An 891274-nucleotide genomic window follows, 5' to 3' on the forward strand; every position below is an offset into this window, starting at 1 on the left:
GTGGACGTCGACGACCTCGTCGCGAGCGCCTCCGGTGGCGACCGCGACACCGCAGCGTCGGGGCTGGACGACGACGCTACCGACGGGCAGTGACGGTCGTGTGGAGCGCGTCCACGTCCCGTTCGAGCAGGCGCGCTGCCTCCAGTCGGACCCGACGCGCCCGCTCCTCGGGGATGGTGTCGCCGGCGTAGAACTGGCCCGACAGCGGGTGGTAGCGCGTCGTGTCGATGCCGTACCGTTCGAGGTACTTCCAGACGAACGGCGAGGTCAGCCCTCGCTCGATGGCCGCCGAACTCAACTGCTGGAGTTCCGCGTACGCCGGGACGCCGATGGCGTCGTTGGTGACGCCGGGGTCGCCGACCTCGACCGGCAGGTCGTCGGTCTGGGCCATGAGCGGCGCGAGGTCCTCCAGGAGCGTGACGACCTGGCTCGGGAGGGAGGTGTCGGGCGAGCGCCACTCGACGGTCGGCGTCTCGCTGCGCAGGCGGATGGGCGTCATCACGACGTTCTCCGGGTCGAAGTAGTCGGTGTACTCCTCGGTCGAGACGCCGCGGTTGAGCGCCATCGACCGCAGTTCCTCGTAGAGCCACTGGAGTCGTCGCTCCCACTCGTCGGGGTCGTCGGTGTACTCCCAGAGGTCGCGGAACTTCCCGAAGTTGTGCCCGGCCTTGTACCGGTACGCGTACGCGCGCGAAGAGGTGGCCAGTCGCTCGCCCTCGTAGAACGGCGAGGAACTCACCAGCGCGAGCGCCGGGTCGAGCGCCGTCAGGAGGTTCAACTGGCGAGCGACGTTCCCCTGCTCGAAGTGGACGTGCGTCCCGGCGCAGTTCTTGGCGACCTCGAACCCCTCGCCGTAGATGCGTTCGAGCATGTCGCCACGCGAGGAGGTGACGGGCGACCCGTTGGCGGTCAGCGGCGTCCCGAGCGGGACGAGCCGACGGTTCGTCTCGCGAGCACCCCGGAGGAGCGTGTCGAGCACGTCCGTGAGGCTCTCGGCGATACCGGCGGTAGAGCCCCGTGGCGGCGTCGTTATCTCGACGAGCGACTCGACGAACTCGGGCACCGCGTTCTCGTGAGCCTCCGTGAGGTCGTGGCCGGCACAGAGGTCACCCATCTCGTCGACCACCCAGAACTCCATCTCGACACCGAGTTGCATACGTCGTGGAGTCTATCTGCGCGGTTAGCGCTTGCCCGGCGTGTGCCGTATCGGAGAGGGACGGCGAGGGGTTCGACGAGACGGCGGACGGTTCGAGACCGCCTGTCGGAGCGCCGCTCGCCCCCCTGGCTCAGTTCTCGACGACGAACTGGCCCGCTATCTCGGTCACCTCGGCCATCGTCTTCGGCTCGTCGACGGCCATCGGGAACGGCGACTCGACGTTCAGTTCGTTCAGGAACGAGGCGTGTCGCGCCTCGACGCTGTGGATGCCGATGGCTGCCTCGAACACCGCGTCCGCGGCGACGGTGCCCGCCGCACCCTTGTACGCGGCGACGCCCGTGTTCTCCAGCGCTCGCGCCACGCCGAGGAACTCGCTGGGCGTCTCGTAGCCGAAGTCGTACGTCGCCTCCTCGACGGGCGTCCCGCCGAGTTGCTCGACGGTGTCGGTGATGGCCCTGACGTGTGCGGCCTCGTGTTCGCCCACCATCTCCAGGTGGTAGCGGACGTCCTCGCGGACCGTCTCGCCGAACCCCGAGAGCGCCTCCGCGTCCATCAGGTCCTCCTGACTGAACGCCTCCAGCCCCTCGCGGTAGAACGCGTTCTCCAGGTGTTCGAGCGTCAGCGCGTAGTTGAGCACGGCCACGTCGTCCGTGTCGTCCTCGGCCTTGCGCTGCTGGTCGGGGCGGTCATCGCCCGTCTCGAAGACGCTCGGGTCGACCTCGGAGGTGACGAACTGGCCAGCGACGTCGAGCACCTCCTCGACGGAGTTCGCCTCGTCGACCGCCTTCGGGAACGGCGACTCGGCGTTGACGAGGTTGAGGAAGCTCGCGTGACGCGCCTCGACGCTGTGGATACCGGCCGCCGCCGCGAGCACGTCGGCGTTCACCACCTTCGGCGCGGCACCGGCGTACGCGGCGACGCCGGTGTTCTCCAGCGCCTTCGCCACGTCGAAGAACTCGCTGGGCGTCTCGTAGCCGAACTCGTACTCGCCTTCCTCGACGGGCGTCCCGCCCAACTGCTCGACGGTGTCGGTGAGCGCGCTCACGTGGGCGGCCTCGTGTTCGCCCACCGTCTGGAGGTACCTCGGTACGTCCATCCGAAGCCGTTCGCCGAACGACGAGAGCGCCTCGGCCTCCATCAGTTCGTCCTCGCCGAACGTCTCCAGTCCCTCGCGGTAGAACGCGTTCTCCAGGTGTTCGAGCGTCAGCGCGTAGTTGAGCACGGGGACGTCGGGCGCTGGCGTCGACTGGGTCGTGGTGGGGTCGTCCGTCGTCTCGTTCGTCCCCATCGTCGTCGTGGCCGGGGCGTCGGAGGTCTGCGGTGGTTCACTCGTCGTCGTGTCACCACCGTCGTCACCGCCGCCCATACAGCCAGCGAGGGTGGCGATACCGAGCGTCGCGGTGGTGCCGAGGAGTGCGCGGCGCGTCGTGTCGGGGGTGTCGTCGGGTGCAGTCATCGCTTCGTCTTCACCGAGTCAGTTCCCCCTAAAGAGAATTCTCCGATTTCCGACGGGAATCCCACCAGACGGTGGCGGAACTCTCACCCAACTCCGGTCGGAACTCGCAGACCCCGGTGGCGATAGACGGCCAGTGGTGGCGACGACCGGTGACGGACGACTTCGTCAGACCAGGCGTTCTCGAAGCGAGCACTGTCCGCTCGCTCAGTCCTCGCGCGAGTCGAGCCAGTTCGCTACCTTCTCGCGCGTGTAGCGGCTGTACCGGTCCGCGTGGTGGACCGGGTCGTCGAACTGGTGCTCGCGGTTCTGCAGGCCGTTGGCGAACCGTTCGGGCGGCTCGTCGCTCCCCTCCCACGTCGTGCTGGCCTCCTGCGTCCAGAACCAGCCATCGTTCGGTTCGAGGAGGTACGACCAGCACATCGGCGTCAACTCGGTGTAACAGCCGTTCGCGTCGACGCGGAAGTCGCCGTCGGCGTGGCTCGCCCCGTAGGCGTGACCAGCCTCGTGCCACGTCATCCCACGGACCTCCCAGGAACCGACCGAGAACGGGTCGGCGTACACCAGCGCTCCGCGCGTCCACTCCCCGTCGTCCGTCACGTAGGTGTCGCTCTGACCGTACCCCCACTGCGCCACGTCGTGGGCGATGAGGACGTTCTCCTCGGCGGTCAGCGAGCGATGCTCGTCGAGCCACGACATCGCTCGCTCGATGAAGGAGTGCTCGGTGTCGACGAACTCCGCGGGTGCGACGCCCAGTCGGCCGAAGTCCCAGAACTGCCAGTCGGCGTCGGTGGTGTCGTCGAGGTAGTCGACGACGTTCCGGGCCTCCTCCCGGACGAGCGTAGCCCACCGGGGCCAGCCGGCAGCGGCCGCGAAACTGACGTACGGCATCGGTCACGCTCCGAACGGTCGCACCGCGCGCACGCCGAGGTGCTCGACGGTCACCGTCGGCGTCGCCGGTCGTTCGACCGCCTCGAAGGCGGGCACCGTCACCGTCTCGCCGGGGCGTTTCCCGGGAGCGGTCCGGGTCCGACCGGTCGGCCGGCGGACGGTGACCGAGCTGCTCGGGAGCAGTACGTGTTCTCGCTCCGCCGGGCCGAGGACCGTCGACGCTCCCGCGACGGTGGCACGAACGCGCAGCTCTCCGACCCGTTCGAGGTCCACGGACGGCGGCCTCACGCCGTCGAGCACTCGCACGGCCCGTCCACCGTCGAGCGGCAGTCGGTCCGTCGGCGTGGCCCCGAAGACGTCCGCCCCGAACAGGCCGTCGACGGCCGCCAGCAGCGAGCGCGACTGGACGACGGCGAGGCCGTCGGCCCCCGCCAGCGCTCGTCGGGCCGTCTCGTACGCGGGACGGGAGAGCCAGAAGACGCCCGACGACGGGTCGCTCCGGACGTGCGAACGGCCGCAGTCGTGTTCCACGTCCACCCCGGCGTCCACGTCGTAGCGTAGGCTGGCCGTGACGACGGGCATCTCCCCAGCGCCGCCACCGCCGTCTCCCGTCCCGGTCGTGCCGAGGCGGTCGAGCGAACTGCCGAAAGCCGCGAGCGCCCCCGCCGCGCCGACGAACTGGCGACGGCTCAGCGACCCGTTTCCGTGCCGGTCGAGTGCCGTCCGCCCGCGGCCGACGGCGCCGTTCCGTACCGGTCGTACCGTCCTCACGTCCATCGACTCGACCCTCCGTCTCCCGTCGGCCGCACGAGTCGCTCGACGTCCACACATCGCCGATTCCCGGACTCCCCCTCGCTCACCCTCACTCGTCGTACGAGAGATGGCAGACGCATAACCGTTTTCTAGTCATTCTCTAGACATGTTTGTGGACAGGTCGCGGAGTCGTATCGAAAAACGGGAGGGACGAGCGCCGTTCGCTCAGCCCAGGAAGGACGCGAGGATGGCCTCGTAGGCGTTGACCACGTCCGCGACGAGTCCGTTCTCGTCGTCGGAGTCGTCGATACCGTCGTCGTCCTCGTTCTCGTCGTCGCTGGAGTCGACGCACTCGGAGTCGTACGACTCGCCGTAGTTGGTGTCGTCGGACTCGGACTGCGAGCTCTCGGTCTCGAAGTCGGCGTCGGCGTCGGTCCGGGTGTCGTCCCGGGTGTCGACGTCTTCGCTGGAGTCGCTCTCCTCGAAGTCGGACTGGCTCTGGCTGCTGGAGTCGCTCTCGCTGGAGTCGCTCTCGCTCAGGTCGGACTCGCTGTCCTCGTCGCTGTTCGTCTCCCACTCGACGTCGTTGTTCTCGGCGGTGTCGATGCCGTTGTCGCTCACGCTCTCCGTGTCCACCGACTGCTCGTCCTGCACGGACCGGTCGCTGTCGTCGACGGAGTTCTCGACGGAGTGCATGCTCTGGTCGCTCTGACTGACGCTCCGGTCCATCGAGGACTCGCTCTCCTCGTTCTGCGTGCTGGACTGTTCGTTGTCGTTGTCGGTCGTCTCGAGCGTGCTGTCGCTCTCGTCGCTCGCGCTGTCGCTGCTGTCGCTCTCGCTCTCGTCGCTCGCGCTGTCGCTGCTCGCCGACGCGCTGTCCGAGTCGGAGCTGGAGCTGTCGCTGTCGCTCGACGCGCTGTCGGAGCCCTCGCGGTCGCTCTCGCTCGACTCGCTGTCGCTCTCGTCGTCGGAGCTGGACGCACTGGCGCTGTCGCTCGATTCGCTGTCGCTGTCGCTCGATTCGCTGTCGCTCGACTCGCTGTCGGTGGAGTCGCTCTCGCTGTCGGAGCTGGAGCTGGCGCTGTCGCTCGAATCGCTCGCGCTCGAATCGCTCTCGTCGGAGGCGCTGTCGGTGTCGCTCTCCTCGAAGTCGTAGCTGTCGCGGTCGTCGTCGCCGCGGTCGCTCGATTCGCCCTCGTCGGTCGAGGACTCGACGTCGGTGTCGCTCGACTCGCTGTCGGTGGAGTCGCTCTCGTCGGAGGAGCTGTCGTCCGAAGCGCGGTCGCTCTCGCTCTCGTCGGAGGCGCTCGCGTCCGACGCGCGGTCGCTCGACTCGCTCTCGCGCTCGTCGGAGGCGCTGTCGCTCTCGTCCGAGGATTGCGAGTCGCTCGCGCTCTCCTCGCGGTCCGAGTTGGCGAAGTCGCTGTCGTTGGACTCGCTGTCGCTCGCGCTCTCGTCGCTCGCGCTGTCGCGGTCTTCGGAGTCGCTCTGACTGTCGCTCGAATCGCGCTGGCTGTCCTGTGAGGCGCTGTCGCTCGAATCGCTCGCGCTCTCGCTGCGCGTGCTGTCCTGGTCGCTCGCGCTGTCGGTCGCGTCGTTGACGGTGCGGTCGAGGGTGCTCTCGTCCTCGTCCATCTGGATGTCCATGTCGTCGACGTCGCTCTGGCGCTCGCTGTGGTCGCTCTCGTCGACGTTGTCGACGGAGTCCTCGCTGCTCATCTCGCGGTCGTAGTCGCGGTCGTTCACCTCCAGCGAACTCCCGTCGCGGTACGACTCGCTGTCGCTCGCGCTGTCCCGGTCGCTCCGGTCCATCGACGAGGCGTCGGCGTCGTTCGCACTGTCGCTCTCGCTGTCGCTCTCGCTACTCGAAGAGTCGCTCGAACTCTCCGAGTCCTCGCTACTCGAGCTATCTCGGTCGTTACTGCTCCGGCTCTCGCTCGCGTCCTCTTCGTCGAGGGTCGACGCGTCGTCGTCGAGGCTTTCGTACTCATCGCACTGGTCGTCCGTCTGGGAACTGCTGCTGGTCTGGGCTGTCGCCACACTCCCAGCACCGGCTAACACCAAGAGGAGAACCATCACGATGGCTAGTGCTTTGTTGGTCATTCGAATCTCTGTGACCTCTGTTGTAGGTCAGTTACCGGTTCGCTCAGGAGCGTTAAGAACAGGCGACGAAGCCCTGGGAACGTCCGGAGGGGATGGGGTCAATTCTCCCCCGAACGAACCCCCGGTGCTCGGCCGAGGGGAAGAGACTCTTCGACACGCCGTGGAATCCCCAAAACGCTCCGCGGAAACCCCCCGAAAAAGCAGTGGGTTCGACCGGTCCTCGTCGGGCGACCCCGTCAGTCGAGTTTGCTGACGTCGATGTCGAACGAACCGTCGGCGTTCTCGACGATGACGCCCTTCCGTTCGAGTTCCGACGGACTCTCACCGGTGACGATCATCCGTTCGGTCGTCGTGTCGCAGGTGGAGTCCCGGGTCTGGTCGCGCTGGGTCCGGTCCTGCGTGCTCTCGCTGCGGTCGCGCTGACTCTCGCTCTCGGAGTCGCTGCGGTCGCTGTCGCGCGATTCGAGGTCGTGAGCGCGGTCGCTCCGGTCCTCCTGGCTCGCACGGTCGCTCTGTTCGGCGCGCTCGCTACGGTCGCGCTCGCTCAGGTCGGACTCGCTGTCCGTCTGGCTGTTCGACGCGCTCTCGACGTCGTTGTCCAGTCTGGTGTCGACGCCCTCGTCGCTCACGCTCTCCGTGTCGCGTGCGGACTCGTTGGACGCGTTGCGCGTGCTGTCGCTCGCGTCGCGTTCGTCGGTGTACGTACTCCCGTCACGCGCGCTCGAGAGTCGGTCGCTCTCGCTCCCGCTGTCCGTGCGGGCGCTCTCGCTCTGCTGACTGTCGTTGTCGGTGCGGTCCAGTCGGCTGGCCCGCTCGTCGCTCGCCGACTCGCTCGCGTCGCTCGCGCGCTCGTCGCTGGCGGACTCGTTGCCCGACGACTTGCGCTCGGAGTCTGCGCTGTCACGCTGACTGTCGCTCGCGGCGCTCTCGGAGCCCTCCCGGTCGCTCTCGTCGACGCTAGAGTCGCTCTGGTTCTCGGCGCTCGACTCGCTGGCGCTGTCGGAAGCGGCGCTGTCGCGCTCTTCGCTGGCGGCGTCGCTGCGGTCGTTCTCGCTCGAATCACGCTGGCTGTCCTGCGAGGCGCCGTCGCTGGACTGGTCGGCGCTCGACTCGCTCTCGTCGGCGGCGCTCTCACTGTCACTGGAGTCGCCGTCGTCGTCGCGCTCGCTGCTGTCGCCGTCGCTCGACGCTTGCTCCTCCGCGGAACTGTCGTCGGAGACACTGTCACTCGAATCACTCGCACGCTCCTCGGCGGCTCGCTGGTCGGAGGCGTTCTCCGCGGCCTCGCTCTGGCTCTCGTTGCTCGTGCTGTCGCTCTCGTCGACGGACTGGGAGTCGCTGGCGGCCGCCTTGCGGTCCGCCTCGGCGTACTCGCCGTCGTTCCGCGCCGAGTCGCTCGCGTTCTCCGCGGACGCGCTCTCGCGCTCCTCGTCGGCGCTCGCCGACTCGCTGGCGTCGCTCGCGCGCTCGTCGCTAGCGGACTCGTTCGCACTCGACTCGCTCTCGCTGCGCGTACTGTCCTGGTCGGACTCGTTCGCGGCCTGCTCGCTGACGTCGTGGTCGCGCTCGCTCACCTGCTCGTCGGTCTCGACGTCCCTGTCGTCGACGTCGCTCTCCTCGACGCTGCGGTCGCTCTCCTCGACGTCGCTGGCGTCGCGTTCGCTGCTCGCCTCGCGGTCGTAGTCGCGGTCGTTCACCGCCTCGGAACTCCCGTCGCGGTACGACTCGCTGTCGCTCGCGCTGTCCCGGTCGCTGGCGTCGCTCGCGCTCTCGTTGCTCGCGCTGGCACTCGCGCTCGCACTGTCGCTCGCGCTCGCGTCGCTGCTCCGGTCGTGCTCGGCCAGCGCGCTGTCCGCCCGATTTCGCTCGTCCTCGCTCTGCTGTTCGCTCTCGTCGACGTCGCTCGTGACGTCGACGTCCTCGTCGAGGTGTTCGCTCACGTCGCACCGCTCGTCGTCGAGCGTGTAGATGACGGTCTGGTCGTCGCTCTGCGTGACCGGGGTAGCCGCAGCGACGATGCCCGCCAGTACCAGCAGCGCGGCCACCGTGAGCACACCCACTTTGTCGATCATGTGTTCTCTCCTGAGTATCTAGTGTATCCGTCAGTCACGCGGTGAACACGGCTTGGGACACGCCCCTAGATCGTGCGCATCTTCGCCTGTCTCGGGCAAAAAGAGGCGACGAAGGGTAGGGAAGAATCGCGCTGACGGGGGGACGCGGGACCGACGCCAGGTCACCGCCGACACCGGTCACCGCCGATTCCCGTTCGCCACCACGCCTCAGTCGGCCGACCGGACGACCACTCGCACGTCGTCGCCCGCCCCGTGGTTCGCGTCCTCGACGGACTCGACGCCCTGGAGTTCGTACTCCCGCGGGTCGACGGGGTCGCCGTCCACGGTCACGGTGACCTCGTCGCCGTCCGCCTCGGCGTACTCGCGCCCGTCGATGGTCGCGCTGTCGCTCGTCACCGTCATCCCGAGCGTCTCCAGGGCGTACTCCAGCGTCACGTTCTCGCAGTGGGCGTGCCACACCGCCGACGCCGGTGTGTCGCCGTGGTGGTCGCTCCCCGCACCGCGTTCGTGGTCACTCTCTTCGTACGTACTCGCCTCGTCGTCACTCCCCCCGTCGCTCTCGTCCTCGTGGAAGTGGAAGCACTCGTCCGCTTCGAGGTACCGCGGGTCGGAGAGGTCCACGGTCTGGTCGTCGTACTGGACGGTGATGCGGCCGTGTTCGTGCGTCCCGTTCGTCGGATCGGGCGTGACCGCGGCCGAACTCGGGCCGGGGCCGGAGGAGACGGCCACGAGGCCGTACCCGAGCACGAAGAGGAGCAGGACGCCACCGAGGCCGGCGTAGAGGACCAGTCGGCCGCGGTTCGGTCGGTTCCTCGCTGCCCGCACCCGGCGGCGGTCGATGGCTGTCAGGTCGTCCTCGTCGTGTCCCCGGCGGAGGTGGCTCACGTACGCGTCGTCGGGGACCGAGTCCCCGCAGTACGGGCAGTCGGTAGTCATGGGCGAATACGACGAGCAGACGGCGACGAGATATGAAGACTGGTCGAAGAATCGGGGCGACGGCCGCGGCCGGGGACGGCGTACCGACGCGGCCGGGTCCCCCACCACTCGGGGCCGGGGACATCCGCGCAGGCCGTCTCCCATCCGGTGCCGATTCCCACCCAGGGTACATGCCACGTGGAAGACCGGAGTCGGGTATGGACCGCATGGACCGTCGAACGTACCTCGCGCTGGTCGCCGGGGGAGCGCTCGCACTCGCTGGCTGTGCTCGTGCCAGCGCCGAGCGCCAGTCCACGCGCGGGCGCGGCGACGAGTCGCGGGGGCCCCAGACGACGGCGAGCCAGTCGCCCGAGTCGCCGGAGTCGTACGGTCTCGGCGACCGGTTCGGCGTCGGCGACCTCGACCTCGTCGTCTACGGAGCAGACGTCGTCGACCGAGTGGACGCCCCCTCCGACGACGACCCCTTCGAACTGGACACGGAGTCCGACGAGAACGTCCTCGCGGCGACGGACGGGTCGGCGTTCGCCGTCGTCGACGTCGCCGTCCAGCACGCCCGCGGGAAGGGAGTGGTGGACGTCGACCGGGAGCTGACGGTCGCGCTCGGTGACGGGACCGACCGGCGGTACGCGGCGGTCCGAGCGCTCCGCCCCGAGGCGCGCGCGGTCACGGCAGGCCGCCTCGCCCCCGGTGAGGTCGTCCGCGGCGACCTCGCCTACGAGGTGGGCGACGACGTCCGGGACCTCGTGGTCGAGGTCGGACCCCCCGGTGCCGGCCCGTCGGCCGTCGTCGGCACCGGCGAGAAGCGGAGCCAGGGAGTGGGGGAGAGACTCCAACAGGACCTCCAGGGCGTCCACGAGTTCTCCCAGGGCGTCGAGCGAGGTGGCGTCGAGGTCCGCATCGCGAGTCTCGAACGGGGGAACGACCTCGGTGGGTTCCTGGACGCCGACGACGGCGAGGAGGTCGTCGTCCTCGGCGTCACGGTCGACAACACCACGAATCGGGAGCTGCGCCTCTCGCCCGCACAGCTCCAGCTCAAAGACGAGTCGGGGCGGGTCTACGACGCGAGTTCGACGATGGTCGGCGCACTCGGCGACCTCTCGGAACTGTCGGTCGCCGCCGAGGAGAAGGAGGAGGGAGAGGTCGGCTACCGGGTCGACGAGGGGAGCGGAGAACTGTACTGGCTGTTCGACTTCGGCGAGTGGGGCACCGACCAGCGAGTCGCCTGGCTCCTCCGGTGAGCCTGCTATCGACGGCGCCACCGGACGTGCCACGAGATGGGCAGACCCTGCGGTAGCCGCGACCGGTCGGTGGCGCGTCGCTCGCGAACGTCTCGCGTGACGTAACACGGGTCGGGAACGGTCGGTGACGGTCGTGAAGAACTGCGCTCGGAGGGGCCAGCTCTCGGGGGAGACCAGCTCTCGGTCGAGAGTCGACGGTCGCCGGAACTACCGGAGGGCGTTGTCGACGCGGATGGCACTCGTCTCGTCGGTCTCGTAGGCGGCCATGATGAGGCCGACGACTTCGGGGTTCGACGGTTCGTACCCGAGTTGCTGTTCCATCGTCCGCTTTATCTGTTCGAATCGGTCGCTCTTCGAGCCGTAGAGTTTGATGTGTGACGTCATGAGTTGTCGTTGGGGTCGAACGGGCACGGCCGTCCGTGCGTGTCGTTCGTGGTCGCTCCCGACGGTGGAGACGCGTCGTGACGGCCACCGGAGCCAGTCCGTCGTCGTTCGTCACCGGGAGGGCACCGACCGACCGCCACCAGGACGCATCCCGTTCGACGGTCGTTCGCTGCCACAGTTGCACGAACGACGCCATCCGGTACGAATCGTCGACCTACGTAGTTGGATACGGGAGACCCTACGTCTCTCGGGTGGGTGGGTGTGGTCGGTCGCCGAACGCCGACCGGTTCAGGGGAACGTTCGGTCCGTCAGGGCGGTGTCCCAGTCCCGACCGGCCATCAGGAGGCCGAGCACCTCCGGATTGCTCAGTTCGTAGCCCATCCGCTCGCTCATCTCGGCTTTCAGCTCCTCGAAGCGCCGGGCCTTCGGCCCGTGGAGTTTGATGTGCGTGGTCACGGTCGCTCCGGGTACTGTTCGGTCGCCGCACGGTCGGTCATCCGAGTACCCCACGCTCCAGTGGGTGGGAGGGCACACTCCGGACGCCGAGTATCCGAACGGTGCCGTCGTCGCCACGGGCCACTGTCGCCGGGTGAATCTGTCGTCTTCGTACCATAGCTGGTGTCCGGACACGACTCCGAGCGAGTCGCCGCCGTCCGGCGAATGCGTTGCGGTCCGACGAGTGCGTCGCCGCCGACCGTGTCCGTGTTCGCGGGACGACGCGACGACCGGGCGTAAAACCCGGTCGAAGCTTCGCCGGGTATCGCGGGGGAAGGGGACCATCTGACCCCCGTATCCCCGGAACGCCGAAGAGCACCCCGCAGGCTCCAGCCACGCGGGGCGACGGCGGGCACTCCGACGTAATAAGCGAGTCGAGAAGTCACCGTGCGACCGTCTGGCCCCGGTGACCCGCCCCACGCGTCGGTAGGCCCGTCGAATCCGTACCGTAACTGCCAGCCTACACTGTATTCTAGGGGAATAGGCTACATCGGTTTTACCGCTGCGGACCCTCCTCAGAGCTGTCGAAGAGATTGGACGACGAATCGCCACCAACACGGACACGTCGAGTCGGCAGACCGACCGACGGTCCACGAGACGACCCGACCGCCGGACGCTGCCGGGGCGTGAGCGTCGGAGCGTCCGACGCGCCGCTGGTGGCGTCGGTCGGCACCGAATCGACGACACTCGAGGACCCAGGCATGGCACACGAAGGCCCAACGATCGGTGGGGACGCCAGATGGAGTGGTATCGACGCGGCTGGTAAGGGCGTCGTCGGCGTCGACGAGTCGGGTAGCGTCGCGTTCGTCACGCCCGCCGGGGCGCGACTCCTCGGTCGTCGCGTCGACGACCTCGTCGACAGTCCCCTCCAGGAACTCGTCCGCGACGACGACCCCGACGCCGCACTCTCCCGTCTCCGGGACGCGGCGGCCGAGACCGGCGGAGCGGACGCGCCGGACGAGACGCTGACCGTCCGTCACTGGGACGGTCACGACGTCTCGCTCCGGACGGCCGTCGAGACGGTCAGCGAGAACGGACAGGAGCTTCTCGTCCTCGTCGTCCACGACGTCGAGAACTACCGGTACGACGGTGAACGGACGGGCGACGGTGAGCGACCGAGCGCCCGCGTGCAGGAAGGAGACGGACCCGACGGCGGCCGTGGAGCCGACGACGACGACCACGAGGCCGACGGCGATTCGGCGTACACCGTCGAGATGGTCCGCGGCGTGTTCGACCACCTCAACGACGCGTTGCTCATCACCGACCCGGAACACGACGTGTTCCGGGCGTGCAATCCCCGCGCGTGCGACCTCCTGCAGTACGACGCCGACGACCTGCTGTCGCTCCCGCCAGCGGCCCTCTTCGGCCGCGACGGCGAGTCCTACGCGACGTTCGTCGAGGAGACGTTCGAGCGAGGCGCTGGCTGGACCGACGACCTCACCGTCGAGACGGGCGAAGGGACGGCGCTCCCCGTCGAGGTGTCGGTCGCCGTCGTCGAGTTCGACGGCGACCCCCGGATGCTGTGGAGCCTGCGCGACATCAGCGACCGCCTGGAACGGGAGCAGGAGCTTCGCCAGCGGGTGGTGGCGATGGAGTCGTCCATCGACGGGATGGCCGTCGTCGACGCCGACTGGACGTACCTGTTCGTCAACCCGGCCCACGCCGACCTGTACGGCTACGAGTCGCCCGACCGCCTCGTCGGCCGGTCGTGGTTCGACCTGTGCGACGAGGCTACCAGACGGCAGTACGAACGGGAGATACTCCCATCACTCGACGCGCAGGGCTACTGGCGCGGGGAGAGCGTCGGCCAGCGACGCGACGGTGCGACCTTCGAACAGGAACTCTCGCTGGCCACCGTCGGCGACGGCGACGTCGTCGGGGTGGTGCGCGACATCAGCGACCGCAAGGCGGCCGAGCGACTCCTGCGCGCGCTCAACCAGCAGAGCCGCGACCTCCTGCGAGCGACGACCGAACGGGACATCGCCCAGCGCGGCGTCGAGGCCGTCGAGGACATCATCGGGTTCGACATCAGCTGTATCCGGCTGTTCGACCCGGAGTCGAACGCGTTCGACATCGTCGCCCAGACCGACCGCGCCGAGGAGTTGATCCGGTCGCGACCGGTGTTCAACCTGCGCTCGACGTACGCGGGACGGGCGTTCAGACGCGGCGAGACCGTCCAGAAGGTGGAACCGGACGGTCCGGACACGCCGTACGGCGACGACGCCATCGAGACGGGGGTGCACGTCCCACTCGGCGAGTACGGCGTGCTGACCGTGCTCACGACGGTCGGGCAGACCATCGACGAGCGGGACGTCTCGCTGATCGAACTGCTCGCGTCGGACGTCACGATGGTGCTCGAACACACCCGGCGCGAGCGACTGGTCAGCGACCACGAACGCGACCTGCTCATTCAGCGCGACCGCCTCCGTACCCTCGACCAGATCAACGCCGTCATCCGCGAAATCGTCCAGCGACTGCCGCGAGCGACGGCCCACCGGGAGGTCGGTGAGGTCGTCTGCCGGTGCCTGCTGGCCTCCGAACTCTACCAGGACGCCTGGATCGTCGAGTCGGACCCCGGTACCGGCGTCGTCGCGACCGAGAGCGTCGACGGGGACGACACCTGGTCGGCCGGCGAGTCGACGCGACCCGACGCCGTAACGACGGCCATCGAGACCGGCGTGATACAGGTGACGCGTCAGTACACCGTCACGGGGACCGACGCGGAGTGCGAGGACGACCCGACCACCTTCGAGGCCAGCATCGCCGTCCCGATTCGCCACGGCGGGCGCGTCGAGGAGGTGCTCGTCGTCAGCACCGACCGCCGAGACGCCTTCACCGAGTCCGAACAGGCCGAGTTCGAACTGCTCGGCGACACCATCGAGTTCGTCGTGCGCTCGCTCACGACCAAGAACCTCCTGATAGCGGACAGCGTCGTCGAACTCGGCATCGAGGTCGCGGCGGGAGACGACGTCTTCCTCGACCTCTCGTCCCGGTTCGACTGTCGCTGCGTCGTCGAGGACGCCGTCCCGCTCCGAGAGGGTCGCCTCCTGCAGTACGCCACCGTCGAGGGCGCGCCGCCCGAGGAGGTGTTCGACCGGGCGGGGGAGACCGACAGCGTCGAGACCCGGCGTATCCTCGACCAGACCGACGACACGACCGTACTCGAACTCGTCGTCACCGAGTCGCCGATTCACGACCTCGTCGACCTCGGCGCACACGTCCGGTCGTTCTCTGCGGAGGGGGGCACGGCTCGTCTGGTCATGGAAGCGCCCGCCGACGTCAACGTCAGGGGCCTCCTGGACGTGTTCCGGCGTCGGTACGACCACGCCGAACTGGTGGCCAGGCGAGAGACCGGTCACCGGGTGGCACCGGGCGTCCAGTCGGTCAACGCCGCGGACCGGTTCCTGACCGAGCGCCAGCGGACGGCCATCAGAGCCGCCTACGCGGCCGGCTACTACGACTGGCCGCGCAAGAGCACGGCCGAGCAGGTCGCCGAGTCGCTCGACATCACCTCGGCGACGCTCCACCAGCACCTCAGGAAGGCCGAGGAGAAACTCCTCCACGCGTACCTCGGCGACACCATCTACGTCCCGACTCGACCGGCCGAGGGAAACGACTCGTGACTGGCCGAGATGGACGCGTCTCTGACTGGCACGGAGAGCGTTCCAGCCGAGTCGTCGTTCGCGATTCACCGTCGCTCCCGACGAGGAAGGCCGCGACCGGCACGCACCCCGAGCGCGCCCTAGCTGTCGTGAGCGTGCGGGCACTAGCTACCATGGCACGCCGACCTTGGCACCACCGCGCCTCGGTACGGTCGTGAGGTAGACAGATGTACGTTGAGGCACGGGGGACGAGCGGTTCGACGGACCGAGCATCGGCGGCGCGTCGAGGTGGTCGCTCGCAGTCCCCGGGCAACCGAGGCGGGCTGGTGAACGAGCGAGGGTCGCCGTGAACAGAGTCGACGGCGGAGCGAACCGCGACGCGTCGACCTACGACCCGGTCGAACTGCAGTACACCGCGACCGTCCGTGACGGGAGTGGGCTGGTCATCGTCGACCTGAACGACCTCCGCGCCTGGATTCGCTCGACGACGTCCGCCGACCTCTCGGAGATGCTCTGATGGGACGGAGCGGGGACGTGTCGCGACGGGCGACAGCCTCGGAGGCTCCGCCGTGACGGTCTACAAACGCTGTCCGTTCTGCGACGAACTGTTCGCGATCGGCGCGGAGGACGACGCCCCGATGCGCAGACACATGGAGGACGCCCACGGAGAACTCGGCCGACCACCGTCCCCGCCGGAGACGGCCAGTGCCATCTCGTTCCAGGACGTTCGGCGCGCGCTCGAAGACGAGGCGTCGCCGCGGGGCGTCCTGCTCGCGTGCGTCTTCAAACGCGACGTGCTCACGGAGGTGTTCGGCCAGTGGTACGGCGTGCCCGAATCGGCGGTCGAGGCGCAGTTCGACCTGCTGGAGGCCGACCTCTTCGAAGAGGCAGCGAGGTCGGACGACGAGTCGTTCTGACGCCCGCTCCCCTCGTCGCTGTCGACGCTCCTCGTCGCTGTCGGCCGCCCGTACTCAGGTCGCGATGCCGAGCGCGGCGGCGACGTCGACGACGCCCTGTCCCTGTTCGTCCTCGTCGAGCCCGACGTCGGTCGCCGTCTCCCCGAGTCGTGCCCGCACCTCGTCGCTCGAACACCCCTCGGCCATCAACAGGGCGGCCGCACCGGCGACGTGCGGTGCCGCCATCGACGTCCCCGAGTGCTCCTCGTACTCGTCGCCGGGGACCGTCGAGAGGACGTCGTCGCCCGGTGCGACGAGTTCGACCTCGGGTCCGGTCAGCGAGAAGTCGGCCAGTTCGCCCTCGTCCGCGAGCGCACCGACCGCGAGGACCGACTCGTGTGCCGCCGGGTAGCGGACGACGGTGTTGTCCTCGCCCACGTCGACGTTCCCCGCCGCACCGACCACCAGCACGCCCGCCTCGGTGGCGTAGCGACAGGCGTCCGCGATGAGGTCGGACGGGTCCTCGTCGCCGAGGCTGAGGTTGGCGACGTGCACCCCGCTGTCGGCGGCGTACTCCAGCCCCGCGGCGATGTCCGCCGACTTCCCCCCGGAGTCGGACCCGACCTTGATGGCGTGGATGGACGCCCCGGGGGCGACCCCTCGAACGCCCTGCTCGTTGTCCGATGCCCCGACGATGCCAGCACAGTGCGTTCCGTGGCCGTCGGTGTCCTGCCACGCCGGGAGGTCGGCCGCGACGTCGGCCGCTCCGCTCTCGTCGTCCTCGCCGTCACCCACCTCGTGGTCGCTCTCGACGAACGCCTTCCCCTCCCCCAGGTTCTCGCGCAGGTCCGGGTGCCTGCTCGCGACGCCCGTGTCGAGGACGGCGACCTTCGCACCCGCGCCGGTCAGGCCGTTCTCGTGGGCCACTCCGGCACCGATTCGCTCGACACCGCTCGGGAGGGTCTGTTCGGCGTCCAGGTCGGCCACGGACGCGGTGTCGAAGAGTCGCTTCTCGGCGTTCGCTTCGACGTACCGGATGTCGGTACGCGCGGCGAGCGGTTCGACGAGACGCTTCGGGAGGCGGAGCGTCACCGCGTCGAAGCCGAACTCGCGGCCGACGGTGGCCGCGTCGCCGAGTGCGGCGTCGAGACCCGCGGGTTCGTCGTAGCCGACGTTCACCTCGACGAGTTCGACGTCACTGGTCGTCACCCAGCCACCGACGCCGAGTGCGAGACCGCTGCCTGCCGCCCCGACTCCCGTCAGGAACCGCCGTCGGTCCATAGCCGTCGCTGCTGGTGTCTGATTCGTGGTCATGGTAGGTCGCGTTCCGTCGCCCGGTGGGGCGTACCGGAACGATACCGAACGTCGTCTATAAACCTTCCCATACACCAACTGATAACCAGACATCCGTTATCCTAATCAGCTATTCCACAGAACAATTTACGGAATCGACCGTCATCGGCGGCCGAACGTCTCGCCGGTAACATCCGGAATCGGGACGGAGCGAGCAGCGCCGATCCTCGTGAGAACACCGTTTTACGTGCCCCTGTTCCGATACGTCCGGCGACCAGTGAAGTCGGCTGAAGCGTCCTGTCAGTAGACGGCCCCGTTAACCGGCGCTTGACCACCGCGTCGCACGACCACGGGCGGCGGAGCGTCGCGCTGGACGGACCGACTCGGCTCGCAGTCACTGTCCACGTGGTAGTCGTCGCGCGCTCGCGAACGTCGGCGCGAGCGTCATCGACCTCAGGCGCGAGCGACATCGACCGCGGGAGGGAACCTACGTGCGTAGCGCGTCGCCACGCTAGGGAGGTAGGTCGTCGGTTCTTCGAACCGCTCCCCCTCTCTCGGCCCGATGACACAGAATCGTCGTGTGGGCGTCGCAGTCCTCGTGTGCGTCCTGCTCACACTGGCAGTCGTCGGACTCGTCAGCGGCGGGGCACCCCCGCTGCTGGGCGGGTCGACCGAGGCCGACGTGGCGGCCGACCGGACCGCGGAAACCGCAGAGCCGACGGACTCCGAGGAGTCAGCGAGGGCGACGTCGCTCGAGAACGTGGTCCGGGAGGACGCCTCGCCCGAGGAGGTGGTCGACGCGTACAACGAACTGGTCGACCGCGCTCCGGCGGTCATCGACGAGCGGTTCGCCGACGACCCGGACCTGCGCGAGGTAGCGCACCTCGCGTACGAGCTGGCGACGGACCGGCTCGCAGACCAGGTCGTCGAACTCCGCGTGACGACCGACGACGGCGAGGTCCAGACTTACACCGTCGTCACGGACGAGGCGGCACACGTCGTCGACTACGACGTCGGACCGACCGACGACGAGACGATACGCGTAGCGTCGGACGAGGCGACGCTCGGGACCATCGCGACGGCCGAGGACCCGGTCTCGGCGGTCGTCGACGCCCACGAACGGGGCGACCTCTCGGTCGAACACGTCGGTCCCGACGGGGAGTTCGCGGGCGACGGTATCGGTATCGTCGGCGAGACGGCCGGAATCGCCGCACCCTGAGTGACGGCCCGACTCGCCTTCAGGCACCCCACGTGAACCGCGAGTCGAGTGCGTAGCGGTAGAGCCCGCTGACGACGATGGCGACGCCGTTGGCGAGGAGGTAGAGCACGCCGGTCCACTCGACGAGGACGAACAGCACGCTCAACTGGATGGGTATCGCACTGCCGCGGACGACGTTCGTCGTGAGCAGTCCCCGGAGGAACGCCCGGCGGCCGTCGTTCCGGCGTTCCCGAAACGTCCACGCGTTGTTCAGGACGTACTGGAAGACGATGGTTATCTCGATGGCCACCGTCGCGCCGACGAGGTAGTTGAGACCGGCCCACTCGACGAACAGCGAGAGGAGCACCGTCTGAACGGCCGCGGCCACGGCTCCGACGACGACGAACCGGCGGAGTCGAACGGCGAGCGGCCGACCGAGCACCTGCTGGACGTACTCCGTTCCCATCTACCGCGACGTGAGCGAGCGGTCGGGGGTCGGGACACCGGTCGGGCGACGCCGTTCGTGGGAGACCACGGCGCTCTGGCCGCGACGACGGGAGCTTCGAGACACAGTCACCCGTCGAGATAGGCGACCGGCTCGTCTCAACCTTGCGGTCGGCGAACGTGGCGGTCGCTCGGTCGTGACGGCGTCGTCACTCGAAGCGGGCGGGTGCCGGAGAAGCGTCGTCGGTAGGCGAGCGTGAGTGATCTACAGCGCCTGCTCGAAGAGGTCCTGGTTGGGACAGACGAAGACGCCGTCGTCCGTGTCGTCGAGGTCGACGAAGCCGGCGTCGGCGAGCATCGGGAGGTGGTTGTGGTAGAGCGTGACGAGGACGCGGTCGAACTTCTCCTCATCGAACGCAGACCAGTCACCGTCGAGTTCCTCGGCGACGACCCACTCGGCGACACGGTCGAGTTCGAAGACGCCCTCGCGGGACTCCAGCACGTTGAGGAGAGCGCGACGACGGGAGTTCGAGAGGATACGACCGACGAAGTCCTGAGACGGCTGCGTCGATTCGGCGGCGGTGAGCGACCGGGCGGCAATCTGCGATGACATTCTGATTTCCCTATCCGTCCATTCACGCGTTCGAACATATGGTCACTCCCTAAAGAGATTGGCCCGAGCGTCAGACGACTCCGCAAACCGCCCGGATAGAGCCACAGACCCGCCATTTCGAGCGTTTCGAGAACGGAGCCGAACCGGACGTAGCCGGTTCGAGTGCCCGACCGAGCGAGAATCCTGACGTTAGACAGGAACGAACTGTCGTTGAAACAAGGGCGGAACATCTATACGAGAGTCGGAAATCGGTGGGGGTATGCAGGAGGCGCTCGAGCGGGTCTCGACTGGTGTCGCCGGTCTCGACGAAGTGCTGAACGGAGGACTGGTGAAGAATCGAACGTACATGGTCCGCGGCCAACCGGGCGCGGGGAAGAGCATCCTCGGCCTGGAGTTCCTCGTCGCCGGGGCGGACGAGGGCGAGGACGTGATGTACGTGAACATGGAAGAGCCAGAGGCCGAGATTCGGAAGAACGCCGCCTCGCTCGGTATCGACGTCGGCGACGTCGAGTTCCTCGATTTGAGCCCGGACTCGGAGTTCTTCTCGGAGGACCTGAGCTACGACATCTTCGCGCCCGAGGAGGTCGAGGACGGGGCGATAACCGACCGAATCTCCGAACGCGTCGAGGAGACGTCGCCCGAGCGCATCTTCGTCGACCCCATCAGCCAACTGCGGCACCTCTCGCCCGACGAGTACCAGTTCCGCAAGGAGGTGCTGTCGTTCATGCAGTTCCTCAAGGAGCAGGGGGCGACGGTGCTGTTCACCTCGCAGGCGACGCCGACCACTCCGGACGACGACCTCCAGTTCATGTGCGACGGCGTCGTCGAACTGGAGCGGACGGAGCAGGGTCGCAGTATCACCGTGCCGAAGTTCCGTGGCTCGCGAACGCTCGACGGCGACCACGTCCTCCGTATCGACCACGGTGGCATCACCGTCTACCCCCGTCTCGCGCCCCAGCAACACGAGAAGTCGTTCGAACTGGAGACGCTCCCCTCGGGGGTCCCGGAACTCGACAGACTGCTCAACGGTGGCATCGAGCGTGGCACCGTCACCATCGTCACCGGGTCGCCCGGCGTCGGCAAGACGACGACCGGCGTCCAGTTCATGAAGGAGGCGGCCGGCCGGGGCGAGCGCTCGGTCGTCTACTCCTTCGAGGAGGCGAAGAACACGCTCGTCCACCGCTGTGAGTCCATCAACATCCCAGTCGAGACGATGATGGACAAGGGGACGCTCGCCATCGAGGAGGTGGAGGCGCTCCAGCTCTCGGCGACCGAGTTCGCCCACATGGTCCGACAGGAGGTCGAGGAGAACGACACGAGCATCGTCATGATAGACGGCGTCGAGGGGTACAAACAGGCGCTCCGCGACGGGGACGACGAACTCGCGCGGGAGCTCCACTCGGTCTGTCGCTACCTGAAGAACATGGGCGTGACGGTCATCCTGATGAACGAGATTCCGACCGTCGTCGGCGAGTTCCAGTTGACGCAGGCCGGCCTGTCGTACCTCTCGGACAGCATCGTGTTCATCCAGCACATCGAGATGAACTCCCGGATGCGGAAGGTCATCGGCGTGCTCAAGAAGCGCACCAGCGACTTCGAGCGCAACGTCCGCGAGTTCCGCATCACCGAGTACGGCGTCGACATCGGCGAACCGCTCGACGGCCTGACCGGAATCCTGACCGGTAACCCGACGTTCGAGCACACGTCCGGATTCCCCGACGAGCCCAACTCCCGGCGACGCGCCCGTGAGAACACCCGCGACATGTTCGGTACCGACGACCGGGACAGTGCCCGTCGAGACGTCGACAGACACGCCGACTACCCGACCGACGAGAGCGGCAGGGACCACCCGTGACTCGTCCACGGTCCGGTAGCCGTTCGGGGCGTCCGCCCCGTCCGCGACCGGACGATGGGGGCAGGCCACTGTGAGCCGTATCCTGTTGTTCACCGAGGCCGACGAGAACCGGCGGCTGCTCGCCGACTGGCTGTCCACCGAGTACGACGTCGCCACCGGCGACGACGCCAGCGCGCTCGACCACGAGTTCGACCTCGCGCTCGTCGACCGGACGATGTTCGGGCGGTACGAGGACGAACTGATGGAGCGCAAGCAGGACGAACGACCGGTGTTGCTCCCCTTCCTGTTCGTCATCTCCCAGCGCGAACTCGACCGACTTGGACCGGACCTCTGGCAACGCATCGACGCCGTCGTCCGCAACCGCGTCGACGAACTCATCACCGCACCCATCAAGAAGGCCGAACTGAAGGCGCGCATCGACAACCTGCTCAACTCGCGGGGGCTCTCCGTCCAGTTGCGCGACCAGCGCGAGCAGTACCGTCGGCTCCTGAGCGTCGCCCCCGAGACCATCACCACCGTCGACTCGGAGGGGACCATCAGCTACCTCAACGCGCGTGGTGCGGAGTTGTTCGGCGTGGACGACCCGGCGGACCTCTACGGCGAGTCGCTGTTCGAGTTCCTCCCCGAGGACGACTGTGCGGAACTGGCGGCGCTCATCGACGCCGCGATGGACGGGGAGCCGGAAGACGAGGACAGCGAGTTCACCGACGCCCGCTTCCAGCGCGACGGGGAGACGCGCTACGTCGAGGTGGGAGCGACGCCCATCACCTACGACGGCGAGCAGGCGGTCCAGCTCGTGATTCGAGACGTCACCGAGCGTCGTCAGCGCGAGCGCCAGATCGAGCGCCAGCGTGACGCGCTCCGGACGCTCGACCGACTGAACGAGGTCATCCGGAGCATCGACCAGTCGCTCGTCCGGGCCTCGACCCGCGGGGACATCGAGCAGGCGGTCTGCGACCGACTCGTCGAGGTCGACCGCTACGTCGCGGCGTGGATCGGCACCGACAGCGCGACGAGTCGTGACGTGACTCCGCGGGCGACCGCGGGCGCCCTCGACGACTACCTCGACGCCGTCACCATCAGCGCGAGCGAGACGAGCGACCCCGCCGGTCGGACCGTCGCGAGCGGCGAGGCGACGCTCGACGACGACGTGACCGCGGCCGGGAACGAGGGCGTCGACCCGGGAGACGAACCGTGGCGTGACGCGGCCGTCGACGCCGGGTTCGCCTCGGCCATCGCCGTCCCTATCGTCTACGAGGACACCCGCTACGGCGCGCTCGCCATCTACTCCGACCAGCAGGACGCGTTCGCGGCGGCAGACGAGGTGGCCGTGCTCCGGGAGCTGGGCGAGACCATCGGCCACGCCATCACCGCGGCCGAGAGCAAGCGGGCGCTGCTGACCGACCGCATCGCGGAACTGGAGTTCGACGTCCAGATGCCCGAGTCGTTCCTCGCGCGGGTGTCTGAGGCCGTCGACGGCTCGTTCGAGTTCGCCGGGATGGTGTCGACGACCGACGGGTCGTATCTGGAGTACTACTCCGCTCCCGTCTCCGACCCCGGGGCGGTCCTCGACGAACGCGCCGACGGCGACGCCGTCGAGCACCTGCGACACGTCGGCGACCACGGCGGCGAGGCGCTGTTCGAGGTGGTCTTCTCGGACGACCACGTCGTGCAGGCGGTCGGGTCGCTCGGCGGACGCACCACGGGTCTCTCGGTCGAGGACGGCGTCTACCGCGTCACCGCCGAGTTCCCCTACGACGTGGACCGCCACGCCATCGCCGACGCGCTGGCCGCGAAGTTCGACGCGGCGACGCTCCGCGCCCAGCGCGAGACCGAACGCGAACTGAGTTCGCGCCAGGAGGTCTGGGAGACGTTCCGCGACCACCTCACCGACAAGCAGTGGAGCGTCATCCAGACCGCCTTCTACGCGGGGTTCTTCGAGTGGCCGCGCGCCAGCACGGGCGAGGAGGTCGCGGAGTCGCTCGGCATCTCCCCGCCGACGTTCCACGAGCACCTCCGGGCCGCCCAGCAGAAACTGCTCGAAGCGCTGCTGGACGGCTGAGTCCTGGGACCGTTCGTCCTCGCACGGCGAAAATTTGGTGTCGGTCCGACCGCCAGTGAGTCCGTGAACGAGCCCTCCGCCCGGCCGACCGACCGCGACTCGTCCACGAGCGACGACTCGTTCGCTCGGCTGCTCCTCCTGTTCGTCCTCGTCGGGGGCCCACTGGTCGGGGTCGGGGTCGGTCTCGCCGACGCCGCGCCGACGACGTTCGGCCTCTCGGTCGTGGGGACCGGCTGCCTGGTCGGGACGCTCGCGTTCTGTGCGCTCTGGGTCGGCGGGTTCCGACCGTCGCGGGCCAGCGCACTCTCCTTCTTCCTCGCCGTCCCGCTCGTCGACCTCCTCTTCCTCCCCGCCGTCGTGGTCGCGTCGCCCGGACTGGGTTCGTGGTCGCCGGTCCTGTTCCGGGTGCTCTCGGTCGGCGTCGCCGCCGCGCTCGTGTTCGGCGGGCTGGGACGACGCGGGGTGAGGTGGGCGTACCGCCGCTTCCGGGCGCTACTGAAGCTCCCGTCGGATGGCGAGAGGGAGGGGCGTCGCTGACTGCGTCGCGCGTCGCCTACGCCATCACCGCTCGCATCGTCGCGCGCTCCTGTTCGGGGGACATCCCCTCGACGAGACCGACGCGGACGGCGTCGACGCCGTCGATGGACCCGAACGCGTCGAGTTTCGCGCGGACCTGCTCGGGCGTCCCACACGCCGCCAGCGAGTCGAGCAGGTCGTCGGGGAGGGCGGCGGCCATCGCGTCGGTGTCCCGGTCCTCCCACGCCGCTCGAATCTCCTCGACCACGTCCTCGTAGCCCTGCTCGGCGACCGACTGGCCGTAGAACGGGCCGTACGCGCCCAGCAGGAACGCGACCATCGACCGGGTCGCCTCGCGGGCAGTAGCCGGGTCGTCCTCGCTGGCGAAACACCGTATCAGGGGTGCGACGCGCACGTCGTCCGTCGAGCGGTTCCCCAGGTCGGCGCCGCGTTCGAGGTCCTCCAGCCGGTCCGCGAGGCCGTCTGGCGTGAACAGCTGCGGGACCCACCCGTCGGCGAACCGCCCCGCGAGTTCGACGGCCTTCGGGCCGAGCGCCGCCACGTCGATGGGCGGCGGGTCGTCGGGGACGGGGCGGTCGTACGAGAGGCCCCCGAGGTCGAACACGTCGCCGTCGTAGCTCACGCGGCCCCCGTCGTACACCTCGTGGACGATGTCGACGGTCTCGCGGAGGCGACGGAGCGGCCGGTCGAACGCCGCGCCGTGCCAGCGTTCGGCGATGGCGGGCGAACTCGTGCCGAGACCGAGGCGGAACCGCCCGCCGGTCGCCTCGTGCATCGTGAGCGCGGTCTGGGCGAGTACCGTCGGTGCGCGGCCGTACGGCGAGAGCACGTCCGTCGAGACGCCGATACTGTCGGTCCGTTCGCCGACGACGGTGAACGTCGTCACCATGTCGCGGCCCGTCGTCTCGCCGGCTGAGACGCGGGCGAATCCGAGGTCTTCGGCGAGGCGAGCCTGGTCGGCGACGGCGTCGAGCGAGTCGTGTGCCGACACTCGAACGACGAGGTCGTGTGGGACGGCCATGCGCCGGGCCACGAAGCGCTCGACGGTAACTGTTGGCACGGAGTCGGGAGGGCGCTGCTCGCGCCGACACCTCGACGGAAGGCGCTTTCCCGCTGGCCGCACAGTCCCGACCATGGGACAGCGAGCGTTCTCGCCGGGGAGCGTCACGACCGTCTTCGCGCCGAGCGACGACCACGATGGCTCGCTCGGCGTCAGTTTCGCCGTCGCCGACGGCGTCACCGCCACCGTCGAGTCGACGGACGAGCACGGGAGCAGCGGGACGCAGGTCCGACTTGACGGTGTACGGACGGCCTTCGACCCGGTCGAACGGGCGCTCGACGACCTCGGCGTGGCGGCGGCGGTCGACCTGGAGGCGACGATACCGGTCGGCTGTGGGTTCGGGGCGAGCGGTGCGGCGACGCTGGCGACGACGCTCGCCGCGAACGAGCGGTTCGACCGCGGACTCGCCCGCGAGGACTGCGTCGCCGTCGCTCACCGCGCGGAGGTGGCGGCGGGCACGGGACTCGGCGACGTGTTCGTCCAGCACCGGGGTGGCATCCTCTGGAACGCCGGGGACGGCGTCGAGCGACGGGCGGCCTCGACGCCACTCGAGTACGAGACGTTCGGCGGCATCGCTACCGCGGACGTGCTCGGCGACGAGGCGACGCTCGCACGCATCGACGAGCGTGGCCGCGACGCGCTCGCCGACCTCGACCCGCCGGGGTCGGTCGCGGCGCTGTTCGACCGCTCGTGGACGTTCGCCCGCGAGACCGGTCTCCCGACGGCCGACGTCCGCGACGCCGTCGACCGCTGCGAGGCGGCCGGGGGTCGGGCGACGATGGCGATGGTCGGGGAGACGGTGGTCGCGACCGGTACGGACGGGACGCTGGCCGGCGAGACGAGCGTCACCGCGGACGGCGCGACGCTTCGCCCGCCGACCGACCGATAGCCGGGCCGGAGAGCGGTCGAAACAGTACCGTCGAGCGGACGGTCGGTCAGCGGTGACGGACGGGCGGACACCACCCAGAGAACCGTTTCGGGTACGGGACCGTCCGTCGCTCACCAGCGTCCGGTCGTGCGGACGGTACCGGGCGTCGACCGGACAGGCGGAGCCATCCGGGAGCCATCTCCGGGGTCGATTCGGGCGGCCTGGCGGTTATCCGAAGCGGAATCGTCACCACCGGCTGACAGTTCTGGTCGGTGGACAGCGTTTTCGTCTCCAACCGTCGTTCTGGACGCTGTGAGAGGTCGAGAGGTGGTAAACGGCGGCCTGTTCGGCGGCGAGGACAGTTGTTCCTCGCAATCGTCCTACAACTGTGTCGTGGGAGAGTAGAACGACCTTCGGGGATTATCCCCTGAAACGGCGTCCCGTCAGAGTGTATGACAGCTGAAATATTTGCTCGATTGTCATCAGGTCGACGGCCACGCAGGATCGCCTTCGTCCTCCTCGTCGCACTGATGGTTACCGTCGCCGGGTGTGGCGGCGGTGGTGGAGCGAACAACACGACCGCGGGCGACGGCGGTGTCGGAACGGGCACCGAGGACGGCGTCGCGACCGGTACCGAGGAGACGACGATGGACGGCAACGAGACGACGACCGGGAACGAGACGGCGACCGACGGCAACGCCACCGACAACGAGACCGGGACCGCGAACCTCCGGGTCGCGCACGTGGCCGCCGGTGCGCCCGCCGTGGACGTCTACGTCAACGGTGAGGAGTTCCTGACTGACGTCGACTACGGCAGCATCAGCGAGTACGCTCAGGTGCCCGCCGGTGAGTACAACGTCACCATCACGGCCGCCGGCGAGGACGAGGTCGTCCTCCAGGAGAACGTGACGGTGGAGGCGGCGAACTACACCGTCGCCGCGATTCCGCTCGCCGAGAGCGAGGAGAACGCTACCACGACCGACACCTCGACCGACGAGACCACCGACGCGAACGCCACCGACTCGATGAACGAGACCACCGAAGCGGACGCGAGCCAGTCGCTCATCGAACTCCTGGTCCTCGAAGACGGCGTGCCCACCGCGGGCGACGGGAACGCCACCGAGACGACCACGGACGCGTCGATGAACGAGACGACCACGGACGCGAACGCCACCGACTCGATGAACGAGACCACCGAGAACGAGACGAACGCGTCCGAGAACGCCTCGGTCCGCATCGTCCACGCCTCGCCCGACGCCGGGCCGGTGAACGTCGTCGTCAGCGGGACGGACACCGTGCTGGCGGAGAACGTGACGTTCGGCACCGCGACGGAGTACGTCGAAGTGCCCGCGGGCGACTACACCGTCGACATCGTCCCAGCCAACGACACGGAGACCATCGCCACCAGCGTCGCCCTGTCGGTCGAAGCTGACGTCCCGTACACCGCCTACGCGGCAGGCTACGCGACCGGCGACCAGGCCGACGAGACACCGCTCGAAGTGTTCCTCGCCGTCGACGATCCGGAAGTCCTGGGCGAGACCGGTGATACCGGTGACGCCGGTGAGGACACGACCACGACCGAGTCCGACGCGACCGAGACGACCGAGGAGACCACCACGTCCGAGGCCGACGCCGAGGGCGAGGGTGCCGGTGGAGAGACGGACGCGTCGGACCCCGACGCGCCCGACACGCCAGAGACGCCCGACACGCCGGACGACCCGGCCGGGGACAACGCGACTACCACCGAGGGGTCCGCCTAGAACGTCCTCAGCCCCGCTCGTCGACCGGAGCGAGCGGACGGGACCGAATCGAGTCACAGATACGCACGTTTTCGCCGTTCTCTCCGAGTCGAACCCCCGTGGAGAGCGCCGCTGCTCGACGTCGGCCTGGCTGTCGCCCTGCCGGGGAGCCACAGGAGTCGGGGGAGGGGTGGCCACAGGTCGGTCGGGACTCGACCGGGAGTCGGCCAGGGTTCCGTTCCGGTCGAGGGGCATTCGAACCGCACCCGTGTGACTCAATACTTAGAGACATTCCCAGATGTGATGATGTGTCAACAGTTGCCACAATCAAAGCGGACATAATTAACCCCGGTATACAAACGAATGGATCCGTCGCTACCGTCTGTCATTCCCTTGTGATAGGATCCGGGACGCCGGCCGCCGCCAACGGCCGGTGCCCAAACCTGCCACCGCAGCGACTCGCCTCCGACGAGCGGACGCTCCACGCCGGGGGCTCAGTCGTCGCGGTCGTCCCAGTACCGTAACCACTCGGCGAGCGTCGCCCGGACGCCCTCGGTCCGGACGGTCACGCCGCCGTCGAACTCCCAGCGGTAGTGCTCGGCGTCCTCGCCGAGTTCCGCCGGGACCTCCAACGTGAACTCCGAGAGGTGGGCCTCTATCTCGTCCTCGCCCGCGATGTTCTCGTCGAGCACGTCCTCCATCACGTCCAGCCAGGACGGCGCGCCAGCCCTCCTCGCCGTCTCGTCGGTCATACTCGACCGTCGGGGGGCCATCCCCATAGCTCTCACCCCGACCGCGGGACGGCCCGACCGTGCAGGCGTTCTGTCCATCGAACTGTCCACTGTTCGACATTGATGCGTGACGACCGACTACCGGGTGGTATGTGGGAACTCGGCCCCGATTCCGACGAACCTGAGTGGCGCGTCGTCGACGACGTCCCCTTCGAGAAGACGCTGTTCGCCGTCGTCAGCACGGCCGACGGCCCGTTCGCCATCGGCGACGGCGGGACCCTCCTCGCCGACCGCGGCGAGGGCTGGGAGGTCATCTTCGACAGCGGGCCACACACCCGGGACAACCAGTTGCGCGCGCTCGACGTCACCGACGACGGGAAGCGCGTCTGGTTCACCGGGTCGTCCGGTGCGCTCGGCTGTTACGACGTCGAGAGCCGCCGGAAGTTCGACTACTCGATGCCCAAGGAGATGACCTCGACGTGGGAGGCCGTCGCCGTCGCCGGCCCGCGCGGCAACGAGAAGGCCCTCGCCTCGAACGGGTCGGGCGAGGTGCTCCCGTTCACCCTCGACGGGTTCGACGTCGACTGGGGCATCGCGCGCAAACCCTCGGGTGCTGGCTCGACGATGGCCGCCCTCGGTGCATCGCCGGAGGGCGTCGGCTACGCCGTCGACACCAGCGGGAACGTGTTCAGGACGACGAAGAACGACGGCTGGGAGCGCATCGGCATCCGCAACGCGCAGGTGAAGTTCTACGACATCTACGCGGGCGAGCAGGGGCGCGTCTACGTCGCGGCGGGCGACGGCCGCGTCTACCGCTACGACGACTCCTACAAGAACTGGACGCCCATCGGCGTCACCGACACCGCCTCGCTCCGGGCGTTCAGCGCCTACGAGGACGAACTCGTCGTCCTCGGCAACGGCGGCGAGATATACGAACGCGTCGAGGGCGACCGCTGGGAGGCGGTCCACGCCCCCACCGAGGAGGACCTGTTCGACGTCGCGCTCGGCGACCCGGACGTGGCCGTCGGCGCGGACGCGACGGTGCTCGAACGACCGCGCGGCGAGGCGAGACAGGCCGGCAAAAGCGAGGACGGCGACCAGTTCGAGGGTCGTGGCGAGTACCACGACGGAGATGGCAACGAGCCCTCGAAGTCGCAATCCGGGTCGGATTCGTCGTCCGGGTCGGACGCGAACTGAACCCCCGACCGGCAGCCGCTACTTCACCTGCTGCCGGAGCTCACGGACGCCGCCGAGGACGCCGTCGGCGAGCGACTTCGCGTCGGTCGCGAGCTTGTGGAGGCGGTCGTGTCGCTTCAGGTTGTAGTAGACGACCGGGTCGGGCGAGAACTTCGCCTTGTAGCCACAGAGGCGGCGCATGTTCGCGCCGACGAGGTCGTAGCGCTCGGCGCCGCGCTCGCGGGCCGCCTGCATGATGTGCCAGTCGAGCAGGTCCGTCGCGGGGACGTTCCCGCCGTACTTCACGCCGCCCTGCCAGCGGTAGACGGTGTCGCCGAACTCTAGCGTCACCATCCCCGTCACCTGCTCGCCGTCCTGTTCGACGACGTAGGGACGGACCTGCCCCTCGGGGAGTCGCTCGAAGCAGTCCGCGACGAACGGCACCGACATCGCGTACGGTTCGTCCTGCTCGTGGTGACGGCGCTCGACCTGCCGGATTATCTTGCGCACCTCGTCGACGCCGCCCTCGCGCACCTCCGCGCCCTCCTCCTCGGCGTCGCGGACGTTCGTGCGCGCGTCGCGGCTGAACGACGCCAGCAGGTCGTCGGGGTCGGGCGTCAGGTCGACGACGTAGGTGTAGCTGGGCGTCGACTCGTAGCCGTTCCAGTGGAACGGCCGCACGTCGGAGACGGCCGGGCTCGCGCGGACGTGGACGTACGAGGGCTGGAGGTGGTCGTCCAGCCACTCCTCGACGGCGTCGACGAACTGCGTGCGGTAGCGTTCTGCCTTGCGTTGTTTCGTCTGCCCCAGGTTGAGAAATGCTGGGCCCAGCGGGAAGCTCTCCAGCATCCCCGGCGGACTGCGGACGAGCGTCTGGCGGCCCGTCGAGCGTTCGTACAGCGGGAACACCGCTATCGGCTGGTCGCCGTTGTAGCCGACCAGCGGGTGGAGCGTCCACCCCGAGAAGTCGGCGACGGTCTCCAGCCCCTCCCACTGGTGGAAGGGGTTCGTCCCGGTGGCCTGCGAGACGTGGTCGTTCCAGTCGGTCGATTCCGTGTCGTCGAGTCGGCGGACGGTGATGCTCATGGTGTCGTCGGTAGGAGTCGGGCGGACGCCTCGACCGTCGGTCGCGTGACCGACGAGGACGCGACGGTCACAGGTAGCCGAGGTCCGCGAGGCGGTTCTGGACGTCCGCGGTGGAGCGTCCGTGCGATGCGTGGTCGGCGCGAGGGTACTCGCGCATGCCGGGGTCGTCGAAGGCGGGCAGGACGCGCCCGTCCATCCGGTCGGAGAGCGGGACGCCGAGCGACGCCAGCACCGTCGGCGCGACGTCGAGCAGGTGCGCGTCGGTGACGTCCACGTCGGGCGCGTCGGGGCCGCCGACGGCGAGGTAGCCGTGGAGTTTGTGGTTCCACGGTTCGTCCGGCGGGGCGAACAGGTCGCCGCCGACGCGGGCGCTCGACAGGTGGTCGAACGCCGCGGGGACGGTGACGACGTCGACGCCCGACTCGACCTCCGGGCCGTGGAACACGTCCTCGCGGGGGAGGACGGCGTCGTAGACGGGGTCGCCCTCGGGCGTCTCCGCCGACCGGAGGTACTCCATCAGGGCCGAGCGGACCGACTCGTACTCGTCGGCCGGGACGACGCCCTCGGGGTCGCGGCCCTCGACGTTGAGGCGGACGCCGAGTTCGACCGGGAGTCGACAGTACGCCGTCGAGTTCGGGAAGTCGACGGCCTCGTTCGCGCCCGACGCGGTCCGGAGGCTGGCCGGGGCGACCCGCTTGGCGACCCCGAGCAGTCCCACCCGGTCGAGCGTGTCCGCGACGCGGGCGGGCGAGAGACCGACCGACTCGGCCGTCGCGAGCGCCCGGTCCGCGAGGGAGGGGTCCGTCTCGTCGTCCGCGCCGTCCGCCCCCTCGCGGAGTTCGTCCTGCCAGATGGGGACCCACGACGGCGAGGAGCCCTCGCGGGTCGTCTCGACGTAGCCCGCCCGTCGGAGGTACTCGTTGACGCGGAACTCGTAGCCGTCGTACGGGCCGATGCCGTGGTCGGAGGCGACGACGACGACGTCCGGGTCGCAGGCCTCGATGGTCTCGCCGAGCTCCGCGTCCACGGCGCGGTAGACGTCGCCCAGCAGGTCCCGGTCGCCCGGGAAGTCGTGGACCACGGTGTCGGTCCCCTGGAACTGGACGAACCCGAACTCGGGGTCGAACCGGTCGGCGAGGTAGCGGAACGCCGCCCCGCGCATCCGGACGAGGTCGAGGTACTCCCCGCGGCGCTCGCTGCGGTCGGCGTCGGCGAACTCGCTCGCGCCGTAGACGCGGTAGTCGCCGACGGCCTCGCGCACCTCGTCGAGGATTCCCTCGGGGTGACACGGCGGATTCTCGGGGGCGGTGAACCCCGGAATCACGGCCCCGTCGATGGGCGCGGGCGGACAGGTGACGGGGACGTTGACGACGACGCTCGACCGGTCGTGCGCGTCGAGCACCTCCCAGAGCGCGGGTTCGCGGACCGACCGCGAGTCGAGGACGTCCCAGTCGTACCCCTCGTACGAGAGGAAGCTGAACGCGCCGTGCTTGCCGGGGTTGGTGCCGGTGTACAGCGACGGCCACGCGCTGGGCGTCCAGGGCGGAAGCTGGGACTCCAGCGGTCCAGACGACCCGCCGTCCGCGAGCGACGCGAGGTTCGGGAGGTCGTCGGCCGCGAACAGCGGGTCGAGCACCTCCTCGCAGGCCGCGTCGACGCCGACGAGCAGCGTCCGCATCAGCGCTCACCCGGACGCGAGTCGGCCCACTGGCGGAGCGCTCGTTCGCTGGCCGGGGAGGCGTCGCCCGGAGACCGGTCGTCGTCGGTCGAGGGGCGGTCGTACCGGTCGACGAGGTGCTCCGTGACCGGCATCCGGAGCAGGCCCAGCAGCATGTACAGGTCGTCGTCGTTCCCGCCGTCGGCCAGGTGGTCGCGGTAGCAGCGCAGCGCCCCGTCCCACGAGACGAACGGGAGGCGCTCGAGCGCCTCGCGGGCGTTCCCGATGGTCTCCATGCCGAATCGGTCGCGCTGCAGGAGCTTGTCGATAGGCGTCCACGGCCCGTGGCCGAAGTAGTTCTTCGGCGGATTCTTTCCGGGGAGGAACCGACGCCTGATGGACGCCAGCCGAGCGGCGACGAACTGGACGGCGAACGACCGCGACGCCGCCGTCCCGGTCCGGGCGTTCGGAATCGCGGCGAGGTCCGGAGCCACCCGGTCGAGCGCGTCGTTCACGACGTTCCGTCTGAGCTGGTACTTTCGCGGCATCGTCAGCGAGAGGTCGACGAGCCGGTTGTCGAGGAACGGCGTCCAGTGTGGCATCGTCTGGGTCAGCCCGTAGTAGAACAGGTCCGGGTCGTTCGACATCGGGTAGAACTCCCAGCAGCCGACCAGTTCGGCGAGCGACGGGTAGACGACGCCACGGTGCTCGATGCCGCGGTCGGTCCGGCGGATGTCGGGGCGGAGCAGGTCGGCGAGCGACCCCGAGACGGTGAGGTACTCCGGGAGCGGGCGGTCGACGGTGCTCAGGAACGACTCGACCGAGTCGACCGAGCGCGACAGGGGCAGGTCGAGGTTACCCAGCGGCCCGAAGTCGGCCGTGCGCTTCGGGAGCGGTCCGCCCTTGAACAGCGAGTCCGCGTACAGTCCCGAGACGAGGACGTCCGCGTCGCCGAGCGTCTCCTCGAACCCGGTCGTGTGGGCCTGATCGAACCGGCCGTAGAAGTTCATCATCCGCGAGTTCGACGCCAGCGCCCGGCGATGGTGGTCGCGGTCACGACGGAGCCACTCCAGGTCGACGTCGGCGGCGTGGGCCGCGCGCTCGGCGGCGGTGGCTTCAGGACTCATCCAGTCGGACATGTGGTACGCCGTCAGGTTCGAGGGCTGGGTGGCGAGGAGCAGTCGCGAGTCGCTCCCGCCGCTCAACAGCAGCCCGTGGCGCTCGTCCGGTCGGTCGTACTCCGCGACGACCTGTCGGAACCGGTCGACGAACTCGTCGACGAAGTAGGAGTACGGTCGGTCGAGCGGCCGATACCGGGGGAGCCAGTAGCGGACGCGTCGCGACGACCCGCCGAGGACGTGCGTGTCGACGGTGCCCGGCGGCACCTCCTCGATTCCCTCGAACGGGGTCGCACAGCCGCTGACACGCCCGGTCGCGAGGTACTCGGCCATCAGTCGGTCGTCGGCCGTCGCGTCGACCGACTCCGCGAGGCCCTGCAGGTTCGTCGAGAAGACGAACCCGTCGTCCGTCGACGCGAGGTAGAGCGGGTGCGTTCCGAGGCGGTCGGTGACGATGTGGAGGACGTCCTCGGCCTCGTCGGCGACGAGCGCGACGAACGTCCCGTTGAGTCGTTCGGCGAACTCCGTCCCGTAGCGCGTGTAGAGGTCTGCACACACCGCGGCAGAGCGGTCGGGGTCCGTCGGGGTGTACTCCTGCCCCTCGTAACCCCACACCGTCCCCCACGTCCAGACGGAGACGGAGCCGTTTCGCGTCCGTACTGGCTGGTCTGCGGTCCCCGCCGTGTGCGTCGCCAGCGTGACAGAGAGGTCACCGCCCGCGTAGGAGGCCGTCTCCTCGCGGCCGGTCCACTCCAGACCGGCCGCGAGCGGTTCGATGTCGTGGTCTACCGCACCGAACGACCCGCACAATCCTGTCATGTCGATTCGGTTCACGAGTCACTCGCCCTTTGTTAATCGCCACAGGGCCTGGTTGCGGACGGTCCCTCGTACGCAACAGAATCAGTATCGGCGAAGTTAACGACCACTGTCAACTTATACGGACACTCCTTCGCGGCTGAAGGAGTCCGACGCCCGTCACACTGTCAGAACGCGGCGTTCGGGAGGAACGAGCGGACGTAGCCGAAGAGCGTGCCACGCAAGGAGCCGTGTGCCAGGACGAGGAGGCCGTATATGACCGCTCCTAACACCACGAAACCGACCAGAACAGTGAGGGATTGGACGACGACGAACCCGTGGAGCACGGCGAGGACGCCACCCATCACGGCGGCGGCGACGCCGCACCAGACGAGTTCGTCGAGGGGGATGCTCAGCGGGACGAACGTCCCGAGGTAGTGGACGCGCAGCGCCGTCCCGACGGTGAACGAGAGCGTCGTCGCCAGGGCCGCGCCGACGAGCCCCAGCCAGAGGACGAGCGTCACGTTCAGGAGGAGGTTGCAGACGAGCGAGACCACCGTCGCGCGGGCGACGAGGTCCGGCCGGTCGAGGCCGAGCAACGTCCTCCCGACGACCATCTGGACCGCTTCCGGAGTCTTCCCGGCGACGAGGACGACGAGGACGAGGCTCGCGGACGTGAACTCCGGCCCGAACAGCAGGCCGAGGATGTCCTCGCCCAGGACCGCCACGCCCGCGACGGCCGGGAGGACGAACACCAGCGCCGGGGTGAACGCCGCGCTCACCAGTTCGCCGACGCGGTCGGTCGACCCCTCGGCGTCCCACGCGCTCGCCTGCGGCATGATGGCGACGCCGATGGACCCGGCGAGGAGCGTCGTCACGCCCGCGACGCGCCACGCGATCTCGTAGGCACCCACGTCGCTCTGCGTCAGGAACACGCCGATTATCAGCACGTCCATCCAGTTGTGGACCTCCAGACCGACGCTCGGGATGGCGTTGTACTTCGCGTAGCCGAGCAGCGACCGGGCGTCGCTCCGGGTCGGGCGGGCGAACGCCGGTCGGAGCTTCACCACCGCCCAGGAGTTCGCCGCGGCCAGCCCCGCGAGCAGTCCGAACACGAGCGCGTAGACGTCCATCCCGTTCCAGACGAGGGCGGCCGCCAGCCCGTACTGCACGCCGAGTCTGAGCACCGAGAGCCCCGCCAGTTCACCCGCTCGCAACGACCCGCGGAGCGCGGCGTCGAGGAGGCGACGGGCGGCCATGAGAGTGAGTGCGACGGCGAGCAGGAGCGCGAGGTCGGCACCGAGGTAGCCCGAGACGACCCCCCGGAGGAGGACGACGCCGAGCGCGAGCGTCCCGGCGAGTCCGGCGACGAGGGCGGCACCCGACCAGAAGACGCTCATCCCCTCCCCCGCGCTGATGCGCTTCTCGACGGCCGTGCCGATGCCGAGGTCCGCGCCCATCACCAGCATCGACAGCGCGGCCTGGAACAGGAAGAACACGCCCAGTTGCGCGCTGCCGAGTTCCCGCGCGAAGTACGCCAGCGCGAGGAACGTCATGAGCGTCGTCCCGACGCTCCCGGCGAACAGCTTCAGCGAGGACCGCGAGACGCTCATCCGACCACGCTCGCCAGCGCGGGGACCTGGTCGGGCCGGTCGACCGGGAGCGCGAGCAGCGTCCGCGCGAGGTCGTTGGCGACGGGGTAGGCGTCACCCTGACCAGCCACGTCGCGGGGGAGTCGCGGCCACGCGAACGCTCCCGACACCGCCCGGGCGAGCGTCGGTGCGTCGTCGACCACGACGGGGAACATCCACGGGCAGACCCCCGGGTCGAGGTCGTACAGGGGCGACGCGTCGAGCGCCGTCGTCCAGCGCTCGTAGCTCTCGCGGCGCGGCGCGACGACGGACGCCGGCGAGAGGAGGGGCAGCTGGTGTGCCGTCAGCCACGACATCGGGTGTTTCGCTGCCTCGTAGGTCCGCATCGACTCGTACGGGATTGGCGTCCGGTCCGCGTCTGCCGATAGCAGCGAGCCGTCTCCGAGGCGCGAGAGCGCCGAGAGACGAGAGAGACGCGACGTATCTGAAAGCCGAGCGGCGACCTTTCCCGCGACGAACCGCGCGTCGTCTACCGACGGCCGGTCGGCGACGCCGAGTAGCGGGTGGTCGACGTCACTAACGGCCGACCGCGACCCGCCGGTGAACAGCACCGCACCGTCCGGGACGGGCAGGGTCTTGTGGAGGCTCGTGAAGCCGAACCCGCTCCCGGTGCCGAGCAGTCGGTCCTCGGGCGCGCTGAGCGCAGCGTGTGAGTTGTCCTCGACGACGGGGACGTCCGCCTCGGCGGCCACCTCCCGTATCGCGTCGGCGTCGGGGCTGGCGAACCCGAAGTAGTGGACGAGCACCACGGCGACCGTGTCGTCGTCGAGTCGCGCCGCGAGGTGGTCGAGGTCCGCGCCGAGGGCCGGCGTGACGCGGTGGTAGCGCGGTTCGACGCCGCGTTCCCGCAGCGGTTCCACGAACCCGTGGGGTACCGCCGCGGGGAGGACGACGTTCTCCCCCGCGTCGGCGTCGAGTGCGTCGAGCACCACCCGCATCGCGGCCTTCCCGGACCCGGTGTAGTGGTGGTCGCCGGGAGCGTCCGCGAGGACGTCGGCGACGCTCGGGACGGGAGCGACGCGGTCGAGGAGGGGAAGGGACGGCTCGCGGGACGCCTGTGTGGCGGCGAGCGACCAGTTCATTGCCGGGGGAGACGCCCGCCCGGGCTTTCGTTATTGCGAACTTTCGTCGCCCGTTGCAGTCCGTTCCAGGAGGAACCCGCCCGAACCGACGGCGACGGCGGGGTCGGTGAGCGCGACCCCCCGGATGGCGGCGTCACCGTCGACGTCGACGGTCGTCCAGTCGCCGTCGCGGCCGACCGACAGGAGCGCGCCGTCGCCGCCGGCGAGCAGTTCTCCCTCGGCGTCGTCACCGCCAGCGCCCCCGTCGGCGCGGTGGTCGACCGACCGGACCGTGCCCCCGCCGACGTCGAACGGGACCCAGTGGTCGTCGCAGGCGTACACCCGGCCGTTCGACCCGCCGACGAGCAGGCGGCCCTCGCGGGCGGCGACGCTCGTGAGCGTGCCGTCCGCGTCGTCGATGCCGATGCGCTCCCAGCCGTCGGCGGTCGTCCGCCAGACGTCGCCGTCGCCGTCGACGCCGTAGCCGAGCGGTCCGTCCGCGGCGAGAGCCGCGAGCGCCGTCCCGCCCGTCGGCGTGGTGGCCCGGTCCCAGTCGACATCGTCCTCGCCGACCGACCCGGGGACGACGTTCCCCGACTGGTCGCCGACGAGCAGTTTCTCCTCGCCGCGCGGGCCCGCGACGCAGAGCGCGACGAGCGCACCCTCCAGCCCGTTCGGCCGGGAGCGGTCGCTCCGCTCGCCGGTCGTCAGGTCGAGCGACCCGAGCGCACCGCCTGCGCCCGCGAACCAGACGCGCTTCCCGTCGGCCGTCGCGGCCACGGTATAGAGCGTCCGGCCGCGGGCGGCGGGGCCGTCCTCGACGACGACGCCCCAGCCCTCGCTGTTCCGACCCAGGACGACGCCGCCCGCGCCGACGACGACGGGGCCGTTCGCGCTGTCGGAGACGTCGTACAGGGTGCCGGAGACGGGCACCGACGCCCGCTCCCACGTTCCGGGGTCCGGACCGTCGAACTCCCACATGCCCGAAGCGAGGCGAGCGAGGCGGATGAACCCCGGCGACCGTCCGGTTCGACGCTCAGTTCCGGCGGACGGTCGTCGGTCGCCTCGACGGGTCGCGGTCGGGGGTGCGGTCGGTGCATCGCCGGGCGCTGTGGGGGAAACGCTAAGCGATAGCGCTCGAACGCCCGGCAATGCACGTCATCAGCGAGGTCCACATCGTCCCCCTGGGCTACGAGTACGACCGCATCATCGGCCCGATTCGGGAGTACGGCGTGGACGTGGTCTACCTGCTCGAACACGACGGTCCCCCGAATGAGCGCGTCGACTACCACGACGACCTGAAGGCCGAACTCCGCGAGGAGGCGGAGGTGCGGTCGCAGACGGTCGACCTGATGGACATCTACGACGTGCTGGGGGCGGTGACGACCGTCGCGGCCGACCACCCCGAGGACATCGTCCGGGTGAACGTCTCCAGCGGGTCGAAGCTGTCGGCGGTCGGCGCGGCCATCGCCTGCATGTGCACGGACGCGACGCCGTACTACGTCCACCCCGAGGGGTACGCCCACGCCGACCGGGAGGAGCGCCAGAGCTACGGCTACGCGGGCGACGAGGTGCTCCCCTCCTACCCCATCGAGGCACCGACGCGCGACCAGGTGGCGACGATGGAGTTCCTCGCGGAGACCAACACCGACCAGCGGACGGCCAAGAAGAAGGACCTCATCGAGTACGCCGAGGCGGCCGAACTGTCGTTCATCGCGGAGAACGAACCGGCCAACGACAAGGCGAAGTTCGCGCTGCTGAACGCCAACGTCGTCGAACCGCTCGTCGAGGACGGCTACATCGACGTCGAACAGGTCGGGCGGCGCAAGCAGGTGACGCTGACCGACACCGGCCACGACGCGCTCCGAGCGTTCAGACACAAGCTCTGAGCGCTCGTTTCTCGGGAACGCTGCCCTCGGCGTGGGTGACAGTACTATCGATAGTATCGATAGTTTCGGGAGTATCGAGAGTACTCGTACTATCCTTCGTTGCGTTACTAATGAGATAGTATTGAATACAGGTTGGACGGATGATTCACTCGGTGCCCGACACCGGGCACCCCGCCACGAGGCGGCCGTCGGCGGCGCGGACCACGGTCCGCACCGTCGACGGAACCGAGTCGGCACGCTACGAGGGCGTCGCCGACAGTGCGAGTTCGCTCGCACGCCGCGCGGCGAAGTCAGTCACTCCCAGCGAGTGAGTGTGGACGCCGCGGCCCCCCTGACCGCGTGCGCTTCGGCCCTCCATCCGCGCGGCGCACTTCGTGCGCCGCACCGCACGCTCGTCGGTGTGTTCTCCGCGATGAAGCGTCTCCCCCAGAAGGCGTTACTCCGAGACGGCCGTCGGCGACGACTGTCGGGTCGTCGCGGCGTCGAACGGCTGCTCCTCGACCTCGATACTCCCGTCGGCGTCGACGGTCACCGTGTACCCGCAGTACGAGAACACGACGAACCCGTTCATCGACTCACCACGGCAGAGCGCGTCGAGCGCGTCCGGGTCGATGACGTCGTTGAGCGGTGGTTCCAGGTCCATCGGTTCGATCTCTTCCCTCGTGGCCACCGCTTCGATAACGGCCACACTCGGTGGAAATGCTCCGGTCCCCTGAGGCATACCCGACCTGCAGGACAACAGGAACATAAAGTCAACGGATACAGTCATCGACTACCACGGTGAACAATATCACATCACACGATTTCGGTCGGGCCGCGCATCGTAAGGTGTTCGTCTGTCCGGTCGATAGAGGCAGTCAATGGACGCGAACGGGGGTCGCGGGGCGGACGCGAGCCACGACCGACTCGCCTCGATGCTCGCTGGCGACGACCTCGCGTTCGCCGAGTCGGCGACGACCGTCGACCACCCCTTCGTCGCCGACGACGCCGATGCGGACGACGTGTTCCCCCAGTCCGTCGCCAGCGGCGGCCCGACGCCGACGGGCGTCATCCTCTGGACCCGCCTCGCACCCGACGCGTTCGACCCGGAGGTCGGGGTGGGCGTCGAAGTGGCCCACGACCCCGACTTCGACGACGTCGTCTACCGGGGCGTCGTCGACGACGCCGACCGCGTCGCGACCCACGACCACACGCTGAAGATCGACCTCGACGGTCACCTCGACCCCGACTCCCGCTACCACTACCGCTTCGTCCACGACGGCGTCGCCTCCCGGACCGGGCGCTGTCGGACGCTCCCCGCCCCCGACGCCTCGCTCGACTCGCTCCGTCTCGCCGTGCTGGCCTGTCAGAACTACGTCCTCGGCTACTACGGCGCGCTCTCGCACGTCGCCGAGGAGGACGTCGACTTCGTCCTCCACGTCGGCGACTTCGTCTACGAGTCCTGCACGGACTGCTTCACGGGCCTCGGGAGTCGCGAGTACCCCGACCGGGACCTCTCGCTCCCGAACGGGACCGACCGGGTCCGGGACCTGACGGACTACCGCGCGATCTACCGGGCCTACCGCGAGGACGAACACCTCCAGCGGTTGCAGGAGCGCCACACGTTCGTCCCGGCGTGGGACGACCACGAACTCGTCAACGACGTCCACTGGGACCCCGAGACGGGCGCTCCGGCCGGCGACCACCCGAGGGGCGACGACCCCGAGTTCATGACGAACCTCGTCGCCGACGCCCTCCACGCCTGGTGGGAGTACATGCCCGCCCGCCTCCAGTACGACCCCGACGCCGACCACCTCCACGAGCGGTTCCAGCTCTGGCGGTCGCTGCAGTTCGGAGACCTCGTCGACCTGACGCTCACCGACGAGCGCCTCTACCGCTCGCCGCCCCGCGAGACGCTGCCGACACGCGGCGCTATCGACCCCGAGCAGGAACCGGCCGACCGGACGATGCTCGGCGGCCCACAGCGCGAGTGGCTGGTCGACCGACTCACCGACGACACCGCCCGGTGGTCGGTGTGGGCCGACGAGGTGCTCACCATCCCGTACCGGTTGGGCTTCGGCCGGGCGTCGCTGTTCCCGGTCCAGGGTGGCTGGGACGGCTACACCCGCGAGCGACGGGCCGTCAGCCGGGCCATCGCGGCCGACCCGCCGCGGAACCTCGTGACGCTCACCGGCGACATGCACGCCTTCCTCGCGGGGTACAAACAGACCGAGTACGCCGTCCTCGGCGACGACCCCGGCGAACGCCTCGGCGTCGAGTTCATGGCCCCGCCGACGACCAGCCTCAACGTCGCCGAGGCGCTCGGGCTCTCGCGTGGCCTCCGCGCCCGCCTCACCGAACCGATACTGACCGGACTCTCCGACCTGATGAACCCACATCTGGAGTACCTCAACGCCCACCGCTGGGGCTACTCCGTCGTCGAATTCACCCGCGACGACTGCACCTACCTCGGCTACGCCGTCGACAAGGAGGACCCCGAGGACCCCGACCGGGAACTGCTGATAGCGATGCGCGTCCCCGACGGCCGGGTCCAGTTGCAGGACGTGACCGAGGACCGCCGCCGACGCGTCGGCGAGAACTGAACCGGACCATCGCGTCGACCGCCGCGAGAGGGCGACGTCCGCACGACTTAACCGCTATCCCGCGGAACCGCACGACATGACCACCGTCTTCGAGGAGCGCACCCGACGCGCCCAGGAGCGCCTCCGCGACGCCGACGCGGACCTCGTGCTGTTCCCCAGCCACAACCTGTTCTACCTGAGCGGGTTCGCCGAACACCCCGGCGAGCGCCACCTGCTGCTGTTCGTCCCTCGGGACGGCGACCCGACGTTCCTCGTCCCGTCCCTCTACGGCGAGCAGGTCCGCGAGACGTCGTGGGTCGCGGACGTGCGGACGTGGGACGACGACGAGGACCCGCGCGAGCAGCTCGCGAGCGTCGTCGCGGACCTCGACCTAGGCGACCGACTGCTCGTCGACGACACGATGCACGCCCGGTTCACGCAGGACCTCGCGGCGGTCCACGACGCCGAGACGGGCCTCGCCAGCGAGGTGCTCGCACCGCTCCGAGTCCGGAAGGACGAGGCCGAACTCGACGCGCTCCGGCGGGCGGGCGCGGTGGCCGACGCGGCCGTCGAGGAGGTGCGAGCGCTCGGTGCAGACGCCGTCGGCACGACCGAACGCGAACTGGCTCGGACCGTCGAACGCGCCCTGGTGGACGCGGGCGGCGAGGAGGTCTCCTTCGAGGTCCACACGGCCTCGGGACCGAACGGCGCGATGCCCCACCACACCCACGGCGACCGGCGAATCGAGCGCGGCGACCCCGTCGTCCTCGACTTCGGAGCCTACCTCGACCACTACCCGAGCGACCAGACACGGACGGTCGTCTTCGCCGGTGACCCGCCCGAGGGGTTCGAGGCGGTCCACGAGGTGGTTCGGGAGGCGCAGCAGGCGGCCGTCGACGCCGTCGCGCCGGGGGTCACCTGCGAGGCCGTCAACGCGACGGCCCGTGAGGTCATCGAGGACGCGGGCTACGGCGAGCAGTTCGTCCACCGGACGGGTCACGGCGTCGGCCTCGACGTCCACGAGGAACCGTACGTCGTGGCCGGCAACGACCGCGAACTCGAACCGGGGATGGTGTTCTCCGTCGAACCCGGCGTCTACCTCCCCGGCGAGTTCGGCGTCCGCATCGAGGACCTCGTCGTCGTCACGGGCGACGGCTGTGAGCGTCTGAACCACACCGACCGGGGGTGGCGGTGTTAGGCGACGCCGCTCCCGACGATGACGTCGGGTGGATCGTCCCGTCGAACCGTTCCGAATAGGAGACAATTACCGAGAGAGCGTCAGGAACTAACGAAGGTTCGACAGGTCGAGGAGTAGTGCGTACTATGCCCACACGCGCCGCTCTTCTCGCCTGCCTGCTCGTCGTCGTCGTCGCCACGGGTGGCGTCGCCGGAACCGTCCAGCCGTCGGCCGCCTCGACCAGCGCCCAGGCGACGACGATAACGGAGTGTACCGTCATCACGAATCCGGGCGAGTACGTCCTCGGGGACGACATCGGCCCGACGACCGACGGGAGTCCCTGTCTGATAATCGGGACCGACAACGTCTCCATCGACGGTGCTGGTCACACGGTCGACGGGACCGTCGACGTCGGGGGTGACTCACTGGGTGAGTCGAGCGTCGCCGACGTCGACCTTCGTGACCTGCACGCCGAGCACGTGATTACGGTCCGGGGCGTCCGCGACCTGTCGCTCTCGTCGGTCGACCTCGACGACGGGATACGGGGGCTGTTCTTCCGAAACGTCACAGTCGTCGACAGTCGTCTCGGCGGTGGCGGATTCTACGTCGACGAGGACTCGCGCGACATCCACATCGCGAACAACACGTTCGACGGTACGCAGGGCGTCCGTATCCTCGAGTCCATCGTCGGTGCTCGCATCGTCGACAACGTGTTCGAGATGGAGCAGTCGCGCAGTTACGGCGTCGTGGACATCCAGTCGACGCCGGGCGATAGCGACGACATCCTCGTCGCCGGGAACGTCATCGACGCTGGCGGGAAGGATGGCATCAGCACGTCCGAGGGTGTCAGCGGCATCACCGTCCGGAACAACGTCGTGACGAACGCCTCGGCAGGGATCGAGTTCCTCTCGTCGGGCCACATCGTCGGGAACGACGTCCACGACAACGGCGTCGGCATCAGCATCGCCGCACCGTCGACGATGCTCGGTGACCTCCTCGTAGAGAACAACACAATCACCGACAACGGCGTCGGGGTCGCGGCAGGGTACGTCAACGACGACATGCAACTGCGCGGGAACCTCATCGACGGGAACGCCGAGTACGGCGTCACGGTCTACGAATCGGGCGACGCGGTCCTCGACGCCCGGAACAACGACTGGGGCGACGCCTCCGGCCCGTCGAGTGCGCCCGCCAACGACAGCGACGCGCCGTTCGCCGACCCGGTGACGGGGGCGCTGGCGAACGGGTCCGGTGACGCCGTCTCCGAGGGCGAGACGCCCGGCGTCTCGAACGTCCGCTTCGACCCGGTGAGCGGCGACGACGCACCGGTCGAACCGGAACCCGAATCCGCGTACTATCAGGTCGACTTCGTCGAGGGGCCGGCCATCGAGCAGTTCGGTGCTCCCGCCGGTGACGGGTTCTACAGCGACCAGTCGCGCCTGATTCACTTCCTGCACGGGAGCGACGAGACGGCCGTCGAGCGGTCCGGGAGTCCCTCGACGATAGCCGACGACACCGCCGCCTGCGTCGCCGTGGACTCGGTCGACGTCACCGAAGACAGCGTGACCGTCCAGTTCACCGTCGAGGAGGGCTGTGCCCTCGACCTGACGCTCGCCAGCTACGAGAAGCCCGGCTCCGAGTGGAGTCGCGCGACCGCCAGCGAGCAGGTGCTCGTCGACGCCGCGAGCGGGACGTTCGGACCCGGTCAGCACGAACTGACCGTCTCGCTCCCGACGAACGACAGCGAGTCGGCGTCGACGTAGTCCGGTAGGTCACTCGAACCGACGACCGTCCTCTTCTCGCGACCAGTGACGAGCGGCAGGCCACACACTAACCCGTCAGGAGAGCGTCCCGTCTACCATGTCTGGACTCACCGACACGCTCGGCTGGTCGCTGCTCACCTCCGGAATCGTCACGATCGCGCTCATCGCAATGCCTTACGACTCGCTGTACTGGGGCATCGGACTGCTCGTGGTGGGCATCCTGCTGCTCTCGCGGCGAGTGCTCTGAACGACGGAGAACTGCCGTTTCGACGACTGGACGACCCTCCCAGGCCCTCAGTTGACCTCGTTGTGCATCTCCTCGATCATCGCCTCGACGTCCGCGAAGCCGTTGCCGGGCTGGCGGCCGTAGTCGAAGCGCCCCTTCCCGTCCGGTGACTCGCCCTGGGTCCAGGGCGTCTCCGGGTCGGGTCGCTCCTCGTCGAACGTGGACATGAACGTGTAGCTGTAGTCCTGGTTCTCCTTCTCCTGCGGGAAGCTCGCCGGGACGGGCAGGTGCTCGCCCAGCGAGTCGACCGCCGCGTGCCACTGGTTCTGGTGCATCGTGTCGCGAGCGATCATGTACGACAGCATGTCCTCCATGCCGGGGTCGTCGGTCATCTCGTACAGTCGCGTCGCGAGCAGTCGGCCCGTCGACTCGGCCATGATGTTGGCGTACATGTCCGCCGCGAGGTTGCCGCTGGCGACGATGTAGTTGCCCGTGAACGGGACGCCGTTGCTGTCGACGGGCATCGCGTGGAGTCCCGACGACAGCGCCTGTCGGGGCTGGCCGTGGCTCATCATCGCGTCGATGACGGCGTCCTCGCGGGCGGCCTCGCGGGCCTCCTCGGGCGCGCCCTCGAGGTTCTTCGTGATGGCCGTCGCCAGCATCTCGATGTGGCCCAGTTCCTCGACGGCCGTCTCCATCAGGAGCGTTCGGTACTCCTCGTGCTCACGGGGGACGGCGAACGCCTGGAACATGTACTGGAGTGCGACGCGCATCTCTCCCTCGGCCCCGCCGACCGCCTGCTGGAGCATCTTCGCGAACTGCGGGTCCGGTTCCTCGACCTCGACCTCGTACTGGAGCGTGTCTTCGTGGTAGAACATGGTTCGTCTCGTCGGAACGGAGGTCCGTGACCGACAAGAAGCCGCGCGAACCCGCGGAACTTACCGGATATTTGATACTATTTCGAGATGGTGCTTGCACCCGCCAACCCACCATGAACGGCAGTCAGAGGCAGCGTCACCACTCAACCGTCGTCGAACGGTCCGGAAAACGGAATGTCTCCTCAGCGCTCGTCGACGCTCAGGACCTTGCCTGCGGCGATGGTCTGGCCCATGTCGCGGATGGCGAAGCTCCCGAGTTCGGCGATCTCCCCGGACGGCTCGATGCTGAGCGGCTTCTGCGGTCGCAGCGTCACGATGGCCGCGTCGCCGGACTTGATGAAGTCGGGGTTCTCCTCGTCGACCTCGCCCGACGCCGGGTCGATCTTCTGGTCGAGCGACTCGAACGTGCAGGCGACCTGCGCCGTGTGGGCGTGGATGACCGGCGTGTAGCCAGCGGTGATGACGCTCGGGTGCTGCATGACGACGATCTGCGCCTGGAACGTCTCCGCCACGCTGGGCGGGTCGTCCGCGGGACCGCAGACGTCGCCGCGGCGGATGTCGTCCTTGCCGATGCCGCGCACGTTGAACCCGACGTTGTCACCGGGACCGGCCTCCGGCACCTCCTCGTGGTGCATCTCGATGGTCTTGACCTCCCCCGAGACGTCGCTGGGCTGGAACGAGACGTTGTCACCGACGTTCAACATCCCCGTCTCGACGCGGCCGACCGGGACCGTCCCGATGCCCGAGATGGTGTAGACGTCCTGAATCGGCAGCCGGAGCGGCGCGTCCGTCGGCGGTTGCGGTTCGGGGAGGTCGTTGAGCGCCTCCAGCACGATGGGGCCGTCGTACCACTCCATGTTGCCCGTGCGCTCGGCGATGTTGTCGCCCTCGAACGCCGAACACGGGATGAAGCTCGCGTCCTCCGAGCGGAATCGGACCTGTTTGAGCAGGTTCTGGACGTCGGCCTTCACCTCGTCGTAGGTGTCCTGGCTGTAGTCGACGAGGTCCATCTTGTTGATGGCGACGATAAGTTCGCCGATGCCGAGCGTCCGCGCCAGGAAGACGTGCTCGCGGGTCTGGGGCGCGACGCCGTCGTCCGCGGCGACCACCAGTACCGCGTGGTCGGCCTGGGACGCGCCCGTAATCATGTTCTTCACGAAGTCGCGGTGACCCGGCGTGTCGACGATGGTGAAGTAGTACTCGTCCGTGTCGAAGCGCTGGTGGGCGATGTCGATGGTGACCCCGCGCTCGCGCTCCTCGGCGAGGTTGTCCATGACGTAGGCGAACTCGAACCCGCCCTTCCCCTTCTCCTCGGCCTCCTCGCGGTACTGCTCGATGACGTGCTCGGGGACGTTCCCCGTCTCGAACAGCAGGCGACCGACGAGCGTGCTCTTCCCGTGGTCCACGTGGCCGATGACGGCCAGATTCTGGTGCGGTTTGTCTGCCATGATGATGCCTCGCGCGCCCGCGGCGCGCTGGGTTGGCTATAGTTACCGAGGAACGGCAAAAACGGTTGTGCAGGAGAGCGACACGTTCCCACACCCGGACCAGTTCGGTACCGAAGAACCGCCCGCAGTCTGGCGGTCGGTCGACGGTCGGCTACTCGCGCCCTACGTCCGGTTGTCGCCCGGCGAGGTTCCAGTACGCCTTCGCGGACGGGGCCGACGGTGCTGCGAGGACGACCGGTTTGCCGAGCGTCTGACTGCGCGGGACGGCCGAGTCGCGGGGAATCGCCGCCGCGATGGGGACGTCGAGCCCCTGTCTGACGGCCTGTAACTCGTCGCGGTCGCTGACCTTCGTGACGACACAGCCCTGGACGGAGGCGTCGACGCGGTCAGCGACCTCCGCGGTCGTGGCCGCTGCGTCGACCGACGCCTCGTCGGGCGTCGTCGCCAGCAGTACGCGGTCGGCTAGCTCCATCGGCAGGAGCGTGTCGTGGCTCAACCCCGGCCCGCCGTCGACGACGACGACGTCGTACTCCTCGCGGAGCGTCCCGACGGCCGGTCGAAGACGAGCGATGTCGACGCCCGCGAACGCCGCTGCGCCGGGCGTTCCGGGGAGGACGTCGAAGCCAGCGTGCTCGACGACGGCGTCGAGCACGTCGGCCTCGTCGGCGAGGACGTCGTGTATCGATGGAGTAGCGGAACTGCCGAGATGTGAGGTGAGCGACGGCGTCGCGAGGTCCGCGTCGACGACGACCGCTGTGCGGTCGCTGGCGCCGAACATGGCGGCGAGGTTGGCCGCCGTCGTCGACTTCCCGACGCCCCCCTTCGCGCTGGTGACGGTGTAGACGCGTCCGTCGCCCCCCATCTCGCGCTACAGCTCCTCCGTCTCGCCGTCCGCGGTGGAGACGGTGACGCGGCCGGTCGTCAGGTCTAGTTCGACCGTCCGACCGACGTCACCGCCGACCGCCTCGGCGACGACCGGTACGTCGAGCGAGTCGAGCTGGTCGCGGGCCGCCTCGACGTTCCGTTCGCCCGCCCCGGTGGCGAGGTCGCGGAGTTCGAAGATGGTCGCCCCGCCGACGACGTACGCCTCGATATCGCCGAGACCGGAGCCCGCGGCGATCATGTCGCGCAGGAGCGCCTCGACTGCCGCGTCGACGTACTTTCCGGGGTTCCCGCTGTCCGCCGGCTGGTTCGGCAGCATCGCGTGGGTCAACCCGCCGACGCCCTCCGACTCGTCGTAGAGGACGACCGAGACACACGCCCCCAGACCGTAGGCGACGAGCGTCTGTTCGCTCTCCCCGACGACGTAGTTCGAGACGCCGACGAGGATGCGGTCGGGGCCGGGAGCCTCCTCGGCACTCGACGAGTACGTCTTCACAGGTCCACCTCCTCGATCTCGCCGATCTCCTGCAGGTCGTCCGAGTTCGGGCCGCCCTGGGCGGCGGCGAACTCCGCCTGCACCTCGACCGTCTCGACGTCGGTCACGTCGAGCCGTTCGAGCGCCCGTTCGAGGTCCGTCTCGTCCGGAATCGCGTAGATGTCGAGGTCGAACTCGGTGTCGACGGCCTTCAGTCGCGTGTCGAAGACGAACGCGAACTCCTGGCCCTCGGAGAGGCCGACGATGAGGGGGTCGACGACGGCCGCGCCCATGTCGTGGGCGAACGTCGGCGTCGAGTGGTCGATAGTCGTCTCGAGCAGGTTCGCCCACCCGTCGAGCATCCCCGACGCCATGATGTTCGACAGCTCCTGGACCGCGTCCTGCCCCATCGGACTGAGTCCCGCACCGTCGGACGACTCGCCGACCGTCGCCTCGACGAGCTGATTGGCCGAGCGCTCGCTGAACAGGAACAGCAGGTAGCCCGACGGCAGGCCGTCGAAGCTGAACGCGACGCTGACCTGCGGTTCCGCCGGGATGTCCTCCGGGATGGCGTCGAGCGAGACGAAGTTGATGCGCCGGATGTCGACGTCCATGTCGATACCGGTCATCTTCGTCAGGTTCTCCGCGACGGTCTCCGCACCGCGGTGGGCCATCCGGTCGAAGCCGACGAGCTTCTCGTACTCCAGCGAGTAGCCGGACTTCCGGCGCTCGAACAGCTCCTCGACGGAGTCGCGTTCGGGCATGAAGTAGTGTTTGAACGCGAACTCGGTCCCGACGGCCTCGATCTGGCTGCGGAACACCAGCGCCAGTTCGTTCTCCGGCGCGATGTCGTCGGCGTCGAGGAACGCGTCGGGCGTCCGCCCGTCGACGTACTCGGGGGCCGAGACGTCGATCTCCGTCTGGAGGACGTCCGCCCAGCCGTCGACGAACCCGCTGTTCATGATCTGGCTCACTTCGGCGACCGCGCTCTGGGTCAGGTTCTGCTCCATCCCCTCGGTGAGCGTCGCCGCGACCTCGCGGGCGCTCTCCTCGTCGAACAGCAGGAGCGACGTCCCTTCGACGCCGCCCGACAGTTCGACGTGGATGCCGACCTTCCGCACGCCGTCGTCCAGTTCGGCGCGGATGGCCGGACCGGTCGTGAAGTCGAGGCGCGTCACACCGACGCGGGTCTGGATCTCCGTCATCGGCGTCAGTCGGCCGGCGGCGAGCTCCGCGCCTTCACGAGCCATCTCGTAGAAGGTCCCCAGCGCCTCCACGTCCAGCATCATGGTCGGACTCGCTGGACGTCGATGCGTTCGAGGATCTGGATCAACACCGCGTTCTTCGGGAACAGGAGGACGTCGAGGCTGATGTCGTACGCCGGGAGTCGTACCGCCGACGAGACGTACAGCCCGAGGTCGTCGCCCTCTTCGAGCACCTTGCTGACCAGCGCCTGCTCGGTCGCCTGGACCGGCGAGGGCGCGCCGAGGTCGATCTCCTGTTCGAAGGTGTCCGCCCACGCGTCGACGAACCCGGCGGCGATCATACCGCCGAGTTCGGTGATAGCGCTCCGGGCCATCTTGTGCGAGGGCGCCTCGCCCTCCTCGATGACGTCCTCCAGCATGAGGCGAGCGGCGTTGTTCGCGCTCGTCATCGGGAACAGCACGAGGGCGTCCCCGAACGGTGCACCGGGGAGGCGCATCCGGACGCCGACGCGTTCTTTCCCCGAGAACGTCACGTCGAGCAGATCCTGGCGGGCGAACCCGTGTGCGACCTGCTCGGAGGTGACGTTCGCGTCGTTCTTCAAGCGCTGGAGGCGCTGTTCGATACCACCGATGCCGATGTCGCCGAGGCGGTTGAGGACCGCCAGCGACTCGACGTCGATCTGGTGGCCTGGTGCGCTTCGGCTGGGATTACTCGTTTTACTCATATCGTTGCTACGTCGATGATGTTGACCAGTTCACCGTCACCCAGCAGCGTCGCGCCGCTGAGACCCGGCACCTCGCCGAGCGCGCCCTCGAACGGGCGGATGACGACCTCACGGGTCTCCACGACCCGATCACAGTACAGTGCTGCCTGCCGCGTCTCCGGACGGAGACGGACCGCCACGCCGGTCTCGTCGTGCGTGCCGGGCGTGTCGAACGCCTCCGCGAGGCGAACGAGCGGGAGTCGTGCGTCCGCGTCGGCGGACTCGCCGTCCGAATCTGCGGACGCACTGTCCGTGCCGGCAGGCACGCTATCCGTGCCAGCGGGCACGCGCTCGCCCACGGTACCGGCGACGACGTGCCGTTCGCCCTCGTCGGTGGCGACTACGGACGGGTCCTCGACTTCCGCGACTGCGGTCATCGGGATGCCGTAGCGCTCGTCGCCCGACTGGACGAACATGACCTCCGCGACCGCCACCGTGATGGGCAGCCGGAGGCGGACCGTGGTCCCCTCGCCGGGGGTGCTCTCGACGGTGACGCTGCCGCCGAGGTCGGAGGTGACGCGGTCGACCACGTCCATCCCGACCCCACGGCCGCTCACGTCGGTGACCTCCTCCGCGGTCGAGAAGCCGGGCTCGAACACGTAGGGATACAGCTCCTCCGGAGAGAGGTCGGCGGCCTCCTCGGCCGACAGCATGTCGTTGTCGACGACGCGCTGGCGCACGGCGTTGACGTCGATGCCGCGGCCGTCGTCCTCGATCTCGATGACGACACCGTCGCGGGCGCGCTCCGCACGCACCTCGACCGACCCCTGGGGGTCCTTGCCGACCGCTTCGCGAGCCTCCGGCGGCTCGATACCGTGGTCGACCGCGTTCCGGACGATGTGGACCAGCGGTGCGCCGATGCTGTCGATGACCGACCGGTCGAGACCGACCTCGCGACCGCTCACGTCGAGCGAGACGCGCTTGTCCTGGGCGCGGGCGGTGTCACGCACCAGGCGCTGGAGGTCTCGAGTGGCCGTCTCGAACGGCATCAGGCGCAGGTTCATCACCGTCCCGCGCAGGTTCGCGGTGACCGACTGGAGCCCCGAGAGGGCGTCGACCGTCTCCTCGGAGCGAGCGCCTTCGAGCGCCGACTCCAGGCGGAACCGCGTCGCCGTCAGTTCCTCGACCATCGACAGCAGCGCCTCGGCGTTCTCGACGTCCACGGTGATGGACTGGACGCGGTCGTCCGCCACGGACTCGCGCTCGTCGGCCGGGTCCGCGAACAGGTCCGCGCGGGAACTCTCGGCGAGCGACGTGACCATCTGGGTGACGACCGCGTCCTCCGCGCCGAACATGTCCCCGAACCGGCTCTCGAACGCCTCCGTCGCGGTGTCGCGGGCGAACTCGACGTCCGTCTCTCGCTCCTCGAAGGAGGACTCGAGCAGTGCGTCGATCTCCTCGTCGGGTTCCGGTTCGTCCTCCTCGATCTTCGCCTCGGAGAGGTCGTCGACCTCGGTGTCGGCGAGCAGGTCCTCGACGTCCGTGTCGAGACCCGAATCGTCCGGCACCTCGACCTCGGCGAGGTCGTCCGCTGGCTCCTCGGCCACTTCGTCTACTGGCTCTTCAGCGAGGTCGCCCTCGCCGGGAACGTCGGGAACGTCGACGTCGCCGCTCGCTGCAGCCACCGCGGGCCGAAGGTCGTCCGGAACTTGCGGGGCGGCGGGGGCGTCGGTCGGAACGTCGGGGACGTCGACCGGGCCGTCGGCGGCCGTGACCGCCGACGTGAGGTCGGTCGGTACCTCCGGCACCTCGGGGGTGCTCGGAGCGTCCTCGACCGACGCCTGGTCGTCCGTGGCCCGGTCCGCGTCGTCGGTAGTCGACTCGTCTACCGGGACGGAGTTCTCGGAGTCCTCGGCGGCGTCTGCCGCCTCGGCGTCGACGTGGGCTGCCACCGAGATGGCGGCCTCCACGTCGGACCCGTCGTCGAGCGCCGCGAGCGCGGCTTCCACCGCTGCCCGAGTCATACCGGGTCTGTAGACCGACCGCTCGGCGGCGTGGCTCTGGAGTTCGCCCCAGGCCAGCGCCTCGTAGTCGACCGGTGCCGCGTCGGCGTCGACCACGTCCTCGGTCGCCGCCTGGTCGGTCGTGTCGCCGGTCGACTCGGCCGACTCGGTCGGCACGTCGGGCACCTCGACCGACTCCGTCGCCGCCGTGATGGCGGGCGTGAGGTCGTCCGGGTGCGCGGGAACGTCCGGTGCGACCGAGGGCACGGTCGGTTCCGGTCCCTCCACGGCGACGATGGCCGCGGACAGGTCGTCCGGTACGACCGGCACCGACGGTTCGGCGGCCGTCTCGGCGACGGGTTCCTCGTCGGTGACGGCCTCCTCGACGGTCGCCTCCGTGGCGACGTCTTCCGTGGCGGTATCGGGCCGAGTCGACGTCTCCGCATCGGACTCCGGTTCGGTCTCGATGAGTTCGCTGATGGAGAGGTCGTCGTCCTCGTCGAACTCGCCGAACGTCACCGCGTCGATGTCGTTCTGGAGCTCCTCGAGGTCTGCTGCCTCCTCGGTGGCCACTTCGGCCTGCACCGACGCGAACAGGTCGTCGTCCTCGTCGGTCGCAGCACCGGTGGACGCCGTCGCGGGTTCGGGTTCGTCGTCGGTCTCCGCGTCAGCGAACGGACCGGAGCCGTCGAAGCCGCTCGTCGGTTCCGGCGACGCCTCGGCGTCGTCCGACGTTCCGAACGGCGTTCCGAAGCCGTCGTCGACGTCGTCCGTCGCCGCGGACGCCTCGACCGCAGGCTCCTCGGCGTCGACGAGGTCCATCTCGTCGGTCGCCTCGCCGCGGTCCTCGCCGAACCGGAAGCCACCGTCGTCGACCTCGGGAGCCGCCGTGGCGTCCTCGGTGTCGACGGTCGACTCCGACTCGGTGGTGTCCGTGGAGTCGGCAGTCTCGACGTCGTCTCCGTGCGTCTCGGCTCCTTCGATGAGTTCGTCGATGGAGAGGTCGTCGTCCTCGTCGAACTCGCCGAACGTCACCGCGTCGATGTCGTCCTGGAGCTCCTCGAGGTCGCCCGCCTCCTCGGCGGCTATCTCGGCCTGCACCGACGCGAACGGGTCGTCGTCCTCGTCGGACGCAGTACCAGCGCGCGCGGATTCGTCCTCGTCCTCCTCGTCGTCCTCCGGTTCCGCGAACGGACCGGAGCCGTCGAAGCCGCTCTCGACGGAGGAGTGAGTCTCGGCCGGGGGCGGGTCCGCGAACGGACCCGAACCGTCGAACGATTCCTCGTCAGGTGACTCCTCGTCACTCGACGACAGGTCGCTCTCGACGGCGGAGTTCGCCTCGGGGGCGACGTCCGGCTCGTCGGCCGGTGCCGCGTCGGCTCCCTTTCCGAGCGACTTCGCCTCGGGGAGGTCGGGAATCTCGTCGAGACCCGTGTCCTCGTCCATCGCTGCGAGGAGTTCGTCGAGGTCGTCGTACTCGGCTGCGGTGTCGAGCGCGTCGAGCACGTCCGAATCCAGGTCGGCCGGCGGGTCGGCGTCGTCATCGTCGGTCGACTCCTCGACCGGTTCTCGAGCGACCGGCGCCGCGTCCGCGTCCGCCTCCTTGCGGGCCGCGAGCGTCTCGCGGACCGTCTCGACGGTCGCCTCGTAGTCGACGTCGTCCGTCTCGCCCTGCTTGGCGGCGGCGATCAGGTCGTCGATGGTGTCGGTCCCGTCCAGCGCCGCGTCGATGAGGTCCGGTTCGGGGAGCGCCTCGCCGGTTCGAACCGCACTGAGAACGTCCTCGACCGCGTGCGCGACCGCGCTCGCTTCGTCGAGGCCCGCCATCGCACAGTTACCCTTCAGGCTGTGAGCGGTACGGAACGCTTCGTCGAGCGCCGCCGCGTCCTCGGGCGCCTGTTCGATGGCGATGAGCCCGTCGCTCAGCGCCCGGAGCTGGGACGTGCTCTCACGGACGAACTCATCGCTGACCGTCATACGCGGCGCTCCTCCCGTCCGCGGTGGTCGACAGCGATGCTCGTGGTGTAACTCATGCTAGGACGCCGTCGATTGCCTCGATGATGTCGTCGTCGTCGAACGGTTTCGTGACGTAGCCGTCCGCACCCGCGCGGGCCGCGAGCTTCATCTTCTTGCGCTGGCCGACCGACGTGCACATCAGGACGCGCGCGTCCGGGTCGATGTGCTTGATGGCGGCCGTCGCCTTGACGCCGTTCGCCTTCCGCATGACGATGTCCATGAGGATGACGTCGATCTCGTCGGCGTGTTCCTTGTACTTCTGAACCGCCCACGCGCCGTTGGGTGCTTCGTCGACGATGTAGTACCGCGTGTCGTCGAGGACGTTCTTCAGGCGACTCCGCATGTAGTCGGAGTCGTCGACGATGAGGATGCCGATGGTGTTGCTGCTCATTGTGTCGTAGTCTCTTGTTCGATGTCGATGCTCGCTGCCAATCGCTCGACGCCGAGGACTGCAACGTCATCGTCCGCAGTTGTCTCCGCACCGACCACGGCCGTGACCCACGGCCCGGCGACGGCGCTCGGTCGTTCCTCCGGTCGCTCTATCGCGTCGACCGGGAACCGTTCGATGTCGCTGATGGCGTCGATGACGACGCCGATACGCTGTGCCTCCTCGTGCTCGCGTTTGAGCACCAGGAGCTTTCCGTCCTCGTCGCTCGGCGGCAGGTCGAAGGCCGTGCGCATGTCGAGCACGCAGACCATCTCGCCGCCGACGCTGGCGAGCCCTTTCACGAGGTCGACCGTCCGCGGCAGTCGCGTGACGTTCGGGACGTCCGTCACCTGTGCGACCCGACCGACCTCGAACGCGTATCGAGACGGGCCGACGTCGACGGTGACGAGTTCGACGACCTCGCGGGTCTCCGCCGGGCTGGCCTGTTCGGCCTCGCTCACGCTGACCACCCGCGGTGGACGACCGAACGACGATTCTGGACGTGCATCTCAGTCACTCCGTTCTGCAGGAACCGCGTCGTCCGCGTCCTGATCGGACGGGTCGTCCTCGGAGGCAGCGTCTGCCTCGTCGGCGGCTTCGGTCTCGTCCACTTCCGACGCGTCTGCGTCGGCCGCGTCCTCCGCGTCCGCGGCGTCGCCGACCGACACCTCGTCGCTCTCGGAGTCGGCGGTCTCGAAGCGGTCCAGCGCGTCGCTCAGGCGCGTCGCCTGCTCCGCGAGGTCACCGGCACCGTCGGACATGTTCCGGAGCGCCTGCGTCTGCGTCTCCGCGGCCGTCGCCACGAACTCGGACTCGACGGTCGTCTCCTCGGAGATCGAGGCCGCCTCGTCCACCGTCCGCACGATGGATTCGGTCGAGTCGGCCTGCTCTTCGGTGGACTCGGAGATGCCCTGGATACCGTCGTTGGTCTCCTGGGCGTACCCGGCAATCTCGTCGAGTGCGTCGACCGCGTTCTCGACGGACCCGGTGTTCTCGGAGATACGTTCGCTGTTCTCGCGGACCTCCGCCACCGTCTGTTCGGTCTGGGCGCGGATGCGCTCGAGGCGGTCCTCGATGTCACCCGCAGTCTGACGGGTCTCCTCCGCCAGGTTCTTGATCTCGTTCGCGACCACGGCGAACCCTTCGCCGGACTCGCCCGCACGCGACGCCTCGATGTTCGCGTTCAGCGCGAGCATGTTGGTCTGCTCTGCGACGTCGGAGATGAACTCGATGAGCTCGTCGACCTGGGCCACTTCCTGTTCGAGCCGTTCCATCTCGTCGACCGTCTCGGTCGACTGGGACTCGATCTGTTCCATGGACGTGATCGCGTCCTGAGCCGCTTCACGACCGGCACGGCCGGTCTCCGCGGTCTCGCGTGCGATGGACGCCACGTCGTTGGACGACTCCGCGATCTCCTCGATGGTCGTCAGGTGGGAGATCATGTCCTCGGACGCTTCCTGCAGCGTCTCGCTCTGTTTCCGTGCGTCCTCGCTGATGTCGTTGAGCGACTCGCTGGTGTCGGCGGACTCCTCGGAGATCATCTCCGCGTTCGCCGCCACCTGCTGGGTCGAGGTCGCCACGTCGCCGCTGAACTCCTTCAGGCGGTCGACGGTCGCCTCGATCTCGTCGATCATGTCGTTGAACTCCGTCGCGACGTCGGCCATCGCACGGCTCTCGTCGGCGGGTTCCATCCGGCGGGTGAGGTCACCCTCTGCACACGCCTGCATGACCTGGCTGTACTCGTCCGCGCGCCGTTCGAGCTGGGTGTTCAGCTCCTCCGTCTCGGCGCGAGCGGCCTCGGTCTGTTCGATCTGTTCCCGAACACGGTCGCGCATCGAGGCGAACCCCTGGTAGAGACGACCGTACTCGTCGACGCGCGAGGTGGACAGGTCGACGTCGAAGTTACCCTCCTCCATCTGCTCTGCCTTGCCGCGCAGGCGGTTGACGGAGCGTGCGGACGTCGTCCCGAGGACGACACCGAACACACCGATGAACAGCACTGCGAGACCCGAACCGAGCAGACTGAACTGCGTGATGTCCGTCGAGTACGCGGCGGACATCGGCGTGGTCGAGACGACGGTCCAGCCCGTGTCGCCGACCGTGGCGTAGCTCTGAATCTCCCCACCACTGGAGAGCAGCCCGCCGAACGCACCGGGAGCCTCACCGATACGGATGGTCTCGGAGCGCGGGTTCAGCTTGAGGCTCTCGAGCTGGCCCGACTCACCCTCGAACGAGGAGAAGGCGAGGCTGTCGGACTGGTACGGCTCCGGGACGTCGGAGCTGCCGACGGTCGCGTTGATGCCGCTCTGGCTTCGTTCTTCGACTTCGGCGCTGTTGAGGTTGCCCGGCACCCAGCTGCCGCCGAGCTCACTCGAAGAGCGCATGATGGTCTTGCCGTCCGCGCTGACCACCGCGAGGTCGGACTGGGACTGGTTGCCGCCGGCCGAAATCGACTGGTAGCTGTCGAATCGAATCGTGACGATCATGAACGAGTTGGACTGCCCCTCGATGGGTGCCGCGTACGCGACGAGCGGGACCGCGTGGTCACCGTTCATCACGAGGTACGGGTCGGAGACGTACTGCTCGTCACCGAACCCGGTGTAGGAGGCGGTCTCCGCGAACACCTGACCGTCGTCGGTCCAGGGCGCGTCGATGTCCCCCATCGACTCGTCCACGTAGTCGTCGTTCGTCGACGCGCGGACGTCGTTGCTGATGTAGTTGACGTAGTGGATGCCGTGGGTCCCCTCCGGAAGCTGGGACATCCACCCGTTCAGTGAGTGCTGGATGACGACTTCGTCACCGTCCTGCACAGCGTCGGACTGTGCGATGGAGGGTGCGAACCCGGAGTTCCTGCTGTTCCACGCTTCGAGACTGTGTGCCTCGCTGGCGGCGTAGCTTGTGTACTGTTCGTCAGCACCAGTGTTCAACTGCTGCTGCATCTGTGCGGTCGTGACTACACCGACAAGTCCGACGGAGATGCCTAGTATCAGTAGGACGATCCCGAACTTGCGGGCGTAGCTCTTTCGGATGAAATCCGGAACGACCGAGCGGAGCGATCCCGACATGTCCGGAGTTCAAACTTACTTCTTCTTAAACTTTGTCCAAATCATGTAAGTCCTGAGCTTCGGAATTATGGAGCAGCTATCAGCACGGTAAGAGTCCACTAAACCGCAACACTGCAGAGTAATGGTGGCCGTCGAGTGGCATCCTGGGAGGAGACGATTAATCCACCATTAGACACCGTCGAACATCGAGTCGAAACGGAGGGGCGTCGCTATTCTCGCGCGGCCGACACCTTCGGTCTCGCTCGACGGAGTCCCCCGGTTCACCGCCTACGGGAACTCCCCTGACCGCCGACAGTGGAACGATGTCGCGGTGACCGGAGCCACCGCCGCGACGTGGTGCGCGGCCGACACACCGCGAAAAGACTTTTTCCCCCGGCCGATGATACGGCTACGACCCAAGGGCGATGCTCGACGTCACCCTCGACATGGAGCAGTACGACTGCCCGTTCATCGCGGCGAGCGATGCCCACGACGTCGCGTTCTCGGCGGCGCACTGGGAGTACGACCCCGTCGACAGTCGTCTCGACACGCGGATGGTCGTCGAGGGCGACTCGCCCGCCGCACTCGACGCCGGGTTGCGCGTGTTGCGCGACCACCGGGGCCTGCGCGACTACGACCTCCTCTCGCGGACGGGCGACGTCGCCCACGTCCGGACGACCATCGACGAGACGGCGGCGATGGCGACCATCCGCGACCACGACGGCTACATCACCGGACCGTTCCACATCGCCGGCGGCCGCGAACTGTGGCACGTCGGGTTCGACCGCGACACCGACGCCGACACGGCCCTGTCGCTGCTCGACCGGGAGAACGAGTACGACGTCGTCTCGCGGGAGTCGGTCGACCTGACCGACCTGAGCGGGTTCGTCCAGAACGTCGGCGCGGCGATGACGCTCATCGAGGGGTGTCGCGACCTCTCCTCGCGCGAACGCGAGACGCTGGAGGCGGCCGTCGACGGTGGCTACTTCGACAGTCCGCGCGGCGAGACGCTCGGCACGCTCGCCGACCGCTTCGACGTGTCGAAACCAGCCGTCTCGAAGACCCTCCGACGCAGTCAGGCGAAGACCATGACTCGCATCACCGACGTCCTCGGGGAGCTCGACGGCGAGGGAATCAGTCCAGTGAAGCGGGCCAGTGGCGCACCCACCGACGTCCCCACCGAGAGCGAGGACGACTGACCCCGACGGAGACAGGGTAGAGCCGACGTCTCCCACGGATGCTGTCGACGCCGACCGGACGGGTCGTCCGGCGGACGTCGGCGTCGTGGGAGACGGACAGTGGTCGACGGCGCTCGTCGGCGCGCAGTGCGTGGCCACTGTCGACTCGCTCTGGGACTCGTCGACCCGCTCCGAGGTGGGGACCCGTCCCGGAACGGTATCGGAAGCGGCCCGAATCGAGCGGTGACGAACGGGAGCGGGGCCGAGACCGTCGTCGATGCGGTATCGGAACTATCGGAACGGACCCGGTCGCGGTTTTCTCCACGCGTATCGACTATCGGGCCATGTCATCGGAGACCGAACTGAACTGGACGACGCTGAGCGGGTTCGAGCGAGACGTGCTCCAGGCCGCGGCGGCGCTGGAAGCGGAGGAGGGTGCGACGACGGGCGTCGCGTTGCGGCAGGCGCTCGAACGGGCGGGCTACGACGCGGTGAGCCACGGCCGGGTGTACCAGAACGTGAACCGGCTGCGTCAGCGGGGCGCGATGGAGCGGGTCCCGGTCGACGGGCGGTCGTACCACTACCGGCCGACGGAGCGGGGTCGGCGCGTCGCGAGAGACCACCTCGACGCGGTGGCGACCGTCTTCGGCGAGGCCTGAGTTCGCTGCCCGGTCGGCGCGCGACCGGACTGGCGGCCGCTCAGGCGAACGACCGCTTGTGTTCGACGTAGAGCACGCCGGTGAACAGAGCGAACGGGACGAGACCGAACACGGCGAGTCCCATCGCGAGCACCAGCGTCGTCGGGATGGTGGCCTGCCCCATCAGGAACAGCACGGCGGCCGCACCGGTGCCGATGAACGAGAGGACGCTGGCGATGGCCAGGCCGAAGCTGAGTTTGCGGAGCTTCCACGGCAGGTCGTCCGCGCTGCGGAGCATCTTGATGAGCACCGCGATCGGCGGGATGGACAGTGCGACGAGCTGGAGCAGTCCGAGTGCGACGTCAGTCTGGAGTGTCATTGGTGGGTTCGTGGAGTGGGTTCGAGGGTGGTCAGCGGCGATACGATACTCGAGTGATGTCGGGGAGTGCGAGCGACGGCACGACTCAGACGACGAAGAACGCCGTCGAGGCGAGCGTCCACGCGAGGAAGCCGACGAACAGCGCCATCGGCCAGCGAGCGCGGGTCAACGCCCGGACGGTGCCCGACCAGACCAGCGGCGACAGCACGACGCCGACGACCGGTAGCCAGCCGAGGAGCGCCGTCGTCAGACCGCCGAGCAGGAGCGCGAGCAGCGCCACGCCGACGGCGTACGCGTACGTGACGGCCGTCCCGGTCCGGACCGCGAGTCCGACGTAGACGACCGGGCCGGTGACAAACGCGCTCAGGAGCCCCCCGACGAGCAGGTCGACGAGGAACATCTACTCGGGACCGCGACACGGTGGCTCACCTGGTGGGGTCGACGCGCCGTCGTCGGTGGCGTCCCGGTGACGACAGTCCGTCCGCGAGCAGTCACCGCACGTGCAGTCGCGACAGAGGCAGGTGGAGCAGCAGGCGGACATCGTCAGTACCGCTTCCGCCGGTCGGTGGTGTCGTCCCCGCCGTCTGCCGACGTCTCGCTCTCGTCGTCCGCGCCGTCCGCAGCGCTGCACTCGCGGCCGAGGCAGACGGCCTCCCACTCGCAGTGGGCGCGGAGCGCGTCCCGAGCCTCGTCGGTGACGCTGTAGGTGTTCGTCCGGCCGTCGACCGGGCGCTTCTCGACGAGGTCGGCGTCCACGAGGTCCCGGAGGTTGCCGTAGAGGCGGCCGTGGTTGACCCGGTCGCCACGCTGGTCGGAGAGCTCCTCCTGGATGGTGACGCCCGTCGGGACGGTGCCGTCGAGGCTGGCGACGACGAACAGCAGGTCGCGCTGGAACCCGGTGAGCCGGGCGAGCACGGACGGTGTGGTGTCTGATTGCGATTCGGCTGTCGGTGTGGTGTGGTTCACTGACATCACGGTGGGTGGCGGTTGCCCGCCGAGGTCACGTTCGGGAGTCGAACCCGGTCCTGGCCTGACCAGACGTGAGGAGCAGCGTGGTTCGGAGTGAACGAGCGCAAGCGAGTGAGCGAGAACCACGAGAGTGCGAGCGGGGAGTGAAACGACCCGCGAGCGGCGCGATTGTCGCCGACTGGCGACGATCGCGGAGTTGTGAATGGCGATCGGAGGGAGCCGCGCGGCCCGTCACTCGGCCCCCCACTCGCGGGCCTCGATGCCACGTTCGTGGAGGCCCCAGGGGTCGTCGCCCGCGGGGTCGCCGACGAGCAGAGCGCGCACGACGGCCCAGACGAACAGCAACTGGCCGACGCCGAGGACGAACGCCCCGAGGGTGGCGACCGCCTGCAGGGGGGCGAACTGTGGCGGATAGGTCGCCATCCGGCGCGGGAGGCCGCCGAGGCCGAGTGCGAGCAACGCGCCGAACGTCACCGTCACGCCGACCATCGAACACCAGAAGTGCGCGCTGGCGAACCGACGGTCGATGCGGCGACCGGTCAGCAGCGGGAACCAGTAGTAGCCGCCCGCGACGAGGCCGAACAGGATGGTGCCGACCAGCAGGAAGTGGAAGTGCGCGACGACGTAGTACGTCCCGTGGAACACGCGGTCGACGGGGATGGCGGCCAGCAGGACGCCCGTGACGCCGCCGACGACGAACCAGGCGACCGCGCCGAGACAGAACAGCATCGGCGGTTCGAGCCTGAGCGACCCGTTCCAGAGCGTCGTGATCCACGCGAACGTCTTGATGGCCGACGGGAGCGCGACGGCCAGCGTGAGCGCCATGAACGACGCCTGGACGCGCGGGTCGATGCCCGTCGCGAACATGTGGTGGCCCCACACCCCGAAACTCAGGACTCCGATGGCAAGCGTCGAGTAGACGACGGCCCGCTCCCCGAACAGCCTCCGGCCCGCGAAGCGCGGGAGGACGTAGCTCAGGACGCCCATCGCTGGGAGCACGAGGATGTACACCTCCGGGTGGCCGAAGAACCAGAACATGCTCTGGAACGCCAGCGGGCCGCCGGGTGGAGCGAGGAAGCTCGTCCCCAGCACGCGGTCGGCCAGCAGGACGGCGATGGCGCTCTCCAGCACGGGGAAGGAGAACACGACGAGACCGACGGCGACGAGCATCGTCCAGGTGAACACGTCGAGGCGCGCCCAGGGGACGGTTCGGTCCTCCAGAATCGTCACGAGGACGACCAGCGCGGTGACGATGGTCGAGAGCGTCCCCAGCGAGAGCCCCAGCAACAGGAGGGTGACGCCGGTCCCCTCCTGTACCGACATCGGGGGGTAGAGCGTCCAGCCGACGACCGGCGGGCGGACTCGCGTCGCGACGAGGCCCGCGTCCGCCAGCACGTCGATGAGTGCCGAGGAGCGCGCGAGGAGGAGTCCCGGCGGAAGGAGCCAGAACCCGAGCGCGTGGAGCCGCGGGAACGCCAGGTCGTCGGTGCCGACGAGTCGGGGGAGGACGGCCGTCGTCAGGCCGAACGCGACGGGCGTGGCGAAGAAGAACAGCATCGTCACGCCGTGGGTCGTGAAGAACGCGGCGTACGTCTCGGCGGGCCAGATGCCCTGCCCCGGCGTCAGCGCCTCCGCCCGGAGCGCCATCGCGTCTGTCGCCCCCCAGAGGCCGGCGACGACGCCGACGACGATGTAGAGGCGCGCGACCGTGAGATGGTCGATGGCGAACGGGTCGAGCGCGCGGGCGACGGCCGCGAATGCGCGGGCGACGGCCGCGAATGCGCGGGCGACGGCCGCGAATGCGCGGGCGACGGCGGAGAGCGCGTCGGTCAGCCGCCGGAGCGCTCGTCCGGCGAGCGACGGGGAGTCGCTCACCGCGCCACCCGCCGGAGGTAGGTGACCGTGCCGACGGTGCCCGCCGCGCTCGACAGGACGAACGCCGTCGCGGGGGCGACGGCGAACAGCAGGCCGCCGACCAGTGCGGCGGGGACCAGGACGACGGCGCGGGCGGCCCGATAGGTCGGGTGCCGGTCGCCCAGCAGTTCGTCTACCTCGTTGTCGACGACGGTCCAGCCGACCTGACCGACGCCGACGGCGAGGAACGTCACGGCGAACGCCAGCGGCGTGGCGGGCACGAGGAGGACCGCCAGCGGGGCCGCCGTCGCGACGCAGAGACCGAACGTCGCGAGCAGCGGCCTCGTCCACTCGCCGACCGCCCGAACGCGGGGGAGGGCGCGGTGGGCCGCCCCGGCGGCACCGACGGCGAACGCGAGCGAGAGGGCGACGACGCCCGCGCCCTCTCCCAGCCCGTCGCCGAGGCGCTGGATGCTGAACGCGACGAACAGCGGCCCGATGAGCGCGAGGCCGCTCCGCGTCCAGGTGTCGGCGAGCAGGAGTCGTCGGTCGCTTGGCGAGAGCCGCTTGCCGGACTCGACGAACTCGGGCATCGAGAGCGACGGGTACTCCACGGGCGAGTCGTCGACGCCGAGCGTCAGGACGACGACGCCGAGCGCGGTCACGACGGCGAAGGCGGCCTGCAGGCCAGCGACGAGGCCACCCGCGGCCAGCAGCGGCGCGATGACGACCAGCGCGACGGCGGGCGGGAGCGCCGACCCGAAGACGACGGTGACGGCGTCGGGACGGGAGCCGACGCCGCCGTACGGTGCCACGCCGAGGAGGCCGACGTAGAACCACGCCCACACCGGGATCCCGGTCAGCGGGCCGACCAGTGGCGCGAGCGTCCAGAGCGCGAGTCCCGCGACGGCCAGGCCGTGCCGGACGACCGGTCGGCCGAGGCCGAGCGCCACCAGCAGTCGGTCGGCGTGCTCCGGGCGAGCGAGCGCCAGCCAGAGACCGCCGAACAGCCCGATGACGGGCAGCGGCGTCCCGATGACGAGCAACTGCGCGGGGACGAACCACGTCGCCGCCCCGAAGGCGGTGTCGAACGCGCGGTTCGCGGCGACCCGCTCCCCCGGAAGGTGTGGCTGGAGCCGAGCGGCCAGCGACCGCGCGCCCGCCAGTACTCGGCTCACGCTGAATCACACCCCGAGTCGCACGATACCTCGGCGGTCGAGTCCGAGGAGGCGCCGTCGTCGGACTCACGCGACGGCTCGTCCCCAGCGTCGGACCCGTCACGGCCGACGCGTCCCGGGAGTCGGGAGCCGACGCGGCGCCGGGCGACCGCACCGACGGGAGCGAGCGAGCGGGTCGAGCGGACCGTCGCGACGGTGGCGTGAGTGCCGAGGACGGCGTCTCGGGTCCGTTCGTACGTCCCCCACAGACGGTCGCGCAGGCCGTCGACGCCGTAGACGAGCACCAGTTGTCCGAGGAAGACGGGCGTGAACACGCCGTTGAGGACGAGCGTGTAGCCGTGGTCGACGGTGCCGCCTACCGCTCCCGTGGGCACGATGCCGACGCCGATGGCGACGTAGTGGACGACGACCCCCGCGACGACGGCGGCCAGCGCGAGTGTCACCACGATGACGCCCCCCATCAGCGTCCCGTATGACCGCCGGTAGATGCGGAGCAGCGGCGGGATGAGCAGGTCGGCGTAGACGAACGACAGCACGCCGCCGAACGGGAGGCCGTTCTGCCACAGGACGAGCGCGAACGGGATGTTGCCGACCGAGCACATGAACGAGAGCGCGCCGAGCGCGACGGCGAGGGCGACGGTGTAGACGACGCCCTCGACGCCCGAGCCAGCGCCGAACAGCGCGGTCCACCACTCGGTGGGGACGAACCCGCCGACAACACCGGCGAGGACGAACCCGAGGGCGATGTCCGACCACAGCATCTCCCAGTCGCCGACGGTCGAACTGGCGGCGCGCTTCCAGCCGGCGAGCGTCAGCAGGCCGCCGGACGGGTTCTCGACCGACGCGCGGTACGATTCGAGACAGCCAGCGCCACAGAAGTACTCCGTGCCGCCGGGCGTCTCCAGCAGTTCGTCGGGTCCCGCCCCGGTCGGGTCGACGCTCATCCCGCAGGAGGGACAGGTCGCCTCGCGGTTCTCGGCGAGGTGGTCGCGGGCGTCCTCGACCCAGCGCGAGGGGACGTGGCGGGCGACGAGGGTGACGACGGCGACGGCGACGAGGCCGCCGAGGAACTCGCCGACGACGAACTCCCAGCCGAGCAGCACCCACATGACGAGGCCGAGTTCGACGACGAGGTCCGTCGAGGCGAACATGAACGCGAGGCTCGCCGCGAGCGACGCGCCCTTCGAGAACACCGTCTTCGTCGTCGCGACCGCGGAGTACGAACACGAGGAGGAGGCCGCGCCGAACAGCGTCGCGAGGCTCACCTCGCGCCAACCGTCGTCGCCGAGCGTCTCCGACATGCGCTCCTCGGAGACGAACGCGTGGACCGCACCGGAGACGGTGAACCCGAGGACGAGCGCCCACCACGTCTGCCACGTCATCTCGACGACCAGGGAGACGGCGCGGGCGAGGGATGCGAGGACGTCCATCAGAACCGCTCCGCGATGGTGCCCTCGGTCCCGACGGCGACGTCGGCGAACCGGGCGGTGCCGAGCGCGACGCCGTGGAGCGAGGCGTCGGGGCCGTCGTCGTCCCGCCAGCGACCGTTCGTGAGGATGCGCACGACGCCGTCGCCGACGGCGAGGCCGCGACCGCCGACGCGGTCGACGGCCGCGAGCGACTTCTCGGCGTCCGCCGCCCGGAGCCAGTTGTGGCCGTTGTACGAGGAGATGCCGCCGCTGTCGGTGACCGCGTCGAACACCGACCCGGACACCGCGGCGACGTCGGTGATGGACGCGCCGGGCGCGTCCACTCGGTTCCACTGGCCGTTCGCCCGGCGGGCGACGGCGTTCTGGCTCGCGAGGAAGACGACGCCGTCTGCGTCGTCCAGCGCGATGGCGTTGTTCCCGCCCGTCGGTTTCCGTGGCCCCTCCCACGTCGCCTCGCGTCCGTTGAGGGCGGCGACGAGTAGTTCGCCCGACCCGTTAGCGACGAACACGCGCTCCTCGCGGGCGGGGCCGATGACCGTCACCGCCTCCCAGGTCGACGTCTTGCCGCCGGGCGCGGAGTAGTCTCGGACATCGCCGTCCGCGAGGTTCAGGCGGCCGACGGCACCCGACGACCCGACGAACCACACGTGCTGGCCGTCGTCGGTCGCCGCGACGGCGGACAGGCCGTTCGCGGCGTCCGCGGGGCCGTCGTCGTCGACGGTCGACCACTCCTCGCCGTCGGCGCGGTGGACGACGGTGCCACCCCCGCCGACCGCGACCGGCCCCTCCTCGGTCATCACGACGTCGTGGAGGGCCGCGCCGGTCGGCGAGTCGACGGTGACCCAGCCGCGGCGCGGCTCGGACCCGGTCGAACAGCCGGCCAGCGCCGCGACGGTTCCGGCGGCACCGGCGAGGAACGCGCGTCGCGTCCGACTCATGGGCCGTCGAGCCCCCGCGCGGGCGACGCTGGCCACGGTCTGGCGACGGCACGGGACTGAGTGGTACGCCGTGAGGCTGTACCTCGTGACGCCGTGGCTAGTGGGGGAGCGATGCGACTCGAGGCGGCAGCTCGGTGTGTCGTGTTCATCAGTCGTAGGTGCGGTCTATCTCGCGGTATTCGGGCGTCTCGCGGCGCGGCGTGAACGCGCCGGGAGCGGTGGTGCGCTTGACGATGGTGGCGATGCGGACCATGTAGGAGACGAGGATGGCGAACGGCGAGAACGCGAGCGCCAGCGACGCGCTGACGACCACTTCGAGGAGGACGGCACCGCCCAGCGGCGTCCCGCGAGCGAACAGCAGGATGAGGAACACCGACGTCAGGAACGACGCGATGCCGCTGTAGGCGATGAGCCGCGAGAGGTTGGCGAGTTCCTGCTGGACGTACAGCGCCTTGAAGTACTGGCGCAGGACGTCCATCGAGACGAACAGTTCGCGCAGGTCCTCGACGAGTTCCGTCGCGCGTCCGGACAGCACGTCGTCGTACTCGACGGCGATGCGGCGAGCGTCGGTGACGTTCCGGGAGTAGCTGTCGCCCATCATCGGCACCAGTACCTCGATGAGTCGCTGGTGGGTGCCGTCGAGCTCCTCCTCGATCTCCTCGCACTGGACCTCGATGGTCTCGACGTACGTCTCGACGGTCGAGCGGACGGCCTGTCCGCGGTCGCCCGTCCCCGCCCCGCGACCGACGACCGCACGCAGTTCGTAGGCGCGGTCCATGACGAGGCCGAGGACGTCCGAGAGGAAGCCGGCGGGTTCGGTCGGGGCGGCGGCCCCCTGTGGGAGGCGGCGTTCGATGCCCTGCCGGAACGACCGGACGCTCTGTATCTCCTGTCTGAGCTGTTCGGGCGACCCGAACAGCTGGGAGACGGTGAGCTGGTTCACCGCGACGACGATGGGGACGAACGAGAACAACCCGGAGATGACGGCCCCGAACATCGAGGTGACGAAGCCGTGGTCCTCGATACCGACGACGCCGAACGCGCCGAGGAAGAACGCCGAGAGGAAGACGAGCGCGACCATCCAGCCCGCGATGCGCATCCGGTCGCCTTCGAGGAGGAACCAGCGCTGGAACCGGGTCCGGCGCTGGGGGTCGACGGCGAACGAGACGAGGAACAGCAGGGCCATCACGCCGACGCGGCTGACGACCCAGAGGATGCGCGTGCTGAGGATGAAGCCGCGACGGAGCCACGCGAGGAACTGCCGCTCGTTCACGGCCACCACCCTGGCAGGGTGCCGTCCGCGAGGCCGCCGAGGACGACGGCCAGCGTCAGCGCCACGACGGCGAGGACGAGGACACGGACGAGCAACGTCGAGCGCGCTCGCCTGAGCGCGGCCCACTCCGCCGGGTGGTAGCCGAGCCACCACAGCGTCAGGATGGCGGCGATGTTGACGGCGACGACGTTGACGAGGACGACGGCGGCCGCGCCGACGGCGGCGACTGGGTAGCCCCACGCCGCGGCGACGCCGATGACGCCCAGCGGCGGGACGACGGCGGCCGCTATCATCACGCCGACGAGGTCGAGCGTGTCGTCGGTCGAGAGGCCGACCGCGCCCGCGATGCCCGCGCCGAGGGCCACGAGGACGAGCAGGAGGCTCGGTTCGACGTAGTTCGAGATGTTCTCCAGCGCGCTCAACGGTGGCCCCGGGATGCCGGTGAACCGGAGTGCGAACGCCGTCACGGTCGACCCGACGGCACCGGTCGCGACGCCGCCGATCTGTCTGATGAGGCTCCGACGGAACAGCGAGGTGTCGTCGACGGCGGTGGCGACGCCCGCGACCATCGGCGGACCGATGAGCGGGGCGATGACCATCGCGCCGACGAGCACCGCCAGCGAGTCCAGCAGGACGCCGGAGACGGCGACGATGCTGGAGACGACGGTCAGCAGGACGTGGATGCCGAACGACGGGAGCAGGCTCTCGGCCGTCGAGCGGAGTTCGCCCCGGGAGACGCCGTGGTAGTTCCGGCCTATGACCTCGTCGTACGGGTCCTCCTCGAACCGGGAGGAGAGGACGGCCTCGGGAGCCAGGACGACGGTGTAGAGGTCGTCGCCGACCCCGGAGAGGCGCTCCTGGAGGTGTTCGACCGACCGGGTCGGGACCGGGACCGAGACGATGGCCGGCCCCTCGGGACCGTTCGGGTCGCCCGAGACGGCGTAGTCGAGGTCGTCCTCGTCGAGCAGTTCACGGACGCGGTCGCAGGACTCCGGCGAGAGCGCGAACACCTGGACGATGCGGATGTCGTCGCGTGCGAGCGCGCCGGTCATGGAGTCAGCAGGGACTGGTGGTGGTGGGCGTATCGGTGAGTCATGGAGGTCAGAGTCGGAGGACCGCGTCGGCAGCGAGGGGGTCGGCGTCGGGGAAGGCGTCGTCGTACAGCGAGACGACGTCGGTTCGGATCGTTTCGAGAGCGTGGTCGCCCTCGGGCGAGCAGCGGACGCCACAGCGGGCGGTCAGGTCGTCGCCGATGCGCTCGTAGCGCAGGCGACCGTGACACGCCGGACAGCGCAACGCGGCGTGAGCGTGCATCCACTCGGCGTCGTGGCCCAGCGCGTCGAGTCGCCGTTCGAGCGCGTACCAGACGACGACGTCCGGTGGCTGGGTCTCGCGGGCGCGGAACAGTCGATAGACGAGCAGCGACGCCGTCCCGTAGAGGTCGGGGTCGACGGCGGCGTGGTCGGCGTGACACCGGCGGAAGTAGGCGACGAGGGCGGACCGGGACGACCGGACCGACCCGCCGGTGAGTTCCCCCGTCGTCCCGGCAGCACGCGCCGCGTCGTCGTCGCAGACCGCTCGCAACCCTCGTCCGTGGGCGTCGTAGTGACGCTCGTCGGAGAGCGATGCACCGCTTTTCGGACAGAACGCGTCGGTTCCAATCATAGCTACTGCTGGGTGGTGAGCCACGGGTCATCCGCGCCGACGCGCGTCACCGTGGCCGACACTCGGTTTCTGAATACAACACCATTAGTTAAAAATACACTAGATAGAAGAGAAAAAAAGTCACTCGGGCCGTCAAATGTTGGAATACTGTTTCACAGCCCGGACGGTGCGCCAGCCGCGCGCGACGCCACGTTCATCGTGCGAATACAGTCTCTTCACGCCCCAGTTTCACTTTCACTCCGCGGACGGCTGACCTCTAAGGTCCGAGCGTCGAACCTTCCAGTCATGAGCATCGACGTGGTGCGGACGACTCCCGAACGAACGTCGGTCCGCGAACGCCGAGACGACAGCGAAGCGCGCTCCGAGGACGCTGGCGGCCGCGGAGCGAGGCTACCGAGACTGATCGACGTCTCGGACGTCAGCGCCGCTACCGTCGCGGAGTACGCCCGCGACGCCGTCGGCACCGACGACCTCTACCTCGAACGTCGGCCCGGCCGGACGTTCCTCGTCGTGCGCTGACTGCGCGGCCTCAGACGATGGACCGGTCCTCGTGCGTCAGGGTCTCCTCGTCGAGTAACGCGACGAGCGACCCGTACGGGACGAACGCGACGAACTCTCCGTCCCCCCGGAAACAGTCGATTCCGTTCTCCGTTCGCTCGTAGTCGTCACACTGGATGTCGCCGTCCGCGATGATGGCACGGTACCGCATACCGAGCCATGGACGGTCGAGACACAAGAACCTGTCACCGACTGGTCAGCATCGCGGAACGAATCGTAGAGCGCCATCGCCGGGTGACCCCCCGGCGTCACTCCGAGAGGTGGTCGTCGAGTCCCCACTCCTCCGCCCGGCGGGCGGCCTCCGCCTGCGCCTCCTCCTGGATGGCCGCGATGCGCTCCTCGTCGGCGAGGAACGCCGCCAGCGGGTCGGTCCCCGCGTCGTCCTCCCGGTCGGGTGCGCGTTCGCGACAGCGGTCGGCGAGCGCCTCGTCCCCCGCGAGGTGCTCGGCGGGTGCGCCGGGCGGAACGCGCAGGTCGGGCGTCTCGTGCGCGGTGGCGAGCGCCTCGGCGGGGAGCGTGAACAGTTCGACCCGGCAGGGACCACCCGCCGGGAACGCGGTCAGAGCGTCGGTGCCGCCCGCGTCGCTGGCGAGGTGGTACGCGAGGACCGGAACGCCCGACTCGAACGTGAGGACGCACTCGGCGTCGTCGAGCAACAGCGCCGCCTGCGGCGTGACGACGGCGTACCCCGTCAGCGAGCGCTCGAACGCGGCGTCGAGGGCGACGCCCACTCCGTCGACGACGCGCGAGAGGACGAGCGTCCCGTGCGGGATGTCGACGCTCGGCACCTCCCCCGACCTCATGGCGGGTCGGGGATGACCGCGCTGCGGAACCGGGCGGCGACGTCCTCGGCAGCGCCCGAGCGGACGTCGAGCGCCTCCGCCGCCGACCGGTAGGCCGCGGCCGCGGGACTCGCGGGGGCGTGGGCGAGGAGGGGTTCCCCGGCCTGTCGCGCCGCCTGCACCGCGTCGGACTCGGGGACGGCCGCGAGCGTCGGGCCGTCGAAGTAGCGTTCGGCCTGTTCCGTGACCCGGTCGATGCTGTCGGCGGCGTCGCGGACGCGGTTGAACAGGATACCCGCGGTGTCGGTGCCGTACGACCGGGCGTACTCCTGGACCTTCAGCGCGTCCGACAGCGACGGGACGGTCGGGTTGAGGACGACGACCACGCGGTCGGCGAGGACGACGGGGAGGACGGCGCTCTTCGACCCGAGCGCGGCCGGAGAGTCGAGGAGGAGGACGTCCGTGTCCCGCGCGAGGTCCGCGACGACCGACCGCAGTCGGTCGGGGTCGGCGTCGCGAAAGCCCGCGAGACTCGTCCCGCAGGGGACCACGCGCATCCCGAATCGGTCGTAGGTGGCGTCTGTGGTGGGTGCGTCGCCCGCGAGCACGTCGTGGAGCGTCACGTCCACGTCGGCGAGTCCGGCGTGGAACAGGAGGTTCGCCATGCCGGTGTCGGCGTCGACGACCGTCACGTCGTACTCCTCGGCGAGCGCCATCCCGAGCGCGAGCGTGCTCGTCGTCTTGCCGGTGCCGCCCTTCCCGGAGGCGACGGCGAACGCTTCTACCATTCGGTCGGACTGGTTCCTTATCGAAAATAAATCCTCGGACTCGACGGCCCTCGCTCAGGGCACGAACGGGAGCGTCAGGTCACCGCCGACGGCCCGAGCGGCGTCCTCGACGGTGCCCGACGAGAGGTCGGGGAGCAGACCACAGATGGGGAGTCCGATCTCCGCTTCGAACCGTTCGACGCCGGGCGCGAGCGCCTCCGCTTCTCCCTCGGGCACACGGGTCAGGGCGCACGCACGAACCTGCTCGCGCAGGTCGTCGGGGAGCAGTTCGAGCGTGCCGACCAGCGAGGCGAACGCGCCGCCGTCGCTGGCGTCCGCGACGAGTACCACGTCCGCGTCGGCGAACCGGACGAGTTCGGCGGAGCCGAGCGGTGGACCGTCGACGACGCCCTCCGAGAGCGGGTCGGTGCTGGCCGCGACCAGCAGGTCGAACCGCTCGGCGAGCGCGGCGTGGGCGCGTTCGGCCGCCTCGCGTGCTTTCCCCCACCGCTCGTCGTAGTAGCCGTCCGGGACGCCGAGGTCCTCGCCGTCGACGGTCAGCGCTCCGTCCGGACCGCGGAGGACGGGCGAGAGGGCCCGTTCGGGGGTGACGCGAGCCGCGAGCGCCTGCGTCCGGACCGACGGTGCGACGGACGCACTGATGGGGGCGTCGGCGAGGGCGGCGAACGGTGCGACCGTCCGTCCACGACCGACGAACCCACGACAGAACGCGGTGACCAGCGAGGAGACGCCAGCGTCGCGCGTCGTTCCCGCGAACAGGACGGTTCGGGTCATACCGGTGGGTCCACGTACGGCGTGATAACCGTTGTCCCGGCGCTCGATTCTCGCCCCCTGGGAATCGCCTTCTGTTTATATACTGTATCCTGACGAAGCTGAAATCGTAAGTGATAGAAATGAACTCGACTGCAAACAACTTCGAAAGCACCGTCGGCGGAATCACTGTCCGTGGCCGCGCCCACAGCCTCAGCGCCTGGTTCGTCCTGGCGCTCCGGCTCGTCATCGGGTTCGCGTTCCTCTACTCGGGCGTGGACAAGATCATCAACGGCTTCAGCGCGAACGGCTACCTCAGCGGCGTCGCCGCGACGAACGGCAACCCGCTCGAAGGCATGTTCCACTGGATGGCGACGACCCCCTGGTTCGTCGACTTCGTGAACGTGGCCGTCCCGTACGGTGAGGCCGCCATCGGCCTCGGCATCATGGTCGGCCTGCTGACCCGCCTCGCGGCGTTCTTCGGCGCGTTCATGATGCTCATGTTCTACTTCGGCAACTGGGACATGGCCCACGGCTTCATCAACAGCGACTTCATGTACATGTTGGTGTTCCTGTCGGTCGCGGCCTTCGGCGCCGGCCGCATCCTCGGCCTCGACACCCTCGTCGAACAGTACGAAATCGACGGGATGGCACTCATCGAGCGCTACCCGCGACTCGACTACATCCTCGGGTGACCGGGAGTATCCCGGCACACCGCCATCTCAGAACCGTATCCTGTCACCCGCGTCGTCCGCGTTCTCCGTCCGTTCTTCCTCCCGAGCCGTCGGCTCACTCCGTGTACAGCGAGTAGGTGATGACGCCGAACCCGGCGGCGGTGAGGACGCTCTCGATGAGCAACACGGATTCTGTGTCGAGGCCGACCGCCTGGTGGGCCGCACCAGCCAGCAGCGCACCGAGCGTCACCATGGCGAACCCGAGGGCGAGTGCCCCGAGCGACCGTGACCCGGTCCGCCGGTAGGCCTTCAGCGTGAGGTAGGTGATGACCCCGCCGAGCGCGAGCGTGACGGTCTTGAACGCGACGACGAGCGTTGGAACGAGCGTCACGCCTCTCGCCTCACCTCGGTCCACATCGTTTCGAGGCGTTCGCTGGGGGCCTGCGGCGGTCGAATCACGTCGACGGTGAACGTCCGGCCGTCGTCGAGCGTGATGGTGACCTCCTCGAAGGCGAGGCGGTACCGGGTCGTGTGGTGACCGTCCGTTCGGACCTCCGTCTCCGTCTCCAGGAGCGACGCCTCCGTCAACCGGTCGAGTTTCCGGTAGGCCGTCGAGAGCGGGACGTCGGCGTCCGCGGCGAGTTCACTGGCAGTCCGGGAACCGTCCGCCGCCCGGACGAGGGCTCTGCAGGCGGGGTCGTCGAGGGCGTCGAGGACCGTCTCCAGTCCCGGCGGGTCGTCGCGACGAGGCATCGTTCGATGGTACGACTGGTGAGGACAGTAGGTGTTTCGGCACACTCGGCACCTGGTCGGAAGGGGAGAACGGCCGAAACGGCCGCACGACGGGCGACGCGTGACACTCGCCCGTCAGTGTGAGATTCCGGACTCGTAATGAGTCTTCTGTCGTACTGTCTGACGGTGGTCACGCGCCCGTCATCGGGCGGCCATCGGAGGAGTGCAATCGGCGCTCGAACGGCAGTAGGAACGTGTTAACTCGACACAGTGTGTAGTCAGGATGCCGTTGCCGTCACCGGCCGGAACTGTCTCGATACCGTAGGAGTCCCGTAACTAAGCCCCGTTCCGACGTAGCGAGTCGGTATGTCAGTGAGCGTCCGCGTGGAGTGTCCCTCGTGTTCGACTGCCGTCACGGCGGAACCGAACCAGTCCGGCGACGGCGACACGCTGTCCGGTCGGAGCGTCGCCTGTGACTGCGGTCACCGCATCGACCTCTACTACTACTGAGACCGTCCCCGCAGCACAACCCTGCTTGCCCCCGACGACAACTACGGTGGGAAACCCTCTTGCGAGTCGGCGTGCAACGCCGGGTATGAACGGTGAGGACGGCCGCGACGTCGCGGTGTTGCGGAACAAACGCGACGCTTCGCGCTACCAGATTCTCGTCGCCATCGCGGCGCGCCAGCCCGCCGTGAGCCAGCAGGAGATCGCGAACGCGGTCGGCGTCACCGCGCAGGCGGTCAGCGAGTACGTCCGCGAACTCGTCGAGTCCGGTGCCGTCGAGAAACACGGCCGGGGGCGCTACGAGGTGACCAAGGAGGGCGTCGACTGGCTCATCTCACGGACCGAGGACCTCCGGGCGTTCACCGAGTTCGTCACCGAGGAGGTCATCGGTCAGGTCGACGCCGACACCGCCATCGCCGACGGGGCGCTCGACCCCGGTGACCAGGTCACGCTGGCGATGAACGACGGCGTCCTCCACGCCACGCCGGGCGAGGAGGGCGGTGCGACCGCACGGGCGCTCACCGCCGCCGAGACGGGGGAGGACGTGGGGGTCGCGGAGTTCGAGGGGCTGCTCGACTACGAGACGGGACAGGTCACCGTCGTCGTCCTCCCCGACGTCCGCGAGGGCGGCAGTCGCGCGGTGTCCCCCGACGAGGTGGCGTCGCTCGCCGACGACCACGACCTGCTGGCGACGGCCGGAGTGGAGGCGCTGGCGGCGGCACGGCGTGCCGACCGCGACCCGGACGTCCGGTTCGGCACCGCACAGGCGGTCCAGGAGGCGGCGACGCGTGGCCTGTCGGTGCTGTTGCTCGTCGGGCCGCGGGCGCTCGCCGCGCACACGGACCGACTCCGCGAGGGGTCGGTCGGGTACGAACTCGTTGATGCGAGATAGCGAGGCTCGAGCGCAGCGAAAGCCTCGGAGATACCGAGCGGGGAGCGAAGCGACCCGCGAGGTGAGCGCGATTCGGAGCGAACACAGTGAGCGAGAATCGCGGAAGCTCGAACGGCGACCGGAGGGTGCCGTGAGATAGCGAGACGCGAGTGTAACGAGCGTCTGGGAGGTACCGAGCGGGGAGTACATCGAACCGCGAGAGAGAGCCGTGAGTCAGCAGCGCGTATCGAAAACCCGAGCGAGCGGCGGTCAGGGGAGACGCCACCGCCCGGGAGTGAGACACGGGAGCGACGGTCGACCGCCGCGGGGTTGGGGGAAGAGTGCGGCGGTCGGCCGTCCAGCGGTCGGGGGACCGCAGTTCGGTGTCGCCGCTCCGGGTACCAATATGCACCGTTCGGACACTGTCGCAGGGGTTGAGACACTGCGAGGCGGGCGAACTACTATCACTCAAACTATGTTTATCTCCTCGGCCGCCCTACAGGGGGCCTGATTATGGCATACGTTGGAAGTCAGCCGATCTACATCCTGAGCGAGGGGAGCCGACGCACGTCCGGACGCGACGCCCAGTCGATGAACATCGCGGCCGGGAAGGCCGTCTCGCGGGCGGTACGGACGACGCTCGGCCCGAAGGGGATGGACAAGATGCTCGTCGACACGTCGGGCACCGTCGTCGTCACGAACGACGGCGTCACCATCCTCGAGGAGATGGACGTCGACCACCCCGCCGCCCAGATGATCGTCGAGGTCGCCCAGACCCAGGACGAGGAGACCGGCGACGGGACGACGACGGCCGTCATCATCGCTGGCGAACTGCTCGCCCGCGCGGAGGACCTGCTGGAGAACGACGTCCACCCGACCGTCGTCGCCAACGGCTACCGCTTCGCCGCGGCCGAGGCCCGCGAGATTCTGGAATCCATCGCGACCGACGTGGAGGGCGACGACTCGCTCCGCGAGATCGCCATCACCGCCATGACGGGCAAGGGCGCGGAAGCTTCGCGTGACCTGCTCGCCGACCTCGTCGTCGAGGCGATTCGAGCGGTGGAGTCGGAGGACGGCATCGACCTCGACGACGTCGTCGTCGAGACCATCGTCGGCGGCGGCGTCGCCGACTCCCACCTCGTCAGCGGCGTTGTCATGGACAAGGAGCGCGCCCACGAGAACATGCCCAAGCGCGTCGAGGACGCGAAGGTGCTCCTCCTCGACGCCCCCGTCGAGGTCCGCGAGACCGAGATCGACTCGCAGCTCGACATCACCTCGCCCGCCCAGCTCGAACAGTTCCTCGCCCGCGAGGAGGGCGAGATGCGCGAGATGGTCGAGGCCATCGTCGACTCCGGCGCGTCCGTGGTCGTCTGCCAGAAGGCCATCGACGACCTCGCGGTCCACTACCTCTCGAAGGCGGGCGTCATGGCCGTCAAGCGCGCGAAGAAGTCCGACCTGCGTGCGCTCGCCCGGGCGACCGGCGCGACCATCACCAGCGACTACGAGGACCTCGACGCCGCCCTCGGCGACGCCGGTCTCGTCGAACAGCGCGAGCTGGGCGACGAGACGCGCATCTTCGTCGAGGAGTGCCCCGACGCGAAGGCCGTCACGCTCGTCCTCCGCGGCGGCACCGAACACGTCGTCAGCGAAGTCGAGCGCGCGGTCCACGACGCCCTCGGCGTCGTTCGCGTCACCGCACTCGACGGTCGCGTGCTCGCGGGCGGCGGTGCACCCGAAGTCGAACTCGCGCGGCAGCTCCGCGACTTCGCGGACTCCGTCTCCGGCCGCGAACAGCTCGCCGTCGAGGCGTTCGCCGGCGCACTCGAAATCGTCCCCCGGACGCTCGCCGAGAACGCGGGGCTCGACCCCATCGACTCGCTGGTCGACCTGCGCGCTCGCCACGACGCGGGTGACCTGCACGTCGGCCTCGACGTCTACACGGGCGCGACGGCCGACATGATGGCCCAGCACGTCGTCGAACCGCTCCGCGTCAAGCTCCAGGCCGTCGAGAGCGCGACGGAGGCCGTCGAACTCCTCCTGCGCATCGACGACGTCGTCGCCGCGGGCGACCTCAAGGGGAAGGACGAGGCGTTCGACGAGATGGACTTCTGAGCGGCCGACACCGCCGTATTTCTGCGCTCGCCGTACGATTCCGATGAAGCGACGACCACGACCGGCCGACGGACACGTCCATACCCGGCCCGGGTGGCGATACTGCACCGTCATTAACTTTTATTATAGTCCGGGTCGTCGGTGGGAGTGAGGACGGCGTGACCGTCCACCTACCATGACAGACCAGCGACGACCGACCGACGACATCGATCCGCTCGTCCCGCGACTTCCGACAGACGCGACCCAGGAGACCCAGGCCCGGGTGCCGAAGGCAGACGGCGGTCTCCCCGCCCCGGCGACGGACGTGCCGTTGGTCCCGGACATCTCCTGAGCGACACCGGGTCACGGTAGCGCTCTCGGAGTGCTCGCGTGAACTGTTCCACTTCTCCCACGAGTCGTCCCGCGAGTGGTGACGCTCGCGGGTCGCTGCACCTGCGACGACGGGGAGCGGCCGCTACGTGACGTGGCTCTTGCGGTCGCTCCCTGGTTCGACACCCCCTCGACTCTGCGTCACGGTCGCTAGTGCTCCCGGACGCAGAGACTTCCCGGTCGGAGTCGAACCGACACCGGACGGAGCCGGTCCCAGCGGTCTGCGGGAAGCGGTCGCCGTCTGCGAGCCCCCGCTCACGCCTTCCCCTCGGCTTCGAGGACGCCGAAGCCCTCCGCGATGGCCTCGGCGTCGGCGTCGGGTGCGAGGTAGACGCGGGCGTCGAGGTCGACGCGGATGTCCGTCGCCGTCGGGCGGAAGCCCGTCACGTCGAGCGTCTCGATGCGGTCGACTGCCTGTACGTCTTCGAGTACCGTGCGGGCACCACCGGCGAGGTCGCCAGCGGCACCGCGGGGCACCCACAGCTTGACGGCCACTCTCGTGACCGCGAGTTCCATCGACATGGAGACGTCCGCCGGGAGTCGAACCCGGAAGGTGGCCACGTCCACACGGACGCGGTCCACCGGTTCGCGAGCCGGAGTGTCGGAGACACGTGACACTCCGTCCGGCGTGTACTGTCGGCAGAGAGAGACCCTCGGTCACACCCCTTCCGACGCACGGCCGGACGGGAAGTGCCGTCCGGAACTACGCGAACGGGGTGGACCGAGTGCAGTCAGCGTTCCCGACCGTCCCACGCTCGCTGTACGCGTCGCTGGCCGCCCCAGCAGACGCGTAAACGAGGTGGAACTTCATCTGGGAATCACCGAGTTGCGATGTGTATCTCTCGCTTTCGAGGCGACCATCTTAATGATTGTGCAGGTCTGACACGTGTTGCCACAGAGTCGCTCGTCGCCCACGTTCACGCACCGAGAAATGTTTATCACTCTGGTAGTGCTGCGTCATCACATGCCAATGGGCGACGACGGTGACGCCGACGGTGGGCCGACCGGCACCGGAGGGACGACCGCACTGGAATCGCTCGACGCCGCTACCCTCGAATCGCTGGTGTTCGACCTCCACGAAGCGGAAGGGGACGAGGTTGAGTGGGCCGCGCCGAACGCGGAGGGCGGAATCGTGCTGGTCGCACGGACGTCGCGACTGCTCCGCGGCCCCCGGACCACCGTCGTCGCGGTGACGACGGCCGGAGCGTCGGTGACGCCGGGAAGCCTCGACAGACTCAACTACGCCCGCGAGATGAACGGCGCCGAACGGGCCGCACTCGTCCACCCGGGCGACGTCCCCGAGAAGACCCACGAGGCCGCCAGCGGGACGAAGGTCACCGTCGTCGACGGCGACGCGCTCAGCGCGCGACTGGCCTCCGCCGACCTCTCTCTTCCGTAGCACCAGCGAACAGGGAACGCCGACCACTTCTCGGAGACGGCGACACGGGACTCTCTCCGCAACACGTGAACCCGTCGCATGCCATGATATTCGCTAGCATACTGCATAACACATTTACTCCACTGCCGAGTGACCCGAACTATGGGACGCACGGAGCTCAAAGCGGCGGGCCGCGAACTGGTCGTCGCTTCCCGACTGGCGGATGGAACCGTCGAACGACGACTGCACGGCGAGGTCATCGAACTCACGAAACTCTCTCTCGCGGAGGACGTCCGACCGACCGGCCTCGACGACCGCATCGAGACGCTCCGCGACCTCGCGCCGGACGCCGGTGCCGGGGGCGAACACGTCGAACGGGCGCTCGACCACGTCGAGACCGCCCGAGAGACGGTGCAGTGACGAACGCAGGGTTTTCGTCGTCGGTGTCGTAACGCGAACCATGAGCCGAGCAGAACTCACCACCGCAGCAGAGCACCTCGAGACAGCCGCGGCCCACGCCGAAGGGGAGCGACGCGACCGCATCGAGAGCCAGGCGGAGTCGCTCACGGACCTCGCCGACCGCGACCGCGGCCCCGACCAGGGCCGACTGGACCGCCACATGAACGTCCTGCGGGAACTCTCGGCCGAGGACGACGAGGCGTCCGAACACGTCCGGGACGCGCTCGACCACGTCGAGCAGTACCGCAGCACGGTCGGCGGAATCTGAGGGCGGGGCGAACGGCAGGGACGGTACCCGAGGACGCGACCTGAACACCCAGTGTGACGACCGACCTCCTCGATTTTCCGACTCCGCCAGCGAGTCGCCGTCGGCCGAGCTGCCGCCCGTGGTCAGTCGACGATGTCCTGCACGTCAGGGTGGTCGAGTAGCACGGTGAGTTCCGACGACCGTTCCCGGCGCGGTGTCTCCTGAAGCTCGTCCCGGCGGCGCTGCCAGTGGACGTGTCGCCGCAGGACGTAGACAGGCACCTCCTCGATACCCGCGAACTCCGCCAGTGCGTGGCGGTGGAACCCCTCGCTCCAGACAAGTTCGCCGTCACGGCCGACGAGGACCAGCGGTTCCATCTCGTGGATGTACTCGATGTCGGCCGGTGAGTCGTACGTCGTCTCGTAGTTCGGTCGATACCCGTCCGTCCGCATCCGTTCGTAGAGGTCGTCGAGCGCCGAGCAGCGACGCTCTCTGAACGCTCCGATGCTCTCGAATCCACGGACGGTCTCTCCCTCGTCGAACCGCGCCTCGGCCCGTTCGTAGAGCCGCGTCTCCTCCCAGTCACGTCCCTCGACGAACCGTTGTTCCAGCCCCCGGTACGTTCCGGTCTCCCGGAGCCGCTCGCAGTGTTCCTGGCGGTCCCAGTCGCCGTCCATCACCGCCCCGAGCCCCCACTTCAGGGAGACGACGTTGTAGAACTCCACGTCGGCAGGGTCAACCCATCTCACTTCCCACGGGTCCGCAGGCGCGTCGTATCGCCGTTCGTTACACCACCGGTGCCACTCCGTCCCGAGGCGGAATCGGTCGAGGACCACTGTGTTCACGGCGAAAGCGATGTGCCGGCAAATCCGTTGTGTCGTCGCCTCGGCGAGAACGCTCGTCGTGTTGCGTCTTCAGAAGTGGGCTCGGGCGGATTCGAACCACGCCCGAGAACCTGCTCGCTACCGCTCGCAGAACCTCGGTCTGGTACGAACCTCCCTCGGTTCACGGTTCGCGCTCGCTGTCGCTCGCGCAGAAGGAGTGGGCTCGGGCGGATTCGAACTACGTCGAGACGGTCGCTCGCTATCACTCGCGCTGCGTCTCGCCTCGTTCGGAATCCTACTCACGTTCAGAAACCCCCGTCGCTGTCGCTCACGGGGTTTCTTGGGCTCGGGCGGATTCGAACCTCAGTCGCTCACTCCGTTCGCTCCCTGCTTCGAATCGCCCTCTCGTCACAGATTTGTGACTCACCGTTCGGTTCGTCACAAAATCTGATGGGCTCGGGCGGATTCGAACCACCGACCTCAGCCTTGTAAAGGCCGCGTCATAACCGACTAGACCACGAGCCCTCGTTCGTTCATTCCGATGCCCGCCGATAACCCTTGCGACAGCGACCGGGCGAAGACGGAGTCCAGACTCAGGCCTCGGTCGCCACCAGCGCGACGATAGCGACCAGCGCCAGCGCCAGCGCGACGGTGCCAGCACCCGACGGCACCGACGCGGCGGGACCGACGACGAACACGGTGAGCATCGCCACCGTGACGCCGACGACACCGACGAGGACGCTGGCGGTGGTGTGCGCGAGTACGCCCTGTCGGCCGTCGACCGACGGGAGTTCCGCGCCGAGCGTGGCGGCGTACTCGCCACCGTCCCAGACGAGCAGGATACCCGCGAACCCGGCGAACACGAGAATCGCGGGGGCGCTCTGTTCGGCGACCACGAGCACCGCGAGCCCGAACAGCCCCGCCGCGAGGCCGTGCCCCGACAGCGGGACGAGTCCGGGGCCGTCCCGGAGGGTGACGAAGTCCCAGGCGACGAACACGCCGAGGAGGACGACGATCATCACGAGCGCGACGAGGCCTATCGCTCCGAACCCGCCGAGCAGCGGCGCGACGGGCGTCACGGACGCCGAGGGGAGCGTGAGCAACCACGCTGCACCGACGAGCGGGACGACCAGACCGCCGGCGGCGTCGGCCGCCGTTCCGGTCGGGTCCTCGTCGCCCACGCCGACGGCGAATCGCTGTATCTGCCGCCCGACGAGGACGACGCCACAGACGCCGAGCGGGAACAGGAGGACCGCGAGGACGACGCCGGATTCGAGCACGGCGGTGATGACGCCCCCGAGCACCGAAAGCTGGGCGAGCACCCAGTCGAGCAGTCCCGGCGCGAGCATGGCGACGTACACCTCCGCGACGAACCCGACGACGAGCAGCCGCGGGGCAGACCTGACGTCGGCGACGGTCATGCCCATCTCGGAGAGCCGGTGTGAGTGGACCGACTCCCGTTCCGGGAGCCACCGTTCGAGTGTCCGCGTCGTCGGGGGAAGTGCGAGCAACAGCGCCACCGCCGCCACCTGGAGCGACACCAGCGCGACGAACGGCGTCGAGGTAGCGACGTTCCACAGCGCCACGGCACCGTCGGCGACGACGGCGAGCGCGGCCGGGTTGGTGAGCAACGAGAGCGCGACGACGAGGACCAGCGCCAGCACCGACGACTGGAGCACGTCGGGGAACCGCGACTCGGTGAGAGAGCGCGCGCCGAGGGACACGCCGAGCGCGAGCACGGCCAGCGCGCCGGTCCCGACGACGGCGGTCTGGACCGGCGGGTAGGTGTAGCCGATGCCGAGCGCGAGCATCCCGAGACCGCAGACCGTGGCGATGCTCGTGGCGGCCCGCCGTCCCGCCGAGGCCCCGTCGGGACAGGCCACGGCCCACGAGACGCCGAGCACACCGACGACGGCGACCAGCGCCTGGACGCCGACGCCGACCGCGTAGCTCAGTCCGACGGCCAGCACGGCAGCGATGCCGAGCGTCAGTCGTCTCCCGAAGCGGTTGGGGCGACGGTCGGCGCTCACGCGGACCACCGCCGTTCGGCGCGAGCCATCGCGACCGCCAGCGCGTCGTCGGGCGACCACTCGACGACACGGACGCCGGCACGCCGGAGCGTGTCGACGCGCTTCGACCGCTCGATGCGTGCGAGGTTACCGCCAGTCGTGTCGGGAGTCATGTCGGGAGAGACGACCGTCACCGCGTGACCGCGTGCCGCGAGCGTCTTCGTCGTCCCGACCGCGTCGTCGTCGGTCAGCGGCGAGCAGACGACGACCCGCGAGCGCCGGTCGAGGTGGCGACAGAGCCGGTCGACCCCGTAGCGACAGACGTTGGCGAGGACGCCGGGTCGCCCCTGCATCGACTCGGGGTCCGCGAGGAATCGCGTGATACGAGCGCGCTGTTCGCGCCCCGTCGCCGGCTTCACGTACCCGCCGTCGGCCAGGGAGACGACGCCCACGCGGTCGTTCGTATCGAGCAACGATCCGGCGAGGCGGCCCGCCGCGTGTCGGGCGAGCGAAGCGCCCGTCTCGCCGTCCGGTTCACGGGCGATGCGTGCCGACTCGCGGTCGTCGACGATGACCGACACCGTCGTCGCCTCGTCCTCGCGGAACGACACCGTCGACAGTTCGTTGGTCCGCGCGTAGCGTTTCCAGTCGATGCGGTTCATCGGGTCGCCGCGAGCGTACTGGCGCGTGCTGTAGAACTCGATGCCCTCGCCACCGTCGTCGGTGGCGGTCTGTCCGGGGTACGGGAGCGTCCGCCCGTGGAGCGTCGGCGTGTCGAGCGTCGTGTCCACGCTGATGGACGAGTCGACGTCGGCGGTCACCTCGCGGCGGACCGTCCCGCTCGCGTTCCGGGCGACGAGTCGCGGCCCGGTGAACGTGTGGTCGCCGCGCTGGGCCGGGAGTTCGTAGGTCAGAACGGTCGACTCGTCCGACCCGAGGCTCACGCACGCCCGGGACTCCCCGTCCTCGACCGAGAGCGCTCCCGGCACACCGTCCGTGATTCGGAGGTCCGCGATGGGGCGGTCGCTCACGTTCGTCACCGCCAGCGTGACGCCGACGGTGTCGCCGGGGAGCGGCGCGGTCGCAGACACCGTCCGTTCGATGTCGACGTCCAGCGGCGGCGGTCGCGTGACGTAGCCGTAACAGGCGTACGCGAAGCCGACGACCGCCCCGAGGAACACGACCGGGTTCTCCAGTGCGACGCCCGACGCCCCGGCGAACAGGGCCAGGACGACGCCCGTCGACCACCGGTCGACACCCTCCGTCTCGACGGCCACCTCCCTCGTGGAGACGACCCGCTCGTCGTCGTCGGTAGCGTCTGCTGTCGCATCGTCGGTCGACTCGGCGGACGATACCTCGTCCACCTCGTCGGTTACGTCGACGGAGACGTCTCTCAGCGACTCGTCTTCGGACCGCTCGACGGTGCTGCTCATCGCTCCCCTCCGTCGGCGCGGATGCGGACCGCGTGGGTCCGCTCGCCGCCGCGACTCGACCGCCGAGCGAGCGAGTCGTCGGGCAGCCGAATCTGCGACGAGCGCTCGGAGAGCGCCGTGATGACGGTCCTGGCGTGGCGGGCGAACCGGTCGCCCTTCAGCCACTCCTCCAGTCGGGTACGGAGCGGCAGGACGACCTCGCCCTCGTCGGCGAGGAACGACGCCGCGATGGGGTCGTCGGTCCACGTCCCGCGAGCGAGTCGCCGTCTCGCCTCGGCCTCCGAACAGCCCTCGGTCCCGACGAGGACGTAGACGACGGCCGCGGAGAGGCGTTCGCGAACCAGCCGCCGTGACTTGATTCGCTCCCACTCGTGGGTCTCGCTGTAGGTGTCGAGCGCCGCGTCGATCTCGTGGCCGAGCGGGTCGCCACGGTCGACCGGGGCGGCGTCGTCGATGTCGAGCGTGTCGTCGCTCGACCCGAGGGACGGCAGGCGGAGGACGAACAGCAACCCGAGCACACCGACGACGAACGCCGCCAGCGAGACCACGGGTCGTGCGGTGTCGGCGAACGACGAGAGCGCACCGAACCGGTCGGGAGCGAGGAGGACGGCCGTCGCGGCGAGGAGCGTGCCGACCGCGACGACCGAGAGGAGCGCCCGAAGCGGGAGCCGGGAGCGCCACCTCATACGTCGTCACCCTCGTCGTCGATGTCGTCGTAGGCGTCGCGAGCGGCGTCGAGTCGCTCGCCGGTCCCGTCGCGGTCGCCGTACCGAACCTCCTGAAAGGCGCGGGTGAGCGTGCCGACCGACCGCGAGGGTAGTCCACGTCGGACCGCCTCACGAGCGTACTGTCCCGGCGTCGCGGCCGAGCGGTTCCGAATCGGGACCCGCGCGGTCATCTCTGCCCAGGCCTCCTCGACGGTGAGCGGACCGCGGGCCTCCGCGTCGGCCCGGTCGTCGCCAGCGGAGGTGTTCGCTGCAGTGTCGGACGACGGCCACTCGCGACTGGTCTGGCCGCCGAGCGAGGAGACCGCCCCCGGCAGCGCACCGAGGGCGCTTCCGATACCGCTAGTGAGACCGCTCGCCCCGGCGGCGAACGCGGCCGGAACGGCGGTGACCGTCACGACGGTCGCTCGGGCGGCGCCGCGAGCGACCGTGCCGACGGCCGACCCGGCGGCAGCGACGACGGTCGAGGTGTCGTCGAGGAGTCGCGGGAGCGTCGCCGAGAGGCCGACGACGAACCCCATCGTCACGCGGGGGACGGTGCCGAGCGCGCTCCTGACGAACGCGGGCGGGATGTCCGGGAGGGTCGCGTGGACGAGCCAGAAGCCGCGCCGCTCGTAGCCGAGGCGGTTCAACGCGAGCCCGAGTACGGCGACGAACCCGAGCAGTAACGCGACGGGCCAGAGCCCGCCGCCGGAACTGCTCTCGTCACGGGGAGGGTCGGAGTTGTCTGCCGGTGCGTACGTCGTCGTGGGGGCAGTCGTCGTCTCCTCGGTGGCGGGTTGTGGCTGGGCCGGAGTGGCTGGCTGCTGGACCGGGTCGCCACCCGAACCGAACATCGGCGGGCCACCCGGCGCACCGCTCCAGACGTCGGAGGGGTAGGTTCCGAGCCCCGTCGCGGGGAACAGCGACGCGGCCAGAACCACCGCAATCGCACACAGCGCGAGGAGGGCTGCGCGGCGGGGTGCGTACACGGAAGAAGTATTATTTTCCGGGAAATATATGTGTTTCGCGTCCGTCAATTAATCTATGTCTTCCCTCCCCGCTCGCGATACGGCGCTCACCAAGCGGATGGTAGCGACCCTCGGGGCGGTGCTCGTCGTCGACGCGCTCGCCATCGCCGTCCTCGCCCTCCTCGTCAGACCGTGGCTCGCCCCCGTCGCCGGCGCGGCGGGTGACGCGCTCGGCGTCAGCGCCCCGCCTGCCCTCGCGTGGCTGGCCCTCGGCGTCCCCGCGCTCGCCGCGTTCGTCTGGGTGCAGCTACGCTACACGCGCCGGGAGACCCTCGACGCCGTGGACGCCGAAGTCGTCGGCCCGCGAGAGCGACCCGACCTCCACGCTCGCGTCACCCGGCTCGCCGCGCAGGCCGACGTCCAGGTGCCGACGGTCGCCGTCGCCGACAGCGAGACGCCGAACAGTTTCGCGGTCGGAAGCCCCCGTCGCTCGACGGTCGTCGTCTCCACGGGCCTGCTCGACGCGCTCGACGACGCCCAGCTCGACGCCGTCCTCGCGCACGAACTCGCGCACGTGAAGAACCACGACGCCGCGGTGATGACGCTGGCCTCCTTCCTCCCGGCCGTCGCCCGCGGCGAGTACTCGCTGCTCGACGCCATCACGCCGCGCGGCGTCTCCCAGTCCGTGACGTTCACCGCCATCGCCGTGCTGTTCGGTGCCGGCGCGCTGGCCGCCGCCGCGACCGGTGCGCCCGGCGGGTCGCTCGTCGGCGCGGCCGTCCTGACGGGGTTCGTCGTCCTGTTCGGCGGCGTCATGCTCGGGCTCGCCGCCGCGCCGGTCGTCTACCTGAGCGAACGGCTCGCCCACGACCGGGAGTTCGCCGCCGACCGCGCTGGCGCGCTGGCGGTCGGCAGTCCGGCCGCGCTGGCGAGCGCGCTCCGCACCCTCGACTCGGCCGACTCGCCCGCCGAGGACGCCCGGACGCTCACCGTCGACGGCCTCTGCCTGCTCCCCCACGGGTTCGGGGGCGTGGCGACGGCGACCCACCCCTCGACCGCCGACCGCATCGACCGCCTCAAGGCGCTCGCCACGGCCATCGAGGGACGCTGACCCGGCCACCGACGCAGTCGAGGGTAGAACCACCGGACGGAACGCTTACCCACCGCAGACACCTCCTCGTACCATGAACAACGGGAGATCGGCGGCGTTCGTCGTGGCCGTCGGCCTCGTCGCCGTCGTCCTCCTCGGATACGCCCTCTACCCGGTCCTCGCCCTCTCGGTTACCGGTCCACCCACCGACTACGAGCGGACGACCGTCACCGCCTACGACGGCGGCGACGGGGGCGACGGAGGGGGCCGTCTCGGCAGCGTCGACGTCCGAATCGCCGACGACCGCGTGAAGCGCTACGCCGGTCTGAGCTACACCGACAGTCTGGGCGAGGACGAGGGGATGTGGTTCGTCCACGACGGCACCGACTCGCGGACGTTCGTCATGCGCGGGATGTCGTTCGGTATCGACATCGTGTTCGTGAGCGCGAACGGGACGGTGACGGCGATTCACCACGCCGAGGAACCGCCAGAGGGCGTCGACGGCGAGTCGCTCAGCTACAGTGGCGAGGGGAAGTACGTCCTCGAACTCCCCTACGAGTGGACCACCGACCACGGCGTCACCGTCGGCGACTGTCTCGACGCGGCGGGGTACGACACGACGTGTACCTCTTGAGGCGTCGGGGACGCTGCTCTCGGCGTCGCGAAGCGGAGTCGATTACCGGTACCGATATCGGCGCAGCCTCTCGGTTTGCCAACCCTTTTCCGCGCTGAACAGCTATTCAGTTCTCAATGAGCATCACCGCGGACGAGGACGACCCGTTCGAGGAACAACGGGAGAACGCGGAGAACCCGATGCGACGGCTGTTCGCCGAGTACGGTGCCGAGAACCGGTTCGCGTTCGTCGTCGGTATCCTCTCCAGCGTCACCGCCCGCATCCTCGACCTCCTCCCCATCGTCCTCCTCACCCTCGCCATCGACGCCATCTTCAACCAGACCCGAGAGTTCTCCCTCCTGTTCGTCCCGCAGGCCTGGATTCCGCCCACCCGCGAGGGCCAACTGCTCCTCTCGGTCGCCCTCATCGGGGTCGCGTTCTTCGGCGGTGCGGCGTTCCACTGGACCCGAAACTGGGGGTGGAACTCCTTCGCGCAGAACATCCAGCACGACATCCGGACGGACACGTACGACAAGATGCAGCGGCTGAACATGGACTTCTTCGCCGAGAAGCAGACCGGCGAGATGATGTCCATCCTCTCGAACGACGTCAACCGCCTCGAACGATTTCTGAACGACGGGATGAACTCGGCGTTCCGCCTGGGCGTGATGGTCATCGGCATCGGGGGCATCCTGCTGTACTGGAACTGGCAACTCGCCGTCGTCACGCTCTCCGTCATCCCCCTCATCGGCTTCTTCACGTACAAGTTCATCCAGACCATCCAGCCGAAGTACTCCGACGTGCGCTCCTCGGTCGGGAACATGAACTCCCGGCTGGAGAACAACCTCGGCGGCGTGCAGGTCATCAAGACCTCCAACACCGAGAACTTCGAGTCGGACCGCGTCGACGACGTCTCGCAGGACTACTTCGACGCCAACTGGGACGCCATCGGCACGCGCATCAAGTTCTTTCCGAGTCTCCGCGTGATGGCCGGCGTCGGCTTCGTCAGCACGTTCCTCGTCGGTGGCTGGTGGGTGCTCACCTACGAGGCGACCGGGAGCGCCCCCTGGTTCTTCACCGGGTCGCTCTCGTCGGGGGAGTTCGTCGGTTTCGTGTTGTTCACCCAGCGGTTCATCTGGCCGATGGCGCAGTTCGGCCAGATCATCAACATGTACCAGCGCGCCCACGCCTCCAGTTCCCGCATCTTCGGGCTGATGGACGAGCCGTCGCGCATCGTCGAGGACCCCGACGCCGACGAACTCGTCGTCGACGAGGGCGAGGTGGTGTACGACGACGTGACGTTCGGCTACGACGAGGAGGAGACCATCGTCGAGGACGTCTCGTTCCACGTCGAGGGCGGCGAGACGCTCGCGCTCGTCGGCCCGACCGGGGCAGGGAAGTCCACCGTGCTGAAACTCCTGCTCCGGATGTACGACGTGGACGAGGGGGCCATCACCATCGACGGGCAGGACCTCCGGGACGTCACCATCCCGAGCCTCCGCCAGAACATCGGCTACGTCTCACAGGATACGTTCCTCTTCTACGGGAGCGTCGCGGAGAACGTCGCCTACGGCACGTTCGGCGCGACCAGAGAGGAGGTCGTCGAGGCCGCGAAGGCCGCCGAGGCCCACGAGTTCATCGAGAACCTCCCGGAGGGGTACGACACCGAGGTCGGCGAACGCGGTGTGAAGCTCTCCGGCGGCCAGCGCCAGCGCATCTCCATCGCACGGGCCATCCTGAAGGACCCCGAGATTCTCGTCCTCGACGAGGCGACCAGCGACGTCGACACCGAGACGGAGATGCTCATCCAGCGCTCGCTCGACCAGTTGACCGAGAACCGGACCACCTTCAGCATCGCCCACCGCCTCTCGACCATCAAGGACGCCGACCAGATCGTCGTCCTCGAAGACGGCCGTATCGTCGAACGCGGCAGCCACGAGGACCTGCTCGCGAACGACGACCTCTACGCCCACCTCTGGGGCGTGCAGGCCGGCGAGATAGACGAGCTTCCGGAAGAGTTCATCGAGCGCGCCCAGCAGCGTCAGGCCCGGACGAGCAGCGACGACGACTAACGACCGTTTCTCGCCTCGGGTACGCCGCCGGCGCACCGCGCGGCGTAGAACCCTCGACGAGAGAGCCCACTCGACGCGCTTCGCGCGTCTCGCGGTGAACCGCGCTCGCTTCGCTCACGCAGACGTCGGGTCAGTCGTTCTCACGTAGCAAGGAGCTGATTCAGCCGCTAGACAGAGAGCGTGGGTCTATCGGTGATGCGTTCAGTTCTCGTCACTGGCTCCCGGCTCCCCGGCATCGAGGATGGTCACCTGCTGGCCGCTGATGACGACCTCGTAGGACGAGATGGTCCATCGACCATCGACGCTCACACCGTTGGCTCTGGCGGCGCGAATACAGTCGGTCAGGTGAGTCGAAAACGTGCGCCGATCACCAATCGGCGGCGTATCCGCCGTCTCTTCCGTCCCCGTCTGATCCTTGGGTAGCGTCTCCGAGGTGGACTCGTCACTCCCGGTCATATCCGTTCACTCTGCAGTTCGTCACACAATATCATCACACTTCGGCATCGGTATCGAAGGGTTTCCACATTCGCCATGGTCATCCATGCTATCCGTCTATTAACGTTCGGTCTGGTGACTCTCACCACGTGCGAACGGCGGTGTAATGGTACACCATGCCGCGCACTTATCCGGCTGGCCTTCGATATCCAGCATGAACGATTGACTCACGGTTCCTGTCGACCGTGGCAATTCCCTTAGGAGACCGTCTTCTCTGTGCACTGCCCCTGAATCGCGGATTGCTCGTTCAGAGGCATCCAATGACCAAATCACCGGAGACCATCGACGGCAAAGACGCGTTCACCGAGGCACTGACCCGACTGATAGACACCGCCGAAGCGACTCACGTCGACGTGCGGGGAGCGTACGATATCGAAACTACCACTGACGAGAGACGGTACGATGTCGTGGTGACCGACGTCGAGCCGACCCGAGACTGAGACACTCGCGGCACACGTCCATCAATACCGGGAATTCGTGCGACCGGCTACAGCACAGCCAGACACACCGTACGACAGTCACCGGATGGGGCGTCGAGGACGCCCTACAACGACTCTTCGTCGTGTTCCTGCCCGCTCTCCTCCGTACTTCCGCGGTCGGAGTAGTCCTCTCGGCCGACGGCGTCGTCGCTCAGCATCGTCATCACGGCCTGTCGGAGGTCGTCGGGGTTCTGAATCTCGTCCTCGTACCCCTGCAACACTGCACCGATGGTGGTCTCGTCGCCCTGCAAGTCGAGCGTCACGTCGCCGTACTCGTCGCGCAGGTCGTCGGTCGAGATGGGGTAGTCGATGTCCTCCGGGTCGAAGTTCTCGAACGTCACGCCGTGGGTACGGTCGTCGTCGGCCATGGTCGGTTCTGAGGCGTGCCCCCGTGAAAGCGCTGTGGCCTGCCGGTCCCGTCTCTCCTCGGTCGCTCCTCACGATTCGCGTCTCCCCGGTCGCTCCCACCGATTCAAGACGCCGCGCGTGCAGCGACGGGTATGGACCTCGCCGCGCGGACCTGGACGGACCTCGCGGAGTGCGAGACGCGCCTCGCGCTCCTCCCGGTCGGGAGCACCGAACAGCACGGCCCGCACGCACCGCTGGGCACCGACCACCTCGCCGCGGCCGCCGTCGCGGAGACGGCTGCGGACGCCCACGACGAGGAGGTGGTCGTCGCCCCCACGGTTCCGGTCGGCGTCTCGGAGGAACACCGCGCGTTCGCGGGGACGCTCTGGGTGGGCGAAGACACCTTCCGAGCGTACGTCGGGGACGTCGTCGAGAGCCTCGCTCACCACGGGTTCGACCACGTGGTCGTCGTCAACGGGCACGGCGGGAACGTCGCTGCGCTCCGGGAGGTCTGCGGTCGACTCACCCGCGACGACGTGGCCTACACGCTCCCGTTCACGTGGTTCGACGGCGTCACGAGCGACCTGCCGATGGGTCACGCCGGAGCGCGCGAGACCGCACTACTCCGGCACGTCGTCCCCGACCTGGTCAGGGAGGAACGCGTCGAGGACGCCCGCGAGGAGGCCGCCGACCGCTGGGGCGAGTGGGTCGCGGGCGTCAACCTCGCGTACGACACCGACGAGTTCTCGCCGAACGGCGTGGTCGGCGACCCGGACGCTGGCGACGCCGAGGCGGGAGAGGTGCTCCTCGACGAAGCGGCGACGGCGCTCTGTGAACTACTGGCAGCGATGGCCGACCGCTGACGGCTACGTCCGCCCGCCATCGGCCGTCGAGCGTCGGCCGTCGAGCAGGATTACCCACGAAAGACACGACTGCGGACGGCTCGCTACCGAAATACTGGGCAAGTAAATAGAGTATACTGGCGTACCGATTCGTTTATCTCGGTAATCAGACTAACGAGTGTGTGGCAGGATTCGACGACGAGGAACGCGAGCGAATCAGAGCCGACCTGCTCCGTGCGGGCGAGGACCTGTTCGTCCAGTACGGACCGAAGCGGGCCACGATAACCGACGTCACCGACGCGGTCGGCGTCTCGAAACCGATCTTCTATCGCTTCTTCGACTCCAAGGCGGAGTTCTACGTGGCGATACTCCGACGTCGCAACGAGGCGTTCGCTCGGGAGACACGCTCGGAACTGGAGGACGTGGCCACGCCGTACGAGGGGCTCAAACGACTCCTCTACCGTTACAAGTCGCATCTGGAGGAGAACCCGCTCGTCCGCCGGAGCCTCACGCGGGAGCACTACCGCGACGTGTTCCGCAACGTCCCACCGGAGCTACTGAGAGAGCTACAGGAGGAGAGCGTGCCCGACGTGCTGCCGCTCGTGCGGTCGTTGCAGGAACGGAGCGACGGTCGGTTCGCTGAGTACGACCCGGCGACGGTCCTCGGCGTGTTAGAGACGGTCGGCCTTCAGGTCGCGCAGCGAGCGGGCGACGACGACGGAGCGGCCGATTACGACCAGGTGATGAGCCTCCTCATCAGTTCGCTCGCGAGGGGGTTGACGGCCGACACCTACCAGGCCCCGGGGTGACGGCGGGTCGTCCCGTCTCCGAGAGCTGAGACGTGCCGATTACTCCTCGTCTTCCTCTTCTTCCTCGTCTTCCCCGCCATCGGCCTCCGCTTCCTCGACATCGTCCGTGTCGTCGCCCGCGCCCTCCGCCTCCGCGTCGGCGTGCAGGTCGTCGAGCAGACTCCGGAGCTGTGGGACCGTGCTGGCGAGTTCGCCGACCTTCTCGCGGGCCTCGACGATGTCCTCCATCGCCTCGGTGAGCGCCTCCAGCTCCTCCTCCAGGTCGTCGGCGTCGTCGAACGCGTCGGCGCGCTGGCCCATCGTGTACCACTTGCGGGCGTCCCGGAGGTGGTCCTCGGCGTCACCGACGTCGAGCGTCCCGCGGAGCGCGTTGAGCACGCCGAGCGTGTTCTCCGCCTCGACCTCCCAGATGGACTCGGGGTCGGGGAGTTCGGCGCGTGCGGCGTCGAGGTGCTCCTCCACGTCGGCGCGAATCTCGCTGGCCGCCTCGCCGAACAGTTCGTCGTCGTCGAGGGTCGATTGGCTCATGGCACGGGGTTCGACAGCGGCGAGTATAAGTACCCGCCCGAAACTGAAAGTGAAAGCGTGGGTTTCGAGCGGTGTCGAGTCGGTTCGCACCTACGGGACCGGGACGCCGGATGGACCGGTCGTCGGAAGCCCCCTGTCGAGATTCTCCTCGGTCGTCGGTACTACCGCTCGCTCACGTCGACGACGCGCATCAGCGGGTAGCCGTCCTCCATCGCCATCTCCGTGTGGACGACCCGGTCCCCGTACTCGATGCGCATCCGCACCTCCATGTACTCGCCGGTGAGTTCCGTGTAGTCGTGGGTCGTGTCGAGTTCGTCGGCGAGGACGTCCACGCTGCAGTCCGCACAGAACGGCTGGTTCTCGATGGCCTCCTCCATCGCCCGTTCGAGACTCGGGGCGCTCTCGGGGCTGACGGGGGTGCCCGCGAACTGGTGATACAGGGTCCCGAACTTGATTCCCGCCTCGAAACAGGCGGCTTCGGCGTCCGTGGGGTCCATATGCGGCGGTTTCGTCGCTCGCCGTATAAGACCGGCGAGTCTCGCCGCGTTCCGTCGAGTTCGGGACCGTGAGCCCCCGAGACGCCTGTCGATACGCCAACGTCCAACACGCAACGCGTAAACGGCCGAATCACCTTCCACACCCATGGACTACGAATCATCACTCGACCGGGCGATGGAGAACGTCCCGGACATCGACTCCAGCGGCCAGCGCCTCTCCGTCCCCGACGCCGAAGCACAGAAGGACGGTGCGTTCACGCGATTGACGAACCTGGAGGACATCGCCGACACCCTCTCCCGCGAGAGCGACCACCTCCACCGGTTCGTCCAGCGCGAACTCGGGACCAACGGGAAACTGGAGGAGGGCGTCGGCCGCTACAACGGGTCGTTCAGCGGGTCGGACTTCGACGCCGCCGTCGAGTCGTACGTCGAGACGTACGTCATCTGTGGCGAGTGTGGCCTGCCCGACACCCGCCTCGTCACCGAGGACCGTACGCCGATGCTCCGCTGTGACGCCTGCGGTGCGTTCCGTCCCGTCTCCAAGCAGCGTCGCTCGAACCAGCAACAGCAGCAGCGCGACGCCATCGAGGAGGGCAACACGTACACGCTGGAGATCACCTCCACCGGCCGCAAGGGCGACGGCGTCGCCGAACGCGGCGAGTACACCGTCTTCGTCCCCGGCGCACAGGAGGGCGACGTCGTCGAGGCGTACATCGACAACGTCTCCGGGTCGCTCGCGTTCGCCCGCCTCGAATCGAAACACGACTGAGTCGGTCTGCGGACCTCTCCACTCGTTCTTCGACGCCTCGTTCCCGGTTCGGAACACCCTTGCTCGCTCCAGGAAACGACCGGACGTGAACCGATTCCGAGCGGTGCTGTTCGACATGGACGGCGTCCTCGTCGACTCCGAACCCCACTGGCAGCGGTTCTGGACCGAGGAGGTGTTCGGCGAGGCAGAGCGCGGGACGCCGACGCTCGACGAGGTGACGGGCCGCAACTACCGCGAGAGCCTCGCCGAACTCGACGCGGAGTACGGCTTCCCGCGAAGCGTCGAACACTACGCTCGCCGTTTCGAGGACCGGGCAGAGGACATCTACGGGACGACGGTGACGCAGACGCCGGGCATCGACGCGCTGTTCGACGCGGTTCGCAGTCGCGACCGGGGTCTCGGCGTCGTCTCCTCCTCGCCACACGCCTGGATATCGACCGTCGTCGACCGGTTCGACCTCGACCCGCTGGACGTCGTCGTCAGCGCGATGGACCTCGACGGACCGGGCAAGCCCGCACCCGCCATCTACGAGCACGCCGCCGCCGAACTCGGCGTCGAACCCGAGCACTGCGTCGTCGTCGAGGACTCCGTCCACGGCGTCCGGGCGGCGTCTGACGCTGGCGCGACCGTCGTCCGCTTCAAGTACGACGAGTCCGTGCCGACCGTCGACGGCGTCGACGCCCTCGCCGAGGACCCGACGGACCTCCGCGAGACGGTGCTCGGGTTGCTGGACGAGGAGTAGTGAGGGCGCGTTCGCAGGCACCACGTCGCTCGTTCGCTCTCGCTCCGCTCCCTCGCGGGAATCGCGCGAGACGCCATGGGCGTCTCGCTGATTCCCGTTCGCTCCCTCGCTTCGCTCGGTCGCTCACGGGAACCGCGCCTTTCATCACACCCACTCACCACTCATTCAGTAAATGGCGCGGGTCCTACTCACGGGGGCGGCCGGGCGCGTCGGCACCGCCATACTCGGCGGTCTCGACGACGCTCACGACTGGCGACTACTCGACCGTGACCCACCGACGGGTGAACTCACGGAGTACGAGTACTTCGTCGCGGACATTACCGACGAGTCCGCCCTCCTCGCCGCGATGGAGGGCATCGACGTCGTCGTCCACCTCGCCGGCGACCCCCGTCCCGAAGCCCCCTGGGACTCCGTGCTCGCCAACAACATCGACGGGACCCACGCCGTCTTCGAGGCGGCCGTCGAGAGCGGCGTCGAGAAGGTCGCCTTCGCCTCCTCGAACCACGCCGTCGGAGCGTACGAACTCGAACGGACGCCCCAGATATATCGGACCGTGAGCGACTACCGCCTCGACGGCAGCGAACTCCCTCGCCCGAAGAACCTCTACGGCGTCTCGAAGGCCGCCGGGGAGACGCTCGGCCGGTACTACCACGACATGTACGACCTCTCGGTCGTCTGCGTCCGCATCGGGAACCTGACGAAGGACCACCCGCCAATCGACTACGAGCGCGGACAGGCGATGTGGCTCTCCTACCGCGACTGCGCGCACCTGTTCGACCGCTGCATCCGCGCCGACTACGACTACGAGGTCGTCTACGGCATCTCCGACAACGACCGGAAGTACTACTCCCTCCAGCCAGCGCGCGACGTGCTGGGCTACGACCCCCAGGACAACTCCGCCGACCACGACTAGGGCTCCGAGTGGATTTTACGATTTGCCGCTCCTCGAATGGAACGAGGGTGCGTTATGTGTCTCGTGCGTTCCTCAGGGCATCAAGAAGTGGCTCTCCGTCCCGATACGCAGTGAGTGTATCAGAAACCATCTGATGGTCGGCTCCCGAAATCTCAAGCGCGACGGTGAGAGCAAACATCAGTGATTTGATTGTTCCGACGTAGGCGACAGCCTTCTGGTACGTGAGGGCGACGTCCATTTGCTCCAATGAGGTGAATTCCTCTTCCTCGTCGTACGCCATGAAATCGATGAGCCAGACGCGATAGACAATCGAGAGAACGATGACGAGTAAAATGAGCTGAATCGCGAGAGAGGCAGAGACATCGTGATACGTCAGCTGGAACAATCGAAGACCAGTCGCTTGCGAAATGAGGAGGACAGCTCCGAGACCTAAGGAGAGTACCAGCTCACCATCCTCCAACCGCTTCTTACCTGTCTCCCGCACATCAACCAGTTCCTCTCGATACCGACCTTCCGTCGAGTAAGAAAGAGAGATATCCCGTTGTTCGACCATTATATCGACCATCACTCCTCTCATGTACCGACATTGCTCGGCAAGACCTGAGAAGTCGATTTTGCCCCCGGCTTTCGTCTTCAGCGATCGAACCTTCCTGCCAAGACGTGGGATTGGGGCCGTCAGGAAGACCAGTGCAGTGAGGAGAATCGTGATTACGAGGAAAAGAACGGTCTTTACCAGTGCTTTCGCAGTCATTCGGATTAGCACCCAAACCAATCGCGTGAACCCAATGACTAGCCCGAGTGCCTTGACGAGGAGAAAGAGCGGGACGGCAATCGCCAGAACAGGAATCGCGACGGACCACCGGAAGGCTTGCTCGTTGAGGGTATAGAGGGCTGCTCCGAAGACGACGAGTGCCCCGAAAGCAATCACCACCTCCTGAAATAACATATTGCGTGAAAGAAATGAGTGTGTGCTATTACACCTTGCGGCGGTCGGAATATATAGGACTGAAGCGACGAGAAAGATCAGTTTCAGGACGACTTACTCCAGCAGGTGCGGCGCGAGGCGCTCGATGCGCTTCTCGGTCCGCGGGTGGGTGGCGAACAGCGTCGCCAGCAGGCCGCGCTCGCCGCCGAAGATGCAGAGCGCGCCGACCTGGCCGTCCACGTCCGGGGCATCCTCGTGGCTGCCCACCGACGCAATCTTCGCCAGCGCACGGCCCAGCGCCTCGGGGTCGCCCGTGGAGGCCACTGCGTCCTCGTCGGCGGCGTACTCGCGGTAGCGTGAGATAGCGAGGACGAACACCATGACGACCGTCTGGACGACGGAGCTGACGACCCAGCCGACGATGGTCACGGCGAAGCTGTCGTCGGCGAGCGCGACGAGCCAGAACACGGCGATGCCGACGATGGACGCGACGCTCTGCCCGAACAGCATCACCGTCACGTCGCGGTTCCTGATGTGCGCGAGTTCGTGGGCCAGTACGCCCTCCAGTTCGTCGTCGTCGAGCAGTTCGAGCAGCGTGTCGCTCACGACGACGACGCCAGCCCCCTTCCGCCCGACGGCGAACGCGTTCGGGACGCCCATGCGGCCGAGTTTCAGGGCGGGCTTCGCGATGCCCATCTCCTCGCTCAACTGCTCGACGGTCGCGTGGATTTCGGGGTGCTCCTCGGCGTGGAGGTCACGCGCGTCCACGCCGCGCAGTGCGAGCCACTTGCCGAGTTTGTACTGGACGCCGACGAACACGACGCTCCCCGGGAGGACCCATTCGAGGCCGAACCCCGCCCGGTTCATGAACAGCGCGAACGCGGCGTAGAACGCGAACACGACGGAGCCCGCGACGAGCATCCGCACCTGAAGCATCCGGTCAGACATATACGAAATGAAGAATTTACTGAAGCCGCATAGCTCTAGGGGCGGCTGTCGGAGTCGCCGCCGAACGGTCGGTCGACGCCAAACGGCCGGCCAGCGCCGGAGGCTCAATCGACGTCGAACAGTCCCTCGACGCCCGACGCCTCGTGTTCGCGGCGGGCGACGTGGTCGCCCAGTCGCTGGACGACCAGCGGACGGTTCCCGCCGGCGACGAGGTCCACGAGCAGCGAGACGAACGGACTCGTCGCCCGACCGTCCGTCAGGTCCGCCCGGCCGTACTCGACGGCCTGCTCGACCGTCTCGCTGTCGAGGTCGTACTCCTCGACGATTGCCTCGACGCACAGGACGACCGTCTCGAACTCCAGCGTGGCCGGGTCGACCGGTTCGCCATCGAGTTCGATTGCAACGGGTCCGTCGCGCTCGACCGTCTCGGGCGTGACCGCGACGGTGCCGAGGAACTCCCGGACCGGGTCGAGCGAGACGCCGCGGTACGTCGACCCGAGGCCACCGAGGTAACCCTGTGCGCTCTCGGCGAGACCGCTGGCCCCCCGCCAGTTGCCCGTCGTCGCGTGGTGGACCGCCGCCGTCGTCTGGATGAGTCCCTGCAGGAGTCGGCGGTCCGGGGAGTCGACGCCGTCGCTCGACCCGCCTGAGCCAGCGACGGTCCCGTCCACCTCGTCGTCCTCGTCCCCGCCGAGTTCGAGCCAGCGGTGTTCCCACGGGTCGTGCGCCGCGTGGAACTCCCCGGCGCTGTAGAGCGCGAGTCCGGCCCGGAGGGACCGCTCGGTCCGGTCCATGCCCCGGCGTCGGAGAGCCAGGGGTAAAGGCCTCCCGTCGCTGTCGACCGGCCCCAGGCGGGAGTCGACCTGCACCGTCGCTCGCGAACGGTCTCGTGAACGCTTACGGTCTCCCGGTCGGACGGTGTGGTATGTTCGCGACCTACGAGGACGTCACCGTCGGCGCGACGGCGTCGTTCGGCGAGTACGAGATGACCCGCGAGGAGATACTGACGTTCGCCCAGCAGTACGACCCACAGCCGTTCCACACCGACGAGGCGGCGGCCGAGCAGTCGATGTTCGGCGGTCTCGTCGCCAGCGGGTGGCACACCGCCGCCGTCACGATGCGACTCGTGGTCGCGGGCCTGCTGGAGGACTCCGGGTCGATGGGGGCCGTCGGCGTCGACGAGTTGCGCTGGCCCAACCCCGTCCGGCCGGGCGACGTGCTCTCCATCGAGGCCGAGATCGTCGACAAGGAGCCGTGGCGAGAGGGCGTCGGCGTCGTCCCGACACGCATCGTCACGACGAAGGCCGACGGCGAGGTGGCCCAGACGTACGTCGGACGAGTGCTCTACCCGATGGAGTAGGTCGGCAGAGCGAGAGCGCTCCCCCGAACGTCGTCTACCCGCCTACTCGTCGTCTCGCCGGGCGTGTGCGAACGAGAACGTCGCCACCTCGCCTGCCGACTCGCGGAGCAACGGAGCGACCTGGGCGGGCAGCCGCAGGTCCTCGCTCCCGAAGTACGGCATCGCGTAGAGCGCGTCGACGGTCGCACCGTCGAACTCGCGGTCCAGCAGGGCCGAGAGCGTCGCCGCTGCGTCGCCGCCGAGCACCCGACGGCGCAGCCCCCAGAACACCGCCGCGCCGTCGCCGACGGCGGCCGTCACGGGAGCGGCGTCCAGTCCGAACTGGTCGAACAGCGACGTCGGGTCGTCGCCGCCGGTCGCCCGAACCCAGAGGTCGAACCGCCGTCGACGGTCGAACCCTGCGTCCGACTCGGCCGACGCGAGCCGGATTCGGTGGTCGAGCGTGCCGGGCGCGAGCAGGTCGGCGACCGGCAGCCGGGTGTAGCGAGTGGTCGTCAACGCGAGCCCACCGAGTCCGCCGAGTCCGCCCGACCGAACGGTGAGTTCGAGCGGCGAGTCCGGCGTCAGTCGGTCGTCGCGCGCTGCCATCCAGTGGGCGAACTGCGACAGTCGCCCTCCACCGACGGCTCGTGTCGCGTCGCGTTCGGTGTACGCGACGGCCGGGTCGAACGGGAGCGCGTACACCCCCCGCAGGCGGCCGTCGTGGCCGTCGTGGGTCTCGACGCGCAGCGAGAGACTGCCGTCGGCGAGGAACCGCTCCGCATCGAGGGCGTGGAAGACGGAGACGTGTTCGTCGTCGTCGACCGACGCGACGGCCGGGTGTGCCCCCGCGACGTCGCCGAGCGGTGTCCAGCCGTCGTCGGCCTGGACCGAGACGCGGTGGCCGTAGAACCCCGGCGAGTCGGTGTGTATCCAGAGGTCGAATCGGGTCCGCGGGTCGACGCCCGCCTGGGCGGCCAGCGTCGCCCGGTAGGCGTACAGGAATCGGTCGCGAGCGAACGTCAACGTGTTCGCCTCGGCGTGGTTCGGCATCGCCGACTCCTCGAGTTCGTTCGGCACGAACGGGTCGAACCCGCGACGGGTCTGCTTGTACGCCGTCCGGGCGTACCAGCCGATGCCGCGGGCACCGGCCGCCGTCGCCGCCCGGAGGTCCATCCGCATCGCCTGCGTGCTGGGCGTGTGACGCGGGTTGATGGTGTGCGCCTGGCCGAGGAAGTACACCGGGCGGCCACGGGAGTGCCGTGCCGCGTTGGTGACGAGACTCCGGACGACGGCGTTCGCGATGGCGGGCCCCGCGTCCTTCTCCCACCATCCCCGGTAGAAGTCGGTGAACACGAAGTCCGGGAGCGAGTCGCGCGCCGCCAGGTCGTCCATCAGGTTCGCGAACACCTCGGGTCTGCGCTGTTCGACGACGTAGGGGAAGTGCAGGAAGATGCCCGCCGAGAGGTCGGGCGCGACGTCGGCGACGGCGGCCCGCTGGCGGGCGTACAGTTCCGGCCCGTACTGCGTCAGTGCGTCGACGGCCTTCCCGTTCCACGCACCGCCCGGGATCCACTCGCCCGCCACGGGTGCCTCCTCCCAGATGACGAGGTTGCCGTCCGGTACGACGTCGGCGTAGCCCTGCGCTGCCGAACGGAGTCGCGAGAGGTGCCGTTCGCGCTTCTCGGCGTCCTCGACGAACTCTCTCGGAGTGAGGGCGTACGGGATGGCCGTCGCGAACCACGGGGTCGCGCCCGCCGCTTCGCTCTCGGCCATCCGGGAGACCACGAGGTCCATCTGCTCCGTCTTCGTCATGTCACCCTGGGAGAACACGATGGCGAGGTCGTGGCGCGCCGCGAACGCTACCGCGTTCTCGAACACCAGCCGGTCGCGCCACATCCCCGGCGGCAACCAGAGGAAGTCCTCCCGCGGGTCGGCCTCGCTTCCGGTCGGCCGAACCGGTGTTCGGTCCGGAGCGACGCGCCGCTTCTCGGCGGGCGTGGGCAGTGACAGTGAGCCACCGAGCGTGTAACAGGCCAGCGCGCCAGCTCCACGGAGGACTGCTCGGCGCGGCGTATCGCTCATCGTCTCTTCGTCACGGGCGAGCGGCGAGAGTCTTTCCCCCGCGCGACCGCAAGAGGCGGCCACGATGGCCGGTTTCTATCCGAGGATAGCGGTCTGAAACCGACTACGTGCCGATTTCGAGTACGTGCCCACAAGATACTCACCACTCCAGTGGGTACCCTCGACGCGGCACCACTGCCGACTGCATGACACGGTGCCGGCGACGTTCGACACCACCGAGCGGTCGGGGCGGTCCGCGACGACGGCCACGGCTCGACACGGTCCGCTCGGTTTCTTTCGACAAACCGACACACACGGTGAGAGACTATGGAGAACCGTCCTGACGGAGTCTCACGCGAACGGAGTGAGCGTGAGGCACGTCAGGGCGTGAACGATGAGGCGAGTCGCTCACCGAGCGACTCGACGAATAAGTGAGCGTCCTGACGGAGATTTGAACTCGCCGAGACTCGCTGGCGCTCGTCTCGTCTGCTCAAATCTCCGCGTTTGAGTTTCCTGCAGCGCGGCCGACTCGCTACGCTCGTCGGCGTTGCGCTGCAGAGAAACGTCCTGACGGAGATTTGAACTCCGGTCCCTGGCTCCGCAAGCCCCCGGAACATGGCACACTGTGCACACCATGAACATCGCCAGAGCGCTCGATCTCTCCTCGCACTGGTCGATTCGACGTGCTTTGGGGTGTTAAACGCGCGCACTCATGGCCCGAGCGCCATGTTTATCCAGATAGTGGATGAACACGACAAGTAGCCAATAATCTCATTCATGGAACTAAGTCGCCACTACAAGTGCAAGAGGTATCTCGGAGAGGAACTGGTGCGAGAGGACATGTATGACGCAGCGATTGGCCACAATGCGTCAGGCGCTTACTTCCTTTTCCAGGGCCAATATCGGGAACCTGGCTACAATGGAAGTAGATGGGGCAATCGGAAAGTTCTCCACATCACGACAGATGATGTCGACTGGTTCAGAGAGGCGGAAGAGGTACTGAGCAGAGCTCTCGGTGATGAGTCGGGAACCACATTTAGTCGTCGAATTTCACCGTTGGAGGGTACTTTCAAGGAATCTGATGACGAGGATCTTGACGAAGAGACCGAGTTTGAGGAAATTGAGATGACCGTCAACAGAGACGGGTTCCATATTGACTGTTACTCCGATGGTAGCATCATTGGTAGTGCGTACATTCCGCGTTCGCCAAAAAATGTCGATGGCGAATATGAGGATAACAGTCACTTGGAGGCACTTCATTTCAATATTTCACAGCTAATAGATTCGTTCGAGCAAGGTGGAGATGATGAAGAAGTAGAGATTGACACAGAGATGTCACTCGCAGGTCTGGACGAAGAGCTGCAATCACGCTGTCTCCCGGCATATCGGTCCAATCAATATTCGGATGCAGCAAAGACAGCGGTCCAAATCGTAGAGGAGCGCATTTCAGGACTGGAGATTTCGGAACTGGATGGTAAGTACGGAAAGGACCTGATGATGGCTGCGTTCACAGAAGACGATGGGCCACTATCTCTCGGGGAAAACCGTAATGAAAAGCAAGGAGTGATGTTCATGTTCGCAGGAGGGTATCAGGCGATTCGTAACCCATTGAGCCACAGACAGCAGGACAGCGACCAGACTCGTCACATGGACCAAATAGACCAGCGGATGGCACACGATGTTATTGCTTATTCGAATCTGCTACTGAACCTACTAGAAAGCGCAGTACGCAGGCGTGAGTCAGAATTAGAGGCAGAAACTGAATAGTAGCCACCAATCCATCGCTGGGATACAATTTGGATTGGAGCATCACACATCGCCGTGCATTCCATCATGTGGTGGCACCAGAGGCCGCTGAGAGTGCAGTCGCCTATGATGTGATGAGCACTACATCTGCACATTACTGTCCCACTCAGATGGCGAGAACGACAGGTAGACACCCTATCATTTCGACAGGAGATTCGCCTCTATCGGTCGATAACGAGCATGTGAGCGCGCGGTGATTTTTGCCGGTTTACTTTCACTCTGGTCCACAAACTCTTTTTGTTAAACACGTCCTACGTGCGATTGTCTCCCACAGAAAACAGAGGAGACGTAGCCGCCAAATGTCTGCACTAAAACTCATACCGTACACGGTCCAGTTGCACCCAACTGGAAAGCCCGACGAGATGCGCGACCTGAGCGCACTCGATGAAGAAGACACAGAAGTTCAGAGCGAACTCACCGCACCAGACATCCCACAAGCAACGGGTGTCGGCACGTTCACCGACCTGTTCCGACAGTTCTGTGAGCACTACGAGTCGGTCCTCAAGGACCTTGGTGAGGACAAGAACGCCGAGCAGTTGGCGAACGTCACGCTCGCACTCAGCTCCCAATGGAAGCATGACAAAAACGTCGTAGAGGGGTATCTCTACCTCGGCAAGTACGGCGTCAGGCGAGCACTCACCAACGTCCCAACCGGCCAGCGTGACGAAGACGGCCGAGAGTTCGAGGACACCATGGAGAAGCCACTGTACTTCCTGATGTACACGCCTCCAGGGGAGACCAACAAGGCCTACCTGTTGCTCGAACGCTCGCGCCGCTACGGTGCGAAAGGTCCCTTCGACATCACGCTCCGAGAGTACGTCAACGAGGCGTACGACGACGGCGCGAACGTCAAGGTCCGACCCATCAAGACGGACGACATCTTCCCGAAGCTCCGCGACGCCGATCTCGCGACTCGGCTTCGACTCGAACGCGACGGCTCGGCAAGCCAACTGCACTCGCGGTTCGACGACGTCTTCGGAGAGGACTCGATGCAACAAGCCATCGAGTTCCGACCAGACGGAGAAGACTTGGAGGTCGTCGTCGACGAACTGGAGTCCTGGTACAACGAGTCACCGAACGCATTCAGTACCATCGACGGAGTCGCGTACGACAACGTGAAGATCACCGTCGAAAACAACGGGAGCGAGGAGACGATCTCGCTCACCAAGGGTGAGACGCAACTTCTGAAGAACATCGAGCTGAGCGACCAAGAGGGCGACATCGCCGACCTGAAGGAAATCTCCTTCAAGGCGCACTCGTTCCTGCGCACGGTCGCAGGGAGCGGTGTCCAGACGGACTCGCTGTTCGACTAGGTCGCCCCAGAGCGCATCTTCTTTTGACGCATGCTATGCTAGTGCATAGGCGGAATTGTGGAAGGTCGTGTATTAGGATTCTATATACGGAACCTTCCGGAATTCACCGTATGCATTAGCATGGCATGATTCGGCACATCTGAGTGCACAAACCGCATCCGAAAGGCCATATTGGGCACCTCATAGGTAGGGGTGATGGCCTCCGAACAGGCCTCTAGGTGTACCAGTAGTGGTGTACGCCGCCGAAGCCGTCGAACTGCTCGATGTCGCCCTCATCTTCGCACTTGGAAATCCACTCTCTGGCCGTGCGCTCTGACACATCGAACTCCTCTACCACTTGCTCGATGGTGAACTCCTCATCGAAGTGGCCGAGCAGCTTCTGGTGCGCCAGTTGCTTCGTGTATTCCTTGATGGTGCTCAGTTCGGTCACCGGCAGTCGAGTGGGCACGTTCGTGACGATGGTGGCGCTCTTTCCAGGATGAAGAAGAGGCCGCAGTCGGTGCACGGCCTGCTCGATCTCTCGTTCGCGCTTCTGTTCGAAGAGGGTGCCTGTGAGGCCCGTGAAGTACTTCGAGCGCACCTGCCTGCCTTTCCCCTCATCGTCCTCGAAGATGTACCGAGAGGGCTCAGGAGCCACCACATCGTCACCATTACGGGTAGTGTGCTCGACGCCGCCGTCGCTCAGGTCGTCTACTTCGAGTGAGAGCAGGTACGCCTGCCTGTGAAGCGCATCTGTCGGTGGGTGATTCGAGCCGAGAATCACGACATGGTCGAAATCCTCGCGGTTCACTGCCTTCGTGCTCCCTTGGTAGTAGATGAACTCAGCGTTGTCTGGGATGTCGTAGAGCTTCTGTGCCTTCTGATGACCCACGAGCAGCACCCTGTCGTGCTTCGCGCAGTCGAACTTGATGACCTGTTGCAGGCGTGGCGCAGCAGCGTTGTAGGGGCCAGTCCCCCTGACAACGCCGGGTGGGTACTCGCCATCGACCAGTTGCGTCACGTCGAAGTCCATCTCGTACTGCTCGTCACCGACGACTCCAGGAGTGCGACCGAAGAAACTCCGATGGATGTCGATGTCGGCAGTCGCGTCGAGCACCAGCACCTTACTCGGTAGATCCTCAGTCGCAGCGAGGTACTCGAAGATGAGCTCTCGGTCGCTGTTGTCGTATGGGTCTGGTATCGTGCCGATAGCACGAGCCTCACGAGTGAGGTCTTCGGCCCAGCCACATGCACACCCACGGCTGCCGACTGCGCCACTAAGCGACGCACTCTCGTGGCACCGAGGGCAGGACCGAAGATGGTCCTCTGCTGCGACGACGCGCCGAGCCGTCTCACCGCTGAACGCACCTGACGCACCAGCGTACATCATCAGCGCGTCGAACCCCATGGGCGTCCCATCCCAGTTGCCGTCCTTCATCTGCTGGATAAGGCGAGCGTTGAACTCCTGCTTGAGCTTCACCAGTTCGGTGAGAGGGTTGTCGAGGGGCTCCATGCCCAACGCGCCGTCGTAGCTATCGACGTCTGGAAACACCGGCTTCTCGTCACGTCGGAGCATGTAGTCCACAGCCTGTCGAGCGAACTCTGAGAACGCACCAGCGTACTGAGCAAGTCGCCCTGGGGTGCTGTTACTCAGGAGTTCGAATTGTGCAGCGATCTTCTCTACTTCCTGAGCGTTGAATGGTGGGTTACGCTCTCCAGTCGGGACTTTGGGCGCTTCGTCGTAGATGACGAACTCTTTCTGGATGGGTTTCAGCTGCTGATGTTCCTTCACTCCTAGAACGTAGTCCTCGTTATCGGCCTTGCTGAGTCGCTTCTTCCACTCGCAGGTATCGTCACCATGTGGTTCGAGGAGGATGTGAGCCTGCACTGGTCCCACTTCTCCCATGACCGAACAGAATTCATCATCCTCGTAGGCCGGGCACATCAGCGGGCATCGTGATGGATGATGAGGGCACTGCTCCTTCGCGTTCTTGTACTTTCGACACCGGCGCTCTCGTGGCTGCTGCCCTCCGATGAGGTGGAAGTAGTGGTCTCCGAAGCAGACCTCACCGATGATCGTCTCCATCATCTCGTCTATCTTCTCGTGTGTGTCGAACAGCACCGAGTGCGCGAGCTCCTGGTCGAGTGCTTCGAGCATCGCATTGGTCGTCTTGCCAGTGCCAGGAGGATGCGTCCAGATGACGTCGCGGTCTCCGTTGAGGAAGTCATCCATCTTCTCTTCGCGCATCTCACGACGAATCTCAGCCACATCGACGGGCAGTGGGTCGTACTCCGGCGGCTCACAGAACTCGGTGTGCGCATCAGCTCCTGCTGGCTTCTCGTACTTGGGAATGTGAGCACCGCGCTCACGAAGCGCCTCGATGGTCTTCCACCACGCCTCACCAGTGGGCTGTTCTCCGACGATGGAGACGAGCCCTTCTTCGAGTGCAACGAGCTTGGTCGCGGTGAGGTGGACATCGCCCTGACGGTATATCCACCCATCTTCGAGTTGTGCGAGCCGAGTCCCACTCTCGCTTTCTGCGAAGCTCGGATCGAGGTCGAAGGTCCCACCCCCTCGGTCGTTCGTGACAGTGCTTTTCAACCAGATGTCGCTCGGGCGGACGTGATACGCAGCGTCGAAGACGTCTTGAATGTCGTGAGTGGTCTCGATGTCGCCGAGCTCGGCACGGCTTCGAGAGGGCTCTCTGTCCTCTGAGGGCGTCGGAGTTCGGAAGGTGCCATACTCCTCACAGATTTCATCAAGCACTTCCTGAGCATTCTGAGTGGACTCAGGCGTGCCGACGATGTGGAGCCCCGTCATCGCACAGGCACGACTCTTCTCGTACACCTCGATGCCAGCGTTCGGGAACTCGTCTAACTGAGGTTGCAGGGGCGCTTCGACTGCTGCACCTCTGAGGTCGTCAGGGAGATCTCCTCGTGCGTAGATGTGAATCCCAGTTCCCGATGTGGAGATATCCGCGAACGAGTCACAGCGCTCGATGTACTCCAGCACCGTTGGATGAACCTCACCAGTTTCCGGGTTCCGAGCCTTGTCGAAGTCGATGAGGACGTAGTTGTGGTCGTAGTCGTCGCGGTTAGGCAAGACGAATTCGAGCCCGAATTGCGGCTGCTCAGCGTACATCTGAGCCGTCTCGAAGTCGACCTTCGCTTCATCTTTGGACCACTGAGATCCCTTCATCGGGTTGTGCGGATGCAACCACGGCGCTCGTGGTGCTTTGGGCCTCCAGCTTGCTCCAGGGGCATAGACGCACCAGTAGTCCTCTTCTTTCCAGTCCGAGGGGTAGACTCCTTCTTCGATGTCGAACGGCTCGATGGGCTCTGTGCGCTCATCGAGAACATCGAACGTCTCCGTCACTGTACCACCAGAATCCTTACTTGGACAGACGTGCGACTATCAGCCGGACGTCCGCAGATGTTTCTGTAGGCGTTCATATCACACTGTGCCCAGGGGCGTGACAGCGCCGATTCCTGGGCATTCACCCACTTCTTTAGTGAGTAATTGGAAATTTGACCAAGAGCAAATTAAGTATTTCTACCAGCGTCACTTTGCGACAGGAGCTACTGTCTGAGTGTCAGAAAGTGAAAAAAGATAACTCGGGCTATTCGAGTGGGAATTCCTATACGCCCGTATGGAAATATGTGACAGATAGATTCATATCGGTCGAAGTCCTACTAAGAAATAGAGCCGCGCATGGCAGTGTGGGCTCGTTCAGATCGTCATATCGCATTGTGTCCGGGTGGGCAACCACCCCTCGTCTTAAATACTCGACGACGGTTTCGTAGGCGAACTTCGCTTCAGTGTCCACGCTGAGGTAGCACGGCTGGAAAACTAGTAGAAGTCAGCAAGTCCCGACTGCTCGGGGTGTTGGAATCGAAGCTCGTTGACGTCTGAGTCGCACGTCATACAGAGGAGCATGCGCATCTCCTGCTCGACGCCGTGCTCGACGAGCTGCTCGGCTTCGCAGTTGATGCGCTCCTCACCGCACTGGTCGCACACCCAGTGCTCAGGGTTGTCAGTGTGGCCGAGAGTGTTCAGGTCGTACGGGCATGGGTATTCAGGCCACCACGACTCTCGATTCCCATAGAGGACATCCTCCTGGATCTCACGTGGCGCACCGGCAGCGACTGCTTTCACCACATCATCGTTCTCAGCATCGCACTCACGACAGAGCAGAGTGAAGAACTCTCGCACCTCGTCGCCATCGTGCATGAGCGCGACTACTGGTTCTGGTGCATTGCCGCAGATGCACTCCATCATTACTAGAATCTAATACCTCAGGAGGTAAATAGCCTCACTTCATCACACGGTAGTTATACACGAAATTTGGTCGTCGGGATACTATAGATACTATGGCAGACGAACCTGTGCGCCATCCCATCGACCTCAGCCTCTCGACAAAGAGCGTCAGTCCGAATCACGACACGGGCAGCATGCGTACGGACGACGACGACCTCGTGACGTACCTCGAAATCAGTGAAGGCACATCGGTTGTTCTCTCTGAACTCGCTGCCGAGTTGGAGATCAAGGCGAGCTCTACGTACAAAATCGAGGCACGCAAGGACGGCAAGCCTACCGCCGTTGAAGCGATGAGCGAAGGGACGACTCGGTTCGACACCAGCGACTACGACAGCGTCTCCATCGCATCGTATCCTGGTAGACTGTGGGCTTCGTCGTTCTGAGTAGCCTATTCGAGGCCGCTTTCGATGGCGTAACAGGTAGGGGTGAAGGCCTCCGAATGCGGCTCCGTCTGCGCCATTTTCACTCCGTGATTCGAAGCGTCACACTCTGACACGGCTGAATATGTTCATATCAGTATAATATAATATAGATATACGACCAGTCACGGAAATCCGGGTGCTAGAGACACCCAGACTGGTCTGCAACAAGACCATGATACGCAAACAGCTGAGAGTCTATCAGTTTACCGTGTGCAGTAACGGCGTCGTCAACGTCAACGACGGCGAGATCACTCGTTCGGTGCGACTCGATGGTGCGGATGCGGCACGGTGCAGTTGTGGCGACGACGACTGTGTCCACGTCCGTTTGGTGAACGAGCACCCCCACATCATCAGAGAAGCGCTGGTGAACTCCTGTGACATCGTTTCGGTCGATGGTGGTAACCTCATCTTCGAGCCAAGTGAGCGTGGAGACCGGCTTGTCGCCTTCTCAGACGTGAGTGACTGGGATGGCGTCACGGACGCACTCAGGAAGCGCGGCATCGGTCACGGCGCTGTGTACCACCTGCCCGATTTCTAGACTTATTGACCACTCTCCTGTTCCAATGCGGCATTATCGTTCTTGGCAAACTTCGATACGAGCTCCTCAACTTCTTCTTCAGCCACCCCGGTATCTTCCTCCAGAAATCGTTGGATGATTTCCTTCTCATCCTCCAAGGTATACACCCCTGTCTGTTGGATCCTCTGACGAAGCGCTTTCACGAACGCATCATCGGCTTCTGTGAACACACCACTCCGGTTTTCTTCAAACAAGTCCTGAACTTCTTGTATATCTACGTCAGAAGGGTCGTCACTTTCGCGAATTCTCTCAACAACCCCTGCCATTTTTCTCACCATCTGGCGAGCCCATTCGGGAGCCGTATATCCCTCTCTGTCATGCAGTTCAGTGAAGTACTTGTTGCTATAGACACCCCAAAATCCGCGCTCAACGCGCATAGAGTGAAAGAGGGGAGAGACATTAGAGACAGACTCTGCGACATACAGCCCACTCGAACTTGATACTACTTCGACTCCAGTACTGAGCCGACTGAGTTCCATCCAATTTGGTCCCAGCTCTCCGGTGAATTTGAGTTCGATTTCGTTTCCCCTAGTTTCTGAAATGATCACCGTGACCGAGTCTGCTTCAACAAGATCTGTGATTACTGCGTAGTTCCGCACCCAATCGGTTGGGCTCGTTATAGTAGAGTTGCGCACGTCATCAGACATCCTGACCAAGATGTCTTTTTGTAGTTTGAATTTATCCGAAACCCTTCGGATTTTGTAATCGCCTACTGCAAATACATACCCGAAATCAGAATCAAATGAAATCTTCACCCCCGCGTCTGCTTTTGCGAGGCCCTGAAACCCTTCAGTAGTCTCTCCCGCTGCTTTCCAAGTGAATCTGACTCCCTTTCTTGAGCTAACACTGAAATCCGATTTCGTATGTTCGCTTGGAGAGGTCTCGTCAAACCCGATGTCGAAGTTGTCCAAGTGCGAATACGGTTGGAAGAGGAGCGATTCGAATTGACCGACAGTTCCCACTTCCAGTTGCTGACTGGGTGGCCAGTTGATTCCCCAGCCCAATTGCAGATACAGAGATCTCACAAATCTAGTGGGTAGTTTTTTAGTCATATTATCTACAAGAACCTCAGAAGGCAGTAGGTGTTAGTAGGAAATAATGTCGTCGACAGATGCGTACAGGAAGGTAAAACAGACCAACAAGAGTGTCACGTGCGTGCGCCACACTGTGAATCGAGTGCGGTGTGAAAGCGAGCATTCACTGCGCAGCCTCTATCTCGCATTTTAGATCTCTTCTTTCTCGAACAGCACCGGACCTCGCGTCTGGATGGTCACGAAGTTGAGTCCCGAGTTGTCCATGAGAAGGATGTGGTATCCCGGCTCGTGCATTTCTGCCTCTGATGGGGTATCACCTATCCAACTGACGAAGGGGACCTCAGAGTCGATGTCGAGGCACTCAGCAGCAGTGGTGACGTATGTCGGGATGCAGCCGTACTGGTACACCAGCGCGTTGTCACCGTTTGGACGAATGTTGATGCGCTTCACTGCTTGATGTAGTAGTAGGGCTTCGTCAACTCGATGACCTTCATGCGACCATCCTCGACGAGCGCATTGAGACGCTTCTTCAACGTCGGCTGAGAGATCTGCTCGTCCAAGAGGCCGTCTAACTGTCTGAGCGTGAACTGCTGGGGTGCTTTCTCGTACACCTCGTCTGCGCTCAGGGAGTAAGGGCCGCGACTTCGTCGCATCTTCGCCAGCGTCTCATCAGAAACCGTCTGTTCGAGGTCGTGCGTCGGCTTCTCGTGCGTCTGGAGTACGTGCACGCCGAGGTTGTGATACTCACCGTCGCAGTAGGGGCATTCGAGCGGCATCTTATGTGGAAATGAGATACGCCATCAGCACGGCGATAAGTACGACGAGAGCGACTGAGGCGAAGCCGAAGACGATGCTCAACAGGACCGTAATCAGGGCTGCTTGGCTGAGCTGCACCATCATTTCCGGAGAACGTGTATCAGGTACTCGCCTTCGTCAGCTGCTTTGAGCACGACGTCCGTGAGGAGACCCGGCTCAGTGAAGCGTGTGGCACGAGACCCCTTCTGTTTCGAGTGGAGCAGTGGTGCTACGTCTGTGGGATGCTGCTCTTCGAGCCAGATATCGAACTCCCCGTCCGTCTCAACGAGCACCAAGAGCTCTCGGCACGGCTTCGTCGCGACGCCTTCGATTCGAAGCTGCTCACCAGCAGTGAGTGATGCGCAGTGAGGCTTCTCAGGAGGTAGATTCATCGCTCGTAGGAAGTACCGTTCTTTGTCAGCTCCTCGACCTCGACAGAGATCGGCTCGTCCGTTCGGAGCGTAACGGTGCCCTCTTCGTCCGGCTTGATGACGTACTTGCCTGCCTCGATTTGCTCTGCACGGGTCTTCTTGTTGCCCACCCAGTATCGGAACGGCACGTCTGAGTAGACCTCGAAGTGCCATTCTCCCTCCATCGAGACGATTTTGAATCGCCTCACGCCGTCCTCGTCGGCGCTGATGTGGACACGCTTCATCGGCCGAACACCGCGAATCGGTAGGTCGCTGCCTCGTTGAGTCGAATCTTCAGTGTCGTGGTGCTTCCGATGTGCTCAAAGACGACCTTTCGGTCAGTGCAGTCCTCGTGCACCTCGCTCACGACGCCGTCCGTATCGTTGCCCAGCTCCCCACTACGGACGTCTTCCGAGACTACGATGTCGTACGATGGGGGCTCGTCTTCGCCCTCTTCGCCGTTGATGATGAGCCACGCCGCTTCGTCAGCGTGGTGTGATTTGACCGTGAGCTCGACTTCACGGCCTGGTTCGAAGTTTTCAATCCGGTGCGATTGTTCGATATATCGGGACATTCCCAGTAGTATATTGGTTCCCCACCGCCATTATTGTTGCATAAATTACATGCAGAAGAGCACAGCTAATCGTACCGCTGTGGTGCGGTTTTAGGTTAGATTGAAGGTCAGAGAGGTATAATAATTGACTGTGCTGTAACAGGCACAGTTCTGTGCTTCGGCTCCAAACTCGTTCCCCGGACATTGGGGGTCGTCGCGTGAGATGGCGTTTTCGCGTCACTCTCACGTGTTAGCACAGGTTGGTACCCTGTGCTGGTTAACTATATGCACGAGCTGACGACCGCTACAACGCGGCGTCGCTCGTGTTAGGTGCACAGGGGGTTTTCCCCTTGATGCACCCTTAGCGCAGAGGGCTACCTGTCCCCTGCGCTGTTGAGCTCGGCGACATGGCCGAGATTCGATCCTCTTTCGCAAAGTGGGTCTACCCACCCTCGCTTTGTCCCCTTCACCAACTGTGGTATGCTAGTGCATACGGTGAATTCCGGAAGGTTCCGTATATAGAATCCTAATACACGACCTTCCACAATTCCGCCTATGCAGTAGCATAGCATGATTTCCTTCTGTGGTTATCCCTTCTAACAGACAGAGCACACGCTGAGAAGGGACTAAGCCGCCTCAGAGAGCATTATGGCACTCAAATGGTGGATACTACACGCACACTATCGAATGCCCTCGGTTGGTGTCTACTGTACTCCGAGATACAGTTGGAGCTCACGCAGCTCCGAGCTGCAATCGAAGCACAGTCGCCGAGTTCCTTGCTCTCCTGCGAGCATGAGTGCCTCACTAGAGAGTCTGTCTGTGCATCTTCCGCCGCACCGAGCGCACCGATGGCTGCTGAGTCTGTCACGGCACTCAGCACAGAACCTGATTGGTTCGCCGTCTAAACTGTCAGAGGGCGTGCTGTCGTCGATCTCGTTGCTACAACTAGCGCAGGTATACATCCTTTTGGCTTCTCCAGGCCAACAGCCAACTGGTATCCCACCAGTTTCTGAATGACCTATTAGATAGATAGTTCCCTTTAACCAAAGTGCTAACTGTTCTACACTTTCGTTGGATTTCCATCTGCTAATTGTACTGTTCTCCACTGTTCTTCCAAATCCAGAAATCCGAGTGTCACACACCCATCAGATTCTGCTATAGCATGCTAATGCTACTCCAACTCAGAAGTGTGAGTTGGCCCCTCTTCCAGATCACTCAGTGAGACGTACCGATGCCCCTGCACGAAGCCGATAGAGCGACCCGACTCGGCCGTCTTGTCGTTCTGGATGGGTTCAGTGAGGCTGAGGTCCTCTTCGAGGAAGAAGACCTGTTGTACCTCACCGATGCGCCGGCCGTCCTCACGACGCATCTCAGCAACCACAGACGACAGCTGCTCTCGTTGGTGCTCAGTGAGGCCTTCGTGTTCCTCGACGCCAGTAGCGGTGAGTTCGACGTCGTCCACCCTCGACAGGATGCGCGGAATCTCCGTCTTGATCTCCCCATCGGTGTAGAACGCGATGTGCTCGGCTGGATCGAAGTAGCGACCAGACTGGCAGAAGTAGAGGCCATGCTGTTGGTACTCCGGCCACGCTCGTCGGGCAGCGACGACGATGACGCGGTCGGCTGCATCGCTGGTCAGGTTCTCGCTCTCGATGAAGCGCACCAGTTCACGCAGGAGGAACGCCTCACGCTCAGTCGGCACGGCGACGCTGTCCTCTGCTGTGCCCACGTCACGTCCGAGCACACTCTCGACCGCCTCGACCAGAGCATCGAAGTTCGCCCACACGATACGTTCGTCATCTGGAAGTGCAGCAGGTGGCTCGGCATCGGGCGTCAGCACCACAAGTCGCCCTTTGTCCGCTGAGTCTACATCGAGGGCCTTCAGATGCCGTTCGAGTTGATCTCTGTCGACGGCGTCCTGTGCCGTCTTCGTCTCGACGTAGATGGCAGCCGATGACCGGATCACGGCATCCGGGACCGACCCATCGCGTACGGGCTGGTTCTCGAAGGTCAGTAGTGGGAAGTCGCTCTCGTCGAGCAGTGATTCGAGGACGTCTTCGAGCAACGCGCTGTTGCAGTGCTCGAACGCCGCAAGCACCGTGCCAGTGACGCGGTTCTCGCCCTGTCTGTAGGTGGAGAAGAGTGGGTTGGTCATCCCATGCGCTCCAGTGCGTCCTGACGGTCCTCGACCGGCGCTTGGTCGTACTTCATCGTCGTCTGCTCCGACTTGTGGCGCAGTTGCATCTGTGCAGCAGCAAGTCCGGCTTCGCGTGCCATGTACGTACCTACGGAATGACGTATCGCGTACCACGACAGTTGCCGATTCTCAGTGGAGATGCCGGCGATGTCGCAGAGTTCGTCGAGCAGGTACGACAGGGCATGAGAGCCGTAGGCGTTGCCCTCACGAGTCAGCCAGAGTGCATCGGTGTCCTCATAGAGGTCGACGAGTGGACGCTGTTCGAGCCAGCGACGCAGCATCTCGACGGTGCGCGACTGAAGCCCCACGACCCAGTTGTCCTGTGACTTCGACGCCTGGTCTTTAGGGATGCGCAGCACTCGATTGTCGAGGTCGACCCACCCGGTCCGTGCTCGCTCCACCTCGATGGGGCGTAGACCTGCATCGAGTGACACGGAGACGAGTGATGGGATCTTCCACCCGTTCGCACGTCGCCAGTCGTCACGGGTCACTGACCCCTTCGTCTTGCCGTAGCGTTGCGCGAGGTAGGCGTTCCATCTGTCGCGCTCGTTCGGTGAGACGCTGTTGTAGTGAGGGATGCTGCCGTAGTCGAGTGCCGCGTCTCGAATCCGAGGGCGCTCCTCGCGCGTCAGGAACTCTCTGGGTGTCGACGTCTGGTTCGGGTTGGTGAACGTCAGTGACGGCTCCCACGGCGACCAGTCGTGCTCGTGAGTGCGCCACTTGTAGAGAGTGCGCAGCGCCTTCTGAGTGTTCGCTCTGTGATCGCCTGAGTAGTCACCATAGGCCAGGTGCTTCAGGTACGCGTCGGCATGCTCGTGCGACACTGAGGTGGTGTAGCCTTCGTCGGCCCACACCCACCGATAGAACTTGTCGACGCGGTAGGCGCGGACGTCCATCGTCTGCTCACTCAGTCCTTCGACACGCTCTGGATGCTTGCCGAAGGTGAGCGCCCACTGCACCCAGCTGTCGAAGTGCTCCTCGTAGTCGAGCGCCTGTCGCGTGTTGAGCTCATCGAGCGTCGATTGTGGGACGCTGATGCTCATGGTGCTGTTTGGCGGCAGATGCTCGAAAACCGCAACACGGCGGCGGTGCTCCTCGTTCGTCGAATGTCGTTGGCTCTCAGCATAGGTCGACGTGCGGAGGAGAAACACGTCTCTACCCTGTAGAGACGTTGAGAAGCGTCCTGACGGAGATTTGAACTCCGGTCCCTGGCTCCGCAAGCCAAGAGGATAGTCCACTACCCTACCAGGACTCATCCATCGATACCCCGGAGATACGTAAGACGGTTACGGTTCGTCCGGCGGGTGTGCGCCGGTCGCACGGCGCGAGGGTTCAAGCCCGAAGCCGGGACCAGCCGTCGGCATGTCCGACGGACCGACAACGATTAACAGCCCAGTTGCCATGACCGAACCAATGGGAGCAATCGAGGATGTCTACGCGGACCTCGACACCGACGTCTCGGAGGAGGAGTTCCGCGAGGCGGTCGAGCAGAAGGTCGAGCAGATGGACGGACTCGCGGACGAGGAGACGGCGGCGATGCTCATCGCCCACGAACTGACCGACGAGGAGATCAACGGCATCGCCGACATCGACGCCGGGATGGAGGAGGTGAAGTTCCTCGCGAAGGTCGTCAGCGTCGGCGACATCCGGACGTTCGAACGCGACGACGGCGAGGGACAGGTCCTCAATCTCGACGTCGCCGACGAGACGGGGCACGTGCGGGTCGCGCTCTGGGACCAGGACGCCGCGGCCGCCGAGGAGGAACTGGCCGCGGGCGACGTCCTGCGCATCAAGGGGCGACCGAAGGAGGGGTACAGCGGCCTCGAGGTCTCGGCGAGTCGCGTCGAGGGCGACCAGGACGCCGACATCGACGTGGACCTCGCCGAGGACGGCACCATCGCGTCGCTGTCGCTGGGCCAGAGCGACGTCAACGTCCGCGGGAAGGTGCTCGGCGTCGAACCGGTCCGGACGTTCGACCGCAACGACGGCTCGGAGGGGAAGGTCTCGAACCTCGTCCTCGGCGACGAGACGGGCCGCGTCCGGGTGACGATGTGGGACGAACAGGCCGACACGGTCGAGACGCTCTCGGAGGGTATCTCGGTCGAGATCGTCGACGGCTACGTCCGGGACCGCGACGGCACGCTCGAACTCCACGTCGGCTCTCGGGGCGCTATCGAGGAGACGAACGAGGAGGTGAGCTACGTCCCGGAGACGACGGCCATCACCGACCTGGAGATGGGCGATATCGTCGACATCGCGGGGGTCATCCGCTCTGCGGACCCCAAACGCACCTTCGACCGCGACGACGGGTCGGAGGGGCAGGTTCGGAACGTCCGCGTGCAGGACAAGAGCGGCGACATCCGCGTCGCGATGTGGGGCGAGAAGGCCGACGCCGACATCGGGCCGGGCGACGAGGTGCTGTTCGCCGACGTGGAGGTCAAGGACGGGTGGCAGGACGACCTCGAAGCCTCGGCCGGGTGGCGCTCGACCGTCTCCGTCCTCGAAGACGGCGCGACCGACGCGGGCGACGTCGACGCGGCCGCCGAGTCAGCGACCGCGAGCCAGTCCGGCGGTGGCGGCGGTCAGCAGTCGACCGGACTCTCGGCGTTCGCGTCCGACGACGGCGACGGGAGCGACGACGATGCGACCGACCAGGGCAGCACGGAGGAGACGAGCGCGGACGGGACGAACGGCGACACTGCCGACGACGGCCCCACCGAGTTCACCGGGACGGTCGTCCAGACGGGCGACCCCGTGATGCTCGACGACGGCTCCGAGACGCTCACCGTCGACACCGACGCGGACGTGCGACTCGGGCAGGAGGTCACGGTCCGCGGCCGACTCGTCGACGGCCGACTCGACGCGGACGACGTGTTCTGACCGGCGGCGGCGGTTCGGGGTGAGACGGCGGCTCCGGCTACGCTATCGCGCCGAGCCGCCGGTCCATCTCGCGCTCGACCCACTCGGCGAGTTCCTCGGGGGACTCCTCGACGAACTGCAGGTAGTTGTCGAAGAACCCGGACCAGCTGAGTAGCCAGACCGGCCGATAGACCGGCACCCGCTCGTCGTAGCCCGCGGGGAGGCCGTCGGCCGTCTCGCGGTACCCCTCGAAGAAGCCGTCGACGATCGCCTCGGGACCGGTGACGCGGACGCCGTCGAGGTAGCAGCGGCCCCGGTGGAGGTCCCAGACGGGGTCGCCGACGAGGGCGATCTCCCAGTCGAGGAAGCCCACGGCGTCGTCCCCGACGAAGCAGTTGGGTTTCGCGGTGTCGCAGTGGAGGAGCGCCGCCGGGGCGTCGTCGAGCAGGCCCCGGTTCGACTCGACGGCGTCGAGGACCGCGTCGAAGTGGTGGTCGAACCGGTCGGACGGGCTGTAGCCGCGGTACCACTCGACCCAGTCGAGTAGCACGTCGGTCCACGAGGCGGTGTCGAGGTCGAGGGCGTCCGCGTCGCCGCCGACGACGTGCCCCGGCACGTCGAACCGCAGTCGGTGGAGGCGTGCCAGCGAGGCCCCGACCCGTCGAGCGAGCGCCGCCCGTCCGGTCACGTCGGCGCCGTCCCACTCGTCCAGCAGGTTCGGTCCGTCGACGGGAGCGGTGGCGAGGTACGGGACCCGCGCGTCGGGGTCGCTGGCGAGGACGGTCGGGACGGGCACGTCGCCGTTCGCGCCGACGTAGTCGACGACGGCCCGTTCACGTCGGATTCGGGTGCCGTCGCCGTCGGTCGCTATCTTGCAGTACGCGCGCTCGTCGTCGGCGAACGCGACGCCGACCGTCTCGTTCAGTTCGTTCCACGAGGGGCCGGTGCCGGTCAGGTCCGTGACCGCTCGGTGGGGGAACGCTGCGTCGAGGGCCGTGGCGATTGGGTCGGCCACGTCGGCCTGGCCGTCCACGTCGAACCGGTCGGCCCGTCCGTTCCTGCCCCCCTGACCGTCGGAGTGGTCCGCGTCGTCCGCGTCCATGGTCGGCCGTTTCGTCGGTCGGTCAAGCCGCTTGCGGTGGTGTGTGAACGGCGCTCACGCACCGAGCGCCGTCGCCTAACGATGCCAGCGCGAGGTGCGTCGCTTGCTGACGCGGAACGCTTAAGCCCGCAACACTCCCGTGGCACGGTATGAGCGTCGAGCTTCCGTTCGCGCCGGTCGACGGTATCATCCGGCGGAACGCGGGGGAACTCCGGGTGAGCGCCGACGCCGCCGAACAGCTCGCGCGACGCATCCAGGAGCGTGGGGCGGCCCTCGCCACCGAGGCGGCGGAGCACGCGACCGCCGACGGCCGCAAGACGCTGATGGCCGCCGACTTCGGCGTGGCCGACACCCAGGACGACCCAGACCTGCCTATCGCTCCCGTCGACCGCATCGCTCGCCTCGACATCGACGACCGGTACCGCGTCTCGATGGACGCCCGCGTCGCACTGGCTGGCATCCTCGAAGCGTACGCCGAGGACGTGGCGGCGGCCGCCGTCGTCCTCGCGCGGCACGCCGACCGTCGGACGGTCATCGCCGACGACGTCGAGACGTACTTCGAACTCGACGCGTACTTCCCACCCGGATGAGGTACGCCTACCGGGAGGTCTGCCTCGACCACGACACCGGCCCACGCCACCCCGAGCGGCCGGACCGACTGCGCGCCATCCGCCGGGCGCTCGCGCGCCACCACGGCGTCGAGTTCACCTCCCCCGACGACGCCACCGTCGAGGCCGTCCAGGCCGTCCACGACGCCGACTACGTCGAGTCCGTCCGCGAGTTCTGCGCCGACGGCGGCGGGTCGTGGGACGCCGACACCGTCGCCGTCGAGGCGACGTGGGACGCCGCCCTCGCCAGCGCCGGCGGGGCGTGCTGGGCCGCCGAGGAGGCGCTCGACGGCGCGGACGGCAACGACACGCCGTTCTCGCTCGGGCGGCCCCCTGGCCACCATGCCGTCTACGACGACGCGATGGGGTTCTGTTTCTTCAACAACGCCGCCGTCGCGGCACAGGCCGCCCTCGACGGGGGCGCAGACGGCGTCGCCATCCTCGACTGGGACGTCCACCACGGCAACGGAACGCAGGACATCTTCTACGACCGCGGCGACGTGTTCTACGCCTCGCTCCACGAGCAGGGACTGTACCCCGGCACCGGCGAGATCGACGAGACGGGCGAGGGCGACGGCGAGCAGGCCACGATGAACCTCGCCTACCCGGCGGGCAGCGGCGACGCGGAGTACGCCGACGCGCTGGACCGCGCCGTCTTCCCCGTCATCGAGCGCCGGGACCCGGACCTGTTCCTCGTGAGCGCCGGGTTCGACGCCCACGAGCGCGACCCCATCTCACGGATGCGCGTCTCGACGGAGGGCTACGGCCTGCTCGCTCAGCAGTGTCGGGACTTCGCGGCCGAGAACGACATCGCGCTGGGCTACGTCCTCGAAGGCGGCTACGGACTGGAGTGTCTCGCCGAGAGCATCTCGACCATCCAGGAGGTGTACATGGGCAAGGAGCCAGTCCACCCCGACTCGGACCCGAACGACGGTGCGCAGTCCATCGTCGACGACCTCAGAGACGAGTTCGACCTCTGAGTCGGGGCGGGGCGAACGCGCCGACGCGAGAGACGACTCGAACTCAGGGTCGCGGGTCGAAGTACCGCGCCAGTTGCTCGCCGAACGACCCGGTCAGTTCGACGCACTCCCCGCCGACGAGCACGTCGTAGCCGTCGCGCAGCGACCGCTCGACGTGGACGCCGAGGGACACCTCGAACAGCCCGTCGTCGAGCAGGTCGCTGGCAGTGTGGTACGGTCGCTCGCGCTCGACGACGTACCGGTCGCCGTCGAGGAACGGACCGTAGACGTCGTCCTCGCTGTAGGCGTCGTAGAACCCGGTCGCGTGGTCGCCGACGGAGACCGGCGGGCCGCGGTGGCGTTCGATGGCGGGCCGTTCGACCACCTCGCACTCGCAGAAGAGGACGGCGTCACCCCACGTCGCGTCGGCCGGTCCGTCGTCGGCGTCGTCGCCCGGCGCGGCGTCCACGTCGTCGTCCGCACCTGAAGACGAATGTGCCTCTGCCCACGCTTCGGCCCGGAGCACGTCGAACCCGTTGCGGTCGAGTCCGCCGACGACGCCGGACAGCGACTTCTCCAGTTGCGGGTAGAGCTGGTCCTCGACGACGTCGGGGGCATCGAACCGGACCGCCACCGGCGTCGTCCCCCGACGGTCGAGGTGGTCGCGCATCGCGTCTCCCGAGAGCGGGTCGGGGTCGCGCGGTTCGAAGAACGACTCGTCGGGCGCGTCGAGGAACTGCCGGGCGTAGTGGGTGAGGCGGGCGACGTTCGTCGGCGAGCAGACCGCGGCGACGTTCCGCTCGGGGTCGGTCGGGTCGACGACGACCAGCGGGTCACCGTGCTCGCGGGTCGCGTGGTCCTCCGGGTCCAGTACGACGGGCGGGTGCCAGTCTGCGGCCGCGTCGAGGAGCGCGCGGAAATCGCCGTATTCGAGCACCAGCAGTTCGGTGAGGTAGCCCGAGAACCCCTTCGTCCGGAGGTCGCTGCCGTACGCGCCGATACCCTTCAGGAACGCCTTGGCGAGGCGGACCTCGCTCGCGAGGCCCGCGTCGATGCGCTCCAGGAGGTACCGGTTGTGGAACGGCGTCCGGTCGACCGCCGACTGGATGTCCGGCGCGGTCGGAACCCGGTAGCAGGGGACGCAGTCCACCTCGAAGCCGTCGACCTCGCCCTTGATGTAGGGGTGCTCGGCGTACTCCTCGCGGCCGTCGGGGACCGCCGCGCGACCCACCTGCAGGCCGTACGATTCGAGGTCGTCGCGCGGGAGGTCCGGCGGGAAGCGGACGAACACGTCGATGTCCCGGTCGCCAGCGAGCCACGTCCCGCGAGCCGTCGAGCCGACCTGCACCACGTCGGCCTCGACCGTCAGGTCCGCGATGGCCGCCTCGGCGCGCGAGACGACGCGGTCGGCGGTCGCCGCGAGGCGCTCACGCTCGGCGGCGTCGGGCGTGACGCGCTCGCCGACCGTCGCGACGACGCGTTCGAACTCGTCCATACCCCTCGATTTCGGCCGCGAGCGGAAAACGTGTCGGTCGGCGGGCCCGGCCACCGTGCGACGGGGAGCCCTGGGACGCATCGGCACGCCGAGGCAGCGACGAAACGAAAGTCCTATTTGGCAAATCGCGTTACTCGGAGGTACAGCCGTCATAGCTCAGCTGGTAGAGCACCTGGTTGTTACCCAGGTTGTCCCAGGTTCGAGCCCTGGTGACGGCGCTCCCGGTTTCTGGCGTCGCCGACCACCTCCAGCGCCCGCTCCGCGTCCCAACCGTTTTGTTCACCGCTCCGAACGACCGAGTAGTCCCATGACCCCGCTCTCGCTGTTCGGTGGTATCGCCCTCCTCCTCGGCGGTGGCGTGGCCGGCCTGTTCGGCTGGCGACGCCGCGGTCACCAGCAACTCGTCGCCGAGACGCCCACGACCGACGTCCGCACCATCGCAGACCCGGGCGTCGTCGAACTCGTCGGGACCGTCGAACCCGCTCCCGACGCCGGTCCGGGGACGTTCAGTTCCCCGATTGGCCAGCGCGACTGCGTCGTCGCCGGGTGGGAGGCAGAGGAGTGGAGCGAACGCGGCGACCACAGCAACTGGTGGACCCTCGGCGACGGCGTCCGGTCGGTGCCGTTCTACCTCGACGACGGAACCGACCGCGTCCTCGTCGAGCCAGGTCGTCACTCCGACCCGTCGAGCAAGCTCACGGAGAAACTCGGCGACCTCGGGGACTTCGACGCGAGCGTCTCCGTCGACAACGTCGTCGTGGACTTCCACACCCTCCCGGTCGTCCAGCGGGTCGGAGCGGAGTCCGAGACGCCCGCGCACATCCGCCGGTTCGTCGACGGCGAACGCGCCGTCGGGAGGCAGACCGGCTCCGTCACTAACCTCGTCGACATCGGGAACGCACACGGCGACCGACGCTACTACGAGAACACCATCGCCCCCGGCGAGGAGGTGTACCTGCTCGGCTACGTCCGTGCCCGCGACGCCAGCGACCGGGACGGGAACGTCTGCCTCCGACCCGAGACGGCCCTCGTCACCCCACCGCGCGAGGACGAGGACGGCGCGTTCATCCTCTCGGCGCGCGGCGAGGACGCGCTGCTCCGTGGCGACAGAGTGGCGACTGCGGCGCTGGCCGGGGGTGTACTGGCGGTGCTCGTCGGCTTCTCGTTGCTGGCCGGCGTCGTGGTGCCGGGAGTCTGAGTCGTCCCGGTAGGCTAAAGAGTAGCGACGAAGACCGTACGACCGAGGGCCCTTAGCTTAGTCTGGTTAAAGCGCCCGGCTCATAACCGGGTGAGCGCTGGTTCAACTCCGGCAGGGCCCATGAGACCGACGCGCGACGGCACGTGCACCCGGCGGCGAAGGTTCGCCATCGATATGCCACGTTTCCGGAGCTTCACGGAAGCTCGCAGAAGTGGTTATTTGACTACACGTCGTAGGAAGACGATTATGCGTGGGAAGGTAGCACTCGACACAGTCCCGACAGCGAGCACGTTCAGTAGCCTTCTCCAGACCATCCTCAACGACACGTACGTTCGACTACTCCAGGCTGGACTGCGATACCCCCTCCGCTCGCAGTCGATGGGGAACTTCCTCCTCGGTGGGTTCCTGCTGTTTCCGATGGTCATCACCGCGGTTCCGGTTCTGGGGTACCTCATAGAGGGGGTTCAGCGGACCGTGTTCGAGGGCGCAGTTCGCGCCGACGAACCAGGGGAAGCGTCGGCCGTCGAGTCGAGGCGTGAGGTGGACCCCCCGTTTCCACCCGCCAGCCACCCCCGTGAGTGGCTCCGACTCGGTGTCGTCGGTCTGAAGGGCGTGGTCATCTCGGCCGTCTGCATCGTTTGGCCGTTCGCCGTCGTCTCCAGCACCGTGGCAGGTCCGCTCGAATCGTCGCTGGTCGGAACCGTCGAGAGCGGTGTCGCCGGACTCGGTGTCGTCGCCGGACTCGTCGGCGCCGTCGTCCTGCTGTACTTCTACCCGGCCGTCCTCGGGAACTTCATCGAGTCCGGCAACCTCCGCCACAGCATCCGGTCGGTGAACGACGGCGGGAACCTCACTGCTATCGAGTACCGCCGTGGGGTCGCCGCCGTCCTCACCATCGTCGTGGGCGGAGTGTTGTTCTTCTGGTTCCTGTACGACCTGCTCGGTGTCGTGGCGCTAGCGTTCGTCGGGCCGGTCGCGTTCTACACGCTCCTCGCGAGCCACTTCGTCATCGGGGAGATTCGGAACCATCTCGGAGTGGATACGACGGCTTCGGCGCGTACGAGTGGACACCAAGCCGACGACGTGGTCCGTGGCGACCCGTCTCCCCCGACAGTCCTCGTCAAACTCGTCCACCTCCTGAGCCCCGAGCGGCGGACGGATCCGGTCGCGACCCGGCACGCGGACCGCCCCGATGTCGACCTCTACGGCGTAACGTTCTGGGAGCACCGGACGCGCCTTGACGGGCTGAGTGTCCGCCTCTACCGCAGCCTCAAACGCGACCACACGTGGTGGCTCCTGCTGTTCTTCGGAGCGGGGTCACTCGCCCAGATGTCGTACTGGGTGCGCGAGACGACCGCCGCCGGAACCGACGTCGTCTACGTCCTCGTCTCGTGGCTCCCCGCGCTCGTCGTCGCGCTGTTCATCGCGCTTCGGTTCGGCGCGCGGCCTCTTCCCGTCCGCGGACTCGTCGGGGCAGTAGTGCTCGGAGCCGTCGCGAGTCCCTGGGCCTGGGCTATCAACGACCAGTTCCGGCCGCTCACCGGACGCGGACTCATCGGCAGGACGCTCTACTTCTACGGGCCGACCGCGGTCGCGGTGCTCGGGGTCTCACTGCTCGTACTGCTTCTCTACGCGTACAGTGACCGCCTCACGTCGGTCGTTGACGGGGCCGTCTACGGTGCTGCCGTCGGCCTCGGCCACATCATGATCGAGAACCTCAACATGGTGCTGTCGAACCCACAGTTCGGGTCCACTATCGAAGTCGTCGCCGAACAGCGAGCGATGGTCGGGCCGCTCGCCGTCGTGCTCATGGCGTTGCTCGGCTACTACGTCGGGCTGGCTCGCTTCAACCCCGACAGGGCAGGCCCGATCGTCGTCAAAGGGCTGCTGATCTGTATCTTCCTGCGCGGGACGTACGACGTGCTCTACCTCACGGGCTACGACCTGGTCGTCCAGAACTACCGGGCGATATCGCAGTCGCCAGTGTACACCTCGCTGGGGGACGCTCTCCCGCCGGTCCTCTGGTCTGAGGTCCCGACGCTGAACGAACAACGGCTGTTCTTCGTCGTCGCCGTCTCGACCGTCTTCGCCGTCACGTACCTGACGCTGCGTCGGTACCGCCGGTTCGCACGGGAGGACGTCGCGACGGCCGAAGAGGACGACGAGTCGGAGACGTCGACCGAACGACCTGAGCGGAAGGCGGTGACGACCGCGTACGTCGAACACGCACAGGTCCTCCTCGACGCCGGGATGCTCACTCCCGAGGAGTTCGACTCGATAACCAGACGACTGTGACCGAGTTCGGGTCGGGAGCGTCCGGCAGGAGAGCCTAGGGGCCTCCGTCAGGGACGGTCGACATCGGCCAAGTGACTCGGTCCACAACGGTCGGTCGCTAGCCGCCGATACCGAGTGTCCCGACGGTCGAGTCGGCTGTCTTCGACACGGGGCTCGCGACGGCCGGAGGCGGTTCGATGCGCTCAGGTCAGCGTTCGAGTCGCTCCCGTCGGGTCTCGAACTCCTCCTCGGTGAGGTCACCGCGAGCGTACGCTCGTCGGAGTTCGTCGAGAGCGGGGTCGCTGGACTGTCCCGACAGTCGCCGAACGACGACGTAGCCCCCGCCGAGGACGAGCAGGAGGAACAGGAACTGGACGAGCGCCCCCAGTAGCCACCAGCCAGAGCCCGCGCGGTCCCCGTACATCATCCCGCCGTAGCCCATCGTGCCGCCGAGTCCCATCGTCCCCATCCAGAGGAGCGGCAGTGCCACGAGCGCCACGAGCAGGAGGACGATGGCCGTCGACGAGTCGAGGCGGTTGCTGGTCGCCACGACTCACACCTCCGCCGACTCGAACTCGTCCTCGACGGTGCCGAGAACCCGCTCGAAGCGGTCGTGGACGTCCGTCGCGATGTCGTCGAGCGCCGGGTTGTCGGCCATGCCGACGAGCCGGTCGGGGTCGACGGCGCTCACCACGACCTCGCCGGCGTCGGTCTCGTGGACGACGACGTTACACGGGAGGAGCGCACCGAGTTCGGGTTCGGTCGTCAGGCCGTCGTGCGCGAGACCCGGATTGCACGCGCCCAGGATGCGGTAGCGCCGGAAGTCGACGTCGAGTTTCTCGGCGAGCGTCGCCTGGACGTCGATGTCGCAGAGGACGCCGAACCCCTCCGCTTCGAGTGCGTCCATCGTCGCCGAGACGACCTCGTCGAAGTCTCCGCCGGGACGTACCGACAGGGTATAGCTCATGTTGTACAATACTACCCGCCCGTTCTTATTCGTGTTGGCTTCGTACCATCAGTCCGGATTCGCCACCGCTGAGACCCTAATCCGATGTATTCGCGGAGATGACCCGATGGAACCCGGATTCGCTTTCGATTCCCCAGGGAGAGGAGTCGGGACTAACGTTGTGAACGTCACACTACAGAGCCGGATGAGTGAAGTCGTCGCCCGTCCGACGTGTGCACCTCGACGACGTACTGTCGAGAGGCGACGAGAGACGTCGATGAATCGCTGATTGCGATACAGAATCGGAGAAACCACATGAGTTCCCATCACGACCACAGCGGACCGGAAGGGCGCGCGGACGAGTCTCGGGGGCAACGCCTCGGTCACGGCGGCCGGCGTGCCCAGACGGACCACAGCGGCCACGAGGAGACGTTCCGGCGTCGGTTCTGGGTGTCGCTCGCCCTCTCGATTCCGGTCGTCTACTTCAGCGAGTTCGTCCAGGAGGTGGTCGGCTACACCGCCCCGACGTTCCCCGGGAGCGCCTGGATTACGCCCGCCCTCTCGGTGGTCGTCTTCGCCTACGGTGGCCTCCCGTTCCTCTCGATGGCCCGGACGGAGGTCGCCAACCGCGAACCGGGGATGATGCTGCTCGTCTCGCTGGCCATCAGCGTCGCGTTCGTCTACTCCATGGCGAGTCTCTTCCTCCCGGGGACGACGCCGTTCTTCTGGGAACTCGTCACGCTCGTCGACGTGATGCTGCTCGGCCACTGGATGGAGATGCGCTCGGTCAGGCAGGCGTCGGGCGCGCTCGACGAACTGGCGAGACTCATGCCAGACACCGCAGAACGAGTCACCGAGAGCGGTGAGACCGAGGAGGTGGCCGTCTCCGACCTCGCCGAGGGTGACGTGGTGCTGGTCCGACCCGGCGCGTCGGTGCCGGCCGACGGCGAGGTCGCCGACGGCGAGTCGTCGGTCGACGAGTCGATGATCACGGGCGAGTCACGCCCCGTCGAGAAGGAGCCGGGGAGCGATGTCGTCGCGGGAACCGTCAATCAGGACGGCAGTCTCCGGGTCCGGGTGACGAAGACGGGCGACGAGACGACGCTCGCGGGCATCGTGCGCCTCGTGGAGGAGGCACAGCAGTCGAAGTCCCGGACGCAACTGCTCGCCGACCGCGCCGCGGGGTGGCTGTTCTACGTCGCGCTCGGCGTCGCCGCCGTCACCGCCGTCGCGTGGGTGCTGGCGACCGGCTTCGACCTCGCCGTCCTCGAACGCGTCGTGACGGTACTGGTCATCGCCTGTCCGCACGCCCTCGGGCTCGCGGTCCCGCTCGTCGTCGCCATCAACACCTCGACGGCCGCCCGGAACGGGATGCTGGTCCGTGACCGCATCGCGATGGAGGAGGCACGGACGCTCGATACGGTGATGTTCGACAAGACCGGGACGCTGACGAAGGGCGAACAAGGCGTCGTCGCGATCGAGACGGCCGACGGGTGGGACGAGCGGCGAGCGCTCGCCGTCGCCGCAGGCGTCGAGGGGGACTCCGAGCACATGATCGCCCGAGCGCTTCGCACCGCGGCCAGCGAACGCGGCGTCGAGCGAGTGCGGGTCGCCGACTTCGAGAACCTCCGGGGGGTCGGCGTCCGGGCGTCCGTCGCGACCGATGCGATACCCGCCTCGGCCCGGCCGAGTGGGGAGCGTCGCGACCCGGAGGACGGCGAGACGGTCCACCTGGGCGGGCCGAACCTCCTCGAACGACTGGAAGTCGAGCGCCCCCCACACCTCGCCTCGTTCGCCGACGAGGCGGGCGCGAAGGCACGGACCGTCGTCTACCTCGTCGACAGCGAGTCGGCGGTCGTCGCAGCGTTCGCGCTCGCCGACGTGATTCGCGAGGAGAGCAGGGCGGCCATCGACGCCCTCCACGCCATGGGTGTCGAGGTAGCGATGCTGACGGGTGATTCCGAGGACGTCGCCCGTGCGGTCGCCGAGGAACTGGGAATCGACCAGTACTTCGCGGAGGTCCTCCCGGACGAGAAGGACACGACGGTCGCCCGGCTTCAGTCGGAGGGCAAGCGCGTCGCGATGGTCGGCGACGGCGTCAACGACGCACCGGCGCTCGCCAGGGCCGACGTCGGCATCGCCATCGGGTCCGGTACGGACGTCGCCATCGAGTCCGGTGACATCGTCCTCGTCGACAACGACCCGGTGGACGTCGTCCGGCTGATTCGCCTCTCGCGAGCCAGCTACCGGAAGATGCAGGAGAACCTCGTCTGGGCGACCGGGTACAACGTGGTCGCGCTTCCGCTCGCGGCGGGGCTGCTCGCCCCCGTCGGCATCCTCCTCTCACCGGCTATCGGGGCGGTGTTCATGTCGCTGTCGACCATCATCGTCGCCGTCAACGCCCGTCGGCTCCGGGGGGTCGACCTCTCCGCTTGAGCGACCTCGCCAGTCGGGGCCACTCCGCCACCTCGCCGTCACGCTCCGAGGCCGAACGACTAACTGCCGCCTGCCCGTCCGTCGATGCATGACCGAACCGTCCGACGACGTTCGCGTGTGGCTCGTCGAGCGCGGGTACAACAACCGCGACCTCATCGTCCTCAAGTACGCGACGCCGGACGGTGAGCGAGTCTACCGACAGGAGCTGTCGGCACACGCCGTCGACGAGTCGACGGTGACCGCCGCGAAGGACGTTTCGGAGAACGACCTGTCGCCCGTCGACGACGCCGAGACCAGCGAGCGGTACGCCGACGAGGTCTCGCGGATGACCGAGAAGCACGACCCGGACGACACCGTGTGAGGGTCCGGGAGTCCCCCGCTCCTCGGTCAGTCACGCTCGTCCGGCACGTCGGAGAAGTACTCGCGCGCTCATTCCTACGGTATGCGCACTCACGGACCATCCAGCGACGCACCGGACGCGGCCGAGACCGACGCCCGGTCGTCACACGGCCCGGTTGCGGGGCTGTCGCTCGCTGCCGACGGGCTTCGACTCGTCACCGACCGGACGACCTTCGAACCAGGGGTCCCTGCCGACCTGACCTTCCGTCTCGTGGACGACCACGGCCACCCGGTCGAGGCGTTCGAGGAGAGCCACGGCCGACGAAGTCACCTCGTCGTCGTTCGCCGGGACCTGGTCGCGTTCCAGCATCTCCACCCGAAGCTAGACGACGCCGGGACGTGGCACTGCGAGGGGTTCACGCTCCCACAGGCCGGCGTCTTCCGCGCGTTCGTCGACGTCGTCGTCGACGGGCGGGCGACGACGCTCGGTCTCGACCTCTTCGCGCCGGGAGTGTTCGAGATAGACGAGGCACGAGCGTCCGCGGACCGACACCCCGACGACGAGTTCGAGGTCGAACTGGACCACGGTTCCATCGAGGCGGGGGATGTCACTCGGCTCACGTTCAGCGTCTCCCGGAGGGACGGGACCGTCCCGGACGTTCGGCCGTATCTCGGTGCCCGGGGGCACCTCGTCGCGTTGCGGGCGGGCGACCTCGCGTACCTCCACGTCCACCCGACCGAGACGGCGGACGAGGGGAGCGTCGAGTTCGCCGCGACGTTCCCGACGCCCGGGGAGTACCGGCTGTTCTTGCAGACGGACCTTGACGGCACCCTCGTCACGAGGGCTATCGACGTCGAGGTGTGAGACGCGACGACGCTCGAACCGGAGGTATCGTGTCCGAGGTTCGGCTCCAGTCGGCACGCTACTCGACGCGGAGCAGTCGCTCTCCCGAGTCCGAGGAAGCGGCCTCCAACTCTCGGACGTCGAACGGCCGTGCCTCCTCCAGGCACCGCTCGTAGACCGCCTCCGCCCAGGTGCGGGCCTCGGGGGCAGGCGTGTCGATGACGGCTTCGAGTTGGGCGGTCGCGGGGTCGTGGCCACAGATGCCGATACAGTCGTCCATGATGTTGAGACCGCACCGGTTGTCGTCCGGGAGGGCATCGTGGAGGTAGACGGTGCAGTTGTCGCACTCGAACGCGCGGGCGGCCAGTTCGGGGTTCCAGTCGACGATGGCCTCCAGAATAGGGAGCGAGTAGATGTACTCCATCTCCATCCCCTCGATCACGCGACGGCAGAACACGTCGAGGTTCCCCGACTTGTAGATGGTCGTCCCGAGGCCCCGGATGGTGTCGGTGGATTCGAGGAGGTAGGTGACCCGCTCGACGGGCGTGTACGGGTAGTTCGGACCGGGGTACGCGACGACGGTGTCCTCGAAGTCCTCCACCGCGAACCCCTCCATCTCGCGGGGGAGCCACTGCCAGACCTCGCGGAGCGTCTCGCCCGTTCGCATCCCCTCACGCAGGTCGAGGAACCGGTCGGCCACGAACGCACCCAGTGGGGTGAGGTCGTAGTACGGCCCGTCGCGGACGATCCACGAGCGGTCCTCGAAGTCCCGGACGATACGGCCGACCGTGGGGTCCGACGCGCCCGTCACGGCGCGCAGGTCGCGTCGGTCGTGTCGCTCCTCGGCGAGCGCCTCCAGCGTGGCGACGCGGTGTTCCGACCGCGCCAGAAACTCGATGGTCTGTAGCGCGGCACTCATGTCAGAAGTCAACATATCGCAGTATATAATCCTTCGTTCGAGTCGAGAGGGGAGCCGAGAGCGGCGCTCTCAGCAGTAGTACACCCAGAATCGGTGCCCCGCCGAACAGTGGGCGACGGTGTGGTCCCCGAAGGCCGCGACTCTCGTGCTCACGGTCGGGTCGGCGTCCTCGTCCGGTACCGGGACCGCCACCGCTCGCTCACAGTGGGGGCACGCGACCGTCGTCCCCGCCGTTCGGTCCGGTGGTGCGGTGGTCGCTCGTTCCATCACGGGCTCCCACCCACCTTCTCCCGGATGTGGTCGATGACCGCGGAGTGCTCGTCCTGCGGACTGAACATGACGATCTCCGCGTCGTCGTTCGCTCGAATCGTGTGCCCCGGCGGCCAGTAGAAGAGGTCACCGGTCTCGGTGACCTCCTCCCGGCCGTCAGAGTAGCTGGCGGTGAGCGCCCCCGTCAGGACGTACCCCCAGTGCGGGCACTGGCAGTGGTCGTCTTCGAGCCCCTGCAGGAGCGGCGTGATGTCCGTCCCCGCAGCGAAGGTGAAGTACTCGCCGCTGAGTTCTCCGTAGTCGCTCGCGTCGCCGAACCCCACCTGTTGACGGGCGGTGGCGTCCGGGGTGTCGACTCTGACCGGAACGTCTCGTCTGTGTTGTCTCATGGATTTCACCAGTCTCCGGGAGACAGCCCGGACTGCCGCGGAGCCCCTATCGAGCTTCTCAGAGGCGGATGCGTCGGTCGCCTCCCGCCGACCGAGTGGGCAGTCCGCACGGTGTGTCTCCCGGTAGCTCAGTCGAGAGCGCCGAGAGAAGTGTAGTTATCTAGTGAATAGGTTCACGGGGTGAATTTCGTGTCGGAAGTCGGAGCAGTCGACGATATCGAGTCCGAGGTCGAGGTAGTCGGTCGTTCAGAGCAGTTCGTCCCCACCGGTGCTGACGTTCAGCGTCTCGACGGTCGTCGAGTTGACCGTGTTGCTCGCGACGATGGTCACCCGCTCGTTGGCGGGCAGCGAGAGGATGAGCGTCGACTGGCCGGGGTCGACGGTGTGGGTCCGGAACGTCCGGCCGTCGTCCTGAACGATACTGATGCTGGTCACCTCTCCGGCCTCTGGCGTCGACTTCAGCGTCGCGTTCACCCGGACGCCCGACCCGGCCCACGGCTCCGTCGCCGTGATGCGCTCGAAGACGGCCGAGTCGCCCGTCTCGGCGCTGACGGCGGGGTCGAGCGTGAGACAGCCACCCAGCGAGAGCGCGACCACGACGGTGGCGGCGAGGAGTAACCGTTCTGCCGTCCGTATCGACATACAGGGGCTACCCGAGCGCCCGGAAAAACCGTTGGCCCTGCGGAGCGGGTGCGACCGTACGCACCGCTCGCCGGGGGGCGGAACGCGGACGCTGGCACGCAACGCCCTCGCTTAAGTATCAGTGTTCGGTGGGACGGCCATGGGCAGCGACCACCCTCCAGCGTGGGAGTACACGGCCATCGAGCCACCGAAGGGGCTGACGAAACGCGAGACCATCGACCCGACCGAACGACTGAACGAACTCGGCGCGGAGGGCTGGGAACTCACCGAGAGTATCAGCTACGACCGCGGCGGTACGAAACTGCTCGTGCTCAAACGACCGGTGTACGATGAGTGAGACGCGGACCGAGGACGACCTGCGCGCTGATAGCCGCCTCCGCAACCGGACGGACGTCGACAAGTACCTGTTCTGGCTCCTGCTGAGCGCCAACCGCTGGGCCGTGGTGGGCGGCCTCGCGCTCGTCGTCTTCACCTCGTTCATGCTGTTCGGCGTGTTCAAACCCGTCCTGCTGGAGTCGATGATGGAGACCAGCGACATGGTCGAGACCGTCTTCTCCGGACTCGTCGGCGCAATCATCACCTCGACGACGCTCGTCGTCTCCATCAACCAGCTCGTTCTCTCCCAGGAGATCGGCTCGCTCGGCACCCAGCGAAGCCGAATGGACACCACGATGGACTTCTACCAGAACACCGACGACCTGTTCGGGACGGTGACGCCCGCGGACCCGGCGGCGTTCTTGCAGAAACTCATCGACACCAGTGTCGACCGTGCCGAGCAGCTCGAAGCCGCCGTCGCCGGGACCGACGACGACGACCTTCGAGAGCGCGTGAACACCTACGTCGCCGACCTGAAAGACAACGCCGAGGCGGCGTCGGAGGACCTCGACGATGCCGACTTCGGGTCGTTCACCGTCGTCTCCCCGGCGCTGGACTTCAACTACGCCCAGAAGATGTACGACATCCGACGCCTGGGGGAACAGCACGAGGAGTCACTCGACGACCAGCAGCGCACCGCGTTCCGGGAGATGCTTGAGGCGGTTACGATGTTCGGGCCCGTCCGCGAGTACATCAAAGTGCTGTACATCCAGTGGGCGCTGGTGAAACTGTCGCGGGCCATCCTCTACGCGTCGATTCCGGCGCTCATCGTCGCCGGTGGGATGGTCGTCTTCGTCGACCCGAACACGTTCTCGGGGACCGTCCTCGGCCTGGAGACGACGCTCTGGGTCGTCAGCGCCGCGTTCACGCTCTCGGTGACGCCGTTCCTCGTGTTCACCGCCTACGTGCTTCGGCTGGCGACGCTCGCCAAGCAGACGCTGACGGTCGGCCCGCTCATCCTGAGCTGAACGGAAGCGCGCTGGTCACTCGACGCCGACCGCCGGGACTACCGCTGTGAGTCCCGGAGGATGAGCGGTTCGATGGCGAGCGTGCGCTTGGCGATGGTGACGATGCGCAGGACGTACGACGTGAACAGCAGGAACGGAATCAGCGTCACCGTGAACGCCCCGCCGACGAGCAACGTCATGTGCGACACGCCGAACAGCGTCCCCGAGGCCGTCCCCGCGTCGACGACGGTGAGCATCACCGCCGAGACGACCAGTGCCGGTATCGCCGCGTAGAGAATCATCTGCGAGAGGGTGACGAGCGCCCACTCGAAGTACAGCGTCTTCACGTGCTCCCGTGCCGGGCCGAACAGCGAGAGGGCGGTCTTCAGGTCGTCGAGCAGTTCGCGCTCGCGGTCGCCGAGGTCCTCGTCGTGGTCGTACGCGAGGCGCTCGACCTGGAATATCTTCCAGCCGTAGTTGTAGTTGAGCGCCGCGAACAGCACGTCGAAGGTGCCGAACGTCGCGCCGTCGAGCTGGTCGCGGACGGTCTCGGAGTTGCCGACGACGCTGTCGGTGAACTCCTGGACCTCCCACTGGAGCTGCTCGCTCTCGATACCGCTGAACCCGTCCCGGACCGCCTTCGCCCGCTTCTCGGCCACGTCGACGAGTTCACGCAGGAACGCCGACGGGTCGGACGGACTCGGGGCACCGATCAACTCCTCGGCGTAGTCCCGGAAGTCCATCGCGTTCTCCATGCGGCCGCGCTGTTCGCCCAGCGGCCCGTTCTCCTGGGAGAGCACGAGCTGGCCGATGGTGACGACCAGCGTGACGCCGGTGATGACGGCGCTGAGCATCGTCGAGAACATCGTCTCGATGGTGTCGCCGGAGGTGAGCTGTGGCACCAGCGGCGGCGGGAGGAGGGTGACGGCGGCCACGAAGGCGACGAACACGAGCACCGCCAGCACGCCGGTCACGACGAGCCGGTTCGTGGCGAGCAGCAGTCGAATCTTGATGCGACTCTCGCCGGCCCGGTCGCGCATCGTGTTGGCCGTACTGACGTCGACGTCCGTGTCCACGTTCGACTCGTCGACGTCGATGTTCGTCGTGTCGTCCGACTCGTCGACGTCAGACTCGTCGCTGCCCACGCTCATATCGCGTCGTCGTCGGCTGCGTCGGCCGCCTCCGACGAACTGGTAGGGCGTTCGAACACCAGGAACTTCGTCCCGCCGCCGGTGTAGTCGATGGTCTCGACGAGTCGCCAGCCGTCGGCGGCGTACTCGTTGAGTTCGCTCTTCGGGTCCTGGGACTCCTTCTTCGTCTCACCCCGGGGAACCCGGAGGGTCTCGTACTCCCACTGCGTGTCTGCGGGGTCTGCCATTGCAGACGAGGAGACAGCCCACGGGCTATAGGTGATTGCCTGCTCACGCTCTGTGGCCGGGGAGAGAACGAGACGAGGAGCGACCGGTTGGGCGTCCCGCCTCCCGCCCGTCGCCCCGTTAGCTGTACTCGCGGCGGTAGCTCTTGAACTCGGCGCGGTGGGACTCCTCGTCGGTGAGGATGGTCACCGCGAGGTCCTCCGTCACCGGGTCGTCGGCCTCCTCCGCGGCCGTGATGAGCGAGCGGTAGGTGTCGATGGCGTCGTTCTCGGCCTCGATGACGCCGTCGATGACAGACAGGAGGTCACCGGGGTCCTCCGGCGGCTGGAGCGACTCCTGGTGGGGCTCGAACTCCATCGACGCGGGCGGACGGGCGTCGAGCTGCTTCAGTCGCTCGCCGATCATCTGCGCGTGCTGGAGTTCCTCCTCCGTCGCGTCCCGTCGGAGGCCCTGCTTGACCTCCTGGGCGCGGACGCCGTCGAGCACGATGCTGTTCGTCAGGTAGTTCATGACGGTCTCCATCTCGTCGCTGTACGCCTTTCGGAGCAGGTCGATGATCTCGTCGTTGGTCATGGTAGGTACCGTGTCCGAACGTCGGTGCGCGGTGGTGCGCCGATGACGACGACCAGCGACCGACGTCGAGCGTCGGTAGGGTCGCCGGACGCTTAGTTGTGTAGCCGTCGTCTGATACCGCGCCGCACGCTCCACAGTAGCCACCGCCGCACCGCCGAGTCGATATACTCATAGGGGTGTACTCCTGTCAGTCGCTGGGGCGCTTACGCCCCGACGTGAAGCCCGAGCCCCCACTGGGGGCTTCCCTCGACCCTGCCAGCGGCCGCTGTCCGTCTCGCGGTCCTCGAAGAAGCCCCCCAGCAGGCACGCTGGCCTCGCTGGCGGGTCAAAATCACCGAAACACGGTCAGCGTACTGCGCTGCGCTCGTGGACGAATTACCGACGTGAAGCCCTGTCCACGGAGTCCGGTCGACATTCCGACGTGTCTGGGTGAGTGTCGGCCACTCCGACCACTGACGGGGTGTCAGTGCACTCGCCGTGTCGACGTACCGGCGGTACCGACGAGTCTGTTCGTGGCATCTCTCGCCAGGGTGAAGTAACTATGGTCGGTGACGGCCGGCATCACTGGACGACAGGTCAGTTCGCCGGGGCCGTCACCAGCGCGGCGTCGTCGGCGACCGACACCTCCCCGTCGCGAACAGTGATGCGATACCCCCACGCGGAGAACGTGACCTGGAGCGGCGTCGACGCGTCTGAGAGCCGTTCGAGCGCATCGACGTCTATCTCCTCGGCTAACGGTGGCGAGAGTGAGAGCGGGTCTACCTCCTCCGCCTCGGCGACGGCTACGACAATTCGGGTACTGATGGCGAGTTCGTCACGCTCCGACATATGTCTCTCACCAGTGCCCTCCTCTCTCTTAGCCGCTACGGCCACGTGTCTTTGAATTCAAAGCAATTGCGTAAATATTCGCCACAATATCCACGACTGTAGTACAATTCGAAATATACTCGCCGATAGCAGCGCGAAGCAGAAACAATCGTCCAGTTACGACAGTCAACGAGCGCTGTCGAACTCGGCCGGGATACCATCGCCACCGGGAGACAGTCGGGGCCGCGAGAGACCCCCACGTCCGGGAGACACGTCGCTACTCGGTCGCCTTCAGGTTGTGGACGACGTCGAGTCGTTCCTCGACGCTCGCCGTCGGACCGATGGCGTCGGCGATGGCCGCCGCCGACTTGTACGCCATCGGCGCTTCGTCGAGCACGGACTCTACCACCGACTCGGAGTAGACGCCGTCCATCGCGTCCGCGAACTGCTCCAGCGAACCCTCCCGGTGGGCCTGGCGACGACTCATCGTCCGACCAGCGCCGTGGGGAGCCGTCTGGTGCCACTCCTCGTTACCCTTGCCGCGAGCGACGACCGACCCGTCGGCCATGTTGAACGGGACGACGAGTCGCTGGCCGTCGCGGGCGGGCGTCGCTCCCTTTCGAATCGTCAGGTCCCTGAAGTCGATGTAGTTGTGGATGGACTGGAAGCGCTCGACCGGGTCGACGGCCAGCGCCGCACAGACGGCCTCCGACATCAGTTCGCGGTTCCAGCGGGCGTACTGCTGGGCGAACAGCATGTCGACGTAGTAGCCGTGGGCCTCGCGGCCGTCCAGCCAGTCGAGGTCCGTGTTGCGGTCGGCCTCGTCGGCGGCGTCCTCCGAAGGCTGCTCGGGGCGGAGGGCCGACAGCGCCTCGAACGCGTGTTCGATGGCCTTCCCGTCGAACTCCTCGCGGACCTTCCCCTTGCGGATGTGGGACTCGCCCATCCCGCCGGTCACCCACGCGTAGAGGTCCTGGTCCGAGACGGCGTCCGGGTCGAACTTCAGGTACTCGCGGTAGTCGCTCGGGATGGCCTCCCGGATGGCGGCGGTGTTGCGCCGCTCGCTCGCCCGTTCCTGCCAGAACTGCGCGACGGCGAGGCCGAGGTAGCGCGACCCGCTGTGGACGACCAGCCAGTAGTCGCCCGACTCGCGGCCGCGCGCGAACTCGACGAAGTGGTTCCCGCCGCCGAGCGTCCCCGCCGACTGGATGACGTGACTCATCCCCGGATTCCGCCCGGCGAGGACGCGCGTACACAGCGCCTCGAAGTAGTCGCCGTCGTAGCCGTCGAAGTCGAACTCCAGCGGGTCGACGCGCTGGCCGAACCGCTCCTCGTAGGCCGCGTCGAACGTCTCGAACACCTCGTTCGCCCGCTCGAACGGGAACTCGTCGACGAGGTGGACCGAGTCGTCGTAGTCGTGAGTCGAGCGGCCCATCGGAACCGCGTCGCGGACCGCGCGCTCTCGCTCCTCGTCCGCCAGCGGCAGGTCGTCGCCGAGGTTCGTCGCACACATCCCACAGCCGACGTCGACGCCGACCACGTTCGGCACGACGCGGTCGGGCAGCGGCATCGAGAACCCGATGGGCGCGCCGGCGCCCCAGTGGGTGTCGGGCATGACCCGGACGGGTTCGGTGAACGCCGGGTGGTCGACGAGTTCCTGAATCTGGTCGAGCGCGCTCCGCTCGACGAGCGACTCGTCCTCGACCAGCACGCGGGCGTCGGTGTACCTTCCTGACAGCTCTATCGCCATTCGCTCTGGGAAGGTCCGGCCGACGACGGTATCAGCGTACCGATGCCAGCGACGGGTCGGAGGGCCGGAGCGCGGCGAGCGCGGCCGTGAACGGGGAGAACGTTGCTATAGAGGAACAGTATCATCTATAGCGCCGTTTATGCCGGTCGGACCCCGAGGGGTCGGCGTGCAACGGCACGACCAGCCCCTCACCCACCGGACGGCGACCGAACCGCTCGACCCGGGCGTCATCACGCTCCCGGCGACCGACGTCGGGCGAGCGGCCGACTGGCAGTTCTACGAGACCTACCAGGCGCTCCCGGAGCGAGACGAACAGGACGCGGGGACGTACGTCGTCGTGGACACCATCAACTTCTCGACCACCATCTCGTGGCTCCTCGACCGTGGCGTCGGCGCGGTGACGCCGCTTCGCGACGAGGCCGCTGCCGAGGCCTTCGCCGACCGGACGCCCGAGGCGCTCGTCGGCGGTGACTACACGCACGACGACCCGGGCCGGGGGGACCTCAAGAACTCGCCGAGCGACTGCGCCGAGGCCGACCGTGACTGGGCCGACACCCACGTCGGCCTCCAGTCCATCAACGGTGCGAACGCGGTGTGCGCCGTCCGCGAGGACGCCGACTGCGTCGTCGCCTCGCCGGTCAACGCCGAGGCCGTCGCCCGGTGGCTGGACGGCGACGACGAGCCCATCCACTTCGTCGCCGCCGGGACCCGCGGCACCCAGGCCGTCGAGGACACGTTCGGCATCTACCGCGTCGTCGACCACCTGCTCGGGGCCTCATCGACGGTGACCGACGCCCTGGACCTCCGTATGCTCGACCACGTCTACGCCACCTCCTCGCACCTCAACAACCCGCCCGACCTCCACCCCGACCAGCACGTCATCCGCGCGTTCGACTCGCTCGACGTGGTGCCCGTCCGCGACGAGTCGGGCCGACTGGTCGACGCCTCCTGAGCGGGCGAAGTGGGGACCGCAGGTCGCATTCCCGGACCGTGTCACCCTTACCCACACCCCGGTAACGCTGAAGTGCGCTCGGTCGCACGACCGAGACGAATGGAGACCTCTTCCTCGTCCCGCTGAGGGGACGACGCGCGGGCGCGTCCCGGACAGCACCGACCGTCCGTCCAGCGGCGGCACCGACTCCACGCTGGCGGCGGGTATCGCGCTTCGAGCGAGCACTGGGTCGCCCACAGTGGTCCAACGTTCCCGTGGGCGTCGGTCCACGGTGCGGCGACCCGACTTCGCATGCAATCAGGACAGACACGGGGCGGGACCGCGGTCGTCGCGGCCCGCCGCACCGACGAAGCACCGGACACGACCGAGATTCGGCGACTCGCCGACGCCGCTGAGTACGAGGTGGTCGCCGAGCGCACGCAACGCCGCGCCGAGGACGCGGGCTACGGCGTGGGGCGCGGCAAGGCCGCAGCTATCGCCGACCTCGTCGCCGACCGCGACGCGGACGCCGTCGTCTACGACGGCGCGCTCACGCCCGGCCAGTACGGGAACTGGGCCGAACTCCTGCCGCCGGGGACCGACCTGCTCGACCGGTACCGTCTCGTACTCGGCATCTTCGCCGAGGGGGCGGCCGACCGCGCGGCGCAGTTGCAGGTCGAACTGGCGACGCTCCGCTACCGACTGCCGAGACTCCGACAGGTGACCGAGGAGTCGCTGCTCAACCAGGCGACCGAGAAGGGGTCGGTCGTGCTCGACGTGGAGGCGCGCATCGACCGCCTCCACACCGAGCTACGGGCGGTCAGCGACCGCGACGCCAGACGGCGCGAGGAGCGCCGCGAGCAGGGGTTCGACCCGGTCGCCATCGCGGGGTACACCAACGCCGGGAAGTCGACGCTGCTCCACCGCCTCGCCGACGACCTCTCGGTGGCCGACCTCGGGGCGGGTCACGCCGACCTCGACGAGACGGCCGCCGTCGAGGACCGCCTGTTCGAGACGCTGGAGACCACCACGCGCAGAGCGACCGTCGACGGCCGACGCGTCCTGCTGACCGACACGGTCGGTCTGGTGGACGCGCTGCCCCACGACCTCGTGGCGTCGTTCAGCGCGACGCTGGACGCCGTCGCGGACGCCGACGTCGGACTGCTCGTCGTCGACGCCAGCGACCCCGTCGGCGAGGTGGCGGAGAGACTCCGCGTCTCGCTGGCGGAACTGGAGGACCCGCGCGGGGACCTGCTGGTCGTGCTCAACAAGCGCGACCTGCTGGACGACGAGGCCCTCGCGGCGCGCCGCGCGGCGGTCGCCGACCTCGACCGCGTCGACGACGTGCTCGCGGTGAGCGCCGTCGAGGGGACGGGTATCGAGACACTGCGAGAGCGCATCCACGACGCGCTCCCGGGCGAGTCGCTCGCCGTCGAACTGCCCAACAGCGGGGAGACCGAGTCGTTCCTCGCGTGGGCGCACGACCACGGCACCGTCGCCGACCTGGAGTACGCCGGGGAGACGGTGACGTTCGCGTTCGAGGCGCGACCGGGAGTGGTCGAGCGCGCACGGGCGCAGGTCGAGGAGTCTGGTGGGACGGTACGGGACAGCGACTGACCTCGCGCCGAACCCCACCTGCATCTGCGTCTGCTGAGCCGACGGGGAACACCGGCGTCTCCCTTTCGTCAGGGACGACGGGTGAACGCCCGAACCGCCCGACCGCAGCTCGGTCGAGGTCGCCGAGCGTCCCGAACCCGAGTAGATAAGTACTCTCGTGGGAACATCCTGGTATGACTGGGGTAACCCTCGGAGAACACGACGCCCTCACCGAGGCCGGGGAGCGCGTCCTGACGGTCGGCGGTGACCGGCCCATCCGCATCAGCGCAGGCCACCGAATCCAGCACCACGACGGGAAGTGCTCGCGGCCACACGGCCACAACTACCGGGTCAGCGTCGAGGTGCGCGGCACGCTCACCGAGGAGGGATGGGTCGTCGACAAGGGCGAGGTCACCGAGATCATCGACGAGTGGGACCACCGGTTCCTCGTCGAGCGCGGAGACCCGCTGGAGGCGGCGTTCGAGGAGTCGGGCGACGCGGACGCGCTGGTCGTCCTCGACCACCCGCCCACGGCCGAGGTGATGGCCGTCGTCCTCGAACGCCGTCTCCTCGACCGACTCCCCGAGAACGTCACCGACGTCTCCGTCGCGGTGGCCGAGACGGGCGAACTCCGCGCGGAGTACTGAACGATGCCCGTCAACGACGATGCGGCGACGCTGGCCGACCCCGACGTCACCGCCGGCGACGACTCTCGCGACGCGGACGACCCGCGCGACACACCCGCCGACACCGCACCCGAGGACATCGACGCCAGCGAGGCGCTCCCCATCAACGAACTGTTCTACTCGCTCCAGGGCGAGGGGACGCTCGTGGGGACGCCGAGCGTGTTCGTCCGCACCAGCGGCTGTAACCTGCGCTGCTGGTTCTGTGATTCCTACCACACCTCGTGGGAACCGACGGGCGCGTGGCTCTCCGTCGACGACATCGTCGAGCGAGTCGAGGAGTTCGACGCCGAGCACGTCGTCCTCACGGGGGGCGAACCGCTGGTCCACGAGGCGAGCGTCGACCTGCTCGACCGCCTCGCCGACCGGGGCTACCACTCCACCGTCGAGACGAACGGCACGGTCTACCGCGACGCGGCCATCGACCTCGCGAGCGTCAGCCCGAAACTCGCCTCCAGTACGCCGACTCCGGAGAACGCACCCGAGGGTGTGGATGCTGGAGCATGGGAGGAGCGCCACGAACAGCGTCGCATCGACCACGACGCGCTGACGCGACTCGTCGAGGAGTACGAGACGCAACTGAAGTTCGTCGTCACCGGTTCCGACGACATGCCCGAGATAGCAGCGCTGGTCGACGACCTCCGGGAGCGTGCGAGCGTCCCGATTCCGGACCACCGGGTGCTCCTGATGCCCGAGGGCGTCACCCGCGAGCAGGTCGACGAGACCCGGACGGAGGTGGCCGACCTCGCGATGGAGCACGGCTACCGCTACACGCCGCGCCTGCACGTCGACCTCTGGAACGACGCGCCGGGCACCTGAGCCGACGGCAGGACGAACAGCACCCACTCGAAACTACACCACCCGCACACCACGATGACCGACGACCACGATTCGACCGACAGCACCGAGACGACGACCGACGCGACCGCGACACCGGACGGTGGCGAGCGACCGCTCGCCGTGGTTCTCGTCTCCGGCGGGATGGACTCGGCGACGGCCGTCGCGGAGGCCATCGACCGGGGGTACGACCCGCTGTTCCTCCACACGTCGTACGGCCAGCGCACCGAGAACCGCGAGGCCGAGTGCGCCCGCCTGCTCGCCGAGGAGTTCGACGCCGTGGACACGCTCCACGTCGAGACGGACCACCTCGCGCGCATCGGCGCGTCGTCGCTCACCGACGACGCGATGGACGTGGACGACGCGGAGCTAGGCGGCGAGGACGGCGACAGCGAGACCGACGACGAGGACGAGGAGGAGATACCCAACACCTACGTCCCGTTCCGGAACGCGAACCTGCTGTCGATGGCCGTCTCCTACGCCGAGGCCCAGGAGGCGGAGGCGGTGTTCGTCGGCGCGCACTCCGAGGACTACGCGGGCTACCCCGACTGCCGCCCCGAGTTCTTCGAGGCGTTCGAGCGGGTCGTCGAGGTGGGTACTCGCCCCGAGACGCTGATTTCTGTAGAAGCGCCGTTCGTCGAGTGGTCGAAGACCGACATCGTCGAGCGCGGTACCGAGCTAGACGTCCCGTTCGAGCACACCTGGTCGTGCTACCGCGACGAACAACCGGCCTGTGGGACCTGCGACTCGTGTGCCTATCGCCTCCAAGCCTTCCAGCAGGCGGGCGAGCGCGACCCCATCGAGTACGCCGAGCGACCGAACTACGTCGACTGAGTCGGGGAGCGAACGCGACACCACTCCACGACCGTTCTCCTCGGACCTGACACCGAGCCGAAGTCCGTGCGGTTAAGCCACGCCGCCCGCCATCCCCGACAATGCGACTGGAGGACTACTGGGGCGTGGGGCCGAAGACCGCCACGTTGCTACGCGAGGAACTGGGCGAGGAGGCGGCCATCCGGGCCATCGAGGCCGCGGACGGTCGGACGCTCGTCACCGCGGGCCTGCCGAGCGGTCGGGCCACGCGCATCCTCCGACGCGTCAGGGGCGGCGACGGGATGGACCTGCTCGCGACGCGGGACGCCCGGTCGGTCTACCGGGACCTCGTCTCGCTGGCCGAGTCCTACGCCGTGACGACCTACGCCGCCGACCGCATCCGCGTCCTGACGCCGCTCCGAAGCCGCGAGGCCGTCGAGGAGCGGCTCGACGACGTGACCGCCGCCGTCGACTCCTGGCGAGCGCTGGACGACGAGACGCGCGAGGCGGTCGTCGCGGCGTTCGAGGCCCACGACGACCGGGCCGGGCGTGCGGCGGCCGTCGAGACGGCGCTGGCGCTCCGCGAGACGGGCGTCTCCGAGGGCATCTTCGCGCCGCTGGCCGACCTCGACGGTGAGACGCTCCGGGAGGCCGCGACGGCGCTCCGCGCACTGGAAGCGGAGGGGGTCGGCGAGGGCGGCGACGAGGAACTGGACCGCCTGCGCGAGGCGCTCGGGCAGGTCGAGGACATGGCCGCCGACGCCTCCAGCGTCGCCGAGTCGGTGCAGTCGTCGGCCCGCGACCCCAGCGAGTTCCGCGACGCGATGCTCCGCGAGGTGACCGGCGAGACGAGCGTCGAACGCGCGGCGGTCCGGGACGCGATGCCCGACGACGCCATCGACACCACCGCGTTCGTCACCGAGACGCTGCGGACGCTCGCCGCGGACCTCCGAGAGCAGGTCGAAGAGCGCGAGCGGTCGGTCCGCGAGTCGCTGGAGGAGCGCGTCGAGGAGGGCGGCGACGCCGTCGAGGTGGCCGTCGAGACGGTCGACGACGTGGCGCTGGAGGTGTCGCTCGCGCGGTTCGCCGTCGCGTTCGACCTCCGCCCGCCGACGCTCGTCGAGGGCGACGCGCTGGCGATGCGCGGCGCGCGCAACCTCGACCTGCTGGCGGCCGACGGACGCGTCCAGCCGGTCGACTACGCCGTCGGCGACCACTCGCTCGGCGGCGACGCACCCTCGGGCGACCGCGTGGCGGTCCTGACGGGGGCGAACTCCGGCGGGAAGACGACGCTGCTGGAGACGCTCTGCCAGGTCGCGCTGCTCGCGCACATGGGCCTGCCCGTCCCGGCCGAGGAGTGTGAAGTCGGGTTGGTCGACTCGCTCGTCTTCCACCGCCGCCACGCCTCGTTCAACGCGGGCGTCCTCGAATCGACGCTCCGCTCCGTCGTGCCGCCGCTGACCACCGAGGGTCGGACGCTGATGCTCGTCGACGAGTTCGAGGCCATCACCGAACCGGGCAGCGCCGCCGACCTGCTCCACGGCCTCGTCACGCTCACCGTCGAACGCGACGCCCTCGGCGCGTACGTCACCCACCTCGCGGAGGACCTCGAACCGCTCCCGGAGGTGGCTCGCGTCGACGGCATCTTCGCCGAGGGGCTGACGCCCGACCTCGAACTCGAAGTGGACTACCAGCCGCGGTTCGGCACCGTCGGGCGCTCGACGCCGGAGTTCATCGTCTCCCGCCTCGTCGCCGAGGCCGGCGACACCAGCGAGCGGATGGGGTTCGAGACGCTCGCCTCGGCGGTCGGGCAGGAGGTCGTCCAGCGCACGCTCGCGGACGTGCGGTGGTCGGGCGAGGAGTCGGACTGAGCCGGTGAGGAGAACGACCGACTGACCCTCAGAAGTCGCCGAGCGACGTCTGGTTGCGCTTCAGCGCCTGTGCCTCGTAGCCCAGCGAGACGCAGTGGTCCGCGAACTCCTCGGCGAAGCCGTGCTGGGTGTACACCGTCTCGGGGTCGACCTGCTCGACCACCTCGACGAGTTCCGAGAAGTCGCAGTGGTCCGAGAGCACGAACGTCTCGTCGTAGCCCCCGCGGAACTTGAACGAGGAGTTCGTCGCCCACCCGGAGAAGCCCACCTTCGTCGCACCGGTCTCCTCGACGATGTGGTCGACGAACGTCAGCTTGCTCGTCTGCGAGGGGAGGACGAGCACGTCGTCCTCGCCGAGTTCGGTGTCCTCCCGGTAGCGCCGAGCGCCGTAGTCGACGCGCTCGACGGACTCGATGGTCTCGTTGACGCGCTCGGTCGCCTCGGTGACGTAGGGGCGCGTCCGCGAGGAGCGCTCGACGAGCAACTGGAGCCCCTGCGCCCGCCCCAGCGTGTAGCCGAATAGGAGCAGCGGTCCCTCGGTGTCGTCGAGGAAGTCGACGATCTCTCGCTCCAGTTCGGCCTGCGGCGCGAACTCGTACTCCGGTCGCCCGTAGGTCGTCTCGACGACCAGCACGTCGGCGTCGGGCGGCGCGAGGCCGTCCATCCCGAACCGTTCGCGCGTCGAGCAGTCGCCGGTGTAGAGTATTCGCCGACCGCTCTCGGGGTCGGTGACGAGCGTCGCCCGAGAGCCGGGGATGTGGCCCGCCGGGGAGAGGTCGACGAACGGGTGGTCCTCGACCGTTCTGGGATGGGGCTCGTCCTCGCGGCGGGCGCGGGCGAGCGCCGCGGTGAGGGCCGAGCAGATCACCTCGTCGGGTGCGTTCCGGTAGAGGTGGTCGCCGTGGGCGTGGCTCAGGACGTTCACGTCGCCGTCGGGGTCGTTCGCGTCGCAGACGACGCGGTCGCCGGAGTCCATCACCAGTTCGACGCCGTCGCGTAACCGGACTGCAGTCACTGTGTTTCGGTACGGGACGCGGCTACCTGAGTGTTCTCGCTAGCATTCGGTGGAGCGTATTTCGAGAGAGTCGCACCTCTGAACGGAGTGGTCTCGACCTCGAAAGCCCCGGGCGTCTCGACTCCCAGGACTCGCTGCGCGCTTCACTCGCTCACTTCGTTCGCTCGTTCCAGTGCTTGCTTCGTCCGGGTACGCCGAGACGGCCGCCCTTTCGGTCCGCCCGAACCTGTCGTCGTCTACTGCTGGTCGAACAGTTCGCCGACTCGCTCGACGGTGTCGGCGTCCTCGGGTGCCAGGTCGTCGCGGATGCGGACGAAGCGGGGGAACCGGAGCGCGTAGCCCGACTCGTACTCCGGGGACTGCTGTATCTCCTCGTACTCGACTTCGAGGACCAGTTCGGGGTCCACGTCGAGGATGCGCCCGTCGCGGTCGGTGACCAGCGGTTCGAGGCGGTCGGTTATCTCCTGGAGTTCCTCGTCGGTGTAGCCGGTGGCGAGGCGGCCGACGACGACGAACGCGTCCGCGTCGGGGTCGTACGCGCCGAGGAACAGGCGGCCGAGCCACTCGCTGCGCCGCCCCTCGCTGTACTGGGCGCGCGGGACGACGAGGTCCAGCGGCTCCATCGTCGGCTTCACCTTCATCATCGCACCGACGCGACGCCCCGGCTGGGAGACCGCGTCGAGGTTCTTCAGCATCAGGCCCTCGTGGCCCGCGTCGAGGGCGTCGGCGTACAGCGACTCGGCGGCGGCGAGGGCGTCGTCCCGTGACTCGCAGTCGGCCAGCGAGCGGTGGGTCGCGCGTTCGAGCGCCAGCGGTTCCGGGTCGAGTAGGTCGTCGAGGCGCGCGAGGCGGTCGCGGAGCGGCGCGTCGAGCAGCGACTCGCCGTCGACGGCGAGGCAGTCGAACAGGTAGACGACCGCCGGAATCTCCTCGGCGAGTTCGGCGATGTCGTACTCCCGCTTGATGCGTCGGGAGAACTCCTGAAAGACGACGGGTCGTTCGGTGTCGGGGTCGTAGCCGACCGCCTCGCCGTCGAGGACGCACGAGTCGGCGGTGACGTGCTCGCGCACGGCGGCCACGACGTCGGGGAACTGCGCGGTGACGTCCTCCAGTCGGCGGGTGAACACCCGCACCTCGTCGCCGTCGACGTGGATCTGGATGCGCGCCCCGTCGTACTTGTGTTCGAGCAGGACGCTCGACAGGTCGGGAGCCACGCTGTCGAGGCCGTCCTCGATGCCCTCGGCCTTCTCCGCGAGCATCGACTTGACGGGGCGGAACAGTTCGATGCCGAGGGCGGCGAGCCCCTCGCGTCCCTCGTCGCGGGCGGTCCGCGCCACGAGCGGGAAGTCGTTGGTCACCTGGTGAGCGCGCTCGACGGCCGCGACGGCCTCGTCGGACGCTGTCGCGTCCGACTGCCCGACCGAGCGTGGCTCGGTGACCTCCTCGGTGCCGAGCGTGTCGCCGTCTGTCGCTCCGTCGAGAAACGCCAGCGCGATCGCGTCGCGGACGGTGCCCTCGCCGATGCCGACACGCATGTGGCCCAGTGCGGTCCGGACGACGTAGCGGGCCGCCTCGGGGTCGGCGTCGCTCACGAGGCTCGCCACGGCGTCTATCCGCCGGTCCTGGCTGCCCGCGCCCTCGTACTCCGCGAGTTCGCGGAGCGTCCGGTGGACCCGGCGGACGCCGAGCGGTTCGGAGAACAGCGTCCGCTGCTGGCTGTTCTCGACGGCCCACGCTGCGGCGTCGCCCAGGTCGCCGGTCGCCTCCCAGCGCTCCTCTATCTCGCCCTCGCTCACCCCGGTCGCCTTCGAGACGGCCCGGAGCGTCAGCGACGAGGAGACGCCCAGTTCGTCGGGTTCCCACGCCGCGAATAGCTTCCCGCGAACGAGCGTCACCAGCACCGAGAGCAGGTCGGCGTCGCTCCCCGTGCTAATATCCGCTGACCCATCGTCTGCGTCCGAAGAGCGTGGCTCCGCGCGCTCCGCGAACAGGTCGGCGAGGATGCGCGTCTTCTCGTTGTTGGAGGCGGTCGCCTCCAGTCGCCGGTAGACGTCGACCAGCGCGGCGTACTCCATCGGAGAGAGATAGGCGCTACCGACGCAAAAGCCCCCGCCCGGCCGAGGCGACTCCACTCCGTTCGCTACTGCTCGACGCCGTTCTCCTGCACCTCACGCAGCACGCCGCGCATCGCCGACGCGACCTCGTTGAACTCCGCGATGGGCATCCTGTCGGTGGTCGCGAACGCCCCCAGTTCGCCCTCGATGGCGCGGACGACGTAGCCGTCGGTGAACGCCCGGACGGTGAACTGGTACTCACCGAGTTCCGACCCGCCGTAGGCCGTCACCGCGTCGAACCAGAGTCGTTCGTTTCCGACGAAGCCCTCGACGTCGGCCCCGCGTTCGAGGTCAGAGCGGAGGTAGAGCTGCTCGAAGTCGTCGCGGGTGAACGAGACGAGGCTCCGCAGGTCGTCGCCGATGGCTGTTCGGACTGCACTCACCAGCGGCTCTCGAAGGTCGTCGTGGACGGTCATACGCACCGATACGTGCGACGAGGAGATATCCGTGACGCCTGCCACCGAACCCCACGACGCAGCGGCCGCGCTACCACTCCGTCAGCGCGTCGCGACCGTGTGTCCGCGAGAGGACGCCGAGGAACGTCGCCACCGCCGACAGCGCCGCCGCCCCGCCGAGGAAGAACACCCACTCGATACCGACGCCCTCGGTGAGCAGGCCCGCGACGACGGGCGCGACGACGCTCCCCGGTCGCCAGACGAGTTCCCGGATGCCGAAGCTGGAGGCGACGCCGCCGTCGTCGGTCCCCTCGTCGGCGAACAGCGCCATGCTCGACGGCTCCCGGACGGCGTCGGCGACGCCGAGCAACCCGTTGCAGACCACCAGCGGGACGAACGCGGGCGAGAGGTCGCCGAGGAAGGGGAACTCCGTCGGCGCGCCGAGCGCCGTCCCGATGGCGGGCGTGAACGGCACGACCAGCGCCACCAGTCCGTACGCGCCGCCACCGAGGAAGACGAACAGCGCGCGGCCGTAGCGGTCCGACAGCGCGCCGCTGGAGGGCTGGCAGAGCATGTTCGTCAGCTTCTCCGCGACGGCCACCACGCCGACGACGAGGGCGGCGTACCCGAGTCCGCCCTCCGCGACTTCGAGTCCCGCGTAGACGAGCACCCAGCTACGGACGAGCGTGACGGCGACGGCGTACTGCGCCCGGAAGGAGGTGAGCGTCAGCAGTCGCTCGTTGAACGCGAGGTCCGCGAACGGGTTGCCCGCGACGCGGGTCCCGTCGCGCTCGACGAACGCGTAGACGCCGGCGATGGCGACGAGGAGCAACACGACGAGCACGGAGTACACCACGTCGAAGCCGTACTGCTCGTAGAGGAACCCCGCCGTCAGCGCCCCGCCGACGCCCGCCGCGAGTCGGAAGGCGTTGGCCCGACCGATGCGGTTCGCGCGCTCGGCGTCGGGTGCGAGTTCTCCCACCATCGCCAGCGAGAGGATGCCCGTCGTCGTCGCGCCGATACCCTGGAGCGCACGGGCGAGGACGACGTCGACGCTCCCCGCGGCGAACGAGAACGACGCGTACGCGACCACCGAGAGCGCGAGACCGGCCAGCAGGACGGTCCGCTTGTCGTAGCGGTCGCCCGCCCACGCGACGGGGACGACGGTGGCGGTCTGTGCGACGGTGAACCCGGCGTAGAACAGCCCCAGCACGAGTCCGGAGGGGTCGTAGAGGTTGACGTACGTCGGCAGGAGCGTGGCGAGCGTCGCGAAGCCGAACCCGGCCGAGAACCGCGTCAGGTACAGCGCACCGAACTGCAGTCGCTCGCCGACGGCCGACCCCTCGTCCATGAACTCGCTCCGGGAAGCGCCCGAAAGTGCCTTGCGAACCGGAATTTCCCGGCAATCGGCACGGATTCGTGTCCGTGAGTCCCGTTCGCTCGCTCCGAGTTTCCCCGCTCACGGCTCACTTCGCTCGCCGTTCGCGTTCCCGAGGTTCTCGTTCGCTCGCTGCCGCTCGTTCAGTCCGAACCTCCCTACTCCACCACGACGTGCTCTTCGACCACCATCTGGAGCATCTGGTCGCCCGTGAAGTTCGCCAGGTCGCGCGCCGTCTCGCCGCCCTCGTCCGAGTCCATCGCCGCCTCCAGCGCGGCCTCGTCGTCGAAGTACAGCTGCGCGAGCGCGTCGTACTGCGAGCGGTCGGGGTCCGTCGGGAACGAGACGGTGTACCGGCGCAGTCCGGGGAGTTCGCTCGCGACGGGGGCGTGTTCGTCGAGCCAGTAGTCCCGGAACTCCTCGACGGACATCCCGTCGGCCCGCGAGAGCCCGAAAACCAGTTTGTGCATACCCAAACGTCGGCGATGTGCGGTTGTAACGTTTCGGGCCAGCGACAGACGAGAGCCGCCTCGTCCGGCGAACCGATGTCCAGCCATTTGATATGGCCGCCCCGAGAACGCCGAGACAATGAAGTGCGACAGACGGACGTTCGTCAAGGCCAGCGCAGCGGCGGGTGCGGCCGCCGTCGGCGCGGCGGGGGCGGACAGCGTCACCGCGCAGGAGAACGGGAGCGGCAACCAGAGCGGCAACGGCACGACGACGGCCGGGAACGGCACCACGACCGCCGGCAACGCGACGGGGACCGCCACCGGAACGCCCGGCGAGAACGCCACCACGACGGCCGGAAACGGGACACAGACCGGCACGCCAGCGGCCACGACGACGGCCGGCAACGGCACCCAGACGACCACCCAGGCGGGTGGGAACGGTACCGGCGGTAACGGAACTGGCGGTAACGGAACTGGCGGTAACGGTACCGGTGGCGGCGGGAACGCCAGCGGTGGCGAAGGCGGCTCCGGAGCCCCGGACATCGACATGGACTCGCTGACGCTCATCTTCGGAGCGGCAGTGATGGCGGCGCTCTCGCCGCTCATCTTCGCCGCGCTGCTGTTGCTGCGCGGCCGCGGCGGGAGCGACGGGTCGCCACGTGGCGGGAAGCGCTTCGGCGGGAACTGAACCGAGTCGACGCCGGTCGCCCCGACACACCCGCACCGCCCGGTTCCCGCGACACTCGACGCACCCGCGACGTTATACTCGCGGGCACCCACTCGACGGTATGAGCGGTCTGTCGCTCGATTCGGAGCAGTTGGACCGGTACTCGCGGCACATCATCATGGACGAAGTGGGACCCGCGGGCCAGGAGCGACTGCTCGACTCCCGCATCCTCTGTGTCGGAGCCGGCGGCCTCGGCTCGCCCGTCATCCAGTACCTCGCCGCGGCGGGCGTCGGGACGCTCGGCATCGCCGACGACGACGTCGTCGAACGCTCGAACCTCCAGCGTCAGGTCCTCCACGGCGAGAGCGACGTCGGCCGACCGAAGGTCGACTCCGCCGCCGAGTTCGTCGCCGAACAGAACCCGGACGTGACCGTCGAACGCCACGAGACGCGCGTGACGAGCGAGAACGTCGAAAACCTCGTCACCGACTACGACGTGGTCGTCGACGGCTCGGACAACTTCGCGACGCGCTACCTCGTCAACGACGCCTGCACGCTCGCGGGCGTCCCGTTCTCCCACGGAGCCATCCTGAAGTTCGAGGGGCAGGTGACGACGTTCGCCGCCCGCGATGACTCGCCGTGCTACCGCTGCATCTTCCCCGAAGCGCCGCCCGCCGGGAGCGTCCCGAGCTGTGCGGAGGCGGGCGTCCTCGGCGTCCTCCCCGGTACCGTCGGCTGCATCCAGGCCACCGAGGCGGTGAAGCTCGCGCTGGACTACGGCGAACCGCTCGACGGTAGACTCCTGCTGTACGACGCGGCCGACATGACGTTCGACACCGCCGAGATTCGGCGGAACCCGGAGTGTCCGGTCTGCGGTGACGACCCCGATATCGGCTCCGTTCGGGACGTCGAGTACGTGGACACCTGCGCGATAGAAAATTGAATCAGGAGTATTTGAACTGATTCAAATTATCAGCGACATGGCTGGGCAAATTCTCAACAGAAAGCCAGCTCACGAACTTTCCAGCGAGTGAATTTCTCATTTGAGGACGCCATCGTTGGTCAGTCTGTTTCCCATGTCTTCGTGAAGCAATTTCAGCAATTTCATCCGTCAGCGAAACGGATTTGAGGACACATCGGCTCCCGCCACCGCGGAGATCTTTTGCATAGATTGACCATCGAAACCCATCGGTACCGAGCCCGACGAGGAAGCGGCCCTCTTGAGTTCGGAGGTATTTACAGAGTGTATTTTCCTGCAAATATTCCATTATGTTGTCAGATGCGTCTGCAATACCTGCTGCAGGGCGTTCCAGATTGATGGCTTTACTCTCGACAATTGCTATCATCCGGTCGTCTACATTCTCTAATCTGTAATCAGGCCGACGTCGTTCGTCTTTCGTCATTCTCACTGGTTGGCGGATGAATCGGGGGGAATCCGCCGACGTTTCGCAGGAATTGGAGTCTTTGTAACCAAGTTGCGAGAGTATCGGTTGAATAAGAGTGTGTTCTGTAAAATCTTCAGGTGCCTGTCCAACTGAGCCACCCAGGAATTCTTCGCCCTGCAGTAACTCATCAAGACGTTTCGATTCACCTTCTCTGTGAAACAAGGAGACGAAATCTTCCAAGGAGCTAATGAGATTGTCGGCACGGATGCTGTCAGGGTTCAGTCTGGCGGGGTCCATGCTCCAATCATTGATTGTCTCTTTATAAAGTTAGTATATACTGATGTTTTGAATTACGAACCGCTCGCCCGTCCAGCGCCACGCGCCCACCGTCGGGTCCCCGTTCTCCAGCGAGACGATGCAGTAGACGGCGTCGGGCCACGTCGCCTGCGCTTCGTCGGTCGGACTCGGTCCCGCCGGTCCGGTCGGGTGTGAGTGGTAGAAGCCGACCACGTCGTCGCCGTCGTCCTCGATTCGCTGGAGCGCGGCGAACTGTGCCTCCGGGTCGAGTTCGTAGCGCGTCCGAGGGCGCTCGGCGACGTTCGGGACGTGTTCGAGGCGGGTGACGCGCGCCGGGTCGTCGGCGGCATCCCTACTCCCACCGTCCCCGCCGAGGACGCCACAGACCTCCTCGGGTGCGCCGTCGCGAGCGTGGACGACGAGCGACTCGTGGACCCGAGGGTCCAGACGGAGGCTCGGCATCTGCGCGCTCAGTCTCCAGCGGCGGGTTCCGGGTGGACGTCGGCGAGCGACCGGGCGACGTCGTCGGGCGGCGCGTCGAACCGGTCGGGGTGGAGGAGTCCCGCGAGGTGTTCGAGCGTGTCCACCAGTCGCGGACCGGGTCGGTTGACGTAGTGGTGGCCGTCCATCGCGTACGCCCGGCCGTCGCGGACCGCCGGGAGGTCGGCGAACCCCTCGCGGTCGGTCAGGTCGCCGAGGTTGTCGCGGGTCTGGTCCAGACCGAACCCGCACGGCGCGGCGACGAGCACCTCGGGCGCAGCCTCGCGGACCGTCGCCCACTCGCGGGGTGTCGACGCCTCCGCGCTGAGCAGGTACTCGCCGCCCGCGTAGTCGACCAGTTCGGGCGTCCAGTGCCCCGCCGTCATCACGGGGTCCAGCCAGTCGAGGACGGCGACGCCGGGGCGTTCGTCGTCGGACAGTTCGGCGGTCCGTTCGCGCACCGCGTCGACCCGCCCTCGAAGGTCGGCGACCACCTCGTTTGCGCGCGCCTCACGGCCCGTCGCTCGTCCGAGTCGGCGCAGGTCGGAGAACACGTCCTCCAGGCTGTGGGGGTCGAGCGTCAGCACCTCGCAGTCGAGGTCCAGGTCGGCGATGGCGTCGCGGACCACCACCTCGTCGACGGCACAGACGTCGCACAGTCCCTGCGTGACGACGAGGTCCGGGTCGGCCGCGCGGAGTGCGTCGCGGTCGATCTCGTAGACGCCCGCGCCCGACTCCTCGGCCGCCTGCACCTGCGCGTCGATGTCGCCGCTCGACGCGTCGGCGTCGATGCGGGTTCGGTTGACCGTCGGCTTCTCGGCCGCCTCGGGCGGCCAGTCGCACTCGTGGGAGACCGCGACCGGTTCGACGTCGAGCGCGTAGACGAGTTCCGTCGCCGACGGGAGCAACGAGACGACGTTCATGGGTCCGGTAGGAGATTCACGGCCGTAAAGTCGTCCACAACACTCCGTGATAGAGACAGTCATCTAGAGAGAAAGTATTTACCGTCGTGTACGAAACGTCGGAGTATGCAGTCCCTTCAGTCCGCGGAGACCCGGGCCGCGGTCCGCGCTGCGGCCGAAGACGGCGTCAGGGCGTACCTCGCCTCTCGACGCCGCCGACGCGAGCCCTGAGCGTTCCGCCTCTCCAGCACCTCACGGCACCTCCACAGCTAGCGACCCCGCCACCGACCTCCGCCGGGACCGACCGTCGCTGTCTTCACGTCCGTCGAGCGCCTACGAGTAGCGACCGATATGTCCCGACTTCGCCTCGGCGTGCTCCCCGAGGCGTACACCCTCGTCCGCGTCGCGTTCGACGAGCGGACGCCGCGCCGGGCGACGGCGCTCGTCCTCGCCCTCGTCGCGTACCTCCTCGTCCCGCTCGACGTCCTGCCCGACGTAGTACTCGGCGTGGGCTGGCTCGACGACCTGACACTGGGCGTCGTCGTGCACCGGCTCGTCCTCCGGTCGGTCCCCCCCGACGTGGTCGCGGACCACCGCGCCGTCGCCCGCGAGAACGCCGTCACCGCCGGGGCCGTCCTCCTGGTCGCGGTCGTGGCGGCCCTGACCGTCACGCTGCTCGCCGCGTGGCGTCTCGGCGTCGTCTAAGCGAGAGTCGCCCTCTCACACCCGGCACGGCCAGTCTCGGCCACATCTACTCCCGGCCACATCCACCGTCGGCCTCGCCCCCTGCGAGCCCCACTGTCCGCGAACCGACGGACCTTACCTCGCCGACGGGCTAGTCCCGACGATGGACGAGTTTCGCGTCCTCGCGAGTCCGCGAGGGCCGGACGAACGCCTGCTGCTCGACCCCGAGACGGCCGACCCGACGTACGTCCCGGACGACGCGGCCATGGCGAGCGCCGAACCGGGCAACCGCGTTCGGGCGGCGCTCGACTGGACGGACGACGGACCGCGCGTGACGGACCTCGACGTCGTCGATACCACGCGGTTTCGCTTCCGGCGCGACGTGACGCCGCTGTTCGAGGCGGCCGCCGACTGCTGGCAGGAGGCCCACGCGGCCGGCGAGGCGATGAACGTCCGCGTCCTCCGGAACACGGACTCCGACCCCGTCGGCGTCGTCTACGTCTTCGCCGAGCAACGCGGTGCACGCGACTTGTTCGGCGAGTTCGCCGACGGCACGAAACCGCTCGACCCGTTGCTCGACCGCATCGACTCGCAACCACCGTACGACGTGTTCGTCCTCGACCCGGCCGAGCACCGCTGTATCGTCGTCACCGTCGCGTTCGACCCCGAGAGCCGGTTCGCGGGGACGATGCGCGAGACGTACGAGTGAGGAACTGAGACGGTCGGTCGGACGACTCGTCACGCTCACGACAGCGATCGACGACGGCCGGCTCAGCAGACGGGTTTCGGGTCCACGCCCATCCCCTCCAGCGTGTCGGCGTAGGAGTCGTAGGCGCGGTCGATGGTCGCCTCGGCGGCCTCGGCGGCTCGGTCCCAGTCGTCGTCGCTCTCGCAGAGCGCGTCGAGCAGGTCGGTGCCCTCGTCGACCATCTCGTCGGTCTCCGAGCGGAGCTCCCGGAACAGCGCGGCGCTGGACTCGTCGGCGTCGTTGACGAAGAAGTTGATCGTCTGGAGGAGCGACCGCGAGGCGACCATCGGGCGGGCCACCAGCCCCGACGCGACGCGTTCGACCGAACCGTCGAGCGAGCGGAGATAGTCGTGGAGTTCGTCGGTGTCTGGGTCGGAGTCGACGTCGGTGGCTGCGTCGTCGCGGTGCTCGACGATGCGCTCGTAGTGGGCGCGCTCGTCGGCCGCGACGCGCTCGAAGGTCTCCCGCACCTCCTCGGCGGACTCGCTCGCCGCCCACTGGTCGAACGTGTCGGCGGCGCGGGCCTCGGCGCGTGCGGCGGCGGCGAGGACGGACTCGGCGTCGAGCTGTGCGCTGGTCGAGGCGACCAGCGCCTTCTCGCTACCGAGACGGTCGAGTTCGGTCGACTTCTCGTCTTCGAGCGCGGCGGTGAACTCGGCGGGTTCCATACTCCGGCAACACTCGCCACGGGTATGAACCGTTTGGCGGCGGCGGTGGGGGAGCGGTACGATGACGGTGGGAACAGTGGCAGTGACGGTGGGACAGTGGCGGTGGGGGAAACGACGCCGACGACGACGATGAGGGTGAATCACGCGGTCCGTTCGGCGAGTGCCGCCGAGGGGCTTATCCGACCCCCTCGCGTTCCCGCATCCATGACAGGGACCGACGGGGACGACGCGCCGGCGCTGTCGGCCGAGGAGCTACGACGACGACTCGACGGCGGCGATTCGCTCCGAGTCCTCGACGTCAGGAACCGCGAGGAGGTGGAGGCCTGGTCGATACCCGCCTCCGACCGCGTCACCGTCCCGTACATGAAGTTCGTCGCGGCGGGCGCGAGCGACGGCGTGGCTGACCTCGCCGCCGAGAACGGCCTCGACGACGGCACCGAACTGGTCGTCGTCTGCGCGGAGGGGAAGGCGAGCGACGAGGTAGCTGCCCAACTGCGCGAGGTGGGCCTCGACGCCGCGAACCTCGCCGGCGGGATGGAGGGCTGGGCGCGGCTGTACGAGTCGACCGTCGTCGACCACGACCCGCGGGTGGTCCAGTACGTCCGCCCCTCGTCGGGGTGTCTCTCCTACATGGTCGTCAGCGGCGAGGAGGCGGCGGTCGTCGACCCGCTTCGGGCGTTCACCGACCGCTACCACGCCGACGCCCTGGAGGCGGGTGCGAATCTCCGCTACGCGCTCGACACGCACGTCCACGCCGACCACGTCAGCGGCCTCCGGGCGCTCGCCGAGGAGGGCGTCGAGGCGGTGCTGCCGAACGGCGCGACGGAGCGCGGACTGGCCGACCCCGAGCGGTTCACCCTGCTCGACTCGGGGGAGGAACTGACGGTCGGCGACGTCGAACTCGAAGCCATCTCGACGCCCGGCCACACCACCGAGATGACCGCCTACCGCCTCGACCAGACGCTCCTCACCGGCGACGGCGTGTTCACGAAGCGAGTCCCGCGGCCCGACCTGGAGGCGGGCGACGAGGGCGCTGCCGACCACGCTCGCGACCTGTACCGGACGCTCACCGAGCGACTCGGGACCCTCCCCGACCTGGTCCGCATCGCGCCGGGCCACTACGACCCGAGCGACGACGCGGTCGGCACCGACCACGCCCACGTCGCCACGCTGGGCGAGGTGCGGTCACTGCCGGTCTTCGAGATGGACGAGGACGAGTTCGTCGAGTACGTCACCGAGCGAATGGGCGACCGTCCGGCGAACTTCGAGCGCATCGTCGCCATCAACCTCGGGCAGGAGTCCGTGGACGACGACGAGGCGTTCGAACTCGAACTCGGCCCGAACAACTGCGCGGCGGGATGAGCGGCGACGGGTGGGACGGTGGCGACGGGGGAGGCGAGAGCGACGCGAACCACAGTAGCGGCGGTGACGACGCGGCGACCGTCCGCGCGTACCTGCTCCGCGAGCACCGCCCGCTGCTGGCGGCGGTGCTCGACTGCGCCGAGGCGGTCGCGGAGGCGGACGGAACGGCTCTCGGGGACGCGACCGACCGGTTCGAGCGAGCGCTCCGCGACCGCGGCGTCGTCGACGCACTCCCGGACGTGCTGTCGGGAGCCGTCGCCGCCATCGGTGCGTCGCTCCCCGCGGAACCGGTCGCCGCGCCGCCGTACGTCGTCGTCACGAGGAGCGGCCCGGTCGCCCGCGCGACGCTCCCCGAGCGAGGGCGACTCGTCCTCACCGTCGCGGCGTTCGCACGGCGCGACGGGACGTGGGCTCGAACCGCCGAGACACCCGAGGAGGCGCTGACGGTCGAGTTGCGGTAGAGCGGTTCGCTGGCTCTCGTTCGCTCGCTACATTGAAGAGATAGCCACGGTCACCGCTCACTCCGTTCGCGGCTCACGAGAACAGCGCGAGACTCACTTTGCTCGCGGTTTCACCGCTCGCTGTCCGCGGCGCTCCCACCGGTCACGCCGCGCATCGTTCGTCTCGCTGGCTCTCGTTCGTTCGCTCGCTACGCTCGCTCACTCACGAGAACTGGGTGAACTTGTCACGGTTGTACAGGTCTATCTCGGCGGCCATCGACGGCGACTGCCGGGCGGCGTACACGATGGCCTCGGCTATCTCCTCGGGTTCGACCGCCTCGCCGTGGTCGTACCGCTCTTCGAACGTCTCGCCGCCTGCAGAGAACTCCGTGCGGACCGCAGCCGGGTTGACGACGGTGACGGCGACCTCGCCCTCCAGTTGCCCGGCGAGGCTGAGCGCGAACCCGCGCGTCCACCACTTCGAGGCCGCGTAGACCGGGTTGAACGGCCGCGGGTACTGCCCGGCGAAGCTCCCGACGAAGACGCAGGTTCCCCCGGACTCGCGGAGGTGCGGGAGCGCCGCGCGGGTGGCGAAGAACATCCCGTCGACGTTCGTGTCCATCATCGTCCGGTACTCCTCGGTCGTCAGGTCCTCGACGGCCGACCCGCGGGCGAGGCCCGCGTTGTTGACGAGCAGGTCGAGGCGGCCGAACCGCTCGACGGTGGCGTCGACGAGGGCGTCGACCGCGTCCTCGTCGCGCACGTCCGTCGGGACGGTGAGCGTCTCCACGTCGTACTTCGACTCGACGTCCGCGGCCAGTTCGTCGAGGCGCTCCTCGCGTCTGGCGGCGAGGACGACGTGCACGCCTTCGGCGGCCAGCGCGCGTGCCGTGGCCGACCCGATACCCGCGCTCGCTCCGGTGACGATGGCGACCGACCCGTCGATGTCCCGTGTCATGTGCGACCGCTCGGCGCGGAGGAGCGTCGTTCTTTCGGCGCGACCCCCTGCGAGTGCAGCCTACTCCAGTTCGGCGAGGACCTCGTCGGCGTGACCCTCGGGCGAGACGCCCTCGAACACCGCGACTACCTCGCCGTCGCGGACGACGAACGTGTTGCGGAACGTGCCGTCGAAGGTGTTCCCGAACATGTTCTTCTCGCCGTAGGAGTCGTACTGGCTCGCCACCGCGCCGTCGGGGTCCGACAGCAGGGTGAAGGGCAGGTCGTACTTCTCGGCGAACGCCGCGAGGTCCTCGACCGGGTCGTCGCTGACGCCGTAGACGGGGACGCCGCGGTCCTCGAAGGCGTCCCACGAGTCCCGGAAGCCACACGCCTCGGTGGTACAGCCGGGGGTGTCCGCGCGGGGGTAGAAGTAGACGACCGCGGTGCCGTCGTCGTCGAGGGCGACCGTCTCGCCGTGCTGGTCTCGCAGTTCGAACGTGGGCGCGTCGTCGCCGACCGAGAGCATGGTCGGCGGTTCGGCGGCGACGGCAAAGCCCTCCCGGTTACGGCAGTCGAGGGGGCTCACCGTGGTCGCGACCGTGGTGGAGACCGCCTCGCCAGCGTGCCCGACCCGCCGTTCGGCACCGGACTCCGGATTTATACCGGTCCCGCGTGACTCCGAACCATGCGACTCGAAGGCAAGACGACGTTCGTGACTGGCGCTGGGCAGGGTATCGGCGAGGCGACGGCGCTCCGGTTCGCCGAGGAGGGCGCGCACGTCGTCGTCACGGACGTGAACGCGGAGACCGTGGCCGAGACGGCAGACACCATCGAGGCGGCCGGCGGGTCGGCGGAGGCGCACGAACTCGACGTGACCGACGCCGACCGGTTCCACGACCTCGTCGACACGGTCGCCGAGGACCGTGGGCTCGACGTCATCGTCAACAACGCGGGCGTCGGGCACCCGCCAGCCTGGATCGAGGACACCGACCAGGACGTGTTCGAGTTCGTCCTCGACGTCAACGTCCGTGGCGTCTGGAACGGCTGTCACGCCGCCCTGCCGCACATGAAGGAGCAGGGGTCGGGCGCCATCGTCAACGTCGCCTCGCTCGCCGCCATCTTCGGCCTGCCGCGACAGGCCGTCTACTCGCTGACGAAGGGCGCGGTGCTGAACTTCACGCGGGCGGTCTCCTCGGAGGCGGGGCCGATGGGCGTCCGCGCGAACGCGGTCTGTCCGGGGTTCGTCACGACCGACCTCGGCCAGCAGTTCTTCGCGTCCCGCTCGGACCCGGAGGCGGCCCGCGAGCGGATGGAGCAGCGCTACGACCTGCGCCGACTCGGCGAGGCCGAGGAGATAGCCGAACCCATCCTCTTCCTCGCCAGCGACGAGTCCTCGTGGGTGACCGGCCACGGCCTGGTGGTCGACGGCGGGTTCTCCACGTCGTAGACGCACGGGTCGAAGCCGGTGACTCGACGGGTGAGTCGGGGAGGTCCGGTCGTCGATAGTCGCCGGAGACGCTCCGTGACTGCCGTCGAGAGCGGTCTTCGCGCGCCAGCACCAGCTTCTTCCCGGCACCCAGAGAAGTCGGCGGAGTGCGCTTACTTACTCGGTGCGTCTCTAGTCGTAGCGCGAGCGAGAGTTGGAAGAGAGGGACGACCAGGGCGGGTGACGACGGGTGAGTCTCACGGACAGCGTCAATCAGCTACTCGACGCCGAACGCGACCACGGTGGGTACGTCTACGCGATGGCGCTCGTCGCCGCGTTCAACGGACTGCTGTTCGGGTTCGACACCGGCGTCATCTCGGGGGCGCTGCTCTACATCGAGGACTCGTTCGGGCTGTCGACGTTCCTCGAACAGGTAGTCACCAGCAGCGTCCTCGTCGGTGCGATACTCGGTGCCGCGACGGGCGGCCGACTGGCCGACCGGTTCGGTCGGCGACGACTCACGCTGGCCGGCGCCGTCGTGTTCTTCGTCGGGTCGCTTGGGATGGCGCTCTCGCCGAGCCTCCCGATGCTCATCGGCTGGCGAATCGTGGTGGGCGTCGCCGTGGGCGTCGCGTCGGTCATCGGCCCGCTGTACATCTCCGAGACGGCCCCGCCCGACATCCGGGGGTCGCTCGGATTCCTCCAGCAGTTGATGATTACGCTCGGCATCCTGCTGGCGTACGTGGTGAACTACCTCTTCGCCCCCTCGTTCCTCGAGGTCATCGGGTGGCGCTGGATGCTCGGGTTCGGTGCGGTGCCCGCCGTGGCGCTCGGCGTCGGGATGTACTTTCTGCCCGAGAGTCCACGCTGGCTGCTCGAACACGACCGGACCGAGGAGGCCCGGGACGTGCTGACGCGCATCCGAGAACACGGCGCGGTCGAGGAGGAGATCGAGGAGATACGGGAGGTCAGCGAGACGGAGGCGAAAGGCGGCCTCTCGGACCTGTTCGAACCGTGGGTCCGGCCGGCGCTGACCGTCGGTATCGGACTGGCGGTGCTCCAGCAGGTCAGCGGCATCAACACCATCCTCTACTACGCGCCGACCATCCTCAGCAACATCGGCCTCGGCGACATCGCGTCGCTGTTCGGCACGGTCGGTATCGGCGTCGTCAACGTCGTGATGACGGCCGTCGCCCTCCTGCTGGTCGACCGCGTCGGCCGGCGGCCGCTGTTGCTCGTCGGCGTCAGCGGGATGACCGTCATGCTCGGCCTCCTCGGCCTCGGGTTCTACCTGCCGGGGCTGTCGGGCGTCATCGGCTACATGACGCTCGCGAGCATGATCCTCTACGTCGCGTTCTTCGCCATCAGCCTCGGCCCGGTGTTCTGGCTGATGATCTCCGAGATCTACCCGCTGCGCATCCGGGGGACCGCCGAGGGCACCGCGAGCGTCTTCAACTGGGCGGCGAACCTGCTCGTCGCGCTGACGTTCCTCTCGCTCATCAACCGCTTCGGCGAGGCGCTCGGGTTCTGGACGCTCGGCGTCTTCTCGCTCGTCGCGCTCGTCTTCATCTACTTCCGCGTCCCCGAGACGATGGGTCGCTCGCTCGAGGAGATCGAGGCCGACCTCCGCGACAGCGCCATCGTCGGCCCGGACTCGGGGACGTCGGAGGCCCCCGACTCCTCGGAGTGACCGGCACTCAGCGGATGTCGGTCGCCTCCCCGGTCGACGCCGCGATGTTCTCCTCGGCCACCGCCATCAGCGCCTCCCACTCGTCGAGCGGACTGAACTCGACGAGCACCGTTCCCGCGTCGACCGCGATGGTGTGGTCCGGGGCCATGTAGTAGACGGTCCCCGCCTCGACCACCTCGTCGTGGTCGTCGTACCGGACGGTCATCCGCCCCGACAGCATGTACCCCCAGTGGGGGCACTGACACCGGTCGTTCGGGAGCCCCTTCAGGAGCGGCGCGTCCTCGTAGTCCTGCAGGTACGTCTCGTAGCCGACGCGCATGTCACCCCAGTACGCCTCCCGCCAGATGCCCTCGTCCATGCGAAAGGCCGTCTCGAACTCCGGCAGCGTGGCCTGTCGGCCGTGTGACTCTTCGACTGCCATGCCTCGCCTACGCTCGGGAGCGAAATAACTCGAACTCGGTCGGTTCGGACAGTATCGGTACCGTTCTCGTTCGTCGACGTCGTCACGTTCACCGGAGAATCGCACGCGCTCTCGAGCGACGATTCGATACCAGCACACTGGCGACGGCTCAGGTCGCGATGGCGTCCTCGAACTCCTCGCCGAAGACGAGGAACAGCACGACGCCAACGAGACCGACAGCGCTGGCGACGGTGAACGACAGTTCCGGCGAGTACTCGTACAGCAGACCGCCCAGCGCGGCGCTCGGGATGACCGCGAAGTTCCGGACGAGGTAGTACGACCCGGTCACCCGCCCGCCCGCGTCGGCCGCTGCGGGGCCGACGATGAGCGCCTTGTGCGCGGGAAGCCCGGCGAACCGGAGGCCCGAGAACGCGAACAGGAGCGTGACGACCAGCGGGTCCGCGGGCGCGGAGACGAGGAGTATCGGGAACACGGCGTAGACGAGGAAGCCCAGCGCGACGACCGGTTTCAGGCCGACGCGTCGGGAGAGCGCCGCGACGGGGGCCATCGTCAGGAGCGCGACGGTCATCTCCACCGCGAGGAGGACGCCGAAGAAGGCGGCGGGGTCGAGTCGCCCGACGACGGGCAGCGTCGCGCCCACTTCGAGGAACTCGACGACGACGATGACGAAGAACGTGTACACCATCCCGTTGGCGAACCGGACGAGCGTGTCGCCGACGAGCAGCGGCGGCAGTTCCTCGGGGAGCGAGCGCAGGTCCGCGACCACCTGGCCGACGCCCGCGAACGACTTGCCCAGGGTGTCCTCGGTGGCGTCGTAGAGGCGGTGCTGGGCGACGGTGCCGACGAACGCGACGGCCGCCGCGATGGCGAGGACGACGCGGAAGCCGTCCTCGAACGCGTAGGTGGCGAGGACGGCCGCCGCGACGAGCGGTCCGAGCAGGAAGGCGAGCCTGCGCACGGTCTCCGTCGAGGCGAACCCGGTCGCCAGTCGCTCGGGCGTGGTGGCCTGCTTGACGACGGCGAACGTCGCGCCGAGACCGAACGAACTCCAGCACTGCGCGAGCAGGAGTCCGAGGAAGACGCCGACGGGTATCGTCAGTTCCGGCAGCGAGACCGGCCCCAGCGTCACCGGGCCGGTCGTCACGACGCCGAACACGTCCGCGAACAGCCAGACGACGAACCCCAGCGACGACAGCAGGCCGAACAGCGTCAGCGCCCGGCGCGACCCGATGCGGTCCGACAGCGCGCCGCCGGGGTACGGGTACGCGAAGCTGATGACGTTCCCGAGCGTGCCGAACAGGCCGATGACGACCGCCCCCGCACCGAGGACGCGGAGGTACTCGGGGACGTAGCGACTCGTCATCTGGAACGCGAGGCTGAACGCGAACATCGCCAGCGAGAGCACCAGCACGTCGCGCTCGAACGAGACGAACTGCCGGAGCACCCCCCGGACGCTCGACTCGGCCTCCGACTCCGCCCCGGTTGCCATACGGACCCACCGACGCGCCGGGACAAGAAATCGCCTATGTCCGTCACCGACCGCTACTGTGAGAAACGGAGACGCGCCGCCGACGAGGGGAGAGCAGTCGAGAGCGAAGCGCGAGCGAGAGAGTGCGGAAGAACGTCGGTCGACTCGGGCGTCAGCGACGCCGGGCGAGGAACCCGAGGGTCGTCACGAGCGCGAGCAGGGCGAGCAGTCCGGTGAACCCGGGACCCGACCCGCCGGAGGAGTCGGCGGTCGTGATGACCCCGTCGGACGCCGTCGGCTCGGTCGTGGTGGACGTGACGGTCTCGTCCGCCGTCGTCGGCTCGGTCGTGGTGGGCGTCCCCTCGGCGGCCTGCTGGCTCGAGACGCCCTCGACGACGACGGCCTCGGAGCTGACGCCGGCCTTCACCGCGGTGACGTCGTGCTCGCCGGCGCCGTCGATGGAGAATCGGACGCTCCCCTGGTCGTTCGTCGTGCCGACGGTCTCACCGTCGGCGCGGAGGGTGGCGTCGGCGACCACGTCACCGTACTCGTCGGTGACGTCCACCAGGACGGTCTGGCCGACGACGACCTGGGTGTTCGTCGGCGAGACCGTCAGCGCGGGCGTCCGGTTGACGGTGAGCGTCATCGTGTCGTCGGACTCGCCGATGCGGACCGTCTGGGTGGTCGTCCCGTAACCCCCCTTCGAGATGCCGACCTCGAACTCGGCGTTGACGGGGACGCCGATGGAGAACGTCCCGTCCTCGGAGGTGTTGAACTGGCCGAGCGAGCCGACCTTCACGGTCGCCCCCGCCAGCGTCCGCGCCTCGTCGAAGTGGTCGTCGACGACGCGGAACCGGGCGGTCACCGCACCCTTCTCGACGGAGACCGTCTGGAAGGAGTACGACGAGCTGACCGACAGCGAGCGTTCGACGGAGTAGTAGCCCGACTTGACGACTTTGAGGTCGTAGTCGCCGCGTTCGAGCGTCTCGGCGTAGAAGCCGCCCTTGTCGTTCGTCGTCCCGTGGGCGACGGTCGTCCCGTCTCGGCTGATGGCGACGCGAGCATCGGAGAGCGCCTCGCCCTCGGCGGACTCGACGCGGACCGTCGCCGACCCTTCCTTCGCCACGTCGACCGTCACCGCACCGCCCTCCGCGGAGGCGACCATCTTGGGCACGTTCCGGACGTACTCGTCGTCCTCGACGTCGATGGCGACGCTCGCCCCCTCCGGGACGTCGATGAGCGCCTGTCCGTTCGCACGGGTCGTCTCGGTCACCGCTCCACCGTCCCAGGACGCGGTCAGGTTCGCGCCGCCGACGGAGTCACCGCTCTGGTCGACGACGGTCACCGTGAGTGTCACCTGCTGTTGGGCCGCGAGCGCCGTCGGCGCGCACGCCGAGACGAGCACCAACAGTGCCACGAACGAAACGTACTTCCTGTGCATACTGTCGGCTGAGGAAGAGGGTTACTAATCAGTATCGTCTCACATGATTGCCCCGTCGGAGCGACGAGGCCGCGACCGAGGTGCCGGCGTGTTCGACCCTCCTCGGCAGCGGTGGCGGCCCGAGAGCACCGAACGCACCGAGCGACCGGTCGCTCGGTGGTCGCTCAGCGGTCGGCCTCGTCCATCGCCGCGATGGTCGCCCGGTACTCGTCGGCGGTCGCCGTGAGGACGGGACCGGCGACGGTACGGGCGAGCGTCGCCCCCGCGACGCCGAAGTCGAGGGCTTCGGCGACGCGAGCCCCGGCGAGCGACCGCGAGAGGAACGCACCCGCGAACGCGTCGTGTGACCCGGTCGGGTCCACCGTCGGCGTCTCGACCGCCCGGCGCTCGTTGACCGTCGAGTCCTCCCAGACGATGGCTCCCCGCTCGCCGCGGGTGATAGCCACCTGCTCGACGTCGTAGCGCGACGCCAGCGTGTGCGCCATCTCGCGGGGCGTCTGGTCCGGACGCTCGACCAGTCGGGCGGCGTCCGACTCGCGGGCGACGAGCACGTCCACGTCGGGCAGCACTCGCTCGGCGGCGTCGCGGGCCATCTCCTCGGTCCAGCGCCCGCGGTCGGTCAGCGAGAACGCCGTCCGCACGTCGTTGCTGACGGCCGTCTTCATCAGCGTCGCGCAGGTCCGCGCGAGGTCCCTCGAGAGCGCCATCGTCGCCGCGGAGGTGTAGAACGCGTCGGCACCGGCCAGTCGCTGGACGGCGAGTTCCTCGGCGGAGACGGTCGTCACTGCCGCGTCCTCGACGTCGTCGACCGCGTGGTCGGCGCGGGGGCCGTTCCCTCGCTCGAAGAACCGCACGCCCTGTCGCCCCTCGTGGACCCACGTCGCGTCCACGTCGATGCCGTACCCGCGGAGCGCCCCCGCGACCCGTTCGCCGAGTGGCGTCTCGGGGAGACGCGACAGCCACACCGCGTCGGTGTCCAGGCTCGCCGCCGTGACGGCCGCGTTGCTCTCGACGCCGTCGACACGGACCCGGAGGCTGTCGGCGCTCGACAGGCGGTCGCCCGTCGGCGGTGCCAGCCACAGCGACGCCTCCCCGAACGTGACGAGCGTCACGGTCGCACCACCCTCTCGTCTGAACTGTCGAACTTCTTGAGAGTCATGCGCGAGGTGAAGGAGTGGGGGGTCAAAGTCGTTCCGCCGCCAGTGACGACGAGTGATAATCGGGTGGACAGGGCGGGAGACACCACCCTGTCACGGACGGCCGCGTCACTCGAAGGGCGACGCCACCACGCCGAGTTGCGTCAGCATGCCGAGCGTGTCGGGGTGGACCCACCGCTCGGCGATCATCCCGTCCTCGACGCGCGTGAACACCACGTTGTCCACCTCGAAGGACCGGCCTGTCGGTTCGATTCCCGCGAACTCGCCCTCGTGCGTGCCGCGGAGCGTGACGCGCATCGCGACGGTGTCGCCCTCGGCGACGCACTCCTCGACGCTCGCGGTCAGGTCCGGGAACGCGTCCAGCAGTCGTTCCATGTCCGCCCGAATCCACTCCCGGCCGTGGTGGTCTCCCATCGGGTCGTGTTCGACGGCGTCCTCGGCGTACACCTCGTCGACGAGGTCGAGGTCCTGTCGCGTGGCGATGTCCTCCGGGACGCGTCGAGCGATGCGCTCGTTCTCCTCCGTGCTTGTCGTTGCTACCATCGGTGTCACCTCGTGCGCCGCACGACCGGGTCACGACGCCGACGGACTCTCGGAGCGAGCGCCGAGCGACCTAGAGCGCTCTCCGACTAACTGTTGTCGGCCACGAGTCAGGTTCCGGGGGCGTTCGGCGCACAGCGCGGCGGCCGAGTGAGTCGGGCGAACGGGAGGACGGGCGAGTGAGCCGGGGGAGAAGAGGACCGGACTACAGTTCGTCTCGACGGCCGCCGTGGCCGGGGTAGTCCCGTTCGAACCGGTCCTCAATGTCCCCGCGGTCGAACGCGACGATGGTGGGGCGGCCGTGCGGGCAGGCGTAGGGGTTCTCGCAGTCGTCGAGCGCCGACAGCAGGTCGACGACCGTCCCCTCGCGCAGCGACGTGTTCCCCGTGATGGAGGGGTAACACGCCAGGTCCGCGAGCAGTTCGTCTGCCGCCTCGGTCACCGTCGCCGCGCCGTCGCCCGCGACGAACGCCGTCAGCAGGTCCGGGACGAGGTTCTCGTGGCCGGTCAGCAGCGCTGGCACCGACCGGACCTCGACGGTGCGCTCGTCGGTCAGTTCCGCGTCGAACCCGAGGTCGGTCAGCGCCTCGCGGTACGGGTCGAACAGCGTGGCCTCGCGCGCGGTGAGTTCGAGTTCGACCGGTTCGGCGAGCGTCTGGGCCGTCACGCCCTCGGCGAACTCCTCGCGGAGGCGCTCGTAGTTGATGCGCTCGTCCGCGGCGTGCTGGTCGACCAGGAGCAGGCCGTCCTCGGCGGCCGCGACGAGGTACGTCTCGTCGTACTGCCCGAGCACCCGCAACGGCGGCAGCCGCTCGTACTCGGGGTCCGGTGGGCGCTCGGAGAGCCGCGTCTGCTCGACCGGCCCCCTGAACTTCCGGTCCGGGTCGCTCTGGGCCGCAGTCTGTCGGTCTCCATCCGAAACGGAGGGGGTTCGGGAACCACTCACATCCGGGGTGGTCGCCGGGTCGTCGGCGTCGTCCTGCCGATCCGGGCGGGAGGACGCACCCGTCTGCTCGGACGACCCCGACGACGAACTCGAACGCGCACCCGCGGGCCGACCCCGACCGCTCGACTGCTGGCGGCCGGACCGCGTCGCGGGCGTGTCGGGAAGGCCACGCGGGTCCGCGCCCGTCGCGTTCGTCCGGTTCGTGTCGGTAGAGGCGTCGGCCGACGAGGAGTGGTCTCCGGACGTAGTAGTGTTCGTACCGCCGTTCGCGTCTGCGGCGGCTGACTGCTCCTCGTCCGTGTCGCTCGCTCGCTCGGGAGCGATGTCGGTCTGCTCGGGGGCCGACCGGCCGCGGGGCGCGCGCGACCGAATCAGTCCCGCGTCCAGCAGCGAGCGCTCGACGCTCGTCTCGACCTGCGCTCTGACGCCCTGTTCGTCTTCGAACCGGACCTCCAGTTTGCGGGGGTGGACGTTGACGTCGACCGTCGCCGGGTCCACGTCGAGGAAGACGACGGCGAACGGGTAGCGGTCGGGGGCGAGTTGCCCGCCGTAGGCCCCCACGACGGCCTCGCGGACGGCACGGGCGGTGACCCAGCGACCGTCGACGAACGTGGCGACGTACTCCGGACTCGCGCGCGTCGTCTCCGGGTGGCTGACGAGTCCCGAGACGCCCGCCAGTGGCCCGTCGGGCGCGTCGGCGTCGACGGACGTCATCGAACTCGCCACCTCGCGGCCGTACACCGACATGACCGCCGAGCGCAGGTCGCCGCGCCCCGTCGTGGCGAACCGCTCGCGGCCGTCGGTCTCGAAGGTGACCGCGACGTCCGGGTTCGCCAGGGCGTAGCCCGTGACGACCCGCTGGACGTGGTCGGCCTCCGTAGTTGGCTGTTTCAGGTACTTCCGGCGCGCCGGGACGTTGTAGAACAGGTCCTCGACGACGACGGTGGTGCCCTCCGGACAGCCGGCGGGACCGACGTGGGTCGTCTCGCCACCCTCGACCCGTACCTCGGTCCCCCGTGCGCCGCCGTGCGGTTTCGTCGTGACGGTCAGCCGCGACACCGCGGCGATGGCGTACAGCGCTTCACCGCGGAAGCCGAGCGTGCTGACCCCCGCTTCGAGGTCGTCGATGTCGCGTATCTTCGAGGTGGTGTGCTTCTCGACGGCGCGACGGGCGGCCGACTCGCCCATCCCGTGACCGTCGTCCTCGACGCGGATGCCGTCGATACCGCCGTTCTCGACGGCGACCCGTACTCTGGAGGCGTCGGCGTCGATAGCGTTCTCGACGAGTTCCTTCACGACCGAGGCGGGTCGTTCGACGACCTCGCCCGCCGCGATGCGCTCGACGGTGGTGGCGTCGAGTTCGCGGATGGCGGGCGAGTCGTCCTCGTCAGTCGTTCCGGAACCGTCCGTGTCGTCGCCGCTCCCGGTCATCGGCGCCCACCCCACGCCCGTTCGATGGCGACGGCGAGCGGCTCGCCGCGCACTCGCTGGGCCGCCTGCTTCGGAGGCAGCCAGACGTAGTCGTCGTGTTCGTCGTTGAGCGTGACCGCCCGTTCCTCGGCCTCACAGCGGTAGACGACGGTGAACATCGGTTCGCCGTCGTCGTTGGTCCAGAGGTCGGTGCCTGTGAGCACCGGCCGCTCGACGGTGACGGTGAGGGACGTCTCCTCGCGCATCTCGCGTATCAGCGCCGCCTCGGCCGACTCACCGGCGTTGACGCGCCCACCCGGAATGACCCACTTCCCCTCGGGGTGCTGGACGAGCAACACGTCGCCGGCCGGGCCGAACGTCACCGCCTTCTGGGTTACGTTCCCGCGGAAGTGCGTCTCCTCGGTCACGCCCGGCCCCTCCGCCGGTCCCCGCGGGGGCGACCGACAGTCGTCGTCTGCCTGCCGATGGTCATCGGCGATACCTCGATACGGAGCGCCATCAATCCGGCGTTGACCGTTCCTCGACACACGTTGTCATTCACCAACCGAAGCCGACTGTTCGGGCACCAAGGCACAGGCAAAACGTACACCGAGTCGAACACTTTTTCAGGTCCGACCCGAACGACGCGGCACACGATGTTACTCACAGGACCCAGTCCGTCGAGCAGTTGCGACGCCGTCGAACTGCCCGCGTGCGGGGTGGTCACCTGATGTTCGGCACGGGCGTCTCGGCGGTCGGCCTCGTGGTCCTCGTCCTCCTCGGGTTCGTCATCGCGACGACGGTCAACACGTTCGCGATGGAGGCGGCGGTGCTGTTCACCCCGGCGTTCATGTTCGTCTTCCCCGTCCTCGTGCCGGGGTTCCCGAGCGTCGGCGTCAACGCCGCCATCGGACTGGCGCTGTTCGTCGAACTGTTCGGCTACAGCTCCAGCGTCTCGGCGTACTGGTTCCGCCACCAGATCGACTTCCACGTCGCCGCGAAGCTGCTGGCCATCACCGTTCCCGTCGCCGTCGTCGCCCGCGTCGGGTCGTACCTCGTCCCGTCGGACCTGCTGATGCTGGCGTTCGGAGGCCTGCTGGTGACGCTCTCGGTCGTCCTCTACGAGTCCCACGAGCGCGGCCCGTCCATCCTCGACACGCTGCTGGAGAAACCCGTGCTGGGGCTGACCGACGCGGTCCCCGACGAGTACGAGCCGCGGACGCGCGTCCTCGCCGACGGGGGGACCGTCGAGGCGGGGACGCGCGACGGGTTCGACCTCGAACCGCTCGACACCGCCGTCACGTTCGTCGGCGGCCTGCTCGCCGGACTCGTCGGCATCGCCGTCGGCGAACTCACGCAGACGATGCTCACCGTGCGGAAGAAGGTGCCAATCGACGTCTCCACGGGGACGAGCGCGCTCGTCCTCCACGTCACCATCGTCGCGGCGCTGGTGACGAACCTGCTCCTGCTCCGGTTCGCGCCCGCCATCGCTGGCGAGGGGTTCACCGTCCCGTTCGGCGTCGGAACGTTCGTCGCCGTCGGCTGTCTGTTCGGCGGACAGATGGGCGCGTTCCTCAACAACCGACTCTCGGAGGAGACGGTCCTCCAGATGCTGATGGTCGCGTACTTCGTCATCGGCGTCTTCGTCGTCGGGCGGACGCTGCTGGCTGGCACCGCACACTGACCGCTGCGGAGCGCACCGCTCCGGCCCTCCGTCGACGGGCACTACTCGACGCCGCTCACACGAGCGAGACGACGAGTCTGAACGGACTCTCCGTCTCCTCGACGTGGAGTCCGTAGCGCTCAGCGACGGTCTCGACTGACTCCCTGAAGGAGTCGCTATCGAACGTCAGGGGGACCGGGTTCACGACCTCGAACCGACCATCGAGCGCGTCGCTCGTGTGAATGTCGATGTACTCGTCGGCCCGGAGCAGACGCTCGCATTCGGACAGCCGTTCCGAATCTGAGCGAACGTTCGTTTGGCGTATCGCCATAATTGGTTGTGTATCGTCAACACCATAGTTGTTCCCCCCGTTACCCCGGTATGACGCGTCTTAACCGGAGCGACGAGGTGCGGTTAGCGGACTCCTACCACCAGTAGAGAGGCATTTCGGAGTGAGCGAACGGGGCGAATTGCCGCCGAAAGGAGAAACTGGTCGAACGTGGGTTACATCAGCTGCGTCGAGTCCGACACTTCGTACTTGTACAGTTCGACGTCGCCGCCCGCGAACGACGGGAGTCGCTCCTGGAACGTTCCGAAGTGGTCGCTGGTCATGTGTGCCTCGACCGCCTCCTCGTCCTCGTACTGCTCGACGATGCGGACCGTGTGCTCGTCGTCCACGTCGCTGGTGACGCGGTAGTCGACGACGCCCGACTCCGCGCGCGACTGCTCGCCGAGTTCGGTGAGCGCCTCGATAGCCTCGTCGCGACTGTCCGGGTCGATGGGGATGACGGCGTACTGGAGTATCATCGCACGTCACGTGCGTCGGTGAACGGCAAAAAGCCCCCGTCGAACTGAGTCGCTCGCGACCCGTCAGACTGCGGTCGAGTGAAGAACATCGCTGAAGTTTTCCGAAGCTATAAACTTCAATTGAGTTTCTTCTATCCGTCCCCGTGCTCATCTCGTCTCGCCTGGAGACGTGACATCGTCGAGCACCGAATCGGCTCCATCGAGCGGCCCCAGAACCGCCATGAGCCCCAGTTCCCACTGCCGAAGGGCAGAGAGCCTAGTGTCGCGAGCGTCGGGGCGTGGTCCTGGGCGGACGGCCAGATCGGGCCCGACGTCGTGTACCTAAAACCACCACGTTCGTCGGTCTAGAACGGTTTGAACACCATTTCGTGCTCAGTGACGGTCCGACGAACGTCCGAGAACCGATACTCGGAGAGACCTATCCTAGAGACGACGTTCGAGCGTAGTAAACGGTAATATCGTTTAACTATTCTGTAGTTCTATCATTCAGGAGTCAGTAGAGAGGACGATGCTGATTCGACACGACGGGTCCGCGGGTCGACGAATGGTCTCACCACCGAGACGAGCGCAGCGAGGGGAGATCCCCCGAAGTCACCGATTCGAGGTCGCGTCGCTGGTCTCGACCGGTTCCGACATCTCCTCGACCGAGAGGTGGCAGGCGATGTGGTGCCCGTCGCCGACGTCCTCCAGCGCCGGGTCGTCGCGTTCGCAGACGTCGCCGATCTTCTTCGGACAGCGAGTCCGGAAGGAACAGCCCGAGGGCGGGTCGATGGGACTCGGGACGGTTCCCTCCAGCAGCACGCGGTTCGTCCGTCTGGTCGGGTCGGCGTGGGGGACCGCCGACAGCAACGCCTGCGTGTACGGGTGGAACGGCACGTCGAACACGTCCTCGACGGTGCCGAACTCGGCGACCTCGCCGAGGTACATCACCGCGAGGCGGTCGCAGATGTGCTTGACGACGCCGATGTTGTGCGAGATGAACAGGTAGGCGATGTTCTCCTCGGCCTGTATCTCGTTGAGCAGGTTGAGGATCTGCGCCTGGACGCTCACGTCGAGCGCCGAGACGGGTTCGTCGCAGACGATGAGTCGCGGTTCGACTGCGAGCGCGTGGGCGATGGCGACGCGCTGCTGTTGCCCGCCGGAGAACTCGTGGGGGAACTTCCCCGCGGCGTTCGCCGAGAGGCCGACACGTTCTAGCAACTCGCCGACGCGCTGGCGCTTCTCCTCGCCCGTCGCGACGCCGTGTTTCTCCATCGCGCGGCCGATGATGCCCCCCACGGTCTTGCGGGGGTTGAGCGAGGAGCCGGGGTCCTGGAATATCATCTGCATCTCCGCCCGCAGGCTCCGTATCTCGCTGTCCCCCAGTTCGTGGAGCGGCTGGTCGTCGAAGTACACCGCGCCGTCGGTGGGTTCGAGCAGTTGCAGGACGGTCCGTGCGACCGTCGACTTCCCACAGCCGGACTCGCCGACGAGTCCGACCGTCTCGCCGGGGTAGATGTCGAAGTCCACCCCGTCGACGGCCTTGACGTACCGTCGTTCGAGCTTCGGCAGGCCCCCTCCCGAACTATCGAACGAGAGGCTCCCGAGCAGTCCGTCACCGGCCGAGAAGTGCTTCTTCAGTCCCTCGACGCGCAACAGCGGGTCGCCCGAGCGGTCGACCGCCTTGCCGACGCCAGCGGCCTCCGGTACCCGTCCCTCGGAGAGGTCGAGTTCGTCGGCGCGGACGCAGGCCGCGGCCGATGGCGTCCCCTCGACGGGTTCCAGCGGTGGGTCCCCGGGCGTCTTGCACCCTTCTTCGGCGTACCGACAGCGCGGGGCGAAGTTACAGCCGGTGGGGAGGTCGGTGAGGTCCGGCATCGACCCGGCGAGCGTGGGGAGTTCGTCGTACTCGCGGTCGGTCTCCGGGATGGAGTCGATGAGCCCGCGAGTGTACGGGTGCGTCGGGCGGGCGAACAGCGCCTCCAGTTCGGCCTTCTCGACGAGGTTGCCGGCGTACATCACGCCGACGGTGTCGCAGGTCTGGGCGACGACGCCGAGGTTGTGCGTGATCATCAGGATGGCCATCCCGCGTTCGGCCTGCAGTTCGTTGAGCAGGTCGAGTATCTTCGCCTGCGTCGTCACGTCGAGCGCCGTCGTCGGTTCGTCGGCGATGATGAGGTCGGGTTCGCAGGCGAGCCCGATGGCGATGAGGACGCGCTGGCGCATCCCGCCCGAGAACTCGTGCGGGTAGTCCGAGAACCGGTCGGCGGCGTCGGGGATACCGGTCTCGGCCATCGCGTCGACGGCGATACGCTTCGCCTCGGACTCCGAGACGTCCTGGTGGCGCTCGACGGTCTCGACGATCTGACTGCCGACCGTCAGCACGGGGTTGAGCGACCGCATCGGGTCCTGCGGGACGAGCGCGATGCGGTTGCCCCTGACGGCCTGCATCTCCCGCTCGGACTTGGCGGCGAGGTCCTCGCCGTCGAAGAGAATCTCGCCCCCGCTCACCTCGCCGGGCCAGTCGACGAGGCCCATGATGGAGCGAGCGGTGACGGACTTGCCGGCTCCGCTCTCCCCGACGATGCCCATCGTCTCGCCCCGGTCGAGGGTGAACGAGACGTCGTTCACGGCGACGACCGGGTCGTCGTCGGTGTGGAACTCCGTACGCAGGTCCCGCACGTCGAGGAGCGGGTCGCCGGTGGCTCCTGCGCTCGTCGCGTCCGTGGCCGCGGTCGTGGTCGAGGTGGTGTCGTAGCTCTCACTCATGGTTTCACTGCTCCACCGTGTCGACCTTCGGGTCCAGCACGTCGCGCAGGCCGTCGCCGAGCATGTTGAACCCGATGACGGCGAAGGCGATGGCGAAGCCGGGGAAGATGATCATCCACGGTGCGGTCTGCATGAACCCCCGACCGTTGTTTATCATCAGCCCCCAGGACGGTTTCGGGGGCTGTGCGCCGAGGCCGAGGAACGACAGCGACGCCTCCGCCAGCATGGCGAAGGCGATGTTTATCGAGGCCTGCACCAGCAGCGGCGCGAGGCAGTTCGGGAGCACCTCCCGGAACACGATGTAGGAGTCCGTCTCGCCGCGAGCGACGGCGGACTCGACGTACTCCTCGTTGCGTTCGGAGAGCGCCGCCGACCGCCCGACGCGGGCGATGTACGGGGTGTAGACGAACGCCAGCGCGAGGACGACGTTGTTCAGGTTCGGCCCGAGGACCACCATCACCGTCAGCGCGAGGAGGATGGGCGGGAACGCCATCGCGGCGTCCATCACGCGCATCAACCCCTCGTCGACGAGTCCGCCGGAGTAGCCGGCGACGACGCCGATGGTCGTCCCGACGAGCAACGCGCCGACGATGGAGCCGAAGCCGACGTACAGCGAGATGCGACTCCCCATCACGATGCGGCTGAAGATGTCGCGCCCGAGGTCGTCCGTTCCGAACAGGTGGTCCGCCGACGGGGCCTCCGAGCGGTCCGCGACGTTCGTCTCCGAGATGGAGTACGGCGCGATGACCGGCGCGAGCGCCGCGACGAGGACGAGCGTCAGGACGACGACCAGCCCGAGCATCGCCTTCGTGTTGTGGCGGAACTGCCGGGCGAGGTGTCCGTAGCGCTCTTTCTGGGCAGTCGAGAGGCCGAAGCGCGAACTCGTCGTCGAGGAGTCCGTCGCCATCAGCTCTCACCCCCGTAGCGGATGCGCGGGTCGAAGTACGCGTACAGCACGTCGGCCGCGAGGTTCGACAGCATGTACATCACCGCGACGACGATGATACAGCCCTGTAGCAGGGGGATGTCCCGCGACTGGATGGCGGTGAGGGTGAGCTGTCCCATCCCCGGCCAGAAGAACACCTGTTCGAGGACGACGATGCCCCCGAAGGCGTACGCGAACTGGAACGCGACGACCGTGATGACCGGGATGACGGCGTTGCGAAACGCGTGTCTGAGCACGACGACGCGTTCGCTCATCCCCTTCGCGCGGGCGAGTTTGACGTACTCGTCGCCCAGTTCCTCGAGCATCGACGACCGCGTCATCCGCATCACGTACGCCGTCAGCGCGAACCCCATCGACGTCGCCGGCAACACGAGGTGGCGGAGCGTCGTCCCCCACCCGTCCTGCGACGGCGGGGCGTAGCCCCCCGTCGGGAACCAGTTCAGCCAGACGGCGAACACGAGGATGAACACCAGCCCCCAGAGGAAGATGGGGATGGAGACGCCGACGAACCCGAACATCGAGGCGGCGACGTCGGCCGGTTCGTTCTGCTTCACGGCGGCGATGACGCCCAGCGGCAGCGACATGACCACGGCGAACGCCGTCGCGGCGACCGCTAGCAGCAGCGACCGCGGCAGTCGCTCGGCGATGAGCCCCCAGACGGGGCCGCCGAAGCGGATGGACTCCCCGAGGTCCAGGTGGAACAGCGCCCACAGCCAGTCGACGTACTGCTTCCAGAGCGGCTCGTTCAGCCCGAGGTCCGCACGCAACGCCTGCAGGCTCGCCTCGTTGGCGTTCGGACCGAGGATGAGCACCGCGACGTCGCCCGGCAGCACGTTCGTGACGACGAACGTGATGAGCGTCACGAACAGCAGGGTCACCGAGAGGAACCCCACGCGCCGCAGCAGGTAGCTGACCATCGACATGGCTAGCTTTCGAGCCAGTTGTCGTGGAAGCGCAGCGTCGACCCGTCGGGCGTGCCGATCTTCCCCTTGTACCGGGGCTGTGCGCCGTAGAGGTTCGCCTGCCAGAACAGCAGCAGGTGACCCGCACGGTCGTCGTGCATGATCTGCGTCGCCTCCTTGTACAGTTTCGCGCGCTCGGCCTCGTCGTACAGGTGTCGCGCCTCCTCGACCTTGCTGTTGTACTCGTCGTTCGACCAGCCGGTGAAGAAGAACGCCCCCTCCGGGTGGAGGAACTTGTAGAACGACACGTCGGGGTAGTAGAGCGCGAGGTACGACGACGTGGTCGCCTCGAAGTTCTTCTTCGAGTAGACGTCGCTGAGCCACGAGTTCCAGGTTATCTTCTGGATGTTCAGTTCGATACCGGCCTCGCTGGCCTGGTCGGCGATGACCTGTGCGGCCTGGACCTGCGCGGGGTACGACTGGGGTATCTTGAACGAGACGCTGAACCCGTCGCCCATCCCCGCGTTCTCCAGGTGCTCCTGGGCCTTGTCGAGGTCACGCGGTCGCGGTTGCACGTCCTCGTTCACCCAGGGACTCTCGGGCGTCGCCGGACTCGCCGTCGGCTGACCGGTGCCGTACAGCGCCGCCTCCGTCACCTCCGCCTTGTCGAACGAGTAGTCGAGTGCGAGCCGCGCGTCCCGGTTGTCGAACGGCGCCTGCTCGCAGTTCATCCCGAGGTAGACGAGCGACTTGGGGAAGTTCTTCTCGAAGCGGACCGAACCGTTCTGCTGGATGCGCTGGACGTCCTTCGGCGGGATGCCGTTGATGAAGTCGTACTCGCCCGCCGTGAACGACTGGAGGCGGACGCTGGCGTCGGCGATCTCGGACTTGACGACCTTGTCGATGAACGGCCCGTTCTCCTCGCTCGCCGCCCAGTAGTCGTCGAACTTCGTCATCGTGAACGACGACTCGACCTCGCGGCTGTCGTACTGGTACGGTCCGGTACCGATGGGCTCCTTTATCTCGCTCTTCTCGGCCTCCGACGCCGGCACCACCGCGAGTTCCGCCGTCGACATCTTCGCGATGAACGGGGCGAACGGCTCGGACAGCGTCACCGAGAACTCGTAGTCGCTCGGGGCCGCCATCGAGTCCACCATCTGCATGAACCCGTTGGCGACAAACTTCTCGTTGCCGGCGACCCGCTCGTAGGAGGCCTTCACGTCTTCGGCGGTCATCTCCTCGCCGTTGTGGAACGTCACCCCCTCGTGGAGCGTGAACGAGAGCTTCGTGTTGTCCTCCGACGTCTCCATCTCCTTCGCCAGGAGCGGCTCGAACGTGTAGTCCGGCTGGAGTCGGACGAGCCCCTCGACCATGTTCTCCAGGACGCGCTTCGACGCCGCGGCCGTGTCGATGTGCGGGTCGAGCCCCTGGACCGGGACCGCGCCGCCCCACTTGAGCGTCCCGCCGGACTGGGCGTTGCCCACGTTGGCGGTGGTCCCTGTGGCACCACCGGTACCGCCGCCTCCGCCCCCGCCGGTGGTTCCGCCGCCGTCTCCGTCGGAGCCGCCGCCACCGAGGCAGCCAGCCAGACCGAGAGCCCCCGCCGACGCTGCCGCGATGAAACGCCGCCGGGCGAGGCCGGTTCTATCACTGTCGTCGCTGTCGTGCCCGCTGCTATCCCGCCGCATGATACCACCAACCGCACACCGACTAATAAATTTATGGAAAGTCGGTCTGTCGCTCGTGTCAGCACGATTGAACGGCTCCCTGCCCAGTCCGTCGACGGACGTGCAACTTACCCGCGCGGAAGGAACTGGAGTCGAGCGCACACGGGAGCGGGCAATCGAGGATGAGTAGCCGAAGTGTCACATTCCCCGCAGGTGCCGGAATCGTGAAGTACGAGCGCTCGAAACGCGGTATCCAACATGCCCATCCGAGAGGCACGACTCCGCGACGACCTCGAGGCGAACGCCGCACTCGGGGCCGTCGAGGGGCCGGGACACGGCCGCACCGTACTCACCGGCACCGACGCCGACCGAGCCGCCAGGGACCAGTTCGTCGACCGACTGGAGGACGCCGGACTCGCGGTCCGGGTCGACGCCGTCGGCAACGTCGTCGGTCGGTGGACGCCCGACGGGGCGGACCCGAACGCCGCACCGGTCGCCGCCGGGAGCCACCTCGACTCCGTCCCCGAGGGCGGCATCTTCGACGGCCCGCTGGGCGTCTACGCCGCGCTCGAAGCCGTCCGCGCGCTCCGGGAGGACGACGCGGACCTCGCCCGACCGGTCGAGGTGGTGAGCCTCACCGAGGAGGAGGGTCAGCGGTTCGGCGGCGGCCTCGTCGGCAGCAGCGTCGCCAGCGGCGACACGTCGCTCGAAGCGGCGCTCTCGCTCGACGACGACGGCGAGACGCTGGAGGAGGCGCTCGCCGCCATCGGCTACCACGGCGAGGGACGACTCGACGCGAGCGAGTGGGACGCCTGGGTCGAACTCCACGTCGAACAGGGGACGCGACTGGAGGCGGCCGCGGTTCCGGCCGGTGTCGTCACCAGCATCACCGGCCTCGCTCGCTGCTCGGTCACGGTGACGGGGGAAGCGAACCACGCGGGAACGACGCCGATGGGCGAACGCGCCGACGCGCTCGCCGCCGCCAGCGAGTTCGTCCTGGACGTCGAGCGTGCCGCCGAGGCCCGGACCGAGGTCTCCGAGTCGGCGGTGGGGACCGTCGGCCACCTCGACGTCGCGCCGAACGCGCCGAACGTCATCTCCGGCCGCGTCGAGGTGACCGTCGACGTACGCGACGTCGACTACGACTCGGTCGAGGCCATCGTCGCCGCCGCCCGCGACAGTCTCGACCGCCTCGAACGCGAGCGTGGCGTCGAGACGACGTTCGAGCGGCCGTGGGAGCGTCGGCCCGTCCCGATGGACGACCGGGTCCGCGAGGCGTTCCACGACGCCGGCGCGGCCCGCGGCGTGACGACGACCGACCTCCACTCCGGGGCGGCCCACGACACGATGCACCTCGCGAACGTCACCGACGCCGGTCTCCTCTTCGCTCCGTCGCGCGACGGCGTCTCGCACAACCCCCGCGAGTGGACCGACTGGAGCGACTGCGCCGCGGCGACCGAGGTGCTCGCTGGCGCGATCGCCGACCTCGCCGCCGACTGACGAATCGGCGACTCGGCAACTCGGTGACCCGGCGACCCGGCGACCGCAGACCCCCGACTGGCCCCGTCACTCGTCGCTACCGTCCTCTCGAAACCGTCCGAGAGCGCCGCTACCCGCCACTCCGAGCCTAACGACGGGGTGTTCTCACATAGCGAACGCGATTCGGTCACAGACCGGTCGGAAACGGCGTTCTGCGCGAACGTGTGCACCGTTCGCGCTGGTTTGTTGAGATAGCTCGAATCCGGCCGGTTCGGGGGTTGGAGTGGAGACTCTCGATTCCGCACATAGCAAACGCCTTTGTGCCTCCGTGACACACCGTCCGTATGACCGACCGCGACCCGCCGACCGGGACCCGCACGCTCACGACGGTACAGCACGCCTTCGACGTCGTGCGCGCACTGGAGGAGCTGGACGGGGCCGGCGTCACCGAACTCGCCGACCGACTCGGCATGTCGAAGAGCGCGGTGTACAGCCACCTCGCGACGCTGAAGGAGGAGCGCTTCGTCGTGAAAGAGGGCACCACGTACGAGCTGAGCCTCCAGTTCCTCCTGCTCGGCGAGTACGTCCGCAATCGCCACGTGCTGTACCGGCACGGTAACCGGGTCCTCGAAGAGCTGGCCGAGGAGACGGGCGAGTACGCCCACCTCGCGACCGAACAGCACGGTCTCGGCGTGAACCTCTACAAGGTGCGTGGCGAGAAGGCCGTCGGCAGCGACTACCAGACCTCGAAGCTCCAGCGCCCGGACTTCCTCCACTTCTCGGCGACGGGCAAGGCCATCCTCGCCTCCCTCCCCGAGGAGCGCGTCCACGACATCGTCGACCGCTACGGACTCGAACGGAAGACCGAGCGCACCATCACCGACCGCGACGCCCTGTTCGCCGACCTCGAACGGGTTCGCGAGCGCGGCTACTCGACGAACGACGAGGAGGAGGTGAAGGGACTCCAGGCGGTCGGCGCACCGGTCCGGGACGCGAGCGGACGAGTGCTCGGCTCCATCTCCGTCTCCGGGCCGGTCAACCGCATGCGCGAGGAGGAGTACCACGACTTCGTCATCGAGCGGGTCACCAACGCCGCCAACGTCGTCGAGGTGAACGTCAACATGGCGGGCACGGCCACGGACCTGCCGACGTTCGACTGAGGTCGTCGGCCGTCGGCTCGAACCAGCCACGGTCGGAGTGTCGTTCCGCTCCCGAAGTATCGTCGGTGCGGTGTCGGGTGGTCACGACAGGCGGCCAGTGCGACGCACCGTCGGGTCGTTCGTGACCTACGAACGCGTCCGGCCGAGAATGCGGAATGGACTCGTACACGGCTCTACCGGCCGTCTCGGTTCGACGGGAGAGGTAGTCGGTCCCCGTCGGATAACGGGTCTAAGACTGTTATCTCGGGAGCCGTCGCGCCGCTGCCAGGCGTTCCCGGTGAGCAGTCCCCGGCCCTTCGTCAGGAACGGTTCTCCTCGTCGTCCCGTCGGGGTCGACGTCGATGCGGTCCGTCGTCGGAGACGGCGTGTCCCTTCCTCGCCGGCGTCGCGGAGTGGCTATGTACCGTCCCCTTCGAGAGACCTGCTTCCTCCGCGGGGTCGGTGACGCCTACACCGCCGAGGTGCTGTGGAGACGCGAGGCTGCCCAGCGACTTCCCGACCGCGTCGGGCGTTCCGGGGTCGTCGGACACGGGCGCGCCGAAGTGGCACACGCAGACCACGCTATTCGAGGCGTTCGAACGGTTGCTTCCGAACCGGACGCTTGGGGCAGAGATAGCTAGAGATAGGAAGCGGCACGCGACGAGACCGACGACGTCGAGTGGCGATACGGACCGACGAGGCACGGCGGCCGGACGGCGAGAACGGTCGTACCGGACCGCCATTGCGAACGAGGCCCCCGAAAACCTGGGTGGTATATTGTTCGGCAAGATAGAACGGCGTTTCGGCCCGGATTGAGAAGCCAAAATAGCGATTCGTGCGCGCTATCCAGTCGGAGCGGCGAATTAGTGACCGCCAACCGCCCATATTTCCTGTTCGAAAGGGTCGAACGCACACCGACCTCGGAGACGCCGACCGCGGTGGCACAGGTACAAGTAGCCTAACGACCAACCTCCGATATCCCAATGAACGATTCGCAGGACGACACGGGCGGACGTCCCTCCAGCAAGGTCGCACGCCTCATCGACGAGTACGACCTCGGGTCGACGTTCGGCGAGCGTCTGGAACGGCGCTGGACGGCCGACGGCAGCGAGCGGATGAGTCTCCGTGACCTTGCCGACCTGTTCAACAGACGTGTCCTCGACGCCGCGATGACGCGGGCGGACATGTCGATGGTCGACGGCGAGGTGGACAACTTCTACCGCCTGCTGACAGACGACGACGTGAGCAGTGGGATGCGGACCGAGGCGCGGAGCCGTCTCGACCGGGAGGGCGTCGACGTCGACCAGCTCGAGCGGGACTTCGTCACGTACCAGGCCATCCGCACCTACCTCAAGGAGTACCGCGGTGCGGAGTACGAGAAGACGAGCGACGCCGACCGGGTCGAGACGGTCACCGACACCATCCAGCGACTCCGGACCCGGCTGCGCTCGGTCACCACCCGCAGCCTGGAACAGTTGCGGAACACCGGTCGCATCCGACTCGGGGAGTTCCGCCTGTTCGTCGACGTGGAGGTGCTGTGCGAGGAGTGTGGCGCGCAGTACCGCATCGACGACCTGCTGGCGCGCGGTGGCTGTGACTGCGAGTCGAGCGAGGCGTGACAGTCGTACGTTTGTTATGCGGCCGCGCAGTCGGTCGATTGTCGAGGTGACCCGGCGACCGCGAGTGACGACGAGTTGGTGAGGTGCGGCGGGGCAGCGAGAGACGGCAGCGCGGCGAGAAGCAGGGAGAGCGGAGCGAGAGTGAGCGGTGTGGTGGCCCCTCAGATGTCGGTGATGCGGGTGTACTCGTCGTCGAGCGCCTGCGCGTCTTCGGGGAGGAGCGCGACGACGAGGAACTCCGCGTAGTCGGCGATGTAGGCGACGAGGTCGGCGATACGCTCGGAGTCGATGGCCTCCAGCGAGTCGAGCAGGACGAACGGCACCGTCTCGTGGAGGTCGTGGACGAGGTAGCCCGCGAGGCCGAACACCAGCCCCGTCACCTCCCGCTCGGACTCGCTGAGGTGGTCGACGGTGTCCTCGTACGTCGCACCCGACGCCGTCGACCGGACGACGTGGAGTTCGAACATGCTCTTGTCCACCTTCCGCCGGCCCTCCCGGACCGTGCGCTCGACGCGTTCGATCCAGATGCGTTCGAGGTTCTGGTAGTCGAGGATACCGAGCACGGCGTCCATGTGGTCGTTGAACTGCTCGATGGCACCCGCTTCGAGCTGGTCGATGCGGGTGCGGAGGTCGGTGAGTTCCTCGGTGAGCTGGTCGCGCTGGTCGCGGAGCTGGTCCTCCTCGGCGAGGCGGTCCTCCACGGTCGCGATGCGGTCGGTGACATCGTCGAGGTCCGACTCCAGACGACCGAGTTCGAACTCCAGTTGGTTCGCCTCCCGGTGGAGGTCGAGGATCTCGCTGAAGTCCTCCGATTCGAGCGACTCGACCTCCTCCTCCAGGGACTCGATCTCCTCGTTCAGCTCCTCGCGGTCCTCGCGGAGGGACTCCAGCGCCTCGCGACGCCGGTCCAGTTCGTCGGTCACGTCCGCGAGACGGCGCTCGACGTTCTCGCGCTGGCGCTGCTGTTCCTCGCGTTCGCGCTGGGTGGCCTTCAGGTCGTCCAGGTCGTCCTCGATGCCGCGGATGGTCTCCAGCTTCTCCTTGCGCAGGTCGCGGAGGTGGTCGAGCGTCGACTCGATGCTGTCGCTCTCGACCGTCGAGCCACAGGTCCAGCAGACCACGCCGTCGTCGGCGACGAGCTGGTCGGTGACCGAGCCGTCGGTCTCCTCCTCCCGGAGGGCGCTCCCGACCGTGTCGTCCCCGCCCTCGAGCATCTCCTCGTTGAACCCGATGACGTTCTGGAGCTCGCTGATGTCGGCTTCCAGGGCCTCCTTGCGCTGGCGGAGGCGCGTTATCTCGCCGTCGAGCTCCTGGTGCTCGCCCATCGGCGTCTCGGGGAGGTCGTCGCGCTCCGCCTCCAGTTCGCGGCGTTCGCTCGTCAGCGACTCGATGCTCTCCTGCTGGACGTCGATGTCAGAGCGGATGCGCTCGGCGTCCGAGCGTCGGTTCCGGAGGTCGTCGAGCCGCGACTCGAGTTCGCGTTTCTCCTCCTGGGTCTCGCCCACGTCGGCGTCCTGGTCGGCGATCTCCTCTTCCTTCTCGGCGAGTTCGGCACGCTTCTCCTCGATGTCGGTCTCGAGGCTCGTCCGTCGCTCTTCGAGGGAGGGGAGGTCGTCCTTCAGCTCCTCCAGCTCCTCCAGTTCGTCGTCGAGACGGTCCCGTTCCGCCTCGAGGTCTCGAATCTCGGCCTGGATGGCGTCGGTGTCGACCGGCCGCATGATGAGCTCGCGGAGGTCGGCGCTCTGGGCGACCGCCTGCCGGGCGTCGTTCGATTCGAGGAGGAACGCGAAGAGGTCGGCGACCGTCGCGTCGTCGAGGTACGGGTCGCCGCCGGCGGAGACGTTCCCGTTCGACCGTGTGAACGTCCGGACGTACTCGTCGCCGGCGATTTCGAGTTCCGCGTGTCCCTCCTCGGCGTCGCCCTTCAGCGAGGCGTTGTCGCTCCCCATCGCCGCCATGATGGCCTGCAGGAACGACGTTCGATTGGTCGCGTTGCGACCGGTCAACACCGTCACGCCGGGTGGGATATCCACCGACGTCTCGTCGATTCCACCGATGTTCCGTGCGTAGACCGAAGCGACGTGCTCCGATGTCTTGACCGCGTCCATGGTCGGACTCACGACAGTGGAGTGCAAAAAGGTGTTGTAAACCCATCGGGAACGAATCCGGAAAGAAAAACACGCAGACTCATTACCCGCGACCTCCTGGAGTCGACATGGCTCGACTCGAAGGCGTCCCGGTCGCGGACCTGCTCGACGCACTCGACGCGGCGACGTCCGCGAAGGCGACGAAGCGGTTGATGGTCGCCGTCCTGTACAAACGCGGCCACTCGGTGCCGGTCGTCGCCGACTGGTTCGGGATGCGCGAGAACACCATCTACGCCTGGTTCGACCGTCTCGAAGCCGAACCAATCGAGCAGGCGGTGCGCGATAGGCCACGTCCCGGCCGGCCGCCGAAACTCGACGAGAACGAACGACGCGAACTCGACGCGACGCTCCACGAACCCCCCACAGCGGCCGGGTACGACGCGGACGCCTGGTCGGTGTCGCTCGTTCGGCGACACATCGCCGAGACGTACGACGTGGAGTACACGCACCGACACGTCCGGAACCTCGTGGACGACGCCGGCGTGTCGTCGTGACGGCGTGGTTCGTCGGGTCGCTGGAACCGCCAGCGGGTCGGTAACACGGGCAGCGGAGGCGGCCGACGACGGCCGCCGGGCAGACGTCACTCGGCAGTCGAGTCTGCGTAGTCCGACCCGACGAAACCCGACGGCGCCCGATTGTATGATTGCGGTTATTTATTTCAAATTCGTACGCTGGATGTCGTCGCCGTCGTCCGAGAACCACCCACTGATTCATCGTCGCTCGACACCTATCATCGACAATGAACACAACTCGTCGGTTCGTACTGGCCGCCGGACTGGTCGCCCTCGGCGGTGTCGCGAGCGTCCTCGCCGCGCCGTCGCTCCCCGACCAGGTGGTCACGCACTGGAACGCCGCGGGCGAACCGGACGGAACGATGGCGAAACTCCCGGCTCTCGCGCTGATGCCGCTCCTGTCGGCGTTCCTGGTGGGCCTGTTCGCCGTGATTCCGCGTCTCGACCCGCTCGGTGAGAACATCGGCGAGTTCCGGCCGTACTACGACTGGTTCGTCGTCGTCTTCGCGGCGTTCATGCTCCTGGTCCACCTCGGAACGCTGGCGTTCAACCTCGGCTACGACGTCGACATTACGCAGGTCGTCCTCGCGGGCGTCGCCCTGCTCTTCTACTACGTCGGCGTGTTGCTCGGCCACGCCGAACGCAACTGGTTCGTCGGCGTCCGGACGCCGTGGACGCTCAGTAGCGACGAGGTGTGGGCTCGGACCCACCGGCTCGCCGGTCGGCTGTTCAAACTCACCGCGCTGGTCTCGCTGGTCGGCCTCCTAGTCGGCGACTACGCGGTGTACTTCCTGCTCGTGCCCGCACTGGCGACCGCTGCGGTCACCGTCGGCTACTCCTACTACCTCTACGAGCGCCTCGAACGCGCCGGGGAGCTATCGCCGAACTCCGGCCTCTGACCGGGGCCGTCGGTGACGTACGCAGCGGTTACCTGCCTATCGGCGGCCTGTTTCAGCTACCTGCCCATCCGCTACCCGCCTATCGGCGCTCGACACGCCGACGGCGGCGTCGCGAGAGCGTGAGAGTCGTCACTCCTCGGGCGGGTCGTGTGGGGTGATCTCGATTCGCCCGTCGGCGGTGATGACGACGGCGTAGCCGTCGACCCTGAACCTGGTGAGGCCGTCGTAGCGTGCGCTCCCGTCGTGGCGCTGCTGGAACAGTCGGTCGAGCGAAACCGGGTCGATGCTCTCGTAGAGCACCCGCTCGGCACGTCGCACGTCCGTACCCATGAGGTCGGCCAGCCTGTGGACGAGGATGGTACTGAGCTTCCGCGACCCGGTCGGGTCGTAGTACGAGACGTAGCGCTCGGACTCGCGATTCGGTCTGTCTGGGGACGATGGAACCATGTCGATACCTTCGGACGCGACGGACAGTGCCGGAACTGGCGACTGTACGCCGCAGGGGGTCTGCGACCTCCGCACAATACTCTGGGTCGTGGTGCACGATAACGACAGCGTCAGGTGACGGGTCGACTGGACGTGACGCTGTTCGGTCGCCACGTCGAGAACGACGTCGAACCGAACCAGTCGGAGATGCCGACGACCCGGACCGGTCGGCGGTGAGAACGACCCGACGCTACCGGTCGTCCAGTCGCGACTGCCACTCCTGGACCTTCGACATGAGTTCGACCGGCGGCGTCTCGTTCACGTCCGTCTCGCGGAGTTCTCGCAGTACCGACTCCATCTCCGGGTCGGGCGACTGCGATGTCGAATCGGGCGATGCCGCGTCGGACGACGTCGCACCGGACGACGACGGCGTCCCGCCGTCCGCACTCGCGCCGCCTCTGAAGCCGCCCGACCCGAGGTCGAAGACGGCCTGGACCGTCTCGCCGCCGCCCGACCCCTTCGCCTCGATGGCCTTCTCCTCGCGCAGGCGGTCGAGCACGTCGCCCGCCCGGCGGACGACGGGGTCGGGGACGCCCGCGAGGTCCGCGACGTGGACGCCGTACGAGCGGTTCGTCGCCCCCTCCTCGACGGTCCGGAGGAACGTCACCTCGCCGTCCGACTCGTCGACGGACACGTGGACGTTCGCGACGCGGGGCAGGTGCTCGGCGAGACCAGTCAGTTCGTGGTAGTGAGTCGCGAACAGCGTCTTCGCGCCGACGGTGTTGTGGAGATACTCGGTGGCAGCCCAGGCGATGGAGATACCGTCGTAGGTCGCCGTCCCGCGGCCCACCTCGTCGAGGATGACCAGCGAGTCCTCGGTGGCGCTGTGGAGGATATTGCTCAGCTCCTGCATCTCGACCATGAACGTCGAGCGGCCCTGCGCCAGTTCGTCGAGCGCGCCGACGCGGGTGTAGATACCGTCGACGACGCCGACCGTCGCGGAGCGCGCCGGGACGAAGCTCCCGACCTGCGCGAGCAGGGTGACGAGCGCCGCCTGACGCATGTAGGTGGACTTCCCGCTCATGTTCGGCCCGGTGACGATGAGGAACCGGCGCTCGGCGTCGAGGTGGAGGTCGTTCGGGACGAACGAGACGTCGGTCTCGACGACCGGATGCCGCCCCGCCTCGATGTGCAGCGGTCCCGACTCGACGAGTTCCGGGCGCGTCCAGTCGTGCTTGACGGCGTGGGTGGCGAGACACGCCAGCGCGTCGAGTTCCGCGAGCGCTCTCCCCACGTCCTGCAGCAGTTCGGCGTGGCCGGCGACGTCCTCGCGCAGCTCCTCGAACAGTTCGTACTCCAGGTCGCCGCGCCGCTCTTCGAGGCGGAGTATCTCGCGTTCGCGTTCGCGGAGTTCGTCGGTGACGTACCGCTGGGAGTTCTTCAGCGTCTTGATGCCCTCGTAGCGCTCGGGGGCGGCGTCGGCCTGGGACTTCGCCACCTGGATGTAGTAGCCGTCGGTCTTGTTGCGGTCCACGGAGAGGCGGGCGATGCCCGTCTGCTCGCTCTCCCGCTCGGCGAGCGTGTCGAACCACTCGACGCACTCCTCGTGGCGCGCGACGAGGTCGGCCAGTTCCTCGTCGTACTCGGGACGCAACAGACCGCCCTGCGTGACGGTGTTCGGCGGGTCCTCGGCGAGGGCGGTGTCGAGCGTCTCGCGGAGGTCCGCGGCCGCATCGCGGTCGATGCGGTCCAGCACGTCGGCGACCGACGAGTCGGCGAGTCGCGGCGTCGCGTCGAGCGTCTCGGCGAGTCGAGGGACGAGCGCGAGCGTCTCCTTCGCGCGGAGCAGGTCGGTCGCGCCAGCGCTCCCCGACACCGTCCGACTCGCCAGCCGTTCGAGGTCGTACGCCTCCGAGAGCGTCTCCCGGAGTTCCTCGCGGGCCAGCGCGGCCTCGCAGAACGCGCCGACGCACGCCTGGCGGCGCTCCAGTTCGCCTCGGGCGCGTCGAGGGCGGCCGAGCCACTGCTTGAGGAGGCGACGGCCCGCGCTCGTCTCGGTGTGGTCGACCGTCTCGAACAGCGACCGGCCCGCGCCGGTCATCGTCTCGGTGAGTTCGAGGTTGCGCTGGGTGGTCGCGTCGACGGCGACGTGGTCGTCCGGCGTGTACGTCCCGAGGCGCGTCACCGACGCCAGCGCGCCGGTCCCCGTCTCGGCGAGGTAGTCGAGCGCCGCGCCCGCCGCCTGTACGGCGAGCGTCGAGTCCAGTCCCAGACTCTCTTCGACCTCCCCGAACTGCTCGCGGAGCACGTGTCGGGCTTTACCGGGTGCGAACGCCTCGGTCGCGTGCAGGGTGAGGGTCGCGTCGGTCCGTTCGCGGACGGTGGCGAGCAGGTCGTCGTCGGTCCGCACCGCTGGGCCGGGGAGTATCTCGGTCGGCGCGAAGCGGTACAGTTCGGTGAGGACCGCCGGTGCGTCCGCGACCGCCGTGACGTGGAATCTGCCGGTGGTGACGTCGACGAACGCGAGGCCGTACGCGTCGTCCCCCGCGTCGCTCCCGGTGCCGCCGTCGGCGCTCCCGTCCGAGACGAGACTCGCGAGGTACCGCGCGTCGGCGTCGTTCGTCTCGAGGAGCGTGCCGGGGGTGACGACCCGCTCGATGCGGCGCTCGTGGCCGTCCTCGGTGGCGTACTGGTCGGCGACGGCGACGCGGTAGCCGCGTTCGACCAGAGCGGACAGGTACGGCGTGAGGTCGTCCAGCGGGACGCCCGCCATCTTGTACGCGTCGCCGCCCGACGAGCGCTCCGAGACCTTGAGGTCCAGTTCGCGCCCGACGAGTTCGGCGTCCTCGTGGAAGAACTCGTAGAAGTCGCCCATCTGCATCGCCAGCACGTCCGCGTCCGTCTCCTCCTTGAGCGCGAGATACTGGCCGACGATACCCTCCGCAGTCATGCTTCGAGACTGTCGCGGGGGCGGTGAAAACGGTGTGGGTTCGCTCCCGACGCGGCGGCAGCTATCGGGTGGCCACGCTCCGCGTGCGCCCGGTCAGACCGACACGCCCTCGGTGTGCGTGTCGAGGAACTCGACGACGGACTCCGCACCCTGGAAGCCGTCGGCCAGTCGCGCGACTTCCGCGCCGTCCTCGAACAGGACGAGCGTCGGTACCGAGCGCACGTCGTACGTCTCGACCAGTCCGATGTCGTCGCCGGGGTTCACCATCGCCACGGTGACCTCGGTCGCACGCTGGACAGTGCCGAGGACGGGTTCCATCGCCTGGCACATCGCACAGCCAGCGGTGTAGAACTCCACGAGGACCAGGTCGTGGGTCGCGAGTACGTCGCGCAGGTCGTCGCCGTCGGTCGGTCGTAGGGGCTTGGCGGTGAGGGTCACGGGACGTAGTAGGCGGGCGAGCGGTTTAGCGGACGTGGCTCGACGGGGCGCCACACGGACCCCGTCCGGCGGTAGCGACACCACCGACCGTACTCGGTGCGTTTTTGGTCCGGAGGCCAGCAGTCGGTGGTATGGTCTCGCTCGCGGACCTCGACGTGGCGGTCGCCCACTGGGGCATCGACTCCCCCGGCGGGGCGGAAGCCGTCGCCGTCGCTCTCGCCGACGCCCTCGACTGCGACCGCATCTACACGCTCGGCGTTCCGGACGTCGGCACCCGCGAGACGTACCCGGACGTCGAGTTCTACGATCTGCTCGACGACGCCGCGCTCGAACCCCTCCGGCGTGCGCAGGCCCGTATCGACCGCGTGTTCGAGTACGCCCTCTGGGAGGACGTCGACTGGCGAGCGTACGGCCCGCCGGACGTCCTCGTCACATCGGGCGCGACGACGCGAGCGGTCCTCACCCCCGACGAGACGCTCCACCTCAACTACTGTCACTCCCCGCCGCGGACACTGTACGACCGGTACCACGACCGGACCGACGGTCTCCCCGGCGTGCTCGCTCGACCGCTGGTCCGGTACCTCCGGCTCCGCGACGCCGCGGTCGACGACCGGGTCGACGGCTACCTCGCGAACAGCCCCGTCATCGCCCGCCGACTGTGGAAGTTCTACGACCGGGACGCGGAGGTGCTGTACCCGCCTATCGACGTGGCGGCGCTCGGTCACCTCGACCGGGAACGCGGCGACCGCTACCTCCACCTCGGCCGCCTCGACGTCGAGAAGGGCGTCCCCGAGGTGGTCGCCGCCTTCGAAGAACTCGACCAGCCCCTCGACTTCGTCGGCCCACGCGGTGACGTGCCCGGCGACGTCCTCGACCGCATCGACCGCGCGCCGAACATGCGCTACCTCGGGTTCGTCGACGCCGCCGAGAAACGCCGCCTGCTGGTCGAGAGCCGCGCGGTCGTCTTCAACGGCGTCGCGGAGGACTTCGGCATCGTCCCCGTCGAGGCCGTCGCCGCGGGGGCGGCGTGTCTCGCCCGCGACGAGGGGTTCCCGAGCATGTTCGTCGACGAGGGAATCGGTCTGCGTCACGACGGCACCGGCGCTGGCGTTCGGGACGCCGTCGAGCGGTTCGAGGCCGACCCGTTCGACGCCGACCGGCAGCGTGCCGAAGAGTTCTCCCGCGAGGCGTTCGAGAGCCGACTGGAGACGACGGTGACCGAGCGCTACGAAGCGTTCGACGCGCGGTTCGGCCGCTGAGCGAAGCCCAGTACTGGTTTATATTCGACCGACATACGGCGAGCTAGTATGCCCGACACCATCGTCGTCGGTCTGGACGGCGCGAACTGGGCGCTGCTCCGCCCGTGGCTCGACGAGGGACGGCTCCCGAACGTCGATGCGCTGCGCGACGACGGCGTCTACTCGGAGATGGAGAGCTGTCTCCCGCCAGTCACCTGCCCGAACTGGCGGTGCTACACGACCGGGAAGAACCCCGGCAAACTCGGCGTGTTCTGGTGGGAGAAGATCGACACCGCGAACCGGACGCTCACGACGCCCACCTCGCGGTCGTTCGACAGCGCGAACTACTGGGACTACCTCAACGAGGACGGGAAGACGGCCGGTATCGTCAACGTCCCGATGACGTACCCACCGTTCGAGCTGGACGGCTTCCTCGTCGCCGGCGGACCGGGGAGCGAGCAGGAGGAGTACACCGACCCACCGGAGCTGAGCGACGACCTCGACGGCCGGGGCTACCGACTCCACCCGGACGTGCCGGTCACGGCCGACAGCGACAGCGAGGCGGCCGACGCGGTCGTCGACCTCATCGACGACCGACTCTCGACGTTCCGCGACCTCGTCGACGAACGGCCCGTCGACGTGGCCCACTGCACGGTCTTCTACATCAACGTCCTCCAGCACTTCTTCTGGCGCGGCGAGCCGACCCGTCGCGCGTGGGAGGTCATCGACGACCACCTGGGCGAACTCCGAGAGGCGCACCCCGAGGCGACGCTCATGCTCATGTCCGACCACGGCTGTACGGAGATCGACACCGTCTTCAACGCCAACAGCTGGCTCGAATCGATGGGCTACCTCTCGACCGAGCGCAGCGCGTCGGACCTGTTCGGTCGCGTCGGACTCAACAAGAAACGCGTCTCCGCGCTCGCCCACCGGTTCGGCGTCCACGACCTCGTGGTCAGACTCGCACCGGAGCGGCTGAAGAGCTCCGTCCCGGAGGACGAGGAGGGGTTCAAACGCGAGCAGAAGCTCGACCGCGTGAACTGGGACGAGACCAGCGCCATCGCCAGCGGGCAGGGCCTGATCTACGTCGTGGACGACGACGAGGAGACCGTCGAGTCGCTGGTGAGCGACCTGGAGAACCTGCGGAACCGGGAGGGCCGCCCCGTCGCCAGCGAGGTGCTGCGCCGCGAGGAGGCCTACAGCGGGTCGCACGTGGACGAAGCCCCCAACGTCGTCTTCGACCAGCGCGAGGGCGTCCACACCAGCGGGGCCATCGGCGACAACCCCGTCTTTGACGGCCCCGGAACGTGGGCCGCCGAGAACGTCCGTACGGGCCTGTTCCTCGCCTCGGGTCCCGAGGTGTCGGGCGCACTCGACGAGACCATCTCCATCCTCGACGTCGCCCCGACGGTCCTCCGGAGCGTCGGCAGTGCCGTCCCGACGGACATGGACGGCCGCGCGCTCGACCTGTTCGGCGACGACGCACCCGCCGAGCGCGACCCCATCCCCGCGTCGGCCGTCGACAGCGCCTCCGATCAGGCGGTGCAGGACCGACTGGAGGACCTCGGCTACCTCGAATGACGGTCTGCCTGACCGGTGACGTCCACCACATGTCGTTAGAGACCCGCGACCAAGCGTACGTGGACGGGACGGAGATGGAGGCGGCCGTCGAGTACGCGCACATCGCCGACGACCACGACCTGCCGGTGACGCTGTTCGTCACCGGGAAGGCGCTCCGCGAGGAACCGGAGCGAGCGCGGACGCTCGCCGCGATGAACAACGTCGAACTCGGCGGTCACAACTACTACGCGTTCAGCACGCCGGTTCACAAGCTCTGGCGAGGGCTGACGGGGTCGTGGAACGGCCCTCGCCCGTTCCAGGCGTGGGAGATTCGGCGGACGCTCACCGCGTTCGAGGAGGTGGGCGTCGACGTCCGCTCGTGGCGCGACCACGCCTACCGCCACGACTCGAACACCGCGGAACTGCTCGCCCGCTACGGCGTTACACACTTCTCCGACGCCGTCGAACCCGGCGGCGAACCGCGCGAGGAGGACGGCGTCCGTGTCCTCCCCATCAACACGCCACCCGACCACGACCACGTCTACCACTCGTTCCGGACGCCAGCGTTCGTCGCCGAGAGCGACTTCGAGGGGCCGTTCGGGGCCGACGCGGTGTCGCCCGACGAGTGGGTCGACTGGGTGCTGGAGTGCGTCGATAACGTGGAGACGGCGACGGTACTGGCACACCCTGCGTGTATGCAGTTGGCCGACGGGTTCGAGGCGTTCGAGGCGTTGTGCGAGCGTCTCGGCAAGTACGAGACGGCCCCGATAGCGCTCGCGGACCGCAAGCCGTGACGACTTACTCCAGGTAGCCCAACGCTTCAAGTTGCTCTTTCGACGCGGCGGCGACGTCCGATGTCGAGTCGTTTGGCCGAAACTCCTCAACTAGCGCAGGCCGGAGGGACTGGGGGTCTACCGACCCGTAGACGAGTTCACGGTCGCCGAATGTGCGGAGGAGGCGCCACATCTGGTACGGCGAACGTGAACGGTTCGCCGGTGCCTGTGCACCCTTGACGAGTTTCCGGTGGATTGCGAACGCGACGCGCTCACTGGCACGCCCGTGGTGACGGACGACTCCGCCGTCCCGATTCCAGGCTGAACTCGCCCCGTAAGAGACTCGACCACCTTTCGCCCAGAACTCGGAACGGACGACTCTGTCCGCCGAGGGCGATTTGGTCCAGACATCCACCCCCTCGACATCGTCGGGGACGGTCTCGCCACGTGCGGCGATAGCTGTCGGCGCGAGGTCTACGCCCGATAAGAGTTCGTCGTATACTTCGCCTTCTGGGAGGCCAGCCCCCATAAAGACGGTCGGCACAGAGACGAGTTCGGGACAGACCGGCGCGCCATGAGCGTAGACGCCGCCGCGAGATGGCTCCCCAAGCAACTCACCGTGGTCGCTTGTGAAGACGACAAGCGTGTCATCGTACAGTTCGCGGTCGTGAAGCATGTCGACCAGTCCCTCAAACCGTTCCGCGGCCGTCGTCGCACCCCGCTGGTAGAGGTTCCGGAGTTCCTGGTCGCGCCCGGCGAAGTGACGGAAGAACTCGGGAGAGGTGTCCCACCGGACGTTGGTGTAGTCGTAGGGGGCGTGTGCACCCTTGTCGTGGACAAGGAGCGTAAACGGTTCGCCGAGGCCCTCCAAGGTGCGCTCTTCGGTCACACGGAGGATGCGATTCGGCGGCTTCTCCGCAGGCGACTCCACGTGGTCCCAGACGTTCCGGAGGTCGGTACCGCAGTGCTCACCCGCCAGCAGTTCGGGCGTCTCGGGAAGGACATCGTCGAAACTCCAGACGCGGTGCGTTGCCGGATACAGACCGGACGCCATCGAAGGGATGCTCGTCGCAGTGTACGTACTGGCCGCCACCGTCCGTGCCGTGACGCCTCGCTGGGCGATTCGTGATGGAAGAGAGTCGAAGCGGAGGCTGTCCGCAACGAATATCAAGACGTTGTTGACCGTGCCACGCTTGGCAAGATCGGAAAGAGCGGCCATGCCTCCTCAGATTGCTGGCTCGATATAAAAGCTCCCGGCCGTGTTCGTCGGTGCGGACGGACAACGCTTTGTATTCCTCATCGCTATCCGCGGTATGTCCATCCGGGCTGCCCTCAACACGCACCTCACTCAACAGTACGAGGAGCTGGCCGAGTACTACGACAGTCCGATGTGGTGGTACAACCAGACGAAACAGTACGCCCTTTTCCCTCTCCACCGCCTCCGCTACGCCGGGCAGGGGTACACCCGCATTCTAGATGAGGACTGGGACTCACTGTTCGTTCTGGACGGGTGTCGTGCGGACCTGTTCCGGGAGGTAGCCGACGTCTCTCGGTTTGACGAGTACACCGAGGTGAACAGTGGCGCCAGCGCGACCAAGGAGTGGGTCGGCCAGCAATTCTACGGTCGCGCTCACAGCGACACGATATACGTTAACGGGAACGCCGTCGTCTCGGAGAACGTCACAGGGGCGTTCAGGGAGTTCATCGACGTGTGGCGGGATGCGTACGACGAGGAACGACGACTCATACCGGCAGAACCCGTTGCGGAGGCCGCTCGTCACGCCCGCGAGGAGCACCCCGACGCTCGACTTATCGTTCACTTCTGTCAACCTCATTATCCCTTCCTCTCGGCACCAGAGCTCCAGTTTGATGGGAGCGATGGCGGCCCGAGTAACGTGTGGCAGGCACTCCGACAAGGGAAGGCAGCCCTCGACGATGTCTGGGAGGCCTACGCCGAGAATCTGCGGTACGTGCTGGAAGTCGCCGAGCCGCTAGCCGAGGAGTTCGGCGAACGAACCGTCCTTACAGCCGACCACGGGAACCTAGTCGGCGAGCGAATCTATCCAGTGCCGCTCCGGCAGTGGGGCCACCCGCCAGGGCTCCGACATCCGAACTTGACGACCGTCCCGTGGGCGGTGGTCGACGGCGAGCGTACGACCAAACAGAGCGTTGACGCGGACGTGAACGAGCAGCTCTCGGCACTCGGTTACCGGTAATGGAGCGACCGGGTCAACGGACACCAACCTGATGAGCGAACTCGGCACGGACCTCCTCCCACGCAATCTCCTCCCCTCGTTCGCGGGCCGCTTCCGCCAGTCCGTGCCGGTCGGCGAGCGAGAGCGCCGATAGGTCGTCAAGGGCCGTCGCGACGGCATCTGCTCTCGGGGCGACGTACCGACCGGCGTCCTTCGCGATGTAGCGCATCCCTGGGAAGTCGGAGACGAGAGGAATCGTCGCCCCCGCCAGGTACTCCCCGACCTTGATGGGCGGAGCGTACTGCCAGTCGGTCCGCGGTGGGAGGACGCAATAACCGACATCGGCCTCGCGGACGCCGTCAAGCGCCTCCCGGTGAGGGACGCGCCCATTGAATCGGAGGACATCGTCGACTCCGAGTTCGACCGCCAGCGATTCGACGCGGGGGTCCGTAGTCCCGTAGACATCGACCAGCAATGACGAGTCAGTCCTCGCGAGCCCCTCCACGAGTAGTTCCCCACCCCGGTCCAGTCGAGGGCTCCCAACCCACGCGACGTGGAGCGTCGATCGGTCGGCATATTCGGGATCGACGATGGACACCGGCGCACCGTTGGGGAGGAATCGACGGTCGGAACCGTACTGATAGGGAGTCTCAGGGTGGAACGAGTGGACAGCGCGTCCGGCCCGGTGCAACAGGCCAGCGAGACCCCGGGCAGTCACCTGGTGGTACGTCCGTGGCTGGTTGAGTCGGTATTGGGCGGGCGTCTCGTAGACGTCCGGTACCCAGCGGACGCCGTACTGTTTCGCTATAAATCCTGCGAGTACCGCCTCGTAGTGGTAGGAGGTGACGAAGGTGGTCGAATCGGGGGCACTCGTCGCGACCGACGCGGCGGTACGCCCCCTGTCGAGGACGCCCTCGGCGTCGACGATGCGCGTCGTGGTCCTCTTGGCGAGGGCGTCGGGGACCGGGGCGTTGCTGACGACGATGGACTCGTCGGCCGCCTCAACGAGTCCGAGGGCGTGCTGGTAGCGGTCCGTGCTCCAGACGTCCGGAATCGTCGGCACATAGTACACGATCGACTCTAACACGAAGGAACCGTCCGAACACTGCCGCATAGGTGCACCGGTCGGCGTTCTCAGGAGAAGCGTCTGACAACCGCGTCCAGCGGCCCCAGCGGGATACCATAGCGCTCCTCGAGCGAGCGGATAAGCATGACCTCCTCGGGACGGATGCCGAGTACCACGAGAACTGTAACGATGTAGACGAGTCCGAAGACCGCCGTGAACCCGACTATCCAGAGGATTCTGCCGGGGACGAAGTCGCGGAGTAAGAAGGCGCTCACAAGCAACGGAACGGCGATAATACCGGGTTTTGCGACGGTGAGTCCGAACGGGAAGACACCGACATAGTACCTCACCTCGACGACCATCAGCAGGTCGACAAGGAAGTATGACGCGATCGTCGCCAGGGCAGCTCCGAGAATTCCGATTTCGGGGATGAGCCACACGTTCAACCCGACGTTCAGGCTCGCGGCGAGGATGTTGTTGAAGGCAATCTCGCGCGAGCGGCCGAGCCCCTGTAGGAGGCTAGTGTGGGCGTCAAGCACGTTGTGGACCGCGAAGCCGAGCGCGAGAACCGCCAGTGTGAGGCTCCCGCTCGCGTACTTCGACCCGTAGACGGCACTGATGAACGCTTCGGGGAAGAGGACGAACGGAATCAGCGTCGGAATCGTCGCGATGACGAGCAGCCGGAGGACCGAGCGGTGGACGGACAGCATGTCGCGGACGTTCTCCCCGGCTTCGAGTTCGCTGGCGACGGGTGCACCAAGGAAGTTGAACGCTGTCGAGAACATGACGATAAGGCGGGCGGCGGCGTACGCCACGCCGTAGGTGCCGACCGCCTGACTGTCCAAGAAGTAGAGGACGATGAAAACATCGATGCTTCGGTACATGAACCCGGCCGCCCCCGAGACGATGAACGGCAGCGAGTACCGCGTCATCTCCCGGGTCGAACCGCTCTGGAGCGTAGATTCTTCAAGGATGCCTGGAAGTACCCTGAACAGGTAAAACACGGCGACGAGCGCCCCCACGGCATAAGGGACGGCGTACGCGGTGGCGAACCCCAACTGTCCGAGCCCCACCGTGACGACCGCGAAGACGAGACTGAGGCGGACGATGGGCCGGATGAAGTTCTCGACGTAGACACGGTATTTCGACACCTTCTGACCGCGGATGCCGCCGATAGCGACGTTCAGGGCCGTGGCGAATGGGATGGTGAGCCCAAACACGAAGATACTGGGCGTGACCTCAGGATCTCCGAAGATGCCGCTGGCGATGAACTCGGCGTTCAGTGCAATGCCGACACCCATGACGACCGCGACGGGCAACGAGGAGACGAACGCCGTCCTGACGAGGGCGCGCTTCGCCGGCGGGTCGGTCCGTGGCAGGTACCTCGTCAGACCGCTCGCCATACCGAGACTGGCGACGAGACCGCAGATGTTGACCATCGACGTCCCGACGGTTAGACCACCGAACCCGCCAGTGGTGAGGTACCTCGCGGCGATGACCTGCGCTATGAACGCGATGACCACCTCCGCGAGGAGACCGGCGTAGACGACGCTCGCTCCCTTGACGACGTCTCGAATCGCCTGGTTCCGTTCCTGGTTACTGGACGACCCTTCACTCATCGTTCACGAGACGCGACAGCGAGCGTTCGTACCGGTCGTACAGCTCCGACCACGTGAACCCCGCCTCGACGGCCTGCCGACCCGCAGATCCGAGCCGCCGTCGCTCCTCGTCGTCCGTGGCGAGACGGTCGATAGCCGCCGCGAGCTCGGCGGGCGAGCGTGGCGAACAGAGCAGCCCCGTCTCGCCGTCGTCGACTATCTCGGGGACGCCGCCGACCCGTGTCGCGACCACGGGCGTCTCCGTCGCCTGTGCCTCCAGCACGACCCGAGGCAGTCCCTCGGTGTGCGACGGGAGGACGAAGGCGTCGACGGCGCGGTAGAGCGCCGGGACGTGCTCGTAGGGGACGGCCCCGAGGAGCGTGAGCGCGTCGCCGCCGCGTCGTTCGAGTCGTTCGCGGGCGGGACCGTCGCCCGCGACGACGGCACGGACGTCCGCCGCACAGCGCTCGGTCGCCTCCAGCAGGTCGAACACGCCCTTGTACCGGTGGAGGCCGCCGACGAACCCGATCCGAAACCCCCCGTCGGGGACTCGGTCGGCGTACTCCTCGGGGAGCGAGGGACCGGTCGACGAGAACCGCTCGACGTCGACGGCGTTCCGGACGTCGTGGATACGGTCGGCGGCGATACCCCGCCGACGGAGCTGTCGGGCGATGTACTCGCAGACGACGAGGTAGCCGTCGTGCGGGGCGCGGAGGCGGGCCTCGACCGACCCGGCGTCGAGTCGGTCGCGGAGCGACCCGTCGACGGAGCCGAGTGTCGACCCGACGTGGACCGCGTGAGGCACGCCGAGGGCTCGGGCGGCGAGGAGACCGGGGAGGTACGTCTTTCGGGTCTTCGAGACGACGACGTCCGGAGCGCGACGACGGCCGACCGTCACGGCCCGGACGAGCGTTCGGAGCGGTCCCTCCACCGGTCCGACGCGGGGGACGACCGAGTGCTGGAACGGGTATTCGGGGGCCGGGTTCCAGTCGACGAGCGTCACGTCGTGGCCACGCTCCCGGAGGGCGGCGACGACGTTGCGGACGTGGATAGCTCCCCCTCTCACCATCGCGCCGGAGAAGCTGATGGTCTCCTCGGTGAGATAGAGGATTCGCATTGGCCTTCCTTCAGCAGGCCCCGTCAAGTGTCCTTCGAGACGTTCACGCAGGCCCCGTCCCCGGGTCGCGTCGGGGTCACACCTGCACGTCGGGTCACACCTGCGCGTCGAGGACGTCCACGATGTGCTCGCCCGCCGTCCCGTCGCCGTAGAGGTTCGGGTGGCCGGTCATCGCCGCGCGCTCGGCGTCGTCGGTCAGGAGCGTCTCCAGTCGGTCGCCGAGGTCCTCGGGTTCGACGAGCTGGTTGACGCCAGCGGAGACCGTCTCGGGGCGCTCGGTGTTCGGCCGGACGGTCAGACAGGGCACCTCCAGGATGGACGCCTCCTCCTGGATGCCGCCCGAGTCGGTGACGGCGACGCGGGCGTTGTCGAGCAGTTTGAGGAAGTCGAGGTAGTCGAGCGGGTCGACGAGGCGCAGCGACCCCGACGGCTCGTACCCGATATCGTCGAGGACGCTCGTGGTTCGCGGGTGGGCCGGGAGGACGACGGGTGCGCTCGCGGTGTCCAGAGCGTCCATGATAGCGCGGAGGCGGTCGGGGTCGTCGGTGTTGCTCGCGCGGTGGATGGTGGCCGCGACGTAGTCCCGACCCGCGATATCGAGGTCGGTGAGGACCGTCGAGCGCTCCTCGGCCATCGGCGCGTGGTCGCGGCAGGCGTCGACGATGGTGTTTCCCGTCTCGTAGACGCCCGCGGAGATGCCCTCGTCGTCGAGGTGCTGGACGGCCTGGTCGGTCGGCGCGAACGAGAAGTCCGCGACGTGGTCCGCGACGACCCGGTTGACCTCCTCGGGCATCGTGCGGTCGAAGCTCCGCAGTCCGGCCTCGACGTGGCCGAACTTCGTCGGGAGTTTCGACGCGGCGAGCGCCGTCGACACGACGGCGTTCGTGTCGCCCAGCGCGAGGACGGCCGCGGGGTCGCGCTCGACGAGCATCGACTCGACGCCGACCAGTCCGGAGGCGGTCTGTTCGGCCTGGGACCCCGAGCCGATCTCGAGGTTGTCGTCGGGCGTCGGCAGGTCGAGGGACTCGAAGAACGCGCCGCTCATCTCCTCGTCGTAGTGCTGGCCCGTGTGTATCAGGTGGAGGTCGAACCGACCCTGCGCGGCCCGGATGACCGGGGCCATCTTGATGATTTCCGGTCGGGTACCGACCACGACCGCGAGTTCTCGCATACGAACTACGCCGACGGACGACCACTTGCTTCTTTCTCCCGCTACTGTGCGTGAAATCCTCTCGCAACTGTGAACGAGCCTATATGTCCTCGTGAGACCAATAGCGTCCGGATATCATGGCCATCGAGCACACGCAGAGCGGGCGAACTGTCGGAGAGATACACCGCGGCGAGCCACTGGACGTCCCCGACGGACCGCTGGCACGCTGGTTCAGCGACCGGGTCCGGTCCTACGGCGACCTCCCGGCGACGGTACACCGGGAGAAGGAGGGGGCGGCGTTCGTCGAGACGACGTACGAAGCGCTCTACGCCGAGGCCGTCGCGGTCGCCGGCGGATTCCTGGAGACGATGGAGCCGGGCGACCGCCTCGGCATTCGCGCCGAGACGCGCTACGAGTGGTCGCTCGTCGACCTCGCCAGCGTCCTCGCGGGCCTCGTCCTCGTCCCCGTCTACCCGTCGTTCAGTCCGGAGCAGGCGCGGTACGTGATCGAAGACGCGGGGGTCCGAACCCTCGTCACGGAGGAGGAACTCCCACTCGACGTGGCGGGGGCCGTCGAGTGGGTGGTCGACATCACCGACCTCCCGCGCGAGGAGGACACCGCAGCCACCGACCTGCCGGGGTTCGACGCGACGGACGACGACGTGACGAGCATCATCTACACCTCGGGGACGACCGGGTTCCCGAAGGGGTGTGAGCTCACCCACCGGAACGTCCTCGCGGAGATGGCCGCCATCGGGGGGATACTCCCGGCGGTCCCCGGAGACACGGGGACCTGCTTCCTCCCGCTGAGCCACATCTACCAGCGCGTCTCGAACTACGCGGACTGGGACCGCGGCGTCGCCGCTGTGTTCATCACGATTCCGACGCTCGTCGAGGACCTCGGCGCGATCGAGCCGAACGGATTCGTCACCGTCCCCCGCGTCTACCGCCGAATGTACGACGGCGTCCAGCGCCAGCTCCGCGAGGCGGCGGGGCCGCGCGGACGCATCGCCCGCTGGGCGGTCGCCGTGGCCCACGAGTACGGCCGCGCCATCGACGACGGCGGCGTCCCCGCCGCCGGGCTCCGCGCCCGCCACGCGCTCGCAGAGCGACTCGTCTACGGCCAGTTGCGCGAACAGCTGGGGCTGACCGAGGTCCGGTACGCCATCACCGGCGCGGCGAGCATCGACCCCGACCTGCTCCACTTCTTCTGGGGTATCGGCGTCCCCGTCCTCGAGGGCTACGGCGCGACCGAGACCACCGCCGGCGTGACGCTCAGCCGACCGGGTGAACGCCGCGCCGGGACCGTCGGCAGACCCCTCCCGGGCGTCGAAATCGCGCTCGCCGACGACGGCGAGGTGCTGGTCCGCGGCCCCCAGGTGTTCCGGGGCTACTGGAACGACCCCGACGCCACCGCGGCGGCCCTCGACGACGACGGCTGGTACCACACCGGCGACGTCGGCGAGTGGGTCGGCGACTGCCTCCGCATCGTCGACCGGAAGAAGCGCCTGCAGGTGCTCGACACGGGCAAGAACGTCTACCCCGGCCCCATCGAGACGGCGCTCCGGCGCAGCCCGTACGTCGCGGAGGCGATGGTCGTCGGCGAGGGTCGGAAGTACGTCTCGGCGCTCGTCCAGCCCGACTTCGACGCGCTGGTGGCGTTCGCCGAGGCGGAGGGCATCGCGTTCGACGCCGACGACCTCGTCCGCGACGAGCTGGGCACCGTCGTGTCGGTCCCGACCGACCTGCTCGACCACGAGGCGGTCCGCGACCTGCTCCAGTCGGAGGTCGACGCCGTCAACGAGGGGCTCGCGGAGTACGAGCGCGTCAAGCGCATCGCGGTCGTCGAGCGGGCGTTCAGCGTCGAGCAGGAGGAGCTGACGCCGACGCTGAAGAAGCGTCGCGGGACCATCGGCGAGCACTTCGGGGAGCGCATCGAGGCACTGTACGCCTGATTCCCGGGGGTTTTCCGACGCGCGCCCCCGATTCGAAGGCGTGTCCGACGAACACGGGGGGTTCGAACACGTCCGCGAGAGCGTCGACGGCCACCCGATGGCCCGCCTGCTGTCGTACGCCCGCCCGTACTGGGCGCTGCTGTCGGTCGGCGTGCTCGCGTCGTTCCTGACGCGGTTCGCCCGTCTCGTCCCGCCCATCGTCGTCGCCGTCGCCATCGACCGGGTCGTCCTCGGACCGGGCGAACCGGGGATGCTCGCGCGATACGGCGTCGTCACGTCCGCGGAGATAACGGGACGGGCCGCACGACTGGGCCTGCTGGAACGCCTCGTCGCCATCGCGGCGCTGGCGTACGTCGTCCGGTCGGTGTTCCGGTTCGTCTCGCGGTACGTGCTGCAGGCGACCGCCCAGAAGATACAGCGCGACCTGCGCGACGACACGTACGACCGCCTCCAGCACCTCTCGATGGACTTCTTCGCCGACCACCAGACCGGCGGGATGATGTCCATCCTCGGGTCGGACATCAACCGCCTCGAACAGTTCCTCAACACGGAGTTCCGCCAGTTCGTCCGCGTCGTCGCCACCGTCGGGGGCATCGCCGTCGTCCTCTACATCCACTCGCCGAAGCTGGCGGCCATCGCGCTCGCGCCGGTGCCGGTCATCGGCGTCGCCAGCGCGCTGTTCCTCAAGCGCATCGAGCCGCGCTACAAGTCCATCCGAGAGACGGTCGCGCGCCTCCACACGCGACTGGAGAACAACCTCGGCGGCGCGGCGGTCATCAAGACGTTCGACCGCTACGCCTTCGAGCGCGGCCGGGTCGCCGAGCAGAGCCAGGCGTACCACGACGAGAAGGTCGGTGCCCTGCGCGTCCGGCGGGCGTTCTTCGCCACGCTCCGCCTGCTGACGGGCGTCGTCTTCGTCGTCGTGCTGTTCGTCGGCGGCCGCGACATCATCCTCGGGACGCCCGGCGCGCTCTCCACAGGGGCGTTCGCGCTGTTCTTCCTCTTCCTCCGGCGACTGTACTCGCCGATGCGCCGCGTCGGGAAGTCGGTCAACAAGTACCAGCTCGCGAAGTCCAGCGCCGAGCGCGTCTTCGGCCTGTTCGACCAGGAGCCGACGGTGACGAACCCGGCCGACCCGTACGTCCCGTCGGCCGTCGCGGGCGACGTCCGCTTCGACGACGTCACGTTCGGCTACGAGGACGACCAGCCACCGGTCGTCCGCGACGTGAGCCTCGACGTGCCCGCAGGAACGACCGTCGGTCTGGTGGGGCCGACGGGCGCGGGGAAGTCGACGCTGCTGAAGCTCATCCCGCGACTCCACGACACCGACGAGGGGAGCGTCGGCCTCGACGGCCGTGACGTCCGGGAGTACGACCTCGACGCGCTCCGGGGGTCGGTCGCCGTCGTCGAGCAGGACCCGTACCTGTTCTCGGGGACTGTCGCGGAGAACGTCGCCTACGGCGACCGCGAGACGCTGCGTGCGGAGACCGCGAGCGGCGAGACGCCCCGCGAGGCACGCGACCGGGTCGTCGAGGCCGCCGACGCCGCCGAGGCCCACGCGTTCGTCAGCAATCTGCCCGACGGCTACGACACGCAGGTCGGCGAACGCGGCGTGAAGCTCTCGGGCGGCCAGCGCCAGCGCCTCGCCATCGCCCGCGCGCTGCTGAACGACCCGGCGGTCATCGTGCTCGACGAGGCGACCTCGGACGTCGACACCGAGACCGAAGAGCGCATCCAGCGCTCGCTGGAGCGCCTCGTCGAGGACCGGACGGCGTTCGTCATCGCCCACCGCCTCTCGACCGTCCGCGACGCCGACCGCATCGTCGTGATGGACGACGGCGAGGTGGTCGAGCGCGGCGACCACGAGGCCCTGCTCGACGCGAACGGCGACTACGCCGACCTCTGGGCCGCGCAGGCCGACACGTCGCTGCCGGCCGACGACTGAGCGCCCCCGTCGCTCGAACGGCCCACCGAACGCCCGACGGTCGGTCGTCGCGACGGTACGCGTCAGGACGCGCCGTCCTCGCTGCGCTCGCTCGCTCCCGACAGCACGTCGCCCTCGTAGACGACGCCGCGTTCGGCGTCCACGGTGACGCGCGTCCCGTCGGGCACCGCCTCGGCGTCGAGTTCCGCGCCGGACACCATCGGGACGTCGAGTTCGCGGGCGACGATGGCCGCGTAGCCCGTCAGCCCTCGCTCGGCGGCGACGATGCCGCCGACCCGCGAGAGGTCGCCGTCGAACTCCTCGTCGAACGTCCGCGGGAGGACCAGCACCGCTCCCTCCGGCGCGTCCGCGAGGTCGCCCGTCGTGTGGAACACCGGCCCCGTCACCCGCCCGGAGACCGTGCTGGTCCCGGCTGCCAGCGTCTCGGCGGCGACGTGTATCTTCAGCGTGTTCGTCGTGTCCGTCCCGAGGTCGCTCATCATCCCGGAGAGGACGACGACGGTGTCGCCCGACGTTGCGACGCCCGCGTCGAGGGCCGCCTCGACCGACCGCTCGATGAGCGAGGGCGCGTCGCTGACGTGCTCGACGGCCGCCGGGCGGATGCCCCACGAGAGCGCCAGTCGTCGCCTGACGCCGTCGTTCGGCGTCGTCGCGACGACCGGGGCCTCGGGGCGGTACTTCGCCACCTTGCGCGCGGTGTAGCCCGACTCGCTGGCGACGACGACGGCGCTCGCACCGACGTCGCGGGCGAGGTAGCGGGCGGCCCGCGCCAGCGAGTCCGTGCTGGTCGGTTCCGCACCGGGGACGTGGCGGTCGCGCTGTTCGGCGTACTCCTCACTCCCCTCCACCTCGGCGACGATGGTCCGCATCGTCTCGACGACGCGCACCGGGTGGTCGCCGACGGCCGTCTCCGCCGACAGCATCACCGCGTCCGTGCCGTCGAGGATGGCGTTGGCGACGTCCGACGCCTCCGCCCGCGTCGGTCGCCGGGCGTGGGCCATCGAGTCGAGCATCTCCGTGGCGACGATGACCGGGACGCCCGCCCGCTGGGAGCGCCGGATGGCGCGTTTCTGGATGAGCGGGACGTCCTCCAGCGGGTACTCCACGCCGAGGTCGCCCCGTGCCACCATGACGCCGTCCGCCGCCTCGACGATGGCGTCGAGGTGTTCGATGGCACCGGCGCGTTCGAGTTTGGCGACGACCGGCACGTCGCCGTCGAACTCCTCGACGACGCCCGCCACCGACAGGACGTCCTCGGCGTCGCGGACGAAACTCGCCGCGACGAGGTCGGCGTCCTCCTCGACGGCGAGGCGAATCTCCTCGCGGTCGTCCTCGGTGGGGACCGGCAGCGAGAGGTCGACGCCGGGGAGGTTGACGCCCTTCCGGCCTCCGAGGTCACCGCCCGAGTCGATACGGGCGACGACGGCCTCGCCGTCGACGCGCAGGACGGTCGCGGCGATGCGACCGTCGTCGAGGAGTATCCGGTCGCCCGGGTCCGCGTTGTCGATGGCGTGCGAGAGGCCGACCTCCTCGGGGGTCGCGTCGTCGCCCGCGACGAACCGAACGTCGCTCCCCTCGGCCAGCGTGATGGGGTCGTCGAGCGGCGCGGTGCGGACCTCCGGCCCCTGAAGGTCCACCATCGTCGCGACGGGCGTGCCGAGGTTCTCGGCGACAGCCCGGACCCGTCCGGCGAGTTCGCGGCGGTCCTCCCGCGACCCGTGGCTGGCGTTCAGTCGGGCGACGCGCATCCCCGCGTCGACCAGCGCGCGGATGGTCTCCCGGTCGTCGGAGGCCGGGCCGAGCGTGCAGACCACCTTGGCGTTCGTCTGTGGCGTCGCGTCGGTCATACCGTCGTTCGCTCCGGGAGAGTGCAAAAAAGCTCGCGTGAGTCGCTCGCGGCGACCGTCTCGCCCCGCCTACCGGAACGCCACCTCGCTCATCGCGCGGACGAGGACGAACGGGAGCGCCGTCACGACGGCCACACCCACGGCGAGTGCGAACGCGCCGAGGAGGACGCTCACCGTACCTGCCGCCAGGGCGTTCCCGACGACGACGGCGAGCGCGAGCAGTGCGACGAACGCCACGGCGGCGAACGCGAGACGGTCGAATCGGGGGCGGCGCGTGGTGGTCGTGGTGGTTCCGAGCATGGTTCCGTTCACGGTTGGACCGAGGACCCATCCGGCAATAATCATAATCTGAACTACATTTCTGTAACGGGAGTTACTGAAATCGCGTTCAGTCGATCCGCAGCGCGTTCCAGTGCGGACAGCAGGCGGACCGAAAACGGCGGTGACGTCAGGCCTCGTCGCCGACGCGGGGGTCGAGGTAGCCGTACGAGAGGTCCTGTACCAGCGTCCCGACGACGCCCGCGGCGACGACGACCGTCGTGATACCGACGACGAGCGGCAGGTCGCGGGCGAAGATGGCCGTGTACGCCATCGAGCCGATTCCGCGGACTGGGAAGATATACTCCAGGACGAACACGTCGACGACCAGCACCGCGAGCACCTCGGTGAAGAATAGCGCGACGAGCGGGAGCGCGGCGTTGCGGAGGACGTGTCGTGCGAGGCGGAGCCGTCCCGCGCCCTTCGCTCGGACGAGGCGGACGAAGTCCGCGCGAGCGTACTCTAGCGTCTCGGTCCGGGCGTAGCGAATCTGGCTGCCGAGGAGCGCCAGCGTGAGGACGAAGATGGGAAGCAGCGTCCCGTGGACGCGAACCGGCCCGAGCGTGCGTGGCAGTCCCGACCCGAGGAGGTCCAGCGGTATCGCCAGGACGACGGGGACGAGGATGGCGAGGTAGAAGTTCGGGAACCCGCCGCCGAAGTACGCCGCCATCGACGCGCCCCGAGCGAACCGCGAATCGGGCTCGAACGCCGCGTACGTCCCGATAGCCGTCCCGAGCACCACCGCCAGCAGGATGGCCGGCACCACGTATCGCAACGTGTTCGGAAGTCCCTGGGCGAGCGCCGTCGTCACGCGCGTCGGCTGTGGCTCACCGTCCGGTCCGGGGTGGGTCACGGACGTCGACATACCCCAGTCGAACGTCGCGAAGTCGCCAGCCCAGTCGAGGTAGCGGTCGAGAGCCGGGTCGTCGTCCCCCTTCAGTGCGGCGAGTCTCGCCGCCTTCTCCTCCTGGCTGAGCTGGTCGTTGGTGTTGATGGCACGCTCGGCCATCGCCTCGTTCGGGTCGGGCGTGAGCGCGATGCTCGCCCACGTCATCGAGACGACGAGCCACACGACGCAGGCCGCGAACACGAGCCGACGAACCGCGGTCAGCCAGCGCGCCACGTGACGACACCTCCGCGCATGGTACGAGCGCATCGGGAGGTGACAAATACACGGCGTGTCACTGAAAACGGGGTTTGAGTCACCGGACAGGACTTACCCGGATGACGAGCAGACGCGTGACAGAGAGGCATGGCGGGGGACAGGGACGACCGGTTCGAGGCAATCGAGTGGGACGCGGAGGGGTCGCGCCGGCGACTCGGCCTGCAGGGGACGGCCACGCTCGCGGTGCTGGTCCTCGGCGTGCTCGGCTACGTCTACGAGACGCACCTGCTGGACGGCGACGACCTCGTCCCGCCGAACGGTGGACTGGTCGAACTCACCTGGCCCATCTCGACGGTCGACTGGCTGTTCGTGGTCGCGCTGGGTCTGTTCGCGGTCAACACCGTCGTCCCGCTGTGGCGCAACCCCGACCGGGCGCGGCGCTACTGGCGACGCCTGCGCGCCGACCGCCTCGGGAGTGCGGCCGCCGCCTACCTCGCCGTCTTCTTCGTCCTCGGCCTGTTCGGACCGATACTCCTCGGCAGTCCGACCATAGACAAGGCCATCGCCTTCCAGCCGCCCGTCCTGTTCACCATCGACGCCCGGACGCCGAACGTCTGCGTCGGCCCCGTCTTCCTCTCGCGGTGCGTCGGCACGATGGCCCACCCGCTCGGGACGACCTACGAGGGCAAGGACGTGCTCCTGATGGTCATCATGGCGATGCGCATCACGCTCCAGGTCGGTGTCATCGCGGCGGCCATCATCGTGCCCGTCGCCACCGCCGTCGGCACCGCCGCGGGCTACCTCGGCGGCTGGGTCGACGACGTGCTGATGCGCTACGTCGACGTCCAGCAGGCGATTCCCGCCTTCCTCGTCTACATCGTCGCCATCTTCGTCTACGGCCGCTCGCTGTTCCTCATCGTCGTCGTCTTCGGCCTGTTCTCGTGGGGTGGCGTCGCCCGCATGGTACGCTCCGAGGTGCTCCAGCGCCGCGAGGAGATGTACGCCATGGCCGCGCGGTCGGCCGGTGCGAGTCACTTCCAGGTCGTTCGTCGCCACATCCTGCCGAACGTCTCCGGGACGGTGGTGACGGCGACGACGCTCCAGGTCCCCGCCATCGTCCTCGCGGAGGCGGCGCTGTCGTTCCTCCGTCTCGGGAAGTCGACGCTCCCGTCCTTCGGCGACCTCATCGCTGGCGGGTCCATCGGGGCCATCCTCCGGTGGACCGACTTCACCGAGGCGTGGTGGATAGCGACCATCCCGGCCGTCTTCCTCGCCCTGACGGTGCTGTCGTTCGGGTTGCTCGGCGATGCGATGCGGGACGTGTTGGACCCACGCGGTTCGGAGTGAGGCGTGGCCGAGCAACGCGAGGCCACGATACCGAGCGGGGAGCGAAGCGACCAGCGAGGAGCGACCGAAGGGAGTGAGACCGAGATTCGGAGCGGTCGAGCGCCAGTGAGCGAACGGCGACTGAACGGGGCCGTGAGCAGCGACTCGGTCGGAGAGACTCACCCTCCGACCGCTGCCCCGCGAAGAGCGCGACGAGACGGTCGTACAGCAGACGGGCGAGCCGCGAACGCGTGACGCGCCAGACGGGCAGACTCACGACGGAGTGTATACTTCGTCCGAATCAACGTACCCGTCGCCGGACGGTGCCCTGGATTGGCATCTCGACGGCCGGACGAACGTGGCTCCGGAGCCGGTGACGGCGGCTCGCGTGCAGTTCTCGATTCGACAGGGTGTCGTCGGTTCGGGAGGCTGTCCCGCCGCGACCAGTCACCCGCGCCGGACCGTCGCCATCGCCTGCAAAAGTAGTAATATAGTTGACACTGACTGCGACGATGGTGGCAACACATGTCAATGGAAGCAGTCGTCTACAAAGGACCGAACGAAGTGGCCGTCGAGGAGGTCGACGAACCGGAGCTGCAGCACCCGAACGACGTCGTCATCGACATCACGACGTCGTGCATCTGCGGGTCGGACCTGCACATGTACGAGGGACGAACCGGCGCCGACCCCGGCATCGTCTTCGGCCACGAGAACATGGGTATCGTCCGAGCGGTCGGTGACGGCGTCGATACACTCGCCGAGGGGGACCGCGTCGTCGCGCCGTTCAACGTCGCCTGCGGGTTCTGCGAGAACTGCGAGGACGGCTACACCGGGTTCTGTACGAACGTCAACCCCGGGTTCGCGGGCGGCGCGTACGGCTACGTCGCCATGGGGCCGTATCAGGGCGGGCAGGCCGAGAAACTCCGCATCCCGTACGCGGACTTCAACGCGCTGAAGCTCCCCGAGGGGGACGAACACGAGGACTCGTTCGCGCTGCTCGCGGACATCTTCCCGACCGGGTGGCACGGGACGGAGCTCGCCGGGCTGGAACCGGGCGAGTCCATCGCCATCTTCGGGGCCGGGCCGGTCGGGCTGATGGCCGCCTACAGCGCGAAGATCAAGGGCGCGGCGGAAATCTACGTCGTCGACCGAGTCCCGAGCCGACTCGAACTCGCGGAACAGCACTGTGACGCGAAACCGATCAACTTCGAGGAGGGCGACCCGGTCGAGCAGATCACGGACGCCCACGGCGGCGAGGTCGACCGGGGCGTCGACGCGGTCGGCTACCAGGCCATCGACCCCGAGACCGACCCCGGTTCGGACGCTTACGACCCGGCCCGCGAGAACCCGGCGGTCGTACTGAACCAGCTCGTCCAGACCGTCAGACCGACGGGACAGCTGGGGATTCCGGGTCTCTACGTCCCCTCGGACCCCGGTGCGCCCGACGAGATGGCCGCGCAGGGCCGTCTCGGCATCGACTTCGGGAAGCTGTTCGAGAAGGGCCAGCGCCTCGGGACGGGCCAGTGCAACGTCAAGCAGTACAACCGCGAACTCCGCGACCTCATCATCGAGGGACGGGCGGACCCGAGCTTCGTCGTCTCACACCGCGTGGGACTGGAGGAGGCCCCCGAGATGTACGAGCGGTTCGACAACCGCGAGGAGGGCGTGACGAAGGTGCTCCTCGAACCGTAGCGGAGCACTGGAACCGCGAGCGGAGGGCGGAGGAGCGCGCCGGGCGTGCTCAGACCCGGAACCACCTGTCCGGGTGGTGTTCGCGGAGGTGGTCCTGGTAGAGTCGGACCATCTCCGGATGCGACGCCGTCAACGCCTGCCAGTCACAGTGGTCACAGCGGCCGGTTATCATACGACGACTTCGGCCGAGTCGTGCTTCGACGTGCGGGCTACCCTCGTTGCCCTGGGGGCTACACACGTACCCCGCGGTCGGCCGACGGTCGCCAGCCACGGGTGCAGCGCCCGCGTGAGAACTTCTCGGTGACCCCACCGAACCGTTATCCACCGCGACGGAGAAGGGCGCTCCATGTGTCTCTACTGCACGATGGGTGAGGGCTGGTCGGCGCTCCTCCAGTACGACGAGGTGTACCAGACCGCCGTCGGGGGCACGAGCGAGGCGACCTACGGCTTCCACGAGTCGTACGACGAACTGCGCGAGCAGGTCGGGCCGTAGCCGTCGCCGGAAGGCGCTCCTCGGCGAGTCGATACGAACCGACACGGACCGATACGGAGCGAGACGTGACGACGCCTGACGGCCCACCAGGCAGTCAGTCCAGCACCGACTCCCGCGGGAACGGGTCGTCGGCCGCGTCGGGCGGGTCCGCACGCTCCTCGTCGCTGGCGAGGCAGGCGTCGAGTTCCTCGGCGAGTCGGTCCGGGTCGAGGTCCTGCCCGATGAACACCAGTCGCGTCGCCGGGTCGTCGTCCCCCCACTCGCCGATGGGACCGACGCGAATCGACGGTCCCGCCTGACTCAGGCCGACGACCCGCTCGGAGCGACTCGTCAGCCAGCAGAAGCCCTTCGCGCGGACGACGCTGCCGTCCCAGTCGTCGAGCCACGCGTCGAACCGGTCCGGGTCGAACGGTCGCTCGCGGCGGTAGACGGTCGACTCGACGCCGTGGACAGCGGCCGCCGGACGGTCGCCGTGGCCACCGTGGTCGTGGCTGCTCTCGCCTCGCCCCGCCCCGTGGTCGTGACCGTCGCGGTCCGTCCCCGCACCGCTCAGTTCGCGCTTCCAGCCCTGCTCCCGACTCGCCGCGGCGAAGTCGAACCGGCCGGTGTCGAGGACGGCGTCGGCTGGCACGTCGCACTCGACGGTCCGGTAGCGGGTCGCTCGCGGCTGGAGTCGGTCGACGACGGCCTCCATCCCGTCGAGCACGTCGTCCGGCACCAAGTCGCACTTGTTCAGGAGGAGCACGTCGCAGAACTCGATGCCGTCGACCAGCACGTCCGCGAGCGGTCGCTCTGGGTCGTGGCCCGCGGGGAGCGACTCGCCCGCGTCGAACTCCTTCCAGAAGCCGTAGGCGTCGACCACGCTGACCATCGTGTCCAGTCGGAACCGGTCCGCGGTGGAGCGGCTATCCCCCTCCGCACCGCCCCCCTCGACCAGCGTCCGGGCGATGGGAATCGGCTCGGAGATGCCCGAGGCCTCCACGACGACGACGTCGAACGTCCGGGTCCGGGCGAGTCGGTCGAGCGACTCCAGCAGGTCGTCGCCCAGCCGACAGCAGATACAGCCGTTCGAGAGGTCCACGACGCCGTCCGCCGAGCGCTCGACGAGTTCGGCGTCCACGTTCAGTTCACCCATGTCGTTGACCACGACGGCGACGTCCCGGTCGCCGGGGTCCCGGAGCAGCCGGTTGACGAGCGTCGTCTTCCCCGCGCCGAGGACACCCGTCACCACCGTCACCGGAACGCGGTCGTCCCCATCCGCGTCACTCATGTAAACACCTTGGTCGTCCGATACGTATCAACCCCCGCGACGACGAGTGTGACGTTCTCCTCGCCAGGGAGGAACCGCTCGATTCGACGACGACCCCGTGCTCGGATCGACCCACACGGTGCGTCTACGATTCGCATCACACCGGTACTACGATTCGGAGGGAAGTATTACGAAAACAACAAATCGGCAGACGGCACCCGACTGTTCTGCAAACATTCTCATCTATATATCAAAACGAAGCGACAATACTCATAGGGCTGGGAGTCGTCGTAGCTAACGCTAGTAAGACGACAGCGCAGAGAAAGGGGTCCGTGGTGGTACACGCCCAGTTCTCTCTCGGGCGGCATAAGCGTTCCCACGAGTGGCGACGCCGACGCTCCCGGCGGTCGGCCGCACCCGGCGTCCTCGCGGCACCACGAGTCACTACTACATGCCAGACGAAAACGGAACGTGCGACTGGGAGTCGACGGTCGTCGTCGTCCACGACTGGGACGGCGACGACCCACTGGAGCGGTCGATAGCCGAAGGGGTGGTGGACCTCTGTTCGAACGACGGCCTGACCTTCCCGACGGCGGAGGAGTCAGAGCGCGTCGAGACGGTCGACCGGCTGTTCTCCGGGACCCACCTCGTCAGCGGGGAGGTGGTGGTCACCTACGCGGGGTGTGACGTCACCGTCAAGAGCAACGGCGTCGTGCGAATCGAAGGCCCTGCCGACGTGGACTGACCCCGTCGAGTCGCGACGCGTCGTCGACGCCCGACCCGGTGACCGACGCCCCGCTTGGCGACCGACGGTCGCACACAGCGGTTTTCCCTGCTCCCGGCCAACGAGAGACGATGCCAGGAGGCGTGGTGCTCGCGGGCGGCCGTTCGACGCGGTTCGGCGAGGGCGACAAGGCCCTCGCCGACCTCGCCGGGGTACCGATGGTTCGACGGGTCGCCGACCGTCTCGTCGACTCCGTCGAGACGCTCGTCGTCAACTGCCGACGGGAGCAGCGTGCGGCCATCGAGCGGGCGCTCGCGGACTACCCGCACCCGGTCGGCTACGCCGTCGACCCGGACCCCGACCGCGGGCCGCTGGCCGGTATCGCGACCGGTCTGCAGGCCGTGGATAGCGAGTACGCGTTCGTCTGCGCCTGCGACATGCCGTTCGTCGACGGCCGGGTCGTCGACCTGCTCGCCGACCGCGCGGCGGGCCACGACGCCGCCGTCCCGCGACTCGACGACGGCTGGCACCAGCCGACCCACGCCGTCTACCGCGCTTCGTCGACAGCCGACGCCTGCGACCGGGCGCTGGCCGACGACGAGCGCGCGGCGCTCGCGGCGCTGGAGCAGCTGGACTGGGTCGTCGTCTCGGAGGACGAGATTCGCGCCCACGGCTCCGTCGAGACGTTCACGAACTGCAACACCCGCGAGGAGGTCGAACGGGCAGCAGCGCGGCTGGAGGGGTGAGGTACGTCGATCACCGCCGCTGGTCGATGCGAAGAACGTGAGAGTCGGAAATCGCTGCGACGCGCGGCGAGTCCGTTACTTGCCGCGGTTGTCGTTCGAACCGACGGACGGACGGACCCGCTCCGCGCCCGTGCCACGGTTGCGGAGGCCACGGCCCTTCTGCCCGGCGCTCGTCTTGCCGCGGAACGCGCGGCCCTTCTGGGACTCGTCGCAGATCCAGTTGAGGTCGTCGTCGTTCTGGATGGCGGGGTGGTTCGGGTCGAGGAGGATCACCTCGAACCACTTCTGCGACCCGTCCTCACCGACCCAGTAGCTGTTGAGGACGCGCAGGTTGCGGTACCGGCGCTGGGAACGCTCCTCGGCGATGCGCTGGAGGTTCTTCCGGCGAGTGATCTTGTTGACGCCCTGGCGCTTCGAGCGACGACCCGCCTTGAAGCGCTGTTTGCGCGCACCGCCCTTGCGGACGGAGATGCGGGCGACGACGACGCCCTGCTTCGCCTTGTAGCCCAGTTCGCGGGCGCGGTCGAGGCGGGTCGGGCGCTCGATGCGCTCGATCGCGCCCTGTCGACGCCACTCCTGCTGTCGCTGCCACTGCAGCTCTGCGAGTTTCCCCTCCTTCGGGGTCTCCCAGGCCTCCTTGATGTGAGAGTAGAAGCTTCGTGCCATTGTGTTTCACCGACGGGCGTTGGCGGTTCAGCCGCGAACGTGGCTCCGTCGGAGCCACGCGGGCCACATTCCGGCCTGCCGTAGCAGGTGCCCGCTGGTGCCCGTCCGTCCAGCGAGTTACCGTCGGTACTTCCGTGGCCTACTTGAGGCCTTCGAAGCCCCTCGAACGGGCGTGTGGCGTGTCAGAACACGACGCGTTCGAGCAGGCGACGGACCAGCCTCGGTCGGCGAGACTCGTGGGGGTAGACCGTCAGTTCGGTACACGCGGGCGGCGTGTTCGGGTCGCGGTCGAACAGCGCCCCCCGGAGGCGGTGGTCGGCCCCACGACGAACGACGAGGTCCGGGGTCGGTGGGAGACCGCCGTCGGTCCGGTAGGAGGCGGCCGCAACGGGCGCGGAACAGAGCTCCGCCAGGTCCCGCTGATAGTCGGCCAGCGTCCGTTCGGCACGTTCGGGCGGGTCGGCCGACGCGCCGAACCGGAAGGCGACCTGTCCGCCGGTGGCGCTGGCGAGTCTGTCGGCGACGGCCACCGTCCCCGGGTCGAACGGGCCGTCGTCGCTCTCGAGGACGACGGTCCGTGGCGCGTCGTACCCGCGGTTCTCGACGAGTACCACGTCGCAGGGCGCGTGGCGGACCACCCAGTCGATGGGGTCGCCGACGACCCGCGAGCGCAGGCGGAGGCGCTCGTGTTCGGCGACGATGGTGTCGACGCCGCGGTCGGCAGCGTGGTTGACGACGGCGTGTTTCGTGTCGTGGCTGACGACTTCGCCCGTCTCGACGGGGACGTCGAGGTCGCTCGCCAGCGCGGCGAGGCGCTCCTCGAAGGCGACGTCGGCCGGCGACTGTGCCGTCGCCGTCTCGTCGAGCGGTGTCTGGTCGGGGACCTCCTCGAAGCGGACCACCTCGACGCGGCCGTCGCGGTCACGGACGAGGTCGGCGGCCAGCCGGACGAGCGCCGCCTCACGGTCGGGGGCCGCCTCGCGGGTGAGCGCGACGAGCACCTCGGGAGTGTCGTCGTCCGCGACGGCGTCGGCAGTCACCGCGAGCGCGTCACGGCCCACCTTCCGCCGGACGATGTCGGTCGCCGCCCCCTCGCGGTGGACGCGGCGGCGAGCGTAGCCGTAGTACCACGCGACGCCGACGAGCACCATGACCAGTGCGCCGACGAGCGGGACCGTCCCCATCTGCGTGAGCAGCGCCAGTCCGCTCAGGACGCCGAACACCTGAATCCAGGGGTAGAGCGGCGACTCGAAGCTGGGGTCGTAGTCGGCGCTCCCCTCGCGGAAGGCGACGACGGCGGCGTTGACGAGGGCGAAGACGAGTATCTGGAACGCACTGGCGAGTTTCGCGATGTCGAGGACGGGGACGAACGCGATGAGCGCGAGCATGACCACGCCGGTGAGCGTGATGGCCTGCGTCGGCGTCCCGAACCGGTCGTGTATCTTCCCCAGCGAGGGTGGGGCGAGACGGTCGCGGCTCATCGCGAACGGGTAGCGCGACGACGAGAGGATGCCGGCGTTCGCCGTCGAGACGAGTGCGAGCATCGCGGCACCGACGACGGCCCACAGACCGACCGTGCCGAGCGTGACCTCGGCGGCGGCGGCGACGGGCGTGTTCGACCCGGCGACGGTCCCGGGTTCGGTGACGCCGACGATGACCGCGACGATACCGACGTACAGCAGCGTCGTGAACACGAGCGACCCGAGGATGCCGAGCGGGATGTTCCGTCCAGGGTCCTCTACCTCCTCGGCGACGCTGGCGACCTTCGTCACGCCCGCGTAGGAGACGAAGACGAGGCCCGTCGCCGCCAGCAACCCGCCGATGCCACCGGTGAGGAACGGTTCGAAGTTCGCCTGTTCGACGGACCCGGCACTGCCGACGACGAACCACGACAGGGCGGCGAGCATGGCGACCACGATGACGACCTGGAGTCGTCCGGTCTGTTTCGCCCCCAGCAGGTTGACGACGACGAGGAACGCCGCCAGTCCGAGCGCGACCGGTTGGACGGGCAGGTCGAACAGGATGACGAGATACGGCACCCCGCCGACGAGCGCCAGCGCGCTCTTGAACGACAGGGAGAACCACGTCCCGAGGCCGGCGACGGTGCCGAGTAACGGCCCCATCCCACGCTCGATGAAGATGTAGGTCCCGCCGGCTTCGGGCATCGCCGTCGCCATCTCCGACTTCGAGAGCGCCGCCGGGACGACGAGCAGGCCCGCCAGCAGGTAGGCGACGACCACCGCGGGACCGGCGATGCTCAGCGCCAGCGCCGGCAGGATGAAGATGCCGCTGCCGACCATCGCGCCGATGCTGATCGCGAGGACCGCACCCAGTCCGAGGTCGCGTTCGAGCGTCTTGCCCGTCATCGAAGGCGACTCGCGATTCCGTCCTCGACGTTGCTCGTCGTACAGACCGTCTCGTAGTCGAGCGGCCGGAACGTCTCGACGTGGTCGGGGTCGTTCACCCGAACGACGACCGTCTCGACGCCGAACCGTGCGCGGGCGAGCTGTGCGATGAGCAGGTTCGACCCGTCGCTCGTCGTCGCGGCGACGACCGCGTCGGCGTCTGCGAGGCCGGCCCGTTCCAGCACGTCGGAGTCCATCGGGTCGCCTTCGACGACCGGTATGCCGGCCGCCATCGACTCGGTGACGACGTCGGGCGTGTCGTCGACGAGCGACGCCCAGTTCCCGTCGGAGCGGAGTCGGTCGGCCAGCGCACGGCCGACCCGCCCGCCACCGACGACGTGGATGGTTCGAGCGCGCTCCGGACTACCGGCCGGAACCGACGCCCGGCGTGTCGAGGGTGGTGTCGATGTCGTCATCGTTGGCTACCCGCTCGTCCGACACGGAAGTATAAGAATTTCTCTATTCTCCTCGTGATTCCGCAAAATGTGGACCGATAATTGCTAATCTGTCCTCTCGAAGCCGTGGTACGGGTTCGCAAAGTCGTTGCGGATGAGGTCCTCGTCGACGATCTCGAACCCGACGTCGTTCAGTTCGCGACCGATACGACTCAGGTCGTCGCCATCGGTCCCGACGACGCCGATGTGGACGTTCTCGGCCCCGGTCATCACCTCCCGAACCGAGACGACGCCCTCGATGTCGAGGGCGGTCCGCGCGAGTTCCTCACGCTGGGGGATCGGAGCGGTACAGACGATGAGCGTGTGCAGTTGGTAGCCGGCTAGTTCGTAGTCCACGTCGGCGTGGTAGCCCCGGATGATACCGGTCTCTTCGAGACGGCCGATACGGTTCCGGACGGTGCTCGCGGAGACACCGACGTCCTCGGCGATGGCCGACGACGAGGTGTGGCGGGCGTCGGCCTGGAGCGCGTGGATGATGGCTCGGTCGATGCTGTCGAGGTCCACATCGGGCATAGCAGACCCACAGCGTACCGGGCGAAATAACCACCCGGTCGGACGGAACGGTGGAGAAACGAACCGCAGAAGTCGCCGAGAGAGACTACGCCGACGGCGACTGGTGGGCCCGTTCGACGGCGGCGAAGCCGAGGTCGAGGTCCGCGAGCAGGTCGTCGACGTGTTCGATGCCGACGGAGACACGAATCAGCGTGTCCGTGATGCCGACCGCCTCACGCTCCTCCTTCGGGATGGGTTCGTGGGTCATCGCGGCCGGGCACTCGATGAGGCTCTCGACGCCGCCGAGGCTCACCGCCAGCCTGAACTCCTCCAGTGCGCCGAGGAACGTCACCACGTCGTCCAGGTCGCCGTCGAGTTCGAACGAGAGGACGCCGCCGAACCCGCTCATCTGCTCGCACGCGAGGTCGTGTTGCGGGTGGGAGTCGAGGCCGGGGTAGAGGACCCGATTCACGCCGTCGTGGTCGTCCAGGTACTCCGCGATGGCCTGCGCGTTGGCCTCGTGCTGGCGCATCCGCACGGGGAGCGTCTTCGTCCCGCGCAGGAGGAGGTAGCTGTCGAACGGCGCGAGCATGTTACCGAGAGCGATCTGCTGGAGGAAGCCGAGCGACTCGGCCAGTTCGTCGCAGTCGGTGACGAGCGCGCCACCGACGCTGTCGGAGTGGCCGTTGAGGTACTTCGTCGTGGAGTGAGCGACGAGGTCCGCACCGAGCGCGAGGGGGCGCTGACAGAGCGGACTCATGAACGTGTTGTCGACGCCGAGCAGCGCGCCGTGGTCGTGAGCGACGGAGGCGATAGCGCCTATGTCGCACAGCTTCAGCAGCGGGTTCGTCGGCGTCTCCATCCAGACCAGACGGGTGTCCTCGCGCATCGCGTCTGCGACGGCCTCGGTGTCGGTCGCGTCGACGAACGACACCTCGACGTTCAGACGCCCGACGAACAGTTCTTCGAGCATCCGGCGGGTGCCGGCGTAGAGGTCGTCGAACGCGACCACGTGGTCGCCCGGTTCGACGGTGGCGAGCAGGGCCGTGTTGATGGCCGCCGTCCCCGAGGAGAACGCGAAGCCGTGCCGTCCGCCTTCGAGGGCGGCGAGGCGCTGTTCGACGGCGTGGCGCGTGGGGTTCGAGAGTCGGGAGTAGAGGAACTCGCCGTCGTCGGGGTTCACGTCTTCGAGCGACAGACCGGTGTCGAGTGCTGGCAGCGCGAACGTCGACGCGAGGTGGATGGGCGAGACCACGTCGCCGCGGCCCTCCTCGGGCGACGGCTCCTCGCCGTGACCGACCGCGAGCGTCTCGACGTGCGAGTCGTGGGACATACCCGGAGGTCACCGCACGCCGCGAAAGACCTTTCGTAAATCTGATAATAATGAGGTTCGCAAAAATTACCTGAATTCATCCGTCCGGTCCGACGACCGGACGGGCCGACAGGTTCCGACTCGACCGGTCGTTCGCCCCGCTCAGCGCTCGCCCGCGCGGACGAGGAAGGCGAGTGCACCGCCGAGCATGGCGACGTTCTTCAGGAACGCGTTCGTCTCGGTCTGCTTGCTCTCCTCGTCGGCGTTCCAGAAGTCGTGCATGGTCGGCGTGGCGACGACCAGGAACGTCGCGGCTGCGCCCGCTGCGAGCTTCGGGAGCTTCCAGAACGCGATGCCGAGGCCGCTGGACACGAGCAGGCCACCGGAGAGCGGCACCATCGTCTCCGCCTCGGGGATGCCCTTCGCGTCGGCGTACTGGACGTAGCCCTCCAGCTGTCGGAAGTGGGTGAGGCCGGTGTAGACGAGCACCGCGCCGAACAACAGGCGTGCCAGTCGGAAGAACAGGCTGTTGTTCGGGACGGGGTCGGGCGCGACGTCGTCGTCGTCCGTTCCACCGTCTTCCGCGGCCACCTCGTCGAGGTTCTCGGGAGCGTCAGTCTCTGTGGCGGTTGCCATACCTCACCCACGTAGTTATCCGGGATAACGGTTGTCCAGACGGCGAACGCTCCCGGAATCGGTGACGTGGACGTTACCGCATTCGGTCGGTGTTACCACCCGCTCGACGACGGCACCAACTGTCCACACACCGAATCCGACGCCAGCGCCGAGTCCGACGCCACCGCTCTCGTTATCTCCGTGCGACGCTTACCCGAGGTGAATGAGAACGACCCCCAGAGCCGTCGGTCCGGGCGCGCAGGAGGGTGAGTGAGTCCGCACTGGTGGGGCGGGCCGGACGACCCGCTGACGTTCGACGTCGAGGGCGACCCGCTGCGCGACCTGTTCGGCCGCTACGCGCGGGCTGACTGGCCGCTGTTCGTCGTCGGCGTCGTCACGAGCGTCCTCGGCCGACTGGTGAGTCTCGCGCCGCCCCTCGTCCTGGGCGTCGCCATCGACGCGACGTTCAACGACGACGTCCCCTACGAGATTCCGTTCGTGCCCGCCGACCTGCTGCCGGCCACGCAGAGCGAGGAGGTGCTCTACTCTGTCGGTATCGTCGTCGCCGCGCTGGTCGGCTCCGTCCTGCTGACGTGGACGAACGGCGCGGCGCTGTCGCTGTTCTCGAACCGCGTCCAGCACTACATCCGCGTCGACACCTACGACGCGATGCAGCGCCTCGACATGGCGTTCTTCGACGACAAGCAGACCGGACAGGTCCTCGCCATCCTCAACGACGACGTCCGCAACCTCCGGATGTTCCTCGGCTCGACGGTGTCGAGCGCGCTGCAACTCGTCGCCACCGTCGTCGGCATCGCTGGCTTGCTGTTCTACCTGAACTGGCAACTCGCGCTCGTCACGCTCGTCGCGGTGCCCGCGCTCGCCGTCTTCACGCTCTGGTTCATGCGGACCATCCGGCCGCGCTACCGCGCCCTGCGCGCCTCGGTCGGCGAACTGAACACGCGACTGGAGAACAACCTCGACGGGATGGAGGTCATCAAGACCGCCCACACCGAACGCCACGAGACCGACCGCATCCGCGAGACGTCGTGGCAGTACTACCTCCGGACGTGGGCCGTCGCCAAACTGGAGTACCTCTATCAGCCGACGATGGACCTCCTCGCCGGACTGGCGTTCGCCGCGACGTTCCTCCTCGGCGGCCTGTGGCTCGTCGGCGGCGCGCCCGGCCCGTTCACCGGTGACCTCCGCGTCGGCGAGTTCGTCACGTTCCTGTTCATGACCCAGCGGTTCGTCGACCCGCTCTCGGGCGTGGGACGCATCGTCACCAGCTACGAGGACGCCCGCGCCAGCGGCGAGCGCATCGTCGGCCTCGTCTCCCGTCCGGTGGTCGTGCAGGACCGCGAGGACAGCGTCGTCCGCGACCACGTCGAGGGACACGTCGAGTACGACGACGTGACGTTCTCGTACCTCCCGGACCGGCCCGTCGTCCGGAACCTCTCGTTCACGGTCGAGGCCGGTGAGACGGTCGCGTTCGTCGGTCCCACCGGGGCTGGCAAGTCGACGGCCGCGAAGCTCCTGTTGCGCCTCTACGACGTCGACTCGGGGAGCGTCCGCGTCGACGGCGTCGACGTGCGCGACCTCTCCCTGGAGACGCTCCGCTCGAACGTCGGCTACGTGAGCCAGGACGTGTTCCTCTTCGACGGCACCGTCGCCGAGAACGTCAGGTACGGCTCGTTCGACGCCACCGACGAGGCGGTCGAGGCCGCCGCCAGACTCGCCGAGGCACACGCGTTCGTCGAGAACCTCCCCGACGGCTACGACACGCGCGTCGGCGAACGCGGCGTGAAGCTCTCCGGCGGGCAGCGCCAGCGCCTCGCCATCGCGCGAGCGATGCTGCAGGACCCCGCCATCCTCGTCCTCGACGAGGCCACGAGCGCCGTCGACACCGAGACCGAACTGCTCATCCAGCGCGGGCTGGCGCGTCTCACCGCCGACCGGACGACGCTCGTCATCGCCCACCGCCTCTCGACGGTGAAGGAGGCGGACCAGTTGCTCGTCGTCGACGACGGTCGGGTCGTCGAGCGCGGCACCCACGAGCGCCTGCTCGACGAGGACGGCCTCTACGCCACGCTCTGGAACGTGCAGTCCGGCGCGAGCGCCAGCGAGGAGTTCATCGCGGAGGTCGTCGCCCGCGCCGACCGGGGGACCTGAGACGGGTGACGGTACCCCGAGATTGCAGGCCACTCGTCCACGCTCAGGAGTCGGGAAGGTACGGCAACGGGCTCACCGGACAGAACATCGGCGCTTCGTCGAACAGGTGGCGCAACACGCGGATGTGGCCCGACCCGACGAGCAGGAGGACTCGCTCGGTGTCGGGGTCGACGGCCCGCCACGTGTTGTGGACGGTCCGGATGTTGCGCTCGTACCACCCGGCGAGCAGGGAGGGACCGTCGAACGACTCGCCCTCCCCTCGGATGAGCCACTCGAACATCCCGTCGTGGTTCAGTCTGAGTTCGGGTTCCCGGTTCCCCTCGGCCAGGTACTCGGCGACGGTCGACTCGCGGAGCAACTCGGCGCCCTCGTCGGCCACCGCCTGGAAGTCCGGGAGGTCGTAGTCGCCCTTCTTCGGCGGGACGGGGTCGCGCTCGTCGGGCGGCACCCACGCCTCGCCCTCCAGCCTCGCCGTGTAGTCGACGGCGGCGACCCGCTCGTGGTCGAGTCGGTCCGCGAGGCGGTACCCGACCTGCACGACCTCGTTCCGACACTCGACGCCCACCGCCTCGCGCTTCGGGTCGGGCGACTCGGCGGCCTCCTCGCGGTCGTAGCGGCGCTCGCCCGAGCGGTACTGTTCGTAGAGGTCGTTGACCGCCTCGCGCTTCTCGTAGGGCCGTTCGAGCGCGACCAGTTCCGGCGACCAGTCGGCGAGTCGAGCGACGAGGTCCCGGAGTTCGCGCTGTCGTCGCTCCGTGAGGACGTCGTCGGCGTCGAACGTCGTCGCGTCCATGTCGGGGTTGTCCATGTGGTAGGTCCCGAGCAGCATGACGCGAATCTGGCCGGCGGCCGGCGTCGGCCACCCGTCGGGAACGTCGTCGGTCATCGGCTCACCAGGGCTCGATTCTCCATTACAGGGCCGTCTCGGCCCGCCGACAAGAAGCGTTCCCCCGGCGACACGACGGCCATTCCATATCGCACTATACGGTTTATCTCCCGTGGCCCAGCCATCGCGGTCGGATTGCGAGAACAGTACGGAGAAAGCCGGAAGCGTCCGTCAGCGGTGGTCGCGGACCGATTCGAACTCGTCGTCACGCACTGCCTGCGCGACGGCACCGATGTCCGGGTCGCCGACCCGGTTCGGGTACTTGCGCTCGAAGTAGCCCACCAGATTGCGCAGGTCTCGCTCCAGGAACTCGTCTGCGTTCTCGTGGTCGGTGGGGACGGCCTGCGGCCAGTCGAAGATCGTGACGCCGTCGCTGTCGACGAACACGTTGTACTCGCTCATGTCGGCGTGGACGTACCCCGCCCGGTACGCCGCGGCGAGTTCGTCGAGTATCAGGTCGAGGACGCCGACGGCCTGCTCGGGGTCGAGTTTCGCCTTCGAGAGTTCGACGCCCGAGAGCTTCTCCATCACGATGGCGTGGCGGTTCTGGTCGATGGGCCGGGGGACCCGCACGTCCGGGTACACCGTCTCCAGCGCCTCGTACTCGCGTTCGGCGGCCTTCCGGGCCGTGTAGAACCACGAGATGTGCTTGTTGTCGGAGGTGTAGTCCCGTTCCTTCTGTACCTCGCGGAAGTTGGTGTACCCCTCGCGGTGGAACTTCAGCGCGAGCGGTTTGTACGACCGGACCTCGTAGACGTCGCTCTCCTTGCCGACGCCGAGCGGTGCGCCGAACCCCTCGATGGTGTCTCGCTCGGCGAACGTCCGCAACGCGAGCGCGTCGTACCCCTCGAACGTGAGTCGGAAGCCGAGATACTGGATGGTCTTGCGTTCGACCAGCTCCCGGTCCTCACACCGGTCGAGGCGGTAGGTGACCTCCTCGCTGTCGAGACGGGCGAACTCGGCGAGCTTCTCCTGGGCGACCCACTCGGAGAAGCGCATCCCGTGTTCGAGCCCCGAGAGCAGATAGAAGTCCTCCGTCTGGAGGTCGGGGAAGAAATCGGCGACGTTCCGCACCATACCCGCTGTTCACGGGCCGCAGGGAAAAGCCCCGCGCGTCCGCCGTGTGAGGGGTAGTAAATCGCATCTCGCGATATAGAATCGCCGTGAAGGCGTCAGCTACCGCTCGGCAGGAAGTGACGAGAGAACGGTCGAGCGCGCGAAAATCGGCGGTTCGAGTCGTCAGGCGACCTGGAACCCCTCGTCGCGGAGGACGTCGGGGAGGCGGTCGGCGTGGTCGCCCTGGAGTTCGATGGTCCTGGAGTCCTTCTCGACGGTGCCGCCGGTCGCGAGGCGACGTTTCAGCGTCGAGGCGAGGTCCTTGAGGTCGACGGTGCCGTCGTCGAACCCGCCGACGATGGTCATCGGTTTCCCGTAGCGTCGGCTCTCGACGCGAACCGTGAGGTGCTGTTCCGCTCGTGCGAGGTCGTCCCCGATTCCGAGGTCGTCGGGGAGACCGGTGACGTCGCTGAAGTCCTTTGGCACTACAGGTGTGCTAGGTCGTCTGGAAGGATAACCTTGCCGCGGGTCCGGGAGTCGATACACGACCGGGGGCGACGAGCCGAATCGAGGAGGACCGGGATGCGCCGGTCCGGGTCGTCGCTCAGTCGTCGAGCGCCAGCGGGGGCAGGTTCGCCTCGATGCGCTCGCGGTTCGCCTCGAACTTCGGCGGGAGGACGAGCGACGAGCCGAGTTCCGCCAGCGGTTCGTCCACGGTGTAACCGGGTTCGTGGGTCGCGAGTTCGAACAGGACGCCGCCGGTGTTCGCCGACTGGATGCCCCCGCGGAAGTACACCGAGTGGAACCACTCGCGGTCGATGACGGGCGTCGGGTCGAACCCGAGGTCGACGAGCGTCTCGCGCCACGCCTGCTGGTCCTCGTCGGTCGGCGTCCGGAAGGCGACGTGGTGGACGGTACCGTAGCCGGGTCGCCCCGCCTGCTGCGTGGGAATCAGGTCGACGACCGCGCCGAGTTCGCCCGAGGAGACGTACCGGACGCGTTCGTCGGTCTCCTCCGTCCGCTCGTACCCCATCGTCTCCAGCAGTTCGCCGGTCGGGCCGGTGTCGCGGACGAGCAGCGCGACGCCGTGGAACCCGCGGATGGCGTGCTCGGCGTCGACGTGCTCGGTCCACGGGTCGGCGGCGTCCTCGCCCTCGACCAGTTCCAGCGGGAGGCCGTCGGGGTCCTCGAACGGGAGGACGCGCTCGCCGAACCGTTCGGTCGGCTCCTCGCGGGTGACGTCGTGCTCGTCGAGGCGGTCGGCCCAGAAGTCGAGCGACCCCTCCGGGATGCGGAAGGCGGTGACGCCGACCTGCCCCGCACCGACGGTGCCGCTGGTCGCGCCGGCGAACGGGAAGAACGTCATGCTCGTTCCGGGCGACCCGCGGCTGTCGGCGTAGAACAGGTGGTACGTCGATGGGTCGTCCTGGTTGACCGACCGCTTGACCAGTCGGAGGCCCAGCACGTCCGTGTAGAAGTCGTAGTTCCGCTTCGGGTCGCCAGCGACGGCGGTGACGTGGTGGATGCCGGGGATTCGTTCGGGCATAGTAGTCGGTAGAACGCGGACGTACTTCAGTCGGCGCGGACGCGGGCGTCGGGTGGTGACACGAGTGTTACCGGGCGTGGCTGGTCGGCGCTGGGCGCTGGGCCGACGCTCCGCGTCCCGCTGGAGCGCCGTTCAGCGCCCCGACGCCTGCTCGCCCCGGAGCGTGAGACACGTACTGGAGAGTCGCGCGACGAGCCGGTCCTCCTCGTCGTGGACGTCGCACTCGACGAGGCCGACGGTCCGCCCGCCGGAGACGACGCGGCCGGTCGCGGTCAGGCGGTCGTCCCACACCGGCCGGAGGTAGTTCACCTTCAGTTCCAGGGTCGTGAACGACTCGTCGGAGTCGAGCGTGCTGGCGTAGGCCGTCCCCATCGCCGCGTCGCCCAGGTCGCAGAGGACGCCGCCGTGGAGCGTCCCCATCGGGTTGGCGTGTTCCGGTCCCGCCTCCAGGGTGAGACGGGATTCGCCGCCGGCGACGTGGTCGACGTCGAAGCCCACCAGCGCCCCGATGGGTGGCGGTGGCGTCTCGCCGTCCGCGACGAGCGAGCCGTCGGGGTCGCGGAAGCCACCGCCCTGGGTGAACGCGACCGACTCCGCGAGTTCGACCCGACGGAGCACCGCCTCGCGGGCCAGTTCCTCGGGGTGGTCGGTCACGTCCGTCAGTCGGTCGTACTCCTCGTCGCTGAGCGCCAGTTCGAGCGTTCGCTCGGCCATGTTCGCAGTGGCACCGGCGAGACGATATAGCTCCGTGTCAGCGCTGGTGACGCGAAGGCTATCTCCCCGTGTCGCCTACGAACGTCATGATCTGGACCAGTAGCGCGGAGGTCGCGTGGCAGTAGCCGACGACTCCTCGCCGGCCCCTCGGGACGGCCCGGACTCGCGACTGGTCGTGTTCACCCTCTGGCTGCTGGTGTTCGGCGTCGGCAGCCAGGCGATGCTCATCGCCCCCATCATCCCGCAGATAGCGACGCAACTCGACGTCGACGAGGCGGCGCTCGGGACGCTCATCACCGCCTACAGCGTCGCCGTCGGCGCGTTCGCGCTCCTCGTCGGCCCCATCTCGGACCGAATCGGTCGCCGGCCCGTCCTGCTCGCCGGGACGGGACTCATGACGGGCGCACTCGCACTGCACTGGCTGGCCGGGGACTTCCTCGGCCTGTTCGCCGTCCGCCTGCTGGCTGGCGTCGCCGGGGGCGTCCTCAACGGCGCGGCCATCGCCTACGTCGGCGACTACTTCCCGCCCGAACGCCGCGGGTGGGCCAACGGCTGGGTCATCAGCGGGTTCGCCGCCGGACAGATCGCTGGTATCCCCATCGGGACGCTCCTCGCGGCGGAGTTCGGCTTCCGCGCGCCGTTTCTCGCGTTCGCCGTCGCCACCCTGGTCGCGTTCGGCCTCGTCGTGGCGTTCCTGCCCGCGCCCGACGTGACGCTCGCCACCACTCGACTCACCGTCCGGTCGTTCGTCGGCGAGTACGCCGCGCTCCTCCGGCGACGGGAGATACTCGCCGCGACGCTCGTCTTCTTCCTCATGTTCGGCGGGTCGGCGCTGTACACCACGTTCCTCCCGACGTGGCTGAGCGTCGAACTGCTCGTCGGGGCGGGAGCCATCGCGCTCCTGTTCCTGCTCGGCGGGTTGTCGAACGCCGTGGTCGGTCCAGTCGCGGGGAGCCTCTCGGACCAGCTCGGGCGCAAGCGCGTCATCCTCGTCGCCAGCGTCGGCATCGCCGTCGTCATGGCGCTCACGCCGGTCGCCGGTGCGGTGGGTGGGTTCGTCGCCGTCGCGGCCGTGTTCGTCGTCGTCATGGGGCTGTTCGCCTCGCGGGCGAGTTCGTTCACCACCCTCCTCACCGAACTCGCCGACGGGAACCAGCGAGGCTCGCTGATGAGCCTCACCGTCGGCGTCGGACAGGTCGGCACCGGCGTCGGCGGTGCGCTCGCGGGGACCGCTTACGCCGCCACGGGCTACCCCGCGAGCGCCGTCGCCGCGGGCGTCGTGATGGCGGTCATCACCGGCCTCATCTACGTCTACCTGCCCGCGACGGGACCGGGGACGGAGCGACGACCCGCCCCGACCGCCGAACCGCACTCGCCGCTCGACACCAGCGGCGACGGTCGGCCCGACGTCGCCTGCGACGCACTCTGTGGCCCGACCGCCGAGGGCGGGTACTCGGACGACGACTGAGACAGGTTGGCGGCTGGGCCACCTGCGCAAGACATCCGCGCAGGCTACCCGGGTACCAACAGCCATGTCCTCGCGTTCCCTCTCCTCGCTATGGACGTGCAAATCGTGCTGTACGAGGGGTTCGACGAACTCGACGCCATCGGGCCGTTCGAGGTGTTCGCCAACGCGACGCGAGCGGGTGCCGACCTCCCGCCGACGCTCGTGACGCTGGACGACCGCGAGACGGTCACCGCGAGCCACGGCCTCCGAGTCGGTGTCGACGGCACCCTCTCGGACCCGGACCTCCTCGTGGTCCCCGGCGGCGGGTGGAACGACCGCTCCTCGGCGGGTGCGTGGGCGCAGGTCGAGCAGGGTGACCTGCCCGACGCCGTCGCCCGAATCGCTGACACCGACGCCATCGTCGCGTCGGTCTGCACCGGCGGGATGATTCTCGCTCACGCGGGCGTCCTCGACGGGCGACCCGCGGTCACCCACGGGGGCGCGCTGGACGACCTGCGCGAGTTCGACGTGGACGTGCGCGAGGAACGGGTCGTCGACGACGGCGACGTGGTGACCGCTGGCGGCGTCACGTCGGGCATCGACCTCGCGTTGCACCTCGTCGAGCGGTTCGGTGGTACGGACGTCGCGGAGCAGGTGACGACGGAGATGGAGTACCGACGCCAGTAGTCTCGAATCGTCCGAGTTCTGGCGGAAGCGGACGACAGGCGGGGGAATGCGCTCGGCGGACTACTTATACGGGGCGCTGGCCTACGCCGGGGCATGACCGAGAGCGAGCGTGTCGACGCGGAGACGACCGCCGACGGACCAGACCCCAGCGAGGCGTTCGCGCCGCTGGGCAACGAGGTCCGGACGCGGACGCTCGCGGCCCTCCTCGACGACGGGGTGCCGACGCGACGGCGCTTCTCGGAGCTGTTCGAGGCCAGCGGCGCGGACACCTCCGCCGGGTTCGCCTACCACCTCCGGCAGTTGACCGGCCACTACCTCCGCGAGACCGACGAGGGGTACGCGCTCACCGACGCCGGGGTACGGATGGCCCGCGCCATCGCCTCCGGCACCTACACCGAGAGTGTCGACCGCGAACCCGTCCCGGTCGCCGACCCGTGCCCGTTCTGCGGGGCGGGCGGAGATGGGGCCGCGGCGGACGGCGAGGACGGCGAGGCCGCGGGTGACGGTCCCGGGCTCCGTGCCGGCGCACACGACAACACCGTCGCCATCACCTGCTCGGCGTGCGAGCAGACCGTCCTCTCGCTGGGGTTCCCGCCCGGCGGATTCCGTAGCCACGACGACGACGCCCTCCCGCGGGCGCTCGACAGCCTCTACCGCCACCGCGTCGGGTTGCTCGCGGACGGCACCTGCCCGGAGTGCGGCGGGGCGAGTCGTGGCCGTATCGAGTACACCGACGAGACAGACACCGGCGACGACCAGGGCGACGGCACGCCACTCACCCGCATCGACCTCTCGTGTTCGGCCTGCGGCTACGCCCTGCGCTGTCCGGTGACGCTGGCGGTGCTCGACCACCCGGCGGTCGTCTCGTTCTACCACGACCACGGCGTCGACCTGCGCGACCGGCCCATCTGGAACGTCGGCGAGGAGTGGGCCGAGCGGGTGCTGTCGGACGACCCGTGGTGCGTCCGGGTGGCGACGACGCTCGACGCCGAGACGCTGTCGGTGCTGGTCGGCGCGGACGGGACCGTCGTCGAGACGGACCGACAGACGCAGTCGGCGTCGTAGAGAGCCGACGAGAGCACCCAGCCAGTCGGTGAGCGGAGTCGAGAGACCGAGAACACGGCCAGTTGCCGCCTAGCGCTTACGAAAGCAGTACCGTCCTTATCGATACGAGGTCCCGCCAACGAGCACTCCGACCGAGGAGGAGTCGTCTCCCAGTCGGCGAATCCGGACCGCTCAGAGGACGTCCTGCGTGATGCCGCCGTCTATCTTGACTGCCTCGCCGGTGATGTTGCGGTTCTTGGCGAAGAAGACCGCGAGACGGCCCATATCTTCGGGCTTCTGGTCGCGGTGGAGCGGGATGGCACGCTGAATCGTGTCCTCGTACGCCTCACCGGTTCCGGGGGTGAGCACGTCGCGCCACATCGGCGTGTCGACGATGCCGGGGCAGATGGCGTTGACCGTTACGTCGTCCTCGGCGAGTTCAAGCGAGAGCGTCTTCGTGAGTGCCATGACGGCGTGTTTCGACGCGGAGTAGTGGGCGATCCCCTCGGCGCCGATTTCGCCCGCTATCGAAGCGGTGTTGATGATGGTGCCGCCCTCTTTCAGATGTGGGATGGCCGCACGCGCGCAGAGGAACACCCCCTTCGTGTTGACGTCCATGACGGCGTCCCACTCGTCCTCGTCCAACTCTTCGACCGGCGAGTACGTGATGATACCCGCGTTGCTCACGAGGATGTCGAGCTTGCCGAACTCGTCGACGGTCGTCTCGACCATCTCCTCGACCTGTGCTGCGTCGGTGACGTCGCACTCGACGACGAGCGTCTCCGCCCCCAGGGACTCGAGGTCGGCGGCAAGGTCGGTAGCGTGCTCGTGGTTGTCCGGCTTCGCGTCGTCCCCGGCGGCGTCCTCCGAGACGCCGAGGTCGGCGATGGCGATATCACACCCGGCCTTCGCCAGTTCGCGCGTGATTCCTCCACCGATGTCGCCCGCTGCACCAGTGACGATCGCGACTGCCCCGTCCAGATTGCGCTCTTCTACCATACCTCAACATCCGGTCGTGACGGGAGTCAAGGTGTGGCCTGCGAACGAGAGCCGGAGAGCGTGGGTCTGTCACCGACCGCGAGCGTGCCACTACGGGCACAAAGAAATATTATGTTGGCAACACAATCGCGTGGTACAATAGTCCCCCATGAACCTCAAGCCACTCTTGAAACCGTTGCTCCTCCACACGGGTCTCCTCGCCCTCCTCACGGTCGGAGCGGTGTACCTCGCGACGCACTCCGGACTGTACATGCTCGCGTTAGCAGGGAGCGGGGTCGTGCTCGCGGCGCTCGGCGGCGGCGCGGCCGGGCAGACGAACTTCGGCTCGAACGCCGAAGAGGCCGAACTGGTGGCCGATGGCACGGGGTTCTTCCCCGAGGCGATTACGGATGGTTCACTCCGGTTCGTCCTCCTGTTCTACGGCGTCGGCGTCCTCGTGTGGAGCATCGTCGTGCTGTCCACGTTGGGCGACACGCTCGTCTGAGCGGTCCGACGGCCCTCCCGCATCAATCCCATCGGCCACCTGACGACGACTGCAGCGGGGACCTGCGGGTGAACGCGACTGCGTCTGCCCGTGAGCGACCAGCTTCGTCGGCCACGACGACGGAGAACGCCCCACAGCGCACGTCGCTCGTTCGGCTCTGTCGATGGACGTAGAGCGTGAGTGTTTCAGAGTACATCGAAGATTCATCGAGACGTTCCGTACAGGTTCATTCCCTCCGTATTTCTGCCGTCCTGAGCATCACTCTTCTACCAATAGCCGAATCTCTTCACCGATTTCGATGCCAAACCCGTTTCGAAGCTGTTCTTCTCCGATAGAGAAGCGACGAGTGTGTTTGTCCTCATCGGACAGTGTGACTGTGAGTTCGTAGATTCCCTGTTCGTTGATATCTGGAGAGAGGACTTCTTTGCCGCCGTTCGCACCGACGTGGGCTGTCTGCCGAAACACCTGCTCCTGTTCGCTGGTGACGGTGAGATTGACATCGAACGAAGTCTGACGACTGTTGATAACGACGATTTCGATGCGGTCGGTGCTATCAGCCGCCGTACGCGTAGACGCTCTATTCGCACTTGTGGTTCGATTTGACTGGTCCTCACGCATGGCGCACCCTCCGAGAGAAGCGAGTGTTGCGGTGCTGCTCAGTCGAACGAATCTGCGTCGGGAGGGCATCACACACCTCGAAAACCCGCGCGATCAAATACGTTCTGTGAAATGAGATGATGCGCTCGCGGCACGAGGCTATCGACTGACTCAGCGCCGCGTCCGACGTAGCCGAAGAGAGGCGCTCGCGCGAACGCGACCGAGAAGAGGTGTCGTACTGCGTGTCGAAGGCGTTACTCGTCCGTGTCGCGCGGCTCGAAGCCGTCCTTCGTGATGACGGCGACGGTCGGGCGAGCGCCCTCGTCGTCGTCCTCGTCGGTCAACACGTCCTCGGCGAGGGCGACCGCGTCCTCGATACCCATCTCGGGGTCGTACTGCTCTTCGAGTTCCTCGCGGATGCGGTCGCTGCCGCCGCCGATGGCGGTCGCCTGCCACTCGATGGCCGTCCCCGATGGGTCGGTCTCGAACAGGCGCGGGTCGCCGTCGGCGTAGCCCGCGATGAGCAGCGCCGCGCCGTACGGCCGGGTGCCGCCGGACTGGGTGTACTCCTGGATGTGCTCGGATATCTCGGTCGTCAGCTGTTCGGTCGTGATGTACTCGCCGTAGCGCAGGCGCTCGACCTGTGCCGCGCGACGGGCGACGTCGACGAGTTGGCGGGCGTCGGCGACGTGACCCGCGCTGGCGACGCCGTGGAAGTCGTCGACCTTGTGCAGTTTCTCGACGCTGCGCTCTTCGAGCAGTGGCGAGCGGACGCGACGGGCGGCCGCCAGCACCACGCCGTCGTTCGTCCGGATGCCGACGCTCGCGGAGCCCTGTTTCACGGCCTCGCGGGCGTACTCGACCTGGTAGAGCCGTCCGTCCGGCGAGAAGATGTTCGAGTTACGGTCGTACGCCTGCCGGTCGTTGTTCCCCATCATGCGAGGACCTCCTCCGTGTCGTCGTAGCTGTCCTGGTGCACGCCGTCGGCAGTGATACGCGCGACAGTGATACCGTTTCCGGAGGCGGTGTCACGCTCGCTGGCGGCGGCGACGGCCTCCGCGGCGACCTCGACGGCCTCCTCGACGCTCATCTCGGGGTCGTAGAGGCGTTCGAGCGTCCCCGTCGCGACGGTCATCCCGCTGCCGCTGGCGGTGTAGTCGTCCTCCATCACGCCGCCCGCGCCGTCTATCGAGAAGACCCGGGGCTCGCCGGCGTCCGCGTCGTCCTCGGGCGTTCCGGGCATGGTCGAGCGGTCGGAGTGGGGCAGGTCGACACCGCCGAGCAGTGGCTGGGCCTGCATCCCGCGGATGATGTTGGCGGCCGTCTGGGCCAGCGCGTCCATGCTCATCGGGCGGCCGCGCCGGGTCTCGTAGAGGTCGGCCTGGACGCGGAGTTGTCGGACGAAGCCCTGCCCGCCGCCGACTGACCCGGAGATGGTGACGGCCGCGCGGTCGTGGACCGGTTCGATCTTGATGGCGTTCTTGTTGGCGACGAACCGACCACCGAGGGAGGCGCGGCGGTCGGCCGCGAGGACGACGCCGTCGGTGGCCTTCAGCGCCACCGTCGTCGTCCCGGTCTTCAGCACGTTGTCCATACTCTCACTGTGGGCGCTCGCCGGATAAGTTCTCGCTAAAACGCTCTTTAGCTGGCTCCCTGACGGGCTGTCGGAGGGGCATCGCGTGCAGTGATTTCGACTCGCCGAGAGCCGACGGGAGCGACCGGGCGCAACCGCTTTCCCCCCACTCCTCGCTACGGACGGTATGACCGACGCGCGCGGCGCTGACGACGCTCACAGCGCGGGGGGCACCGCCGAGGACGAGGCGAGCGACGGTCCCGCGCTCGCCGACCGGGAGTGGCGACTCATCCGCGAGGAGTCACTGCCCGGCCCGCTCTGCATGGCCTACGACGCCGTCGCCGCGGAGACGGCCGCCGCGGGCGGCCCCCGGACCGTCCGCGTCTACCAGTGGTCGCCGTCGACGCTCTCGCTGGGCTACCGGAACGACCCGGAGGATATCGACTGGGCGTTCTGCGAACGCGAGGGCATCGACGTGGTGCGGCGACCGACCGGCGGTGGGGCCATCTACCACGACGAGTTCGGCGACATCTCCTACTCGACCATCGCGCCCGCGAGCGAACTACCCGGCGACCTGATGGAGACGTACGACCTGCTGTGTGAACCGCTCCTCACGGCCTGTGCCGAGATGGGCGTCCCCGCCGGGTTCGCCGAGGAGTCGTACCCCGAACTGTACGAACCCGCGTGTTACCTCAGGGAGCTCCACCCGGCCCACGACGTGGTGTACGAGGGCCGGAAGCTCTCGGGCAACGCCCAGTACCGCCGCCGCAACAGCGTCATCCAGCACGGGTCGCTCACCTTCTCTTCGTGCCCCGAACGCACCCTGCCGTGTTTCACCGACCCGAGCGTGGGTCCCGACGCGTTCCGCGAGCGCGTGACGGGCATCGACGAACACGCCGACCTCTCGCGAGAGGAGGCGGTCGAGACGCTCGAATCCGCGCTCGGCGCGTGGGCGGACGCAGAGGAGGGGTCGTGGACCGACGCCGAACACGAGCGAGCACGGGAGATCGCCCGCGAGAAGTTCGACAGCGACGCGTGGAACCGCGACCGCGTCGACCCGCTGGAACGAGCGTAGCGTCCCCGACCAGTCGAAGACTCCGTCGACTCGGCATCCGACCGCTGGACGTGACCCGCGAGAGGTGTCCGCCGGATGCGGTCGAGCCAGCCCTAACCCTTTAGGGACGTGTCTTACCCAGCTGTGTGTTGGTCTTGAGTACAAGAACACAATGACATACGAAGTTTCAGCGGACACGGCACTCGCGCTTCTCGGGACGAAGACCCGGCGGCAGGTCGTCGCGCTCCTGCTCGAAGTCGACGAGACGTGGAGCGTAGAGGGGCTCGCGGCGGAACTCGTTCGACTGGACCCGGCTGTGGCTCCCGACGGCACCGACGCCGAGGCCCACACGGAGCGCGTCGCCACGCGGTTGTACCACTGCGCACTCCCGAAACTCGCCGACGCGGACGCCGTCGAGTTCGACAGCGAGGAGATGACGGTCGCTCCGGGGGAGCAACTCCCCAGGCTCGGGGCTCGTCTGGACGACCTGCTGGACCTCCCGAACACGGGCAGCGTGTCTATCGAGCCGACGGCCAGCGTCTGAAGCGGTCGGTTCAGAGTCCCACGTGGCACGCAGCAGGTCCTCTCGACCGACGCCGTCGAGACGGTGGACGCAGCGGGTCACGTTCCGAAGTCACTATGTCCACAAACTCCTAGCGAGGAGCATATGCTCAGAGTCGGTGCACACACCTCCATCTCGGGTGGCGTGCAGAACGCGGTCGACGAACAGGTCGAACTCGGCGGGAACTGCGGGCAGATATTCACCCACTCGCCGCAGGTGTGGAAGCACACGCCCGCGGACGAGGAGGACGTCGAGGCGTTCCGTGCCCTGTCCGACGAGAACGACGTCGGCCCGTGGATGATCCACGCGTCGTACCTCGTCAACCTCTGTACCCCCAAGGACGACCTGCGCGAGAAGTCCATCGACTCGATGCAGCAGGAACTCGACGCCGCCGACCGACTCGGTGTCCCGTACGTCAACGTGCACCTCGGCGCGCACACCGGCGCGGGCGTCGACGGCGGCCTCGCCAACGCCGCCAGCGCGCTGGACGAACTCACCGTCCCCGAGGACGTCACCATCCTCGTCGAGTCCGACGCGGGCAGCGGGACGAAACTCGGCGGCCAGTTCGAGCACCTCGCGCAGGTGCTCGACGACTGCAGCCACGATTTGGAGATTTGCGTCGACACCGCCCACGCGTGGGCGGCGGGCTACGACCTCTCGACGGCCAAGGGCGTCAAGGACACCCTCACCGAGTTCGACGACGTGGTCGGTCTCGACGACCTCGCGTACTTCCACCTCAACGACTCGAAACACGGCTGTGGTACCAACAAGGACGAGCACGCCCACATCGGCGAGGGCGAGATCGGCGTCGAGGGGTTCGAGACGCTCGTGAACGAGCCGCGGGTGCGTGACCGTCCGTTCGTGCTGGAGACGCCGACGGAGAACGGCAAGAGCTTCGCGTGGAACATCGAGCGGGTACAGGAGTTGCGAGACGATTCGTGAGCGAAGCGAGCGAATCGTCTCGGGAAGACGAGCGGGGAGCGGCAGCGACCCGCGAGTTGCGGGATTCGGACTGAGCGAAGCGAAGGAGAATCCCGAGTGTTCGAACGGTGAGCAACGCGAACCGTGAGGAGTTGCGAGACGGCAAGTGACCGAAGGGAACGACCCGTCTCGGGAAGACGAGCGGGGAACAAATCGCTAAGTGGCGAGCACCCGAACACCCCTGCCATGCCCTCCGACTCGGAGTTCCCGTTCGCGGTGCTACTGGCCGCGGGCGTGTTCCTCGCCCTGCTCGCGCTCAGCGTCGGCCAGTTCGCAGCCCTCGTCGGTATCGGGACGCTGGCGTCCGCCGCGACGCTGGTCGCACTCCCGTTCCTCGTCGGGACGCTCGTCGCCGTCGCCATCCGGTCGCGTCTCGACTCGCGCCGACAGTGGGTACAGTTCGTCGGGGCGAGCGCGGTGTTGGCCGCGATGCTGGAGGTGACCGCCGTCGGCGTGGCCGCCCGCGGTGTCGACCAGTGGGACCTCGTCGGACTGGTCGTGGCGGTGGTGCTGGGCTACGCGTTGCTGCGCTACGACCTGCCGACCGGAACCGGCCGGTGACCAGCACCGACGACTGACCGCGGAACCACACCGTTTTGCCCCCCGCTCACACAGGACGAGCGAATGCGCCGGTTCTCCGCCGACTACCTCGACGACACGCGACGCGGCATGTGGTCGCCCGGCGACCGCGAGGCGCTCGCTCCCCTCGACCTGGCCGAGCGGTCGGTCGTGCTGGACGTCGGCTGTGGCACCGGGAAGCTCTCGTCAGTGCTCGCCAGCGAGACGCCCGCCGACGCGCAGGTCGTCGGACTGGACCGCGACCCGGCGTTGCTCGCGGAGGTACCGGACCCCGTCCACCCGGTGCTCGCCGACGCGCTCTCCCTGCCCGTCGCGGACGCGCGGGCGGACCTCGTCGTCTGTCAGGCGCTGCTCATCAACCTCCCCGACCCGCTGGCGGCCGTCGAGGAGTTCCAGCGGGCCTCCTCGGACCTGGTCGCGGCGGTCGAACCCGACAACGCGGCGGTCACCGTGGAGTCGAGCGTCGCGGCCGAGGAGCGCCTCACCGCCCGCGCTCGCGAGCGGTTCGTCGACGGCGTCCCGACGGACGTGACGCTCGGCGCGGCCCCCGACCTGTTCCGCGAGGCGGGGCTGGTCGACGTGGAGACGCGCAGACACGACCACGTTCGGACGGTCGAGCCGCCGTACGACGAGTCGGCGCTGGAGGGTGCCAAGCGGAAGGCGACCGCGTCGCGTCTCGACGACCAGCGCGAGACGCTGCTGGATGGTGGGATGAGCGAGGACGCGTTCGAGGCGCTCCGTCACGAGTGGCGGGAGATGGGCCGCGACGTGGTCGAGGCGATGACGGCGGGGACGTACCGGCGACGCGAGACGGTGCCGTTCTTCGTCACCGTCGGTCGCGTCCCGACCGGCGAGGGCGACTCCGCGCCCGACTCCAGAGGAGCGTGACGTGCAGGCCGGTGACCGACGCGACGGTGTTCGACGTGCTCGGCGAGGGGTACCGACCGTCAGGACGGTGGTCCGCTCAGGGCGTCGCCGCCCTCGCCCTCTTCCCCCTCGTCACCGCCGATACCGCCCCCGCCCTCCTCGTCGCCTTCGCCACCTTCGCCACCTTCGCCGCCCTCGCCGCCTTCGCCACCTTCGCCACCTTCGCCGCCCTCGCCGCCTTCACCGCCCTCCTCACCTTCGCCCCCGCCAGGGCCCGCACAGCCAGCGATGATGGTCAGTGCGGCGAGCGAGCCACCGCCCGCGGCGAGCAGTCGTCGTCGTGTCGTCCGAGTCTGGTCAGCCATCGTCGCACACGACACCCGCCTCCGGGAAGAGCGTTGAGCCGTCGTATCGTGTCGCGAGGGGCGAGGGGAGCGCCGTCGGACGAAGCCCGCAGGTACAAGTCCCGGCCGGGAGACGGACGACCATGCACGTCAGACGGTTCGGCGAGGGGGACCGTGACCTCGTCCTCGTTCTCGGCTGGGGCAATCGCTTCCGACACGAGACGGTCCAGTGGCTCGTCGACCAGGTCGTCGACGAGGGCTATCGGGTCCACGGGTTCCAGCTACCGACCGTCGTGACCGACTTCCGGTCGCAGTGGCTCGACCCGGTCGCCGAGGCCGTCGAACCGCTCGACGAGTACCGCCTGCTCACCCACTCGACGGGCGGTCTCATCGGCGAGTTCCTCGACGACCCGACGTGGAAAGTCCACCTCAGCCCGTGGTGGGGGTTCCACGAACGCCTCGACAACCCGGTCGTGGAGTACCTGTCGAAGCTCCCCGTCTCGACGCCCATCCTCCCGTCACCCGCCGAGCGCGAGATGCTCGGCGAGCTGGCGACGGACGAGCGCGTGGCCGACAGTCCGCGGGCCGCAGCGCCGACGTTCCTCCGGGAGGCGAGGTGGGCACAGCACCGGCTCCCGCCGTTCGACGCCGACCGGACGAGCGTCTTCTACACGCCGACGGACCAGGTGGTGAGCGCGTCGGCCATCGAGGAGCGGACGCCAGCCGAGAACCGCGTCGCGTACGAGGGCGGCCACGAGCTGTTCGCCTCCCCGTCACGCGATATCCACCTCGACGCCGTGCTCGCGTCGCTGGCGGACGGGCCGGCGGCGCTCCGCTGACCGAGGGGCGGCCCGACAGTTGGGTGACGCGTCAGACCACGTCGCCGCGGACCGACGTCCCCTCCTGACGCTCGCGGTAGCGCTGGACGGCGGTCGCCGCCTCCTGCGCCTCGTCGTCGTCCATACCGAGCATCGCCAGGGCGTCCGGGAGCGTCGGGAGGACGAGGTCGCCCGCCCGGAGTTTGTCGAGGGTGTCCTGGCTGCGCGTGCCGTCGACCCAGAGACACGCGCCGCGCGGGTCGAGGATCTGCTCGTAGTCGCCGCGGGCCTGCGCACCATTCAGTCGCTGGGTGACGTTCGACTCGAACCCGCTGTTGCACACTTCGAGGTGGACCGGTTCGTCCTCGTCGAGCAGGTGGGCGGCGAGGCACTTCTCGGGGGCCGCGTGGCCGCTGTGGTTCGCCCGGACGTACTCGGGGAACTGCTCGGCCCACTCCGCGGAGACCGTCTTGCCGACGCCCTGCACGCCGTGGGCGTCGCGGAACTCGGCCTCGCGGTCGGCGTCCTTCCCGAACAGCAGGTCCTTCGTGACGTAGACGTCGAGGCGGTCGATGGGGTCGACGCCGAGCGTGATGTCCCCGTACACCCACACCTCGCGGACGGGGACGGGCATCGGGTCGTCGTCGACGGTGTCGAGCAGGCGCTCGACCCGGTCGACCGCCGCCGCGCGTGAGAACTCGTCCATACCCCAGGTAGCGCGCGACGGCCGAAGTGGGTTTCTCTCGCCGACGGCAGCCTGCAACGAGCGACCGACGTACACGACGGCGAGAACGAGTCCGACGAACGGCCGACAGCCGTCAGCGAAACTGTCAGACGGCGCGGCTGAAAGCCACGAGATTTAAGTCCCAGATTACTAACGGGCGAGTATGAACCCGGTCGTGGCGCAGGGGGTCAGCCTGGGTCCGGGCGTGTTCGGGGCCGGCGTCGTGTTCGGCCTCGTCGCGTTCGACCTGGCGGTGGCGACGAGCGCCGCCGCCGTCGGCCCCCCGGTGGTTCGGACCATCACCGACTGGCGACTCCCCCAGCAGTGGCGCGAACGGCGCGACCGCTTCGCCCCGAGACCGCTCGACGCGTTCCTCCTCGCGGCCTGGGCGGCCGTGCTCGTGGAACTGCTCCGCTCGCGGCCGACCATCGCCGCGGGCGTCGCGGCGTTCTCCATCCTCATCACCCTCCTCGGCGCACTCGTGTTCCGGGCGTACGACGCCCACGGCGGACGGGAACCCAGACTGTAGCGTCGCGGAGCGAACGCGGGGGTTATCCCGTTCGCCCCGCAACGCCGCCCATGGACTGTGAGAAGTGTGGCGCACCGGCGGTGATGCACGCCGCCTACTCCGGACTGCATCTCTGCGAGTCGCACTTCTGTCGGTCGGTCGAGAAGCGCGTCCGGCGACGGGTGCGCGACGACAACCTCCTGCCGGACGACGCGACGCCCGAGGACCCTCAGACGTGGGTCGTCGGCCTCTCGGGCGGGAAGGACAGCGTCGTCCTCACGCAGATCCTCCACGAGACGTTCGCGGAGGATCCCCGCGTCGAACTCGTCGCGTTGACCATCCACGAGGGCATCGAGGGCTACCGCGACGAGTCCCTCGACGCCTGCCTCTCGCTGACCGACGACCTCGATATCCGTCACGAGGTGGTGAGCTACGAGGAGGAGTTCGGCCTCCGCATGGACGACGTGGCCCGCGAGGACCCCGAGGGGATGGCCCCCTGCGCGTACTGCGGCGTGTTCCGCCGGGACGTGCTCTCGCGGTACGCCGAGGCGCTGGACGCCGACAAACTGCTGACGGGCCACAACCTCGACGACGAGGCCCAGACCGCGCTGATGAACGTGTTCTCGGGTGACCTGCGCCAGATGGCGAAGCACTTCGACGCCTCCCTGGGCGGCTTTGAGGACCGGGGCGAGGAACACGCCGACGAGTTCGTGCCGCGGGCGAAACCGCTCCGCGACGTCCCCGAGAAGGAGGTGGCGCTGTACGCCCACCTCCGGGACCTACCGACGCACATGGCCGAGTGCCCCCACTCCTCGGAGGCCTACCGCGGCGAGATTCAGGAACTGCTCCTGAACCTGGAGGAGAACCACCCCGGCACGCGCCACTCCATCATGGCCGGGTACGAGGAGTTCGCCCGCATCGTCGCCGAGCAGTACCGCGGCGACGGCGACGGCCCGGACCTCGGGGAGTGCGAACGCTGTGGCGCGACCACGACCCGCGACCTGTGTAGAAAGTGCGAACTCGTCGACGCGGTCCACGAGGCGGACGCGGGCGTCGAGACGGGCACGGACGCCGAAGTCGAGAGCGACTGACGGCGCACGTCCACCGGACAGAGACGCTCTCGTGGGGTTTCAGGCGTGTTTATCCCCTCCGCTATCCAACCAGTCGCGTGAATCACGTCGAGACGAGCGTCGACATCGACGCCCCGCCCGAGGCGGTGTGGGAGGTGCTGATGGACGTCGAGCGCTACGAGGAGTGGAACCCGTTCATGACCATCGAGAAGCGGCCGGTCGCCGGCGAGCGGGTGACCGTCCACCTGACGCCGCCCGGCAAACCGGCGGTGACGATGACGCCCGAGGTCCTCGTCGCCGACGGGCGCGAGTTGCGCTGGCGCGGTACACTCGGCGTAAACGGACTCTACGACGGGGAACACACGTTTACGCTCACCGAGCGACCCGACGGCAGGACACGACTCGTCCACGCCGAGCGGTTCTCGGGGGTGCTCGTCCGCCCCGTCAACTGGTGGCTGGGCGACTCGACCGAGCGCGGGTTCGTACAGATGAACGAGGCGCTGAAAGCGAGAGTGGAGTCGAGAGCGGTCGCCTGAGACCGAGCGCCGTCGCTCGACGGTGTGAGAACAGGTGGGAAGAAGTGGGGTCTATCGGATGACGTCGAGACCGTTGTTCTTCTCGACTTCGCTGCGCCCGCCGTCGGTCTCGCCGAAGTTGACCTCGCCGCCACCGGAGTTGAAGTCGTTCGACTGCGACGACGTCGCACCGCCACCGTTGATGGCCTCGCGGGAGGCGTCGGCCTGCTTCTGGGTCGACGGTCCGAGGATCTGAGCAGACTGGACGCCCGTCATGATGGCCATGACGCGCACCTTGCCCTTGTACTCCTCCTGGATACGCGCGCCCCAGATGACGTTCGCGTCCGCTTCGAGCCGTTCGGTGATGTTCTGCGCGATGCCCTCGGCCTCTTTCAGCGTGAGGTCCGGGCCGCCGGTGATGTGGACGAGGCCGCCGGTCGCCCCGCGGTAGTCCACGTCCAGCAGCGGGTGGTTCATCGCGTCCTTGACCACTTCCTGGGTCTTGTTCTTGTCCTGTGTCTCGCCGACCAGCATGACGGCGACGCCGCCCTGACCCATTATCGCGGTCATGTCGGCGTAGTCGAGGTTGATGAGGCTCGGCTGGGTGATGGTCTCCGAGATGCCCTTGACGGTCTCGGCGATGATCTGGTCCATCACGGAGAACGCCTTGCCGATGGGCAGGTTCGGGACGTAGTCGAGCAAGCGGTTGTTGTCGAGGACGATGATGGAGTCCGCGGCGTTGCGGAGTTTCTCCAGCCCTTCCTCGGCCTTCACCGTGCGGGCGCGCTCGACGTTGAACGGCGTCGAGACCATCCCGACGACGATCGCGCCCTGCTCTTTGGCGATGTCGGCGACGACCGGTGCCGCACCGGTCCCCGTACCGCCACCCATGCCGGCGGTGACGAACACGAGGTCCGCCTCGCCGAGCACGTCCTTGATGGTGCCCTGCGCCATCTCCGTGGCGCGTTCGCCCATCGACGGGTCGCCACCGGCACCCAGCCCCTGCGTGAGCGACTTGCCGACGAGTATCTTCGTGTCGGCCTCGATCATCTTGAGGTGCTGTTTGTCGGTGTTGATGGCGATGGTGTCAGCGCCGTCGACGCCGATGTTGTACAGGCGGTTGACGGTGTTGTTCCCCGCGCCACCGCAGCCGACGATGACGATGCGGGGGTCGCCGAACTCGTCGACGTCGTTCCCGCTCGAGTCAGAGCGTTTCTGTTGCTCTTTCTCGGCGTTTTCGAGCGCCGAGTTGACGATGTCCTGCATTCAGGCCCTCGCCCACGGCCGCTTCTTGTCGCGGCGCTCGGTGTTGTCTTCGTTGATCATGTCGCGAACGGCGGCACGAATCGCCTCGCTGCGATTCGGGTACTCCCCGGTCTCGACCATGCGCTCAACCTCCTCGATCTGCTGCTTCGGAATCCGTAGTGTCACACGCTCCATTTTGTCGTATTCCCCTGGTAAGACACCGAGCCGCGTGTCACGACGGCCCAGGGTCCGACACGGGGCAAACCGCAGTACGGCGCGGGCATACGCCCGCAACAACCCCGTGTAAGACGGTTGTCTTACGCAGGTGTTTGCATACATCGGGATGTAATAAAACTTTGGACAGTCGTAAGACGCTACCCCTCACACCAACGTAAACAGGGAGGAATTCCCGCGTCTACGGCGTTTACGAGCGCTCTAGCACGTCCGCCGCTGGCGTCCGACGACCGCAGCCCGGGCAGAACGCCCAGTCCGAGCGGAGTTCGTCGCCGCAGTCGCAGAACACCCGGTGTGTGGCCTTCTCGCCGCAGTTCGAGCAGTAGACGGCCGACTCGTCGAGCCCCGTCCCACAGCCAGAGCACTGTTTACGCCCCTGGTCCGTGTCAGACGCGCCGACGGACGCATTCTGGTCGCCGGTCGCGTCTGCCGCGTGCGTCTCGTCTTCCGACCGGGGAGCGGCGCGTTCGCCCTCGACAGTCACGTTTACGTTGATATCCTGTGGTGGCTGCGGCCGACGTGTCTGGCCAGCGCCCCGCGCGTCGAGTCGCTGTTCGAGCATCGCGTCGACGCGCTCGCGAACGAGCGCGTCGAGCGTGTCGTCGATGGTCGCCTCCAGAGTGGCCTCGGGGGCGCGAACGCTCTCCGCGGACACCTCGTCGAGATGTGCGCGAAGCGCCTCGCGCATCACCTCGCTCTTGGAGGCGTCACACGCCTCGAGGCGGTCGACGAGGTCGTCGTCCGCGCGGAACGTTATCTTGCTCATTCGATACGTTCGCTTACCCACGATTCCATATTAATCTTCTTACGCCCGTCATACGTGCCCCCGTCGCCCCGAAAGACAAGGATTAAATCCAGCCGTCTGCTGATTTCGGGTAGACCGCTCTTAGCTCAGTCTGGCAGAGCAGTCGACTGTAGATCGACTTGCCCCCCGTTCAAATCGGGGAGAGCGGACTTTTCCCGCGAACCACGCGAGGGAGCGAAGCGACCGAGCCAGTGAACGGCGAAAACGTCGTTCTCGACCCGTTTGAAGAGACGAGACGCGCGCAGCGAAGCGAGCACGTCTCGGCGTATTCAAATCGGGGAGAGCGGACTGAACCTCATCACTCGTGAGCGGAGCGAGCGGCGACGAGTGTGAAGGACTCCTCGACCGATTTGTGCAGCGAGCGACCAGCGGGAGCGAGTGAGTTCAAATCGGGGAGAGCGGACTTCTTCGTGACCGAACCGGGGAGCGAAGCGACTCGGACCGGTCAGCTCTCCTCGACTGTGGTCCACTCTATCACCCACCAAACGCCGCGTACACGCTTCGTGTGGCTTTTCTGTCTTCCGCGACGACGCATTGGCCATCATGGCGAGTCTCCACCAGCAGACACGAGACGAGATCCGACCCATCGACCTCCGGTACTCCGACGAGGAGCTCGGTGCACAGGTCGACGACCTCACCGAGTTCATCCGGGAGCGAGTCGACGCGGCGGCTGTCGACGGCGCGCTCGTCGCCCTCTCGGGCGGCGTCGACAGCACGACCGTCGCGCATCTGGCGGTCGAGGCGCTCGGAGCCGACTCGGTCCACGGCCTCCTGCTCCCGAAGGCGGTCAACACCGACGAGAACATGAGCGACGCCGAACGGGTCGCACAGGACCTCGGCATCACCTACGACGTGCTCGAGATCGACGACGCAGTCGACGAACTGCTGGAGACGTACGACGCCGGGTCCGACAGCGACTCCGAGGGCCGCTGGGAGGGCCGGTACGTCGGCAACACGAGCGCCCGCGTGCGGATGACGCTCAACTACCTCGTCGCGAACTACGAGAACAAGCTCGTCGTCGGGACGGGCAACCGCGCCGAACTCGCCACCGGCTACGTGACGAAGTACGGCGACGGCGGCGTCGACTGCAACCCGCTGGGCAACCTGTACAAACAGCAGGTCCGACAGGTCGCCGCCTACCTCGGCGTCGACGAGTCGCTCGTCCAGAAGACGCCGACCGGCGGGATGGTCGACTACGACACCGACGAGGAGGAGTTCGGCGTCGACTACGACACGCTCGACGCGATTCTCGCGCTCCACGTCGACGGTGGCGTCCCGGCCGCGGCGACCGCTCGTCTCACCGGCTCCTCGCTCGACGAGGTGGAGTACATCGTCGAGATGCACGAGGACAGCGAACACAAGCGGACGCCGCCGACGGTGCCCGAGCCGCGTTCCTGAGACGGGAGACGGCGCCGAGCGACTGCCGACCGACACCGACCGACGACGGCTGACCCGAACCTACAACTAAGGGACACCCCCGCGCACGAGGCCACATGTACGACCGAATCCTCGTCCCCGTCGACGGAAGCGACATCGCGTACGCGGCCGCCGACCACGCGTTCGACCTGGCGACGGCCGTCGACGCGGAAGTGCACGTCATCTTCGTCGTCGACGAGAGTATCGAGAAGATGCTGCTGTCGACCCACAGCATGCGAACCGTGCTGGAGTCGTTGCGCGAACGCGGAGAGGAGGTGCTCGACACCGTCGAAGAACGCGCCGACACGGCGGGCGTGTCGGTGACGACCGAACTCGGTCACGCGGTGCAGGTCCACGAGGCCATCGTCGACTACTGCGACGAGCACGACGTCGACCTCGTCGTGATGGGCACCAGCGGTCGGGAGGGCTTCGACCACCTCGTCGGGAGCACGACCGAGCGGGTGCTGATGGCCTCCTCGATACCCGTCCTCGCCGTCTCTCCGGAGGGCGTCCTCGACGGGCCCGCCGGCGAATCCGACGGCGAGTGACGCCGGCCGTTTCGAAACGCTTTTTCAGGTCCTCGGCTTCGGTGGGTATGCGAGCCGCCTTAGCTCAGACTGGGAGAGCACTCGACTGAAGATCGAGCTGTCCCCGGTTCAAATCCGGGAGGCGGCACTTCTGTGATTTCACACCGACGAGCGAAGCGAGTCGCGTTGAAATCCAGAGTGAAACCCATGCGGATTTGAAGCAGCGAGCGACCGAAGGGAGCGAGTGGGGTTCACAATCCGGGAGGCGGCAGACGTCTGCTGCCGACAACGCGAACGAGTAGTGCGAGGTCGGAAGACGACCTCGGTAGCGAACGGCCAAGCCGTGAGCGGAGCGAGTGAACCGTCGCCAGCGAATCTGCTCCCGACCGAGTCTGTACGAGACCAGACACGCGCAGCGAAGCGAGCACGTCCGGGCGTGGTTCGGACTCAAGGGAAGCCACGGTCGTTCTCCCGAAGACTCCGCGTCCGCCCGAGATTCCGACTCGGTCGTAACCTTCCCGAAAACACACCAAACAAGCTACAGAAAGCCCAAATACGCGCTCGTGGATGGTTCAGAGAACAGATGTACTCGGTGTCCAGTATCGCGAACGCGATACGTAACCCGCGGGTGGTGTGCGAGGAGGCGAACCTCCTCTACCAGCACGGGTTCGGCTTCCGCGAGACGGCCGCCCACAACGAGAACGGCGTCGACATCCTCTCGGAGGACTGGGACAACCTCGTCATCCTCGACGCGTGCCGGTACGACACGTTCCGGGACCTCGCCTCGGAGTTGCCGGGGACGCTGACGAAGGCGGAGTCGAAGGCCTCCGCGACGAACCTGTTCCTCCGAGCGAACTTCACGGACGAGGAGCTCCACGACACCGTCTACGTCACGGCGAACCCGCAGCTGTACCGTATCGAGAACGGGGTCTACGACGTCGAGCCGATACACGTCGAGTTCCACGACCAGATCGACGTCTGGCAGGACCAGTGGCACGACGAGTACCGGACCGTGATGCCGGAGGTGGTGACGGAGGCGGCGCTCGACGCCGCCGAGCGGTACCCGAACAAGCGGCTCATCGTCCACTACCTCCAGCCCCACGCGCCGTACATCGGGGAGACGGGAGTCGAACACCTCCCGACCGACTACCTGGACTTCTGGGGGTCGTTCAACGACGGCGAGATCGACGTCCCGCTGGAGACGGCGAAGCAGGCGTACCGCGAGAACGTCGAGGTCGTCCTCCCGCACGTCTCGACGCTGCTCGCCGAGTTCGACGGGAAGACCGTCGTGACCGCCGACCACGGCGAGTTGCTGGGGGAACGCGACTCGCCGATTCCCATCCGGCGATACGGCCACCCCGCGTACGCGAACGTGCCCGCGCTCCTCGAAGTGCCGTGGCTGGAGTACGAGACCGAGACTCGCCCGGACATCGTCGCCGAAGCGCCCGAACAGGCAGCGAGCCGCGGCGGCCCCGATTCGGACGTGGTCAGAGAGCGACTCCAGGACCTGGGGTACGCGGAGTAGCCACGCGGGAGCGCCGAGGGTGACGGCTGCTGGAGGAACGCGCGGTCCTCGGAGGAAGGCCACGTCTGCCGGGGGACCAACACTCTTGACCCGCGGTATCGAGGCTCTACCGACATGACCGACGACGCTCCCGACGACCGGACTCGATTCGAGCGGCCGCTGTGTTACGTGATGGGACTGCTCTACGTAATCGCGGGCGTGTTGCACTTCGTCGCACCGAAGGTGTACGCCCGCATCGTACCCCCCCAGTTTCCCCGGCCGGTCGCCCTCGTCTACCTCTCGGGCGTCGCGGAGATCGTCCTCGGCGTCGGCGTGCTGGTCCGGCGAACGCGCCAGCGCTCCGCCTGGGGCGTGATGGCGCTGCTGGTCGCCGTGTTCCCGGCGAACGTCTACATGGCGACCAACGACCTCGCGAGCGGGGCCGTCCCCGACCGGTACGGGAGCGTCGCTCGACTGGCCGCGTGGGTACGGCTCCCGCTCCAGGGTGTACTGCTGTTCTGGGCCTGGTTGTACACGCGCCCGCTCCCAGAATCTTCCGGGTGAGCCACCGAGGACCGCCACGAACGGTCACGAGAGCCGACGCGTCGACGGTACAGCCATGATACCACGACCCGCGGAAGTCTTATCACCGGAAGGCCGTTCCAGTTAGAGGTAATGGCGAAAGGCAGCGTTGACTTCTTCAACGACACTGGCGGCTACGGTTTCATCGAGACGGACGACGCGGACGAGGACGTTTTCTTCCACATGGAAGACGTCGGCGGCCCGGACCTCGAAGAGGGACAGGAAGTGGAGTTCGACATCGAGCAGGCCGACAAGGGCCCGCGCGCGACCAACGTCACCCGACTCTAATCATGGCGAAAGGCAAAGTCGACTTCTTCAACGACACGGGCGGCTACGGCTTCATCGAGACCGACGAGGAGGACGAGGACGTCTTCTTCCACATGGAAGACGTCGGCGGTCCGGACCTCGAAGAGGGTCAGGAAGTCGAGTTCGACATCGAACAGGCAGACAAGGGTCCGCGCGCGACCAACGTCACCCGCCTGTAAGACGCGTCGTTCTCGAACGACGAACCACGATTCTCGGTATTTTTACCCGGCGAAGAGCGACGGCGCCGAGCGTTCGTCGCCGAACTGACGGGTCGAGGACCCTCGATACAGTCTCGACGGCCGCGACCGGACGGTCCGAACGCCGACCGACGGGCGTCTGACTGAGATTGATAACCCTCGACACTGAAGCGTCCCATCCGAATGGGAGCACAGCATCGGGACGCCTCCTCGCTCGAACAGCAGTTCAGTCCGACGGTGGCGAGGAGCGTCCAGACGACGTGGCGAGCGGTCGTCCGGCACGTCCGCACGCTGTTGGTCGGCCTCTCGCCCGTCCACTACGAACCGGGGGACATGCGCAGGGAGTACCGCTGGACGCGGGCGGCCATCGTCGGTGCGGCGACGAGTCTCGGCGTCGCCTTCGCCGTGCGGTCGGTGCTGACGGGGCTGTTCGTCGCGTTCTTCTCGCCGGGGCTGTCGCTGGTGACGCTGTTCAACGTCGCGCTGACCGTCGCCGTCGTCGGCGGGATGGCCGGCGTCGCGGCGGTCCGCGCGGCCGACTTCACGCGGTTCAGACGGCAGCGACGGCGGTTGTGAGCGGCCCCGCTACGACGGGCCGACGCCTCACTCGCTGAGCCGGTTGTACTCGTCGTCGGTGAGCTCCAGCGACGACGCGCCGACGTTCTCTTCGAGGTGGTCGACGCTGGAGGTGCCGGGGATGGGCAGGGTCACGTCCGAGTGGTGGAGCAGCCACGCCAGCGCCACCTGCATCCGGGAGGCGTCGTGGGCGTCGACGACCTCGTCGAGCACCTCGCCCTTCTCGCCGAGGTCGCCCGCGCCGACGGGGAAGTACGGAATGAACCCGATGCCGTACTCCTCGCAGGCGTCGAGGACGTCCTGATGCTCGCGGTTGCCGACGTTGAAGTTGTTCTGGACGGTCGCCACCTCGACGTGGTCGCGGGCCGTCTCCAGCTGGTCGACCGAGACGTTCGAGAGGCCGACGTGCCGGACGAGACCGTCGTCCTTCAGTTCGCCGAACGTCGTCACCGACTCCTCGAAGTCGGTGTCGGGGTCGGGTCGGTGGAACTGGTAGAGGTCGATGGTGTCGGTCCGGAGGCGGTCGAGCGAGCAGAGCACCTGGTTGCGGATGTAGTCCGGGTCGCCGTGGGGGAGCCAGTCGCCGTCGCGGTTGCGGAGGAGACCGGCCTTCGTCGCGACGACGGCCTCGGCGGGTTCGAGCGTCTCGCCGATGAGTCGCTCGCTGACGCCGGGGCCGTAGGAGTCGGCGGTGTCGATGAAGTCGACGCCGAGGTCGACCGCCCGTTCGAGGACGTTCTGCGCCGCCTCCTCGTCGTCGGGCGCTCCGATGATGTCGTCGCCGCAGAGTCGCATCGCGCCGAAGCCGAGTCGGTGGACCGTCAACTCGCCGCCGATGTCGAACGTGCCGCTCTCGTTTGCAGTCATCACCCCACCTCCGTCCCGACGCCCGAAAGCCGTTGGCGCAGGGGCAACGACGACCGCGAGTCGACGAGCCGAGACGGTCGTTCGTCGCGGCGTGACTCTGTCGCGGCGTGAGACTCCCACGGCGTGGGAATCGGAGACACCCACTTATCCGTCCGCGACCTCTCGACGAGTATGACCGAGACCGCAGCGTTCGTACTCACGCTCGTCGGCGGCGGCGCACTCGCGGGTGTGACCGTGGCCGGTATCGTCCTGATGAAACGCGTCCTCGCCCCGAACCCACCGGTAGCGCCAGAGTCCGAGACCGTCGTCGAGAGCGTACCGGACGACGACTCGGCCCGGTCCGAGCGAGGGGCTGTCTAGGGGCGCGGTGTCTAAGGCGTTTAACCACACACCGAGGGCACGGGAACGTATTATGAGACTAGTCCGCGAGTTTATATGCTCGTAGCGGCCGGATTCGGGTATGTCCACGACGCTCCAGCGCCCACGTGACCCGACCGACGACACGGACGCCGACTCGCTCGCCACCGACGCGACCGACTGCCCGGACTGCGGTGAGTCGGTCGTCGACGGCCAGGGCCTCGTCGCCTGCACCGACTGCCACTGGACCGGCATCTACGCGTAAGACGACCGCACCTCACGTCTCCGCGGCCGTCACCCACGACCACCCGCCAGTCTCCTCGATTCCGGTCGTCGTCGAAGCCTGAGCATCGCTAGCGTCCCGACCACCGGACCGACGGCGAGCGGTGCGAACGCCCACCGCCAGCCGACGGCCTCGGCGACGAGCGGTGTCAGCTGGATGGAGACGGTCGTGACGAGGAAGCCCACTGCGGTCTGGAGCGTCAGCGCCGTCCCGACGTACTGGGGCTCGGCCAGTTCGGTGAGCGCCGTCGAGAACTGCGCGGAGTCGGCGACGATGGTCCCGCCCCAGACGACGAGGAACGCGACGAGTGCGACGAGCGGCGCGTCGAACAGCGCTCCCGCGGCGAGACAGGCCGTCCCCGAGACGACCATACTCGCGCTCGTCACCGTGGTTCGGCCTACGTCGTCCGCGACGACGCCGGCCACGACCGCACCGAGCGCCCCCACGCCGATGGTGAGGAAGGCGAGGCCGGAGGCGAGTCGCGCGTTCCCGACGGACCCACTCGCAGCGAGGTACGCGGGAATCCACGTCCAGACGGCGTACAGCTCCCACATGTGCCCGAAGTAGCCGAGGTTCGCCAGCACCGCGGGCCGGTTGCCGAGCAGTCTGCGGACCGCTCGCGGGTCGAACGGTGCCGTCGGAGCCTGGTAGGGCCCCTGTTCGACCTGGAGCGCGAGCAGTCCGCCGACGACCGCGAGCAGCGCGGCACCGAGCAGGACGGCCCGCGGGCGGCCGACGCCACCGACCGCGCGGAGGAGGTGCGGGAGCGCCGACCCGACGGTGAGCGCGCCGACGAGCGTCCCGATGGCGAACCCGCGGCGGTCCCGGAACCAGCCAGCGACGAGTTTCATCCCCGGTGGGTAGACGCCTGCGAGGGCGACGCCCGTCAGGAACCGCAGGGCGATGGCCGGGAGCGCCGCGTCGACGAACAGCGCGATGGCGACGGTGGTGGCCGCGCCGAGCCAGGCCGAGACGGCGACGAGCACGCGCGGTCTGAACGTGTCGGACAGCGTGAGGAGGGCGCTGAGGAGGGCACCGACGACGAATCCGACCTGCACGGCGCTGGTGAGCCACGCTCGCTCGACCGCCGAGAGGTCCCACTCCGCGGCGAGGTCGGGTGCGACGGCGGTCGCGCTGAACCACAGCGCCATGACGAACAGTTCGGCGGTCGCCAGCAACCCGAGCGCCCGCCACTTCCGGTCGAGAGCCACGGCTACCGTTGGACGGACGAGGAGAAAAGGCGAGTGCGGGGCGGAGCGGACCCGGTCGTGGCGGTGGCGACCTACTCCCAGAGAATCTCGGTGCCGCCCTCGTGGCCGTGTATCTCCTGCACTTCGCGGATGTTGTCGTAGATGTTGAGGCTGCCGACGTCGGTGGTCCACGCGACGACGCACTTCCCGTTGGGCGGCGGGAACTGGACGCCGTAGGCGACGACGCCGGTGCCGGAGACGCCGGTCTCGTCCTCGCTGCGGTACAGCGCGAACTTGCGGAACCGCGGGTTCTGCGAGAAGGGGTCGGGCATACCTCGTGGTTCGTGGCGACGGGTTACTGTGTTTCGCTCCCGGTCGGCGTCGGCAGCGAGCGCAACTCGCGGGGCGGAATCAGGAAGTTGCCGCGGTTGCGGACGAAGATGTACTCCAGGATGCCGTTGTTCACCCGCTGGCGGACGGCCGGGGTCGCCTGCGTCGCGTCCTCGCCGTTCATCGCGGTGCGGACCTCCTCGAACGTCGAGATGCCGCGCTGGAGCGACGGGAAGTGGAGGCTGGCCACGTCGTCGTCGGTGGACTCGAAGTGTCGCCGGAGCAGGCGGACGTTCCCCTCGTCGTCGCGGTTCGCGCGGGCCGCCTTCTGGGCGTGGCCGACCCGGCCGTACTCCTTCGCGTCCTCGACGACGCTGTCGAGGAACTGGTCGATACCGCTGTCGTCTTCGAGGTTCTCGCCGACGCCCTCGACGAGGTTCTGGTCGCCGTGCTGCGGGCTGAACATCTCCATCACGCGCTCGTCGAACTCCTGTTCGACGTACCAGTCGTCGAGTCGCTGGCGGATGTTGGCGACGTGCTTCGTCGTCCCGCCCGCGAACGGCCCCTCGTCGAGGGCGACGTAGTCCTCCGTCGCCTGGTTCTGCTGGAACCCGGCGGCGAACCCCATGAACAGCGGCGACTCCTCCGGGATGGGGTTGTCCTCCGGGACGCCGTTCAACTGCGTCTCCTCGGCCTTCTGATGGGGGAGGCCGGGACCGACGAACCCCGTCCGACGGTCGTCGAGGTCGAGCACGTCGGTCAGCGCCGTCTCGACGGTCACGCCGTTGGCCTCCTCGACCTCCCCCCGCAGCGCTTCCTCGGCTTCGAGGAGGACGTCGGCCCGGTCGCTGACGAGGTGGAGCAGCGCGTCCTGCGTGTCGAGCGTCGGCTGTTCGAACGCCGAGAGGCGACGCGGCGGGAGCAGGTCGACGCTCTCGGGCAGCGACTCGTCGAACCGGTCGAAGTACGACGGCGAGTAGCCGACGGAGTAGACGAGCCCCTCGTTCGAGCGTTCGTAGGCACGGTCGAGCGTCGACAGCGCCGTCTCGACGCCCTGCCGTGCGTCGGCGTCGGGCGGACCGTCGCTCGGGAGCGTCAGGTACCACAGCACCTGGTGTTCCGGGAGGAGGTCGTTGCCGTGCTCGTCGTGGCGGATACGGTCGTTCCACGCGAACTGGCGGCGCGGGAGCGACGCGGGGTCGGTGCCGGTCGGGACGGGCTCACGGTCGTCGCCACGGCCGACGACGTCGAGACACGCCGACAGCGCGCTCGCACCGCCGAGCGCGACGACGCCCTTGAGGAACTCACGGCGCGGCAGGTCTCCCGAGACCATCAGCGACGCACCCCCTGGAGGAGCGACCAGCGAGAACGGACCATGACGGGCCTAGCCGACTCGCGAGAAAGGCCCTTTCGGTGTCAGCGGCGGTTTCGAGAGCCGAACCAGACGAGGGGGACGAGCGCGACCAGGGCCGTCAGGGCGGCGACGACGCCGAACCCCGGCCCGACGCCGCCGGAGTCGGTCGACCCATTCTGTGCTGCGGCCGAGGGAGTGCCAGCGGTCGGTGACGATTCGCCCGCGGTCGGCGACGAGTCCCCTCCCGCCGCCGTCTCGTCGGGCGTGTTGATGCTGGGCGGCGTCGGTGTGTTCGCCCCCGAGTCGGTCCCGTTCGCCCCGCTCTCGGCGACGGTCACCGGAAGCACCGTCTGGACCGGCACCTCGCCGGCGAGTATCGGTCGGTCGGCGTCGCCCAGCGTCCCGTCGCCGTCGTCGCGGTACAGTTGCGTCCGGACGGTGAACGACCCCGACTGCGACGCGACGTACGAGGCGTTCAGGTCGACGGTGACGTCCTCGTGCGTGCCCGCAGGGAGGGCGCGCGTGCCGACCACCGCGTCCGTCTCGTCGTCGCGGACGACCAGCAGCCCGTCCTCGGGGAGCGTCGCTCGGCCGACCGAGAGGGCGGAGCTGGCCGTCGACTGGCCGAGGTAGCCACGTCCGGTGACGAGGGCGGCCTCGCCCTTGCCGACCGCGATGCGCTCGGCGACTGGCTCGTCGAACAGCGTGAACACCGGGTCGTCGGCGTCGTACTTGCCGTCGCCGTCGGTGGCGTGGAGCGCGACCCACACCGTCCGGTTCTCGCCCCAGTCCCGCCAGGCGTCGTCGTCGACGGCCACCTCGACGTTGCGCTGCATGCCTCTGGCGGCGAGTCGGGTCGACCCGAGCGCCTCGCCGAGTTCGCCGCCGTCGTCCGCGTGGACCACCAGGTGTGCTGGCTGGGAGGCGAAGACGGACTCGACGACGACGCTCCCCTCGGCCGACACCTGGCTGGTCGCCGTGAGGTGGTTCGAGTGGGCGCTGACCGGGAACGGGACCGTCGCCAGGACGAGGAGACAGCAGCAGGCGAGGACCGCGGTGGAGGGCGGGCGGCGCATGGTCGGCCTACGCGAGCGGTCGGAAAATGACTACCGGGTCGCGTTCGGCTCACCGGAGCACGTTCAGGCGAGAGTCACGTCCGTGCGACCGAGCCACCTCACCCTGCTCGTCGAGTCAGTCGTCGGCCGTCGCTCCGGTCTCTCGGAGCGCTTCGGGAGGACCGCCCGGCAGTCGGTCGCGGTCGTGGGGCGCGAGGAAGTCGTGGTCCGGGCCGACGGCGACGATGCGCTTCGGGTTGACGTCCTCGTGCGTCGTGTAGTAGTGTTCGCGGATGTGCTCCATGTCCACCGTGTCGGCGACGCCGGGCAACTGGTACAGTTCGCACAGGTAGTTCCAGAGGTTCGGGTACTCGGCTATCTTCCGCACGTTGCACTTGAAGTGCGTGTGGTAGACGTCGTCGAAGCGGACGAGCGTCGTGAACATCGCGATATCGGCCTCCGTGAGCACGTCGCCCGCGAGGTAGCGCTGTTCGCCCAGCACCTCCTCCCAGCGGTCCAGCGCGTCGAACAGGTCGCCGACCGCGCGCTCGTAGGCCGCCTGCGTCTCGGCGAATCCCGCCCGGTAGACGCCGTTGTTGATGGGGTCGTATATCTCCTCGATGGCCCGGTCCACGTCGTCGCGGTGGCCCTCGGGGTAGAGGTCGACGTCACGCGTCGCCAGGTCGTCGAACGCGACGTCGAGCATCCGCATGACCTCCTCGGACTCGTTGTTGACGATGGTCTCCTCCTGCTTGTCCCACAGCACCGGCACCGACACGCGCCCGGTGTAGTTCGGGTCCGCCGCGACGTACGCCTCGCGCAGGTAGTCGAAGCCGTTGACCGAGTCCTCCGTACAGCCCTCCTTCTCGGGCGTGAACTGCCAGCCGTCGTCGTCGCGGTACGGGTCGACGACGTCCACCGAGACGGCGTCCTCCAGTCCCTTCAGCGCCCGCGTGACGAGCGTCCGGTGCGCCCACGGGCAGGCGTAGGAGACGTAGAGGTGGTACCGACCGGATTCGATGGGGAACTCGGCGTCCGGGTCGGGGGCCTCACCATCCTTCACCTGCTCGCCGCCGACCCAGTTCCTGAAGCTGGTCTCGTCGCGGTCGAACTCGCCGTCGTCGTCGGCCAGTTCGTACGCGTCGGTGCGCCACTCGCCGTCGACGAACATGTTGACCATGTACCGAGTTAGGGGCTGGACGGGAATAGGCACACAGGTGACACCGACGTCACCGGGCGATAGCAGTGTGACGAAGATGGAGCGATAGCCGGCCAAACAGAAAACGGAACACCAGCGGTCGCAGCCGCGAGCGAACGCAGTGAGCGAGCGGGCCAAGGAGCCCCCGAAGGGGGCGACGCCGGTTTTTAGTCCAGGTTTTGCCAGCGAGCCGTGCGGTGACCGCCGAGCGCTAGCGAGGCGTGTCACCGCACCGCGAGCGCAGCAAAAAGTGGGTTCGAAGGCTTTAACCCCGAACTGCTCCTCGCTACTCGTAATATGTCCGATAAACCTGCCTCGATGTACCGGGACATCGACAAGCCGCCATACACCCGGCGAGAGTACATTACGGGGATTCCCGGCTCGAAGATCGCCCAGCACAAGATGGGCGACATCGAGGCCGACCCCGACGACTACCCGGTCCAGATCAGCCTCATCGTCGAAGAGTCCGTCCAGCTTCGACACGGCTCGCTGGAGGCCTCGCGCCTCTCGGCGAACCGCCACCTCATCAAGGAGCTGGGCGAGAAGAACTACAAGATGATCCTCCGGAAGTTCCCCCACCAGGTGCTCCGGGAGAACAAGCAGGCGACCGGCGCGGGTGCGGACCGTGTCTCCGACGGGATGCGCCAGTCGTTCGGGAAGATCGTCGGCACCGCAGCGCGCGTCCACGAGGGCGAACAGCTGTTCACCGCGTGGTGTACGCCCGATCAGGCGCCCGTCGTCAAGGACGCCTTCCGCCGCGCGTACAACAAGATCACGCCGCCGTGCCGCATCAAGGTCGAACGCGGCGAGGAACTCCTCGTCTCGTAGAGGCTGCGACACCTCCTCGCTCCCGGGCGCCGAAGGACCGCTGGCTTCGTACTACGACCCCACTCTCTCCCCGTTCTCCACCCGTCGAGCGGTCGCTCCGTTCCGAACCTCTTTGAGTGAGAGCGGCCAACTCCGGAGCGATGGGAAGTCACGTGCGATCCGAGGAACTCGCTTCCGTCAGGTCAGAACGGAAACCGGAACCGCTCGGGACGTTTCTCTCCGGTCACTACGCAGGGGAAGCTATCGAACCGGTCGAAGAGGCTCGACGACTTCGACGGCGCGAACACGAATGAGGCTCGTCGTCGACACGGACGTCCTCGTCACGGTGCTCGTGTAGATGCTCCGCCTCGCAGTCTGCACCGATGCAGAGACCCTCGCCCGTATCCGCGACCCGCTGGCCGAGCGAGATATCCAGGTCGAGTACGTCCGGCCCGACGAGCGGACGTTCGCGCTCGGCGACGACCCGACCGACCTCGGCGCGTTCGACGTGGGACTGGTCTACCCCACTCGACTCGCGGAGGGTGGCGTCGTCGACGCGGTGCTCGACGTACCGTGGGTGAACGACCGCGAGGCGGTGCTGCGCTCCCGGCACAAGGGTGAGGCGCTGGCCCGCCTCGCTCGCGCCGGGGTGTCCGTTCCCGAGTCGGTGGTCGTCTCGAACCCGACCGACGACGGAGCGCTCCGCGAGGCGTTCGAGCGGTTCGACGCTCCCGTCGTGGTCAAGCCGAACTCGACGACGCGGGGGACGGGCGTCACGAAAGTCCACGACGTGGACTCCTTCCTCGGCGTCACCGACTACCTCTCGCTGGTCCACGACTACCGCGCGACCGGCGACAAGTCCTTTCTCGTCCAGGAGTACCTGCCCGATGCGACCGACTACCGGGCGATGGTGGTCGACGGCGACTGCGTCGGCGCGGTCGAACGTCGCCTGCCCGACGAGGCACGCGAGGCGGGACAGTGGAAGCACAACGTCCACCGGGGGGCGCGGGCCGAGGGCGTCTCGCTCCCCGACGACCTGCGACGGGTCGCTGAGGACGCCGCGGCGGCGCTCGACGTGGACTATCTCGGCGTGGACCTCCTCGTGACCGACGACCGGGTCGTCGTCGGCGAGACGAACGCCCGGCCGACCGTCGACGACGAGACGAAGTACGACGACGGGTTCTACGACGACCTCGCGGCGCTGGTTCGCTCGCGCGTGACGTGAAGCGGTCTCGGGTCGACGACCGCGAGCGTCAGCCCTCGACGACGCCGACGTAGAGCAACAGCAGCGCGAACAGTCCGACGACGGCGGCGAGGTACCAGCCGTAGACGCCGCCAGTGAGCACGACAGCCGCGCCACAGACTACGAGCAGGCAGAAACCGAGCGCACTCGCGGCGAGTCGGACCTGCGGGTTCGACCGCCGACCGCCGGGGTCGGGGTCGTCGGGGTCGGTGGCAGTGGCGTCGAAGACGGCCGCCGCGTCGGCCGCGTGTTCGGTCGGCACCGGAATCCAGCGTGGGTTCGAGAGCGACCCGGGACGGCGTGGGTAGCGCAACCGGAACACCACGAACGGGCCGAGCCGAGTACGTTCGTACCCCGAGAACCCGTCGAACGACTGCGCGACGGACGCCGGTTCGACGACGTACGTCCGGCTCGACGGGTCGAGCCTGGCCTCGGTGGAGACGAAAGCGACGACGACCGCCGCACCGAACCCGACGGCGATGAGCGCCGGGGCAGCCGGGAACCACAGGTACGCCGCGATGGCCACGACGAGCGCGCCAGGTGTGGCGACGGCGAACCGGGAGCGGCGTGTCGACGGGTGACGACGGCGCTCCAGCCTACGCACCTCGGTGTCGAAGAGGTACAGCGCGCCGACTGGCGAGAGGACGACGCGGAGCGTTCCGAACGCGACTGCGAGGACGAACACGACTAACGCGCCGGGAGAGAGACCACCGGTGAGGACCGACCCCAGTATCGCGAGCGTCGCCAGCGCGACCAGGACGACGACCGTCGCGGCGCTCGCCAGCGCGGTCCGGACGAGCGCGACCCACCGCAGCCAGCGTACCGTCGTCGGGTCGTACTGCCACTCGACGGGCGGTGGCGTCGACGTAGCTGGAGGGTCGTCCGTCCGGGGGGAGGGCATCACCGGTGGTTAGCAGGACGACACGAAAAGCGTCGGGGTCAGCGCCACCACTCGGTGCGGCGCTCGGCGGCGGAGGTCGTCTCCCGGAGCGGTTCGGGGTACTCCGCGTCGCTATCGAGGCTCAGGCCGCGGCCGACCCACCGGGCGACGTGCCAGGCGACGGCCTCGGTGTCGAGGTTCGCGATGGTGACCTCCAGTTTCGAGTACGTCTCCAGTCGGCCGTCGCCGTCGGGGTCGTACCCCTCCACCCGACCGCACGACCCACGGCGGGTCCCACACTGCAGGTCGTCCGCGAACCGGACCACGACGTCCGCCCGGCCGGGGTCGTCGACCCGGACGAACGAGACGTTCTCGGGGACGGTCCCCTCGGCGCCGTCCTCGAAGTAGCCGAGTGCGGCGGCCACCTGGCGCTCGGTCGCCTGCCGGTCGTCGGCGTCGCCGTAGTCGACGTACACCGAGAGCGTCGAGTGGTTCCACGCGAGTTCGCGGTCGGTCGCGTCGGTCTTCGGCTGGGTCGTGAGCATCGTCTCGCCCGCCATCACCTCGCTGGGTTCGTCGTCGTGGCCGAGTCCCAGCGTGTGACCGAGTTCGTGTTCGAGGACGAGCGTCGTCGAGTTCGCGTCGAAGCCCGTCTTGATGCGCACGACTGCGGGCCGGTCGACCGGACCGCGGGTGATGTACGGCGCACAGCCAGCGACGTGCTGTTCGCGCCCGCAGTCGCGGATGTCGTCGACGAACTGCACCACGAGGTCCGCGTCGCTGGTGTCGCTATCCTCGTCCAGCAGTCGGTAGTCGACGGCGTAGCCCGCGTAGTGGCGCGAGTTCGCCTCCCAGAAGTCGAGCGCGTCGCGGACGGCCGGGCGGACGTCGCGGCCGGCCGAGACGTTCGCGTCGTCGACGGCGACGGTCAGCGTCTCCTCGTCGTACGGGTTGTCGACGGCGGGGACGGGCGTCGACCCGTCGTTCCACGCGGCGTCCCGCACGTCCCGTTCCTCGCCGTCGCCGTCGGAGCCGTCGTCCGGCGTCGAGCCGGTTCGCGGCGGTTGGGTGGCGTCACCGGGCGTCTCCACGTCACCCTCGCCCGGTTCGGGGAGGGAGACGGGAGCCGAACAGCCCGCGACGACGATACACAGGAGGACGGCGAGAACGGCGACCCGTGTTCTCATCTACACCGTATACAGGTAGGAACGGGATGACCCTTGTGGCCTGAAGGTTAGTCCGGATGACGTGTCGGAGACCGGGCGACGAGGCAGGGCAGCGGTATCACCAGCGCACTCGGTGCGAGCGAACGAAGTGAGCGAGCGGGCCACGGAACCTTCGAGGACGCGAGTGAAACGAGCGTTCGAGGAGGTGACTCCGGTTTTTAGTCCAGGTTTTACCAGTGAGTCGGCTGGTGGCCGCCGGGCAACGTGAGGCGTGCTACCAGCCCGCGAGCGCAGTAAAACGTGGCGGGCTGCGAGCCGTAAGCCCCCTTCTGTTCTGACCGGCATTCGGCTGAGCGCCCGCGACAGGCCGACCGTGCTGGTCGTCTGCCGGGCTACCTTGACGTCGCGGGCTTGCACCGGCGAGGGTTCGCCGTTCCATCCGTTCTCTCCGTTCTTCCCTCGGCGGGTCGACTCGCTTCCCTCGCGGGTCGCTTCTCGCGCCTCATGGGTCCCGGAGAGGGGTCTCGTTTCTGTTCCATAGCCGACGGTCTCCCGTCCCGGGCGTGTGCCCGGTCGCCTGCCCGGCCGGTGGGGGGACTTTCCTCGTTTGCGTCACGTGGCGAACCACGCGCGCCACGGTGGCCGGTCACTCGCTGCCCAGACGTACCTAACCCACAGCGTGGCCTAAGTCGTTCGGTTAGTCGACTACTCGGTCCCGGTGGCGAACCCGACTCGCTCGGCGTCCCTCGCGGCACGCTCGGCGGCCGCGTCGACGTCGAAGTCGGCGACCACCTCGCCGTCGCGGACCAGCGGTTCGAGCAGCGACTCGGCGTCCTCGGGGGCGTCGTCGTCCGCCGGCAGGACGAGGTGCTCGCCGTCGGCGGTGCGGTAGACGGCCTTCGGACCCGGCAGTTTCCCGCGTTTCGCTCCCCGCTCGCCCGCCACCTCGACGATGTCCAGCGCGAAGTCGATGGGGTCGGCGTTCGAGACGAACCCGCCGACGCCGAACCCGTCGGCCACGTCGCGTAGTTCGCGGAGTTCGTCGGGGCCGAGGCCGCCCGAGCAGAACACCTCGACGTCGTCGTAGCCCGCGTCGTCGAGTTTCCAGCGCACCTCGCGGACGATGTGGCGGAAGTCGCCGCGACGGGAGCCGGTGGTGTCGAGACGGACGCCGTCCAGGTCGATGGTCTCGGCCGCTCTGAGGGACTCGTCGGTCTCGTCGGTGTAGGTGTCGCAGAGCGCGATTCGCGGGGTCCCCTCGGGCGACGCCTCGTCGAACGCCGTCCACGCCGCCTCTTGCTCGCCGGGGCCGAAGCAGATGACCAGCGCGTGGGGCATCGTCCCCGACGCCTCCCGGTCCAGATGTTCGCCCGCAGCGACGTGCGAGAAGCCGTCGAACCCGCCGACGAGCGCCGAGCGCTCTATCATCGTCGCGATGGCCGGGTGGACGTGGCGCGCACCGAAGGAGAGCAGCGAGGAGTCGGGGGCCGCGCGACGCGCTTCGAGGGCGCTCGTCGCGACGCCGGAGGCGTGCGAGAGGAACCCCAGCAGGGACGTCTCGTAGCGCGCGAAGTCGGTGTAGGTGCCCTCGATGCGCATGACGGGGCCGCCGTCGAACAGCGTCCCCTCCGGGATGGCGTCGACGTCGACCGGGAGGCCCGAGAGCAGTTCGGCGGCGTTCTCGACCCCGGTGAACAGTTCGAACTCGCCGTCGGGGAACTGGTCGGCCGTCACTTCCGCGACGACGTGCGGGTCCCGGTCGGCGTGACGGAGGGCGGCGACGGTCCGGTCGAAGTAGGCGTCGGTCGCCGTCCCCTCGCGGATGGCCTCCGCGGAGACGATGTCGAACATGGATACCCCGAGGTACACGTCAAGTACGCAAAAAGCGGGCGGGTCGCGGGTCGCTGACGATGGCGACGCGAATCGCGTCAGCACCGAGGCGACAGGGCGTTTCGGCTCCGACGGTCGAGTCTCGGGACGAGCAGTCCGGGCGGGGACACCGACGAGAGGAAACCGTATAAGCGAAAGAGATAGAGTATCCAACATGAATGGATCCCTCTACGATCGGTCGACCATCGTGACCGTTCTCTGCACGCTCGGTGTGCTCGTCGTGATGCGCCGGGCGCTGGAGCGATTCGTCGGGGGCGAGCCACTCGGCGACGAGCTATCGATGCTCGTCGTCGGGACGCTCGTCCTGGTGTCGATAGCCGGATTCCGGGTCGCGGACTGGACGAAGGGGAACGGCCACCTCACCGACAGACAGGACAGAGTTGCACTCCTGTCGCTGCTCGGCGTCGTCATCGGCGGGTGCGTGGCCGTGCTCTACTACCTCCCCCACGCCCCCGAGGCGATCGGGGTGCTCATCGTCGCCGTTCCGGGGGCGCTGATACTCCTCCGCGACACGTTCTCCGGAAGAGCGCCGAGCAGGTGACCGAGGGAGCGTAGCGGCTCGAAGAGACGGCTCTTCCACACGTCACCCATGACGGCCGCTGGTAGGACTAGCCGACTCACCCGCTCCCGTGGACCGCGTCCAGGTCGGCGCGCGTCGGCGCGTTGACGACGGTGACCGTCGCGCCGTCGCGCGTCACCCGGAAGGCGTCGGCGTACGGTCCGGACGGGACGACGTAGACGTCGCCAGCGGGACGCGTCGCGTTCTTCGAGGTCAGGAGGTCGCGATACGCGCCCACGAACTCGCGGGCGTCGCCCTCGGAGTCCCACGCCAGTCGCCAGACGTAAGCGCTCTCGCCCGTCTCCGCGTTCCGGTAGGGGACGAGCTGGTCGCCGGCCCAGCCCGTCGAGGCGGGGTGGGAGTAGTCGTACCGCTGGTGGTCCTCCAGCACGCCGTTCGTCTGGAGCATGGTGTAGACGCCCACCTCGCCGAGTCGGTCGGTCGGCGGGTCGCGGCCGAGGCGCGTCCAGTCGTCGGCCGACTCGTCGGCGACGGTCACGTCGGCGACCGGTTCGTCGGGGTAGCGTGCGGGGTGGATGGTCTGTTCGGTGCTGTCGGGGAACTGTTCGTACGCGTCGTTCACCGCCTCCCAGCCGCCCCGGTCGTGGATGGCGCGGACGAACGCCGGGCCGTCGACGTACGGCTGGATGATGGCCTGGTAGATGCCGCGGTTGAACGACCCCGGCGCGTCGGGACCGTCGGGCCGGGCGAGGCAGTCCCACTCGCTCTCGCAGCGCTCGCTGTACAGCGACTCGACGTAGTTGGCGTCGCCCTCGACGAGGCCCTCGCGGGCGCGCGACCCGTCGAACGTCGGCGTGCGCGGCCCGAACCCGAGGTGCTGGTCCTGCAGCGCGTGGAGCAGTTCGTGAGCGAGCGTCCGGGTGTCGAGCGTCGGCGTCTCGCTGTCGCTGACGATGACGATGCGCCCGTTCGAGTAGAAGCCGACGACCGAGTCGCCGAAGACGGTGTCGTAGGCGGCGGTGGCGTCCGCGTCCTCGCCGACGGTGAACAGCGCCTCCCAGCGCTGGTTGACCAGAGCGCGTTCGCCCGCTCCGGGCGTCCCGGCGTCGCCCGACTGGTACTCCTCGCGGGTCACCAGTTCGACCGTCACCGTCTCCTCGAACTCCAGCCCGCGAACCTCCTCGACACGGGCCATCGTCCGGGCGAGCACCGCGTCGCGTTCGCTCGCGTTGAGGCCGTCGCCCGTCGTCACCGGGAGCGAGTCGGTGGCGTTGTAGCCCGCCTCGTAGCCCAGCCCCTCGTTCGGGTCGGGCGTCGACGGCCCGATGCTCGGGAGCGAACAGCCGGCGAGGACGGACAGGACGACGAGGACCGCACAGCAGACTGCGGGGCGTCGCATGCGTTACTCGCGTCGGGCGAGCGCCGCGACGGTCAGCAGGGCGAGCACCGCGACGACGACGCCGAAGCCGGGACCGGAGCCGTCGGAGGAGTCGGTGGTCGTGACGGCGTCAGCCGTCCCGTTCTCGCCACCCTCGCTCGTGTCACCGTCGGTGCCGTTACTCGTCGTGTCGGTGCCGTTCTGCACCGCCTGGACCGTGATGGAACTGTCGACGCCCGAGAGGTCGTCGACGGTCGGCGCGTTGACGATGGTCGTCGTGTTCCCGTCGACGGTGACGTGGAACGCGTCGGCGAAGCCGCCGTCTTCGACGACCCACGTGTTCTGGCCGGCCTGGGTCGCCCCCTCGTACTGGAGGAGGAGCTGGTAGCCCTCACGGAACTCCTGGGCCTCCTCGGGGGAGTCCCAGTGCATCTTCCAGACGTAGCCCGTCTCGTTGGTCGACGCCGAGTCCTCGGTGACGTACGGCAGGAGCTTGTCGCCGTCCCAGCCGCTCGTCCACGGCTGTTCGTACTTCAGGGGGTCGAACGAGTCGACCTGGTTCGACCCGTTCAGGTTGTAGATGTCGCGGGGACCGAGCAGCCCGCCGGTGAACTGCGTCTCGAACGAGGGAGCCATGAACATCGCGGCGAGGCCGGCCTCGCCGAACTCCGCGTAGTCGACGCTCCCCTCCAGGTCGAGGACGTTCCACTGCTCGTTCGACCGGTCGGTGATGTTGACCTGCGTCGGCGCGTCCTGCTCGTACTTCTCGGGGTGGATGGTCTGCTCGGTCGAGGCGGGCGGGTTCTCGTAGATGGCGTTGACCGCCTCCCAGCCACCGCTCTCGTGGATGGCGCGGACGAACGCCGGGCCGTCGCTGTACGGCTGGTAGATGGTCAGGTAGAGCCCCCAGCTCGGCGGGGCCTGGCTCGCGCCGGAGCCGTTCGAACTCCCCGCCGTATCGGTGAGACAGTTGCCCCAGCCGTTCTGGGTGTCCTCGGGGGAGCCACACCGCTGTTCGTAGAGGTAGTCGACGTAGTTGCCGTCACCCTCGAGGATACCGTCGATAGCGTTGTGCTGCTCGCGGGTCGACTGGTCGAACGACTCGATGTCGAACTGCTGGTCCTGCAGCGCGTGGAACAGCTCCTGGGAGAGCGTCACCTCGTTCAACTGCGGGGACTCGCTGTTCTCCGAGACGACGACGATGCGGTCCTCGGTGGGGCTGTAGTAGCCGCCGACCGTCGCCCCCTGGTTCGCCTGCTGGACGGAGACGGCGTCTGTGGACTCGTTGACCATGAACATCGCCTCGTACTTCACGTTCTGGTGGAGACGGTCCTTCGCGGAGGTGTTGCTCGACCGCTGGTTCGTCTCCTCCTGAAGCTCTTCGCGGGTGTAGATCTCGACCGGAACGTCCTGTTCGAACTCCAGCTGGCGGACCTCCTCGACGCGGGCCATCGCCCGCGCGACGACGGCGTCGAGTTCACCGTCGTCGAGGCCGTCGCTCGGGTCCACGTCGATGCTCTCGTTGTACCAGTAACCGTTCTCCCAGCCGAGGACGTCGGAGTCGGGGTCGGAGGGCGCTCCGTCTTGGACCGAGTCGGAGGCCACGTCGCTCGTGGGGACCGAATCGGGGGTGGCGAGCGCCGTCGCGGGTGCCAGCACCGTGAGCACCGCGAGGGCGACCGCCAGCAGTGCAGGGCGTCGCATACCACTGGTACACCGGGCCACACAATGAAACCCCTGTTGTCGACGTGACGGTTTTTTCGCCCCGGTCCGTACACCCGGGCATGGAACTCGACCCCACCTCGACGGCGGTGGTCGTCGTCGACATGCAGAACGGCTTCTGTCACCCCGACGGAACCCTCTACGCGCCCGGTAGCGAGGAGGCGCTCGACCCCGTCACCGGCGTCGTCGACCGGGTCCGCGAGGCGGGCGGCCGCGTCGTCTACACCCGCGACGTCCACCCGCCGGAGCAGTTCGACGGCAACCACTACTACGACGAGTTCGACCGCTGGGGCGAACACGTCGTCGAGGGGACCTGGGAGGCCGACCTGCACGAGGACCTCGACGTCCGCGAGGACGACCACATCGTCGAGAAACACACCTACGACGCGTTCTACGAGACGGAACTGGAGGGCTGGCTCCGGGCGCACGGCGTCGACGACCTGCTGCTCTGCGGGACGCTGGCGAACGTCTGCGTCCTCCACACCGCCGGGAGCGCGGGACTTCGGGACTTCCGCCCGCTGCTCGTCGAGGACGCCATCGGTGCGCTCGAACCCGACCACCGGGAGTACGCGCTGGACCACGCCGACTGGCTGTTCGGCGAGGTGGTGACGCTGGACGACGGGACCTTCGACTGACGGCGGCGCGTGTGATGCCGGGGGAGCGCGTCAGCAGACGCTGTAGGTCATCCCGAACCCGTCCTCCGGCGAGACGTAGACCAGCACGGTGCCGTAGCAGGTGGTGGTCCGGATGGTCATCCGTTCCGTCCTCCCCTCGTACGTCGCGGTGACGGTGAGACGACGGTCGCCCGCCAGGTCGAGCGACTCGACGTTGAACACCTCGCGCTCGGCGTGCGCGGCGACGGTGTACGTCTCGGCGTGGTAGACGGTACCTTCGTCGGTCTCCTCTTCCCGCGGTTCCTCGACGGTGATGACGACCGACGTCTCCGCATTCGTGCGGTTCTCGACGACTATCGGGTGGTCGTAGCTCACCTCGTTCGTCGGGTAGACCGTGTCCGTGGGGTCGCCGTCGGTCGGTCGAGGGCGGGAGTCTTCCTTCGGGGTCGGGGTCCGGGCTGTGGAGGGAGTGTCCTCGATGGGCGGTTCCGTCGTCGGGAGTCCGGTCGTCCCGTCGGGTGTGTCTGTCGAGGACGTGCCGCGGTCAGTCGTCCCGTCCCCGCCACCGCCGGTCGAGTCGTCGAGACAGCCAGCGACGGTGACGGTTGCGAGACTGGCGGCGGCGGTTCGGAGGAGACGGCGGCGCGAGGGGCCTGTCGGACGTTTGGGGGCCATACGCCACCTGTCAGCGCGAACGCCCTAAGAGCCGTGAAGGGTCAAGTCAGCCCTGAAACAGTCGGTACGCCCCCTGTCCGACCGCGACGGGCTTCACACCCTGGTCGGGCACGTCGCTCGTCACCGTCACCTGACTGACGCCGACGGACCCGCCGGTGCGGATGACCTCGGCGGTGGCGGTCATGTCCCCCGCGGCGCGCCGGAGGTAGTTGACGTTGAGGTTGATGGTGGCGACGCCGCCGTGGATGGGGTCGTCGAGCGAGGGGCGGTGGGCGATGCCGCCGGCGGTGTCGATGAGCGTCGCGGCGATGCCGCCGTGCATGGTCGGCGGCGACGTCGGGTTGGTGAGTTTCTCGTCGAACGGCACCGAGAGCACGATGTGGTCGTAGGCGAACTCCTCGACGGTGGTCCCCAACCAGGAGAGGTAGCCGTGTTCCGATTCGATGAACTGCTGGAGCGCCTCCAGCGCCCCCGGCGGCAGGTTGTCCTCGGTCATACGACCTCTCGACCCGGTGACCGTTTGTAGGCAGCGGTCGAACGAGGTCAGCGGTCGGGGAGCCGACTTCTGATGCGCGGGACGAACGGACCACTCGCCACGCGGTAGCCGACGAGTGCGGGGACCAGCGCAACAACCCAGAACAGCAGGACGAACAGGAGGTCCGTCGCCGAGACGAGGTGTGCCAGCGGGTCGGCGACGTTCAGTGCGAGCACGAGTTCGTAGACGACCGGAATCAGGGCGACCAGCGCGGCGAGGGCGTACAGTCCGAACGCGACCACGCTGCGACGGGTGCCCCGACTGTAGAACAGTGCGCCGAAGCCGACGGCGGCGAGGACGAACGTGACGGTCCGCGGCAGGACGTCCGCGAGGAGCCACGCCGCGAACGCGCCGAGGATGAGGGCGAACACGACGACCAGACCCGTCGTGACGGCGTCGTGGGAGCGGTCGAACAGCGACCCGACACGGTCGCGAATGGCGTCACTCGTCGACATCACTCCTCACCTCGTGGAACGGCCTCGCGCGGTGGCGCGTCGCGCGCGTTCGGCATGCGCTCCAGTTCGTCGAACGGGGGTTCGGGGGCGGTGCGCCAGTCGCCGCGCGGCGCGCCGCCCGCGTCGAGTTGCGAGAACTGCTCGAACAGCACCATCGTCACCCACGGGTCGCCGCCGAGGATGCGCGTCCCGCCGTTCAGCCCGCCGGGACGGGCGGTGTCCGCGGTGTTGTCCTCGAAGACGTTGTCGCCGTCCTGTGGCGCGCCGACGGCGAGGTCCGCGCGTCCCGACCCGGAGACGTCGTTGCCGACGAAGCGGTTCCCGCGCGGCGGGTAGAGGTTGTCGTCGAGCATCGGGACGGCGACGATGCCGAAGTTGGCGTGGTCGCGGACGGTGTTGCCGACCACCTCGTTGTTCACCCCGCCCGCGACGTTGATGCCCGTGCCGAACGCGGCGTAGCCGAACGCCTCGTCGGGAGCCTCGGCGTTGTCGTTCGACTCGACGAGGTTGTTCTCGATGCGGGCGCTGTCCTGTGGCGGGTTCGCCTCGCTATCGAGGGAGTTCGGGACGATGCCGCCCATGTTGTTCCGCCAGACGGAGTCCCTGACCGTGAGGTAGCCCCCGGCGTTCGTCCCGGAGTAGCCGATGGCGTTGTGCTCGGAGCGGACGTTCTCGATGACCGCGTGGCAGGGTTTGCACTGGCCGATGTAGAACCCCGAGTCGGTGTGGCCCGAGGCGTAGCAGTGGTCGTAGCGACCGTGCTGGCTGGCGATGTTGTAGATGCCGTACACCCGGTTGTTGTACGCGGTGAGGTACGACCCGCGCCACCCCGACACCGAGGACCAGAAGAAGCCGTTGCGGACGTAGTGGCGGGCGGTGAGGTTCTCGACGACCACGTCGTCGACGGTGGCGAGGACGCCGTCCTCGCGCTTGAACTCGCCGTCGAGGATCACCCCGTTGCGGTCCGTCCCCCGGATGGTGAGCCGCGGCGTGTCGGTCACCTCGACGGCCTCGGGGTAGACGCCCGGTTCGACCAGCACGAGGTCCTCCGGGTCGGCCGCCTCGACGGCGGCCTGGATGGTGTCGTACTGGCCCGGCACCTCGTGGACGGTGTAGTCCTCGTACGCCCGTGGCTCGCCGCGCGGTGGCTGCCCCGCCGGGAGCCCGCCGTCGTCCGACTGCGAGGTGGCCCTACCGACGAGGTGCTCGCCCGCGAGTCCCGCCGCGCCGACGGTACCCGCTGCGCCCATCGCTCGGAGGACGTCACGGCGTCGATGCGTCACGGTTCACCCCTGTCACGTGGAAACATGACACTACCCTTGGACTACCTCGGCTTAACCGCTCCGCCCGTAGACCTGCCTCGTCAGCGACCGTGCGACGCGGCGGTCGTCGACTCCTCGACGACGGTGACGCCGCCCTTCATGCCCTGGTTCTGGTGGGGGACGCAGTAGTACGGGAACGTCCCCGCCTCGTCGAACGTGTGCTCGAACGTCGAGCCCTGCTTCTGGTAGTAGTCGCTGAGGAACGCGCCGTCGTCTTCTTTGACGTTGTGGCTCCCGCCTCGACCGACCCACTCCCAGACGACGGTGGTGCCGGGACTGACCTCGATAGCTGCCGGGGCGAACGCGAGGCCGTCGTCGGCCCCGACCTCCACCGTCGTCCGGTCGGTGCCGGTGCGGTCGACGAACCCGTCGTAGTTGTCGACGCCGTCGAACCAGCTACCGTACCCGTCCGGGCCGTCGCCGCCACCGCCGCCGTCGTTCAGACACCCGGCACCGACGGCCAGCGTTCCGGCGACTGTCGCGACGAACGCGCGGCGACTCGTCCGCCCCGCCGCGTCGGAGTGGGCCGCGTCCGGGACCTGTGGAGGCTGCACAACCCATATCACCGACAGCCGCCCCTTAACTGTATGCGCCGCCGGACGTTCCTCGCCGCGACGAGCGGGGCCGTGCTCGCCTCGGCCGGCTGTCTCGGCCGGGGGGCAGACGCCGACTACACCCCGCCCCCGCGCGTCGAGAACCCACCGTCCGGCGTCTACCGGCCGACCGCCAGCGTCGCGTCGGCGCTCGTCGACACCGCCGACGCGGGGCCGTTCCGGCTGGCCCTCCTCTACAGCTATCCCACGCGGTTCTGGGAGGTCGTCGGCGAGCAGACGTACCTCCGCGACGCGGCCGACGACGACTCGGTCCACCTGATGGCGCTGGCGTGGGACCCCGAGACGGGCGTCGTCTTCCCCGAGGTGGGCCTGACGGTCGAGGTCGCCCACGCGGAGGGCGGCGACGGACACGAACCGGGCGACCTGGTCGCCGAGGAGGCCGTCTACGCGATGCTCTCGCAGGGGCTCGGCTTCCACTACGGCGACAACGTCGCGCTCCCCGGCGACGGCACGTACGCCGTCACCGTCGCCGTCGGCGGGCTGCAGGTCCGCCGGACGGGCGCGTTCGCCGGCCGGTTCGGAACTCCGGCGAGCCACACGTTCACCGTCGAGTACGCCCGCGAGGAGCGAGACGAACTCGCGACCCGCGAGCAGACGGACGCCGGGGAGCCGGGTGCCGTCGCGCCGCTGGTCGACCTCCCCGTACCGACCGCCGTCGCCCCCGACGGCGACTCGTCGTGGACCGACCTCGGCCGGACGACCGTCGCGGACGCGGTGTTCGTCGCGCGACTGCTGGAGGGCGACGCCGCCGCACGGTTCGACACCGAGCGCTACCTGGCGCTCACGGTCCGGACGCCGTACAACCGACTCCTCCTCCCGGCGATGGGCCTCCGCCTTCGGGTGGTCCGCGAGGGGGCGACGGCGTTCGAGGAGATTCTGACGCGCACGATGGACCCGGCGCTTCACTACCACTACGGCACCGCGATTCCGGCGCTCGAACCCGCAGACGAACTGGTGGTCGAGACGATGACGCCGCCGCAGGTCGCCCGCCACGACGGCTACGAGACCGCGTTTCTGGATATCGCCGACGCCCGCCTGACCGTGTAGTAGGGGCCGTGGCCACGTCGTTCGTGTGTATTGGTGGCACTGGACGCTGGCTACAGGTGTCACCCCCGTCCGACGCGGGAACCGATAGACGTAGCCGTCAGACTGGTTCTCGCGGGGGGGTTCCGACTAACTGCGACGGACGGGACGACGACCCCGACCCAATCATCACCGTCGGACCGGCCGCCGCGACCAGTTCTTGCCACCCTTTTCGCTCCCGTTCCGCTCGACGACCACAGGTTGACGCCGACGGCACCACAGCGTGTAGTCGAATGACCGACGACGGCCCCGAGTACGACGTGGACTTCCGCGAACATCCCGAGCAGTACGACATCGGCCGCGGCGAAGAAGGCGTGTTCAAGGTCGAACCCTACAAGTCCGAACTCCTCCCGCTCTGGGGGTACACCGACCGCGAGACGGCGGACGAGGCCGGCGAGGCCATCTACGAGCAGTTCCGTGCGTACCGCGACCGCGAGGAGTTCGTCGGGATGGACATGGCCCGCAAGTACCTCCAGATGGGCTACACTCGCTCGATGCGCTACGCGCGCTACCCGGGCGGGCAGAAGTACGAGGATGGAGAAGAGCGCGACCCGGAACACTGGGCCGACCACGACAAGCGCGAGGCGGCACTCGTCTACGAGGTCTGGTGGGGGAGGGTGAGAGCGGACGACCGGTACCAGGAACTGAAGGAGCGATACCGGGACTCCGACTGACGACGCCTCACCCCAGTACGGTCGGGTCGTGGGTCGGGTCCAGCGTCACCTCGACGTCGTCACCGACCGCGAACGCGTGGTCCGGGCAGACGACCTTCGCGCCGAACCCCGCGTCGCGGGCGAGGAACAGCGAGAGACCGGTGGCTCGCTCGCCGTTCGCGAACACGGCGAGGTCGTTCCAGATTACGTCGCGGCCCGACGCGACGCCCACCTCCTGCCCGAACAGCGTCACCGGGCCGTCGCTCGCACCGTGCGCACCGCCGCCCGGATAGTGGACGAGGCCGCCGTCGAGGACCCGGCCCTCGCCCGAGGCGACGCCAGCCAGCCGACCCGGGTCGGGGTGGGCGGGCGCGTCGAGGACGACGTACGTCTCGCCCGTCTCGCGGACGCGGCCCGTCCCGTCCCAGTCGAGGGCCAGCGGGTCGGTCCCGAGGGCGATGGGCACCGACCCCGAGGCGCGGTACGGGTTCGCGTCGGGCGGCCGGAAGCCGAGGTGGACGTGGTTGTCGACCCACGGCGCGAAGAACCCCGCGCGGACGAGCGTCCCGAGCGAGTCGCCGACGGCGACGTGGTCGCCCGCCGCGACGCTCGGCTCGACGTGGAGCAGCCGGGCGACGGTGCCCGGCGGGGCGTCGACGGGCGAGTCGTCGTCGAGTTCGACCAGAATCAGGTGGTCCTCCTCGACGGCGTACGGCTTCGGTGGTGCGCGCACCGACCGCGTGTCGAGCACCTCGCCCGAGACGGGCGAGGGCGCGCCGGTCGCTCGTTCGGGACCCACCTCAGGATACAGGTCGATCGCACAGCCCGCGTCGTGGGCGACGTACGGCGAGTTGTACAGCGACAGCCGCGGGTAGCGTTCCAGCACCGACTCGGGCAGCGTCACCGCCATTGCGCGTGCTTCGGGCCGTGGCGGGTTAGCCACGTCGGAACCCACGTGACGTCGACGGAACGCAACCACGGCGCGACGGCGAACCGACCGACGAGCGGACGACTTTACCGCCCACCGACCCAATCCGGCCCATGCGCGTACTCCGCGGCCGGGCCGACGACCCGGCGGCCGACCGGGCGGTGACGCGGGCGCTCGTCGAGGACGCCCGCGACGACGGCGAGGCGGCGGTCCGGGTGTGGACGCCCCACCGACAGGTCGCGTTCGGGCGACGCGACACCCACGCCGAGGGCTACGAGTCGGCCCGCGCGGCGGCGACCGACCGCGGCTTCCCGCCGCTCGAACGGAGCGTCGGCGGGCGGGCGGTGGCGTACACCGGCGAGACCGTCGCGTTCGCTCGCGTGACGCCCATCGAGGACGAGCGCGTCGGCATCGACGCACGCTACGAGGCCGCCGAACGCGACCTGCTGGCGGCGCTCGACTCGCTGGGCGTCGACGCCCGGCCCGGCGAACCGCCCGACTCGTTCTGCCCGGGGAGCCACTCGCTCCAGGCCGAGGGGAAGGTCGTGGGCCTCGCCCAGCGCGTCCAGCGCGGCGTCGCCACGACGGCGGGTATCTGCGTCGTCGCCGAGCACGAAGCCATCGCCGAGGTGCTCGACGCGGTGTACGGAGCGCTCGACCACCCGTTCGACCCGGCGAGCGTCGGGAGCGTCGCGCGGGCTGGTGGGCCGAACGACCCCGACGCGGTCGTCTCGGCCATCGAGGACGCCCTCGTCGGTGACGGCGAGCGTCGCGTCGAACGCCTCGACGCCTGAGCGGACGGATACCTCGGAGAAGTAACCCCCGCGAATCGGTCGAACAGACAGGATTACGGACCGTGCCGTCCGACGAGGGGTATGCTCATCAGGGACGCCCAGTTCGCGGACGGTCGAACCCGCGACGTCCGGGTGCGCGACGGGCGCATCGTCACGGTCGGTCGCAACCTGCAGGAGAACGACTCGCGGGTGGTCGAGGCCAACGGGAACCTCCTGTTGCCGGGCGTCGTCGACGTCCACGTCCACTTCCGGGAGCCGGGCCACTCGCACAAGGAGACCTGGGCGACCGGCTCTCGAAGCGCCGCCGCGGGTGGCGTCACCACCGTCGTCGACCAGCCCAACACCGACCCGCCGACGACGACCGGCGCGGCGTTCGACGAGAAGGCGAACCTCGCCGCGAAGTCGCTCGTCGACTACGGCCTCAACGGCGGCGTCACACCCGACTGGGACCCCGACTCGCTGTTCGAACGCCCGCTGTTCGCGCTCGGCGAGGTGTTCCTCGCGGACTCCACCGGCGACATGGGCATCGACGCCGACCTGTTCCGCGACGCCCTCGGACGCGCCCGCGACGCCGGCGTGCCCGTCACCGTCCACGCCGAGGACGCCGACCTGTTCGACGAGAGCGTGCTTCCACGAAGCACGAATGCGAGCGGGGAGCGAAGCGACCCGCGAGCGGCCCGCAGCCGAGAGGACGCCGACGCCTGGAGCGCGTTCCGCACCGCCGACGCCGAGATAGCGGCGGTCGAGCGCGCCTGTTCGGTCGCCGAGGACGTCGGGACCTCGATCCACGTCGCTCACACCTCCACCCCGGAGGCGGTCGACCACGCTCGTAGCGCGGGGATGACCTGCGAGGTGACGCCACACCACCTGTATCTCTCGCGGGACGACTACGACGACCTTGGGACGTTCGGGCGGATGAACCCCCCGCTACGGAGCGAGGAGCGCCGCGCGGCGCTGTTCGACCGCCTCGCCGACGGCACCGTCGACATGGTCGCCACGGACCACGCGCCACACACCCGCGAGGAGAAGGACGCGAGCGTCTGGGACGCGCCGAGCGGCGTCCCCGGCGTCGAGACCGCCCTGCCCCTCCTGCTGGAGTCCGTCCGGCGGGGCGACCTGAGCTACGAACGCGTGCGCGACGTGACCGCCCGGAACCCGGCGCGGGTGTTCGGGCTCGACCGCAAGGGCCGCATCCACGAGGGGTACGACGCCGACCTGGTGCTCGTCGACCCGGAGGATAGCCGGGAGATTCGCGGTGCGGACCTCCACTCGAACTGCGACTGGACGCCGTTCGAGGGGAAGCGAGGGGTGTTCCCGAAGTGGACGATGCTCCGCGGCGAGTTCGTCTACGAGCGCGGCGAGGACGGCGGCGAGGAGCGCTTCGGCGAGGCGAGCGGGCGGAACGTGCGTGAGTAACAGTCCGTCGCCGCGTTTCAGAGCGCCGTGAGGACGCTCCCGAGGACGGCGACGGCGGCCATCGAGCCAGCGCCAGCACCTGCGACGCGAGCCATCGCACGGCGCGAGTCCGCTTCCGACCAGTCCGACGCCGTGTCGCGGAGTCGCTGTGCCGACTCGACGCTCTCGCCGAGCAACACCGACCCCGACCACCCGAGCGTCCCGAAGCCGAAGACGAGCGCACCGAGTGCGAACGCCGTCGTACTCGCACCACGAGGGTCGTCACTCGTGGCGAGAAGCGCGAGGTAGAGCACTGCCCCGAGGACCGCCCCGACGACCGCACTTCCGGCGAGCAGTCGGGCGCTGGCCCGGAGATACTGCCGAAGCGCGTCGGTCGAGTCGAGCGGGTCGGCCACGTCAGTCGACGGTCTCGCGCATCCGCGGGTCGAGCGCGTCACGCATCCCGTCGCCGAGCAGGTTGAACCCGAGGACGGTCACGGCGAGGAACAACCCGGGGAAGAACGACAGCCACCACTTGCCGGTGAGCAGGCCGTTCTCGACACCCTGTGCGAGCATGATACCCCACGAGGGCGTCCCCGGTTCCGCACCGAACCCGAGGAACGACAGCGCGGCGAGGTCGATGATGGCCAGCCCGAAGTTCAGTGTCGACTGGACGGTGACGGGCGCGAGGCAGTTCGGCAGGACGTGCTTGACGAGCACGCGCGGGTCGGTCGCCCCGAGCGCGACCGTCGCGTCGACGTACTCGTCTTCGAGCACCTTCAGCGCCGCGCCACGGACGACCCGGGCGAACCGGGGCGTGTAGACGAGCGTGAGGGCGATGACCGCCTTCCAGAGACCCGCGCCGAAGATGGCGACGAGCGCCAGTGCGAGCAGGAGGGAGGGGAACGCGAGGAACACGTCCATCGTCCGCATGATGACGTTGTCCGTCACGTCGCCGTAGTACGCCGCGAGGATGCCGAGACCGACGCCGAGCAGCGTCGAGAGACCGACGGTGATGGTGCCGAACTTCAGCGCCAGCCACGCGCCGTACAGCGTCCGCTTGTAGATGTCGCGGGCGGCGGAGTCCGTCCCGAAGATGTCCGTCAGCAGCCCTTCACCGGCGAGTGCCCCCGGTGGAGCCTTGTTCTGGGCCGACCCGAGCCGGGAGCCGGTGATGGCGCTCAGGTCCGCGCCGAACGGCCCGGCGACGAACAGGCGAGCGTACAGCGCCGTCACCACCATCCCGACGATGATGACGATGCCGGCGACGGCGAGGCGATTCGAGAGTAGCTGTGAGAGGAACGGCGAGGCGCGGAGGCGGTCGAGGAACCCCCGCGAGTCCGCCGTCCTCGTCTGGGTTTCGGCTGCCATTACTGTTGGATACGTGGGTCGAGGTAGCTGTAGGTGATGTCGACGCCGAGGTTCACGAGCGTGAACAGCAGCGCGAACGTCAGGACGGTGCCCTGCACGAGCGGGTAGTCGGTCGCCCCGATGGCGCTGACGAGCATCGTCCCGATACCGCCGATACCGAAGATGGTCTCGGTGAGGACGGCCCCGCCGAGGAGCGTCCCGAACTGGATGCCGATGACGGTGATGACCGGGATGAGCGCGTTCCGGAAGCCGTGTTTCATCACCGTTATCTTCGCGCCCTGGCCCTTCGCGCGAGCCGTCCGCATGTAGTCCTGTCTGACCACTTCGAGCATCGACGAGCGCATCATCCGCGACAGCAGCGCCATCGAGTAGATGCCGATGACCGCCGCCGGCAGGAACATGTGCTGGACCGCGGAGACGAACGCCTCCCAGTTCCCCAGCAGGATGGTGTCGACGGTGACCATCCCCGTCAACGGCAGTTCCGTGCCGAGCAGCGTCCACGTCTCGGGCAGGAAGAACTGCGTGCCGATGCGGCCGCTCGTCGGCAGCCACCCGAGCGTGGTCGCGAACAGCAAGATGAGCAACGGCCCGCTCCAGAAGATGGGGACGGAGATGCCGGCGAGCGCCCCGACCCGCGTCAGGTGGTCGGTGACCGTGTCCTGTTTCACCGCCGAGAGCACGCCCAGCGGGATGCCGAACAGGATGCCGAGCACCTGTCCGTACAGGGCGAGTTCGATGGTGACGGGCAGTCGGTCGACGAGCACCTCACGAACCGGCGTCCCCTTCGCGATCTGGTAGGAGTTGCCGAAGTCGAACTGGATGGCGTCGCCGAGGAACCGGACGTACTGGACCCAGATGGGGTCGTTCAACCCCAGTTCGGTGCGGACCTGCTGGACCTGCGCCGTCGACGCTCGCTGGCCGACGATGACCTTCGCCGGGTCGCCGGGCGCGAGGTGCAGGATGGCGAACACGAGTGTCGCGACCCCGAACAGGACGGGGATCAACAGGAGGAGGCGTTGCAGTACGAACCGCTTAGATACCATTGTGTAACGTGATGAGAGTGAGTCGGTGGTGAGCCGGTACTAGTTCAGCTGGACCGTGTTGAGGTACGGCCCGCCGACGGAGCTGACGGTGTAGCTGTCCGACGCGACCGCCTGGTTGACGCCACGGAGCGTCTTCGCGTAGTCGATGAACACCCACGGTGCCTCGTCGTGGGCGATCTTCGCGGCGTCCTGATACAGCGACTTGCGCTGGGCTTCGTCGTAGGTGGACTGGCCCTCCTCGACGAGGTCCATGTAGTCGCTGTTGGCCCACGCCGAGACGCTGAGGGTGTTGTACCCCTCGGTGTCGAAGCTGACCCAGTCCTGATCTTCCGGAATCTCGCTGCGGTTGACCTGCGGGTGGAGCAGCGCGTAGAAGAAGTTGTCCGGGTCGGCGTTGTCGGTGTACCAGCCGAGGAAACACGCGTCGTGTTTGCCCTGGTCGGTGTAGTCGAGGTACGAGGAGAACGTCGAGAACTGGTTGATGCTCACCTCCAGCCCGACGTCGGCGAGGTCGGATTTGACCTGCTGGGCCGTGTTGACCGGCGACGGGTTGTACCCACGGGGGTTCGAGAACGTCGCGAGTTCGAAGGAGAAACCGGTCTGACCGGCCTCCTCGAGCAGCGACTGCGCCTTCTCCTTGTCCTGTGGGTACGGGTCGAGACTCTCGTTGTACCCCAGCACGTTCGGCGGGATGGGCTGGTCGGCCTGCGAGGCGAAGCCCTCGTAGATCTGGTCGACGATGGCCTTCGTGTTGATGGCGTAGCTGATGGCCTGGCGGACCTTCGTGTTACGGAACGCCTCGAAGCGGTCCATGTTGAACGCCATGTACCCGATGTTGATGCCGTCCTTCTCGGCGAGCGTCGCACTGTTTGCGTTCTGAATCTGCTGGGACGCCTGCGCACCGATGCCGTCGATGATGTGCGAGTCGCCGTTGAGCACCGACTGTGCGCGCGTCGAGTTGTCCGGGATGGTGTCGAAGATGACCTGTTCGACGTACGGGCCGTCCCCCCAGTACTCGCCGTTGCGCGTCAACTGGACGCGCTGGTTCGAGGAGTCCATCTGCTCGAAGGTGAACGGACCGGTCCCGATGGGGTTGCTCCCGAGTTCGACCTGACTCGCGGGGTCCGCACCCAGCTCCTCGATCTGCTTCTTCGAGAGGACGGAGGAGGCGAACATCGCCAGGTTCCGCAGGAAGGGAGCGTACTTCTGGGTGAGTTCGAGTTCGAGGTTGTAGTCGTCTTTCGCGTTGACCGAGTCGATCCAGTCGCCCAGGGTGAACGGCCCGTACCCCGAGGCGTTCTCGGTGCCGAGGTAGTACTCGTACTCCTCGTCGACGAACCGGCGGAACGTGGCCTCGAAGTCCGCGGCGGTGAACTCCGCGCCGCTGTGGAACGTGACGCCTTCGCGGAGTTTGAGGGTGGCCGTCGTCCCCTCCAGGTCGTACTCCGTCGCCAACCCGGCTTCGAGTTCGCCGCCGCCACCGGGGACGAACTGGATGAGCTGGTTGAACACCTGGTTGGTGACCTTCGCGACTTCGCCGCTGGTCGTCTGCTGTGGGTCGTAGTTCGTCGGGTGGTCACCGCGCGAGTAGACGAGCGAGCCGCTGGGGTCGACGTCCTCGCCACCACCGCCGTCGCCGGAGCCGTTGCCGCCGCCGTCGCCGTCGCCGTCACCGGAGCCGTTGCCGTCGTCACCGCCGCCGTCACCACCGAGACAGCCAGCGACGGTGGCGGCCGCCGCCGTACTGCCGGCTACTTTGAGAAACGTACGTCTATCGGTGTCATCATCGACCATACCACACACGGCACATCGTGACTGATAACTCTGCCGGAGTCTGGAAGCGGAAATTAAGCCACAGTCTAGTGGTTTTGCGGACGTTCGTCGTCGTCGGACGGCTGGTCGTACAGGTGACACGCTGCGGGGTGGGGCGCCTCCTGCAGGGTGGGTCGCTGGCGTTCACACACCGTCTCGAAACGCTCGCGAAGCGTCTCGGCCGCAGCCTCGTGGTCACCGGCGAACAGGTGCTCGACGGCCTGCTCGATCGTCTCTCGGTTGGTGCCCGTGAGTCGGGTCTCGAACAGGTCGTCGACGACGGAGGAGGGATTCGTACTGGCCATCGTCCCCTCGACCCGTGCCTCGGTGCCACCGTCGGCCGCAGTCGCGGGGGTCTGTGGGTCGCGCATCGCTTCGACATCGATACGGCCGTCTTCGACACGCTGGCGGAAGTCCATCACCTCCCGGAACGCCTCCTGGTCGATATCGACGTCCGACGGCGGGATGACGGACGGACAGCGCGTGCGGAACCGACACCCGGAGGGTGGGTCGACCGGACTCGGCACGTCCCCCGAGAGGATGACCCGGTCGGCGGTCACGGTCGGGTCGGGTTCGGGTATCGCCGAGAGCAACGCCCGCGTGTAGGGGTGTTTCGGGTCGTCGAACAGTTCGTCGGTGGCGGCGACTTCGACCACCTCGCCGAGGTACATGACGGCGATGCGGTCGCAGATGTGCCGGACGACCGAGAGGTCGTGGGCGATGAACAGGTACGTCAGCCCGAACTCCTCCTGTAACTCCTCCATGAGGTTGAGGATCTGTGCCTGCACGCTCACGTCCAGTGCGCTCACGGGTTCGTCACAGACGATGAAGTCGGGGTCGACGGCGAGTGCCCGGGCGATACCGACGCGCTGACGCTGGCCGCCGGACATCTCGTGGGGGTAGCGGTCGCGCTGACTCGGGTCGAGACCGACGGCCTCCATCAGCTCGACGACCCGCTGGCGGCGCTGGTCCTTCTTCGAGACGTCCTGCGACGGGGCCTCGGCGGGCAGGTCGTGGATCTTCAGCGGTTCGGCGATGGTCGCCGCCACCGTCTGCCGGGGGTCGAGACTCGACAGCGGGTCCTGGAAGATCATCTGCATGTCCCGGCGCTTCTTCCGGAGGTCGGACTTCGAGAGGTCGGCGATGTCGTCACCCGCGAAGACGACCGTCCCGTCGGTCGGTTCGAGCAGTCGGAGGATGGAGCGTCCCGTCGTCGACTTCCCGCACCCGGACTCGCCGACGAGCCCCAGCGTCTCGCGTTCGTGGACGGTCAGGTCGACGCCGTCGACGGCCTTGACCGTCCCGAGGTCGTCACCGAGCCACTCGTCGAGCATCCCGTCGGCCCGCGAGAAGTGTTTCTTCAGCCCCTTCGTCTCCAGGAGGGGGTCGCCCGTCGGGGTCTTCGAGGAGGCCCTGATACCCGTGTCGGTGCCGTACTCGCTCTTGTCGAACGATTCGAGGATGCACTTCGAGCGGTGGTCCACGTCGTCGGGGCCGTGCTGGAGGTACGGAATCTCTCCCTCCGTACACTCCGGTTTCGCCCACGGACAGCGCGGCGCGAAGTTGCAGCCCTCGGGCATGTCGATGAGGTCGGGGACGTTCCCCTCGATGGGCGTCAGGCGCTCGGCGTCCTCGCTCGGAATCGATTCGAGGAGCGTGTACGTGTAGGGGTGCGACGGGTTCCCGAATATCTCCTCGACCGGCCCCTCCTCGACGATTTCACCGGCGTACATGACGGCGACGCGGTCACACGTCTCGGCGACGACGCCGAGGTCGTGGGTGATCATCAGGACGGACATCCCGAGGTCCGCCTGCAGCTCGTTGATGAGGTCGAGGATCTGCGCCTGGATGGTCACGTCGAGCGCCGTCGTCGGTTCGTCGGCGATGAGCAACTGCGGGCGACACGCCAGTGCGATGGCGATGAGCACGCGCTGACGCATCCCGCCGGAGAACTCGTGGGGGTGTTCGTCGACGCGCTGGCCGGGTTCGGGGATGCCGACCTCCGCCAGTAACTCGATGGTCTCCTCGCGGACCTCCTCGCTCAGCCCGCTTCGAGAGAGCGACTCGCGGACGGCGTTGAACCACGAATCCTTCTTGCGCCCGCCGTAGCGGTGGAGTTCCAGGGACTCGGCGACCTGCTCGCCGACCGTCAGCGCGGGGTTGAGCGAGGTCATCGGGTCCTGGAATATCATGCCCATGTCCCCGCCTCGAATCTCGCGCATCACGGTCTCGGGGGCGGCGGTCAGGTCGACGAACCCCTCCTCGATGTGGACCGAGCCGTCGCCGCCGCTCACGGCGATCTGCTTCGGCGAGTCGCGGGCGGCCCGCGCCACCTCGTCGGGGGCGCTCGTCTGGCCGTCGCGCGCGGTGCCGGCCTCGACGTGGATGTAGCCGTCGTGGTCGGGGGTCGCGATGTGGTCCGGGTGCCGGCGGGCGAGTCGACGAACGGTCTCGACGGCCCGGAACGAGACGGTGCCGCCGGCGATACGTCCCGGCGAGTCGACGAGATCCATCGCCGAGAGCGCGGTGACGGACTTGCCCGACCCGGACTCGCCGACGAGACCGACCGTCTCGCCCTCGCGGACGGTCAGGTCGACGCCGTCGACCGCCTTGACCGCGCCGCGGTCCGTGTCGAACTGCGTTCGGAGGCCGGAGAGAGAGAGTAACTCGTCTGCAGTCACATCCGGCAATGAACGAACGGGAGTAAAGGCGTTTTGGGAGTCCACTGCACGGGTCTGACCCACACATGAGTAACGCGTTTACGTCGCCGGACGCCACGGCGAGTATGAACCAGCCACCCGACGGGGAGCGAGACCACCCCCTCGACGGCGTCGCCGACCACTGGGAGGCGGTCATCGACGACATGGCCACGACCGCCGAGCAGTTGCGCGAGGCGGGTGCCGACGTGGTCGAACTCCACCCCGGAGACATCACGCCGCTCCCGGCACTCGGTGGGTTCGACGTGCTCGTGCCCGACGGAGAGTTCGACGCACTTCGCGACGTCGTCGCCGACGCCACGCTCTCGGAGACGGACGTGTTCCAGGCCGAAGCCGCCGGCGTCGTCTTCACCGTCGCGGTCCTCGCCGCGTCCGACGGGTCCGCGGCGGTCTGCTGTCCGCTGTACTACGACCGCGCCGACGAGGAGGTGACTGCCCTCCACCGGGACGTCACCGACGACGGGCCGCTCCGCGTGTTCGTCCGGACGCTGTCGAACGACGAGGCGGTCGGCCTCACGTTCGACGACCCGAGCGTGTTCTTCGACGACACCGAACGGTCGAGCGACGACCCAGAAGAGACGGCGTGAGCCGCGACGACGACTCCGCTCAGTTCTCGGCGTCCTCCTCGTCCCGCATCTCGGCGCTCGCCGCCCGCACCTCGCGCATCACGCTGGAGATGCGCTCTTCGGCCTCCAGTTCCTCCTCGACGCTCAGGTCGACGCCCTCCACTTCGAGGAGGAACTTCGCCACCTCCGTCGACTCGTACATCACGTCGTCGAGTTCCTCGGCGGTGAAGAAGTCGCACATCGCGCCGTAGAGGAACGTCGCACCCGCCTTCCGAATCTTGTCCTCGAACGCAGAGCGCGCCTGATTGACCGCCTGCGGCGTGTAGGTGTCCTCCATGAACGGGACGAGTTCCGGTAAGTTCTCGCCGATCTTCGTCATCTCGACGCCCGTCTCGGTGCGGAAGTCGGAGCAGAGTCGCGCGATGGCCCACTCGCGGGCCGTGATGTAGGTGCGGTCGCGCAGGAACTTGTTGGCCCGGTCGTACGTCGCGCCGTCTATCTTCTTGAACCGCGCGTACTTCTGGACGTCTTCGGGGATGTCCCGCTCCTCCTCGACCGCCTCCGGGTCGGGGACGCCGGGTTGTGGCGCTTCGACCTCCGCAGCGGTCGGCTCCCGTTCCGCTGGTTCTCGGTCGGTCCGGTCGTCCGTCGAGTCGACCTGCTCGCTCGTCGGTGCTGGCTCGTCCGCCGACTCGGCCGGGTCGTCCGCCGGGCGGTCCTGCTCGTCGGTGTCCGACTCGGTCGGTCCCGTCGCGTCGACCGGGTCCGACTCCTCGGCCGCGTCGGGGTCGGATTCGGGGACGCCGTCGGGCGACTCCTCGCTCATGTCACGTTCTGGTCGGTGGGGGTGTAAGAGGGTGTCGGCGTCGGCCGCCGACGAGCACCCCGTTCCGACGTTGGACGCGGAAACAATCGTCCCCCAGCGATGGCTCAGAGCGTCCGTCGACGGCCACAGTTCATCTGGGAGACAGTTTCGCGCCGGGAGGCTTTTGCCACCCGAGGGCTACGGGAGACGTATGCGAACGCTCGTGGGCATCGGTGGCAGCGACGACTCCCTGCGGGCGCTCTCGGCCGCGCTGGACCGGGCGCGGGAGGCGGGCGACGACGTGACGGTGGCCGTCGTCGAGAACCCCGACTCCTCGCTGTCGGTCGAGGAGGTCGAACGACGCGCTCACGAGCAACTCGACGAGCGCGAGCTGGACGCGTCCGTGCGCATCCTCCGGGGGCACCCCGGCAGCCGCCTCATCGAGGTCGCCGACGGCGAGGGGTTCGACCGCATCGTCCTCGGCGGCGGCGAGACCAGTCCGCTCGGGAAGATAAACATCGGGAGCATCGCCGAGTTCGTCCTGCTCAACGCGAACACCTCGGTCACGCTCATCCGATGACGCCCGACCGCATCTACCCCGAGGAACCCGTCGACCGGTTCGAGCGACCGCCCATCTCGTTCGAGGACCGCGACGGCCGCCCGGTGACGGTCCGGGACTACGAGACGACCGACGAGGCGTTCGAGTCGCTCGTCGAGATGTACGTCGCCTTCGACCCCGAGGACCGGGCGCAGGGCATCCCGCCGTCGGGCGAGCAGCAGGTCCGGGACTGGCTGGGGAACATCCTCGTCGACGACTGCACCAACGTCGTCGCCGTCGTCCCCGACGGTCGGTGTATCGGCCACGCGACGCTCGTCCCCGACGGGTCGGGAGCCTACGAACTCGCCATCTTCGTCCTCGCCGCGTACCAGGGCGCGGGCATCGGGACGCACCTCATCGAGGCGTTGCTCGGAGCGGGGCAGGAAGCCGGCATCGAGAAGGTGTGGCTCACCGTCGAGCGCTGGAACCACCCGGCGGTGGCGCTCTACCGGAAGGTCGGCTTCGAGGCCGCCAGCACCGAGAGCTTCGAGATGGAGATGTCGGTTCGGCTGGGGTGAGCGGCGACGGTCGACCGGTCGCGGAGAGTCAGACCGACAGCACCGGCTGTTTCGCGTACTGGAGGACGTAGCCCGCCGCTTTCCCGAGGAGTTCGGAGGGCTGTTCTCGGGGGATGACGATGAAGTCCGCGCCGACGTCCTCGCTCGCGTCGAGGACGACGCTGCCGGGGTGGTGGGTGAGCGCCGAGGTGGTGAACCCGTACGCCGAGGAGTGACGGACGGGCACGTCGCCTGTGAGCATCTCGGTCGCCACCATCATCTCCTCGGTGTGGCTCTCGTCGTCCCGGTCGAGGATGTACAGCGCGTGCACGCCGCCGTCGTAGCGTTCGGCGACCGCGACGGCCACCTCGACGGCGCGCGACGACAGCGGGCTCCCATCGACCGGAACGAGCACCGTCTCCACGTCCATACCGACCCCTCCGCGAGCGAGAGCAAAAACCCTCGGGGAACGCTGCCACGCAGACGACGGACCGCTCGGAACCCGCCCGGACCACCGAGCAGTCGGGACTGCTCGCGCCGCGACCATCGGTTATTAGCCGTCGCACCGCACAGGGTCGGGTATGTTCGAGACGGTCGTCATCGCGACCGACGTCAGCCCCAGCGCGGAGCGTGCGGTCACGGCCGCCGTCGACCTCGCCGACCGGTTCGACGCGGGCGTGCACGTCCTCTCGGTCGTCGAGGGCGACGACGCCAACCACGAGCAGCACGTCCGAACGGAACTGGCCCGCCTCGCCGGGACCTTCGGCCGGCCGGTGACGACGGCCGTCCGCCACGGCGACCCGGGAACGGTCGTCCTCGACTACGTCGACCGCGTCGGGGCGGACCTCGTCGCGACCGGGACCCGCGGACGCGACAGTCCGTACTCCTACCACCTCGGGAGCGTCGCCGAGCGCATCGCCCACGACTCACCGGTGCCGGTGTTGACGGTGCGACAGTTGGAGGTGGGAGATTCGGAGCGAGTGACCGAAGAGAACGAGCGAGAATCTCCGAACGCCGAGCGGCGAACGAAGTGAGCCGCGAGAGGCTGGGGGATTCGGAGGGAGCGCGCGGTTCGGACTGAGTGCGTGGCTCGGAACGAGCGCAAGCGAGTGAGAGCCACGGTAGTGCGAACGGTGAGCGTAGCGAGCCGTGAGCAACGAGCGAAAGCGAGCGAAGGAGAACCGCGAAGACGCGAACGGGGACCGGAGTGACCCGTGAGCGCGCAGGGAACGAACGGGAATCCCCCACTGCCGAACCACGCCCTTCATCCCGATGGCCCCGCTCTCACGGGCATGGACGAGACGCTCATCGACAGCGACACCCTTCCGCTCTCCCGGAAATCCATCCTCCCGGGGGCCGGCTTCTTCACCCCCGACCGCGAGGGACCGAGCGAGGGGCGCATCGCCCGTCTCGAACGGGCCGAGACGGTCGTCGTGGCCGACGGCGACGCCGACGGCCTCGGCTGCGTCGCGCTCATCCGCGAAGCACGCGAGGACCCGCGCCTGCCCGTCTCGGTCGACGACGACGAGATCGAGTACGAGGGGACCGTGCCGGTCGTCCCCACCTCGCCCCACCGACTCTCCGAGGCGCTGGAACAGGTCGTCGATTACACCCCGGCGGGCGTCAAGGTGTTCGTCTGCGACCTCTGTCCCGACCGAGAGGGCGACGTCGAACCGCTGGCCGACCTCGTCGACCACGCCTCCTCGGTGTCGTGGTTCGACCACCACCAGTGGGACGAGGACCTCGCGGCGCTGGTCCGGGCGGCCGACGTGGACCTCGTCGTCGGCGAGTCCGACGAGGAGTGCACGACCGACGTGACCCTCCGCAGTCTCGACCACGAGTTCGACGACCAGTACCGGGACCTCGCGGCGGTGACGCGCGACCACGACCTGTGGCTCCGCGAGGACCCCCGCTCGGACGACCTGGCGGACTTCGCGTACTGGGCGTACTACGAACTGTACGTCGAGACGGTCCGCGAACACGGCGCGGACCTGCCCGAGGAGGCCGAGCGCTACCTCGAAGAGCGCCGCATCGAGAAGCAGGCGCTCATCGACCAGGCCGTCGAACGCGCCGAGATGCACACCATCGACGGCGTCGTCGTCGCCGCCACCTACGGCCGCTGTTCGCAGAACGAGGTCTGCGAGACGCTCCGCGAACGCGGCGCGGACGCCGCCGTCGTCGTCAAACCCTCCGGTAGCGCCTCCATCCGCGGGAGCGACGGGTTCGAGCGCTGTCACGAGGTCGCCGGACAGGTCAACGGCGGCGGCCACCCGAAGGCGGCGGGCTGTAAACCGGACATCTACGACGACATGCTCGACTACGCCCACCACTGGACGACCCGCGGCGCGGTGGCGACGCAGGTCATCCTCGACGCGTTCAGGAACCTGCCGGACGTGGACGACGAGGAAGGCGTCGATACGGAACGCTAGTCGGGCCGACTGCGCTCGCCGAAGCGTCGTCTCTCAGTCGTACGGGTGAACAGCAGCGCACCAGAGCGGGGGGCGACGCGGCCGGTCCCGGCGTCGGTCTGCTCCGTCTTTCCGAGATTCTCGTTCACTCGCTGGCGCTCGCTCACTTCGGAAGACTCGCTGCCGCTCGTCTTCCGTGCTCCCGCTCGTTTCACTCGCGGGAACTCCGAATCTCGCTACTCCTCGACGACCCAGCGGTCGGAGTACGACGTCCCGCAGGAACAGGCGGCGTAGGCGTGGACCACGTCGCCGTGTTCGTAGAGGCCGCCCACCTCCTCGTTCTGCTCCTCGGCGAACGCGAACAGGAACTCGACCGCGTGGTCGGCCTCGGGTTCGTCGGGGTGGGCGCTCGGACAGTCCCCACCGGTCAACTCTGGGTCGATGTCGCCGTCGGTGTCCATCGCGGACCCCGCGAACTCCATCGGGTCGATGCCCGTCGCACTCTCGAACGCCGAGCGTCCCTGGTCGCCGGGGAGTACCAGCACGACGCCGTCGTCGACCGACTCGCCGTGCCCGCCCAGGGCGTCGAGGTCGACGTCACCCGCGACGTAGATGACGACGTCGTCGGTTCGCTCGCCGTGCAGGAACTCGCGTCGTGGCGCGTCCATGCTCCGGCGGAGGTGGGCGGGAGGGAAAAGCGGCGCTGTTCTCGTGGCCGAAGCGAGTCGAGGCCACCGAGGCGAGCGATGTGATGTGACTGACGACCGCGACTCAGCCGTCGAGGTCGTTCGCGATGTTCGAGAGGGAGTCGTTCGGGGAGTCGACGGGCGTGTAGACGGCGCGCTCGCCGGGGGCACGGACGCCGTAGAGACCCTCGTCGACCGCGTCGAAGTGGACCGACCGGCCGAAGTCGAGGCCGTTGTCCTCGGCCCACGCGACGAGGTGGTTCTCGCCCTCGCGTTCGCGGGCCATCCGGGCGTTGTCGTAGGCACCGCGTATCTCGACGGTGCCGTCGACGGCCTCCTCGATGGTGGTGTGGTAGGTTGTGCCGTCGAGGACGAGACGCACGGGGCCCTCCGGGGCCGCGACGTCGTCGGGGAGAACGAGTTTCGGGCGACTGGTGCGGCCCGAGCGCTCCAGTTTGGCGCGCTGGGTCACGACCGACGCGTGGTCGTGGGAGATACGGTCGGCCACTGCGTTACTCGTCGTCGTCGCTCTCGTCGCCCTCGTCCGATTCGAGGCCCAGCAGGTCCGCGACGGACTCGCTGCCGCGGTCGGCTATCTTCGCGTTGATCTGTCGGGTCTCCTCGCCCACCTCGCTCCCGCGGACGGTGACGCGCTTGCGCTCGCCGTCGCGCTGGGGCTTGTAGCCGACGCCGCCGGTCAGGAGGACGCGCTTGATGCCCGGTCCCGCGACGTCGGGGCGCATCGGTCGGCCCGCGTTGTCGGAGCCGCCGGTCAACTCGACGGTGTAGCCCTCCAGGCCGACGGCACTACCGTCGACCTCCTCACCGAGCGAGCGCCCGATGAATCGGTTCGCGTCCTGTCCATCCACGTCGAACTGGTGTGTCGTGCCGTCCTCGGGGTCGGCGACGACGACTTGAAACTCGGCCATACGGTGGCAAAACCGACGCGTAGTCAAAAGGGTACTGAAACGACCCTCCGCGGGGAGAAAGGGAGATGAACCGTGCTAGCGTACATGACGTGTGAACAGGTATCCAGCTACCGCGTACGACGACGCATCCTACCAGGCAGACGCGGCCGTGGTCGCGGCCGCCGTGGGCGACTTCGGGGCGGCCAGCGACCACGTCCGGTCGGCGTTCGCCGCCCTCCGGTCGTCGCCGTACACGGACCACGTCGAGGCGGTCCACCGTCTGGGTGTCGACGCGGCGGGCGCACTCGCGGCCCCCGACGCCGACCGCGACCGCGTCGTGGCGCTCCTCGAAACCTTCCGGACCGCGGTCGAGCGGTGTCACGAACGAGCGGTGGCCGACGTCAGGGCACGCTGAGCCGGGCGGACCAGCGAATCGACGAATCGGCGATTCGAATTCGGCCCCTCCGCGACTTCCGACCCGTCGGCAGGGACGCTCCGAGCCGACGGTTTGCTATGTATTGCCTCACCGAACGGCCACCACTACGTGCGTAGCTGTAACACCCGTGACCGAGCGGCCGCTCTCCACGAGCGAATGCGTACCGAACAGCCGACCTCCCAGCCGACGTACGACGGTGCCGCCTACGCTATCGACGAGGCCCACCAGCACGCCACCGACGACGAGGCGTGGGACGCCGTGGGTGACCTCGCCCACGACGCCCTCGAACAGGTGAGCACCGCCCCCTACCCCCACCTCGTCGACCGCCTCCACCGGCAGGCGACCGACGTCGTCCTCTCGTGCAAGCGCGACCCGGTCGACGACAGCCACGTCCTCGCCCGACTGGACCAGATGCAGACCACCCTCGCGGAGATGCAGGCGCTGGCCATCGCCGGGACGACGATGCTCCCCGACGAGTTCGACGACTGAGCCCGACCGACACGACGACGGGACGGGGAGTGACGACGACCGCCGCAACGCCGAGGGCTATTGCGCTCCCGCCCCTCGACTCCCGCATGCCACCCGCACCGGACGACCGACCACGTGACGCCGACCAGCGCGGAGACGACCCGTCGTTCCCCGAGGCGCTCGCGTCGGCGTTCGACGCCACCGACGCCGAGATTCGGGTCGTCGCCAGGCAGGCGCAGGACCTCGCCGACTCGGGGCGCTACCGGGCCGACACCAGCCACGAGTTGACTCCCGGCGTCGTCGTGACCGAACTCGGCGACGCGCCCGACGACGGCCTCCCGTCGAAGTGGAACTGGTGGGTCGGGGCGCTCGACCTCGCGTACGGCGACTACGCCGAGTTCCGCATCCAGGCCTACCGGTCCGAGTGACCGTCGGGGAACGGACCGGGCAAGGGGAGTGTCGAGGACCGACGGAGCCAAACCGCTCGCACCGGTAGCGACGCGCAGTGAACCTGGAGTTCCTCGGCGGTGCGGGCGAGATCGGCCGGAGCGCCCTCCTCGTCGACGACTCGCTCCTGCTCGACTACGGGATGGCGAGCACGACCCCGCCGTCGTACCCGGTCGGTCGCGTCTCGCCCGAGGCGGTGGTCGTCACCCACGGTCACCTCGACCACGTCGGCGCGCTCCCCGCGCTCATGTCCGGGACCGACCGCCCCGAGGTCCACTGGACGCCGCCGACCCGCGAGTTCGCGCTGACGCTCGCCCGCGACACGCTGAAGCTCCACGGCAACACGCCGCGCTGTCCGTTCACGGAGACGGACGTGCAGCGCCTGACCCAGGAGTCCCACACCCACGGCTACGGTGAGTCCTTCGACGCGGCGGGCTACGAGGTGACCTTCTCCAACGCGGGGCACATCCCCGGGAGCGCACACGCGCTGGTGACGGGCCGCGAGGGGACGCGACTGCTCTACACCGGCGACTTCCACACCGACTCACAGCGCCTCGTCGCGGGGAGCACCGACCGCCCGGACGCCGACGTGGTGGTCTGTGAGTCCACCTACGCCGACGTGCGCCACGAACCGCGCGAGCAGGTCGAGCGACGGTTCGCCCGGGAACTCCGGGAGACCGTCGCGCAGGGCGGCACCGTCGTCGTCCCGGCGTTCGCCATCGGGCGGACGCAGGAGGCGCTCATGCTCTGTGAACGCTACGACCTCGACTGCTACGTCGACGGGATGGGCAAGCGCGTCTCGCGGATGCTCCGCTCGCACCCCGACTACCTCCGGGACCCGGAGGCGTTCTCGCGGGCCGTCTCGCACGCTCGGTTCGTCACGTCGCCGGGACAGCGCGAACGCGTCGCCGCCCAGAACACCGTCGTCGTGACGACGAGCGGGATGCTCTCGGGCGGCCCGGCGATGACCTACGTCCCCGAGGTTCGCGGGTCGCCGGTGAACCTCCTCGCGTTCGTCGGCTACCAGGTCGAGGGCACCACCGGGAGGGAGGTGCTGGAGACGGGCCGCGGCGATTTCGACGGGCGCGTCCTGCCAGTCAGCGCCCGGACCGAACTGTTCGAACTGTCGGCGCACGCCGACCGGGACGGCCTGCGCGAGTTCCTCTCGTCGTACGAGGACGCGCGGGTGCTGGTGAACCACGGCGACCGATGTGACTGGTTCGCAGAGCAGTTGCGGGAGGACGGGGTCGACGCCAGCGCGCCGGAACTGGGTGACACCGTGGAGGTGTGACGGCTGAGACCACCCGAGAAGAGACGTTCGCAGGTCCGCCGCTTACCCCGTCGACTGCCGAACGTCGAGACGGCCGATGAGTAAATCTCCGAACCCCCGGTGGGCGACCATGTGCACGACTCGAACTGTCTCGCCGCACCGGTAACCATCACCCCTGACTACGTCTCGCCGGGGCGTGAGCGAGCGGATTGCAGGGAGATTGTATCGCAGTCTCCGCGTTCTCGAGTGGGCGACCGACGCACGCTGTCTGGTGATACCGGCCATCGACGAAGGCGCCTCCACGATCGTCGAGATGTTCGACGGTGGGACGCGTGCTGCGGGTTTAGCAGGGACGTCGATAGACAGCGTGGCCAGTGGGGGACGTCAGGAGGGAAGCGTACCTGGCACGGGTCGCGTACCTCTGGTTCGAAGTGTACACCGTCGAGTGACCGGGCCACGCGTTAGTCGCCCACAGCCGCCGAACAGTGTCGTGAGTCGTGTCCCCTCGTCGGCCGCTACGCCGTCGTCGGTGTCTCGCCCCCACTGAGCGGCGCAATCTTGCTGTTCACGGTCGCCGCGTTCGGCGTCGCCGTGGCACTCCCCCACTCTCGACACCCACTGGGGGCAGGCATCCTGACCGGTGGCGTCTGTCTCCGGTGTCGGACGCGTCGACCACCGGGACGATCCGTTACCGGCCGGTGAGAATCATCGGAGGGGCCATCCCCCGACCCGACCAACTATCTCTCATGAGTCGAGTATCGTCCTCGGGAGACCCCAGAGCACCGTCGAGGCCAAACGACGGGACCGGCGAGTCGAGCGTCAGGGTCGACGCCGACGAGACGACTGTCGGTCACCGACCGGACCGCTGGCTGGGGTGGGCGCTCGTCGCGCTCGCGCTCGGCGTGGCGACCAACTCCCTGCTCGGTCCGCTCGTGACGGGAGCTATCGCGTACCCGTTCCCGGAGACGCTCGTGAACCAGACCGTCGGGCTGGAGGCGGTGTCGCTCGCGGTCGTCGCGCCGTGGAGCCTCGTCGCCGCCTGGTTCGTCCTCCGGGACCACCGCGCGGGACCGGTGCTGGCGCTCCCACCGGCCGCCTACACCGCGTACATGTTCGTCCAGTACGTCGTGGGGCCGGAGTACCTGACGTACTCCTGGGTGGTGGCGTTCCACCTCGGGCTGTTCGTGCTCAGCGGGGCCGTCCTCGTCCGGGCGTGGAGCAGTGTCCGAAGCGCCTCGCTCCCGACACCGTCGGAGACGAGGCGGCGGCGGGCCAGCGTTGGGCTCGTCCTCCTGACCGCGTTCGTCGGGCTTCAGTACCTGCCCGCAGCGGGCGGCGTGCTGACCGGCGGCCCGGTGTCCGACGAGGTCGCCGCCGCACCGACGATGTACTGGTCCATCGCCCTCCTCGACCTCGGTGTCGTCGTCCCGGTCACCGTCGCGACCGCAATCGGTCTCCTCCGGGGCGCGTCGTGGGCCGAGCGAGCGCTCTACGGCGTCGCTGGCTGGTACCTGCTCGTCCCCGTCTCGGTCGCGGCGATGGGACTCACCATGCTGGCGAACGGCGACCCGAACGCGTCTGTGGGACAGGTCGTCGTGCTCTCGGTCGCCGCCCTGCTGTTCACCGCGTTCGCGGCGTGGGTCTACCGACCGCTGTTCGCCCGAGCGAGGGACCGACAGGGGACGACGGAACGAACGACCGGATAGCCCGGAACACCGTCGTCTTCGGGTCTCTCGGCGTTCCTCGCGAACGCGAGGACAGTGTCGGTGGCAGTGTGTCGGAACTGAGAGACAGTGTCGAGGCGTGACGTTCGGGTCACGTCTACACCTCGTTCGTGGTCACATCGCGTCCCGATTCCTCTCGAGCGAAGCTGTTCTGACTCGGCTGATAGACTCGTGCCGCGAGTGTATCAAAACGAACTTCTAACAGGTGGTGGAGGGACGGAGTGATGGAGTGTCACCGTTCCAATTATTTATTACTCCGCATGTTACAGTTTGATTAGCCATGCACCTCGGTACGACATCTCACGACTATTTTTCGACTGAGCCTCAGCGTCTACGATGTTGAGTTCCCGTCGAAAATCGTACCTGCTCCTAATCATCGGGGTTCTGCTGCTGGTCAATCCATACGCACCCGGCCTCCATCTCGGAGGCGGGAGTGTACATCAGTACGAAGCAGCCACAGTGACGTATAACGAATCCGAGGGACTGCACGTAACCGACCCAGAGACGGGCCGTGAACTCTCGCTTCCGAGCGTGGACGACGACATCATCTGTACCGTCTGGACCGGGCGGGTCTGCCAGTTCGAGTACGCCGTCTACGAGGACTCGAACGTGAGTGCGACCCCCGGTGAATACACGGACTATCAGTTCGTGTATCTCAACGAAACGCTCTACAGGCCGACGACCGTCGTCCGCGAGCGGCAGTTGCAGATGAGCCTCGACCGGGTGACTGAATCCGACCCCCTCCGAGACGTGGCCACGAGCGGAGGGATTTCAGAGGGTGCTCGGAGCGCAATTTCGTCTGGGTCGGTGCTGACGTACCACGAACTGCCAGAAGACGGAACACTCGTTCGCCACGATGGGCAGTACTACACGCTCTACGCAGCCGGGGTAATACAGTACGGAATCGGCGGGAGTTCCTGTTCCTCCAGCAGTGACGGGTTCTGTGTTGCGGCTGATACCAAACGATGGACCGACAGCATCCTTACGCTCGTTTCGTGGGGTATCGGCGTTGCGCTCATCGTCTTCGCGTTCCGGTCTCGTGACCCGACCTGAACCGTTCTGAGCGACTGAATACGGCCGGGAACAGGGTTGCTACCTCCTCATCAATAGATGATCTCTGTAACTCTATCGCTCCGACCCGCGCCAAACGATGCGCAACCAACGGTCGATTCACTCCCTGAATGCAGTACCCCGATATTGCCAGAACACCCAGCGGTTTGCCTGCTATCTGATACACTCACGCTCTCTGTCTATCAGTACCAGCAATCTTCACACCTGTTTCTTCGGCTGCAACTCACCATGGAGTGTGCTACTAGTTGCCATAATTTTTATAATGGTAGAACGTGATGTTTTCGATGGAACCCAGTTGGTTCCCGGCGGGAACGACCGCCGACGCACACGACTGGAGAACTGCTCGAGCAAGCAATAGCGAGCGTTCCGGGTGGCCCGAGGATGTGACGGGGGCCACCCACTCACGTCCCTGCTTCAGCGTTCTCGACTGAATCCTCCAGCGTTCCAGTAGTACCTCACCGGGCACTGTCTCGACCGCGGCGACCTCACTCTGCCGGCTTACCCGCTGGTAGACCGGCTGAACGAGACGAACCCTGTCCCACGAGTAGCAGCAGAAATCGATACTGGAGTCGTCAGTAGCGATAGACCCACGCTCTCGGTCTATCACCGGGGGCAACGGGGAGTAAACCTCGCCGAACCCCGGACACCTATTATCGACGTGGGTATGGTTCAGGTGTGAGCGACGATACCAACGACCGACGTATCGCGACCGACTCGTTACACGCGGGGCAGACCCCGGACCCGGCGACCGGGGCACGGGCGCCGCCGCTGTACCAGACCACCTCGTACGTCTTCGAGGACGCCGAAGACGCGGCCGCGCAGTTCGCCCTCGAGAAGCCGGGCTACATCTACTCCCGGCTCATGAACCCGACGGTCGAGACGCTCCAGGAGCGCCTCGCCGCCCTCGAAGGCGGCGTCGGTGCCGTCGCGACGGCCTCCGGGATGGCCGCGCTCGACCTCACCACCTTCCTGCTGGCCGAGGCCGGCGACAACATCGTGACCGCATCCTCGCTGTACGGCGGCACCTACACGTACCTCACCCACTCCGTCGAGCGGCGCGGCATCTCGACCCGGTTCGTCGAGACGCTCGACTACGACGCGTACGCCGAGGCCATCGACGAGGACACCGCCTACGTCCACCTGGAGACCATCGGGAACCCCGCGCTCGACACGCCGGACATCCAGCGAATCGCGGACGTCGCCCACGAGCACGACGTGCCGCTGCTCGTCGACAACACGTTCGCCACGCCGGCGCTCTGCCGGCCGCTCGAACACGGTGCCGACCTGGTGTGGAACTCCACGACGAAGTGGCTCCACGGCTCGGGGACGACCATCGGCGGAATCGTCGTCGACGGCGGCTCGTTCCCGTGGGCCGACCACGCCGAGAAGTACCCCGAAATCGCCCAGGACAACCCCGCGTACCACGGCGTCAACTTCGCGGAGACGTTCGGCGAGGCGGCGTTCACCTACGCGGGCATCGCTCGCGGCCTGCGCGACCTGGGCAACCAGCAGTCACCCTTCGACGCCTGGCAGACCATTCAGGGGCTGGAGACGCTCCCGCTCCGGATGGAGCGTCACTGCGAGAACGCGATGGTCGTCGCCGAGTTCCTCGAGGCACACGACGCCGTCTCGTGGGTGAACTACCCCGGCCTCGACTCCCACCCGACCCACGACAACGCGAGTACGTATCTGGACGGCGGCTACGGTGGGATGATCACGTTCGGTCTGGCGGGCGGGTACGACGCCGCCCGGCAGACGGTCGAGTCGACCGACCTCGCGAGCATGCTCGCCAACGTCGGCGACTCCAAGACGCTCATCATCCACCCAGCAAGCACCACCCACCAGCAGCTCACCGACGAGGAGAAGGAGGCCTCGGGCGTGACCGACGACCTCGTGCGCCTCTCGGTCGGCATCGAGGACCCCGGCGCGATCATCGACGACCTCGAGAAGGCCATCGACGCGGCGACCTGAACGCGTCGACCCCTCGCTCGCGGTGTTCGACGCCGTCGCTCTCGGTTCGGTGACTTCCGAGACCGCATCGCAGTCGCTCGTCGGTAGTAGAGACAGACGGGGTAGGTCTGGCAGCGTGAACTACACGTGCAGACCACGTGAGTCGAAAGGTTGCCGACCAGACCGTGCCGTCTGCTCCTCCCTACCAGCCATCGCTACAAAACCCCTCCGATGCCCGGATTCGATGCATGGGGCGAGAGTCGGGCGCAGTCGACACGCGGTGTCGGCGAGCGACCGCGCAGACTCGAGACCGGTAGCTCGGCTCTCGTGAACGTCCCGGTCAGCGCCGACTCACCGCTGGGCGCGGTAGCGTTCGTTGAGCAGGTCGACCGTGCGGTCGACGTGCCCCTCCGGGACGTAGACGAACGGGATGGAGCGGTCGAACGCGCGGTCCCCGTAGAGGCCGTACTCGCCGACCGACTGGGTCCGGCCGTTGTGCGCCAGCGGGATGTCCTTCAGTTCGGCGGGTTCGTACTCCGGGACGTACGAGCGTTCGATCCACACCTCGTAGAGCGGGACGTCGAGCTCCGCGGCGAGGTGGCGTTCGAGGTCGTCGTCGTTCGCCAGCAGCCAGCGCGTGTAGTCGTCGACCCCGGCTTCGCTCTCGGCGGCGACGACGTCGGCGTAGCCCAGTCGGTGTTTCCAGCACGACTCGGCGAACCGTCGGGTACGGAACCGTTCGTAGAGGTCGGCGAAGGCCTCGCTCGGTGGGTCGTCGGCCGCCCGGCGGAACCGGTCGAGTACGGCGTGGTCGTCCAGGTGGTCGTCGAGGACGGCCTCGGCGGTGATGGGCGGCGTGTCGGCGTGGGCGACGAGTTCGTCCAGCAGGCGACGGACCAGTACGTTCGCGTACACCGACTTGTGGTGCTGGGTGACCCACATGTACAGCGAGATGCGGCCTTCGAGGTAGTTGCCGATGGTGCTGAGCGCCTTCTCCGAGAGCGCGAGGCCCGCGTCCGGGTGGGCGGTGTAGGCGGCGACCATCCGTTCGGTGTCGACGCTGAGCACGTCCGCGCCCGTCATGTGGTCGTCGCGGATGATGTAGTCGAGGCGGTCGACGTCGATGGGCGAGTGGAGGAGTTCGGCGGCGACGCCGTGTTGCCAGTGGTCGCCCGCCTCGTAGCGCAGGCTCCACCCGAGGACGTACGCACACACCTCGTGCGGGTCGACGCCGAACGCCTCGATGGCGTCGGCGTACTCGGCGAGGACGGTGACACAGCTCAGCAGTTCGTGGGGGTTGGCGCGACGTATCGGAATCGGGAGGCGGTCGGCGTTCGACTCGTTCTCGGCGCTGAACCCGGTCTCGACGCTCGTCACGCCGACCTGTTCGAACGCGGCGGCGAGTCCCTCCTCGACGAGCCGGTCGCGGAGCGCGGCGGTGTCGAGGTGGCGTTCGCCGAGGTGAGAGAGCGGCGGGTGGCCGACGTCGTGGAGCAGGCAGGCGAACGCGAGCGTCCACTCGACGGTGTCGAGTTCGTCGTCGCCGATGCCGTCGGTGAAGTACGGCTGGGTCCGCAGGTTCTCGAAGACGCGCTGGCCGAGGTGGTAGACGCCCAGCGAGTGTTCGAACCGGGTGTGGGTCGCGCCGGGGTAGACGAGGTGGGTCGCCGAGAGCTGGCGGACGCGGCGGAGTCGCTGGAACGGTGCGGTGTCGACGACGCGGTCGACGACGCGTTCGTCGAGGTCTATGTAGCCGTGAACGGGGTCTTTGAGCTGTCTGGTCATGGAGGCTGTCTGGTCATGGGTGGTGAGTCGGGTCGGTTGGCGAGATGCGTCGGCCGGTGAGGCGGGCCGGTCGGCGAGATGCGACGCGCCGTGGAACGGGCGGTCGCAAGCGGTGACGGACCGGAGCCACACGCCCGTGAGTACCCAACGAAACGGCCGGAGCGGCGTGGCTCTTTCGTTCCCAGCGGGTGGGAACCGTCGCTCACGTCTTGGCCCCCCGACGGGTACTCACGAGCGACGATGTACGACCGAATCCTCGTCGCGACGGACGGCAGCGAGACGGCACGGGTCGCCGTCGACCACGCCATCGACCTCGCGGCGGTCCACGACGCGGCGCTCCACGCGCTGTACGTCCTCCACCTCCGCCCCTCGCTCGAACCGAATCTGGAGCTGCTGTACGACCAGCTCGAAGCGTTGGGCGAGGAGGCGACCGCCCAGGTCGCGGAGAACGCTGCCCAGCAGGGCGTCGAGGTCGTCGAAGCGATGGCGAACGGCACCCCGCACCGCCAGATACTCGACTACGTCGACGAGCACGACGTCGACCTCGTCGTGCTTGGGACCCACGGACGGACGGGCCTCGAACACGCGCTCGTCGGCAGCGTCGCCGAGCGCGTGGTTCGCCTCTCGCCCGTCCCGGTGCTGACCGTCCGCCACCCCGCCTCCGACGAGTGACCGGCCGCCACGCCGATTCCGACGTGGTGACCTCGCCTGCGACCCGGACCCGTCACGGGGACGCACGTATCCCGTCGGCCTGCGTCGTGGTACCATGGTCGAGTACACCGACCCAGACCTGAGCGACGCGGAGCGAGAGGCGCTGCACGACCTGCAACTCGGCATCGAGAAACTGTATCGCGGGTACGGTGCGCTGCTCGACTGGCACCACCACGTCGGCAGCGGGATGAACTACTTCGCCGCCGCCGAGCGACAGTTGCGCGAGGCGGGGCACACCGCGTTCGCGGACGAACTGCGCGACGTCCACCTCCCGGCGGGGGCCGTCGAGGACCAGTGGACGTACGAACTCGTCGACGTGTTCCGCCACGGCTTCCTGGCCGACGTGACGGCGTTCGAGGCGTCGGTCCGCGAGGACCTCGCCGACGGCGGTCCACACGTCACCGAGCGACGACACCAGCGGGAGCGACGGGAGCGAGCCGACGGCGACGCGTGGCGGTCGGGGACGGAAGAGTAGCGAGGAGGAACGGGAAGTGACGAGGCGTCACGATTCGCGGGGAGTCTCGGTGGACGCCGAACGGAGCGCCGTAACGAGGGAGAGGGAAGAGCGGGCGACGAGCGGTCGTCAGTCGTCCCGTGCCGCCTCGACGCGGTCGGCGTGTTCTTCGAGGTCGGCGGCTATCTGCCGGGCCTCGTCGGGCGTGAGCGTCACGCGGTCCGCGTGGGGGTGCAGATGCTCCAGCGTCGTGCCGTCGAGTTCCAGCGCCAGCGTGACGTGGTCGGGGTCGTTGCGCGGCGAACTGACGTCGAGGACGGCGTACGTCTCCTCCTCGAACTCGTGGGCCTCCGCCTCGGCGTCGACGAGGTCCAGCGTCGTGTACGCGGTGACGCTCAGGATGCGCTCGGACATCTAGTCGTCACTCGGTGCGGCGGCGTCGCCGGGTATCGTCTCCTCGTCGTAGGGGTACCACGCCTGCTTCGTGTTGTGCATCATGGGGTCGTCGTAGCTGGTCTCCATGGGGTCGGCGAGGCCCTTGAGTCCTTCCTCGCCCGTGTCCTCGGAGACGCTCGCGATGAACTCGCGGAACGACTGCCCGTCGGTGCGTTCCTCCTCGTAGGTCGCCAGCAGGTTCTCGATGTAGCCCGGCACCTCGTCGGCGGGCACTCGCATCTCGACCCAGTCGGCGAACTGCGGGTCCTCGCCGAGGCCGCCGCCGAGGCCGATGTCGAACGCCTCGACCGGTTCGCCGCCCTTGCGGGCCTTCATGCCGCGCAGCGAGACGTCGGCTATCTGTGGCTGGGCGCACGACGCCGTACATCCGGAGAGGTGGACGTGGAACTCGTCGAGGCCCTCGGGGAGTTCGACGTTGTCCTTCAGCCAGCGAGCGTAGCGCACCATCCGGTTCTTCGTCTCGGTGATGGCGAGGCCGCAGAACTCCGTCCCCGTGCAGGCGATGGAGCCGCGCATGAACGGATGGGGGTCCGGCGAGTAGTCCTCGAACAGCGGGTCGTCGAGGAACTCGTCGACCTCGCTCTCGTCGATGTCCGCGACGATGACGTTCTGGCGCTGTGTGAGACCGACGAGTTCGCTGCCGTACTCCTCGGCGCGCTCCGCGAGTGCGACGACCTCGTCCGCGGCCATCCGGCCGGTGAGGACCGAGAGCCCGACGAATCGCTCGTCGGAGTCGTTCTGCTCGTGGACGCCGACGTAGTCGCCGGTCGCGTCGGTGCGGCCCGCGTTGTAGTCGTACTGATGACGCAGGTCCTCGCCGGCGCTCGGGAGTTCGTAGTCGACGTAGTCGTCCTGCAGGACGCGGCGGAACTTCTCGGCGCCCCACTCGTCGACGAGGAACTTGACGCGAGCGTTGAAGCGGTTGTCGCGGTCGCCATGGTCGCGGAACAGCGCCGAGACGCCCGCCGCGACCTCCGTCATCTCGTCGGGGGTGCAGAACACGTCGAGGTCGCGGGCGAACCTCGGCTCTTTCCGAGCGAGGCCGCCGCCGACCCGGACGTTGAACCCGTCGACCTGTTCCCCGTCTCGCTCCTTGACCGCCGGTTCGAAGGCGAGGTCGTTGATGTCGCCCTGGCCCGCGCCGCGGGTGTCGCCGGTGACCGACACCTTCCACTTCCGGGGGAGGTTGGCGTGGTCGGGGTTGCCCTTGAACTCCTCGTTGAGTTCCTGGACGAGCGGCCAGACGTCGACGTGCTCGTCGGCGTCGCGGCCAGCGACGGGCGAGCCGACGATGTTGCGCCACGAGTCGCCGCAGGCCTGGATGGTCGAGAGGCCGACCTCGTCGAGACGGTCGAAGATGTCCGGGACGTCCTCGATCTGGATCCAGTGCAGCTGGATGGACTGCCGGGTGGTGAAGTCGGCCCAGCCGTTGCCGAAGATGGGGTTGTCACTCGGACCGGTCGAGTACTTCTGGGCGATCTCGCCGACGACGCGCAGCTGTTCCGGGGTGAGGCGGCCCATCGGCACCCCGACGCGCATCATGAAGTTACCCTCCTGTCCCGAGCGCTGGTGGTACAGCCCCCACCACTTGAACCGCTCGAACCACGCGTCGTGTTCGTCCTCGGGGATGGCCTCGAAGCCACCCTCCTCGGCGAACCGGCGGAGGTGGTCGCGGACCTCCACCCCGTACACCTCGTCCTTCCATCCTTCGACCTTCGACGGCATAGCCCACTGTCGGAGAGTCGGCGGTATACACCCGTGGCTCCCGTCAAGGCTGGCGGGGACTCCCGCGACCCGGAGAGCGTTGCCGGTAGCCATCGGAGACGGTCCGAGCTCCCAGACCGCCCCGACCGCCTGTAGACCAGCCACCGGTCCCCAGGGCACGACACCCCGACGTGGACCGCACGGACGGGCCACACAGGTAGCGGTCATACTTGCTTCAACGCCGCAGCACTGGACAACGTTACAGGCGAGAGCGGGCTTAAACGAGGGGAGTACCAAGAACGGGTGATGAATGAGACAGAGTCGTCGGGTGCGTCGACCGCACCCGTGGACGTCGCACCGGAGCTGTACGAGGAGGACGCAGAGTGAGCGAGCAACGGAGCGACGACAGGGAGTCGTCGCCACGGACCGGAGCGAGCGACGCCGAGCGAACCGACACGGAAGCTGAGGACGAGGAGGTCGACACCAGCCACCTGGACGGACTCGTCGACGGGTGTGGCTGCGCCGAGATGATGGACCACCTCTCCGAAGAGCGGGAGAAACAGGCGGACTCGTAACGGAAGCGCTCTCCGTCACCCCCGACCCCGAGCAGTGACCGACCGTGCCGACGGGTCCGTGACCTGTCGGCCCCCCGTCGCAAGACCGCGCGACCCTTTTAGAGTCCCCCGCCCTGACAGTGACCAATGAGCGAGGACGACGTGCCGTCGCCGGACCGCGAGTCGCCGGTCGGCCGACCGGTCGTCCGGGGGGACCCGGCGCTGATGGGTGACCGCGCCGAGCGCGCCGTCCAGTTCGACCCCGACGACCCCGCCTCCCTCGAACGGGCCGCCCAGGTCGTCCACTCGTTCGCCACCGAGAGCGCCGGGGCCGCGGACAACGTCTACATGCTCCGGGGGGCGGCCGCCTGTGCCGCCCTCGTCCGCGGCGAGGGGTCGTACAAGGCCGCCGCCGAACGCGCGGGCGAGGACGTGACCGTCGCGTTCATCCGCAAGTGGGCGCGCGTCCACGACCTGCCGCGGGCGGTCCGCGAGTGCGTCGCGACCGGTCGCATCGCGCCGACGGCTGCCAAGCACATCGCCCGTGCCCGCGGCGAAGCCCGGTACCACCTCGCGTGGGCCGTCCTCGACCACGACCTGACCGTCCGCGACGTACGGACCGCCGCCAGCGACATCAACGACGGCCGTAGCGTCGAGGACGCCCTCGCCGAACAGGGCGTCGCCGTGGGAGACATCGCGCTGTCGCTCGACGCCGAGAGCTACCGGGACCTGCGGTGGCGGGCCGCCCGACTCGGTGTGGACCCGGAGGACGTCATCGCCGAGGCGCTGGATGCGCTCGACCCGCTAGAGGAGTAGCGAGGCGCGAGCATCGCGAGCGCCTCGGAAAATCCGAACGGCGAACGGAGTGAGCCGTGAGGAGTCGGGAGATTCGGAGCGAGTGAGAATCTCCGAGCAGCCGAACGGTGAGCATCGCGAACCGTGAGGAGTAGCGCGGTTCGGAGTTCCCGCGAGCGCTAGCGAGCGGGAGCACGGATGACGAGTATCACGAGTCTTCCGGAGCGACCGAGCGAAGCGAGGGAGTGAGAACCGCGGGATAGGAGCGGGGAGCGCAAGCGACCCGCGAGGAGTAGGGAGATTCGGACCGAGCGAAGCGAGGAAGAATCTCCGAGCGACTGGTGGCCAGTACGTTATTCTCACTCGTCCCCGGAGAGATACCGCTCTGCAGCGGTCGCCAGCGTCGCCCCCGCTGTCACCACGTCGGCCCACTCGACGCTCTCGTTGGGAAAGTGCGCCTGGTCGATGCTGCCGGGGCCGAACAGGACGGTCGGAATCCCCGCCTCGATGTAGTGACGCGCGTCCGCGCCGTAGGTGACGCCGAGCGGTGCGGTGTCGGTCGGCCCGTTCTCACCCATCGCCGCCTGGACGGCCCCGACGACCGGTTCGTCCGTCGCTATCTCGCTGGCCTCGAACTGGATGCCGAGGCGCTCCACCGACAGCGCGTCCGGCCACCCGGACTCCCGCGCCGTCTCGGTCAGTCGGTCGCGGACGGCCGTCTCGACCTCCGCCACGGTCTCGCCCGGTGCGACGCCGACGCGGACCTCCGCGGTGAGACGGGCGGGGACCGTCGACGCCCACTCGCCAGCCTCGACGGTCCCGACGACGATGGGCCACGGGGTCGGGAAGCGGTCGTAGAGCGGATGGACCACCGACTCGCCGCGCTCGCGTTCGAGCGCACGCAACGCGTCGTGGACGACCTCGAACCGGTCGAGGGCGCTGGCCCCGCGCCACGCGGTCGCGGCGTGGGCCGACCGGCCGCGCACCTCGACGCGAACCATCAGGCTCCCCTCGCTGGCGACGACGGGACACAGTTCGGTCGGTTCCGCGACGATAGCCGCGTTACGGTCGCCGGGGTACGGGGCGTCGAGGGCGCTCGCCGCCGCGCCGATGCCGCCCTCCTCCTCGCCCGCGACGCTCTCGACGACGATGCGGCCGTCGAGGGAGGCCTCCCCCTCCTCGACGCGGTCGGCGAGGTACCGCGCCGCGTAGACGCAGGCCCCGAGACCCGACTTCATGTCCGCTGCGCCGCGCGCCGTCAGCCAGTCACCGTCCTCGCTCCACGTGGGCGCGAACGGGTCGCTGTGCCAGGCACCGTCGTCCGCAGGGGCTTCGTCGTCGGAGCCGACGTGTGTGGATTCGCCAGTCGCTCGCGGGGCGTCGCTGGCGGGGACGACGTCGGCGTGGCCGTTCAACAGGAGCGTCGGCCCCTCGCCGGCCCCGAGTTCCAGCACGCCTGCGACGCTCGGCCGGTCCGCGGTCTGAATCTCGGCGGGGTCGTCCGGGAACGACGGCTGTCCCGCCAGCCGCACCGGGTCGGCCTCCCACTCGTAGGTCTCGAACCCGAGCGCGTCCAGATGTCCACGGACGAACGACTGCACACCGGCCTCCGCGCCGGGCGTCGACTCGAACGAGACGAGGCGCTCGACGAACGACCGGAGGTCCTCGGCGTATCGCTCGGCGAACGGTGGAGACGGGTCGGTCATCGCCCGAGGATGCGTCGGCAGCGGCAAGAGCGTTTGGCACAGTTCCACACGAAACGGAGGAGGGTCGTCTCGCTCTACGTGGGGAAGGGAACACGGAGAGAGGGATTTGAACCACGGTCGCACGTGCTCGCTTCGCTGCGCGCGTGCTCCCTGATTCGAAATCCACGGCCGTTTCACTCCTCGTGCAAGCACTCGGAGCAGAAACGGGCTGAGAGGGATTTGAACCCCCGGCCGTCTGGTTAAAAGCCAGACGCTCTCCCTAACTGAGCTATCAGCCCTCACTTCGACTACCCTCGCTCGTCGCTAAACCGTTACGGTTGACAGGGGCGAGACGTTGGGAGGCGAGCGAGCACGAGGCGCTGGTCGACCGAGCTCAGCCTCGAACGGGGAGGAACGCGAGTCCGATGACCAGCATCCCGGCGACCGAGCAGATGATGATGATGTTCCAGAGTCCGGTCATCCGCTCTCCGAAGGAGGTCTGTGTCTCCTCCTGGACGACGTAGTCGGAGTAGTTGCTCCCGAGCTGGACGCCCTCCAGAGTCGTGTTGTTACCCTGGTGGCTCGTGACGAAGTTGACGACGCGCTGTTCGCCGTTCGCGAGCGTGACGTTGCCACCCTGTTCGAGTTCGACCGTGTTGTACTGCGGTGCGGTGTACTCGACGACTGCGGTGGTGTTCGTAACGTTGACCACGGTGGCGCTGACGTTCATCATCTTCGCGTCACTGAACGTCTCGAGTTCGATCTGAAGCTCGAACGAGTCGCCCTGCTGGACGCGCGTCTGCTCCGGTTTCGGCAGGTAGTCGGCGATAGGGACGAACGTTCCGTTCGACCGGTACCGCACGAACGTCTGTCCCTCCGACGTGATCGTCGAGTTGTAGACGGCCGGGTCGCTCTCGAGGACGGCAGTGACGTCCGTCGTGTTGGTGAAGACGAGCGTGTCCTGCGCCTGCGTGTAGAGACTGCCGTTGGCCTGCGCCGCGCCACTCTCGCTGCCACCGCTACTCCCGGAGGCGTTCGAGGCGGACCCCGACTCAGCGGTGGTGGTCGCGTTCCCGCCACTGGCCGCGGAGGTCGTTCCGTTGGAGGCAGCGCTCGTCGCGTTCCCTTCACCGGGCGTCACCTGACCGCTACCACCGGACGCGTTCGTCGAGTTGCTGGCGACGTCGCCCGAGGCGTTACCGGACGCGTTCCCCGAGGCGTTACCGCCGGAACTCTGCTCGCCAGCCGCGGACAGCGCCGTCACGTTGCCGTCCGACGAGACGTACGCGCGGTCGAGGTTCGGCGCGACCCCCGTCGTCACGAGCCACGAGCCGTTGAACACTTCCGCAGTGGTGCCGTTGTCGAAGCTCTGGTTCTGTGTCGTCTCCGGAACGTACCACTGGAGCGTGCCGGCCGGGGTCGCACCGCCGCCACCGCCACCACCGTGGCCGCCGCCACCGCCGGAGCTCTCTTCCATCTGTGCGAGGACGCGATACTCTTGACCGTTGGAGTCGCTGAAGTTCGTCCCGTTCTGGTACGTCTGGGCCCCCTCCAGTTGGATCGTCGGGGCCTCGGCAAGCGAGATGACGGAGTACGCACTCGCCCCCATGACCAGGAAGAAGACGAAGAGGACCGCGGCCGCTCGTCGTTGCATATCTGTGGCGACGAAAGCGCGGCGTATATCGGTTGCGTTCTCCTCGACGGGTGGCCGCGTGCGTCCGACACCGGTAGCAGCTGTTCGACGAGCAGTCAGACGACGGGATTCGAGAACTCGTGGCCGACAGGAAGTGCAGCGACTACGAGGTGAACTGTGACCGTGCGAAACCGTTCGCGAGAGCCAAGGGCCGGATTCGAACCGGCGTGATCTCGCTCTGCAGGCGAGTACGTATGGCCAGACTCTGTCACCTTGGCGCGTAGATGGCTCTACTGGGAGCGCGTGAATAAGGGTAGCGGTCTACTGCAACCGCTCCGCGGCAGAACGACGAAAAGCGGCCGCACTGCGCAGTGCGGCCGCTCTCGGTTAGATGAATAGGGTATGAATGGATGGCGGCGAACCACCAGCTGCGGGCGTCGACAGACCGATCTCCGATTCCACCGGGACGAACCCTGCGTGTACTACGGATCACGGTCCTCGGCCCGTGCTTGGCCACCCTTGCGGGTCAGTTTTCCCAGAGACTCTCGTACTCCAGTACTCGCTGGAACGCAGGCAGGCTTATCTTCCGTGTTCGGGATGGGTACGGGAGGAACCCTGCCGCTGTGGCCGCCTTAACGCCGACTCGCGGAATCGAACCGCGTGTGGGGTAAGGACCACCGTCGGTCATGGTACGTGCGATCCAGTTAACGCCTGGACCCGTTTACGGGACCAGTGCAGATGATTGTGTGGCTTCGGTCGGTTAGTGCTCGCGGGCTGAACACCTCGTTACCTTGGTGCGTACACCCCGAGTCTATCGAACTCGTCTTCTACGAGTGACCTCAACGGTACCTCTTTTCCATGTGGGTTTCGAGCTTAGATGCGTTCAGCTCTTACCCCTTGTTGCGTAGCTGCCCGGCACGTGCCCTCTCGGACAACCGGTACACCAGTGGCAACCATTCGTAGTTCCTCTCGTACTATACGAACGTTCACGTCAGGTACCAAAACACCCCCAATAGATAGCAGCCGACCTGTCTCACGACGGTCTAAACCCAGCTCACGACCTCCTTTAATAGGCGAACAACCTCACCCTTGCCCGCTGCTGCACGGGCAGGATGGAGGGAACCGACATCGAGGTAGCAAGCCACCGGGTCGATATGTGCTCTTGCCGGTGACGACTCTGTTATCCCTAAGGTAGCTTTTCTGTCACTTATGGCCCGCATCGGGCGGGCACATAAGATCGCTAGACCGCGCTTTCGCGTCAGCGTCGCTCGTTAGGCACGACACTGTCAGCCCATCTTTTGCTCTTGCGCTCTTCTCCGGATTCCTGACCCGGATGAGATGGACTTAGGGCGCGCTCGATATCTTTTCGAGCGCGTACCGCCCCAGTCAAACTGCCCGGCTATCGGTGTCCTCCTCCCGGAGTGAGAGTCACAGTCACTAACGGGTAGTATTTCACTGATGGCTCGGTGGCCCGCTAGCGCGGGTACCTGTGTAACGCCTCCTACCTATGCTGCACATTAGCGACCATGTCTCAGCGACAGCCTGCAGTAAAGCTCTATAGGGTCTTCGCTTCCCCTTGGGGGTCTCCAGACTCCGCACTGGAACGTACAGTTCACCGGGCCCAACGTTGGGACAGTGACGCTCTCGTTGATCCATTCATGCAAGCCGCTACTGAAGCGGCAAGGTACTACGCTACCTTAAGAGGGTCATAGTTACCCCCGCCGTTGACGGGTCCTTCGTCCTATTGTACTAGGTGTTCAGATACCCGCACTGGGCAGGATTCAGTGACTGTACGAGTCCTTTCGGATTTGCAGTCACCTATGTTGTTACTAGACAGTCGGAGCGTCCTAGACTCTGCGACCTGCCTCTTTCCGAGGCAGGCATCCCTTATCGCGAACTTACGGGACTAATTTGCCGAATTCCCTAACGTCGGTTGCTCCCGACAGGCCTTGGCTTTCTCCGCCATGGACACCTGTGTCGGTTCTTGGTACGGATTCCGTACTTGCTTTTTCACGGGCCCCAGGTTGACCGGATTTTCACTATCTCGCCGTTCATCCGCTTCGTGCCATTACGGCTTCCACGGACTTTGACGATTCGACCGGGCGAAAGCCCGGCTCCGGCGACCCCGAGGCGTCAGCGTTCATTGTACGGAAGCACTGGAATATTAACCAGTCTCCCTTTTGTGATGCTCGAATTGCGACATCACTTAGGACCGGCTAACCCTCAGCTGACAAACATTGCTGAGGAACCCTTGTCCGTTAGGCCGTCGAGATTCTCACCCGACTATCGCTGCTACTATGGCCAGGATTTTCGTCACCAATCGGTCCACACGAGTTCTCACCCATGCTTCCACCCAATCGGAGCGCCAACCTACGGGAACACGCTGTAAGGCGTGCCGCTAGGTCTCGGTAGTGGATTTGAGCCCCGATCATTTTCGACGCCCCGAACCTCGGCCGGTAAGCTGTTACGCTTTTCTTAGAGGGTAGCTGCTTCTAAGCTCACCTCCCGGCTGTCTAGGGCTCGGGACAATCTTCGATCGCACTTAATCCACATTTGGGGACCTTAACCCAGCTCTGGGTTGTCTCCCTCACGGTGCACAAGCTTACCCCGCACACCGGACTCCCTGCGTCTATGGCGTTCGTAAGTTCGGAGTTTGACAGGGGTGTCGACGCCTCTCGGCGTCGATCGCCCCAATCAGTCGCTCTACCTCACGAACCACCTCAGCAGAGGTCATGCTTCGACATGTTTCGGTTGGAACCAGCTGTTACCGGGTTCGATGGGCCTTTCACCCCTACACATAGGTCACGGGAGGGTATTGTAGGACACCACCCCTAGCAGGCTTCCACATGGCTTTCGCCATGCTTCACCTTGCCCATGTGTAGATCACCCGGATTCGGGTCGTGCCCGCTTGACTCCCCGCGCTTGAACACGGTGGCCCTGGCAATGCTGCGGCCATATTGGTTTCCCTACGCCTTCCCCGATACTCGGGTTAGACTCGTCAAACAGGCACACTCCCTGGCTCGTTTTTCAAAACGTACGACGGAACACCGGCTCCGTAGACATCCTACGATGGGGTCGCCCCCAGATCGTTCTGTCCACGGCCTTTTATGCCCCGTCGCTCCATCGCCACATGATTTCAGGCCTTATTTCAACCCCTTTCTCAGGGTACTTTTCAGCGTTCGCTCACGCTACTTGTCCGCTATCGGTCTCGAGTAGTATTTAGTCTTGGCAGTCGATGCCTGCCGTATTCTCGAGGGATTTCCAACCCCCGATACTCTGGAACAAACCTGCAATCGCCCACTCACGATACGGGGCTGTCACCCTGTATCGCCCTCCGTTCCAGGAGAGTTCTCGTGAGTCGTTGATCGCGTATGGTAAGTCCGAACACCACATTGCCCGAAGGCTTCGGTTTGGACTGTGTCGTCTTCACTCGCCGTTACTAACGACATCCCGTTCGGTTTCTTTTCCTGTCCTTACTGAGATGTTTCAGTTTTGGACGTTCCCCATTGCGCGAAGCAATTGTGAAGGGATTCCCATTAGGAGATCTGCAGTTCTAAGCCTCCGTGCGGCTCCCTGCAGCTTTTCGCAGCTTGGCACGTCCTTCGTCGGCACTCGAGCCGAGCCATCCACCACGTGGCACAGTAGCCACGAATATAATTGAATGCTCTGGACCGCGGTAAACGGGTCCAGTGAGCGCCTGGATCGCACGTACACACGGTGTCATACACACGCCCGGAGACTAAGCGGACCTGCGTCGACCCTTCCCATCCTCGCTTGCACGAGATGGTGCATCTGTCTTCATCGGGAAGAGCGCCGGATTGCACTTAAGCAACCCGGTCTCGTCCCGTGAATATGGACCCACTGGGATTCGAACCCAGGGCATCCTCCTTGCAAAGGAGGCACTCTCCCACTGAGCTATGGGCCCTACCTGTTAGCCCTGATAGTTCTGAAGTGCTCGGTCGGTCGCAGACGTGGGCGAACCCACGTAGTCGACGACGTCCGCGCCAAAGGTGAGCCAGGCGCGTCGGCCTGGTCTCGATCTGTGGAGGTGATCCAGCCGCAGATTCCCCTACGGCTACCTTGTTACGACTTAAGCCCCCTTGCAGAGCCCAGATTCGACCACCGGACGGTGGCCTCATCCGGACCCCACTCGGGTGCTTTGACGGGCGGTGTGTGCAAGGAGCAGGGACGTATTCACCGCGCGCTTCTGACACGCGATTACTACCGAATCCAGCTTCATGCGGGCGAGTTTCAGCCCGCAATCCGAACTACGACCGGGTTTAGGAGATTAGCGCCCCCTCTCGGGGTGGCTTCCCATTGTCCCGGCCATTGTAGCCCGCGTGTTGCCCAGCTCATTCGGGGCATACTGACCTACCGTTGCCCGTTCCTTCCTCCGCTTTAGCAGCGGCAGTCCCCCTAGTGTACCCAGCCATCGCGAGATGCTGCTGGCAACTAGAGGTGCGGGTCTCGCTCGTTGCCTGACTTAACAGGACGCCTCACGGTACGAGCTGACGGCGGCCATGCACCTCCTCTCAGTAGCGTCGGGTAAGGTCATCAACCTGACCGTCATGACTACTGTCGGAGCTGGTGAGATGTCCGGCGTTGAGTCCAATTAAACCGCAGGCTCCTCCGGTTGTAGTGCTCCCCCGCCAATTCCTTTAAGTTTCATCCTTGCGGACGTACTTCCCAGGCGGCTCACTTCACGGCTTCCCTACGGCACAGCGCAGGCTCGTAGCCTGCGCCACACCTAGTGAGCATCGTTTACGGCTAGGACTACCCGGGTATCTAATCCGGTTCGAGACCCTAGCTTTCGTCCCTCACCGTCGGATTCGTTCTCCAAAGGCGCTTTCGCCACCGATGGTCCGTCCAGGATTACAGGATTTCACTCCTACCCCAGACGTACCCCTTTGGTCTCCCGATCCCAAGCCAAGCGGTATCCGCCGGACGCCCACTCGTTAGGCGAGTGGATTTCCCGACGGACCTACCTGGCCGGCTACGGACGCTTTAGGCCCAATAAAATCGGTCATCACTTGAGCTGCCGGTATTACCGCGGCGGCTGGCACCGGTCTTGCCCAGCTCTTATTCCTGTACCACCTTAAGGTACAGAAAAGCGAGGACTGTATGCCCTCGCACTCGGAATCCCCCTATCGCACTGTCGTGCAGTGTAAAGGTTTCGCGCCTGCTGCGCCCCGTAGGGCCCGGACTCTTGTCTCAGAGTCCGTCTCCGGGCTCTAGCTCTCACTACCCGTACCGATTATCGGCACGGTGGGCCGTTACCCCACCGTCTACCTAATCGGCCGCAGCCACATCCTATGGCGCCGGAGCGTTTCGTGCTCCCGGCATTCCAGCGTGGGAGCAGTATCGCGGATTAGCCTCAGTTTCCCGAGAGTATCCGCATCCATAGGGCAGTTTGGCCACGTGTTACTGAGCCGTTTGCCACGAGTGTGAACTCGTGCGACTCGCATGGCTAAATCGGATTCCGATAGCAATGACCTCCGGCAGGATCAACCGGAATGTTCCCTTCCCGAAGGAAGGGGGTTGGCGGGTAACACACTCAGAGAGTGTGTACCATATCCCATTTGCGTATTGCATATGTATCGGACGTCGGCGACAGTCGGACCGACCGAGTGTCACCGAACTATCAGGGCTAACATCAGATCCCGTCTTGACGGCGGACCGCAGGGGCGGAATCCTCACTTCTTTCGGATTTCAGGGTAGCCGGTTCGAGGGTATAAACCCATCGAACCGACTTCGAAATCCCGGACACGGCCAGACGGCCGCGCCCCGTCGCGTACTACATCCGAACGCCCCCATACATATAAGGGCGTCGGACCGGGGATGACCCCCCAGAGGAGGGCCATCCTTCGTTTCGCGTACTTCGTCCGAGCGCGCCCTTACATATAAGGGCGTCGGACGGCGGGTGTCGTTCCCCGGTGGGGAACGTCCCGCGCTTCTTCGCATTCCATTCGAGTAGAGGCTTACACTTAACCCCGTCGAACCACAGGCGCTCCGTCATGCGTTTTCATGGGAGTATTGTACCATGGGAGGGGTGTACCATAGAGGTCGATGGCGCTCCGTAGCCACGGCTCGTCGAGGTGGATGTCGCGCGGTCGGAGACCGGTTCGTCATCCCCCGCGTAGACGGGTAGTCAGACCGGGTGAGGCCGCGCGGGTACGGGTACGCGTGGGAGGTATCAAGAACCTGTGGAACGCTCGCCGAGCGGGTCGTCAGTAGTGACTGCCGAGGCGTGGATATGCCGAAAGACTGTGGTGTGGCCGTTCAGATCTCTTCGAGGTGCTCGATTCCTTTCTTCGAGACGTTGGCCTTCGTGATGCGGTCGGGCATCCAGTCCGGTTTGTCGTCCGGCGCGTCCTCGACCCAGGCCCACCCCTCGTAGTGGTGTACTTTCTTCGTTCCCTTCTCGCGGAGACTGATGTCCTCGCGGTCGGCCGCCTCCTCACCGTCGGCCGGTTCGAGCCGTCTGGCGGCTTTCAGCGCGGCCTGACGAGGAGTTCTCCCCGAGAACACACTCGATTCGCTTCCGGTCGTCTCCCGAAGCGCGAAGTTCCGCTTACCGTCGTCGCTACGTGCCATGGTTTCGTACCTCCGTGTCAGTGTGAGACATGACCCTACATAACTATATCCCCGAAACCACCCGATGTAGACCAGTTCTTTAAGTACCATATCCGCAGAACGTGACGACGGCACTGTCGTTCGCACAGCAAACTTAAGTACAGCGTGTGCCGAAGGGCGAGGTAAGATATCGCGATGGTGCGAAAGAAGAAGCTCAGTCCGAGCGGCGCCAAAGACGACAACGGCGAGTATCACAACGTTCACCTGAACCTCCACGAGGACGAGCTCACGGTCGCTGGCATGGAGATCGGCGACGAAGTGTACGTGCGCGTGCGCGACAACAAAATAATCATCCAGAAAGCCTCCGACGAAGAGGATATCGAACACGAGTTCTGATGTTCTACCGTGCCGCGAAGCCCCTGTTGTTCCGGCTTCCGGCGGAGACGGCCCACACCGCCACGAAGCGACTGCTCAAGGCAGGGCAGGGGACCCGAATCGAGGACGCCCTGACCGCCCGCTACCGCGTCGACGACGCGCGACTTCGCACCAGCGCGTTCGGTCTCGACTTCGATAACCCGGTCGGCGTGGCCGCCGGCTTCGACAAGAACGCCGAGGTGCCGGGGATGCTCGCCGCACTCGGCTTCGGGCACGTCGAGGTCGGTGCCGTCACCGCCGAAGCCCAACCCGGCAACCCCCGTCCGCGCCTGTTCCGTCTCCCCGAGGACCGCGCCCTCGTCAACCGCATGGGCTTCAACAACGCGGGCGCTGACGTCGTCGGGCCGCGACTCGCCCGTACCGACGCGCCCGTCCCCCTCGGCGTCAACATCGGGAAGTCGAAGGTGACGCCGCTCGACGAGGCGCCCGAGGACTACCGCTACAGCTACGAGCGCACTGCCGCGGGCGGCGACTACTTCGTGGTCAACGTCTCCTCGCCGAACACCCCCGGTCTCCGCGACCTGCAGAACCGCGACCACCTCGAGGCTATCCTCGGCGAACTCCTCGACGCCGACGCCCGTCCGCTGCTCGTGAAGCTCTCGCCGGACCTCACGGACGGTGCCATCGAGGACGCCCTCGCGGTCGTCGACGACCTGGCCCTCGACGGCGTCGTCGCGGTCAACACGACGACGGAGCGACCCGACACGCTCCGGAGTCACAACCGGGCCGAGACGGGCGGGCTCTCGGGGGCACCAATCGAGGAGCGCGCTACCGAGCGCGTCCGGTTCGTCGCCGAGCGGACGGACGTCCCCGTCGTCGGCGTCGGTGGCGTCTCGGACGCCGCGGGCGCGTACGCGAAGATTCGCGCAGGAGCGTCGCTCGTCCAGCTGTACACAGCCCTCGTCTACGAGGGACCCGCGCTCGCCCGCGACATCAACCGTGGTCTGCTCGGCCTGCTCGACCGCGACGGGTTCGACGCCGTCGAGGACGCCGTCGGCGCTGACCTGTAGCTACCGTCGCGGCGTCGACTCGAAGGACCGGAGACGACGGGAGCGTTCGAGCTAGTGTCTCACGTGGGCCCTCCGGAAGCGCAGGAGAGAGGAGAGAACTACTCCAGCGCCGCGAGGTCGAACTCGAACGCCGCCACCGGCAGTTCCAGGTCGTGTTCGACCAGCACGCGCGGGTGTATCTCGCCGACGACGCCACACCGCTCGCCGTCGAGTTCCACGGCCGCGGTGCGGCCCTCGATGAACGACGGGTGGGTCGTCGCCGGCGTCTCCAGGTTCGCACCGAACGCGCCTGCGAGCGCCTGCAGTCGCGCCTTCGCGTCCTCGTAGCCCGCGTCGGTGCGCGCGAGGACTGCGGCCACGCTTCGGCGTTCCGCGGCCTTCGTCTCCTCGCTCTCGTCGACGTGCGCCACGAGGCCGATTTCCGCGAGGTCCTGTGGATACGCCCGGTGGGTGTTGTTCTCCAGGACCGTCAGCAGCGACGGGAGCGCCCACGTCCGGACGACGGTGTAGTCCTCGCTGTACGGTTCCGCGATGGTCACCGGCGGCCGCTGCCCCAGCGGTGCGTCGGGGTCCAGTTCGTCGGGAGCGGCGAGACCCATCCGGTCGAGGCAGTCGCGCTCGCTCGTCATGTGGAAGTCGAGCATGTCCTCGAAGCCCAGACCGACGAGCGCGTCCCGCGCTGCGCCCTCCAGCCGGGAGCGTTCGTGCCGGCCGCCGACCGTCGACACCTCGGGGTAGCGCGGGTCGAGTTCGTTGAACCCGTGGGCGCGGCCCACGTCGTCCACGACGTCGACCGGGTTGAGCACGTCCACTCGGTACGGCGGGACGCCGACGCGGTAGGCGTGGTCCCCCTCGCCGTCCGCGGTGGCGGGAGCGCCGTCCGAATCGACCGTCTCGGCGTCCAGTCCCGCGCGTTCGAGGTAGTCGACGACCTGCTCCTCGCTCAGGTCGACGCCGAGCAGTTGCTCGATGCGCGCGTGCGTGACGGTCTTGTGGTCGACCGAGAGGTCGGGACGGAGTAGCTCGCGCTGTTCGGCCGGGTGGCCCTCGGGGTACTCGACGCGGACCTCCTCGACCCGGCCACCGCGCGCGTCCAGCGCGTAGCAGATGATGGCGCACATCTTGTCGATGGTCCACTGGTCGGTGCCGGTCAACTCGACGAGCAGGTCCCGCGAGTTCTCGCTGACCTCCGTCCGACGGCCGTTGATGACCGGCGGGAACGAGAACAGGCCGATGTCGTCGTAGATGGCCGGGAGTCGCTCGTACTCCGAGACGATGTCGGCGTACTTCTCGCCGGTCGGGTGCTCGGTCAGCACCTCGCCGGGCGTGAGTTCCGCATCCGAGTCGAGCGCGACGAACGTGTCCTCGTCGGGCGCGACACCGCGGTAGCTGATGGATTTGACGCCCTCACCGCCCGGTTCCTCCGCCGCGCTCCCCGCCGCACCGCCTTTCAGCATGGTCAGGTCGTGCACCCCGATGGCGCCCTTGACGCGCTGGCGACCCATCGTCGCGTGGAGCTTCTCCTGTAGCTGGATGAGCGAGTCGAGTTTCGCCTCGCTCATGTCGAGGCCGCGGACGATAGCGCCCGTCACGTACGGGCGCTCGTCGGGGACGGACTCGTCGACCTCGAACACCCAGTCGGCGTCGTTCGTCTTGGGGACGTAGACGCCCCTGTCGGTGCCGTCCTGGTAGCGCAGCGACCGCGCCACGCCCTCGACGGAGAGGCGGTCGAGACGGTCCGGCGCGAACTCCAGCTGGAACTCGCCCTCCTCGGTCTCGCCCTCGAACTCCAGACCCAGGTCGAACAGGTCGCGTTTCAGTTCCTCGTCGTCCCGGTCGGTGCTGGCGAGTTTGCGCAGTTCGTCGGGGTCGACGTCGACGACGGGCATCAGTAGATCACCTCCGCGTTCCGCAGGAAGTCGAGGTCCGCGAGCGTCCCGTGGAGGTCGCGGATGTCCTCCGCGCCCGTGACGAGCATGGCGAGGCGTTCGAGCGCCAGCCCCCACGCCATCACCTCGCAGTCGACGCCCAGCGGTTCCAGCACTTCGGGACGGAAGATGCCCGAGTTGCCTATCTCGATGAGTTCGTCGGTGACAGGGTGGCGGCCGAACAGCTCGAAGCTCGGTTCGGTGTACGGGTTGTAGTGGGGCTTGAACTCGATGCCCGTGATGCCGAACTGCTCGTAGAACTCCGTGAACGTCCCCATCAGGTCCCGGACCGAGAGGTCCTCGGCCATCACCCACCCTTCTATCTGGAAGAACTCCAGCAGGTGGGTCGCGTCGAGCGTGTCGTTGCGGTACACCTTCTCGACGGAGAACCACCGCTGGGGCGGCTCCAGGTCGCCCTCGGCGTGTCCCGAGAGGTAGCGCATCGACAGCGACGTGGTGTGCCCGCGCAGGTCCAGTCCCCGCGCCACGTCCTCGGTCCACGGCGAGTGGTAGCCGTCGCCGTCCTCGCCGACGCCCTCGCGGTGGGCGCGCGCGACGCGGTCGACGAGGTCGCTCGGCATGTCGGCCTCGTCCATCTCGGCGGGGTCCGAGAGGACGAACTGGTCCCAGTGGGTGCGCGCCGGGTGGTCCTGGGGCATGAACAGGCAGTCGTTGATCCAGAACTCCGCGTCGACGTGCGGGCCGTCCATCTCCTGGAACCCCATGCCGACGAGCACCTCCTTCACCCGGTCCGCGGTCTGCCGGAGCACGTGTTTCCGCGCGGGCGTGACGGCCTCGGCGTCGGCCTCGACGTTGTACTCGGTGAACTCCACGTCCGCCCACTCGCCGCTCGTGAGCAGTTCCGGCGTGACCTGTGCGACCGTCTCCGCGACCCTCACGCCCTCCATCATCGCGGTGACGCCCGCGTCGGTGAGCAGCAGGGAGCGTGCGGTGCGCTCCTCGCGGACGACGAGACTGCGTCGTTCGAGCGCGTCGAGCGTCTCGTCGTCGACGGACTCGGTGACGTTCGCCCCGCCCGCTCCCTCGGCGATAGCGTCCAGCGCGGTCGCCTCCGCGTCCGCGTCTGGGTCGGCGGTCGCGTCGGCCGACACCGCGCCGCCGTCGATGGTTCCGTAGCCCTTCCGCGCGAAGTTCGACAGGGCAATCTGGACCTCGGGGCCGTCCAGCCCCGCCGCGTCGACGAGTTGGCCCATCTCGACGCTCTCCTCGTCCACGCCCGCCTCGACGGCGGCGCGGTAGAAGCGGACCTCGGGGAGGGCGTCCTCGCGGTACGTCTCGCCTTCCTCGGTGAGCGAGACGGTCTCCTCGGCCTGCTCGGTGACGGTGAGCAGGCCCTCCTCCTGTAGTTCGAAGGCCGCGCGCGTGACGACGGTGGGCGACTCGTCCACGTCGTCCGCGACGGCCTCGACGGTTCGTTCGTCGGTGGCGGACGCGGCCTCCAGGACCGCGACCTGCGCTGCGGGCAGTTGCATTGGTTCGTACACTCGGGTACGTCGGTTAGGTGTTTTCGAGTCGACTCGTGGTGTGGGTGTAACCCAGACTGGCGAGAGTGACTCGCGCGATGCGACCCCTGCGGGCGATTTCGTCCCCCGACCGCGGAGAGAGTCCGCCGCTCGCTCAGGCCGCGAAGAAGAAGCCGAACCTCGCGACGCGTGGCTGGTCGGCGACGACACCGGCACGGCGAGGTTCGCTTGCCATACTGGTGAGAGTCGGTGCCGACAGGAAAAGCGTTCCGGGGGTGTGAGAGCAACTGGACCAGCAACGCCGGTGGGACTGAACGGGGCCGCCGTCTCGACGACGGAGCAGACGGGTGAGCACCGCAGCGAGCGCCAGCGAGCGAGGAGCGCGCCCGCCGCACCGAGTCGAGAGGGGCTTTCGAGACGTTGGCGGTATCTCGTGAACACCAACTCCGATTATTACCGAGAGCAGAGAACGATGCTGCATGGAGTGGACGGAGTTCTACCGCGAGCGAGACTACGACCGCATCGCGTACCTCGCGGGCGACGACATGCCGGACCTGCTGGGGCGGTTCTTCTCGCGTACCCGCACCCCCGACACGATGCTCTCGGTCGGCTGTGGCCCCGCCGTCACCGAGTTCGCCGTCGCGGAGCGTCACCCCGAGACGGCGGTCCACGGCGTCGACGTCTCCGAGGACCTGATTGGGGACAACCGCGAACTCGCCGCCGACGCGGGACTTGGGAACCTCACCTTCGCGGTCGACTCGCTCCCGGACCTCGACGCGGGAGGCGAGTACGACCTCGTCTACTGCGTCGCCACGCTGTTCTTCGTCGAGGACGTGGACCGCGCGCTCGAATCGCTCTGGTCCCGCGTCGCGGCCGGCGGGTTCCTCGTCGTCAGCTACCCCTCGACCGGGACTCGTCGGGGCGCGATGGCGATGGACGAGCAGAGTCGGGCGTTCTTCTCGCTGGTCGTCGGCGAGGAGAACCTGCGGACGCGCGAGGCGGTCGAATCGGTGCTCGGCACGGCGGTCGAGGACTTCTGGGACGCGGTCGACGCGCCGGAGGAACCGTACCGGGAGTTCGCGCCGACGGTGTACGCACGGCGGGAGTAGTCTCCGACGGCAGGCGGCCACCCGTCGTCGGTTGCCGTGGGCGGACGACTATTGTCGGCGGCGCGTCACCAGACGCCATGGAGTACACCACCCTCGGCGACACGGGCGTGGAGGTCAGTCGAATCTGTCTGGGCTGCATGGGCTTCGGCGGGTCGGGCGGCGACGAGGCGTGGGACTGGACAGTCGACGAGGAGCAGGCGACGGCGGTCATCGACCGGGCCATCGACCTCGGTATCAACTTCTTCGACACGGCCAACATCTACTCGAACGGCGCTTCCGAGGAGATACTCGGCAACGCGCTCTCGGAGCACGACCGCGAGGAGCAGGTCGTCGCGACGAAGGGGTACTTCCCGCTGGACGAGGAGGACCCCAACTCCGGCGGCCTCTCGCGCAAGGCCATCGAGAACCAGCTGGACGCCTCGCTGGACAGACTCGGGATGGACACCGTCGACCTCTACCAGACCCACCGCTGGGACTACGACACGCCCATCGAGCAGACGATGCGTGCGCTCGACGACGCGGTCCGCCGGGGGAAGACCCGCTACCTCGGTGCGAGTTCGATGTGGGCCTACCAGTTCGCCGACGCCCTCCACACCAGCGACGAACTCGGACTGGAGCGGTTCGCGACGATGCAGAACCACCACAACCTCGTCTACCGCGAGGAGGAGCGCGAGATGAACCCCCTGTGCGACAGAGAGAACGTCGGTCGCATTCCGTGGAGTCCGCTCGCCGGCGGCTACCTCACCCGCCCGCACGACGAGAGCGACGCGATGCGCGAGCGGACCGAGGAGCGCTACGACTCCCCGCAGGCCCGCGAGATAAACGAGCGCGTCCAGAAACTCGCCGACGAGGAGGGCGTCTCGATGGCACAGATCGGTCTCGCCTGGCTGCTCCACAAGGACGTCGCGGCACCCATCTACGGGACGACGAGCGTCGACCACCTCGAAGAGGCCGTCGAGGCCGTCGAACTCGACCTCTCGGCGTCGGACATCGAGTTCCTCGAAGAACCCTACGAGCCGACCGCGGTCAACGGCCACGAGTGACCGGCCGACGTAGCCCGGGCCGCTGAGTCAGCGCCGCGAACTCTCCAGTTCGATGTCGAGCGAGTCCAGCAGTTCCTCGGCCTCGGCGCGCTTCTCCTGGTGGTCTTCGAGGAACGCGCGCATCATCTCGGCCGCCTGCTCCTTGCAGCCACCGCAGAGGCGTTCGCCGCCGACGCACTCCTCGTACACCTCGCGGGTCAGGTCGTCGTCGTCCTGCGCGAGCAGGTAGGCGTACAGTTCGTACACCGGGCACTCGTCGGCCTCCCCACCGAGTTCGCGCTGCTTCTCCGCTGTCTCGCGGCCGCCCGTCGTCGCGGACTTCACCTTGTCGTAACCCTCCTGCGGGTCGTCGAGCAAGGAGATGTGCGACGCCGGAATCGAGGAGGACATCTTCCCACCCGTCAGGCCCGTCATGAACCGGTGGTAGATAGAAGAGGGCGGGACGAACCCGTAGCCGCCGTTGTCGACCTCCACGTCCTGTGCGAGCGCCTCCGCCTCGTCGCGCGTCAGGTCGAACGCGTCGACGTGCTCGTCGAAGACGCGCTTCTCGCCGTCGACGGCCTCGACCAGTGCCTCGAACGCCTCCTCGGTCGCGTTGCGGTCGAGGAAGCGGACGCGCGGGCGGAGCGGTTCCATCCCGGCGTTGGCGAGTTTGGCCGCTGCGCGTTCCTCCGGCGGCGCGTCGTCGGCCACCGCCTCGTCGTCTCGCTGATCCAGTCGCGGCCGGTTCCCGAAGTCGACGGCCTCGATTCCCTCCTCGACGAGGACCGCCGCGTCGATGCAGCGGACGGTCACGTCGTCGCCCGACTCGCTCGCCTCGGCGGCCTTCTCCGAGAGCGCGTCGTACGCGTTCTCGACGACCGCTCGTTCGGCCTCGTCCACCTCGAAACTCGCGTACGCCTCGGTGACGCCGAAGTAGCGCATCCGCGAGGCGAGGTCCCGCGACAGGCGGACGTGCGGGTCCTGGTCCGGGCCGACCGGGATGACCGTCGGTTTCGGCTCGTCCAACTGGGGATAGCAGATGTCGGCCATCTGCGTGACGACCGACTGCATGTGGGAGACGTCCGTCTCGCCATCGAAGCCGTAGATGGCCTCCAGTTCGGAGTAGTTCGCCTTCGCGCCGAGTTCGAACGCGAGGTCCTGCAGCGGGCGGTTCTCCGACTGGCGGTAGAGTTCACCCTCCTCGGGGTCGAAGCCGAGTGCGAGCAGGCTCAGGAGGTAGTCCCGCGCGTGTTCGTCTATCTCCGCCCACGAGAGGCCGCGGGCGGCGTGGGCTTCGAGGTCCGCGATGAGGCCGTAGGCGTCGAGCCCCTGCTGCTGGTGCCAGATTATCTCGTCGAAGACGAGTTTGTGGCCGATGTGGGGGTCGCCCGTCGGCATGAACCCCGAGAGGACGGCGGCGGGGTCGTCGTTCGCCATCGCCTCCAGCACGCGGCGGTACTCGCGGTGGCCGAAGATGACGCCGCGGCGCATCAGGTAGTGGGGGGTCGGCACGTCGGGCAGCACCTCGTCGAACTCCTCGATGCCGAACTGCTCGAACAGTTTGCGGTAGTCCGCGACGGTCGAGGAACCCCAGGGGTCGAGGGTGACGTCGTCCGCTCCGGCGGCCGTTCCGCCGTCGGTGCGTGGCGTCTGCGCCAGTGCGTCCTCCACGTCGTCCGCGTCGGCGTCCGGAGCGCCCCGCTGTCGCTCGTCGGTGTGGTCGCTCATGCGTAGTCGTTGTCAGAGCAGGCGGTTGGCGGCGGCAAAACGGTTCGCATACCACGGCGCGAGCCAGTGACGGGGGCGGCAGTGAGGCGGGTGCCGTTACGGCGTCAGTCGCGACAGCGACAGCCACTCCACCTCGCTGCCGTCGACGAGCGCGAACACCATCGTCTTGCGGACGCCGTGGGCGAGGCGGACGTCGAGCGCCAGGTCGCGGGGCGCGAACTCGTGGCCAGCGGCGACGACGCGCACGAGGTGCTCGGAGTGTCCGAGGTCGTCGGCGCTCTCGACGTCGGCGTAGGTCCGAAAGTCCGAACCGAACTTGAACCCGGTCTTGGGGACGACGTCGCGCTCCCGGAGCGTGCGGTAGACCGCGAGGCGGCGGTCGAACCGGTCGCCCTCGACCTCGCGACCGCGTTCGACGATGCCCGCGTGCTCGGCGTCCACGCGGACGACGTCGCGTTCGGCGAGGTAGGCCGCCTCCAGCAGCGAGCACTGGATCGGGCCGTCCACCTCCCGGCCGTCGAGCGGGCGACCGTAGAACGCCTGCCGGTAGAGGTCGGTCGGCGGGTCCCACAGCACGACGCGGTCGGCCAGCAGCGCGCCGTAGACGTCCGACGGGAGGTCGGTGTCGCTCGTCCCCGAGATGTCGGGCGTGTCGACGCCGAGGTACGTTATCTCGCTCTCCTCGTCGACGACGGCGAGCGTCTCGTCGATGGAGGTGGCGGCGATGCGCTCGCGTTCGCCCACGACGCGCATCCGGTACTCGACGTCGTCGCCCCACGGGCCGTCGCCGCGCGGGTAGACGACGAAGTCGACGCCGTCGCCGGCGTCGCGCCAGCGCCCCGGCGAGAGGTAGAACCCGCGGTCGCGGAGGTCCTTGTAGACGAGGAAGTCGAGCGTGCAGTCGGTCGTCGCGAGGAACGACCGGAAGTCCATGCCGTCGACGTTCTCGATGTCCCCCCGGAAGAGGAGATGTGCCGCCTCAACCGGCGCGAGGTCGAGAGCGTCGTCGTCGGGGCGTCCGTAGCCGCGGTTGTCGTAGAACTGCTCGCGGCCGGGACCCGACAGGCGAACGACGTCACCGTCGAGCGTTGCGTCCATGCCTAGGGCTGTCAGCCCCACGACCATCAACGAACCGCCTCGCCGGTGTGCGCTACCGAGACTCCGCTCCACTCGGGTTCGAGCGGCGTCGTCTCCTCCCGACTCAGACGGCCTCGCAGGTCGCGTCGAGACAGCGAGCGCTCCCCGACCCCGTCCGGAACGCCGGGAGGCCGCAGTCGCAGGTACCAGCGACCACGCCCCGCGGGAACGAGAACGCCGTCTCGCAGTCCGGGTAGGCGTCACAGCCGGCGAGCAGGCCGCCGCGTCGGATGATGCGCAGGTCGTCGCCGCAGTCGGGACAGGTCCACGCGCGGTCGAACGCCTCCCGGACCGCGTCGTCGAGCGACTCGCAGTCGCGGTCCAGACACACCTCGAACTCCGCGCCGCGCTCGGCCCGGATGCGCGGCAGCCCGCAGTCGCACGTCTCCTCCAGCACCGTCGCGTCCCCCGGTAGTCCGTAGCGCTCGTCGCAGTCGACGCAGACGACGCCGCCCTTGGTGCGGACGAGCGTGCCGCCGCAGCCCGGGCAGGAGCCGACCGGCGTTCCGGCGGCACTCGCCGGGACGCTACTCGTGGCGTAGGCGTCGTGGACGGTGACCGTCAGGCGCTGGTCGCCGTCCCGCGCGACGATGCGGACCGGGTCGGACTCGACGGTCAGCGCCTCGGGGCGCGTGAGCCACGCCACGGGCTGGTAGCCGTCGGCGTCGTGGACGAGGACGGTGTCGTCGGGTTTGACGAGGCAGACGACGTGGCCCCGCTGGAGACGGGCGCGCGGTCCCGTCCCCTCGAACTCGGTCGTACACTCGCCCGCGAACAGTCGGAAGCTTCCGGACATGGGACTGCGTGGTTCCGTTCTGGGTCATGAAGGCTCGGACTAGCAGTAACGATAGGATTCAGCTGGGTCCCAACAGCGACCGTCGTGAATACCTCGAAAGCCCCGAGGTGGTGGCTCATCAAGCAATCCGGGTGGACTGAGAGCGCGGGGGCTTTCGAGGCGTTTCCATCGGCCACTACCAACCAGAAGTAATCAGACGAACAGGCACCCACAGAACCTAGTCGTCACTCGACGCGAACGGTCCGAGACTCGGAAACCGGCGGCAACGGCAGATCCGGAAACGCCACGCAGACCTCGAACGTCATCTCGTCGGCGCTCCCGCCGAAGACGGCCGCAGGGACGGTCGTCTCGCCGAGATACGCGGTCGTGTCGGCCATCTCGACGCCGTTGACGGTCACGGCGACGCTGGCGCGCGCGCCGCCGGCCGCCGAGCGGACGCGCAGTTCGCGCATGTCGTTCTTCCCGCGGCCGATTCGTTCGGGGAACTCGCCCCACTCCACCTCGATGGCGGGCAGGTTGCGGGCGTTCTCCAGGACGCGCGCGGCGACGCCCTCGGAGAGGCCTGCCTCGACGAGTCCCGCCTCGCCCGCGGCGATGACGTCGGTGGGCGTGACGATGCCCTCGTCGGCGAGTCGCTGTGCGCGGCCCGCGCCGACGCCGTCGATGGCGGTCAGTCCCACGGCGTCGCTCCCGATGCCGTGTTCGACCCGCGCTTCGGTGCGACGCGCGAGGTTCGCGGCGTCGGGCGCGGCGAAGGTGCCGAGGAACTCCTGCAGGGCGGCGAGCAGGCGCAGCGCGTTCTGCCGGATGACCCAGGCGTCGCTCTGGAGTTCGCCCGGCGTCGACCCGGTCATGCTGGCCCGGAGGATGGCGAGCACCTTGCGGTGGCCGTCGTCGTCCAGCGAGTCGGTCCCGGAGAGGACGCCGTTCACCGCGTCGCGCTCCGAGGAGCGACAGGAGACGCTGTCGAACTCGGCCGCGCCCGCGACGCACTCGAGGACGGCCGACTCGTCCACGTGGTCGCGGTCGGCTAACTCGGCGAACCGCTCGGCCGTGTCGAGGCGCAGGTAGTACCGCGACGCGAGGCGACCCAGCGGGGTGCCCTCGACGCCGAGGTTCTCGTCCGTCTCGACGAACCCCGACTCGACCAGTCGGGAGAGCGTCTCGCGCACGCGCTGGCGGAGGCGACCGCCGAAGTCGTAGCCCTCGGGGGCGGACTGCGCGCGAACGTAGTAGAACGTGGTCTCCAGCCAGTCCATCACGTCGTCGAGGTCCCGGATGGTTCCGAGGGAGATCTCGGCGTTGAGGTGCGCGTCGAGGTCCGTCGCGAGCCGCGACTCTATCTCCTTGCCCTCGCTGAGGAGCTGTTCGTAGCGCTGCTTGTCGGAGTACTGGCAGACGACGTAGGCGTACCCCGCGTCGTCGTAGCCCGGCCGGCCCGCGCGCCCGAGCATCTGGAGGACGTCGAGCGGACTCATGTCCACCTCGCCCTCCAGCGGGTCGTGGAGCTTGGTGTCCCGGATGACGACACAGCGCGCGGGGAGGTTGACGCCCCACGCGAGCGTCGAGGTGGAGAACAGCAACTGGACGTCGCCGCGCTTGAACCACTCCTCGACGCGGTCCTTGTCGCCCTTCGAGAGGCCGGCGTGGTGGAAGCCGACGCCGTCGAGGACGGACTTTCGGAGCGTCTGGTTCTGGAGTTCCTGCGCCTCGGTATGAAAATCGTAGTCGCCGCGCGCGCCCATCGGCACGTCGCGCTTGGCGAGTTCGTCGCGCGCCTTCTCGGCCGCGCGGACGGTGTCCTGCCGGGAGGCGACGAAGACGAGCGCCTGTCCCCCGTCGCTGACGTGCGGTTCGGCGAGGTCCAGCGCGCGGTAGAGCCGCCGGTACTTGTCGGCGAACGGGTTGTCCCCGCGCGAGTAGGTCTTGACCGACGCTTCCAGCGGGACGGGCCGGTACTCGTCGCCGAACTCGAAGGTGCAGTCGGGCGGGGCGTCGAGCCACTGCGCCACGTCGTCGACGTTCGGCATCGTCGCCGACAGCGCGACGATGCGGGGGCTACAGAGCCGTCGCAGTCGGGAGATGGTCACTTCGAGGACGGAGCCGCGTCGGTCCGAGTCGAGCAGGTGGACCTCGTCGATGACACAGCAGTCGACGTCCCGGATGAAGCCGTACCGCGCCGAGTCGTGTTTCCGAGTCGCCGAGTCGGCCTTCTCGGGCGTCATCACGAGGATGTCGGCGCGTTCGGCGCGCCGCGGGTTCAGGTCGCGTTCGCCCGTGACGACGTAGACGGAGTAGCCCATCTCCTCGAAGCGCTCCCACTCGCTCTCCTTCTCGTTGGTGAGCGCGCGCAGCGGCGCGAGAAACAGCGCGGTGCCGCCCGCGTCGATGGTCTTGCAGATGGCGAGTTCGGCGAGCGCCGTCTTCCCGCTGGCGGTCGGTGCGCTCACGACGACGTTCTCGTCGCGCTCCATGATGGCCGGGTACGCCGACGCCTGCATCCGATTGAACGAGTCGAACGGGAAGGCGTCGGCGAACTTCGGGAGGCGCTCGGCGACGTTCACAGGTGGTGACGGGAGCGCCCGGGCAAAGACCTAGCGATTGGCGAATGTGGTGTAGTGGGTTCGGTTCGAGAAGTCAGATGCATCGCAGGGACGACAACCTCGAAAGCCCCGAGGCCGTCACGAACGCGTGAGTACAGACGAGTTCCGAAACTCAACCCCCCGAACCTAGAAACCCATACAGCCAAACCCCCGGCGGCAAATATCGCGAGTATGGTCGTCGGAGACATCGCGACAGGGACCGACGTCGTCGTCATCGGCGCGGGGCCGGGCGGCTACGTCGCCGCCATCCGTGCCGCACAGCTCGGAAAGGACGTGACGCTCGTGGAGAAGGACGCCTACGGGGGCACCTGCCTCAACTACGGCTGCATCCCGTCGAAGGCGTTCGTCACGGCGGCGGGCGTCGCCCACGACGCGGCGAACGCCGAGGAGATGGGCATCCACGCCGACCCGGCCGTCGACATGGCCGGGATGACCTCGTGGAAGGACGACGTCGTCGACCAGTTGACCGGGGGCGTCGAGAAGCTCTGCAAGGCCAACGGCGTCAACCTCATGGAGGGCACGGCGACGTTCGCCGACGAGAACAAGGTCCGCGTCGGCCACGATGGCGAGGGCCAGGGCAGCGAGTCGCTGGAGTTCGAACACGCCATCGTCTCGACCGGTTCGCGCCCCGTGCAGGTGCCGAACTTCGAGTTCGACGGCGAGCACATCCTCTCCTCGCGGGAGATGCTGGCGCTCGACTCGGTGCCCGAGAGCCTGCTCGTCGTCGGCGCGGGCTACATCGGGATGGAGCTCTCGACGGTGTTCGCCAAACTCGGCACGGACGTCACCGTCGTCGAGATGCTCGACTCGGCGCTGCCGGGCTACGAGGACGACGTGGCGCGCATCGTCCGCTCGCGCGCCGAGGACATCGGCGTCGACTTCCACTTCGGCGAGGCCGCCAGCGAGTGGGAGCAGATGGGCGACGGCATCACCGTCCGCACCGAGGACGCCGACGGCGAGGTCAGCGAGTTCGGCGCGGAGAAGGCGCTCGTCGCCGTCGGGCGCTCGCCCGTCACCGACACCCTCGACCTCGACGCGGCGGGCGTCGAGACGAACGACGAGGGGTTCATCGAGACGGACGACCGCGCCCGGTCGAACGTCGAGCACATCTACGCCGTCGGCGACGTCGCGGGCGAACCGATGCTCGCGCACAAGGCCAGCAAGGAGGGCCAGGTCGCCGCCGAGCACCTCGCCGGGGAACCCGCGGCGCTCGACTACCAGAGCGTCCCGGCGGCCGTCTTCACCGACCCCGAGATCGGGACGGTGGGGCTGACCGAGGCCGAGGCCGAGGAGCAGGGCTTCGAACCCGTCGTCGGCCAGATGCCGATGCGGGCCTCCGGGCGCGCGCTCAGCATGAACGAGTCCGAGGGGTTCGTCCGCGTCGTCGCCGACGAACCGAGCGGGTTCGTCCTCGGCGCGCAGATAGTGGCCCCGGAGGCGAGCGAACTCGTCGCCGAACTCGCCCTCGCCATCGAGATGGGCGCGACGCTCGAAGACGTCGCCGCGACCATCCACGTCCACCCGACGCTCTCGGAGGCGACGATGGAGGCAGCCGAGAACGCGATGGGTCACGCGATTCACACCTTGAACAGGTAGCGCCGGAGCTGCCAGGGTCACGGCCGTTCGTGGCAGAAGAATCAGAACGGTCGGTGGAGAGAACGGCTCCGACGAGACGAGTCGTTCTACGAGTACTCGTGTCTGATGACGAGCGTCCCGCTCGAATCTCTGACGAACACCGTATCGCCATCGTTGTTCCAGACGGGTGCATCGGCGTTCCAGTAGAGGTCGGCCGACGAGTCGGAGCCGCGACCAGTGTGAAGCGTGATCGACTGTCCGGGCTGTAGCGTGACGCCATCCGGGACGTAGTATCGATGGTTCTTCTCGTCCTCGACGAGCCATCCACCGATATCGAGTGGTCGGCCGCCACTGTTCTCGAAGACGATGTACTCGTCGTTCAGCACGTCGCGCTCGTCGCCACCCTGTGCGTCGGCGTGGACCCGCACCACGACGAGTTCACCCGGTGCAGGAGTTTCGGTTGGTAGTGCTGGAGTCGAGGAAGGCGTCTGTGTCGGGACCACATCGGTCCGGTCAGGAGTTTGGTCGGCCGTCGCAACTGGGGCCGGGGACTCCGGCGCGGCGGTGGTCGAAGCAGTGGGCACGACGCTGGTTTCCCGTGAGGGGTCAGGAACGCTGTCGGTCTGGGTCTGCCGTGATTCGGTCCGTCGCTCGGGAGTCGACGTCGCTGGAACGTCCGTCGAGACGGCGGCGGACGTCGTCGCTGCGGCAGTCGAAGTGTCGGTCGGTGCCGAGGGACCGCTCTCCGGTTGGGGGTCGGAACTCGTTCCACCGAGGGCGGACAGCACGACGAGAAGACCCAGTCCGTACAATCCGGCAACGACACCAGCTTTCGCTCCACCACCAGGAGCGATACCCGGCAGTCGGGCGAGTCGGGTGCCCCAGCCTCGATAGTCGCGCCAGACGACCCCCGCGAGAATAACCGGAAGACCCAGAATCACGAGCGGCACCAGACAGAGGTAGAGCAGCCCCACGACCGCGTTCCGCTTCGTACTGCCGGGACGCATCAACGGAACCCGGTCGGCGAGAACCATATCGATGGATTACATCACTCACCAGCATAAAGCAGTGCCGGGAGGTGACAGTGTCGCAGAACCGGAGCCGTGCACCATCCCAGCGCCGTGGACAGTGCGTCCCGAGTACGCTACTCCTCGATGTACCGTCGCCACTCGTCGCCCTCTGCGACGCGTTTGATGAACTCGTTGCGCTCCCTGAGAACGCGGGTGAATCGCCGTTCGACGGCCCGGTCGAAGACGCGCCCGACGGGGCCGAGCGGCGACGCGAAGGTGACCACGTCGCGGAGCATCGTCCCGTCGACGGCGTCCTCGTCCTCGAACGCGAAGAAGTGGTCGTGGACGAACGTGTCGAGCGGCCCCTCCTTCATCGTCTGCCGGAAGTGGTTCGGCCGGGAGAACGCGCTCACCTTCGTCGTGAGTTCGAACCGCTTGCCGAGCAGCGGCACCTGCCAGACCGTCGACTCGCCCGGCGTCGCGAGACCGCTGACGGCCCCGGCCACCGGGCGAGTCCCCTCGCTCGACGTCTCGTGCTGGAGGTCGATGCTCCGCGCGAGGTCGAAGACGCGCTCTGTCGGCGCGTCGACGTGCGTCTCGGCTCGAATCGTCACCATGTCGTCGTCACTCGCACCAGAGGAGCGGTCAGGATGAAAGTTGGCACCGCCGACGTGTTTTTCCGGAATCGCACCGAGGGCGAACGTATGAAGGTCATCACGCTCGGCCCCGAGGGGACGTACTCCCACCGGGCGGCCCGAGCGGTCGTCGGCGAGGACGCGGGCGACGACGCCATCCAGTTCACCGAGTCGGTCGCGGACATCGTCGCCCGCGTCGCCGACGGCGAGGCAGAACGGGGCGTCGTCCCCATCGAGAACAGTATCGAGGGCTCCGTGACGGAGAGCCTCGACGCGCTCTGTGACAGCGAGGTGGCGGTCGTCCTCGAACTCGTCACGCCCATCCGCCACGCCCTGCTCGCGCAGGGGCCGGAGTTCTCCCGCGTGGTCAGCCACTCCCAGGCGCTCGCGCAGTGTCGGAGCTACCTCGAAGAGAACCACCCGGACGTGACCCAGGAGGCGGTCGCCTCGACCGCTCGCGGCGTCGAGATAGCGCGCGAGGACCCCACGGCCGCCGGTATCGCGCATCCCGACACCGCGGGCGACGACCTGCAGGTCCTCGCCGAGGGCATCCAGGACCGCACCTCGAACGCGACCCGGTTCCTCGTCGTCGCGCCCGCCAGCGAACGGCAGGACGGCGGCGGGAAGACCTCCTTCGTCGTCTACCCGAACACGAACCACCCCGGCCTGCTGCTCGAACTGCTCGAACCGTTCGCCGGCCGCGACATCAACCTCACGCGCATCGAGTCCCGGCCGAGCGGCGAGCGACTGGGCGACTACGTCTTCCACATCGACGTCGCGGCGGGTCTCTACGAGGACCGGACGCAGGAGGCACTCGACACCGTCGAGTCGCTCGTCGGCGACGGCTGGGTCCGGACGCTCGGGTCGTACGACACCCGCCACGTCCTGTACTGACGCGTCGGGGCCGGTGTCGGGCCCTGAACAGTCACTGGCCCAGTCCTGTACTAGACTTATCAGGTGCGGCGGCCTACCGCCCCCCATGCCACGACGCAACCCGTTCGAGGACATCGAGCGCATGTTCGAGGAGATGAACGAGGGGTTCCGCGCGTTCGACACGAAGATAACCCGCGGCGTGGCGGTCGACGTCGTGGACCAGGACGACAGCTACGTCGTCACCGCCGACCTGCCGGGCTACGACAAGGACGACATCGACGTCCGCCTCTCGGGGAACAGCCTCACCATCGGCGCGTCCCGCGAGACGGAGTCGTCCGAAGAGGAGGAGCGCTACGTCCGACAGGAGCGCTCCAGCGAGTCCGTCTCGCGGACGCTCCGCCTGCCCGAACGGGTCGACGAGGAGTCGACCGACGCCTCGTACAACAACGGCGTGCTGACCATCACGCTCGGGAAGGCCAGCGAGGACGACGGCGAGTCCATCCCCATCAACTGACCCGGTACCGGCCACTCACAGACGCGCCACGAGTTCTTCGCCGGCCAATTCGACGATAGCTCGCCAGTCGGACGGACGCTCACCACCGCGTTTGGGCGGGTCGAGCGGGAGCGTCAGCGCGTGGAACGCGAACCCGTCGAGCGTCTCCGCGGCCGTCCGCCCGACGAACTCGGCGTTCTCCCGTTTCGAGGAGACGCCGCCCGAGGCGAGGTCGTAGTGCTCCGTGAACAGTTGGCAGACGGTCACGCGCTCGACGGCGAGCGTCCCGTCCGAGAGGTGCCGGAAGAGTTTCGCGGTGTTGTCCGCCGGGTCCGCGCGTCGCCACTCCAGTTCCACCAGCACGAGGTGGTCGGCCGACTCGCCGCCGACGTCGACGGGGGTCCGACCGACGCGGTACTCGGTCGTCCAGTCGAAGTCGGGGGCGCGCGACGCCAGTCGGTCCCGGAGGAGGACCTGCACGTCCGACGCGAACCGGCCCATGAGCTGGCGGCGGACCGCACTGGCAAACCGTTTGTGGACTCGCCGGAGCGCCGACGCGTCGGAAGGGCTACCGTCTCGTGGTGGTGTCCGTCACGAGCGTCGTCGCGTGGCCGGTCACTCCGGTTCGACCCGGCACTCGACGGGCGTGTCGAGGAACCGGCCGACGTCGCTCGCTTCCGCGTCGATTCGGTCGCGAACGTCCTCTCCGCCGGCGGGGTCGAGGGTGTCCAGGGGTTCGAACGGCGAGACGGTGACGATGGCGGGCGACCGCGACCGGTCGAGATGCCAGGTTCCGACCACGCGGCCGTCGACGAGCACCGTCGGCCGGATGATGCCGCCGCCGGGCCAGACGTGCGACTCGTACATCGTTGGGATGGGCCGGTTGGTCCGCTCGTAGCCGAGCAGGAACGTGTCGTACCGTGGGAGGAGGCGGACGTGCGGAGACGCCGAGGACTCGTCGTCGAGAGCGTCGGGAGCGTCGGTCGACACCCACATCGTCTCGTCGCCGACCCGCACCTCGCGTGCGTCGTCCCCCAGCGAGTCCCACGCCGTCTGCACGTCAGTCGCGTAGAGGCCGCTCCACGCCGCGAAGTCCGACTTCGTCGTCGGCCCGTACGCGGTCAGGTAGCGCCGCGCGAGCGTCGCGAGCGCGGTCTCTCGGTCCGGCGGCGCGTCGAGCGTGACCCACGAATCGAGCAGGTCGTAGGCGTTCTTCCCGTCGACGGGGGCGACCTCGCAGAGGACGCCGCGGAGCGCCGCCCGTCGAATCAGGACGTTGGGTGCCCGACTGGACGGGTCGACGTCGACGCCCGCCTCGACGAGGTGCGCTGCGATGTCCCGCTTCGTGAGCGGCCCCTCGTCGGCCAGTACGGAGCCGATAGTCTCGACGGCCGCCTCGACCGCCTCCTCGTCGAGACCCCACTCTGCCAGCCGTCGGGGCTCCGGGCCACGGGTGGCGAACGTCGGCCCGAACACCGAGAGCAGTAGCGAGAGGTCGTCGGTAGCGACGAGGTGGAGCGTCCCGCGCATGCACCACGTCCTGACGACCGACCGGTCCTCGTAGAGCGCGCGGTCCACGTCGGCGACCGTCAGTCCTCGGCCGCGTGCGCGGACGGACAGCGCCGCGCTCGGCGTCTCCTGTGCCTGAAGCCCGAGGGTCGCCGCGGCGATGTCGGCGACGGTCGCCGTCTCCTGTGCGTGTGGCGCGAGGCGCTGTGCGTGCACGCGTCGGTGCCGGGCGTCGCGTTCCGTGAGCCGTGAACTCATGAGAGGTAGAGAGGCGACGACCGGCAAAGAACAGTGCTGTGAGCGATACGGAACGGAGGGCGTCCTGTCGCTTCTGTCCGACCTCCTTCAGTCGATCTGGATGGCGGGCCGACTCGGCGTGGCCTTCTTCGCCACGCTCTCGTCGGCCTCGGCCGCGGGCACGACGACCACGTCGGCACCGAACTCGCGTTCGACCAGCCACGCCGCCTGTCGCAGCACGTCCAGTTCGCGCTCGGGGGCCAGCGCGCTCGTCAGCGACTGGCGCTCGTTCTGCAGGTTCTGCCCGTAGCTGGCCGCCTCGTCGCCCTTCTCGCGGATGTCGTCTTCCTGCATCAACTCGCCGATGACGTTCGGCGCGTCGCTCTCGATGGCGATGTCCAGCGCGCGGTGTTTCCACTCCGGCGCGACGACGATGGTGACCTGCTCGGGGTCCTCGATACCCGCCACGTCGACGATGTTACGCACGTCCTCGCGGGTGTTCTCGACCAACTGGCGCTCACGGTCCGCGTCGCTCGCGTCGCCGGCGGGCGTCGGGAACGAGGCTTCGGCGGCGAACCCGTCGTGACCCAGCGTCGACCACACCTCCTCCGCGACGTGGGGCGTCACGGGGGCCAGCAGTCGCGTGGCGACCGACAGGCCGCGCTCGTACGTCTCGGCGTGCGGGTCGGTGTAGTCGCGGTACTGGCGCAGCAGGCCCACCAGGTCGCGCGTCTCGCGCAGCGCCTCCGCGAACGTCAGGTCCTCGTAGCTCTCGCGGGCGCTGACGATGGTGGCGTCTATCTCGCGGGCGACGTACTCCGCGATGGCGTCGCGCTCACCCTCGGGCGGCGATTCGGTGAACTCCTCGACCGTCTCGTACAGGCGTTGCAGGAAGCCGTACGCGGACTGGACGCCCGTCTCGGACCAGTCGAAGTCCCGCTCGGGGCGGGCGGCCTGCATCGTGAACAGGCGGGCGGTGTCCGCGCCGTACTCGTCGACGATGGCCAGCGGCGAGACGCCGTTACCCTTCGACTTCGACATCTTCTCGCCGTCGGCCAGCACCATCCCCTGGGTCACCAGGTTCTCGAACGGTTCGCGGTGGTCCAGCATCTCCATGTCCGCGATGGCCTTCGTGACGAACCGCGAGTACAGCAGGTGCATCACGGCGTGTTCGATGCCGCCCACGTACTGGTCGACGGGCATCCAGTCGTCGGCCTGCTCGACGTCGAACGGCGCATCCTCGTCGTCCGGCGAGACGAAGCGCAGGAAGTACCACGCCGAATCGACGAACGTGTCCATCGTGTCCGTCTCCCGTTCGGCGTCGCCGCCGCAGTCGGGGCAGGTGGTCCGCTTCCACTTCGTCGCCTCGTCCAGCGGGTTCCCGGTCGTGTGGACGAACTCGGGCAACTCGACGGGCAACTCCTCCTCTGGGACCATCACGGGGCCGCAGTCCTCGCAGTGGACGACCGGAATCGGCGTCCCCCAGTAGCGCTGCCGGGAGATGCCCCAGTCGCGCAGGCGGTACTGGACGTGGTCGGTCGCCGACTCGATGTCGCTCGTCAGTTCATCGCGGGCGACGGCGCTCTCGGTGCCCGAGTAGTCGTCGCTGTTGACCAGTACGCCGTCGTCGGTGAACGCCGCCTCGCTCACGTCCGGCACCTCGTCGGTCGATGGGGCGACGACGGGCACGATGTCGATGCCGTACTCGCTGGCGAACGCGTGGTCGCGGGTGTCGTGGCCCGGCACGCCCATCAGCGCGCCCGTCCCGACGTCCGACAGGACGAAGTCGGCGACGTAGACCGGAATCTCCTCGCCCGTCGCGGGGTTCGTCGCGGTCAGGTCGGTCTTCACGCCCTTCGGTTCGTCGCCCTCGGGGTCGGCCTCCTCCTCGACGAACCGCCGGACGTCGTCGTCCCGTTCGGCCACCTCCTGCGCGATGTGGTGGCCGGGAGCCAGCGCGAAGAACGTCGCGCCGTAGATGGTGTCGATGCGCGTCGTGAACACCTCGACGGGGCCGTGGTCGGATACCTGGAACTCTAATCGGGCACCCGGCTGACGACCGATCCAGTTCTCCTGCATCTGGCGGACGTTGTCGGGCCACCCGTCCAACTCCTCCAGGTCGTCGGCCAACTCGTCGGCGTACTCGGTGATGCCCCAGAACCACTGGTCCAGTTCGCGGGTCTCGACGGGCGTGCCACACCGCCAGCAGACCTCCTCGTCCCCCTCGACCTGCTCGTCGGCCAGGACCGTCTCGCACGAGGGACACCAGTTGACCTCGCTGGCCTCGCGGTAGACCAGACCCTCCTCGTGCAACCGCTCGAACAGCCACTGGTTCCACCGGAAGTAGTCGGGGTCGCAGGTCGCAATCTCGCGGTCCCAGTCGTAGCCGAAGCCCATCGCGTGCATCTGCTCGCGCATCGTCTCGATGCACGACAGCGTCCAGTCGCGGGGGTTCGTGTCCCGCTCGATGGCCGCGTTCTCGGCCGGCAACCCGAATGAGTCCCAGCCGATGGGGTGGAGGACGTGTTCGCCGCGCATCCGCCGGAATCGGGCGTACGCGTCCGTGATGGTGTAGTTGCGGACGTGGCCCATGTGCAACTCCCCGGAGGTGTAGGGGAACATCCCCAGCACGTACGTTGGGTCGTCGGCGTCGTCGGGGATGTGGAACACGTCCGCGTCGTCCCACTCGCCTTGCCACCGAGGCTCTATCTCGCTATGGTCGAAGCCGCGTCGGTCCTGGTCCTGCATGATGGTGATATACCTCCTGCTACTCGGTGCGTACTTCTTTAGGTTGTCATTCGACAGCGGGGACTGACAGGTACGAGCGCGGAGGTGAGGCGGTCGCCCCCGGACTCGGCGACGGCGAGAGGGTCACCGATTTATCCTCCCGAGTCGTCAGGTCCAGTATGAGCGAATCGGACGACCCGAGCGGTCTGACTGGCACGCTACGAACCGTCACGCCGGAGTACTTCGGCCGCCCCGACGCCGAGATGGACGTCTTCGGCTGGTCGATGTTCCTCGGCCTCGTCATCCTGCTCGTCCCGCTGCTCCCGTTCATCGTCATCGTCTGGCTCATCTCGAAACTGGCCGAGCGGGGCCACCGGCGCGCACAGAACAGGTAGGAGAGGAGACCGAACGAGGGAGAGAGCCGGGACCGCCAGCGAACGCGTCGTTACCTGACCCGCGTGTCGATGAGGTCGAACGGGTCGCCGTTGTCGTTGTCGTTCGCGTGGGCGTAGACGACGTGCGCGGTGGCGATGTCCTGGATGGCGAGGCCGGTCGAGTCGAACAGCGAGATGCCCGTCTCCGCGGTGCGCCCCTCTCGGTCGCCGACCACTATCTCGCCGATGGAGCCGTGGATGTCCTCGTCGGTGAGCGTGCCCTCGCTCCACGGGACGTTTATCTCGCCGGAGTGGGTCGTCTGGGCGTAGTCGTCGATGACGAGCGTCGCGTCGAGGAGCGTCCGGTCGTCGTGTTCGTGTTTCCCCTCCGCGTCCGCGCCCATCGCGTTGACGTGCGTGTGGTCGCCCAGCCACTCCCGTCTCACGATGGGCGACTCGACGGGCGTCACCGTCGAGAGGACGTCGCAGGCCGCTGCTTCCTCGATGGACCCCGAGCGCACGTCGAAGGCGTCGCCGAAGCGGTCGACGAACGCCTGCACGCGCTCGTCGTCGAGGTCCGAGACGACGACCGTCTCGATGGGCCGGATGGAGGCGATGGCTTCGAGTTGCGAGTACGACTGCACGCCCGCGCCGACGATGCCCAGCGAGGTGGCGTCCTCGACGGCGAGGTGGTCGGTGGCGACGGCGGCGGCCGCGCCGGTCCGGAGGCGGGTGACGGTGGTGCCGTCCATCACCGCGAGCGGGAACGCCGTCTCGGGGTCCGAGTAGATGATGGTCCCCATGACGGTCGGGAGGTCGTGTTTCTCGACGTTGTCGGTGTGAACGTTGACCCACTTCACGCCCGCGGCGTCCCAGTCGCCCGCGTTCAGGTAGGCGGGCATCGAGCGGAAGTCGCCGTTGTACTCGGGGAGGTCGATGTAGGACTTCGCGGGCATCTGGGCGTTCCCGCGTTCGTAGGCGGCGAAGGCGTCCTCGACGGCGCGGATGACGTCGGCCATCCGCGCGTTCTCGACGACGTCCGCGCGGTTCAGGAGCAGCGTTTGCATGGTGGCAGTTCTTGCCCACCGGTACTTATTCCATCCGAAGCAGTCGGCGGGCGTCGTCGGCGTCCACGGAAGATACTTGTCAGCCCACAGTGCAGTAGGAGACGATGCGCACCCCGGCGCTCGCCATCGTCCTCGCGCTCTGCTGCGTCCTCGCCGGGTGCAACACGTTCGCCCCCGGTGCCGACCCACAGCAGCCCGTGCCGAGCGTCACGCCCGCCGAGGTGCCGGGTGACACGACCGACGCGCCTCCTCGCCGCGGCGGCGACAGGCTCGCACCGGGCCTCACGACGACCGGGTTCGGCGTCCGGAGCGACCTCTACCGCGCCCATCGCGCGCTCCTCGAGAACCGGACGGTGCGCGTCGGACGGCAGTCCGTTCAGACGTACCGGGGCCGCGTGGTCTCGAACGTCTCCGAGGAGACCCGCATCGGTGCGGACCGAGAGCGACTGATCGTCGAGGCGGACAACGACCGGAGTCCGGCGTCGGCGCTCACGGCCTACGGGCAGTTCTCGAACGGGAGCGCGACGCTCGACCGGCGGGTCGTCGGCGACGTCGTCCGGTACTCCGACAGCGGCGGGACCATGTCGGCCGGCCCCCGCCTCCAGAGTCGGCTGGAGGACCTCCGGGACCTGCTGTACCGTGTCGAGTTCACGGGGGTCGAGCACGTCGGTGCCCGTGAGGGGCGAGCGCTGTACCGCGTCACGGGCAGCGACCCCCAGGCACGTGAGTACCCCGACGGCAGCGGTGACGCGGGCGTTCGCCCCGAGGTGACGCTCCTCGTCGACGAGCGTGGCTTCGTCCACTCGACGCGGACCGTCGAGGAGGTCCGACGGCCGGCCCGGCTGGTGAACACGAGCGAGGAGGAGACGGGCGCGAGCGTGACGGTGACCGTCGCCGAGCGGACGACGTTCGCGAGCGGCGGCGGCTCATTCACGGTCCCCGACTGGGTCGAGGAGGGGTTCGAGCGAATCGCCGGCCGCGAGTACGTCGTCCCCGGCGTGACGGCCGACGGGCTCGTCGACACGGACCGCCTCGCACGAGCACACGAACGGGTCGTCGCCAACGAGTCGGTCCGCATCGAGCGCAGGTACGTCGAGCGCGAGGGCGGCACCGTCGTCTCCGAGCGGCGGGTCACCGCCGCGGCGAACCGGACGACCGGCGAGCGGTACGTGGCCGAGCGCTACGGACAGCGGAACCTCACCACCACCTCGTGGGCGAACGACTCCGGCGGCTACCGGCGCGTGGTCGACGGCTCCGGGACCAGCTACGACGAACTGACCGAGGTTCGAGTCGGCGGGTTCCTCTCCGTGCGGCTGCCCTCGAACGCCCGCTTCGGCGAGACGGACGTCGAGGCGCTCGACGACGGCCGCTACCGACTCACCGTCACCGAGATTCCCGTCGCCGACGACGACACGCTGTACCACGACCGCGTCAGTTTCGTCGTGGACGACCGGGGGTTCGTCTCGGCGTACGACGCGACGCTCGTCGGCGCGGGTCACGAACGCCGGCAGACGACGTCGGTCACCGTGACGACGGGACCGACGAGCGTCGAGCGGCCCGACTGGCTCGACGCCGCGAAGAACGCGACGACGTGACAGACAGGTCCACGGGAAGACACTTGTCGCACGCCGAGTGAGGTGGGGTATGCGCCCCGCCCTCCCCGCCGTCGTCCTCGCCGTCTGTTGCGTCCTCGCCGGATGCAACAGCTTCGCGCCGGGGGCGACCGGCGACCAGCCAGCGATGCCGAGCGTGACGCCCGCGGACGTCCCGCAGACGGGCCCCGACGAGATCGCGCCGGGGCTCGACGACGACCGGTTGACGAACGCGTCGGCGCTGTTCGCGGCCCACCAGGCGGCGCTCGCCAATCGGTCGGTCAGCGTCGAACTACGGACGACGACCCGCGCGAGCAACGACAGCGTGCTGAACGAACAGGTCGTCGAGTACCGCTTCGGGGCCGACCGCTCGCGTGTCGCCATCGACGCGACCGGACTCCAGGGTTCGACGCGGAACGTCTCGCTGTGGTTCAACGAGAGCGCGACGCTCCGCCGCGATAGCGTCGGTGAGGACGTCCGCTACACGGTGCGCGACCGCTACGGTGGCTACACCCCAGTCACCCCCATCAGACAGGCGTTCAGCGCGACGAGAGACGCCCCCTCCTGGCCGGTCGCCGCGGAACTGCTCGGGATGGACGACGGGGTCGAGGTGTATCGAGTCACCTTCGAACAGCTACAACGGCCGCTCAGTTTCGTCGTCGACGAGCGGGGGCTGATACGCCGCGTGGTCCAGGAGGACGCTCGCACGGGCGTCGGCAGCGGTCGCGAGGGGGTGACGTCGACGACGGTGACGACAGTCGAGGCCGACGTCGGGAGCGTCGACCGGCCCGGCTGGGTCGCCGACGCCCGCGAGGCCATCGCCGACCGCGAGTACGTCGCCCCCGGCGTGACGACCGACCGCGTCCTCGACGTCTACGAACTGGTCGGCGCTCACCAGCGCATCACGAGGAACAGTTCCGTCACCTACGTCTCCGAACGGTGGACGAACAGCTCGAACGGGAGCGTCCTCGAACTCGACCGGACGGTCGCCGAGGTGTCGGCCGACCACTCGAACTACCACGTCGCCGAGGTCCGGCGCGGCGACCGCCCGCCGAGACGGACCGAACGGTGGGTGAACGCCTCCGTCGGCTACTGGCGGGAGACGGTCGGTAACCGGACGAACTACGACCGGGCGTACGGCGGAGACGAGTATCGCGTCGAGCGGCCGCAGCTGAACGGTCGACTCGCGGGAGACGAGACGACGCTGACCGAACTCGGCGACGGCCGGTACCGACTGGTCGCCGAGGGAATCGCCGCGGCGGCGGAGATGCCGAGCGGCGGCGTCCAGGACCCCCGAGTCGTCGTCGTGTTCGACGAACGCGGCTTCGTCTCTCGCGTCACGCAGACGTACGTCCAGAGTGAGGCGGGCGAGGAGCGCCACGTCACGCGGACGACACGTTACACCGACCTCGGGGAGACGACCGTCGAACGCCCCGACTGGCTCGACGCCGCCCGGAACGCGACGTCCTGAGGGTCGGCAGGGCGAACTCCCCGACGGGAAGACATTTCACGACACTCGAACGAGAGGGAGCTATGCGTCCCGCCCTCCCCGCCGTCCTCCTGGCGCTGTGTTGCGTCCTCGCGGGCTGTAACGCGTTCGCACCGGGAACGAACGGTCCCGCCGACCCCCCGACCGTGACGCCCGCGGACGTGCCAGACACCGCCTCCGGCGAGCTAGCGCCGGGACTCACCCAGGACCGCCTGACGAACGCCTCTGCGCTGCTCGCGGCACATCGCTCGCTGCTCGCCGACGAGTCCGTCGTCGTCGAACGGCGCACCCGAGCGACGGCGGCCAACGGCACACGGCTGTACGAACAGCGTATCGAGTACCAGTACCCAGCGGACCGCTCGTTCGCGAACGGGTTCGCAGGGGGCCTCCAGACCGGCTACGACTCGGTCGACATCTGGGCCAACGAGACGACTACGCTCTACCGCTACGGTGGCGAGGACGAGCCGCGGTACCGGACCCGCGACCGGGGGATGAGTGCGACGCCGTCAGAGCGCCTGCGCTACGACCTCGGGACCGCGGGGGACGACGCGAGCCGGCCCGTCGAGACTCGCTTCCTCGGTGAGACGGCCGGGACCGAGCGCTACCTGGTGACGCTGGAGACCCCCCAGTCGGAGCCGCCGAGGAGCTACGTCGTCGACGAAACCGGGTTCGTCCACCGGGTGCAGGAGACCTTTACCGCCTCGCTGAGCCACGAGGGCCGGACGTACCGCAACGCGACCATCGAGACGAGGACGCGCTACCGCGTCTCGAACGAGTCGCTCGACCCGGCCGACTGGGTCGCCGACGCCCGCGAGGCCATCGCGAACCGCGAGTACATCGCTCCCGGCGTGACCGCCGAGGGAGTCACCAGCGCCCGCACGCTCCGGAACGCCCACCGCAACGTCACCGCGAACGCGTCGGTGACGTACGTCTCGGAGCGACGGGAGGTGGCCGGCGACGGGACGGTCCAGACGGTCGAGGCGCAGACGGTTCGGCGGTCGCCGGACCCGCCCCGGTACTACGAGCGCGAGCGGTCGGTGCGGAACGGCGAGACGTACCGCGAGGCGCGCTGGATGAACGCCACGGGCACCTACGTCCGACACGTCGACGGGAACCGAACGGACTACCAGTGGTTCGAGAACGGACTGGCCAGCGAGGGGGCGGCCCCCCGGTCCGTCCCGACGCCCAGACTGTCGGGGTCGCTCGAACTGCGTCAGACCGATATCACGCGACTCGACGACGGACGGTACCGACTCGTCGTCGAGGACTACGGAGCCACCGTGCGGTACGGCGACGTCGACGGGACGGTTCGAGACCGGTCGCTCGTCGTCGTCTTCGACGAGCGAGGGTTCGTCTCCCGGTACACGCAACGGTACACCGTCGAGTACAGCGACGGGACGACCACGACGACCGTCGACGAGTCGCGCTACTCCGACCTCGGTGAGACCAGCGTCGACCGACCCGACTGGCTCCCGACGGCGGTGAACGAGACGCGAGAGACCGACGGCGACGACCTGGAGACAGAGCACACGACGACCGTCGTCGAGTAGTCGAGACCGCGGTCGTGGGGTCGCCAGCGTCGTCACTCGTCGGGAGAAAAACGGAGAATCGGTCGTCGAGTAGTCGGCGAGCGGTGCAGCGGTCGGGGAGGTGAGTGGATGCCTGAGCCGAATCTACATCGCTCCGCCCATGCCACCCATGCCGCCCATACCGCCCATGCCGCCCATGCCGCCGGGGGCACCGCCTTCGTCGCCGTCGCCCTCGGTCGACAGGTCGCCAGCGGCGATGATGTCGTCGATTTTGAGGACGAGGTTCGCGGCCTCGGTGGCACTGGAGAGTGCCTGCTCCTTGGCGTGGGCCGGCTCGACGACGCCGGCCTCGAACGTGTCCTCGACGTCGCCGCTGAAGACGTTCAGGCCCGCGGTGACCCGGCCGTCCTCGTGGGCGGCGCGGAGGTCGACGAGCGTGTCGATGGAGTCGAGGCCCGCGTTCTCGGCGAGGATGCGGGGGATGAGCTCCAGCGAGTCGGCGAACGCCTCGATGGCGAGCTGTTCGCGCCCCTCGACGGAGTCGGCGTAGTCGCGCAGGCGACGCGCCAGTTCGACCTCGATGGCACCGCCACCGGCGAGGACGCGGCCGTCCGAGACCGTCTGGGCGACGACGTCGAGCGCGTCGGTGATGCCGCGTTCGAGTTCGTCGACCACGTGGTCGGTCGAGCCGCGCAGGAGCAGCGTGACGCCGTGGGCCTCGTCGTCGGAGCCCTCGACGTAGAACAGTTCGTCGGCGTCGTCACGCGTGACCGACCCCTGACCGAGGTCTGCCTCGGTCGCGCTGTCGAGGTCGGAGACGATGCGCGCGCCGAGCACCTCCTTCAGGAACTTGATGTCGGACTTCTTCACGCGACGGACGGCGAGGATACCCTCCTTCGCGAGGTAGTGCTGGGCGAGGTCGTCGATGCCCTTCTGACAGAAGACGACGTTCGCGCCCGTGTCGACGATCTGCTGGACCTTCTCCTTGAGCTGCTCCTCCTCCTGGTCGAGGAACGACTGGAGCTGGTCCGGGCTGTCGAGGCTGAGGGAGGCGTCGGCGTCGGTCTCCTCGATCTCGATCGGCTCGTTGACGAGCAGCGCCTTCGCGTCCTCCACCGAGGAGGGCATGTCGGGGTGCGTCGGGTCCTTGTCGATGACCGCACCTTCGAGCAGTTCGGACTCGCCGGCCGAGCGGCCGGTCTGGGTCTCGATGTTGACGAAGTCGAGGTCGACGACGTTCTCGCCCTCTGGGCCTTCGACGGTGACCGCGCGCACGGCGTCGACGATGAGCCGGCCGAGCACCTCCTTGTTGAGCTCCGCGCCCTTGCCGGTCATGGAGGTCTCGGCGACCTTCCGGAGCAGCTCCTCGTCGTCGGTGTCGACGTTCGAGGCGATGTCGTCGACCTCCTCACGAGCCTGTTCCGAGGCCATGTGGAAGCCCTTGATGATGGCCGTCGGGTGGATGTCCTGTTCGAGCAGGTTCTCGGCGTTCTTCAGGAGTTCGCCCGCGATGGCGACGGCGGTCGTCGTCCCGTCGCCGGCCTCGTCCTCCTGTGTCTCGGCGACCTCGACGATCATCTCCGCCGTCGGGTTGTCGATGTCCATCTCCTCGAGGATGGTGACGCCGTCGTTCGTGACGGTGACGTCGCCCATCGAGGAGACGAGCATCTTGTCCATCCCTTTCGGGCCGAGCGTCGAGCGCACGGCCTCCGATACCGCGCGGGCCGCCTGGATGTTGTACGACTGCGCGTCCTTGTCCTGCACGCGCTGACTGTCCTCACCGAGGATGATCATGGGCTGCCCCATGCGCTGTCGCTGGCTCATGTTCGCTTCGAACGTTGCTGGCGGTTCTATATAAAGGTTCCAGATTAGCGTTGTGAACAGCTATCACGAACCACACACGATATCGGCCGAAAACACCGGACTCGGCGAGTGTATATCGAGCGAGCCGACACGACCGACGGCCGGTCGGCGGCGCGAATCGGACTATCCTTTATACTGTTCGGCCGAACCACCGCCGGACGCCCGCGGCCCAGTCCACTCTCACTCGACGGGTTCGCGCCACGTCACCCGGACCGTCCCGACGGCGAACCCGTCGCGGGAGTCGGTGTCGCGGCAGATCTTGATGGTGTTCTCGCCCTCCAGCAGCGTCGCGCCGTTCAGCACGTCCATCCAGCACTGCCACCCCGACGAGGGCGGGATGTCGAACCCCGACAGCTCCTCCCCGTTGATGAGAACTTCGTGTCCGTAGGAGTCGACGTCGAGTGCCTGCACGGTAACGTACCCGTCGACGGCCCCGTCGACGGGCACCTCGAAGGTGTGTTCGGTCGACTCGTCGCCGACGAACTCCGCCCAGGGGACGTCGAGGGCGCTCTCGTGGTCGGCGAGGAGTTCGCCGAACTCCACGAGGGCGTAGTTGCTCCGGTAGCGTTCGCTCATACCACGTCGTTTCGGGCCAGTCACAAAGAATGGACGGATGACGAGTTCCGACTGCTCGCTGGGGACGTGAGTTCGGCAGAAGCGCGGTCGCAGCGAGCTGCTCCCTGCTCTGCATCACTGCGTTCTGCAGAACGCCGGGACAGGGATTTGGACCACGCCCGGACTGCTCGCTTCGCTGCGCGGTCCGGTCTACCTCAAATCCTTCGTTGCGTTTCCGCTGCTCGCGAGTTGCTCGCAGTGAGAAACGCTGGGACAGGGATTTGAACCACAGTCGCTCCCGTTCGCTCGCTGTGCTCACGGCTCCGCCGTTCGCATTCGAGGTCGCGAGCGACCTCGCTTCTCTCACCTCCCGCTCCCTGATTCAAACCCCTGTTGTAGAGATTCGACTCCTCACGTCCGTTCTCGCCGAATCGTGCTGCGATTCGGCTGACAGTCGGAACGCTCAGCGTTCCGACGATGTCGTCAAAATACGCCGGGACAGGGATTTGAACCCTGGATCCCAGAGGGAACACGCTTTCCAGGCGTGCGCCTTACCACTCGGCCATCCCGGCTCAGATGGAGTTACCGGAATGGGACGGATAAGTCCTTCTTTCCGCCCCCGGCCGAGGGATTATCCCACCCGCGCGAGAACCGCGGGTATGGCGACACTGACAGACGGCGACGAGGGCAAGATTCTGGTCGACGCGAACGGCGACGACATCGGCATCGTCACCGCAGTCACCGACGACGTGGCGCTGGTCGACCCCGAACCGGGGTTCGTCGAAGGGCTGCTGGCCGCGTTCGGCCGTACCGACCGCGACAGCGACGACATCGAGGTGCCCCACGAGGCCGTCCAGACCGTGACCGACCGCGAGGTCCGACTGCGCGACTCGCTCTGAGTCGGCGCGTTCCTCCTACGGTCCCGCGACGTACGTCAGCAGCGTCGTCACCGCGAACACGGCGACGGTGCCGACGACGACGACTGTCAGCGGGAGCGTGCCGAACTCCAGCAACTGGTAGCCCTGCGCGAGGACGAGAAACGCGAGGGCGGCGATGACGCCCCACAGGAGCGCCGCCTTGGCCGCCGTGCGGCCGGGCGACGCCGTTGGGTCGCCCGCGTCGCTCGCCTCGCCGGGCGCTCGCGGTTCGGTCGGGTCGGTCGCGGCTGCCGATTCGGTCGAGTCGCCCGGTTCAGTCGGGGCTGTCGGGTCCGTCCGGTCGTCCGTGTCGTCGGCCCGGGGCGGTCGCTCCTGTCTGCCTGCGCCGTCCCGGCCGTTCGACTCCCGGTGCTCGTCGGGCACGCGACTCACTCCAGCGTGGCGATGGCCTCTACCTCGACGCCGACGCCCTTCGGGAGCGCGCCCGCCTGCACGGCGCTCCGGGCCGGCGGTTCGTCCTCGAAGTACGTCGCGTACGTCTCGTTCATCTCGTCGAAGTCGTCGATGTCCGCGAGGAACACCGTCGTCTTGAGCACGTCCGACAGCTCGGCACCCGCCTCCGCGAGCACCGCCTCGACGTTGTCGAGCGCGAGTTCGGTCTGCTCGGCGATGGAGGCGTCCGCCTTCGACTCGCCCTCGGGCGTGAACGGAATCTGCCCCGCGGTGAACACGACCGACCCGTTCGTCGTCGCCTGGCTGTACGCGCCCACCGCCGCCGGTGCCTCGTCGGTACTGACGATGTCCTTCATCGGACGGGGGTGCCACGGGCGCGAGCATAAAACCCGGCGGGTCACGGGGGAACGGCGGCGCGAGCGAGTCGGGGATGCTGACGGTCACCTCGCCCCGGACCGTCCGAAGAGGCGAACGGTTACACCGACGCGGCCGGAGGTGCGCGTATGGTCACGAACGTCGCCGTCGCCTGTCAGGGCGGCGGCAGTCACACCGCCTTCACCGCCGGGGCGTTACGCGAACTGCTCCCGCCGCTCCACGCCAGCGACGACCACCGACTCGTCGGCCTCTCGGGCACGTCGGGCGGTGCGCTCTCGGCGCTCGCGGCGTGGTACGGCCTCCAGCGCGAGGGACCAGACCACGCCGGCGACCTCCTCCGGCAGGCGTGGCTGGACCTCAGCGCGGACTCGGCGGTCGACTGGTGGGCCAACGAGGTGACCGTGGCCAGCGCTCGGCTGGCCAACGGCGGCGCGGCGGTTCCCGAGGTCAGCCCGTACTACACGCCAGTGGCGCTGTGGGGCCAGCGGCGCATCCGCGAGGTGCTCGACGAACTCGTCTCGTTCGACGAACTCGCGGCGCTCGCCGAGGACGACGGCGTCCCCGAACTGTTCGTCGGGACGGTCGACGTCAACGGCGGCGAGTTCGAGACGTTCCAGGCAGACGCGGTGACGCCCGACGTGATGCTCGCCTCCATGGCGGTCCCCGAACTGTTCCACGCCGTCCGGATGAACGGCCACGCCCACTGGGACGGCCTGTTCTCGCAAAACCCGCCCATCCACGAGTTGATGACGGTCCCACCCGCCCGCAAGCCGGACGAACTCTGGGTGCTCCAGATCAACCCCCAGCAACGCGAGGAGGTCCCCACCTCGATGACCGACATCGCCGACCGGCGCAACGAACTGTCGGGGAACCTCTCGCTCAACCAGGAGCTCCGGTTCGTCGAGCAGGTCAACCGGTGGCTGGAGGCGGGCTACCTCCCGGAGGACCGGTTCGCGCACACGGAGATACACCGTATCGGTCTCGGACGGTCGTTCGGCCTCAGTTCGAAGCTCGACCGCTCGCCGCGGTTCGTCCGACAGTTGCTCGACCTGGGCGAGAGACGCGCGAGCGAGTTCCTCGACGGGCACGAGGACCTCGACGCCGAGCCATAGTCACCGCCAGTACCACGGTTCGACGCCGCTCAGACCAGAATCTCGACCGGGTAGCCGTGCTCTTCGAGAGCGTCGACGAGTCGGTCGACGTGGTCGTGCCCGCGCGTCTCGAGGTCGATCTCGACCTCGGCGCTCCCCATCCCGATGTCGCGGGCGGTCCGGTCGTGCTGGATGCCGTAGATGTTCGCGCGCTGGTCGGCGATGACCCGCGACAGCTCGGTCAGGGTCCCCGGCTGGTCCTTCAGGACGGTCCGGATGCGGAGGTAGCGCCCGCTCTCGATGAGGCCGCTCATCAGCACCGTCGTCAGGACGTTCGGGTCGATGTTGCCGCCACAGATGAGCGGGACGACGACCTCCCCCTCGGTCGTCGCGAACTTGCCTTCGAGCGTCGCGGCGAGACCGGCCGCGCCTGCGCCCTCCGCGAGCAGTTTCGAGCGTTCCAGCAGGTTCGTGATGGCCATGGCTATCTCGCGGTCGGAGACGGTGACCACCTCGTCGACCCGTTCGCGGATGACCTCGAACGTGCGCTCGCCGACCTCGCGCACCGCGATACCGTCGGCGATGGTGTCGACGCTGTCGACCTCGACCGGGTGCCCCTTGTTCAGGGCGTCCGCGACCGTCGAGGCCCCCTCGGCCTGGACGCCGACGACGCGGATGTCCGGGTCGAGCCCTTTCACGGCCGTCGCGATGCCGGAGATGAGGCCCCCGCCGCCGATGGGGACGACGACGGTGTCCACGTCGGGGAGGTCCTCGACGATTTCGAGGCCGATGGTGCCCTGCCCGGCCATCACGTCCTCGTCGTCGAACGCGTGGAGGTAGAACCGCCCCTCCTCGCGTTCGAGTTCGTGGGCGCGCTCCTGGGCCTCGTCGTAGTCCTTCCCGTGGAGGACGATGGACGCGCCGTAGCCCTCCGTCGCCTTCACCTTCGAGATGGGCGCGTTCTCGGGCATCACGATTTTCGCGTCCACGCCGGCCCGCGTCGCGGCGAGGGCGACGCCCTGCGCGTGGTTACCTGCACTGGCGGTGACGACGCCCGCTTCGCGGCGGTCGTCGGAGAGCGTCGCGATGCGGTTGGTCGCCCCGCGGATCTTGAACGCGCCGGTGCGCTGGAACTGCTCGCACTTGAGGTAGACGTCGGCGTCGATGTACCGCGAGAACGTGTTCGAGTACTGGATGGGGGTGTGCGTCGCGGCGTCGCCGATCCGCTCGCGCGCCGCCCGCACGTCCGAGAGCGAGAGCATGAGCGAACGTTTCCGGGGGAGCCCCTATGCCTTTTGCAACGGCCGTCGCTCGGCGGGTGGGGGAAACGCTCCGGAAGGGAACCGGAGCGTGTGACAGTCTTCGCAACGACTGACGAGGGCATAAAGGCCAGCCATGTGCAGTGAAAGTGAAATCGCACCACTCGGCGGCTTCGTTCTCGAAATCCGACGGGTGCTTCACACTCCAACGGTCGCGTGCACCTCCCGGTCGGTCGGCGTCACACCACGCTGACCGACGTCCCTCACTCCTCCTCGGCGTGGACCCGCACGTCCTGCTCGCGGAGGTACCGCGTGACGCGGTCCGCGAACGACCCCTCTCCCGGCCACGTCGCGTCGGCCTCCAGTCGGTCCGGGTCGCCGACGTACACCGCACACTGGCCGTTCGGACCGGGCACCGACGCCCGGACATAGAGGTCCCGGTCGACCCCCTCGTAGGCGTCGAGCGTCCGGACGTTCGGCGTCCGAAGGATGCGCCCTACAGTCTCGCCGCCGGGCGCGAGCGTCGGGTAGGCACCCTCGACGGGGTGACAGCCAGCCAGCGTCGCGTCGGGGCCGAACGTGAACGAGTCGAGGACGTCCGAGACATTCTCCGGGTCGGTGAGCGTGCCGTAGACGAAGACGTTCATGGGTGGTCCACGGGACCGGTCGTCAAAAACGGCAACCCTGAAACCCCTCGGTCCGAAGCGAGCGTCGTGTCGACTGGGAGCCTGCGGGCGGTCTGGACGCGCGTGTTCTCGCTGGCCTGGCCGGTGATGGCCGAGCAGACGTTCCGGACGCTGATGCGCACGACGGACATCGTCGTCACGGCGGCCATCTCACCCGTCGCCGTCACGGCCATCGGTCTCGCGGACCTCTACTCCCGGTTCCCGCTGTGGGTCGGCCTCGGGATGGGCGGGGGTGCTATCGCGCTCTCAAGTCAGGACACCGGCGCGGCCGACGCGCCTGCCGAGGGCGCCGAACGCGACGAACCGTCTGACGGTGCACCGAACCGACCGAAGACCGACGACGCGGACCGCGCGACCGGGACCGTCGACGAGACGACGGCCGACGTGGTCACGCGGGCGGACGCCAACCGCGACCAGGCCATCTCGGCGGCCGTCCTCCTGGGAATCGTGCTCGGCGTCCCGTTCGCCGTCTTCGGGTGGTACTTCGGCGACGCGGCCATCGCACTGCTCGGAGCGCCCGCCGAGGTCGCTCGCCTGGGCGGGCAGTACCTCGCCGTCATCTTCCTGACCGCGCCCGCCCGGCACGTCTCGCTCGTCGCCGCGCGGTCGCTCCAGGGCACCGGCGACACCCGAACCCCGATGTACGTCAACGTCGTCGCCAACGGCCTCAACATCTCCGCGAGCGCGATTCTCGGGCTGGGCCTGTTCGGCGTCCAGCAGTACGGCGTCCTCGGCGTCGGCGTCGCCACCGCGGCGGCGAACGTGCTGACCGCGACCACGCTCTGTCTCGCCCTGCTGACCTCGTGGTCGGAAGCGAACCTCGTCGTTCCCACCGACCCGGTCGTCTTCCGGCAACTCGTCGCGGTCAGCGCCCCCAGCGTCGCCGAGGGCCTGCTCTCGACGCTCGCGGAGTTCCCGTTCAACGCCATCCTGCTCGGGTTCGGGACCGAGGTCAACGCCGCGTTCCAGGTCGGGCGACGCGTCTACCAGCAGGTGACGAGTCCGCTCGGCCGGGGCTACAACGTCGCCGTGAGCGTCGTCGTCGGGCAGGCGCTCGGCCGGGGCGAGGCCGAGGAGGCGCGCTACCTCGGCTGGGCGACGGCCGCGCTCGGCGTCGTCACCGTCGGCGGCATCGGCCTGTTGCTGGCCGTCTTCGCACCGCGGCTCGTCGCGCTGTTCACCGACGACGCGGAGACGGCCCGCTACGCGGTCCAGTTCGCCCGCGTCTACGGCCTGACCGCGCCGTTCCTCGTCTGCTTCGTCGTCCTGCAGGGGGCGCTCCGGGGAGCCAGCGAGACGCGCGTCCCGCTGGTCGCTCGCACGACGGGGCTGTTCGGGTTCATGGTCGGGGGCACGTACCTCGGGGGCGTCGTCTGGGACTACGGCGTCCTCGGCGCGTACGCCGGGCTCTCGCTCAGCTACGTCTGGATGGCGCTCGTCGTCGGGACGAGCTTCCACCGCGGCGACTGGGCGGGCCGGGCGACACGGATGCTCGCCGACCGCGGCTCGACGCAGGAAACCGACGACTGAAGGGAGCGAGGGCGCACCCTCTCGGAGGCACCGCCGAGAGCCTCACGTGAGCGCCATCGCGCCGCCGACGATGCCCGCCACCGCCAGCAGGCGGACGACGGTGCCGAGGAACGCGGCGACGGCGAACTTCGCGTAGTTCATCTCCAGCACGCTGAACGCGTAGATGATGGCCGTGTCGGGGAGGAACGGGATGGCGAGTCCGACGCCCAGACCGAGGTAGCCGTAGCGGGTCATCAGGTCCGTCGGCACCGCGTTCTGGAGGGAGACCACGGTCGGTAGCTGTCCGAACAGGCGGTCGAACACGCCGGTCCGGGCACCGTTGCCGACCCGGAGCGCGACCAGACTGCCCACCGCCTTCCCGGCGCTGCTGGCGACGACGAGGAGGGCGAGTTCGGTCAGCGGGTCGAACCCCAGGTCGAGCGGGATGGCGAGCACGAGTTCGCCCGGAAACGGGAGGACGGCGGCGACCAGCAGCGAGTACACCGCGGCGACCAGCAGCCCCATCGGACCCGTCACCTCGTGGATGAGCGCCTCGATCACCTCGGGGACGGGAATCATAGCTAGGAGGGAGCGTCACCGTCGCCTAAGTGAACTGGCTATCAGTATTGGCGACCCGACGACGGCGACGGAATTCGGCGGACTGCTCGGCCTTCGACCGACGGGACTGCGCCCCGTGCCGTGGGTTGATACGTTCGCTCGGTCACAGGAATCGTATGCCGACGGCAGGTGGTCGGGAACGTGACGGCGACAGGAACAGCCACGTCCTCGTGCTTCCGGTGGCGGTGCTCGTCGTTGCCGTCCCCGTCGTGTTCCGGACGTGGTTCGTCGGTGCGCCCGAACTGGTCGTCGCCGCGAGCGGTGGCTACGCGGGGTGTTGTCTCTGTCTCTGGGCGGCCGTTCGGTCGGTGACGCAGTGGCCGAGTCCCGAGGACTATCTCGACTACCTCCTCGTCGTCACGCTCGGCGTGGTCCTCCTGACCGCACAGGCGGGTATCCCGGTCTACAGCTACGTCCACTGGGCGCTGGTCACACCGCTCGTCGGCCTGTTCGCGGCGACGGTGGTCGCGGTATCGACGTTCTCGGCGAGATACCCCGAATCGGACGCGCTCGGGTTCTACGCACTCGTCTTCGGTCCGGTTCTGCTCGGCGGAACCGTCGCGCTGGCGCTCCTCGAATACGGAGTGCGAACGTCCCTCGGCGGCTGAGTCGAGAGACGAACGTCGGAGAAGGGAACCGAAGAGACCGAAAGCGCGGTCGTCGCCTACCGCTCGTCGAGCGGCGTGTAGTCGACGTCCTCGTCGCCGACGTAGCGGGCGCGCGGCCGGATGAGGCGATTGTCCTCGTACTGTTCGAGGACGTGCGCGACCCACCCGGAGACGCGGCTGATGGCGAAGATCGGGGTGTAGATGTCGATGGGGATGCCCATCTGGTAGTACGTCGAGGCGGAGTAGAAGTCGACGTTCGGCGCGAGACCCTTCTCCTCGGCCATGTACTCCTCGATGGTCGAACTCATCTCGAACCACTTGCGGTCGCCGGCGGCCTCGCCGAGTTCCTCCGAACGCTCGCCGAGAATCTTCGCGCGCGGGTCCTTGACGTTGTAGACGCGGTGGCCGAACCCGGCGACGCGACGCCCCTCGTCGAGGGCGGTCTCGATCCAGTCGAAGGCGTCCCGGTCGCTGCCGTCGACCTCCTTCAGCATCCGCATCACGTTGGCGTTCGCGCCGCCGTGGAGGCTCCCCGAGAGCGTCCCGACGGCCGACGTGACCGCCGAGTGCATGTCGGCGAGCGTGCTCGCGGTGACCATCGCGGAGAACGTCGAGGCGTTGAGGCCGTGGTCCGCGTGGAGCACCAGCGCCATGTCGAACGTGTCGGCCATGACGTCCTCCGGCTCCTCGTCGTTGAGCATGTAGAGGAAGTTCGCGGCGTGGCTCAGGTCCTGCCGCGGTTCGACCGGGTCGTCACCGTCGCGGGCGCGGGCGAACGCCGCGAGCGCGGTCGGCAGTTTCGCGGTGAGCCGACGGCCCTTCCGGAGGTTCGCCTCGTAGTCGGTCGGGTCGGCGTCCGCGTCCGGGTCGTACGCCGAGAGGTGGGAGGCGACGGTGCGCATCGCGGCCATCGGCTCCTCGTCCGCCTCGGCGAGCTCCTGCGCCAGTTCGACGATGGCGTCGTCGACGACGCGCTCTTCGGCCATCGACTGCGCGAACGGTTCGAGTTCGTCGCGTGTCGGCAGCTCCCCGTGCCACAGGAGATAGACGACCTCCTCGAAGCTCGCCTCGCGCGCGAGGTCCTCGATGGAGTAGCCGCGGTAGACGAGTTTGCCCGCGTCCCCGTCGATGAACGACAGTTCGGATTCAGCGACGAGGACACCTTCGAGCCCCTTCTTGAGTTCGTCAGCCATGGTCGAGTTTCCCGAGGCGAGTCTAAAAGGATTGTTATACAGGGAAATGCTGAACGCGGGGCTCAGGGCGACGACCACCCGGTTTCCCTCGGCGCTGGAGACAACCCTTTAGCCGCAGGCGTTCGACTCGGGGGTATGAGCGAGGTGGAGTACGAACCCGTGTCGGTCAAGGAGGTGCTGGCGGAGATGAAAGACACCGCCGAACTCCTCATCGACCTGTCGTACTCCGCCGTTCTCCTGGGGAGTGACGACATCGCCGAGGAAGTGCTCGAACTCGAACACCGGATGGACATCCTCCAGATGAAAGCTCGGATGAGCCTGCTGATGGCCGCGCGCAACCCCGAGGATGCCGAAGCGCTCGCGCCCGTCCTCGGCGTCGTCGGGGCCGCCGAGAAGATAAGCGACGCCGCGGGCGACATCGCGAAGGTCGTCCTGGAAGATATCGGCCTGCCCGAGGCGATGCGCGCGGCGCTCCCGGAGGCCGTGGAGACGTTGGTCCGTGCCCGCCTCACCGAATCGTCGCCGCTCGCGGGCCGCGACCTCGGCGACGTCTCGCTGGAGACGACCACGGGCGTCCGCGTCATCGCCATCCGCCGCGAGGGCGGGTGGCTGGTCGACCCCGGCTCCGAGACGCGACTGGAGGCGAACGACGTCCTCCTGCTCCGCGGCCCCGAGGAGGCCGTCGGCGACGTGTACACCGACGCGACGGACCGCGAGTTCGTCCCGGCCGACGCCCCGGAACCGGCCATCGACGACCTCGAACGCGCCGTCGACTCCATCGTCCTGATGAAGAACATGAGCGAACTCGCCGTCGACCTGGCGTACGGCGCGGTGCTGTTCGACAGCACCGACGTCGCCGAGGAGGTGCTGGAACTCGAAGCCGAGGTCGACGCCCTCCAGTCGCGCTTCGAGGCGTGGACGCTCCAGGCCGCCGCCCGCGTGGACGACCCCGTCTCGCTGCGCGGTCTCGTCCAGCTCGCCAGCGCGACCGAGGTCATCTCGGACGCCGCCCTGGAGATAAGCGAAGGCGTCCTGCGGGGCCTCGGCACCCACCCGGTGGTCGCAGAGGCCGTCCGCGCGAGCGAGGAGATGATCATCCGACTGACCGTCGCGCCGGGGAGCATACTCGACGGTGCGACCCTGCGCGACGAGATGGTCGGCACCGAGACGGGGATGCGCGTCATCGCCGTCCGTCGTGGCGACGAGGGGTCGACGACGCAGGGGCGGTTCGGCCGCGACCAGGGCGAGTGGGTCGTCTCGCCGCGTGCGAACACGCAGCTCCACGAGGGCGACATCGTCATCGCGAAGGGGACGCCCGAGGGAGCGGCCCGACTCGGCGAACTCGCGGGCGACACCAGCTAATCCGGAAGTCGAGTCGAATCGGAACCCGTCAGTCGAGTTCTCGTGCCCGCCTGGCGGCCGACCGGACGGTGAGGCCGAGCGTGACCAGCAGTGCGACGCCGCTGGCGAGGACGAACGCCAGCATCAGGAAGTACAGCGAGCCAGCGGAGTCGGGGGCCGGACCGAGCAGTTCGAACACCCGGACCGCGTACACCACCGCGGCGAACACGACGCCGACGCCGACGCCGATACGGGCGTTTCGTCGGACGTTCAGCGCCCTGACGAAGTTCGCGGTGCCGGGGCGTTCGGGGACAGTCTCGCCGGGCGTTCCGGGTGCGGGGTCGTCGGACTCGGCCACAGTCGTGGTTCGTGGGCGACCGCCAAAGCGTCTTCGTGACGGCGGTGCGTCCCGCCGAACGCTCCGTCTCCGACGGCGAACGGTCACGACTCCGACGGCGAACGGTCACGAGTCCGTCGAGAAAGCGGACGAACGTCCTGCGGAGAGGGGTTCCGAGACCGAACTGCATAAGAGCGTGTGCGTGCCGCCTAGAACCGATGACTACGCTCGGTACCGCGACCGCTGCTCCCGGGGAGTTCGCGACGGGGCACCTGCCCGTCGGGGAGGCCCGCGACGGCAGCGAAGTCGCCCTCCCTGTCGCGGTGCTCAACGGCGCTCGCGACGGGAAGACGCTCTACCTGCAGGCCGTCAGCGACGGCGACGAACTCAACGGCGTCGGCGTCCTCCAGACCCTCGTCCCGCAGCTCGACCCCGCCGAACTCGCCGGACAGATTCTCGTCGTCGGCATCGTCAACATCCACGCCTTCCACGTTGCCGAGCACCGCAACCCCATCGACGACACGAAGATGAACCGGGCGTACCCCGGCGACCCGAACGGCACCTCCAGCGAGCGCATCGCCGCCGCGACGTTCGAGGCGGGCCAGCGCGCCGACCTCATCCTCGACCTCCACCAGGGGTCGACCTCGCGCATGATAAACGAGACGCGGGTCCGCTGTGGCCCGCGCCACCGGATGCACGACGACTGCCTCGAACTCGCCCGCGTGTTCGACGCGGGCTACATCCTCGACCAGAAGGGACCGGACGGCCAACTCGCCCGCGCCGCCCCCGACGAAGGCATCCCGACCATCGACCCCGAACTCGGCGGCTGCGTCGGCTGGGACCAGCACTCCATCGACGTCGGCGTCCAGGGGGTGAAGAACGTCCTCGTCCACTACGGCTTCATCGACGGCGAGACTGACCCCGGCGAGCAGACCCGCGCCAGCGGCTTCGAGCAGTACGGCGCACCCGCGGGCGGCCTCGTCTCGTTCCGCAAGGACCTCGGCGAGCACGTCACCCGGGGCGAACCGCTGTTCGACGTGACCGACCCGTTCGGCGCGGTGAAGTCGACCGTCACCGCGGACTCCGACGGCATCTTCTGGCGCACGCGCCGCCTCCCGCAGGCGGCGACCGGCGAGTACGTCTGCTCGGTCGGGACGGACCTCGACACGGTCTGAATTCCCCGTTCTCGACCGCTGCCGCGCACCCCCTGATACGACCGAAACCCACACCTCACGCGCCCGCGGAGCGTCGTCCATGCTCCGCTGTCCCGCTTGCGGGTCCGAGTACGAGGACCGCTGGCGCTGCACCTGCACCCACCAGCTCGACTTCGCGAACCCGCCGCGACCCGCCCCGTACGCCCCCGACGCCCGGTCCGGGCTGTGGGCGTTCGCCCCCTTCCTTCCGGTGGAGAACCGGGTCTCGCTCGGCGAGGGGTACACGCCACTGACCGACGCGCCGCACTGGAACGCGCAGTTCAAACTGGAGTACGTCTTCCCGTCGGGCAGTTTCAAGGACCGCGGCGCGACGCTGACGCTCTCGCGGGCGCTCGACGTGGGTGCCGAGCGGGTCGTCGAGGACTCCTCGGGGAACGCCGGGGCGGCCATCGCCACCTACGCCGCGCGGGCGGGCCTCGACTGCGAGATATACGTCCCGGCGTCGGTGAAGGCCTCGAAACTCCGGGCCATCGAGCGCGCCGGGGCCGACGTGGTCCGCGTCGAGGGCTCCCGGCAGGCGGTCACCGACGCCTGCGTCGAGGCCGTCGAGTCGGGCGCTGGCTGGTACGCCAGCCACGCCTGGAACCCGGCGTTCTTCGCGGGGACGGCGACGTTCGCCTACGAACTCGCCCACCAGCGCGACTGGGAGGTTCCCGACGCCGTCGTCTGTCCCGTGGGTCACGGGACGCTCTTTCTCGGCGCGTACCGCGGCTTCCGAGCGCTCCGCGAGGCAGGGTGGACCGACTCGGTGCCCCGACTGCTCGGCGTGCAGGCGGCCGGGTACGACCCCATCGCCCGCGAGTTCGAGTCGAAAGGAAGGGGTTCGGGAGACGGTGACGTGGCGAGCGGTGACGGGACAGATAGTGGGGAGTCGAACGACATCGCAGACGGCATCCAGATTCTCGACCCCGCTCGCGGCGACCAGATTCGGGCGGCCATCGAGGCGACGGACGGCGACTGCATCAGCGTCGACGCGGCCGCTACGGAACGCGAACTCGACGCCCTCCACGAGCGGGGCTTCTACACGGAACCGACGTGCGCCGTCGCTCCGGCTGGGTTGCGCGAGTACCGCGAGCGCGGGGTGCTGGACGAGGCGAGCGACGTGGTCATACCGCTCACCGGGAGCGGTCTGAAGGGGTAGCGGAGCGTCCGGCGGCGGGGCGAACGAGCGGTTCAGTCCTCGCCGTCGAGCCCCGAGAACTCGACCTGCGTCCCCGGACCGACACCCGTCCGGTTCGCGAACCCACGGTTCACCTCGACGACGTACTGCGCTGGCCCGTCGCTGACGTAACTCCCGTAGTCGGAACTCCCCTCGGGCGGGACGTCGGCGTGTTCGACGTTCAGCACCGTGCCGTTGGCCGCGACGAACACCATGTCCAGCGGGATGAGCGTGTTCTTCATCCAGAAACTGCGCGTCGCCTCGCCGCCGTAGACGAACACCATCCCGTGGTTCTCGGCGAGCGACTCACGGTGCATCAGCCCCTGAGCGCGCTCGCTGTCGTTGTCGGCGATCTCCAGCGAGACGGTCGCCAGCGTCTCCCCGTCTTCGACGAACGCTGCCGTCGCGTTGCCGGGCGTGGCGGTGGGCGACGCAGTCGCCCCTGTCGTGGTCATCTGCTCCGTCGTGGTACCGGTCGACGACGTGTTGGTGCTGTTCAGTGCGCTCGTCGTGGTCGCGTCGGTGCCGTCGGTCGGTGCCGTCGTGGCCGAGTCCGTCGGAACGTCCGTCGACGTCGCCTCCGGCATCGACGTCTCGGTCGAACTGCCGTCGTCCAGTACGCCGGCGCATCCCGACAGCGCCACCGTCAGCGCGACGGCGACGAGGAGGGCGGTCGTTCGCGTGGAGCGAACCATACCGCGTCACCGCGTGCCGGGGACTTCGGTGTTCTGAACCGGTCCGGTCGCGGTGGCAACGAGGCGGACGACGGAGACGGACTATCGCTCGGGGTGGGTCGGCGCGTCGAACCCGCCGCGGACGAGGGGCCGGGCGACGTGGCGGCGGGCGCAGGGCGGCACCTCGTACCAGCCCCGTTCGATACCGCGGTCGAGCGACCGCTCGGCCTTCCCGTCGCGACTCGTCGAGCAGTCCCGACAGCGATACCCCTGGTTCCGGCCCGCGCTCTCCATCCGGCGGCCGCAGTCGGGGCAGTCGGGGACGACGAGTTCGGTCGTCTCCAGTTCCCTGACCGCGAACTTCTCCAGTTTGACCGTCCCGTCGCTCACCTCGCCGCAGACCGTGAGTCGGTCGCCGGGGCGGAGCGCGCGGACCCGGTCGCGGAAGCGTTTGGTCGGCTCGAAGGCGGCGCACTGGAGTGTCGGGACAGTAGCGCCGTCGTCCGAAGCGGAGTCGTCGTCTGCACCGGTCCCTCCAGCGAGCGTGAAGAAGACGTGGCCGCCGCGTCGCGTCTCGGGTGCCGTCTCGACGACGCCGTCGAGTCGGTACGCCCGACCGTCGAGCGCGTCCGCGACGGTGCCGTCCCGGAGGTGGGCGTCGGTTCCCTGGTTCGTGACGAACGTCTCGGCGCAGGCGGTCGGTTCCGCGTCGATGGCGGCGGCGACGCGTTCGGCGGTCGCCGCGTCGTCGCCGCGGATACCGAACAGCACCGGACCGGGCGTGCGCGGGACGCAGACCGCCTCGTTCTCCCCCCGGTCGACGGTGTCCCAGACGGTCGGGTACGCGTCGTCCGCGGCGGCGAACACCGAGTCGGCGTCCACCTCGCGGGGCGTCCCCCAGCGCTCGCGTTCGCGGTACGCGATGCGCTCGTACGTCCAGTCGCCGAAGACGCGGTCGGTCGGTCGGTCGCCAGGGTCCTCAGTAGCGGCAGGGCCGTCAGCGGCGGCGAGCGTGTCCAGTCCCGCCGCCCAGGCACCCACGGCGGCGAGCGCGCCGATTCGCCCGCGGCCGTTCCCCCATCCCTTCGCGTGGAACCCAGCGTGGTCGAGCAGCGACTCGGCGTCGGCGAGCGAGAGGTGGTCGCGGACGGCGGCGCGAGCGAAGCGGACGACGGCGTCGTGCGGACCGACCGTGGCGTCCGGGTCGCCGGGCGCGACGACGACGCCGGGGTTCGTCTCGGGGTCCTCGTCGACGGCCGACGCATCGACGACGTCGCGAGCGACGGCGAACGCCTCGTCGGCGGGGACGTCGGTGTGAATCGCGAGCGCGGCGTTCCCGCGGGTCTTGTGTTCGACCGCGGGGTTGAGACGGACGAGGAGCAGGCGCTCGACGGTCCCGCTGTCGCGCAGGCGGTCGGCCACCCGGTGGGCGACGTACGTGGTGCACATCCCGCGGTCCCGCGAGTCGGTGTCGTCGAGGCCGATGACGGTCACTGACGGTGCTGGGCGGCCGACCGGGTAAGGAGTTTCGTCACCGTCCGTCGGGTCCTGTACGACGGGAGGCGCGCGTCCGGTCGGCCCGGTCGCCGCGAGTCGTGAGCCGACCGCCCACTTAAATCCGGTCGCGCTCGGGGGCGAAACCGCCGGACGGGGCGTTCCGAACTGACACAATATATATATGCGGACAGGCGCTTACGACCATCTATGTCACGGTCAGCACTGGTCGGCAACGTGACCGCGATGCTCGACGACGCGGGGTTCGTCGTGAGCGACCGGTGCGCCGTCCGTCCGAAGAGCTTCGACGTCGCCGCCCGCCGACGTGACGACGTCATCCTCCTGAAGGTGCTCGGCAACGTCGACTCCTTCGACGCGGCGACCGGCGCGGAGATGCGTCGACTCGGCACGTACCTCGACGCGACGCCGCTGGTCATCGGCCTCCGGACGCGCGACGAGGAGCTGAAACCGGGCGTCGTCTACTTCCGACACGGCGTCCCCGTCCTCTCGCCCGACACGGTGATGGACCTGTTCATCGAGGGCGTCCCGCCGCTCATCTACGCCGCGCCCGGCGGTCTCTACGTCAGCATCGACGGCAGCGTCCTCGCCGACAAGCGACAGGAGCGCGAGTGGTCGCTCGGCCGCCTCGCCAGCGAACTCGGCGTCTCACGGCGCACCGTCTCGAAATACGAGGACGGGATGAACGCCAGCGTCGAGGTCGCCGCACGGCTCGAAGAGCTGTTCGGCGCGGGGCTGTCGAACCCCGTCGACGTATTCGAGGGCGAGGAACGCCCCGACGCCGAACCGATGCCGGAGGACCCCGAGGCCGACCCCGACGACGAACCGCTCGTCTCCGTGCTGACGCGCGTCGGCTTCGAGGTCCATCCGACGCTCCGCTCGCCGTTCAAGGCCGTCAGCGAGGACGGCGACGAGCGGAGCCAGGACGAGACGGGGACGATGCTCACGGGCCACTCGACGTTCGACCGGACCGCGGAGAAGCGCGCCCGTATCATGAGTTCGGTGGGCGAGGTGACCCGCACCTCCGCCATCTACGTCGTCGACCGCGCCCGTCGGGACAGCGTCGACCGCACCGTCCTCATCGAGCAGGAGGAGATGGACGACATCGAGGACGCAGAGGACCTCCGCGAACTCGTTCGCGAGCGCACCGACGGGTCGGAGTCTGAAGCCTAGTCCGTCGGGGCCGCGCTGAACCCCTTCGATTCCCGGAACCGAGTCGTCGAGGAGTGCCGAGTGCCCGTGAGTCACTGGTAACGCCGCCCTAGCGGGACGTTAGCGCTTCGCAGTTCCTGTTATTGCCGCTATACTTATCCCGTGGTACGCCACCACACGTTCATGGATGTAGAGGTCACGGATTCCGAACTGTTCCACGAACGACGCGCGGGTGCGCTCCACAGTGCCGTCTTCGGCACCGTGCGCGCCTGGGACGGCGTCGAGCGCGGGACGGTCGCTGGCTGTCCAGCGTTCCTCGTCGACGGGTCATCCTTCGCCGTCGTCAGCGACGGCGGACTCGCCCTGTCCGGGCTCTCGGAGGCGGACAGCGAGCGACTGCGCGTCCGCTGGTCGGCGCTGACGTTCGACCCGGGCGACCGGTCGGCGGACGAAGGGGGTATCACCACGGATGGGCGATGCGTCCAGTCCGACGGCGGTCGCGACCAGTGGCCGCTCGTCCCCGTCGGTGGGAACGATCTAGTCCTGCTCCGGCCGTTCCTGCGCCTCAGCTACGACGGCGCTCGGCGTCGCTCAGCAGGGGCACGGACTGCCGACTAGCGGTTCGTCACGCGGAAAATCGAGGAAGTGGGTCGGGGAGTCGGGCCAGTCGGTCGGTTCGCGCGGCCGCTCAGGTGTTCGCGGCCGCTCAGGCGCTCGCTTCCTGCTCGCCGTAGGTCTCTTCGAGGTAGGCGACGATGTCGTCGGACTCCGCCATCCCGTCGACGCCGTGGTCGGGGTCGACGAGCACCGGGACGCCCGTCTGGCCGCTGACCTCCTCGACTTCGGTCCGTTCGCTGTGGGAACTCGGCACCATGTGGGACTCGTACTCCAGACCGAGTTCGTCGAGTTTCGACGTTACCTTCGCGCAGTAGGGACAGCCCTCCAGTTCGTAGAGTTCGAGGTTTGCCATCGCTGGCGATACGTCCGGGAGCGACAAGAAGCCGACGCCGTCGTGTCGGGCGAGCGCATCTCCGCGCGTCGTTCATCCGGTGCGCTCGACCGACGGTCAGGTGCCGTCCGACCGGCTCTCAGTCGTCTGCCAGCTGTTCGAACGTCTTCTCGGCCCAGCGGACGGCGTACTCCGCGCCCGCGTCACGGTACGCCTCCGTGTCGAGCGCACCGAACGGCGTCGGGAGGTCACAGCCGTGTTTGACGCCGCTACAGGCGAGTTCGGCCGCGGCGGGGAACGAGGTCCGGCCCGTCGCCACCTCGCGTGACATCCCGTCGAGTCGCGGCTGGAGACGGTCGCCAGCGTCGCGCCACGCCTCGTGCAGTCGCGGCAGGTCGTCGGCCCACTCGCGGAACGTCTCGCGCGTGTGCAACCCGAGGTACGCGTCGTACAGCGCGACGGCTAACTGGTAGGTGTCGGTCGGTGAGAGCGTCGTCGCCTCGGCGAGGTTGGGGTACCGCTCGCCGAAGAAGCCGAGGAAGTGCTCGGGGTGACCCGACCCCGCCTCCACGAGCGCTTCCGCGACGAGGAAGTCGCGGAACGCGTCGGGCGACCCCGCCGTCCGTGCCTTCACGAGCACCACGGGTGGCGTGGTCTGTGCGGTCCACGTCACGCCGCCGTCGCCGGGCATCCCGACGGTGAACGGTTCGCCCGCGTACCGCCGGAGCAGTTCGGGTGCGTCGGACGGCACCCACGACTCGGGGTACGACCGTGGCTCCAGCGACTCGACGAACAGACCGAGCGTCTCCGCTCGCTCTGGGCCGAGCGTCTCGAAGTCGTTCTCGCAGTCCAGTACGACCGCTCCCGGCGCGTGCGACTCGCGAACCGTCTCCAGGTCCGTCGAGAGGTCGCGTGCCTCGAACATCGAATCAGACGGCCAGCATGACGATGAGTGCGACCGAGAGGACCGCGGCGATTCCGACCGTACCGACCACGACTTTGGTAGCTCCGCTCATGGAAACCGGTTCGCGGCCGACCGGTTAAGTCCTGCCGGGTTCGACTCGGGCGCTCGTCCTGGCCACCAACCGACCCACCGAGCGGACGGCAGACGTGTCTAACCGTCGTCGAGACCGGGAGAACGGGACCGAACGCGCCAATTCGAAACGGTACTCGTCGGGCACGTTCTACACCCCTCTGTTTCGACTGGAGAACCACGATACAGCGAGACTACGTTGGTGATGAACAGGGACAGTTCGACCGGGGTTGTTCGGGTCTCCGAGGAGGCCTCCGTTTCGACTCGAACGTCGTCGCTCAGTCGGGCCGGTCGCCGATCCAGTCCTCGGGCATCTGGATGACGTAGCGGCCGTTCTCCTGCAGCGCGATGATGTACTCCTGGCGGTCGTACAGCTCCATCAGGTTGAGTTCGTACTGGCCGGGTTCGACGATCTTGATGGACTCGAACTTGTCGTTCAGTTCCGCCCGGAGTTCGGCCATGTCGGGTTTCTCCCCGGTCGGTTCGCTGACGACGCGACCGGACGTCGGCGGGTCCGGCTCCTCTCGCGGCGGGAGTTCGTCGGGACGGGCCATCTCGCTCCGGGCACTCGCCTGCGCGGTGTCCTCGGTGTTCGCGTCGACGGGCTCCTCGTCGGCGACGATGACGCCGTCCTCGTCCGGTTCCGGTGCTCCGTCCTCGGTCGGTTCGTGACTGACTGGTTCCGCCTCGTCCGATGGCTCGACGTCGACGTCCTCCTCGGATTGCTCCGGAGTGCGGCGTCTCGCTCGACCCTGTTCGGAGGGACTCTCTCGAACGTGGCTCACGTCCGGCGGGTCCGGCCAGGCCGTCGACGGTGCCTCGTCTTCGGACCGAGTATCGGCCGCCGTTCGTTCGTTCTCTGCCGACTCCACGTCCGCCGGCGTCTGCTCGGCGTTCGTGGAGGCCGGGTCGGGCTGTGAAGACTCCTCGGCAGACGGGGCTGGCGTGTCGTCCGGGTTCGAACGTTCCGGAGACTCGCTGTCCGCCGCCGTCTCCTCGGGTCGCGTCTCGGCAGTCGGAATTTCGGACGTGGTTCCGGAGGAAGGTGTGTCGGATGAAGGTGTGTCGGATGAAGGTGTGTCGGAGGCAGGAGCGCCGGACTGGGTGACGGACGACGGTCTGTCGGCGGCCGACGAGTCGGTCGGGTCGTCGGTTCCACCCGAATCGGGGGGGTCGTCGCTGTGCATCCAGTCGCGCATCGCCGTCGCGGTCCGGCCCACCCGCTCGGCGACGCCGCCGGAGTCGCGTTGGGGGGGCGTTTCGGATGCACGCTCGGACGGTTCGTCGTCGGTCGCGTCGGTGTTCGTCGCGTCACCGTCCTCAGCAGCACCGCTCGGGCGGAACTGGAACGTCGTGCCACCGCAGCTGGGACAGCCCGAGAGCATCTCCTTCGACCCGTCCTCGAACGTGTGTCCGCAGGCGGTACACTGGTGCGGCACGGGTTACCTCCGTGTGACCAGCGCGCTGATGAGGTTCTCGTCCTTGTGGAGGGTCTCGATGCGGTTCGCCGGACCGATGACGGTCAGTTTGTTGTCGTTGTCCGAACTCTTGCCCATCAGGCGGTTGAACAGGCCACCGTCGTTCGACGGGCGGGGGTAGGTCTCGATCTCGATGCCCGTGAACCCGTCCGGGCTGATCTCGCTCATCGTCACCTCGATGAGTTTCGACTCCTCGTCGGGCGAGAGGCCGTCCTCGAGGATGACGATGTTGCCCTCGTGGACGCTGTCGAGGATGGTCCGGATCTTCTCCATCGTCCGGAGGTTCGACATCCGCCCGGCACTGATGAGGTCAATCTGGACCCCGTCCGGGGTCTCGGGTGCGCCGTCGGAGGATTGGAATCCCGACATGGTCACCCGAAGTACTCCGCTATCTTGTCGTACACTTCGTCCATGTTGTCGCCTTCGAGCGCCGACAGCGGGACCGTCTCGTGCTGTGGGAACGCGTTGGCGATCTGCTGGACGCTCGACTCCTCCAGGTCGATCTTGTTGGCGAAGATGAGGACGGGAAGGTCCTTCGACTCGATGATGCCGATGAGCATCGTGTTGACCTGCGTGAACGGGTCGTCGGCGCTGTCGAGCACGTAGATGACGCCGTCGACGTCCTCGCGAAGCCAGTGCATCGCCTCGGCGACGCCCTCGGTGGCCTCCCGGGAGCGACGCACGGCGTCCTCCTTCTCGATGTCGTGTTCGAGGAACTCCTTGTAGTCGACCTTCGTGGTCACGCCCGGCGTGTCGACGATGTCGATGCTGACGCTCTTGCCGTTGCGCTTTATCTCGACGTTCTCCTTCCTGCGTGCGCGACGGGTCTCGTGGGGGACGTGACTCTCCGGCCCGACGGCGTCGCCGGTCCAGTCACGGGCGATTCGGTTCGCGAGCGTCGTCTTCCCGGCGTTCGGAGGGCCGTAGATGCCGATGCGTTTCGGCCCCGAGTCGGGGGCGAACAGCTTCGACGTCACACGCGAGATGCTTGATCTAAGTTCAGTTAGCAGTCCCATCCTGACGTATCCTCCCCGTACCCAGAAGGTCGGGTCTATCTGCCATACCCGACCCGACCCACTTAACACTGCGTCAGACACGTATCGGTTTTCAGGTACTTCTCGCGGGCACGCGACGCCGTCGGGCCGAATGTCGAGACCATCCCCTCGGAGGCTGGCGGTTCGATTTCGAGTGCAGGACCCCAGCCGGGCAGATACGACAGGCGAGGTACCGTCCGTACGAACCGTCGTGTTCGAGACGACAGAACCCACGGAGACCCCCACCCCTTCGTTTCGAGTGGAACCGGGTGAGCCCCCAGGGTGGGATGCGTGGTGAACCCGGTCGAACCGCCAGACTCGTTTCTAGAACTAGAAAGAAACCGTGCAGAACTAGTTCTCTACACAACCAAACACTAGAAACAAACTAAACTAGCCCGGTTGCTTCTAGTGCGGGTCCGGTTCGATGGACATGCATATGAATGTTTCTGTCGCTAGCCACTGTCGTCACGTGGACCACCCCCCACCCCGCCTTATCCGCGTTCCACCCGAAACGAAGGGGTGGGGGGGTTCGGCAGTCGGTCGGCCCTCACATCACCGCCCCCGAGCATTGCGTGGACCGGCGTCCGACCCATCCGTCCAATCCGTCGGGTCCGAACCGAGAGCGACTCCGGGCTGTGGGAACGTCCGCACGTTGGAACAGCATCACATAGCCACTCGGACTACACAGCTAGCCAGGCGGGGCCCGCCGACCCCGAGCGTGGTATCGTCGTGGCTCCATCGAGGGCGGATTCTCGCTGCTCTGTCCTCGCGCACACGAAACGGGGGGTCGAGTCCGCGGAGAATCGGGTAACGACTCCTTTCGGGGTCGAGGAACTCGAAAACAGTAGCGAGAGTGTCTGTGAACGTGTACCGAATACGGGACCGTCCACGATACCACAATACTTAATTGATACCTCGGCATGGTGTTCTCCTGCATCAACTGGACGCACTACGGCGATCCGAATCCGAACAGCGACCTTCTACGGGGGACTGATGGCGGTTTCGTCGGGTGCGTAGGGGATACTCCACCCGAAACGGAGGGGTTGTGGAATCATGGACTCAGACTCGGAAACCGACGACGACCCGCCCGCGCGTGCCGAGACGGACCGCACGGCGCGTAGTGACGGGACCGACCGAACTGCGGCCGACGATGGGAGCGACACCACCGATGGCGACACCACCGATAGCGATGCCACCGTCAGCGACGCCACCGCCGGAGGCGACGAGGACGACGTCGGCCGAAGCGACGTCGCCGAGAACGGCATCGGTCAGAACGGCGTGAGTCGGACCGAACTGACCACCGAGGGGGAGATACACCCCGACGTCGATCTGGACGTGGGCGAGGGCCAGTCGGAGGCGTCGTCGCCGGAGGCGGAACCCGACGAGGCGTCGCCGGGGCTGTTCGACGACCTCCTCAGCGGCGAACCGATCTTCGAGAACAAGGAGGTGCTCCGGCCGTCGTACACGCCACGGCGACTCCCGCATCGCGAGGAGCAGATCAACAACATGGCGACCATCCTCGTCACCGCGCTGCGCGGGGACACGCCGTCGAACATCCTCATCTACGGGAAGACCGGGACCGGGAAGACGGCGAGCGCGAAGTTCGTCAGCGACGAACTGGAGACCACCTCCCAGAAGTACGAGGTGCCCTGCGAGGTCCAGTACATCAACTGCGAGGTGACCGACACGCAGTACCGCGTGCTCGCGCAGCTCGCGAACAAGTTCATCGACCAGAACGTCGACTACATCGACGACGAACTGGACCGCCTGCACGGCGTCCGCGAGGCCGTCGACGAGGGGAAGACGACAGTCGAGGAGACGTCGTTCACGGACGGCGAGGCGCTCGACGAACGTATCGACGACCTGGAGGACGACCGCGAGGAGTTCGAACCCGTCCCGATGACGGGGTGGCCGACCGACCGCGTCTACTCGACGTTCTTCGAGGCCGTCGACTACCGCGAACGCGTCGTCGTCATCATGCTCGACGAGATCGACAAACTCGTCGAGAAGTCCGGCGACGACACGCTGTACAATCTCTCGCGGATGAACTCCGAACTGGAGAACTCCCGCGTCTCCATCATGGGCATCTCGAACGACCTGAAGTTCACCGACTTCCTCGACCCGCGCGTGAAGTCGAGTCTCGGCGAGGAGGAGATCGTCTTCCCTCCCTACGACGCGACCCAACTGCGCGACATCCTCCAGCACCGCTCCGATATCGCGTTCAAACCCGACACGCTCTCGGATGACGTCATCCCGCTGTGTGCGGCGTTCGCCGCCCAGGAACACGGCGACGCGCGACGCGCACTCGACCTGCTCCGAACGGCGGGCGAACTCGCCGAGCGCGACCGGACCGAGAACATCCACGAGGAACACGTCCGTCGCGCCCAGGAGAAGATCGAACTCGACCGCGTCGTCGAGGTGGTCCGCACGCTCCCGACGCAGTCGAAACTCGTCCTCTACGCCGTCATCCTGCTGGAGGAGAACGGCGTCCACAACATCAACACCGGCGAGGTGTTCAACATCTACAAGCGCCTCTGTGCGGAGATCGACATGGACGTGCTCACCCAGCGCCGCGTCACCGACCTCATCTCGGAACTCGACATGCTCGGCATCGTCAACGCCGTCGTCGTCTCGAAGGGCCGCTACGGCCGCACGAAGGAGATGAGCCTCTCGGTCCCGCTCGACGAGACCAAGAGCGTCCTCCTCGCCGACTCCCGTCTCGGCGAAGTCGAGGACGCCCAGCCGTTCGTCCAGGCGCGCTTCGACGACTCGTAATCGTCTCCACGGTCCTGACACCGTATCGCCCCCGACCACCGACTGACCGTCGCTCTCCACGGTCGCGCTCCGTCCTACGTTCCGTTCTGCGCGCTCTCAGGATAGCCTCGCCGTGCGCGAAAACACCCCACGGCACCCGTTCGTTTCGTGTCGAGAACCGAAACTGAACCGGTGGGACGGCTCGGATTGGGGTTCAAAAGCGATGTAAGTGGTTGCAGAACGATAGTGGGTTCCAGTCGAAACGGTCCTCTATGGCGCGCGACCTGTCCAGTTCACAGGCCGGACCGGGAGTCGAACGCCAGCGCCAGAGCGCCGGTCAGTCCGGCGGCCACCGTCGCCAGCGTCTGGACGCTCCCGCCGAGCAGTCCGAACAGGAGGCGGATGTGTCCGAGCCACGGGATGCGGAACTCGGCCGTCCCGATCACCCAGGCGGGTTTGACGGGGTCGTCGGCGATACCGGCGACCTGGTCGTACATCCCGTTGGTCGCCTCGTTGTCACCTTTCGTGATGAACCCGGCGTTCGGCGCGGGGCAGGCGGGGAGCGCGGTGTCCGTCGACGGGTCGTCGTCCGCTTCACACTGCTGGTACCGACCGACGTAGTCCGGGTTCGCGCGGTCGTACCAGTTCTCGCCGCTCTCGACCCAGAATCGCGCTCGGTGGATGATGGGCGTCGCCGACGGACTCCCGTCCGGTCGATAGACGATGACGTCGCCGGGTTCGGAGAACTTCGCGTACCCCGTCTCCTGGCCGGTCGCGTACGTGACGATACCGGTCGACCCTTCGCCAGTCATCGTCGCCGCGCCGTCGGCGAAGCGGTGTTCCTCCATCACGAAGACGAGGTCGCCCTTCTCGATGTGGGGTTCCATGCTCTCGCTCTCGATGGCGACGAGCGGCGGCCAGACGCCACTGATAGCGAACAGGAGTGCGCCGACCAGCGCGACCGCGGCGACACTGCCCGCGACCTCGCGGACGTAGACGACAGCCTCGTGGTCGGTGGTGAAGAGCCAGCGAATCCAACCGAGTCCGACCGGTCGGTCGCGCTCTTCACCGGGGTCTTTCATCGTGTGCCTCTATCTCTCCGTGGCGTTTCAACCTTCTGTTGCTCGAACCAGACGACCGAACCGTCCTGCACGGCGCCGTCGAACGGTCACGCGGACGAACGACTCCCCCACGCGACTGTCGGGAGACGCTACGTTTTTGCCGTCGCCCGCGGAGGAGTGAGTGTGCCACTGGAGACGCCCCAGCGTATCGTCACCGAACTCGCGAGTCGCGGCTACAACGCCGACCGCGAGGCGGTGACGCTGCTCGCGGGCACCTCCGACCCCGAACGAGCGCTGGCGGCGGCGCTCGACACGGTCCCTGACCACGCGCTGAAACTCTCCGCCGACCACGTCCGCGAGACGCTGGACCGCGGCGTGGTCCCCGACCCGACCGAGGCCCCCACCGACGCGCCGCCGAAACCTGCCTCGTCGGGCGGGTCGGACCCCCCTGTTTCCGATGCAACTCCCGAACACGCCGAGACAACGGCCGGAAACGGAGTTGCAGTGGAAGCGGAGGGGTCGGCGGTCGGTGGTCGGTCACCACCGCCGGCCGTCATCGACGGCGACATCACCGGTCAGTCGACCGGAACCGGCGAGTACGACGAGTTCGTGAAGGTGTTCCGCGACCGCTACGAGCGCCTCTCGAAGGTGCTGCGCGGTCGGGTCACCCACCGCCCCACCGGGTCGCTGGAGTCGAGTCCTGGCGGCGAGGACGCCGCGCTCATCGGGATGGTCAACGACGTCCGCTCGACCGCCAGCGGTCACTGGCTCATCGAACTCGAGGACACGCAGGGGGTGTTCCCCTGCCTCGTGATGAAGGACAAGCCCATCGCGGACCTCGTCGACCAGCTGCTGATGGACGAGATCATCGCCGTCGACGGGGCGCTGAGCGGCGACAGCAGCATCCTGTTCGTCGACTCGCTGCACTTCCCGGACGTCCCCCGGACGCACCGACCGAACACCGCCGACCGCGAGGTGCAGGCGGCGCTCGTCTCGGACGTCCACGTCGGCAGCCAGGAGTTCATGGGCGAGGCGTGGTCGCGGTTCGCCTCGTGGCTCCACACCGAGGAGGCCGAGCGGGTCGAGTACCTCCTCATCGCGGGCGACATGGTCGAGGGCGTCGGCGTCTACCCGAATCAGGACGAGGAGCTCTCCATCGTCGACATCTACGAGCAGTACGAGGCGTTCTCGGAGTTCCTCAAGGAGGTGCCCGGCGACATGGAGATCGTCATGATTCCGGGGAACCACGACGCGGTCCGCCTCGCCGAGCCACAACCGGGGTTCACCGAGGAACTGCGCGACATCATGACCGCCCACGACGCCCGCATCTCGGGGAACCCCTCGACCGTCTCTATCGAGGGCGTGAACGTCCTGATGTACCACGGCGTCTCGCTCGACGAGGTCATCGCCGAACTCCCCGAGGAGAAGGCCAGCTACGACGAACCGCACAAGGCGATGTACCAGCTCCTCAAGAAGCGCCACGTCGCGCCGCAGTACGGCGGCCACACCCGCCTCGCCCCCGAAGAGCGCGACTACCTCGTCATGGAGCAGGTGCCCGACGTCTTCCACACCGGTCACGTCCACAAACTCGGTTACGGGAAGTACCACAACGTCCTCGCCATCAACTCCGGCTGCTGGCAGGAGCAGACCGACTTCCAGAAGTCCGTCAACATCGTCCCCGACCACGCCTACGCGCCTATTCTGGATCTGGACACGCTGAACCTCACCATCAGAGACTTCAACTGAGGGGTCACCGGTTCGCTCCGGGACGCTTACAACCTCGCCTCGCCCAGCCTCCGCCATGACCGACACCCAGCGACTCATCGACGCGCTCCGGGCCGCCGAGGCGGTCCGGTTCGGCGAGTTCGAACTCTCCCACGGCGGTACGAGCGACTACTACGTCGACAAGTACCTGTTCGAGACGGACCCGACCTGTCTGGAACTCATCGCGGAGTCGTTCGCCGAGCGCGTCTCGGACGTGTCCACGCTCGCGGGTGTCGCGCTGGGCGGCGTCCCGCTGGTCGCGGCGACGAGCGTCGAGACGGGGAAACCGTACGTCATCGCTCGGAAGAAGGCCAAGGAGTACGGCACGGCGAACCGCGTCGAGGGCCGCCTCTCGGAGGGCGAGGAGGTCGTCGTCCTGGAGGACATCGCGACGACGGGTCAGAGCGCGCTCGACGCCGCGGAAGCGCTGCGCGAGGCGGGCGCGGTCGTGAACCGCGTCCTCGTGGTCGTCGACCGGGAGGAGGGCGCACGCGAACTGCTCCACGAGCACGACCTGGAACTCGAATCGCTCGTGACGGCGTCGGACCTGCTGGCCGACGAGGAGCAGTAGCGGACTGCTGTCGGGCGTCGCTCCTCACCTGCCGACGCCACTACTCTCTAGTCGCTGCTGAATTACCACTCGCTAGAGGGCATCGTTTCGACTGGAGACCACTCGACTGCGGCGCTCTCCACGAGCGAGACGACCGAAAAATGTTGATTGACAGACTACTCCAGCAACAGGAGCGACGGGTTCTCCAGGTACTCCATCACGCGGTTCGTGAACGCGGCGGCCTGCGCGCCGTCGATGATGCGGTGGTCGATGGAGAGCGAGAGCGTCATCACGTGGCGCGGGACGACCTCGCCGTCCACGACGCGCGGTTTCTCCTTGATTGCCCCGAGCCCCAGAATCGCGGTCTCGGGGAAGTTGATGATGGGCGTCGCGTACTCGCCGCCGATGGCCCCGAAGTTCGTGATGGTGAACGTCCCGCCCTGCATCTCCTCGCGGGTGATGGAGCGCTCGCGGGCCTTCTCGACGAGTTCGTTCATCTCCGAGGAGAGCTGGAGCATCCCCTTCCGGTCCGCGCCCTTGACGACCGGGACCATCAGGCCCGCGTCGGTGCCGACGGCGACGCCGACGTTGTAGTCCTTCCGCAGGACGATCTCCTCGTTCTCCTCGTCGAGCGTGGAGTTGAGGTACGGGAACTCCTTCAGCGCCGCGACGACCGCCTCGATGACGAACGGCATGTACGTCAGTTTGATGCCGCGGTCCTCGGCGACCTCCTTCAGTTCGCCGCGCGTCGCGACGAGTTCCGTCACGTCCACCTCGTCGTGGTGGGTGACGTGCGGCGCGGTGTACTTCGAGCGCGCCATCTGCTTGCCGATGGTCCGTCGGACGCCGCGGTACGGGACGCGCTCGTCCTCCTCGCTCACGCCGACATCGGCCTGCACGGCCTCGGTGTCTGCCTCCTGTGCCGCCTGCTGGGCCTGCGCGTACTGCGTGACCTGCTCGGGCGTGACGAACGCCTGGCCGTCGCGCTCCTCGTCGGTCGGGACGGCGTTGAGGTCGACGCCCTCGTCCTCGGCGAGTTTGCGCGTGGCGGGCGCGGCGAGCGTCCGGTCGCGGTCCGCCGACTCGACGGTCGCCTGGGTAGCGGTCGGCGTCGATGCGCCAGGCTCGCTCTCGGTATCGTCACCGCCGACCCGTCGCGTAGCGGATTTGACGCCGTCGTCGGAGACCTCGGGGGCGCCGCTCTCCGTGCTCTCCTCGGCCGATTCGTCACCGGACTCGGCGTGAGCGCGCACGTCGGCGTCGCTCACGCGCCCGCCGGGGCCGGAGCCGTCGACCCGCGCGATGTCGACGCCGAGTTCGCGGGCGAGGCGGCGCGCGCTCGGGGCGGCGAACACGCGCCCCTCGGGCGTCGAGACCTCCTCGCCGCTCGCGCCGTCGGTGTCGGTCGCGTCGCTCGCGGTCTGGGTCGCCGTCGTCTCCTCGGTGTCGCCCGGCGCGACGCCCTCGTCGGATTCGCTGGTGGACGCCGACGCCGATTCGTCCGCGCCGCCCTCGGTCTCGAAGACGATGATGACGTCGCCGACCGGCACCATCTCGCCGGCCTCGGCGCGTATCTCCTTGACCGTCCCGTCGACGGGCGACGGCACCTCGACGACCGCCTTGTCGGTCTCGGCCTCGGCGACCGGCTGGTCCTCGCTGACCGGGTCGCCCTCCTCGACGAGCCAGTTGACTATCTCCGCTTCCGTCAGCCCCTCGCCCACGTCGGGCAGTTTGAACTCGCGGATGCCCATCTAGAACTCCACCGCCTCGCGGATGCCGTCGGCCACGCGGGCCTTCTCCGGCAGGTAGTAGTCTTCGAGCGCGTACAGCGGGAACGGCACGTCGAAGCCGGTGATGCGCTCGACCGGTGCCTCCTGGTAGAGCAGCGCCTCCTCCTGGATGGTCGCGATGATCTCGCCGGCGAGACCGCCCGTCTTGGGAGCCTCGTGGACGACGGCCGCGCGACCGGTCTTCTCGAACGACTCGACGATGGCGTCGGTGTCCATCGGCGAGAGCGTCCGCAGGTCGACGACCTCCACGTCGATGCCCTCCTCGGCGAGGTCCTCGGCGGCTTCGAGCGTCGGGCGGGTCATCGCACCCCACGTGAACACCGAGATGTCGGTGCCCTCGCGGCGGACCGCGGCCTTCCCGAGTTCGACGGTGTACGTCTCGTCGGGCACCTCCTCGCGGAACGCGCGGTAGATGAGCTTCGGTTCGAGGAAGATGACGGGGTCGGGGTCGCGGATGGACGCCGCGAGCAGGCCCTTCGTGTCGTACGGCGTCGACGGAACGACGACGTTCAGGCCCGGTTCGTGGACGTAGAACGCCTCCTTCGACTCCGAGTGGTGTTCCGGTGCGCGGATGCCGCCGCCGTAGGGTGCGCGGACGACCATCGAGGCCGTGTAGCGACCCCGCGAGCGGTTACGGAGGCGGGCCGCGTGGCTCACTATCTGGTCGAACGCCGGGTACATGAACCCGGAGAACTGCATCTCGGCGACCGGCTTCAGCCCGTAGGCGGCCATGCCGACGGCCGTCCCGGCGATGCCGGACTCGGCCAGCGGCGTGTCGATGACGCGGTCGTCGCCGAAGTCGTCCCACAGGCCCTCCGTGGCCCGGAAGACGCCGCCGTTCTTCCCGACGTCCTCGCCCATGACGATGACGTCGTCGTCCCGTTCCATCTCGCCGCGCAGGCCGTCGCGCACCGCCTGCACCAGCGTCAGATTCTGTGTCGACTGCTGTTGTTCCTGAGAGCTCATTCGAGGAGTGCCTCGTCGCCGTGGCGTTCGCGTAGCTGTTCGAGGTAGTCGAGCTGTTCCTGAAGGCGTTTCGGCATCTCGGCGTAGACGTCGGCGAACATCTCTGCGGGGTCGGGCCGTTCTGCGGCCTCGGCCGCCGAGATGGCCTCGGCCACCTCGTCCTCGACGGACTGCGTGATGGCGTCGACCGACTCGTCGTCGAGCAGGCCGTTGTTCCGGAGGTACCCCTCCAGTCGCGGGATGGGGTCTTTCGCCTTCCACTCCTCGACCTCGTCGTCCTCGCGGTAGACGCTCGGGTCGTCGGCGGTGGTGTGCGCCCCGAAGCGGTACTGGACCGCCTCGATGAGCGTCGGGCGGAGTTCGCCCTCGCCGGGGTTCTTCGCCTTCTCGACGGCGTCTCTGGTCACCTTGTACACCGCGAGCGGGTCCATCCCGTCGACCTGCACGCCCTCGAAGCCGTAGGCGACGGCCTTCTGGGCGATGGTCTCGCTGGCGGTCTGGCGCTCGCGCGGCACCGAGATGGCCCACTGGTTGTTGTTACAGAAGAAGATAGACGGGGCGTCGAACACGCCCGCGAAGTTGAGGCCCTCGTGGAAGTCGCCCTCCGAGGTCGCCCCGTCGCCGAAGTACGTGAGGAACGCCTTCTCCTCGCCTTTCAGCTTCGAGGCCCACGCCATCCCCGCGCCGTGGAGAATCTGCGTGGCGATGGGGACGGCGATGGTGAACACGTTCTGCTCGTCCATCCGGTTGGCGCGTTCGTCGCCCATCCAGTAGCGCAGCGACTGGTCGAGGCCGACGCCGCGGACGTACACCGAGGCGTGCTCGCGGTACGACGGAATGACCCAGTCGTCCGGTGCGAGCGCCGCCGCACTGCCCACCTGTGCCCCCTCCTGGCCCGACATCGGTGGGTAGGTGCCCATCCGACCCTGGCGCTGGAGGCTGACCGCGCGCTGGTCGAAGTGGCGCGCGGTCCGCATCGCACGGTACATCGAGACGAGCGTCTCGTCGTCGAGGTCCGGTACCGTCGCTCCGTCGCGCACACGGCCGTTCTCGTCGAGAATCTGGACGCGTTCGCGCGGGTCGCGTTGTAGCGTACTCATACCGCCCTCCGTGACATACGCCGACTTCCACTAGCCTGCCGCTTAGTGTTTTCGTAAAACGGTTTCGTTCGTGCGATATCTTGCCACTCAGGCCCGTCTCCGTGCGAAACCGTTCCGGGACACGACCGAATAATCGGAACGTCTCCGGTTCGACGGCGAGAAACTGGACACATCGGGGAAGTGACGAGTCCCTTCGGCTGGATACCAAACGAACGTTCACCGAGGATCCGGATACCAGCGCTGGCCGAACCCTGATACGGGTCGCTGGTGATATCGAACCGTGATGGACCCCGACTGTCGCGACTCTCGACTGGGCCGATGTCGCTGAGCGCCGTCATCGAGGGGCACCGGCTCAACGCTCGACTCGCGTGGGCGGTCGTCCTCGGACTGACGGCGGTCGCAGCCGTCGACTTCGCACTCGGCGACCCTGTGTGGGCGGTGTTCGCGGCTGCTGGGGTCGTCGTCGCCGTCTCGCCGGCGGTCAGGAGCCGCGACGCGACGCGCATGCCGCCGTGGGAGGTCCTCGTCGTCGTGCTCGTGCCGCCGCTCGTTCAGTTGGTCGACGTCCCGGCCCCGCTCGAAGAGGTGACGGCGTCGGTCGCGGTCGCCGCGCTCGCGCTGGTCGTCGTCGTCGAACTCCACGTCTTCTCGTCGGTCGAACTGACACCGACCGTCGCCGTCGCGCTCGTGGTCGTCACCACCACGGCGGCGGTCGGTCTCTGGACGATACTCCGGTTCGCCTCGGACGCGTTCCTCGGAACGGGGTACATCGAGGGCAAGGTCCAGTTGATGTGGAGCATCGTCTTCGCCACGGCGGGGGGCGTCCTCGCCGGTCCGCTGGCGTTCGCCTATCTGCGGCGACACGAGTCGGTGGGTCGACGGGGGTTCGACCTCGGCGACGGCGAGACGGGCGGGGCCGACGCCGTGACCGACGACGAGGGCGACGGCGGAGCGTCGGCCACGGACGACGGGGCAGAGATGGCCGATGAATCGGAGACGGATGACGGGATGGAGACGGAGGAGGGGACCGAGACGGACGAGGACACGGGCGTCGGCGAGGTACCGAACGACGGTGACGGCACGGGAGAGCGGTCGCTCGTCCTCGCGGTTCGCGCGATGCAGCTAGCGCTGGTCGGTCTCGTGCTGTTCGGGGTCGCGACGTTCCGGTGGGGGCTGGTCGTCAACGCCGGCGTCGCGCTGGCCGTGACGTTTCTGCCGGGGGTGCTGGAGCACAACCTCGCGCTCCCGATGAACGCGGGACTCGCCGCGTGGATCACGCTCGCGGTGTTCCTCCACGGCGTCGGCGCGGTCGGCCCCTACGAGTGGTTCGGCTGGTACGATTCGGTGACGCACACGCTGTCGGCGACCGTCGTCGCTGGCGCGGGCTACGCCAGCGCGCGCGCCGTCGACCTCCACTACGACCGACTGACCGTTCCGACGGCGTACATGGGTGCGTTCATCGTCGTCTTCGTCCTCGCGTTCGGGGTCGTCTGGGAGATAATGGAGTTCGCGACGGGTGGGGTGGCGAGCGTCGTCGGCGGCGAACCGGTGCTCGCGCAGTACGGCTCCCGCGACATCGTCCTCGACCTCGTGTTCAACAGCCTGGGAGCCGTCCTCGTCGCGGTACTCGGGACCTCGCGACTCAGAGGGGTCGCCGGCGACCTGGCGTCGCGACTCGGGTCGAGGGGCTGAGCCGACGGACCGCGCGGTCGTCCGATAGTGACGACCGGCAGTCCGTTCCGACACCCGACGACCGGTACTCGTCGGCCGCTCAGTCGCTCGACCCGGCGCGGGCGACCGTGCGGGCCTCCTCGACGCTCGCGCCGTCGCGGACCAGCGCCTCGACGAACAGTTCGCCCGCCTTGTACGACGAGCGGACCATCGGTCCAGACGCGCAGTACAGCACGTCGAACTCCTCCTCGGCCACCCGCTTCCAGACGTCGAACTTGTCGGGGTGGACGTACTCCGACACTTCGAGGTGCGAGCGCGAGGGCTGGAGGTACTGACCGAACGTCACCACGTCCACGTCGGCCTCGCGCAGGTCCGAGAGCGTCTGGTACACCTCGTGGTCGTACTCGCCGACGCCGAGCATCAGCGACGTCTTCGTGTAGATGTCGGACTCCTCGGTCACCTGTTCGAGCACGGCCAGCGACTGGTCGTACGTCGCCCTGCGGTCTCTGACCGGCCACTGGAGCCGCTCGACGGTCTCGACGTTGTGCGCGACGACGTCCGGCCCGGCCTCGACGATGCGGCGGACGGCCTCCCGGTCGCCGCCGAAGTCGGGGATGAGCACCTCGACCAGGGTGGTGGGGTCGCGGCGCTTTATCTCTCGGATGGTCTCGGCGAAGTGCGCCGACCCACCGTCCGCTAAGTCGTCGCGGTCCACGCTCGTGAGGACGACGTACTCCAGTCCGATCTCGGTGACCGCCTCGGCGACGTTGGCGGGTTCGTCGGGGTCGAGCGCCTCCATCCCGCCGGTCTTCACGTCGCAGAAGTTACAGCCCCGAGAGCAGCGGTCGCCCAGCAGCATGAACGTGGCCGTCCCCGGCCCGTCGCGACCCGACCAGCACTCGCCGAGGTTCGGGCAGTTGGCCTCCTCACAGACCGTGTGGAGGTCGTGGTCCCTGAGCGTCTGCTTGATCTCGGTGTAGCGCTGCCCCGACGGAGGCCGCATCTTCAGCCAGTCGGGTTTGCGCCGGTAGCTCATGGTCGACAGTTCGTCGGTGGACGCAAAAACGTGCGGATTGCTCGGGTGACGGGTACTCCGGCGACCGGTCGGGCCGCGTCGTTCCCGACCCGAATCAGTCGGCAGCCAGTCGGTCGACGCCCTCCGTCGCCAGCCAGTCCAGCAGGTCGCTCACGGCCTCGGGCGACGCCACGTGGTGGGCGTCGTCGGGGCCGTCCTCGCCGACGTAGACGGCGATGCCGCGCTCCGCGGCGGTGCGGAGCGCCGACTGGTCACTCTGGTCGTCGCCGACGTAGACGACGAGTGCATCGCTCGACGCGACAGGTTCGCCGTCCGAGGCAGCAGCCTCGCTGTCGGCGAGTGCCGCGACGGCGGCCCCTTTGTTCGCGTCCGTGTCGGGCCCGACTTCGAGCACTTCGTGGCCCCGCGAGACGTGCAGGTCGCCGACCCGGTCGGCGATGCGACCGACCGTCTCCGCGACCCGGTCCTGGTGGTCGTCGGGGACGTCGCGGGTGTGGACCGCGAGCGACCAGCGCTTGTCCTCGACGGAGACGCCCGACGCCCACCCGAGTCGGTCGACGAGTGCCTCGCGCACGCGCTCGAGACGCTCCTCGGTCCGCTTCGCGTCGGGGTGGACGATGATGCCGTCGCCGTCGACGCGTTCGAGGCCGGCGTTGCCGACGTAGCCGATGCCGTCGACGCCGACCCGGCCGCGGACGTCGTCGAGCGCTCGGCCGCTGACGACGGCGACGGTCACCGCCGGGTGGTCGCGGAGCGCTCGAATCGACTCGCGATTGCCCGCCCGAATCGCGGCGTCGTCGGGGTTCTGGACGATGGGTGCGAGCGTCCCGTCGAAGTCGAGACACAGCACGAGTCGTTCGTGGGTCGCGAGTTCGGTCTCGAACGCCTCGCGGATGGCGTCCGTGTCTGCGCCGTTCGTCTCGTCGTCGGTCGGGGTCGTCGCGTTTCCCTCGCTCATCGTTCTCGTGCCATCCGTACCTGCCGGGCCTCCTCGAAGATGTCGGCCATCCACTGGTCGACGTCGTTGGCGGCGACGGCCGCGCGCAGGTTCGCCATCCGCTCGCGGCGTTCGTCCTCCGCCATCGTCACCGCCTGCTCGATGGTGTCGGCGAACGACGCGGTGTCGTAGGGGGCGATGGAGAGGGCGAACTCGCCGAGTTCGTCCTCCGCCCCCGCGAGTTCGCTCAGCAGGAGGACGCCGGGGTCGTCCGTCTGTGCGGCGACGTACTCCTTGGCGACGAGGTTCATCCCGTCGCGAACGGGCGAGACGAGCGCGATGTCCGCACGCCGGTAGAGGCCGTACAGTTGCGTCGTCGTCAGGTGGCTGTCGAGGCGGACGACCGGTTGCCAGTCGTCGGTCGCGAAGCGGCCGTTGATGCGCTCGATGGCCTCCTCGACGCGGTCCGCGACGTCGCCGTACGCCGGGATGCGCGAGCGACTCTCGCTGAGCTTCTGGACGTGCGTCAACTCGCCCTGCCAGTCGGGGTGTTCCTCGAAGAACCGTTCGAGCGCGGCGAGGCGCTCCGGGATGCCCTTGGTGTAGTCGAGGCGGTCGACGCCCACCGAGAGCGTCACGTCGGGGTCGATGCCGATCTGCTCGGCGAACTCGACCCACTCTTCGTCGGTGCAGGCGGCCGCCTCCTCGTCGATGCGGTCCACGTCGACGCCCATCGGGAACGCACGGACGCGCGTCGTCTCCGACCCGCGCTGGACCTCCCCGGTGGACTCGTTGACCACGGCGTCGTCGAAACACGCGTCGACGCAGCCCAGGAAGTTCTCGCAGTATCGAGGGACGTGGAAGCTGAGCAGGTCGTTGGCGAGCAGTCCGTCGAGGACCTCCTCGCGGACCGGGCACGCGCGGAACGTGTCCCAGTCGGGCCACGGGATGTGCCAGAACTGCATCAGCGTCGGACCGGGTGCGCGCTCGCGGACGAACCGCGGCGCGAGGGCGAAGTGGTAGTCCTGGAACCAGACGAGCGAGTTCTCGCCGGCGTTCTCGGCGACGGCCTCGGCGAACACCTCGTTGACCTCGCGGTACTGCTGCCAGTGGTTCTCCTGGTACTCCATCGTCCCGACGAGGCCGTGGCTGAGCGGCCAGAGCACGCGGTTCGAGAAGCCGTAGTAGTAGCCCTCGATATCCTCGTCGTCGAGCCAGACGCGTCGCAGGGTGTACGAGGGGTCGTCCGGCGGGACCCGGACGCAGTCGTCCTCGTCGACCATCTCCTCGTCGGCGTCGCCGTCGCCCCACGCGACCCACGTCCCGTCGACGCGCTGGACGACCGGGTCGAGACCGGCGGTCAGGCCGCCGACCGGCTGGTCGGTGACCACCTCGCCGTCGTCGTCGTATCGGTGGCGGTAGGGCTGTCGGTTCGAGATGACGAGCAGGTCGTCGTGGACGCTCGCAGCGTCGCTCTGTTCGTCGGCCGTGACGGTCCGGGACGTCCCGGAGAGTTCCCTCATCGGTCCGTCACCCCCCCGAAACGACACGGACCGTCGTGACGGGGTCGAGCATCGCGGTTCGGCACTCGTCGACACTGCTCTCCGTTCGAATCCGGACGACAGCTGCGGGCGGCGTTCGCCCGTCGACCTCTGTCGGTTCTCTGTGTCATGCCTTGTCTGTCAAACACCGGAGAGCAAATAACCCCCTTCTGCCTGTGTGAGCCAATCGTTTTTATATGCTCTTTACCGACGAGAACGTCCCGTCGGGCGACTTGCGGACGCGCACTCGGAGTCGTCGGAACGACCGGTAGCGTCGACGACGGCGCCCCGACGAGAGGCTCCGATCCGGTGACGTCGCTCGGAGTGACCGACGACGGCGAACTGTTGTGACCCGATTCCATATCTGTCCTATGATTATCTAGTACTCTTATATATCTGTTCTCTGAAACATGTGCTCGCTGTCAGGTGTCGGCGACTCCGACTGTCCACGACGTTCACGACGAAAATTGCAAAAATTAATAACGTGTGTGGTAAAATCGAGCATAGATGTTCGACCTCTCGTCAGACGACATCACCGAGGGGCCCGTCCTGCGGGCGATGCTCGTGCTGGCGGCCCCGCTGCTGATTCAGAACCTGGTCCAGGTCGTCCAGCAGGTCGTCGATCTGTTCTGGGTCGGTCGTCTCGACGACGCCGCGGTCTCGGCCATCGCGCTCGCGTTCCCGGTGGTGAACCTGCTGTTCTCCTTCACCGCCATCGCGCCGTTCGTCGGGACGCAGATCCTCGTCTCCCAGCGCGTCGGTGCGGACGACACGGCCGGTGCGCGCCGCGCGCTGTTCACCGGGCTGTTCACGACGACGGTCCTCGCCGTCGTGGTCGGGGCGCTGATGTTCGTCGGCGCGCGTCCCTTGCTCGACCTGCTCACGCTCGTCCGGCCGGACGTCGACGGGGGGTCGGCGGCCATCGACTTCGCGACGACGTACGTCGCCGTGACGGCGCTGGGTCTCCCGCTCCTCCTGCTCTCGGACGTCACCGAGGCCGGGTTCCTCGGGTGGGGCGACTCGAAGACGGCGATGCGGATGAACGTCGTCGCCGTCGCGGTCAACGTCGTCCTCGACCCGCTGCTCATCTTCGGGTTCGACGTCGGCGGGTTCGCGTTCGGCGGGCTCGACATCGCGGGCGCGGCGCTCGCGACCATCCTCGGCTACACCGTCGGCGGCTGTTACGGCTACGTTCGCCTCGCTCGCGGTGCACACGGCGGGATGCTCTCGCGAGCGACCGCGACCGTCGACCTCGGGGAGATACGCGAACTGCTCGGCGTCGGCGCGCCAATCGCGGGGCAGAACGTCGCGAAGCAGGCAGTGGACGTCGTCCTCGTCACCGTCGCGTTCGTCGCGGGCGGCGCACCCGCCCTCGCGGCGTGGGCCGTCGGCGTCCGCGTCGCATCCCTCGCCGTCATCCCCGCCGGTGGCCTCCAGCAGGCCGCCCAGAGCGTCATCGGGCAGAACCTCGGGGCGGGGTACGTCGGTCGCGCCCACCGTGCGACGTGGCAGGGTGCGGTCGTCGCTGCGGTCGGCCTCGGCGCGCTCGGGGTCGTCCAGTGGGTCGTCCCCGGTCTCATCGTCACGACGTTCGCGCCGACGCTGTCGACGGCGGGGATGGACCTCGCCGTCGAGTACCTCCGGGTACTCGCGGTCGGCTACCCGGCGATGGGCGCGATGTACCTGTTCCAGGCCGGGTTCAACGGCGCGAGTCGGACGAAGACGAGTTTCGCCGCCAGCATGGCCCAGTACTGGGGCGTCCGCCTCCCGTTCGCCGTCGTCGGGGCCGGAGTGGTCGGCATCGCTGCGTTCGACCTCGGCGTCAGCGCCGTGTTCTGGGCGGTCACCATCTCCAACGTGGCCGCCGCCATCGGACTGGCCGGCTACTACTACTACTCGGCCGAACAGGGGATGCTCGACCGGGCCGCCGAGGCGGCAGCGGCGTGACGAAGGGTCCGAGGTTCGAGAGGCGCTTCTGACAGCGGTCTTCGGACGCCTCGGGGCGTGGGGTTACGAAAGCTGTCCTCGTTTTCCCCGCCGCCGACGATTCACACGATTCTGTACGCACTTCGCTGCCCAACGAGGGTCGTCCTGGCATCGACGTACTCATGTTCGTGCATACCCGTCGGGGCACATGAACCGCGCCGAGAAGGCGACCCTCCAGTTGCGGGCGGTCGCCGTCCTGCGGACGCTCAAGCGGACGCGCACGTACGACGAACTCGCCGAGGAGACGGGGCTCCCGGCCGGCGACCTGAACCGGTACGTCAACGGCCACGTGCTCCCGGGCGAGGCTCGCGCGAGGGGGATCGTCACAGAGACGGGATACGAGGCGCTCGCGGCCGAACTCGAATCCCGCATCCGCCACGACGACGAGGGGTACGTCGACAACTCCGACGCCGTCTTCGACCAGCCGTTTCTGGACCTCGTCGCGCCCGTCGTCGCCGAGCGCTTCGAGTTCGAGACGCCCGACGTGGTGCTCACCGCCGCGACCGACGGCATCACGCTCGGGTCGGCGATGGCCCGGCACTTCGACGCACGCCTCGCGTACGCGAAGAAGTCGAAGGAGACGGCCGTCGAGGAGTTCGTCGAGGCGCGCAAGCGATTCGAGTCCGGCATCGAACTCACCTACTACCTCCCGGAACACGCGCTGGCGGCCCGCGACAGCGTCCTCGTCGTCGACGACCTCATCCGCTCCGGGGAGACGCAGGAACTGCTGCTCGACATCGCGACGCAGACCGAAGCCGACGTCGTCGGCGTGTTCGCACTCATCGCCGCCGGAACCGACGGCGTGGAGGTCGCGCAGTCCCGGACCGACGCCCCCGTCGGTGCGCTGACGACGCTCGACTGAGCGGTTCTCGTCGGTACGAATCCACGTTCGTGCATACTTCGTACGGAAACGCCTAAGTCGGTATGCGGAAGTATGCTCACACGTGATCCATGGGGGCCACTGATACACAGTCGGGCGAGTCGTCGAGTGGCGTGCGCGGGAGCATCCGCGAGTTCTTCGAGTTCGACCGGTACGGGACGGACCTCGGCACCGAAATCACCGCGGGAATCACGACGTTCCTGACGATGAGCTACATCGTCATCCTCAACCCGGCCATCCTCGGTCCGGCCATCACCGTCTCCGGGATGAGCGACGCCGCGGTGACGTCGATGCTCGCCGTCGTCACCATCCTCTCGGCGTTCGTCGCGACGAGCATCATGGCGCTGTACGCCAACCGACCGTTCGGGCAAGCGCCCGGTCTGGGCCTGAACGCGTTCTTCGCGTTCACGGTCGTCCTCGGACTCGGCGTCCCGTGGCAGACGGCGCTCGCCGCCGTCGTCGTCGAGGGGTTCGTCTTCATCCTCCTCACCGTCTTCGGCGCGCGGAAGTTCATCATCGAGGCGTTCCCCGAACCCGTCAAGTTCTCCGTCGGGGCCGGCATCGGCGCGTTCCTCGCGCTCATCGGCCTCGAAGAGATGGGCATCGTCGTCAACAGCGACTCGACGCTCGTCACGCTCGGCAACGTCGCCAGCGACCCCGTCGCCATCATGTCCATCGTCGGCCTGTTCCTCACGCTCGCGCTCTACGCGCGCGGCGTTCGCGGGTCCATCCTCCTCGGCATCCTCGGCACGACGTTGCTTGGCTGTCTGGTCACGTTCGCCGGACTCGTGGCTCCCGGCACCGTCGCCCCCGGCTTCGTCCTGGACGGCAGTATCGACGTGGCGGCCCTCCAGAACCAGCTGCTCGGCGCGCAGTACGACATCTCGCCGCTGGCGGGTGCGTTCGTCACCGGGCTGACCGGCGTCGAACCGTTCGCGTTCTCGCTCGTCGTCTTCACGTTCTTCTTCGTCGACTTCTTCGACACCGCCGGCACCCTGACCGGCGTCGGACAGGCCGCCGGGTTCCTCGACGAGGACGGCGACCTCCCCGACATCGAGAAGCCGCTGATGGCCGACGCCGTCGGCACCACCGTCGGCGGGATGCTCGGCACCTCCACCGTCACCACCTACATCGAGTCCGCGACGGGCGTCGAGGAGGGCGGTCGGACGGGCATGACGGCGCTCGTCGTCGCCCTGCTGTTCCTCGTCTCGCTGGTGTTCGTCCCGCTGGCGACCGCGATTCCGCTGTACGCCAGCCACATCGCGCTGGTCGTCATCGCCGTCGTGATGCTCGGCAACATCGCCGCCGTCGACTGGGACGACATCACCCACACCGTCCCGGCTGGTCTGACCATCCTCGTCATGCCGTTCACGTACAACATCGGCTACGGCATCGCCGCGGGCATCATCTCGTACCCGCTCGTGAAGGCCGCCGTCGGCGAGTGGCGGGACGTCCGCCCGACGCAGGTGGTGCTCGCGCTGGCGTTCGTCGTCTACTTCGTCGTCGCCACCGGCGGCGTCCTCGACGCCGCGGTCGGGTCCTGAACCGACCGGTCGACCGCCCCACTCCCGCTCCTGCCCGCCTCCCCTCCTTTCCCCACTCACCCGACCCGTGCGAACGCGGCGCACGAATCTTGTGATTTAAGACAGCAGGGGACGGGTTCGGCGTATGGACTACGAGCTCGCCATCGAGACCACACCAGAGACCGTTCCGGGGGGGACCGGAATCATGCTGCTCCATCCGTCCACCGGCGAGACCGACCGCATCGACACCGACTTCTTCAAGACCGACACCGACCACCTGTTCATCCTCTCGACGCGCACCACCGCCCGCGAGGTACAGCAGAAACTGGAGTACTACGAGGTCGACGAGACGAAGGCGACCATCCTCGACACGCTCTCCATCGAGCGCGGCTACTCGCGGCGCTCCGGGCAGAACATCCGATACGTCCCCGCACCGGACGACCTGGACGGGATGGTCGAAGCCATCGAGACGTTCCTCCAGAGCCACGACGGGAAGCTCCGCATCTCCATCGACTCCGTGACGGAGATGGCGTACTACGCCGACGAGGAGCGCGTCCGGACGGCCGTCGAACAGATCCTCGACCTGCTCGACGAGTACGACGCCATCGGCCTGTTCCACGTCGCCGAGGAGGTCCACGAGGGCGACGTCGTCGAGGGCTACCGCGACCTGTTCGACGGCGTCATCGAACTCGAAGAGGACGGTCGCGTCGAGTCGCAGTTCAAGTAACGCGACTTCGCTTTTCGGACTCATCTACTCCTCTGGACGAGCAACTGCGATAGCCGGCCAGACGAACAGTCGTTCCGTTCCGCCGCGAGCGAACGCAGTGAGCGAGCGGGGTGACTGAACCGTCGAGTGAGCGCCGAAGGCGCGAGCGAGGCGGTGAGGGAATCCTTTTAATCCAGCTTTTGCCCTCCGGGGGTGAGTGACCGAAGGGAACGAACCCCCGGTCGGGTACAAAAGGTGGGTGCTAGAACACGGAGTCCGCCGTCGCCGCGCCCACCACGGAGAAGATGGCACCGACGGCGGTGGCCTTGAGCGTGAAGAAGACGAGCCCCATCATGTTCGGCGTGTCCTCGAAGAAGTCTGCGGCGAACGTGTTCGGTGCGTTGAACGCCAGCGCGAGGACGAGCACCGACCCGAACGAGACGGCCATCAGCGAGACGAACCGGGCGGGGACGCCGCCGACCTCCACCTCGCGGTCGGGGTCCCGGCCGGCGTCGGCCTTGTACAGCGCACCGTAACCGATGCCGAAGACGATGCCGACGGTGGCGAGGACGTGGTACCAGCGCATGTTGGTCGCCAGTTGCCACACCTCCGCGGTGACGACGAACGGACCCGCGAGGAGGAAGCCGCCGACCAGCTGCTGGGCGACGTCGGCGGTCTTGAAGCGGCGACGCGGTCCGACCATGCCGGTGACTGGGTGTGGGGTCGTATAACGCTCCCGCCTTCCGTCGGGCGGTTGCCGTCGGCCTGCCGCTGTATCAGTCTCCCGCGCGCTTCGCAATCGGTTTGCACCCCGACCACGGCAATCGCACATGAGCGTTCGGCAGGAGTTCGACGCGTGGGCGGCCGACGGCCGCGACAAGGGGATGGAAGAACGCCACTGGCACACCGCGAAGCACGCGCTGGCGCGGATGCCCGTCGAGGACGGCGACGCCATCCTCGACCTGGGCACCGGGTCGGGGTACGCGCCGCGTGCGCTCCGGGAGGCGACCGACGCGGGTCGGGTGTACGGCCTCGACGGGTCACCGGAGATGACCGCGAACGCGCGGTCGTACACCGAGGACGATGCAGTGGGCTTCGTCGTCGGCGACTTCGACTCGTTACCGTTCGCCGACGACTCGCTGGACCACGTCTGGTCGATGGAGGCGTTCTACTACGCCGCCGACCCGAACCACACGCTGGAGGAGGTCGCGCGGATTCTGAAGCCCGGCGGCACGCTGTTCTGTGCCGTGAACTACTACGAGGAGAACGAGCACTCCCACGACTGGCAGGACAACATCTCGGTGGAGATGACCCGCTGGTCGCGCGAGGAGTACCGCGAGGCGTTCCGCGACGCCGGCCTGCACGTCGCCGAGCAGGACACCATCCCGGACGAGGAGACGGAGATACCCCCCGAGAGCGAGTTCCCCCACGAGGGCTGGGACAGTCGGGAGGCGATGGTCGAGCGCTACCGCGTCTACGGGACGCTGTTGACGGTCGGCGTCGCACCGTAGCGCTCAAAATCGGTTCCCCGGACCGTCCTACGCCAGTTCGTCGAGGTAGCCGTCGTACACGTCGAGGGCGTCCTCGACGGCTGTGACGGGGTCGAGACCGAGTCGCTCGAAGGCGTCGTCGGGGCTCAGCGCCCCGCCCTCGCGGAGGACGCCGTGGTACGTCTCCGGGGCCAGAGCACCTCGATGCAGTCGGTCTGCCAGTGCGAGGCCACAGGACGTGCCGAGGACGTACAGGTAGCTGAAGTGCGGGTCGCGAGAGAGGTGCTCGACCATCCAGCCGCGTTCGTCGCCCTCGCCGAACTCGACGCCGGGTCGCTGAGCGCGCTGGACCTCGACGTAGGTCTCGCCGAGCCGGTCGGCGGTCAACTCCCGACCCGCGTCGAGGTGGTCGTACACCGCGTCGACGAAGCTCATCCAGCGCACGCCGACGAACAGCGGAATCTTCCCGAGTGCCGTGTCGAGGACGTGCCCCGCCGGGTAGCCGGTGTCGAGGAGATACCGGGTCAGGAGCGCCTCGTGGGTGAAGCTGAACACCTCTACGAGATGGTCGGGGAACACGCCGTCGAGCGCCGTCGCCTCGCTGGAGACGGCGTGCATCGCGTGACCGAGTTCGTGGCAGAAGAAATACAGCGAGCGCAGGTCCTCGGCGTAGTTGAGGTGCAAGAACGCCTCGCCCCGGTCCGTGGCGAGCGCCATGCCCCGCACCTCGGTCAGTTTCTCTCGCGTCTCGTAGACGTCGACACGACGCTCGCTCAGGAGCGACTCGACCCGGTCTTGGTACGTCTCGCCGAGCGGTTCGAGCGCCGACACGACGATATCGCACGCCTTGTCGTACGGAATCTCGGGCCCCTCGCCCTCGGTGAACGGCATCCGGGTGTCCCACTCGTGGAGCGTCTCGACGCCCAGCCGCTTCGAGAGCAGGCTGTTCCGGCGCTCCAGCGGGGCGAGGTTCTCGACGACGGTCTTGCGGAGGGCAGCGTGCAGGTTGGGGTCGAACGTCCCGCCGAGGGCCTCGTCCAGTGCGGAGTCGTAGCCACGGATCGACGCTCGGGCGTCGTGGCCCTGCAGGTGGTCGCTGAACGCCTGCGCCCTCGTGCTGCGGGCTTCGGCCAGTTCGTCGAGGTACGCCTCGTGGACGCGTCGTCGGAACGCGCGGTCGGGATGCCGGAGCAGTCGCTGCCGGGTCTGGCTGGTCACCGTCGCCTCGCTCGCGTCCGGGCGCTCGACGGTCGGTGCGTCGAAGTCGGCGTTCTTCAGGGTGGTCAACGTCCGCCCTGGCGCGTCGAGTGCGGCGTCCAGATCCGCCAGCGTCTCCAGGACCTCGGTGCTCGGTGCGTGGGCCGCCTCGCGGAGTCGCTCGTCGAGGAAGGAGCTGTAGCGTTCGAGGCCCTCCGTCGCCCCGACGAACGATTCGATACGCTCCCGGCCCGCGTCGGCCAGTGCACCGTCGAGGTAGCTCACCGCCTTCTCTCGTTCTCCGTGGAGAGACCGGAACCGGCGCATCCGGGCGGCGGCGTCCTCGTCGGTGGTGTCCTGCAACGTTCCCATCCGGGCGTGGACCCAGAGTCGCGACTCCTTCGCCTGGATGGACTCGTAGCGGTCGAGCATCGCCAGGAGCGTCTCGCCGTCGTCGGTCACGCGTCCCTCGAACGCCCGCAGGTCGTCGAGTGCTTCGGCAAACGCATCGGCCTCGTCGTCCCACGCTTCTGGGGAGTCGAACAGGTGCTCGCGCCGCCAACGATACTCGGGGGGAAGTCCGTCGCGCGTGGGGACCTCACTCATGGCCGACCGTTCTCTCGGTGGACACTTATCGATGTGTCTCGGCGCGAGGGGTGTGCGAAGGCGCCGTCCGCAGTACCGTCCGATTCAGAGCGGCCGTGCTGCTTCGGGCGGGAACGAGACGGCTACGCGCCCCTCGGGCGTCGCGTCAGCGCCGACGCGAACGACCAGCGTGTAGCCGTCGCAGTCGAGCGTGAGACGCGTCGCGGTGCCGAGAAACTCGGTGTCGCGGAGCCTCCCCTCGACCCGGTTGGTCGGGGGTGGACCGCTCCCCGAGTCCAGCGCGAACGACTCGGGACGGACCGAGAACGCGACCTGCTCGCCGACCGCGCCGTCGTGGGCGACGGTGACAGTCGCGTCGAGGCTGTCGAGGCGGACGCGCGCGAACGAGGAGCGCTCGCTTCCGCCGCCGTCCGCGGCGGCTGTCACGCCGTCGGTCGAGACGCGCTCGACCACCTCCCCGTCGAACAGGTTGTTCTCGCCGACGAACGCCGCCGCGAACCGCGTCGCGGGGGCGTCGTACACCTCGCGCGGCGTGCCGACCTGCTCGACGCGGCCGTCGTGCATCACCGCGACGCGGTCGGAGATGGCAAGCGCCTCCTCCTGGTCGTGGGTGACGTAGACGGTCGTGACGCCGAGTTCGCGCTGGATGCTCCGGACTTCGCGTCGAAGGCGCTCGCGAAGGCGGGCGTCGAGCGCGCTCATCGGCTCGTCGAGCAGGAGCAGGTCGGGGCTCGGCGCGAGCGCACGGGCGAGCGCCACGCGCTGGCGCTGGCCGCCCGAGAGGTCCTCCGGGTCGCGGTCGCCCAGTCCCGTCAGGCCGACGAGGTCGAGCAGTTCGTCGATCCGTGCTTCCGCGTCGCCGCCGGGTGGCTCGCGGAACTTCAGCGCGTAGCCCACGTTCTCGCGGACGTCCATGTGGGGGAACAGCGCGTACTGCTGCGGGACGACGCCCACGTCGCGCTCTTCGGGCGGGACGCCCGCCATCGACCGGCCGCCGATGGTCACCTCGCCCGCCGTCGGCTCCTCGAACCCGGCGACGAGTCGGAGCGTCGTGGTCTTGCCACACCCCGAGGGGCCGACGAGCGTGAAGAACTCGCCGTCCCGGACGTCGACGTCGACCGGGCCGAGCGCTCGGGTGTCGCCGTAGCGCTTCTCGACGCCCGACAGTCCCACGTCAGCCATCGAACGCACCTCCGAGGCGGTCGATGACGACGAAGCTCACGGCGGTGACGAGCAGGAGGACGGTACCCATCGCGCTCGGCGGGCCGAGCGCTCGCTCGCTCCCGAGGTAGCGCTGGATGACGACGGGCATCGTGTAGCTGTTCGACCCCTCCGCGAGGATGACCGTGGCGTCGAACTCGCCGACGGAGATGGCGAACGCGAACGCCGCGCCCGCCAGCACGCCGCCGAACACGAGCGGGAGTTCAACGTCCCAGAGCGCACGCAGGCGACTCGCTCCGGCCGCTCGCGCCACCTCGGGCAGCGCCGGGTCCAGCCTGGAGAGCAACGGCGAGACGCTCCGAGTGACGAACGGGTAGCCGCTGACGGCGTGGGCGGCGACGATGGCGACGGCCCCGGTGACGACGATACGGTGGCCGAACAGGACGGTGCCGTAGACGAGCGACTGGAGCAGGCCGAGACCGACGACGACGCCGCTGACGGCGAACGGGACGAACGCGAGCGTCCCGCCGAGTTGCGCGAGGCGGCCCTCGCGGGCGGTCAGCAGCGAGACGGTGACGCCGAGGGGGACGGCGACGACGAGCGTCCCCGCGCCGAACACCAGCGAGTTACGGACCGCGGTCAGCGGCTTCGTCTGGAAGCTCTGGGCCGTCGCCTGCCGTTCGAGCAGGAACCGGTAGTAACGCAGCGTCATCCCGTTCGGTCCGACGACGCTCTCGGCGACCATGCTCGCCAGCGGGAGGCCGAACACGACGAACGCGAGCACGCCGTACGCGCCGACGGCGAGTCGGGTGCGGCGGGTCGCCGCGCCGAACGGGATGCGGTCGAGCCTCCGGCCACCGGTGTCGCGGGCCTGTCGCGCCTCGTAGCGCAGGTAGGCGTAGGTCAGCGCGAGCGAGACGGCCGCCTCGACGGTGGCGAGCGCGGCGGCCTCCTGCAGGTCGAACGAGCGCACGAGGCTGAACACCCACACCTCGACGGTGGCGAGTTCGAGGCCGCCGAGCGCGAGGACGATGGCGAACGACTGGAAGGTGAACACGAACGTCAGCAGCGCGGCGGTGCCGAGTGCGGGCAGGAGTTGGGGGACGAGCACGTCCCACGCGGCCCGCCAGCGCGACGCGCCGCTGGCGCGGGCGACCTCCAGCGTCCGCGTGTCGAGTCGTTCGGCGGCGGCGCTCACGATGCGGACCACGAGCGGCGCGTTGTAGAAGGCGTGGGCCAGCACGACGAGTTCGAGCGTGAACACCAGCGAGAACCGGGGCAGGCCGACGGCCGCGAACGCGTCGCTGACGGTTCCGTTGCCGCCGAACGTGGCGACGAACCCGACCGCGACCATGATCGAGGGTAACACGAACGGGACGGCCGTCAGCGACCGGACGGTCTCGCGGCCGGGGAACTCGAACCGCGCGAGGACGTACGCGCCGGGGAGGCCGAGCGCGAGGCTCGCCAGCGTCGAGAGGAACGCCTGCCACGCGGTGAACCCAAGGAGGCCGAACCCCGGCCACGTGAAGCCGTTCGCAGCCCACGCGGCGAGTCCCGCGAACAGGTCGCCAGGCGTGCCGAGCAGGCCCCCCAGCGCACCCGTGTAGAACGGGTCGGTGAGGACGGCGACGACGGGCGCGAGGCTCGGGCGGCCGTCGACGGTGACGGCCTCCTCCAGCACGCTCGCGACGGGGTAGTACAGCATCACCGTCAGGAACGCGCCGACGACGAGCGTCGCCAGCAGGCGACCGAGACGCTCGCGGCCCACCGTTCCGCCGCTCACCGCACCACCTCGCTCAGCCCTGTGCGATCTGACGCGCCCACTGCTCGACCCATTCGTCCACGTTCCCCTTGAGTTCCTCGTAGGTGAACGTCACGGGCTCCTCCGGTTCGAAGGTGTACTTCTCGAACTCCGCCGGGAGCTCCGCGTCCGTCGTCGCGGGGTACTGGACGTTGCGCTGGGCGATCTGGCCCTGTGCCTCGGGAGTCAGCAGGAACTCCACGAACGTCTTCGCCAGCTCCTGCTGGTCGGAGTCGGCGAACCGCGCGATGCCCTCCGGCTGGGCGTACGCCTGGTCGTTCAGGAAGCCGACCTGGTGGCGCGAGAGGTCCTGTCCGGCCTGGTGGGCGTACACCTGGTCGGTCGAGTAGGAGACGACCATCGCCGCCTCGCCGTTCTCGTAGGCGGTGTAGGAGTCGTCCCAGTTGCCGAGGATGCGCGTCCCGTTGTCCGTCAGGTCGCGCCAGTAGTCGAGGTAGCCGTCGGCGCCCTTCGCCTTCACCGTGTGGAGCATGAACGCGCGACCCGTCGCGCTCGACTGGGCGTTCTGGGCGAGCAGTTCGCCCCGGTACTCCTCGGCCAGCAGGTCGTCGAACGTCGCTGGCGGCTCGATGGCGTTCTCGTCGTAGACGAGGCTGATGTAGCCCGTGTCGTACGGGACGGCCCGGCCCTGAGGGTCGAACTGGAGGCCCTCCTTTACCGGCGCGTCGACCGACAGCGGCGTCAGCACCTCGCCGTCGACCTTCTGGTCGAGCGTGATGAGTTCGTCGACGTTCAGCCCGAGGTAGAGGTCGGCGTCGATGGGCGCACCCTGCGCGGCCCGGCCGAGGTAGTAGTTGAACCGCGACTCCGGAGTGGTGTACTCGACGGTCGCGTCGTGCTCGGCCTCGAACTGCTCTTTCACCCACGTGCCCGCCGGACTGTCGCCCTCGACCCACGTCGGGTACGTGGCGACGACGAGGTTCCCGCCGGACTGCTCGGTACTACCGGTCGTCGTCCCCGTCTGCTCGGTGCCGTCGCCCGACTCGGTCGTTCCGGTTCCGTCCGACCCGTCCGCCCCGGTGGTCGTCGTGTCGCCGCCGTCGTCGCCGAGACAGCCAGCCAGTGCGGCGGCTCCCGCACCCGTGCTCAGGAGGAACGTCCGTCGTTTCATTACTCGGTTGTTTCTCTCGGTGGTACTTACGTCCCGCGGTGTCGATCCCGCGACGCTCGGTCCATCGCGTCCCCTCCGCGAGGCACACCGATTAGTAGTTACGACCCGTCAGCAGTTCCCATGGAGTTCGCCCGCCGTCGACGGAACGTCCTCGCCGTGTTGCTGGTGGTGTTCTCGCTGCTCGCCGCGGCCGTGCTCTGGGAGGTCGTCGGCACGGTGTTCTTCGCCATCACCGTCGCCTACGTCCTCGTCCCGGCACGCAACCGCCTCGTGAACCGGGGACTGTCGAGACGCGTTTCGAGCGGGCTCGTCACGCTCGGCGCGTTCGGCGTCGTCTCGTTCGTCGTCGCGGCGATGGGCTACCTGCTGTACCAGCGCCGCGACTCCGCGCTGGCGCTCATCGAGTCGCTCCCGGACAGCCTCTCGGTCGACGTCGCGGGGATGACATACGCCGTCGAACTGTCGGAGATCGTCGCGGTCGTCACGGCCTCGATACAGGGCATCGCGACGGGGCTCGCGCCGGTCCTGCCGGTCCTCGCGCTGAAACTCGTCCTGTTCGCCATCCTCCTGTTCGGCCTGCTGTTGCGCCCTGGCGCGACCGGCGACGGGTTCCGGCGCGTCGTCCCGAACGAGTACCACGACATCCTCGTCTCGCTCAACGAGCGCATCCGCCAGACGCTGTACGGTATCTACGTCCTCCAGGCCGCGACGGCGTTCGGGACGGGACTCGTCGCGCTGGTCGTCTTCGTGGTCCTGGGCTACGAGTCGGTGTTCACGCTCGCCATCATCGCCGGTCTCCTCCAGTTCATCCCCGTCCTCGGCCCGAGCGTCCTCGTCGCCATCCTCGCCCTCGTGGACCTCGTCGGCCCGACGCCGGACCCGACGCGGGCCGTCCTCGTCCTCGTGGGCGGCGGCGTCCTCATCGGCGCGGTGCCCGACGCCGTCATCCGCCCGCGACTGGCGTCCTGGGCGGCGGACCTACCGACCAGCCTCTACTTCATCGGCTTCGTCGGCGGCATCCTCACGGTCGGTGCCGTCGGGTTCATCGCGGGGCCGCTGGTCGTCGCCCTGGTCATCGAGGTGGTCGAACTGCTCTCGGCCGAACAGGGGGCCGCCAGCGACGGCGACGACGGCGTGGGTCCGGACGTCGACCCGACGGGTGGTGGCGGAGCGGGGGCCGTTCCAGACTCGGACGACCCGCCGGCCCCACCGACCGACACGCCCGACGCTACCGACTCACCAGAGTCCGTTCCCGACACCGACGGCGACGGGACGCCGCAGTGACGCCACGCTCACCTGAGTGAACGAGCCGTCGGCCTGCTTCGCGGTTCGCTCACAGGTCGTTCCACGCTCCGCTCGCACCCGTGGACTCCGTGCGTCACCGGCGACTCCGTCGCCGGTTGCACGCGAGACCTTCGGTCTCGCTCTGGTCGTCCACGCACTGCTCCCTGCTCCGTTCGAGGCCTCGTGCGCTGGCGCTTACTCGGCCTCGCCCTGCTCGCGGGCCGGTGGCCCGCTCGCTATTTCCGAGGCGGCGTTCGCTCCGCTCACCCCGCCTCGCTCTTCTCTAGCGGTCGCCCCTGTTCCTCCCACTCGGTGAGCGACCCCTCGTAGAACGCGAGGTCGTCGTAGCCGAGGTGTCGGAGGACGATGTAGGTGTGACTGATGCGCCGGGCGGTGTTGCAGTAGAGGACGACGCGGCGGTCCGTGTCGATGCCGCGCTCGACCAACAGGTCCAGCACGTCGTCCTCGTGACGCAGGCCACGGCTGTCGGTGTCGACCAGTTCCTGCCAGTCGAGGCGAACCGCACCGGGCAGGTGGGCCTCGTCGAACTCCCACTGCTCGCGCGTGTCGACGACGACGCTGTCGGGGTCGTCGAGCGCCTCGGCGACGACGTCCGCCTCGACGAGCGGCCCGTCGGGGTCGAACGTCGCTTCGTACGTCGTCGGGTCCGGTTCGACCGCCTCCTGACTGACCGGGTGGTCGCGCGCCCACGAGGAGTAGTCGCCGTTCAGCAGGTGCAGGCGCTCGGGCGGGTGGCCGTACAGTTCGCAGGTGACGAGCAGGCGCGCCGCGAACACGCCGTGGGTGTCGTCGTACGCCACCACGTCGTCCTCGCGCGAGACGCCCGCCGCGCCCATCACGTCCGCGAACTGCTCCGCGCCGGGGAGCATCCCGACCTCGCCCTCGCCCCCGTCCGAGGCGTGGCTCTCGGCCCGGTACGTGTCGAACGGGACGTTCACCGCGTCCGGCAGGTGACCGATACCGTCGTACTCCCACCCGTCGCGAACGTCGACGCGACACACCGCCTCTCCCTGCTCCTCGACCCAGTCGGCGTCCGCGATGTCCATGCAGTGTGCTACAGGCGGTCGGGACTTCATGGTTCCCCGCTCGGAGATGGCGGCACGTATCGCCGGTTGTTGGCCGTCGTGGCCGTGGCGAGGGTACTCGGGAGTTCCACCGGGGTGACAACCAGTAAAAATTTCCCCGACTCGGAACGAGCGGCGAATCCCTCCGGCAGTAACACCGATATAGCCCCGCTGACGTAACGTTCCGGTGCATTATGAGCGATTACGCCAAGGACGTACTGGTGTCCGCGGACTGGGTCGAGGACCACCTCGACCAGTTCCAGAGCGACGACCCCGAGTATCGACTGGTCGAGGTCGACGTCGACACCGAAGCGTACGACGAGGGCCACGCCCCCGGCGCCATCGGGTTCAACTGGGAGACGCAACTGCAGGACCAGACCGAACGCGACGTGCTGGAGAAGGAGGACTTCGAGGACCTGCTCGGCAGCCACGGCATCTCGAACGACTCCACCGTGGTCCTCTACGGCGACAACTCGAACTGGTTCGCCGCCTACACCTACTGGCAGTTCAAGTACTACGGCCACGAGGACGTCCGCCTCATGAACGGCGGCCGCGACTACTGGCTCGACAACGACTACCCGACGACGACCGACGTGCCGGAGTTCCCCGAACAGGAGTACACCGCAGACGACTCCGACGAGGGCATCCGCGCGTACCGCTCGGACGTCGAGGAGGCGATGGAGCAGGGCGTCCCGATGGTCGACGTCCGCTCGCCCGAGGAGTTCCGCGGCGAGATTCTCGCGCCGCCCGGACTGCAGGAGACCGCCCAGCGCGGCGGCCACATCCCCGGCGCGTCGAACATCTCGTGGGCCGCGACGGTCAACGACGACGGGACGTTCAAGTCCGCCGACGAACTCCGCGACCTGTACGCCGAGGAGGGCATCGACGGCGACGAGGACATCGTCGCGTACTGCCGTATCGGCGAGCGCTCCTCCATCGCGTGGTTCGCGCTGCACGAACTGCTCGGCTACGACGACGTGACGAACTACGACGGGTCGTGGACCGAGTGGGGGAACCTCGTCGGTGCGCCGATAGAGAAGGGCGAAGCCGAGTGAGCGCCACGCAGTAGACGACCTTCGACTCCGATATTTTTCGACACGACGGACGCCACAGCAGCGCGGAGTGGCACTCGTATCGCGAGACCGCTCCCGGTGAGCCCGTGGCGAGACGACGGCGAACCCGGACCATTAATCTCGCGCTGTCCCCACGAGCCTCCAATGAGGGACGTGGCGAGCGAATCGCGAGGCCGCACACGACGGCTCCGACCCCGGAGTCCGGTGGTGAACGTGGCGTGACCCGGACGCTCGACCACTTCTCCTATCCGGTTCGCGGGGCCCACCGTGGCGACGCCCTCGTCGCCGCCTGGGCGCTCGTGCTGGCCCACGGCATCGTCCCGTTCGTTCCGCTCCTCCCTCTCGTCGGGGTCCTGCTCCGCGTCCTCGTCCGGAGCGCCGGCGGGGGCGACGACCCGCCGTCGGTGCTGGACGCTCCCGTCGACCTGCTCCGGCGGAGCGTCGGGGCCGCGCTCGTCGCGCTGGTGTACGTCGGTCCGCCGCTCGCGTTCCTCGTCGGGATGGTCGAGGTCGTCTCGGGGTCCGGCGGGGTCGAGGGAGGGTCGTTCCCCGTGCTCGCGGCGGCGACGGTCGGCGGCATCGCGATGCTCGTCGCGACGTACCTCCTGCCCGTCGCGCTCGCCAGCTACGTGGCGTCCGGGTCGCTCCGGGCGGCGTTCGACCGGACCCGACTCCGCCGGGGCGCTCGCTCGGGCAGCTACCTCCTCGGCTGGCTCGTCGCCGTCGTCGCCCTCGACGCCGGACTGCTGCTCGCCGGGTGGCTGGGCGGAGCCACGGTTCGGGGCGTCCTCGGGGCGCTGGTCGTGGCGTACTCCCTCGTCGTCGCCGCCCGTCTCGTCGGTGCCGGCCTGTCGTCGTCCGGACTGGTCGATGGTGGCGGCCCGTCGACCTCCCGACGATAGGTCGTTCGTCGGCGGTCGCTCGTCCGATCCCGTGCCTCGCATCGTGCGCGAACGTGGCCGTTGCATCCCGCAAACCGGTAACTCACTAATGCGAATGTTTATTGTGATAGTCGATGGATGAGGCAGTGGACTGGGATTTACTCATGGACGAGTTAAACGACGAATCCGGCGTCGACGGCGGCCGTCGACGGTTCGTGAAAGCGGTTTCCGCGACGGGAATCGCGACGATGCTTGCAGGGTGTACAGGTGGCGACGACGGCGGCGACGGAGGCGACGGCGGTGGCGGCGGAAACGGGAGTGGTAACGGCTCGGGCGGTGGCGGCGAGTCGGTGACCGGTACCGTCGAGGCGCTCCACGGCTGGACCGGCGGCGACGGGGAGACGGCCGCCAACGCGCTGGCGGAGGCGTTCGCCGAGTACGACACCGAGGTCGAAGTCGAGATGAAACCCATCGGCGGCGGTGGCAACCAGAACCTCGACGCGGTCGTCGCGAACCGCCTCCAGAGTCAGGACCCGCCCGGTTCGTTCGCGAACTGGCCCGGGAAGAACCTCCTCCGCTACGAGAACGTCCTCGGGACCGTCGACGACGTCTGGGAGCGGAACGACTTCGAGAACGTGATGGTCGAGGAGGCCGTCGAACTGCACAAGCTGAACGGGAGCTTCCGGGCGGTGCCGCTCGGTTCGCACCGGCTGAACTGCCTGTTCTACAACGTCTCGGTCGTCGAGGAGGCGGGCATCGACGTCGAATCGCTCAACAGCGTGTCGGCGCTCCTCGACGCACTCGACACCGTCAACAGCGAGACCGACAAGATTCCGATGACCCAGGCGATGGCCGGAACGTGGACCATCACGCAGCTCTGGGCCGCCATCATGCTCGGCCAGAGCGGCTACCAGCCGTACATGGACTTCATCGAGGGCAACGGCTCCGAGGACGCCGTCCGGAGCGCCTTCGAGTCGCTGGCGACCATCCACGAGAACTACATCCCGAGCGACGCGTCGTCGCTCGACCTCACCGCGTCGAACCAGAACATCATCAACGGCAACGCGGCGTTCATCCACCAGGGTAACTGGGCGGCCGGGGCGTACCGCAACACGGAGGACTTCGACTACGACGAGGACTGGGGCTTCAAGACGTTCCCCGGGACCGAAGGGATGTACACGCTCCACTTCGACTCGTTCCTCTACCCGGCGAACAACCCGACGCCCGAGGCGTCGAAGGTCTGGGAGGGCTTCGTCGGCAGCAGCGAGGCCCAAATCGCGTTCAACCAGTACAAGGGGTCGATTCCGACCCGGACCGACGTCAGCATGGACGCGTTCGGGCCGTACCTGCAGGAGACCGCCGAGGACTTCGCGAACGCGGAGGAGCGCCCGCCGACGCTCCAGCACGGTCTCGCGGTCGAGTCGTCGGTGATGACGGAGCTGAACGAGGTCATCTCCTCGGAGTTCACCGGACCGTACAACGTCGACGCCGCGACGCAGGGCTTCCTGAACGCGGTCTCGAACTGACTCCTCAGGCGCACATGCCCGAAACCGTCTTTCAGCGGACGACTGTCTGCACCAGCTATGACTGATTCGCCAGGGGACCGACCGGTGAGGACGGACGGTGGCTCCGTCACGGACGAGGGAGGGACCGGACGGGGCCCGTTGAGCCGACTCTCGGCGGGGCTCGACGGTCGCTTCGGGAGCGACTTCCTCGAATCCGCACCGTTCTGGCTCCCGCCGTTCCTGCTGATGGCGCTGTTCGTCTACGGCGCCATCATCTGGAACCTGATGATCTCGTTGACGGACTACTCGGGGCTCGGTGGGTCGCCGGACTACTCGAACCTCGACTTCGAGATGTACTCCCGGGCGCTCTCCGACCCGGGGTTCCGGGAGGCGGCGCTCAACACCGTCATCCTCCTGGTCGCGTTCACCGCCGCGACGTTGCTCGTGGGCCTCGTGCTCGCGATCCTCGTCGACCGCGGCATCCGCTTCGAGAACACGTTCCGGACGCTGTACCTCCTCCCGATGAGCCTCTCGTTCGTCGTCACGGCCCAGTTCTGGCTGTGGATGTACAACTACAACAACGGGATGGTCAACGGGTTCCTCGGAACGTTCGGCCTCGGCCCGTTCAACTACATCGGCAACCAGGACATCGTCCTCTGGGCGGTCATCTTCGCGCTGGTGTGGCAGTTCTCCGGGTACGCGATGGTCGTCTATCTGGCGGGGCTCAGGGCCATCCCGACGGAGCACTACGAGGCGGCGCAGGTCGACGGCGCGTCGACCATCAAGATGTACTGGCGGGTCATCATCCCGCAACTCAAGGGAGCGACCATCAGCGCGGCCGTCGTCCTCATGGTGTTCGCGCTGAAGGCGTTCGACTTCCTCTACTCGCTCGTCTCGGGGTACCGACCCCCGAACGGCGCTGACATCCTGGCGACGAAGATGGTCCGAGAAGCGTACGCGAACCTCAACTGGTCCTACGGGGCCGCCATCGCCATCTTCCTCTTCGCCATGGCCCTGGCCGTCATCGGACCGTACCTCTACTACGAGTACCGGAGGGGGCACCTATGAGCACACAGAACGACGATTCGAACAACGACGGGACGGGAAGCGGCGGTGTCGGAGCGCGAACACGCGGCCTGAGTCCGGGCCGAATCGGACTGTACGCCGTCCTGCTGGCGATGCTGGCGTTCTATCTCGTCCCCATCGAGACCGGGCTGATGACGTCCATCAAGACGAACGGGGCGGTCATCGAGACGCTACCGTACGCTCCCCCCGGTCCGGACGGCTTCACGCTCCAGAAGTGGGAGCGTGCGTCGAGCACGCTCCTCCGCGGGATGGGCAACAGCATGCTGTACGCCGTCCCGGCGACCGTCCTCTCGGCGTTCTTCGGGAGTCTGGCCGCCTACGGTCTGACCGTGGCGGACTGGGACGAGCGCTACAAGGCAGTGCTCCTCGCGCTGTTCGTCGCCGGCATCTTCATCCCGTACCAGGCGGTCCTCGTCCCGCTCTCGCAGTTCTGGGGACAGTACGTCCAGCTCGAACAGCTGCTGGGCTTCGTCTGGGACCTCGGCATCGACAGCGACTACACGGGAATCATCGAGCTCGTCATCACGCACGTGGCGTACGGGATTCCCATCTGTACCGTCCTCTTCCGGGCGTACTACAAGACGCTCTCCGACGAGATGATCGAGTCGGCGCGACTCGACGGAGCGTCGCTCCGCCGGGTCTACCGGCGCATCGTCCTGCCGCTCTCGACGCCGATGTTCGCCGTGGTGCTCATCTACCAGTTCACCCAGATCTGGAACGACCTGCTGTTCACGCTGGTGCTGGTCGCCACGGAGTCGAGCGCCGCGGCCCCGGTGGTGCTGATACTGGCGGGACTCGGGACGGGGATGGAGGGGACGGACTTCCCGCTCCGGATGGCCGGCGCGTTCTTCACCGCGCTTCCGACGCTCGCCGTCTACATCCTGTTCGGCGAGGAGTTCGCCGAGGGGGTGACGACGTGACGGTCTCACTCGGTGGCCCGAACCGTTCGACTCCGACTCGCATTCGGGTGACCGGTCGACGAGGAGACGGACGCATCGGAGGGAACAGCCCTCGACGAACGAACGACGGAGTGCAGTGATATCATGGCAACACTCGAACTCGATTCAGTGACGAAGGCGTATCAGGACGGGGACAACAGCATCGTCGCCGTCGAGGACCTCTCGATGGCCATCGACGACGGGGAGTTCCTCGTCGTCGTCGGCCCGTCGGGCTGTGGGAAGTCGACGACGCTCCGGATGATCGCTGGCCTGGAGACGATCACGAGCGGAACCATCCGGCTGGACGACAGGGTCATCAACGACGTCAAATCGCAGGACCGCGACATCGCGATGGTGTTCCAGTCCTACGCGCTCTACCCGCACATGAGCGTTCGGCAGAACATGGCGTTCGGACTGGAGGAGTCGACGGACCTCTCGGACGACGAGATCGGCCGTCGCGTCGAGGAGACCGCCGAACTGCTCGCGATACCCGAACTACTCGACCGGAAGCCGAAGGAACTCTCCGGCGGGCAGCAACAGCGGGTCGCCCTCGGCCGCGCCATCGTCCGCGACCCGTCGGTGTTCCTGATGGACGAACCGCTGTCGAACCTCGACGCGAAGCTCCGGGCGCAGATGCGGACGGAACTCCAGCAGTTGCAGGAGGACCTCGACACGACGACCATCTACGTCACCCACGACCAGACGGAGGCGATGACGATGGGCGACCGCATCGCCATCCTCAACGACGGCGAACTCCAGCAGGTGAGCACGCCGCTGGAGTGCTACGAGCAGCCCAACAACCAGTTCGTGGCGGGGTTCATCGGCGACCCGGCGATGAACTTCTTCGACGTCGGGCTGGAGGGCAGTCGCCTCGTCGGCGACGGCTTCGAGTACCCCATCTCGGACGACACGCGCGCGGACCTCGACGGGACGACCGACCTCGTCCTCGGCATCCGTCCCGAGGACATCTCGGTGCGAGACCGCCCCGAGGACGACCACGACTTCGACGCGGTGGTCAGCGTCGTCGAACCGCACGGGAACATCAACGACGTCCACCTGACGTTCGCCGGGCAGGAGTCCACGGAGGAGACGAGGTTCACCATGGCGACCCGCCGACTGACGACCGCGGAGTCGGGCACGGAGGTGGTCATCCACATCCCCGAGGAGGCCATCCACGTCTTCGACCGGGCGACCGGTGACGCGCTCCACCACCGCACGGAGCGGAACGTCGAACAGTCGCCGGTCCGGTAGACGCACCGCTGTCCGAGTCGGCTCGTCGCGGTCGAGAGAACACACCGTGCGGTTCACGGTCGTCGTCGGTTCTTCGTCGAACGTCGGGTCCGACGAGTCGCGACGGTCTGCGGTCGCCCGCATCCGTCGTCTCCGGTCGTCTGCTGGGGGCGCGCTGCTACGGGGTACGACACGACTCTGCTAGCTGCATCGATGGTCTCACGACCGACAGCTCACCCCGGCACGCTGTCGGTGGGGCCGCTGTTCGGGTCGGCGACGTCGAACGACGCGTTGCCACAGCGGCACGTGTTGTCCGCGAGCGGAAGGACGACCGACCCGTCCTCGTTGATGCGCCCGGAGATAACCTGTTCGCAGTCCGTACAGACCAGTATTCGTCGTTCCGTCATACCCTCTAGTACCGTCCCCGGACTGGTACCCTGTGGGGTTGCGAATGCCGAAACCGACGCCGCCGCCGTCTTGCGATTCGCTCTTGCAAGCTCCCGTTGATATGTAAGGGGCTTTCCTCTCCGAGTTCTGAGGGAGGTAATTTCGGGCGTCTCAGTCGTCGTCCGAGGGAGGCCTGTCGAACCCGCGACGCTCCTGCAACTGCCGCTCGAACCACTGCCACTCGCGGGTGAACTGGTTGGTCTCCTTCAGACCCCACACGTCGGCGTCCATGACGATGGGACCGGTCCGCAGTGACTGGACCATGTTGACGAGCCACATCGTCACCGAGGTCATCATGATGTACGCGCCGATGGTCGACACCTGGTTGAGCAGGGTGAACTGCTCGGGGTACTCCGCGTACCGCCGCGGCATCCCGAGGTAGCCCAGCAGGAGCTGACTCGTGAACGTGATGGTGACGCCGACGATGAGCACGAGCGCCTGGGCCATCGCCAGTCGCCGGTCGTACATCCGCCGGGTGAGGATGGGGTACCAGTAGTAGCTCGCGGCGAGCATCGACATCGCGATGATGCCCATGATGATGAAGTGGAAGTGGCCGACGACGTAGTAGGTGCCCTGGAACGCCATGTCGACGGGGATGGAGCCGAGGAAGACGCCCGTGACGCCGCCGACGATGAACGTCCCGATGCCACCGATGAGCAGCACCATCGGCGCGGTCAGCTTGATGGCTCCCTCCCACATCGTCGTCATCCAGTTGAACGTCTTCACCGCCGACGGCACCGCGATGGCGATGGTGACCGCCATGAACGACGCCTTGATGCGGGGGTCCATCCCGGTGGTGAACATGTGGTGGGCCCAGACGCCGAAGCTCATCACGCCGATGGCGAGCGTCGAGTAGACGATGAACTTGAACCCGAACAGCTTCCGGCCCGCGAACTTCGGGAGGATGAGGCTCGTCAGCCCCGTCGCCGGGAGGAACAGTATGTACACCTCCGGGTGCCCGAAGAACCAGAACAGGTGTTGCCAGAGGAGCGGCCCGCCGCCCTCCAGCGCGAAGAACGTGGTGCCGAAGCTCCGGTCGAGCAGGAGCATGATGAGCGCGCTCCCGAGCATCGGGAACGCGAACAGGATGAGCCCCGAGGTGGTGAGCATCGTCCACGAGAAGATGTCGAGGTTCGCCCAGTTGACGCCCTCACCGCGCTCGGCGAAGATGGTGACGATGATGTTGATGGCCCCGAGCACCGTCGCGATACCCGACAGGTGGAGCCCCAGCAACAGCAGGTCGACCTGCGGGTTCGTCTGCGCGAGCGACAGCGGCGTGTACATCGTCCACGACGTCGACGGCGGCCGGAGCGCGAACAGCGGGTCGACGAGCGACCCGAGCGCCGGGGCGACGATCTTCGCGAACACCTCGGTGATGAGGCCGCCGCGCACCAGCAGGAACGCCGGCGGCAGCAGCCAGAACGCGATGGCGTTGATGCGCGGGAACGCCATGTCGTCGGCGTCGATGAGCAGCGGCAGGAAGTAGTTCGCGATGCCCGTGAACACCGGCGTCACGAAGAAGAACAGCATCGTGATGCCGTGGGTCGTGAACAGCGCGTTGTACGTCTCGTTGCCCCAGATGGTCTCGGCCGCCGTGAGCAGCTCCGTCCGCGCCATCATCGCGTCGGTCCCGCCCCACAGCGCGGCGGCCGCCCCGAAGAAGATGTACAGCAGTCCGATGTCCTTGTGGTCGACCGTCGTCAGCCACCGGAGGATTCCTGCGGGTTTCGCCGTCTCGGTCGCCGTCTCGCCCGGGCTGGCGTATCCACCGTCGGAGGCCGTCCGTCGCCCCGGCGACCGGTAGTAGCCGACGAGAACGAGGACGGACAACAACGCTCCGGCGATGAGGAAGCCGGGAATCGTCTGGACAGATACCATGGTAATCGAGTCGCGAGGACCCGTGTCGGACACTCCGGGCGCGGGGGGGAAATACCTTGAGGCAGCGTGGAGTGGTGCGGTTTCGTATCAGCGAGTGGACCCCATCGCTCGGTGAACCGTCTCGTCGTATCGGTCGTGTGAACTCCCCACGAACGAGTGGCTACCACCCTGTCGGGCGATTCGAGCGAGAGAAGTGACCGACCGCTCCGGTGTCGGGTTCGCGGTGTTCGTCGTCCTGCAGGGCCACTTACCGTCGTCTCCCTGGGTAGTCTGGCCGGCGTCGTCCGAGTCGGGCTGTCCCGCCGTCTGTCCCCGTTCAGCCGTAGGTGTACTCCTCCTGCGGCAGTTCGGTCCCGCCGTGGAGGTGCGCGTACACCGCGCCCATCACCCAGCCGTAGGCGACGTGCGCGACGAACGTCAGCGCGATGTAGACGAGGAGCAGCGGTCCCGCGATGTCGCCCCGCCCCGCGATGTCGAACGCTATCCAGAGCGGAATCGAGAGGACGACGCCACGGGCGGCCGGGTCCGGGCCGCCGGGGATGTAGTCCTCGATGGCGAGGAACACCAGCGGCCACGCGACGATACCCGCGATCAGGAAGATGACGAACCCGACGGTCTGCTGGCCGGGGACGCCGACGAACCGGGCGATGACGTCGAAGACGAGTATCTGCTCGCGCGTCTGGACCTCCAGCAGAATCAACAGCAGCGAGAGGACGGCGGTTCCGGCCACCCCACCGGCGATGACGCTTGGCACGCGGTCCATACCCCGCCCACTCGTCGCGTGGACAAAACGCTATTCCCATCGTCGCTCTCCCGGCGGGTCCGAACCGGAGCTATCCCGGTGGCTACAAACCCGCGCCAGTCGTACGTCCCCCATGACCGCTGACGAGTTCGCCGACCGGATTCGCGAGGACAACCGCACCGCCCTCTCCCGACTCGGATCGTCGAAGGCGCTGTACGCCGACACCGAGGGGGACATCGAGCGCGACACCGTCCTCCGGGCCACCGCCGAGGCCGAACGGGCCGCGTGGGAGACGTACGAGTCGTGGGCCGAGAGCGAGGGCGGCGAAGCGGGGGAGGCGTTCGCCGACACCGCCGCCGAGGAGGAGGAGCACTACCGCACCGTCGCCGACCTGCTCGGCGAAGAGGTGGAGGTGAGCGAGGTGCCCGCCATCCAGCAGTATCTCCGCGACCGCGAGGACACCCTCGACCGCGCTGGCGGCTTCCTCGGGCGGACGCTCGCCGCCGAGAAGTCGAAGGACCAGCTCGTCGGCTTCTTCGTCGGGCAGGCCGACCCCTCGACGACCCGCGAGATTCGCGCGATGAACGAGGACCTCGACGACCAGCTCGACCGCGCGCTCGCGCTCCTCGAGTCGGTCTGCGAGAGCGACGACGACTGGGACCGGGCCGCCGAGGCCGCCAGCGGTGCGATTCAGGCCGCCTACGAGGAGTACACCGACCGACTGGAGGGGATGGGCGTCAACCCGAAGCCGGTCTGTTAACACCCACCTTTTGCTGCGCTCGCTCGTCAGGGACACGCCTCGCTATCGCTCGGCGGTCACTGACGGCTCGCTGGCAAAAGCTGGACCAAAAGGATTCCCTCACCCTCTCAGTCGCTCGCTTTGCTCGCTCCTTCGAGGGTTCAGTCACCCCGCTCGTTCGGCGCAATACGCCTCACTCGCGGTACGACACACTACCACCCCGCACAGCACCGCTACAGCCACCACACCCTAACCGCACCGCTCACCGGACGACGGTCTCCTCGTCGTCGTCTCCTAACCCGTGTTCAGGAGGCCAGCCGGTAGCGAACGGTCTCCGTCCCCTCGAAGCGTGGGCCGGTGCCGTCGCTCTCGAACCCGTGGTTCTCGGCCGCGTCTCGACGGCTGTCGTCGTGCTCCGGGAGGAGGAGTTCGACGGCCATCGACTCGCTGCGTGCGAACCGGATGGGCTCTTCGAGGAGTCGTTCGTACGCGTCGCACTCGCCTTCCAGCTGCGTGACGTACACCGTGTCGCGCTCCGCGTCGAAGCTCACGAACCCGGCGATGGCCTCGTCCGCTATCCCCACGCGCACCGTCCGGTCGTGGACGAGGTTTCGCATCACGTCTCGTGGTCGGCCCGTCAGTTCGGCGAGGCGCTCGGCGTCGGCCTCGACTGCGTCCCGCACCTGCATCGTCCCCTTGCTAGTTCCTGCCACGGGATAAATCACCCGCCGACGATGGCCCGCGGCAAGCCTTCGTTGAATACCGTCGGTTTATGCCCGACCGGGGCCTGTTCACGACAATGTTTGACACGCCTGAGTCGCGGACGACGCTGGGGTCGTCTCGACGGTCACCCGACGACCGACTGCGGAACCGAGGAGTCGACCGCCGCTTGCGGAATCGAGGAGGAGTATGCGGGTCGTAGCGAAGTTCGGCGGGACGAGCCTCGGTAACGGCGACCGCATCAACCGGGCGGCCGACTCCGTCGCCAAGGCCGTCGAGGAGGGCCACGAGGTCGCCATCGTCGCCAGCGCCATGGGGAGCACGACCGACTTCCTCCTCGAAGCCATCTCGTTCGACGCCGACGAGAAGGACCGCGCCGAGATCGTCTCGATGGGCGAGCGGACCTCGGTCCGGATGCTGAAGGCTGCGCTGGCCGCCCGCGGCGTGAACGCGCTGTTCCTCGAACCCGGCAGCGACGCGTGGCCGGTCATCACCAACGCCCGCGGCGAGGTGGACGTCGAGGAGACGAACCGCCGCGCGAAGGCGCTCGCCGACCGCCTGGAGGACACCGTCCCGGTCCTGACGGGCTTCCTCGCGCAGGACCACGCGGGCAACGTGACGACGCTCGGTCGCGGCGGCTCGGACACGAGCGCCGTGATGCTGGGCAACTACATGGACGCCGACGAGGTGGTCATCGTCACCGACGTCGAGGGCGTCATGACCGGCGACCCCGCCGTCGTCGAGGGAGCGCGCAACGTCGGCCAGATCACCGTCGACGAACTCCGGAACCTCTCGTTCCGCGGCGCGGAGGTCATCGCGCCGTCGGCGCTGTCGTACAAGAGCGAGACGCTCGGGGTCCGCGTCGTCCACTACCAGCACGGCAACCTGCTATCGGGGGGGACGAGCGTCGAGGGCCAGTTCGAGAACCTCATCGACCTGCGGGAGGACCCGCTGGCGTGTCTCACCATCGCGGGACGTGCCATCCGGAACCAGCCGGGCATCCTCGCCCGACTGTCGGCCGCGCTGACCGAGGGCGACATCAACATCGACGCGGTCGCCAGCGGCATGGACTCCATCACCTACTACGTCGACCAGAGCCTCGCCGAGGAGGCCGAGACGGTGCTCCACGACGAGGTGGTCGACGAGCCGACGCTGTCGAGCGTCACCGTCGACCCCGCCGTCGCCGTCATCCGGGTGACGGGCGGCGAACTCCCGAACCGGCCCGGCGTCATCCGGCAGATAGTCGACCCGCTGGCCGACGCGCACATCACCATCCACGACCTGCTCACCAGTGCGACCAGCGTCGCCATCTTCGTCCGGTGGGACGACCGCGAGCAGGCGCTCCGCATCGTCCAGGAGGAGTTCGCGGAGTAGTCTCGTCGCCCTCGGATACTGACTGCGCTCTGCGAGGGAGTGAGGAGCGAGCACGGACCGCGCGGGCAGGGGGTAGTGCCCGCGCGGGCGTCGCGAAGCGGCGGCGCGCCGACCCGGCGAGGAACGACGGACTGGAACGGACAGGCCTGGGTCGTCGGTGGCGTGACGCGCCACCTGAACCGTGCCCACTCTTCGTAAAGAAGCTCGCTAAGAGGCCTCTATCGACCTACTGTCGGCTCCCCTCGGCTGGGGATTCGCCGTCGCGGGTGCCGCTCTCACCGCCGAGTACCGTCGAGGTTCGACCGGGCTACTCGGCGTGGGCGACGACGCGGAGTCGCCGGTAGTCGGCGACCCACGTCCCCTCGCGGAACAGGTCGTCGCGGAGGCGCGCTTCGACGCCCGCGACCACCGCCGACCGCTCTCCCTCGGGGACCGCCGAGAGCAGGCCGTCGCCGAACATCTCGAGCCAGTTGGCGAGGCCGTCCGCGCCGTCGTCGAGGTCCGTCGGGCGGTCGAAGAGGCGTGCGTACCGCGTCTCGAGCCCGTGCGATTCGAGCCTCGTGGCGTACTCGCCGACGCTCGGGAAGTACCACGGACTGTCGACGTCGTAGCCGCGAGCGGCTGCCTCCTCGCGGACCGCGCCGACGATGGCGGCGACGTTCCCGGCCCCGCCGAGTTCCGCGACGAACCGGCCACCGGGGCGGAGCGCGTCCGTGACCGAGTCGAGGACGGCGTCCTGGTCGTGGATCCAGTGGAGCGCCGCGTTGGAGAACACCGCGTCGAACGGCCGGTCGAACGAGAACGACCGGGCGTCGGCGTGGACGAACTCGCAGTCGGGGTAGCGCTCGCGGGCCTCCGCGACCATCGGTTCCGCGGCGTCGAGGCCGACGACCGTCGCTCCCGACTCGGCGATGCGTGCCGTCAGGTGACCCGTTCCACAGCCGAGGTCGAGGATGCGTTCGCCCTCGTCCGGTTCCAGCAGGTCGACCACGCGCTCGCCGTACTCGAACACGAACGAGTGCCCGTCGTCGTAGGCGTCGGCGTCCCACTCGTTTCCGGTTCGGTCGTTCGACTCGTCCATCGCCCCGAGGTACCGAGAAGAGCTATTTCTACCTGTCGCCCGTCGTCACGCCGGTCCGGGGCGACGTCGGGGCCGACGTGCCGACAGTCCGCGCGTCGCCGCGTCGCCTCATCCGAACTTGCCGGTGATGTAGTCCTCGACGCGGTCGTTCTCGGGGTTCTCGAAGATTTTCTGCGTGTCGTCGAACTCGACGAGTTCCCCGCCGGTGAGGAAGACGGCCGTCTTGTCCGAGATGCGGGCGGCCTGCTGCATGTTGTGCGTGACGATGGCGACGGTGTACTCCTCGGCCAGGTCGTCGATGAGGTCCTCTATCTGCGAGGTGGCGATGGGGTCGAGCGCCGAGGCGGGTTCGTCCATCAGCAGGACCTCGGGGTCGGGGGCGATGGCGCGGGCGATGCAGAGGCGCTGCTGTTGCCCGCCGGAGAGTTCGAGGCCGGACTCGTCGAGGCGGTCCTTGACCTCGTCCCAGAGCGCCGCCCGCTTCAGCGACTCCTCGACGACCTGGTCGTAGTCGGCCTGGATGCCCTGTACCTTCAGGCCGTAGAGGACGTTCTCGCGGATGGACTTCGGGAACGGGTTGGGTTTCTGGAACACCATCCCGACGCGGCGGCGGAGCGCGACCGGGTCGACGTCCGCGTCGTAGACGTTCTTCCCGCCGAGGTACAGGTCGCCCTCAACGCGGGCGGCGTCGATGAGGTCGTTCATCCGGTTGATACACCGGAGGAACGTCGACTTCCCACACCCCGAGGGGCCGATCATCGCGGTCACCTTGTGCTCGGGGATGGCCAGCGTGATGTCGTCGAGCGCCTGGTCGTCGTCGTACCAGACGCTGATGCCCTCGGCGCGGACGATGGGGTCGTCCGGTCGCGTCGACCGGTCGCCGCCCTCCAGCCCCGAACTGACGTCCGTGTCGACGAGCGTCTCGCCGGTGGGGTCCTTCGACTCGTCCGATGCTACCGTCGTCTCCGATTCGTTGTTGTTCATGGTCGTGTGTTAGTTCTCGCGCTGATAGCGGTTCCGCAGGACGATAGCCGCCGAGTTCATCGCCAGCAGGACGACGACGAGGACGACGACGCCCGCCGGGACGGCGCGCTGGTAGAAGTCGTCGCTGGCGAACGTGCTCGCCCACACGTACACCTGCATCGGCATCGCCGTCATCTTGTCCGAGAGCTGTCCCGGCAGGTTGTACTGGACGCTCGCCACGCCGACCATGATGAGCGGAGCCGTCTCACCGATGGCGCGACCGAGCGCGAGGATGGTTCCGGTCAGGATACCGGGGAACGCCCGCGGCAGGACGACGTTCCGGACCGTCTGCCAGCGGGTCGCCCCCATCCCGTAGGAGGCTTCGCGCATGTCGCTGGGGACCGAGCGGATGGCCTCGCGAGAGGAGATGATGACGATGGGCAGGATGAGCAGTCCCAGCGCCGCCCCGGCGACGAACAGCGACCCCGAGGGCTGGTCGAGGTACGTGACCAGCAGCCCCAGCCCCAGCAGGCCGTAGACGACCGACGGGACGCCCGCGAGGTTCGAGATGTTGACGTCGATGATACGGGTGAAGCGGTTGTCCGGGGCGTACTCCTCGAGGTAGACCGCCGCACCGACGCCGACGGGGAACGAGAGGACGGCGACGACGACCATCAGCATGATAGAGCCGCCGATGGCGGGGTAGAGCCCCGCGTCTACCGCCGTCGAACTGTGGGCGCTGGTGAGGAACTGCCAGTCGACCCACGACTGTGGCCCCGCGAAGCCGAGCGTCGCGACGACGTACGCGCCGAGGTACGCGCCGCCGAAGAGAATCGCCGACAGGAGGAGACCGACCCGTAGGTCGGGTCTGTTGACGGCGACGTTGGCGGCGTACGCCCCGGTCGGAACGACGGCCATCGCGGCGAGAATCGTCGCGGGGACCGGCGTGAACCCCAGGTACGGTCCGACGACACCGGCGGCGACGGTCACGGCGAACGCCACCACGGCCGCGACGCGACCCGCCCGTGTCCCGTTCGCGCGGGTGAAGAACCCGCCGACGACGAGTGCGACCGGGAGGCCGAGGGTGAGTGCCATCGTCATCGGACGCGTCGGGATGTACGGCACGTACAGGACGACGATGGCGGAGAGCCTCGGCACCACCTGCGGGAGCCCCACCTGCCAACCGAGCGGGCCGAAGAGGCCGAAGTACGACAGGTAGAAGAGACCGACCGTCAGTCCGAGTCGCGCGAGGAACGGTATCCGGTGGTCGAGGCGGACGATGCCCACGACGAGTGCCGCGGGGACGAGCGTCGCCAGAACGACCCCGAGCCAGGCGAGCGGCGAGATGATGTCGACGAAGATGAGCGACGCCCCCGCCGCGAACATCAGGGCGACGACGAGGAGTCCGATGACGCTGAGGCCAATCCCGAGCGCTGCCGGGTTCGTGTACGCGAGATACCCTCCGACGACCAGCGACGGGAGGACGAGCACCGCGAAGAACGTCAGGTGCCAGCCGGGGTCGGCGGTCAGCGGCTGGATGGCGTCGTTGGCGACGTACACCAGCAGTATGCCGAGGACGACGATGCCGAACAGCGTCGCCGCCAGCAGCACGTACCGGAACACGGTGCCGACGGTGCGGCTGACCTGACCGAACCCGTCGACTGCGCTGGTGTCGGTGTCGGTCGCCATCTCAGTACTCCTCCCGGTAGCGTGCGGCGATGAAGTCGCTAGCGATGTTCATGATGAGCGTGATCGCGAACAGGGTGAGGCCGACGGCGAACGCGGCGCGGTACTCGATACCGCCGCCGGCGAAGTCGCCGGTCAGCAGTTTCACCATCGACGCCGTCATCGGCAGCGCCCCTTCGAGGTACGACGTGGGGTTCAGCGGGTTGAGGAACTTCGCCTGCGACCCGGCGGCGATGGTGACGGCCATCGTCTCGCCGATGGCGCGGGAGAGCGCGAGGATGAACGAGGAGAAGATACCGGAGACGGCCGCGGGGACGACGATACCCGTCGAGACGTCGAACTTCGTCGCGCCCATCCCGTAGCCCGCCTGCCGGAGTTCGTCGGGCACGGCGGACATCGCGTCCTCGCTGATGGAGGCGACCATCGGGATGATCATGATGCCGACGACGATGCTCGCCGCCAGGACGTTGAAGAACTGGATGTTCGGGAACACGACCTCCAGCGCGGGCGTGATGTAGATGAGCGCGAAGAAGCCGTAGACGACCGTCGGGACGCCCGCGAGTATCTCGAGTGCGGGCTTCAGCACCGACCGGACCCGGTTGCTCGCGTACTCGCTCAGGTAGATGGCCGTCGCCACACCCAGCGGGAGCGCGATGAGCGCAGAGCAGATGGTGATCATCAGCGTCGCCGAGACCAGTGCGAGGACGCCGAAGTCGCCCGCCGACGCCCGCCACTCGGTTCCGGTCAGGAAGTCGACGACGGAGACGGTCTCTCCCTCGATGCCGACCAGCGGCGCGCTGAAGGTGAAGAACTTCGCGGCCTCCGTCGCGAGCAACGCGACGATACCGAACGTCGTCGCGATGGACAGCGCGGCACAGAGGAAGAAGAACGAACGCGAGAGAAGCTCTCTGGGGGAGTTTTCTGTTCTCCTCGTAAGGTCACTTTCGATGTCGTCGGTGCTCATCTTTTGCCTGGTAGATTCCCTCCTGTTCGAAAAAGCGCTTCGTTCGACGGTAGCGCACCTGTCGCTCAGTTGCCCTGAGCTTCGTCGATGGCTTTCTGGAGCGTCTCCATCTGGGCGCTCGCCTCCTCCTCGGAGTTCGGGACGTAGCCGACCTGGTCGGCGACGACCTCCCTGTTCGTCGACTGCTCGACGAAGTACGTCGCAAACTCGGCGACGTGCTCCTCCGCGAGGGACTCCTTCGCGGCGTAGGTGAACAGCGGGCGGGCGAGCGGTGCGTACTCACCGCTCTTCGCGGTCTCCAGCGACGGCTTGACCGGACCGTCTCCGTCGTCGATACCGAGTGCCTTCACCGAGTTCTCGTTCTCGCTGTAGTAGGCGAAGCCGAGGTAGCCGATCGCGTACTTGGAGTTCTGGACGCCCTGGATGATGGTGCGGTCCTGCTCGGTCGCAGAGTAGTCGGTCCGGTGGCCCGGTCCCTCCTCGCCGATGACGGCCTCGATGAAGTAGTCGTACGTCCCCGAGGCGTCGGTCGGGCCGAACAGTTCCAGGTTCTCGTCCGGCCAGTCGGAGTTGATGTCGCTCCACGTCTCGGGCGGACTCTCGGCCGACCAGACCTGCTTCAACTGGTCGACGGTCATGCTGTCGACCCAGTCGTTCTCCGGGCTGACGACGACGGTGAGCGCGTCCGTCGCCACCTTCAGTTCGACCGGCGTGACGTCGTTGCTCTCGCACTGGGCCTTCTCCTCCTCCTTGATGGGCCGCGAAGCGTTGTTGAACTGCGTGTTGCCCGGGCAGAAGTGGTTCGCGAACCCACCGCCGGACCCCGTCGAGGAGACGTTTATCTTCACGTCCGGGTGTTCCCCGCGGAACTCCTCGGAGACGGCCGTCGCCAGCGGGAACACGGTCGAACTGCCCGCGATGTCGATAGAGCCCGAGAGCGAGCCACTCCCGCCCGACCCGCCGTCGGTGGTGCCGTCGCCACCGTTCTCTCCACCCGCCGAGTCCCCTGCGGACCCGCCACCGGCACCTGCGTTTGGATTACGCGTACACCCAGCGAGCGCCAGTGCACCGGCCGTCCCCGAGGCAGCGATGAACGTGCGACGCGAGATGCGAGTGGACGAGTTCTCTGTCATCACTCCTGTATCGCTCCGTTCCCAATATCAAGGTTCCGACTCAGATATATATTTTTAGGAAAAATATTGCTACCTCGCTATTGGTATCCGGTTATCTCGATACGGCTACCGAGACCTACCCGTGTTGGTGATTACCAGTGCAGGAGACAGTCGGCTCGGACCGTCTCGACGACGACCGGAGAGCGGTCAGCTACTCGTTGACGAACGCGCTGTCGACGCCCTCGCCGCCCGCGCCGACCGTGACGCCCGCCGCGCAGACCGCGTGTTCGAACTCGTGGTCGTACAGTTCGCGGGCAGCGCCCGCCGCGTCGTCGGCGTCGAGGGCGAACGGTTCGGGGTCGTCGGCCTCGTAGGTGGCGACGAGCGTCGGTTCGTCGACTTCTCGAACGACCAGTCCATCCCGGCGGACCGTGGCGACGGTGGCCGTCTCCGCCCCCACGACTCCGGCGACCCGCGGCGTGTCGTAGTCGTCCTTCTCGAAGTCCAGCGCGAGCAGGGAGAGCGCTAGCGCGTCGCGAGCGGGGTAGCCCAGCCCGAGCTTCTCGGTGACGGGATCGACGTGCGACCCGTTGCCGACGACCGCCACGGGGCCGTCCGCCCGGTCGACGGTCCGCAGGCAGTTGTACGAGACGTACGGGTTGTCCGTGGGCGGCGCGTCCGGCGTGGGCGCGACGGTGAGCGTCCCGTCCCGGTCGGCGACCCGCCGGTTCGGGAACGACCGCGAGGAGACTCGATACCCACCGATGCCGGGACCGACGACGACGAAGCGACCGACGTACATACGTGTTCGTGCATACTTCACGCTCAAGTAGCTGACGAAGATGCACGTTCGACCCGAAACGAAGGGGTCGAGGTCGAGCGTCGACGCGGAACCACGACGTTTTAATATCCGGGCTCCTTCGGTTGAACTGCAGTTCCATGGGGTAGTGGCCAATCCTGTTGCCTTCTGGGGGCAACGACCCAGGTTCGAATCCTGGTGGAACTACTTCTTCCGCGCCCGACCGCCGAGCGCCGTTGCCGTCGGGTGAAACCCCGACGTTGAAATCCTCCCCCGCCGTGGAGGGTGGTATGACTGCCTCAGACCTCGCTTCGCGGGTCACCGAGGTCCTCTCGGTCGACGCCGAGGAGTTCCAGCGCCGGGTCGAGCGGGAAGCCGACGACCTGAAGCGCGAGGTCCAGGCGGGGACGTTCGACAACCCGCAGGGCATCGTCGGACTGGAGTACGAGTTCTACGGCGTCGACACCGACGACCACTCGCTGAAGCGCGTCCCGCGTCGCCTCCTCCAGTACATCGGCTTCGAGAAGGAACTCGGCCTCCACAACGCCGAGATGCAGACGACGCCACAGCCGCTCTCGAAGTACGGCCTGCGCGCCCAGACCGCGGAGGTGCAGGCGCGCCTCGACGCGGCGCTCCGCGAGACGCGCTCCTCGGGCATCGACCTCGTCTCGGACGGCATCTGGACGGTCCCGCCGGTCGGCGAGACGGCGCGCTCGTACCTCTCGGACAGCGTCGAGGACGCCGACGTCCGCATCGCGACGAACATGTCCGACGCCGTGCGCTACCACGCGATGGCGAACGTCGGCGACGGCATCCGGATGGAACTCGACCTCCCCCACGTCTCGCTGTCGGCGGACACCGTCATGCCCGAGAGCCTCATCACGTCCATCCAGCCCCACTACCAGGTCTCGCACGCGCCCGACCTGCCGGGGTACTTCGCCTACGCGCTCCGCATCGCGGGGCCGCTGCTCGCACTCGGCGTCAACTCGCCGTTCGTGCCGCCGGAGCTGTACGACGCCGACCCCGAGACGGTCCTCGACGACGGCTGGATGGAGAGTCGCGTCGGCGTCTTCGAGTCGTTCCTCAACACGGGCGGCGAGAACAAGGTGCGGTTCCCGCCGGACTTCGACAGCGTCGAGGAGGCCATCGACGACATCGCCGCCGACCACACCGTCGTCCCGATGCTCATCGACGAGCAGGGGCGGTTCGACGACCAGTTCGCGCACTTCCGGCACACCCACGGCTCGTACTGGCGGTGGGTCCGCCCGGTGTTCGACGGGCCGACGAAGTCGGCCGCGAACGCCCGCATCGAGTTCCGTCCGATTCCGGGCCAGCCGACCGTCCGCGACTCGATGGCGTTCATGGCCGCCTACGCCGGCCTGCTGGAGAGCCTCCACGCCCGCGACCACCCGCTGGTCGACTTGCCGTGGGAGGCCGCCCGCGACAACTTCTACGCCGCCGTCCGCGACGGCCTCGACGGCGAGTTCCGGTGGGTCACCGCCGACGGCGAGGAGACGACGGACTCCGACGTGCTGTTCGACGAACTGCTGGAGTACGCCCGCGACGGCCTCTCGCTCCGGGGCCTCTCCGAGCGCGAGATAGACCGGTACATCGAGCCCCTCGGCGTCCGGGTGGACCGCGGCGTGACGCCCGCCTCGTGGAAACACGAGCGGGTCCGCCAGCTGGTCGCGGACGGCGCGCCGTTCGACGAGGCGGTCTACGCCATGCAGAGCGACTACGTGGAGAAACAGGACGCGACGCTCGTCGAGGGCTCGTTCACCGACTGGCTGGAGTGACGGCTCCGGCGTGTGGTCACGGTCGAGCGCGCTCGACTCGGAGAGGAGTCCACTAGCGGGAACTGGTTACCGCCGGGCACCAGACCAAGGCGACCTACTGAGCCCACCTGTGTCCAGAACGTTCAGCTCCCCTAGTGGACGGCGAAATTCAGGAACATCTATCTATCAATCTATCGGTGCCCGTCCCCCGAATCGTGTCGGCTCAGTCGTAGGTGAGCGTGTAGCCGCCGTCGAGTAGCAGGTCGCCCGCGTTGATGTAGTGGCCGTGCTTCGAGAGGCCGAACGTGCAGACGTTCGCCACCTCGTACGGTTCCATCATCTCCTTCGTGCGGGCCTGTTCGAGCAGCACCTGCGTCACCGCCTCGTCGACGGTGATGCCGCGGGCGTCGGCGGTGTCGGGCAGCTGCTTGGCGACGAGCTCGGTCTTCACGTAGGCTGGGCTGACCGAGAACCCGCGAATCGACCCCTCGCCCTCCGCGGCGATGGACTGCGTGAGGCCGCGGAGGCCGAACTTCATGGAGTTGTACGCCACCTTGTCGCGGGTGACGTAGTGACCGTGGATGGAGGCCATGTTGCAGACGACGCCGCCGCCCGCCTCCTCGAAGTGCGGCCAGCAGAGCTTCGTCAGCAGGAGCGGCGCGCGGAGCATGATGGCGTGGATCTGGTCGTACTTCTCCATCGGGAAGTCGGCGATGGCGTCGATGTGCTGGATGCCCGCGATGTTGGCGAGGTAGCGCACCGACCCCTCCTCGCTCGCCGCGTCGACGACCGACCGCATCTCGTCGTCGTCGGTCAGGTCGCCCGGGGCGCCGAGGAATCGGCCGTCGAGGCCGAGGTCCTCGGCGGTGTCCTCGACCTCCGAGAGCCCCTCCTCGTCGATGTCGGTACCGACGACGGTGAGGCCGTTGGCGGCGAGACCGAGCGCCGTCGCCCGGCCGATGCCGTTGCCCGCGCCGGTCACCAGCGCGACGTGCTCCGACGAGAAGTTCGGGTCGGGCACCGTCAGCAGGTCGTCGGTGGTTATCTCGCTGGGTCCGTACTTCGCCATCGCTTCCTCGACGGACGTGTCGGCCATGCGTGGCGCGACGCGGCGGTGGGTGAAATAGCTCCGCCCCTCCCCTCGCCGTCGCCGACCGTCGGTTGCCGCGACCAGTGCCGACAGCCGTCCGGAGGTCCTAGCGCCGGTATGCGTCTCGAACTCTCGGCGCGCGAAAAACGGTTCCTGCGTGCGGCACTCGCGGTGCTCGGCGTCGCGCACCTGCTCGTCCCGGGACTGTTGCTCCGCGTTGCCCGCGCGGCGTACGACCGGGGCCTCGACGTCCGGTTCGTCGCTCGCGGCGCTGCGTCCCGCCGCGTCCGACTCGTGGGCTTCGTGATGGTCGCCGTCGCGGCGGTGTGGCGACGGCTCGCACGCGTTTAGGCTCGCCGAAACTTCGGTGGAGTTATAACCGATTAGGTTGGCCTAAACCGTATGAGCGACGAGCGAAGTCGACGACAGTTCCTGCTCGCCAGCGGTGCGGTCGGTGCCGGTACACTGCTCGCCGGCTGTACGGGTGGCGGGGGCGACGACTCGACGACCGACGGAGGGGACGCCGGGGGAACGGACGCCGCGACGACCGACGGTACCGGGACCGACGCCAGCGGGACCACGGAGAGCGGCGACGGGACCGAGGAGTCGACCACCGAGGGCGGGTCGTACTCGGTGTCGATGGAACCGGTCGGCGAGGTCCAGTTCGACGCGGTCCCCGAGACGGTGGCCGTCTACTGCCCCGGCTACGCCGACATGGCCGTCGCGCTCGGTCACGGTGACGCCGTCGCGACGGTCGGGCAGAAGTCGCGCTACTACACGAGCTACTACGACGACCTCTCGGGCGTCACCGTCGACAAGGGGTCGTTGACGAACATGTACCAGGAGGGAATCGACAAGGAACTGTTCTACGAGGTCGACGCCGACCTCCACCTCGTCGACCCCAACTGGCTGATGAACAACTTCGACGGCTGGGAGCAGAGCGACGTCGACGAGATAACGGAGCAGGTCGCGCCGTTCCTGGGGAACACCATCTTCCGACGGACGGACTCCTGGCACGACTACCGGTACTACTCGATGTACGAGGCGTTCGAGAAGGTCGGGCAGATGTTCGACGCGACCGACCGCTTCGAGGCGTTCTCGTCGTTCCACGACGACGTGCTCTCGACCGTCGAGTCGAACCTCCCGGCGGAGAGCGAGCGGCCCAGTGCGCTGTTGACGTTCGGGTCCGGCGACGAACCCGACGCGTTCTCGCCGTACCGGGTCAGCGATAAGGGGACGAACAAGAAGCAGTTCCACGACCTCGGCATCGGCGACGCGCTGGAGGGGTCGGGCATCGGCGGCCTCTCGACGAACGACCGCGGCCAGATAGACTACGAGACGATGGCGGAGGTCGACCCCGAGTCCATCCTCATCCGAGGCCACGAGACGAAGACCGAACAGGAGTTCCAGGAGACGGTCGTCGCGTACATGGAATCGCACCCGGTCGCGAGCGAACTCACGGCGGTCCAGAACGGGATGGTGTTCCGTGGCGGTCCCATCTACGAGGGTCCCATCCAGAACCTGTTCCTCACCGAGCGGTTCGCCAAGGCGTACTACCCCGACAGCTTCTCCGGCGAACTGTTCGACCGCGACGAACTGGCGAGCGTCATCACCGGCTGAACGGCCCCCGACGTAGCTCCCAGCCCGGACCGTTCCTCGACACTCTCCTGCCGTGTTCCGAACGGGGGGTAGCAGTCGAATCACGAGCGTGGAGCGCGTCGACCGTCCCGGCTCCGAGAGTAGCCCACGTAGGAGACCGACTCCGAAACGGTTTTCACTGTTTTAGGGGTACCTAAAGGCAATCGAATGGCGACTGACACCGACACTGCCGCGACCCGCCAGGACCAGGGGCGGGTGTGGCTCGACGGAAAACTGGTGACGCTCTGTCTCGGGGGGACGCTGGTCGTCGTGGCGAGTCTGCTCGTGCAGGTGAGTTTCGGGACGTACTCGATGAGCATCCCGCAGGCGTGGGGTGCGGTCGCCGACCCGGCCGTCTGGACGCACCCGCAGGTGCTCCTGCGGTTCCTGCTGGGGGAGGGGCTCGGCGACGCGGTGGCGGGGACGCTCGGTCTCTCGACGGCCGAGGTGGACCTGCCGACGGCGACGAACATCGTCTGGAACATCCGCCTGCCGCGCGTGTTCGTCGCCATCCTCGTCGGGATGGCGCTCGCGGTGTCGGGCGCTATCTTCCAGGCGGTCACGCGCAACGAACTCGCCAGCCCGTTCATCCTCGGCGTCTCCTCCGGTGCGGGACTGGCGGTGCTGCTCACACTCGTCGTCTTCTCCAGCGTCAGTATCGCCATCCCGCTGGGTATCACGACGTTCGTCTTCGACTCGACCGCGATGCTCCCGCTGACGGCGGCGCTGGGCGGCGCGCTGGCGTTCGCCATCGTCTACGCCATCGCGTGGAAGGGCGGGACGAGTCCGGTCCGGCTCGTCCTGGCGGGCGTCATCGTCTCGACGGTGTTCCAGTCGCTCCAGACGGCGCTGTTCACGTTCGCGAGCGACATCGGCGTCGTCCAGCAGGCCATCGCGTGGACGACGGGGTCGCTGACCGGCGTCGAGTGGGAGCAGGTCCGCCTCGCGCTCCCCGGAACGTTCGTCGCCGTCGTGCTGTCGCTCGCGCTCGCCCGGCAGTTGAACGTCCTCCTGCTCGGGGAGTCGACGGCCCGGTCGCTCGGGATGCCCGTCGAACGCATGCGCTTCGGGCTCTCGGCGGTCGCCATCCTCGCAGCGGCCGCCTCCATCGCCGTCGCGGGCATCGTCAGCTTCGTCGGCCTCATCGTCCCCCACGTCGTCCGCAACATCGTCGGGAGCGACTACCGGAAGCTCGTCGTCGGCTGTCTGTTCGTCGGTCCGGCGCTGATGTGCGCGGCCGACGTCGGCGCTCGGCTGTTCTTCGAACTCGCGTTCAACCAGCCCCAGCAGCTCCACGTCGGCATCGTCACGGGTCTCATCGGCGGGCCGTACTTCCTCTACCTCATGCGGAAACAGCAGACGATGGGTGAACTATGAGTCAGGACGGGCCCGAACACGACGGCGCAGCCCCGGACCGTTCGCCGGCCACCTCCGCCACGGCGGACGGTGGCGACCGGACCGACGACCCCGTCGGAGAGTCGGCCGACGAAGCCGACGTCGCCGCCAGGGACGGCCGCTCGACGGGCAGCCACGACGAGGCCGCGGCCAGCGCCATCGTCGGCGAGGACCTCGCCATCGGCTACCCCACGACCGAGACGCCGGTCGTCGAGTGCGACCGACTCGACATCCCCAACGGGGAGATAACGGCGCTCGTCGGCCCGAACGGGTCCGGGAAGTCGACGCTGCTGAAGACGCTGGCGCGCGAACTCGCGCCCGAACGCGGGAACGTCGTCCTCAGTGGCCGGGACATCCAGGAGCGCTCGGGGAAGGAACTGGCCCGCGAACTGGGCCACCTCTCGCAGGAACACGACTCGCCGTCGTCGATCACCGTCGAGGACCTCTGTTACCACGGTCGGTACCCCTACCGCGGCATCTTCGACTCGCTGAGCGAGGACGACGACGCGGCCGTCGAGCGGGCGATGCGGCTGGCCGGCGTCGAACACCTCGCGACCACCGAGGTCGGCCAGTTGAGCGGCGGGCAGCGGCAACTCGCCTGGATCGCGATGGTGCTCGCCCAGGACACGGACGTGTTGCTCCTCGACGAACCGACGACGTTCCTCGACCTCCACCACCAGTTGCGGGTGCTGGAGACGCTCCGCACGCTCAACGCCGACGAGGGCGTGACGGTCTGCGTCGTCCTGCACGACATCGCCCAGGCCGCCCGCTTCGCCGACTACCTCATCGCGCTCCGCGACGGCGAACCGTACGACTGGGGACCGCCCCGGCAGGTCGTCACCGAGGAACTGCTCGCCGACGTGTTCCGCGTCGACGCCGCCGTCCGCTACACGCCCGAACCGGAGGTCGTCCCCCGGTACGCGCTCGGCGAGGCCGACGACGAGGCGTCCGGGCAGGCCACCAGCGGCGGCCAGTCCGAGGGGAGTGCTGCGAGCGAGTCCGCCACCGACGGGCCCGCTGCCGGCGAGTGAGCCGAGGTCCCTGTCGGACGCAACCGTGGCACGTATGCCCGTTCGTTGAGAGGAGCTGACGTGAACGACGAGAACCCGTTCGACGCCTACCGGGCGGCCGTCGAACGGCCCCTCTATCGGCTGTTCCGTGAGTACGGTCGGCCGCGACTCGGCTGGTTCGCCGTCGGGATGGGCGGGAACTTCGTCGCCCGCGTCGCCAGCCTCGTCCCGCCGCTCGTCCTCGGTGCGGCCGTCGACGGCGTCTTCGGCTCCGGTTCGTACAACCTGCCGCTGGTCTCCGCGAGCGCGATTCCCGCGACACAGGTCGACCAGTTCTGGTTCTCCGTCTGGCTCATCGCTGGCGCGTTCGTCGTGACGGCCGTCTTCACCTACGTCTACGGCGTCGCCGCCAACCTGTTCGCCCACGAGGTGATGCACACCGTCCGCGTCGACAGCTTCGAGAAGATGCAGCGCCTCGACATGGCGTTCTTCGACGACAAGCAGACGGGCGAGGTGATGTCCATCCTCAACAACGACACGCAGAACCTGGAGATGTTCCTCGACAACGCGCTGATGAACTCGGCGCGGCTCGTGGTGATGGTGCTCGGCATCGCCGCGGTGCTGTTCTGGCTCAACTGGCAGCTCGCGCTGGTGACGCTCGTCGCCGTCCCGCTGATGGTGGTGGCCACCCTCGGGTTCATGCGCGCGGCCGAACCGCTGTACGCCGCCCAGCGGAGCACCGTCGGCGACCTCAACACGCGACTGGAGAACTCGCTGTCGGGCATCGAACTCATCAAGTCCAGCGCGAGCGAGCGCTACGAGGTCTCGCGCGTCCGGGGCGCCTCCAGACAGCTGTTCGACGACACCATCGCCGTCCTCAAGCTCAACTACCTCTACCGGCCCGGGATGGAGCTGCTGGCGGGGCTCTCGTTCGCCGCGACGTTCCTCGTCGGCGGGTACTGGATCGTCAACGGGGCACCGGGGCCGTTCACTCTCTCGCTCAGCGAGGGTGAACTCATCACGTTCCTGTTCATGACCCAGCGGTTCGTCACGCCGCTGTCGGAGGTGTCGAACATCGTCGACCAGTACGAGAACGCGAAGGCCTCCTCCGAACGCGTCTTCGGCCTGATGGACATCCCGGTGCGCGTGCAGGACGCGCCCGACGCCGTCGAACTGGACGACGTGGCGGGCCGCGTCGAGTACGACGGCGTCGACTTCGCGTACGACGGGGAGCGACCGCTCGCTCCCGGCGAAGATGGCGACGCAGCCGCCGCCACCGCTGGGGCCGCCACCACCGAGGCCGCCGCTGGGACTTCCGCGACAGCGGGCGAGCGGGTCCTCCACGACGTGACGTTCGACGCCGCACCGGGCGAGACGGTGGCCGTCGTCGGGCCGACCGGTGCGGGGAAGTCGACGCTCCTGAAACTCTTGCTCCGCCTGTACGAACCGACCGGTGGGAAGATTCGCCTCGATGGCCACTCGCTCGACGCCGTCACGGTGGACAGTCTCCGTCGGAGCGTCGGCTACGTCTCCCAGGACACGTTCCTGTTCGACGGCACCATCGCCGAGAACGTCGAGTACGGTCACTTCGACGCGACCGACGAAGAGATTCGCGAGGCCGCCCGCGCCGCCGAGGCCCACGAGTTCATCCGGGACCTGCCCGACGGCTACGAGACGCGCGTCGGCGAACGCGGCGTGAAGCTCTCCGGTGGCCAGCGCCAGCGCATCGCCATCGCCCGGACCGTGTTGCAGGACCCGCCCGTCCTCGTGCTGGACGAGGCGACGAGCGCCGTCGACACCGAGACGGAGGCGCTCATCCAGCGCTCGCTCGACCGACTCTCCGAGGACCGGACGACGCTGGTCATCGCCCACCGTCTCTCGACGGTGAAGAACGCCGACGGCATCCTCGTCCTCGACGACGGCCGGGTCGTCGAGCGCGGCACCCACGAGGCCCTGCTGGCCGAGGACGGACTGTACGCCACGCTCTGGGGCGTGCAGGCCGGTGAGCAGTCGCCCGAGGCGGTCGTGGACCGCGGCGACGACGACTGACCGCGTCGGCGGACGCTCCCCGACCGGTACCCTGCTTTCCCACCGGCCGGACAGTCGTCCGCCGACCATTGTTTTAGGCCTGCCAAAAAATCGAAGCGCATTTGTGGGTCACGCCGAATCGGACGCCATGGACGACCGGAGACACTCGGACGGCGGGCCGTCCGGGGGCGACTGAGATGGTCGGTTCCTCACTGCGCGGTATCCGCGACCGACTCGACGCGCTGGCAGGTGGCGGCCACTTCGAGGTGGTCTGTGCCCGGACCGGACGGCGGCCGTTCCCGGCGGCCGACCTCCGTTTTCCCTCCCGGCCCGCCGCCGAGGAGGCGGGCCGCCTCGTCGCGCAGTACCGCGAGTCCCTCCGGCGCTACGACCCGACGCTCGCCGCCCTCGACCTCATCGTCTGCGAGTCGGTCCGGGACGGCCGCGACGGTCCGAGCAGACAGGCGACCGTCGAGTTCTGCCACGACGTGGCCGGTGCGACGTTCGAGGCGCTCGCGGCCGCCGACCACGACGCCACCGAACGCGCCGTCATGGACCACTACCTCGCGGCGGCCGAACGCGTGCCCGACCGGGACGCGCTCTGTCTCGCACTTCTCGACTCGATGGCGACGGAACTCGACCGGCGACTCGACACGGCGGACCTGGTGGCGGTCTGCCGGGACGCGGCGGCGCGACTCCCACACCCCATCCACAACGGCGACCCGCTCGACGCCACGCTCGGCCGATTCAGGTCGCTGTCGCTCCTCGACGAGTACGAGCGCCGGCGAGGAGTGCCGGAAGAGGGGGACGGGGACGGAACGACGAGAGCTGTCGACGTCGTCCTCACGGGGTACGCGCTGGCCGACGACGGCGTCACGACGCTCCCGCTCGTCGTCGACCTGTTGCGGCGGAGCGACGCGCTCCCGACGGTGCCGCGGGCGACGCCCCTCGACGACCGGACGTGGCGACTCACCGTCGCGTTTGACGGGTCGCCGACGGGCCTGACGACGGTGTCCTGAGGTACTCGCGCCCGACTACCACTCCATACCGCCGTTGACGGCTAGCACCTGCCCGGTCATGTAGCCCGACTCGGGCGAGGAGAGGAAGCGGACGATGCCGCTCACGTCCTCTACCTCGGCGAACCGGCGCAGCGGGATGCGTTCGAGGATCTTCTCCTGGACGCGCTCGGGCACCTCCTCGAGCATGTCCGTCTTGACGAACCCCGGCGCGACGCAGTTGGCGGTCGACCCCGACCGGGCCATCTCCAGCGCGATAGTCCGGGTGAAGCCAAACATCCCCGACTTCGTGGTGGCGTAGTTCGCCTGCCCGTAGTTGCCCTGCTGGCCGACGACGCTGGAGATGTTGATGAGTCGACCCTGCTCGGACTCCAGCAGGTCCGAGAACAGACAGTGGGTGCAGTTGTAGACGCCGCCGAGGTTGACGTCGATGACCCGGTCCCAGTCCTCCTTGGTCATGTTCTTGAACGTCTTGTCGACGGTGATACCGGCGTTGTTGACGAGGACGTCGACGGGACCGAACGCGTCGCGGACGTCCTCGCACATCGCCTCCACCTGAGCGTGGTCGGAGACGTCTCCCTGTGCGGTGATTGCGCTGCCGCCGGCGTCGCGGATGGCGTCGACCACCTCGGCCGCCTCCGCCTCGGACGACCGGAAGTTGACCGCGACGTTCGCGCCGTACTCCCCCAGTTCCATGGCGATACCGCGCCCGATACCGCGGGATGCACCCGTCACGACGCAGGTCTGCCCTGCGAGCATGTCGCTCGACATGCTAGGAGTCTCCCCGGGAGGGGTGATAGTAGTTACTCGGAGTACTGCCGGGTTATCACGACGGAACCGGTACTGACACGGATTCGGGACGGTCTCCACCGATCCGTCACGGCGTCGGCGCTGCTCGTCGAGACGCGCCGCTCTCGGAGCGGTGGTCGCGTCGGAAAAATCGCGTCTGCGGGGGTTTACTCCTCGTCGGCGTCGCGTGCGTCGAGTTCGTCGAGCCACTCCTGGGCACGGCTCTCGGCGACCTGCGCCGTCTCGGAGATGGTCGCCACGTCGGCGGACGCGAGGTCCTCGACAGTCTCGATGCCGGAGTCGCGCAGTCGCTCGGCGTACGTCGGGCCGATGCCGTCGACGACCTCGACGTCCTCGCCCTCCACGCCAGCGGGACCGGCGTCCTCCTCCTCGACCTCGGTGCTCGCCTCCTCGACGTCCTCGGAGACGTCCCCCTCGGTCTCGCTCTCCACGACGACCTCGACGTCCTCGTCCTCGGGGACGTCGTCGAACGCGCTGTCGGTCCCCTCGTCGCTCTCCGATACGTCGGTGTCGCTCTTCTCGTGGTACCACTCGGCGACCTTCGGCCAGACCTCCTTGTGGGAACTGCCCGAGACGGAGAGTCCGATGTGGCCGGTCGGGTACTCGATGACGGTCACGTCGTCGCTGCCGACGACGTCGTTGAACGGCTTGGAGGCTCCCGGCGGGATGAGGTGGTCGTACTCGCCGAGGATCTGGAGGATGGGCATGTCGATGTTGCCGATGTCGACCGGCTCACCGTCCAGTTCCAGTTCGTTCTTGTACAGCTTGTTGTCCTGGTAGATGTCCTCGAGGAACTGGACGTACGCCTCGCCGGCGACGTCGATGCCCTCCGAGAGCCAGCGCTCCATCCGCGCGAAGTTCTCGACGAAGTCCTCGTTCTCGATGTTGTCGTACAGGCGGGCGTACTTCGAGACGTAGTTGGCGATGGGGTCCATCAGCGCGAACCCCACGTCGAGGAACTCGCTCGGCATGTTGCCGTACACCTCGGTGACGTCCCGTGGGTCGTAGTAGTCGTCGTCGCCCCACGTCTCTAGCACGCCGCCGCTCTCCTCGAAGCAGAGGCCGGCGGCCATCAGCCCGAGGTTCTTCACCTTCTCGGGGTGCTGTGCGGCGTACATCACCGACATCGTCCCGCCCATGCAGTAGCCGAGGATGTTGATGGACTCCTGGTTCGAGCGCTCGCGGACCACGTCGACGCAGTTCTCGATGTAGCGGTTGACGTAGTCGTCGAGCGTCAGGTGGCGGTCCAGCCGCGACGGCTCGTTCCAGTCGATGAGGTAGACGTCGTGACCCGCCTCCAGCAGGCGGCGGACGACCGACCGGTCGGGCTGGAGGTCGAGGATGAACGGCTTGTTGATGAGCGCGTAGATGACGAGGATGGGCACCTCGCTCTGCTCGTCGGTCTGGGACTCGTAGTGGACGAGTTCGAGCTTGTTCTCTCGATAGACGACCTCGCTGGGGGTCTGACCCACCTCGACGGACTGGAGCGTCTCCAGTCGCTCGTCGGCGACGTCGGCCTTGTCCACGGCGTCCGTCGACGCCTCCAGCAGCTTACGCTGGGTGTTGAGCGCGAGTTCGAACGGGTTGGGAGCGGACTCCTCGCGGCTCATTCGTCCTCCAGGTGGTCGAGGATGCGGTCGAGTCGGTCCTCGACGTCCTGCTGACGCCGTTCGAGTTCGACCAGTCGCCCGGCCACCTCGTCGACGTCGCTGCGCGTCGAGAAGCCGAGCTGCGACAGCGTGTCCTCGCTGAGTTCCTCGCTCTCCTTCTGGAGGTCCATCATCGCCTCGACCATCGACCCCTGGGAGGCGGCGAACGCCGTCGTACTCATGACCTCCTTGAACGCGTCGTTCGCGCTGCGGAGCCAGATGTCGCGGAACTCGGTGAGCGAGACGTCCTCGCCCTCCGCGGCGTCGGTGACTCGCTCGTACATCTGGTCGGCGGCGTCCATCCACACCTCGTAGGCGCGGGTGTACGACTCGACGCTCTCGGTCATCGCGTCCTCGTCGAGCATCGCGCCCTCGGCGTTGTCGGCCCACGACTCCATGAACTTCGCCTGGGCCTCCATGTTCTGCTCGACGGAGCGCGCCATCGCCTCGTTCATCCGCTCGGCCATGTTGAGCCAGTTCTGCTGTGCGCCGTCGCTCATTCGCTCTCCTCCGCTCGCTGCTGGAGTTCGTCGACCTGTTCCTGCATCCGGTCGACCTGCTGGCGGTACTGTTCGAGCTGTTTCTCGAACGTCTCGCGGAACTGCTCGGCCTGACGCTCGAACGCCTCGCTCATCTCGTCGGCCTGGCCCTCCATCTCGGACTGGAACTGCTCGTACTGGTCGAGGGACTCCTCCATCGTGGTGATGGTCCGCTCCTGGACGTCCTCGTGGGCCTCGAGCAGGGCCTCGACCTGCGCTTCGAGCGCGTCCAGGTACGCCTCGGAGAACTCGTCGTACTCGTCGGCGGAGCGCTCCATCCCCTCTCCGGCGGCCTCGAACGCCTCCTCGTGGGCGTCGAGCAGGTTGTCGAACCCCTCGTCGACGGAGCGTCGCATCTCGCGGACGCCCCGGGAGCCGACGGCCGGCGTCGTCATCGTCTCGACGGCGTCGAGGTACGCGTGGATGCCGTCGCGGGCGAACTCGACGCCCGTGCGCTGGGTCTCCTCCTGGGTGTCCATCCCGTCGACCATCGCGTGGTTCATGCGGCGCTGGAAGTCGAGCGAGCGCTCGAACGCTTCCTGGCCCTGCTTGACGGCGTCGCGCTGGAGTTCGAATGCGGTACTCATCGGTCCGGTGTAGCTGTTGTCAGTCATCTGAATCACTGGTGGCTCGGTCGCGTTTGATCGGTACGACGACGGTCTGCACGATATCCCCCTCCTCGATGTCGAGGGCTTCGCGCTCGGCGTCCGGAATCGAGATCCGTCCACCGCTCTGGACCCGTGTCTTGAACATCGCCAACTGGCTCATCGCGCCCAACTGCGACGGAACCGAGTCGGCCATCCCGTTGGCACCGAGCATACGCTGCACGTACTGCTGCTGGCGGTCTATCGCCTGCTCGGACGCCTCCTGGAACTCCCGCGCGAACAGCGCGGGCGGCCACATCGGGTCTCGGTCGTCGGACATCGTCATCTGGGGACAGGAGACTGCGAGACTTAAACGTTGCTCTGGAACACCATCTGTTACCATCTGCTACCATCGTGTACCATTCTCCGAAACCGTTTTGCCCGTTCGTCTCGTTCCTGTGCGTATGGATACAGTTCGGGTTTCGATGAGGAGCCATGCGGTTAATACACACGGGGTTCAAGGGGGACTCGAATGAGCTACACGCGTCAGCCGTTGTTCGACACGTGGATGCGGACCTCCGAGCTGTTCGTCGACAGCGTCGTCGCTGCGAACCGAGCCACCGCCGCGGCGTTCGGCGTTCCGATGGCAGAGAACGGCTCCGAGACAGGTGACGTCGACACCGAGGACCGACTCGAAGCCGACGAGGACCTGGCGGAGTGGGAGACCGAGACGACGGTCCACTCGCGGGAGAACCTCGGCGTCGGTGACTCCGTCCAGTTCACCAAGACCATCACGGAGCGTGACGTCGAGCGGTTCGCGGCCGCGAGCGGCGACACCAACCCGCTCCACCTCGACGAGGAGTACGCCGAGAAGACCCGGTTCAAGGGCCGCATCGCACACGGGACGCTCGTCGGCGGCCTCATCAGCGCGGCGCTCGCCCGGTTCCCCGGCAACGTCATCTACCTCTCGCAGGACCTGGAGTTCCTCAAACCCGTCCGCATCGGGGACCGCATCACCGCCGACGTCGACATCGTCGAGGAGTTCGACGACGACCGGTTCCGCCTCACGACCCGCGTGCTGAACGGCGACGAGACGGTCATCGACGGCGAGGCGGTCGTCCTCATCGACCACCCGCCCGACGACGAGTAACGGACTCGCTCCCGTTCGCGTCTCGGAGATTCTCCCTCGTTTCGCTCGGTCCGAATCTCCCTACTCGCGGCTCCTCTCAGTCGCCGTTCCTGTTCCGGAGACGCTCGTCGCACTCGCGTCGTCTTCCCTCTCGCGGTTCCTTTCAGTCACCGCTCGTCTCTCGGAGATTCTCCCTCGCTTCGCTCGGTCCGAATCTCCCTACTTGTCTATCGTCAACAGCGCCACACGCTCTCGGACGAGTTCCGACAGCGACGCGTCGGTCGCCGCCCGTTCGGCGTCGGTGATGTCGAAGAACGAGCAGACGCGCTCCTCGTCGTACCCGCCGAGCGTCTCCGCCGGTTCGAGCAGTTCGCTGACCGCCGCGACCGCCGCCCGTTCGTCTCCTCCCGTCCCTCCGTCGGTCTCCGGCGCGTGGACCACCACCACGACCGGCACCTCGCCCTCGCTCACCCCGAGCGCGAGCGCCTGGTCTATCTGGCGGCGACCGGCGGCGTAGAGGACTATCTCGACAGCCCGGTCGCGGGCGACGTTCTCGTCGCGCTCGAACGCCCGGTCGGCGAGTTCGACCGCCCGCCGGAGGTGCGCCCGGTCGACGACCGACCGCGCGTCGAACGCCTGCACCGCACAGCCGTGTTCCTCGCCGATACCGCCCAGCGTCGCGACGAACTCGTCGACCGACTCGACGGTCGCCCGCCCTTCGACCAGTTCCATCAGTAGTCACCGAGGCTGGTCTGGTCCTCCTCGTCCGGGTCGTCGGCTTCGACGGCCAGCGCCGCCGTCTTCGCCTCGGGGTCCTCGCGGACGCCGTCCATCGCGGAGTCGTCCCGGCCAGCGGCCTCCAGGATGGACTCGGCGGTCTGGGTCCGACCGCGGAGCGCACCCAGGACGACGGACTTCTCGGCGTTCCGGAGGCCGGCACGGTCCTGGATGCCCGCCTCGTACAGCCGCCGGGCGCGTTTCCGCCCGACGCCGCGGACGCCCGCGAGGTCGATGAGCTCCTCGCCGACGCCGTGTTTCACCCGGACGCGTGCCTCGCGGATGGTCGGGGCGATGGTGAGGTCGAGTTCGCCCGCGAGTCGCTCGGCCGCGCCGAGCAGCCACTCGGCGGTGTCGACCTTCCCGCGGACGTCGCCCGGTCCCACGCCGTAGCGCTCGGCGATGCGCTCCTCGTCGACCTCGCTGGCCCAGTCTTCGAGCATTCTCGCCGTCTTGAGCGCCGACAGCCAGTCCTCGAACCGGCCGTCCTCGAACTCGCTGGGCATCGCGCCGAGGAACTCCTCCTCGCGCTCGTAGGCCAGCATCGTGTACTGCTCGCGGTCGCCCGAGCGCAGGTAGAGGTCGTACATGTCCGGGGTTCGGCTGACGAGGTGGTAGAGGCCCATCGCCGTCGCCTCCGTGGCTCCCCGCAGGCCGTCGATGATCTCGGCGGCGCTCATCGGGTCGAGGTAGAGCCGCGAGACGGTGTGGCCGATGCTGGTGGCGGCCAGACTGTCACCGTCCTTCTCGAGGAACTCGTTAGCGACGAGGTAGGCGACGACGTCGTCGGTGACCCGCTCCAGTCGGCCCGGTTCGTCGGTCTGGGTCGCGTACAGCGTCCGTTCGAGGAACGAGAGGAGGCTCGACCGGGAGTCGGCGAACCCGCTGGCGACGGTGGCCAGCACGTGCGTCCGCAGGGCGGGTTCGGCGGCGAGTTTCGACTGGACGGCCTCGGGGTCGGCCCAGACGTACCGCTCGAACAGTTCGTCGAGTTCGTCGTGCCCGTTCGCCAGCAACACGGCCTCGCCGTAGGGGTCGAGGCCGGGGCGACCCGCCCGTCCGAACATCTGGTGGACCTCCAGTACGGACAGCGGGGCCATCCCACCCACGGAGCCGTCGTAGCGCCGCCAGTCGCGGACGACGACGCGCCGCGAGGGGGTGTTGACGCCCGCCGCGAGCGTCGGCGTCGCGCTAACGACCTTGATGAGTCGGTCCTGGAACGCCTCCTCGACCAGCGAGCGGTGGTCGCGTGCGAGGCCCGCGTGGTGGAACGCGGCCCCGCGTTCGACGGCGTTCGCCAGGTCGTCGCTCGTCTCGGTGTCGCTCACCTCCCGGACGGCGTCGGCCACCTCGCCGAGCGCCTCCTGCTCCTCGTTCGTGAGCGTCTCCTCGACGACGCCCGCCAGCCGCTTGGCCGCGCCCTCGGCGTTGCGCCGGGAGTTGACGAACACGAGCGTCGACCCGTCCTCGTCGAGGGTATCCCGGACGATGGCCGAGGTGGGCTTCTCGTTGCCCCTGACTGGCAGTTCTCGCTTCTCGCCGTCGTCGAAGTGCAGCGCCTGCCCGTAGTGGACGCCAGTGCGGAGGTCGATTGGCCGCCAGTCCGAGTCGACGAGTTCGGCGTCCAGCCAGTCGGCGACCTGCCCGGCGTTGCCGATAGTCGCCGAGAGCGCGACGGTCTGGAGGTTCGGGTTCAGTCGCCGGAGTTTCGCGAGCGTCACTTCGAGCGTGGGGCCGCGGTGGGCGTCGTCGACGAGGTGGACCTCGTCGCTGACGACACACGAGAGGTCGTCGATCCACGACGCGCCGTTGCGGACGAGCGAGTCCACCTTCTCGCTGGTGGCGACGACGATGTCCGACGAGGAGAGCCACTCGCCCTCGGACTCGTAGTTCCCCGTCGAGACGCCCACGGAGAGGCCGTAGCGCTCGAACTGCTCGAACTCGGCCTTCTTCTCGGAGGCGAGCGCCCGCAGCGGGACGATGTACAGCGCCTTCCCGCCGCGGGCGACGCTCGACAGCATCGCCAGTTCGGCGATGAGCGTCTTGCCCGACGCGGTGGGGATGGAGGCGACGAGACTGTTCCCCTCCGTGACGCCCTTCTCGACTGCTTCGGCCTGCGGTGGGTAGAGGTCCTCGATACCGTCGTCCCGGAGGTGGTCCGCCAGCCAGTCGGGGACCTCGGGGACGTCTGCGACGTTCATTGACGGGACTTACGCGCCGTCGTTTTTAAACGCTCGCCAGTCGGGCCGGAAGTGGAACTGTCGCGCTCCGACCGGCCGGCCGAGACGGGCGACCGGCCGGACGAGCGCCACCCCTTTCTCACACCCCGCCGAACCTCTCGTATGCGCATCGAGTACGACCGCGACACCTGCATCGGGATGTTCCAGTGCGTCGCCGAGTGGGACGCCTTCTCGAAGGACGAGGACGCCGGGAAGGCAGTACTGGCCGAGAGCGAGGAGCGCGACGAGGACGTGTTCGTCCGCGAGATACCCGAGGACGAGGAACTGGACGCGAAGTTCGCGGCGCGGGTCTGCCCCGTCGACGCCATCCGCGTCTACGACGACGACGGCGAACAGGTCGTCTGACGGGCGAGCCCTACGGGAAGAGAGGTGTCGAGAGAGCGCGTCAGGATATCTGGTCGTACTGGTCGCCGAGCTTCTCCGCGGCGTCGTCGAGCAGCCCCTGTTCCTCCTCGTCGAGGTCCCACTCGACGACCTCCTCGACGCCGTTCGAGCCGAGTCGGACGGGGACGCCGAGACCGACGCCCGAGTGACCGAACTCGCCGTCGAGGACGACGCTGCCGGGCAGCACCTCGCCCGTGTCGTGGAGGATGGCCTCGACCATGTGGGCGACGCCCGTCGCCGGCCCCCACTGCGTCGCGCCCTTGCGCTCGATGACGTCCATCGCGGACTCCTGCAGTTCTTCGAGCAGGGTGTCGCGCTCGCCGCTGTCGAACGTCGGGTCGCGGCCGTCGACGCGGACCTTCGAGAACACGGGCACCTGCGCGTCGCCGTGCTCCCCGAGGATGGTCGCCTCGACGTTCTGGACGGGCACGTCGAAGCGCTGGGAGAGGACGTAGCGGAAGCGAGCGGAGTCGAGTCGGCCGCCGAAGCCCACGACCTTCCCGCGGTCGCGGTCGCCCGTCTCGTAGAGGTGGCGGTTGAGCAGGTCGACGGGGTTCGACGTCGTCACCGAGACGAAGTCGTCGTTGTACTCGGCGACGGAGGAGCCGATGTCGTCCATGATGGGCGCGTTGTCGCCCGCGAGGTCGATGCGGGTCTGCCCCGGCTGGCGCGGGATACCCGCCGTGATGACGACGACGTCGCTCCCCTCGGTGTCCTCGTAGCCCCCCTGGACGACCTCCGTGTTGGAGTCGTACGCGACCCCGTGGTTGACGTCGGCGGCCTGCCCGACCGTCTCGTCTTCCTTGTCCGGGATGTCCACGAACACGAGTTCGTCCGCGATGTCGCGCAGTGCGATGTTGTACCCCGCTGCTGCGCCGACCGTTCCGGCCGCCCCGACGACGCTCACTTTTACCATGCCAACAAACTCCCACGGACAGTGGTTAAACGCTTCGAAGCGGCCCAAATCGGCCGGCGGAGGGCTTCTTTCCAGTGATTGCGACTCTTACATGATTTTTTGCCACTGTCGCGTATCGAACGCCACTGGCTAACACTGTTCACTACCGAAGCGACTCTGCTTCCAGCGAAGCCATCGCACCGTGGTCTGGTTTGCATCCACACGGTCGCTCTCGTTCACGGTCCGACAACGTGCACCCGCTTCGAATCCATCGAATCTCGCTCTGCTCGCGGTTCCCTCCGGTCACCGCTCGGCTTCCCGTGGTTCTCCTTCACTCGCTAGCGCTCGTTCAGTCCGAACCACGCTCTCCCACGATAGTCGGCACGTTTTTCGGTTCAGACGACCGTACCGTGGGGTATGAGCGAGTTCGACAAGGAAGCGGAGCGAGAGAAGCTCCGCAAGCAGTTCGCCGAGGACGAGACCGACCGCGAATCGACCGAGCGGATGAGCGAACTGCTGCTTCAGGGAGCGACGATGACCAACAAGCACTGCGACGTCCACGGTGACCCCATCTTCCGCTACGACGGCGAGGAGTTCTGCCCCACCTGTCGCGCCGGCGGCCAGGAGACGCAGTCTGTAGACCCCGCCGCAGGAACGAGGGGCGACGCTGCTGTCCCGGAGGAAACGCCCACACCGAACGAGACTCCCGCCCCCGACACGCCTCCCCGCTCCGACGCGGCCGATGTGGCCGACGGCTCGGCCACGGAGCCACCGGCTTCGATTCCAGAGACGCCGGTCGAGTCGCCGTCGGACGCGACCTCTCTCGACGGGCACGACTCCTCACCCCGGACCCCGACGCCCGAACCGGACGCCACCGACTCGCAGCGTCGCTCGACGCCAGCCCGAGGAGAGCAGACACACACCGACCTCGGCGAGGCACGCGCGTCGCTCGCCCGGACGGTCACCCGATTCGCCGACGAGGCCGAACGGACGGACGACCTCGCCCGCTCGCGCGAGTACCTCGCTGCGGTCGAGGACGCCGCGAACGCGCTCGCGGCCGTCAGAGACGCCGAGAAGTAATCGGTTCTGTTCCCCGCCGGTCGCTGGTCGGTGTTTCTTGTCGGCTGTGTACCCTGCTGACCGCCCGCAGCTACTCGTAGTCACTCCCGACGACCTCGCGGACGCGTTCGGCGGTCACCGCGCCGACGCCCGCCACCTCCTGCAGGTCCTCCTCGCTCGCGGTCATCACTGCCTGCACGCTCCCGAAGTGCTCCAGCAGCGAGCGAGCGGTGACCGGCCCCACGTCGGCGATGGAGCCGACGACGTACTCCTGCTGCTCGGTGAGCGTCTTCGCGGCCTTCTCGCCGTGGACGCTCACCGCGCGCTCGGACTCCTCCTGTTCGCGTCGGGCGATGACCTCGACGAGGTCCGCGGTGTCGGCCTCGTCGGTCGTCCGCAGGATGGACGCGCCGAAGTCGACCGCGAGCGAGGCGAGTGCGCCACGGATGGCGTTCGGGTGGACGTTGCGTGCGCCGTAGAGGTCCTCGCCCTCCACGATGACGACGGGCCGCGAGTAGTGCCGCGCGGCGTCTTTCACCTGCTCGAACATCGAGCGGTCGCCGCCGACCAGCGTGTCGAGGAAGTCCTCGACGGACTTGCGCTCGACGACGACGCGGTCCGAGAGGACGTAGTCCCCGACCGCGAGCGTCTCGAGTCGAGTGGTGATGCCGTCGCGCGTCGAGAGGTCCCGCGCGATGTTGGCGTCGAGTTCCCGCTGGTCGACGACGATCTCGACCGTCTCGCCGTCGTCGCGGGCCGTCGCTACCGTCGCGTCCTCGTCGTCTTCGTCGACAGCCGGTTCGTCGTCCCCTGCTCCCGAGTCGGTCTCGCTCTCGTCGCTCGCATCGCTCCCGCGGTTCTCGCCACGCTCGTCGGCCCGTTCGGGCGTCGTCTCGCTCGCACTCGCACCGCCCGTCGCGAACGCGTCCAGCCCGGACTGCCCGTCGTCCCCTCCGTCTCCGGTCGGCGTCGTGGCTCCGTCGCCGGCCTCGTCGTCGGCAGGTACGTCGCTCTCGTCGTCAGGTTCGGTCCCGGCATCGGACTCGCGCTCACTGCTCGCGCTCTCGAACTCGTCGAGTCCGTGCTGGCCGAGTTCCTCGTTCACCTCGCCCGCGACGCTCTTGAGCGACCGCAGTTCCTCCTCCATGCGCTTCTCCTCGCGGCGTGATATCCAGAAGTACGCCTCGTCGCGCGTGTCCTCGGCGAGCAGGACGTGGACCTTCCCCTCGGTCTGGCGGCCCGTCCGGCCCTTGCGCTGGATGGCGCGGATGCCCTTCGGAACGGGTTCGTAGAACAGTACGAGGTCGACCTCGGGAACGTCTAGCCCCTCCTCGGCCACCGAGGTCGAGACGAGTACCTCGAACTCGCCGTCCCGGAACGCGTCGAGCGTCTCCTGTTGCTGTTTCTGGGTCATCCCGTCCGACCCCTCCTTGTCGCCCTGGCCGACGAACTTGTGCGTCGAGAAGTGGTCGCCGAAGAACTCCGTCAGGGTCTCGGCGGTGTCGCGGGACTCGGTGAACACGATGACGCGTTCGCCCTCCTCGATGCCGAGCGTCTGGGCGAGCAGGATGCGCGCCCGGCGGAACTTCGGGTGGAGGTCGTCGAACGCCTCGGCGCGGCGCATCGCCTCCTGGACGCGCGGGTCCGAGACGAACCGCTGGGAGGCCTTCGACGCGCCCGAGGAGCGTGCGGCGTTGCGCTGGCGCTCGAAGTACCGCCGGAGCGACTCGACGGACTGCGTCTCGACGAGTTCGACCGCCCGCCGGAGCTTCATTATCTCGGCGTGGGCCGACATCCCCTGATAGCCCTCGGACTGGTCGTTGCTCATCATCTTCTGGAGCTCCGACCGAATCGAGTTGAGGTCGCGCTGGGACATCTCGGGGTTCGTCGAGTTCGTCACCCCCAGCTGTTTCAGCTTCTCCAGTCGGTCCGAGATGACCTCGTTGAGCGCGTCGCGTATCTCGATGACCGTCTCCGGCAGCTCGACGCGCTCCCACTCCACTTCGGTGTCGTGGGTGAACTCGCTCACGTCGGAGTCGGCCTCGGTCATCACCTCCACCTCGCGCAGGCCGAGGTTCTCGCAGACGATTAGAATCTCCTCCTTGTCGCCACCCGGCGAGGCGCTCATCCCCGTCACGAGCGGGTTCGCCGCGTCCTCGTGGTAGCGCTCGGCGATGTAGCAGTACGCGTAGTCGCCGGTCGCGCGGTGGCACTCGTCGAACGTGAGGTGGGTGACGTCGCGCAGGGAGATGCGGTTGCCCACGAGGTCGTTCTCGACGACCTGCGGCGTGGCGATGACGACCCGCGCGGACTCCCACAGTTCCGCGCGGTCGTCGGGTCGGACCTCGCCCGTGAACACCACTATCTCGTCGTCGGGAATCGTCAGCGCCTCGCGGTAGAAGTCGGCGTGCTGATTCACGAGGGGTTTCGTCGGGGCGAGCAGGAGGGACTTCCCGCCCACGTCGTGGAGGCGCTGGGCGGTGACGAGCAGGCTCACCGCCGTCTTCCCGAGGCCCGTCGGCAGGCAGACGAGCGTCTGGTCACGTAGTGCGGCCTCGGCGAGTTCGACCTGGTACTCACGGTGCTGGAGTAGCCCCGGCGTGAGCAGTGGGCCGTCGATGGTCTCCGCGTCGGACTCGCTGGTTGCCGCCATCTGTGGGAGACTGGCGCGCGTTCGTGGTTAAGGGTTCGCGTATCGGGGTGAAAGTGAACCGACGTCCCGCTGGCCCTGCCGGACGCTCGGCCGTCGCTCGGTCGACACTCAGCCGACGAACTGCAGGACGGCGAGGACGGTGACGACCGACGCGACGGTGGTGACGAACACGTTCGCCGAGGCGAGGTCGGCGTCGCCGCCGAGTTCGGTCGCGTAGACGAACGTCGAGACGGCCGTCGGCATCGCGAGCATCAGCACGCCCGCTCGGGTCGTCGAGAGGTCCGCAGAGAGCGCCCAGAACGTCAGGAGCGCGACGGCGGGCATCACGAACATCTTGACGACCAGCACCGACCCGACCGTCGGGAGGTCGACCGACTCGCGCTCCAGCGACAGCGACGCACCGATGGCGACGAGGGCGGCCGGGAGCGCGAGGTCCGCCACCGCTCCGAGACCGGCCGAGACCGTCCCCGGAATCGACACGCCGAGCGCCGCAGCGCCCAGTCCGGCGACGAGCGAGAGCAGGACGGGGTTGGTGAGGTACCCCCGGAGTTCGGTTCGGAGCGGCGTGTCCGTGTCGGTGAGGAAGGCGAACACCGCGAGCGTGAGGGGGACCTGCGTCAGCGCCCCGACGCCGAGGACGAGGCTCGCCTTCGCGGTCACGCTCCCCCCGAACGCCGCGTCGACGATGGGCAGGCCGAGGAAGCCGAGGTTGCAGTGGTACGACTGGACGACGGCGACGCTCCGCCTGGCGGGCGAGGACTCGCGTCGGTGGACGACCCAGGCGACGGCCGCGACGAGGAACAGCACCGCCCAGAACCCGACGACGAGGCGCGGTTCGAGCACCTCGTCGAGCGACTTCGAGGCTGTGGAACCGAACACGAGGGCGGGGAGTGCGACGTAGAAGGCGAAGGTGGTGAGCAGGTCCGTCCGGGTCTCGGTCAGGAGGCCGGCGGACCGCCCGGCGACGCCGAGACAGAGAACGACGAGCAGGTAGCCGAGGTTCGAGACGACGCTCACTGCGTGTCGGTTCGCGGGGGTCCCCGTTCCGTGTTGCGTTCCGCGACGGCGGTTCCGGTAGCCGTCTCCTCGGGACAGCCCACCCGGCTCCCCGCAGGACTACGACGACGCTGGAATCAGCCCCGCGAGTCGGTCGGCGTACTGCATCGCCAGCGTGCCGAGGACGCTCATCACGAGGACGTAGCCGACGGCGAACGCCGGAACCGTCTCGGCGAGCACCGGTGAGGCAGCCCCGGCGACCAGCGCCGCGATGATGAGCGAGAACTCCCCGCGGGTGACCATCCCGGCGGCGACGCGCACCGAGCGGCGGTGGTCGAGGTCGTACACCCGACGGCCCGTCGCGTAGCCCGAGACGAGTTTCGACAGCGTCGTCAGCACGACGGCGACGGCGAGGAGGCCGACGACCCCACCGACGAGCGCTAGCTGGGTCGTCAGCCCGATGTAGAAGAAGAACACCGCCGCGAACACGTCTCGAATCGGCGCAAGCAGGCGTTCGAGCGGTTCGAGGTGGCGCGTGCTCGAGAAGCCCATCCCGATGAAGAAGGCGGCGACGGCCTCGCTGACGCCGAGTTCGAGCGCGATACCGCCGACGAGCGTCGCCACCGCCACCGCGCGCAACACGAACAGTTCGTTCGAGTCGACCGCGAGGTAGCGCGCGAACAGCGCTCCACCCTTCACGACGCCGACGACCAACACCAGCAGGAAGGCGGCGGCGACACCGACACCCTCCACGGCCGTCGCGAGGTCACCGCCGCCGAGGACGACGGCCGACAGCACCGCGAGGTAGAGCGCGATGAAGAGGTCCTCGAAGACGAGCGTCCCGAGCATCGGTTCGGACTCCGCGTTGGCGATCCACCCCAGGTCGATGAGCGACTTGGTGATGACGGCACTCGAGGAGATGTAGACGACGCCGCCGAGGACGAACGCCTCGGTGAGCGACCAGCCCGCGACCAGGCCGATGGCCATCCCGACGGGGAAGTTCACCCCCAGGTCGAGCACGCCCGCCGAGAGGATTCGGTCGCGACTCGCCAGCAGGCGCTCGACGCTGAACTCCAGGCCGAGGAAGAACAGCAGGAAGACGATGCCCAGCTCCGCACCGAGCGCGACGAACTCGCTCGTCGGTTGAGGGACCAGCGGCGTCGTCTCCGGGAGGACACGGGTCGCCAGTTCGCCGACGCCGATACCCGCGACGATGTAGAGTGGGATGACCGACACGCCGAGTCGACGGGCGACGACCCCCGCGAGGACGAGCGCGAGGAACATCGCGCCGACGGCGAGCAGCGTCGTGCCCTCAGCCATCCACGTCCTCGTCTCCGTCCTCGGTTTCGCCTCCGGTGACGACGTCGTCGAGTTGCCGACACGCGTCGCGCGACCCGAGGACGACGAGCGTGTCGTCTGCACGGATGTCCGTGTCGGCAGCGGGGTTCTCGATGGTATTCTCGCCGCGCTGGATGGCGATGACGGAGATGCCGAGGTCCTGTCGCAGGGTGGTCTCGGCGAGCGTCTTCCCCACCAGCGGCGATTCGGGCTGGACCTTCGCCCACTCGATGAGCGTGTCGTCGGAGAGGACGGTGTCGATGCTCTCGGTGCGGATGGGCTGGAAGTACGCCCCCTCCATGATGGTCCCGACCTGTCGAGCGAGACGGTCCGAGAGTCCGAACAGCTTCTCTGCGTCCGCGTCCTCGGATTCGCGGAGGAACAGCTCACGTCTCCCGGTGTTGTGGATGACGATGACGAGGCGCGACTCGCCGTCGAGTTCCACCTCGAACTTCTTGCCGACGCCCGGCAGGTCGCTCTCGTAGACGGTCATAGCCGAATCGAGCAGTCGGCGAGGTATAAAACGTGCCTCGGCGCGTCGGCCCGACGCAGCAATCCGGTTCGGCCCCGTGATGGCTCCCTCCCGGGTCGATGTCACGGGGGATGTTCCCAACCCCTTCACTTCGAGTGCAGAACCGTGACACTAGGCGACGTCTGACGCTCACCGATGACGGAACCGTCAGACCAGCGTCTGACGCCGTTTGAAGACGCACGTCGGTCGAGTGGCTGACGGATGTCGGACAGTCCCACTCGCCGGACTGTCTGCTATCCGGCTGCCGTACGTCAGACAACTGGCTGACGACACTGGCTGTGACTCGCTGTTTCTGAGCGCCGCGCTCCGAACGTCTCTCGGTGACGACGCCTCCACGAGTGGGTCACGAAGCCCTTCGTTTCGACTGGAGAACACGATACGGCGACCACTCGATTCGGCGATCACTGGAGATTCGTTCGTTCACCACGGTGTGCTCGTCGGTTCTGGTGGGGTCGCCGGTCCCGTCAGGCCATCCCGACGACGAGCCACCCCAGCGCGACGCCGACGGCCGCGGCCGGGGGGATGGTGAGGTTGTCGTCGATGACGTAGGTGGCGACGACGGGTTTGACGCCGTCGGCGAGCGTCGCGGCCGCCGCGCCCGCGACGGCCGGGATTGGAGCCAGGCCGACGCCCAGCGCGATGGCGAGACAGACCGCGAACATCGCGACGAGGACGGGCCACCCCTTCACCGACTGGAGTTCGCCCGACCCGAGCAACCCGCTGACCGGGTCGCCGAGCGCGAGCATCAGCATCCCCGCGACGGCCGCGCCCTCGACGGCACTCGGCGGGAACAGCCACGCGACGCCCGCCATCGAGAGGAGGTACAGCGCGTACCCCGCGAGGTTGTCCTGCTCGTACTCGCGGGTGAGGGTGTCGAAGATGCGCCACTGGACGGCTCCCGACAGTCGCAGCGCTTCGAGAACGAGCCCCAGAAGGGCACAGACGGTCCAGGCTGCCTGGACCCAGCGCCACGGGATGTCGAACAGGAGGTACGTGATGGGGATGCCAGCGCCGGTCGCGTGGACGAGTCGGCGCTGGACCTCGGCGGGCAGGACCACGACGCTACTCGACGGGGTCGCCCCAGTCGGCCAGCGCACCGCCGGTACGGAGGTCGGCGATAGCGGCGGGCAGGTCGTCGACCGGGAGGCGGACCTGGTCGGTCGAGTCCCGGTCGCGGAGCGTGACGGTCTCTTCCTCCAGCGTCTGGTAGTCGACGGTGACGCCGTAGGGCGTGCCGACCTCGTCCTGTCGTCGGTAGCGCCGACCGATGGCACCGGAGTCGTCGTAGGCGACGCTCAGCCCCGCCTGCCGGAGCGTGGCGGCGAGGTCGCGCGCCCGGTCGTCCATGCCGTCCTTGCTCATCAGCGGGAAGACACCGACCGTCGTCGGGGCGACCTCCGGTGGGACGGCGAGGTACGACCGCTCCTCGTCGTCGACCTCGTCGGTCCGGAGCGCGTGGTCGAGGACGGTGTACACCAGCCTGTCGACGCCGAACGACGGCTCGACGACGTGGGGCGTGACGTGCTCGCCCGCCTCCGTCACCTCCTCGACGCGGTAGTCGAGGGCGTCGGCGGGGACGGCGTACGTCTCGTCGTCACCAGAACGCTCCGCGTTCTGGTTGGCTCGCGAGTCGCTTCGCGTCTCGCGAACGTCGACGGTCACCTCGACGGTGTCCGCGTCGCTCAGGTCGTCGAACTGCTCGTCGCCCGCCGCAGCCATCCGGTCGAGTTCCTCCGCGATGGCTCCGGCAGCGCCACCGAACTCGGGGCCGAGGACGCTCATGTCCGGCTCGACGACCGCTCGCTCGACGGTGACGGGGTCGTCGTACTGCTGGAACACGGTGAAGTCGGCGTCGGCGTACTTCGCGTGCTTCGAGAGGTCGTAGTCGCCGCGGTAGGCGAAGCCCGTTATCTCGATCCAGTTGCCGTCTATCTCGGCCTCGGCGTCCCAGCAGTCGCTCGCGTAGTGGGCGAGTTCGCCGGGAAGGTGCTGGCGGTACCGGAAGCGGTCCATGTCGACGCCGATGCGCTCGTACCAGTCGCGGGCCACGCCGAGGTAGAACGCCACCCAGTCGCTCGTGATGATACCCTCGTCGACGGCCTCGCCGACGGTCGTCGTCTCGATGCCGCCGTCGCCCTGCTGGGCTTCCGCGGAGTAGAGGGGGAGTTCCACGTCCCGAACGCGGTCGAGGGGTGGCTCGTCGGCCTCGGGGTCGACGAAGTGCTCCAGTTCGGCCTGCGTGAACTCCCGGACGCGGACGAGGCCGCGTCGCGGCGATATCTCGTTGCGGTAGGCGCGGCCGACCTGTGCGACGCCGAACGGCAACTGGTTCCGGGCGTACTCCTTCAGCCGGGAGAACTCCACGAAGATGCCCTGGGCGGTCTCCGGGCGGAGGTAGCCGGGCTGTGAGGAGCCGGGACCGATGTCCGTCTCGAACATCAGGTTGAACGCCGACACGTCGACGCCCGCCAGCGGCGCACCGCAGGAGGGACACGTGATATCGTTGTCCGCGATGAGCGCCTCCACCTGGTCGGTCGGGAGGCTCTCGGCGTCCTCGACGTCCGTCGCGTCCTCGACGAGGTGGTCGGCGCGGTGGGACTCGCCGCACTCGGGGCACTCGACGATCATGTCGTCGAAGCCGTCGAGGTGGCCCGACGCCTCGAAGACCGGTTCGGGCATGATGGTGGGGGCGTCGATCTCCATGTGGCCCTCGCGGGTGACGAACCGGTCGCGCCAGGCGTCCTCGACGTTCGCCTTCAGGCTCGCACCCTGTGGGCCGTAGGTGTAGAATCCCGCGACGCCGCCGTACGCCTCGCTGCCCTGGAAGAAGAAGCCGCGGCGCTTGGCGAGTTCCATCAGGTCGGCGCCGTCGCTCATAGCGACTTCAGGAGGTCCATGTCCTGGACGATGCCCACGAGTTCGCTGCCGCTCATCAGCGGAATCTGCTCGATGTCGTGTTTCAGCATCTGTCGCGCGGCGTGCTGGGCGGTCTTCTTCCGCGAGAGCGTCACCATGTCGTCGCTCATGAACTCCGCGGCGGTGCCCTCGGGGAACTCCACGTCACGGGTCGGGATGTAGCGGTTGCCGACCGCCTTGATGCCCTCCCACTTCCAGTCGTCGTCCTCGTCGGCGATGGAGTCGCCCGTCTCGCCCTCGCCCTCGACGACCTCGGCCACCTCGATGATGTCGGCCTCGGTGATGATGCCGACGGTGTCGACGCCGTCGTCGTCCTCGTCGACGACGAGACCGTACGGGACGTCCGCGTACGACAGTTCCCGCTCGACCACGGCCAGCGGCGTCTCGGCGTAGACGCAGTTGATGGCCGTCGTCGCCAGGTCGCCGACTTCGCTGTCGCCGTCGGCGTCGCCCTCCGCGATGGCACGGACGACGTCCGTGATGGTGACGATTCCCTCCAGCGTGTCGCCGTCGACGACGGGGACCCGTCGGGCCTCGTGGTCGCGCATCACCGCGGCGAGGTCCTCCAGCGAGGCGTCGCTGCCGATGGTCGGACCGTCCTCGACGAGCAGTGCGAGCTGGTCCTCGTCGGGGTTGTTGATGAGGCCCTCCCGGGAGACGAGTCCCCGGAACACCTCGCCCTCGTCGTTCGGTTTCACGACGGCGACGGAGGAGAACTCACCGGTGCGGAGATACTCCAGCGCGTCGTCGCGGTTGCCCGGTAGCGACACCGTCACGACGTCGTCGCCCGGCGTCATGGCGTCTGCGACGTTCATGTGTCACCCTGACTCCGCCCGCGTACAAAGGCGTTGCACATCCACGGCGACCGCTCACACAGCCGTTAGCTAGACATCATTCAATTGCTTGTACTGATGTCTCTAGTGACAATAATGAGTGTGGAAGAGCTATTGCTGTCCATCTCCCCCGTGCCTAACGACGTACTCCGACTCTGAGTACGGAAACACGTTACTGACCGTTCGTTTCGAATTGATAGTATCGGTCTGGGTCTGGGAAAAACTTCTCTGGTTCGTCATATCGGTAGGAGACGAGTGATGTCCCATCGAGTTTCTTTATATGCGAATGCATCTCCCCTCGTTCCATGGATGTCCGAACCATCTCTGAGGCGAACTGCATCCGGTATGTTCCTGAAATGAATAATGATAGCTGTTGATCAGTATCGATACGCTCAATTACGATAAAGACATTATTTGATTGAATTTTCTGGTAAACTATCGTCTCATCGAAATCTGCGCGTGAGTCAAACTCTAAAAGTGACTCTTCTTTGTCACCTGAAATGATGTACGTGAGTCCCCACTCATCAGTTTTCCCCGATGTCGGGTTCTTTGGGGTTGTGTCCCCAGCAGATAACAATAATGTTTCATACCCGTTTTGCTCCCGATCAGCTATCATTGCTTTTGTGTCGGCGAGCATCTGCTCGACCCCATCCCTCACCGTATCGGGGTCGCCAACTCGTTCGAGTCTATCATGACCGCCGTGTTCTGGATTCTCTCCAACCATACCTCTGTCAAAGGATGGATTCCAATAAAGGATGCGAGAACTCGGTTGCTATGATTGGGGGATGGAGTTTCCGAAGATCTAGTAGTTGTTCATACTGTCTATGATGGGCGAGGTATTGCCTGTTCCACACCGAGGCAACGTCGCTCAACTCGAAATGCCAATTCCAGCCTCAAGAAACAACGATACTCCCAATACGATGATACTCGCGACGAATATCTTCGTATCTCTGCTGATTCGCTCTTCAAGAAGCAGTCTATCTTCGTCTGAGGGAAGCGCGTCTTGTATTCGCTCTTCGAACGCGTATTCTGTATCGTTGTCCGTGGTGAGTAGCTTCTTGTTTTTGTGGGGTCGCTCCGGTTGGATACCGAAACTCCCAACGCCGAACATGAGCACTCCAATAACGAACAATACGTACTTGAGGGTAAGTAGCCCGTCACCGAAAAGAAACGACAGGACGGCACTGAACGCAATGATTCCTCCGGCCACAGTGCCTACCCAGAGGGTAAACTCAATTACCTTCAGCTCTCGTCGACTATTCCTCATCGATCCGCCGGGCAAGGACTGGTTCGACGTCCTCATACTCCGACATATGTCGATGGCAATAGCTCTGACGGCCTGTTTCACTCACTGTATGGAACTCCGGACGCTCATTATCGCAGACGCTGCCAAACGTATTGTGGAGATGTTGTCGCGCATCTCTTGGGCGTCCGTCTTTCACCTGTTCGACTGCGGTTTGCAGAGGTTCGTTCACGTCGTTTGGCAAATCAAGTTGCCTGAAGAGATCTTCATATGCTTCCTCTATGTCGTCGTATCTCGAGAACAGGCCTAACCGGCGTCTGACTCGATCGGATGTCCCCAACTCAATTCGTGAACGTTCTCGGATAACTTCACGGAACCGCTCGATTGCATCCCACACCTCGCTATCGAGGTGTTCGTATTCCGGCGGTCGAATCTTAGCGGGACAGCGCGTCGCAAATTGGCAACCTTTGGGGGGGTCCCGTGGACTGGGCGGCGTCCCAGGTAACATAATGCGCTCTCGGGAGGCTGTTGGATCTGGTCGAGGGATTGCCGACAGAAGCGATTGGGTATACGGATTCTCTGGATCGTTGTAAAGCTCCTCGGTCTCTCCGAGCTCCATAATCTTTCCAAGGTACATCACTGCAACCCGGTCACAAATATGGCGAATTACAGATAGGTCGTGGGCGATGAAGAGATACGTCAGGTCGAACTCGTCCTGTAAGTCCTCGAGCAACGTGATGATTTTCGCCTGAACACTAACGTCGAGCGCACTTACGGGTTCGTCCAGAACTACGAACTCCGGCTCAAGCGCTAGTGCCCGCGCAATACCAACTCGTTGTCGCTGTCCTCCAGAGAACTGGTGTGGATATCGAAAGTAGTGCTCCTTTCGAAGACCGACCTGTGACAGAAGCTCGACTACGCGCTGACGACGTTCTTGCTTTGTCTCCCAACCATGGGCGTCTAGTGGCTCTTGGATAATTTCACCGACCGTCATCCGGTCGTTGAGGCTCGATTCAGGGTCCTGGAAGACCATCTGAGCGTTTCGACGCCATTCCTTCAACTCAGAACCGCTGAGCGACGTAACATCTGTCCCATCGAATAATATCTCGCCTTCTGTAGCAGTCTCCAATTGGATGAGAGTCCTTCCGAGAGTGCTCTTTCCCGACCCAGATTCGCCGACTAATCCAAAGGTCTCACCCTCTTTGATTTGGAAGCTAACGTCATTGACTGCCTTCACAGGAGCATCGGCAAAGAACCCATCTCCACCATAGTATTTTTTGAGATTCCGCACTTCGAGTAGCGTTTCGCTCTGTGTACGTTGCTCAAGGTCTGATTGGCCAGTTGTCTTGCTCATACTGTATCACTCTCCGTGGTAGAATCGGCTCCAAGTGATCGGTGATGTGCTACGCGAGATTCCTCGTCTTTATCGCTGGGGTAAAGCAGACATGCCGCGGTATGCTCATCGCTTTCACCTACTTGTACGTGCTCTGGGTGAACTTGGTCGCACGCGTCGAATGCTTCTGGACATCGTGGTGCGAACCGACAATAGGTGGCTGGCTCATTCGGCGTTGGGACATCCCCCTCAATCGTCCGGAGCCGTTCATTGCCGGACCGTTCGCCTGGTATCGCGTCAAGCAACCCTTGTGTGTAGGGGTGACGGGGGTTTGCGAACAGTTCTTCTACTGGTGCCGTTTCCACGATCTCTCCTGCATACATGACGTTAACGCGATCCGCTATTTCGGCGATCACCCCCATGTCGTGAGTGATGAACAGGATTGAAAGCCCACGCTCCTCTTGCAGCTCCCCGAGTAAATCGAGAATCTGCGCCTGAATTGTTACGTCCAGCGCCGTGGTTGGCTCGTCGCAGATGAGAAAGTCTGGGTCACAGGCGAGCATCATCGCAATGACGGCCCGTTGGCGCATTCCGCCCGAAAACTCGTGTGGATACTCGTTGAGTCGGCGTGATGCATCCGGGATCGCGACGGATTCAAGAAGATTTACCGCTTCCTCACGGGCCTCTTCACCACGCAGCCCTTGGTTGAACCTGAGGGCTTCCATAATTTGGTTTCCGACGGTGTAGACAGGATTCATCGACTGTTGTGGATCCTGAAACACCATCCCAAGGCCACTCCCTCGGATCTCCTGATACTGTTTATCTGTATATTCTGTTAGCTCCTTCCCATCAAACTGGATTGATGAACCAGATAGTATCTTCCCTGGGCTTTCAATGAGTCCCATGAGCGACCGCGCAGTCACACTCTTCCCAGACCCTGATTCGCCTACAATACCGACGGTTTCCCCTTGCTTTACGTCGAAGCTAATCCCATCTACAGCCCGAATTGTCTCCCGATCAGTGTAGAACACTGTTTGCAAGTTTTTCACTGACAGGATAGGCTCCCCGTCTGTGTCTTCCTTTAGTTCTTCTTCGGTTTTCCCTTGACTCGTGTCTGTCTGCATCATGCACCTCCACCTGCTGCGGCTTGTTCTCCAGTGCTGCTTTCAGTTTCGGGGTCGATTGCGTCTCGAAGTCCGTCGCCGAGAGCATTCAATCCCGTGACGAGGATGACGATCATCAGTCCAGGAATCAGCGAAATGTGCCAGGACGGCCCTGCCACGTAGCTCTGGCCTTGTGATATTGCCCGTCCCCAGGCTGGAGTCGGTGGGGAGATTCCAAGACCGTTACCCAGGAACGAGAGCGCAGCGAGTCCGATGATTATCCCTCCTACTGACATAGATGCGTATACCAGGAGGTAGCCCATTACATATGGGAACATGTGCTTTCGCATGATAACGCGTGGACGCTGCCCGAAGCTTTTCGCGGCGTCGACCCACTCTTCTTGGGCCACTTGGAGGGCAGGTCCTCGGACTGCCCGCCACAGCCCCGGCCATCCAGTGAACGCAAATATCAATGCAAGTAAAAATCCTCCGTCAAGAACACCTGCCAACCAGTGGTTAGCAAACACTGCACTTACCATAATCAGCAGTAGGAGCTGTGGTACCGATACAATACCGTCTGCCGTGGTAAGAATGCCGAGGTCAACACTACCGCTGTAGTACGCAGAGAGCATCGAGAACACCATTGCGAGAAGTGCACTGAGGCCAATGGATAATCCTGCGACAATGAGCGTAATCCGTGCTCCCCCCATCATAAATGTGAACAGGTCTCTCCCGTTTGGAAGGGTCCCGAACGGATGATAGCGGTTGTACTGATCGTAGCTGAACGGAGCGACGTTCTGATCACCTGCCCCCTTTGACTTCGAGTTGAAATTGGCGTCTCCGGGCGTAATTGATTCAACTTGGCCGCTCTCCTCGGAGTAGAACTGGATCTCAGACCCATATGGCGATTGGATATTCTGGCTAACAGTCGTTGGACTAAGGGTGGATCCGAATAGCGCCATCGTTAAGAAGAGTAAGACGATGAGTATCCCAAACTGCCCCCATCGGTGATTTCTCAGTTTATTAACAATATCGTCTGAAGGGGCCCAGTTGGCACGTCGATAGTTATTCCTGTAAATGAGCCAGCCCTGGAATATCCAGTAAAAGGCGAACAGTGCGTACACAAGGACCAGCAACACACGGAGTGCCCACGCGAACGCAGGCTCTAGACCGAGGAAGGTTCCAACCCAGGGGCCATCAGCACCAGCTAAGTGGCCTTGATTCGGGATTAGCTGGCGGCTCAGTAATGTCGGGAGCGATTCTGCTACCTCCCGAAATCCTGAAATCGCATTCGATAGCCCCTGTTGCACCCCCACAATGGCCTGGGAAGCGCCAGGAGACACTAACCCAATGAGGACGTCGAAGAATGCCGTTATCCCCATGACTAGTGCATCCAGCAGGGTTAGTACCCCTCCCAAGAATGCTCCCAGCTCCACCAATAGCAGTAATCCTGCAACGGTTGCCCACCGAATCGCGGGCCTAGGATTTTCTGCGATACGCGCTCGCAGTGATGACTCATCCCGTTGGAACGGGCCTCCTCTTGTCGCTTCGTTTGTTGAATTTGCACACATGATTAGTCAGCATCCTCCAATGCGATCCGCGGATCGATGAACGTATAGAGCAGGTCCTGAGCGATGTTCAGCACCACTTGAATAATGACGAATACGAAGACGAGAGCCATTACAACCGGGATATCTGGGCCCAGTATCGACCGGAAAAACAGATTCCCGAGGCCGTTGATGCTGAACACCTGTTCGACGAGAACTGAGCCGCCAATGAGCAGGTAGAACTCATTCATAATCACGGGGAGAAGCGGCACAACGGCATTACGACCGACGTGCTTGGCGATAATTCGCCGTGTCGAGAGCCCTTTCGCCTTCGCTGTCTCGACATACTTCGAGTTGATGCTCTCGAGAACCGCGGTTCGAGCAATGCGGATCTCATTCCCCATCGATGCTGAACCCAGCACCAGTGCTGCGGGAAGAATCCATTTAAACGCTATCGCCATATTCTGTATATTTGGCACTGGAATGAATAGCAGGTCCAGTACTGGGACCCCGTTGAACAGGTCTATCGTGTTGAACAGATTGGCGACTTCATCGGGTGTTCCGATAACATCTGTTCGTACCCAGAACCCTCGATACCAGGAGAGGAGTCCACCTGCAGAGAGACTACCAGCAATCATCACAGCAAGCCAGAAGTTGGGCATTGCTCGCCAGATGATACCGCCTCCAGAGGCCAAGTAGTCGCCCCACGTGTTTGCCCGAATTCCGGCATAGATCCCTATGGGTACCCCAAACACGATGGCGATGACCACAGACCAGAACCCCAGCCACAATGTCGCTGGCATTCGACCAAGAATAACATCAACCACTGGGACGTTCCGCTGAATGACCCATGATTGGCCGAAATTCAGCGTGAACAGGTCTGTCATTACCATGAAGTACTGGTCCCAAAGCGGAACTCGTGATCCATCTGGATAGGCAATTCCGAGTGCGATACGCAACTGACGAGCTGCTTCTGGATTTGCGTCTCGGCCAAGTATCGATAGTACTGGGTCAAGTGGCCCCAAATACATAACTAGAAATGACATTGTCAGGCCGAATAGAATCACGGGTATGCCCAGAATCAACCGCTTTACGAGATAGAGGAGCCGATTCATTTGATACTACTACCCTCTACGGGTGCTGTGGGATGGCAGGCAAAGCCCAGAGTACCTACTATGGACTTCGCCCATGTGACACCTCTCACAGAAACCCGACCTCTAGCTTGTGGTGGAGCTACACAGTTCGACAGTGAGTCTATTGTTTTCATTTTGTAATACCTGATGGGCTAAATCCCACAGCCAAACGCTGTCTGATTGGCCGATTGGTAGTCGAGGATTTGAGTATATCGATACGGTCGGAGTAGTGTTGGCTTAGCTACCGCTGCTATTACCGCTGCTATTACCGCTGCTGGTACTGCCACCACTACCACCACTGCCGCTGCCACTTCCTTGCCAGTGGCTTTCATAGGCTTCTGCACCGCCGGGGAAAACCTGGGGCGGCTGTAGATGGAACGCACCATTACCGCGTCCCTTAAACACACTGTTCACGAACTGCTCCTGATTGATGACGTATGCCATGGCCTGCCTGACTGCCTTTGGCACCTTCTCCATGTGGAACCCGACGAAGTAGGTGTTTATTGAGGACGTTTCAGCCATGTTGACCGTCTGGTCGTTCTCGAGTGGACCATACGTACCCGTCGCTTGTCCCCCTTCTGCTTGTCCTAGGTCGGCCTTGTTCGGGTTATACTGTGCAGTTGGAATTGCAGCGACGTCCGCATTGCCGTTCAAGAAGTAATTGAACCGTGCTGTTGTGTCCGTGATAATCGCCGAGTCAATCCCCTCGATTGCTGCCATCTGTCCATGGTAGTCGTCGAAACGGTCTGCAGAGAACGAACCACCGTTCCCGGATTCCCAGTTCGCAAACTGGAATGGACCACAGCCGATGGGATTAGAGGTGGAGAACTCCTCGTACCCCATCTCGCCCTCGTAGCCCTCGATATCACCAACGATTCCCTCTGGAACGACGGAGAACGCCGAGTACGCGAGTACCGGAAGGACATACGTGAATGGGTTGTTCAGCGTGATCTTGAAGGTGTAGTCACCCGTTGCTTCAACACCAGTAGATCCTGAAACCACATTCCCATCGTCGTCAGTTTCGCGCGCAATATCTAGCACGGAGATGGGGAAGTACGTGTTCGTCGAGTTCGTAGATTCGACGAGCCGCCGGATTGAGTATACGACGTCAGAGGCGGTGACCTCACCATAGTCGCCGTGGAACTGGATCCCCTCTTTAAGAGTGAATTCGTATTCCGTCAGGTCATCGTTCGAGGTATAATCCTCGACAATGAGGGGTTGGACTTCTGTCGTCCCGTTCTGGTAGTTCATGGGGGCGTCGAACATGTTCATAATCTTACCCCCACTAGCAGTGTTCCCCGAAGCAATCGGGTCAAGCGTACTGAAGGTTGCCGAGATAGTATCCAGACGGCTTTTTCCTTCGAGTCCGTTCACTGAAATGTTTTCTTTCGATCGGGACCCACCCATACCCCCAGGTGGGTTGTAGTCGAGTCGGTCGTACCAGAATACCTGTGATGCTTGATGGTAAATCGGCAGCAGTGCAGCAGATTCCCAGAGGCCTTCTTCCATTCGGACTGCTGCTTCATTGCGTGCAGTCTCCGCAGAATCACTGTTACCTGGGTTGTCAGTGATCTGGTCGAACTGGTCGATCATATACTGCCGAACGGAGGCATCACCCTTTGCGTCCTCCGACCAGAACAGTCGTGCGCCGTTCGGAGTATATCCATCTGCGTCGTAGATGGTGTTGGGTGGGTCAACAAGCTGAAGGAAGTTCTGCCCCCCCGGGTAGTCAGCGATCCACCCGAGTGTATACGCCTCATGCTCCCCCTTCTCGGTCGTATCGATTAGAGCGCTGAAGTCAGCCTCATTAATATTCATGTCTATATAGGCTGACTCCAACCGTGCGCGAATCGTATTCGCCATCTCGGTCCACGCTGGGCTAGTGTACTGAAGCCAGTTGAGCTCGAATCGGTTATCCGGCCCGTATCCGGCCTCTTCCATCACTCGCTTGGCCTCTCCGACCCGCGTTTCGTTGGCTCCGTATGGATAACTGTCGAGTCCTTGGAATCCTTCCCCGCCGTTTTCGGTTCCAGTGCCTGTTTCGTTTCCTGAGGTATCATTCCCTGAACTTTCGCTGTTCGAGTCACTGGAACAACCCGCTAATGCAACTGCCGCGGTAGCCCCCGTTGCCTGCAAGAATCGCCGCCTCGTTTTTCCGCTACTGTCTGTCATACCAAGAGCCACTATCCAATCATGATTAATATAATTGGCGCTATTGGCGCGGTATTTGCGTCATATCAACGTTTTAGCTACCGCTCTTCGTCTCGCTCCCGCTGCTCCCGGACAAACATTCTATTCTGCGACTAAAAATACTCCCTGTTAGCTAAAAGCGCTTCTTCAGTTATCTGCGTCGAGCTACGACCCCCCTATCGGAAAGTGTACTATGTCGAGAGAGATATTCCCATTTCTGGCTGAAATATATCCATTTTGTGGTCGAGTTCTTCATTCGATCACTGATATTTGGATCACTACCGTTATTGTGCTTCTTTGGCTGACTCTTTCATCGTGCCGCTATGTTAACTTGCTCGCTCCTCTTGCAGTGAGTCGCATTCCAAGCAAGAAATAAGATGGAAGGTGATCATGGTTATACGGATTACTAGACAATATCGTAGAGAGCACCGAGTTTCATGTCTTGACTGCGATTAGTGCTCTTTTTCGATGTAAGGCCCCCGATACTGTCATAGCGAACTCATCAGACCAAGGAGGGTCTATAGACGTTACTTACTAGCTCCTGAATTAAATCTATGGAATATTTGTATTAAAAATCGGACAATATCAGGGCGGATCTGATTCACAGGCCGGTCGTACAACTCTATCTCGCTCAATAGTTGCGGCGGTCTGGCAGATCAGCGGCGAGGAGAACTTGATAACCCGTTCCAGTGGGACGGATCTCTGTATACAAATCTAGCCGGTTGATGATCGTCTTTTGCTTGGCCGCTCGGTTGGTCTGTCTCAACATTCCGAGTCGTCGGGATCAACTCCGACGAACGAATCGTTTTCAGTGGACACGAACCCTATTCCGTCGACCACCTCTCGTTCGGCGGCATGTTCACGAGCTATGTCGAAGGTCACCCACGTCGTCCCGTTGGTCGTCGAGGTGTATCCCCCATCTGCGAATCGATCGGTACCTTTGTCGCCTCGCCATCGCACTTCTCGGTCCGCCAGCGAACCCACTGCGACCGATCAGTCAATGCCGACAGCAGATTGTCACACGCGGGCAGACTCATTCCGTTCGCTTCCCTCGGCCGAGAGCGAGGAAGATGCCTGCTCGATTCGAGCCACTCCCTGCTGTCGGGCGTGCCATCTCTCGAACCGCACGGGTGAGTGGACAACCAGGCTAGCGCTTTATCGCTACCACCACAAAGATCGGTCATCATCGCCGAGTCGCTCGCTGGTTTTCATCATCGGTTTCGACGGTCCTATGCCGGTTATGACCGCTTTTTCTCGCACTCCGCTCACGAGAGAGCGTTCACGATCAATCAACCTCTCCGCAAGAAAGGGTAAAGAAGGTGAGTATGACTGACCGCTATCGCCCCGGTGGCGATTCAAGAATGGCGTTGTGTTGATGGATGAGGGCTGTTGATGCAGTATTTCGTCTGTCATAGACATCTCCGACGACCGCCTCGCGACCTGCAATGCGTCATATTCGGCTGCAGTTATGCGGTTTCGGGGTCAGACATCGTTTATGTTGATACCGGTCCGAGCCATGCTCACCACTCATTGGTTGAAATCAAGCAGGAGAGCGCCAGTGCTGGCTAGGTGGCGCTCTTGCAGGTGGCTGTCGGTCGCTGTATCAGTGGCGTGGGTTGCACTCTTGATTGCGTTCTCACGGGTGTTCTTGCGGTCGAAATCACCGATGATGAGACTCCAGGGACGGACGGAGGGCTGCCGAGCCGTGTTCTCCCCGGCCCTGCGACCGCTGGAGCGAGTATGAGCGCGCTGCTCTATCGGCCTCCCAGACCACCGGTAGAGCCATCAGAGGTTCGCCTCCGGCCACCGATCGGCAGTCAGTCGAGACGGTCACGAAGCCACCTCACGGGGTACATTGCGGTCAGGCCAGCCGTGTCGATGGTGAACTGCTGGGGTGGCGTCGTCTCCGCATAGGACGCCTCGACCCGCGGGTCGCCATCGGCAGGGTCGCACAGCGCATCCAGTACGGCATGGCCATCGCGCTGTGACATAACGATCCAAATCGCTGCTTCGGGGTCGCAGGCGGCCATCTTGTCGAAGTCGGCGGGGGTAGCCTTGCGAAGGTCGTTGTTGACGCGTTCGACCTCGACAGGGACAATCACGTCGCCGTCAGTGTCGAGTGCGGCGATGTCGAGTCGGTGCTCGGAGTCCGGGAGGTCGTAGTACGGGACGACCTCGGTCGCCGGTGAGTCGGGATTGTCAACGAACTCTTGTTCGAGCCATCGTCGGCCCACCTCGACACCGAGGACGTGTTGGCTGGACTCTTCGAGATCACCCTGGCCGTGGCCGTAGTCGACGCCCTGTCGGTAGCTCTCGCCGATCACTTCCCGGCCTGCAGGGGTGACGCTGAACAGGCGGTGTGGGTGGTCGGTGTCGTGACGCAGCACGTCGGTGTCGAGCAGGTCCTGGACCGCTTCGCTGTCGATGCCGACGTACTCTTCGAGGCGGAGCATCGAGTCGTACAGGAGGTCGTATTCGAGCGGGTCGTACCGGAGTTGCTGGGCGTTGTAGACGGCCTGGAGGAAGAGGAGCTGGGTGTCCGACCACTCGGTCGCGGCCCGTTCGTCGGCCGTGAGCTTGAGGTTCACTTCGCAGATCGGGATGTCGGCGCGGTCGGCCTCGGCGAGCGACGAACAGCAACTGATCGCCCGACGCAGCCCGTCGATCGAGGGGTCGTAGCGGTTGTCGCAGTCAGCACACTGGAGCGCATGACTCGCGGCGTCGTACGTGACCATCGGTGGGAGGCGCTGGGTATGGGGGAGTGCGCTGTCGACGCGGCTCGCGGCGTCGGGCTCGGCCACCTCGCTTTCAGGCTCGACAGTTCCAGGGTCGGTGAGCGTCAGTCCGTACGCCTCTCGGGTACGCTCGGTGGCCAGCGTTCGTGCGGCGTCGAACCGAACCTGTCCGGTGTCGTCCAGCGGGTCGTCACCGTCCGGGTGACCGTCGGGGAGCGCCCCCGATTCCAGTCGGAACGGTCGGGGTTCGGTATCGCCGAAGCCAGCGGGCAATGCGGCGAGCCACTCGCCGCGCGTCAGTGCCCGCAGTCGAGCGCCGACCGCGTCGGCGTTGAGCTCGTCCGTCGCCAGCCGTTCGGCCAACGGCCGGTCGTGAGGGACGTTGCCGGTGACGAGCGTCGAGACGTTGTTGAGAACCTCCTCGTAGGCGCTCGGGGAGCGCTCGCGGAGCTGCGCGGGGAACTGCATCGCGAGCGTGATCGCACAGTCGAATCCGCGAGCCTGTGCAAGGAGTGTCTGCAACAGATCCGAGATGGCGATGCTTGCCGCCTCCTCGACGTAGAGGTTGACCAGCGGGTCAGCTGGGTCGGCAGGCGCTAGCTCAGTATCCCTGTCTGGGTCGTCGTCGGTGTCGGTCAGGTCGTCGCCGGCTCGTTTGGTGCCGATCGCCGCGACGGCCTGCTTGCGCCGTCGGAGCGCCGTCCAGAGGTTCGAGAGGACGACCAGCGCGAGGACGCGCTGGGCTTCCGAGCGCAGCCCGCCGGTATCGAAGATGATGACCGTATCCTCGTCGAGGTGGTCGGCGAGGTCGAAGCGCGGGCCGTCGTCGGCCGTGTCGGGTAGTGTGCTCGAGTCGTGGGTGGTGCTCGGGATGTCGCTGACGTGGTTGAACACCCGCCCGAGGCGCTCGTCGGCGGGAATCTTCTCGATACGGTTGGCGACCCCCTGCATGATCTCGTCGAATGACTGTGTGCGGTTGGCGGTGACGCCTGCGAGCATCCGTTCGAGGTCGCTATCGGAGACCGCGGGCGCGGTCTGGCGCTCGTGCATACGGCGGGCGGCCTGGTGGAGTGCGCGGTGTGTGTAGGCGTCGTCGCCGTGGACGGGGTCGAACAGCGCCTTGACGAGATACCGGATGACGTCCGGTGAGCGGACGGCCTGCTCGAAGCGCTCACGGCCCATGATCCCCATGAGGATGTCGAGATAGTGGTCGGCGACGTCCTCGACGGCGGTCGTCCGACCGACGCCCGCTTGGAGTTCTGCACGAATATCGAAAAACGAGAACGCGGGGAGTACCTCACTGCAGTCGAAGTGGATGACATCGTTGAGGTCGCCGTAGCGAGCGTAGTGGGCGCGGCAGTACTGTTCGGCGAGTCCGTCGCCCTTCGGCGCGATAAGGATGTCCGCGCCGTCGGTGGCCGCATGGTTGTCGAGGATGGCGCGGACGAGCGCGGTCGACTTCCCTGAGCCGGTCTTGCCGAGCCAGGCAGCGTGAAGCGGCTGGAGCGTCGGCGGGACCGCGATGGGCTTGGGTTCGGTTTGGCCGTTCTCGGTGACGGGATGGCCGAGCGTCAGGCCCGTCGTTCGGTAGGTTTCGAGCTGTGCCTCCGGTGGCCGTGGCCGGTGTGCCCGCTCGCTGGCGGTTGCGGCGAGGCCGCGCTCGCCGCCCGCGGTGACGGTACTGTCGAGCAGGCAGAAGCTGGGGGCTTCGCTCGGGTCAGCGACGACCCCCCGACTGCGTGGATAGGAGAAGGGTAGTCGCGTTCGAAACCGCTCGTAGTTCGGCGGGTAGAACGTCCGCGTTTCGAGGTCGGTGAGTACCTGTTGGCCCCGCGGCGGTTCGTGGAGTTCGCGCAGTTCGTCGTCGTGGTGGAGCCGCCCGAACACCGAGTACGACGTGTGGCTGAGGTAGTCGAGCGTGCTGGCGAGGTCGGCCGCGGCGTTGATGGCGGTGGTGGTCGCCGCCCCGGTGAGCGCGACGGCGCGAGCGTTGACGGCGAACGACCGACGGGCGTCCTTGGCGGTGAGTTCCTCAACGCGCTGGGCGTCGCTCGGTGTCAGCTCCGCTTTCGTCGGCTGAGTGTCGCGGTCGTCGTCCTCGTAGCGGGCGTAGATGCGCTGCTGGTAGCTGTCGGCCCCGTGTGAGAAACTCGGATACGGCCGCATGAGTACCTGGTAGACGATCGGAACGGGAGTGTTGACCATCGTCTCGATGACCGATGCCAGCGGCACGCGCCCCCGTGCGCCCGAGGTCCCGGCCGCTGTCCCCTTTCGTTGGACGGTTCCCGTGCTGGCAGTGCTCGCGCCGCGCCCGTCAGCACGGGCCTGGCGCTCGATGCGATGGCCGTCCGTCCCCTCGCGGATCGCCCCGAACGACCGCAGGCAGGTGCGCCAGTCGCGTCGGCCGGCCGCACTCCCCCAGAACTCGACGCCCGCGACCCACGGGTCGGGCAAGTCGTCGTCTGGTGTCGGACCGGCGTTGGCGAAGTCGGCCGGATGGAGTTCGACGTGCTCGAACTGGTAGGTGTCGGGGAACAGTCCCCGACAGACCCGTTCGAGGACGTTCGAGTTGCCGGGCGGGTCGACGCCAACGTAGTACTCGAGCCGGTTCGGGCGGCCGTGTGAGAAGACGAGCCACTCGATGGTTGCCGTCGGTCGGGCCTGATACAGGTGCTGGAGCCGCGACCTAGTGTCGGCGGGTTTCAGACTGTGGAACTGGCGAAACTGTGCCGCGACCGTCCCCGGATCGAGCGTCCCCTCGGCGGGTTGGATGCGAAGGTATCGTCGCCTCTCGTAGCCGTCGCGAAGCGTCGTCCGAGCCCGTGGGTCGACGTCGTTATCATCGGCGTTCCCGAACCAGTGCCCGAAAGTGTCAATCATTAATATGTCGTGTGTATGTTACCTGGTAGCGTTGTACATACAATCTCTGGACGGTCGGTAAAAATCCCTTTCGCCTCTCTCAGCATTCAGTGACGGTATGAGTTGACGACTCGTTCGCAGACAGTCCGGAGCCGCTCAGTAGTTGCTGGCCGCCCGCACAGGGGTGCGGGCGCGTCACTGTGCCCCTGTATCCGATGGCCGACCATCAGCCCCCTTCGACCGACGAGACCGACGTATCGCAGCCGGAGCCCCCCGTGGCCGACGTGGACAGCGCGCCCGGTGAGACCCCCGAGATAGCGTCGAGCGGGTCCGAGGCGGTCGCCCCGATCAGCGCGACGCCGCAGGACTACACCCGCTGTCCGAGATGCGACGCTCGGCGGTTCGTCGCCCGCCAACTGGTCTACGAGCAGCGCCAGTACGACGAGCAGGGCGACCTGACAAGCGCCGACGTGACCGTTCGGGCGGCCCTGGAGTACTGCTGTGCGGACTGTGGCACCCGACTCCGTGAGATGCCCGTGAGTCAGCCTGACTTCTACGGCGAGGTGGCCGTTCTCCGAGCGGACCTCGATGCGGCCGTGCAGCGACGGCTGGCGTGCTGGGTCGCCCGGCTCCGCGAGTACCACCCCGGTCGAGGCTAAACCCCATCGCCCCCGCTCAGGCGAGCGGGTCGATCGTCTCGTACTGGTAACCGCACTCAATCGCGATCTCCAGACACTCCTCGGCGAACGACTCGATGGCGACGCCGGCCGTGCCAGCTCCGACGAGCAGCCGTTGTGTCAGCAGTTCGTTAACGAGGGCCTGCTTCGTGTCGACCTGTAGTGTCGGCAGCGTCCCGTGGATGTACCTGATGGGGTGGTCCTGGAACGTCTTGACACCATCCGACGACTCGCTGTCCGCGCTTCCGTCGACCTGGACGATCTGCCCCTCGCTCTCGCCGAGCACCTGCACCCAGTACTGGGTCAGCGGCGGGTCGGCCAACAGCGTCGTCGCCTGGTCGATCCGATCAGCGAGGCCGACGGGTTCGGGATACGGCTGGGCCTCCGGGTCGTATCGCGGATACGCCTGCTGCACCCAGTCGACGATGCCGTCGACGAACTCGCGACAGACCGTCTCCGGGTCTGTTCCGGGGAGCGTATGATTCGTGAACACCCCGAGCTGGTGAGCGTAGAGCTGGCGGGCGAGCTGGGCGACCTGCGGGTACGCCAAGTCGTCGTGGTAGCCGGCGAGGTGTGCCGTCTGGTGGTAGGTCTGGGGTTCGCTGGCTCCTTCGGGTGCCTGGGCGAGCCGCGACCCGTCGCCGATCGCCTGCACCGAGAACGCGAGGACGTCCGGATCCTCAAGGTATTCGCGGGCCGTCTGTCGCCCCTCGACGAACGGGTCGTCGACGCCGTCGGTGAGAATCTCGACGAGCGTGGGGTCTGGAACTGTGGGCTGTCGGGGGTCGTCCATAGGGTGGCCTCCGTGTGAGCCGTTCGCAGACATCGGTAAATACGTCAGTACAGCGTGGGCTGACAGTACCGAGCACGTGAGTGCCGACAAGACGGGGTGGTCGACTGGGGACGCCTCAGTGTGTCCGACCCCGTCGGGGGTGTCGGCCGTCGACGGTCGATAGTCGGTGATGCGCGGTGGCCCGCCCCACTCGGCGCTGCCGCCCTCCGCTCGCTCACGGCTCTCTGCTCGTGGCCTCCTGCCGGTCGGCCACGCATCGCTCGCCGTTCGCGTTCGAGGCGCTTCCGTCGGTCGCGCCTCGCGTCGCTCGCGACCGACCAGTCCGGGCGTGTGGCTCGCTCCTATCGTCGCTTCGCCATTCCGGGCGTGTGGCCTCGACGCCAGCGGGTAAGCGGGCGGGGTTGCGCTCCAGTCGGTGCTCACCCACACCCGCTTACTCCGCTGGCCGCTCGCTCCGGGCGGGTCGCACGCGCGGGGCTCTGCGTGTGCCGGTCACCTCGGGGCGCGCTCGCTCGCGCCCAGTGGCGCTCGCGAAGGCGCGAGCGAGCGCGCAGTCGTGACTGGTCGGGTTGTCGAGGGTGGAAAACCGCGATGTTAGAGATCGCGGTGTCGGACGCTCAGTGAGCGCCTTCGGAGTTTGACTCCAATGGCAACTAGGAACGTTTTCGGTAATGAAGTTTCGGTCGACGAACAGGGCTTCGAACAGACGGACGAGCGAGCGGTCGACGAGGACGGCTTCGAGGTGGTCGATGAGACCCCCGAGCTCCGAGCGAGCGTCCAACAGGAGATTCAGGCGAAGGTGGACGCGAACCACCCGGACGGGATGGTCACCAACGAGTACTCTCACCTGCCGCTGGCGACGGAAGAACGGATCAGAGGTCGCGAGGCGGAGTTGGAGCGGATCAGCGCGAAGGCAACGCTGGGTCGGCAGTCAGGGCGTGAGCGGCGGACGCGAGTAGTCGTGACGAAAGTGTGTAATGGACGTGCGTCGACGCCGGATCCCAGAGCGACGCTCTCCCCCGAGGTACTGGGGACGGTGAACCGGCAGGCGGGGCGAATCGCCGAGCGGGTTGGCGGGGCGATGCGGGCGGCGCTTTCGAAGCGGATCGCCGAGCGGGTGGGGGGCAGTGTGGACGTGACCAGTGCGGTCCTCGACACGGTTGCCGAGCAGAAGGCGGCGGCAGGGTGCGTCGTGCCTATCGCGGAGGTGCCCGGTCTCGACACGTTCGAGGTGAGCGTCGAGGGCGAGTTGGTCCAGACCTGGGAAGCGTCGCACGGGGCTATCCAGCAGGTCGGGCTGTTGGCGGACGACAGCGGGCAGATCAAGCTGACCGTCTGGGAGAAAAGCGACCAGCCCTGGATCGACGAGGGCCAGCGCGTCCGGATCCGAGGGGCGGCGAAGAACTGGTACAACGGGCGGTGTAGCCTCGCGTTGACCTACGACAGCCAGGTGATCGTGCCCGAGCGCGGGCGGTGGTGGACCGGGTAGGCGCGTCGGTTCTGGGTTTTTATTGGTGGCCGGTCCACGCCACCCCGCCTCCCCACCCTCCGCTCCGTGCTCGCTCCCGACGGTCGCTGCGCGCGCAGCCACGACCGTACCGCCCAGGCGTCGGTGTGGCCGCGGTCGCCCCGATGCCGAGCGGTGACACGCCGCCTCCGTCGCGCTCACCCGCTCGTGCCGGTCGCCGCGTCGACCGGGAACGCCGTGGTGCTGGGCCTGTCGCTCGCACCGAACTGCGTCCCTGCAACCCGAACCCGTGTTCGTTCTCCGGGGGTAACGGCCGGGACGTAGAGCCGCTCGCCGCCGTCCGTGTACGCGCTGTACAGCCATCTTCGGTGTGTGTCGCGGATTCCTCGACGGCGACGACACACTCCTCGCCGGGGGTCAACGGATACTGACGGCGCTGCCACCACTCGCGAGCCGTTCCGAGTGTTGCGACCGCCAGACTGCTACCGATGGCCACACCGATACCGAGCCACCACAGCCCGACGAGCCAGAGACAAAGGGGAAGGACGCCGAGCGCGACCACCGGTACCATTGGTCGGAGTAGGCGGCGCATCCGACCCGCGAGGTAATACGCCCACGCGAGCATCCCGGCCAGCAACAGCGGCCACTCGTACTCGCCGATGGTCAACCCGAGGACGAACGGACCACCGTAGAAGGCGAGCTGCCTGCGTGTGGGGGTGACGACTCTGCGCTGCACGTCCGTTCGAAGCGTGTGACGCAGCCAGTGGCGTTCCCGTTCGAGACGGGCTTGCAGGTCTTCGACCGTCACCGGATCCGGGGACCCGGAACGGATCGGGTCGGGCGGCGCGGTCAGTCCGAAGAGGTCGGGACCTCGCCAGAGCAACCACGCTCTCGCCTCGTCGTGGAGTCGGTACAGGATGAAGCTGAGTATCAGTGCCCCAATCACCGCCGCAACCAGTCCTACAGGATGGATCTCCTGCAGGCCGTCGACGGCAGGAACCGAGACGCTTGGTCCGTGTGGCATACGATACCATCTGACTCGGACAGAATAGTTCCTTCGCCGTTCGGAACGAATGGAATCATGGGGGCCGCGCTGCAGTCGGGTTATCCGCGCCTGCAGGGGCGAGGCGTTCCAATGACGACCCACCCACTCGACCGACTCTCGACGACCGCGCGTATTCTGAAACGCGCCCAGTACGAGGCGTTCGCGTTCTCACTGCTCGCCGACGGGGACGTTCTCGTCCGCAACGAGAGCTACGCCAATCCGAGCGACCACGAGTACCGCGTTCGGGTTCGTGACGGCCTGCCTGTCGCGTGTCCCTGCCCGGCCGACGAACGGTACGAGCACGCCTGCAAACACCGCGTTGCGTTGGCGGTACGGCGTCCGGTTCTCGACACCGCACGTGCCGCCCGAGCCGTCACTGACGCGGACAGGGCCGCGGCTGGTCTCTTAAGTCGGCGATCGACTCGCTGACTACCCTCTCCTGCACCGCCGTCGGTTGTTCTTCCCCCCCGAGGGGTGCGGGGCGTCGATGAGTGTCCCGAGATCGACCATGCGACACCGAGCTATCTACGATACCGGCTTCGACGAGGACGAACAGAGTGGGTCAACCGCTGAGACGTGCCCGGAGTGCGACGGGGTGGTCCGAACGAACAGTCGAGAGACGGTCTGTGAGGACTGTGGGCTGATCATCGACGAGCAGGTGATCGATCACGGGCCGGAGTGGCGAACGTTCGACGACGATGGCACTCGTGACCGTGTGCGGACGGGCGCACCACTCACCGAACGCCGTCACGACCGGGGGCTCTCGACCGAGATCGGGAGGAAGCGTGACGGGCGGGGTAACACGCTCTCAGGACGGAAGCGTCGGCAGCTCTCCCGGCTCAGACGCGAACACGGCCGCGCCCAGCAAGCCTCGACGGCCGAGCGCAACCTCGCACACGGACTGGGGGAGGTTCGACGGATCGCGGGGACGATGGACCTCACCGATTCGGTAGTCGAGCAGGCATGTGCCCTGTTCCGACGGGCGCAGGGTGAGGACCTGTTGGTCGGTCGCTCGGTCGAGGCGATGGCGGCGGCGTGTGTGTACGCGACCTGTCGGTGTAACGGCCTTCCGCGGTCCCGTGGGGAGGTCGCAAACCAGGCCCGTGTCGCACGGTCCAGGGTCGTCGCGGCGTACAAGACGCTGAACCAAACGTTGCCGTTGCCGGCCGCACCGGTCCCCCCAGCGGCTTACGTCCCGTCGGTGGCCTCGACGGTCGGCCTCTCGGCGGGCACCGAACGGCTGGGGACGTTCATCGCCGAGCAGGCCCACGAGCGAGGGCTCTCGAACGGGAAACACCCCGCAGGCGTCGCGGCGGGGGCGCTCTACCTGGCCGCGGAAGAGCGCGTCGAAGGAGTGACCCAACAGGCGCTCGCCGAGGCGGCGGACGTGACGGCGCTGACCGTCCGCTCACGATGGGTGGCACTCAGCAAGACCATCGATTGTGACGTGGTCTGAGCTATCGAAGAACGGACTTACCGGCTGAAAAGTGAGCTGCCCGCTCAGATCCGTCTTCGTCTACTAGACGTTGCGACGCGCTCAATGTATGAGCGTGAGCGAGAGAGATCAGCCACTGGAATGGATTGCCGGTACTGATTGACAGAGAGCGTGAATCTAACCGGAGTACCGGTGCAGTATCCCTCCGGGACTTTTCACATCAGACTGTCACGCCAGTGTTTCTCATCTCGATTACTTGACCCTCTTAAACCAATGGGTCAACGTCGGTGATGTGTGCGCCTCGTGAGACCGTCTGGGCCGTCGTATCGAATGAAACGATATCCTCGTCGGCAAGCTTCGGAAGGTCACGATGCATCAGTGCGACCTCCATCTGCTCGTAGTCCGTTTCGTCAGCCATTGACGACGTATCGACCATTCGAGTCGCGACTTCACTGGCGAGGAGTTCGAGTTCGTATTCGCTGTCGTCTTCTGAGAGAATATCGACGATCACCCGTCGTCGCTCAGTCGTCACGGCCTCGAAAGCAGCATTTTTGGAGATCCCCCCCGGTTCGTACTCACGCATACTGATACTAACTGACGTATCACAACACGCTAATTGTTTCGGTCAGAGTTCTCCCCGAAATATATTACTCACTGGAATCCAGAGCAATCACGTGAGCGAATAGTATGGATGAAGCTGCTCCAGGTCAGACCGGGTCGGCTGAGCACTACACATACGATATTGGTCCAGAAGATCCGATGAGTGCAGCCATCGTCTATGCGGCTGCTGATGCCCTCGATTGTGATCCATTAGCGATGCCCGAGTTGCTGTACGATGCCGTCAATGTGGATGCTCTTGATGCAATGTACCCTCGTGACGGTCACAAGCACTCCGATAATCCGTCGGTCTCGTTTCGTTACTGTGATCTCTCGGTTACCGTTGATGGTGACACAGTCGTATTGGATGCGACGACTATTGTCGACCAATCTGATGGCTAGTCGCTGCTGTGTATCGAACTGCGTCGATTGCCGGGAATGATGAGCTGAGAGCGTGCGTGTATCACTGACGACCTCGATGTGACTCGGTTTCTCGCCCAGTCGTATTCTCTATTCAGCTATCGAAGGGCCCCGAAGCATTCGTGGTCGTACTCACCCACGAGAAGTCACCCGCTTCGTCCACGATACCTTGGACGTAATTGTAGTAGTCACGGTCGTCGGGAACGGGTGAGAGCGGAACTCGACCCCCATTTTCCGGAGCGGTCCCGTCGATAGTGAACTCGACGAGATAGACCACCGGTTCGGTGAACACGGCTTCAAACGTTTGGGTCTCTCCGGGAGCGACAGATGCGGATGCTCGAAGATTCCGTTGTGTCTTCGGAATCGTAACGTCTCCGCGAACATCGTATCCCTCTCCGGTTGTCACAGGCTCAGCACCCACGGCACTAACAGCGACGCTGATGATGTGTGGAAGCTCGTGGTGATTCTCGAATCGCAGGGTACCAGCTGGAATGCTCTCGCCACGAATCCGACTACATCCAGCGAAACTCACTGCACTCGCAGTACCAAGGGCGGTAAGGAGGGCACGCCGATTCATACGAATGTATTATTGCTTCCACATATGTATGTTCGGCCACAGAATATGTACTGAGACACTCACGGCACGTGTCGCTCACTCTGCGCTATCGAGAGACACAGAGCGTGAGTCTATCGAGGTGACTGTCGTCGACGTATGTAATCCCCACAAAGGATACCCCTACTGACCAGAACCATGAGGAACCGCCGTCAACCATGGATGAATAGTTGTGCAGTTACACCGGTCGTACAAACCGTACACACGGATTTTGAGGACGGTTTACAGCTACCTGTGGATGCCCGACTCTGTCGACACTTCCTCGGAAGACGTGACTGTCAGAAGTATATTTGAAACACACACTACTGAAATTTTGTTTATTTAATATTTGAGACTGTGTACTATTCTGTTACTTTTATCAGCCCGTTCGTGGAGGGCGCAGTGTGGGACGAATGCGAACGCTGCTTCCGTGGTGGCTTGGCGCGCGGTGGATGGACCGGCAGGTTGACGCGCTGTACGAGGCGGTCGTCGACGGCGCACAGGAGAGCGAGGCAGCCGTCGAGCGATTGGGTGACCTCGCAGCCGACGGGAACGAACTGGCGGCGGCGGCGCTGCGCGAGATAACTCGCTCGCTGGACGCACCGCTGGACGCCCGCGTGCTGGCGAAGCAGACGCTCGCAGCCACGGGACACGTTCACTCGGCCTGAAGACAGTTACAACCGCAGTACGCGGTGGGTCGGGTCCTCGGCGGCTGGTTCGAAGCCCAGTTCCGCGACGATGGCCTCCATCGTCGAGGGGACGCTAGCGGTCGTACGTACCACGTCGGCTCCGGCCGCTCGTTGGCGACGACGACTAAGAACGCGTGCTGCGTTGATTGCCGGTTTTGATAGACGCAGAGCGTGAGTCTAACACTCTTCACACTCAGCGCGAGTCAGAAGGCGGTTCCGAGCACGAAGAACCCGCCGAAGCAGATGGTAGCGACGACGAGTGTTCCGACGAAGAGTATCACGTCGTCACGACCGGTTGCATGTCGGCGTATTCGGCGTCGACTAACTGGTGCGAGTGCCACTGCTGCTCCGAGTAGCCCGAGACCACCAATCGCTGGAAGGACTGCCGTGAACACTCCCGCAGCGGCGTGGAGAGCGGCGATACCAAGCAACCCGAGTGCGAGGGTCAGGTCGAGGGCGCTTCCCGTGTACCGGGCGACGGAGGCGACTGCCATATCAACGCGTAGATACCCTGCTGGTAAATTCATTATGACTGACCTGCCTGTCGATGTGGACCCCGCTGTCAGACTCGCGGCACAAGTCTATCAGCTGAATCTGGTGAATTCTGATGAAAGAAAGATGGCTCTCAGGTGATGCAGCGCCTACGTCTACACTTGATAGACGTACGCGTCGTCCCCGAGATCGTCGGGATAATCTCCCACGGCCCACCCGATACCAGTCGTTTCGATGTAGTAGTACTTCTCGCCCTGATACTCCCAGTAGGAACCTGTCATGGAGTCGTCACCGAGGATGCCAACACCCATGTGTCCCGGTGGCTGGATGAGGACTGTATCGTAGCCGAACGGTTCGAGCTGCAGTAGCGACGCGAGGAGCACCGACGTGTCCTCACAGTCCCCACCACAGTCACCCATCACCTCGGCGATGTACTTCGTGTAGTCGTCGTACCCCGTCGACACGTCGTCGGGGACGTACGGGATGTGCTGGATGACATCGATAGCGAAGTTCGCAATTGACACGTCGCTTTCGAGTCCCAACGCTCGCGCGTCCTCCGTGAACAGATTGCCGAAGAACGAGGCGAAGCCGCTGTTCATCTCGTAGGTGACGAACTCCGAGCGTGAGCGGCTGTGACTGCGCTTTCGAGCGGCCAGGTAAGCATGCTTGTACAGGTAATAGCTCGTCGTGAACTGCTGTCCCTGCGAGCGACCACTGAGTTTGACGCTGATCGCCCCCTCTTTGACGAGCAGTTCGTGATTCTCACTCTCGCTATCTGAAAGGGCCTGCAACGCCGCTGGCTGAGCCGTTCGTCGAAGCTGGCCGTTCGATTCCTTCTCGATGAAATCTGTCTGATGAATCGTTACCACTTCCGAGCTATCGACCTCTTCGAGTGCTCGTCCTTCGGGGAGCAAGAGGACGAACAGCTGGAATCGGGTCTCGGTTGGGAGACTCGACACATCGAGATCGACACTCGATCGAGTGTCGGCGTTGCGATAGGTGATCGGGTCCCCTCGGCCCACAACGTCGAGCATGTCTCCGTCCTCGTTGATCGCAAACACCGTGGATTCCAACCCGCTGAACTGGCTCAGATTCGGGTCTGCACCTGTGAGAATCATCCCAAGACGTTCCGAGGAGTACTCCTCGATATGAGAGATGTTAAAGTCGCCCTCTACGGTGATCGTGTTCGTCGGTGGCGCAGGAGTCGGTGTTCGGGTAGTTATAGCGGTCGGTGTCGGCGTTGCCATTGGAGTCGGCGTCGGCGTCGGTGTCGCTGTCCGGGTGACGGGCGTCGTGGTTCGCTTGCCTGGCTCGCCAGCGAGATCCGACCGCTCTTGGACTGACCCGTCTTTCGGCGCGTAGTCTTTCGAGTCGATAACTCCATCCCCATCACTGTCTTTGATCGCTGGTTCTTGCTGTGCATCCTCTTCGCCGAGGCAGCCAGCGAGTGTCATCGTGGCCGTACCCCCGGCGGCGAGGAGCAATCGCCGCCTCCGAACTGACTCAACCGTATCCTTCGAATTGTCCATACAGTTTCGCAGAATTACATATTGATAAACTTATCCGATTTTCATACACTCACAAAAATGGTGCATTCCGTCCTCCGTCAGAAACGGTGAATGTGAATCGAACGCACACAACCGAGAGCCAACACGACCGATATTCGTCGGTACCACCTCGCCTCGAATCGTCACTGTTCCGTGGCTTTTGACACGGCATGTTTGTTCTCGCCAGCATGGGTGCTGGCGGACCTGAACCCGTCAGCGGACGACCAAGATGCACCAACTGATCTACGCACTCGTGGAGGCATCGACTGCAAGCGACGCGCTGGCCCGCGCGCACAGTGTCTTTGATGGGCTGACTGGGCCCGACTTGCAGATCGCACCGGTATTCGACTACTACGTGACGTTCGACGACGACTCCTCGACGGTCGCTGGCCCTGCGCGGTGGGGCGACCTCCCGACCGTCGTTCGTGCTGACTCCCCTGCCGGCCGGCGACTCATCGACCGCGGGTGGGCAGCGACCGAACGTGAGTTCCAGCGTGACCTCGCCCGTGCTCGAGACACACTCGACCGACTCTCGGATGCAGATGTGATGCGTGACGTCGAACTCGCCCGCTATACCTGTCGACGTCTCGGTGCGCGTCGTGGCCCACCGATCTCCCTCTACGATGGGTCGGGGCAGGGGGTTCGGGACCGCGAAACGCTCGATCGGCTGCTGGCTCGAGAACGCGACGCCGATTTGTTCCTGTGGGTCGTCCCTGCGGACGTTCACTACTGACGGCGAGGGCGAGTGGCCACTTTCCCGACGCCGAAAGTCCCTTCTGACCGACGGGAGAGTGCTACCAGACAGGTTCACAGGTAGTAACCAGTGAAAGCATGACTCGTCGGTGACCCGCCTTGTGGTCGGTCTGTACGCGCCCGGAGCGCCGGAGGCGCGATAATGTCAGACGATTCTGAAATTGAGGTTCGATTCCAAGCAGCGTTCGACGCGAACGGCGCGCTCGAAGTGACCGAGACGAGCGTCGAGACGTCACTAGCGGATTTCGGCGCGGCCGTCGACTATCGCGAGCGCGACACGCGGCGTGCTAAGCCCGCAGCCAGCGAGTTCGGTGTCGATGACCGCTCGAAGATTGACCAGCGTGGCGACCGAGGAAGCGAGCAGTCGCGGCTGATCGCCCAGACAGATGCGACGCAACGAGCGCTGGACGGCACCTCGGCACGACATCCAAATCTGTACGAACAGCCGCCCTCGGAGTGATGCCCCGTCTCGCGTTCACTCCCTCGCCCGTGGTCGGTTCCGGTTGGCTGGATGACTCCCGAGTCACCAGTGGTGTCGACCCCGTCCGCTTCGCGGCGACCGTCATGGAGAACGGAGCGACTGAACCGCTGTCGTCTCCGCACGTTGGTTGTTCTGCCCCGCGAGGGGTGCAGGGCGTGTGTGTCCTGCCGGTCAGCCGTGACCGATTGAGAGGTGTCTGAAATGCAAGAACCAGGACGCCGGCACGTGTTCGCTGGCATCGACAGTCGCACCGACACAGCACTCCCCGCTTGGTACGCTGACCGCGTTGACGACACAGACGAGGTGATGACGTTCTCCGAAGCGATTCGCGACCTCCCGCGAGCCACGACCACCGAGGTCGCCTACCGGAATCCGGTAAGCGACGAGTGGGTCGAAACCGAGCGGTTCAACGCCGTCGCCGAACCCTCGCGGCTTCGTCAGCAGGCGACGGGCGGTGGTGGTAAGAACGTGGCCGATGGAAGCGGTAGCGAGAGCGTGGACCCGCTGTTCCACGTCCCCTCGGACTCGTACACCATCCTAAATCCCGTCGAGGTGTACGCACCCCTCGAACGGGTTCTCCGCGAACAGACCGTCGACGGCCGTCGACTGGCGGAGGTGGCGTTCGGCGAGATCAGGCAGTATCGCGGGGGTGGGGAAGTCCACATGGACGTACTATTCGACGGGTTGGAGGTGACGCTGTCCGACCGACGTGACCCGATCACGATGGGCGTCACGTCGGGCTATGACTTCTTCGGCGGCCACGCGGTGTACGTCGAAGGCTTTGCGCGTGATACCGCGTGCGCGAACTCGATCCGGTCGCTCACCAACAAAGAGGTCGTGCGACATGTCGGCGGTGTCGAGGCATTCGACGACTGGTGGGAGGAGATTCTCGGACAACTCGATCTCGTTGCGGACGACCTCGCGGGGTTCATCGACGCGGCCCAGGGGGTGACGCTCGAGTTCACGGACCTGCCGTTCGATGTGGTGGGGTTCTACGACTTACTTGACTTTCCGCAGTATCTCGCCGAGCAGGCGGCTAGCGACGTGCGGGCGAACGCAGTGAACCCCTTCGAGATCGATATGTGGACGCTGCATTCGGGCGCGACGTACGCGCTGACCCATCACTTCCGCGGGAAGGAGGGGACGTCACTCGACGGCTATCAGCGCGTCGCCAACGACGTCCTATTCAACCCCGAGGCGACCATCGACCGCGTTCAGCAGGCCTACGAGCAGCAGACAGAAGAGGTCGAGCAGGAAGGGCTGACCAGTGGGCGTGGGCAGGCCCGCATCGAACAGGTCGGAGACGATCTTCGGGACGCGGTCGAGCAGTTCGAGTCCCGTGAGGAAGCGCTGCGTGAGCGGTTCACGCAGGTGTCGAACTGAATCGGTATCGCTATTTTATCGAGTTCTATGTCCAACCTCGATTCTGATGAGAACTGTTGTCCTACCTGTGACGGTCCTATCGTGAGTGTAACGGTCGTCGGCCCGAGTGTAGCAATTATCGCTCCGTGCGGGCATCAGATCCCACCCCAACTACTCGACTGAAGAACCGGTTTCGAAAGCACGTCTTCGAGGGCTCTCGCGTGTATACCGATGATAAGGAGCAGATCGGGGCGACTTCGACCCACGGATGCTCCGACCATCGTTCGTGAACGTGACACGAAACGACTCGTCGCACAGACCGACATCTCTCCCACAGGAGCGGAGAACTTCGTCGATCATGACGACCTCCGTGAGCAGGTAGTCAAACTCGAACTGTTCTGCCTCCTCCATCAACCCATCATCGAACTGAACGACGGCGGATGGAAATCCCTCAATCAGATGTCCGATAGTCAGCAGTGCACAGCACTGCTTTCGATTACGATGATCGAACGCGATATCCCTCTCATCATTGACCAACCTGAAGACGTGCTCGGCAACCAGTCCATCTTCTTGGAAGTTGTGAGCCTCCTCCGCGACATCAACCACGACCACGAAATAATCACAGCAACTCACAACGCCAACATTCCAGTACTGGGTGATGCGGAGCAAATCATCGTCATGCGTTCCAACGGACAGGAAGGGTTCTTCCGACCCTATGGGTGGATTGACGATCACGTGACCAAGAATCAGACACGAGATTTTCTCGAAGGAAGCGAACAGGCATTCAGAGGGCGTGACGACAAGTACCGCCAGTCCGACACAGTTGCATCCCCGTCGTTGGTGAAACGCTTTGGGTCGAGCACACGTGATTAATTCGATAGTGGAGAAAGACTTTTTCCTGCGAGGGAATACAATCATATAATAACGCATCATGGGACTGCTTGACGATGTCGAAGACGTGCTTGACGGTGGAGGCAAGGAACGCACAAAATACGAGTACGAGTGCGGCGCGTGTGGGTGTGTCTGGCGGACGACTGTGTCGCCTCATAGTGCGCAGTGTACCGACTGTCACGCCGACGATAATCTGACGCTGCTCTCGGAATCAGCAGAATGACCATCCGTCGGCGCTGAGTACCGATTGGCTCGGTAGCCTCACTCCCGTTTTGGGGTCTTTCCTACTGTGACACGCGTCAACGGAGGCTTCCGGTAGTGCTCCTCGCTGTTTCAATCCCGTTTTGGTTTTCTTCCCTACTACCGCGACAAGGGAGAAATCCATACCGGACTGGGGTTGGGAGGTGAGCACTCTTTGAATGGCCCTGCGTGGATATAACCGACTTATTGACTAGCCCGCGCCGTGGTGCATAATCTAGTTCAGCCAGTAAGTCCCCAACCTGAGCGATTATTCCCGAGACTCTTTCCATCTCGCTGCAGTGAGTATCTGTCCGATACCCTTTGTGATGATGAGTAACCCGATCAGAAAGTACAACGGGATGAAATCATAATTGTTGAGATCCCCAATGAGTATCACGGAAAGCGCCGGGTTCCATGTCCGAACTACGAGTATAAGGCCGATGAAAGACAATATTACTCCGAGTAGCGTGAGTACACGTTCATCCGACGAAGGGCCCTTCATGCTCACTCCTTCGACTGAATAGTATTCAAATCTCTGTCGTATCACTGACACTTTTGATAAATCCTCCCAATGGTCTATGAGGGGTGCCGGTTGACTGTGACCGGGTTGGTCAGCCCCCGCTGAATACAACCGGCAACCAGTTCCGATATGTTTATAGCTGGATGATAGATACTGTCAGGTAATGTCACGCAACTCAGCGGCCCGGACGGACCTGAGCGATGACGGCGAGGTGATGGCTGCTATCTCGGAGCAGCGACTTGTCATCGCTGACATCTCGCGCGACGACGCGTGGCTCTCGGTGCCGCTGAGGCAGGCAGTCGTTCTCGATGAGAATCGGTAGGAAGGCTGTTGACATCCCCCACCAAAGTGATTGAAGGGTTCCCGATGATCGTTGGGAAATTCTGGTTTGCGACCCATTCTCAGTTCTCGCGTGGAGCGAACCGCCCCACACTTCGATCGAACAGATGGACCGCTGGCTGTGCCAACCAGCCGGTACTCCTATCCACTGCTGGATTCGGAGTTACTTTTCGTCGTATGTTCTCGGCCCCATTCACGTCAGCATTCGCCACGGTATCACAGGTTTCACAGACGTACAATCCGCGTTCGACGCGCTGATCGCCGTCTCGTGTCTTACAGACGGAGCAGGTCGCCGAGGTACCACGTTCTGACACTTGCTCGACCGTGACGCCTTCGGCCTCAGCTTTGTACCGGAGGATCGATACGAATCGGTCATAAGCCCAGCTGTGTAGGTCCCGATTCCCGCGTGTCCCCCAGTTGCGAGTCTCGCCCGTGTCGTCAACTCGGATTCCGTTGAGGTCACCCACGGCGACCGTTCCGATATCTCTCTCGACACACTCCCTGACGATGTGCTTCGTCAACGTATGGATGAAGTGGGTTCGACGCTCGGTACGTATCCTGTCGAGGCGTTTTCGCTGGCTCGACTGTGAGTCGTCACACTTTCCTTTCTGTTTCCCGAAGTAGTACTCATCTTGCTTCAGGACGTTACCGGGGAACAGGATTGACTCGCCGCCGAACGAGAGCGCGGCGATATTGCTGATCCCCAAGTCGATTCCTGCGGTACCGGCCCCTGGCGGTTCAGGATCAATCGTCGTTCGACAGACGAACTGCAATCGCCACTCTCCACGCTTGTGAACTGCCCGAATTTGCTGAATCCGCCACTCCGAGAGATCGATATCGGGGCGCGTACGATACTCACAGAGAATGAAGTCCAGGTGCCGTTCCTTGAGATTCGTTCCCTTCGAGAGACGAACGCGACGATGTCGTGCATCGTGTCTGAATCCGTCTGCTTTGAACGTGACCGTCGACCGTGGGTGAGAGCCATTCCGTTTGCGATAGCCAGGGGGCCGAGCATTGTCATCCCCGTTCTGGCGTTTCGCCTGCCAGCTGTCGAACGCTTCAACGAGTTCTTCGAAAACGCGCTGACTGGACTGCGAATGCAGATCCCTATAGCGCTCGTGACTGTTCAACGTGGATTTTAGCTCCCTACCTTCGGGTATCTCTCCCGTTGCTTCCCACCGTTCTTGGATGTAGTATCGGGCTACGTTCCAAAGCTTCGAAGCTGCGACCCCGAGTGCGTCAAGGTGGTCACTCACTTGACGTTGATTCGTGACCGTCGCTTCGAACGTTCGAATCGTGCGCATTGATGGTTGTTCCACGGCCGCAGTGGGAGACAGCGTTATCTGGCCGCGGTATGGTATATAAACCTCTGGGTCCAGTCTCTCTATTGAGTCGATGAGCAGTCCGTTATGAGGGTGATACCCTCTCTTGAGATCTCGGAAGGCTGATAGTCTCCCACCCGTTTTGCTTGCTCAATGGCTTCGCTAGGCTCGTGGAAGCGCGACTTCGCGAGCGGCCTCATCGTCCTCGGTCCCGTCCTCGTCACCCTCTACATCCTGCGATGGCTGTTCGTCCGACTCGCCGCGCTCGGTCTCATCGACATCTGGCCGAACCAGGGCGACCCCAACTACGTCGCCGACCAGGTCCCCTGGTACGCTTCCTACGTCGAGGTGGCGCTGTTGCTCGCCATCCTCCTGTTGCTCACGCTCTCCGTCGGCTACATGATGCGGACCACGTTCGGCAATCTCGTCGAGGGCGGTATCGACTCGACGATGAACCGACTGCCGGGGTTGCGTGTGGTCTACAACGCCTCGAAGATGGCGGTCGAGACCGCCGTCTCCGGGCCCGAGGACCTCCAGAGCCCCGTCAAGGTCGAGACGTGGAACGGGATGCGGATGACCGCGTTCAAGACCGGGAAACGCTCGGCGGACGGCCGCGAACTGCTGTTCCTCCCGACCGCCCCGAACATCACCACCGGGTTCGTCGTCGAGGTCGAACCGAACGACTACACCGAGGTCGACGAGACCGTCGAGGACGCCCTCACCCGCATCCTCTCGGCCGGGTTCGGCGACGCGAAGGAGAGCGGCGTCCAGATCGACGTCAACGAGGAGATGCCATCGCTCCGCGCCGACGCTGACGACGCCTACGACGCCTGACACCCACGACACTTGCTGTCGCCCCCTTCTCGACTCGCCCGTCGTTCGCTCGCCGTTCGCTCGGCGCTCGCTCAGGAGAGTATCGCCCGGAGCGCGAACAGCGCGTTCTCCTTCCGTTCGAGCACGCGCCGGTAGAAGTACGAGAGCCACCTGCTGCCGTAGGGGACGTACTGGTACACCTCGTACTCGCGAGCGAGGTCGACCTGCGCGTCCTCCCGGACCCCCATCAGCATCTGTATCTCGAAGTCGGTGCCGTGTTCCTCGTGTAGCTCGATGGCTCGCTCGACCATCGCCGGGTCGTGACTTCCGACCCCGACCGTGCCGTCGTACTCGCGGAACAGGAACTCCAGGTGTCGCTCGTACGCCTCGTTCACAGCCGCTTTCCCCTGGTGAGCGAGCTCCCGCGGCGGGTCGTACGCGCCCTTGACGAGTCGGAGTTTGCCGGGATACTCCACGAGCTCCCGCAGGTCGTCGTCGGTACGCTTCATGTTCGCCTGGACGCACAGGCCCATCTCCGGGTGGTCGGCGACGTTCGCCTCGAACGCGTCGATGGTGGTGTCGATGGTGGTGTAGTCCTCCATGTCGACCCAGACGAACCGCCCTTCCTCCTCGGCCACCGCGACGATGCTCGCGAGGTTCTCCTCGAACACGCTCGGGCCGACCTGCAACCCGAGTTGCGACGGCTTCACCGAGACGCAGGCGTCGAGCGAGTCGGGCATGTCCCGGAGCAGACTGCGGTACGCGGCGGCGTCCTCGTCGGCCGGGTCGCGCTCCTGGTAGTGCTCCCCGAGCAGGTTGCAGATGCTCTTGACGCCCGACGCCTCCATCCGTCGGACGTGGTCCAGCACCGCGGCGGCGTCCTCACCCGCGACGAATCGGTCCGCGACCGGAGGTATCATGCTGGCAAGTTCTGCCGCCCGGCGACTTGAGCGTGTTTATCCGTCCGTTCGCTCCCGCTCGTCGGGTCTGGTAGCGCTCGCACCCATCACGCTCCCCCGACGACGGCCTCCGACAGCGTTTACTCACCGCCGCGAGCACGTCGGGTATGACCGGACTCGCTTCGCTCGTCGCCGCGCTCTGGGCGATGCTCCCCGCGTACCTCCCGAACAACGCGGCCGTCCTCTTCGGCGGCGGCCCACCCATCGACGGCGGCCGGGAGTGGAACGGGCGACGACTCCTCGGCGACGGGAAGACGTGGCGCGGAACGGCGGCGGGCGTCCTCGTCGGCACGCTCGCCGCACTCGGACTGAACCGCATCGCCTCCCGCGTCGAAGGGCCGACGTCGTGGTCGCTCCCCCGATTCTCCGTTCGTGCTGGGGTCGCTCTCGCAGCAGGTGCGATGCTCGGCGACATCGGTGCGTCGTTCCTCAAACGCCGGTCGGGCCGCGCTCGCGGTGCCATGGTCCCCGGCCTCGACCAGCTCGACTTCGTCGCCGGGGCACTGGCGCTCGCTCGCCTCGTCGCGCCCGACTGGTTCAGGCGGACGTTCACCCGACCGACCGTCGGCCTCGTCCTGATCGTCACGCCGCTGCTCCACGTCGGGACGAACGCCATCGCGTACGTGCTGGGACTGAAAGACGAACCCTGGTAGAGGACAGTTTATCCACGACTGGGAGTTCGCTCGCTGGTGTTCGTCCCCAGAGAATTCTCAGTCCAGCCGTTCCAGCACCGCACCAGCGTCGTACGCCAGCGACAGCGTCCGCGACCGGCCGCGTCCCTCGACGCTGGTGTAGGTGGCGTCGATGAGACCCAGCTGGTCGAGCTTGTTGATGAGTTCGGAGTAGCGGGTGTAGCCCAGTCCCGTCTCCTCCTCGAACGCCTCGTACACCTCGCCAGCCCGCTCGCCGTCGTGTTCGGCGATGACGCCGACGAGGGCACGCTCGGAGTCAGACAGGCCCTGCAGGTGCCGCGAGAGGTGGACGTACTTCGACTTGTCGTAGGCCGAGTCGACGTCCTCCAGTTCGACGCTCCGCGAGGCACGCATCTCGGCTTGCAGCCCAGCGCGACGGAGCAGGTCGATACCGACGCGCAGGTCGCCACCGGTGTCCGCCGTCAGGTCGGCGACCTGGTCGATAATCTCGGGTCCACAGGAGCCCTCGACGAAGCCGTACTCGACGCGCTCGCGGAGGATGTCCGCGATTTCTGGTTCGTCGTACCGTGGGAAGTACACCTCCTCGGGGCGGAACACGGACTGGACGCGCGTGTCCAGTTCCTCGATGATGTCGAGGTCCAGGTCGGAGGAGACCAGCACGACGCCGATCTTCGCCCCCGAGTGGGCTTCGTGCGCGCGAAGGAGGGAGTACAGCGTGTCGCTGGCCTCGTCGTCGTAGAACAGGTAGTTCACGTCGTCGAGCGCGACGACCAGCACCTCGTCGTCCTCGACGAGGCGGTCGGTTATCTGGCCGAACAGCTTCTTGAACGAGATGCCGCTGGTCGGCGGTTCGTACTCGAACATCTCCTCGAACAGGCGCGAGAAGACGGCGTAGCGCGTCGAGTCCACCTGGCAGTTCACCTGCGCGACGTTCACGTCCGAGACGGCCTGCAGTTCGTCGAACAGTTTCCCGACGGCCGTGGTCTTGCCGGTCCCCGGCGGACCGCGAACCATCACGTTCAGCGGCCGGGAACCGCGCGCAGCGGGCCTGAGCGCGTACTTCAGGTTCTGCATCTGCTCGTCGCGGTGGTAGAACGTCTCCGGGACGTAGTCTATCTCGAAGACGTGCTCGTCGCGGAAGACGGACTCGTCCCACGACAGCATCTCGTCGTCGGCCATTTCACTTTCACCTCGCTACTGAGACGACTTAACTGTTGGGAGGACACCCGTCTGACACGTCCGTCGACGGGAGGCTCACGGTTCGTTTCACACCACGCTCGGCGTCGAAGATGCCCGTCTCGCGTGCTCTCACCGGCTCGCGGGTCACTCCGCTCGCGGGGCACTTCGACCCGTGCTCTCCTCGCGGCTCCCTTCGGTCACCGCTCGGCTGCCGGAGATTCTCGCTCGTGTCACTCGCTGGGCTCGTCACCGGCCGCTCCGCCGCCGGTTTCCAGCGGCACCGAACGTTCCGCGCGGCTCAGAACCACGCTACTCTGCGGGTCGCTCGCGCTCCCCGCTTCGTTACGAGGCGCTCCCGATGGTCGCGCCTCGCTACTCCTCACGGCTCACGTCCGTCCGCCGCTCGTAGCTCCGCGGTTCTCACTCACTCGCTTCGCTCGTTCGCTCCGAACCGCGCTATTCGAACTTCGCCAACAACCGCCGATAGAACCCGTCGCCGTCGCCCGCGTCGTCGGCCAGTTTCTCGACGATGAGTTCGGGCGTCGAGCGCGCCAGTCGGCCCTTCACCGGTGAGCGGTTCACCTGTAACTCGCCGTCGACGAGCCCAACCGCCTCGATGCCGTCGACCTGCACCTCGAACCCCGTCGCGTCGCGAATCTCGCCGGCGAGGTGCGAGACGAACACCGCCGTCGCCTGCTGTTCGTGGAGCGATTCGAGGATGCCCGCGATGATGCGGGCGCTCGCACCGGGTTCGGTGATGGACTCCAGTTCGTCGACGAGGACGAGGCGCGTGCCCGGTCCCTCCACCAGGTCGCCGAACTCCTGGAGGGTCGCCTCGAACGCCCCCGCGTCGAGCGTTCCCTGGCTCTTCGCCTGGTAGTGGAGCGCGTCGAACCGGCGGAGTTCGACGCGCTCGGCGGGCACGGGCAGGCCCATCTGTGCGAGCACGACGACGAGGCCCACCAGGTCGATGGTCGAGGTCTTGCCCCCCGAGTTCACCCCGGAGAGGAGCGCGACGCCCTCGACGCCGTAGTCGACGGGGTCGACGTCCTCGAACGCGACGTCCAGCAGGGGAGACCGTCCCCCCTCGACGACCAGCCCCGTTCCGGCGTCGCCGTCCCGCTCGGTGAACTCGGGGACGGTGCAGTCGAAGTCGGCGGCGTAGCGCGCGATTGCGAGTTCCACGTCGAGGTCCAGCGCCGCCTGGACGAGCCGCTCGGCCGGCTCCCGCAGGTCCGCGAGGTCGGCGGCGAGCGTCGCCTTCAGCTCCGCGGCCCGGCGGTCGCGGGCGGCCTTGAGCTCTCGACGCAGGCGGTTGACGGCGCCCTCCTCGTGTTCGACGGGAAACGTCGGGTCCTCGACGAACGCCTGTTCGACGAGATCCGCGTAGTCGGGGACGTCGAGCGCGTCCGCGAGGTGGTCGCGGGCGGCGTCGATGGCCGCGTCGAACTCGTCCGCGAGTTCGGTTTCGAGGAGCGAGTCGACCCGCGCGCCCTGCTCGACCAGCGAGAGCAGGTCAGCGCCCTCGATGGTGACGTCCTGTGACTGGATGGCGTCGCGGAGGCGGTCGTTGGCGACGCTCTCGGCCGTCGAGACGGCCACGTCGAGGTCGTCGACCGCGTCCCGCAGGCGGTGGAGTTCGTCGTCGCCCTCGACGGTGCCGTCCTCGGTCAGTCGCGCGAGGCCGCTCCGGAGCGCGTCGAGGTCACACGGCGGGTCCAGCCCGGCCGCCTCGTGGACGGCGGCGGCGGCGGCCAGTCGCGAGCGGTTGTCCGCGAAGAAGCGCAGCAGGCGCTCGGGAACGACCTCGTCGACCCGGTCGAACGCGTCGGGGAGGACGCGCACGTCGCCGTCGATGTCGAGGCCCGCGAACCGCTCGTCGAGGACGACGACGGTCGAGTAGCCCCGCGCGAGTTCGGCGATGCCCCGTGAGTCCTCGACGAGTTCGACGCTCACCTCGGGGAACGCCTCCTCGGCGCGGGCATACGTCTCGGCGTCACCGGTCGCCACGCAGCGGTCCCGGACGCGCAGGCCGCGCGGTTCGGTCAGCGGTTCGACGTCGCCCAGCGCCTCCCGTACCTCGGGCGACGGGTCGTGGTCGCGCGCCTCGGCGACGAACGCCTGCACCTCCTCGATGCGCGACGCGCTGGCGCTCGGGTAGAACGTCTCCAGTCGCTTCCGGGCGTAGTCGGTCACCGCCCGCTCTTGCAGGAGCGAGAGCGCTTGACGGTACAGTTCGCGGGCGCGGTCGGTCCGCAGGAACGCCTCGGTGTCGCCGTGCCGTTCCCGGATGGCGTTCCGGGCGATGCGGGCGGCGGTGCCCTCGGTGATGCCGGGTGCCCGTGCGAGCGCGGCGACGTCGCCCGCTTCGAGCGCTCGCTCGGCGTCCTCTAGCTGTCGAAGCCGGTCGGCCGTCTTCGCGCCGACACCCTGGATGGCTTCGAGGTCCATACCCCCGTCGTTGCAGTCGGCTGTCAAAGGTCCGTCGCTCCGCGTGTGGTGTGCTCTCGTTCGGGTCGGCGGGTCTGTCGACCGGACCGTCGGTCGCGGTGCCGCCGGTCAGTTCGACTGGCTCGGCTCCTCGCCGTCCTCGCCGCCCAGGACGCGCTCCTTGGCGAACTCCGAGAGCCAGTCCCAGCCCTCCCGATCGTTGATGGCGTCGACGATGCCGCCGACGCCCCGGCTCCCGACCGGTTGCTCGTTGACGCGCTGGTCGCCCCGTAACTCCTCCGGCGACGGCCCCTCGAACATCGTCCGACCGCCCTCGTCGTAGTAGATGTGACTCCCACCGGCCGCCTGCCCGATGAGTTGTGGGGCGTCCTCGCGCAGTCGCGCGTCGTCGGTGTCGTCTCGCCCGGACATGTGCGCTCTCGACTCGCGCCACCGTGGTGAGCGTTGTGCTCGCCCCTGCCTGTCGCTCGTTGGCGTGTCCCGTCTCGACCCCTCACCGCCGAGGCACCTCGCCGCCGGACGTGAGGGCTTTGGTCGTCGCTCCCGACTCCCCGCTATGGACGACCACACAGCGACCAAGCGCGACGCCGCCCGCGACGCCATCGCCGAGCGAGACGGCGTCCTCGTCGCGTTCTCCGGCGGCGTCGATTCGAGCGTCGTCGCCGCACTGGCACGCGAGGCTCTCGGCGACGACGCCGTCGCCTGCACCGCCAAGAGCGAGACGCTCCCCGACGCGGAACTCGACGAGGCCCGCCGCGTCGCCGAGGAGGTCGGCATCCGCCACGAAGTCGTCGAGTTCTCGGAGCTGGACGACCCAGCGTTCGTCAAGAACGACGGCGAACGCTGCTACCACTGCCGGACGATGCGCCTCGGCGCGATGTACGACCACGCCCGGTCGCTGGGCATCGACACCGTCTGCGACGGCACGAACGCCTCGGACCCCGGCGAGGGCCACCGCCCCGGACTGCGCGCCGTCGCCGAACTCGACGTCCTCTCGCCGCTGCTCGCCCACGACATCTCGAAGGAGGAGGTCCGCGACATCGCTCGCGACTACGGCCTCTCGGTCGCCGACAAACCCGCGATGGCGTGTCTCTCCTCGCGCATCCCGACCGGCATCGAAGTGACCGAGGAGCGCCTCTCTCGGGTCGAACGCGCCGAGTCGCTGCTCCGCGAGTGGGGGTTCGAGCAGTTCCGCGTCCGCGACCACGACGGCCTCGCTCGCATCGAGGTGGGTGACGACGAACTCGACCGCGCGCTCGACCCCGAGTTCGTCCGAGCGGCCCGCGAGCACTGCGACTCCGTCGGCTTCGACCACGTCACGCTGGACCTCCACGGCTACGCGACGGGTAGCGTGAGCCCAGAGAGCGACGAGTCGGTGACGGACGTGTCAGCGACGGAGGAGTCACCGACGGAGGAGACGGTGGCGACAGACAGAGCGACGACCGACGACGATTCGACCAGCGAGGTCACGCAGGTCTTCGAGACGGAGTACCCGTCGCGGTAGGTCGGGCCGTCAGTTCGACTCCTCGCTCTGCTCTAACCCCTCCCGCGACCGCACCCCGATGCCGTCCTGCCACGGCGTCGCGTTCTCGCGTCGTACCTCGACCGACGGCGTTTCGTCCGTCGACTCGTCGGCGGCGACGTCGACGCCGAACTCGTTGAGCGCGCAGTTCGCCTGCGTGTGCTCGATGACCGCCGACGTGGCGTCCATCCCCTTCGCGTGCCCGAGCACCTGGTGAATCGGGCCGCCGTGGGTGACGACGAGCGTCGTCCCCGACCGCTCGACGACCGCTCGCCAGCCCTCAAGCACCCGCTCGCGCATCTGGACGATGCTCTCGCCGCCCTCGGGGACCTCTGTGGCGGCTCTGGCGGCCGTCTCGCCCAGCGCGAACGTCGGGAAGCGGTCGCGCATGTCGCCGTAGGTCAGGCCCTGGTAGACGCCGATGTCGCGTTCGCGCCACGCGTCGGAGAACTCGACGGGCAGGCCGTCGCCGAGCGTCTCGCGGACGCGCTCGGTCGTCTCGCGCGTCCGAAGTAGGTCCGAGGAGACGACGCAGTCCACGTCGTACGTTCCCGCGACGTGCTCGGCCGCGGCGCTGGCCTGTTCGTGACCGCGGTCTGCCAGCGGGACGGGTGCCCACCCCTGCATCCGCTGGTCGCGGTTCCACGGCGTCTCCCCGTGTCGCATCAGGAGAATCGTTGGCATGGTGTAGGTCTCCTGGGCTAGCGGCTTGATTCTTCGCGATGGAATGATGGACCCGCCACCGGTGTTCCCAGACGTTCCAGACACAGACGTCAACCAGTCAGCACCGAGAACTCACTCGACTGCGAGCGTCTCCACGTCAGAAATCCGCGGGAGGCGACGGAACTGGCGGATAGACGCCAGGTACACGGCCAGTCCCAACAGCCCGGCCGCGGTGACGTACAACACGACGGTCACGCCGAACGCGTCCGCAGCAGCGCCACCGAGGAGTGCGCCGACGGGAGTCGCCGCCGAGGACATGCTGCCCATCACCGCGCTGGCCCGGCCGAGCATCGCTTCGGGGACGAGCGACTGAACGAGCGCCGAGAACAGTACGTTCGTCACGCCGACGGGGACCAGCGCGAGCGCGAGCAGTGCGACCGTTCCGGGGAACCACCCGACGGTGACGGCGGCGGCCCACAGCACCGCCCCGACGAGGAAGCTCACGACGTTGAGCCACCCGAAGGCGTAGTCCTCGAATCGACTGGCGGCGAGCGCGCCGACGAACAGCCCGCCACCGACGCCCGCCGTCAGCAGTCCGTAGGCGATCTCCCCACCGAGCATGTCGCCGTACGCCGGCAGGACGGCGAGTGCGGCACCGAACGTCCCGTTGACCACGACGGAGCCGAGCATCACCTTCCCCATCACCGTCCCACGGAGGAACGCGATACCCTCGCGGAGGTCCGCGACGTAGCTGGTCGGGTCGTCGCCGGCTCCCGTCGGTTCCTCACCACCGTCGGGTCGCTCGGCCGTCTCGTCGGCCCCACCGTCGGTGGCGGCGACCGGTTCTGCCGTATCGGGGGCGTCCTCGGGTCCGCCGACCGAGTCGCTCGTCTCCCCCGCCGCCCGCACCCGGAGGCCAGCGAACAGGGCGGCGGCGGCGACGAACGTCGCCGCGTCGAGGACGAACAGCGCCGTCGCGCCGACGACGGCGACGAGCACGCCGCCGAGGGCGTTGAACCCCGCGTCGATGCCCTGGTAGGCCAGCGCGAACAGCGAGTTCGCGCGGACGAGTTCGTCACGCTCGACCAGCCGCGGGAGCGCCGCGGACTGTGCCGGGTAGACCGGCTGGTTGAGCAGGGAGAGTATCGGCATCACGGCGAGGACGACCCAGACGTTCAGATAGCCGAGCGTGAACGCCAGCGGGACCGTGAGGACGACCACCGCCTGCGTGAGTTGCGTGCCGACGAGCAGTCTGCGGAGCGAGACGCGGTCGACGAGCGGGCCGAACAGGAACTGGAAGGCGCTCGGTGCGAGCACGAGGAACCCCGCGAGCCCGGTGTAGAACGACGACCCGGTGAGGTCGTAGACGAGCCACATCGAGGCGACGTAGTAGAGGCTGTCACCCGCGTTGGTGACGACCCGCCCGGCGAACAGGCGGGCGAAGTTCGCGTTCCGGAAGAGACTAGACATACACCTCTCTGGGAGGGGGTGGGGAATATAGGTAATCAGAACGACATTTCTGTTCGGCGACTCACAGAAGTTCGTTTCTGTCGGCCGTCAGTAGTGTTCCACTCCCCGGACCGTGAGTTCGTCATCTACCGTGAGCGTGAGCGCACCGTCGCCCTCACGGAAGGTGGCCGACGCGCGGAACGGGTCCGCCGAGTCGACGGCCGAGTCGTGTAACGAGACGAACGACCAGAGCGGTCGCTCACGAACGTCGACGCCGTGGTCGTGGTAGAACGCGATGACGGCGGATCGGTCGATCAACGCCAGTCCGAGGTCGGTCGTCGCCCGGTCGCCACAGCGCTCGCAGTCGTAGACGACGAAGGGGAGGTCGTCGAGCGAACCGGCCTCCTCGGGCCAGATATCGCCAACGCGACGGACGCTGATCCGGACGCGACCCTCGCAGGTGGTACAGAACCCCGATGAAAGGTGCTGGATACGTGTTCGGAGGTACCGCTGGGCGACCTCTGGGTAGGTGGCCGTGTCGTAGCCCGCGAACGCACCGGGCGGAATGGTGTTCGTGGCGGTCAGTTCGCAGTCCTCACAGTCGAACCAGACGCGGTCGTCCTCGTAGCGGAACGTCACCTCGCCTCCGCAGCTCGGACAGGGCTGACCGAGCGGGCTCGATACCGCCGACTCGTCACCCGTGTACGCCCCCGACAGCAGCGCGCCGACGACGCGCCGACCGGCCACACTGAGTTGGTAGCCCTCGTCGCCGTCTACCACGAACCGGTCGCGGAGTTTTCCGAGGTGGTAGTTGAACTGCCCGGAGTCGCGCATCCCGACGGCTTCGCGGAGTTCCGAGAACCCCATCGGACCGTCGGCCTTCCAGAGCGTCCGGAGGATGGTGACGCGCTTCGGGTCCGAGAGAGCCGAGAACGCCTCGGCCGGGTCGTCGGAGTCGCGGCTCATACGACGCTCGTGGACTGACGAAGACAAATAGCTCTCGGGGAGCTCACCGTTGGCTATCGGGACGCTACGGTTCGGGGTCCGCCTCGCTCGTCACGTAGTCCAGCAACTGCTCGCCGGAGGTGTCGACGCCCTGCCGGGCGAAGAAGTTCGCCACGTTCCGGCAGTCGCGTTCGAGGAAGTCCCGCGAGTTCGGGTGGTGGACGGTGACCGCCTGCCCGAGGTCGATGACGACGAGCTCGCCGTCGTGGACGACGATGTTGTACTCGCTCAGGTCGCCGTGGACGAGGCCCGCGTCGTAGAGGCGGCGGGTGTACTCCCGGACCACCTCGTAGGCCGTCTCGGGGTTCTCGACCTCCACCTCGGCGAGGCGGCGGCCCCGGTCGCCCGCCTCGCTACCGACGAACTCCATCACCAGGACGTTCCGCTCGACGGCGATGGGGTCGGGCACCCGGACGCCCGCCTCCTTCGCGCGCTTGAGGTTCGCGAACTCCTTGCGGACCCACGCCATCACCACCTTGCGCTTGTCGTTGCCGATGCCCTCGAACCGGGGGTCGCCGTCGAGGTAGTCGCGCATCTGCTTGAAGTCGCTCGCGGAGATGGCGTACACCTTCACGGCCACGGTGCCGTCGGGGCCGAGGGCGTTGTAGACGGCCGCCTCCTTGCCCGTCGAGATGGGGCCGCCGAAGGCGTCGATGTGGCCGTCCTGGACGAGTTTGTAGATGGCGGCGTACGTCGCCTCGTCGAACACCGAGTCGTCGACCTTCAGCCGCTCGGAGTTCTTGATGCGCTTGCGGAACTCCAGGAACTTCCGGTCGCGCTTGCGGGCGATGCGGTCGGCCTCCGTGTCCGAGACGTCGACCTCCTCCCACTCGTCGCCGAACCCCTCGACGTTGTCGACGTCGAGCAGGCCGTACTCCTCCTCGCTCATCGGCGAGCCTCCTCGGGGACGGCGGAATTGGTCGCGCGCTCGGCATCCTCGTCGCGTGCTGCCTCCAGACGAGCCTCGATGGCGGCGGCCCGGTCCGGTTCTCCTCTGGCGCGGTAGCCCGCGGCCTCGACGTCGAGGGGTATCACTGGTACCTCGCGTCCCTCGACGGTGCGGAACTCGCGCACCTCGGCGACGGGTGGGTCGGCGACCCACTCCCCGTCGATGTGGTGCTCGACGTCGCCCATCAACTCGACCTCGGTGCCGTGGAGCGACAGCGCACCGAAGTGCGAGCGAATCGTCTCGGTCTCGGCCTCTTCTGGGGGGACCACGTCGCGTGTGACGTGGTCGGAGAACAGCTCCTCGATGCGGTAGACGCCGTCGGCGGTCGTCGCGAGGTCGACGTCGCCCGGCGAGACGTCGAACCCCCGGAGCGCGAGGTTCTCGCTCGCCGTCACCGCCCACGGCAGGTCGCTCGGCAGTCGGTCACACAGCGCGAGGAGGGCGTCGCGGTGCGGGGCCGACGATGAGAAGGTCATCGTGTCACTGGATGTGGCCCTCGCGTCGGAGCTGGTCCGCGTCCTGCTTCTCGTATCGCCAGGCGATGTCGGCCTTCTCGTCCTGCCAGTCCCACGGCTCGACGAGTACGACGTCGTCCTCGCGGATCCAGATGCGCTTCTGCATCCGCCCCGGTATCCGGGCGGTTCGGTCCTTCCCGTCCATGCATCGCACCTCCACCCGGTTGGCCCCGAGCATGTTGGTCACGACGGCGAACACCTCGTCGTCGTCGGGCATACGCAGGTCCTTCCTGCTGTCGCTGTCGCTCATGAGGGGCGTTTCGCAGAGCGGACGGTTAAAGCTTGCAGCGGTTCGGCCGTCCGCCCGCGGTGTGACCCGGTGAGCGCCGCGTTCGGCTCACCACGGATAGGTGGCCTGTGTGTCGACGCACCACAGTTATCAGGGCGGCGCGTGCAGTCGATTCCATGCGCGCCGTCGTGTTCCAGGGAGCGGAAGAGCCGATGACAGTCGAGAACGTCGACCCACCCGAGTGTGACGACGACGGCGTCGTCGTCGAGACGGAAGCCTGCGGGGTCTGTCGGTCGGACTGGCACGCCTGGACCGGCGACTGGGACTGGATCGGACTCATGATGACGCCCGGTCTCGTCTTCGGCCACGAACCGGTCGGCCGCGTCGTCGAGGTCGGCGACGAGGTGTCGCGGGTCAGCGTCGGCGACCGCGTGACGACGCCGTTCAACATGTCCGACGGCACCTGCCGCCACTGTCGGGCCGGGCGGGGGAACATCTGCGAGAAGTCAGTTCCGATGGGATTCGTCCAGTTCCAGCCCGGAGCGTTCGCCGAGCGGTTCCCCATCCGCGTCGCCGACCAGAACGCCGTCAAGATTCCCGACGGCATCGACCCGGTCGACGTGGCCGGTCTCGGCTGCCGCTTCGCCACCGCGTTCCACGGCGTCGCCCACCGCGTCGACGTCGAACCGGGCGACACCGTCGCCGTCCACGGCTGTGGCGGCGTCGGCCTCTCGGCGGTCCACGTCGCCGACGCCCTCGGCGGCCGGGTCGTCGCCGTCGACATCGACGAGGCGAGCCTGGAGATGGCCCGCGAACTCGGCGCGGCCGAGACGGTGAACCCGAGCGAGGTACAGGACGTCCCCCAGGCGGTCAAGAAGTGCACGCCCAAGTCCCGCGGCGTCGACGTGAGCGTCGACGCCCTCGGCATCGCCGCGACCTGCCGCAACTCGGTGAACTCGCTGGCGAAGGGCGGCCAGCACCTCCAGATCGGTCTCACCACGGGCGAGGAGGAGGGCGAGGTGTCCCTGCCCGTCGACACGATGGTCACCGACGAACGCGAGTTCTACGGCTCGTACGGCATGCCGCCCCACGAGTACGAGGAGATCTTCGCGATGATGGACGCCGGCAAACTCGACCCCGGCCGCATCGTCACCGAGACCATCTCGCTGGAGGAGGTGCCCGACGTGGTCTCCAGCATGGACGACTACGGCACCGTCGGCATCCCCGTCTGTAACGAGTTCTAAGCCACCGTCTCGCCGCGGCGAGGGCGTTTCGTTCGCCGACGCTCGCTCGCGGTACGACAGCACCCGCAGTCAGTTCAGCCCGGCAATCGCGGCCTTTTATCAGTTCACTCGTCGTTCAGCCGGTATGTTCGGCAAACTCGGTACGACGGGGGTCGCGGGTATCCTCCTGCTCGTCGGTGGTATCGCGCTCGTCGCCGTGGAGAACGTCGTCGTCGCGGGCGGGATGGCGCTGATGCTCGTCGGTCTGCTACTGGTCGCCCGGGGGCTCATCGGGTCGATGATGTCCGCGTTCGGGATGGACGGGATGTTCTGAGCGGGTCGTCAACTGTCGCTGCGTGACTCGCCGGCGCGGTGTTCGCTGATGAGGCGGTCGACCATCTCGCCCTGCTTCGCCTTCCGGCGCTCGGCGGCACGGTCCTCCCAGTCGTCGATGGCCGCCTCGACGGCCGCCTCCTCGGCGACGGCGAGTTCGTCTATCTCCTGTACGTCGACCATCTCGGCGGGAGCGACCGGTATCTCTTGGTCGAACAGCACCTCGTCGGCGGCGTCCGAGAGGCCGCCCTGCCGCAGGACGACGCGGGGGTCGGTCTCGGCGAGGCGTTCGGCGGTGGACCGGCCCGCGCCGGAGGCGTCGCGGAGGAACACCACGTCGCCGGCGGCGAGGCCGAACTGCTCGTCGGCGGCGTCGATAGCGCCGGTCGTGAACTGGGCGACGATTTTGACGGGGACGAGCCCCTGGCGTGCCTCGGCCACGTCGGCGAAGTTCGAGTGGTCGAGCTTCCAGAGGTCCTTCAGGCGGTCGAGTTTCCGTTCGGCGTCCTCGGTCGCCTCGCGTTGCTCGTCGAGTTCGCGTTCGAGGCGCTCGGTCTCGCGTTCGAGGCGGGTCACCTCGCGGCGCTCGCGGGCCTCGCGCCGTTCCTCGCGGCGGGCCTCGCTGAGTTCGTCCTCGTACTCCGCGATGCGCTCGTCCTTCTGCTCGATGGTCCCGCGGAGGTCCTCGACCTGCGATTCGAGGCGGTTGGCGCGGGCTTCGAGGCGCTTGATACGCTTCTCCTCGGGAGTCAGTTCGCGCTCGACGTGCTCGTGGCTCTCCTCCTCGTGCTCCTCGTCCTCGGTGAGGGCGTCGATGGCGGCCTCGACGCTCTCGTCGCGCCCGAGGACGCGGGCGGTCACCTCGCCGAGGTCCAGCGGCGCGGGAGTCTTCCGCGCGATGCGGTCGAGCTGGTCCTCGTGGGCGTCGTGGGCGAACAGCGCGGCGGCCATCGCGTCCCGCTGGTGGTCGTCGTCGTAGCCCTCCTCGCGGGTGCGGTGCTGTTTCGTGTCCACCGGCAGGTCCCGGTCGGGTTCCCAGCCGACGGCGTCGAAACTCCGCCGGAACTTCTCGACGGTCTCGGGCATCGGCGTCACGTCCGCCGCGACGAGCAGCGGACGGCCGCGTTCGATGATCCACTCGGTCACCTCGGCGGTGTCGGCGGTGCGCGTCGAGAGGACGTCCAGCACCTCGCCGCCGAGGCCGACGATGGCCACCGCGGTGGTCGTGCCGGGGTCGATGCCGACGAACACGTGGTCGCGGCGCTTGGCGAGCGGTTCGAACTCGATGCCGTCGCGTCGCTCGCGCTCTATCTCGACGCGGACGTCGCCCGACCGGGTCCGGGAGACCGGGATGTCCTGCGGTCGGGCCTGCACCTCGAACACCGCCCGCGAGAGGCCGCCGTACTTCTCGACGCGCTCGACCTCGTAGTCGAGCCCGGCCTCGTCGAGCGTCCGCTCGACCTCGCGGGCCTTCCCCTGGACGTTGCCGTGGATGCGCCGGGTGTAGCGGTCCTCGCTCCACCCGCCCTTGCCGGTCGAGCGGCCGCGAGCGACCTTGACGCTCGTCGTGTCGGAGAACGCCCGGACCTCCTGACCGACGTTGGCCGCGGCGAGACGGGCCGACGCCTCGGCCTCCTTCATCGGCTTCTTCCCGTAGGGGACGCCGTGGCGGGAGGCGACTCTGGAGAGGGGTTCCGGGCGGTTCGCGCCGGTCACCTGGACGAGCTTCGTCTCGGCGGGTAACGAGTCGAGGAAGTGGACGAGCGCGTCCTTGTCGGCCGCGAGTTCGTACATGTTGTCCGTCGCGACCATCGCCGGCTTCTCCCGCTCGACGAGCCGTCGGAGCTTCCGGAGGGAGACGACGTCCCGGTCGAGCTGTTCGCCGTCGAACGCGACGACGGCGTACTGGGGGGCGTCGCCGCGGACGTCGCCGCTCTGCACGTCGACGCCGAACACGACCGCGTCGAGCGCACTCGTGCGGGTACTCACGAGGTGTGGTAGGGCGACGCTCGGCTTAAATTCCGCGCCGGGCGCGACGCCTGCGTGCGCACTCGACGGACGCGACGGTGGTCAGCCGTCCGCGGTTCACTCGGCGTCGGGGAACGGCACGTCGAGTTCCCGTCCGTCCTCGGCGACGAACGCCTCGGGGAACGCTTCGCGTGCCTGCTCGCCGAGGTGGCCGGCGTAGCCGCCGTACCGGGAGGAGACGTGTGTGAGCGCGAGTCGCTTCACGCCGGCGCGAGCGGCGAGTTCGGCGGCCCCGCGGGCCGTCGCGTGCCCCGTCTGGGGGGCGCGCTCGGCGTCCTCGTCGGCGAACGTCGCGTCGTGGATGAGCAGGTCAGCGTTCTCGGCGGCGCGTTCGACGGGCTTCGAGGGGCGCGTGTCGCCGGTGTAGACCACCCGGCGGCCTGGTCGTGGGTCGCCGACGACCTGTTCGGGGTCGACGACGGTGCCGTCCTCCAGTTCGACGGACTCGCCGTCGTGGAGCTTCGAGAACTTCGGGCCGACCGGGACGCCGAGCTCCTCGGCGCGGTCGCGGTCGAACCGGCCCTTCCGGTCGTCCTCGACGAGGGCGTAACCGACCGACGTGGTTCGGTGGTCCGTCTCGAACGCACGGACCTCGAACTCGTCGCCGCGCAGGGCGACCGCCCCCGGCGACACCTCGTCGACGCGGACGGGGTAGGAGGGCCGCGTCCCGGCGACCGAGAGCAGGTCCTCGACGTCGGGTTTCGTCCCCGAGGGCGTGTGGATGGCGAGGGCCTCGTCTCGCTCGTTGAAGTCCCAGGTCTGGAGCAGGCCGGGGAGGCCCAGGACGTGGTCGCCGTGGAGGTGGGTGAGGAAGACGTGCGAGATGTCGAAGCCGGTGTTGAAGCGCATCATCTGGCGCTGGGTCCCCTCGCCGACGTCGAACAGGAACCGCTCGCCCTCCCGCCGCAGACAGACCGCACTCGTGTTGCGCTCGGTCGTCGGGATGGCCCCGCTGGTCCCGAGGAACGTGACGTGCATACTCCCGATTCGCCGTGGGCGTCGGATAGCGGTGTCGAATCGCCCGACGTGCGGGAAGCTTTTTCACGGCAAATCGTCTCTCGGTAGTATGACTGGCGAGTCGTGGCGCGAGAAGGTCATCGCGATACTGCCGATGCTCATCCTCGGTCTCGGCTTCCTGGACCTCTTCATGGACGTCCTCCCCGGCGTCCCGTTCTACCTCGTCTTCGTCGTTGGGTTCGCCGTCGTCCTCCCTATCGCGGCCATCCTGCTCAGCGTCGAGGACGACGACGGAGACGGCGACGGCGAGTTCGTGAGCGGGTTCGAACGCGAGATGGAGCGGTTCGGCCACCGGATGGAACGGTTCGGCGAGCGGATGGAGCGGACGTTCGAGGGCACCCCTCGACGAGACGGACGAGAGGGGCGAGACCGACGAGAGAACGACACCCACCGACAGACCGGCGCTGACGACGTTCCAGACGCCGAGACGAACAACCGCGACGCCATCGAGACGCTCCGGCAGCGCTACGCGAACGGCGACCTCACCGACGCGCAGTTCGAGGCGAAACTCGACCGCCTGCTGGAGACCGACACCCCCGAGAACGCCCAGGAGTGGCGCGAACGAGAGCGCCACCGGGAGCGAGCGGGGGACCGTTAGCGGTAGCACGGCACACGCCGCCGTCGAGCCGAATTCCACCGTCTGGCGACGGCGCGAGTCGTGTGCGTGAGGATTCCGCCATAACCGACGGCGGACTGTCCGTCCGATTCGACCGTCTGCAACCTCGTGATGCGGCCAATACTGCCGTTTTCCACCCGCCGACTCGCACCGGGCGAACGAGTCGGATTCGGAGAACGACACGTCAGTAAACCGACCGAAATTCACGTGAAACCGCAGTACTACGGCGGTGTCGTCCGACTCGGTATAGCCACACAGCTTATGTACGAAGCCGTGACTATCTCGGGCCGTAATGAAACGAGCGGCAGCCGCGGTGCTGGTTGTCTCGATGCTGGTACTCGCGGGCTGTTCCGCGACGCTCCCCGGAACGAACGCCGAGGAGACCGGGACGGTACAGCTGTACGTCAGCGACGAGCGGAACGCCATCGACCAGTTCTCCCGTCTCGACGTCACCGTCACGGGCGTCGCCTTCCGGACGGCCGAGCAGTCGCCCGAGGCCGCGACGACGGCGACGAACGTCACCGGGAGCGGGTTGCCGACCGACGCGACCGATGCGACCGACGACTGGGAGCGCCACGCCGTCGAGAACGTCACCGTCGACCTGACCCGGTTGCAGGGCGAGAACGCGACTCGCCTCGGGAACCTCACCGTCGCGAGCGGCGACTACGGCGCCGTCCGGCTGGACGTCGCCGCGGCCGAGGGGACCCTGCAGGACGGCGAGCGCGTCGACGTGACGCTGCCGAGCGACCGACTGCGACTGGACGACCGGTTCACGGTCGAGTCGGGGAGCGAGGTCGAGTTCGTCTTCGACGTCACCGTGGTCGACGCGGGCGACAGCGGGCGGTTCGTGCTGAAACCGGTCGCCAGCGAGTCCGGGACCGACCGGACCGTCCGACTCGTCGACGCGACGGTCGACACCCCGCTCGCCGCCGGCGCGAACGTCGGCGATCAGTCGGGGACCGGAGCGAGGACGAGCGAGGACCTCGAACTGCACGTGGACGGGATGCCCGCACCCGGACAGACGGTGACCGTCCGGGCGACGAGGGACGACGCCCCGGTGACGGGCGCACGGGTCCTCGTCGACGGCGAATCGGTGGGGACGACGGACGCCGACGGGGCGCTCGACGTGACGCTCCCGTCGAGCGGTGAGACCACGCTGCGCGTCGAACACGGCTCGGCGTCGGTCGACGCGCACCTGGTGTTCGGCTGAGCGGCCGGAACGCACGACGTAACAGCCGTCGCTCGCCTCCCGTCTCCCCGGTCGGACGCCGCAGACCGACCGATTGATAGCCGTCGGTCGGCACCCTCCTCCATGGACGCCCCGCTGTGGACCGAGACGCACGCGCCGTCGCTCGAGGACCTCCCACAGGCCGGGGTCCGCGACGCGCTCGGGCGGGCCGTCGACGAACCGATGAACGTCGTCGTCTACGGACCCAAGGGGTCGGGCAAGACCGCCGGAGTCCGCGCGCTCGCCGACGCGGCCCACGAGAGCGAGAACGACTACGTCGAACTGAACGTCGACGACTTCTTCTCCCGGCGGAAGACGGAGATAAAGAACGACCCCCGGTTCGAGCGGTTCCTCGTCGGCCGCTCGCGCATGTCGAAACGCGACATGATCAACCACGTCCTCAAGGAGTCCGCGAGCTACGCTCCCGTCTCTGGGTCCTACCGGACCATCCTGCTCGACAACGCCGAGGCCATCCGCGAGGACTTCCAGCAGGCGCTGCGCCGGGTGATGGAGCGCCACCACCGGACGACGCAGTTCGTCATCGCCACGCGCCAGCCATCGAAGCTCATCCCGCCCATCCGCTCGCGCTGTTTCGACGTCCCCGTCCGCGCGCCGACCCACGACGAGGTGGTCGGCGTCCTCGAACCCATCGTCGAGGCGGAGGACGTCGAGTACGACGACGACGGCATCGAGTACGTCGCGGGCTACGCCGAGGGGGACGTCCGACGGGCCATCCTCGGCGCACAGACGACCGTCGAGCAGGAGGGCGAACTGACGATGCAGACCGCCTACGAGGCGCTCGGTCAACTGGGCCTGACCGCCCGCGTCGAGGAGATGCTGGACGCCGCACTCGACGGCGAGTTCTCGGACGCCCGGAAGACGCTCGACGACCTGCTGGTCGACGAGGGGTACGACGGGGGAGAGATACTCGACGACCTGTTGCGCGTCTCGCGGTCACGCCGGTCGGGTCGTGAACTGGCCGAACTCCACCGCCTCGCTGGCGAGGTCGACCTCGACCTCGCGGAGGGGACGAGCGACCGCATCCACCTCGCCCACCTGCTCGCAGAACTGGGTCGCTAGCGGGTCGAGGTGGAGGCGTCGTCGACCGGCCCCGACCCGCGTCGGGACGGGGTGACCTCGATTCGGCCGTCGGTAGTGATGGTCACCTCGAACTCCCCGACGGGGAACGTCACCCGGCCCTCGAACCGAGCGCTGCCGTCGTATATCTGCGTGTACACCCGTTCGAAGACGACCGAGTCTATCGCCTCGTCGAGGACCGTCCCGGCCGCCTCGACGTCGGTCTCCATCGCCTCCGCGAGACAGGAGAGCAGCGCCGGGACGAGCCCCGGCGACAGGCCGTCACTGGCGACCCAGACGACTCGCTCACCCGAGCGCTCGACGGCGTCACGCCCCCCGGAGTTCATCCCATCCCCCGATTCGTACTCCGACCATCGCTCAGTCGCTCTCCTCCTCGACGATGGTGTCCGGGGTCGAAACGTCGGCGGACGGCCGTCCGGTCCGCAGTGGGGTCCCGACCAGTCCGTTCTGGAGTGCGCTGAACAGCGGCAACGCTCTCGCACGACCGGTGAGCGAGACGCGGCCCGACTCCGGGTTCCGGTCGACCAGCCCCGCCTCGTCGAGCATCGGGAGGTCCACGTGCGAGAGTTCGAGGCGTAACTGGGTGCGGTCCGGGGGAGTATCGCCAGAGGCCGCCGTCTCGGCCAGGCGAGCCACCAGTTCGTCGACCGTCGTCCCCCCGGTGGTTCGCCGGAGTGCGTCGAGCACTCGTCGCCGTCGGTGGACGGCGAGAATCCGGTACAGTTCGTCCCACACTTCGGGTGAGTCCGTCGCGGTGATGGTATCCCCCATAGAAGCAATTGTAGGAAAGGAACGTATCGGAATTCGCCCAGTCTGCTAAAGGGTATTATATACGGAACGACTCACTGCAGGTCGGCCACGGACTGACTGAGCAGTGCGTTGGCGAGTACCTTGTTGTTGGCACGACGGACCCGTTCGGAGAGCGCCTGCTCGGAGATGTCCAGTTCGGTCGCCAGTTCGGCGAGCGTCACCTGCCGCGGTATCTCGAAGTACCCCTCTTCGAGGGCCAGTAGTATCGCCTCGCGCTGTGGGGGCGTGAGGTCGAACAGGTGGCCCTCCGCCTCGCCTTCGACGAGCGAGTACACCTTCTCGAGTCGGTACCGGATGTCGTGGTCGACGCAGTAGTTGTGGAACGCGGTCAGTCCGGTGTGGCTGTCGAACCGGATGCGGAAGTACCACTCCTCGTTCCCGCGCGCTTCGAGAATCGAGGCGTCCGTCTGGGCCATCCCGTGGATGAGGCTCTCGACTTCCTCCTCCCACTCGACCCGGTACAGCGCACTCTCGTCGACGTAGTCGAGCGCCGCGAGTTCCTTGACGTGCTCGCTCGCTCGAATCGTCTCCTCGAACTCCTCCAGGTCGCCCCCGTGGACCCAGATGTACGGCATCACCCGCCGCGATGCGGGAACCACCCGTTCTATCTCGACGTGCGTGTTCGGGTCACGCGACAGCACCTGCCCGAGGATGAACTCGTCGGCCCCGAGCGTGAACTCCGCGATGATGGTCATGGGGCCAGTTCCGTCCGGGCGGGGGATAACAGTTCAGCAGGCGACCCCCGTCGCGGTACTCGGGTGGCAGAGGCAGGTGGCGGGCTATTTGCCACGACCGGACGACACCCCCGTATGGACCGACTCGCCGATGGCGTCGGACTCGCCGTGGCCGTCGCCCGGGTCACGCTGGCGGAGAGACTCCGGTACCCGGCGGCGGCACTCGCGTACTACGGGTTCGTCTCGTTCGTCCCGCTCCTGTTGCTGGTGTTCGTCGCTGTCGGTCCGCGACTCGCCACCGAACTGTCCCGGGCCACTCCCCAGTTTCTCACTCCGGCGGTGCGGCAACTGGTCAACCAGTCGATAGCGACGGGCTCCGAGCGAACCAGTTCCGGCGTGCTCGCCGTGCTCGTGCTGGCCTGGAGCGGGGCGAACTTCGTCGGGGACGTCCGGACGGTCGTCGAGCGCATCGAGGGAGGCATCGAGAGTACGGTCCGCCACTGGCTCCGCGACGCCGTCGTCGTCCTCGGGAGCCTCGGGGCGGCCATCCTCGCCGTGGGTGCGACGAGTATCTTCTTCGCACTCCCGCCGAACAACGCCCTCAATCAGGTTTCGGCGTTCGTCGGCCTGTGGGTCGTCCTCTCGTTCGTCTTCCTCCCGCTGTACTACGTCCCGTCGACCGTGGTGACGTCGCCGCGGGCCGCGGTCCCCGGCGCGACCATCGCCTCGCTCGGCTGGACCATCATCCACACCGGCATCCACTTCTACGCGGTCAACGCCGGGAGCTACGCCGTCTTCGGCGTCCTCAGCGGCGTCGTCGTCATCTTCACGGCGCTCTACCTGTCGGCCTCGGTCCTGCTCGTCGGCATCGTCGTCAACGCCGAGGCCGCCGCCAGGTCCGTCGGCAGTAGCTAGCTCTGTCGGTCCCACATGCCGGCGGTCCCCCGAAGCCCACGGCGGCGAGACGGTACGAATTCGTGTCAACTGTGCGAACGTTTGTGGCCGTCGACCGTGAACGGACACGATGGTCAGCGATGTCCAGTAATCCATACGGTCAGTTCATGGGCGTCCCGATGAGCAGAGACGACGTCGACGCGCTGTTGACGTCCCGAGGGTACGGCATCGTCTCGCTCTGCCGCGAGGGCGCGCCGTACAGTCTCCCGATGTCGTTCGGGTACGACGGCGACCACGTCTACTTCGGGTTCATCGAAGACAGCCCGGACCCGACGAAACTGGAGTACGTCGAGGACGGTGCGACGGTCAGACTCCTCGTCACGGACGTCCGCGGCCGGTTCGACTGGCGGAGCGTCGCCGTCACCGGGCCGGTCGGGTCGCTCGACCGCGACGACGAGGCGGAGTGGGGCCACTTCGTCGACACGATGGACGACAACGCGTGGTTCCTGCGGGCGTTCGAGCGGTCCGACGCGGTCGAGGCGATCCACGGCTGGGAACTCGCCCCCGACGAGGTGCGGGGCATCGAGCGGACGGAGGAGGTCTACGAGTAACGAACGGAACGGTCTTGACGGGTCGTCACGCCAGCACGAGCGCGTACCGGTCGAGCGAGCGGTGGACGCGGTGACGGAACCGGTCCTCGACGGTCCAGCCGGCCGCCTCGGCCGCCTCGTCCCACTCGCGGTCGGCGACGAGGACACAGCGCGGCGCGACGCGGTGCGCTTCGCTCAGCGCCTCGGTCACGAGGTCTTCGAGGTCACCGACGACCTTCGACTGTCTGCCGTACGGCGCGTCGAAGACGACGGCGTCGCAGGAGTCGTCGGCGAACGGAAGACGGGTCGCGTTCGCGCGGGCGACGTCGAAGTCGACCGGTGGGTCGCCGACGCCGTCGCCAGCGTCTCCGTCGGTGGACTCGCCCGCGCCGCCGAGCGCCGCCGAGAGGTTCTCGTGGGCACCGCGGACCATCTTCCACTGGGCGTCGCTGCCGACGACGTCCGCGCCGACGAGGCTCGCCTCGATGAGCACGCCGCCCGTCCCGCACATCGGGTCCAGAACCCGGGCACCGGGACGCGCGCCAGCGATGTTGACGAGCGCTCGGGCGTACATCGGGTCCATGCTCCCCGGCTGGAAGAACGGCCGGTCGCTGGGGAGTCGCTCGCCGAAGCCGCGGTCGGTGCGCTCGGCCAGCCAGCCGATGGCACAGACCGTCTCGCCGGGTTCGGCGTCGTCACCGTCGTTCGAGCGTCGGCCGTCGTCGCCCGCCACCCGGGCGAACAGCGCCCGCAGTTCGTGGTCCGGGTCGTCGAGGTCCACCGCGAACCCGCGTTCGACGAGGACGCTCCCGAGTTCGCGTTCGACCTGCTGGGTGGAGACGTCCGTCAGGCCGCGCACGTCGTTCGCGCGAACCGCGACGGTGCCGTCGTCGAGCGGCCCCTCGCGGTCGGAGACGACCGGCAGGCTCTCGCGCTCGATGCTGGCGGCGTCGAGGAGCGTCCGCGCGTCGGCGACGGTCACCCCCTCGCGCCCCTCGCCGCGCGTCCTCCCGACCAGTCGGCTCGCGCGGTGGGTGAGCGCGAGCGTCCGCACGCGGTCGGTGACGCCGCGTGCGGTGGCGAGACCGGCGGCGAGCGGTCGGACGGCGCTGCAGGCGCTCGCCGCCTCGCGCCGGGCGAACCGGTCGTCCTCGCCACCGAGTTCCAGCACGTACACATCCGCGCTCGTCCGGGGGCGGGCAAGAGCGTGCCGGTATCCCCGGAAAAACCACGAAACGGGACCTGTCAGTGCGACCCCCACACACTTATAAAGGTTAAATACGTGGTTTAAGTCGTGTCAATGACCGACCCCAAGGAAACCATCAACATCGAGAACGTGGTGGCCTCGACGGGCATCGGCCAGGAGCTGGACCTCCAGAGCGTCGCGATGGACCTCGAAGGGGCCGACTACGACCCCGAGCAGTTCCCCGGTCTCGTCTACCGCACCCAGAACCCGAAGAGCGCCGCGCTCATCTTCCGCTCCGGGAAGATCGTCTGTACGGGCGCGAAGTCGACCGACGACGTCCACGAGAGCCTGCGCATCGTCTTCGACAAGCTCCGTGACCTCCAGATTCAGGTCGACGAGGACCCCGAAATCGTCGTCCAGAACATCGTCACCTCGGCCGACCTCGGGCGGACGCTCAACCTCAACGCCATCGCCATCGGCCTCGGCCTGGAGAACATCGAGTACGAACCCGAGCAGTTCCCGGGGCTGGTCTACCGCCTCGACGAACCGGACGTCGTCGCGCTGCTGTTCGGGTCGGGCAAGCTCGTCATCACCGGCGGCAAACAGCCGGTCGACGCCGAGCACGCCGTCGACAAGATCGTCTCCCGGCTCGAAGACCTCGGTCTGCTCGACGGGTAACGCAGGCTACAAACCGCTCGACCGCAACATCATCGTATGATTCCGGCGCAGGTGGACGTGACGGGCGGCGGCGTGCTGGCCATCGTGGTCACGTTTCTGGCCGCGTGGCTGTTCTACTCGATCGCACTCCACCTCGCGGCGACGTTCTTCCTCGGCGAGGTACCGACCCAGCGCGCGGCGACGGCCGCGTTCGCCCCCGCGCTGTTCTCGATGCTGCTCCAGCTCGGGCAGATCGGCGGCCGGGACATCCCCATCGCCGTCTTCATCGTGCTCACGTTCCTCGCCGCGCTGTTCGCCATCCACCTGGTGTACCGCCTGCGGTGGTCCAGCGCGGCGATGCTGACGCTGCTGTACTTCGCGTTCTCGTTCGCGCTCGGCCTCGCCGTCTACAACATCATCTCGTTCCTGTGAGCCCCAGATGAGCGCCGACAGCCCCCTCCGCGCCGCCGACGGTCGACTCCGGATGACCATCAGACTCGCCGTCGGCAGCGTCCTCATCGTCCTCGCCAGCGTCCTGGTCGCCCTCAGCGGCGTCTCGCTCCTGGGGAGCCTGGTCGGCGAGGTGGGGCGAGGCGGGCAGGTCGTCACCGTGGGCGTCGGCGCGACGCTCGGCATCCTCTTCGTCGCCCGCGAGGTCGACCACCGGACGTGGAGCGACCTCGGCCTCGCCGCCGACCGTCGCTGGGGGGTCGACCTCGCCGCCGGTCTCGCCCTCGGCGCACTGCTGATGACCGGCGTGTTCGTCGTGCTCGTCGGCGGCGGCTGGGCGCGAATCACGCAGGTCGGCGTCCCGGACCTCACCGACTGGCTCGGAACGCTCGGGCTCTTCCTCGTCGTCGGGTTCTACGAGGAACTCTTCGCTCGCGGGTGGCTCCTGACGAACGTCGCGGAGGGGTTCCGCACGCTCGGCGACCGCCTCGCCACGGCCATCGCCGTGTTCGTCTCGGCGGCCGTCTTCGGCGCGCTCCACGGCGCGAACCCCGGCGCGACGCTCGCCAGCACGCTCGGCATCACCGCCGCGGGCGTCTTCCTCGGCGTCGCGTACGTCCGCACGACGAGCCTCGCGCTCCCCGTCGGCGTCCACGTCACCTGGAACCTCTTCCAGGGCGCGGTCTGGGGGTTCCCCGTCAGCGGCATCGCCACGCCCGCGACGTTCGTGGCGACCGCTCGCTCCGGACCCGAACTCGTCACCGGCGGGTCGTTCGGCCCGGAGGCGAGCCTCGTCGGCCTCGGCGCGTCGGTGGCGGGCGTGTTCGCCGTCGTCGCCTACGCGCGCAGCCTGTCGATTCGACTGCCCGACGCGCTGGCGTGGGCGACGACGCCCACCCTGCTCGACGACTGGCTCGACGGTCGAGCGCGGAGCGACGGCGACGACGAACGGTGAGACGACGTCGAACTGCGAGCGCTGCGACTACTCCACCAGCCGCTCGATCTCCGTGACGAGGATGCCGCTCGCGCCCTCCTCGCGGAGGCTGGCGATGGTCTCGAACACGTCGCGTTCGTCGACGACGACGTGGACGGCGAGCATCTCGCTGTCCTCGCCTGCGACCTCCATCACCGTCGGACCGCCGAGACCCGGAATCACGTCCTCGACGGCGTCGAGCTTCTCCCGGGGCACGTTCATCATCAGGTAGCGCTTCCCGCTGGCGGCGATGACCGAGTCGAGTGCGGTCCGGACCTGCTCGACCTTCTCGCTCCCGACGGCGTCGGGCCGGGCGAACAGGCGCACCGAGGAACTCATCACCTCGGCGACGACCCCGAGGCGGTTCATCCGGAGCGTCGTGCCCGTCGAGGTGATGTCGACGATGGCGTCGGCGATGTCGACGTGCGGCGTCAGTTCCGTCGCGCCCGACACTTCGGCGATGTCCACGTCGACGCCCTCCTCCTCGAAGAACTCGCGGGTGATGCGCGGGAACTCGGTGGCGACCGTTCCTCCGGCGAGGTCCGCGACGGACTCGACGCCCGACTCCTCGGGCGCGGCGAGGACGATGCGACACTGGCCGAACTGCAGGTCGAGCAGGTCCGCCAGGTCGGTGCCCGACTCGCGTTGCTGGTCGAGGCCCGTGATACCCAACTCGGCCGCGCCGTCGGCGACGTACTCCGGGATGTCGGCGGCACGGGCGAACAGCACCGTGACGTCCGGGTCGACGGTGTCTGCGTACAGCTTCCGGTCCGCGCCGTCCACGAGGTGCAGGCCCGCGCGTTCGAGCAGTTCGATGGTCGGCTCGTGCAGGCGGCCCTTGTTGGGGACGGCGATTCGCATTGGTGTCTGGTGCAGTGGAGAGAGGTTGTGTGTTTCGCCGCTAGGATCTGGTGGTGGTGTGACGAGCGAGGACGACTAGGGCGAGGATATCTCCGAAGCCCTCGGCCCAACGACTACCGGAAGCCTCGCTTCACTCGGCTTCCGTCGTCCCACTCGCTTCGCTCGCGGGACTCGCGCGACCACGCCTGCGCTCCTCGCTCGCGTCGCTCGCTGCGGTGCTTGACGGGTCGTGCGTCGTCCTTGGGCCTCGCCCTTCGAGTCCGCCAGGAACTGGCAGCCCTGCCGTTCCCCGAGTCGCGCGGTCGCTGGCGCGACACGCGCTCCCGGCCACCGCAACCGAAACGGCTGGCCGCGCGCTCGTGCGCGGCCGACGGAGTCGGGTAGGCGCGGTGCGGCCTTGGCGGATGAAAGGGCGAGCGCTCTCGTTGGCTCCCGGGCGACGTAAGCACTGGAACGAGGCGAAGCTGAGTGAAGCGCGCAGCGAGCCCCGGAGTCACGAGAGTGCGAGGGCTTTCCGTTCTCGTTCACTCACGAGTCCCTGACGCAGAAGACACATCCAACACCTAGACCCGATACACTGACACGGCCACCGCGAAAACCCGCCCACATGACCACGCTCGGAGTCGTCGACGGGCAGGTGCTACGACCAGACCTGCGCATCGAGGAAGCGGACGTACTGGTCGACCGGGAGTCGGGCGAGATAGTCGATGTCGACCCCGAGGTCGGCGCGAGCGCCGACGAGACGCTGGACGCGAGCGACTCGCTCGTGATGCCGGGTCTCGTCAACGCCCACACCCACGCCGCGATGACGCTGCTTCGAGGCTACGCCGACGACAAGCCACTCGAATCGTGGCTCCGCGAGGACGTCTGGCCAGCCGAGGCAGAACTGACGCCCGAGGACGTCGCCGCCGGGACGAAACTGGGGATGCTGGAGATGATTCGCTCGGGCACCACCGGCTTCGTGGACATGTACTTCGAGGTGCCCGACGTCGTCGCCGCCATCGACGAGTCGGGGATGCGCGCCCGCGTCGGTCACGGCGTCGTCACCGTCGGGAAAGACGACGAGGCCGCCCACGAGGACGCCGCGGAGTCCATCGCCGTCGCGCGGGAGTTCGACGGGGCGGCAGACGGCCGCGTCCGGACCGCGTTCATGCCCCACTCGCTGACGACCGTCCGCGAGGACATCCTCCGCGAGTACGTCCCGAAGGCCCGCGAGGAGGGCGTCCCGGTCCACCTGCACGTCAACGAGACGGCCCACGAGGTCGACCCCATCGTCGAGGAACGCGGGGTGCGACCGGTCGCGTACGCCCGCGAAGTCGGTCTGTTCGACCCGGAGTCGGAGGAACGGGACTTCCTCGCCCACGGCGTCCACAGCGACGCGAGCGAGGTGGAAGCGCTCGCCGAGGCCGGCGGTGGCGTCGTCCACTGCCCGGCCTCGAACATGAAACTCGCCAGCGGGATGGCTCCCGTGCAGGCGATGCTCGACGCGGGCGTCCCGGTCGGACTGGGCACCGACGGCGCGGCCTCGAACAACGACCTCGACCTGTTCGGCGAGATGCGCGACGCCGCGATGGTCGGGAAACTCGCCAGCGAGGACGCCAGCGCCGTCGCCGCCCCGGACGTGGTCCGCATGGCGACACGGGGCAGTGCGACGGTCGCGGGCCTCCCCGGCGGTAGCGTCGAACCGGGCGCGGCCGCCGACCTCGCGGTCGTCGGCCTCGACGCCCCGCACCTCACGCCCGCCCACGACCTCGTGAGTCACCTCGTCTACGCCGCGTCGGGACGCGACGTGCGCCACACCGTCTGCGACGGGCGGGTGCTGATGCGCGACCGCGAGGTCCAGACGCTCGACGCCGAGGCGGTCCGGCAGGCGGCCGAGGAGCGTGCGTTCGACCTCGTCTCGCGGGCGGAGTAGCACTGCGAAGTGTCTTAGATAACGGATAGTCACGATTCCAAGATAAACGACGAGAGCGACGTTTGAACGTTCTAACGCTCCCTCGGACCTCCGTTCGTTCGTCGTGAACCGTGGGGAACCCTTCGAACTACCAGACTGACTTATCTCCATATCATTCATGGAATCGAACGCAATGGCAGGGAATCATAGACTGTTCGCGGCGTTCGCGACGGCGCTACTCGTGGTCGGTGCGCTCTCCACGGGCGCGGCCGCACTCCAGAGTGACACCAGTGAGGGGCTCGCGGTCGACGTGAGCCAGTCCGACTCGGTGACCGTGCTGGTCACGGACAACGGGAGCGCGGTCGAGAACGCCTCGGTCGCGGTCGAGGCACCGGTCGTGAACAACTCCACGTACGCGGGCGTCGGCGACTACACGACGGGGCCGAACGGCACCGTCGACCTCGCGACGCCCGAGGAGAACGTCACCATCACCGTGGCTGCCGAGTACGGCAACCAGACGGTGACGACGACGGCGACGCTCGTCGCCGACGGCGAGCCGAAGAACTTCGGTGAGCGCGTCTCCTCGTTCGTCCAGCAGCTGAAGAACGCCGGAACGGACGGCAACACGTCGCTCGGCCAGATCGTCTCCGAGTTCGTCACCGAGAACAACCCCGGCGCGGACCACCGACCGGACCACGCCGGTCCGACGGCCGCGGGTCCCAACGATGCGGGTAACGGGTCGGCGGACGACGACCGCGGCCGCCCCGCTCACGCCGGCAACGGTAACGGGAACGACAAGAACGACGACGACGAGACGGACCGCAACGAGAACGCGAAGAAGAACCGGGGGAAGAAGTAGCGAGACGAGCCCCCCGAAAGACGATCTTCGTCGCCGACGTCTCCACCCGTCGGCAGCCAGTCGGCGTCCCCACGACGCCGCTGGTCCACCTGCGACGTCCCCACGGCGTCGCGGTACTGTTCTGGCAGCGTCCCCACGGCGCTGCCACCTGGTCGGCGTCCCCACGACGCTGCCTGCCAGTTCGCGTCCCCACGACGCCACTGGCTCACACTGTTCTCACGACCGCGTAGCGGTAGCGTTTTCCTGTCACCCTCGGACGTTCGGACCATGACCGAGACCGTCAGCGAGTACCTCACGACGGCGACCGCCGACGAGGAGTCGGACGTCGCCTTCGAGAGCCTCGCGGCCGCACGGGAGTCGGGGCGCAAGAAGATCGACTGGGCACGCCAGCACATGCCCATCCTCGCCGCGCTGCGCGAGGAGTTCGAGGAGTCGACGCCGTTCGAGGGCCAGCGCATCGCCATGGCGATGCACGTCGAGGCGAAGACGGCGGCACTGACCGAGACGCTCGCCGCGGGGGGCGCGCAGGTCGCCATCACCGGCTGTAACCCGCTGTCGACCCACGACGACGTGAGCGCGGCGCTCGACGCCAACGAGAACATCGACTCCTACGCCAAGCGCGGCGTCGACGACGAGGAGTACTACGAGGCCATCGAGGCGACCATCGCCCTCGAACCCACCGTCACCGTCGACGACGGCGGCGACCTCGTCCTGCGCATCCACGAGAAGCACCCCGACCTCATCGACGGCATCATCGGCGGCTGCGAGGAGACCACGACGGGCGTCCACCGCCTGCGGGCGATGGACCGCGACGGCGCGCTCGACTACCCCGTGTTCGCGGTCAACGACACGCCGATGAAGCGGCTGTTCGACAACGTCCACGGCACCGGCGAGTCCTCGCTGGCGAACATCGCCATGACGACGAACCTCTCGTACGCCGGGAAGAACGTCGTCGTCGCGGGCTACGGCGACTGCGGCCGCGGCGTCGCGAAGAAGGCGAGCGGGCAGAACGCCCACGTCATCGTCACCGAGGTCGACCCCCGGCGCGCCCTCGAAGCGCACATGGAGGGCTACGAGGTCTGTTCCATGCAGGAGGCCGCCGAGAAGGCCGACGTGATTCTGACGACGACGGGCAACCGCGACGTCGTCACCCGCGAGCACTTCGAGGCGATGCCCGACGGCGTCCTCCTCGCCAACGCGGGCCACTTCGATATCGAGGTCAACCTCGACGACCTCTCCGACATGGCGACCGAGGAGCGCGAGGTCCGCGACGGCGTCCGCGAGTACGAACTGGAGGACGGCCGCCGCCTCAACGTGCTGGCGGAGGGCCGCCTCGTCAACCTCGCCGGACCGCTCTCGCTGGGCCACCCCGTCGAGGTGATGGACCAGAGCTTCGGCGTCCAGGCCGTCTGCGTCCGCGAACTCGTCGCCGCCGACAAGGGCGGCCTCGGCGACCGCATCGCCGAACGCGTCCGCGACCGACTCGGCCGCGGCACCGGCCTCTCGCCGGTCGGCGAGCGCGACTACGACGCGGGCGTCCACGACGTCCCCGACGCGCTCGACCGCGAGGTCGCGCGCATCAAGCTGAACGCCGAGGGCATCGGCATCGACGACCTGACCGACGAACAGGTCGAGTACATGGACGACTGGCAGCACGGGACGTAAGCGCTCGAAACTCCTCGAATCGGCCGCTTCGGAGCCCCTCGTGGCTCGCTCCTCACCGCGCGCTCACAACACTCCCGCTACCCCGTCGCCCTCTGCTACTTTCACCGCGCTCTCCACGCGCTTAAGCCGCTCCGGCCGAGAAGCAGGCACATGCCGGGCAACAGGAAGGGGGACCGCCGCGAGCGGGAACTCGTCAACGAACTCCACGACCGGGGGTTCGCGGTCATGCGTGCCCCCGCGAGCGGGTCGAGCACCGACCGCGAACTCCCCGACGTCCTCGCCGGCAACGGCGACGTCTTCTACGCTATCGAGGCGAAGGCATCCAACGGACGACCCATCTATCTCACCGGTGAAGAGGTCGAGGCGCTGGTCTACTTCTCGCAGAACTTCGGTGCGAAACCGCGTATCGGCGTCCGCTTCGACCGCGAGGAGTGGTTCTTCTTCCACCCCGCGGACCTCTACGTCACCGACGGTGGCAACTACCGCGTCAAGCAGGAGACGGCGCTCGCCGAGGGGACCGACATCGAGGAACTGACCGGCGGCAGCGCGCAGACGAAGCTCTCGGGCGACTGAGGCGCAGAAAACGAACGTTTCGGCGGTGACCGCTGCCGCTCAGGCCGGTGCGAGGTACTCGCCCGCATCGGTCGGGTCGCGGTCCGGTCGGGGGGCGACGCGGTCCAGTCGCGACAGCGGGAACGAGTACTTCCGCAGGTCCGCGAACGGCGTGTCCGGGTCGCCCGAGAACGGGTACACCGCCCGGACGACCGGGTCGTCACGCGGGTAGTACCGGTTGTTCGGGTAGTCCGCGACGGTCGTCTCCTCGCTGTCTCCGCCGTCGAAGTCGGCGAGCGTCCCCTGCCGCGGGACGGTCACCTCGTCGGCGCGGTCGTCGGTCGTCTCGACGACGACCAGGAGCGCGTCCGTCTCGCGGTCACGGACCGTCGTCCCCGACGGGAGGCGACAGTCGTCGCAGACCGCCGGGTCGTCCTCGTGGACGAACGCGTCGCGACCGCAGGCGAGACACTCGATAGCACGGTGGCCCGGAGCGGGGACTCTTCCCCCCGTTATTTCGAGTGCAACTCGGCGGATGTGCTTGCAGCGTTCGCCGCGCATCTGGTGGTCCGGACAGCTACATTTCCCGTCGAGCAGGTCGACTGCGTACGTGTGCCCGCTGTCGCTCTCTATCTCGTATATGCCGCCGCCGATGGCTGTGACGGCCATCTTCTCGGTCCACGCGCGGGCGGCGCGCGGGTCGAGACGGCTCGTATCGGGGGCGAGCGCTCGTCGCTGTGACGCTGGTGTGTGTTCTGGTGGCGTCATGGTTCTGGTTCGGGAGACGGTCCGCTCCGCTCCACAGGAAACGTAGGTCCCCGAGACGTATCAACCGCTCGCTCGCACCTGCCTGGCCGCGGAGTTCGGGTAGAATGGAGGTGCTCGGCCGGTTCGGTCGAGCGTCACCCTGGATGCACGGTCTCGGCGACCGAGAGCGCGCTTCGAAGGGCTTTTGCTGTGACCGTCGGAATCGGCGGGTATGGCTCTGGACCGGGAGACAGTGACCGAAATCGCCGTCTCCGTCGTCTCCGTCGGACTCTTCATCGCCGCCGTCGTCTTCGTCGGCAGCACCTACAACTCGGACGGACTCTCCGGCGACGGCGCGTTCGCACTCATCGGCGCGATAGCGGGGTTCGTCGTGCTCTTGACCGTCGTCGCGTTCTTCCTCGCCCGACAGTAGCGCGCGACGACCCGGTCGGTGCTCCTCGGACTCTCGCGGTTCTCGCTCACTCGCTAGCGTTCGTTCGCTCCGGAAGACTCGCTCCCGCTCGTCTTCCGTGCTCCCGCTCGTTCCACTCGCGGGAACTCCGAATCTCGCTACTCCTCACGGCTCCTTTCAGTCGCCGTTCGTATGCCGAGATTCTCGTTCGCTCGCTGCGCTCGCTCACTCCGAATCTCGCTACTCCAACGCCGCAGCGTAATACTCCAGCGGGTGGTCGAATCCGGCACAGCCCTCCTCGTCGCAGTCGCCGTACGCCTGCATCGTCGCGCAGCTCGGGGGCGGGTAGAGACCGCCGTCGAGTCGCTCCGCGGCGTAGGCCAGCGAGTCGTCGGTCGCTCCGACGAGCGTCGTCACGGCGTCGGCGTCCATACCGAGTGCGGCGAGGAAGGAGACGAGCGCGAACCGACCGGACGACGAGAGCGCGTCCTCGTCCTCGCTCCGTGCCTGCTCTAGCAGGTGCTGCATACACGGCGGGAACGAACCGGGGTCGACGCGGTCGAACGAGCGGGGGTAGGTCGCGGTGGCGAGCGCGGACTCCACGTCCCGGACGACCGGTGCCAGCGGGTCGGCTATCTCGTCGGGGACGGTCAGCGGGAGACCCTCGGCGACCCGGCGCTCGATGGCGCGTTCGAGCAGGTCGTAGAGGTCACGCCGGGTGACCGTCACCCAGCCGTCGGCGAGTTCGCGGGTGACGAGTCGCCACCGGTCGCCGCTCGGCGCGAGGTCGAGGTACGTCCCGACCGCGACGCGGTAGTCGTCGTCCCGACTGCGGACGACGCTCGCGAGGTCGAACTCGCGCAGGACGGTCTCGACGGTGAGCGGGTCGCCGCCGAGCGTCGACTGCCGGCCGCGCTCGAACTCCTCGACGAACCGCTCGTGGGCCGTCGCGGCCTCGCTGGCGGCGTACTTCTCGACCGCACCGGGAGCGTCGACGAGCGAGACGAGCACGCGGGCGATGGGGTAGGACAGCACCTCCGTCCGGGCGTCGACGCGCTGGTCGCTCTCCTGTTCGACGTCGCCCGCGACGAGCGCTCGCTGGACGCGTTCGCGCCCACGCTCGACCGCCGGGTGGCCCTCGCGGACCAGCGTGACGAGGTCGACGTCCGCCTCGCCCACCGCCTGGCGTGCGCTCTCGAAGAACGGGTAGCGCGCGTGGTGGGCGTCCATACTCGCTCCATCGGGCGCGCGCCGATAAGTACGGCGGTCAGTGGGTTCGGTCGCCGTGAGCCTCCCCCAGCGATGGGTGTCTCGGTCAGGCATGCAAGTTAATGTCTGGCTCTCCGTAGAGGGAGAGAAGATGGGCAACGAGATGCTTGGTATACCAAGTCGGCCGGACTTGCGTACAGCAGTACTCCACCCAGTAGTCTCTCATAAATGAGTGTCGTCGCAGAACTCAGCATCCAGTCGAAACAGTTCGAGTTGGGCCGGGTACTGGAACTGTCCGAGGGGATGCTACTCGAACTCGACCGCGTCGTCCCCGTCGGGGAGTCGACAGTGCCGCTGGTCTGGGTCTACGCCTCGGACACCCAGGGGTTCGAAGAGAGAGTCGCCAACCATCCGAGTGTGCGGGGGTTCGAAGCGCTCGACCGGTTCAGCGGCCGGGCCCTCTACCGACTCGACTGGGACACGACGGGCGACCACCTGTTCGACGCCATCCACCGCGAGCGAGCACACGTTCTGAGGGCGACGGCCACTCCCGAATCCTGGACGTTCGAGCTCCGATTCCCCTCCCACGAGGCGCTGTCGGGGTTCCAGACCCACTGCGAGAACGCCCGTATCCACTTCTCAGTCGCGCGAATCGGACGGTCGAACGAGCCAGACGACGACCCGCGGTACGGGCTGACCGAGAGCCAGTACGATGCGCTCGTGCTCGCCGTCGAGTCGGGGTACTACGACATCCCGCGGCGACGTACGACGGTCGAACTCGCCGAGGAACTCGGAATCTCCGACCAGGCGGTCACCGAACGCCTCCGCCGAGCCATCATCGCTCTCACGGAGAACACGCTCGACGGGACCGGACACACCAAGTGAGTGCGCCGACGGGGTCGATGGGTCTCGGTTCTGCCACACCGCTCCTGCTGGGTGGGCCATGCGACACGATTTCGCCCCTCCTGCGCCTAGGAGTACTGGCCCGAACGACGGCCCGGTCACGGTACTCCGGAACCGAGACGAGTCTCCGACGCTCGTCGCACGCCGTCTGGGGAGCGGACACACGGTTTTCCCCCTCGTGTCGCGTTCCCCTGGGCCACCGACCGCCTGTCGCCTGCCGTGCCGACGGTGGTCGATGCGCGTCCCGGCCTCGCCGTCTCGATCGATAGGCGAGGCCCGGACCTCGTGTGGTCCCGTCGAACGTCGTGGCCTCTCGTCTCGCGACCCGAACGACATTTATCACACCACGACAATCACGACGCGTGCGGTTCCGTTACCCCTGTCCGGACTGTCGCTCGACCAACAGCCTGCACGACCCCGACTGCCGGTTCGACGGGACGCCCTGGCCGGAGGTCGAACGGGCGTACACCGACGTCCTCGTGGCGCTCAGCGACGGTGCCAAGCGAGAGGGACGCATCCGCGAGGCGACCGACGGACCGTGGGACCCGCTGCACTCCGCCGTGCTGAGCCGACTCCGGCACGAACAGCGCCTCAAGGAGACGAAGGGCGGCGCGCTCGAACTCCGCTCGGCGGCGGAGTTCAAGGAGCAGGTGTCCGAACCGACCCAGGAGCCGATTCGGACGGTGTACGAGAAGGGGTCGGTGCCGGGCACCCACGACAACGCCGTCTTCGCTATCATCGCCTACTACGAGATGGTCGGCCTCTCCTGGGAGGAGACCCGCGAGCAGGTCGTCGCGTGGCTCCACGAGTCGGGCACGTGGAAACGCGGCGGGTTCGAGGAGGCCTCTCCGGAACAGCTCGTCGACTCGAAGCGCCACGTCTACGACCAGGGCTACGGCTGGAAGGAGAAGGCGCGGGCGGCGAAGGCGGTCATCGACCGGTCGCTGTGAGTCGGGAACCAGTCAGCCCCGAAACGACTACCTGCGTTCCTCCACGACTGGTGACAGATGACCCGACGGTCCCTGCTCGCCCTGACCCTCCTCCTCGCCGTAGCGCTCGCTGGGTGTGGCGGAACGACCGCACCGACGCAGACGGTGACTCCCGCCACACCACCAGCGACGGTCGAAGCGACGACAGAAACACCGACCGAGACGTCACCTACCTCTCCCGACCCGGTGATGTCGACCACGAACTCGTCGGCGAACGCGTCGACGAACGCCGTCACCGTCTCCGGTGGTGACCTCCCGTTCGACCCGAACGTGACGTACCAGCGCGTCGAGCGACTGCTCGCCGTCGAGGAGGACCGAGCAGCCACGGTCTCGGTATCGATTCGTGACCCCAGCGCGTTCCCACTCGACGGTGAAGAGGACGTCTGGGGTCCGTTCGCGACGTCGCTCGGCATCACCGGATCCATCGAGGGCGACGGTGTCGGCGGCTTTGCCTCCGGGACGAATGTCGTGCTCTACGTCGGCGCGAATCACACGGCCGCGGAGATCGAGCCGGTGCTCGCACACGAGTTCACGCACGTCCTGCTCGGAGAACCGGGGTCGAACATCGACCCGAACTACCCGTCGACGTTCGACACCAGAGAGGCGAAAGCGAGTCTCATCGAGGGCGCGGCGACGTACACCGAGGACGTCTACATCGACCGGTACCTGCCGGGACAGGCGAACTACACGACGACGCTCCGGGAACGCTACGGTGAGGCGTCGCCAGCCCTCAAACTGCTGATGGGTCGGTATCGCTACGGCGCACGCTACGTCGACCAGCGCGTCGACTCGCCGCAGAACCTCTCGGCGGTGTACGACACGCCGCCGTGGTCGACCGAACAGGTGCTCCACGGCTACTCACGCGAGACGGAAACGCGCCCGCCCGTTCCCAACGCGGTAGTGAACACGTCCTGGTCCGAGGAGGACCGGGTCGGGGACACTCGCGGCGAGTTGTTCACGCGGGTCGCGCTCGGGACGGAACTGAACCACTCGGTCGCGACGAGCGCCGCCGCTGGCTGGGAGGGAGACACGCAACTCGCGTTGCGAGACGGCGGGAACAGGAGCTACGTCTGGACGCTCTACTGGGAGAACGAGACCGAGGCCGACGAGTTCCTCGCGGCGGCCGAGCGCTACGTCGAGGGGCGGGCGGAGGACCCGGACGCGCCGACGGTCCGCCTCGAACGGACCTCGGAGCGCTCGACCACGCTCCTCGTCGGTCAGCAAGAATTCGTGGAGACTGTCTCTGTGAGCGTCGGGAACGGGACCGTCCGCGTCGACGCTCCCGAGGGGTACAACTAGGAGGCAGGGGCTGTGAGAGACGGAATAGAAGAACTGCCGTTCAGTCGCTCTGGATGCGCGGCGCGAGCATGTACGTCACGTTGCCCTGGCCCTCCGCGATGTCGAAGTGCATCTTGACGGGGAAGTCCTCGCCGAGTTCGACGGTGACCTCCGCGTCTTTCGGGATGGCCTTGTTCATCTCCTTCAGATAGTCGAGGCTGAACAGCGAGTGGGCGTCGCCCGCGGTGAGGTCGATGAGGTCCTCGCGGTCGAGGACGAAGTGCACGTCGTCGGTGTCGCCCTGTGCCTCGACGTAGAAGTGGTCCTCCTCGTCGTCGACGCCGAGGACGATGTGCTCGGAGACCATGTCGGCGGCCTTGACCGCACGGTCGATGTGGCTGCCTTCGAGGACGATTTCGGCGGCGAGGTCGAGGTCCGGGAGGTCCGGCTCCTGGCGGATGGAGTCGGGGTCGATGAGCGCGAGCGTGTACTCCAGGCCCTCCATGCTGATGTGGAGTTTGCGCGTCTCCTCGTCGAGTTCGAGGTGGACCAGCTGGTCGGCGCTCGCCATCTTCACCATCTCTTCGAGTCGGGAGAGGTCGACGCCGATGACGCCGCCGTCGGTCTCGTAGGACTCGAAGGCGTCGGGCGAGAGCGAGAGGTCGACCATCCCCACGTTCGCGGGGTCGACCGCCCGAATCGTGAGCTCGTCTTCGTCGAGACGGATCTTGCACTCGTCGACCAGTACGCCGACGGAGTCGAGCGCCGCCCGGAGCGTCCCCGAGCTCACGATAGCCTTGAACATACGAACGGTTACCCGTGATGGGTTAAAAACATAAACGATTCGCGCCAGCGCGCAGGCGTGCGCGACCCGCCCGAGCGCACGACGAGCGGGGACCGTTCGCCCTCCTGGGCGGTCCCACGTCGGTACTCCGGCGCGCGGCGCTCAGGTGCTGGCCCAACAGTGAAACGGGAGCCGCGAGTCGTGTCGACCATGAGTCAGAGCGACCGTCAGGTCACTCGTCGTCGACTGCTCGGCGCGGTCGGTACCTCGGTCGTCGGCCTCACCGCCGGGTCGGGTATCGCCGCGGCGCAGGACGACGGCGGTGGTGGGGACGGGGGAAGCGACAAGGTCGCGGTTCCGGCAATCATGCCCGAGACGGGCGAGATAAGCGCCGACGAGGACTACACCGGCTTCATGCTCAAACTCGACAGTCAGCTCGAACAGTCCAGCGTGGGCGACATCGGGGGCTGTACGGTCGAGGGGTGGTCGCCGTCGACCCCGCTGGTGTTCGAGACGCAGGTCGTCGATACGGTGAACACGAGCGAGAGCGACTCCTACGAGGTCATCCCGTCCTCGGCGTACCTCCCGCAGGACACCAGCTTCGGGGCCGGAGACCTGTTCATCATCAACAACCAGTCCCAGTGTGCCGACGGCTTCCTCGGCATCCAGCTGGAGAACATCCGCTCCAGCGAGAACCCCGTGAGCTACGACTTCAGCCGTGAGAGCGACGGCGGCGGCGGTGGTGGCGGCGGCGGCTCCGACGCCATCGGCCCCGGATTCGGTCCGCTGGCGGCCGTGGGCGGCGTGCTGGGCGGCGCGTACGGGCTCGCCCGGCGCGGAAGCGACGAGGAGTGACCCGACCGCTGGGCGAGTCGACCACCGAACGAAGGGCGTATCCGGTCGAACCGCCTACGCGGGCCAAATGACGCGCAAGGACGACTACTACAACCGCGCGAAGCAGCAGGGGTACCGTTCTCGCGCGGCGTACAAGCTCAAGCAGTTGAACGAGGAGTCGAACCTCGTCGAGAACGGCGACACCGTCGTGGACCTCGGAGCGGCCCCCGGCGGGTGGCTCCAGGTCGCCAGCGAACTCGCCGACACGGGGACCGTCGTCGGCGTCGACCTCCAGCGAATCGAGGACATCGACGGCGTAGAGACGGTCCGCGGCGACATGACCGACGAGGAGGTTCGGGCGGACCTCGTCGAGCGGGTCGGGGAGGCGGACGTCGTCCTCTCGGACATGGCCCCGAACATGACCGGGGAGTACAACCTCGACCACGCCCGCTCGGTCCACCTCGCGCGGCAGGCGTTCGAGACGGCGATGGAGGTGCTCGCGCCGGGCGGCGACTTCGTCGCGAAGGTGTTCGACGGGCCGGACCTGCAGGACCTGAAGTCGGACGCCGAACGCGAGTTCCGGTACGTCCGTGAAGTGCGTCCCGAGGCCTCCAGGAAGGAGTCGTCGGAGCTCTATCTCGTCGCCAAGCGCCGCCTCACCGCACCGGTCCGCGAGGGCGACGAGGTCGAGGTCGAGATTCAGGACGTCGGCAGCGAGGGCGACGGCATCGCGAAGATAGAGGGGTTCACGCTGTTCGTGCCGGACACCGAGGCGGGTGACACCGTCACCGTCCGCGTCACCGACATCAAGGCGCGGTTCGGGTTCGCCGAGAAGGTAGAGTAGAACCGCCGGGACGTGGAGCGGCCGTTCTCAATCGCCGGGCGTCGCTCGCGGCGCGACCCCGCGACTGCGGGCCGCCCGGACGACGAGGTAGACGAACGGCGTGTCGACGATGGCGATGAGCAGTTTCAGCAGGTACTGGCCGACGACGAGCGACGCGAGCGCCGAGGCGGGCAACTGTGGCCCGACGCCGAGGACGGCGGGCGCGACGGCGAACGCCACGCCGACGAAGATGACGGTGTCGATGGCCTGACTGGTCGCTGTCGACCCGACGTTGCGGAGCCACAGCATCTCTCCGTCGGTCGCCTCGCGGATGCGGTGGAAGACGACGACGTCCCAGTTCTGGCTGACGAGGTAGGCGAGGAGGCTCCCGGCGACGACGTTCGTCGAGGCCGCCAGCACCCGTTCGAACTGTGCCGCGTCGACGGGACTGGTCGGGGACGCGGGCGCGGCGATGGTGCTCCACACGAGCGCCAGCAGGACGAGGTTCATCACGAACCCGACGTTGACCATCGCCTGCGCCGCGCGGCGGCCGTACAGTTCCGAGTAGCAGTCCGACGCGAAGAACGTGAGCGCGTACGCCAGCGCCGCGCCGGGCAGCACGAGCGCCGACCCGGTGACCGGCAGCGAGACGGGAATCGAGAACTGGAGTATCTTCGACGCGGTCAACTGCGCGGTGACGAGCGCCGTGACGAACAGCGCGACCAGTGCGACGGCGGCGACCGGGAGCGGCGCCCCTCGGCCCTCACTCATCGTCCAACCGGCCGTGGCGGGCGTCGATATCGTCCAGGATGTCGAGCGTCTTGCGAATCGACGCCCGGATGGCGTCGCTCCGGTTGACGAACTTGCCGTCCTCGCCGACGTGGTCGTCCAGGTCGTCGAGGAGTTCCTGTGGGATCTCGACGCTTATCTTCGGCATGTCCGGTGGTGGGCGAGAGACCGCCAAAACCTGTCGGTTCGTGGATGTCGGTGGCGGCGGTGGTGGTGTCGGTGACGGACGGAGTCGGGGACGGTCGCGGCTCGCTGTCCGGTCAGTGCGTGCGGAAGAGGTGGACGAGTTCGCGGCAGGCGAACCCGGCGAGGAAGCCGAGGAGTGCGCCGCCGAGACAGAGAGCGGCGACGGTTCCGGCGGTCCCGAGTGCGAGCGACTCGGGCCGGCCGAACAGGACGAACGCCACCGGTGGCACCATGCCGATGGCGATACCTTCGAGCAGTCCGCCGCCGCGGACCGCGGAGATGGCGGCGACGAGCGGCGGTGTCACGAGCAACACGACCGGGAGCACCTGCCGATACAGCGTGTCGCTGACGGCGCCCAGCGGGAGCACGACGACCAGCGCCAGCACGAGGACGGCGGCCGCGTACACTCCGGAGACGTACCACTCCCGCGTGTCGCGCTCTCCCCGAAGTAGCGTCTTCGTCGCTCCACTCATCGGCGTCTCCGAGGTGAGTGGCGTGACTGCCGAACGAACATAACGATTCTCACCTCCCCCGCACTGATAGCTTTTCCGCAGTGTGCGAACGTGTGACAGTATCACGTGTGAAGGTTTCGGGGGCGCTACGGTCCGATCGCGCCGTCCCGTCCGCTCAGTGACTCGTCTTCGCGAGCGTGCGGCGGCGCCGGTTCAGTCCGCGCGTGGGCCGGTCGAGCGCGGGGTGCGCCGCCCGCCGAGGGTGAACACCCACAGCACCCCGAGGCCGACGCCGTACATCAGGGCGACGGGGACGGCGATGAGGAACATCGTGAACAGGCCGCGGGGGGTCAGGAACGCGGCGAGCGCGAACACCGCGGTGACGGCCTCGCGCCAGCGGTCGCGCTGGAGGTGGAACGGTGCGATGCCGCCCCGGTGGAAGAGGAGCATCGTCGTCGGGATGGCCGCGAGCAACCCGACCCCGACGGTCGTGAAGAACACGAGCCAGCCGAACGAGTTGATGCGGTACTTGATGAGCATCCCGTTGTTGACGATGTCGGCGGCGAGCCACGAGATGACGTTCGGCGCGACGACGAGGAAGCCGAGGACGCTCCCGACGGCGATGGCGATGGCCGTCGTCACCGCCCACGTGAACAGGACGCCGCGGTTGCCCGAGACGAACCCGCGCTCGGAGAGCGCCGGCCACATGTAGTAGAGCAGGAGCGGGAGCACCGCCACCGCGCCGATGATCATCGAGAGCTTCACCTCGAAGATGAGCGCCTCGACGGGGTGGAGCGTGACGAGTTCGAACGCCTCGGGCGAGACGGACTCGGTGAGTCTGACGACGTACCCCGGCGAGAGCGACCCGGCGCCGCCCGTGATGGGGTCGGCACCGACCAGCGGGAACTCGACGTAGCCCGCCGTCGGCAGGTTGCGGAGGAACACGCGCTGGAGGTCGCCGATACCGCCGGAGTAGAGCCAGGCGAACGACCCGCCCATCGCCAGCATGAAGATGGCGATGAGGCGGAACGACTTCGAGGCGAGGCTGCCGAGGATGAACTGCACGTCGTAGATGTAGCCGCCGACGTCGTCCTCGGTCGTCTCCTCTTCGGTGAACGAGTCGACCATCCCGGTCGTCGTCCGGGTGAACAGACCCGACTCGTCCTCCTCGGCCGCCTCGCCGGACTGGCCGTCCGCGGTCTCGGCTTCGTCGGCCCCTTCTCCCGCCGCCTCGGCGGCCTCGGCGCGGGCCTCCTCGGCCTCGTCGTACCGGTCGAGGACGGCCTGGGCCTTCTCGTGGTCGCCGTCGTCCATCGCCTCGCCAGCGACCGAGAGCGCCTCCTCCTCGTCCATCTCGGCGAACGCTTCGGGCGGCGCGGCCCGGACGCCGGCGGCGTCGAGCGTCCGCACGTCGATGGCGGCCGGGTCGCCGAACGCACCGGGGTCGTCGACGGCGAGCTGGTCGACGACGCGGAACAGGTGGACGACGTACACCGCGACGGCGACGACGAGGGCGACGATGGCCGCCGCGACGAGGACGCCCGTCTCCGGGGCGACGCCGAACAGTTCACCGGGCGTCGCCAGCTGGACCCGGTACTCCGCCGGGAGGTTCGTCAGCGCGCGGTTTGCGCGCTCGATGCCGTTCGCTGCGAGCGCGCCGTAGGTGACGAGGCCGCCGAGCAGTGCCCCGCCGAGGAGGGTGTTCCAGTTCGACCGGGCGATAGCGCGGAGCCCGACCGCGTCGCCCGAGCGCTTGACGGAGACGACGATCTTCGTCATCCCGAGGCTGAACGCGTAGAGGAACAGCAGCGGAATCGCCCACATGATCTGCGTGAACGGGTCGGGCGGGGAGAACACCGCACCGAACGCGAAGATGGCGACGACCGCGTAGCGCCACTTGTCGCGGAACGTCTCGTAGCGGACGAGTTCGCCGTAGGCGAGCGACGCCATCGCCAGGGGCAACTGCGCGGCGAGCCCGAACGAGAGCGTCAGGAACAGGACGAACTCGGCCCACTTCACGATGGAGTAGTCCGGCGAGAACCCGGCCTGTGCGGCGTTCGAGGAGAGGAACTCGAACATGACCGGGAAGAAGACGTAGTAGCCGTAGGCGATGCCCAGCAGGAACAGGACTACCGAGACGACGGCCATCCCCGCCACCTGCCAGACGGGAATCGGGTGGTCGGGCCACAGGCCGCGACGGCGGAGCGCGTCGCGGCCGTAGTAGACGAACAGCGGCAACGAGAGGATTGCTCCGATTATGAGTCCGATCTTCGCCTGCAGGAGGATGACGTCGAACGGGGTGACGGCGATGATGTTCGCGTCCGGGGCACGGGCCAGGAGGTCCGCCTTGAGCATGTCCCAGCCGTAGTAGTAGAGGTAGAGGATGGTCCCCAGCAGACCGAACAGGAACACGAGCGCCACCTTCTGGAGGTGTTTCTGCGTCGCGCGAAGCATCTCGCCGACGGCCGCCCGGCCGTCGAGAAATGCCCGTTTCGTATCGTCGTCGATGGCGCTCGACACACCGGACCTAGCCAACTCCGTGCTATCAATCTTTTCCGTCGCGGTGGGTGAGAAGGCTTACAACAGCGCGGTGACCTACGAAACTGTAATGACTGGCGACGAGCGGCGGAACCCCGACGACGAGGTGTCGGGTAGCCAGGGGAGCCCCGAGGGCTCGCCAGAAACCGGCGACGACGCTGGTGACGCCGACGCCGCCGACGCGCCCGAGGACCGGACCGACCTCGATGCACTCACCTACAAGGAACTCCAGTCGCTCGCGGCCGACCACGGCATCGCCCCCGTGGGTCACGGGAAAGACGACCTCCGGGAACTCATCGCCGACGCACGAGGGTCCGACGGAGCGGTCTCCGACGACGGCGTCGACGCCGATTCGGAGAGTGTCGACACCGACGTCGACGAGGGTGCCGACTCCGACGCGGACGAGGGCGACGACGGTCGACTGAACGAGATTCCGACGGTCGACCCCGACGACCCGGCGGCGGGGAGCGGCTGGGCGAACGACGAGTCGACGGACAGTGACGCCACTGCCGACGCCGCGGATACCGCGGCGGGCGAGACCGACGATTCCGACGTGGACGGCGACGACTCGACCGAAGACGACGGCTCGATTCCCGACTGGGCACGGAGCGACGAACCCGCCACCGAGGACATCGTCGGGCCGACACAGGACGACGACGACCTCCCGGAAGCACCGGACCGCCCCGACCCGAACGAGGAACTGGCCCACGACGCACCGTTCGAAGCGGTCGAGGGCGACAGCGAGGACGACCTGGCCCAGTCCGACGGCGGCGCGACGGTCGTCGACGGCGACAAACCGGAGGTAGACTACGACTACTACGACGACGGGGGCTTCGCCGACGGGCCGGAAGCGGACCAGGAGATGCCGCTGGCCGACCACATCGAGGAGATGGTCAAACGGCTCGGCATCGTCATCCTCTCGATGGCGCTGGTGAGCGTCCTCGTCCTCCCGTTCGCCGTCGACCTCATCAACTTCATCTGGTACTCCATCCTCGGGTCGGTCCAGAACAGCGTCACCAGCCCGCGGGCGTACCAGCCGCTGTCGCTCGTCCTCGCACGACTGAAGGTGGCGACGCTGGCCGGGTTCGTCATCGCGTTACCGGTGTTCGTCTACGAGACGTACCTGTTCATGCGCCCCGGCCTGTACAAACACGAGCGACGCTACTACCTCGCGGCCGTCCCGACCAGCCTCGTCCTCGCGTTCATCGGCGTCGCGTTCGCGTTCTACCTCGTCCTCCCGTTCATCTTCAGCTACTTCGTCAGCTACTCCGAGCAGGCCGCCGACATCGCGTTCGGCCTGACCGAGACGTTCGGGCTGATGCTCCTCCTGATGGGTTTCTTCGCCGCCGTCTTCCAGATACCGCTGCTCATCATGCTGGCGGTGATGATGGGGCTGACCACGCGGGAGTGGCTGGCACAGCGCCGCCTCTACTTCTGGGGTGGGTTCCTCGGCGTCGCCCTGCTGTTCAGCCCCGACCCGACCGGGATGGCCCCGTTCATCGTCGCCATCACGATGGTCATCCTGTTCGAGGGGACGCTGCTGCTCCTGCGCTGGACCCAGCGCTAGGAGTTTTTCGGGGCGCTTTGGGAATAGAAGATTTCACGCGAGGTGTATCTGGTGCCGTTGGTACCACCTCGAAAGCCCCCGCTCTCTCGTGGCCTGCGACTCGTTGCGCGCCTCGCTCGCTTCGCTCGCTGTGGTGCTTACGTCGTCTCGGCTCACGAGAGAGCGGCCCCTTTCAGTCCACCCGCGTCGACTGTTCGGCCAGCCATCGCGGGTGGACTGAAAGGGGCGACTCGCTGGGCGAAGGCAGGCGACGCAAGCACGCGAACGCAGTGAGCGCGCGCAGCGAGCCTCCCGAGTCCAGCGAGTCGGGGCTTTCGAGGTGTACACGATTCAGTTCCAATCGACGACGAACCAGAATACGAATCCTAGGAGCGATACGCTTTTTCGGGTTCACGGTCTCCTCACGAACATGCACGCTGTCTGCTGGCGCTGGCACGCCCTCTCGCCAGCGGACAGTCCCGTCGTCGCGCCCGCCGCGGCCTAACCCGGTCGGACGCACGACTGGTGCTCACTCGCTGTTCTCCCGACGCTCGTTCGACTCTGACCACGGCAATCCATAGCACACGCAGTATGCACGACACCGACGACCCCGACCACGACGACACCGACACGACCGACGAATCGCACGCCGAGACAGCACAGACAGCAGACACGCCCGACGAGTACGAGCGCCTCGTCAGCGAGTTCGGGGCCGACCCGCTGACCGACGAGCAGCGCGCTCGCTTCCCCGACGCCCCGCCGCTGGTCCGACGCGGCCTCGCCTACGCGGGGCGTGACCTCGACCGCTTCCTCGCCAGCGCGGAGGCCGGTGAACGCGTCTCCGTCGTCACGGGCGTGGGCCCCTCCGGGCCGATGCACCTCGGGCACGTCGTCGCGTTCTCGCTGGCGAAGTACCTGCAGGAGGCGTTCGGCGCGTTCGTCTCCATCCCGCTCTCGGACGACGAGAAGTACTGCACCCGCGAGCAGACGCTGGCCGAGACCCGCGCCTACACCCGCGACAACCTCCGTGACGTGCTGGCGTTCGGCTTCGACCCGGACCGGACGCGCATCGTGGTCGACACCGCCGACGCGGACGTGCTCTACCCCCTCGCGACGGCGCTGGCGAAGGACGTGACACCGGCGACGTACGAGGCGGTGTACGGCGAGGCGAGCAACGTCGGCGAGTCGTTCTACCCGGCGATGCAGGCCGCCCACCTCCTGCTCCCGCAGTTGGTCGACGGCCCACACCCGACCACCGTCCCCATCGCCGTCGACCAGGACCCGCACGTTCGACTGGCGCGTGACCTCGCCGCCAAGGAGCGCTTTCCGGTCTCCAAGCCCGGCGCGTTGCTGGCGAAGTTCCTCCCGGCACTGTCCGGGCCGGGGAAGATGAGTTCCTCCGACGACGCGCCGCGCATCGACCTGACCGCCGACCGCGAGACGGTCCGCGACGTGGTGCTGGAGCACGCCTACTCCGGCGGGCAGGACAGCCTCGACGCGCACCGCGAGCACGGCGGCGACCCGGAGGTGGACGTGGCGTTCCAGTACCTCCGGGCGGTGTTCGAACCCGACGACGAGACCCTGGAGCGACTCGACCGCGAGTACCGGTCGGGCGACCTGCTGACGGGCGAACTGAAGGCCCACGCCGCCGACCGAATCAGCGAGTTCCTGGAGGCCCACCAGTCCAGGCGGCCGAGCGACGACGAACTGGACGAGGTCCTGGAACCGTACCTGCTGACCGACGACGAGCGCGAGCGAGCGCTGTCGCGGGTCGGTCTCGGTCCGGGAGTCTCACGCGTCGACTGACGGAGCGCAGCGACGCAGTCCCCGGCACGCGACCCGCTCCCGAGGACGGGCAACGCTGAAGCGGGCCGTTCGAGTAGGCGGCACATGGCAGACGCGACCGACGGCGACACGCCGTCTCACGTCGTGGTCCGCGAGGCGTCGACCGAAGACGTGCCGGGCATCCGCCGGGTCGCCCGCGAGGGGTGGCACGCCGCCTACGGGGACTTCCTCGCCGCGGAGACCGTCGAGCGCGCCCTCTACCAGTGGTACGCCCCGGCGGTCGTCGAGCGGACGGTCACCGACCCGGACGTGGCGTACCTCGTCGCGGAACCCGCCGACCTGGCAGCAGAGGACGTGGACCACACCGTCCTGGGCTACGTCTCGGGACACGCCGCGTCGGGCCGCTACGGGAGCGTCTCGTCGTTCTACGTCGACCCCGACCGGTGGGGCGAGGGTATCGGGAACGCGCTGTTCGGGCGGGAACTCGCCGTGCTGGCGTCGAACGGCGTCGAACGCGTCGAACTCGAAGTGCTCGCCGAGAACGAGGTGGGACGGGGGTTCTACGAGTCGCGCGGGTTCGACGCGGTGGGTGAGTCCGCGGACGACCTGTTCGGGACCGTCCACCCCGTCGTCGTCTACGCGCGAGACGTGTAATGGACTGCTCGTGATGTAATGGACTGCTCGGGCGACGTCTCGGGAAGCGCTGGCAACCACCGTCTCCGCGTGTGACGCGTCCACGTGGCGAGGAACGCTTAAACAGCCAGAACCGTTACCACGCGCTATGAAACACGTGACGATTCCGCAGGACCGCATCGGCGCCCTCATCGGCGAGGGCGGGGAGACGATGCGCGAGATAGAGTCGCGTGCGGAGGTCCGTCTCGACATCGACTCCGAGACGGGGTCGGTCGCCGTCGAGAAGACCGGCGACCCGCTGACCGGTCTCAAGGCCCCCGACATCGTCCGGGCCATCGGTCGCGGCTTCCGTCCCGACGACGCCCTCTCGCTGCTCGACGACGACATGCGGATGCTCGAACTGGTCGACCTCGACGCCGCGACGCGCAACAAGAACGACCTCCGGCGACAGAAGGGCCGCCTCATCGGCGAGGACGGCCGGACCCGCGAACTGATGGAGGAGCTCTCCGGCGCGAGAGTCGTCATCTACGGGTCGACGGCGGGCCTCATCGGCGGCCCCGAACAGGTCCGGACCGCCCGCTCGGCCATCGAGATGATTCTCGACGGCGCACCTCACGGCGCGGTGTACTCGTTCCTCGAACGCAAGCGCTCGGAGATGAGCGAAGGCGACCTGAACTACCACGAGTTCCCCGGTTGAGCGGGCCGGGCGACTCGCCGGGTGACCGACGAGTGGCAGGTTCCCGCACACTTTTCGCACGGCGCGCCGACGGGCCGCCATGGTCTGGAACGACATCGAGGCGACCTCCCGCGACGCGCTGACGGACCTCCAGGACCAGCGCGTCCGGAAGATCGTCACCTACGTCTACGAGAACGTCCCGTTCTACCGCGACCGGTTCGACGAGGCGGGCGTCGGTCCCGCCGACGTCGACGGCATCGAGGACCTCCCTCGACTCCCGTTCACGACGAAGGAGGACCTGCGGGACCACTACCCGGACGGGCTGTTCGCGGTCGAGCACGAGGAGATGCGCTGTCTGCACGCCTCGTCGGGCACGACGGGGAAGCCGAAGATCATCGGCTACACCGAGAAGGACATGGGCATCTGGCGCGAGGTGATGGCCCGGTCGCTCGACGCGGCGGGCGTCGAGCAGGGCGAGACCGTCCAGAACGCCTACGGCTACGGCCTGTTCACCGGCGGCCTCGGCGTCCACCACGGCTGTGACGAACTCGGCGCGACCGTCATCCCCATCGGCGGCGGCCAGACGAAGCGCCAACTGGAGTTCCTCCACGACCTCGGCAGCGAGACGCTCACCTGCACGCCCTCCTACGCGCTCTACCTCGCCGAGCAGGCCGACGAGATGGGTATCGACCTGCAGTCCCTCCCGCTCTCGACGGTCATCTTCGGGGCCGAACCGTGTACCGACCCGATGCGCGAGGCCATTGAGGACCGTCTCGGCGTCACCGGCGTCGACATCTACGGCCTCTCGGAGGTCATCGGCCCCGGCGTCTCCATCGAGTGCGCCGAGGCGCAGGACGGCCTGCACATCTGGGAGGACCAGTTCTATCCGGAGGTCATCGACCCCGAGACGGGCGACGTGTTGCCCGCGGGCGAGGAGGGCGAACTCGTCTTCACGACGCTGACGAAGGAGGGGATGCCCGTCATCCGCTACCGGACCGGCGACATGACGACGCTCACCCGCGAGCCGTGTGACTGCGGCCGGACGACCGTCCGGATGGACAACGTCACCGGCCGCTCGGACGACCTGCTCATCGTGCGGGGCGTCAATCTGTACCCCAGCGAAATCGAGGCGACGGTACTCGACATCGAGGGCCTCGCGCCACAGTACCGCATCGACCTCTACCGCGAGGGCGAGATGGACGAGATCCACATCACGCTCGAACGGTCGCCGACGTTCGACGGCGACCCCGACGACCTCCGACAGGAGGCCCGCTCGCGGCTCGACGCGCAGCTCTCGTTCCAGCCGGACGAGGTGGCGGTGCGCGAAGTGGGCGGTATCGAGCGCCAGGAGACGGGGAAGGTCAAGCGCGTCTACGACCACCGGTAGACTCGCTTCGCTCGTCTACCTGGGTCCCCCTCGCTCACGCTGTTCGCTCGCGAAACCACCGATGACGCTCGACGGCGGTGCCAGCGGCGCACCTCGGCGCCTCCAGGGGTTGGCAATAATTGACACGGTAGATTCTTGCCGTCGCTGTCGGTGTGAGACGTATGCCGTACAGCTACGAGCCACAGTACTTCGAGGACATGGAGGAGGGAGCGACGTTCACCAGCGCCGGGCGGACCATCACCGAGTCCGACTTCGTGATGCACTCGATGTTCACGGGTGACTGGACGGAACTCCACACGAACAAGGAGTACTCCGACGACGGCCCCTACGGCGCGCGCATCGCGCAGGGACCGATGACGTTCATCGTCGCGACGGGCCTCCTCCAGCGGACGGGTATCGTCGAGCGCACCGTGTTCGCGTTCCTCGGGATGAACTACATGGACCTGAAACAGCCCGTCTTCATCGGCGACACGTTGCAGGCGACCTACGAGTGTACCGAGGTGAAGGAGCTCTCCTCGCGCGACGACGCGGGCGTCGTGGTGCTGGACACGCACGTCCACAACCAGGACGACGAGGAGGTGTTCGCGGGCGACATGAAGTTCATGTGGCGCAAGCGGAGTCATTATGGGGAGGGCGAGGAGTAAGCGAAGCGAACTCCTCGAAAACGAACGCTGAACGAAGTGAGGCGTGAGTAGCGAGATTCGGAGTGAGCGAAGCGAACGAGAATCTAGTATGACCGAGCGGCGAAGCCGCGAGGAGAGCGAGGCCGAGTGAAACGAGGCCTCGAACGGAGCGGTGACCGGAGGGAACCGCGGAGTAGCGAGATTCGGAGTGAGCGTTTCGGAAATCCGAGCGTCGAAGCCGCGAGGGAATCGAGGAGCGGGGGTCTGTGAACTCCTCGCCGTGGGGCCGCGACCCGGGGAACCGTGGAGTAGCGGGGTCCGGGGTGGCCGGGACGTGCGAGAACCCCGTCTACCGAACGCTGAACGAAGTGAGAAGAGAGAGAACTCTCTAACTTTCGACACGCAATGTGGGTGGCGTAAGACTGTCTCGCTGCTCGATAATGTGACGAATCTCTCCGAGAACGTTGGGAAATCGACACGACAGCCGCCCTGGTTGCAGGGGAAAGCCGCGTGCATATGAACAGTCCGTGAGACTCGGGCACTGTTACAATGGATGAGACGCCTGTGCTGCTGACCGACGGTGGGTCGAGCGAGGAAGTCGAAGAGGAAGAGGAAGAAGAAGAGGAGGAGACGGAGGAGTCCGAACAGAGCGAAGAGGAGTCGGAGCAGCCAGAGCAGTCCGAAGAGGAGTCTGAAGAGTCCGAGCAGTCCGAAGAGGAGTCTGAAGAGTCCGAGCAGTCCGAGGAGTCCGAGCAGAGCGAAGAGGGCGGCGACGAGTCCGAACAGTCCAGCGAGGAGGAGATAGAGCGCAAAGAGGACCTGTCGGCGGACGGAGTCGCGAGCAACGAGGAGGGCACCAGCGTCCTCTTCCTCGACCTCCGCGGACTGAACCTCGACCTGCTCGGCCTGGACGTCTCGCTGAGCGAACTCGTACTGGACATCTCGGCGGTCGAGGGGGACGGCAATCTCCTCGGTAACCTGCTGTCGTCGGTCGCGGGGCTGCTCGACGGCGGTCTGGGGAGCCTCCTCGATGGACTCGGGATGGACTTCGACATCCAGGAGAAACTCTCGTCGGCCTACGAGAGCGTCAAGGAGTCGCTCGGCGACGCCATTGACGAGATGCCGGTTGGGGAAGTACTCACGCAGGTGCTCACGGGCGTCGTCTCGCAGCTCCTCGGCCTCGACGACCTGATGGGTGACTCCTCCGACGAGTCGGAGTCGTCGGACGACTCCGAGGACTCCGAAGAGTCCGAAGAGTCCGAAGAGGAGGACTCGGAGGACGAGGGAAACGAGGAGAGCGAGGAGTAGGGATGAGTGACCAGTCGCTCTCGAATCGCATCGACCTCGTCGAACTGCTTCAGGGCCTCGACTACGAGAAGCTGTTCGAGGGAAGTTCGTTCGAATCGTTCTTCGAGGACGGCGAGGGCGAGGGAGACGAGGACCTCGACGGGGTCGGAGAGACCGTCGGCGCGCGCCTCGGCGAGTTCCTCGGCGGTCTCCTCGGGGCGGCGCTCGGCCGAACGATCGGGACGACGGTGCTGAAACAGCTGCTCGACGTCGGGGGTGACGATGGCGGACAGTAGTTCGCTCGGGGACGCCATCGCCGGTAAGGTCGAGGAGCGCTTGACCGACGCCGAGGTGGCGGCGCAGGTGGGCCGTACTATCGGTTCTCGTGCCGGCCGCCGTATCGGGAAGCAGGTCGGTGCCGCCGCCGAGGAGGCCGTCCGCGACGGCGTCGACGAGGGGCTGTCGCTGGGCGACATCGTGCGATCGGTCGTCGCGGCCGTCCGCTCGGCCATCCGAGACCTGCTGACCGACCGCGAGGCGCTGGCCTCGCTGGCCTCCGAGTTGAAGGAGATCGGCACCGAGGAGGCCGTCCAGCAGGTCCTCGGCGGGGGAGGCGACTCCGACGACGAGGGCGACGAGAGCGACGCGGCGGGTGCCGTCACCGACGCCGCCTCGGAGGCGAGCGAGAAGGCGTCGGAAGCGGTCGACTCCGCGACGGACGCCGCGCCCGACGTGATGGAGGACGCCGACGAGGGGGACTCCGAAGAGGACGCGGAGGACGAACCCGCAGACGAGGACGCCGAAGCCGAGTCCGACGGCGAGGACGACTCGGACGACGACGAGGAGATCGAGGACGCGGACGAGTCCGACATCGACGAGGACGCGGAGGGTGTCGACGCACTGCCCGAGGGAGCTGCCGACCTGCGCGAGGAGACGCTCCGCGAACTGCTCGACGTGATGTCCTATCGCGAACTCCAGCGCGTCGCGAAGGACGTCGGCGTGAAGGCGAACCTCTCCCAGGACGAGATGACCGAGCAGATCGTCGAGACGTTCGACGATCGCTCCGCCGAGAGCGACGAGGAGTGAGATGAGCGACGACGAGCGCGAACCCGACGACGTGACCGACCGCGTCGAGGCGGTGCTGGCCGACGCCCGCGACGCGCTCGACGAACCGTCGAACGACGGCGACGTCGCAGCCACCCCGAAACTCCGCGCCGTCGCCAGCGCGGCGGGCAGTCTGGTCGAGGAGGCCGATTCGGACACTCTGCTGAGCGCCGTCGGTCTCGGTGGCGAGGACGGGTACGACACCATTCCCGACGCCCTCGCGGACGGGGACGCCGACCGTGTCCGTGACCTCGAACGGCTGCTGAAGCTCTCGAAACTGGCGGACGCGTGGGACGACGACGACGCGGCCGACCACCGGAACGAACTGGCCGACCTCTTCGACGTCGGCTCCGCAGACGACGAGGCTGATGCAGACGACGGCGAGACCGACGACGAGGAGTCGTCCGCGGACCAGGAAACGGTCGACGACGCCGACGAAGCGGCTTCCGACGAGGAGGAACCCGAAGAGAGCGAGGAGGAGAGCGACGACGACAGCCTCGCCGACGACATCGTCGACGCGGTCACGGGCGACGACGACGCCGAGGAGGAGGCCGACGAGACAGCTGCCGACGACGCCGACGGGAGTGACGGTGGCCCGGCGACGGCCGACGCCGACAGCGATGGAGCGGCGGCCGAGTCGTCGCTCCGGTCGCAGGTCGAGGCGGCGGCCGAGCGGTTCCGCGAGGGCGTCGACGAGGCGCGTGCCGAGAGCGCGCTGGGGGAGGACGAGAAAGCAGCCGAGGGCGAGACCGAGGAGGAGGCGGACTCCGACGAGGAGGAAGACGACGAGGACGACGAAGGCGACCACGAGGAGTCGAGCGACAACCGGACGCGTGGGCGTCTGTCGACGATGCCGAGCAGTGGTCGGTCGCCGACCCATCACTCGACGATGCCCAAGAGCGGCCGATCGCGGTTCTCGACGATGCCGAAGCGTCGCTGAACCGGTCCGCCCGACTCCGACGCTCCTGCGACGCACGTTCAGCCGAACAGCTGTGCGAACAGCGCTCGCTGCCCTCTGCGAAGCCGTTCGAGGAACGCCGACTTCCCGATGCCGAGTTCCGAGGCGACGTCGCTCGCGTCGGCGTCCCGTGGCACCTCGAAGTAGCCCATCCGCTGGGCGGTGCGGATGGCCTCCTCCTGTCGGGGCGTGAGGTTCCAGCGCTGAGCGACCGGCCGGTCCTCCTCCGCGCCGAGCGGGTACACCCGTTCGAGGCGGACGCCGACCGTCTCCCCGGCGCGGTTCATCACGCCGTCGAGGACGTCGTACCCCACGACGGCCCCGGTGAACCGGGCGTCGCCGTCGCGGTACGACAGCGACTCGGCGACGAACCCCTCGCTGACGAGTTCGTGGACGACGCAGGGGTGCTTCGAGAGACAGCGGTAGGTCGCGCGGTCGCCCGTGCGCGCGCGATGCAGGTAGCGGATGCGCCCGTCCTCGTCCAGCGTTCGGGCCAGTCGTTCGTCGTCGGGCGCGCCGAACTGCAGGAGAGCGTTGCCGTCGGAACGGAGCTGCGGCGGGTTCGCGTCGACGGTGACGCCGACGCGCGACGCCTCGGCGAGCGGGCAGTCGTCACCCGAGACGGCGAACTCGACGACGAGGCACTCGGCTATCATCCGGTCACCACCTCGCAGTCACCTCGGGGCCGTCTCGGAATCACGTGACTCGATAGCACGTGGAACGTATAAAGCCCGTCCATGTGCGGGCAACGGTCTATGCAGGACCGTGATAGACGTGAGGTATGGACATCGAGGAGGTCAAACAGCGTGCCGGCCCGCGGGAGTTCGGGCCGACCGACGACATGCCGGAGGAGTACCGGAAGGCGGCCACCCGGATGATTCAGTTCCACGCGAACTCCGAGATAATGGGCGCGTACATCGAGCGCCCGTTCATCCGGCAGGCCCCCTCGCTCGACCGGAAACTCGCCGTCTCGGCGCAGGTGCAGGACGAAATCGGCCACGGACAGTTGCTCTACCGCGCCGCCGAGAACCTCGGCATCAAGACCCGCGAGCAGATGCTCGACGAACTCGCCAACGGGGAGGGGAAGTTCCTCAACTGCTTCCACTACCCGCTGGACGACTGGTACGAACTGCCGATGATCATGTTCTTCGTCGACGGCGCGGCGATGCGTCGGCAGGCGACCCTCAAGCGCACGTCGTGGGAGCCGTACGCCCACGCCATCGACAAGATCTGCTTCGAGGAGGGGTTCCACATCAAGCACGGCGAGAGCATCCTCGCCGAGCTAGCGACCGGGACGAAGCGGGACCAGGAGCGCCTGCAGGAGGCGTTCGACAAGTGGTGGCCGCGCATCCTCCAGTTCTTCGGGCCGACCGACGACCAGTCGACGCACAACGACTTCTCCTCCGCGGTGGGGCTGAAGACGATGAGCAACGACGCGCTCCGCACCGCGTTCCTCAACGTCTACCTCCCGAAGGCCGAGAAGTACGGCCTGGAGATACCCGAGACGCCCCGCGTCGAGTTCGACGAGGAGTCGGGTCGCTACGAGGTCGACGAGGACGACCTGGACTGGGACGAGTTCATGCAGATCGCCCGGAACCAGTACCCGCAGGGGAAGGGCCAGATAAACAAGCGCCACCGGACCCAGGAGGCCGTCGAGTGGGTTCGTGACGCCATCGAGAACCCCGGCGCGGGTAGCGCCGCCGCAGACTGACCATGATATTCGAAGTGTTCCGCCAGGAGCAGCGCAAGGACTACCACGTCCACGTCGGCAACGTCCACGCCCCGAACCGCGAGATGGCCCGGATGTACGCGCAGGTGATGCACGCCCGCCGGAAACCCGCTCACTCGCTGTGGGTCGTCCCGAAGGAGGAGATAGCGGAGGTCGATTCGGACGACGAGGGGGTCGCGATGGGCGGCCGCACGCAGAAGGAGTACCGGTGGGCGACGAACTACAACACCGACGAGACGTTCGCCGAGGAGATCGAGGCGTCCCAGCGCGAACAGGAAGAGGCCGAGCAAGGACGCGAGGAAGCGGAGGCCGATAGCTGATGCCTGCTGAAGCACTCGGCGCGCCGGGCGACCTCTCCGAGCGAGAACGCGAGGCCGTCGAGGCGTTGCTGTACCAGCTAGCGGACGACGAGTTCGTCGTCGCCGACCGGTACACCGACTGGCAGTGCCAGGGACCGACGCTCGAAGCCGACATCGCCATCGCGAACATCGCGCAGGACGAACTCGGCCACGCGCGCCTCTGGTACGACCTGCTGGAGGACTTCGGCTACGAGGAGTCCGAACTCATCTGGGAGCGCCCGGCCGACGACTTTCGGCACGCGACGCTCTGCGAACAGCAGTTCGACTCGGGCGACTGGGCGGACGCCGTCGTCCGCTCCTATCTCTACGACGTGGCCGAGTTCCTCCAGCTGGAGGCGCTCGCCGACACCACCTACCCCCGCATCGCCGACCGCATCGAGAAGGTGCAGGGCGAGGAGCACTACCACCGCGAGCACGCCCAGAACTGGCTCGAACGGCTCTGCGAGGATTCGGACGGCACACAGCGGGTCCAGCAGGCCGTCGACGACCTGTACCCGTACGCGCTGACGCTGTTCGAAGGGACCGGGAAGGAAGCCGACATCGTCGACCTCGGTCTGCGTCCGACGCCGCTGTCGCAGTTGCGCGCGGAGTGGTACGACATCACGGGCGCGTTCCTCGACGGGCTCGGCGTCTCCGTGCCCGAGGAGTCCGAACTGGACGACCTCGTGGTCGAGCAGACCGGCCGCGACGGGAGCCACACCGAGGACTGGCAGCGCCAGTACAACGAACTGACCTACACGTACCGCATGCTCGACCGCACCGAGGCCCGCCGCCTGATGGTGGACCCGGACGAGGCGTAATCCATGTCGGACACGCCAGAGCCACCGACCGACTCGCAAGCAGTACCGGACCCGACCGACGGCCCGCAGTACTGCGCGTACACCGACTACCGCTCGGGTGAGGTGCCCGAGGACACAGTGGTCCCGAAGAACGGCGCAGGGAGCGAGGGTCTGGAGCGGGAAATCTGGGACGCGCTGTTCGAGGTCGAGGACCCCGAGATGCCCGTCTCGGTGGTGGACCTGGGGCTCGTCTACGACGTGGCCGTGCGCGAGGACGAGACCGGGACCCACGCCGAGGTGACGATGACGCTCACGTACACCGGCTGTCCGGCCCGCGACATGCTCCTCGACGACGTCCGCGAGGCGGCCGCCTCGCCGGAGGGAGTCGACGACGCCTCCGTGGAACTCGTCTGGTCGCCGGTGTGGTCCGTCGAGTTCGTCTCCGAGGCGGGCCGCGAGGACCTGCGGGAGTTCGGGGTGTCGATATGAGACGCCGCGACCCCTCCGTGGCGGCCGGTGACGGCGACGGGGACGAGGAGCCTGCTGTCTGCCCCTACTGCGAGGGGACGAACACCGAGCGCGAGCACCCGAAGGGGCCGTCGCTCTGTCGGTCCATCCACTTCTGCGAGGACTGCCAGGAACCGTTCGAGGCCGTCGGCTGACCGGTCGCGGCGAGTATCGGAGTGTTCAGCTCACTGCCGATTCAGTACTTAAACAGGTGCGTGGCAACGATTGACAGTGGCGTCACGGGGTTCCTGTGGCACGGTTTGTCTCGCCCACTACGACACTTTTTTATAGAATCGCAAACAACGCCTGGGTGACTATGGCTCAACAGATGGGCAACCAGCCCCTCATCGTACTCAGCGAGGACAGTCAGCGCACGTCCGGGCGCGACGCCCAGTCGATGAACATCACGGCCGGGAAGGCCGTCGCCGAGGCCGTACGGACCACACTCGGCCCGAAAGGGATGGACAAGATGCTCGTCGACAACTCGGGCAACGTCGTCGTCACGAACGACGGCGTCACCATCCTCAAAGAGATGGACATCGAGCACCCCGCCGCGAACATGATCGTCGAGGTCGCCGAGACCCAGGAGGACGAGGTCGGCGACGGCACGACGACCTCGGTCGTCATCGCCGGCGAACTCCTCGCGAAGGCCGAGGACCTGCTCGACCAGGACATCCACGCGACCATCCTCGCGCAGGGGTACCGCCAGGCCTCCGCGAAGGCCAAGGAGGTCCTCGAGGACATGGCCATCGACGTCTCCGCCGAGGACACCGAGCAGCTCGAACAGATCGCCTCGACGGCGATGACGGGCAAGGGCGCTGAGAACGCGAAGGACACGCTCTCCTCGCTCGTCGTGCGGGCCGTCCAGACCGTCGCCGACGACGACGACATCGACACTGACAACGTGAAGGTCGAGACCGCCGTCGGTGGCTCGGTCACCGAGTCCGAACTCGTCGAGGGCGTCATCGTCGACAAGGAGCGCGTCCACGACAACATGCCGTACTTCAAGGAGGACGCCAACGTCGCGCTCCTCGACTCGGCCATCGAGGTCAAGGAGACCGAGATCGACGCCGAGGTCAACGTCACCGACCCCGACCAGCTCCAGCAGTTCCTCGACCAGGAGGAGAAGCAGCTCAAGGAGATGGTCGACCAGCTGAAGAACGTCGGCGCCGACGTCGTCTTCTGTCAGAAGGGCATCGACGACATGGCCCAGCACTACCTCGCGCAGGAGGGCATCCTCGCCGTCCGCCGCGCGAAGAAGTCCGACATGAAGCGCCTCGCCCGCGCGACGGGCGGTCGCGTCGTCTCGAACCTCGACGACATCACCGAGGACGACCTCGGCTTCGCCGGTAACGTCTCCGAGAAGGACATCGCGGGCGACAACCGCATCTTCGTCGAGGACGTCGACGAAGCGAAGTCCGTCACGCTCATCCTCCGCGGCGGCACCGAACACGTCGTCGACGAGGTCGAGCGCGCCATCGAGGACGCCCTCGGCGTCGTCCGCGTCACGCTCGAAGACGGGCAGGTGCTGCCCGGCGGCGGCGCCCCCGAGACGGAACTCGCGCTCGAACTGCGCGACTACGCCGACTCCGTCGGCGGCCGCGAGCAGCTCGCCATCGAGTCGTTCGCCGACGCCATCGACGTCATCCCCCGCACGCTCGCCGAGAACGCGGGCCTCGACCCGATAGACTCGCTCGTCGAGCTCCGCAGCGAGCACTCCAACGGCAACCAGACGTACGGCCTCGACGCCTACACGGGCGACGTGGTTGACATGGAGAACGACGGCGTCGTCGAACCGCTCCGCGTCAAGACGCAGGCCGTCGAGAGCGCCACCGAGGCCGCCGTGATGATCCTCCGCATCGACGACGTCATCGCGGCCGGCGACCTCAAGGGCGGCGGCACGGACGACGACGGCGACGACGAGATGCCACCCGGCGGCGGCGGTATGGGCGGCATGGGCGGCATGGGCGGTATGGGCGGCATGGGCGGTGCGATGTAAGTTCGGTTCAGGCACTTCCCACCCGTCCCAACCGACCGCGACAGCCGCACCGTCTCACGAACACTTCCCTTGTTTTCACCTCGGTAGCGACCGCTATCGTCGCCCCGTTCGGCGCTCTATCGCTCGCCCGCCAGCTCCGCCTCGAACTCCTCGACGAATCGCTCGACGACGGCGTGGCGTCCGGCGGCGAGCTCCCGGCCGGGGTCGGTGTACATCCGGTCGCGTAGCGAGCTGATCTTCCCGCGGAGGTGGGCCAACTGCCCGCCCGAGCGCGGGTCGTCGCCGTCGCCGTGCATCGGCTCGCCGAGCGTCCCGCCGTGCGCGAAGGTGCGGCCGACGCCGACCGCGCCCATCGCGTCGAGGTTGTCGGCGTCACAGAGCAGTTCGGCCTCGACGGTCTCCGGTTCGACGCTACCCGAGTAGCGGTGGGCACGGACGCAGTGGCGGACGCGGTCGACGGTCTCCCCGTCGGTGAGGTCGCCGAGGAGGGCGGGTACCTGCCCTGCGGCCCACACCGCGTGGTCCTCGACCTCGCCGTGTGCCTCGCGCTCCCGGCCGATATCGTGGAGATAGACGCTCGCGTGGAGGATTTCCCGGTCGACCGTCGTACCGCGGTCTGCGCTGCCGTCGCTGGCACTGCGTTCGTCGCTCTCCTCGTACTCGTCGGCGAGGCGTCCCGCCAGGCGGTCGACGCGTTCGACGTGGTGCCAGTCGTGGGCGGGCGCGGCGTCCTCGAAGAACGGACGGGTACGGTCGCGGAGGGTGTCGAGCATACCGGACGCGGCCCCGAGAGGAGCAAAGTCGTTCCGTTCTTGATGCGGGCGGTCGGTGTCCCGCCATGGTGAGTGCCGTCGCGCTCGACGTCGTGCTGGTCGCGGCCGGTATCGTGGGGCTGTGGGTAGGAGCGACGCTGTTCGTCGGTCACGCCGCCCGCCTCGCCCGTCGGGTCGGCGTCTCGGACCTCGTCGTGGTGTCGCTGGGCACCTCCGCGCCGGAACTGGCCGTCTCGGTCGACGCGGCGCTCGTCGGCAGTTCGGACATCGCGGCGGCGAACGTCGTCGGATCGAACCTGTTCAACCTCGCTATCCTCGGTGGGGTGGTCGTCGTCGCGGGGGCGGGGGTCTTCGTCCCGCGAGCGCTCGTCCACCGGGACGCACCGGTGATGGTGGGGACGACGGCGCTGGTCGGCGCGTTCCTGCTCGACCTTCGGGTCTCTCGCCTCGAAGCAGCCGTCCTCCTCGTCGCCTTCCTCGCCTACCTCATCGTCGTCCTCCGGTCGGGGACGAGCGCCGACGTCGCGGACGTGCCGACGGAGCCCCCCCGGTGGTACTCGCCGCTCGCGGCGCTGGTCGGTCTGGGAGTCGTCGTCGGGGGAGCGACCCTCCTGGTAGGGGCGGCGAGCGACCTCGCCCGTCTCCTCGGCGCGTCGGAGTGGCTCGTCGGGTTGACCGTCGTCGCCGTCGGCACTTCCGCACCCGAGATCGCGGCGTCGGCCGTGGCGGCACGCCGTGGACTGGCGACCGTCGCGGTCGGTAACGTCCTCGGGTCGAACGTGTTCAACCTGCTGGCCATTCTCGGGGCGGCGGCGGCGATTCGCCCCCTCGCAGTCGACGCTGTGGCCCTCGGCGACGTGGGGTGGCTCGCCGCGCTGTCGGCGCTCGCGGCCGTCGCGCTCTGGTCGGGTCGCCGACTGACGCGCACCGAGGGGGTGGTCGTGGTGCTCGCCGTCGCCGCCCGGTGGGTGCTCGACGCGCTCTGATGCCCTCGCGGATACGATTCTCGCGTGGCCGGGTCGCCGTCGGTCGGCGCGTCTGCTCGCTCCGGACCGCGATGATTTCGCGGCACCTATCGCCATTTTTATCTCTCGTATCCGTGCGGACTCTCCATGAACCGCGATACGGCCGTGCTGGTCGTCGCCGGACTCGGCATCTGGGTCGACGGCGAACCGAAGGTCGGGAAGGTCGAGACGCACGTCCTCCCGCTGGCCGAGGCCGCCGACGAGGTGGTGTACGTCTGTACGGGGCCGGTCCCCGAGGACGGCAACGGCGTCGAGTTCCACCAGCTCAGCCCCTCGCGCTGGAAGCCGCTCACCCTCCTCCGGCAGTTCGTCGTCGCCCTCCTGCTGGCGGTGCGCCGCGACTTCGACCTCGTCGTCTCGTTCTCGCTCGTCCCCTACGGCCTGTTCTCCCTCGCTATCGGTGCGCTCTCACGGACGCCCGCCCACCTCGGCATCATCGGCAGCGACCTCGACGTCCACGCCGAGGCCCGCTACGGAGTGGCGGTACGGTGGCTGTTCCGGCAGTTCGACGTGGTGACGGTCAGCGGGTCGGACTTCCGGGACCGACTCGCCGCGATGGGCGTCCCCCTCTACCGGACGTTCAGCGTGCTCCACCCGGTGAGTTCGGACTTCGCGGACGCGAGCGTCGAGGCCGACCCCGAGTACGACGTGCTGTGGCTGACGCGGATGAGCGCCGAGAAGGACCCGCTGCTGTTCGTCGACGCCCTCGCGGAACTCCGCGAGCGGTCGGTGCCGTTCACCGCCGCCGTCGTCGGGGGTGGCCCGCTCGAAGACGAGGTTCGCCAGGCAGTGACCGACCGAGGACTGGACGACGCCGTCGACGTGCCCGGGTGGGCGAGCAGTCCCGTCGACTACTACCGGACGTCCAGGGCGTACGTCCTCACCTCCGAGCGGGAGATGCTCCCCCTGAGCCTCGTCGAGGCGATGCTCGTCGGCGTCCCGTCGATAGCGCCCGCGGTCGGCGCGATTCCGGACGTCGTCGACGACGGCGAGAACGGGCTGCTCGTCGCCGAGCACACCGCCGAGGCGTACGCCGACGCCATCGAGCGACTGCTGACCGACGAGGCGGCCCGCGAGGCGATGGCCGACGCGGCCACCGAGGTGGAGTCGCGCCTCTCGTTCGAGGCCGTCGGCGAGGAGTGGGCGGCGGTGTTCGAGTTCGTCGCGACCGGCCAGCGCCCGGCCGACGCCTGACCGGGCGCGAGCGGTCTCCCCGGTTCGAGCCGACCTACAGCGTCACGAGCCAGTACGGGTTCTCACGGAGCTTCGGACTGAGCGCCTCGTCGACGTCGCCGAGCGTGAACGCCAGCACGTTCAGGCCGTTCAGGTCGTGTCGGTCGAGGACGCCCTCGTCGTCCAGCAGTTCCATGAGCTTCGGCTTGTTCCACGAGTACAGTTCGGAGACCTGCTTGTCGACCGTCTGCTCGATGCGCTCGAACGTCGTCCGGTCGCTGTAGCGGACGCCGTCGAAGGTGTACTCGGCCACGTAGTCGACGTCGTAGCGCGACTCGAAGAAGTGGAGGTGCGAACAGACCAGCCACGGCGTGCCGACGTCCAGCACGAGGACGTCGTCCTCGACGAGTTTGGCGAAGCAGCCGTCCTCGTGGTAGCTCTCCTCGTGGACGCAGTCCTCGAACCGGTAGTCGCCGCGGACGAGGAACGACTTGATGGCGTCGTCGGTGCGGTAGTCGGCGTCGTCGAGGAACTGCCTGACGAAACTCCCGTGTTTCGGCCGCGAGAACTCCTTGTGGTAGACGCCGGAGGTCGCGAAGTAGTCGGTGAACCCCGGTGCGATGACGCTCTCGAAGTGGTCGTCGAGTCGCTCCAGCAGGAACCGGTAGGGGTCCCCGCCGAACGCGGCCTTCACGTCGGCCAGTCCGGCGTGGACGAACACCGTCGAGTGGTCGGCACCGTACCGCGCGAGCAGGTCGTCGAACCGGGACTCGGGGACCCGACCCGCTCCTCGGCGTCGGTTCACCTGCTTGAGCGTCTGGTGTTTGAGGAGGTTTCCGGCACGACTGACGTTCGTGAGCAGGTTCGGTGACATGGCGACGAGAGCCGGGTTCCGGCGCGGCGGTCGCGCGTGCGTCGGCGGCCCGGTGAGATATCTCTGCCGTCGTCGCCCCGGTTGATAAGTGGTGTCCTCGCCGGTTACTCGACGTCGAGCGGGAACTGCTCGTGTTCGGAGACGGTGTTGAGCACGACGCTCGTGTTCGACTCCTTGACGTTGACGTCGTGGAGCAGTTCCTTTATCTGCCGGTTCATGTCGTCGGTGTCGCGGAACTTGCCGATGGCGACGATGTCGTGGTCGCCGGTCACCTCGTACACCGACACCATCTGCTTGGCGTCCCGGAGCGACTCGGTCACCTCGCCGATGGCGTTGCCCTCCACCTTCAACTGGACGACGGCGGTGACGTCGTAGCCGACGGCGTCGTAGTTGACGACCGGCGTGTACCCCTCGATGACGCCGCTCGATTCGAGGTCCTTCAGGTGGTTCGACACCGTCGTCACGGAGACGCCGAGTTCCTCTGCCAGGCTGCGGAGGCTCGCGCGTCCGTCCGCCAGCAGTGCGTTGACAAGCTTCTCGTCTAAATTTTCGTACGTCATTACAATCCCTCTGTGTGTGAAGGGACTATAATTTTACGAATATCCATTTGTGGCCGTGAAGCGGGAGAGTTGCACTGACCAGTACGACTTTATAGGACAATAGTGTTGTATGGGACGACTGACGAAAATGACGAATCCAAATGTTTCAGCGGACGGAGGACTCTCCGCGGCGGCACAGGAAGTGGTCGACGAGATCGACGCGAACAACGTCGACTTCCTCCGCTTGCAGTTCACGGATATCCTCGGTACGGTGAAGAACGTGTCCGTTCCGGCCACGCAGGCCGAGAAGGCGTTCACGGAAGGCATCTACTTCGACGGCTCGTCCATCGAGGGGTTCGTACGCATCCAGGAGTCGGACATGCGGCTGAAACCCGACCCCGACACGTTCGCCATCCTGCCGTGGCGGAACCGCGACGACGGCACCGCCAGCGCTCGGCTCATCTGCGACGTCATCGACACCTCCACCGGCGAACCGTTCGCGGGCGACCCCCGTGGCGTCCTGAAGAGCGCGCTGGACCGCGCCGCCGAACACGGCTTCACGGTCAACGCCGCTCCCGAACCCGAGTTCTTCCTCTTCGAGGAGGACGAGGACGGCCGCGCGACGACGAAGACGAACGACGCTGGCGGCTACTTCGACCTCGCGCCGAAGGACCTCGCGAGCGACGTTCGCCGCGACATCATCTACGGCCTCCAGGAGATGGGGTTCGAGGTCGAAGCGTCCCACCACGAGGTCGCCGAGGGCCAACACGAGATCAACTTCACGTACGACGACGCGCTGTCGACGGCCGACAACGTCGCCACGTTCCGGTCGGTCGTCCGCGCCATCGCGGCCCAGCACGAACTCCACGCGACGTTCATGCCCAAGCCCATCGCCAAGATCAACGGCTCGGGGATGCACACGCACATCTCGCTGTTCACCGAGGACGGCGAGAACGCGTTCCACGACGAGACCGACGAGTTCAACCTGAGCGAGACGGCCAAGCAGTTCACCGCCGGGATGCTCGAACACGCCCCCGCGCTCGCGGCCGTCGCCAACCCGACGGTCAACAGCTACAAACGGCTCGTTCCGGGCTACGAGGCACCGGTCTACATCGCGTGGTCCGACCGCAACCGCTCGGCGCTCATCCGCAAACCGGCCGCCCGCGTCCCGGCCGCCTCGCGCGTCGAGGCACGCTTCCCGGACCCGTCGTGTAACCCGTACCTCGCGTTCGCGGCGCTCATCCACGCCGGTCTCGACGGCATCGAGCGCGGTCTGCAGTGTCCCGACCCGGTCCGTGAGAACATCTACGACTTCGACGAGGAGAAACGCGAGGAGTACGGCATCGACACGCTCCCGACGAACCTCGGCGAGGCGGTCGACGCGCTGGAGGCCGACGAGGTCGTCATGGACGCGCTCGGTGAGCACGTCACCGAGAAGTTCATCGAGGCGAAACGCCAGGAGTACGACGAGTTCCGCATCGACGTCTCCCAGTGGGAACTCGACCGGTACCTGGAGACCTACTAAACCACGTTTTTACGCCTCGGGTGCGCCTTCGGCGCACCGCTCGGCGCAAAAACCTGGACTAAAAAGGCGCTCGCTCGTTCGCTATCGCTCACGGCTACGCCGTTCGCGCACCCCGAGGCGGCGAAGCCGCCTCGCTACGCTCTCTCGCTCGCGGTGCTGCTTCTCGTGTCTCGTGGTTCGATTCGCCGAGCGACGCCTCCGTTTCGGGTCCAATCGGCGTTCCCTCCTCGTCGCTCCCCGTCTGTCGTATTCGACTCGGGTTCCGAAACGACGATTCGGCCGCGTCGGACGTCGCCACTGGTCGCGTGCGCGCTCGTGGCCGTCGCTGGCGGTGATGGTCCTCTGGAAGCGTCACGACGCGCTCTCGACCTGACCCGTCCCGGTTAGCTCCGGAACGAACGGACCCGGTCGAGCAGTTTCCCCGGTAGTCCGAGCGCCCCGAACGTGAGGCCGAGGACGACGAACACGACGTACAGACCGAGCGTCGAGAGCCAGACGACGACCATCGCGAGGATGGCCCACCCACCACTCAGCCACCAGAACGCGCCGAGGGTCATCGCCGTCCCGTAGAGGAGCACAAGGTACGGCCCCCAGCCACGGGCCTTCCCGCGGCGGGCCCGCTGGCGGACGTACCGCTTGAGGTCGGACTCCAGTTCGTCGCGGTGGACCGTCCGCTCCTCGATGCGGTCCTCGAACGAGCGCACCTCGTGGCGCAGTCGCCGGACCTCGGCTTCGAGGTCGTCCTCGGCCATCGCGCTCGGTTCTCGGTCGTCGTCCGGTGCGGTCGGGTCGTATCGGGTGGAATCTGATGTATCGTCTGCCATGAGAGAGCGGTGGGTGTCGGTCGGTCGCGATGCGTCGGTGTCGGCGTCGGTGTCGAAGTCCTCGTCGGTGCTCACCCGTCCGGCGAGGACGGAGTTCAAGACCACGCCTGTAAGCACGACGAGGCCGCCGAAGTAGAGGAACGTGAGCAACAGCAGTGCGCCCGCGAGGACGCCGTACGCTTCGTAGCCGCTGGCGTACTGGGTGTACAGTCGGAAGCCGGTCTGGAGGGCGGTCCAGCCGACGGCCGCGAACGCCGCGCCGGGGAGCGCCTCGCGGACGGTTATCTCCGTGTTCGGGAGGAAGTAGTAGAGCGGGAGGAACGTCACCGTCAGGCCGCAGAGGAGCGCGAGCGTGCCGAGCAGTCCGAGCAGGCTGTATCCACCGATTACGAGGTCGGCCGGCGAGAGCGCGATGACCGTCCCGACGGCGACGGTGAACACGATACCACCGCCGACGGCGAGGAGCGTGACGAACCCGCGTTTCAACTGCCCGACGATGCCCTCGGGCAACGGTGACCGGTACGCGATGGAGAACCCGACGTCCATCCCGCGGAACAGCTTCAGACTGCTCCACGTCAGCGTGACGAGCGCGACGACGGACGCGCCGGCCTGTCCCTCCCCGCCGGTGACGGTGTCAACGACGGTCGCCCCGGTGTCGCCGCCGAGGTTCGACTCCGCGAGGTCGAGCACCGCGTTCTGGAACCCCTCCCCACCGACGACGTTCGCGACGACGAGTGCGAGCATCAACAGCGGGATGAGCGAGACGAACGCGTAGTACGAGAGGCTCGCGGCGATGAAGGTGATGCGGTCCGACTGGACGCCACGAATCACCCCCCTGAGAATGTCGATGGAGCGGCGTGCGCTTCGACTCACGGGGAATCGATTCGCCCGAAGATTACATATAATGAGGGGGAAGCGGCGGTCTCACTCCGACGATTCCTCCACCGCTGCGTCGCGAATCGCCGTCACGTCGGCGTCGGTCTTGAACGTCGTCCCACCGTAGTGGCTCCGCGAGGCGTCGTGGCCGGCGTCGCGGAGGCGGCCGACGAACTCGTCCATCCCGATGGCGGAGACGCCCCACTGCTTCGAGAGTCGGTGCTGGTCGTAGTGGGTCGGTTCGTCGAGTTCGCCCGCGAGTCGGTCGCAGAGCCGTTCGGCGCGTTTCCGCTCGCCCATCTCGTCGGTGACGTGGCCGGCGACCCGCTCGACGAACGCCGGCTCGTGTGTCCGCGCGAGCCACAGCGGGCCGACGGTACGGGTCGAGGTCCCGCAGTTCGGACAGTCGCCGATGGGGTCGGCGAGGTAGCCGCGTTCGTGCTCGCGGTAGCCACACTCGAAGCAGTGGTAGACGTAGCCCAGGTCCTCCAGCGTCCGGTTGGCGTCGGTCGCGCGCTGGTCGAGCCGGAGGTACGTCCGCACGTAGTGGCGCGTCGCGTGGCTGAACACCGGCGTGACGCCCACGTCGTAGCGTGCGGCGGTCCGGGCGAGTGCGGAGAGGAGGACACGCATTCCCACCTCGGCGTGGTAGTCGGTGTTGACCGGGACGGCCCCGTACTTGCGGAGGCCGCTCTCGAAGTGCGCGCCACAGAGTGGCGCGGTGTCCGTCGCGGTGACACAGAGGAGGTCGCGGGCGCTGTTGAACGCGGCGTCGGCGAACGGGACGGGCGTCCCGAACGGGTCGAGGTCGACCACGTCGTGCCACGTCTCGTGCATCAGGGCGTTGGCGTTGCGGTGGACCGCGTCGCCCGCGAGGTCGTTGCGTGCGAGGTTCTCGCTGGCGAGGTCGACCGCCTCGGGGTCGGTGTCGCTGCACGTCACGTCCCAGCCCTCGCTGGCCGCGCGGACGCCGCGGATTCCGCTGGCGGCCGTCGCGTCGAGGTACGACCCGACGCCGTGGTCCTCGCAGTGGGCGCGCAAGACGGCGACGGTGAGGTCCCGGTTCAACTCCTGGTCGGGGTTGAAGAACACGCCGTCGCCGCGCCCCGCGTCGGCCTGTTCGGGCACCTCGACCGTCACGTTCCCCTCTCGGACGTCCATACCCGGAGTCGCGGGGCCGACGCGAAAAGCGGCCCGCATCGTGTCGCGTTCCTCGCCCGTGACTCGCGCTTCGTTCGCCTGTTCCGTCGTTCCGCTGGCGGCGTCCGTCCCGTATGCCAACGCGTATCCCCACAGGAGGAGTATTCGCGAGCATGAGCAATCCCGTCCTCGTCCTCGTCGACATGCAGCGCGGCTTCGACGACTCCGTCTGGGGCGAGCGCAACAACCCGGACCTCGAATCGACCGTCGGCGACCTCCTGACGCGCTGGCGAGGGGCCGAGTGGCCCGTCGTCCACCTCCAGCACGCCTCGACCGAACGGAACTCGCCGCTCCGCTCCGACCGGGAGGGGTTCGAGTTCAAACCCGTCGCCGAACCGCAGGACGACGAACCGGTGTTCGTGAAGTCGGTCAACGGCCCGTTCGTCGACACCGACCTCAACGACTGGCTCCGCGAGCGTGGGTACGAGTCGCTCGTCGTCTGTGGGCTGACGACCGAGCACTGCGTCTCCACGACGGCCCGGATGGCCGAGAACCGGGGCTACGAGGTGACCGTCCTCGCCGACGCGACGGCGACGTTCGACCGTCCCGGCCACGACGGCACGTCGCTCTCGGCCGAGGAGAACCACCGCTTCGCGCTCGCACACCTCGCGGGCGAGTTCGCCACCATCGCCGAGAGCGCCGACATCGAGGTGCCCGAACGCCGCCCCTCGCCGTAGGGCCGACGACCGAACAATCACTCGGGTGGAACTGAAAGGGGCCGCCCTCACGTGAGACGAGACGATGCAAGCACCACAGTGAGCGAAGCGAACGAGGAGCGCAGCGAGTCGCAGTCCACGAGATGGCGGGGGCTTTCGAGGTCACGATACTCTCTCACGTTTCTTCACGCTATACTCTGACTTCTAGGACCGAACCTGTTTTGCGAGATGGGCGTCAAGCGAGGGCCGTGACGGCGGTAGACGACTGGCAGACCGCCCTCGCCGACGCGGGGGAACTCGACGCGACCACCACCCAGCAACTGCTCAAGGCCCACGGGTCCCGTGCCAGTCGCGCCATCGAGGCCGTCGCCGAGGGACGAGTCAAGCAGTACCGCGACTTCACCGTCGTCGTCGGCCACCGCGAGGAGTACGTCGTCGAGGGTCGGGGCTGTCCCTGCGAGGACGCCCGGTACAACCTCGACGCCGAGGACCCCACCGACCTCTGCTGGCACGTCCTCGCCGCCGAGATCGCCACCCGTATCGACGCCGTCGACCACCACGACATGTGGTACTCCGAAGTTCGAGAGTTCCTGTAACGCGACCGTTTCCGGACTCGGGTGCGCCGCTGGCGCACCGCTCGGCGGAAAAACGCCCTAGAACGCGACGCGTTCTGGTGTGCGCGTCAGAGCGAAGCTCTGACGAACGTCGATGAAAGAAGCCACTCCTCACTCGCTGTCGCTCGTTCGGGCTGGAGAACTGCACTCGTTCGCTTCGCCCACGCACGCGGACGCTCTGTCCTGGCGAGAGGTCCGGCTCCTCCAGAAAACATTGAAGCGTGTCGCGCGGTAACACGCGAGTATGTGCCACCATATCGGCGACTTCGAACTGGAAGAACTGAGCGCGAGCGAGAAACGCGAGGTCGCGGAGGAACACAGCGACGAGGAACTCGCCGACCTCGGCGTGAGTCGCGACGAACTGCTGGCGTAAGTCGGCGCTCGGTTTCACACCGTATCGATTCTTCGACCGGCCAGCGCCGTCGAGCCGCGCTACTCGGTCCTCGTTACTCCGTGCAGATATCGACGAAGTTCCGCAGGATACGGAGCCCCGTCTCGCCCGACTTCTCGGGGTGGAACTGCGTGCCGAAGACGGTCCCCGCGTCGTCGGCGACGATGGCGGGGAACGGGTCGGGGTAGTCGGCGGTGGCGACGGTGGCGTCGTCGTCGTCGGGAACGGCGTAGTACGAGTGGACGAAGTAGGCGTACTGCCCGTTTACGCCCTCCACGAGCGGGTGGTCGCGGGTGACCGACAGGTCGTTCCAGCCCATGTGCGGGACCTTCAGGTCGCCGGTGAACCGGCGGTTGGTACCCGGAATCAGGTCGAGTCCCTCGACATCTCCCTCTCCAGCGTGAGCGGCCTCCTCGCTGGTGGTGAGGAGCATCTGCATCCCCAGACAGATGCCGAACAGGGGCGTCCCCTCGGCGGCGGCGTCGGCGAGGGCGTCGCGGAACGGCCCGGCGTTCTCCATCCCTTCGCTGAACGCGCCGACGCCGGGGAGGACGACGCCGTCGGCCCGGTCGATGGCCCCCGCGTCGGCGGTCACCTCGACGGCCGCCCCGGCACGTTCGAGGCCGCGCGTCACGCTCCTCAGGTTGCCGAGACCGTAGTCGACGACGACCACTTCCGCACCGACCTGCGTGCTCATACGATTCGCTCGACGGGCCGACGCAAGGTGTTTTCCCTCGCAAACGTCCAGTTATCGTCTATATATTACTATGGAACACTGATGCAAATCAGGGTGAAATAGAAACATTTAGACGTGTCCTCAAGGATGTCCATATGTTCACACGATGTCCAACCGACGTGAATTTCTGAAAACCGCGGGTGCGGCAGGCGTAGCAGGTGTCCTCGCTGGCTGTCTCGGTGGCGGCGGCGGAGACACGGAGGAACCGGACACCTCCGGGGGAGAGGGGTCGGAGACGACGGACGGGGGTACTGGGAACACCTCCACCGAGGGGACGACACAGGAGCAGACGTCGGAGGGCGAACAGTACATGGACGGGACGCTGAACTTCATCATGTCCCCGTCCGAGCCGCAGGAGCAGATGATGCAGCAGTACAAGCCGGTTCGCGAGTACCTCTCGGAGGAACTCTCGGTTCCGGCCAAGCTGCGCTACGGGAACAACTACAGCGCGGTCATGTCCGCGCTCGGGTCGGGGACGGCCGACGTCGCCGAGATGGGTCCGTTCGCGGCTGCGCTCGGCGTGCGCGCCGAGAAGGTCAACATCACCCTCCAGCGCAAGGGCTACGGCTCGTTCACGTACGTCAGCACGCTGACGACGACGGCCGACTCCGACATCAGTTCCGTCGAGGACCTGAGCGGGAAGACCATCGCGTTCGCGGACCGACTCTCCGCGAGCGGTGCGCTGTTCCCGCTGTACATGCTGTCGAACGCGGGCGTCGAGATCGGAGAACTGCCACAGAGCGACGTCGGTGCCGACTTCACCGCGCAGTTCGCTGGCGGCCACGACAAGGCGCTCGCCGCCGTCGAGAACGGTCAGGCCGACGTCTGTGGTGTCGGTCAGTTCATCACGCTCAACGAAAACCGCGAGCTGAGTGAGGGCCTCAAGTACATCAAGAAGTACGAGGGCATCCCGCGCGCGCCCATCTGTGTCAGCCCCGAACTGCCACAGGAGCAGCAGGACGCCGTCACGCAGGCCCTGCTGAACGCACCCGAGTCGATGTACCTGGGTGCGGACGGCGAAGCCGACGGCGACGACGACGAGAACCCGGACGACCTCTGGTTCTCCGACGTCCGCGAGGCGGACCAGGAGACCTACAAACCGGTCATCGACGTGGCGAAGGAGCTCGGCATCGACATCGGCTTCCTCGAAGGCTAACGCCTCCGTCTCCGACCGTCGGTATTCGTCACGCCTATCAAACACGATTCGTTACCATATCCAATGCCAGCAGTATCACTAGAGAACGTTACAAAAGTCTACGGGGAGGATACCGTGGCACTCGACGACATCTCGGTCCACGTCCCGGAGGGGGAGTTCGTCGTGGTGCTCGGTCCGTCCGGGGCGGGGAAGTCGACGCTGCTCCGCGTTCTCAACGGTCTCACCCAGCCCACGGAGGGGGAGGTGCTCATCGGAGACCGACCCGTCGGGGGCGCTCGGAGCGAGGTGGGGATGGTGTTCCAGATGCACTACCTCATCGAGAGCATGACCGCGTACCGGAACGCCCTGACCGGTGCGCTCGGCCGAACCGGCTACGTTCGCAGTCTCGTCTCGGCGTACGCGACGGAAGACAAGAAAGCCGCACTCGAAGCGCTCGACACCGTCGGTCTCCTCTCGGAGGCTCGCCAACGCGCCGGGTCGATGTCCGGCGGGCAGAAACAGCGTGTCGGTATCGCTCGCGCACTCGTCCAGAACCCCAACCTGTTGCTCGCAGACGAACCCGTCGCGAGCCTCGACCCGAAGGCCGCCAGCGACGTGATGCGGTACATGAAGAGTGCCGCGAAGGAGCGCGAACTGACGACCATCGCCAGTCTCCACCAGGTGAACCTCGCCCGCGAGTTCGGCGACCGGTTCATCGGCGTCCGCGACGGGAGTGTCGTCTTCGACGGCACCCGTGAGGACCTCACGATGGACGCCGTCGACGAGATCTACTACGGCGACGGCGGCGACCAACCCCCCGAAGCTCTCGCCAACGAGATCGAAGACGAAGAGGAGATCACCCAATGAGCAGCGAGAACCGGACCATCGAAGAGGCACTGTCGACCATCGAACGCAGCCAGCGGATCAAACGCATCCTCTGGCTCGTCGGTCTCCTCGCCATCGTCGCGCTGACCTACGCCGGTCTTCAGGTGCTCAACTTCACCCTCGAGCAGTTCGCCCGGCAGCAGGACAGCTTCGTCGCGTCCATCGTGGACTTCGTCCCGCCGAACTTCATCGAACTGTCGCTCTACACGAAGACGAACGAGGTCGAGGGGTTGAGCGGCGTCGTCCAGACCATCCTCCACCCGGGGACGTTCGCGGAGACGTTCACCACCGAGGCCGGTCGGAACGGCACTATCCTCGGCCTGAGCTTCATCACCATCGTCATCGGGTTCACCGGGACGGTGCTCGGCTTTCCGCTCGCGCTCGTCTTCGGGATTCTGGGCAGCGAACGTGTCGTCCCGTTCCCCTTCAACTTCGTCTTCCGGGGCACGATGTCGACGATTCGCGCGATTCCCGCGCTCGTCTGGATTCTCATCTACATCCCGCTGGCGGGCATCACGCCGCTCTCGGCGATGCTCGCGGTCGCGACCGACACCATCGGGAACCTCGGTCGCCTGTTCACCGACGAACTCGAAGAGATAGACGACGGCCCCATCGAGGCCATCAGTTCGACCGGCGCGGACCGGACGCAGATCATCTCCTTCGGGATGTTGAGTCAGGTCTCCACGTCGTTCGTCGCCTGGACGCTGTACATCCTGGAGATCAACACCCGCATCGCCATCAGCCTCGGCGTCTACGGGGCCGGCGGTATCGGGCAGTACATCGACACCCGCATCGCGCTCGGTGCGTACAGTCGCGCCGCCGCGGGTATCGCGATGGTCATCTTCATCGTCCTCAGCGTCGAACTGCTCTCCTCGCGAATCCGGGCGCGCCTGCGCCCCGGCGAGCACGAGGGCAAGGGCTTCGTCGACTCCCTCCGGGACCTCGGTAACCCCAAGAAGTGGCTCGGGACGGGCGACACGAGGACGGACTCCAAGAACTGACTGCGACCTCTCCTCTCTTCTTCGACGCGCTCCCGAACTCTCCCGACGGAGCGACCCGACTCAGTAGTCGCCCAGCCGCGACTGGTCGCCCGCCCCCTCGCCGACGAGGGCGACGGCCTCGTCGAGGGCCTCGTCGAACGTCTCGCGCTGGCTCCGGTCGTACAGCGTCGCCGCGGGGTGGACGCAGACCAGCAGTCGGTGGGTGGCGTCGCCGAGTCGGACGTCGTGGACGCTCCCCGCCTCCTTCGTCACCGCGACCGACCGCTCCAGCAGGTGTTCGGTCGGCACCTTCCCGAGCGTGACGACGAGGTCCGGGTCGACGCGCGCCAGTTCCGTCTCCAGATAGTCGCGGCAGTTCGCCAGTTCCTCCTTGTGCGGGTCGCGGTTGTCCGGCGGGCGACAGCGCACGCAGTTCGTGATGCGGACGTCCGACCGGGCGAGTCCCCGGTCGCGCAGGGCGTCGTTCAACACGTCGCCAGAACGCCCGACGAACGGTCTGCCCTCGGCGTCCTCCTGTGCGCCGGGTGCCTCGCCGACGAACAGCAGCGACGCGTCGTCGGGGCCGTCGCCGTTGACGATTCGGGACCGCGACTCGCAGAGCGCGGGACAGCGCTCGCAGGCGGTCACCGTCAGGCCCTCCATCTGTTCCATACGCGACGTGGGCGGGCGACCGCCCTACTGGTTGTGGTTGCCGTCGCTCCCGTCGTCGCGCGCACCGCCGTCGTCGGCCTCGCTCCTCACGACGCGCCCGAACTCGTCGGCCGCGCGAGCGGCGAGGCGGGCGAGGCGGAGCGGTTCGGGGCGGCCGCCCTCGGGCGTCTGCGCTCGAACGAGGTCCGCGGCCGCCGCGTCGTCACAGCCGACCGCGCGGACGAACAGCGTCTCGTCGTTCACCGCGACGGGCGAGCGCTCGGGCAGTCGCTCGTAGGTGGCGAGTCGGGCGGCGAGCGCGTCGCCCGAGAACTGCTCGCGGAGCGCGGGTTCGAGGCCGGAACTCGCCTCGAAGGAGACGGCGACGACGGGGCGGTCCGTTCGGTCCGCGAGCGTCCGGACGTCGACGAGGTTGAACCACGCGGGTGCGACGCCGGCGAGCAGCGTCGCCTGCACGTCGTCGCGCCCGAGGTCCGCGACCAGTTCGGCGATGCGGTCGGTGCCGTCGCTGCCACCGTGAGAAATCGTCGAGAATGCGAGACCGTCGAGGATGCGGTCGGAGCGGACGACCGCGCCCGCTATCGTGCTTTGCGAGCCACCGCCGTAGGACTCGGCGACGCCGAGGACGCGCCCCCGGAGCGTCACTCCTCCTCGTCTTTCATGTCGCCGAGGCGGTCGAGCAGTTCGTCGTTCGAGGCCCCGAACTCGAACGTCACGGCTCCGTCGTGGGCCTCGCCAGCGTTTACGTCCTCGTTGCCGTCGAGGTCGGTGTCGATCTGTTGGTTCTCCTGCTCGGACTCATCGTAGCTCCCAAACCCCATAACGAGTCCCGCTAAGGAATTCCCACGGAAAAACATTGGGCCGACGGGTAGGCTGAAGTGACCCACACGCTTCTAGCCGCTCATGGAGGTCTACAACGTCACGGCTGACGCCGAGACGTTCACCTGTAACGCGTTTCTCGTCGTCGGTGGGGTGACGACGCTCGTCGACGTCGGCGCGTGGGACGGCGTCGTCGACGCCGTCCGCGACCACGTCGACACCGTCGACCGGATCGTCCTCACCCACCAGCACCCGGACCACGTCGCCCAGCTCGACGCCGTCTGCGAGGCGTTCGACCCGGACTGCTACGCCTACGGCGAGCACGACCACCGCACCCACGCCATCGAGGACGGCGACCGCGTCGATATCGGCGACGAGTCGTTCGACGTCGTCTACACGCCCGGCCACGCCGGGGACCACGTCTCGTTCGTCTCCGAGACGACGCTGTTCTGCGGCGACGTCGTCGTCCACGACGACGGGGCGTTCGACTACGGCAGTTTCGGGCGGACCGACCGCCCAGGCCAGTCCCGCGAACGCCTCGTCCAGTCCATCGAGGACCTGCTCGACCGGATGCCCGACGGCGTCGAGTACATGTACGCCGGTCACGGCGGCGAGTTCCACGGCGACGTCCGCGACGTCGTCGAGACGTCGCTGAGCCGCGCCCAGAAACGTGAACCGAAGTACCCCGACGAGCAGTAGCGGTCGCTCCGCGCCAGTGGGGTCTGCGACGATTTCACACGGCTCCAGAAAGGGCTTTGTACCGCCTGCCGACTGTCGCGTATGCCCGGTCCAGCGTTCATCGAGGGCGAGCGAATCTCGCTTCGCACGGTCGAGGAGGAGGACCTCGACTTCCTCCAGGAACAGGTCAACGACCCCGAGGTCCGTCGGTTCCTCGGCGCTACCTCGCCCATCAACGGCCACCAGGAGCGGGAGTGGTTCGAGGAGCGCTGCTCCAGCGACGACAGCGTCAGTCTGCTCGTCTGCCGCGACGAAGAACCGATGGGCAGCGTCGGCCTCCACCCGAAGGACGGCGACGTCGGCACGACCGCCGAGATCGGTCTCTTCCTCGCCGAACCGTTCTGGGGCGAGGGCTACGGCACTGACGCGGCCCGTCTCGTCACGGACTACGCGTTCGACGCGCGCCGCCACCACCGCGTCATCGCCCGCGTGTTCGAGGGGAACGTCGGGTCGCAGCGTATCTGGGAGAAACTCGGCTTCCGTCACGAGGCCGTCCACCGCGAGGCGATGTACCTCCACGGCGAGTACCTCGACGAACACCTCTACGCCGTCCTCGAAGACGAGTGGCGCGCGGAGTGATGCGGTCACCGCTCGGGTAACCGACGCCGCTCAGTGCTCCGGTTTCACGAGCACCTTGATGGCCTCGCGTTCGTCCATCGCCCGGTAGCCCTCCGGGACGCCGTCGAGGTCCACCGTCTTCGTGAAGATGGGCGAGGGGTCAAGCGTCCCCTGGAGCACGTCGGCGAGCAGTTCGTCGGCGTACGCTCGAACTGGCGCGACGCCACCCTCCAGCGCGACGTTGTCCCGGAACATCGACAGCAGGTCCAGCCCCTCGTCGGTGACGCCGTGCGGGACGCCGACGTAGCCGACCGTCCCGCCGGGCCGACAGACTCCGATGGCGGTGTCCATCGACGACGCCGCGCCGACGCACTCGACGACGTGGTTCGCGCCGCCGTAGGTCAACTCGTTCGCCCGCTCGACGGCCTCCTCGCCTCGCGCCGAGACGGTCTCGGTCGCGCCGAACTCCTCGGCGATGTCCAGCCGACTCTCGTGGTGGCCCATCGCCACGATGCGCTCGGCTCCCAGCCGACGAGCGGCGAGGACGCCACACAGCCCGACCGCGCCGTCGCCGATGACGATGCAGGTGTCGCCCTCGCCGACGCCCGCGCTCACCGCCGCGTGGTGGCCCGTGCCCATCACGTCGGTCAGCGGGAGGATCGATTCGAGCGTCTCCTCGTCGTCGGCGTGGCGGTCTGGCACCCGTACCAGCGTCCCGTCGGCGTGCGGCGAACGGACGTACTCGCCCTGCCCGCCGCCGTTGTCGCCGCCCCACCCGTCCCCGTTGACGCAGGAGGTGTGCAGGCCCTTCCGACAGAACTCGCAGTAGCCACAGGAGACGACGAACGGCGCGAACACGCGGTCGCCCGGTTCGACCGACCGCACCTCGTCGCCCACCTCCTCGACGATACCCATCGGTTCGTGGCCGACGGCGGTCCCGCTCTCGCGGTCGCTCTCGCCCCGGTAGAACCAGAGGTCCGACCCGCAGACGGCGGTGTGGGTCACCCGGACGATGGCGTCGGTCGGCGACTCGATTTCGGGTTTCGGTACCTCCTCGACCGTTATCTCTCCCGGTCCCTGGAAGACGGCGGCGCGCATACTCGGTGTGGGCGCGTGGGGCAGTAATACTCCGTGGCCCCGGCAACTGGGCCGGCCGTCGTGATGTGGTCAGCACACCGTTACTGTACCGCGAGCGAACGAGCGAAGCGCGTGAGCGAGCGGGCCGAGGAACCCCCGCAGGGGGTGACGAGGTTTTTAGTGGAGGTTTTGCCAGTGAGCCAACGACGACCGCCGAGCGACAGCGAGGCGTGCCGTCGCAGGGCGAACGCAGCAAAACGTCCTACATGAAGTCCGCAATCCCGCTCTGCTTGTTCTTGTCGAATACGCGCACGACATCTGCGAAAACCCTCCTAGTTAAGTCCGCTGAGCGCGGAGTATGGGTATGGCCAACACGCCACGCGACAAACTGGCCGCTCGCTTCCGCACGTTCGACGAGTACGTCGAAGCGGGCGATATCGACGCCGCGAGCGCCGCCGCTATTCGCGAAGTCATCAACGCCTACGACGAGCGCAACGTCACTGTCTCGAAACCAGCCGGAGAGGGCTATCGCGAACCAGCGACGCTCATGTCGTGGCTGTACCGACTCGCTATCTTCGCCCGTGAGCGCGACCTGACGACCGCGACCGCTGCCGAGTTGAACGCCGACATACAGGCCATGCTCGACGGCACGCACCGGTCTGTCAAGGACGACGGGCTGACGATGGGAACGCTTCGGTCGTATCAGGCCGCGCTCCGCGTCTTCTACGGCTACCACGACGGATTCAGCGTGACGCCCGACGAGATACAGCTATTCGACAAAGCCGATACGCACATCGACCCGGCGGATATGTTGACGAAGGAGGAAATCCACATGGCTCGCGAAGCGGCCGATAACGTCCGTGACCTGCTCATCTTCGACCTACTCCTCTACACCGGGATGCGACGCGGTGCGCTTCGGACACTCCGCGTGAAGGACGTGGACGTGCAGGCGGGCGAGTGGCGATTCAACTCAGAAGTAGACGGGCTAAAGAAGATACACCAGCCGTTCGCACCACGGCCGTTGCTCATGGCGAAGGCGACCGTCCGAGACTGGTTGGAGTACCACCCCGACCCACAGCCCGACAACTACCTCGTCACCGCCCGACCGAACTTCGCCGCTGTTGACCCGTCTGTCCCGATTGCAGGCGAGACGGTGCGGCGGGTCATGGCCGACATCAAGGCCGACGCGGGTATCGAGAAGCCAATGCACCCGCACGCCATGCGGCACAACTTCGTCACTATCTGCAAACGTAACTACCGGATTCCGGACGACACGGTAAAGTTCCTCATCGGCCACCACCCGGCGTCGAACGTGATGGAGACGACGTATTCGCACCTCTCCGGTGACGACCACATCCAGCGAGCGAACGAAGGCGCGGGCCTCGTTGACCCGGAGGACGAATCACCGTTCACGCCCGATGCCTGCCGGTACTGCTCCGCGCCGCTCGCACCGAACGCGAAGGCGTGTTCCCGCTGTGGCTACGTCTACACACCCGACGCGGTGGCTGTCGTTGACCGCATGAACGAGGACATGAAAGCGTCCTACGCGGTGACTGCACCCGACGAAAACGACACGCTCGACGAACTCGGCGAGCTTGACGCGCTGCTCGCCGACCCCGCAGTGAAAGCCGCACTGCTCGACCGACTCGGTGTCGCGGAATAGCGCGCTAACGCGCGGTTCAGTCAGCGGCTTCTGATTCCGTCGCTTCGACTGCTTCGGCTTCGGCTGGCGGGTCGTCTGTTTCCGAATCGTTTTCTACTGCTGCTGACTCGTCTGGAAGCGAGTCATCATTGTCCGTTAGCTCGCTATTCATGTGCGCGAATACGACGCCGAGTCCGACCACCCATATTGCAAAGACGACGAGAGGTTCGATAGTCGTCGCAAACGGGATTCCCGGTACGACGAGGCCCGAGACATGCATCCCTGCTACCACCAACGGGAATATCACTGACGCAATCGCAGCGAGTCCAACGTCCTTGAGATTGCTTCGCAACTGCTCTGGGTCTGTATTTTCAAATCGGTCGGAGAGGCTTTCTCGCTCACGTTGCAGCGCACTCATCTCCGTTGACACTTCGACTAGCCTAGACCGCTGTGCGTCGTATCTCTCTCGCTCTTGGACTGCCCACCTGTTACTTGAATCGGCGTTAGTTGCAGTCGCTATATCGCCCATTAGTGCGAGCGGGTCCGGTCTGGCATAGGGAATTTGCGCTTTTTCAAGCACATAGAGTATGTCGCCAAAGCGTTCACTCGCTTCGTCAATGTGTTCAGCTGGTAGAGCATCGCGAGGAACGTTGACGAACGACGCGACCTCGTCTAATACATCGGTAAACTCCACGTCTTTCGGTGCAGGAGACCAGTCTTCTCCAGCATGGTCATCTATGAATTCTTTAATATCGCGCTTGGCTTTGCTTTCGCGCTCCTCTCGCGCCCATTTCTCTTCGATACCCTCGATTTCATCGCGTATGAGTTCGCGTTGCTCACGGAGACTCCGCCGCCGTGCATCAACTGCTTCTACACGACGACGAATACTATCTCGCTCAGATTGCATTCCGGCAATACGACTCGTGAGATACGCACTGAGCAAACCGAGAAAGACACCGCCTGCCGTCGCGAGCGACCCGTAGAATCCGAGCGGGGCCATAACTCGCTCAAACGGTCAGTGAGACAAGAAGTATTCGGTTCGTCGGACTCTCTGTCGGTCATGACGCTGACTGACGCTCTCACTGCCGGGCAATTCTACGTGTGTAGCCGGGAGAGTTTCATCGCCGTTGACGAACTGAACGACGAGAATGGTCGCTGTCGGTACGGTCGCGTTGGCGATGCAAGCGAACAACAGCAGTGGCGCTCTTCCGAGCACGTCCGGTGCAATCGACTCGATTGCGCTCCTAGCGACGCTCGCGCTGGTTATCGGTATCGAGTTGGCGGTAACGATGCGCGATACCGACGTGCTGCGGCATGACGTGCTACAGGGTAGACCGGACGGCTGGACCCCTATCTCACGGCTCAGCCACCTGCGCCTCGTCTATCCGCAGTTCACGTTGACGTACTTCGCCATCTTCGAGCTACTGTCGCTGGTATATTTCATTGTGAATCTGCTCGTTGAAGCCCCTACTCTGCCGCTCGGACACCCTGTGACGATTGTGCGGTCTATCATCCTGCTCGTGTTCGTCATTTACCCGCTTATCGCCGTACCCGCGTACGGACGTATGGCCCGCGCGAACAGCCTGCTCGGTCGGTCAGTAGGCTATCACGCCATTGGTGTCACGGCGATTCTTGCGCTGTCGCTGATTGACCTTCCTATCGGACCCCTACGCACCGCGCTCCTCGTGTTCGTCGTACCCATGCTGACGACTGTGTTCTTCGACAAGGGACTACAGCACGACGTACGAGAGTATGGTCGAGCGAGCGACAAAGCCACGCCGAAGGGCATTCACTGAGTCACTCGTCGTCTTCCTGCTCCTCGCGGCGTCGACGCCGTGCGAGGATGTGCAGCCACGCCGCTTCGTCGCCGTCTTGCTCGTGACTCGTGCGCTTCATGACCTGAGTACGTCAACGAACGAGGTCACTGTTTCGTTCAGTCCGACATGGACTGAATCAGCTGATAGACTTAGAGCGTGGGTGTATCGTGTAGTCAGGTAGCTATTTGTGATGCAGTACTGAACACTCACTATCATGGACGAGCAGCTCCGGGGAGGTATCACAGGCGTCCTCGTCGGCGTCCTCTCAACGGTATGGTTTGCGGTGACCTACGGCCACCCGTTTGCGGAGGTTCGCGTGACAGGGAGCTACTACGATGGGTCGCCCGCGCTGCTTTATTACGTGTTCTCGATAGGGCTTGCAGTGTACGGCATACACAAAATCAGAACCTACCGTGATAGTTCGGCGACGCAGAGCAAGTGATAGACTCGCGGCACGAGTCTATCAGTCGGCGTCGAGCAAGTCGCCGAGCACGACGTGAATCGGTCGCGCTGCCTTCTCCGGTCGGACGGCGACGAAGCGCACGCCCCGGTCAAGGTACTCGCCGCCCGTCGTGAGTCCGACCACCGAGTACGACGCCGAGCGAAGTGCAGTGCGAGCGTCCGTCGACAGCGCCGCGTGCAACACGTCGCCGTGAGCGTCGCGCGTGACCTTCGCGAAAGGGTGGTCGGCGACGCCCTCCGCCCACCACGGGACGGTGCCTGTGAGTGACGACGCGAGCACGTCGCAGTCGAACGCCGCAGCGCGCTCCTCGTCACGCTCAGCGTCGGCGTCGGCGAACGCGCTCGACACAGTCAGTCGCCCCCGTCGTCGCCGTCGCCGCTGTTGACGGCCTTCGCTATCGCCGACGGGTCGTCAGCGTCGCCCTGCTCGTAGACCGCGCTCAGCCGCTCACGAGCGGTGCGTACGGCTTGCTCAGCGTCACGACGGAACGCCTGTCGCTCGCCGATTGTCGGCTCGTCGAGTCGGTCGAACAGCGGCCCCTCGCCGAGTGCAGCCATGCGGTCGCCGAACGACTCCCAGTGGCCGAAGCCGACTTCGGTCGGCAGCAGGTCGCCCGGCTCGAACGTGACGCGTACGGCTTGCTCGCCCTGCTTCTGTGCTGTCCTGCCGAGCTTCGACCACTCCGGCGCTTGCGCGTAGTCATACCCCTGCGACTCGGCGTCGGCACGCGTCGTCCCCATCGAAATCGAGCGGAGGGCGACGACGTAGTACGTGTCCGGCGGCGGCGTCTCGCCCCACCCGCGCTGGTTCTCCATTACTCAGCACCTCCGTTCGTACCTGCGTCGCCGTCAGCGGCCCCAGTTTGCGCCATACGCGCGCCGACGCTCAGCGCAGGGAATGCGTCAGGGTCGGCGCTCGGCGCGCTGTCGTCGCCCCGTGCGGCTTCGACGGCGCTCACACTCGTCGGGATACCCGCACTCGTCCCGTCTCGCGTCGTGTTGTCTCCCGGCGTCGCACGGTCGCCACGCTCGCGCTCCGCTTCGACCGCACCGACGCTCGTCGCTATGCCGTCGCTGTGTGCGTTCGCCGCGATAGCCGGAGCGCCCGCTGCACAGCCGTCCTGTATCGAGCAGACGCCGCCGTTGCCCTTCAGCAGCGCGACGTGGTCGGGTCGCAGCCCGCCCTTGACTTGCTCGCGATACTCGCCGTCGTAGTGTCCGGGCGGTAGCGACTCGCCGAAGTAGCTCGACGAGACGCCGACTGCACGGTTCGACGTGAGCTTGTTCATGAGTCGGAGCGCGTCGCCGCCGACGCTCGTCAGTACGTCCGTGTAGAGCACGGCGTCGCCCTGCACGGCGTGCTCGCCCGGCACGTAGCGCGGGTTCTCGATGTGACCGATTCGCTCGGCGTCGCCCGTCGGGTCGTCGACGCTCGTTACTCGCCCGTTCGCCATCGGGTGCGTGAGCGTTATCGGCGTCTCGTCCCACTGCTCAGCGCTCGCGCGTACCTCTGCCGCCGGGACGTAGCCACGGTGCAGGTCGGTCGCCTTCAGGAACGTCATGGGCGCGACGAGCACCTTCGCTGCCCCCCTCGTTTCGCGTCGAACGCCGTCGCCCTCGCTGTTCGCCGTCAGGTTCGTCAGGTAGAGGTCGCCGTCGCCACGTGGTCGGCTTGGCATGCCAACACGTCTGCTACCTTGATATACCAAGGTTCGGATTGGCCGAATCGCTCAGCTGCCCGGATTCGAGCGCGTAAGCGCACGTAACTGCGCGGTCGCGCGTCCGAGAAGCGTGCGACTGCGTCGAACTGCGTCGAACCGCGTTGGACCGCGTCGGTGCGCGCTACTCCTCGCCGGGATTCGAGTCCGAGTCGACCCGGTCACGCAGCGGGACGAGCACGGTCGTCGCCGTGTAGTCGTCCGTCTCGTCGGTCACGAAGATACGCGCGCCTGCGTCGCGAAGCGTCTCGACCCCACCGGGACCGACCATACCGAGATTCACGACGGCCTGCCCGCGTCGACGCCACGTGCCACAGCCGACGCCCTCGCCGTTGGCTGCGTCGGTCGCGCCCGACTGCACGCGAGCGAGCTTCTCGTCTATCGTCGGCGTCGAGTGCGGTTCGTAGCCCGCGACGACTGCCTCGCACAGCACGTACCCCTCCGGCACGTCGACAGGCGGGCCGTCACGCTCGCCGAGGGCGTCGTTCAGTCGGGCTGCCTTCTCGCGTACCTTCGCGTGCGTCGGGCGTCTCGGCGTCACGACGACTCGCCCTCGCTGGCCTGCTCGGCTTCGGCAGGTCCGTCGTGCTCGGTCGCACTCGACTCGTCGGACGATAGCTCGGCGACGAGCGGGCCGTCGTCACCGTCGACCGTGACGAGTTCCGGCAGCGCGAGCGTGCCGGTCGTGCCGCTCAGGTCGGCGTCGCCAGCGTCGAGGTGCTCGGCGAGCGAGTCGAGCTTCGCGTCGAGGTCGCGCAGCAGCGTGCGTGCCTCTATCCAGTTCGACCGGCGCTCGGCGATTCGTGACGCTGCTTCCCACTCCTCGTCGTCGAGCGCGCCAGCGAGCGCCCTATCGTACGCGAGCTTCGTCGTCGCGACGTGACCTGTCGACAGGTTCTCGGCGAGATAGTCGACGCACAGCGCCACGTCACGGGAGATAACCGACTGACTCATGCCGTACTGCTCGCCGAGGTCGCGCTGTGACGGCAGGTTCGCCGGACAGCCCGCTTCGCGCAGTCGCGCGAGGATATCGGCCCGTCGCTCGGTCGGCGTGTACTCCTCGGTCGGCTTCGACGCGTCGATGTTGACCGCGTCGAGATTCGGCAGGTCGTCGGGATTCGGGCCACGTTCACCCATAGTTGATATGTAAAGGTATTCTGCATATCTACTTGATGATTCGGGCGATAGCGACGGCGTGGCTACCTCTCGTGGGCGAGTATCAGACTGCGCGTCGACGTGAGAAGGTGGTCGGGGCCATGACGCCCCCGACATGAACGTGAAGACGCTCGCCCGGTCGGACGTGACGGACCCCGCCACGCCCTGCCGGAGCGTATCTGCGATATAGCCCCTGTGCGCCGTGCAGTGACGGCGAGCAGGTCGACGACGAGCAGACGACTGGGACTGCTCGTTTCGTGAGCGTCTCGGCGGCGTGTCGCCGCGTCATCGACAGGTGTGACTGGGTGTAGCACTATCTTGTACCTCTGGATTTGACCGACTCGGCACCGCACGGCTTCTAATGTAGGCGTTGGGGGCAGTCACACATGCCTACGCGCTGGCGTGAATCGTTTATGTTTTTAACGCTGCGGCGAATCTCATGCATCGTACATCGGCCCCCTTCGGGTGTAAGCAACTTCGAGGGCGTGGCCGGTGTCAGCCCCGTCCACTGCGGCGAGGTCGACGCTGTTCGCAGACAGGATACGACCAACAGACAGCTACAGCTACCCCATGCCGGAACTACTCGTGACGGCTGCACGTCTCGCCGGAGAACTCGCCCTTGTCGTCATCGGGGCGATGCAACTCCGTGAACTGAGGCGGGGTCGCCAGTAAGCGGCGGCCCCCTTCGGGTGTAAGCAACTCGTCGTTCGGCGACGAGTCACATTATTCTATTGCATCGGCATCCCGCCCGAGTGGTTGCCCTACTCGTTGGAGGAGCAGGTGCTCGTTCCGCGCATAGTCGACGACGACAGGACACGACGGTAGCTCGGCGGGTGTTACTGCCGTCGAAAGCACGTCGAACCCGGCGCACCGAATATCGGTGAGCGGCGTCCGTCCGGGCGTCCGTGGTGGCAGAACGACGTGGATGACCGTGCGACCTCTCACAGTCGCCTCGCACTGATGAACAACGCGAGTACCGACGCTCGTCATTGGTCCTCCCCACCGTCTGTTGCTCGCTCGGGAGTTGCGCTGAGTAGTCGGTCGAACTCGCCGGTGACTTGTCGGGTTGCATCACTCGTCTCCCCGGTATCGTCGTCGGTGAGACTGCGGCGAACCGTGTCGGAGACGGCAGCGAAGTCGCATCGGAGCCGCTTCGACCCGTCACGAGTGTCTGTCGTGTACCCGTCAGCCCGTGCAGCGCGTTCCATAAGGTCACGTACCGTCGACGCTGCGGGAGTTCCGTCGAACACGTCGGCACGAATAGCTGCCGTTCGGAGCGCGGCTTTCCCGCCGTGCTCATGCGCTCGTCGAGCGAGTGCGACGCGGAGTCCGTGGACACGCTCGTCAGTGTTGAGGTCGCTGAATGGCGTCCGGTCTATCGCTGGCGCGTCGAGGTCGACGCCGAGGTCGTCAGCGAACCGCTCGGCTTGCTCACACGGGACGAACAGGTCGGCGTTGTTCGGGTGCGCTGTGTAGCGTAGCCGGTCGAGAACGGCGTCGAGGTGCGCGGTGCGCATGTGCTCGGTGTTGCCGCCATCGAACGGCATGGCGGCGAGCGCGTCGCCGAACTGCTCGCGGGTGAACCCGCCGCTCGAATCGTCGGTGACGAGATGCGACGCGAGCCACGCTCGTTTCTTCTCGGTAGCCGATACGGTCGGCGTCTCACTGTCGGGAGTGGCGGTGAGTCGCTCGCTCGCGTCAGAGACGGCTGTTTCCAGTTTCTCCGTTACGTGGCCGATACGACCGCCGCCGAGATACCAGCAGACGACTGCTCGGAGTATCTCGTGTTTCGCTGCGCCTGTCTCGGCAGCGTAGGCGCTCATCGCGTCTTTCACCGTTGGAGCGATTCGGACCGTCGCTCGCCGCCCGCCGCCCGATACTGACTCACGCGTCTCGGGGACGTTTTTTTCTCGCGCGGCGGCTGCCCGTCTGCCGAGGGCGGCGAGCAACTCGTCGGCGAGGTCCTCTGCCGCGTGCCGGTCGCGGTACTCACGCCACGCTTGTTCGAGCAGAACGCCCGCGTACGTGCCGCTCGCGCCGTACTCTCGCTCGATGGCTGCGAGGTAGCGGTCCCACTCCGGCGGCGCGCTCCAGTTGAGCGGCACCGTCTCGCGGGCGGTCACGCTGACCACCGCTCACTGCGGACGTAACAGGGCGTTACGAACCTGTCAGCCGAGTACGTACGTACGTAACGTACTGTTACGTATACAGTAGTAGTGTAGTGGTAGCGGTGCTGGTTGCGGTCGCGGTGACGGTGGTAGCGACACCGCTGCAGTCGCGCGTTTTCTCTCGCGACGTGACCGTCTCTTTCACCGCCGGTCGACGCCTGCAACAGCCGCACGAGAAAAAAAGACAGGTGCGGCTTCCCAGTCCGAGCGTGGGTAGCCACGCTCATGACGCGCCCTCCGCGTCGTCGAGCAGCGCGAGTAGCACTTCTGCCCACTCGCTCGCTGGCAGGTCGCTCGCGGCGAGTCGTTCGAGCGTCTCGCGGCGTTCGTCGAGACGACGCGTCGTCTCGTCGTCGACGGTCACGGCAAGCACCTCGCGGTCGCTACGCTGTTCGGTGTACGATACGTGGATAGACGACGGTAGCCCGCGCTGCGGTCGAGTGCCGCTGCTCGCGGGCAATACGTCTCAACGCGGGCGACCCGCGTGACCGTCATCCAGCGGCGTCAAAGGAAGACGCCGCGACCAGAACCGTCGTGTTGATGTTCGAGTTCATGGGTGCGGAGACGCGACGAACTCCGCACGGCGCAATGCCTATGACTGCACGTATCGAACTGCTCGATACGGGCCTGCTCCGTCGCGGTCCGTCGCGCTTACTTTGCCGAGGGTCCCGCCCTCGGCACCTTTCACGACGCCCAAAGTGGCGTCGCTGGGATACCTGACCTACTACACCGAAGTAGAAAAAGGACTGTATTAGATGTCAGAGAGGCAGCAGTTACATGAATTCCGCAATAGTCGTGGGCTTATTCTTGTCGTTTTCAAACACCGATTCGAGAGACTGCTCCAGCACCTCTAGCCGCTGTTTCGTGTAGGGTCGGCAGTCGTACTCGTCGGCGACGTGGATGGCGGTGTCCATGTACTTGTTCACCGACCCCTGGTGGACGGTGAGGTTGACGCGGCCGCCGCACTCGCGGCACTCGCCGGTGAGTGGCATCCGTCGGTACTTCTCGCCGCAGTCGAGACAGCGCGTCTCCTGCCTCGAAAAGGCCCGGAGGTTCCCGATGAGGTCCGGGAGGAAGTGCCCCTCGATGACCCGTTCGGCGACGTCCGTCTCGTCGACGGCGCGGAGCTTTCGCGCGAGTTCGAGCTGGGCGTCCATCTTGTCCATCATGCTCCCGAGCGTCTTGTACGCCGAGAGGTCCGGCCCGAGCGCGATGTTCGAGGTGTCGTGGGTGTGCCGGAAGTCGGTGTACTCCCGATCGGTGCCGAGCGTCTCCTCGGCTATCTTGATGGGCACCTCCTCGGGGTCCGTCAGTTCCCGCGAGGCCTCGTAGAACTCGCGGGGATACTGGTCGACGATGTCGACGTTGTGCGCCTCGTCGTCGATCTCCGACGGGTCGATGCGGGAGGACATGACGAGCGGCGCGTCCATCTGCCCGCCGCGTTTGTCGGGGAGGAACGACTTCGAGAAGTTGAGCAGGCCGTCCATCAGGAGCATGACGCAGTCCTCGTCCCCGTCGCAGTTGCGCCGCTTCGCCGCGTGGAAGTACGGATGTGCGTACCCCACCGCAGCGCTCGTGAACCCGATGACCCGCCCGACGACGGCGGCGGAGGTGTGGGGAGCCATCCCGAAGACGAGTTCGCCGACGAGTTCCTCGCGGTCGGAGACGTCGTAGAACGGGTCGAGGTCGTAGTACTGCTCCAGCAGGGCGTCGACGAAGTTCGCCGTCTTGAGCATGTGTTCCGCCGCGCCGTCGGAGAGGACGATGTCCTGGACCCGTAACTCGACCAGCTGGTCGTCGTGGCGCAGCGGGTCGCCGTCCATGTCCGTGTGGTAGCCCAACCCGCGCAACTGGTCGACCGTGATGTCGAGTTCGCTCGCCCGGACGGACGTCACGGGCAGGTCGGTCATGTCGTAGCGGATGGTGCCGTCCTTGAACGCGGAGACGTCGTGTTTCGCGCGGAGAATCCCTTTCTCGATGGGTTCGGGAAGTTTGTGTTCGCTGGTGAGTCCCTTGACGCCCTTCAGGATGTCGTAGACCCCGGGGCGTTCCCCGACGTTTGCGAGGGCCTCGTCGAGTTCCGAGCGGAGGTCGATGTCGGCGAACTGGACGGGTTCGGCCTCGCCCTCACAGCGCGGGCAGATGGCGCGCCCGGCCTCGTCGAGCGTCGCGCGCACCTCGCACTTGTGGCACTCGTAGACCGCCTCGGTGTGAGTCCGGCAGTCCGGGCAGCGAGCCTTGAACGTCCGCGTCTCGCAGTCGGGGCACTCCCGGCGGGCGGCCTGGACGGATAGCTGCCCGGCCTTCCCGCGCATCGAGTCGGTGTGGCTGGCGGCCTGACTGACGTCGCGCTGGCTGCCACCGGCTTCGCCGATGGGGAACAGCGTGTGGACGGCGGGGCTCATCTCGCGCTTCTCGGACTTCTCGGGGCGGCCCATCCGGTTCCCGATGCGGGTCGGCGCGCGCTCCTGGACCGAGAACGGTGCGACCTCGTTCACCGCCTCGACGGCGTTCCCGCCCTCGGTCCCGTCGTCGGCTGGCCAGTTCCGCGCTCGCTCCGACAGGTCGTCGAGCGTCCACGTCCGCTCCAGGTTGTCGGTGAGGCCGAGCGACCGCACCAGGAGGCGAGCGTCGGGTATCGTCACCGTCTCCTCGCCCTGCGTGTGCTGGACGATGAGGTTCTCCAGCGTCCCACAGAGCGCGTCGGTCCGGTCGAGGACGAGCGTGTCGCCCTCGCCCGCGGTGGGGGCGTCGGGCGACAGCGCCGCCCCGTCCGCCTCGACGAACCGGCCCTCGCTCGCGGCGGTCGCCAGGTCGTCGAACTGCTCGACCGAGATGTCGTGCCAGAGGGGGGTGTACTTCGGGTGGAGCGGCGCGTCGTACTCCTCGGCCCACGCCAGCGCCTCCTCGCTACTCGGGTCCGCGAGGTCGACGTGCGGGTCGTCGCGGAGCGCCTGGAGGTCCGCGCCCGCGTGGTCGAGGTCCTGTTCCCACCACTCGACGACGTACGACGAGGGGGCCAGCTGGTGGTTGTTCTCGATGAACTCGCCGTAGTTGACGAGGTACTCGCCGACGTCGAGGATGGAGACGATGCCGTTGCGCAGTTCCAGCGCCTCCTCGGGGTCGTCGATGCGCCGGACGTCGCCGTTGGCGAGTTTCACCGTCGGCCCCTCGATGGAGTCGACGGGGACGACGCCGCCGGCCTTCCCCGGTCGCTCGGTCTTTATCTGCGTCCCCGTCGCGAGGAAGTCGTCGAGGATGTGCATCGTCGCGGGGTGGACGCCGGCCGTCGCGAACCCGTGGTTGCGCGAGCGCCCGTAGCGCAGGCGGAACCCGCCCGGCATCGACGGGTGACCGAACACCGGCCGACCCGCGATGAGGTCTCGGAGGTACTTGTCCGCCGGGTCGACGCGCGGCGGTCCGTCCGGTTCGACGGGGGCGTCCTCGGCGTCGTCGTGGTCGGCGTCGCTCCCCTCGCTCTCGGCGTCGGCCTCTGAATCGCCGCCGTCCTCGTCCGACTCGCTCCCCTCGTCCTTTCCGATGGTGCCGTCGATGAGGTCCTGAAGCCACGGCCAGTCCACCTCGTCGAGGTTGCGGGTGTAGCGCTGTATCTTCGGGGCCTTCAGCGCGATACCCTCCGCGAGGACGAGACACATCCCGCCGCGCGGGGAGTTGGTGTCGACGCGTTCGAGGTCACGGAACCCCGACACCTCCTCCTGCCCGGTCGCCTCGCCGTCGAGACAGATGGGGCTGTTCTCGGCGATGAACTTCGTCTCCTTGTCCTTCGGCGAGTACTGGAGGCCAGTCTCGGAGTCGTAGAGGGCGACCTCCTCGGCGTAGCGCTCGACCTCGTCGTCTCTCGCTTTGTACTCGTCGATACCGAGCAAGGCGCGGGCGTAGTCGGCGACCAGCACCGAGAGCGCCTGGGCCGTCCCGCCCGCGGAGCGAATCGGTCCGGCGTAGTAGACGGAGACGAACTGCGTGCCGTCGTCGTTGTCGTTGACCTCGACGCGGTCGATGCCCTCGATGGGCGCGGCGACGACCCCCTCGGTCAGCAGGGCGACGGCGGTCCGGACCGCGCCCTCGATCTTCCCGGCGTCGGTGTCGTAGTCGCCGACGGTCCCCTCGACGAAGTCGCCGACGAGGGCGAGGGCGGCCTCCTCGCGGGACATCTCGCCTTCGAGGTCGCGGACGCGTTCGGCGACGCCCGCGATGCCGAGGATGTTCTCGACGCGGTCGGCCATGTCCTTCGCGACGGGAATCTCGACCTCGGGTTTCGGGTCGCCGCCGCGGCGCTTGGCCTCCTCGGCGACGTCGAACGCTTGGTCCAGTCGCGACTCCAGTCGCTCGAAGTAGCGTTCGTCTTCCGGTCTCACGCTCTCACCCCCCCGAGAGCGGGTGGCCGCTCGCGCTCCGCGACGTCACGAGCGTCCGGTACGTACATACACCGCAGGTAGTCCGAGGGACGCAAAAACCTTCCCGACTCGACAGTCCGGGGGTCGGTAGCCACCAGCGACCGCACACGTCGCCAGCCGTGACCGCCGGTGGCGAGCGACCACACACCACACACTTTTGCTCGCGTGCCACGCGCGTCGTCTCATGACGGACGCCAGCGAACCCACAGACAGCGCGGACGCCAGCACCTCGACCGACGCCGCCGACCCCAGTACCACGACCGTCGGCTTCGTCGGCCTCGGCATCATGGGCCTCCCGATGGCCTCGAACCTGCTCGACGCGGGCTACGCCGTGGTCGGCTACAACCGCTCGGACGAGCCGGTCGAGACGCTCGTCGACCGGGGCGGCGAGGCGGGCGACTCCCCGGCGGCCGTCGCCGAACGCGTCGACGTGGTCGTCACCTGCCTCCCCGACTCGCCGGACGTGACGACGGTGGTCCTCGGCGAGGGCGACGAGGAGAACCCCGTCGTCGACGGTCTCTCGGAGGGCATGACCCTTATCGACACCTCGACCATCTCGCCCACCGTCACGGAGCGCATCGCGGGCGAACTCGACGAGATGGGCGTCTCACTGCTCGACGCGCCCATCTCCGGCGGCGAGGAGGGTGCCGTCGAGGGCAGTCTGTCGATAATGGTCGGCGGGGACGGGGCTACTCTGGACGCGCACCGCCCGCTCCTCGACGTGATGGGCGAGACGGTGACCCACTGCGGCCCCTCGGGTGCCGGGCAGGTCACCAAGGCCTGCAACCAGATCGTCGTCGCCTGTACGAACGTCGCGGTGAGCGAGGCGCTCGTGTTCGCGGAGAAGGCGGGCGCTGACCTCGACGCCGTCGTCTCGGCCATCAGCGGCGGCGCGGCCGGGTGCTGGACGCTCGACAACCGTGCCCCGCGGATGATTCGCGGGAACTTCGAGCCGGGGTTCTTCGCGGACTACCAGTACAAGGACCTCCGCATCGCCACGGACGCGGGCGAGGCGTTCGGCGCGCCGATGCCCGCCACGGAACTCTCCCACGAACTGTACAAGTCGATGGTCGAGAACGGGATGGGCCGGGACGACAACTCCGGCGTGATGCAGGTCGTCGAGCTGCTGGCGGGGACGGAGGCGCGCGTCGAGGACGCCGACTGAGCGGCCGGTCGCTGGCTACTCCGACGCGACCGGCTAGCCACCGAGACGCGCGGCGCTCGCGATGAACGTGTGTAGCCGTCGCCGCAAAGCGCGACTGGTCGTGTTCACCGGTAGATGGCTCGATACGACTTCTACCGCGGCTACCGGTGTCCGCGGTGTGACGACGACACGGACGTGTTCCGAGACCCCGAGACGGGGACGTTCGGGTGGGTCTGTCCGAAATCCGACTGCGACGCTATCGGCTTCGGGTTCCAGTCGCGCCGCCGCGCGCGAATCGGACTCAGAGAGTATCGCGAGCGCTTCGGGAACCGGTCACGGGAGTACCGCTGACCGCTGAACGCAGCAGAGCGGCCGATTCCCGCCGAATCCTTCCGTCAGTCGCGCGTCTCGTCGTCGAGACCGTCGAGCGCCGACTCGATGGGTTCGTCCCCGGAGAGCAGTTCGAACGTTCGCCCGTGAGTGCGTTCGAGCGGGAGCGTCGCGACCAGCGTCCGGGCGACGTCCTCGCGGGGAATCTCGGCGTCGTCCCGGTCGAGTTCCGCACCGACCCTGACCTCGCCGGTGCCGTCCTCGTTCGTCAGCGCACCGGGGCGGACGATGGTGTAGTCCAGCGGACTCTCCCGGAGGTGCTGGTCGGCCTCGGCCTTCGCGTCGAGGTACTCCCGCAGTTCCTCGGGGCTCTCCTCGGGGGAGTCGGCGTTCATGGCGCTCAGCATCACGAACCGCTCGGCGTCGTTGGCCTCGGCCGCGCCCATCAGGTTGATGGCTCCGTCGCGGTCGACGCCCCAGACGTCCTCGCCGCTCGACCCGGCGGCGAAGACGACGGCGTCGCAGCCCTGGACGGCGTGGGTGACGTCCGCGGTGAGGTCCGCGACGATTGCCTCCGCGCCGAGGTCCTCGACGTCGTCGACCTGTGCCTCGTCGCGGACCATCCCCCACGTGTCGTGTTCGCTGTTGCTCAGCAGTTCGGTGACGTGCTGTCCGACCTGACCGTGAGCGCCAGCGACGAGTACTCGCATGGACTCGAAGTTGGGGCGTCGGGCGGAAGACGGTGACGCCTTCCCGACCCCGCGACGCACGACCGACCGGTTCCGATTTACGAGGACGCGCCGGCCATCCGGTAGTACGTCTCGGTCCCGTCGTCGGTCGCTATCTCTCGTCGTTCGACGACTCCCGCCTCGACGAGTTCGGTGAGTGCCTGGTCCAGGTCGCCGAGGACGATGCCCGCCGCGGCAACGTGGCTCACGGCGTCGAGGACGGCGTCGCCGATTGCGCCGACAGGCCCTCGTCGCGTGCCCGGCGCGTCGTCGGCCGCGAACTCGACGCCCTTCAGTATCTCCGTCTTCCTGTACGCCTTCCCGATGTCTTCGCCGAGGAACGCGACGATGAGTCGCTTCTCCGTCCCCAGGGGGTCGTTCACCTCGTCCCAGTCGTCTCCCGTCGCTGCGCCGGCCTCCCACTCGTCGGCATCGATCGGCATAGCTCCGTGAACGTCAGCGCGCGACGAAAATCTATGGGTCCCGATGACGTCGGCGGTCTCGACCGACCTGTCGACCACCTGCGGTCGCCCTCTATCGCTCCCGGACGACGACGAACTCCGCGAGGTCGCGGAGGTACTCCATCGCCTGCCCGTCGCGTCGCCCGTCGGGGATTCGTGCTCGCGAGAGGGCGTCGAGGGCCGCCTTCGCCTCCGACTGCGCCCGCTCGTCGGCCTCCTCGGGCGAGAGGTCGGTGACCTGCACGATGGAGGGGCGCTCCATCACCTCGTCCTGGCCGGTCGGTTTACCGAGTTCGCCGGGGTCGGCCACCTCGTCTAACACGTCGTCGCGAATCTGGAAGGCGACGCCGACGCCCTCGGCGTAGTCGCCGAACGCCTCGACGGTGTAGCCGTCGGCGTCGGCCGCGATAGCTCCGAGTTCGGCCGCGGCGCGGAACAGCGCGCCCGTCTTCCGGCGGGCGAGCGTCATGTACTCGGCCTCGGTCGAGGGCTGTTCGACGAGTTCACTCGCCTCGCCCTCGCCGAGTTCGACCATCGCCTCGCTGACCACCTGCATCGCCTCGGGGTCGCTGGAGAACAGGGCGAACGCCTCGCCGAGGAGGCCGTCGCTGGCGACGATGGCGGGGCCGTAGCCGAACTCGGCCCACGCCGCCGGGACGCCACGCCGGAGGTCCGAGTCGTCGATGATGTCGTCGATGACCAGCGAGGCGTTGTGGACGAGTTCGATACCGACCGCGAAGTCCACGGCGTCGTCGGCCGCCCCGCCCGCCGCCTCGCACGCGAGGACGGTCACCGTCGGGCGGACGCGCTTCCCGCCCGACAGCGAGACGTGCCGTACCTGGTCGGCGAGTTCCGACGGTTCGACGCCGTCGAGGACCGCCTCCAACCGCGCCTCGACGCGGTCGCGCCGGGACTCCAGATACTCCATTCGCTTAAAAGGACGGCCGCACGTGGTTTGTAGGTGACGAAAGGAGGGGCGAGCGCCCACCGTCCCCGCTCGGACCGTGATTCGAGCAGTGTCCGCCACACGAGGGCTCTACAGACCGATTGTTCGTCTCTTACAGTCGTTACAGAACGTCCGTCCAGAACAGCTGGCGAGTAGCACCGGTACGCGAAGATTTCTTGTAGTGGCCCGTCGTCTGTGGCGTGTTACCGCACTGCGGTCGCGAGAGAGCAGAATGCCACGAAGGACACGAGGACCAGGGATGGGCGGGCCGGCATCGGAGGAGGTTGGCCCGCTCCGGCGGAGTATCGAGGTCGAGTACTGGGTGGTCGACGACGCGGGTCGACTGACCGAACCGGAATCGCTCGTCGAGGTGGCTCCGGGCGTCGAGCGGGAGTTCGTCGAGCCGCTACTGGAGATCAAGACGACGCCGTGCGAGACGACGGCGGAACTCCGCGACGAACTGCTCGACCGCCTCGGACGGGTGCTCCGCCGGGCCGACGACCTGGGGTTGCACCTCGTCCCGCTCGGGACGCCGCTGGGCGACGAGGAGATACGCGAACTCCCGAGCGAGCGGACGCGCATCCAGAACCAGGTCGTCGGCGAGGAGTTCGGGTACGTGCGCCACTGCGCCGGGACGCACGTCCACGTGGAGAAGCGACCCGGGCGCGAGGTCGAACAGATGAACCTGCTCGTCGCGCTCGACCCCGCGCTGGCGCTGGTCAACTCCTCGCCGTTCTACCGCGGCGAGCGACTGGCCGCTGGCGCGCGTTCGGAGCTGTACCGCCGCCTCGCGTACCAGGACCTCCCCCACCAGGGCCGGCTCTGGTCGTACGCCAGCGACGTCGAGGAGTGGACGCGCTACCTCGAACGCCGGTGGGAGGAGTTCGTCACCGCGGCGATGGACGCTGGCGTCGACCGGCAGGCCATCGAAGCGAACTTCGACCCCGAGAGCGCCGTCTGGACGCCCGTCCAGCTCCGCGAGTCGTTCCCGACCGTCGAGTGGCGGTCGCCCGACACCGCGCTCCCGAGTCAGGTGCTCCGACTGGCCGAGGGCGTGTTCGAACTCGCCGAACACCTCGACACGGCCGCGCTCCGCATCGAGGGCGACACGGGCGGTGTCAGAGAGGACACGCTCGTCGTCCCGGAGTTCGGCGCACTGCTCGGCTACGTCGACGCCGCCATCGAGGACGGTCTCACCTCGCCCGACGTCACCTCGTACCTCCGCCGCATGGGGTTCGACGTCGACGCGTTCGCCCCGGTCACCCACGAGTTCGACGGCCGGGAGTCCGTCTCGGCCGAGGAGGCGCGCGACCTCCGCCTCGAACACGCCGAGCGCCTCCAGCGCGACATCCGCAGCGTCCGGGTCAGCGGCGACTGAGCGGGGTGAACCGGGCCACTCCGTGTCGGCTCGTCAGCCCTCCAGCACCGCCCGCAGACAGAGGAACGTCGGTTCGCGCGACACCGTCTCGTACTTCTCGGGGAGGGCCTCGCGGAACCGCTCGGTCGGCTCCGGTTCGACCACCCGCTCCAGTCGGAACCCGGCGTCGAGCAGCGGGTTCACCACGGCTTCGAGCGGGCGGCGGTAGAACGGCACGTCGACGCGCTCGCCGAACGCGTCCCACTCCTCGCTCACCCCGGCGACGTCGAAGTAGTCGCCGCCGAGGCGGTCGAAGTCCGCGAACGGGTGCTGCGTCGAGCAGACCAGCCACCCGCCGGGCCGACAGACCCGCGCGAGGTCGCCGAACAGCGCCTCCCAGTCGCGGACGTAGTGGAGCGCGAGCGAACTGTGGACGCCGTCGAACGCGCTGTCGGCGAACGGGAGGCGCGTCCCGAGGTCCGCCCGGACGAACGACGCCTCGGGGACGCGCTCGCGTGCCAGCCGGAGCATCCGGGGGCTGACGTCGAGGCCGACCGCGTCCGCACCGCCCTCGCGGAGGTCACGCGTCGTCACGCCGGGCCCACACCCGGCGTCGAGCACCCGCTAGCCGTCCACGTCGGGGAGCAGCGCTCGCGTCGCCGGCCGTTCGAGGAAGGCGTTGAACGGCTTCTCCTCGATCAGGTCGTCGTAGACGTCGGCGAGCGCCTCGTAGGCGTCGAGGGCGACGGGCGGGTCGTCGGTCATCCCAGTAGCGTTCCTGTGTGTGGCGAAAAAGGGTGCGGTGTGGACCTGCGGTGGCTGTTGCGGTCCTGGCGGATGAAGTTCTCGTGAGCGAGCACCGCGAGCGAACGAGAGCTAGTGAGACGACCGGAGGGAGTCTCACGTGGGCGAGCGGTCTGCGCGAACCCGAGCGTTCACGAGAACTCCGTTCTCGTGAGCCAGCCAGAACGCAGGGCGTTCTGGTGACGACGCAAGCACCGAGCGAGTGAAACGAGCGAGGCGCGCAGCGAGACCTGGGAGCGCAGACCGAGAGGGCTTCAGAGGCGTTCGCAGTCGCTCGATAGTCGGCCGTCGAAAGAATAGAACGCTCGAACGCTGTTACGACCGATTCAGAGCGGGGATTCGCCGCCGAACTCCTCGATGAGCGCGGGCACCACGTCGAACAGGTCGTCGTGGATGGCGTAGTCCGCGATGTCGTTGATGGGTGCGTTCGGGTCGGTGTTGATGGCGACGATGGTCTCGCTGCCCTTCATCCCGGCGACGTGCTGGACGGCCCCGGAGATGCCGATGGCGATGTACACCGTCGGCGTGACGACCTTGCCCGACTGGCCGACCTGGCGGTTCTTCGGCAGCCAGCCGTTGTCGACGATGGGTCGCGACGAGGAGAGCGTCGCGTCGAGCGCCTCGGCGAGCTCCTCGACGAGCACGATGTTCTCCTCCTCCTCGATGCCGCGGCCGACGGAGACGAGCACGTCGGCGTCGGAGATGTCGACGTCGCCGCCGCTGACCTCCTCGAAGCCGGTGACCGTCGAGCGGACCTGCGACTCGTCGATCTCGGCGTCGAACGACTGGACGTCGGCCGAGCCGTCGCCCGCCGCGCCCTCCCACTCGGTCGCGCGGATGGTGACGACGAGTTCGGGGGCGTCGACCTCGATGGTCGTCTCGACCTTCGAGCCGTACATCTCGCGGGTGACCTCCAGCGGGTCGCTCCCCTCGACGCCGATGGCGTCGGTGACGATGGGGACGCCCAGTCGCTCGGCGACGGCGGGGGCGTAGTCGAGCCCGTTGACCGAGTTCGGCAGGAGGAGCGTCGACGGTTCGAGCTCGTCGAACAGCTGCTGGGCGACCTGCGTGTACACGTCGTGGTTGAACTCCTCGCCCTGGTCGACGGTGTGGATGGTGTCGACGCCCTCGACGTTCAGCTCCTCCGCGAACGCGTCGACGTCGCCGCCGACGACGGCGAGGTGGAGGTCGCCGCCGCGAGCGTCCGCGAGTTCGCGGCCGGCCGTGACGAGTTCGAACGAGACGTCGCGCAGGCTCCCGCGACGGTGTTCGGCGATGGCGAGGACATCCGTCATCCCTCGACCACCCCCTTGTCGCGGAGCATCTCGGCCAGTTGCCCGGCGGTCTCCTCGGCGTCGCCCTCGAACAGGGTCGCGTCGCTCTCGGTCTCCGGGACGTACATCGCGGTCCGGGAGACGGGCGTCTCCAGCACGCTCGCGTCGAGGCCGACGTCACCGAGTTCCTGGACCTCGAGCGGCTTGCGCTGTGCCTGGCGGATGCCGCGCAGGCTGGCGTACCGCGGTTCGTTGATACCCGTCTGGATGGTGAGGACGGCCGGCGTCTCGACGTCCGTCACCTCGTCGACGCCGCCCTCCAGTTCGCGGTGGACGGAGGCGACGCCGCCCTCGGCGTCGAGGTCGAGGTCGTTGACGACGGCTGCCCACTCGAAGCCGACTGTCTCGGCCAGGGCGACGCCGGTCGCGCCGAACGCGTCGTCGTTGGCCTGGACGCCCGTGAACACGAGGTCCGGCTCCTCCTCCTCGACGACGGCGGCGAGGATGTCGGCCTTCGCGCCTACGTCGAGCATCTCCGCCGAGTCGAGGTCGTCGTCCCAGACGCGAATCGCGCGGTCGGCTCCCTTCGCGAGCGCCATCCGGATGGTCTCCTCCGAGCGCTCGGGGCCGATAGTGACGGAGACGACTTCGACGTCGTCGCCGTCCTCGGCGATCTGGACCGCCTCCTCTACGGCGTAGTCGTCCCACTCGTTGAGGTCGTACTCGAGGTACCGTTCGTCGATGTCGAGGCCGTCGATTTCGAAATCGTCCTCGGCCTCGGCCACCTCCTTGACGGTGACCAGTATCTTCATGCACCCCAGTGTCCCCGCCGTGTGTGGTTAAACGTTTAGGAACCGCCGTTGTTGCCCGTTCCGTTGTCGACGTCCGGCAGGCTGATGAGGTTCTCGCGACCGATACGGAGCTTGTCGACCCGGTCGGCGTCGTCCATCGCCGAGAGCAGCTGTGACACCTTCGCGTTCGACCAGCCGGTCTCCGTGACGATGTTGGCCTGTTTCATCCGCCCGCCGTTGTACTCCAGCAGGCGCTCGACGCGCTCCTCGTCGCTCAGCAGGTCCTCGTCGACGCCGGCGAACGGACCCTCTTCCTCCGGTTCCTGCTCGGGGTCGGCGGCGGGGTCCGGGTCTGCGGTCGCTCCCGACGTCGCGGCACCCTCGGCGGCCGAGCTCTGGGCGGTCTGGTCCGCTCCTGCCGTCGCGGTGTCGGCGCTCGCTCCGCCGTCGACGGCGGTCACGCCGCCCAGCGCTCCCTCGCCATCCCGACGTGAGACGGCGACGTACAGGCCGACGACGGCGAGGGCGAAGACGACGAGCATTCCGCCACCCAGCGGCGAGAACAGCTGTCGGAGCAGGCCGTCACTCCCCTCGCCACCGGGTCCGGTCCCGTTCGGTGGCGTGGTGGATATCGGGGTGACGTCGCCTTCACCGCTCAGGACGACCTCCAGGTCCTCCTCCTCGAACGTCGTCGGTCCCTCCCAGACGAGCGCACCGCCCTCGATGCGGGCGGCGGCGGCGTCCTCGATGCCGTACTCGTCGGGGACGACGACGCGGAGTCGCTGGTTCTCGCGGAGTCCGGGGAGCCACGTCCCGTCGGGCGTCTGGAAGGCGTCGCTCACCCGGAGCGTCGCTCCGTCTACCGTCGCGAAGCGCTGCCACTCGAAGGAGAGTTCCAGTACGCCGACCGTCTCGTTGCTCTCGTTCTGGTACGAGGTGGTCCGGTTCGCCTCGGTCAGGTTCATCTGCCGCCCGGTCGCCTCGCTGGCGGCGTCGGCCGCTCGCCTGAACACGGTGACGTCGGGGCCGACCGCTCCGCGTTCGTACTCGTCGCGGAGGTCCTCGAACGCGGCCGTGTCGTTGGCGGAGTCGAGCGTGTAGGCGACGGTGACGGTGACGTTCGCGTCGCCGTTCTCCTGCAGTTCGAAGGTGTAGGTCGTCGTCGGTTCGTCGACCGAAGACCCGTTGCTCTGTGCCGCCCCGATAGGTGCGGCGAGGACGGCGACGATGAGGAGGGCGACGAGCAAACCGGGCCGCATGCGCGGGACTCGTCACCGGGACAGGAAAACGCTTTCCATCGGTTGACCGGTGAATCAATCCCCCGTGGATGGTCGGCTTTTTGTATCTCCGGTTACACCAGCCGAACGATGTCCCGTGCGCTCTCGGTCGTCCTCGCGGTCTGTTGCGTCCTCTCGATGGGCGTCGCAGGCCTGCCAGCGACCGACTCGCCCTCCACCGCCACCGTGGCCTCCCAGCAGTCGGCCTCGTGTTCGAACGACGACCCGAACGTCGTCTGCGTTCCGAACGCCTCCAACTACCTCGCGCTGAACGGTAGCGACGTCGTCGCCGTCTCCGAGAACGACAGTTCGCTCGACGTGTCGACCGCCGTCGCGACGGACGTCTCGTCGCTGACGATGCAGCTTTCCGCCGAAGCGATGGAGAACGAGTACGACGACACCCCCAGAGAGTCGAGACGGGCGCTCCTCGAACGCTACACCCGCGAACTGGGCAACCGGACCGCCGACCTCCGTGCCCAGGAACGGGCGGCGCTCCGGCGATACAACAACGGCATCATCACGGGGGACGAGTACCTGCGAACGCTCGCCGAAATCGATGCCAGAGCCGACCGACTGTGGGGTCTGACGGGCTTCGTAGACAACCGCTGGAGGATAGTGACCGGTCAGGCAAATCGCGACCCGTCGGCCTCCATCCGTGCCGACCTCATGGGTCTCCGCGGGCCGCTCCGCGACAGACTCCAGTCCACGTACGCGGGCGACCGACAGCCGTTACGCGTCCACATAACGACGACCGACGACGGCCTCGCGCTCGGCGCGTTCGTCGAGGACAACGGCCGACAGACGTACGTGCGAGATACGTACCTCGGCGACGTTCGGCGACGTTCGTCCGGGACCGACCTGTACGGCGGCAACACGGTCCGCGCGTCGAACCGCATCGCCGAACTCTACCCCTGGGCCTCCGAGCAGTCCGGGCTGACGGTCAACGGGGAGACCAACGCGTACCGGTCGCCGAAGTACCACGCCCACGGCTCGACGACGGTCTACCTCGACGGCGAGAGCGGCCAGGTGTTCGCCGAGCATCGGCGCTCGTACCTCGACCGCATCCCGGTCAGCTACACGAACGCGTCCAACGAGTCGCTCACCGTCACGCTCGGGCAGACCCACCGGGGCGGCCCGCTCAACGTCACCGTCACGGACGATACGGGGTCGCGCGTCCCCGCGACCGTCACCGTCAACGGACGGCCAGCCGGGGAGACGGGTGACGACGGCACGCTCTGGACGGTGACGCCGTACAGTGCGAGGACCCTCGTCGAAGCCGAGTACGACGGGCAGACGGTGACTATCGTCCGGTACCCGACGAGGTGACGCTCTCGGCTCGTCGCCCGGTACTGTTGCCGGTCGTCTCTCCGTCCGAACATTGACGTACCAGTACGCGACCAGCCCCGCGTGTGTCCCGCGACGTCACCACCGGCCGGGCGATTCCCGTCTCCGACCGGGCCGTCCGCGACGGTCGAGCGCTCGCCCCGGTCGCCGGTGTGCTCCTGCTCGCCGTCACCGTCGTCGTGGCGGGCGTCACCGTCGCCGCGGTGGTGTCCGGCGTCGGCGCGACGGACCTCTCGCCACCGACCACGACGGCGACGACCTGCTCGGCCGACGCCAGCGGGAGGCTCGCGCTCACTCACCGGGGCGGCGACCCGCTCGACCCGACGACGCTCCGCCTGCGGGTGTCGGTCGACGGCGACCCACTCGCCCACCAGCCACCGGTGCCGTTCTTCTCCGCGCGGGGGTTCGAGAGCGGGCCGACGGGTCCGTTCAACCGCGGCTGGCGTGGCCGATGGACGACCGGGGAGACCGCCTCGCTCACGCTGGCGGGGACGAACACCGGACTCGACGCGGGGGCGGCCGTTCGACTCCGTCTCTGGAGCGACGACCTGCTGGTCGCGGACTGCACGGCGACGGCGTGACCCGGAGGAGAGCCGACTCGATAGCGGCCGTCAGTCGTTGGCGGCGAGCGGCTCCTCGGCCTTCGCCTCGGGGACCGTCGCGACCGTCGTGATGGCGATCTCGGGGCTGTAGCTCGGCCCCTGGAGGTGGTGGTCGAACTCGTCGTAGCCCGCCTCGGCGAACATCCGGTCGGCCTCCTCCTCGTCGTAGAACAGCATGATGGCGTCGGCGAGCTTCTGGAACACCGTCGAGTGGGGGTAGTTCGGGCCGACGACGAGCACCGCGCCGCCGGGTTTCACGACCCGGCGGAACTCCCGGAGCGTGGCGACCGGGTCCGGCCAGTACTCGATGGAGCCAGAGGACCAGAGCGCGTCGAACGTGTCGTCCGCGAACGGCAGGCGCTCGGCGTCGCCGCGGTAGAACGTCACCTGCTCGTTCCTCCCGAACTTCGCGTAGGCCTTCTCCAGCTGGTGGCGGCTCTGGTCGAGCGCGTGGACGTTCTCGGTGCGTTCGAGCAGCCCTTCGGTGGCGAAGCCGGTGCCACAGCCGACGTCGAGGACGGTGTCGCCCTCCTCGACGCCGAACAGGTCGAGCGCCTCGGTGCGCATCTCCTCGTTCCAGATGAACGGGTTGATCTCGTCGTACACCTTCGAGAGGTACTTGTAGAACAGCCGCGCCCGCGCCTTGTTCTCGAGGATACCCATTTTCGGGACGATAGGTGGGTCGCGCGCTTAGTTCTGCGGATTCACGGCTAGGATTCGTCTGGGAGTCTGGATTCGGCGGTGTCGATGGTTTCAGTGGTGCTCAACTCGCTGTGAACGCCTCCGAAGCCCTCGCGCTCTCGTGACTCCGGGACTCGCTGTGCTCCTCGCTCGCGTTCGCTCGCTCCGGTGCTTGCTTCGTCCGGGAGCCGCCGAGATCGCTCGCCCTTCATCCACCAGGACCGCCATGCCACAGCACCGGCAGCCCTGCCCTCCCCCAAGTCGCGCGACTTCGCTGTCGCTCAGTACACGCTCCCGGCCGAGTGGTTGCGGTACACCAGCGCGCTGTACCGCGAACGAGGCGGAGCCGAGCGAGCGGGCCGAGGAACCCCCGAAGGGGGTGACGTGGGGTTTTGGTCCAGCTTTTGCCAGCGAGCCGAGTGGTGACCGCCGAGCAACGCGAGGCGTGTCACTACGACGCGAGCGCAGCAAAAGGTGGGATGGCAAGTTCCAAATAGGCCCTTGACCAAGCTTCGGCTGACATAATTATGGCGAGACCCGAGGTCCTGGACCGCATCAAAGAGGCCGAGCGCGAGGCCGACGAGATCGTCGAGGAGGCGGAAGCCGACCGCGACGAGCGCATCTCGGAGGCTCGCGACCGCGCCGACGAGATCCGTGAGCAGGCACAGGCCGAGGCCGACGAGATGGAGGCCGAACGCCTCGCCGAGGCCCGCGCGAACATCGAGGAGGAACGCGAGACCATCCTCGAACGCGGCCGCGCCGAGCGCGAGGAGCTGGAGTCCCGTGCCGAGAGCCGAGAGGAAGAGGTCGTAGAGGAGGTGCTAGACCGCTTCACGGAGGCCGTCCATGCTCAGACCTGAGCGAATGAGCCTGGTCTCGGTGACCGGCTCGAAACAGGTGATGGACGAGGCCATCGAGGCCGTCCACGACCTCCGACTGCTGCACGTGACGGACTACGAGGGCTCGTGGGACGGGTTCGACCCCGGCGACCCGATGGCCGGGGCCGACGACGCGTCCGAGAAGCTCGTGACGGTCCGGTCGCTCCAGAGCATCCTCGGCGTCGAAGACGAGGACGCAGGACCGGCCCGTATCGTCACCGAGGACGCCCTCGACACGGAGCTCGAGGAGATCCGAACCGAGGTCAACGAACTCGACGACCGTCGCGACGAACTGCGCGACGAACTGCGAGCGGTCGAGGACCGCATCGCGACGATGGAGCCGTTCGCGCGACTCGGCATCGACCTCGACCTGCTTCGCGGCTACGACTCGCTGTCGGTCGCCGTCGGCGAGGGCGACGAGGAGCGGGTCCGTCGCGAACTCATCGACGCCGACGTCGACGGGTACGAGATCTACTCGGAAGACGACGTGCTCGCCGTCTTCGCGCGGACCGACGACCTGGCCGACGTGCTCGTCAACGCCGAGTTCACGACCTACGAGATACCCGACGCGGAGGGGAGTCCGGACGACTACCTCGACGACCTCGAAGACGAACGCGAGCGCCTCCAGTCGAAGCTCCACACCGTCGAGGACGAACTCGAAGAGCAGCGACTCGACGTCGGCGGGTTCCTGCTCGCCGCCGAGGAGACGCTGGCCATCGAGGTAGAGCAGCGCGAAGCGCCGCTCTCGTTCGCGACGACGGAGAACGCGTTCGTCGCCGAGGGGTGGATTCCGACCGACCGGTTCGTGGACCTCGCGGAGGGCCTCCACGAGGAGGTCGGCGACCACATCGAGGTCGACGAACTCGAACGCGCCCAGTACGACGGCGAAGGGCAGGTCGTCAGCCGCGAGGAGGTCGGCGGCGGCGCGCCCGGCACGCCGGAACCGACGGCCGCCGACGGCGGCGAGGTTCGGGCGGACGGCGGTCACGCGAGCGCCAGCGATGGTGACCAGAGAGCGGTTCGGAGCGACGGTGGGACGGCCACCAAGTCGATGAGCACGAGTGGCCCGCCGGTCATCCAGAACAACCCCGGCGGAGTCCGCCCGTTCGAGTCGCTCGTCGAGGTCATCAACCGGCCGAAGTACTCGGAACTCGACCCGACGGTCGTCATCTTCCTCACGTTCCCGCTGTTCTTCGGGTTCATGATCGGCGACCTCGGCTACGGGTTGCTGTACTTCGGTCTCGGCTACTACATTACGAGGAACTTCGAGAGCGACGTGATTCGGAGCCTCGGTGCCATCGGCATGTGGGCCGGTGGGTTCACCGCCATCTTCGGCGTCCTCTACGGCGAGTTCTTCGGCTTGCACCAGCTCGGCTACCTGCTGTACCCCAGTGGTAGTCCGCCCATCCACAAGGGCCTGCAGCCGCACTACATCTACTACGCACAGGCGTGGCTCCTCCTGAGCGTCGTGGTGGGCGTCCTCCACCTCGCGCTCGGTCGGCTGTTCGACTTCTACGAGAACCTCACTCACGGCTTCGGCGAGGCGTTCGTCGAGAGCTTCTCGTGGATCATCCTGACGGTCGGTCTCTGGGCGTGGGTGTTCAGCAAGACGGCACTCGCCGCCAAACCGCCGTTCATGTTCAGCGTCTTCGCACGCGAAGGGATGACGAACCCCGCCACGGGCGAGACCATCTCCGAGGGCGTCGCGATCCCCCTCGGGTTCAACGGGTTCCCGGCCATCGACCTGTTCACGATTCCGGGAATCGGCATCGTCGTCGACCTGATGCTCGTCGTGACGCTCGTCGGCCTCGCGCTGGTCGTCTACGCCGAGGGCGGCATCGGTCTCATCGAGAGCATCACGCAGGCGTTCGGTCACGTCGTCTCGTACACGCGGCTGGCTGCGGTCCTGCTGGCGAAAGCCGGGATGGCGCTTGCAGTCAACCTGCTCGTGTTCGGGGCGTACAGCCACGACGGTGAGTTCCACCTCATCTTCTTCTCGGAGGCCGCGGAGGTCGCCGAGGCACAGGAGGCGGGGGAGGTCATCTTCTCGGGTCTCTTCAACGGCGAAGGGGCCGTGATGTTGCTCCTCGGGTTCATCTTCGGGGTCATCATCCTCGTCCTCGGGCACGCGCTCGTGCTGGTGCTCGGTATCACGAGCGCCGGTCTGCAGGCCGTGCGTCTCGAGTACGTCGAGTTCTTCGGGAAGTTCTACGAGGGCGGCGGCGAGACGTACGCCCCGTTCGGGTACGACCGCCGCTACACGACCGAGGACTGAGCCGGTTACCGATCTTCGGTAACCGAACCGAACTTCTATAGTTCGTTTTCGGATACGGTAAACCTTCGCATTCGCGGTTCCTGCCGGGGTTTCTCGGGATAACTTGGGAAGCTTTATGGAGGCGCTGGGGCGATTCCAAACTGTTCGGTTACGAGCGAACCATCCCGGAACCATGCTAGAATTCGTATTCGCATTCGTCAGCACGCTTGCACCGCTCATCCAGGAAGGAGGAACCCAGGCCGCCCCCGCGATCCCCGAGACGACGGGCGCCGCGCTCGCGGTCGGTCTCGCGGCGTTCGGCGCGGGGTACGCCGAGCGCGGTATCGGCGCCGCCGCAGTCGGCGCAATCGCGGAGGACGACAGTATGTTCGGTCGGGGCCTCATCCTGACGGTCCTGCCCGAGACACTCGTCATCCTTGCGCTGGTCGTCGTCTTCCTGACGCTGTAAACGGGACTCTCTCCCACTTTATCACGAATGAGCCTTGATACGGTCGTAGAGGATATCCGAGACGAAGCCCGCGCGCGTGCGGAACAGATCCGTTCGGACGCCGACGAGCGTGCCGAAGGGATCGTCGCGGACGCCGAGGCCGACGCCGAGGAGATCCTCGAAGAGCGACAACAGGCGGTGCAGAGACAGATAGAACAGGAGCGCGAGCAGACGCTCTCCAGCGCGAAACTCGAAGCCAAGCAGATGCGTCTCGAAGCCCGCCGCGACGTCCTCCAGGACGTCCGCGCGTCGGCCGAAGAGCGCATCGCGACGATGGACGAGGGTCGCGAGGAGCTCACCCGCGCGTTGCTCGACGACGCCGCAGCCGAGTTCGACGACGGGTCGAACATCAGCGTCTACGGCCGTGCCGACGACGAGGCACTCCTCACGGAGATTCTCGCCGAGTACGAGGGCTACGAACTCGCCGGTGAGCGCGACTGCCTCGGCGGCGTGGTCGTCGAGAGCGACCGCTCGCGCGTTCGCGTGAACAACACCTTCGACTCCATCCTGGACGACGTCTGGGAGGAGAACCTCCGCGACATCAGCGCGGAGCTGTTCGACGAACGATGAGTGTCTCAGGCGAGGCACCGAACTACGAGTACGTCACGGCCCGTGCGCGCTCGCGTCGTGCGGCCCTGTTCGACGCGGACGACTACCGGAAGCTCGTCCGCATGGGGCCCGGCGAGATCGCGCGGTTCATGGAGGAGACGGAGTACGAGGAGGAGATGAACGCGCTCGGGTCGCGGTACTCGGGCGTCGACCTCATCGAGTACGCCCTGAACCGGAACCTCGCGAAGCACTTCAACGACATGCTCCGGTTCGCGGAGGGCAAACTGTACGACTACATCGCGCGGTACCTCCGGAAGTTCGACGCGTGGAACGTCAAGACGGTCATCCGCGGCCTCTACGCCGACTCGGACAGCCAGGAGATCGAGGACGACTTCATCCGCGCTGGCGCACTCTCCGACCAGCAGCTCAGGCTGCTCCTCGACGCGGAGTCCATCGAGGGCGTCGTCGAACGCCTCGACGGCACCATCTTCGGCGACCCGCTCGCCGCCGCCTACGAGGACTACGAGGCGGCCGGCGTGCTGGTCCCGCTGGAGAACGCCGTCGACCGCGCGTACTACGGGCTGTTGCTGGAGAACCTGCCTGCGGAGCCCGACCGGGCGACGCAGCTGTACATCGAGTTCCTGCAGGCCGAAATCGACTTCCGGAACATCCGGAACGCGCTGCGGCTGTCGCGCTCGGGTGCGGACATCGACCCCACGGAGTACTACATCGACGGCGGTCGGCTGTTCGACGCGGGCGAGATCCGCCAGCTGGTCAACAACCCCGACCAGCTGGTCGAGCGCATCCGGTCGTCGCCGTACGGTGACGACCTCGACCAGGCGCTCGACGACCTCGACGCGGCAGGGAGCCTCATCGAGTTCGAACTCGCGCTCGAACGGGCGCTGCTGGAGTACTCCCACCAGCTGTCGAATCGCTACCCGCTGTCGGTGTGTCCGGTGCTCGCGTACATCCTCGCGAAGGAGCGCGAGGTGGACAACATCCGGGCCATCGCTCGCGGGAAGGAAGCAGGCCTCTCGGCCGACGAGATAGAAGAGGAGCTGGTCGTCCAATGAGCCAGGAGATCGGCGTCGTCGGCAGCCCCGACTTCACGACCGGGTTCCGACTCGCGGGCGTGCGGCGCTTCGCGAACGTGCCCGACGACGAGAAGGCCGAGGAGCTCGACGAGGCCGTCGAGCAGATGCTCGCGGCCGAGGACATCGGCATCGTCGTGATGCACGACGACGACCTCGAACACCTCTCGCGGAACGTCAGACAGGACGTCGAGACGAGCGTCGAACCCGTCCTCGTCACACTCGGCGGGAGCGGGAGCAGTAGCGGACTGCGCGACCAGATCAAACGCGCCATCGGTATCGACCTGATGGAGGAAGATCAACAATGAGCCAAGCACAAGACATCGACATCGATGACGCCGACGGTGTCATCGAGAGCGTGAGCGGCCCCGTCGTGGTCGCCACGGACCTCGACGCCCGGATGAACGACGTCGTCTACGTCGGCGACGAAGGGCTGATGGGCGAGGTCATCGAAATCGAAGGGAACCTGACCACGATTCAGGTGTACGAGGAGACGTCGGCCGTCTCCCCCGGCGAACCCGTGCTCAACACGGGCGAGCCGCTGTCGGTCGACCTCGGGCCGGGCATGCTGGACACCATCTACGACGGCGTCCAGCGCCCGCTCGACGTGCTCGAAGAGCAGATGGGCGCGTTCCTCGACCGCGGGGTCGACGCCCCCGGTATCGACCTCGAGAAGGAGTGGGAGTTCACCCCCGAGGCCGAGGTCGGTGACGACCTCGAACCCGGCGACGTCGTCGGGACGGTCCCCGAGACCGAGAGCATCGAACACAAGGTGCTCGTCCCGCCGGACTTCACCGGCGGCGAAGTCGAGTCCGTCGAGGAGGGTTCGTTCACGGTCACCGACACCGTCGCGACCCTCGACTCCGGCGAGGAGATTACGATGCGTCAGGAGTGGCCGGTCCGGAAGGCCCGACCCACCGTCGACAAGCAGACCCCGACGACGCCGCTCGTCTCGGGCCAGCGCATCCTCGACGGCCTGTTCCCGCTCGCGAAAGGTGGGACGGCCGCGATTCCCGGCCCGTTCGGGTCGGGCAAGACCGTCACCCAGCAGAGCCTGGCGAAGTTCGCCGACGCGGACATCGTCGTCTACATCGGCTGTGGCGAGCGCGGCAACGAGATGACGGAGGTCATCGAGGACTTCCCGGAACTGCCCGACCCGCAGACCGGGAACCCGCTGATGAGCCGGACGTGTCTCATCGCGAACACCTCGAACATGCCCGTCGCAGCGCGTGAGTCCTGTGTCTACACGGGAATCACCATCGCGGAGCACTACCGCGACATGGGCTACGACGTCGCGCTGATGGCCGACTCCACCTCGCGGTGGGCGGAGGCCATGCGCGAGATCTCCTCCCGACTGGAGGAGATGCCCGGCGAGGAGGGGTACCCCGCGTACCTCGCCGCTCGCCTCAGCGGGTTCTACGAGCGCGCCGGCTACTTCGAGAACATGAACGGCACCGAGGGCTCCATCTCGGTCATCGGGGCCGTCTCGCCGCCCGGCGGCGACTTCTCGGAGCCGGTGACGCAGAACACCCTGCGTATCGTCAAGACGTTCTGGGCGCTGGACGCGGACCTCGCCGAACGGCGGCACTTCCCGGCCATCAACTGGAACGAGTCGTACTCGCTGTACCGCGAACAGCTCGACCCGTGGTTCGTCGACAACATCGACGACGACTGGGCCGACACGCGCCAGTGGGCCGTCGACACGCTCGACGAGGAGGGCGAACTCCAGGAGATCGTCCAGCTCGTCGGGAAGGACGCACTGCCCGAAGACCAGCAGCTCACCCTCGAGGTCGCCCGGTACCTGCGTGAGGCGTGGCTCCAGCAGAACGCGTTCCACGACGAGGACCGCTACTGCCCGCCGGAGAAGACGTACCTCATGCTGACGGCCATCAAGACGCTCAACGACGAGGGGTTCAAGGCGCTCGACGCGGGCGTCCCGGTCCCCGAGATCACGTCCGTCGAGGCCGCCCCGAAGCTTAACCGCATGGGGACCGCCGAGGACTACGAGGAGTACATCGCGGACCTCAAGGAGGAGCTCACCGCGCAACTGCGCGACCTCTACTAACCATGAAGGAATTCCAGACGATTACGGAGATCAGCGGCCCGCTGGTGTTCGTCGAGACCGAAGAGCCGATCGGGTACGACGAGATGGTCGAGATCGAGACCCCCGGCGGCGAGGTCCGCCGTGGCCAGGTGCTCGAATCGACCAGCGACTACGTCGCCGTGCAGGTGTTCGAGGGGACCGACGGTATCGACCGTCAGTCCTCCGTCCGCTTCCTCGGCGAGACCCTGAAGATGCCCGTGACCGAGGACCTCCTCGGTCGCGTGCTCGACGGGTCCGGCCGTCCCATCGACGGCGGCCCCGAGATCGTGCCGGACGAACGCCGCGACATCGTCGGGGCGGCCATCAACCCGACTGCACGCGAGTACCCCGAGGAGTTCATCCAGACTGGTGTGAGCAGCATCGACGGGATGAACACGCTCGTCCGCGGGCAGAAGCTGCCCATCTTCTCGGCGTCCGGCCTGCCGCACAACGACCTCGCACTCCAGATCGCCCGTCAGGCGACCGTCCCCGAGGACGTCGCCGAGGACGGCGAGGGCGAGAGCGAGTTCGCAGTGGTGTTCGGCGCGATGGGCATCACGGCAGAGGAGGCCAACGAGTTCATGGACGACTTCGAGCGCACCGGCGCGCTGGAACGCTCGGTCGTCTTCACGAACCTCGCGGACGACCCCGCAGTTGAGCGGACGGTCACACCGCGGATGGCGCTCACCACCGCCGAGTACCTCGCGTTCGACAAGGGCTACCACGTACTGGTCATCCTCACGGACATGACCAACTACTGCGAGGCGCTGCGCGAGATCGGTGCCGCGCGTGAAGAGGTGCCCGGTCGGCGTGGCTACCCCGGCTACATGTACACGGACCTGGCCACGCTCTACGAGCGTGCCGGTCGTATCGAGGGGCGTGAGGGCTCGGTGACGCAGATTCCCATCCTCACGATGCCCGGCGACGACGACACCCACCCGATTCCGGACCTGACCGGCTACATCACGGAGGGGCAGATCATGATGGACCGCGACCTCAACTCGCAGGGCTACCAGCCGCCGGTCAACGTGCTGCCCAGCCTCTCGCGACTGATGGACGACGGTATCGGCGAGGGGCTGACCCGCGCCGACCACGCCGGCGTCTCCGACCAGCTCTACGCCGCGTACGCGGAGGGTGAGGACCTGCGTGACCTCGTGAACATCGTCGGCCGCGAAGCGCTCGACGAACGCGACAACCGCTACCTCGACTTCGCCGACCGCTTCGAGAAGGAGTTCGTCGACCAGGGGTTCCACAACGAGCGCTCCATCGAGGAGACGCTCGACCTCGCGTGGGAACTGCTGTCGATGTTCCCCAAGTCGGAGCTCAACCGCGTCGACGAGGAGGAGATCGAGCAGCGCTACCTCGAAGACGAGTCCGAGACGGTCGAAGCGACCGCCGACTGACTCGTCCGACGGTTTCTCACTCTCTTCAGCTATCCACTCCGACGAGCGACCGCACCGCCCAGTTCGGTCGCCCCGTTCGTCGCGCAACGACCGGCGCAGTGACCCTCACGACCAACGACAACACCTAAGCGGCTCGGTGGGCTAGCCCGACACAACATGGCCAAGGACGTCAAGCCGACGCGAAAGAACCTCATGGCGATAGAGGACCGCATCGACCTCTCCTCCCGTGGCCACAGCACGCTGGAGAAGAAACGGGACGGCCTCATCATGGAGTTCATGGACATCCTCGACCAGGCACAGGACGTCCGTTCGGACCTCGACGACGCCTACGACGACGCCCAGCGCAACATCAACATGGCGCGGGCGATGGACGGCGACGTCGCGGTCCGCGGTGCCGCCGCCGCCCTCAAGGAACACCCCGAGATCACGACGCAGTCGAAGAACATCATGGGCGTCGTCGTCCCGCAGATCGACTCCTCGAAGGTGAAGAAGAGCCTCGACCAGCGCGGCTACGGCGTCGTCGGCACGTCCGCCCGCATCGACGAGGCGGCCGAGGCCTACGAGGAACTGCTCGAACAGATCATCCTCGCCGCCGAGGTCGAGACGGCGATGAAGAAGATGCTCGAGGAGATCGAGACGACCAAGCGCCGGGTCAACGCCCTGGAGTTCAAACTCCTCCCCGAACTCCACGACGCGCAGGACTACATCGAGCAGAAACTCGAAGAGCAGGAGCGCGAGGAGATCTTCCGCATGAAGAAGATCAAGGCGAAGAAAGAAGAGGAGGAGAAGGAGGCCGGTGCGGTCGAGGACGACGAGGAAGTGAAGTACGAGACGATCACGGCGGACGACTAACCGCCACCTTCTGCTGCGCTCGCGTGCTGGCGGCCTTCGGCCGCCAGCGGCTCGCTGGCAAAAGCTGGACCATCACCGAAAGCCTCCGGCTTTCGGTTAGCAGCCAGCAATCGAAGATTTCTGGCGGCAAAAGCGCTCCCTCACCACCTCGAACGCTCACTTCGTTCGCGTTCTCGATGGTTCAGTCGGCCCGCTCGCTCACTGCGTTCGCTCGCGTACAATTAGGGCCGTTCTACTCTCCCACTACCGCACCGCCATCGTCGCGCTCTCTCCTCGTTCCCATCCGGCTATCTTTTTCACGCACCCCCGTTACCTCGACGTATGAGCGACCGTTGTCCCCGCTGTGAGGCGGAACTGTTGGCGTTCCGGATACCCGACGAGCTACACGACCACGCGCCCGAGGGCGAGGGGCAGGCGGCCATCTGCTCGCGCTGTCTCGCGCTGTTCGAGGCCGACGACGCACCCGCGGAGACCGACTTCGACCGCATCAGCGAGGAGTTCCCGTCGGGCGACGCGGGGGTCGCGATGGCGCTCGGCGTCGGCTACCTGAACTCGCTGGCGCTCCACCGCAGCGACATCGACGCGCTGTTCGAGTACGTCGAACGGGAGGGGTCGGACCCGCTGATGCTGCTCGACCGTCTCTCGACGCAGGGGTCGCTCCAGCCGGCGGTCGACCTCGAGCGCCGACGTCACCAGGTCGAACAGCTCCGGGAGCCGAAGGAGTGAGTCGCGTCACGGCGCGACTGCGTCACGTCACGCCCTCACCCGGTCACGTCACGCCGCGACCGGTTCGAGTACCGTCCCGGCCGAATACACGTTCCCTCAACGTTTAATCCGATAGGGGGGTGAGTGCCGCTGTGTTCACCGACAGCGTCGTGCAGGTCGCCTCACTCCCCGACCTGCTCCGGTTGATAGCCGTTCCCGTCTTCGCGTGGGCGGCCTACCACGACCTGCGGACGCGCCGCGTCGCCAACGCGACGTGGCTCCCGCTGTACGCGCTCGGTGCCGTCCTCCTCGTCGTCGACGTCTGGACGGCGTTCTCTGCTGGCGGGGCCACCCAGCGCCTGTTCGTCGTCCGCTGCGTCGTCAGTCTCGGTATCGTCGCACCGCTCGGCTTCGCGTTCTGGCGACTCGGCGGCTTCGGCGGCGCGGACGCGAAGGCGCTCATCGCGCTCGCCGTCCTCTTCCCGACGTACCCCGCGTACTACCTCCCCTGGGGGACGCTCCCGCTCGAACCCAGCCTGCTCGGCGTGTTCTCGCTGACCGTGCTGACCAACACGGTCCTCGTCGGGCTGGCGTTCCCGCTCGTGCTGGCGGTCCGGAACCTGGTGGCGGGCCACCGCTCGTGGCTGATGTTCGTCGGCAAACCCGTCGACAGCACGAGCGTCGACGCGGAGTACGGTCGACTGCTGGAGACGACCAGCGGCCGGACCCGCGGCGGGCTCGACCTCGACGCCCTCCGGATGTACCTCCGCTGGCGCGGCACCGACCTCGGAGCGCTCCGGTCGACCCCCGACCGGTACCGCGACCCGTCGAGCATCGACGAGACGTACGCTCCCGGCGACGGCACGGTCGATACGACCAGAGTCGCTACCGACGGTGGTGCGGTGGTCGCCGACGACGAACCGTCGGGCGATATCGTGGATGCCGTCGACGCCCCCAACCTGGAGGTGTCGGACGACGCGAAGTACGACGACCCGTGGGGTGCGGCGGCGTTCCTCGCCGACATCGAGGGGAGCGCCTACGGCACCACGCCCGACCAGTTACGTGAGGGTCTCGACGTGCTGGTCGAACGCGAGACGGTGTGGTTCACGCCCGGTCTGCCGTTCATCGTCCCGATGTTCGGGGGCCTGCTCGTCGGACTGCTGTACGGCGACGTGCTGTTCGTCGCCCTCCGGGCGCTCGGCCTCGCCTGAGCGACGGGCGACGCACTCCCACACACAAAAGGCCTATTCGCCCGGTCCACTTCCCCTCGGACATGGACGTCGACATCGCGTTCGACCAGGACGGGCTGGTCCCCGCCGTCGCGCAGGACGTCACCACGGGCGAGGTGGTGATGCTCGCGTACGCCTCCCCGGAGGCGGTCGAACAGACCCACGAGACGGGCCTCGCACACTACTACTCCCGCTCTCGCGAGGAACTGTGGCAGAAGGGAGCGACCAGCGGGAACGTCCAGCACGTCGAGGAGGTCCGCGTCGACTGTGACGCGGACGCGCTGCTCTACCTCGTCGATCAGGAGGGCGGTGCGTGTCACACCGGCCACGAGAGCTGTTTCTACCGCTCGGTCGAGGACGTCGAGGCGACCGAGACGGGCGCGACGACGGAGGTGACCGACGTTGGGGAGCGCGTCTTCGACCCCGACGAGGTGTATGAGTGACACCGCGACGGTGAGCGAGCGTGACGTCGAGTCGCTCGTCGCCGACCTGGACCGGGCCGCCGACCGACTCGACGAGGCCCGCGACCGCGTCGCAGAGCTGGGGCCGGACGCTATCGACCGGACGGCGACCGCCTACCGCGACCTCACCGCGACGCTCGACCGACACGAGGAGGCGGCCACCGGCTACGGCGAGTTCCAGAAGTACATCCAGTTCCAGGAGGCCGTCGCGGCCGTCCTCGACGGCCTCGACGACGACCTGCCCGAACGCGAGGCGTTCGACGCGGCCGACGAGGCGCTACAGAAACAGACGCTCTCGACGAGCGACTTCGACCGCGCTCGCGAGGCGCTCGCACCGGCCGCCGACCTCGTGGACCTCGAAGCAGAGTACGAGACCGCCCGCGACCGTTACCGCGAGGCACGGCGGGCGGTCCTCGCCCGGCAGCGTGACCTCCGGGACCGCCGCGACGGCCTCGCTCGGCTCCAGCGTCTCGGCGACGCCGACCTGGACGCTCCGGTCGAGACGTTGCGCGACCCCATCGAGGCGTACGACGACGCGGTCCGCGAGGCGTTCGCGGCCTACCGGAGTCGCGCGAGCACCCGCGACCTGCTGGACCTCGTGACGACCGCCGCAGAGGACTACCCGCTGGTCGGCTTCGACGCCCCGCCCGAGCGTCTGCGGACGTTCGTCGAGGGGTCTCCGGTCGCCGAGGAGCCGCTCCCGACGCTGCTGGAGTACGCCGACTACTCGAACTCGAAGCTCAGTCACTACGTCGACGACCCGCGGGAACTGAAGGGAGCGGTGGCGACGAACCGCACCTACCTCGAACGGCTGACGGCCGACCCGCTCACCGTCGACTGGCCCCCCGCGCCCGCCGACGAACTGCGGTGGCGTGCCCGCGAACTGTTCGCCGTCGTCTCTCGACTGGACGATGAGGAGGCGGCCGTCCGCCTGCGGGCGGTCCGCTCGCTCCCTCGGCGCGACGACTACGAGCGACTGCGCGAGAGCGCGACCGCCCGGTCGGGGCTGTCCGCAGACGAGCGTCGGCGAATCGAGTCCGGCGCGGTCGACCGTGACCTCGACCGGGTCGAGACGGAACTGTCGACGGTCGAGGCCGCACTCGACGAGTACCCGCCGCTCGACGAACTGTCCGCACTGGCGTGAGCGTGTTCCACGAGTTCGGAGGTCGGCGTCGACTCGGTACTGCCGAGCGGCGGGACACGGCCGTCGCCGACTGCCGGGAACGAGCGACGGTGCGAAGCGACACACGTACCGTCCGCGACCGCGTGACGAGGACGAACTGACCGTGGGCGACGATTCGAAGGTAGGGGAGACGACGCCGACCTCCGACCGAGTGACCGAACTCGACACCGGCTACTACGAGGTGAGTTCGGACGTCTCGGTGCCCGAGTTCCTCGCCGTCGCGAAGGTGTACGCTCGGGAAGTGGTCCGACAGTACGACCTCTCGGTGAGCGTCTCCGACCTCGACTGGGAGGTCAGCAAGCGTGCGAAGCGTCGCGCCGGTGCCGTGAGACACCGGGACGGCGAACCGGTAGCCGTCTCGCTCACGTGGGAGCACTTCCAGCGACGAGGCTGGGGAGCGGCCGCCGAGACCATCCGCCACGAACTCGCCCACGCCCACCTGCTCACCGAACACGGCGACGCCAGCCACGGCGAGCGGTTCCGCGACCTCGCCGAGACGCTCCAGACCGGCGTCCACTGCGAGCGGTTCGCCGACCCGAACTGGCTGATTCGCTGTCGGTCCTGCGGGAGCGAACTGGCTCGCTACCGGAAGTCGAAACTCGTCACCGACACCGAGTCGTACCGCTGTGGCGGCTGTGGTGGCGAACTCCGCGTGGTGGACGGCGAGACGGACTGAGTCGTCGCCCGACCGTCTCGCCGTCGGCACTCGGCGCGTCACACCTGTCGAACTCGTCGATTTTGAACCCGAGAGTCGCTACTACGCTCGAACGCTCTGCCACAGACCCGACCGCCACGGCTGGATTCTGTATAGCGACTCACGATTTATCGGTGACGGGCCGGCCGCTCGGCTCACGAGCGGGAGAACACGAGAGAACAGCCAGCTCAGGCGTGCTGGAGCGCGTCGTACATCGAGTCCGCCAGCTCCTGCGCGCGGTCGGGGTCGCGGGCCTCGGCGTAGATGCGGACGACGGGCTCGGTGCCGCTGGGGCGGACGAGCACCCACGCGTCGCCGAAGTCCAGGCGGTAGCCGTCGATTGTCGTCAGTTCGGCGTCGGCGTCGTGGGCCGCCGCCTCGGCTGCCCGGATGAGTCGCTCGCGTTCGGCGTCGTCGCCGTACTGGACGTTCACCCGGACGTTGTGGTAGCCCGCGTGGGCGGCCGATATCTCGCTCGCCGGGCGCTCCGCGACCAGTTCCAGGAACCGGGCGGCCGTGTACGCACCGTCGCGGGCGAGGCGGTAGTCGGGGAAGAGGACGCCGCCGTTGCCCTCCCCGGCGACGGGGACGGATTCCCCCTCGCGCTGCAGGCGTTCGATGCTCGTGATGATGTTCGTGCTCCCGATGGGCGTGAGTTCGAGGTCTGCCCCGGCCGCGTCGACGGCGTCGACGAGGCGCTGGGAGACGTTGACGGCGCTGACCGTCGTGTCGCCCGGCTGGAGTTCGCTCGCCGCGAGCGCCGCGAGCGCCGCGTCGCCCTCGACGTGCGTGCCCGTCTCGTCGACGAAGATGGCCCGGTCGGCGTCCCCGTCGTGGGCGATACCGACGTCGGCGTCCGCGGTTCGGACCAGTCGTCGGAGGTCGCCGAGGTTCTTCTCGACGGGTTCCGGGTCGCGGCCGGGGAAGTGCCCGTCTGGCTGGCCGTTGACGGTGACGACGCGACAGCCGAGTCGCCGGAGGAACTCGGGGCTGGTGAGCGCGCCCGCCCCGTGGCCCGGGTCGAGCGCGACGGTCAGGTCCGCGTCGGCGATGGTCTCGCGGTCCACGCTGTCGAGCAGGGCGTCGACGTAGCGCTCGCGGGCGTCCTCGACCCGTCGCGTGTCGCCCGTCTCGTCCCAGGTCGCCTGCTCGAACCGCTCGCTGAGCAGGCGGTCCTCGACGCGTTCGAGCGCGTCGCGGGCGAGTTCGACGCCGTTGCTCCCGACGAGTTTCACGCCGTTGTACTGGGCGGGGTTGTGGCTCGCCGTGATCATCACCCCCGGAACCCCCTCGCTGTCGGCGTACGACTGGAGGCCTGGCGTCGGGATGACGCCGAGTCGGTCCACGTCACAGCCGACGCTCGTCAGCCCGGCACTGGCGCTGTCGGCGAACATCTCCCCCGTCGCCCGCGTGTCCCGGCCGAGCGCGATGCGGACCGGTCCGTCGGCGTCGGCCGTCCACACCGACCCTACGGCCATGGCGACCCGCGTCACGAACGCGGGGGTGAGCTCCTCGTTCGCGACGCCCCGGACGCCGCTGGAGCCGAAAATCTTCATTCGTGGGACTCTCTGCGGCCCGCCCGCAAAGAAATTGCGAAGCGGTCCGATTCGTGCGATACACCGCTGTTCGCTATATCGAATCGGCTCAATCGGCGCGGATGGCGGCCGCGCGCGCTCCCCCGAGACGACCGTCCGGGTACACCTCCGTCGCCCAGATACACCGACTGCGGTAGAGGGTCGGCAGGTCGAACTGTCCCTGCGGGTCGAGCAGTCGGCCGCGGTGGAGGACGACGGCGTGCCAGTCGATGCTCCGGGCGGGCGAGGCCACCGAGAGGAGGAGCGTCCGGCGTTCGAACGGGCCACTGCGGACGAACGGGCGACGCTGACGCGCGAGCGACCGGACGGTCGGCTCACCCCGGACTGTGACGTGGTCGTTCGGTATCGGGTGGGCGTCGAGGTACGCCTCCAACTGACCGTGGGGCGTCGGCACGTCGACTGCCCGCTTGACCTCGGTGAGCGAGTCGCCCGTCACCGTCGCGAGGCAGGCCGCCCCGCAGTCGTTCCAGTCGGTCTGTTCCACGAGTCGCATCTAGGTCTTCGTGACTGGTCCGAACGGGTGTCGTTCGGGGCTACGATAGTTTCTCGAAACCGTGAATGCGGCTACGTACGTTGCCCGTGCGTAGTTTCATCCGAGTGGCCGTGGTACCGCGGCGTATGACGGACCAGGGCGAGGGTGCCGACGAGGCGGACGAACTGGAACGGGGCCGACAGTACCGCTACGACGACGGCGTCGCAGAGGCGGTCGTCACCACCGAGGAGGGTCGCGTGCTCGCGGTCCGCGAGTATCCCAGCGAGGAGCGGTTCCGCGAGGAGGTCTCCGCCGCGGTGACGACGGAGTTCAACGAGGTGCTCGCGGGTATCGACGCCGAGGCCATCATGGGCGAGGTCCGGGAGGACACGCGGACCGACCCGGCGGGCGACGCCTCGGCGGGGACCGGTGCGGCGGCGTCCGGCACCGAGAACGTCGCTCCGGCCGGTGCGGAGGACCCGGACGAGGACTCGTCCGACGACGCCGAGTAGCCCGGCGGGCCGCCGTATCGGCAGTACCGACCCCACCGACCGCTTCAGTCGCTCTACCGTCCTCCAGTCTCGACACGTCCGATTATAGCCGTCCGTCCGGTGACCACCGGGCGACCGTCGTGAGTCCCTCTTCTACTCGACCGACGCCGCGAACGCCGCCAGCGCCTCGCGCATCTCGTCGGGGTGGCCGCCGAGGCTCACCCGGACCGCGTCCGGTCGCTCGAAGAACCGGCCGGGGACGACCAGCACGCCCTCTTCGGCCGCGCGTGCGGCCAGTTCGTCGCCGTCGTGGTCGGGGTGGCCGACCAGCGCGTACGGCGACCCGTCGGGTACCTCGCCGTCGAACGACGCCGCGACCGCCTCCGCCAGCAGGTCGTGGTTCCGGGCGCAGAGGTCGCGAGCGTGGTCCGCGAGTGCGTCGCGGTTCGCCAGCGCCCGCCGAGCGAGTGCCCGACTCGGCCCGGCGACGACCGGGAAGTACCACGCCGCGGTCGCCAGTCGCTCGATTCGGTCGGTCGGACCGACGACCCACCCGATGCGCAGGTCGCCCAGTCCGAGGAACTTCGTCAGCGACCCGATGGCGAGCGTGTTCGGCAACCCGGCGGCCGTCGGCCCGCCGAACGGACCGTCGTCCGCCTCCGGGTCGTAGGAGGCGTACACCTCGTCGACGACCAGCAGCGCGTCGTGGGCGGCGACGCGGTCGGCCACCGCCGCGAGCGTCTCACGGTCGGCCAGTTTCCCGGTCGGGTTGTGCCGGTTGGTGACGACGACCGCGGACACGTCGTTGCCGTCGTCTGCATCGTTCGCGTCGTCGAGCGCTTCTCCGACCAGTGTCGGGTCGAGGTTCCCGTCGGGGCGGTCGAACCGCTCGACCCGCGCCCCGAACGCCTCGGGACAGGCGACCAGCGGCTCGTACCCCGGCGACTCGACCAGCACCCGTCCCTCGGCGAATGTCGCGGCAACGAGCGCGTTCGCGTGACTCGCGCCCGCCGTCACTTGGACGTTTCCGGTCGAGCAGTCGTAGACGTCGGCGAGTTGCCCCTCCAGCGTGACGCCCTCGGGGTCGGGCAAGCCGTCGAGCGACGGCGGGACGACGCCCGCGGACGGGCCGTCGGGGCGCAGGTCCGAGGAGGCCAGGTCGTGGGTCGCCCGCTCGGGTCGCCCGGCGATCCACTCCAGATAGTCGATAGACGAGAACCCGGTCATACTGGCTCTCTTCGGCCCGGTGCATAATGGCGTTCCGAAGCGATTCGACCACACGACGACAGCTTTTCACCCGCTCCCCGCGGGGCCTCACACATGAGCACCATCGACGAGAAGCGGGTGTACGGCGAGCGCTCGGGGGCCACCGAGGCGTTCGTCGCCACCGGCATGGGTCTCGCGCGGGTCTCCGTCTCGGGGGACCTCGTCGGCGAGTTCGGCCTCGCCGACCGTCGCCCCGTCCGCGACGTGGCCGCCCGCGACGGGACCCTCGCGGTCGCGTGCGACGAGGACGTGCTGGTCGGCGCGACGCTCGACGAGACCGGGTTCGGTCCCGCGGACGCGGTGGGGTTCGACCGCTCGGGTGACCTCCTCGCGGCCGGTGAGGGCCGCGTCGCACGCTACACCGTCGACGACGACGCGGGGAGCGAGACGTGGACCACGCTCGGCGAGTGCGAGGACGTCCGCGCCGTCGACGGTGACCTCGTCGCCACCGCGGATGGCGTGTTCCGGGTCACCGACGACGGCCTCTCGCACGCCGGTCTGGACGACGCCCGCGACGTGACGATTCGGCCCGTTCCCCGCGTCGCCACCGCCGACGGCCTCTACCAGCTCGGCAACGGCTGGATGGACGACGGCGAGGGGTCGTTCTCGGTGGTCGCCTCGGACGGCGACCGCACCCACGCCGCCACCGACGACGCGCTCCTCGAACTGCTCGACGGCGAGTGGGCGACGGTCGACCTCCCCGTCTCGGAGCGCGTCGCGGGCGTCGCGTACGCCGACCAGTGCTATGCCGTCACCGAGGCCGGGACGTTCCTCGTGGAGGGAGAGCGCGAGGACGACGGCGACGACGAGGCGAGCGAGAGGAGCGCGGAGCGGGAGTGGCACTCTCGAACGCTCGGCCTGCCCGACGTCCGCGGCGTGGCCGTCCCCTGAGTCGACTCGACCGCTCCTCACCCGAAGGAAAACGCGTTTTAGCCCCCGCCGCCGACGCCCGCACATGATACTCCCGGGGTCGGCCTCGCAGTCGCTCGCGGCGCGACTCGCCGCCGAGACGGACCACGCGCTCGCCGCCGTCGAGTTCGACCGGTTCGCCGACGGCGAACTCATCGCCCGGGCGGACCTCGACGGGGACCACGCCGTCGTCGTCGCCGCCACCGACTCCAGCGACGCCTTCGTGCAACTGCTCCAGTTGCAGGACCTCGCCCGGCGGCAGGTCGACCGCGTGACGACGGTGCTCCCGTACATGGGCTACGCACGGCAGGACAAGCAGTTCAAGCCCGGCGACCCCGTCTCCGCCGAGGCGATGGCGCGGGCCATCTCGACGGGCACCGACCGCGTCGTCACCGTCACGCCCCACGAACCCGGCGTGCTGGAGTTCTTCGACGTGCCGAGCGAGGCCGTCGACGCGAGCGCCGCCCTCGCCGACCCGCTCCCCGCCGCCCTCGCCGACCCGCTCTTTCTCGCGCCGGACGCCAGCGCCCGCGGGTTCGCAGAGTCGGTCCGCGACGCGTACGGCGCGGGCGACGTCGACCACTTCGAGAAGGTCCGTGACTACGACACCGGCGACGTGAGCCACACGCCCAGCGAGACGGACGCCACGGGCCGGGACTGCGTCGTCGTCGACGACATCATCGCCACCGGGTCGACCATGTCCGGGGCCATCGGCCACCTGCGCGAGGACGGCGTCAGCCGCGTGTTCGCCACCTGCGTCCACCCCATGCTCGCCGCGGACGCCCGGACGAAACTCGCCCGTGCCGGCGTCGAGGACGTGTTCGGCACGGACACCATCGAGCGCTCGGTGAGTTCGGTCAGCGTCGCGCCGCTGGTCGCGGACGTGCTGTAGAACGGTTCCGGTTCGCTATCGCTCACTCCTTCTCCACTACTCCAGTCCGCGCTCCAGTCGCTGGAGGAGTCGCCCGACGAACAGGCCGAGACGCGGCGACAGCGGGTCCTCGTCGTTCACGGACCAGTCGGGACACGCCGCGAGCGACTCGACGAACGCCTCGTCGAGCGTCAGCGACTCGACGAAGTCCCGGACGTCGAGCGTGATGCCCTCGTCGTCGGTCGCCAGGTCGGGGTAGCGCTCGCGCACCCACGGCGAGTACGAGATGGTCCACGACGGCCCACCGACGGACCGGACGACCGCCGCGTACGGGCCGACGAGGAGGTCGCCGTCCGGTCGCTCGACGTACACCGTCCCGTCCTGTACGGTCGTCCCGTACCGCATAGGTGTGGTATCGTCTCCCTCGGGCATGAGTGTACGTTCTAGGATGGAACGGTGACGAGTACAGCAGGGTAGCCGAGAACTCCTCGAAAGCCCCCGGTCGCTACACGAACCCCGACGGTGCAAGCACCGCAGGAGTGAGCCGTGCGGGACCGAAGGTCCCGCTGGAAGCCGGCGGCGACGCCGCCGGCGACGAAGCGAACGACGAGGAGCGCAGCGAGTCGTGGGAGTGTAGCGACCGGCCCCTTTCAGTCCACCCGCATCGACTGTTCGGCCAGCTATCGCGGGTGGACTGAAAGGGGCGAGGCTCGGGGCGAAGGACGGCGACGCAAGCACTGGAGCGAGCGGTAGCGAGCGAAGCGCGCGCAGCGAGACGCCCGAGTCCTGAGCCTCGGGGCTTTCGAGGTGGTCACAGCTCCACCGACGAGAAAATGCGACGAGACGAAAGCGAACCTAACCGCTACTCAAATCGCTCAGTCCGCTTGCTCAGTGACTGCTAGCGGGTCGAGGGCGATGGTCATCGTCACGCCCTCGACCTCCCAGTCCTTGCGGTAGCCGTCCTCGACGGTCCCGAACTCGGCGGCGCGGACCTCGTCGGCGATGAGGCCCTCGTGCTCGCGGACGAGGTTCGACACTCGCTCGTCGGCCACGTCGAGTTCGACGCGGACCTCGCGGTCCAGTTCGAGGTCGAGGTCCTTGCGCATCTCCTGGACGCGGCGGATGACCTCGCGGGCGTACCCCTCGCTCTCGATGTCCTCGGTGAGCGAGGTGTCGACGTAGACGACGCCGCGGTCGTCGCCCGCGACGCGGAACGGCGTGGCGGCGACGCCCTCGGGCGTCTCGGTGACGAACTCGACCATCTCCTCGGTGAGGTCGACCTGCTCGCCCAGCTCGTCCTCGACGGCGACTTCGAGGGCGTCGAGCGTCGGCTCCGAGATGCGGGCACCGTTGAGCGCCTGCATCACCTCGCCGGCCTGGCCGCCGAAGGCGGGGCCGAGCACCGACATGTCCGCCTGTGCGGAGTAGCGCAGTTCGCCCCACTCCTCGCCGGGGGCGACCACGTCCACCTCGCGGGCGTTCAGGCGCTCCTCGACGAGGGCGCTGTACTCGCGGACCGCGTGGGCGGCCCCCGAGTCGTTGGCCGCGACGACGACGCGCGGGACCGGCCAGCGCAGTTTGCGCTCGGCCTGCTGGCGGGCGTTCGACCCGGCCTCCTCGACGGCGCGCAGCACCGCCACGTCGGCTTCGAGGTCGGCGTCCTGGTACTGCTCGTCGGGGACCGGCCAGTCGCACATGTGGACCGTCGGATGTCCCTGAGACCCGGTGAGGGTGCCGTATATCTCGTCGGCGGCGTACGGCGCGTACGGCGCGAGGAGCTTCGTCGTCTCCTCCAGCACCCGGTAGAGCGTGGCGTAGGCGGCGGTCTTGCTGTCGGAGTCCTCCTCCTCCCACATCCGCTCGCGGACGACCTGGATGTAGAACCGCGAGACGTCCTCGACGACGAAGTCGAGGAGGGCGTCCAGCGCCCGGTCCTGCCGGAACGCCTCCCAGTGGTCGGTCATCTCCTCGACCGTCGTGGCGAGACGCGACAGCACCCACTCGTCGACGAGTTCGAGGTCGCACTCCTCGGGAGCGACCGAATCGGGGTCGAACCCGTCCATCCGCATGTACGGCAGCGGGAAGCGGAACACGTTCCAGAGGATGTTGAGGTTCCGCTGCATCGTCGCCATCTCGTCCCACGAGAAGCGCATGTCCTCGCCCTGCGGGTCGACGCTGAGCAGGAACAGGCGCATCGGGTCCGCGCCGTGGCGTTCGAGCGCCTCGGCGGGCGTGACGACGTTCCCGATGGACTTCGACATCTTGCGACCGTCCTCGGCGAGCGCCCACCCGTGCATCAGCACCTGCTTGTAGGGCACCTCGCCCATCGCCGTCGTGCCCATGCCGAGTTGCGACCAGAACCAGCCCCGCGTCTGGTCGTGGGCCTCCATGATGAGGTCGGCGGGCCAGAGCTCCTCGAACTCGTCGGTCTCGCCGGGGTAGTTCAGCGTGCCCCACGACGCCACCGACGAGTCGAGCCAGACGTCGAACACGTCGGGAACGCGCTCGTAGGTCGTGCCGTCCTCGGTGATGGTGAGGTGGTCGACGGTCGGGCGGTGGAGGTCCACCTCGTCGGGGTCGACGTCCTGGTCGACCCGCTCGGCGAGGTCCTCGCGCGTGGCGACGACGAGGGTGTCCTCGATGTCGCCCGTCCAGTCCTCGGCCGACTCCTCGTCCTCCACGGGCACCCAGATGGGGATGGGGATGCCCCAGTAGCGCTGTCGGGAGACGTTCCAGTCGGGCGACCCCTCGATGAACTTCCGGAAGCGGTTGTCCCGCGCCTCCTGGGGGTACCACTCCGAGTCCTCGATGTTCGCCAGCATCTCCTCCTTGACGTCGGTGACGGTGACGAACCACTGGTCGGTCGCGAGGAAGACGATGTCCGTGTCACAGCGCCAGCACTGGCCGTAGTCGTGGCGGGTCGTCCCCGCCGCGAGCAGGTGACCCGACGAGTCGAGGTCCGCGATGATGTCGTCGTTGGCGTCGCGGACGAACTCGCCCGCGTACTTCCCGCCCTGCTGGGTGTAGACGCCGTCCGGGCCGACCGGACAGAATATCTCCAGGCCGAGTTCGTCGCCCCGCTCGAAGTCCTCCTGCCCGTGGCCGGGTGCGGAGTGAACGAGGCCAGTCCGGTCCATCTCGACGTAGTCGGCGTGGTAGACCTCGCCTGCGCCCGCGCCCTGGGGATGCTCGGGCACCTCCTCGGGCAGCGGGTGCTCGTAGGACCAGCCGACGAGGTCGGTCCCCTGTACCTCCTCCTCGACGGTGTACTCGGTCGCGCCCGCCCGCTCCAGCACGTCGTCGACGACGTCGCTGGCGACGTAGAGTAGCTCTCCCTCGTACGCGCCGCTCTCGGAGTCGTCTACCCTGACCGCCGCGTACGTCGCGTCCCGGTCGACGGCGACGAACGTGTTGGCGGGGATGGTCCACGGCGTCGTCGTCCAGACGACGAGATTGCCCTCACGGCCCGTCAGCGGGAACGTGACGTAGATGCTCGGGGACTCGATCTCGTGGTACTCCACCTCGTTCTTCGCGATGGCGGTCTCACAGCGCGGACACTGCGTGATGGAGCGCTTTCCTCTGTCGACGAGGCCGCGCTCGTGGGCCTGAGCGAACCCCCACCACGCCGCCTCCATGTACTCCGGCGAGACCGTCTTGTACGGGTCGTCCCAGTCCATCCAGACGCCGAAGGACTTGAAGTCGTTCTGCAGTCCTTCGAGTTGCTCGTCGGCGAACTCCTTGCACTCCTCGATGAAGTTCTCCATCCCGAACGCCTCGATGTCCTTCTTGTCGTCGAAGCCGAGGCGCTCCTCGACCTTCGTCTCGATGGGGAGGCCGTGCATGTCGTAGCCCGGCCGGTCGGTGACGTCGTACCCCTGCATCCGTTTGTAGCGGATGTAGGTGTCCTTCAGCGACTTGTTCCAGGTCGTCCCCATGTGGGCCGCCCCGGAGGTGTACGGCGGGCCGTCGACGAAGAAGTAGCGCTCCGCGCCCTCGCGGTGCTGCTTGGTTCGCTCGTAGGCGTCGGTCTCCGCCCAGTACTCCCTGACCCGGTCTTCGAGGGCGTGGGGGTCGTACTGGTCGGGCACCTCGGCGAACCGCTCGCGGTCCGGTCCCGCGGGTGCGTCCGACTCCTCGGAATCACTCATATCGCATCAACACACCGCCGTCACTAAAGGGCAATCGGTCGGGCAGACGGTGCTGTCCCGGGCCACTCGGCGGCGACGTTGGCTCTCCAGCGTTTCCAGGTATCCGACACCAGGTGGAGCTACCGACCCTCCTCGGGCGAAGGCTCCTCGCCGTACGTATCCCGGAACTCCTGGATGAGCTGTCCAGTTTCCGCGTACCACCGGTTGAGCATTCGCTGTAGTTCGTCCGCGATATCGTCAGGGTCTGAGACTCGGTAGACGTGGTGGTAGCCGCCCTTGGGACAGCTCTCCTGGTCCTGCACGGCAACTCCCGCTTCTTCGAGCCGTTTGACCGACCGGTACGCGGTCGTCCGTTCTTTCCCGATGAACTTCGCGATACGGTCCACGGTGAGCGGCTCCGAAGACTCCGCGAGCAGCCTGAACACGCCTCTGTCGAGCGACCTGAGTCCGAGCATACAGTCGAGGAGACCCTCACAGTCCCGTTCGTCCCGGAGTTGCTCCTGTACGGCCTCTGGCATTGGTATCGGGAGTTGGTGCTGCTGCCGGATAACGTTTGCACACCCAGTGCACACTTCTCGCAGTCCCGGAACGCTGACCGGTAGCTTGGCGAACTGCGACCAAGCCAGCTTTCGAACAGAACTGGTCCTAGACTCCGACACTGCCGCCCACTCCGTTCACCGTCGCTCGCCGCCGCGGGCGACAACCTTATCGCTGGCATCCTCCTTGCAGTAGCTATGCAAACAACTGGTGAGAGTGAGGTGGAGTGCGACGTGCTCGTCATCGGCGGCGGGCCTGCGGGCCTGAGTGCGGCCCTCCAGTTGGGGCGCTCGCTCCGCAGCGTCCTGGTCTGCGACGACGGCGAACCCCGTAACGGCCCAGCAGCCGAAGCACACGGGTATCTGACGAGGGACGGTATCCCGCCGGAGGAACTCCGTCGTCTCGGTCGTGAGGAGGTGGCGGGATACGGGGCCGAGTTCCGAGACGCGCAGGTGACGGGTGTCACCACAGCCGAAGACGGGTTCACGAGTACCCTCGATACCGACGAGACCGTCACGAGTCGAAAGGTCGTACTCGCGACCGGTGTCACCGATGTGCTCCCCGAGACCGACGGGTTCGAGGAGCTGTGGGGCAACGGCGTGTATCACTGTCCCTACTGTCACGGCTACGAGGTTCGGGGAGAACCGCTCGGCGTCCTCGTTACGGCTCCAGAGCAACTCGAACATACGACGCTCATCTACAACCTGAGTACGGACCTCGTCGTGTTCACCGACGGGCACGACGTCTTCGACGAGGAATCACGGTCCGCGTTCGTCGAACGGGGAATCGAGATCGAAGACGAACCGATCACCGCACTCGTCGGGTCGGATGGTGGCCTCGAGCGCATCACGCTCGCGGATGGGCGTGAGGTCGCTCGCCACGCCCTCTTCTACGGCCCACCGATGCGACAGCACAGCGAGCTAGCCGAACGGCTCGGTCTGGAGATCGACCAGTTCGGACTGGTCGACACGACGCGGACCGACCACGGGTTCGGATTCACGTCGGTCGATGGCCTCTTCGTCGCCGGCGACGCCGCCAGCGGCTCTCCTGCCTCCATACCGTCCGCCGTCGCCGAAGGACACACGGTCGGCGCGACCGTCAACATGGAACTGTCCAGAGAGGACTTCGAGGCGGGGTGATCGTAGTGGACGAATCCCTTCGGGACCTCGCCGATCGCTTCTCGCAGGTCGCCGACCGGTACGACGACGAACACGTCAGTGACGAGAAGCCGGTCTACGACGCGTGCGCCTCGTTCGTCGTCGAACACGCCGACCCCCGCCCCGACGACGTGGTCCTCGACCTCGGAACGGGGACGGGCCTGATCGCACTCGCGCTGGCAGAGGACGCCGGCCACGTCGTCGGACGCGACATCAGTGACGGGATGATCGAGCAGGCGCGGTCGAAGGCCGCCGACAGCGGTCTCGTGAACGTGGAGTTCGGCTACGGCGAGTTCCGCGATTCGCACTACGACGGTGAGGTAGACATCGTGGTCTCGAACTTCGCTCTGCACCACCTTCCGGACGAGGAGAAACGCGAGGCGATCGAGGCCATCGCCGACCTCGCTCCCCGGAGATTCGTCCTCGGCGACGCGATGTTCTTCGGCTCGTCCGACCCCGAAGAACCGCTCTTCGGTCACGGGGTCGATGCGGCGACGGCCGGGACGCTCGTGGACGTGCTCACCGACGTCGGCTTCGTGGTTACGGCAGTCGAACGCGTACACGACCAGGTGGGTGTCCTGGTTGCCGAACGGCCTGTCGACGATTCGGAGACGGGGTCTCTCTTCGCAGAGTCACCCGCCGAGAAGTAGGGTGCTTCGCTAGCTGTCACACTCTCGGACACTCACAGTCGCCATCTCCGGGACGTCGTCGGTCCGAGCCAGTGGTGTTCAGGCGCGGACGGTCCGGAGCGTCGGCAGGAACCGGTCGGTGGCGACGAGGTACGCCCCGCCGAGGAGGACGGCCCCGAGGCCCGCCATCCAGAGGCCCAGCGTCGTGTCGGCCGGGAACGTCGAGAGGCCGGCGCGTTCGACGAGGATGCCGCCCGTCGTCAGTAGCGTCGTGATGAGACCGTAGGCGACGACCCAGAACAGGTCGAGCAACGGTTCGAGTGCGAGGTCGCTCACGCTGGCCTCTCGCCCGTGGACCGACATGAGCTTTCCGTGTTGGTGTGACAGCACGTGACTCGTAACGCTTTCTACGGTCCACGGGTAGGCCGGTATATGGGACGTTACGGTTCGCTCAACTACCCCCTGCTCACGAAGGGCGGGTTCGGACTCGGTGTGGCGATGTTCGTCGTCGGTGCCATCGGCGCGACGATGGTCCACGGTCCGTCGACGGCGCACACGCTGCTCGTCGACATGGAGGCGCTCGGCATCCTCGTCGGCCTGTTCTCGCCGTTCGTGTTCGGCATCCTCCTCCCGCTGACGGAGTGAGGCGTCGGAGGTCGACCCGACCGCCTTTCCCCTCGTGAGCCGTCGCCGTACTCGTGCCCCGATTCCCCGATTCGGAGGACCGCCTCCCGCTGGCCGAGGACTGCCGGCGCTGCCCGGCGCTCGCCGCCGCCCGCGAGCGCATCTGCTGGGGCGCTGGCCCCCGCGACGCCGCGCTGGTCGTCGTCGGTGAAGCGCCCGCCGCCGGGAGTCCCGACGCCGAGCGCTGGCGGGGCGGCAACTGGACCGGGATGGCCTACACCGGCCAGCGTTCGGGACGGAAGATACGCACGATGGTCGAGGAACTGGGCCACGAGGCGTACTACACCAACGCGGTCAAGTGCTTCCCGAGCGCCGCCATCCCCCACGACGACCCCGAGGCGGCCGCCGACCTCGACTGCCCGACCCACGAGACGGACAACCGCGAACCCCACCCCGAGGAGCGGGCGAACTGCCGCCCGTTCCTCCGCGAGGAACTCGACCGTATCGCGCCCGACTGCGTGCTGGCGACCGGGAAGCACGCCACGCAGTCGCTGCTCGCCGTCGAGGGCCGGACCGTCGACGGGTTCCTCGACCTCGTGTTGACGGTACAGGAGTGCCCGACGCTCGGCGTGCCCGTCCTCCCGATTCTGCACCCGTCCTACCAGGAGGTCTGGATGGGACGGCTCGGCTACGACCGCGAGTCGTACCTCGCCGCCATCGGCGAGGCACTCGCGGCGCTCGGGATTCACAGTTAACTCGTCGGGTTTCGTGGCTCGGGCATGGACCTCTCCGCGCTCGCCGACCCCGGCGTGACCGGGACGCGCGAGTTCACCGTCGAACGCCGCCACACGACGACCGTCTTCGGCGAGCAGACGGACCCGCCCGGCCTCCCCGCCGCGGCGGACTCGACGGCCGACGAGCACCTCCACGTCCTCGGGACGCCCCACCTGGTCGCGGCCTGCGAGTTCACCGGCCGGGAGTCGCTGCACGGTCACCTCCCCGAGGGGACGGGGACGGTCGGCGAACGCGTCGACGTGACCCACCGCCGGGCCGCCCCGGAGGGGACGCGGCTTCGAGTGGAGACGGTCGTCACGTCGACGGACGGCCCGACGGTCCACCTCGACGCGACCGTCTCGCGCGTGCCCGACGGGACGGAGCGCGGTGCCCCGGAGACGGTCGGCGAGGCGGCGATGACGTTCCGGGTCGTCGAGCGAGCGCGGTTCCGCGACGCCCTGAAGTGAAGGAACGGGACCCCCACGCGGAACGGGGCGACGAGTCTGGAGGCGTCGACTCGGGGACAACCGCTACCCGCCTGGCGTGCGAACCGGGACCATGGACACGAGCGAGCAGTTGTACGAGCAGGACGCGACCGGGTGGCGACGCGGCCTGTACGACGACGTGAAGCGGACGTTCCGCGCGCCCATCGTCAACTGGATATTCAGGACCGCGGTGGCGAACGCTCCCGCGTTCACCCGCTACGCGTGGGGCCAGGTGAAGCCGCTGTTCGAGACCCGCGGGTTCGCCCGCGTCTCGGTGCGCTACCGCGACGCCGTCCGTTCGTCGCTCGACCTCCCGACGTACCGCCGGGCGGAGACGGGCGTCTCGCCCGCCGAGTTCGCCGAACTCCGGGGACAGCTCGCCACCTTCGACGTGGTCGCGCCGCGACTCGCGGTCCTGTTCGAGACGATGGACCGCGCGCTCCACGCCGACCACGACCCGACGCCGACCGACGAGCGGTGGGCGACCCGGCCGTACCCTGACTGGCTGGACCGCGAGCGCGGGTCGCCGCCGACGATGGTCGACACTCCGCCCGAGGACCTCGCCGAGACGGTCGACTCGCTCCGGGCGTTCCACGGGTTCGAGGGCGATCTGCCGAGCATCTACCGCTGTCTCGCGCAGTGGCCGACGTTCCTCGACACGCTCTGGACGGACCTCGAACCGGTGTTCGAGGGCGACGGGTTCGACGAGGCCTGCGAGCGGTCGAGCGAGGTGGTCGACGAGTTCGTCTCGAACGCGCCCTACCGACCGCGACTCGCCCCCGACGACCTCCGCGCGCTGGGGATGGGCGACGACGCCATCGAGGGCGTCCAGGGGCTGTTCCGGCAGTTCAACACCGGGCCGGTCGAGACGGTGCTGCCCGCCCTCCCGGCGCTGGCGGCGACCGTCGACGCGTCCGGCGAGCGGTCGCTGGGGTAGCCAGCCCCGCCGTACCGCCTCTCCGCTCCAGCACCCCGAGAACCGTCCACGGCGTCGCCGCGAGAACAGGTTCTTGACGGTCCGGTCCGTGGGCCGACACGATGTTCGCCCCGCTCCGTCGCACCCTCCGCGACCGCCTCGGCCTGCGCTCGGTCGCGAGCGCGCTGCTGTTCACCGTCTTCCTCGCGTGGCTGTTCGACCAGTCGTTCGGGAGCGCCGTCGAGTCGGCCGCCGCCGCGGCGCTGGTCGGCGGGTCCGGCCTCGTCGCCGACGCCTACGGCCTCCGCGACGAGGTCCGGGGACTCGGCTTCGGCGTGTACGTGTTCGTCGCCGGCGTCGCCCTGGCGCTGCTCGACCCGACGCCCTACGTCGGCGAGGCGTTCGCCGTCGTGGGAGCGTGGCTCCTCCTCGACAACGTCCAGACGCTCCGCCACGACGGCGTCGCGGAACCGGAGCGCGAACCGGCCGACGGCGAGGAGGTGTACCGCCAGTACCTCGCACAGCGCATCCGCGACCGACTCGACGAGCGGCCGCACACCCGCCGGGAACTCCGGGAGGCGTTCGAGGAGACGCCCGACGCGGTCGACGAGGCGCTGGCACTCCTCGAAGAGCGCGGTCTCGTCGACCGCGAGGGCAGCGAGTTCCGCACCCGCGAGCGGCAGTCCCGCGGACCGGTCGGTCGCGCCCTCGCGCGACTCGCCCGCCCGTTGACGCTCGAACTCCGGGACGACGGCGACCGGTCGGCCGTCGGCGACGTCCCGCCGACGGGGAGCCGAGTCGCAGATCGGACGACACCCGACCGGTCTGCCCAGCGAGACCGACCGGACCGGTCTGGCCGACCCGGCGACGCCTCGAACTCGCGACGCGACGCCGACGTGGAACGCTCGTCGTCGGGTCGGTAGCGCACCGACGGTCACCTGTCTTCGGCCGGTCGCCGAGCGACGCGGTCGATCCTCGACGGTCGGCCCACGTCGGTCCACGGCGGCCAGTCGTGGGGCAGCCCTCGCCCGGAAAGAAGAGGATTTTACGCGCGGAACCCCCTAGCCACGCACGTGGACTCCCCGTTCGAGGTGCTCGACATCGACTCGGAAGCGAGCGACGCCGAGGTCGAGCGGGCGTACCGCCGCCGGGTGCTGGAGGCCCACCCCGACCACGGTGGCTCGGCCCGCGAGTTCCAGCAGGTCCGAGCGGCGTACGAGACGCTCCAGCGGAAGGGTATCGAGGGCGTCGACGCCGCCGAACTGGACGGCGACGGTGAGTCGCCCGACGCCGACGGCTCCGACAGCCCAGACGAGGCCGACTCGGGAACGGAGAGCGACGCCGAGGCCGACCCAGAGCCCGAGGGTGCCCGCGTCGAGTACCTCGACTACCAGGCGCTCGCGGACCGCGGGTGGGAGCTGACCGACGAGGACCTGTTCGAGAAGGCGGCCGAGGCGGACCTCTCGCCGTCGGCGTACGGGACGTTCGTTGCACCGCCACACGACTCGCTGCTCGAAGCCGCCGAGGAGAACGACCTCACGTGGCCCTACGCCTGTCGCGGCGGGGCGTGTTCGAACTGCGCCGTCGCCGTCGTCGAGGGGGAGATGTCGATGCCGAACGACCACATCCTCCCCGAGAAGTGGCTCGACCGCGGGATTCGCCTCTCCTGTCTCGGCGCGCCCATCTCCGACGGGATGAAGGTCGTGTTCAACGTCAAGCACCTGCCCGGACTCGACGACCTGCGACTGCCCCCCAGCACGTTCGACAAGGCGCGACTCAACGACTGACGCTCTCGACCGGGGCGAGTCGCCGAGGTGCCCGACTGCTCCCACCGCTCGGTCCGGTCCGTTCTACCGCTGGTCCCACCGCTCGGCGACCTGTCGGGCGGAGAGGGCGAGGTCCGACTCCTCTTCGACGTACTGCGAGAAGAGGTAGAGGCCGGCGAGTACGGCGCCGATACCGACGACGGTGGTCACCCCCGACAGTATCAGGCCGACGGGGAGAGACCCGCCCGCTCCCAGGACGTGCTCCGGGACCAGCAGTCCGGCGCTCCCGGACGCGATGAACCACAGACCGAGCAGCAACAGCCCGCGGGAGAGCCAGTCGTAGCGAGTCCAACTCATACGACAGACGTTCTCTGCTGTGGATAAGTCCGACCCGTCTACTCAGCTAGCGCGAACCGGTCCGGGAGGCTATCTATCGAAACGCCGCGGTGTTCGTCGGGTGCCCGCAGGGTACTCGCCGACTGCTCGTCGCGCGGCGGTCGGGGAGTCGCCGGTGACTCTCCGGAGCGACCGCTCCCGTTCAGTCGTCCGCGGCGACGGCACGCTCGTCGACGCCGCTACCGGTCCTGACGTGGAGGTACGCCGCGCAGGCGACGGCGACGAGGCCCGTCGCCGTGGCGAGGCCGAACGCGACGCGGTACCCGGTGACCGTGTAGACCCGAGCGCCGTCGAGCGTCCGGCCGGTCCAGTAGGTGTCGAGGACCACACCCATCACGGCCGGGAAGACGGCGGCCCCGAAGTAGCCGAGACTGTTGACGGTGCCCGTGACGGTGCCGCTGGCGCTCGCGGCGTGGCGCTCCTTGGCGACGGTGTAGGCGAGGACGCCGCCGCCGTTGGAGAACATCGCGAGGAACAGCAACACGCCGAACAGCGCCAGCGGCGGCGTGACGGACAGGAACACCGCCCCGTACGACACCGTGAACAGCACCGTCGCGGCGAGGATGAGTTCGGTCCGGCGGCCCAGGCGGTCCGAGAGCGTCCCGAAGACGGGCGGTCCCAGCAGGAAGCCGACGTTCCCGAGGAGGACGTACGTCGAGGCGGTGGTGACGGAGGTGCCGTAGACGTCGGCGACGTACGGGACGCCCCAGAGACCGAGGACGGTGAAGTTGGTCCCGATGAGGAAGAAGAGCATGAGGCCCATCACCCACGTTTCGCGGTCCCGGAGGACGTGGCGGACGTTCCGCCAGACCGTCGAGAGGTCGACGCTGCGGTGGGGGGCGGTGGCTCCCTCGACGGCCGCGAACCCCGCTTTCTGGGGACTGTCGCGGACGAGCACGTAGATGGCGACGGCGAGTGCCCCGCCGACGGCGGCGGTGGCGAGCAGCGACTCGCGCCACCCGGCGGCGGTCACGGCGAGCGCCAGCGGCGTCGTCGCCAGCACGCCGCCGAGACCGGCCGCGGCGACGGTCCACCCGGTCATCGTCGCGAACTGGTCGGTACGGAACCAGTTCGCACAGAACCGCAGGATGGCGATGTAACAGACGCTTCCCCCGAGACCGACGAGCGCGCGGCCGACGAACCCCAGGAGCAGCGACTCCGCGAGTGCGAACCCGACGACGCCGACGCTCATCACCCCCACTCCGACGGCGGCGACCCGGCGCGTCCCGACTCGGTCGGCGAGGACGCCAGCGGGCAACTGGAGGGGTGCGTAGATGTAGAAGAAGGAGGCGTGGAGCAGGCCGAGTTCGGCGGCGCTGGTGTCGAACGCGCGGTTGAGGCTGTCGGCGAGCACCGCCGTCGAGACGCGGTGGAAGTTGACCAGCAGGAACCCACCTGCGAGCGTGACCCACAGCACCCACCGCCAGCGGTCGCGCGTTCGAAGGTCCATGCACTCCCGTCCCGCGGTGCGGACTAATAGGTGGGTGTCGAGGTCAGGCGCGAACCGCGAGGCGGCGACGGGTCGCGACTACTCGACGACGCGGACGCGCAGGACGTGCCCGCCACAGCCACACTGGTCGACGTACCGCCACGTCACGCCGTCGTCGAACGCCTCCTCCAGCACGGGGACGAGGTAGTCCGTCGGGTCGCCGTGTTCGCCGTGAGTCACGAGGTTGACGTGGTAGCCCGGAGCGGTCGCCTCGACGGCCCCGAGGGCCTCCTCGACGAGCAGGTCCCGGTCGGCGGCGTGTTCGGGGCCTTCGAGGTTCGCCGACCACGAGTTCCGGTGGACGGTCTCGGACACGGACTCCGCGTCCGCGACGGTGTGCTCGCTCATCGCGGTCGCTCCCCTCGCGCCGTCGTGGTTCGTAGACGAGTCCTCCGCGCTGTTCGTCGGGTCGTGTCGAAATCGGTCATCCTCCGTTCACCTGTGGTCGAGGCTACCGAGCGGAGCAGAATGTAGTGACGGGGCGATTCCCGGCGTCCGAGAACTGCCGACGAACGACCTGCTCCCGCCCGAACGAGACGGGTGACGACTCCGTCGCCCACCCAGGTTCGACTCAGCGCTCGCCGAGGAACCGCTCGGCGGTGTCGTGGAACAGGTCGCGGTAGGTCGATTCGGGGAGGTCACGCGAGAGCAGGTGTTCGCGCTCGCTCCGGTAGCTGTGGGGGATGTTCGGGTAGTCCGAGCCGTACATGATGCGCTCGCTGTGCTCCTCGAACACCGAATCGGGAATCGAGGCGGGGTCGAACGCCATCGACTCGCCGACGGCGCTCGACATGGCGAAGCAGGTGTCGAGGAAGACGTTGTCGTTGGCCGCCAGCACGTCGACGAACGCCTCCGTCTCGAAGGTCCCCATGTGGGCACAGCACGCCCGAACCTCGGGGTACGAGTCGACGAACGCTCGGAACCGCTCGACGCCGACGTGGGGGCTGTCCTCGAACATCGGCGCGGTGCCGCCGTGGAACAGGATGGGGCGGTCGTACTCGGCGGCGAGTTCGTACGCCGGGTCGAGACGCGGGTCGTCGGGGGCGACGCGCTGGACCGGACACTGGAACTTCAGGCCGCGTGCGCCCGCCTCGAACGCCTCCCGAACCACGTCGCCCACCTCGTCGTCGCCGTGGACGGTGGCGAACGGAACGACCATCTCCGAGGTGTCGGCGCGCTCTGCGACCCACGCGTTCAACTCGCGGGCGATGTCGGGTTTGTGGGCGTACGGGAGCGCACAGTAGCGCTCGATACCCGCCGCCCGGAGCGTGCGCTCCATCTCCCCCTGCGTGCTCGGGTGGGGGAACCCCCATCCCGCCTCGTCGGTCAGCGCGCCCCGGATGGCCGCGACGAGCCGTTCGGGCATGAGGTGGACGTGGCAGTCGATAGCGGGGACGAACCGGTCGTCCGGTGTCGGGTCGTCCCGACTGGCGTCGGCCGCCGCGTCGCTCACTCGGGCAGCACCCCCTCGTGGACGAGGAGTCGTCGCTTCGTCTCCAGACCGCCCGAGGCGGAGTAGCCGCCGAGGCTCCCGTCGGCCGCGACGACGCGGTGACACGGGACGACCAGCGGGAGCGGGTTGCGCCCGCAGGCCCCGCCCACGGCGATGGCCGACGTGTCGAGGTCGGCCGCGATGTCGCCGTACGTGCGCGTCTCACCGCGCGGAATCTCGCTCATCGCCCGCATCACGCGCCCCGTGAAGTCGTCGGGGTAGGCGACGCCGACGTCGAACGTCGTGCGCTCGCCCGCCTCGTACGCGCGGACCTGTTCGCGGAGGTCGCTCGCCGAGCGGTCGAGCAGGGAGGCGTCGAGGTCGAACCTCGCCCCGAACGCCTCGACGTGGACGGCCTCTTCGCCTTCGCCCGCGCCCTTCTCGCGCCCACCCGCGTCTCGCTTCCTCCCGTCCGCGTCGGCCTCGGCAGTCCGACGCTCGCCCGTCGCCGTGGTGTGGCTTGCCATGGTCCCCGTCGGTGCCTGGAGGGCTAAACTCCTCGCCCGGGAGTGAATGTGGTCCGTGCCAGACGCTCGCGTTCGGGGGTGCTCCCCGCTACGCTTTTGGCCGCCGCGAGCGAGCGTCGCGCCATGAGCGACGACTGCATCTTCTGTTCCATCGTAGCGGGCGACGTCCCGAGCCGAACCGTCCACGAGGGCGAGCACACGTTCGCGTTCCTCGACGTGAACCCGCTCGTTCGGGGACACACGCTGGTCATCCCGAAGGAGCACTACGAGACGGTCGCCGAGATGCCCGACGACGTCCGGGACGCGGTGTTCACGGCCGCCGGCGAACTCACGCCCGCCGTCGAGGAGGCCGTCGACGCCGACGCGACCACCATCGGCATGAACAACGGCGCGGCGTCGGGCCAGGAGGTCCCCCACGCGCACGTCCACGTCGTCCCGCGGTTCGACGACGACGGCGTCGGTCCCCTCCACACGCTCGACTGGCCGCGGCCGGACCTCGACGACGAGGAGTTCGACGACGTGGCCGAGGCGATTCGGGACGGGCCGCAGTAGGGGTCGCGTGCTAGCCGACGGTTGCACTACTGAATACACTATATTTTAGAACTAGAACTCTAGAAAAATGTTATGCGTGACGAGTCGTAGCCCGGTAGTGTGGTGTCAATGGACGCCAGTCGACGACGACGCGACGTACTGAAGGGTATCGGCGGGCTGGGTGCTGCGGTGGTCGGCGTCTCGGCGCTCTCGGGGACGGCCGCCGCCGCCCGGTACAGCCAGTACGACACGGACCTCAGAGTCACCGAAGACGGTGTGTCCGGCGCGGACCTCGACGACGCCATCGTCCAGGTCCACGGCGACTGCCCGCTCGTCGGCCTCGGCGACACCTGGGTCGCGGTGGGTCAGGAACAGGGCATCAACTCGGTGTACATGGCCGCCCACGCCGCCTGGGAGTCGGGGTGGGGCGAGAGCTCCATCGCCCAGGAGAAGCACAACATCTACGGCTACGACGCTCGCGACGCCTGTCCATCGACCTGCGCGGACGGCTACGCCTCCTTCGAGGACTGCATTCGGGAGGTCATGCCCATCGTCCGCGACAGCTACCTGACGCCCGGCGGGACGTACTACAACGGCCCGACCCTCGACGGGATGAACGTCAACTACGCCACCGACGACAACTGGGACGACGGCATCGAGAGCGTCATGAACTCCCTCGCCGAGCACATCGACTTCGACGGCGGCACGGGCGGTGGCGGGGGAGGCGGGTCGTACTCCTGGCCGACGTACTCGAACGGCGACCGGGGTGAGACCGTCTACACCGTCCAGTACCTGCTCGAAGGCCACGGCTACGACCTGCAGTACCACGACGGCATCTACGGCAGCGAGGTCGAATCGACCGTCGAGTCCTTCCAGTCGTCGCGGGGTCTCTCGGTGGACGGTGTCGTCGGCCCGAACACGTGGGAGGCACTGGTCATCACCGTCTCGGGACCGACCGACGACCCGTACTGGCCGACGTACGGCGCACAGCACCACCTCCGGGACGGCGAGGGGTACGACATCGCCGTCGACGGCTACTACGGCAGCGAGACGGAGGGCGCTATCGAGAGCTTCCAGTCGGACGCTGGCATCACCGTCGACGGCGTCGTCGGCCCGAACACGTGGCAGGCGCTCGTCGACGTGGTCTGACGGCTCACAGCGACGCCGTGGACCGTGACTGCCCTGCCGACCACACCGCTTTGGTCGTGCGCGCCCCATCACGGCCATGGCCGACCCGAGCGCACGGGACGCGAACCGGGCGGCGCTCGGCGACCGACTGCGCAACCGGCTCGCGCTCGCCGTCGTCACGCTGACCGCGTTCGTCGCGTTCGTCCTCGTCCCGGACCAGCGACTCCAGTACGCCGCGGCGCTCGTCGCGTTCACCGTCTGGATGGCGTGGTTCGTCGCCGCCGCCGTCGACTGGCTGAGCCGTGCGGACTTCTGAGACGGCTCCCTCCCTCGCCGTCCGTCGCCGCAGACGCTCTCCCGGCCCACCGACTCACAGCGGCAGCATCGTACTCGCGCTTCACTATGTTTTTATCCGATGAGTCGTCGACGCAACGTATGGGTTCGCTCAGTCTCGTCGGTGCGGTCGGCGGTGCCGGAACGACTCGCCTGACGCTCGAATGCGGTGCCGTCCTCGCTCGGGCGGGCCGCGAGGTGGCGGTCCTCGACGCGGCGTACGCGACGCAGGGCCTCCTCGACTCCCTCCTCGGTCGCGTCGACACCGACGTCACCGACCTCTGTACCGACGACGACGGTACGGGTGCACCACCGCTCGCCGCCGGTCTCCACGACCTGTCCGTCGAGTCGGGCCGCCTCGCGGTCTGTCCCGCCCGCGCACCGTTCGAGCGACTGGCCCGCGCGAAGACGCCCGAGGCCGCCCAGCGGTTCGCCTCGCTCGTCGAGACCGCTGCCGCGTCGTTCGACCACGTCCTCGTCGACGCGCCGCCCGTCGCCGCGAACCAGGCGGTGGCCGCCGTGACGACGACCGAGCGCGTGGCGCTGGTCGCCCCCGACACGCCGCGAGGCCACGACGGCGTCGCTCGCCAGCGCGACCGACTCGCCGACGTCGGTGCTCCCGACCCCGAGACGGTGCTCACGTTCGCGGCCGACCCGTCGTCGGCCGTCGAATCGAGCGACGTCGTCGCCGCGATACCCGAACACGAGGTGACGGTCCCCGGCGACGTCCCGGTCTGTTCTGAGGGTGACGACCAGTTCGTGGTGCACGTCGCGGAGGCGTGCGAATCGCTCCTCGACGAGTCGCTCGGGTACGAAGCGGAGGAAGAGGGCGTGTTCGACCGACTCGGTATCGGAAACTGAGGCCCGGCGGTTCGGAACGAGAAGACTCTTTCAGCGTTCGACTGCGTCTCGCCGACCGTCGTCAGCGACGGTCGGTCGCAGCGCTCACTCGCGGCCCTGCCGCGTCGCGGTGACCGTAGTCACCGTAGTTCGCCAGCGCCGCTCATCGTCTCTCCCAGCAGTTCCCGTTTCTCGACGGCCGCGTCGCCGGTCGGCGAGAGCGTACCTTCCAGCGCCTCGCGCGCCTCGGCCAGCGGGTCGTGCGTCTCGACGTAGGCCGCCAGCGCGAACTCGGTCTCGCTCGCGCCCGTTAGTTCGAGCGCGTCCGCCCGCGACAGTTCGGCGTCCAGCCAGTCGCGGACCAGCTCGCGGCCCGTCGGGCCGAGCGGCGACACCGACTCCCCGAGCAGGTGGAGCGTCTTCGCGCCCGTCATCGGCGGAACGCCCGCCGCACGGGAGCTCGTGCCGACGCTATCCCCGCTCGCGTACGTCTCGACGACCGTCGCCGCCGCGTCGGGCGAGCACGGCAGGTCCTCGTCGAACGGGGCGAGTCGCTCGGCGAGTCCCGCTTCGGTCGCGTCGACGGTGGCGACACCGCGCGACCGCTGCTCGCTCGTCACCTCCAGTCCGGCCGCGATGTCGGCCAATCCCATGAGAATCCCTCACGCCTCCGGGGTGTTAAATTTTATCAGAATATATGACTGTCTTCGATAGTGCACCTCCGATACGTGTCGGTAACCGACACGTCGGAGGGGGCTCGAAACACTCGAATATCGGACTTTCCGCTACGCTTTAATATGGGTTCGCGACCGAGGTTCGTGTATGAGCACGACAGCACGGAGCTGTCCGGAGTGTAGTGGTCGACTGCAGCGAGAACGGACCGAGACGGTCTGTGGCGAGTGCGGTCTCGTCGTCGCGGAGGACGCGATGGACCGCGGCCCCGAGTGGCGGTCGTTCGCGGACGACGACACCGACCCCGCACGCACGGGCGCGCCGCTGACTCGCTCCCGGCACGACAGGGGGCTCTCGACGGAGATCGGCTACTCGTCGCGGCTGAAGGGGCGCAAGCGCCGTCGCGTCGCACGGATGCGCCGCCAGCACAACCGCGCGCAAATCGCCTCGAAGGCCGAGCGTAACAAGGTGTACGCGTTCACCGAGATTCGCCGCCTCACCGACCGACTCCAGTTGCCCGACGCCATCCGCGACCGGTCGTGCGTGCTGTTCGAGTCGGGGCAGGACGCCGACCTGCTCCCCGGCCGGTCCATCGAGGGGTTCGCCGCCGCGGCGGTGTACGCCACCTGTCGCGCCGACCAGCTCTCGCGGACCGTCGACGAGGTGATCGACCACGCGAAGGCGACGCGGGCGGAGCTACGGACGGCCTACGACGCGCTCAACCGCGAACTCGGTCTGCCGACCGGCCCCATCGACCCCGGCCAGTACCTCGCACGGTTCGCCAGCGACCTCGACCTGCCACAGGCCATCGAACGCGAGGCCCGCGACCTGCTCGACGACCTCGACACGGCGTTCGTCACCGGCCGGAACCCGGGCGGGGTCGCCGCCGCCTGCCTCTACACCGCCGCCCGAGGGCGGAGCTATCCGCTCACGCAGGCGGAAGCGGCCGAAGCTGGGGGCGTCACGCCGGTGACGCTCCGGACGACGTACGTCGAACTGCGCGAGGACTGAGTTCGGAGCCGGGTCGAACGCTCGACACGCCTGCCCGTTCAGAACGAGTTCACCAGCACCGACCGAACGCGCTCGGCGAGGTCGGCGAACGCTACTCCTGCGACGTCGTCCCCATCCACCCGTCGAGCGGGCAGTCCGTTCGCCATCCCGTGGGCGACGGCCGGCCGCTCGGGCACCGGGACGACCGGCGCGCCGAACGTCTGCTCGACGCCGTCGGTCGGCGACGACCCGTCGGCCCGGTTCAGCGCGACGGCAACGAGTCCGGCGTCGAGTTCGCGGGCCAGCGCCCGCGCCCTGACCGCGTCCGCGAGTGCGACCCGGTCGGGCGTCGTCACCAGGACGCAGGCGTCGGCGACGAGCAGTGGGAGGCCGACGTCGCTCCCGAGGCCCGCCGGGCAGTCGACGAGGACGGTCCCGTACTCGCGTTCGACCGATTCGACACAGTCGACGAGTCGGCGTGGCTCGACCGACCGCGCCCCGGCCAGCGAGCGACCGCACGGGAGCAGGTCGACCGGGCCGTCCTCTCGGACCGCCTCGACGGCCGTCGCCCGCCCCGCCAGCACGTCGTGGAGGTCGGGGCCGCGACCCGTCGGCAGGTCGGCCATCCCGAGGTCGGCGTCGACGACCACCGCGTCGAGTTCCGCGCCGAGATTGTACGCGACGGTCGACTTGCCGACGCCGCCTTTCCCGCCGGTGACGGCGAGAATCACGCCTGCTCACCGCCGATGCGGGCCAGCGTCTCCGTCGGAACCGCCACCGACTCCGCACGCTCCCGGAGTGACTCGACACGCTCGGCCAGCGTCCGGAGGTCGGCTCGGTCCCGTGCTATCGCCTCGTCGAGCGCCCGGACGCCGTCGAGACCGCCCGCGGACCCGACGGCCTCGCTCGCCTCCTCCAGCGTCTCCGCGTCCGCGAGTCGCTCGGCCAGCGCGACCCGACGTTCGACCGCGGCGAGTCCAGCGATGGGGGTCGTGGGGCGTCTCGACTCGTCGGCGGAACCGTGAACGGCGTCAGCGTCGGGGTCATCGTCGGTACCTGCGACCTCCTCGACACCGTCGCTGCCGTCGGCGTGGTCGGTGTCGTCGGTGCAGCCACGCTGCTCGGTAGGGGTCCGAGACTCACCGTCGAGGTCCACGCCGGACCGCTGGATTCGCTCGTGGTCGGTCGTCACCGCGTCCCGTGGCGGCCGCGGGTCCGACAGCGCCCGGACCACGCCGTCGGCGCTCGCCTCGACGCTCGGCACGTCCGGGTGACCGTCGAACGTCGGGCACTCCTCCGGCGGGCCGCGCCACTCGACCCGAACCGGCGGGTCGTCGGGCGGGTCGGTCGTCGCGAACCCGACGCCCAGGTGGTCGTCGACGACGCCGGTGTAGCCGCGCTCGTCCCAGCCGGCGTCCGGGACGCCGTCGGTTCTCGGTGGGAGAATCGGCCCGTCGCCTGTCGACTCCACGCGGACTCGGCGCGGTCGGTCGGTCGTGAGCGTCAGTTCGACCAGCGTTCCCTCGCCGCAGGGCCGGGTCGTCCACTCCGCGTTCATGGCGACGTTGGCCACGCGTTCGGTGATAAACTACAGGCAGAAGCGGGGCGACGAGGGAGGAACCGCGGCTATAGCCGTATGACAGACCCGTCGAGCCAGTCGGCGGCGGTCCGGGCGTCGGGGAACCGCTCGCAGTCCAGCACGACCGGGGCGGTCGGGTCGCCCACGCGGTAGACGGCGAGTGCGGCGACGACCGGTGGCACGTCGAACGGGTCTGCGGTGTCGCGAGTGCTCGCGTCGTCGGGCGTGCCGGACGCGTCGCCCCCCTCGATACCGTCGAACTCGGCGAGTGCTGCCACGGCGGCCCGGAACTCCGGTTCGACGCGCTCGACGAGGTGACGGCGGGCCGCCCGTTCGAGGTTCGCGATTCGGTCGTCGAGTCGGCGGCGCTCCTCGCGTCGGTTCCTGAACTCGCGGCGTTCCTCGCGGGCGCGTTGCAGTGCCTGCCGTGCGGCGACGCCCGCCGTCTCGCGTTCGGTGAGTTCGCTCAGCGCGTCGGAGAGTTCGGCCTCGGCATCGCTCGGGTCGCCGTCGCCCTCGCGGAGTGCCCGGACGCGACCCTGGAGTCGGGCGACGCGTTCCCGGAGGCGGTCCACGTCGTCGCTCGTGCTGGCGACCCGTTCCCTGAGCGGTGCGGTGTCGACGCGCTGGACGCCCCCTTCGTCGAGCCTGGCGCGGAGCCGTCGAATATCGTCGTCCTGCGGCGCCTCGACGCCGCGCGTTCGTGCCGCGACGGCGAGCGCGGTCCGCGGACGGACCGCCACGTCCGGAACGACGGGGCCGATGTGCTCGAACAGCGGTCCGGGAGGCGGACAGTCGAGCCAGTCACGGTCGCCCCGAATCGCAGCGAGCACGTCCGAGCGGTCGACGCGGCCGCCGAGCTCGGCGGCGTCCGTCTCTCTCGGCGGTTCGTCGTCCAGCGCGAGCCTCATAGCTCGCGGTCGGCCATCGCGTCGGGCGTGGGGTGGTCGTACTCGTCGGCGAAGGCGGTGTACGGGAGGCTCTCGCGTTCCCGGCTCTCGTAGGCGCGGGCGGCCTCGCGCACCGACTCGGGGACCGTCTCGAACTCGTTGAACGGTTCGACGCGCTCGACGCCGACGTCGCCGGGGTGTTTCGCCCGCAGTCGGAGCGCGAGGAACGCGCCCAGTTCGGTGAACTCGAACAGCGCGACCCGGCCGAATCGGCGGACGACGCTCTCCTCGTGGCTCCGGTGGACGTTCCGCAGGGACGTGCGGGCGGTCCGCGAGTAGGCGACGACGAGCAACACGACCGCGGTTCGTGATTCTACGGACTAAAATCATGCGAACGAGAACGTCGAAGGAGCCGTCAGCGAGGAGCGACCGTCGACGGGACGGCAGTCGGTCGGAGAGAGCGATCCGAGGCCTTACTGCGTCCATCGGGTTTCTCCACTGGTCCGTCGGTCACTCGACTCGGTCGACGGTCACGGCCCCCCGGTCGAGGTCGGTGAGGTCGGCGACCCGTTCGCGGGCCTCCGAGGGGGACGACGCGAGGACGACGACGCCCTCACATTCCTCGTCACCGCTGGCGCGGTAGGCGTCCTGCTCGGCGAACTCGGTGGCGTAGGTCCGCAACACGCCCCGGACCCGGCGCTCCATCGTCGCGAGGTCGCACTCGCCCGCCTCGAACTCGCTCAGCGCGTCCTCGACGTTCCGAAGCGCCGATATCCGGTCCATCGCCTGATGCTCACGACCGGTGGGACAAAAGCGCTTCTCGTCGGTGTGCCCGCGTTCGTGGTGGCTCCCGGAACGACGGTCGTCAGGTCACGGCCCGGCGCGACTCTGGACGGCCCACCCGCCGGCGAAGTCACAGCCCTCCCGCTCGACGTACTCGATGGTCGTCTCTCGGGTCACCTCGCCGCTGCCTTCGACCGATTCGACGACGAACGGGATGTGGAGGGCGTCGCCACAGCAGCCGACGTCCGCGAACTCCTCGAAGCGCTCGCCCTCCTCGAACGTGTCGTGGGTCCGCCTGAGCCACGCGAGGAAGTGCGTCGTCGATATCTGCTGGCGACCCCAGCTACTCAGTTCGTCCGGGTGCGAGAGCACGGCGCGCGTTATCATGGGTGAGCGTAGGTGCGGTACGTGGATAGCCCTTCGGCCGTCACTGACGCGGACGCGGTTCACGCCCCCGTCCGTGCGACACTGGCTTGTCCACTCGCGTGGTCTCCTCGACGTGACACCGCCTCGCCTTCGCCCCGCTACCCCGGACGACGCGGCCGCTATCCGGCGCATCTACGCCCCGTTCGTCGAGGAGACGGCCGTCTCGTTCGAGGCCGACCCGCCGACGGTCGACGAGATGCGCGACCGAATCGAGTCGAAACCACCTGCCTACCCGTGGCTGGTCGCCGAGGGCGGGTCGGGCGTCGTCGGCTACGCCTACGCCGGACGATTCGCTTCGCGCGCGGCCTACCGGTGGGCGGTCGAGTGCTCGGTGTACGTCGCCCCCGACGCGCATCGCGGGGGAGTTGGTGGAGCACTCTACACCGGCCTCCTCGACCTGCTCGCCCGTCAGGGCTACCGGACCGCCTACGCCGGGATGACCGTCCCGAACGAGGCGAGCGCCGGTCTCCACAGCGCGATGGGGTTCACGCCCGTCGGGACGTTCGAGAACGCGGGCTACAAACGCGGTTCGTGGCACGACGTGCAGTGGTGGCAGCGTGGTCTCGGTGACGAGGCTACGGCCGACACCGGCCAGCCAGCGCCACCGCGACCGCTCCCCGAACTCGCGGACGCCGAGGTGGCGGCGGCGCTCACCGTCGAGTGACCACTGGCGCACCGCGAGTATCCTGCCGTCGCTCCACGCTCAGACCGTCCGGAGGTGGTCCTGACTCGGTTCGTAGACGTCGCCCTGCCGCCGGAGCTTCTCTATCTCGTGTTCGGCCTTCGAGCGCTCGATACCCGCGGCCTCGGCCTGGTCGAGCACCTCCTCGACGGGCGCGCCGTCGTCGTACTCGCCCTCGACCTCCCGGATGATGTCCTTGATGGAGCGCACGCGGTCGCGCTGGGTCTTCGAGCGGCCCGTCTCGACGATGTCGGCGTCGAACTCGCCGGTCTCGGGGTCCATCCCGATGTCCTCCAGCGACGAGCGCACGATGTCGATGACGCGCTGGGCGTCTTCGACCTCGACGCGGTCCGAGAGGCGAACGCGGGCAGAGGCCTCCGCGAGGCGGACCAGCCCTTCGAGTTTCCGGGCGGTGACCGGCACGGGCGAGTCGCCGTCTGTTCCCTGCGAGCGCAGGTCGACGTAGAACTCCTCGATCTCCTCTTTGGCCTCCTCGGTCATCACCGGGAAGCAGGTGCGCTTCGCGTAGGCGATGTACTTCCGCAGGAAATCGGCGTCGATGGAGGGTTCGACCGTGTCGGTCACCGTGTCGACCTCCTCGTCGGTGTAGTCGGAGGTGGCGTTCTCGGTCCGGTGGGTGTGGAGTTCGCCCGCGTAGTTCGTCGTCAGGATGTGGTCGGCGAGGTCACGGTCGCGCTCGGGGTCGGGCTTGTCCGTGATGGTGAAGATGAGGTCGAACCGCGAGATGAGTGCCGGTTCCAGATCTATCTGCTCGGCGATGGGTTCGTACTCGTCGAACCGGCCGTACTTCGGGTTCGCCGCGCCGAGCAGCGAACAGCGCGACTTGAGGGTGGCGTTGATGCCCGCCTTGGAGATGGAGATGGACTGCTGTTCGAGCGCCTCGTGCATCGCAGAGCGGTCCTCGGGGCGCATCTTGTCGAGTTCGTCCACCGCCGCGATACCCTGGTCGGCGAGGACGAGCGCCCCCGCTTCGAGCGACCACTGCTGCCCCTCGCCGAAGTCGTCGCGGACCGCGGCCGCCGTCAGCCCCGCGCTGGACGAGCCCTTCCCGGAGGTGTACACCGACCGCGGGGCGATAGAGCGGACGTACTGCAGGAGCTGGGACTTCCCCGTACCGGGGTCCCCGATGAGCAGCATGTGGAAGTCACCCCGGATGCGCGACCCGTCGGGGAGGTGCTTCGTCACGCCGGAGAACAGCTGGAGGATGATGGCGAGCTTCTCCTGCTCGTACCCCCAGATGGAGGGAGCCATCGAGCCGATCATCTGCTCGTAGATGCTGTCGTCGTCCGACAGGGAGACGATCTTGCGCTTCTCCTCGTCGGTGATGTCCATCTCCTCGAACTGCTCGTCCTCTATCTCGACGGAGATGCCGTCCATGAACACGTCGAACATGGCCGACTTCTGCTGGTTGGACTCCTGCTGGTCGAGGCGGAGGACGCCGGTGACGTTGACGTGGTCGCCCGCGGTCACCTTCCCGGTGATGTCGTCCTCGATGTGAACGTCGATGTTCTGCGGGGTCTCGCCGCCGCGAAGCCCCTCGGGGGACTCCTGGACCCGAATCTTCTGCGCGTCGACGAACTCCGACTGGTCGAAGTTGATACGGAACGGTCCCTGTCGCTCACAGCCCCCGCACTCGTGGGGTTCCTGGAAGTCGCCGCCGGTCTGGGGGATGCGGGTGAGGGTGCCACAGCGCTGGCACTCGAAGGCCGCCTGCTGTATCTTCGGTCGCACGTCGGTCGCCTTCCGGACGATGCCCCGGACCGCGATGAGTTGCCCACGGTGGCGCGCCCGGATGTCGCGGATGTCCGTCGACTGGTCGAGGTTGTGGATGCGGACGTGCGCCTGCCCGAGCGAGACGTCGACGGGCAGGTCGTACAGCCTGAGCGCTTCCTCGGCGTACTCCTGGAGCTGTCCCGGCTGGTTGCGGTACTGGTCGGCGAGGTTCTGGTCGAAGCGGTAGAGGTCGTCGTAGGAGATGTAGAGCGACCGCTGTTCGTTGGGGTACTTCCGCGCGAGGTCACCGATGTCGTTGCGGTAGTAGTTGCGGTAGAACTCCTCGAAGTCGTCGATGATGTCGGTGTTCTCCGCCTGTGCCATTGCCGACGATTCCGCCTATTCCGACAAGAACCTTCGCACTACACCCTCACTGGAAGTGAAGGTGGGTCGCTCGCGGCATCTGGTCGGCGTCCTGTCGAACGTCCCACTCGCGTCGCACAGTTCTTGCGCGTGCAGTTCCTACGGGTGTCGATGGCTACCATGGACTCCCTCGCCGACGGCGTGCAGTACGTGCGGAGTCGGGGGTTCGAGGTCACCCGCTCGACCGAGCGCGGTGAACCCGACGCGGTGGCGACGCCGCTCGACGGTGCCCGCCTGAGCGACTCCCTCCCGCCGGACGACCGTCCGCTCGCAATCGAGCGACTCGACGCCGCCGAGTGGGCCGCGGTCGGCGGCCGCTACGCCCGCGGGTCGGACCTCCCGGTCGACCCGACGACGGTGCTCGAACGCGTCGCCGGTGCCGCCCGGCAGGACCGACGCTGCCTGTTCGTCGCGACGCCGACCGTCGCCGAGGCCGCTCACGAGGTACTGACCGACCCACCGTTCGTCCGGCGTGCCACTGACGGTCACCGGGAGTTCTACCGTTCACACGACCGCGTCCACCTCGACACCGGCGCGCTGGCGGCGTGGCGCGCCTACCGCCCCGACTACCGCTGGGAGGAGGTGCCGGTCGGTCGCGGCAACGTCCGGCTCGTCTGCTACGACGGCGAGGATGTCGTCGCTCGCCTCGACTCCGTCGAGACGCTCCGCGCTCCCCCCGCCGACGCCTTCCCCTTCGCCTACCGCCGCGCGGCGGACAAGCGCCTCCACGTCTCGGCCGTCAACGGCCAGTTGCTCGGCGTCTACTCCAGCTATCGCGCGATGCGCCGAGCGGGGTTCGACCCGGTTCCCGCACCGCTCGTCCCGGAACACGTCGTCGGCGACGTCGACGTGCGCGACGCGTGGGCCATCGCCGTCGACGACGGCGAGCGCATCACGCGGGTGCTGACGCCCGACACCTGACCCGAGTCGCTCTCGTTCGGGCGAGCGTCTTCGGGCTACCGTCCTCGGTAGAAGTAGAAGGCGACCACGACGGGGACCGCCACGACCACCGCGTAGTGCCACTCTTCGGCGAACATCGGCGGTCCCCAGAGGACCAGTGCGACGACGAACCCGACCAGCGCCGCCACGACGGTCCCGCCCCTCGCGTCGCCGCGGTACTCCGCGACCGCACCGACGACGACGAACAGGACGAACGCGAGGACGGCCACCGTCCGTTCGTCGACCGACGAGAGGAACCCGTGGCCGGGGTCGAAGAAACTCTGTAGTAGCACGGCCCCTCTGAGGCGTCGCGAGGGGATAACGGCGCTCCCAGCCAGACCGGTCGCTGTACTCGACAGACGGTGCGGTATCGCACGGGGCTACTCGGGGTCGAACTGCCGTCTGCGGTCGTCGAACGCGTCGAACCCTGACGAACGAAGCACACCCGACGAAGCAAAACGGTGGAGTGGGACCGCCCGGATTTGAACGCCACTCGCTCCCTGCGGTCGCTCGTTGGTTCAAATCGGCCGCTCGTGATTGTCGCGGCGCTCACGAGTTTGTTCGCGCCGCGAAAATGGGACCGCCCGGATTTGAACCGGGGTCACGGGCACCCAAGGCCCGAAGTATACCAGGCTAACCCACGGTCCCGCAACCGAACCAAGGCGCAACCCACGGGAAAGCGTTTCGTTCCGCCGGTCACTGCACCTCACAGGTCACTACGTCCGCCGTTCTGCGGTTCTCCTTCACTCGCTCCCGCTCGTTCAGTCCGAACCGCGCTACACCTCACGGCTCCCGCTGGTCGCCGTTCGGTTCTCGGAGGTTCTCACTCCCTTCGGTCGCTCCGAATCTCCCTACTCCACCGCGAGCGCCGCACCGACAACGAGGAGTGCCATCGCCAGTGCCACACCGGCCATCGCTTCGTCCAGCACGACCCCGGCGACGACGACGCACGCCCCACCGGACAGGACGACCGAGGCGGCGACCCGACGCCTCGGTCGGGTCAGCCAGCGCCGCTCGCGGTGGTAGTCGACAGTCGCGGCGGCCACTGCGGCGACCGCCACCCCGGACGCGAGTGGCGCGCCGACCATCAGGCCGACGACGCCCACCGCGACGGTCAGGAGGACACCGCCGACCCCGACGATGCGCGACGGCACCGGTGTAGTCGCGTACCGACCGTGGTAGCCCAGTGCTGCGGCGAGGATGACGGCCCCCGTCGCCAACGCCATCGGGAGGCCGCCGGTGAGCGCGCCGAACGAGACCACGAACGCGGCCACGACGCCGCCACCGACGAGGACGGCGCCGGGTGGGAACAGGCCCCGTGGACTTCGGTCGATACTGACGGCGTAGGCGGCGAACGGGAGGAAGAAGACGAGCGCGACCGACAGCGCCAGCACCGGTCGCCGGTCGTAGGCGGCGACGAACGTCGCGAACGGGAGCGCGAGGACCCCGCCGACGAAGAGGGCGACGACGGAGAGACGGGAGGCCATGCAGACGGGGAGGAGCGGAGCGGCAAAACAGTGCGGTCGGTTCGAGTCGGTTCGGCGCGGACGGTGTTCTCGGCCACGAGGACGTCCGATTCGGCCGGATGCGTGGCGGCTGCGACCCACAAGCGTTTAATCTGCAGACTCTGTAGCCTCGGTATGCCCAACTGTCCGCTCGCAGACGAGTGCCCCAGTTTCTCCGAGCGCATCGAGGGGATGGGCTGTCAGCACTACACCAGCCGAAGCGGCACGGAGTGGTGCCAGCACTACAACCAGCCCATTCGCGACCTGAAGTCCCAGCCGGTGAAACCCGGCGAGGAGGTCGTCGTCGACGTGACGGACATCCACCGGAGCGGTGCGGGCGTCGGTCGAACCGAGGACGGGTTCATCATCCTCGTCGACGGCGTCCTGCCGGACGCCCGCGCTCGCGTGAAGGTGACCAAGGTCCGGTCGAACCACGCGCAGGCCGACGAACTCGAACGCCTCCCGATGGACGAGGAGGACGACGAAGAGGACGACGAGGAGGCCGCCGACGACGCCGACGGCGACGAGGAGGAAGACGACGGTCCCTCGCGTCCAACTCGCGAACGCCTGGGTAGCCGCGACAACTTCTGGGGCTCGTAGCGCTACCGTCTCACGAGCGGGCACGACGCTTGCCGACGCCGTTCTCCGTCACCGACGCTCTCGCCGATACGCTCTCGCCGACTCCCGTGGCCGTCCTCGATTCCAACGCGCTCTCTGTCGCGCTCCTGCGCTCTTCGCTTCCCGTCACCTCTCTCCGAGTCGCTTCACCCTCGGCGCTCGCGCTCGTGCTCGTGCCGGCCTCCCGCAGTCGGCGGCGGCCCGACGACGAGGGTTAAATCCTCGGCGAGCGTACGTTCCTCGTGAATACAGGTCCCACCACCCGCGTGTCCGCCGGGTCGCCACGCCCGCCGGTACCGTCGGACGGCGGCGAGACGACCGTCGAGTTGCTCGGTGGTCTCGACATCGAGACGACCGACGACGTCGAGATACCGGAGCGACTCGTCGACCAGGTCATCGGGCAGGACGACGCCCGCGACGTCGTCCTGAAGGCGGCCAGCCAGCGCCGTCACGTCATGATGATCGGTTCGCCGGGGACCGGGAAGTCGATGCTCGCGAAGGCGATGAGTCAACTGCTCCCCCGCGAGGAGCTGCAGGACGTCCTCGTCTACCACAACCCCGACGACGGCAACGAGCCGACGATACGGACCGTCCCGGCCGGGCAGGGGAGACAGGTCGTCGAGGAGCATCGGGAGCAGGCGAAGAAGCGCGGCCACCTGCGCTCGATGGTGATGTGGGTCGCGGTCGTCGCCGTCCTCGTCTACGCCTTCCTGTTCGCTGGCGAGCCGTTGCTGGGTATCCTCGCGGCGCTCGTCGTGTTCTACGTCTTCCGGTCGAGCGCGGGCAACCAGCGTGCGAACGTCCCGAAACTCCTCATCGACAACGCCCATCGCGACACCGCACCGTTCGAGGACGCGACGGGCGCACACGCCGGGGCGCTGCTCGGCGACGTCCGTCACGACCCCTACCAGTCCGGCGGTCTGGCGACGCCGAGTCACGACCGGGTCGAGGCCGGTGCCATCCACAAGGCGAGCGGGGGCGTGCTGTTCGTCGACGAGATCAACACGCTCGGCGTCCGCTCCCAGCAGAAGCTGATGACGGCCATCCAGGAGGGCGAGTTCGCCATCACCGGGCAGTCAGAGCAGTCATCCGGCGCGATGGTGAGGACCGACCCCGTGCCGACGGACTTCGTGATGATGGCGGCCGGGAACGTGGACGCGATGGAGAACATGCACCCAGCGCTCCGCTCGCGCATCAAGGGGTACGGCTACGAGGTGTACATGGACGACACCATCGCCGACACGCCCGACGTCCGCCGGAAGTACGCCCGGTTCGTCGCCCAGGAGGTCGCCAGGGACGGCCGCCTGCCGCCGTTCGACGCCGAGGCGGTCGCCGAAGTCGTCCTCGAAGCCCGTCGCCGTGCGGGTCGGAAGGGCCACCTCACGCTGGCGTTCCGGAACCTCGGCGGGCTGGTCCGCGTCGCTGGCGACGTCGCCCGTGCCGAGGACGCGCCCGTGACGACGCGCGACCACGTCCTCCGGGCGAAACGCCGTGCGCGCTCCATCGAGCAGCAGCTGGCCGACGAGTTCATCGAGCGCCGCAGGGACTACGACCTCTCGCTGGTCGACGGGGGCGTCGTCGGTCGGGTCAACGGCCTCGCGGTGATGGGCGAGGACTCGGGCGTCGTCCTCCCCGTGATGGCGGAGGTGACGCCCGCACAGGGCTCCGGCGAGGTCATCGCCACCGGGATGCTCCAGGAGGTGGCGAGCGAGGCGGTCCAGAACGTCTCGGCGGTCGTCAAGAAGCACGCCCGCGTCGACCTGGACGAGATGGACGTCCACGTCCAGTTCCTCGGGGCGGGCGAGGGTGGCGTCGACGGCGACTCCGCGAGCGTCACCGTCGCCGCGGCGGTCGTGAGCGCGCTGGAGGGCATCCCCGTCGACCAGTCGGTGGCGATGACGGGGTCGCTCTCGGTCCGGGGCGACGTGCTGCCCGTCGGCGGCGTCACCTACAAGATAGAGGCCGCGGCGAAGGCGGGACTGAAGACGGTCGTCGTCCCGGCGGCGAACGAGCGCGACGTACTCGTCGAGGCCGAGTACCGCGACCGGATTCGGGTCGTCCCCGTCAGTCACATCGGCGAGGTGCTGGACGTGGCGCTCGTCGACGACGTGGAGAAGGGGTCGCTGCTCGACCGCCTCTCGACGTACGCGGTGGGGTCGGGCAGCGACCGCGACCGGAACCGCCGGTCGGGACCGACGCCCGCGCCACAGTAGTTCGGCCCTCGCTCTCGTCCCTCGCGCTCGTTCTTCCCGCTCGTCAGTCGTACTCGTCCTTCCGACGCCGAACCACGGGCTACAAACGCCAGCCTGCCCTAGAGGACGGCGTGACCGACCCCGCCGACGTCGACGACATCCTCGCCAGCGTCGGGTTCGACGCCGAGACGAGCGTCCTCACCCGTCGGCAGGCCGAGGTGCTCGCGCTCCGCGAGCGGGGACTGGCGCAGGCGGCCATCGCCGAGTGGCTGGGCACCTCGCGGGCGAACGTCTCCTCCATCGAGGCCAGCGCCCGCGAGAACGTCGAGAAGGCCCACGAGACGGTCGCGTTCGCGGAGGCGCTCCGTGCGCCGGTCCGGGTCGAGTTCGCCTCGGGCACCGACCTCTACGACGTGCCCCAGCGCGTCTACTCGGCCTGCGACGAGTCGGGCGTGAAGGTGAACTACGCCGCCCCGGAGCTGATGAAACTCGTCTCCGACGCGGCGGGCAACGCCGTCCGTGGCCGCGAGGTCCGTCAGGACCTGCTCGTCGGCGTCACGAGCGAGGGTCAGGTGCGGGTCAGGACGTCGTAGCCGCGGTCCGCGCCGGTCGCCGCCGTGGCGTTCGCGCAGTTTCTCCCGCGGCGTACGGCAGTCGGCGGGCCTATCACGCTCCGGGTGCTCCGTGAGACAATGGATTCAGACGAGGTCCGCGAGCGGTGGGCCGAGCGGTCCGGCGAGTTCTCCCCGGAGTACTACGCCTACTACGGCCCCGACGAGACGAGCGCGGCCCTCCTCGACCTGCTCGACGAGCGGGTCGGCCCCGACGCGTCGGTCCTCGAACTCGGCTGTAGCGCCGGGCGACACCTCGCACACCTCCACGAGAACGGCTACGACGACCTGACCGGCATCGACCTCAACCCCGACGCGTTCGACGTGCTGGCCGAGACGTACCCCGACCTCGACGAGACGGGGACGTTCCACGTCGGAGCCATCGAGGAGTTCGTCACCGACCTCCCGGACGACGCCTTCGACGCCGTCTACTCCGTCGAGACGCTCCAGCACGTCCCCCCCGAGGACGACTGGGTGTTCGCGGAACTCGCGCGTATCGCGGGTGACCTGCTGGTCACCGTCGAGGTGGAGGGCGAGGGGGACGACCGGACGGAGACCGACGAGCGTCCGGCGGTCAACTACGTCGACGAGGGCGTCCCGCTGTTCTACCGCGACTGGAACGCCGTCTTCACGGACTGCGGCGCTATCGAGGTCGAGTCGGCGTCGCTCGACCGGGACACGCTCCGGGCGTTCCAACCTGCCGGGACCGATTCGGCGCAGTAGTGCCAGGGCGTCGCTCGGTGCGGTGCGACTCGCACGTCCCACCGACTCGTGAGTTCCCTCCGAGTCCGAACGGACGCAGCGTCGAGCAGGAGCTGCTGTTAATTCCTCTCCAACCGAGCAGAAACGTACACAAACGCGACACAAACAGTTAACAACGTCCGGTGAGCAGTCAGCCGTGGCTCGCGTATGTTACCAGCAGAGCGCAAGCGGACCATCGTCGAACAGGTGTCGGAGGCGGGCGGTCGGTCGGTGAGCGAACTCGCCGACACGCTCGACTACTCGAAGGCCACCATCCGCCGGGACCTCCGCGACCTGGAGGACGAGGGGCGCATCGAGCGCTCGCACGGGGGCGCGGTCCCGGTGACGACGGTCGGTCACGAGCGACCGTACGGCCAGCGGGAGGTCCAGCGACTCGACGCCAAGCGCGCCATCGGGGAGCGTGCCGCCGAGGAACTCGCACCCGGCCAGGTCGTCTTCTTCGACGCGGGGACGACGACGATGGAGGTCGCGAAGCGCGCCCCGACGGACGGGTCGATACTGGCCGCGACGAACTCCCTGCAGCTCGCCTCGGAGCTCGGCGACGAGGAGACGGAGGTGAAGGTGACCGGCGGGACGCTCCGCGACCGGACGCGGGCGCTCGTCGGCCCCTCCGCCGAGTCGTTCATGGACCGGATGAACTTCGACGTACTGTTCCTCGGGACGAACGCCGTCGACGCCGAGACGGGCCTCGCGACGCCCAACGAGGACGAGGCGCGCATGAAGCAGTTGATGGTCGAGACGTCCGCGACGGTCGTGCTGGTCGCCGACTCCTCGAAGGCGGGAGAGCGCAGTTTCGTCCGGTTCGCCGACCTCGAGGACGTGGACCTCTTCGTCACCGACGACGGCCTCGACCGCCACTATCGCGACGCGTTCGAGTCCGCCGGGATGCGGGTCGTCGAGGTGAGCGCCGAGTGATACTCACCGTCACGCCGAACCCCGCGCTCGACCACACGCTACGGGTCGACGCGCCCCTCGAAGCGGGCGCCGTCGCCCGCACCGACGACGCGCAGTTCGACCCCGGCGGCAAGGGTGTCAACGTCTCGAAGTACCTCACGGCGCTGGACGCGGAGACGACCGCCACGGGCTTCCTCGGCGACCCGTTCGGGAGCCTGATTCGCGAGCGTCTCGACGCCGCGAGCGTCCCGAACGACTTCGTCGACGTCGGAACGCCGACGCGGGTGAACACGACCATCCTCGCGCCCGACGGCGAGTTCAAGGTCAACCAGAACGGCCCCGACGTGGGGCCGGCCGCCGTCGACGACCTGGTGGCGACCGTCGAGCGCCAGGACCCGGACGCGGTGCTCGTCGCGGGGAGTCTCCCGCCGGGCGTCGACCCCGCGACGGTGGACCGCCTCGCCCGTGCGGGCGCGTGGGAGACGACCGTCGACGTCGGCGGGAGCGTCCTTGCCGAACTCGACGCCGAGTACGCGCTCTGCAAACCCAACCGCGAGGAACTGGCGGCGGCGACGGGACGAGCCGTCGACACCGTCGACGAGTGTCTCGACGCGGCGGAGGCGCTCCGGGGAGAGACGTTCCGCCGCGTCGTCGCCTCGCTCGGCCCGGACGGGGCCGTGATGGCGACGCCCGAGGGGTCGTACCACGCCGAAGCGCTGGCGACCGACGTAGTCGACACCGTCGGCGCGGGCGACGCGCTGCTGTCGGGCGTCCTCGCGGCGTTCGACCGCGGCGAGTCGCCCCCGGAAGCGCTCCGGGCCGGCATCGCCGTCGCCGCCCGCGTCGTCACCGTCGCGGGAACCGGCACCCCCGACTTCGCCGACGTCCCGACGACCCGCGAGGACGTGGCCCTCTCGACGCACTGAGTTCCGATGTTCGCTTCACCACCGCACTCGGGAAGAAACGAACACGAACGCGCACGTTCGAAAGTACTTTTGAACTATTCGATGAACGACCATGAGAGTACGCACCCATGTCACTGAAGACCTCGGCTGAAGACGGTCTCCGGTCGCACGTCACCTCGGTGAAGGAGAACGTGATGACCGGCGTCTCGTTCATGATTCCGTTCGTCACCATCGGCGGCATCTTCCTGGCGCTGGGCTACGCCGTGGCGTCGCTGGGCCGCATCGAACTGTTCGGCGTGGTCCTCTGGCCGGGCGGGACGACCGTCGAGGGCATCTTCGAGGCCACCGGGACGTTCGAGTGGTTCCTCACGCAGGTCGGCACCGCCGGCCTGACGTTCATGGTCCCCATCCTCGGGGGCTACATCGCCTACGCCATCGCCGACCGCCCCGGCCTCGCGCCCGGCTTCCTGCTGTCGTACGTCATCCAGCAGGGCGACGTCCTCGTTGCGGCGGGCGACGTCATGGGAATCTCGGGCGGCGAGGCGGGCGCGGGCTACCTCGGTGCCCTCGTCGCTGGCCTGCTCGCGGGCTACGTCGCGCTCTGGTTCAAGCGGCGGGACGTCCCGGAGTTCGTCCAGCCGATGATGCCGGTGCTCATCGTGCCCGTGTTGACGATGGCGGTGCTCACGCCCGTCGTCATCCTGCTGCTCGGTGTGCCGGTCGCCATCGCCAACGCCGAACTGACGACGTTCCTGAGCGACGCGCAGGGGAGTCAGGCCGTCCTCGTCGGCGCGCTGCTCGGCGGGATGATGGCGTTCGACATGGGCGGCCCCGTCAACAAGGTCGCGTACGTGTTCGCCGTCGGCCTGCTGTCGGAACAGCTGTACGTCCCGATGGCGGCGGTGATGATCGGCGGGATGGTCCCGCCGCTGGGCCTCGCGCTGTCGAACTTCGTCGCCCCGCAGAAGTACACCGCGGAGATGTACGAGAACGCCAAGAGCGCGGTGCCGCTGGGCCTCTCGTTCATCACCGAGGGGGCGATACCGTACGGCGCGGCCGACCCGCTCCGGGTCATCCCGAGCATCGTCGCCGGGAGCGCCGTCGCCGGGGCCGCCTCGATGTACCTGAGCGTGAGCATGCCCGCGCCACACGGCGGCATCTTCGTCGTCCCGCTGTCGAACCAGCCGTTCGCGTTCCTCGGTTGTCTGCTGCTGGGGGCGCTCGTGACGGCGGTCGTCGCGACGGCCGTCAAGCCCGACTTCGACGTGACGGTCGCGGACCTCGAAGACGGCGACTACGCCACGCAGACCTCGGACTGAACACTCGACTACCCGAACTCACAGACCATGCCTGAGCAACTCGACCCCGACGACGTTCGACGACTCGTACCGACCGACTGCATCACGCTCGACGAGCCACCGGAGGAGAAGGCGGCCGCCATCGAGTTCCTGCTCGACGTGGCGGTCGACGCGGGCCGCGTCGAGGACCGGGAGACGGCCCTCGACGACCTGCTGGCCCGCGAGGAGGAGACGACCACCGGCGTCGGGAAGGGTATCGCCATCCCGCACGCGAAGACGAGCGCCGTCTCGCAGCCGTCGGTCGTGTTCGCCCACTCCTCGGCGGGCCTCGACTTCGACTCGATGGACGGGAAGCCCGCGCACCTGCTGTTCCTGCTGCTGATGCCCGCCGACGGCGACGACGAGCACCTCTCGGTGCTCAGTTCGCTGTCGCGGTCGCTGATGCACGACGAGGTGCGCGAGGACCTCTCGACCGCCGACTCGCCCGAGACCGTCCAGAACGTCCTCGTGGAGGCGATGACCTGATGGAGCGCACCGTCAGAATCGTCCCCGAGGCGGGCCTGCACGCCCGCCCGGCCTCCCAGTTCGTCGAGACGGCCAACGAGTTCGACGCCGAGACGCAGGTCGGCCCGACCGGCGCGAGCGAGGACGGCCTCGTCGACGCCCGCAGCATGCTCGCGGTGACGAGCCTCGGCGCCGGCCACGGCGAGGAGGTCCGACTGGTCGCCGAGGGCGACGACGCAGAAGCCGCCCTCGACGCGCTCGAAACCGTCCTCTCGACGCCCGAAGGTGGCGATGGCGATGGGGAGGGGGAGGAGGGAGCCGACGGAGCGAACGGGGAGGGAGCCGACGGGGGATGACCCGAACGCTCGACGGCGTCGGTGCGACCCCTCGGTCGGGCGTCGGCACCGTCGTCTGGTACCGCCCGGAGGCCGACCTCGAACTGGGCGACCCGGACTCGGAATCGGTCGACGCCGAGACCGAGCGCGAGCGGTTCGAGGAGGCACGCGAGGAGGCACGCGACGCCCTCCAGCGGGAGCGCGAGCGCACCGCAGAACGCGTCGGCGAGGAGGAGGCGGCCGTCTTCGACGCGCACGTCCAGTTCCTCGACGACCCGCAGGTGACCGACGGCGTCGAGCAGCGCATCGGCGACGGACTGCCCGCCGAACACGCCGTCGAGCGGACGTTCGCCGGGCACATCGAACAGTTCGAGGGGATGGACGGTCGGATGGCCGAACGCGCCGACGACCTCCGGGACGTGCGTGACCGGCTCCTCCGTCTCCTCACGGACACTGAAGCCACCGACCTCACCGCGCTCCCCGAGGGGTCGGTCGTGTTCGCCGAACGACTTACGCCGAGCGACACGGCTCAACTGGACCCCGAGCGCGTGGCCGGGTTCGCCACCGTCACCGGCGGGCGGACCTCCCACGCGGCCATCTTCGCCCGGTCGCTCGCGCTCCCGGCCGTCGTCGGCGTGGGCGACGACCTGCAGTCGGTCGAGGAGGGCGAGACGGTCGTCGTCGACGGCGACGCTGGCGAAGTCGTCGTCGACCCGGACGAGGAACGCCGCGCGGCCGCCGAGAGCGAGGACGCCGCCGAGGTCCGCCCCGACCCCGTCAGCACCGCCGACGGCACGGACATCGAGGTGGCGGCGAACGTCGGCCGCCCCGTGGAACTAGAGGGGGCGAGCGCGCAGGGTGCGGACGGCATCGGCCTGTTCCGCACCGAGTTCCTCTTCCTCGACCGCGAGTCGCCGCCCGACGAGGACGAACAGCACGAGGCCTACGTCGAGGCGCTCGACGCGTTCCCCGAGGGACGGGTCGTCGTCCGAACGCTCGACGTGGGCGGCGACAAGCCCGTCCCGTACCTCGACTTACCTGAAGAAGAGAACCCGTTCCTCGGCGAGCGCGGCATCCGACGCTCGCTCGGCCCGGACGCGGACCTCTTCGAGACGCAACTGCGCGCACTGCTGCGCGCCGGAGCCGACGGCGCGGGTGACCTCGCCGTCATGCTCCCGATGGTCACCCGCGTCGAGGAGTTCGAGGCCGCACGCGAACAGGTCGAGGCCGTCGCCGCGGACCTCGAAGAGGAGGGCATCGAGTACGAGCACCCGGAACTCGGCGTGATGATAGAGACGCCCGCGGCGGTCTGGCTCGCGCCGGAACTCGCCGAACGGGCGGCGTTCCTCTCCATCGGGACGAACGACCTGACGCAGTACGTCGAGGCGGCCGCCCGCGGCAACGAGGCCGTCGCCGACCTGCACGACCCGCGCCACCCGGCCGTGTTGCGCGCGATTCGGCAGACCGTCGAGGCCGCCGAGGGGACGGACGCGTGGGTCGGCATGTGCGGCGAGATGGCGGGCGACCCCGACCTGACCGAACTGCTCGTCGGCCTCGGTCTCGACGAGTTGAGCATGAGCGCCGTCACCGTCCCCGCGGTGAAGGCCCGCATCGAGGCGACGCGGACCGACGCGGCCCGCGACCTCGCGGAGCGGGCGTGCGCCGCGAGCACGACCGACGAGGTCGTCGCCCTCCTCGAATCCGCTACCGAGACCTCAGAGACCACACCTACGGAGACACCTCAATCATGAACTTCGTCGCAGTCACGTCCTGTCCGACCGGTATCGCACACAGCCAGATGGCCGCGGAGAACCTCGAACAGACCGCCGAGCGCATGGGTCACGACATCCGCGTCGAGATTCAGGGCGCGATGGGGACCGAGGACGAACTCTCCTCGGAGGAGATAGCGTCCGCGGACGCGGTCATCATCGCCGCGGACACGTCGGTCGACCGCAGTCGCTTCGAGCGCGCCGGCGTCCCCGTCGTCAAGGGCGGCGTGAAGGAGGGCGTCAACGACGCCGAGAGCCTCGTCGAGCAGGCCGAGGCGGCCGCCCGAGGCGAGGACCCCGAGTCGGTCGGTTCGGCCGACGACGCGGAACCGTCCGCCGCCGACTCCGGACCCGGAACGGCGTCGCCGGAGTCGAACGGTCAGGCGGGGACGACCGGAGAGTCGGGGACGGACCGTCCGAGCCCCGACCAGATCGGTGGCGACCCGCGGAAGGGGCTGTTCGCCCGCCTGAAGCGCCTGTTCTCCTGAGACCGTTCACGCATCGCTACCGTCCGTCTACTGCTCCCGTGAACCCCGACCGCGGAGCCGACGGTACAGGCTCCGCGCCCCGGAGACGAGGAACGCGAGCACGCCGACGGCGAGCGCTCCGAGGGCCAGCAGCCACGGGCCGCGCTGGTCGTCGCCGTCCGCGGAGTCGATGCCGTCGGGGAGGTCGCCAGCCACCTCGTCGTGGTCGCTCACGCGTCGTCCCCACTCAGTCGGTCGACCACGTCACGCACGCGCTGTGCCTCGCGGGTCGGCACCACCAGCACGTTGCCGTCGTAGGCGGCGACGGTGAGGTCCGAGACGCCGACGGTGCTGACGTGCTGGCCCTCGCCCGCCGCGACGACGCAGTTCTCGGTGTCGACGGTGAGCGCGTCGCCGAGGACGACGTTCCCGCCCTCGTCGGCCGCGTCGGCGAACACCCGGACCAGCGCGTCCCACGCGCCCAGGTCGTCCCAGTCGAACGTGGCCGGGACGACGGCGACGTTCCGGGCGTCTTCGAGGACGGCGTAGTCCACGCTCACTGGTTCGCAGAGCGCGAACGCGCGCTCGGCGTTGCCCGCCTCGACGCCCTTGACGAGTTGTGCGAGGTCGCCGCGCCGGGCTTCGTCGAGGAACGCGTCGGGCGTCCACGCGAACATCCCGGCGTTCCAGAGGAAGCCGTTGTAGCGGTAGCGTTCGGCCGCGCCCGCGTCGGGTTTCTCGAAGAACCCCGCAGCGTCGTGGTAGCCGTCGCGCTCCTCGCCGGGCTTGATGTAGCCGTAGCCGGTCGCCGCGCGGTCGGGTTCGACGCCGAGGGTGACCAGCGCGTCCGTCTCGCTCGCCACCTCGCAGGCGCGCCGGGCGACGCCAGCGAAGTCGCCCTCGACGTAGTGGTCGCTCGGGAGGTTGAGGAGGACGGTGTCGTCGTGGCCCGCGTCGGCTTCGCGTTCGCGGACTTCGTGCGCCGCGTAGACGAGCGCCGGCCCCGTATCCCGTCCGGCGGGTTCGACCAGCACCTCGGCGTCGGGTGCGTGGTCGGCGATGTCGTCGGCGTAGTCGGGGCGCGTGAGGACGTAGACCGTGTCGGCCACCTCGCTCGCGCGCTCGACGGTCCGGGCCAGGAGCGACGGGCCGTCGCCGAACGAGAGGAACTGTTTCGGGCGCTGTTCGGAGCTGGCGGGGTACATCCGGGTACCCCTCCCACCGGCGAGGACGACTGCGACGACGTGCATGACTCCGCGTTGGAGGGGGGCCGACTAATCGCTGTGGCCGTCGGGGTCGGGAGTCGGTGCGCGGTCGGCGCTGTCGGGACGGCGACCGGACTCAGCCCGAATCGCCGTCCTCGCCCTGGCCCCACGTCTGGATGCGGCCCTCGCGGATGTCCTCGACGCAGCCCACGCAGTCCTGGTGGTCCGGGTCGAAGCAGTCCGGCCGGGAGCCGCGGTCCAGGTCCACCGCCCGCTTCTCGGCGTAGCGCCGACAGACGATGCGGACCTTGCCGTCGTCGTCCACGTCGAGGTCCGCGGCGGTCGCCTGGCGGGCGGTGTCGTAGGCGTGCTTGGCCGCGCCGACCTGCCGCCCCGCCTCGCGGAACTTCGACCGGAGGATGCGTTCCAGTCGACGGCGGTTGCTCATACTCGCTAGACGGGAGCGGCCCCCAAAGTACCGTCGGGTGAGGCGGTCCGTGGTGGCTGCCGAGCGCCGTCCTCGCGTGGCCCGGCCCGCCGGCTCGTGCCGCCACCTGCTCGCGGACCGAGTCGGGGCGTACAGTTTTGCTGCGTGGCCGAAACGGTGGCACCATGCCACGAACGGACGAGTTCGTCGTCGCCGGTGACACAGAACTGCACTACTCGGCGTGGGGCGACGCGGACGCCCCGCCGGTCGTCTGCGTCCACGGCCTCTCGCGGGTCGGCCGGGACTTCGACCCGCTGGCGCGTCGGCTCGCGGACGACTACCGCGTCCTCTGTCCGGACGTGCCGGGACGAGGGCTGAGCGAGTGGGCCGACGACCCCGCCGATTACACGGGAACGGCGCTGGGCCAGACCTGCGTCGAGTTCTGCGACGCGCTGGACCTCGACGAACTGCGCTGGGTCGGCACCTCGATGGGCGGCCAGCTCGGGATGGGGTTGGCCGCCGGACCGCTCGCCGACCGCATCACGCACCTCGTGATGAACGACGTCGGCCCCGCGCCGGGCGAGGACGAGGACGCCGCCGAGGGTATCGAGCGCATCGTCGACTACCTCTCGAACCCGCCCGCGTTCGACCGACTGACCGGACTGGAGGAGTTCTACCGCGACAACTACGACACGTTCAGCGAGATGAGCGACGACGAGTGGCGGCGGTTCACCGTCTCCTCCGCGCGCCGGACCGAGGACGGCCAGTTCTCGCCCGCCTACGACCCCGACGTGGTCGAACCGCTGCTCACCGAGGAACAGGACACCGACCCGTGGGCCGTCTGGGAGGCCGTCGACGTCCCGACGCTCGTGCTGAAGGGCGAGCACTCCGACATCCTCGCGGACGCGACGTTCGAGGAGATGCAGGAGCGCCGTCCGGACGTCGAGACGCACGTGTACGACTGCGGTCACGCGCCGTCGCTCAACGTCCCCGAGCAGAACCACCCCATCGAGCGGTTCCTGTCGTCGTAGGTCGCGTACTCTCGTTCCTGACCGTCCGGATTCTTCACTTCCACCCCGGTTACGACAGTTTAACTACCGGCAAGAACCAACCGGCGTACGTCTCCCACTGAACACACGCGGAGACGGAGCAAACCAATGGCTGACTTACACCAGCACGCGGAAGAGATTCACGCCCAGTTCTCCGATACGCTCGACGTGTCGGTCGAAGAAATCGAGGAGCGACTGGAGACGCTCGTCGACGAGTACAAGGTCCCGGCCGACGAGGCTCGACGCTCTATCGTGTCGAGCTACCTCGACGAGGCCGACATGGACCGCGACGAACTCGGCGGCGGCGGTGGCGGCAACGAACTCGTCCAGGCGGCCGATATCGACCAGGACGAGCAGTGGGTCGACCTCCGGGTCAAACTGGTCGACCTCTGGGAGCCACGCAGCGACGCCATCTCGCAGGTCGGGCTGCTCGGCGACGAGTCGGGCACCATCAAGTTCGTCTCGTTCCAGACGAGCGACCTGCCGAAACTGGAGGAGGGCAAATCCTACAGCCTCGGCAACGTCGTCACCGACGAGTACGAGGGGCGCTACTCGGTGAAGCTCAACCGCACGACGAGCATCCAGGAACTCGACGAGGAGGTCGAGGTGGGCGACGACTCGACGGAGGTCGAGGGCGCGCTCATCGACGTCCAGCGCGGGTCGGGGCTCATCAAGCGCTGCCCCGAGGAGGACTGCACCCGCGTCCTCCAGAACGGCCGCTGTAGCGAACACGGCGAGGTCGACGGCGAGTTCGACCTGCGAATCAAGGCGGTCCTCGACGACGGCGAGACGGTCCACGAGGTCATCTTCGACCAGGAGGCGACCGAGGAGCTCACCGGCGTCGAACTGGAGGAGGCGAAGGGGATGGCGATGGACGCCCTCGACACGAGCGTCGTCGCCGACGAGATGAAAGCCGAGATTCTCGGTCTGTACTACCGCGTGCGCGGCCCGACGTTCGGTCGCTACGTGCTGGCAGACGAGTTCGAGCGCCTCGGGCCGGTCGACGCTGGCGACGCGCTCATCAAAGCGAGGTCGATGTAGATGTCCGGAGCACCCACCCGCGAAGTCGCCCGACGGGTCTTCGCAACCGAGTTCAACGACGCCCAGTACACGTTCAAGGAGTCCGACGAGGAGCGCGCACCGGTCTACGCGCTGCTCCCCTCGGGCGAACGCGCCAACCGCGTGTTCGTCGTCGGGACGCTGACGGAGACCGAGGACGTCGGCTCCGACTCCGAGTACTGGCAGGGTCGCGTCGTCGACCCCTCGGGGACGTTCTTCATGTACGCCGGCCAGTACCAGCCGGAGGCCGCGAACTTCCTGCGCGAGGCCGAACCGCCGGTCTACGTCGCCGTCGCGGGCAAACCCCGCACCTTCGAGACCGACGACGGGGACGTCAACGTCTCGCTCCGTCCGGAGTCCGTCACCGCGGTGGACGCCGACACGCGCGACCGCTGGGTCGTCGAGACGGCGACGCGGACGCTCGAACGGATTCAGGCAGTGGAGTCCGACGAGGCCACGGAGAACGAGTACGTGACGATGGCCCGCGAGCAGTACGGCGACGAGGAAGGGACGCTGGACCTCGACCAGTACCGCCGCGCCGCACTCGGCGCGCTGGAGGAACTGGACGAGGAGGAGGCGGAAGCGCAGGCATCCGCGCAGTAACGCTCCCGAACACCGCCGTCGACTCCCCTTACTCCGTCTTTTCGACGTTCTCGTCGAGCGCCTGCTGGAGTGCGCCCGTCGCGACGAGCGCGTCCACCGCCTCCATCTCGGGGGCGAGCGGTCGGTCGTCGTCCAGCGGCGGCACCACTTCACGAACGGCCCGATACGCCGCCCCGGTCCCGACGCCGTGGTCGAGGTCAGGGTCGACGAACTCGGCGGCCTGTGCGCCACACAACAGCTCCACGGCGACGACCTGCCGAGCGTTCCTCAGCGTCCGGCGGGCGGCGTGGGCTGCCGTCGCGGACATCGAGACGTGGTCCTCCTGGTTGCCGCTGACTGGCGTGTTGTCGACTGACACTCGCCCGACGGTGCGACACTCCGAGACGAGCGACGCGGCGGTGTACTGGGCGATCATGTACCCCGACCGGACGCCGCTCTCGGGCGTGAGGAACGGCGGGAGGTGCGACTCCTGGACGTTGGGGTTCAGCATCCGGTCGGTCCGGCGCTCCGAGATGGCGGCGAGTTCGGTCAGCGCGCTCACGAGGTAGTCGAGACGGAGCGCGAGCGGTTCGCCGTGGAAGTTCCCGCCCGACACCACGTCGGCCGCGTCGGTGCCGGAGGACCGCCGGTCCACCTCGCCGACCGGGAAGACCAGCGGGTTGTCGGTCGCGCTGTTGAGTTCGACTTCGACGGCTTCGCGGAGGTGCTGCACGGCGTCGCGAACCGCGCCGTGGACCTGCGGGAGACAGCGCAGCGAGTAGGCGTCCTGCACCCGGTCGCAGTTGCGGTGTGACTCGACGATTTCGGAGCCGTCGCAGTGGGCCTTGACCCGACTCGCGCTGACGGTCTGGCCGACGTGGGGGCGGACGCGTTGGATGGCGGCGTCGCAGGCCGCCGTCGTGCCCATCGTCACCTCGATAGTGAGCGCGCCCGCGGCGTCGGCGGCCTCGCAGAGTCGCTCGGCGTCGACGACGAGCAGTGCGGCGAGACCGACCGACAGTTGGGTACCGTTGATGAGCGCGAGACCCTCCTTCGCGCGCAGCGTGAGCGGGTCGCGGTCGACGCTCGCGAGCGCTTCCTGTCCGGAGACGCGCTCGGTGAGCGAGTCGCCGCCTGGGTCGGGTTCGACGTCCGCCTCGCCCTCGCCGAGCAGGACGAGCGCCATGTGCGCCAGCGGCGCGAGGTCGCCGCTCGCGCCGAGGCTGCCCCGCGATTTGACGACCGGGTGGACGCGCTCGTTCAGCAGCGTCACGAGGTGGTCGACGACGACCTCGCGGACCCCCGAGTAGCCCTTCACGAGCGCGTTGATGCGAGTGACCATCAGCGCCCTGACCTCCTCGCGGTCGAGTTCGCGACCCGCCCCGGCGGCGTGACTGCGAATCAGGTTCGTCTGCAACTCGTCGACCTGCTCGGGCGGGATGCGCGTGTCCACGAGGTCGCCGAACCCGGTGTTGATGCCGTACACCGCCTCGCCGCTCTCGACGATGCCCTCGACGCGGTCGCGGGCGTCGCGGACTCGCTGGCGGGCGTCGTCGGTCACCGCCACCGGCGCGTCGTGGCGGGCGACCCGGACGACGTCCTCGGGCGTCAGCGTCTCGCCGTCGAGTTCGACCGGGGTCGGGCCGTCGTCCTGTTTCTGCGAGTCACTCACGCCGAACCACCCCGGACTCCGCGACCACCGAACCGCCCGTCACGACCGTCTCCACGACGTTCTGACCGAATCGGTACGGGACGTGGACGTGCGACGGCGCGTCGAGGACGAGCAGGTCGCCTCGCTGGCCCGCCGCGAGCGTCCCGCGGTCCTCGCGGTCCATCGCCAGCGCGCCCCCGTGCGTGGCCGCGGCGAGCGCCTCGGCGGGCGGCAGCCGCATCCCGACGCAGGCGAGCGTCGTCGCGAACCCCATGCTCGGCGCGTAGCAGTTCGGGTTGAAGTCGCTCGCGATGGCGACGGTCGCCCCCGCCTCCCGGAACGGGACGTGGTCGGCGTACTCCGCGCCGAGGCCGAACGCCGTGCCCGGGAGGAAGACGGGGACGACGCCCGCTTCGGCGATGGCCTGGGCGTCCTCGGGGCTCGCGTGGAGCAGGTGGTCGGCGCTCGTCGCGCCCACCTCCGCGGCCAGTTGCGCGCCGCCGAGTCGGACGAACTCCTCGGCGTGGACCTTCGGGGTGAGGCCGTGTTCGACACCCGCCTCCAGCACGCGTCGGGACTGCTCGACGCTGAACACCCCCTCCTCGCAGAACACGTCGCAGAACTCCGCCACGCCCTGCTCGGCCACTGCCGGGAGCTGTTCGTCGACGACCTGCTCGGTGTAGGACTCTGCGTCGCTGTCCTCGGGAACCGCGTGCGCTCCCATGAACGTGGGGACCACGTCGACCGGGTGCGCGTCGTCGGCGCGGTCGAGGACGTCTAGCATCCGCAGTTCGGTCTCTGTATCGAGGCCGTACCCCGACTTCACCTCGACGGTGGTCGTCCCGTGGGCGCACATCGCGTCGAGGCGCTCCAGCATCGCGTCGAGCAGTTCGTCGTCGCTCGCCTCCCGGACGGCACGGACGGTCCGGAGGATGCCGCCGCCCTCGGCCAGGATGTCCTGATAGTCCTTCCCGCGCAGTTTCGCGGCGAACTCGTCCGACCGGTCGCCGGCGAACAGCGAGTGGGTGTGCGAGTCGGCGAACCCAGGCACGACCGTCTTCTCAGAGGCGTCGACGGCGCGGTCGGCGTTCTCGGGTGGGTGCTCCCTCGTGACCTCCTCGGTCGGGCCGACGGCGACGACCGTCCCGTCCTCGATGGCGACCGCTGCATCGTCGATGCGCTCGGCGTCCGCTCCACCGACGAACACCTCGCTCGCGTCGTGGACGACGAGGGACTCGTCACCCGTCATCGAACCACCCCCGAGGCGTCGGTCATCGTCCCCTCTCTCCGCCCGGCGAGCAGGTGGGCGATGGCCCGCGCCCCGGCCCGACTGGTCAGCGACTCGCGGTCCAGCGGCGGGGCGCACTCGACCACCTCGAACCCAGCGAGACGGTCGTCCGCGCCGACGCGCCGGAGCAGGGCGAACAGTTCGCGCGTCGTCAGGCCGCCCGGCGTGGGCGCGCTGACGCCCGGTGCGTGGGCCGCGTCCAGCACGTCGAGGTCCACGCTGACGTACAGCGCGTCGACGCCTCCCATCGCCGTCAGCGCCCGGTCGAGGGCGTCGTCGAGGCCAGCGCCGACCTCCTCGCTCGTCACGACGAGGCCGTCACGGTCACGGACGAACTCGGCGTACGCGCCGGAGGTCTCGAAGTGGCGCGCTCCGAGACAGGCGTAGGAAGCGAGGCCGTCGTCGAACAACTGGCGGTACGGCGTCCCGCTGGTCGGGCCGTCGTGGACCTCGCGCACGTCGAGGTGCGCGTCGAGGTTCAGGACGCCGACGCTCCTCGCGTTCGCCGCGTTCGTCCCGTCGAGCAGCGGTGCGACGTTCGCGTAGGTCAGCGAGTTGTCGCCCCCGAGGAAGACGGGGAAGGCGTCGCCGTCGTGGACGCGGGCCGCCACGTCCCCCACCTGCCGCTGGACGTCCGCGACGGTGGTCTCAGCGTCGTCGATATCGCTGGTGTCGAGTCGCACGTCGCCGAGGTCGAGGAGTGCGTCGACCGGCCCGTTGGCGAAGTGGTGGGTCTTCAGGCTCGCCAGTTCCTCGCGGAGCGACGCCGGACCGTGTCTCGCGCCGGGTCGCCCGATGACCGCCTCGTCGAACGGTTCGCCGAGGAGTGCGACGTCGTGGCTGGCGAGCGCCGTCTCCAGATCGCCCACTCGCGGCGTGACGACGTCGCCGAACTGTTCGTCGTTCGGGTCCGCGGCGGTCCCCGACCACGTCGGCGGGTCGGTGAGGCCGGTCATTCGTCCCCCCGGTCGCGCATCGGGACGGCGACGTTCGAGCGCTCGGCCTCGTCCATCGCTTCTTCGTAGCCCGCGTCGGCGTGGCGAATCACGCCCATGCCGGGGTCGGTGGTGAACACCCGCCGGGCCTTCTCGGCCGCGAGGTCCGACCCGTCGAGGACGACGTGGTTGTTCGCGTGCAGGGCGTTGCCGATGCCGACGCCCCCGCCGTCGTGGACGCTCACGATGTCCGCGCCCGCCGCGCAGTTGAGCAGGGCGTTGAGGATGGGCCAGTCCGCGACGGCGTCGCTCCCGTCGCGCATCGCCTCGGTCTCGCGGTGTGGCGAGGCGACGCTCCCCGCGTCGAGGTGGTCGCGCGTGACGACGATGGGTGCCGATATCTCGCCCTCGGCGACGAGGTCGTTGATTCGGAGTGCGAAACGGGCGCGCTCGGTGAGGTCGTCGGCTCCGGCGGTTCCACCGCCTCCCTCTCGATGCTCCTCCGGAGCATCGCTCTCCCCGTCGGTCGAGTACCCCAGCCAGCACACCCGACTCGGGAGGCCCTGGAACTGCACCTGCTCGCGGGCCAGATCTATCCAGCGCCGGAGGTGCTCCTTCTCGGGGAACAGGTCGAGGACGGCCTCGTCGGTGCGGTGGATGTCCTCGGGGTCGCCCGACAGGGCGGCCCAGCGGAACGGTCCCTTCCCCTGGCAGAACAGCGGGCGGATGTACGCCGGGACGAACCCGGGGAAGGCGAACGGGTCCTCGACGCTCTCGCTCCGGTACTCCTCGACCTGCCCGCGGATGTTGTTGCCGTACTCGAACGTGACCGCACCGCGTTCCTGCAGGTCGAGCATCGCCTGCACGTGGCGGGCCATCGTGTCCAGACTCTCCTCGCGGTAGCGCTCGGGGTCGTTCGCGCGGAGCACGTCCGCTTCCGCGACGGTGTACCCCGACGGGTAGTACCCCTCCAGTTCGTCGTGGGCGCTCGTCTGGTCGGTCAACAGGTCGGGGACGTAGTCGCGTTCGAGCAGCCCCTCCAGCGCGTCCGCGGCGTTCGCGTGGACCGCGATGGAGTACGCCTCGCCCGCCTCGGCCGCCTCCTCTGCGCGTTCGATAGCCTCGTCGAGGTCGTCGGTCTTGGCCATGCAGTAGCCCGTCTCGATGCGGCGGTCGATGCGGTGCTCGTCCACCTCAGCGGCGATGCAGACGCCGCCGTTCATCGTCACCGCGAGCGGCTGCGCGCCGCCCATACCGCCGAGGCCGCCGGTGACGGTGACGGTGCCCGCGAGGCCCTCGTGGTCGGAGAACTGCTGGCGGCCCGCCTCCGCGAGCGTCTCGTAAGTGCCCTGCAGGATGCCCTGCGTGCCGATGTACGCCCACGACCCGGCGGTCATCTGGCCGTACATGATGAGGCCCTTCGCCTCCAGTTCGTGGAAGTGCTGCCAGTCGTCCCACTTCCCCACTAGATTGGAGTTGGCGATGAGCACCCGCGGCGCGCGCTCGTGGGTCTCGAACCGGCCGACCGGTTTCCCCGACTGGACGAGCAGCGTCTCCTCGTCGCCCAGGTCGCGCAGTTCCGCGAGGATGGCGTCGTAGGCGTCCCAGCTGCGGGCCGCTCGGCCGGTCCCGCCGTAGACGACCAGTTCCTCCGGCTTCTCGGCCACCTCGGGGTCGAGGTTGTTGTTCAGCATCCGGAGGGCGGCCTCCTGTCGCCAGCCCTCGCACTCGATGTCGGTGCCCGTCGGCGCGCCCTGGTACCTGCGCCACTGGTCGCTCGGTTCGCCGACGGCGTGGTCGTCTCCGGCGTCTCCGGCCTGACCGGGTTCACCGGATTCGTCTCTCGCGTGCTGGTCGCTCATGGGTGGACCTAGCCAGGGCGTCGCAAATACTTTCGACCCCGCGTGCGGAGGGGGGTTCATGTACGAGGCCACGTTCCGCATCGCCGACGCCGGGGGACTGGCGGCGCTCACCGCGGACACCGACGCCCGCGTGGAACTGTGGTGCAACGACCACTGCGACCTGCTGTCGGTGACCGGCGCGGACGACGCGATGCTCGACCGACTGGAACGTCGGTTCGGCGTCAGGGAGTCGCTCCGGCGGGACGGTGACCTCGTCGTCGTCACCGAGCACTGCCTGCGCGAGGAGGGGACGACGGTCGACCGGTACCTCGACCGGCACGGCTGTCTGCTGGTGCCGCCGCTGCGCTACGTCGACGGTGCGACGGTCTGCCGACTGCTAGCGCTCGACTCCGCGGACCTCTCGGCGTGCTACCGCGACCTACTCGACGACGAGGTGAGGGTGAGCGTCGAGCAGAAACGTTCGGCGGGGACGGTGACGCCGGGGTCGCCGCTCGGTGCCGACGAACTGCTCCCGTCGCTCACCGCCCGCCAGCGCCACGCGTTCGTCACCGCTTACGAGCAGGGCTACTACGAGATTCCACGCGAGACGACCACCGAGGCCGTCGCGGAGGTGCTGGGCGTCGAACGCCGGACCGTCGAGGAGCACCTGCGTCGTGCGGAGAACAAACTGGCCGCGGTGCTGGCGGCGCACCTGTGACTGTAGGCCGGCGCTAGCTACGCCGCGTCGCCGTACCGGGAGTCGCCACCGACCGCAACCGGAGCCGAACTGGTCGGTTCGGGTGGCTGACCCCATCCCCTCGACGCTCTCACGGTGGCTGACCCCGGTCGCGGTCTCCGTGCGGTCGTCTGACGAACACCTAAGTATCAGTAGTCGTTAGGTTCGACTGACATGGGCAACAAGAACAAGACCATCTCGTTCCGCGTCAACGAAGACGTGTTCGAGACCCTGCGGGACATCGCCGAGGAGCGCGACATCTCGCTGTCGGCCGTGTTCCGCGACTACGTAGACACCCTCGTTGCCCACGACGGTCAGGTCCGCGTCGTCCCCGAACACGAGTACGACGAACCCGCCAAGCAGGAGAGCTTCCCCCCGAAGGTCGAGGTGCCGAAGAGCTTCATCCGGGAACACGAGCGCCTCGAACTCGAGGCCGAGCACCTCCGCGACCAGCTCGACGAGTACAAGCGCTACGTGACCCAGCTCAGCCAGCGCGTCGACGAGGCCGACGACGAGGAGGTCATCCAGCTGGAGGACCTCGACCCCGCGGACGACGACGACCACACGTTCCGTCTGGGCTGAGTCGTCGGGTCGAGTCGGCCGACGGGACGGTCCAGTAGGTCTCGCGGTCGTCCACTACGTCGGCGAGGGCCACCCTCACCGGTCGGACGGTCCCCCGGCTGTGAGGACGCCACGCACGACCGGGAAACAGCGATTCTCCGAGGAGACCACTCACGGTCGATGACAAGGCGACGGGTCGGTCGGCGGCGGGTGCTCGCGGCGCTCGGGAGCGGCACGCTCGCCCTCGCGGGCTGTCTCGGCGCAGGTAACGGCAGGAGCGACGGGTCCGGGATGACCGACCGCGCCGGAACGGACGGGACCGACGGCGAGGGGAACGCGACCGGGACGGCCGCTCAGGGGACGCCCGACCACACCGTCTGGGAGGGTATCGACGGTCAACCGGCGCAGGGACCGGAGGTCGGCGCGGCCACAGCCACCGTCGTCGCCTTCGAGGACCCGTCGTGTCCGCGCTGTGCGGCGTTCCACCGCGAGACGGTGCCGCGACTCCTGTCGGACCTCGTCGAACCGGGCACGGCGACGTACGTCGTCCGGCCGTACCCCATCGTCTACGAGTGGGGGAAACCGGCGACGCGGGCGCTGTGGGCGACGTACGAGCAGGACGCCGAGTCGTTCTGGGGACTGCTCGACCACTACTTCCGGACCCAGGGTCGGTTCGACTCGGACAACGTCGTCGACCTGACGCGCTCGTGGCTGGAGGCGGAGACGAGCGTCGACGTCGAGGCCGTCGTCGAGGCGGCCAGTGCCGACGGTTTCCCCGAGCCCGTGCAGACGAACCTCGACGTGGGCGACCGGGCGAACGTCTCCGGCACGCCGACGGTGTTCCTGTTCCGCGACGGCGCGTACCGCACCCGCGCGACGGGCAGCGTGAGTTACGACCTCGTCGCGAGCGCCCTGAACGTATGAGCGCGAGTGGCCGAGTCGGTGGAGCGGTCCGCAGCGTCGTGAGCGGCGTCTCCCTCCCGACCCGCCCGGCCGACTGGCGACTCGCCGCTCGCACCGCCCGACTGGTGCTCTCGGTGCCGGCGTACGCCCTGTTCGCGCTCCTAGCGAGCGTCGTCGCGCTGACGCTGTTCGTCGTCTCGCAGAACCTCGACCTCGTCTCCACGGTGGTCGTGGGCGGGTCGCTCCCGCTCGTGAACCGCGCGCGCATCCTCACCGAACTCTACCCGTTCGTCGGCACCTCGTTCGGGCCGGTGGCGGGGCTGGCCGTCCTCGCGCTGGCGGCGCTCGTCGGCGTGAATCTGGGGATGGTGGCGTACCACGTCCGTGAACACGGGCTGACCGTCTCGGGCAGCGGCGGTGGCGTCGTCGGCGTCGTCCTCGGCACCCTCGGCGCTGGCTGTGCGGCCTGTGGCTCGGCGGTGCTCGCGGGCGTGCTCTCCCTGTTCGGAATCGGCGGCCTGACCGTCCTGCCCCTCGACGGCCTGGAGTTCGCGCTCCTCGGCCTGCTAGCGGTGCTGCTCTCGACGTACTGGCTGGCCGACGGGATGCGCGGCGGCGAGATACGGGGCTGTCCCGTCGACCCGCCCGGCCGGTAGTCGACCGGCCGGTCGTCGTGGGTGCTACCGGTCGGGCGCGACCGGCCGGACTCGACAGGTCACCGGACCTCGTCGAACAGCGCGCAGTAGTCCGCCAGCAACCGCGGAATCAGGAACCGTCGACGGACGGTCTCCCTCCCCTCCTCGCCCAGTCGCGCCGCCAGCGCGTCGTCTTCCAGCAGGCGACGACAGCGGTCGGCGGTCGCCGCGATGTCGCGCGGTTCGACCAGGTAGCCGTTCTCGCCGTCGGCTATCTGGAGCGGGATGCCGCCGACGTTCGTCCCGACGACCGGGCGCCCCTTCCAGAGCGCCTCCGAGACGGTCAGCGCGAACCCTTCCCGGAGCGACTTCTGGAGGACGACGTCGGCCGTCCGCTGCATCACGTTGACGCCCGCGTCGGGCAGGTCCGTCAGGAGGTGGACCGACGGGTCGTCGGCCGTCTCGGCCTCGACCTTTCGGTGTATCTCCATCCCCTCCGGGTCGTCGTCGGGCATCCCCCCGACGAACGCCAGTTGCACGTCCGGGACCGACTCGCGGACCCGCCGGTACGCATCGACGACGCCCAGCGGGTCCTTCCACGGGTCGAACCGCGACACCTGCAGGAGGAGCGGCCGGTCGGGGTCGACGGGGTAGTTCCCGACGTCGCCGCCCGCTGCGTCCTCGGCCGACAGTTCGTCCAGCGGGCAGTTCTTCGGCGTCAGCGGGTCGATGGCGGGGTGGATGACCGTCGCCTCCTCGACGGGCAGCGGGTCCGCGTACGACGGCCGACTCACGACCACGCGGTCGACCGCGCTCAGGTCGTCGGCGAAGAACTCCAGGTAGTCCGGCGAGGGGTCGGTGAGGTCGATGTGACAGCGCCAGACGAACCGCGCCTCGGGGAACCGCTCGGCGAGGTGGCCGACCATCCCGAGCGTCTGCGGGTCGTGGAGCACCACCACGTCGTACTCGTCGTCGACCGCCGCGGCGTTCACCGCGACGGCCTCGCGGTAGGTCGCCTGCATCGTCTCCGTCAGCGGTTCGTCGTCGCCCTGGAGACCGTTGTGGACGACCTTCGTCACGTCGTAGAACGCGTCGGGGGCCTCCATCAGCGTCCAGTCGGTGGCGACCCCGAGGTCGTTCGACAGAGCGACGAGCGGCCCCAGCATCTCGGCGACGCCGCCGCCGCTGGCCGTCGTGTTCACGTGCAGGACGGACAGGTCCGCGACCGCGGCGGCGCGGTCGCGAATCGTCCGGCGGGTCTCGTCGTCGAGCAGGTGTTCGTACGAGGCGAACGTCCGAGCGGCCGTGGGGGCGGTCTCCATCGCTTCGCCGGACCGTTCTCGCCCCGGCTATGTCAGTGTATCCCACGATTCGAACGACTGCCGACAGCACCCGAAACCAGGCCTCAGGAGAGCCGTCGTTTGCGCTCGTGTGCGTCGTCGGCCGCGTCGCGGTTCCCCTCGACCTCCGCGAGTTCCTCGACGGCTTCGAGGGTGCGGACGGACTGGTCGAGGAAGGAGAGCACGTCGCCCGAGTAGGCGTACAGCATGTAGTCGTCGCCCATCACGTCGACGATGGCGTCGGGACCGAGGCCCTGTTCGCGCAGTTCCAGCAGGTAGCGCATGAACTTGCGCTCGGGGTGGCCACAGTGGGGGTTCGACTCGCAGTCGCAGTCGAGGAAGTCACTCGCGAAGTCGAGCACCCGGTCCTGTGTCGCGTCGTCGAGGTTCGCGAGGTTCTCGCCCTGGAACAGCAGGTCGAGCGTCGCCCCGGAGAACGCGCTCTTCGGGATGTTCGTCTCCAGCTGGGAGGCGATCTGGCGGTGGTTCTTCAGGTAGATCTTGTCCGTGATGGCCACGGTTGGTCGTTGTTGCGGGTCGGCGAGCAAAAGACCGACGGTCGTCACCTCCGGCCGCCTACTCGTCCACGAGGGTCGCTTCGAGCAGTTCCAGCGGGTGGCGAATGTCGTAGCCGGTGCCGTGTTCCATCTGCATCGCGCAGGTCGGACACTCGGTCATGCCCGTCTCGCCCTCGACGCCTTCCATGTGCTCGAACATCTCCTCGCCGATGGCCATCGACGTGTCGTACTTCTCCGATTTCCAGCCGTACGTTCCCGAGATGCCCGAACAGGAGTCGCCGACGTCGTCGACGGCCACCCCGTCGAGGTCGGCGAACAGTTCGACGGCCTGCCGTTCGAGCCCCTGGTTGCGGGCGTGGCAGGGCGCGTGGTAAGCAAGGTCCGGGAACTCGACGTCGGAGACGGCCACGTCCTCGCGGACGGACTCGTGGATGCGGAGGTACTCCAGCGCCTCGTAGGTGTGCGCCGCCACCCGCTCGATACCGTCGAAGTCGAACAGTTCGGGGTACTCCTGTCGGAGCGCCATCGAACAGGAGGTACACGAACAGACCACGTCGTACCCCTCGTCGACGAGCGCGTCGAACGTTTCGACGTTGAACCGGGCGGCGCGGCGGGCGTCGTCGAGCATCCCGTTGGCGAACATCGGCGTGCCCGAACAGCGCTGGTCGGGCACCGCCACCTCGTAGCCGTAGGACTCGAACACCCGGACCATCGCCTTCGCCACGCCCGGCGTGTTGTAGTTCGAGTAGTCGCCGTGGAAGTACGCGACGCGCTTCTCCTCGCCCGTCGCGTCGTCGCCGCGGCGTTCGCGGGCCGCCGCCGCGCGCTCTCTGGAGGCGGCGTCGCCGCCGCGCTCGTCCCACCAGTCGCGGAACGTCTCGGTGGCGAACTCGGGGAACTCGCGTTCGCTCGTGATGCCGAGGAACCGCTCGTTGGCCCACTGGGTCACCCGCGACCCCATCACGAGGTTCGTCAGCCGCGGGACCTTCGACCCGAGGCGGGCGAGCGTGCCGTAGTTGGCGAGGACGCGGTTCCGCCAGTACTTCAGCGAGCGCTTGCTGACGTGCTCCTCGACGTACTCGGCCCGCGCCGTGTTGTGCATCTGGCTCAGTGGCACGCCCGAGGGGCAGGCGTCGTCGCAGCGCATGCAGTTCGAGCACTCCATCACCGAGGGGTCGATGTCCTCGTCGCCCTGGCGCTTCAGTCGCCACTGCTCCGGCCCCTGGAACTTCGGGCCGGGGAACTCGTCGTCCACCTCCGCCACCGGACAGGAGGTGTCACAGGACGAGCACTTGTAGCAGGAGTCCGCGCCGGGCCGGAGGTCCGACGCCCCGCCGCTCAGGTCGCCCTCGTTCCCGAAGACGTACGTCCACTCCTCCTCGGGCGGCGTCGCGCCCGTCGGCCCAGCGGTGGTCGAACCGCCGTCGCTTCGCGGTTCGCCACGGCTCGATTCGCCACGCGCCGGTTCGTCGCTTCGCGCTTCGTGGCTCTCCGGTTCGGTACTCCCCGGTCCGTCGTTCCCGTTCGGGTTCTCGCTCTCTCCTGGTTGACTCACGTCGACACCTCCTCGCCGGCCAGGTGGCCGGCTCTGTACCCCGTCGCCAGCGACACGCCGCTGCCGGACTTCTCGGCGGCGACGTCCGCCCCGCCGACGACCCCGCCGGCCGCCCGCAGGTTCGCGTACTCGACTCGCTCCGTCGCGTCGAGCGGTCGCCCCTCGCTGTCGACGCGCACCCCGAACCGGGGGAACGCGTGGTCGCCGTACGCCTCGGCGGCCGCCCAGGCGTACCGGTCGTCCGGGTGGGGGACGTGACAGCCGAACACCTGCTCGAACACCGCGTCCCGGTCGGCGGCGATGCCCTTCCCGACGAGTCCGCCCGTCGCGAGGACGTACTGCTCGGCGGCGTACGGGACGGCGCTGTGGGTGTGTTCGACCGTCACCCCGGTGATTCGGCCGTCCTCGCTCGTCGCGTCCACCACCGGATTGCCCGTCTCGATGCTGACCCCGGCGTCGTCGAGCGCGGCGTACAGCTGGTCGGCGAGGCGCATGCCGGGGAGCGACGGCGGCCCCGAGGGGACCTCGAAGACGTCAGCGCCCAGCCGGTCCGACAGCTCCCGGCGCACCGTCTCGCTCTCCTCGTGGCCGAGCAGTGCCGGGAACCCCACCCGTTCAGCGCCGGAGAGGTGGGGTTTCACCCGCTCGACCAGCGACGTGCGGGCGTCGACGCGGCCGCCGTCGACCGGCGACGCCTCGTCGAGCAGGTCGGCGAACCGCGTCACCGCGGCGTCGGCCCGGAGGCCGCCGGGGAACGGCAGCGTGACGCCCCGTACGTCGAACGGGACGCCGACCCGGTCGAGGTGGGCGGCGGCCCGCGGCGCGTCGAAGTCGGGGAGCGCCTCGAACCCCACGAGCAGCGTCGACCGGTCGTCGCTGGCGAGGCCGGGAGCCACCGATTCGGGGTACCGGGCGGTCGGCTTCACCGACCCGTCGTGGGTCGGGACGAGCGCGTTCGCGTCCGTGTGGCCGCCCCGGTACCCCTCGACGCTGTCGTCGAACAGCGCGAGGCCCGCCCGGAGGGCACCCACGCCCACCGTCCGGTACGGGTGGCCGTCGGGGAGGCCGGTCGCCGCGTCGAACGGGTCGGCGACCAGCTCGCCGTCGACGACCCCGAGGGCGTCGACCAGCCCCGTCGCTTGCCGGAGCGTGCTCTCCTTGTGCGAGACGAGGCGGACGTGTGCGCCCTGCTCGGCCGCCGCGAGCGCCGCCACCGTCCCGGCGAGACCGCCGCCGACGACGAGCACGTCCGAGTCAATCGCCACGGGACTCGCCTCCGGTGTGTTCTGCGTCGCTCCCGGCCGCGCCGCCGTCGGCGACCGTTCGCTCGCCCGCGTCGAACGTGCCCCAGTCCACGTCGTTCCCGGTCGCGGCCGGGTCGGCGTCGCGGTTCATCGTCGTCGCCTGGAGCGTGTACTTCAGCGCCGCCTGCGAGAGCTGTTCACCCCACAGCGCGTGGCGCTCGCCCTTCCAGCGCTCCTGGACGAGTTCGGCGAGCGCCTCGTCGACCGTCGGTTCGTCGTACGTCGGGTGGAGTTCGTTCGCGATACGGTGGGCGCAGAACCCGCCCTGACAGTTGCCCATCGACGCCCGCGTCCGGAGGCGGACGGCGTTCAGGTCCGTCCCCGACTGGTCGATGGCGTCGCGTATCTCGGCCCGGGAGACGGCCTCGCAGGGGCAGAGGACGGGGTTCGGGTCGCAGTTCGAGAGCACCGACTCGGTGCGGGAGCCGAGGCGCTGTGACGACCGGCGGACGACCGGCGAGCGGAGGCCAAAGCGGTCCATCGCGTCGTCGAGGACGGCGTGGTCCTCGCTGCCGGGGAGCGGTTCGTCGGCGGTCCGGCAGGTCGCGCGGACCCCGAACCGCTCGCAGACGTGGTCGCTGATGGACTCTGCCATCATCCGGTAGGTCGTCAGCTTCCCGCCGACGATGCTCGTCATCCCCGGCAGGCCGTCGCGGTCCGCGTGGTCGAGCAGGAAGAAGTCCCGCGTGATGTCGGTCGGGTCCGTGCTGCCGACGTCCGGCGGTTCGTACAGCGGGCGGACGCCCCAGAACGAGCGCAGCGTCCGCGCCTCCCGGAGCAGCGGTACCAGTTCGGCCAACTGCTCGACGAGCAGGTCGACCTCCCACTGTTCCTCGGGGTAGTCCTCCGGGTCGGTCACCTCCTCGTCGGTCGTGCCGAGGATGCAGGCCGTCTCGTGGGGGACGATGATGTCCGCGTCGCCCTTCGGCCGACAGCGGTTGACGACCGTGTCGACCTGCCGGGTGTTCATCACGGTCATCACGCCCTTCGACGGCCGGACCTCGACGTCGACCCCCGCGAGGTCACCGATGCGCCCGGCCCACGCGCCCGTCGCGTTGACGACGTGGTCGGCCCGGATGCGCTCGGTCCCGCCACGGGTTCCGTGCGTGCGTTTCCCCGGCCCGGAGTCGTGCTGGACCTCGATGCCGACCACCTCGCCGGCCTCGACGAGGACGTCCGTCACCTCGGCGTGCGTCTCGACGCGCGCGCCGTGGCGTTCGGCGTCGAGGGCGTTGGCCACGCAGAGGCGGAACGGGTCGATGGCGGCGTCGGGGACGCTGATGGCCTTCTCGACGTCCGGCGCGAGGTGCGGTTCGAGGTCGCGCGCTTCGCTGCCCGAGAGCACCTCGACGGGGATGTCGCAGTCGCGACAGCCGGTGAGTTTCTCCTCGAAGTACGCCGCCTCGTCCTCGGGTCGCTTGACGAACAGGCCACCCGTCTCTTCGACGCAGTGACTCGCGATGTCGCGCAGGACGTAGTTCTCCTCGATGCACTCCCGCGCGGACTTCTGGTCGGAGATGGCGTACCGGCCACCGGAGTGGAGCAGACCGTGCATCCGTCCGGTGGTGCCGTGCGTGAGGTTGCCCTTCTCGACGAGCGTCACGTCGAGGCCGCGCATCGCCAGGTCGCGGGCGATACCCGTCCCGGTCGACCCGCCGCCGATGACGGCTACTGCTGTCGTCGATTCCACGGATGGGACTCCGTGACGCGACCACTTCATGTTTACCCACGTTAACCCTGCACCAGTAACGAACGGGCGGTGTCGGGGCGAATATCGTCAAGCGACTGTCATTTACGCCGGTCTGTCCGTCTCTACGGGGTTTCCTGCCGGTGTTCACCAAGATTTATAACGAATGACCAAATTGTTAACCGACAGAGCTGGATGCGATAGTAAACATCTGTCCGGGAGTCGTCGGGTCGGGCCGCATCCAGCACAGGAGGTCATCAGACATGCCAGCAGACACCTACGTCGGCGCGATCGATCAGGGAACGACGGGCACGCGGTTCATGGTGTTCGACCACGGCGGGCAGGTCGTCGCCAACGCCTACGAGAAGCACGAACAGATCTACCCCGAACCCGGCTGGGTCGAGCACGACCCCGTCGAGATATGGGAGAACACGAAGACGGTCATCTCGCGGGCGCTTCGGGAGGGCGGTCTCGACCCCGACCAGCTAGAGGGCCTCGGCATCACGAACCAGCGCGAGACGACGCTCATCTGGGACGCCGAGTCCGGCGAGCCGATACACAACGCGCTGGTCTGGCAGGACCGCCGGACGACCGACCGCGTCGAGGAACTCCAGGACGCCGACAAGGTCGAGTGGATACGCGAGAAGACGGGGCTGGAGGCCGACGCGTACTTCTCGGCGACGAAAGCCGAGTGGCTGCTCGACAACGCCGACCCCATCAAACTCCAGCGGGCGCGACCCGCGGACGTCCGGGAACGGGCGGAGGCGGGCGAACTCCGCATGGGGACCATCGACACCTGGCTCATCCACAAGCTCACGGGCAACCACATCACGGACGTCACCAACGCCTCGCGGACGATGCTGTACAACATCCACGACATGGCGTGGGACGCCGAACTCCTGGAGGAGTTCGGGGTGCCCGAGAGCCTCCTGCCGGAGGTCAGACCGTCGAGCGACGACGACTACTACGGGACGACCGACCCCGACGGGTTCCTCGAATCGGCGGTCCCGGTCGCGGGCGCACTCGGCGACCAGCAGGCCGCGCTGTTCGGCCAGACCTGCTTCGACGAGGGCGACGCGAAGAACACCTACGGCACGGGGTCGTTCTTCCTGATGAACACCGGGTCGGAGGCCGTCTCCAGCGACCACGGCCTGCTGACGACCGTCGGCTTCCAGCGCTCGGGCGAACCCGTCCAGTACGCGCTGGAGGGTGCCATCTTCATCACCGGGGCGGCAATCGAGTGGCTGGAGGACGTCGACCTCATCGAGGACGCGGCCGAGACCGCCGAACTCGCGCGCTCGGTCGACTCGACCGACGGCGTCTACGTCGTCCCGGCGTTCACGGGTCTCGGCGCACCCCACTGGGACGGCCGTGCGCGCGGCACCATCGTCGGCATCACCCGCGGCACCCGGCGGGAGCACGTCGTCCGGGCGACGCTGGAGTCCATCGCCTACCAGACCCGCGACGTCGCGGAGGCGATGGAGGCCGACTCCGGCATCGAGATGAGTTCGCTCCGGGTCGACGGCGGCGCGGTCAAGAACAACTTCCTCTGCCAGTTGCAGTCCGACATCATCCGGACCGACATCGTCCGGCCGCAGGTCGACGAGACGACGGCGCTCGGCTCCGCGTACGCTGCGGGTCTCGCGGTCGGCTACTGGGAGACGGTCGACGAACTCCGGAACAACTGGCAGGTCGACCGCGAGTTCACGCCCGAGATGGCCGCCGACGACGCGGACGCGAAGTACGACCGCTGGGGCGACGCGGTCGAGCGCTCGCTCGACTGGGCGCGCGACGGTGGTGACTGACGATGGTCGTCGAACTCCAGATACTCGGTATCGAGAGTACGGAGTGGCTGATACTCATCATCGCCGCGTTCGGCGGCGGCGCGTTCGGCGCGGCGCTCGGCGCGCTCCCGGCGTTCTGCTTCACGGGGTTCATGGTCATCGCCGGGGAGGCGCTCAACGTCCTCCAGGAGTTCCTCGCGGAGACGGCGGGCCTCGACCCGGGGACGGCGACGGCCGGTATCACCGCCACGCTCGGGTTCGGACCGGTGTTCGGACCGCACATCTCGTTCGCCGGCGGCGTCGCCGCGGCGGCGTACGCCTCGAAACGGGGGTACATGGCCGAGGGGTTCGACTACCACCTCGCCAAGGACATCGCGCAGGCGCTGGGAACGAAGCCGGACGTCCTCGCCGTCGGCGGCCTGTTCGGTATCTTCGGCCTCGTCTGTCGGCAGGCGCTCGTCGCGTTCGCCGCACCCATCGACCAGATCGCCATCACGGTCGTCATCTCGGCGTTCCTCGCGCGCCTCGTGTTCGGCTACCCGCTCGTCGGGAAGGTCGGCGGGTCGGGCTACTTCGACATGACGCCGTTCGAGCAGGGCCAGACCCGGACGGTTTCCGACACCGACGGGCCGACCCCCGCCACCGACGGCGGAACGGCCGAGGAGGCCACCGAGCAGCGGATGGCGACCGAACCGTGGCTCCCGTTCCAGTACAAGTGGGCGAACGTGGCGATGATCGGTCTCGTCGCCGGAATCCTCGGCGCGTTCATCGCGTACGAGACCGGCAGCGCGTTCCTCGGGTTCGGCATCAGCGCCGCGACGCTGACGTTCCTCGCCCTCGGGACGGAGGTGCCGGTCACTCACCACATCACGCTCGTCGCCAGCACGGCGACGCTCTCGGTCCTCGCGTGGGGACCGATAGCTGCTATCGTCGTGGGGACGGCGTTCGGTATCGTCAGCGCGCTCTCGGGGGAGGTCCTGCAGCGCCTGTTCTACGCCCACGGCGACACGCACGTCGACCCGCCCGCGTTCGCCATCGCCGTCAACACGTTCGTCATCGCCGCCCTGGCGATGCTCGGCGTGTTCCCGGACTCGGCGTGGGTCACGACGCTGTGAGGCCCGTCACCGCCCGTCCGGCCGCGCCGCTGGTCCGGCGTCGTGACTGTAACGGGACGGATTTATTCACCGGCGCTCCGTACCGCCAGAGCGTACTGGACGGATGAGAGGTGGACGATGGACCTGAAAGCACGGATACGCCGCCGTCAGCGCTCCGGCGACGAGTCGCGCATCGTCCTGGAGTACGACGCCATCAGCCCCGTCGCGCACGTCGAAGAGCCGACGAACCGCGGCCCCGTCCTCGAACGGTTGCTCGACTACCTCGCGCCGGTGTTCGACGAGGCCCTCCCGCCGAACGCGTACGTCTGGGGACCGGCCGGGGCCGGGAAGTCGGCCGTCGTGACGGCACTGTTCGCACACCTGTCGCGACTGTTCGCCCGGTCGGGGTCGGTCATCCACACGACGACGCGCGCCCAGACCGGCCACGCGCCGAAGTTCGTCTACGTCGACGCGCGCCGGGCGGACTCGTCGTTCGGCCTCTACCACGCCGTCCTCGACGCCGTGCAGGACGACCCGGTCCCGAAGCAGGGAGTCGGCACCGACGTCCTGCGCTCGCGGCTGGTCGACTACCTCCGGCCCGCCCGCAGGAGCGCCGTCGTCGCGGTGGACCACATCGACGAACCGGGCGGCCTCGACCTGGCGACGGTCCGGGAGACGTTCGCCGTCGCGGACGACTCGCTGTCGTGGGTCACCGTGGGGCGGACGCCGCCGAGCGAGGTGCCCGACGGAGTGGCCCCGCCGGAGCACATCGAGGTGCCGGCGTACGAGGACCACGCGCTGGTGGACATCCTGACCACCCGCGTCTCGGAGGGGCTCGCACGGCAGGTAGTCGAACACGAGCAGATGCGTCGCCTCGCCTCGTGGGCGGAGGGCGACGCCCACGACGCCCTCTCGGGGCTGTTCGGCGCGGCCGACGTCGCCATGGCCAGCGACCACGACCGCATCTACGAGCGCGACCTCGAAGCCGGGATGGAGAGCGTGCCGCGCCCGTCGGTGGCGGTCGGTCGGGTGTTGACGCTGCCCGAGAACCGCCAGCGCGTCCTCCGTCGCCTCCTCGACCTCGACGACGAGTCGGTGCGGTCGGTGGGTGCCGCGACGGAGGCCATCGCCGCGTCGCCGGCGGTCGACCTCTCGGAGGCGACGGTCAAGCGGTTCCTCTACGAACTCGCCGAGGAGGGCATCGTCGAGCGCGTAGAGACCACCGAGCCGACCAACGGTGTCGGGCGACCGCCGAGTCGCATCGAACCGTTGTTCCCGACGCTGGTGTTCCGGCGACTGTACGACCGCCAGCACGACGGACAGGACTGACGCTGGCGGACGCCACCGACGCTCGCCGACCGCCCATCGCCGAGCCGTCGTCGCCGACCCTCCGCCGACTCCCGTTCCCCTCCCGCTCCGAGACCGTCAGATGCTGCCTCTACGGACCGACCACCAGGTGCGGACGGGTCGGGCAGAACCGTGTACGAAGGGAGTTCTGACAGTTTCGTTGCAGATACTGTCTCGATACTCTGTTCTTCATGAATGTACAGGTACGCTTTTCCGGTGGTTCGTCGTAGCGAGGGGCCAGGATACTCAATGGGGCACACGGAACACAGCACGGACGGAGCGGAGGACGAGGTCCGCCTGGGCCTCGTCGGCCTCGGGAACATCGGTCGTCACCACGCGACCCAGTTGCAGGCCGTCGCGGAGGAGATGGCGGTGGACCTCGTCGGCGGGATGGACATCGACGGGAGCGCCCGCGACAGCTTCGGGATGGAGTTCGGCGTGGCGACGTACGACGACCACGACCTCCTGTACGACGCCGTCGACGCCGTCGTCGTCACGACGCCCAACCGCTTCCACGAGGAGTACGTGGTCGACGCCCTCGACGCGGGACTCGACGTGCTGGTCGAGAAACCCCTCGCCCACGACCTGGCGAGCGCGGAGCGTATCGCCGCGGCCGCCCGCGACTCGGAGGGGTTCTGCATGGTCGGGTTCCACAACCGGTTCGCGGCCCCCGCTCGCGTCCTCCGCAACGCCATCGACGAGGGCCGGTTCGGCGACCTCTACCACGTCGAGGCGAACTACGTTCGGCGACGCGGCATCCCCGGCAAGGGGTCGTGGTTCACCGACCACGAGGTGGCCGGCGGCGGCGCGCTGGTCGACATCGGCACCCACGCCATCGACTTCGCGCTGTACATGCTCGACTACCCGGAGGTCGTCGAGGTGTCGGGCGTCACTCGCGACGCGTTCGGGAGCGACCCGGACTACACCTACCTCGACCAGTGGGGCGACTCGGGTGAAGGCGTCGTCGATGTCGAGGACTCGGCGACGGCGATGCTGCGCTGTGCGGACGGCCGGACCGTCTCGCTGGAGGTGGCGTGGGCCGCGAACCGCCCCGAGAACAGCGAGATCGTCGTCCGGGGGAGCGACGCGGGCGCGTCGTTCGACCACGAGACCGGCGACCTGACGATGTACGAGACGAGCGACCACGGGGCCGCCCACTTCGCCGATACGACCGTCGAGACCCGCGACGACCCGGCCCACCGCGCGGAGCAGCGCCGGTTCGTCGAGGCCGTCCGCACTGGCGGCCCCGCGCCCGTCAGCGTCGAGGACGGCCTCACCGTCCAGCGCGTCATCGACGCCATCTACCGCTCTTCCGAGACGGGCCGTGCCGTTCGGCTCGACGGGGCGGTCGAGCAGGTGTCCTCCGCCCAGCCCAGTCCGACGGACTGAGCGATGGTCGACTGCTCTGGCCCTCCGGGCACCGGGTGACGGTTCCGGCGGACCGAGAACTAAATCACCGGGGGTCGATGAGGACCCATGGACATCGGTGTACTCACCGTCCCACTCGGTGACGAATCGCTCGACGACGCGCTGGCGTACCTCGCCGACCTCGGCGTCGACGCGGTCGAACTGGGCTGTGGCGGCTTCCCCGGCGACGACCACCTCCCGCGCGAACAGTACCTCGACGACGAGGACGCGCAGGCCGACCTGCGCGCGACGCTCGACGACCACGACCTGCGCGTCTCGGCGCTCGCGACGCACAACAACCCGCTCCACCCCGGCGAACAGGGCGAGGAGGCCGACACGGAACTCCGGGAGGCCATCCGCCTCGCCGACCAGCTCGACGTGGACACCGTCACCGGGTTCTCGGGTCTGCCCGCCGGCGGCCCCGACGACTCGGTGCCGAACTGGATTACGGCCCCGTGGCCGACCGAACACGCCGACGCCCACGACTACCAGTGGGAGGTGGCGACCGACTACTGGTCGGACCTCGCGACCCACGCCGACGACCACGGCGTGAACGTCGGCATCGAGATGCACCCGAACATGCTCGTCTACGAACCGACCGGGATGGCCCGCCTGCGGGAGGCGACGAACGACCGCATCGGTTCGAACTTCGACCCCTCGCACCTCTACTGGCAGGGCATCGACGTCACGGAGGCCGTCCGGTTCCTCGACGACGCCATCCACCACGTCCACGCCAAGGACACGAAGGTGTACGAGTCCCAGAGCCGCGTCAAGGGGGTCCTCGACACGACGGACTACACCGAGGAGGCCGACCGCTCGTGGCTGTTCCGCTCCGTGGGCTACGGCCACGGCGAGGGCCACTGGAAGGACCTCGTCTCGACGCTCCGGATGGTCGGCTACGACGGCGCGCTCTCCATCGAGCACGAGGACTCGCTGACGAGTTCCCGCGAGGGTCTGGAGAAGGCCGTCGAACTGCTGGAGCGTGCGGTGTTCGAGACGCAACCGGGCGACGCCTACTGGGCCGAGTAACGATGTCGGGTGACACTTCCGAGCCGCTCCGCATCGGCTTCCTCGGCTACCGCTTCATGGGCAAGGCGCACGCCAACGCGCTGGCGCGCCTGCCGATGTTCTTCCCCGACGCGCCGGACACCGAACGGTCGGTGCTCGTCGGGCGCGACGAGTCGGCGCTGGCCGACGCCGCAGAGCGCCTCGGCTTCGAGCGGACGGCGACCGACTGGCGGGACGTCGTCGACGACGTGGACGTGTTCTACAACCTCGGGCCGAACCACCTCCACGTCGAACCCACCGTCGCGGCGCTGGAGGCGGGGACGAACGTGCTCTGTGAGAAACCGCTCGCGCCGACGCTCGACGGGGCGCAGGAGATGGCCGACGCCGCCAGCGAGAGCGACGCGCTGGCCGCCTGTGCGTTCAACTACCGGTTCGTCCCGGCCATCCAGTACGCGCGACGACTCATCGACGCGGGCGAGGTGGGCGACGTCCGGCAGGTTCGCGGCAGCTACATGCAGGACTGGCTGGTCGACGACGACGCCGCCTGGTCGTGGCGCAACGACGAGGAGATGGCCGGGTCGGGTGCGCTCGGCGACCTCGGCGCGCACACCGTCGACCTCGCACGGTTCCTCGTCGGCGAGCGGACGGGTGAGGCAGAGCGTCTCTCGGGGCACTGCCAGACGTTCACCGAGGAGCGCCCCGTGGAGGGCGAAGAGGGCGAGACGCGACCCGTCACCGTCGACGACGCGTACAGCGCGCAGGTCGAGTACGAGTCGGGGGCGATGGGCACCTTCGAGGCGTCGCGCGTCGCGCCGGGGCACAAGAACGACCACAGCATCACCGTCCACGGCACCGAGGGCAGCCTCCGGTTCTCGCTCGAACGCCTCAACGAACTGGAGGTGATGACCGGCGACGCGCGGGGCTACGAGACGGTGCTGGTCACCGACGAGGACGACCCGTACGTCGACCACTGGTGGCCGCCGGGTCACGTCGTCGGGTGGGAGCACACGTTCGTCCACGAGAACTACGAGTTCCTCTCTGCCGTCGCGGAGGGCGAGGCGTCGGAGACGCCTCGAGACGGAGGCGGCGAAGCCGCCGGAGCGGGCGGCGACTACCACCCGAACTTCCAGGACGCGCTGGCGGTCCAGCGAGTGCTCGACGGCGTCCAGCGCAGCGACGACGCTGGTGAGTGGGTATCCGTGGACTGAGCAGGAGAGAACGGGGAACCGGGACGAACGGGAACCGCACCTGACGGTGTTCGACCTGACTGTTCAGAGCACGATGCTCTTCGTCGTCGTGAACGCCTCGATGCTGTAGCCGATGCCCTCGCGGCCGATACCGGAGTCCTTCACGCCGCCGAACGGGATGTCGCCGAGACCGTGGGAGGGCGCGCCGTTGAGACGGACCGCGCCCGCCTCGATGCGGTCCGCGAGGCGCATCGCGCGGTCGTGGTCGGCGGTGAAGACGGCCGCGTCGAGGCCCAGGTCGCCGCCGTTGGCGATGCCGAGCGCCTCCTCCTCGTCGGCGAAGCGCGTGACGACCGCGACGGGGCCGAACTGCTCCTCGTGGACGATGCGCGCGTCGTGGGGCACGTCCGCGAGCAGGGTCGGCTCGAACGTCTTGCCGTCGCGCTCGCCGCCGCGGACGAGCGTCGCGCCCTTCTCGACGGCGTCGTCGACGAGTTCTGCCACCCAGTCGGCCTGGTCGTCGCTGATGAGCGGGCCGATGGCGGTGTCCTCGTCGAACAGGTCGCCGGGCTGCCAGTCGTCCATCTGGGCCTCGATGCGGTCGACCATCTCGTCGTGGACGTCCTCGTGGGCGAGGACGCGCGAGACGGCCGAGCAGCGCTGCCCGGCGTACTTGAACGACCCCTTCGCGCAGTCTGCGGCCGCGGCGTCGAGGTCCGCGTCGGGGAACACCATCGCGGGGGCGTTGCCACCCAGTTCCATGTGGAGCGCGACCATGCCCGACTCGCGGGCGACGTGCTTCCCGGCGTTCGACGAGCCGGTCATGGCGACGGCGTCGATGCGGTCGTCGCCAGCGAGGACGTCGCCGATGTCGCCGCTGGTCCCTGCGACGAAGTTGAACCCGCCGTCGGGGAGGCCGACCTCCGAGACGACCTCCGCGAGGATGGCCCCGCTGACGGGCGTCTTCGTCGCGGGCTTGAGGACGACGCTGTTGCCCGCCGCGAGCGCCGGGGCGACCTGCAGCGCGGTCGTCATCAGCGGGTAGTTGTAGGGGGCCACGCAGAGGACCGTCCCGACCGGCTGTGGCTTGACGATGGCCTGCCAGCCCTCGTGGCCATCGGTCGTCCCCTCGACGAACTCGCCCTGCTGGTTGCGCGCCTCCTCCGCCGCGCGGCGGAAGCGCTCGGCCGCCGAGTCGACCTCGCCGCGCGCGCTGGAGATGGGTTTGCCGGCCTCGCGGACGATGACCTCGGCGAGTTCGTCCTTCCGTGCCTGGAGGCCGTCCGCGATGGCCTCCAGCCACTCGACGCGCTCGACGATGGTCGTCTCGCGCATCTCGCGCTCGGCGCGGTGTGCGGCCTCGGCGGCGGCCCGCGCCTGGTCGGCCGTCGCGCTGGCGACCTCGGCGAACACGCCGCCGTCGGCGAGGTCCTCGACCTCGATGGTGCCGTTCGAGGGCTCCCACCGACCGCCGATGAGGTTCGACTTCCCGTGATGTGCGGTTCCCACTGCCATGTCATCACCTTGGCACCCACCACTCAAGAATTTTACTCACAACCGAATTAATATTGATGGAGCGGGTGAACGTGCCGTGTGGATGAACGTCGCGGCGCCACGGTCTCGCTGGTATCGGGGTCGACGTGGTGAGAGGAACGGGACGTCCCTGCCGACTGTCAGTGGTCGTCCCGGAAGGCTCGCGCCGCCTCGGCGTCGGACAGGGCGGTCACCGCGCCGTCCGCGACCGGTCGTCTCTCTTACCGACTCGCCTGCTCCAGTTGCTCGACGACCGCCTCGCAGAACGCGTCGAGGTCGTCGGGGTTCCGGCTGGTGACGAGGTGACCGTCGACGACGACCTCCTCGTCGACCCACTCGGCCCCCGCGTTGCGGAGGTCGGTCTCGATGCTGTGGAACGAGGTGACCGTCCGGCCGTCGAGCACGTCGGCCTCGGCGAGCAGCCACGGGCCGTGGCAGATGACGCCGGTCGGCCTGTCGCTCTCGACGAACTGCCGGACGAACTCGACGGCTTCCTCGTTACCACGCAGGTCGTCAGCTCCGACGGAGCCACCGGGGACGACGAGACCGTCGTAGTCGTCGGCCGACACCTCCGAGAACGTCTTCTCGACCTCGTAGCTCCCGCCCGGTTCGAGGTCGTTGTTGACCGTCTGTACCTCGCCGGCCTCCACGCCGACGACCTCGACCGTCGCACCCGCGTCGGTCAGTGCGTCTCGCGGTTCGGTGAACTCCGGCTCCTCGGTCCCGCGCGGGGCGAGGAGAATCGCGACCGTCGTGTCACTCAGGGATTGGCTCATCGTCAGAACCGAGGGCGGGAACGTGGTTAGTCCGTGAGCCTGCCTCTGCAACGGCCGGTCGCCGGTGACGAAGGGGGCCTCGATGCGAGGCTCCGACGGCGGTCAGGTCCGTTGAGTCCGACGCTGGTCTGCCCACCGGGACGAGACTGCGACGAGTGACGCATGCGGTACGGTTTTGTGACGTACACGGCTACCTCGGGACCATGAGGAGCTTTCGAGCCGTTCTGTCCTTCCGCTCCCGTCGTCCCCGGTCAGTTCGCCCTCCCGCCGTATCGGGGCGTCACGACGAACCGGGCGACCGCAGCGACCGCCCCGACCGCCCCACTACCGTCCGCTCGACGGGCCCGACGGATTCGACTCGACCGACTCTCCGACCCGCACCACGTGACCGATGGTAGACCCCGTCATCGTCGCCGCGCGACTCGGTCTGGCGCTGGTGCTCGTCGTCCTGAACGGCTTCTTCGTCGCCGCTGAGTTCGCGTTCGTCCGCCTGCGCTCGACGTCGGTCGACACCCTCGTCTCGGAGGGGCGGCGCTCCGCACCGCTCGTGAAGGAGGCGACGGACAACCTCAACGACTACCTCGCGGTCTGTCAGCTCGGCATCACCATCGCGTCGCTCGGGCTCGGGTGGGTCGGCGAACCCGCCATCGCGGCCGTCCTCGAACCGGCGCTGTCGGCGTACCTCCCTGAGTCCGGCATCCACACGGTGTCGGTGGCTATCGGCTTCGGCGTCATCACGTTCCTCCACGTCGTCTACGGCGAACTCGCTCCGAAGACGCTCGCTATCCAGGAGGCCGAACGCATCGCCCTGCTCGTCGCGCCGCTGATGAAGGTGTTCTACTACCTCTTCCTGCCCGCGATGGTCGTCTTCAACGGGACCGCGAACCTCTCGACGCGACTCGTCGGCGTCGAACCCGCCGCCGAGACCGACGAGTCACACACCGAAGAGGAGATTCTCGCCATCCTCACCGAGTCCGGGGCCGCCGGGGAGGTCGACACCGAGGAGGTGCTGATGATCCGCGGCGTGTTCGACCTCGACGACACGCCGGTCCGCGAGATAATGCGCCCCCGGCCCGACGTGATGAGCGTCCCGGCGGACACGCCGCTCCCCGAACTCCGGTCGCGGGTCGTCGACGCCGACTTCACCCGCTTCCCGGTCGTCGAGGAGGACGGCGAGCAGGTGGTCGGCTTCATCGACGTGAAGGACATCCTGCGCATCGGCGAGTCGTTCGGCGGCGACGACGAGACCGTCACCGCCCGCGACCTCGCCCGCGAGATACTCGTCGTCCCCGAGACGCTCTACGTGGACGAACTGCTCGAAGAGTTCCAGACCGAACAGCGTCAGATGGCCGCCATCATCGACGAGTGGGGGACGTTCGAGGGTCTCGTCACCGTCGAGGACGTGGTCGAGGAGATCGTCGGCGACATCCGCGACCAGTTCGACGTCCGCTCGCCCGAACCGGCCATCGAGCGACTCGACGACGGCGGCTACGCCATCGACGGCGGCGTCACGCTCACCGAGGTCAACGAGACGCTCGACGTCGCGTTCGAGAGCGACGCGTTCGAGACCGTCGGCGGCCTCGTCCTCGACCGACTCGGCCGTGCCCCCGACCCCGACGACAGCGTCGAGATCGACGGCTACCGGATTCGCGTCACCGAGGTCGACGGCGCACGCATCGTGAAGGTCGTCGTCCACCCCGTCTGACGCCTCGGCTCTGTCTGTCACGCGTCGCTCGTAGACCGTGTCCAGTGGTATCGAAGCCGAGTTTCCGAGCGCCTGGTGGCGAGCGATAGCGTCGTCTGGGCTACACTATCATAATCGTTAGGGACAAACATTGATTCACGGTGGGCGCGGTTTTGTGCTTACGGTTGTGACCCTGTTGGAACAACCGATATCGGAGCGGACGACAGCGACAGCTATGGACGACCTATCTAGCCCAGTGACACGGAGAAGCGTGGTGAAGGGTATCGGTGGCCTCGCGGCGCTATCGATGTCCAACGCCACGTTTGCAGAGGCACAGACCGCGATGAACGCACCGCTCGAGAGCGACCCCCACACGGCGGACACCTACCGGGCCATCGTCGACGCCATCGTCCCTCGGACGCCCGAACTGGAGGACGAACTCGGTCCGGAGCACGTCCCCGGCGGTGTCGACGTCGGCTTGGAGAAGTTCCTCATCTGGGACTTCGACCACTTCCAGGAGATTCGCGCGGAGATGGTGACCGAGAAAGACGACCTCGCGGCCGCGAAGATGCCTCGCTCGATGTTCGAGGTGACGCTCGACACCGGGGGTCTCGGTTCGACGCTCGACGCCGTCACCGACCTCGCGGACCTCAGCCTGCTCGACCTGGTCGACCTCGGACTCGACACGGACGCGCTGGAGGAGGTGCTCACGTTCGGTCCGGTCGAGCGCTACGAGGTCGGCTTCGACTCGCTCGGCGACTCGGGACCGGCCGAGTTCGACCTCGTCGTCGAGACGGCGACCGAGACGACCCACCGCGTGCTCCAGAACTACCCGTACGCGGCGGCGTTCACGCTCGTCTTCGACGTCGTGGCCGCGGAGTTCGTCGTCCGGGGGAACAACGAGGACCCCGTCTCGGCGAACGAGCAGTTCCCCGGCGGCGGCACGTTCACCAGACTCTCCCGCGAGGACCGCCTGCGCTGTCTCTGGTCCATCGTCGACGGCGGGCTCATCGACGACCTCGACGAACTGCTCTCGCCGTTCGTCCCGGACCTCGGCATCCTGAAGTACGTCGTCATGGCCGTCAACGGTCTCCACGGCTTCGGCTACTACACCGAGTGGAGCGGCTACGGGTCGACGAAGACCGACACGCCGAACGAACGCGACCTCCAGACCGGCGCTGGCGAGGTCCAGAGCCGCCAGCAGAGCGGCTACCCCGGCCCGGCGGACGGCTACGCCGCCAACTGGCGACACGCGGTCCCCGGCGGGTTCGCCGACCCGTCGGCCGACGAACTGGACCTCCCCGACGACCTGACCGGCGACGACGTCATCGACGGCCTCGGAGGTGGTCGCTGATGCGGGACCCGGACGTCGTCGTCGTCGGCGCCGGTGCGGACGGTCCGGCCGCCGCCTCGCGCCTCGCCCGCGAGCACGGACTGGACGTGCTCGTCCTCGAAGGCGGGCCGTGGCACGGCAACCAGGAGTGGCCCGAACCGCACGCCGACGCGGGCGGCACCGTCAGCACGGACCCCGACGACCTCGACGGGTCGCTACTCGACGAGCAGTTCACCCACCGCGAGGCCGACGCGAACGACCCGACGTGGGGCTACCTCCGCGTCGGGCCGGCCGACCACTCGCGCGCGCCGTGGTTCCGCAACCTCCACCAGAACGCGTTCATCTGGCAGGTCGGGGCCGTCGGCGGCACCACGTTGCACTACTTCTCCAACCACCCACGGGCGTACCCGTACGCCATCGACGAGCAGCCACACTGGCCCATCTCCTACGAGGACCTCGTCCCGTACTTCCAGCTCAACGAGGAGGTGACGTCGACCCAGCAGGCCCCGATGACCGCCAAGGAGGAGGTGTTCATCGAGGGAGCGACGAACGCGGGCTACGACCGCATCGACACGAAGAACGTCGTCTCGACCGGCTGGCGGCCGCAGGCGAACGCCGTCTCGGTTCCTGGGGAGGAGACGTCGACCGGCGAACCGCTCGACGCCGACTACGACGGGTCGTTCAGCTACGACGACGGGTTCCGCGGCGACACGCTCGTCGGTGACCACTTCCAGGGCTCCTCGACGCCCGTCGACGCGCCCGTCCGCGAGAAGGCGCGCAAGTCGAGCAACATCTCCTGGGTGCCGCGGGCGCTCGACACCAACACCGAGTCCGACTCGGGGAACGTCGCAATCCGTCCGAACGCCTTCGTCACGGACATCACGACCGAGGAGGGCGCGGGCACGCTGGAGGCGACGGGCGTCACGTTCCGCGACTCGTGGTCCGGGCAGTCCCAGACCGTCTCCGCGGACACCGTCGTCCTCGCCGGCGGGTGCATCGAGACGCCGCGACTCTGGCTCAACGCCGGCCTCCCCGACGACGGCTGGGTGGGCAAGGGGCTGACGACCCACTGGTTCGACTGGGTCGTCGGCGTCTACGACGACGAGACGGTGGCGAACATCAACCCCGAGGTCGAGCACATGGACCCGTACGTCGGGCAGAACTCGGCCGTCCGCTTCGACAAACCCGGCGTCGGCGGGATGGAGGACATCGGGATGTCGCCCGGACTCGTCTCCTACGCGGACTACCTGTTCACCGAGGCGGGCTACAGCTTCGACACGCCCGTCGACCCCGACGAACCGTGGGACACCCGCGGCTACGTCGTCGGGAAGGAGCTGAAACGCCGGATGTCGAACTACCGGCAGACGAAGGCGCTGCTCATCCTCACCGACGACCTGCCCCGGCAGGACAACGGCGTCTCGCTCGACAACACCTTCAGCGACGAGCACGGTCCCGTGCCGAAGGTGAAGTGGGAGGCCCACCCCGACGACGACGCGAAGCGTGACGAACTCGCCCGCATCGCCGCCCGCATCCACCGCGAGGCCGGGGCGGCGCACGTCCACCGCTGCGAGTGGCCGCCGCTCCTGTTGCACATGCAGTCGTCGATGCGGATGGGGAAGGTGCTCGACGCGAGCGCCGAGGCGAAGAACGTCTCGCGCCTGTTCGTCGCCGACCACTCCGCGCTGGCGAACGGCCTCGGCGGCCCGAACCCGACGAACACCGGGCAGGCGCTCGCGCTCCGGACCGCCGACGAGATCGCGGCCCGCTACTTCTGAGCGGTAGGGAATCGGGGAGTCCGTCAGGCCCCCGAGAGGGCCGCGGTCGACGGCTCCTCCACTAGAGTCGCTGGCCGGCGTAGCCACCCAGCGCACCCAGGCCGACCACGACCAGCACACCGAACAGGGTGCTCCCGAGGACGATGCTCGCGAGCACCAGTGCCCCGCCGAGTTCGAGTGCCCCGGTCGTCCCGACGACGATACCGACCGTGACGAACGCGAGGACGGACACGAACGGCAGACTCGCCAGCAGGCCCGAGAGCCCGCCCGCGGTCAGGCCGCCGGACTGCTCCCCGCCCGCGAGGTAGCCCGACACCGCCCCACCGAGGACCGGGGAGAACGGGACGAATCCGAACACGACGGTCGCCAGGGCACCGACGACGGCGTTCGTCCCGACGCTTCGGGTCGCGACGACGGTGTCCGCGAGCCGTCGCTCTTCGCGCCGCCTGTAGACGACGTAGCCGACGGCCGCGACGACGAGCGCGAGGCCCGTGACGAGGAGGCCGACGCCGGTCCACCAGAGGACGGCGTACGTGGCGTCGACGAGTTGCGGCCCGCTCAGTACGTCGGACCGTATCGCACCCTCCGCGACGAGGGTGGCGATACGGTCGACGTCCGCGAGCAGCAGCAGCGCACTCCCGCCGAGACCGGACACGAGGCCCGAGAGGCCGACGACGGCGGCGACCAGCCAGTCGACGTACCTCGGGAGCCGGGGCTGACGGCCAGCAGTGGCGCTGCTCCGACCGACCGATTCAGTGGTTGTCTGTGAGGTTCCCATAGCGACTAGTCGTAGGATGCCTGCGAGCATCCCGTCGACGACGGTTCTCACCGGGCGGGAATCGGTTCCGGACGAACACTCGCTGGTCGGGTTCAGCTCATCACCCGTGACGGCTATCTCACGCCCGGTCGCGGCAGATTCGCGGTGGGGTATATAAACCACCCCGGATATCGGTGGTGTAGCTTGGTCGTCGTCGCGCCACCACGATAGTGTATGAGCCAGTCGATGATGGCCCCCGTCGCCGCCCGCCCCTGCGAACAGTCCGACGTGTCGCTCGACACCGAAAGCGTCCTCGACGCGCTCGACGACGCGAACGCCCGATGCATCCTCCAGGCGACGAGCGACGAGGCGCTCTCGGCGACCGAACTCTCCGAGGAGTGCGACATCCCGCTCTCGACCACGTACCGGAAGGTCGAGACGCTCGCCGAGGTCGGTCTGCTCGACGAGCGCATCCGGATCCGCCGGTCGGGGAAACACACCAGCGAGTACCGCTGTCAGGTCGACAACCTCGTCGTCTCGGTGAGCGCGTCCGAGGGCGTCGACGTGCGCGTCGCGCGACAAGAAGAGCGCGTCGCGGTGGCCGCAGTCGGGGGGCGCTGACGCGATGGCCGCCTCGATTTCGGGAGCCAAACCCTCAAGACGAGCGTGAGCGAAGCAGTCGGTATGGACGAGTACGTGTTCACCTGCCCGGAGTGTGGACAACGCATCGAACTGAACGGTCCGATGCGCGACGCGACGCTGACCAACGGCTGTCCGGTCTGTGGCGCGACGGTGGACGCGGACCACTTCGCCTGCGGCTGACTCTCGGCCCGGTCTCGCTACACGGTCCACGAAGAGACGCCCCGCTCCGGGGCCGCACCGCTCACTCGTCCGCGTCCCGGTCTATCTCCGTTCTCCGTCCGCTCAGTTCCTCTGGCTCGAGGGTGTACAGCTGGATGTCGAGGTCGCGCTTCGAGCGCCCCCAAATCTCGAACAGCGGTCGTTTCGCCTCGCCGTACTGCTCGATGTGCTCGACCGTCAGCTCCTCCACGGCGACGTCCTCCAGGGCACCGACGGCGACGACGCTCCGGTAGGTGTCGCCACCGTCGGCCTCCTCGTAGACGACGAGGCGCGAGCGTGGCGAGGAGCCCAGGAACTGCCGCTTCTCGCTCTCGGGCGTCGACACCAGCCGCATGTAGAACGCTCGTTCGGCGGCGTCGTAGCCGTAGGAGATCGGAATCGCGTACGGCGTGCCGTCGTCGGCGAGCGAGAGCACGCCGGTCTCGTGACGGCCGAGGAACGCGTCGATCTCCGACTCCGTCATCTCGGTCTCCTGTGCGAGCGTCATTCCTACTCGACCGATGAGACGGTCCGCATAAACCGTTTCTCCTCCGCCGGTTCCCCGTTCCCCGACGCCGACCGTCCCGCCACGGTCCGCTACGGCCCGCTACGAGTCGGTCTCCAGCACGTCGTCGAGGAGCTTCCGCTGTGCGGTGACGAGGTGTTCGGTGAACGTCGACTGGGAGATGCCGAGTTCGTCGGCGAGTTCGGTCGCGTTCGCCCGTTTCGGGCGTTCGAAGTAGCCCCGCTCGTAGGCCGTCCGCAGCACCTCGTGCTGGCGGTCCGTCAGCTTCCCCCGGTTGACGAACAACCGTTCCTCGCGGGTCCCCTCCAGCGGTGGCTGGAGGAGCCGCTGCACGTCGACGCCGGTGAAGCGCTCCCGGAACTCGCCCATCACGGTCTGGAGCTGCTGGAAGTCCTCGGCGTGGAACACGAGCGTCAGGTCGCCGTCCTCGGCGACGTAGCGGTGGACGGGGCAGCCGAACTGCCCGAGACACTCGCAGGGGCAGTCGACGTCCCCGTCGTGGGTCGTGCGATAGAGCGTCGCGGTTCCGTAGGAGAAGACGGGGTCGGCGAGGTCGGTCAGTTCCTCGTTCTCGTCTGCTCCGACGCCGTCCGGGTCGGACTCCCCCGCGTCGTCGCCGTCCGGTACCATGAACTCGGTGACGCTCCCTGTGTCGCCGAGCGAGACGCTCGTGGCGGTCTGGTCGACGACCCTCCCGGTGACCGCGGAGACCCGCGCGATGGGACAGCCCTCGGGAGCGGCGAACCGCACCGTCGCACGAATCCCTGGTGCCATCGTCTCGGCGGGAGTTCGGACGGGGGCGTATTGATGGTGTGGGTCGCGACGGGATGGCGGGTCGCGACGGGCTGACTCGCCGGGATGTGAGCGAGGGAACGAGCGGTCGCGAGACCCCTGTTCCCGACGAACGAGAATGATGCCCGGAGTGTATCTCTCGTCGCCAACGCCGCCGGCGCACAGCTCGCCGCTGACCGTCTCACCGAGATGGCCATCCTCGTCGCCGTCGCCGTCGTCCTCTCGGCGGCCGACTACGTGTGGCGGTCGGCGCTGCTCCGGCGGCTACTCCCCTGACGCTACTCTCTCGCCCGTTCTGTTCCGGACCGTCGTCGGCCGCCAGACGCAGTCCTCGGTTCGCGGTGGTCATCGGCGGAACTCCCATCGGCTGAGAACGACCCGCCGTCACTTATCCGCTGACGTCGTACCGACTGGTATGAACACCGAGGCACGGTTCCAGTTCGTCTGTCCCGACTGTGAGGTGACGGTCGCGGTCGACACCGCGAAGCGAACGGCCCTGCTCGCGGTCGGTTGCGTCCGCTGTGGCGCACCGGTCGACGACGGCGCGTTCGCCACTGCCTGAGCAGGGTCGGAACCCTCCACGTTCCGCCTGTGCCGCCTCAATGACCCTGTTCTGGTCGCCTCTCTACGTCACCGTCGTTCTCACGCGCCGGGAGTCGGCCGGCCGCTTGATGATTCTATATAGCGTACACTGGTGTATGAGCGCCCACGCCGGTCACGGACTCGACGCACGACAGCCCACCGCAACCGGCGGGGAACGGCGGTTTCCGGCGTACGGTCCCGTCGACGCCGTCCTCGGCTACGTGCTGTTCTACGTCGTCGTGACCCGGGCGACGCCGACCGCGACTGCGGTCCTCGCGGACGTCCTCGACGTCTCGCGCTCGCTCGTCGGTCTGGGACTGGCGCTGTTCCTCTGGTTCGTCCTCCTGATGACGGCCATCGAGCAGGTGCGACGGCAACTCGGAGCGCTCGGCGTCGGGGTGTACTCGAACCCTGGCCGCTGGAAGTGGGCGCTCCCCGCCGAACCACGGGCGCTGGTGTTCCTGGTGGTGGCGCTCCTCGGGGGCGTCGTCGCGGCGTGGACGTTCGAGAGCGCCGTCGAGACGGCCGTCGCGCTGATACCCGTCGTCGCACGTCCCGACGTCGCTGCGTTCGACGTCGACGCGGCACTCGTGATGGCCGTGTTCTTCGTGGCGTTCGGCCTCGCTTCCGCCGCGCTCGACCGACTGGTCGTCGACGGCGCCAGGACGATGCTGGCGGAGTAGTCCCCGAACGAACAGCCACGCTTTTCGTCGTGGGGGACGCGCGTCGTGGTATGTCGATGCGTGGCTCTCGAGGCGGCGACGGTGACGCTCCGCGACTCCCGCCGGCGGTGCCCGTCGACGTCCCGCACCTGTCCCGACTGAGCTGGGAACTGGGAACGCGGGTCGTCGAAGACGAGGAAGCCGTACTCCACAGCGAGTGGGAACGCGACGACGCCATCTGGGCGCTGTCGGTCGTCGAGGTGACGAGTGCGACGGTCGTCCTGCGCGTCAGGTCGCCGCTCGAGAAGGAGCAGTTCTACGGCGCCGCGCAGATGGACCTGGAGTCCGTCCTCCCCGAACTCGAGGAGGCGACCGACTGGCGACGGGTGACGTGACCTCGGCCGACAGTCCGGGTCGGCGGGTCCAGCGTCGACGGGTCGAAGCAATCGACGCGTCGGGTGCGTCTCGCCGCTCAGGCACTACGACCGACCAGCGACGCGTAGCGGTCGTTCCACGGAGCGCGTGAGCCACAGCTATCACGCCGCTACTCCAACGACCACACGTGAACCTGGCCGTCGAGGCGACGGCGACCGTCGACGCACCGGACGACGCGACCATCGACTGGGAGTACGACCGCGCGGTCGACGCGGTCGAGGACCTCGGCTGGGACCCCGACGGTGCGGTCCCCATCACCCTCGACGGCATCGGCGACGGGACGCTCGTCGTCGTCCCGCCGGGCGAGTACGCCTACGACGGCGCGAACTGGACGACCGGCAGCGCCGAGCGCGTCGGTCTCCGGGGACTCGGCGACACTCGGGAGGACGTCGTCATCCGCTCCGTCTCCGGCACCGCCGGCGAGTTCCTGCTGAACGTCGGCGGCGGTCGCTGCCACGAACTCTCGAACCTCACTCTCGACTGGACCGACCGCCGGGACACCGCCGGGGCCGCGTTCCGTCTCGCGCCGACGACCGGTCTCGTCGTCCGCGACGTCGAGTGGGTCGGCTACACGCCGCCCGGCAGGGAACCGGACACCGGGTCGACGGCCATCCCCGACGACGCGGCGCGTGTCGACCAGTTCAAACTGTACACCCAGGTGAAGAGCGAGGACGGTATCGGCGTCGTCGAGCGGGTGGACGTGACCGGACCGTCGCACATCGACGGCCACGGCGGCGGGAAGGGCATCTGCATCCACAACGAGCACCACGCGGGGACCGTCGTCTACGCCGACTGCGAGTGGCGCAACGTCAACGGCGACGCGCCCGTCTACTCCTCGGGGCACGGTCGGGTCGTCGCGAACCGCGTCACGGCCGTCAACTGCGCGATGGCGGGCCTCCGGATGGGGGGGACGAGCGTCTGCCGGGACTGTCACGTCCGTATCGACCACGACGAACAGCACCCCGACAACACCGGCGCGTTCGAGGCCGCCAACGGCATCTTCTACGCCGGGCAGGCCGGCGACCACCACGGCGGGCGCATCGAGAACTGCACCGTCGAGGTCCTGTCGAACCGGACCGTCGGGCAGGCGCTCCGGTTCACCAGTACGGGACTCGACGTCACCGTCGCCGACACGGACATCACGGTCCGTGACACGGCCGCCGTCTACGCGCTCGACCCGAGCGAGGGGTACGACGCGACGTTCGACCCGCAACCGCCCTACGGGCTCGCGTTCGAGGGGGTCACGGTCGAACACGGCGGTGGGCTGGGACCGTTCGACGGCGTCGTCGACCTCCGCGGTCGCCCCGAATCGTCCGTTGCCGTCGAGATGCACGCCCCCGAGGCCGACGTGGGCGTCTCGCTCCGGAACTCACCCGACTCCAGGGTCACGGGCAGCATCGACGTGGCTGGCGAGCGGGTCTGCCAGGAGAACTCACCCCGCTGCACCGTCTCGCTCGACGGGGAGAGCCGGGGGGGACCCGACGAAACCGATGTCGACGTCGAGCGCGGACCGAGCGGGGCGCGAGGTGACGAGACGAAGTCGAACGCCGGGGCGCTTCGGGACCTGCTCGACTCGCTGCTCGGTCGGTAGTCGCGACGCTGGAACCCCCCGTGAGCTGTCGATGTCTCGGGCGAACTGGCCGCTCGTCACACAGTACGCGAACTGAGAACGAGTTCTCGCTCGAAACATCCAGTGGTATCCGCTCGCGGTTTGTGAATGAACATTTATTATAGATTGTTCGCTAGGTCGTGCTGCATGGTAACGATAGACATCAACACCGAAGATGGGCAGGTAGAGATGCTCCGTCGGATGCTCACGATTCGGGCGTTCGACACACGCGCCGGCGAACTGTTCGCCGACGGGGAGCTACCGGGGTTCGTCCACCTCTACCTCGGCGAGGAGGCCGTCGGGGTGGGAGCCGTCTCGGCGCTCGAACCGGACGACTACATCACCAGCACGCACCGCGGACACGGCCACTGCATCGCCAAGGGACTCGACACCTACGAGATGATGGCCGAACTGTACGGCAAGCGCGACGGCTACTGCAACGGCAAGGGCGGGTCGATGCACATCGCGGACGTGGACGCGGGGATGCTCGGCGCGAACGGTATCGTCGGCGCGGGGCCACCGCTGGCGACTGGCGCGGCGCTGACCGCCTCCTACAAGGGCGAAGACCGGGTCGCGCTCGCCTTCTTCGGCGACGGTGCGGTCGCACAGGGGCAGGTCCACGAGGCCATCAACCTCGCCGCGACGTGGGACCTCCCGGCCGTCTTCGTCGTCGAGAACAACCACTTCGGCGAGGCGACGCCCGTCGAGGAACAGCACAACGTCGAACACCTGGCCGCGACGGCCGAGGCGTACGACATCCCCGGCTTCACCGTCGACGGGATGGACGTCACCGCCGTCTACGAGGCCGTCGAGAAGGCCCGCGAACGGGCCGCGGCGGGCGACGGCCCGACGTTCATCGAGGCGGACACCTACCGCTACAAGGGCCACTTCGAGGGCGACCACGAGCCGTATCGGACGAACGAGGACGTCGAGGAGTGGCGAGAACGCGACCCCATCGACCGGTTCAAGGAGCGACTCGTCGACGCTGGCACCATCACGGAAGCGGAGTTCGAGGAACTCCGCGAGGAGACCGAACGGGAGATAGACGACGCCGCCGAGCGAGCGAAGGCGGCCGACTACCCAGACCCGAGCGAAGCGTACGAGGACATGTTCAACGCAGTCGTCCCCGAGATAACGGCGTTCGCGGAGCGCGTCCGCACCGACGGCGGTGACCGACCATGAGTACCGAGACGACCACGGGAGAGGCGGTATCGGAGACCGAGACGATGACCATCCGGGAGGCGATTCGGCAGGCGCTCCGGGAGGAGCTATCGCGCGACGAGGACACCTTCGTCATGGGCGAGGACGTCGGCGAGTTCGGGGGCGTCCTCTCGGTGACGGGCGACCTGGTCGAGGAGTTCGGCGAGACCCGCGTCCGCGACACCCCCATCAGCGAGGCGGGCTTCATGGGCGCGGCCGTCGGCGCGGCGGCGACCGGGAGCCGCCCCATCGTCGAGATCATGTTCTCGGACTTCCTCGGCGTCTGCGCGGAACAGATTCTCAACCAGATGGCGAAGAACCGCTACATGTTCGGCGGGAAGACCGAGATGCCGCTGACCGTCCGCACGACGGAGGGTGCCGGGATGGGCGCGGCCAGTCAGCACTCGGGCACCATCCACACGTGGTTCGCCCACCTGCCGGGCGTCATGGCGGTCACGCCGGGGACGGCGCGAGGGGCGAAGGGCCTGCTGAAGTCCGCCATCCGGTCGGACGACCCCGTCTTCTTCTTCGAGAACAAGGAGATATACGAGGAGGAGGGTGAGGTCCCGACGGACGACGACTACACCGTCCCGCTCGGACAGGCCAGTGTCGAACGCGAGGGGAGCGACGTCACCGTCGTCGCGACACAGCGCATGGTCGGCGAGTCGCTGGGCCTCGCCGAGGAACTGGCGGGCGAGACCAGCGTCGAGGTGATCGACCTCCAGTCGCTGTACCCGATGGACACCGACACGCTCCTCGAGAGCGTCGAGAAGACGGGCCGCCTCGTCGTCGCCGACGAGAGTCCGCTCTCGTACGGCACGCACGCCGAGGTGGTCGCGCGGGTCCAGGAACGGGGGTTCTTCAGCCTCGACGCGCCCATCCAGCGGGTCGGCGTCCCGGACACGCACATCCCGTTCAGCCCCGTCCTCGAGAGCGAGGTGATGCCCGACGCCGACGGCGTCCGGGCGGCCATCGAGCGCGTGGTCTGAGTGGGCGCGACGGTCGGCCTCGTCGTCAACCCGGCGGCGGGCCGGGACATCCGCCGCCTCGTCGGCGGCGCGAGCGTCAGCGACGCCTACGGGAAGCGCCGTACCGCCCAGTGCGTCCTCGCGGGACTGACGCTCTGTGACGACGTCGAGGTGCTCGTGATGCCCGACGGCGGCAACCTCGGCCAGCGACTCGTCGCGGACGCCGACGCGCCCGACGGCGGTTCCGTGACGCTCCTCGATATGCCTGTCGAGGGCGACGGTCGGGACACCCGGCGCGCCGCCGAACGATTCGCCGAGGAGGCGGACGCGGTGGTCGTCCTCGGCGGCGACGGGACCAACCGCGACGTCGCCCACACCGTCGAGGACGTGCCCGTCGTGAGCGTCTCGACGGGGACGAACAACGTCGTCCCGAGCGCGGTGGACGGCACCGTCGCGGGCGGGGCCGCGGCGCTCGTCGCGACGGGCGTCGTGGACCGCGAGGCGACGACCGCTCGCCACGGGATGGTCGAGGCCGTCGCCCGGACGCCGACCGGGGAGAAGCACCTCCGAGGGCTGGCGACGCTCGGCGTCGTCGACCAGCAGTTCGTCGGGACCCGCGCGCTGCTCGACGCCGACACCATCGTCGGCGGGGTGGTGTCGAGAGCGTCGCCCAGCGACATCGGCCTCTCCGGTATCGCCGGCGGGCTCTCGGTCCACCCCTTCGACCAGAGTGGTGGCGTGGCCTTCCGCGTCGGGCCGGTCGAGTCCAGCCCGGAGTCCGTCCGCGCCGTCACCGTCCCCGGCGTCGTCGAACGCGTCGGCATCGAGGCGTGGCGACGACTCGACGACGAGGAGGCGTTCTCGTTCGACGTCTCCCGCGGGGTGCTGTCGGTCGACGGCGAACGGGAACTCGAACTCAGCGAGGCCGCGGTCGACGTCCGACCGGTGGCCGACGGCCCCCTGCTGGTCGACGTCGAGGCGGTGTACGACCGCGCCGCCCGCGAGGGCTACTTCTCGACCGAGCGCTGACGCTGGCTCCCCTCCCGACTCGTGGTCACCGCCCGCCTGCTGCGATGACCAGCGGCCACGGGTCCTCGACGTGCGTCACCAGCGTCCGCAGGAAGCGGGCCGCGTCGGCCCCGTCGACGTACCGGTGGTCGAACGAGAGGTCGAAGCCGATGCGCTTCTCGACGGTCGGTTCGCCGCCCTCGCCGGGAACGACGGCGTCCGCGATGGCGTCGACGCCGAGGATGGCGACCTGCGGCGGGTTGATGACCGGGTCGAACGACTCGACGCCGAGGCCGCCGAGGTTCGACACGGTGAACGTCCCGCCCGTGAGGTCGTCCATCGTCTGGTTCCCGGCGAGCGCACGGTCGGTCACGGCCCGGCGCTCCTCGGTCACCTCCGCGAGCGAGCGCTGGTCGACGCGCCGAATCACGGGAGCGACGAGGCCCGCGTCGACGTCGACCGCGACGCAGAGGTTGTGGTCCTCGTGGAGTCGGTGCACCTCGTCCTCGGCCGTCGCGTTGAACTCGGGGTGGGCGTCCAGCGTCGCGGAGACGGCGAGCAACAGCACGTCGTTGACCGAGACGGCGACGTCGAGGCCCGCCTTCGCCGCCTTCGCGGCCGCCAGCAGGTCCGCCGCGCCGGCGGTGCGGTGGACCGTGACGTGGACCGCCTCGCGATAGCTCTCCCCGAGTCGCTCGGCGATGGTCCGCCGCATGCTCCCCAGCGGCCGCTCCTCGTCGCGGGTGCCGACCGGTTCGGTCGCTTCGGTCGCCGTCGTCCCGTCGGTGGCCGGTTGGCTGGCCGTCGGCTCCCTCGCCGCGCTCCCCGCAGCGCGGACGTCCGGTTCGGTGATGGCCCCGCCGACGCCCGTCCCCTCGACGGCCTCGATGTCGACGCCGAGTTGGCGCGAGAGGCGACGGACGCGCGGGGAGGCGAACACCCGCTCCACGCTGTCCAGTTCGCCGCGCGGAGCGCTCTCTGCCGTCGTCCCTCTCGTCGCTGTGCCGCCCGTCTCTGTCGCTGCCGCCTGAGCGTCGGCAGCCGGTTCCGTCCCCGTCGATTCCATCTCGGCGGTCGACTCGGCTCCTGATTCGCCCGGCGCTGCAGCGGCCTCGACGTCCCCTTCCGAGACGGCTCCCTGTGGCCCGGTCCCCTCGACGGTCGACACGTCGACGTCCAGTTCCTCGGCGCGTCGTCTCGCCCGCGGCGTCACCTTCACGTCCGCCTCGCTCGCGGCCCCCTCCTCAGCCGCTCCCGCCGAGACGGCCTCGTTCACGTCGTCCGCGGTGATGGCTCCCTCCGGCCCCGTTCCGGTCACGCTCGCGAGGTCGACGCCCGTCTCCTCCGCTCGTCGCCTGGCTCGCGGGGTCGCCACGACGTCGACCTGTGCCGCGATGGACCCGCCGCTCCCGGTCGCGCTCGTGGCCTGAGTGGGTTCCTCGGTGGCCGCGGGAGCCGTGCCGTCGCGCTCCGCGGCGTCGGTCGCGCCCGACTCGCTCTCGGCCTCGACACCCGCCTCCGCCAGCAGGGCCGAGATGTCCTCGTCGGGGCCGCCGACGACGGCGACCGCACCGCCCGGCTCCGTGCTGTCACCGACCTCGACGAGTACCTCGCGGAGGACGCCATCCTCCCGGACCTCTATCTCGCCGGTCGTCTTCTCGGACTCGATTTCGGCGACCACGTCCCCCTCGCTCACCTCGTCGCCCTCGTCGACGAACCACTCGACGACGGTGCCCTGGTCCATGTCCATCCCCAACTTCGGCATCTTGACGACGTATGACATGGTTGTTCATATCTCGCATGGGGCGATAAACACTCGGTGCGGCGGGACTGACTGTCGCCCATCGGTGACCGGCCGCACGGACCGTCTCCCGGCGACGTCTCTGGTCGTCTACTGGTCGTTCTTCGATGGTGCCGCCGGTGGCTCCGCGTTCGCGCGGCGCAACACCCGACGTCGTGCTTCGCCGACGCGACGGAGTCCGGTCCCCCCGTCGTTCGGGCCGACTCGCTCACCGGTTTCGAGCGACCGGACGCCTCGCTCACTCGTTGTACGATTCGCGGATGCGGACGCGCCCCTCGGCGTCGCGAACGACGACCGTATCGCCGGGGTTCGCCCACACCGGTTCGGACGCGCTCCAGTAGAGCGTCGAGTCGGTGTCGGTCCCCGACCCGCTCCGGAGGACGAGCCGTTCACCGGCTTCCAGCGACGTCCCCTTCGGGAACCGGTACTCGGCACCCGATTCGTCCGCGACAGTCCACCCACCGATAGCCAGCGGCAGCGGGCCGTCGTTCTCGAACGCCACGAACTCCTCGTTCAGGTGGTGTGCGTCCCTGTCAGCGGGGTTCTCGTGGATCTCGTCGAGTACGAGCGTCGTCGGATGGACTCTCTCTTGGTCGTTCGTCACCCTCGGTCACCGTCCGGAGTAGACGACTCGTCGTAATGAGGGTCGCGTCGTCAGCCACTCGGACCGGTCAGTACGACCCAGCGTCCGCTCGATGGGACGCTGTCTCACCGCGGATGCTCCGGTTGGGGGTCAGACCGAAACGCGGACGCTGGCGGGGAGTCCCCCACGACACCGCGCCTACAGGCTGAACCGCTCGGCCGCCGTCTCCATGTCCTTGTCGCCGCGGCCGGAGAGGTTGACGAGGATGGTGTCGTGGTCGCCGGCCTCCGCGAGTTCGATGGCGCGCGCCACCGCGTGGCTGGACTCCAGTGCGGGGATGATGCCCTCCGTCTCGCTGAGTTCGCGGAACGCCGCGAGCGCCTCGTCGTCCGTCACGCCGGTGTACTCGGCGCGGCCGAGTTCGCGGAACATCGCGTGTTCCGGACCGACGCCGGGGTAGTCCAGGCCGGCCGAGACTGAGTGGACCTCGACGTCGTCGTCGAGGACGCGCGTCCGCATCCCGTGGATGACGTCGTCCCGGCCCTTCGCGAGCGGTGCGGCGTGGCGCTTCGAGTCCGACCCCTCGCCGCCGCCTTCGGCCCCGTAGAACTCGACCGGGTCGTCGCGGAACGCGTGGAACAGGCCGATGGCGTTCGACCCGCCGCCCACACAGGCGACTGCGGCGTCCGGCAGGTCACCGGTCCGGTCGACGAACTGCTCGCGGGCCTCCCGGCCGATGACGCTCTGGAAGTCGCGGACCATCCGGGGGAACGGGTCCGGGCCGACGACGCTCCCGACGAGGTAGTGGGTGTCGTCGACGTTCTGGGCGAAGTCCTCGAGGGCGACGTCGACGGCGTCCGCGAGGCCCGCGCCGCCGCGGGTCACCTCGTTGACCTCCGCGCCCATGAGGCGCATCCGGAAGACGTTCATCTGCTGGCGCTCGGCGTCCTTCTTCCCCATGTATATCTCTGTGTCGAGGCCGAGGAGTGCGCCGACCATCGCGGTGGCCGTCCCGTGCTGGCCCGCCCCGGTCTCCGCGATGAGTCTCGTCCGACCGGTCTCCTTCGCCAGCAACCCCTGGCCCAGCGTGTTGTTGATCTTGTGCGCCCCGCCGTGGAGCAGGTCCTCGCGTTTCAGGTAGATGTCTGCTCCGTAGCGTTCGCTGAGGTTGCGCGCGTGGTAGAGCGGGGTCGGTCGCCCGGCGAACGTCTCCAGCAGGTCGCGGAGGTCCGACCGGAACGCGTCGGTGTGGGCGACGTCGTCGTACGCCGCCGCCAACTGTTCGAGCGGGTCTTCCAGCACGTCCGGGACGTGGCGTCCGCCGTAGCCCTCGAAATCGCCGTCTGACATGTCGTGCGAAGCCACGAGGTGGTGAGTGAACTACCTTACCCCCGCTCGGGACACGGGCGGCGATAAGTCGCCTCCCCTCGGCGTCGACCGTCGCGTCCTCGGTCGCGGACCTCCCCACGGCTCGCTTGGCCGTACAGAGTGTGGGGACCCGCGAGGTCGGGTCCGCCTCAGCCGACCGCGTGGAACTCGACCGAGTACTCCTCCGGGAGTCCGGCGATGTCGGCGACGACGTGGACGACCCGGTCGCGTGCCTGTGACCGGGCGTGCTCCCGCATCGTCGCCTCCTGCGTCCGTTCGAGTTCGCCGGTCCCCGTCTTCACCTCGAACAGGTACCGCTGCACGTCCGGCCCCCACCGAAGCCTGACCGCGGCCGCGACGTCGGGGTGCCACGTCCCCGCGTCGTTCGAGACGACTGGCGGTGAGGAGTCCACCCGAACGCGGAGGGCGTCGTCGATTCCCAGGTCGCGGTGGACGAACTGCTTCAGCGGTCTCGTCCCGTGTGGCGTCGCGGTGAACAGCGCCTCGCCGAACGCGCCGTACTGGTTCGCCGTGGGGTCGAACGTCCACCCCTCGTCCGGCGGCCCGCGCTCGTCGGCGCTGTAGCCGTGCTGCCCGAGACTCACGAGGTACCACTCGACTTCGGCGGGGTCGTTCGGCGCGACTCGCTGGAGGCTCAACTCCGCGGACGTGCGATGCCGGGTCAGTTCCTCGCGGGCCGCCTCGACGGAGGTGAACTGCACCACCTCGCCGTGCTCCTCGGCGTACGACTCGACGACCCCACAGTCGCGGACGGCGGAGGGCTTGATAGCGACCGACACCTCGTCGTCGAACTCCGGGTCTCCCGGCCAGCTATCGCGCCACGTCATCGGTCCGTGGTTGCTACCGACGCGTATTGAAATCGCACCATCTTCGCGCCCACTCGCGGAGAAACTGGTTTGTTCGCGGTCGCCGTGGGACGGCCAATGAAGGAGGACGTCGTCGAGGTCACGCTGGAGCGAGCGAGCGACGAGGGAGTGCCGGTCGGCGTCGACGACGACGGGAGGGAAATCCACGTTCCCGACGGGGAGGTAGGTGGGACGTACCGTGTCGTCGTCATCAAGACCATCAACGGCGTCCATCGCGGGCGGATTCGCGCCGCGAGACACCCCGAGAACGGGTGGGGGCCGGTCCACAGCCGGAGCGAGAACACCCACGAACCTTCGGACTAACCGAACCGTTACCCCTCGCAGTCCCCGACTCCTGCTATGGACCTCTCTGTTGTCGACCTGTCCCCGCTCCCCGACGGCGGAAGCGCCACGGAGGCGTACGCGAACACCGTCGACGCCGCCCAGCAGGCCGAACGACTCGGCTACGAGCGGTTCTGGGTCGCCGAACACCACGGGATGGCCGACTCCATCGCCGGCACGTCGCCCGAGGTGCTGCTCGGCCACCTGGCCGCCGAGACGGACACCATCCGACTGGGGTCGGGAGCCGTGTTGCTCAACCACTACAGCCCGTTCAAGGTCGCCGAGCAGTTCGGCGTGCTCGACGGACTCGCGCCGGACCGTATCGACGCGGGGCTGGGTCGAGCGAACGGCTCGCCGGCGTCCGACCGCGCCCTCCAGACGAGTCGCCGCGTGCAGAACCCCGACGAGGACCACGCCGAGAAGATAGAGAGCGTCGTCAACCACCTCTACGACGACTTCCCCGACGAACACCCCTACAGCGACCTGACCATCCCCCGCTCGAACGGGGACCCACCCGCGCCCTGGGTCCTCGGGTCGAGTCCGTCGAGTGCGGGCATCGCGGGCCAACTCGGCCTCCCCTACTGCTTCGCGGCGTTCATCCGCCCGCAGTTCGCCACGCACGCGTTCGAGCAGTACCGCGAGCGGTTCGAGGCGTCGCGGCTGGCCGGTGGCGTCGAGGAGCCGGAGGGCATCGTCGCGGTGAACGCCGTCTGTGCGGAGACCGACGAGGAGGCTGCACGGCTGCGCGCCGTGGCCGAAGCGACCTACCAGCGGATGCAGCGCGGTGTCGTCGGGACGCGGCCGTCCGTCGAGGAGGCGCTCGACGAACTCGGTGGCGTACCCGACCCGACGCCCGCGACGCTCGACTCGGAGGAGTGGCCGCGTGCGATTTCGGGGAGTCCGGAGCGACTCGCCGGATTGCTCGAACAGCTCTCTGACCGGGTCGGCGTCGACGAGGTGATGATTCAACACGTCACCGGGACGCACGAGCAGGCGCTCCGGTCGCACGAACTGCTGGCAGAGGGCGTCGGAATCCGGTGACGGCCGCTCCGCCCTGAAGCCCACGAGGGACGCTGCGACGAACACGGAGATGCCGTGGCGACCGTGCTCACGTCCCGGAGTGGTGAGTCAGTCCAGCGCGAGACCACCCGGTAGCGTCCGTTGGAGGCGTGCGTCCCTCGATGGCTCTGGTAACGCTTAACAACGAGCCGCACCCCCTCCGGAGCAATGCACGAGCGAGCGTACGGCCTCGACGACGTGAGCGTCGTGATGGGGGCGTACAACGAAGTCGACGCCATCGGGCCGGTGCTCGACGACATCGAGGCGGCGACCGACGGACGGGCGGAGGCGGTCGTCGTCGACAGCTCCGACGACGGGACCGCCGCGGTGGCCCGCGACCACGGGGCGACCGTCGTGGACCAGCCACCGAGGGGCTACGGAGTCGCCGTGAGCCGGGCGTTGCGGGAGGCGACCACCCCGGTTCGGGTGACGACCGACTGCGACGGGACCTACCCGATGGACCGCATCCCCGACTTCCTCGACCTGGTGAACGAGGGGTACGACGTCGTGAGCGGCGACCGACTGTACCACGGTGCGCGGACGATGCCGCGCGTCAACCGGGCGGGGAACCACGCGTTCGCGGCGCTGGCTAGCCTCCTCTCGGGGAGGCGACTGCACGACGTGACGACCGGGATGCGCGCGTACCACGAGTCGGTCGTCGAGTCCATCGAGTGGACGGAGAACACGGGCCTCTCCGCCGAACTGTTGATCCGCCCGGTGATGCGGGGCTACCGCGTCCGGGAGGAACCCATCGACTACGACGAACGCATCGGCGAGACGAAACTCGACCCGTTCGCCGGCGGCAGGGCCATCGGCGGGTCGATTCTGACCGTCTGCGCCGAGGAGCGACGCCGACGACGGTCCTGAACGGCGGACGGGACTGGCGTCGGTCTATCGCCGGGCGCTGCCGTCCGAGACGGTCGCGTTCGTCCCCCGGTCGGGCCCCGAGTCGTCGAGGGCGACCGGCACGCAGCGGTCGGGGACGGGACAGCGTTCGGCCGTCGGCGACAGCGCCCGGTGCGTCCCACCGCGCGACTCGACGGGGAACGTCACCTCGTAGCTGTAGCCGCCGGTCGGCCCGGTGTCGACGAACACCTCGACGTGGACCTCGTCGGACTCGTCGAGTGCGACGCTCCCGTCTGACCCGGTCGGTTCGAGCGTCGGTCCGGTGACGCTCACGGTTCCGTCCTCCACGACCACCGACAGCGAGAGCGACCCGCCCGCGTCGGTTCCCACGAGGTACGCGGAGCCGCGGTCGGTCGCGAGGCGAACCGTCGTCCCCGTCACGGTCGCCGGTCGCGCGAGCGTGGCGTTCACCGCGAGTCGCTCGCCCGCGAGTCGGTCGACCGGGACGAGCGTCGCCCGGACAGTCGAGTCGTCGGTGGGGACCCACGTCCCGGTGTAGACGTAGCGGTAGAGGTCGCGGTCCCCGAACCGTGACGCGACATCGAGTTCGCGGGTGTCGCCGAGAGCGTAGACCGCTCTCCCGTCGTAGGCGGCGTCGTTCCGGAGCGCCTGGAACGGGTGGTTCAGCCACGGTCCGTACGTCGCCGGGAGGAAGACGACCGACTCCTCGGGCGGGCCGTCGTCGAAGGGTGCGTACCCGGCGCTGTACTCCTCGGTCACCCCGGCGTTCGGGGCGACGCGTGCACCGACGACGGCCGCACCGACGCCGCTCGCGACCACCGCACCGACGACGAGTATCGCCACGACGACCTGCGGCGCTCGGTCGGCACCGACGCCGTCCCGGCGGGCGAGCCACGCCGGCACCGTCTCTCGTAGCCACTCGACCGCGGCGACGACGGCGACGGCGGCGAACACCGCCGTCGGAACGACGAGGTCGTAGTGGTAGTACGGGCCGAGGTAGTGGACGAGGCCGTCGGTGTCGGACGCCAGCGAGCCGAGGACGTTGTAGTTCCCCCAGAACGCGACGTTCCCGCCCGCCACGGTGAGGTACGTCGCGGCGAGGAGCGCGGGGCGGACGCGGTCGCCCCCTCCCTCGACGCCACTCGACCCGTGCACACCGACGACGAAGACGAGTAGCAGGCCGACCGCCGCTGTGACGGTCCCGAGCGGTCCGGCGACGACCCACTCGGCGAACAGGTCGCGGAGGACGAGCGCGTTCGCGCGGAGCGCGAGTTCGGGTGTGTAGTCGACGGCGTGGCCGAGCAGCGCGTGTCGCCCGAAGCCGACGCCGTCGGTCGGCGCGAACGCCAGGTAGGGGAACACGAACGGGTCGCCGGTCACGACGGCGTTGTAGCCGAGGGCGACGAGCACCCCTACGGACCCTATCGTCGCGGTGACGATGCGACGGACGAGGAGTCCGCGAGTCTCGCTCTGTGACGTATCGGTCTGCACCCGCCACACGCGCGAGCGGACGGCGGTGGCGAGCGCGTGGCCGACGAACGGGAGGGCGAACAGCACGGCGGTGTAGGGTCTGGCGAAGAACGCTACGCCGACGGCGAGGCCCGCCAGCGCCGCGTCCCGGACGCTCTCGCGGCGCTCGCCTCGGAGGTACCAGACGGCGAAGGCGACGTTCAGCGTCGTCGTCAGCGCGTACGGGAGGAACAGGCCCGCGTGGACGACGAACAGCGGCGTCCCGAGCAGGAGGACGCCCGCGAGGACGCCGACCCGCGTGTCGAACAGCTCTCGGCCGAGGGCGACGACGCCCGCGACGAGCGAGGCCGAGATGGCCGCGGTCGCCAGCGAGTACCCGCCGAGCAGTCGGCCGAGCGCGAAGACGGCCGCCGGGACGGGTGCGTACTTCGAGTAGAGGCCCTCTGCCCCGTCGACGAAGAACCAGGGTCGGAACGACTCCTCGACGGGTGGTCGGAGGAACAGTCGGCCGTGGAGCAGCAGGTCCGCCTGCTGGAGGTAGACGCCCTCGTCGTGGTTCACCGAGAGGTAGGGGAACAGTGTCGACGCGACGAACAGCGACAGGATAGCGCCGACGGCGGCCAGGACGACCGACGCGAGGTGGCCGCGGTCGAGGTGGTCGAGCGACGACCGGAACGCCTCTGTGGAGAGCCCACGGGAGCGGTAGCCATCGTCGCCGTCGTCGTCGGGCGACCGACCCGACATCTATCGGGCCGGGTACCAGGCGAGTTCGTGGTCGGCGACGAGCGTCACCGTCACCGGGTCGCCCACCTCGAACTCCTCGGTGTGGTTGTGGAGACAGCGCACGACGGTGCCGTCGTCGAGTTCGACGTGGTAGACGAACGACGGGCCGGTGTACTGTCGGCGGACGACGGTCCCGTCGGCGTCGCCGGCCGCGGCCGGTTCGGCCCGGAGGTCGTCGGGGCGGACGAGGACGTCGACCCGACTCCCCGCGTAGCCGTCGCCGAGCCCCGCCAGCAGGTCCCGGTCGTAGGAGCCGACGCTCGTCTCGACGGCGTCCGCCGTCACCTCGGCGGGGAGGAAACTGGCCTGCCCGAGGAACGAGGCGACGAACCGCGACGTCGGGTTCTCGAACACCTCCTCGGGTGGACCGACCTGTTCGAGACGGCCGTCGTTGACGACGGCGATGCGGTCGGAGATGGAGAGCGCCTCCTCCTGGTCGTGGGTGACGGAGACGGCGGTGACGTTCGCCTCGTCGAGGATGCGCTTGACCTCCTCGCGCATCCTGACCCGGAGGCGCACGTCGAGGTTCGAGAACGGCTCGTCCAGCAGGAGGACGTCCGGTTCGGGCGCGAGCGACCGGGCGAGCGCCACGCGCTGGCGCTGGCCGCCCGAGAGGTCCTCGGGCGAGCGGTCGCCGTACTCCGACAGGCCGACGAGGTCGAGCAGGTCGTCGACGCGTGCTTCAGCCTCCGGCGAGTCCGGGTCCTCGAGGCCGAACGCGACGTTCTCGGCGACGGTCAGGTGGGGGAACAGCGCGAACTCCTGGAACACCAGTCCCACGTCTCGCTCCTCCGGGGGCGTCTGCGGGCCGTCGCCGGCGACCACCGTGCCGCCGACCTCGATGGTGCCCTCGGTGACCGATTCGAGGCCCGCTATCATCCGGAGGGTCGTCGTCTTCCCGCAGCCAGAGGGGCCGAGGAGCGTGACGAGCTCCCCCTCGTGGACGAGCAGGTCGAGGTCGGAGACGGCGGTCTCCGAGCCGTAGCGTTTACCGACGCCGGACAGTTCCAGCACCGGGTCGGCGGTCGGCGACCGGTCAGTCGGGGATGCACGACGCCCTGCCACCGCGTCGGCGGGTGCTGCGTCCGTCGTCGAGGTCGGGTTCTCATGCATCGTCGCTCCCCCCGCCGAGCAGCGGAATCATCGAGAGGCCGGAGACGGCGATCAACACGAGTGCCGGTAGCGCCGCACGTCCGTAGTAGCCAGCCTCCTGAACACGCCAGATGTAGGTCACTATCGTTGTAAACCCTGTCGGATGGAGGATGAGCGTGGTGTCGAGTTCCTTCATCGTCGTAAGGAAGACGAGCGCCGCCCCGGCGAGCAACCCCGGCGAGATGAGCGGGAGCGTCACCCTGCGGAACGCGCTCCGCGGCGACGCGCCGAGCAACCGGGCCGCGCCGACCAGTTCCCGGTCGACGCCGAGCACCGACGAGCGCGTCGTGCCGACCGCCTGCGGCAGGAACCGGACGACGTAGGCGAACACGAGCAGCGGCAGGGACTGGTAGAGCAGCTGCGCCGCCCCCGGCCCCACGCTGTCGCGGAGCCACTGGCTGGAGAAGAAGACGAGCGAGAGGCCGAGGACGACCCCCGGCATCGCGTACCCGAGGTACGTCGCCCGGTCGACGACCCGCGAGAGGAACGAGTTCGACTGCCCGGCGTAGTACGCCACCGGGAGCGCGAACAGCACCGTCACGAGCGCGGCGACGGCCGCGACGTACACCGAGTTCGTCGCGAACGCGGTGCGGAACGCGAGGCCACCGCCGCTGTACCCCGGCGACGACCGGACGAACCACATCGCGAGGATGCCGACGGGCAGGACGAGCGTGAACAGGCTCACCAGCGCGGGGAGGAGCGCGGCGACCCAGCGCAGGCGACCGAGCGAGAGGACGGGCCGGGTCGACGACGTCGTCCCGTACCCCCCGGTAGGGCTGCCGCTGACCCGCGCTTCGAGTGCGAGAATCACCGCCGTCACCGCGAGCAGCTGCATCGACAACAACGTCGCGTTCGCCCGTCCCGCGCCGAAGCTGTTCAGTTCGACGTAGATGACGCGCGTGAACACGTCGTAGCGCATGATGGAGGGCGTCCCGAAGTCCGAGAGCGTGTAGAGCGCGACGAGCAGTGCCCCGGCGGTGACCCCCGGCGCTATCTGGGGGAGGATGACGCGACGGAACGTACTCCGGTAGCCGTGGTTCAGCGTCCGGGCCGCCTCTATCTGGGTCGTGTCGAACGAGAGCAGCGAGGCCCGCGTCGTGAGGAAGACGTAGGGGTAGGTGAACAGCGTCAACACGAGCGCGGTCCCGCCCAGTCCGTACACCGTCGGCAGGCCGACGCCGAGCGGTTCGAGCACGTCGGCGAGCGCCCCGCTCGGGCCGAACGTCGAGACGTAGGCGAACGCGCCGATGTAGCTCGGGACGACCAGCGGGAGCGCCGCGAGGACCGTCCAGAGCCGTCGGAACGGCAGGTCGGTCTGGACCGTCAGGACGGCGAGCGGGACGCCGAGGACGATGGACGCTGCCGTGACGACGAGGACGAGGGCGAGGCTGTTGACGAGGACGCTGGTCGCCGTGTGCGACGTGAGCAGCGTGAGGGCGGCGTCGGCGTCCATCGTCGACACGCTGAGGAGCAACCAGGCGAGCGGGGACACCACCGCCGCGGCGACGGCCGCGGCGACGAGGGCGACGGCCAGTCCCGGCCCCTCGTCGTCGCCGAGGCGTCGCCGGAGTCGCTCGACCTGTCCACTCGAGGCCATCTCAGAGCGCTCCCACCATCAGAGGACCCCGACGTCTCGGAGCAGGTCGAGCGTCGGCTGGATGTTCGACAGTTTGCTCAGGTCGACGTCGGGCGGGTTCAGTTCGTCGATGGTCGGGAGGCCGCCGACCGGCGGAATCTCAGACACCATCGGGTAGGCGTACGTGCGGGTCGCGAAGAACTCCTGGGCCTCCGCCGACAGCAGGTGACGGAGGAACGTGAACGCGAGCTCCTGGTTGTCGCTCGCCGAGAGGACCTCCGCGCCGGCCGCGTTGATGAGTGCGCCCGCGTCGCCGCTGGTGAACGCCAGTTCGAGCGGGGCGTTCGGTCGCGACTCGCGGACCCGGAGGGCGTAGTAGTGGTTGGCGAACCCGGCGGCGAGTTCGCCGTCGGCGACGGCGTTCGAGACGAGGAACTCGTTGTTGTACTCGGTGACGCCCGTGTCGAGCATCCCCTGGAGCCACGTCTTCGTCGTCTCCTCGCCCTCGATGAGTCGCATCGCGGTGACGAACGCCTGGAACGCGCCGTACGTCGGTGCCCAGCCGACCGCTCCCGACAGCGCCTCCGTCTCGGGGAACTGCATCACGCTGTCGGGGACGTCCTCGGCCGACAGCGCCTCGGTGTTGAACGGGACGGCGCGGGCGCGTCCCGCGGTGCCGACCCACTCGTCGCCCGGGTGGAACTGCTCGGGGACCGGCTTCACGACCTCGGAAGGGAGTTTCGCGGTCAGGCCCTCGTTTGCGACGACGGCGAGCGACCCGGCGTCGACGGACCAGAACACGTCGGCGGGCGTCGCCGACCCCTCGTTGATGAGGGTGTTCGCCGCGTCGGCCGTCCCCGAGGCGCGTTCCCTGGCCTCGAACTCCGGATAGATGTCCTCGAACGTCGCGAGCAGGTCGCGGTAGAGGCCGCCCTCTCCGCCACCGAGGTAGATGGTCAACTCGCCGCTGAGGTCCGGGAGGTCCTCGATGGACGTCCCGCCGACGTCGCCGCGACCCTCCGCGAGCGCCCCGGAGCCACGGAACTCGCCGAAACTCGGGTCGGCGGTGCCGTTCCCGCTCCCGTTCCCGCTGTCGTTCCCCGTCTCGTCGCCACCGCCGAAGAGGCCCGTACAGCCGGCGAGGCCGGCCAGACCGGTCGCACCGAGTCCGGCGAGGACGCTCCGTCGCCGGTAGGTGCGACGGGTGGTGTGACCGCTCGTGCGAGGACTGTCGGTGTCTCGGCGGTCGTCGGTCGGTCGGTCAGTCATCGGCGACCACCACCGTCGACTCGGCGGCGGCGTCACAACGGGCCGACAGCGTCGCCAGACAGTCCAGCCAGTCGCGCATGTACTCGCCGCAGTGGTTCAGGAACGCGCCGTTCGTCCACTCCTCGAAGTCGCCCTCGGCGAGCGCGTCGGCCATCGCCGCGAACGCCTCCTCGAAGCTCTCGGCGTCCTCGCCGACGTCGTCGACGACCTCCCAGACGTGCTCGTTGAGTTCGAGGCCCGCCACCTCGTTCGCCAGGTCGTCGAACGTCGAACGCGGGGCCTTGTTGTGCTCGCAGAGCGGGCCGCCGTTGTACACCTGCTTGTCGAGGACGTCCGCGGCGCGCTTGAGGAACAGCCCCGACCAGATGTCGTCGAACCGGCCGACGTCCCACTCGTTGTCGTCCATCGGAAGCTGGTAGAACGCGGGGACGACCTCCCGGCGGAACGCGAGGTTCATCGAGCAGACGGTGAGGTACTGGCCCTCGCTCGCGACGAAGTCGCGCTCGAAGTCGTCGGCGGTGGTGCGCGTCTCGGCCTGGCCCTGCAGGTCGCCGTCCATGAGGATGCGGACCGCGTCGAGGTCGGGGACGTTCGTCCAGAGGCCCTGCGAGGCGACGACGCTCTCGACGTGTTCGACGTCCGTCTCGACCGTCTCGTCCATCGCCGCGTACGGGTAGCCGCGGGGGTAGAGGTCGGTGTCGCTCTGGTAGAGGACGTTCACCCACGACTCGTCCGAGCGGACCGACTTTACCCGACCCTCGAACGCGAGGTTCTCCATGTGGGTGCCGAAGAAGTCCGCGTCGGGGTGGGGGAGGGTGTCGTCGTCGAGGAACACGCCGTACTCGAAGCGTTCGTGCGCCCAGAGGTACAGCAGGCCGAACGAGGTCTGGGCGTGACTCGCCGCGGGAATCAGGTGGTCGAACTCGGCCACGTCGTTGGCCGCGAACCACGCCTCGCGGTCGCTCCCGTCGAACACCGCCCCGTCGACGCCCTCCTCGTCGAGCATCGTCCGCATCGCCTCGACGTCGCAGAACTCCTCGGTGACCAGCACGAAGAACAGTCGGTCGGCGTCGAAGCCGTGCTCTCGGGCGTTCTCGACGTACGCTCGAACGCACTCGTGCTCTCGAATCGTCGGAACGACGACACAGGTGTCCTGCTCCGTACTCATTGCCCCGGCCAACGATTAGGCTCGCCTAAACAGTGTCGATTGTTAGGCGGGCCAAAACCGTTCGCCGAGATGAAGCGATGCCGTCGGCGGCGCGCGTCTCTCTCACCGTCTCCCCCTCCACAGGCGGGAGTCCGTACGAGTGGGGGTCTCAGAGCCGTTCGGCGATGTGTCCGGCCGCCTTCAGCGAGAGAGCGGCGATGGTGAGCGTGGGGTTCATCGCCCCGCCCGTGACGAAGACGGAACTCCCGGCGAGCGTGAGGTTTGCCAGGTCGTGACTGCGCAGGCGGCGGTCGACGACGCTCTCGGCCGGGTCGGTCCCCATCCGCGTCGTGCCCATGTGGTGGTACGCCGGGCCGGTGTTCTCGGGGCCGACCGTCCAGGTGACGTCCGCACCGAGTTCGGTCAGGATCTCGCGTTGCACCTCGTTCGCTCGCTCGATGGTGCGTCGCGTCCGGTCGTCGACGCGCCACACCACGTCCGGGACGGGGTTCCCGTGGTCGTCCGTGCGCGAGCGGTCCAGTCGAATCCGGTTCTCGGCGCTCGGGAGCTGCTCGACCAGCGCACCCATCGCGACGTGGGTGCCGTACGCCTCCCGTATCTCCTCCAGCAACGCGTCGCCGAACGTGTCCGCTTCGAGGGCGACGTCCGTGGGTGCCGGGCCGGCGTAGTTGAGGAACTCCAGTTTGATGGCGGTCCGCGAGTCGTCCGGCCGGTCGTAGAACTGGTGGCTCTCGGTGGTGTTGAACCCGACGTGCTTCTGCCGGGTCGGTTCGTCGAGCGTCCCGCCGACGCCCGCGAACAGGTGGTCCATGAAGTACCGACCCACCGCGCCCGAGGAGTTCGCCAGACCGTTCGGGTACCGCTCGCTCGCCGAGAGCAACAGGAGGCGGGGCGTCTCCACCCCGCCCGCGGCGACGACGAACTCGCGTGCCTCCTGTCGGTGTTCCTCGCCACCTGGCGTCGCGTAGACGGCGGCGGTCACCCGCTCGCCCGCCTCGTCGTGGTCGAGTCGCTGGACGGGGACGCGGTCCAGAACTCGGGCTCCGTTCGCTTCCGCGATATCGACGTGTCGCGTCGCGTCGTACTTCGCACCCGAGGGGCAGACGGGCTTACAGGTGCCGTACCCGACGCAGGCGCTCTGCCCGTCGACCGCCTCCGAGTTCCGCGCGTTCGGTACCGAGTGCGTCGCGACTCCCACCGATTCGCACGCCTCGGCGAACAGCGAGTCGCTGTACGACGGGGGGAACGCCGGGAGCGGATGTGGCTCCTCGCGTGGCGGTTCGAACGGGTTATCCGAGGCCCCCGAGACGTTCAACGCCGCTTCGGCGGCGGCGTAGAACGGCCGCAGGTCCCCGTAGTCGATGGGCCAGTCGTCGCCCATGCCGACCGACGAGTCGAGTTCGAAGTCCTGCTCGTGCAGGCGCATCACCATCCCCTGCCAGTGGAGCGTGCTGCCGCCGACGCCCTTCACGCGCGACGCGTTCAGCGGGTAGTGTCGCTCGCCGGAGGCGCTGTAGGCGTCGCGCTCGCCACCCACGTCCCAGACCGGTTTCGCGCTCCCCGGGCGAAGGTGTCGTTCCATCCGCTCTGGACGCTCGCTCGGTTCGAACCGCGGGCCGGCGTCGAGGACGACCACCTCGTGACCCCGCTTCGACAGGTCGGCGGCGACGATGGCACCAGCCGGGCCGGCCCCGACGACGCAGACGTCCACTCCCGACGACGGCGTACGGTCGGTGGACTCTCCCGATGTGGTCACGAGTGCCTCCCTCTCGACTCCCCTCGTGAGCGACCGGTCATCGGTCGGGAGCCTCCCGATACGAGGTCGTCCCACCGGCGTACCCCGGCGGGTTCTCCAGCCCCGCCATCCCGGCTCCGGTGGGCGAACGGTAGAACGCGAACAGGAGTTCGTTCACGAGGTAGTAGCGGACGCGCTGTTCGGCGGCCCCATCGGGGTCGGCCTCGGCCTCGTCGACGCTCATGTAGTCGAGCGTCTCGCGGCGGTCGGCCGACGAGAGCGCCACGTACCGCTCGTCGTGGAACGTCGCGGTGTACTCGTCGAGCGCGTCGACGGCCTCGGCGACGCCCGTCGCGTACGCGCCGTCCCCATCGACGCGGCCGCCGGTGTACGTCCGGACGAACGAGGCGACGCCGTCGACTGCCGACGGGTAGACCACCTCCGCAATCGCGACGAGGGTCGCCATCTCGTGGTCGCCGACCGGGTGGTCCTCGGTCCCCTCACTCCACACGTCCGACTCGGTGAGCGCCGAACACCCGGCTAACGCACCGCTCCCCCCCGCAGCGAGCGCGGCGAGCGCGTCCCGACGGGTCAACCGCATCACGCTGTGTTTTTGGCAGACCTAAACAAGAGCGTTGTGTTCCTCATCGGTTCGCTCCCCGGAGGCGTCCGTTCTCGAACGGGCTCGGCCACGGTCGGACGACCGGCTCCTCTCACTCTGATGGGTGAATCGCGGTCCCACACTTCGGTCGTCGCGTCCGACCGTGGCGTCCTCGAGGCTCGACGCGTCAGTAGTCGATTCGACTGAGCGTCTCGTCGAGCGCGTCGTGATACCGGCCACCGAAGAGGTGGACGTGAACGAGCAGGGGGTAGAGCCGGTAGACGAACCGACGGGACTCGAAGAAGCCAGCGACGATCTCCCGTCGCTCCCGATATCGGTCGAAGAACGCGTCGCCGAACGTCCCGGTCCAGTCGACGTACGCGAGTTCTACCTCGGGGTGGGCGTAGTAGATCGCCGGGTCGAGGAACGCCGTCACCGCCCCATCACGGGCGAGGACGTTCGTCGTCCAGACGTCGCCGTGGATCAGCGAAGGGCTCTTCGGCTCGGTCAGTAATTCGGTCAGGTCGTCGCACACGGCCTCGACTCGCGTCTCGGTGTCCGCCGAGAGGTCCGCCAGCGAGAGGAGATGTTCGAGCCTGTGCTCGCGGTAGAACTCGACCCAGCTGTCGGTCCACGGGTTGGGCTGGTGGACGGGGCCGGTGACCGTGTCGAAGTCGAGGCCGAACGCGGCGCTACCGTGCTCGTGGAGCGCTGCGAGGTGGTCGGCTGCATCCCGTGCGACGGCGGCGTCGTGGTCCGTCTCCCCCTCGATGAATTCGACGAGGAGCAGGTCCGGGTCCGCGTGGTACACCGTCGGAACGGGCAGGTCGCTGTACTCGGCGAGGTAGCGGAGCATCCGGCCCTCTGTATCGAGCGGCGTCTCGCCTGTTTTCGCGACGACTCGACGGTCGTCGGCGAGCGTTGCACGTTGTACTGTTCCGATCTGTCCCCCCGTGAGTGCTCGGCACTCGACTGGCGGCGAACCGAGGGCAGACTCGATAGCGGCTTCGAGGTCCACAGTGACCAGACCGGTACCAGTTCGAAGAGTGTTGGTGTCGTTCGCTCCTGATAACCCATCTCGCAGACCTCGGGGACCAGTCACGTCTGCTGCGTGTTCTTCGTCATCGTATCGAGAGCGAGGTCTGATGCCTCGGGCTACCCTTGGTGGTGCCGTGGCACGCCCAACCCCGAGTCGTAACGTATTCAAACAGCGACCGGATACTACGAACTGCGCGTCCGGGTTGGGGTAATGGTCATCCTTCAGCCTTGTGGAGGCTGAGACGCGGGTTCGATTCTCGCACCCGGACCTGAATTCTCTTCCACGCTTCGACCGGTCACTGTCCCTGCAAGCGATGCGCCCTGATTCGACCGGCGAGGCCGTCCACCACGTCTATCCCGAAGCCAACGGCCGACACGCCGTCACTCGGCGGTCCGCTCGTCTCTCGTCTGCCCGCCTCGCAGCGCGAGTACCGGGACGTCGGAGAGCCGGACGACTCGCTCGGTGACGCTCCCCAGGAGGTTCCGCTGGAGTCCGGTTCGGCCGTGGGTTCCCATCACGAGACAGTCGATATCGCGGTCGCCTGCGTAGTCGAGGATGGCACGATACGGCGTCCCCCGGAGGACGGACGCCGCGACGGTCGAGACGCCCGCCGCCTCGGCGCGGTCGACGGCCCGGTCGACCCCTCGTCGCCCCGCTTCTTCGAGCGAGTCCAGCACCGTCCCCACGTCGACGTCACCCCTGACGATGCCGAGGTCGACCACGTGGACGACGTGGAGGGCGGCACCGGTCGCGAGCGAGAGGTCGATGGCGTGGTTGAGCGCGGCGTCGGCGAACTCGCTGCCGTCCGTCGGGACCACCACTGCGTCGAACGCCGACTCGACGACGGTGTCCTCGTGGACCGTCAGCACCGGGACGGAGGCGTGTCGGAGGGTCTGCTCGGCGACGCTCCCGAGGAGGAACCGTTCCACACCCGACCGACCGTGGGTTCCCATCACGATACAATCGACCTCGTGGTCGTCCGCGTACTCGACGATGGCTCGGTGGACGTGCCGGCCACCATCGACGACCGCGGTCGTCGTCTCGACGCCCGCTTCGGTCGCCCGCTCGTCTGCCGCGGCCATCGCTCGCCGCCCCTGTGCGACGAACTCGTCGTCCTCGGCGTCGGACGAGCGTGCGTCGGTCTCTCGGACGCAGATCACGTCCAGCGCGGCGTCGAACTGCGTCGCGAGCGAGATGGCTGCCTCCGTCGCGGTCGCCGCGACGTCGCTGCCGTCGGTCGGGAGGAGGATACGGTCGTACATGGTCGGTCGTTCGTCATCGAGTCGCGAGCGACCTAAACCTGTCAATCATTCTCTCATTGTGGGAATCTCGTCCGGTCCCCGCGTCGCCAGGCCCGTACCCGTTCGTATCGCCAGGGTAGGGGCGTCACTCGACGCGGCTCGCTGGCGCTGTAGCGACGACGGTTCGGGAGCGAGCAGACCGTCCCGTCACTGGACGTGCGACCGCCGCTCCCCGAATAGCGCCGAGGTGACCAGGCGCGTCGCCACGTCGACCGCCTGCTCGCGGTCTTCGGCGTCCACGAGCGCGTCGAGCGGGATGCGCCCACCGGCCATCTCGCGGTGGCCGCCCACGCTCCCGAGTCCGTCGAACGTCTCCCGGAGCAGCGCCCCGATGTGCTGGTCCGGGTCCGCCGAACGGGCGCTCAACTGCAGTTCGTTCCGGATGACGCCGAAGACGACGACCGTCGAGACGCCTTCGAGGTTCAGCAGGAAGTCGGCGGCCTGCGGGAGGGCGTCGCGCTCCTCGGTCGTCTCGATGCGGGAGACGAGTCGGTCGGCGCGGACGCGGCGGTTCGTGATGGCCTCGCCCAGCGCGTCGACCGTCGCGGGCGAGTACGGCGTGTTCAGGAGCTGTTTGAGCAGCGGGAGATAGACGTGGGGATGGAGGAACTCCGCGGCGATGTACTCGTTGGCGGTCGCGCCGCGGGTGAAGTCGAGCGTCTCGCGGCGGATGGCGAACAGGAGGCCCGTCGCGAGGTCGGCGTCGGGGACGATGCCCAGGTCGTGGAGGTACTCGACGAGGATGGTCGCGGCCGCGCCGACCGACTCGCGGTGGTCGACGAACGTCGCGTCGACGTCCTCGGCGGGGTGGTGGTCGACGACGATGTCGACCTGCGTGTCGGTAGGGAGGCGGTTGTTCTCGCCCGGAGTGGAGTGGTCGACGAGCGCGAGCAGGTCGTAGTCGTCGATAGCGTGGTCGGCCAGCGGTTCGAGCGGGAGGTCGAGGAGCGTGACGAGCGCCCGGTTCTGCTGGTGGGAGACGGTCCCGGCGTACGCGAGCGTGGTGGTCTCGACGCCCGCCTCGGTCGCGATGCGCTCCAGCGCGACGGCGCTCATGATGCTGTCGGGGTCCGGGTTGTCGTGACAGCAGACGAGCAGCGACTCGTGACGCGAGAGCAGGGCGACCAGGTCGTCGGCCCGAGCCATGACGAGTGGTGTGGGTTCTGAACTGACAAAAGCCTGTGTGCGCCGCTACTCGGGGGCACACCCCACTGTCCGTGTGGTCTGGGGGCGAGACACTCTCGGCCCCCCACGAGAACAGCTATCGACGCCTGCGTTCTCCCCCTCGCATGACACGACTGTCGACCGAGAACGGGCTGAAGCGAACGCTCGACGCCGGGGACGTCGCGTTCGGCGTGTTCGACGGCCTCTACAGCCCGACGACCGTCGAACTGTACGGCGAGTTCGGCTTCGACTTCGTCTGGCTCGACCTCGAACACGCGGGACCGAGTCCGCTCGACGCTCCCACGGTCGAGAGCCTGCTCCGGGCGGCCGACGCCGTGGGGATGGAACTGCTCGTCAGGCTCCCGTCGACCGACCCGTGGATGGTCCGGAAGGCGCTGGACGCGGGCGTCCGCACGGCGTTCGTCTCCCGCGTCGAGACGGCCCAGGAGACGCGCCGGGTCGTCGAAGCCGCTCGGTTCACCTACGACGACGAACCGGGTCAGCGCGGACTCGCAGCGCCCCGTGCGAGTCGCTGGGGTCGCGTCGACGACTACCCGGCGACCGAGGACCGCGAGACGCTGCTCGGCGTCACCGTCGAGTCGCTGCGGGCGGTCGAGCACATCGACGACATCCTCGCGGTGCCGGACCTCGGGTTCGTGTTCGTCGGCCCCCTCGACCTCTCGGTGTCGACGGGACACCCCGGCGAGATCGACCACCCGGACGTGCAGGCGGCCGTCGAGACCATCCGCGATAGCTGCCTCGACCACGGCGTACCTCTCGGCAACCTCACCTTCGGGATGGAGGACGTGCACCGGAAGGTCGACGAGGGCTACCAGCTACTGAACGTCGGGAGCACGACGGCCGCCCTCGAAGAGACGCTCGGCGGGTGGCACGAGGCGTATCGGGGCGAGGGCTGACGCTCGCTCCGGGCTGCTCTACAGTCCTATCTTCCGCACCGTAGCAACCGTCAAGTAACCCCCGGACCGCCTCCCGGTATGCCAGAACGGATAGCGGCCGGTACCAGCCACCGGGTCGACGTCGTCGACGTGACCGACGGCGACACGGTCGACGTCCAGTTCCCCGACGGCGGCGAGGAGGAGGTCCGCATCATCGGCCTCGACACGCCGGAGACGAAGCGCAACCAGCGGTTCGAACGCGTGCAGGAGTGGGAGGGCATCGAGGACCCCCAGACGCTCGTCGAGTGGGGTGAGGAGGCGAAGGCGTTCGCCCGCGAGCGACTCTCGGGGGCGACGGTGACGCTCTCGTTCGACCCGAGCGAACCGGTCCGCGACCAGTTCGGCCGACTGCTCTGCTACCTGGAGTACGACCGCGACGGCGGCCGGACGTTCTACAACCGCGAACTCCTGGCCGAGGGGCTCGCGAGGGTGTACGACTCGGGCGTCACGAACCACGACGCGTTCCGGGCGGTCGAGCGCGAGGCCCGCGACGAGAACCAGGGGCTCTGGACCGAGAGCGACCCGGCAGCCACGCCGCCCGTCAGGAACCGCGCCGTCGCCGAAGTGTACGTCCCGCATCCCACGAGCGTCAGGACCGACTCCGGGCCACTCCCGCAGGACCGCGCGCCAGTCAAGGCAGAGGCGTCGGCGACCCAGGAGCTACTTGCGGCCGACGCGGTGTCCTACGACGACGCCCCGATCCCGCTGGTCGGCGTCGACGAGGAGGCTCGGGTCGGGATGGTCGGCGGACTCCTTCCCGACGAGATCTACGAGGGGGCCGAAGGGTTCCCGGTCGACACCTCGACCTACGAACCGTACGTCTTCCTCACCAACCTGCTGACGTGGCTGAGCGACCGCGAGGGGTCGGTCCTCGTCGACGGCGGCCACGGCCAGTTCGGCGTCGACTACGCACTGTCGGCCGAGGACGCCGCGTACTACCAGCGCTACCTCGAAGGCCAGGGCATCGCCTTCGAGCAGCGCAACCGCCTCTCCGCGTCGTTCCTCGACCGTGGCCGGACGCTCCTCGTCACGAACCCGGTCGGCCGGTTCGGTGCCGGGGAACTCGACCGCCTCCGCGAGTTCCGCGACGACGGCGGCGCGGTGGTCCTGCTCGGGAGTGCGACCGCCCCCGCGTTCGTCCGCGAGCACCTGAACGAGATTGCAGCAGCGCTGGACTCGGACCTCCGCGCGAACGCCGACCGCGTCCGCGACGACCGCCACGCCCTCGACGACGACCCGACGCTCCCCACGACCGCCCGGTTCGACCGGTCGCTGCCGCTGTTCGGCGCCTACGGTGCCGGTGGGGCCGAGGGACAGACCGTGGCGCTCGAACTCGCCGACGTGACGGCCGACCCGCCGGGGGACGACCGCGACTCGCTGGCCGAGGAGACGGTCACGCTCGCGAACCGCGGCGACGCGCCCCTCGACCTGACCGGGTGGGCGCTCTCGGACCTCGCCGGTCGGTCGTACGCGTTCCCCGACGAATTCGAACTCGGTGCGGGGGACCGCGTCACGGTCCACAGCGGGGCGGGGACCGACACGGAGCGTGACCTCTACTGGGACGCGGGACGGCCGGTCTGGAACAACCGGGGCGACACGGTCGTCGTCACCGACGAGGAGGACGTGGAACTGCTGCGGACGACCTACTGAACCGACCCGTCCGTCGAGCGCCACGCCCTGCTCTCGGCTCGCTGACACCAGAAGGCATATCGACGCTCGGCCGACGTGGACCGTATGACCGACCACGAGAAGGCTACGGGGTCGCTGCTCGGTCTCGCCTGCGGCGACGCGCTGGGCCGACCGGTCGAGTTCCGGTCGCCCGCCGCCATCGAACGTGAACACGGCACCGTCACGGAGATGCTCGGCCACGGAACTCACGGGCAACCCGCTGGCACCATCACCGACGACACGGAGATGGCGCTGTGTATCGCCCGAAGTCTCGCCGAACGCGAGCGATTCGACCCCGACGATGTCGCCCGGCGGTTCGTCGAGTGGTACGACGGCGGGCCGTTCGACATCGGCGGGATGACGTCGCAGTCCATCAGCCGCCTCAAGCAGGGGCGGTCGTGGGACGAGGCGGGCCAGCAGGTCTGGGAGCGGAGTCACGAGGGCGGGAACGCCGGCAACGGCAGCGTGATGCGCTGTGCGCCACACGCGCTCGCCTTCGCCGACGACCCGGCGGCGCTCGACCGGGTGAGCCGACGGTCCTCGCGCATCACGCACGCCGACCCGCGCTGTACGGCTGGCTGTGCGGTCCTGAACGCGACCATCGCGGGACTGCTCGGCGGCGAGGCCGACCCGCTGACCGAGGCACTCGCGGCTGTAGAGCCGATTCCGGACGAACTCCGCGACGCGCTGGAAGTGGTTCCCGAGGGTGTCGACCCGGCCGAGCTCCAGAACACCGGCTACGTGGTGACGACGCTGCAGGCGGGGCTGCACCACGGGCTCACGACGGCGACTGTGGAGGACGCCATCGTCGATGCGGTCGCCATGGGCGGTGACTCGGACACCATCGGTGCGGTCACGGGTGCGGTCGCGGGGGCGCGGTTCGGCGCGGACGCACTTCCGGAGCGGTGGCTCCGCGAACTCGCGTGTCGTGACGAACTGACGGCGCTGGCGCGGACGCTGGCGACGACCAAGTTCGAGGCGTAATCTCGGTGGACGTCCCCGGCGGCCCCGGAAGTGGCCGGTTCGCTACCTGAACGCTTCCCGGAGGAACACGAGCGCACCGCCGAGCATCGCCACGTTGCCGAAGAACGCGAGGCGTTCGCCCGAGGCGTCGTCCTCGTCGGCGTTCCAGAAGTCGTGCATCGTCAGGGTGACGGCGGTCAGGAAGGTGACGGCGGCCCCCGTCGCGAGTCGCGGGAGTCGCCACAGCGCGAGGCAGACGCCGCTCGTCACCATCATCCCGGAGGCGAACGGGGCCATCACCTCGGGCATCGGGACGCCCGCGGACTCGGCGTACTCGACGTTGTCCTCCATGTCGCGGAAGTCCTCGGAGGCCTGCAGTGCGAGGCCGAGTCCGAGCAGGACCCGGCCGAGTCGAGACGGTCCGACGCTGTTCTCCGTCGCGTCCTGGCGTTCGCTATCGACGGCCATACCCCCGACTCACGCGGCAGTGGCAAAACGTTGTGCCGACGACACGCCCGCCCGTCGCCGACCTCTGGCGAGCTTCCAGTACTACCAGAACCGCTCCGCAACGACGGCGTCTGTACGAATCAGCGATAGCTCGGATTTACACCCACTGCCGTCCATTTAAACGACCTTCCATTCGCCGGGATAGGTTGATACTGGTCTACAGTACATAATAGACCGTGATTGACAATGACGACCGTTGATTACGATCCCGACCCGCTGTTGTTCCCGAGTCAGGCGTGGTTCGCGACCTACGAGGACCGCATCAACGACGACGCCGACTACGCCCAGAAGAGCGAGGGCTGGGGGTCCGACTTCGACGGCAACTTCGTGTTCGAGATGACGGAGATGCCCATCGAGGAGATGAACGTCGACGAGATGCCGGAGTACCTCCAGGAGGAACTCGACACGTACGTCGAGGAGACGGGCAGTGACGGCTACGTCGGCTACGCGTTCCTCGGACTCGAAGACGGCGAGTGTACGGGCGCGTACCTCGTCGAGGACCCTGACGAGGTCGACCCCGGCTTCCACCTGACGGCGACCACGGAGACGTGGAAGTCGCTGCTGCGCCAGGACATCGGCATCATCGACGGGATGATGAGCGGCGAGTTCGACCTCGCCGGTGACATGCAGAAGGTGCTCCAGTACTCCGACGCGGCCGTCCGTCTCACGGACATCGCGGGGGAGATAGACGCGGAGTTCGCCGATGAACGGTACTGACGGGAGGGCCGGTCGGTCGTCGCCGTCGGCGAGAGCTGTACCGTCGCGGTCGAGGTGGGCGAACGGAGGCGAGTCACCGTGAGACCGACGCTCCCGTTCGGCTCTCGGCTGAGTCTCGACACCGACATGGAGACGGGGGAACTCGGCGTCCTCCTCGTCGGCGGGTTCGTCGGCGGGGCGCTCGCCGGCTTCCTGATGTGGGTGTTCAGCTCCCCCGCGCTGTTGCTCCTCGGGATGCTACTCGGACTGCAGTCGCTCGGCGGCGGCTGGATCGCCGCGCTCGCGGTGAGCGTCTTCCTGTCGGTCCCGTTCGCGATGTTCGTCTCGGGCTCCATCAACGGCTTCGTCAACCGGGTCATCATGCTGTCGCGGGAGAGCCCGGCGCTCCAGAAGGTGCTCGTACCGATGCTCAACCGCTCGGCGCTCACGACGACGACGGCCGCACTCGGGGCGCTCTACGGGCTCGCCATCGGCGCAATCGGCTACCTGGTGCTCGTCCCGATTCGACTCGCGATAGCGGGACTGGGCTCCGTCACGCTCGCGGGGCTCGTCGTCACCACCGTCGTCGGCATCGTCGCGTTCGTCGTGTACGGCACCGTCCTCGGCGTGGTGTACGGCATGCTCCTCGAATCGTAACGACTGGTTCTCGCTGCCTCCTCGGTTCGGCAGACACTGCCGACTCGTCCAGACTGCTGGCTCGACGCCGTTCGTCTGGGTCTCCTCCTCCGGTGTCCATCGCCTCGTGACTCACTCCTCCATCCAGAGCCGTCACGGGGAACGCGCCGCTGCTCACGGTCGTGGCTCGTCGTCACTCGTCGTGGCTGTCGTGACTACCGGGGCGACCGCCACGTGACTGGTCGTCGCCCTATCGCTTCGACGCGCTGCTCGTCGCTCCCCTCGCTCTCCTCGGTACACTGCTCGACGGCCGACGGTCGTACGTCGCCACGACTGCGCGTACAGGAGGCTCTCTCGGGAGTCAGCGCCAGCGGTCGGTCGGGGGCCGTACAGAGGCCGTTCAGGAGAGCCGCGTCTCAGGAGTCGCGTTCCAGCAGTCGGGTGACGATGTGGCGTTCTGCCTTCTGCAGGTGTCGGCCGATGGTCGACGGCGAGAGGTCGAGCGCCGCGGCGATGTCCTCGCGGTCGCCGCGCTTGGGGACGTCGTAGTAACCGACCTCGACGGCCGCCCGCATCACTTCGAGCTGGCGGTCGGTCAGTCCCGTCAGGACGCCGTTGGAGTCCGCGGCGAACGAGACGACGCGCTCGACGGAGTACTCCACGCCAGCGGGCAGGTGCTGGACGGCCGTCCGCACCTCGGCGTGTGGACCGATGACCGTCACCTGGACGCGACCGGTCGCCGTGAACACGATGGGCAGGTCGACCAGCAGCCGGTGGGTCGAGAGGAGGCCGACGAGCGTCCCGGCCGGTTCGCCGGGGCCGACGTGCAGGTAGAGGCCGAAGGCGTCGTCGGAGTCGTCGACCACCTCGTGGGCCAGCACGTCCTCGCGCTCGGCGAGGGCGTCGTCGAGCGCCGACGAGTCGCCGGACAGCCGGTAGACGAGGACGCCGCTCCCGTCGACGAACGCGTCGACGTAGAGCAGCGTCTCGCGAGTCACGTCCGACTGCTCGGCGAGAACGCGGTCGACCGGGTGGACGGCCGCGTGCGGACACCGGAGGGTGAGCGTTATCGACCGGACGCGGTCGCTACTGGTCCGCTCGTCTTCCTCCTGTCCGGCTGAACGACGCGGGTGGTCCGGGTCCGCGTCGTCGATGTATCGGTTCACGGGAGTCCCCTGCTTACGAGTACGCGCTCATGTCCGTGAGCTCCTTGCCCACGACGAGCTTCTGTATCTCGGTCGTTCCGTCCGGTATCGGCATCACTCTGGCGTCCCTGAAGTAGCGTTCGAGTCGGTTCTCCGTCTTCAGGCCCTCGCCGCCGAACACCTGGATGGCGTCGGAGGTGACGTCGACGGCCGTCTCGCTGGTGTACCCCTTCGCCATCGACGACAGGAGGCGGGCGTCCTCCGAGCCCGCCTCCAGGGCCTCGGCGGCCCGCCGCGACAGCTGTCGGCTCGTCTCCAGGCCCATCCGCATGTCGTACAGCTTCTCCTGGACGAGCTGGTGCTGACCGATGGGCTTGCCGAACGTCTCGCGGTCGGTGGCGTGGTCGAGCGCCTCGTCGAAGGCGGCCTGCATGATGCCGACCGACATGAACGACATCCCCGTCCGCATGAACGAGAACGTCGCGTTGAGCGGCTTCTGCTCGAAGAACAGCTGCGTCACGCTCTCGGGGAACGGGACGACGTCGTTCATGTCGTGGCCCTCGGCGATGGCGTTGCTGAACATCGTCGAGAAGCGGTTGCCCTCCGGGATGCGCACCTCGTCGAACGTGATGCGGGCGTTCGAGACGCCCTTCCAGCCCATCTTGTCGAGTTCCTCCGTTTCGAACGAGGAGTTCTCCCGGTCGACGAGGAACATGTCCTGTGCGCCGGCCTCCTCGTCCTCGGCGACGACCATCACCACGTCGGCGTAGTGGGCGTTACCGACCCACGTCTTCTGGCCGTTGATGACGAACTCGTCGCCCTCCTTCCGGGCCGTCGTCCGCGGGCGGGCGGTGTCGCTCCCGCCGCTGGGTTCGGTCACCGCGAGGCTGCCGAGACACTCGCCCGTCTCCAGTTTCGGCAGCATCGCCTCGCGGGTCTCCTCGGCGGCGAACCGGACGAATACCGACGGGAACGACATCAGCAGGCCGACGTTGAGGCTCGGCCAGACGCGGCTGATCTCCTCGGCGGTGAGCATGAACCGCCAGACGTCGCCGAAGAACTCCGGGGCCGTCTCGGGGTCGAACCCGATGCCGAGGTCCCGCAGGTCGCGGATGAACCCCATCAGTTCGTCGCGGTCGAGCGGGCCGTTCGCGTCGAGTTCGTCGACGACGGGTTCGACCTCCTCCTGCAGGTAGCCACGCAGGTCCTCGCGGAACGCCTGCTGGTCGGCTGTCAGTTGCATCTCACTGGGGTGCCGTCGCCTTCTCCGACAGCGAGTTCATGATGGGTGCGAGCTTGGTCCCCTTGTTGACGGGGCCGTCCATCTCGTACTTCTGCTGCATGAACCCCTGGATGGGGTCGACGCCGCCCGTGATGAGGCCGACGAGCGTGTCGGCCGGACCGGTGATGGTGAGGTCCGGGTCGTCGAGGTGGCCCGCACCGCCCGTGACGGTCCCCTCCGTCTCGTTCGTCTCCAGGTGACCGGTCATCGGGCAGTCGTCGGCCTCGAAGTTCACCGTGATTGTCTCGTCGATCTGGTCGCTCACCTCGTCGTCGTTCTCGGCGAGCACGCGCACGCCGGACCAGAGCAGGTCCTGGAACTGGTCTGCGGTCTCGGGGTTGTCGGAGACGAACGAGGCGATGTCCATCTCCTGCATCCGGCCGAGGATCTTCGCGACGAGCTCCGGGTTCTCGCGCGCGAGTTCGTCGGTCTGCCCGTCGATCTCGTCGAGCAGCTCCGGGAGCTCCTCCTCCAGTTCGTCGTCGTCTTTCTCGAACGATTCCTCGATTCGTGCCACGAGTTGGTCGTCGGTCATGGTCGGGTGTCCCCGGCCGCGACCGCCGCGACCGGGTCGTACGAGAACGTATGGCAGCCATCTCCATCGGTCCAGTCCGTCGAATCACAGGGTGTTTATACGTTCCGAGCGCCCGACGCCGTCGCTGACGGTTCGCTCACCACGCTCTCCGCCGCGTTCTCTCTCGCTTCGGTCGGCGTGTGATCGCGGCGGTCGACGTGCACTCGCTCCCGTCCCGACTGGCGCGATGGTCGCCTCGTCCTGCTGCGATGGTCGCCCTGATGGGCAACGCGGACGCTGTCTCGCCCCTGCGCGCCTCCGTCTACGGCGGCGAGGTGCCACCGCCCGCCTCGAACACCTGTATCCAGCCGTCGCTCCTGACCTTCACGAGGAACTCGACGTACCGGAACTCGACGGTCCCGATACCCCGCCTGGCGTCCTCGACTTCCGTCCCGAAGAACGTCTCTTCGAGCGCCGCCGCGTCGATCCACTCGTACAGCGGTGGCGTGTCAATCTCGTTCGGCGAGACGTTCCGGGCGTCGGCGACGGCGAACAGGATCGCGGTCGTCAGTTCCCCGTCGCCCGTCGGGTCGTAGTGGTGTTGTACGACCTGCGTCCAGTCGTCCGTTGCGTCCGTCATCGGTTCGTCGTCGGCAGGTCTCCGGTTATGGCTCTTCGTCATTCGTGTTCCCCCGTGCGTGGTCCTCCTGACTCGCGTCGAGAACCGTGCTGACCGAGCGGAGCGCCGTCAACACACTGTTCGCGTTCGCTCCAGCCGATATCGTCTCGCGCGCCTCGTCGAATTCGACGACCCCCTGCTCCGCTAGCTTCGGCACCTGCGCGTGGTACAGCGAGACGTACACCCGTTCGCGCAGGTGGTCGTCGACCGCCTCCTCCGGGATATCCGTCTCCCACGCTGCGACCTTCGTCGCGAGGTCGGTCAGCGACCACTCCGTGTCTTCGAGGAGCGTGTAGCAGAGATACCGCCGTCGGGGGTGCGCTAGCGCGTCGTACACGTAATCGAGGTCCAGCACCTCCGCCGGAGGAATCCGCTCGCTCGTCGGTTCTCCGACCTCCCCGGTCGTCGTCAGTTCCTCGTGGTCGGTCCCTTTCCCCATGTGGGTGACTTCCGGGCGACTTTCCATAACCGTTCCCCGAGCTACAGACGCCACAGAGATACTCTGGAGGCTGTACGTGCCGCTTCAGCTAGTTCCACTTTCGCTGTCACGGCGCGGCGCACGTTCCGCTGGGGTTCGCGTCAACCGTGGGGCTGCGCTCCTGCTGCACCGCTCGGTCCTGTCTGGAGTCCCGCGACGACCCAGAGTCCCGCGGCCACCCGGACTCCGCGCCTCCAGGTCTACGTCGCGCCGTTCAGCCTCTCCCGGCACCGTCGGTGTCTCCTCACGCCGCGCTGCCGTCCCACCGCTCACTCCTCCTCGTCCCAGCCCTCGCGCAGTTCCTTCTTGTCGACCTTGCCGATGTCCGTCAGCGGGATCTCCTCGACGAGCGCCACCGCCTCCGGCATCGCGTGGCGTGGCACCTCGTCGTCGAGGTGCTCCCGGACGTCCTCTCCGTCGATGTCGGTACCGCGCTCCGGTTGGACGTAGATGACGACCTGCTCGCTGCCCGGCCGGTCGGGGTCCGGGACGCCGATGGTGGCCGCCCGGCGAATCTCGGGCATGTCGTGGAGCACGTCGTCGACCTCCTCGGTGTACACCTTCAGCCCCGAGACGTTGACCATGTTCTTCACGCGGTCGACGATGTAGAACCGCCCGCGCGGGTCGACCTTCGCCACGTCGCCGGTGGCGACGAACCCGTCCTCGTCGAACGGGTCGTCGGCGTCGAGGTAGCCCGCCATCCGCTGGGGGCCGTTCAGCCACAGTTCGCCCTCCCGCTCCTCCGCGACGGCCTCGCCGATGGGGATGGGGTCGCCGGTGTCCACGTCGACGAGTTTCACCTCGGTGTCGGGCACCGGGACGCCGATGGTCGGCTGGTCGAACCCCTCGTCGTCGGGGTCGCGCCCCGACAGCGCCTTCGAGATACCCGCGACGTTGAAGTGCGTGATGGGGGACATCTCCGAGAGGCCGTACCCCTGCGAGAGGCCGCCGCCACCGCTGCGCTCGCCGAAGCGGTCCTGCGTCTCGGAGGCCAGCGGCGCGGACCCGGAGATGCCGATGACGCTGTGGTCGAGTTCCTCGTCGACGATGTCCATGAACTGCGTCGGGACGCCGAGGACGACCATCGGTTCGTACTCGCCGATCTGTCGCGTGAGGAGGTCGGTGTCCCGCGCGTCCGGGACGAGGACGAGGTCCAGCCCGAGTTCGACGAGGCTGTGCGTCACCGAGTAGCCGTAGGCGTGGTACATCGGGAGCGCCATCACGCCCGCCGCCTCGCCGCGCATCAGGTCGGTGAGCCGCGACTGGGCGGCCGTCGCCTGGAGCGCGTTCGCGACGAGGTTCCGGTGGGTGAGCAGACAGCCCTTCGGGAGGCCGGTCGTCCCGCCCGTGAACAGGAGCGTGTGGACGTCCTCGGCCGGGTCGAACGACACGTCGGGCGGGTCGGCGTCGTGGCTCGCGATGAGGTCGGGCAGCCACTCCACGTCCGGTTCGCGGTCGCCGTCGTGGTCGGGGATGGACGCCGAGTAGTCGTCGAGGCTGGTGAGGACCAGCGAGTCGAGGTCGAGCTCCTCGCGGAGCGTCTCCAGCAGGTCGCGGTGCTCGTCGTGACCGATGAGGACGTCCGGGTCGCCCTGCTCCAGTCGGTAGACCAGGTCGTCGGTCGCGTCGAGGAAGTCGTTCGGGATGTGGGTCGCGCCGAGTCGCGAGATGGCGTTCGTGGCGACGACGAACTGTATCGAGGTGGGGAGCACCGTCGCCACGCGGTCGCCCTGCTCGACGCCCATCGCGTGGAGCGCGGTCGCCAGTTTCTCGACCTGTGTGACGAGCTCCGGGTAGGTCAGCTTCGTCCCCGACTGCGCGATGCCCTGCTCGGGGTACTTCTCGGCCGCGTCGTACAGGAACTGGTGGGCCGGCTGGTCGGGGTACGGTTCGAGGCTCTCGGGCACGCCGTACCGCTCGTACTCCGCGAGCCAGGGGCGCTCTGCGTCCCTCGTGTCGGGTGACTTCGCGTCGCTCATATGTAGCGAACTAGCAAACACTCGGCCATGGGCGTTCCTTCGGTCATGCGAGGCGGTTTATCACGGGACCGGGCCCGGCTATCGCGGCGTGATGGCCGACAGCACCGTCGCCTCGATCTTCCGCAGGTGTTCGCCGACCGTCCCGCCCGTCAGCCCGAGTTCTCGGGCGATGTCCTCGTGGGTCGCCTCGCGGGGGACCTGGTAGTAGCCGACCTCCAGCGCGGCCTGCAGCGTCTCCTGCTGACGCGGCGTCAGCATCGAGTAGAGGCGGTCGGCTTCGGGTTCGTAGTCGCCGAGTCGTTCGAGCTTCAGTGTCACCTCGTCGGGTATCTCGGGCATGATGGAACGGATGGTCTCCTCGGTGCCGATGACGAGGACGCGCAGGCCGCCGCGTTCGGTGTACTCCAGCGGCGTGTCGAGGATGAGCTGGTGGTGCTGGAACAGCGAGAGCAGCTCCGCGATGGTCTCGGTCGGTTCGAAGTGCGCGTACAGCGTGACGCTGTCGGGTCCCTCCGCGAGGTGGTACTCGTAGACGTCCGGCGAGTCGCAGATGTCGCGGATGGTATCGACGTCGCCCGAGAGCTGGTACATCGTCATCGCGGTGCCGTCTTCGAGGAGGTTGACGTTGTGGAGCAACTGGCGGGTGACGTCTGGTGCGCGCGCGAACGCCCGGTCGATGGGGTGGAGCCCCTCGTCGTCCGGGATGACGACCGCCCTGAAGTAGCGCATGGTACGGCTATGTAACGGTCGACACAATAGCCGCTTCTCTACTGGTCGGGAACGATGAACGTTCGACGGGGGGAGTCACACTCCGAACGGCCGAATCAGAAACTGAACAGGTCGATACCGCCCGTGACGCCGACGACCTGGCCGGTGATGTAGCTCGCCTGCTCCGAGGAGAGGTACGCGACGAGGTTCGCCACGTCGCCCTCGGTGCCCAGCTGGCGCATCGGCGTCGCCTTCGCGATGCGCGCGAAGTGCTCGTCGACCTGTTCGAGCTGGTCGATGGGCAGGTCCGCCAGCGCGCCCACGACGATGCTCGGCGCGATGATGTTCGCGGTGACGCCGTCCTGTGCGCCCTCCAGCGCGAGCGTCTTGCCGAAGCCGATGAGTGCGGCTTTCGTCGCGGCGTAAGAGGCCTGCCCGAACCCGCCCTGCCAGCCGGCCATCGAGGACATGTTGATGACCCGGCCCCAGCCGCGGTCGCACATCGCCGGGAACACCTCGCGCGTGACGTTGTACGAGCCGGTCAGGTTGATGGAGACGTCGCGGTCCCAGATGTCGGCCTCGAAGTCCTCCATCCGGGCGCGGGCGTCGACCATCCCCGCGTTGTTGACGAGGATGTCCACGCCGCCCGTCTCCTCGCGGATGCCCTCGACGGTGTCGGCGACGGCGTCGCGGTCGGTGATGTCGCAGACGACGGCGTGGGCCGTCCCGCCGTCCTCCTCGATGCCGTCCGCGGTCTCCTGGGCCTGGTCCTCGTCCACGTCGAGGACGACGACCTCCGCGCCCTCCTCGGCCAGTACCTCGCAGTCCTCGCTCCCGATGCGGCCCCCGCCGCCGGTGACGAGCGCCGTCTTGTCGCTCAGTCCGAAGTCCATCTCGGTCGGAAGCAGGGCGCGGACGGGCAAGGTCGTTGGACGCCGAATGCGAGGTGGCTTATACCGAATCGGCGAGGCAGTTCGACCCGGTATCCCCATCATCGACCGCCACAAAATCCAACTCGAAACCGAGTACCCTTTTGTCGCTGTAGCTCGCTCGTCCGCGTAGGATGAGTGATACGCGATTACATAGCAGGGACGTGAACCAGGATGTCCGGGAACTGGGCGCGCTCCTCGGCGAGGTCATCGCGGACCTCTCTACGGAGGGCGCGTTCGACACCGTCGAGTCCGTCCGGCAGGCGGCCATCGCCTACCGCCGTGGCGACGCCGACTCGCGCGCCGCGATGGAGGCGGCACTCGCGGGCTGCAACCCGACGCGAGCCGACGAGGTGGCGCGGGCGTTCACCACCTACTTCGAACTGATCAACCTCGCCGAGGAGCGCGAGCGGGTACGTGCGGTCCGCCGCGGGACGCAGGCCGACACGCTCGCCGACAGCGTCGCCGCGGCCGTCGACTCGCTCGTCGCCGACGACGCGGACGCCGAGACGGTCCAGTCGGTGCTCGACGACGTGCTCATCGAGCCGACGTTCACCGCCCACCCGACGGAGGCGCGCCGGAAGACGGTGAAGGCGAAGCTCCGCTCCATCGCGGGCCACGTCGAGACGCTCGACGAACGACGCCTCACCGACGACGAGCGGGGGCGCGTCGACCGGTCGCTGGAGGCGGAGGTGACGAGCCTCTGGCAGACGCCGCAGGTCCGCAAGCGCCGCCCCGAGGTGACCGACGAGGCGCTGAACGTCCAGTGGTACCTGAAGAACACGCTGTTCGACGTGGTCGGCGAGGTGTACGACGAACTGGAGACGGAACTCGGCGAGGCGTACGGCGACGTCGACGTGCCGAAGCTGTTCGAGTTCCGCTCGTGGGCGGGCAGCGACCGGGACGGCAACCCCCACGTCACCCCCGACATCACCGAGGAGACGCTGGACCGACAGCGCTCGGTCGTTCTCGCCCGGTATCGCCAGGAACTGAAGCGCCTCTCGGGCGTCGTGAGCCAGGACGCCACCCGTATCACCGTCGGCGAGGGGGTGAGGGAGCGACTGGCCCACCACGCCGAGGCGCTGCCCGGTGTCGCCGAGGCCGCCGAGGAGCGCTACGCGGACGAACCGTACCGACAGCTCCTGAAACTGATGCGCGAGCGCGTCGTCCGGGTGGACGGCGTCCGGCCGGGCGGCTACGAGGACAGCGACGGCCTGCTCGGTGACCTCGACGCCCTCGCCACGGACCTGCGCGAGAACGGAGCCGAGTCCGTCGCGGCGGCGCACGTCGACCCGCTCCGTCGTCGCGTGTCGACGTTCGGCTTCTCGCTGGCCAGCCTCGACCTGCGCGACCACCAGGAGAACCACACGCTGGCGGTCACCGAAGCCCTCGACCGGGAGGGCATCGACTACGAGGCGCTCGACGAGGACGAGCGCGTGGACCTGCTGACCGAGGCCATCCTCGAAGACGATCCCGTCGTCGACGTGGCCGAACTCGTGGCGAGCGGCGAGTGCTCCGAGACGGCGACGAAGGTGCTCGACCTGTTCGACTCCACCGCCGAGTGGCACCGCGAGTACGGCGTCGACGCCATCGACACGTACGCCATCTCGATGTGCGAGGAGCCGAGCCACGTCCTCGAAGTGCTGTTCCTCGCCGACCAGGCGGGTATCGCGGACCTGCCGGGTTACTGCGGCATCGACGTCGTGCCGCTGCTGGAGACGGAGTACGCGCTCTCGGGTGCCCGGCGCATCATGGGGACGCTGTACGAGAACGAGGCGTACGCCGCGGCCGTCGAGGCCCGAAACGGCACGCAGGAGATCATGCTCGGCTACTCCGACTCGAACAAGGAGAACGGCTACCTCGCCGCGCAGTGGTCGCTCCACACGAACCAGAAGCGCCTCGCGGCCATCTGCGAGGACTACGACGTCAACCTCAGACTGTTCCACGGGCGCGGTGGCTCCATCTCCCGTGGCGGCGGCCCGATGAACGACGCGCTGCTCGCGCTGCCCGCATCGACGGTGACGGGGCAGGTGAAGTTCACCGAACAGGGCGAGGCAATCGCCGAGAAGTACGCCAACCCCCACATCGCGAGTCGGAACCTCGAACAGATGCTGAACGCCCAGATTCGAGCGCGCTACCGGGCGCTCGACGGCGACCGGGTTCGGATTCGGAGCGAGTGGCGAGACGCGATGGAGACGGCCGCCCCGGCCGCCCGCGAGGCGTACCACGACCTGCTGAACACGGACGGGTTCGTCGCGTTCTTCGAGCAGGCGACGCCCATCACCGTCATCGAGGACCTCAACCTCGGCTCCCGCCCCGCCTCGCGGTCGGGCGAGCGCTCCGTCGAGGACCTGCGGGCCATCCCGTGGGTGTTCTCGTGGACGCAGGCGCGGTGTATCATCCCCGGCTGGTTCTCGCTGGCGTCGGGGCTCGACGCCTACCTCGACGACGGCGGCGACCTCGAGACGCTCCGCGAGATGTACGAGGAGTGGCCGTTCTTCGGGACCATGCTCGACAACGCGGCGCTGTCGCTGGCCCGGACCGACCTCGAAATCGCGGCGGGGTACGCCGACCTGGCCGACGACGAACTCAGCGCCGCCGTCTTCCCCCGTATCTGCGAGGAGTACGAGCGCGCCTGCGAACTCGTCCTGGAGGTGACGGGCCGAGAGCGCCTCCTCGACCGGGACTGGCTGGAGGAGAACCTCGACCGGCGCAACCCGTACGTCGACCCGCTGAACTACCTCCAGATGTCGCTGCTCTCCCGGACCCACCGCACGCCCACGGAGGACCGCACCCTCCGACTCACGGTCAAGGGCATCGCGGCCGGGATGAAGAACACGGGCTGACCGTCGTCTCGTCATCGTCTCGTGGCCCGCGGTCGCCCTCGACGGTCGCTCGCCGCCTTTCGGGCACGGCGGCACGCTGTCCGCGACTCTCGGAGACGTGTACTACCGGTATGGCCAACATACTGATAGTCATCAAAAGAAGACTATCTATCATCGTAGCCGCGGCCGGTGGCTGTCGCTCAATCTGTAGCGGCCACGCACAGGCCCCGGCGACGGAACGTCTCACCATGGCACTAAGTGAACCACTCGTGACGGTCGGGTTGACGTGGCTCTGTATCGCCGCGTACGCCGGGTTGATGTACTACTGGGCGGTCGTCCCCCAGTACGAACGCAACGTCTCCCAGGCGAAGTCGTGAGGTGACTTGCGTCCGCAGGCCACACGGACACAGTACGCTCTCGCGTCGCGCCGGGTATGCTCGGAGCCATCCGCTCGATCATCCAGGAAGCGATCAGCCTCGTCATCGCCATCATTACGTTCCCGCTGCGTGCACTGCGGCGACTGCTCTAGGGACCCCCTCGGTTCCGGTGGAGCAAGCCTCATCGGGGGGACGCCCCTTCGACGGGTATGGACGCCGCGCTGCTCACCGTCGGCGACGAACTGCTGGCCGGTGACATCGAGAACACGAACGCGACGTGGATCGCCAAGCAACTCGCGGACCGCGGCGTCACGCTCGAACGTATCGCCGTCGTCCCGGACGAGGTGTCGGTGCTCGCCGACTACGTCAGTTCCTTCTCCGACCAGTTCGACGCCGTCGTCGTGACCGGCGGGCTCGGCGGGACGCCCGACGACGTGACGATGGACGGCGTCGCGGCCGCGTTCGACCGACCGCTCGTCGTCGACGAGGCGGCCTACGAGGACGTCGAGCGGAAGGCCGAGGCCGCCCGCGAGGAGTACCCGGACATCGACCTGGACATCGAACGCCACGCGTCGATACCGGAGGGTGCGCGCCCGCTTCTGAACACGAACGGTCTCTCACCGGGCTGCGTCTGCGAGAACGTCTACGTCGTCCCGGGCATCCCCCGCGAGATGAAGGCGATGTTCGACCAGTTCGAGGAGGAGTTCTCGGGCGAGCGCGTCACCCGGACGTTCGAGACGTCGATGGTCGAGGGCGAGGTGACGCCGATGCTGCAGGACGCCCACGGGGAACTCCCGGACGTGTCGCTCGGGTCGTACCCCTCGCGCGGGGAGACGCCGAACCGCATCAAGGTGACCGCCGAGGACGAGGCGTCGCTCGACGAGGCGGAGACGTGGCTCCGCGAGCACGTGACGATTCTGGACGACTGAGCCAGATACCGTGTCAGTTCGGCCGACGAAAGCGGGGCCGACTCCCGGTCAGTACGACCGGTCGTCGTCGCCGCCGTCGGTCTGCCGGTCGGAGAAGCGGTCCGGGTCCGACCGCGACGAGTCGGTGGTTCGCCGCTCGCTGGGTCCCTGGTCGCGCCGGTCGGTCGTCCCTCCGTCACCGGTCTCGCCGGGTGGTTCCGGTCCCGTCTGTCGGACCGCTCGCGCACCCTCCGACCCGGTGGTCTGGATGACGTTGAGCGCCGTCATCAGGTCAGTCCGGGTGATGAGGCCGACCAGCGAGCCGTCGTCGGTGCTGAGGCCGCCGGCGTCGGGACCGACCGACCGGACGACGAGCAGACGGCCGACCCTGTTCGACTGCATCTGGGTGAGCGCCGTCATCGCCTCCTCGTCGGGACCGATGGTGACGAGGTCGGTGGTCATCACCTCCTCGACGCGGTAGGCGTCGCGTTCGACCTCGCGGACCGACCGGGCGTCTTCGAGCGTCACCAGGCCGACGACCTGCCCGTCGCGGACGACGGGGTAGCCGGTGTGGCGCTCGGTGAACATCTTGTCGAGGAGCGTCGCGACGGAGTCCGTCGCCTGGACGACGCTGACGCGGTCGGCCGGCGTCATCACGTCGCGGACGCGGACGCCCTCGAACGCCGCCTTCATCACCGTCTGCTGGGCCTCCGAGGACGCCCCGATGTAGATGAACAGGGCGACGCCCGCGAGGAAGATGTTGTTGAGGAGGAACAGCCCACCCAGGCCGAGGACGATGGCGAACAGTTTGCCCACCTCCGCCGCTATCTGGGTCGCGCGAGCGTACGGGCGGTTCCGGGCGAGCAGCGCGCGGAGGACGCGCCCACCGTCCATCGGGAACCCCGGCAGGAGGTTGAACACCGCGAGCGCGACGTTCGTGATGGCGAGGTAGCCGACGACGAAGACGAACGCGCTGCCCGCAGCGCCGGGGTCGGCCGGGAGGACGAAGACGCCCAGGTAGCAGACGACACCGACGAGGACGCTGACGACGGGACCGGCGATGGCGATGGCGAGTTCCTGCTTCCAGTTCTCGGGCATCTCGCGGAAGCTGGCGATGCCGCCGAACAGCCACAGCGTGATTGACTCGATGGGGTAGCCGTAGCGCATGGCGACCACCGAGTGTCCGAGTTCGTGGAGGAGGACGCTCGCGAACAGGCCGATGGCCGCTGCGAGACCGAGGAGGTACGGGGAGACCCCCTCGCCGAGCGATCCGAGCGAGATGGTGGTGCCGAACACCTGACCGAGCGTGTCGACCCAGAGGCCGGTCTGTGCGCCGATGAGGTAGGCGAACAGCGGCAACACCAGGAGGAACGTCAGGTCCAGCTGGATAGGGATGCCGAAGACGCTCCCGATACGGAAGCTTCGCATACCGCTAGGTCGGGTCCGGACGGTAATAAGTAGCCGCGCCGGACCGCCCTCGGGACGGTCTGGAGCCGACTGGGGCGTCTCTCGCACTCGGGGCTGCTCCGACTCACCGACTCTCCGACTGACTGACCCACCGACTCACCGGCTCACCGGAACTGCATCCCGCCGTTGAGCGCCAGCACCTCGCCGTGGACGTAGTCGTTGCCGACGAGGAAGGCGATGGCGTCGGCCACCGTCTCGGGCGTGCAGGCGTACTCCGGCAGGTGCGTGTCGACGTTCTCGTGGCCGTGGAACCCCTGTGCTTCGAGGTACGCGACGATGTCGTCGTTGAGGTCGGTCTGCACCGGGCCGGGAGCGACGGCGTTGACCTGCACGCCGTCGGGGCCGAGTTCGCGGGCGAGCGCTCGGGTCAGCCCGTGGAGACCCGCCTTGCTCGCGGCGTAACTCGCGTCGACGGTGCCAGCCGTGCCGCCGATGCTGGAGACGAACACGAGGTCACCCGCCGACTCCTGCAGGTACGGTGCGGCGGCCCGTGCGACGTAGAACGCGCCGGTGAGGTTCACGTCGAGGACGGTCCGCCAGTCCTCGTCGGTCGTCTCGGTCAGCCGCGAGGGCCGGACGATGCCGGCGTTCGAGACGACGGCCCGTAACGCGCCGAAGCGGTCGACGCTGCCCTCGACCATCGCCTCGACGGCCACCGGGTCGCAGACGTCCGCCTCCACGCTGACCGCCTCGACGCCGTACTCCTCGCACTCCGCGACGGTCCGCTCCGCCGCGTCGGCGTCCCGCCGGTAGTTCACGACCACGTCCTCGCCCGCCGCCGCGAACGTCAGCGCGGTCGCTCGCCCGATTCCTCGACTCCCGCCAGTGACGAGCACTGTCATACTTGCTGGTGGTACCACCCGTTGATACGCGTTCTGTCGCCAACGATTATCACCGCGCCCACCGACCCGTCGAGTATGACCACGAACGAGGACTCTGCATCGGGACAGTCCACCGACGCCACCGACGCTACCGACGCCCCACGGCCGCTCGTCCGTCGCGCCGAACAGGTCGACTACGAGGAGGTCGGTGCGGCCGAGGGGATGTCGAAGGGCGTCCTCGTCGGCCCGGACGACGGCGCGCCGAACCTCGCCATCCGCCGGTTCACGCTCGACCCCGGCGCGGAGGTCCCGCCACACACCAACGAGGTCGAACACGAGCAGTACGTGCTGTCCGGCGAGTACGTCGTCGGACTCGGCGAGGAGGAACACGTCGTCCGCGCGGGCGACTCGCTGTTCGTCCCGGCGGGCGTCGTCCACTGGTACCGCAACGACGGCGACGGCGAGGGGGCGTTCATCTGCGCGGTGCCCAACGGCGACGACACAATCGAACTCGTCGAGGAGTAGCGTCAGTCGAGTCCGAGGCTCAGTTTGAGCGCGTCGTCCACCTCGGCCATCGTCGCCGAATCCAGGCGACCGACGACCGAGTGAATCCGCTTCTCGATGGAGACGACCCGTATCTGGTCGAGTCGAACCGACGAGTCCTTCTCGAACGGTGAGTCGTCCGCTTCGACGAGGACCTCGAACGGATAGCCGCGATGCGTCCCCGTCGCCGGTGCGACGATAGTGGTACTCGCGTTCCGGTTCCCGACGTCGTTCTGGACGACAACCGCCGGTCGCGTCTTCTTCATCTCGTGGCCCTCGGCGGGGTCGAGACGGACGATGACGACGTCTCCTCGTCGTATCTCCGGGCGGCCGCTCATTCGTCGAGTTCCGACCACGCTTCGGACGACGCTTCGTCCCACTCGTCGGCGAGTTCGGCAGCACGGTCCGACGCATCCCGATACGCCGATGCCAACTCGTCCTCGTCTGGTCGGTCAGAGTCGACGTCGACGACGGCGACTGTCACCCGCTTGTTCGCGTACTCTGTCCCGAGATAGATGCGACCGCGGTCGTCTGTCCGGTTGGTTCGCAGATCCGTCTCGTCGACATCCATGGTGGTACCCACTATTACCCACAGAGAGATAAACGCTGCCCACGATTACCCACACACGCTGACGGTCACGTCTGCACGTACTGCTACTCTTGCTATCGGGCAGGTCAAGTAGCCAGACGAACTACTCGCGCCCAGACGTGTCCCAGCAGGTCGCTCAGGTCGATACGCTGTTCCTCCACGAGCGGAAGGACGACTTCACGGTCGCCGTTCGCACCGACGGCCAGCGAGTGCTCCACGGTATCCTCGAACTGAAGGACACCGCGGCGGGGCCGCGACCGGCCCGCCTGCGGGTCAAGAAGGACACCGACGAGGACCTCCGCTCGCCCGACCAGTTCGTCGAACTCGCCCGTCGGGCCGAGCGCATCCGCATCTCCGAGCAGACCAGCCCCGAGAAGCGCGAGCGCCTCCGCGAGATGCTGTCGGGCTACCAGCTGGAGGCGAAGGTCGTCCGGACCTGTCGGTACTGCGCGAACGCGGGTCGCTACTCGCCGCTGACGAGCGAGACGGCCATCAAGGCTGACGACGAACACATCTGCCCCTCCTGTGCGAAGAAGGAACTGGAGCGGGAGATGAACTACCGCAACCTCCAGTCGGGCGCGAGAGACCGCCTCGAAGCGCTCCTGCTGGAGGTGCAGGACCTCGAACGCATCGCGAACCTCCTGAAGGGGCGACTCGACCCCGACCTGACGAAGTTCGACGAGATCTCGGCGACCGTCGAGGACGTCGACCCCGTCCCGACCGACTCGCTGGACCTCCACCCGAACCTCAAGTCGCTGGTCACCGACCGGTTCGACACGCTGCTCCCGGTCCAGAGCCTCTCGGTCGAGAACGGCCTGCTCGACGGCCAGGACCAGCTGGTCGTCAGCGCGACGGCGACCGGCAAGACGCTCGTCGGGGAGCTGACGGGTCTGAACCGCGTGCTGGAGGGCGAGGGGAAGATGCTGTTTCTGGTACCGCTGGTGGCGCTCGCCAACCAGAAACACGAGCAGTTCGAGGAGAAGTACGGCCACCTCGCGAACGTCACCATCCGCGTCGGCGCGTCCAGAATCCGGGACGACGGCAACCGCTTCGACCCGAAGGCGGACGTCATCGTCGGCACCTACGAGGGTATCGACCACGCCCTGCGGACGGGCAAGGACCTCGGCGACATCGCCACCGTCGTCATCGACGAGGTCCACACGCTCGGCGAGGAGGAGCGCGGCCACCGCCTCGACGGCCTCATCTCGCGGCTGAAGGAGTACACCCGCGTCAACGACGACGACACGCAGTGGGTGTACCTCTCGGCGACCGTCGGTAACCCGAAGGAACTGGCGAGAGGTCTCGAAGCGACGCTCGTCGAGTTCGAGGAGCGGCCGGTGCCCATCGAGCGTCACGTCACCTTCGCCGAGGCACAGGAGAAGGTCGACATCGAGAACAAACTCGTCAAGCGCGCGTTCGACGAGAAGTCGTCGAAGGGGTTCCGCGGCCAGACCATCATCTTCACCAACTCGCGGCGGCGCTGTCACGAGATATCGCGGCGCATCCAGTACGACAGCGCGCCGTACCACGCGGGCCTCGACTACGGCCGCCGGAAGAAGGTCGAGCGCATGTTCGCGAACCAGGACCTCTCGGCCGTCGTGACGACGGCGGCGCTCGCCGCGGGTGTCGACTTCCCCGCCTCGCAGGTCATCTTCGACTCGCTGGCGATGGGCATCGAGTGGCTCACCGTCCAGGAGTTCCACCAGATGCTCGGCCGGGCGGGGCGGCCGGACTTCCACGACAAAGGGACGGTGTACGTCCTCGTCGAACCGGACGGCGTCTACCACAACTCGATGGAGATGAGCGAGGACGAGGTGGCGTTCAAGCTCCTGAAGGGCGAGATGGAGTCCGTCGCCACCCCCTACGACGAGGGGGCGGCCGTCGAGGAGACGCTCGCCAACATCGTCGTCGCGGGCAACGGCGCGAAGCGGCTCAACGACCGGATGATCGGCCAGCTCCCGACGAAGCACGCGCTCGGTCGGCTGCTGGAGTACGGCTTCATCGAGGGGGCGACGCCGACGCCCCTCGGCCAAGTCGTCTGTCGGCACTTCCTGTCGCCGAAACGTGCGTTCGTGATGCTCGAAGGCATCCGGAGCGGTGACGACCCGTACGACATCGTCGGCGACCTGGAACTGCTCGAAAACGAGGGTCGCTGAGCGGTCCGTCACCGCTCGGCGGTTCGCCGGTGACGCTTCGTCGTCGTCCGCCGGTCAACCGAGTTTCGACGTCGCTTCGTCCAGCAGCGACTTCGCCTTCGCCTCGACCTCGCTGGTCGAGCGCTCGACGGCGTACACCCGGTCGCGAGGGATACGCGTGACCGTCCCCTCGTCGTCGTCGATGTTCGGCCGGACGATCACCCAGTGCTCGTCGACGAACGCGACGTGTTCGTTGTCGACTTCGGTCCGCTCGACGCCGTCGGGCGTCTCGTAGACGACCCGCGCGGTTCCGACGTCGAGGTCCATCAGAGTCCGCGCAGGTGGACCTCGTCGTCCGTGATCTGGCTGACGGAGGCCTCCTGCAGCGGGTAGGTGTCGTCGTCTCGGTCGCCCCAGCCGAGTTTCGACATCACGGTGTCCGTCAGGCCCGGGTCCGGGTCCACGTAGGCCGTCCCGTGCTCGACGGTCTTGATGCGGCCGACCTCCTCACCGTTCGGGCCGATCACTTTCTTCCCCTCGTCGTCGTCGCCGATGTCGGTTCTGGTCGACATTGCGTCCTCGTGCACACGACCTGCGGGTTTCCCGACTCAGCCTGCATTCGACTGGTGTTGAAGTGGGGGTCCGTCGCTCACGCCACCGGCGAACGCCGACGAGCGGACGCCGGGGACGGTTTCGAACGGGGCAGTAACCATTTGGCGGACTCGTGCCAACGGCACCCATGCGCACGGCACTCGCGGTCGCCCTCGCCTGCCTCCTCGTCCTCGCGGGCTGTGGGACCGGTGGGCCGGGCGGGTCGGGTCCGGTGGCGAGTACGGTGACGCCAGCCCCGGTCCCCGACGGTGCGACGCCGACCTCCGACCGCAGCCAGCGTCTCGCGCCCGGCCTGACCGCGGAGGGGGTGGTCGCCCCGACGGCGCTCGTGGGCGCGCACACCGCGGCGCTCCGTGGGCAGTCGTTCACGACCCTGCGCGGCGCGGTCACCTACGCCGAGGACGGGCGGTTCCGGTCGGAGGTGTCCACGCGTGGACTCGTCAGCGCCGACCGTCGCCAGTTGCTCGTCGACCGCAGAGCTACCGGCCCCCTGGTCCGCCAGGTCGGCCTCGCCGGGCGGACCGAGCAGTACATCGCCGGGACGACGACGGTCCGGCGCGAGGTCCGCAACGACACGGTCCGGTACAGTAGCGGCCCCCGCGACGCGGGAATCGTCACCGGGTCGGTGCTGCTCTCCGACCTCACCGCCGGTTCGACGCTCGCGCTCGCCCTCCACGCGATGAACTTCAGCGTCGCCCCGGTCGAGGGGGAGTCGAAGACGACGCAGTACCGCCTCGTCTCGACGGAGATAACCGACCCCGACGCCCTGGTCGGCCTCGCGGGCGAGAACGCCCGGAACGTCACGTTCGACGCGACCGCGACACCACAGGGCCTCGTCACGTGGTTCAGGCTGTCGTACACCGCCGACCGCGGAGAGTCCTCGGTCACCGTGGTCCGGACGGTACGGTTCCTGGAGGTCGGGACGACGACCGTCGACCGCCCCTCGTGGTACTCGAACGCCACGAACGGGTCGCCGACAGCGCCGGCCGTTCGAGAGCCGCTGCTCGGTGTGAGCCTTGCTCCATCTCCGACAGTTTCCGGGGTCTACGCCAGCGGCGTCCGTTCCACGACCGTCCCGTCGTAGGTGGGGTACTGCTCGACGATCTCGCCCTTCTCGGCGTCGCCGTCGTCGACCATCTCTTCGAGCAGCCACCACGCCAGTTCGACGTGGTCCTGCTTGACGACGTAGAACTCCTCGGGGACGCCGAGCGCCTCCAGTTCGGCCTCGGTGAGCCACGTCTTCCCGTAGACGAGGGTCCCGTCGTCGGTCACCTCGTCGAACTCGCGACGGATGTTCTCGGCCATCCGCTTCAGCCGCGAGCGGTGCTGGGCGGCGTCCTTGAACACGCTCGTACAGAAGTACACCTTCGGGTGGTCGCCCATCTCCTCCAGCACGCCGTGAGAGCCCGCGACGGCGCTCATGTGGTCCTCGCGGAGTTCGAACCCCTCCTCCTGCATCCGCTCGTAGTTCCCGTCGGACATCTCGAACTCGTTGACGTTGCAGAAGTCGGCCGCGCCCTCGTCGAGGAAGTCGAGGAACTCCGTCTCGCCGCGGATACCCGGAATCTCGAACGCGGGCGTCAGCCCCTCCTCGCGGGCGACGTAGAGGATGTCCTCCCACTCGGTGCCGTGGAGGTCACCCCACTGCTCGTAGGGCGGGTGGAAGCGAATCTCGTCGAGACCCGCCTCCGAGAGGCGACGCATGTTCTCGCGGCCGCCCGTGATTCCCGTGTAGAGGTGCGTGTGGTGGTCCTCGCCGAACTCGTCTTTGAGGAGGCGGAGGTAGCGACAGGTCTTCTCCATCGCCTCCTGGGGTTCGCCGCCCGTGATGGAGGTGCCGAGCGCGCTCATCCGCTTGGCCTCCGTGATGACGTCCTCGTCGGACTCGACGGGACGCTCGTTGGCGTAGGTCTGAGTGACGTTCTTGCGGTTCTCACCCAGCGGGCAGTAGAAACAGTCGCGCTGGTCGCAGTAGCCGTAGACGAACAGAACCATCTTGCCGCCTTTCGCGCACTGTTCACAGCCCTTCGACAGCATATCTGTCCACGACTCCGGCCCCGAGCGGGAAAAGCGGTGCGTTCCGAGGGGCGGTGTGCGGCGCACTGTCGCGGTCGTTCGACCGTGACCCGGCCACCGTGGCGTCCCGCTTATTTAGGGGCGGCACTCGAACCGCCGCCATGGCACTCGAGATAACCCGCATCGAGACGACGGAGTTCTCGTATCCGCTCTCGGACGTGGGGACCGACCAGGGGTTCAACCTCGTCTACTCCCCCGGCGAGACGACCGACCGCAAACTGTTCGCGATGGAGATACACACCGCCGACGGCCCGACGGGGACGTTCGTGGGAGGCAACTCCCCCGCGTTCGCCCAGATTCACGTCGTCGCGGAGCACCTCATCGGGAAGGACCCGCTGCGCCGCGAACGTCACTGGAGCGAACTCAAGCGCGGTCTCCGGAAGTACGACCGGATGGGCATCGGCCCCGTCGACATCGCGCTGTGGGACCTCGCCGGGAAGTACTACGACGCGCCCATCCACGAACTGCTCGGGACGTACCGCGAGCGACTGCCCGCCTACGCCTCGACGTACCACGCCGACGATAACGGTGGTCTCGACTCCCCCGAGGCCTACGCCGACTTCGCCGAACAGTGCGCCGAACTGGGGTACGGCGGGTTCAAGATTCACGGCTGGGGCGGCAGCGACGACCGCCGCGACATCGACCGCGAGGTCGAGACGGTCCGCGCCGTCGGCGAACGCGTCGGCAGCGAGATGGACCTGATGATCGACCCGGCCTGCGAATACGAGACGTACGCCGATGCGCTGAAGGTGGGCCGCGAGTGCGACGAGCAGGAGTTCCTCTGGTACGAGGACCCGTTCCGCGACGGCGGCATCTCGCAGGCCGCCCACCGCCGCCTCCGCCAGAACCTCGACACGCCGGTCCTCCAGACCGAACACGTCCGAGGGCTGGAACCGCACGCCGACTTCCTCGCCGAGGAGGCGACCGACTTCGTCCGCGCCGACCCCGAGTACGACGGCGGCATCACCGGCGCGATGAAGATCGCCCACGCCGCCGAGTCGATGGGCGCGGACGTGGAGATCCACTCTCCCGGCCCCGCACAGCGCCACTGCATGGCGGCGATACGCAACTCGAACTACTACGAGATGGCGCTGGTCCACCCCGACTGCGAGAACACCGGCCCGCCCGTCTACGAGGGCGATTACCTCGACGACCTCGACAGCGTCGACGAGGACGGCACCGTCCCCGTCCCCGACGGCCCCGGTCTCGGCGTGACCTACGACTGGGACTACATCCACGAACACAGGATGGGCGGTCGGACCTACGAGTAGGGCGTCCGGCCCCGCGAGGCGACCGCGCAGGCCGGCACCGCGCTTTTCGGTGACCGTCCCGCAGTCCGTGGTAGCATGGTTCACGCGACCTGGGGCGACTGGTTCGTCCGCGACGAGATAGAGGCCAGCGACCCGGACGGCCTCTCGGTCTGGTTCCTCGGCTGCAACGGCTACGTCCTGCGCACCGCGGAGACGACGCTCTACCTCGACCCGTACTTCGGCGACGGGTCGCCGCCGCGGACCGTCCGCATGATTCCGGTACCGATGGACGCCGCCGACGCCACGCTCTGTGACGCCGTCTTCATCACGCACGAACACATCGACCACGTCCACCCGCCGTCGTACGGGCCGCTCGTCGAGGACCTGGAGGCCGACATCTACGCGCCCGAGGCCTCATACGAGAACCCAGACTACGACGGCGACCTGCGTGCGCCCGAGGAACGACGGACGGTGGTAGACGTCGGCGACGAGTACGAGGTCGGCGACCTCACGGTCCACGTCCGCGGGGCGAACGACCCGGACGCCGAGGAACCGGTGACGTACGTCGTCGAGCACGAGTCGGGGACGTTCTTCGCGGCGGGCGACTCCCGGCCCGCCGACGCCTTCTCCGACGTCGCCGACGAGTTCGACATCGACCTCGGCGTCCTGGCGTTCGGGACCGTCGGCAACGTCGTCCACACGGAGGACGACCCGACCGAGGCCCGCTCGACGGACTGGTACAACGACGGCGAGCAGATACGCGAGGCGGCGAACGCCCTCGAACTCGACCGCCTGATGCCCGTCCACTGGGACATGTGGAAGGGCGTCGGCGCGGACCCGAAGGCGGTCCGCGAACACCTCGCCTCCTACGAGTTCCCGAAGGTCGTCGAACCCGTCAGTATCGGCGACCGGGTCGACGTCGGCAGTCCGGGCGTCGTGCAGGCGCGGGACGTGCGACGACACTGACCACGTCCGGTGACGGGCGTCCACACGGCACCGAGCGGTCCGTCACGCGCCGGCCAACGAGTTAACAGGGCAGCGTCTGAACGCCCGAGCATGGGTACAGCGACCTTCGACTTCGACGACGAGACGGTCATCGTGACTGGCGGGAGCGCCGGCATCGGGCGCGCCATCGCCCTGACGTTCGGCGAGGCGGGCGCGACCGTCATCAACGCCGACGTAGAGGAGGAGCCGAAACGCGAGGGGGAGGAGACGCCGACCCACGAGCGCATCACCGAGGACGGCGGCACCGCCCAGTACGTCGAGACGGACGTGAGCGACGTCGACCAGCTCGCCTCGGTCGTCGAGGCCGCCCGCGAGTACGGCGGCGTGGACGTGATGGTGAACAACGCCGCCGTCCAGCACTCCGAGCCGTTCCTGGAGGTCGACCAGGACGCGCTCGACAAGCTCCTCAGCACGAACGTCCGGGGGTACTTCTTCGGGACGCAGCTCGCCGCCCAGGACATGATCGACCGCGACGAGCCGGGGAGCATCGTCAACACCGCCTCCATCTCCTCGCGGGTCGCCCAGCACGGCCAGGTCCAGTACGACGCGACGAAGGGCGCTATCAAGATGGTGACCCGCGGGACGGCGCTCGAACTCGCCGAACACGGCATCCGGGTGAACGCCATCGCGCCCGGCCAGATAGCGACGGAGTTCACCGAGGGCTGGAGCGACGAGGCGCAGGCGGCGGCCGGGGACGACGGCGACGAGGGGTTCATCAAGCCCATCCCGCTCGGCCGGGCCGGGACGCCCGAGGACTGTGCGGGCGCGGCGGCGTTCCTCGCCACCGAGGACGCGTCTTACATCACGGGCGAACTGGTGTACGTCGACGGCGGCTGGACCGCAATCTGAGAACGAAGGAGCGCGTTCGAGCCGCAGAACCGCGCTCAGTAGCTGTCGTACACCGTCTTGATGATGGTGAAGTAGTCCATCCCCTCCTCGCCCTGCTCGCGGTACGTCTCGCTGCTGGAGGCGTTCATCCCGCCGAACGGGACGTGCAGTTCGAGGCCCGTCGTCGCCTCGTTGACCTTCACGACGCCGAAGTCCACCCCGTCGACGAACCGGTTGGCCTCGGTGTGGTCGTCGGTGACGAAACCGGCCGCGAGGCCGAACTCGACGTCGTTCGCGAGCTCGATGGCCTCGTCGACGTCGCTGGCTTTCAGCACGCCGACGAACGGGCCGAACACCTCCTCCTGCATGACCTCCATGTCGGACTCGACGTCCGTGAGGACGGTCGGTTCGACGTAGTAGCCGTCCTCGTAGTCGTCACCGTCTGGCTGTCCGCCGCCGTACTCGACGGTCGCGCCCTCGTCGCGGGCGGTCTCGACGGCGTCCAGCGTGCTCTCCAGTTCGCTCTCGCTGACGTGCGGCCCCATGTCCGGGTCCTCCCGGCCGGGGCCGATGTCGACCGACTCGGCGTAGGAGACGAGCTCCTCGACGAACTCGTCGTACACCGACTCGTGGACGATGGCCCGCTCGGTGGCGGTGCAGGCCTGGCCGGTGACGCCGAACGCGCCGCTCCCGACGACCTGTGCGGCCTCCTCCACGTCGGCGTTCTCGGTGACGACCGTCGGGTTCTTCGACCCGAGTTCCGTCTGGACGCGCTTGTGGGCGTCCGTCGCCTGCTCGTAGATCATGTCGCCGACGGCGCGACTGCCGGTGAACGAGACGGCGTCCACCTCGTCGTGCGTGACGACGGGCTGGCCGACCTCCTCGCCCCCGCCGGTGAGGACGTTGACGACGCCGTCGGGCGCGCCGACCTCCTCGGCCGCCTCGTCGATGCACTCGACGACCTTCAGGAACACCGTCGGGGCGGCCTGCGAGAGCTTGCAGACCACGGTGTTGCCCGTCGCGAGCGCCGGGGCCATCTTCCACGACGGGATGGCGATGGGGTAGTTCCAGGGGACGACGAGGCCGGCGACCCCCATCGGCTCCCGGACGGTGTAGAGGTTCTGACTGCCGGAACTCGGCCGCCGTCGCTCCCCGGCGTAGTCCATCGCGCGCTCGGCGTAGTAGTAGAAGATGTCGACCGCGCGCTGGGTCTCGCCGGTGGCCTCGGCGAGCGTCTTCCCCTCCTCGCGGCTCAGCGTCTCCGCGAGTTCGTCGCTCCGCTCGTCCATCCGTTTCGCCGTCTCGCGGAGGAGTTCGCCGCGCGCCGGCCCCGGCGTGTCCGCCCACTCCTCGCGGGCCGCCGCGGCCGCCTCGATCGCGCCGTTGGCGTCCGCGGAACTGGAGTCCTGACACTCGGCGACGACGTCGTCGGTGTCGGCCGGATTCCGGACCGCGAACGTCTCGCCGGTCTCGGTGTCCCGCCACTCCCCCGCGACGTAGTTCTGGTAGGTGTCTGCCATCGTGTGACTCCACGAGGTCACGGTCCGTGGGCGTTGGGCCTGTGCGTGCAGCCCCGGCGCGGCCCGGCAGTCGCGGCCCCTGATTCTTTCGGCAGTGCCGACGAACGCCCTGTCGTGCGATACTATCGAACGAGGCGCGACGGGGCGGACCGACTCGTCGCGAGCGACGGCCGGACGGCGTACGACCTCACCGCGGCCCGCGACGGCCTCGGCTCCTTCCGCGACCTGGCCCGCGTCGCCGCGGTCAACGGCGAGAGCGTCGACGACGTGACCGCACGGGTGACCGACGACGCGCCGGTGCTCGACGCCGACGCGGTGGTCGAGCGCGCCGCGATGCCCGCCGTCCCGGACGAGGTGTGGGCGGCCGGCGTCACCTACGAGGTCAGCAGCGACGCCCGCGAGGAGGAGAGCGGCCGCAGCGAGCTGTACCAGACCGTCTTCGAGAACGAGCGCCCCGAACTGTTCTTCAAGGCCACCGCCTCGCGGACCGTCGGCCCCGGCGAGGCCGTCGGCGTCCGCGCCGACTCCGACTGGGACGTCCCCGAACCCGAACTGGCAGTCGTCCTCTCGCGGGGGGACATCGTCGGCTACACCGTCGGCAACGACGTGTCGAGCCGCGACATCGAGGGCGACAGCCCGCTCTACCTCCCGCAGGCGAAGGTGTACGACCGCTGCTGTGCCATCGGTCCCGCCATCGCCTCGCCCGACACGGTCGGGGACCCGCTGGACCTCGACCTGTCGATGACCATCGAGCGCGACGGCGAGACCGAGTTCGACGGCGAGACGTCCACCTCGAAGATGGTCCGCACGCCGGAGGAACTCGTCTCCTACCTGAACCGCCACAACACCGTCCCGGAACTCGCGGTCCTGCTGACGGGCACCTCGCTCGTCCCGGACGAGTTCACGCTCCGGGAGGGCGACCACGTCGCTATCGACCTCGAGAACGTCGGGACGCTCGAGAACCCGGTCGTCTCGGTCTGACCCGTCACTCGCTCGACTCCCCGCCGTACGTCGCGACGTACGACGTCTGCCCGGCGACCGCCGCCTCGTCGAGTGCCGCACGGACCCTCGCGGGCTCCGCGCCCGGCTCCACGTCGAGTGGCTCCGTGAGTCCGTACATCGTGAACTGGTAGCGGTGGGACTCGCCGTTCGGTGAACACGGACCGGTGTAGCCGACCGTCCCCTCCGAGTTCGTCCCCTGCGAGACGGTCGGTGGCTCGCCGTCCGTCTCGACGTCGAGCGTCACGCGAGCCTCGTTGGCGAGGTTCTCGGGGACCTCTTCGAGCGTCGACGGGACGTCCCACAGCGTCCAGTGGACGAACGGGTCCGGTCCCGCGTCGGGGTCGGTCACCACGAGCGCGAGCGACGTGATGGGCGCGGCCGCCGCGACGACGACGAGGTTCGGCGAGACGTTCTCGCCGTCGCAGGTGATTCGGCTCCGGAGCCGGCCCGCGTCGATGGCGGGCACCTCGAAGGTGAGCGTCGCGGACTGCGTCCGAATCGACTCGTCGCCCTTCGAGTCGTTGCCCGCGCCCGACCCGCCACTCGTACACCCCGACAGCGCCACGACCGCCCCACCAGCGGTCGCCAGGAAGGCCCGTCGCTTCATGGCCGGGTCTTCGACCGGGCTACCCTTGAAGGGCGACGGTCGACGCCCGACCGTCGGACGTTTCCCGCTCGACCCCCACGGAGAGACGATGAACGACCCACGTCGGACCGACGCGGGGGAGCGGTCGACGGGTAGCCACCGGTTCGCTCGCTCCCGGCGCGCGGTGCTCGCTGGCGCGGCGACCGTCGGCACGTCGGCGCTCGCCGGCTGTCTCGGCGTCCTCACGGGCGACGACGCCGCGCGGTTCGAGGCGGACGCCGCGACGGTGCCCGAGTCGGCGCTGTCGGAGACGGGCTACAGCCACCGCCGCACCCGCGACGACACGGTCACCCGGACGGTCGAGGCGGGTGGACAGTCGCGCGAGGTGGAGGCCGTCAACGTCCTCGCGGAGTACGAGCGCGCCGCCGACGTCCCCGTCGTCGGTCGGGTCAGGGCGGCGGTGTTCACCGCGTTCTCGACGCCGCAGGTGTCGGTGCTCGGCGAGACGTTCAACCCCGTCGGCGAGATGTCCACCGACGAACTCGTGGCGATGGTCCAGAAGCGCTACGACGGCGTCCGCGACCTCAGCCGCGAGAGCGAGCGTCGCGTGACGGTGCTCGGCGAGTCGACGCCAGCGACGCGGTACGCCGGGTCGGCGCGCCTCGTGGCGGGCGACGTCCGCGTCGACATCTACCTCACCGTCACCGAAGCGGTCGCCGCTGGCGAGGACTTCGTCCTCGGCGTCGCGGCCTACCCGCAGGTCCTCGACGACCGCGACGCGGTGACGCGACTGCTGGAGTCGCTGCAACACGAGGGGTGACGGAGCGTCGACGGTCCCGTGGCGGGTCTCGGGTCGTGCCGGTGACCACCGCGGTGCGACGGTCCCGCCTTCACGACTGAACACGACCCTGCCTGCGCCACCAACCCCGAAACTCATTACGGCCCAACCGCGTAGCATCTCCCAATGCTGTTGGTCCTCTGTGTCGACCTCGACGACGACCTCGGGCGGAAGACCGGGTTCAAGACCCCGGTCGTCGGCCGGGACGCCGTCGAGGAGGCCGCGGTCGCGCTCGCCACCGCCGACCCCGAGGACTCCGACGTCAACGTGCTGTTCGAGGGCGTCCACCTCTACGACCAGTTCGACGAGGAGGAGCGCGAGGTGGCCGTCGTCACGGGGACGAACGGGAGCGACGTCGCCGCCAACCGGAAGGTGGGCGAGGAGGTCGACACCGTGCTCGCCCGCCTCACGACCGGCGAGGACGTGCAGGCCATCGTCGTCACCGACGGCGCACAGGACGAGTCGGTCATCCCCGTCATCCGCTCGCGGGTGCCCATCGACGGCGTGCGCCGGGTCGTCGTCCGGCAGGCCCAGGACCTCGAATCGATGTACTACACCATCAAGCAGGTACTCGACGACCCGGAGACCCGGGGGACCATCCTCATCCCGATGGGTATCCTCCTGCTCGTCTACCCGCTGTTCGTCGTCGCCGAGTTCCTCGAACTGCCGGGCGTGACGTTCGGCGTCGTCTCGGGGCTGCTGGGCCTGTACCTGCTGTTCCGGGGCCTGGGCGTCGAGCGCGCAATCGACAGCCTCGTCGACCGCGCGCGCTCGGGACTGTACGCCGGTCGCGTGACGCTGGTGACGTACGTCGTCGCAACCGCACTGCTCGTCATCGGCGGCGCGGGCGGCGTCGAGGAACTGGAGGCGATGCGGTCGGCGAGCGGCGACGTCGGCATCCTCCGGTCGTCCGTCGCCCTGGTCAACGGGGCGGTGGTCTGGTTCGCCGCGGCGGGCGTCGTGGCCAGCCTCGGGCGCATCACCGACGAGTACCTCCGCGAGCGGTTCCGGTGGCGCTACTGCAACGCCCCGTTCTACGTGCTCGCCATCGCGGCCGTCCTGGAGGGCGTCAGCGCCTACTTCCTCGAGTTCGCGGGCGCGTCGTACCTCGCGGGCGCGCTCACCGTCGGGACGCTGCTGGGCGTCGTCAGCACGCTCGTCTTCGCCATCGCGGAGTCCCGGTTCTCCCGCGTGCGGGAGACGACGGTCTGAGACGAGACCGGTAGAGCAGCGACTCCCCGACCCACCGACGACCGGTGGGCGGTGGCCTCCACCGAACCTGACCACAGTCGTGCGCCGTTCACAGGCCACCGCGCGACGGAACAGCGTCGCGCGGCACTCTCCCACCAACGCCTTTGCCGTCGCTGGTCGAACGCGGTGGTATGCCACTCGACACGAGCGACGAGGCCTGGCTGAACGCCGCCGAGGCGTCCACGCACCGCGAGGCGGTCCACCAGTACCTCCGGGACCACGCGGGGGTCGCGTACCACGACCGGGAACTCGCCGACGCCGTGATGGGAACCGCGTGGGCGGCGCGCGGCGACGGCCGCGTGACCGACTCCGACGCGATTCACGACCTCGTCTACACCCAGTTCCTCCACGACCAGCTCGACGAACTCGTGCGCCAGGGGGACGTCGAGGCGCGTAACGTGCCGACCGCGCACGTCACGGGGGAACCCGTTCCCGACGACTGGGACCACGTCACCTACTACAGCGTCAGCCGGTAGGGTCCGTGGGTCGCGTCGCGACCGTCGAAAAGAGCCGCTACAGTCGTCTTACTGCTCGTTAACGTACGTGAACCACTCGTCGTGGTCGTCGGTCCGGCGCTCGACGAGGTCGAAGAACGCCTTCTGGAGCTCTTCGGTGACGGGGCCGCGAGAGCCGTTGCCGATCTCGTTGTCGTCGACGCTGCGGATGGGCGTCACCTCGGCCGCGGTGCCGGTGAAGAACAGTTCGTCGGCGGTGTACAGTTCGCCCCGCGAGATGGTGGCCTCGTCGTGGACCTCGTACCCGCGCTCCTCGGCGAGCGTGATGGCCGTCTTCCGGGTGATGCCGTCGAGGATGGACTCGGCGAGACCGGGCGTGTATATCTCGCCGTCCTTGACGAGGAAGATGTTCTCGCCGGGACCCTCCGCGACGTTGCCCTCCTTGTTCAGGACGATAGCTTCGACGTAGCCGTTGCCGCGGGCCTCCTCGCCCGCGAGCATCGAGTTGAGGTACGGGCCGGTCGCCTTCGCGTTCGTCGGAATCTGGCTGGAGGCGTGTTTCCGCCACGAGGAGACCATCACGTCGACGCCGTTCTCGATGGCGTCCTCGCCGAGGTACGCGCCCCACGGCCAGCAGGCGATCATCGTCCGCGTCGGGCAGTCGCCCGGCGAGACGCCCAGAGAGTTGTAGCCGTAGAACGCAAGCGGGCGGATGTAACAGGATTCGAGGTCCTGCCGGCGGATGAGTTCGAGCGTCGCCTCGGTCAGTTCCTCGTGGTCGTGGTCGATCTCCATGTCGTACGGCTTCGCGGAGTCGAACAGCCGGTCGAGGTGCTCCTCCCAGCGGAAGATGGCCGGGCCGCGTTCGGTGTCGTAACAGCGCACGCCCTCGAAGACGCCGGTCCCGTAGTGGAGTCCGTGGGTGAGGACGTGCACCTGCGCGTCCTCCCAGTCGACGAACTCGCCATCCATCCAGATGGTGTCGACGTCCATGTCGGCAAATGCCATATCAGAACCTCCGCACCGGCCCTCTTGAGTGTTGGCGATTCTTGCCTGCGCTCCGTCGGTCGATTCGGGTCAGCTCCGCACGTCTACTTACTCTCGCCCACCACCGTCAGCGAGCGAGAGGGTCTTCACTCGCCCCACCGCGTCGAAGTCGCGTAACTCGTAGACGAGTTCCCGGACGCGTTCGGCGTCGCCGCGGCAGAACACCGTCTCCAGACACCACTCGCCCTGGTGGGCGTGGCTGGTCGACTGGATGACGTCCTGGTAGTCGTGCTGGACATCGTGCAACGCGCCGATAATCTCGTGGTGGGCGTAGTCGAACGCCAGCACCGCCGTCACCTCGCCCGTGAGCGATTCGAGCCGAGCGTGGGCTTCGGTGTACTCCTTGACCGCTTCGCGGACGGCCCGCGAGCGCGAGTCGATACCCTCGGCTTCCCACACCTCGTCGAACGCCGCGAGGTCCTCCTCCGGGAGGTTGACCGTCGTTCGCATGCTCGGGGGTGGACGCCACCGGGGAAAGTCGTGCGGGTTCGTCGAGGCGTTCGTCACCCCGCAATCGGCCCCGTTATGCACGCACCCCTGAAGTGGTCATAACAACCGACAGGACCCCGCACCGCCCAGTTCCGGTATGGTCGATCTCCCGCTCTCGTATCTCGGCGTCGTTCTCATCGGGCTCGTCCACGGGGCCGAACCGGGCCACGGCTGGCCCGTCGCCGCCTCCTACGCGCTGAACCGCTCGCGAACGTGGACCGCTGGCCTCGTCGCGGGAGTCGTCATCGGCGTCGGCCACCTCGTCTCCTCTATCGTCGTCGTCGCGGTGTTCGTCCTCGCCGCCGACGCGTTCGACCTGACCAGTCTCGGCTGGATTCGCTACGCGGCGGGTACGCTGCTGATTCTGCTCGGCGTGCGCGAACTCCGCGGCGGCGGCCACCACCACGGCGCAGGTCACGACGCAGACCACGACCACGACCACGACGGCGATGGACACCACGACCACGACGTCGACGACGGCCACGAGCATCACGGAGACGCTCACGGCCACGGAGACGCTCACGGCCACGGAGACGCTCACGCCCACCACGGAGACGCCGACGACGAGACGACGTACCTCACGAGCGTCACGGCCGCCCCTCCCGAGAGAGACCACGCGCACTCGCACGGCGACGGTCGCCGAGACGACGACACTGGCCCCGGGGTGTTGGGGCGCATCCGGCAGTCCCTCCCGTTCGTCGGCGACCACAGCCACGACTCGGGAGGTGGCCACTCCCACGACCACGACCTCTCGGCCGACGACCCGCAGGGGCTGTGGGGAATCGCGGGCGCGGCGTTCCTGCTCGGGTTCGCTCACGAGGAGGAGATCCAGATCCTCGGGTTCTGCACCGGTGCGAGCGGGCAGTGCGTCCAGTTGATGCTCGTCTACGCGACGGCCGTCGTCGTGGCGCTCGTCGCGCTGACGCTGCTGCTCGTGGCCGGGTTCGAACGCTACGAGGAGCGGATGGCGGGGTACGCCGAGTACTTCCACCTGGTCTCGGGCGGCGTCCTCGTCCTCATGGGACTCGGGTTCGTCGCGGGCGTGCTGTAGTCGGGAGGCATCGATGGAGCGTACTCAGCCCAACTGCCGGACGACGTCGCTGCCCTCGACGTACGCCAGACCGTGGCGCTCGGCGTAGGCGCGGGCGTCGTCGGGCGAGAGCGCCCGGCCGGTCCGGTCGTCGAGCATCTCGCAGACGACGACCGCCGGCGGGAGGCGCGCCGCCTCGGCGAGGACGAGGCCGAGTTCGGTGTGGCCCTCGCGGTCCGCGACGAGGTCCGGGGCGGCCCGGAGGAGGTGGACGTGGCCGGGGGCACGGAACTCGCTCGCGAACGCGACGCCGTCGGGGTCTGTGGCGGCCCGCGCGAGTTCCGTGATGGTGAGCGCGCGGTCCTCGTCGGTGATGCCGGTGAACGTCTCGCGGTGGTTCACGGTGAGCGAGAACGACGAGCGCTCGTCGTAGCCCAGGTCGTGGTCCGCGCCGACGGGGTGGTCGATGACCTCCTGGGCGAACGGGAGGTCGAACGCCGCACAGACGTCGTCGGAGAGGGCGACGCAGACCAGGCCGCCCGCGTCGTTGCGCATCCGGGCGACGGCGTCGGCGGTGACGGCCCCCGCGGGGTAGATGAGGTCCGTCTCGCCCTCGCGGTCGGCGGCGTCGTGGACGAGGACGGGGTCGCCGCGCTCGAACGCCGCGACGGCCCGTTCGAGGCTGTCCGTGCGCTGCATCTACTCGCCCTCCACGTGGACGGTGACCCCCTCTCCGTCGTCGAGGCCGAGTTCGTCGCGCAGGCGGTCTGGGGCGATGAGTTCGACCTTGTCCTGCCCGTGGTGCGTGCGTTCGGGGGCGACGACGTGGGCCTCGTCGTAGCCCCCGTCGGTCGACTCGTCGCCGTCGAGCGCGATGGTCGCGGGCCAGCAGAACGCCGGGCCGTAGGTGCGCTCGTCGTCCTCCCAGCCGTCGATGCGGACCGGTTCGAGACCGTCGAGCGCGGCGCGAGCGCGGGTGCTCTCGGCGTCGAGGTCGACGTTCAACGTGCCGGGGAACGGTTCGTAGCCCAGTCGCTCGACGAACTGCTCCTTGTAGCCCGGCAGCGAGATGTAGTGGCGTCCCTCGCCCATCCCGCCCGTGACGGTGCCGTGGAGGTCGACGCCGCGGTCGGACTCGAACAGGCGGCGGTAGTCGGCGTACTCGCGTTCGAGGACGCGTCGGCCCGCCTCGGTGGTCGTGACGTGCTGGCCGTCCGAGACCATCTCGCGGTCGACCAGTCCCGCCTCGTCCAGGTCGCGGAGGCGACGGGAGACGGTCTGGGTCGAGACGTCGAGGCGGTCGGCGAGGCCGGCGCACGACACCGTCGCGCGACCGTCGAGCGCCCCGGCGAGGGCGAGTACCTTCAGCGTCTCGCGGGCGTCGGCCCCGACCGCGAGCGTCGATTCTGCCATAGGTGGTGTGAGTGCGTACCGAGCATAAGCGTAACGAACGCGGTACGCATCACGGATATGTTAACGAATGCGGTGTGGTGACGTCGACCACTCTTCCGGGGAGTCGTCGTCATCGTCGCGGGCGTGTCTCACCGGGTAACGAAACCCGTTTACCGGGTGGCGGGCAAGCGAGCGGTATGTTCCTACCGTTTCGCGACGAGGTGACGACGGCGCTGACCGCCGCCCTCGACGGCCTCGGCTACGGTACCGAGGACCTCGGAATCGAACAGCCACCGGAGGGGATGGCGTCGGTGCTGGCCTCCAGCGTCGCGTTCCGACTCGCCAGCGAGGCGGGTGCGCCGCCGCCGCAGGTCGCCGCGGAACTCGCCGACGAACTCGACCTCTCGGACGCCGACTACGTCGGGCGGTGCGAGACGCAGGGGCCGTATCTCAACTTCTACCCGAGCGAGGACTACTTCTCCGGGACCCTCGGCTCGGCTCAGACCGACACGTTCGGTCGGCTCGAATCGACGGGCGACCGCGTCGTCGTCGAGCACACCTCCGCGAACCCGACCGGGCCGGTCCACGTCGGTCGGGCACGCAACCCCATCGTCGGCGACGCGGTGGCGAACCTGCTGGAGTACGCCGGCAACAGCGTCGAGCGCCACTACTACGTCAACGACGCGGGCCGACAGATGGCGGTGTTCACGTGGGCCTACGAGACGTTCGACGAGTCCGAGCTACCGGAACCGGAGCGCGACCGCATCGAGTACGACCTCGTCCGATACTACCGCAAGGGCAACCAGTACCTGGAGGAGGCCGACGCCGCGGACGTGGCCGAGGCGGAGACCGAGATCGAGGCCATCCTGCAGGGGCTGGAGGAGGGCGACGAGGAGACGTTCGAGCGGGTCACCGAGGTCGTCGACCAGGTGCTGTCGGGGATGCGCGAGTGTCTGCTCCGCCTGCCCGCCGAGTTCGACGAGTTCGTCCGCGAGACGCGGTTCATGCGCGACGGCTCGACCGACGAGGTGGTCGCCCGCCTGAAGGAGTTCGACGAGGCGGTCTACGAGGAGGACGCCTGGCAACTCGACCTCTCCGAGCACGGCATCGAGAAGAACCTCGTCTTCCTGCGCTCGGACGGCACCTCGCTGTACACGACGCGCGACCTCGCTCACCACGAGTGGAAGTTCGAGAACTACGACCGCGCCGTGACGGTGCTCGGCGAGGACCACAAGCTCCAGGCCGACCAGTTGCGCACGACGCTCGACCTGCTCGGCAACGACACCTCGGACCTGGAGTCGGTCATCTACTCGTACGTCAACCTCCCCGAGGGGAAGATGTCGACCCGCGCGGGCACCGGCGTCGACCTCGACGACCTGCTCGACGAGGCGGTCGACCGCGCCCGCGACGAGGTGACCGACCGTCTCGACACCCGCATCCGCGACGACGACCTCGACGAGGACGACGTCGAGCGCATCGCCCACCAGGTCGGCATCGGTGCCGTCCGCTACGACATCGTCTCGAAACAGCCGACGAAGGCCATCACCTTCGAGTGGGACCGCGCGCTCGACTTCGAGGCGCAGTCCGCCCCGTACGTCCAGTACGTTCACGCCCGGACCTGCGGTATCCTGAACGAGGCCGCGGCGGCCGGTATCGACCCGAACCCCGACGTCGACGTCGCACTGCTCGACGCGCCCGAAGAGCGCGACCTGCTCCGCGAAATCGCACGCTTCCCGTCGGTCGTCGAGGAGGCCGCCGACTCGCTCGAACCCCACCAGGTCGCCACGTACACCCGAGAGTTCGCCGAGGCGTTCAACGCCTTCTACCGCGAGTGCTCGGTGCTCAACGCCGAGGACGACGCGGTGGCGGCCGGTCGACTCGCGCTCGTCGCCGCCTCGCGCCACGCCATCGCGAACGCGCTCGACATCCTCGGCGTGGAAGCGCCCGAGTCGATGTGAGCGACGGGGCCGAACGACGAGTACGTCGGTGCGACCCTGGGGTATATCGTCACGCGACGCTCGACGGACGGGGGTCTGAGGCCGTGAGGTGAGAACGGACGCGCTCGCGTGAGGTGGCGTCTCGGGGTGGCCACAGAACTAGGGGGGGACGAACGTTCTGACAGCCTCTGGCCAACCGCCGTCGCCACCAACCACTCGTAAGGACTGCATTCGACTTCTACATTTCACCTAATCTATTTGGTATCACAACTGCTAGCGGGCGAGAATCTTGTGGAATCGGTATCGAGCGGGTCGAATCAGTCGAGCAACCGTCGAAGTCGGCCCAGCGCGCTCCTGCGTTCCTCGTCGTCGCCGTCGGTCTCGGTGTCGGCGTCGTCACCGTCGGGAGCGTCGGCGTCCGAGACGTCGACGCCCGCCTCCGTCGCCGCGTTCTCGATGACGCTCGCTGGCGACTCCTCCACCACGTCGACCCGAGCGCCTCGCTCGGCGTCCGCCTCACCAGCGGCCACGGCTCCAGTGCTCGCGGCATCTGCGCCCGCGTCGCCAGCGCCCGTCTCGTCCGCACCGTCCGTCCCGACCACGGCGTCCGCCGCCGACTCGGACTCGTCGTCCGCGCTCGTCGTCGCCATCGCCGTCCCGTCCGCCCCGATGCGGACCGTCGCGGGCGTCAGCCCCGCCGGAATCGTCGGCGGGTCGGGGGCGACGTGGGCGTAGGTGTCCTCCGGTTCGGGCAGGTGGTCGGTGCCGAGCAGCGCCGCGGCGAGTTCGTTGTACGCCTGGGCGACTGGACTGCCGGGGGTGGCGACGGTGGCGTCGGTGACGAGTCGCTCGTCGGCGGGGACGACGGTGAGCAGTTCGTTCGCGAGTTCCGAGACGACCTGTCTCGTGTACCCGTCGTTGCGGGCGTTGGTGACGAGGACGCCCGCCACGTCGCCGTCGACGCGTTTGGCGAGCTGGCCGGTCTTGGCGGCGTCCTTGATGGCGACGACGTCGGGGGTGGTGACGAGCACCGTCTTGTCCGCGAGGCCGAGCGGGACCGTCACCTCGTGGGAGAGTCCGGCGGCCGTGTCGAGCAACACGACGTCGTAGCGCTGTTTCAGCGGGCCGACGACCGCCCGGAAGTTGGCGGGGTCGGCCGACGCGAACGCGTCGAGCGACTGCGTGCCCCGGACGACGTCGAAGCCGTACTCCGTCGACGCGACGGCGTCGACGACGCTGGCCTCGTCGGCGAGCACCGAGTGGACGGTCCCGCCGTGCTCGACGCCCAGCGCCTCGCCCACGTTCGCCATCCCCAGGTCGGCGTCGACGGCGACCGTGTCGTAGCCCGCGGCGGCGAACGCTCTCGCCAGGTTCACCGTCGTCGTCGTCTTGCCGACGCCACCTTTGCCGCCGGCGATAGCGAACACCTTCCCCATTACGGAGGGCTGAGGACGACGAGTACAAAACGGTTGCTGCCTCTCCCGAGGGTCAAAGGGTACTTACCTGCCATTCCAGTAATGTGGGTAATGAGTAGCCCAGCGGACGACTCGTCCGAGCAGTCCGACCGCCAGAAGTACGAGTTCCAGAAGGTCATCGAGGAGCTCAAGGAGTACTCGGGATCAGGAACGCAGCTCGTCACCATCTACGTCCCGCCGGACCGCATGATTTCGGACGTCGTCGCCCACGTCACCCAGGAGCACAGCGAGGCGGCGAACATCAAGTCGAAGGACACCCGCACCGCGGTCCAGGACGCGCTCACGTCGCTCAAGGACCGGCTTCGCTACTACAAGTCGCCGCCCGACAACGGGATGGTGCTGTTCTCGGGCGCTATCGACAGCGGCGGCGGTCAGACCGACATGGTCACGCGCGTGCTGGAGAACCCACCCGAACCCGTCCAGTCGTTCCGCTACCACTGCGACTCGGCGTTCCTCACCGAACCGCTGGAGGAGATGTTCGGCGACAAGGGCCTCTACGGCCTCGTCGTCCTCGACCGCCGCGAGGCGACCGTCGGCTGGCTGAAGGGCAAGCGCATCGAGGCCGTCAAGTCCGCCTCCTCGCTCGTCCCCGGCAAGCAGCGGAAAGGTGGCCAGTCCGCACAGCGGTTCGCCCGCCTGCGCCTGGAGGCCATCGACAACTTCTACCAGAAGGTCGCCGGGATGGCCAACGACCTGTTCGTCGCTCAGCGCCACGAGATGGACGGCGTCCTCGTCGGCGGCCCCTCGCCGACGAAAGACGAGTTCCTCGACGGCGACTACCTCCACCACGAACTGCAGGACATCGTCATCGGGAAGGTCGACGTCTCGTACACCGACGAGTCGGGGCTGAAGGAGCTCGTCGACTCCGCCGAGGACCTCCTCGCCGAGACGGAGGTGATGAAGGACAAACAGGAGCTCGACGAGTTCTTCAAGCAGCTCCACGACGGCGACAAGGCGACCTACGGGTTCGAGGCCACCCGCAAGAACCTCGTCATGGGGTCGGTCGACCGCCTGCTCATCTCCGAGGACCTCCGGCAGGACGTCGTCAGCTACACCTGCGAGAACGGCCACGAGGAGCGCGAGCGCATCGACAACCGCAAGAACACCCCGGACCACGACTGTTCGGAGTGCGGCGAGACGGTCCCCGCCGAGGAGGGCGAACGCGAGGACGTCATCGAGCACCTGATGGAGATCGCCGACCAGCGCGGCACGGAGACGAAGTTCATCTCGACGGACTTCGAGGAGGGCGAACAGCTGATGAACGCGTTCGGTGGCATCGCGGGCATCCTGCGCTACGAGACCGGCATCTAAGGTGCGTCACGGGCCGACTGACGGGCTACCGTGAACTCGACGACCGCTCGACGACTGGCCCCCCGCCTCGTCTGCGTGAGGCATCTACTCTACTCTACTCTACTCTTCTCGAACGACATTGCACCCTGACGACGCCGGTCTGACGCGGCGAGACGGCCTCTCTTGCAGATAGCAGTGGTCGATACTGCTAATACTCGTGGGAAATAGGGACTTTGTATGTCAACCCTGGTCTACCAAGGAGGCCCCCGGTGATCGTCGAGTTCACGCTCCAGCAACCCACGCTCCTCCAGTCGCTGGGAGCGGTGCCGTCGACTCGGGTCGTCTGGGAGCGGACGGACTCGACGGCCAACGACGAGCGGTTGGTCCTGTTCTGGGCGGAGTCCGACGACTTCGAGGCGTTCGAAGCCGCGATGTACGACGACCCGACCGTCACCGCGCCGCGAACGCTCACGACGGTCGGCGAGCGGCGACTGTACCAGGTCGAACAGACCGGCGAGGGCGTCGCGCAGTCGGTCTATCCCGCCATCGTCGAGGCTGGCGGCGTCGTCCAGCGGTGTACGGCGACCCACGAGGGCTGGTGGTACCGGGTCGTGTTCCCCGACAACGACGCACTGAACCACCTCCACGAGACCTGTACGGACTACGACCTGCACTTCCACCTCGAACGGAAGTACGAGGTGACCGACGAGGACGGTCACTCGAACAGCGTCGGCCTCACCGAGAAACAGCGTACGATGCTCTCACACGCCGTCGAGCAGGGCTACTACGAGGTGCCACGTGAGACCAACCTGGACCGCATCGCCGACGAACAGGGCATCTCTCACCAGGCCGCGTCCGAGCGCCTCCGGCGGGCGGTCGACATCCTGACCCGGCACACCATCATGACCACCGACGAGCAGTCGAACCGGTCGGTGCAGACCGGGACGGACGATGGGAGTGGACAGCGGAGCAGCGGGACGGACTGACGCTCACGTCGCCGACTCCTCCACCGAGGCCAGTCGTCCGAGGCAGCGCCGTTCGGTCTGCTTCAGACATCGCTCTCGCTCCGTTCCTCGTTCTCGACGCGAAGGAACGTCGCGGCCGCGAGCGAGAGGAGGACCATACCGACGAGGAAGAACGCGAGCGCCAGGAGTCCGGACGGGACGCGCGCGGCCACGAGGGCGGCTACACCCGCACCGAGTAGCCACCAGCCTTGTCGGTCGGTGAATCCGGGTAACAGGCCGCGTCGCATACGAGAACGTTGTCTCCGGTTCGTTGTTATACGTTCCCCTACACGAGCTGACGGACCGTCACACTCGCGGCACAGGTCGATTGATACAGCGATTGACGCTGTGAACTGTCCTCACGCCCACCTGGAAGAGCGTCCACCCCGTGGTGTGGAGGAGTCGACCGACTCGTGGAGAGACGGTGGGTGATTGCGAAGGTATAACAGTCATCAAGACCGAACTGAGTCCATGTGTCGGGAGTTGCGGCGTGAGCCAGCCTGGGTGGCGGCGATTCGGCTGGCGTTCCTGCGGGGGGAGGTCACCGTCGAGGGGGTCGTCGAGGAGGCGAACCTGCGACCGGGTCACGAGCGGACCGTCCGGGACGTCCTCTCGACGATGGCCGACCGCGACCTCATCAAGCCGCTCTCCGGTAACGACGACACCTACGTGGCAGGGCCGGTCCTCGTGGACTCCGACCGCCAGCACCTCGACTTCTCGAAGGCGTCGGACGGCGGTGCCCACCGCTGGCAGTCGAGCGACGACTGAGTCGGTCGCGCGGGCGTCTCCCGTCGCTTATCGGTCGCTAGTCGGTCGCTGGTCACTCTTTCCCATAGCACAATCTATGTGATACCTAGGCGTGTACTCGCCGTCGATGGGCTACCTCACGGATACGAAGGTCTCGGAGAAGAACCTCACCACGGTGCCGAAACCGGTTCGCAACTTCCTCGGCGTCGGCGCGGGCGACCGCGTCGAGTGGCACGTCGAGGAGGGGAGCATCGTCGTCAGGAAGCAGGACCCGGACGCGTCCGACGACTCGGACTGACGGCGTTCGCTAGGATACGTCGCCGGGGATGTCGACGTCCCGACGCACGCCGGAGTCGTCGACGGCGACGAGTGCACTGTCCTCGCCGTCGAGCAGAATCGCGCGCCCGCCGGTGTCGCCCTCGGTGTCGGCCAGGGTGTCGTAGTACCGCGCGTCGAACAGCACCGGGTTCCCTCGCTCGCCCTCGAACGCGGCGGCGAGGGCGGTCCCGACACCCGCCCCGTACGCGCGAACGAGCGCGTCGACCGTCTCGCTCCGGACGAACGGCATGTCGCCGAGGGCGACGACGACGGCGTCCGCGTCGGGCGTCCGCTCGCGAACCGCCAGCACGCCCGCCCGGACCGACGACGCCTGCCCCGTCTCGTACTGCTCGTTGACCACGGTCTCGACCGGGAGGCCGTCGAGCGCCGCTTCGACCCGGTCGGCCTCGTGGCCGAGGACGACCAGCACCGGGTCGACGCCGCTGTCGAGGAGCGTCCGGGCAGCGTGGCGGACGATTGGGTCGCCGTCGACGGTCGCGAGGAGTTTGTTCCGCTCGCCGAAGCGACTGCTCGTCCCGGCGGCGAGGAGGAGTCCGGCGACCGTCGGCCTGTCGGGGGTCGTGTCCGCGTCCACGTCCCCCTCCGCGTCCTCCACCTCGCTCGACTCGACGACCGGCAGGTCGCCAGCGTCCGCGGGTGGGTGGTCGCGCTCCTCCGGAGAACCGTCGGTCATCGCTCCAGTACGGGGTACGGAACGACGTCGACGCTCTCGTCGGCGGCGACGGGGGACTCGGTGAGGACGACGCCGTCGGCCGTCACCGCGCGGGTGCTGGAGGAGAGGACGCTCGGGTCGAAGGTGTCCTCGTACACCGAGAGCGGCGAGTCGACGTGGCCGAGGGGCATCGCCACGCCATCGTCGAGCGTGACGGGGATGCCGTACGTGAACCCCTCGACGGCGAGGCCGACGTCGCGGGCCATTCGTGCGGGGACGGTCGGGAGCGACGCGTCGCCGGTGAAGAGGGGACGGGCGACGAGCGTCGTCACGAGGTGTGCGCCGACCGGTTTGCCGGGGATGGCGAGCGCGATGGCGTCGTGGTCGGGCAGTCGCGCGACGGCGATGGGTTTGCCCGGCCGGAGTCGGACGCGGTGGAACAGCACCTCGCCGAGGTCGTCGAGCGCACGAATCACGTAGTCCTTGTCGCCGACGCTCGTCCCGCCCGTGGTGACGACGACGTCGTACTCCTCGGCCAGTTCGGCGATGCGCGACTCGACGCGGTCGACCTCGTCGGGAACCGACCCCTCGTAGGTCGCCTCGTGACCCCACGACCGGACGAGTCCGGCCAGCATCGGCGAGTCGAGGTCGCGATGGCGGCCCTCGTGTATCTCCGTCCCGGTCGCCAGCAGTCCGACCGAGCAGCGTTCGTGGACCGTCACCTCGTCGAGCGCGAGGTCACCGAGCAACAGCGCGTCCTTCGCGCCGAGCCGGTCGCCCGCCGCGAACAGGTCGGTCCCCGCCGAGACGTTGCTGCCTCGCTGGTAGACGTAGGTGCCCGGTTCGATTTCGGTCCCCGACAGTCGGCCGTCCTCGACGGTCGCCTCCTCGCGCTTGAGGACGGTGTTCGCGCCGGACGGGAGCGGCGCACCGGTCGCGATTCTGACCGCCGTGCCCGCGTCGAGCGGCGGAGGCTCGTCCTCCGGGAACACGCCCTCGGCGAGGTCGAGCGGGTACTCCTCGGTCGCGTCGAAGGCGAACCCGTCCATCGTCGCGTGGCTCTCTGCCGGGACGTCGACCGGCGCGCGAATCGGGTCGGCGACCGTCCGCCCGGCGACCCGGTCAAGCGGGACGCGCTCGCTCGGTCGGCGCGGCAGCCACTCCTCGCGGAGTGCCAGGACGCGCTCGACGGCGTCGTCCAGGTGGAGCATCTCGTCGTCGGCGGGGGTCTCGTGAGCAGTCATGAGTCAGTTACCATCGTCGGTGTAGACGACCTCTCTCCCTAACATTTATTGATGAGGTACGCCAACGCTTGCCACGAGGTAATAGTATGCACATAGTGCGGGGTTATAAAAGATGAGGGCGAACCGTCGCAGATCGACCCGGCTCCGACCCACGACTCGACGCCGGCCCGGGTGGTGGCGATGAGGTTCGACGGCGAGTTCGAACTGGAGGACGTCCCGCCGGAGAAGGCGTGGATCGTCCTCTCGGACCCCATCGCGGTCAGGAACGCGCTGAAGGGCTGCAAGTACATCACGCCGAAAGACGAGGACTTCAGCTTCGACGACTACGAGGAAGCCGAGGACATCGAGACGCTCCCGGAGGCGGACCCCGACGTCGTCGCCGCCCGTGCGTTCGAGGAGGGCCAGGAGTACGCCGCGCTGATGCAGGTCGGTGTGGGGAGCGTCAAACCCCGGTTCGAGACGACCGTGACCATCCAGGAGCGGGACTCCGAGGCGTTCCGCATGACCGCGACGGGGAGCGGGAGCGCGAGCGGGAGTAGCTTCAGCATGGACTCCGGGATGCACATCCACCCGCACGACAACGGCGAGGGGTCGCGCATCGAGTGGTGGACCGAGGCGGACATCTCGGGCCGCATCGCGCAACTCGGCTCGCGGGTCATCGACCCGGTCGCCAACAAGATCGTGGGCAACTTCTTCGGCAACATCGAGGAGCAGATGAGCGAGGTCGACGAGGAGACGGATTCGAGCGTCACCGACCGGCTCCGGGGGCTGCTATGAAGGCCGCCCCGTTCGAACAGCACGAACCGACGACCGTCGAGGAGGCGGTGAGCCTCCTCGAGAGCCTCGACGACCGCGCCATCCTGGCCGGCGGGCAGAGCATGGTGCCGATGCTCCGGTTCCGCCTCGCGGTCCCGGAGACCATCATCGACATCAACCGCGTCGAGGGACTCGACCGTTTCGAGGAGGACGAGGAGTGGCTGAAGATCGGCGCGCTCGTCCGACACGCCGACGTCGAGCGCTCCGCGCTCGTCGCCGAGAACTACGGGAGCTTCGCGGACACGGCGCCGCTGGTCGCGGACCCGCAGATACGGAACCGCGGGACGATCGCCGGGTCGGTCGCGCAGGCGGACCCGAAGGGTGACTGGGGGAGCGTCATGCTCGCCCACGAGGGGGTGATGGTCGCGCAGGGGCCGGACGGCGAGCGGACCATCCCGGCAGACGAGTTCTTCCTGCTCCCCTACGACACGACGCTCGACGAGAACGAACTGCTCACCGAACTCCGCGTCCCGGTGCCGGGACCGCGAGAGGGGAGCGCCTACCGCAAGCTGAAGCGGAAGGTCGGCGACTACGCGATGGTCGGGTCGGCCGCCCGCCTCGCACTCGACGACGACGGGCGCATCGAGACGGCCGGCGTCGGCCTGACGGCGGTCGACATCACGAACGTCCGGGCGACCGACGCCGAGGACCACCTCGTCGGCGAACGCCCGAGTAGTGCCCTGTTCAAGGAGGCCGGTGAACTCGCCGCCGAGCAGTCGAACCCCGAGTCCGACGAGCACGGTGACGCCTCCTACAAGGAGCGCATGGTGAACGTCCTCACCCAGCGGGCGCTCGGCGACGCTGCCGAACGCACCGGCGTGGTGAATCGGAGGGTATCACAGTGAATCCCACACGAGAGATAACGCTGACGGTCAACGGAACGGAACACACGATAGACGTCGAACCCCGCGAGCTACTGGTCCACGCCATCCGCGAGGACCTGGACCTGACCGGGACGCACATCGGCTGTGACACCGGCAACTGCGGCGCGTGCACCGTCGTCGTGGACGGCGAACCGATCAAGTCCTGTCTGATGTTCGCGACGCAGGCCGACGGGAGCGACCTGCTCACCGTCGAGGGGATGGAGGACCTGCCGGAGGCGGACGGCGACCTCCACCCGCTGCAGGAGGGGTTCCGCGAGGAACACGGCCTGCAGTGTGGCTACTGCACGCCGGGGATGCTGATGTCGGGCAAGGCGCTGCTCGACTCGAACCCGGACCCGAGCGAGCAGGAGATACGCGAGGCCATCAGCGGCAACCTCTGTCGCTGCACCGGCTACCAGAACATCGTGAGGTCGGTCGAGTACGCCGCCGACAGACTGGCGGGCGACGCGGAGGGCGAGACCGAGGAGGTCGCCGCCGCGGACGGTGGCGTGACCGTCGAACCCCCCGCCGACGCGGACGCTCCGGTCGACACCGACGGTGGCGTCGCGGTCGACGACGACGGCGTTCCGGTCGAGACGGGCGTCGCCGCCGAGCGACCGTTCAGTTGCGGCGTCGAGAACTGCTGTGGCGGTCCGACGACCGACCGCGACCACGAGGGAGGTGACGCCGAATGAGCAACGACGGAGAGACGGGCGGCGAGGACGCCTCCCGGCAGTACGTGGAATCGGACGACGGCGGACCGGACCCCGAGACCTACTGCGGGCACGGCCGCGGCGGGATGGGCGAGGAGGTGAAACGGAAGGAGGACCAGCGGTTCATCACCGGTCGCGGCAACTACGTCGACGACATCAAGAAGCCGGGGATGCTCCACTGCGAACTCGTCCGGAGCCCCCACGCTCACGCCCGCATCGAGAACATCGACAAGTCGCGAGCGCTGGACGTCGACGGCGTCGTGGCCGTCCTCACCGCCGAGGACCTGCTGGAGTACGACCTGGCGACGATGCCGACGCTGATGGCCGACACGCAGGACGTGCTGGTCAACGACAAGGTGAAGTTCCAGTCCCAGGAGGTCGCGGCGGTCATCGCGACCGACCGGTACACCGCGAAGGACGGCGCGCAGAAGGTCGTCGTCGACTACGACGTGCTGGACCCGGTCGTCGACCCGTACGACGCGCTCGAAGACGACGCGCCGCTCATCCGGGACGACATCGAGGGCCAGGAGGACAACCACTGTCTCGACTGGGAGACGGGCGACAGGGAGGCCACCGACCGGGTGTTCGACGAGTGCGAGGTCACCGTGAAGGAGGACATGCTGTACCAGCGCCTCCACCCCGCGCCCATCGAGACCTGTGGTGCAGTGGGGGACTACGACCCCGGCAAGGACAAGCTGACCGTCCACATGACGTCGCAGGCCCCGCACATCCACCGGACGCTGTTCGCGCAGGTGTCGGGCATCCCCGAGCACAAGATACGCATCGTCAGCCCCGACGTGGGCGGCGGGTTCGGCAACAAGGTGCCCATCTATCCCGGCTACGTCGTCGCCGCCGCGGCGTCGTACGTGCTGGAACGGCCCGTGAAGTGGATGGAGGAGCGCTCGGAGAACATCCAGTCGACGGGGTTCGCCCGCGACTACCACATGACGGGCGAACTCGCGGCGACGAAGGAGGGGAAGATTCGCGCGGTGCGGACCGACGTGCTGGCGAACCACGGCGCGTACAACGCCGTCGCCCAGCCGTCGAACTTCCCGGCGGGGTTCTTCAACATCTTCACCGGGTCGTACGACGTCGAGACGGCCTACGGGTCGCTGACGGCGGCGTACACGAACACCGCGCCGGGCGGCGTCGCCTACCGGTGTTCGTTCCGGGTGACTGAGGCGGTGTACCTCATCGAGCGGATGGTGAAGGTGCTCGCCGACGAACTCGACATGGACCCGGCGGAGATACGCCGGAAGAACTTCATCCAGCCCGAGCAGTTCCCGTACGAGAGTCCGACGGGGTGGAACTACGACTCCGGGGACTACGAGGGCGCACTGGACCTCGCGCTGGAGATGGCCGACTACGACCACTACCGCGAGGAGCAACAGCGCCGCATCGACGAGGACGCGGACAAACTCCTCGGAATCGGTATCTCCTCGTTCACCGAAATCGTCGGCGCTGGCCCCGGGAAGACCTGCGACATCGCGGGCGTCGAGATGTTCGACTCCGCGGACATCCGGGTCCACCCGACCGGGAAGGCGACCGTGCGAGTCGGCGTCCAGACGCAGGGCCAGGGCCACGAGACGACGTTCGCACAGATCGTCGCCGAGGAACTGGGCATGAACGTCGACGACATCGTGGTCGAACACGGCGACACCGACACCGACCCGTACGGGCTCGGGACCTACGGCTCCCGGAGCACGCCCGTCGCGGGCGCGGCCGCCGCCGTCGCGGCCCGGAAGGTCCGCGAGAAGGCGAAGTCCATCGCCGCGAACGAACTCGAAGCGGCCGAGGAGGACGTGACCTGGGACCGCCAGAGCGGCGAGTTCCACGTCGCCGGCGCGCCGGAGCGCTCCATCGGCATCACCGAGATCGCGGCGGGTGCGTACATGAACCACCCGTCGAGCGAGGAGCCGGGGCTGGAGGCGGTCGACTACTACGACCCGCCCGAGATGACGTACCCGTTCGGTTCGTACATCGTGGTCGTCGAGGTCGACCGCGAGACCGGCGAGGTCGCCTTCGAGAAGTTCGTCGCCGTCGACGACTGCGGCAACCGCATCAACCCGATGGTCATCGAGGGGCAGATCCACGGCGGTCTCGCCCAGGGTATCGGGACGGCGATGCTGGAGCAGGTGACGTTCGACGACAACGGCAACGTCACCGGCGGGGACTTCATGAACTACCTGCTGCCCACCTCGATGGAGATTCCGGAGTTCGAGACGGGCTACACCGTCACGCCGTCGCCCCACCACCCCATCGGTGCGAAGGGGGTCGGCGAGTCGCCGACCGTCGGGTCGCCGCCCGCCATCGTCAACGCCGTCGTCGACGCGATGAAACACGGCGGCATCACGCACGTCGAGATGCCGATGACGCCGGACGTCGTCTGGGAGAAACTCGACGAGGCGGGCCTCGCCATCGACCCGGCCGACCAGTTCGAGGTCGAGTTCGACGAGGGTGGAGAACAGCGTGGCGAGGCGGACGACTGACCCACGCGGTGCGGAGACGGCCGTCCGGCGCAGTGCGGGACGGTCCGCTCCAACCCCAACGACCGCCTCTACGACCCTGCACTCGTCCGTCTTCGACCCGGAGACGAACCGAGACGTGAGGACCGAATGACCGACGACCACCCACCCGCCGACCGCCACGGCACCGACCAGTACGATGTCGACGACTCCGCGAGCGGCGCACCGGCAGACGCCGACCTCGGAGACCTGGAGCGGACGCTGACCGACCGCGGCGAGCCGTTCGCGCGGGCGACCGTCGTCCGCCGGGAGGCACCGGTCTCGGCGAACGTGGGCGACCGGGCGCTCGTCACGAGCGACGGCAGCCTCCACGGCTGGATCGGCGGCGTCGCCTGCGCGCAGTCGACCGTCGTGAGCGAGGCGCAGGCGGCCATCGCGGACGGCGAACCGCGACTCGTCGGGCTCGCACCCGACCCCGCCGACGTCGAGCGCCCCGGTCTCGAGGCGTACCGGATGACCTGCCACAGCGAGGGGACGCTCGAACTGTTCGTCGAACCGGTCGTCCCCGCGACGCGACTGCTCGTCGTCGGCGACTCGCCCATCGCGCGGTCGCTCGTCCGACTGGCGAGCGAACTCGCCGTGCAGGTGACGCTCGTCGACCCCGACGGCGGGGACGCGGATGTTCCAGGGTCCACGACGCGACTGACGACGCTCGACCCCGAGCGCATCGCGGCGTCGGTCGGGCCGGGACCGCTCGTGGTCGTCGCCTCGATGGGGCAGTACGACGCTCGCGGCGTCGCGGCCGGGCTCCTCGCGGACGCGCCGTACGTCGGTCTCGTCGCGAGCGAGGTCCGGGCGGCGGACGTCGCCGAGCGTGCGGCCGGACTCCTCGGCCGCGACCCGGAGACGGTTCGTGAGGCGGTGTCTAGCCCCGCTGGCGTCGACATCGCCGCCCACACCGCGGCCGAGATAGCGGTGAGCATCCTCGCCGAACTGGTCGACGTCCGGTCGGCGAGCGGGACCGTCGCCGTCGCCGACCCCGAACGAGACCACGAGTCGAGCGACGAGACGGCGACCGAGGGCGCGGACGGTAATGCAGACGAGGAGCCCCACCGCGACCCGGTCTGTGGCATGACCGTCGACCCCGATGGCGCGCCGAGCGTCGCGCACGACGGCGAGACGTACTACTTCTGCTGTGCGGGCTGTGCCGACTCCTTCCGGGCCGACCCGGCCGCGTACCTCGACGGCCAGGGACAGGCCGCGGAGTCGGGATGACCGCGAGGTGACGCCGTGACCGACCCCATCCTCCAGACCGTCGTCGACCGCCTCCGAGGACTCGGAGCGGGCGCGGCGACCGTCGAGCGCGTGACGGTCGGCGACCGGGTCGTGCTGGTCGAACTGTCGGGCGTTCCCGCATCGGCGACCGACGAGACTCGCTCTGACGCGGACGACGCGGCCGTCCACCGGACGGCCGGTCTCGCCCACCGCCCGCCGGGTGAGGTGCCACCGACCACCGACCTCGACGTGGGGACGCTCCTCGGGTGGGCCGCCTCGGCGGGCGACGGCGACACCACCACCCCGGTCGAACGAGCGCTCGGCGTCGCGACGCTGAACGCCCTGTCGGTTCCCCACGTCGACTGGACCGAGGGGGACCCGATGGCGCTGCTCGACCCCGAGGTCGACACCATCGCGACGGTCGGCCTGTTCCGTCCCGCGTTCCGCAAGTTCGACGACGTCGAGTTGCGAATCGTCGAGCGACGGGCCGTGGACGAGTTCGCGGTGCCCGACGGCGTCCGGGTCGAGACGTTCCGACCGGACGAGGCGGCGACTGCACTCGCGGGGAGCGACGTCGTGTTCGTCACCGGGTCGGCGTTCCTTTACGGCGGCGCCGAACGCTACCTCGACGTGGCTCCCGCGTCGGCGACGGTGGTCCTCGTCGGAGCGACGGTCTCGTTCCTCCCGGCACCGCTGTTCGCGGCCGGCGTGGACGTGGTCGCCGGGGCGGCCGTGACGGACGTCGACCGCGCCCGCGCGGCGGTGCGGGAGGGAGCGTGCGGCACCGACCTCCACGACGTCGGCGTCCGGAAGGTGTACGTCGTCGACGAGCGCTCGTCCGCGCCCGGACTACGTCTGCGCACGTCACGAGCGAACGACGGGGAGTGAGTCGTGACGCTCCAGCGGTGTGCCGGACGGCTCGGACGCCAGTCGCGCCTCGCGACGCGGGAGACAGGAACGGTGGTCTCGGGCGTGCGGGACGTCGGTCGGACGGTCGTCGACACGAACGCTTAACGAGGCCCGCGAACCAGGTCTCTCGAAATGAGCGAGCCGACTGGCGCGCTGCCTGGACGCGGCCCACCGGCCCAGCGGTCCGCCGCATCGAACGGCGACGTCGCCCCCCGACCGAGTCGTTCGTCGCCGTGGTGAGTCCGACGTCGGTGGTCGCGCGGACGCTCCCCGGTATCGGGTTGCTCGTCGGCGGCGCGATACTCGCGAGGGCCATCGCCGGGCAGATTCCGCTCGGAAGCGAACTCATCGTCGCCGTCGTCCTCGGACTGGTCGTCGGGAACACGGTCGGCGTTCCGGCGTGGGGCGAACCGGGCGTCGCGACGAACCCCCGACTGCTCGAGGTCGGCATCGTCCTGATGGGAGCGACGGTGACGGCCGGCAGCATCGTCGAGGCCGGGCCGACCGTCGCCGGCGTCGTCCTCGTGGCGGTCGTCGCCACCATCGCGATGGTCGAGGTCCTCGCACGGACCGTCGTCGGGATACCGGAGAAGGAGGGGTCGCTCCTCGCTGCGGGGTCGGGAATCTGTGGGGTCTCGGCCGTCGCCGCAGTCGCGGGGAGCATCCGGCCCGACGAACGGCAGGTCGCGTACGCGGTGGCGACGATACTGCTGTTCGACGCCGTGACGCTGTTCGTCTACCCGCTCGTGGGGGACGCGCTCGGTCTCTCGGATATCGTGTTCGGCGTGTGGGCCGGGACGACGATGTTCAGCACCGGCCCGGTGACGGCGGCGGGGTTCGCGTTCTCCGAGACGGCCGGGCAGTGGGCCGTCCTCGTCAAACTCGCCCGGAACACCCTCATCGGCGTCGTCGCCGTCGGCTACGCGGTGCTCTACAACCGACGCGGTGCCACGGCGGACGACGCCCGCCGCGGGGTCCGGGCGAACCTCGGCCACCTCTGGGCGAGTTTCCCGACGTTCGTCGTCGGCTTCCTGTTCGTGATGGCGCTGGCGAGCGCTGGCTTCCTCTCGACCGCACAGGTAGCGCTGCTGGACGACGCCTCGAACTGGCTGTTCCTCCTCGCGTTCGTCGGTCTCGGGACGACCATCGACGTCTCGGAGCTCCGTGAGACGGGGCTCCGACCGGTGCTCGTCGTTCTGGTGACGCTCCTCACCGTCAGTAGCGTGATGCTGGCCGTCTCGTCCGTGGTGTTCTGAGACGGACCTGCCCGCCGGTGTCGATAGCTCGACGCGCTCCTCGTCGAGCCTCACCACCCGACGACGTGACGATATCCGACCCGACCCCCGGTCACCGTCTCCGTATGTAGACACCGGGGTTAACACACGTCATCGGACAGGTCTACGCATGCACACGAAACGACGGCAGGGTCTCGCCCTGGTCCTCGCGCTAGTGCTCGTCACCACCGCCGGTTGTTCCGCCCTCGGCGGTGGCGGGAACGGCTCACCGGAGACGCTCACTCAGGAGGAGTTCCACGCGCACGACGCGGCTCTCCGGGATGCTGGCTCCGCGACGGTCACGCTGAACGTCACCGCTCCATCGGGGGGGCAGTCCGTGCGACTGAACGGCGTCGTGAGGGCGGACTTCGAGGCGAACCGGACCAGCGCGAACACGACCATCCCCATGTTCGGCGGTATCAGCGTCGACCAGTACTCCGACGGGTCCACGACGTACGAGCGGACCGTCTCCGGGTTCACCGGAACGCAGTACGACGCCGTCGAGGGGAGCCAGACCTACCTCTCGACCGCGATGATGGACGACGGCGACGACGGGTCCTCGTCGAACGGCTCCGTGGACATCTCCTCCGAGAGTGCGAACCTCTCGTTCGAGAAGACGGGTGAAGACGGCTTCGAGGGCGCGACCGTCTACCGCGCCGACCGGTCCGCGCTCGTCGACACCTACTCCGGGAAGCTGAACGGGAGTGTCGTGAACGCCTCCCTGGAGATGCACCGCACCGACGACGGCTTCTTCAACTTCGTCCACCTCCGACTCGTGACCGAGGTCGACGGCCAGCGCCAGTTGACCGAACTCCGGTTCCGCATCACGAATCTCGGCGAGACCGCGGTGACGAAACCGGCGTGGGTGAGCACGGCCCGAACGATGACCGAGAACGCGTCGGCGTCCGAGAACGCGTCGGCATAACTACGCGAGCCGCTCTTTCTGTACCGGTCGCTCCTCGCGGATAGCTGTGCCGAGCGGGTGGCTCACGACCGACGAATTCGGGTGAATCGAGAGTGCGAGCGAAGGAAAGCGGCGACGAAGCGGCTACTCGTGAGCGACCGCGACCCTCAGATGACGCGGTTCTGGAGGTAGTCGAGGTGTTTCGCGTTGTAGACGATCTGGACGCTGTCGGCAGCAGGGCTGCCGATGCAGGTCAGACGGACGTTCTTGTCGTCGACCTCCTCGTCCGAGAGGATCTGCTGCATGTCCATCTCGATCTCGCCCTCCTTGACGATGGCAGCGCAGTTCGCACACGCGCCAGCGCGACAGGAGAACGGCCAGTCGTAGCCCTGCGCCTCGGCGGCTTCGAGGATGTACTCGCCTTCGTTGACCTCGAGTTCGCCGTAGTCCTCCTCGTCGAGACCCGCGTCGGCGGCTTCGTCGAAGAGGTCGTCGTCGTCCATCGACCAGCCCTGGTCGTCCAGAACTTCGTAGTTGAGGTATTCGACTGTTGGCATCACCGATGCTTTCTCCCGCCGCACTGTTAGACTTTGCTGTTGCGAGTTTAGGCGGGCCTAAGACGCTACGAAGGGGGTTTCCGGGGGTTCGCCGAACTCAGAACCAGGGGGCGAACCGGAAGACGAGGTACGCCGCGACGGCGGAGATGCTCGGTGTGAGAACCCAGAGGACGACGACGCGAGCGGTCGCGGCGGGGTCGAACAGGTCGCTCGCCTTGAGGCTCCCCGGGTTCTCTTCGCCGATGCTCGGGACGTCCGTGATGCTCTTGACGCGGCCACCACCCTGACCGTCGGCCGCGACCGAGTCGACGTCGACCGGGGGAGGGTCGCCGCTCCGGGCCGCCTTCGCGGCGTCCGAGAGCGTCGTCGTCCGGGTCGCTCGGCCCCAGCCCAGCCCGACGATGCACATCGTCGCGCTGACCGCGAGGCTGGCGGGGATGCCGATGAACGAGAGGAACGTGATGAGACTCGCGGAGATGGTCTCGACGATGAGCGCCGCGGTCAGCGGGAGGTCCGTCAGGTCGTTGCCGACCGTGTCGAGCGTCCGGCGGGCGATGGTGAACGCGCCGAGTCCGATGGCCCCGCCGGCGACGACGACGCCGACGCTGGTGTCGATGGCCCCCGCCCCGACGAGCGGGGCGACGGCGTTGGCGACGTTCGACGCGCCCGCGGAGAACGCCATGTAACAGCCGATGGCGATGACGAGCACCGTCCCGATCACCTCGCGTCGACGGGCGTTCGGGTGCTGGCGGGGGACTGGAATCCGGCTCGACCGGTCGAAGTACAGCGCGGGGTCGTCCGAGGAGTCGAGGTCCATCCACGCGTCGAGGTAGGGGTAGAGGTAGCGACCGATGACGCCACAGACCCAGAACGCGAGGATGGGGGCGACGAGCCACCACGTCACGATGCGGCCCATCGTCTCCCACGAGATGGTGTTCGTGGCGACGCCGAGACCGGCGATGGCCCCCACGGCGGTCATCGAGGTGGAGGCGGGGACGCCGAACAGGTTCGAGACGAGCAGCGCCATCCCGACGAAGAAGAGGACGGCGACGCTCGCCGCGAGCGTGAACTGGTCGCTCGGGACGATCTCGCCGCCCATCGTGTCGATGACCTTGACGCCGACCGTCGCGCCGCCGAGCAGCGCGAACACGGTCATCAGCAGTCCGGCAGCGAGTTTGCCGAGCGTGCCGCTCCCCACGGCAGGCCCGAAGGCGACTCCGGTCGAGGAGCCACCGATGTTGAACCCGACGAACACCGCGACTGCTAATCCGACGATCAGGAGAACCTCGGCCACTACCGGCCGTAGTTCGTGGTCGGAGATAAAATCACGGTGTTCCCCCTCTCACGGGACCGGTTTGGCTCTGCGATGACACGTTCTGGGGGGTTCAGAGCCCCCAGAACACGACGATTCCGCCGACGGTGACCACCGAGAGAAGGAGTTGCAGCGGCGCGCCGACGCGGAGGTAGTCGCCGAACGTGTAGCCGCCGGGGCCGTAGACGAACAGGTTGGTCTGGTAGCCGATGGGGGTCATGAACGACGAGGAGGCCGCGAACATCACCGCGAGGACGAACGCGAACGGGCTCACGCCGAGTTCGACGGCGGCGGTGACGGCAACCGGCAGCATCAGGACGACGCTGGCGTTGTTGCTGACGAGTTCGGTGACGACGCCGGTGACGACGTAGAACACCCAGAGCACGCCGACCGGCGGGAGGTAGGTCGCCGTCTCGGCGACGTAGTGGCCGAGCAGCGCCGCGCCGCCGGTCCGCTGGAGCGCGATTCCCAGTGGGATGACGCCCGCCAGCAGGAAGATGACGTTCCAGTCGACCGTGTCGTACAGTTCGTTCGGCCGGATGACCCCGAGTAGCACCATCGCGACGACGCCCGCCAGCGCGCTGACGAGGATGTCGACGATACCGAGGGCGGCGACGGCGACGACGCCGACGACGACGGCCACCGCGTACGGTATCTTCTCGGTCCGGTAGGCCGGTTCGTCGGGTTCGCGGGCGACGATGAAGTCCCGGCCGCGGGCGAGGCGGTCCAGCGCCTCGGGGGTCGCGCTCACGAGCAGCGTGTCGCCCGAGCGTATCTCGACCTTCTCCAGTCGCGACCGGACGACCTCACCACGCGAGCGGAACGCGAGGACGCTCGCGTCGTAGCGCTGGCGGAACGTCGAACTCCCGAGAGACTCGCCGACGAGGAACGACCCGCGCGGGACGACCACCTCGGCGACGACCACGTCGTCGTTCGCCAGCGCCTCCTCGGTGGTCGGTCCGCTCGCCGGGGTGAGCCCGTCGAGGACGACGAGCTGTCGGACGGCGGCGCTGTCACCGCGGAGGCGGAGCGTGTCGCCCGCCCGAATCGTCTCGCGGGTGAACGGACCGTACAGCCAGTCGCCGTCGCGCCGGACCTGCAACACGTCGGCGTCGAACCACGAGAGCGCGCGCTCGATGGGGACGCCCACGAGCGGCGACGTCTGCGGCACCGTCACGTCGGTCAGGTACGTCGCGATGCCGTACTCCTCGACGTAGTCGTCCTCGATGGGGACGCGCTCGGGGAGCAACCGGTCGGCGAACAGCAGGAGGTAGACGACGCCGGTCACGAGGACGACGACGCCCAGTCGCGTGAACTCGAACATCGACAGGCTGTGGAGGTCGGTTCCGGGGTACTGCACGGCGAGTCGACGCGCGACGTCGCTGGCGAGGATGTTCGTGGAGGTGCCGATGAGCGTGAGGGTCCCGCCGAGGACGGAGGCGTACGACAGGGGGATGAGGAGCTTCGAGGGCGACGTCTGCCCCTTGTGCGCGAGGTCGGAGATGACGGGGACGAGGATGGCGACGACGGGCGTGTTGTTGAGGAAGCCCGACGGGAGGCTCGCGACGCCGATGGTCGCCGCGAGCTGTCTCCGGCGGTCGGTGCCCGCGAACCGCGCCAGCCGACGGCCGAGAATCTGGACGACTCCGGTCTTCGACACGCCAGCCGAGAGGATGAGCATCGCCAGCACCGTCACCGTCGCCGGGTTCGAGAACCCCGACACGCCCAGCTCCGGCGTGACTCGCGTGTACGGTTCGAGGACGATGAGCAGGACCATCAGCAGGATGGCGGTGACGTCCACCGGGAGCGCCTCCGTGACGAACAGCACCAGCGCCAGTACGACCACCCCGAACACGACCAGTATCCCCACCGAGAGTTCGGGGGCGGCCGCGCTCTGGAGCACTGCGCCGAGCATCGTATAACTCGAACGACACGTGCGGACGTAAGCACACCGCGACACCTCCGCGCTCGTGGCGGTCGGCCAGCGACGAGCACCGGTCCGTCGCCGAGCGTCGGTACGGTCGTCGGTCGTCGTCCACACGACTCCGTAGCCGGTCGCGTCTCGGTGGCTTTACGCCACGTTCCCGCGTTCGTCGGCCCATGTTCTCCGAGTTCGAGGTCGTCCCCGCGGTGGACGTCCAGGACGGGCAGGTCGTCCAGCTAGTCGGCGGCGAACGCGGCACCGGGACGGAGTACGGCGACCCGGTCGAGGCGGCCGAGCGGTGGGTGGAGGCCGGCGCGCGGACGCTCCACCTCGTCGACCTCGACGGGGCGTTCGAGGGCGAACGCGTCAACGCCGACGCCATCGCGGCCGTCGTCGATGCCGTCGACGTTCCCGTCCAGATGGGCGGCGGCATCCGGACGGCCGAGGATGCACGCACCCTCCTCGACGCTGGCGTCGACCGGGTCATCCTCGGGACCGCCGCCGTCGAGAACCCCGACATCGTGGCCGAGGTGAGCGACGACTACCCCGACGGCGTCCTCGTCAGCCTCGACGCGAAGGGCGGCGAGGTGGTCGTCTCCGGGTGGACCGAGGGCACCGGCCTCGACCCGGCCGAGGCCGCCGAGCGGTACGCGGACCTCGGCGCGGCGGGCATCCTCTTCACCGACGTCGACGTCGAGGGCCAACTGGAGGGCGTCCGCACCGACCCGGTCCGACGACTCGTCGAGGCCACCTCGATTCCCGTCGTCGCCAGCGGCGGCGTCGCCACGCTCGACGACGTGCGTGCCCTCCGGGGGACGGGCGCGGCGGCGGTCGTCGTCGGCACGGCGCTGTACGAGGGACGGTTCACGCTCCGCGAAGCGATGGACGCCTGAGTCCGCCGATGCCCACTCCCGGTCACCGTCGCCGTCCACCGGTCGTTCGTGGCCTGCGCTGACGGTGGGTGGACGACGCCGTGCGATTCCGGACGACGCCGTCAGCACTCGTACGACGCTGTCTGGCGGGAGTTATCACGCGAGCGCCGAACGCACGACCATGCGCTCCTACAAGGCGAAGGCCGTCGAGCCGATCCGCCTCCCGGACCGCGACGCGCGCACGGAAGCGCTCGACGCGGCCGGACACAACGTCTTCAACCTCGATTCGGAGGACGTCTACGTCGACCTGCTCACCGACTCCGGGACCGGGACGATGAGCGACGAGCAGTGGGCCGCGCTGATGCGCGGCGACGAGGCGTACGCCGGGTCGAGCAGTTTCTCGCGCCTCCGGTCGGCCGTCGAGGACGTGATGGGCTTCGAGCACGTCGTCCCGACCCACCAGGGCCGCGGCGCGGAGAACGTCCTCTACGGGACGCTCGTCGAGGAGGGCGACGTCGTTCTGAACAACACTCACTTCGACACGACCCGCGCGCACGTCGCCAACCAGGGCGCGGAGGCCGTCGACTGCCCCGTCGACGGCGCGTGGGACCGCTCCGTCGAGGGCGACTTCCTCGGGAACTTCGACGTCGAGAAGGGCCGCGCCGTGGCCGAGGAGGTCGGTGCCGAGAACGTCCCCGTCGTCGTCACGACCATCACGAACAACTCCGCGGCGGGTCAGCCGGTGAGTCTGGAGAACATCCGCGCCACCGCGAACCTCGCCGACGAACTCGACGCCTGGTTCGTGATCGACGCCTGTCGGTTCGCCGAGAACGCTCACTTCGTGCAGGCACGCGAGTCGGGACAGCGCGACCGTTCGCTGGCCGCGATCGCCCGCGAGCAACTCTCCTACGCCGACGCGGTGACGATGAGCGGGAAGAAGGACGGGCTGGTCAACATCGGCGGGTTCGCCGCGATGCGCGACGACGACCTGTTCGAGCACGCGAAACAGCGCGCCATCCTCTACGAGGGGTTCCCGACCTACGGCGGCCTCGCTGGCCGCGATATCGAGGCGATGGCCGTCGGCCTGCGCGAGGCCGTCGAACCGCCGTACGTCGACGAACGCGTCGAGCAGGTCGCCACGCTCGGCGAACTGCTCTCGGAGGCGGAGATACCCATCGTGACGCCGACGGGCGGCCACGCCGTCTACGTCGACGCGGGCGAACTCCTCCCCCACATCCCGACCGAGGAGTTCCCCGGCCAGCGCCTCGTCTGCGAACTGTACCGCGAGGGCGCGGTCAGGAGCGTCGAACTCGGGTCGTTCGCGTTCCCCGGCGCCGACCGGCCGGACTACGTCCGCCTGGCCGTCCCGCGCCGGACGTACTGGCGCGAGCACCTCGAACACGTCGCGGAGACGGCGGCCGCGGTCCGCGAGAAGCGCGAGGAGTACGTCGGCCTCGAAATCGTCGAGGAACCACCGATGAAGGAGCTTCGGCACTTCTCGGCGCGTCTAGAATCGGTCGAGGAGTGACACCCGCTGGGAACGGTCCGGAGACCGAGCGCGTGAGACGGTGTCGGCTGCGCGAATCGACTTCGAGCGTCGGTTGGCGTGCGATGCGCGTCTTCCCGGCGTGGCAGCCGTCGTGGACGGTTCCCCTGGCCCTCACTGCTTGGCGCGGTAGCCGAGGTAGGCGACGCCGGCCCCTGCCGCCGACAGCGTCGGACTCGTGCTCGCGAGTTCGGGAGCCTTCCGGGAGGCCGTCCGAAGCAGTCGCTCGCTGAGTCGTGTCACGGACGATATCCAGAACTCGTGACGGAAAAACGTCACGCTACGAGGGAAACCGATTAGCCCCCACCCACTCAGGTTCGGGTATGACTACGCGGAGCGCGAGCGTGACGCGCACCACGAGCGAGACGGACATCGACCTCGACCTCACCGTCGACGGGTCGGGCGAGGCCGACGTCGAGACGGGTATCGGCTTCTTCGACCACATGCTGACGTCGTTCGCCAAGCACGGCCTGTTCGACCTGCGCGTCGAGTGCGACGGCGACCTGCACGTCGACGACCACCACACCGTCGAGGACGTGGCGCTCGCGCTCGGCGAGGCGTTCGACGAGGCGCTGGGCGACCGCTCGGGTATCGTCCGGTTCGCCGACCGACGGGTCCCCCTCGACGAGGCCGTCGCCAGCGTCGTCGTCGACGTCTCGGGCCGCCCCCTGTTTCGCTTCGAGGGCGAGTTCTCGCAGGATTCGGTCGGGGAGTTCACGAGCCACATGGCGGGCCACTTCGCCCGCTCGCTGACGACGACGGCCGGACTGACGCTCCACGCGAGCGTCGAGGGCGAGAACGCCCACCACGAGGTGGAGGCGCTGTTCAAGTGCCTCGCGCGGACGCTCGACGACGCGACCCGCATCGACGAGCGCCGACAGGGGACGCCGAGTACGAAGGGCGAACTGTAGTCGCTGGTCGCTCCACCTGGTTCTCCACCGCTCGTCCCCGCCCCGCCGCCAGCCTCGGGCGGTTCCGGAGCGCCCTGTTGGCTCGAGTGACGGTACTCGGCCGGTGAGACTCAACCGAACCCGAGAGAAAGCCCTTCGTCCCCCCACCGGTAGCGGGGCGTGGGTTGTACCAGCACATGACACGGTATTGCGTGGTTCGTCGTTTCACGACGCGACCGACGGCCGGCCGACGGGGTGCGTGAGCGTGGTCTCCTCACGGACGCTGCGGCTGGTCGCCGAACTCGCCGAGGAGTCCGAGGAGGCGTACCGGCCGACCGTCGTGGACGGCGTCGTCGTCTACCGGTCCGCAGAGCGCATCCTGAGCGACGACGAGCGACCACACGAGGCGCTGGAGGCGCTCGCGGAGCGAGGGATTCTCGACCGGACGTTCGACGGGAAGGTGTACCTCTGCCCGGAGTGCGAGTCGGAGGAGATGACGTTCACGACGGCATGCCCGGACTGCGGGTCGACGCACGTCGTCGAGCGGGAGTTCATCGAGTGCGAGGGCTGCGACCGGGCCGCTCCCGCGGCGGCGTTCGAGCGAGACGACAGCGAGATCGTCTGCCACGAGTGTAACTCGACGATGACGGCGGACAGCGTCGAGCGAAGCCGTCAGTACGTCTGTGAGGCGTGCGGCGAGGACACCGAACTGCCGCTCAACGCGCTCCAGTGCACCGCCGACGAGTTCCTCTCCGCACCGACCGAGGCCATCGAGCGGGTGCTCTACAGCTACGAACTGGGTGCGAACGGTCAGGAGTGGCTCGAAGAGCAGTTGCGCGCCCGGCGGGTCGTCGCCGAGGAACTCGCTTCGCGGGGCTACAACGTCGAGGAGGAGGCCACGGTCACCGGGCGGTCCGGGACCGACCACCACCTCCACGTCCACGCCGCGGACGACCTCCTGGGGGAGCGACTCGTCGCCACCGTCCACGAACTCCCGCTCACCGAGGACGTCGTCGGCCTCATCGACGCCGCGGCGGACCTCGACGCCCGGCCGATCCTCGTCTCGACGCTCGGGACGGTGAGCGTCGAGGTGGCCGACCGGGCGGAGCGCGAGGAGGTGACCATCCTCACCGTCGACGACGACGGCACCGTCTCGCGGAGCTACGAGGTGACCGAGGACCTGACCGACGCGCCGTCGTTCATCGAACGCATCACCACCGCGCTGCGCTGATGACTGCCGTTCACAGGACCGACTGCCGGCCCCACGAACGGTCGCCGGTCACACCGTCACGACGCCGAAACTGAGACCGTCGGCTCCGACGCCGACTGATAGCTGGTCGCTGCGCCCGACGCCGCCGCTGGTCAGGTGCGTCCCCGTCGGCCCGTCCTCGACGGTCACCGCGACGGTCGCTCGCTCGTCGAGTGCGGCCACCGCCTCGAACGAGACGGACGACCCGGACGGCGGCGTTCCGTCGTCGGTCTCCCCGGCCGCGAGGTCGACGGTCTCCTCGAACGGCGGCGTACCGGTGGGTAGTGTCACCGCGGTTTCGGTCCGGGCGTCCTCGACCGTCCCGGTCCGTCGCTTCGAGGTGGTCGAACGTCTCCCGGCCGTCGGACGGCCCGGCGTCGGCCAGATGCGGACGATTACGGTCACCGGTGCGGCGGTGCTGTTGTAGACCAGGAGGTCGGCGGTGGGGCCGAACAGGCCACTCCCGTCGGTACTGGTCCCCTGGCCGGTGCTCGTTCCTCCGTCGGTGGCGGCATCGTCGCCCGAGAGACAGCCAGCGAGGGCGAGCGAACACGGGAGTGCGGCGAGGACGCGTCGGCGCGTAGAGGGCATCGGCGACGGTTTCGACCGGTGGGTAATACGCGTTCCGTGCGGACTGCCGGGCCCGAGCACGACGGAAACCACTAAACCCGCCTCTGCCGACTGCCACCCAACGACCGATGTTCGACGAAATCATGGAGAAGTTCGAGAACAGCCCCAGCCAGCAGGCGGTCATCCGCCTGCTGCTCGAACGGGGGTTCTCGGTCAACGACGAGGGGCGGGTGGTCTCCGGCGGCATCGAGATTCCCAACACCGGCATCGCCCGCGAGATCGGCGTCGACCGGCGGGTCGTCGACGCGACGACCGACGCCATCCTCGCCGACCCCGAACTGCGCCGCATCTTCCAGAACATCTCCGCGATTCCGAGCCTCCGGGACCTCGCGCCGGTGCTCGACCTCACGGTCCTCACCGTCTACGTCGACGACGCCGAGGCGTCGGGCATCGTCGCGACGGTGACCGGCACGCTCGCCGACGCGGGCATCTCCATCCGCCAGACCGTCAGCGAGGACCCCGAGTTCACCGACGAACCGCGGCTCTCCATCATCACCGACGCCGACCTCCCCGGCGACCTCATCAACGAGATTCGCTCGCTGCCGTTCGTCCGGAAGATAGAACTGGAGTAGTCGGCTGGCGTCGTCGAACCGGACGCGGTGGCGTCGTCTCGCGTTCCTCCTTTCAGGTCGACGGTCGGACCTCGACTCGGTCCCCGACGCGCCAGTACGTCACCCCGCCGGCCACCAGCGCCGCGAGGACGCCCGCCGGGATGCCGACGAACAGCGACGGCCAGACGTACGGGTCGAGCGCCGCGGTGACGCCGATTCCGACGACCAGCAGTGCGAGGACCGCGACGAGGAGACTGACGAGGACGCGACGGACGTTCATGGTTCCCCGTACGTCGTTTCAGGGAATACCCGCTTCGCTGGTTCTCGCCGGGCGAGAGCGACGACCCGGCCGCCGGGCGAGACGCGAAACCCGTTTGTCACCCCGCGACGAACCCCGTCCGTGACCGAGTCGTACCGCACGCTCGCCGGACCTGGCGAGGCCGCCTTCGAGATTCGCGGGTCGGAGTTCGTCGGCCGCGCCCGACCCGTCCCCGACATCGACACCGCGGAGGCGTTCGTCGACGACGTCCGGGCGGAGTACGACGACGCGACGCACAACGTCCCCGCGTACCGCGTCAGGGAAGGCGACTCGACGCTCGGCGACGGGATGCTCCGCGAGTACTCCAGCGACGACGGCGAACCGTCCGGAAGCGCCGGGAAGCCGATGCTGAACGTCCTCCAGGGCCAGGATCTGGAGAACGTCGTCGTGGTCGTCACGCGCTACTACGGCGGGACGAACCTCGGCGTCGGCGGCCTCGTCCGGGCGTACTCGCGGGCGGTCAAGGAGAGCGTCGCGGCCGCGGGCGTCGTCGAGGAGGTGCCCCACGAGCCGCTCCGTATCGTCGTCGACTACGACGACTCGGGGACGGCCCGCGGGATTCTCGAGAGTACGGGCGTCGAGTTCGAGGCGGCGTACGAGGAGCAGGTGGCGTTCGACGTGCGCGTCCCGACCGCCGACGCCGACGCTCTCCGGGAGCGACTACGGAGCGCGACCAGCGGTCGCGTCGACCTCGGGTGAGCCAAAAGCGACGATGGTCCGTGGTTCCCACCAACTCGGACCAGTCGGGTGACGTGTCGAGTGCCATCGTTCCGCCAGCGCGACGGAACAGGTAGGCGTAACGCGTCGCGGGTGATGAACGTTGTGCCCGACGACTACTGTCCGCTCCCGACAGGGACGGAACGACGGGGACCGGTCCCCTGTGGGCAGTCGCTCGACGACGGTCGGTTTCGCCAGCGGCTCGCCCGTCGCGAACCGGGTGACTGGAGCGGTGTCTACAGTCGAAGCGAGGGGGTTCGTCGCGTTTCTCGACTCAGTCCTCGCCGCGGCCGCCGGTGCCGAACGCCCGGTCGCCCGCGTCGCCCAGGCCGGGGACGATGTAGCCGTTCTCGTCGAGGTGGTCGTCGATGGCGACGGTCAGCAGGTCGGCCTCGGGGAACTGCTCGCCGACGCGGATGAGGCCGTCGGGGGCGGAGACGGCGGAGACGACGAACAGGTCGGCCGGTTCGGGCTGGTCCTCCAGCACGTGGTCGAGGACGACGCACATCGTCGACCCGGTGGCGAGCATCGGGTCGGCGACGATGACCGTGTCCTCCTCCCGAATCGTGGGCAGTTTCACGTAGTCGATGGTGATGGGGAACTCGCCGCCCTCGTTCATCCCCGCGTCCTCGTCGCGCCCCGCCGAGATGACGCCCTGCCGAGCGCGGGGGAACGCCTTGAGGAGTCCCTCGACGAACGGCGTCGCGGCGCGAAGGACGTTGATGATGACCACGTCCTCCATCCCGGTGACGCGCTCGCCGGTCATCTCGGTCAGTGGCGTCTCGACGGGGACGTACTCGATGTCCATCGCGCCGTCGATGATCTCGTAGCCGGCGATGCGACCGAGTTTGACGAGCCCCTTCCGGAACGACACCTGCGACGTGGAGACGTCGCGGATGCGCGAGAGCGTGTCTCGTGCCAGCGCGTGGGTGAGTAGCGAGGCGTTACCGCGTTCCTCGATGGTCATTTTGCGAACGCTGGATGCGGGGGCGCATAACGCTGTGGAAACGTCCTCGATTCGCTACTGAAGCGTCACTGCCGGAGGACGACGAGGTACGTGAGCGCGGCGATGACGACCGTCGCGATGGCGAGGTTCTGGAGCGTGAACGCGACGAAGTCGCCCATCTCACCGAGGTACAGCGCGACCGCTGCGAACGCCGCCGAGAGCACGAGGTCGAGGACGAGCAGCACGCGGATGTCACCGTCGGCCATGGCAGTGTCTCCGTCTCCCGTCTCATAGTGCTACTGATGCCTGGGTGACGGCCCCACAGGCGCTCCAACGCCGGTAGCTACGACCCTCCGTCGTGGTATCCGCAGAACGAAAGCGGGGCGGGACGGTCACGCCCCTCGACTCTCGAAAGTTCTAATCCTTCTCCACCTGTCGTGGGTGGCGTACGTTCGAGCACTCATAAACTTCAAAAGTGATGATACTAGGTGTGTAGGCAGCAACTATACAACGAACTACGGCTTCCGGTACGACGTGCAGGTCCAGAACCGCTGGGGTCGCTCGGTCGACCCCGTCCCGTTCCTCGTCACGGCCGGCGTCGCCGGTCTGGTCAGTTACTCGTTCGTTCCGCCGTACTGCCTCTCGTTCGGACTCGACCTCGAACTCGGTCTCGCGCTCGCGACGCTGCTGTTCGTCGGGGGCAGCGCGCTCACCTACCATCGCCTCGTCTGGGCCGCTCGCCCGGACCTCCGTCGCGAGATTCCCCCCGACCAGCGCCTGCGCTCGCTGGTCTACGGCGTCCTCGTCGTCGTCGGCCTGTTCGCGCTCGTCTCCCTCCCGTTTTACGTCGGCTGACCGCGACCATCCCCCATGCGCGAGGTCGAAGTGTCACAGTTCGTCGCCGCTCCGCCCACCGTCGTCGCCCGCGTCCTGACGCCGCGAGCGGTCGTCGCCGCGGAGGGGAGCTTCGACGTCCGCGAGATAGCCACGGACGGCCCCGACGACGAGACGCTGGTCCGTGCGGGCCGTCGCGGCCTCTCCATCGTCTTCGCCTTCGAGGAGCAGGTCGACGGCGTCCGGTACGTCCAGCGCGAGGGACCGCTGGACGAACTGACGACGACCATCACCTACCGGTCGGAGAACGAGGGTACCCGGCTCACTGCGCGCTCCGAACTCTCGGTCGGTCCGAGCCTCGTCGAACGCGCCGCGGCGTGGAAGCGACGCGGCGAACTGAAGCGGGCGCTGCGGACGCTCGCCGAGGAGTGTTGAGTCCGGTGTAGAGGCGGTGGCTCCGCCGTTACGCCACGAACGTCTCGTCGGCTTCGGTGGGGAACGGGTGCGCGGTGACGACGGCGTCCGGGTCGACCAGCATCGACTCGACCCGCTCGCGAATCTCCGCCTCGTCCATCCCCTTCCCGATGAAGACGAGTTCGACCCGCCGGTCGCCGTGCTCCTCGTCCCAGTCGAGGTCCGGGTGCATCCGGCGCTGCATCTCCTGTCGAGACTCCTCCAGTCCCGCTATCCAGCGGCCGTGGACCTCGACGCGGCGGGACGGCCCGGCCTGCTCGACGTGGTAGGAGTGCTCGTCCTCGCCCGCTAGCCAGACGATACCCTTCGAGCGAATCACGCCCTCCGGGAAGTCGCGGAGGAAGTCGGCGAACGCGCCGGGGTCGAGCGGTCGTCGCGCACGCACGACGAACGACTCGACGCCGTACTCCGTGGCCGGGTCGTGGTGGTCGTGGCCTCCCTCGCCGTCGAACTCGCCCTCGGCGTGGGCGACGGCGTGCTTCCAGGCGTCCGTCTCGCTGACGGTGTCGAGGTCGAACCGTCCCGAGTCGAGCAGTTCCGCGGGTTCGACCCGCCCGTGCTCGCTCCGGACGAGGTTCGCACGCGGGTTGAGCGACCGAATCAGGTCCTCGACCGCGTCCACCTCGTCGTCCCCGACGAGGTCGCACTTGTTCAGGAGGACGACGTCTGCCGTCTCGACCTGCGCGACGAGCAACTCGCCGAGCGGTCGCGTCTCGCCCTCGCGCTCGACGCGGCCCGGTCGGTCGCGGGCGACGGCGTCCGTCTCGACCGTCTCGCCCCCTTCGACCGTCCCGCGGAACGTCGACACGTCGACGACGGTGACCAGCGTGTCGAGGTCGTACGGGGCGCTCGCCGCGCCCGTGGTGAACAGCGAGGCGACGGGCGCGGGTTCGGAGATGCCCGAGGACTCGACGACGAGGTGGTCGAACTCGCGCTCGCGGGCGAGTCGGCTCACCTCCACCTCCAGGTCGTCGCGCAGGTCACAGCAGATGCAGCCGTTCGACAGTTCCGTGACGTTGCCCGTCCGGTTCGCCACGAGTTCGGCGTCGATGTTCACCTCGCCCATGTCGTTGACGAGCACCGCCAGTCTCCGGTCGGCGTTCGTCAGCAGGTGGTCGAGCGTCGTCGTCTTCCCCGCGCCGAGCGCCCCGCTCAGTACCGTGACGGGCGTTCCCCCGCTCGCGTTCATGCGACCACCTTGGGCCAGCCGTCACTTAGCGTCCCCGTCGACGGTCGAACGCTCGGGCCACGTGAGCCCGTGAGCGCACCTCGTCCACGTCGTCACAGGGCTGGTTTATCTCCTCGCGTGACGTACTGTCGTTCTCTGATGACTACTCGTCGTGACGTACTACGGACTGGAACGGCGCTGCTGGCCGTAGTTGTCGCGGGCTGTATCGGGACGGCCCGCGAACCGAATGCTGCCGACGGGAGCGTCCAGTGGGACCACCGATTCACCGACCGGCGTGTCAGCCAGTTCCGACGGGTACTACGGGCGACGGACGGCGGGTTCTTCGCCCTCGGGTCCACCGCCGCGAGCGACCAGAGGGCGGGGGAGGGGTTCGTCGTACGGACCGACGACGACGGTACGGAGCAGTGGCGGCTGAGCGTCCCTCAGGTCGCCCTGTTGCTCGACGCCGTCGAGACACCCGATGGGGGTCTCGTCGCCGTCGGGAACGCCACTACTCGCGGCCCGTACCTCGACGGCTGGGCCGTCGGCATCACCCCCGACGGGACCGAGCGGTGGCACCGCGAACTGAGTACCGACGGGCTGAGCGACCTGACGGTCGTCGACTCGCTCCCCGACGGTGGATTCCTCCTCGGGGGAGGGCACGGCTCCCCCGACGGTGCCCGGTCGGCGTGGCTGGTGACCGTCGAGGGCGACGGGTCGGTTCGGAGAGACGTCGCGGACGCCGTGCCGGGCGTCGGCGGCCCCATCCGTGCCGTCGTCTCGACCGACGACGGCCTGGTCCTCGCGGGGGCGACCGGCGACGGGACGGCGAACGGACTGCTGGCCGACGTGGCCGCCGACGGGAGCGTCCGCTGGACGCGCGTCCTCGACACCGGAGTCACCGGCGTCCTCGCGGCCGGGGACGGCTACGTCCTGTCGAGCGCGCACTACATGGACGTCACGATGCCGCGGCTGACGAAGGTCGACAGCGAGGGGGCGGTCATCTGGAGCTACGGCTACACGCCTGTGGACGCCGAACTGTGGTTCTCGGGAGAGGCTCTCGAGGCCGACACTGACGGCGGCTACCTCCTCGCCGGGTTCACCCAGCGGTGGGACGACCCGTCGAGCGCCACACGCCCCACCGTCGCGAAGGTGAGCGCCGACGGTGCGACGGTCGAGTGGGCGCGGTCGTACGGGGACGGCGGGAGCGTCCACTCGGTGGTGGCGCTCGACGACGACTACGCCCTCGGCGGGATGATCGAGAACGACGCTCGACTCCTCCGGTTCGAGGCACCGACGTCCTCGGACGTGTCGTTACGCGTCCTGTCGGTCTAACCGGCCGTCGGCCGTCGTACGGCCCCCGAAGGACCCGGTCGCCGGACTCGTCCCCGACACGCTTTTCAGCGCCCATTGTCACCACCTTCCATGGAACTCTGGGAGCGTATCGCAGCGTTCCGCGAGCGCGTCGCCGAGGTCGCTCGCGGGCTCTACCACGGGATGATTTCGCACCCCGCGTACGAACTCGTCGAGAAGGAGGCCGAGGACCAGGAGGACGCCTTCCTGCTCGCGTGCTTCCCCGACGCGTTCGGCATCCCGTCGCCCGTCTCCTACTACACCGCCGAACTGCTGCCGTACCTCGGCGACGAGTTCGACCAGTGGGAGCGCCGGATGTGGGACCGCGAGTCGATGCTCGAACGCAAGGGCCAGCAGTACCACTTCTGATGGCCGCGATGCAGAAGTTCGTCTTCTTCGGCGGGAAGGGCGGCGTCGGCAAGACCACCGTCTCCTCGGCGTACGCCCACAAGTGCGCGACGTCGGGGCTGGACACCCTGCTCGTCTCGACGGACCCGGCACACTCGACGGCGGACGTCTTCGACCAGCAGTTCACCGACGACCCACAGCGGGTGGAGGGGTACGACTCGCTGTGGGCGATGGAGATCGACCCCGAACAGGAGGTGTCGGAGCACCTGATGGAGATAAAGCGCGCCCTCGGCGACCAGGTGAGTCCGAGCATCGTCAACGAGATCGACCGGCAGGTCGAACTCGCCCACCAGACGCCCGGCGCGCACGAGGCGGCGCTGTTCGATCGGTTCATCGAGGTGATGCGCGACTCGGAGGAGTACGACCGCGTCGTCTTCGACACCTCGCCCACCGGCGGCACCCTCAGGCTGCTCTCGCTGCCCGACTACCTGGAGGGGTGGATCGACCGCCTGCTCAGCAAGCGCGAGCAGAGCGTCGACCTCTACGAGAAGGCGGCCATCGGGAACCTCGAACCGCGACGCTCGTCGGTCGGCGACCCCATCATCGCCCGACTGCGAGAGCGCAAGCAGAACTTCGAGTTCGCGGGCGAGACGCTCCGCCAACGCTCGCAGTTCTTCCTCGTCCTCAACCCGGACGAACTCTCCCTGCGCGAGACCGAACGGGCCATGGAGAGCTACGAGGAGCGCGACCTGCCGGTCGGCGGCCTCGTGATGAACCGCCTCACGCCCAGCCCCGACCTGGAGGAGGACGGTCGCGGCGCGCGGTTCCTCCGCCAGCGCGTCGAGACGGAGCGTGCACACGTCGAGCGGTGCGAGACGGAGTTCGGACCGCCGCTGGTGGCAGTCATCGAGACACGTATCGCCGAGGTTCGTGGCGATTTGCTAGGCGAGGTGGCCGAGGAACTCGACGTATCCGTTTAAATAAACATTCGCCGTTCGGAATTAGGAAAAACGGCTGCTCAGCGCATCCTCTCTTCAGTTGAACAGCGTTTCAGTTCTATCGCATGGTAACGCTTATTGGTCGGTTTGTTCATGGTTGCTAGCAGTCATGGTACAAGTTGCCGTGTTAGTCGCGCTCTCACTCGTAACGTTCACCGTCGGGTATCTCGCGTACTCGCGGTACCTGTCGCAGTTCGTCGAACTCGACGACGCCAGGGAGACGCCAGCACACAGGATGGAGGACGGGCAGGAGTACGTCCCGTCCCAGAAGTCGGTCTTGCTAGGGCATCACTATTCGAGTATCGCGGGGGGCGCTCCTATCGTCGGTCCCATCACGGCCAGCGCGGCGTTCGGGTGGCTACCGGCCATCCTCTGGATCGCCATCGGGAACCCGCTGTTCGGCGCGGTCCACGACTTCATGTCGCTGTCGGCCAGCGTCCGACACGAGGGGAAGTCCATCGGCTACATCATCGGCGAGTACGTCGGCCAGCGGGGGAAGGACATGCTGCTGTGGTTCGCCTTCCTCACCATCATCCTCGTCATCGCCGTGTTCGCGCTGGTCGTCGCCGTCGTGTTCGACGTCTACCCGTCCTCGGCGACCGCGAGCCTGCTCTACATCATGCTGGCGCTCGTGTTCGGGGTGTACCTCTACCAGCTGAACCTCCCGTTCACCGTCGGGGCCGTCGCGTTCGTCGCGATGGTGTTCGGGGGCGTCTGGGTCGGGTTGCAGTACCCCATCGCCATGGTGGACACGGGGAACCTCCCCGAGGGAACCATCGTCCTGCTCGGAGCGGCCGAACAGTGGAGTTGGCTCCCGCTGACGGAGGCGCAGAACGCCAACCGCGCGGCGTGGGTGCCCGTGGTCGTCATCTACGGGTTCATCGCGAGCGTCCTGCCGGTCTGGGTGCTGCTCCAGCCCCGTGACTTCCTCACGTCGAGCCTGCTGTACACGGGCGTCGGCGCGATGCTGCTCGGTACCATCGTCGCCGCCGTCGTCGGGTTCGAGGCCATCACCGTCGCCGGGAACGAGGTGACGAGTCTGGAGACGAACTACGAGGCGTTCCTCGGGTTCAACAGCGAACTCGGTCCCATCTTCCCCTTCCTGTTCGTCACCATCGCCTGTGGGACCATCAGCGGCTTCCACGCGCTGGTGTCGTCGGGGACGACGGCCAAGCAACTGAACAAGGAGACCGACGCCCGGAGCATCGGCTACGGCGCGATGCTCGGCGAGGGCCTGCTCGCGACCACCGCGGTCGGTGCGTTCGCCATCATCGGGTCGGGGGACTTCCCGTCGGGGCTGGCCGGTGCGCTCGGCAACTTCCCGGCGGGCGGCGCGGCGATGATATCCGTGTTCGGCGTTCCGCCCCAGGCCGGAGCGGCGTTCATCGGCCTGGTGTTCGTCAGCTTCCTGCTCACCAGCACCGACACCGCGGTCCGACTCGGTCGCTACATGATGGACGAGATCGTCGGCGTCCCCGAGACGTCGACCCAGCGCTTCGCCACGAACCGGTACGCCTCGGCGGGCCTCCTGCTCTGTCTGCCCGCGTACCTGCTGGTCGGCAGCGGGTCGTGGTCGACGCTCTGGCCGCTGTTCGGCGGTGCGAACCAGACGCTCGCGGCACTCGCGCTGCTCGCCGCCACGCTGTGGCTCGCCAACTGGGACGACTCGAAACAGCTCGTCTCGACCGGCCTGCCGATGGCGCTGATGCTGGTCGTCACGCTGACGGCGCTGCTGTGGATCGGCATCCTCCGCGCGCCGGACGCCGCCCTCACGGCCCTGAACGACGGCCAGACCGTCACGTTCGTCTCGTCGGTGCTCCAGAGCCTCATCTCGCTGACGCTGGCCGGGCTGGCGGTCGCCATCGGCTGGATGGGCTACAAGAACATCAACCGGGTCAGGGACAGCTACACCGGCACGACACCGAGCGACGACTAACAACCACCTTTTGTACCCGACCGGGGGTTCGCTCGCTGCGCTCGCTCACCCCCGGAGGGCAAAAGCTGGAGCATTACCAGAACGGCTTCGCCGTTCTGGTTAGTAGCCAGAAATCGCTGATTTCTGGCGACAAAAGGATTCCTCGTTCACTTCGCGCACTCCGAGCGCTCTGTTCACTCGTCACCCCACTCACTCGCTTCGCTCGTTCGCGGTACAATCGATTAGAGCTACCACCACCGCACAGCACCGCTACCGTACCACTCCTCAGAACAGTCCGCGGAGTTGGTCGAGGACGCCGGTGGTCTCCTGCTCGTCGTCCCAGTGGTGGAACGCCTCGGCGACGGCGACGTCCGAGTCGACGACTCGCTGCTCGTCGGGGACGACGGCGACGAGGTTCACCTCGTAGTGGCCGTTGTAACCGTACTTCAGCATCGTCCGGTCGTCGTGGTTCGCGACGAACGACGCCACCTCGTCGGGCAGGTCCTCGACGACGACGGCGAACGTGAAGTCGGTGGCGTAGTGCTCCTCGTCGACCTCGATGTCCTCGGCGAGGTCGTGAGCGAGCGAGACGAACGCCTCCAGGTCCTCGACGCCGACGCGGGGGCGCCGGTCCACGTAGAGGTGCTCGTAGCTGTACTGGTGGCCGTAGGAGATGGCGGGGTGGAGGAACTGCTTGTGGCTGTCCATCTCCAGTCGTCCGTACAGCGGGAACCGCACGCCCCGGACCCGCTCGTCTCGCGCGAGGTCGTAGTTGAACTGGAGGCGAGCGGCGACGCCGTCGAGGTACGGGTCCTCCCACGTCGGTCGCTCGCGCGGCGAGTCGTCGCCCGCTGGGCCGTCGCTCACTGGGTCGTCGCTCGGATGGTCGGTCGGGTCGTCCGTCGTCCCCTCCGCGGTCATGGGGTCCACTGAGGACGAGCGGGCGCAAAGAGGTTCCGTCACGACGGCAGCGACACGGCTGGCGTGCAGCGCAACCCTTCCGTGGCTAGTGGACCGTCTCGTGGTCCATCTACCCTCCACGGCCGGAGAGCGCTCCGTGACCCGTGCGAACGCTTAACCAGCGCGCGTCCCAACGCGGGGGCATGAGCGAGGACGACACCGCCACCGGTGGAACGGGCAGCGCCGAGAAGTGCGGTCGGTGTGCCATGACGTCGGTGACGGGGACGTTCGAGCACGCGGAAGACCCGTTCGCCGGCGACCGCATCGAGGTGGACGACCGGTCCCTCCGGGCGGCGTCACCGTCGGCGTGGCTCTCGGGCGTTCGCGACCGTCTCGACGCGATGGCGACCCGGTTCGTCCACGGACGCTGACCGGTCGAGCGAACTGTCAGGCGATTACCGTAGCCGTCGAGGTTTTTACCATTCGGTCACCTACGTCTCGGTAGATGGAAGAGACCGTCTCCGGGTTCAGCGTCAGCGGCTCTTGGGGGGACATCGTCGAACACGGCGAACGAATCACTCGCGCCCTCCACGACATCCGCACCGACGACACCGACACGAGCATCGACGCGGAGCAGTTCGAGGAGTGGGACGAGTGGCGACCCAAGAGCCACGAGCGGATGGACACACTCAACGAGAAGACCGCCGAACAGGCAGCCGTCAACGAGGGGCGAGGTGAACGCGCGGGCAAGAGCCCCGACGAGGACCTGAAGACCGCGGGCGAGAAGCTCTCGGAGTCCTACGAGAAACTGGAGGAGGACACCGACGAGGCCGTCGACAAGTGGAGCGAGTCCATCGACTACGTCGCCCGCGCGGCCGACTCGGCGGGCCGACGCGCCCTCCGCAAGGTCGAGGGCGCGGTGTACCGCAACGTGATGACGCAGGTGTCGCCGTACTACTTCGACAACGACCTCGTCAGCGCGAACCTCCAGCGCGCCGACCGCAACGGCCCCGAGTACCGACTCGAGGTGAACGTCAACGACGACGACCTGAAGATTCACGTCTCGAACCGCCTCGCGGACTACGAGCAGTCCGTCGACCGCTGGCACATCGACACCGAGAAAGACACCGAAGTCCTCGAAGCCGTCGAGGGCGGCGACGGCGTCGACGTCCCGAAGGACAACGACGACGCCCGGCCGACGGCGAACTGAGTCCGTCCTCCCCCGAGTTCGACGCGCGCTCGACGACGGCGTGACTGCTGCCGACAATCGACCTGCGCGAGTGGCTCACACGCTCGATTCGGGCACCGGAAGGCTACACCTTCTTGTGGCGGTCCGTCCAACCTCCGACGACTAATGGCTGCCCCCGCGCTGATACTCACGCTCGTCGTCGCCGCACTCGCCAGTCTGTTCATGGCGTGGGCCATCGGCGCGGGGTCGTCCGGTTCGACACCGTTCGCCCCCGCCGTCGGTGCGAACGCCATCTCCGTGATGCGAGCGGGGTTCTACGTCGGTCTCCTCGGCCTCCTCGGGGCCGTCCTGCAGGGACAGAACGTCACCGAGGCGGTCGGCCGCGAACTCATCGGCGGGGTGACGCTGTCGCCGCTGGCCGCCGTCGTCGCCCTGTTGCTCGCGGCGGCGCTCGTCGCCGTCGGCGTGTTCGCGGGCTACCCAATCGCGACGGCGTTCACCGTCACCGGGGCCGTCGTCGGCGTCGGCCTCGCGATGGGCGGCGACCCCGCGTGGCCGAAGTACCAGCAGATAGCGACGCTCTGGGTGCTGGTCCCGTTCGTCGGCGGCGGGGCGGCGTTCGCCACCGCCCGCCTGCTCCGGAGCGAGTCCGTCTCCGAGCGTGTCGTCATCCTCGCCCTCGCCGCCCTCGTCGGCGTCATCCTCGCGAACGTCGACTTCGCGCTGCTCGGTCCGGCCGACGCCGGGGCGAGCATCGCGGACGCGGTGTTCCTCGAGACCGACCTCTCGGTTCGCTGGCCCGTCACCGTCGGCGTCTCGCTCGCGTTCGGTGTGGTCGCGGCCGGACTGCTCGCGTGGGACCTGCGTCGGGGCACCGTTGCGGCCCAGCGTCACTTCCTGCTCGTGCTGGGCGGCCTCGTCGCGTTCTCGGCAGGGGGCAGCCAGGTGGGTCTCGCCATCGGCCCCCTGCTCCCGCTGCTCGACGACCTCGCGACCACGATTCCGGTGTTCGCGGTGCTGTTCGGCGGCGGCGTCGGCCTGCTCGCCGGGTCGTGGACCGGCGCGCCGCGGATGATAAAGACGCTCGCGCAGGACTACTCCTCGCTCGGGCCGCGCCGTTCTATCGCCGCGCTCATCCCCTCCTTCGCCATCGCCCAGGCCGCCGTCTTCCTCGGCGTGCCCGTCTCGTTCAACGAGATCATCGTCTCGGCCATCATCGGCAGCGGCTACGCGGCCGGCGGTTCCGGGGTCAGCGCCGAGAAGATGCTGAAGACCGTCGGCGCGTGGGTCGTCTCGCTGGCGCTGGCGCTCGGTCTCGGATACGGCCTCTACACCGCGACGGCGTTCGTCTTCGAGATGGTCTGAGGCCAGGTGCCGCGTTCGCGCTTCCCCTGCGGCCGACCGGACCAGTCGTGCTCAGTCGTTGCTGGCCTCGGCCTCGGGTTCCTCGTCCTCGACGACGCCTTCCGTCGAGAGGCGGGCTTTCATGATTCGGGTGTTGTCGACCTGCTCGACGCGGATGACGACGCCGTCGTAGGATATCTCCTCGCCCTCCTCGACGAGGCGGCCCGCGCGGTTGAAGATGAACCCGGCGATGGTCTCGAACTCCTCGCCCTCGGGGAGGTCGATGTCGAGCGCCTCGTTCACCTCGTCGATGTTGACCTCGCCGCGGACGATGACGGTGTCCTCGTCGACGAAGTCGATGGGTTCGTCCTCCTCCCCTTCGAGTATCTCGCCGACGATCTCCTCGGTGAGGTCCTCCATCGTCACGAGGCCCTCGGTCGTGCCGAACTCGTCGATGACGATGACGAGGTGGACGCGGTTGTCGCGCATCTCGCGGAGCAGTTCGTCGACGTTCTTCGACTCGGGGACGTGGAGCGTGGGTTCGACGAGGTCGTCGAGTTCGAGGTCGCCGTGTTCGCCGTAGTTGAGGTCCCGGACCAGGTCGCGGATGTGGACCGTCCCGATAACGTTGTCGAGACTCCCCTCGTACACCGGCAGGCGAGCGTGACCGGACTGGATGCACTGACTGATGGCGTCGTCGATGTCGTCGTCCTTGTCGATGGCGGTCATGTCCAGACGCGGCGTCATCACCTCCTTGGCGATGGTGTCGTTGAACCGCAGGGTGCGCTGGAGCATCTCGCGTTCCTCCTCGTCGAGGACGCCCTCGCGCTCGCCCGTCTCGATGATGTCCTGTATCTCCTGGCGGGTGACGTAGGTCGTCTCGATGGCGCTCTGTCCGCCCGTGACCCGGTTGACGGTGCGGGTGAGGAAGTCGAACGTGACGACCAGCGGCATGAGGACGTACTCCGCGAGTTTCAGCGGCCGGGAGATGCGGAGCGCCCACGACTCCGTGTTCTCGATGGCGTAGGACTTCGGCGCGCTCTCGCCGAACAGGAGGACGAGTGCGGTGATACCGAACGTCGAGATGGCGATGCCGATCGCGCCGTCGAAGCCGTAGTACGCGAGTAATCCGGTCGTGATGGAGGACATCGCGATGTTGACGAGGTTGTTCCCGACGAGGATGGTGACCAGCAGACGGTGTGGGTCGTCCTTGAGGTGCTTGAGCGTCGTTCCCGCTGGCGTCCCCGACTCGGCGAGTTTCTGGACGCGGTGGGAGGCCAGCGAGAACATCGCGATCTCCGAGGAGGAGAAGAACGCCGACAGCATGATGAGGACGACGATAACGCCAGCACCGAGTGCCGCGAACACCGTCCCCCCGATCTCTATACCGAGGATGTCGACTGGACCGCCCGCGGCATCGGCCGACTGAAGTGCGAGCGTGGCGAGCTCGGGCGGTGTGGCTATCGAACCGGGCGAGGGGAGGGTGAGCACTGACGAGAGGCTATGGCCCATTAACGGGGAAATTTTCGCGGCAGGGAGATTAAACGTTGTCATGGTCGGTTCCACGGCGACCGGTCCCACGGTCGTCACGCACGACGGCGACACGCTTAGGGTCGGAACGACCGTCGATTCGAGATATGAGTGACCCGGCCATCACGCTCTACCGGTTGCAGGCGTGTCCGTACTGCGAACGCGTCGTCCGCGTCCTCCAGGACAACGACGTCCCGTACCGCTCCCGGTTCGTCGAACCGATGCACGCCGACCGGAACGTCGTCAAGCGCATCTCGGGCAAGCGCACCGTCCCGGCCATCGTCGACGAAAACACGGGCGTCACGATGTCCGAGAGCGCCAACATCGTCGACTACCTCGAAGCCACCTACGGCGACGAGGTGAGCGCGTAGATGCCCGACTTCGATGTCGTCGAGTTGCCCGACGCCGACCATCCCGAGGTCGGTGAGGCGGCCCCCGACTTCACGCGACCGCTCGTCAACGCGGAGTACTGGGAGAACGTCGCGCTCTCGGACCTGTACGAGGAGGGGCCGGTCCTGCTCGTCTTCCACCCGATGGACGGCGCGTTCCCCGCGACGTACATCTGGAACGAGATGCGAGACCGGGAGTGGCAACAGCGCCTCGAAGTCGTCGGCTGTTCCATCTCCTCGCCGTACGAGCACAAGACGCTCGTTCAGGAGCGGGGCATCGACTCGCGACTCTTCTCGGACCCGAGCGCCGCCGTCGCCGAACGGTACGGCATCGACCACGAACTCGACGGGATGGAGGGCATCACCGAGCCGCGCCCCGCCGTCTTCCTCCTCGACGACGAGGGCATCGTCCAGTACGCGTGGGTCGCGAGCGAGTGGCCCGCGTTCCCCGACTACGACGAGGTCGAGGCCGCCATCGCCGACCACGTCTGACCGTCTCCCATGACCGACACCCCGCCAGACCACGGCGTCACCGACGCCGCCCTCGACCGCGCCGCCGACGCCTGTCGACGCGGCGAGTGCGTCGTCTACCCGACGGAGACCGTCTACGGACTCGGTGCGGACGCGCTCGACCCGGAGGCCGTCGAGCGGGTGTTCGAGTTGAAGGGGCGCGATCGCGACAAACCGGTCTCGCTGGCGGTGTCCGAGGCCGGCGACCTCGACGACCATGTCCGGCTCTCGGAGCGCGAACGCGCCTTCGCCGAGGCGTTCCTCCCCGGTCCCGTCACGCTCGTCGCCGAACGACGCGACGCCGTTCCCGACGTCCTGACCGGCGGTCGGGACCGCGTCGGCGTCCGCGTCCCCGACCACGAGGTGGCGCTCGCTCTCCTCCGTCGTGCCGGGACGCCGCTGACCGCGACGAGCGCCAACCGGTCGGGCGCGGGGAGCGCCCGCCGGGTCGCCGAGGTCGACTCGTCCATCCGGGACGCCTGTGTCGTCCTCGACGCCGGCGAGACGCCCGGTGGTGGCTCGACGGTCGTCGACGTGGCGACGGGGACCATCCATCGCCGGGGACCGACCGCGGACGTCGTCAGGCAGTGGCTGGCCGAGCACTGAGGACGTAGCGCCCGGCTTCGCCACCTCGGAGACGCTCCTGCTCACCCGCGACGCAGTAACGACCGGAGCGACCGCGTCCTGACGCCGCACTCCCCGCTGTACTCGCAGGAGTCGCACTTCGAGCGCTGTCGGGTCCGCGCCGGCGGTCCGTCCATCGACGCGACGGTCCGGAGCGCGCGCCTGAACGCGCCCGTCCGCCGCGCGGTCAGTTCCAGTTCCCGAATCACGCCGTGTGCGGCGTACTCGACGTACGTTCGCTCGACCGACGCCTGTCGGTCCCACTCCAGCGCTCGCGCGAGCGCCACCGCCCGGACGGTGTGTGGCTCCCAGACGCCCTCGTCCGGTGGTTCCCCGGCGACGACCAGCGACGGGGCGAGCGGGTCGTCGAGCACCTTGTGTGCGATGCCGCGAACGCGCCGCCCTTCGACCAGCAGGTCTCTGTCGACCGGGTCACACAACGCCTCGAACGCCGTCGGACCGACGCGCGCCCGCGACTGCCCGAGGTTCGAGCGGTACTCGACCGGCGACACCGCGATCGGTTCTTCAGTGAGGTCCGTCGCCTGGTCGAGCAGTTCTCGATAGCGAAACGGGAGTTCGTGGCGCTCGTCGCGCTCGGGGTACGGCGAGTCGTCGCGCTTCCGGTAGTAGAGCTTCCGCGGACAGTACGCGGCCAGCGCGAGGTCCGAGACGGCGTGCATGGCCCGCGCTGGTCGCGTGCTGGTACTTGAACTCGGGGCTGGAGGGGTGGGTTGCGGTGGCGGATTGCGGTAGCTGTAGCGGTTGCTGTGGGACGTTGAGTTGTACCGCGAGCGAGTGAGCGAAGCGAAGGAGCGAGCGGGCCAAGGAGCCCCCGAAGGGGGCGACGCCGGTTTTTCGTCCAGGTTTTGCCAGCGAGCCAGCGACGACCGCCGAGCGACAGCGAGGCGTGTCGTCGCCCAGCGAGCGCAGCAAAACGTGGTGGTTCTAGAAGGAGACGTCCGTCTCCATCCCGTCGGTCGCCTCGTCGAGGCCGTCGTCTTTCACGTCCTCGGTGTGGTCCTGGAGGTCGGCGTCGGTGAGCAGTTCGGCGAACTCGTCGGCGAACCGGTCGTTGACGCTCCGCTTGCGGTTCTGGGTGTCGACGACCGCGCCGTACGTCCGGAGGGTCGACTCGGAGACGTCGAGTTCGTCGGCCGTCTCGGCGGCCGTGCGTTCGTGGTCGTCGTTGCGGAGTTCGCGGAGGCGGGCGAACTCGAAGGGGGCGTCGGTCTCGCGGTCCCGCAGGAGGTGCAGGTCGTGGCGGGCCGTGACGACCGCGCTCTGCTCGATGTCGAGAGCGTCGGCGATGGTCTCGTCGTCCGCGCCGTCGTAGTAGCCCTGGACGACGCACCGGAGTTCGTCGGTCGAGAGGTCGCTCTCGAACTCGAACTGCTCGCGCATCCGTGCGACGATGTCGTCGAGTCGCTCGACGGTCCGTTCCTCGTCCTCGGTGAGCGAGCCGCGCCCATCCTCCTGGCGCTCGGTGACCGTGTCCCCGTCGGTCACGTCGATGAAGATGTCGCGCAGCTCTTCGGTCTTCTCGTCCATCAGTGGCTAAAACGGAACGAGATACTCGTATTTGAATCTACCCCCAAAACAGTTGGAACTGTCGCCAGAGTCTCTTCAGGACCACTCTCACGGCCCTGTATGTGACGATTTCCCGTGCCAGCGACGCGCCGTCGTCAACCGAAGCCTACTCCACGGTTGACGACGAGGCCCGACCATGAGTACACAGGAGCAGAACGTCGAACTGGTCGGCGAGGCGGTGGCGTCGAACCTCGTGCGGATGGCGATGTTCGCCGCGCTGACCGGGGCGTTCGCGTACGTCTCGTTCCAGAACCCCATCTCGCCCGTACCGGTCACGCTGCAGGTGCTGGGCGTGTTCCTCGCGGGCGTGTTCCTCGGTCCGCTCTGGGGCGGGGCGTCGATGCTCGTCTACGTCGCCACCGGGGCGATGGGGGCACCGATATTCGCAGGTGGGAGCGCGGGCCTCGGAGTGCTTCTCGGCCCGTACGGCGGCTACCTCTGGTCGTACCCGTTCGCCGCCGCGGCGCTGGGCCTGGTGGTCCACGGCGTCGACGGCCTGAACACGCCGAAGGAGGTGGGCCTCGCACGCCTCGTCGCCGGGATGGTCGCCGCGACTGCCATCATCTACGCGTTCGGGACGGTGGGCTACGCGTTCGTCAACGGCGTCGGTCTCTACGAGGCGTTCCTCGTCGCCGCGGCGGCGTTCGTCCCGGTCGAGGCGCTGAAGATGGCCGCCGCGGTCGGTATCGTCCGGAGCGACGCCATCGCCGCCGAATGATCCGGACGCGGGACCTCGTCTTCTCCTACGGCGAGGTCCGCGCGCTCGACGGCGTCTCCCTCAGCGTCGACGACGGCGAGTTCCTCGTCCTCGCGGGGGCGAACGGGTCCGGGAAGACGACGCTCGTCCGGCAGTTCAACGGCCTCGCGACGCCCGACTCGGGGTCGGTGACCGTCGACGGCGTCTCGGTGGCGGACGACCCGGTCCGCGCGCGGACTCGCGTGGGGATGGTGTTCCAGCACCCGCGGGACTGCTTCGTCGCGGCGACGGTCGCCGCGGACGTGGCGTTCGGCCCCGAGAACCTCGGTCTGGACCACGAGACGGTCGACCGGCGCGTCGAGGAGTCGCTGGCGGCCGTCCGCATGGCTGGCCGTGGCGACGAGCGCCTCGACGCGCTCTCGGGCGGTGAGCAGGCCCGCGTCGCCATCGCGGGGGCGCTGGCGATGGACCCGGACCACCTCGTCCTCGACGAACCGTTCGCGGGGCTCGACTGGCCCGCCCGCGAGGCCGTCCTCGACCGACTGGCGGCGCTCGCCGACGACGGGATGAGCGTCGTCGTCGTCACGCACGACCTGCGGGACGTGGCGACGCTCGCCGACCGGCTGGTCGTGATGGCCGACGGCCGGGTCGCACTCGACGGGCCGCCAGCGGCCGTCGTCGACCGGGCGGCCGAGTTCGACGTCCGACCGGTTCCCGTGAGCGGGAACGCGGAGCATCGCACGCCGTGACCCTCGCGTACACTCCCGGAGCGACGCTCGCCCACCGCCTCGACCCGCGGACGAAACTCGCGTTCCAGGCGGCGTTCGCGCTCGCCGCGTTCGCCCACACGACGCCGCTCGGCCTCGTCCTCCTGACGGGCTTGACGGTGGCCGTCGGCGTGACGGCTGCCCTCTCGCCGCGCGAGACTGCGCGGGAGTTCCGGGTGGTGCTCCCGTTCCTGTTGCTCGGCCCGGTCGTCGAGGGGGCGACGCTCGGTGCCCCGTGGTTCGTCCCGGCGGACGCGGTGGGGCCGGCGCTCGCCAGCTACCGGGTCGTCCTCGTCCTCGTCGTGAGCGCGGCGTACGTTCGGACGACGCCGGTCCGGGAGTCGCGGGCGGCCGTCGAGTGGGTCGTCCCCGGGAAGCCCGGCCGCGCGCTCGGACTGGGCGTGGGGCTCACGTTCCGGTACGTCGCGGTGTTCCGGAACGACCTCCGGCGGGCACGGGAGGCGATGCGGGCGCGACTCGGCGACCGCCTCCCGGTCCGAGAGCGGATACGACTCGTCGCCGTGGCGGGACTCGGGCGGGCGTTCGACCGGTCGGACCGCCTCGCGGTGGCGATGCGGGCGCGGTGTCTCTCGTGGAACCCGACGCTCCCCCGGTTGCGGTTCGGGCGGCGCGACGGGCCGGTGTTCGCGCTCTCGGGAGTACTCCTCGCGTGGGCCGTCGTGCCCCTCGCGTGACCAGTCGCGAGAAAAAACGCGAAACGGCGGACGTTCCGTTGATAAGACTTAACCATGCGTCGCGTGGCTGGTAAACCATGACAAACTTCGGGCAGACGGGACCGGAGGTGCTCCAGACGCGGCCGACGTTCTGGCGCATCGGTCCGGTCGGCGAGGTGCTGTTCTACGCAGCCGCCGTCCTCACCGTCGTCTGGTTCCTCTGGGGTGTCTACAGTCGGTTCGCGCGCTACGGGGCTGGCGAACCGGACCACGCGGCACGGCTCGACGACCTGCCGGGGCGCATCGCCCGCGCCGCCAAGCAGGTGTTCACCAACGAGAAGCAGTTCAACCGCGACTTCGTCGGCGGGGTGATGCACGCGTTCATCATGTGGGGGTTCCTGACGCTGCTCATCGGGACGACCATCCTCGCCATCGACATGGACATCTGGACGAAGGCGCTCGGGCAGGAGTCGTTCTTCCAGGGCGCGTTCTACCTCTCGTACTCGCTCGTGATGGACGCGATGGGCCTGCTGTTCGTCGTCGGGGTGGGTATCGCACTCTACCGCCGGTACGGCCTGCGGATGGACCGCCTCTGGGACCGTCACAACGACCACTGGGACGCCTTCCTCGTCTGGTCGCTGTTCCTGCTCGGCGTCGGCGGCTACGTCGTCGAGGGCCTGCGTATCCTCGGGACGGGCTTCCCCGAGCACGAGACGGTGTCGTTCGTCGGCTGGTTCCTCGCCCGCGTCTTCCAGATGGGAGGGATGAGCGAGAGCATGGCGACGTTCCTCTACCCGTTCAGCTGGTGGTCCCACGCGCTGCTCGCGTTCGGGTTCATCGTCGCCGTGCCGATGGGCAAGCCGTTCCACATGATATCGAGCTTCGCCAACGTCGTCACGAACGACGACAAGGCGGGCAAGCGCCTGCCGAGCATCCCGACGGACCTCGACCACACCAACGCCGAGGACATCGACGACTTCTCCTGGAAGGACATCCTCGACCAGGACGCCTGCACGAAGTGCGGTCGCTGTTCCTCGGTCTGTCCCGCGAAGGCCTCGGACCGGCCGCTCGACCCGCGGAACGTCATCCTCGACCTGAAGAGCTACCGCGAGAAGCTCGACGCCGGGGAGACCGAGCAGAAACCCATCGTCGCCGACGGCGGGGACTCGGTCATCGACGCCGAGACGATGGAGTCCTGCATGGCCTGCATGGCCTGCATGGACGCCTGCCCGGTCGACATCGAGCATCTCACCTCGTTCACGCGGATGAACCGCCAGCTGACCGACGAGGGCGAACTCCAGCCCAGCATGCAGGACGTGTTCCAGAACGTGATGCAGAAGGACAACACGTTCGGCGACCCGAACCGCAAGCGCGCCGACTGGACCGAGGACCTCGACTTCGAGGTCACGGACGCCCGCGAGGAACCCGTCGACTACCTCTGGTACGTCGGCGACTACCCGAGCTTCGACGACCGGAACAAGAAGGTCGCCCGCTCGCTGGCGACCATCTTCGAGGCGAGCGACGTCTCCGTGGGCATCCTCTACGACGACGAGGTGTACGACGGCAACGACGTCCGCCGTGTCGGCGAGGAGTTCCTCTTCCTCGAACAGGCCGGCACGCTCGTCGACTCGTTCGAGGCCTGCGAGTTCGACACGCTCGTCTGCACCGACCCGCACTCGTACAACACGTTCAAGAACGAGTACCCGGAGATCGACTTCGACGAGTTCGCCGACGACCCGATGATGGAGTTCGACGTCGAGGGGTTCTGGAACCGTCGCGGCGAGGTCGAGGTGCTCCACTACACCCAGGCCGTCCAGCGCCTCGTCGACGCCGGGAGCATCCCGCTGTCGGGCACGGAACTCGACTACACCGTCACCTACCACGACCCGTGTCACCTCGGGCGGTACAACGACGAGTACGAGGCCCCGCGTGACCTCGTGCGGGCGACCGGCTGTGACCTCCACGAGATGCCGCGCAACCGCGCCAACTCCTTCTGCTGTGGCGGCGGTGGCGGCGGCCTCTGGATGGAGTACGACGAGGATCCGAAACCGAGCGAGGAGCGCCTCCGCGAGGCGCTGGAGGACACCGACGCGGGCGCGAGCGTCGAGAAGTTCGTCGTCGCCTGCCCGATGTGCATGACGATGTACGAGGACGGCCGCAAGACCGGCGACTACGAGGACGACATCGAGATCGTCGGTCTCTCGGAACTGCTCGCCGAGGCCATCGAGGCCCGCGGCGTCACCGTCGGCGACTCCTCGACTGAGGCTGGCGAGTCTGCGCCCGCAGACGACTGACGGGCCTCGTCCTCCTCGTCAGGTGTTCTCGCTCACTGCTCTCACTGCTCAGGCCCGCTGCTGCTCTGCCTTCCGCATCGCTCGTTTCGCCGCGCGGCGCTTCCCGCGACGACCCAGGAAGAGGCCGACGAGCAGACCGAGCGCCAGCCACTTCGCGTGGTCTCGCCCCTCGTCGTAGCGAATCCAGCGCGTCTCGCTGTCGGTCACCTCGAGGACGCCGACGGGGGACGCGCGGACGGCACCGCCGCCGCCCCAGCCCTCGCCGCCCTGGAACTCCTCGTCCGCGTCGCCCATCCCCTCGTTCGACCCGGCGCCGCCGCCGAACCCGAACGCGACGCGGGCGACCGGAATCACCGTCTTCTCGCCGACGGTGACCGGGTCGCCGTACACCGACTCGACGGCCGCCGCGTCGCTCAGTCGCTCGACGAAGTTCCGCCCGCCGCCGAAGAACCCCTCGCTCCCCTCGCTCTCACTCATACTCTGAAACACCGCCAGTTGTAGTCTCGCTGTCGAGATAACCCTGTCGCGCGTCGGGTTCGGCGACTCTCGGAAGGCGGTGACGGCCGGGCGAACGCGGTCGGTGTGGGCGACACCGACAACGGCTTTCACCGCCCGCCCCGACGGCGAGATATGGACTTCACGCAGCGACCCCGTCGGCTCCGGACCGACGGACTCCGACCGCTGGTCAGCGAGACGTCGCTCGCGCCGTCGGACTTCATCGCGCCCGTGTTCGTCGACGCGACGACGGACGACCGCGTCCCCATCGAGTCGATGCCGGGCCACGACCGCGTCCCCGTCGACGAGGCCGTCGGCCGCGTCGAGGAGGTGCTGGAGACGGGCGTCGAGGCGGTGATGCTGTTCGGCATCCCCGAGTCGAAGGACGAGGTCGGGTCACGCGCGTACGCGGAGGACGGCGTCGTCCAGCGGGCGATGCGCGACGTGACGAGCGAGACGGACGCGTACGTCGTCGGCGACGTCTGCCTCTGCGAGTACACGAGCCACGGCCACTGTGGCGTCGTCGAGGACCACGCGGCCGAGGACCCGACGCTCACCGTGAAGAACGACGAGACGCTCGACCTGCTCGCGCGCACGGCCGTCTCGCAGGCCGACGCGGGAGCCGACATGGTCGCGCCCTCCAGCATGACCGACGGGATGGTCGGCGCGATTCGGGAGGCACTCGACGCCGCGGGCCACGACGACGTGGCTATCATGAGCTACGCAGCGAAGTACGAGTCGGCGTTCTACGGCCCGTTCCGCGACGCGGCCGACGGCGCGCCCGCGTTCGGCGACCGGCGACACTACCAGATGGACCCCGCGAACGCCCGCGAGGCGATGCGCGAGGTCCGCCTCGACGTCGAACAGGGCGCGGACGTGCTGATGGTGAAACCGGCGCTGCCCTACCTCGACGTCGTCAGCGACGTCCGCCGGGAGTTCGACCACCCCGTCGCGGCGTACAACGTCTCCGGGGAGTACGCGATGCTCCACGCGGCGGCCGAGAAGGGCTGGCTGGACCTCGACGCGGCCGCCCGCGAGTCGCTGCTCTCCATCAAGCGCGCCGGTGCCGACCTCATCCTGACGTACTTCGCAGAAAGCGTTGCCGCAACGCTTTCTGCGGACAGTCGGACGTAGTCCGACGCTTTTGCCGAGAGCGTAACGGCATCGCTCTCGGCAACCAGCCAGACGTAGTCTGGCGACTTCGCGGAGAGCGTCGCGTCGTCGCTCTCGACGGACAGCCGGACGTAGTTCGGCGACGAGACGGGAGCGCCGGCGTTCCCGACGTGCGGAGTCGCACTCGGGGGTGCCGGCACCGAGACGGTTCGGCGAACGTCCACTCCTCACTCCCCCGTCGACCGGGTGGCCGCCTCCCGATTCCACCGACGCTAGCTTCGATTCGCCACTGGCTGTCGGCAAAAAAATAGACGTTCCCCCCGCGCACACCCCCGGAAGCCGACCGATTGGCAACATTTACACTGGACGGCTGTCGGGAAACCCTCCCGACGAACGTCTCGTTCTCCGACGAAGTACAACCTTATATTCGTAATGTTGTTGGCTATATTGGACGCTCGGCGCTCGTATCGACGATAAACTGGCGAATATCAAGCAAGGTTTTATCTAATGCCATTCCATGCCATTCGGCCGTGACTCAGATGACAAACGCAAGCGAATTCGCGTGGAACGTGGACGATAGTGTACTGGAACGCGGGGGTGCGCTGTGACGCTCCTGCTCCCCCTCCAGGGCGACGTGACGCAGGTGGCCGACGCGGTCAGCGCGGTGTGGGTGCTGACGGTGTCGTTCCTCATCTTCTTCATGCAGCCGGGGTTCGCGCTGCTGGAGGCCGGACAGGTGCGGGCGAAGAACGCCGGCAACGTCGTGATGAAGAACATGACCGACTGGTCGATGGGCGTCATCGTGTTCTTCCTCGCCGGCGCGGGGATATCGACCATCGCCGCGGCGCTGACCGCCTCCGGCACGTCGCTGGACATCGCCGGGGCGTTCGCGTACATCGACGAGCCGAGCGGGTGGGTCAGCTGGCTGTTCGGTGCGGTGTTCGCCATGACCGCGGCCACCATCGTCTCGGGGGCCGTCGCGGAGCGGATGAAGTTCTCCGCCTACGTCGTCTACGCCGTCGCCATGACGGCGGTCATCTACCCCGTCATCGCGGGCTTCGCGTGGGGCGGCGGTCTGCTGTCGGCCGACGGCTTCCTCGGGGCGGCCATCGGGGTCGGCTACAAGGACTTCGCGGGGGCGACGGTCGTCCACGCTCTGGGTGGCATCGCCGGGCTGACCGCGGCGTACGTCGTCGGCCCACGTCGCGGCCGGTACGACAGTAAGGGGAAGGCCCAGCCGATTCCGGGCCACAGCGTGCTGTTCGCCGTCATCGGGACGCTCATCCTCGCGTTCGGCTGGTACGGCTTCAACGTCGGGACGCAGGGCGTCCTCTCCGACGGGCAGTTCATGGGCGAGGCGCTCGGCCGCGTCGCCCTCAACACGACGCTCGCGATGGGGGCCGGGATGCTGGCCTCCTCGCTCGTCAGCTACTACATCGAGGGGAAACCGGACCCGCTGTTCGCCGCGAACGGCCTGCTCGCCGGTCTCGTCGCCATCACCGGGGCGTGCGCCCACGTCACCTGGTGGGGCGGCATCCTCATCGGTCTCATCGGCGGCGCGCAGACCCCGCTGGTCTACCGCTGGGTGGTCGACAACCTGAAGATCGACGACGTCTGTGGCGTCTTCGCGGTCCACGGCAGCGCGGGGTTCATCGGCACGATGCTCATCCCGTTCTTCGACGTGGCGGGCTTCTCGACGGCGCAGCTCGTGATGCAGGTCGCGGGCTCGGTCGTCATCGCCGGCTGGACGGTGCTGACGACGCTCGTCGTCATGTACGCCCTGAAGTACACCATCGGCGTGCGCGTCTCCGACGAGGAGGAGGAACTGGGCCTGGACCTCGGCGAGCACGGTCTCGCGACCTACCCCGAGTTCACGGCCGACTCCGGCTCGTCGCCCATCACCGACGGCGGCGACGTCCGTACGGATGGCGGCGACGTGCGCACCGACGGAGGTGAGGACGAATGAGCGCCGCGAACGAGGGCGAGGTGAAACTCGTCGTGGCGTACATCCGGCCCGACAAACTCAGCGCGGTCAAGCAGGCGCTGGTGGACGTCGGCGCGCCGTCCATCTCGGTGACGAACGTCTCCGGTCGCGGCTCGCAGCCGGCCCGCAAGGGCCAGTACCGCGGCGAGGAGTACATCGTCGACCTGCACCAGAAGGTGAAGGTGGAGTGCTTCGTCGCCGAGGTTCCGGCCGACGAGGTGGCGGAGGCCATCGTCGAGGCGGCGAAGACGGGCGATCCCGGTGACGGGAAGGTGTTCGTCATGCCCGTCGAGAGCGCCCACCAGATCCGCACCGGGACGACGGGTGTCGACGCCGTCTGACCGTGTCCGGTTCGCTCGGCGACTCGTCGACCGACGAGGGTGAGGACATCCGGGGGCTCGACCTCGTCGCTCCCGACGACCTGCGCGAGCGACTCGCCGCGGCCGAGCTCTCGGGTGCGGTCGTCGGCTACGCCCCTCGCATCGACTACGACGAACTCGGGATGCGGACCGTCATCACCCGCGTCCTCGCCCGCGAGTCGTGCGTCGAGGACGTCGCCATGGACCTCCGCGGCCGGAACGTCTCCGACGTGTACGTCGTCACGGGCGAGTACAACATCGTCGCAATCGGACGGTTCGTCGGGGAGGGCGCGTTCGACGCGTTCCTCTCCCGACTGGCGACCGACGACCGCGTGCTGAGCGTGACCGCGACCGTCACGCTCGACACCGTCTGCGAGTACGACACGGTCGGATTCCTGGAGGAGTGACGGGCACGCTCGGGTGCCCGAACGGCACGCGCGCACCCCCGAAAACTGGGTGTTCGGCAACTCTTGCGCTGACCGTTCGTCGGGTTTTCGCCGGACATACGACGAAAAATCTGGGGATAGTACGACCTTATATTCGTAATGTTGTGGGCTATTCTGGACGAACGCCGCCGAGAGCGGGGAATTTTTTGTGTTCCTTGAGCACACGCTTATGTGGGTGGATTCCATGCGGATGTGACGTGATGCGGATTACAAACGCACCAAAATCACGCTGGATTGTTGGGGGAACGGAACTTCGGAACGGGGGTGACAGATGAGCGTCGCGATGCAGGCGGACGTCGCGGCCATCGCCGACAGTATCAACGCGGTGTGGGTGCTGACGGTCACCTTCCTCATCTTCTTCATGCACGCCGGGTTCGCCATGCTGGAGGCGGGGCAGGTCCGCTCGAAGAACGTCGCCAACCAGCTGACGAAGAACATGCTGACGTGGAGCGTCGGCGTGACGGTGTTCTTCCTCGTCGGACAGGGCGTCGGGAACGTCGTCGGCGGGAACGCCGCCCCGTTCGGCTACGTCAACGACCCGAACGCGTGGGTCGGCTGGCTGTTCGGTGCGGTGTTCGCCATGACGGCCGCCACCATCGTCTCCGGGGCGGTGGCGGGCCGGGCGAAACTGCGCGCGTACGTCACCTACACCATCGTCCTGGCGGCGGTCATCTACCCGGTCGTCCTCGGGTTCACGTGGGCCGGGTCGGGTCTGCTCTCCGCCGACGGCTTCCTCGGCACGACGTTCGGGGCCGGCTTCGGCGACTTCGCGGGCGGCATGATCGTCCACGGGATGGGCGGCATCGCCGGCCTGACCGCGGCGTGGATCCTCGGCCCGCGGCTCAACCGGTTCAACGAGGACGGGTCGGTCAACGTCATCCCCGGCCACTCCATCACGTTCGCGGTGCTGGGGACGCTGCTGCTCTGCTTCGGCTGGTACGGCTTCAACGTCGGCACGCAGGCGACCATCCTCGACCCGGAGACGGGCGAGTTCATGGGCGCGGCGCTCGGCCGCGTCGCGCTGACGACGACGCTCGGGATGGCCGCCGGGGCCATCGGCGCGAGCGCGTTCTCGCTGTACAAGACCGGCAAGGTCGACACGCTGTACGTCGCCAACGGGATGCTCGCGGGTCTCGTCGGCATCACGTCGAACACCAACGCCATCGTCTGGTGGGCCGCACCCATCATCGGCTTCCTCGCGGGTGCGCAGCTCCCGCTCGTGTTCGGCTTCGTCGAGAAGCGCCTGCACATCGACGACGTCTGTGCGGTGTTCCCGGTCCACGGGAGCGCGGGCGTCCTCGGGGCGCTCCTCCTGCCGTTCTTCACGGTCGGTGAGGCCGGCGGCTGGGTCATCAGCACCGACCTCATCCTCCCGCAGGTCGTCGGCGTGCTGGTCATCGCCGGGTGGACGATTCTCGCCACGGCGGCCGTGTTCGGCGCGCTCAAGGCCGTCGGGCAAGCGCGGGTCACGCGCGAACACGAACTCGAAGGGCTCGACATCGCCGAACACGGCGTGGAGACGTACCCCGAGTTCGGCATCGGCGAGGAACCCGTCAGCACCAGCGTCCGCACCGACGGCGGCGTGGTCCGCTCGGACGGTGGCGCACCCAACCGGGGAGGCATCAAGATGGTCGTCGCGTACATCCGGCCCGACCGGCTGAGTGCGGTCAAGCAGTCGCTGGTCGAGGCCGGAGCGCCCTCCATCACGGTGACGAACGTCTCCGGCCGTGGCTCGCAGCCTGCGAAGAAGGGCCAGTGGCGCGGCGAGGAGTACGTCGTCGACCTGCACCAGAAGGTGAAGATAGAGTGCGTCGTCGCCGAGATTCCCGCCGAGGACGTCGCCACCGCCATCCGCGATGCGGCGATGACCGGCGAGAAGGGCGACGGGAAGGTGTTCGTCATGCCCGTCGAGCAGGCGCTCCAGATTCGCACCGGGACGTCCGGCGTCGACGCGGTCTGAGCACACTCACACTCCCAGCACGTCCCCGCCTGCTTCTCCTCCCGTCTCGTCGCTGCCTTCCGACTGTATCCTCGCGGGCGAACAGTTATGTTCGATTGGTAGTCACGTAGCCATGAATGAGGGAACGGCAGATGTGGAAGCGGTTGGCTGCTCTCCAGAACCAGGTCCCTCGGGTGACCGACGACCCGCCGAGACCGACCGACAGCGTCGACTGGCGGGCAGTGATGCTCGGTGTCCTCGTGGCACTGACCTTCGGTTGTCTCGCGTTCACGAACGTCCTCGGCGAGGGGGTCGTCCCCCTCGCTCTCCTCGCCCCAGGCGTCGTCGTCGGCCTGTTCGTCCGGAAGGGCCGGGCGGTCCTCGACGACGCGGCCGTCGCGGGGTTCGGCACCATCTTCGGCCTCACGGTCGCGAACATCGCCCTCGGGTCGACGGCGCTCCCCTGGGTCCTCGTCGACCCGCAGAGCGTCGTCGGGGCGTTCGCGGCGCTCCTGTTCGCGGCGCTCGCGGGCGTGCCGGTGCTCGTCCTCGGCACCGTCGCCGTCGCGGGTGTCGTCGCGTACGCCCGTCGGCAGTTCCTCGCCGGGGTCCGCGCCGGTCGCTCGTGACGACCTCTCGCCTCTCTGTCTCGCTCTGGTCCCGGGATGTCGTCACTCAGTAACCTCCTTACCACGTCCGGGAGAACCGCCCCTATGGCTCGCAATCGCGAGAACTCTCGCGCGCTGTACGACCGGGCGCTCTCGGTCATGCCCGCCGGCGTCAACTCCTCGGTCCGGGCGACCCAGCCGTACCCGACGTTCGTCCGGTCGGGCGACGGCGCGCACGTCATCGACCACGACGGCAACCGCTACCTCGACTACGTGATGGGCTACGGGCCGCTCCTGCTCGGCCACGACATGCCCGAGTCGGTCGCCGCGGCGGTCCAGCGCGCCGCCAGCGAGGGGCCGATGTACGGCGCACCCACCGAGGTCGAGGTCGACCTCGCGGAGTTCGTCGTCCGGCACGTCCCGAGCGTGGAGATGATCCGCTTCGTCAACTCGGGGACCGAGGCGACCGTCTCGGCCGTCCGCCTCGCCCGCGGCCACACCGGCCGGAACAAGATCGTCGTCATGCAGGGCGGCTACCACGGTGCCCAGGAGTCGACGCTCGTCGAGGGCGACGCCGAGCACCCGCGCCCGTCGACCAGCGGCATCCCCCAGTCGTTCGCCGAGCACACGCTCCCCGTCCCGTTCAACGACGAGGAGGCGCTCCGCGAGGTGTTCGAGCGCCACGGCGACGACATCGCCTGCGTGCTGACCGAACCCATCCTCGGCAACTCGGGCATCGTGATGCCCGAGGAGGGCTATCACGAGGCCATCCGGGAGACCTGCGACGAGTACGGCGCGCTGTACGTCCTCGACGAGGTCATCACGGGGTTCCGCGTCGGCGGCCTGGGCTGCGCCCAGGGGAAGTTCGGCGTCACGCCCGACGTCACGACGTTCGGCAAGATCGTCGGCGGTGGGTTCCCGGTCGGCGCTATCGGCGGGAGAAGCGAGATCATCGAGCAGTTCTCGCCGTCGGGCGACGTCTTCCAGTCGGGGACGTTCTCGGGCCACCCCGTCACGATGGCGGCGGGCCTCGCCACGCTGGAGTTCTGCGCCGAGAACGACGTCTACGACCACGTGAACGCGCTCGGCGAGCGGTTGCGCGAGGGACTGACCGACATCGTCGCCGACCGCGCGCCCGAGTACACCGTCGTCGGGACGGACTCGATGTTCAAGGTCGTCTTCGGCCGGGCGAACACCGGCCCGCAGAGCGACTGCTGTTCGGCCGGGTGTCGGCAGGACCCGACGTGCGAGCGCTCCCCCGACTGCCCGAAGACGGGGGCCGACGTGGCCGACGGCGAGACGCAGCGCTGGGACCGGCTGTTCCGGCCGTTCATGGAGGAGCAGGGCATCCTGCTTCCCGCGAACCAGATGGAGAGCCAGTTCGTCAGCTACGCCCACACCGAAGCCGACATCGAGGAGACGCTGGAGGCCTACGAGGCGTTCTTCTCGTAGCGCCGTGGTGTAGGGGGCCGCGACGGTCGCCCCTCAGAACCGGAGCGGCCGGATGAGCCGTCGAACGACCCGCTTCCCGTTCTCGCGGACGAACGCGGCGCCGCCGACCTTCGACTCGTCGAGCGCGTAGCGACCGGTGTACGTCCCGTCCCCGGCGTCGGGTCCGTCTTCGTCGTCCGTCCGCTCGTCCGCGTACGCCTCGGGGTCGTCGACGCGATACACCGTGTCGTCGTGCGTCGCCACGGCGAGCGCCTCGCGGACACGGGATTCGGTGAGGTCGCACGAGGCGGCGAGCTCGGGGACCGTCTTCGGGCCGTCACGCAGCTCTCTGGTGACGAGACTGGCGTGGTGCATCACGAGCATCGACTCGCTCGCGCTCAGGTCGTCGAACTCGTCGTCCGCTCCGGCCGCTCCCGTCGCGGACGCCTGGCGAGCGTCGAGCAATAGCCAGACGCCGGCGAGCGCGACCACCAGCGGGAACCAGACCGGGCCACCGCTGTCGGGGACGACCGTCACCTCGTACGCGAACCACGCGAGACTCCCGAGCACGACGAACGCGCCGGTGCCGACGCCGACCCACCGTTCGTCGACGCCGGGCGTCTCGCGGAGCAGGTTCGTCGTCTCTACGACCACGAGACCGGCACCGAGGCCCACGAGCGACCCGGGTTCGCCGGTCACCGCGTAGACCAGGGCGAAGACGACGATCAGGCTGGCGACGTGCCGGAGCGTGTACCGCTCGCGTGCGGCGTGGCGGAGTCCGTCGAACACGTCTCCTGCTGTCTCTCGGACGAACATAAATCACCGAACGCGCTCTCACGGCGAGAGAACGCTTATCCCACGTGACGATGTGCTACCGGGTATGTCCCGCTCCTCCACACGGACTGCCACGGGATTCGAGTCCGCGACGACACACGTCGACTCGGACTGGTGGCAGGCCATCGCCGTCGCGGGGGTGTTCTTCGTCCTCGCGTACGTCGTCGGTCTGTTCCTGTTCGTCACGGTGTTCGCGTCGTTCCTGTTCGGCGCGGCCGCGGGCGGCCCGCCGGAACTGTTCGTCGGCGGGTTCGGCCTCCTGTTCGTGTTCGTCAGCCTGTTCGTCCTCGTCGGCGTCGTGCTCAGCCTCCTGTTGCCGGTGGCGCTCTACCTCGACGCGAAGGCCGTCGACGAGGCGAACGTCGGCTGGCACCCCGACCCGACGCTGTACGCCATCGTCGGCGTCGTCGGTCTGTTCGCGCAGGGGTTGCCGGTCCAGCCGGCGGTCGCGTTCTACTACCTCTACAAACGCCGACAGGCGGTCGGGACGCCATAGAACGTCTTTTCAGCGTTCGCCGTCCAGTCGGAGTATGAGCGATACGCTGCGGCTGGCGACGCGCGGGTCGGCGCTGGCGCTCCGACAGGCCGAGTCGGTGCGCGAGGTGCTGGCGACCCGGCGTCGGCCGGTCGACCTCGTCGAGGTGGAGACGCGGGGCGACCGCATCACCGACGAACTCATCCACCGACTGGGCAAGACGGGGGCGTTCGTCCGCGCACTCGACGAGCAGGTGCTCTCGGGCGACGTCGACGCTGCCGTCCACTCGATGAAGGACATGCCGACCGAGATGCCCGAGGACCTCGTCGTGGCGGGCGTCCCCGAACGCGCGACGCCGGGCGACGTGCTGGTCACCGCCGACGGGCGCTCGCTGGACCAGCTACCGAGCGGCGCGACGGTCGGCACTTCCAGCCTCCGCCGGAAGGCACAGTTGCTCGCCGAGCGCCCGGACCTCGACGTGCAACCACTCCGAGGGAACGTCGACACGCGCGCCGAGAAACTGCTCGCGCCGGGGCTCCAGCGCGAACACGAGCGACGACTCGATGCGGAGGAAGCGGACGGCGCAGAGGACGAGGCCACCGGGGAGTCGTTCGACGAGACCCTCGACGACTGGTTCGACGGCCTGAGCGAACTCCAGCGTCGCGCGCTCGAACGCGACGTGGAGACGGAGTACGACGCCATCGTGCTCGCCGAGGCCGGTCTCGACCGGTCGGGGCTCGCACACTCGCTCTCGTACCAGCGGCTCTCGCCGACGCGGTTCGTCCCCGCGCCGGGCCAGGGAGCGCTCGCGGTAACCGCCCGCGACGGCGAGGTCGCAGAGCGCATCCACTCCTCGCTCGACCACCCGCAGACGCGGGTCCGGACGACCGTCGAGCGGACCATCCTCGCCGAACTCGGCGGTGGCTGCGTCGCCCCCATCGGCATCTACGCCCGCCTGCAGGGCGCGAAGGTGAACGTCGCCGTCCGCGTCCTCTCGCGGGACGGCACCGAGGAGATACGCGAGAACCGGGACCTGCCTGTCGAGCGCCACCCCGAGGCGGCCCGCGAGTTCGCCGCCGACCTCCGCGACCGGGGGGCGGCCGACCTCATCGAACGCGCCCGCCGCGAGACGCAACCGGAACGTGGCGCGCGCGAGGACGCCGACGGTGCCGACGCCGAGGACGGCCCGGACTCCGGTCCCGCCGACACCGGCGACGCTGACGCCGTCACCGACGACACACTCGTCGACGACACCGTCACCGGCGACACCGACGACACGAACGGGGTGGCAGTCGAGGACGCCGACACCGGCGAGGACGACGCGGCCGACGACGAATCGCCGAGCGAGTCCGGGGGTGCTGTCGAGGGCGAGGAGTCGGCCGACGAGGTGACGGACGACGGAGAACCGGCCGACCAGACGCCGGCGGACGAGGCGACAGACGACGAGGAATCGGACGACGACGATGGAGCGTCGACCGGCTACACGCCCAGCACGCCGTGGCCGACGGCCGGGAACGGCGAGGAGGAGTGAGATGGGCGGGTCGACTCCTGACGAGTCCGAGGCGACGGGCGCGACGGGCACCGTCTATCTCGTCGGCAGCGGCCCCGGCGACCCGGACCTGCTGACGGTGAAGGCTCGCCGTCTGCTGGAGGAGGCGGACGTGGTCCTCCACGACAAACTTCCGGGACCGGAGATCCTCGGGTCGATTCCCGAGGGCAAGCGCGAGGACGTGGGCAAGCGCGCCGGCGGCGACCGGACGAGCCAGGAGTACACGAACGACCGCCTCGTCGAACTCGCGCGCGAGGGAAAGTCGGTGGTACGGTTGAAGGGCGGCGACCCGTTCGTCTTCGGCCGCGGCGGCGAGGAGGCCGAACACCTCGCCGCGAACGAGATACCCTTCGAGGTGGTGCCGGGCGTCACCAGCGCCGTCGGCGGCCCCGCCGTCGCGGGCATCCCCGTCACCCACCGCGACCACGCCTCCAGCGTGACGTTCGTGACGGGCCACGAGGACCCCACCAAGGAGGAGTCGGCCGTCGACTGGGCGGCCCTCGCCGCGACGGGCGGCACGCTCGTCGTGCTGATGGGCGTCGGCAAACTCCCCGACTACACCGCCGCGCTCCGGGCGGCCGGGATGGACGCGGCGACGCCCGTCGCACTCGTCGAGCGCGCGACGTGGCCCGACCAGCGCGTCGCGACCGGCACCCTGGAGACCATCGTCGAGGTGCGGGACCGGGAGGACATCTCGCCGCCCGCCATTACGGTCGTCGGCGAGGTGGCGGCGACGCGCGAGACGCTCGCCGAGTTCATGCGCAACGGCACGTCGGACGGGCCAGCACAGGAGGGCGACGACCAGTGAGCGACGACGGTGTCTCGGAGACGGCCGCGACCGCGACCGACGCCACCGCGGACGACGACCGCCCGCGCGTGGCCGTGTTCCGACCGGCCGACGAGCGACTGGACCGGGCGGTCGAACTGCTCGACTCGCTGGGCGTCCGACCGGTGGGTGACCCGATGCTCGCCGTCGCGCCGACGGGGGTCGCGCCCCGCGAGGACGCCGACTACGCCATCCTCACGAGCAAGACCGGGGTCGAACTCGTCGCGGAGGCGGGGTGGCGGTTCGACGGGACGCTCTGTGCCATCGGCGAGTCGACCGCGAGCGCGCTCCGTGACGCGGGCTACGCCGTCGACGTGGTCCCCGAGGTGTTCTCCTCTGCGGGGCTGGTCGAGACGCTGGCCGACCGCGTCTCGGGTACCCGCGTCGAGGTGGCCCGGAGCGACCACGGCTCTGCGGTGCTCACCGACGGCCTGAACGACGCGGGCGCGTTCGTCCACGAGACGGTCCTCTATCGGCTCACGCGCCCGCCCGACTCCGGCGAGTCGGTGGCGCTCGCGGCACGTGGCGACCTCGACGCGGCGCTGTTCACCTCCTCGCTCACCGTCGAGCACTTCCTCGACGCGGCCGCCGAGCGAGGGATCCACGAAGACGCCCTCGCGGGACTGGACGCGGCCGTCGTCGGCACCATCGGCGACCCGACGCGGACGGTCGCCGAGGCCGCCGGCATCGACGTCGACGTCGTCCCCGAGACGGCCGACTTCGAGACCATGGCGCGCGCCGTCGTCGCCACGCTCACGGGATAGTCCGCATTCTTTTCAACTGTCCGACACTACTTTCGTCGTCCGTGTCGCACCTCCGGCCGGTGACCCTGATGTACGACACGATTCTCGTCCCCATCGACGGGAGCGACGGGGGGAACCGCGCCGCCGAACACGCCCTCGAACTGGCCGACCGCTACGACGCGACCATCCACGCGATGTACGTCGTCGACGTGAGTCGGTACGGCGAACCGGCGCTGAGCAGCGTCGAACTCGTCGTCGACGAACTCGAAGACCGGGGTCGGGACCTGCTGACGACGTTCGCCGACCGCGCGGACAACGACGGTATCGTCGTCGAGACGAAACACTGCCACGGTGCTCCCCACGAGGAGATCGTCGCGTACGCCGAGGACGCGGACGCCGACCTCGTCGTGATGGGCTTCCAGGGGTACTCCCACCAGAACCGCATCGGGAGCGTCGCCGAACGCGTCACCCGAACGGGCGTCCGACCGGTGATGCTCGTCTGAGTCTGCACGGACGACGGGGTGCGTCGACACGGCTGGTGGCGTCCGAGAGTCACTCGCCGTAGTCGCCGCCGTACTTGAGCAGGAAGAACGTGAACGCGACGACGGCCACGAGCGCCAGCGCCGTCGCGATTCCCAGCAGCCGCACGTCGTCGCCGACGACCGGTGGAGCAACCCCACCACCCTCCGCATCACCACCGCCGCCGGGCGCGACGGTGACGGTCCCGACCATCCCGGCCGACTCGTGTGGAATGCAGAAGTATCCGTACGACCCCTCCACGTCGAACGTGTGTTCGTAGGTCCCGCCGCCCCCGATGTCGCCCTCGTCGGGGTAGGCGCTCCGGGCGGCCTCCTCGCTACCGGCGTCCGCGCTGTCGAAGTACTCCGCGTCGGACGGTATCTCGCCCTCGTACGCGGTCACGCTGTGGCCGACCTGCCCGACGTTCTCCCAGACGACCGTTCCGCCCGGCGGGACGGTGACCTCCTGGGGGTCGAACACGAGTCCGTCGGTCATCTCGACGGTCGTGGCTCCTCCCTCCTGTGCGGCCCCCGCGTCCGTTCCGACTGCGACCGCGAGGGTACCGACGCCGCCAAACAGGAGCGCTCGCCGTGTGAGACCCGTCCCCGTCGCCCCGGACGCGTCTCTGCCGCTCTCCGCTCGCTGGCTCATGGCCGACGCTACGACCTGTCGAGAGGATAACAGTTTTGTCGCGGCGGCGGTCTGTCACGTCCCACGGAGACACCCGTCCACCGACGGCTGCGAAGCTATTCGTCAGCTGACAGCCTCCACCCCGCATGACCTCGTCCGTCCTCGTCCCGATGACCTACGGTCCGCTCTCGGAGCAGGCGCTCCGGCACGCTCTGGAAACGTACCCCGACAGCGAGGTGACGGCGTTGCACGTCGTCGACTTCCGGTCGAGCGACCGGGGTCCCGGCGGCTGGGGCGACGAACCCTCCGAGTGGGACGACTGGCTCGACACGGCCCGGGCTCACGCCGACGAACTCTTCGCCGACGCTCGCGACGTCGCCGCCGAGTACGACCGGGAGCTACGGACCGAGTCGACGGTCGGGAAGGCCGCACCGACCATCGTCGAGTACGCCGAAGAGCACGACCCGGACGTCGTCGTGATGGGCAGTCACGACCGGTCCGCACCCGCGAGGTTCCTCCTGGGAAGCGTCGCCGACCACGTCGTCCGGCGCTCTCCGGTGCCGGTGTTGCTCGTCCGCTAGTCCGGGTCCCGCAGTTTAAATCGGAGAGCGAACTAGTCGCCCGTAGATGACGTCGCCCGTCCCCGAACTCGCCGACTGCGCCGACGCCTGCGCCGACCAGTTGCTCGACGCCGAGGAGGTGCTGCTCGCCTCGCACATCGACGCAGACGGGCTGACGAGCGCCGCCGTCGCCTCGACCGGCCTCGAACGGGCGGGCATCGAGTTCGAGGCGGTGTTCAAGAAGCAGCTCGACGCCCACGAGATAGCGACCATCGCGGCCACGGAGTACGACACCGTCCTGTTCACCGACTTCGGCAGCGGCCAGCTCGACGACATCGCGCGCCACGAGCGCGAGGGCGACTTCACGCCCGTCGTCGCCGACCACCACAAACCGGCAGCGGACGTCGAGACCGAGTTCCACCTCAACCCGTTGCTGTTCGGTATCGACGGCGCGAGCGAACTGTCGGGCGCGGGTGCGGCGTACGTCCTCGCCCGCGCACTGGGGCAGACGACGACCGACGACGACCGGGCGAACGCGGACCTCGCGGCGCTCGCCGTGGTCGGCGCGGTGGGCGACATGCAGGCCTCGGGCGGCGAACTCCACGGCGCGAACGCGGGCATCGTCGCGGAGGGCGTCGAGGCGGGGGTGCTCGGCGAGACGACCGACCTCGCGCTGTACGGTCGCCAGACTCGCCCGCTCCCGAAGCTGCTGGAGTACTCCAGCGACGTCTACATCCCCGGTATCTCGAACAGTCAGTCCGGAGCGGTCGGGTTCCTCTCGGACCTCGACGTCGACCTGAAACGGGACGGTGACTGGCGGACGTGGGTCGACCTCTCGGCCGACGAGCGACAGACCGTCGCCAGCGCGCTCGTCCGGCGGGCCATCCAGCGGGGCGTTCCCGCACAGAAGATAGACGGCCTCGTCGCGACGACCTACACGCTCCTCGACGAGCACGAGGGGACCGAACTCCGCGACGCCAGCGAGTTCTCGACGCTCCTCAACGCCACGGCGCGCTACGAACGGGCGGACGTGGGCCTCGCCGTCTGTCTCGGCGACCGAGACGGTGCGCTCGACCGGGCGCGCGACCTGCTGACGAACCACCGCCGGAACCTCTCGGAGGGCCTGCGCTGGGTCCAGAACGAGGGCGTCACGCGCGAGGAACACGTCCAGTGGTTCGACGCGGGCACACACATCCGAGAGACCATCGTCGGTATCGTCGCGGGGATGGCCGTCGGCAGCGACGGCGTCGACCGCGAGGTGCCTATCGTCGCGTTCGCTTCGAAGAACGACGAGGAGACCAAGGTGAGCGCTCGCGGCACGCACGCGCTGGTCCGCGCCGGCCTCGACCTCTCTGCGGTGATGGGCGAGGCGTCGGCCGCCGTCGGCGGGAAGGGCGGCGGCCACGACGTCGCCGCTGGCGCGACCATCCCCGCCGGGCAGGAGCAGGCGTTCATCGACCGTGCCGACGACATCGTCGGCCAACAGCTCGGATAGGACCCGAGCGACGTTCTCGGAGACATTGGGGGCGTTCGAGGGGCTACCCTGTTCTCCCCACGATAAACTGCATGTAGCGATACGAAAGTTGGACACTGGGTGAAGAGTCCGGAGTCGAGACGGTCCACGAGGTTCGCTTCGCGGGTCGAGACGACGGGTTGGAGCGGACCGCAGGCGCTGGACTGGGTCGAGTACGCGAACGTGCCGTTGCGACGAGGAGGCGAACCGACGGATCGCGAGTTCGACTGCGACGTCGTCGGTATCAACGAGGGCGGCCCCGCCTCTCGAAGCACCACTCGGCAGTCGAGGCGAGCGACCTCGATGCCACACGAGATCGGCTCGAACGAGGCGGTATCGAGGACCACGACGAGACGCGAACTGCGGGTCACGACCCGTTTACCGTCCGCGACCCCTCCGGTAATAGAATCGAACTACTGGAAAGACCCAGACCGCTGTCGGGTGTTCACCCCGACTCCAGACTCTCCGTCGGAATCGAAGTTCGGTTCGACAACTGCGAGACGCCGGTCCGTCAGCTACTCGACGACTTCCACGGCCGCGTCCTCGTCGAAGGACTCCTCCCCGTCGAGCAGTTGCGGTTTCCCGAACGGGAACGCCCCGAAGAGGGCGTAGTGAACGACCGAGGCGACGACGAACAGACCGACCAGTGCGGTCAGCAGGCGGGTTACTCTCGACATGCGCCCGACCACGTGCCGGAACCGCAAGAAGCCGATGGGTTCGTCCCCGTGTCGTCGCTCACTCGGTCGACGACTCCGACGACGGGTCGGCCAGTCGTTCGGCGAGGTTCTTCGCCGCCTCCACGTGCCGGTCGGCCTCCCCGTCGCCCGTGGACTCGACGTTCGACAGCAGGTCGACGACGTGACCCGCACGCTCGCGTTCGACTGCCGGGTCCAGGTCCGCCTCGGCGATGTCCAGCGCCAGCGCTTCTGCCTCGCCGAGCCAGGCGTTCGTTCGAGAATCGACCGGCCGCTCGCCGGTGGCGACGAGGTGGTCCGCGAGTCGCTGGGCGTCGTCGGTCACGTCGGTAGCATCGCGCCGCTGGACCGTCAGGGTTACGCCAGCGCTTCAGCGGTCGGCGACCTGGTCGAATTCGAACGATTCTGGCTATCTCGAGATGTCTCTCGCAGTCGGCAGCCGAGTCGACCCAACCGATTCTGTATAGCGAAATGAGATTCACGCCTCCCGACCGCCCGGCTTTTACCGACCGACGGCGACTGCCGAATATGGCCGACTTCGACCCCGAGACCTTCGAGGAGGAGAAGTACGTCGAGCACTTCACCGAGCTCCAGCAGGCGTACAAGCGCGCGTTCGACACGATGAACGAGGAGTACGACTCGGGACTCGTCCACGGCATCGACCAGCAGGTGCTCAACGAGAGCGAACCCATCTACGACACCGACTCTGGCGGGTTCCACATCGACCTCCCCGACGACCCGTACGAGCGACTCCAGGCCGTCGTCGTGGAGCGAGAGCGGTTCGAGGCCGTCATGGAGCGGTACGTCGAGGAACTCGAACGCGAACTCCGTCGGGTGTTCGACCTCTCGCCGGAGTCGCGTGGGTAACATCTAAGCGTCCGCATCCGTTACCTTCGTCCATGAGCACCGAAGCGCGTACGGAGGACGAACTCCGCGAAGACGTGACCAACTTCCTCCGCCGCAACTTCCCGCAGATCCAGATGCACGGCGGGAGCGCAGCCATTACCAACCTCGACATGGAGGAGGGAACGGTTTCCCTGCGCCTCGGCGGTGCCTGCTCGGGCTGTGGCATCTCCCCGATGACCATCCAGGCCATCAAGTCCCGCATGACCAAGGAGATTCCCGAGATCCAGCAGGTCCACGCCGACACCGGCATGGAAGGCGGCCACGGCGGCGGCGATGGCATGTCCCCGTCGTTCCCCGGCGAGACACGCGGCGGCGACATCGACAGCGGCGGGGACGAAGGGCCGGAAGCGCCTTTCTAGAACCACCACGTTTTGCTGCGTTCGCTCGCCAGTCGCGGAGCGACTGCCTCGCTCACTGGCAAAACTGAACTAAAAGCACTCCTTCACCCCCTTCGGGGGTTCAGTCGGCCCGCTCGCTCGCTTCGCTCACTCGCGGTACAATCCACGAGTGTGACCACCCTGCTCTGCCCAGCACCGCTACCTCCGGAGTCCACGTTCGCGTTCCCACGCTCGGAGGAGGGCGGTCAGCGTCTGATTGACGGGAGCGTCCGGTCCGTCGACGACGCCGTTGATGCTGTCGACCTCCGTCCGGCGACCCTTCTCGACGTCCTGGAGCATCGACGAGCGGTTGTCGGCAGTGGCGTCGGCGACGCGCTCGACGGCCGCGACGGCCGTCTCGTCGGTCAGTTCGACGCCGTCGGCGCGTGCGGCGGCGGCCACCTCGCGGGCCGCGGCGCGCATCACGTCGCCCGCGTCGTGGCCGAGGAGTGCGCCGTTCTGGACGCGAGCGAGCGCGGTGGGCGCGTTGATACCCGCGTTGACGGCGAGTTTCTCCCAGAGACGGCGAGGCATGTCGTCGGCGACTCGTGTGACGACGTCGGCCTCGTCGAACGCCCGACCCACGCGCTCGGCGACTGGTGACGGTCCGCCCTCGCGTGCGCCGAGGACGACCTCCCCGACGCCGGTGCAGGCCACCTCGCCGGGGCCGGTCAGCCGAGCGCCGTAGGTGCAGGTCCCGGCGAGGACGGGCGCGTCGAGCGCGTCGGCGAGCGTCCGTTCGTTGCCGAGGCCGTTCTGAAGCGAGAGCGCGCAGTCGAGGCTGGTGTCGGCGAGGGCGCGGGCGGCCGCGGGGGTGTCGTACGCCTTCACGGTCACGAGCGCGAGGTCGGCGCTCGGCGGGACGTCGGTCCGGGCGTCGGGGCCGACGGTCGTCTCGATAGCGCCGGATACGCGGAGCCCCTGTTCGCGGATGCGGTCGACGTGTGGTCGTCGCCCGACGAGCGTCACGTCGTGGGTGCGCGCGAGCAACCCGCCGAGCAGGCTCCCGAGACTCCCGGCGCCGAAGACGACCACGTCCATACTCCGATTCGGTCCAGGGGGGTACTCAGTCTTCCGTCCAGTAGTAGAGCGCCTCGCGGGAAGCGCCGCAGTCGGGACAGCCGTCGGGAATCGCGTCGATGCGGCCCATCGCGCCGCAGTCGAGACAGCGCCAGACCAGTTCGTCCTGTCCCCGGGTGACGCGTTCGTGGAGCGCCCGGTCCCCGTGGGAGACGTAGAATCCGCCGTCGTCGACGCTGTGGACGTGTCCGAGGCGGTCGCCGTCACGGTCGAATATCGGCTCGCCGGTTCGGACGGTGCGCTCTTCGTGTTGGTTGGTGCCACCGACCATGATACTATACACGTCACCTCGATGAATAACCATTGCGACGGAACTGCTGAAAATGCCGAACTGTCCCAGTAGGAGGGCTGTACGCGTTGCTGGGACAGCCACCATTATAGTCAATGAAAATGTACTGTCGTAGCGTATGCCTGAATGCCAGAACTGCGGTTCCTTCGTCACTGTGGCGTACGCGCGGGTGTTCACTCCCGACGAGATGGACAGCCCGAGAGTCTGTCCCAACTGCGAGGACAAGATACGTGACGGAGCGAGCGTCCGTGAGGCGCGGTCGACGCGCCGAATCTGAACTACAGCAGCGACCGCGCTTCCTCTAACACCGCTTCTGCGCGCGCTTCGTCTCTGGCTTCGGCAGTCACGCGCACGAGCGGTTGGGTCCCGCTCGCGCGTAGCAGGAACCAGGCGTCGCCCCGGTCGACGCGCACACCGTCGATGGTCGAGATGTCGCTCTCGTCGTACTCGCGGCGCGCCCGTTCGCTCACGTCGGCCATGACGCGTTCCTTGTCCTCGACCTCGACGTTCGCCCGGCGAATCGGGTAGTCGGGGACGTCGGCGACGCGCTCGGAGAGTGGTCGCTCGGCGGCGAGTTCGGCGAGTTTCACGGCCGCCAGCGGACCGTCCGGACAGAGCGTCTGGTCGGGCCAGATCCACGCGCCCGACGGCTCGCCGCCGAACGTCACGTCCCCGCCCAGTGCCTCCGCGACGTAGACGTCACCGACCGGCGTGTGGTCGACGCCGACGTCGCGGTCGGCGAGGTAGTCGGTCACCACGAGGCTGGTGTCGACGGGGACGGCGACTCGTTCACCGGAAGCCGTGGACTCGGCGGCGAGGATGGCGAGCAGGGCGTCCTTCGGGACGAACGTCCCCGTCTCGTCGACCGCCATCATCCGGTCGGCGTCCCCGTCGTGGGCGACGCCGAGGTCCGCGTCGCCAGACCCCACGAGTTCGCAGAGCGAGGTGAGCGTCTCGGCGTTCGGTTCGCTCGGGCGACCGGGGAACCGGCCGTCGGGTTGCGCGTTGAGCGTCTCGACGTGGCAACCGAGTCGCTGGAGCGCCTCGACGCTCACGCCGCCCGCGCCGTTGCCGAGGTCGACGACCACCTCCGGGGCGTCGCCGTCGAACGAGACGCTGTCGACGAGCGCCTGAACGTGGCGCTCGCTCGCGTCGGCCTCGCTCCGGGTGCCGAGACCGTCCCACGCTTCGAGGTCGAACTCGCGCTCGCGGAGGCGCTCTTCGATGCGCTCGCGGCCCGCCTCGTCGTAGGCCTGCCCGCTGGGCTGCCAGAGTTTGATGCCGTTGTCCTCCGCGGGGTTGTGACTCGCCGTCACGGAGACGCCCGCGTCGCAGTCCTCCCACTCGACGGCCCGCGCGACGGTCGGCGTCGAGGCCTGTCCGAGGTCCACGACGTCCGTCCCCGTCTCGCGGAGGCCAGCGCTCAGCGCGTCGACCAGCAGTCGCCCGCTCGCTCGTGGGTCCCGCCCGACGACGACCCGGTCGGTCTCGACACCCACGCTCCGCCCGACCGCGAGCGCGAGGTCGGCCGTCACCACGTCGCCCACGGGACCGCGGATGCCACTGGTTCCGAACATATTCGTGGGGACACGAGGGCGATACAAAGCTACTGCGCCCGACGGTCGAGGTCGGTCGTCGCGAGTGCGAAGCGGTGGAGTTTTTGACCGCACCGTGAGAACACGGCCCATGAAGTCGACCGACGGTAGCGACGCGGCGAAGCGCCGTGCCGGGGAGGCCGCCGCCGACCGGGTCGACGACGGGATGGTCGTCGGTCTCGGGACGGGGAGTACGACCGCCCACGCGATTCGGGCACTGGGCCGAGCGGTCGACGCGGGACTCGACGTCCGTGGGATTCCGACGTCCTACCAGTCGCGCGCACTCGCGCGCGAGGTGGGCATCCCGCTGACCACGCTCGACGAGGCGACGCCCGACGTCGCCATCGACGGGGCCGACCAGTTCGCGGGAAACGACCTCGTCAAGGGCGGTGGGGCGGCCCACGCCCGCGAGAAGGTGGTCGACGCGAGCGCCGACCGCCTCCTCGTCGTCGCCGACGAGTCGAAACGGGCCGAGCGACTCGACCACCCCGTCCCCGTCGAGGTGCTCCCGGACGCCGTCCCGACCGTCGAGCGGGCGGTCCGCGAGGCGGGCGGCGAACCGACGCTCAGAACCGCCGAGCGGAAGGACGGTCCCGTCGTCACGGACAACGGCAACCTCGTCCTCGACTGCGCGTTCGGGACTATCGACTCGCCGGGCGACCTCGCGACGACGCTCTCGACGCAACCGGGCGGTGTCGAACACGGTCTGTTCGTCGGCCTCGCCGACACGCTCTACGTCGGGAGCGGCGACGGCGTGCGCGTCGAGCGGTACTGACGGCTCTGGGGAGCGAGATAAATGGAGAAGCTGTTTCGAAACCCGACTTACAGGTCGCGGGGCTGGACCGTCTTGCGGTCGTTCTCGTCGGCTCGGCGCGCTGCGTCGTCGAGCAGTTCCTGCACTTCCTCGTCGAGCGCGTCGTAGAAGTCCGACGCCACGTTCATGTCATCGAGCGCATCCTTGACGGCCGCTTTGACGATTAGGTCTGCCATGCAAACCTCCGTTCACAGACGCCCCTTATAAACTTTCCCAAATACGGGGCTTCTAGCCGGTGTTCACTGCTTTATACACCGAATCTTTGGTCGGTATTAACGGTTTCGAGTGTGAAGCTAGATATGCTTTTTGGCCAGCACCTCGATTCGACGGGTTCCTTGTTCTCGCGCGCGCAGGGTGGTGTATGCGCGACATCCTCGACTCGGTCGCGGCGGGCGACCTGTCACCGAGCGAAGCGGAAGCGCGACTCCGCGGCTACGCGACCACGGGTGCGGGTCGGTTCGACGCCGGGCGTGAGTCCCGAACCGGCGTCCCGGAGGCCATTCTGGTCGACGGGAAGACCGCCAGCGAGGTCGTCGACCTCGCGGTGACGGCCGTCGAGACGACCGGGAGAGCGTTCTGTACCCGCGTCGACCGGACGACCGCCGAGACGGTCACGGACCACCTCGACGACGACTGGCCGGAGACCACCGTCGACTACGACGACCGTGCGCAGACGCTCGTCGCCCACACCCCGGCGTTCGACGTGCCGGCTCTCGACGCCGACGTGGGGGTCGTCACCGCCGGGACGGCCGACGCGGCAGCGGCCGGTGAGGCGGCGACCACCGTCTCGGAGATGGGCGCACGGGTGACGCGGGTGTCGGACGTGGGCGTCGCGGGCCTCCACCGACTGCTCGACGCCCTCGACGGCCTCCGCGAGATGGACGTGCTCGTCGTCGCCGCCGGCCGGGAGGGCGCACTGCCGACCGTCCTCGCCGGTCTCGTCGACGTGCCGATAATCGGGCTTCCGGTCGCCTCGGGGTACGGTCACGGTGGTGAGGGCGAGGCGGCGCTCCTGGGGATGTTGCAGTCGTGTGCCCCCATCACCGTCGTCAACGTCGGTGCCGGGTACGCGGCGGGTGTACAGGCCGGTCTCGTCGCCCGGTCGGTCGATTCGGCACGGAGCGGTCCGGAGGCGTGAGTGTCGGACCATCTATAACTGAACAGACAAGAAGGGTATATGAGTCTTGAGCGGCAACAGGTCGTACCGGCGATTCGTCGCCGGTGTACCATGGCCAAGTGCGACCACTGTAGCGCGCACGTCTCGGAGCGCTTCGCGCGCGTGTTCGCCGACGAAACCGGAAATGTTCACGCATGTCCGAGCTGTTCGGCGAACGCAGGCATTGCCGAAGTCTCCCGAGACCGCGCACGTGACAGTTGATGGCGACGGGCCATCGAACCGTGGTGTGACCACCACGTGAAGCCCTTTGCGACCGTACGACCGTGACACACTACGTCTACGTCCTGCGCTGTGGAGACGATACACTCTACACCGGCTACAGCACCGACGTCGAGCGACGGGTCCGGGAACACCGGGCGGGAAGCGGAGCGAAGTACACTCGCGGTCGGGGACCGCTCGAACTCGTCCACGTCGAGTCGTTCGGCTCGCAGTCGGCGGCGATGGCCCGCGAGTACGAGATAAAGCAGTTCTCGCGCGGCCGGAAGGACCGACTGGTCGGCGAGAGCGAGGAGCGGCCGACGGACGCCGACGACTGACCCGACCGACGGACGCCGACGACCGGCCCGTCGATCAGTCGCTCGCCGCCGGCATGAGGCACGTCCCCGCCCGTTCGGCGACGACGCGGCCGAGTTTCCGGATCCGGTCGTCGAGTTTCGGGTCGACGACCGACCCGTCGTCGTCGAACTCCCGCGACGCACCCCGGATGCCGACCTGGTGGGGAATCACCCAGCCGTGGACGCCACGGACGGTGCTGCGCATGTGGTCGAGCGTGCTGCCGTACGAGCCGCCGCCCGCGGTCGCGAGCAGGCCGACGACGGTGTCCTCGTACTCGTCGAACCCGCAGTAGTCGTGGAAGTTGCGGAACGTCGAGGAGTACGACCCGTGGTACACCGGCGACCCGAGGAGGACGCCGTCGGCCTCCCGGACGACGCGTTTCAGCTCCTCGCTCTCGCCCTGTTCGTCGATGCTCGGGTGGTACAGCGGGAGGTCGACGTCTCCCAGGTGAATCAGTTCGGTGTCCGCCCCGGCGTCCTCGGCGGCGTCGAGCGCGTGTCTCAGCGCGAGTCTGGTGTAGCTACCGTCGCGGCGACTGCCGCTGACGGCGACGACACGTGCCATTGCTCGAACTACGGAACGACGACGCAAAACGCCGTCGCACCGGGGCAGGTGGATTTTTCCTGCCCGACCGAGAGGTGCTGGTATGGACGCTATCTCGTTCGGTACGGACGGCTGGCGCGCGACCCTCGACACCTTCACCGAGGACCGCGTCCGCATCGTGGCGCAGGCCGTCGCCGACCACCTCACCGCGGCCGAGGCGGGCGAGACGGTCGCCGTCGGCTACGACGCCCGCGAGCACTCTCGTGGGTTCGCGGACGCCGTGAGCGAGACGCTCGCCGACAACGGGTTCGACGTGCTGCTCTCCGAACGCGACTGCCCGACGCCGGTCCTCGCGTGGACCGTCCGCGACCGCGGCCTCGCGGGCGGCGTGATGATAACGGCGAGCCACAACCCGCCGGAGTACAACGGCATCAAGTTCCTCCCCGGCGACGGCGCACCGGCCACGCCCGAGGTGACCGACGACGTGGAGTCACGACTCGCCGAACCGCGCGAAGCAGACGAACGTGGCGGCGTCAGCGAGGACACGTTCACGACCCGGTACGGCCAGCACGCCCTGAACTTCTCGGGGGCCGACCTCGACGGTCTCACCGTCGCCTACGACGCGATGCACGGCAGCGGTCGGGGAGTGACCGACAACCTCCTCGACGCGGCGGGCGCGAGCGTCGAGGCGCTCCGGGCGGACCTCGACCCCGAGTTCGGCGGCGGGTCGCCCGAACCGAGCGCGGAGAAACTCGGTGACCTCGTCGAGACGGTGACCGCGGGCGAGGCGGACCTCGGGTTCGCCAACGACGGGGACGCCGACCGGATGGCCGTCGTCACGCCCGACCGAGGCTTCCTCGACCCGAACCTGCTGTTCGCGGTGCTGTACGACTACCTCCTCGAATCCGAGACCGGTCCCGCCGTCCGGACCGTCTCGACGACCGCGCTCATCGACCGCATCGCCGAGTCGCACGGCGAGGAGGCCGTCGAGGTACCGGTCGGGTTCAAGTGGGTCGCGCAGGGGATGGCCGACCACGACGCCCTCTGTGGCGGCGAGGAGTCCGGCGGGTTCGGCATCACCGAGCACCTGCGGAACAAGGACGGCGTCTGTCTCGCCCTCGTCGTCGCGCAGGCCCACGCCGAGCGACCGCTCGACGAACGCGCCGACGACATCGAACTGGAGTTCGGCGAGATACACCAGGGCCGCGTCAGCGTCGACTGCCCGAACGACCGGAAGGCGGGCGTGCTCGACTCGCTGGAGGGCGACCTGCCCGACACCATCGCCGGGAAGGGCGTCGCCGAGGTCGGCACCAAGGACGGGTTCAAGATCTTCCTCGACGACGGGACCTGGCTCCTGATCCGCCCGAGCGGGACCGAACCGAAGCTCCGCGTCTACGCGGAGGCGACCGACGACGACCGCGTCGACGAACTGCTCGCCGCGGGCCGGGAACTGGTCGAACCGCGCGTCTGAGCGGCGTTCTCACCTGTACGGCTGCTCGATAACCTCCCGACCGTTTTTCGGTGAAGACGCGACCAGCGTCGCCGTGCTCTGACGAGCCACGCGACGCGCGTCACCGGGGACGACCCCGAACCGGCGCATCCTCCGCCGGAGTACGGTTCGACGCGTCGCCACTCGGCTCCGGCGAGCGGTCTCGCCCCTCGCTCACGGATGGAACCGTCTGCTCGCCCCCGAGGGTCCTCGCCGGGTCTCAGCGCCCGACGCGCAACACGCCCCGGCGCCGTCCGTCGGTCAGCGGGTCGACGTCGAACCCCAGCGACTCGTAGAACGGCGCAACCTCCGCCCGGAACTCCGCCGTGAGGCGGTCACAGTCCACTCGCTCGACGGCCGCCTCCACGAGCGCCCGTCCGATTCCGCCCTCGCGACGCCGCCGAGTCACGGCTATCGCCTCGACGTGGCGCGTATCGGGGCGGACCTCCTCGGGACGCGGCGCGATACCCTCGCGCTCGGGCGTGTCGAGGACGAGGACGCCGACGACCCTGGCCGTCGCGTCGTCGGGAGAGCCCGCAAGCCCGACGGTCGCGACCAGCACCGCCGCTCGCTCGATGCGCTCCCGAACTGTCCCGGCATCCGTGTCGAGCAGTGACCCGTCGAGGACGCGCATCGCGGCGACGTGGTCGTCGGGCCGGGCGAAGCGAACCCGAACGTCGTCGCTCGCGGCGCTCATCCGCCCTGGACGAGTCGCAACACTCGCACCTCGCTGGCCTCGACCGGCGCGTCCTCGGGGACGGGGCGGCCGTCGACCAGCACCGTCGCCTCGTGCGGGTTGAGGTCGACGGCGTCGATGAGGTCGCCGTACGTCGGGTCGGGGAGGTCCACCTCGTGGGCCTCCCTGCCGAAGACGTGGACGGTGACGTGCATGGGTGCACTCCGAAAAGCAGCGGTTTCAGGCTGTCGCGTTCGGTCGGAGTCGGTTCGAGTCGGAGTCCCGAGGTCGGTGACGGAGCGGACTCAGACCGTGGGCCGACCCGTGTCGTCGTCGACGACCGGCGGTTCGCTGGCGCGTTCGTCCGAGCGACCGCGGTACGCGCGGTAGACCACGAGCGCGAGTGCGCCGAGGCCGAGCAACAGGACGAGGAAGTCCACGACGCCACCGAGGACGGGGACGTACCCCACCGCGAAGACGACGAGGAACCCGACGAGGAGGCCCGCCCAGCGGTTGCGCACGTCGGCGAAGCCGAGCAGCCAGTTGCCGAGTGCGAGGCGGCCGTAGACGGTCGCCACCCACGCCACGACGGCGAACAGGAGTGCGCCGACGATGGTGATGGGGATGCCGATGATGGTGACCGCGAACAGCACCAGTACGAGGGGGATGCCGACGAGCGTCAGCAGGCCGGTCCCACCGGAGCGGAACGGTTCGGCGAGCGCCGTCGCCGAGACGCGGTCGGCCGTGCGCGGGAACACCAGCAGCAGCACCGCACCGAGCAGCAGCGAGGCGAGCAGCCCGTAGAACGCGAAGACGGGCGCGAGCGGCCCGAAGTCGACGGGGCCGACGCCGCCGTCGGTGGCGGTGACGGTGCCCGCGACGACGGCCCCGTCCGCGCGGACGAGTTCGCCGTCGTAGCTCAGGTCGCCGCCGACGACCGCCGTATCGAGCAACCGGACGGTGTCGCCGCCGACGTTCGCGTCGCCGCGCACCGTCCCGGCGATGACGACGTCTCCCGCGCCGGCGTTCAGGGAGCCGTCGACGACGGCACCCTCGGCGAGTTCGACGGTTCCGGCCCCCACGTTGACGTCACCGTTGACCGTCCCCTCGATGCGGACCGTGCCTGCAGCACCTTCGACGTCACCGTTGATTGTCCCACGGATGACCACGGACCCGGCGAACACCTGCAGGTCGTCGTTCACGACCTCGTTCTCACCGACGACGACGCTACCGCCGCTCCGGGTCTCCGCCGCCGCGAGGCCGGGCATCCCGCCGAGGACGACCACGGCCACGAGCAGTACGACCAGGACGCTCCTGATGGCTCTCCGTCCAATCATAATCGGTTTGACAGATGTTGTGCGGGCAGATAACGGTTGCTGGCCTCGTGCGGGCACGGAGCACGCGAGTACTCACGCAGCGACACTCCGGAACTACCGAGGGGCGGGTCGGGCGGGGACCCGACCTCCCGCTGACAACCGGCGGCCTGGCTGGTGGAGACACAGGGAGCCGTGTGTAGGAGAGACCGTCCCGAAGGCGCTCTCGCGGTAGTTAAGTGACGCCCGGAACTGGGTTCCGGTATGAGCGAGAGCGACGCGGGCGAGGGCGAGGCGCGACCTCGCGGGCGGGAGGTCTGGATCGAGAAGTATCGCCCGCAGACCCTCGACGAGGTGTTCGGTCAGGAGCACATCGTCGAGCGACTGGAGAGCTACATCGCGAAGGACGACCTGCCCCACCTCCTGTTCGCCGGACCGGCCGGCGTCGGGAAGACCACCTGCGCGACGGCCATCGCCAAGGAGGTGTACGGCGACGACTGGCGCGAGAACTTCCTCGAACTGAACGCCTCCGACGAGCGCGGTATCGACGTGGTCCGTGACCGCATCAAGAACTTCGCCCGCGTCTCCTTCGGCGGCTACGACTACCGCATCATCTTCCTCGACGAGGCGGACGCGCTGACGAGCGACGCCCAGTCCGCGCTGCGCCGCACGATGGAGCAGTTCTCGAACAACACGCGGTTCATCCTCTCGTGTAACTACTCCAGCCAGATCATCGACCCCATCCAGTCCCGGTGTGCCGTCTTCCGGTTCGCGCCGCTGTCGGACGACGCCGTCGAGGACCAGACGCGAGCCATCGCGTCGAACGAGGGCATCGAGGTCACCGACGACGGCATCGACGCACTCGTCTACGCCGCCGCGGGCGACATGCGCAAGGCCATCAACGGCCTGCAGGCCGCCAGCACGACGGGCGACACCGTCGACGAGGAGGCGGTGTACGCCATCACCTCCACCGCGCGCCCCGAGGCCGTCCAGGAGATGGTCCGGAAGGCGCTCGACGGCGACTTCACCGTCGCCCGCTCCCAGCTCGACACGCTCGTCACCGAGGAGGGTATCGCGGGCGGCGACATCATCGACCAGTTGCACCGCTCGGTGTGGGAGTTCGGTCTGGACGACCAGGAGGCGGTCCGCGTGATGGACCGCATCGGCGAGGCGGACTACCGCATCACGGTCGGCGCGAACGAGCAGGTGCAGCTGGAGGCGCTGCTCGCGTCGCTCGCACTCGGGAACGAGGAGTAGTCGCCGTCCTGCGCTCCTGCGGTCCGTTATCGTGTGGCCAGCGTCTCGACGGACGAGTACGGGTTCGACTGTCGGAACGAGTACAGTTGAGTGGCTGCCGTCCGAGAGTCTCTCTCGATGAACAGATTCGACGGGAAGACGGCAGTCGTGACCGGCGCGGGGTCGGGGATCGGGCGGGCGTCCGCGCTCCGTTTCGCCGAGGAGGGTGCGAACGTCGTCGTCGCCGACGTCGCCGAGGAGAGCGGCCGCGAGACGGTCGAACTGGTCGAGGAGGTCGGGGGTGACGCGACGTTCGTGACGGTGGACGTCTCGGACCTCTCGTCGGTCGAGCGGATGGTCGAGGTCGCAGTCGAGACGTACGGGGGCCTCGACCTCGCGCACAACAACGCGGGCATCCTCACCGACTTCGTCGAGGTGAGCGACATCACGGAGGCGGACTGGGACCGGTTACTCGACGTCAACCTGAAGGGCGTCTGGGCGTGCATGAAGGCCGAACTCCCCGTCATGAACGAGCAGGGGAGCGGCGCTATCGTCAACACCGCTTCCGAGGCGGGGCTGGTCGGGATGGGCGGCCTCGGCAGTTACTCGGCCAGCAAACACGGCGTCGTCGGCCTGACGAAGACGGCCGCACTGGAGAACGCCAGTCGGGGGGTCCGCGTCAACGCCATCGCGCCCGGCCCGACGAAGACGAACATCCAGTCCGGACTGGGTGGTGGGCCGGGCGACGCCTCGTCGATAGCGCTTCTGGACCGCCTCAGGACCGCGGTTCGACTCCTCCGAATCGCGGTTCGCACGCTCCGGGCGGACTTCGACACCTCCGCGATGCGGGACGTGCCGATGGACCGCATCGCCGACCCCGAGGAGATGGCGGGCGCGGTCGCGTTCCTCTGTTCGGACGACGCCTCCTACGTCACGGGGCACACGATACCCGTCGACGGCGGGCAGGCGGCCGACTGAGTGACGGGGCGGTCTCGTTCCTGCTGTTCGGCCCGCGTCGAGCCGACGGCTGCGTAACTCCTTTACTCTGCGTACACGTACACGTACCCATGTCGTCGAAGAACATCTCGCTTCGCGAGGACGCCTACGAGCGACTCGCGGAGCAGAAACGCGAGGGTGAGAGCTTCAGCGACGTCGTCCTCCGGCTGACCGCAGACGACCCCGGTGACTTCTCGAACCTCATCGGTGCGGACGTAACCCCCGTTCTCGAACCGGAGGAGGTTCCAAGCGGCAGGACAGAAGCAGACGAGCGCCGTGAACGTCGACTACGCGAGCGCATCGAGAGCCACCGTGACTGAGTACCTCCTCGACACGAGCGTTCTCATCGACCTCGTCTACGAGGACGGGGAAGCGATTCGCGTCCACGACGACATCGCAGGCGACGCCGCGACGACCACCGCAAGCGCCTACGAACTGATGAAGTTCTTCGAAGAGACCCCCGGCCTGCTCGCTCGGAAGACCGTGTTCGATCTCTCTCCCGAGGATGCGGCCGAAGCGGGGCGGCTCTACCGGGAACTACACGGCCGGGGGGCGCTCCTCGGTGAGGTCGATACGCTCATCGCTGGGACTGCACGCTCCCGAAACCTCACGCTCGTCACTCGCGACGACGACTTCGAGCGCGTGGCCGATCTTGACCTGCACCTGTTCTAGCACTGACGGCCACTATCGGTCTCTCGCTCAGTTCAACTGCCAGAACCCGTAGTTGAGGTACGTCGCGAAGCTCACCCACGCGAGGTACGGGACCATGAGCAGTGCCGCCCGGCGGTCGATACGCCAGAACGCCGTGGTGGTCGTGCCGATGGCGAACAGCAGGAGGAGGATGACGACCAGTCCACCGAGTATCGCCTCCTGCCCGAAGAAGACGAACGACCAGGCGAAGTTGAGCGCTAGCTGGACGCCGAAGAGGCCGAGCGCGACCCGCAGTTCTCGTCCTCTCCCCTCGCGCCAGACCAGCCACGCCGCCACGCCCATCAGCGCGTACAGCGTCGTCCAGACGGGGCCGAACACCCAGTTCGGCGGGGCGAGTGCTGGCTGTTCGAGCGTCGCGTACCACGACTCGACGCCGGTCGCGGTGAACACCGCTCCGGTGATGCCGACGAGTTCACAGAGGAGGATGGCCCCGGCGAGCGTCAGCAGCGGTCGCTCGTGCGGGAGTCGTGACTGGGTGACCGATGCCATGGCGGACCGTACGGGCGGGAGAGAGATAGGGGTTCGCCGGGGCGACGGTGAGCGGGGCTGGCCGAGTCGGCCGAACCTGGCGATGCGAACGTGTCGGCCGTGACACCGGATTCGGCACGTTCGGAACAGTTTTACCCGACGCTGGGCCAAAACAGGGGTAATGAGCGAACTCGACGAGGAGTACCAGTTGGCGTACTTCGAAGAGGAGGGGTTCACTCGTCACGAGTGTCCGTCCTGTGGGGACCACTTCTGGAGTCGCGACCCCGACCGGGAGACGTGCGGGGAGCCGCCGTGTGCGCAGTACACGTTCATCGGCGACCCGGGGTTCGACGAGGAGTACACGCTCGAGGAGATGCGCGAGGCGTTCCTCTCGTTCTTCGAGGACCACGACCACGAGCGCATCGAGCCGTACCCAGTCGCCGCGAACCGCTGGCGCGACGACGTGCTGTTGACGCAGGCATCTATCTACGACTTCCAGCCGCTCGTCACCTCGGGGCAGACGCCGCCGCCCGCGAACCCGCTCTGCATCAGTCAGCCCTGCATCCGGATGCAGGACATCGACAACGTCGGGAAGACGGGCCGCCACACGATGGCGTTCGAGATGATGGCCCACCACGCGTTCAACGCCCGCGAGGACCTGGAGGACCCCGAGCAGTACGCCTACGAGGGTGAGGTGTACTGGAAGGACGAGACGGTGCGCTACTGCGACCAGTTCTTCGAGTCGATGGGTGCCGACATCGACGACATCACCTACATCGAGGACCCGTGGGTCGGCGGCGGGAACGCCGGCCCCGCCATCGAGGTCATCTACCGCGGTGCCGAGTTGGCGACGCTCGTCTTCATGTCGATGGAGCAGGACCCCGACGGCGAGTACGAGATGAAGGACGGTAACCGGTACTCGCCGATGGACACGTACATCGTCGACACCGGCTACGGTCTGGAGCGCTGGACCTGGATGAGCCAGGGGACGCCGACGGTGTACGAGGCCGTCTACCCCGAGATGACGGCGTTTCTGAAGGAGAACGCGGGCGTCGAGCTGAGCGACGAGGACGCAGAACTCGTCCACGAGGCCGCGAAACTCGCGGGCAACCTCGACATCGACGAGGCCGAGGACATGATGGCGGCCCGCGCCGACATCGCCGCCGAACTCGGCGTCGAGCGGGCGTACCTCGAGGAACTGATGGAGCCGCTGGAGACCATCTACGCCGTCGCGGACCACTGCCGGACGCTGGCGTACATGCTCGGCGACGGCATCGTCCCCTCCAGCGCCGGATCGGGCTACCTCGCCCGCCTCGTGCTCCGCCGGACGAAGCGCCTCGTCGACGACGTGGGCGTGGACGCGCCGCTGGACGAACTCGTCGACATGCAGGCCGAGCGGCTGGGCTACCAGAACCGCGACACCGTCCGCGATATGGTCCGCACGGAGATGGAGAAGTACCGCGAGACGCTCGAACGCGGCGGTCGGCGGGTTCGACAGCTCGCAGACGAGTACGCCGAGCGCGACGAGCCGATTCCGCTGGAGGAGGTCGTCGAACTGTACGACTCCCACGGCATCCAGCCGGACATGGTCGAGGAGATAGCGGAGGAGCGCGGTGCCTCCGTCACCATCCCCGACGACTTCTACGGGCAGGTCGCGGCCCGTCACGGCGGCGGCGACCTCGCGCAGGTCGAGACCGAACGCGACGAGCGGGTGGCCGACCTCCCGGAGACCGAGCGACTGTTCTACGACGACCCCGACGGGACGGAGTTCGAGGCGGTCGTCATCGACGTGCTCGACCGCGAGGGCGGCTACGACGTCGTGCTCGACCAGACCATGTTCTACCCCGAGGGTGGTGGCCAACCGGCCGACCACGGGACGCTGTCGAGCGACGACGCCAGCGTCGACGTCACGGACACGCAGTCCGAGGACGGCGTCGTCCTCCACCGGGTCGAGGAACCCATCGGCAAGGGCGACTTCGTCACCGGGCGTATCGACACCGCCCGCCGCCGTCGGCTGATGGCCCATCACACCGCGACGCACGTCGTCGGCTACGCCGCCCGGCAGGTGCTCGGGACGCACATCCGGCAGGCCGGTGCACAGAAGGGGACCGACTCCTCGCGCATCGACGTCCAGCACTACGAGCGCATCTCGCGCGAGGACGTGAAGGCCATCGAGCGAGTCGCGAACCAGGTCGTGACGGAGAACACGAACGTCACGCAGGAGTGGCCCGACCGCCACGAGGCCGAGAGCCAGCACGGCTTCGACCTCTACCAGGGTGGCATCCCGCCGGGGACGAACATCCGCCTCATCCACGTCGGCGACGACGTCCAGGCCTGTGCCGGGACCCACGTCACCCGTACGGGCGACATCGGGACCATCAAGATACTGAGCACCGAGCGCATTCAGGACGGCGTCGAGCGCATCACGTTCGCCGCTGGCGAGGCCGCCATCGAGGCGACCCAGCGCACCGAGGACGCGCTGTACGACGCCGCGGACGCGCTCGACGTCTCCCCGGCGGAGGTGCCGGACACCGCCGAGCGGTTCTTCGAGGAGTGGAAGGCCCGGGGCAAGGAGATAGAGGACCTGACCGCCGACCTCGCGGAGGCCCGCGCGGCGGCCAGCGAGGGCACCGAGGTCGAACTGGGCGACGTGACGGCCGTCGTCCAGCGACTCGACGGCGACACCGACGAACTCCGGGCGACGGCGCACGCGCTGGCCGACGACGACAAGGTCGCCGTCGTCGGGTCCGGTGTCGGGGGGAGCGCGCAGTTCGTCGTCGCCGTCCCCGACGGCGTCGCGGTCAACGCCGGCGAGGTGGTCGGCGAACTCGCCGGTCGCGTCGGCGGTGGCGGTGGCGGCCCGCCCGACTTCGCACAGGGCGGCGGTCCCGACGTGGACGCACTGGACGACGCACTGGAGGCCGCACCGGCTATCCTCGAACAGAAACTCGACGCCTGAGCGTCGGACGCTCCAGCGAATCGCCGTTTCTGCTTCTGCTCCGGAACGCAACGCCGATACCCCTCCCGAGCGCAGACGCTACCATGCCGTTCGTCGACCGCGACGACGCTCGCCTCTACTACGAGACCAGTGCCGACGAGAGCGAGGCCGCCGCCTCGGAGAGCGAGGCCGCCGCCTCGGAGAGCGAGGCCGCCGCCTCGGAGAGCGAGGCCGCCGCCTCGGAGAGCGAGGCTACTGCCTCGGAGAGCGAGGCTGCCGTCCCGAACGACGCCGATACGGTCGCGTTCGTCGGCGAGACGGGCTACGCCGCGTGGCAGTGGTCCTGGCAGTACCCCGCCGTGTCGGGGCCGTTCGAGGCGCTGGTCACGGACCTCCGGGGGAGCGGTCGCTCGGAGACGACGAGCGACTCGTTCGACGTGACGACGCTCGTCGCCGACCTGGGGGCGGTGCTCGCCGACCACGGCGCGCGCCGGGTCCACCTCGTCGGCGCGGGCCTCGGCGGGATGGTCGCGCTGGAGTGCGCCCGCGTGTCGGGTCGCGTCCGCAGTCTCTCGCTGTTCGGGACGGCGCTGTCGGGCGACCGGTTCGACGAGGGGATGCTCTCGGTGCTGGGCGGTCGCGGCCCCGACTCGCTCGCGCCCTGCTTCTCGGAGTCGTTCTTCGACCGCCAGCGCGAGGTCGTCGCGGGCGTCGAGAAGTGGCGAGCGGACGACGCCCCCGACGCCGTTCGTGCGGCGCAGGTCGACGCGCTGCTCGACTACGACTGCGCCGACCCGTACGAACTCACCGTCCCGACGCTCGTCTGCCACGGCGAGGACGACCCCGTGGTGCCGGTCGAGGCCGGGCGCGACCTGGCCGACGCGCTGCCTCGGGGTGAGTTCTGTCCGCTACCGGGCCGCCACCTCGCGCACGTCGAGTCCTCGCGGGTCGCCAACGACGAACTCGTCGGCTTCCTGGCCGAGCGAGCGTAGTCAGCTCTCCGCTCCGGCCCTGGACTTCGCCATCGAACGTCTTCCGAACTGTCTACCGGAGTGGACTGTACGACACAGACGACTGTCTTCTGCAGTGTTATTCGACACTTTTCGGTCGGTATCCTCCGACAAACGACGGCGCAGTGGTGCGATTTCGGGCTTGGGAGTGACCGATGATGATAGTTGTCGCATACTCTCACTCAGCAGACCTGTAACTAATGGTCGAAATGGTGGAGAGGAAATCGCATGGATTCGGACGAAACCATCACAGGTGGGTCCTCTCGGCCCACGAATACGACAGCAGGGGAGAATCGATGAAGCGATTCGTAGCCGTACTCATGACCGCGTTGCTGGTCACGTCGGCCGTCGGGGCTGGTATGCTCGTGACCACGAACGGCAACGACGACGACCAGTCCGCGTCGGTCTCGTTCGACGGCTGTACGGCCGTGGACATCACGGGGGTCTCGGTGAACGCCCTGGCGGATGGCGAGGCGAAACTGGACGTCTACAACACGGAGACCCAGACATCCGAGACCGTCACACTCGACAGTAGCGACGTCGACGACGGTATCAGCGTCGTGAGCGGTACCGAGGCGAGGCTCTCCCTCGGCGACGAGTACCACATCGAATCCGTCACGTTCGTCGGCATCCTCGGTGGGGAGACCTACGAGAACCCGAACGACTGTGGCGCGCCCGACGATGGGTCGGACGCACCCACGACGGACGACGTGAAAGCGGGCATCCTCCTGACCGGTATCTGCTCGGACAGCGAGGACGGCCTCTCGAAGATGCGCGTCCGCAGCGACCTCGCCCAGAACGTCACGCTCGACTACCGCGTCGCGGGGTCGGGTGAGACGGGCACCGTCGAGGCGGTCGCCGGCGAGGACGTGTTCTTCAACGTGAACACGAGCGGCGCGACGACGGTCGTCCTCATGTACGAGGGCGACAACGTCGAGACGAAGAACGCCAACACGAACAGCGAGTGCGACCTCGGCGAGCCGAACGTCGACTCCGAGGAGATTCGACTGACGGCCATCTGTACGGACGACGAGGACGACCTCGCGAAGTTCCGTGTCGTCAACGACAACGACGTCGGCGTCAGCGTCGACTACGACGTCTACGGGACCGACCAGAACGGTAGCCTCTCGCTGAACGCCAGCGAGACGACGTACTTCACCGTCGAGACGGACGACGCGGGCGACGCGACGGTCCGACTCGAGTACGACGGTGAACTCATCCAGACCAAGGCCGCTGGCAACAGCGAGTGCGACCTCGGCGAGCCGAACGCAGAACCGACCGAAGTCGGCGTCGAGTACGAGTGCACCGACGACGGTGCGACCGCGACGGTCACGAACGAGAACGACGTGCCGGTCACCATCGAGGTCGGCGGCGACGCGTCGCTGACCGAGACCATCGAGGCAGGTGGCAACGTGACGTTCTCGAACGTCGCGAACGGCGAGTACAACGTGACGACCATCGCCGACGGTGAGGAGGTCGGCACGCAGACGGTCACCATCGACTGCCAGAAGTCCGACGAGGGTGACGACGGCGACGAGGGTGACGACGGCGACGAGAGCGACAACGCCGGCGATGGCCAGAACGGTGACGACGACCAGAACGGCGACGACGTGCCCGCCTACCAGATCGACGTCGCGACGGGCGACGTCATCGAGCAGCTGGGTGTCGACGGCGACGACGCCGACGACGCACCCGACTTCTACGAGCGGCAGGGTCGCCTGCTGCAGGCCCAGACCGTCCTCGCGGACGGTGAGGTCACCAGCCAGTTCATGGTGCCCGACGGCGAGGTCACGAAGTCCCTGAACGGCTGCATGGTCAGCTACGAGGCGGTGAGCTACGACGCCTCGTCCGGCGAAGTCACGCTCGACGTGAGCGTGAGCGACGACGCGGACTGTGAGGGCGTCACGCTGACGCTGGCCGGCTACGAACTGCCCGGCGACGACACCACGTTCGTCCGCGAGCACGCCGACGACCAGGAACTCGTCGACTCGAAGACCGTGACCGTCGACGCTGGGTCCTCCAGTACGGTCACCATCGACCTCGACGGCTGAGCAGCGAGCGACGAACGACATCGACGTGAGCAGGTGCGCGCCTGCTCCACCCATTCTTTCGAGCACGCACGCGCCCAGCGGTGCCACCGTCTCGACGTGCGACTGTGTCGCATACTGCACCGAGCGTAACGCACTAACAGGGTCGTGGCGTAGCGAGGGTAGATGGAACGTCCCCGACTCGCTTTGCTGAACGCCGCGCGCTCCGGTGAGAGTACCCGCCGGAACTTCCGCCGGGAACTCGACGCCGACCTCGCCGAGTTCTCCGTCGTCGACGGTCAGCTACCGCCCGAATCGCCCGCAGACGGTCAGATACCGTACGACGGCGTCGTCGTCACCGGCTCACGCTCGTCGACGTACGACGACGAACAGTGGATCGACGACGCCTGCGAGTGGGTCCGCGCGGCCCACGACCGCGGCCTCCCCATCCTCGGCGTCTGCTTCGGTCACCAGTTGCTCGCCCGCGCGCTCGGCGGGACGGTCGAGGCGATGGGCGCTCGCGACACCGACGCCGGGTTCGAGATCGGCTACCGGACGGTCGAGCGGACCGCCGAGACGCCGCTGCTCGCCGGGCTGAACGACGAGTTCACGGTGTTCACCACGCACGGCGACACCGTGTCGGAACTGCCCGACGGTGCGTCGGTGTTCGCCGAGAACGAGTACGGCGTCCACGGCTTCCGCGTCGGCGACGCCTTCGGCGTCCAGTTCCACCCGGAGTACGACCAGGAGACCGCACGCGAGGTCACGCGGGGCAAGGAGTTCCTCGGCGAGGAGCGCATCGAACACGTCCTCTCGGGCATCACGCAGGAGAACTACGCGTCGGCCTGCGAGGCGAAGCGACTGTTCGACAACTTCACCGACCACGTCGACGCCGTCCGGGCCGAACCGGCCGCGGACTGACGATCGCGGCTCTCCCACTCGCGCTCTCGCACTCTCTCCCTACGCCTCACTTGCTCCACCGCGTCCGTCCCGTCGTGTCGACGAGTCGGCCGACCGCCGGGGAGAGCCAGCGCCGTTCGACCGCGTCGAGCGCGCGCTGGGTCGCGAGCAGGACGGCGACGGCGACGACGACGACGACGCCCGCCCGGACCGTCGAGAGCAGGCCGAGCGAGACGATGAGGGTGGTCGCGCAGGCTGGCGCGTGGCGGAGGTCGGTCCACACCATCACGACGGCGGTGAGCGCTAGCGAGAGGACGCCCGCCGCGGCGAGGTGGAGCGCGGCCCCCGAGAGCGGCGCGTGGCTCTCGACGACGACGAAGCCGTCGGCGAACAGTCGGTACGCGACGAGACCGGCGACGACGCCGATGGCGTGCCCGCCGACGACGCGGTCCGGTCGGCTCTCGGCGGCGTCGGGCCGGAGCGCGAGGACGTACGCCGAGGGGCCGAGACTCGGGAACAGCGCGCTCACCCCGGTCGCCCAGGTGAGACCGCCGAGCACGGCGAGCATCCCCGCCGCGAGGGTGCCCGCGCGGAGCGCTTCCCGTGCGTCGCCGCTCGGTTCGAGCATACGCCAGCCTGTCGCTCGCCCCGCAAAGGCGACACGGAACGGCCGCCGACGAACGAGCGTTTTTACCCGGCGCGACCCGACTCGCGGGTATGCTCGACTACGTCGGTCTCGAATCGGACCTCGACGCCGAAGAGCGGATGATTCGCGACACGGCCCGCGAGTTCGTCGACGAGAAGGTGCGCCCGGACGTCGGCGAGCACTGGATCGAGGGGACGTTCCCGACGGACCTCGTCGAGGAGATGGGCGAGCTGGGGTTCTACGCGCCCAACCTGGATGGCTACGGCTCACCGAACGTCTCGGAGACCGCCTACGGTCTGCTGATGCAGGAACTCGAGGCGTGTGACTCGGGATTGCGCTCGATGGCGAGCGTGCAGGGAGCGCTCGTGATGTACCCCATCCACGCGTTCGGCAGCGACGAGCAGAAAGACGAGTGGTTGCCCGCTCTCGGGAGGGGCGAGGCGGTCGGCTGTTTCGGTCTGACCGAGCCACAGCACGGGTCGAACCCCACCGCGATGGAGACGTACGCCGAACGCGACGCCGAGGGCTACACGCTCAACGGCTCGAAGACGTGGATCACGAACTCGCCGATTGCGGACGTGGCCATCGTCTGGGGACGCGACCGCTCGGCCGAGGACACACCAGTGCGGGGCTTCCTCGTCGAGACCGACCGCGACGGCGTCTCCACCAACAAGATCGACGAGAAGCTCTCGCTACGGGCCTCTATCACGGGCGAGATCGGCCTGAACGACGTCTACGTCCCCGAGGAGAACGTCCTTCCCGAGGTTTCCGGGATGAAGGGACCGCTGTCGTGTCTGACGCAGGCGCGCTACGGCATCGCGTGGGGTGCGATTGGCGCAGCGCGGGACTGCTTCGAGACGGCTCGGGAGTACGCGACCGACCGCGAGCAGTTCGGCGGTCCCATCGCTCGATTCCAGCTCCAACAGCAGAAACTGGCGGAGATGGCGACCCAGATAACGACGAGTCAGCTGCTCGCCCACCGCCTCGCCGAGTTGAAAGAGCGCGGCGAACTGCGCCCCCAGCACGTCTCGATGGCGAAACGCAACAACGTGCGGATGGCCCGTGACCAGTCACGCATCGCCCGCGAGATGCTCGGTGGGAACGGCATCACGGCGGACTACTCGCCGATGCGCCACATGGCCAACCTTGAGACCGTCTACACCTACGAGGGGACCCACGACATCCACACGCTGATTCTCGGCCAGGACCTCACCGGCTTCGCCGCCTACGAGTGACGCGGGTCGGAGGGAAGTGAGCGACCGAGATCGCCGGTGTTCCACTCGAAACGACACCCTTTCTTCTCGATAGGTCTCCGGAGCCGTACCGACCGGTCCGGCGACGCGACCGGACCAACTAAGGCGATTCCCGTCCCCGATTCGGCTATCCTCTCCCGGTCGGAGCGGCCGCGCCGGTCCGTCTCCGACCGTCTACCCGCGTGACGGGGCCGACCATGACACGAGACGTATCCGAGGCGCTCGCACAGCACACCGACCAGTTCACCGTCGGTCCCGAACTCCACCGCGTCCCGCCACACGTCACCCACGAGGTGACCGTCGACGGCCGCCGCGCGGTCTGCAAGCGCGCGACGAGTGCGGAGGGCGACCCCGCGACCGAGGGTGCGGTGCTGGGGTTCGTCGCCGACCACACGTCCGTCCCGGTCCCAGAACTCCTCGGGACGGGACCCCACCACTTCGTCGCCGCGTGGTGCGACGGCCTCCCCGACGAGGCCCGCGACGACGAGGCGTGGGCGCGCGCCGCCGGGGCCGGACTGGCGCGCCTCCACGACGAGACGGCGGGTCGATTCGAGCGGTTCGGCGCGCTCGAAGCGACAGACGGCGGCATCTCCCTCGTCGGCGGTGGCGTGTCGTGGCCCGAGGCGGCGCTCGCGTACCTCGACGAGAAGCGTCGGTTCCTCGCGGCGAACGGCCACGACGAGGCGGCGACCGTCGCCCGCGAGGTGGCGGTGTTCGCACGCGACCAGCCAGGGGCGTTCGAGACGGCCGCCGACCCGGTGCTCTGTCACGGAAACTGGCTCCCGGAACACGTCGGCGTCCACGACGGGGCGGTGACGGGCGTCGTCGACTTCGAACACGCGCTGGTCGCGCCGCCCGCGTTCGACGTCTGGCGGGTCGCGCTCCCGGTGTTCGCGGGGCCGGACGGGTTCGACGCCCGGTTCGAGGCGTTCCGGGGGGGCTACGAGTCTATCCGGGCGCTCCCGGCGGACCTCGACGAGCGAGCGGCGGCGTTCCGGGTGCTCAACGGCGTGTCGTACCTCCGCTCGCTGTACCTGCAGGACCAGCACGACGAGGCGGAGACGGCCCGTCACGCCGACTACTTCGCGGAGCGCGTCGACGCGACGTTGGGGGACCTGCGCGACCGACTCGCCTGAGCGACCGGGTCGCTACGCTCCTGGCTCGACGCCTTCGCTTGACTCCCTCGCTCGACTACTCGACGGAGTCGGCGCGTCGAATCTGCCCCCACCAGTCGCGGTGGTCGGCCGCCCACCGGTAGCTCTCCTCGCGGAACGCGGCGTAGCCCGGTACCTGCCGGAGCAGCCCGAGGGCGGCGCTCGCGGGGATGTTCGACCGGGCGAGCGTCTGTTCGATGGCCTCGCCACAGGAGTAGACGGTCCGCCCGACGAGCAGGTGGGCACACTCCTCCCAGTCGTCGGGGAGCCTCGCGCGCTGTTCGTCGGTCAACTCGTCGAATCCGACGGCGTCGACGGGAGCGACGCGGACGGCCCAGCGGGCGCACCAGGTACAGAACCCGCAGTCGTCGTCGTAGACGAGTTGCGGGCGCGTTCGACGGCGTTCGCTCATGGTCGTGGCACGAGTCCGAGCGTGGAAAATCCACCGACGCGGCGGGGTATCGCGTCCGTGCTCCGCGCCTTCAGGTGAACCGGCCGGTCTCCGCGCCGCAGCCCTCGCAGATGGTCAGCAGCGCGTCCTTCTCGTCGGTCGGTTCGATGCGCTGTGGGGTGCGCTCGCCGCAGTCCTCGCAGTCGCGCAGTATCTCGGTCTCGCCGGTCTCGGCGGGCGCACCGAGTGCGACGGCGACCACGCGCTCGTCGCCGCGGTTCCACCCCTGTTGCCACTCGTTCGGTTCGAAACGGACCGCCTCGCCCTCGCCGACGACCGTCTCGCCGTCTTCGGTCTCGAAGGTGGCCTCCCCGCTCACGACGAAGAACACCTCCTCCTGGTCGGCGTGGCGGTGGTAGCCGAACGCGAACGACTCGCCCGGCGCGAGTTCGAAGTAGTTCATCGCCAGCTTCTCGACGCCGAGTTTCTCTCCGACCGGTTTGCGGACGCTGGCCGGACTCATCCACGCGTCGACGTCGTCGGTGCGGACGTGCTCCATACGCCGCCCGTCGGCGGGCGCTGTGATATCGTTTTCCACACCTACCGCGTGCTCGCCTTCTACTTGACGTGGCGCGACGCGTCCCGCGGCTCACTTCGAACCGCGCTGCTCACGGTTCACTGCGTTCACCGTTCGCTAGTCCGCGGTTCTCGTTCGCTGCGCTCACTCCGAATCGCGCTCCCCGCGAGGCGCTTAAGTGTCCCACCGCCAAAGCGCCAGCAATGGCTATCGACCCCAACTTCGCCGAGTCGCGCGAGCGCTCCTCCGTCAGCGACTGGCTGGACATCGACGCCGACTACGACGTCTGGGGGGAGGTCGACCAGCCCGACCGGCTGGGTATCCACGGCACGCACGTCGCCGTCGACTTCGACATCTGCGACGGCTCCGGGCCGTGTCTGGAGAACTGCCCCGTCGACGTCTTCGAGTGGACCGAGACGCCCGGCCACCCCACCAGTGAGCGGAAAGCCGCGCCCGTCAACGAGAGCCAGTGCATCGACTGTATGCTCTGCGTCGACATCTGTCCCGTCGACGCCATCGACGTGGACGGCTCGCGGGGCTGAGACGGCTATCTCTGTGGTGTCTCGTGGCGGTGGTGAGCGGTGCGGTCGCTGTGCTGTACGGGAGCGGTCAGTGCGGTCCCAGTTGTACCGCGAGCGAACGAAGCGAACGCCGGCTGAAACCCCCGAAGGGGGCGACGCCGGTTTTTAGTCCCATTGTGAGACGCTTCGCGTCTCACAGGCTCCCAGAAGCTTCGTCGCCGAAACCGTTGGTTTCGGCTGGCACGCGAGAGCTTCGCTCTCGTGAACGTCACCGGCGGCTTCGCCGCCGGTTGCTAGCGGGACGGAGTCCCGCGCGCTTGCCGGGAGAGGTTTTGCCAGGGAGCCGCTGGCGACCGACGAGCAACGCGAGTCGGGTCACCAGCAAGCGACCGTCACCAGAACTGCTGCGCAGTTCTGGCTGGCTCACGAGAGCGGCGCTCTCGTGAACGCAGCGAAACGTGGCGTGGCAGAAAGTGGTGGTCGTTAGTCGAACCGGTCGGTCTCGATCTCGTCCTGGAGGTCGTCGAGCCAGCCTTCCTCTCGCAGTTCGTCCATCCGCTGGCGGAAGTGAGGGCCACAGAGACCGACCTTGACTCCGCCGCGCTCGACGGAGATGTCTGCGGGGTCGTCACAGTAGTGACACTGCATACGCTAGCTACGGGACGACACTACTGAAGGGTTGCGGGTGCGGGGAGGACCGCCGCTGTCGAACGAGTTAAATCGCTACGCTGTTGCGGAAGGCGCGGTACTCGTCGCGGTCCAGTCCGGCCCGGCCGAGCACCTCGTCGTGGGCGTCGCTGCCGCCGGTGACGGTGAGGTCGTGACGCTCGATAGCCTGCTCGACGGGCCGGAGGTCGACCTCGCGGCCGTAGTCGTAGTGGTACTCGACGGCGTCGAGGTGCTCGCAGAGCGCGAGCGCGGCCTCGGGGTCGCCGTACCGGAGCGGGTGGGCGAGGCTCACGAGGCCGCAGGCGTCCGTGAGGAGGTCGACGCCGCGCTCGAACGACGGGACGGCGCGAGCGACGTAGCACGGCCCGTCGTTGCCGATGAGGTGCTCGAACGCGCCCTCGTAGTCGTAGGGAGCGTCGCTGTCGGCGATGGCGCGGGCGACGTGCGGGCGGCCGACGCCCGGTTCGAACGCGACGTCCAGTTCGGCACCGGTCTCGCGCTCGACGCGGTCGACGATGCGCCGGGCGCGGTCGACGCGGTCGGCCTGGATGCGGTCGGTCTCCTCGTCGAGGGATGGGGTGTCGGTGACCGCGTAGCCGAGCAGGTCGACCTCCTGGTCGCCCGCGTCGACGCGCAGTTCGATGCCGTGGACGACGGTGACGCCGCGGACGTGCGCGACCGGTGTCGAGAGGTCGGGGTGCGTCCGGTCGTGGTCCGTGACGGCGACGACGGGGACGTCGTACTCGTCGGCGGCGGCGACGAGCGTGTCGAGTGTGAACGTCCCGTCGGAGTTCGTGGTGTGGGTGTGGAGGTCGGCGACGACCATGGGTGCCGTCGGCGAGTGGGGGCCTTCACGCCACCGACTCGTCGTCGCCTGGCGGCACTCGCTGGGGCCGCGGAGGGGGTCTTGAGTGTGCCCCTTCAACGTCCTTAAACAATCGATGATGAATTATAGTGAACGTTTATGAAGGACCTCGTGGTCCGTGCGTGTATGCGACAGTTCACCGAGGCGACGGAGGAGTTCGACGCCCACAACTACCCTGCGACGGCGCAGGAGATAATCGACGAGCACGGCGACATGGTGCTCGACCTGCCCAACGGGTCGGAGACGGTCGAGGAGGCGCTCGAACCGCTCGGGACGACGACGTTCGAGGACGCCGAGTCGGCGCGACTCGCCCTCTACAGCACGGTCTCCAGCAAGGCCATCGGCCGGAAGTTCTACTCCGACCGCGACCCGACGGCGGTCGGCGAGAACGGCCCCGAACAGGTGAGTTTCTGAGAGACGGGCGACGCGCGTAGTTTCGTACCACTCACGGGGCCCTTGGATTCCCAGTCAGGTCGTGGCCCCATCTTCTGCGGTCGATGACGTCACTCGGGAGCGACGCTTCTCGCACTTCTACACCCGGCTCTCGCCATCCGTGGCCTGCCGAGCGTCCGCGACACTCCCCGACTGCTATTCCGTCGTGAACGAGGCGACGGAGTTATTGTTCTGTGTTAACAAGGGGCAGTATGTCTCGGGGTCTCGCGGACGCTCACGACCGAGGTGGCGAGGTACTGAGCGAACGACTCGCGCAGACGGTGGTGGCCTGCGACTGCGGGTTCGCGGACTCGCTGCTCCGCGGCGAGTGGCGGGCGCGCGTCGACCGAGCGCCTCGCTCACGGCACCTTCGCTACAGTCTCACCTGTCCGGACTGTCGGGACGTCACGGTCGTCGAACTCAGCCTCTGAGTCGACTCAGAGCCAGTACACCGCGTCGCCGAGGTCGACGGGGGAGTCGCCGTGGCGGTACGCCTCGACGGACCCGTTCGGGCGCATCCGGTAGACGATGGCGGGTGCGTGAGCGACGGCTGGCCGTTCGGCGCGGATGGTGTTCCACTGGTCGTCCCGGAACGACGAGCAGTCGACGAGCAACAGCGCGTTCGGGTGGGCGTCTAGCTGGTCCTCGGTCTTCGCGTCCGCCGTCGCCCTGAGTGCGGCGATGGGCGTGTCGGCCGCACGCGTGGAGGGCGGACCGGGTCTGGTCACCTCGACGAGCGTGTCGCCGGAGCGCGGGAGGTCACGGCGCGGCGTGTCGCGGACGCCGTCGCCCACGACGAAGTCCAGCGCGTGACCGCTCCCGAGGTCGATTTCGGGGACGAACTCGGTGTCCGAGTCGGCGAGCAGTTTCGCGGCGTGGAACTCGGCCATCGACGCCCCCATCCTGACGACGTCGACCTGTGGACTGGTCCCCAGTTTCCCCGCCATCGTCTCGCGGTACGGGTCGAGGATACCCGTCTCCAGCAGTGACTCGTAGAACCGGAGGACGCGGTCCCGGTCGGCGTCGGGGAAGCCGGCAGCGTGGTCGCGGAAGAACGACCGGGTGCTGTCGCGGCCGTCCTTCGAGAAGAAGACGGGGAGGAAGAACCAGGCGAGGTGCGAGTACTCGGCCAGCCACGGGTCCTGTTCGGCGAGGTCGGCGAGCAGTTCGCGCTGTGCCCACCGGGCGACGCCGTAGGGCACCTCGTCCCAGCCGAACTTGTCGGTCCGCCACAGCACCTCGGGCGTCTCGGTGTTCCCGAGCCAGAAGGCCGTCGGGCGTTCCCCCTCCTCGTTGTACCACGCGAACAGCGCGACGTCACCGTTCGCCATGTCGAGACGGACGCCCGCGTACGGCTCCGGTGGCGGCACTCGGGTCTCGCCGAGCGTCGCACCGAACCGGTCGTCGAGCGGTGCGAGGAGCGAACGCTCGACCCGTCGCTCGGACCACGCTTCGGTCGACCGACGGAATCGTAACGGTCCTGCCACGGTTCGTGCTTCCTCCGAGAGCGGTTAGCAGTTACGACCCCGATATCGTCCGGCACGCACCGGCCCGCGCGTCACCCTGTCGTATCTCCGAACTGTCGATTACCACTGTCGGACGTTCATCGAAATTATCCGTTACATTGATACTCTGTAGTTCGCAAGACTATGTGTACCATGTCAATGGGTGCCTATGACGAAGACGAGCACGAGCGTCGCGAGGCGAAGGCGGCCGCGGTCGACACGGACTTCGACGACGAGCGGACGGAGTACCGGGGGAAACTCGAGTACGACTCCGGCGAGTCCGCCGAGGCGCTGCTCGACCAGTTCAAGGAGATGAAGTCCCGGTAGTTCGGTTTCCCGACTCCTGCGGTGTGACGCTACTCCCGAGCGACGGCACCGTCCCCGTGACCATCGGTGGTGTCCGTCCGCGCTCTGAGTGTCACCAGCACCGACGACGACCCCGCCACGAGCCAGACGGCCAGGACGTGGCCGACGAGGACGGCGACGATGACCGGCTGGCTGCGGACGAACGGGACGAGCACGAGCTGTGCGGTGGCGAAGGCGACCACCTCCAGGTCCGCCCGGCGGAGCGCTCGCGCCGTCGGTTCGTCGAACCGGTAGCGCACGGAGCGCCACAGCGCGACCACCGAGGCCCACCACGCCGTCCCGATGCGGTAGCAGACGTCCCAGAGGACGAGCAGCGTGACGTAGACGGCGAGGACCGGCGGCTCCGGGCCGAACAGCCGTTCGAGCAGCGCCGGGGACTCCTGCGCCCCTGTCGTGAACAGGTAGGTGAGGAAGGCGACGTACGCCAGCACCGCCAGCACCACCTCGATGCTCGACCCGAACAGCAGTCGCGGGTACGCCGGGGGGAGGCGCTCGGACCGGACGAGTCGCGAGATGCGCAGCATCTCGACGCTCCCGATAGCCGCGACGACGACGGCGGCGGTGCCCGCGAACAGCGTCTCGGTCGGGAAGCCGTAGACGGCCCAGACGACGACGACGGCCACCTCGAACACCGCTAGCTGGATGCCGATGGCGAGCGGTTTGGACACCCGGATGCCCGGTAGCGCCGAGACGATGGACTCGTAGGTCCACGTCTCGCCGAACTCGACCTTCGCCATTCAGCGCGCTCCGCGGGGCTGCGGGCGCTCGGTCGGCGGCTCGGCGTCGTGGAGCTGGTCGGGACCGAGCGCGCGCTGGACCGCCTCGTCGAACGTCGTCGGGTCGACGGGGACGAGGTCACGGATGCGCGTGTCCTCGACGACGACGGGGTTGCGCATCCCGTCGACGAGCGGTCGAGCGACGCTCATCTCCACGTCGGTCGTCAGCACCAGCCAGTACGACGACAGTCGGGGCGTGAGGACGGGCACCGGGACGACCAGCGGTCGGCGCCCCCGCGACAGTTCGGCGGTGCGTTCGATGAGTTCCCGGTAGGTCAGCACCTCCGGCCCGCCGATCTGGTAGGTCTCGCCTGCGGTCTCCGGCACGTCGAGCACGCCCACGAGGTACGCGACGACGTCGTCGACGGCGATGGGCTGGCACTCCGTGTCGACCCACTGCGGCGTCACCATCACCGGCAGGCGCTCGGCCAACTGGCGGACGATGTCGAAACTCGCCGACCCGTCGCCGACCACTATCGCGGCCCGGAGGACGGTCACCTCGGGGTCGCCCTCCCGGAGGATGGTCTCGACCTCGCGGCGGGACTTGAGGTGTTTCGAGAGGCGGTCGCGGTCGTCGCCGAGTCCGCTGAGGTAGACGACCCGCGACAGTCCGGCCTCGTTCGCCGCGGCGACGAACTGCCGGGCGGCGAGGCGGTCGCGCTCCTCGAACTCGTCGCCCGCTCCCATCGAGTGGACGAGGTAGTACGCGGCCTCGACGTCCGCGAGGGCGTGTTCGAAACTGCCGGCCTCCAGCAGGTCGCCCTGCTCCACCGTGATGCCCTCCGGCGGGTCGTAGTCGCTCGGGTCGCGCACCAGTGCGACGACGTCGTGGCCCGCCTCGACCAGCATCGGGACGAGGCGACTCCCGACGAACCCGGTCGCGCCGGTGACCAGAACTCGCATAGAGAAGCTAGGGGCGGGACGCGCTTACCCCTTGGCCTCCCGGCGGTCGGGTCGGCGGTTTCCACGCGCCCGGTGGGTTCGATTCGCGAAGGGGTGAACCGAGCGCGTCAGAACAGCCTGGCCGGGTGTGGCGGGAGTTCGGGGCCGGGACTACCGGTCCGGCCGCGCGCCCCGGTCCGACCGCGGGCGGCCGCCCGGCCGGTCCCCTCGGGGTCGTCGACGGGGTACTCCTCGCCGCTCAGCGGGATGTCGAAGTACGACTCCGCGTCGACCGACGACAGTTCGGGGTCGGCCGCCAGCGCCTCGAACGTCTCGACGAAGCCGACGCGCGACGCCTCGACCTTCTGCCCGTACGCTCGCGACCCGACGGAGTCGGACTGGCCGGATATCTCGTACAGCATCCCCGCGGCGTTCGTCCGCGGGCAGAGCGCGTCGAGGTACGACCCCCAGAGCGTCGTGTAGCCGTAGCGCGTCACGGTGTCGAAGTCGTCCCAGGGGTCGGTCTCCGCGGCCAGTCGCTCCTCGACGAGGCTGTTGAGGCGGAGCGACCGCTGGCTCGTCGCCTCGTCGATGAACGGGTTGACGGCGTCCTCGACCGGCCCCTCGCCGTCGTAGAACGGCGCGCGGTCGAGGTAGGACGGGCCGAACGCCGCCATGACGCTCATGACGGAGGGTTCGGCGGGGTCGGTGTCCGGCACCGTCGGGATACCCTGGTGGTGGTGGGTGATGGCGTAGTCGGGGTCGGCGCGCAGGAACGACCGCGTCACGGCGCGCACCTCGGGAGCGAGCCGTAGCCCGCTCGATTGCAGCGTGTACCCCTCGTAGGGCATGTCGAGTCGGTGGCGCGTCTCGTCGTTCCGCTCGTAGCCGGTCCACCACTCCTCGGGGAGGTAGTCGGTGTGGCCCCCACCGTGGTTCCCGTGGTTTCCGTTTCCGTTCCCGTTGCCCTTCGCATCGTTCTCGCCGTTCCCGTTGCCCTCGCCGTTCGACTCGCTCTCGCCGCCCTCGGCTCCGTTCGGACCGCCGCCGTGTCCGGGTCGCCGGTCGCCGAGTTCCGCCCGGAGGTTGAAGTCGCGGTTCATGTCGTAGCCGCTCGGCGGGTTCGGCTGGGCGAACGGGTGGTCGTCGCCCTGCGCGTAGTGGTAGTACGGTTCGTACCGCGAGTCGGACTCGTCCCACTCCTGGGTGTTCTGCCGCCGGGTGATGCGCTCGTCGTCGCCGTCGGTGTCGGTGTCCCAGCCGAACATCGCGCCGTCGGGGTTGACCCGCGGGACGACGGTGACGGTGAGTTCGCGCAGCACGTCCTCGAAGCGGTCCGGTTCGGCGGTGACCTGCTGGAGCACCTTCACGATGGCGTCGGTACCCGCCGGTTCGTCGCCGTGTATCTGGGTGATGAGGTGGACGTTCGTGTCGCCCTCGCCGAGCGTCACCTCCCAGATGGGCGCGCCCAGCCCCGCCGACCGGCCGATAGGCCGGAGCGAGACGTGCCGACTCCTGTCCAGCAGGCGGAGTTGCTCGGCCAACTGCCGGTTGGTGAGGTACGCGTTCGGGTTCGGGGGTTCGTCGTCGTCCTGTGCGGCCACGCTGGGGAGGCCCGCGGCCGCCACAGCGATGCTCGTCGTGGTGAGGAACTGTCGTCGTCTCATGTGCTACCAGCACCCACAGACTGGGGGTGACTACCGTTCTCACCTCTCTGCAATCAATCTGTTTATCGGTAGAATTTTGTGAAATTAACTCTCGTCGTCCGAAGATATCGACGGGTTACGCGACCGGAGCGACGACCTTCGACGTCGGGGTCGTCTCTCCCTCGTCGGGTTCGTCGCGGCCGCCGTCGCTCGCCCGGGAGCGCTCCTCGGTCAGGTAGCCGGGGCCGGCGTCCAGTTCGATGCGGGCCGTCTCGGTCCACGTCCGCTCGTCGACGACGACCAGTTCCGACCCGGCGACGTAGAGGTGGTCGCCGATGTAGACGGCGCGACGCGGATTGTCGACGTCTATCTCGGCCACCCGGTCCAGCGAGTAGTCGAACACCTGTCCACCGGTCTCGGTCGGGAGGAAGAACACCTCCTTGCGGGCGTCGAGCAGGAACGCGTGGTGGTCGTGGGCGGCCTCGGACCAGCGCGCGTCGAGCACCGTCTCGTGGGCGATGGTCGGGTCCGTGGGGTCGCTGGAGTCGAAGACGACGAGTTTCACGCGGCCGTCCTCCTGGCCGACGCCGAGCACCTGGTCCTCGCCGAGCGGGTGGAGGTACGTCGAGACGCCGGGGAGCTTCAGTTCGCCCTCGACTGTGGGGTTCTCGGGGTCCGAGAGGTCGAGCACGTGGTACGGGTCGATCTGCCGGAACGTGACGACGTAGCCCCGGTCGCCGTCGAACCGGACGCTGTAGATGCGCTCGTTCTCGCCCATCCCCGTCGCCTCGCCGGTGATATCGAGCGACTCGGCGTCGAGGACGTAGAGGTCGTTCTCGGACTCGGTGGTCCCGCCGCCGACCGTCGTCGCGATGCGCAGGTGGCCGTCGTGTTCGTCGATGGAGAACTGGTCGAGCGGCTGGCCCGGCACCGCGCCCGTCGCTTCGACCGAGAGGTCGTCCGTCGAGACGCGGACGACGTGGGTCGTCGTCAGCGAGCGCTTGCGGTCGTCGAGGTAGCTCCGGAAGCCCTCGTAGATGGTCTCCCGGGCCTCCTTCTGTTCTCGGGCGTCGAGGGTGCGGAACCACTGTTCGAGCGTCGCCTGCACCTCGACGGCTTCGGCCTGCGGCGAGAGGTCGTAGCCCTGGACCTCCTCCAGTCGGGCGGCCACGTCGTCGGGAATCTCGGAGCGACCGTCGTTCAGGAGGTACTGGAGCATGGCCTCGCGCTGGTCGGTGTACTCGGTGTAGGTGACGTACAGCGCGTTCTCGGACATCGAGACGACCGACCGGTAGGTGCCGACGAACGAGACGCGGTCGCCGACCGTCCCGTCGTGGGGGTCGAGCGTCGTCACGGTGTACGTCGTGTCGACGGGCATCGGGTCGCGCGGGTGGAGGACGTCGGTGCAGGCCACCTCCGCACCGCCGACCGGTTCGACCGGGCACGCACGCGGGGCCGTCGAGAGGACGAGGTAGACCTGCCCGTCGGTCAGCCGCGCGGTCCGGACCTGCGCGTCGAGCGCGTGCTCCCAGCGCTGGGTCGGGTCCTCGGGGTCGCTCACGTCGTACCCGGTGATGCGGTCGCTCCCGATGACGACCAGCGTCTCGTTCACGAGGAACAGCCGGCCGCCGTCGGGCACGCTGGCGACGGCGGCGGGCGAGTCGGCGGGCAGCGCCGCGATGACCTGCGTCGCCCCGCTTCGCGTCCCGCTGTAGTAGATGTGCTTCCCGTCGGTCTTGATGACGTCCGCCTCGTCGATACCGGTGACCTGCACGTTCGTCGAGGAGTGGGCGGGCGCGGCGCTGCCGCCGTCGTCGCCGCTCGCCGCTCCGGCGCTGGCGGCGCTCTCGGTGGCGGCCGCGGTGTCGGTCCGGCCACCGTCTGCGGCCGTCTCGGCGACGGCCCCGCCACCGACGGCGACACCGTAGTAGCCGCTGCGACGCTCGCCGTCGGCGAGGTAGCTGGCGAACGACTCTTCGGAGTCGGAGGTGACCATGGAGAGCGGTTCGGGCGAGTCAGCGTTCGCCTCGTCGGGGAGGAGTGCGGAGCCGACGAGTCCGGCGACGCCGACGGCAGCGACGACGACCACGACGGCCATCGCGACGCCGACGCCTCGCCTCGTGTCGGGAATCGGGGAGCGCATACACTCGGTAGCACGTACCAGAGGGTAGTCGTTGTGGAGCGTCAAATGGGGGTTTGAGGGTCGCTCGACGGGGACGTGTCGGGCCGACTGCTGTCGAGCGGTGGAGGAAGTGGAGGGCCGGTCGGGGAACCGGTGCGCCCGGTGGGACCGGGCAGGGGGACCTGAGACTGTCGGAGGGGGCTCCCGCCGAGGGGCAGCGGGAGACGGGGACCGGTCGAGGTCGGTCGGTTGGGGGGTCGGAACCGTTCCGTGGCCGCGACCGGCAACTACTCCGATGGGTGGTAGTGATAAACCCCTGCCGTAGGTTCAAACGACCGCTTTACCGTCTGACGCACGTCGTTCGTGGCTGTCGCACGCGATTCGGACCTGGGCTGGGAACCGGTTCGCGCGCGTCGCTCGCCCGGTCACTGATTAGCCCTCGTCGCCTCCTCGACGGTATGGGAAAGCAGACGTGCGACGCCTGTGGGCGGCGCGTCCGGGTCGCCGGCGGTATCGCCAACCTCTGGACGTTCGACCCCGGCCCGAGCGAGGGGCTGGCGCTCGAACTCGCCGACGGCACCGACTGGTTCCTCTGTTTCGACTGCATCGACCGCCTCCCTGATGACCGGGACGTGACCGCGGCGGACGTCGAAGCGCTGGCATCTGAGTGAGGGAGTGGAGTATTCGGTGGATTCGGAGGAATCGTCTCGACAGACGCCGTGAACACTTCGAAAGCCCCGAGACGCTGGACTCGGGGGCCTCGCTGCGCTCCTCGGCCTCCGGCCTGCGGTGCTTGCGTCGGCCTCCTTCGCCCAGCGTCTCGCCCCTTTCAGTCCCCCCGCGATGACCAGTCAGACTGTCGATGCGGGTTGGACTGAAAGGGGCCGACCGCTCGTGAGCCGAAACGACGCAAGCACCACAGCGAACGCAGTGAGCGAGGAGCGCAGCGAGTTGCAGGCCACGAGCGGTCGGGGGCTTTCGAGGCGTCATCGACTTGCTCACCACCAGTAGATTCGAATCCACCGTTCACTCCTAGTCGGCAACTTTACGCCCGTCGTGGAACACCACCAGACGTGAAGCCGTCCCGCATCGTCGAGGAGTTCCCCGCCCCCTCTTTCCGCGGCGCGCAGGAACAGGCGCTCGCGGACATCCGCGCGGCGTTCGAGGCGGGCAACGACGTGGTCCTCGTCCGCGCGCCGACCGGCAGCGGGAAGTCACTGCTCGCGCGGGCCATCGCCGGGTGTGCCCGACGCGCTGGCGAGGACGACGCCGCGAAACCCGTCGGGTCGTACTACACGACGCCGCAGGTCTCACAGCTAGACGACGTGGCGAGCGACCCGCTCCTGACCGACCTCTCGCTCGTCCGGGGGAAGGGCAACTACTCGTGTATCCTGCCGGGCGAGACGATGACGCCCGTCGACCAGGCCCCCTGTGCGAGAGAGCGCGGGTTCGACTGTCCCGTCAAACACCGCTGTCCGTACTTCTCCGACCGGGACATCGCCTCGAACCGCGACATCGCGGCGATGACGCTCGCGTACTTCATGCAGATGGCCGGGTCGGAGGTGTTCGGCCAGCGAGACGTCGTCGTCGTCGACGAGGCCCACGGCCTCGCGGAGTGGGCCGAGATGTACGCGACCATCGAACTCGGCCCGTCGACGGTGCCGATGTGGGGGCAGAAACCGGCACCCGCAGTCGAGGACAGCGAGGACGCCGCGAAGTACGCGGACACCCTCGTCACGCTCTGCAAGCGCCGACAGGAGGAGCTGCGCAGCGAGATCGAACTGTCCCAGGAGGAGGTCGCCGAGCGCGACCGTATCGCCGAGTTGATCCGCGAGTTGCAGTGGTTCGTCGAGGACGCCCGCGACCCCGAGAGCGCGACGACGTGGGTCGTCGACCAGCACGAGGGTGCGGGCTCGAAGGTGGTCGTCAAACCGATGGACCCCGAGCGGTACCTGAAACACACCGTCTGGGACCGGGGGACGAAGTTCGCGCTCCTGTCGGCGACGATTCTGAACAAGGAGGCGTTCTGTCGGTCGTCCGGGTTGGACCCCTCGCGGGTCGCCCTCGTGGACGTCGAGCACACGTTCCCGGTCGAGAACCGGCCGCTGTTCGACGCGACACAGGGGAAGATGACCTACGAGCACCGCGAGGAGACCCTTCCCAAAATCGCGCGTCTCGTCGTCCGACTGATGCAGCGCCACCCCGACGAGAAGGGCCTGATTCACGCGCACTCGTACGCCATCGCCGAGGAGCTGGTGCGGCTGCTCAACGACTTCGGCGTCGGCGAGCGCGTCCGAACGCACGACTCGGAGGGGCGGGACGCGGCGCTGGACTCGTGGAAGCGTTCGGACGACGCCGACGTGTTCGTCTCGGTGAAGATGGAGGAGGCGCTGGACCTGAAGTACGACCTCGCGCGCTGGCAGGTGCTCTGTAAGGCACCGTACCCAAACACGCGGGATTCTCGGGTCGCCCAGCGCCTCGAAGACGGCCAGTGGGCGTGGTACTACCGCGCCGCCCTGCGAACCGTCATCCAGGCGTGTGGCCGGGTCGTCCGCGCGCCCGACGACAGCGGGGCGACGTACCTCGCGGACTCGTCGCTGCTCGACCTGTTCGAGCGAGCGCGGACCGACATGCCGCCGTGGTTCGCCGAGCAGGTCGACCGGATGACGGTCCCCGACCTACCCCCGTTCGACCCGGCAGCGGCCGTCGGTGAGAGCGGGAACGACGGCGGGTCGAGTGGAGGCGGAAACCGTCGCAGTCGCTCCAGGAAGCGCTCGCTCGACGACCACCCGCTCGGGGACGTCTGGCAGTAGTCGCCACGATATCGGCCAGCTACAGCATACTGATGAAGCCGATGAACATCGACGATATCATCAGCAGTGCCATCAGGAGGGCGAACAGTCGCTGACGGTCCATACCTCCGCCTACGGGTGAGTGGGCAAACCGCTTTCGACGCCGGGGGAAGAGCTTTGTGTACGTGTGGCATTGGCTCGCACATGGACGTGGACCCGTTCGTCATGTTCGACGAGGCCGTCGAGGAACGACTCGCGACGATTCGCGGTCGAGAAGGCGTCGAACCGGACGAAGAAGCCGAGTAGTCTACGCGTCAGTTCTGGCGGTGCGGGGTGTCGAGAGCGGTCGCTCTGGCTCGTTCACGACTGCCTGCCAATCTACTGTTCCAGGCCGCGGGCCGGGCTACTCCTCGCCGGCGTCGTCCGGGAGCACGTGGAGTCCGGCGCGACTCTTGAGGACGGTCACGGTGTCGGCGTCGGTGTCGAGGTACGATGGCCGGGCGACGGTCTTCGTCTCGTACGTGTCCGGGTCGAGCACCTGCACCGCGTGGTCGTCCTCGACGGCGACGAGCGTCGTCTCCCGTCCCTCCGAGACGTGGCCGAGTCGTCGCGCCTCGGGGGCGACGCCGTCGTCGCTGGAGGCCTCGTAGTGCTCGCCCGTCGTGAGGTAGTCGCCCTTGAGGTTGCCGTGGGCCGACCGGACGAGCACCGGGTCGTCGTCCGCTGGTTCGACGACGGTCCCGGCAGGGTACGGCGGCAGGCGGACGGCGTAGGTGACGCGGTACACCTCGTTGCCGTCCTCGTCCTCGGTGACGAGCGTCCGGGAGTTGGTGATGGTCCCGCCGAACCGACGGCGGACGCGTTCGGCGATGGCTCGGCCCATCTGCGTCGTGGATATCTTGATGTCCACGCCGTCCGCGCTCTCGTCGATCTCCGAGATGAACGCGTTGCGGTCGCCCTTCTCCTCGCGGGCCTCGATGTACTCCTCGGCCATCTCGACGGACTGCGTCACCTCCTCGTCGGTGGGGTTCCGCTCGACGGCCCGGACCTGCACGACGGAGGCGTAGAAGTCCCCGGCGATGCGCGAACAGCGGGTGCAGGTCTCGCGGGCGAACCGGACGCGCACCTGCACGTCCTCCTCCTGGACCGTCCCCCGCACGAGCCCCGAGAAGTTGCAGTGCATGACGATGGTGTTCTGGTCGACCTGTTCGGGGTCGACGAGCCACGACACCTCCTCGGCGTCGACGTGGACGCCCAGGGCCTCGCGGGTCTCCTCGACGGCGACGTCGGTGTAGTCGTCGGCTCCCACGTCGACCCAGCGGTTCCCGCGGTGGACCGCGCCGCAGCGCGCACAGACGCGGACCCGTAGCTCCTCGGGGACGTCCACGAGGTCGAAGTCCTCGAAGTAGCACTTGTCGCAGAGGTTCGCCTCCCGCCCGGACGGGTTGCCGGGTCGCGGCCCCGTCTCCCCGACGGGGTCGCCACAGCGCGGGCAGAACTCGCCCGACGTACGTGAACTCATTGCCGGAGGTAGCGCGTTCGGACGGTTAACTCCCGCGTCACGGGCCGCGGGTGGGTCGCCTGGGTTCGGCCCTCGGCGTCGGCTCCCAGACGCTCACTCGGTGTTCAGCGCGTACAGCCGTCGGACGAGGACGGCGACGACCACCGCCACGAGCGCACGGGTCAGCGGGACGGCGTACTCGTCGGTCGCCGTGGTGACGGTCACGGTCAGACGACTGCCGACGAGAGCCTCGACGGCGACGAGCAGACAGAGCGTCGCCAGCGGGAGGGCGCTGGCGTACGCCAGCCGAGCGAGGGAGTACGCCGTCGCGCCCAGCAGGTACCGCGCGCCCGCGGTCGGGTTCGCGGGCGGTGCCGTCCCGTCGGGTTCATCGGGTGTGGTGGCGTCGGCGGGCGCAGTCGGTTCGGCGCGACCCGTCGGGCCGTCCCGCCCGGCCGGGTCTCCCTGCCGGTCGCTCGTCTCCGGTCGCGTCGTGTGGTCGGTCATCGGTCCATCGGGAGGTCACCGGAGGACGACGGCCGCCCAGGGGACGGTCTCGCCCGTCTTCTTGTCGAGCAGTTCCCAGTACTCCGGGTCGACGCCGTGGAGCGCCGCACACGTCGCACACCAGAGGTGGTTGTTCGTCGGGTCCCAGTCGGTGTGGCCGTTCGGGCAGACGAACCGCCAGCGCGTCGGCGGGTCCGAGCGGTCGACGACCACGGGGGGCCGCGCGTCGTCGCCGCCGCTTCCGTCGGCGCAGAGACAGGTCGAAGGCATACTTGATTCCAACGTAGTGGACAGGTGATGATAAGCGACGTTCACGGGTGGGGTGAAACTGGACGACTTCGCGGAACTGCACGAGGGCGGCGGGACGGTTCATGTCGCTGGACCGTCGGGATTCCCGTCCCAGCGAGCGACTCGCCGGTCGGACCGGCGGGTACGGCGGCCTCGCCGTCGGGGAAACACGGGGGCGAAAGTGAAACTGGACGAGGAGGGGGAGGCGAACCGCCGGAGCCATGTGGGGTGTCCGCGTGGCTCGGACATGGAACGGGACGTCGATACGTTCGGGTCGCGTCGGTCCACGGTCTACGCCACGAACGGCGTGGTCGCCACGAGTCAACCGCTCGCCGCTCAGGCGGGCGTCCGGGTGCTGGAGGAGGGGGGCAACGCGTTCGACGCCGCCGTCGCCACCGCCGCGGCGCTGAACGTCACCGAACCCACCTCGACGGGCCTCGGCGGGGACGTGTTCGCGCTGTACCGCACGGCCGACGGCGAGGTCGGTGGGATGCGCTCGTGTGGCGGTGCGCCCCGGGAAGCGACCCGCGAGAAGGTGCGGGAGGCCGTCGCGGGCGAGAACGACGAGACGACACCCGAGGACGCCGAGATGCCACACCTCGGCCCGCACACCGTCACCGTGCCGGGGACCGCCCGCGGGTGGGAAGCGACCGTCGAGCGGTTCGGACGGCGTTCGCTCGCCGAAGCGCTCGAACCGGCCATCCGGTACGCCACGGAGGGCTACCCGGTCAGCGAGGTCATCGCCAGCCACTGGACCGGCGCCGAGGACCTGTTCGAGTCCGACCACGCCCGCGAGGCGTACCTCGTGGACGGTGAGCGCGCGCCCGAGGCGGGCGAGGTGATGGTCCTCGACCGACTCGGCGAGTCGCTGCAGGCCATCGCCGACGAGGGCGCGGACGTGGTGTACGAGGGCTCCATCGGCGAGGCAATCGTCGAAGAGGTGCAGGCGGAAGGCGGGTTCATGACGATGGACGACCTCCGAGCGTTCGAACCGGAGTTCGTCGACCCCGTCTCGACCACCTACGAGGGGGTGGAGGTGTTCGAACTCCCGCCGAACAACCAGGGCCTCATCGCGCTGGAGGCGCTCAACATCGCGAGCGAACTCGACGTGGCTAGCGCTACGGGCGTCGAGCGCTACCACCGCCTCGGCGAGGCGATGAAGCGAGCGTTCCACGACGGCCACCGCTACATCACCGACCCCGAGTTCGAGGAGGTGCCGCCGCTCGCCTCTCGCGAGTGGGCGGAGAAGCGCGCGGCTGACGTGACCGACGAGGCGAGCGACGTCTCGTTCGGCGTCCCGGACTCCCACGCGGAGGATAGCGCGGGACAGGGTCCCGCTGACCCTCGGGACCCGAACCTTCCCGAGGACGCGGACACCGTCCTGCTCTGCGTCGCCGACGACGAGGGGAACGTCGTCTCGTACATCAACTCGCGGTTCGCGGGGTTCGGCTCCGGTCTCGTCGCCGGAGACACCGGCATCGCCCTCCAGAACCGGGGCGCGTCGTTCTCGCTCGACGACGACCACCCCAACCGGCTGGAACCGGAGAAGAAGCCGTTCCACACGTTGATTCCGGGGCTACTCAGGTTCGACGAGGACGACTGGGCGGCGTTCGGCGTGATGGGCGGGTTCATGCAACCGCAGGGTCACCTGCAGGTCGTCACGAACCTCGTCGACGAGGGGATGACGCCACAGGAGGCGCTCGACGCGCCGCGCTGGCGGTACCGGGAGTCCGGCCGACTGGCCGTCGAGACGCGCATTCCGGGTGACGTGCAGAACGGCCTGGTCCGGCGGGGCCACGACGTGCAGGTGCTCCCGCCGGTGATGTTCGGCGGCGCGCAGTTCGCCCGGAACGCCGACGGCGTCCTCTCGGCGGCGACGGAGCCGCGGAAGGACGGGAACGCGACGGGCTTCTGACCGTCTGAACCCGCGGCTCCTCCGTCGGACGACGTACTGAGAAATGGTTCGCCGGGTGGTAGCTGGTCAGTCGTTGCGGACGCTCGCGCGGTTCTGCAGCGACTCGCCGCCCTCCTGCGTGAGGAAGCACTTCGAGCGGTGGCCGTCGCCGTGGTCGGTGTACGACGGTGCCTCCTGCTCGCAGGGGGTGACGAACGCCGAGGACAGCACCTCCCGAGCCTCGGCCATCTCCCCGGCGACGACGTGGTCGATGGACTCGCCGAGCGTCCGTTCGGCCGCCCGGTCCGAGAGGCGCTCCGGCAGGTCGTACTCCCGACGGAGTTCGGCTTCGAGTTCGGCGTCCGCGTCGGTCTCGGCCGGGCCAGTGCTCAGTAGCTCCCGCGTCGCCTCGACGTCGAGGCCGCCCTTCACGACGCCGTCCCGGAAGTTGAGGAGCGACCGCCACTCGGACTGTTCGAGGTCGTACTCGTCGGGCTGGATGACGCGGTGACAGCGCGTGTGGAACCGACAGCCCGAGGGCGGGTCCGTCGGGCTGGGGACGATACCCTTGAGTTCGATGTCGTCGCGTTTCCGGCGCGGGTCGGGCCGCGGAACGGCCGACAGCAACGCCTCGGTGTACGGGTGCTGCGGGTTCGAGAACAGCTCCTCCGTGTCACCGATCTCGACGATCTCGCCGAGGTACATGACCGCGACGCGGTCGCTCACCTCGCGGATGACCGAGAGGTCGTGACTGATGAACAGCATCGACAGTCCGTACTTCTCCTGCAGGTCGTTCATCAACGACAGTATCTCGGCGCGAATCGAGACGTCGAGCGCGCTGACGGGTTCGTCGGCGACGACGAGGTCGGGGTTCAACACGAGCGCTCGGGCCAGTGCGATGCGCTGTTTCTGCCCGCCCGAGAACTCGTGGGGGTACCGGTCGTAGTCGTCGGCCGAGAGGCCGACGTCTTCGAGCAGGTTCTCGACGATGGCCCGCCGACGCTTCTTGTCGGTCATCCCGTGGACCTCGAGCAGTTCGGCGACCGACCCGCCGACGGTCATCCGCGGGTCGAGGCTCGACGAGGGGTCCTGGAAGATCATCTGTGCGTCCCGGCGGAACGCCTTCAGCTGGGCGTCGCCGAACTTCGTCACGTCGTTCGTCTCGCCGGCCTTCGCGGCGGCGGAGTTCCGACCGTTGAACAGGACCTCGCCACCGGTCGGCTCTTCGAGCCGGATGATGGACGTGGCCGCAGTCGACTTCCCACAGCCGGACTCGCCGACCAGCCCCAGCGTCTCGCCCTCCGCGATGTCGAAGCTGATGCCGTCGACGGCACGTGCCGCCCCGACCTGTCGCGAGAGGATACCCTGCTTGATGGGGTAGTGCTTCTCGAGGTTCCGCACCGACAGCAGCGGTCGCTCAGTCATCGGCGGTCCCTCCACTGGTCGCCGGGGTAGTATCGTCGCCGGTGATGGCCGACTCGTCGTAGCCCGACTGGTAGTAGACACAGGAGACGCAGTGGTCGTCGGTCAACCGTGCTTCCTCGGGCTGGCCGCCCTCGAAGCAGTCGTCGACGGCGTACTCACACCGGGGGGCGAACCGACAGCCGTCCGGTGGGTCGGTCGGGTCCGGCAGGGTCCCCCTGATGCCCGCCGCCGCCCGCCCGCCGCCGGGGAGACACTCAAGCAGGGCGCGGGTGTAAGGGTGTGACGGCTGCTCGAATATCTCGTAGACGGTCCCCCGCTCCATCACTTTGCCGGCGTACATGACGACGACGTGGTCGGCGATTTCCGCGACGACGCCCAGGTCGTGCGTGATGAACAGGATGCCCATCCCGTACTCCTCCTGGAGCCTGCCGAGGAGCTTGAGTATCTGTGACTGGACGGTCACGTCGAGTGCGGTCGTCGGTTCGTCGGCGATGAGGAGGTCCGGGTTCGTCACCAGCGCCATGGCGATCATCACGCGCTGTTTCTGGCCCCCGGAGAACTCGTGGGGGTAGTCGTCGAGGCGGGCCGCCGGGTTGGCGATGCCGACCTCGTTGAGGAGCTCGATGGCCCGCTTGCGAGCCTCGGCCTTCGAGACGTCCTCGTGCATCTGGACGGCCTCGACGATCTGCCAGCCGACCGTGTAGCAGTGGTTGAGCGCGTCCTGCGGGTTCTGGAAGACGTGGGCGATGTCGCCCCCGCGGATGCGCCGAAGCGCTTTCTCCGGGGCACGGGCGAGGTCGACGTAGCCACGCGTAATCTCGCCGTTCCGTCGTCGCTCGACGACGACGAACTGGTCGTCGTCGCCGGGTCGGTCGCGGTCGTCGACCGCTCCGGCTCCCGCCTGCGTCACGTCGAAGACGGCCTTCGGGTACGCGTCGGCGAGCTCCCGGACCGACTCCATGTCGCGGAACGCGACCTTCCCCGTCACCTCGCCCGGTGGCGAGGGGATCAGTTTCGTGACGGACTCGCTGGCGACGGTCTTGCCGGAGCCGGACTCGCCGACGATGCAGAGCGTCTCGCCCGCACGGACTTCGAAGTCGATACCGCCGACGGCGGTGAGCAGTCCGCCGTCGGTCTTGAACGTCGTTCTGAGGTCCTCTACAGAGAGGAGTGGTGTGTCGGTCATTACGATTCAGCCTCCGCCTGGGCCTCGGGGTCCAGTGCGTCGAGTGCTCCGTCGCCGATGAAGGCGAACGCGAGGATGGTCAGGAACAGCAAGATTCCCGGTGCGAGCGTGATCCACGGCGCGAACGAGAGGTCGTTGCGCCCCGCGGAGATGAGGATGCCCCACGACGCGATTCCCGTGTCGCCGAGTCCGAGGAACGCCAGCTGTGCCTCGGCGAGCAGGAACGCGGGAATCAGCAGCGTGAGGTCGGTGACGATACTGCTCGCGGTGTTCGGGACGATGTGTCGTCGGATGATGCGGTAGAGGCTCGCCCCGCTCAGCTGGACGGCCTTGATGTACTCCTCCTGGGACTTCGCGAGCGCGTTCGACCGGACGTAGCGTGCGGTCCCGCTCCACGAGAAGAACCCGAGCAGGAGGATGAACAGCGTGAGGTCCGCGCCGTAGATGTAGAGGATGAGCAGGTAGAGGATGAGCGTCGGGAACGACTGCATGATGTCGACGTAGCGCATCAGCACCTCGTCGACGAGGCCGCCCGCGTACGCGCTGACCGTGCCGACCGCCGTCCCGATGCTGATGGCGATGAGCGTGGTGACGAACGCGATCTTCGCGCTGACCTGCATCCCGTAGATGATCATCGTGAGGATGTCCCGTCCCTGTCCCGTCGTCCCGAGGGGGTACTGCCACGTCCCGTGGCAGACGCCGTTCGCCTGCGTGCCGACGCAGTCGAGGACGAAGTTCGTACTCACCGTCCCGTACACCGGCGGCTGGTACTTCCGGAAGAACTCGGCCTGGGGGTAGTCGAGGAACAGCGGCCCGACGATGCCGACGCCGAAGACGAAGCCGAGCATGGCGAGGCCCACCATCGCCGGCCGGTTCTTCTTGAACTCCGACCAGTAGTAGCGTGTCATGCGGGGGTTCTGGTACAGCGGTAACACCGCGTAGAACACGAACACGAGCAGGGAGAACGCGAACAGGTAGTCGAGCCCTTCGACGTTGTAGTCCCAGCCGATGGCCGCGAACGTGGGGGCTTCGTTCGCGAGGTAGACGCCGTCGTAGAGCACCAGTGCGAGCAACGCGCCGGTCGTGACGACGATGCCGAGGAAGTTCACCGAGAGGTAGCGGTAGTTGCGGACCAGCGGGACGAGCCCCATGAACACGTAGGTGAGGAGGCAGAAGACGAGCGTCCAGTGGAACAGCGAGACGTCGTACTCCCAGCCGACCGCCGCGAACGTCGGCTCGCCGCTGGCGACCGCGACGTCGTAGACGAGCACCAGGACCAGCAGTCCGAGCGCTCCGAGGTACGCACGCATCGCCCTCCCACTCCCCGTCGGAGCGTCCCGCGCGATATCGTCCCAATCGACCGTATCGAACCGTTCTGATGTGTTTTGTGCAGCCATTATCGATCGTCGAAGCTAATCCGCGGGTCGAGGACGGTGTAGACCAGGTCCTGGATCAGGTTGCTGATCGTCCCGACGAAGGTGAAGAACAGCGTGAACCCGAGCACGACGCTGGTGTCCTGCGCGATGATGGCGTCGTAGCTCAACCGGCCGATACCGGGAATCCCGAAGACGATCTCGACGAGCAGCGACGACCCGACGAACAGCGCGAGGAGCTGTGCGACCATCGTGGTCGACAGCGGCACCATCGTCGGCCGCAGGACGTGTCGCGCGTAGATGCGGTAGCGCGAGACGCCCTTCGCCTTGGCCGTCTTCACGAAGTCGGCGGTCATGTACTCCGAGGACTCGTTGCGCGAGACGCGCATGATGCCGCCGATGGAGCCCGTCACGAGGACGAACACCGGCAGAACGAGCTGTCGGACGTTCTCGAAGCTGAACAGGGCCGCGTCGGTGCTGTACAACACCGGCACCCACCCCAGTTGGACCCCGAATATCAACAGGAGGATGATCCCGAAGAAGAAGTTCGGAATCGCGTAGCCGAAGAAGCTGATGCCCGTCGCGACGTGGTCCTTCCAGCTGTACTGACTGGCGGCCGAGTACAGCCCCGCGATGGGTCCTAACGTGATCGTCAGCAGCGTCCACGGTATCGAGTACTGTGCGGTGTAGTAGAGCGCGTTGAGTACCGACTCCGTGACCGGTTCGTTGTTCATCGTCGACCAACCCCAGTCCAGCGTGTACACGCCGGTGACGTACTCGACGTAGCGCTCGGTGAGTGGTCGGTCGAGTCCGCGAAGCTGTCTGATACGGTCTGCCGCCTCGGTCGGGCTGTCACCCTGGAGCGCCGCCTGAGTCGCAGCCCGTTGTACTTCCGGGTTCGGCGCTGCAGAGAGCAGAACGAACGTGACGCTGATGATGATGAACGTCACCACGAAGGTCCAGGCGAGCCGGCGTGTGATATACCATCCCAATCCCATGTGTGTTGTCGTTATATCGAATAGCGGTTAATGTGTCGCACTGTACGTCACGAACCGAGAGGAGACCCGGTGTCTACTCGCTGCGGTACCAGGTCGACTCGTTCCAGCCGTTGAAGAAGTTCTCCTCGGGACCTTCGATGCCCGAGCGGTAGCCGATGGTGTCGTCCGCGAAGACGAGCATCCCGAGCGGCTGCGCCTCCGACACCTCCACGAATATCTGCGTGAGCGCCTCCTGGACGGCCTCCTGGCTCTCGGCGGTCGACGCCTGCTCGAACAGTTCGGCGGCGTTCCACTCGGGCTGGTAGCCGTACGGGTTGTACGCCGAGTCCTCGATGAAGAACACGTCACCGGCCGTCGGGTTCAGCGGGTAGGTGTTGAGTCCGTAGACGATGGACATGTCCCACGACTCGGAGCTGGTGACCTCGTAGGGGCCGGCGTTGGCCACGCCGTTGCTCCACTCGTACTCGTCGGGGTTCTCCGGCACCTGCTGGTACCAGTAGTCGTCGCGGAACGTCGTGCCCTGAATCTGCTGGGCGTTGACGGTGATGCCCGCGTTCGCCTCGTACTCCTGTTTGATGTACTGCGCGAGGTCCTCGTTCGTGCTGGACGTCGGACTGAAGTACAGCGATATCTCGACCGGGTTGCCGTCGGGGTTGACGAGCTGGTCGCCGTCGTAGCTGTAGTCGGTGTCCGAGATGGCCTCCTGGATTCGGCTCCGGGTCGCCTCCGGACCGTAGAGGTCACCGACACCGTACCGCGAGATATCGGCGTCGTCCGGGTACCACTTCGACCACTCGGGCTGCCACGTGAAGTGGGGCTGCGCGTAGCCGTTGTAGATACCGTCGGCGATGGCCTGCTTGTCGACGGCACAGCCGAGGCCCTGCCGGAACGTCTTGTTCCTGAACAGGTTCCCCGGGCCCGCGGTCCAGCCGTTGTCACGGAAGTTGTACGCGATGATGCGGTTGTACGGCTGCGGGACGACGTTGACGTACGTCCCGTCGTTGCTCTGGAACTCGTTGACGCGGTTCTTCGGGAGCCCCGCCGTGTCGATCTCGCCGTTCTGCAGCGCACCGAGACGCGAGGACTGCTCGGGGATGACGCGGACCTCGAGGGTCTCGAAGTACGGGGCGTTGCTGAACGCCTGGTCGGCCCCCTCGGCGTCGCGGAGGTAGTAGTCGTCGTTCCGAGAGAACGTGATGCGCGAGTTCCGTTCCCAGTTCTCCAGGGTGTACGCCCCGAGGTTCCCCGCGAACGAGAGGTCGAGGAGCTCCTCGTCCTGCTGGAACCCTTCGGCGTCCTGCTCCTCGACGTACGGTTCCATCAGTTCCTTCGGGATGGGGTAGAGGAGCGGGTCGTACGTCTCCGGGTAGAGCGGGTTCACCTGTGGCAGTTCGATGGTGAACTCGTAGTCGCCCGTCTGCTCGACGGTCATGTCGCTGGTCCAGCTGTTGGAGTCGGCGGTCGCCGCCCACTCGCTCATCTGGACCTCGTTGATCTGGTAGACGAAGTCCTCGGCGGTGACCTCCCCGTACGGGTCGCTGAACGTCAGCCCCTCGCGTACCGTCGCGGTCCAGGTCTGGTTGTCCTCGGAGGTGAGTTCGTAGACGCGGGGGAACATCTCGGTGCCGGGCTTGAAGCCGTAGCCCATGTCGAGGGCGTAGGCGATGACGCCGCCCGCCGTACTCTCGTTGTTGTACAGCGGATTCAGCGTGCCGAGCGAGTTCCCGATCGCCGTCCGGTAGGTACCGCTCGGCTCCGGTCGCTCGCCGTCGTCGGTGCTGGTGCCCTGGGTCGTCCCGAGCGGGTCGTCCGTCCCGTTCTCGGTCCCCGTCGAGCTCGGATCCTCCGTCCCGTCTCCCCCGCCCCCAGAGCTACACCCCGCGAGAGCCGCGGCACCAGCGACGCCGATTCCCTTGAGCCAGGCTCGGCGGTCGATCTTCTTGTGCTGGTTATCATCACGACATTCGTAGTCACGTGACATGCAATGTGAGAATGGTACACGCTGTTATTACTCTTACGAAGCGTATTTTGAGATATAAGTACGTATCGAGGGTAAAATTCCAATTTTAGCCACGAATGCACTGGCGAAGGAGACGAACTCTCCGGAGTGGGTGCTGGAACTGGAACAATTGTCACTCGTCCACCGGCCGTACGCTACCGTTGACTGTTCATTCTTCATCGTCGATAATGCATAAGTGTCACGTTCCGTCGTGCTGGCGTCGACGCGTGCGGTCCCTGAAGTCGGCGTTACTGTCACGCCAAGAGTTATCCTCGTCGACTCCGCGCGACTGGTATCGACATGAACGGGCCGCTGCTCTCCGTCGTCGACCTCCACACGCAGTTCCACACCGACGAGGGGACCGTCCACGCGGTCGACGGCATCGACTTCGACGTGAACGCGGGCGAGACGGTCTGTATCGTCGGCGAGTCCGGCTCCGGCAAGACCGTCACGAGCGAGTCCATCACGAAGCTCCTCCCGATACCCCCCGGCGACATCCCCGAGGGACGTATCGAGTTCCGCGACCTGGAGACGGTGCGGGAACTCGCCGACGCCTTCCCCAGACACGTGTTCGACGTCGTGGAGGGCGAGGACCGCGAGCAGGGCCACGGTGAGCAGCAGGTCGGCGACGACCAGTTCGTCGTCGTCGAGGAACGCTCCGGTGAGGACATCACCCGTGGGTACGTCGACCTCACCCGTGCGCCCGAGCAGGCGCTCCGACACATCCGTGGCGGCGACGTCGCCCACGTCTTCCAGAACCCACAGAGTGCCCTCGACCCCGTCTACACGGTCGGCTGGCAGATCGTCGAGGCCATCCAGTTGCACAGCGACACCGACGACGCGACCGCCCGGGAGCGAGCCATCGACCTGCTGGACCGGGTCGGCATCCCCGATGCCGCGACCCGCGTCGACAACTACCCCCACGAGTTCTCCGGCGGGATGAAACAGCGCGTCATCGTCGCGATTGCGCTGGCGTCGAACCCGGCGCTGCTCGTGGCCGACGAACCGACGACGGCGCTCGACGTCACCATCCAGGCGCAGATTCTGGGCCTGCTCCAGGAGATACAGGACGACCTCGACATGGCCGTCCTGTTCGTCACGCACGACCTGGGCGTCGTCGCGGAAATCGCCGACCGCGTCGTCGTCATGTACGCCGGCGAGGTGATGGAGACCGGTGACGTGTTCGACCTGTTCGAGAACCCAGCGCACCCCTACACGCGGGCGTTGCTGGAGTGTCTCCCCGGCCGGGGAGACGAGACGGTGTCCATCGATGGCTCGCTCCCGAGTCCGACGGCCCCCCCGGACGGCTGCCGGTTCGCGCCGCGCTGTCCCCACGCCGTCGAGGAGTGTACGACTGGAGACCAGCCGCCGTTACATCCCGTCGAGGACCGCGACCAGACTGTCTCGTGTGTCTACTACGGCGACGACTACGACGAGCGCGTCGTCCAGACGGCGTTCTCGTCCGCCCAGGACTCCTCGGCTCGGACGGACGGCGGACCGGTCGCGGACGACGACTCCGTCCGGTCCGAGGCGGTGAGCGATGAATGACACTCCCCTGCTCCGGGTGACCGGCCTGGAGAAACACTACCCCATCACGCGGGGCCTCCTGAAGCGGGAGGTCGGTCGCGTCCGCGCGGTCGACGGGGTTGACTTCGAGGTCGCTGCCGGCGAGACGCTCGGCCTCGTCGGCGAGTCCGGCTGCGGGAAGTCGACCGTCGCCACATCGCTGCTCCGACTGGAGGAGCCGACGGCGGGCGAGGTCCGGTTCGACGGCGAGGACGTCACCACGTACGACAAGCAGCGGTTGAAGCGGTTCCGGCGTCGCGCACAGATGATCTTCCAGGACCCGACGTCGAGTTTCGACCCGCGGATGTCCATCGGCGAGTCGGTCGCCGAACCGCTCCTCGTCCACGGTATCACCGACCGGTCGCGCCGCCGCGAGATAGTGATGGACCTGCTCGAACGCGTCGGCCTGTCGGCCGAGGACGTCGACCGGTACCCCCACGAGTTCTCCGGCGGGCAGAAGCAACGCGTCGCGCTGGCCCGAGCGCTCGTCGTCAATCCGCAGCTCCTCGTCGCCGACGAACCCGTCAGCGCGCTCGACGTCTCCATCCAGTCCGACATCCTCAACCTGATGAACGATATTCAGGAGGAGTTCGACCTGGCGATGCTGTTCATCAGCCACGACCTGGGCGTCGTCCGCGAGGTGTGCGACCGCGTCGCCGTCATGTACCTCGGCGAGATTGTCGAGGTCGCCCCGACCGAGGCGCTGTTCTCGAACCCGCAGCACCCCTACACGACGTCGCTGCTCGGGTCGATTCCGCGGCCCGACCCCACCCAGCGCGGGGAGTCCGTCACGCTGGTCGGCGACGTCCCGAGTCCGTCGAACCCGCCCGCTGGCTGTCGGTTCCACACGCGCTGTCCCGAGGTCATCCCGCCGGCAGACTACGCGTTCGAACAGGGGGCGTGGCGGTCGGTGCAGGACCTCCGCCAGCGCATGCGCGAGGGTCCCCTCGACCTGGAGACGGTTCGTACCGCCCACGGGGAGTCGGTGGGGGATGCCGAGGGCGAGTCGGTCGCGGGCGACGAGCAGTTGAAGCAGGGTCTCCGGGCGGAGTTCGACATCCCACGGCAGTTGTCGGACCCGGAGGGCGACGCGGTCCTCGAACGGGCGCTCACCGCCGAGGTCGAAGGCGACCACGAGGAGGCACGTGACCTGCTCGACGAGGCGTTCCGGACACCGTGCGAGCAGACCTACCCGGAACTCCGGGAGACGGAGGCGGGGTGGGAGGCGGCCTGCCTGCTCCACGAGGACCAGCGTCAGCGCGTCGAACGACCCGCAGACGACTGACCGGGCCCACGAGACCCCGGCTCGCGCGTGTTCGTGACCACTGTCCGACGACGGTGACGTTTAACCCTCTCGTCGCCAATACACTGGATATGGAGTGGAAACCCGACTGGGGACTGCGTGGGCGGATGGTGCTCACCATGTTCCTGCTCTTCGCCCTCTACATCGTGTTCGTCGGCGTCCTGTGGACGTTCTCGGGGAGTGTCCTCCTCGTCGTCGCGATCATGGGGGTATTCTCGATAGCACAGTTCTTCTTCAGCGACAAACTGGCGTTATATTCGATGGGGGCCAGCGAGGTGTCCGAACAGGAGTATCCGGAGCTCCACGCGATGGTGTCGCGACTGAGCCAGCAGGCCGACCTGCCGAAGCCGACGGTGGCCGTCGCCGACTCGCGGGTGCCCAACGCGTTCGCGACCGGCCGGTCTCAGAAGAGCTCCGCCGTCTGCGTGACGACGGGCATCATGAACACGCTGAACGAGGAGGAGCTAGAGGGCGTCGTCGCCCACGAACTCGCGCACGTCAAGAACCGCGACGTGATGGTGATGACCATCGCCTCGTTCCTCTCGACGCTCGCGTTCCTCGTCGTGCGCTTCGGCTGGTGGTTCGGCGGGGGCCGACGCGAGAACGGCGGCGTCATCGTCGCCATCGTCGCTTCGCTCGTGGTCTGGGTGGTGTCGTTCTTCCTCATCCGGGCGCTCAGCCGCTACCGCGAGTACGCCGCGGACCGCGGCGGGGCGGTCATCACCGGGAACCCGTCGGCGCTCGCCTCGGCGCTGCTGAAGATATCGGGGCAGATGGACCGCGTCCCGCAGGACGACATGCGCGAGCAGGCGGAGATGAACGCGTTCTTCATCATCCCCATCAAGAGCGGCTTCATCGGTCGCCTGTTCAGCACCCACCCGAGCACCGAACAGCGCGTCGAGCGCCTCCGTGCGCTCGAACGCGAACTGGCGTAATCTCGGCCGCTCGCACGCCCCGCCCCGTCGCTTCTCTTCGACCCTCCTCGCCGTCGCTCCGGTCGTGCCGAGTCGTGTGGCTCTAAGACGTCCGGGACTGTACGACGGGTATGGGCATCTTCGACTCCCTCCGCTCGGCACTGGGAATCAGCGCGGAGGCCGACGCGACCCGGGCGGCCGCGCCGGAGGACCTGTTCGGGATGAGCACGGCGTACATGACGATGCAGGCGGACCTGGGCTACGACCCGACCGGCGAGGCGGCGCTCTGCTTCTCGAACGTCGACTCGACGGCGTTCACCGAGACGATGGACGAGGTGGAGGCCATCCTCGAAGCCGGGGAGATAGAGACCGGGACGCAGGCCCGGTTCGCGGGCGACAGCCACGGTTACCAGTGGGTCGTGCTGGAGGACGACGACTTCGAGGACCTCGTGACGAGCATCCACTTCGCCGCGGACACGTTCGTCGAGCAGGGGTTCGGGTCGCGCCTGCTCGCCGCGCTGTTCGCCTTCGAGAAGGCCGACACGGGGCCGGGGACGGGATCGGCCGCCGCCGGGCAGGTCGCCTACTGGGTGTACTCGTTCCGCCGCGGGGCGTACTACCCGTTCGCGCCGTCGGGCGGTCACGACCGGGACTCGTCTGTCGAGTTCAAACTGGAGAGCATCCTCGACGGCGAACTCACCGTCGAGGCGGAGAAGGACTACTGGTACCCGCTGTGGCCCGAGGGCGACGGCCGCCCGTGGGGGTAGGGCCGTGTCGTCGGACCGCATCGCGCTCTCCGACCACTTCCGCGTCGGCGCGAGTGCCGACACGGGCCACAACGCCGGTGAACTCTCGCCGGGCGTCTACCGCGTCGTCGGCACCGACGCCGACCGCGTGACGCTGCTGGAGGTGGCCGACGGGTCGGGCGACCGCGTCCACACCGGCCGCGTCGAGCGCGTCCCGCGCGCTGCGCTCGACGGGTTCGAGCGAGTGGACTCCCCCGACTCGTCAGGACTCTTCGCGACCGCTCGGAACCGACTCCGTGGGTTCGCCCTCACCCTCCGGTTCGCCCCGCGGCGGCTGGCGGGCCGCCCCGTACAGACCCTCCTCGGCGTCGCGCTGGTCGCCGCGGACTCGCTCGGTTCGTCGGTGGCCCCCGGTGCTCCCGAGTCGCTGCTGACCGTCGCGGGCGTCTGTGGCGTCCTCCTCCTCACGGCGGCGGCCATCGACCGGCCGTGAACTGCCGCTCTTCCACGACCGCCGTTCGTTCTCCGCCACTCCCCTGATAGACTCTCGCGTGTGTGAACGACGACCACGCTGCAGTCGGACGGTTTCACTTTCAGTACGCTGTTAACGAGACTTTATACCCGGAGCGGCGCAAGCCACGTTCATGGCAGGACCAGCAGACCTCGAGAACCTCCCCGGTGTCGGCCCCGCGACCGCAGAGAAACTCAAGGAGAACGGCTACGAGTCGTACCAGGGCATCGCCGTCGCCTCCCCCGCCGAACTGTCGAACACGGCGGACGTCGGCGAGTCGACCGCCCACGATATCATCCAGGCCGCCCGCGAGGCCGCCGACATCGGCGGGTTCGAGACCGGCTCGCAGGTGCTCCAGCGCCGCGAGCGCATCGGGAAGCTCGAGTGGCTCATCCCGGAGGTCGACGAGATGCTCGGCGGCGGCGTCGAGACCCAGTCCATCACCGAGGTGTACGGCGAGTTCGGTGCCGGGAAGTCCCAGGTCACCCACCAGCTCTCGGTCAACGTCCAGCTGCCGCCCGAACAGGGCGGTCTCGGTGGCAGCGTCATCTTCATCGACTCCGAGGACACGTTCCGCCCCGAGCGCATCGAGGAGATGCTGTTCGGCCTCGACGACGAGGTGCTGCAGGCCGCGATGGACGACCGCGAGATAGAGGGGTCGCCCGGCGACGCGGAGGCCGAGCAGGCGCTGCTCGAAGCGTTCCTCGACAAGATCCACGTCGCGAAGGCGTTCAACTCCAACCACCAGATCCTCCTCGCCGAGAAGGCCCAGGAGATAGCGAGCGAGAACGAGGACAGCGACTACCCCGTCCGACTGCTCTGTGTCGACTCGCTGACCGCGCACTTCCGCGCGGAGTACGTCGGCCGTGGCGAACTCGCCAACCGGCAGCAGAAGCTCAACAAGCACCTCCACGACCTCGACCGCGTCGGGAACCTCTACAACGCGGCCGTCGTCGTCACCAACCAGGTCCAGTCGAACCCGGACGCGTTCTTCGGCGACCCGACCAAGCCCATCGGCGGGAACATCCTCGGCCACAAGTCGACGTTCCGGATGTACCTCCGCAAGTCGAAGGGCAACAAGCGCATCGTCAAACTCGTCGACGCGCCGAACCTCCCCGACGGCGAGGCGGTCATGCGCGTCACCGGCGAGGGTCTGAAGCCGGAGTAAAGCGCGCGTTCAGAACTGAGCGCTCCCGTTCTCGGCGACGTCGACCGTCGCCCTCGGGCGGGCGCGTCACTGTCGTGTTTCCTGTTCTCTCTCCTCGACGCTGCCGACCATCCGGTATGCTTCGACCCGGTGAGCCACAGCGTCCCCTCGTCGGTCGCTTCGTGAACTCCGTACCGCGAGAAGTGTCTTGGGGGAAACCGGCCGACTCAGTCTTCGGTCTTCGTCCGGTCGATCTCGAGTTCGCCGGTGTGGATCTTCGCGCCGTCCTGTGCGACCTTCTCGGCGAGGACGGCGCACTTGATGCGCATCGGCGAGATGTCGACGCCGAGCAGGTCGATGACGTCGTCCCGGTCCATCTCCTCCAGTTCGTCGAGCGTCGTCCCCGGCAGTTCCTGCGTGAGGAGGCTCGCGCTGGCCTGCGAGATGGCACAGCCGTCGCCCGAGAACGCGACGCGCTCGATGGTCTCGCCGTCGTCGGCGAGACGCACGTCGACCTGGATGGTGTCGCCACAGGTCGGGTTCTCGCCGACGTGCGAGAACGTGGCGTCCTCCAGTTCGCCGTAGTTGCGGGGGTTCTTGTAGTGGTCCAGTATCTGCTGTCGATACATGTCCGAGCCGAGTCCCATCGTTGGCTACGCTACGAGAGTGCCGCTGAAAACGGTTCCGGGCAGTCACGCGACGGGGCCGGCGGTAGGTTCGGGACCGTCACCGACTGTACGGGCCGTGAACCGCGTGGTGACTGTTCGTCTGTGAGAAACCCGAGACCGGAGGGGTCAGTCGGCGCTCGGCGCCGCGCCGCGCGTTCCGTGGTCGTCGGTATGGCCGGCGGGGTGCTCGTTGAACCGGTGGGGTGAACGGAGGTACGCGATGAGGCTCCACATTACACCGGTGAGGAGCGATCCGGTCGCCGACATGGTCATGCCGAGCGTGTAGAACGTCGCGCCGTAGACGAGGCCGATGGTGGCCGACGGGAGGGTCGTGCCGAGCGGGACGTTCGCCATCGAGTCCCGGAGGGTCGGCACCAGCACGGCGAGCGAGAAGACGCTCCCCGCGAGGAAGACGAGGTCCTGCCACATCATGGTCGAAGCTGTGCATCTGCTACGTGGTTAGCGGGTGGTACAACCATCGACGCCAGCTAGCCGAAGGGTGCTAAAAAGATTTACTAAACATCGAGTAAGTATATTCGTGAACGTTCGATTTGCCACCGTGCCGCACGATTCTGCCGGGGCAGTCGGCGGCCGGTCGGCTCGCTCGTGAGCAGCCGACGAATCGGTCGCCGAACCGGGGAACGGGCTATCCCTATAGGTGGAACACTCTTGCAACGCTACCAGTCACTACGGACGATGGACCCCGCGAACGCTGGCGAGACGGCCGCGCCCGCCACCGAGCTACGACCGGGGCTGTTCGCCTGCGGTGTCGGAACGTCGGGGCTGGCGCTGACCACGGCCGTAGCGGCCGTGCTGCTGGGGTCGTGGAGCGGGACGCTCGCACTCGGGCTCGCGGTGGCGACGGTGACCGCCGCGGCGGCCGGTGGCCGCATCGTCGCGGCGTCGTACTGAGCCGAGACTCGTGGTGCGTCGGGAATCGTACTGCGTCGAGTGTCGTATCGAGCCAGACAGCGTATCGAACGAGATGTCGTACCGGGCCGCCCCGGTCAGGCGAACAGCTCGCGTGCCGCGTCGATGCCGTCGAGTAGCACGTCGACCTCCTCGCGGGTGTTGTAGAGGTAGAACGAGGCGCGAGCGGAGGCTGCGATGCCGAGTTTCTGGTGCAACGGCTGGGTGCAGTGGTCCCCGGCGCGGATGGCGACGCCGTGGTCGTTGAGAATCGACGAGAGGTCGTGCGCGTGGACGTCGTCGACGTTGAACGCGACGAGGCCACCGCGCTCGTCGCCCGGCGGGCCGTAGATGTCGACGTCGTCGTACTCGTCCAGTCGGTCGTAGGCGTACTCGGCCAGCGCCTCCTCGTGGGCCTGGATGCGGTCGAGACCGATGTCGTCGAGGTAGTCACACGCCGCGGCGAACGCGATGCCGCCGGCGATGTTCGGCGTCCCGGCCTCGAACTTCCACGGGAGGTCCTCCCACGTCGCGTCCTCGTAGGTGACCTTCCGGATCATGTCGCCACCGTAGAGGTACGGCTGTAGCTCCTCGAGGATGTGTTCGCGTCCGTACAGCGCGCCGATACCGGTCGGGCCGCACATCTTGTGTCCCGAGAACGCGAGGAAGTCCGCGCCGAGGTCGCTCACGTCGAGCGGGCGGTTCGGGACGGACTGGGCGGCGTCGACGAAGATGTAGGCGTTGTGGTCGTGAGCGAGGTCCGCGAGGTCGCTGATGGGGTTGACCGTCCCGAGCGTGTTCGAGACGTGGACGGCGCTGACGAGCTTCGTGTCGTCCGTAATCAGCTCCGCGGCGGCCTCCATGTCGAGGGTGCCCTGCTCGTCGACGGGGATGTACTTCGCCGTCGCGCCGGTGCGTTTACAGAGCTGTTGCCAGGTCACCAGCGAGGCGTGGTGTTCCATCTCCGTGAGGACCACCTCGTCGCCGGGACCGAGTTCGGCGAGGCCCCACGCGTAGGCGACGAGGTTCTCCCCCTCCGTCGTCCCTGGCGTGAAGACGATCTCCTCGCGGCCGTCCGCGCCGACGAACTCCGCCACGCGGTCGTGGGCGTTCTCGTAGGCGACGCTCGCCTCCTGGCTGAGGCTGTGGATGCCGCGGTGGACGTTCGAGTTGTACGACCGGTAGTAGTCCGCGACGACGTCGACGACCTGGTCGGGCGTCTGGCTCGTCGCCGCGTTGTCGAGGTAGACCAGCGGCGTGTCGTCGCCCGGCCCCTCTCCTGGCACCGTCACGTCGCCGCCGACCTTCCGCGAGAGGATGGGGAAGTCGGACCGGATACGCTCGACGTCGAGCGGGGTCGATTCCTGGGTACTCATTGGTTCACCGTCGGTACTCCGGGCCTAACACACCTTCGGTCGCTCGGGTGCGCGGTTCGAGCGAACGGGGTGAGCGAGAACCACGGAACGGCGAGCGGCGAACCGCGCGGTGACGGAGTGAGCCGCGAGCAGCGCAGTCACTCGACGAGTCGTGGACCGCGCTGCTCGGGAGAACGAACGCGTTACAGTCGCAGTAGTTGCGCGTGGCGGGTCTCCCCGAGGTCGAGGACGGTCGTCTCGTCGACGAACCCGTTCTCGACGGCGACGCCGACGGCCTCCCGGCCGACGATGTTGGCGACGGCGGCGCGGGCGAGCGCTCCGACGACGGCCTCCTCGTCGGCCTCCTCGGCGTCCTCGGCGTAGAACTCCTCCTCGACCGTGAGCGAGAACTCGCCCTCCTCGAACGTCTCGCCGAGCACGTCCGGGTCGCACACCGAGACCAGCAGCCCCTCCTGGGTCTCGCGTTCCGTCAGTAGCATCACTCCACCATGCGCTCCTCGGCGCGCTTGCGGATCTCGTCGGCCCGCTCGGAGAGCCGTTCGGCCTCCTCGTCCTCGCCGAGCTGTTCGAGCGCGGCGGCCTTCTCCTCCAGCACTTCTGCGTTGTCGAACCCGAGGCGGATGGCGTTGTCGAGGCAGTCGACGGCCTCCTCGTTCAGGCCACGTTCGGCGAGGAAGAAGCCGCGGTTGTACCACGCCTGCCCGAACCGGGGGTCGATCTCGACGGCGCGCTCGGCGTGGTCGAGCGCCTGCTCGGACCGGCCGGACTCCCAGAGCGCGTACGCGAGGTTCGTCTCGGCGGTGGCGGCGTGCTCTGAGTCGTCGTCGACCTGCAGCGCCTCCCGGTACGCGCCGATGGCCTCGTCGAACTCCTCCAGTTCGGCGTGTGCCGCACCCTTGTTCACCCACGCCTCCTGGGCGCTCCCGTCGTCGTCGCTGAGGCGGGCGGCCCGTTCGAGCGTCTCGGTCGCCTGCTCGTAGCGGTTGATCTGGATGTACTCCAGGCCGACGTCGATGAGCTGGTCGACGTCGACGGCTCCCTTCGGTATCTGGCGTTCGTCGAGCATGTCGGTGAGCGCGCGGGAGTCGACGGGGTCGACTTTCGAGAGGTCGACGTCGAGTTCCGGCGGGTCGAGGTCGAACCCCTCGTAGGTGTCCTCGAACCCCTGCCCCTCCGAGAAGCGATGCGGTCGCTTCTCTCCGTCGCCCGCGTCGCGGTCCGAACCGTCGGTCATAGCCGAGGTTGGCGACTGGCAGGGTTAAGGGCTACGCACGCGAACGTTCGTCGAACCCATGCGTGCCTTCGTGAGCGTCGACTGCGACCCCGCGAGCGCGGCGATTCGCCGCGCACAGGCACCGTTCGAGGGGCTCGACGGTCTCCGACTCACCGACCCGGAGCAGGCCCACCTCACCCTGCAGTTCCTCGGCGACGTCGACGAGACGCTCGCCGAGTACGCGGCCGAAGACACCGAGCACGGACGCGACGTACCCGGTCTCTCCGTGCTCGAAGCCGCCCTCGAATCGGCCGTCGACGAGGGCGACGTCGCGCCGTTCGACTGCACGCTGTCGGGGTACGGCACGTTTCCGGAGGGTGACTACATCTCCGTCGTCTGGCTGGGCGTCGTGGAGGGACGCGAGGAACTCGAACGGCTCCACGAGGCCGTCGAGGCGGCGACGACCGACCTCGGGTTCGACCCCGAATCCCACGACTTCACGCCCCACGTGACGCTCGCGCGGATGGACCACGCCGCCGAGAAGGAGCAGGTCCGGCGAGTCGTCGACGGTGCGGAGGGAACGCCCGACCCCGCGACGATGCACGTCGACGCGGTCCGCCTCACCGAGAGCACGCTCACCCCCGACGGGCCGGTGTACGAGACCGTCGCCAGGTTCCCGCTCTGAAGGTGCTCCCCGGTGCCGGGGACCCCAGCGCGGTTTAGGGCCGCCAAAATCTATCGAGTTTCTGATACGTTTATCCCCGCTCGACCCGTACTACCGGCGTGGTCGAACTCGCATCCCTCGCGCTCGTGTTCGTCGCCGGCCTCGTCACGGCGCTGGCGACCGGCGTCGGCGCCCTCCCGTTCTTCCTCGTCGACGAGGTGTCCGACCGGTGGAACGTCGTGCTGTGGGGCCTCGCGTCGGGCATCATGGTCGCCGCCTCGCTGTTCGGACTCGTCGGCGAGGGGTTGGCGGCGGCCGACCCGTGGACGCTCCCCGTGGACCTCGGTCTCTCGGCGACGGTCCGAACCTGGATTCCCCTCGTGATCGGTCTGCTCGCGGGTGTCCTGCTGGTGGTCGTCGCGCACTCGGTCATCGAGGGCGCGGAGGTCGACCCGCACCAGTACGAGGAGGCGAGCTACCGGAAACTGGTGCTCATCCTCGGCGTGCTGACGGTCCACTCGTTCCCCGAGGGCGTCGCCATCGGCGTCTCGTTCGCCGACCTGGGGCTGGGGGAGGGTGGTATCTCGATTCTCGGCCTCTCGGTCCCGCTCCTGGCGGTGTTCATGACCGTCGCCATCTCCATCCACAACGTCCCCGAGGGCCTCGCCATCTCGATACCGCTGCGAGCGATGGACGTCCCGCCCTGGCGGATGGTCTGGTGGGCCGTCTTCTCCAGCCTCCCACAGCCCATCGGGGCGGTCCTCGCGTTCTACTTCGTCCGGGTCGCACGCGAGTTCCTCCCGGTCGGGTTCGGGTTCGCTGCTGGTGCGATGATCTACCTCGTCCTCTCGGAGTTCATCCCCGAGGCGATGGACGTCGGGAAGGGCCTGCCGTCGCGGGGCTACCCGGAACTCGCCGCGGGGGTGACGGCGGGGATGCTGTTGATGGTGCCGCTGGCGCTGGTGTGAGGACGACGCTGGGCTGACGAGAGACCGAAGCGTTCACGGGTTCCGTGGCTACGTGACCCCGTGAGGGCCCGTCCAAAGGAACAACCATTTATGCACTCCGGCGGAACTCCCTGCCAGTATGAGCAAGAAGTCCAAGGCCAAGAAGAAGCGCTTGGCCAAGCTCGAACGGCAGAACGGCCGCGTTCCGGCCTGGGTCATCATGAAGACGGACCGCGACGTCATGCGGAACCCGAAGCGCCGACACTGGCGGCGGAGTGACACGGACGAATGAGCGCGAACGACTTCGAGGAGCGCGTCGTGACGGTGCCGCTCCGTGACGTGAAGGCGGAACCGAAACACAAGCGCGCGGACAAGGCGATGACGCTCGTCCGCGAGCACCTCGCCAAGCAGTTCGCCGTCGAGACGGGCGAGGTCCGCCTCGACAGTTCGGTCAACGAGGCCGTCTGGAAACGTGGCCGCAAGAACCCGCCGAGCAAGCTTCGAGTCCGTGCCGCCCGCTTCGAGGAAGAGGGCGAGCGCATCGTCGAAGTAGAGACGGCGTAGGCGTGCTTCGCGCGGCACTCTTCGGTTCGTCGTACGTCGGCGTCTTCACGTGTACGACCGACGACTGCCTACTGGTGAGACCGGACGCCGACGAGGACCTCAGCGGCGACTTCGCCGAGGAGCTCGAGGTCCCCGCCGTCGGCACGACCATCGGCGGGTCGTCGACCGTCGGCGCGCTGGCGACCGGCAACGAGAACGCGCTGCTCGTCAGCGGCCGCATCGAGGACTACGAACGCGAGCGCATCGAGGACGCGACGGACGTCCCCGTCGAGACGCTCCCCGGCCGCATCAACGCGGCGGGCAACGTCGTCCTCGCCAACGACAACGGCGCGTACGTCCACCCCGACCTCTCGCGGGAGGCCGTGATGGCCGTCAAGGACGCCCTCGACGTCCCCGTCGAACGCGGTGAGATAGCGGGCGTCCGGACGGTCGGGACGGCCGCCGTGGCGACGAACGACGGCGTCCTCTGTCACCCGAAGGCGACCGACGGCGAACTCGACTACCTCGAAGAACTGCTCGGCGTCCCCGCCGACATCGGCACCATCAACTACGGCGCGCCGCTCGTCGGCTCCGGACTGGTCGCCAACGAGTCCGGCTACGTCTGCGGCCAGGAGACGACGGGTCCCGAACTGGGCCGCATCGAGGCCGCACTCGGCTTCATCGACTGAGCGGGGCACTGACCCCGGAAAGGGAACTTTCTTCCCGCTCGCCACCGCATCTGTGGCGTATGAGTCAGTTTACTGTGAGCGGCCGGTTCCAGGGCCGTGACGGGTGGCAGTCGTTCTCGCGGAGCGTCGAGGCGGTCAACGAGTCGGTCGCTCGCGAGCACACGTTCGCCGACTTCGGTTCGAAACACGGCCTGAAGCGCACGCAGGTCGAGATTTCGGAGGTCGCGGAATGAGCCTCGGTGGCGGTGGCGGCGGCCAGATGCAGGAGCTCCAGCAGCAGATGGAGGCCATCGACGACGAGGTCGAGTCGCTGGAGGAGGAGATCGAGGAGTACGAGCAGGAGAAACGCGACGCCGACGAGGCCATCGAGGCCGTCGAGCGACTCGACAGCGGCGACACCGTACAGGTGCCGCTGGGCGGCGGTGCGTACGTCCGCGCCGAGATCTCCGACATCGACGAGATCGTCGTCGAACTGGGTGGCGGCTACGCCGCCGAGCGCGACCAGGCCGGTGCCGTCGAGAGCCTCAACCGCCGCAAGGACCTCATCGACGAGCGCATCGCCGGCGTGCAGGAGGACATCGGCGAACTCGAAGCCGAGAGCGACCAGCTCGAACAGCAGGCCCAGCAGATGCAACAGCAGCAGATGCAGCAGCTCCAGCAGCAGATGGGTCAGCAGGGCGAGGACCCGGACGACGAGTAAGCGATGTTCGACGGACTGCGGGAGAAGCTCGGCCGGTTCCGAGAGGATGCCGAGGAGGCAGCGGAGGAGGCGGCCGAGGAGGAAGCACAGGCGGCGACCGACGAGGCCGACGAGGCTGACGAGTCACGGACCGCCGCGGACGACTCGGCCCTCGCCGACTCGGCTCCCGCCGGGGACGCGCACGTCGACGACGCTCCGGACGAGGTGCCTCACGACGACGCCCCGGTCGACCACGACACGGACCCCACGACGTCGGGTGATGCCAGCGGAGCAGCCGCCGATGGGGTAGCCACCGACGAAGCGACCGCCGACGAGCAGTCGGCGGACGAGCCGTCGGCTGGCACCGACCAGTCCGTCGCATCGGATTCGGGCCCCGCCCGACCCGGTGAGACCGCGCAGTCGACCGAGGAGGAGCGCGAGGGGTTCAAGGCCGGATTCGGCCAGCGGGCGAAGGCGTTCGCCACCGGCGGCGTCATCATCCGCCCCGAGCACCTCGACGAACCGCTCGAACAGCTAGAGCTGGCGCTGCTCTCCTCGGACGTGGAGATGAGCGTCGCCCAGCAGATACTGGAGACCATCCGCGAGGAGGTCGAGGGCACCACGCGAGCGCAGGTGCAGTCGACCGGGCAGGTCGTCGAGTCGGCGCTGCGCGAGGCGCTCGTCGACGTCATCAGCGTCGGCCAGTTCGACTTCGAACAGCGCGTCGCCGACGCCGACAAGCCCATCGTCATCATCTTCACCGGCGTCAACGGCGTCGGGAAGACGACGAGCATCGCGAAGCTCTCGCAGTGGTTCGAGGAGCGCGGGCTCTCGTCGGTGCTCGCCAACGGCGACACCTACCGCGCCGGCGCGAACGAGCAACTCCGCGAGCACGCGGAGGCGCTCGACCGGAAGATCATCACCCACCAGCAGGGCGGCGACCCGGCGGCGGTCATCTACGACGCCGTCGAGTACGCCAGCGCCCACGACGTGGACGTCGTCCTCGGCGACACTGCCGGTCGGCTCCACACGTCGAACGACCTGATGGACCAGTTGGAGAAGATCGACCGCGTCGTCGACCCCGATATGACGCTGTTCGTCGACGAGGCCGTCGCCGGGCAGGACGCGACCCAGCGCGCCCGGCAGTTCAACGAGGCCGCGGCCATCGACGGCGCGGTCCTCACGAAGGCCGACGCCGACTCGCAGGGCGGCGCGGCAATCTCCATCGCCCACGTGACGGGCAAGCCCATCCTCTTCCTCGGGACGGGCCAGGGCTACGGCGACCTCGAACGGTTCGACCCCGAGCGTATCGTCGACCGGTTGCTGGGGGAGTAGGGAGATTCGGAACGAGCGAACGTAGTGAGCGAGTGAGAATCTCCGAACTCCGAACGGTGAGCGCTGGCGAGCCGTGAGGAGTGGCGCGGGCGTTTCTCAGGCCAGTTCCGCCTCGCGGAGCATGTCGGCCAGCACGTGGAAGTAGACGACGACGGCGTTGTAGACGGCGACCGCTGGCGAGGCGAACCACAGCGCTGCGGTCGAGAGACCGCCGATGACCATGTGCGAGAGCAGTCGTTCGAAGTCGATGCTCGCACCCTCGAAGACGTCGTCCTGTTCGGTGAACGCCCACTTGGGGTTCGTCACGGCGCGCGTGAAGTGCGACCAGTCGCCGGTCTGCACCCGCGCCCAGACGAAGTGGTCGAGGTCGATGAACACGCTCAGCAGCAGGCCGTACGCGAACAGGGCGAGTCGGGTCGAGAGCGACCGACCGCGGAGGAAGCAGACGCCGACGGCGCTGACGACCGCGCCGATGACGGCGTGTTCCGATGATTCCATCACTCCTCGATACTCGCCGCCTCGACTTGACTCCGGGGGCCGGGCCAGCCGACCAGAGGGAGCGTCACCCCCGCCGCGACGGCGACGTGCATCGCGGCGAGCACCGCCAGCAACTCGGTCGTCGCGCCCGAAACCGTCGGTCCGACGACTGCCAGCGGGACGAACGAGCCCATCAGCACCGTTCCGGCGAGGGCGACGAACCACCGCTCCGGGCGGGCGGTCCAGCGTGCGAGGAGACTGAATGCGACGGAGGCACAGATACCGGCCAGGGTCGCGACGCCGACGAGTTCGGACCACGAGAGCGGCCGGAACGAGTTCGGGATGGTCACCACCGCACCTGCTATCCCTCGCCCGACCGCGACGGCGACGATGGCGAACAGGATGGCCGCGAACCCCCGGCCCGCGAGGTCACGACTGGTCCGCCTGGTCGACTCCGGAGTCGTGACTGACGACGACGCCATGGTGTGAGTAGCACGCTCACGGTCATAATCCCGAGTTCACGGAAACGGGACGAAGCGGCTGTCTTGGGATGGCCAGTTTAGAACTGGTACCGAGTGATGTTCCCGAGCAGTGCGAGGGATTCACCGCACCGAGTGCGCGAAGCGAACGAGGTGCGGCCTTTCTCGTCGACGTTTTTCGAGGAGTGGTCGTGCTCCGCGCGACCACTCCTCGAAAAACGTCGACGAGCACGATGGGATTCGAACAACGTCGAGACGTGCTCGCTCACGGTGTTCGCTGCGCGCGACTCGCCTCGTTCGAACCCATCTCGGTTCGTTCGCGGTCGCTCGCGTCCGCTCGCGACACGCTCACGAGCACGATGGGATTCGAACCCATGACCATCGGATTAGAAGTCCGACGCTCTGTCCTACTGAGCTACGTGCCCTACCGGCCGGTCCACGTCGCCGAACAAAAGCGGTCGGGTTCGCGGGAGCCCGAACCGATGGGTATTACGGAGCAGTTCCCCTACCACCGGCCAATGAAGGTCATCGGCACCGTCGGCCTGCCGGGCAGCGGCAAGGGCGAGTTCGCCGACGTCGCCCGGTCCCGCGACATCCCGGTCGTGACGATGGGCGACGTCATCCGGGCCGAGTGTCGCCGCCGCGGGCTCGACCCGGCGGACCACCACGGCGCGGTCGCACAGGCGCTCCGCGAGGAGGACGGCCCCCTGGCCATCGCCGAGCGGTCCATCCCGTTCATCGAGGAGGAGCTACAGGCGCACGACACCGTCGTCGTCGACGGTCTACGGTCGGCGGCGGAGGCAGAGCGGTTCGAGGCGGAGTACGGGGACGACTTCGTCCTCGTCGCCATCGACGCGCCGTTCCAGGACCGCGCCGAGCGAGTCGAGGTCCGGGCCCGCGACACGAGCGCCGCGGACGGCGGCGAGTCGCTGGAGGCTCGCGACGAGCGCGAGTTGGGGTTCGGGATGGGCGAGGCGATGGAGCGCGCGGACGTCACCGTCGACAACGACGGCACCCTGGCGGCGTTCCACGAGCGAGTCGCGGCGATTCTCGACGGTGAGCCGCGATGACCGTCTACAGCGTCGACGTCGAGATTCGCGCGCCGGTCCAGCCGACGGAGGTCACCGACCGGGTGGCCGACGCGGTCCGCGAACTGTTCCCGAACGCCGACCTCCGAGAAGAGCCGGGCGAACTCGTCGGCGAGGCTCACTCGCTGGACCACTTCTCGGAGCGACTGCGCGAGCAGGCCATCCTCGACACCGCGCGGAACACCTTCCACGACACGCTGGAGGGTGACACGTTCACGTTCCGCCTGAAGAAGCAGGCGGCGTTCGTCGGAACCGTCAACTTCGCCGTCGGGAGCGAGGGCGAACTCGGGGATATCTTCGTGCAGGTCACCGTCCGCGACCCCGACCCGGAGACGTACATCGAGCACGTCGCGCCGCCCACGGAGGACGGCGTCCCGCTAGACGAACTGGCGGAGCAGGCCGCCCGCGACCCGACGCAGGACCGGGACCGGGGGAGCGAGCAGTGAGCTGATGACGGAGCGCGCCACCGACCCGGCCGTCCTGTTCGACCTCGACGGGACGCTCCTGCGGTTCGACGACTACGGCGCGGTCGTCGAGGGCGCGTTCCACACGGAATGCGGGCGCTGCGAGGAGGCGTGGGCGGTCGACTTCGGCGACCGTTTCTTCGAGGCGTTCGGCGCGCTCGAACCGACTCCCTATCGGCGCGCGTTCGCCGGGACCTGCGAGCGGTTCGACCTCGACGCGGACCCGGACGCCCTCGTCGCTGCCATCGTCGACCACGAGTGCGACCTGTCGGCGGTCCCGCCGGGCGTCCGCGAGACGCTCGCCGACCTCGCCGACGCGGGCCACCCGCTGGGCGTCTGCTCGAACGGCGTCCGGCGCGTCCAGCGCGCGAAGCTCGCCGCCAACGACCTGCTCGCGCCGTTCACGGTCGTCCTCACCTCCTACAACGTGGGTGCGCACAAACCCGACCCGGCCATCTTCGAGCGCGCTCGCGACCGTATCGGCGCGTCGGAGTACGTGATGGTCGGCGACAGCGACGACGACGTGGAGGGCGCACGGGCGGCCGGGATGGCGGCGCTTCAGGTGGAGACCGGTGACGAGGACGACGCGTCGTTCCCGAGCGCCGTGGAGGTTCTCGACGCGCTGTGAGCGAGCCCACGAGTCCGCCCACCGTGTCGTATCGCGTCAGTCCAGACCGCTGACGAAGATAGCGACCCACTGTCCCCAGTCGCGGCTCTCGCGGACCTCGACGGCGGTCACCCACTTCACCCACTGGAACCCCCGGCGTTCGGGGGCGACGAGGCGGAGCGGGAAGCCGTGGCCGTGGGTGAGTCGCTCGCCGTCGACGTGGGTGGCGAGCAGCATCTCGCGGGCCTCGTCGAGCGGGAAGCCGAACCGGTAGCCCGTCACCGAGTGGAACGTCACCCAGCGAGCGTCGTCTCTCGCCTCGGCGGCGTCCAGCAGGTCGCCGACCCGGACGCCTCGCCAGTCGCGCTCGACGTACCAGCCGCTGGTGCAGTCGAGGAGCGCCCGCTGGTCGGCCGTCGAGAGGGGGGTCGACCCGTCCGCGCCGTCACCGGTCAGTGCGGCCTCGTTCGCGCGGAACGGTCGGTCGACGCTCCCGGTGACGTGGAGTCGCCACGACGCGGCCTCGACCGGGGCCGGGTCGTCGAGTACCCAGCTGGTGACGGGGAACCGGTTGCCCGTCCCGCCTTCGGGTTTCGAGCCGGTGAACCGCCTGTCGGCCCCGGCAGTGTCGAGGGCGGCGACGACGGCCTGCTGGGCGCGCCAGACGAGCGCTCCGCCGACGAGCAGGCCGGTGTACTGGAGCGTCGTCCGGCGACCCTCCCAGTCCTCGCTCGTCGGGCGGCGGGCGCGCATCGCGACGTGGTACACCAGCGGTGGTACGACGATCAGTCCCAGCCCGATGTGGAGGTTGAGCAGCGTCCACCCGCCCAGGTCGAGGTTCGCGCCGAGGACCCACGCGATGCCGGTCACGAGCGCAGACAGCGCGACGAGCGCGAGGTAGACCGAGAGCCAGACGCGCCACGACCCGGACCGGACGCCCGCCGAGATTCGTGGGCGGACCCGGCGGAGCTTCCAGAACAGCAGGACGGTGAGCGTCAGCCCGCCCGCGCCGTGGAGGAAGAACACCCAGCCGTCGCGGACGCTCCCGGTGGCGAGGCTCACGACGCCCGTCCCGACGGCGAGGACGAGCGCGGCCAGGATGGTCCAGTCGACGGCGCGCGGACGCGGTTCGAGACGCACGGTCTGTGTAGGTGCGCCGTGGATAAAGACCGACGGGACGGCAACCGACGTGGACGTGTCGGACCTCACGGACCCTCCGGTCCTCGCGACGCCCGCCTCCCCCAACCGCCTGTCGCCAGGGCTACACACGTACCGGCAATAGACGACTCCCCACGGGCGAACGGCGGAGTGTGTTCAGCAACCATGCACGTCGTAGCGACGGGCCGCCGACGCTCCGGGTCGGTGACCGGACGCTCGTCTACGACCACGAGTCGGCCGACGCCTACCTCCTCGTCGACGAGGAGAGCGTCGTCCGGTGGTGAGCGGGAGGTGGCACCCCACACCGCTCGCCGTCACTTCGTTCGGGAGCGACGAGCACGTTCGTAGCGCTCGGTGAGGCTATCGACGAGGTCCGACAGTTCGTTCGTGCCGAACAGCGCCAGCAGTATCGCGCCCACCATGTCGAACACGAGGTCGACGATCGTGTCCCCGAGACCGTACTGGACGAGCACCGGCTCCGCGCCAACGATGTCGGCGAGTTCGCGGGCGACGAACTCGAGTACCTCCCAGAACACGCCGAGACCGACGGTGAACAGCACGATGAACACGAACAGGAAGTGGTCGGTGAACCGGACGGCGTCGGAGTACTCGTCGAGGGCGCTGACGGCGGCGTAGCCCGCGGCGGCGACCACCGTCGCAGACAGCGTGTGGGTGACGTGGTCCCACCACCAGACGTCGCGGTAGAGGCCGGTCATCCCGAGGGTGTGGAGGAAGACGGCGAGGGTGAGCCAGAGCGTCAGTTTCGCGTCGAGGTTGAGCGAGTAGTCGCGTTCGAGCAGCGCCGGGAGGAACGTGACGCCGAGGGCGACGAGTGCGTTGACGACGATGCCGAGGTTCTGGGTCACGACGCCGACGACGAGCAGGAGCGCGATAGCTAGCTGGAGGAGTCGGCTGACGGCTCGCTGGAACTCGACTGTCCGACCGCGCGAGGGCATCTATCGACCCCTAGAGCAGGGGGTAGCTAAGACCTGTCCCTCTCGACCCAATCGCCGATACGGATTTACAGTTCAAGCACATACGACCGTCGATGATGGTGATGACCCACGTCCTCGTGGGTATCGCGGTGAGCGCCGTGGCGACGGTGGTCTTCCCGGAGGCGGCCCCGATAGCCCTCGTATCGGGCGCGCTGGGTGGGCTGGTTCCGGACCTCGACCTCTACGTCGGGCACCGCCGCACACTGCACTTCCCGGTGTACGGACCGCTCGCCACGCTGGGGGCCGTGGCGCTCGCCGTCGCCGCGCCGTCGGTCGAGACGGTGGCGCTCGCGACGTTCCTCGCCGCCGCGGGGCTCCACGCCGCGATGGACGTGCTCGGCGGCGGCCTCGAACTGAAGCCGTGGCAGGAGACGTCCGAACGCGCCGTCTACAGCCACTTCCACGGCCATTGGCTCCGCCCGCGTCGGCTGGTCCCGTACGACGGTGCACCTGCGGACCTTGTGCTTGCCGGGACGGTCGCGCTCCCGACGCTCGCGCTGGGCGGTGCGGTGGTCGACCCCGCCGTCGTCGGCCTGTTGACCGTCGCCGTCGGCTACACGCTGCTCCGTCGACGGTTGGCCGACTGCTGGGAACGGCTCGCGCGGCTGGTGCCGCCCTCGCTGGCCAGCTACCTCCCCGACCGGTTCGCCACCGCACGGCGCTCGACCGGCCTCCCGCCGAGCGACGACTGACCGGTCGGCCGGCCGCTCGGGGGCTGCACAGTGCGTTCGCTCGCCCCTCGGCTCCCCCTGCTCGCGCAAGCACAACCGGGACTCTCGTCTCCGCTCTCCTGTCGTCCATGGCGCTGCAACAGATCGACCACCTGAGCGAGGAGCAACGCGAGTGTCTGGACAACTGTCTCGAAGCGACGCAGGTCTGCGAGTGGTGTGCCGACGAGTGCGCCGGCCACGGCGAGGGGATGGCCGAGTGCGTCCGCCTCTGTCGTGACGTCGCCGACATCGCGAGCCTCCACGCCCGGTTCATGGCGCGGGACTCCGACTACAGCGGCGACCTCGCGGCGACCTGCGCGGACGCCTGCGAGGCGTGCGCCGACGAGTGCGACCAGCACGACCACGACCACTGCCAGGCGTGCGCCGAGGTCCTCCGCGAGTGCGCGGAGACCTGCCGCTCGATGGCCTGAGTCGGAGCCGACACGAGCCATCGCTGGCCGACCTCCCGGCGCAGTCGACGGTCTTCCTTTTTATACCCTCACGTGGAACGACCAGTGTGGACAGAGGAACGTACCGGACGGCGCTACGGACCGTCTTCGCCGTCGCCCGCGAGCAGCAGGTGTCGGTGACGGCGGCGAGTCTCGGCTACCACGCGTTCAACACGCTGATTCCGCTGGGGTTGTTCGCACTCCTCGGTCTCTCGGCGGTGGGACAGCTCGGCGCGGTCACGTCGTCGCTCTCGTCGGCGGTGGGCCTCCCGACGGGCCAGCTGGAGTCGATGCTCTCCTCGACGACGGACGGGGCGAGTGGTCGCATCCGTGCGGCCGTCCTCGCCTTCCTCATCCTCGCGTGGAGCACGACGCGGACGTTCCACACGACCAACGCGGCGTTCGAGGAGGTGTACGGCACCCGGAAGCAGGGGTCGCTGTTTCGGCAGGTCGAGGTCATCGCCATCGCGACGGTGACCACGCCGCTGGCGTTCGCGCTCGCCATCGGTCTCGGCGTGGTGCTCTCGCTGGTCGTGAAGGGCGTTCTCCTGGCGATTCTCGCGCCAGCAGTACTGTTCGTGGCGCTCGCGGCCGGGTTCTTCCCGATGTACTACGTCTTCCCCGGTATCGAGATCACGCCGCGCGAGGCGGTGCCCGGCGCGGTGTTCGCCGCCGGCCTCTGGACCGTCTCGGCGGTGTTCTTCCGCATCTACGCGGGGTTCTCCCAGAGCGTCCAGCTGTACGGCGTCGTCGGTGGGCTGTTGCTCCTGCTGACGTGGCTCTACGTCGGCGGACTGGCGTTACTGCTGGGAGTGGTGGTGAACGCGGTGCTGGCCGAGCGTGTCGACCCGGATTCGGTGTGGCGGCCGTAGCGAGGTGGTGAGTGACCGTAGGGAACGAACCGCCTCGACAATGCGAGCGGGGAACGGAGTGACCCGCGAGCGCAGGTGCGCGATTCGGTAGCGAACGCAGTGAGCGAGAACCACCAGTGCGAATGGAACGAGCGAAGGAGCACCAAAACGCAGCGAACGACGGCCGAAGGGAGCCGTGAGCAGCCCGTTTCCGACCGCCTCCACGCGCCTCAGACGAGCAGTTGCACCACGACGAACAGGACGAGGACGCCCAGTACGTCGCAGGTGTTCGTGACGACGGGGATGACCACGTCGTCGGGGTCGAGCTGGAGCTGGTAGGCGGTGTACGCCGTGGCGACGGTGACGAGGACGGCGAGCACCGCGAGGACGGCTCCGGAGAGGACGGCGACGAGCACCACCGTCAGGAGCGGCAGGCGGCTCTCCGACAGGAGCGTCGTGAGGAGCCACGCGCCGACGCCGATGAGCGGGAAGACGGTCAGCGAGAGCATGACGGTCGCCACGGCGTTGCCGAGCAGCGTCTCGTCGGCCCCGAACGAGAGCGTCCCGAGGTGGAACGCCGTCGAGAGCCGCGAGGCCAGCACGCTCCCGAGGTTCCCCGCCGACCCGATGGTCACCGGAACGAGCACGAGCAGCGAGGGGTACTCCAGCAGCGTCGCCTCGAACCCGACGAGGACGAGGCCGCTGCCCACCGCGACGAGCGTCAGCAGGAGCAACACCGGGAGCGTCGCCCGCGTGATGGCCCGGACGGTCCACGGCGTCGCCACGGCGTCAGAGCACCCCGACGACGACCTGGACCGAGAGCCAGAGGAAGAGGACGCCGAAGACGTCGCCCGCCGTCGTCACGATGGGGCCGACGAGCGTGTCCGGGTTGAACCCGCGCTTGAAGCCGCTGAAGACGACGACGACGACGACGACGGCGAGGACGATACCCGACAGCAGCGCCGCGAGGAACGAGATGAGGGTCAGTTCGAGGAGCGTGGCGTGTGACTGGGCGAGCGCGACGAGCGCGACCCACGCCACCACCGCCGAGAACACGCTGGCGACGATACCGTTCGCCAGCGCGGCGACGACGGCCGCCCGGAGTCGTTCGTCGGTCCCCCGGAGCCGTGGTTCGACGAGTCCCTGGTGGAGCGCCGTCGCGACGCGTGCGCCGAGCGACCCGTAGACGTTCCCCCGCGTCGCCAGCAGCGCCGGGACGAGGACGAGCAAGCCCGCGACGGCCTCGAACTCGGCGCGCATCCCGCTCAACGCGACGCCCGCGAGTAAGCCGCCGAACGCGCTCGCCGACAGCGCCGGCAGTCCCTCGCGGTAGGCCTCCCGTGCCACGTCACCGACGGTCATCGCCCGAGACGATGCGCGCCCTCGACAAAAAACCCGACTGCGACGGACTGTCTTCGCCGGTGCGGTGCGGTCCTGGTGGGTGAAGGGCGAGCGGTCTGCACGACCCCGGACGAAGTAAGCACCGCAGGGAGCGAGCATCGCGAGCGACGGAGGAGCGCAGCGAGTCCCGGGAGTCCAGCGAGTGGAACGAGCGGGACGGCGGGAGGCGAACGGAGTGAGCCTCCCGGAAGTGCAGAGCGTGAGGGCTTCGGAGCTGTTCACTACTGCTGCACCGACGGAACGAGAACAATCCGAACTGACACCTGGAAAACGAGCTTCTCCGACTCCTAGTCGCCGAAGGGGGGCATCCCGCCCATCCCACCGCTACCGCCGCCGCCACCCTGCTGTTCCATCCGTTTCATCATGCGCTGCATGTCGCCGTCGCCCATCCCCTGGAACTGCTTTATCATCCGCTCCATCATGCGGTGCTGTTCGAGCAGTTCGGAGATGCGCTCCTCGCTCTTCCCGGAGCCACGGGCGATGCGCTCGGTGCGCTCCGCGCCGACGACGCGGGGGTTCTCCAGTTCCTCCTCGGTCATCGAGTCCATGATGACCTCGAAGTCGAGCATCCGCGACTTGGTGACGTCCATCGCGTCGTCCGGGAGCTGGTCCATCAGGCCGCCGCCGAACCCCGGAATCATGTCCATCACCTGTTCGAGCGGCCCCATGTTGTTCATCGCCTGCATCTGCTTGCGCATGTCGTGCAGGGTGAAGTTGCCCTGCATCATGTCCTCGGGGTCCCAGTCGTCGTCCTCGCCGGTCCCCTGCATCGCCCGCTCGACGCGCTCGGCGAGCTGTTTCAGGTCGCCCATCCCGAGCAGCCGGGAGATGAAGCCGTTTGGCTCGAAGCGCTCGATGTCCTGGACCGTCTCGCCGGTCCCGAGGAACGCGATGGTCGAGTCCGTCTCGTTGACCGCCGCGAGCGCGCCCCCACCTTTCGCCGTCCCGTCGAGCTTCGTGATGACGACGCCGTCGATACCGACCGCGTCGCCGAACGCGCGGGCCTGATCCTTCGCGCCCTGCCCGATGGCGGCGTCGAGCACCAGCAGGTTGCGGTCGGGGGTCGCGAACCCCTCTATCTCCTTCAGCTCCTCGATGAGCTCCTCGTTCAGCCCGGAGCGCCCGGAGGTGTCGACGATGCGGATGTCGGCCTCCTGGGTCTCCTCGAACCCCTTGCGGACGATCTCGACCGGGTCCTCCTCGTCCGGGTCGCCGTAGAAGTCGACCTCCGCGCGTTCGCACATCTGCTTGGACTGCTCGTACGCGCCGGGGCGGAAGGTGTCGGTCTGGATGACGGCCGGGCGGAGCCCCTTCGTCGAGAACCACCACGCCATCTTGGCGGCGCTGGTGGTCTTCCCCGACCCCTGGAGCCCCGCGAGCAGGATGGTCTGCGATTCGAGTGGCAGTTCGGTGGAGTCGCCGACCAGCGCGACCATCTCCTCGTAGACGATCTTCAGGACGTGGTCGCGAGCGGTCGTCCCGGCGGGTGGCTCCTCGTCGAGCGCCCGCTGTCTGATGGAGTCGGAGAGGTCCTGAACGAGGCTGATGTCCACGTCGGCCCCGATGAGCGAGCGCTGAATCTCCTTGACCACCGCGTCCACGTCCTCCTCGTCGAGACGGGACTTCCCCTGGAGCTGGTCCAGGGTCCCCCGGAGAGAGCTTCCGAGATTGTCGAGTACCATCGTTGGCCGGGGCTACGCGACGGTGCCGGTAAAGGCTTTGCTCACTGGATGTGGCGCTGAATGTTGTGTCGGGTATCGAATCGCGGCCGTCGCTGTCTCGGGAACCTCACCGCTTGCATCCGTCGTGACCTCGAAAGCCCCCGAGTTCTCGACTCGGGCGGCTCGCTGCGCTCCTCGTCACTCACTCCGTTCGCTCCTGCGGTGCTTGCGTCGCCGGCCGTCGTCGAGAACTCGGCCCCTTTCAGTCCCGCCCGTGGCGTCTGGTCGGCAGTCGCTTGCGGCTGTGTCGCCGGTCGTCGCCGACCGCTCGCACGGTGATTCTTCTCCTCGAACGTGGCGGGCGCGTCGAAAAAGCGTGAGTCGAGAGTCGTCGCTACGGCTGGGTGAGCGTCACGTCGCCGAACCCGGCGAAGTTCCCGTCGGCGGCGCGCTGGACGGCGGCCTCGGCGTCGACGAACCCGGCACCCATGTTCGCGGGCGTGTAGCTGTCTCTCGCCTCGTACGCCGTCGCTTCGAGGGTGTTGAGGACGTCGAGCGGTGCGGGCGTCCCGTGGCCCTCCTGCTGGGCGGCGTCGACCATCAGGGTGGCCGTCCCGCTGGTGACCGGGCAGGACATCGACGTGCCCGAGATGGTGGCGTAGTAGAGGTCGGTGTCGCCGCCGGAGACGTTCAGGACGTCGGCGGGCGACATCGTCGAGGTGACGGCGTTCCCCGGCGCGCCGACACCGTTGCGGTAGAGTCCCACGGGACCCGACGCGCTCCCCGAGTCGTAGTACGACCGGAGGTTGTCGAGCGCGGTCTGCCGGTCGTAGTTCGCGCCGGTCGAGGCGGCCCGCCCGCGCGAGGAGAAGTCGGTCACGGCCTGCTGGTCGTCCGTCGCGGCGACCGACAGGACGTGCGGGGCCTTCGCGTAGTCGTTGAGCGTGTCGTTGCCGGGACCGCTGTTCCCTGCCGAGAACACGGGGAGGACGCCCGACTCGAACGTCTCCCACGTCGCGGTCTGGAGCGCGCCGTCGGGGTTGTAGTCGTCGGCGCTGGCCGACCCGTAGGAGTTCGAGACGACGGCCACCTCGTCGGCGTGGTTCGCCAGCAGGTGGTCGAACGCGGCCGTCGCCTTCAGGATGGAGACCGCCAGTCCCGAGGAGTACATCGTGACGGTCGCGCCGGGGGCCATCCCGGCGTCCTCACCGTCGCTCTTCGTCCCGTCGCCGGCGACGGTGCCCGCACAGTGAGTGCCGTGGCCGATGTCGTCGGAGTCGAGACCGCCGACGGGCACCCACAGCGTCGGTTCGCCCAGCGGGTTGCCCACCCAGCGGTAGTTGTTGGCGATGGACGCCTCCAGGTCCGGGTGGTCGCCGTCGATGCCCGAGTCGATGAGCGCGGTGTGGGCGGACGACCCGTCGTAGCCCAGGTCGTTCTGGACCGTCGAGACGCCCGTCACCTCCCGCGCGTCGGCGTTGTGGTAGTCGAGTTCGCGGTTCGACTCGACGTAGCGCACCGCGTCCCACTCCGCCACCGTCTCTATCTGCGGCCCGGTCAACAGCGCGTAGCCGACCGGGAGCACCTCGAACGCCAGGAACCCCTCCGAGAGGTCCAGGTCGTCGAGCAGGCCCACGTCGTCCGGCGAGTCGAAGACGACGAGCACCTCCTGTAACGCGTCGCTCGCGGTGTCGAGCGTGTCGTCGACGAGGTCCCCCACCCCGGCGCTCGCTCGACCGGTCGCGAACGGCAGTGCAGCGCTCGCCCCGAGCGCCCCCGCCGTCGCCAGCACCGAGCGTCTGGTTGCCGTGCGTTGCGTGTCGTCACGTCCCGTCTCGTGCGACATAATCCGTCGAACGTATCTATAACTTATAAACTAAACGATTCAGAATTCAATTTACAGACTTAAAGCAGAATACAACCGCCGCTCCTCTCGTGCCGCGGTCACACCACCACCCGGAGTGTACCGTCACCACGACACAAGGCACACGGTAGCGTGAGTGTCGGAACGACATGAGATGCGAGGCTAACTGTTATGGTCTGTGTGATGGTTCCTCACACCGAACGTGGTGGCTGGCGCGATTCGGAACTGCCCGTTCGGAATCGCCTCTTCAGAACCGTTCGTCCAGCGCCGTCCGTTCAGAACCGCCCGTTCGTGTCCTCGGGCGTACCCAGGAACGCCTCGACGAGTTTCCGCTCGGCGATGCGGATGTGCTCGTGGAACGTCGGCGTGGAGATGCCGAGTTCCTCGGCCACCTCGCCGCCGGTGTTCACCCGCGGCGAGTCGAAGAAGCCGAGGTGGAAGGCGGTCGTGAGGACGGTCCGCTGACGGTCGGTGAGCGCGACGTCGGGGGCGTCGTCCTCGTTCCGTTCGCGCTCACGGCGAGCGACGAGTTCGGCGGCCGGCAGCCGGTCACGGACCGCTTCGAGGACGTTCCTGACGTCTGTCCCCTGCGGGAAGGTCGCCACGAGCCTGAACCCGCCGTCCTCGACGTGAACCCGCCGCATGGTCCCGCCGTAGTCGGCGAGGAGGCTGCTGAACGACGTGTCTCCCTCGACGCGGACCACGCCGCCCTCCTCGTCGTCCCGGACGACCGAGACGTCGATGTCGTCGGGGAGGGTCTCGACGACGCCCTCCAGGTCGCCCTCGATGCGGTAGAACTGTGACGGCGACCCGTCGTCGGTCGGGGCGGCTCCCCGGAACGTGACGGTGGAGTCGACGGCGCTCGCGGCGCTCGGGATGCCGTCTATCTCGCCGACGAGCAGTTCCAGTTCGACGACGGTGTCGGCGACGAGCGCGCGGTGGCGTTCGGCCGCGCCGATGGCGTAGGCGACGGTCTCTCCCAGTTCGCCGAACACCGCCCGCTCGGTGCCCTCGAACGCGTCTGGGCGGTCGGAGTAGACGCAGAGCACGCCGTAGGTGACGCCGCGGTACACCAGCGGGACGGCCGTCGCGGCCGCGAACCCGTTGTCGACCGCCGCGTCGACCCACGGCTCGCTCGGCCGTTCGGCGAGGTGCGGGGCGACCTGCATCGACCCGTCGCGGATGGCCTTCGTCGCGAGCGTCTCGCGCCTCGACCCGTCGTCTTCCCGTGCGTCGAGGTACGCCTCGCCCTCGCCCGACCACGCACAGGGGGTGACCCGTTCGGAGCCGGCGTCGTACTCGCCGACCCAGGCGAACCGGTAGGTGGACTCGTCGGCCAGTCGCTCGACGACGGCGTGCTCGATGTCCTCCCGCGTCTGGGCGCGGACGAGGTCGTGGTTGACGTTCCGGATGACCTCGTTGATGCGGTTGAGCGTCCGCAGCGACTCCGCCTGGCGTTCGAGCGTCCGTTCGCGCTGTTCGCGCTCGCTCACGTTCCGACCGATGCCGCAGACGCCGATGGCCTCGCCGTCGTCGTCGGTGAGCGCGGTCCCCGTGAACTCGTAGGGGATGCGGTCGCCGTCCTTCGTCAGGACGTCGCCCTCCTCGGTCGCGCTCCCCTGCTGGATGGCGCGCTGGACCGCCGTCGCCACCTCGACGACGTCCTCCTCGCTGATGAGGTTGAGCGGGTTCATCTCGTCGAGTTCCTCGTCGGTGTAGCCGGTCACCGCCGTCACCGCGTCGTTCCAGACGAGCAGGCGCATCTCCGTGTCGAACAGGAAGAAGAAGTCCGTCAGCGCGTCGAGCGACTCCCGGATGAGCAGGTCGCGTTCGGTCGGTTCGTCGGCGAGCACCCGGTCGACGACGGCGGCCACGCTCGCCGCGTCCGTCGCCGCGTCGCCAGCGAGCGTCACGCAGCGGTCTGCCCCAGCGGTGAGGGCGGTCGCCTGCCCGGACGGCTCGGAACAGAGCGCGACCAGCGGTCCCCGCTCGTGTCCGGTCGTGTCGAGCGGGCGCTCGTGCGCCCCGGTCGCCGCCTCGCCCTGGTCGTCGCGGGTCCCGACGTCGTCGAGCGCGTCGTCCGTCACGAGCGTACAGGCGACGGCGTCGTCGTCCTCGACCACCGCTATCCCGTACTCGGCGTCGAGGGTCGTCAGGAGCGCGTCCGACGGCGCTCCCCGCACGGCGACGTGAATCGGGCGGTCCATCGACCGAATGTACGACGGCAGGCGCTTGAGGTTTGCGCGTCCGGCCCAATCCCCCGGAACCACTCTCGTCCCGAGGCACGTCCAACGCCGACCGAAGCGTACACGACGGCCCCCATCGACCCACGCTACCATGCAGCGACTCGACGCGACCGACTACCACGACATCGTCCAGGTGGCGGACCCGCGACTCTCCCCGGACGGCGAGCGCGTGGCGTTCGTCCGCAAGGAACCCAGCGACGACGACGAGTACGAGACGACGGTGTACGTCGTCCCCGCCGACGGCAGCGCTCCCCCCCGACAGTTCACCGCCGAGGAGGGTAGCGACGCCGAACCGCGCTGGTCGCCCTCCGGCGACCGACTCGCGTTCACCAGCGCCCGCGGCGACGCCGACGCGCCACAGCTCTGGCTACTCCCGACCGACGGCGGCGAGGCACGGCAGGTGACCGACGTGGTGGGTGGCGTGGGCGACATCGCGTGGTCGCCCGACGGCGACCGCGTCGCGTTCGTCCAGCGCGCGACGGCCGAGGAGCGCGAGGAGGACCTGGACGTCGACGCCAGCGACGACCCCGACTACGAGCGCGAGGCCCCCGACCCGCGGGTCATCGACCGGACCGTCTACCGCGCCGGGGTGCAGTACTTCGACGGCCTGCGGAGCCACCTCTACACCGTGACCGTGGGCCGTTCCGGGGACGACGACTCCGAGGGGAGCGTCACCCGCCACACCGACGGGGAGTTCGACTTCGGCGCGCCCGCGTTCGGCGACGCCGACACGCTCTACTACGCGGTCAACCGCCAGGAGGACCCCGACGACTCCATCCTGTACGATATCGACGCGCTGGACCTCCCGAGCGGTGAGTCGGAGACGCTGACCCAGACGACGGGCTGGGCGGCGAGCGTTGCAGCCACCGAGGACGGCCGCGTCGCCTACCCCCGCACGCCCGAGGAGAAGGCCGCGATGCGCCAGACCGACCTCGAAGTCTTCGACCACGAGACGGGCGAGACGGTCACTCCCACCGCCTCACTGGACCGCACCGTCGCCCCCGCTGGCTTCGAGTTCGACGACGGCCTGCTGTACTTCCTCACCCCGGACGAGGGGAACGCCGTCCTGCGCCGCGCCGCCCCCGAGGACGACGCCGACTGCGAGATTGTCGTCGGCGAGGGCGAACTCACCGGGGCGTCGGTCCGAGACGGGCGCGTCGCGTTCGTCCGCTCGGAGTGGGACCACCGCGGCGACGTGTTCTCGCTCGACGCCCGTGCCAGCGGACACGCAGATGAGGACATCGCCCGCCTCAGCGAGGTCAACGCCGACCTGCTCGCCGACCGTGACGTGCAGGAACCGGAGGAGTTCTGGTTCGACTCGGCAGGCAACGAGATTCAGGGCTGGGTGCTGACCCCGCCCGACTACGACGAGAGTGAGGAGTATCCGCTGGCGGTCGAGATACACGGCGGTCCCCACGCCATGTGGTCCACGTCGGGGACGATGTGGCACGAGTTCCAGTTGCTCGCCGCGCGGGGCTACGTCGTCTTCTGGTGCAACCCGCGTGGCTCGACGGGCTACGGCGAGGACCACGCGATGGGTATCGACCAGAACTGGGGCGACGTGACGATGCAGGACGTGTACGCCGGGGCGGACGTCGTCTGCGACGAGTACGCCGTCGACGAGACGAACCAGTTCGTCACCGGGGGCTCCTTCGGCGGGTACATGACCGCGTGGATAGTGGGCCACTCCGACCGGTTCGCGGGCGCGGTCGCCCAGCGCGGCGTCTACGACCTCGCCTCCTTCTACGGCTCGACCGACGCGTTCCAGCTGGTCGAGATGGACTTCTCGACGACGCCGTGGGAGGACCCCGAGTTCCTCTGGAACCACTCGCCGGTCGCTCACGTCGAGGGCGTGACGACGCCGACGCTCGTGATGCACGCCGACCAGGACTACCGCGTCCCGGTCAACAACGGCGAGATGCTCTACCTCTTCCTCCGCAAACAGGGCGTCGACACCCGCCTCGTTCGCTACCCACGAGAGGGACACGAACTGTCGCGGTCGGGCGAGCCGGCGCACGTCGTCGACCGTCTGGAGCGCACCGTCCGCTGGTTCGACGGCTACTCCGACCACCACGACGTTCCCCGCGCACTGGACCGCGGCGACGAGGGCCTGAGTGCTGCGGAGGAGGCCGACGAGGACCTCGACGAGAACACTGGTGAGGTAGCGAACGAGGGGTAGTCGCCGGTAGACTCACCTCGGGACCGGTCGAAACGTCGGGGATGACGCACATCGCCGTCGAGATCGGGACGCCGGACGAGCGGGAGGCCGAAGACATCTCCATGGCACTGGTCGAAGAGCGCCTCGTCGCCGGGACGCGGCTCACGAGCGGCCCCAGCCACTACCACTGGGAGGGCGCCGTCTACGACGAGGAGTACTGCTCGATAACGGCGTTCACGCTCGAAGAGCACTTCGAGGCGCTCTGCGAGGTGGTTCGAGACCTCCACAGCGACGACCTGCCCGGTATCACGTACACCGACATCGACGGCACCGACGAGTTCCTGCAGTGGATAACCGACGAGACCCGCTAGCTCTTCGCTGCCGCCGAAGCCCTCCTCACGGTTCGCTATTGCTCACCGTCTGGGTGTACGGGGCTCTCCCTACTCCTCACGGCTCGCTGACGCTCCCCGTTCGGATTTCGGAGGTTCTCGCGCTCTCCGAGCGTCACCGGCGACTCCGTCGCCGGTTTTCAGCGAGAGCTGCGGTCTCGCACGGCTCCGAACCTCCCTACTCCTCGAACGTGAACGTCCCGTCGCGCTGGACGACCTCGCCGTCCACCTCGATGTACGAGTCCTCGCTCATGTCGACGATCATGTCCACGTGGACGGCCGACTCGTTGGTCTCCCGTCCCTCGCCGACGCAGGCGGCGTAGGCCCGTCCGACGGCCATGTGGACGGTGTCGCCCATCTTCTCGTCGAACAGCATGTTGTAGGTGAACTCGTCGATGGCGCGGTTCATGCCGATGCCGAGTTCGCCGAGGCGACGCGCCCCGTCGTCGGTGTTCAGGATGTTGTCGAGCACCTCCTCGTTCTTGGCGGCCTCGTACTCGACTATCTCGCCGCCCTCGAAGACGCAGCGCACGTCGGTTATCTCGCGGCCCTGCTGGTAGACCGGCTTGTCGAACAGCACCTCGCCCTCGACGCTGTCGGGGACGGGGGCGGTGAACACCTCGCCGCCGGGGAGGTTGGCCTCGCCGTAGTCGTTGAGCGTCAGCATCCCGTCGAGGCTCATCGTCACGTCGGTGGTGTCGCCGGAGACGATGCGGACCTCGCTGGCGTCGTCGAGGATGTCGACCATCTCGGCCTGGAACTCGCGGACCTCGTCCCAGTCGCGGTTGATGGCGTCCCAGACGAAGTTCTCGTAGCCGTCGGTCGACATCTCGGCGAGCTGGGCGTTCGCTGGGGAGGGGTACTGCGTGAGACACCAGGTCTTGCCGAGCCGCTCTTCGAGGATGGGCTGGGTGAGCTGGTTGTACGCCTGGTTGACCTCCGGGTCGACGTCGGCGGTCTGAGTCGCGTTGTCCGAGGCGCGGACCGCGATGTAGACGTCCATCGCCTCGTACAGCGCCATCACGTGGTCGGGGAAGTCCTCGTCGCCGAACTCGTCGTCGTGGTTGCGGAGGTACGCCCGGCGGAACCGCTCGCCCATCCGCTCCTGGATGACCAGCGGGTTCGCGCCGACGTCGGCGATGGCCTCGTGGAGGGCCGTCACGAGGTCCTCGCTGACGGGGTGGGCGTCGACGACGACGTTGTCACCGGCCTCCATCTCCGTGGAGTGCTCGACGATGATCTGTGCGTGTTCCCGGATGCGTGGGTCCATGTGGTGGCTCCTCGGGGCGGGTCAAAACGGCTTTCGAATGGTCGCGGCGGGTGACGGTCAGCCGCTGGACACGGAGTCCGACCCACCGCCTCGACGAGCGTCGCCGTCCACCGCGACCACCGCGTATTTCGTCGCCCGACCGGTAGCCCATCCCATGAGCGAGGAGCAGTCGCCAATCGACATGCGTAGCGACACGGTGACGCGCCCGAACGACGCGATGCGCGAGGCGGCCCGCGACGCGCCGGTCGGCGACGACGTCTACCGCGAGGACCCGACGGTCAACGACCTCGAATCCCGCGTCGCGGACCTGCTCGGGTTCGAGGCGGCGCTGTACGTCCCCTCGGGGACGATGGGCAACCAGATAGCCGCCCGCGTCCACACCGAGCGAGGCCAGGAGGCCATCGTCGAACGCGAGAGCCACGTCTACAAGTGGGAACTCGCCGGGTTCGCCCAGCACTCCCAGCTCCAGGTCCGGCCCGTCGAGGGCGACGAGCGGGGCGTCGTCTCGCCCGCGCAGGTCCACGACGCGTACGTCGAGGCCGACGGCCACCGCCCCGGCACGGGACTGCTCACGCTGGAGAACACCCACAACTCGAAGGGTGGCAGCGCCATCGCGCCGCCCGCCATCGACACCGTCGCGGACGCGGCCCACGACCTCGGCGTCCCGGTCCACCTCGACGGCGCGCGACTCGCCAACGCCGCCGTCGCGCACGACGCGCCGCTCCACCGGTTCACCCACGAGGTGGACTCGACGATGATGTGCCTCTCGAAGGGGCTCGGCGCGCCCGTCGGGTCGATGCTCGCCGGGAGCGAGTCGTTCGTCGACGACGCCCGCCGGGTCAGGAAGTTGCTCGGCGGCGGGATGCGACAGGCGGGGATGATAGCCGCGCCGGGACTGCTCGCACTGGAGAACGTCGAGCGACTCGCGGAGGACCACGAGAACGCCGAACTGCTCGCGGCGGGGCTCGAAGACGTGCCCGGCGTCACGCCGTTCCAGCCCGAGACGAACATCGTCCTCGCGGCGACCGACGACCCGGCGGAGTCGTTCCTGGAGGAGTGTGCCGCGGTCGGCGTGCTCGGCGTGCCGTTCGACGACCACCTCGTCCGGTTCGTTACGCACTGGGACGTCTCCCGCGCGGACGTGGAGACGGCCCTCGACCGACTGCGCGAGCGCTGAGCCGTGTCGCTACCGGTGGTGCGGGAGGACTAGCGCCGTTCCTCGACGCCCTCGCTGAACGCGAGGAGCGTCCGGCGGAACATGAGGTAGAGCGCGAGGATGACGGCCATGATGCCGCCGAGGATGACGAACAGCATCAGATTCCCGTCGATGAACATACCGTCCGTCGCGCACTCTGGGAGAAAGGTGTTTCGGGGCCGAGAGGACGGTCGGTCCCGGACCGGACCACCGTCGCCCGGGTCGCTCGCCCCAGTCGGCCATCACTGGTACTGAAACCGACACGTGGGGAGTCGGAGAACCCGCCGACCGAAACGGGACGAGCGCGCCGTGTATCGGTCAAACCGGCGTTTGAGCCAAGCGCGCTTATATGCAGTGTGGGTCCGTAGCAGTGGATGCAGCTTCGGTCCTCCCCCGTCCCCGGACCGGAACCACCGCCCTCCCTCCCATGCCGTCACACCTCGAACCGAGAGAGCTCCGTGCCGTCCGGCTGGACGAGCCGGCCGCCGAGGGGGTCGCGCTGGAGTTCGGCGTGCGCTGGCTGGTACCGCCGTGGTTCGGCGTAGCTCCCTGGGTTCAACACGGGCACGTCGCCGACGTAGCGGAACGACGGTCGGTGTGAGTGGCCGACGACGACGAGGTCCGCGTTCTCCTGTCGCCCGTACATCGCCAGCGAGGTGTCGGTGTGGTCGTGGCCATGGGTCAGCGCGATACGGACGTCGCCGACGTCGACCGTCCGGCGGTCGGGGAGGCGCTCGCGGACGCTCACCGTGTCGTTGTTCCCCGTGACGCCGTGGAACGTCGCCGTCTCGCGTTCGAACGCGTCGAGCACCGTCGCGGTGTTGAAGTCGCCCGCGTGGAGGACGTGGTCGGCGTCGCGGACCGCCGCCAGCGTCCGGTCGGCCAGTCGATGCCCGTCGGTGCCGTGGGTGTCGGAAACCACCGCAATCATACGGGGACTGCGGCCGCCCGACACATCAATCTCCGGTAGCTCTTTGGGCCGTCCCCGGATGCATCGGGACGATGGCAAGCAGCAAGTCGGTCGTTATCGCCGCCCTCGTCGCCAACGGTGCGATTGCTATCCTGAAGTTCGTCGGCTACCTCCTCACACAGAGTCCGTCGATGCTCTCGGAGACGTACCACTCCATCTCCGACACCGGTAATCAGGTGTTCCTCCTGTTCGGCATCCGGTACAGCGGTCGTGAGGCGGACCAGAGTCACCCCTTCGGGTACGGCAAGGCACAGTTCTTCTACTCCTTCCTCGTCGCGGTCCTCCTGTTCGGTATCGCCGGCTGGGAGTCGCTGAAACACGGGTACCACGCGATTCAGCACCCGGACCCCGTCTCGACCGGTACCACGACGCTCCCGGTCGTCGCCGTCGAGATCCCCGGCGTCTGGGTGAACTACGCCGTCCTCACCGGCGCGGTGGTCTTCGAGAGCTGGGCGCTGTACAAGGCGTACCAGGGGCTCTCGAAGCAGATGACCGAACACGGCTGGGAGACGCTCCGCGAGGCGTTCCGCAAGACCAGCGACGTCACCACCCTCACCGCGTTCACCGAGGACTCCATCGCGCTCGGCGGTGCGGGTATCGCGATGCTCGCCATCTTCCTCTCCCGACAGACGGGCGACCCCATCTACGACGCCGTCGGGTCGGTGCTCATCGGCCTGATGCTGATGGGGTTCGCGCTCGCGCTGGCGTGGGAGAACAAGCGCCTGCTCATCGGCGAGTCCATCCCGAGAGACGAGGAGGCGAAACTGCGCAGCATCGTACGCGAGTGGCAGGGCGTCGAGCACATCGACGAGTTCCGGACGGTCTACTTCGGTCCGGAGCGACTCATCGTCACGGCCGACGTGAGCTTCGACGGCACCCTCGACGTCGAGGACATCGACGACGCCATCACGGGCATCGAGGACGCCATCATCGACTACGAACCGCAGGTCCGGAAGGTGTACATCGAACCCGAGGTGTAGCCGCGCGTTCGGTCGCTCGTCTCTCCACCCGCTCTCGCCGCCCCCTCTTCGACCCGCAACACCCATTATCACCTGCCCAGAGGCTGTGGTATGCCATCGCTCGTCGTCCACGTGGCGCTCGCGGGCCTCGTCGGGGCGGCGCTGCTGGGCCGGGAGTTCGACCGCCGTTCCATCCTGCTGATACTCCTCGTTCCGGTGATTCCGGACCTCGACGCCTTCGCGGGGTTCGTCGTCCCCGGAGGCCACCGGGCGCTGTTGCACACGCTGTTCGTCCCGCTCGGCGCGGCGCTGGTGCTCTACTACGACACTCGGAGACGGGAGTCGTCGTGGCTCCGGGGGCGCTACGGGTCGCGCGGCGTCCACGTCGCGTGGGTCGCCGTCGTCGTCTACGCGTTCGCGGGCACCGGCCTCGACATGTTCACCGGCGGCGGGGCGAACCCGTTCTACCCGCTCCACGACCAGTTCTACGCCATCTCGGGAAGGCTCCAGTACTCCTCGACGGAGGGGTGGGAGCAGACGTTCGTCGAACTGCATCTCGACCCCGCACCCGCCGACGGGTCCTCCGGGGGCCGGGTCGTCGAGGCCGGACAGCGCGGGTCGACGAAGGACGTCCACATCAACACCGGTATCGACCCGACCCGCGGGAGAGAACCCGAGAACGTCGAGCGAATCTTCCCCGTCGCGCAGTCGGGGTGGCAGCTCCTGCTGGAACTCACCGCGACGGTCGTCCTCCTCGGGAAGTTCGCCGAGCGGCGACTCACGGGCGAGCGGTGACGCTGGTCCCGGGAACGACCCGCGACCGGACGCCACCGACCGCACCGGGCGACCGGACCGACTTTGCACTCTCCATCGGTACCCCGGCCATGACCGACGCGACGTGCCGGACGTACGACCACGACGCCGACTGGCCGGGGCTGTGGGAGCTGAAGGCAGCTTTCGAGCGGGAACTCGGGAGTGCGAACGAATCGAAGGCCGAGGCGTACGACGAGAAACTCACCGACGACTACCGGGCGGGCTACCGGGGCTGGGTCGGCGACTGCGTCTCGCGGGACCCCGACTGCATCACCGTCGTCGAGGACGGTGACGGCCTCGTCGGCTACGTGTTCGTCCTCCCGGCGGACTTCGCGTACGTCTGGGATGCGGCCGTGCTCAACGAACTGTTCCTCGCGCCCGCTCACCGCGGGAGCGGGCTGGCCGACGACCTGCTGGACCGGGCGGTCGCCCACGCTCGCGGCCAGCGCCTCCCGCTGGACCGACTGGTGCTGGACGTCGACCCGGAGAACGAACGCGCGGCGCGGGTGTACGACCGCTACGGCTTCGAGTCGTGGGGCGAGATGGTCGCGTACGACCTCGACGCGGCGTGAGTCGGGAGCGAGTCCGGAACGGTCGACCCCGACGCCGCGTGCGAGCTACGACCGGACGAGGCCGACGAGTGCCCCGGCGACCGACCCGCAGACCACCGGGTAGACGACGCCCGCGAGGACGACGGCGTTGGGGAGCGGCGAGAACGCTTCGATACCCGCGCCCAGCGCGTGGCGAGATACGATGGCGACGGCCGCGGTGACGACGCCGTAGCCGACGACGGCGCTGGCACCGCCGATAGCGCCCGACACGAGGTCGCGGACGCCAACGAGCCACATCGCGGCGGCCGTCACGAGCAGGATGGCCAGCGGCGGGACGAGGTAGAGCAGCGCCGCGTTGCCGCTCTCGCTCTCCGCGAGGAGGTCGTACGTCCGGGGGCCGCCGGGCGCGCCGAGGACCCGGACCGAGACCATGTGGGCGTTGAGGTAGAGCCAGCCGACGGCCTTCCAGGTCGGGACCTCGTTGCCGCCGACCAGGCCGACGAACGCGTTGAGGTCCGTGAGCGCGTCCTGGACCCGTTCGCTCGCGGCGAGGTACGTCACGGCGTAGCCGAGCACCCACGCCACGGCACCGGCGACGGCACCGCTCACCGCCGCGGGACCCAATCGGGAGTTCGACGTCGCGTTCGACATACCCCACGCGAGGCAATCCCGCCGTATCAACGTGGTGGCTCCGTGGCCGGGTGTACGAAGTCGAGCGGTGGGCGGCCACTCCCGGGCGGTGGGCTTACTGCTCGTCGACGAACCGGACGTCGCGGTCCTCACCGACTGCCTCGCGCCACTCCTCGCTGGCGATGGAGTACCGGACCGAATCCCGGACGCTCCCGTCGGCGAACTGGAGGTCGTTGCGGAGGTGGCCCTCCTTCCGGCCGCCGAAGCGGTCGACGTACTTCTCGATGGCCCGGCGCGAGGCGTCGTTCTCCGGGTCGTGGGAGACGGCGACGACGTCGAGGTCCAGGCGCTCGAACGCCAGCGCGAGGAGCGCGCCGGCGCGTTCACCCGAGTAGCCCCGACCCCACAGCGGTTTCCGGAGCCACAGCCCGAGCGTCCCGAGTCGGCGGTTCCACTCCATCCCGAGTCCGGTCGTGCCGCCGAACTCGCCAGCGAGGGGTTCGCCATCGCGGGGGCGGACGGCGTAGGTCGCACCGTCCCCGTCGGCCCACTGCGACTCGACCGTCGCGAGGAAGTCGCGGGTCTCCTTCGGCGTCTCGTGTGGGTTCCAGTTGATGTACTCCGTCACTTCGTCGATGTCCGGCGCGTCGGTGCTGGCGTACTCGTACAGGTCCCACAGGTCGCCGGCGGTGAGGCGTTCGAGGCGGAGGCGCTCGGTCTCGACGGTCTCGGGGAACAGCGACATGGCTCGACCGACGGACGACGGGTGAAAAAGCGTTCGCTGACGGTGGGAACGAGTGGCACGACGAGGTGGTCAGTCGTCGCTCTGCGCCTCGGTCCGGCCCGTCAGCGTCTCGGGGTCGAGTCTGAAGAACTCGAACGAGAGCGTCCGCGGTTCGGATTCGAAGGCGTCGACCATCGGGATGTCGACGCGGCGCAGCGATTCGAGGACGCCATCGGCCACGTCGACGTCCTCGACCGATTCGAGGCGACCGGTCGCGACGACGCTGTACCACTGCCCGCCCTCGTTGCCGTACGTGACGAACGAGACGGGTGCTCCGGCGGCGACGACACCGCGTTTCTCGCTGTCGGGTCCGAACGCCAACCGGAAGAACAGGTGGCCCGTCTCGGCGTCGAAGCCGTAGGAGACGGGAATCGAGTGCGGTGGGTCGCCGTCGCCCCGAGCGAACGACGCGACGCCCGTACCGCCCGCCCCGAGGAAGTCGACGACCGCCTCCTCGCCCATCTCGACCGCGCGGTTGTGCTCCATACGAGACGGTAGCACGCCACAGCGCAAAAGCGGTGCGCCCGCCGACACCAGTCGCGCGATTGCGGGTGACCGGTTCGCTCCGGACGTACCACGTCGGCCGGAGATAGCGTTCCTGCTGGGAGACGTGTCGGTTCGGTCTGGCTGCGGCTACAACTCGACGAGTGCTACAACCGGGTGGTATTCACTAGATATATCTCGCCGGGCGTCCGTACGACGAGTCGATGGCATTCAGCGACCACCTGCTCGACGTCGGGGCGGAGCTCTGGGGGGCACAGAAACGCCACCCGTTCGTGACGGAACTGGCCGACGGGACGCTCGACGAGGCGGCGTTCCGGACCTGGCTCGAACAGGACTACCGGTACCTGCTCGACTACGCGCGGACGTTCGCGCTGCTCGGGACGAAGGCCCGCGACGAGACGACGATGGCGCACTGCTTCGGGGTGGCCACGGCCGTCGTCTCCGACGAGATGGACCTCCACCGCTCGTTCGCGGCCGACTACGGTCTGACAGGCGAGGACCTCGCGGGGGTCCGGAAGACGCCGACCTGCGAGGCGTACACGAACTACCTCCTGCGGACGGCGTACGAACGACCGCTCGCGGTCGGCGTCGCGGCGGTCTACCCGTGCGGACAGGGCTACCTCGACGTGGCCGAGCGGATGGCCGAACTGGCCGACGGAACGCACCGGTACACGCCGTTCGTCGAGAAGTACACGAGCGACCCGTTCCGGGAGTCCGTCGCGACGATGCGGGACATGGTGGACCGGCTCGCTGCGGAGTACCCGTCGCTCCACGACGAGATGGAGGCCGCGTTCTACCGCTGTGCCGAACTGGAACACGCGTTCTGGGAGATGGCCTACACCGAGGAGTCGTGGCCACACGAGGGAGCACGCTGGCCGGACGCCTGACTGCGGTCGGCAGGATGCGACGCGCTCCGGAACCACTAAACTCGGTGCGAGCCGAGAACTGGTAATGGCTGACTGGACGGAGACGTACCGCCCGACGACGCTGGCGGAGGTCCGGGGGAACGACAAGGCCCGCGACGCGCTCCACCAGTGGGCGAAGTCGTGGGACGACCACCGGCAGGCGGTCATCCTCCACGGGTCGCCGGGCGTCGGCAAGACGAGTGCGGCCCACGCGCTGGCCAACGACATGGGCTGGCCGACCATCGAGTTGAACGCCAGCGACCAGCGAACGAAGGACGACATCGAGAAGTACGCGGGCGGCGCGGCGATGAACCAGTCGCTGTCGGGGAGCGGTCGCCAACTCATCATCCTCGACGAGGCGGACAACATCCACGGCAACGCCGACCGGGGCGGGTCGGGGGCCATCACGCGCCTCGTCAAGGAGGCCGAACAGCCGATGGTGCTCATCGCCAACGAGTTCTACGACATGTCCAACGGCCTCCGGAACGCCTGCGAGGACATCGAGTTCCGGGACGTGTCGGCGCGTTCCATCGTGCCCGTGTTGCGGGACATCTGCCGGAAGCAGGACGTGAAGTACGAAACCGACGCGCTGGAGGCCATCGCCGAGGCGAACTCGGGGGACCTGCGCGGTGCGGTCAAGGACCTGCAGGCGACCGCCGAGGGCTGCGACCAGATCAAGAAAGAGGACGTGACGGCGGGCGGCCGCGACAAGACGGAGGGCATCTTCCAGTTGCTCGACGCGGTGCTCAAGGAGCAGGACGCCGAGGGGGCACTGAAGTTCTCCTACGACGTCGACGAGACGCCCGACGACATGATAAACTGGATCGAGGACAACCTCCCGAAGGACTACCACGGCGCGGAACTCGCCGACGCCTACGGGAACCTCGCCAACGCCGACCGCTGGCTCGGGCGGGTCCGCGCGACGCAGAACTACTCGTTCTGGCGCTACGCCAGCGACGCCATGACCGCGGGCGTCGCCGCTTCACGCTCCGGGTCGAAGGGCGGGTGGACGCGCTACGGCCCGCCGAGCTACTGGTCGAAACTCGGGCGCTCGCGCGCGGCCCGCGACAAGCGCGACTACGTCGCCCGCCACATCGCGGAGACGGGCGGGATGTCGATGGCCACCGCCCGGAAGCAGGTGCTCCCGTACCTCTCGACGATGACCCACCACTGCAAGAACCGCGAACTGACGGTGCTGATGGCCGCCACCTACGAACTGGAGGCCAAGCACGTCGCGTTCGTCACGGGCAGCGGCGAGGACACGAACAAGGTCCAGTCCATCGTCGAGGACGCCGAGCGACTGCGGGAGGAGGCGGCCGTCGAACACTCCGGCGGCGCGTTCGCGGGCGGCGAGTTCGACGGCGACGAGGCGGCCGACGAGGCCCCAGACGGTGCGGTGGCCGATGCGGCCGACGGTTCGTCGGGGACTGCGGCCGATGCGGCCGACGACACCGATGCGGCCGAGACGGACGAGTCGGACGCCGAAGCGGAGACGACCGAGGAGAGCGACCAGCAGTCCGGTCTCACCGACTTCTACTGACTGCTCGGTCGCGCTCGACTCTGCGAGACGGCTCGCCGGTCAGAGGCCCGGCGGGACACCGATGGCCCCGAAGGAACTGTACCCCAGCGAGGCCGCCGCGTAGAGGATGACGAACGTGACGACCCACGTCCCCACCGAGATAGCGGCGGCCCGCACGATGGTCCCCTCGTGGAGCAGGTCGACGACGACGAAGTACGCAATCACCGCCAGCAGCGGTCCGAGGGCGACGTAGAAGCCCGAGAGGCCGACGATTCCCGAGACGAGGTAGGTGACGCCGAACCAGACGAGCGAGGTGAGGGCGGCCGTCACCACCGATAGCCCGAGGCTGGTGTTCTCGGTGAAGATACCGGTACTGACGTACGTCGCGACGGTCACGACGACGAAGCTCAACACCGCGCCGAGGACGCTCGCTGAGAACTCCATGGACATCGTGTCGAGCGAGAGTCAGTTCTGTCCGGCGCCTGCTGTGGCCGGCCGGTCCGCTCAGTCGCCGTTGGCGCGTCGCTCGCGCCACTCGTGGGCCAACAGGCCGAACCGGACCTCGTCCTGATACTCGCCGAACCGGAAGACGTGTTCGCGGAACAGTCCCTCGCGGGCGAACCCGAGCGAGTCGAGGAGTGCCTGCGAGGCGTCGTTGTAGCCGAACACCTTCGCGACGACACGGTGGAGGGCGAGCGTGTCGAACGCGTGGTCGAGGACGAGCGAGGCGACGCGCGTGCCGTAGCCCTCGCCGTGGTGGTCGGGGACGAGCCAGTAGCCGAGTTCGCCGCGGTCGTACGCCACGTCGAACAGTGCGACGTGGCCGATACGTTCGGGGCCCTCGTCGTCCCCGTCGAGGCAGACGAGGAGGCTCAGACCCTTGTCCATCTCGACGGTCCACTCCTCGTACTGCTGTTCCATCTCGTCGGTCGTCGTCGGGACGGTGTACCCGAGCGAATCGCGGAGTTCGGGGGCGTTCTGCCAGCGCTGGAGGAAGTCGAGGTCGTCGCGTTCGACCGTCCGCAGCGTCACCTCGTCGTCGCGGAGGAAAACGGGACCGGGCATGGAACGTGCGATGGACCAGTCCCCCGTATCTGTTCCGACTGGCGTCGCCGACGCCTGCCTCCGCGCCCACAGTTAACCGCTCGCCACCCGATGGCGATGTATGCGCGCCGCCGTCGTCCGCGAGTACGGAGAGCCACTGGTCATCGAGGAACGCGACCGCCCGACGCCGACCCCCGATGGTGTCGTCGTCGAGGTGGCCGCCTGCGGCATCTGTCGCTCCGACTGGCACGCCTGGCAGGGCCACGGCGACTGGGTGGACGACCGGGTCCCGCGCGGACAGGTGCTCGGTCACGAACCGGCCGGCACCGTCGTCGAGGTGGGCGACGACGTGGCCACCGTGGCGGTGGGCGACCGGGTCGCCGTCCCGTTCTGTCTCGGCGACGGCACCTGCTCGTACTGTCTCTCGGGGCGGGGCAACGTCTGCCCGAACGGCGTCGGCCTCGGCTTCGACTCCGACGCCCCCGGCGCGTTCGCCGAGTACGTCGCCGTCCCCGCCGCCGACTACAACCTCGTCTCCCTCCCGCCGGACGTCTCCGCGACGGCGATGGCCGCGCTCGGCTGCCGGTACGTCACTGCCTACCACGCGCTCGAACACCGGGCCAGGCTCGGTGCGGGGGAGTGGGTGGCCGTCCACGGCTGTGGCGGCGTCGGTCTCTCCGCGGTGCAGGTCGGGCGGGCGCTCGGTGCCCGCGTCGTCGCCGTCGACGTGCGCGAGGCACCGCTGTCGAGAGCGGCGGAACTGGGCGCGGACGCCACCGTCGACGCGAGCAGCGAGGGCGACACTGCCGACGCGGTCCGGGCGGCGACCGACGGCGGCGCACACGTCGCGATGGACGCGCTCGGGAGCGTGCCGACCGCGAGGGACGCGCTCGACGGCCTCCGCCGCGCCGGGCGGTACCTGCAGGTCGGTCTCACCGGCGGCGAGGAACGCGGGGAGATGCCCCTGCCGACCGACGCTATCGCGGGACGAGAGCTATCTGTGCTCGGGGTGCGGGGGATGCCGCCGACGCGGTACGACGAGGTGCTGTCGCTGGTCGCGGGCGGGCGACTCGACCCCGGTGCGTTGGTCTCTCGCGAGGTGTCGCTCGGCGAGGTGCCCGAGCGACTCGCGGCGATGACCGACTTCGAGACGGTCGGCGTCGAGGTCGTGACGGAGTTCTGAGTCAGCGAA

General features: G+C 68.0%; 899 protein-coding genes, 14 tRNA genes, 3 rRNA genes, 1 other RNA gene and 2 pseudogenes (1 of these 919 cut by a window edge). 451 read left to right on the forward strand and 468 right to left on the reverse strand.

What is annotated here, in order from left to right; genetic code table 11:
- Positions 1-93: the 3' end of a TetR/AcrR family transcriptional regulator gene (locus MX571_RS01725; protein ID WP_247413868.1), read on the forward strand. The gene continues 624 nt to the left of window position 1, outside the view; 93 of the gene's 717 nt are visible here — the last part of the coding sequence; its start codon lies beyond the left edge, outside the window; the stop codon is at positions 91-93.
- On the opposite strand, the gene MX571_RS01730 is transcribed toward MX571_RS01725, so the two are convergent.
- The 7 genes from MX571_RS01730 to MX571_RS01760 all read right to left on the reverse strand — a co-directional run bounded on the left by MX571_RS01730 (position 77) and on the right by MX571_RS01760 (position 9364).
- Entirely contained in the window at positions 77-1156 is a 1080-nt protein-coding gene (locus MX571_RS01730) for a glutamate-cysteine ligase family protein (protein WP_247413869.1), read from the reverse strand. The two genes, MX571_RS01725 and MX571_RS01730, sit on opposite strands and share 17 nt — an antisense overlap.
- Before the next feature lie 130 nt (positions 1157-1286).
- Positions 1287-2612 carry a ferritin-like domain-containing protein gene (locus MX571_RS01735; RefSeq protein WP_247413870.1) on the reverse strand — a complete coding sequence of 442 codons (1326 nt, stop codon included), beginning with the start codon at positions 2610-2612 and terminating at the stop codon, positions 1287-1289.
- 204 nt (positions 2613-2816) lie between these two features.
- Positions 2817-3500: a hypothetical protein gene (locus MX571_RS01740; protein ID WP_247413871.1), complete on the reverse strand. Its 684-nt coding sequence runs from the start codon at positions 3498-3500 to the stop codon at positions 2817-2819.
- A gap of 3 nt (positions 3501-3503) precedes the next feature.
- The gene (locus MX571_RS01745; RefSeq protein ID WP_247413872.1) at positions 3504-4277 is read right to left on the reverse strand and encodes a hypothetical protein; all 774 of its coding nucleotides are present in this window, start codon (positions 4275-4277) and stop codon (positions 3504-3506) included.
- 201 nt (positions 4278-4478) lie between these two features.
- The gene (locus MX571_RS01750; RefSeq protein WP_247413873.1) at positions 4479-6293 is read right to left on the reverse strand and encodes a hypothetical protein; all 1815 of its coding nucleotides are present in this window, start codon (positions 6291-6293) and stop codon (positions 4479-4481) included.
- Between the two features lie 299 nt (positions 6294-6592).
- Positions 6593-8428 (reverse strand): hypothetical protein, encoded by a 1836-nt coding sequence (locus MX571_RS01755; RefSeq protein WP_247413874.1) that lies wholly within the window; start codon positions 8426-8428, stop codon positions 6593-6595.
- A 207-nt stretch (positions 8429-8635) separates the two neighbouring features.
- Positions 8636-9364, reverse strand: coding sequence for a hypothetical protein (locus MX571_RS01760; RefSeq protein ID WP_247413875.1), 729 nt, complete (start codon positions 9362-9364; stop codon positions 8636-8638).
- A gap of 197 nt (positions 9365-9561) precedes the next feature.
- Here MX571_RS01760 and MX571_RS01765 point away from each other — a divergent pair, with 197 nt between their 5' ends.
- Entirely contained in the window at positions 9562-10602 is a 1041-nt protein-coding gene (locus tag MX571_RS01765; protein WP_247413876.1) for a DUF4352 domain-containing protein, read from the forward strand.
- 207 nt (positions 10603-10809) lie between these two features.
- Here the strand turns inward: MX571_RS01765 and MX571_RS01770 are convergent, their stop codons facing one another.
- Both MX571_RS01770 and MX571_RS01775 read right to left on the reverse strand, forming a co-directional pair.
- A complete protein-coding gene (locus MX571_RS01770; RefSeq protein WP_247413877.1) occupies positions 10810-10986 on the reverse strand; it encodes a hypothetical protein in 177 nt (58 codons plus the stop codon).
- 288 nt (positions 10987-11274) lie between these two features.
- On the reverse strand, positions 11275-11442 hold the full coding sequence (locus MX571_RS01775) for a hypothetical protein (RefSeq protein WP_247413878.1): 168 nt from the start codon (positions 11440-11442) through the stop codon (positions 11275-11277).
- 665 nt (positions 11443-12107) lie between these two features.
- Between MX571_RS01775 and MX571_RS01780 the strand changes: the two genes are divergently transcribed.
- The 3 genes from MX571_RS01780 (at position 12108) to MX571_RS01790 (ending at position 16000) form a co-directional block, all read left to right on the forward strand.
- Positions 12108-15104 (forward strand): bacterio-opsin activator domain-containing protein, encoded by a 2997-nt coding sequence (locus MX571_RS01780; RefSeq protein WP_247413879.1) that lies wholly within the window; start codon positions 12108-12110, stop codon positions 15102-15104.
- A gap of 325 nt (positions 15105-15429) precedes the next feature.
- Positions 15430-15600 (forward strand): hypothetical protein, encoded by a 171-nt coding sequence (locus tag MX571_RS01785; protein ID WP_247413880.1) that lies wholly within the window; start codon positions 15430-15432, stop codon positions 15598-15600.
- 52 nt (positions 15601-15652) lie between these two features.
- A complete protein-coding gene (locus MX571_RS01790) occupies positions 15653-16000 on the forward strand; it encodes a hypothetical protein (protein WP_247413881.1) in 348 nt (115 codons plus the stop codon).
- Positions 16001-16054: 54 nt separating this feature from the next.
- Here the strand turns inward: MX571_RS01790 and MX571_RS01795 are convergent, their stop codons facing one another.
- Positions 16055-17260 (reverse strand): S8 family peptidase, encoded by a 1206-nt coding sequence (locus MX571_RS01795; RefSeq protein ID WP_247413882.1) that lies wholly within the window; start codon positions 17258-17260, stop codon positions 16055-16057.
- Positions 17261-17834: 574 nt separating this feature from the next.
- Here MX571_RS01795 and MX571_RS01800 point away from each other — a divergent pair.
- Positions 17835-18491, forward strand: coding sequence for a hypothetical protein (locus MX571_RS01800; protein WP_247413883.1), 657 nt, complete (start codon positions 17835-17837; stop codon positions 18489-18491).
- Between the two features lie 19 nt (positions 18492-18510).
- On the opposite strand, the gene MX571_RS01805 is transcribed toward MX571_RS01800, so the two are convergent.
- Both MX571_RS01805 and MX571_RS01810 read right to left on the reverse strand, forming a co-directional pair.
- Positions 18511-18936 carry a GtrA family protein gene (locus tag MX571_RS01805; RefSeq protein ID WP_247413884.1) on the reverse strand — a complete coding sequence of 142 codons (426 nt, stop codon included), beginning with the start codon at positions 18934-18936 and terminating at the stop codon, positions 18511-18513.
- A gap of 243 nt (positions 18937-19179) precedes the next feature.
- Complete coding sequence (locus MX571_RS01810; RefSeq protein ID WP_247413885.1) at positions 19180-19527, reverse strand: DUF7344 domain-containing protein; 348 nt, start codon at positions 19525-19527, stop codon at positions 19180-19182.
- Positions 19528-19786: 259 nt separating this feature from the next.
- On the opposite strand from MX571_RS01810, the gene MX571_RS01815 reads away from it, so the two are divergent.
- The 3 genes from MX571_RS01815 to MX571_RS01825 all read left to right on the forward strand — a co-directional run bounded on the left by MX571_RS01815 (position 19787) and on the right by MX571_RS01825 (position 23981).
- Positions 19787-21382, forward strand: a complete 1596-nt coding sequence (locus MX571_RS01815) for a DUF7125 family protein (protein WP_247413886.1) — start codon at positions 19787-19789, stop codon at positions 21380-21382.
- Positions 21383-21452: 70 nt separating this feature from the next.
- Entirely contained in the window at positions 21453-23444 is a 1992-nt protein-coding gene (locus MX571_RS01820) for a bacterio-opsin activator domain-containing protein (protein WP_247413887.1), read from the forward strand.
- A 63-nt stretch (positions 23445-23507) separates the two neighbouring features.
- On the forward strand, positions 23508-23981 hold the full coding sequence (locus MX571_RS01825) for a hypothetical protein (RefSeq protein ID WP_247413888.1): 474 nt from the start codon (positions 23508-23510) through the stop codon (positions 23979-23981).
- A gap of 16 nt (positions 23982-23997) precedes the next feature.
- On the opposite strand, the gene MX571_RS01830 is transcribed toward MX571_RS01825, so the two are convergent.
- Complete coding sequence (locus MX571_RS01830; RefSeq protein ID WP_247413889.1) at positions 23998-25002, reverse strand: TIGR04024 family LLM class F420-dependent oxidoreductase; 1005 nt, start codon at positions 25000-25002, stop codon at positions 23998-24000.
- Positions 25003-25114: 112 nt separating this feature from the next.
- Here MX571_RS01830 and MX571_RS01835 point away from each other — a divergent pair, with 112 nt between their 5' ends.
- Together MX571_RS01835 and MX571_RS01840 are read left to right on the forward strand one after the other, a co-directional pair.
- A complete protein-coding gene (locus tag MX571_RS01835) occupies positions 25115-25930 on the forward strand; it encodes a GHMP family kinase ATP-binding protein (protein ID WP_247413890.1) in 816 nt (271 codons plus the stop codon).
- A 509-nt stretch (positions 25931-26439) separates the two neighbouring features.
- Positions 26440-27669, forward strand: a complete 1230-nt coding sequence (locus MX571_RS01840) for a DUF4397 domain-containing protein (protein ID WP_247413891.1) — start codon at positions 26440-26442, stop codon at positions 27667-27669.
- A 473-nt stretch (positions 27670-28142) separates the two neighbouring features.
- Here MX571_RS01840 and MX571_RS01845 read toward each other — a convergent pair whose 3' ends face one another.
- Positions 28143-28400 (reverse strand): hypothetical protein, encoded by a 258-nt coding sequence (locus tag MX571_RS01845; protein WP_247413892.1) that lies wholly within the window; start codon positions 28398-28400, stop codon positions 28143-28145.
- 129 nt (positions 28401-28529) lie between these two features.
- Between MX571_RS01845 and MX571_RS01850 the strand changes: the two genes are divergently transcribed.
- A complete protein-coding gene (locus tag MX571_RS01850; RefSeq protein ID WP_247413893.1) occupies positions 28530-29576 on the forward strand; it encodes a WD40/YVTN/BNR-like repeat-containing protein in 1047 nt (348 codons plus the stop codon).
- An 18-nt stretch (positions 29577-29594) separates the two neighbouring features.
- Here the strand turns inward: MX571_RS01850 and MX571_RS01855 are convergent, their stop codons facing one another.
- From MX571_RS01855 to MX571_RS01880, 6 genes are all read right to left on the reverse strand, one after another.
- Positions 29595-30641 carry a lipid II:glycine glycyltransferase FemX gene (locus MX571_RS01855; RefSeq protein WP_247413894.1) on the reverse strand — a complete coding sequence of 349 codons (1047 nt, stop codon included), beginning with the start codon at positions 30639-30641 and terminating at the stop codon, positions 29595-29597.
- Between the two features lie 67 nt (positions 30642-30708).
- Complete coding sequence (locus tag MX571_RS01860; protein WP_247413895.1) at positions 30709-32319, reverse strand: alkaline phosphatase family protein; 1611 nt, start codon at positions 32317-32319, stop codon at positions 30709-30711.
- Positions 32319-34235 (reverse strand): asparagine synthetase B family protein, encoded by a 1917-nt coding sequence (locus MX571_RS01865; protein ID WP_247413896.1) that lies wholly within the window; start codon positions 34233-34235, stop codon positions 32319-32321. Before MX571_RS01865 ends, MX571_RS01860 begins: the two co-directional genes overlap by 1 nt.
- A gap of 164 nt (positions 34236-34399) precedes the next feature.
- The gene (locus tag MX571_RS01870) at positions 34400-35824 is read right to left on the reverse strand and encodes an oligosaccharide flippase family protein (RefSeq protein ID WP_247413897.1); all 1425 of its coding nucleotides are present in this window, start codon (positions 35822-35824) and stop codon (positions 34400-34402) included.
- On the reverse strand, positions 35821-36945 hold the full coding sequence (locus MX571_RS01875) for a DegT/DnrJ/EryC1/StrS family aminotransferase (protein ID WP_247413898.1): 1125 nt from the start codon (positions 36943-36945) through the stop codon (positions 35821-35823). The genes MX571_RS01870 and MX571_RS01875 overlap by 4 nt, the downstream gene beginning before the upstream one ends.
- A gap of 30 nt (positions 36946-36975) precedes the next feature.
- Positions 36976-37905 (reverse strand): hypothetical protein, encoded by a 930-nt coding sequence (locus tag MX571_RS01880; protein WP_247413899.1) that lies wholly within the window; start codon positions 37903-37905, stop codon positions 36976-36978.
- 170 nt (positions 37906-38075) lie between these two features.
- Between MX571_RS01880 and MX571_RS01885 the strand changes: the two genes are divergently transcribed.
- Positions 38076-38813 carry an HFX_2341 family transcriptional regulator domain-containing protein gene (locus MX571_RS01885; protein WP_247413900.1) on the forward strand — a complete coding sequence of 246 codons (738 nt, stop codon included), beginning with the start codon at positions 38076-38078 and terminating at the stop codon, positions 38811-38813.
- A 152-nt stretch (positions 38814-38965) separates the two neighbouring features.
- Entirely contained in the window at positions 38966-39124 is a 159-nt protein-coding gene (locus tag MX571_RS01890; RefSeq protein ID WP_247413901.1) for a hypothetical protein, read from the forward strand.
- A gap of 125 nt (positions 39125-39249) precedes the next feature.
- Here the strand turns inward: MX571_RS01890 and MX571_RS01895 are convergent, their stop codons facing one another.
- Complete coding sequence (locus tag MX571_RS01895) at positions 39250-39582, reverse strand: HalOD1 output domain-containing protein (protein ID WP_379750725.1); 333 nt, start codon at positions 39580-39582, stop codon at positions 39250-39252.
- A 91-nt stretch (positions 39583-39673) separates the two neighbouring features.
- Between MX571_RS01895 and MX571_RS01900 the strand changes: the two genes are divergently transcribed.
- From MX571_RS01900 to MX571_RS01915, 4 genes are all read left to right on the forward strand, one after another.
- A complete protein-coding gene (locus MX571_RS01900; RefSeq protein ID WP_247413903.1) occupies positions 39674-41395 on the forward strand; it encodes an alkaline phosphatase D family protein in 1722 nt (573 codons plus the stop codon).
- A 76-nt stretch (positions 41396-41471) separates the two neighbouring features.
- The gene (locus tag MX571_RS01905) at positions 41472-42572 is read left to right on the forward strand and encodes a M24 family metallopeptidase (protein WP_247413904.1); all 1101 of its coding nucleotides are present in this window, start codon (positions 41472-41474) and stop codon (positions 42570-42572) included.
- A gap of 125 nt (positions 42573-42697) precedes the next feature.
- Positions 42698-44314, forward strand: coding sequence for a right-handed parallel beta-helix repeat-containing protein (locus MX571_RS01910; RefSeq protein WP_247413905.1), 1617 nt, complete (start codon positions 42698-42700; stop codon positions 44312-44314).
- 97 nt (positions 44315-44411) lie between these two features.
- Positions 44412-44561 (forward strand): hypothetical protein, encoded by a 150-nt coding sequence (locus MX571_RS01915; protein ID WP_247413906.1) that lies wholly within the window; start codon positions 44412-44414, stop codon positions 44559-44561.
- Between the two features lie 47 nt (positions 44562-44608).
- Here MX571_RS01915 and MX571_RS01920 read toward each other — a convergent pair whose 3' ends face one another.
- From MX571_RS01920 to MX571_RS01965, 10 genes are all read right to left on the reverse strand, one after another.
- A complete protein-coding gene (locus MX571_RS01920) occupies positions 44609-45418 on the reverse strand; it encodes a manganese catalase family protein (RefSeq protein ID WP_247413907.1) in 810 nt (269 codons plus the stop codon).
- Between the two features lie 182 nt (positions 45419-45600).
- Complete coding sequence (gene tuf / locus MX571_RS01925) at positions 45601-46866, reverse strand: translation elongation factor EF-1 subunit alpha (RefSeq protein WP_247413908.1); 1266 nt, start codon at positions 46864-46866, stop codon at positions 45601-45603.
- Positions 46867-47017: 151 nt separating this feature from the next.
- On the reverse strand, positions 47018-47728 hold the full coding sequence (locus MX571_RS01930) for a MinD/ParA family ATP-binding protein (protein ID WP_247413909.1): 711 nt from the start codon (positions 47726-47728) through the stop codon (positions 47018-47020).
- A 6-nt stretch (positions 47729-47734) separates the two neighbouring features.
- Positions 47735-48244: a chemotaxis protein CheD gene (locus tag MX571_RS01935; protein WP_247413910.1), complete on the reverse strand. Its 510-nt coding sequence runs from the start codon at positions 48242-48244 to the stop codon at positions 47735-47737.
- On the reverse strand, positions 48241-49512 hold the full coding sequence (locus tag MX571_RS01940) for a chemotaxis protein CheC (protein WP_247413911.1): 1272 nt from the start codon (positions 49510-49512) through the stop codon (positions 48241-48243). Before MX571_RS01940 ends, MX571_RS01935 begins: the two co-directional genes overlap by 4 nt.
- On the reverse strand, positions 49509-50153 hold the full coding sequence (locus tag MX571_RS01945; protein ID WP_247413912.1) for a chemotaxis protein CheC: 645 nt from the start codon (positions 50151-50153) through the stop codon (positions 49509-49511). Before MX571_RS01945 ends, MX571_RS01940 begins: the two co-directional genes overlap by 4 nt.
- Positions 50150-54112, reverse strand: a complete 3963-nt coding sequence (locus MX571_RS01950; protein ID WP_247413913.1) for an ATP-binding protein — start codon at positions 54110-54112, stop codon at positions 50150-50152. The genes MX571_RS01945 and MX571_RS01950 overlap by 4 nt, the downstream gene beginning before the upstream one ends.
- Positions 54113-54164: 52 nt before the next feature.
- The gene (locus tag MX571_RS01955) at positions 54165-54542 is read right to left on the reverse strand and encodes a response regulator (RefSeq protein WP_247413914.1); all 378 of its coding nucleotides are present in this window, start codon (positions 54540-54542) and stop codon (positions 54165-54167) included.
- Complete coding sequence (locus MX571_RS01960) at positions 54539-55039, reverse strand: chemotaxis protein CheW (protein WP_247413915.1); 501 nt, start codon at positions 55037-55039, stop codon at positions 54539-54541. The genes MX571_RS01955 and MX571_RS01960 overlap by 4 nt, the downstream gene beginning before the upstream one ends.
- A gap of 48 nt (positions 55040-55087) precedes the next feature.
- A complete protein-coding gene (locus MX571_RS01965; RefSeq protein WP_247413916.1) occupies positions 55088-57643 on the reverse strand; it encodes a methyl-accepting chemotaxis protein in 2556 nt (851 codons plus the stop codon).
- A gap of 404 nt (positions 57644-58047) precedes the next feature.
- Here MX571_RS01965 and MX571_RS01970 point away from each other — a divergent pair, with 404 nt between their 5' ends.
- Both MX571_RS01970 and MX571_RS01975 read left to right on the forward strand, forming a co-directional pair.
- Positions 58048-58821, forward strand: coding sequence for a helix-turn-helix domain-containing protein (locus MX571_RS01970; protein ID WP_247413917.1), 774 nt, complete (start codon positions 58048-58050; stop codon positions 58819-58821).
- 323 nt (positions 58822-59144) lie between these two features.
- Complete coding sequence (locus MX571_RS01975) at positions 59145-59459, forward strand: helix-turn-helix transcriptional regulator (RefSeq protein WP_247413918.1); 315 nt, start codon at positions 59145-59147, stop codon at positions 59457-59459.
- A gap of 40 nt (positions 59460-59499) precedes the next feature.
- Here the strand turns inward: MX571_RS01975 and MX571_RS01980 are convergent, their stop codons facing one another.
- From MX571_RS01980 to MX571_RS02025, 10 genes are all read right to left on the reverse strand, one after another.
- The gene (locus tag MX571_RS01980; RefSeq protein ID WP_247413919.1) at positions 59500-59817 is read right to left on the reverse strand and encodes a hypothetical protein; all 318 of its coding nucleotides are present in this window, start codon (positions 59815-59817) and stop codon (positions 59500-59502) included.
- An 85-nt stretch (positions 59818-59902) separates the two neighbouring features.
- A complete protein-coding gene (locus MX571_RS01985) occupies positions 59903-60217 on the reverse strand; it encodes a hypothetical protein (RefSeq protein WP_247413920.1) in 315 nt (104 codons plus the stop codon).
- A gap of 143 nt (positions 60218-60360) precedes the next feature.
- Positions 60361-60732, reverse strand: a complete 372-nt coding sequence (locus tag MX571_RS01990; protein ID WP_247413921.1) for a PadR family transcriptional regulator — start codon at positions 60730-60732, stop codon at positions 60361-60363.
- A gap of 285 nt (positions 60733-61017) precedes the next feature.
- On the reverse strand, positions 61018-62661 hold the full coding sequence (locus MX571_RS01995) for a cytochrome c oxidase subunit I (RefSeq protein WP_247413922.1): 1644 nt from the start codon (positions 62659-62661) through the stop codon (positions 61018-61020).
- Positions 62658-63818 carry a hypothetical protein gene (locus MX571_RS02000; protein ID WP_247413923.1) on the reverse strand — a complete coding sequence of 387 codons (1161 nt, stop codon included), beginning with the start codon at positions 63816-63818 and terminating at the stop codon, positions 62658-62660. The genes MX571_RS01995 and MX571_RS02000 overlap by 4 nt, the downstream gene beginning before the upstream one ends.
- Positions 63815-65248: a permease gene (locus MX571_RS02005; protein ID WP_247413924.1), complete on the reverse strand. Its 1434-nt coding sequence runs from the start codon at positions 65246-65248 to the stop codon at positions 63815-63817. Before MX571_RS02005 ends, MX571_RS02000 begins: the two co-directional genes overlap by 4 nt.
- A complete protein-coding gene (locus MX571_RS02010; protein ID WP_247413925.1) occupies positions 65248-66186 on the reverse strand; it encodes a hypothetical protein in 939 nt (312 codons plus the stop codon). Before MX571_RS02010 ends, MX571_RS02005 begins: the two co-directional genes overlap by 1 nt.
- A gap of 148 nt (positions 66187-66334) precedes the next feature.
- Positions 66335-67459 carry a DUF7972 family membrane protein gene (locus tag MX571_RS02015; RefSeq protein ID WP_247413926.1) on the reverse strand — a complete coding sequence of 375 codons (1125 nt, stop codon included), beginning with the start codon at positions 67457-67459 and terminating at the stop codon, positions 66335-66337.
- A complete protein-coding gene (locus MX571_RS02020) occupies positions 67456-68511 on the reverse strand; it encodes a TIGR00341 family protein (RefSeq protein WP_247413927.1) in 1056 nt (351 codons plus the stop codon). Before MX571_RS02020 ends, MX571_RS02015 begins: the two co-directional genes overlap by 4 nt.
- 49 nt (positions 68512-68560) lie before the next feature.
- On the reverse strand, positions 68561-69124 hold the full coding sequence (locus MX571_RS02025; RefSeq protein WP_247413928.1) for a hypothetical protein: 564 nt from the start codon (positions 69122-69124) through the stop codon (positions 68561-68563).
- Positions 69125-69409: 285 nt separating this feature from the next.
- On the opposite strand from MX571_RS02025, the gene MX571_RS02030 reads away from it, so the two are divergent.
- Positions 69410-69643, forward strand: coding sequence for a hypothetical protein (locus tag MX571_RS02030; protein ID WP_247413929.1), 234 nt, complete (start codon positions 69410-69412; stop codon positions 69641-69643).
- 10 nt (positions 69644-69653) lie between these two features.
- Here MX571_RS02030 and MX571_RS02035 read toward each other — a convergent pair whose 3' ends face one another.
- The 4 genes from MX571_RS02035 to MX571_RS02050 all read right to left on the reverse strand — a co-directional run bounded on the left by MX571_RS02035 (position 69654) and on the right by MX571_RS02050 (position 72026).
- The gene (locus MX571_RS02035) at positions 69654-69833 is read right to left on the reverse strand and encodes a hypothetical protein (RefSeq protein WP_247413930.1); all 180 of its coding nucleotides are present in this window, start codon (positions 69831-69833) and stop codon (positions 69654-69656) included.
- A 97-nt stretch (positions 69834-69930) separates the two neighbouring features.
- Entirely contained in the window at positions 69931-70485 is a 555-nt protein-coding gene (locus tag MX571_RS02040; RefSeq protein ID WP_247413931.1) for a DUF8054 family protein, read from the reverse strand.
- Positions 70482-71252, reverse strand: coding sequence for a cell division ATPase MinD (minD, locus tag MX571_RS02045; protein ID WP_247413932.1), 771 nt, complete (start codon positions 71250-71252; stop codon positions 70482-70484). Before minD ends, MX571_RS02040 begins: the two co-directional genes overlap by 4 nt.
- 54 nt (positions 71253-71306) lie before the next feature.
- Entirely contained in the window at positions 71307-72026 is a 720-nt protein-coding gene (locus MX571_RS02050) for a P-loop NTPase family protein (protein ID WP_247413933.1), read from the reverse strand.
- 119 nt (positions 72027-72145) lie between these two features.
- Here MX571_RS02050 and MX571_RS02055 point away from each other — a divergent pair, with 119 nt between their 5' ends.
- The gene (locus MX571_RS02055; protein WP_247413934.1) at positions 72146-72697 is read left to right on the forward strand and encodes a DoxX family protein; all 552 of its coding nucleotides are present in this window, start codon (positions 72146-72148) and stop codon (positions 72695-72697) included.
- 94 nt (positions 72698-72791) lie between these two features.
- Here MX571_RS02055 and MX571_RS02060 read toward each other — a convergent pair whose 3' ends face one another.
- A complete protein-coding gene (locus MX571_RS02060) occupies positions 72792-73067 on the reverse strand; it encodes a DUF7521 family protein (RefSeq protein ID WP_247413935.1) in 276 nt (91 codons plus the stop codon).
- Positions 73064-73429, reverse strand: a complete 366-nt coding sequence (locus MX571_RS02065; protein WP_247413936.1) for a winged helix-turn-helix domain-containing protein — start codon at positions 73427-73429, stop codon at positions 73064-73066. The genes MX571_RS02060 and MX571_RS02065 overlap by 4 nt, the downstream gene beginning before the upstream one ends.
- Positions 73430-73774: 345 nt before the next feature.
- Here MX571_RS02065 and MX571_RS02070 point away from each other — a divergent pair, with 345 nt between their 5' ends.
- From MX571_RS02070 to MX571_RS02085, 4 genes are all read left to right on the forward strand, one after another.
- Positions 73775-73918: a hypothetical protein gene (locus tag MX571_RS02070; protein ID WP_247413937.1), complete on the forward strand. Its 144-nt coding sequence runs from the start codon at positions 73775-73777 to the stop codon at positions 73916-73918.
- 85 nt (positions 73919-74003) lie between these two features.
- A complete protein-coding gene (locus MX571_RS02075; protein ID WP_247413938.1) occupies positions 74004-74807 on the forward strand; it encodes a DUF7839 domain-containing protein in 804 nt (267 codons plus the stop codon).
- A 492-nt stretch (positions 74808-75299) separates the two neighbouring features.
- Positions 75300-76898 (forward strand): thermosome subunit alpha, encoded by a 1599-nt coding sequence (gene thsA / locus MX571_RS02080; protein ID WP_247413939.1) that lies wholly within the window; start codon positions 75300-75302, stop codon positions 76896-76898.
- A gap of 175 nt (positions 76899-77073) precedes the next feature.
- On the forward strand, positions 77074-77229 hold the full coding sequence (locus tag MX571_RS02085; RefSeq protein ID WP_247413940.1) for a hypothetical protein: 156 nt from the start codon (positions 77074-77076) through the stop codon (positions 77227-77229).
- Positions 77230-77522: 293 nt separating this feature from the next.
- Here MX571_RS02085 and MX571_RS02090 read toward each other — a convergent pair whose 3' ends face one another.
- Entirely contained in the window at positions 77523-77834 is a 312-nt protein-coding gene (locus MX571_RS02090) for a hypothetical protein (protein WP_247413941.1), read from the reverse strand.
- Between the two features lie 397 nt (positions 77835-78231).
- Between MX571_RS02090 and MX571_RS02095 the strand changes: the two genes are divergently transcribed.
- The 3 genes from MX571_RS02095 (at position 78232) to MX571_RS02105 (ending at position 79372) form a co-directional block, all read left to right on the forward strand.
- Positions 78232-78666, forward strand: a complete 435-nt coding sequence (locus MX571_RS02095) for a restriction endonuclease (RefSeq protein WP_247413942.1) — start codon at positions 78232-78234, stop codon at positions 78664-78666.
- A gap of 141 nt (positions 78667-78807) precedes the next feature.
- Positions 78808-79065, forward strand: a complete 258-nt coding sequence (locus tag MX571_RS02100; RefSeq protein WP_247413943.1) for a DUF7553 family protein — start codon at positions 78808-78810, stop codon at positions 79063-79065.
- Between the two features lie 40 nt (positions 79066-79105).
- Positions 79106-79372, forward strand: coding sequence for a DUF7553 family protein (locus MX571_RS02105; RefSeq protein ID WP_247413944.1), 267 nt, complete (start codon positions 79106-79108; stop codon positions 79370-79372).
- Positions 79373-79494: 122 nt separating this feature from the next.
- Here the strand turns inward: MX571_RS02105 and MX571_RS02110 are convergent, their stop codons facing one another.
- From MX571_RS02110 to MX571_RS22635, 6 genes are all read right to left on the reverse strand, one after another.
- Positions 79495-80187, reverse strand: a complete 693-nt coding sequence (locus MX571_RS02110; protein ID WP_247413945.1) for a hypothetical protein — start codon at positions 80185-80187, stop codon at positions 79495-79497.
- A gap of 439 nt (positions 80188-80626) precedes the next feature.
- Positions 80627-80700 (reverse strand) — tRNA-Val (locus MX571_RS02115).
- 68 nt (positions 80701-80768) lie between these two features.
- Entirely contained in the window at positions 80769-82205 is a 1437-nt protein-coding gene (locus MX571_RS02120) for a hypothetical protein (protein ID WP_247413946.1), read from the reverse strand.
- Complete coding sequence (locus MX571_RS02125) at positions 82202-83617, reverse strand: DUF58 domain-containing protein (RefSeq protein ID WP_247413947.1); 1416 nt, start codon at positions 83615-83617, stop codon at positions 82202-82204. Before MX571_RS02125 ends, MX571_RS02120 begins: the two co-directional genes overlap by 4 nt.
- On the reverse strand, positions 83614-84303 hold the full coding sequence (locus MX571_RS02130; protein ID WP_247413948.1) for a DUF7269 family protein: 690 nt from the start codon (positions 84301-84303) through the stop codon (positions 83614-83616). The genes MX571_RS02125 and MX571_RS02130 overlap by 4 nt, the downstream gene beginning before the upstream one ends.
- The gene (locus tag MX571_RS22635) at positions 84300-85313 is read right to left on the reverse strand and encodes a DUF4129 domain-containing protein (protein WP_247413949.1); all 1014 of its coding nucleotides are present in this window, start codon (positions 85311-85313) and stop codon (positions 84300-84302) included. The genes MX571_RS02130 and MX571_RS22635 overlap by 4 nt, the downstream gene beginning before the upstream one ends.
- 55 nt (positions 85314-85368) lie before the next feature.
- Here MX571_RS22635 and MX571_RS02140 point away from each other — a divergent pair, with 55 nt between their 5' ends.
- From MX571_RS02140 to MX571_RS02155, 4 genes are all read left to right on the forward strand, one after another.
- Positions 85369-86403 carry a M48 family metalloprotease gene (locus MX571_RS02140; RefSeq protein ID WP_247413950.1) on the forward strand — a complete coding sequence of 345 codons (1035 nt, stop codon included), beginning with the start codon at positions 85369-85371 and terminating at the stop codon, positions 86401-86403.
- A gap of 73 nt (positions 86404-86476) precedes the next feature.
- A complete protein-coding gene (locus MX571_RS02145; protein ID WP_247413951.1) occupies positions 86477-87016 on the forward strand; it encodes a DUF192 domain-containing protein in 540 nt (179 codons plus the stop codon).
- Positions 87017-87132: 116 nt separating this feature from the next.
- On the forward strand, positions 87133-89067 hold the full coding sequence (locus MX571_RS02150) for an ABC transporter ATP-binding protein (protein ID WP_247413952.1): 1935 nt from the start codon (positions 87133-87135) through the stop codon (positions 89065-89067).
- A 755-nt stretch (positions 89068-89822) separates the two neighbouring features.
- Complete coding sequence (locus MX571_RS02155; protein WP_247413953.1) at positions 89823-90002, forward strand: hypothetical protein; 180 nt, start codon at positions 89823-89825, stop codon at positions 90000-90002.
- A gap of 104 nt (positions 90003-90106) precedes the next feature.
- On the opposite strand, the gene MX571_RS02160 is transcribed toward MX571_RS02155, so the two are convergent.
- Positions 90107-90409, reverse strand: coding sequence for a DUF5789 family protein (locus MX571_RS02160; protein ID WP_247413954.1), 303 nt, complete (start codon positions 90407-90409; stop codon positions 90107-90109).
- Positions 90410-90541: 132 nt separating this feature from the next.
- Here MX571_RS02160 and MX571_RS02165 point away from each other — a divergent pair, with 132 nt between their 5' ends.
- Complete coding sequence (locus tag MX571_RS02165; protein ID WP_247413955.1) at positions 90542-91252, forward strand: creatininase family protein; 711 nt, start codon at positions 90542-90544, stop codon at positions 91250-91252.
- A 161-nt stretch (positions 91253-91413) separates the two neighbouring features.
- Positions 91414-92040: a TetR/AcrR family transcriptional regulator gene (locus MX571_RS02170; RefSeq protein WP_247413956.1), complete on the forward strand. Its 627-nt coding sequence runs from the start codon at positions 91414-91416 to the stop codon at positions 92038-92040.
- A gap of 39 nt (positions 92041-92079) precedes the next feature.
- Here the strand turns inward: MX571_RS02170 and MX571_RS02175 are convergent, their stop codons facing one another.
- Complete coding sequence (locus MX571_RS02175) at positions 92080-92568, reverse strand: DUF5790 family protein (protein WP_247413957.1); 489 nt, start codon at positions 92566-92568, stop codon at positions 92080-92082.
- A 161-nt stretch (positions 92569-92729) separates the two neighbouring features.
- The gene (locus MX571_RS02180; protein WP_247413958.1) at positions 92730-93065 is read right to left on the reverse strand and encodes a dihydroneopterin aldolase family protein; all 336 of its coding nucleotides are present in this window, start codon (positions 93063-93065) and stop codon (positions 92730-92732) included.
- 145 nt (positions 93066-93210) lie between these two features.
- Here MX571_RS02180 and MX571_RS02185 point away from each other — a divergent pair, with 145 nt between their 5' ends.
- The 3 genes from MX571_RS02185 to azf all read left to right on the forward strand — a co-directional run bounded on the left by MX571_RS02185 (position 93211) and on the right by azf (position 95489).
- Positions 93211-93834: a translation initiation factor IF-2 subunit beta gene (locus MX571_RS02185; RefSeq protein WP_247413959.1), complete on the forward strand. Its 624-nt coding sequence runs from the start codon at positions 93211-93213 to the stop codon at positions 93832-93834.
- Positions 93835-93919: 85 nt separating this feature from the next.
- Complete coding sequence (locus tag MX571_RS02190; RefSeq protein WP_247413960.1) at positions 93920-94576, forward strand: HAD family hydrolase; 657 nt, start codon at positions 93920-93922, stop codon at positions 94574-94576.
- 172 nt (positions 94577-94748) lie between these two features.
- Complete coding sequence (gene azf, locus MX571_RS02195; RefSeq protein ID WP_247413961.1) at positions 94749-95489, forward strand: NAD-dependent glucose-6-phosphate dehydrogenase Azf; 741 nt, start codon at positions 94749-94751, stop codon at positions 95487-95489.
- A 52-nt stretch (positions 95490-95541) separates the two neighbouring features.
- Here the strand turns inward: azf and MX571_RS02200 are convergent, their stop codons facing one another.
- The 3 genes from MX571_RS02200 to MX571_RS02210 all read right to left on the reverse strand — a co-directional run bounded on the left by MX571_RS02200 (position 95542) and on the right by MX571_RS02210 (position 98156).
- Positions 95542-96435, reverse strand: a complete 894-nt coding sequence (locus MX571_RS02200; RefSeq protein WP_247413962.1) for a hypothetical protein — start codon at positions 96433-96435, stop codon at positions 95542-95544.
- A gap of 93 nt (positions 96436-96528) precedes the next feature.
- A complete protein-coding gene (locus MX571_RS02205; RefSeq protein WP_247413963.1) occupies positions 96529-97362 on the reverse strand; it encodes a M48 family metallopeptidase in 834 nt (277 codons plus the stop codon).
- Between the two features lie 104 nt (positions 97363-97466).
- Positions 97467-98156, reverse strand: coding sequence for a DUF309 domain-containing protein (locus tag MX571_RS02210; RefSeq protein ID WP_247413964.1), 690 nt, complete (start codon positions 98154-98156; stop codon positions 97467-97469).
- Positions 98157-98287: 131 nt separating this feature from the next.
- Here MX571_RS02210 and MX571_RS02215 point away from each other — a divergent pair, with 131 nt between their 5' ends.
- On the forward strand, positions 98288-98722 hold the full coding sequence (locus tag MX571_RS02215; protein ID WP_247413965.1) for a MaoC family dehydratase: 435 nt from the start codon (positions 98288-98290) through the stop codon (positions 98720-98722).
- Between the two features lie 42 nt (positions 98723-98764).
- Here MX571_RS02215 and MX571_RS02220 read toward each other — a convergent pair whose 3' ends face one another.
- Positions 98765-100786, reverse strand: coding sequence for a hypothetical protein (locus MX571_RS02220; RefSeq protein ID WP_247413966.1), 2022 nt, complete (start codon positions 100784-100786; stop codon positions 98765-98767).
- Between the two features lie 807 nt (positions 100787-101593).
- Here MX571_RS02220 and MX571_RS22640 point away from each other — a divergent pair.
- Both MX571_RS22640 and MX571_RS02230 read left to right on the forward strand, forming a co-directional pair.
- Positions 101594-102532, forward strand: coding sequence for a TIGR02391 family protein (locus tag MX571_RS22640; protein WP_247413967.1), 939 nt, complete (start codon positions 101594-101596; stop codon positions 102530-102532).
- Positions 102533-102870: 338 nt separating this feature from the next.
- A complete protein-coding gene (locus MX571_RS02230; RefSeq protein ID WP_247413968.1) occupies positions 102871-103884 on the forward strand; it encodes a hypothetical protein in 1014 nt (337 codons plus the stop codon).
- A gap of 214 nt (positions 103885-104098) precedes the next feature.
- Here MX571_RS02230 and MX571_RS02235 read toward each other — a convergent pair whose 3' ends face one another.
- On the reverse strand, positions 104099-107239 hold the full coding sequence (locus tag MX571_RS02235) for a hypothetical protein (protein WP_247413969.1): 3141 nt from the start codon (positions 107237-107239) through the stop codon (positions 104099-104101).
- A 474-nt stretch (positions 107240-107713) separates the two neighbouring features.
- Positions 107714-108142 (reverse strand): hypothetical protein, encoded by a 429-nt coding sequence (locus MX571_RS02240; RefSeq protein WP_247413970.1) that lies wholly within the window; start codon positions 108140-108142, stop codon positions 107714-107716.
- A gap of 92 nt (positions 108143-108234) precedes the next feature.
- On the opposite strand from MX571_RS02240, the gene MX571_RS02245 reads away from it, so the two are divergent.
- The gene (locus MX571_RS02245; protein WP_247413971.1) at positions 108235-108564 is read left to right on the forward strand and encodes a hypothetical protein; all 330 of its coding nucleotides are present in this window, start codon (positions 108235-108237) and stop codon (positions 108562-108564) included.
- Positions 108565-108775: 211 nt separating this feature from the next.
- Positions 108776-109141 (forward strand): hypothetical protein, encoded by a 366-nt coding sequence (locus tag MX571_RS02250; RefSeq protein ID WP_247413972.1) that lies wholly within the window; start codon positions 108776-108778, stop codon positions 109139-109141.
- A 2-nt stretch (positions 109142-109143) separates the two neighbouring features.
- On the opposite strand, the gene MX571_RS02255 is transcribed toward MX571_RS02250, so the two are convergent.
- The 9 genes from MX571_RS02255 to MX571_RS02295 all read right to left on the reverse strand — a co-directional run bounded on the left by MX571_RS02255 (position 109144) and on the right by MX571_RS02295 (position 115421).
- Positions 109144-110142: a hypothetical protein gene (locus MX571_RS02255; RefSeq protein ID WP_247413973.1), complete on the reverse strand. Its 999-nt coding sequence runs from the start codon at positions 110140-110142 to the stop codon at positions 109144-109146.
- A 261-nt stretch (positions 110143-110403) separates the two neighbouring features.
- Positions 110404-110664, reverse strand: coding sequence for a hypothetical protein (locus MX571_RS02260; RefSeq protein ID WP_247413974.1), 261 nt, complete (start codon positions 110662-110664; stop codon positions 110404-110406).
- Entirely contained in the window at positions 110661-110990 is a 330-nt protein-coding gene (locus MX571_RS02265) for a hypothetical protein (RefSeq protein ID WP_247413975.1), read from the reverse strand. Before MX571_RS02265 ends, MX571_RS02260 begins: the two co-directional genes overlap by 4 nt.
- Before the next feature lie 120 nt (positions 110991-111110).
- Positions 111111-111302 (reverse strand): hypothetical protein, encoded by a 192-nt coding sequence (locus MX571_RS02270; protein WP_247413976.1) that lies wholly within the window; start codon positions 111300-111302, stop codon positions 111111-111113.
- A 95-nt stretch (positions 111303-111397) separates the two neighbouring features.
- Entirely contained in the window at positions 111398-111664 is a 267-nt protein-coding gene (locus MX571_RS02275) for a hypothetical protein (RefSeq protein WP_247413977.1), read from the reverse strand.
- The gene (locus MX571_RS02280; RefSeq protein ID WP_247413978.1) at positions 111661-111993 is read right to left on the reverse strand and encodes a hypothetical protein; all 333 of its coding nucleotides are present in this window, start codon (positions 111991-111993) and stop codon (positions 111661-111663) included. The genes MX571_RS02275 and MX571_RS02280 overlap by 4 nt, the downstream gene beginning before the upstream one ends.
- Positions 111994-113143: 1150 nt before the next feature.
- On the reverse strand, positions 113144-114127 hold the full coding sequence (locus tag MX571_RS02285; protein WP_247413979.1) for a hypothetical protein: 984 nt from the start codon (positions 114125-114127) through the stop codon (positions 113144-113146).
- A complete protein-coding gene (locus MX571_RS02290) occupies positions 114124-115212 on the reverse strand; it encodes a tyrosine-type recombinase/integrase (RefSeq protein ID WP_247413980.1) in 1089 nt (362 codons plus the stop codon). Before MX571_RS02290 ends, MX571_RS02285 begins: the two co-directional genes overlap by 4 nt.
- A gap of 136 nt (positions 115213-115348) precedes the next feature.
- Positions 115349-115421 (reverse strand) — tRNA-Arg (locus MX571_RS02295).
- Between the two features lie 161 nt (positions 115422-115582).
- Here MX571_RS02295 and MX571_RS02300 point away from each other — a divergent pair.
- Positions 115583-117049, forward strand: a complete 1467-nt coding sequence (locus MX571_RS02300; protein WP_247413981.1) for a single-stranded DNA binding protein — start codon at positions 115583-115585, stop codon at positions 117047-117049.
- A gap of 37 nt (positions 117050-117086) precedes the next feature.
- Here the strand turns inward: MX571_RS02300 and MX571_RS02305 are convergent, their stop codons facing one another.
- Complete coding sequence (locus MX571_RS02305) at positions 117087-118130, reverse strand: phosphotransferase family protein (protein WP_247413982.1); 1044 nt, start codon at positions 118128-118130, stop codon at positions 117087-117089.
- 149 nt (positions 118131-118279) lie between these two features.
- Between MX571_RS02305 and MX571_RS02310 the strand changes: the two genes are divergently transcribed.
- Together MX571_RS02310 and MX571_RS02315 are read left to right on the forward strand one after the other, a co-directional pair.
- A complete protein-coding gene (locus tag MX571_RS02310) occupies positions 118280-118720 on the forward strand; it encodes a histone (protein WP_247413983.1) in 441 nt (146 codons plus the stop codon).
- Positions 118717-119718, forward strand: a complete 1002-nt coding sequence (locus MX571_RS02315) for a histone deacetylase family protein (RefSeq protein ID WP_247413984.1) — start codon at positions 118717-118719, stop codon at positions 119716-119718. Before MX571_RS02310 ends, MX571_RS02315 begins: the two co-directional genes overlap by 4 nt.
- 43 nt (positions 119719-119761) lie before the next feature.
- On the opposite strand, the gene cca is transcribed toward MX571_RS02315, so the two are convergent.
- Positions 119762-121192 (reverse strand): CCA tRNA nucleotidyltransferase, encoded by a 1431-nt coding sequence (gene cca, locus MX571_RS02320; protein WP_247413985.1) that lies wholly within the window; start codon positions 121190-121192, stop codon positions 119762-119764.
- Positions 121193-121337: 145 nt separating this feature from the next.
- Between cca and MX571_RS02325 the strand changes: the two genes are divergently transcribed.
- The 4 genes from MX571_RS02325 (at position 121338) to MX571_RS02340 (ending at position 124685) form a co-directional block, all read left to right on the forward strand.
- Positions 121338-121410, forward strand: a tRNA-Asn gene (locus MX571_RS02325).
- Positions 121411-121499: 89 nt separating this feature from the next.
- On the forward strand, positions 121500-122390 hold the full coding sequence (locus MX571_RS02330; protein WP_247413986.1) for a GIDE domain-containing protein: 891 nt from the start codon (positions 121500-121502) through the stop codon (positions 122388-122390).
- A gap of 46 nt (positions 122391-122436) precedes the next feature.
- Positions 122437-122511: transfer RNA gene (locus MX571_RS02335), tRNA-Ile, on the forward strand.
- Positions 122512-122636: 125 nt separating this feature from the next.
- Positions 122637-124685 carry a PrsW family glutamic-type intramembrane protease gene (locus MX571_RS02340; RefSeq protein WP_247413987.1) on the forward strand — a complete coding sequence of 683 codons (2049 nt, stop codon included), beginning with the start codon at positions 122637-122639 and terminating at the stop codon, positions 124683-124685.
- Positions 124686-124872: 187 nt separating this feature from the next.
- Here MX571_RS02340 and MX571_RS02345 read toward each other — a convergent pair whose 3' ends face one another.
- A complete protein-coding gene (locus MX571_RS02345; protein WP_247413988.1) occupies positions 124873-125214 on the reverse strand; it encodes an SHOCT domain-containing protein in 342 nt (113 codons plus the stop codon).
- A gap of 3 nt (positions 125215-125217) precedes the next feature.
- Complete coding sequence (locus MX571_RS02350; protein WP_247413989.1) at positions 125218-125631, reverse strand: DUF302 domain-containing protein; 414 nt, start codon at positions 125629-125631, stop codon at positions 125218-125220.
- Between the two features lie 294 nt (positions 125632-125925).
- On the opposite strand from MX571_RS02350, the gene MX571_RS02355 reads away from it, so the two are divergent.
- The 3 genes from MX571_RS02355 to MX571_RS02365 all read left to right on the forward strand — a co-directional run bounded on the left by MX571_RS02355 (position 125926) and on the right by MX571_RS02365 (position 129250).
- Positions 125926-128046, forward strand: a complete 2121-nt coding sequence (locus MX571_RS02355; RefSeq protein ID WP_247413990.1) for a heavy metal translocating P-type ATPase — start codon at positions 125926-125928, stop codon at positions 128044-128046.
- A gap of 88 nt (positions 128047-128134) precedes the next feature.
- Complete coding sequence (locus tag MX571_RS02360; RefSeq protein WP_247413991.1) at positions 128135-128407, forward strand: DUF7967 family protein; 273 nt, start codon at positions 128135-128137, stop codon at positions 128405-128407.
- An 81-nt stretch (positions 128408-128488) separates the two neighbouring features.
- Entirely contained in the window at positions 128489-129250 is a 762-nt protein-coding gene (locus tag MX571_RS02365; protein ID WP_247413992.1) for a DUF8832 domain-containing protein, read from the forward strand.
- Positions 129251-129308: 58 nt separating this feature from the next.
- On the opposite strand, the gene MX571_RS02370 is transcribed toward MX571_RS02365, so the two are convergent.
- The 4 genes from MX571_RS02370 to MX571_RS02385 form a co-directional block, all read right to left on the reverse strand.
- On the reverse strand, positions 129309-130148 hold the full coding sequence (locus MX571_RS02370) for a helix-turn-helix transcriptional regulator (protein ID WP_247413993.1): 840 nt from the start codon (positions 130146-130148) through the stop codon (positions 129309-129311).
- Between the two features lie 69 nt (positions 130149-130217).
- On the reverse strand, positions 130218-130415 hold the full coding sequence (locus MX571_RS02375) for a hypothetical protein (protein WP_247413994.1): 198 nt from the start codon (positions 130413-130415) through the stop codon (positions 130218-130220).
- The gene (locus MX571_RS02380; RefSeq protein ID WP_247413995.1) at positions 130415-130807 is read right to left on the reverse strand and encodes a cupin domain-containing protein; all 393 of its coding nucleotides are present in this window, start codon (positions 130805-130807) and stop codon (positions 130415-130417) included. Before MX571_RS02380 ends, MX571_RS02375 begins: the two co-directional genes overlap by 1 nt.
- Before the next feature lie 246 nt (positions 130808-131053).
- A complete protein-coding gene (locus tag MX571_RS02385; RefSeq protein ID WP_247413996.1) occupies positions 131054-131449 on the reverse strand; it encodes a hypothetical protein in 396 nt (131 codons plus the stop codon).
- A gap of 139 nt (positions 131450-131588) precedes the next feature.
- Between MX571_RS02385 and MX571_RS02390 the strand changes: the two genes are divergently transcribed.
- Entirely contained in the window at positions 131589-131786 is a 198-nt protein-coding gene (locus MX571_RS02390) for a DUF4177 domain-containing protein (RefSeq protein WP_247413997.1), read from the forward strand.
- A complete protein-coding gene (locus MX571_RS02395) occupies positions 131779-132792 on the forward strand; it encodes a DUF7972 family membrane protein (RefSeq protein ID WP_247413998.1) in 1014 nt (337 codons plus the stop codon). The genes MX571_RS02390 and MX571_RS02395 overlap by 8 nt, the downstream gene beginning before the upstream one ends.
- Positions 132793-132830: 38 nt before the next feature.
- Here MX571_RS02395 and MX571_RS02400 read toward each other — a convergent pair whose 3' ends face one another.
- The 5 genes from MX571_RS02400 to MX571_RS02420 form a co-directional block, all read right to left on the reverse strand.
- Positions 132831-133922 carry a DUF7972 family membrane protein gene (locus MX571_RS02400; RefSeq protein ID WP_247413999.1) on the reverse strand — a complete coding sequence of 364 codons (1092 nt, stop codon included), beginning with the start codon at positions 133920-133922 and terminating at the stop codon, positions 132831-132833.
- Entirely contained in the window at positions 133919-134149 is a 231-nt protein-coding gene (locus MX571_RS02405; protein WP_247414000.1) for a DUF4177 domain-containing protein, read from the reverse strand. The genes MX571_RS02400 and MX571_RS02405 overlap by 4 nt, the downstream gene beginning before the upstream one ends.
- Positions 134150-134267: 118 nt before the next feature.
- Positions 134268-134720: a ferritin-like domain-containing protein gene (locus MX571_RS02410; RefSeq protein ID WP_247414001.1), complete on the reverse strand. Its 453-nt coding sequence runs from the start codon at positions 134718-134720 to the stop codon at positions 134268-134270.
- A 576-nt stretch (positions 134721-135296) separates the two neighbouring features.
- Positions 135297-135548, reverse strand: a complete 252-nt coding sequence (locus MX571_RS02415; RefSeq protein WP_247414002.1) for a HalOD1 output domain-containing protein — start codon at positions 135546-135548, stop codon at positions 135297-135299.
- Between the two features lie 256 nt (positions 135549-135804).
- The gene (locus tag MX571_RS02420) at positions 135805-137277 is read right to left on the reverse strand and encodes an RtcB family protein (RefSeq protein ID WP_247414003.1); all 1473 of its coding nucleotides are present in this window, start codon (positions 137275-137277) and stop codon (positions 135805-135807) included.
- 166 nt (positions 137278-137443) lie between these two features.
- On the opposite strand from MX571_RS02420, the gene MX571_RS02425 reads away from it, so the two are divergent.
- From MX571_RS02425 to MX571_RS02450, 6 genes are all read left to right on the forward strand, one after another.
- A complete protein-coding gene (locus tag MX571_RS02425) occupies positions 137444-138229 on the forward strand; it encodes a 2-phosphosulfolactate phosphatase (RefSeq protein ID WP_247414004.1) in 786 nt (261 codons plus the stop codon).
- Positions 138230-138520: 291 nt separating this feature from the next.
- Positions 138521-139825 (forward strand): GTPase HflX, encoded by a 1305-nt coding sequence (gene hflX, locus MX571_RS02430; RefSeq protein ID WP_247414005.1) that lies wholly within the window; start codon positions 138521-138523, stop codon positions 139823-139825.
- 173 nt (positions 139826-139998) lie between these two features.
- The gene (locus MX571_RS02435; protein ID WP_247414006.1) at positions 139999-140451 is read left to right on the forward strand and encodes a 6-pyruvoyl trahydropterin synthase family protein; all 453 of its coding nucleotides are present in this window, start codon (positions 139999-140001) and stop codon (positions 140449-140451) included.
- A 3-nt stretch (positions 140452-140454) separates the two neighbouring features.
- Entirely contained in the window at positions 140455-141306 is an 852-nt protein-coding gene (locus MX571_RS02440; protein ID WP_247414007.1) for a 7-carboxy-7-deazaguanine synthase QueE, read from the forward strand.
- A gap of 54 nt (positions 141307-141360) precedes the next feature.
- Complete coding sequence (gene queC, locus MX571_RS02445) at positions 141361-142158, forward strand: 7-cyano-7-deazaguanine synthase QueC (RefSeq protein ID WP_282594450.1); 798 nt, start codon at positions 141361-141363, stop codon at positions 142156-142158.
- A 101-nt stretch (positions 142159-142259) separates the two neighbouring features.
- Positions 142260-144008, forward strand: coding sequence for a MutS-related protein (locus tag MX571_RS02450; RefSeq protein ID WP_247414008.1), 1749 nt, complete (start codon positions 142260-142262; stop codon positions 144006-144008).
- A 28-nt stretch (positions 144009-144036) separates the two neighbouring features.
- On the opposite strand, the gene MX571_RS02455 is transcribed toward MX571_RS02450, so the two are convergent.
- The 5 genes from MX571_RS02455 to MX571_RS02475 form a co-directional block, all read right to left on the reverse strand.
- Positions 144037-145023 (reverse strand): mRNA 3'-end processing factor, encoded by a 987-nt coding sequence (locus tag MX571_RS02455; protein ID WP_247414009.1) that lies wholly within the window; start codon positions 145021-145023, stop codon positions 144037-144039.
- A 236-nt stretch (positions 145024-145259) separates the two neighbouring features.
- Positions 145260-147098, reverse strand: a complete 1839-nt coding sequence (locus MX571_RS02460; RefSeq protein ID WP_247414010.1) for an ATP-dependent DNA ligase — start codon at positions 147096-147098, stop codon at positions 145260-145262.
- Between the two features lie 65 nt (positions 147099-147163).
- Positions 147164-147553, reverse strand: a complete 390-nt coding sequence (locus tag MX571_RS02465; protein WP_247414011.1) for a DUF7522 family protein — start codon at positions 147551-147553, stop codon at positions 147164-147166.
- Positions 147554-147623: 70 nt separating this feature from the next.
- The gene (locus MX571_RS02470; protein ID WP_247414012.1) at positions 147624-148883 is read right to left on the reverse strand and encodes an MFS transporter; all 1260 of its coding nucleotides are present in this window, start codon (positions 148881-148883) and stop codon (positions 147624-147626) included.
- A gap of 185 nt (positions 148884-149068) precedes the next feature.
- Positions 149069-149380 (reverse strand): EthD family reductase, encoded by a 312-nt coding sequence (locus MX571_RS02475; protein ID WP_247414013.1) that lies wholly within the window; start codon positions 149378-149380, stop codon positions 149069-149071.
- Between the two features lie 118 nt (positions 149381-149498).
- Between MX571_RS02475 and MX571_RS02480 the strand changes: the two genes are divergently transcribed.
- On the forward strand, positions 149499-150047 hold the full coding sequence (locus tag MX571_RS02480; RefSeq protein WP_247414014.1) for a twin-arginine translocation signal domain-containing protein: 549 nt from the start codon (positions 149499-149501) through the stop codon (positions 150045-150047).
- A gap of 100 nt (positions 150048-150147) precedes the next feature.
- Positions 150148-150969, forward strand: coding sequence for an SAMP-activating enzyme E1 (gene ubaA / locus MX571_RS02485; protein WP_247414015.1), 822 nt, complete (start codon positions 150148-150150; stop codon positions 150967-150969).
- A 1-nt stretch (position 150970) separates the two neighbouring features.
- Here ubaA and MX571_RS02490 read toward each other — a convergent pair whose 3' ends face one another.
- Genes MX571_RS02490 through MX571_RS02500 form a run of 3 tightly spaced genes read right to left on the reverse strand, consistent with a single transcriptional unit; the run spans position 150971 to position 153111 of the window.
- On the reverse strand, positions 150971-151708 hold the full coding sequence (locus tag MX571_RS02490; RefSeq protein WP_247414016.1) for a hypothetical protein: 738 nt from the start codon (positions 151706-151708) through the stop codon (positions 150971-150973).
- Positions 151709-151738: 30 nt separating this feature from the next.
- Entirely contained in the window at positions 151739-152170 is a 432-nt protein-coding gene (locus tag MX571_RS02495) for a desampylase (protein WP_247414017.1), read from the reverse strand.
- An 8-nt stretch (positions 152171-152178) separates the two neighbouring features.
- Entirely contained in the window at positions 152179-153111 is a 933-nt protein-coding gene (locus tag MX571_RS02500) for an ABC transporter substrate-binding protein (protein ID WP_247414018.1), read from the reverse strand.
- A 330-nt stretch (positions 153112-153441) separates the two neighbouring features.
- Here MX571_RS02500 and MX571_RS02505 point away from each other — a divergent pair, with 330 nt between their 5' ends.
- Both MX571_RS02505 and MX571_RS02510 read left to right on the forward strand, forming a co-directional pair.
- Positions 153442-153795, forward strand: a complete 354-nt coding sequence (locus tag MX571_RS02505) for a YkvA family protein (RefSeq protein ID WP_247414019.1) — start codon at positions 153442-153444, stop codon at positions 153793-153795.
- Between the two features lie 142 nt (positions 153796-153937).
- Complete coding sequence (locus MX571_RS02510; RefSeq protein ID WP_247414020.1) at positions 153938-154483, forward strand: DUF6663 family protein; 546 nt, start codon at positions 153938-153940, stop codon at positions 154481-154483.
- 62 nt (positions 154484-154545) lie between these two features.
- Here MX571_RS02510 and MX571_RS02515 read toward each other — a convergent pair whose 3' ends face one another.
- Entirely contained in the window at positions 154546-155190 is a 645-nt protein-coding gene (locus MX571_RS02515; protein WP_247414021.1) for a rubrerythrin family protein, read from the reverse strand.
- Between the two features lie 204 nt (positions 155191-155394).
- Between MX571_RS02515 and MX571_RS02520 the strand changes: the two genes are divergently transcribed.
- Together MX571_RS02520 and MX571_RS02525 are read left to right on the forward strand one after the other, a co-directional pair.
- Positions 155395-156552, forward strand: coding sequence for an MBL fold metallo-hydrolase (locus tag MX571_RS02520; protein ID WP_247414022.1), 1158 nt, complete (start codon positions 155395-155397; stop codon positions 156550-156552).
- The gene (locus tag MX571_RS02525) at positions 156549-157013 is read left to right on the forward strand and encodes a DUF7988 family protein (protein WP_247414023.1); all 465 of its coding nucleotides are present in this window, start codon (positions 156549-156551) and stop codon (positions 157011-157013) included. Before MX571_RS02520 ends, MX571_RS02525 begins: the two co-directional genes overlap by 4 nt.
- A 202-nt stretch (positions 157014-157215) precedes the next feature.
- On the opposite strand, the gene MX571_RS02530 is transcribed toward MX571_RS02525, so the two are convergent.
- Together MX571_RS02530 and bcp are read right to left on the reverse strand one after the other, a co-directional pair.
- Complete coding sequence (locus MX571_RS02530; protein ID WP_247414024.1) at positions 157216-157950, reverse strand: SDR family oxidoreductase; 735 nt, start codon at positions 157948-157950, stop codon at positions 157216-157218.
- 60 nt (positions 157951-158010) lie between these two features.
- Complete coding sequence (gene bcp, locus MX571_RS02535; protein ID WP_247418411.1) at positions 158011-158457, reverse strand: thioredoxin-dependent thiol peroxidase; 447 nt, start codon at positions 158455-158457, stop codon at positions 158011-158013.
- A 159-nt stretch (positions 158458-158616) separates the two neighbouring features.
- Here bcp and MX571_RS02540 point away from each other — a divergent pair, with 159 nt between their 5' ends.
- Together MX571_RS02540 and MX571_RS02545 are read left to right on the forward strand one after the other, a co-directional pair.
- The gene (locus tag MX571_RS02540) at positions 158617-159378 is read left to right on the forward strand and encodes an SDR family NAD(P)-dependent oxidoreductase (protein WP_247414025.1); all 762 of its coding nucleotides are present in this window, start codon (positions 158617-158619) and stop codon (positions 159376-159378) included.
- Between the two features lie 229 nt (positions 159379-159607).
- Positions 159608-161047 carry a sugar porter family MFS transporter gene (locus MX571_RS02545; protein ID WP_368408973.1) on the forward strand — a complete coding sequence of 480 codons (1440 nt, stop codon included), beginning with the start codon at positions 159608-159610 and terminating at the stop codon, positions 161045-161047.
- Between the two features lie 7 nt (positions 161048-161054).
- On the opposite strand, the gene MX571_RS02550 is transcribed toward MX571_RS02545, so the two are convergent.
- From MX571_RS02550 to MX571_RS02580, 7 genes are all read right to left on the reverse strand, one after another.
- Positions 161055-161468, reverse strand: a complete 414-nt coding sequence (locus tag MX571_RS02550) for a cupin domain-containing protein (RefSeq protein WP_247414026.1) — start codon at positions 161466-161468, stop codon at positions 161055-161057.
- Positions 161469-161616: 148 nt separating this feature from the next.
- Positions 161617-162957, reverse strand: coding sequence for an MFS transporter (locus MX571_RS02555; protein WP_247414027.1), 1341 nt, complete (start codon positions 162955-162957; stop codon positions 161617-161619).
- 151 nt (positions 162958-163108) lie between these two features.
- The gene (locus MX571_RS02560; RefSeq protein WP_247414028.1) at positions 163109-164377 is read right to left on the reverse strand and encodes a carboxypeptidase-like regulatory domain-containing protein; all 1269 of its coding nucleotides are present in this window, start codon (positions 164375-164377) and stop codon (positions 163109-163111) included.
- A gap of 164 nt (positions 164378-164541) precedes the next feature.
- Positions 164542-165489: a PfkB family carbohydrate kinase gene (locus MX571_RS02565; RefSeq protein ID WP_247414029.1), complete on the reverse strand. Its 948-nt coding sequence runs from the start codon at positions 165487-165489 to the stop codon at positions 164542-164544.
- Between the two features lie 153 nt (positions 165490-165642).
- Positions 165643-166077, reverse strand: a complete 435-nt coding sequence (locus MX571_RS02570; RefSeq protein WP_247414030.1) for an ester cyclase — start codon at positions 166075-166077, stop codon at positions 165643-165645.
- Positions 166078-166279: 202 nt separating this feature from the next.
- Positions 166280-168451 carry a DNA mismatch repair endonuclease MutL gene (gene mutL / locus MX571_RS02575; RefSeq protein WP_247414031.1) on the reverse strand — a complete coding sequence of 724 codons (2172 nt, stop codon included), beginning with the start codon at positions 168449-168451 and terminating at the stop codon, positions 166280-166282.
- Positions 168448-168858 carry an NUDIX domain-containing protein gene (locus MX571_RS02580; protein ID WP_247414032.1) on the reverse strand — a complete coding sequence of 137 codons (411 nt, stop codon included), beginning with the start codon at positions 168856-168858 and terminating at the stop codon, positions 168448-168450. The genes mutL and MX571_RS02580 overlap by 4 nt, the downstream gene beginning before the upstream one ends.
- Positions 168859-169160: 302 nt before the next feature.
- Here MX571_RS02580 and MX571_RS02585 point away from each other — a divergent pair, with 302 nt between their 5' ends.
- Positions 169161-170114, forward strand: a complete 954-nt coding sequence (locus MX571_RS02585; protein ID WP_247414033.1) for a sulfite exporter TauE/SafE family protein — start codon at positions 169161-169163, stop codon at positions 170112-170114.
- 55 nt (positions 170115-170169) lie between these two features.
- Here the strand turns inward: MX571_RS02585 and MX571_RS02590 are convergent, their stop codons facing one another.
- The 6 genes from MX571_RS02590 to MX571_RS02615 form a co-directional block, all read right to left on the reverse strand.
- Positions 170170-170424 (reverse strand): hypothetical protein, encoded by a 255-nt coding sequence (locus MX571_RS02590; protein ID WP_247414034.1) that lies wholly within the window; start codon positions 170422-170424, stop codon positions 170170-170172.
- A 173-nt stretch (positions 170425-170597) separates the two neighbouring features.
- Positions 170598-170900, reverse strand: a complete 303-nt coding sequence (locus MX571_RS02595; RefSeq protein WP_247414035.1) for a putative quinol monooxygenase — start codon at positions 170898-170900, stop codon at positions 170598-170600.
- 591 nt (positions 170901-171491) lie between these two features.
- Positions 171492-173648, reverse strand: coding sequence for a dipeptide ABC transporter ATP-binding protein (locus MX571_RS02600; RefSeq protein ID WP_247414036.1), 2157 nt, complete (start codon positions 173646-173648; stop codon positions 171492-171494).
- Positions 173649-173652: 4 nt separating this feature from the next.
- Positions 173653-174555 (reverse strand): ABC transporter permease, encoded by a 903-nt coding sequence (locus tag MX571_RS02605; protein ID WP_247414037.1) that lies wholly within the window; start codon positions 174553-174555, stop codon positions 173653-173655.
- The gene (locus MX571_RS02610) at positions 174555-175517 is read right to left on the reverse strand and encodes an ABC transporter permease (RefSeq protein WP_247414038.1); all 963 of its coding nucleotides are present in this window, start codon (positions 175515-175517) and stop codon (positions 174555-174557) included. The genes MX571_RS02605 and MX571_RS02610 overlap by 1 nt, the downstream gene beginning before the upstream one ends.
- A 2-nt stretch (positions 175518-175519) precedes the next feature.
- The gene (locus MX571_RS02615; RefSeq protein ID WP_247414039.1) at positions 175520-177184 is read right to left on the reverse strand and encodes an ABC transporter substrate-binding protein; all 1665 of its coding nucleotides are present in this window, start codon (positions 177182-177184) and stop codon (positions 175520-175522) included.
- A gap of 237 nt (positions 177185-177421) precedes the next feature.
- Between MX571_RS02615 and MX571_RS02620 the strand changes: the two genes are divergently transcribed.
- Both MX571_RS02620 and MX571_RS02625 read left to right on the forward strand, forming a co-directional pair.
- Positions 177422-178663, forward strand: coding sequence for a M20 family metallo-hydrolase (locus MX571_RS02620; protein WP_247414040.1), 1242 nt, complete (start codon positions 177422-177424; stop codon positions 178661-178663).
- Between the two features lie 323 nt (positions 178664-178986).
- Positions 178987-179802, forward strand: a complete 816-nt coding sequence (locus tag MX571_RS02625; RefSeq protein ID WP_247414041.1) for an IclR family transcriptional regulator — start codon at positions 178987-178989, stop codon at positions 179800-179802.
- A 299-nt stretch (positions 179803-180101) separates the two neighbouring features.
- Here MX571_RS02625 and MX571_RS02630 read toward each other — a convergent pair whose 3' ends face one another.
- On the reverse strand, positions 180102-180332 hold the full coding sequence (locus MX571_RS02630; protein WP_247414042.1) for a hypothetical protein: 231 nt from the start codon (positions 180330-180332) through the stop codon (positions 180102-180104).
- Positions 180333-180764: 432 nt separating this feature from the next.
- On the opposite strand from MX571_RS02630, the gene rdfA reads away from it, so the two are divergent.
- Positions 180765-181400 (forward strand): rod-determining factor RdfA, encoded by a 636-nt coding sequence (rdfA, locus tag MX571_RS02635; protein WP_247414043.1) that lies wholly within the window; start codon positions 180765-180767, stop codon positions 181398-181400.
- 161 nt (positions 181401-181561) lie between these two features.
- Here the strand turns inward: rdfA and MX571_RS02640 are convergent, their stop codons facing one another.
- Positions 181562-183508 carry an archaea-specific SMC-related protein gene (locus tag MX571_RS02640; protein ID WP_247414044.1) on the reverse strand — a complete coding sequence of 649 codons (1947 nt, stop codon included), beginning with the start codon at positions 183506-183508 and terminating at the stop codon, positions 181562-181564.
- Between the two features lie 107 nt (positions 183509-183615).
- Here MX571_RS02640 and MX571_RS02645 point away from each other — a divergent pair, with 107 nt between their 5' ends.
- Both MX571_RS02645 and MX571_RS02650 read left to right on the forward strand, forming a co-directional pair.
- A complete protein-coding gene (locus MX571_RS02645; RefSeq protein ID WP_247414045.1) occupies positions 183616-184041 on the forward strand; it encodes a helix-turn-helix domain-containing protein in 426 nt (141 codons plus the stop codon).
- Between the two features lie 245 nt (positions 184042-184286).
- Positions 184287-184958 carry an SdpI family protein gene (locus tag MX571_RS02650; RefSeq protein ID WP_247414046.1) on the forward strand — a complete coding sequence of 224 codons (672 nt, stop codon included), beginning with the start codon at positions 184287-184289 and terminating at the stop codon, positions 184956-184958.
- Positions 184959-185087: 129 nt separating this feature from the next.
- Here MX571_RS02650 and MX571_RS02655 read toward each other — a convergent pair whose 3' ends face one another.
- From MX571_RS02655 to MX571_RS02665, 3 genes are all read right to left on the reverse strand, one after another.
- Positions 185088-185405, reverse strand: coding sequence for a HalOD1 output domain-containing protein (locus MX571_RS02655; protein ID WP_247414047.1), 318 nt, complete (start codon positions 185403-185405; stop codon positions 185088-185090).
- A 229-nt stretch (positions 185406-185634) separates the two neighbouring features.
- Positions 185635-188334: a DNA mismatch repair protein MutS gene (mutS, locus tag MX571_RS02660; RefSeq protein WP_247414048.1), complete on the reverse strand. Its 2700-nt coding sequence runs from the start codon at positions 188332-188334 to the stop codon at positions 185635-185637.
- Positions 188335-188427: 93 nt separating this feature from the next.
- Positions 188428-188772 (reverse strand): thioredoxin family protein, encoded by a 345-nt coding sequence (locus MX571_RS02665; protein ID WP_247414049.1) that lies wholly within the window; start codon positions 188770-188772, stop codon positions 188428-188430.
- Positions 188773-188903: 131 nt separating this feature from the next.
- Here MX571_RS02665 and MX571_RS02670 point away from each other — a divergent pair, with 131 nt between their 5' ends.
- Genes MX571_RS02670 through MX571_RS02680 form a run of 3 tightly spaced genes read left to right on the forward strand, consistent with a single transcriptional unit; the run spans position 188904 to position 192364 of the window.
- Complete coding sequence (locus MX571_RS02670; RefSeq protein WP_247414050.1) at positions 188904-190031, forward strand: glycosyltransferase; 1128 nt, start codon at positions 188904-188906, stop codon at positions 190029-190031.
- Between the two features lie 48 nt (positions 190032-190079).
- A complete protein-coding gene (locus MX571_RS02675) occupies positions 190080-191591 on the forward strand; it encodes an alkaline phosphatase family protein (protein WP_247414051.1) in 1512 nt (503 codons plus the stop codon).
- A gap of 29 nt (positions 191592-191620) precedes the next feature.
- Positions 191621-192364, forward strand: a complete 744-nt coding sequence (locus tag MX571_RS02680; RefSeq protein WP_247414052.1) for a polysaccharide deacetylase family protein — start codon at positions 191621-191623, stop codon at positions 192362-192364.
- A 4-nt stretch (positions 192365-192368) separates the two neighbouring features.
- On the opposite strand, the gene MX571_RS02685 is transcribed toward MX571_RS02680, so the two are convergent.
- A complete protein-coding gene (locus MX571_RS02685) occupies positions 192369-193562 on the reverse strand; it encodes a sulfatase-like hydrolase/transferase (protein ID WP_247414053.1) in 1194 nt (397 codons plus the stop codon).
- Between the two features lie 94 nt (positions 193563-193656).
- Between MX571_RS02685 and MX571_RS02690 the strand changes: the two genes are divergently transcribed.
- Positions 193657-194559, forward strand: a complete 903-nt coding sequence (locus MX571_RS02690; protein WP_247414054.1) for a hypothetical protein — start codon at positions 193657-193659, stop codon at positions 194557-194559.
- A gap of 13 nt (positions 194560-194572) precedes the next feature.
- Here MX571_RS02690 and MX571_RS02695 read toward each other — a convergent pair whose 3' ends face one another.
- The 4 genes from MX571_RS02695 to wecB form a co-directional block, all read right to left on the reverse strand.
- The gene (locus MX571_RS02695; protein WP_247414055.1) at positions 194573-195625 is read right to left on the reverse strand and encodes a glycosyltransferase family protein; all 1053 of its coding nucleotides are present in this window, start codon (positions 195623-195625) and stop codon (positions 194573-194575) included.
- A gap of 47 nt (positions 195626-195672) precedes the next feature.
- On the reverse strand, positions 195673-197223 hold the full coding sequence (locus tag MX571_RS02700; protein WP_282594451.1) for a flippase: 1551 nt from the start codon (positions 197221-197223) through the stop codon (positions 195673-195675).
- Positions 197216-198319: a glycosyltransferase family 4 protein gene (locus MX571_RS02705; RefSeq protein WP_247414057.1), complete on the reverse strand. Its 1104-nt coding sequence runs from the start codon at positions 198317-198319 to the stop codon at positions 197216-197218. Before MX571_RS02705 ends, MX571_RS02700 begins: the two co-directional genes overlap by 8 nt.
- A gap of 94 nt (positions 198320-198413) precedes the next feature.
- Positions 198414-199490, reverse strand: coding sequence for a non-hydrolyzing UDP-N-acetylglucosamine 2-epimerase (gene wecB / locus MX571_RS02710; protein WP_247414058.1), 1077 nt, complete (start codon positions 199488-199490; stop codon positions 198414-198416).
- Between the two features lie 116 nt (positions 199491-199606).
- On the opposite strand from wecB, the gene MX571_RS02715 reads away from it, so the two are divergent.
- Both MX571_RS02715 and MX571_RS02720 read left to right on the forward strand, forming a co-directional pair.
- Complete coding sequence (locus MX571_RS02715) at positions 199607-201424, forward strand: AMP-dependent synthetase/ligase (protein WP_247414059.1); 1818 nt, start codon at positions 199607-199609, stop codon at positions 201422-201424.
- Positions 201425-201464: 40 nt separating this feature from the next.
- Complete coding sequence (locus MX571_RS02720; RefSeq protein ID WP_247414060.1) at positions 201465-203369, forward strand: ABC transporter ATP-binding protein; 1905 nt, start codon at positions 201465-201467, stop codon at positions 203367-203369.
- Positions 203370-203431: 62 nt separating this feature from the next.
- On the opposite strand, the gene pyk is transcribed toward MX571_RS02720, so the two are convergent.
- The 3 genes from pyk to MX571_RS02735 all read right to left on the reverse strand — a co-directional run bounded on the left by pyk (position 203432) and on the right by MX571_RS02735 (position 206657).
- A complete protein-coding gene (pyk, locus tag MX571_RS02725; RefSeq protein WP_247414061.1) occupies positions 203432-205216 on the reverse strand; it encodes a pyruvate kinase in 1785 nt (594 codons plus the stop codon).
- 69 nt (positions 205217-205285) lie between these two features.
- Positions 205286-205528, reverse strand: coding sequence for a hypothetical protein (locus tag MX571_RS02730; protein ID WP_247414062.1), 243 nt, complete (start codon positions 205526-205528; stop codon positions 205286-205288).
- A 136-nt stretch (positions 205529-205664) separates the two neighbouring features.
- The gene (locus tag MX571_RS02735) at positions 205665-206657 is read right to left on the reverse strand and encodes an ABC transporter permease (protein ID WP_247414063.1); all 993 of its coding nucleotides are present in this window, start codon (positions 206655-206657) and stop codon (positions 205665-205667) included.
- Between the two features lie 129 nt (positions 206658-206786).
- Between MX571_RS02735 and MX571_RS02740 the strand changes: the two genes are divergently transcribed.
- Positions 206787-207986 (forward strand): ABC transporter permease, encoded by a 1200-nt coding sequence (locus MX571_RS02740; RefSeq protein ID WP_247414064.1) that lies wholly within the window; start codon positions 206787-206789, stop codon positions 207984-207986.
- Between the two features lie 510 nt (positions 207987-208496).
- Entirely contained in the window at positions 208497-209657 is a 1161-nt protein-coding gene (locus MX571_RS02745; RefSeq protein WP_247418414.1) for a glutathione-independent formaldehyde dehydrogenase, read from the forward strand.
- A 49-nt stretch (positions 209658-209706) separates the two neighbouring features.
- Here the strand turns inward: MX571_RS02745 and MX571_RS22295 are convergent, their stop codons facing one another.
- Positions 209707-209829, reverse strand: a complete 123-nt coding sequence (locus MX571_RS22295; protein WP_282594452.1) for a hypothetical protein — start codon at positions 209827-209829, stop codon at positions 209707-209709.
- Between the two features lie 174 nt (positions 209830-210003).
- Between MX571_RS22295 and MX571_RS02750 the strand changes: the two genes are divergently transcribed.
- A complete protein-coding gene (locus tag MX571_RS02750) occupies positions 210004-210150 on the forward strand; it encodes a hypothetical protein (RefSeq protein ID WP_247414065.1) in 147 nt (48 codons plus the stop codon).
- 94 nt (positions 210151-210244) lie between these two features.
- Here MX571_RS02750 and MX571_RS02755 read toward each other — a convergent pair whose 3' ends face one another.
- Entirely contained in the window at positions 210245-211420 is a 1176-nt protein-coding gene (locus MX571_RS02755; RefSeq protein WP_247414066.1) for a CobW family GTP-binding protein, read from the reverse strand.
- A 430-nt stretch (positions 211421-211850) separates the two neighbouring features.
- Between MX571_RS02755 and MX571_RS02760 the strand changes: the two genes are divergently transcribed.
- Both MX571_RS02760 and mobA read left to right on the forward strand, forming a co-directional pair.
- Positions 211851-212144 carry a hypothetical protein gene (locus MX571_RS02760; protein ID WP_247414067.1) on the forward strand — a complete coding sequence of 98 codons (294 nt, stop codon included), beginning with the start codon at positions 211851-211853 and terminating at the stop codon, positions 212142-212144.
- A 110-nt stretch (positions 212145-212254) separates the two neighbouring features.
- A complete protein-coding gene (gene mobA / locus MX571_RS02765) occupies positions 212255-212869 on the forward strand; it encodes a molybdenum cofactor guanylyltransferase (RefSeq protein WP_247414068.1) in 615 nt (204 codons plus the stop codon).
- A 75-nt stretch (positions 212870-212944) separates the two neighbouring features.
- Here the strand turns inward: mobA and MX571_RS02770 are convergent, their stop codons facing one another.
- From MX571_RS02770 to MX571_RS02795, 6 genes are all read right to left on the reverse strand, one after another.
- Positions 212945-213535, reverse strand: coding sequence for a 50S ribosomal protein L15e (locus MX571_RS02770; protein WP_247414069.1), 591 nt, complete (start codon positions 213533-213535; stop codon positions 212945-212947).
- 182 nt (positions 213536-213717) lie between these two features.
- On the reverse strand, positions 213718-215901 hold the full coding sequence (locus MX571_RS02775; protein ID WP_247414070.1) for an amino acid permease: 2184 nt from the start codon (positions 215899-215901) through the stop codon (positions 213718-213720).
- Complete coding sequence (locus tag MX571_RS02780; RefSeq protein ID WP_247414071.1) at positions 215898-216356, reverse strand: NAD(P)-binding protein; 459 nt, start codon at positions 216354-216356, stop codon at positions 215898-215900. Before MX571_RS02780 ends, MX571_RS02775 begins: the two co-directional genes overlap by 4 nt.
- A gap of 84 nt (positions 216357-216440) precedes the next feature.
- Positions 216441-216908 (reverse strand): Lrp/AsnC family transcriptional regulator, encoded by a 468-nt coding sequence (locus MX571_RS02785; RefSeq protein ID WP_247414072.1) that lies wholly within the window; start codon positions 216906-216908, stop codon positions 216441-216443.
- A gap of 85 nt (positions 216909-216993) precedes the next feature.
- The gene (locus tag MX571_RS02790; protein ID WP_247414073.1) at positions 216994-218220 is read right to left on the reverse strand and encodes a trans-sulfuration enzyme family protein; all 1227 of its coding nucleotides are present in this window, start codon (positions 218218-218220) and stop codon (positions 216994-216996) included.
- A gap of 141 nt (positions 218221-218361) precedes the next feature.
- Entirely contained in the window at positions 218362-218835 is a 474-nt protein-coding gene (locus tag MX571_RS02795) for a DoxX family protein (RefSeq protein WP_247414074.1), read from the reverse strand.
- Between the two features lie 285 nt (positions 218836-219120).
- On the opposite strand from MX571_RS02795, the gene MX571_RS02800 reads away from it, so the two are divergent.
- On the forward strand, positions 219121-220986 hold the full coding sequence (locus tag MX571_RS02800; protein WP_379751932.1) for an ABC transporter ATP-binding protein: 1866 nt from the start codon (positions 219121-219123) through the stop codon (positions 220984-220986).
- Positions 220987-221029: 43 nt separating this feature from the next.
- On the opposite strand, the gene MX571_RS02805 is transcribed toward MX571_RS02800, so the two are convergent.
- The 5 genes from MX571_RS02805 to MX571_RS02825 all read right to left on the reverse strand — a co-directional run bounded on the left by MX571_RS02805 (position 221030) and on the right by MX571_RS02825 (position 225188).
- Positions 221030-221872, reverse strand: a complete 843-nt coding sequence (locus tag MX571_RS02805; RefSeq protein WP_247414076.1) for a DUF5694 domain-containing protein — start codon at positions 221870-221872, stop codon at positions 221030-221032.
- A 171-nt stretch (positions 221873-222043) separates the two neighbouring features.
- A complete protein-coding gene (locus MX571_RS02810) occupies positions 222044-222949 on the reverse strand; it encodes a serine/threonine-protein kinase RIO2 (protein ID WP_247414077.1) in 906 nt (301 codons plus the stop codon).
- A gap of 162 nt (positions 222950-223111) precedes the next feature.
- Positions 223112-223414: a stress response translation initiation inhibitor YciH gene (yciH, locus tag MX571_RS02815; RefSeq protein WP_247414078.1), complete on the reverse strand. Its 303-nt coding sequence runs from the start codon at positions 223412-223414 to the stop codon at positions 223112-223114.
- 118 nt (positions 223415-223532) lie between these two features.
- Positions 223533-224474: a ring-cleaving dioxygenase gene (locus MX571_RS02820; RefSeq protein ID WP_247414079.1), complete on the reverse strand. Its 942-nt coding sequence runs from the start codon at positions 224472-224474 to the stop codon at positions 223533-223535.
- 132 nt (positions 224475-224606) lie between these two features.
- Positions 224607-225188 carry a PaaI family thioesterase gene (locus MX571_RS02825; protein ID WP_247414080.1) on the reverse strand — a complete coding sequence of 194 codons (582 nt, stop codon included), beginning with the start codon at positions 225186-225188 and terminating at the stop codon, positions 224607-224609.
- A gap of 115 nt (positions 225189-225303) precedes the next feature.
- On the opposite strand from MX571_RS02825, the gene MX571_RS02830 reads away from it, so the two are divergent.
- From MX571_RS02830 to MX571_RS02840, 3 genes are all read left to right on the forward strand, one after another.
- Positions 225304-226656, forward strand: coding sequence for an MFS transporter (locus tag MX571_RS02830; RefSeq protein ID WP_247414081.1), 1353 nt, complete (start codon positions 225304-225306; stop codon positions 226654-226656).
- Between the two features lie 90 nt (positions 226657-226746).
- Positions 226747-227322: a DJ-1/PfpI family protein gene (locus MX571_RS02835; protein WP_247414082.1), complete on the forward strand. Its 576-nt coding sequence runs from the start codon at positions 226747-226749 to the stop codon at positions 227320-227322.
- A 93-nt stretch (positions 227323-227415) separates the two neighbouring features.
- Positions 227416-228387, forward strand: coding sequence for a DUF7351 domain-containing protein (locus tag MX571_RS02840; protein WP_247414083.1), 972 nt, complete (start codon positions 227416-227418; stop codon positions 228385-228387).
- A gap of 171 nt (positions 228388-228558) precedes the next feature.
- Here the strand turns inward: MX571_RS02840 and MX571_RS02845 are convergent, their stop codons facing one another.
- Positions 228559-229365 carry an SDR family NAD(P)-dependent oxidoreductase gene (locus MX571_RS02845; RefSeq protein WP_247414084.1) on the reverse strand — a complete coding sequence of 269 codons (807 nt, stop codon included), beginning with the start codon at positions 229363-229365 and terminating at the stop codon, positions 228559-228561.
- Positions 229366-229513: 148 nt separating this feature from the next.
- On the opposite strand from MX571_RS02845, the gene MX571_RS02850 reads away from it, so the two are divergent.
- Entirely contained in the window at positions 229514-229849 is a 336-nt protein-coding gene (locus MX571_RS02850; protein WP_247414085.1) for a DUF8070 family membrane protein, read from the forward strand.
- Between the two features lie 258 nt (positions 229850-230107).
- Here MX571_RS02850 and MX571_RS02855 read toward each other — a convergent pair whose 3' ends face one another.
- The 3 genes from MX571_RS02855 to MX571_RS02865 all read right to left on the reverse strand — a co-directional run bounded on the left by MX571_RS02855 (position 230108) and on the right by MX571_RS02865 (position 232040).
- On the reverse strand, positions 230108-230467 hold the full coding sequence (locus MX571_RS02855; protein ID WP_247414086.1) for an Ig-like domain-containing protein: 360 nt from the start codon (positions 230465-230467) through the stop codon (positions 230108-230110).
- A 233-nt stretch (positions 230468-230700) separates the two neighbouring features.
- A complete protein-coding gene (locus MX571_RS02860; RefSeq protein ID WP_247414087.1) occupies positions 230701-231384 on the reverse strand; it encodes an archaeal proteasome endopeptidase complex subunit alpha in 684 nt (227 codons plus the stop codon).
- Complete coding sequence (locus MX571_RS02865) at positions 231381-232040, reverse strand: proteasome subunit beta (RefSeq protein ID WP_247414088.1); 660 nt, start codon at positions 232038-232040, stop codon at positions 231381-231383. Before MX571_RS02865 ends, MX571_RS02860 begins: the two co-directional genes overlap by 4 nt.
- A 166-nt stretch (positions 232041-232206) precedes the next feature.
- On the opposite strand from MX571_RS02865, the gene MX571_RS02870 reads away from it, so the two are divergent.
- The 5 genes from MX571_RS02870 (at position 232207) to MX571_RS02890 (ending at position 236083) form a co-directional block, all read left to right on the forward strand.
- Positions 232207-233094: a lipoate--protein ligase family protein gene (locus MX571_RS02870; protein WP_247414089.1), complete on the forward strand. Its 888-nt coding sequence runs from the start codon at positions 232207-232209 to the stop codon at positions 233092-233094.
- Between the two features lie 151 nt (positions 233095-233245).
- Positions 233246-233617, forward strand: coding sequence for a DUF7344 domain-containing protein (locus MX571_RS02875; RefSeq protein ID WP_247414090.1), 372 nt, complete (start codon positions 233246-233248; stop codon positions 233615-233617).
- A gap of 123 nt (positions 233618-233740) precedes the next feature.
- Complete coding sequence (locus MX571_RS02880) at positions 233741-234577, forward strand: deoxyribonuclease IV (protein WP_247414091.1); 837 nt, start codon at positions 233741-233743, stop codon at positions 234575-234577.
- A gap of 225 nt (positions 234578-234802) precedes the next feature.
- Positions 234803-235177 (forward strand): hypothetical protein, encoded by a 375-nt coding sequence (locus MX571_RS02885; RefSeq protein ID WP_247414092.1) that lies wholly within the window; start codon positions 234803-234805, stop codon positions 235175-235177.
- A 63-nt stretch (positions 235178-235240) separates the two neighbouring features.
- On the forward strand, positions 235241-236083 hold the full coding sequence (locus tag MX571_RS02890) for a class I SAM-dependent methyltransferase (RefSeq protein ID WP_247414093.1): 843 nt from the start codon (positions 235241-235243) through the stop codon (positions 236081-236083).
- 59 nt (positions 236084-236142) lie between these two features.
- Here the strand turns inward: MX571_RS02890 and MX571_RS02895 are convergent, their stop codons facing one another.
- Complete coding sequence (locus tag MX571_RS02895; protein WP_247414094.1) at positions 236143-236427, reverse strand: hypothetical protein; 285 nt, start codon at positions 236425-236427, stop codon at positions 236143-236145.
- 122 nt (positions 236428-236549) lie between these two features.
- On the opposite strand from MX571_RS02895, the gene MX571_RS02900 reads away from it, so the two are divergent.
- Positions 236550-237245: an alpha/beta hydrolase gene (locus MX571_RS02900; protein ID WP_247414095.1), complete on the forward strand. Its 696-nt coding sequence runs from the start codon at positions 236550-236552 to the stop codon at positions 237243-237245.
- 31 nt (positions 237246-237276) lie between these two features.
- Here the strand turns inward: MX571_RS02900 and MX571_RS02905 are convergent, their stop codons facing one another.
- The gene (locus MX571_RS02905; RefSeq protein WP_247414096.1) at positions 237277-237930 is read right to left on the reverse strand and encodes a DUF7095 family protein; all 654 of its coding nucleotides are present in this window, start codon (positions 237928-237930) and stop codon (positions 237277-237279) included.
- Positions 237931-238111: 181 nt separating this feature from the next.
- Between MX571_RS02905 and MX571_RS02910 the strand changes: the two genes are divergently transcribed.
- From MX571_RS02910 to MX571_RS02920, 3 genes are all read left to right on the forward strand, one after another.
- Entirely contained in the window at positions 238112-238477 is a 366-nt protein-coding gene (locus MX571_RS02910) for a hypothetical protein (protein ID WP_247414097.1), read from the forward strand.
- A gap of 50 nt (positions 238478-238527) precedes the next feature.
- Positions 238528-239547, forward strand: coding sequence for a tRNA 2-thiolation protein NcsA (ncsA, locus tag MX571_RS02915; RefSeq protein ID WP_247414098.1), 1020 nt, complete (start codon positions 238528-238530; stop codon positions 239545-239547).
- A 77-nt stretch (positions 239548-239624) separates the two neighbouring features.
- Positions 239625-240062 (forward strand): SRPBCC family protein, encoded by a 438-nt coding sequence (locus tag MX571_RS02920; protein ID WP_247414099.1) that lies wholly within the window; start codon positions 239625-239627, stop codon positions 240060-240062.
- A 51-nt stretch (positions 240063-240113) separates the two neighbouring features.
- Here the strand turns inward: MX571_RS02920 and ftsZ are convergent, their stop codons facing one another.
- The 3 genes from ftsZ to MX571_RS02935 form a co-directional block, all read right to left on the reverse strand.
- Complete coding sequence (gene ftsZ / locus MX571_RS02925) at positions 240114-241307, reverse strand: cell division protein FtsZ (protein ID WP_247414100.1); 1194 nt, start codon at positions 241305-241307, stop codon at positions 240114-240116.
- Positions 241308-241481 carry a transcriptional regulator CdrS gene (gene cdrS / locus MX571_RS02930; protein ID WP_247414101.1) on the reverse strand — a complete coding sequence of 58 codons (174 nt, stop codon included), beginning with the start codon at positions 241479-241481 and terminating at the stop codon, positions 241308-241310.
- 229 nt (positions 241482-241710) lie between these two features.
- Positions 241711-242286 carry a double zinc ribbon domain-containing protein gene (locus MX571_RS02935; RefSeq protein ID WP_247414102.1) on the reverse strand — a complete coding sequence of 192 codons (576 nt, stop codon included), beginning with the start codon at positions 242284-242286 and terminating at the stop codon, positions 241711-241713.
- 114 nt (positions 242287-242400) lie between these two features.
- Here MX571_RS02935 and MX571_RS02940 point away from each other — a divergent pair.
- The 9 genes from MX571_RS02940 (at position 242401) to MX571_RS02980 (ending at position 247433) form a co-directional block, all read left to right on the forward strand.
- Positions 242401-242474: transfer RNA gene (locus MX571_RS02940), tRNA-Tyr, on the forward strand.
- 394 nt (positions 242475-242868) lie between these two features.
- On the forward strand, positions 242869-243723 hold the full coding sequence (locus MX571_RS02945) for an NAD+ synthase (protein WP_247414103.1): 855 nt from the start codon (positions 242869-242871) through the stop codon (positions 243721-243723).
- Positions 243724-243818: 95 nt separating this feature from the next.
- Positions 243819-244289 carry a universal stress protein gene (locus MX571_RS02950; RefSeq protein ID WP_247414104.1) on the forward strand — a complete coding sequence of 157 codons (471 nt, stop codon included), beginning with the start codon at positions 243819-243821 and terminating at the stop codon, positions 244287-244289.
- Between the two features lie 53 nt (positions 244290-244342).
- Positions 244343-244416, forward strand: a tRNA-Phe gene (locus MX571_RS02955).
- 435 nt (positions 244417-244851) lie between these two features.
- On the forward strand, positions 244852-245793 hold the full coding sequence (locus tag MX571_RS02960) for an alkaline phosphatase family protein (RefSeq protein ID WP_247414105.1): 942 nt from the start codon (positions 244852-244854) through the stop codon (positions 245791-245793).
- A 114-nt stretch (positions 245794-245907) separates the two neighbouring features.
- On the forward strand, positions 245908-246336 hold the full coding sequence (locus tag MX571_RS02965; RefSeq protein ID WP_247414106.1) for a DoxX family protein: 429 nt from the start codon (positions 245908-245910) through the stop codon (positions 246334-246336).
- 111 nt (positions 246337-246447) lie between these two features.
- On the forward strand, positions 246448-246642 hold the full coding sequence (locus MX571_RS02970; protein ID WP_247414107.1) for a cold-shock protein: 195 nt from the start codon (positions 246448-246450) through the stop codon (positions 246640-246642).
- A gap of 2 nt (positions 246643-246644) precedes the next feature.
- Entirely contained in the window at positions 246645-246839 is a 195-nt protein-coding gene (locus MX571_RS02975) for a cold-shock protein (RefSeq protein WP_247414108.1), read from the forward strand.
- Between the two features lie 201 nt (positions 246840-247040).
- On the forward strand, positions 247041-247433 hold the full coding sequence (locus MX571_RS02980; RefSeq protein WP_247414109.1) for a hypothetical protein: 393 nt from the start codon (positions 247041-247043) through the stop codon (positions 247431-247433).
- Between the two features lie 27 nt (positions 247434-247460).
- On the opposite strand, the gene MX571_RS02985 is transcribed toward MX571_RS02980, so the two are convergent.
- Entirely contained in the window at positions 247461-248300 is an 840-nt protein-coding gene (locus MX571_RS02985; RefSeq protein WP_247414110.1) for an aldo/keto reductase, read from the reverse strand.
- 171 nt (positions 248301-248471) lie between these two features.
- Here MX571_RS02985 and MX571_RS02990 point away from each other — a divergent pair, with 171 nt between their 5' ends.
- Both MX571_RS02990 and MX571_RS02995 read left to right on the forward strand, forming a co-directional pair.
- Positions 248472-248660: a hypothetical protein gene (locus tag MX571_RS02990; RefSeq protein ID WP_247414111.1), complete on the forward strand. Its 189-nt coding sequence runs from the start codon at positions 248472-248474 to the stop codon at positions 248658-248660.
- Positions 248661-248760: 100 nt separating this feature from the next.
- Positions 248761-248922 (forward strand): hypothetical protein, encoded by a 162-nt coding sequence (locus tag MX571_RS02995; RefSeq protein WP_247414112.1) that lies wholly within the window; start codon positions 248761-248763, stop codon positions 248920-248922.
- Between the two features lie 29 nt (positions 248923-248951).
- Here the strand turns inward: MX571_RS02995 and MX571_RS03000 are convergent, their stop codons facing one another.
- The 5 genes from MX571_RS03000 to MX571_RS03020 form a co-directional block, all read right to left on the reverse strand.
- The gene (locus tag MX571_RS03000) at positions 248952-250151 is read right to left on the reverse strand and encodes an MFS transporter (RefSeq protein WP_247414113.1); all 1200 of its coding nucleotides are present in this window, start codon (positions 250149-250151) and stop codon (positions 248952-248954) included.
- Positions 250152-250222: 71 nt separating this feature from the next.
- Positions 250223-250462, reverse strand: a complete 240-nt coding sequence (locus tag MX571_RS03005; RefSeq protein WP_247414114.1) for a hypothetical protein — start codon at positions 250460-250462, stop codon at positions 250223-250225.
- A gap of 23 nt (positions 250463-250485) precedes the next feature.
- Positions 250486-251793: a DUF7405 family protein gene (locus MX571_RS03010; protein WP_247414115.1), complete on the reverse strand. Its 1308-nt coding sequence runs from the start codon at positions 251791-251793 to the stop codon at positions 250486-250488.
- 83 nt (positions 251794-251876) lie between these two features.
- Positions 251877-252890, reverse strand: coding sequence for a DUF7282 domain-containing protein (locus tag MX571_RS03015; protein ID WP_247414116.1), 1014 nt, complete (start codon positions 252888-252890; stop codon positions 251877-251879).
- A gap of 115 nt (positions 252891-253005) precedes the next feature.
- Entirely contained in the window at positions 253006-254049 is a 1044-nt protein-coding gene (locus MX571_RS03020; RefSeq protein ID WP_282594453.1) for a glutathione S-transferase family protein, read from the reverse strand.
- A gap of 315 nt (positions 254050-254364) precedes the next feature.
- On the opposite strand from MX571_RS03020, the gene MX571_RS03025 reads away from it, so the two are divergent.
- Together MX571_RS03025 and MX571_RS03030 are read left to right on the forward strand one after the other, a co-directional pair.
- Positions 254365-254895, forward strand: a complete 531-nt coding sequence (locus MX571_RS03025) for a 50S ribosomal protein L16 (RefSeq protein ID WP_247414117.1) — start codon at positions 254365-254367, stop codon at positions 254893-254895.
- Between the two features lie 337 nt (positions 254896-255232).
- Positions 255233-256099: an ATP-grasp domain-containing protein gene (locus MX571_RS03030; RefSeq protein ID WP_247414118.1), complete on the forward strand. Its 867-nt coding sequence runs from the start codon at positions 255233-255235 to the stop codon at positions 256097-256099.
- A 28-nt stretch (positions 256100-256127) separates the two neighbouring features.
- Here the strand turns inward: MX571_RS03030 and MX571_RS03035 are convergent, their stop codons facing one another.
- The 4 genes from MX571_RS03035 to MX571_RS03050 form a co-directional block, all read right to left on the reverse strand.
- Positions 256128-257018: a hypothetical protein gene (locus tag MX571_RS03035; protein ID WP_247414119.1), complete on the reverse strand. Its 891-nt coding sequence runs from the start codon at positions 257016-257018 to the stop codon at positions 256128-256130.
- A 38-nt stretch (positions 257019-257056) separates the two neighbouring features.
- Positions 257057-258184 (reverse strand): matrixin family metalloprotease, encoded by a 1128-nt coding sequence (locus tag MX571_RS03040; protein ID WP_247414120.1) that lies wholly within the window; start codon positions 258182-258184, stop codon positions 257057-257059.
- 285 nt (positions 258185-258469) lie between these two features.
- An RNA gene (rnpB, locus tag MX571_RS03045) (RNase P RNA component) lies at positions 258470-258821 on the reverse strand.
- A gap of 47 nt (positions 258822-258868) precedes the next feature.
- Complete coding sequence (locus MX571_RS03050; protein WP_247414121.1) at positions 258869-260014, reverse strand: nicotinate phosphoribosyltransferase; 1146 nt, start codon at positions 260012-260014, stop codon at positions 258869-258871.
- Between the two features lie 193 nt (positions 260015-260207).
- Here MX571_RS03050 and MX571_RS03055 point away from each other — a divergent pair, with 193 nt between their 5' ends.
- Complete coding sequence (locus tag MX571_RS03055) at positions 260208-260594, forward strand: hypothetical protein (RefSeq protein WP_247414122.1); 387 nt, start codon at positions 260208-260210, stop codon at positions 260592-260594.
- Between the two features lie 76 nt (positions 260595-260670).
- Here the strand turns inward: MX571_RS03055 and MX571_RS03060 are convergent, their stop codons facing one another.
- Positions 260671-261972 carry an Hvo_1808 family surface protein gene (locus tag MX571_RS03060; protein WP_247414123.1) on the reverse strand — a complete coding sequence of 434 codons (1302 nt, stop codon included), beginning with the start codon at positions 261970-261972 and terminating at the stop codon, positions 260671-260673.
- 3 nt (positions 261973-261975) lie between these two features.
- On the reverse strand, positions 261976-263655 hold the full coding sequence (locus MX571_RS03065; RefSeq protein WP_247414124.1) for an Hvo_1808 family surface protein: 1680 nt from the start codon (positions 263653-263655) through the stop codon (positions 261976-261978).
- 80 nt (positions 263656-263735) lie between these two features.
- Here MX571_RS03065 and MX571_RS03070 point away from each other — a divergent pair, with 80 nt between their 5' ends.
- On the forward strand, positions 263736-264308 hold the full coding sequence (locus MX571_RS03070; protein ID WP_247414125.1) for a cysteine hydrolase family protein: 573 nt from the start codon (positions 263736-263738) through the stop codon (positions 264306-264308).
- Between the two features lie 30 nt (positions 264309-264338).
- Here the strand turns inward: MX571_RS03070 and MX571_RS03075 are convergent, their stop codons facing one another.
- The 5 genes from MX571_RS03075 to MX571_RS03095 all read right to left on the reverse strand — a co-directional run bounded on the left by MX571_RS03075 (position 264339) and on the right by MX571_RS03095 (position 267828).
- Positions 264339-264962 carry a hypothetical protein gene (locus MX571_RS03075; protein ID WP_247414126.1) on the reverse strand — a complete coding sequence of 208 codons (624 nt, stop codon included), beginning with the start codon at positions 264960-264962 and terminating at the stop codon, positions 264339-264341.
- A gap of 46 nt (positions 264963-265008) precedes the next feature.
- Entirely contained in the window at positions 265009-265458 is a 450-nt protein-coding gene (locus tag MX571_RS03080) for a PaaI family thioesterase (RefSeq protein WP_247414127.1), read from the reverse strand.
- A gap of 47 nt (positions 265459-265505) precedes the next feature.
- A complete protein-coding gene (locus MX571_RS03085; protein ID WP_247414128.1) occupies positions 265506-265952 on the reverse strand; it encodes a hypothetical protein in 447 nt (148 codons plus the stop codon).
- Positions 265952-267235 carry a right-handed parallel beta-helix repeat-containing protein gene (locus MX571_RS03090; RefSeq protein ID WP_247414129.1) on the reverse strand — a complete coding sequence of 428 codons (1284 nt, stop codon included), beginning with the start codon at positions 267233-267235 and terminating at the stop codon, positions 265952-265954. The genes MX571_RS03085 and MX571_RS03090 overlap by 1 nt, the downstream gene beginning before the upstream one ends.
- An 80-nt stretch (positions 267236-267315) precedes the next feature.
- Entirely contained in the window at positions 267316-267828 is a 513-nt protein-coding gene (locus tag MX571_RS03095) for a halocyanin domain-containing protein (RefSeq protein ID WP_247414130.1), read from the reverse strand.
- A gap of 33 nt (positions 267829-267861) precedes the next feature.
- On the opposite strand from MX571_RS03095, the gene MX571_RS03100 reads away from it, so the two are divergent.
- The gene (locus MX571_RS03100) at positions 267862-268935 is read left to right on the forward strand and encodes a DUF7350 domain-containing protein (RefSeq protein ID WP_247414131.1); all 1074 of its coding nucleotides are present in this window, start codon (positions 267862-267864) and stop codon (positions 268933-268935) included.
- 269 nt (positions 268936-269204) lie between these two features.
- Positions 269205-269645 carry a DUF4385 domain-containing protein gene (locus MX571_RS03105; RefSeq protein WP_247414132.1) on the forward strand — a complete coding sequence of 147 codons (441 nt, stop codon included), beginning with the start codon at positions 269205-269207 and terminating at the stop codon, positions 269643-269645.
- Positions 269646-269652: 7 nt separating this feature from the next.
- Here the strand turns inward: MX571_RS03105 and MX571_RS03110 are convergent, their stop codons facing one another.
- On the reverse strand, positions 269653-270534 hold the full coding sequence (locus tag MX571_RS03110; protein ID WP_247414133.1) for a DUF8155 domain-containing protein: 882 nt from the start codon (positions 270532-270534) through the stop codon (positions 269653-269655).
- Between the two features lie 131 nt (positions 270535-270665).
- Between MX571_RS03110 and MX571_RS03115 the strand changes: the two genes are divergently transcribed.
- On the forward strand, positions 270666-271346 hold the full coding sequence (locus MX571_RS03115; RefSeq protein ID WP_247414134.1) for a lipoyl protein ligase domain-containing protein: 681 nt from the start codon (positions 270666-270668) through the stop codon (positions 271344-271346).
- An 81-nt stretch (positions 271347-271427) separates the two neighbouring features.
- Positions 271428-272762: a dihydroorotase gene (locus MX571_RS03120; RefSeq protein ID WP_247414135.1), complete on the forward strand. Its 1335-nt coding sequence runs from the start codon at positions 271428-271430 to the stop codon at positions 272760-272762.
- 17 nt (positions 272763-272779) lie between these two features.
- Here the strand turns inward: MX571_RS03120 and MX571_RS03125 are convergent, their stop codons facing one another.
- The 5 genes from MX571_RS03125 to MX571_RS03145 all read right to left on the reverse strand — a co-directional run bounded on the left by MX571_RS03125 (position 272780) and on the right by MX571_RS03145 (position 279648).
- Complete coding sequence (locus MX571_RS03125) at positions 272780-273157, reverse strand: DUF7268 family protein (protein ID WP_247414136.1); 378 nt, start codon at positions 273155-273157, stop codon at positions 272780-272782.
- A gap of 1 nt (position 273158) precedes the next feature.
- Positions 273159-274112: an ABC transporter permease gene (locus MX571_RS03130; RefSeq protein WP_247414137.1), complete on the reverse strand. Its 954-nt coding sequence runs from the start codon at positions 274110-274112 to the stop codon at positions 273159-273161.
- Positions 274112-275155, reverse strand: a complete 1044-nt coding sequence (locus tag MX571_RS03135; RefSeq protein ID WP_247414138.1) for an ABC transporter permease — start codon at positions 275153-275155, stop codon at positions 274112-274114. The genes MX571_RS03130 and MX571_RS03135 overlap by 1 nt, the downstream gene beginning before the upstream one ends.
- 39 nt (positions 275156-275194) lie before the next feature.
- Entirely contained in the window at positions 275195-276949 is a 1755-nt protein-coding gene (locus MX571_RS03140; RefSeq protein WP_247414139.1) for an ABC transporter substrate-binding protein, read from the reverse strand.
- A gap of 65 nt (positions 276950-277014) precedes the next feature.
- Positions 277015-279648 (reverse strand): dipeptide ABC transporter ATP-binding protein, encoded by a 2634-nt coding sequence (locus MX571_RS03145; protein WP_247414140.1) that lies wholly within the window; start codon positions 279646-279648, stop codon positions 277015-277017.
- 104 nt (positions 279649-279752) lie between these two features.
- Between MX571_RS03145 and MX571_RS03150 the strand changes: the two genes are divergently transcribed.
- A complete protein-coding gene (locus MX571_RS03150; protein WP_247414141.1) occupies positions 279753-280271 on the forward strand; it encodes a DUF7529 family protein in 519 nt (172 codons plus the stop codon).
- Between the two features lie 19 nt (positions 280272-280290).
- Here the strand turns inward: MX571_RS03150 and MX571_RS03155 are convergent, their stop codons facing one another.
- Positions 280291-281076, reverse strand: coding sequence for a DUF5806 family protein (locus MX571_RS03155; RefSeq protein WP_247414142.1), 786 nt, complete (start codon positions 281074-281076; stop codon positions 280291-280293).
- Between the two features lie 190 nt (positions 281077-281266).
- Between MX571_RS03155 and MX571_RS03160 the strand changes: the two genes are divergently transcribed.
- Together MX571_RS03160 and MX571_RS03165 are read left to right on the forward strand one after the other, a co-directional pair.
- Positions 281267-281635 carry a universal stress protein gene (locus tag MX571_RS03160; RefSeq protein WP_247414143.1) on the forward strand — a complete coding sequence of 123 codons (369 nt, stop codon included), beginning with the start codon at positions 281267-281269 and terminating at the stop codon, positions 281633-281635.
- Positions 281632-282171, forward strand: coding sequence for a GNAT family N-acetyltransferase (locus MX571_RS03165; RefSeq protein WP_247414144.1), 540 nt, complete (start codon positions 281632-281634; stop codon positions 282169-282171). The genes MX571_RS03160 and MX571_RS03165 overlap by 4 nt, the downstream gene beginning before the upstream one ends.
- A gap of 28 nt (positions 282172-282199) precedes the next feature.
- On the opposite strand, the gene MX571_RS03170 is transcribed toward MX571_RS03165, so the two are convergent.
- Positions 282200-282580, reverse strand: coding sequence for a universal stress protein (locus MX571_RS03170; RefSeq protein WP_247414145.1), 381 nt, complete (start codon positions 282578-282580; stop codon positions 282200-282202).
- A gap of 151 nt (positions 282581-282731) precedes the next feature.
- On the opposite strand from MX571_RS03170, the gene MX571_RS03175 reads away from it, so the two are divergent.
- Together MX571_RS03175 and MX571_RS03180 are read left to right on the forward strand one after the other, a co-directional pair.
- The gene (locus MX571_RS03175) at positions 282732-283184 is read left to right on the forward strand and encodes a universal stress protein (protein ID WP_247414146.1); all 453 of its coding nucleotides are present in this window, start codon (positions 282732-282734) and stop codon (positions 283182-283184) included.
- 258 nt (positions 283185-283442) lie between these two features.
- Entirely contained in the window at positions 283443-284579 is a 1137-nt protein-coding gene (locus MX571_RS03180) for a DHH family phosphoesterase (protein ID WP_247414147.1), read from the forward strand.
- A 215-nt stretch (positions 284580-284794) separates the two neighbouring features.
- Here MX571_RS03180 and MX571_RS03185 read toward each other — a convergent pair whose 3' ends face one another.
- The 3 genes from MX571_RS03185 to MX571_RS03195 form a co-directional block, all read right to left on the reverse strand.
- Complete coding sequence (locus MX571_RS03185) at positions 284795-285226, reverse strand: DUF5807 family protein (RefSeq protein WP_247414148.1); 432 nt, start codon at positions 285224-285226, stop codon at positions 284795-284797.
- A gap of 103 nt (positions 285227-285329) precedes the next feature.
- Complete coding sequence (locus tag MX571_RS03190) at positions 285330-285752, reverse strand: DUF7112 family protein (protein WP_247414149.1); 423 nt, start codon at positions 285750-285752, stop codon at positions 285330-285332.
- Positions 285753-285756: 4 nt separating this feature from the next.
- Positions 285757-286173 carry a 30S ribosomal protein S6e gene (locus MX571_RS03195; protein ID WP_247414150.1) on the reverse strand — a complete coding sequence of 139 codons (417 nt, stop codon included), beginning with the start codon at positions 286171-286173 and terminating at the stop codon, positions 285757-285759.
- 91 nt (positions 286174-286264) lie between these two features.
- On the opposite strand from MX571_RS03195, the gene MX571_RS03200 reads away from it, so the two are divergent.
- From MX571_RS03200 to MX571_RS03230, 7 genes are all read left to right on the forward strand, one after another.
- Entirely contained in the window at positions 286265-286567 is a 303-nt protein-coding gene (locus tag MX571_RS03200) for a hypothetical protein (RefSeq protein ID WP_247414151.1), read from the forward strand.
- Between the two features lie 177 nt (positions 286568-286744).
- Positions 286745-287077: a hypothetical protein gene (locus MX571_RS03205; RefSeq protein ID WP_247414152.1), complete on the forward strand. Its 333-nt coding sequence runs from the start codon at positions 286745-286747 to the stop codon at positions 287075-287077.
- 86 nt (positions 287078-287163) lie between these two features.
- Positions 287164-287484, forward strand: a complete 321-nt coding sequence (locus MX571_RS03210) for a WNWW family protein (protein WP_247414153.1) — start codon at positions 287164-287166, stop codon at positions 287482-287484.
- A gap of 77 nt (positions 287485-287561) precedes the next feature.
- Positions 287562-288794, forward strand: a complete 1233-nt coding sequence (locus MX571_RS03215; protein WP_247414154.1) for an MBL fold metallo-hydrolase — start codon at positions 287562-287564, stop codon at positions 288792-288794.
- Positions 288795-289519: 725 nt separating this feature from the next.
- Positions 289520-290479 carry a hypothetical protein gene (locus MX571_RS03220; RefSeq protein ID WP_247414155.1) on the forward strand — a complete coding sequence of 320 codons (960 nt, stop codon included), beginning with the start codon at positions 289520-289522 and terminating at the stop codon, positions 290477-290479.
- 354 nt (positions 290480-290833) lie between these two features.
- The gene (locus MX571_RS03225; protein ID WP_247414156.1) at positions 290834-291550 is read left to right on the forward strand and encodes a hypothetical protein; all 717 of its coding nucleotides are present in this window, start codon (positions 290834-290836) and stop codon (positions 291548-291550) included.
- A 693-nt stretch (positions 291551-292243) separates the two neighbouring features.
- Positions 292244-293539: an O-acetylhomoserine aminocarboxypropyltransferase/cysteine synthase family protein gene (locus MX571_RS03230; RefSeq protein WP_247414157.1), complete on the forward strand. Its 1296-nt coding sequence runs from the start codon at positions 292244-292246 to the stop codon at positions 293537-293539.
- Positions 293540-293869: 330 nt separating this feature from the next.
- Here the strand turns inward: MX571_RS03230 and MX571_RS03235 are convergent, their stop codons facing one another.
- Positions 293870-295303, reverse strand: coding sequence for an HD domain-containing protein (locus MX571_RS03235; RefSeq protein ID WP_247414158.1), 1434 nt, complete (start codon positions 295301-295303; stop codon positions 293870-293872).
- 240 nt (positions 295304-295543) lie between these two features.
- Here MX571_RS03235 and MX571_RS03240 point away from each other — a divergent pair, with 240 nt between their 5' ends.
- Entirely contained in the window at positions 295544-295975 is a 432-nt protein-coding gene (locus MX571_RS03240) for a universal stress protein (RefSeq protein ID WP_247414159.1), read from the forward strand.
- A 94-nt stretch (positions 295976-296069) separates the two neighbouring features.
- On the forward strand, positions 296070-296489 hold the full coding sequence (locus MX571_RS03245; RefSeq protein WP_247414160.1) for a hypothetical protein: 420 nt from the start codon (positions 296070-296072) through the stop codon (positions 296487-296489).
- A 108-nt stretch (positions 296490-296597) separates the two neighbouring features.
- Here the strand turns inward: MX571_RS03245 and MX571_RS03250 are convergent, their stop codons facing one another.
- Together MX571_RS03250 and MX571_RS03255 are read right to left on the reverse strand one after the other, a co-directional pair.
- Positions 296598-296882, reverse strand: coding sequence for a DUF6360 family protein (locus MX571_RS03250; RefSeq protein ID WP_247414161.1), 285 nt, complete (start codon positions 296880-296882; stop codon positions 296598-296600).
- Positions 296883-298649, reverse strand: a complete 1767-nt coding sequence (locus MX571_RS03255; RefSeq protein WP_247414162.1) for a nitrite/sulfite reductase — start codon at positions 298647-298649, stop codon at positions 296883-296885. It abuts the gene before it with no gap.
- A 362-nt stretch (positions 298650-299011) separates the two neighbouring features.
- Here MX571_RS03255 and MX571_RS03260 point away from each other — a divergent pair, with 362 nt between their 5' ends.
- Both MX571_RS03260 and MX571_RS03265 read left to right on the forward strand, forming a co-directional pair.
- Positions 299012-299203: a DUF8595 family protein gene (locus MX571_RS03260; RefSeq protein WP_247414163.1), complete on the forward strand. Its 192-nt coding sequence runs from the start codon at positions 299012-299014 to the stop codon at positions 299201-299203.
- Between the two features lie 126 nt (positions 299204-299329).
- Complete coding sequence (locus MX571_RS03265; protein WP_247414164.1) at positions 299330-299998, forward strand: DUF7119 family protein; 669 nt, start codon at positions 299330-299332, stop codon at positions 299996-299998.
- Between the two features lie 338 nt (positions 299999-300336).
- Here the strand turns inward: MX571_RS03265 and MX571_RS03270 are convergent, their stop codons facing one another.
- The 9 genes from MX571_RS03270 to MX571_RS03310 all read right to left on the reverse strand — a co-directional run bounded on the left by MX571_RS03270 (position 300337) and on the right by MX571_RS03310 (position 309889).
- Positions 300337-301683, reverse strand: a complete 1347-nt coding sequence (locus MX571_RS03270) for a M20 family metallopeptidase (RefSeq protein ID WP_247414165.1) — start codon at positions 301681-301683, stop codon at positions 300337-300339.
- 204 nt (positions 301684-301887) lie between these two features.
- Positions 301888-301961, reverse strand: a tRNA-Lys gene (locus MX571_RS03275).
- Positions 301962-302056: 95 nt separating this feature from the next.
- The gene (locus MX571_RS03280) at positions 302057-303316 is read right to left on the reverse strand and encodes a DUF8231 family protein (protein WP_247414166.1); all 1260 of its coding nucleotides are present in this window, start codon (positions 303314-303316) and stop codon (positions 302057-302059) included.
- Positions 303317-303497: 181 nt separating this feature from the next.
- Positions 303498-303573 (reverse strand) — tRNA-Cys (locus MX571_RS03285).
- Positions 303574-303811: 238 nt separating this feature from the next.
- Positions 303812-303930 (reverse strand): 5S ribosomal RNA (gene rrf / locus MX571_RS03290).
- Positions 303931-304036: 106 nt separating this feature from the next.
- Positions 304037-306949: ribosomal RNA gene (locus MX571_RS03295) — 23S ribosomal RNA — on the reverse strand.
- Positions 306950-307148: 199 nt separating this feature from the next.
- A tRNA-Ala gene (locus tag MX571_RS03300) sits at positions 307149-307220 on the reverse strand.
- Positions 307221-307338: 118 nt separating this feature from the next.
- Positions 307339-308810, reverse strand: a 16S ribosomal RNA gene (locus MX571_RS03305).
- The 16S, 23S and 5S rRNA genes sit together here with 2 tRNA genes alongside, the layout of an rRNA operon.
- A 764-nt stretch (positions 308811-309574) precedes the next feature.
- Entirely contained in the window at positions 309575-309889 is a 315-nt protein-coding gene (locus tag MX571_RS03310) for a non-histone chromosomal MC1 family protein (RefSeq protein ID WP_247414167.1), read from the reverse strand.
- Positions 309890-310063: 174 nt separating this feature from the next.
- On the opposite strand from MX571_RS03310, the gene MX571_RS03315 reads away from it, so the two are divergent.
- Together MX571_RS03315 and MX571_RS03320 are read left to right on the forward strand one after the other, a co-directional pair.
- Entirely contained in the window at positions 310064-310264 is a 201-nt protein-coding gene (locus MX571_RS03315; protein WP_247418416.1) for a hypothetical protein, read from the forward strand.
- A complete protein-coding gene (locus tag MX571_RS03320; protein WP_368408977.1) occupies positions 310264-311313 on the forward strand; it encodes a quinone-dependent dihydroorotate dehydrogenase in 1050 nt (349 codons plus the stop codon). Before MX571_RS03315 ends, MX571_RS03320 begins: the two co-directional genes overlap by 1 nt.
- 98 nt (positions 311314-311411) lie before the next feature.
- Here the strand turns inward: MX571_RS03320 and pheT are convergent, their stop codons facing one another.
- Positions 311412-313202, reverse strand: a complete 1791-nt coding sequence (gene pheT, locus MX571_RS03325) for a phenylalanine--tRNA ligase subunit beta (protein ID WP_247414168.1) — start codon at positions 313200-313202, stop codon at positions 311412-311414.
- Positions 313202-314734 (reverse strand): phenylalanine--tRNA ligase subunit alpha, encoded by a 1533-nt coding sequence (pheS, locus tag MX571_RS03330; RefSeq protein ID WP_247414169.1) that lies wholly within the window; start codon positions 314732-314734, stop codon positions 313202-313204. Before pheS ends, pheT begins: the two co-directional genes overlap by 1 nt.
- Positions 314735-315204: 470 nt before the next feature.
- Between pheS and MX571_RS03335 the strand changes: the two genes are divergently transcribed.
- A complete protein-coding gene (locus MX571_RS03335) occupies positions 315205-315834 on the forward strand; it encodes a class I SAM-dependent methyltransferase (RefSeq protein ID WP_247414170.1) in 630 nt (209 codons plus the stop codon).
- Positions 315835-315911: 77 nt separating this feature from the next.
- On the forward strand, positions 315912-316877 hold the full coding sequence (locus MX571_RS03340) for an aldo/keto reductase (RefSeq protein WP_247414171.1): 966 nt from the start codon (positions 315912-315914) through the stop codon (positions 316875-316877).
- 27 nt (positions 316878-316904) lie between these two features.
- On the opposite strand, the gene MX571_RS03345 is transcribed toward MX571_RS03340, so the two are convergent.
- The 4 genes from MX571_RS03345 to MX571_RS03360 form a co-directional block, all read right to left on the reverse strand.
- A complete protein-coding gene (locus MX571_RS03345; RefSeq protein WP_247414172.1) occupies positions 316905-318587 on the reverse strand; it encodes a tryptophan--tRNA ligase in 1683 nt (560 codons plus the stop codon).
- Positions 318588-318683: 96 nt separating this feature from the next.
- Entirely contained in the window at positions 318684-319685 is a 1002-nt protein-coding gene (gene endA, locus MX571_RS03350; protein WP_247414173.1) for a tRNA-intron lyase, read from the reverse strand.
- Positions 319686-319788: 103 nt separating this feature from the next.
- Positions 319789-320520, reverse strand: a complete 732-nt coding sequence (locus tag MX571_RS03355) for a topoisomerase DNA-binding C4 zinc finger domain-containing protein (protein ID WP_247414174.1) — start codon at positions 320518-320520, stop codon at positions 319789-319791.
- A 224-nt stretch (positions 320521-320744) separates the two neighbouring features.
- Positions 320745-323084: a DEAD/DEAH box helicase gene (locus MX571_RS03360; RefSeq protein WP_247414175.1), complete on the reverse strand. Its 2340-nt coding sequence runs from the start codon at positions 323082-323084 to the stop codon at positions 320745-320747.
- A gap of 210 nt (positions 323085-323294) precedes the next feature.
- On the opposite strand from MX571_RS03360, the gene lpdA reads away from it, so the two are divergent.
- A complete protein-coding gene (lpdA, locus tag MX571_RS03365; protein ID WP_247414176.1) occupies positions 323295-324719 on the forward strand; it encodes a dihydrolipoyl dehydrogenase in 1425 nt (474 codons plus the stop codon).
- 86 nt (positions 324720-324805) lie between these two features.
- On the opposite strand, the gene MX571_RS22300 is transcribed toward lpdA, so the two are convergent.
- On the reverse strand, positions 324806-325732 hold the full coding sequence (locus MX571_RS22300; protein WP_368408978.1) for a lamin tail domain-containing protein: 927 nt from the start codon (positions 325730-325732) through the stop codon (positions 324806-324808).
- A gap of 110 nt (positions 325733-325842) precedes the next feature.
- Complete coding sequence (locus MX571_RS03375) at positions 325843-326325, reverse strand: SRPBCC family protein (protein WP_247414178.1); 483 nt, start codon at positions 326323-326325, stop codon at positions 325843-325845.
- Between the two features lie 87 nt (positions 326326-326412).
- Between MX571_RS03375 and pheA the strand changes: the two genes are divergently transcribed.
- Positions 326413-327237, forward strand: coding sequence for a prephenate dehydratase (gene pheA / locus MX571_RS03380; RefSeq protein WP_247414179.1), 825 nt, complete (start codon positions 326413-326415; stop codon positions 327235-327237).
- An 85-nt stretch (positions 327238-327322) separates the two neighbouring features.
- Entirely contained in the window at positions 327323-327730 is a 408-nt protein-coding gene (hsp14, locus tag MX571_RS03385) for an archaeal heat shock protein Hsp14 (protein ID WP_247414180.1), read from the forward strand.
- 15 nt (positions 327731-327745) lie between these two features.
- Here hsp14 and MX571_RS03390 read toward each other — a convergent pair whose 3' ends face one another.
- The 3 genes from MX571_RS03390 to leuS all read right to left on the reverse strand — a co-directional run bounded on the left by MX571_RS03390 (position 327746) and on the right by leuS (position 332203).
- On the reverse strand, positions 327746-328210 hold the full coding sequence (locus MX571_RS03390) for a hypothetical protein (RefSeq protein ID WP_247414181.1): 465 nt from the start codon (positions 328208-328210) through the stop codon (positions 327746-327748).
- 114 nt (positions 328211-328324) lie between these two features.
- Entirely contained in the window at positions 328325-329476 is a 1152-nt protein-coding gene (locus MX571_RS03395; RefSeq protein ID WP_247414182.1) for a winged helix DNA-binding domain-containing protein, read from the reverse strand.
- Between the two features lie 87 nt (positions 329477-329563).
- Complete coding sequence (gene leuS / locus MX571_RS03400; RefSeq protein ID WP_247414183.1) at positions 329564-332203, reverse strand: leucine--tRNA ligase; 2640 nt, start codon at positions 332201-332203, stop codon at positions 329564-329566.
- Positions 332204-332361: 158 nt separating this feature from the next.
- Between leuS and MX571_RS03405 the strand changes: the two genes are divergently transcribed.
- Positions 332362-332577 (forward strand): DUF7535 family protein, encoded by a 216-nt coding sequence (locus MX571_RS03405; RefSeq protein ID WP_247414184.1) that lies wholly within the window; start codon positions 332362-332364, stop codon positions 332575-332577.
- A gap of 50 nt (positions 332578-332627) precedes the next feature.
- Here MX571_RS03405 and MX571_RS03410 read toward each other — a convergent pair whose 3' ends face one another.
- The gene (locus tag MX571_RS03410) at positions 332628-333623 is read right to left on the reverse strand and encodes an ornithine cyclodeaminase family protein (protein WP_247414185.1); all 996 of its coding nucleotides are present in this window, start codon (positions 333621-333623) and stop codon (positions 332628-332630) included.
- A gap of 104 nt (positions 333624-333727) precedes the next feature.
- Here MX571_RS03410 and MX571_RS03415 point away from each other — a divergent pair, with 104 nt between their 5' ends.
- From MX571_RS03415 to MX571_RS03425, 3 genes are all read left to right on the forward strand, one after another.
- Positions 333728-335218: a hypothetical protein gene (locus MX571_RS03415; RefSeq protein ID WP_247414186.1), complete on the forward strand. Its 1491-nt coding sequence runs from the start codon at positions 333728-333730 to the stop codon at positions 335216-335218.
- A 49-nt stretch (positions 335219-335267) separates the two neighbouring features.
- Entirely contained in the window at positions 335268-336686 is a 1419-nt protein-coding gene (locus MX571_RS03420) for a hypothetical protein (protein WP_247414187.1), read from the forward strand.
- Positions 336687-336748: 62 nt separating this feature from the next.
- Positions 336749-338254, forward strand: coding sequence for a hypothetical protein (locus MX571_RS03425; RefSeq protein WP_247414188.1), 1506 nt, complete (start codon positions 336749-336751; stop codon positions 338252-338254).
- A gap of 123 nt (positions 338255-338377) precedes the next feature.
- Here MX571_RS03425 and thsB read toward each other — a convergent pair whose 3' ends face one another.
- From thsB to MX571_RS03440, 3 genes are all read right to left on the reverse strand, one after another.
- Positions 338378-340057 (reverse strand): thermosome subunit beta, encoded by a 1680-nt coding sequence (gene thsB / locus MX571_RS03430; RefSeq protein WP_247414189.1) that lies wholly within the window; start codon positions 340055-340057, stop codon positions 338378-338380.
- A 219-nt stretch (positions 340058-340276) separates the two neighbouring features.
- Complete coding sequence (locus MX571_RS03435; protein WP_247414190.1) at positions 340277-340672, reverse strand: DUF7383 domain-containing protein; 396 nt, start codon at positions 340670-340672, stop codon at positions 340277-340279.
- A 470-nt stretch (positions 340673-341142) separates the two neighbouring features.
- Positions 341143-341223, reverse strand: a tRNA-Ser gene (locus MX571_RS03440).
- A gap of 87 nt (positions 341224-341310) precedes the next feature.
- On the opposite strand from MX571_RS03440, the gene MX571_RS03445 reads away from it, so the two are divergent.
- Positions 341311-341550, forward strand: a complete 240-nt coding sequence (locus MX571_RS03445; protein WP_247414191.1) for a DUF8593 domain-containing protein — start codon at positions 341311-341313, stop codon at positions 341548-341550.
- Positions 341551-341565: 15 nt separating this feature from the next.
- On the opposite strand, the gene MX571_RS03450 is transcribed toward MX571_RS03445, so the two are convergent.
- Complete coding sequence (locus tag MX571_RS03450) at positions 341566-341952, reverse strand: DUF7981 family protein (protein WP_247414192.1); 387 nt, start codon at positions 341950-341952, stop codon at positions 341566-341568.
- Between the two features lie 5 nt (positions 341953-341957).
- Positions 341958-342338 carry a Rid family detoxifying hydrolase gene (locus MX571_RS03455; protein ID WP_247414193.1) on the reverse strand — a complete coding sequence of 127 codons (381 nt, stop codon included), beginning with the start codon at positions 342336-342338 and terminating at the stop codon, positions 341958-341960.
- Between the two features lie 147 nt (positions 342339-342485).
- On the opposite strand from MX571_RS03455, the gene MX571_RS03460 reads away from it, so the two are divergent.
- Positions 342486-343469 (forward strand): patatin-like phospholipase family protein, encoded by a 984-nt coding sequence (locus MX571_RS03460; protein ID WP_247414194.1) that lies wholly within the window; start codon positions 342486-342488, stop codon positions 343467-343469.
- A gap of 29 nt (positions 343470-343498) precedes the next feature.
- On the opposite strand, the gene ilvA is transcribed toward MX571_RS03460, so the two are convergent.
- Together ilvA and MX571_RS03470 are read right to left on the reverse strand one after the other, a co-directional pair.
- The gene (ilvA, locus tag MX571_RS03465; protein ID WP_247414195.1) at positions 343499-344710 is read right to left on the reverse strand and encodes a threonine ammonia-lyase; all 1212 of its coding nucleotides are present in this window, start codon (positions 344708-344710) and stop codon (positions 343499-343501) included.
- Between the two features lie 260 nt (positions 344711-344970).
- Entirely contained in the window at positions 344971-345354 is a 384-nt protein-coding gene (locus MX571_RS03470; RefSeq protein WP_247414196.1) for a gamma-glutamylcyclotransferase family protein, read from the reverse strand.
- Between the two features lie 126 nt (positions 345355-345480).
- Between MX571_RS03470 and MX571_RS03475 the strand changes: the two genes are divergently transcribed.
- A complete protein-coding gene (locus MX571_RS03475) occupies positions 345481-346923 on the forward strand; it encodes an MATE family efflux transporter (RefSeq protein ID WP_247418418.1) in 1443 nt (480 codons plus the stop codon).
- Positions 346924-346965: 42 nt separating this feature from the next.
- On the opposite strand, the gene MX571_RS03480 is transcribed toward MX571_RS03475, so the two are convergent.
- Positions 346966-347481 (reverse strand): VTT domain-containing protein, encoded by a 516-nt coding sequence (locus tag MX571_RS03480; RefSeq protein ID WP_247414197.1) that lies wholly within the window; start codon positions 347479-347481, stop codon positions 346966-346968.
- A 155-nt stretch (positions 347482-347636) separates the two neighbouring features.
- Here MX571_RS03480 and MX571_RS03485 point away from each other — a divergent pair, with 155 nt between their 5' ends.
- A complete protein-coding gene (locus MX571_RS03485) occupies positions 347637-348128 on the forward strand; it encodes a hypothetical protein (RefSeq protein ID WP_247414198.1) in 492 nt (163 codons plus the stop codon).
- 56 nt (positions 348129-348184) lie between these two features.
- Here MX571_RS03485 and citZ read toward each other — a convergent pair whose 3' ends face one another.
- Positions 348185-349321, reverse strand: coding sequence for a citrate synthase (citZ, locus tag MX571_RS03490; RefSeq protein WP_247414199.1), 1137 nt, complete (start codon positions 349319-349321; stop codon positions 348185-348187).
- Positions 349322-349456: 135 nt separating this feature from the next.
- Here citZ and MX571_RS03495 point away from each other — a divergent pair, with 135 nt between their 5' ends.
- Positions 349457-350683, forward strand: a complete 1227-nt coding sequence (locus MX571_RS03495; protein ID WP_247414200.1) for a potassium channel family protein — start codon at positions 349457-349459, stop codon at positions 350681-350683.
- 28 nt (positions 350684-350711) lie between these two features.
- On the opposite strand, the gene MX571_RS03500 is transcribed toward MX571_RS03495, so the two are convergent.
- A complete protein-coding gene (locus tag MX571_RS03500; protein WP_247414201.1) occupies positions 350712-351020 on the reverse strand; it encodes a DUF7536 family protein in 309 nt (102 codons plus the stop codon).
- A 197-nt stretch (positions 351021-351217) separates the two neighbouring features.
- Between MX571_RS03500 and MX571_RS03505 the strand changes: the two genes are divergently transcribed.
- Together MX571_RS03505 and MX571_RS03510 are read left to right on the forward strand one after the other, a co-directional pair.
- Positions 351218-352174 (forward strand): succinylglutamate desuccinylase/aspartoacylase family protein, encoded by a 957-nt coding sequence (locus tag MX571_RS03505; protein ID WP_247414202.1) that lies wholly within the window; start codon positions 351218-351220, stop codon positions 352172-352174.
- A 79-nt stretch (positions 352175-352253) separates the two neighbouring features.
- Positions 352254-353354: a pyridoxal-phosphate dependent enzyme gene (locus MX571_RS03510; RefSeq protein ID WP_247414203.1), complete on the forward strand. Its 1101-nt coding sequence runs from the start codon at positions 352254-352256 to the stop codon at positions 353352-353354.
- A 32-nt stretch (positions 353355-353386) separates the two neighbouring features.
- On the opposite strand, the gene MX571_RS03515 is transcribed toward MX571_RS03510, so the two are convergent.
- A complete protein-coding gene (locus MX571_RS03515; RefSeq protein ID WP_247414204.1) occupies positions 353387-354067 on the reverse strand; it encodes a DUF192 domain-containing protein in 681 nt (226 codons plus the stop codon).
- Between the two features lie 81 nt (positions 354068-354148).
- Positions 354149-355540 carry a TiaS agmantine-binding domain-containing protein gene (locus MX571_RS03520; protein WP_247414205.1) on the reverse strand — a complete coding sequence of 464 codons (1392 nt, stop codon included), beginning with the start codon at positions 355538-355540 and terminating at the stop codon, positions 354149-354151.
- Between the two features lie 210 nt (positions 355541-355750).
- On the opposite strand from MX571_RS03520, the gene MX571_RS03525 reads away from it, so the two are divergent.
- On the forward strand, positions 355751-356731 hold the full coding sequence (locus tag MX571_RS03525) for a transcriptional regulator (RefSeq protein WP_247414206.1): 981 nt from the start codon (positions 355751-355753) through the stop codon (positions 356729-356731).
- Positions 356732-356893: 162 nt separating this feature from the next.
- The gene (locus tag MX571_RS03530; RefSeq protein ID WP_247414207.1) at positions 356894-357328 is read left to right on the forward strand and encodes a hypothetical protein; all 435 of its coding nucleotides are present in this window, start codon (positions 356894-356896) and stop codon (positions 357326-357328) included.
- Between the two features lie 88 nt (positions 357329-357416).
- Here the strand turns inward: MX571_RS03530 and MX571_RS03535 are convergent, their stop codons facing one another.
- The 6 genes from MX571_RS03535 to MX571_RS03555 all read right to left on the reverse strand — a co-directional run bounded on the left by MX571_RS03535 (position 357417) and on the right by MX571_RS03555 (position 361186).
- Positions 357417-357680 carry a glutathione S-transferase N-terminal domain-containing protein gene (locus MX571_RS03535; RefSeq protein ID WP_247414208.1) on the reverse strand — a complete coding sequence of 88 codons (264 nt, stop codon included), beginning with the start codon at positions 357678-357680 and terminating at the stop codon, positions 357417-357419.
- A 118-nt stretch (positions 357681-357798) separates the two neighbouring features.
- On the reverse strand, positions 357799-358584 hold the full coding sequence (locus MX571_RS03540) for a DUF7089 family protein (RefSeq protein ID WP_247414209.1): 786 nt from the start codon (positions 358582-358584) through the stop codon (positions 357799-357801).
- A 4-nt stretch (positions 358585-358588) separates the two neighbouring features.
- On the reverse strand, positions 358589-358675 hold the full coding sequence (locus MX571_RS22895) for a hypothetical protein (RefSeq protein WP_438267239.1): 87 nt from the start codon (positions 358673-358675) through the stop codon (positions 358589-358591).
- 295 nt (positions 358676-358970) lie between these two features.
- Positions 358971-360131, reverse strand: a complete 1161-nt coding sequence (locus MX571_RS22645) for an OapC/ArvC family zinc-ribbon domain-containing protein (RefSeq protein WP_247414210.1) — start codon at positions 360129-360131, stop codon at positions 358971-358973.
- 3 nt (positions 360132-360134) lie between these two features.
- On the reverse strand, positions 360135-360539 hold the full coding sequence (locus tag MX571_RS03550) for a DUF2073 domain-containing protein (RefSeq protein ID WP_247414211.1): 405 nt from the start codon (positions 360537-360539) through the stop codon (positions 360135-360137).
- Positions 360540-360541: 2 nt separating this feature from the next.
- Positions 360542-361186, reverse strand: a complete 645-nt coding sequence (locus tag MX571_RS03555) for an Era-like GTP-binding protein (RefSeq protein ID WP_247414212.1) — start codon at positions 361184-361186, stop codon at positions 360542-360544.
- Positions 361187-362257: 1071 nt separating this feature from the next.
- Between MX571_RS03555 and MX571_RS03560 the strand changes: the two genes are divergently transcribed.
- Entirely contained in the window at positions 362258-363979 is a 1722-nt protein-coding gene (locus tag MX571_RS03560) for a Cdc6/Cdc18 family protein (RefSeq protein ID WP_282594454.1), read from the forward strand.
- A gap of 272 nt (positions 363980-364251) precedes the next feature.
- Here MX571_RS03560 and MX571_RS03565 read toward each other — a convergent pair whose 3' ends face one another.
- A complete protein-coding gene (locus tag MX571_RS03565; RefSeq protein ID WP_247414213.1) occupies positions 364252-365040 on the reverse strand; it encodes a S26 family signal peptidase in 789 nt (262 codons plus the stop codon).
- Positions 365041-365202: 162 nt separating this feature from the next.
- On the opposite strand from MX571_RS03565, the gene MX571_RS03570 reads away from it, so the two are divergent.
- Together MX571_RS03570 and pyrE are read left to right on the forward strand one after the other, a co-directional pair.
- On the forward strand, positions 365203-366765 hold the full coding sequence (locus tag MX571_RS03570) for a DNA-directed DNA polymerase II small subunit (protein WP_247414214.1): 1563 nt from the start codon (positions 365203-365205) through the stop codon (positions 366763-366765).
- A 55-nt stretch (positions 366766-366820) separates the two neighbouring features.
- On the forward strand, positions 366821-367354 hold the full coding sequence (gene pyrE / locus MX571_RS03575; protein ID WP_247414215.1) for an orotate phosphoribosyltransferase: 534 nt from the start codon (positions 366821-366823) through the stop codon (positions 367352-367354).
- 155 nt (positions 367355-367509) lie between these two features.
- Here the strand turns inward: pyrE and MX571_RS03580 are convergent, their stop codons facing one another.
- Genes MX571_RS03580 through pdhA form a run of 3 tightly spaced genes read right to left on the reverse strand, consistent with a single transcriptional unit; the run spans position 367510 to position 371189 of the window.
- Positions 367510-369084 (reverse strand): dihydrolipoamide acetyltransferase family protein, encoded by a 1575-nt coding sequence (locus tag MX571_RS03580; RefSeq protein WP_247414216.1) that lies wholly within the window; start codon positions 369082-369084, stop codon positions 367510-367512.
- Positions 369085-370089, reverse strand: coding sequence for an alpha-ketoacid dehydrogenase subunit beta (locus MX571_RS03585; protein ID WP_247414217.1), 1005 nt, complete (start codon positions 370087-370089; stop codon positions 369085-369087). It abuts the gene before it with no gap.
- On the reverse strand, positions 370086-371189 hold the full coding sequence (pdhA, locus tag MX571_RS03590; protein ID WP_247414218.1) for a pyruvate dehydrogenase (acetyl-transferring) E1 component subunit alpha: 1104 nt from the start codon (positions 371187-371189) through the stop codon (positions 370086-370088). Before pdhA ends, MX571_RS03585 begins: the two co-directional genes overlap by 4 nt.
- Before the next feature lie 318 nt (positions 371190-371507).
- On the opposite strand from pdhA, the gene MX571_RS03595 reads away from it, so the two are divergent.
- Positions 371508-372881, forward strand: a complete 1374-nt coding sequence (locus tag MX571_RS03595) for a DUF2238 domain-containing protein (RefSeq protein ID WP_247414219.1) — start codon at positions 371508-371510, stop codon at positions 372879-372881.
- Positions 372882-372960: 79 nt separating this feature from the next.
- Here MX571_RS03595 and lipA read toward each other — a convergent pair whose 3' ends face one another.
- The 3 genes from lipA to MX571_RS03610 form a co-directional block, all read right to left on the reverse strand.
- Entirely contained in the window at positions 372961-373905 is a 945-nt protein-coding gene (gene lipA, locus MX571_RS03600; RefSeq protein WP_282594557.1) for a lipoyl synthase, read from the reverse strand.
- An 85-nt stretch (positions 373906-373990) separates the two neighbouring features.
- Positions 373991-374854 carry a trehalose-phosphatase gene (gene otsB / locus MX571_RS03605; protein ID WP_247414221.1) on the reverse strand — a complete coding sequence of 288 codons (864 nt, stop codon included), beginning with the start codon at positions 374852-374854 and terminating at the stop codon, positions 373991-373993.
- A complete protein-coding gene (locus MX571_RS03610; protein WP_247414222.1) occupies positions 374851-376356 on the reverse strand; it encodes an alpha,alpha-trehalose-phosphate synthase (UDP-forming) in 1506 nt (501 codons plus the stop codon). Before MX571_RS03610 ends, otsB begins: the two co-directional genes overlap by 4 nt.
- Positions 376357-376881: 525 nt before the next feature.
- Between MX571_RS03610 and MX571_RS03615 the strand changes: the two genes are divergently transcribed.
- From MX571_RS03615 to MX571_RS03630, 4 genes are all read left to right on the forward strand, one after another.
- Positions 376882-378321, forward strand: coding sequence for an MATE family efflux transporter (locus MX571_RS03615; RefSeq protein ID WP_247414223.1), 1440 nt, complete (start codon positions 376882-376884; stop codon positions 378319-378321).
- 187 nt (positions 378322-378508) lie between these two features.
- Positions 378509-379222, forward strand: coding sequence for a phosphoribosyltransferase family protein (locus MX571_RS03620; protein WP_247414224.1), 714 nt, complete (start codon positions 378509-378511; stop codon positions 379220-379222).
- Between the two features lie 89 nt (positions 379223-379311).
- Positions 379312-380784 carry an NCS2 family permease gene (locus MX571_RS03625; protein ID WP_247414225.1) on the forward strand — a complete coding sequence of 491 codons (1473 nt, stop codon included), beginning with the start codon at positions 379312-379314 and terminating at the stop codon, positions 380782-380784.
- A 124-nt stretch (positions 380785-380908) separates the two neighbouring features.
- Positions 380909-381490, forward strand: a complete 582-nt coding sequence (locus tag MX571_RS03630) for a DUF7090 family protein (protein WP_247414226.1) — start codon at positions 380909-380911, stop codon at positions 381488-381490.
- Positions 381491-381731: 241 nt separating this feature from the next.
- Here the strand turns inward: MX571_RS03630 and MX571_RS03635 are convergent, their stop codons facing one another.
- A complete protein-coding gene (locus tag MX571_RS03635; RefSeq protein ID WP_247414227.1) occupies positions 381732-382172 on the reverse strand; it encodes a DUF2391 domain-containing protein in 441 nt (146 codons plus the stop codon).
- A gap of 127 nt (positions 382173-382299) precedes the next feature.
- Between MX571_RS03635 and MX571_RS03640 the strand changes: the two genes are divergently transcribed.
- Positions 382300-382980 carry a class I SAM-dependent methyltransferase gene (locus MX571_RS03640; RefSeq protein WP_247414228.1) on the forward strand — a complete coding sequence of 227 codons (681 nt, stop codon included), beginning with the start codon at positions 382300-382302 and terminating at the stop codon, positions 382978-382980.
- A gap of 27 nt (positions 382981-383007) precedes the next feature.
- On the opposite strand, the gene MX571_RS03645 is transcribed toward MX571_RS03640, so the two are convergent.
- From MX571_RS03645 to MX571_RS03660, 4 genes are all read right to left on the reverse strand, one after another.
- Positions 383008-384762, reverse strand: coding sequence for a M3 family oligoendopeptidase (locus MX571_RS03645; RefSeq protein ID WP_247414229.1), 1755 nt, complete (start codon positions 384760-384762; stop codon positions 383008-383010).
- A gap of 84 nt (positions 384763-384846) precedes the next feature.
- Entirely contained in the window at positions 384847-385944 is a 1098-nt protein-coding gene (locus MX571_RS03650) for an ABC transporter ATP-binding protein (RefSeq protein WP_247414230.1), read from the reverse strand.
- Positions 385937-387706 (reverse strand): ABC transporter permease, encoded by a 1770-nt coding sequence (locus MX571_RS03655; protein ID WP_379750907.1) that lies wholly within the window; start codon positions 387704-387706, stop codon positions 385937-385939. The genes MX571_RS03650 and MX571_RS03655 overlap by 8 nt, the downstream gene beginning before the upstream one ends.
- A 13-nt stretch (positions 387707-387719) precedes the next feature.
- The gene (locus MX571_RS03660; protein WP_247414231.1) at positions 387720-388856 is read right to left on the reverse strand and encodes a thiamine ABC transporter substrate-binding protein; all 1137 of its coding nucleotides are present in this window, start codon (positions 388854-388856) and stop codon (positions 387720-387722) included.
- Between the two features lie 120 nt (positions 388857-388976).
- On the opposite strand from MX571_RS03660, the gene MX571_RS03665 reads away from it, so the two are divergent.
- Complete coding sequence (locus tag MX571_RS03665; RefSeq protein ID WP_247414232.1) at positions 388977-390140, forward strand: AI-2E family transporter; 1164 nt, start codon at positions 388977-388979, stop codon at positions 390138-390140.
- A gap of 263 nt (positions 390141-390403) precedes the next feature.
- Here MX571_RS03665 and MX571_RS03670 read toward each other — a convergent pair whose 3' ends face one another.
- Positions 390404-391207 carry a sulfurtransferase gene (locus MX571_RS03670; RefSeq protein WP_247414233.1) on the reverse strand — a complete coding sequence of 268 codons (804 nt, stop codon included), beginning with the start codon at positions 391205-391207 and terminating at the stop codon, positions 390404-390406.
- Positions 391208-391419: 212 nt separating this feature from the next.
- Here MX571_RS03670 and MX571_RS03675 point away from each other — a divergent pair, with 212 nt between their 5' ends.
- The 6 genes from MX571_RS03675 (at position 391420) to MX571_RS03700 (ending at position 397959) form a co-directional block, all read left to right on the forward strand.
- Positions 391420-392280, forward strand: coding sequence for a sulfurtransferase (locus MX571_RS03675; protein WP_247414234.1), 861 nt, complete (start codon positions 391420-391422; stop codon positions 392278-392280).
- A 236-nt stretch (positions 392281-392516) separates the two neighbouring features.
- On the forward strand, positions 392517-393200 hold the full coding sequence (locus MX571_RS03680; protein WP_247414235.1) for a DUF4013 domain-containing protein: 684 nt from the start codon (positions 392517-392519) through the stop codon (positions 393198-393200).
- 227 nt (positions 393201-393427) lie between these two features.
- A complete protein-coding gene (locus tag MX571_RS03685) occupies positions 393428-394705 on the forward strand; it encodes an ABC transporter substrate-binding protein (RefSeq protein ID WP_368409037.1) in 1278 nt (425 codons plus the stop codon).
- Between the two features lie 57 nt (positions 394706-394762).
- Positions 394763-395752, forward strand: a complete 990-nt coding sequence (locus tag MX571_RS03690; protein ID WP_247414237.1) for a carbohydrate ABC transporter permease — start codon at positions 394763-394765, stop codon at positions 395750-395752.
- Positions 395749-396690, forward strand: a complete 942-nt coding sequence (locus tag MX571_RS03695; RefSeq protein WP_247414238.1) for a carbohydrate ABC transporter permease — start codon at positions 395749-395751, stop codon at positions 396688-396690. The genes MX571_RS03690 and MX571_RS03695 overlap by 4 nt, the downstream gene beginning before the upstream one ends.
- Positions 396691-396813: 123 nt before the next feature.
- Positions 396814-397959: an ABC transporter ATP-binding protein gene (locus MX571_RS03700; RefSeq protein WP_247414239.1), complete on the forward strand. Its 1146-nt coding sequence runs from the start codon at positions 396814-396816 to the stop codon at positions 397957-397959.
- A gap of 212 nt (positions 397960-398171) precedes the next feature.
- Here MX571_RS03700 and MX571_RS03705 read toward each other — a convergent pair whose 3' ends face one another.
- The 3 genes from MX571_RS03705 to MX571_RS03715 form a co-directional block, all read right to left on the reverse strand.
- A complete protein-coding gene (locus MX571_RS03705; RefSeq protein WP_247414240.1) occupies positions 398172-398345 on the reverse strand; it encodes a hypothetical protein in 174 nt (57 codons plus the stop codon).
- Positions 398346-398496: 151 nt separating this feature from the next.
- Positions 398497-400263 carry a cbb3-type cytochrome c oxidase subunit I gene (locus tag MX571_RS03710; RefSeq protein WP_368408979.1) on the reverse strand — a complete coding sequence of 589 codons (1767 nt, stop codon included), beginning with the start codon at positions 400261-400263 and terminating at the stop codon, positions 398497-398499.
- Between the two features lie 316 nt (positions 400264-400579).
- Entirely contained in the window at positions 400580-401026 is a 447-nt protein-coding gene (locus MX571_RS03715; RefSeq protein WP_247414241.1) for a DUF6789 family protein, read from the reverse strand.
- Between the two features lie 112 nt (positions 401027-401138).
- On the opposite strand from MX571_RS03715, the gene MX571_RS03720 reads away from it, so the two are divergent.
- Positions 401139-401765 carry a rubrerythrin family protein gene (locus MX571_RS03720; RefSeq protein ID WP_247414242.1) on the forward strand — a complete coding sequence of 209 codons (627 nt, stop codon included), beginning with the start codon at positions 401139-401141 and terminating at the stop codon, positions 401763-401765.
- Positions 401766-402049: 284 nt separating this feature from the next.
- On the opposite strand, the gene MX571_RS03725 is transcribed toward MX571_RS03720, so the two are convergent.
- Complete coding sequence (locus tag MX571_RS03725) at positions 402050-402433, reverse strand: hypothetical protein (protein ID WP_247418421.1); 384 nt, start codon at positions 402431-402433, stop codon at positions 402050-402052.
- A 220-nt stretch (positions 402434-402653) separates the two neighbouring features.
- Here MX571_RS03725 and MX571_RS03730 point away from each other — a divergent pair, with 220 nt between their 5' ends.
- The gene (locus tag MX571_RS03730) at positions 402654-403838 is read left to right on the forward strand and encodes an aspartate kinase (RefSeq protein WP_247414243.1); all 1185 of its coding nucleotides are present in this window, start codon (positions 402654-402656) and stop codon (positions 403836-403838) included.
- 307 nt (positions 403839-404145) lie between these two features.
- Here the strand turns inward: MX571_RS03730 and MX571_RS03735 are convergent, their stop codons facing one another.
- The 6 genes from MX571_RS03735 to MX571_RS03760 form a co-directional block, all read right to left on the reverse strand.
- Positions 404146-404919, reverse strand: coding sequence for a class I SAM-dependent methyltransferase (locus MX571_RS03735; protein WP_247414244.1), 774 nt, complete (start codon positions 404917-404919; stop codon positions 404146-404148).
- 108 nt (positions 404920-405027) lie between these two features.
- Positions 405028-405903 (reverse strand): phosphate ABC transporter ATP-binding protein PstB, encoded by an 876-nt coding sequence (gene pstB / locus MX571_RS03740; protein WP_247414245.1) that lies wholly within the window; start codon positions 405901-405903, stop codon positions 405028-405030.
- A gap of 9 nt (positions 405904-405912) precedes the next feature.
- Positions 405913-407571: a phosphate ABC transporter permease PstA gene (gene pstA / locus MX571_RS03745; RefSeq protein ID WP_247414246.1), complete on the reverse strand. Its 1659-nt coding sequence runs from the start codon at positions 407569-407571 to the stop codon at positions 405913-405915.
- A gap of 1 nt (position 407572) precedes the next feature.
- Positions 407573-408532 carry a phosphate ABC transporter permease subunit PstC gene (pstC, locus tag MX571_RS03750; protein WP_247414247.1) on the reverse strand — a complete coding sequence of 320 codons (960 nt, stop codon included), beginning with the start codon at positions 408530-408532 and terminating at the stop codon, positions 407573-407575.
- Positions 408533-408597: 65 nt separating this feature from the next.
- Entirely contained in the window at positions 408598-409665 is a 1068-nt protein-coding gene (locus tag MX571_RS03755; RefSeq protein ID WP_247414248.1) for a phosphate ABC transporter substrate-binding protein PstS family protein, read from the reverse strand.
- A gap of 190 nt (positions 409666-409855) precedes the next feature.
- Positions 409856-410446 (reverse strand): IMP cyclohydrolase, encoded by a 591-nt coding sequence (locus tag MX571_RS03760; protein WP_247414249.1) that lies wholly within the window; start codon positions 410444-410446, stop codon positions 409856-409858.
- 131 nt (positions 410447-410577) lie between these two features.
- Here MX571_RS03760 and MX571_RS03765 point away from each other — a divergent pair.
- Positions 410578-410650: transfer RNA gene (locus MX571_RS03765), tRNA-Gln, on the forward strand.
- 83 nt (positions 410651-410733) lie between these two features.
- On the forward strand, positions 410734-412239 hold the full coding sequence (locus MX571_RS03770) for a glutamate-cysteine ligase family protein (RefSeq protein WP_247414250.1): 1506 nt from the start codon (positions 410734-410736) through the stop codon (positions 412237-412239).
- A gap of 202 nt (positions 412240-412441) precedes the next feature.
- Here MX571_RS03770 and MX571_RS03775 read toward each other — a convergent pair whose 3' ends face one another.
- Positions 412442-413314: an SDR family oxidoreductase gene (locus MX571_RS03775; RefSeq protein WP_368408980.1), complete on the reverse strand. Its 873-nt coding sequence runs from the start codon at positions 413312-413314 to the stop codon at positions 412442-412444.
- Positions 413315-413425: 111 nt separating this feature from the next.
- Here MX571_RS03775 and MX571_RS03780 point away from each other — a divergent pair, with 111 nt between their 5' ends.
- From MX571_RS03780 to MX571_RS03805, 6 genes are all read left to right on the forward strand, one after another.
- Positions 413426-413659 (forward strand): hypothetical protein, encoded by a 234-nt coding sequence (locus tag MX571_RS03780; RefSeq protein ID WP_247414251.1) that lies wholly within the window; start codon positions 413426-413428, stop codon positions 413657-413659.
- Between the two features lie 51 nt (positions 413660-413710).
- Complete coding sequence (locus tag MX571_RS03785; RefSeq protein ID WP_247414252.1) at positions 413711-414928, forward strand: ABC transporter substrate-binding protein; 1218 nt, start codon at positions 413711-413713, stop codon at positions 414926-414928.
- A gap of 186 nt (positions 414929-415114) precedes the next feature.
- Entirely contained in the window at positions 415115-416323 is a 1209-nt protein-coding gene (locus MX571_RS03790) for a FecCD family ABC transporter permease (protein WP_247414253.1), read from the forward strand.
- On the forward strand, positions 416320-417372 hold the full coding sequence (locus MX571_RS03795; RefSeq protein ID WP_247414254.1) for an ABC transporter ATP-binding protein: 1053 nt from the start codon (positions 416320-416322) through the stop codon (positions 417370-417372). The genes MX571_RS03790 and MX571_RS03795 overlap by 4 nt, the downstream gene beginning before the upstream one ends.
- 60 nt (positions 417373-417432) lie before the next feature.
- Entirely contained in the window at positions 417433-419400 is a 1968-nt protein-coding gene (locus MX571_RS03800) for an ABC transporter ATP-binding protein (RefSeq protein WP_247414255.1), read from the forward strand.
- A 176-nt stretch (positions 419401-419576) separates the two neighbouring features.
- A complete protein-coding gene (locus tag MX571_RS03805) occupies positions 419577-420398 on the forward strand; it encodes a DUF7551 domain-containing protein (protein ID WP_247414256.1) in 822 nt (273 codons plus the stop codon).
- A gap of 15 nt (positions 420399-420413) precedes the next feature.
- On the opposite strand, the gene MX571_RS03810 is transcribed toward MX571_RS03805, so the two are convergent.
- From MX571_RS03810 to MX571_RS03830, 5 genes are all read right to left on the reverse strand, one after another.
- A complete protein-coding gene (locus tag MX571_RS03810; protein ID WP_247418424.1) occupies positions 420414-421154 on the reverse strand; it encodes a beta-ketoacyl-ACP reductase in 741 nt (246 codons plus the stop codon).
- Positions 421155-421351: 197 nt separating this feature from the next.
- On the reverse strand, positions 421352-422815 hold the full coding sequence (gene phaC, locus MX571_RS03815) for a class III poly(R)-hydroxyalkanoic acid synthase subunit PhaC (RefSeq protein ID WP_247414257.1): 1464 nt from the start codon (positions 422813-422815) through the stop codon (positions 421352-421354).
- A complete protein-coding gene (locus tag MX571_RS03820) occupies positions 422812-423354 on the reverse strand; it encodes a poly(R)-hydroxyalkanoic acid synthase subunit PhaE (RefSeq protein WP_247414258.1) in 543 nt (180 codons plus the stop codon). The genes phaC and MX571_RS03820 overlap by 4 nt, the downstream gene beginning before the upstream one ends.
- Positions 423351-424007 (reverse strand): hypothetical protein, encoded by a 657-nt coding sequence (locus MX571_RS03825; RefSeq protein ID WP_247414259.1) that lies wholly within the window; start codon positions 424005-424007, stop codon positions 423351-423353. The genes MX571_RS03820 and MX571_RS03825 overlap by 4 nt, the downstream gene beginning before the upstream one ends.
- Positions 424000-424317: an AbrB/MazE/SpoVT family DNA-binding domain-containing protein gene (locus MX571_RS03830; RefSeq protein ID WP_247414260.1), complete on the reverse strand. Its 318-nt coding sequence runs from the start codon at positions 424315-424317 to the stop codon at positions 424000-424002. Before MX571_RS03830 ends, MX571_RS03825 begins: the two co-directional genes overlap by 8 nt.
- A gap of 192 nt (positions 424318-424509) precedes the next feature.
- Between MX571_RS03830 and MX571_RS03835 the strand changes: the two genes are divergently transcribed.
- Positions 424510-425127 carry a MaoC family dehydratase gene (locus tag MX571_RS03835; protein WP_247414261.1) on the forward strand — a complete coding sequence of 206 codons (618 nt, stop codon included), beginning with the start codon at positions 424510-424512 and terminating at the stop codon, positions 425125-425127.
- A 198-nt stretch (positions 425128-425325) separates the two neighbouring features.
- Here the strand turns inward: MX571_RS03835 and cgi121 are convergent, their stop codons facing one another.
- Positions 425326-425838 carry a KEOPS complex subunit Cgi121 gene (cgi121, locus tag MX571_RS03840; RefSeq protein WP_247414262.1) on the reverse strand — a complete coding sequence of 171 codons (513 nt, stop codon included), beginning with the start codon at positions 425836-425838 and terminating at the stop codon, positions 425326-425328.
- Complete coding sequence (locus MX571_RS03845) at positions 425838-428084, reverse strand: ATP-dependent DNA helicase (RefSeq protein ID WP_247414263.1); 2247 nt, start codon at positions 428082-428084, stop codon at positions 425838-425840. Before MX571_RS03845 ends, cgi121 begins: the two co-directional genes overlap by 1 nt.
- A gap of 141 nt (positions 428085-428225) precedes the next feature.
- On the opposite strand from MX571_RS03845, the gene MX571_RS03850 reads away from it, so the two are divergent.
- On the forward strand, positions 428226-428468 hold the full coding sequence (locus tag MX571_RS03850; protein ID WP_247414264.1) for a ferredoxin: 243 nt from the start codon (positions 428226-428228) through the stop codon (positions 428466-428468).
- A gap of 40 nt (positions 428469-428508) precedes the next feature.
- Here the strand turns inward: MX571_RS03850 and mdh are convergent, their stop codons facing one another.
- On the reverse strand, positions 428509-429423 hold the full coding sequence (gene mdh / locus MX571_RS03855; RefSeq protein ID WP_247414265.1) for a malate dehydrogenase: 915 nt from the start codon (positions 429421-429423) through the stop codon (positions 428509-428511).
- A gap of 396 nt (positions 429424-429819) precedes the next feature.
- Between mdh and MX571_RS03860 the strand changes: the two genes are divergently transcribed.
- Positions 429820-430482 (forward strand): Sjogren's syndrome/scleroderma autoantigen 1 family protein, encoded by a 663-nt coding sequence (locus MX571_RS03860; protein WP_247414266.1) that lies wholly within the window; start codon positions 429820-429822, stop codon positions 430480-430482.
- Between the two features lie 70 nt (positions 430483-430552).
- On the opposite strand, the gene MX571_RS03865 is transcribed toward MX571_RS03860, so the two are convergent.
- The 15 genes from MX571_RS03865 to MX571_RS03935 all read right to left on the reverse strand — a co-directional run bounded on the left by MX571_RS03865 (position 430553) and on the right by MX571_RS03935 (position 453893).
- The gene (locus tag MX571_RS03865) at positions 430553-433114 is read right to left on the reverse strand and encodes a DEAD/DEAH box helicase (protein WP_247414267.1); all 2562 of its coding nucleotides are present in this window, start codon (positions 433112-433114) and stop codon (positions 430553-430555) included.
- A gap of 108 nt (positions 433115-433222) precedes the next feature.
- On the reverse strand, positions 433223-434131 hold the full coding sequence (locus MX571_RS03870; RefSeq protein ID WP_247414268.1) for an AEC family transporter: 909 nt from the start codon (positions 434129-434131) through the stop codon (positions 433223-433225).
- Positions 434132-434230: 99 nt separating this feature from the next.
- Positions 434231-435430 carry a cation:proton antiporter gene (locus tag MX571_RS03875; protein WP_247414269.1) on the reverse strand — a complete coding sequence of 400 codons (1200 nt, stop codon included), beginning with the start codon at positions 435428-435430 and terminating at the stop codon, positions 434231-434233.
- A complete protein-coding gene (locus tag MX571_RS03880) occupies positions 435423-435941 on the reverse strand; it encodes a cation:proton antiporter regulatory subunit (protein WP_247414270.1) in 519 nt (172 codons plus the stop codon). Before MX571_RS03880 ends, MX571_RS03875 begins: the two co-directional genes overlap by 8 nt.
- A 503-nt stretch (positions 435942-436444) precedes the next feature.
- Positions 436445-437032 carry a diacylglycerol/polyprenol kinase family protein gene (locus tag MX571_RS03885; protein ID WP_247418425.1) on the reverse strand — a complete coding sequence of 196 codons (588 nt, stop codon included), beginning with the start codon at positions 437030-437032 and terminating at the stop codon, positions 436445-436447.
- Between the two features lie 10 nt (positions 437033-437042).
- Positions 437043-438857 carry a glycine--tRNA ligase gene (gene glyS / locus MX571_RS03890; RefSeq protein WP_247414271.1) on the reverse strand — a complete coding sequence of 605 codons (1815 nt, stop codon included), beginning with the start codon at positions 438855-438857 and terminating at the stop codon, positions 437043-437045.
- On the reverse strand, positions 438854-439711 hold the full coding sequence (locus MX571_RS03895; RefSeq protein ID WP_247414272.1) for a CBS domain-containing protein: 858 nt from the start codon (positions 439709-439711) through the stop codon (positions 438854-438856). Before MX571_RS03895 ends, glyS begins: the two co-directional genes overlap by 4 nt.
- A 190-nt stretch (positions 439712-439901) precedes the next feature.
- Positions 439902-440453 (reverse strand): DUF7529 family protein, encoded by a 552-nt coding sequence (locus MX571_RS03900; protein WP_247414273.1) that lies wholly within the window; start codon positions 440451-440453, stop codon positions 439902-439904.
- Positions 440454-440597: 144 nt separating this feature from the next.
- Positions 440598-441032, reverse strand: coding sequence for a DUF7555 family protein (locus tag MX571_RS03905; protein ID WP_438267222.1), 435 nt, complete (start codon positions 441030-441032; stop codon positions 440598-440600).
- A complete protein-coding gene (locus MX571_RS03910) occupies positions 440986-442326 on the reverse strand; it encodes an ABC transporter ATP-binding protein (RefSeq protein WP_247414275.1) in 1341 nt (446 codons plus the stop codon). Before MX571_RS03910 ends, MX571_RS03905 begins: the two co-directional genes overlap by 47 nt.
- Positions 442323-443432, reverse strand: a complete 1110-nt coding sequence (locus MX571_RS03915) for an ABC transporter ATP-binding protein (protein WP_379750937.1) — start codon at positions 443430-443432, stop codon at positions 442323-442325. The genes MX571_RS03910 and MX571_RS03915 overlap by 4 nt, the downstream gene beginning before the upstream one ends.
- The gene (locus MX571_RS03920) at positions 443429-444979 is read right to left on the reverse strand and encodes an ABC transporter permease (RefSeq protein WP_247414276.1); all 1551 of its coding nucleotides are present in this window, start codon (positions 444977-444979) and stop codon (positions 443429-443431) included. Before MX571_RS03920 ends, MX571_RS03915 begins: the two co-directional genes overlap by 4 nt.
- Before the next feature lie 2 nt (positions 444980-444981).
- On the reverse strand, positions 444982-446070 hold the full coding sequence (locus tag MX571_RS03925; RefSeq protein WP_247414277.1) for an ABC transporter permease: 1089 nt from the start codon (positions 446068-446070) through the stop codon (positions 444982-444984).
- Between the two features lie 255 nt (positions 446071-446325).
- Positions 446326-448260 carry an ABC transporter substrate-binding protein gene (locus MX571_RS03930; protein WP_247414278.1) on the reverse strand — a complete coding sequence of 645 codons (1935 nt, stop codon included), beginning with the start codon at positions 448258-448260 and terminating at the stop codon, positions 446326-446328.
- Between the two features lie 1835 nt (positions 448261-450095).
- A complete protein-coding gene (locus MX571_RS03935) occupies positions 450096-453893 on the reverse strand; it encodes a type IV secretory system conjugative DNA transfer family protein (protein WP_247414279.1) in 3798 nt (1265 codons plus the stop codon).
- Between the two features lie 254 nt (positions 453894-454147).
- On the opposite strand from MX571_RS03935, the gene MX571_RS03940 reads away from it, so the two are divergent.
- Positions 454148-454531, forward strand: coding sequence for a hypothetical protein (locus MX571_RS03940; RefSeq protein ID WP_247414280.1), 384 nt, complete (start codon positions 454148-454150; stop codon positions 454529-454531).
- 16 nt (positions 454532-454547) lie between these two features.
- Here MX571_RS03940 and MX571_RS03945 read toward each other — a convergent pair whose 3' ends face one another.
- Positions 454548-455342, reverse strand: a complete 795-nt coding sequence (locus MX571_RS03945; RefSeq protein ID WP_247414281.1) for a hypothetical protein — start codon at positions 455340-455342, stop codon at positions 454548-454550.
- A 646-nt stretch (positions 455343-455988) separates the two neighbouring features.
- Here MX571_RS03945 and MX571_RS03950 point away from each other — a divergent pair.
- Positions 455989-456831: a DNA-binding protein gene (locus MX571_RS03950; RefSeq protein WP_247414282.1), complete on the forward strand. Its 843-nt coding sequence runs from the start codon at positions 455989-455991 to the stop codon at positions 456829-456831.
- A gap of 19 nt (positions 456832-456850) precedes the next feature.
- On the opposite strand, the gene MX571_RS03955 is transcribed toward MX571_RS03950, so the two are convergent.
- Positions 456851-457834, reverse strand: a complete 984-nt coding sequence (locus MX571_RS03955; RefSeq protein ID WP_247414283.1) for a hypothetical protein — start codon at positions 457832-457834, stop codon at positions 456851-456853.
- A 111-nt stretch (positions 457835-457945) separates the two neighbouring features.
- Here MX571_RS03955 and MX571_RS03960 point away from each other — a divergent pair, with 111 nt between their 5' ends.
- The gene (locus MX571_RS03960) at positions 457946-458284 is read left to right on the forward strand and encodes a metal-binding protein (RefSeq protein WP_247414284.1); all 339 of its coding nucleotides are present in this window, start codon (positions 457946-457948) and stop codon (positions 458282-458284) included.
- A 79-nt stretch (positions 458285-458363) separates the two neighbouring features.
- Positions 458364-459311 (forward strand): transcription initiation factor IIB, encoded by a 948-nt coding sequence (locus MX571_RS03965; RefSeq protein ID WP_247414285.1) that lies wholly within the window; start codon positions 458364-458366, stop codon positions 459309-459311.
- 244 nt (positions 459312-459555) lie between these two features.
- Here MX571_RS03965 and MX571_RS03970 read toward each other — a convergent pair whose 3' ends face one another.
- Entirely contained in the window at positions 459556-459873 is a 318-nt protein-coding gene (locus MX571_RS03970) for a DUF7344 domain-containing protein (protein WP_247414286.1), read from the reverse strand.
- A 104-nt stretch (positions 459874-459977) separates the two neighbouring features.
- Here MX571_RS03970 and MX571_RS03975 point away from each other — a divergent pair, with 104 nt between their 5' ends.
- Both MX571_RS03975 and MX571_RS03980 read left to right on the forward strand, forming a co-directional pair.
- Positions 459978-460289, forward strand: a complete 312-nt coding sequence (locus MX571_RS03975) for a HalOD1 output domain-containing protein (protein ID WP_247414287.1) — start codon at positions 459978-459980, stop codon at positions 460287-460289.
- A 1014-nt stretch (positions 460290-461303) separates the two neighbouring features.
- A complete protein-coding gene (locus MX571_RS03980; protein ID WP_247414288.1) occupies positions 461304-461567 on the forward strand; it encodes a hypothetical protein in 264 nt (87 codons plus the stop codon).
- 224 nt (positions 461568-461791) lie between these two features.
- On the opposite strand, the gene MX571_RS03985 is transcribed toward MX571_RS03980, so the two are convergent.
- Together MX571_RS03985 and MX571_RS03990 are read right to left on the reverse strand one after the other, a co-directional pair.
- Complete coding sequence (locus tag MX571_RS03985) at positions 461792-462082, reverse strand: hypothetical protein (RefSeq protein WP_247414289.1); 291 nt, start codon at positions 462080-462082, stop codon at positions 461792-461794.
- A 153-nt stretch (positions 462083-462235) separates the two neighbouring features.
- Positions 462236-463609 (reverse strand): hypothetical protein, encoded by a 1374-nt coding sequence (locus MX571_RS03990; RefSeq protein WP_247414290.1) that lies wholly within the window; start codon positions 463607-463609, stop codon positions 462236-462238.
- Positions 463610-463856: 247 nt separating this feature from the next.
- Here MX571_RS03990 and MX571_RS03995 point away from each other — a divergent pair, with 247 nt between their 5' ends.
- From MX571_RS03995 to MX571_RS04015, 5 genes are all read left to right on the forward strand, one after another.
- Entirely contained in the window at positions 463857-464360 is a 504-nt protein-coding gene (locus MX571_RS03995; protein WP_247414291.1) for a DUF7995 family protein, read from the forward strand.
- A 162-nt stretch (positions 464361-464522) separates the two neighbouring features.
- Complete coding sequence (locus MX571_RS04000) at positions 464523-464840, forward strand: hypothetical protein (RefSeq protein WP_247414292.1); 318 nt, start codon at positions 464523-464525, stop codon at positions 464838-464840.
- A 222-nt stretch (positions 464841-465062) separates the two neighbouring features.
- Complete coding sequence (locus MX571_RS04005) at positions 465063-466244, forward strand: hypothetical protein (protein WP_247414293.1); 1182 nt, start codon at positions 465063-465065, stop codon at positions 466242-466244.
- 210 nt (positions 466245-466454) lie between these two features.
- The gene (locus tag MX571_RS04010) at positions 466455-467096 is read left to right on the forward strand and encodes a hypothetical protein (RefSeq protein WP_247414294.1); all 642 of its coding nucleotides are present in this window, start codon (positions 466455-466457) and stop codon (positions 467094-467096) included.
- 941 nt (positions 467097-468037) lie between these two features.
- Positions 468038-468196, forward strand: coding sequence for a DUF7556 family protein (locus MX571_RS04015; protein ID WP_247414295.1), 159 nt, complete (start codon positions 468038-468040; stop codon positions 468194-468196).
- A 79-nt stretch (positions 468197-468275) separates the two neighbouring features.
- Here the strand turns inward: MX571_RS04015 and MX571_RS04020 are convergent, their stop codons facing one another.
- The gene (locus MX571_RS04020) at positions 468276-469517 is read right to left on the reverse strand and encodes an RNA-guided endonuclease InsQ/TnpB family protein (protein WP_247414296.1); all 1242 of its coding nucleotides are present in this window, start codon (positions 469515-469517) and stop codon (positions 468276-468278) included.
- A gap of 171 nt (positions 469518-469688) precedes the next feature.
- Between MX571_RS04020 and MX571_RS04025 the strand changes: the two genes are divergently transcribed.
- Positions 469689-470369 carry a DUF502 domain-containing protein gene (locus MX571_RS04025; protein WP_247414297.1) on the forward strand — a complete coding sequence of 227 codons (681 nt, stop codon included), beginning with the start codon at positions 469689-469691 and terminating at the stop codon, positions 470367-470369.
- Positions 470370-470440: 71 nt separating this feature from the next.
- Here MX571_RS04025 and MX571_RS04030 read toward each other — a convergent pair whose 3' ends face one another.
- Complete coding sequence (locus tag MX571_RS04030; protein ID WP_247414298.1) at positions 470441-471268, reverse strand: proline dehydrogenase family protein; 828 nt, start codon at positions 471266-471268, stop codon at positions 470441-470443.
- A gap of 146 nt (positions 471269-471414) precedes the next feature.
- Here MX571_RS04030 and MX571_RS04035 point away from each other — a divergent pair, with 146 nt between their 5' ends.
- Positions 471415-471960: a CDP-2,3-bis-(O-geranylgeranyl)-sn-glycerol synthase gene (locus MX571_RS04035; RefSeq protein WP_247414299.1), complete on the forward strand. Its 546-nt coding sequence runs from the start codon at positions 471415-471417 to the stop codon at positions 471958-471960.
- Between the two features lie 57 nt (positions 471961-472017).
- Here the strand turns inward: MX571_RS04035 and MX571_RS04040 are convergent, their stop codons facing one another.
- The 3 genes from MX571_RS04040 to MX571_RS04050 all read right to left on the reverse strand — a co-directional run bounded on the left by MX571_RS04040 (position 472018) and on the right by MX571_RS04050 (position 476001).
- Positions 472018-473139 (reverse strand): ORC1-type DNA replication protein, encoded by a 1122-nt coding sequence (locus tag MX571_RS04040; RefSeq protein ID WP_247414300.1) that lies wholly within the window; start codon positions 473137-473139, stop codon positions 472018-472020.
- A 456-nt stretch (positions 473140-473595) separates the two neighbouring features.
- Positions 473596-475590: a MutS-related protein gene (locus MX571_RS04045; protein ID WP_247414301.1), complete on the reverse strand. Its 1995-nt coding sequence runs from the start codon at positions 475588-475590 to the stop codon at positions 473596-473598.
- Between the two features lie 108 nt (positions 475591-475698).
- Complete coding sequence (locus tag MX571_RS04050) at positions 475699-476001, reverse strand: hypothetical protein (RefSeq protein ID WP_247414302.1); 303 nt, start codon at positions 475999-476001, stop codon at positions 475699-475701.
- 145 nt (positions 476002-476146) lie between these two features.
- On the opposite strand from MX571_RS04050, the gene larE reads away from it, so the two are divergent.
- Positions 476147-477094, forward strand: coding sequence for an ATP-dependent sacrificial sulfur transferase LarE (gene larE, locus MX571_RS04055; RefSeq protein WP_247414303.1), 948 nt, complete (start codon positions 476147-476149; stop codon positions 477092-477094).
- A 9-nt stretch (positions 477095-477103) separates the two neighbouring features.
- Here the strand turns inward: larE and MX571_RS04060 are convergent, their stop codons facing one another.
- The 6 genes from MX571_RS04060 to eif1A all read right to left on the reverse strand — a co-directional run bounded on the left by MX571_RS04060 (position 477104) and on the right by eif1A (position 481943).
- A complete protein-coding gene (locus tag MX571_RS04060; RefSeq protein ID WP_247414304.1) occupies positions 477104-477796 on the reverse strand; it encodes a histidine phosphatase family protein in 693 nt (230 codons plus the stop codon).
- A gap of 111 nt (positions 477797-477907) precedes the next feature.
- Positions 477908-479245: an MFS transporter gene (locus MX571_RS04065; protein WP_247414305.1), complete on the reverse strand. Its 1338-nt coding sequence runs from the start codon at positions 479243-479245 to the stop codon at positions 477908-477910.
- Positions 479246-479332: 87 nt separating this feature from the next.
- Positions 479333-480190 carry an ArsR/SmtB family transcription factor gene (locus tag MX571_RS04070; protein ID WP_247414306.1) on the reverse strand — a complete coding sequence of 286 codons (858 nt, stop codon included), beginning with the start codon at positions 480188-480190 and terminating at the stop codon, positions 479333-479335.
- 64 nt (positions 480191-480254) lie between these two features.
- Positions 480255-481118 (reverse strand): serine/threonine-protein kinase Rio1, encoded by an 864-nt coding sequence (gene rio1 / locus MX571_RS04075; protein ID WP_247414307.1) that lies wholly within the window; start codon positions 481116-481118, stop codon positions 480255-480257.
- Positions 481115-481654 (reverse strand): nucleotidyltransferase domain-containing protein, encoded by a 540-nt coding sequence (locus tag MX571_RS04080; protein ID WP_247414308.1) that lies wholly within the window; start codon positions 481652-481654, stop codon positions 481115-481117. The genes rio1 and MX571_RS04080 overlap by 4 nt, the downstream gene beginning before the upstream one ends.
- 4 nt (positions 481655-481658) lie before the next feature.
- A complete protein-coding gene (gene eif1A / locus MX571_RS04085) occupies positions 481659-481943 on the reverse strand; it encodes a translation initiation factor eIF-1A (RefSeq protein ID WP_247414309.1) in 285 nt (94 codons plus the stop codon).
- Between the two features lie 155 nt (positions 481944-482098).
- Here eif1A and MX571_RS04090 point away from each other — a divergent pair, with 155 nt between their 5' ends.
- Both MX571_RS04090 and MX571_RS04095 read left to right on the forward strand, forming a co-directional pair.
- Positions 482099-483166 (forward strand): zinc-dependent alcohol dehydrogenase family protein, encoded by a 1068-nt coding sequence (locus MX571_RS04090; protein WP_247414310.1) that lies wholly within the window; start codon positions 482099-482101, stop codon positions 483164-483166.
- Between the two features lie 124 nt (positions 483167-483290).
- Positions 483291-483479 carry a DUF7470 family protein gene (locus tag MX571_RS04095; protein WP_247414311.1) on the forward strand — a complete coding sequence of 63 codons (189 nt, stop codon included), beginning with the start codon at positions 483291-483293 and terminating at the stop codon, positions 483477-483479.
- Between the two features lie 8 nt (positions 483480-483487).
- Here MX571_RS04095 and MX571_RS04100 read toward each other — a convergent pair whose 3' ends face one another.
- Entirely contained in the window at positions 483488-485467 is a 1980-nt protein-coding gene (locus MX571_RS04100) for a DUF460 domain-containing protein (RefSeq protein ID WP_247414312.1), read from the reverse strand.
- A gap of 96 nt (positions 485468-485563) precedes the next feature.
- Positions 485564-486484: a ribonuclease Z gene (gene rnz, locus MX571_RS04105; RefSeq protein WP_247414313.1), complete on the reverse strand. Its 921-nt coding sequence runs from the start codon at positions 486482-486484 to the stop codon at positions 485564-485566.
- A gap of 88 nt (positions 486485-486572) precedes the next feature.
- Here rnz and MX571_RS04110 point away from each other — a divergent pair, with 88 nt between their 5' ends.
- The 3 genes from MX571_RS04110 to MX571_RS04120 all read left to right on the forward strand — a co-directional run bounded on the left by MX571_RS04110 (position 486573) and on the right by MX571_RS04120 (position 489447).
- Entirely contained in the window at positions 486573-487121 is a 549-nt protein-coding gene (locus tag MX571_RS04110) for an SHOCT domain-containing protein (RefSeq protein WP_247414314.1), read from the forward strand.
- Between the two features lie 310 nt (positions 487122-487431).
- Positions 487432-488349: a DUF4382 domain-containing protein gene (locus MX571_RS04115; RefSeq protein WP_247414315.1), complete on the forward strand. Its 918-nt coding sequence runs from the start codon at positions 487432-487434 to the stop codon at positions 488347-488349.
- 102 nt (positions 488350-488451) lie between these two features.
- On the forward strand, positions 488452-489447 hold the full coding sequence (locus MX571_RS04120) for an AAA family ATPase (protein WP_247414316.1): 996 nt from the start codon (positions 488452-488454) through the stop codon (positions 489445-489447).
- Here MX571_RS04120 and MX571_RS04125 read toward each other — a convergent pair.
- The 3 genes from MX571_RS04125 to MX571_RS04135 all read right to left on the reverse strand — a co-directional run bounded on the left by MX571_RS04125 (position 489444) and on the right by MX571_RS04135 (position 490970).
- Positions 489444-489791, reverse strand: coding sequence for a HalOD1 output domain-containing protein (locus MX571_RS04125; RefSeq protein ID WP_247414317.1), 348 nt, complete (start codon positions 489789-489791; stop codon positions 489444-489446). The two genes, MX571_RS04120 and MX571_RS04125, sit on opposite strands and share 4 nt — an antisense overlap.
- 31 nt (positions 489792-489822) lie before the next feature.
- Positions 489823-490236, reverse strand: a complete 414-nt coding sequence (locus MX571_RS04130; RefSeq protein ID WP_247414318.1) for a DUF7344 domain-containing protein — start codon at positions 490234-490236, stop codon at positions 489823-489825.
- Positions 490237-490307: 71 nt separating this feature from the next.
- On the reverse strand, positions 490308-490970 hold the full coding sequence (locus MX571_RS04135) for a helix-turn-helix domain-containing protein (RefSeq protein ID WP_247414319.1): 663 nt from the start codon (positions 490968-490970) through the stop codon (positions 490308-490310).
- A gap of 114 nt (positions 490971-491084) precedes the next feature.
- On the opposite strand from MX571_RS04135, the gene MX571_RS04140 reads away from it, so the two are divergent.
- Together MX571_RS04140 and MX571_RS04145 are read left to right on the forward strand one after the other, a co-directional pair.
- Positions 491085-491864 (forward strand): YihY/virulence factor BrkB family protein, encoded by a 780-nt coding sequence (locus MX571_RS04140; protein WP_247414320.1) that lies wholly within the window; start codon positions 491085-491087, stop codon positions 491862-491864.
- Positions 491865-491983: 119 nt separating this feature from the next.
- Positions 491984-492454 (forward strand): pyridoxamine 5'-phosphate oxidase family protein, encoded by a 471-nt coding sequence (locus MX571_RS04145; RefSeq protein WP_247414321.1) that lies wholly within the window; start codon positions 491984-491986, stop codon positions 492452-492454.
- A 25-nt stretch (positions 492455-492479) separates the two neighbouring features.
- On the opposite strand, the gene MX571_RS04150 is transcribed toward MX571_RS04145, so the two are convergent.
- Positions 492480-493610 carry a methyltransferase domain-containing protein gene (locus MX571_RS04150; RefSeq protein WP_247414322.1) on the reverse strand — a complete coding sequence of 377 codons (1131 nt, stop codon included), beginning with the start codon at positions 493608-493610 and terminating at the stop codon, positions 492480-492482.
- 123 nt (positions 493611-493733) lie between these two features.
- Between MX571_RS04150 and MX571_RS04155 the strand changes: the two genes are divergently transcribed.
- Genes MX571_RS04155 through MX571_RS04165 form a run of 3 tightly spaced genes read left to right on the forward strand, consistent with a single transcriptional unit; the run spans position 493734 to position 495681 of the window.
- A complete protein-coding gene (locus tag MX571_RS04155; protein WP_247414323.1) occupies positions 493734-494297 on the forward strand; it encodes a TATA-box-binding protein in 564 nt (187 codons plus the stop codon).
- A 36-nt stretch (positions 494298-494333) separates the two neighbouring features.
- Positions 494334-494708 carry a DUF7473 family protein gene (locus MX571_RS04160; protein WP_247414324.1) on the forward strand — a complete coding sequence of 125 codons (375 nt, stop codon included), beginning with the start codon at positions 494334-494336 and terminating at the stop codon, positions 494706-494708.
- Positions 494709-494715: 7 nt separating this feature from the next.
- Positions 494716-495681, forward strand: coding sequence for a CPBP family intramembrane glutamic endopeptidase (locus MX571_RS04165; RefSeq protein WP_247414325.1), 966 nt, complete (start codon positions 494716-494718; stop codon positions 495679-495681).
- A 27-nt stretch (positions 495682-495708) separates the two neighbouring features.
- Here the strand turns inward: MX571_RS04165 and hisG are convergent, their stop codons facing one another.
- A complete protein-coding gene (gene hisG / locus MX571_RS04170) occupies positions 495709-496560 on the reverse strand; it encodes an ATP phosphoribosyltransferase (protein ID WP_247414326.1) in 852 nt (283 codons plus the stop codon).
- A gap of 607 nt (positions 496561-497167) precedes the next feature.
- On the opposite strand from hisG, the gene MX571_RS04175 reads away from it, so the two are divergent.
- From MX571_RS04175 to hjc, 4 genes are all read left to right on the forward strand, one after another.
- Positions 497168-498475, forward strand: coding sequence for an amidohydrolase (locus tag MX571_RS04175; protein ID WP_247414327.1), 1308 nt, complete (start codon positions 497168-497170; stop codon positions 498473-498475).
- Positions 498476-498647: 172 nt separating this feature from the next.
- Positions 498648-499313, forward strand: coding sequence for a hypothetical protein (locus tag MX571_RS04180; protein ID WP_247414328.1), 666 nt, complete (start codon positions 498648-498650; stop codon positions 499311-499313).
- 267 nt (positions 499314-499580) lie between these two features.
- Positions 499581-500978: an adenosylhomocysteinase gene (locus MX571_RS04185; RefSeq protein ID WP_247414329.1), complete on the forward strand. Its 1398-nt coding sequence runs from the start codon at positions 499581-499583 to the stop codon at positions 500976-500978.
- Positions 500979-501128: 150 nt separating this feature from the next.
- Complete coding sequence (gene hjc / locus MX571_RS04190; protein ID WP_247414330.1) at positions 501129-501551, forward strand: Holliday junction resolvase Hjc; 423 nt, start codon at positions 501129-501131, stop codon at positions 501549-501551.
- Between the two features lie 39 nt (positions 501552-501590).
- Here hjc and MX571_RS04195 read toward each other — a convergent pair whose 3' ends face one another.
- Complete coding sequence (locus MX571_RS04195) at positions 501591-502298, reverse strand: SWIM zinc finger family protein (protein ID WP_247414331.1); 708 nt, start codon at positions 502296-502298, stop codon at positions 501591-501593.
- A 211-nt stretch (positions 502299-502509) separates the two neighbouring features.
- On the opposite strand from MX571_RS04195, the gene MX571_RS04200 reads away from it, so the two are divergent.
- Positions 502510-502710, forward strand: coding sequence for a DUF7472 family protein (locus MX571_RS04200; protein ID WP_247414332.1), 201 nt, complete (start codon positions 502510-502512; stop codon positions 502708-502710).
- Between the two features lie 219 nt (positions 502711-502929).
- Here MX571_RS04200 and MX571_RS04205 read toward each other — a convergent pair whose 3' ends face one another.
- Entirely contained in the window at positions 502930-503919 is a 990-nt protein-coding gene (locus MX571_RS04205; RefSeq protein WP_247414333.1) for a DNA primase large subunit PriL, read from the reverse strand.
- A 207-nt stretch (positions 503920-504126) separates the two neighbouring features.
- On the opposite strand from MX571_RS04205, the gene MX571_RS04210 reads away from it, so the two are divergent.
- From MX571_RS04210 to MX571_RS04220, 3 genes are all read left to right on the forward strand, one after another.
- On the forward strand, positions 504127-504783 hold the full coding sequence (locus MX571_RS04210) for a helix-turn-helix domain-containing protein (protein WP_247414334.1): 657 nt from the start codon (positions 504127-504129) through the stop codon (positions 504781-504783).
- Positions 504784-505163: 380 nt separating this feature from the next.
- Entirely contained in the window at positions 505164-505751 is a 588-nt protein-coding gene (locus MX571_RS04215; protein WP_247414335.1) for a DUF7474 family protein, read from the forward strand.
- Positions 505752-505808: 57 nt separating this feature from the next.
- Positions 505809-507089 carry a DUF2268 domain-containing putative Zn-dependent protease gene (locus MX571_RS04220; protein ID WP_247414336.1) on the forward strand — a complete coding sequence of 427 codons (1281 nt, stop codon included), beginning with the start codon at positions 505809-505811 and terminating at the stop codon, positions 507087-507089.
- A gap of 40 nt (positions 507090-507129) precedes the next feature.
- Here MX571_RS04220 and MX571_RS04225 read toward each other — a convergent pair whose 3' ends face one another.
- Positions 507130-507873 (reverse strand): DNA polymerase sliding clamp, encoded by a 744-nt coding sequence (locus MX571_RS04225; protein ID WP_247414337.1) that lies wholly within the window; start codon positions 507871-507873, stop codon positions 507130-507132.
- Between the two features lie 189 nt (positions 507874-508062).
- Here MX571_RS04225 and MX571_RS04230 point away from each other — a divergent pair, with 189 nt between their 5' ends.
- Positions 508063-508707, forward strand: coding sequence for a hypothetical protein (locus MX571_RS04230; protein WP_247414338.1), 645 nt, complete (start codon positions 508063-508065; stop codon positions 508705-508707).
- Positions 508708-508774: 67 nt separating this feature from the next.
- Positions 508775-509530, forward strand: coding sequence for a 23S rRNA (uridine(2552)-2'-O)-methyltransferase (locus MX571_RS04235; RefSeq protein ID WP_247414339.1), 756 nt, complete (start codon positions 508775-508777; stop codon positions 509528-509530).
- Between the two features lie 27 nt (positions 509531-509557).
- Here MX571_RS04235 and MX571_RS04240 read toward each other — a convergent pair whose 3' ends face one another.
- From MX571_RS04240 to MX571_RS04255, 4 genes are all read right to left on the reverse strand, one after another.
- Positions 509558-510280, reverse strand: a complete 723-nt coding sequence (locus MX571_RS04240) for a queuosine precursor transporter (RefSeq protein ID WP_247414340.1) — start codon at positions 510278-510280, stop codon at positions 509558-509560.
- Positions 510273-510446: a ribbon-helix-helix domain-containing protein gene (locus tag MX571_RS04245; protein ID WP_247414341.1), complete on the reverse strand. Its 174-nt coding sequence runs from the start codon at positions 510444-510446 to the stop codon at positions 510273-510275. The genes MX571_RS04240 and MX571_RS04245 overlap by 8 nt, the downstream gene beginning before the upstream one ends.
- A 112-nt stretch (positions 510447-510558) precedes the next feature.
- A complete protein-coding gene (locus MX571_RS04250; RefSeq protein ID WP_247414342.1) occupies positions 510559-510957 on the reverse strand; it encodes a hypothetical protein in 399 nt (132 codons plus the stop codon).
- 192 nt (positions 510958-511149) lie between these two features.
- On the reverse strand, positions 511150-513456 hold the full coding sequence (locus tag MX571_RS04255) for a twin-arginine translocase subunit TatC (protein ID WP_247414343.1): 2307 nt from the start codon (positions 513454-513456) through the stop codon (positions 511150-511152).
- Between the two features lie 88 nt (positions 513457-513544).
- Between MX571_RS04255 and MX571_RS04260 the strand changes: the two genes are divergently transcribed.
- The 10 genes from MX571_RS04260 (at position 513545) to MX571_RS04305 (ending at position 523455) form a co-directional block, all read left to right on the forward strand.
- Positions 513545-515041 (forward strand): twin-arginine translocase subunit TatC, encoded by a 1497-nt coding sequence (locus MX571_RS04260; RefSeq protein ID WP_247414344.1) that lies wholly within the window; start codon positions 513545-513547, stop codon positions 515039-515041.
- Between the two features lie 570 nt (positions 515042-515611).
- The gene (locus MX571_RS04265) at positions 515612-516826 is read left to right on the forward strand and encodes a tryptophan--tRNA ligase (RefSeq protein WP_247414345.1); all 1215 of its coding nucleotides are present in this window, start codon (positions 515612-515614) and stop codon (positions 516824-516826) included.
- An 84-nt stretch (positions 516827-516910) separates the two neighbouring features.
- Positions 516911-517459, forward strand: coding sequence for a GNAT family N-acetyltransferase (locus MX571_RS04270; protein ID WP_247414346.1), 549 nt, complete (start codon positions 516911-516913; stop codon positions 517457-517459).
- Positions 517460-517586: 127 nt separating this feature from the next.
- A complete protein-coding gene (locus MX571_RS04275) occupies positions 517587-518135 on the forward strand; it encodes a KH domain-containing protein (RefSeq protein WP_247414347.1) in 549 nt (182 codons plus the stop codon).
- Positions 518136-518214: 79 nt separating this feature from the next.
- The gene (paaK, locus tag MX571_RS04280; RefSeq protein WP_247414348.1) at positions 518215-519501 is read left to right on the forward strand and encodes a phenylacetate--CoA ligase PaaK; all 1287 of its coding nucleotides are present in this window, start codon (positions 518215-518217) and stop codon (positions 519499-519501) included.
- Positions 519502-519662: 161 nt separating this feature from the next.
- Positions 519663-520145: a MaoC/PaaZ C-terminal domain-containing protein gene (locus MX571_RS04285; protein WP_247414349.1), complete on the forward strand. Its 483-nt coding sequence runs from the start codon at positions 519663-519665 to the stop codon at positions 520143-520145.
- Between the two features lie 528 nt (positions 520146-520673).
- On the forward strand, positions 520674-521432 hold the full coding sequence (locus MX571_RS04290) for a hypothetical protein (RefSeq protein WP_247414350.1): 759 nt from the start codon (positions 520674-520676) through the stop codon (positions 521430-521432).
- A 2-nt stretch (positions 521433-521434) separates the two neighbouring features.
- Complete coding sequence (locus MX571_RS04295) at positions 521435-521707, forward strand: hypothetical protein (RefSeq protein ID WP_247414351.1); 273 nt, start codon at positions 521435-521437, stop codon at positions 521705-521707.
- Positions 521694-522497 (forward strand): hypothetical protein, encoded by an 804-nt coding sequence (locus MX571_RS04300; RefSeq protein ID WP_247414352.1) that lies wholly within the window; start codon positions 521694-521696, stop codon positions 522495-522497. The genes MX571_RS04295 and MX571_RS04300 overlap by 14 nt, the downstream gene beginning before the upstream one ends.
- Before the next feature lies 1 nt (position 522498).
- Positions 522499-523455 carry a hypothetical protein gene (locus MX571_RS04305; protein WP_247414353.1) on the forward strand — a complete coding sequence of 319 codons (957 nt, stop codon included), beginning with the start codon at positions 522499-522501 and terminating at the stop codon, positions 523453-523455.
- A gap of 38 nt (positions 523456-523493) precedes the next feature.
- On the opposite strand, the gene MX571_RS04310 is transcribed toward MX571_RS04305, so the two are convergent.
- Positions 523494-524129, reverse strand: coding sequence for a helix-turn-helix domain-containing protein (locus tag MX571_RS04310; RefSeq protein ID WP_247414354.1), 636 nt, complete (start codon positions 524127-524129; stop codon positions 523494-523496).
- Positions 524130-524254: 125 nt separating this feature from the next.
- On the opposite strand from MX571_RS04310, the gene paaA reads away from it, so the two are divergent.
- From paaA to thsA (MX571_RS04340), 6 genes are all read left to right on the forward strand, one after another.
- Positions 524255-525184 carry a 1,2-phenylacetyl-CoA epoxidase subunit PaaA gene (gene paaA, locus MX571_RS04315; RefSeq protein ID WP_247414355.1) on the forward strand — a complete coding sequence of 310 codons (930 nt, stop codon included), beginning with the start codon at positions 524255-524257 and terminating at the stop codon, positions 525182-525184.
- Between the two features lie 2 nt (positions 525185-525186).
- On the forward strand, positions 525187-525522 hold the full coding sequence (locus MX571_RS04320; protein ID WP_247414356.1) for a phenylacetic acid degradation protein PaaB: 336 nt from the start codon (positions 525187-525189) through the stop codon (positions 525520-525522).
- Positions 525522-526361 carry a 1,2-phenylacetyl-CoA epoxidase subunit PaaC gene (gene paaC, locus MX571_RS04325; RefSeq protein ID WP_247414357.1) on the forward strand — a complete coding sequence of 280 codons (840 nt, stop codon included), beginning with the start codon at positions 525522-525524 and terminating at the stop codon, positions 526359-526361. The genes MX571_RS04320 and paaC overlap by 1 nt, the downstream gene beginning before the upstream one ends.
- Positions 526362-526364: 3 nt before the next feature.
- A complete protein-coding gene (paaD, locus tag MX571_RS04330) occupies positions 526365-526829 on the forward strand; it encodes a 1,2-phenylacetyl-CoA epoxidase subunit PaaD (protein ID WP_247414358.1) in 465 nt (154 codons plus the stop codon).
- Entirely contained in the window at positions 526826-527002 is a 177-nt protein-coding gene (gene paaE, locus MX571_RS04335; RefSeq protein WP_247414359.1) for a 1,2-phenylacetyl-CoA epoxidase subunit PaaE, read from the forward strand. The genes paaD and paaE overlap by 4 nt, the downstream gene beginning before the upstream one ends.
- Positions 527003-527175: 173 nt before the next feature.
- Complete coding sequence (thsA, locus tag MX571_RS04340) at positions 527176-528846, forward strand: thermosome subunit alpha (protein ID WP_247418427.1); 1671 nt, start codon at positions 527176-527178, stop codon at positions 528844-528846.
- Between the two features lie 116 nt (positions 528847-528962).
- Here thsA (MX571_RS04340) and MX571_RS04345 read toward each other — a convergent pair whose 3' ends face one another.
- Complete coding sequence (locus tag MX571_RS04345; protein ID WP_247414360.1) at positions 528963-529619, reverse strand: HD domain-containing protein; 657 nt, start codon at positions 529617-529619, stop codon at positions 528963-528965.
- 65 nt (positions 529620-529684) lie between these two features.
- On the opposite strand from MX571_RS04345, the gene MX571_RS04350 reads away from it, so the two are divergent.
- Both MX571_RS04350 and MX571_RS04355 read left to right on the forward strand, forming a co-directional pair.
- Positions 529685-530605, forward strand: coding sequence for a sodium:calcium antiporter (locus MX571_RS04350; protein ID WP_247414361.1), 921 nt, complete (start codon positions 529685-529687; stop codon positions 530603-530605).
- Positions 530606-530731: 126 nt separating this feature from the next.
- Entirely contained in the window at positions 530732-531838 is a 1107-nt protein-coding gene (locus MX571_RS04355; RefSeq protein ID WP_247414362.1) for a glycosyltransferase, read from the forward strand.
- Positions 531839-531872: 34 nt separating this feature from the next.
- On the opposite strand, the gene MX571_RS04360 is transcribed toward MX571_RS04355, so the two are convergent.
- Together MX571_RS04360 and lrp are read right to left on the reverse strand one after the other, a co-directional pair.
- Positions 531873-532691 carry an AAC(3) family N-acetyltransferase gene (locus tag MX571_RS04360; protein ID WP_247414363.1) on the reverse strand — a complete coding sequence of 273 codons (819 nt, stop codon included), beginning with the start codon at positions 532689-532691 and terminating at the stop codon, positions 531873-531875.
- 104 nt (positions 532692-532795) lie between these two features.
- Positions 532796-533251, reverse strand: a complete 456-nt coding sequence (gene lrp / locus MX571_RS04365) for an HTH-type transcriptional regulator Lrp (protein ID WP_247414364.1) — start codon at positions 533249-533251, stop codon at positions 532796-532798.
- Between the two features lie 109 nt (positions 533252-533360).
- On the opposite strand from lrp, the gene glnA reads away from it, so the two are divergent.
- Positions 533361-534755, forward strand: a complete 1395-nt coding sequence (gene glnA / locus MX571_RS04370) for a type I glutamate--ammonia ligase (protein WP_379750988.1) — start codon at positions 533361-533363, stop codon at positions 534753-534755.
- A gap of 383 nt (positions 534756-535138) precedes the next feature.
- Here glnA and MX571_RS04375 read toward each other — a convergent pair whose 3' ends face one another.
- Positions 535139-536452, reverse strand: coding sequence for a YihY/virulence factor BrkB family protein (locus MX571_RS04375; RefSeq protein ID WP_247414365.1), 1314 nt, complete (start codon positions 536450-536452; stop codon positions 535139-535141).
- A 51-nt stretch (positions 536453-536503) separates the two neighbouring features.
- On the reverse strand, positions 536504-537616 hold the full coding sequence (locus MX571_RS04380; RefSeq protein ID WP_247414366.1) for a tRNA (guanine(26)-N(2))-dimethyltransferase: 1113 nt from the start codon (positions 537614-537616) through the stop codon (positions 536504-536506).
- 152 nt (positions 537617-537768) lie between these two features.
- Between MX571_RS04380 and MX571_RS04385 the strand changes: the two genes are divergently transcribed.
- The 3 genes from MX571_RS04385 (at position 537769) to MX571_RS22315 (ending at position 539298) form a co-directional block, all read left to right on the forward strand.
- A complete protein-coding gene (locus tag MX571_RS04385; RefSeq protein WP_247414367.1) occupies positions 537769-538332 on the forward strand; it encodes a cysteine hydrolase family protein in 564 nt (187 codons plus the stop codon).
- Between the two features lie 227 nt (positions 538333-538559).
- On the forward strand, positions 538560-538907 hold the full coding sequence (locus MX571_RS04390; protein ID WP_247414368.1) for a hypothetical protein: 348 nt from the start codon (positions 538560-538562) through the stop codon (positions 538905-538907).
- Positions 538908-539169: 262 nt separating this feature from the next.
- Entirely contained in the window at positions 539170-539298 is a 129-nt protein-coding gene (locus tag MX571_RS22315; protein WP_282594457.1) for a hypothetical protein, read from the forward strand.
- Positions 539299-539371: 73 nt separating this feature from the next.
- On the opposite strand, the gene hisH is transcribed toward MX571_RS22315, so the two are convergent.
- A complete protein-coding gene (gene hisH / locus MX571_RS04395) occupies positions 539372-540013 on the reverse strand; it encodes an imidazole glycerol phosphate synthase subunit HisH (RefSeq protein WP_247414369.1) in 642 nt (213 codons plus the stop codon).
- Between the two features lie 145 nt (positions 540014-540158).
- Here hisH and MX571_RS04400 point away from each other — a divergent pair, with 145 nt between their 5' ends.
- From MX571_RS04400 to MX571_RS04410, 3 genes are all read left to right on the forward strand, one after another.
- Entirely contained in the window at positions 540159-541208 is a 1050-nt protein-coding gene (locus MX571_RS04400) for a phosphate/phosphite/phosphonate ABC transporter substrate-binding protein (protein WP_247414370.1), read from the forward strand.
- Between the two features lie 63 nt (positions 541209-541271).
- Positions 541272-542054 carry a phosphonate ABC transporter ATP-binding protein gene (gene phnC, locus MX571_RS04405; RefSeq protein ID WP_247414371.1) on the forward strand — a complete coding sequence of 261 codons (783 nt, stop codon included), beginning with the start codon at positions 541272-541274 and terminating at the stop codon, positions 542052-542054.
- The gene (locus tag MX571_RS04410; RefSeq protein WP_247414372.1) at positions 542051-543073 is read left to right on the forward strand and encodes a PhnE/PtxC family ABC transporter permease; all 1023 of its coding nucleotides are present in this window, start codon (positions 542051-542053) and stop codon (positions 543071-543073) included. Before phnC ends, MX571_RS04410 begins: the two co-directional genes overlap by 4 nt.
- Before the next feature lie 60 nt (positions 543074-543133).
- Here MX571_RS04410 and MX571_RS04415 read toward each other — a convergent pair whose 3' ends face one another.
- From MX571_RS04415 to MX571_RS04425, 3 genes are read right to left on the reverse strand one after another with little or no spacing between them, the layout of a single operon-like run.
- On the reverse strand, positions 543134-543724 hold the full coding sequence (locus MX571_RS04415; protein WP_247414373.1) for a uracil-DNA glycosylase: 591 nt from the start codon (positions 543722-543724) through the stop codon (positions 543134-543136).
- A gap of 24 nt (positions 543725-543748) precedes the next feature.
- On the reverse strand, positions 543749-544369 hold the full coding sequence (locus MX571_RS04420; RefSeq protein WP_247414374.1) for an endonuclease dU: 621 nt from the start codon (positions 544367-544369) through the stop codon (positions 543749-543751).
- A complete protein-coding gene (locus MX571_RS04425; protein WP_247414375.1) occupies positions 544366-544545 on the reverse strand; it encodes a DUF5786 family protein in 180 nt (59 codons plus the stop codon). Before MX571_RS04425 ends, MX571_RS04420 begins: the two co-directional genes overlap by 4 nt.
- Positions 544546-544627: 82 nt before the next feature.
- Between MX571_RS04425 and MX571_RS04430 the strand changes: the two genes are divergently transcribed.
- Together MX571_RS04430 and MX571_RS04435 are read left to right on the forward strand one after the other, a co-directional pair.
- Positions 544628-545242 carry an MBL fold metallo-hydrolase gene (locus MX571_RS04430; protein ID WP_247414376.1) on the forward strand — a complete coding sequence of 205 codons (615 nt, stop codon included), beginning with the start codon at positions 544628-544630 and terminating at the stop codon, positions 545240-545242.
- Between the two features lie 81 nt (positions 545243-545323).
- The gene (locus MX571_RS04435) at positions 545324-545860 is read left to right on the forward strand and encodes a GNAT family N-acetyltransferase (protein ID WP_247414377.1); all 537 of its coding nucleotides are present in this window, start codon (positions 545324-545326) and stop codon (positions 545858-545860) included.
- A gap of 30 nt (positions 545861-545890) precedes the next feature.
- On the opposite strand, the gene MX571_RS04440 is transcribed toward MX571_RS04435, so the two are convergent.
- Entirely contained in the window at positions 545891-546937 is a 1047-nt protein-coding gene (locus MX571_RS04440) for a zinc-dependent alcohol dehydrogenase family protein (RefSeq protein ID WP_247414378.1), read from the reverse strand.
- A gap of 343 nt (positions 546938-547280) precedes the next feature.
- Between MX571_RS04440 and MX571_RS04445 the strand changes: the two genes are divergently transcribed.
- On the forward strand, positions 547281-548579 hold the full coding sequence (locus MX571_RS04445; RefSeq protein ID WP_247414379.1) for a tyrosine-type recombinase/integrase: 1299 nt from the start codon (positions 547281-547283) through the stop codon (positions 548577-548579).
- Positions 548580-548595: 16 nt separating this feature from the next.
- Here the strand turns inward: MX571_RS04445 and MX571_RS04450 are convergent, their stop codons facing one another.
- A complete protein-coding gene (locus tag MX571_RS04450) occupies positions 548596-549558 on the reverse strand; it encodes an AAA family ATPase (RefSeq protein WP_247414380.1) in 963 nt (320 codons plus the stop codon).
- Between the two features lie 148 nt (positions 549559-549706).
- Here MX571_RS04450 and MX571_RS04455 point away from each other — a divergent pair, with 148 nt between their 5' ends.
- Both MX571_RS04455 and MX571_RS04460 read left to right on the forward strand, forming a co-directional pair.
- Positions 549707-550354 carry a hypothetical protein gene (locus tag MX571_RS04455; protein ID WP_247414381.1) on the forward strand — a complete coding sequence of 216 codons (648 nt, stop codon included), beginning with the start codon at positions 549707-549709 and terminating at the stop codon, positions 550352-550354.
- A gap of 235 nt (positions 550355-550589) precedes the next feature.
- Entirely contained in the window at positions 550590-550817 is a 228-nt protein-coding gene (locus tag MX571_RS04460) for a hypothetical protein (protein WP_247414382.1), read from the forward strand.
- A gap of 21 nt (positions 550818-550838) precedes the next feature.
- Here MX571_RS04460 and MX571_RS04465 read toward each other — a convergent pair whose 3' ends face one another.
- From MX571_RS04465 to MX571_RS04500, 8 genes are all read right to left on the reverse strand, one after another.
- Positions 550839-551186 (reverse strand): hypothetical protein, encoded by a 348-nt coding sequence (locus MX571_RS04465; protein ID WP_247414383.1) that lies wholly within the window; start codon positions 551184-551186, stop codon positions 550839-550841.
- A gap of 2 nt (positions 551187-551188) precedes the next feature.
- Complete coding sequence (locus MX571_RS04470; RefSeq protein WP_247414384.1) at positions 551189-551653, reverse strand: hypothetical protein; 465 nt, start codon at positions 551651-551653, stop codon at positions 551189-551191.
- A complete protein-coding gene (locus tag MX571_RS04475; protein WP_247414385.1) occupies positions 551653-552516 on the reverse strand; it encodes a hypothetical protein in 864 nt (287 codons plus the stop codon). The genes MX571_RS04470 and MX571_RS04475 overlap by 1 nt, the downstream gene beginning before the upstream one ends.
- A 163-nt stretch (positions 552517-552679) precedes the next feature.
- Complete coding sequence (locus MX571_RS04480; RefSeq protein ID WP_247414386.1) at positions 552680-553096, reverse strand: hypothetical protein; 417 nt, start codon at positions 553094-553096, stop codon at positions 552680-552682.
- Positions 553093-553692 (reverse strand): hypothetical protein, encoded by a 600-nt coding sequence (locus MX571_RS04485; protein ID WP_247414387.1) that lies wholly within the window; start codon positions 553690-553692, stop codon positions 553093-553095. Before MX571_RS04485 ends, MX571_RS04480 begins: the two co-directional genes overlap by 4 nt.
- 1004 nt (positions 553693-554696) lie before the next feature.
- Positions 554697-555842, reverse strand: coding sequence for a hypothetical protein (locus MX571_RS04490; protein WP_247414388.1), 1146 nt, complete (start codon positions 555840-555842; stop codon positions 554697-554699).
- Positions 555843-556101: 259 nt separating this feature from the next.
- Positions 556102-556242, reverse strand: a complete 141-nt coding sequence (locus MX571_RS04495; RefSeq protein ID WP_247414389.1) for a hypothetical protein — start codon at positions 556240-556242, stop codon at positions 556102-556104.
- 409 nt (positions 556243-556651) lie between these two features.
- Positions 556652-560254, reverse strand: coding sequence for a DNA polymerase II large subunit (locus MX571_RS04500; RefSeq protein ID WP_247414390.1), 3603 nt, complete (start codon positions 560252-560254; stop codon positions 556652-556654).
- Positions 560255-560477: 223 nt separating this feature from the next.
- On the opposite strand from MX571_RS04500, the gene MX571_RS04505 reads away from it, so the two are divergent.
- Positions 560478-561458: an NAD(P)-dependent oxidoreductase gene (locus MX571_RS04505; protein WP_247414391.1), complete on the forward strand. Its 981-nt coding sequence runs from the start codon at positions 560478-560480 to the stop codon at positions 561456-561458.
- A gap of 114 nt (positions 561459-561572) precedes the next feature.
- Entirely contained in the window at positions 561573-561788 is a 216-nt protein-coding gene (locus MX571_RS04510) for a hypothetical protein (RefSeq protein ID WP_247414392.1), read from the forward strand.
- A gap of 44 nt (positions 561789-561832) precedes the next feature.
- Here the strand turns inward: MX571_RS04510 and MX571_RS04515 are convergent, their stop codons facing one another.
- The 3 genes from MX571_RS04515 to MX571_RS04525 all read right to left on the reverse strand — a co-directional run bounded on the left by MX571_RS04515 (position 561833) and on the right by MX571_RS04525 (position 563884).
- Positions 561833-562477: an SDR family oxidoreductase gene (locus MX571_RS04515; protein WP_247414393.1), complete on the reverse strand. Its 645-nt coding sequence runs from the start codon at positions 562475-562477 to the stop codon at positions 561833-561835.
- A 77-nt stretch (positions 562478-562554) separates the two neighbouring features.
- Entirely contained in the window at positions 562555-562938 is a 384-nt protein-coding gene (locus MX571_RS04520; protein ID WP_247414394.1) for a hypothetical protein, read from the reverse strand.
- Positions 562939-563029: 91 nt separating this feature from the next.
- On the reverse strand, positions 563030-563884 hold the full coding sequence (locus tag MX571_RS04525; protein ID WP_247414395.1) for a polyprenyl synthetase family protein: 855 nt from the start codon (positions 563882-563884) through the stop codon (positions 563030-563032).
- Between the two features lie 277 nt (positions 563885-564161).
- Between MX571_RS04525 and MX571_RS04530 the strand changes: the two genes are divergently transcribed.
- A complete protein-coding gene (locus tag MX571_RS04530; RefSeq protein ID WP_247414396.1) occupies positions 564162-565280 on the forward strand; it encodes a glutamate-cysteine ligase family protein in 1119 nt (372 codons plus the stop codon).
- 33 nt (positions 565281-565313) lie between these two features.
- On the opposite strand, the gene MX571_RS04535 is transcribed toward MX571_RS04530, so the two are convergent.
- From MX571_RS04535 to MX571_RS04555, 5 genes are all read right to left on the reverse strand, one after another.
- Positions 565314-565880 carry a class I SAM-dependent methyltransferase gene (locus MX571_RS04535; protein WP_368408983.1) on the reverse strand — a complete coding sequence of 189 codons (567 nt, stop codon included), beginning with the start codon at positions 565878-565880 and terminating at the stop codon, positions 565314-565316.
- Between the two features lie 3 nt (positions 565881-565883).
- On the reverse strand, positions 565884-566024 hold the full coding sequence (locus MX571_RS04540; RefSeq protein ID WP_247414398.1) for a hypothetical protein: 141 nt from the start codon (positions 566022-566024) through the stop codon (positions 565884-565886).
- Between the two features lie 365 nt (positions 566025-566389).
- Positions 566390-567358, reverse strand: coding sequence for an electron transfer flavoprotein subunit alpha/FixB family protein (locus MX571_RS04545; RefSeq protein WP_247414399.1), 969 nt, complete (start codon positions 567356-567358; stop codon positions 566390-566392).
- A complete protein-coding gene (locus MX571_RS04550) occupies positions 567355-568149 on the reverse strand; it encodes an electron transfer flavoprotein subunit beta/FixA family protein (protein ID WP_247414400.1) in 795 nt (264 codons plus the stop codon). Before MX571_RS04550 ends, MX571_RS04545 begins: the two co-directional genes overlap by 4 nt.
- A 35-nt stretch (positions 568150-568184) precedes the next feature.
- Positions 568185-569387 (reverse strand): helix-turn-helix transcriptional regulator, encoded by a 1203-nt coding sequence (locus MX571_RS04555; protein WP_247414401.1) that lies wholly within the window; start codon positions 569385-569387, stop codon positions 568185-568187.
- A 108-nt stretch (positions 569388-569495) separates the two neighbouring features.
- Here MX571_RS04555 and MX571_RS04560 point away from each other — a divergent pair, with 108 nt between their 5' ends.
- Entirely contained in the window at positions 569496-570731 is a 1236-nt protein-coding gene (locus MX571_RS04560) for a DUF7096 domain-containing protein (protein WP_247414402.1), read from the forward strand.
- Positions 570732-570901: 170 nt separating this feature from the next.
- Positions 570902-571330, forward strand: coding sequence for a type IV pilin (locus tag MX571_RS04565; protein ID WP_497007253.1), 429 nt, complete (start codon positions 570902-570904; stop codon positions 571328-571330).
- Between the two features lie 30 nt (positions 571331-571360).
- Here MX571_RS04565 and MX571_RS04570 read toward each other — a convergent pair whose 3' ends face one another.
- Positions 571361-572014 (reverse strand): methyltransferase domain-containing protein, encoded by a 654-nt coding sequence (locus tag MX571_RS04570; protein WP_247414404.1) that lies wholly within the window; start codon positions 572012-572014, stop codon positions 571361-571363.
- A gap of 545 nt (positions 572015-572559) precedes the next feature.
- Here MX571_RS04570 and ahaH point away from each other — a divergent pair.
- From ahaH to MX571_RS04640, 14 genes are all read left to right on the forward strand, one after another.
- Positions 572560-572892, forward strand: coding sequence for an ATP synthase archaeal subunit H (gene ahaH / locus MX571_RS04575; RefSeq protein WP_247414405.1), 333 nt, complete (start codon positions 572560-572562; stop codon positions 572890-572892).
- A complete protein-coding gene (locus MX571_RS04580; RefSeq protein ID WP_247414406.1) occupies positions 572879-575185 on the forward strand; it encodes a V-type ATP synthase subunit I in 2307 nt (768 codons plus the stop codon). Before ahaH ends, MX571_RS04580 begins: the two co-directional genes overlap by 14 nt.
- 172 nt (positions 575186-575357) lie before the next feature.
- A complete protein-coding gene (locus MX571_RS04585) occupies positions 575358-575633 on the forward strand; it encodes an ATP synthase subunit C-like protein (protein WP_247414407.1) in 276 nt (91 codons plus the stop codon).
- Positions 575634-575660: 27 nt separating this feature from the next.
- Positions 575661-576242, forward strand: coding sequence for a V-type ATP synthase subunit E (locus tag MX571_RS04590; protein ID WP_247414408.1), 582 nt, complete (start codon positions 575661-575663; stop codon positions 576240-576242).
- Positions 576239-577294, forward strand: coding sequence for a V-type ATP synthase subunit C (locus MX571_RS04595; protein ID WP_247414409.1), 1056 nt, complete (start codon positions 576239-576241; stop codon positions 577292-577294). Before MX571_RS04590 ends, MX571_RS04595 begins: the two co-directional genes overlap by 4 nt.
- A complete protein-coding gene (locus tag MX571_RS04600; RefSeq protein ID WP_247414410.1) occupies positions 577291-577620 on the forward strand; it encodes a V-type ATP synthase subunit F in 330 nt (109 codons plus the stop codon). The genes MX571_RS04595 and MX571_RS04600 overlap by 4 nt, the downstream gene beginning before the upstream one ends.
- Positions 577617-579377, forward strand: a complete 1761-nt coding sequence (locus MX571_RS04605) for an ATP synthase subunit A (protein ID WP_247414411.1) — start codon at positions 577617-577619, stop codon at positions 579375-579377. Before MX571_RS04600 ends, MX571_RS04605 begins: the two co-directional genes overlap by 4 nt.
- Positions 579378-579379: 2 nt before the next feature.
- Positions 579380-580798 (forward strand): ATP synthase subunit B, encoded by a 1419-nt coding sequence (locus MX571_RS04610; protein WP_247414412.1) that lies wholly within the window; start codon positions 579380-579382, stop codon positions 580796-580798.
- A 156-nt stretch (positions 580799-580954) separates the two neighbouring features.
- Complete coding sequence (locus tag MX571_RS04615; protein WP_247414413.1) at positions 580955-581650, forward strand: V-type ATP synthase subunit D; 696 nt, start codon at positions 580955-580957, stop codon at positions 581648-581650.
- A 321-nt stretch (positions 581651-581971) separates the two neighbouring features.
- Complete coding sequence (locus tag MX571_RS04620; protein WP_247414414.1) at positions 581972-582376, forward strand: DUF6276 family protein; 405 nt, start codon at positions 581972-581974, stop codon at positions 582374-582376.
- A gap of 131 nt (positions 582377-582507) precedes the next feature.
- Positions 582508-583566: an A24 family peptidase gene (locus MX571_RS04625; protein WP_247414415.1), complete on the forward strand. Its 1059-nt coding sequence runs from the start codon at positions 582508-582510 to the stop codon at positions 583564-583566.
- A gap of 62 nt (positions 583567-583628) precedes the next feature.
- Positions 583629-584027, forward strand: a complete 399-nt coding sequence (gene hisI / locus MX571_RS04630; protein ID WP_247414416.1) for a phosphoribosyl-AMP cyclohydrolase — start codon at positions 583629-583631, stop codon at positions 584025-584027.
- Positions 584020-585189 (forward strand): DUF7118 family protein, encoded by a 1170-nt coding sequence (locus MX571_RS04635; RefSeq protein WP_247414417.1) that lies wholly within the window; start codon positions 584020-584022, stop codon positions 585187-585189. Before hisI ends, MX571_RS04635 begins: the two co-directional genes overlap by 8 nt.
- A gap of 142 nt (positions 585190-585331) precedes the next feature.
- The gene (locus MX571_RS04640; RefSeq protein WP_247414418.1) at positions 585332-585904 is read left to right on the forward strand and encodes a SprT-like domain-containing protein; all 573 of its coding nucleotides are present in this window, start codon (positions 585332-585334) and stop codon (positions 585902-585904) included.
- A gap of 206 nt (positions 585905-586110) precedes the next feature.
- Here the strand turns inward: MX571_RS04640 and glmM (MX571_RS04645) are convergent, their stop codons facing one another.
- On the reverse strand, positions 586111-587478 hold the full coding sequence (gene glmM / locus MX571_RS04645) for a phosphoglucosamine mutase (RefSeq protein WP_247414419.1): 1368 nt from the start codon (positions 587476-587478) through the stop codon (positions 586111-586113).
- Positions 587479-587566: 88 nt separating this feature from the next.
- Positions 587567-588010 (reverse strand): hypothetical protein, encoded by a 444-nt coding sequence (locus MX571_RS04650; protein WP_247414420.1) that lies wholly within the window; start codon positions 588008-588010, stop codon positions 587567-587569.
- Between the two features lie 125 nt (positions 588011-588135).
- Here MX571_RS04650 and MX571_RS04655 point away from each other — a divergent pair, with 125 nt between their 5' ends.
- Positions 588136-588501, forward strand: a complete 366-nt coding sequence (locus MX571_RS04655; protein ID WP_247414421.1) for a hypothetical protein — start codon at positions 588136-588138, stop codon at positions 588499-588501.
- A 132-nt stretch (positions 588502-588633) separates the two neighbouring features.
- Here MX571_RS04655 and MX571_RS04660 read toward each other — a convergent pair whose 3' ends face one another.
- Complete coding sequence (locus MX571_RS04660) at positions 588634-589707, reverse strand: pyridoxal phosphate-dependent aminotransferase (protein WP_247414422.1); 1074 nt, start codon at positions 589705-589707, stop codon at positions 588634-588636.
- Positions 589708-589800: 93 nt separating this feature from the next.
- Here MX571_RS04660 and MX571_RS04665 point away from each other — a divergent pair, with 93 nt between their 5' ends.
- Together MX571_RS04665 and prs are read left to right on the forward strand one after the other, a co-directional pair.
- The gene (locus tag MX571_RS04665; protein ID WP_247414423.1) at positions 589801-590637 is read left to right on the forward strand and encodes an HVO_0234 family beta-propeller protein; all 837 of its coding nucleotides are present in this window, start codon (positions 589801-589803) and stop codon (positions 590635-590637) included.
- Positions 590638-590701: 64 nt separating this feature from the next.
- On the forward strand, positions 590702-591547 hold the full coding sequence (prs, locus tag MX571_RS04670) for a ribose-phosphate diphosphokinase (protein WP_247414424.1): 846 nt from the start codon (positions 590702-590704) through the stop codon (positions 591545-591547).
- Between the two features lie 36 nt (positions 591548-591583).
- Here prs and MX571_RS04675 read toward each other — a convergent pair whose 3' ends face one another.
- Entirely contained in the window at positions 591584-591931 is a 348-nt protein-coding gene (locus tag MX571_RS04675; RefSeq protein WP_247414425.1) for a hypothetical protein, read from the reverse strand.
- 29 nt (positions 591932-591960) lie between these two features.
- Between MX571_RS04675 and MX571_RS04680 the strand changes: the two genes are divergently transcribed.
- Positions 591961-592224 (forward strand): hypothetical protein, encoded by a 264-nt coding sequence (locus tag MX571_RS04680; RefSeq protein ID WP_247414426.1) that lies wholly within the window; start codon positions 591961-591963, stop codon positions 592222-592224.
- A 177-nt stretch (positions 592225-592401) separates the two neighbouring features.
- Here MX571_RS04680 and ileS read toward each other — a convergent pair whose 3' ends face one another.
- Together ileS and MX571_RS04690 are read right to left on the reverse strand one after the other, a co-directional pair.
- A complete protein-coding gene (gene ileS, locus MX571_RS04685; protein WP_247414427.1) occupies positions 592402-595674 on the reverse strand; it encodes an isoleucine--tRNA ligase in 3273 nt (1090 codons plus the stop codon).
- 119 nt (positions 595675-595793) lie between these two features.
- On the reverse strand, positions 595794-596192 hold the full coding sequence (locus MX571_RS04690; protein ID WP_247414428.1) for a helix-turn-helix domain-containing protein: 399 nt from the start codon (positions 596190-596192) through the stop codon (positions 595794-595796).
- Between the two features lie 216 nt (positions 596193-596408).
- On the opposite strand from MX571_RS04690, the gene MX571_RS04695 reads away from it, so the two are divergent.
- Together MX571_RS04695 and MX571_RS04700 are read left to right on the forward strand one after the other, a co-directional pair.
- The gene (locus MX571_RS04695; protein ID WP_247414429.1) at positions 596409-597350 is read left to right on the forward strand and encodes an NAD(P)/FAD-dependent oxidoreductase; all 942 of its coding nucleotides are present in this window, start codon (positions 596409-596411) and stop codon (positions 597348-597350) included.
- A 5-nt stretch (positions 597351-597355) separates the two neighbouring features.
- The gene (locus MX571_RS04700) at positions 597356-598018 is read left to right on the forward strand and encodes a class I SAM-dependent methyltransferase (RefSeq protein ID WP_247414430.1); all 663 of its coding nucleotides are present in this window, start codon (positions 597356-597358) and stop codon (positions 598016-598018) included.
- A gap of 78 nt (positions 598019-598096) precedes the next feature.
- Here the strand turns inward: MX571_RS04700 and MX571_RS04705 are convergent, their stop codons facing one another.
- Positions 598097-598333, reverse strand: a complete 237-nt coding sequence (locus MX571_RS04705; RefSeq protein WP_247414431.1) for a DUF8151 family protein — start codon at positions 598331-598333, stop codon at positions 598097-598099.
- A 96-nt stretch (positions 598334-598429) separates the two neighbouring features.
- Here MX571_RS04705 and MX571_RS04710 point away from each other — a divergent pair, with 96 nt between their 5' ends.
- The 6 genes from MX571_RS04710 (at position 598430) to fer (MX571_RS04735) (ending at position 602583) form a co-directional block, all read left to right on the forward strand.
- The gene (locus tag MX571_RS04710) at positions 598430-598642 is read left to right on the forward strand and encodes a DUF7860 family protein (protein ID WP_247414432.1); all 213 of its coding nucleotides are present in this window, start codon (positions 598430-598432) and stop codon (positions 598640-598642) included.
- 53 nt (positions 598643-598695) lie between these two features.
- Positions 598696-599376 carry a uracil-DNA glycosylase gene (locus tag MX571_RS04715; protein ID WP_247414433.1) on the forward strand — a complete coding sequence of 227 codons (681 nt, stop codon included), beginning with the start codon at positions 598696-598698 and terminating at the stop codon, positions 599374-599376.
- Between the two features lie 24 nt (positions 599377-599400).
- Positions 599401-599862 carry a thioesterase family protein gene (locus tag MX571_RS04720; protein WP_247414434.1) on the forward strand — a complete coding sequence of 154 codons (462 nt, stop codon included), beginning with the start codon at positions 599401-599403 and terminating at the stop codon, positions 599860-599862.
- A 91-nt stretch (positions 599863-599953) separates the two neighbouring features.
- Positions 599954-600817: a halocarboxylic acid dehydrogenase DehI family protein gene (locus MX571_RS04725; RefSeq protein ID WP_247414435.1), complete on the forward strand. Its 864-nt coding sequence runs from the start codon at positions 599954-599956 to the stop codon at positions 600815-600817.
- A gap of 101 nt (positions 600818-600918) precedes the next feature.
- Complete coding sequence (locus MX571_RS04730) at positions 600919-601719, forward strand: hypothetical protein (RefSeq protein WP_247414436.1); 801 nt, start codon at positions 600919-600921, stop codon at positions 601717-601719.
- 150 nt (positions 601720-601869) lie between these two features.
- On the forward strand, positions 601870-602583 hold the full coding sequence (gene fer, locus MX571_RS04735) for a ferredoxin Fer (protein WP_247414437.1): 714 nt from the start codon (positions 601870-601872) through the stop codon (positions 602581-602583).
- A gap of 63 nt (positions 602584-602646) precedes the next feature.
- Here the strand turns inward: fer (MX571_RS04735) and MX571_RS04740 are convergent, their stop codons facing one another.
- The 5 genes from MX571_RS04740 to MX571_RS04760 form a co-directional block, all read right to left on the reverse strand.
- On the reverse strand, positions 602647-602919 hold the full coding sequence (locus MX571_RS04740) for a hypothetical protein (RefSeq protein ID WP_247414438.1): 273 nt from the start codon (positions 602917-602919) through the stop codon (positions 602647-602649).
- A 181-nt stretch (positions 602920-603100) separates the two neighbouring features.
- Positions 603101-604408, reverse strand: coding sequence for an MFS transporter (locus tag MX571_RS04745; RefSeq protein ID WP_247414439.1), 1308 nt, complete (start codon positions 604406-604408; stop codon positions 603101-603103).
- 78 nt (positions 604409-604486) lie between these two features.
- Complete coding sequence (locus MX571_RS04750; RefSeq protein WP_247414440.1) at positions 604487-604795, reverse strand: CGCGG family putative rSAM-modified RiPP protein; 309 nt, start codon at positions 604793-604795, stop codon at positions 604487-604489.
- 223 nt (positions 604796-605018) lie between these two features.
- Positions 605019-605900, reverse strand: coding sequence for an amidohydrolase family protein (locus tag MX571_RS04755; protein ID WP_247414441.1), 882 nt, complete (start codon positions 605898-605900; stop codon positions 605019-605021).
- The gene (locus MX571_RS04760; protein ID WP_368409038.1) at positions 605897-606247 is read right to left on the reverse strand and encodes a methylated-DNA--[protein]-cysteine S-methyltransferase; all 351 of its coding nucleotides are present in this window, start codon (positions 606245-606247) and stop codon (positions 605897-605899) included. The genes MX571_RS04755 and MX571_RS04760 overlap by 4 nt, the downstream gene beginning before the upstream one ends.
- Positions 606248-606529: 282 nt before the next feature.
- Here MX571_RS04760 and MX571_RS04765 point away from each other — a divergent pair, with 282 nt between their 5' ends.
- The 4 genes from MX571_RS04765 to MX571_RS04780 all read left to right on the forward strand — a co-directional run bounded on the left by MX571_RS04765 (position 606530) and on the right by MX571_RS04780 (position 609259).
- Entirely contained in the window at positions 606530-606958 is a 429-nt protein-coding gene (locus MX571_RS04765) for an HIT family protein (RefSeq protein WP_247414443.1), read from the forward strand.
- A gap of 108 nt (positions 606959-607066) precedes the next feature.
- Positions 607067-608086 (forward strand): peptidoglycan hydrolase, encoded by a 1020-nt coding sequence (locus MX571_RS04770; protein WP_247418429.1) that lies wholly within the window; start codon positions 607067-607069, stop codon positions 608084-608086.
- Between the two features lie 76 nt (positions 608087-608162).
- The gene (locus MX571_RS04775) at positions 608163-608381 is read left to right on the forward strand and encodes a hypothetical protein (RefSeq protein ID WP_247414444.1); all 219 of its coding nucleotides are present in this window, start codon (positions 608163-608165) and stop codon (positions 608379-608381) included.
- Between the two features lie 119 nt (positions 608382-608500).
- Entirely contained in the window at positions 608501-609259 is a 759-nt protein-coding gene (locus MX571_RS04780; protein ID WP_247414445.1) for a P-loop NTPase family protein, read from the forward strand.
- 119 nt (positions 609260-609378) lie between these two features.
- Here the strand turns inward: MX571_RS04780 and MX571_RS04785 are convergent, their stop codons facing one another.
- Positions 609379-609891: a DUF7858 family protein gene (locus tag MX571_RS04785; RefSeq protein WP_247414446.1), complete on the reverse strand. Its 513-nt coding sequence runs from the start codon at positions 609889-609891 to the stop codon at positions 609379-609381.
- A gap of 169 nt (positions 609892-610060) precedes the next feature.
- On the opposite strand from MX571_RS04785, the gene MX571_RS04790 reads away from it, so the two are divergent.
- Positions 610061-610921 (forward strand): transcription initiation factor IIB, encoded by an 861-nt coding sequence (locus MX571_RS04790; protein ID WP_247414447.1) that lies wholly within the window; start codon positions 610061-610063, stop codon positions 610919-610921.
- Positions 610922-610959: 38 nt separating this feature from the next.
- On the opposite strand, the gene MX571_RS04795 is transcribed toward MX571_RS04790, so the two are convergent.
- The 6 genes from MX571_RS04795 to MX571_RS04820 all read right to left on the reverse strand — a co-directional run bounded on the left by MX571_RS04795 (position 610960) and on the right by MX571_RS04820 (position 614539).
- A complete protein-coding gene (locus MX571_RS04795) occupies positions 610960-611631 on the reverse strand; it encodes a MinD/ParA family ATP-binding protein (protein ID WP_247414448.1) in 672 nt (223 codons plus the stop codon).
- Positions 611628-612458, reverse strand: coding sequence for a DUF7857 domain-containing protein (locus MX571_RS04800; protein ID WP_247414449.1), 831 nt, complete (start codon positions 612456-612458; stop codon positions 611628-611630). The genes MX571_RS04795 and MX571_RS04800 overlap by 4 nt, the downstream gene beginning before the upstream one ends.
- A 68-nt stretch (positions 612459-612526) precedes the next feature.
- On the reverse strand, positions 612527-613390 hold the full coding sequence (locus MX571_RS04805; RefSeq protein WP_247414450.1) for a DUF7856 family protein: 864 nt from the start codon (positions 613388-613390) through the stop codon (positions 612527-612529).
- Positions 613387-613725, reverse strand: coding sequence for a DUF7855 family protein (locus MX571_RS04810; RefSeq protein ID WP_247414451.1), 339 nt, complete (start codon positions 613723-613725; stop codon positions 613387-613389). The genes MX571_RS04805 and MX571_RS04810 overlap by 4 nt, the downstream gene beginning before the upstream one ends.
- Before the next feature lie 154 nt (positions 613726-613879).
- On the reverse strand, positions 613880-614152 hold the full coding sequence (locus MX571_RS04815) for a DUF7854 family protein (protein WP_247414452.1): 273 nt from the start codon (positions 614150-614152) through the stop codon (positions 613880-613882).
- A gap of 87 nt (positions 614153-614239) precedes the next feature.
- Positions 614240-614539: a DUF7968 family protein gene (locus MX571_RS04820; RefSeq protein WP_247414453.1), complete on the reverse strand. Its 300-nt coding sequence runs from the start codon at positions 614537-614539 to the stop codon at positions 614240-614242.
- Positions 614540-614651: 112 nt separating this feature from the next.
- Here MX571_RS04820 and MX571_RS04825 point away from each other — a divergent pair, with 112 nt between their 5' ends.
- Positions 614652-615242, forward strand: coding sequence for an arsinothricin resistance N-acetyltransferase ArsN1 family B (locus tag MX571_RS04825; RefSeq protein WP_247414454.1), 591 nt, complete (start codon positions 614652-614654; stop codon positions 615240-615242).
- 39 nt (positions 615243-615281) lie between these two features.
- Here MX571_RS04825 and MX571_RS04830 read toward each other — a convergent pair whose 3' ends face one another.
- Positions 615282-617378, reverse strand: coding sequence for a minichromosome maintenance protein MCM (locus MX571_RS04830; RefSeq protein WP_247414455.1), 2097 nt, complete (start codon positions 617376-617378; stop codon positions 615282-615284).
- A gap of 150 nt (positions 617379-617528) precedes the next feature.
- On the opposite strand from MX571_RS04830, the gene MX571_RS04835 reads away from it, so the two are divergent.
- Positions 617529-618338 (forward strand): hypothetical protein, encoded by an 810-nt coding sequence (locus MX571_RS04835; protein WP_247414456.1) that lies wholly within the window; start codon positions 617529-617531, stop codon positions 618336-618338.
- Between the two features lie 35 nt (positions 618339-618373).
- Here MX571_RS04835 and MX571_RS04840 read toward each other — a convergent pair whose 3' ends face one another.
- The 3 genes from MX571_RS04840 to MX571_RS04850 all read right to left on the reverse strand — a co-directional run bounded on the left by MX571_RS04840 (position 618374) and on the right by MX571_RS04850 (position 619843).
- Complete coding sequence (locus tag MX571_RS04840) at positions 618374-618649, reverse strand: hypothetical protein (protein ID WP_247414457.1); 276 nt, start codon at positions 618647-618649, stop codon at positions 618374-618376.
- Between the two features lie 282 nt (positions 618650-618931).
- Positions 618932-619004, reverse strand: a tRNA-Pro gene (locus tag MX571_RS04845).
- A gap of 203 nt (positions 619005-619207) precedes the next feature.
- Complete coding sequence (locus MX571_RS04850) at positions 619208-619843, reverse strand: hypothetical protein (RefSeq protein WP_247414458.1); 636 nt, start codon at positions 619841-619843, stop codon at positions 619208-619210.
- Between the two features lie 153 nt (positions 619844-619996).
- Between MX571_RS04850 and MX571_RS04855 the strand changes: the two genes are divergently transcribed.
- The 11 genes from MX571_RS04855 to MX571_RS04905 all read left to right on the forward strand — a co-directional run bounded on the left by MX571_RS04855 (position 619997) and on the right by MX571_RS04905 (position 630237).
- Positions 619997-620461 (forward strand): TRAM domain-containing protein, encoded by a 465-nt coding sequence (locus tag MX571_RS04855; protein WP_247414459.1) that lies wholly within the window; start codon positions 619997-619999, stop codon positions 620459-620461.
- A 260-nt stretch (positions 620462-620721) separates the two neighbouring features.
- Positions 620722-622692 (forward strand): ATP-dependent protease LonB, encoded by a 1971-nt coding sequence (gene lonB, locus MX571_RS04860; RefSeq protein WP_368408985.1) that lies wholly within the window; start codon positions 620722-620724, stop codon positions 622690-622692.
- Positions 622693-622802: 110 nt separating this feature from the next.
- The gene (locus MX571_RS04865) at positions 622803-623264 is read left to right on the forward strand and encodes a Tfx family DNA-binding protein (RefSeq protein ID WP_247414460.1); all 462 of its coding nucleotides are present in this window, start codon (positions 622803-622805) and stop codon (positions 623262-623264) included.
- Between the two features lie 99 nt (positions 623265-623363).
- Positions 623364-624005, forward strand: coding sequence for a class I SAM-dependent methyltransferase (locus tag MX571_RS04870; protein WP_247414461.1), 642 nt, complete (start codon positions 623364-623366; stop codon positions 624003-624005).
- 186 nt (positions 624006-624191) lie between these two features.
- Positions 624192-624959, forward strand: a complete 768-nt coding sequence (glpR, locus tag MX571_RS04875) for an HTH-type transcriptional regulator GlpR (protein WP_247414462.1) — start codon at positions 624192-624194, stop codon at positions 624957-624959.
- On the forward strand, positions 624956-625864 hold the full coding sequence (gene pfkB, locus MX571_RS04880; protein ID WP_247414463.1) for a 1-phosphofructokinase: 909 nt from the start codon (positions 624956-624958) through the stop codon (positions 625862-625864). Before glpR ends, pfkB begins: the two co-directional genes overlap by 4 nt.
- Positions 625865-625977: 113 nt before the next feature.
- The gene (locus MX571_RS04885) at positions 625978-627162 is read left to right on the forward strand and encodes a PTS fructose transporter subunit IIC (protein ID WP_247418431.1); all 1185 of its coding nucleotides are present in this window, start codon (positions 625978-625980) and stop codon (positions 627160-627162) included.
- Positions 627163-627189: 27 nt separating this feature from the next.
- Positions 627190-627666: a PTS sugar transporter subunit IIA gene (locus tag MX571_RS04890; RefSeq protein WP_247414464.1), complete on the forward strand. Its 477-nt coding sequence runs from the start codon at positions 627190-627192 to the stop codon at positions 627664-627666.
- Positions 627666-628001: a phosphocarrier protein HPr gene (gene ptsH1, locus MX571_RS04895; protein WP_247414465.1), complete on the forward strand. Its 336-nt coding sequence runs from the start codon at positions 627666-627668 to the stop codon at positions 627999-628001. Before MX571_RS04890 ends, ptsH1 begins: the two co-directional genes overlap by 1 nt.
- Positions 627998-629731: a phosphoenolpyruvate--protein phosphotransferase gene (ptsP, locus tag MX571_RS04900; RefSeq protein WP_247414466.1), complete on the forward strand. Its 1734-nt coding sequence runs from the start codon at positions 627998-628000 to the stop codon at positions 629729-629731. Before ptsH1 ends, ptsP begins: the two co-directional genes overlap by 4 nt.
- Positions 629728-630237, forward strand: a complete 510-nt coding sequence (locus MX571_RS04905) for a PTS fructose transporter subunit IIB (RefSeq protein ID WP_247414467.1) — start codon at positions 629728-629730, stop codon at positions 630235-630237. The genes ptsP and MX571_RS04905 overlap by 4 nt, the downstream gene beginning before the upstream one ends.
- 27 nt (positions 630238-630264) lie before the next feature.
- Here the strand turns inward: MX571_RS04905 and MX571_RS04910 are convergent, their stop codons facing one another.
- The 3 genes from MX571_RS04910 to MX571_RS04920 all read right to left on the reverse strand — a co-directional run bounded on the left by MX571_RS04910 (position 630265) and on the right by MX571_RS04920 (position 631869).
- Positions 630265-630450 (reverse strand): hypothetical protein, encoded by a 186-nt coding sequence (locus tag MX571_RS04910; RefSeq protein ID WP_247414468.1) that lies wholly within the window; start codon positions 630448-630450, stop codon positions 630265-630267.
- Positions 630447-631466 (reverse strand): mannose-1-phosphate guanylyltransferase, encoded by a 1020-nt coding sequence (locus MX571_RS04915; protein WP_247414469.1) that lies wholly within the window; start codon positions 631464-631466, stop codon positions 630447-630449. Before MX571_RS04915 ends, MX571_RS04910 begins: the two co-directional genes overlap by 4 nt.
- 91 nt (positions 631467-631557) lie before the next feature.
- The gene (locus MX571_RS04920) at positions 631558-631869 is read right to left on the reverse strand and encodes a DUF7091 family protein (protein ID WP_247414470.1); all 312 of its coding nucleotides are present in this window, start codon (positions 631867-631869) and stop codon (positions 631558-631560) included.
- Positions 631870-632033: 164 nt separating this feature from the next.
- Here MX571_RS04920 and MX571_RS04925 point away from each other — a divergent pair, with 164 nt between their 5' ends.
- From MX571_RS04925 to MX571_RS04935, 3 genes are all read left to right on the forward strand, one after another.
- The gene (locus MX571_RS04925) at positions 632034-632879 is read left to right on the forward strand and encodes an alpha/beta fold hydrolase (protein ID WP_247414471.1); all 846 of its coding nucleotides are present in this window, start codon (positions 632034-632036) and stop codon (positions 632877-632879) included.
- 126 nt (positions 632880-633005) lie between these two features.
- A complete protein-coding gene (locus tag MX571_RS04930) occupies positions 633006-633938 on the forward strand; it encodes a replication factor A (RefSeq protein WP_247414472.1) in 933 nt (310 codons plus the stop codon).
- On the forward strand, positions 633939-634559 hold the full coding sequence (locus MX571_RS04935; RefSeq protein WP_247414473.1) for an RPA family protein: 621 nt from the start codon (positions 633939-633941) through the stop codon (positions 634557-634559). It begins immediately after the preceding gene.
- A gap of 28 nt (positions 634560-634587) precedes the next feature.
- Here the strand turns inward: MX571_RS04935 and hutH are convergent, their stop codons facing one another.
- Genes hutH through hutU form a run of 4 tightly spaced genes read right to left on the reverse strand, consistent with a single transcriptional unit; the run spans position 634588 to position 640274 of the window.
- Positions 634588-636210: a histidine ammonia-lyase gene (hutH, locus tag MX571_RS04940; protein ID WP_247414474.1), complete on the reverse strand. Its 1623-nt coding sequence runs from the start codon at positions 636208-636210 to the stop codon at positions 634588-634590.
- Positions 636203-637438, reverse strand: a complete 1236-nt coding sequence (gene hutI / locus MX571_RS04945; protein WP_247414475.1) for an imidazolonepropionase — start codon at positions 637436-637438, stop codon at positions 636203-636205. The genes hutH and hutI overlap by 8 nt, the downstream gene beginning before the upstream one ends.
- Positions 637435-638433, reverse strand: a complete 999-nt coding sequence (hutG, locus tag MX571_RS04950; RefSeq protein ID WP_247414476.1) for a formimidoylglutamase — start codon at positions 638431-638433, stop codon at positions 637435-637437. The genes hutI and hutG overlap by 4 nt, the downstream gene beginning before the upstream one ends.
- Positions 638430-640274 (reverse strand): urocanate hydratase, encoded by a 1845-nt coding sequence (hutU, locus tag MX571_RS04955; protein ID WP_247414477.1) that lies wholly within the window; start codon positions 640272-640274, stop codon positions 638430-638432. The genes hutG and hutU overlap by 4 nt, the downstream gene beginning before the upstream one ends.
- Before the next feature lie 58 nt (positions 640275-640332).
- Here hutU and MX571_RS04960 point away from each other — a divergent pair, with 58 nt between their 5' ends.
- The 4 genes from MX571_RS04960 (at position 640333) to MX571_RS04975 (ending at position 643109) form a co-directional block, all read left to right on the forward strand.
- Positions 640333-640971 (forward strand): helix-turn-helix domain-containing protein, encoded by a 639-nt coding sequence (locus tag MX571_RS04960; RefSeq protein ID WP_247414478.1) that lies wholly within the window; start codon positions 640333-640335, stop codon positions 640969-640971.
- A gap of 192 nt (positions 640972-641163) precedes the next feature.
- Positions 641164-641571 (forward strand): DUF8146 domain-containing protein, encoded by a 408-nt coding sequence (locus MX571_RS04965; protein WP_247414479.1) that lies wholly within the window; start codon positions 641164-641166, stop codon positions 641569-641571.
- Between the two features lie 159 nt (positions 641572-641730).
- A complete protein-coding gene (locus MX571_RS04970; protein ID WP_247414480.1) occupies positions 641731-642474 on the forward strand; it encodes a DsbA family protein in 744 nt (247 codons plus the stop codon).
- Positions 642471-643109 (forward strand): hypothetical protein, encoded by a 639-nt coding sequence (locus tag MX571_RS04975; RefSeq protein WP_247414481.1) that lies wholly within the window; start codon positions 642471-642473, stop codon positions 643107-643109. Before MX571_RS04970 ends, MX571_RS04975 begins: the two co-directional genes overlap by 4 nt.
- A gap of 59 nt (positions 643110-643168) precedes the next feature.
- Here MX571_RS04975 and MX571_RS04980 read toward each other — a convergent pair whose 3' ends face one another.
- The 5 genes from MX571_RS04980 to glpA form a co-directional block, all read right to left on the reverse strand.
- Positions 643169-644410 (reverse strand): glycosyltransferase, encoded by a 1242-nt coding sequence (locus MX571_RS04980; RefSeq protein WP_247414482.1) that lies wholly within the window; start codon positions 644408-644410, stop codon positions 643169-643171.
- 83 nt (positions 644411-644493) lie between these two features.
- Positions 644494-644946 (reverse strand): DUF5814 domain-containing protein, encoded by a 453-nt coding sequence (locus tag MX571_RS04985; protein ID WP_247414483.1) that lies wholly within the window; start codon positions 644944-644946, stop codon positions 644494-644496.
- 58 nt (positions 644947-645004) lie between these two features.
- Complete coding sequence (locus MX571_RS04990; RefSeq protein ID WP_247418432.1) at positions 645005-646288, reverse strand: anaerobic glycerol-3-phosphate dehydrogenase subunit C; 1284 nt, start codon at positions 646286-646288, stop codon at positions 645005-645007.
- A gap of 209 nt (positions 646289-646497) precedes the next feature.
- A complete protein-coding gene (glpB, locus tag MX571_RS04995; protein ID WP_247414484.1) occupies positions 646498-647766 on the reverse strand; it encodes a glycerol-3-phosphate dehydrogenase subunit GlpB in 1269 nt (422 codons plus the stop codon).
- The gene (glpA, locus tag MX571_RS05000) at positions 647756-649495 is read right to left on the reverse strand and encodes an anaerobic glycerol-3-phosphate dehydrogenase subunit GlpA (protein ID WP_247414485.1); all 1740 of its coding nucleotides are present in this window, start codon (positions 649493-649495) and stop codon (positions 647756-647758) included. Before glpA ends, glpB begins: the two co-directional genes overlap by 11 nt.
- Positions 649496-649755: 260 nt before the next feature.
- On the opposite strand from glpA, the gene glpK reads away from it, so the two are divergent.
- The 6 genes from glpK to MX571_RS05030 all read left to right on the forward strand — a co-directional run bounded on the left by glpK (position 649756) and on the right by MX571_RS05030 (position 657340).
- A complete protein-coding gene (gene glpK, locus MX571_RS05005; RefSeq protein WP_247414486.1) occupies positions 649756-651297 on the forward strand; it encodes a glycerol kinase GlpK in 1542 nt (513 codons plus the stop codon).
- 2 nt (positions 651298-651299) lie between these two features.
- Positions 651300-652391, forward strand: a complete 1092-nt coding sequence (locus MX571_RS05010; RefSeq protein WP_247414487.1) for a DUF7973 family transport facilitator — start codon at positions 651300-651302, stop codon at positions 652389-652391.
- A gap of 117 nt (positions 652392-652508) precedes the next feature.
- Complete coding sequence (locus tag MX571_RS05015; protein WP_247414488.1) at positions 652509-653699, forward strand: Cdc6/Cdc18 family protein; 1191 nt, start codon at positions 652509-652511, stop codon at positions 653697-653699.
- Between the two features lie 267 nt (positions 653700-653966).
- Complete coding sequence (locus MX571_RS05020) at positions 653967-655106, forward strand: Gfo/Idh/MocA family protein (protein ID WP_247414489.1); 1140 nt, start codon at positions 653967-653969, stop codon at positions 655104-655106.
- A gap of 87 nt (positions 655107-655193) precedes the next feature.
- Positions 655194-656153, forward strand: coding sequence for a sugar phosphate isomerase/epimerase family protein (locus MX571_RS05025; RefSeq protein ID WP_247414490.1), 960 nt, complete (start codon positions 655194-655196; stop codon positions 656151-656153).
- 2 nt (positions 656154-656155) lie between these two features.
- Entirely contained in the window at positions 656156-657340 is a 1185-nt protein-coding gene (locus tag MX571_RS05030) for a Gfo/Idh/MocA family protein (protein WP_247414491.1), read from the forward strand.
- Positions 657341-657403: 63 nt separating this feature from the next.
- Here the strand turns inward: MX571_RS05030 and MX571_RS05035 are convergent, their stop codons facing one another.
- On the reverse strand, positions 657404-658834 hold the full coding sequence (locus tag MX571_RS05035) for an aldehyde dehydrogenase family protein (RefSeq protein ID WP_247414492.1): 1431 nt from the start codon (positions 658832-658834) through the stop codon (positions 657404-657406).
- A 239-nt stretch (positions 658835-659073) separates the two neighbouring features.
- On the reverse strand, positions 659074-659628 hold the full coding sequence (locus MX571_RS05040; protein WP_247414493.1) for a DJ-1/PfpI/YhbO family deglycase/protease: 555 nt from the start codon (positions 659626-659628) through the stop codon (positions 659074-659076).
- Positions 659629-660019: 391 nt separating this feature from the next.
- Here MX571_RS05040 and MX571_RS05045 point away from each other — a divergent pair, with 391 nt between their 5' ends.
- The 3 genes from MX571_RS05045 (at position 660020) to MX571_RS05055 (ending at position 664420) form a co-directional block, all read left to right on the forward strand.
- Positions 660020-661333, forward strand: coding sequence for a hemolysin family protein (locus MX571_RS05045; RefSeq protein WP_247414494.1), 1314 nt, complete (start codon positions 660020-660022; stop codon positions 661331-661333).
- Positions 661334-661586: 253 nt separating this feature from the next.
- The gene (locus MX571_RS05050) at positions 661587-662666 is read left to right on the forward strand and encodes a hypothetical protein (protein WP_247414495.1); all 1080 of its coding nucleotides are present in this window, start codon (positions 661587-661589) and stop codon (positions 662664-662666) included.
- Positions 662666-664420, forward strand: coding sequence for a GMC family oxidoreductase N-terminal domain-containing protein (locus MX571_RS05055; protein WP_247414496.1), 1755 nt, complete (start codon positions 662666-662668; stop codon positions 664418-664420). The genes MX571_RS05050 and MX571_RS05055 overlap by 1 nt, the downstream gene beginning before the upstream one ends.
- 61 nt (positions 664421-664481) lie before the next feature.
- Here MX571_RS05055 and MX571_RS05060 read toward each other — a convergent pair whose 3' ends face one another.
- Positions 664482-665198, reverse strand: coding sequence for a DUF5518 domain-containing protein (locus MX571_RS05060; protein ID WP_247414497.1), 717 nt, complete (start codon positions 665196-665198; stop codon positions 664482-664484).
- A 213-nt stretch (positions 665199-665411) separates the two neighbouring features.
- Here MX571_RS05060 and MX571_RS05065 point away from each other — a divergent pair, with 213 nt between their 5' ends.
- Positions 665412-665798 (forward strand): winged helix-turn-helix domain-containing protein, encoded by a 387-nt coding sequence (locus MX571_RS05065; protein WP_247414498.1) that lies wholly within the window; start codon positions 665412-665414, stop codon positions 665796-665798.
- A gap of 63 nt (positions 665799-665861) precedes the next feature.
- A complete protein-coding gene (locus tag MX571_RS05070; protein ID WP_247414499.1) occupies positions 665862-665999 on the forward strand; it encodes a DUF7560 family zinc ribbon protein in 138 nt (45 codons plus the stop codon).
- Positions 666000-666060: 61 nt separating this feature from the next.
- Here the strand turns inward: MX571_RS05070 and MX571_RS05075 are convergent, their stop codons facing one another.
- Both MX571_RS05075 and MX571_RS05080 read right to left on the reverse strand, forming a co-directional pair.
- Positions 666061-666525, reverse strand: coding sequence for a pyridoxamine 5'-phosphate oxidase family protein (locus MX571_RS05075; protein WP_247414500.1), 465 nt, complete (start codon positions 666523-666525; stop codon positions 666061-666063).
- Between the two features lie 99 nt (positions 666526-666624).
- Positions 666625-667317 (reverse strand): helix-turn-helix domain-containing protein, encoded by a 693-nt coding sequence (locus tag MX571_RS05080; RefSeq protein WP_247414501.1) that lies wholly within the window; start codon positions 667315-667317, stop codon positions 666625-666627.
- Between the two features lie 433 nt (positions 667318-667750).
- Between MX571_RS05080 and MX571_RS05085 the strand changes: the two genes are divergently transcribed.
- The 7 genes from MX571_RS05085 to MX571_RS05115 all read left to right on the forward strand — a co-directional run bounded on the left by MX571_RS05085 (position 667751) and on the right by MX571_RS05115 (position 673820).
- Positions 667751-667897: a DUF7560 family zinc ribbon protein gene (locus MX571_RS05085; protein ID WP_247414502.1), complete on the forward strand. Its 147-nt coding sequence runs from the start codon at positions 667751-667753 to the stop codon at positions 667895-667897.
- 136 nt (positions 667898-668033) lie between these two features.
- Entirely contained in the window at positions 668034-668600 is a 567-nt protein-coding gene (locus tag MX571_RS05090; RefSeq protein WP_247414503.1) for a hypothetical protein, read from the forward strand.
- Between the two features lie 56 nt (positions 668601-668656).
- Positions 668657-668974, forward strand: a complete 318-nt coding sequence (locus tag MX571_RS05095; protein WP_247414504.1) for a hypothetical protein — start codon at positions 668657-668659, stop codon at positions 668972-668974.
- 167 nt (positions 668975-669141) lie between these two features.
- A complete protein-coding gene (locus MX571_RS05100) occupies positions 669142-670605 on the forward strand; it encodes a hypothetical protein (RefSeq protein WP_247414505.1) in 1464 nt (487 codons plus the stop codon).
- Positions 670606-670770: 165 nt separating this feature from the next.
- Positions 670771-671805: a thiamine pyrophosphate-dependent dehydrogenase E1 component subunit alpha gene (locus tag MX571_RS05105; protein WP_247414506.1), complete on the forward strand. Its 1035-nt coding sequence runs from the start codon at positions 670771-670773 to the stop codon at positions 671803-671805.
- Positions 671802-672812, forward strand: a complete 1011-nt coding sequence (locus MX571_RS05110; protein ID WP_247414507.1) for an alpha-ketoacid dehydrogenase subunit beta — start codon at positions 671802-671804, stop codon at positions 672810-672812. The genes MX571_RS05105 and MX571_RS05110 overlap by 4 nt, the downstream gene beginning before the upstream one ends.
- Positions 672813-673820, forward strand: a complete 1008-nt coding sequence (locus tag MX571_RS05115) for an NAD(+)/NADH kinase (protein WP_247414508.1) — start codon at positions 672813-672815, stop codon at positions 673818-673820.
- A 25-nt stretch (positions 673821-673845) separates the two neighbouring features.
- On the opposite strand, the gene MX571_RS05120 is transcribed toward MX571_RS05115, so the two are convergent.
- From MX571_RS05120 to MX571_RS05135, 4 genes are all read right to left on the reverse strand, one after another.
- Positions 673846-675582, reverse strand: coding sequence for a dihydrolipoamide acetyltransferase family protein (locus tag MX571_RS05120; RefSeq protein ID WP_247414509.1), 1737 nt, complete (start codon positions 675580-675582; stop codon positions 673846-673848).
- 256 nt (positions 675583-675838) lie between these two features.
- Positions 675839-676204, reverse strand: coding sequence for a lamin tail domain-containing protein (locus MX571_RS05125; RefSeq protein WP_247414510.1), 366 nt, complete (start codon positions 676202-676204; stop codon positions 675839-675841).
- Positions 676205-676381: 177 nt separating this feature from the next.
- Positions 676382-677533, reverse strand: coding sequence for a tryptophan synthase subunit beta (gene trpB / locus MX571_RS05130; RefSeq protein ID WP_247414511.1), 1152 nt, complete (start codon positions 677531-677533; stop codon positions 676382-676384).
- Positions 677534-677700: 167 nt separating this feature from the next.
- Complete coding sequence (locus MX571_RS05135; RefSeq protein WP_247414512.1) at positions 677701-678399, reverse strand: DUF8081 domain-containing protein; 699 nt, start codon at positions 678397-678399, stop codon at positions 677701-677703.
- A 96-nt stretch (positions 678400-678495) separates the two neighbouring features.
- Here MX571_RS05135 and MX571_RS05140 point away from each other — a divergent pair, with 96 nt between their 5' ends.
- From MX571_RS05140 to MX571_RS05150, 3 genes are all read left to right on the forward strand, one after another.
- Positions 678496-678741 carry a hypothetical protein gene (locus MX571_RS05140; RefSeq protein ID WP_247414513.1) on the forward strand — a complete coding sequence of 82 codons (246 nt, stop codon included), beginning with the start codon at positions 678496-678498 and terminating at the stop codon, positions 678739-678741.
- A gap of 36 nt (positions 678742-678777) precedes the next feature.
- Entirely contained in the window at positions 678778-679800 is a 1023-nt protein-coding gene (locus MX571_RS05145; RefSeq protein ID WP_247414514.1) for an LLM class flavin-dependent oxidoreductase, read from the forward strand.
- A gap of 186 nt (positions 679801-679986) precedes the next feature.
- A complete protein-coding gene (locus tag MX571_RS05150) occupies positions 679987-680685 on the forward strand; it encodes a dolichyl-phosphate hexose transferase (protein ID WP_247414515.1) in 699 nt (232 codons plus the stop codon).
- 24 nt (positions 680686-680709) lie between these two features.
- On the opposite strand, the gene MX571_RS05155 is transcribed toward MX571_RS05150, so the two are convergent.
- The 8 genes from MX571_RS05155 to MX571_RS05190 all read right to left on the reverse strand — a co-directional run bounded on the left by MX571_RS05155 (position 680710) and on the right by MX571_RS05190 (position 691457).
- Positions 680710-682899 carry a DUF7846 domain-containing protein gene (locus tag MX571_RS05155; protein ID WP_247414516.1) on the reverse strand — a complete coding sequence of 730 codons (2190 nt, stop codon included), beginning with the start codon at positions 682897-682899 and terminating at the stop codon, positions 680710-680712.
- Complete coding sequence (locus MX571_RS05160; RefSeq protein ID WP_247414517.1) at positions 682900-684051, reverse strand: ABC transporter ATP-binding protein; 1152 nt, start codon at positions 684049-684051, stop codon at positions 682900-682902.
- The gene (locus MX571_RS05165) at positions 684044-685687 is read right to left on the reverse strand and encodes an ABC transporter permease (RefSeq protein WP_247414518.1); all 1644 of its coding nucleotides are present in this window, start codon (positions 685685-685687) and stop codon (positions 684044-684046) included. Before MX571_RS05165 ends, MX571_RS05160 begins: the two co-directional genes overlap by 8 nt.
- Positions 685688-685705: 18 nt before the next feature.
- Positions 685706-686935 (reverse strand): extracellular solute-binding protein, encoded by a 1230-nt coding sequence (locus MX571_RS05170; protein ID WP_247414519.1) that lies wholly within the window; start codon positions 686933-686935, stop codon positions 685706-685708.
- Entirely contained in the window at positions 686928-688103 is a 1176-nt protein-coding gene (locus tag MX571_RS05175; RefSeq protein ID WP_247414520.1) for an alpha-1 4-glucan-protein synthase, read from the reverse strand. Before MX571_RS05175 ends, MX571_RS05170 begins: the two co-directional genes overlap by 8 nt.
- Positions 688104-688251: 148 nt before the next feature.
- Positions 688252-689859: a GMC family oxidoreductase gene (locus MX571_RS05180; protein ID WP_247414521.1), complete on the reverse strand. Its 1608-nt coding sequence runs from the start codon at positions 689857-689859 to the stop codon at positions 688252-688254.
- Positions 689860-689896: 37 nt separating this feature from the next.
- Positions 689897-690439, reverse strand: coding sequence for a gluconate 2-dehydrogenase subunit 3 family protein (locus tag MX571_RS05185; protein ID WP_247414522.1), 543 nt, complete (start codon positions 690437-690439; stop codon positions 689897-689899).
- Between the two features lie 187 nt (positions 690440-690626).
- Positions 690627-691457 carry a fructosamine kinase family protein gene (locus MX571_RS05190; RefSeq protein ID WP_247414523.1) on the reverse strand — a complete coding sequence of 277 codons (831 nt, stop codon included), beginning with the start codon at positions 691455-691457 and terminating at the stop codon, positions 690627-690629.
- Between the two features lie 217 nt (positions 691458-691674).
- Between MX571_RS05190 and MX571_RS05195 the strand changes: the two genes are divergently transcribed.
- Positions 691675-691746, forward strand: a tRNA-His gene (locus MX571_RS05195).
- A gap of 112 nt (positions 691747-691858) precedes the next feature.
- Here the strand turns inward: MX571_RS05195 and MX571_RS05200 are convergent.
- Positions 691859-692740, reverse strand: a complete 882-nt coding sequence (locus MX571_RS05200; RefSeq protein WP_247414524.1) for a universal stress protein — start codon at positions 692738-692740, stop codon at positions 691859-691861.
- Positions 692741-692926: 186 nt separating this feature from the next.
- Positions 692927-693925, reverse strand: a complete 999-nt coding sequence (locus MX571_RS05205; protein WP_247414525.1) for a DHH family phosphoesterase — start codon at positions 693923-693925, stop codon at positions 692927-692929.
- A gap of 143 nt (positions 693926-694068) precedes the next feature.
- Here MX571_RS05205 and MX571_RS05210 point away from each other — a divergent pair, with 143 nt between their 5' ends.
- The 3 genes from MX571_RS05210 (at position 694069) to MX571_RS05220 (ending at position 697551) form a co-directional block, all read left to right on the forward strand.
- Positions 694069-694860, forward strand: a complete 792-nt coding sequence (locus tag MX571_RS05210) for an HpcH/HpaI aldolase family protein (protein ID WP_247414526.1) — start codon at positions 694069-694071, stop codon at positions 694858-694860.
- Positions 694861-694938: 78 nt separating this feature from the next.
- Positions 694939-696549, forward strand: a complete 1611-nt coding sequence (locus tag MX571_RS05215; RefSeq protein ID WP_247414527.1) for a lamin tail domain-containing protein — start codon at positions 694939-694941, stop codon at positions 696547-696549.
- An 84-nt stretch (positions 696550-696633) separates the two neighbouring features.
- Complete coding sequence (locus MX571_RS05220; RefSeq protein ID WP_247414528.1) at positions 696634-697551, forward strand: ADP-ribosylglycohydrolase family protein; 918 nt, start codon at positions 696634-696636, stop codon at positions 697549-697551.
- Positions 697552-697593: 42 nt separating this feature from the next.
- Here MX571_RS05220 and MX571_RS05225 read toward each other — a convergent pair whose 3' ends face one another.
- The gene (locus MX571_RS05225; protein WP_247414529.1) at positions 697594-697998 is read right to left on the reverse strand and encodes a DoxX family protein; all 405 of its coding nucleotides are present in this window, start codon (positions 697996-697998) and stop codon (positions 697594-697596) included.
- Between the two features lie 225 nt (positions 697999-698223).
- Between MX571_RS05225 and MX571_RS05230 the strand changes: the two genes are divergently transcribed.
- Together MX571_RS05230 and MX571_RS05235 are read left to right on the forward strand one after the other, a co-directional pair.
- Positions 698224-698754 (forward strand): SCP2 sterol-binding domain-containing protein, encoded by a 531-nt coding sequence (locus MX571_RS05230; RefSeq protein WP_247414530.1) that lies wholly within the window; start codon positions 698224-698226, stop codon positions 698752-698754.
- Positions 698755-698832: 78 nt separating this feature from the next.
- The gene (locus MX571_RS05235) at positions 698833-699390 is read left to right on the forward strand and encodes a hypothetical protein (RefSeq protein ID WP_247414531.1); all 558 of its coding nucleotides are present in this window, start codon (positions 698833-698835) and stop codon (positions 699388-699390) included.
- A gap of 395 nt (positions 699391-699785) precedes the next feature.
- Here the strand turns inward: MX571_RS05235 and MX571_RS22650 are convergent, their stop codons facing one another.
- The 8 genes from MX571_RS22650 to MX571_RS05275 all read right to left on the reverse strand — a co-directional run bounded on the left by MX571_RS22650 (position 699786) and on the right by MX571_RS05275 (position 707047).
- Positions 699786-700535: a helix-turn-helix domain-containing protein gene (locus MX571_RS22650; protein ID WP_247414532.1), complete on the reverse strand. Its 750-nt coding sequence runs from the start codon at positions 700533-700535 to the stop codon at positions 699786-699788.
- A gap of 13 nt (positions 700536-700548) precedes the next feature.
- The gene (locus tag MX571_RS05245; RefSeq protein ID WP_247414533.1) at positions 700549-701757 is read right to left on the reverse strand and encodes an acyl-CoA dehydrogenase family protein; all 1209 of its coding nucleotides are present in this window, start codon (positions 701755-701757) and stop codon (positions 700549-700551) included.
- Position 701758: 1 nt separating this feature from the next.
- Positions 701759-702331 (reverse strand): SCP2 sterol-binding domain-containing protein, encoded by a 573-nt coding sequence (locus MX571_RS05250; protein WP_247414534.1) that lies wholly within the window; start codon positions 702329-702331, stop codon positions 701759-701761.
- Positions 702332-702632: 301 nt separating this feature from the next.
- Positions 702633-702950, reverse strand: coding sequence for a HalOD1 output domain-containing protein (locus tag MX571_RS05255; RefSeq protein ID WP_247414535.1), 318 nt, complete (start codon positions 702948-702950; stop codon positions 702633-702635).
- Positions 702951-702975: 25 nt separating this feature from the next.
- Positions 702976-703428, reverse strand: a complete 453-nt coding sequence (locus MX571_RS05260; protein ID WP_247414536.1) for a DUF7344 domain-containing protein — start codon at positions 703426-703428, stop codon at positions 702976-702978.
- Positions 703429-703736: 308 nt separating this feature from the next.
- A complete protein-coding gene (locus tag MX571_RS05265) occupies positions 703737-705446 on the reverse strand; it encodes an AMP-binding protein (protein WP_247414537.1) in 1710 nt (569 codons plus the stop codon).
- Positions 705447-705524: 78 nt separating this feature from the next.
- Entirely contained in the window at positions 705525-706175 is a 651-nt protein-coding gene (locus MX571_RS05270; protein ID WP_247414538.1) for a helix-turn-helix domain-containing protein, read from the reverse strand.
- 95 nt (positions 706176-706270) lie between these two features.
- Entirely contained in the window at positions 706271-707047 is a 777-nt protein-coding gene (locus MX571_RS05275) for an SDR family NAD(P)-dependent oxidoreductase (RefSeq protein WP_247414539.1), read from the reverse strand.
- Between the two features lie 170 nt (positions 707048-707217).
- On the opposite strand from MX571_RS05275, the gene ppc reads away from it, so the two are divergent.
- The 3 genes from ppc to MX571_RS05285 all read left to right on the forward strand — a co-directional run bounded on the left by ppc (position 707218) and on the right by MX571_RS05285 (position 711214).
- A complete protein-coding gene (gene ppc, locus MX571_RS05280; protein WP_247414540.1) occupies positions 707218-709929 on the forward strand; it encodes a phosphoenolpyruvate carboxylase in 2712 nt (903 codons plus the stop codon).
- A 227-nt stretch (positions 709930-710156) separates the two neighbouring features.
- On the forward strand, positions 710157-710285 hold the full coding sequence (locus tag MX571_RS22325) for a hypothetical protein (RefSeq protein ID WP_282594461.1): 129 nt from the start codon (positions 710157-710159) through the stop codon (positions 710283-710285).
- Between the two features lie 209 nt (positions 710286-710494).
- On the forward strand, positions 710495-711214 hold the full coding sequence (locus tag MX571_RS05285; RefSeq protein ID WP_247414541.1) for a competence/damage-inducible protein A: 720 nt from the start codon (positions 710495-710497) through the stop codon (positions 711212-711214).
- 48 nt (positions 711215-711262) lie between these two features.
- Here MX571_RS05285 and MX571_RS05290 read toward each other — a convergent pair whose 3' ends face one another.
- Both MX571_RS05290 and MX571_RS05295 read right to left on the reverse strand, forming a co-directional pair.
- Positions 711263-712621: a site-2 protease family protein gene (locus tag MX571_RS05290; RefSeq protein ID WP_247414542.1), complete on the reverse strand. Its 1359-nt coding sequence runs from the start codon at positions 712619-712621 to the stop codon at positions 711263-711265.
- Between the two features lie 143 nt (positions 712622-712764).
- Complete coding sequence (locus MX571_RS05295; protein WP_247414543.1) at positions 712765-713502, reverse strand: SDR family NAD(P)-dependent oxidoreductase; 738 nt, start codon at positions 713500-713502, stop codon at positions 712765-712767.
- A 75-nt stretch (positions 713503-713577) separates the two neighbouring features.
- On the opposite strand from MX571_RS05295, the gene MX571_RS05300 reads away from it, so the two are divergent.
- Positions 713578-714006, forward strand: coding sequence for a cupin domain-containing protein (locus tag MX571_RS05300; RefSeq protein WP_247414544.1), 429 nt, complete (start codon positions 713578-713580; stop codon positions 714004-714006).
- Between the two features lie 2 nt (positions 714007-714008).
- Here the strand turns inward: MX571_RS05300 and MX571_RS05305 are convergent, their stop codons facing one another.
- Both MX571_RS05305 and MX571_RS05310 read right to left on the reverse strand, forming a co-directional pair.
- Entirely contained in the window at positions 714009-714362 is a 354-nt protein-coding gene (locus MX571_RS05305; protein WP_247414545.1) for a type II toxin-antitoxin system PemK/MazF family toxin, read from the reverse strand.
- Positions 714359-714595: a hypothetical protein gene (locus MX571_RS05310; protein WP_247414546.1), complete on the reverse strand. Its 237-nt coding sequence runs from the start codon at positions 714593-714595 to the stop codon at positions 714359-714361. The genes MX571_RS05305 and MX571_RS05310 overlap by 4 nt, the downstream gene beginning before the upstream one ends.
- Positions 714596-714732: 137 nt before the next feature.
- On the opposite strand from MX571_RS05310, the gene MX571_RS05315 reads away from it, so the two are divergent.
- Complete coding sequence (locus tag MX571_RS05315) at positions 714733-716769, forward strand: DEAD/DEAH box helicase (protein ID WP_247414547.1); 2037 nt, start codon at positions 714733-714735, stop codon at positions 716767-716769.
- A 54-nt stretch (positions 716770-716823) separates the two neighbouring features.
- Here the strand turns inward: MX571_RS05315 and MX571_RS05320 are convergent, their stop codons facing one another.
- Together MX571_RS05320 and MX571_RS05325 are read right to left on the reverse strand one after the other, a co-directional pair.
- Positions 716824-717075, reverse strand: a complete 252-nt coding sequence (locus MX571_RS05320; protein ID WP_247414548.1) for a hypothetical protein — start codon at positions 717073-717075, stop codon at positions 716824-716826.
- The gene (locus MX571_RS05325; RefSeq protein ID WP_247414549.1) at positions 717075-717320 is read right to left on the reverse strand and encodes a DUF8593 domain-containing protein; all 246 of its coding nucleotides are present in this window, start codon (positions 717318-717320) and stop codon (positions 717075-717077) included. Before MX571_RS05325 ends, MX571_RS05320 begins: the two co-directional genes overlap by 1 nt.
- Positions 717321-717487: 167 nt before the next feature.
- Between MX571_RS05325 and MX571_RS05330 the strand changes: the two genes are divergently transcribed.
- Complete coding sequence (locus MX571_RS05330) at positions 717488-718444, forward strand: DUF7537 family lipoprotein (protein WP_247414550.1); 957 nt, start codon at positions 717488-717490, stop codon at positions 718442-718444.
- Here MX571_RS05330 and MX571_RS05335 read toward each other — a convergent pair.
- Positions 718405-719397 carry a radical SAM protein gene (locus MX571_RS05335; protein ID WP_247414551.1) on the reverse strand — a complete coding sequence of 331 codons (993 nt, stop codon included), beginning with the start codon at positions 719395-719397 and terminating at the stop codon, positions 718405-718407. The two genes, MX571_RS05330 and MX571_RS05335, sit on opposite strands and share 40 nt — an antisense overlap.
- Positions 719398-719537: 140 nt before the next feature.
- On the opposite strand from MX571_RS05335, the gene MX571_RS05340 reads away from it, so the two are divergent.
- The 3 genes from MX571_RS05340 (at position 719538) to MX571_RS05350 (ending at position 722540) form a co-directional block, all read left to right on the forward strand.
- Positions 719538-720707, forward strand: coding sequence for an enolase C-terminal domain-like protein (locus MX571_RS05340; RefSeq protein ID WP_247414552.1), 1170 nt, complete (start codon positions 719538-719540; stop codon positions 720705-720707).
- Positions 720708-720782: 75 nt separating this feature from the next.
- The gene (locus tag MX571_RS05345) at positions 720783-721652 is read left to right on the forward strand and encodes an MBL fold metallo-hydrolase (protein ID WP_247414553.1); all 870 of its coding nucleotides are present in this window, start codon (positions 720783-720785) and stop codon (positions 721650-721652) included.
- Between the two features lie 90 nt (positions 721653-721742).
- Positions 721743-722540, forward strand: a complete 798-nt coding sequence (locus MX571_RS05350) for an SDR family NAD(P)-dependent oxidoreductase (protein WP_247414554.1) — start codon at positions 721743-721745, stop codon at positions 722538-722540.
- Between the two features lie 35 nt (positions 722541-722575).
- Here MX571_RS05350 and xacF read toward each other — a convergent pair whose 3' ends face one another.
- The gene (gene xacF, locus MX571_RS05355) at positions 722576-724039 is read right to left on the reverse strand and encodes a 2,5-dioxovalerate dehydrogenase (protein WP_247414555.1); all 1464 of its coding nucleotides are present in this window, start codon (positions 724037-724039) and stop codon (positions 722576-722578) included.
- A gap of 114 nt (positions 724040-724153) precedes the next feature.
- Here xacF and MX571_RS05360 point away from each other — a divergent pair, with 114 nt between their 5' ends.
- On the forward strand, positions 724154-725020 hold the full coding sequence (locus MX571_RS05360) for a fumarylacetoacetate hydrolase family protein (protein WP_247414556.1): 867 nt from the start codon (positions 724154-724156) through the stop codon (positions 725018-725020).
- A gap of 4 nt (positions 725021-725024) precedes the next feature.
- On the opposite strand, the gene MX571_RS05365 is transcribed toward MX571_RS05360, so the two are convergent.
- Positions 725025-725648 carry a YbhB/YbcL family Raf kinase inhibitor-like protein gene (locus MX571_RS05365; RefSeq protein ID WP_247414557.1) on the reverse strand — a complete coding sequence of 208 codons (624 nt, stop codon included), beginning with the start codon at positions 725646-725648 and terminating at the stop codon, positions 725025-725027.
- An 88-nt stretch (positions 725649-725736) separates the two neighbouring features.
- Here MX571_RS05365 and MX571_RS05370 point away from each other — a divergent pair, with 88 nt between their 5' ends.
- The 3 genes from MX571_RS05370 to MX571_RS05380 all read left to right on the forward strand — a co-directional run bounded on the left by MX571_RS05370 (position 725737) and on the right by MX571_RS05380 (position 728192).
- Positions 725737-726447, forward strand: coding sequence for a DUF6517 family protein (locus MX571_RS05370; protein ID WP_247414558.1), 711 nt, complete (start codon positions 725737-725739; stop codon positions 726445-726447).
- A 144-nt stretch (positions 726448-726591) separates the two neighbouring features.
- Positions 726592-727677, forward strand: coding sequence for a DUF373 family protein (locus MX571_RS05375; protein ID WP_247414559.1), 1086 nt, complete (start codon positions 726592-726594; stop codon positions 727675-727677).
- A gap of 170 nt (positions 727678-727847) precedes the next feature.
- Entirely contained in the window at positions 727848-728192 is a 345-nt protein-coding gene (locus MX571_RS05380) for a hypothetical protein (RefSeq protein ID WP_247414560.1), read from the forward strand.
- 48 nt (positions 728193-728240) lie between these two features.
- On the opposite strand, the gene MX571_RS05385 is transcribed toward MX571_RS05380, so the two are convergent.
- A complete protein-coding gene (locus MX571_RS05385; protein WP_247414561.1) occupies positions 728241-729179 on the reverse strand; it encodes a branched-chain amino acid transaminase in 939 nt (312 codons plus the stop codon).
- Between the two features lie 87 nt (positions 729180-729266).
- On the reverse strand, positions 729267-729668 hold the full coding sequence (locus MX571_RS05390; protein WP_247414562.1) for a CopG family ribbon-helix-helix protein: 402 nt from the start codon (positions 729666-729668) through the stop codon (positions 729267-729269).
- Positions 729669-729804: 136 nt separating this feature from the next.
- Between MX571_RS05390 and MX571_RS05395 the strand changes: the two genes are divergently transcribed.
- Positions 729805-730758 (forward strand): hypothetical protein, encoded by a 954-nt coding sequence (locus MX571_RS05395; protein WP_247414563.1) that lies wholly within the window; start codon positions 729805-729807, stop codon positions 730756-730758.
- 24 nt (positions 730759-730782) lie between these two features.
- Here MX571_RS05395 and ribB read toward each other — a convergent pair whose 3' ends face one another.
- Together ribB and MX571_RS05405 are read right to left on the reverse strand one after the other, a co-directional pair.
- A complete protein-coding gene (ribB, locus tag MX571_RS05400; RefSeq protein ID WP_247414564.1) occupies positions 730783-731436 on the reverse strand; it encodes a 3,4-dihydroxy-2-butanone-4-phosphate synthase in 654 nt (217 codons plus the stop codon).
- Positions 731437-732150 (reverse strand): DUF120 domain-containing protein, encoded by a 714-nt coding sequence (locus MX571_RS05405; protein ID WP_247414565.1) that lies wholly within the window; start codon positions 732148-732150, stop codon positions 731437-731439.
- Between the two features lie 176 nt (positions 732151-732326).
- Here MX571_RS05405 and argS point away from each other — a divergent pair, with 176 nt between their 5' ends.
- Positions 732327-734087, forward strand: a complete 1761-nt coding sequence (gene argS / locus MX571_RS05410) for an arginine--tRNA ligase (protein WP_247414566.1) — start codon at positions 732327-732329, stop codon at positions 734085-734087.
- Positions 734088-734383: 296 nt separating this feature from the next.
- On the opposite strand, the gene MX571_RS05415 is transcribed toward argS, so the two are convergent.
- On the reverse strand, positions 734384-735502 hold the full coding sequence (locus MX571_RS05415) for a MinD/ParA family ATP-binding protein (RefSeq protein WP_247414567.1): 1119 nt from the start codon (positions 735500-735502) through the stop codon (positions 734384-734386).
- Positions 735503-735592: 90 nt separating this feature from the next.
- On the opposite strand from MX571_RS05415, the gene prf1 reads away from it, so the two are divergent.
- Positions 735593-736852, forward strand: a complete 1260-nt coding sequence (prf1, locus tag MX571_RS05420) for a peptide chain release factor aRF-1 (RefSeq protein ID WP_247414568.1) — start codon at positions 735593-735595, stop codon at positions 736850-736852.
- A 248-nt stretch (positions 736853-737100) separates the two neighbouring features.
- Positions 737101-737817, forward strand: coding sequence for a helix-turn-helix domain-containing protein (locus MX571_RS05425; protein ID WP_247414569.1), 717 nt, complete (start codon positions 737101-737103; stop codon positions 737815-737817).
- A gap of 62 nt (positions 737818-737879) precedes the next feature.
- Here the strand turns inward: MX571_RS05425 and MX571_RS05430 are convergent, their stop codons facing one another.
- On the reverse strand, positions 737880-738083 hold the full coding sequence (locus tag MX571_RS05430) for a hypothetical protein (protein ID WP_247414570.1): 204 nt from the start codon (positions 738081-738083) through the stop codon (positions 737880-737882).
- A 223-nt stretch (positions 738084-738306) separates the two neighbouring features.
- On the opposite strand from MX571_RS05430, the gene MX571_RS05435 reads away from it, so the two are divergent.
- Both MX571_RS05435 and MX571_RS05440 read left to right on the forward strand, forming a co-directional pair.
- Positions 738307-738603, forward strand: a complete 297-nt coding sequence (locus tag MX571_RS05435) for a hypothetical protein (protein ID WP_247414571.1) — start codon at positions 738307-738309, stop codon at positions 738601-738603.
- A gap of 106 nt (positions 738604-738709) precedes the next feature.
- Positions 738710-738880 carry an AbrB/MazE/SpoVT family DNA-binding domain-containing protein gene (locus MX571_RS05440; RefSeq protein WP_247414572.1) on the forward strand — a complete coding sequence of 57 codons (171 nt, stop codon included), beginning with the start codon at positions 738710-738712 and terminating at the stop codon, positions 738878-738880.
- 9 nt (positions 738881-738889) lie between these two features.
- Here the strand turns inward: MX571_RS05440 and MX571_RS05445 are convergent, their stop codons facing one another.
- On the reverse strand, positions 738890-739594 hold the full coding sequence (locus tag MX571_RS05445; protein ID WP_247414573.1) for a nucleotidyltransferase family protein: 705 nt from the start codon (positions 739592-739594) through the stop codon (positions 738890-738892).
- Positions 739591-740817, reverse strand: coding sequence for a molybdopterin molybdotransferase MoeA (locus MX571_RS05450; RefSeq protein ID WP_247414574.1), 1227 nt, complete (start codon positions 740815-740817; stop codon positions 739591-739593). Before MX571_RS05450 ends, MX571_RS05445 begins: the two co-directional genes overlap by 4 nt.
- A 180-nt stretch (positions 740818-740997) precedes the next feature.
- Between MX571_RS05450 and MX571_RS05455 the strand changes: the two genes are divergently transcribed.
- From MX571_RS05455 to MX571_RS05490, 8 genes are all read left to right on the forward strand, one after another.
- Positions 740998-741594: an SRPBCC family protein gene (locus MX571_RS05455; RefSeq protein ID WP_247414575.1), complete on the forward strand. Its 597-nt coding sequence runs from the start codon at positions 740998-741000 to the stop codon at positions 741592-741594.
- Entirely contained in the window at positions 741591-742478 is an 888-nt protein-coding gene (locus MX571_RS05460; protein ID WP_247414576.1) for an FAD binding domain-containing protein, read from the forward strand. Before MX571_RS05455 ends, MX571_RS05460 begins: the two co-directional genes overlap by 4 nt.
- Positions 742475-743191 carry a (2Fe-2S)-binding protein gene (locus MX571_RS22655; protein ID WP_368408987.1) on the forward strand — a complete coding sequence of 239 codons (717 nt, stop codon included), beginning with the start codon at positions 742475-742477 and terminating at the stop codon, positions 743189-743191. Before MX571_RS05460 ends, MX571_RS22655 begins: the two co-directional genes overlap by 4 nt.
- Positions 743188-745698, forward strand: coding sequence for an aerobic carbon-monoxide dehydrogenase large subunit (locus MX571_RS05470; protein ID WP_247414577.1), 2511 nt, complete (start codon positions 743188-743190; stop codon positions 745696-745698). The genes MX571_RS22655 and MX571_RS05470 overlap by 4 nt, the downstream gene beginning before the upstream one ends.
- Positions 745699-745824: 126 nt before the next feature.
- Positions 745825-746949 carry an XdhC family protein gene (locus MX571_RS05475; protein WP_247414578.1) on the forward strand — a complete coding sequence of 375 codons (1125 nt, stop codon included), beginning with the start codon at positions 745825-745827 and terminating at the stop codon, positions 746947-746949.
- A 15-nt stretch (positions 746950-746964) separates the two neighbouring features.
- Positions 746965-747837 (forward strand): Rossmann-like domain-containing protein, encoded by an 873-nt coding sequence (locus tag MX571_RS22660; RefSeq protein ID WP_247414579.1) that lies wholly within the window; start codon positions 746965-746967, stop codon positions 747835-747837.
- A 257-nt stretch (positions 747838-748094) separates the two neighbouring features.
- On the forward strand, positions 748095-749114 hold the full coding sequence (locus MX571_RS05485) for a YeiH family protein (RefSeq protein WP_247414580.1): 1020 nt from the start codon (positions 748095-748097) through the stop codon (positions 749112-749114).
- A gap of 148 nt (positions 749115-749262) precedes the next feature.
- Positions 749263-750057 carry a DUF7537 family lipoprotein gene (locus MX571_RS05490; protein ID WP_247414581.1) on the forward strand — a complete coding sequence of 265 codons (795 nt, stop codon included), beginning with the start codon at positions 749263-749265 and terminating at the stop codon, positions 750055-750057.
- Positions 750058-750203: 146 nt separating this feature from the next.
- On the opposite strand, the gene fer (MX571_RS05495) is transcribed toward MX571_RS05490, so the two are convergent.
- The 3 genes from fer (MX571_RS05495) to MX571_RS05505 form a co-directional block, all read right to left on the reverse strand.
- Positions 750204-750593, reverse strand: coding sequence for a ferredoxin Fer (fer, locus tag MX571_RS05495; protein ID WP_247414582.1), 390 nt, complete (start codon positions 750591-750593; stop codon positions 750204-750206).
- A gap of 97 nt (positions 750594-750690) precedes the next feature.
- Positions 750691-751887 (reverse strand): inorganic phosphate transporter, encoded by a 1197-nt coding sequence (locus tag MX571_RS05500; protein WP_247414583.1) that lies wholly within the window; start codon positions 751885-751887, stop codon positions 750691-750693.
- A 91-nt stretch (positions 751888-751978) separates the two neighbouring features.
- Positions 751979-753820: an SLC13 family permease gene (locus tag MX571_RS05505; protein ID WP_247414584.1), complete on the reverse strand. Its 1842-nt coding sequence runs from the start codon at positions 753818-753820 to the stop codon at positions 751979-751981.
- Between the two features lie 185 nt (positions 753821-754005).
- On the opposite strand from MX571_RS05505, the gene hisA reads away from it, so the two are divergent.
- Both hisA and MX571_RS05515 read left to right on the forward strand, forming a co-directional pair.
- Complete coding sequence (gene hisA, locus MX571_RS05510) at positions 754006-754722, forward strand: 1-(5-phosphoribosyl)-5-[(5-phosphoribosylamino)methylideneamino]imidazole-4-carboxamide isomerase (RefSeq protein WP_247414585.1); 717 nt, start codon at positions 754006-754008, stop codon at positions 754720-754722.
- Between the two features lie 160 nt (positions 754723-754882).
- Positions 754883-756229, forward strand: a complete 1347-nt coding sequence (locus tag MX571_RS05515; protein ID WP_247414586.1) for a tryptophanase — start codon at positions 754883-754885, stop codon at positions 756227-756229.
- A gap of 132 nt (positions 756230-756361) precedes the next feature.
- Here MX571_RS05515 and MX571_RS22340 read toward each other — a convergent pair whose 3' ends face one another.
- Entirely contained in the window at positions 756362-756490 is a 129-nt protein-coding gene (locus MX571_RS22340; RefSeq protein ID WP_282594463.1) for a hypothetical protein, read from the reverse strand.
- Between the two features lie 80 nt (positions 756491-756570).
- Between MX571_RS22340 and hisB the strand changes: the two genes are divergently transcribed.
- Together hisB and MX571_RS05525 are read left to right on the forward strand one after the other, a co-directional pair.
- Entirely contained in the window at positions 756571-757158 is a 588-nt protein-coding gene (gene hisB / locus MX571_RS05520; protein WP_247414587.1) for an imidazoleglycerol-phosphate dehydratase HisB, read from the forward strand.
- Positions 757159-757396: 238 nt separating this feature from the next.
- On the forward strand, positions 757397-758368 hold the full coding sequence (locus MX571_RS05525; RefSeq protein WP_247414588.1) for a TackOD1 domain-containing metal-binding protein: 972 nt from the start codon (positions 757397-757399) through the stop codon (positions 758366-758368).
- A gap of 48 nt (positions 758369-758416) precedes the next feature.
- On the opposite strand, the gene MX571_RS05530 is transcribed toward MX571_RS05525, so the two are convergent.
- Entirely contained in the window at positions 758417-758977 is a 561-nt protein-coding gene (locus MX571_RS05530; protein WP_247414589.1) for a hypothetical protein, read from the reverse strand.
- Positions 758978-759084: 107 nt separating this feature from the next.
- Between MX571_RS05530 and trpY the strand changes: the two genes are divergently transcribed.
- Entirely contained in the window at positions 759085-759588 is a 504-nt protein-coding gene (gene trpY, locus MX571_RS05535; protein ID WP_247414590.1) for a TrpY family transcription regulator, read from the forward strand.
- Positions 759589-759640: 52 nt separating this feature from the next.
- On the opposite strand, the gene MX571_RS05540 is transcribed toward trpY, so the two are convergent.
- Entirely contained in the window at positions 759641-759847 is a 207-nt protein-coding gene (locus MX571_RS05540) for a DUF8147 domain-containing protein (RefSeq protein WP_247414591.1), read from the reverse strand.
- Positions 759848-759967: 120 nt separating this feature from the next.
- On the opposite strand from MX571_RS05540, the gene MX571_RS05545 reads away from it, so the two are divergent.
- Positions 759968-760585: an IMPACT family protein gene (locus MX571_RS05545; protein ID WP_247414592.1), complete on the forward strand. Its 618-nt coding sequence runs from the start codon at positions 759968-759970 to the stop codon at positions 760583-760585.
- A 292-nt stretch (positions 760586-760877) separates the two neighbouring features.
- Here MX571_RS05545 and upp read toward each other — a convergent pair whose 3' ends face one another.
- Positions 760878-761570: a uracil phosphoribosyltransferase gene (gene upp / locus MX571_RS05550; RefSeq protein WP_247414593.1), complete on the reverse strand. Its 693-nt coding sequence runs from the start codon at positions 761568-761570 to the stop codon at positions 760878-760880.
- Positions 761571-761635: 65 nt separating this feature from the next.
- The gene (locus MX571_RS05555) at positions 761636-761815 is read right to left on the reverse strand and encodes a DUF8107 family protein (protein ID WP_247414594.1); all 180 of its coding nucleotides are present in this window, start codon (positions 761813-761815) and stop codon (positions 761636-761638) included.
- 268 nt (positions 761816-762083) lie between these two features.
- Between MX571_RS05555 and MX571_RS05560 the strand changes: the two genes are divergently transcribed.
- The gene (locus MX571_RS05560; protein WP_247414595.1) at positions 762084-762404 is read left to right on the forward strand and encodes a hypothetical protein; all 321 of its coding nucleotides are present in this window, start codon (positions 762084-762086) and stop codon (positions 762402-762404) included.
- Positions 762405-762419: 15 nt separating this feature from the next.
- Positions 762420-762818 carry an SRPBCC family protein gene (locus MX571_RS05565; protein ID WP_247414596.1) on the forward strand — a complete coding sequence of 133 codons (399 nt, stop codon included), beginning with the start codon at positions 762420-762422 and terminating at the stop codon, positions 762816-762818.
- 28 nt (positions 762819-762846) lie between these two features.
- Here MX571_RS05565 and MX571_RS05570 read toward each other — a convergent pair whose 3' ends face one another.
- Complete coding sequence (locus MX571_RS05570; protein WP_247414597.1) at positions 762847-764046, reverse strand: CobW family GTP-binding protein; 1200 nt, start codon at positions 764044-764046, stop codon at positions 762847-762849.
- A gap of 138 nt (positions 764047-764184) precedes the next feature.
- On the opposite strand from MX571_RS05570, the gene MX571_RS05575 reads away from it, so the two are divergent.
- The 4 genes from MX571_RS05575 (at position 764185) to MX571_RS05590 (ending at position 768660) form a co-directional block, all read left to right on the forward strand.
- The gene (locus MX571_RS05575; protein WP_247414598.1) at positions 764185-765360 is read left to right on the forward strand and encodes a hypothetical protein; all 1176 of its coding nucleotides are present in this window, start codon (positions 764185-764187) and stop codon (positions 765358-765360) included.
- Positions 765361-765450: 90 nt separating this feature from the next.
- Positions 765451-765747, forward strand: a complete 297-nt coding sequence (locus MX571_RS05580) for a DUF7990 family protein (protein WP_247414599.1) — start codon at positions 765451-765453, stop codon at positions 765745-765747.
- An 8-nt stretch (positions 765748-765755) separates the two neighbouring features.
- Positions 765756-766706, forward strand: a complete 951-nt coding sequence (locus MX571_RS05585) for an ArsA family ATPase (RefSeq protein ID WP_247418433.1) — start codon at positions 765756-765758, stop codon at positions 766704-766706.
- Between the two features lie 127 nt (positions 766707-766833).
- The gene (locus MX571_RS05590) at positions 766834-768660 is read left to right on the forward strand and encodes a carbon starvation CstA family protein (protein ID WP_247414600.1); all 1827 of its coding nucleotides are present in this window, start codon (positions 766834-766836) and stop codon (positions 768658-768660) included.
- 264 nt (positions 768661-768924) lie between these two features.
- On the opposite strand, the gene MX571_RS05595 is transcribed toward MX571_RS05590, so the two are convergent.
- Positions 768925-769560, reverse strand: a complete 636-nt coding sequence (locus MX571_RS05595; protein ID WP_247414601.1) for a DUF8052 family protein — start codon at positions 769558-769560, stop codon at positions 768925-768927.
- Positions 769561-769742: 182 nt separating this feature from the next.
- Here MX571_RS05595 and MX571_RS05600 point away from each other — a divergent pair, with 182 nt between their 5' ends.
- The 3 genes from MX571_RS05600 (at position 769743) to MX571_RS05610 (ending at position 772093) form a co-directional block, all read left to right on the forward strand.
- Positions 769743-769970 carry a DUF8007 family protein gene (locus tag MX571_RS05600; RefSeq protein WP_247414602.1) on the forward strand — a complete coding sequence of 76 codons (228 nt, stop codon included), beginning with the start codon at positions 769743-769745 and terminating at the stop codon, positions 769968-769970.
- 74 nt (positions 769971-770044) lie between these two features.
- The gene (locus MX571_RS05605; protein WP_247414603.1) at positions 770045-770749 is read left to right on the forward strand and encodes a DUF5828 family protein; all 705 of its coding nucleotides are present in this window, start codon (positions 770045-770047) and stop codon (positions 770747-770749) included.
- A gap of 144 nt (positions 770750-770893) precedes the next feature.
- A complete protein-coding gene (locus MX571_RS05610) occupies positions 770894-772093 on the forward strand; it encodes an inorganic phosphate transporter (RefSeq protein ID WP_247414604.1) in 1200 nt (399 codons plus the stop codon).
- A gap of 51 nt (positions 772094-772144) precedes the next feature.
- Here MX571_RS05610 and MX571_RS05615 read toward each other — a convergent pair whose 3' ends face one another.
- Positions 772145-773584 (reverse strand): hemolysin family protein, encoded by a 1440-nt coding sequence (locus MX571_RS05615; protein ID WP_247414605.1) that lies wholly within the window; start codon positions 773582-773584, stop codon positions 772145-772147.
- Between the two features lie 125 nt (positions 773585-773709).
- On the opposite strand from MX571_RS05615, the gene MX571_RS05620 reads away from it, so the two are divergent.
- Genes MX571_RS05620 through MX571_RS05630 form a run of 3 tightly spaced genes read left to right on the forward strand, consistent with a single transcriptional unit; the run spans position 773710 to position 775107 of the window.
- Positions 773710-773973 (forward strand): glutaredoxin family protein, encoded by a 264-nt coding sequence (locus MX571_RS05620; protein WP_247414606.1) that lies wholly within the window; start codon positions 773710-773712, stop codon positions 773971-773973.
- Positions 773974-774483, forward strand: a complete 510-nt coding sequence (locus MX571_RS05625) for a redoxin domain-containing protein (protein WP_247414607.1) — start codon at positions 773974-773976, stop codon at positions 774481-774483. It abuts the gene before it with no gap.
- A 9-nt stretch (positions 774484-774492) separates the two neighbouring features.
- Positions 774493-775107, forward strand: coding sequence for an L-threonylcarbamoyladenylate synthase (locus tag MX571_RS05630; protein ID WP_247414608.1), 615 nt, complete (start codon positions 774493-774495; stop codon positions 775105-775107).
- Between the two features lie 41 nt (positions 775108-775148).
- Here MX571_RS05630 and MX571_RS05635 read toward each other — a convergent pair whose 3' ends face one another.
- Positions 775149-775805, reverse strand: a complete 657-nt coding sequence (locus tag MX571_RS05635; RefSeq protein WP_247414609.1) for a CRISPR-associated protein Cas4 — start codon at positions 775803-775805, stop codon at positions 775149-775151.
- 265 nt (positions 775806-776070) lie between these two features.
- The gene (locus MX571_RS05640; RefSeq protein ID WP_247414610.1) at positions 776071-776673 is read right to left on the reverse strand and encodes a hypothetical protein; all 603 of its coding nucleotides are present in this window, start codon (positions 776671-776673) and stop codon (positions 776071-776073) included.
- A 175-nt stretch (positions 776674-776848) separates the two neighbouring features.
- Here MX571_RS05640 and MX571_RS05645 point away from each other — a divergent pair, with 175 nt between their 5' ends.
- The 4 genes from MX571_RS05645 (at position 776849) to MX571_RS05660 (ending at position 781144) form a co-directional block, all read left to right on the forward strand.
- On the forward strand, positions 776849-777430 hold the full coding sequence (locus MX571_RS05645) for a biotin transporter BioY (RefSeq protein ID WP_247414611.1): 582 nt from the start codon (positions 776849-776851) through the stop codon (positions 777428-777430).
- On the forward strand, positions 777427-778158 hold the full coding sequence (locus tag MX571_RS05650; protein ID WP_247414612.1) for an energy-coupling factor ABC transporter ATP-binding protein: 732 nt from the start codon (positions 777427-777429) through the stop codon (positions 778156-778158). Before MX571_RS05645 ends, MX571_RS05650 begins: the two co-directional genes overlap by 4 nt.
- A complete protein-coding gene (locus MX571_RS05655; RefSeq protein ID WP_247414613.1) occupies positions 778155-778871 on the forward strand; it encodes an energy-coupling factor transporter transmembrane component T family protein in 717 nt (238 codons plus the stop codon). The genes MX571_RS05650 and MX571_RS05655 overlap by 4 nt, the downstream gene beginning before the upstream one ends.
- 77 nt (positions 778872-778948) lie before the next feature.
- Positions 778949-781144 (forward strand): heterodisulfide reductase-related iron-sulfur binding cluster, encoded by a 2196-nt coding sequence (locus MX571_RS05660; protein ID WP_247414614.1) that lies wholly within the window; start codon positions 778949-778951, stop codon positions 781142-781144.
- 48 nt (positions 781145-781192) lie between these two features.
- Here the strand turns inward: MX571_RS05660 and MX571_RS05665 are convergent, their stop codons facing one another.
- Positions 781193-781621: a spore germination protein GerW family protein gene (locus tag MX571_RS05665; protein ID WP_247414615.1), complete on the reverse strand. Its 429-nt coding sequence runs from the start codon at positions 781619-781621 to the stop codon at positions 781193-781195.
- Positions 781622-781774: 153 nt separating this feature from the next.
- Between MX571_RS05665 and hemB the strand changes: the two genes are divergently transcribed.
- The 7 genes from hemB (at position 781775) to hemL (ending at position 789540) form a co-directional block, all read left to right on the forward strand.
- Complete coding sequence (hemB, locus tag MX571_RS05670; RefSeq protein WP_247414616.1) at positions 781775-782773, forward strand: porphobilinogen synthase; 999 nt, start codon at positions 781775-781777, stop codon at positions 782771-782773.
- A gap of 583 nt (positions 782774-783356) precedes the next feature.
- Positions 783357-784718: an ammonium transporter gene (locus MX571_RS05675; protein WP_247414617.1), complete on the forward strand. Its 1362-nt coding sequence runs from the start codon at positions 783357-783359 to the stop codon at positions 784716-784718.
- On the forward strand, positions 784715-785077 hold the full coding sequence (locus tag MX571_RS05680) for a P-II family nitrogen regulator (RefSeq protein ID WP_247414618.1): 363 nt from the start codon (positions 784715-784717) through the stop codon (positions 785075-785077). The genes MX571_RS05675 and MX571_RS05680 overlap by 4 nt, the downstream gene beginning before the upstream one ends.
- A 2-nt stretch (positions 785078-785079) precedes the next feature.
- On the forward strand, positions 785080-785502 hold the full coding sequence (locus MX571_RS05685; protein WP_247414619.1) for an Lrp/AsnC family transcriptional regulator: 423 nt from the start codon (positions 785080-785082) through the stop codon (positions 785500-785502).
- A gap of 310 nt (positions 785503-785812) precedes the next feature.
- The gene (locus MX571_RS05690; RefSeq protein WP_247414620.1) at positions 785813-787501 is read left to right on the forward strand and encodes an ammonium transporter; all 1689 of its coding nucleotides are present in this window, start codon (positions 785813-785815) and stop codon (positions 787499-787501) included.
- A gap of 116 nt (positions 787502-787617) precedes the next feature.
- A complete protein-coding gene (locus tag MX571_RS05695) occupies positions 787618-788109 on the forward strand; it encodes a hypothetical protein (protein ID WP_247414621.1) in 492 nt (163 codons plus the stop codon).
- Between the two features lie 84 nt (positions 788110-788193).
- Positions 788194-789540, forward strand: coding sequence for a glutamate-1-semialdehyde 2,1-aminomutase (hemL, locus tag MX571_RS05700; protein ID WP_247414622.1), 1347 nt, complete (start codon positions 788194-788196; stop codon positions 789538-789540).
- 33 nt (positions 789541-789573) lie between these two features.
- On the opposite strand, the gene MX571_RS05705 is transcribed toward hemL, so the two are convergent.
- Positions 789574-790335 (reverse strand): hypothetical protein, encoded by a 762-nt coding sequence (locus MX571_RS05705; RefSeq protein WP_247414623.1) that lies wholly within the window; start codon positions 790333-790335, stop codon positions 789574-789576.
- Between the two features lie 64 nt (positions 790336-790399).
- Here MX571_RS05705 and MX571_RS05710 point away from each other — a divergent pair, with 64 nt between their 5' ends.
- The 5 genes and pseudogenes from MX571_RS05710 (at position 790400) to MX571_RS05730 (ending at position 794449) form a co-directional block, all read left to right on the forward strand.
- Complete coding sequence (locus MX571_RS05710) at positions 790400-790849, forward strand: hypothetical protein (RefSeq protein ID WP_247414624.1); 450 nt, start codon at positions 790400-790402, stop codon at positions 790847-790849.
- Between the two features lie 34 nt (positions 790850-790883).
- Positions 790884-792002, forward strand: a pseudogene (hemC, locus tag MX571_RS05715) (hydroxymethylbilane synthase); the annotation flags it as partial.
- Positions 792003-792360: 358 nt separating this feature from the next.
- On the forward strand, positions 792361-793185 hold the full coding sequence (cobA, locus tag MX571_RS05720) for a uroporphyrinogen-III C-methyltransferase (protein WP_247414625.1): 825 nt from the start codon (positions 792361-792363) through the stop codon (positions 793183-793185).
- Positions 793182-793967, forward strand: a complete 786-nt coding sequence (locus MX571_RS05725; RefSeq protein WP_368408988.1) for a uroporphyrinogen-III synthase — start codon at positions 793182-793184, stop codon at positions 793965-793967. The genes cobA and MX571_RS05725 overlap by 4 nt, the downstream gene beginning before the upstream one ends.
- Positions 793968-794035: 68 nt before the next feature.
- On the forward strand, positions 794036-794449 hold the full coding sequence (locus MX571_RS05730) for a universal stress protein (RefSeq protein ID WP_247414626.1): 414 nt from the start codon (positions 794036-794038) through the stop codon (positions 794447-794449).
- Between the two features lie 49 nt (positions 794450-794498).
- Here the strand turns inward: MX571_RS05730 and MX571_RS05735 are convergent, their stop codons facing one another.
- Positions 794499-795116, reverse strand: a complete 618-nt coding sequence (locus MX571_RS05735) for a cupredoxin domain-containing protein (protein ID WP_247414627.1) — start codon at positions 795114-795116, stop codon at positions 794499-794501.
- Positions 795117-795241: 125 nt separating this feature from the next.
- Here MX571_RS05735 and MX571_RS05740 point away from each other — a divergent pair, with 125 nt between their 5' ends.
- From MX571_RS05740 to MX571_RS22665, 3 genes and pseudogenes are all read left to right on the forward strand, one after another.
- Positions 795242-795676, forward strand: coding sequence for a universal stress protein (locus MX571_RS05740; RefSeq protein ID WP_247414628.1), 435 nt, complete (start codon positions 795242-795244; stop codon positions 795674-795676).
- A 46-nt stretch (positions 795677-795722) separates the two neighbouring features.
- Entirely contained in the window at positions 795723-797150 is a 1428-nt protein-coding gene (recJ, locus tag MX571_RS05745; RefSeq protein WP_247414629.1) for a RecJ family nuclease, read from the forward strand.
- Between the two features lie 158 nt (positions 797151-797308).
- Positions 797309-797572 (forward strand): annotated as a pseudogene (locus MX571_RS22665) (VOC family protein); the annotation flags it as partial.
- 111 nt (positions 797573-797683) lie between these two features.
- Here MX571_RS22665 and MX571_RS05750 read toward each other — a convergent pair.
- The gene (locus MX571_RS05750) at positions 797684-797845 is read right to left on the reverse strand and encodes a hypothetical protein (RefSeq protein ID WP_247414630.1); all 162 of its coding nucleotides are present in this window, start codon (positions 797843-797845) and stop codon (positions 797684-797686) included.
- 58 nt (positions 797846-797903) lie between these two features.
- Positions 797904-798188: a DUF8152 family protein gene (locus tag MX571_RS05755; RefSeq protein WP_247414631.1), complete on the reverse strand. Its 285-nt coding sequence runs from the start codon at positions 798186-798188 to the stop codon at positions 797904-797906.
- Between the two features lie 203 nt (positions 798189-798391).
- On the opposite strand from MX571_RS05755, the gene MX571_RS05760 reads away from it, so the two are divergent.
- Entirely contained in the window at positions 798392-798730 is a 339-nt protein-coding gene (locus tag MX571_RS05760) for a DUF5783 family protein (RefSeq protein ID WP_247414632.1), read from the forward strand.
- Positions 798731-798762: 32 nt separating this feature from the next.
- Positions 798763-799128, forward strand: a complete 366-nt coding sequence (locus tag MX571_RS05765) for a NifU family protein (protein ID WP_247414633.1) — start codon at positions 798763-798765, stop codon at positions 799126-799128.
- 177 nt (positions 799129-799305) lie between these two features.
- Here the strand turns inward: MX571_RS05765 and MX571_RS05770 are convergent, their stop codons facing one another.
- Positions 799306-800187, reverse strand: coding sequence for a ketopantoate reductase family protein (locus MX571_RS05770; RefSeq protein ID WP_247414634.1), 882 nt, complete (start codon positions 800185-800187; stop codon positions 799306-799308).
- A 25-nt stretch (positions 800188-800212) separates the two neighbouring features.
- A complete protein-coding gene (locus MX571_RS05775; RefSeq protein ID WP_247414635.1) occupies positions 800213-800497 on the reverse strand; it encodes a DUF7130 family rubredoxin-like protein in 285 nt (94 codons plus the stop codon).
- 136 nt (positions 800498-800633) lie between these two features.
- Between MX571_RS05775 and MX571_RS05780 the strand changes: the two genes are divergently transcribed.
- Positions 800634-800792, forward strand: a complete 159-nt coding sequence (locus MX571_RS05780) for a DUF7563 family protein (RefSeq protein ID WP_247414636.1) — start codon at positions 800634-800636, stop codon at positions 800790-800792.
- Position 800793: 1 nt separating this feature from the next.
- On the opposite strand, the gene glmM (MX571_RS05785) is transcribed toward MX571_RS05780, so the two are convergent.
- Positions 800794-802092, reverse strand: a complete 1299-nt coding sequence (gene glmM, locus MX571_RS05785) for a phosphoglucosamine mutase (RefSeq protein WP_247414637.1) — start codon at positions 802090-802092, stop codon at positions 800794-800796.
- A gap of 109 nt (positions 802093-802201) precedes the next feature.
- Between glmM (MX571_RS05785) and rpiA the strand changes: the two genes are divergently transcribed.
- Entirely contained in the window at positions 802202-802885 is a 684-nt protein-coding gene (rpiA, locus tag MX571_RS05790) for a ribose-5-phosphate isomerase RpiA (RefSeq protein ID WP_247414638.1), read from the forward strand.
- 47 nt (positions 802886-802932) lie between these two features.
- Here the strand turns inward: rpiA and MX571_RS05795 are convergent, their stop codons facing one another.
- Positions 802933-803100, reverse strand: coding sequence for a DUF1931 domain-containing protein (locus MX571_RS05795; RefSeq protein WP_247414639.1), 168 nt, complete (start codon positions 803098-803100; stop codon positions 802933-802935).
- 185 nt (positions 803101-803285) lie between these two features.
- On the opposite strand from MX571_RS05795, the gene larB reads away from it, so the two are divergent.
- The 3 genes from larB (at position 803286) to MX571_RS05805 (ending at position 804637) form a co-directional block, all read left to right on the forward strand.
- Positions 803286-804062, forward strand: a complete 777-nt coding sequence (gene larB, locus MX571_RS05800) for a nickel pincer cofactor biosynthesis protein LarB (RefSeq protein WP_247414640.1) — start codon at positions 803286-803288, stop codon at positions 804060-804062.
- A 90-nt stretch (positions 804063-804152) separates the two neighbouring features.
- Entirely contained in the window at positions 804153-804302 is a 150-nt protein-coding gene (locus MX571_RS22900; RefSeq protein WP_438267223.1) for a DUF7563 family protein, read from the forward strand.
- 62 nt (positions 804303-804364) lie between these two features.
- Positions 804365-804637, forward strand: coding sequence for a GIY-YIG nuclease family protein (locus MX571_RS05805; RefSeq protein ID WP_247414641.1), 273 nt, complete (start codon positions 804365-804367; stop codon positions 804635-804637).
- Between the two features lie 34 nt (positions 804638-804671).
- Here MX571_RS05805 and MX571_RS05810 read toward each other — a convergent pair whose 3' ends face one another.
- Entirely contained in the window at positions 804672-805220 is a 549-nt protein-coding gene (locus tag MX571_RS05810) for an NADPH-dependent FMN reductase (RefSeq protein WP_247414642.1), read from the reverse strand.
- Between the two features lie 82 nt (positions 805221-805302).
- On the opposite strand from MX571_RS05810, the gene MX571_RS05815 reads away from it, so the two are divergent.
- Positions 805303-806670: a phosphoglucomutase/phosphomannomutase family protein gene (locus tag MX571_RS05815; RefSeq protein ID WP_247414643.1), complete on the forward strand. Its 1368-nt coding sequence runs from the start codon at positions 805303-805305 to the stop codon at positions 806668-806670.
- A 238-nt stretch (positions 806671-806908) separates the two neighbouring features.
- Here MX571_RS05815 and MX571_RS05820 read toward each other — a convergent pair whose 3' ends face one another.
- From MX571_RS05820 to MX571_RS05830, 3 genes are all read right to left on the reverse strand, one after another.
- On the reverse strand, positions 806909-807385 hold the full coding sequence (locus MX571_RS05820) for a GNAT family N-acetyltransferase (protein ID WP_247414644.1): 477 nt from the start codon (positions 807383-807385) through the stop codon (positions 806909-806911).
- Complete coding sequence (gene samp2 / locus MX571_RS05825; RefSeq protein WP_247414645.1) at positions 807382-807579, reverse strand: ubiquitin-like small modifier protein SAMP2; 198 nt, start codon at positions 807577-807579, stop codon at positions 807382-807384. The genes MX571_RS05820 and samp2 overlap by 4 nt, the downstream gene beginning before the upstream one ends.
- Before the next feature lie 90 nt (positions 807580-807669).
- Complete coding sequence (locus tag MX571_RS05830; protein ID WP_247414646.1) at positions 807670-808701, reverse strand: bactofilin family protein; 1032 nt, start codon at positions 808699-808701, stop codon at positions 807670-807672.
- 240 nt (positions 808702-808941) lie between these two features.
- Here MX571_RS05830 and MX571_RS05835 point away from each other — a divergent pair, with 240 nt between their 5' ends.
- The 4 genes from MX571_RS05835 to MX571_RS05850 all read left to right on the forward strand — a co-directional run bounded on the left by MX571_RS05835 (position 808942) and on the right by MX571_RS05850 (position 811581).
- Positions 808942-809934, forward strand: a complete 993-nt coding sequence (locus MX571_RS05835; protein ID WP_247414647.1) for a replication factor C small subunit — start codon at positions 808942-808944, stop codon at positions 809932-809934.
- Positions 809935-810051: 117 nt separating this feature from the next.
- Positions 810052-810891 carry an SDR family NAD(P)-dependent oxidoreductase gene (locus tag MX571_RS05840; protein ID WP_247414648.1) on the forward strand — a complete coding sequence of 280 codons (840 nt, stop codon included), beginning with the start codon at positions 810052-810054 and terminating at the stop codon, positions 810889-810891.
- An 89-nt stretch (positions 810892-810980) separates the two neighbouring features.
- Complete coding sequence (locus tag MX571_RS05845) at positions 810981-811229, forward strand: antitoxin VapB family protein (protein WP_247414649.1); 249 nt, start codon at positions 810981-810983, stop codon at positions 811227-811229.
- Positions 811222-811581, forward strand: a complete 360-nt coding sequence (locus MX571_RS05850) for a type II toxin-antitoxin system VapC family toxin (protein WP_247414650.1) — start codon at positions 811222-811224, stop codon at positions 811579-811581. Before MX571_RS05845 ends, MX571_RS05850 begins: the two co-directional genes overlap by 8 nt.
- Before the next feature lie 27 nt (positions 811582-811608).
- Here MX571_RS05850 and MX571_RS05855 read toward each other — a convergent pair whose 3' ends face one another.
- Positions 811609-812109: a TspO/MBR family protein gene (locus tag MX571_RS05855; protein ID WP_247414651.1), complete on the reverse strand. Its 501-nt coding sequence runs from the start codon at positions 812107-812109 to the stop codon at positions 811609-811611.
- Between the two features lie 160 nt (positions 812110-812269).
- Between MX571_RS05855 and alaS the strand changes: the two genes are divergently transcribed.
- From alaS to MX571_RS05875, 4 genes are all read left to right on the forward strand, one after another.
- A complete protein-coding gene (alaS, locus tag MX571_RS05860; protein WP_247414652.1) occupies positions 812270-815047 on the forward strand; it encodes an alanine--tRNA ligase in 2778 nt (925 codons plus the stop codon).
- Between the two features lie 83 nt (positions 815048-815130).
- Positions 815131-816018 carry an alpha/beta fold hydrolase gene (locus tag MX571_RS05865; RefSeq protein ID WP_247414653.1) on the forward strand — a complete coding sequence of 296 codons (888 nt, stop codon included), beginning with the start codon at positions 815131-815133 and terminating at the stop codon, positions 816016-816018.
- A 314-nt stretch (positions 816019-816332) separates the two neighbouring features.
- Positions 816333-818087, forward strand: coding sequence for a hypothetical protein (locus MX571_RS05870; RefSeq protein ID WP_247414654.1), 1755 nt, complete (start codon positions 816333-816335; stop codon positions 818085-818087).
- Positions 818088-818249: 162 nt separating this feature from the next.
- Entirely contained in the window at positions 818250-818984 is a 735-nt protein-coding gene (locus MX571_RS05875; RefSeq protein WP_247414655.1) for a type 1 glutamine amidotransferase, read from the forward strand.
- Positions 818985-819030: 46 nt separating this feature from the next.
- On the opposite strand, the gene MX571_RS05880 is transcribed toward MX571_RS05875, so the two are convergent.
- Positions 819031-819591, reverse strand: a complete 561-nt coding sequence (locus MX571_RS05880; protein ID WP_247414656.1) for an HPP family protein — start codon at positions 819589-819591, stop codon at positions 819031-819033.
- An 89-nt stretch (positions 819592-819680) separates the two neighbouring features.
- On the opposite strand from MX571_RS05880, the gene MX571_RS05885 reads away from it, so the two are divergent.
- The gene (locus MX571_RS05885) at positions 819681-820844 is read left to right on the forward strand and encodes an acyl-CoA dehydrogenase family protein (protein ID WP_247414657.1); all 1164 of its coding nucleotides are present in this window, start codon (positions 819681-819683) and stop codon (positions 820842-820844) included.
- Positions 820845-821059: 215 nt separating this feature from the next.
- Positions 821060-821998 carry an aminoglycoside phosphotransferase family protein gene (locus MX571_RS05890; protein ID WP_247414658.1) on the forward strand — a complete coding sequence of 313 codons (939 nt, stop codon included), beginning with the start codon at positions 821060-821062 and terminating at the stop codon, positions 821996-821998.
- Between the two features lie 55 nt (positions 821999-822053).
- On the opposite strand, the gene MX571_RS05895 is transcribed toward MX571_RS05890, so the two are convergent.
- Together MX571_RS05895 and MX571_RS05900 are read right to left on the reverse strand one after the other, a co-directional pair.
- A complete protein-coding gene (locus MX571_RS05895; RefSeq protein ID WP_247414659.1) occupies positions 822054-822428 on the reverse strand; it encodes a DCC1-like thiol-disulfide oxidoreductase family protein in 375 nt (124 codons plus the stop codon).
- Positions 822429-822498: 70 nt separating this feature from the next.
- Positions 822499-822966 (reverse strand): cupin domain-containing protein, encoded by a 468-nt coding sequence (locus tag MX571_RS05900; protein WP_247414660.1) that lies wholly within the window; start codon positions 822964-822966, stop codon positions 822499-822501.
- A gap of 221 nt (positions 822967-823187) precedes the next feature.
- Here MX571_RS05900 and MX571_RS05905 point away from each other — a divergent pair, with 221 nt between their 5' ends.
- The gene (locus tag MX571_RS05905) at positions 823188-823526 is read left to right on the forward strand and encodes a 4Fe-4S dicluster domain-containing protein (protein WP_247414661.1); all 339 of its coding nucleotides are present in this window, start codon (positions 823188-823190) and stop codon (positions 823524-823526) included.
- A 462-nt stretch (positions 823527-823988) separates the two neighbouring features.
- On the opposite strand, the gene MX571_RS05910 is transcribed toward MX571_RS05905, so the two are convergent.
- Positions 823989-824153 carry a DUF6757 family protein gene (locus tag MX571_RS05910; RefSeq protein WP_247414662.1) on the reverse strand — a complete coding sequence of 55 codons (165 nt, stop codon included), beginning with the start codon at positions 824151-824153 and terminating at the stop codon, positions 823989-823991.
- Between the two features lie 67 nt (positions 824154-824220).
- Positions 824221-825000, reverse strand: coding sequence for a PHP domain-containing protein (locus MX571_RS05915; protein WP_247414663.1), 780 nt, complete (start codon positions 824998-825000; stop codon positions 824221-824223).
- Between the two features lie 165 nt (positions 825001-825165).
- Here MX571_RS05915 and MX571_RS05920 point away from each other — a divergent pair, with 165 nt between their 5' ends.
- Both MX571_RS05920 and MX571_RS05925 read left to right on the forward strand, forming a co-directional pair.
- Positions 825166-825453: a DUF5789 family protein gene (locus MX571_RS05920; protein WP_247414664.1), complete on the forward strand. Its 288-nt coding sequence runs from the start codon at positions 825166-825168 to the stop codon at positions 825451-825453.
- A gap of 230 nt (positions 825454-825683) precedes the next feature.
- Positions 825684-825902: a hypothetical protein gene (locus tag MX571_RS05925; protein WP_247414665.1), complete on the forward strand. Its 219-nt coding sequence runs from the start codon at positions 825684-825686 to the stop codon at positions 825900-825902.
- Between the two features lie 6 nt (positions 825903-825908).
- Here MX571_RS05925 and MX571_RS05930 read toward each other — a convergent pair whose 3' ends face one another.
- Complete coding sequence (locus MX571_RS05930) at positions 825909-826958, reverse strand: DUF5784 family protein (protein ID WP_247414666.1); 1050 nt, start codon at positions 826956-826958, stop codon at positions 825909-825911.
- Between the two features lie 171 nt (positions 826959-827129).
- On the opposite strand from MX571_RS05930, the gene MX571_RS05935 reads away from it, so the two are divergent.
- Positions 827130-827303 carry a DUF5786 family protein gene (locus tag MX571_RS05935; protein WP_247414667.1) on the forward strand — a complete coding sequence of 58 codons (174 nt, stop codon included), beginning with the start codon at positions 827130-827132 and terminating at the stop codon, positions 827301-827303.
- Between the two features lie 29 nt (positions 827304-827332).
- Here MX571_RS05935 and MX571_RS05940 read toward each other — a convergent pair whose 3' ends face one another.
- From MX571_RS05940 to MX571_RS05955, 4 genes are all read right to left on the reverse strand, one after another.
- Positions 827333-828079 carry a DUF7530 family protein gene (locus MX571_RS05940; RefSeq protein ID WP_247414668.1) on the reverse strand — a complete coding sequence of 249 codons (747 nt, stop codon included), beginning with the start codon at positions 828077-828079 and terminating at the stop codon, positions 827333-827335.
- On the reverse strand, positions 828080-829021 hold the full coding sequence (locus tag MX571_RS05945) for an NAD(P)H-binding protein (protein WP_247414669.1): 942 nt from the start codon (positions 829019-829021) through the stop codon (positions 828080-828082). It lies immediately after the preceding gene.
- Positions 829022-829128: 107 nt separating this feature from the next.
- Positions 829129-830667, reverse strand: coding sequence for a M14 family zinc carboxypeptidase (locus MX571_RS05950; protein ID WP_247414670.1), 1539 nt, complete (start codon positions 830665-830667; stop codon positions 829129-829131).
- A gap of 115 nt (positions 830668-830782) precedes the next feature.
- The gene (locus tag MX571_RS05955) at positions 830783-832789 is read right to left on the reverse strand and encodes a beta-propeller domain-containing protein (RefSeq protein ID WP_247414671.1); all 2007 of its coding nucleotides are present in this window, start codon (positions 832787-832789) and stop codon (positions 830783-830785) included.
- Between the two features lie 437 nt (positions 832790-833226).
- Here MX571_RS05955 and MX571_RS05960 point away from each other — a divergent pair, with 437 nt between their 5' ends.
- Together MX571_RS05960 and MX571_RS05965 are read left to right on the forward strand one after the other, a co-directional pair.
- The gene (locus tag MX571_RS05960; RefSeq protein WP_247414672.1) at positions 833227-833439 is read left to right on the forward strand and encodes a DUF7561 family protein; all 213 of its coding nucleotides are present in this window, start codon (positions 833227-833229) and stop codon (positions 833437-833439) included.
- Positions 833440-833841: 402 nt separating this feature from the next.
- Positions 833842-835581 (forward strand): helicase C-terminal domain-containing protein, encoded by a 1740-nt coding sequence (locus MX571_RS05965; protein WP_247414673.1) that lies wholly within the window; start codon positions 833842-833844, stop codon positions 835579-835581.
- 382 nt (positions 835582-835963) lie between these two features.
- Here MX571_RS05965 and MX571_RS05970 read toward each other — a convergent pair whose 3' ends face one another.
- The 3 genes from MX571_RS05970 to MX571_RS05980 all read right to left on the reverse strand — a co-directional run bounded on the left by MX571_RS05970 (position 835964) and on the right by MX571_RS05980 (position 837838).
- A complete protein-coding gene (locus MX571_RS05970) occupies positions 835964-837082 on the reverse strand; it encodes a 60S ribosomal export protein NMD3 (RefSeq protein WP_247414674.1) in 1119 nt (372 codons plus the stop codon).
- 93 nt (positions 837083-837175) lie between these two features.
- The gene (locus tag MX571_RS05975) at positions 837176-837568 is read right to left on the reverse strand and encodes a hypothetical protein (RefSeq protein ID WP_247414675.1); all 393 of its coding nucleotides are present in this window, start codon (positions 837566-837568) and stop codon (positions 837176-837178) included.
- Positions 837569-837583: 15 nt separating this feature from the next.
- Entirely contained in the window at positions 837584-837838 is a 255-nt protein-coding gene (locus tag MX571_RS05980; protein WP_247414676.1) for a hypothetical protein, read from the reverse strand.
- Positions 837839-838103: 265 nt separating this feature from the next.
- Between MX571_RS05980 and MX571_RS05985 the strand changes: the two genes are divergently transcribed.
- Positions 838104-839771, forward strand: a complete 1668-nt coding sequence (locus tag MX571_RS05985) for a gamma-glutamyltransferase family protein (RefSeq protein ID WP_247414677.1) — start codon at positions 838104-838106, stop codon at positions 839769-839771.
- Between the two features lie 66 nt (positions 839772-839837).
- Here MX571_RS05985 and MX571_RS05990 read toward each other — a convergent pair whose 3' ends face one another.
- The 5 genes from MX571_RS05990 to MX571_RS06010 all read right to left on the reverse strand — a co-directional run bounded on the left by MX571_RS05990 (position 839838) and on the right by MX571_RS06010 (position 846713).
- Positions 839838-841175: an ABC transporter ATP-binding protein gene (locus MX571_RS05990; protein ID WP_247414678.1), complete on the reverse strand. Its 1338-nt coding sequence runs from the start codon at positions 841173-841175 to the stop codon at positions 839838-839840.
- A complete protein-coding gene (locus MX571_RS05995) occupies positions 841168-842361 on the reverse strand; it encodes an ABC transporter ATP-binding protein (protein WP_247414679.1) in 1194 nt (397 codons plus the stop codon). Before MX571_RS05995 ends, MX571_RS05990 begins: the two co-directional genes overlap by 8 nt.
- Positions 842361-843512 carry an ABC transporter permease gene (locus MX571_RS06000; RefSeq protein WP_368409039.1) on the reverse strand — a complete coding sequence of 384 codons (1152 nt, stop codon included), beginning with the start codon at positions 843510-843512 and terminating at the stop codon, positions 842361-842363. The genes MX571_RS05995 and MX571_RS06000 overlap by 1 nt, the downstream gene beginning before the upstream one ends.
- Positions 843513-843757: 245 nt before the next feature.
- Complete coding sequence (locus tag MX571_RS06005) at positions 843758-844732, reverse strand: ABC transporter permease (RefSeq protein ID WP_282594465.1); 975 nt, start codon at positions 844730-844732, stop codon at positions 843758-843760.
- 73 nt (positions 844733-844805) lie between these two features.
- The gene (locus MX571_RS06010) at positions 844806-846713 is read right to left on the reverse strand and encodes an ABC transporter substrate-binding protein (RefSeq protein ID WP_247414682.1); all 1908 of its coding nucleotides are present in this window, start codon (positions 846711-846713) and stop codon (positions 844806-844808) included.
- Positions 846714-847031: 318 nt separating this feature from the next.
- Between MX571_RS06010 and MX571_RS06015 the strand changes: the two genes are divergently transcribed.
- From MX571_RS06015 to radA, 6 genes are all read left to right on the forward strand, one after another.
- The gene (locus MX571_RS06015; protein WP_247414683.1) at positions 847032-848279 is read left to right on the forward strand and encodes an ABC transporter ATP-binding protein; all 1248 of its coding nucleotides are present in this window, start codon (positions 847032-847034) and stop codon (positions 848277-848279) included.
- Complete coding sequence (locus MX571_RS06020) at positions 848272-849582, forward strand: ABC transporter ATP-binding protein (RefSeq protein WP_247414684.1); 1311 nt, start codon at positions 848272-848274, stop codon at positions 849580-849582. Before MX571_RS06015 ends, MX571_RS06020 begins: the two co-directional genes overlap by 8 nt.
- 89 nt (positions 849583-849671) lie before the next feature.
- Positions 849672-850535 (forward strand): zinc metalloprotease HtpX, encoded by an 864-nt coding sequence (gene htpX / locus MX571_RS06025; protein WP_247414685.1) that lies wholly within the window; start codon positions 849672-849674, stop codon positions 850533-850535.
- Positions 850536-850645: 110 nt separating this feature from the next.
- The gene (pspAB, locus tag MX571_RS06030; RefSeq protein WP_247414686.1) at positions 850646-851281 is read left to right on the forward strand and encodes a PspA-associated protein PspAB; all 636 of its coding nucleotides are present in this window, start codon (positions 850646-850648) and stop codon (positions 851279-851281) included.
- A gap of 4 nt (positions 851282-851285) precedes the next feature.
- Positions 851286-851753: a hypothetical protein gene (locus MX571_RS06035; protein WP_247414687.1), complete on the forward strand. Its 468-nt coding sequence runs from the start codon at positions 851286-851288 to the stop codon at positions 851751-851753.
- 151 nt (positions 851754-851904) lie between these two features.
- On the forward strand, positions 851905-852939 hold the full coding sequence (radA, locus tag MX571_RS06040) for a DNA repair and recombination protein RadA (protein ID WP_247414688.1): 1035 nt from the start codon (positions 851905-851907) through the stop codon (positions 852937-852939).
- 206 nt (positions 852940-853145) lie between these two features.
- Here radA and sufU read toward each other — a convergent pair whose 3' ends face one another.
- Together sufU and MX571_RS06050 are read right to left on the reverse strand one after the other, a co-directional pair.
- Positions 853146-853565 carry a Fe-S cluster assembly sulfur transfer protein SufU gene (sufU, locus tag MX571_RS06045; RefSeq protein WP_247414689.1) on the reverse strand — a complete coding sequence of 140 codons (420 nt, stop codon included), beginning with the start codon at positions 853563-853565 and terminating at the stop codon, positions 853146-853148.
- A gap of 147 nt (positions 853566-853712) precedes the next feature.
- Complete coding sequence (locus MX571_RS06050; protein ID WP_247414690.1) at positions 853713-854018, reverse strand: hypothetical protein; 306 nt, start codon at positions 854016-854018, stop codon at positions 853713-853715.
- A gap of 264 nt (positions 854019-854282) precedes the next feature.
- On the opposite strand from MX571_RS06050, the gene MX571_RS06055 reads away from it, so the two are divergent.
- A complete protein-coding gene (locus MX571_RS06055; RefSeq protein WP_247414691.1) occupies positions 854283-854498 on the forward strand; it encodes a hypothetical protein in 216 nt (71 codons plus the stop codon).
- Positions 854499-854593: 95 nt separating this feature from the next.
- Here MX571_RS06055 and MX571_RS06060 read toward each other — a convergent pair whose 3' ends face one another.
- The 3 genes from MX571_RS06060 to MX571_RS06070 form a co-directional block, all read right to left on the reverse strand.
- Positions 854594-855871: an aminotransferase class V-fold PLP-dependent enzyme gene (locus MX571_RS06060; RefSeq protein WP_247414692.1), complete on the reverse strand. Its 1278-nt coding sequence runs from the start codon at positions 855869-855871 to the stop codon at positions 854594-854596.
- A gap of 182 nt (positions 855872-856053) precedes the next feature.
- Entirely contained in the window at positions 856054-856350 is a 297-nt protein-coding gene (locus MX571_RS06065) for a DUF424 domain-containing protein (RefSeq protein WP_247414693.1), read from the reverse strand.
- Entirely contained in the window at positions 856350-857105 is a 756-nt protein-coding gene (locus tag MX571_RS06070; RefSeq protein WP_247414694.1) for a tetratricopeptide repeat protein, read from the reverse strand. Before MX571_RS06070 ends, MX571_RS06065 begins: the two co-directional genes overlap by 1 nt.
- 58 nt (positions 857106-857163) lie before the next feature.
- On the opposite strand from MX571_RS06070, the gene thpR reads away from it, so the two are divergent.
- The 8 genes from thpR to ftsY all read left to right on the forward strand — a co-directional run bounded on the left by thpR (position 857164) and on the right by ftsY (position 861941).
- Positions 857164-857769 carry an RNA 2',3'-cyclic phosphodiesterase gene (gene thpR / locus MX571_RS06075; RefSeq protein ID WP_247414695.1) on the forward strand — a complete coding sequence of 202 codons (606 nt, stop codon included), beginning with the start codon at positions 857164-857166 and terminating at the stop codon, positions 857767-857769.
- Positions 857770-857867: 98 nt separating this feature from the next.
- Positions 857868-858716: a ZIP family metal transporter gene (locus MX571_RS06080; RefSeq protein ID WP_247414696.1), complete on the forward strand. Its 849-nt coding sequence runs from the start codon at positions 857868-857870 to the stop codon at positions 858714-858716.
- 118 nt (positions 858717-858834) lie between these two features.
- Positions 858835-858987 (forward strand): 50S ribosomal protein L39e, encoded by a 153-nt coding sequence (locus MX571_RS06085; RefSeq protein ID WP_247414697.1) that lies wholly within the window; start codon positions 858835-858837, stop codon positions 858985-858987.
- The gene (locus MX571_RS06090) at positions 858984-859259 is read left to right on the forward strand and encodes a 50S ribosomal protein L31e (RefSeq protein ID WP_247414698.1); all 276 of its coding nucleotides are present in this window, start codon (positions 858984-858986) and stop codon (positions 859257-859259) included. The genes MX571_RS06085 and MX571_RS06090 overlap by 4 nt, the downstream gene beginning before the upstream one ends.
- A 2-nt stretch (positions 859260-859261) precedes the next feature.
- Entirely contained in the window at positions 859262-859927 is a 666-nt protein-coding gene (locus MX571_RS06095; RefSeq protein ID WP_247414699.1) for a translation initiation factor IF-6, read from the forward strand.
- A gap of 59 nt (positions 859928-859986) precedes the next feature.
- Complete coding sequence (gene rpl18a / locus MX571_RS06100; protein ID WP_247414700.1) at positions 859987-860160, forward strand: 50S ribosomal protein L18Ae; 174 nt, start codon at positions 859987-859989, stop codon at positions 860158-860160.
- Positions 860157-860627: a prefoldin subunit alpha gene (gene pfdA, locus MX571_RS06105; RefSeq protein ID WP_247414701.1), complete on the forward strand. Its 471-nt coding sequence runs from the start codon at positions 860157-860159 to the stop codon at positions 860625-860627. Before rpl18a ends, pfdA begins: the two co-directional genes overlap by 4 nt.
- A gap of 3 nt (positions 860628-860630) precedes the next feature.
- Positions 860631-861941 carry a signal recognition particle-docking protein FtsY gene (gene ftsY / locus MX571_RS06110; RefSeq protein ID WP_247414702.1) on the forward strand — a complete coding sequence of 437 codons (1311 nt, stop codon included), beginning with the start codon at positions 860631-860633 and terminating at the stop codon, positions 861939-861941.
- Positions 861942-862037: 96 nt separating this feature from the next.
- On the opposite strand, the gene MX571_RS06115 is transcribed toward ftsY, so the two are convergent.
- The 3 genes from MX571_RS06115 to MX571_RS06125 form a co-directional block, all read right to left on the reverse strand.
- A complete protein-coding gene (locus tag MX571_RS06115; RefSeq protein WP_247414703.1) occupies positions 862038-862439 on the reverse strand; it encodes a hypothetical protein in 402 nt (133 codons plus the stop codon).
- Entirely contained in the window at positions 862439-862900 is a 462-nt protein-coding gene (locus MX571_RS06120; protein WP_247414704.1) for a DUF6069 family protein, read from the reverse strand. The genes MX571_RS06115 and MX571_RS06120 overlap by 1 nt, the downstream gene beginning before the upstream one ends.
- A 348-nt stretch (positions 862901-863248) precedes the next feature.
- A tRNA-Arg gene (locus MX571_RS06125) sits at positions 863249-863322 on the reverse strand.
- 93 nt (positions 863323-863415) lie between these two features.
- Here MX571_RS06125 and MX571_RS06130 point away from each other — a divergent pair.
- Genes MX571_RS06130 through MX571_RS06140 form a run of 3 tightly spaced genes read left to right on the forward strand, consistent with a single transcriptional unit; the run spans position 863416 to position 865077 of the window.
- On the forward strand, positions 863416-863967 hold the full coding sequence (locus MX571_RS06130; protein WP_247418437.1) for an AAA family ATPase: 552 nt from the start codon (positions 863416-863418) through the stop codon (positions 863965-863967).
- Positions 863964-864431, forward strand: coding sequence for an RNA-binding domain-containing protein (locus MX571_RS06135; RefSeq protein WP_247414705.1), 468 nt, complete (start codon positions 863964-863966; stop codon positions 864429-864431). Before MX571_RS06130 ends, MX571_RS06135 begins: the two co-directional genes overlap by 4 nt.
- 4 nt (positions 864432-864435) lie before the next feature.
- Positions 864436-865077, forward strand: a complete 642-nt coding sequence (locus MX571_RS06140) for an HAD family hydrolase (protein WP_247414706.1) — start codon at positions 864436-864438, stop codon at positions 865075-865077.
- A gap of 36 nt (positions 865078-865113) precedes the next feature.
- On the opposite strand, the gene MX571_RS06145 is transcribed toward MX571_RS06140, so the two are convergent.
- Positions 865114-866196, reverse strand: a complete 1083-nt coding sequence (locus MX571_RS06145) for a molybdopterin-dependent oxidoreductase (RefSeq protein WP_247414707.1) — start codon at positions 866194-866196, stop codon at positions 865114-865116.
- 170 nt (positions 866197-866366) lie between these two features.
- On the opposite strand from MX571_RS06145, the gene MX571_RS22345 reads away from it, so the two are divergent.
- A complete protein-coding gene (locus MX571_RS22345) occupies positions 866367-866498 on the forward strand; it encodes a hypothetical protein (RefSeq protein ID WP_282594466.1) in 132 nt (43 codons plus the stop codon).
- Positions 866499-866528: 30 nt separating this feature from the next.
- Here the strand turns inward: MX571_RS22345 and MX571_RS06150 are convergent, their stop codons facing one another.
- Positions 866529-867170, reverse strand: a complete 642-nt coding sequence (locus MX571_RS06150) for a DUF2238 domain-containing protein (protein ID WP_247414708.1) — start codon at positions 867168-867170, stop codon at positions 866529-866531.
- A 92-nt stretch (positions 867171-867262) separates the two neighbouring features.
- On the opposite strand from MX571_RS06150, the gene MX571_RS06155 reads away from it, so the two are divergent.
- From MX571_RS06155 to MX571_RS06165, 3 genes are all read left to right on the forward strand, one after another.
- Positions 867263-867901, forward strand: coding sequence for a metal-dependent hydrolase (locus MX571_RS06155; RefSeq protein ID WP_247414709.1), 639 nt, complete (start codon positions 867263-867265; stop codon positions 867899-867901).
- A gap of 107 nt (positions 867902-868008) precedes the next feature.
- The gene (locus MX571_RS06160) at positions 868009-868350 is read left to right on the forward strand and encodes a four-helix bundle copper-binding protein (RefSeq protein ID WP_247414710.1); all 342 of its coding nucleotides are present in this window, start codon (positions 868009-868011) and stop codon (positions 868348-868350) included.
- 86 nt (positions 868351-868436) lie between these two features.
- On the forward strand, positions 868437-869240 hold the full coding sequence (locus MX571_RS06165; protein ID WP_247414711.1) for a YihY/virulence factor BrkB family protein: 804 nt from the start codon (positions 868437-868439) through the stop codon (positions 869238-869240).
- A 209-nt stretch (positions 869241-869449) separates the two neighbouring features.
- Here the strand turns inward: MX571_RS06165 and MX571_RS06170 are convergent, their stop codons facing one another.
- From MX571_RS06170 to MX571_RS06190, 5 genes are all read right to left on the reverse strand, one after another.
- Positions 869450-870004, reverse strand: a complete 555-nt coding sequence (locus MX571_RS06170) for a magnesium transporter (RefSeq protein WP_247414712.1) — start codon at positions 870002-870004, stop codon at positions 869450-869452.
- A gap of 4 nt (positions 870005-870008) precedes the next feature.
- Complete coding sequence (locus tag MX571_RS06175) at positions 870009-870581, reverse strand: magnesium transporter (RefSeq protein WP_247414713.1); 573 nt, start codon at positions 870579-870581, stop codon at positions 870009-870011.
- A 326-nt stretch (positions 870582-870907) separates the two neighbouring features.
- Complete coding sequence (locus MX571_RS06180; protein ID WP_247414714.1) at positions 870908-872302, reverse strand: signal recognition particle protein Srp54; 1395 nt, start codon at positions 872300-872302, stop codon at positions 870908-870910.
- A gap of 373 nt (positions 872303-872675) precedes the next feature.
- Positions 872676-874127 (reverse strand): S8 family serine peptidase, encoded by a 1452-nt coding sequence (locus MX571_RS06185; RefSeq protein WP_247414715.1) that lies wholly within the window; start codon positions 874125-874127, stop codon positions 872676-872678.
- A gap of 293 nt (positions 874128-874420) precedes the next feature.
- Positions 874421-876352 (reverse strand): bacterio-opsin activator domain-containing protein, encoded by a 1932-nt coding sequence (locus MX571_RS06190; RefSeq protein WP_247414716.1) that lies wholly within the window; start codon positions 876350-876352, stop codon positions 874421-874423.
- Positions 876353-876482: 130 nt separating this feature from the next.
- Between MX571_RS06190 and MX571_RS06195 the strand changes: the two genes are divergently transcribed.
- Both MX571_RS06195 and cutA read left to right on the forward strand, forming a co-directional pair.
- Complete coding sequence (locus tag MX571_RS06195; protein ID WP_247414717.1) at positions 876483-878570, forward strand: S9 family peptidase; 2088 nt, start codon at positions 876483-876485, stop codon at positions 878568-878570.
- Between the two features lie 41 nt (positions 878571-878611).
- Positions 878612-878920, forward strand: coding sequence for a divalent-cation tolerance protein CutA (cutA, locus tag MX571_RS06200; RefSeq protein ID WP_247414718.1), 309 nt, complete (start codon positions 878612-878614; stop codon positions 878918-878920).
- 196 nt (positions 878921-879116) lie between these two features.
- Here the strand turns inward: cutA and MX571_RS06205 are convergent, their stop codons facing one another.
- Complete coding sequence (locus MX571_RS06205) at positions 879117-880208, reverse strand: aminopeptidase (RefSeq protein ID WP_247414719.1); 1092 nt, start codon at positions 880206-880208, stop codon at positions 879117-879119.
- A 154-nt stretch (positions 880209-880362) separates the two neighbouring features.
- On the opposite strand from MX571_RS06205, the gene MX571_RS06210 reads away from it, so the two are divergent.
- Complete coding sequence (locus tag MX571_RS06210) at positions 880363-881385, forward strand: threonine aldolase family protein (protein WP_247414720.1); 1023 nt, start codon at positions 880363-880365, stop codon at positions 881383-881385.
- A 29-nt stretch (positions 881386-881414) separates the two neighbouring features.
- Here MX571_RS06210 and MX571_RS22350 read toward each other — a convergent pair whose 3' ends face one another.
- Together MX571_RS22350 and MX571_RS06215 are read right to left on the reverse strand one after the other, a co-directional pair.
- On the reverse strand, positions 881415-881543 hold the full coding sequence (locus tag MX571_RS22350; protein ID WP_282594467.1) for a DUF7859 family protein: 129 nt from the start codon (positions 881541-881543) through the stop codon (positions 881415-881417).
- A gap of 293 nt (positions 881544-881836) precedes the next feature.
- Complete coding sequence (locus MX571_RS06215; protein ID WP_247414721.1) at positions 881837-882334, reverse strand: metallophosphoesterase; 498 nt, start codon at positions 882332-882334, stop codon at positions 881837-881839.
- A 71-nt stretch (positions 882335-882405) separates the two neighbouring features.
- On the opposite strand from MX571_RS06215, the gene MX571_RS06220 reads away from it, so the two are divergent.
- The 3 genes from MX571_RS06220 to MX571_RS06230 all read left to right on the forward strand — a co-directional run bounded on the left by MX571_RS06220 (position 882406) and on the right by MX571_RS06230 (position 884717).
- Entirely contained in the window at positions 882406-883353 is a 948-nt protein-coding gene (locus MX571_RS06220) for a cation diffusion facilitator family transporter (protein ID WP_247414722.1), read from the forward strand.
- Between the two features lie 90 nt (positions 883354-883443).
- The gene (locus MX571_RS06225) at positions 883444-884127 is read left to right on the forward strand and encodes a metal-dependent hydrolase (RefSeq protein WP_247414723.1); all 684 of its coding nucleotides are present in this window, start codon (positions 883444-883446) and stop codon (positions 884125-884127) included.
- An 89-nt stretch (positions 884128-884216) separates the two neighbouring features.
- On the forward strand, positions 884217-884717 hold the full coding sequence (locus MX571_RS06230; RefSeq protein WP_247418438.1) for a GNAT family N-acetyltransferase: 501 nt from the start codon (positions 884217-884219) through the stop codon (positions 884715-884717).
- Positions 884718-884762: 45 nt separating this feature from the next.
- Here the strand turns inward: MX571_RS06230 and MX571_RS06235 are convergent, their stop codons facing one another.
- The 3 genes from MX571_RS06235 to MX571_RS06245 form a co-directional block, all read right to left on the reverse strand.
- Positions 884763-885347: a DUF7978 family protein gene (locus MX571_RS06235; protein WP_247414724.1), complete on the reverse strand. Its 585-nt coding sequence runs from the start codon at positions 885345-885347 to the stop codon at positions 884763-884765.
- A 94-nt stretch (positions 885348-885441) separates the two neighbouring features.
- On the reverse strand, positions 885442-886071 hold the full coding sequence (locus MX571_RS06240) for a GNAT family N-acetyltransferase (protein WP_368408989.1): 630 nt from the start codon (positions 886069-886071) through the stop codon (positions 885442-885444).
- A gap of 69 nt (positions 886072-886140) precedes the next feature.
- Positions 886141-886596 carry a pyridoxamine 5'-phosphate oxidase family protein gene (locus MX571_RS06245; protein WP_247414725.1) on the reverse strand — a complete coding sequence of 152 codons (456 nt, stop codon included), beginning with the start codon at positions 886594-886596 and terminating at the stop codon, positions 886141-886143.
- Positions 886597-886817: 221 nt separating this feature from the next.
- Between MX571_RS06245 and tenA the strand changes: the two genes are divergently transcribed.
- Positions 886818-887501 (forward strand): thiaminase II, encoded by a 684-nt coding sequence (tenA, locus tag MX571_RS06250; RefSeq protein ID WP_247414726.1) that lies wholly within the window; start codon positions 886818-886820, stop codon positions 887499-887501.
- A gap of 64 nt (positions 887502-887565) precedes the next feature.
- On the forward strand, positions 887566-889059 hold the full coding sequence (locus MX571_RS06255; protein ID WP_247414727.1) for a replication factor C large subunit: 1494 nt from the start codon (positions 887566-887568) through the stop codon (positions 889057-889059).
- A 39-nt stretch (positions 889060-889098) separates the two neighbouring features.
- On the opposite strand, the gene MX571_RS06260 is transcribed toward MX571_RS06255, so the two are convergent.
- Together MX571_RS06260 and MX571_RS06265 are read right to left on the reverse strand one after the other, a co-directional pair.
- Positions 889099-889482 carry a hypothetical protein gene (locus MX571_RS06260; RefSeq protein WP_247414728.1) on the reverse strand — a complete coding sequence of 128 codons (384 nt, stop codon included), beginning with the start codon at positions 889480-889482 and terminating at the stop codon, positions 889099-889101.
- A 60-nt stretch (positions 889483-889542) separates the two neighbouring features.
- The gene (locus MX571_RS06265) at positions 889543-890103 is read right to left on the reverse strand and encodes a GNAT family N-acetyltransferase (RefSeq protein WP_247414729.1); all 561 of its coding nucleotides are present in this window, start codon (positions 890101-890103) and stop codon (positions 889543-889545) included.
- A gap of 100 nt (positions 890104-890203) precedes the next feature.
- On the opposite strand from MX571_RS06265, the gene MX571_RS06270 reads away from it, so the two are divergent.
- Positions 890204-891265: a zinc-dependent alcohol dehydrogenase family protein gene (locus tag MX571_RS06270; RefSeq protein ID WP_247414730.1), complete on the forward strand. Its 1062-nt coding sequence runs from the start codon at positions 890204-890206 to the stop codon at positions 891263-891265.
- Positions 891266-891274: the final 9 nt, after the last annotated feature.

Origin of the sequence: Halomarina salina, assembly GCF_023074835.1 — an archaeon.
GTDB classification, from domain to species: domain Archaea; phylum Halobacteriota; class Halobacteria; order Halobacteriales; family Haloarculaceae; genus Halomarina; species Halomarina salina.

Coding starts and splice junctions, on each gene's coding strand:
- MX571_RS01730 (WP_247413869.1), bottom strand. CDS start 1,156: ATGCAACTCGGTGTCGAGATGGAGTTCTGGGTGGTCGACGAGATGGGT.
- MX571_RS01735 (WP_247413870.1), bottom strand. CDS start 2,612: ATGACTGCACCCGACGACACCCCCGACACGACGCGCCGCGCACTCCTC.
- MX571_RS01740 (WP_247413871.1), bottom strand. CDS start 3,500: ATGCCGTACGTCAGTTTCGCGGCCGCTGCCGGCTGGCCCCGGTGGGCT.
- MX571_RS01745 (WP_247413872.1), bottom strand. CDS start 4,277: ATGGACGTGAGGACGGTACGACCGGTACGGAACGGCGCCGTCGGCCGC.
- MX571_RS01755 (WP_247413874.1), bottom strand. CDS start 8,428: ATGATCGACAAAGTGGGTGTGCTCACGGTGGCCGCGCTGCTGGTACTG.
- MX571_RS01760 (WP_247413875.1), bottom strand. CDS start 9,364: ATGACTACCGACTGCCCGTACTGCGGGGACTCGGTCCCCGACGACGCG.
- MX571_RS01765 (WP_247413876.1), top strand. CDS start 9,562: ATGGACCGCATGGACCGTCGAACGTACCTCGCGCTGGTCGCCGGGGGA.
- MX571_RS01770 (WP_247413877.1), bottom strand. CDS start 10,986: ATGACGTCACACATCAAACTCTACGGCTCGAAGAGCGACCGATTCGAA.
- MX571_RS01795 (WP_247413882.1), bottom strand. CDS start 17,260: ATGGACCGACGGCGGTTCCTGACGGGAGTCGGGGCGGCAGGCAGCGGT.
- MX571_RS01800 (WP_247413883.1), top strand. CDS start 17,835: ATGACACAGAATCGTCGTGTGGGCGTCGCAGTCCTCGTGTGCGTCCTG.
- MX571_RS01805 (WP_247413884.1), bottom strand. CDS start 18,936: ATGGGAACGGAGTACGTCCAGCAGGTGCTCGGTCGGCCGCTCGCCGTT.
- MX571_RS01810 (WP_247413885.1), bottom strand. CDS start 19,527: ATGTCATCGCAGATTGCCGCCCGGTCGCTCACCGCCGCCGAATCGACG.
- MX571_RS01815 (WP_247413886.1), top strand. CDS start 19,787: ATGCAGGAGGCGCTCGAGCGGGTCTCGACTGGTGTCGCCGGTCTCGAC.
- MX571_RS01830 (WP_247413889.1), bottom strand. CDS start 25,002: ATGGCCGTCCCACACGACCTCGTCGTTCGAGTGTCGGCACACGACTCG.
- MX571_RS01835 (WP_247413890.1), top strand. CDS start 25,115: ATGGGACAGCGAGCGTTCTCGCCGGGGAGCGTCACGACCGTCTTCGCG.
- MX571_RS01840 (WP_247413891.1), top strand. CDS start 26,440: ATGGTTACCGTCGCCGGGTGTGGCGGCGGTGGTGGAGCGAACAACACG.
- MX571_RS01845 (WP_247413892.1), bottom strand. CDS start 28,400: ATGACCGACGAGACGGCGAGGAGGGCTGGCGCGCCGTCCTGGCTGGAC.
- MX571_RS01850 (WP_247413893.1), top strand. CDS start 28,530: ATGTGGGAACTCGGCCCCGATTCCGACGAACCTGAGTGGCGCGTCGTC.
- MX571_RS01855 (WP_247413894.1), bottom strand. CDS start 30,641: ATGAGCATCACCGTCCGCCGACTCGACGACACGGAATCGACCGACTGG.
- MX571_RS01860 (WP_247413895.1), bottom strand. CDS start 32,319: ATGCGGACGCTGCTCGTCGGCGTCGACGCGGCCTGCGAGGAGGTGCTC.
- MX571_RS01865 (WP_247413896.1), bottom strand. CDS start 34,235: ATGACAGGATTGTGCGGGTCGTTCGGTGCGGTAGACCACGACATCGAA.
- MX571_RS01870 (WP_247413897.1), bottom strand. CDS start 35,824: ATGAGCGTCTCGCGGTCCTCGCTGAAGCTGTTCGCCGGGAGCGTCGGG.
- MX571_RS01875 (WP_247413898.1), bottom strand. CDS start 36,945: ATGAACTGGTCGCTCGCCGCCACACAGGCGTCCCGCGAGCCGTCCCTT.
- MX571_RS01880 (WP_247413899.1), bottom strand. CDS start 37,905: ATGTGGGAGTTCGACGGTCCGGACCCCGGAACGTGGGAGCGGGCGTCG.
- MX571_RS01885 (WP_247413900.1), top strand. CDS start 38,076: ATGCACGTCATCAGCGAGGTCCACATCGTCCCCCTGGGCTACGAGTAC.
- MX571_RS01895 (WP_379750725.1), bottom strand. CDS start 39,582: ATGACTGTATCCGTTGACTTTATGTTCCTGTTGTCCTGCAGGTCGGGT.
- MX571_RS01900 (WP_247413903.1), top strand. CDS start 39,674: ATGGACGCGAACGGGGGTCGCGGGGCGGACGCGAGCCACGACCGACTC.
- MX571_RS01905 (WP_247413904.1), top strand. CDS start 41,472: ATGACCACCGTCTTCGAGGAGCGCACCCGACGCGCCCAGGAGCGCCTC.
- MX571_RS01910 (WP_247413905.1), top strand. CDS start 42,698: ATGCCCACACGCGCCGCTCTTCTCGCCTGCCTGCTCGTCGTCGTCGTC.
- MX571_RS01915 (WP_247413906.1), top strand. CDS start 44,412: ATGTCTGGACTCACCGACACGCTCGGCTGGTCGCTGCTCACCTCCGGA.
- MX571_RS01920 (WP_247413907.1), bottom strand. CDS start 45,418: ATGTTCTACCACGAAGACACGCTCCAGTACGAGGTCGAGGTCGAGGAA.
- tuf (WP_247413908.1), bottom strand. CDS start 46,866: ATGGCAGACAAACCGCACCAGAATCTGGCCGTCATCGGCCACGTGGAC.
- MX571_RS01930 (WP_247413909.1), bottom strand. CDS start 47,728: ATGGGGGGCGACGGACGCGTCTACACCGTCACCAGCGCGAAGGGGGGC.
- MX571_RS01940 (WP_247413911.1), bottom strand. CDS start 49,512: ATGATGCTGGACGTGGAGGCGCTGGGGACCTTCTACGAGATGGCTCGT.
- MX571_RS01945 (WP_247413912.1), bottom strand. CDS start 50,153: ATGAGTAAAACGAGTAATCCCAGCCGAAGCGCACCAGGCCACCAGATC.
- MX571_RS01950 (WP_247413913.1), bottom strand. CDS start 54,112: ATGACGGTCAGCGATGAGTTCGTCCGTGAGAGCACGTCCCAGCTCCGG.
- MX571_RS01955 (WP_247413914.1), bottom strand. CDS start 54,542: ATGAGCAGCAACACCATCGGCATCCTCATCGTCGACGACTCCGACTAC.
- MX571_RS01965 (WP_247413916.1), bottom strand. CDS start 57,643: ATGTCGGGATCGCTCCGCTCGGTCGTTCCGGATTTCATCCGAAAGAGC.
- MX571_RS01970 (WP_247413917.1), top strand. CDS start 58,048: ATGCTCGACGTCACCCTCGACATGGAGCAGTACGACTGCCCGTTCATC.
- MX571_RS01975 (WP_247413918.1), top strand. CDS start 59,145: ATGTCATCGGAGACCGAACTGAACTGGACGACGCTGAGCGGGTTCGAG.
- MX571_RS01980 (WP_247413919.1), bottom strand. CDS start 59,817: ATGACACTCCAGACTGACGTCGCACTCGGACTGCTCCAGCTCGTCGCA.
- MX571_RS01985 (WP_247413920.1), bottom strand. CDS start 60,217: ATGTTCCTCGTCGACCTGCTCGTCGGGGGGCTCCTGAGCGCGTTTGTC.
- MX571_RS02005 (WP_247413924.1), bottom strand. CDS start 65,248: ATGGACGTCCTCGCATCCCTCGCCCGCGCCGTCTCCCTGGTCGTCGAG.
- MX571_RS02010 (WP_247413925.1), bottom strand. CDS start 66,186: ATGAGTCGGACGCGACGCGCGTTCCTCGCCGGTGCCGCCGGAACCGTC.
- MX571_RS02020 (WP_247413927.1), bottom strand. CDS start 68,511: ATGACCGGCGCGCTCGCACGCGACGACATCCGCATCGTCCAGGTGTTC.
- MX571_RS02025 (WP_247413928.1), bottom strand. CDS start 69,124: ATGATTGGAACCGACGCGTTCTGTCCGAAAAGCGGTGCATCGCTCTCC.
- MX571_RS02030 (WP_247413929.1), top strand. CDS start 69,410: ATGAGCATCGACGTGGTGCGGACGACTCCCGAACGAACGTCGGTCCGC.
- MX571_RS02035 (WP_247413930.1), bottom strand. CDS start 69,833: ATGCGGTACCGTGCCATCATCGCGGACGGCGACATCCAGTGTGACGAC.
- MX571_RS02040 (WP_247413931.1), bottom strand. CDS start 70,485: ATGAGGTCGGGGGAGGTGCCGAGCGTCGACATCCCGCACGGGACGCTC.
- minD (WP_247413932.1), bottom strand. CDS start 71,252: ATGGTAGAAGCGTTCGCCGTCGCCTCCGGGAAGGGCGGCACCGGCAAG.
- MX571_RS02050 (WP_247413933.1), bottom strand. CDS start 72,026: ATGACCCGAACCGTCCTGTTCGCGGGAACGACGCGCGACGCTGGCGTC.
- MX571_RS02055 (WP_247413934.1), top strand. CDS start 72,146: ATGAACTCGACTGCAAACAACTTCGAAAGCACCGTCGGCGGAATCACT.
- MX571_RS02065 (WP_247413936.1), bottom strand. CDS start 73,429: ATGCCTCGTCGCGACGACCCGCCGGGACTGGAGACGGTCCTCGACGCC.
- MX571_RS02070 (WP_247413937.1), top strand. CDS start 73,775: ATGTCAGTGAGCGTCCGCGTGGAGTGTCCCTCGTGTTCGACTGCCGTC.
- MX571_RS02075 (WP_247413938.1), top strand. CDS start 74,004: ATGAACGGTGAGGACGGCCGCGACGTCGCGGTGTTGCGGAACAAACGC.
- thsA (WP_247413939.1), top strand. CDS start 75,300: ATGGCATACGTTGGAAGTCAGCCGATCTACATCCTGAGCGAGGGGAGC.
- MX571_RS02085 (WP_247413940.1), top strand. CDS start 77,074: ATGACAGACCAGCGACGACCGACCGACGACATCGATCCGCTCGTCCCG.
- MX571_RS02095 (WP_247413942.1), top strand. CDS start 78,232: ATGCCAATGGGCGACGACGGTGACGCCGACGGTGGGCCGACCGGCACC.
- MX571_RS02100 (WP_247413943.1), top strand. CDS start 78,808: ATGGGACGCACGGAGCTCAAAGCGGCGGGCCGCGAACTGGTCGTCGCT.
- MX571_RS02105 (WP_247413944.1), top strand. CDS start 79,106: ATGAGCCGAGCAGAACTCACCACCGCAGCAGAGCACCTCGAGACAGCC.
- MX571_RS02125 (WP_247413947.1), bottom strand. CDS start 83,617: ATGAGCAGCACCGTCGAGCGGTCCGAAGACGAGTCGCTGAGAGACGTC.
- MX571_RS02130 (WP_247413948.1), bottom strand. CDS start 84,303: ATGAGGTGGCGCTCCCGGCTCCCGCTTCGGGCGCTCCTCTCGGTCGTC.
- MX571_RS02140 (WP_247413950.1), top strand. CDS start 85,369: ATGTCTTCCCTCCCCGCTCGCGATACGGCGCTCACCAAGCGGATGGTA.
- MX571_RS02145 (WP_247413951.1), top strand. CDS start 86,477: ATGAACAACGGGAGATCGGCGGCGTTCGTCGTGGCCGTCGGCCTCGTC.
- MX571_RS02150 (WP_247413952.1), top strand. CDS start 87,133: ATGAGCATCACCGCGGACGAGGACGACCCGTTCGAGGAACAACGGGAG.
- MX571_RS02155 (WP_247413953.1), top strand. CDS start 89,823: ATGACCAAATCACCGGAGACCATCGACGGCAAAGACGCGTTCACCGAG.
- MX571_RS02160 (WP_247413954.1), bottom strand. CDS start 90,409: ATGGCCGACGACGACCGTACCCACGGCGTGACGTTCGAGAACTTCGAC.
- MX571_RS02165 (WP_247413955.1), top strand. CDS start 90,542: ATGGACCTCGCCGCGCGGACCTGGACGGACCTCGCGGAGTGCGAGACG.
- MX571_RS02175 (WP_247413957.1), bottom strand. CDS start 92,568: ATGAGCCAATCGACCCTCGACGACGACGAACTGTTCGGCGAGGCGGCC.
- MX571_RS02180 (WP_247413958.1), bottom strand. CDS start 93,065: ATGGACCCCACGGACGCCGAAGCCGCCTGTTTCGAGGCGGGAATCAAG.
- MX571_RS02185 (WP_247413959.1), top strand. CDS start 93,211: ATGGACTACGAATCATCACTCGACCGGGCGATGGAGAACGTCCCGGAC.
- azf (WP_247413961.1), top strand. CDS start 94,749: ATGGCGCGGGTCCTACTCACGGGGGCGGCCGGGCGCGTCGGCACCGCC.
- MX571_RS02200 (WP_247413962.1), bottom strand. CDS start 96,435: ATGTTATTTCAGGAGGTGGTGATTGCTTTCGGGGCACTCGTCGTCTTC.
- MX571_RS02205 (WP_247413963.1), bottom strand. CDS start 97,362: ATGTCTGACCGGATGCTTCAGGTGCGGATGCTCGTCGCGGGCTCCGTC.
- MX571_RS02210 (WP_247413964.1), bottom strand. CDS start 98,156: ATGGACCGGACCGAGCGGTCCCTCCGGGCCGGACTCGCGCTCTACAGC.
- MX571_RS02215 (WP_247413965.1), top strand. CDS start 98,288: ATGTTCGCGACCTACGAGGACGTCACCGTCGGCGCGACGGCGTCGTTC.
- MX571_RS02220 (WP_247413966.1), bottom strand. CDS start 100,786: ATGAGCGATACGCCGCGCCGAGCAGTCCTCCGTGGAGCTGGCGCGCTG.
- MX571_RS02230 (WP_247413968.1), top strand. CDS start 102,871: ATGTCTGCACTAAAACTCATACCGTACACGGTCCAGTTGCACCCAACT.
- MX571_RS02240 (WP_247413970.1), bottom strand. CDS start 108,142: ATGATGGAGTGCATCTGCGGCAATGCACCAGAACCAGTAGTCGCGCTC.
- MX571_RS02245 (WP_247413971.1), top strand. CDS start 108,235: ATGGCAGACGAACCTGTGCGCCATCCCATCGACCTCAGCCTCTCGACA.
- MX571_RS02250 (WP_247413972.1), top strand. CDS start 108,776: ATGATACGCAAACAGCTGAGAGTCTATCAGTTTACCGTGTGCAGTAAC.
- MX571_RS02265 (WP_247413975.1), bottom strand. CDS start 110,990: ATGCCGCTCGAATGCCCCTACTGCGACGGTGAGTATCACAACCTCGGC.
- MX571_RS02275 (WP_247413977.1), bottom strand. CDS start 111,664: ATGAAGCGTGTCCACATCAGCGCCGACGAGGACGGCGTGAGGCGATTC.
- MX571_RS02280 (WP_247413978.1), bottom strand. CDS start 111,993: ATGTCCCGATATATCGAACAATCGCACCGGATTGAAAACTTCGAACCA.
- MX571_RS02285 (WP_247413979.1), bottom strand. CDS start 114,127: ATGACCAACCCACTCTTCTCCACCTACAGACAGGGCGAGAACCGCGTC.
- MX571_RS02290 (WP_247413980.1), bottom strand. CDS start 115,212: ATGAGCATCAGCGTCCCACAATCGACGCTCGATGAGCTCAACACGCGA.
- MX571_RS02300 (WP_247413981.1), top strand. CDS start 115,583: ATGGGAGCAATCGAGGATGTCTACGCGGACCTCGACACCGACGTCTCG.
- MX571_RS02305 (WP_247413982.1), bottom strand. CDS start 118,130: ATGGACGCGGACGACGCGGACCACTCCGACGGTCAGGGGGGCAGGAAC.
- MX571_RS02310 (WP_247413983.1), top strand. CDS start 118,280: ATGAGCGTCGAGCTTCCGTTCGCGCCGGTCGACGGTATCATCCGGCGG.
- MX571_RS02315 (WP_247413984.1), top strand. CDS start 118,717: ATGAGGTACGCCTACCGGGAGGTCTGCCTCGACCACGACACCGGCCCA.
- cca (WP_247413985.1), bottom strand. CDS start 121,192: ATGGACGAGTTCGAACGCGTCGTCGCGACGGTCGGCGAGCGCGTCACG.
- MX571_RS02330 (WP_247413986.1), top strand. CDS start 121,500: ATGACCCCGCTCTCGCTGTTCGGTGGTATCGCCCTCCTCCTCGGCGGT.
- MX571_RS02340 (WP_247413987.1), top strand. CDS start 122,637: ATGCGTGGGAAGGTAGCACTCGACACAGTCCCGACAGCGAGCACGTTC.
- MX571_RS02350 (WP_247413989.1), bottom strand. CDS start 125,631: ATGAGCTATACCCTGTCGGTACGTCCCGGCGGAGACTTCGACGAGGTC.
- MX571_RS02355 (WP_247413990.1), top strand. CDS start 125,926: ATGAGTTCCCATCACGACCACAGCGGACCGGAAGGGCGCGCGGACGAG.
- MX571_RS02360 (WP_247413991.1), top strand. CDS start 128,135: ATGACCGAACCGTCCGACGACGTTCGCGTGTGGCTCGTCGAGCGCGGG.
- MX571_RS02365 (WP_247413992.1), top strand. CDS start 128,489: ATGCGCACTCACGGACCATCCAGCGACGCACCGGACGCGGCCGAGACC.
- MX571_RS02370 (WP_247413993.1), bottom strand. CDS start 130,148: ATGAGTGCCGCGCTACAGACCATCGAGTTTCTGGCGCGGTCGGAACAC.
- MX571_RS02375 (WP_247413994.1), bottom strand. CDS start 130,415: ATGGAACGAGCGACCACCGCACCACCGGACCGAACGGCGGGGACGACG.
- MX571_RS02380 (WP_247413995.1), bottom strand. CDS start 130,807: ATGAGACAACACAGACGAGACGTTCCGGTCAGAGTCGACACCCCGGAC.
- MX571_RS02385 (WP_247413996.1), bottom strand. CDS start 131,449: ATGTCGATACGGACGGCAGAACGGTTACTCCTCGCCGCCACCGTCGTG.
- MX571_RS02390 (WP_247413997.1), top strand. CDS start 131,589: ATGGGCAGCGACCACCCTCCAGCGTGGGAGTACACGGCCATCGAGCCA.
- MX571_RS02395 (WP_247413998.1), top strand. CDS start 131,779: ATGAGTGAGACGCGGACCGAGGACGACCTGCGCGCTGATAGCCGCCTC.
- MX571_RS02400 (WP_247413999.1), bottom strand. CDS start 133,922: ATGAGCGTGGGCAGCGACGAGTCTGACGTCGACGAGTCGGACGACACG.
- MX571_RS02405 (WP_247414000.1), bottom strand. CDS start 134,149: ATGGCAGACCCCGCAGACACGCAGTGGGAGTACGAGACCCTCCGGGTT.
- MX571_RS02410 (WP_247414001.1), bottom strand. CDS start 134,720: ATGACCAACGACGAGATCATCGACCTGCTCCGAAAGGCGTACAGCGAC.
- MX571_RS02415 (WP_247414002.1), bottom strand. CDS start 135,548: ATGTCGGAGCGTGACGAACTCGCCATCAGTACCCGAATTGTCGTAGCC.
- MX571_RS02420 (WP_247414003.1), bottom strand. CDS start 137,277: ATGGCGATAGAGCTGTCAGGAAGGTACACCGACGCCCGCGTGCTGGTC.
- hflX (WP_247414005.1), top strand. CDS start 138,521: ATGCAATCAGGACAGACACGGGGCGGGACCGCGGTCGTCGCGGCCCGC.
- MX571_RS02435 (WP_247414006.1), top strand. CDS start 139,999: ATGACTGGGGTAACCCTCGGAGAACACGACGCCCTCACCGAGGCCGGG.
- MX571_RS02440 (WP_247414007.1), top strand. CDS start 140,455: ATGCCCGTCAACGACGATGCGGCGACGCTGGCCGACCCCGACGTCACC.
- queC (WP_282594450.1), top strand. CDS start 141,361: ATGACCGACGACCACGATTCGACCGACAGCACCGAGACGACGACCGAC.
- MX571_RS02450 (WP_247414008.1), top strand. CDS start 142,260: ATGCGACTGGAGGACTACTGGGGCGTGGGGCCGAAGACCGCCACGTTG.
- MX571_RS02460 (WP_247414010.1), bottom strand. CDS start 147,098: ATGGAGTACGCCGCGCTGGTCGACGTCTACCGGCGACTGGAGGCGACC.
- MX571_RS02465 (WP_247414011.1), bottom strand. CDS start 147,553: ATGACCGTCCACGACGACCTTCGAGAGCCGCTGGTGAGTGCAGTCCGA.
- MX571_RS02470 (WP_247414012.1), bottom strand. CDS start 148,883: ATGGACGAGGGGTCGGCCGTCGGCGAGCGACTGCAGTTCGGTGCGCTG.
- MX571_RS02475 (WP_247414013.1), bottom strand. CDS start 149,380: ATGCACAAACTGGTTTTCGGGCTCTCGCGGGCCGACGGGATGTCCGTC.
- MX571_RS02480 (WP_247414014.1), top strand. CDS start 149,499: ATGAAGTGCGACAGACGGACGTTCGTCAAGGCCAGCGCAGCGGCGGGT.
- ubaA (WP_247414015.1), top strand. CDS start 150,148: ATGAGCGGTCTGTCGCTCGATTCGGAGCAGTTGGACCGGTACTCGCGG.
- MX571_RS02490 (WP_247414016.1), bottom strand. CDS start 151,708: ATGGACCCCGCCAGACTGAACCCTGACAGCATCCGTGCCGACAATCTC.
- MX571_RS02495 (WP_247414017.1), bottom strand. CDS start 152,170: ATGCCGAGCCTCCGTCTGGACCCTCGGGTCCACGAGTCGCTCGTCGTC.
- MX571_RS02500 (WP_247414018.1), bottom strand. CDS start 153,111: ATGAACGTCGTCTCGTTGCTCCCGTCGGCGACGGAACTCGTCTACGCG.
- MX571_RS02505 (WP_247414019.1), top strand. CDS start 153,442: ATGTCCCGACTTCGCCTCGGCGTGCTCCCCGAGGCGTACACCCTCGTC.
- MX571_RS02510 (WP_247414020.1), top strand. CDS start 153,938: ATGGACGAGTTTCGCGTCCTCGCGAGTCCGCGAGGGCCGGACGAACGC.
- MX571_RS02515 (WP_247414021.1), bottom strand. CDS start 155,190: ATGGAACCCGCCGAGTTCACCGCCGCGCTCGAAGACGAGAAGTCGACC.
- MX571_RS02520 (WP_247414022.1), top strand. CDS start 155,395: ATGACAGGGACCGACGGGGACGACGCGCCGGCGCTGTCGGCCGAGGAG.
- MX571_RS02525 (WP_247414023.1), top strand. CDS start 156,549: ATGAGCGGCGACGGGTGGGACGGTGGCGACGGGGGAGGCGAGAGCGAC.
- MX571_RS02530 (WP_247414024.1), bottom strand. CDS start 157,950: ATGACACGGGACATCGACGGGTCGGTCGCCATCGTCACCGGAGCGAGC.
- bcp (WP_247418411.1), bottom strand. CDS start 158,457: ATGCTCTCGGTCGGCGACGACGCGCCCACGTTCGAACTGCGAGACCAG.
- MX571_RS02540 (WP_247414025.1), top strand. CDS start 158,617: ATGCGACTCGAAGGCAAGACGACGTTCGTGACTGGCGCTGGGCAGGGT.
- MX571_RS02550 (WP_247414026.1), bottom strand. CDS start 161,468: ATGGCAGTCGAAGAGTCACACGGCCGACAGGCCACGCTGCCGGAGTTC.
- MX571_RS02555 (WP_247414027.1), bottom strand. CDS start 162,957: ATGGCAACCGGGGCGGAGTCGGAGGCCGAGTCGAGCGTCCGGGGGGTG.
- MX571_RS02560 (WP_247414028.1), bottom strand. CDS start 164,377: ATGCACAGGAAGTACGTTTCGTTCGTGGCACTGTTGGTGCTCGTCTCG.
- MX571_RS02570 (WP_247414030.1), bottom strand. CDS start 166,077: ATGGTAGCAACGACAAGCACGGAGGAGAACGAGCGCATCGCTCGACGC.
- mutL (WP_247414031.1), bottom strand. CDS start 168,451: ATGACCGGGAGCGGCGACGACACGGACGGTTCCGGAACGACTGACGAG.
- MX571_RS02585 (WP_247414033.1), top strand. CDS start 169,161: ATGTTCGGCACGGGCGTCTCGGCGGTCGGCCTCGTGGTCCTCGTCCTC.
- MX571_RS02590 (WP_247414034.1), bottom strand. CDS start 170,424: ATGGCGATACGCCAAACGAACGTTCGCTCAGATTCGGAACGGCTGTCC.
- MX571_RS02595 (WP_247414035.1), bottom strand. CDS start 170,900: ATGATACTCCAGTACGCCGTCATCCCCATCGACCCGGACAGTCGCGAC.
- MX571_RS02600 (WP_247414036.1), bottom strand. CDS start 173,648: ATGAGTGAGAGCTACGACACCACCTCGACCACGACCGCGGCCACGGAC.
- MX571_RS02605 (WP_247414037.1), bottom strand. CDS start 174,555: ATGGCGACGGACTCCTCGACGACGAGTTCGCGCTTCGGCCTCTCGACT.
- MX571_RS02610 (WP_247414038.1), bottom strand. CDS start 175,517: ATGTCGATGGTCAGCTACCTGCTGCGGCGCGTGGGGTTCCTCTCGGTG.
- MX571_RS02615 (WP_247414039.1), bottom strand. CDS start 177,184: ATGCGGCGGGATAGCAGCGGGCACGACAGCGACGACAGTGATAGAACC.
- MX571_RS02620 (WP_247414040.1), top strand. CDS start 177,422: ATGCCCATCCGAGAGGCACGACTCCGCGACGACCTCGAGGCGAACGCC.
- MX571_RS02625 (WP_247414041.1), top strand. CDS start 178,987: ATGACCGACCGCGACCCGCCGACCGGGACCCGCACGCTCACGACGGTA.
- rdfA (WP_247414043.1), top strand. CDS start 180,765: ATGAACGATTCGCAGGACGACACGGGCGGACGTCCCTCCAGCAAGGTC.
- MX571_RS02640 (WP_247414044.1), bottom strand. CDS start 183,508: ATGGACGCGGTCAAGACATCGGAGCACGTCGCTTCGGTCTACGCACGG.
- MX571_RS02645 (WP_247414045.1), top strand. CDS start 183,616: ATGGCTCGACTCGAAGGCGTCCCGGTCGCGGACCTGCTCGACGCACTC.
- MX571_RS02650 (WP_247414046.1), top strand. CDS start 184,287: ATGAACACAACTCGTCGGTTCGTACTGGCCGCCGGACTGGTCGCCCTC.
- MX571_RS02655 (WP_247414047.1), bottom strand. CDS start 185,405: ATGGTTCCATCGTCCCCAGACAGACCGAATCGCGAGTCCGAGCGCTAC.
- mutS (WP_247414048.1), bottom strand. CDS start 188,334: ATGACTGCGGAGGGTATCGTCGGCCAGTATCTCGCGCTCAAGGAGGAG.
- MX571_RS02670 (WP_247414050.1), top strand. CDS start 188,904: ATGGTCTCGCTCGCGGACCTCGACGTGGCGGTCGCCCACTGGGGCATC.
- MX571_RS02675 (WP_247414051.1), top strand. CDS start 190,080: ATGCCCGACACCATCGTCGTCGGTCTGGACGGCGCGAACTGGGCGCTG.
- MX571_RS02680 (WP_247414052.1), top strand. CDS start 191,621: ATGTCGTTAGAGACCCGCGACCAAGCGTACGTGGACGGGACGGAGATG.
- MX571_RS02685 (WP_247414053.1), bottom strand. CDS start 193,562: ATGGCCGCTCTTTCCGATCTTGCCAAGCGTGGCACGGTCAACAACGTC.
- MX571_RS02690 (WP_247414054.1), top strand. CDS start 193,657: ATGTCCATCCGGGCTGCCCTCAACACGCACCTCACTCAACAGTACGAG.
- MX571_RS02700 (WP_282594451.1), bottom strand. CDS start 197,223: ATGAGTGAAGGGTCGTCCAGTAACCAGGAACGGAACCAGGCGATTCGA.
- MX571_RS02705 (WP_247414057.1), bottom strand. CDS start 198,319: ATGCGAATCCTCTATCTCACCGAGGAGACCATCAGCTTCTCCGGCGCG.
- wecB (WP_247414058.1), bottom strand. CDS start 199,490: ATGCGAGAACTCGCGGTCGTGGTCGGTACCCGACCGGAAATCATCAAG.
- MX571_RS02715 (WP_247414059.1), top strand. CDS start 199,607: ATGGCCATCGAGCACACGCAGAGCGGGCGAACTGTCGGAGAGATACAC.
- pyk (WP_247414061.1), bottom strand. CDS start 205,216: ATGACCGACGCGACGCCACAGACGAACGCCAAGGTGGTCTGCACGCTC.
- MX571_RS02740 (WP_247414064.1), top strand. CDS start 206,787: ATGGCGGGGGACAGGGACGACCGGTTCGAGGCAATCGAGTGGGACGCG.
- MX571_RS02745 (WP_247418414.1), top strand. CDS start 208,497: ATGGAAGCAGTCGTCTACAAAGGACCGAACGAAGTGGCCGTCGAGGAG.
- MX571_RS22295 (WP_282594452.1), bottom strand. CDS start 209,829: ATGATAACCGGCCGCTGTGACCACTGTGACTGGCAGGCGTTGACGGCG.
- MX571_RS02750 (WP_247414065.1), top strand. CDS start 210,004: ATGTGTCTCTACTGCACGATGGGTGAGGGCTGGTCGGCGCTCCTCCAG.
- MX571_RS02755 (WP_247414066.1), bottom strand. CDS start 211,420: ATGAGTGACGCGGATGGGGACGACCGCGTTCCGGTGACGGTGGTGACG.
- MX571_RS02760 (WP_247414067.1), top strand. CDS start 211,851: ATGCCAGACGAAAACGGAACGTGCGACTGGGAGTCGACGGTCGTCGTC.
- mobA (WP_247414068.1), top strand. CDS start 212,255: ATGCCAGGAGGCGTGGTGCTCGCGGGCGGCCGTTCGACGCGGTTCGGC.
- MX571_RS02770 (WP_247414069.1), bottom strand. CDS start 213,535: ATGGCACGAAGCTTCTACTCTCACATCAAGGAGGCCTGGGAGACCCCG.
- MX571_RS02775 (WP_247414070.1), bottom strand. CDS start 215,901: ATGACGGGCAAGACGCTCGAACGCGACCTCGGACTGGGTGCGGTCCTC.
- MX571_RS02780 (WP_247414071.1), bottom strand. CDS start 216,356: ATGACGACATCGACACCACCCTCGACACGCCGGGCGTCGGTTCCGGCC.
- MX571_RS02785 (WP_247414072.1), bottom strand. CDS start 216,908: ATGCCCGATGTGGACCTCGACAGCATCGACCGAGCCATCATCCACGCG.
- MX571_RS02790 (WP_247414073.1), bottom strand. CDS start 218,220: ATGTCCCACGACTCGCACGTCGAGACGCTCGCGGTCGGTCACGGCGAG.
- MX571_RS02795 (WP_247414074.1), bottom strand. CDS start 218,835: ATGGCAACCGCCACAGAGACTGACGCTCCCGAGAACCTCGACGAGGTG.
- MX571_RS02805 (WP_247414076.1), bottom strand. CDS start 221,872: ATGACCGACGACGTTCCCGACGGGTGGCCGACGCCGGCCGCCGGCCAG.
- MX571_RS02810 (WP_247414077.1), bottom strand. CDS start 222,949: ATGGTGCGGAACGTCGCCGATTTCTTCCCCGACCTCCAGACGGAGGAC.
- MX571_RS02820 (WP_247414079.1), bottom strand. CDS start 224,474: ATGCCCGAACGAATCCCCGGCATCCACCACGTCACCGCCGTCGCTGGC.
- MX571_RS02825 (WP_247414080.1), bottom strand. CDS start 225,188: ATGGCCGAGCGAACGCTCGAACTGGCGCTCAGCGACGAGGAGTACGAC.
- MX571_RS02835 (WP_247414082.1), top strand. CDS start 226,747: ATGGACGTGCAAATCGTGCTGTACGAGGGGTTCGACGAACTCGACGCC.
- MX571_RS02840 (WP_247414083.1), top strand. CDS start 227,416: ATGACCGAGAGCGAGCGTGTCGACGCGGAGACGACCGCCGACGGACCA.
- MX571_RS02845 (WP_247414084.1), bottom strand. CDS start 229,365: ATGGTAGAAGAGCGCAATCTGGACGGGGCAGTCGCGATCGTCACTGGT.
- MX571_RS02850 (WP_247414085.1), top strand. CDS start 229,514: ATGAACCTCAAGCCACTCTTGAAACCGTTGCTCCTCCACACGGGTCTC.
- MX571_RS02855 (WP_247414086.1), bottom strand. CDS start 230,467: ATGCGTGAGGACCAGTCAAATCGAACCACAAGTGCGAATAGAGCGTCT.
- MX571_RS02860 (WP_247414087.1), bottom strand. CDS start 231,384: ATGATGGGGAACAACGACCGGCAGGCGTACGACCGTAACTCGAACATC.
- MX571_RS02865 (WP_247414088.1), bottom strand. CDS start 232,040: ATGGACAACGTGCTGAAGACCGGGACGACGACGGTGGCGCTGAAGGCC.
- MX571_RS02870 (WP_247414089.1), top strand. CDS start 232,207: ATGACCGACGCGCGCGGCGCTGACGACGCTCACAGCGCGGGGGGCACC.
- MX571_RS02875 (WP_247414090.1), top strand. CDS start 233,246: ATGACATACGAAGTTTCAGCGGACACGGCACTCGCGCTTCTCGGGACG.
- MX571_RS02880 (WP_247414091.1), top strand. CDS start 233,741: ATGCTCAGAGTCGGTGCACACACCTCCATCTCGGGTGGCGTGCAGAAC.
- MX571_RS02885 (WP_247414092.1), top strand. CDS start 234,803: ATGCCCTCCGACTCGGAGTTCCCGTTCGCGGTGCTACTGGCCGCGGGC.
- MX571_RS02890 (WP_247414093.1), top strand. CDS start 235,241: ATGCGCCGGTTCTCCGCCGACTACCTCGACGACACGCGACGCGGCATG.
- MX571_RS02895 (WP_247414094.1), bottom strand. CDS start 236,427: ATGGCTGACCAGACTCGGACGACACGACGACGACTGCTCGCCGCGGGC.
- MX571_RS02900 (WP_247414095.1), top strand. CDS start 236,550: ATGCACGTCAGACGGTTCGGCGAGGGGGACCGTGACCTCGTCCTCGTT.
- MX571_RS02905 (WP_247414096.1), bottom strand. CDS start 237,930: ATGGACGAGTTCTCACGCGCGGCGGCGGTCGACCGGGTCGAGCGCCTG.
- MX571_RS02910 (WP_247414097.1), top strand. CDS start 238,112: ATGAACCCGGTCGTGGCGCAGGGGGTCAGCCTGGGTCCGGGCGTGTTC.
- ncsA (WP_247414098.1), top strand. CDS start 238,528: ATGGACTGTGAGAAGTGTGGCGCACCGGCGGTGATGCACGCCGCCTAC.
- ftsZ (WP_247414100.1), bottom strand. CDS start 241,307: ATGCAGGACATCGTCAACTCGGCGCTCGAAAACGCCGAGAAAGAGCAA.
- cdrS (WP_247414101.1), bottom strand. CDS start 241,481: ATGGAGCGTGTGACACTACGGATTCCGAAGCAGCAGATCGAGGAGGTT.
- MX571_RS02935 (WP_247414102.1), bottom strand. CDS start 242,286: ATGAGCAAGATAACGTTCCGCGCGGACGACGACCTCGTCGACCGCCTC.
- MX571_RS02945 (WP_247414103.1), top strand. CDS start 242,869: ATGGCGAGTCTCCACCAGCAGACACGAGACGAGATCCGACCCATCGAC.
- MX571_RS02950 (WP_247414104.1), top strand. CDS start 243,819: ATGTACGACCGAATCCTCGTCCCCGTCGACGGAAGCGACATCGCGTAC.
- MX571_RS02960 (WP_247414105.1), top strand. CDS start 244,852: ATGTACTCGGTGTCCAGTATCGCGAACGCGATACGTAACCCGCGGGTG.
- MX571_RS02965 (WP_247414106.1), top strand. CDS start 245,908: ATGACCGACGACGCTCCCGACGACCGGACTCGATTCGAGCGGCCGCTG.
- MX571_RS02970 (WP_247414107.1), top strand. CDS start 246,448: ATGGCGAAAGGCAGCGTTGACTTCTTCAACGACACTGGCGGCTACGGT.
- MX571_RS02975 (WP_247414108.1), top strand. CDS start 246,645: ATGGCGAAAGGCAAAGTCGACTTCTTCAACGACACGGGCGGCTACGGC.
- MX571_RS02980 (WP_247414109.1), top strand. CDS start 247,041: ATGGGAGCACAGCATCGGGACGCCTCCTCGCTCGAACAGCAGTTCAGT.
- MX571_RS02985 (WP_247414110.1), bottom strand. CDS start 248,300: ATGACTGCAAACGAGAGCGGCACGTTCGACATCGGCGGCGAGTTGACG.
- MX571_RS02990 (WP_247414111.1), top strand. CDS start 248,472: ATGACCGAGACCGCAGCGTTCGTACTCACGCTCGTCGGCGGCGGCGCA.
- MX571_RS02995 (WP_247414112.1), top strand. CDS start 248,761: ATGTCCACGACGCTCCAGCGCCCACGTGACCCGACCGACGACACGGAC.
- MX571_RS03005 (WP_247414114.1), bottom strand. CDS start 250,462: ATGCCCGACCCCTTCTCGCAGAACCCGCGGTTCCGCAAGTTCGCGCTG.
- MX571_RS03010 (WP_247414115.1), bottom strand. CDS start 251,793: ATGGTCTCGGGAGACCTGCCGCGCCGTGAGTTCCTCAAGGGCGTCGTC.
- MX571_RS03015 (WP_247414116.1), bottom strand. CDS start 252,890: ATGCGCCGCCCGCCCTCCACCGCGGTCCTCGCCTGCTGCTGTCTCCTC.
- MX571_RS03020 (WP_282594453.1), bottom strand. CDS start 254,049: ATGGTCAACATGTTCGTCGACGGCGAGTGGCGCACCGACGCGTACGAA.
- MX571_RS03025 (WP_247414117.1), top strand. CDS start 254,365: ATGTCCGATAAACCTGCCTCGATGTACCGGGACATCGACAAGCCGCCA.
- MX571_RS03030 (WP_247414118.1), top strand. CDS start 255,233: ATGCTCCGCCTCGCAGTCTGCACCGATGCAGAGACCCTCGCCCGTATC.
- MX571_RS03035 (WP_247414119.1), bottom strand. CDS start 257,018: ATGCCCTCCCCCCGGACGGACGACCCTCCAGCTACGTCGACGCCACCG.
- MX571_RS03040 (WP_247414120.1), bottom strand. CDS start 258,184: ATGAGAACACGGGTCGCCGTTCTCGCCGTCCTCCTGTGTATCGTCGTC.
- MX571_RS03050 (WP_247414121.1), bottom strand. CDS start 260,014: ATGTTCGACATCGTCTCCGCGGAGGCCATCCGCGAGGGGACGGCGACC.
- MX571_RS03055 (WP_247414122.1), top strand. CDS start 260,208: ATGAATGGATCCCTCTACGATCGGTCGACCATCGTGACCGTTCTCTGC.
- MX571_RS03060 (WP_247414123.1), bottom strand. CDS start 261,972: ATGCGACGCCCCGCAGTCTGCTGTGCGGTCCTCGTCGTCCTGTCCGTC.
- MX571_RS03065 (WP_247414124.1), bottom strand. CDS start 263,655: ATGCGACGCCCTGCACTGCTGGCGGTCGCCCTCGCGGTGCTCACGGTG.
- MX571_RS03070 (WP_247414125.1), top strand. CDS start 263,736: ATGGAACTCGACCCCACCTCGACGGCGGTGGTCGTCGTCGACATGCAG.
- MX571_RS03075 (WP_247414126.1), bottom strand. CDS start 264,962: ATGGCCCCCAAACGTCCGACAGGCCCCTCGCGCCGCCGTCTCCTCCGA.
- MX571_RS03080 (WP_247414127.1), bottom strand. CDS start 265,458: ATGACCGAGGACAACCTGCCGCCGGGGGCGCTGGAGGCGCTCCAGCAG.
- MX571_RS03085 (WP_247414128.1), bottom strand. CDS start 265,952: ATGTCGACGAGTGACGCCATTCGCGACCGTGTCGGGTCGCTGTTCGAC.
- MX571_RS03100 (WP_247414131.1), top strand. CDS start 267,862: ATGCGCCGCCGGACGTTCCTCGCCGCGACGAGCGGGGCCGTGCTCGCC.
- MX571_RS03105 (WP_247414132.1), top strand. CDS start 269,205: ATGACCGACGACGGCCCCGAGTACGACGTGGACTTCCGCGAACATCCC.
- MX571_RS03110 (WP_247414133.1), bottom strand. CDS start 270,534: ATGGCGGTGACGCTGCCCGAGTCGGTGCTGGAACGCTACCCGCGGCTG.
- MX571_RS03115 (WP_247414134.1), top strand. CDS start 270,666: ATGCGCGTACTCCGCGGCCGGGCCGACGACCCGGCGGCCGACCGGGCG.
- MX571_RS03120 (WP_247414135.1), top strand. CDS start 271,428: ATGCTCATCAGGGACGCCCAGTTCGCGGACGGTCGAACCCGCGACGTC.
- MX571_RS03130 (WP_247414137.1), bottom strand. CDS start 274,112: ATGGCAGCCGAAACCCAGACGAGGACGGCGGACTCGCGGGGGTTCCTC.
- MX571_RS03135 (WP_247414138.1), bottom strand. CDS start 275,155: ATGGTATCTAAGCGGTTCGTACTGCAACGCCTCCTCCTGTTGATCCCC.
- MX571_RS03140 (WP_247414139.1), bottom strand. CDS start 276,949: ATGGTCGATGATGACACCGATAGACGTACGTTTCTCAAAGTAGCCGGC.
- MX571_RS03150 (WP_247414141.1), top strand. CDS start 279,753: ATGAACCAGCCACCCGACGGGGAGCGAGACCACCCCCTCGACGGCGTC.
- MX571_RS03155 (WP_247414142.1), bottom strand. CDS start 281,076: ATGAGCGAGGAGTCGCCCGACGGCGTCCCCGAATCCGACCCCGACGCG.
- MX571_RS03160 (WP_247414143.1), top strand. CDS start 281,267: ATGCGAACGCTCGTGGGCATCGGTGGCAGCGACGACTCCCTGCGGGCG.
- MX571_RS03165 (WP_247414144.1), top strand. CDS start 281,632: ATGACGCCCGACCGCATCTACCCCGAGGAACCCGTCGACCGGTTCGAG.
- MX571_RS03170 (WP_247414145.1), bottom strand. CDS start 282,580: ATGGACGTGGAGACGGTGCTCGTTCCGGTCGATGGGAGCCCGCTGTCG.
- MX571_RS03175 (WP_247414146.1), top strand. CDS start 282,732: ATGTTCGAGACGGTCGTCATCGCGACCGACGTCAGCCCCAGCGCGGAG.
- MX571_RS03180 (WP_247414147.1), top strand. CDS start 283,443: ATGGACGAGACGCTCATCGACAGCGACACCCTTCCGCTCTCCCGGAAA.
- MX571_RS03185 (WP_247414148.1), bottom strand. CDS start 285,226: ATGGACGCGCCACGACGCGAGTTCCTGCACGGCGAGCGAACCGACGAC.
- MX571_RS03195 (WP_247414150.1), bottom strand. CDS start 286,173: ATGGCCGAGTTTCAAGTCGTCGTCGCCGACCCCGAGGACGGCACGACA.
- MX571_RS03205 (WP_247414152.1), top strand. CDS start 286,745: ATGCGTACCGAACAGCCGACCTCCCAGCCGACGTACGACGGTGCCGCC.
- MX571_RS03210 (WP_247414153.1), top strand. CDS start 287,164: ATGCCACCCGCACCGGACGACCGACCACGTGACGCCGACCAGCGCGGA.
- MX571_RS03220 (WP_247414155.1), top strand. CDS start 289,520: ATGAGTCGAGTATCGTCCTCGGGAGACCCCAGAGCACCGTCGAGGCCA.
- MX571_RS03225 (WP_247414156.1), top strand. CDS start 290,834: ATGTTGAGTTCCCGTCGAAAATCGTACCTGCTCCTAATCATCGGGGTT.
- MX571_RS03235 (WP_247414158.1), bottom strand. CDS start 295,303: ATGACCAGACAGCTCAAAGACCCCGTTCACGGCTACATAGACCTCGAC.
- MX571_RS03240 (WP_247414159.1), top strand. CDS start 295,544: ATGTACGACCGAATCCTCGTCGCGACGGACGGCAGCGAGACGGCACGG.
- MX571_RS03245 (WP_247414160.1), top strand. CDS start 296,070: ATGGTCGAGTACACCGACCCAGACCTGAGCGACGCGGAGCGAGAGGCG.
- MX571_RS03250 (WP_247414161.1), bottom strand. CDS start 296,882: ATGTCCGAGCGCATCCTGAGCGTCACCGCGTACACGACGCTGGACCTC.
- MX571_RS03255 (WP_247414162.1), bottom strand. CDS start 298,649: ATGCCGTCGAAGGTCGAAGGATGGAAGGACGAGGTGTACGGGGTGGAG.
- MX571_RS03265 (WP_247414164.1), top strand. CDS start 299,330: ATGAGCGAGGACGACGTGCCGTCGCCGGACCGCGAGTCGCCGGTCGGC.
- MX571_RS03270 (WP_247414165.1), bottom strand. CDS start 301,683: ATGACCGACCCGTCTCCACCGTTCGCCGAGCGATACGCCGAGGACCTC.
- MX571_RS03280 (WP_247414166.1), bottom strand. CDS start 303,316: ATGCAACGACGAGCGGCCGCGGTCCTCTTCGTCTTCTTCCTGGTCATG.
- MX571_RS03310 (WP_247414167.1), bottom strand. CDS start 309,889: ATGGCACGTAGCGACGACGGTAAGCGGAACTTCGCGCTTCGGGAGACG.
- MX571_RS03315 (WP_247418416.1), top strand. CDS start 310,064: ATGGTGCGAAAGAAGAAGCTCAGTCCGAGCGGCGCCAAAGACGACAAC.
- MX571_RS03320 (WP_368408977.1), top strand. CDS start 310,264: ATGTTCTACCGTGCCGCGAAGCCCCTGTTGTTCCGGCTTCCGGCGGAG.
- pheT (WP_247414168.1), bottom strand. CDS start 313,202: ATGCCCGTCGTCGACGTCGACCCCGACGAACTGCGCAAACTCGCCAGC.
- pheS (WP_247414169.1), bottom strand. CDS start 314,734: ATGCAACTGCCCGCAGCGCAGGTCGCGGTCCTGGAGGCCGCGTCCGCC.
- MX571_RS03335 (WP_247414170.1), top strand. CDS start 315,205: ATGGAGTGGACGGAGTTCTACCGCGAGCGAGACTACGACCGCATCGCG.
- MX571_RS03340 (WP_247414171.1), top strand. CDS start 315,912: ATGGAGTACACCACCCTCGGCGACACGGGCGTGGAGGTCAGTCGAATC.
- MX571_RS03345 (WP_247414172.1), bottom strand. CDS start 318,587: ATGAGCGACCACACCGACGAGCGACAGCGGGGCGCTCCGGACGCCGAC.
- endA (WP_247414173.1), bottom strand. CDS start 319,685: ATGGACGCAACGCTCGACGGTGACGTCGTTCGCCTGTCGGGTCCCGGC.
- MX571_RS03355 (WP_247414174.1), bottom strand. CDS start 320,520: ATGTCCGGAAGCTTCCGACTGTTCGCGGGCGAGTGTACGACCGAGTTC.
- lpdA (WP_247414176.1), top strand. CDS start 323,295: ATGGTCGTCGGAGACATCGCGACAGGGACCGACGTCGTCGTCATCGGC.
- MX571_RS22300 (WP_368408978.1), bottom strand. CDS start 325,732: ATGGTTCTCGCCGACCGGGTTCCGTTGATGCGTCCCGGCAGTACGAAG.
- MX571_RS03375 (WP_247414178.1), bottom strand. CDS start 326,325: ATGGTGACGATTCGAGCCGAGACGCACGTCGACGCGCCGACAGAGCGC.
- pheA (WP_247414179.1), top strand. CDS start 326,413: ATGAAGGTCATCACGCTCGGCCCCGAGGGGACGTACTCCCACCGGGCG.
- hsp14 (WP_247414180.1), top strand. CDS start 327,323: ATGCCACGACGCAACCCGTTCGAGGACATCGAGCGCATGTTCGAGGAG.
- MX571_RS03390 (WP_247414181.1), bottom strand. CDS start 328,210: ATGGGCCGGTTCGCGTCGGACGTGCAGGTCCTCCTCCGGGACCGACTG.
- MX571_RS03395 (WP_247414182.1), bottom strand. CDS start 329,476: ATGAGTTCACGGCTCACGGAACGCGACGCCCGGCACCGACGCGTGCAC.
- leuS (WP_247414183.1), bottom strand. CDS start 332,203: ATGCAGGACCAGGACCGACGCGGCTTCGACCATAGCGAGATAGAGCCT.
- MX571_RS03405 (WP_247414184.1), top strand. CDS start 332,362: ATGAGCGAATCGGACGACCCGAGCGGTCTGACTGGCACGCTACGAACC.
- MX571_RS03410 (WP_247414185.1), bottom strand. CDS start 333,623: ATGCAAACGCTGCTCCTGAACCGCGCGGACGTCGTCGAGAACGCGCGG.
- MX571_RS03415 (WP_247414186.1), top strand. CDS start 333,728: ATGCGCACCCCGGCGCTCGCCATCGTCCTCGCGCTCTGCTGCGTCCTC.
- MX571_RS03420 (WP_247414187.1), top strand. CDS start 335,268: ATGCGCCCCGCCCTCCCCGCCGTCGTCCTCGCCGTCTGTTGCGTCCTC.
- MX571_RS03425 (WP_247414188.1), top strand. CDS start 336,749: ATGCGTCCCGCCCTCCCCGCCGTCCTCCTGGCGCTGTGTTGCGTCCTC.
- thsB (WP_247414189.1), bottom strand. CDS start 340,057: ATGAGCCAGCGACAGCGCATGGGGCAGCCCATGATCATCCTCGGTGAG.
- MX571_RS03435 (WP_247414190.1), bottom strand. CDS start 340,672: ATGAGCGAACGCTACCGGAGCAACTACGCCCTCGTGGAGTTCGGCGAA.
- MX571_RS03445 (WP_247414191.1), top strand. CDS start 341,311: ATGGCGACACTGACAGACGGCGACGAGGGCAAGATTCTGGTCGACGCG.
- MX571_RS03455 (WP_247414193.1), bottom strand. CDS start 342,338: ATGAAGGACATCGTCAGTACCGACGAGGCACCGGCGGCGGTGGGCGCG.
- MX571_RS03460 (WP_247414194.1), top strand. CDS start 342,486: ATGGTCACGAACGTCGCCGTCGCCTGTCAGGGCGGCGGCAGTCACACC.
- ilvA (WP_247414195.1), bottom strand. CDS start 344,710: ATGCTCTCGCTCTCGGACGTGCGGGCGGCGCGCGAGCGGATCGGCGAC.
- MX571_RS03470 (WP_247414196.1), bottom strand. CDS start 345,354: ATGAACGTCTTCGTCTACGGCACGCTCACCGACCCGGAGAATGTCTCG.
- MX571_RS03475 (WP_247418418.1), top strand. CDS start 345,481: ATGGCCGAGCAGACGTTCCGGACGCTGATGCGCACGACGGACATCGTC.
- MX571_RS03480 (WP_247414197.1), bottom strand. CDS start 347,481: ATGATTCCCGTCCCCGAGGTGATCGAGGCGCTCATCCACGAGGTGACG.
- MX571_RS03485 (WP_247414198.1), top strand. CDS start 347,637: ATGCCGACGGCAGGTGGTCGGGAACGTGACGGCGACAGGAACAGCCAC.
- citZ (WP_247414199.1), bottom strand. CDS start 349,321: ATGGCTGACGAACTCAAGAAGGGGCTCGAAGGTGTCCTCGTCGCTGAA.
- MX571_RS03495 (WP_247414200.1), top strand. CDS start 349,457: ATGAGCGAGGTGGAGTACGAACCCGTGTCGGTCAAGGAGGTGCTGGCG.
- MX571_RS03505 (WP_247414202.1), top strand. CDS start 351,218: ATGACTACGCTCGGTACCGCGACCGCTGCTCCCGGGGAGTTCGCGACG.
- MX571_RS03510 (WP_247414203.1), top strand. CDS start 352,254: ATGCTCCGCTGTCCCGCTTGCGGGTCCGAGTACGAGGACCGCTGGCGC.
- MX571_RS03515 (WP_247414204.1), bottom strand. CDS start 354,067: ATGGTTCGCTCCACGCGAACGACCGCCCTCCTCGTCGCCGTCGCGCTG.
- MX571_RS03525 (WP_247414206.1), top strand. CDS start 355,751: ATGTCACGGTCAGCACTGGTCGGCAACGTGACCGCGATGCTCGACGAC.
- MX571_RS03530 (WP_247414207.1), top strand. CDS start 356,894: ATGGATGTAGAGGTCACGGATTCCGAACTGTTCCACGAACGACGCGCG.
- MX571_RS03535 (WP_247414208.1), bottom strand. CDS start 357,680: ATGGCAAACCTCGAACTCTACGAACTGGAGGGCTGTCCCTACTGCGCG.
- MX571_RS03540 (WP_247414209.1), bottom strand. CDS start 358,584: ATGTTCGAGGCACGCGACCTCTCGACGGACCTGGAGACGGTTCGCGAG.
- MX571_RS22895 (WP_438267239.1), bottom strand. CDS start 358,675: ATGAGCGGAGCTACCAAAGTCGTGGTCGGTACGGTCGGAATCGCCGCG.
- MX571_RS03550 (WP_247414211.1), bottom strand. CDS start 360,539: ATGTCGGGATTCCAATCCTCCGACGGCGCACCCGAGACCCCGGACGGG.
- MX571_RS03555 (WP_247414212.1), bottom strand. CDS start 361,186: ATGGGACTGCTAACTGAACTTAGATCAAGCATCTCGCGTGTGACGTCG.
- MX571_RS03560 (WP_282594454.1), top strand. CDS start 362,258: ATGGACTCAGACTCGGAAACCGACGACGACCCGCCCGCGCGTGCCGAG.
- MX571_RS03565 (WP_247414213.1), bottom strand. CDS start 365,040: ATGAAAGACCCCGGTGAAGAGCGCGACCGACCGGTCGGACTCGGTTGG.
- pyrE (WP_247414215.1), top strand. CDS start 366,821: ATGACCGACACCCAGCGACTCATCGACGCGCTCCGGGCCGCCGAGGCG.
- MX571_RS03580 (WP_247414216.1), bottom strand. CDS start 369,084: ATGGGCATCCGCGAGTTCAAACTGCCCGACGTGGGCGAGGGGCTGACG.
- MX571_RS03585 (WP_247414217.1), bottom strand. CDS start 370,089: ATGAGCTCTCAGGAACAACAGCAGTCGACACAGAATCTGACGCTGGTG.
- pdhA (WP_247414218.1), bottom strand. CDS start 371,189: ATGAGTACGCTACAACGCGACCCGCGCGAACGCGTCCAGATTCTCGAC.
- MX571_RS03595 (WP_247414219.1), top strand. CDS start 371,508: ATGTCGCTGAGCGCCGTCATCGAGGGGCACCGGCTCAACGCTCGACTC.
- otsB (WP_247414221.1), bottom strand. CDS start 374,854: ATGAGCGAGGGAAACGCGACGACCCCGACCGACGACGAGACGAACGGC.
- MX571_RS03610 (WP_247414222.1), bottom strand. CDS start 376,356: ATGAGGGAACTCTCCGGGACGTCCCGGACCGTCACGGCCGACGAACAG.
- MX571_RS03615 (WP_247414223.1), top strand. CDS start 376,882: ATGTTCGACCTCTCGTCAGACGACATCACCGAGGGGCCCGTCCTGCGG.
- MX571_RS03620 (WP_247414224.1), top strand. CDS start 378,509: ATGAACCGCGCCGAGAAGGCGACCCTCCAGTTGCGGGCGGTCGCCGTC.
- MX571_RS03625 (WP_247414225.1), top strand. CDS start 379,312: ATGGGGGCCACTGATACACAGTCGGGCGAGTCGTCGAGTGGCGTGCGC.
- MX571_RS03630 (WP_247414226.1), top strand. CDS start 380,909: ATGGACTACGAGCTCGCCATCGAGACCACACCAGAGACCGTTCCGGGG.
- MX571_RS03635 (WP_247414227.1), bottom strand. CDS start 382,172: ATGGTCGGACCGCGTCGCCGCTTCAAGACCGCCGACGTCGCCCAGCAG.
- MX571_RS03640 (WP_247414228.1), top strand. CDS start 382,300: ATGAGCGTTCGGCAGGAGTTCGACGCGTGGGCGGCCGACGGCCGCGAC.
- MX571_RS03645 (WP_247414229.1), bottom strand. CDS start 384,762: ATGAGTGAGGTCCCCACGCGCGACGGACTTCCCCCCGAGTATCGTTGG.
- MX571_RS03650 (WP_247414230.1), bottom strand. CDS start 385,944: ATGGCTGACGTGGGACTGTCGGGCGTCGAGAAGCGCTACGGCGACACC.
- MX571_RS03660 (WP_247414231.1), bottom strand. CDS start 388,856: ATGAAACGACGGACGTTCCTCCTGAGCACGGGTGCGGGAGCCGCCGCA.
- MX571_RS03665 (WP_247414232.1), top strand. CDS start 388,977: ATGGAGTTCGCCCGCCGTCGACGGAACGTCCTCGCCGTGTTGCTGGTG.
- MX571_RS03670 (WP_247414233.1), bottom strand. CDS start 391,207: ATGGACATCGCGGACGCCGACTGGGTCGAGGAGCAGGGAGAGGCGGTG.
- MX571_RS03675 (WP_247414234.1), top strand. CDS start 391,420: ATGAGCGATTACGCCAAGGACGTACTGGTGTCCGCGGACTGGGTCGAG.
- MX571_RS03685 (WP_368409037.1), top strand. CDS start 393,428: ATGCTTGCAGGGTGTACAGGTGGCGACGACGGCGGCGACGGAGGCGAC.
- MX571_RS03690 (WP_247414237.1), top strand. CDS start 394,763: ATGACTGATTCGCCAGGGGACCGACCGGTGAGGACGGACGGTGGCTCC.
- MX571_RS03695 (WP_247414238.1), top strand. CDS start 395,749: ATGAGCACACAGAACGACGATTCGAACAACGACGGGACGGGAAGCGGC.
- MX571_RS03700 (WP_247414239.1), top strand. CDS start 396,814: ATGGCAACACTCGAACTCGATTCAGTGACGAAGGCGTATCAGGACGGG.
- MX571_RS03705 (WP_247414240.1), bottom strand. CDS start 398,345: ATGACGGAACGACGAATACTGGTCTGTACGGACTGCGAACAGGTTATC.
- MX571_RS03710 (WP_368408979.1), bottom strand. CDS start 400,263: ATGGTATCTGTCCAGACGATTCCCGGCTTCCTCATCGCCGGAGCGTTG.
- MX571_RS03715 (WP_247414241.1), bottom strand. CDS start 401,026: ATGGACCGCGTGCCAAGCGTCATCGCCGGTGGGGTGGCCGGAACCGCC.
- MX571_RS03720 (WP_247414242.1), top strand. CDS start 401,139: ATGACCGCTGACGAGTTCGCCGACCGGATTCGCGAGGACAACCGCACC.
- MX571_RS03725 (WP_247418421.1), bottom strand. CDS start 402,433: ATGCAGGTGCGGGACGCAGTCGAGGCCGACGCCGAGCGCCTCGCCGAA.
- MX571_RS03730 (WP_247414243.1), top strand. CDS start 402,654: ATGCGGGTCGTAGCGAAGTTCGGCGGGACGAGCCTCGGTAACGGCGAC.
- MX571_RS03735 (WP_247414244.1), bottom strand. CDS start 404,919: ATGGACGAGTCGAACGACCGAACCGGAAACGAGTGGGACGCCGACGCC.
- pstB (WP_247414245.1), bottom strand. CDS start 405,903: ATGAACAACAACGAATCGGAGACGACGGTAGCATCGGACGAGTCGAAG.
- pstA (WP_247414246.1), bottom strand. CDS start 407,571: ATGGCGACCGACACCGACACCAGCGCAGTCGACGGGTTCGGTCAGGTC.
- pstC (WP_247414247.1), bottom strand. CDS start 408,532: ATGAGCACCGACGACATCGAAAGTGACCTTACGAGGAGAACAGAAAAC.
- MX571_RS03755 (WP_247414248.1), bottom strand. CDS start 409,665: ATGACAGAGAACTCGTCCACTCGCATCTCGCGTCGCACGTTCATCGCT.
- MX571_RS03760 (WP_247414249.1), bottom strand. CDS start 410,446: ATGTACGTCGGTCGCTTCGTCGTCGTCGGTCCCGGCATCGGTGGGTAT.
- MX571_RS03770 (WP_247414250.1), top strand. CDS start 410,734: ATGACTGCCTCAGACCTCGCTTCGCGGGTCACCGAGGTCCTCTCGGTC.
- MX571_RS03775 (WP_368408980.1), bottom strand. CDS start 413,314: ATGGCCGACACGTCCGTCGAGGAAGCGATGGCGAAGTACGGACCCAGC.
- MX571_RS03780 (WP_247414251.1), top strand. CDS start 413,426: ATGCGTCTCGAACTCTCGGCGCGCGAAAAACGGTTCCTGCGTGCGGCA.
- MX571_RS03785 (WP_247414252.1), top strand. CDS start 413,711: ATGAGCGACGAGCGAAGTCGACGACAGTTCCTGCTCGCCAGCGGTGCG.
- MX571_RS03790 (WP_247414253.1), top strand. CDS start 415,115: ATGGCGACTGACACCGACACTGCCGCGACCCGCCAGGACCAGGGGCGG.
- MX571_RS03795 (WP_247414254.1), top strand. CDS start 416,320: ATGAGTCAGGACGGGCCCGAACACGACGGCGCAGCCCCGGACCGTTCG.
- MX571_RS03805 (WP_247414256.1), top strand. CDS start 419,577: ATGGTCGGTTCCTCACTGCGCGGTATCCGCGACCGACTCGACGCGCTG.
- MX571_RS03810 (WP_247418424.1), bottom strand. CDS start 421,154: ATGCTCGCAGGGCAGACCTGCGTCGTGACGGGTGCATCCCGCGGTATC.
- phaC (WP_247414257.1), bottom strand. CDS start 422,815: ATGAGCCGCGAGGAGTCCGCTCCCAACCCGTTCGAACTCGCGCTCAAC.
- MX571_RS03820 (WP_247414258.1), bottom strand. CDS start 423,354: ATGAGCGACGGCGCACAGCAGAACTGGCTCAACATGGCCGAGCGGATG.
- MX571_RS03825 (WP_247414259.1), bottom strand. CDS start 424,007: ATGACTGACAACAGCTACACCGGACCGATGAGTACCGCATTCGAACTC.
- MX571_RS03830 (WP_247414260.1), bottom strand. CDS start 424,317: ATGTCCGACGACCGAGACCCGATGTGGCCGCCCGCGCTGTTCGCGCGG.
- MX571_RS03835 (WP_247414261.1), top strand. CDS start 424,510: ATGAGCTACACGCGTCAGCCGTTGTTCGACACGTGGATGCGGACCTCC.
- cgi121 (WP_247414262.1), bottom strand. CDS start 425,838: ATGGAACTGGTCGAAGGGCGGGCGACCGTCGAGTCGGTCGACGAGTTC.
- MX571_RS03845 (WP_247414263.1), bottom strand. CDS start 428,084: ATGAACGTCGCAGACGTCCCCGAGGTCCCCGACTGGCTGGCGGACCAC.
- MX571_RS03850 (WP_247414264.1), top strand. CDS start 428,226: ATGCGCATCGAGTACGACCGCGACACCTGCATCGGGATGTTCCAGTGC.
- mdh (WP_247414265.1), bottom strand. CDS start 429,423: ATGGTAAAAGTGAGCGTCGTCGGGGCGGCCGGAACGGTCGGCGCAGCA.
- MX571_RS03860 (WP_247414266.1), top strand. CDS start 429,820: ATGAGCGAGTTCGACAAGGAAGCGGAGCGAGAGAAGCTCCGCAAGCAG.
- MX571_RS03865 (WP_247414267.1), bottom strand. CDS start 433,114: ATGGCGGCAACCAGCGAGTCCGACGCGGAGACCATCGACGGCCCACTG.
- MX571_RS03875 (WP_247414269.1), bottom strand. CDS start 435,430: ATGGCTGAGGGCACGACGCTGCTCGCCGTCGGCGCGATGTTCCTCGCG.
- MX571_RS03880 (WP_247414270.1), bottom strand. CDS start 435,941: ATGACCGTCTACGAGAGCGACCTGCCGGGCGTCGGCAAGAAGTTCGAG.
- glyS (WP_247414271.1), bottom strand. CDS start 438,857: ATGAGCGACGGCGCCGACCTGATGGAACTCGCCAAGCGCCGCGGCTTC.
- MX571_RS03895 (WP_247414272.1), bottom strand. CDS start 439,711: ATGAACGTCGCAGACGCCATGACGCCGGGCGACGACGTCGTGACGGTG.
- MX571_RS03900 (WP_247414273.1), bottom strand. CDS start 440,453: ATGGTTGGAGAGAATCCAGAACACGGCGGTCATGATAGACTCGAACGA.
- MX571_RS03905 (WP_438267222.1), bottom strand. CDS start 441,032: ATGAGGACGTCGAACCAGTCCTTGCCCGGCGGATCGATGAGGAATAGT.
- MX571_RS03910 (WP_247414275.1), bottom strand. CDS start 442,326: ATGAGCAAGACAACTGGCCAATCAGACCTTGAGCAACGTACACAGAGC.
- MX571_RS03915 (WP_379750937.1), bottom strand. CDS start 443,432: ATGATGCAGACAGACACGAGTCAAGGGAAAACCGAAGAAGAACTAAAG.
- MX571_RS03920 (WP_247414276.1), bottom strand. CDS start 444,979: ATGTGTGCAAATTCAACAAACGAAGCGACAAGAGGAGGCCCGTTCCAA.
- MX571_RS03925 (WP_247414277.1), bottom strand. CDS start 446,070: ATGAATCGGCTCCTCTATCTCGTAAAGCGGTTGATTCTGGGCATACCC.
- MX571_RS03930 (WP_247414278.1), bottom strand. CDS start 448,260: ATGACAGACAGTAGCGGAAAAACGAGGCGGCGATTCTTGCAGGCAACG.
- MX571_RS03935 (WP_247414279.1), bottom strand. CDS start 453,893: ATGATTGACACTTTCGGGCACTGGTTCGGGAACGCCGATGATAACGAC.
- MX571_RS03945 (WP_247414281.1), bottom strand. CDS start 455,342: ATGGACGACCCCCGACAGCCCACAGTTCCAGACCCCACGCTCGTCGAG.
- MX571_RS03950 (WP_247414282.1), top strand. CDS start 455,989: ATGGCAACTAGGAACGTTTTCGGTAATGAAGTTTCGGTCGACGAACAG.
- MX571_RS03955 (WP_247414283.1), bottom strand. CDS start 457,834: ATGCCACACGGACCAAGCGTCTCGGTTCCTGCCGTCGACGGCCTGCAG.
- MX571_RS03960 (WP_247414284.1), top strand. CDS start 457,946: ATGACGACCCACCCACTCGACCGACTCTCGACGACCGCGCGTATTCTG.
- MX571_RS03965 (WP_247414285.1), top strand. CDS start 458,364: ATGCGACACCGAGCTATCTACGATACCGGCTTCGACGAGGACGAACAG.
- MX571_RS03970 (WP_247414286.1), bottom strand. CDS start 459,873: ATGCGTGAGTACGAACCGGGGGGGATCTCCAAAAATGCTGCTTTCGAG.
- MX571_RS03975 (WP_247414287.1), top strand. CDS start 459,978: ATGGATGAAGCTGCTCCAGGTCAGACCGGGTCGGCTGAGCACTACACA.
- MX571_RS03985 (WP_247414289.1), bottom strand. CDS start 462,082: ATGGCAGTCGCCTCCGTCGCCCGGTACACGGGAAGCGCCCTCGACCTG.
- MX571_RS03990 (WP_247414290.1), bottom strand. CDS start 463,609: ATGGACAATTCGAAGGATACGGTTGAGTCAGTTCGGAGGCGGCGATTG.
- MX571_RS03995 (WP_247414291.1), top strand. CDS start 463,857: ATGCACCAACTGATCTACGCACTCGTGGAGGCATCGACTGCAAGCGAC.
- MX571_RS04000 (WP_247414292.1), top strand. CDS start 464,523: ATGTCAGACGATTCTGAAATTGAGGTTCGATTCCAAGCAGCGTTCGAC.
- MX571_RS04005 (WP_247414293.1), top strand. CDS start 465,063: ATGCAAGAACCAGGACGCCGGCACGTGTTCGCTGGCATCGACAGTCGC.
- MX571_RS04010 (WP_247414294.1), top strand. CDS start 466,455: ATGATAAGGAGCAGATCGGGGCGACTTCGACCCACGGATGCTCCGACC.
- MX571_RS04015 (WP_247414295.1), top strand. CDS start 468,038: ATGTCACGCAACTCAGCGGCCCGGACGGACCTGAGCGATGACGGCGAG.
- MX571_RS04020 (WP_247414296.1), bottom strand. CDS start 469,517: ATGCGCACGATTCGAACGTTCGAAGCGACGGTCACGAATCAACGTCAA.
- MX571_RS04025 (WP_247414297.1), top strand. CDS start 469,689: ATGGCTTCGCTAGGCTCGTGGAAGCGCGACTTCGCGAGCGGCCTCATC.
- MX571_RS04030 (WP_247414298.1), bottom strand. CDS start 471,268: ATGATACCTCCGGTCGCGGACCGATTCGTCGCGGGTGAGGACGCCGCC.
- MX571_RS04035 (WP_247414299.1), top strand. CDS start 471,415: ATGACCGGACTCGCTTCGCTCGTCGCCGCGCTCTGGGCGATGCTCCCC.
- MX571_RS04040 (WP_247414300.1), bottom strand. CDS start 473,139: ATGGCCGACGACGAGATGCTGTCGTGGGACGAGTCCGTCTTCCGCGAC.
- MX571_RS04045 (WP_247414301.1), bottom strand. CDS start 475,590: ATGGACCTCGAAGCCATCCAGGGTGTCGGCGCGAAGACGGCCGACCGG.
- MX571_RS04050 (WP_247414302.1), bottom strand. CDS start 476,001: ATGTCCGGGCGAGACGACACCGACGACGCGCGACTGCGCGAGGACGCC.
- larE (WP_247414303.1), top strand. CDS start 476,147: ATGGACGACCACACAGCGACCAAGCGCGACGCCGCCCGCGACGCCATC.
- MX571_RS04060 (WP_247414304.1), bottom strand. CDS start 477,796: ATGCCAACGATTCTCCTGATGCGACACGGGGAGACGCCGTGGAACCGC.
- MX571_RS04065 (WP_247414305.1), bottom strand. CDS start 479,245: ATGTCTAGTCTCTTCCGGAACGCGAACTTCGCCCGCCTGTTCGCCGGG.
- MX571_RS04070 (WP_247414306.1), bottom strand. CDS start 480,190: ATGAGCCGCGACTCCGACGACCCGGCCGAGGCGTTCTCGGCTCTCTCG.
- rio1 (WP_247414307.1), bottom strand. CDS start 481,118: ATGAGCGAGGAGGAGTACGGCCTGCTCGACGTCGACAACGTCGAGGGG.
- MX571_RS04080 (WP_247414308.1), bottom strand. CDS start 481,654: ATGACCTTCTCATCGTCGGCCCCGCACCGCGACGCCCTCCTCGCGCTG.
- eif1A (WP_247414309.1), bottom strand. CDS start 481,943: ATGAGCGACAGCGACAGCAGGAAGGACCTGCGTATGCCCGACGACGAC.
- MX571_RS04090 (WP_247414310.1), top strand. CDS start 482,099: ATGCGCGCCGTCGTGTTCCAGGGAGCGGAAGAGCCGATGACAGTCGAG.
- MX571_RS04095 (WP_247414311.1), top strand. CDS start 483,291: ATGTTCGGCAAACTCGGTACGACGGGGGTCGCGGGTATCCTCCTGCTC.
- rnz (WP_247414313.1), bottom strand. CDS start 486,484: ATGCACGTCACGTTCCTCGGGACCAGCGGGGCCATCCCGACGACCGAG.
- MX571_RS04110 (WP_247414314.1), top strand. CDS start 486,573: ATGACTGGCGAGTCGTGGCGCGAGAAGGTCATCGCGATACTGCCGATG.
- MX571_RS04115 (WP_247414315.1), top strand. CDS start 487,432: ATGAAACGAGCGGCAGCCGCGGTGCTGGTTGTCTCGATGCTGGTACTC.
- MX571_RS04120 (WP_247414316.1), top strand. CDS start 488,452: ATGGACGCCCCGCTGTGGACCGAGACGCACGCGCCGTCGCTCGAGGAC.
- MX571_RS04125 (WP_247414317.1), bottom strand. CDS start 489,791: ATGAACTCCGGGGGGCGTGACGCCGTCGAGCGCTCGGGTGAGCGAGTC.
- MX571_RS04130 (WP_247414318.1), bottom strand. CDS start 490,236: ATGGGGGATACCATCACCGCGACGGACTCACCCGAAGTGTGGGACGAA.
- MX571_RS04135 (WP_247414319.1), bottom strand. CDS start 490,970: ATGACCATCATCGCGGAGTTCACGCTCGGGGCCGACGAGTTCATCCTC.
- MX571_RS04140 (WP_247414320.1), top strand. CDS start 491,085: ATGGACCGACTCGCCGATGGCGTCGGACTCGCCGTGGCCGTCGCCCGG.
- MX571_RS04145 (WP_247414321.1), top strand. CDS start 491,984: ATGTCCAGTAATCCATACGGTCAGTTCATGGGCGTCCCGATGAGCAGA.
- MX571_RS04155 (WP_247414323.1), top strand. CDS start 493,734: ATGACCGACCCCAAGGAAACCATCAACATCGAGAACGTGGTGGCCTCG.
- MX571_RS04160 (WP_247414324.1), top strand. CDS start 494,334: ATGATTCCGGCGCAGGTGGACGTGACGGGCGGCGGCGTGCTGGCCATC.
- MX571_RS04165 (WP_247414325.1), top strand. CDS start 494,716: ATGAGCGCCGACAGCCCCCTCCGCGCCGCCGACGGTCGACTCCGGATG.
- hisG (WP_247414326.1), bottom strand. CDS start 496,560: ATGCGAATCGCCGTCCCCAACAAGGGCCGCCTGCACGAGCCGACCATC.
- MX571_RS04175 (WP_247414327.1), top strand. CDS start 497,168: ATGACCACGCTCGGAGTCGTCGACGGGCAGGTGCTACGACCAGACCTG.
- MX571_RS04180 (WP_247414328.1), top strand. CDS start 498,648: ATGGCAGGGAATCATAGACTGTTCGCGGCGTTCGCGACGGCGCTACTC.
- MX571_RS04185 (WP_247414329.1), top strand. CDS start 499,581: ATGACCGAGACCGTCAGCGAGTACCTCACGACGGCGACCGCCGACGAG.
- hjc (WP_247414330.1), top strand. CDS start 501,129: ATGCCGGGCAACAGGAAGGGGGACCGCCGCGAGCGGGAACTCGTCAAC.
- MX571_RS04195 (WP_247414331.1), bottom strand. CDS start 502,298: ATGACGCCACCAGAACACACACCAGCGTCACAGCGACGAGCGCTCGCC.
- MX571_RS04200 (WP_247414332.1), top strand. CDS start 502,510: ATGGCTCTGGACCGGGAGACAGTGACCGAAATCGCCGTCTCCGTCGTC.
- MX571_RS04205 (WP_247414333.1), bottom strand. CDS start 503,919: ATGGACGCCCACCACGCGCGCTACCCGTTCTTCGAGAGCGCACGCCAG.
- MX571_RS04210 (WP_247414334.1), top strand. CDS start 504,127: ATGAGTGTCGTCGCAGAACTCAGCATCCAGTCGAAACAGTTCGAGTTG.
- MX571_RS04220 (WP_247414336.1), top strand. CDS start 505,809: ATGACCCGACGGTCCCTGCTCGCCCTGACCCTCCTCCTCGCCGTAGCG.
- MX571_RS04225 (WP_247414337.1), bottom strand. CDS start 507,873: ATGTTCAAGGCTATCGTGAGCTCGGGGACGCTCCGGGCGGCGCTCGAC.
- MX571_RS04230 (WP_247414338.1), top strand. CDS start 508,063: ATGAGTCAGAGCGACCGTCAGGTCACTCGTCGTCGACTGCTCGGCGCG.
- MX571_RS04235 (WP_247414339.1), top strand. CDS start 508,775: ATGACGCGCAAGGACGACTACTACAACCGCGCGAAGCAGCAGGGGTAC.
- MX571_RS04240 (WP_247414340.1), bottom strand. CDS start 510,280: ATGAGTGAGGGCCGAGGGGCGCCGCTCCCGGTCGCCGCCGTCGCACTG.
- MX571_RS04245 (WP_247414341.1), bottom strand. CDS start 510,446: ATGCCGAAGATAAGCGTCGAGATCCCACAGGAACTCCTCGACGACCTG.
- MX571_RS04250 (WP_247414342.1), bottom strand. CDS start 510,957: ATGAGTGGAGCGACGAAGACGCTACTTCGGGGAGAGCGCGACACGCGG.
- MX571_RS04260 (WP_247414344.1), top strand. CDS start 513,545: ATGACTGGCGACGAGCGGCGGAACCCCGACGACGAGGTGTCGGGTAGC.
- MX571_RS04265 (WP_247414345.1), top strand. CDS start 515,612: ATGCACGACACCGACGACCCCGACCACGACGACACCGACACGACCGAC.
- MX571_RS04270 (WP_247414346.1), top strand. CDS start 516,911: ATGGCAGACGCGACCGACGGCGACACGCCGTCTCACGTCGTGGTCCGC.
- MX571_RS04275 (WP_247414347.1), top strand. CDS start 517,587: ATGAAACACGTGACGATTCCGCAGGACCGCATCGGCGCCCTCATCGGC.
- paaK (WP_247414348.1), top strand. CDS start 518,215: ATGGTCTGGAACGACATCGAGGCGACCTCCCGCGACGCGCTGACGGAC.
- MX571_RS04285 (WP_247414349.1), top strand. CDS start 519,663: ATGCCGTACAGCTACGAGCCACAGTACTTCGAGGACATGGAGGAGGGA.
- MX571_RS04290 (WP_247414350.1), top strand. CDS start 520,674: ATGGATGAGACGCCTGTGCTGCTGACCGACGGTGGGTCGAGCGAGGAA.
- MX571_RS04295 (WP_247414351.1), top strand. CDS start 521,435: ATGAGTGACCAGTCGCTCTCGAATCGCATCGACCTCGTCGAACTGCTT.
- MX571_RS04300 (WP_247414352.1), top strand. CDS start 521,694: ATGGCGGACAGTAGTTCGCTCGGGGACGCCATCGCCGGTAAGGTCGAG.
- MX571_RS04305 (WP_247414353.1), top strand. CDS start 522,499: ATGAGCGACGACGAGCGCGAACCCGACGACGTGACCGACCGCGTCGAG.
- MX571_RS04310 (WP_247414354.1), bottom strand. CDS start 524,129: ATGATAGCCGAGTGCCTCGTCGTCGAGTTCGCCGTCTCGGGTGACGAC.
- paaA (WP_247414355.1), top strand. CDS start 524,255: ATGGACATCGAGGAGGTCAAACAGCGTGCCGGCCCGCGGGAGTTCGGG.
- MX571_RS04320 (WP_247414356.1), top strand. CDS start 525,187: ATGATATTCGAAGTGTTCCGCCAGGAGCAGCGCAAGGACTACCACGTC.
- paaC (WP_247414357.1), top strand. CDS start 525,522: ATGCCTGCTGAAGCACTCGGCGCGCCGGGCGACCTCTCCGAGCGAGAA.
- paaD (WP_247414358.1), top strand. CDS start 526,365: ATGTCGGACACGCCAGAGCCACCGACCGACTCGCAAGCAGTACCGGAC.
- paaE (WP_247414359.1), top strand. CDS start 526,826: ATGAGACGCCGCGACCCCTCCGTGGCGGCCGGTGACGGCGACGGGGAC.
- thsA (WP_247418427.1), top strand. CDS start 527,176: ATGGGCAACCAGCCCCTCATCGTACTCAGCGAGGACAGTCAGCGCACG.
- MX571_RS04345 (WP_247414360.1), bottom strand. CDS start 529,619: ATGCTCGACACCCTCCGCGACCGTACCCGTCCGTTCTTCGAGGACGCC.
- MX571_RS04350 (WP_247414361.1), top strand. CDS start 529,685: ATGGTGAGTGCCGTCGCGCTCGACGTCGTGCTGGTCGCGGCCGGTATC.
- MX571_RS04355 (WP_247414362.1), top strand. CDS start 530,732: ATGAACCGCGATACGGCCGTGCTGGTCGTCGCCGGACTCGGCATCTGG.
- MX571_RS04360 (WP_247414363.1), bottom strand. CDS start 532,691: ATGTCACCGAACCTGCTCACGAACGTCAGTCGTGCCGGAAACCTCCTC.
- lrp (WP_247414364.1), bottom strand. CDS start 533,251: ATGACGTACGAAAATTTAGACGAGAAGCTTGTCAACGCACTGCTGGCG.
- glnA (WP_379750988.1), top strand. CDS start 533,361: ATGGGACGACTGACGAAAATGACGAATCCAAATGTTTCAGCGGACGGA.
- MX571_RS04380 (WP_247414366.1), bottom strand. CDS start 537,616: ATGGACGTCCGAGAGGGGAACGTGACGGTCGAGGTGCCCGAACAGGCC.
- MX571_RS04385 (WP_247414367.1), top strand. CDS start 537,769: ATGAGCAATCCCGTCCTCGTCCTCGTCGACATGCAGCGCGGCTTCGAC.
- MX571_RS22315 (WP_282594457.1), top strand. CDS start 539,170: ATGTGCCACCATATCGGCGACTTCGAACTGGAAGAACTGAGCGCGAGC.
- hisH (WP_247414369.1), bottom strand. CDS start 540,013: ATGAGCACGCAGGTCGGTGCGGAAGTGGTCGTCGTCGACTACGGTCTC.
- MX571_RS04400 (WP_247414370.1), top strand. CDS start 540,159: ATGTCCAACCGACGTGAATTTCTGAAAACCGCGGGTGCGGCAGGCGTA.
- phnC (WP_247414371.1), top strand. CDS start 541,272: ATGCCAGCAGTATCACTAGAGAACGTTACAAAAGTCTACGGGGAGGAT.
- MX571_RS04410 (WP_247414372.1), top strand. CDS start 542,051: ATGAGCAGCGAGAACCGGACCATCGAAGAGGCACTGTCGACCATCGAA.
- MX571_RS04415 (WP_247414373.1), bottom strand. CDS start 543,724: ATGGAACAGATGGAGGGCCTGACGGTGACCGCCTGCGAGCGCTGTCCC.
- MX571_RS04425 (WP_247414375.1), bottom strand. CDS start 544,545: ATGGGGTTTGGGAGCTACGATGAGTCCGAGCAGGAGAACCAACAGATC.
- MX571_RS04430 (WP_247414376.1), top strand. CDS start 544,628: ATGGAGGTCTACAACGTCACGGCTGACGCCGAGACGTTCACCTGTAAC.
- MX571_RS04435 (WP_247414377.1), top strand. CDS start 545,324: ATGCCCGGTCCAGCGTTCATCGAGGGCGAGCGAATCTCGCTTCGCACG.
- MX571_RS04440 (WP_247414378.1), bottom strand. CDS start 546,937: ATGCGCGCCGCCGTCTTCCAGGGACCGGGAGAGATAACGGTCGAGGAG.
- MX571_RS04445 (WP_247414379.1), top strand. CDS start 547,281: ATGGCCAACACGCCACGCGACAAACTGGCCGCTCGCTTCCGCACGTTC.
- MX571_RS04450 (WP_247414380.1), bottom strand. CDS start 549,558: ATGGCCCCGCTCGGATTCTACGGGTCGCTCGCGACGGCAGGCGGTGTC.
- MX571_RS04455 (WP_247414381.1), top strand. CDS start 549,707: ATGGTCGCTGTCGGTACGGTCGCGTTGGCGATGCAAGCGAACAACAGC.
- MX571_RS04460 (WP_247414382.1), top strand. CDS start 550,590: ATGGACGAGCAGCTCCGGGGAGGTATCACAGGCGTCCTCGTCGGCGTC.
- MX571_RS04470 (WP_247414384.1), bottom strand. CDS start 551,653: ATGGAGAACCAGCGCGGGTGGGGCGAGACGCCGCCGCCGGACACGTAC.
- MX571_RS04475 (WP_247414385.1), bottom strand. CDS start 552,516: ATGCCAAGCCGACCACGTGGCGACGGCGACCTCTACCTGACGAACCTG.
- MX571_RS04485 (WP_247414387.1), bottom strand. CDS start 553,692: ATGGGTGAACGTGGCCCGAATCCCGACGACCTGCCGAATCTCGACGCG.
- MX571_RS04505 (WP_247414391.1), top strand. CDS start 560,478: ATGACGGACGCCAGCGAACCCACAGACAGCGCGGACGCCAGCACCTCG.
- MX571_RS04510 (WP_247414392.1), top strand. CDS start 561,573: ATGGCTCGATACGACTTCTACCGCGGCTACCGGTGTCCGCGGTGTGAC.
- MX571_RS04515 (WP_247414393.1), bottom strand. CDS start 562,477: ATGCGAGTACTCGTCGCTGGCGCTCACGGTCAGGTCGGACAGCACGTC.
- MX571_RS04520 (WP_247414394.1), bottom strand. CDS start 562,938: ATGCCGATCGATGCCGACGAGTGGGAGGCCGGCGCAGCGACGGGAGAC.
- MX571_RS04525 (WP_247414395.1), bottom strand. CDS start 563,884: ATGGAGTATCTGGAGTCCCGGCGCGACCGCGTCGAGGCGCGGTTGGAG.
- MX571_RS04530 (WP_247414396.1), top strand. CDS start 564,162: ATGGGCGGGCCGGCATCGGAGGAGGTTGGCCCGCTCCGGCGGAGTATC.
- MX571_RS04540 (WP_247414398.1), bottom strand. CDS start 566,024: ATGACCGACGACCCGCCCGTCGCCCTCGACGCCTACGAGGCGCTCGCC.
- MX571_RS04545 (WP_247414399.1), bottom strand. CDS start 567,358: ATGACGGATGTCCTCGCCATCGCCGAACACCGTCGCGGGAGCCTGCGC.
- MX571_RS04550 (WP_247414400.1), bottom strand. CDS start 568,149: ATGAAGATACTGGTCACCGTCAAGGAGGTGGCCGAGGCCGAGGACGAT.
- MX571_RS04555 (WP_247414401.1), bottom strand. CDS start 569,387: ATGCGGCCCGGTTTGCTCGTCGCCCTCCTCATCGTCGCCGTCCTCGCC.
- MX571_RS04560 (WP_247414402.1), top strand. CDS start 569,496: ATGTCCCGTGCGCTCTCGGTCGTCCTCGCGGTCTGTTGCGTCCTCTCG.
- MX571_RS04570 (WP_247414404.1), bottom strand. CDS start 572,014: ATGGGTATCCTCGAGAACAAGGCGCGGGCGCGGCTGTTCTACAAGTAC.
- ahaH (WP_247414405.1), top strand. CDS start 572,560: ATGGCGAGACCCGAGGTCCTGGACCGCATCAAAGAGGCCGAGCGCGAG.
- MX571_RS04580 (WP_247414406.1), top strand. CDS start 572,879: ATGCTCAGACCTGAGCGAATGAGCCTGGTCTCGGTGACCGGCTCGAAA.
- MX571_RS04585 (WP_247414407.1), top strand. CDS start 575,358: ATGCTAGAATTCGTATTCGCATTCGTCAGCACGCTTGCACCGCTCATC.
- MX571_RS04590 (WP_247414408.1), top strand. CDS start 575,661: ATGAGCCTTGATACGGTCGTAGAGGATATCCGAGACGAAGCCCGCGCG.
- MX571_RS04595 (WP_247414409.1), top strand. CDS start 576,239: ATGAGTGTCTCAGGCGAGGCACCGAACTACGAGTACGTCACGGCCCGT.
- MX571_RS04600 (WP_247414410.1), top strand. CDS start 577,291: ATGAGCCAGGAGATCGGCGTCGTCGGCAGCCCCGACTTCACGACCGGG.
- MX571_RS04605 (WP_247414411.1), top strand. CDS start 577,617: ATGAGCCAAGCACAAGACATCGACATCGATGACGCCGACGGTGTCATC.
- MX571_RS04610 (WP_247414412.1), top strand. CDS start 579,380: ATGAAGGAATTCCAGACGATTACGGAGATCAGCGGCCCGCTGGTGTTC.
- MX571_RS04615 (WP_247414413.1), top strand. CDS start 580,955: ATGGCCAAGGACGTCAAGCCGACGCGAAAGAACCTCATGGCGATAGAG.
- MX571_RS04620 (WP_247414414.1), top strand. CDS start 581,972: ATGAGCGACCGTTGTCCCCGCTGTGAGGCGGAACTGTTGGCGTTCCGG.
- hisI (WP_247414416.1), top strand. CDS start 583,629: ATGGACGTCGACATCGCGTTCGACCAGGACGGGCTGGTCCCCGCCGTC.
- MX571_RS04635 (WP_247414417.1), top strand. CDS start 584,020: ATGAGTGACACCGCGACGGTGAGCGAGCGTGACGTCGAGTCGCTCGTC.
- glmM (WP_247414419.1), bottom strand. CDS start 587,478: ATGAAGATTTTCGGCTCCAGCGGCGTCCGGGGCGTCGCGAACGAGGAG.
- MX571_RS04650 (WP_247414420.1), bottom strand. CDS start 588,010: ATGCGACTCGTGGAACAGACCGACTGGAACGACTGCGGGGCGGCCTGC.
- MX571_RS04655 (WP_247414421.1), top strand. CDS start 588,136: ATGACGGACCAGGGCGAGGGTGCCGACGAGGCGGACGAACTGGAACGG.
- MX571_RS04660 (WP_247414422.1), bottom strand. CDS start 589,707: ATGACCGGGTTCTCGTCTATCGACTATCTGGAGTGGATCGCCGGGCGA.
- MX571_RS04665 (WP_247414423.1), top strand. CDS start 589,801: ATGAGCACCATCGACGAGAAGCGGGTGTACGGCGAGCGCTCGGGGGCC.
- prs (WP_247414424.1), top strand. CDS start 590,702: ATGATACTCCCGGGGTCGGCCTCGCAGTCGCTCGCGGCGCGACTCGCC.
- MX571_RS04675 (WP_247414425.1), bottom strand. CDS start 591,931: ATGCGGTACGGGACGACCGTACAGGACGGGACGGTGTACGTCGAGCGA.
- ileS (WP_247414427.1), bottom strand. CDS start 595,674: ATGAGTGATTCCGAGGAGTCGGACGCACCCGCGGGACCGGACCGCGAG.
- MX571_RS04690 (WP_247414428.1), bottom strand. CDS start 596,192: ATGCCAGAGGCCGTACAGGAGCAACTCCGGGACGAACGGGACTGTGAG.
- MX571_RS04695 (WP_247414429.1), top strand. CDS start 596,409: ATGCAAACAACTGGTGAGAGTGAGGTGGAGTGCGACGTGCTCGTCATC.
- MX571_RS04710 (WP_247414432.1), top strand. CDS start 598,430: ATGGGACGTTACGGTTCGCTCAACTACCCCCTGCTCACGAAGGGCGGG.
- MX571_RS04720 (WP_247414434.1), top strand. CDS start 599,401: ATGGACCTCTCCGCGCTCGCCGACCCCGGCGTGACCGGGACGCGCGAG.
- MX571_RS04725 (WP_247414435.1), top strand. CDS start 599,954: ATGGACACGAGCGAGCAGTTGTACGAGCAGGACGCGACCGGGTGGCGA.
- MX571_RS04730 (WP_247414436.1), top strand. CDS start 600,919: ATGTTCGCCCCGCTCCGTCGCACCCTCCGCGACCGCCTCGGCCTGCGC.
- MX571_RS04740 (WP_247414438.1), bottom strand. CDS start 602,919: ATGAGTTGGACTCGCTACGACTGGCTCTCCCGCGGGCTGTTGCTGCTC.
- MX571_RS04745 (WP_247414439.1), bottom strand. CDS start 604,408: ATGGACCTTCGAACGCGCGACCGCTGGCGGTGGGTGCTGTGGGTCACG.
- MX571_RS04750 (WP_247414440.1), bottom strand. CDS start 604,795: ATGAGCGAGCACACCGTCGCGGACGCGGAGTCCGTGTCCGAGACCGTC.
- MX571_RS04765 (WP_247414443.1), top strand. CDS start 606,530: ATGAGCGACGACTGCATCTTCTGTTCCATCGTAGCGGGCGACGTCCCG.
- MX571_RS04770 (WP_247418429.1), top strand. CDS start 607,067: ATGGACGCCAGTCGACGACGACGCGACGTACTGAAGGGTATCGGCGGG.
- MX571_RS04775 (WP_247414444.1), top strand. CDS start 608,163: ATGGCCGACCCGAGCGCACGGGACGCGAACCGGGCGGCGCTCGGCGAC.
- MX571_RS04780 (WP_247414445.1), top strand. CDS start 608,501: ATGGGTTCGCTCAGTCTCGTCGGTGCGGTCGGCGGTGCCGGAACGACT.
- MX571_RS04785 (WP_247414446.1), bottom strand. CDS start 609,891: ATGGGATTGGCCGACATCGCGGCCGGACTGGAGGTGACGAGCGAGCAG.
- MX571_RS04790 (WP_247414447.1), top strand. CDS start 610,061: ATGAGCACGACAGCACGGAGCTGTCCGGAGTGTAGTGGTCGACTGCAG.
- MX571_RS04800 (WP_247414449.1), bottom strand. CDS start 612,458: ATGAACGCGGAGTGGACGACCCGGCCCTGCGGCGAGGGAACGCTGGTC.
- MX571_RS04805 (WP_247414450.1), bottom strand. CDS start 613,390: ATGAGGCTCGCGCTGGACGACGAACCGCCGAGAGAGACGGACGCCGCC.
- MX571_RS04815 (WP_247414452.1), bottom strand. CDS start 614,152: ATGGACCGGATATCGGCGCTTCGGAACGTCGAGGACGCGCTGAGCGAG.
- MX571_RS04820 (WP_247414453.1), bottom strand. CDS start 614,539: ATGATAACGCGCGCCGTGCTCTCGCACCCGGACGAACTGAGTAGCTGG.
- MX571_RS04830 (WP_247414455.1), bottom strand. CDS start 617,378: ATGGCACAGGCGGAGAACACCGACATCATCGACGACTTCGAGGAGTTC.
- MX571_RS04835 (WP_247414456.1), top strand. CDS start 617,529: ATGGCTACCATGGACTCCCTCGCCGACGGCGTGCAGTACGTGCGGAGT.
- MX571_RS04850 (WP_247414458.1), bottom strand. CDS start 619,843: ATGGCCTCCCGTCTCTCCGTCGTCGCCCTCTTCGTCGGCGGGGTCCTC.
- MX571_RS04855 (WP_247414459.1), top strand. CDS start 619,997: ATGCCCAACTGTCCGCTCGCAGACGAGTGCCCCAGTTTCTCCGAGCGC.
- MX571_RS04870 (WP_247414461.1), top strand. CDS start 623,364: ATGGATTCAGACGAGGTCCGCGAGCGGTGGGCCGAGCGGTCCGGCGAG.
- glpR (WP_247414462.1), top strand. CDS start 624,192: ATGTTACCAGCAGAGCGCAAGCGGACCATCGTCGAACAGGTGTCGGAG.
- MX571_RS04890 (WP_247414464.1), top strand. CDS start 627,190: ATGCCTGAGCAACTCGACCCCGACGACGTTCGACGACTCGTACCGACC.
- ptsH1 (WP_247414465.1), top strand. CDS start 627,666: ATGGAGCGCACCGTCAGAATCGTCCCCGAGGCGGGCCTGCACGCCCGC.
- ptsP (WP_247414466.1), top strand. CDS start 627,998: ATGACCCGAACGCTCGACGGCGTCGGTGCGACCCCTCGGTCGGGCGTC.
- MX571_RS04905 (WP_247414467.1), top strand. CDS start 629,728: ATGAACTTCGTCGCAGTCACGTCCTGTCCGACCGGTATCGCACACAGC.
- MX571_RS04915 (WP_247414469.1), bottom strand. CDS start 631,466: ATGCACGTCGTCGCAGTCGTCCTCGCCGGTGGGAGGGGTACCCGGATG.
- MX571_RS04920 (WP_247414470.1), bottom strand. CDS start 631,869: ATGAGCAACCGCCGTCGACTGGAACGCATCCTCCGGTCGAAGTTCCGC.
- MX571_RS04925 (WP_247414471.1), top strand. CDS start 632,034: ATGCCACGAACGGACGAGTTCGTCGTCGCCGGTGACACAGAACTGCAC.
- MX571_RS04930 (WP_247414472.1), top strand. CDS start 633,006: ATGGCTGACTTACACCAGCACGCGGAAGAGATTCACGCCCAGTTCTCC.
- MX571_RS04935 (WP_247414473.1), top strand. CDS start 633,939: ATGTCCGGAGCACCCACCCGCGAAGTCGCCCGACGGGTCTTCGCAACC.
- hutI (WP_247414475.1), bottom strand. CDS start 637,438: ATGACGGGTGACGAGTCCCTCGTCGTCCACGACGCGAGCGAGGTGTTC.
- hutG (WP_247414476.1), bottom strand. CDS start 638,433: ATGACCGGCCTCACCGACCCGCCGACGTGGTCGGGGACCGCCGCGGAC.
- hutU (WP_247414477.1), bottom strand. CDS start 640,274: ATGAGCGACCAGCACGCGAGAGACGAATCCGGTGAACCCGGTCAGGCC.
- MX571_RS04960 (WP_247414478.1), top strand. CDS start 640,333: ATGTACGAGGCCACGTTCCGCATCGCCGACGCCGGGGGACTGGCGGCG.
- MX571_RS04965 (WP_247414479.1), top strand. CDS start 641,164: ATGGGCAACAAGAACAAGACCATCTCGTTCCGCGTCAACGAAGACGTG.
- MX571_RS04970 (WP_247414480.1), top strand. CDS start 641,731: ATGACAAGGCGACGGGTCGGTCGGCGGCGGGTGCTCGCGGCGCTCGGG.
- MX571_RS04975 (WP_247414481.1), top strand. CDS start 642,471: ATGAGCGCGAGTGGCCGAGTCGGTGGAGCGGTCCGCAGCGTCGTGAGC.
- MX571_RS04980 (WP_247414482.1), bottom strand. CDS start 644,410: ATGGAGACCGCCCCCACGGCCGCTCGGACGTTCGCCTCGTACGAACAC.
- glpK (WP_247414486.1), top strand. CDS start 649,756: ATGCCAGCAGACACCTACGTCGGCGCGATCGATCAGGGAACGACGGGC.
- MX571_RS05010 (WP_247414487.1), top strand. CDS start 651,300: ATGGTCGTCGAACTCCAGATACTCGGTATCGAGAGTACGGAGTGGCTG.
- MX571_RS05015 (WP_247414488.1), top strand. CDS start 652,509: ATGGACCTGAAAGCACGGATACGCCGCCGTCAGCGCTCCGGCGACGAG.
- MX571_RS05020 (WP_247414489.1), top strand. CDS start 653,967: ATGGGGCACACGGAACACAGCACGGACGGAGCGGAGGACGAGGTCCGC.
- MX571_RS05025 (WP_247414490.1), top strand. CDS start 655,194: ATGGACATCGGTGTACTCACCGTCCCACTCGGTGACGAATCGCTCGAC.
- MX571_RS05030 (WP_247414491.1), top strand. CDS start 656,156: ATGTCGGGTGACACTTCCGAGCCGCTCCGCATCGGCTTCCTCGGCTAC.
- MX571_RS05035 (WP_247414492.1), bottom strand. CDS start 658,834: ATGGCAGTGGGAACCGCACATCACGGGAAGTCGAACCTCATCGGCGGT.
- MX571_RS05040 (WP_247414493.1), bottom strand. CDS start 659,628: ATGAGCCAATCCCTGAGTGACACGACGGTCGCGATTCTCCTCGCCCCG.
- MX571_RS05045 (WP_247414494.1), top strand. CDS start 660,020: ATGGTAGACCCCGTCATCGTCGCCGCGCGACTCGGTCTGGCGCTGGTG.
- MX571_RS05055 (WP_247414496.1), top strand. CDS start 662,666: ATGCGGGACCCGGACGTCGTCGTCGTCGGCGCCGGTGCGGACGGTCCG.
- MX571_RS05060 (WP_247414497.1), bottom strand. CDS start 665,198: ATGGGAACCTCACAGACAACCACTGAATCGGTCGGTCGGAGCAGCGCC.
- MX571_RS05065 (WP_247414498.1), top strand. CDS start 665,412: ATGAGCCAGTCGATGATGGCCCCCGTCGCCGCCCGCCCCTGCGAACAG.
- MX571_RS05070 (WP_247414499.1), top strand. CDS start 665,862: ATGGACGAGTACGTGTTCACCTGCCCGGAGTGTGGACAACGCATCGAA.
- MX571_RS05075 (WP_247414500.1), bottom strand. CDS start 666,525: ATGACGCTCGCACAGGAGACCGAGATGACGGAGTCGGAGATCGACGCG.
- MX571_RS05080 (WP_247414501.1), bottom strand. CDS start 667,317: ATGGCACCAGGGATTCGTGCGACGGTGCGGTTCGCCGCTCCCGAGGGC.
- MX571_RS05085 (WP_247414502.1), top strand. CDS start 667,751: ATGAACACCGAGGCACGGTTCCAGTTCGTCTGTCCCGACTGTGAGGTG.
- MX571_RS05090 (WP_247414503.1), top strand. CDS start 668,034: ATGAGCGCCCACGCCGGTCACGGACTCGACGCACGACAGCCCACCGCA.
- MX571_RS05095 (WP_247414504.1), top strand. CDS start 668,657: ATGCGTGGCTCTCGAGGCGGCGACGGTGACGCTCCGCGACTCCCGCCG.
- MX571_RS05105 (WP_247414506.1), top strand. CDS start 670,771: ATGGTAACGATAGACATCAACACCGAAGATGGGCAGGTAGAGATGCTC.
- MX571_RS05110 (WP_247414507.1), top strand. CDS start 671,802: ATGAGTACCGAGACGACCACGGGAGAGGCGGTATCGGAGACCGAGACG.
- MX571_RS05120 (WP_247414509.1), bottom strand. CDS start 675,582: ATGTCATACGTCGTCAAGATGCCGAAGTTGGGGATGGACATGGACCAG.
- trpB (WP_247414511.1), bottom strand. CDS start 677,533: ATGTCAGACGGCGATTTCGAGGGCTACGGCGGACGCCACGTCCCGGAC.
- MX571_RS05135 (WP_247414512.1), bottom strand. CDS start 678,399: ATGACGTGGCGCGATAGCTGGCCGGGAGACCCGGAGTTCGACGACGAG.
- MX571_RS05140 (WP_247414513.1), top strand. CDS start 678,496: ATGAAGGAGGACGTCGTCGAGGTCACGCTGGAGCGAGCGAGCGACGAG.
- MX571_RS05145 (WP_247414514.1), top strand. CDS start 678,778: ATGGACCTCTCTGTTGTCGACCTGTCCCCGCTCCCCGACGGCGGAAGC.
- MX571_RS05150 (WP_247414515.1), top strand. CDS start 679,987: ATGCACGAGCGAGCGTACGGCCTCGACGACGTGAGCGTCGTGATGGGG.
- MX571_RS05155 (WP_247414516.1), bottom strand. CDS start 682,899: ATGTCGGGTCGGTCGCCCGACGACGACGGCGACGATGGCTACCGCTCC.
- MX571_RS05160 (WP_247414517.1), bottom strand. CDS start 684,051: ATGCATGAGAACCCGACCTCGACGACGGACGCAGCACCCGCCGACGCG.
- MX571_RS05165 (WP_247414518.1), bottom strand. CDS start 685,687: ATGGCCTCGAGTGGACAGGTCGAGCGACTCCGGCGACGCCTCGGCGAC.
- MX571_RS05170 (WP_247414519.1), bottom strand. CDS start 686,935: ATGACTGACCGACCGACCGACGACCGCCGAGACACCGACAGTCCTCGC.
- MX571_RS05175 (WP_247414520.1), bottom strand. CDS start 688,103: ATGAGTACGGAGCAGGACACCTGTGTCGTCGTTCCGACGATTCGAGAG.
- MX571_RS05185 (WP_247414522.1), bottom strand. CDS start 690,439: ATGCGGTTGACCCGTCGGGACGCGCTCGCCGCGCTCGCTGCGGGGGGG.
- MX571_RS05200 (WP_247414524.1), bottom strand. CDS start 692,740: ATGTACGACCGTATCCTCCTCCCGACCGACGGCAGCGACGTCGCGGCG.
- MX571_RS05205 (WP_247414525.1), bottom strand. CDS start 693,925: ATGGCTCGGGCCGACGACCTGGTCGCCCTGCTCTCGCGTCACGAGTCG.
- MX571_RS05210 (WP_247414526.1), top strand. CDS start 694,069: ATGACACGACTGTCGACCGAGAACGGGCTGAAGCGAACGCTCGACGCC.
- MX571_RS05215 (WP_247414527.1), top strand. CDS start 694,939: ATGCCAGAACGGATAGCGGCCGGTACCAGCCACCGGGTCGACGTCGTC.
- MX571_RS05220 (WP_247414528.1), top strand. CDS start 696,634: ATGACCGACCACGAGAAGGCTACGGGGTCGCTGCTCGGTCTCGCCTGC.
- MX571_RS05225 (WP_247414529.1), bottom strand. CDS start 697,998: ATGGCCGTCGATAGCGAACGCCAGGACGCGACGGAGAACAGCGTCGGA.
- MX571_RS05230 (WP_247414530.1), top strand. CDS start 698,224: ATGACGACCGTTGATTACGATCCCGACCCGCTGTTGTTCCCGAGTCAG.
- MX571_RS05245 (WP_247414533.1), bottom strand. CDS start 701,757: ATGCAACTGACAGCCGACCAGCAGGCGTTCCGCGAGGACCTGCGTGGC.
- MX571_RS05250 (WP_247414534.1), bottom strand. CDS start 702,331: ATGACCGACGACCAACTCGTGGCACGAATCGAGGAATCGTTCGAGAAA.
- MX571_RS05255 (WP_247414535.1), bottom strand. CDS start 702,950: ATGACGGACGCAACGGACGACTGGACGCAGGTCGTACAACACCACTAC.
- MX571_RS05260 (WP_247414536.1), bottom strand. CDS start 703,428: ATGGGGAAAGGGACCGACCACGAGGAACTGACGACGACCGGGGAGGTC.
- MX571_RS05265 (WP_247414537.1), bottom strand. CDS start 705,446: ATGAGCGACGCGAAGTCACCCGACACGAGGGACGCAGAGCGCCCCTGG.
- MX571_RS05270 (WP_247414538.1), bottom strand. CDS start 706,175: ATGCGCTACTTCAGGGCGGTCGTCATCCCGGACGACGAGGGGCTCCAC.
- MX571_RS05275 (WP_247414539.1), bottom strand. CDS start 707,047: ATGGACTTCGGACTGAGCGACAAGACGGCGCTCGTCACCGGCGGCGGG.
- ppc (WP_247414540.1), top strand. CDS start 707,218: ATGAGTGATACGCGATTACATAGCAGGGACGTGAACCAGGATGTCCGG.
- MX571_RS22325 (WP_282594461.1), top strand. CDS start 710,157: ATGGCACTAAGTGAACCACTCGTGACGGTCGGGTTGACGTGGCTCTGT.
- MX571_RS05285 (WP_247414541.1), top strand. CDS start 710,495: ATGGACGCCGCGCTGCTCACCGTCGGCGACGAACTGCTGGCCGGTGAC.
- MX571_RS05290 (WP_247414542.1), bottom strand. CDS start 712,621: ATGCGAAGCTTCCGTATCGGGAGCGTCTTCGGCATCCCTATCCAGCTG.
- MX571_RS05295 (WP_247414543.1), bottom strand. CDS start 713,502: ATGACAGTGCTCGTCACTGGCGGGAGTCGAGGAATCGGGCGAGCGACC.
- MX571_RS05300 (WP_247414544.1), top strand. CDS start 713,578: ATGACCACGAACGAGGACTCTGCATCGGGACAGTCCACCGACGCCACC.
- MX571_RS05305 (WP_247414545.1), bottom strand. CDS start 714,362: ATGAGCGGCCGCCCGGAGATACGACGAGGAGACGTCGTCATCGTCCGT.
- MX571_RS05310 (WP_247414546.1), bottom strand. CDS start 714,595: ATGGATGTCGACGAGACGGATCTGCGAACCAACCGGACAGACGACCGC.
- MX571_RS05320 (WP_247414548.1), bottom strand. CDS start 717,075: ATGGACCTCGACGTCGGAACCGCGCGGGTCGTCTACGAGACGCCCGAC.
- MX571_RS05325 (WP_247414549.1), bottom strand. CDS start 717,320: ATGTCGACCAGAACCGACATCGGCGACGACGACGAGGGGAAGAAAGTG.
- MX571_RS05330 (WP_247414550.1), top strand. CDS start 717,488: ATGCGCACGGCACTCGCGGTCGCCCTCGCCTGCCTCCTCGTCCTCGCG.
- MX571_RS05335 (WP_247414551.1), bottom strand. CDS start 719,397: ATGCTGTCGAAGGGCTGTGAACAGTGCGCGAAAGGCGGCAAGATGGTT.
- MX571_RS05340 (WP_247414552.1), top strand. CDS start 719,538: ATGGCACTCGAGATAACCCGCATCGAGACGACGGAGTTCTCGTATCCG.
- MX571_RS05345 (WP_247414553.1), top strand. CDS start 720,783: ATGGTTCACGCGACCTGGGGCGACTGGTTCGTCCGCGACGAGATAGAG.
- MX571_RS05350 (WP_247414554.1), top strand. CDS start 721,743: ATGGGTACAGCGACCTTCGACTTCGACGACGAGACGGTCATCGTGACT.
- xacF (WP_247414555.1), bottom strand. CDS start 724,039: ATGGCAGACACCTACCAGAACTACGTCGCGGGGGAGTGGCGGGACACC.
- MX571_RS05365 (WP_247414557.1), bottom strand. CDS start 725,648: ATGAAGCGACGGGCCTTCCTGGCGACCGCTGGTGGGGCGGTCGTGGCG.
- MX571_RS05370 (WP_247414558.1), top strand. CDS start 725,737: ATGAACGACCCACGTCGGACCGACGCGGGGGAGCGGTCGACGGGTAGC.
- MX571_RS05375 (WP_247414559.1), top strand. CDS start 726,592: ATGCTGTTGGTCCTCTGTGTCGACCTCGACGACGACCTCGGGCGGAAG.
- MX571_RS05380 (WP_247414560.1), top strand. CDS start 727,848: ATGCCACTCGACACGAGCGACGAGGCCTGGCTGAACGCCGCCGAGGCG.
- MX571_RS05385 (WP_247414561.1), bottom strand. CDS start 729,179: ATGGCATTTGCCGACATGGACGTCGACACCATCTGGATGGATGGCGAG.
- MX571_RS05390 (WP_247414562.1), bottom strand. CDS start 729,668: ATGCGAACGACGGTCAACCTCCCGGAGGAGGACCTCGCGGCGTTCGAC.
- MX571_RS05395 (WP_247414563.1), top strand. CDS start 729,805: ATGGTCGATCTCCCGCTCTCGTATCTCGGCGTCGTTCTCATCGGGCTC.
- ribB (WP_247414564.1), bottom strand. CDS start 731,436: ATGCAGCGCACGGACAGCCTCGAACGGGCCGTCGCGGCGTTCGAGCGC.
- MX571_RS05405 (WP_247414565.1), bottom strand. CDS start 732,150: ATGGCAGAATCGACGCTCGCGGTCGGGGCCGACGCCCGCGAGACGCTG.
- argS (WP_247414566.1), top strand. CDS start 732,327: ATGTTCCTACCGTTTCGCGACGAGGTGACGACGGCGCTGACCGCCGCC.
- MX571_RS05415 (WP_247414567.1), bottom strand. CDS start 735,502: ATGGGGAAGGTGTTCGCTATCGCCGGCGGCAAAGGTGGCGTCGGCAAG.
- prf1 (WP_247414568.1), top strand. CDS start 735,593: ATGAGTAGCCCAGCGGACGACTCGTCCGAGCAGTCCGACCGCCAGAAG.
- MX571_RS05430 (WP_247414570.1), bottom strand. CDS start 738,083: ATGCGACGCGGCCTGTTACCCGGATTCACCGACCGACAAGGCTGGTGG.
- MX571_RS05435 (WP_247414571.1), top strand. CDS start 738,307: ATGTGTCGGGAGTTGCGGCGTGAGCCAGCCTGGGTGGCGGCGATTCGG.
- MX571_RS05440 (WP_247414572.1), top strand. CDS start 738,710: ATGGGCTACCTCACGGATACGAAGGTCTCGGAGAAGAACCTCACCACG.
- MX571_RS05445 (WP_247414573.1), bottom strand. CDS start 739,594: ATGACCGACGGTTCTCCGGAGGAGCGCGACCACCCACCCGCGGACGCT.
- MX571_RS05450 (WP_247414574.1), bottom strand. CDS start 740,817: ATGACTGCTCACGAGACCCCCGCCGACGACGAGATGCTCCACCTGGAC.
- MX571_RS05455 (WP_247414575.1), top strand. CDS start 740,998: ATGAGGTTCGACGGCGAGTTCGAACTGGAGGACGTCCCGCCGGAGAAG.
- MX571_RS05460 (WP_247414576.1), top strand. CDS start 741,591: ATGAAGGCCGCCCCGTTCGAACAGCACGAACCGACGACCGTCGAGGAG.
- MX571_RS05470 (WP_247414577.1), top strand. CDS start 743,188: ATGAGCAACGACGGAGAGACGGGCGGCGAGGACGCCTCCCGGCAGTAC.
- MX571_RS05475 (WP_247414578.1), top strand. CDS start 745,825: ATGACCGACGACCACCCACCCGCCGACCGCCACGGCACCGACCAGTAC.
- MX571_RS05490 (WP_247414581.1), top strand. CDS start 749,263: ATGCACACGAAACGACGGCAGGGTCTCGCCCTGGTCCTCGCGCTAGTG.
- fer (WP_247414582.1), bottom strand. CDS start 750,593: ATGCCAACAGTCGAATACCTCAACTACGAAGTTCTGGACGACCAGGGC.
- MX571_RS05505 (WP_247414584.1), bottom strand. CDS start 753,820: ATGCTCGGCGCAGTGCTCCAGAGCGCGGCCGCCCCCGAACTCTCGGTG.
- hisA (WP_247414585.1), top strand. CDS start 754,006: ATGTTCTCCGAGTTCGAGGTCGTCCCCGCGGTGGACGTCCAGGACGGG.
- MX571_RS05515 (WP_247414586.1), top strand. CDS start 754,883: ATGCGCTCCTACAAGGCGAAGGCCGTCGAGCCGATCCGCCTCCCGGAC.
- hisB (WP_247414587.1), top strand. CDS start 756,571: ATGACTACGCGGAGCGCGAGCGTGACGCGCACCACGAGCGAGACGGAC.
- MX571_RS05530 (WP_247414589.1), bottom strand. CDS start 758,977: ATGCCCTCTACGCGCCGACGCGTCCTCGCCGCACTCCCGTGTTCGCTC.
- trpY (WP_247414590.1), top strand. CDS start 759,085: ATGTTCGACGAAATCATGGAGAAGTTCGAGAACAGCCCCAGCCAGCAG.
- MX571_RS05540 (WP_247414591.1), bottom strand. CDS start 759,847: ATGAACGTCCGTCGCGTCCTCGTCAGTCTCCTCGTCGCGGTCCTCGCA.
- upp (WP_247414593.1), bottom strand. CDS start 761,570: ATGACCATCGAGGAACGCGGTAACGCCTCGCTACTCACCCACGCGCTG.
- MX571_RS05555 (WP_247414594.1), bottom strand. CDS start 761,815: ATGGCCGACGGTGACATCCGCGTGCTGCTCGTCCTCGACCTCGTGCTC.
- MX571_RS05565 (WP_247414596.1), top strand. CDS start 762,420: ATGCGCGAGGTCGAAGTGTCACAGTTCGTCGCCGCTCCGCCCACCGTC.
- MX571_RS05570 (WP_247414597.1), bottom strand. CDS start 764,046: ATGAACGCGAGCGGGGGAACGCCCGTCACGGTACTGAGCGGGGCGCTC.
- MX571_RS05575 (WP_247414598.1), top strand. CDS start 764,185: ATGACTACTCGTCGTGACGTACTACGGACTGGAACGGCGCTGCTGGCC.
- MX571_RS05580 (WP_247414599.1), top strand. CDS start 765,451: ATGGAACTCTGGGAGCGTATCGCAGCGTTCCGCGAGCGCGTCGCCGAG.
- MX571_RS05585 (WP_247418433.1), top strand. CDS start 765,756: ATGCAGAAGTTCGTCTTCTTCGGCGGGAAGGGCGGCGTCGGCAAGACC.
- MX571_RS05590 (WP_247414600.1), top strand. CDS start 766,834: ATGGTACAAGTTGCCGTGTTAGTCGCGCTCTCACTCGTAACGTTCACC.
- MX571_RS05595 (WP_247414601.1), bottom strand. CDS start 769,560: ATGACCGCGGAGGGGACGACGGACGACCCGACCGACCATCCGAGCGAC.
- MX571_RS05600 (WP_247414602.1), top strand. CDS start 769,743: ATGAGCGAGGACGACACCGCCACCGGTGGAACGGGCAGCGCCGAGAAG.
- MX571_RS05605 (WP_247414603.1), top strand. CDS start 770,045: ATGGAAGAGACCGTCTCCGGGTTCAGCGTCAGCGGCTCTTGGGGGGAC.
- MX571_RS05610 (WP_247414604.1), top strand. CDS start 770,894: ATGGCTGCCCCCGCGCTGATACTCACGCTCGTCGTCGCCGCACTCGCC.
- MX571_RS05615 (WP_247414605.1), bottom strand. CDS start 773,584: ATGGGCCATAGCCTCTCGTCAGTGCTCACCCTCCCCTCGCCCGGTTCG.
- MX571_RS05620 (WP_247414606.1), top strand. CDS start 773,710: ATGAGTGACCCGGCCATCACGCTCTACCGGTTGCAGGCGTGTCCGTAC.
- MX571_RS05625 (WP_247414607.1), top strand. CDS start 773,974: ATGCCCGACTTCGATGTCGTCGAGTTGCCCGACGCCGACCATCCCGAG.
- MX571_RS05630 (WP_247414608.1), top strand. CDS start 774,493: ATGACCGACACCCCGCCAGACCACGGCGTCACCGACGCCGCCCTCGAC.
- MX571_RS05635 (WP_247414609.1), bottom strand. CDS start 775,805: ATGCACGCCGTCTCGGACCTCGCGCTGGCCGCGTACTGTCCGCGGAAG.
- MX571_RS05640 (WP_247414610.1), bottom strand. CDS start 776,673: ATGGACGAGAAGACCGAAGAGCTGCGCGACATCTTCATCGACGTGACC.
- MX571_RS05645 (WP_247414611.1), top strand. CDS start 776,849: ATGAGTACACAGGAGCAGAACGTCGAACTGGTCGGCGAGGCGGTGGCG.
- MX571_RS05650 (WP_247414612.1), top strand. CDS start 777,427: ATGATCCGGACGCGGGACCTCGTCTTCTCCTACGGCGAGGTCCGCGCG.
- MX571_RS05660 (WP_247414614.1), top strand. CDS start 778,949: ATGACAAACTTCGGGCAGACGGGACCGGAGGTGCTCCAGACGCGGCCG.
- MX571_RS05665 (WP_247414615.1), bottom strand. CDS start 781,621: ATGAGTGAGAGCGAGGGGAGCGAGGGGTTCTTCGGCGGCGGGCGGAAC.
- hemB (WP_247414616.1), top strand. CDS start 781,775: ATGGACTTCACGCAGCGACCCCGTCGGCTCCGGACCGACGGACTCCGA.
- MX571_RS05680 (WP_247414618.1), top strand. CDS start 784,715: ATGAGCGCCGCGAACGAGGGCGAGGTGAAACTCGTCGTGGCGTACATC.
- MX571_RS05690 (WP_247414620.1), top strand. CDS start 785,813: ATGAGCGTCGCGATGCAGGCGGACGTCGCGGCCATCGCCGACAGTATC.
- MX571_RS05695 (WP_247414621.1), top strand. CDS start 787,618: ATGAGGGAACGGCAGATGTGGAAGCGGTTGGCTGCTCTCCAGAACCAG.
- hemL (WP_247414622.1), top strand. CDS start 788,194: ATGGCTCGCAATCGCGAGAACTCTCGCGCGCTGTACGACCGGGCGCTC.
- MX571_RS05705 (WP_247414623.1), bottom strand. CDS start 790,335: ATGTTCGTCCGAGAGACAGCAGGAGACGTGTTCGACGGACTCCGCCAC.
- MX571_RS05710 (WP_247414624.1), top strand. CDS start 790,400: ATGTCCCGCTCCTCCACACGGACTGCCACGGGATTCGAGTCCGCGACG.
- cobA (WP_247414625.1), top strand. CDS start 792,361: ATGGGCGGGTCGACTCCTGACGAGTCCGAGGCGACGGGCGCGACGGGC.
- MX571_RS05730 (WP_247414626.1), top strand. CDS start 794,036: ATGTACGACACGATTCTCGTCCCCATCGACGGGAGCGACGGGGGGAAC.
- MX571_RS05735 (WP_247414627.1), bottom strand. CDS start 795,116: ATGAGCCAGCGAGCGGAGAGCGGCAGAGACGCGTCCGGGGCGACGGGG.
- MX571_RS05740 (WP_247414628.1), top strand. CDS start 795,242: ATGACCTCGTCCGTCCTCGTCCCGATGACCTACGGTCCGCTCTCGGAG.
- recJ (WP_247414629.1), top strand. CDS start 795,723: ATGACGTCGCCCGTCCCCGAACTCGCCGACTGCGCCGACGCCTGCGCC.
- MX571_RS05750 (WP_247414630.1), bottom strand. CDS start 797,845: ATGTCGAGAGTAACCCGCCTGCTGACCGCACTGGTCGGTCTGTTCGTC.
- MX571_RS05760 (WP_247414632.1), top strand. CDS start 798,392: ATGGCCGACTTCGACCCCGAGACCTTCGAGGAGGAGAAGTACGTCGAG.
- MX571_RS05765 (WP_247414633.1), top strand. CDS start 798,763: ATGAGCACCGAAGCGCGTACGGAGGACGAACTCCGCGAAGACGTGACC.
- MX571_RS05770 (WP_247414634.1), bottom strand. CDS start 800,187: ATGGACGTGGTCGTCTTCGGCGCCGGGAGTCTCGGGAGCCTGCTCGGC.
- MX571_RS05775 (WP_247414635.1), bottom strand. CDS start 800,497: ATGGTCGGTGGCACCAACCAACACGAAGAGCGCACCGTCCGAACCGGC.
- MX571_RS05780 (WP_247414636.1), top strand. CDS start 800,634: ATGCCTGAATGCCAGAACTGCGGTTCCTTCGTCACTGTGGCGTACGCG.
- glmM (WP_247414637.1), bottom strand. CDS start 802,092: ATGTTCGGAACCAGTGGCATCCGCGGTCCCGTGGGCGACGTGGTGACG.
- rpiA (WP_247414638.1), top strand. CDS start 802,202: ATGAAGTCGACCGACGGTAGCGACGCGGCGAAGCGCCGTGCCGGGGAG.
- MX571_RS05795 (WP_247414639.1), bottom strand. CDS start 803,100: ATGGCAGACCTAATCGTCAAAGCGGCCGTCAAGGATGCGCTCGATGAC.
- larB (WP_247414640.1), top strand. CDS start 803,286: ATGCGCGACATCCTCGACTCGGTCGCGGCGGGCGACCTGTCACCGAGC.
- MX571_RS22900 (WP_438267223.1), top strand. CDS start 804,153: ATGGCCAAGTGCGACCACTGTAGCGCGCACGTCTCGGAGCGCTTCGCG.
- MX571_RS05810 (WP_247414642.1), bottom strand. CDS start 805,220: ATGGCACGTGTCGTCGCCGTCAGCGGCAGTCGCCGCGACGGTAGCTAC.
- MX571_RS05815 (WP_247414643.1), top strand. CDS start 805,303: ATGGACGCTATCTCGTTCGGTACGGACGGCTGGCGCGCGACCCTCGAC.
- MX571_RS05820 (WP_247414644.1), bottom strand. CDS start 807,385: ATGAGCGCCGCGAGCGACGACGTTCGGGTTCGCTTCGCCCGGCCCGAC.
- samp2 (WP_247414645.1), bottom strand. CDS start 807,579: ATGCACGTCACCGTCCACGTCTTCGGCAGGGAGGCCCACGAGGTGGAC.
- MX571_RS05830 (WP_247414646.1), bottom strand. CDS start 808,701: ATGATTGGACGGAGAGCCATCAGGAGCGTCCTGGTCGTACTGCTCGTG.
- MX571_RS05835 (WP_247414647.1), top strand. CDS start 808,942: ATGAGCGAGAGCGACGCGGGCGAGGGCGAGGCGCGACCTCGCGGGCGG.
- MX571_RS05840 (WP_247414648.1), top strand. CDS start 810,052: ATGAACAGATTCGACGGGAAGACGGCAGTCGTGACCGGCGCGGGGTCG.
- MX571_RS05845 (WP_247414649.1), top strand. CDS start 810,981: ATGTCGTCGAAGAACATCTCGCTTCGCGAGGACGCCTACGAGCGACTC.
- MX571_RS05855 (WP_247414651.1), bottom strand. CDS start 812,109: ATGGCATCGGTCACCCAGTCACGACTCCCGCACGAGCGACCGCTGCTG.
- alaS (WP_247414652.1), top strand. CDS start 812,270: ATGAGCGAACTCGACGAGGAGTACCAGTTGGCGTACTTCGAAGAGGAG.
- MX571_RS05865 (WP_247414653.1), top strand. CDS start 815,131: ATGCCGTTCGTCGACCGCGACGACGCTCGCCTCTACTACGAGACCAGT.
- MX571_RS05870 (WP_247414654.1), top strand. CDS start 816,333: ATGAAGCGATTCGTAGCCGTACTCATGACCGCGTTGCTGGTCACGTCG.
- MX571_RS05875 (WP_247414655.1), top strand. CDS start 818,250: ATGGAACGTCCCCGACTCGCTTTGCTGAACGCCGCGCGCTCCGGTGAG.
- MX571_RS05880 (WP_247414656.1), bottom strand. CDS start 819,591: ATGCTCGAACCGAGCGGCGACGCACGGGAAGCGCTCCGCGCGGGCACC.
- MX571_RS05885 (WP_247414657.1), top strand. CDS start 819,681: ATGCTCGACTACGTCGGTCTCGAATCGGACCTCGACGCCGAAGAGCGG.
- MX571_RS05890 (WP_247414658.1), top strand. CDS start 821,060: ATGACACGAGACGTATCCGAGGCGCTCGCACAGCACACCGACCAGTTC.
- MX571_RS05895 (WP_247414659.1), bottom strand. CDS start 822,428: ATGAGCGAACGCCGTCGAACGCGCCCGCAACTCGTCTACGACGACGAC.
- MX571_RS05900 (WP_247414660.1), bottom strand. CDS start 822,966: ATGGAGCACGTCCGCACCGACGACGTCGACGCGTGGATGAGTCCGGCC.
- MX571_RS05905 (WP_247414661.1), top strand. CDS start 823,188: ATGGCTATCGACCCCAACTTCGCCGAGTCGCGCGAGCGCTCCTCCGTC.
- MX571_RS05910 (WP_247414662.1), bottom strand. CDS start 824,153: ATGCAGTGTCACTACTGTGACGACCCCGCAGACATCTCCGTCGAGCGC.
- MX571_RS05915 (WP_247414663.1), bottom strand. CDS start 825,000: ATGGTCGTCGCCGACCTCCACACCCACACCACGAACTCCGACGGGACG.
- MX571_RS05920 (WP_247414664.1), top strand. CDS start 825,166: ATGCGACAGTTCACCGAGGCGACGGAGGAGTTCGACGCCCACAACTAC.
- MX571_RS05925 (WP_247414665.1), top strand. CDS start 825,684: ATGTCTCGGGGTCTCGCGGACGCTCACGACCGAGGTGGCGAGGTACTG.
- MX571_RS05935 (WP_247414667.1), top strand. CDS start 827,130: ATGTCAATGGGTGCCTATGACGAAGACGAGCACGAGCGTCGCGAGGCG.
- MX571_RS05940 (WP_247414668.1), bottom strand. CDS start 828,079: ATGGCGAAGGTCGAGTTCGGCGAGACGTGGACCTACGAGTCCATCGTC.
- MX571_RS05945 (WP_247414669.1), bottom strand. CDS start 829,021: ATGCGAGTTCTGGTCACCGGCGCGACCGGGTTCGTCGGGAGTCGCCTC.
- MX571_RS05950 (WP_247414670.1), bottom strand. CDS start 830,667: ATGAGACGACGACAGTTCCTCACCACGACGAGCATCGCTGTGGCGGCC.
- MX571_RS05955 (WP_247414671.1), bottom strand. CDS start 832,789: ATGCGCTCCCCGATTCCCGACACGAGGCGAGGCGTCGGCGTCGCGATG.
- MX571_RS05960 (WP_247414672.1), top strand. CDS start 833,227: ATGGGAAAGCAGACGTGCGACGCCTGTGGGCGGCGCGTCCGGGTCGCC.
- MX571_RS05970 (WP_247414674.1), bottom strand. CDS start 837,082: ATGAGTTCACGTACGTCGGGCGAGTTCTGCCCGCGCTGTGGCGACCCC.
- MX571_RS05975 (WP_247414675.1), bottom strand. CDS start 837,568: ATGACCGACCACACGACGCGACCGGAGACGAGCGACCGGCAGGGAGAC.
- MX571_RS05980 (WP_247414676.1), bottom strand. CDS start 837,838: ATGCCTTCGACCTGTCTCTGCGCCGACGGAAGCGGCGGCGACGACGCG.
- MX571_RS05985 (WP_247414677.1), top strand. CDS start 838,104: ATGGAACGGGACGTCGATACGTTCGGGTCGCGTCGGTCCACGGTCTAC.
- MX571_RS05990 (WP_247414678.1), bottom strand. CDS start 841,175: ATGACTGAGCGACCGCTGCTGTCGGTGCGGAACCTCGAGAAGCACTAC.
- MX571_RS05995 (WP_247414679.1), bottom strand. CDS start 842,361: ATGACCGACACACCACTCCTCTCTGTAGAGGACCTCAGAACGACGTTC.
- MX571_RS06000 (WP_368409039.1), bottom strand. CDS start 843,512: ATGGGGCTCGTCCCGCTGGTCCGCAACTACCGCTACCTCTCGGTGAAC.
- MX571_RS06005 (WP_282594465.1), bottom strand. CDS start 844,732: ATGGGATTGGGATGGTATATCACACGCCGGCTCGCCTGGACCTTCGTG.
- MX571_RS06010 (WP_247414682.1), bottom strand. CDS start 846,713: ATGTCACGTGACTACGAATGTCGTGATGATAACCAGCACAAGAAGATC.
- MX571_RS06015 (WP_247414683.1), top strand. CDS start 847,032: ATGAACGGGCCGCTGCTCTCCGTCGTCGACCTCCACACGCAGTTCCAC.
- MX571_RS06020 (WP_247414684.1), top strand. CDS start 848,272: ATGAATGACACTCCCCTGCTCCGGGTGACCGGCCTGGAGAAACACTAC.
- htpX (WP_247414685.1), top strand. CDS start 849,672: ATGGAGTGGAAACCCGACTGGGGACTGCGTGGGCGGATGGTGCTCACC.
- pspAB (WP_247414686.1), top strand. CDS start 850,646: ATGGGCATCTTCGACTCCCTCCGCTCGGCACTGGGAATCAGCGCGGAG.
- radA (WP_247414688.1), top strand. CDS start 851,905: ATGGCAGGACCAGCAGACCTCGAGAACCTCCCCGGTGTCGGCCCCGCG.
- sufU (WP_247414689.1), bottom strand. CDS start 853,565: ATGGGACTCGGCTCGGACATGTATCGACAGCAGATACTGGACCACTAC.
- MX571_RS06050 (WP_247414690.1), bottom strand. CDS start 854,018: ATGATGTGGCAGGACCTCGTCTTCCTCGCGGGGAGCGTCTTCTCGCTC.
- MX571_RS06055 (WP_247414691.1), top strand. CDS start 854,283: ATGGACCCCGCGAACGCTGGCGAGACGGCCGCGCCCGCCACCGAGCTA.
- MX571_RS06060 (WP_247414692.1), bottom strand. CDS start 855,871: ATGAGTACCCAGGAATCGACCCCGCTCGACGTCGAGCGTATCCGGTCC.
- MX571_RS06065 (WP_247414693.1), bottom strand. CDS start 856,350: ATGCTACTGACGGAACGCGAGACCCAGGAGGGGCTGCTGGTCTCGGTG.
- MX571_RS06070 (WP_247414694.1), bottom strand. CDS start 857,105: ATGACCGACGGTTCGGACCGCGACGCGGGCGACGGAGAGAAGCGACCG.
- thpR (WP_247414695.1), top strand. CDS start 857,164: ATGCGTGCCTTCGTGAGCGTCGACTGCGACCCCGCGAGCGCGGCGATT.
- MX571_RS06085 (WP_247414697.1), top strand. CDS start 858,835: ATGAGCAAGAAGTCCAAGGCCAAGAAGAAGCGCTTGGCCAAGCTCGAA.
- MX571_RS06090 (WP_247414698.1), top strand. CDS start 858,984: ATGAGCGCGAACGACTTCGAGGAGCGCGTCGTGACGGTGCCGCTCCGT.
- rpl18a (WP_247414700.1), top strand. CDS start 859,987: ATGAGTCAGTTTACTGTGAGCGGCCGGTTCCAGGGCCGTGACGGGTGG.
- pfdA (WP_247414701.1), top strand. CDS start 860,157: ATGAGCCTCGGTGGCGGTGGCGGCGGCCAGATGCAGGAGCTCCAGCAG.
- ftsY (WP_247414702.1), top strand. CDS start 860,631: ATGTTCGACGGACTGCGGGAGAAGCTCGGCCGGTTCCGAGAGGATGCC.
- MX571_RS06115 (WP_247414703.1), bottom strand. CDS start 862,439: ATGGAATCATCGGAACACGCCGTCATCGGCGCGGTCGTCAGCGCCGTC.
- MX571_RS06120 (WP_247414704.1), bottom strand. CDS start 862,900: ATGGCGTCGTCGTCAGTCACGACTCCGGAGTCGACCAGGCGGACCAGT.
- MX571_RS06130 (WP_247418437.1), top strand. CDS start 863,416: ATGAAGGTCATCGGCACCGTCGGCCTGCCGGGCAGCGGCAAGGGCGAG.
- MX571_RS06135 (WP_247414705.1), top strand. CDS start 863,964: ATGACCGTCTACAGCGTCGACGTCGAGATTCGCGCGCCGGTCCAGCCG.
- MX571_RS06140 (WP_247414706.1), top strand. CDS start 864,436: ATGACGGAGCGCGCCACCGACCCGGCCGTCCTGTTCGACCTCGACGGG.
- MX571_RS06150 (WP_247414708.1), bottom strand. CDS start 867,170: ATGCCCTCGCGCGGTCGGACAGTCGAGTTCCAGCGAGCCGTCAGCCGA.
- MX571_RS06155 (WP_247414709.1), top strand. CDS start 867,263: ATGATGGTGATGACCCACGTCCTCGTGGGTATCGCGGTGAGCGCCGTG.
- MX571_RS06160 (WP_247414710.1), top strand. CDS start 868,009: ATGGCGCTGCAACAGATCGACCACCTGAGCGAGGAGCAACGCGAGTGT.
- MX571_RS06175 (WP_247414713.1), bottom strand. CDS start 870,581: ATGACCGTCGGTGACGTGGCACGGGAGGCCTACCGCGAGGGACTGCCG.
- MX571_RS06180 (WP_247414714.1), bottom strand. CDS start 872,302: ATGGTACTCGACAATCTCGGAAGCTCTCTCCGGGGGACCCTGGACCAG.
- MX571_RS06185 (WP_247414715.1), bottom strand. CDS start 874,127: ATGTCGCACGAGACGGGACGTGACGACACGCAACGCACGGCAACCAGA.
- MX571_RS06190 (WP_247414716.1), bottom strand. CDS start 876,352: ATGGACCGCCCGATTCACGTCGCCGTGCGGGGAGCGCCGTCGGACGCG.
- MX571_RS06195 (WP_247414717.1), top strand. CDS start 876,483: ATGCAGCGACTCGACGCGACCGACTACCACGACATCGTCCAGGTGGCG.
- cutA (WP_247414718.1), top strand. CDS start 878,612: ATGACGCACATCGCCGTCGAGATCGGGACGCCGGACGAGCGGGAGGCC.
- MX571_RS06205 (WP_247414719.1), bottom strand. CDS start 880,208: ATGGACCCACGCATCCGGGAACACGCACAGATCATCGTCGAGCACTCC.
- MX571_RS06210 (WP_247414720.1), top strand. CDS start 880,363: ATGAGCGAGGAGCAGTCGCCAATCGACATGCGTAGCGACACGGTGACG.
- MX571_RS22350 (WP_282594467.1), bottom strand. CDS start 881,543: ATGTTCATCGACGGGAATCTGATGCTGTTCGTCATCCTCGGCGGCATC.
- MX571_RS06215 (WP_247414721.1), bottom strand. CDS start 882,334: ATGATTGCGGTGGTTTCCGACACCCACGGCACCGACGGGCATCGACTG.
- MX571_RS06220 (WP_247414722.1), top strand. CDS start 882,406: ATGGCAAGCAGCAAGTCGGTCGTTATCGCCGCCCTCGTCGCCAACGGT.
- MX571_RS06225 (WP_247414723.1), top strand. CDS start 883,444: ATGCCATCGCTCGTCGTCCACGTGGCGCTCGCGGGCCTCGTCGGGGCG.
- MX571_RS06230 (WP_247418438.1), top strand. CDS start 884,217: ATGACCGACGCGACGTGCCGGACGTACGACCACGACGCCGACTGGCCG.
- MX571_RS06235 (WP_247414724.1), bottom strand. CDS start 885,347: ATGTCGAACGCGACGTCGAACTCCCGATTGGGTCCCGCGGCGGTGAGC.
- MX571_RS06240 (WP_368408989.1), bottom strand. CDS start 886,071: ATGTCGCTGTTCCCCGAGACCGTCGAGACCGAGCGCCTCCGCCTCGAA.
- MX571_RS06245 (WP_247414725.1), bottom strand. CDS start 886,596: ATGGAGCACAACCGCGCGGTCGAGATGGGCGAGGAGGCGGTCGTCGAC.
- tenA (WP_247414726.1), top strand. CDS start 886,818: ATGGCATTCAGCGACCACCTGCTCGACGTCGGGGCGGAGCTCTGGGGG.
- MX571_RS06255 (WP_247414727.1), top strand. CDS start 887,566: ATGGCTGACTGGACGGAGACGTACCGCCCGACGACGCTGGCGGAGGTC.
- MX571_RS06260 (WP_247414728.1), bottom strand. CDS start 889,482: ATGGAGTTCTCAGCGAGCGTCCTCGGCGCGGTGTTGAGCTTCGTCGTC.
- MX571_RS06265 (WP_247414729.1), bottom strand. CDS start 890,103: ATGCCCGGTCCCGTTTTCCTCCGCGACGACGAGGTGACGCTGCGGACG.
- MX571_RS06270 (WP_247414730.1), top strand. CDS start 890,204: ATGCGCGCCGCCGTCGTCCGCGAGTACGGAGAGCCACTGGTCATCGAG.